Consider the following 902,005-nt stretch of genomic DNA (forward strand, 5'->3'; position numbering starts at 1 on the left):
TAATAATAAATCTCATTATCGGATGAGCCCCGGATCATGAGTTCTGCCTTACACGAGCAGCCCTACCTCGAAAGCTGGCGCTGGATGAGCCGTCAGATCCGTTGCGCGATGGATCCCGACGAGCCGCGCCTGATCGAACACTATCTCGCCGAAGGCCGCTATCTGTCCTGTTGCACCGCGACCTCACCCTGGACGGTCGCCGAAACCTCCTTCCGTTTGCTGCTCGACACGGCCACCGACATCGCTCTGCCGTGGCACTGGCGCAGCCTCTGTCTCGATCAAGCCTGGCGCCCATTGCGTGAAATGGAGCGCCTCTCTTTATGCAATTGCCGGCTCAAGCGCTGGCAACGCTACACCTGGCAGCTCGCCACTTGCGATCTGCTTCCATCGATACCTCTCATTGAACTGGTGCAAGGATTTTCAGATGACCAAGACTCGTATTGAGCGCGACAGCATGGGCGAACTGCAGGTGCCGGTTGACGCTCTCTACGGCGCGCAGACCCAGCGCGCAGTGGATAACTTCCCGATCAGCAGCAAACCGATGCCGACGCAATTCATCCGCGCGCTGATCCTCGCCAAAGCCGCCGCTGCTCGGGCCAACGTTGAACTCAACCAGATCACTGCCGCCCAGGGCAAAGCCATCAGCGACGCCGCGCAAGGCCTGCTCGAAGGCGATTTCATGCAGCATTTCCCGGTGGATATCTTCCAGACCGGTTCCGGCACCAGCTCGAACATGAACGCCAACGAAGTGATCGCCACCCTGGCCAGTCGCTTGCTCGGCGAATCGGTGAACGCCAACGATCACGTCAACTGCGGCCAGAGCAGCAACGACATCATCCCGACCACTATCCACGTCAGCGCCGCGCTGGCCCTGCACGAACAACTGCTGCCGGCCCTGCTGCACCTGGTCCAAGTGATCGAGCAAAAAGCCGGGCAGGTGCATCACCACGTCAAAACCGGCCGCACGCATTTGATGGACGCGATGCCGGTGCGCATGAGCCAAGTGCTCAACGGATGGGCGCAGCAGCTCAAGGCCAACATCGGCCACCTGCAAGATCTGCTACCGAGCCTGCAATCCCTTGCGCAGGGCGGCACGGCGGTCGGCACCGGGATCAATGCGCATCCTGAGTTCGCCGCGCGTTTCAGCCGCCAGTTGAGCCAACTGACTGATGTGCAATTCACCCCGGGCAAGGACCTGTTCGCGCTGATTGGCTCGCAGGACACCGCCGTTGCCGTCTCCGGCCAGCTCAAAGCCACCGCCGTTTCGCTTATGAAAATCGCCAACGATTTGCGCTGGATGAACTCCGGCCCGCTCGCCGGCCTCGGTGAAATCGAACTCGAAGCCCTGCAGCCGGGCTCGTCGATCATGCCGGGCAAGGTCAATCCGGTGATCCCGGAAGCCACCGCCATGGTTGCCGCGCAAGTCATCGGCAACGACTCGGTGATCACCATCGCCGGTCAGTCGGGCAACTTTGAGCTGAACGTGATGCTGCCGATCATCGCGCAGAACCTGTTGAGCAGCATCGAACTGTTGGCCAATTCCAGCCGCTTGCTGGGCGACAAGGCCATTGCCAGCTTCAAGGTCAACGAGTCGCGCCTCAAAGAAGCGCTGTCGCGTAACCCGATTCTGGTCACCGCGCTCAACCCGATCATCGGTTACCAGAAAGCCGCCGAAATCGCCAAGCAGGCCTACAAGGAAGGCCGCGCAGTGATCGACGTTGCTCTGGAGCACACCGACCTGTCGCGCAGCCAACTGGAAGAGTTGCTCAATCCCGAGAAACTCACCGCCGGCGGCGTGTAAACCCCGCAACCGCTTTGGAGGCTCACCATGGAGCACTGGAAACGCACGATTGAACGGGCTAATCGCTGCTTCATGCTGGGCGAGCTGATCGACGCCCGAGAGGCTTATCTGCAAGCCCTGGCCCTGGCGCAAGTGTTGTTCGAACGCTGGGCGGATGCCGACGAAGCAGTGGCGGCTTGCGTCATCTCCCATCACAACCTGGCGGATCTGCACTTGCGCCTGAACCAGCCAGAGGAGAGCGCTGAGTACCTCTGCGCCATCCACCAACGGCTGTTGCAGACCATGCAGGACGAGCGTCAGCGCCTGGCATTGCGTGAAGCAGCGTTGCGCCAGAGCAGCAAGACCTACGTCGAGCTGCTGAATTTCATCAGCGAACATGGCGAGTACCCACGCACCCAGCGTTTGCTGCACCCGGATACCGGCAATGCGCGCCGCGCGCCTGCCCCACATCACCATGGAGTCCATTGAAATGGCTTTTACCTTGCCTGCCTTGCCTTACGCCTACGACGCCCTCGAACCGCACATCGATGCGCAGACCATGGAGATCCACTACACCAAGCATCACCAGACTTATATCAACAACCTCAACGCGGCGGTTGAAGGCACCGAATACGCTGAGTGGCCGGTGGAAAAACTGGTCGCCAGCGTTCAGCAATTGCCGGAAAAACTCCGCGCAGCGGTGATCAACCAGGGCGGCGGACACGCCAACCACTCGTTGTTCTGGGAAGTGATGGTGCCCAACGGTGGCGGCAAACCTGATGGCGCATTGGCCAAGGCTATCGATGAACATCTGGGTGGCCTCGACAGTTTCAAGGAGGCCTTCACCAAAGCCGCCCTGACCCGTTTTGGCAGCGGCTGGGCTTGGCTCAGCGTGACCCCGGAGAAAAAACTGATCGTGGAAAGCAGCGGCAACCAGGACAGTCCGTTGATGAACGGCAACACGCCGATCCTCGGTCTCGACGTCTGGGAGCACGCTTATTACCTGCGTTATCAGAACCGTCGCCCGGAATACATCAACGCGTTCTACAACGTAATCAATTGGCCTGAAGTTGCTGCGCGCTATCAGGCCGCACTGGTTTAAGTCTTCTATAAAAACAATCCAAGGCTGACTATGGGCACTGAAACACTGGCGATCGGAAGTGGGCGTATGTTTCGTTACGCAGTGGGATCGCTATTGCTGTTGGCGGGTATGACCTTGCTGGTCGCCCACGGGCTGGAATGGCTGAATCTCGAGCCGAGGCTGTCGCGGGCGTTGCAGGGCGGTGCAATCTGCGCCCTGGGCACAGCGCTTGGGGCTGTGCCGGTGCTGGTGATTCGGCGGATGCCTCAGGCGCTCAGCGACACCTTGCTGGGTTTCGGTGCCGGAGTGATGCTGGCGGCGACCGCGTTTTCGCTGATCGTGCCAGGTATCGCTGCAGCCGAAAGTCTGGGCATGACCCCATGGGGCGCCAGTGGTCTGATTTGCTTCGGGATCATGCTCGGTGCCTTCGGCCTGTATCTGGTCGATCGCAAGGTGTCCGGCGCGTCTCCGGAAATGCTCGTCGGCACTGTCGAGCACCCGGTGATTCCACCGCGCATCTGGTTATTCGTCTTCGCCATCATTGCCCATAACATCCCTGAAGGCATGGCCGTCGGTGTTTCTGCCGGTGGCGGCATGCCGGATGCCGACAGTCTGGCCATGGGCATCGCTTTGCAGGATGTGCCGGAAGGTCTGGTGATTGCGCTGGTATTGGCCGGGGCAGGGATGTCGCGAGTCAAGGCGTTCCTGATCGGTGCCGCGTCAGGTTTGGTCGAGCCAGTATTTGCGCTGCTGTGTGCGTGGCTCGTGAGTCTGGCGCAGGTGTTATTGCCGTTGGGGCTGGCGCTGGCGGCCGGGGCGATGTTGCTGGTGGTGACCCACGAAGTCATCCCGGAGTCGCGACGCAATGGTCATGACAAGCTGGCCAGTCTTGGCTTGCTGATCGGGTTTTGTCTGATGATGGTGATGGATACGGCGTTGGGTTGAAACAAGCGGGGAGGGAGCAAGCTCCCTCGACTGCAGATCAACCGCCCTCGTCAAAATAGTTGTTGATCAATGCCACCAGCGCATCCAGCGCTTCCTGTTCCTGATGCCCTTCAGTGCTCAGGTAGATCTTGGTGCCCTTGCCTGCGGCGAGCATCATCATCGCCATGATGCTTTTGCCATCGACCGTGGTCTCGGGCGTGCGGCCCACTCTGATCGTGCAATCCGGATACTGCCCGGCCACGCCAACGAACTTGGCCGACGCGCGGGCATGCAGGCCCAGTTTGTTGATGATTTCGATTTCCAGAGCAGGCATCGCGGTGTGAATCCTTTAAGTGAGGTCGCGGTGGCGAACCTGGACGTTCTTCAGGGTTTTCTGCAGGGCCTGACCCAGGCGTTCGGTCAGGTAGACGGAGCGGTGATGCCCGCCGGTGCAGCCAATGGCAATGGTCACGTAGGCGCGATTGCTGGCGGCGAAGCGCGGCAGCCATTTGTGCAGGTAGGTGAAGATGTCTTGGAACATCTCTTCGACCTCGGGCTGCGCTGCCAGATACTCGGCGACCGGCGCGTCTAGACCGGATTGCTCGCGCAGCTCCGGTTTCCAGTACGGATTGGGCAGGCAGCGTACGTCGAACACCAGGTCGGCATCGACCGGCATGCCGCGCTTGAAGCCGAATGACTCGACCAGAAACGCTGTACCCGGCTCCGGCTGATTGAGCAGGCGCAACTTGATGGTATCGCGCAGCTGATACAGGTTCAGATTGGTGGTGTTGATTTTCAGGTCGGCGAGGTCGGCTATCGGGCCGAGCAGGGCAGTCTCATCGTGGATCGCCTCGGCCAGCGAGCGGTTGGCGTTGCTCAGCGGGTGGCGACGACGGGTCTCGGAAAAACGCTTGAGCAGGGTTTCCTCATCGGCGTCCAGGTAAAGCACATCGCACTGGATATGCTTGCTTCTGGCGTCTTCAAGCAGTTCGGGGAAGCGTGACAGGTGGCTCGGCAGGTTGCGCGCATCAATCGACACGGCCACCAGCGGCTGCGCCAGTTCTGTGTGAATCAATGCGCGCTCGGCCAGCTCCGGCAGCAAACCTGCGGGCAAGTTGTCGATGCAGTAGTAACCGTTGTCCTCCAGGACATCCAGTGCCGTACTTTTACCCGAGCCAGAACGGCCGCTGACGATGATCAAGCGCATGATTACTGCCCGTTCTGCTCGTCCACAACAACCTGATACAAGGCTTCGTTGCTCGAAGCGCTGCGCAATTTATCGCGCACATCCTTGCGATCCAGCATGCTCGCGATCTGGCGCAGCAACTCCAGGTGTGCATCGGTCGCGGCTTCCGGCACCAGCAATACAAACAGCAGGTCAACGGGAGCGCCGTCGATGGCGTCAAAATCGATAGGTGCTTCAAGGTGCATCAGCGCGCTGATAGGCGACTGGCAACCCTTGAGGCGGCAGTGAGGAATGGCGATGCCGTTGCCAAAACCGGTCGAACCCAGTTTTTCACGGGCAATCAGAGCCTCGAAGACATCTTGCATCTCCAGATCCGGTACTTCCCGGGCGATCAGGTTGGCAATTTGTTCGAGGGCTTTCTTTTTACTGCCGCCCGGCACGTTCACGAGGGAACGGCCGGGGGTCAGGATACTTTCAAGTCGGATCATGGAATGGGGGGTTATCGACCGGTCGCGCCCTGTAGGAGGCTTTGGGTCTTTTCCTTATGCTTTTTGAGTTGGCGATCCAGCTTGTCGGTCAGTGAGTCGATCGCAGCATACATGTCGGTATCTTCTGCGTTGGCGACCACTTCGCTGCCGGGAATATGCAAGGTGGCTTCGATTTTCTGCTTCAGCTTTTCGACGCACATCGTGACTTGCACGTTGGTGATCTTGTCGAAATGGCGCTCCAGTCGTTGGAGTTTTTCCTCGATGTAGGAACGCAGAGGTTGGGTCACTTCCAGTTGGTGTCCACTGATGTTGACTTGCATACAGCTTCTCCTTCGTTGCCAGTGCATAAAGCGGCAGGCTGGATAGCCTGCCACTGGAACGCTGTAACGTGGCTTACATCAACCGCTTGCGTTCGCTCGAAGGCGCGATCCCGAGGGACTCGCGGTACTTGGCGACGGTGCGGCGAGCCACCTGAATGCCTTGTGCCTCCAGTAAACCAGCGATCTTGCTGTCACTCAACGGCTTTTTCTGATTTTCCGCCGCAACGAGTTTTTTGATGATCGCGCGGATCGCCGTGGACGAGCATTCGCCGCCTTCGGAGGTGCTGACGTGGCTGGAGAAAAAGTATTTCAGTTCATAAATACCGCGCGGGGTATGCATGAATTTCTGCGTGGTCACACGGGAAATCGTCGATTCATGCATGCCCACCGCTTCGGCGATGTCATGCAGAACCAGCGGCTTCATGGCTTCGTCGCCGTACTCCAGAAAACCGCGCTGATGCTCGACGATCTGGGTGGCAACTTTCATCAGGGTTTCGTTGCGGCTCTGCAAGCTCTTGATGAACCAGCGGGCTTCCTGCAACTGATTGCGCATAAAGGTGTTGTCGGCACTGGTGTCGGCGCGGCGCACGAAACCGGCGTACTGTGCGTTGACCCGCAGGCGGGGCACCGACTCCTGATTCAGTTCGACCAACCAGCGCTCGTTGTCCTTGCGCACGATAACGTCCGGCACCACGTATTCGGCTTCGGTCGATTCGATCTGCGAGCCTGGGCGTGGATTGAGGGTCTGTACCAGTTCGATGACCTGGCGCAGTTCATCTTCCTTGAGTTTCATGCGGCGCATCAACTGGCTGTAGTCGCGGCTGCCAAGCAGGTCGATGTAGTCGCTGACCAGGCGTTTGGCTTCCGCCAGCCACGGGGTCTTGGCCGACAGCTGGCGCAATTGCAGCAGAAGGCATTCGCCGAGGTTGCGTGCGCCGATACCGGCCGGTTCGAACTGCTGGATGCGGTGCAGGACGGCTTCGATTTCGTCCAGCTCGATGTCCAGTTCCGGGTCGAACGCTTCGAGAATTTCTTCGAGGGTTTCGTCCAGGTAGCCCTGATTGTTGATGCAATCGATCAGGGTCACAGCGATCAGGCGATCGGTGTCGGACATGGGGGCCAGGTTCAATTGCCACAGCAGATGACTTTGCAGGCTTTCGCCAGCGGAGGTACGGGTGGTGAAGTCCCACTCGTCATCATCGTTGCTCGGCAGGCTGCTGGCGCTGGTCTGGTAGACGTCTTCCCAGGCCGTGTCGACCGGAAGTTCGTTGGGAATGCGTTCGTTCCATTCGCCGTCCTCGAGGTTGTCTACCGTCGGGGCCGTTTCCTGATAGGAGGGTTCCTGGATCTCGGTGTTGGGCTTCTGCTCGATGTTGTGGGCCATCGGATCGGAATTGTCGAAGTCGTCGCCTTCTTCCTGGCGTTCGAGCATCGGATTGGATTCCAGCGCCTCCTGGATTTCCTGTTGCAGATCCAGGGTCGACAATTGGAGCAGACGGATGGCCTGTTGCAGCTGCGGTGTCATCGTCAGCTGCTGGCCCATTCTCAAGACTAGCGATGGTTTCATGGCAGGGGCTTAACACCTTATTCGCCGGCGCTATGCGCCATCCACTACAGGGCGCCGGAGCGCCAAACTTAAGCAAATTATATGCCTGAAACTGAAGTGTTTGCCTAGAGCGCTGTAACAATTAAAGCGTATAAAAAGCTGCTTCATCGATACAGCACCCTCGCGAATCACCCGGATGCTGTCGCGCTTACAGGCGGAACTCGTGCCCCAGATAGACTTCCTTGACCAGATCGTTGGCCAGGATGGTTTCTGCATCACCTTCGGCGATCAATTGACCGTCGTTGACGATGTAAGCGGTTTCGCAGATATCCAGCGTTTCACGGACGTTGTGGTCGGTGATCAGAACACCGATACCCTTGGCCTTGAGGTGGTGGATGATCTGCTTGATGTCGCCGACCGAGATCGGGTCGACACCGGCGAACGGTTCGTCGAGCAGGATGAATTTCGGGGCGGTTGCCAATGCCCGAGCGATTTCCACCCGGCGGCGTTCACCACCGGACAAGCTCATGCCGAGGTTGTCGCGGATGTGGCTGATGTGGAATTCCTGCAGCAGGCTTTCCAGCTCCTTGCGACGACCGGCCTTGTCGAGTTCCTGGCGGGTCTCGAGGATCGCCATGATGTTGTCGGCCACCGACAGTTTGCGGAAGATCGACGCTTCTTGCGGCAGATAGCCGATACCAGCCTTGGCACGACCGTGCATTGGCTGATGGCTGACGTCCAGATCATCGATCAGGACGCGGCCCTGATCGGCCTGCACCAGGCCGACGATCATGTAGAAGCACGTGGTCTTGCCGGCGCCATTGGGGCCGAGCAGGCCGACGATCTGGCCGCTGTCGATCGACAGGCTGACGTCACGCACGACCTGGCGGCTTTTGTAGGCCTTGGCCAGGTGCTGAGCTTTCAGAGTTGCCATTACTGGGTTTTCTCGTCGGTTTTCTTCTTCGGCTGGATCACCATGTCGATACGCGGACGCGCTTCGGTGACTTTGCTGCCGGTAGCGCGACCGGCGCTGGCCAGTTTCTTCACCGTGTCATAGACGATTTTCTCGCCCTGAGTGGTGTTGTTGTCCTTGTCGACAACCTTGGCCTTGTCGATCAGTACGACGCGGTTTTGCGCGGCATGGTACTGAATCGTCACGCCCCAGCCCTGTACAGGCTTGGTGTCGCCAGCGGTCTGCAGCTGTTCGAAGTAGGCGAGGTTGCCGACCGAAGTCACCACGTCGATATCACCGGTCGGGGTACGGGTGATGGTCACGGTGTTGCCGGTGACCTTCATCGAGCCTTGGGTAATGATCACGTCACCTTTATAGGTCGCAACGCCGTTTTTGTCGTCCAGCTGGGCATCGTCGGCCTGAATGCGGATTGGCTGCTCTTGATCGTTCGGCAGAGCCCAGGCGCTCACGCTTCCCAGTGCTGCGCCCAGACTGAGCAAAATAGGGAGGGTTTTAACGAGCCTCATACTGTCCTCTTACGTTCGATAGCAGGTGTATCCTGCTTTCCTTCAGGTACGCTTTCATTCCAACGCCAGTCGATACACCGCCAGCGCCGTCGATTCTAACGGGTTGCTCGGTCTGCGCATATTGCTCCTGCGGGAACACTGTCATGCGCGTGGAGGTGACCAGCAGATCGCGTTTCTTTTCATCGGTACGTTTGATGCGTACCGAATCGATCAATTCAACCTGGGTACCGCCCGAGTTCACTTCGCCGCGCTCACTGGTCACGTGCCACGGAAAATCTGTGCCGCGGTACATGTTCAGGTCGGGTTTGGTGACCAGGGTGATATCGGTGGCCTTGACGTGTTCGGCCTTTTCGGACGTCATTTCATACTGCACCTTGCCGTCTGGCAGGTATTGCAGGGTATGCGTGTTGGTCGCATACCAGTCGATAGGGTTGTCTACTGTCGACACGGGGGGCTTGTCGAGGAAGCGTTCCGGGCTGATGTTCCAGTAGCCGACAGCGGCGAAGATCGCCGCGATGCAGCCGAACAGCAGAAAGTTACGAAATTTTTTGCTAAACATGGTTTGGCTCACAGATACGCAGCGTTGGCGGCATCGAGGCGGCCTTGGGCGCGCAAGATCAATTCGCAGAATTCGCGGGCGGCACCTTCGCCACCGCGGGCGCGAGTGACGCCGTGGGCGTGTTCGCGGACGAAATCGGCAGCGTTGGCAACCGCCATGCCCAGACCAACGCGGCGGATCACCGGCAGGTCAGGCAGGTCGTCACCCAGATAGGCGACTTCTTCATAGCTTAGGCCCAGTTGCGCGAGCAGGCCGTCGAGTACGACCAATTTGTCTTCGCGCCCCTGAAACAAATGCGGGATCCCCAGATTCTTCGCGCGGCGCTCGACCACCGGGGTCTTGCGACCGCTGATGATGGCTGTTTGTACGCCGGCATTCATCAACATCTTGATGCCTTGGCCATCAAGGGTGTTGAAGGTCTTGAATTCGCTACCGTCTTCAAGGAAATACAAACGGCCATCGGTCAGCACGCCGTCGACGTCGAAAACCGCCAGTTTGATCGCTTTGCCGCGTTGCAGCAGATCGTTGCTCATTACATGACTCCTGCGCGCAGCAGATCGGAGAGGTTGAAGGCGCCGATCGGGCGATCCTCCTCGTCGACGACTACCAGTGCGTTGATTCGATGGTCTTCCATGATTTTCAGGGCTTCGGCGGCGAGCATCTCGGGCCGTGCAGTCTTGCCGTGTGCGGTCATCACCTGATCGATGGTGGCGCTGCGGATGTCGATGCTGCGATCCAGCGTGCGGCGCAAATCACCGTCGGTGAAGATCCCGGCCAGTTTGCCGTCGGCTTCGAGGATCACGGTCATGCCCAGACCCTTGCGGGTCATTTCCATGAGTGCGTCCTTGAGCAGCGTGCCGCGCTGCACCTGCGGCAGCTCCGCGCCGGCGTGCATGACGTTTTCCACTTTCAACAGCAAGCGACGACCCAATGCGCCGCCCGGATGCGAAAAAGCGAAATCTTCAGCCGTAAAACCGCGTGCTTCGAGCAGGGCAACCGCCAAGGCGTCACCCATGACCAGAGCGGCGGTAGTCGAGGAGGTTGGCGCCAGATTCAGCGGGCAGGCTTCATGCTCGACGTGAACGTTGAGATTGACCTCCGCAGCCTTGGCCAGCGGCGACTGCGGGTTGCCGGTGACGCTGATCAACTGGATCCCCAGGCGTTTGATCAGTGGCAGCAGAGTCACGATTTCATTGGTCGAGCCGGAATTCGACAGGGCCAGGATCACGTCATCGCGGGTAATCATGCCCATGTCACCGTGGCTGGCTTCAGCCGGGTGGACGAAAAAAGCAGGGGTGCCGGTGCTGGCCAGGGTCGCGGCAATCTTGTTGCCGATATGGCCGGACTTGCCCATCCCGACCACGACCACGCGGCCTTTGCTGGCCAGAATCAACTCGCAAGCGCGTACGAAATCGGCGTCGATATGGGGCAACAAGCCTTGTACGGCTTCCACTTCGAGGCGGATGGTGCGTTGTGCCGATTGAATCAGGTCGCTGGTTTGGCTCATGTCAGAAATCGTATAGCCCGATGAAAAGGCGGCGATTATAGCGGTTATGTTGCAAAGCCTCACGCAAGTTCGTCGTGCTTTGTCATTACTCGTTACCAAAAGCCCTTAAAAGTCGCTTCGGCCCTGTCGCGTCGCTGATTACGGCAGGGTTCATGGTTGGGCGCTTGGCCTTTGCAGTGATATAGTTCGCCGCCAGTTCGGCCTGCCCGGGATGTAGGTGCTTTCAGAAGAAAGCCAGGCGTCCGAGTGAGAGGCTGCATCGCAAGGAGTTTAGATGAGTGCCGATAACGCCTACGCGGTCGAGCTGAAGGGAGTCTCCTTCAAGCGCGGTGCGCGCAGCATTTTCAATAACGTCGATATTCGCATCCCGCGCGGCAAGGTCACCGGCATCATGGGGCCTTCCGGGTGTGGCAAGACCACGCTGCTGCGGTTGATGGGCGCACAATTGCGTCCCACCAGCGGCGAAGTCTGGGTCAACGGTCAGAACCTGCCGCAGTTGTCGCGCAGTGATTTGTTCGATGCGCGCAAGCACATGGGCGTGCTGTTTCAGAGCGGCGCGCTGTTCACCGATCTCGATGTCTTCGAGAACGTTGCTTTTCCCCTGCGCGTTCATACCGAGTTGCCGGAAGAAATGATCCGCGACATCGTCCTGCTCAAATTGCAGGCGGTCGGTTTACGCGGTGCTATCGAGCTGATGCCCGATGAGCTGTCCGGCGGCATGAAACGTCGTGTCGCGCTGGCACGAGCCATTGCGCTCGACCCGCAGATTCTCATGTACGACGAACCGTTCGTCGGTCAGGATCCGATCGCCATGGGCGTGTTGGTGCGCCTGATCCGTCTGCTCAACGATGCGCTGGGGATCACCAGTATCGTGGTCTCCCACGATCTGGCCGAAACCGCAAGCATCGCCGATTACATCTATGTAGTGGGTGATGGTCAGGTATTGGGGCAGGGCACGCCGGACGAATTGATGAATTCGGATGAGCCGCGTATCCGTCAGTTCATGACCGGTAATCCCGATGGCCCGGTGCCGTACCATTTTCCAGCGACGGATTACCGCGCAGATCTTCTGGGGAAGCGCTGATGCGCAGAATTTCATTAATAGAACGCGTTCGCCGGTTCGGCGAAGCGGCGATCGACGCCATTGCGGTGTTTGGTCGTGCCACGCTGTTCCTGTTTCATGCCTTGCTGGGGCGCGGCGGTATCAGCGGCGGGTTTGGCCTGTTGGTCAAACAGCTGCATTCAGTCGGCGTGATGTCGCTGGTGATCATTGTCGTTTCCGGCATTTTCATCGGCATGGTCCTCGCGCTGCAGGGCTTCAGCATTCTGTCGAGCTACGGTTCGGAGCAAGCCGTGGGGCAGATGGTTGCCTTGACCTTGCTGCGTGAACTCGGCCCGGTCGTGACGGCGCTGTTGTTCGCCGGACGTGCCGGTTCGGCGCTGACCGCAGAGATCGGCAACATGAAGTCCACCGAGCAGCTTTCCAGTCTGGAAATGATCGGTGTCGACCCGCTCAAGTACATCATTGCCCCGCGCCTGTGGGCCGGCTTCATTTCCCTGCCGGTGCTGGCGATGATTTTCAGCGTGGTCGGCATCTGGGGCGGTTCGTGGGTGGCTGTCGATTGGCTGGGCGTGTATGAAGGTTCCTACTGGGCGAACATGCAGAACAGCGTGAACTTCACCAGTGACGTGCTCAACGGCGTCATCAAAAGTATCGTTTTCGCCTTTGTCGTGACCTGGATCGCCGTATTCCAAGGCTATGACTGTGAGCCCACTTCCGAGGGCATCAGTCGCGCCACTACCAAGACCGTGGTATTTGCTTCGCTGGCAGTGCTCGGCCTGGACTTTATTCTGACCGCTTTGATGTTTGGAGATTTCTGATGCAAAACCGCACCCTGGAAATCGGTGTCGGCCTGTTCCTGCTGGCAGGGATCCTGGCTTTGCTGCTGCTTGCTTTGCGGGTCAGTGGCCTGTCTCCGACTTCGACCACCGACACTTATAAACTTTATGCGTATTTCGATAATATCGCCGGTTTGACGGTCAGAGCCAAAGTGACCATGGCCGGTGTGACCATCGGCAAAGTCACGGCCATCGATCTGGATCGCGACAGCTTCACCGGTCGGGTCACCCTGCAAGTGGATAAAAAGGTCGACAACCTGCCGACCGACTCCACAGCGTCTATCCTGACCGCTGGTCTGTTGGGTGAGAAGTACATCGGTATCAGCGTCGGCGGGGAAGACAAACCGCTGAAGGATGGTGGAACCATTCACGACACGCAGTCGTCACTGGTACTGGAAGACCTGATTGGTAAATTCCTGCTCAATACCGTTAGCAAAGACGCCAAATGAGGAGCTTTTGAATGATCTCTATCTTGCGACGTGGCCTGTTGGTGTTGCTCGCGACACTGCCGATGATGGCTAACGCTGCTCCTGGGCAATCCGCGCACGATCTGGTTCAGGACACCACGAACCGGATGCTGGCCGATCTGGCAGCCAACAAAGAAAAGTACAAGCAGGATCCGACTGATTTCTACGCAGCGCTCAACAGCATCGTAGGACCGGTTGTGGATGCCGAGGGCATTTCCAAGAGCATCATGACCGTCAAGTATTCGCGCAAGGCTACGCCGGCGCAGATGCAGCGGTTCCAGGAAAACTTCAAGCGCGGCCTGTTTCAGTTCTACGGTAACGCCTTGCTTGAGTACAACAACCAGGGCATCACCGTTGATCCTGCCAAGGATGAGTCGGGCGACCGCACCAGCGTCAACATGACCGTCAAGGGCAGCAGCGGCGCGATCTATCCTGTGCAGTACACGCTGGAGAAGATCAACGGCGAGTGGAAACTGCGCAATGTGATCATCAACGGTATCAACATTGGCAAACTGTTCCGTGATCAGTTCGCCGACGCGATGCAGCGCAATGGCAATGATCTGGACAAGACCATCGACAACTGGGCGGGTGAAGTGGCCAAGGCCAAGGAAACCACCGAGAAAGCTGCCGAGAAACCAGCACAATGAGTGAGGCCGCAGTTCGTATGAGTGATGTCGACGAGCTTCTGCTCAGCGGAGTGCTGGATTACCGCACCGGCCCGGACTTGCGCAAGGACGGTCAGGCCCTGATCAAGTCGAGCAAAGCGGCAACGCTGGTCATCGATTGCTCGGCGGTGAAGAAGTCCAGCAGCGTCGGCTTGTCGTTGCTGCTGTGCTTCATGCGCGATGCCAAGGCGGCCGGCAAGGCTGTGGGCATCCGCGCGATGCCGGAAGATATGCGCGAAATCGCTCAGGTCAGTGAACTGACCGAACTGTTGGCGCACCCCTGAACCCACATCTATAAAGAAGCCCCCCGTCAGAGTCCTGCCATGCGGGGTTCGCAGGCGCGGGGCTTTTTTGTATGATGTCCGACCCGTGCGCACAGGGCGCCGATTGAGGTTGAGCATGCAGGCCGTAGAAGTGAAGAGCTTCCTTGAAGGAAAGCTGCCCGGAACGTTGGTAGAAGTTGAGGGCGAAGGCTGCAATTTCCAGCTGAACGTGATTAGCGATGAACTGGCGGCGTTGAGCCCGGTGAAGCGTCAGCAGCAGGTCTATGCCCATTTGAACCCGTGGATCACCGATGGCAGCATCCACGCGGTCACTATGAAATTTTTCAGCAGCGCGGCCTGGGCCGAGCGCACCTGAGCCTAAGGGCGTCGAGATTCTTATGGATAAATTGATTATTACCGGTGGCGCTCGTCTTGATGGCGAGATCCGCATTTCCGGCGCAAAAAACTCCGCCCTGCCGATCCTGGCCGCTACCCTGCTGTGCGATGGCCCGGTGACCGTTGGTAACCTGCCGCACCTTCACGACATCACTACCATGATCGAGCTGTTCGGTCGCATGGGCATCGAGCCGGTGATCGACGAGAAGCTCAGCGTCGAAATCGATCCGCGCACCATCAAGACCCTGATCGCTCCGTACGAACTGGTGAAAACCATGCGTGCGTCGATTCTGGTACTGGGTCCGATGGTTGCCCGTTTCGGTGAAGCCGAAGTTGCACTGCCTGGCGGTTGCGCCATCGGTTCGCGTCCGGTCGATCTGCACATCCGTGGTCTCGAAGCCATGGGCGCGGTCATCGACGTCGAAGGCGGCTACATCAAGGCCAAGGCGCCTGAAGGCGGCCTGCGCGGCGCACATTTCTTCTTCGATACCGTCAGTGTGACCGGTACTGAGAACATCATGATGGCTGCTGCGTTGGCCAAAGGCCGTAGCGTGCTGCAGAACGCCGCTCGCGAGCCTGAAGTGGTCGACCTGGCCAACTTCCTCAACGCCATGGGCGCCAAGGTTTCCGGCGCTGGCACCGACACCATCACCATCGATGGCGTCGAGCGTCTGGGTTCGGCTTTCTATAAGGTCATGCCTGACCGTATCGAGACCGGCACCTACCTGGTGGCTGCTGCTGTGACCGGTGGCCGCGTCAAGGTCAAGGACACCGATCCGACCATCCTCGAAGCCGTTCTGGAAAAACTTCGTGAAGCCGGCGCAGAAATCACCTGCGGTGAGGACTGGATCGAGCTGAACATGCACGGCAAGCGTCCGAAAGCAGTGAACGTGCGCACCGCGCCGTACCCTGCGTTCCCGACTGACATGCAGGCGCAGTTCATCTCGCTCAACGCCATTGCCGAAGGCACCGGTGCGGTGATCGAGACAATCTTCGAAAACCGTTTCATGCACGTGTACGAACTGCACCGCATGGGCGCCAAGATCCAGGTCGAAGGCAACACGGCCATCGTCACCGGTACTGAAGTCCTCAAGGGCGCGCCAGTGATGGCCACCGACCTGCGTGCTTCGGCCAGCCTGGTGATCTCGGCACTGGTTGCCGAAGGCGACACGCTGATCGACCGCATCTACCACATAGACCGTGGTTACGAGTGCATCGAAGAAAAACTGCAGATGCTGGGCGCCAAGATCCGTCGCGTTCCGGGCTGATTGCTGCATTGGGACACAGGGACGTGTCCACTGAGTTTAAGAGTCGAGCCGGTTTCCGGCTCGATGTGTGTCCGGCGCCGATTGCGACCGGACATGAGTACCTTGATAAGGACTGACGTTTCCCATGTTGACCATCGCACTGTCCAAGGGCCGCATCCTTGACGACACCCTGCCGCTTCTCGCCGAAGCGGGCATCGTGCCGACCGAGAATCCGGACAAGAGCCGCAAGCTGATCATCCCCACGACCCAAGACGACGTTCGTCTGCTGATCGTGCGCGCTACCGATGTGCCGACTTATGTCGAGCATGGCGCGGCCGATTTGGGCGTTGCCGGTAAAGACGTGCTGATGGAATACACCGGCCAAGGCCTGTACGAGCCACTTGACCTGCAGATTGCCCAGTGCAAACTGATGACCGCCGGCAAGATCGGCGCGCCCGAGCCCAAGGGCCGTCTGCGCGTGGCGACCAAGTTCGTCAACGTTGCCAAGCGTTACTACGCCGAGCAGGGCCGTCAGGTCGACATCATCAAGCTGTATGGCTCGATGGAGCTGGCGCCGCTGATCGGTCTCGCTGACAAGATCATCGACGTGGTCGACACCGGCAACACTCTGCGCGCCAATGGCCTGGAACCTCAGGAACTGATCGCCACGATCAGCTCGCGCCTGGTGGTCAACAAGGCTTCGATGAAAATGCAACACGCCCGAATCCAGGCGTTGATCGATACCCTGCGCAACGCAGTGGAATCGCGACACCGCGGCTGATTCACCTGCGCGACGTTAAGTCGCGCCCGTCTATCCGCCTCATAGCCAGAATCTCAGGTGCCCAAGCGGAAACGACTGCTAAGTTAGGGCGCCTGAGTTTTTGCCATTCCTATGAGGCTCTCGCTATGACCGCAACGACTGCAATTCGCCGACTCAACGCTGCTGACCCGGATTTCGCGCATCATCTGGATCATCTGCTGAGCTGGGAAAGTGTGTCTGACGACTCGGTCAATCAGCGGGTGCTGGACATCATCAAGGCTGTTCGCGAACGCGGTGACGCGGCACTGGTCGAGTTCACCCAGAAATTCGACGGCCTCGAAGTCGCGTCGATGGCCGACCTGATCCTGCCGCGCGAGCGTCTGGAGCTGGCCCTGACGCGCATCACGGTGGCGCAGCGCGAAGCGCTGGAAAAAGCCGCCGCTCGCGTGCGCAGCTACCACGAAAAACAGAAACAGGATTCTTGGAGCTACACCGAAGCCGACGGCACGGTGCTGGGCCAGAAGGTCACGCCGCTGGATCGTGCCGGTCTCTATGTGCCGGGAGGCAAGGCGTCGTACCCGTCGTCGGTATTGATGAACGCGATTCCGGCCAAGGTCGCCGGTGTGACCCAAGTGGTCATGGTCGTGCCGACCCCGCGTGGTGAGATCAACGAGCTTGTGCTGGCGGCCGCTTGCATCGCTGGCGTTGACCGGGTGTTCACCATCGGTGGCGCACAAGCGGTTGCGGCTCTGGCTTATGGCACCGAAAGCGTGCCGCAAGTCGACAAAGTGGTCGGTCCGGGCAACATCTATGTCGCCACGGCCAAGCGCCACGTATTCGGTCAGGTCGGCATCGACATGATCGCCGGTCCTTCGGAAATCCTCGTGGTGTGCGACGGCCAGACCGATCCGGACTGGATCGCCATGGATCTGTTCTCGCAAGCCGAGCACGACGAAGACGCCCAGGCGATTCTGGTCAGCCCGGACGCCGAGTTCCTCGACAAGGTTGCCGCCAGCATCGACAAACTGCTGCCGACCATGGATCGCGCGACCATCATTGAAACTTCGATCAATGGCCGTGGTGCGCTGATTCACGTGAAGGACATGGCGCAAGCCATCGAAGTCGCCAACCGCATCGCTCCGGAGCACTTGGAGTTGTCGGTCGCTGACCCGCAAGCCTGGCTGCCGCAGATCCGTCACGCCGGCGCGATCTTCATGGGCCGTCACACCTCTGAAGCGCTGGGCGATTACTGCGCAGGCCCGAACCACGTATTGCCGACTTCCGGCACTGCGCGGTTTTCGTCGCCGCTGGGTGTGTACGACTTCCAAAAACGTTCGTCGATCATCTTCTGTTCAGAAGCTGGCGCATCCGAACTGGGTAAAACCGCCTCCGTGCTGGCCCGTGGCGAATCGCTGAGCGCCCACGCGCGCAGCGCCGAATACCGCATCAAAGACGAAGACTTTCTACAAGGGCAGGGGAACTGAGCGATGAGCAAATTCTGGAGCCCGTTCGTTAAAGATCTCGTGCCTTACGTGCCGGGCGAACAGCCGAAGCTGACCAAACTGGTCAAGCTCAACACCAATGAAAACCCGTACGGCCCGTCGCCAAAAGCCTTGGCGGCGATGCAGGTCGAACTCAACGACAACCTGCGCCTGTACCCGGATCCGAACAGCGATCTGCTGAAATCTGCGGTCGCCCAGTATTACGGCGTGCAGAGCAATCAAGTGTTCCTCGGCAACGGTTCGGACGAAGTGCTCGCGCACATTTTCCACGGTTTGCTGCAACACGGTCAATCGCTGCTGTTCCCGGACATCAGCTACAGCTTCTATCCGGTTTACTGCGGTCTGTACGGCATCAAGTTCGATGCGGTGCCGCTGGATGCGCAGTTCCAGATCGACCCCGCCGACTACTCCAAGCCGAACGGCGGGATCATTTTCCCCAACCCGAACGCGCCGACCGGTTGCCTGCTCGCGCTGGAAGCGGTCGAGCAAATCCTCAAGGCCAGCCCGGATTCGGTGGTCGTGGTGGATGAGGCTTACATCGACTTTGGTGGCGAGACGGCGATCAGTCTGGTGGACCGTTATCCGAACCTGCTGGTAACCCAGACCCTGTCCAAATCGCGCTCGCTGGCCGGCCTGCGCGTGGGTCTGGCGGTGGGGCATCCGGATCTGATCGAGGCGCTGGAGCGGATCAAGAACAGCTTCAACTCCTACCCACTGGATCGTCTGGCGATTGTCGGCGCCGCGGCGGCATTCGAAGATCGCGAGTATTTCGACAAGACGTGCCGCTTGGTAATCGAGAGCCGTGAGTGGGTGATCGCGCAGTTGCAGGCCAAGGGCTTTGAAGTGCTGCCGTCGGCGGCGAACTTCATCTTCGCCCGGCATCCGCAGCATGATGCGGCGGGGCTGGCGGCCAAGTTGCGCGAGCAAGGCGTGATTGTGCGGCACTTCAAGCAACAGCGGATTGCGCAGTTCCTGCGGATTTCGATTGGCACGCCGGAGCAGAATCAGGCGTTGATCGATGGACTTGGCGACCTCTAATAGGCGCTGAACCTGTGGGAGCGAGCCTGCTCGCGAAAGCGGTTTTTCATTCGACATCAATGCTGAATGTTAGCCCCCTTCGCGAGCAGGCTCGCTCCCACATTATTGTGTGGTGGTTACTCGTGATGCGGCTCGCCAAGGAACGTCAGTGAACTGAACAACCCACGACTATTCACATCTACACTGTCCTTCACCGGCACCTCAACCTGCGCCGCAATCACATTCAATCCTTCATTTCTCACCAATACCTGCGCACGACCGTCCTTGTCGGTCTCGGTGCTCAAGGTGTTCGGCGCACTGCGATAGTCGCCAATCAACTTCACCCCTGCCGCTGGCTTGCCATCCAGCAACACCCGCACCGGCAATGATTTCCCAGGCCCCACAGTCAGCGGATCAACCTCCGGCAGGATCAGCAATTTGATCTGCTCGAGTTTCGGCAACTTCGCCCCCGGCTGATAAATCGCCAGGCTGTACTTGAACGTCTGGGTGGACTCGACAGCCCCCGGCACTTTGCTGCGACCTTCGTTGATCCACTTCTTGTCGGCGGTTTGCGACCACATGCCATTGTTCAGTGCCACGGCCAGCACCGCCGGCGTTTTCAACGGTTTCAAACGGGCGTGATCCGCCAGACGCTCAACGCTGACCGGAATCATCTTGCCGCTCGCGTCATAAGCCCATGCGCCGCTGATCTTCTGTGCCTTGAAAGCATTGTCTTCGGCGCCGTGGCCGTAAACCACTTCGATGTTGCCACGCCGTTGTTCGGTCCAGAGACCATGGGCCGAGACTTCGCCTGCGAATAGCGCGGCGAAGAGCACAAAGGTTTTGCCGTATTGCATGGTGACGTCCTTTTACAGGTTGAGTGTCAGGCTGACGGTGAAATTGCGCGGCTCGCCGGGGTTGACCCAGTAGTTGCTGTAGGAGCGCTCGTAATACTTTTCGTCGAAGAGGTTGTTCAGGTTCAGGCCGACCGTGACGTTGTCGCTGGCTTTGTAATGGGCCAGCAGGTCGACGGTGTGATAGGCCGGCAATTCGAAGTCGCTGCCGGATTCACCCGAGCGGTCGCCGACATAAGTGAATGCGGCGCCGACATCCGAGCCGCGCAGATGGCCATCCTGAAATTCATAAACCCCGAGCAGACTGCCGCTGCGCTTGGCCACGCCGAGGATGCGGCTGCCGGTGGGAATCACCGCGTCGCCTTGGGTCACTTCGGCGTCGATGTAGGCAAAGGCGCCGATGACCCGCACGGCGTCGGTGACTTGCCCGGTGACTTGCCAATCGAAACCGCGACTGCGCGCCTTGCCCAGCGCACGGCTGGTGTCGGTGGCCGGGTCGAGGGCGAGGACGTTTTCCTTGTCGATGTGGAATAAGGCGAGGGTGCTGCTCAGGCGTTCGTCGAACAGCTCGTTCTTGATGCCGACTTCGTAGCCCACGCCTTCTTCCGGATCGAAGGATTTGCCGGATGCATCGAGGCCGTTATTCGGTTTGAACGAGGTCGAGGCGTTGGCGAACAGGCCGGTTTCCGGCGTCAGTTGATAGAGCAGGCCGGCGCGCTGGGTGAGGGCGTCATGGCGCTGGCTGCTGTTGGCGTTACGGCTGTGATCGGCGATGCGCTGGTCAAAATGCTCGAAGCGCGCGCCGATCATCCCGCGCAGTTTGTCAGTGAAGACGATCTGATCCTGCAGGTTCAGCGCATGGCTTTCGACGTGTTCGAAAGTATCCGTGCCCGAGCGTGCACCGTTGGGTTTCGGCTGGCCGTAGACCGGGTTGTAGATGTCGATCGCGTAGGGGCCGCCAGCAATCGTGGTGACGCGCTCGTTCTTGCGGAAGTTTTCGTATTCGGTGCCGATCAGCAGTTCGTGCTGCCAAGGGCCGAGATCGAACAGACCGCGCAGCTCAAGCTGGGTGATGCTGTCGTGCCAATTGGTATCGCGCTCGCGATAGCGGCGGTTGACGGTGCGGCCATCGGCATTCAGCGGACGGGCCTCCGAGGCGAACCCCCAGAGTTTGCCTTCCTTGTAGTGGCTGGCCAGGCGCAATTTCCAACTGTCGTTGAGGTGATGTTCCAGCGTGGCCTGAAGCAAATTGTTGTGGTTGTCGATGTTGCCGTCGTTGGGTTCGCCGAGGAAGGTCGAGCGCGACACGCCGCTCCATTTGTTGCTCGGCGCAACGATGCCGCGATCAAACGTGGAGCTGTGACGAACGATCTCGCTTTCTACCAACAGCGACGTGTCCGGGTTCAACTGCCAACTGATCGAGGGCGCGACGAACACGCGTTTGCTGTCGACGTGATCGCGGAAGCTATGGTTGTCTTCGACCGCGAGATTGATCCGCGAGAGCACATCGCCCTGATCATCCAGCGGCGTGTTGACGTCCAGTGCGGTGCGATAGCGATCCCAGCTGCCGGCGCTGGTTTGCAGGGTGGTGAAGGCTTCGGGCTGCGGTTTTTTGGTGACGATGTTCACCGTTCCGCCGGGATCGCCTCGGCCATACAGACTGGCGGCCGGCCCTTTGAGCACTTCGATGCGCTCGATATTGGCCGCATCCGGCGTGCTTGGATAACCGCGATTGGCGCTGAATCCGTCTTTGTAGAATTCCGAAGTGGTGAAACCGCGCACGCTGTATTCGTAAAGGGTCAGCCCACCGAAGTTGTTCTGCTTCGATACACCGCCGGCAAAATCCAGCGCGCGTTCGACGCTGGTGCTGCCCAGATCCTTGAGGACACTGGCGGGCACCACGCTGATCGCTTGGGGAATGTCGCGGATCGCCGTGTCGGTTTTGGTCGCGCTGGACGAGCGCGTCGCACGATAGCCTTGGACCGGGCCGGTCGGCGATTCGTAGTCGGAGATGACGCTGATGGCGTCGAGTTCGAGGGGTTTTGGTTCTTCGGCGAAGGCTGGATCGACCAGCAAACCGAGGCTCAAGCCCAGCAGCGAGGCCTTTGTTCGAGACGACATGTTATGTTGTTCCAATTTCTATAATTGAAACAATATAACATGCCCGTTGAGAATGTCTGTTATTCGCGCATTTAGCGCGAACAAAGTTTTATTCTTCTTTTTCTTTCACCGGTGCCGGTGGTGGACGCAGGCCGATTTCAGCCGTGAGCTTCAGCTCTTTGCCGTTGCGCATCACCTGAATGGTCACTTTGTCGGTCGGTTTGATCCGCGCGACCTGGTTCATCGAACGACGACCATCGCCGGCCGGCTCGCCATCAATGCTCAGAATCACGTCACCCAATTGCAGGCCGGCCTTCTGCGCCGGGCCATCGCGGAAGATCCCCGCGACGACGATCCCTGGGCGCCCGGACAAGCCAAATGACTCGGCGAGTTCCTGGGTCAGCGGCTGCACTTCAATGCCCAGCCAGCCGCGAATCACCTGACCGTGTTCGATGATCGACTTCATCACTTCCATCGCCAGTTTCACCGGAATGGCAAAACCGATGCCCTGCGAGCCGCCGGATTTGGAGAAGATTGCCGTGTTGATGCCGGTGAGGTTGCCGTTGGCATCGACCAGCGCGCCGCCGGAGTTGCCCGGGTTGATTGCCGCGTCAGTCTGGATGAAGTCTTCGTAGTTGTTCAGGCCCAACTGGTTACGCCCGGTGGCGCTGATGATGCCCATGGTCACGGTCTGGCCGACGCCGAACGGGTTGCCGATGGCCAGCGCGACGTCGCCGATGCGGATGTTGTCGGAGCGACCGACCGTGATGGACGGCAGGGTTTTCAGGTCGATCTTCAACACTGCAAGGTCAGTTTCCGGGTCGCTGCCGATGACGCGGGCGAGGGTTTCGCGACCGTCCTTCAAGGCCACGACAATCTGATCAGCGCCGCTGGTCACGTGATTGTTGGTCAGAATGTAGCCTTCCGGGCTCATGATCACGCCGGAACCGAGGCTCGATTCCATGCGTTTCTGCTTCGGCGAGTTATCGCCGAAGAAGCGCCGGAATTGCGGATCTTCGAACAACGGATGCGCCGGTTTGTTGATGACTTTGGTGGTGTACAGGTTGACCACCGATGGCGCGGCGATCGTCACCGCATCGGCGTAGGACACCGGTCCCTGCTGCACGCTGGTGGTTTGCGGGGCCTGTTGCAGGTTGACGTCGAGGCTCGGCAGCCCCACCCACTGCGGGTAACGCTGAATAATCAACAGAGCGATAAGCACGCCGGCCAACAGCGGCCAGCCCATAAAACGTAGCGCCTTGAACATTAAGCACGTCCTGGAAGAGTTGCAGGCGGGGTCAGACCGCCCATAATGTCGCGCATTATACGAGGCCGCGCGTGCCTCTGAACGGGATATTTAGGAGTCTTTCATGGCCGTTGCCCTCAGCACCCTCGTCGAAGAAGCCGACCGTTACCTTGGCAGTGCGAAAATTGCCGATTATTGCCCCAACGGCTTGCAGGTCGAAGGCCGGCCGCAGGTAATGCGCATCGTCAGCGGCGTCACCGCCAGCCAGGCGTTGCTCGATGCAGCGGTCGAGGCCGAGGCTGATCTGGTGCTGGTGCATCATGGTTATTTCTGGAAGGGTGAGAACCCGTGCATCATCGGCATGAAACAGCGCCGCCTGAAGACCCTGCTCAAGCACGACATCAGTTTGCTCGCGTACCACCTGCCGCTGGATTTGCATCCTGACGTCGGCAATAACGTGCAGCTTGCTCGCCAACTGGACATCACTGTCGAAGGCCCGCTGGATCCAGACAACCTGAAAATCGTCGGTCTGGTCGGTTCGTTGAACGAGCCGATGACCGCGCGCGATTTCGCCCGCAAGGTGCAGGATGTCATGGGCCGCGAACCGTTGCTGATTGAAGGCAATCCAATGATTCGTCGGGTTGGCTGGTGCACCGGCGGCGGCCAAGGCTATATCGATCAAGCCGTCGCCGCAGGCGTCGATCTGTATCTGAGCGGCGAGGCGTCCGAGCAGACGTTCCACAGCGCCCGCGAGAACGACATCAGCTTCATCGCCGCCGGCCACCACGCCACCGAACGCTACGGTGTGCAGGCGCTGGGCGACTATCTGGCGAAACGCTTTGCCGTTGAACACATCTTCATCGACATCCCGAACCCGATCTGACGAGCACCACTCCCCTGTGTAGGAGCTGCCGAAGGCTGCGATCTTTTGATCTTGTTTTTTAGAAGGCCAGATCAAAGGAACGCAGCCTTCGGCAGCTCCTGCAGGACCGTCATCGCCCAAACGAGCGGGCATATTCATATACCCTTTCGATCTAGTTGGCGTCCTGATTAGAAGAGGTCGCTGTGCTAGGATTCCCCGCTCGAACACGGCCCGCTGGCCGTTCATAAGAAAGCTTTCGTGAGTAGCCATGGTCGACAAACTGACGCATCTGAAACAGCTGGAGGCGGAAAGCATCCACATCATCCGCGAGGTGGCAGCCGAGTTCGATAACCCGGTGATGCTGTACTCCATCGGTAAAGACTCCGCCGTGATGCTGCACCTGGCACGCAAGGCGTTCTTCCCGGGCAAACTGCCGTTTCCGGTGATGCACGTCGACACCCGCTGGAAATTCCAGGAGATGTACAAGTTCCGCGACAAGATGGTCGAAGAACTGGGCCTGGATCTGATCACCCACATCAACCCCGATGGCGTGGCGCAGAACATCAACCCGTTCACCCACGGCAGCGCCAAACACACCGACATCATGAAAACCGAAGGCCTGAAACAGGCACTCGACAAGCATGGTTTCGACGCAGCGTTCGGCGGTGCCCGTCGCGATGAAGAGAAATCCCGCGCCAAAGAGCGCGTCTACTCGTTCCGCGACAGCAAGCACCGCTGGGACCCGAAAAACCAGCGCCCAGAACTCTGGAACGTCTACAACGGCAAGGTCAACAAGGGCGAATCCATTCGTGTGTTCCCGTTGTCGAACTGGACCGAGCTGGACATCTGGCAGTACATCTACCTCGAAGGCATCCCGATTGTGCCGCTGTACTTCGCCGCCGAACGCGAAGTGATCGAGAAGAACGGCACGCTGATCATGATCGACGACGAGCGCATCCTCGAACACCTGTCCGACGAAGACAAAGCGCGCATCGTCAAAAAGAAAGTGCGTTTCCGTACCCTTGGCTGCTACCCGTTGACGGGCGCCGTGGAGTCCGAAGCCGAAAGCCTCACGGACATCATTCAAGAAATGCTCCTGACGCGAACTTCCGAGCGCCAGGGCCGAGTCATCGACCACGATGGCGCAGGCTCAATGGAAGACAAAAAACGTCAAGGCTATTTCTAAGGGGTTGTCATGTCGCACGTATCTGATTTGATCAGCGAGGACATCCTCGCCTACCTGGGCCAGCACGAACGTAAAGAGCTGCTGCGCTTTTTGACTTGCGGTAACGTCGATGACGGCAAGAGCACCCTGATCGGGCGCCTGCTGCACGACTCGAAAATGATCTACGAAGATCACCTCGAAGCGATTACCCGCGATTCGAAGAAAGTCGGCACCACCGGTGACGACATCGACCTGGCATTGCTGGTCGACGGTCTGCAGGCCGAGCGTGAGCAGGGCATCACCATTGATGTGGCTTACCGCTATTTCTCCACCGCCAAACGCAAATTCATCATCGCCGACACCCCCGGCCATGAGCAGTACACCCGCAACATGGCCACCGGTGCGTCCACCTGTGACCTGGCGATCATTCTGGTCGACGCCCGTTACGGCGTGCAGACCCAGACTCGTCGCCACAGCTTCATCGCCTCGTTGCTGGGGATCAAACACATCGTCGTCGCCATCAACAAGATGGATTTGAAGGGCTTCGATGAAGGCGTGTTCGAGTCGATCAAGGCTGACTACCTGAAGTTCGCTGAAGGCTTGAAGATGAAGCCGACCAGCATGCATTTCGTGCCGATGTCTGCCCTCAAAGGCGACAACGTGGTGAACAAGTCCGAGCGCTCGCCTTGGTACAAAGGCCAGTCGCTGATGGAAATTCTCGAGACTGTGGAAGTCGCGGGCGACCGCAACTTCACCGATCTGCGTTTCCCGGTGCAGTACGTCAACCGTCCGAACCTGAACTTCCGCGGTTTCGCCGGCACGCTGGCCAGCGGCATCGTCAAGAAGGGCGACGAAGTCGTGGTGCTGCCGTCGGGCAAGAGCAGCCGCGTGAAATCCATCGTCACCTTCGAAGGTGAGCTGGAACACGCCGGTCCAGGTCAGGCCGTAACGCTGACCATGGAAGACGAAATCGACATCTCCCGTGGCGACCTGTTGGTGCATGCCGACAACGTGCCGCCGGTCACCGACAGCTTCGAAGCGATGCTGGTGTGGATGGCTGAAGAGCCGATGTTGCCGGGCAAGAAATACGACATCAAACGCGCCACCAGTTACGTGCCGGGCTCCATCGCCAGCATCGTCAACAAGGTCGACGTCAACACGTTGGAAGAAGGCCCGGCGAGCGCGTTGCAGCTCAACGAAATCGGCAAGGTGAAAATCGCGCTCGACGCGCCGATCGCCCTCGACGGTTACGAAAGCAACCGCACCACCGGCGCGTTCATCATCATCGACCGTTTGACCAACGGCACTGTCGGCGCCGGCATGATCGTCGCGCAGCCAGTGACGCATGGCACTGCCACGCACCACGGCAAACTGGCGCACGTTGCGACTGAAGAACGTGCTCAGCGCTTTGGCCAGCAACCGGCGACCGTGCTGTTCAGCGGTCTGTCGGGCGCGGGCAAGAGCACGCTGGCCTATGCGGTCGAGCGCAAGCTGTTCGATATGGGCCGTGCGGTGTTCGTACTGGATGGTCAGAACCTGCGTCACGACCTCAACAAAGGTCTGCCACAGGATCGCGCCGGTCGCACTGAGAATTGGCGTCGTGCCGCGCACGTGGCGCGTCAGTTCAACGAAGCCGGTCTGCTGACCCTGGCCGCGTTCGTAGCGCCGAGTGCTGAAGGTCGCGAGCAAGCCAAGGATCTGATCGGCAAGGATCGTCTGCTGACGGTCTACGTGCAGGCCTCGCCGGCCGTGTGCGCCGAGCGTGATCCGCAAGGTCTGTATGCCGCCGCGGGCGACAACATCCCGGGCGAATCCTTCCCGTACGACGTACCGCTGAATGCCGATCTGGTGATCGACACGCAGACACTGACTCTGGAAGACAGCGTCAAGCAAGTGCTGGATCTGCTGCGTCAGCGTGGCGCGATCTAAGCAATAAAGCAGCGACAAGCTTCTAGCTTCAAGCTGCAAGAAAAGCCCGCCGATGAGTGATCATCGGCGGGCTTTTTTATTCGGGCCAACTCGGTCAACTGTGGGAGCTAGCCCTGCTAGCGATGGCGATTATCCAGTCAGCAGATCTGTTGAATGTGCATCCGCTATCGCTAGCAGGGCTAGCTTCCACAGGGGGATCAGTGTTTGGTCGGATATTCGCGGTGCATCTGTTCCAGCAACGCATCCTTGTCCAGCCACAGCTGATTGATCCAGCCCTGAAACTGCAAACGATACTCGCCGTCCTGATCGTAATTCTTGCCGATGAATTGCTGCGGGATCTTCAGCTCTTCAAAGTGCACCACCACGTCGCGCACATTGCCGCAGAGCAAATCCCAGAACCCCGGACGACCGGCCGGATAGTGAATCGTCACGTTAACGATCGACTCGAGTTGCTCGCCCATCGCATCCAGCACAAAGGCAATCCCGCCAGCCTTCGGCTTGAGCAAATACTTGAACGGCGACTGCTGCTGCGCATGCTTGCCGTCGGTAAACCGCGTGCCCTCGACGAAGTTAAAAATCCCCACCGGGTTATGGCGAAACTTCGCGCAGGTTTTGCGCGTGGTTTCGAGGTCTTTGCCTTTCTTCTCCGGGTGCTTGGCGAGGTACGCTTTGGAGTAGCGCTTCATGAACGGAAAGCCCAGCGCCCACCAGGCCAGACCAATCACTGGCACCCAGATCAGCTCCTGCTTGAGGAAGAATTTCAGCGGCTGAATCCGGCGGTTGAGCACGTATTGCAGCACCAGAATATCGACCCAGCTCTGGTGGTTGCTGGTGATCAGGTACGAGTGTTTGTAGTCCAGACCTTGCAGGCCGCTGACGTGCCAGCGGGTGCGGCGCACCAGGTTCATCCAGCCCTTGTTGTTGCTGATCCACGCTTCATGGGTGTGGCTCATCAGCCAACCGGCGATGCGCTGGGTTAAGGCAAATGGCAAGGCCTTGACCAGCGCCACGCAGAACAGAAACGAGCACAGCAGAATCGTGTTGAGCGCCAACAGCAGCGAGGCGATCACGCCGCGCACGGGTGCAGGTAGAAAATCCAGCATTTAGACATCCATAGGTCGGTTGGCGGCTTGAATCGCGGTGAGGGCGATGGTGTAGACGATGTCATCGACTTGCGCGCCGCGCGGCAAATCGTTCACCGGTTTGCGCAGGCCTTGCAGCATCGGCCCGAGGCTGACGCAATCGGCGCTGCGTTGCACGGCTTTGTGCGTGGTGTTGCCGGTGTTCAGATCGGGGAATACGAACACCGTAGCGCGCCCGGCGACCTGACTGTTTGGCGCCAGTTGCCGGGCGACTTCTGCGTTGGCGGCGGCGTCGTATTGCAACGGGCCGTCGATCAGCAGCGAGTGCTGTTGTTCGTGGGCGAGCAGGGTGGCTTCGCGGACTTTCTCGACCTCTTCGCCGGTCGCCGATTCGCCGCTGGAGTAACTGATCATCGCCACGCGCGGGGTGATGCCGAATGCCGCAGCCGAATCCGCGCTTTGCAGGGCGATCTCGGCCAGTTCGGTGGCGCTCGGGTGCGGGTTCATTACGCAGTCGCCGTAGACCAGCACTTCTTCCGGAAACAACATGAAGAACACCGACGACACCAGCGTGCAGCCCGGTGCGGTCTTGATCAGTTGCAGAGCCGGGCGGATGGTGTTGGCGGTGGTGTTGATCACGCCGGAAACCAAGCCGTCGACCTCATCCAGTGCGAGCATCATGGTGCCGATCACCACAGTGTCTTCCAACTGTTGCTCGGCCATCGGCGCATTCAGGCTTTTGGTTTTGCGCAGGGCTACCATCGGCTCGACGTAGCGCTCGCGGATCAGATCCGGATCAAGAATCTCCAGCCCCGGCGGCAACACGATGCCTTGAGCGCGAGCGACGGCTTCGACGTCTTCCGGTTTGGCCAGCAACACGCAACGAGCAATTCCGCGTTCCTGACAGATCGCCGCCGCTTGCACGGTGAACGGCTCGCTGCCTTCGGGCAGGACGATGCGCTTGTTCGCCGCTTGCGCGCGTTGGATCAGCTGATAGCGGAACACTGCCGGTGACAGGCGCATTTCCCGTGGCGTGCCGCAGCGCTGATGCAGCCACTTGGCGTCGAGATGGCTGGCAACGAAATCGGTGATGATCTCCGCACGCTCGCGGTCATCGATGGGGATTTCCTTGTTCAAACCGTTGAGCAGGTTCGCCGTGTCGTAAGAGCCGGTGCTCACCGACAGCACCGGCAGACCGGCCTGAAGAGCGCCACGGCACAAATCCATGATGCGCGGATCGGGCAGGGTGTCGCTGGTCAGCAACAGCCCGGCCAGCGGCACGCCGTTGATCGCGGCGAGGCTGACGGCGAGGATGATGTCGTCGCGATCCCCCGGCGTCACCACCAGCACGCCGGGCTTGAGCAACTCGACGGTGTTGCGCATGGTCCGCGCGCAAATGATGATTTTGGTCATCCGCCGGGTTTCGTAATCACCGGCGTTGAGCACTTGCGCTCCCATCAGGTCGGCGACGTCGCGGGTGCGTGGCGCGTTGAGTTCCGGTTGATACGGAATGCAGCCAAGCAAGCGGAAATCCCCGCTGCGCAGCAATGGCGAATGCTCCTTCAGACGCGCGGCGAAGGCGTCCATGCTTTCTTCGGTTTTGACCTTGTTGAGGATCACACCGAGGACTTTCGGGTCTTTCGGACCGCCAAACAATTGCGCCTGCAATTCGACGCGGCCGGAGAGTTCGGCGAGCACTTCGTTTTCCGGTGCCGAGACCAGAATCACCTCGGCATCGAGGCTCTTGGCCAAGTGCAGGTTGACCCGCGCGGCGTAACTCGCACTGCGAGTCGGCACCATGCCTTCGACGACCAGCACGTCTTTGCCGATGGCGGCTTGCTGATAGAGGGTGATGATTTCTTCGAGCAGCTCATCAAGCTGACCGTCGCCGAGCATCCGCTCGACGTGGGCCAGGCCGAGCGGTTGCGGCGGTTTCAGGCCGTGGGTGCGCGCCACCAGTTCGGTGGAACGCTCAGGGCCGGTGTCGCCCGGGTGCGGCTGGGCAATCGGTTTGAAGAAGCCGACTTTCAGCCCTGCGCGCTCAAGCGTACGCACCAGCCCGAGGCTGATGGAGGTCAGACCCACGCCAAAATCGGTGGGGGCGATAAAAAAAGTTTGCATGCGAATTCTCTAAAGTTGCATGGCAATGGTGGTCGCTTATAGCTGACGACCTACCGAAATTCAGTCGCCAAGGTTATCGCTAACCGAGCCTTGTGCGCACCAACCGCAGGCAAAGGGTTGGCCTATTTTTTCAATACGTTGCGCAGGGTCGAGCACCCAGACGCGAGATTGCCAGGGCGGCTGATGGCGCAGGTGCTGGGTGTGGCCACAGGAAAGCTCGGCCACCCAATGGCCCTCTTCGTCTTGATGGAAGCCTGCGATCGTCGAAACCCGTTTGTCCGGGTTGTGTTCGCTTTCGCGCGATTGCTTCGCTAAACTTGGCCTTTCTATATTCTTCTGCAAAAGGTCTCGCCCCATGCTGATCGCCGCCAATAAGGCTGTCTCCATCGACTATACCCTGACCAACGACGCTGGTGAGGTCATCGACAGCTCCGCCGGCGGCGCTCCGCTGGTCTACCTGCAAGGCGCAGGCAACATCATCCCGGGCCTGGAAAAAGCTCTGGAAGGCAAAGCTGTTGGTGACGAGCTGGAAGTTTCCGTTGAACCGGAAGACGCTTACGGTGAATACGCCGCCGAGCTGGTCAGCACCCTGAGCCGCAGCATGTTCGAAGGCGTTGACGAGCTGGAAGTCGGCATGCAGTTCCACGCTTCGGCGCCGGACGGCCAGATGCAAATTGTCACCATCCGTGACCTCGACGGCGACGACGTAACCGTCGACGGTAACCACCCACTGGCCGGTCAGCGCCTGAACTTCAAAGTGAAGATCGTCGCTATCCGTGACGCCAGCGAAGAAGAAATCGCTCATGGCCACGTCCATGGCGAAGGTGGCCATCACCACTGATTTTCTGCGCTAAGCTTTCGAGAACTGGAGAGGCGCCTGCGGGCGCCTTTTTAGTCCGCGGCTGTCCTTGGTAGCCTCGCCAAGTGGCTGTTTCGAGAAGAACACGGGAATCCTGGAGTACGTCATGAGTGCTTTTCACGACCTTAAGTTGACAGCCCTGGATGGTCAGGAGCTACCGCTGGCACCGTTCAAGGGCCAAGTCGTGCTGGTGGTCAACGTCGCCTCCAAATGCGGCTTGACCCCTCAGTACGCGGCGCTGGAAAACCTCTATCAGCAGTTCAAAGGCAAGGGCTTCAGTGTATTGGGCCTGCCGTGCAACCAGTTTGCCGGCCAGGAACCAGGCACCGAACAGGAAATTCAGGACTTCTGCAGCCTCAACTATGGCGTGACATTTCCGTTGTCGAGCAAGCTCGAAGTCAACGGCCACGATCGTCATCAGTTGTACCGTTTGCTGGCGGGCGAGGGCGCGGAGTTTCCCGGTGACATCACCTGGAATTTCGAGAAGTTCCTGCTCGGCAAGGACGGTCGGGTGTTGGCGCGATTCTCGCCACGCACGGCGCCGGATGATCCAACGGTGGTTCAGGCGATTGAAAAAGCCCTGGGCTGAACCGCAAGAATCGCAGCCATCGGGCTGCGATTTTTTTTGCCTGCCTTTTGACCCTTAATCATTCAGATCAATAATGCTTTCGCGTTGGCGTCATCACGCATATTATCGCCGTCATATGGTTTTATGCCCTGTCGATAACGTTTTCGTGGAGCCCTTCGATGCCCGTTCAAGCCTTGTTCAAACCGTTCCAACTCGGTGCCCTCGAACTGCCGACCCGTGTGGTCATGGCGCCAATGACCCGTTCTTTCTCTCCGGGCGGCGTGCCTAATTCGAAAGTCATCGAGTACTACCGTCGTCGCGCGGCGGCCGGCGTTGGCCTGATCATCACCGAAGGCACCACCGTCGGTCACATTGCCTCCAACGGCTATCCGAACGTGCCGCAATTCTTTGGTGAAGCGCCATTGGCCGGCTGGAAAAAAGTCGTAGACGCCGTTCACGCAGAAGGCGGCAAGATTGTTCCGCAACTGTGGCACGTCGGCAGCGTACGCCGCATCGGCACCGAACCGGACGCCAGCGTGCCGGGCTACGGCCCGTCGGAAAAACTCAAGGACGGTCAGGTCGTGGTGCACGGCATGACCCAGCAAGACATCCAGGACGTGATTGCTGCCTTCGCCCAAGCGGCCAAGGATGCAAAAAACATCGGCATGGACGGTGTGGAAATCCACGGTGCCCACGGTTATCTGGTCGATCAGTTCTTCTGGGAAGGCAGCAACCAGCGCACCGACGAATACGGCGGCAGCCTGGCCAACCGTTCGCGCTTTGCCATCGAGTTGGTTCAAGCGGTACGTGCTGCGGTCGGCGAAGATTTCCCGATCATCTTCCGTTTCTCGCAGTGGAAGCAGCAGGATTACACCGCGCGTCTGGTGCAAACCCCGGAAGCGCTGGGCGAATTCCTCAAGCCGTTGTCTGACGCCGGGGTGGATATTTTCCACTGCTCGACGCGACGTTTCTGGGAGCCTGAGTTCGACGGCTCTGACCTGAACCTGGCGGGCTGGACCCGCAAGCTGACCGGCAAACCGACCATCACCGTCGGCAGCGTCGGCCTCGATGGCGAGTTCCTGCAGTTCATGGTCAACACCGACAAGGTCGCGCAACCGGCCAGTCTGGAGAACCTGCTGGAGCGGCTGAACAACGAGGAATTCGATCTGGTGGCAGTCGGCCGTGCGCTGCTGGTCGATCCGGATTGGGCGCTGAAAGTCCGCGAAGGGCGCGAGCAGGATATTCTGCCGTTCAGCCGTGAGGCGTTGATGTCGCTGGTTTAACCAGCGCTCTCACTGACGCTATCGCTGGCAAGCCAGCTCCCACAGGGTTTGAGGTGATCACAGTTGTTGTGAACACCAGTGAACCTGTGGGAGCTGGCTTGCCAGCGATGGCGGCTTCAAACTCAGTAAAAATTCAGGGCAGTGTCTGAGCCCCAGGCACCACCAGCTCCCCCAAACACGCCCCACGCAAATGCCCCTCAAACTGCTCAATAATCGCCGCCCACCCTTGGCGACTCGCGTGCTGCCGCGCATTCAGCCGTACGCAACGCAACGTCTCATCTTCCTCCAGCAACCACGCCGCCGCCTCGCAAAACGCCTGCTCATCACCCGGCATCGCCAACACGCCGTTGTAGCCATGGCGAATATGCTGCGCCGCCGCGGCCTGATCGTAAGCCACCACGCCCAGCCCTGAAGCCAGCGCTTCAAGCACAACATTGCCGAAAGTTTCAGTCAGGCTCGGAAACACAAACAGATCCCCGGACGCGTAGTGCGCCGCCAACGCTTCACCGCGCTGAGCCCCGCAGAAAATCGCCTCGGGCAGTTCCTTTTCCAACGCCAGCCGTTGCGGCCCGTCGCCGACCACGATCAGTTTCAGATTGCGTTGTGGATAAGTCTCGCGCAGGGTTGCGAAGCTGCGCTTGAGCAAGCGCAGATTTTTCTCCGGGGCGAGGCGTCCTACGTGAATCACGGCGATATCGCGCTCGCCCAGACCCCACTGCTCACGCAAGGCGTTCAGGCGTTTGCTCGGATGGAACAACTGACTGTCGACACCACGCGACAACAACGCCAAGCGCTCGAAATGCCGCCGCTCCAGTTCCAGGCGTTGGCTGACACTGGGCACCAGCGTCATCGCCGAGCGATTGTGGAACCAGCGCAGATAATGCGTGAGCATCCGCGTCAGCAGACCGAGCCCATATTGACTGGTGTATTGCTGAAAATTGGTATGGAAACCGCTGACCACGGAAATCCCCAAACGCCGTGCCGCACGCAGCGCCGACAGGCCCAGCGGCCCTTCAGTGGCGATGTACAACACGTCCGGGCGCTGACGCTTCCAGCGACGCAGCAGTTTGTGCATCGACGACTGACCCCATTGCAGCCCCGGATACCCCGGCAACGGCCAGCCTCGGCACAGCAGCAGCGCGTCATCTTCACCGCGCTGTGGATCGCTGGCCTGACGCGGGCGCACCAGGTCGACACGGTGCCCGCGCGCGCGCAAGCCGTCGCACAAGCGGCCAAGGGTATTGGCCACGCCGTTGATTTCAGGAGGGAAGGTTTCGCTGATGAGGGTGATGTGTAGAGCTGTCGTCATGACCTCAGTGTCGACTGAGGCCATGTCGTGCTTGTGACGTTCGGATGATGGATTTGTGACGCCGCTTCAGCGCTGCGTCACGAGATTCTCGGCGCCGCGCTCACGTACCCAGAACAGCGTCGCCCCAGCGACAGCCGCCGGCATCATCAGGATGTTGACCACCGGAATCAGCAGCACCAGATAGACAATCCCGCCGAAGCTCATGCTCTGCCAGCGCTTCTGTCGCAGCCAGGCGAGCATCTCGTTCCAGCCCAGTTTGTGGTTGTCCGCCGGGTAGTCGATGTACTGGATCGCCATCATCCACACGCCGAACAGCAACCACAGCGGCGCGGCGATGATGTTCACCACCGGGATGAACGAGAGGATGAACAGGCCGATGGCACGGGGCAGGAAATAGCCGAGTTTGCGCATTTCCCGAGCGAGGGTGCGCGGGACCATGGCGATCAGTTCGCCCCAGCTGAACGCCGGGAAATCATCAGTGCCGCGCACCACCACTTCGACTTTCTCCGCGAGGAAGCCGTTGAACGGTGCGGCGATCACGTTGGCCAGCATGGTGAAGGTGAAAAACACCATCAGCGCCACCAGCACCACGAACAAAGGCCAGAGGATGTAACTGAGGAAGCTCAGCCATTCCGGTAGCGATGGCATCAACGTGTCGACCCACAGGCTGAACTGGTGGCCGGCCAGATAGATCAATCCGACGAACAGCATCAGGTTGATCAGCAGCGGCAACAACACGAACAGGCGCAAGCCTGGGCTCAAGACCAGTTTGAGGCCTTCGCGCAGGTATTGCGGGCCGGACAGAACAGGGGCGGGCATAAGGTGCTCCGAACAAGGGAAAACGCGCCGACCTTACCGACTTTGCCACGGCTGTGAAAGCGCGGTAGAGCGATCGACATTCACTGTAACAAAGACGTCCATCTCGTCAGTGTGTCGGCATAGAGACCACCTATGAGCTGGATTGTTAAACCGTATTTCCTTAATCTTGCCCCCCTCGATACGCTGCACCCAACTTTTTACAGGACTGTCGAGCCCAAGCCTTCCCCAAGGTTTTCCACGGTCCTTTTTTATTTCCGCCGGCAGTCCGGCGATCCGTGCCAGTTTTTTCGGCCCGGTCAACAGGAGCAGGTCATGTCTGAAGTCCGTCATTCGCGAGTGATTATTCTCGGTTCCGGCCCTGCCGGTTACAGCGCTGCGGTGTACGCGGCCCGTGCCAACCTCAAGCCACTGCTGATCACCGGCATGCAGGCCGGCGGTCAACTGACCACCACCACCGAAGTCGACAACTGGCCGGGCGACGTCCACGGTCTGACCGGTCCAGCCCTGATGGAGCGCATGCGCGAGCACGCCGAGCGTTTTGAAACCGAGATCGTTTTCGATCACATCAACGCTGTGGATTTCGCTGCCAAGCCTTACACCCTGACCGGCGACAGCGCGGTTTACACCTGCGACGCCCTGATCATCGCCACCGGCGCCAGCGCTCGTTACCTGGGCCTGCCGTCGGAAGAAGCGTTCATGGGCAAAGGCGTTTCGGCCTGCGCAACCTGCGACGGTTTCTTCTACCGCAACAAGCCAGTGGCTGTGGTCGGCGGCGGCAACACCGCGGTTGAAGAAGCGCTGTACCTGGCCAACATCGCCAGCACAGTGACCCTGATCCACCGTCGCGAAACTTTCCGCGCCGAGAAGATCCTGATCGACAAGCTCAACGCTCGCGTGGCTGAAGGCAAGATCATCCTCAAGTTGAACGCCAACCTCGACGAAGTCCTGGGCGACAACATGGGCGTGACCGGTGCGCGTCTGAAGAACAACGACGGCAGCTTCGACGAAATCACTGTCGACGGCGTGTTCATCGCCATCGGCCACACCCCGAACACCTCGCTGTTCGAAGGCCAGCTGACCTTGAAAGACGGCTATCTGGTAGTGCACGGCGGCCGTGAAGGCAATGCCACTGCGACCAGCGTCGAAGGCATCTTCGCTGCCGGTGACGTGGCTGACCACGTTTACCGTCAGGCCATCACCTCGGCCGGCGCCGGCTGCATGGCGGCACTGGACACCGAGCGTTACCTGGACGGTCTGCAGAACGCTTCGTTCTAAGATCGCAGGCACAAAAAAACCGGCCAGATTGGCCGGTTTTTTTGTGTCCGCAGTTTCAGCTACGTGATGATCGTTCCCACGCTCTGCGTGGGAATGCCTCATCTGGACGCTCTGCGTCCGTTGGGACGCGGAGCGTCCCCCAGCTGCATTCCCACGCAGAGCGTGGGAACGATCAGGGTGTAGGAGCTGCCGAAGGCTGCGATCTTTTGATCTTAATCAGCGGCGAGTCAGGGGCTGGGCGGTGAATTTCACGCCGGCCAGACCGTGCTTGATCAACGCACGAATGTTGCCGTGATCACTGCCCTCAGGCGTGGCCACTACCGAGCGATAATGCTCGCCGAACGCCAGCAGCGCTTCTTCATCGCTCAGACCTTCCAGCAACGCCAGGCCCAGAGTCTTGCACGAGCCTTCGTTCTGCCCGGCGGCGTTTTCCACGCCACCGTTGTTGAACGCCTGCGGCTGATAATCGTAGCCGGCGGCGATGAAGGCCAGGGTGTCGGCGAAAGCGTGTTCGCCGCTCTTGAGACTGGCGCGCAGGGTATTCAGGTCACTCATGGGTTTTTCCTTTGGCGAACGCCACTTGTTGATCGGCGCTGGCTTCTTGCTGAAATTGGGCTTTCCACTCGGCGTACGGCATGCCGTAAACCACTTCGCGGGCGTCGTCGAGGCTGACCTCGATCTGGCGCTCGTCGGCTTCGGCCTTGTACCACTTCGACAGGCAGTTGCGGCAGAAGCCGGCGAGGTTCATCAGATCGATGTTCTGCACGTCCTTGCGGCTGTCCAGGTGGGCGACCAGCCGGCGGAAGGCGGCGGCTTCGAGTTCGAGGCGTTGTTGATCAGTCATGGAGGTCTCTGCGAGACAGCTTTGAGCGGCGAGCTTCAAGCTGCAAGATAAGTGGCGGTGACGCGAAGTTTACAGCTTGGCGCTTGAAGCTTGAAGCTAGCGGCTCGCTGCAAGCGTTATCGACACCGACTCGGCAAACCGCAGCGCATGTGGCTTGTCGACTTCGACTTCGGCGTACAGCACCGAACCGTTGCTCATCACCAGATCGAGCAATTCCTGCGTCAGGCGTTCAAGCAGCGCGAAACGGTTGCCCTCGACGTGGGCGATGATTGCCTTGGTAATCGTTCGGTAGTTCAGCGCGTGATCGATGTCGTTGTCACGCACCGCTTCTTGCGCGGCATACAGAATGGTCAGGTTGATCAGCACATCCTGCTTGTTGAGGATTTCGTCCTCGTTGATCCCGATAAAGGTGCGCAAGCGCAGATCCTTGACCCGGATGCGCGCCATTCCCGGTTGAAGTTGTGGCATTTACTTGCTCCGTCCAATCAATTGCAGGAACTCCTGGCGGGTGTTGCTCGACTCGCGGAAGGCGCCGAGCATGACCGAGGTGTTCATCGTCGAATTCTGTTTTTCCACGCCGCGCATCATCATGCACATGTGTCTGGCTTCGATGACCACGGCGACACCGGCGGCGTCGGTGACCTGTTGCACCGCGTCGGCGATTTGCCGGGTGAGGTTTTCCTGGATCTGCAGGCGTCGGGCGAACATGTCCACCAGCCGTGCGATCTTCGATAACCCCAGCACCTTGCCCGTCGGAATATAAGCCACATGGGCCTTGCCGATGAAGGGCAGCAGGTGATGTTCGCACAAAGAATACAGCTCGATGTCGGCGACGATGATCATCTCGTCGCTGTCCGAGGCAAACAGCGCGCCATTGACGATTTGCTCGACGCTCTGGTCGTAGCCGTGACACAGGTATTGCATGGCTTTCGCCGCACGTACCGGGGTGTCGCGCAGTCCTTCGCGGTCAGGGTCTTCACCGAGGCCGACGAGGATGTCGCGGTAGTTTTCAGGCAGAGAGCGGGTCATGGGCAGCCTCGCAGGCGGGTGTTATTTGACGTGCCTTCCGCCGTTGACGGTCAGGGTCGTACCGGTGACATATGGGTTGTCGAGCAGATAGCGCAGGCTCTGATAGATCACCTCGCTGCCGGGTTCGATGCCCAGCGCGGATTTGGCCAGGGCCTTGGCGCGGTACGCCGCGTCGTCGTCGGGATTGAACAATAGCAGGGCCGGCGCAATGCCGTTGACCTTGATTGCCGGCGCGTAGCGGGCGGCGAAGGACAAGGTCAAGCTGTCGAGCCCGGCCTTGGTCGCGCAATAACCGATGTGCTTGCTGCTGCCCTTACGCGTGACGTCGTCGCTGATGTGGATGATGTCGGCAGGCGTCGAGCGATGCAGCAAATCGGCGCAATGCAGGTTGATCAGATAGGGCGCGAGCATGTGAATACTGAACATGCGCGTGAAGGCATCGGCTTCATGTTCCGGCGTTTCTTCCAGCCACTCAGAGGCGTTGTGCACGATGGCGCGCAGGCTGTCGGTATGGGTTTTCAGTTCAGTGATGAAGGCGAGAATCCCGGCTTCGCTGGAGAAGTCGGCGAACAGGCCAATCGCGCCCAGATCACGCAGCGTCTGTACGCCGGGACGTTCGCTGCGGTAAGTGAAGATGACGCGATGACCGTCTTCGAGCAAACGCTGCGCACAATGCAGGCCGACACGCTGGCCGGCGCCGGTGATGAGGATCGGGGCTGCGGAATTGGACATGAACGGCTCGCATCGCGGGTGGAGCAAAAACTATAACAGCGACCAGAGCCGTACACCTATCGTCGGCGTTGCCAATCCCACAGGGCATTCAGCGGTTCTGCGAGACTGGCTCGGCAGGCACACGCCGGGCCGGAACGCTGTTCAGCCAATTGGCCAGCAACCGCGTCGACAACGGAATGAAGAAATACACCATCAACGGCGTCAGGCACGCGGTGCTGATCAACACACGCGGCAACAAACTCATCTCCGCGAGCAGCGGGCCGAGGACAAAGTTGAACAACAGTGAAACCGGAAAGAACGCCAGCCAGATCGCAACCGCCTGCTTCCAGCGCGGTGGGCGCTGACCGGCCGCGCCGAACCAACCTTCGATGCCGCTGACCCGATGCTCCTTCGGATGGGCAAACAGGTCGCTGCCACGATCCAGCCAGGCCGTGCGCGAAACCGAGTGTTCCCACGCATGCAAAGTCTGTTCATCGACGAAACGGAAAATAATCTGGAATTCGTTATCGCCGGGCGGCGGAGCGAGCACGCCTGAGCCGAGATAACCGGGAAAATCGGTGGCCAGTTGTTCGCCTTCGCGCAACCAGGCAATCAGATCCTGATAACGACCTTCAGCAACACGACGAGCGACCATCAGCGTGACGGGGGAAGTAGACATTTTGTATCTCCGCATTACGAATGCGTCATTCCGGGTAGGAATTTCGCCTGACGCAGGGCCTGGGTAGAGGCCTGCGCTTTTCAACAAGCAAGGATTATTCCTGATTTTCGTGAATTAACCATAGGCTTTCGTCGCAAGATCCCTCTTGAGCATGAAAGTGACATCAGGGTTAGAATGGATCCAATAACCCTAACAAGGAAGTTGATCGCGCAATGCCTGTCCTGACTGACCTCCCACCCGTTTCGCAGGCCGTAGCCTCACTTGAGCGCGAGGACTTGTTCCCCATCCGCGAAGTCGCACGGCTCACAGGTATCAACCCGGTGACCCTGCGCGCTTGGGAGCGCCGCTACGGTTTGATTGTGCCGACCCGCACCGAAAGCGGGCATCGTCTGTATTCGATGAACGATATCGAGCGCGTGCGCAGCATTCTCGACTGGATTGGACGCGGCGTGGCCGTGAGCAAGATCGGCAAGATCCTGGCCAAGACCGAACCGCTGAAAGTGTTGGCAAGTTTCATTTCTGACGATCAGGTGCAGAGCGATTACCTGCAATGGCAGACGCAAATCCAGCAGGCTGTGAGTTCGTTCGATGACCAGGCACTGGATCGCGTCTATTCGCAGATCTTTTCGTCTTACGCGCTGCCGGTGGTGTTTCAGGACATCCTCATGCCGCTCTGGCTGCAGTTGCTGCAACGTCAGGAAGCGTTCGGGCAAACCAGTGAATGGCTGTTCTTCGATGGTTTTCTCAGGGCGCGAGTCCTGCAGCGCATCATCATGCTGCGTGGCGCCCAACCGCGTCGGGTGATCGTCAGCGCGCTGTCGGGGCAATGTCGGGAACTGGAGTTGCTGGTGGCAGCGCTGTTCCTCAGTGGCAATGACTCGGGGGTTCGCGTGTTGACCACGGGTCAGCCATTCGATGAGCTGACCCTGGTTTGCGAAAAGACCCGGCCGGACGCACTGGTACTGTTTTCCAACCATGCACCGAGTGCCGAACTGCCTCGGCGCCTGAACCGGTTGGCGATGGGTCTGGATTGTCAGTTGATGCTGGCGGGCGATGCGTCCGATCTGGCTCGGGAAAGTCTGGCGGGATCATCCGTCGCTTGTCTGGGCAACGAAGGTTCGACCATGCGTCAGCGCATGGTGCAGTTTCTGGCGGGGAAACTGGATACCTGAATCAGGTGTGCAGCGCAGGATGAGTCAAGCGATGTTGTTGCAGAATGAACTGACGCAGGCGCTCGGTTTCATCGGCGTCGGTCTGACTCAGTTCATAGGCGTAGAAACCGCTATCGGTTTCCCGTTCGAAATTCCCGCGCAATGAAATCCGCTCGTACCCCGAAGGGCTGAACCACAAGGCGAAGTGTTTGGGTGGTTTGGTTTTGTTGCGCATTTCCAGCAGCACACCTTTGTGCGACACCTCGTGCACCCACATCATGCCTGGCTGGCCTTTGGCGTTCTCCAGCGCTACCGGTTCCTCGAGCACCAGCCGCCATGGGCGTACCATCGGGCCGTCTTCGTAAATGCTCGGTACGCCGAGGCGCAAATGCAGCGCATGAAACTCGTCTTCGACCAAGTGCAGCGGGAAGGTCATTTGCTGGTTTTCGAAGTTGGCCTGGATGGTCACCTGCTCGTGAGCGGCCAGACGCGTGAGCAAATCACGGATCTGCGAACCGCCATTGACCAGCAGACTCGACGTCGCATCCCGCACGTTCAGTTGCGGGTTGTGCTGCATGGTCTGGATGAAATCCAGCTCATCCTGAGTGAGGAGGGCGTCACGCTGCATGGCTAACTCGAAAGGAATAGTTACAAAGTCATTGGTGATTGTAGTTAATGACAATTAGTTCGCTGTTTTGTTTGAACCGTTCGTCGCTTTCAGTTCCGCCAGCTCTGCGCGCAGCGCCGCAACCTCGGCCTCAAGCTGCACAACACGCTGCTGAGCCTTGACCTGAACCGTCACGTCTTTCTGCACGCCGACGATATAAGTCATTCCGTCATCAACATTCTTCACCGTTGAAAGCGACAGTTCATTCCAGAACGGCGTGCCGTCCTTGCGATAGTTGCGCAGCGTTTCCCGACACGACCCATTGCTGCGCAGTACCTCACGAATTTTCGCCAGTGCTGGCTGATCACGGTCTCCAGCCTGCAGAAAGCGGCAGTCCTGATACAGAATCTCTTCACTGCTGTAACCGGTCAGACGCTCGAAAGCCGGGTTGACGTAAATCAGGATGGTGTCCTGCTCGCCCTCCTTTTCCGCTACGACGATGCCGTCGTTAGACGCGTTGATCACCATTTGCAGCAAGCTGGCATTGATCATCTGTGAATCCGGGCAGAGTGGTCGACGGCAGGCATTCTAGAAGAACCATCGGCGCTGTCTACTGGCCATTATCGGCAGATGAGATCCAATCGCAGCTTTGCAGCGCAGGCTGCTACTATCGCCGCTCATTTTTTCAGTTTCAGGATCAGATTGATGAAAGTCGCCATCCTCTCCGGTTCGGTCTACGGCACCGCCGAAGAAGTCGCCCGCCACGCCCAGAACCTGTTGAAAGCCGCTGGCTTTGAAACCTTCTATAACTCGCGCGCCAGCCTGGCGGACCTGCAAGGGTTCGGTCCTGAAGCATTGCTCGCCGTGACCTCGACCACCGGCATGGGCGAGTTGCCGGATAACCTGCAACCGTTGTACTCGACCATTCGCGATCAGTTGCCGGCAGCCTGGCGCGGTTTGCCGGGCGCCGTTATTGCGTTGGGCGACGCCAGTTATGGCGACACATTCTGCGGCGGCGGCGAGCAGATGCGTGAATTGTTCGGTGAGCTGGGCGTGGTTGAGGTGCAAGACATGTTGCGCATCGACGCCAGCGAAAGCGTGACCCCGGAAACCGACGCCGAGCCTTGGCTGGCGCAGTTGATCGACGCGCTCAAGGGCTGATCGGCCGCTCGCGCAGGAGTGCCAGCCACGCCTGCGCGGCGTTCGACAGATAGGCGCCCTGACGCCAGATGAACGCGATGTCCCAGCGCAGATAGTCCGGCGCGCGCAACGTCAGGCGCACCACACCTGGCCGCACCAGCCCGCGCGCGACGACGCTGGGCAACAACACCACGCCTTGCCCGGCGGCCACCAGCGCCGCAAGAAAATCCGCCTGGCCGCTGCGCCCGCCTTCCTTCGGCGTAAAACCCATTTGCTGGCACGCCTGCAGCAAACGATCGTTGAGCACGAAGCTGCGCTGATACAGCAGGAACGGCGTGTCGGCCAATTCCTCCAGTCCGATTTCGCCGCGCTCGGCCAACGGATGATCGACCGGTAGCAGCGCATCGAGCTTCTCATCGCAAAACGGCTGACAGTCGAACTGCGGATCCTTCGGCAGCAAGCTGCCACCCAATTCCAACTCACCATTGAGCACGGCTTGCTCGATATTACGGCTACCGCCCTCGAGCAACTGCACGCTGATGTTTGGGTAGCGCCGACGATATTCAGCAAACAGCCCGGCGAACAAAGCATCACTGCCCAACAGCGGCAGGCCCAGGCGCAGCTCGCCACGGGCCAGATGACTGAGGTCGTCCAATTCGACCAGCAGCTCATTGCGCAAACGCAGCATGGCTTCGGCGCGCTGCAGCACCACGCTGCCAGCGGCGGTCAGGCGCAGCTGTGAGCCGAGCCGCTCGAGCAGCGGCGTGCCGAGGCTTTGCTCCAATTGCGCGACCTGTTTACTCACCGCTGATTGACTGATGTGCAGGGTTTTCGCCGCTTGGGTGAAACCGCCCTGGTGCATGACTTCGACAAAACTGCGCAGCTGTTTGAATTCCATGAGCCTGATTCCAGTTTGGAATGGCTGCGAGTCTAACAATTCGCTTCGGGGATGGCAGGTCGCTTCGTAAAATAGGCCTCTGTAAGGAGCCAACCTCATGAACGCCGCCAGATTCAAACACCTTTCCCGTCTGTTCGCCGAACTCGCCGTGCTGCTCGGTCTCTACTTGCTCGGCTGCCAACTCGCGGCGTGGTTGCCCTGGCCGATTCCCGGCGGCGTGATCGGTATGGCGCTGTTGCTGCTGGCCTTCGCATTCGGCTGGGTCAAACCGGCGGCGCTGCAATTGGGCGCGGGCCTGCTGATGGCCGAGATGTTGCTGTTTTTCATTCCCGCGCTGATGAGCCTGCTCGATTACGGCACGTTGCTGCGCGATGACGGCTGGCGGATTTTACTGGTGATCGCCGCCAGCACCTTGATGGTGATGCTGGTGACCGCGTTCACCGTGGAACTGGCCGTGCGCGCGAGGCGATCCCATGAAGCTTGAATGGATGCCGATGTTCTGGCTCGCCTTCACGTTGTTGGCGTACTTGTTCAGCCGCTGGGTTTATCGGCGCACCGGGCGTTATGTGTTGTCGCCGCTGATTCTGGTGCCGGCGTTGCTTCTCGCGCTCGCCGTGCCGCTGCACACCGCGTACGCCGAATATTCCAGCAACACTCATTGGCTGATGCTGGTATTGGGCCCGGTGACCGTCGCCTTCGCCGTGCCGATCTGGCAGCAACGACGTTTATTGATGCGGCACTGGTCGGCGCTGATGTTGGGCATGGTGGCGGGCAGTGCGGCTTCGATTGGCACCTCGTTCGGCTTGGCCAAGGCATTGGCGCTCGACAGTTCGGTAACGATGTCGCTGGTGCCACGCTCGATCACCACGCCGTTCGCCATGCCGCTGGCGCAAAACCTCGGCGGTGTGCCGGAGTTGACCGCGGTGTTCGTGATGTTCACCGGTGTTTTCGGTGCGATGCTTGGCGGTGTGCTGCTCAAATGGTTGCCGCTGCGCAGTGCCTTGGCGCGGGGCGCGTTATTTGGCGTCGGCGCACACGGCGCCGGTGTCAGTCGCGCCCATGAAGTGGGCGGTGAGGAAGGCTCTGTTGCCGGGCTGGTGATGGTGCTGACCGGCCTGCTTAACCTGTTTGCCGCGCCTTTGTTGGCGTCGTTGCTTTGACGTGGATCCAAGCTGTTTGCATGGCTGACCCGGTCAGTCATCAAGCTGGCTGCCAATGCAACTACGCGATTGCCTGCACCTGACTAGACTGCTGTCACGTGCAGAACAATAAGAACGCAGAGGTGCATACAGTGAGCGTAGCCCCCGTCCAATCGTCCCTTCATGTCAAAGACCAGGTCAGCGCCGCCGAGTGGCAGGCCCGGGTTGATCTCGCCGCTTGTTACCGTCTGGTCGCGTTACATGGCTGGGACGATCTGATCTTCACCCACATTTCCGCCAAGGTGCCGGGCACCGAAGATTTCCTGATCAACCCGTTCGGCCTGATGTTCCATGAGATCACTGCGTCGAGCCTGGTGAAAGTCGATCAGGCCGGCAACAAGCTCATGGACAGCCCTTACGAGATCAATCCCGCCGGCTACACCATCCACAGCGCGGTGCACGAAGTGCGGCACGATGTGGTTTGCGTGCTGCATACCCACACCGCATCCGGCGTCGCGGTGTCGGCGCAAAAGCAAGGCGTGTTGCCGATCAGCCAGCAGTCGCTGTTCGTGCTGTCGAGCCTGGCCTATCACGCCTACGAAGGTGTCGCGCTGAACCACGAAGAGAAGGCGCGCTTGCAGGCCGACCTCGGCGAAAACAATTTCCTGATGCTGCACAACCACGGTCTGCTGACCTGCGGCGGCACCATCGCCGACACCTTTCTGATGATGTTCACCTTCCAGCGCGCCTGCGACATTCAGGTTATGGCGCAAACCGGTGGCGCTGAACTCATCGCCATCGAACCGCAGATTCTGGCGGGCGCCAAAGCGATGATTGCCGGCGTCACCAAAAGTGCTCAAGGCATGGGTGGCGCGTTGGCCTGGCCAGCGTTGCTGCGCAAACTCGATAAACAAGACCCCGGATATAAACTCTAATGCCTCTTGCCGAGATTCCTCTGTGTGTCTGGCGTAAACGCAGCCAGACGTTTGTCTTTCGTGGCCAGCCGATCCGTTACTGGACGGCTGGGCAGGGTGAGCCGCTGCTGCTGATCCACGGCTTCCCGACCGCCAGTTGGGACTGGCATTACCTGTGGCAGCCACTGGCCCAGCGTTATCGGGTGATTGCCTGCGACATGCTCGGTTTCGGCGATTCAGCCAAGCCGATCAACCACACCTACAGCTTGTTGGAGCAGGCGGATTTGCAGCAGGCGTTGCTCGCGCATCTGCAGATCGAGCAACCGGTGCATGTGCTGGCGCACGATTACGGTGACAGCGTCGCGCAGGAATTGCTCGCGCGGCATTACGAGGACCGGATTGAAATCGCCAGTTGTGTATTTCTTAACGGCGGACTGTTTCCAGAAACTCATCGCCCGGTGCTGATGCAAAAACTGCTGCTGAGCCCACTGGGCTGGATGATCGGTCGCGCGTTTACCCGCGATGCACTGGTGAAAAGTTTTCGGCAGATCTTTGGGCCGAACACTCGGCCTACAGAGAGCGAACTGGATGATTTCTGGAGCCTGGTCGACAGCAATCGTGGGCCACGCATCATGCACAAGCTGATCAGCTACATCCCCGAACGCCGGGTCCAGCGTGATCGTTGGGTGGCGGCCATGCAGCGTGGCGAAATTCCGTTGCGGTTGATTGACGGTGAAGTTGATCCGATTTCCGGTGCGCATATGGTCGAGCGCTATCGGGAATTGATTCCTGACGCAGACACGGTGCAGTTGCCGGGTATCGGTCACTATCCACAGACCGAAGCGCCGGTGCAGGTGCTTAAGCACTATCTGGAATTTCGCGAGCGTCAAGTGCTGCCGCCGCGCAAAGTGGCCTGTTCCTGAAGATCAAAAGATCGCAGCCTTCGGCAGCTCCTGCGTAGATTTGTGTAGGAGCTGCCGAAGACTGCGATCTTGTGCTTTTCAAACCTGACTATCCCTCAGCCTTATCGCACACCATTCAGCCCCAACCGTGTTCATTGTGACCAAAAGCCCCGTGCGTGACACTCGGGATCAATGTTCTATTGGCCTGTTGGAGTTGCCCTGATGAATGAGTCTGTGCGTTTCGAAGATAAAGTCGTAATCGTCACCGGAGCCGGTGGTGGCCTCGGACGGGCGCACGCTCTGTTGTTCGCCAGACAAGGCGCGAAAGTGCTGGTCAACGACCTCGGCGGCTCGGCGCAGGGCGAAGGCGCCAATGCCTCCGCCGCCGACCGCGTGGTCGCGGAAATCCGCGAGGCCGGCGGTACCGCCGAAGCCAACCACGACTCCGTTACCGACGGCGACAAACTGGTGCAGAACGCCCTCGACGTCTTCGGCCGTGTTGACGTCGTGGTGAACAACGCCGGCATCCTGCGCGACAAGACCTTCCACAAAATGGACGACGCCGATTGGGATCTGGTTTATCGCGTCCACGTCGAAGGCGCCTACAAGGTCACCCGCGCGGCATGGCCGCATATGCGCGAGCAAAACTACGGGCGGGTGATCTTCACCGCCTCGACCTCGGGCATCTACGGCAACTTCGGCCAGTCCAACTACGGCATGGCCAAACTCGGCCTGTACGGCCTGACCCGCACCCTGGCCATCGAAGGCCGCAAGAACAACATTCTCGTCAACGCCATCGCGCCAACCGGCGGCACGCGCATGACCGAAGGCCTGATCCCGCCGCAAGTGTTCGAACAACTCAAACCGGAACTGGTCAGCCCGCTGGTGGTGTACCTGGCGAGCGAGCAATGCCAGGAAACTTCCGGGCTGTTCGAAGTCGGTGGCGGCTGGATGGGCAAAGTGCGTTGGGAGCGCAGCCTGGGAGCCGGGTTCGATCCGCGCGTAGGCTTCTCGCCCGAGGATGTCGCGGCGCATTGGCAGCAGATCTGTGATTTCGAAGGCGCGGCGCATCCGAAGGACAATATTGAAGCGCTGAAGGAAATGATGGCGAATTTGCAGAAGTATTCGCTGTAGCCGGACATAGAGCGGGCAGGCATAAGGTGCCTGCCCGCTCTTTTTTTATTCTTCGGCTTTGAATCCGGGTTTTCCGTTGGCGGCGCGCCAAGCTTTAATGGTTTCTAATGCGCCTTCCGGGCTGTCCTCAACACCCTCTTCCGGGTAGTACAAAATGTCGGAGCCGTTCGGATGCTCGGAGGTGGCTACAATATTGGCAACTATCGCATCGTGTTCTCGTTCTGAAGAATAATCTCCGCTAACCAAGCGATTTATCAATGCTGCGTATTCCGCCTCTGTGTATTGTTCGAATTTATTCTTGAGAATCATTTTTTTGTTCTCTCATCCTAGAGTGGGTTTCGATGTGCTGTCTCGGTGTCAGTATGCGAAGGTTATCAATGTCGTAGACTGCGCCACCTTCAGATATAGGCTCAATATGATGAATATCGAGCTTTATTTTTCCTCCAATTTGTTCAGATTTTGGCGCACGGGGTGCAAGACCATTCTTAACGTCAAATTTGTTGAAGGTAGTGAAATGGTCAAGCAATGAAGGTTCGCTTCCTACGGCCTTCCAAAACGCCCTTCGAAATGCCCTGAAACTCGAAAACTCCCTGTCTCGAAGCTTATCCGCAATCTGCGTTGGAACGGGCGCACCTTGTTGTGTGGCCGCCGACCCCAACCAATTACCTGAAACCGTTTGCCCCCTCCCGGTTGCTACGCCGGGATCTTGCCGGCGATCCCTGAATACTGTGAGCACCGGCGGGATGCCGGAGTCGATCGGAAAGACTGTGATGTGTCCATCAAGCCCGTACAGGTCCAGTTCAGGAAACGGGTCTATTCGCCCGGCGACGGGTTCGACTGTCGCACCCTCATAGATTGGCAACTGACGGTCGACCAGAGGAAATGACGACGACTGATCAAGTTGCTCGATCAGCGGGGTCCAGGTGACGATGGGGCCGTTCAAATCGGCGGTGCCAGCGCTGGATACGTAAGCGTTTTTCCCTGCATCGAAGTGAGCAAGTCTTACCGGGATACTGCTGGGCACCGTGATGCCGTCGGTGGTGACAATGACAATTTCTACGCGGTTGCCTATCGTTCTGGTGCCTAGTCGTACAGGTAGATCCAGGTGGCCGTTGTTCGCTGCCACTTCATACAGATCGCCTGTCAAATCAGGTGCAAGTTCGGATAGCGCGATGCCTGCGGAAAAGAGATCACCGTTGCCCAGTTCAGACGGGACGAGCAGGGCGGCAAATCCAACCAGAACAGGCGCTGCGAAAGTGGACGCTGCGGAGATTGCGGTGGCGATACTGGTTCGAAGTGCGTTCGTGAGCGCCAGAGACGTCACTCGATCGGTGGCGATATTGCCAAGTGTTCCCGAAAAAGTCGGCCCGAATTCAACGGCTGAACCGACGTGGGCGAACTCAGGTTTTTCCCATCGCGCCTCTATCTGCATTCGCCATTTGATTTTTTGACGTGCCAGTTCTGCCTGTCGCGTGGCTTCGGCTTCGGCATCCAGCGCTGCCTGCGCTCGCCGTCTTTCCTGTGCCTCCAGCTCAGCCTGCAACAACCGCTTGCGACGGTTCTTCTCGGCTTGCTCGCGAATGACTGCCTGCTCTGCACGCAGTGCTTTCTCGCGCTGATGCTCGCGCTGTTCTTGTTGAGTCCGATACGCTCGTTCGATGCGTAGATTCTCAGCCTCGGCTTGCCGATGTTTTTCTGCGAGCGCCTCAAGTCGTGCGTGTTCCGCCCTCACTTGGCGAGCCGCTGCTTCAGCGGCAGTTCGTGCTAGCTCCTCAGCAAGACGACGGGCCTCTGCCAGCGTGGCAAGGCGTTCCCGCTCACGAACAAGGATTTCCTCGTGGTCTCGGCGTGCCTTCTCGGCAGCGGCTCTGTGGCGTTGCAGCTCCGCAGCAATGCGCTCGCGTTCGGCTGCCAGCCGTTGGGTTTCTGCTGCAGCTGCCTGGGCCTGATTATTCGCCTGTACGGCGTTCAGCCAATTCTGCACATTGATCTGCTGCTGATGCAGAACCGCGAGAGTCTGTGCCAGCAGCTGTGCCTCCTGGGCGGACCGGTAAGATTGCCGCCATTGGGTAAACGCCGGTCCGTTGGGCCTGAGGTGACGGTCAAATGTTGCAGCGCGGGCGAGAAATTGATGCGCTGTTTTGCCTATGGGGTCTTCACCGTAGAAATGTTGAGCGATTGCAGTGTGTTGCTGAAACTCAAGATTCTTTCGTTGAATAACGGTATTGCGGACGGCCAATTCGCGAATGATCGATTCGGCGGGTGGAAGTGCGTGAGTTGAGCCTTCGAGGCGAACCGTAGCCAGATCAGCTTCGATAGTTTGATTAATCTGCGCGCTTCTCTGGGCGAACTCATTTGTCAACGGAATAATAAAGCTCTGAACTTGTTGTTCGTATTTGCTGTGATTTCCCGGGGTACCAAACACGCCGCTGCGCAATAGTTCAACTTCGGTTTCTTGCGGGGATTTGAAGCGGGGAGGCTGCACTGCTGTGATGACAATAGGATCTATTTCGTAAGACGTAGGCTTCTGCATATTCATATCCTTTTGAATGTGCGTGATTTCCGCTAAATACCGATCAGAAGTGATGGCATTCGCGAATAATTGATTCGTTTCAAGTTACAAGAAACTTGCGGTTAACGAGTCCGAGAAGACCGTAAGTAACAAGATGTTGTTTTGTGCGAACTTTCGAGGGCGGATAATTTCGCGAGGAGAATTCTTTCGCAAAAAAAGAAATCTCCGACATGGTTCGCGCAAAACTATAGGCAGCGTGCGTTTTGACGTTTCTGCAGGCATAAAAAAGGCCGCTGCAAACGCAGCGGCCAAGGTAAGACGTTGGATCAAGGAGCTACAAATCAACGTCAGTGAACACGGGGTTAAGAAACCGAATCCTTCGATTCCTCTGAAGTCTGTTGCCAATCGCTTCAGTGACTCAGCGTAGCTGGCTTCGCGCTTTCCGGCGGCTGCCGTGAAAGCGCGTTCAGAATAAGGTCTTGAGCGTGTAGGAAAAATACCGATTCCGGACATGCACTGTTGCGGGGCATGCAACAGTCCCGTGACCCGATGTGCGCCATGCGCTGCATTGATGATCCTCCATCCAGCTCACTCATGAGTCGCGCAGAGCCACGGCCCGTGTGGGCATTCATCCTTTCGAGCGACAACGCGAATACCTCCTTGGTGCGCTTATCGACCCGGTTGCCCGGCAGTAGGGTGGGGCCTTCTGTCACTCACCGGGGAAGACGCATGACAAAAACAACAATGCGCGCCATCTTCACACCGCAGGCGCTGGCCGCTGCGGTGGCTCTGGGTTGCTGTGCCCAGGCGCACGCGGTTTCGTTCAATATCGGCGAGATCGAGGGGACGTTCGACTCGTCGCTTTCGGTCGGAGCCAGTTGGGGCATGCGCGATGCCGACAAGTCGTTGGTCGGCACGGTCAACGGTGGCACCGGGCAATCCTCCACCGGTGATGACGGGCGCCTGAACTTCAAGAAGGGCGAGACCTTCTCGAAAATCTTCAAAGGTATTCACGACCTCGAACTGAAGTACGGCGACACCGGTGTGTTCGTGCGTGGCAAATATTGGTACGACTTCGAACTCAAGGACGAAGACCGCGAGTTCAAGCAGATCAGCGACAGTGGCCGCAAGGAGGGCGCCAAGTCGTCCGGCGCGCAAATCCTCGATGCGTTCGTTTATCACAACTACACCATCGCCGATCTGCCGGGCACCGTGCGGGCGGGCAAGCAAGTGGTGAGCTGGGGTGAAAGTACCTTCATCGGCAACTCGATCAACAGCATCAACCCGATCGACGTTTCGGCGTTCCGGCGCCCCGGAGCAGAGATCAAGGAAGGCCTGATCCCGGTGAACATGCTGTTCGGTTCGCAGAGCCTGACCGACAAACTCTCGGTCGAAGGTTTCTATCAACTGGAATGGGATCAGACCGTTCTGGATAACTGCGGCACGTTCTTCGGCGTCGATGTGGCGGCGGATGGCTGCAACAACGGCTACACCGTTGGCAGCCCGGCAGTCGCGCCGCTCGTGCCTTTGACCACCGCGTTTGGCCAAGGCATTCAGGTGACGCGCGAAGGCGTGGTGATTCCCCGTGGCGGCGACCGCGATGCGCGGGATTCCGGGCAGTGGGGCACGGCATTGCGCTGGCTCGGTGACGACACTGAATACGGTCTCTATTTCATGAACTACCACAGTCGTACGCCGTCAGTGGGCACCACCACCGCTGGGCTTTCGACGCTGTCGGCATTGCCGGCGATGGTCGGCATCGCCAACGGTCTGGCCCCCGGCAGCGGGGCAGGGCTGGCGCAAAGCGTGATGCTCGGGCGCGGTCAGTATTATCTGGAATACCCGGAAGACATTCGCCTCTACGGCGCCAGTTTCTCCACCACGCTGCCCACCGGCACCGCGTGGACTGGCGAGATCAGCTATCGGCCCAACGCACCCGTGCAGGTCAACACCAACGATCTGACCCTGGCGCTGGTCAACCCGATTGCCGGCGGCACCGCTTCGCCGCTGAGCACCTCGCCAGGCGCCGACAACAAGGGTTACCGCCGCAAGGAAGTCACGCAGATTCAGAGCACCCTCACGCACTTTTTCGATCAGGTCTTGGGCGCCGAGCGTCTGACCGTGGTCGGTGAAGCTGCGGTGGTGCACGTCGGCGGTCTGGAGTCGCGCAGTCAGTTGCGCTATGGCCGAGATTCGGTGTACGGCCAATACGGTTTCGGTGGCGACACCGACGGCTTCGTCACCTCGACGTCGTGGGGCTATCGCGCCCGGGCCATCCTCGATTACGCCAACGTGATCGGCGGGATCAACCTCAAACCCAACCTGTCCTGGTCGCATGACGTTGCCGGTTATGGCCCCAACGGCCTGTTCAACGAAGGCGCGAAAGCGATCAGCGTCGGCGTCGATGCCGACTATCGCAACACCTACACCGCGAGCCTCAGTTACACCGACTTCTTCGGTGGTGATTACAACGTCCTCGAAGACCGTGACTTCGTGGCCCTGAGCTTCGGCGTGAACTTCTGATCTGCCCGAGAAGGATGACTGCAATGCGCAAAACGATTCTGCAATGTGGCGTGCTGGCCCTGAGTCTGCTGGCAGCCAATGTGATGGCGGCGGTGTCGCCAGATGAGGCTAATAAACTCGGCACCAGCCTGACCCCGCTGGGCGCCGAGAAGGCCGGCAATGCCGACGGCTCGATTCCGGCGTGGACTGGTGGCCTGCCAAAAAACGCCGGGGCGGTGGACAGCAAAGGTTTTCTCGCCGACCCGTTTGCCAGTGAAAAACCGTTGTTCACCATCACCGCAGCGAACGTCGACAAGTACAAGGACAAACTCTCCGACGGCCAGGTGGCGATGTTCAAACGCTACCCGGAAACCTACAAGATCCCGGTCTATCCGACCCATCGCACCGTCGCCGCACCGGCGGACATCTACGAGTCGGCCAAGCGCAGCGCGCTGAATGTGACCACGATCAACGACGGCAACGGCCTCGCCAATTTCACTGGCAATCGTTACTACGCGTTCCCGATTCCGAAGAACGGCGTCGAGGTGTTGTGGAACCACATCACCCGTTATCACGGTGGCAACGTCAAACGCATCATCACTCAGGTGACCCCGCAAACCAATGGCAGCTACACGCCGATCCGCTTTGAAGAAGTGATCGCCGTGCCGCAATTGATGAAGGACATCGACCCGGACAAAGCCGCCAATGTGCTGACCTTCTTCAAACAGTCGGTGACCGCGCCGGCGCGTCTGGCCGGTAACGTGTTGCTGGTTCACGAAACCCTCGATCAGGTGAAGGAACCGCGCCTGGCGTGGATCTACAACGCCGGCCAGCGCCGCGTGCGTCGCGCCCCGCAAGTGGCCTATGACGGCCCGGGCACGGCGGCCGATGGCCTGCGCACATCCGACAACTTCGACATGTTCTCCGGCGCCCCGGATCGCTATGACTGGAAACTGGTTGGCAAAAAGGAAATGTACATTCCGTACAACAGCTACAAACTCGATTCGCCGAGCCTCAAGTACGACGACGTGGTCAAGGCCGGGCACATCAATCAGGACCTGACCCGCTACGAACTGCACCGTGTCTGGGAGGTGATCGGCACCGTCAAGCCGAACGAACGGCACATCTACGCCAAGCGCCACATGTACATCGACGAGGACAGCTGGCAAGTGGCGCTGGCTGATCACTACGATGGTCGCGGGCAACTGTGGCGTGTCGCCGAAGGTCACGCGCAGTATTACTACGATCACCAGGCCCAGGCTTACACGCTCGAAGCGCTCTACGACATCATTGCCGGTCGCTACATTGCCTTGGGGATGAAGAACGAAGAGAAGCACAGCTTCGAATTCGGCTTCGAAGCCAAAGCCGCCGACTTCACGCCATCGGCCCTGCGTACCGAGGGCGTGCGGTAACGGTCTGGATACATCGGCAAGACAAAAGGCGACCGTATGGTCGCCTTTTTTATGGGCATCAATCAGCGCGCTGAATACTCGTCAACAACCTGCTCGCAGAGGGCTAGGGTTGCCGGACAACTATAAAAAGGCGCACTGCGATGACCGCTATGACCTCGTGCCTGGATCGCCCGGGATTCTTGCCCAGACTGTCGTCCCATCATCAATCGCGTGGGCGCTTGAGCGGGCCATTGCTTGAGTCGATGGCGCGGGTGCGATTGCTGTGTGCACCGGCGGGCAGCGGCAAGAGTGCGTTGCTCACCGAATGCATGTTGCAGGCCCCGGCGTCGTGCGCCGTACGCTGGCTTGCCCTGGCGGGCGCAGCGCTGAGTGTTGAAGGTTTTTGTCAGCGTCTGGGGCAGGCGCTGGGTTTGCCCGATGCTGATGAAGAGGACATTCGCGCGGCTTTGCATCGCGTATCGCAACCGACCTGGCTGGTGCTCGACGATTATTGTCGGCAACCCGAGCCTGCACTCGATGCCCTGCTTGATCGCCTGTTGTCCCTGAACAATCCGGCGCTCACCTGGTGGATCGCCACACGTCGGCGTCCGCCGTGCAACTGGCCGCGCCTGCTGCTGGATGACGAACTCCACGAGTGTGACAGCACGACGCTGGCGCTGACCCCGGAGGAGATTGCCCAGGCGCTGACACATCTGCCTGCCGAGCAGGTCTGCAGCGTGGCTTCGCGCATCGTGCAGCGCACCGGCGGCTGGTGCGCGGGCGTGCGCATGGCGCTGCTGCAGAAGTGCGACTGGGCGCAAAACCAGCCGCCGCAGCAGCAGCGCATCGACACACTGTTCGACTACCTGCAACACGAACTCTTCAGCCATCTTTCCCCGGAGCTGGCCGAAGCCTGGCGAGTACTGGCGCACCTGCCGCGTTTCAACGCGGATCTGTGTGAGCATTTGTTTGGCGCCGGTGAAGGTGCGCAGTACCTGCGCGAGTTGCAGATGCTGGGTTGCTTCATCGAACCGTGGCAGGCATCAAACGAGTGGTTGCAGGTTTTTCCGCCGTTGACCCGGGTGATGCAAGAAGCACATTGGCCACAGGGGCGATCCTGGCATCGCCTGGCGTGCCAATGGTTTTGCGCGCGTGAGGACTGGCGGGCGGCATTCGAACAAGCCTTGCACGCGCAAGAAAATGAAGTGGCGATCAGCCTGTTGCAGCATTTCACTTTCGAGGACCTGTTCGAAGATCAGACCGTGGTGCTGTTGCTGCGTCTGCACGAGCAACAGGGCGAAGAGTTGACCCTATGCTCACCGCAACAGGTCGGGATGATCACCGCCGCATTGCTGTTTGCCGGACGTTTCGAACAAGCCGCCGCCTGCATCGAACACATGGCGCGATTCGTCCCGCAACCTTCAGCGCGGCAGCAGCGGCAATGGATTGCCCGCTGGCAGGCATTGCAGGGTTGGCTCTTGCATTTGCAGGGGCGGATGACGGCGGCTCGCGAGCATTTCCAGGAGGCGCTGGCGGAGTTGAGCGCTGACGCCTGGACGGCGCGGCTGTTGTGCCTGTCGGGGCAAACCCAGCAAGCCTTGCTCTGCGGCGAACTGGAACTGGCGTATGCGATCAACCGCGAGGCGTTGTGCCTGGCCAGGGCGCAGGGTTCATTGTTGTTCGAAGGCCTGCTTGAGCTGGATCATGCGCAATGGCTCGAACAACGTGGCGCCCCGGCACGGGCCGAACAGTTGCTGGCCAACATGCAGGCATTGCTCGAACAGCGCGAATCTCCACCCGTGCCGTTGCGCGGGCGCATTGCCTTGCGGCGCGGCCGATTGGCCCTTTGCATGGGCGAGGAGGCCCGCGCCGCCGGGTTTTTCCGCAGTGGCCTGGACGATTGCCTGCGCAGTCATGACAAACGGGTGCTCTACGGTTTTCTGGGGCTGGCACAATTGGCGGCCAATCATGAGGATTACGCACAAGCCTTCGGCCGGCTGCGCGATGCCGAGCGATTGATGCAACAGCGGCAGATTCCGGACACGGTTTATCGCGGAGTCTTGCTGCAAGTCAGCAGTCAGTTCTGGTTGCAGCAGGGACGGCCGGAGCTGGCTGAAGAAGCATTGAGCCGAGTGTTGCGGCACTTTCGTGGTGATCAGGCGCGACAGGCACCACCGGCAACTCTGGAGTTGATAGCGCGCATTGAATATTTACTGCTCATCGCGCAAATGCACCAGCGAGTCAGTGACAGTGATTACGCTGTACTGCTTTCGCAATTGCATAAGGCACAGCGGAGCGGGTCCGTGCTGCTGGAGGTTGAGCTGTTCTTTGCTTTGGCAGATGCCGCTTCCTTGTTATCAAGGGCACTCGTCGCCCAAGAGCATCAACGGCAAGCACTTGAGCTTATTGATAAATATAATTTGCAACAGACGCGTCGAGAATTTGAATTGCGTCAAGCGCAGTCGTTCTTAAGTGGCGCGATTAAAGTTGCGAAAAATAATAGCCATTTATCAGGGTCGGAACGAGGCTCGCTAAGTCAGCGAGAACTTCAGGTGTTGCAGATGATTGCGCTGGGTGATTCGAATCTGCAAATAGCTCAGAAGCTTTTCATTTCATTGCATACTGTTAAGACGCATGTAAGAAGAATATACGGAAAGTTGGGCGTTACGCGCCGCACACACGCAGTGGCTACGGCCAGAATGCATGGTTTCATGAGTTGATTTTATTTGTAAAACTGGATGTCGTGTATTCGGCTTCACTTTTCTTCAGGTTTTGAAATCTATTTTGCATATCCGTAGCTTTGTTCTCTGAGTTAGTTTGATTTCAAGTGATGGGCGCAGTTTGCTTCTATCGAAAATCAAGTTAACAAGGAAGCGGTATGAATAATTCTACTAGTAATCTTTCCAGGGTTCGTGATGGGCTTGACGCGTTACGCAGTGAGATCGGTCGCATTCCATCGTTCCGGAGTACAGTCCAGGATTGTTTGCTGACTGAGCTCCAGAAGAGCAATCCTGATGTTTTTATCAGTAAGTTATTTATTAATTTGCGTTCGGGTGTAAGTGCGCAGGGCAATCCGAAGCCGCCGGTCGGCAGTTTGCTTGAGGTGTTTCTGGAATGTCTCGAGTCTGGTCGTTCGGCTCAATATGACGCGTCGCGTTATGCCGTCTATGAGTTTGCAAACTCCACACGGGCTGAGCACATCGTGCAATCACCGGGCATTGCCGTAGTCGAGAAAGTCATTCGCGAAGTGCTGAATGTTTTTTCCTCGAAATATCTTTCGACGGTTGAGGGTTATTGGAGCCGAACCTATGCGAAAACCGCGACGGCTGTCAGGGGCGGTTCGCGGAGGGCGGAACTGGCGAATGTGCAAGAAAATCTGTTCTGGGAAGAAATGCACGTATCGGGTGGGGAATTCGGTATCAAGTCCGATGACCTTCGCTCGCTTGCGTTTCTCACGCAAAGTGGGCGGCGACATGATTTTTACGATGTACGCATTGAAGATAAAAATGGCCATTACGTTGTGCTGCCGGGCGCTTTCGCGGTTCCTCTGGTTGACCCGGTACTGGACGAACTGACGCCTCGTGGCGGCAGGAAAATATTCCTCTATACGCCCAGCCACGGCGGTGAGGTGTTCGCTGACTCGCTGAGTTTGCAACGATCCCTTGAGCAGCGTCTGACGCAAACAGACAGTCGTGACATTACGCTGCTCGCGCTGGCCGCTGAAGAAAGCGCCTCTATTACTGCGGCAGCTAAAATCCGCTTTCTGAAAGTGAGTGGAGATTTGTTCGAATACGGCTGTGACAGCGTGCTGAACACACTTAAAAGGGATCTTTCCCGTGTGCTTGAGGGGTTTAAATCAAGCAATCAGGAGTTCAACGGCACCGTTACACGGGTAGAACAGGCACAGCGCCTGCAAAATTTACCCCGCCTTGCATTTTCGCGGCACGCGCGAATAGTCCGACTGATGCAAAAAAGCGCGTGGCCAAACTGGCTGAAAAACACCAACGACGTTAACCAGGAACTATTCCTCGGTCTGGAGCAGCGTCTGCTGGAGAGCCAAGTCAAATTTCATGAGTTAACCAAGGACGTAACATCCCTTAAAGACTATACCCGCGCCGCTGTCGAGGAATTCATTTCCCCAGGTGCCGACGAACTGGTCGATCCGGATACGATTTATGTAATCGTTACGCACACGGTGAGGTTGGCGGACGGTAAGCGAATTGAGTTGAAGGAAAGAAAAACACTCACGCAAGCCTTTATGTATGGCGCTCACGATGAAAAGGGACAGTATGCAATTGAGGTCGTGGGGAGAACTGATAATCCAAAATTGACTTCGGCCAATATTCTCCGGGCTATCAAACAATCTAATATGCGCAATAATTATATTGTCGCGAGGGCGTTTGTTTTTGCTGATGATGACGTTGTCGAATCCTTGCGCGAGGTATTGGGACGCAAAACAGCGCTGAGTATTTTCTCTGCGGTTGTGCAAAGGCAAGTCACATCGGTAGCCAACGATATGGTGATGCGTTACAACTTCGGCGATACCAGCATTGAGACGAAACGACTGGCGGCCGGGCCAGGTTTTGGCTCGTGCAAGGATCTGGTGGTTTATCGCCGACGAGGCGTCACCGCTGATCGCGACCTTCATGTGCTTAATGCCCCGGGGTTTCCATCGGGTCAGGAATGGTTTCAGTTCGCCGATATCGACACGTTGCGGCGAACGGTATTCGGTTGGTTGAAGGCAACGGGTACAGCAGAGTATCTGGAACGCCAAGGTTATTCATTTAAAAAGCCATTACCCCGGGGCGAAACTGCAGTTCGACAACCCAATATCAATTTTGATGGCCTGATGTTGGATGTTGTTGAATTGCGAAATGAAGATGAACCCGCACCGCTGTATGCCAGTGCGCAAAATCTGGTGCGATGTGAAAGTCATGAGATAGGCTTGGCTACTCCAGGCTGGTATCGAAAAGCTACTTTGGCAGACCAAGGCCTGCACACTCGATTGAACTCCGATTACAAAGCGCTCTATGAGGCTTCGAGGGAAAAGCTTGAGGTTACCCCTTTCAAGAAGTTTTCCTGCGATCTGGTGAAAAAAACAGTGACTGAGTATTTGAGTCGCTCGGGAATCAATATCGATATCAATCCCGATGAGGTATGGGTCAAGTTTCATACTCAGTCGAAAATCAGTCTGACGGAATTGTTTATCCAATGGCAGATGTGGCGATCCGATGTCTCGATTTTTGAAAAGCTGTTCATGGGCGGATACAGATTGCCAATCGGTAGTTCCAACGATGCTTTGAAGGATGAGCTGCGGCAGGCGACTTTCTGGTCGTTCAGTAACCAGCCTATCGCTGCGCTGAATGCCAGACTGATAAACGATCTGATCGATTTGATGCCGGGTGAGAAGTATCTCGCATACATCCGTTCGAAGTTCCTCAATGCCAATGATGTTTCGACGAAAGCAGAGCTTTATCGCAAGGTGAAGCAAAACGAGATGCACCGCGCAGCTGTTCTGCAAAAGATGAAAGGTGAACTTTCGCAGGAACAGTTCAATTGGGTGACTGGCTTGATCGATAGCCTGGATACCGATTTGCCCCGACTGGGAGGGATTGTGACCGGTCAGGCGCCAGGCGACGGCGTATGGGAATTGACGTTAGAGGGGCGGAAACTCGAGGGAGCTTACGTCTTCAGTCGCACTGTAAATGGTCGAAAGGAGTCGATCATCTACGTCCCTAATACCTACAACGACAAGGATTTCTTTCCCGTAGAACAACTGAGCGCTCAGTTGGAGAATCCTTCTTTCAAGAAAGATATTCTGAAAGTTACACGCTTTGAACATCTGGAGGTCATCCAGAACGTGTTGGCCAAGTATCTACACTACAAGCCAGGTGCAACACCGGCACCCGTATTGCGCGACAGCTATCAAATTCGATCATTCCAGCAAGAGTACAAAGAGATGATCCAGCGTTTCATCGCAGACGTGGATTATCAAACGACCAGTCCTTCCGAAGCCGTGTGGAAAGACGCGAAAATCCTCATCGATTTTGCACTGGATGTGGCTTCAATGTTCATTCCACCGCTGGGTCTTGCCGTGAGTGTGTTGCGCATCACTCATTTGGTCGTTCAAGGGATCATGGCCGCGAGCCTGGGCAGCGACGAAAAGGCTAATGCGTTGTTCGCCAGTGCCTGGCGCGGCGCGATTGTTCTCTACGTCGGCAAGGTGGCGGGCATTGGCAGTTCGGTCAACCCACTCGCGATGTTGTCGACTATCCGAGACATTGCCGATCTTGTATCGGCGGTCACCGGCGTTCCAGTCGGTATCAGCTATGTCACGGCGGCTGTTGCAACGCCCCCCGCAGTGGATGGAACCGTGCGCATTCTGGGTTAATCCAGGTCAGGTGCACCTCGACGTAGCGTTTATCGATGTTACTGGCGGCTAGCGGATGACTCAAAACCCATCCGCCAACTGACGGCCCGCGACGCAGCCAATAACCGCTGCGCCGCCGGGCCGTTTTCGTCGGCGTGAAACAGCGAAGTCGGGCCGACGATGGTCAGTACCGCAGCGATCTGGCCGACGGCGTTGAACACCGGTGCCGACAGCGCATCCACACCCGGCATCAGCAAACCATGCACATGATGCAGGCCACGTTCGCGGATCTGTTCGCACTGCGTTGTGTAGGCCTTTTCGTCTTTTAGCGGATGTTCGGCCACGGCGATTTCCTGCTCACGCAGTTCATCGGTCTCCCGATGCGGCAGATACGCGCTGAACACCAATCCCGTCGAAGAACTGAGCAGTGGCAACACCGAACCCAGTTGCGTCACCACGGTCACCGCACGCACCGCCGGTTCGATGTGCACCACGGTTGCGCCCTGATTGCCCCACACCGCCAAAAAGCAGGTTTCATTGAGTTCGTCGCGCAGCTCGGCCAAGGGCAGGGCAGCGACTTTCAGCACGTCCATACTGTTGAGGGCGGCCAGGCCCACGCGCAACGCTTCACGGCCGAGGCCGTAATGATTGGTGGCGGGGTTTTGCTCGGCGAACCCTGAGGCGATCAAGGCCTGTAGATAGCGGTGGACCTTGCTCGCCGGCATCTGCACGTGTTCGGCCAGACGCGACAGCGAAGTCGAGGGCGACAACTCGGCCAGAGCCTTGAGGATGTCGGTGCCGACTTCGGCGGAGCGGACTTTCTGTTTGCCGTTACTGTCGCTGGTTTTTTCCATGGTGCGGCCGGGTTCCGAAACGAATGGGCGTCTTTATAGCTTGACGCTGCATAGCGAGCAAATTACGTTATGCGTAATCGAATTACGATAATAACAACCCCGGCGTGCCGAAACCTCTGAGCCAGAGCGATGGGCCACTGCCGACTCCCTGTTCAGGAGGCTCCATGAACCTCGATTCAACCGCTCAGGCGCTGGCGTACCAGTCCGGCTTCGGCAACGAATTCAGCACTGAAGCGTTACCCGGCGCGCTACCCGTCGGCCAGAATTCCCCGCAAAAAGCCCCGTACGGCCTCTACACCGAATTGTTTTCCGGCACCGCGTTCACCATGACTCGCAGTGAAGCGCGGCGCACCTGGATGTACCGCATTCAGCCGTCGGCCAATCATCCGGCTTTCGTCAAACTGGAACGGCAATTGGCCGGTGGGCCGCTGGGAGAAGTGACGCCGAATCGCCTGCGCTGGAATCCGCTGGAGATCCCGGCCGAGCCAACTGATTTCATCGATGGCCTGGTGAGCATGGTGGCCAACTCCGCCGCCGAAAAACCGTCCGGCATCAGCATTTACAACTACGCCGCCAATCGTTCTATGGAGCGGGTGTTCTTCAACGCCGACGGCGAACTGCTGCTGGTGCCGCAACTTGGCCGTCTGCGTATCGCCACTGAATTGGGTGTGCTGGAAGTCGCGCCACTGGAAATCGTCGTGCTGCCACGTGGCCTGAAATTTCGTGTGGAATTGCTCGATGCGCAAGCTCGCGGCTACGTCGCCGAGAACCACGGCGCGCCGCTGCGTCTGCCGGATCTGGGGCCGATTGGCAGTAACGGTCTGGCCAATCCGCGCGACTTTCTGACTCCGGTCGCTGCATACGAAAACCTGCAGCAACCGACCACGCTGGTGCAGAAATTCCTCGGCCAGTTGTGGGCCACCGAACTCAATCACTCGCCGCTGAACGTGGTCGCCTGGCACGGCAACAACGTGCCGTACAAATATGATCTGCGCCGGTTCAACACTATCGGCACGGTGAGTTTCGATCACCCGGATCCGTCGATCTTTACCGTACTGACCTCGCCGACCAGCGTGCACGGTCTGGCCAACCTCGATTTCGTGATCTTCCCGCCGCGCTGGATGGTTGCCGAGAACACCTTCCGGCCACCGTGGTTCCACCGCAACCTGATGAACGAATTCATGGGCTTGATCCAGGGCGAATACGACGCCAAGGCTGAAGGCTTCGTGCCCGGTGGCGCCTCGCTGCACAGTTGCATGAGCGCTCACGGCCCGGATGGCGAGACCTGCACCAAAGCGATCAACGCCGAACTCAAACCGGCGAAGATCGACAACACCATGGCATTCATGTTCGAGACCAGCCAAGTGCTGCGCCCAAGCCGCTTCGCCCTCGACTGCCCGCAACTGCAATCCACTTACGACGCCTGCTGGGCCACGCTGCCCGCCACGTTCGACCCGACCCGGAGATAACCCATGACGCAGAATTCCATCACCCGCAGCTGGGTCGCTTCAGCCAACGGTCACGCAGATTTCCCGCTGCAGAACTTGCCGCTCGGAGTGTTCAGCATCGACGGTTCGGCGCCGCGCGCGGGCGTGGCGATTGGCGAGCAGGTTTTTGATCTGCAAGTGGCGCTGGAGGCTGGGCTGTTTGACGGAGCGGCGCGCAGTGCAGTGGAAGCCATGCATGGCGGGCAGTTGAACGCATTCTTCGAACTCGGCCGTGAGGCACGTGTTGCGTTGCGCGAGCGTTTGCTGGAACTGTTCAGCGAAGGCAGCACGCACCGCGGCAGCATCGAAGCCCAAGGCGCAAAACTGCTGCCACTGGCCGCCGATTGCCAGCTGCATCTGCCGGCACGCATCAGCGATTACACCGACTTCTATGTGGGCATCGAGCACGCGCAGAACGTCGGCAAACTGTTCCGCCCGGATAACCCGCTGCTGCCGAACTACAAGCATGTGCCGATTGGTTATCACGGTCGCGCCTCCACCGTGCGTGCCTCCGGCACCGACGTACGCCGCCCGAAAGGTCAAACGCTGCCGGCCGGCCAAACCGAACCAACCTTCGGCCCGTGCGCACGTCTGGACTATGAACTGGAGCTGGGCATCTGGATCGGTCAGGGCAACGAGATGGGTGATTCGATCGCCATCGGTGATGCTGCCGATCACATTGCCGGTTTCTGCCTGCTCAACGATTGGTCGGCGCGCGATATCCAGGCTTGGGAATACCAGCCGCTGGGCCCGTTCCTGTCGAAGAGTTTCATCACCAGCGTCTCGCCTTGGGTGGTCACGGCGGAAGCGCTGGAGCCGTTCCGCACCGCACAACCGGCGCGCCCTGAAGGCGATCCGCAACCGCTGCCGTATCTGTTCGACAAACGCGATCAGGATGGCGGCGCTTTCGACATCGAACTGGAAGTGCTGCTGCTCACTGAAGCCATGCGCGAGCAGAATCTGCCGGCTCATCGCCTGACCCTGAGCAACACCCGCTACATGTACTGGACCGTCGCGCAAATGGTCGCGCATCACAGCGTCAACGGCTGCCAGTTGCAGGCCGGTGACCTATTCGGTTCGGGCACCTTGTCCGGCCCGGAAAACGGTCAGTTCGGCAGCCTGCTGGAAATCACTGAGGGCGGCAAAAAACCGATCGAACTGGCTTCTGGCGAAGTGCGTAAGTTCCTTGAGGACGGCGACGAAATCATCCTGCGTGCGCGTTGCGCCCGTGACGGTTTTGCCTCGATCGGCTTCGGCGAATGCCGTGGCAAAGTGCTGGCGGCGCGCTGACGGGAGCGGTTCATGGATCTCTATACCTACTACCGTTCGACCTCTTCGTATCGCGTGCGCATCGCGCTGGCATTAAAGGGGCTCGACTATCAGGCGCTGCCGGTCAATTTGATCGCACCGCCCGGTGGCGAGCATCGACAGGCGGCGTATCTGGCGATTAATCCACAGGGCCGGGTGCCGGCTCTGCGCACCGATGACGGCGAGTTGCTGATTCAGTCGCCGGCGATCATCGAGTACCTGGAGGAGCGTTATCCACAGGTGCCGTTATTGCCCGAAGACCTCGTTGCCCGCGCGCAGGTGCGAGGTGTGGCGGCGGTGATCGGTTGCGATGTCCATCCGCTGCACAACGTCAGCGTACTCAATCGCCTGCGCCAGTCGGGGCAGGATGAGCCGCAGGTGGTCGAGTGGATCAGCCACTGGATCGGCCAGGGGCTGGCGACGGTGGAGCAGTTGATTGGCGACAGCGGTTTCAGTTTCGGCGAGTGGCCGTGCGTGGCGGATGTGTATTTGATTCCGCAGTTGTATGCGGCGGAGCGCTTTAATGTTTCGTTGGAGGCGTACCCAAAAATTCGCCGCGTTGCTGCATTGGCGGCTGAGCACCCAGCGTTCATCAAGGCCCATCCCGCCAACCAACCCGATAGCCCATAACACTGTGGGAGCGACCTTGCTCGCGATAGCGGTGGATCAGTCAGATCATTGCTAAATGACACACCGCTATCGCGAGCAGGCTCACTCCTACATGAGATTTTCGCTGTACACACAATCATAAAAACAAAAAAGGTACCTTGCGATGCACAACCAGATTGCCAGCTTTCGCGCGGCACTCGACGCCCGTCCTGTGTCCCGCTATCAGTGGTTGCTCTTGATTCTGCTGGCTCTGTTGCTGGTCACTGACGGCTACGACGCCCAGGTGCTCGGTTACGTGGTGCCAGCGTTGGCCCAGGATTGGGGGCTGGAAAAATCCGCGTTCGGGCCTGTGTTCAGCGCTAACCTGCTTGGCCTGACTCTGGGTTCTCTCCTGGTAACACCACTGGCCGACCGCTTTGGCGTGCGGCGAATCCTGCTCGCCTGCGTGCTGATCTACGCCAGCCTGACTGTGCTGATGGTCTTCGCCGATTCCCTCAATACGCTGATGATCGCGCGGTTTATCTGCGGCATCGGCATGGGCGGGGCAATGCCGAGTGCGATGGCGCTGATGTCGGAATACTCGCCGCCGCGCCTGCGTACCTTGATGGTGACGCTGGCCGCGTGCGGCTTCTCGTTCGGTGGTGCGGCGGGTGGTTTTGTTGCAGCGGGTTTCATTGATCAATTCGGCTGGCAGGCGGTATTCCTCGCCGGTGGCGTGACGCCATTGCTGCTGTTCCCGTTCCTGTGGTGGATGTTGCCGGAATCCCTACCGCGCTTGCTGCGCGATGCACCGCCGTATGTGCGGCTGAAAAAAGTCACGGCAAGAATGCTGCCGGATTGGCAGGTGCCCGTCGCGACCGTGGAACAGAACGAACGCGAGCAGGGCAGCAGACTGACCGTGGTCGAGTTGTTTCGCAACGGCTATGCGCGGCCGACGCTGCTGATCTGGGCAACGTTTTTCGTCAGCCTGATTCTGCTGTATTTCATGATCAGCTGGTTGCCGTCGCTATTGCTGGAAAGTGGCCTGAAACTCAACGAAGCCAATCTGGTGACGTCGATGTTCCTGTTCGCTGGCACTCTCGGTGCGATCTGCATGGCCTGGTTCGCCGATCGCTTGAAGCGCAAGGTGCGGCTGTTATCCGGCGTGCTGGCAGGTGCGGCGCTGTGCACGATTCTGCTGGGGATCAATCACGACAATCCGCGTTATCTGGTGACTTGTGTCTTCGCTGCCGGGTTTTGCATCATCGGCGGACAACTGACCTTGAATGCCTTCGCCAGCAATTTTTATCCGGCACATGTGCGTGCCACCGGCACCGGTTGGGCGCTGGGCGTGGGCCGTTTCGGTTCGATTCTCGGGCCGCTGTTCGGCAGCCTGTTGCTGGCGATGCACATCCCGGTTGAACAGATTTTCTTCTTCTGCGCGATCCCGGCTGTGATCGCCGCGCTGCTGATCATTCAGGTGCGTTCGCCCAATGACACCCCACCGCCCCCGGTGGGAGCGAGCCTGCTAGCGAAGAACGATAACGCGGTGTAACTCAGAGACCGGGTCGCCTGCATCGCCAGCAGGGCTGGCTCCCACAGAGATTTCTGCTTGAGCATAAGGCCCCGACTCAGCGCAAACCCTGTGGGAGCTAACCCTGCTAGCGAAGAACGATAACGCGGTGTAACTCAGAGACCGGGCCATCTGCATCGCCAGCAGGGCTGGCTCTCACACGGAACTCAGTGGACGATCGAGTTGGGCGGGAGGTGGCCGAGGCGCTCGGTCAGGCGCAAGCGCTGGATCGGGTCGTCGCTGAGTAGCAAGGCATGCTCCAGATCGAAGCGCTCGGCATTCGGGCAGTCGAGCCGCTGATACAGACTGGCTCGAGCCAGATAATCGGCGGCGCCAGCGTCACCGAGTTCGAGCACGCGTTCGGCGTCGATCAGTGCGGCAATGAAATCATCGTGGGTCAGGTACAACTGCCGCAGATTGCGCGACAGCCGCTGCAGCATCTGCACGGGCGTAGCGGTCGCCAGGTGCTCGGCATTGAGCTTCATGTTCGGCCCGTACTGGCGCTGCAACAGCTCACGACAATCGTTGGGGTACAAGCGGCGGCCACCGCAGGGATCGAGCAGATGATCGGCGCCGGGCACGCGCAATAGAAAGTGCCCGGGGAAATTGACGCCAACCAGCGGAATCTCCAGACCCCGCGCCAGCTCAAGCGCGATCAACGCCAGCGCCAAAGGCTGACCCCGGTGGGTCTGCAACACTTTATGCAGCAACGCCGCTTGCGGGCGCAGCGGCAGGAAATCATCCTGGGCGAATCCCAGTTCAATCATGCGCCGTAACAGCGGCTGTGCCAGCTCACTCACCGGTAGCATCGGCAAACCGTAACTGATGCGCTGTTGCAGCTCTTTGAAGTCTTGCAGCAGCGCAGCGGGATCCACTTCTTTTTCGTGCTCGGCAGCAATCCACAGCGCAGCTTCCAGCAGCGCGGGCGGTGAACGGTGCAGGCACTCGAAAAAACGTTGGCGCGGACTCATCGAAATCTCCGTCGAATGCCTCGTTTTAGCCCCGTCCGTGCCATTCGTCCAGTGTCCGGTTTTACGGGCGCGGGGTTATGCCGTAAAGCCATTGACCCTGGGGTCGCTTATTCCGGTGCGCTCCAGCAATTTTCAGGCGCAAGCCTATACTGGCGTTCTACAAGAAGTGATTCGGGAGCCCAACGATGTTTGCTCTCATGCAAAGCACTCGCCTGGATTCGCTGCACCTTAGCGTCGACCCGGTCTCCGGGTTGAAGGCGGTCATTGCCATTCATAACAGTCGCCTCGGGCCTGCTCTTGGCGGATGTCGTTATCTTGCCTATCCCAATGACGAATCTGCCGTCGAAGATGCCATTCGCCTCGCTCAGGGCATGAGCTACAAGGCTGCGCTCGCGGGCCTGGCGCAGGGCGGTGGAGTCGCGGTGATCGTGCGCCCGGCCCACGTGGAAAATCGCGGGGCGCTGTTCGAAGCCTTTGGCCGCTGCATCGATCAGCTCGATGGCCGCTACATCACCGCCATCGACAGCGGCACCTCAGTGGCGGACATGGATTGCATCGCCCAACAAACCCAACATGTCACCAGCACCACGTCGGCGGGCGATCCGGCGCCGCACGCGGCGATGGGGGTGTTCACTGGTATTCGCGCAACGGCCATGGCCCGTTTGGGCAGCGATAATCTGGAAGGCTTGCGTGTGGCGATTCAGGGCCTGGGCAACGTCGGGTTTGCCCTGGCCGAACAGCTGCATGCTGCCGGGGCCGAACTGCTGGTCAGCGACATCGATCACGGCAAGGTGCAATTGGCGATGGAACAGCTCAACGCCCATCCCATTGCCAACGACGCGCTGCTCAGTACGCCGTGCGACATTCTCGCCCCGTGCGGCTTGGGCGGTGTGCTCAACAGCCACACCGTCACGCAATTGCGTTGTTCGGCCGTGGCCGGATCGGCGAATAATCAGCTGACACATCTGGACGTGGCCGATCAACTGGAGCGGCGCGGGATTCTGTATGCGCCGGACTATGTGATCAATGCCGGTGGCTTGATCTATGTTTCGCTGAAACATCGTGGTGAAGAATTGCCGACGATCACCGCGCATCTGTCGAAGATCAGTTCACGGCTGACCGAAGTGTTCGCCCACGCGCAGGCAGAAAAACGTTCGCCGGCGCGGGTGGCGGACGAGTTGGCAGAAAAAGTTTTGTATCGCTGAGTTTCACAAGCATGAAAAAGGCCCTGAGCCATTCGACTCAGGGCCTATTCAATTCGGGCATCGCTTACTTCGCCGCTTTTGCCGCTTTGGCTGGCTTCGCCGGCGCTTCCGCAGGTTCTGCAGCTTCAGCATTTTCGACCGGCTCGGCCGGAGCATTGATCAGCTCGGACAGTGCATCCGGCTGGCTCTTGAATGCCCGGGCGAACACATCGCGGTTCTTCGCCATGTAGATCCCCGCTTCTTCCACTTGCTGTTCGGTCAGGGACGGAACGGCTTTTTGCAGCACATCGGCCAGATATTCGGCCAGTTCGAGCATTTTGTCATGACGGTCAGCTTCGGCTTTATCCATGAACAAGCGCTCCAGATCTCGGCTGCTGCGGTATACCACTTCGACGGCCATTCACCACCTCACATGCCTTCACATTAAGTTGTCTTGACGACTACTGTATCCATATACAGCGAAAAGGATAAGCGAATCCCTGCGCCATGGGTAGTGGCTTTTCAATGTAGACCGAATTTGCTGTTTGTCAGGGGCGCGCGCGGGTGGTGCGACCAAACGCCACGGCGCGGGTTTCGCGGCGGCTCGCCATGATGGCGTGGCCTCTTTTCTGCATGAAAACGGCTACGTGCAGAAAAACCGTCACGTCCAACACGCATCATCCGCTCGAATCGGGCTAAGGAACATCATCGTGAAAATCAACTGGGCCGAGAAACTGCGGCAAAACGTGCATCAACTGGCCGAGTCCCTGGGCAATCTGTTCGTTGAAACCTTCCACTATCTGGCGCTGTTTGCCATCGGTGCGGTGACGGCATACGCGGCCGTGATGGAGTTTCTCGGCATGCTCGAGGAAGGCCACATCAAGATCGATGACATTCTGTTGCTGTTCATCTATCTCGAATTGGGAGCGATGGTCGGGATCTATTTCAAGACCAACCACATGCCGGTGCGCTTTCTGATCTACGTGGCGATCACCGCGCTCACGCGTTTGCTGATCTCCAACGTCTCGCACCACAACCCGCCGGACATGGGCATCATCTATCTGTGCGGCGGGATTCTGCTGCTGGCGCTGGCGATTCTGGTGGTGCGTTACGCCTCGTCGCAATTCCCCTCGGTGAAGATCGAGAAACCGCAGCGCACACTGGGTAGCGGTTCCAGCGAGCATCCTGAAGTCGAGAAGGGCGAGCTTTAAAGTCCTGCCGCCTGTCGCGGCTGGCCAATGACCCGTGGCGGTGGCGGGGCCAGCCCGTCGCCGCTGGTCATGGCTTCGAGAATTGCCATGGCGCTGTGGCCCTGTTCGATGGCAATGCCGAATTGAATGCTTTGCACCAGACGTTTGAGGCGCGCCGGATCATTGCGCTGCTCGGCGCTGATCATGCGCTTGGCCACAATGTGGCCGCTGTTGGACAAGGTCAGCATGATGCTGCCGTCCAGGCCCTGAATACTCAGGTTGATCTGATAGTCCGGCGCGAAGGCATCGGTAATGATCTGAAATGGGTTGTCCATGATGCGTCACCGCCTGATTGAACGTGCAGTTGTTGACCGGCCATGATCGGGTTGGTTCGCCAAACCTGATCACTGGCCATTCCGTGTCCTGTTCTGGTTACTCATGTAGGAGCTGCCGCAGGCTGCGATCTTTTGCTCTTCAATGTTTTGATTTCGGTCATGAAGGTCAAAAGATCGCAGCCTCGTTTTACTCGACAGCTCCTACAGGGGGAGTTTGCAAGGGCTGTGCCGGAAAAATTGTCGAACAATAAACACGGCGATAAAAAAGGCGAGCCACGTGGCTCGCCTTTTTTTGTGGCCCGTTTTCAGGGCAGAACCGAGTAGATGATCGCAGACAGTGCAATCAGGCCGATCAACACCACAAACACATTGGAAGCCTGTCCCGAATACTGGCGCAAGGCCGGCACGCGGCGGATGGCGTACATCGGCATCAGGAACAACAGGCAGGCAATCACCGGCCCGCCGAGTGTTTCGATCATGCCGAGAATGCTTGGATTGAACGTCGCCACCGCCCAGCAACTGAGGATCATGAACAGCGCGGTCGCTCTGTTCAGCCAGCTCGCCGACATCACCCGGCCACGGCTGCGCAGGCTTTTCACGATCATGCCCTGAAAGCCTTCGCTGGCGCCGATGTAGTGACCGAGGAAGGATTTGGTGATCGCCACCAGTGCAATCAGCGGCGCGGCGTAAGCGATTACCGGGGTCTGGAAGTGGTTGGCCAGGTACGACAGGATCGAAATATTCTGCGCCTTGGCTGCCGCCAGATCCGCCGGCGACAACGCCAGCACGCAGCTGAAGCAGAAGAACATCACCGTGACGACCATCATGCCGTGAGCCATGGCGAGAATGCCGCTGCTCTTGCGTTCGGCCTGCTCACCGTAACGTTGCTTCTGATCAACGGCGAAGGCGGAAATGATCGGCGAGTGGTTGAACGAGAACACCATCACCGGGATTGCCAGCCACATTGTCTTGAGGAACACCGACATCGGCATCGCCTCCTGGGCGCTGGCGAAAAACGCGCCATTCCAGTTCGGGACCAGGCTGACCGCGAGCAGCAGCAACGCGGCGACGAACGGGTAAACCAGCACGCTCATGGCTTTGACGATTACGCTCTGGCCACAGCGAACAATGGCCATCAGACCCAGAATCAACGCCAGCGAGAGAATCGCCCGAGGCGGCGGGGCGATGTGCAGTTGGTGTTCGAGGAAACTGCTCAAGGTGTTGGTCAGCGCCACGCTGTACACCAGCAGGATCGGGAAGATCGCGAAGAAATACAGCAGCGTGATCAACTTGCCAGCGCCGATGCCAAAGTGTTCTTCAACCACTTCGGTAATGTTCCCGGAGCGCCCGGACAAGACAAAACGGGTCAGGCCCCTGTGGGCAAAAAACGTCATCGGGAAGGCCAGCACGGCCAGAATCAGCAACGGCCAGAAACCACCCACACCGGCATTGATCGGCAGGAATAACGTGCCGGCACCGATTGCCGTGCCGTACAGGCCAAGCATCCAGGTGGTGTCGAATTTGCTCCAGCCCTTGTGGGCCGTTTCTGTGTTGCTTGTGCGGTCTACAGCGGGATTTTCGGCAGCAGGTGTACGTACATCGGTCATCGGTATCGCCTCGTTATTATTTTTGCTCGGGCTCACGGTTGGCAGACCGTCGAATGCGGTCTGCCGGGGCAGTCAGGGAATGCGCCTCAGCACTCCACCCAGTTCACAGCCAGGCCGCCCCGTGAAGTCTCTTTGTATTTGTCATGCATGTCGGCGCCGGTATCGCGCATGGTGCGGATCACCCGGTCGAGGGAAATGAAGTGGTTGCCGTCGCCGCGCAGAGCCATTTGCGTGGCGTTGATCGCTTTTACCGCGGCGATGGCGTTGCGCTCGATGCACGGCACTTGCACCAGGCCACCGACCGGATCGCAGGTCAGGCCAAGGTTGTGCTCAAGGCCGATTTCGGCGGCGTTTTCCAGCTGCTCCGGGGTTGCGCCGAGTACGTCGGCGAGGCCGGCAGCGGCCATCGCGCAGGCCGAACCGACTTCGCCCTGGCAGCCGACTTCGGCGCCGGAAATCGAGGCATTTTTCTTACAGAGAATGCCGACGGCGGCCGCACCCAAGAAGAAATTGACTACGTCATCGTCTGACGCATCCGGGTTGAATTTCATGTAGTAGTGCAAAACTGCCGGAATGATCCCGGCGGCACCGTTGGTCGGCGCGGTGACCATGCGCCCACCGGCGGCGTTTTCCTCGTTGACGGCGAGGGCGAACAAGTTGACCCATTCCATCGCCGACAACGTCGAACTGATCACATTCGGTTTACCGATTTCCAGCAGACTGCGGTGCAGTTTCGCGGCACGGCGCGGCACGTTCAGACCGCCGGGCAGGATGCCTTCATGGCGCAAACCCTGTTCGACACATTCGCGCATCACCGACCAGATATGCAGCAGGCCCTGACGGATTTCCGCGTCAGTTCGCCACGCACGCTCGTTGGCCATCATCAGTTCGGACACGCGCAAATTGTGCGTCTTGCACAGTGACAGCAGTTCCGCAGCGCTGGAGAAATCGTACGGCAACACCACATCACCGGCCGGGGCCACACCGGACTCCGCTTCTGCCGCTTCGATGATGAAACCGCCGCCGACCGAGTAGTACGTGTGCTTGAACAGCTCAGCGGTTTCGCCAAAGGCTGTCAGCGACATGGCGTTGGGGTGGTAGGGCAGGCTCTCGTCCAGCAGCAGGAGGTCGCGTTGCCAGTCGAAGTCAATCCAGCGTTGCCCGGCGAGGGACAGCTGGCCGGTCTCGCGCAGTTGCTGGATGCAGGGATCGATGGTCGACGGATCGATGCTGTCCGGCCACTGGCCCATCAGACCCATGACCGTAGCGCGATCGGTAGCATGGCCGACGCCGGTGGCCGACAGCGAACCGTATAAACGGATTTCAACGCGACTCACATCGTTCAACAAATGCTGATCAATCAGCGCCTGGGCGAAGGTCGCGGCAGCACGCATCGGACCCACGGTGTGGGAGCTGGACGGGCCGATACCGACTTTGAATAGATCGAAAACACTGATAGCCATGCTAAACCCTTACAAGCAATGGAGTAGGAATCGCTGCCATTTTTTGTAGGACAAGCGCAATGTCGGCGATACTGCCTACCTCGGTCCTACGTGACTAACGAAACTTCCTAAGTAAGCCTTTAGCAGGACTAAACGATGAGTCGTCAATTGCATGCCCAGACCTACGTCTGGCTGCAGGTGTTTTCCTGTGCCGCGCGGCACCTGTCGTTCACCCGCTGTGCGGAAGAACTACACATCACGCCGGGAGCGGTCAGCCAGCAGATCCGCCAACTCGAAGAGCGCCTTGGCTTTCGCCTGTTTCATCGGCGTGCGCGCGGTGTGGAGTTGAGTGCAGAAGGACAGCGGCTGGCCATTACCGTCAACGAGGCATACGGCAGCATTGATGCGGAATTGCGTCGACTGGATGCCGGGATGATCAGCGGAATCCTGCGGGTGCGTTCGATTCCCTCGTTCTTGAGCAAGTGGCTGACGCCGCGTTTGCCACGTTTGCAGCAGCGCTACCCGGACATTCAGCTACGGCTGGTCGCCGAGGACAGCAGCGTGCCGTTGCACGAGGGCGACTTTGATCTGGCTATCGACTTGAACGACGGCAGTTACCCGGGGCTGTTATCCACAGCGTTGCTCGATGAGCAGATTTTCCCGGTCTGCGCGCCGAGCCTGTTGCGTGGACGACCGCCGCTGCACGGGCCGGCGGATCTGGTGCATTTCCCGCTGCTGCACGACATCACTGCCTGGCGGGGCAGTTATGAATACGCGGAGTGGGAGTTCTATTTAAACGCGATCGGCTTCGAGGGCGCCGACGTACGGCGCGGGCACACGTTCAATCGCAATCACCTGACCATCGAAGCGGCGATTGCCGGTATGGGCGTGGCGATTGCCCGGCGCACATTGCTCAACGATGAGCTGGAGCGAGGCACGCTGATTGTGCCGTTCGGCCTCTCGGTGCCTAACCATAAACGTTACGTGTTGCTCTATGCGCCGGGGGCGTTGAGCCATCCGGGCGTGCGTGCGGTGCATGATTGGCTGGTGGAAGAGGCGGGGATTTTTCGCAGCTTGCACCCGTTGAACGACGGGCAATTGTGAGCAAATTTTGCCGGGTTGCGAGGCGACCCAACTCCCGACCTTACCAGCGCTTTGCTCGGTTGTCCGGCTTTTTTTGCGAATGAATATTTATCTTTTTTCAGGGGTTGAAATGTTCGTCAGTCGGGCCGATTGTTGTAACCAAGGGGTCAGGAAATTCAATTCAGGCCCCTCGCGAGCTAGCTGAAATAAGGGATGAACTATGCAAATCCAAGTCAACAGCGATAACCATGTTCAAGGCAGTAAACGACTGGAGGAGTGGGTACGTACAACCATTGAGAGCACGCTCGACCGTTATGAAGAAGACCTGACCCGTGTCGAAGTCCACCTGAGCGACGAGAACGGTGACAAACCAGGTCCCCATGACTTGCGCTGCCAACTGGAAGCGCGGCCAAAAGGCCATCAACCGATTTCCGTGACCCATAAAGCCGATTCGCTGGAACAGGCAATCGACGGCGCTGCCGAAAAACTCGAGCACGCACTGGAGCACCTGTTCGGCAAACTGCGAGGTAAACCACGCGCCGCTGTAGTGCCATTTACCGGCAAGGCCAATGACAAGCTGTTGGCGGAAGAGTTTGACGAGAATGAACAGGCAGCGATCAACAGTTGATGCGCTGATTTTATAGCCACCCAATGAGAACGGGCCTGCGAAAGCAGGCCCGTTTTTGTTTGTGTTACATGATCACAATTTGATATTAACCAGGAAAGTTCTGGACTTTGTATCTGAAGAAATACATATTTTTTTTACATTTAAAGCTTGCCTGCACGTTCTAAATAACAAGTTAAAAAATTTAATTGGAAGTTGTACAAGTCAAGGATGACTGTAATGAAAATTACTATGAGTGGTTCGATCTCCTTTGTCCGTACGATCATAGTCGGCGCAGCACTTGGAATGTGCAGCAGTTACGCTCAGAGCGATCCGGTTGATGTCAGGGAACTGACTATCACGCAAATCAAACAAGGCTTCGAGGATGGACGATATACTTCGGAGCAACTGACAAAAGCCTTTCTGTCTCGCATTGAGCAATACAATCCCTATTACAACGCCTTCACCGTAATGAACTCGGGGGCGCTGAATGAAGCGCGTGACATTGATCGGCGGCGCAAGGCCGGAGAAAAACTGGCGGTGATGGCGGGCATTCCGGTGGTCGTGAAGGACACCATGGACATGGCCGGATTTGCCTCCACCGCCGGGTATGCGCCGCTCTCATCCAAGGCCGGTGGCATCGACCTGATTCCGGAAAAAGACTCTGCCGTGGTTCAGCGATTGCGAGCGGCCGGGGCGATCATTCTGGCCAAAACCAACGTACCGGTATTTTCGGGAAGCCCTGCCAATGCCAATGACAGCTGGGCGGGCGTGACGTATAACGCGCTCAATCGCGCCTGGTCGCCGGGCGGCTCCTCGGCAGGCTCTGCGACCGCCGTCGCGGCGAACTTCGCCGTGGTCGGGCTGGCCGAAGAAACCGGTGGTTCCATTCAGAATCCGGCGGCGGCGCAGAGTCTGGTCGGGATCAAACCGACGTTTGGTCTGATTCCCAATTCCGGTGTCATTCCGCAAGCGGGTTCCACCCGCGATGTTGTCGGGCCGATCGCGCGTACGGTGCGCGACGCGGCCATCACTCTGGACGTGTTGGCCGGTTACACCCTGGACGACCCTAAAACCACGGCAGCCTTCGGCAATATTCCCCAGGCAGGCTATGCCGCAGGTTTGCAAACGGGATCACTCAAGGGCAAGCGAATCGGATTATTCGGCGCGGGATGGAACAAGTCCTTTGCCACTTTACCCGCAGAGACGAAAACACAGTATCGCAAGGCGGTCAGTCAGCTTCAGGCGCTAGGCGCGGTGGTGATCGCCGACCCGTTCAACGGATCGGGTCTGGTTGATCTGGCGCCGGCTGACGGCAGTTATGACGCGCGTGGATCGGATGCCCATGCTTATGATCTTGATCGTTATCTGCGCAAGCTGGGCGCCACCGCAGAGGTTCATTCCCTTGAGCAATTGCAGGAGCGAATCGGCGTAAAGCTGTTCGAGTCCGATGGGCCACTGGAGTACTACGTGACGCAGTTGCCCGTGCTGGCAGGGTCATACCAGACACCGGCCAACGCACCTGATCTTTCCGAATTTGCCCGCCTGCGCGAGCGCTATTTGCGCATCATCAACGGCGTCATGCGTGAACACGATCTCGATGCGATGGTATTCCCGCAGATGTTCGAGCCCTTGGGCGATGTCTATGAGGGATTCATGGACGCGACAACCACTTCGGTCATCAATATTGCCGGCATTCCCGGGGTGGTGGTGCCCAGTGGTGCGTATCCCGGCGGTCAGCCTTTTTCGTTGATCTTCGTCGGTCGCATGTGGAGCGAGCGCGAGCTGATCGGCTATGCCTATGACTACGAGCAGTCCGTCAAAGGCCGACTGGTTGCGGGTGATCTGCAAACGACGCCCGGGCCCAAACCTGAATCCTGAAGGTGTGCCGGCGAACTCGGCCCATTGCACCGGGCACGGGTTCGACGGGCTATCAATCAAGGTGCCAACAACTCAGAACGCTACGGATGTCTGCACATACACCGTGCGCGGTTCACCCACATACTTGCCCTTGTTATTGTCATCAAACGAACGCGTGAAGTACTGCGTGTTGAAGATGTTCTTCACCCCCACCGCGACATTCAGATCCGCCAGCTGCGGCCCGAAGTCATATCCCGCGCGGCTGCTGAACAGCATGTAGCCCGGAATCTTGCCGGTGCTGCCGTCGGCACTTTCCTTCGAGGTGTTGGCGTTGTCGGCGAACTGGTCGCTCTGGAAGCTGCTGTCCAGGTTCAACTTCCACGGCCCTTCGGTGTAACCGACGCCAAACGTGCCTTTGTGCTTCGAGGAAAACGGCACGCGATTGCCTTTGTTCGGGCCGTCTTCGCGAATGGTCGCGTCGACATAGGCGTAAGTGGCGTAGACATCGAAACCGGCCAGCGCAGGGCTCAAGTCGTCCAGCGCGTAGTTGACGCTGGTCTCGATGCCTTGATGGCGAGTTTCGCCACGGGCGATCACCGAGTCGTTGGTCTGGTTGCTTTCGTACTGGTTGTCGAAGTTGATCAGGAACGCACCGATCTCCGCCCGCAGCGCGCCGTTGTCATAGCGCGTGCCGAGTTCCCAGGTGCGGGCCTTTTCCGGTTTCACTTCGCCGCTGCTCACGCGGTTGGGCATCTGGCTGTACTGCACGCTGCCGAACGAACCTTCGGTGTTGGCGTACAGGTTCCAGTTATCGGTCAGATGATAGAGCACGTTCAACGCCGGCAACGCGGTGTTGTAGTCGCCCTTGTATTTGACGTTGGTCAGGTTGTTGGTCTGCTGCGAGTCGATCATCTCGTAGCGCACGCCCGGGGTGATCGTCCATTTGCCGATGTCGATACGGTCGTCGACGAAGAACGCATTGGCTTCGGTGCCGCCGCGGGTGTCGCGGTCGTTGCGGCTGTTGGTGGTCGGGTATTCGTTGCTGCTGATTGGCGTGCGATAGCGCAATTCGTGGCCGGCTTCGTTGATATAGCGGTAGCCGACGCCGACTTCATGACTGGTCGGGCCGAGGTCGAAGCCTTGGGCGAAACGGGTTTCCAGACCGCGTACCCAGTACTCGCGCGGCGACAGCGAGAGAAACGAGCCCTGATCCAGATAGCCGCTGCGCAGGGTCTTGGTGAAGAACGTGTTGGCGGTGAACTCGCGGCGATCTTCCTGATAGCGATAGCCAAAGTTGAACATGGTGCGGCGGCCCCAGAACTGATCTTTGAGGCGCGTCGACTGATACGGATCGGCGTCGTAATCGGCAACGTTCAATCCACCCGGCATGTCGGCTTTGCCTTCGTAATACTGGGCCATGGTGTTGAAGCTGTTGGCCTCGTCGAGCTGATATTTACCCTTGAGGATCAAGTCGTCGATTTCCGTGTCGCTGTGCTCGCGCCAGTCGCCGCCACGGGTGCCGGAGTACAGCAGCGCGCCGCCGAGACCGTTGGCGTTGGTGCCACCGGCCAGCAGATTGGCGCTGGTCTTGAAACCGTCGTGGCTCGATGAAGGGCTGGTCTCAGTCTGGAAACCGCCCTTGACCGTTGGCTCGTCGGGAATCGCGCGGGTCACGAAGTTGACCACGCCGCCGACGTTCTGCGGGCCGTAACGCACGGCGCCGCCACCGCGTACCACGTCCACGGCATCCATGTTGCCCATGCTGATCGGTGCGAACGACAACTGTGGCTGACCGTACGGCGCGAACGGCACCGGGATGCCGTCCATCAACACGGTCGAGCGTGCCGCCAGACGCGGATTCAAACCACGAATACCAAAGTTCAGCGCCATGTCATGGCTGCCGGTGCCGTTGTTTTCCGGGGCGTTGACGCCAGGGATACGGTTGAGCACATCGCGCGCCTGAGTCGCACCCTGACGTTCAAACTCTTCACGACGGATCACATCACGCGCACCAGGGTGTTCGAAAACGTTGATTTGCGCCGCATCGCCCAGCCAGTCGCCGACGACTTTCGAGGTGTCCAGTTCCAGCGCGGCATCCGCCACCGGTTGCAGACTGAACGCATTATTGCCCTCGGCGCGTGCTTGCAGGCCGGTGCCTTCGAGCAGCGCATTCAAACCTTGCTCAGGGGTGTAATTGCCTTCCAAGCCACGGCTTTGCACACCGCTGGTGACTTGCGAGCCGAAAGAAATCAGCACGCCGGCTTCACGACCAAACTGGTTCAGGGCGTTTTCCAGCGACGCTGGCGCAATGTGATAAACCTTGGCGTCGGCCGCCAGTACGGCAGGCACGGCGCTGAAGCTCAGGCTGGCGCCGAGGACGAGATTGCGCAGGCTGCGAGCCAGTGGCGTGAGGCGGGTGGGGTGCATGTCGGATGATCCTGAGAAGGTTGAATCAAGGGGGCTTTCCTTCTCTGTCACGCCAGATCTGAAAAACGGCTCATTTATTTTTCAAGGATCAAAAGATCGCAGCCTTCGGCAGCTCCTACAGGAAATATGCATTTCCAATGTAGGAGCTGCCGAAGGCTGCGATCTCTTGATCTTGCTCTTTAAACCCGCGCTTCGACGGTCACCCAGTAACGCGTGAAGCGCTTCACTTTCACCGGCAGACTGATTTCCAGCAGGTCAAGAATTCGCTCGCTGTCGTCCAGCGGATACGTCCCGGAGATCAACAGATCGGCGACTTTTTTATCGCAATTGAGCTGCCCGCGACGGTAACGGCCGAGTTCATCGAGGAAGTCGCCGAGACGCATGTGCGCCGCGACCAGCATGCCGTCGACCCAGGCGCCGCTGTTGGCATTCAGCGGTTTGGCTGCGCTGACGGATGTCGAGGTGAAACTCATTTCGCGCGCGACCGGCAGCACCATGGGCGCGCGTCCATTGCTGCTCAGTTCGACTCGACCGTCGAACAGCGCGACCTGCGTACGATCGGCAAACTGGCGCACGTTGAGACGTGCACCCTGAGTTTTCAGAACGCCCTGCGCCGTGCGCACTTCGAAGGATTGCGCGGCAGTCAGGAGGATTTCGCCTTCGAGCAATTGGATCAGGCGTGCCGAGGTGTTCACATCCACCGCACTGGCCGTGTTGAGCTGCAACTGATCGCCGCTGCCCAAGGCAATTTTGCGCCGCTGGCCGACCGGACTGCGGTAATCGGCGAGCATTGACGGCAGCGGGTTGTGTTCGCGCATGCCCCAGGTGACGGCTGAGCCGGCGCCGAGAATCAGCAGCAGCTTGAGCGCCTGTCGACGGCTACCCGACTTCGGCCCGTTCAGCGCCGCATGCGCCAACGGTGAAGACACACCGCGCAAGCGCTGGTTGACGCGCTGAATGTGTTCCCACGCGCGCTGATGTTCGCTGTGTGCGTCCAGCCATTGTTGCCAGGCCTGTTGCTGACGCGGGGTGAGCGCGCCTTGCTGCATTTCCAGCAGCCAGTGCACCGCCTGTTCGGCCACTTGCGAAGAGAAATCCGGGGCGCGATTCATAAGGCGAAGTAGCAACGCATGGCTGCTTTATTCAAATGCCGTTTGACCGTGGCCACGGAAATGCCGAGTTCGGCGGCGATTTGTGGATAGGTCAGGCCATCGACCTGTGCCAGCAAAAAGGCGCGTTTGACCTGGCGTGGCAAACCGTCGAGCAGTTCATCCAGCTCCATCAGGGTTTGCAGGATGATTGCTTTGTGTTCTTCCGACGGCGCGACCATTTCCGGCATCTGCGCCAGCGTGTCGAGGTAGGCGCTTTCGAGATCCTGACGGCGGTAATGATTGAACAGTACGCGCTTGGCCAACGTTGTCAGAAAGGCGCGCGGCTCGATGATTACTGGCGGCTCGCGGGCGGTCAGCACCTTGATGAACGTATCCTGAGCCAGGTCCGCCGCGCTGTCCGGGCAGCCGAGTTTGCGCCGCAGCCAGCCAGTCAGCCAGCTGTGATGAGCCTGATAGAGCGATTCGACGGGGTGGGCGGACGACAACGGTGGACTCCGGGCGCTTTCTTGACGCGGTAGAGAGTACGTTAGAGAACAAGAACTGTTCGCATTGTAGGGGGCGAAGCGCTCGGCCGGCAATCAGATGCTTTTGCATATGAGAATATTTATCATTAATATTGCTCGCCTATCAGTCCGGCACATCGGCCGGACGTTTTTCGTTTCAGGGTCGAAACATGAAAGGCAAACTCGCCACACTTCCCATGTCCTACCGTCTGGCTGTCACCTCGCGAGTATTGGCGGCGGTGTTCGGCGGCTATCTGGTTGCCGCGCTGGCCAGCGTTACCCTGACCTTGTGGTTGCCGTTGAGCCGCGCCGAAGCTGTAGTCACCGGCATGACCATTTCGTTTCTGGTCTATCTGGTCGCCGTGTTGTGGTGTTTCGCCTGCCGCACCGCATGGTCGGCGTGGGTCGGCTTGTTGGTGCCGAGCGTGATTCTGGCGACCATTTCCGGCGCCGCACGTGGTTTGGGGCTGGCATGAAAGAGGGTTTCCGTCAGGCGATGGCCTGGCTGCACACCTGGACCGGATTGGTGTTCGGCTGGTTGCTGTTTGCGATTTTTCTGACTGGGACGCTGGCCTATTTCAAGGATGAAATCAGTCACTGGATGCAGCCGGAAATCCCGGCGCGCTCGGTGAGTGGCGAGACGAGCCTGACCCTGGCCCAGGATTATCTGCAGCAACACGCTGCTGGCGCCTCACGCTGGCTGATCGATATGCCCAGTGGCCGCGATCCCGGGCTGACCGTGCGCTGGCAGCAAGCGCCGGCCAATCCCGGTGAGCGCGGGCGCTTCGAATCGAAAACCCTCGACGCACAAACCGGCACCGAAGTGCAGGGCCGCGCAAGCATGGGCGGCGAGTTCTTCTACCGCTTCCACTTTCAATTGCAGATGCCTTATCCGTGGGGCCGTTGGCTGGCGACCATCGCTGCGATGGTGATGTTCGTCGCCCTGATCACCGGGATCATCACCCACAAGAAAATCTTCAAGGACTTCTTCACCTTCCGCCCGCGCAAGGGCCAGCGCTCCTGGCTCGACGGGCATAACGCGGTGGGCGTGCTGGTGCTGCCGTTTCACTTGATGATCACTTACAGCAGCCTGGTGATTTTCATGTCGATGGTCATGCCGGCGAGCATCGTCGCGTCTTACGGCAGCGACGTGCGCAAGTTCTACGACGAAGTATTTCCCGCCTCAAAGACTCCCGAGCGGGCCAACGTTGCGGCACCACTGGCACTTATGGCGCCGCTGCTGGCCAAGGCCAGCGAGCAATGGTCGGGTGGCGACACCGCACGCCTGTCAGTGAACAATCCGGGCGACGCTAATGCCAGCGTGGTGCTGTCACGCGCCAGTGACCGTGTGGTGCATGATTTCGGCAGTGCCGTGACTTTCAACGGCGTCACCGGCGAACGGCTCGGCAGCACACCGGATCAACCGGTGGCGATGGCCGTTGGCGGCGCGTTCTATGGTTTGCACATGGGCCATTTCGCCGGTCCGGTTTTGCGCTGGCTGTACTTCATCTGTGGCCTGGCCGGGACGGCAATGATCGGCACCGGGCTGGTGATCTGGCTCGGCAAACGGCAACTCAAACACGCCAAGAGTGGCGTGATGCCGTTCGAGTTGCGAATGGTGGAAGTGCTGAACATCGCCAGCATGGCCGGGCTGGTTTCGGCGGTGGCGGTGTTCTTTCTGGCTAATCGTCTGTTGCCGGTGAGCCTTGCCGGACGTGCGGATTGGGAAGTGAATGCGTTCTTCATCGCTTGGGGTTTGAGTGTGGTGCACGCACTGTTGCGTCCGGGGCGCAAAGCCTGGGTCGAGCAGCTTCTATTGGGCGCCATGTTGTTTATCTCGGTGCCGTTGATCAATGCACTGACCACACCGTGGAATCTCGCGGTGAGCCTGATACAGGGAGACTGGACGCTCGCCGCTTTCGATCTGACCTGCCTTGCCACCGGCGCGTTTCTGGGCTGGGCTGCGTGGAAAATGCAGCGCGCCGGTAGCGCCGGTAGCGCCGCCAGCGCCGCCAGCGCCAAAAAGCCCCGTCGCGAAAAGGCTGCGCCGATCATCCTTGAGCAAGGGGCGAACTGATGCTTTTGCCTTTGTTGCTCACCTACGCCGGCTTCACCGCGTTGTGCCTGTCGATGCCGCGACATCACGATGAACTGCTCGGCCACAAGCCTTCTGAGCGACGTCGTCAGGGCCTGAAAATCGGCGGATGGCTGTTGCTGTGCTTGTCGCTCGCGGCAGCGGTGAAGGCCAACGGCTGGAGCTTCGGTCTGGTCGACTGGTTCGCCGTGCTGATGCTCAGTGCGCTGGCCTTGGTGTTGCTGCTGCCGTATCGCCCGCGTCTGGCCTTGACGCTGGCCGGATTGAGCCTGTTGGCCAGTCCGGTCGCAGCCTGGGCGCAGTGCTGAGGTGCTGATCGGTCTGCCGCCGGAATCCCGCGACGACGAGCCGCGCGGGGCGCGTGCGCATTTTCTTCAGGTGTTCCTGTCCCAGCGTTCGCAAATGGAAGCGTTGGTGAACCGGCGCGTCGGTTGCCGGGCGACGGCGGCGGATCTGGTGCAGGATCTGTTTCTGCGCTTCTGGCGGCGGCCATTGGTGCAGGTCGAAGAACTCAGCACTTATCTTTTGCGTTGTGCCGGCAACATCGCCATCGACCATATTCGCAGCGAAGGCACGCGCACCCGCGTCAACGAAGGCTGGCAACCGGATGAACCGGACAGCCACGGCAGTGAGCCGCAAGCTGCGCTGGAAGCCGGCAACGATCTGCGCCATGTCGAAGCAGCGTTGCGTGCGTTGCCCGAGCGCACGCGGCAGATCTTTTTGCTCAATCGCATTCACGACCGCAAGTACGCTGAAATCGCCAAAGCTATGGGCCTTTCCCAAAGTGCTGTGGAAAAACATATGATGCGCGCCCTCGAGGCCTGCAAGGCCAGCCTGCGCGAACCCGCGCCACGCTTGCCAGGGAAAGCACCGTGAAGCCATCAGAATCCCTCACCCCGACGCTCGCTCAGGAGCAGGCCGCATTGGCCTGGCTGAGCCTATTGCATGATCGGCCGAGTGCTGGCGATCAATTGATTTTCAGCCAATGGCTGCGCGCCGATCCGGCCCACGCTGAAGCTTACGCGCAGGCGCAAGTGCTCTGGGAGTTGAGCGAAGGTCCGGCGCAGACCTTGGCCGCTGAAGATGCGTTGGCGTTGCAGGGTTATCTCGATGCGATGGATCGCCCGCGTCGTTCTCCGCTGTTGCGTTGGTCCGCAGCGCTGGCGATGGCGGCGTGTCTGGTGCTGATGGTTAGCGTCGGTACAGGGTGGCAACCGCAGCGTTGGATCGATGATCTCGGCGCGGATTACGTCTCGGCCCCCGGTGAAATTCGCACGGTGACCCTGGCCGATCAATCGCAAGTCACCCTCGATGCCGACAGCGCCATCGCCGTTTATTTCAGCCATGGCGAGCGGCATGTGCAGCTGCGTCGCGGCGCCGGTTTTTTCAGCGTGACGCACACCGGTGGTCCGTTTGTGGTCGAGGCAGAGCAGGGCGAGGCGCGGGTGCTCGGTACGCAATTCGAAGTGCGTCTGCAGCCACACGGCGCGCAGGTCACGGTGCTGTCCGGGCGCGTTGGCGTGAAGGCGGATCATCAAGGCGAGCAGCAGATTCTCACGGCGGGGCAGCAGGCGGCTTACGGTGAGGGCGCGGCGGAAAAACTTCATGCCGTGGACAGTGAGGCGCAACTGGCCTGGCGCCAGGGTTGGCTGACTTACTACAAGTCGACGCTGGCGGAGGTGGTGGAGGATTTGCGCCGGTATTACCCGGGGCGGATTGTGGTGCTCAATGATCAGTTGGCGGCGCGCAAGGTCAGTGGCAGTTTTCCGAGCAAGGATCCGCAGGCGGTGTTGAATTCTCTGCAAGGGGTGCTGGGGTTTGAGCAGCATCAGGTGTTGGGGCATTTGATTATTTTGCGTTGAAGCGGCTAAAGCCATCGCGAGCAGGCTCACTCCTACAGGGGAACGCATTCCAAATGTAGGAGTGAGCCTGCTCGCGATGGCGCCCGATCGAACACCTCAAAAAATAATTTTCAAATGTTGGTGAGGTAAACCCAATCCCCATCCGTGTAGTGACTGAAACTGCGATCCATTCGCATCCGTAGCGGTTCTACACAGGTCATTGAGCAATGAAGTCCAGGGCAAATTCGGGTTCGATCAAACAGTGGTTGAGCGTCTCGGCGTTGAGTTTTTCGGCATTGGCGTTGTTGCCGATGAGCGTGGCGCTCGCCGCTGAAACGGCCAGCAGTCAGACGCAAAAGCAGTTCAATTTCGCGCTGGCCGCCAAACCGCTGCCCCAAGCCCTCAGCGACTTCAGCCGTGTCACCGGGCAGAGTGTGGTCTACACCGATGAAGCGCCGTATGGCCTTACCGCGCCGGCAGTCAACGGCCAGATGAGCGCCGAACAAGCGCTGCAGCGCCTGCTCAGCGGCTCCGGCCTGAGCTTCCGCCGCACCGACAGCCACACGTTGGCGCTGGAACCGAAACCGACCGAAGGCGCGCTGAACCTCGGCGCCACCACCATCACCTCGCTGCGCGACGATTCGACGAGCTACCAGCCGCCGGAAACCAGCTCGGTGATGCGTTCTTCGGCGTCGTTGCAGGAAGTCCCGCAGACCGTCAACGTCATCCCGGCGCAGGTCATCCGCGATCAGGCGCCGCGCAATCTCGACGATGCGCTGGCCAACGTCAGCGGCATCACTCAGGGCAACACGCTCGGCAGCACGCAAGACTCGGTGATGACCCGCGGCTTTGGTGACAACCGCAACGGTTCGATCATGCGCGACGGCATGCCGATCGTGCAGGGCCGTGGCATGAACGCCACGGTCGATCGCGTCGAAGTGCTCAAAGGTCCGGCTTCGTTGTTGTACGGCATTCAGGATCCGGGCGGCGTGGTCAACCTGGTCAGCAAGAAGCCTGAACTGACGCAGTCCAACGCCTTGACCCTGCGCGGCTCGACCTACGGCGATGGCAAGAATGGCAGTGGCGGCACCTTCGACAGCACCGGCGCGCTGGGCGATTCCGGGCTGGCCTATCGCATGGTGCTCGACCACGAAGATGAAGATTACTGGCGCAATTTCGGCACCCACCGCGAAACCCTGATCGCGCCGTCGCTGGCCTGGTTCGGCGAAAGCACCAAGCTGTTGTTCGCCTACGAACACCGCGAATTTCTTACGCCGTTCGACCGTGGCACGCTGATCGATCCGCGCACCAATCATCCGCTGGATATCTCGCGCAACGAGCGTCTGGACGAGCCGTTCAACAACATGGAAGGGCGTTCGGACCTCTACCATTTCGAAGCTGACCACGAACTTAACGATGACTGGAAAGCCCACTTCGGCTACAGCTGGAACCGCGAAACCTACGACGCCAGCCAGGTGCGTGTCACCGCGATCAACACCAAAAACGGCACACTGACCCGCAGCATGGACGGCACGCAAAACGCGATCAGCACCGACCGTTTCACCACCGCCAGCCTCGAAGGCAAAGTCAACGTGCTGGGCCTGCAGCATGACCTGGTGTTCGGCGTCGATGACGAGTACCGCAAGATCTACCGCGCCGACCTGATCCGCCAGAAAAGCCTGAGTACCTTCAGCTACGTCAACCCGGTGTATGGCCGTGAAGTCGAAGGCACCACGGTCAGTGCCGCCGACAGTGCGCAGACCGATGAACTGCGCAGCGATTCGATCTTCATGCAGGACTCGATTCACCTCACCGACCAATGGATTCTGGTCGCCGGCGGGCGCTTCCAAGAGTACGACCAGTACGCCGGTAAAGGCGTGCCGTTCAAGGCCAACACCGACAGCAACGGCCAGAAGTGGGTGCCCCGTGCCGGGCTGGTGTATCGCTACACCGACGCCGTGTCGTTTTACGGCAGCTACACCGAATCGTTCAAACCCAACTCGACCATCGCCCCGCTGAGCGGCAGCAGCACCGTGCTCGACGGCAGCATCGCACCCGAAGAAGCCAAGTCGTGGGAACTCGGCGCGCGCCTCGATATGCCGGGGCAAATCACCGGCAACATCGCGTTGTTCGACATCAAGAAACGCAACGTGCTGGTGGCCAACTCTGAAGGCCCGACAACGATTTACAGCGCCGCCGGTGAAGTGCGCTCGCGGGGGCTGGAAATGGATCTGACCGGTCAACTGAGCGAGCGCTGGAGCATGATCGGCAGCTACGCCTACACCGATGCCGAAGTGACGGAAGACCCGGACTACAAGGGCAAGCGTCTGCAAAACGTAGCGAAGAATTCCGGCTCGCTTTCAGCGGTGTATGACTTCGGCAGCGTGATTGGTGGCGATCAATTGCGTGTCGGTGCCGGGGCGCGTTATGTCGGTGAGCGGGCGGGTAACGCGGTGAATGATTTTGATCTGCCGAGCTATACCGTGGCGGACGCGTTTGCGACTTACGACACCCAGGTTGAAGGGCAGAAGGTCAAGTTTCAGCTGAATGTGAAGAACCTGTTTGATCGCACGTATTACACCTCGGCGGCGAGCCGGTTCTTTGTGTCGATGGGGGATTCGCGGCAGATCTCCTTGTCCAGCACCTTGGAGTTTTGATCCCGAACCGCGTCATCGTTCATCGCTGGCAAGCCAGCTCCCACAGGACTTTGTGGGAGCTGGCTTGCCAGCGATGAGGTCCTGACAGACAACAGACAATCCGGCTCTAACGCAAAAACGCCTGCCGATACTCGCCCGGCGTCCCACCCAATACCTGCTTGAACCGATTGGTAAAGTGGCTCGCACTGGCAAACCCACACGCCAGCGCAATCTCCCCCAACGGCAACGCCGAGCCGCGCAACAACTCCCGCGCCCGATCCAGACGTCGCGCCAGCACATATTGATGCGGCGGCAGGCCGAAGCTCGTACGGAACATCCGCGCAAAATGGTATTCCGATAGCGCACACAGTCCGGCCAATTGACCGAGGCTGATCGGTTCGGCCAACTGACTGTCGATGAACTCCACCAATTGCCGGCGCTGATGCGGCGCCAGTCCGCCCTTTAACCGCAAGCCCTGACGCGCGCCAACCTGGCTGAGCAAGGTGTGGCTGATCAATTCGTGGGCGAGGCTGCTGGTCAGCAGGCGTTCAGCGGGTTCGTCCCAGTTCAGCGTCAGCAGTTGCCGAAAGCGCTGGGCCTGCTGCGGGTCTTCGAGAAAGGTCTGCTCGCGCAGCTGCATCTCTCGGGGTTCGCGATCAAGCAAGGTCACGCAACCGAGGGCAAATTGCTCCGCGCTGAAATACACATGAGCCAAGCGGATATCGCCATTGATCACCCAGCCCGATTCGTGATCGGCGGGCAGGATGCACAATTTGTCCGGCCCGCCCTTGTGCCCCGGTTGGCCGCGACGAAACGTGCCGGTGCCGCCGGCGATGTAGCAGGACAGTGTGTGGTGGCTGGGCGCTTCGTATTCCTGAGCGTCGTGGTGGTTGGTCCACAACGCTGCAGACAAGCCGTCACCGAGCTCGGCGCTGTGCACAAGGCGTGCGTTCGGCGAGCGGTTAAGGGCTTGAAAGACTTGCAGGCTATCGATAGCGGTCATGATCGGCTCTCTTCAACGCTTTGCATCCTACTCCGTAGACGTCGCGCTGCCAGCCTGCCGACAGACAAAAGCGCAAGAATCTGCAAGTGCGCAGGACTGCCTCAGGCACACACTCAAAACCTATTGAGGAGTGTGTGCCATGAACTTGTCGTTGTATCTGCTGACCGTACTGATCTGGGGCACCACCTGGATTGCCTTGAAATGGCAGTTGGGCGTGGTGGCGATTCCGGCCTCGATCGTCTATCGCTTCGGCCTCGCCGCGCTGGTGTTGTTTGTGTTGCTGCTGCTCAGCCGTCGACTCCAACCGATGAACCGGCGCGGTCACCTGATTTGTGTGGCGCAGGGCTTGTGCCTGTTCTGCGTGAACTTCATGTGTTTCCTGACTGCCAGCCAGTGGATCCCCAGCGGTCTGGTGGCGGTGGTGTTTTCAACCGCAACCCTGTGGAACGCGTTGAATGCCCGCGTGTTCTTTGGTCAGCGCATCGCACGCAATGTGTTGATGGGCGGCGCGTTGGGTTTGTTCGGTCTGGGCATGCTGTTCTGGCCCGAGCTGGCCGGGCATCAGGCCAGTCCGCAAACCTTGCTGGGACTGGGCTTGGCGTTGTGCGGCACCTTGTGTTTCTCGGCGGGCAACATGCTGTCGAGCCTGCAACAGAAGGCCGGCCTCAAGCCGTTGACCACCAATGCCTGGGGCATGGCGTACGGTGCGGCCATGCTCTCGGTGTGGTGTCTGGTCAAAGGCATTCCGTTCGACATGGACTGGTCGCCACGATACGTCGGCGCGCTGCTCTATCTGGTCATTCCCGGATCGGTGATCGGTTTTACCGCGTACCTGACGCTGGTCGGACGCATGGGTCCGGAACGCGCAGCGTATTGCACGGTGCTGTTCCCTGTGGTCGCGCTGAACGTCTCGGCGTTTGCCGAGGGTTATCAGTGGACGGCACCGGCGCTGTTCGGGTTGGTGCTGGTGATGCTGGGGAATGTACTGGTGTTTCGCAAACCGAGAACAGCGCTGGTGCCGCCACAAGGCAAGTTGGCTTGAGGCACGCGAGCGCTGATGTTCAGCGCTCGACTCTCAATGTGATGTAAATCATCACGGGGAATATGAAATCAACAATATGGCGTGCCCAGTCTTTTGCATTCCAGGCTTGCGAAGTGTCCATGTCAAACCATTCGACGCCAACGGTTTGCAGGCATACGTAATAGATGAAAATGGCCACCAGTATTCCCATGATCGAGAACTTCTTGGCCTCATGAAACGCTTCTGCCGAGTCGTTGATCTTGCGGTACAAGTGATAAGTTCCCATGAGACAGAGCACGGTGTAGGTGACTTCCATCGTGATGATGAACCAGTAAATCCGGTGATGCAGGTAGGGTGATTCGATCGCCCGGTACATGATGTTTTCGTTAGCGGTTGTGGTGTCCATGCTCAGGATGTGAGCGACATATACGTAGTTCGAGTTGTAGTCGAAAAAGTTATGCATCATTACCAATAAGCCAAAGAAACTGATGTAAGCCATCAATATTACTTTGCTGTAGCGGATAAGTTTGTCTGTGGTCAGGCTGTTCAAGGTTATTGCTCTCCATGGCGTTCTATCGTTAATTCGATAGTGTGCAGAGCTTATAACGCTGAAGTTTCAATGGGGCTGTTGTTGGATTTCAAGTTGTGTATTGAAGTTATAGCGGGCAAGTGCATGTTTGCACTTGCCCGTTGATGTTTTATCCGCGCCAGACCTGCGGATTGACCAGATCCTGAGGGCGTTCGCCAAGCAGAGCGCTGCGCAGGTTGGTGAGGGCGCGGTTGGCCATGGCTTCACGGGTTTCGTTCGTGGCCGAGCCGATGTGCGGTAGGGTCACGGCGTTTTTCAGTTGAAACAGCGGCGACTCGGCCAGCGGTTCTTTTTCGTACACGTCCAGGCCAGCGCCGCGAATGCGGTTGTTTTGCAGGGCTTCAATCAACGCGGGTTCATCAACGACCGGGCCACGGGAGATGTTCACCAGGATCGCGCTCGGCTTCATCAGTGCGAGTTCGCGATGGCTGATGAGGTGGCGGGTCTTGTCGCTGAGTGGCACCACCAGGCAGACGAAATCGGCTTCGGCCAGCAGTTGGTCGAGGCTGCGAAATTGTGCGCCGAGTTGTTGTTCGAGTTCGGGTTTACGGCTGTTGCCACTGTAGATAATCGGCATGTTGAAGCCGAAGTGACCACGGCGAGCGACGGCAGCGCCGATGTTGCCCATGCCGACGATGCCGAGGGTTTTGCCGTGCACGTCGCAGCCGAACAGCGGGGCGCCGACACTGGCTTGCCATTGGCCGGCCTTGGTCCATGCGTCGAGTTCGGCGACGCGGCGGGCGCTGCTCATGATCAGGGCGAAGGCGAGGTCGGCGGTGCTTTCGGTGAGGACGTCGGGGGTGTTGGTGAGCATGATCCCGCGTTGGTTGAAGTAATCGAGGTCGTAGTTGTCGTAGCCGACGGAGACGCTGGAGACCACTTCGAGTTTTGTCGCGGTTTCGAGTTGGGCCTGGCCGAGTTTGCGGCCGACGCCGATGAGGCCGTGGGCGTGGGGCAGGGCTTCGTTGAATTGGGCGTTGATGTCGCCGGTTTTTGGGTTGGGGACGATGACGTCGAATTCCTGTTGCAGGCGTTCGATCATTGGGGGGGTGATGCGGCTGAAGGCCAGGACAGTCTTTTTCATCGTTTTTGGCTCTTGTTCGGGCTTGATGCCAAGCAAGCTAACATTTTCTCGCTTTGATTGTCTTGGGGGGCTTGGCGGCCTGCGGGCCGACCATGCTTTCGGTTTTTTTGAGTGTATATCCGTTGCTTCGGGTGCTGCGGCTGGCGGTTTCGCCCTTACGGCGAGGCACTTTTTCCAGACGCCGAAAAAGTACCCAAAAAGGCTTGCTCCTACGTTCGGCCCGCTCGCTGGGGCTCGGGGTTCCTTCGCTGCGGGATCGATCCGGGGGCAGCGCCTACGGTTTGCTTCGCTGCACCTCCTCTCGCTGTGTTTGGCTGCGCCAAACGGTCGCTGCGCTCCCACCCCCGGATCAATCCCTCCACTCAGCCTTCCGACGTCGCCCTACAGATCAAGAGCGGTACTCGAGCTTGCGCTCATTGTGTTGAGTGGGGCGGCTGCGCCGCGGGGGGTGTGTAGGAGCTGCCGGAGGCTGCGATCTTTTGATCTTGATTTTGTGGGAGCTGGCTTGCCAGCGATGGCGGCCTGACAGCCGACCAAGGTCTTGCAGATTGCATAAGGTCCAATTGTAGGAGTGAGCCTGCTCGCGATAGCGGCCTGGCAGCCGACCAAGGTCTTGCAGATTGCATACGGTCCAATTGTAGGAGTGAGCCTGCTCGCGATAGCGGCCTGCCAGCCGACCATTCTCCAACTGATTGCACTCGGTCTAATTGTGGGAGCTAGCCCTGCTGGCGATAGCGGCCTGACAGCCGACCAAGGTCTTGCAGATTGCATACGGTCCAGTTGTAGGAGTGAGCCTGCTCGCGATAGCGCCCTGCCAGGCGACCATTCTCCAACTGATTGCACTCGGTCTAATTGTGGGAGCCAGCCCTGCTGGCGATGGCGGCCTGCCAGCCGACCATTCTCCAACTGATTGCACTCGGTCTAATTGTGGGAGCTAGCCCTGCTGGCGATAGCGGCCTGACAGCCAACCAAGGTCTTGCAGATTGCATACGGTCCAATTGTAGGAGTGAACCTGCTGGCGATGCCGGCCTGACAGCCGGCCATTCTCCAACACTCGCCTGTGGTCAAGACCAAAAGCTGCAACCGAGCTTGCGCTCCATCTGTGTCGAAGAAGCTGCCGAAGGCTGCGATCTTTTGATCTTGATTAACGCAGTGATTAGTCGACAATCTCGAGGCCTTGGACATCGATGTGGGCGTCGTGAACCTGATGCACTTGATCTGTATCGAAGTCTGTAAAAGTGAAGTTGAACGAAGCTTTGAGAATCCCCTTTTCGATGCTGAAGTCTTCTATATCTATAAAGCCTGCATTTTTCTCAGAGCTGTAAGTTTTTATGACCGCGTTGGTTCTCCAGGAGAACCTGAACGGACAGGGAAAATGCTCCGTACTGAATTCATGTCGACCTTTCTTTATGTTTGCATGAAATCTCAAGTCGATTTCAAAAGAACCATCTTGCGGCTTAGCGTAACTGGCTCTCAGCACCACGATCTTATTGTTGGTTACAAAGTCCGAGGGGATCCCATCGTATTCGCCGGTAATGTAGTCTTTGTTGATTTTTGCCTTGATGGTGCCCGTGCCTGATTGTTTGCGGTCATCGAGTTTCAAATCGTTAATAGACATACCTTGCTCCTTGTTGTTAATCGAGTCATGAGTTACCGATTGAACACGGGTTGTAATCGGAGAGGTACTGTCAGATTTGACAGGTTTAATAGATCAATTGGCGATTGATAGGTGTTCGATAAGTAATATAAAAAAGATTAATTCAACGCAGGGTGGTGGGAGACAGAGCTGCTCGCGAATGATGTTAGTTAGAACCTTCGATGCAGAAGGTGCTGACGCCTTCGCGAGCTGGCTCGCTTCCACGAAGGTCAGTGTTGTGGTTGGCGGGTTTCGACGTTATCCAGTACCTGATTCACCGCCAGTTCGGCCAGCATGATGATTTGCTGGATGGCCAGGATGGTGTGGCGCTGTGGTGGGTCGACGTAGGCGGCGATGTCGCTGGTCATGATGCTGGCCGAGGCGAGGGATTCGCAGGCGTGGGCCAGGAGGGTTTCGTTGTCCTGATCGGGGGTGATCTGGAACATGGTGCTGGGTTTGTGAAAGCGCAGGGTGAGTGCGTTGGGTTTGAGGTAGTGGTCGAGGGCGCGTTCGGCGGCGTCGTGGAGTTTCTTTGAACCGGGGAATTCGTAGGGTGTGATGTCGTCCGTTTCGGGCGGATTGGGTGTGACTTTGAACATGACTAAGATCCTTTTATTCAATTGGATCTGCCATCTTTCGTTTTCCAGACGATAAGGGTGGCAGCTGTACGCGGACTGGAAAAACCGGCAAAGGATCAAACCCGGCAGACCCGAAGGTCTCCCACGTACAGCCGCCATAACAAAACATCGGCGCCGAAAAAGCGCGGCATTATGTCATGTGCTGTGATCCTGCGGGTTTTCCAGACCCGGTCGCTGATTCGTCAGCGACACCCAAATCCTAGCCAGCTCACTTCCGACGGACAACCGTCAAAACCTGTCGGAAATATCCGCGAAATCCCCGTTCTGTAGGAGCTGCCGTAGGCTCGAGCCGCGTGCGGACTTAAACAAGAAGATCAAAAGATCGCAGCCTGCGGCAGCTCCTACACGGGCGTGGTGTGTTTAATAATTAGTTGGCTACTCGGGCGCCGGCGAGGCTGCCGCTCAGTTCATACGCCGCCAATTCCGCCTGATGCGCCGCCAATATTTCTGGCAACGATCCGCGCAAATACTCGACCCACGTTTTGATCTTCGCATCCAGATACTGCCGCGACGGGTAGATTGCATACAGGTTCAGCTCTTGCGAGCGGTAGTTCGGCATCACCCGCACCAGTGTGCCGCTGCGCAGGCCTTCTATCGCCGCATACACCGGCAGCACGCCCAAACCCATGCCGCTGATGATCGCGGTTTTCATCGCGTCGGCGGAGTTCACCAGGAACGGCGAGCTGTTGATGGTGACCACTTCCTGACCTTCCGGGCCGTCGAAGGCCCATTTCTCCAGCGGGATCACCGGGCTGACCAGTCGCAGGCAGGCGTGGTTGAGCAGGTCGCTGGGCTTTTGCGCGGCGCCATTGGCTTTCACGTAGGCCGGGGAGGCGCAGACGATGCTGTAGGTGATGCCCAGGCGTTGCGAGACGAAACCCGAATCGGGTAGTTCGCTGGCGAGCACGATGGACACGTCGTAACCCTCGTCGAGCAAATCCGGCACGCGGTTGGCCAGGGTCAGGTCGAAGGTCACGTCCGGGTGGGTCTTGCGGTAGCGGGCGATGGCGTCGATGACGAAGTGCTGGCCGATGCCGGTCATGGTGTGCACTTTCAGTTGTCCGGCCGGGCGCGCGTGGGCGTCGCTGGCTTCGGCTTCGGCTTCTTCGACGTAAGCGAGGATCTGCTCGCAACGCAGCAGGTAGCGTTTGCCCGCTTCGGTGAGGGCGATGCGTCGCGTGGTGCGGTTGAGCAAGCGGGTTTGCAGGTGGGCTTCCAGGTTGGAGACCGCGCGCGAGACGTTGGCGGTGGTGGTGTCGAGTTGCACGGCGGCGGCAGTGAAGCTGCCGGCCTCGGCCACGCAACTGAAGGCGCGCATGTTTTGCAAAGTGTCCATGGGGTGCTCTCAAGGGAGATGGCAAATTGTGACACGAAGTTTCAGGGGCTGAGACCCCCGACCAAGGGATTATCTCGTTAACCGTAACAAAGATTCACAGAAATCCCAGCTTATCGCCGTTCAGGGCGTTCCCTAGAATTGCGCCCACCTCGCTTTCTACCCTTCTCAGGAATTCGCAGCTGTGCCGCGTCGCATCAACAGAGCGCTTTTGCCGCTCAGTGTTCTGGCTTTTACCCTGGGTCTCAGCGGCTGCATCTCAACTGACGGAATTGCCCCGCAGGGCAAGGCGTTGGAGGCCAATTCACTGGCCACCGATGACGCCATCGCCCACGCTGCCCGTGACGCCAACTGGCCCACCGCGCAATGGTGGCAAGCCTACGGTGACCCGCAACTGAATCGCTGGATCGACCTCGCCGTGCAGGGCAGCCCGAGTATGGCCATGGCCGCCGCGCGGGTGCGTCAGGCCAAAGCCTTGGCCGGTGTTGCCGAGGCGGCGGAGTCTTTACAGATCAATGGCGAATCGACGCTCAAACGGCACAACTGGCCGACCGATCAGTTCTACGGCCCGGGCGACCTGGCCAACACCACCACGTGGGACAACAACGCCGCGCTCGGTTTCAGCTACGCCCTCGACCTTTGGGGCCGCGAAAGCAATAGCAGCGAGCGCGCGGTGGATCTGGCGCACATGAGCGCGGCCGAAGCGCGATTGGCGCAGCTGGAATTGCAGAACAACATCGTCCGCACCTACATCGAACTGTCACTGCATTACGCCCAGCGCGATATCGTCGCGGCGACGCTCAAGCAGCAACAGCAGATTCTCGATCTGGCGCAGAAACGCTTGAACGGCGGGATCGGTACGCATTTCGAAGTCAGCCAGGCCGAGACGCCGTTGCCGGAAACCCATCGGCAAATCGATGCGCTGGACGAAGAAATTGCCCTCAGTCGTAATCAATTGGCAGCGTTGGCCGGTAAAGGGCCGGGCGAGGGCGCGCAGTTGCAACGCCCGACCCTGTCCCTCGGCGCTGCGCTGAAGCTGCCGTCGGCGTTGCCGGCCGAATTGCTCGGCCAGCGTCCGGATGTGGTCGCCAGTCGCTGGCAGGTCGCGGCGCAGGCGCGCGGGATCAACGTGGCGCACGCCGGGTTTTATCCCAATGTCGATCTGGTCGGCAGCCTCGGTTACATGGCCACCGGCGGTGGCGCGCTGGAGTTTTTGACCGGCAAGAAACTCAACTACAACGTCGGTCCGGCGATCTCGCTGCCGATCTTCGACGGCGGTCGTTTGCGTTCGGAGCTGGGTGAAGCCTCCGCCGGTTACGACATCGCCGTGGCGCACTACAACCAGACGCTGGTGAATGCGCTGAAGAACATTTCCGATCAGTTGATCCGCCGCGAGTCGATGGACAAGCAACAGGGCTTCGCTGCCGAATCCGTGGCCACAGCGCAGAAGACTTACGACATCGCGATGATCGCTTACCAGCGCGGCCTCACCGATTACCTCAACGTGCTCAATGCGCAGACGTTGCTGTTCAAGCAACAGCAAGTGCAGCAGCAGGTGCAGGCGGCGCGGTTGAGTGCGCATGCCGAATTGGTGACTGCGTTGGGTGGTGGCCTCGGTGCCGGTAACGATGTGCCGACCTCTGAACAGACCGCAGCCCCGAAAACCCCGGCGCTCCTGCGTTGAACACACAACCTGTGGGAGCGCGCTTGCTCGCGAAAGCGGGTGTGTCAGGTGGCATTCAAGTTGGCAGACACACCGCTATCGCTAGCAGGGCTAGCTCCCACAGGTTTCGATTGCAGATTGAACTCTTGAGCACAATTTAATGACTCCCTTGCCCGCACCTCTGCGCTGGCTCTACTCCCTGGAATGGCGCCGGGGTTTTTTCGACTGGGCGCGCAGCGATGGCGTGACCTGGGTCTATATCTTCAAGGTGCTGCTCGCCGCGTTCCTCACGCTGTGGCTGGCCATGCGCCTGGAATTGCCGCAGCCGCGCACGGCGATGATCACCGTGTTCATCGTCATGCAGCCGCAGAGCGGTCAGGTGTTCGCCAAGAGTTTCTATCGCTTCCTCGGCACGTTGGCCGGTTCGGCGATGATGGTCACGCTGATCGCGTTGTTCGCGCAAAACACTGAACTGTTCTTGGGTTCGTTGGCGATCTGGGTTGGCATCTGCTCGGCGGGTGCCGCGCGCTGCCGCAACTTCCGCGCTTACGGTTTTGTCCTCGCCGGTTATACGGCGGCAATGGTCGGTTTACCGGCACTGGCACACCCGGACGGCGCGTTCATGGCTGCGGTGTGGCGGGTGCTGGAGATCTCGCTGGGGATTCTCTGCTCAACCCTGATCAGCGCCGCGATCCTCCCGCAAACCGCCAGCGCGGCGATGCGCAACGCCTTGTATCAGCGCTTCGGCGTGTTCGCATTGTTTGTCACCGATGGCCTGCGCGGGCGCAGCAAGGCCGACGCTTTCGAGGCAAGCAACGTGCGTTTTATCGCCGAAGCGGTGGGGCTGGAAGGCTTGCGCAGCGTGACCGTTTTCGAAGACCCGCACATGCGTCGGCGCAACGGTCGGCTCAGTCGTTTGAACAGCGAATTCATGGGCATCACCACACGCTTCAACGCCTTGCATCAATTGCTTGAACGCCTGCGCGTCAACGGCGAAGAGCACGTCGTCGCGGCAATCAGACCGGGCCTGCAAGATCTCGCCGAAGTGCTCGACGGCTTCAGCGGTCGTGCCCTCACCAGCCCCGATGCTGCACGCTTGGCGACAGCGCTGGCGAGCTACAAGGAAGGCCTTCCGGCACGCGTGCGAACCTTGCGCGGGATCTTTCAGGACACCGACCCGAGCGAAGCCGAGCAACTGGATTTCCACACCGCGTACGAACTGCTTTATCGCTTCGTCGACGACCTGCACAGTTATGCACAGACTCACGCCTCGCTGGCCGATCACCGCCACGAACGCGAGCGCTGGGACGAGCCGTTCACCCCACAAACCAACTGGTGGGCAGCAGCGGCATCGGGGATTCGCGCCTCGTTCATTCTGGTTGTGCTGGGCAGTTATTGGGTCGCGACCGCGTGGCCAAGTGGCGCGACGATGACCCTGATCGCCGCCGCCACCGTGGGCCTTTCGGCGGCCACACCGAACCCGAAACGCATGGCATTTCAGATGGCTTGCGGGACCTTCCTCGGTGCGCTGATCGGCTTCGTCGAGATGTTTTTCATCTTCCCGTGGATCGACGGTTTTCCACTGCTGTGCGTGATGCTCGCGCCGGTGATCGTGTTGGGCTCGTTCCTCACGTCGCGCCCGCAATACGCCGGTGTCGGCCTCGGTTTGCTGATCTTCTTCAGTACCGGTTCAGTGCCGGACAACCTGACGATCTACAACCCCTACACTTTCATCAACGACTACATCGCGATGGTCATGGGCATGCTCGTTTGCGCGGCGGCCGGGGCGATTATTTTGCCGCCGAACAGCCGCTGGTTATGGAAACGCCTTGAGCAGGATCTGCGCGGGCAAGTGGTCTACGCGATCAGCGGCAAACTCAAAGGTCTGGCCTCAAGCTTCGAAAGCCGCACCCGCGATTTGCTGCATCAGGCCTACGGTCTCGCTGCCGGTGAACCGAAGGTGCAGAAGAACCTGCTGCGCTGGATGTTCGTGGTGCTGGAAGTCGGCCACGCGATCATCGAGTTGCGCAAGGAACAGGCGATCCTGCCGGTGCACCCGGCCTATGCCGAATCGCAGCCGTGGCGGCAGGCAATCCGCGTGATGGGCCGTGCGCTGGTGCGCCTGTTTTTGCAGCCGAACGCGAGCAATCTGGAGCGCGCACTGGTGGCGGTCGATCACGCGATCAGTCGCGTGGCGGCGACCGACGAGCCATTCGCGCCGCACTTCGATACCTCCGCATTGCGCCGGGTGAAAAGTTATCTGCACTTCATCCGCACCTCGCTGCTCGACCCGCAATCACCGCTCGCCGCGTTCGTCCCCGCCAAGCCCGAAGGACTTGCCCATGCCTCGTGAAATCGCCTTCCACGGCGTGTACATGCCGACCATGACTTTGATGTTTTTCATCGCAGCGGCATTGGCCTGGGCGGTGGACAGGTTCTTGTCCGGCTTCGATCTGTATCGCTTTTTCTGGCACCCGGCGCTGCTGCGTCTGAGTCTGTTTACTTGTCTGTTCGGCGCCATGGCGCTGACTGTCTACCGTTGAGAACGTCCCGATGAAAAAGTTTTTCAGCCTGCTCGCGACCCTGCTGGTGCTGGCCCTGGCGTTGTGGATCGGCCGCACGTTATGGGAGCACTACATGAACACGCCGTGGACCCGCGACGGCCGTGTGCGCGCCGACATCATCAACGTCGCCGCCGACGTTACCGGCGAAGTGATCGACGTGCCGGTGCGCGACAACCAGTTAGTGAAGAAGGGCGACTTGCTCATGCAGATCGACCCGGAGCACTACCGCATCGCGGTGAAACAGGCGCAGTCGCTGGTCGCTTCGCGCAAGTCGACGTGGGAGATGCGCAAGGTCAACGCCCATCGCCGCGCCGATCTGGACAACCTGGTCATCTCCAAGGAAAACCGCGACGACGCCAGCAACATCGCCGACGCCGCGCTCGCCGATTACCAGCACGCACAGGCGCAACTGGAAGCCGCCGAACTCAACCTCAAACGCACCGAAGTGCGCGCCGCCGTCGACGGTTATGTGACCAACCTCAACGTGCATCGCGGTGACTACGCGCGCATCGGCGAGGCGAAAATGGCCGTGGTCGACATGAACTCATTCTGGGTTTACGGCTTTTTCGAAGAGACCAAACTGCCCCACGTGAAAGTCGGTGATAGAGCCGACATGCAACTGATGAGCGGCGAAGTGCTCAAGGGCCATGTGGAAAGCATCTCCCGTGGCATCTACGATCGCGACAACCCGGAAAGCCGCGAGCTGATTGCCGATGTGAACCCGACGTTCAACTGGGTGCGCTTGGCGCAGCGAGTGCCGGTGCGGATTCATATTGATGAAGTGCCGGAGGGCGTGTTGCTGGCGGCGGGGATTACTTGCACGGTGGTGGTGAAGCAAGATTCCGTGGACAACTGATGAACCGCGTCGTCTGCATCGCGAGCAGGCTCACTCCTACACTGGATCTGCGTCACACCGAAGATCACCTGTAGGAGTGAGCCTGCTCGCGATAAGGGCAACTCGGTGTATCAGCCCAATACCGGTAATCAATCACTCAGCACAAAACGTCTCCTGCAGATGCCGCCAGATCACCCGCCCGGATTCGGTCTGTTCAAACACCACCGTCGCCCGCCGATCCGAATGCAGCCCGCTCGCGTCGGTCTGCCGCTCGCGGTAACTGACCGTCGCACCGTGCTCATGCCATGCAATCCCGTGGAGTTCACTGAGCTCAATCCTGAAGCCGTTTTTCTTGCCCCCAGCCATCCCGAACAGCGCCGCCAGCGCGTCAAAATCCAAGACCCGGCCCAGCGGCGAAACCATCGAAAACGCTGGCGAAAAGCGGCTCAACAATTGCCTCAATGCAGCGTCATTTTCCTCCACGGCAAACCATCGCTCGATGGCTTCGTGGGCCTGAATCACTTCTTCAAAATAGGCGGCGTAATCGCTCATGCGGATGTTTCCTCAAGGGGGGATGGGTTCAGCAGCGCGAGCACAGTGGTCGAATCAAAGCGCAGAACACTGGCCATCGGGATCAGCGTGAGCAGCGCGGCAGCAGCAAAACAGGCGTGGAATGCGTGGCCGCCGAGGGCGCCCAGCAGTGAACTGAGCAGTGCCGCACCGAGGCAAAAACCGAGCTGGCGATTGATGTTCCACAGGGCGCTGGAGTGGCCCATTTTTTCCGCGGGTATGCCGACGAAGGCCAGGGTCTGCGCGGTGACGCTGCACAGGCTGCCGCCCAGGCCCATCATTGCGTAGGCGAGAATCAGCGGCGTGCTGGCGGGTTGTTCGATGCGCATCAGCAGGACGATGCCGATGCATTGCAGGAGCAGGCCGACGCTCAGCAATGGCTTGGGGCCGAGGCGATTGAAACTGCGTTTGCCGAGCATGATCGCCACGCCAGAACCGGCGGCCCACGGCAGCATCAGCGCACCGATTGGTGCGGCGCCGACGCCGAGGTTATGCAGGTACAACACGGCAATCATGTGGGTGCCGGTGAACACGCCCGGCACGCACAGGTAGATCAGCATTGCCAAGCGCAGTGAGGGATTCTTGATCAGTTGCAGATCGAGTATGGCGCCGGGTTTACGCCAGCCATCGCGCAAGTAGAAACACAACGTGAGAGCGCCGAGTATCAGGACAACCGCGCCGATCATTCGGCTGTCGGCGGCGCTCAGCAGACTGACGGCGATCAGCAACAGACTCAGGGCCGACGCCGCCAGCAACAGGCCACGGGCGTCCAGGGTCGGGCGCTCATGATTGGGCTGATCGGGTTTCAGCCAGAACGCACCGAGCGCGAAAGCCAGTAACGCGACCGGTAGATTCAGATAGAAAATCCAGCGCCACGACAACGCCTGCACAATCTGTCCACCGGCGGCCGGCGACAGTGCCGGCACCAGCAGCGCCACCAGCAACACCACGCCGGTAAAATGCGCGCGCTGCGACGGCGGAAACTGCCGATAAGCCAACGCCTGTCCGATCGGCAGCAGCAACCCGCCACCCAGCCCCTGCAGCAGTCGCCAGCCGATCAGGCTTTCAATCGATCCGGCCTGCGCCACCAGTGCCGAGCCAATGCCGAACAACAGCAATGAAGCGAGGATCAGCCGGCGCTCGCCCACCCGTGTCGCCAGCCACACGCTCAGCGGAATCACCAGCGTCAGGCCGAGCATGTAGGCGTTGGTGATCCACGCCAGTTGCGTCACCGAGGCGTGTAATTGCTGAGCAATGTCCGGGTAGGCAATGCTGGCGACAAACATGTTGAGCAGGTCGAGGGCGAAACCCAGCAGATACACGAGCGCGACTTTCGAGCGATAAGCCATGGCAACTTCCCTGTGATGAGACGTGCAGGGTAGGGCGCTTTTAGCCATAGGAAAACGCTGGTTTGGCTGCTAGTTTGTCAAAATTATTTTGACAAGGAGCGCCGCTGAGTATGGTCAGCCTGGACCGTTTTGACACATTCAAAGCCGTGGTCGAGGCCGGTTCGTTGACCGCTGCCGCCGAAACGCTGGGCCAGACGCGCGCGGTGGTGAGCTTCAATCTCAAGCGCCTGGAGGAAGAGCTGGGGGTGACCTTGCTCACCCGCAACACGCGGCAACTGGCGCTGACCGATGCGGGCGAACGATTTTATCGACGCTGTCTGCGCACCTTGGACGAAGCACGGCTGGCGATCGAAGAAGCGCGTTCGGAGCATTCGCAACTCAAGGGCACGCTGCGCATCACCACCACCGTGGAGTTTGCCTTGGCTCAGGTGGTGCCGGCGCTGGAGGTGTTTCGCCAGCAGCAGCCACAGCTGAATATTCATCTGTCGACGTCTTCGACCCATGCCGATCTGATCTCCGAACGGTTCGACATGGCGATTCGTCTTGGGCGCATGCACGACTCCAATTTGCGGGCGGTGCAGTTGTCGACATTCGAAGTGTTTGCGGTGGCTGCGCCTGGGTTGATCGAACGCTTCGCACCAGTGGCCACGTTGGCAACGCTGGAGTCGATGCCGACGCTAGGGCATGGCCGAGTGCCCGAGATGACCGTCACTGATCCGCACGGACTGGAGCATGTCTACCAGCCGAAACCGGGAACCACCGCCATCGTCGCGGACAACTCGGCGACCTTGCGGGCGTTTGCGTTGACCGGACAGGGCGTGGCGATTCTGCCGCAATGGCTGATCCAGGAGGATCTGGATGCCGGGCGATTAACGCGTTTGCTGGCGGATCATCGCTTTGCGCAGCAAGGGGTGTACGCGTTGTACCCGGACACCCGGCATCTGCCGCTGAAAGTGCGGGCGTTTATTGATTTCATGAAAGGTTGGGGCTGAATTCCGTGTTGTATGTTCTGGCCCCATCGCCAGCAGGGCTGGCTCCCACAGGGGAGCGAAGTCGTTCACAAAACCCTGTGGGAGCTAGCCCTGCTAGCGATCGGGGCGACGCGGTTTCAGAGCTGCCCGCGCAACTCAAACCGCTTCCACAGAGGAGCGATGTCGTTAACAAATCCCTGTGGGAGCTAGCCCTGCTAGCGATCGGGTCGACGCGGTTTCAGAGCTGCCCGCGCAACTCAAACCGCTTTCACAGAGGAGCGATGTCGTTCACAGATCCCTGTGGGAGCTAGCCCTGCTAGCGATCGGGTCGACGCGGTCTCAGAGCTGCCCGCGCAACTCAAACCGCTCCCACAGAGGAGCGATGTCGTTCACAAAACCCTGTGGGAGCTAGCCCTGCTAGCGATCGGGGCGACGCGGTTTCAGAGCTGCCCGCGCAACTCAAACCGCTTCCACAGCGGAGCGATGTCGTTAACAAATCCCTGTGGGAGCTAGCCCTGCTAGCGATCGGGTCGATGCGGTTTCAGAGCTGCCCGCGCAAGCCGAACCGCTTCATCAACGTCGATTCCAGCAAACCTTTGGGCAACAACGCCGCCAGCAACGGCAACGCGCGGCTGCCATTGCCGATGCGGACCAGCCGTGGCGGTTTGCTCTGCTGCACAGCCTTGAGCAACTCAGCAGCAAACTCGCTGGCCGGCGTCGGTTTGTCCTGTGAGGCCTTGGCTCGGGCGCGGATCCCTTCGCGCAGCGGAAACCACGGCGATTGTTCGTTGATCAGCTGCTCGGCTTCATGGCCGGCGTTTTTGGCGAAGCTCGATTGAATCGCCCCCGGCTGGACTTCCAGCACGCGAATGCCGAAGGGCGCCAGCTCCATGCGCAAGGCATCGCTCAACGCATGTACCGCGGCTTTTGAAGCGCAGTAAGCACCGGCAAACGGCGTGACCAAAACACCGGACACGCTGCCGATATTCACCACCAGTCCCTTGGCCCGGCGCAGCACCGGAAACAACGCGCGAGTGACTCCGACAATCGAAAATACGTTGGTTTCGAACTGGCGCTGCATGGCCGGCACGCCGCCGTCGAGCAGCGGACCCATGGCCCCGTAACCGGCATTGTTGATCAACACATCGAGGCCGCCGTGTTGCTGGTTGATTCGCTCAGCGAGTTGCTCCAGCGCGGCGCCGTCATTGACGTCCAGTTGCACGGCGGTGAATCCGGCAGCGCCGAGGGCGGCGACGTCTTCGCTCTTGCGCGCACTGGCCCAGACTTCGTAACCGGCGGATTTGAACGCATCGGCGAGGGCGCGGCCGATGCCGCTGGAACAACCGGTAATCAACGCAACGGGCATGGCGCATTCCTTGTGCAGCAATTTGGGGGAAGAGGATCAGTCGGAGAAACTACCTTGCAAGCGTTCGGCGCGAAACTCCAGGGTTTGCGGGCGATAGCCGGGACGCAGCGGTGGCAGCGGCAAACAATCTTCCCAGTTGCCACCGGCCTGCAGTTCGCCCGGGCCACGATAACGCGGCGCGGTGTATTGATTGTCGGCCAGATTGACCGTGTCGCCGGGCGCATAGGCCGCAATGCGCCAGCGCAGTTCGGTCAGCGGCACGCTGTTGCCGTTGTTCATCTTCAATTGCAACGGGCGATCGGCCGGGCACTGCTGGGGCGCATAGCTGATGCGCAGCTCAAGGCGCGCCAGTTGTTTGATCTCGCGGTTGTCCAGCCACACCACCCACATGGCGACCAGACCCAGGCCAATCGCAGCCGCCACCGACACCGGCAAGGCCTTGGCCGGATAGCGCAGCAGCAAAACGAGCCAGGTGATGACCAGCAAAACGCCGATGAACATAGGGGAACGCTCCTTGAGTTCGTGGCTTCCATCCTACCGAAGGGCCACGCGAATGGACATTCGCCTGGTCACGCAATGCACCGTTGGTCGGAACTGTAATTTCTGACAGTAGGCACCCGTTCTGGCGCCTGCTCAGATAGCCAAAGGCCAAAAAAGGATTCGGGCACCCCCATGGGTACGCACAGCAAAACGCCGACACTGGCGGTCATCGACCCGCGTGGTCTGGAGATCCGAACGGTGAGCTACTGGCGTGCCGATGATGGCGCGCCGGCGCAGTCGCGCATCAGCCGTACTTTGCAAGACGCCGCCGGGCGCGCAGTGCAGCAATGGGATCCGCGCCTGTGGCGACTGCAAGCGGCGGATCCGCTGGCGCCGGCCAGTCTGACCACGGTATATGCGTTGAGCGGGCAGGTATTGCGTTCGGACAGCACCGATGCCGGCATGCAGATCGACTTGTTTGGCCCCGGCAGCCAGAGGCTATCGGGATGGGATAGCCGTGGCACCCGCTATGAGGCTGAATTCGACGGTTTGCTGCGCCCGCTGGCGAAGTTCGAAGCCGGCGATGGCGAACCTCGACGTTGTGCCGAGCGCTTTCTTTACGGCCAACCGGATCACGCCGAGCCGCAGCGCAATCAGCTCGGTCAGTTGATCCGCCACGACGATCCGGCCGGTAGTGTGCTGTTCGAGCAGTTTGCGATCACCGGGCAATGCCTTGAAAACACCCGGCATTTCACTCTGGATGCGGTCAGTCCCGACTGGCCATTGCCGATCGAGGAGCGCGCGCGTCAGCTCGAACCCGGGTCGGGTGCGACCACGCAATGGCGCTATGCGCCGCTCGGGCCGCTGCTCGAACAACTCGATGCGAAGGGGCACCGGCAAACCTTTGTCATGACCCTGGAGGGGTGCTTGCGCAGCGCCGCTTTGCAATTGCAGCATCAGGCCACGTCGCAGATGCTGGTCAGTGACATTCATTACAACGCTGAAGGTCGGGTCGAGTACGAAATTGCCGGCAATCGCGTCAGCTCGACGTTGCGCTATAGCGCGCAGGATGGTCGGCTGCTGGCGCGCCGGGCTATCAATGAGCGGGGCGTGGCGTTGCAGCATCTGCTTTATCAATACGATCCCATGGGCAATATCCTCAGTATCGAAGACCAGGCATTGCCGGTGCGTCATTTTGCCAACCAGCGTATCGAGCCGATCAGTCGTTTTCGCTACGACAGCCTTTATCAGTTGAGCGAAGCGAGTGGCTGGGAGGCGGGTGAGCAGGGGGACGCGGCGCCGGCCAATTATCGTCAGCACTACCGCTACGACGACAGCGGCAACTTGCTCAAGCTGAGCCACGTTGGCGCCCAAGCGCCCGGGCATGATCTGCACGCTGCGCGCTATAGCAATCGTTGCCTGCCCTGGCGCAACGGCGTGCCGCCCGGTGAAACCGAAATCGCTGCGGCGTTCGATGCTCGAGGTAATTTGCGCGAGCTGGCAGCGGGCCGGTCGCTGGCGTGGAATTTGCGCAATCAGTTGCAATCGATCACCCCGGTGCAGCGGGATGACGGCTTGAGTGATCAGGAAGTGTATGGCTACGACGGCCAAGGCCTGCGTGTGCGCAAGATTCGCGCGTTGCAGACCGGCGCGCGAACGGTCGTCGCACAGGTGCGCTATCTGCCCGGACTGGAGCTGCGCAGCGACAGCGGCACGGGCGAGGAGCGGCAGGTTATCGTCGTTGCGGCCGGACTCAATAGCGTTCGGGTCATCCATTGGGACAGTCCGCCACCGTCCGGGGTCAACGATCAGTTCCGCTATCACTTCAGCGATCATCTGGGCTCGGTGGGGCTTGAACTGGCCAAAGATGGCCGGATCATCAGTCGGGAAGCCTTCTACCCGTTTGGCGCAACGGCATGGCATCAAGCGTCCGAGGTCAGCTACCGAACCATTCGCTACAGTGGCAAGGAACGCGATGCGACGGGGCTGTATGACTATGGCTATCGCTATTACATTCCATGGCTGCAGCGCTGGCTGAACCCTGATCCCGCGGGGGCGATCGACGGGCCTAATCGCTATCGTGCGATGCGCAACAATCCGCTGTTTTACCGCGATCCCGATGGACTCAATAACGGCCCGAAACATGAAGACCGGACGTATCAGGATCTGGCGGACAACGGCTTCGTAAATGCCTTCCAGGCGAATGGCATGCAGCCCGTGCGCAATTTTTTTGCCGATGACCCGGACCAACGAGTCCAGGCTTATCGTCAAGCCATCCCCGAAGAGGTGGAAGTACTGGGTCGCCACAGTAATTCGCCGTTCAACACGCATCAGGCGCATGTGCGTGCCGCCGCCAGAACCCAGACATCGCCGCCCTCCGGGCCAGTGTTGTATCACGCAGGTGAGGTGCTTTCCTCCGTCATGAACACGGCGCTGGGCGCGAGTATCACCAGCCAGATCATGGGCCCCCTGTCGGTCGCGTTCAACAGCCCGGTCGAAGACCCGCAAGTTCTTACGCAGCGGCGCGGCGCGGTGGCCTCAACATTCCAGCACGGAGGCAGACTGTTGATGGCTACCAAAAATCCGGCGGTGCAAGTGGTTGGTGCAATGAGTGTCGCGATGGGCAACATGATGGACATTTCGGAAACCCAGACGCGGATTCAGTATCGACAGTTGACGATGCCGTCCGCGCCCGTCGCGCCGATGTCGAGTGCACCGGAGAGCACCGTGCGCAACGTCGGCTCAATGGCAGTCGCTAATCAAACCTCATTGTTTGCATCGACCTCGCAAGCGCCAAGCCCTTTGGCGCAGAGATTGTTTCTTGCGGGCTTCGGGCAGCCATCGACCGACGTTATCCACAGTGACTTCACCGACGCTTTCGAAAGCCGTCCACGTCGAGGCTCAAATGCCGGGTAGAAAAAAGCCCCCACCCAACCCGCTGCGGATAGGGGACGCAGTGGGCTGGACGGGGGCTTCTTATTGCAGATCGATCACTGCGCGATGGTTTTCACCGAGACGCCGCGTTCGATCGGGGTGGAGCGGCCGTAGATATCTTCGAAGCGTTCGATATCGTCTTCACCCAGGTACGAGCCCGACTGAACTTCGATGATTTCCAGCGGGATCTTGCCCGGGTTGCGCAGGCGATGCACCGAGGCGATCGGGATGTAGGTCGACTGGTTTTCGCAGAGCAGGAACACGTTTTCATCGCAGGTTACTTCAGCGGTGCCGCTGACCACGATCCAGTGTTCGGCGCGGTGGTGGTGCATCTGCAACGACAGGCACGCGCCCGGTTTCACCGAGATGTGCTTGACCTGGAAACGCCCGCCCATGTCCACCGAATCGTACGAACCCCACGGACGATAGACTTCGCAGTGGTTCTGGGTTTCGCTGCGGCCCTGCTCGTTGAGCGTGTTGACCATCTGCTTGACGCCCTGAACCGAGTCCTTGTGGGCAATCATCATGGCGTCTTTGGTTTCGACCACGACGATGTTTTCCAGACCGATCACCGACACCAGTTTGCCGTTGCCGTGGATCATACAGTTCTTGCTGTCCTGAATGACCACGTCGCCTTTGCTGACGTTGCCATTGGCGTCTTTCTCGTTGACTTCCCACAGCGACGACCAGCAACCGACATCGCTCCAGCCTGCGGTCAGCGGCACTACGCAGGCACGCTGGGTTTTTTCCATCACGGAATAGTCGATGGAGTTGTCCGGGCAGCAGGCGAAGGTGGCTTCGTCGAAGGTCACGGTGTCGTTGTCCTGCTCGCTGCGCTCAAGGGTCAGCAGGCAGGTGTCGTAGATGTCCGGATCGTGCTTTTTCAGCTCTTCGAGGAAGCGGCTGGCGCGGAACAGGAACATGCCGCTGTTCCAGTAGTAACCGCCGGACGCAACGTACTCGGTAGCGCGTTTGACGTCAGGTTTTTCGACGAAGTGCGAGACACGGCTAACGCCTTCGGGCAGCAGCGAATCGCCGGTGGACTTGATGTAGCCGTAACCGGTTTCCGGTTTGGTCGCCGGCACGCCGAAAAGGACCATTTCGCCGTTTTCGGCAGCGACAGTGGCGAGGGCGAGGGCGCGTTGCAGGGCTTTCTGATCTTCGAGGACGTGGTCGGCCGGCAGCACCAGCATCAACTCGTCACGGCCTTCATTGACCAGCATCATCGCGGTCAGCGCCACGGCGGGCGCGGTGTTGCGACCGAACGGTTCCATCAGGATGCGCTGGCATTCCAGATTGCGGTTGGCCAACTGCTCGTTGACGATGAAGCGGTGATCCTTGTTGCAGACCACGATCGGGGTGTCCATGCCTTCGAACACCAGGCGTTCGAGGGTCTGCTGGAACAGTGTGTGTTCGCCGGTCAGGGCGAGGAATTGCTTAGGGAACTGCTTACGCGAAAGCGGCCAAAGACGTGAACCGCTACCACCTGACAAGATCACCGGAATCATATTGTTTACTCCATAAAATGCAGTTGAGAGCTGCAAGCTGCAAGCGGTGAGTTAGAAGCACGTCACTTGCAGCTTGAGGCTTGTAGCTGATAGCTCGAGCGATTAGCGAGTCGATACCGGGCGTTTCACCCAGACTGGCGACAGGCTGCTGCCGCTGCCGGTGACGTACAGCACTGCGGCTTCACCGCGCTCCAGGGCGACCGGTTTTACGTCGCCGACTTTCTTGTCACCTTCGTACAGCGCCAGGCTGACTTTCACCGGGTTGATTTCACGTTCGCCACGGCCCTTGGCGGCCACGTTTGGCACCACGTCGGTCTTGCCATCGGCGGTCTTCAGGGTCAGCGGCTTGTCGCTGAGGTTCTGCACGCGCACCAGGGATTTCTGCTTGTTCTTGAACGGCGGCTCTTCGATCAGTTGCGGCGCGCCGGAAGCGTTGTTGACCAGGGTGTAGTAGTGGTCACCGGCGAGTTTCACCGGCAGGGTCTGGCTGCCGACTTTGGCGCTGTAATCACCGCCCGGCATGAAGCTGAAGTCGCTGCTGGCCAGTGGCGCAACATCGCTCAGGTTGGTGCTGCCGACAGTGGCGCTGACTTCAGCGTTGCTGGCGTTGTAGACACGCACGAAGGTCGAGCCTTTCGGTGCGGTCGGGCCGTAGAGCGCGGCGTCGCCACCGGCAAAGGCAGGCACGGAAAGTACGCTGAGGCCAGCAACCAGTGCGAAGCTTTTAGCGAGACGACGAGGAGTAGTAGTGAAAGTCATGGTGTACCTCTCTTTCAGTTTTGCGCCCGATCGGGCGTCTCGGATTTAGTGTTGATTGCTACGTTTTGTTGGCGCGCGCCGGCTTGTTTAAGCTCTGCGACCCACTGCGGGTCGGCGTCGCCGATTTCGTTGTTCACAGGCAGATAACGTTCAGGAAACTCCCAGATCAGCACCTGTGGCGGGCTGTTCTTGAAGTCTTCGCTTTTCAGGTAGCTGAGCATCGGCAGGATCGGGCCGTGGCCGTCTTCGGCGTAGCTCACCACGTCGCTGTGCAGCGCTTGTTTAAGGGCACCGACGAAGTTCCAGTTGGGGTTGGCGCTGTAGCTGGTGCCGACCAGTGCCACCGGCACTTCATTGCTGGCGAACAGCGCGTCGTCGCCGGCAGGCTGATCGCCGGCCGCGACGGTGTTGCGTTTTTGCAGCGGCTCTTGCGCCGGCATCAGGTTTTCGAACAGCGGATCGAGCGGCAGGAACAGACGCAGATCCCCCTTGTGCGTGACCTTCTCCGCTGGCGTGGTGACGAAGCGCTGTGGCTCGCCGCTGAGCGGGAACTTGTCGGCGATGGTTTTCGCCAGGGTGTTGGCGGCAATCTCGGCGCCTTCCGGCGTCCAGTGCGTGTCGGTGCGCAGGAACACTTGTTGACCACTTTGCTTGGCCTGCTGGAACGGCTTGAGCAGGTCAGGGGCGAGGATCTTGTCCGCCGCCACGCGGTGGTGGAAATCCTGATAGAGGTTTTCGTGAATGCTCGCCGGTTTCACTTCACCCAGATGCTCCGGGTACAGACGAACCTTGGCCGGCACGATCGCCATCACCAGTTTCACGCCTTTTGCTTTCAGGGTCTGGCGCACGCCTTCGACCAGCGCGTAGTTGCCTTGCAGGTTCAGCTCTTCGTTGACGATCGGGTTGAATTCCTCATCGCTGTACAACCACTGATCGCGACCGAGCACCACGCCCGGACGACCTTCATTGAACAGTTTGAAATCCAGCGCGGCCCAGAGGTTGGTGCCCAGACGCTTGATCGGGAATTCATCGTCGTAGTGCGTTTCCACCGCCTTGGTCCAGCGGCCATTGAGCACGGTTGCATCGGCGTTGGTGCTGAAGCCAAAGAAGCTGCGAACCGACCACAGACCGAGGACCAACAGCGTCACCAGGAACAGGGCGATGTAGAAGATGCGTAATGAGCGGGTCATGTCAGATCCCTCAGAACTGGAAGTAAAGGAACGGCGAGAAGCTTTGCGCCGAGAGTTTGAGAATCGAGGCGATGAACAGCAGCAGAATCAGGCCGCGCATCACATAGCGGGACCAATCCGCGCTCCAGTAGGCCGGTTGCACCTGGGCTTCGACGCCGACGGTGTAGCCAGGCTCATGGATGCTCGCCGGGTTTTCGCCAGGCGCGGCTTTGATCATTCCCGGCGTCGCTGTGGCAGGGCCGTTGGCCTCGACGTTGACTTCAGGTTTGGTCTTGGCCGGCGGCTGATTGGTGTACAGATCACGCAGACCAAAGAACGCCAGCGTCACGTACGCCACTACCAGGGTCGCCACTTGCAGACCGGTGAGGCTGGCCTGATTGAGTTCCGACAGCGACCAGTCGCCGAAGCTGAACATCGCGCCGTACATACGACCGGCAACGTGCAGGTTCTCGGCGCGGAAGATCACCCAGCCCATGACCACCAGCAGGAAGGTCAGCGCCCAGCGGATCGGGTTGAGGCTGCGCGGCGAAGTGTTCAGGCCCAGCGCTTTTTCAATCGCCAGCCACATGCCGTGCCAGGCGCCCCAGACGATGTAGGTGATGTTCGCCCCGTGCCACAGACCACCGAGGAGCATGGTCAGGAACAGGTTGCGATAAGTCATCAGCGTGCCTTTACGGTTACCGCCGAGGGTGATGTACAGATAGTCACGCAGCCAGGTGGAGAGGCTGATGTGCCAGCGACGCCAGAACTCGGTGATCGACTGGCTGATGTACGGCTGTTTGAAGTTTTCCATGAAGCGGAAACCCATCATCAAGCCCAGACCAATGGCCATGTCGCTGTAACCGGAGAAGTCGAAATACAGCTGCGCGGTGTAGGCCAGCGCGCCAAGCCAGGCATCACCCGTGGTCGGGTTTTGCAGGGCGAAGCAATGGTCAGCGACCACCGCGAGGGTGTCGGCGATGAAGACCTTCTTGATGAAACCTTGCATGAACCGTGTGCAGCCCTCAGAGAACTTGTCGAGGGTGTGCGTGCGGTTGTTGAACTGGTCGGCGAGGTCGCGGAAACGCAACACCGGGCCGGCAATCAAGTGCGGGAAGATCGCTACGAACGCGGCGAAGTCGATCAGGTTGCGCGTGGCCGGGGTGTCGCCGCGATACACGTCGATGATGTAGCTGATCGATTCGAAAATGTAGAACGAGATACCGATCGGCAGCAGCACGTGGGTGAGGATGAACGGCTCAAGACCGACCGAGGTCATCATCGCGTTGATGCTGTCGACGCCGAAGTTGGCGTATTTGAAGTAGCCGAGGATGCACAGGTCGACTGCGACACCGAGCAACAGCCAGCGCTGCGCCGGTTTGGTTCGTACGCCAGCGGCACCGACTTTGAGGCCGATCCAGTAGTTCCACAGCGTGACGGCGGCGAACAGCGCGAGGAAGTCCACACGCCACCAGGCGTAGAACACATAGCTGGCAATCAGCAGCAGCAGGTTGCGATAGCGTTGCCCGCTCAAGTAGTACAAGCCGAGAAAGATCGGCAAGAACAGAAACAGGAACACGTTGGATGAAAATACCATCCCGATCTCTCCATGTTTGAACCAACAGTCAAGGGCCAAAGCCCCCCCAAACCCCCCACGAAAAACCCGGGGGATGTATTGCATCCAGATTCACCACAACCCTTGTGGGAGCTGGCTTGCCAGCGATAGCGTCGGGTCAGTCGACATCGGTGTTGAATGTCGGAATGCAATCGCTGGCAAGCCAGCTCCCACAGGGTTTTGTGTCCTGCCTTACGAACCTTTGTTGCCCTTTTCATGGGACGGGTCGTAGACCTTGGTCAGGTCGCCGCCGAGGCGGAAGGTCTTGAACGGCTGCATGCCGTGCTTCTTCTCGATCACATCCGGCGCACAGGTGTAGAGCGTGCAGAACGGTTCCAGCCAGGCGAGTTTCATGTCCTCTTTCAAATCGGTCATGTCCTGCTCTTTGCCGTTCTTCTTCTCGAATTCATCCGGGTCTTTCACCCCCGACAACACCCGATCACCGAGACGCTTCAGCGCACCGTTGTTTTCCTGGCGCAAATCAACACCGTTGACTTGGGCGAAACTGGCGATCATTGCCAGCGGCGGCAGGGCGTAGTTGTGATAGGCGAGGGCGCGTTGCTGGCGTTTGAGTTCGTTCGGCAGGAAACCGTCGGCATCGACTTGATTAACGCCAACCTTGTATTCCTTCACCGCCCAGTCAAACAGGTCGCGGCGGTTGGTCGCGACCGAAGTCGCCATCACCGACCATGCGGCCCAGTAGGAGTGGTTGTTGGTTTTTTCCAGCGGCAGGTTGTCCCAGTCGCTGACGACCTGATCGGCCATTTTGCTGAACCACGCCTCGATCAACTGCGCTTCCTGCTGATGCTGCGCCAGCGGATGCGAGTCGGAGAACTTCAGGCGAATGTACGAAGAGGCCATGCTGCCCAGCGCCCATTTGCGCATCGACTTGCCGGTGTGGTTGAAGTCTTTCGACATCAACGCATCGGCCTTGGCCCAGGCGGTCAGCCAGTTCAGCGTGCAATCAAGTTGTTCCGGACGACCGTCGCGCATGAACTGCATCACGCGTTTGGCGGTGCCGCGTTCCAGCGTGGTGATGTCTTTGGTGGTGTCGCGAAAGGCTTTTTCCGACTGCACGTTCAGCGTCGCGCGGGCCTTGTCCGAACCTTCGTATTTGCTGCGAAATTGCAGCGGTCCGGTGTACGGCGTCGGCATCGCATCACAGCCTTCGCTGTGGTCGCCGGTCTTGAATTTATCCACAGGCGCGAAATAGCCCTGAGGTGGACGCAGTGGCGCGGCGGCCTGCGCGGTGCCGGCGAAGATCGCCAGCCCGAGCAGCGTCGGCGCTAAAAGAGTTTTCAGTTTCGAGTTTCGCATAGCAGACCTCATTGCCCGACCTGAGCGGTTTGTGGCCCAGCGCCCGGGAATACGTTGCGTTTGCAGATTTTCGCTTCGACTTTCTGCGGCGCGGTGCCCGCTTCCGGGCCTTGGACTTCAACCGCCAGCAGGTTTTGCGAGGCCCAGTCTTCGTCCGTGCGCAGCTCAAAGGCGAAACGACCGTCGGTGTCGGAGGTTTCCGGTTTCTCGATCTTGATGTCCTCGTGGCGACCGTTCATGTACCAGAGGGTGGCTTGCAGGGTTTTCACCGAAGGGTCGGCGAAGCGGATGTCGACCTGATGGCTGCTGTTCTGCAGGTTCAGGTTCTTGCTGTTGACCAGCAGTTCTTGTTTGCCGCCCGGCTTGAGCGTGGTGCTCGCGGACATTTGCGCGTCTTTGCCTTCGCAACCGTTGTCGAGAAGGGACATCATCTGGCGGTAGATGGTTTCCTGGTCGAGGCGGTACAGCGGCGAGAATTCCCAGATCAGAATCTTCGGTGGGGTCTTCTGGAATTCATCGCTGCCGAGGTACTGCAACATCGAACCTTCCAGACCACCGCCGGGGAACGCAACGTTGAGAATGTCCGCGCCAATGGCCTCTTCGAGGAAGCCTGCGAAGTTGTAGTTCTTGCCGCTGTGCGACGTACCGACGAGGGTGATTTGCGGGTTGCCGGAATCGCCGAACAGGTCGCCGTCACCGGCCTCGCCCTTAGGCTCGGTGGTGAACTGGTCCATGTACTGGATCGCGTAACTGGTGCCGCACAGCTGCCCGGCCATGTTGTGCAGGGTGCCGGTCTTGCCCATGCGCCCGGAGCGCTTGGTCTCGAATTCACGCTTGGGCACGTCGGCGAAGGCCGGGATCTGCTTGACCTTTTCGGCGACGATTTTCGCCGTGCGCTGCGCACCGTATGGTGTCCAGTGTTGGTCACCACGGAAGTAGAAATCGTGGGCGGGCAGGGTGTCCGGCAGCGACTCATTGGTCAGCGGCGACAGGTCCGGCACCACGTAACCCATCTTGGCGAAACGGCCGAGCATGGTCTTGTAGTTGCCCAGCGCTTTCTCGTAATCGAACGCGGCTTTTTCCTGCGGGTTGAGCTTGTTGCGGTTCACCAGGCCACGCGTCGGCTGATAAACAATCACCAGCTCGACGCCTTTTGCCTTGAACGCATCGTGCAACTGTTGCAGACGCTTGTAGCCGGCCGGAGTGGTGTTGAACTCGGTGCGCAGGTCTTCCTGCGTCCGGAACAGCCAGTCGCCTTGCGCCTGCACCAGCGTGGTGAAGTTCTGCTGATAACGCGTGGTGTAGTTCTTCGCGTCGTGTGCAGCCGGGCACAGGTTGCAGCACGGTTCGGCGCTGAATTTTGGCGGCGTGGCTGCGGCGCTTTCGTCGGCGCGGGCGCCGTTGCTGGCCGCGAGAATGCCCACGGTCAGGGCCGACAGGCTGAGTAATTTGATCAAGTGTGGGTGCATAAAATTATCCTCAGTCCTGCATTTCGGTCTGGCGTTCGACAGGGTCGATCAGCACGGCTTTCTGCTGGCGCACCAGCAGGTCGAGAATTTCATCCTGGCGCTCGCCGAGGATGCCGTTGAAGCTGATGCCGCTGGATTTGGTCGGCGCCAGCATCGACACGCGATACAGCTCGACACTCAAAGGCGAATCGATCGACAGCGGGCCGCTGCCGTTGGCCGCTAGCTCACCGCCAACGACAATCAGCGACACTTGCGCATCGAACGGGTCGAGCTTGATGTCACGGTCGGTGTCGGTGAGGTCTTTGATGTGGCCATAGACGCCGGTCAAACCGTTGGCCATGGCGACGTTTTCGTAGAGGCGGATGTTCACGCTGTTACGAATGCGGATGCCGTGGCGCTTGTTGCTGATGACCTCATTGCCCCACAGCAGGTTGTCGGCGGACTCGTAGAGGGTGATGCCGTCGGTGTGGTTCTTGTAGATCTCGTTGTAGGCAATGATGTTGTTGACGCTGTTCCGGTCGATCACCAGGCCCGAGAGATGGTTGTCGAAACTCTTGTTGTTGAAGATGAAGCTGTCGTTGACCTCACGGGAAATAATGATCCCGTGCTTCTTCTTCGTGCCGTGCACGGTGTTCTCGGCAATGATCAGACCGTGGGAACGGTCGTGCGGGTCGATGCCGTAAACGATGTTGTCTTTGTAGGTGTTGCCCTTGACCACGAAGTCGCGGGTCTCGTAGCAGTAGAAGCCGTACCACATGTCGGAGAACTCGGAACCGACGATCCAGCCAGTCGGTTCAGGGCGCTTGAGCACCTTGGCCATGTTCGGCGTGTACTGGGAAATACTCACGCCGTACGACTTACTGTTGGCGTAACCGAAGCTGGCCATCTTGCTGTTGACGATGTAGGTCTCGGTGCCGCCCCAGGCGAGCAGGAACGGACGGAATTCCTTCGGCGAACGGAACGTTGCCGGGCCGTTTTCCTTCTCGCGCCAGCCAGTGATTTTGGTGTCACGGACGAACAGCTGACCGTCGTTGACCAGGAACGAGCCGGCCTCTTGCGACAGACGCAGTTCCTGGGTCTGGCCATCGATTTCGAGAATGCCTTTACGGCCGACGACGATCGGCAGCTTCGACAGGTACACGCCCGGTGAGGTCTCGCTGAAGTACTGCTTGGGCAGTTTCTTCGCCAGATCCTTGAGGTTCATGTAGCCGTCGTCGACGAAGATTGCCTGCGGGATGCCGTGCTGACGCACCACCCATTCGGCCATCTTGTTGTCGCCGCCGATGAAGTCCTTCAGCGCGTCTTCCTGCATCATCCGGCGCACGCTGATCTTGCCCGGTTTGCTGCGGACGATCTTCGCCGCAGCGGCTTCGGCGGTGAAGCCGGACAGGTCAGGCAATTTCGGCGCGGCCAGATTCAGCGCGTCGGTCGGCGCGCTGCTGACGGTGTAGGTCTTGGCTTGTTGCAGTTCTTTGGCCACGGTGGCCGGCTTGGCCGGTTGTGGCGCCGTCGGCTCCACGTTGGCGAAGGCGCCGGCGCTGGCCAGCAGCATCGCGCCGGCCAGCAGGCTGAGTGAGCCTATCCTGGTGCTGATCATGTCGGGCACTCCCTTGGCGGTTTGCATCAGAAGCGCCAGATCACGTCGATGAACGCGCGGTGCATGTACGAATCAACCTGCTTGCCGTAGGCATCGCCCGGTTTGAATACACCGCCACGGAAACGCACGAGGGCCGAAGGCTCGTCGATTGACTGGCTCAACGCCGCCGGCAACAGGCCTTGCTTGAAGTACTTGGTGACGACCAGGTCCATCTCCTGACCGAGATCCTTGTTGCCGTCTTCAAGCGGCAGCGAGGTGCTGGAAAGGATGGCGCCGGTGACGTCGTCGGTGTTGTTTTCCACCGCGTTGATACCGTTGCTGCCGACTGGCTTGTTGCCGTCGACACGCCAGAATTTGTGGTAGATCAGGCTGGCGTCGTACTCGTCGTTGACCATCCACGAACCGAACAGCGTTGCGGTCTGCATGTTGTTCATTTCGCCACGGAACGCTTCGCCGAAACGGTGAACCCGCGAGCGCGTACCGGTGTAGTTGGAGCGGTTGCTCTCCAGACCGTTCTGCTCGTAATCGGCGCTGGCGCGGGCATACGCACCGCCGACTTGCCATTGCGGATCGAGGCGCAGACGCACACCGATGTCAGTAGCCCAGCCGTTAACGTCATCGCTGCGCTTGGCTTGCGCCGGGCGCGAACCATCGGCGTTCAGCGCGTTGACCGTGTCGCGGTCGCCGCTCATGCCGGTGATGCTGCCCCAGTAGTTGACGGTGTTGGTGTTGCGCCAGTTGTAGGCGTCGCTGTCGGCGGTCAGGCCGAGCCAGCTGATGTCGCCGTTCTCGGTTTTATCCAGCGAGTCGCGCGGAACGCCCGGCTCGGCGTAATCGAGTTTGCCGTCATCGTGGGTGTGATGACCGCGTATGCCGACCCACTGGCCAGGCGTCCACTGGTAGGCGGCATCGGCGTAGGCGTGCAGGCGATCCTTGTCTTTCGGCGCCAGCTCTTTCAAGTCGGTGCGGTATTCGCTGAAGCGTTCGGCGACACCGGCGTTGGCGCGCAACAGGGTGGTGTCGAAGGTCCAGTTCAGCGCTTCGATGTTGGTGTCGCGCCATTGGCCATCGTCATTGCGCAGACGCTGGCGACCGAACTTGAGCATCTCGCCCGGGTACGGTGTGAAGCCGCTGTAGCCCACCCAGAATTCGCGCATCGCCAGGTAGTTTTTCTTGGTTTCACGATCACCGCTGTCGGTGGTTTGTTCACCGTCGGATTGTTGCAGGGTGTCGGTTTCGATGATGTCGGTCGACGTCACGGCCTGACCCATGGCGTAGGCGCTCCACGCGCCGCTTTCGCCGTAGATCCACGGACGCAAATCGAGGCCGACGCCGTTGACGTCGCCGCCGCTGGCGGTGCCGAGGTCACGGTCGTCTTCGGACTGGCCGGTGACTTTCACTTCGAGGCCGAAGTTCTTGGTTTCAGTCATCGCGGCCAGTGTCGGGCAAGACCAGATCAGCGCGAAGGTGAGGCCAATACCGGCCTTCACGAATGGATTCAACTTCATAATTTTTCCTCGCCGTCTTCTTCTTGCAGGGCGTGCAGTTGCAGCGTGTTCTGGTTCAGAGCGCCACGGCTGGCTTGCTCTTGTTGCAGCAGACGTTGGGCTTCGGCCAGACGCTCGGGCGGCAATTGCGCGGCGAGGGTGGTCGCCAGCTCATCGGCTTGCGGGGTGTTTTGCGCCTTGGCCAATTGGCTGAATACGTAGGCGTTGACCGGGTCGGGTTGAGTGCCCTTGCCCTGGGAGAACAATTGGGCGATGGCGAAATCGGCGCTGTTCTGGCCGTTGCGCGCAGCGGTCAGCAAGTGGTCGAGAGCCTTCTGCGGATAGACCTTGCCGAGGTAGCCCCGACGATAGATCTGCCCGAGGTAGTAGTCGGCGGCGACTTCACGGCCAACGGCTTTCTGGAAATGTTCTTCGGCGACTTTGGCGTCTGCCGGGACCATTTTGCCTTCGTAGTAGAGCTTGCCCAGCAACAGTTCGGCGCGCGGCTGATCGGCGGCGCGGCCGTTGTCGAGGTTCTTCATCATCTGGTCGACGTCGCCCAGTTCCGGGTAGTCGTACAGCAATTGCGCGAGGGTGACCCACGACGCCGGGTAGCCGGGAGCGATCGGCTCAAGCAACGACTGCGCGGTTTTTTCGTCAGGCTTGCCCAGGGTCGAATCGGCCAGTACACGGGCCACGGAATCGACGCGCTGCGCGGTGACGGTGCCACGGCTGTAACCGGCCTGCATCTGCTTGATCAGCTCGGCCTGTTGCTCAGGCTGGGCGCGTTTCTGGTACACGGTGGCCAGTTCGACGTAGCAGATGTCAGTGGTGTTGAGCGCGGCTTTGCAGATCTTTTCCACGTCATCCAGGTGCTGGTCGTAGGTGCCCTGAGTGCGATACAGCAGCACCTGGGCCAGACCCGCTTCCGGGTAGCCGGATTTGCGCCACTGATCGATCTGCTGCTGGGCGTTGATGTTGGGGAAGCTGTGCGGGTATTGCAGGTACAGCATCGCCAGCGGGATCAACGTGTTGCCTTCGCCATTGGCGGCGGCTTTTTTCAGCAGGCTTTCGGCTTCTTGGTGCTCGGCTTCGGTGGAACCCGGCTTGGCCACCAGCAAGCGACCGAGACGCGCCTGAGCGCGCGGCGAAACACTGGCGGCGGCGCGGTAAGTCGCCTCGGCCTGTTTCATTTGCTCGGGGTCGCGGCTGTCGACCTGGATATCAGCGAGGCCGACTTGCGCTTCGCTGTAACCGAGATCGGCCAGTTGCTGATAATTCTGCGCGGCGGTGGCCGTGTCGCCACGCTTGAGCGCTTCGTTGGCCAAGCGCTGATCGGGCAAGCCGGCGCAACCGGCCAGAGACACTGCCAGCGCCAGCGAGCACACCACATGAACTCTGTGGGAGCTGGCTTGCCAGCGATTCAGGCGACTCGGTATTTCAGCAGGACCGCATTGATCCGATCGCTGGCAAGCCAGCTCCCACAGGGATCGTGGCGTTCTGAAAAGACTGGTGATAGTCACAGGCATGTCCTCGACTTAAAGACCGGCAGCCATGGCTTTGTCGATCAGCCAGTTCAGGTTCGGGCCACGGTCGCTGTTCACTTCCACCGGTCGGCCGGCGAGGCTGCTGTCGAGCGGCTCGTCAGGCTTGATCTGCACGCGGATGTCGGAGGACAGGTCTTCGCTTTTCAGGCTGGTGCTGCTGACGATCTTGCCGGTGCGGGTCTTGTCTTCGCCGGCGATCTGGAAGCTCACTGGGGTGCCCGGACGCACGTCGCCGAACTGGCGATAGGAGAAGCGCGCATCAACGTTGGCCAGGGTGTTGCGCGGCACCAGTTGGAAGATCACGTCGCCCTTGCTCGCGTACTGACCGTCAGCGACCAATTGCTGGGCCACGGTGCAATCGCACGGCGAAGTCAGGGTGCCGGTCATTTGCTTGCCAAACAGTTCTTCAACCTTGGCCGGCGACAGTTGATCTTCTTCCAGATGGCCTTTGAGCACGTCGAGCATGCTGGTGCTGAAGGTCGCCAGTGGCGCGCCTTTGGCGGCGACGCCGTCGGACTTGACCAGGCTCTGCACGGTGCCGTCGCGCGGCATGGTGATGTTCATCCCCGGCACGCTGACCAGACCGGCCTGCGCGTGGCTGACGAAGTACATGCTGTACACCGATTTGAAAATGAACCCCGCTGCAACCAGGCCGACCGCGAAGATACCGGCGCTGAAGGTCACCGCTTTCAGACGCCCGAACGGGGTCATGCCGGAACCGCCATCCTTGACCTTGCGCGCCTTGGTGAAGTTGTCGCGCTGCAGGGTCGCCAGCACTTCGCCGATGCTGACGATGTCGCCGGCCAGGTGCGAGGTAATCAGGTGGCGCAGGGTGGAAATGTCCTGCTGCTCGAGGTTCTGGAACTGGCAACCGACGCGACCGGTCGGGCGGTCGTAGGAACGCACTTGCAGTTCAACGTCCATCGCCAGACCGAGGTTGTCGATGACGAATTGCAGACGCGCCTTGTACACCTCGCCGATGGTCAGCGGCAGTTGCCCGGCGTTGAACGCCAGACCACCGGCGGACAGGTCGATGACCCGCGCTTCGACCGGTGTCCGGTCCGGACCGAAGAAGCGCAGTTTGGCCGGGATTTTCACGCGGGCGTGTTGGCGCTGGGCTTCGGATTCATGCACTACGTTGACGTTCACGGCGGTATTCATAGGGGCGATTTCCTTGTTAATTCAATAGGGGCGGGTCAGACCATCATCAGCAGCACGGCGACAAAAATGCTGCCGGCGGAGAAGGTCATGGTCCGAGACGACCAGGTGTTGAACCAACGTTGAAAGCTGGCGAGATCACGGGTCAGGGAAGTGGGTTGGCGTGTCCAGGATTGTTGGTCGAGGCGGAAGAACACGTAGATCTTCACCAGCGCGCCAACGATCTGGTTGTAATAAAGAATCGCTGGGTAAGCCGGGCCGATCCGGTGACCGGAGCACGACAGCAGCAGGGTCAGAATCAGGCGGGTGATGCCGATCCACAGCAGGTAAACGAGGATGAACGCGGTGCCGTATTTGAAGCTGGCGATGATCGCCACGGTCAGACCGAGCAGCGAGGTCCACATCGAAACGCGTTGATCGAACAACACCACCGAGGTGAAGGCGCCGAGGCGTTTCACACCCAGGCCCAACGCTCGCGAATTCTGGCGCAGGTTGTTGCCGTACCAGCGGAACATCAGTTTGCGGCTGGCCTTGATGAAGCTCTTTTCTGGCGGGTGTTCAACGGTGTTGATCGCCGCGTCAGGCACGTAAAAAGTGTCGTAACCCAGACGCATCAGGCTGAACCAGCTCGACTTGTCGTCGCCGGTCAAAAACTTGAAACGGCCCAGGCGCCAGTGTTGCAGCGAGTCGCTTTCAACGTCGGCGATGAATTCCGGGTTGGTCACCACGGTGGCGCGGAACACCGACATGCGTCCAGTCATGGTCAGTACGCGTTTGGACAGGGCCATCGAGCACATGTTGATGTGACGCTGGGCGAAACGCAGCTTGTGCCATTCGCTCATGATGTAGCCGCCGCGCACTTCGCAGAATTCGTTGGTGGTCAGGCCGCCGACGTTGCCGAACAGCTGGAACCACGGCACGGTCTTGCGCACGGTGCCTTCGCCGAGCACGGTGTCGCCATCGATCACGGCGACCACGGCGCGGTCGTCCGGCAGGTGACGGGAGATCGCGCGGAAACCATAGGCCAGACCATCGCGCTTGCCGGTGCCGGGAATGCGCACGAAGTCGAGCTTCACGCGTTCAGGCGGATTCATCCGCGCCCACATTGCCTTGACCAGCAGCTCATCGGACATTTCGACGATCGAGCAGACCACGGTGGTCGGCAGTTCGCAGTCGATGGCTTCGCGGATCACCGAGCTGTAGACCTGCGCCGTGGTCAGCGCGTCGATTCGGAAACTGGTGACCATCAGGAACACATGCGACGGATCCGCCGCTTTACCCAGCTTGCGCACTTTGCGGCGCAGGTGCGGGTAAACGATGTAGAGAAAAATCATGCCGCGCACAAAGTGCGTTGCACCCATCGAGTAGCGCCAGATACCCACGGCGCCAATCAGGAAAATGAAGTCCTTCGACTCGGAGTCGAATGTGGACGTGGGCAGCATCAAGGCCAGGCCCATCAGCAGACTGAGATAAAAAAGCCAGCCGGCTGATTGCAGAAAAAAATGTTTGAGCTTGCTCATCAGCGTCATCCGAAGGTGATGGAGGCTTCAAGCCGCAAGCGTGGTGCTTTTGCTTGCGGCTTGAAGCTTGAGGCTTGCTGCTGCCTTACCAGCAAATGCCTTCGGTACGGGTGCCAGCGTCGGTGGCCTTGGCCATGAAGCCGACCAGGTCGATGACCTGCTTGCCGTGCGGCGCCTGCTGGGCCAGCGCACGGAATTTCTCGTCGCGGTTACCGAGGATGATCACGTCGGAGTTGTCGATCACCGAATCGAAGTCCGCGTTGAGCAGGGACGATACGTGCGGGATTTTCGACTCGATGTAGTCCTTGTTCGCGCCGTGAACACGGGCGTACTCGACGTTGCTGTCGTAGATGCTCAGGTCGTAACCCTTGCCGATCAGCATCTCGGCCAGTTCAACCAATGGGCTTTCGCGCAGGTCGTCGGTGCCAGCCTTAAAGCTCAAGCCAAGCAGGGCGACTTTGCGTTTGTCGTGGCTTTCAACGATGTCGAAGGCGTTCTGTACTTGCGATTCGTTGCTGCGCATCAGCGAGTTGAGCAGCGGTGCTTCGACGTCCAGGGAACCGGCGCGGTAGGTCAGGGCGCGCACGTCTTTCGGCAGGCACGAACCGCCGAAGGCGAAGCCCGGGCGCATGTAGTACTGGGACAGGTTGAGAGTCTTGTCCTGGCAGACCACTTCCATCACTTCACGACCGTCGACGCCGACGGCCTTGGCGATGTTGCCGATCTCGTTGGCGAAGGTCACTTTGGTCGCGTGCCAGACGTTGCAGGTGTACTTGATCATCTCGGCAACGGCGATGTCCTTGCGGATGATCGGGGCGTCGAGTTCTTCGTACAGCGATTGCAGAACGTCGCCCGAAGCCTTGTCGAACTCGCCGATGACGGTCATCGGTGGCAGGTCGTAGTCGGCAATGGCGGTGGATTCGCGCAGGAACTCAGGATTGACCGCAACGCCGAAGTCGACGCCAGCCTTTTTGCCCGAGCAGTCTTCGAGAATCGGGATCACCACGTTGGCAACAGTGCCCGGCAGAACGGTGCTGCGCACAACGATGGTGTGGCGGGTGGTTTTTTCACGCAGAACAAAACCGATCTCGCGGCACACGGCCTCGATGTAGTTCAGTTCCAGGTCGCCGTTCTTCTTGCTCGGCGTACCGACGCAGATCATCGACAGGTCAGTGTCACGAATCGCTTCGGCGAAGTTGGTCGTGCCACGCAGACGACCGGTCTGGATACCCTGTTGCAGAAGTTCGCCCAGGCCCGGTTCAACAATGGGGGATTTGCCAGCGTTGATCATGTCGATCTTGTCTTTGGCTACATCGACGCCAACTACGTCATGGCCCCGTGCAGACAGGCAACCGGCACATACTGCGCCAACGTAACCCAAACCAAATATGCTGATGCGCATCGCAATTACCTCTGTATATATCAGGCCTTAGAAGGCCGGAGTTAATGGTGTTCAGCGGTCACTAGTGCACTCGAAAGTGCGGCTTACAGGCGCCACAATGCCGTGTGCAGGCATACTAAGTTCCGAGTGTCTAAATAAGTGCACTCAAGATGTGCGCAACCAGGCCTTGTAGTTATGACTTGCCCTGTTATGCAGCGGATCTTCTTTGTGGAAGACTCTGGTGCATTGGTCTTATGCGCTCGATGTCGGGCGAAAGGCCCGTGGATCAAGCGGTTGGGTGCTCAGGCGAGCACGTTTATAGGGGCGCGGCCATGGCCTTGTAGGGGATATTAATGCTGCCTATCTCCTGTCCTTCAGTGTGGTTTCAGACTAGTTAGTCATCTAGGCAAGTTGCTGTGACAACTTGGTTACATGGCTTTTTGTCCTACGTAAGTTATCTCGTACAAACTCGGCGAGAATCGTTACCGGTGGTATGAGCTACGCATTTGGACATAGTTCCTGTCCGCTCATCGCGCCATCTGAAATTTCTTGAAATATTGACAAAGATGGCACTGGTCTCAATTTGATAGCACTTTCCGTTTCGCCCTTTATTGATAGGGAGATACTAGCGGTAGATAGTTTTGTGCCACTACTGAGAAAAAATTTAGGTGCCACTACTGAAAAAAATGATCAGTGTCGAGTGAAACTAATCTTAGAAAGGACAGGGAAAGATTTCTGACGCCATTAAAATGGCGAAAACTGGCGAGGGATTTTTGACATCGTGCGAGGTGCACGACTCTATATAGAAAGAGTCGTGCATTAGGCATGCTTTATTCGGGGGCGTGGTCGCGCAGAAATACCAGATTGTCGGGTTTCGATTGCTCGGCACTGAAGCGATAACCCTGCACATCGAACTGCTTGAGCTGCGCCGGATCGTTGATTTTTTCCTGAATCACGAAACGGCTCATCAGGCCCCGCGCTTTCTTGGCGTAGAAGCTGATGATCTTGTACTGGCCGTTCTTCTGGTCCTTGAACTCGGTGTTGATGATCCGCGCGTTCAGCGCGCTGCGTTTGACCGCCGAAAAGTATTCGTTGGAGGCGAGATTGAGCAGCACGTCGTCGCCCTGGTCCGCCAGCGCTTCGTTCAGCCATTCGCTGATACGCGTACCCCAAAAGGCGTAAAGGTCTTTGCCACGGGCGTTGGCCAGCTTTGTGCCCATTTCCAGGCGATACGGTTGCATCAAGTCCAGCGGACGCAGCAGGCCATAAAGACCGGAGAGCATGCGCAGGTGTTTTTGCGCGTAGTCGAAATTGCCTTCGCTGAAGGACTGCGCGTCGAGGCCGGTGTAGACGTCACCCTTGAAGGCGAGCAGGGCCTGCTTGGCGTTCTCCGGGGTGAACGCGGGCGTCCAGCTGCCGAAACGCGCAGCGTTGAGCCCGCCGATCTTGTCGGACACGTGCATCAGTTCGCTGATCTGCGCCGGCGTGAAGTCGCGCAATTGCTGGATCAGTTCCTGAGAATGGTCGAGGTATTGCGGCTGAGTGAAGCGCTGGGTCGCCGGCGGTGTTTCATAATCGAGGGTCTTGGCGGGGGAAATCACCATCAGCATGAAGTCGTCTCCTTTAATCGTGGGGGCGATTCTAGGGGGTTGTCGGTGTTGACTCCAGCTATCAAGCCCATAGGTGATCGACGGCTTGGCGATGATCGTTCCCACGCTCTGCGTGGGAATGCCGCCTGTGACGCTCTGCGTCACCGTCGAGCTGGACGCGGAGCGTCCGGGGAGGCGTTACCACGCAGAGCGTGGGAACGATCATCCGCGGCTAAGGGGAATCGTGCCGGATCAGCTATAGTGCCGCGCGGGTTTTGTTACGGAGACATCCCTTTGCGCATTGTTCTTTTATTCACCGCGTGGCTGTTGAGCTTCGGTGCCGTGGCGGCGCCTGGCGATGCGGCGACGCTGGATCGCAGCACCTGGCCTGAACAGCTCAGCAACCCGACCCTGTTTGACGTGGCGTCCCGGGCAGAAATCCTCATGTTCGCCCGTGGCCTGCTCGGCACCGAGTCGATTGACGAAGCTGCGCTGGCTCAGCGACTTGGCCTGCGCACGATCAATATCGACGCGGTCAACAGCCTGCGTCAGCAACTCTGGCAGCGTTTGTTGGCCAACTACAACTACGCCCAGCAAAGCTGCGATCAGGATGCCTCGTTCTGCTTTCTCGTCGAAGACCTGCCGACCTTGCGTGAGCAAGCCGCCAAGTTCGTGGTCAGCGACGACAGCTATTACACCAAGTGGGCCGAGCCGAGCCGGATCTTCCATTTGCAGTACCTGGACGAGTTGATGCGCAAGGCCGCGCTGTCGCCGCAGACCAGCAATGAATTCGATCGTTTCGGCGACTACGAGCGCAACGGCGACGAGATGCACGACCGGCTGTTTCTGCTGACCTTCGACAGCGCCGCGAACCTGCAACCGGACAATACCGAATGGCTCACCGAGTACCTGCGCAAGTCGAACCTCAGTGGCACGTTCTTCGTGTTGGGCAAGGATATTCAGGCGCGGCTGGCCGATCGTTCGGTCACCAGCCTGCAGGCCGGCTTCTCGAAACAGTGCGTCGGTGTGCAGGGTTGGGAGTTCCGCTCTCACAGTCACTGGCAGGACTGGCAGGATTCAGTGCGCCGCAGCGCCGATCTGGTAAAGACCAAACTGCCGGAAAACTACGTGCCGCTGTTCCGCCCGCCGGACGGTCAGCGCCGCAGTGACGCACAAGGTTTCTTCAACACCCAGGGCCTGCAAGTGGCTCTGTGGGACATCGATGCCCAGGACGGCGCCGGCAAACTCAAGGGCGCGCCGAGTGCGCAACGGGTGCTGACCCTGATGCTGTTGTGGCGTCACGGGGTGATCAATTTCAACATGAAGCAGGACGCGGTGAAGACCTCGTTGCCGTGGCTGATCACACAAACCGCGCAGAGCGGCATCGGTTGGGAAGACTGTCAGGACGCGTTTCGCTGAGAAACGGCAAAAGCCCGGAAACATTGGGCTTGGGGTGATTTTTTAAGAGAATTTGCTGCAGGTGGACTTCCGACTCTAACGGTGTCGACGGAGTCCGCCAAGGGCTTTTCGTCACTTTGCAAAATAAACTTAAAAAAACCGTCAAAGTACTTTTTTATGTCATCGGTTTTGGAGTATTACGAAGACAGACCGCCGAAACCTGCAACACAGGTGGCGTCTTCCAAGACCCGTTTGTTTGCAGTCACTTGAATCTCCGCAGGTGAGATTTCGGCAGTCACTTCGAGGCGCAGCACCGCTCAGGTATTGCGTCTACTGGCTCTGACATAGGTGACCGAGTATGGATGATCACGGACGTAGCCCTTCCTCCAACCAGCCAATCCTGTATGTACTCGATACCAACGTATTGATTCACGATCCAAACGCCCTGCTGAATTTCGAAGAACACCACGTCGCGATCCCGATGACCGTGCTTGAAGAGCTGGACAAGCTCAAGAGCGGGCATCACAGCGTGGCCGCTGAATGCCGTCAGGCCATCCGGTTGATCGACAAGACCCTGGGCGATGCGTCCCCGGAAGATGTCGAACTGGGTGTGCCGATCCAGCGCGGCAAGGGCGGGCCGAAAGGCTTGCTGTCAATTCTGATGAGCAAGCAGGCTGAATCGAACCTGATTCTGCCCGAGCACCTGAACGACAACAAAATCATCAACCAACTGATCGACCTGCACACCCGTGAGCCGAAAAAACCGGTGGTGCTGGTCACCAAAGACATCAACATGCGCCTCAAGGCGCGCGCTTGCGGTATTGCATCCGAGGACTACAGCACCGACCAACTGGTCGACGACGTGTCCCTGTTGCCCAACGGCTACCACAACATGACCGGCTCATTCTGGGACCGCGTGAGCAAGGTCGAAACCCGTCAGGACCACGGCCGCACCTGGCACCAGGTACAACTGATCGACAACCTGCCGGCCGTTCACATCAACGAGTTCATCATTGATGAACAGGGCTTCGTCGGCTGGATCAAGGAGATTGAAGAAGACCGCCTGCTGATTCTCGACCTGCATCAGGAACCGCTGCTGCACCAAGAGGCGTGGGGGCTCAAGCCACGCGACATTTATCAGAGCCTGGCGCTGTATGCGCTGCTCGACCCGGACATTCATCTGGTCAATCTCTCCGGTGCCGCCGGCTCCGGTAAAACCATTCTGGCGCTGGCCGCTGCGATCGAGCAGACCATGGTCAGCAAACGCTATCGCCGCATCATTGCCACCCGTAGCGTGCAGGGCCTCGACCAGGAAATCGGCTTCTTACCCGGTACCGAAGCGGAAAAAATGGAGCCGTGGCTGGGCGCCATCACCGACAACCTCGAAGCCTTGCACATGGATGACGAAAACACCCATGGCAGCGTCGATTACATCCTCAGCAAAGTGCCGTTGCAGTTCAAATCGCTGAACTACATTCGTGGTCGCAGCTTCCAGCAGAGCCTGATCCTGATCGACGAATGCCAGAACCTCACCCCGCACCAGATGAAAACCATCATCACCCGTGCCGGCGCCGGTTCCAAAGTGGTGTGCCTGGGCAACCTCGCACAGATCGACACCCCTTACTTGTCCGCGACCAGTTCCGGGCTGACCTACCTGACCGAACGCTTCAAGGATTTCCCCAACGGTGTGCACATTACCCTGCAAGGGGTGCCTCGCTCGATACTGGCGGAATACGCTGAAACCCATTTGTAACTGCATCACAACCAAAACCGGGCGGCCTTTAAAGCCGCCCGGTTTTTAACCGCTGCCTTTATTTTGAATTAATCATGCCTGTACTCCTAACCGCCCTTTGAAAGTCTATTATCTGTATATTTTATAAATCTAAATTTACAATCCTCCAACCTTCCAAAACCAAGGCAGTAGAGTTTTGCGCTGATTATTTTCGGAACTATTTATTCGTTTACGATGCGACTTGTCTCTGCGGAAAAAATGTCGCGGTATTTTATGTGTAAAAACGCACCTAGCAATATGGCGCTAGCACCTGAAGAAACAAGAACACCTCCGATTGACAAGAACGTTGAAAGCCATGCCCCGAAAATTGGTCCTGTAATCATAAATATCAACATCAAACTGCGGCTGGAAGCTGATACTGTTCCCAGATTAGATAGAGGGCAGTATTTTTGAAGGGTTACGCCAAACCCTAAAGATGTTAATCCATAGGCATATCCAGCAATGGAAAATACTAGTATTAGTAATGCTAGTGTTGTCATATTGCCAGGTTCCTTTAATAATCCCGCTATTACTACCATCACACCGAACGTAAATAGGGAGAAAGTTGAGCAGAAGAAGATTTTATGGGGATAAACTAATTTAAAGCTCAAGCCTGCAATAATTCCACCTAGTGCGGTGGAGCTAACGACAACTCCAAATACGTATTCGTCAAGCCCCAAGTTTTTTATATGCAGACTCAGTAGCGAGTCATAGCATCCCAGTACAGCAGATTGGATTAAGGCACAGATAAAAAATAGTTGTGTGGATGGGCCGGAGCTTAGTAATACTTTCAAGGCCTTGAAACTGCCAAAGGACCGCTTATCAGATGTGTGTATGTTTTTTTGCCGGTTACTCATCGAAAGAAAAATCACGCAGAATATCCCTAGCAGTGAGAAAAGCGCGGAAATTAAAAAGCCATACGCTTTATCTGACATGCTTGCAATAACACCTGCAGCTAAAGGTGAGCAGACCTTGATAAATTGATCCATTACCGTGATTAGTGAAATATTACTGATCAATTCTTTGTTTGTGAGAAGCTTCCTCGTCAAGATAATTTCTGCCGCACCAGACCCAAGGTTCGATACGCCCTTAAAGAAGACTAATGTTAAGAAAACAGATTCAGAGTTTGCTCCAAATAGAAGGCAGGCAACGATAAATCGAAAGGTGAAACTTATTAGTAAAAATTTTATAGGGCTAGTATGGTCTGCTAACGTACCAATTAATGGCCCCAGGAAAAGTGCTGGTAAGCCATACATTGCCGCAGCATATCCCAAAGTTTGTGGGGACGCGTCATATGTGAATGTAAGGACAGTGAAAATTAAAATAAAGTCCACCCAGAGTGTTACAGAGCTACTAAATCTCACTCCACAAAGATAACCGTATCCTTTCACTTGGGGAACGCTCACTGCGCTATCCCCTTGGAGTGGTACATTACGTCATCTACAACAAAGGTGGATATATTGTTAGTTGAGCAAAATAACTCAAGATCTGAGAGTTTGTTTATAAAACCTTTGCCTTTGAAATTCAGTGAAGTATTGCAAAGAACGCTGACGCCCGACTATTTTTTGAACTCCAGTAGTAGATTGTACATTTTATTGTTATCTTGAAAGCTGACGGTCTGAACTCTTGCTGTTCCATCGACGTGAGTAATTGCTTTAAGTCGTTTGTCAATTACATGATGAAATGACAGCATGAATTTACTTTGAGTGCAGTTTTCAAAGTAAAGCCTTGCATCTTCCTCTATGCAGATAGGTGCTACTGGGCGATAGTGTTCTCTTTTTTTTATGGAGTTAAGCTTTTCAGTTGTTTTCGCAGAAAATGGTGCCGCTATTATTGATCTATTGCCGAGGGCCCTAGGGCCTATTTCACAATTTCCCTGTACCCAACAAATAATTTCTCCAGCAATAAGCGCTTCGCACACATGTTCGAGTACCAATGGACTTGGTGAAAATGAGGAGTTTTTTGTGGGGTTGAGGATGAAAGTTTGTCCTGAATATACGGACCATTCAAGTTTTGCTTTACCAGTTAATAAGTTTTGGGCAATGGCGGACGCCCCGATGCCGACGCCAGTGTCATTTGTGCAAGGTGGAATAAAAACCCCATCGAATAATTCGGAGGTTTCCCATTTTTTGTTCCAATCACAGTTCAAGCCACAGCCGCCTGCAATTAAAAGCGGAAGCTTTTCTGTAATGTGTGTACTGATGAAATCATAAAACTCGCTAAAAAGCTTGTCTGATAGCTTTCTTGCCAGGTTGCAAAATTTCGCTGTGTTGACGCCTATGTTGTAATAGCCGCTATCTTTTAGGTCAAATTTGTTTAATGTGTCTATTGCCGATTCGCAGTTCATAATGTAGTCAATAACCGTTGACTCAAATGCATCTGGTTCACCATTTGTTCCAAACGCAGCTAATGCCATCATTTTTCCCGCATCACCGAGTCTGCAATATCCTTTTTTCAAATTAAAAGTTGGATCGGCTATGCCGAAGGTAAATGCATAGCGAAGGCCTGGTCCTTGCAGAATATTGCCTATAGTTTGAATCGACATGTCCGGGTTGATTTTATAAAAATTGCCTATGAAGCCTTCCCAAAGTAATACGTAGCACGATGTTTTGTCCGCATATGGGGATAAGGCATAAGAGGCAAATATATGTGATATTTCATGGCTGCAGTTTATCCACGCTATATTTTTTCCACCGAAAGTACAGATTGATTGTTCGACATCTAAGCCAATATAACCGCCTTCAGTTGGGTGATTTCTGGGGTCCATACCTTCAGCCCATCCGCTTACAGCGATTGCGTCGAGATCTTCTATGTTTTGAACTGCGTGGGTTATTGCTGAACTCAGGGAAAGCGGAGCGTACCTATTGCCGCCATTCTTTTCCGACTCATAGCTGAAAATTAATTTTCCATTTTCAATGAGACATATGTGACCGTCATGACCCGTGTTTACGCCTAGTATTTTCATTGTTGTTTCCTTATGGGTTTTAACCAGAATAGGTACATTTCACTGAAAAAATTTGGGTTAAGGGTTTCGAATAACTCCCAAGCGCCAAAAAGAGAGCCCATGTTCGAATGCTCGTTGAATTTTCTAAACGCAGGGGATTTGTTTTGTTCTTCCTTTTCAAAGCCTGCAAACTCACAGTCTAAAATTCTTATAAGTGAGCGAATGTCACGGGTTGTGAACGTTTTCTCCAGGGGATTGAAAAGTAAATCCATGCACCCACTTCTACTATAGAAGTCTTGTGAGTTAACTATTTCCCTTATTCTTTTGTATTTGTAGTTTTGAATTGATAAATTTCGTATTTTTTCTAAATTGCTCGGTGCGTAAGGTATTTCGTTTTTAGACGCAAGGTTGGCTAAGTCTGCAATAGGAACTCTAGCGTATGTGCTATACAGTCCTATTTTAGCAATGCCACCATTTTCGAGTGCTGAGAGAATTACTTCGCATCCTTTCAAAGGATCTTGTAAGTGATGCAGAACTCCAATGCACTCAATAAGGCTGAATTTCATATTTAGAGAGGGAATATTATTTATGTCGCCGCAGATGAATTTCAAGTTTTGAATGTTATATTCGTGTCTCTTTTGTGTGGCATATTGCAAACTTGCTTTGCTAATATCCAGTCCTAAGATTTCTGTGTGCGGATAAGTTAAGGCGAGTTGAATTGCGTGACGCCCAGTTCCACATCCTGCGACTAATATGTTGTTGCTTGGTGGTGCTTGCTTTAGGTTTAGCTTTTTGAAAAGCTCATCAAGTGTCGATTCAGAATGTTTTGGTTTGGATGTCCAGGTTGGGTACGGATTTGATTCATAAAAACTCTGAATAGGAGTTTCGCTTTCCAGGATGGCAGGGAGTGTAGTTTCATTGTTTTGTTTTTGAGTGATCCGGTAATCCAAATGGTTTTGATTTTTTAATTGGTTTTTAGAAGGTTCGTCTGAGTAAGATTCCAGTATTAATTGTGCGGCAATTTTTATTGCTGGTGACTCTTTTAGGTATTTGTCTTTTAGTTTTTCAACGTTTGACATCTCTTCTTTGTCAGTCAGATAGATGAAATCATTTAGTTCGCATTGTTTTTTTAGGGCTCGGAGGAAGATTTGGTGTATTGGTTTGTAGTTGTTGTTGAGTATGGATTCTATAAGTTTTTTTCTTATGCTTATAATAGTTTCCTCTATGATGTGGTTGGAAATGAGTCTGCTACTTAAAAATTCTAATGCGATTGGATCTGATTCAATTATGTCCAGAGCTAGTGTGGCGTAGTCTTCTTTTGCACGTGTAATTTTTTCAAGTTTGAGTGCCAGCTGAGAAAAATACACTCGGGATAGTGCGTCAGTGTCTATTCCTTCTGTGTTAAAAAGTGCCACTAGGCTGGCGAATGTTGCCGCGTCAAACGAGGTCAGGTGCAACGACTGAAGTAATTCAAGATAGTTAAAGGCAACTCTGCTTTTTGTGAAGCCTTCTATTTTTGCGGCTGATTGGTATGTCCAAAGTGCAGCATTGTTTTTTCCATTTTTTTCTTGTATGGATGCTAGGTTTTGATGAAACTTAAGTTTGTCCGCTGCTGAAGCCTCTGGTAAGTTGCAAGCCAGCTTGTAAAGGCGTTCCGATTTGTTTTTTTCACCCAGTTCTTCGCATAAAGCCGCAAAATTGTTCAACGCTTTTACGTTTTTTGAATCTTTTTTAATACTCAATTCGTATAGTCGGGCAGCTACTTTAAGCTCGTTGTTTTTAAAATTAAAATCCGCCATTTTTCTTATTTTTTCGGAGTATTCTTTTTTTCTCAACGTATCATCGTGCATGCGAGCACCTAAGGCTAATTTGTTTTATTTTACTGCCTTCAAAAGTTTTGCAACTCCGGGGCTAAGAGGATCTTGCAGGCCATGTCCGCCGGCTAAAACAAATAACGAATGTTCATTGAATCCATCAATCTTTATAAGTTCATTTAGTAGGTTGTCTATAAAATATCCCGTTAGCCAAGTGTTAAGTTTGTGAGCTGTGGCTACAAGATTGAATGTCTGAGATAAATGTCCAACATCCATTAAAGCTGATCTATAAGCACGTGAATGTGGGTATTTCCACCAAAGCTTATCAAATCGCGAACTCATTACTATTAGAAAGGCCGCTTCCACTGCGAAGTTTTGATGGCATAATATCTGTGTCAGATCGGCGTTTATTCCACTATCCAATTTTGTTAACACGTGCTGGTGGGACCTATAGTGATAGATCCCTCTCTCTAGATTGCTAACATTTAAAGCAATCAAGTATGCCTCGGTTGCTTGCAAGCACCCGGCACTTGGTGAGGATCTACGATAGCCAACAGTTGAAATACCGCGCTCAGCGAGATTTTTTTTATGTGAGTCGCCGTGAATCTTTCCGAATGTAGTGAATAAAATATTAGATACAGTTTCCAGAGGGACAGACTCACCATTGAAATTTCGAGTTGTTGTCCTCTCCCATAAGCTTTTCTTTAGGCTATAGGTGTCAATTGCGTCAATGTTCAAAGGCGGGAGTTTGATTAACTCTCCTTCTCGTTCAATGTCGAGGTTTGGGGCTCTTTCTGCGATGCTTTTGCAGAAGTCCACATAGCCTATCTCATTGTTTTCTTCAGTGTTTGTCAGGTCGCTCGGAAAGTTGTGATTGCTTCCAAAATGAAATATTTTTGAAATAGGGTCCCAACCCCAAGGACCATTAGCTTTTTGTGTATTTTGATACTTTTCGGCTTTTTCGCCTATTAGTAATATCTCTGCTTCAATCAGTATTTCATCCTCCGGTTTCGATGTATAAGGCATGCCAACTAATTCGTTGAGCTCGAAAATTCTGTCAAGATATCGTCGTTCGAATATTTCGTACTGTTCACCTGTTGCCAAGTTCCATAATCCGAAAACTCCTTCATTCAAGGTAATTGTCAGATTTTCATTAACATTGAACTCACTCATCTTCACGTGCTCCGTAAAAGTTATGCCGAGGGAGTCTGGTGGCTCCCTCGACATTGGCCGAGATTAACTGGCTAGTTTTGATTCAGGTTTTGCTGGTGTAATTAGAATGTTGTAAGCGTTATTGGAAAGAGCTGTTAATCGAGTTTGCAGATTTGCTTTGCGCATAATAAGAACCTCTTGAGTTTTAGTCTGTTTGGATTGAAGTCATAGGACTTCATTTGCGAAGCTAGTCGCGTTGTATTTGCTAGTCAATAACTGGGCTTGTAGGATGGTTCGTGGCTGGGTGCTTGATAAGTCTTACACTGAATTCCTACTGGTAACTATTTTGTTAAGCTAATCAATTTATTGCGGTTATGCATTTCAACTACATTCGCTTCGATGCATTCTGAGAAAGTCTTAATCGGTAGTATTTAGTTACGTAATGGCTACCTTGGGGGCGGCGTCAGCCAATTCCAAAACAAATGGGCCAACAGGAGGAGAATCCTGATCGACGAATGCCAGAACCTTACGCCGCACCAGATGAAAACCATCATCACCCGTGCCGGCGCCGGTTCCAAAGTTGTGTGCCTGGGCAACCTCGCACAGATCGACACCCCTTACTTGTCCGCGACCAGTTCCGGGCTGACCTACCTGACCGAACGCTTCAAGGATTTCCCCAACGGGGTGCACATCACCCTGCAAGGGGTGCCTCGCTCGATACTGGCTGAGTACGCTGAAACGCATTTGTAACCCTTCACCCAAAACCGGGCGGCCCAGCAGCCGCCCGGTTTTTTATGCCAGCAGACAAACCAAATGTAGGAGCTGCCGAAGGCTGCGATCTTTTGATCTTGTTTTTAAAAATCAAAGTCAAAAGATCGCAGCCTTCGGCAGCTCCTACACGAAGAACACCACATTCGTGCGTGCGGAAATTTGACCTGCAGGTTTACAATCCCCGCTCCTGATCAGGAGTAATCCCGTGCTGACTCATCTCGATTCCCAAGGTCGCGCCAACATGGTCGACGTCACCGAAAAAGCCGTGACGTTCCGTGAAGCGACGGCCCAAGCGCTGGTGCGCATGCTCCCCGAAACCTTGCAGATGATCGTCAGCGGCGGCCATCCCAAGGGTGACGTGTTCGCCGTGGCGCGCATTGCCGGCATTCAAGCGGCGAAGAAAACCAGCGATCTGATTCCCCTGTGCCACCCGCTGATGCTCACTGGCGTCAAAGTCGAACTCAGCGCCGATGGCGAAGACACCGTGCGCATCGTCGCCCGCTGCAAGCTGTCCGGGCAGACCGGCGTCGAAATGGAAGCGCTGACCGCCGCCAGCGTCGCCGCCCTGACCATCTACGACATGTGCAAAGCCGTCGATCGCGGCATGACCATCGAAAGCGTGCGTCTGCTGGAGAAAGTCGGCGGCAAGAGCGGGCACTTTCAAGCGGAGCAGCCATGAACCTGACCGTGAAGTTTTTTGCCCGTTACCGTGAAGCGCTGGGCGTCGATTCGGTGAAGGTTGAAGGTGATTTCGCCACCGTCGATGACGTGCGTGCATTGCTCGTGCAACGGGATGGTGCGGAAGTACTGAGCGAGCAGAACCTGATGTGCGCACGCAACGAAGACCTCTGCCAGCTCGACGAGCCGGTGGTCGATGGCGACGAAGTGGCGTTTTTCCCCACCGTGACCGGAGGCTGAGCCATGGCGATTCGTGTGCAGGCCACGCCGTTCGATCCGGGCGCTGAAGTCAATGCGATGCACGCGGCCAACGTTGGCGTCGGCGCGGTGGTGAGTTTTGTCGGCTACGTGCGCGACTTCAACGACGGGCTGGATGTGGCGGGGATGTTCCTCGAGCACTATCCGGGTATGACCGAAAAAGCCCTCGGCAAAATTGCTGTTGAAGCCGAACAGCGCTGGCCATTGCTGAAGCTGGAAGTGTTGCATCGCATCGGCGCGCTGGAGCCGGGCGAGCCGATCGTATTCGTCGGCGCCGCCAGCGCCCATCGCCAGGCCGCCTTCGATGCCTGCGCATTTGTCATGGACTATCTGAAAACCCGTGCACCGTTCTGGAAGAAAGAAAACACCAGCGACGGGCCGCGTTGGGTTGAAGGGCGGGACAGTGATCATGCAGCGGCCGATCGCTGGAACAAGTAAGTCCTCTAGCGCCTTCAAATCCGCTATCGCTGGCAAGCCAGCTCCCACAGGATCTTTGGTGTACACAAAATCTGTGTACGACTCGATCACTGTGGGAGCTGGCTTGCCAGCGATGGGGCCCTCTGCAACACCCAAAATCTCTCTTTTCTTTAATTGACGATATGTACCTGCGAGTCCAATATGGATTTATAAGTACAAAAAAGCATTGCCTCCCGTTTCAGCTCTTTCTTGCCAAACCAACAACAACCCGCGAGAGAACGAACATGAAGAAACTCCCCCTCATCACCGGTCTGGCCCTGAGCCTGTTGGCCTCGGCCAGCGTGTTCGCCGCCGAGCAAACCCTGCGCATCGGCATCGAAGCCGCTTATCCGCCATTCGCCTCGAAAACCGACAAAGGCGAAATAGTCGGTTTCGACTACGACATCGGCAACGCCCTGTGCGCGCAGATGAAGGTCAAGTGCGTGTGGGTCGAAGGCGAGTTCGACGGTCTCATTCCTTCGCTGAAAGTGAAGAAGATCGACATGGCGCTGTCCTCGATGACCATCAACGAAGACCGTAAGAAGTCGGTGGATTTCAGCCACAAGTACTACTTCACTTCGTCGCGTCTGGTGATGAAGGACGGCGCGACAGTCGACGATCAATACGCCAGCCTCAAGGGCAAGAACGTCGGCGTACAGCGCGCGACCACGACTGATCGCTACGCCACCGAGGTGTTCGAACCCAAGGGCATCAACGTCAAGCGTTACAGCAACAACGAAGAGATCTACATGGACCTGGCGGCGGGACGCCTCGATGCGATCTTTGCCGACACCATTCCGTTGAATGACTTTCTGTCGATGCCACGCGGCAAGGGCTATGCGTTTGTCGGGCCTGAGTTGAAGGATCCGAAGTACGTCGGCGAGGGTGCGGGGATTGCAGTGCGCAAGGGTAATGCCGAACTGGTCAGCCAATTGAATGGTGCGATTGATGGCATTCGCGCGAGTGGCGAATATCAGAAGATTTCCGAGAAGTATTTCAAGTCTGATATCTACGGCGACTGATAGTCCGCCATCGCTGGCAAGCCAGCTCCCACAGGGATTAGCGGCGTACACAAAACCTGTGGGAGCTGGCTTGCCAGCGATGGGGCCAGATCGGTCAACGCAAATTTCTAGCCCTTCATTTCCTTCAAATGCTTGTACACCGTCGCTCGCCCCATGTTCAGCACATTGGCCACATAGTTGGAGGCGCTTTTGCCCTTGAACGCGCCCTCGGCGTGCAGCGCCAGCACCAGTTCGCGTTTGTGATCGCGGGTCAGCACGTTCAGGCTCAGTTGCCGCTCGCGCAGCCAAGCGTGGAGAAAGGTGTTGATGCGTTCCTGCCAGTCATCGCGAAACAGTGAGTCCGGTTGCGGGATCAGTTTGCTTGGCGACAAGAACAGGTCCAGCGCAGCCTTGGCATTCTCGAACAGCGAAATATTCAGGTTGATGCACAGCACTGCCAGCGGCAGACCGTCGCTGTCGCGCAGGACGCTGCTCAGGCTGCGAATCTTCTGACCGTCCCAGTTAAGCTTTTCGTACGGCCCGATATTCCGGTCGCTGACATCCTCGCTGAGCATGTCTTCCAAGGAAGAGTCGTCACCGATCTCGCGCTTGGACAAGTTGTTGGCGATGTAATCGACCTTCTGCGTGCGCAGATCGTGCAGCACCACTTCGGCGTGCGGAAAGAACAGCGTGGCGATGGCATCGGCGATGGCACGGAAATTATCCAGGGCCGGGTCGAATTCAGGGGCGGTCATGACAGTGGAACTCCAGGCAGCGTCAACGCCTCCGTGATCAGGAGGCGCTGCGAGTGTGCCGCAATCCGTTGGGCGCGTCATCCGGGTGGGCGATCAGGCGAGGCGTGCAGGGGCGAGCATGGCGCTGCTCAGGCCGAAGTCACGCAAGTGCTCGGGCAAAGGCTCGCCACGCACCAATGCCGCACTGGCCTGGCCCATCGCCGGCGAAGTCTGGATGCCGTAGCCACCCTGCGCAGCAACCCAGAACAACCCCGGCACCTGCGGATCGAAACCGCTGAGCAGATCACCGTCCGCGACAAAACTGCGCAGACCGGCCCAGGTGCGGGTCGGGCGGCGGATGGTCAGCGTGGTGGCTTCTTCGATCTGGTAGATGCCCATGGCGATGTCGAGTTCTTCCGGTTGCACGTCGTGGGGTTCGACCGGGTCGGCGTTGGCCGGTGAACCGAGGAACATGCCGGCGTCGGGCTTCATATAGAAGGACTCGTCGAGGCTGACGAGCATCGGCCAGTGATGAATGTCGACGCCTTCGGGGCCGGCGAAAATGAACGCGGCGCGGCGTTTCGGTTGCAGGCCCAGCGGCTTGGCGCCGGCCAGTGCGCCGATCTTGTCGGCCCAGGCGCCGGCGGCGTTGATGAGCACTGGCGCGCTGAAGGTCTGGCCGTTGGTTTGTACTTGCCAGAGACCGTCGGTATCGCGACTCAGACCGAGTACTTCGCAATCAGTATGGACTTCACCGTTGTTGCGACGGATGCCGCGCAGGTAACCCTGGTGCAAGGCGTCGGTGTCGATGTCGCTGGCACTCGGGTCGTAGATCGCACCGTGGACTTTTTCCCGACGCAGGATCGGCAGCCGCGCACAGGCTTCGTCGGCGCTGAGCCGTTGCATTTCCGGCACCGTGGCTTTGGCGCTGAGGTATTGGTTGTTCAGTTCGGCGGGGTCACCGGTGAAGTCCACGGTCATTTCGCCGCGCGGGGTCAGCAATGGATGTTCACAGAAACCACTTGGCGGGTTGTCGAAAAACGCTCGGCTGGCCTGGGTCAGTGCGCGCACTTGCGGCGTGCCGTAGGCGGCGGTGAACAGCGCAGCGGAGCGGCCGGTGGAGTGATAGGCCGGGTGCGATTCACGTTCGAGCACGATCACTTTGCCGTGGGGCGACAGCCAGAAACCGGTGGAAGCGCCGGCAATCCCGCCGCCGATGATGATGAAATCTGCCTGGCTCATGAAAAACTCCAAAGCTATCGTGGTTCTCTGGGGATCTGTCATTGGCAACTCCCCATTGGAATGCGATCCCTGTAGGAGCTGCCGGAGGCTGCGATCTTTTGATCTGGTTTTTTAAGATCAAGATCAAAGATCGCAGCCTTCGGCAGCTCCTACAGGGGATTTATGGTGTTAGTGGGTTAGGTGGTAAACCGCATTGGCGAGGGCAATGTCTTCCAGGCCCAAGCCGATTGAGCGGAAAAACACGTGACGGTCGTAACCCGGGCGCTGGACTTTCTCGCTGAGCAAGTCGGCCAGATCGCCAACAATCGAATCCTGGCTCCAGCCATGCTGCTCAGCGGCAATCAACATCTCACCCGCCGACCCCGGCGTGGTCAGACGATAGTCGCAGAACACTTGCATGTCGTTGAGACTCTGCGGCGGCACTTCGTGGGCGCGCGGGGCGTTGGTGCTGATCGAGGTGATCAGCGCCGGTTTACTCAGCTCAGCCGGATCGATCACCGGCCCCGCTGACGAGGTGCAAAGCATGATCACGTCAGCGTCGGCGAGGGCGGCTTCACGGCTGTCAGTGATCTTCAGGTTGGGGGTGATAGCTTTCAACAAGGCCTGGGTTTGCGCGTCGGCGGACAGGCTCGGCGAATACAGACTGATGCTCTGCCATTCACGCAGGGACTTCACGTAATGCAGATGCGCCTGGGCAACCTTGCCGCTGCCGATGATCGCCAGCCGCGAGGCATTTAACGGCGCGAGGGCGTCGACCGCCACGGCGGTGGTCGCGGCGGTGCGCGCGGTGGTCAGTTCGCCGGCATCACAGAGCAGCAGCGGCTGACCGGTTTTCATCGACATCAACAGCGTCCATGCCGTCACCAGCGGGCCTTGCTCGCGCACGATGTACGGCGAAGTCTTTACGCCGTAGATGCCATCCTCGGCCAGCACTCCCAGATAGTTGATGAAGTCGCCGGCGCCCTGTGGGAACTCCACCAGTTGCTGCGCCGGCTGCACGGCGTTACCCGCTGCAAGATCTCGGAACAGTTTGCGCAGGATCTGCGGCACATCAATGCGCGCCAGCAGCTCGCGGGCCTGATGGTGGTCGATCACGTAGGGCGTACTGGACATGTCAGGCTCCGGAGTCTGGGTCTAAACTAATTTGTCCATTATGGACTTTTAGTCGTCTCTCGCAAGCACCTGTCAAATGCCGGGCAAAAAAAAGCGCAGTCCGTTGCCGGCTGCGCTTTTCATTTAAACGTCGCCTACTGTGGACGTTTGCGCTCTACCGCACGCAACAGATGCGTCGGTGGCGTTTCACAGCTGATCTTGCGACCGAGCTTTTCTTCGATGGACGGCAACTGATAGGAGTCGTCTTCACCGGCGAAGCTGATCGAAACACCGTCGGCGCCCGCACGACCGGTGCGGCCGATGCGGTGCACGTAGTCGTCCGGGACTTCCGGCAGGGTGAAGTTGATCACGTGGCTGATACCGTCGATGTGGATGCCGCGACCAGCGACATCGGTGGCGACCAGCACGCGGATCTTGCCTTCGCGGAAACCTTCCAGGGTCTTGATGCGTTTGTGCTGCGGTACATCGCCGGACAGTTGCGCAGCATTCACACCGTCGCGCACCAGACGCTCTTCGATGCGGCGAACTTCGTCCTTGCGGTTGGCGAAGACCATGACCCGCTCCCAACCATTATCGTTGACCAGGTTGTAGAGCAGTTTGTACTTGTCGGCCCCGGCCACGGCGTAGATGTGTTGCTCGACGTTTTCGCTGGCGACGTTAGTGACTTCGATTTCGACGATCGATGGATCGGTCGTCCATTGCTTGGCGAGGTTCATCACGTCTTCGGTGAAGGTCGCGGAGAACAGCAAGGTCTGGCGCTCGGACTTCGGCGGCGTCTGCCGAATGATCTGCCGTACTTGCGGGATGAAGCCCATGTCGAGCATGCGGTCGGCTTCGTCCAGCACCATCACTTCGACCATGTCCAGATGCACATCGCCGCGCTGGTTGAAGTCGAGCAGACGGCCCGGAGTGGCGACGAGAATGTCGCAATGGCGCGCTTCGAGGTGCTTGAGCTGTTTGTCGAAGTCCATGCCACCGACAAACGTCATGACGTTGAGGCCGGTGTACTTGGTGAGGTCGGCAGCATCCTTGGCGATCTGCACCACCAGCTCGCGGGTCGGCGCGATGATCAGCGCACGGGGTTCACCCATGTAGCGTTCTTTCGGCGGCGGTGTTTGCAGGAGCTGAGTGATGATCGAGATCAGGAACGCGGCGGTCTTGCCGGTACCGGTCTGTGCGCGACCGATGGCGTCTTTGCCGGCGAGGGTGAAACCCAGCACCTGTGCCTGAATCGGCGTGCAATAAGGAAAGCCCAGATCCTGGATGGCATGCATCAGCTCTGGCGACAGCTTGAAATCGTGAAAACGGGTTTTGCCTTCCTGCGGCTCGACGACGAAGTCTTCGAGTTTCCACGGAATGACCGGAGCCTTGGGCTTCGGTTCGCGGCGTGGCCGGGCCGGTTTCGGCGCTTCGCTGCGCGCAGGTTCGGCGGCGATGGCGGTTTCCGGGGCAGGTGTCGATTGTTGCTTCGGTGCCGCTACGGGAGCGGGGCGGTCGGCCTGCGGTGCATCGTTGCGATGACCGGGGGCGTGCGACGGCGCACTGGGAACTGGCGCGAGCTGCTCAGCCTCGCTTTTACCGAACATTTTCTTGAGTGCTTTGAGCACGGTCATCTCATCAATTGATTAAGGAATGTACGCCGGCCAGTGTAATGCAAGAATCGGGCGCGGCGTAGGGGGAGGGATCAAAGGGTGATTTTAAACACGACGCTTAGCGCAAGCGTTCGCTCAACCAGACACCGATGTCGCGAATTTCCTCGGGTAACACTTCGTGCTCCATTGGGTATTCCTGCCATGTCACGGTGACACCATGCTTCACCAAATGCTCATAGGCACTGCGGCCCATCGAGTTCTGCACCACGCCGTCGAACTGGCCATGCAGACAAATCGCGGGAATGCGCTGCTGACTGGCTGACAACTCCAGCTCATCGCTGAAGGTCGGCGCATACGTCGACAGGGCCAGTACGCCCCCCAACGGTCCCTGCCATTTCACAAACGCGGTGTGTAAAACCACCGCGCCACCCTGGGAAAACCCCGCGAGGAAAATCCGCGAGGCGTCTATTCCGCTGGCGCGCTCGTTTTCGATCAATTCGATGATGCGGTCGGCGGACGCTTCCAGCTCATCGCGATCGATCGCTCGCGCCGGGCTCATGGCCTTGATGTCGTACCAGCTCGGCATGGCATATCCGCCATTTATCGTCACCGGACGTGTTGGCGCCTGCGGCAAGACAAAACGCGTGCTTAGCAGGCTTTCCTGCAGCGCCTCGGCCACCGGCAGGAAGTCGTAGCGGTCGGCGCCGAGGCCGTGCAGCCAGATCACGCAGGCGTCTGCGGGTTTAACAGGCTGAAGAATCAAGGGCTCGGTCATGGCTGCTCCAAATATGTGCGGGCGCTCTCAATGAGTGCGTGATTTGCGTGCGCGCCCGGTTGATCCGTTAAGAAGATGTCGCAAGGGTACAAGTTTTGCTATTGACCTGTCGCTCAAACGCTTCAGCGGCCGGTGTGGTACGGGCTTTGCTATGGCTTCCAGCGTGCAACCGATCCCGCCCCTGGCGGTAACACTATCAGTGTACCCCTTGGGACGGGATGCAAAGAATCCGGTGATGGATGTTCGCCAATGGCCGCTACGGGCTTAGCGAACGTGAAAGGGCTACAGCCCGTTCGGCCGATTGGTGAGAAGTGAGTTGTCCATGATGTGGATTTTCTCCTGAAAGACTCATAGCGAAGGTCCTGACGTCGGTTGACCCCAAAAAAAGCCAACACGGGTCAACAACGCCTCAAAAGGGTGCGACTGGACTCAAGCTCCGACACAACAAGAGCAAAACTGGAGGTTTGAATGAAGATGTTGAAATCCACCCTGGCGATCGTGACTGCAGCAACAGTACTCGGCGTCAGCGGGTTCGCTCAGGCGGGTGCAACCCTGGATGCAGTGCAGAAGAAAGGTTTCGTGCAATGTGGCGTGAGCGACGGTCTGCCGGGCTTCTCGGTACCGGACGCCACCGGCAAGATCCTCGGGATCGACGCTGACGTTTGCCGTGCTGTGGCCGCTGCCGTATTCGGCGACGCCAACAAGGTCAAATTCAGCCAGTTGAACGCCAAGGAGCGCTTCACCGCGCTGCAATCCGGCGAGATCGACATTCTGTCGCGCAACACCACCATGACCAGTTCGCGTGACGCGGGCATGGGCCTGAAATTCCCGGGCTTCATTACCTACTACGACGGCATCGGCTTCCTGGTTAACAACAAGCTGGGCGTGAAAAGTGCCAAAGAGCTGGACGGTGCAACCATCTGCATCCAGGCCGGTACTACCACCGAGCTGAACGTTTCCGACTACTTCCGCGGCAACGGTCTGAAATACACCCCGATCACTTTCGACACCTCCGATGAAAGCGCCAAGTCGCTGGAATCCGGTCGTTGCGACGTGCTGACCTCCGACAAGTCCCAACTGTTCGCCCAGCGCAGCAAGCTGGCCTCGCCGAAGGACTACGTGGTTCTGCCGGAAACCATTTCCAAAGAACCACTGGGCCCGGTCGTACGTAACGGCGACGACGAGTGGCTGGCCATCGTGCGTTGGGTTGGCTACGCGCTGCTCAACACCGAAGAAGCCGGCATCACTTCGAAGAACGTCGAAGCCGAAGCCAAGTCGACCAAGAACCCGGACGTCGCCCGTATGCTCGGCGCTGACGGCGAGTACGGCAAAGACCTGAAACTGCCGAAAGACTGGGTTGTGCAGATCGTCAAACAAGTCGGCAACTACGGCGAAATCTTCGAGAAAAACCTCGGCAAGAGCACTCCGCTGGAGATCGACCGTGGTCTGAACGCCCTGTGGAACAACGGCGGCATTCAGTACGCACCACCAGTGCGCTAATGGTTCTATCGCCCGGCGGGCCAACCGCCGGGTGATGTTCTTGTTCCATTTTTTCCGGGGCACTTCATGCGAAATTCAATCGGCGCACCAAAGCAGAGGCTCAGCCTCAGCGATCCACGAGTGCGTGCGTGGCTATTCCAGATCATCACCATCGTGGCGGTGGTCTCGCTGGGCTGGTACTTGTTCGACAACACGCAAACCAACCTTCAGCACCGGGGCATTACCTCCGGTTTCGACTTTCTGGAGCGCAGTGCCGGATTCGGCATCGCTCAACACCTGATCGACTACACCGAAGCGGACAGCTATGCCCGCGTCTTTGTCATCGGTCTGCTCAACACCCTGTTGGTGACGGTGATCGGCGTGGTTCTGGCGACGATCCTCGGTTTCATCATCGGTGTGGCGCGGCTGTCGCAGAACTGGATCATCAGCAAACTGGCGACCGTGTACGTGGAAGTCTTCCGCAACATTCCGCCGCTGCTGCAGATTCTGTTCTGGTACTTCGCGGTCTTCCTGACCATGCCAGGGCCGCGCAACAGCCATAACTTCGGTGACACTTTCTTCGTCAGTAGTCGTGGCCTGAACATGCCGGCCGCACTGGCTGCCGACGGTTTCTGGGCGTTCATGATCAGCATTGTGGTGGCCATCGTCGGCATCGTGCTGATGTGCCGCTGGGCCAACAAACGCTTTGAAGCGACCGGCGTGCCGTTCCACAAGTTCTGGGTCGGGCTGGCGATTCTGCTGGTGATCCCGACCTTGTGCGCATTGATCTTCGGCGCGCCGCTGCACTGGGAAATGCCCGAGCTCAAAGGTTTCAACTTCGTCGGCGGCTGGGTGCTGATCCCGGAACTGCTCGCGTTGACCCTCGCCCTGACGGTGTACACCGCAGCGTTCATCGCTGAGATCGTGCGCTCCGGGATCAAGTCGGTCAGCCACGGCCAGACCGAAGCGGCGCGTTCGCTCGGCCTGCGCAACGGCCCGACCCTGCGCAAGGTGATCATCCCGCAAGCCCTGCGCGTGATCATTCCGCCGCTGACCAGCCAATACCTCAACCTGGCGAAAAACTCTTCGCTGGCAGCCGGTATCGGTTACCCGGAAATGGTTTCGCTGTTTGCCGGCACCGTGCTCAACCAGACCGGTCAGGCGATCGAGGTGATTGCCATCACCATGAGCGTTTACCTGGCGATCAGTATCAGCATTTCCCTGCTGATGAACTGGTACAACAAGCGCATTGCGCTGATCGAGCGGTAAGGAAAAGCGCATGAGTACTCATACTTTCAAACCCGACATGCCCCCACCGAACAGCAGCATCGGCGTGGTGGCGTGGATGCGCGCGAACATGTTCTCCAGCTGGCTCAACACCCTGCTGACATTGTTTGCGTTTTACCTGATCTACCTCGTCGTGCCACCGATCCTCAGTTGGGCAATCATTGATGCCAACTGGGTCGGTACCACCCGCGCCGACTGCACCAAGGACGGCGCTTGCTGGGTGTTCATCCAGCAGCGTTTCGGCCAGTTCATGTACGGCTACTACCCGGCAGATCTGCGCTGGCGCGTCGACCTGACCGTGTGGCTGGCGGTCATCGGTGCGGCGCCATTGTTCATTTCCCGTGTCCCGCGTAAAGCGATCTACGGGCTGAGCTTCCTGGTGCTGTACCCGATCATTGCTTTCATCCTGCTGCACGGCGGTTTCGGTCTGACCAACGTGGCGACCAGCCAATGGGGCGGCCTGATGCTGACCCTGGTGATCGCCACTGTCGGTATCGCCGGCGCCTTGCCGTTGGGGATTGTGCTGGCGCTGGGCCGTCGTTCGAATATGCCGGCAATTCGGGTGGTCTGCGTGACCTTCATCGAGTTCTGGCGCGGCGTGCCGTTGATCACGGTGCTGTTCATGTCCTCGGTGATGCTGCCGCTGTTCCTGCCTGAAGGCATGAACTTCGACAAGCTGCTGCGGGCGCTGATCGGCGTGATCCTGTTCCAGTCGGCCTATGTGGCTGAAGTGGTGCGCGGCGGTCTGCAAGCGATCCCCAAAGGTCAGTACGAAGCGGCTGCGGCGATGGGCCTCGGTTACTGGCGTTCGATGGGCCTGGTGATTCTGCCGCAAGCCCTGAAGCTGGTGATTCCCGGCATCGTCAACACCTTCATTGCGCTGTTCAAGGACACCAGCCTGGTAATCATCATCGGCCTGTTTGACCTGCTCAACAGCGTCAAGCAAGCCGCTGCCGATCCGAAATGGCTGGGCATGGCCACCGAAGGCTACGTGTTCGCCGCCCTGGTGTTCTGGATTTTCTGTTTTGGTATGTCGCGCTATTCCATGCATCTGGAACGCAAGCTCGACACTGGCCACAAGCGTTAGGAGTTCTCTGTAAATGAGCGAAGCAATCAAAAAGCCAGTGGGCCCTGAAGGCATTATTCAGATGCAGGGCGTCAACAAGTGGTACGGCCAGTTCCACGTGCTGAAAGACATCAACCTCAACGTCAAACAGGGCGAGCGTATCGTCCTGTGCGGCCCGTCGGGTTCCGGCAAGTCCACGACGATTCGCTGCCTCAATCGTCTGGAAGAGCACCAGCAGGGCCGCATCGTCGTCGACGGCGTGGAACTGACCAACGACCTCAAGCAGATCGAAGCGATCCGCCGCGAAGTCGGCATGGTGTTCCAGCACTTCAACCTGTTCCCGCACCTGACCATTCTGCAGAACTGCACCCTGGCACCGATGTGGGTTCGCAAGATGCCCAAGCGCAAGGCCGAGGAAATCGCCATGCATTATCTGGAGCGCGTACGCATTCCGGAGCAGGCGCACAAGTATCCGGGGCAACTGTCCGGCGGTCAGCAGCAGCGTGTGGCGATTGCCCGCGCACTGTGCATGAAGCCGAAAATCATGCTCTTCGACGAACCGACTTCAGCACTGGATCCGGAGATGGTGAAAGAGGTACTCGACACCATGATCGGTCTGGCGGAAGACGGCATGACCATGCTCTGCGTAACCCACGAAATGGGCTTTGCCCGGACTGTGGCGAACCGTGTGATCTTCATGGACAAGGGCGAAATCGTTGAGCAAGCGGCGCCGAACGACTTCTTCGATAATCCGCAGAATGAGCGGACGAAGTTGTTCTTGAGTCAGATTTTGCATTGATCTGACCTACGTTCTGAAATAAACCCGGACCGAGTTCCGGGTTTATTTTTGCCAGATTTTGTCAAGGCGCCGGTGCCGTCTCCTGTTCCGGGAAGCGCGCAGCGAGCAATCGCCGCAATTCACTGCCTTCGTTCATCGCGTGTATTTCGGCGAGCAGGTGAGGGTGCCGGTCTAGCAAGCGCATAAGATTGAACAACGGTTGAGGCGGTGAAAGCTCGCCGCGTTCGTAGCGGGAAAAAGCGTTGTGACCTCCGCCGGATAGCAATTTAACTGCTTCTTTTTGAGTGAGATGCAATTTGCGGCGGATGCGTTTCATCTCGGTGCCCATTACGTGGAAGCATTCTTCGAGCAATTTATCGCCGGCGTCAGAATAGCGTTCGGCGCTGTCAGTATCATTATCAAAAATGATCTCGCCGCAGGCTTTGCATTCCCACCCTGCAATGCCGTGCACCCAACGTGAAACATTCTTGTAGTTGACAGTCAAACTGCGACGTTCGAAATGTTGCATCGCCTCTTGAGTGCCACAGCTCAAGCATTGCCGTGTATTCATAAATTCTTCTCCTTGAAAGAGATCACGGGAGGACCGCCGTTGGGGCAGTAGGTGATTTTGATATACAACTCCAAGTCGTGAAATCCAATGTTGTAAACATCCTGCCAGTGTCTGTGGTTGGTGTAGCAAGTCATGGACTTGTAGAACATTCGGCGATCCAGCGAGCAGATGGCTTGCTGCATACGTTTGAGGTTTAACCCCATGCCCTTGCCCGAGCTCATCGCGCTTCCAGTAAAGGCTTTAGCGCCCAGTCTGATGACTTCTTGCTTCACTACCACCAAGTCGTAATGGGGTGTGTTCTTTTCCATAAGAAAGCAAAACCCTTTCCCTGAAATTACCCTTAAAGGGTAATTTTGACCAATCGAAAATACCGCTCCATGTGTCTCCAATTGACCCTAGGTGGTTGCCGTCCTACATGGGTCTGACTAACATGTCAGAAAATTCATCCTATGATTGGATGAAAGGGCGAATCCTATGTCAGACATTTCTCCACTCATCAAACGATCCTTGGTCGATCAGGCCTTGGATCAGCTCCGTCAGCGCATCAACAGCGGTGCCTGGCAGGTTGGCGAGCGTTTACCGACCGAGCCGGAGCTCTGCGCCGAGCTGGGCATCAGTCGCAATACCGTGCGCGAAGCCATGCGCGTGCTGGCGTTTTCAGGGCTGATCGAGATTCGCCAGGGCGACGGCAGTTACCTGCGCGCGGTGGTCGATCCGCTCGACACGCTCAAAGCGTTGTCGCGCTGCTCGCTGGAGCAGGCGCGGGAAACGCGGCATATCCTCGAAGTCGAGGCGATCGGTCTGGCGGCGTTGCGCCGCACTGACGAAGATCTCGCCGCATTGCGCGAGGCCCTTGGCACCAGCGGCAGTCACTATCACGGCGATCTCGACACTTATATCGCTTGCGATCTGGTGTTCCACCGGCGTCTGGTCGACGCCGCGCACAACCCGACCCTCAGCGAGCTGTATCGCTATTTCTCCAGCATCGTCGGCGCGCAATTGCGCCAGACCCTGAACATCGTCCCGCGCCGTCAGGAAGTGTTCGACTTGCACATCGAGTTGCTCGATGCCGTCGAACAACGCGACCCGGAACGGGCCAAAGCCTTGTCGAGGCAGTTGATCAATGAACCTTGAAACCGAGAAATCCATGTCCCGCCACGAGATATCCACAACCCCGAAACGCACGGCAGAGCTAGAAGAGCTGCTGATCGACGCCGAGGCCGATGACGAGCAAGTACAGCAAAGCCATCCGCTGGTGCGCCGGCCATGGCTGTTGTTGCTTGGTTTGATTCTGGTCGCGTTGAACCTGCGGCCGGCGCTGTCGAGCATGGCGCCGCTGCTCAGCGAGGTGTCGAAAAGCCTCGGCTTGTCGGCCGCGCAGGCCGGGTTGCTGACCACGCTGCCGGTGTTGTGCCTCGGTTTGTTCGCCCCGCTGGCGCCGATTCTGGCGCGGCGTTTCGGTGCCGAGCGGGTGGTCTTGGGGATTCTGCTGACACTGGCCGGCGGCATCATTTTGCGCAGCAGCTTCGGTGAGATCGGCTTGTTCGCCGGCAGCGTGTTGGGCGGCGCGAGCATCGGCATTGTCGGCGTATTGCTACCGGGTATCGTCAAACGCGACTTCGCCAAACACGCCGGCACCATGACCGGCGTCTACACCATGGCCCTGTGCCTGGGCGCGGCGATGGCGGCGGGCACCAGTGTGCCGTTGAGCGAACACTTCGGCGGTGACTGGAAAGTCGGCTTGGGTTTCTGGGTCATCCCGGCGCTGGTGGCTGCGCTGTTCTGGCTGCCGCAAGTGGGGCAAAAACACGGCGCACACAATGTCGCCTATCGCGTGCGCGGATTGCTGCGGGATCCGCTGGCCTGGCAGGTGACCTTGTATATGGGCCTGCAATCGTCGCTGGCCTACATTGTGTTCGGCTGGTTGCCGTCGATTCTCATTGGTCGTGGTCTGACGCCGACTCAAGCGGGGCTGGTGTTGTCCGGCTCGGTGATCATCCAGCTCGCCAGTTCACTGGCCGCACCGTGGCTGGCCACTCGCGGCAAAGATCAACGTCTGGCGATTGTCGTGGTCATGGCGTTGACCCTGGGTGGTCTGTTCGGTTGCCTGTATGCACCGATTGAAGGGCTGTGGGGCTGGGCGATTCTGCTGGGTCTGGGGCAGGGCGGTACGTTTAGTCTGGCGTTGACTTTGATTGTGCTGCGCTCGCGCGATTCCCATGTCGCGGCGAATCTGTCGAGCATGTCCCAGGGCTTCGGATATACGCTGGCATCGATGGGACCGTTCGCGGTTGGTGTGGTGCATGACTGGACGGGCGGTTGGAATGCGGTGGGCTGGATTTTCGGCATCATCGGTACTGGCGCGATCATCGCCGGCCTCGGTGCCGGGCGTGCGCTGTATGTGCAAGTGCAAAGCGAAAGAATCTGAATGTACACATTTTAAATGAGGGAGCGAGCCTGCTCGCGAAGGCGATTTAACATTCAGCATCTGTGTTGACTGACACGCCGCTTTCGCGAGCAAGCTCGCTCCCACATTAGTTTTGTGTGTTGTTGGTATTCGGTAAGCGAATGCCGATAGTGTTTCCGCGCATTGCAGATTATGGTGCTGGCAATCTGTACCTATTTGGAGATTGCCCATGAGTGAAGCTCACGCCGCGTTGATCACCCGTTTCTACCAGGCTTTCCAGCGCCTCGATGCCGAGGCCATGGCTGCGTGCTACACCGATGACGTGGTGTTCAGCGACCCGGCCTTCGGCGAACTGCGCGGGCGCGATGCTGGCGACATGTGGCGCATGCTCACCACCCGCGCCAAAGACTTCTCCCTGACCTTCGACAACGTCCGCGCCGATGAGCGCAGCGGCGGTGCGCACTGGGTCGCGACCTATTTGTTCAGCCAGACCGGCAATGTTGTCATCAACGATATCCAGGCCCGCTTCGTCTTCCGTGACGGCAAAATATGCGAGCACCACGATCATTTCGACCTGTGGCGCTGGTCGCGCCAGGCTCTGGGTTTCAAAGGCCTGCTCTTGGGCTGGACACCCTTGGTCCGCAATGCCGTGCGTGCGCAGGCACTGAAGGGACTGAAGGCATTTCAGGCCGGTCGCTGATAAGATCGCGGCCTGTTTTCCTACATGTCTTGATCCCGAAGTGTCCAGCCTGAGCGAAAAATCTGTCGACGTTGCCGAACCGGTGAGCAAGTCCTGGTTCGTCTACCTCGTGCGCGCGGCCAACGGTTCACTGTACTGCGGGATCAGCGACGACCCGGTGCGCCGCTTCGCCAAGCATCAAAGCGGCAAAGGCGCACGGTTCTTCCTCTCAAGCCCGGCCATGGCGCTGGTTTATACCGAGCTGTGCCGCGATAAAAGCGATGCGTTGCGCCAGGAACGGCTGATCAAAAAACTCAGGAAGAGCGCCAAGGAATGTCTGGTCGCGTCTTATCAATCTGACTGATTGGTTCCCATCAGGCAGATCTGTAGGCTGCTAAGCAAATGCACGCTAAGCTGCTGGCTCACTATTTGAGCAGCGGAGCCGAGCATGTCCGAGTTGATTCTCCACCATTACCCGACCTCTCCATTTGCCGAGAAGGCCCGTCTGCTGCTGGGCTTCAAAGGCTTGTCCTGGCGCTCGGTGCACATCTCGCCAGTCATGCCGAAACCGGACCTGACTGCCCTGACCGGTGGCTATCGCAAGACCCCGGTGCTGCAAATCGGCGCCGACATCTATTGCGACACGTCGCTGATCGCCCGTCGACTGGAGCAGGAAAAAGCCCTGCCGAGCTTCTTTCCTGAAGGTCAGGAAATGACCACCGCCAGTTTTGCCACCTGGGTTGATTCGGTGGTGTTTCAACATGCCGTGAGCCTGGTGTTCCAGCCGGAATCGGTGGCCGTACGTTTCGGCAAATTGCCGCCGGAAGCGATCAAGGCTTTTCTCGCCGACCGTGCGGGCCTGTTCAGTGGCGGCAGCGCCACGCGTTTATCCGCCGAGCAGGCCAAGCATCAATGGCCGACGATCATGGCGCGGCTGGAGCAGCAATTGCAGCGCGAGCAGGGCGACTTCCTCTTTGGTGAGCCATCGATTGCCGACTTCGCGCTGGCGCACCCGCTGTGGTTCCTCAAAGCGACTCATGTGACCGCGCCGCTGGTGGATGAGTATCCGGCGGTTTCGGCGTGGTTGGGTCGAGTGTTGGGCTTTGGCCACGGCGCCGCGAGCGAGATGACCTCCGAGGAGGCATTGGAGGTGGCGCGCAATGCGACGCCAGCGGCATTGCCGAACGAGCAGTTCGTTGACCCGAACGGGTTCAAGGCTGGCCAGCAAGTGGCGATTTCGGCGACGGATTACGGGGTTGATCCGGTGGTGGGTGAGTTGCTGTTTGCCGGTAGCGAGGAATTGATCATCCGTCGTGAAGACGAGCGTGGCGGCGTGGTGCATGTGCACTTCCCGCGCTTTGGTTTCCGCATCGAAGCCCAATAAAAGCAAAAGATCGCAGCCTGCGGCAGCTCCTACACAAATCTCATGTAGGAGCTGCCGCAGGCTGCGATCTTTTGATCTTGCTGTTATTTCAGGGCGGCGAGAATCTCGTCCGGGTCAAACCCGCGAATCAACGTGCCATTCACGTCGATCAGCGGGATACCGCGTCCACCCAATGCTTCATACGCCTTGCGCGCCTCGGCGTCCTTCTCGATATCGAACTCTTTGAAGGGAATCCCCTTGCTGTCGAGAAAGCGTTTGGTCTGCTTGCAGTAGCCGCACCAGTCGGTGGCGTAGAGCACGACATTGGCCTGCGCCCGCGTCTGCTCGGCAACCATCTGCGACGGGTTGAAAACCCGCTCGATCTTGCCCCAGTTCTGATAAACCACGACCACCAGCAGAACCAGTGCAACCTTCTTCAGCACATTGCCGAGCATCAGTTGCGGCGCTTCAGCTGATCGGTGAGCGAGGTTGGCAGGCCCTTGATCACCAGGGTTCCAGCCTCTTCGTCGTACTCGATCTTCGAGCCCAACAGGTGCGCTTCAAAGCTGATCGACAAACCCTCGGCGCGACCGGTGAAGCGGCGGAATTGATTCAGAGTGCGTTTATCCGCCGGAATCTCCGGCGACAGGCCGTAATCCTTGTTGCGGATGTGATCGTAGAAGGCCTTGGGGCGCTCCTCGTCGATCAGCTCGGAGAGTTCTTCCAGGCCCATCGGCTCGCCGAGTTTGGCTTGGCTGCTGGCGTAATCGACCAGGGTCTTGGTCTTCTCGCGGGCGGAGTCTTCCGGCAGGTCTTCGCTCTCGACGAAGTCACTGAAGGCCTTGAGCAGGGTGCGGGTTTCGCCGGGGCCGTCGACACCTTCCTGGCAGCCGATGAAGTCGCGGAAGTATTCGGAAACCTTTTTGCCGTTCTTGCCCTTGATGAACGAAATGTACTGCTTGGACTGCTTGTTGTTCTGCCACTCGGAGACGTTGATGCGCGCGGCCAGGTGCAACTGGCCGAGATCGAGGTGGCGCGACGGGGTCACGTCCAGCTCATCGGTAACCGCCACGCCTTCGCTGTGGTGCAGCAGGGCGATGGCCAGGTAATCGGTCATGCCTTGCTGATAGTGGGCGAACAGCACGTGGCCGCCGACCGACAGGTTCGACTCTTCCATCAGCTTTTGCAGATGTTCGACCGCGACTTTGCTGAACGCGGTGAAGTCCTTGCCGCCGTCCATGTATTCCTTCAGCCAGCCACTGAACGGGAACGCGCCGGATTCCGGATGGAACAGACCCCAGGCTTTGCCCTGTTTGGCGTTATAGCTCTCGTTGAGGTCGGCGAGCATGTTCTCGATGGCTGCAGACTCGGCCAGTTCCGTATCACGGGCGTGCAGAACTGCGGGCGTGCCGTCGGGTTTTTTGTCGATCAGGTGGACGATGCAATGACGGATCGGCATGGGCTTCTCGGCTGGTGGAAGAGAGGAGGGCTGGCTCCCCCGAAAAAGCGCCCAGTGTACCGCAACCACTGGTTTTGGCGCGGGTTGCAGGGCAAAACCGGGGCGAGGATTGGCGCTTATGCAGTTTTTTAGCGGTTTAGAGCAATAAAGCTGACCAAATGGGTAGCTAGAGGCGGATATTTCCTTGTCTCTGTGCTAGTTTTGCCCGGTCTTACGCGAAGTCACTGCGTTAAGCGTGCACTCAGCATTTGTCAGGTCGAACCAAACCCTGATTTCGGTATCTATAACCCGACTCGTCGTGGTTATCGCCGAGGGTGCCAGATCCAGAAGATCGGGCTCGATGGCTGACACTGCACTCTGCAATCCATATGAATTTGATAGGGAAGGAACACTACATGGCTCTTACTAAAGACCAACTGATCGCCGACATCGCTGAAGCTATCGACGCGCCGAAAACCACCGCGCGTAACGCTCTGGACCAACTGGGCCAAATCGTTGCCGATCAGCTGGAAAACGGCGGCGAAATCACCTTGCCAGGTATCGGCAAGCTGAAAGTGACCGAGCGTCCTGCCCGCACTGGCCGTAACCCTTCGACTGGCGCTGCCATCGAAATCCCTGCGAAGAAAGTGATCAAGCTGGTTGTGGCCAAAGGCCTGACCGACGCTGTGAACAAGTAAGACGCAGCAATAAAAAACCGTGCACCGGAGCGATCCGGGCACGGTTTTTTTGTGTCTGCGATTTGACGCTTTACCCTGTAGGAGCTGTCGAGTGAAACGAGGCTGCGATCTTTTGATCTGTTCTTCAGGATCAAGATCAAAAGATCGCAGCGTGCCGCAGCTCCTACATGGGTCCAGAGCGGAGTTAGCGAACCCAGCGCTCGCGACGCCAGATCTGCTGCTCCGACTTGGTCTGGAAGGTCCAGGCAACGAAGCGGCTTTGCTTCTGCCCTTGCGACATTTCCACGACCTGGCTTTCCAGTACCCCGGCCTTTTTCAGCGCGGTTTCGATGGCGGGCAGGTTCGAGGCTTTCGACACCAGGGTGCTGAACCACAACACCTTGTGCTGGAAGTTTGCGCTCTCGGCGATCAGTTGCGTCACAAAGCGCGCTTCACCGCCTTCGCACCACAATTCCGCCGACTGGCCGCCGAAGTTCAGCACCGGCAGCTTGCGTTTCGGATCGGCCTTGCCCAAGGCGCGCCATTTGCGCTCGCTGCCCTTGGTTGCTTCGTCCATCGAGGCGTGGAATGGCGGGTTGCACATGGTCAGGTCGAAACGTTCACCGGGCTCAAGCAAACCGATCAGGATGTGCTTGCGATTCTCCTGCTGGCGCAGCTGGATCACTTTGCTCAGATCGTTGGACTGAACGATGGCCTTGGCAGCGGCCACGGCCGTCGGGTCGATTTCCGAGCCGAGGAAGTGCCAGCGATATTCGCTGTTGCCGATCAGTGGATAAACGCAGTTAGCGCCCATGCCGATGTCCAGCACGTTGACGATCGCGCCACGCGGGACTTTGCCGTCGTTCATGCTGGCCAGCAGGTCGGCGAGGAAATGCACGTAGTCGGCACGGCCCGGAACAGGTGGGCAGAGATAATCTGCGGGAATATCCCAATGTTGAATGCCATAAAACGACTTGAGCAGCGCCCGGTTGAACACACGCACCGCGTCGGGGCTGGCGAAGTCGATGCTTTCCTTGCCGTACGGATTGATGATCACGAACTTCGCCAGTTCCGGCGTGGTTTTGATCAGCGCCGGGAAGTCGTAACGACCCTGATGGCGATTGCGCGGATGCAGGCTGGCCTTTTCACGCGGCTCGACGGCTTTGGCCGGGGTCGCGGTGTCAGGCTTTTTGCGCGCAGGTTTGGGGGTGCGGGGGGCGTTCATGGGCGTGGTCGATTCGGGTATGGCTGAAAGTGGCGGGCATTGTCCCACATAAAAGGGGAGAGCGCGGTTGATCGGGTTTGTCCGTATGAGGAATGGACCCGTCAGCCGCGCCGAATCGTCAGAACGAATCAGCTCTGATGAAGGCGTGTGTTTTCTGCCTGGTTTTTAACAACTGATAAAAACTGTAGGTGATTCAAACTTCGTCTGGATCGCTCATGTATGGCGTATTGCGTTGCAGAATGTTCATGTTCAATAACAACGGTAGTTGGCCGCCTAATTCAAAGCGCGCCGGAAAGTCAGCCCAGCCAAACTCCGAGCGCAAAATCTTTCCTTGTGTGGATAATTGAATGACTTGATTTTCGCCAGTGATGTCATTGAGTGTAATGGTCTTGCCGTCAATATCGAGCATGTTGAAGTTGACATGGCTCTGCGTGCTGCTGCCGGTAAAGACGAGCCCCTGCTGATCGATGACCTTGCCGAAATGCTCACCTTCCGAACGGACGTAAAGAGTGTACTGATCGCCCGTGCAGCGGAAGTAAAAGGTGTCGGCAATGCCCGCATAGGTTTTCGCCAACACCACAGGCTCGCCGGCGTAGCGTGTGGTCAGTCGTACGGGATGGTTGCCGACGGTCAAGGTTGCGAGAAAAGATTTTTGTCGATTAGTGATCATGCTGAAATCCTTTTCAGTATTAATAGGGGAAGTTGATGTTGCGGTTGCAGGTTATCGGTTATTTGCAGGGTGTGGGTGAAATTAAATATTAAGTAAATATCCAATAAAAAACGCCCCGAAGTTCGGGGCGTTTCAAGTTTTTGCTAAGTTGCAAAAAGTTTATTACAGGCTGGAAATTCGCGCATGTTGTTCTGCAAGTTTACCCAGTGCCTGCTCAGCTTCCGCCAACTTGGCGCGTTCCTTGTCGATGACTTCGGCCGGGGCCTTGTCGACGAAACCGGCGTTGGACAATTTGCCGCCAACGCGCTGAACTTCACCCTGCAGACGCAGGATTTCCTTGTCCAGACGCGCCAGCTCGGCGCCCTTGTCGATCAGGCCGGCCATTGGCACCAGTACTTCCATCTCGCCAACCAGAGCGGTAGCGGACAACGGTGCTTCTTCACCAGCCTGCAGAACGGTGATCGATTCCAGACGCGCCAGTTTCTTCAGCAGCGCTTCGTTCTCGGTCAGACGACGCTGGTCTTCAGCGCTGACGTTCTTCAGGTAGATCGGCAGTGGCTTGCCCGGGCCGATGTTCATTTCGCCACGGATGTTGCGCGTGCCGAGCATCAGTTCCTTCAGCCATTCGATGTCGTTCTCGGCGGCCGGATCAATGCGTTCTTCGTTGGCCACTGGCCACGCTTGCAGCATGATCGTCTTGCCCTGAATGCCGGCCAGCGGCGCGATGCGCTGCCAGATTTCTTCAGTGATGAACGGCATGAACGGATGCGCCAGGCGCAGCGCCACTTCCAGTACCCGCACCAGCGTACGGCGGGTGCCGCGTTGACGCTCAACCGGCGCGTTTTCGTCCCACAGCACTGGCTTGGACAGTTCCAGGTACCAGTCGCAGTACTGGTTCCAGATGAACTCGTACAGCGCTTGAGCCGCCAGGTCGAAACGGAACTGATCCAGCTGACGAGTCACTTCGGCTTCGGTGCGTTGCAGCTGCGAGATGATCCAGCGGTCCGCCAGCGACAGCTCGTAGGCTTCGCCGTTCTGGCCGCAGTCTTCGCCCTTGTCCAGAACATAACGCGCGGCGTTCCAGATCTTGTTGCAGAAGTTGCGATAGCCTTCAACGCGGCCCATGTCGAACTTGATGTCGCGACCGGTCGAGGCCAGCGAGCAGAAGGTGAAGCGCAGGGCGTCAGTGCCATAGCTGGCGATGCCGTCGGCGAACTCGTCGCGAGTCTGCTTTTCGATCTTCTTCGCCAGTTTCGGCTGCATCAGGCCGGAGGTGCGTTTCTGCACCAGTTCTTCCAGCTCGATACCGTCGATGATGTCCAGCGGGTCAAGGACGTTGCCCTTGGACTTGGACATCTTCTGGCCCTGACCATCACGCACCAGGCCGTGTACATAAACGGTCTTGAACGGCACCTGCGGGGTGCCGTCCTCGTTCTTGATCAGGTGCATGGTCAGCATGATCATCCGGGCAACCCAGAAGAAAATGATGTCGAAGCCCGTCACCAGTACGTCGGTGGAGTGGAATTTCTTCAGGAATTCGGTCTGCTCAGGCCAGCCCAGGGTGGAGAACGTCCACAGGCCGGAACTGAACCAGGTGTCGAGTACGTCGTTGTCCTGTTGCAGCGCAACGTCCGGGCCAAGGTTGTGCTTGGCACGCACTTCGGCTTCGTCGCGACCGACGTAGACTTTGCCCGACTCGTCGTACCAGGCTGGGATCCGGTGGCCCCACCACAGCTGACGGCTGATGCACCAGTCCTGGATGTCACGCATCCACGAGAAGTACATGTTTTCGTACTGCTTCGGCACGAACTGGATGCGACCGTCTTCAACGGCAGCAATCGCAGGCTCGGCGAGCGGCTTGGTCGACACGTACCACTGGTCGGTCAGCCACGGCTCGATGATGGTGCCGGAGCGGTCGCCTTTCGGCACTTTCAGGCCGTGGTCGTTGACGCTGACCAACAAGCCGGCGGCATCGAATGCAGCCACGATCTGCTTACGCGCTCCAAAACGCTCAAGGCCAGCGTATTCAGCCGGGATCTTGCCGTCGATGCTGTCGTTCAGCGTGCCGTCGAGGTTGAACACCTGAGCTGCCGGCAGCACGTTGGCGTTCTTGTCGAAGATGTTCAGCAGCGGCAGGTTGTGGCGCTTGCCGACTTCGTAGTCGTTGAAATCGTGGGCCGGGGTGATTTTCACGCAACCGGTGCCGAATTCAGGATCGCAGTAATCGTCGGCGATGATCGGGATGCGGCGGCCAACCAGTGGCAGCTCGACAAACTTGCCGATCAGGGCCTGGTAGCGTTCGTCGTTCGGGTTCACTGCGACGGCGGAGTCGCCGAGCATGGTTTCCGGACGGGTAGTTGCGACGATCAGGAAGTCGTTGCCATCAGCGGTTTTAGCGCCGTCGGCCAACGGATACTTCAGGTTCCACAGGAAACCTTTCTCGTCGTGGTTTTCCACTTCGAGGTCGGAAATCGCCGTGTGCAGTTTGGTGTCCCAGTTGACCAGACGCTTGCCGCGATAGATCAGACCGTCTTCGTGCAGGCGCACAAACGCTTCTTTAACTGCTTCCGAGAGACCGTCGTCCATGGTGAAGCGCTCGCGGCTCCAGTCGACGGACGAGCCGAGGCGACGGATCTGACGGCTGATGTTGCCGCCGGACTGATCCTTCCATTCCCAGACTTTCTCGAGGAATTTTTCGCGGCCCAGATCGTGGCGATTCTGGCCGGTGGCTTCGAGTTGACGCTCCACCAGCATTTGCGTGGCGATACCGGCGTGGTCGGTGCCCGGCTGCCACAGGGTGTTGCGACCCTGCATGCGGCGGAAACGGATCAGGGCGTCCATGATCGCGTTGTTGAAACCGTGACCCATGTGCAGGCTGCCGGTGACGTTCGGCGGCGGGATCATGATGGTGTAGGAGTCGCCCGCGCCTTGCGGGGCGAAGTAGTTCTCGGACTCCCAGGTGTTGTACCAGGAAGTTTCAATGGCGTGCGGCTGGTAGGTCTTATCCATGCGCGGCGGGACCCTATTGGCATTTATTCAGGAAAAGCCGGGAAGTATAGCGGGGCATGGGGCCGAGGGCGAGCGGGGCAGGCCGGATGAAGATCTAATTGTAGGAGCTGCCGAAGGCTGCGATCTTTTGATCTTGTCTTTAAAAAACAAAAGTCAAAAGATCGCAGCCTGCGGCAGCTCCTACAGGGAGCTTTATTCGTATTGGCTCAACAGCCGTTCCATCCGCGCATCGAGGCGGCGTTTGATTTCGGTTTCGATGTGCGGGGCGAAGTCGTCGATGACGTCTTGCATGATCAATTGCGCGGCGGCGCGCAGTTCGCTGTCGAGGTGGAGCAAGGCGTCGGGGCCTTTATCCACAGGTGCGGCAGGCTGTGCAGCGGGGGCTGGCACTGGCGCGGGTGGTGGTTCGACGGCCGGCGATTCATTGCCGACAGAATCGAACAACATCGGAATCTGTTCCTGTTCGCCTTCATCGACCGTGTCGGTCAGCAGTGGCGGTTGCAGGTTGTCGTCGCCGAGCAACTGGCGGATCGACTCGAGATCGTCCAGCAGGTGTGTCGGCTTTTGCTGCGGTTTCGGAGTGTCCATTGGAATGCTCAGAGTCGCTGTAAACGGTGATCTTGCAGAGGATAGCCCTGTTCGCGGTAGAAGCGAAAACTCTCCCGCGCGGCGGCTCGAATCGTTGGGTCTTCGACCACCACTTCCGCCACTCGGGCGAACTTGTTGGCGAAGGCCGGGACTTTCAGGTCGAGATTGACCAGCAAATCCTGATGCTGACCGCAGTCATCGCCCAGTCCCAGCACGATCAAGCCGTCCGGCTCGGTGTCGGCAGGGCCGTGCGGCACGAAGCTTTCGCCCTTGAACGCCCACAGGCGCGCATCGAGATCGTCACGCTGAGCGGCATCGCTGCAATGCAGGTAGATGCGGTGGCCCATGCGCCAGGCTTTCTCGGTGAGCTTGCAGGCAAAATCCAGACGAGCCGATGGGTCGGCGCTGGGCAAGATATAGAAGTCGACTTTGGTCATTGCGGTTCCAGAACGGCAAGCGGCGTCACCGGAAAGTGACGCCGCCGTCCATCAACGGGTTCAGGCTTTGGCGCGATCGAGCAGGTACTGGGTCAGCAGAGGCACCGGACGGCCAGTGGCGCCCTTGTCCTTGCCGCCGCTGGTCCATGCGGTACCGGCGATGTCCAGGTGCGCCCAGTTGAGGTTCTTGGTGAAGCGCGACAGGAAGCACGCCGCCGTGATGGTGCCGGCTTTCGGCCCGCCAATGTTGGCGATGTCGGCGAACGGGCTGTCCAGTTGCTCCTGGTATTCATCGAACAGCGGCAGTTGCCAGGCGCGGTCGTCAGCCGCCTTGCCGGCGCTGAGCAGTTGGTCGATCAGTTCATCGTTGTTGCCCAGCAGGCCCGAGGTGTGCGCGCCCAGAGCAACGACGCAGGCGCCGGTGAGGGTGGCGATGTCGATCACCGCTTGTGGCTTGAAGCGCTCGGAGTAGGTCAGCGCGTCGCACAGCACCAGACGGCCTTCGGCGTCGGTGTTGAGGATTTCTACGGTCTGGCCGCTCATGGTGGTGACGATGTCGCCCGGACGGGTCGCGTTGCCGCTCGGCATGTTTTCCGCGCAAGCGAGGATGCATACCAGGTTGATCGGCAGTTTCAGCTCAAGCACGGCGTGCAGGGTGCCGAACACGGAGGCCGCGCCGCCCATGTCGTATTTCATTTCGTCCATGCCGGCGCCCGGCTTCAGGCTGATGCCGCCGGTGTCGAAGGTGATGCCTTTACCGACCAGTGCGTATGGCTTTTCGGATTTCTTGCCGCCGTTGTATTGCATGACGATCAGGCGCGGCGGCTGCTCGCTGCCTTGGCCAACGGCGTAGAACGAACCCATGCCGAGGGATTTGATCTTCTTCTCGTCGAGGACTTCGACTTTCAGATCCTTGAACTCTTTGCCCAGATTCTTCGCTTGTTCGCCGAGGAAGGTCGGGTGGCAGATGTTCGGCGGCAGGTTGCCCAGGTCGCGGGTGAAAGCCATGCCGTTGGCAATCGCGGTGGCGTGGTTCACGGCGCGCTGCACTTCAGCCTGAGCAGCCTTGATGGTCAGCAGGGTGATTTTCTTCAGGGCGCGCGGTTCGGCTTTCTGGCTTTTGAACTGGTCGAAGGTGTATTGCCCGTCCACCAGGGTTTCCGCCAACAGACGGGTTTTGCCGTAGCTGTCGCGGTTTTTGACAATGACTTCGTCCAGCGCCAGCACGGCGTCGCTGCCGTTCAGACCTTTCAGGGTGTTGAGGATGCCGGCAACGATTTTGCGGAATGGGCGGTCGCCCAGTTCTTCATCCTTGCCCACGCCAACCAGCAGCACGCGCTCGGCTTTGAGGTTTGGCAGGCTGTGCAGCAGCAGGCTTTGACCGACCTTGCCGGCCAGATCGCCACGTTTGAGCACGGCGCTGATCGCGCCACCGCTGAGTTCGTCGACCTGTTTGGCGGCGACGCCGAGTTTGCGGCCTTCACCGACGGCAACCACCAGGGTGGCGGTTTTCAACGTTTCTGGGCTAACGCTTTTTACAACCAGTTCCATGTCCGGATCCCTGAATGAATGGTCAACACGCAGGCGTTCGACGGTGTCCGCAGTCGCCTGCTTATAGATAGAAGAGGCGCAGGCCAAAGCCTGCGACAAGGGCCGCAGTTTGAACCTCGCTCCCCGCGCCTGACAACCCTCGGTTGTACGATCTGCACCGGATTACAGACATGGATGAGTGTGCGCAGTGACAGGCGCCCCCAATCACAGGATAATGCCGCATCTTTTTTCGACGGCTCTGCGTTGCGGGCCGGTCGATGTGTTTGCTTGTTTGGCCGCCTTAGCCTGACAACCCTGGAGTGTCTGGTTTGATCGTCTTCCGTTATCTGTCCCGCGAAGTCCTGTTGACCCTCAGTGCCGTGAGTGCCGTGCTGCTGGTCATCATCATGAGCGGTCGCTTCATCAAATATCTGGCTCAGGCCGCTGCCGGCCAGCTCGATCCGGGCTCTTTGTTCCTGATCATGGGCTATCGTCTGCCGGGCTTCATGCAGCTGATTCTGCCGCTGGGCCTGTTCCTCGGGATCCTGCTGGCCTACGGTCGCCTGTACCTCGAAAGCGAAATGACCGTGCTCTCGGCCACCGGCATGAGTCAGCAGAAGCTGTTTCGCATGACCTTGTTTCCGGCAACTCTGGTGGCATTGGTAGTGGCATGGCTGAGTCTCGGTCTGGCCCCGCAAGGTGCCAACCAGTTTCAGTTGCTGCTGAACAAGCAGGACGCCCTGACCGAATTCGATACCCTCGAGCCGGGCCGCTTTCAGGCACTGCGTGATGGCACTCGAGTGACCTACACCGAGAGCCTGACTGATGATCGGGTCAATCTTGGCGGCGTGTTCATTTCGCAAAAGAACCTCGGTGCCGACAAGAAAGATCGCGGCATTTCCATTCTGGTGGCCGAGAAGGGCCGTCAGGAAGTTCGCCCGGATGGCACCCGCTACCTGATTCTCGACAATGGCTACCGTTATGACGGCAGTCCGGGGCAGGCCGATTATCGGGCAATTCATTACGAGCTCTATGGCGTGCAACTGCCGAAGCCGGATGTCAGCGAAGAGGTCACAGACCGCGATGCCATGCCGACATCGACCTTGTGGGGCAGCGACGACATTCGCTCTCGCACCGAGCTGCAATGGCGTCTTTCCTTGCCGCTGCTGGTGTTCATCGTGACCCTGATGGCGGTGCCGCTGTCGCGCGTCAACCCGCGCCAAGGGCGTTTCCTCAAGCTGCTGCCGGCGATTCTTCTTTATATGGCTTACCTGACCATCCTGATTGCCGCCCGCGGCGCCCTTGAAAAAGGCAAGATCCCGCCGGCCCTCGGCCTGTGGTGGGTGCATGCGATCTTCCTGTTCATCGGCCTCGGCCTGCTTTATTGGGAGCCTCTGCGCCTGAAGATGGCCAGCCGTCGCAGCGCTGCGCTGGAGGTGGCCCGTGGTTAAACTCGACCGCTACATCGGCAGCAGCGTGTTCATGGCGATCATCGCCGTGCTGGCGATCATCCTCGGTCTGGCGACCTTGTTTGCCTTCATCGATGAAATGGGTGACGTCAGCGACACCTACACCCTCGTGGATGTCCTGAGCTTTGTATTGCTCACCGCGCCACGTCGTCTCTACGAAATGCTGCCAATGGCAGCGCTGATCGGCTGTCTGATCGGTCTTGGCAGCCTGGCCAGCAGCAGCGAGCTGACGGTCATGCGTGCGGCGGGCGTTTCGATTGGCCGGATCGTTTGGGCCGTGATGAAACCGATGCTGGTGCTGATGCTGGCCGGCGTGCTGATCGGCGAATACGTTGCTCCGGCCACCGAAAGCATGGCCCAGGCCAATCGCTCGTTGGCGCAAGGCAGTGGCGATGCACAAAGTGCCAAGCACGGTATGTGGCACCGCCAGGGTGACGAATTCATCCACATCAACGCCGTTCAGCCCAATGGCCTGCTCTATGGCGTGACCCGTTATCACTTTGACAAAGAGCGTCACTTGCTCAGCTCCAGCTTTGCCAAGAAAGCTGAGTTCGACGGCAATCACTGGCAGCTCACCGATGTGGCAACCACGGTTTTCCACGAGCGCAGCACTGAAGTGGTCAGCACGCCAACAGAGCGCTGGGACGTGTCGTTGAGCCCGCAACTGCTCAGCACTGTAGTCATGGCCCCGGAATCGCTGTCGATCAGCGGATTGTGGGGTTACATCCACTATCTGTCCGAGCAGGGTTTGAGCAACGGTCGCTACTGGCTGGCATTTTGGGTCAAGGTGTTGCAGCCGCTGGTAACCGCCGCGCTGGTGCTGATGGCAATCTCGTTCATTTTCGGTCCGCTGCGTTCGGTGACCCTCGGTCAGCGCGTATTCACCGGCGTGCTGGTCGGCTTCACCTTCCGTATTGTTCAGGATTTGCTCGGCCCTTCGAGCCTGGTGTTTGGTTTCTCGCCGCTGTTCGCGGTGCTGGTGCCGGCTGGCGTCTGTGCCTTGGCGGGTGTCTGGCTGCTGCGAAGAGCCGGTTGATGCGCGCATTTTTGCCAGTGCTGTAATCTTGAAAACGCCCCGGTCGACAGATCGGGGCGTTTTTGCATGCAATCCGGGTGACAGGCGAACGTGACGCTTGCGCCGTGTATCAGGTACAATTCCCGGCTATTTTTCGGCGGGCTATGCCTGCAGCCTTTTTGAGTGTTGATCCGTGAGTGATTTGAGTCATATCCGCAATTTCTCCATCATCGCCCACATTGACCATGGCAAGTCGACGCTGGCCGATCGCTTCATCCAGATGTGCGGCGGCCTGGCCGAGCGTGAAATGGAAGCCCAGGTCCTCGACTCCATGGAGCTGGAGCGTGAACGCGGGATCACCATCAAGGCCCACAGCGTTACCCTCTATTACACCGCCAAAGACGGCATCAAGTATCAGCTGAACTTCATTGACACCCCGGGCCACGTCGACTTCACCTACGAAGTCAGCCGCTCCCTGGCCGCGTGTGAAGGTGCTTTGCTGGTGGTCGATGCCGGTCAGGGCGTTGAAGCCCAGTCCGTGGCTAACTGCTACACCGCAATCGAGCAGGGCCTTGAGGTCATGCCGGTGCTGAACAAGATCGACCTGCCGCAGGCCGATCCTGATCGCGTCAAGGAAGAGATAGAGAAGATCATCGGCATCGACGCCACCGACGCCGTCACCTGCAGCGCCAAGACTGGCCTGGGTGTCGACGAAGTGCTCGAGCGTCTGGTGCACACCATCCCTGCGCCGACCGGCAACATCGAAGATCCGCTGCAAGCGTTGATCATCGACTCCTGGTTCGACAACTACCTGGGCGTTGTCTCCCTGGTGCGCGTGCGTCATGGCCGCGTGAAGAAGGGCGACAAGATCCTCGTCAAGTCCACCGGCAAGGTGCACCTGGTCGACAGCGTTGGCGTGTTCAACCCCAAGCACACCGCGACTTCTGACCTGAAGGCCGGTGAAGTGGGCTTCATCATCGCCAGCATCAAGGACATTCACGGTGCACCGGTCGGTGACACCCTGACCTTGAGCTCGACCCCGGACGTTGAAGTGCTGCCCGGCTTCAAACGCATCCAGCCACAGGTTTACGCCGGTCTGTTCCCGGTCAGCTCCGACGACTTCGAAGACTTCCGCGAAGCGCTGCAGAAGCTGACCCTCAACGACTCGTCGCTGCAGTACACCCCGGAAAGCTCCGACGCACTGGGCTTCGGCTTCCGTTGCGGCTTCCTCGGCATGCTGCACATGGAAATCATCCAGGAGCGCCTCGAGCGCGAGTACGACCTGGACCTGATCACCACCGCGCCAACCGTAATCTTCGAACTGGTGTTGAAAACCGGTGAAACGATTTACGTCGACAACCCATCCAAGCTACCGGATGTGTCGTCGATCGAAGACATGCGCGAGCCGATCGTGCGGGCCAACATCCTGGTGCCGCAAGAGCATTTGGGCAACGTCATCACCCTGTGCATCGAGAAGCGTGGCGTCCAGGTCGACATGCTGTTCCTCGGCAATCAGGTGCAAGTCACCTACGACCTGCCGATGAACGAAGTGGTGCTGGACTTCTTCGACCGTCTCAAATCCACCAGCCGCGGCTATGCTTCGCTGGATTACCATTTCGATCGCTACCAATCGGCTAATCTGGTGAAACTGGACGTGTTGATCAACGGCGACAAGGTCGATGCCCTGGCGTTGATCGTGCACCGTGACAACTCGCACTACAAAGGTCGCCAGTTGACCGAGAAGATGAAAGAACTGATTCCGCGTCAGATGTTCGACGTTGCGATTCAGGCCGCCATTGGTGGTCAGATCGTCGCCCGGACAACCGTCAAGGCACTCAGAAAGAACGTATTGGCCAAATGCTACGGTGGTGACGTCAGCCGTAAGAAGAAACTGCTCGAGAAGCAAAAGGCCGGTAAGAAACGCATGAAGCAGGTCGGCAACGTGGAAATTCCACAGGAAGCCTTCCTTGCAGTGCTCAGGTTGGATAGTTAGGTCCTATGTCACTAAATTTCCCGCTGTTGCTGGTCATCGCCGTGTTCGTCTGCGGCCTGTTGGCGTTGCTTGATCTGTTGATCCTGGCACCGCGTCGGCGTGCCGCCATTGCCTCTTATCAGGGCAGTGTCGGTCAGCCTGATGTCGTGGTTGTCGAGAAACTCAACAAAGAGCCGCTGCTGGTCGAATACGGCAAGTCGTTCTTCCCGGTGTTGTTCATCGTGCTGGTGCTGCGTTCGTTCCTTGTGGAACCGTTCCAGATCCCGTCCGGTTCGATGAAACCGACCCTGGACGTCGGTGACTTCATTCTGGTGAACAAGTTTTCTTACGGGATCCGCCTGCCGGTGATCGACAAGAAAATCATCGAAGTCGGTGATCCGCAACGCGGCGATGTCATGGTGTTTCGCTACCCGAGCGACCCGAACGTCAACTACATCAAGCGTGTAGTCGGCCTGCCGGGCGACACGGTGCGCTACACCGCCGACAAGCGTCTGTTCGTGAATGGCGAATCGATTGCCGAGCAAATGATCGGCTCCGAGCCGGGCACGCTGGGCAGCGCCGAGCTGTACAAAGAGAAACTGGGCGCCGCCGAGCATCTGATCCGCAAGGAAATGAGCCGCTACCGCACGCCGCCGGATCACACATGGACCGTGCCGGCCGGGCACTACTTCATGATGGGCGACAACCGCGACAACTCGAATGACAGTCGCTACTGGGATGATCCGAACATTCCCAAGGATCTGCTGGGTATGGTTCCCGACCAGAATATCGTCGGCAAGGCCTTCGCGGTCTGGATGAGCTGGCCGGAGCCGAAACTCAGTCACCTGCCGAATTTCTCGCGGGTTGGCCTGATCAAGTAATTACACACGGCGCTGTTGAACACAGCGCCGAATGCATTTTTGGAGTCGGCACAATCGGCTTCGCAATCGCCAGGATTTAATTTTTGAACACAGCGTTAATTGTCCCAGGCCTGCGCCGTATCCCGGCGATGGCAGTGGAATCCAGCCACGAACTCAGCGTGGGTAAACCGTGAGCGTTTCTCTAAGCCGTCTCGAGCGCCAGCTCGGTTACACCTTCAAGGATCAGGAGCTGATGCTGCTGGCCCTTACGCACCGCAGTTTTGCCGGGCGCAACAACGAACGCCTGGAATTCCTCGGTGATGCCATTCTCAACTTCGTTGCTGGCGAGGCGCTGTTCGATCGCTTCCCGCTGGCCCGCGAAGGCCAGTTGTCGCGTTTGCGCGCACGCTTGGTGAAAGGTGAGACGCTGGCCGTACTGGCCCGTGGTTTCGACCTTGGCGATTACCTGCGACTGGGTTCAGGTGAGTTGAAGAGTGGCGGTTTCCGTCGCGAATCGATTCTGGCCGATGCCCTCGAAGCCTTGATCGGTGCAATCTATCTCGACGCCGGCATGGACATGGCGCGTGAGCGAGTGCTGGCCTGGCTGGCTGGCGAGTTCGAAGGCCTGACGCTGGTCGACACCAACAAGGATCCGAAAACCCGCCTGCAGGAACACCTGCAATCGCGCGGTTGCGATCTGCCACGCTACGAAGTGGTGGATATCCAGGGCGAGCCGCACTGCCGAACCTTCTTCGTCGAGTGCGAAGTTGTCTTACTGAATGAAAAAAGCCGAGGTCAGGGTGTGAGCCGTCGTATTGCCGAACAGGTAGCGGCCGCTGCAGCACTGATTGCCCTGGGCGTGGAGAATGGCAATGACTGATACAAACGCAACTCGCTGTGGCTATGTTGCCATCGTCGGCCGTCCCAACGTCGGTAAGTCGACGCTGCTCAACCACATCCTTGGCCAGAAGCTCGCGATCACTTCGCGCAAGCCGCAGACCACTCGCCACAACATGCTCGGGATCAAGACCGAGGGTGACGTGCAAGCGATCTACGTCGACACCCCCGGCATGCACAAGGGTGGCGAAAAGGCCCTGAACCGTTACATGAACAAGACCGCTTCGGCCGCGTTGAAAGACGTCGACGTGGTGATCTTCGTCGTGGACCGCACCAAGTGGACCGACGAAGACCAGATGGTGCTCGAGCGCGTGCAGTACGTGACCGGCCCGCTGATCGTCGCGCTGAACAAGACCGACCGCATCGAAGACAAAGCCGAGCTGATGCCGCACCTGAGCTGGTTGCAGGAGCAGTTGCCGAACGCGCAGATCATTCCGATTTCCGCGCAGCACGGCCACAACCTCGAAGCACTGGAAAAGGTCATTGCTGACCATCTGCCGGAGAACGATCACTTCTTCCCGGAAGACCAGATCACCGACCGCAGCAGCCGCTTCCTCGCCGCCGAACTTGTACGCGAGAAAATCATGCGCCAGATGGGTGCCGAGCTGCCGTACCAGATCACCGTCGAAATCGAAGAGTTCAAGCAGCAGGGCAAGACCCTGCACATCCACGCGCTGATCCTCGTTGAGCGTGACGGCCAGAAGAAGATCATCATTGGCGACAAGGGCGAGCGCATCAAACGCATCGGCACCGAAGCGCGCAAGGACATGGAGCTGCTGTTCGACTCCAAGATCATGCTCAACCTGTGGGTCAAGGTGAAGGGCGGCTGGTCCGACGACGAGCGTGCGCTGCGTTCGCTGGGTTACGGCGACCTGTAAGCGATTCGAAGATCAAAAGATCGCAGCCTTCGGCAGCTCCTACAATGTCTTGTTTACACCTGTAGGAGCTGCCGAAGGCTGCGATCTTTTTTTGCAATCCCGACCGGGAAAAACATTCATGTCGCAAAACCCGCCTCCCGCCCAACCCGCCTACGTCCTGCACTCCCGCGCCTACCGCGAAACCAGTGCGCTGGTGGATTTCCTCACGCCGCAAGGTCGGCTGCGGGCGGTGTTGCGCAGTGCGCGGGGCAAGGCCGGGACATTGGCGCGGCCGTTTGTGGCGCTTGAAGTAGAGTTTCGTGGCAAAGGTGAGTTGAAGAATGTCGGGCGCATGGAAAGCTCCGGCACTTCGGCGTGGCTTAACGGCGAGGCGCTGTTCAGCGGTCTTTACCTGAATGAGTTGCTCATCCGTTTGCTGCCCGCCGAGGATCCGCACCCGGGCGTATTCGATCACTACGCCGCCACCTTGCTGGCGCTGGCCGAGGGTCGTCCACTGGAGCCGTTGTTGCGCTCCTTCGAATGGCGTCTTCTGGACGATCTCGGCTACGGCTTTTCCCTGAACACCGATATCCATGGCGAACCCGTCGCGGCGGACGGTCTCTATCGTCTGCAGGTGGATGCGGGGCTGGAGCGCGTCTTCCTGCTGCAGCCCGGCCTGTTCAACGGCGTCGAATTACTGGCCATGGCCGAAGCCGACTGGACCGCCCCCGGCGCGCTGTCCGCCGCCAAGCGTCTGATGCGTCAGGCACTGGCCGTTCATTTGGGCGGTCGTCCGCTCGTCAGTCGCGAACTGTTTCGCAAGCCCTGATCACCCCGTATGCTGTGCGCCGAATCTCTCAATTCAGGAGCGCATCCGTGACCACCAGCAATCGCATTCTTCTCGGCGTGAACATCGACCACGTCGCCACCCTGCGTCAGGCCCGTGGCACGCGCTACCCGGATCCGGTCAAGGCTGCACTGGACGCGGAAGAGGCGGGCGCCGATGGCATCACCGTGCACCTGCGTGAAGACCGCCGGCACATCCAGGAGCGCGATGTGTTGCTGCTCAAGGATGTGCTGCAAACCCGCATGAACTTCGAAATGGGCGTCACCGAAGAAATGATGGCGTTCGCCGAGCGCATCCGCCCGGCGCACATTTGCCTGGTCCCGGAAACCCGTCAGGAGCTGACCACTGAAGGTGGTCTGGACGTGGCAGGGCAGGAAGAGCGGATAAAGACAGCGGTTGAGCGTCTGTCGAAGATCGGCAGCGAAGTGTCGCTGTTCATCGATGCTGACGAGCGGCAGATTGCGGCTTCCAAGCGCGTCGGTGCGCCGGCAATCGAGCTGCACACCGGTCGTTATGCCGATGCTGAAACCCCGACTGAAGTGGCCGAGGAATTGAAGCGCGTGGCGGATGGCGTTGCGTTTGGTCTGGCCCAAGGCTTGATTGTTAACGCCGGTCACGGCTTGCATTACCACAACGTTGAAGCCGTGGCTGCGATCAAAGGCATCAACGAGCTGAACATCGGCCACGCGCTGGTGGCGCATGCGTTGTTCGTTGGCTTCAAGTCTGCCGTATCGGAAATGAAAGAGCTGATTCTGGCTGCCGCTCTCAAGGGCTAAGATCAAAAGATCGCAGCCTTCGGCAGCTCCTACAGGTTATGTGGACACCTGTCGGAGCTGCCGAAGGCTGCGATCTTTTGCTTTAAAGAGGGGCAGGTTCTTGCGCGGGTTTTGACTTGTCGATGGCCGGCACATGCAAATTGCCTTCAGCCACCTGATCGCCCTCAAGCTGCGGCTGGGTTACCCAAGTCAGAATGTCGTAGTAGCGACGGATGTTCGCCACGAAATGCACCGGCTCGCCGCCTCGGGCGTAGCCATAACGCGTCTTGCTGTACCACTGCTTCTGCGACAGACGCGGCAGAATCTTCTTCACGTCCAGCCATTTGTCCGGGTTCAAACCTTCCTTGGCCGTCAACTTGCGCGCGTCATCCAGGTGACCGCTGCCGACGTTATAGGCTGCCAGGGCAAACCAGGTGCGATCCGGTTCCTTGATCGAATCGTCGAGCTGATCCTTCATATAAGCCAGGTACTTGGCGCCGCCCATGATGCTCTGCTTGGGGTCGAGGCGGTTGGACACGCCCATCGCCTGCGCGGTGTTCTGGGTCAGCATCATCAGGCCGCGCACACCGGTTTTCGAGGTGACGGTCGGCTGCCACAACGATTCCTGATAGCCAATGGCGGCCAGCAGGCGCCAGTCGACTTTCTCTTTCTTCGCGTAATTCTTGAAGTGCTGCTCGTACTTCGGCAGGCGCTGCTGCAAATGCTGGGCGAAGGTGGTGGCGCCCATGTAGCCGAGAACATCGACGTGACCGTAATAGCGATCCTTCAGGCGTTGCAGCGTGCCGTTTTTCTGCACCTTGTCGAGGTAGGCATTGATTTCATTGAGCAGGCTGTTGTCTTCGCCCGGGCCTACCGCCCAGCTCTGGCTGCGCGCATCGCCGAGGTCGAAGGCCACACGAATATTGGTGAAGTACACCTGGTTCATCGCCACTTCGTTGGAGTCGACCAGGGTCAGGTCGATCTGGCCTTCATCGACCATGCGCAACAAGTCGACCACTTCAACCGCATCGGATTCTTCGTACTCGATGCCGGGAAATTTCTGTTTCAGCTCGGCCAGTTGCTCGGCGTGGGTGCTGCCCTTGAGCACCATGATCTTCTTGCCGACCAGATCGCCCGGGTCGGTCGGCCGCGATTGGCCGTTGCGGTAGATGATCTGCGGGGTGACTTCGAGGTAGGAATGCGAGAACCGCACCTGTTTCTTGCGCTGTTCGCTGCTGACCAGACCGGCGGCGGCCAGTACCGGGCCGTTCGGTTTGCCGATCTGATTGAACAGGTCGTCGAGGTTGTCAGCGGTCTCGATCTTCAGTTCCACACCCAAATCGTCGGCGAAGCGCTTCACCAGCTCGTATTCGAAGCCGGTTTCACCGCTGCGATCCTGAAAGTAGGTGGCGGGGCTGTTACGGGTAATCACCCGCAGCACACCATCCTCCTTTACGCGCTCGAGTGTGTTGGGTTTATCAACACAACCACCGAGCATCAGGAAGAGTCCGGTTGCGATCAGCCATTTGGCGTACCGCGGACGCAAAGCCGTTGGGAAAAACATCTGCGCAGTATACGCAAACGGCCACGGGCGCCATATCTCGACAGCGTAGGACGAGTCTGCTATTGATCACAGAATCGAGCGAAACCCCACAGGAATGGGACTTCGCGGCTTTTTGTTACAGTAAAAATAAGCCGCCGTTGCGCGGTCGATTTATCTGACTCTGGAGGCAGAAACACAGATTGGTGTCCGAGTGCAACCGTGCGTAGCGTTTCGGGTGATGTTGAGGGCGGTTTAGGCTAGAATGCACGGCCTCAAAGCACACCCCTTCCCGAGGCTGTCCCGAAGATGTTGATCCTGCGCGGCGCTCCTGCCCTTTCTGCCTTTCGCCACAGCAAACTCCTTGAGCAACTGAGCCAGAAGGTTCCAGCTGTCAGTGGCCTGTATGCTGAATTCGCTCACTTCGCCGAAGTCACCGGCGTCCTGACCGGCGACGAACAGCAGGTGCTTGCGCGCCTTCTGAAGTACGGTCCAAGCGTTCCGGTTCAAGAGCCGACCGGCCGTCTGTTTCTGGTGTTGCCGCGTTTCGGCACCATCTCGCCATGGTCGAGCAAGGCCAGCGATATCGCTCGCAACTGCGGCCTGAGCAAGATCCAGCGTCTGGAGCGCGGTATCGCCTTCTACGTGGCCGGTCAGTTCAGCGAAGCCGAAGCGCAGCAGATTGCCGACGTATTGCATGACCGCATGACCCAGATCGTGCTGGCCAATCTCGAGCAGGCCGCCGGTCTGTTCAGCCACGCCGAACCGAAGCCGTTGACGGCCATCGACATCCTTGGTGGCGGTCGCGCCGCGCTGGAAAAAGCCAACACCGAGCTTGGCCTGGCCCTGGCTGAAGACGAAATCGACTATCTGGTCGACGCCTTCAACGGCTTGAAGCGCAACCCGCACGACATCGAACTGATGATGTTCGCCCAGGCCAACTCCGAGCATTGCCGCCACAAGATCTTCAACGCCAGTTGGGATATTGATGGTGAGAACCAGGAAAAAAGCCTGTTCGGCATGATCAAGAACACCTACGTGATGCACAGCGAAGGCGTTCTGTCGGCTTATAAGGACAACGCCTCGGTGATCGTCGGCAACGTTGCCGGCCGTTTCTTCCCGAACCCTGAAACCCGCCAGTACGGCGCGGTGCAGGAGCCGGTGCACATCCTGATGAAGGTAGAGACTCACAACCACCCGACCGCGATCGCTCCGTTCCCGGGCGCGTCGACCGGTTCCGGCGGCGAGATCCGTGACGAAGGTGCAACCGGCCGTGGCGCCAAGCCGAAGGCTGGCCTGACCGGTTTCACCGTGTCGAACCTGCAGATCCCAGGCTTTGAACAGCCGTGGGAAGTGCCGTACGGCAAGCCTGAGCGCATCGTTACCGCGCTGGACATCATGATCGAAGGCCCGCTCGGCGGCGCTGCGTTCAACAACGAATTTGGTCGTCCGGCCCTGACTGGCTACTTCCGTACCTTCGAACAGTCGATCACCACTCCGCATGGTGACGAAGTTCGTGGTTACCACAAGCCGATCATGCTCGCTGGCGGCATGGGCAACATCCGCGAAGAACACGTCAAGAAAGGCGAGATCGTCGTTGGCTCCAAGCTGATCGTCCTTGGCGGCCCGGCGATGCTCATCGGTCTGGGCGGCGGCGCCGCTTCTTCGATGGCCACCGGCACCAGCTCGGCGGATCTGGACTTTGCTTCCGTACAGCGTGAAAACCCTGAGATGGAGCGTCGCTGCCAGGAAGTCATCGACCGTTGCTGGCAGCTGGGTGACAAGAACCCGATCAGCTTCATCCACGACGTCGGCGCGGGCGGTCTGTCCAACGCCTTCCCGGAACTGGTCAACGACGGCGACCGCGGTGGCCGTTTCGAACTGCGCAACATTCCTAACGACGAGCCGGGCATGGCCCCGCACGAAATCTGGTCCAACGAATCCCAGGAACGCTACGTTCTGGCGGTCGGCCCGGAAGATTTCGAGCGCTTCCAGGCGATCTGCGAACGCGAGCGTTGCCCGTTCGCCGTTGTCGGTGAAGCTACTGCCGAGCCACAACTGACCGTGACCGACAGCCACTTCGGCAACAACCCGGTGGACATGCCACTGGAAGTGTTGCTGGGCAAAGCCCCGCGCATGCACCGTTCGGTGGTTCGTGAAGCCGAGCTGGGCGATGACTTCGATCCGTCGAACCTCGACATCAGCGAATCCATCGAACGCGTTCTGCATCACCCGGCCGTGGCCAGCAAAAGCTTCCTGATCACCATCGGCGACCGCACCATCACCGGCCTCGTGGCCCGTGACCAAATGGTCGGCCCGTGGCAGGTTCCGGTGGCCGACGTTGCCGTCACCGCGACCAGCTTCGACGTCTACACCGGTGAAGCGATGGCGATGGGCGAGCGCACTCCGCTGGCACTGCTGGACGCTCCGGCGTCGGGCCGCATGGCCATCGGCGAAACGCTGACCAACATCGCTGCTTCGCGCATCAACAAGATTTCCGACATCAAACTGTCGGCGAACTGGATGTCGGCTGCCGGCCACCCGGGCGAAGACGCGCGTCTGTACGACACCGTGAAAGCGGTCGGTATGGAACTGTGCCCTGAGCTGGGCATCACCATTCCGGTGGGCAAGGACTCGATGTCCATGGCCACCCGTTGGAACGACAACGGCGAAGAAAAAACCGTGACCTCGCCGATGTCGCTGATCGTGACCGGTTTCGCGCCAGTGGCTGACATCCGTCAGACCCTGACCCCGGAACTGCGCATGGACAAGGGCACCACCGACCTGATCCTGATCGACCTCGGTCGCGGTCAGAACCGCATGGGTGCTTCGATCCTTGCTCAGACACACGGCAAGCTCGGCAAACACGCACCGGACGTCGATGACGCCGAAGACCTGAAAGCCTTCTTCGCCGTGATCCAGGGCCTCAACGCCGACGGTCACCTGCTGGCTTACCACGACCGTTCCGACGGTGGTCTGCTGACTTCCGTGGTGGAAATGGCTTTCGCCGGCCACTGCGGTCTGAGCCTGAACCTCGACAGCGTTGCCGAGTCCTCGGCCGAAATCGCTGCCATCCTGTTCAACGAAGAACTGGGTGCCGTCATCCAGGTTCGTCAGGACGCCACGCCAGACATCCTCGCGCAGTTCAGCGCGGCCGGTCTGGGCGACTGCGTGTCGGTGATCGGTCAGCCGATCAACAATGGCCAGATCAACATCACCTTCAACGGTGACACCGTGTTCGAAGGCCAGCGCCGTCTGCTGCAACGTCAGTGGGCCGAGACCAGCTATCAGATCCAGCGTCTGCGTGATAACGCCGACTGCGCCGAGCAAGAATTCGACGTGCTGCTGGAAGAAGACAACCCTGGCCTGAGCGTCAAGCTGAGCTACGACGTCAACCAGGACATCGCCGCGCCTTACATCAAGAAAGGCATTCGCCCACAGGTTGCCGTGCTGCGTGAGCAGGGCGTCAACGGTCAGGTGGAAATGGCGGCTGCGTTCGACCGCGCCGGTTTCAACGCGATCGACGTGCACATGAGCGATATTCTCGCTGGCCGTGTCGACCTGAACGAGTTCAAAGGTCTGGTGGCGTGCGGTGGTTTCTCCTACGGCGACGTTCTTGGCGCCGGTGAAGGTTGGGCCAAGTCGGCACTGTTCAACAGCCGCGCCCGCGATGCGTTCCAGGGTTTCTTCGAACGTAACGACAGCTTCACCCTCGGCGTGTGCAACGGTTGCCAGATGATGTCCAACCTGCACGAGCTGATCCCGGGCAGCGAGTTCTGGCCGCACTTCGTGCGTAACCGCTCCGAGCAGTTCGAAGCGCGCGTAGCGATGGTGCAGATCCAGGAATCGAACTCGATCTTCCTGCAGGGCATGGCCGGTTCGCGTATGCCGATCGCCATCGCTCACGGTGAAGGTCACGCCGAGTTCTCCAGCGAAGAAGCACTGCTGGAAGCCGATCTGTCCGGTTGCGTGGCGATGCGTTTCGTCGACAACCATGGCAAGGTCACCGAGCGTTATCCGGCCAACCCGAACGGTTCGCCGCGCGGGATTACCGGTCTCACCAGCCGTGATGGCCGTGTGACGATCATGATGCCGCACCCGGAGCGTGTGTTCCGTGCCGTGCAGAACTCGTGGCGTTCGGAAGACTGGAACGAGGACGCACCTTGGATGCGTATGTTCCGTAATGCTCGGGTCTGGGTTAACTAAGGCCTGTGTACAAGTTGGCGTTTTTTGTTCCTGACAGTCATGTCGAGGTGGTCAAAGGGGCTGTGTTCGCTGCGGGTGGTGGGCGGATCGGTGACTATGACCACTGTGCTTGGCAGGTGCTTGGGTCTGGTCAGTTTCGACCTTTGGACGGCAGTCAGCCGTTTATGGGTGAGGCGGGGCAGGTTGAGCGGGTTGAGGAATGGAAGGTTGAGCTTGTGGTGGCGGATGAGTTGATCGTTGCTGTTGTGGCGGCTTTGAAGCTTAGTCATCCCTACGAGACACCGGCTTATGAGGTGTGGCGGCTGGAAGATTTCTGATCTTCCTTGCGGCTGAAACAGGAAACCCGCAGATGAGTGATTGTCTGCGGGTTTTTTGTTGCCCCCGATTTTGTGGGTGATCTCATTCCACTGTGGGAGCTGGCTTGCCAGCGATGGCGCCCTGACAGGCGGCCATGTTCTGGCTGACTGGGTGAATATCCGTTTCTTCGGTTGCTGCGGCTGACGGTTTCGCTCTTACAGCGAGTCCCTTTGGCAAACGCCCCAGAGGAACCAAAGGTCTGTGCCCCAACGTTCGGCCCACTCGCTAAGGCTCGGGGTTCCTTCGCTCCGCAATTCATCCGGGCGCATCGCCTCCGGTTTGCTTCGCTGCACCTCCTCTCGATGCATTTGGCTGCGCCAAACGGTCGCTGCGCTCCCACCCCCGGATAAATCCCTCCACTCAGCCTGCCGACGGGGCCGGTGGATCAAGATCAAAAGCCGCAGCCGAGCTTGCGCTCATCCTGTGTAGGAGCTGCCGACGGCTGCGATCTTCTGATCTTGATTTTGTCGGAGCTGGCTTGCCAGCGATGGCGGCCCGCCAGCCGACCAATCTCTGTCTGAATGTACCTTCTCCAACTGTGGGAGCTAGCCCTGCTGGCGATGGCGCCAGTCCAGTCACCAAAGAAATCTGATCTGTTTAAATCTGTGTCGAATTCGCCGAACCTTCCCACATGGTTTTCAGGTTGTCCGTCGGACGCTCGCTCTCTAGTCTTTGCCTGTCGCTGCCAATTCAGCGACCGGGAGGTGAGATACCCGATTTGGATCCCCAGACAAGTGCCCCCATAATTGCGGCCAGCTAATGCTGTCAGCAATTCCTTATGGCGGCTATGTACGGGCGGACTTCGGTCCGGCCGGTTTTGGGGTTCTATCGGTGATCTCACTCCGTACATGGCTGCCACCTCTTCTTCGAGTGAGATCGGGAGCAAGTGGCTGCAACACTTAAAGGACTTGTTCGATGGACAAACTGATCCCCGATCCACCCCCCGACACCACCACCCCACTCGAAGCCGCCATCCACGCCGAAGACCTCGCCAAAAACCGCGAAGCCATCAAACGCGCCCTCGATTTCTACCTCAGCCCCGAACCCTTCAAACCCCGACAACCCAGCACCATGTTCCTCGTCCACCCCAGCGTCGACACCGAAAGCCTGCTCGCCCACGCCTGTGAGTCGTTGGCCTCAGCCAACGCCATGGCCAGCAACTTCGCAACCGAGCTAGGCGGCTTGCAACGCAGCACGGCACTGGCCATCCAGCAAATCATCATGCTCGCCGAACTCGCGGTAAACCGGGCGCTGGATCGAGTCGATCCGCAAACCTGACGACCGCGTCATCGTTCATCGCCAGCAGGCTGGCTCCCACAAGGTCGTGCACGATTTTGAGAACAGTGAAGAACCTGTGGGAGCCTGGCTTGCCAGCGATGACGGCCTGAAAGTCAACCGGTTCTCGAAGCCTCAACACAACTAAAACTGTGGGAGCGAGCTTGCTCGCGAAGCTCTTCTGACTAAGCTGCAAGACTATCTGGAGAAAGCAGATGACGAAGCTGAATGACGCTCACGTCCTCTCATCCGCATTAGACACTCTCGTTAGAAGCCCTCTGAATCAGGCCGATGACGTTGCACTAGTGAGGGCTGCGAAAGAAGTCTGGTACTCGGATTCAAATGTTGAAAGCGAGGTGAAGGCCTTTCTGAAACATCATAGCGATGACATTGAACGTCGCCGCGCCGCCTACCTGTTGGAGCGATTTACGCGTTTCTCGTGTGTCTCGGATACCCGCGTATTGGAAACGCTTCATGCGTTGGAGCTTTTCGCACACTCGACACCGAAGCAGGATGTTGAGCCTCAAACGAAGGTTTCATTACGCAATCGCAAAGATGAATTGGCCGTCTCTTGGGGGTTAGCAGAAAGTCTTGGATTGAAGGTTCAAACACTGATGCCATTTCAGACCCGCCATTACCAAGCGGAACAGCATTCATCCTGAGCCGAATTTGTTGGTGATGAAAAACCCGGCCTAAGCCGGGTTTTTTGTGTCGATTAAACCTTCACGCTAACTTCGCTACGACTCACCAGGCTTTCCAGTGCCCCACTCAAACTCGCCGCCTTATCGCCCACCAGCAAATGCCAAACCCCACCCTCCAACTGGCTGACACCGTGACAACCCAAATCCTTCAACTGCGCCTCAGACATCGCCTTGCCATCCGCCAGTTGCAACCGAATCCGCGTCATCGCAATACAATCCAGTTGCAGCACATTGTCGCCACCGCCCAATGCGTTCAGCCATTGCTGCGCCTCGGAACCGGCAACGGCCATAACTTTCGGCTCATCAGCAACAGCCGTTTCAACCAAAACTGCACGCCCCAGCGCTGGCATCGCCAAGCGAATCTCATCGGCAATGCTGTCCGCCATCGGCCCGACCACAACCTGCAAACTCCCGCCTTTGCCCGGACGCACAACCGCCATCGCGCCCAGCGCTTTCAGATCAGCATCCGAAGCCTTGTTGCGATCGACCATCTCCAGTCGCAACCGCGTGGTGCAGGCGCCAACTGTCAGCAGATTTTCAGCGCCGCCCAATGCCTTGATGTAAGCACTGGCCCGTTCGTTTTCAGTGAGCACCGCTTTCTCGGCAGTAGCCACATCCTCACGCCCCGGCGTTTTCAGATTGAAGCGACGAATGCAGAAGTCGAAGACGACGTAGTAGATCACCGCGTAGGCGAGACCGACCGGGAACACCAACCACCCATTGGTGGATTTGCCCCAGCCGAGAATCATGTCGATAAAACCACCGGAGAAGGTGAAGCCCAAATGGATGTTCAACCCGTTGGTAATCGCCATCGATAACCCTGTCAGCAGCGCGTGCAGTAGATACAGCAGCGGTGCCAGAAACATGAAGGCGAATTCGATCGGCTCGGTCACCCCGGTCAAAAACGACGTCAGCGCCATCGACAGGAAAATCCCGCCCATGACTTTGCGGCGTTCCGGCAGTGCGTTGCGGTACATCGCCAGGCACGCGGCCGGCAGGCCGAAGATCATCATCGGGAACATGCCGGTCATGAACTGGCCGCCCTTCGGATCGCCAGCGAAGTAGCGCGACAGGTCGCCGGTCACTAGCGCACCGGTGGTTGGATCGGTGAAGTTGCCGAACACGAACCACGCCATGTTGTTGAGAATGTGGTGCAGGCCGGTGACGATCAGCAGGCGGTTGAACACGCCAAACACGAACGCGCCGATGCTGCCGCTTTCCATCATCAGCGCGCCGAAGGCGTTGATGCCGTGCTGGATCGGCGGCCAGATGTAGCCGAACACCACGCCCAGACCGACCGCCGCAAACCCGGTGACAATCGGCACAAATCGCCGACCGCCGAAGAATGCGAGGTACTCCGGCAACTTGATGTCCTTGAAACGGTTGTACAGCGCGCCCGCCATCAGGCCGCTGACAATACCGGCGAGCATGCCCATGTTGATGGTCGAATCGAGCACCTTGAGCGTCGAGATCATCACCAGATAACCGATCACCCCGGCCAGGCCAGCGGTGCCATTGTTGTCCTTGGCGAAACCGACGGCGATGCCGATGGCGAAGATCATCGCCAGGTTGGCGAAGATCACTTGGCCGGCGTCGTGAATGATCGCGATGTTCAGCAGGTCGGTGTCACCCAGACGCAGGAGCAGGCCGGCAATCGGCAGGATCGCGATCGGCAGCATCAGCGCGCGGCCGAGGCGTTGCAGGCCTTCGATGAAGAGTTGGTACATGGCGTTTGTCCTTGTTGTTTTTGTTAGCGCAGAGGCCAATGTTGATGACAGGCGTGGCGCACGGCGGCGGCGCTGCTCAATTTGAGCAGGTCGCGGCTGAGGCGCTGGCATTCGGCTTCGTGCACCTGGCGCACGCGATCCTTGATCTCACCGATCTGCACCGGGCTGACCGACAGTTCGCTGACGCCCAGGCCGATCAACACCGGCGTGGCCAGCGGATCGGAGGCGAGGGCGCCGCACACACCCACCCAACGCTTATGCACCGCCGCGCCTTCGCAGGTCATGGCGATCAGCCGCAGTAGCGCCGGGTGCAAGGCGTCGACGCGGGCGGCCAGACCGGCGTGATCGCGATCCATGGCCAGGGTGTATTGCGACAGATCGTTGGTGCCGATGGAGAGGAAGTCGGCGTGCTCGGCGAGTTGTTCGGCTTGCAGCGCGGCGGCGGGGACTTCGATCATCACGCCGATTTCCGGGCGCTGGCTCACGCCGAGCTCGATACACAGCGCATCCACGCGTTGGCGAATGTGCAGCAGCTCGTCGACTTCGGTGACCATCGGCAGCAGGATTCGGCAGCGGTGCAGCGGGCTGACTTGCAGCAGCGCGCGCAATTGCTGATCGAGGATTTCCGGGCGGGCCTGAGCCAGACGAATGCCGCGCAGACCGAGTACCGGGTTGGCCTCGATGGGCAGTGGCAGGTAGTCGAGTTGCTTGTCGCCGCCGACGTCGATGGTGCGGATGATCACCGACTTATCGCCCATCGCATCGATCACGACTTGATAGGCGCAGCGCTGTTCCTCGACATCCGGCGCGGTCTGGCGATCGACGAAGAGAAACTCGGTGCGCAGCAGACCGACGCCATCGGCACCGTTGGCAAAGGCATCGGCTGCTTCAGCGCTGGAGGCGACGTTGGCGACGACTTCGATGTGCACGCCATTTCGCGTTTCGGCGGGCAAGTGAGCCTTGGCTTGTTGCGCATCGCGACGCTGCTGACGGTCGATTTGCGCCTGCTTAACTTCAGACAAACGTTCAGCATTTGTTGCCAGTTCGAGACGTCCACCGTCAGCGTCGAGCACTACTGATTGGCCTTGCGGCTGATCAAGCAACGCCGAGCCCAGCGCCACCATGCACGGCAGACCTTTACCGCGAGCGAGAATCGCCACATGCGAAGTCGCGCCACCCTCGGCCATGCACAACCCGGCGACGCCTTGGGCGCTGAGTTGCAGCAGATCCGAGGGCGTCAGCTCATGCGCGGCAACGATGGCGCCGGCCGGAACGTCGTAGTGCCAGGCTTCGCCGAGCAATGCGCGCAGAACACGTTGTTTGAGATCGCGCAGATCATTGGCGCGCTCGGCCAGCAGTGCGCTGCCGGTGTGTTGCAGCACTTCGCACTGCACATCAATCGACTGGCTCCAGGCGTGAGTTGCCGCAGCGCCTTGTTCGATGGATTGTTGTGCGGCGTCGAGCAGTGCCGGGTCTTCGAGCAGTGCCAGATGCGCGGCGAAGATTGCTTCTTCGTCGGCGTTCTTGTGCTGTTTCGCTTGGGCGAGGGTGCTGTTGATTTCGTTGCGCACCAGAGTTAGCGCCGCATCGAGCACCTGCTGTTGTTGCAGCGGATCGTGATTGCCCGCATCCATTGGCAGACTGATCGCGTTCAAGCGAAACAGCGGCCCGCCGACCAGTCCTGGCGCAGCGCACACGCCGTGCAACACACCCGCTTCGGCTGGGCGCTTAACCGGCGCAACACTGACTGGTACCGCCGCGTGATGATCCTCCGGCAGCGCCGTCGCCAATGCCGTGAGCAATGCTTGCAGCGCCGCTTCCGCATCCGGGCCCTGACAGCTGACCTGCACTTCATCCTGCTCGCCCACTGCCAGGCCCATCAAACCGATGAGGCTGTTGCACGGCGCCGATTTGCCGGCGAAGTGCAGTTGCGACTGGCTGTTGAAACCCTGCGCAGTTTGCCGAATCAACGCGGCAGGGCGCGCATGCAAACCACCGCGATGGGCCACTAACACATGCCCGTGAACTTCTGGCCCGCCAACCTCTGCAACATTCGCCGTCAAACCGTTGCGCGCCACAATGTGCAGCAGCGGGTCGCCGACTTTCACCGATTTCAGCGTGATCGGCCGCACCTGAAAATCCTGGCTGTTGGTCAGGATCAACAGGCTGACCAGGCTTTTGCATTGCTGGCCGACCTTGTCGAGGTCATAGCGCAACAACGGCTGACCCTTGGTCACGCGGCCACCTTGCTTGACCAGCATCGAGAAACCTTCGCCGTTCAACTCAACGGTGTCGAGGCCCAGGTGCAGGAGGATTTCCGCGCCATTGTCGGCGCGCACGGTGAGTGCGTGGCCGGTACGCGCGACGTGGATGATCACCCCGGCGCACGGCGAGTACAGCGTGTCGTTGAGCGGGTCGATGGCGATGCCGTCACCCATCGCGCCGCTGGCGAACACCGCGTCCGGGACTTTGGCGAGCGTGAGCACCGGGCCGCTGAGCGGGGCGCTGAGGGTCAGCTCTTTATTGTTGTTGTGCATGGCTCGGTCTCATCGGTTAGATCTCGGTTCGATGTCCCCTGTAGGAGCTGCCGCAGGCTGCGATCTTTTGATCTTGTGTTTCTGTGAATCAAAATCAAAAGATCGCAGCCTTCGGCAGCTCCTACAGGGTTGTGCATCAATCAGCAGTTGTTAGTGCGTGCGGGTAACTTTGCTTAGGTGACGCGGCTGATCCGGGTCCATGCCACGGGTCACGGCCAGGCCGGCAGCCATCACGTAGAAACTCTGGATCGCCAGAATCGGATCAAGGGCCGGGTGTTCGGCGCGGGTCAGGGTCAGGTCGCGTTCGCTCACATCGTCCGGCGCGGCCAGCAACACACGGGCGCCGCGTTGACGCATTTCGGCTGCCAGGCTCAACAAGCCAGCCTGCTCGGCACCGCGTGGGGCGAAGACCAGCAGCGGATAGTGTTCGTCGATCAATGCCATCGGGCCGTGACGAACTTCGGCGCTGCTGAACGCTTCGGCCTGAATTGCCGAGGTTTCCTTGAATTTCAGCGCCGCTTCCTGAGCGATGGCGAAACCGGCGCCACGGCCGATGACCATCAAACGCTCGCAATCGCGCAGCGCTTCGATGGCGACGCTCCAGTCTTGTTGGGCGGCTTCGCGCAGGCCTTCGGGCAGGGCGTTGCCGGCCTCGAGCAATTCGCTGTCCTCTTTCCAGTGCGCGATCAAGCGGGCGCTGGCGCTGAGGGTGGCGATAAAACTCTTGGTCGCGGCGACACTGCTTTCCGTCCCCGCGAGCAGCGGCAGGCTGAATTCACATGCCGCTTCCAGTGGCGAATCGGCGGCGTTGACCATCGACACACTGAGCGCGCCGCGCTTGCGCAGCAGACGCAGACTGTTGACCAGATCCGGGCTCTGCCCCGATTGCGAAAAGGCGAAGGCGACCTGACCGCTGACTTTCAACGGCGCCTGCTGCATGGTCACCACCGACATCGGCAACGACGCTACCGGTACGCCCAGTTGCTGCATGGTCAGATAAGCGAAATAGCTCGCCGCGTGGTCGGAGCTGCCACGCGCGACGGTCATCGCCACTTGCGGCGGCTGACGGCGCAGGCGCCCGGCGATCTCGATCATTTGCGGGTCGAGCTGTTGCAGCTGGGCTTGCACGGCCTCAAACGAGGACAGTGCCTCCTCAAGCATTTTTGAAGTCAATGTCTTCTCCTTCGACCATGACGGCGGTCAGTGTGAGTGAGCGATCGAGCCGCACGCAGTCGGCCCAGGCCCCGGGTTGCAGGCGCCCGCGTTCGTTGATGCCGAGGTAGTCGGCGGGGAATTGCGAAAGACGTTGCGAAGCCTCGGCAATCGGCAAACCAATCTTCACCAGGTTGCGCAGGGCCTGATCCATGGTCAGGGTGCTGCCGGCGAGCGTGCCGTCGGGCAGGCGCACGCCGCCCAGGCATTTGGTCACGGTGTGGCTGCCCAGTTTGTATTCACCGTCGGGCATGCCGGCGGCAGCGGTCGAATCGGTCACGCAATACAGGCACGGTATCGAGCGCAGGGCCACGCGGATCGCGCCGGGATGCACGTGGAGCAAATCCGGAATCAATTCGGCGAATTTGGCGTGGGCCAATGCCGCGCCGACGATGCCCGGCTCGCGGTGATGCAACGGGCTCATGGCGTTATAAAGGTGAGTGAAACTGGTCGCGCCGGCATCCAGTGCGGCAACGCCTTCCTCATAACTGCCGAGGGTGTGGCCGATCTGCATGCGCACACCACGGCTGCTCAGTTCGCGAATCAACGCGTCGTGGCCGGCGATTTCCGGGGCGATAGTGATCACCCGGATTGGCGCCAGTGCCAGATATTCTTCGACCTCGGCCATCAACGCGGTGTGGGCAAAGTTCGGTTGCGCACCGAGTTTGCCGGGGTTGATGTACGGGCCTTCGAGGTGGACGCCGAGGACGCGCGCGGCACCTTTCGGACGCTGTTCGCAGAATTCTCCGACTTCCTTCAGGACGCTGGAGATCTCGGCACTCGGCGCGGTCATGGTGGTGGCCAGCAGCGACGTAGTGCCGAAACGCACATGGGTCTTGGTGATGGTTTCGAACGCGCTGGCGCCTTCCATGATGTCTTTGCCGCCGCCGCCGTGAACGTGCAGATCGATGAAGCCGGGCAGCAGATACGGCAAGTCATTGCTCGCTGGATCGCAGGACACGCCTTCGATCGCCACGACTTTGCCGTGCTCGTGGATCAGCCGGCCGCGAATCCAGCCGTCAGCGGTGAGGATGTTGTCTTCGGACATTTTGATTCTCGCTTTTGGCTGCTCTTATCGACGCAGCTCTGCAACAAAGTCGTAGTAGTCGTTGCGGCAATAGGTGTCGGTGACTTCGATGGGTGTGTTGTCTTCGAGGTAGCCGACCCGGGTCATCAGCAGCATCGCGGTGCCGGGGGCGATGCCAACCAGCGCGGCGAACTCGTCCGAGGCGTTGATCGCCTGGATGTGCTGCAGGGCGCGGACGATCGGTTTGCCGATACCGTCGAGGTATTCGTAAAGCGAATCGCCGACCTGTTGCGGCTTGGGCATGATCGCGGCGGGCAGGGTGCTCATTTCGATGGCCATGACCGTGTCATCGGCTTTGCGCAGACGCTTCATGCGCGCGACCTTGTCGTTCGGCGACAGGCCGAGGCGGATCAATTCTTCGTGAGTCGGCAGGGTGATTTCGCGTTCCAGCCATTGCGAACTGGGCACAAAGCCTTTCAAGCGCAGCATCTCGCTGAACCCGGAAAGGCGCGACAACGGTTGTTCAAGACGTGGCGTGATGAACGTGCCGGAACCTTGCAGGCGACGGATCAGCCCTTGATCGAGGAGCACTTCCAACGCTTTGCGTGCGGTGACTCGGGAAATGCCGAGCAACTCGCTGAGGTTGCGCTCCGAAGGCATCGCCTGCTCGGACTTCCACTGGCCGGCATGGATGGCGGCTTCAAGGTTGCGCGCCAGTTGCAGGTACAACGGTGTCGGTTGAGTGTCGTCGGGGCGTAAGGCCTGGAGGTCATTCATGTCAGTCGTTTCCGGCACCGATGTAGGATTGTTTTAAGTCGGCTGTCGGGCGAAAACTAATACCACTTGAATACCATGTCAATGCGGTGAAATCGGCTGTAGCCCGCGAATATCGGGGCTTTGAGGGGTGGTGGTTTTAAGTGGTATTACAGGCGGGTGCTGAAAAGCAAAAGATCGCAGCCTTCGGCAGCTCCTACAGGTTGAAGTGGTATCACCTCTGTAGAAGTTGCCGCTGGCTGCGATCTTTTGATTTATTTTTTTGCGGGTGACCAGCGGTCGGAGTTTACGGGCGGATTTCGATCATGGTGCCGTCCGGCACCATGTTCCACACTTCGCGCATGTCGACGTTGCGCATGGCGATGCAGCCATCGGTCCAGTCCAGGGTGTGGAACAGGTTTTCCGGGTTGTCTGCCGAATCCGGCGTGCCATGGATCATGATCATCCCGCCAGGCTCGACGCCTTCGCGGCGGGCGCGGGCCGAATCGGTGATGTTCGGGTAGGAGATGTGCATCGACAGGTTGAATTTGTCGCTGGTCTTGCGCCAGTCGATCCAATAGAAACCTTCCGGCGTGCGTTTGTCGCCTTCAATCAGTTTCGGGCCTTTTTTCGCGCCCTTGCCCAAGGAGATGCGATAGGTCTTGAGTGGCTTGCCGTCGGCGATCAACTGCAGTTGATGAGCCGATTTGAGCACCAGGACTTTCTCGATGAGCGGGGTATTCGCAGGCGTCACGGTAGTCACGAATGACGCTTGGGAGACGGTAACGAACGACAGGCAGAACAGGGCAAGCAACCAGCGCATTGAAACGATTCCCCAAGAGTGAAGCAAACAGGTTTTGTGTAGGAGCTGCCGCAGGCTGCGATCTTTTGATCTTCTAACCGACAATCACCGGCTGCACCAGCGGAGGAATCGATTCCGAACGAACCGGATACGTCTCAACACGCCGATCAGCGAAGAAGCATTCTAAGGTACGCCCCACCGTGCGGAAAGCCAGCTCGTCCCAGGGAATGTCGGCTTCGTCGAATAGTTGCACTTCAAGGCTCTCGGGGCCGGCGGCAAAGTCGAGATCCACCAGCTCGGCGCGAAAGAATACATGCACCTGACTGATGTGCGGCACGTCGATCAGCGTGTAGATGCTCAGGTTGCGTACGCGGGCGCAAGCTTCTTCAGCCGTTTCACGAATCGCGGCTTGCTCGATGGTCTCGCCGTTCTCCATGAAACCCGCGGGCAATGTCCAGTAGCCGAGGCGCGGCTCGATGGCGCGACGGCACAACAGCACTTTCGTGCCCCAGGTCGGCACGCAGCCGGCGACAATATTGGGGTTCTGATAGTGAATGGTCTGACAGCTGTCACAGACAAATCGCAGCCGCGAATCGCCTTCGGGAATGCGTTGGGTGACCGGGTTACCGCAGTGGCTGCAAAATTTCATGCTGGGGTTCCTGAATGCTGCGCCTATCTTGGCGTGCAGCGGTGTCGGTCGGCAAGTTGTCGTTTCGCGACATGGCGAGTTTCGGGGCTTGGGCGGCCGCAATGATTGGTGCATGATGCAGGGTAAGGCACTGATCGAGAACACTCATGCTGGACGAGCTACTGCATCGGGTAAGCAACCACACACCGCGCACGCTGGAGACCGACAAACGTTTCCCCGAGGCCGCCGTTCTGGTGCCGATCACCCGCAGTGACGAGCCGGAACTGGTATTGACCTTGCGCGCCAGCGGGCTCTCGACCCACGGCGGCGAAGTCGCTTTCCCCGGTGGCCGCCGCGATCCCGAGGATCCGGATCTGATCTTCACCGCGCTGCGCGAAGCGGAAGAGGAGATCGGTCTGCCGCCGGGACTGGTCGAAGTCATCGGCCCGCTCAGTCCGTTGATCTCCCTGCACGGTATCAAGGTCACGCCTTATGTTGGCGTGATCCCCGATTTCGTCGAGTATCAGGCCAATGATGCCGAGATCGCCGCCGTCTTCAGCGTACCGCTGGAATTCTTCCGCAAAGACCCCCGCGAACACACCCATCGCATCGACTATCAAGGTCGCAGCTGGTACGTGCCGAGCTATCGCTATGGCGAGTACAAGATCTGGGGGCTGACGGCGATCATGATTGTCGAGTTGATCAATCTGCTCTATGACGCCAAGATCAGCCTGCACCAACCGCCTAAAAGCTTTATCAACACCTAAGCCATCGTTCGAATGGCCGCTACCGTGAGCCCTGAGGAAAACAAGATGAAATACCGCTTGGGCGACGCCCGTGTCGAGACCCATCCACAGAGCTGGGTCGCCCCCAATGCCGTGCTGGTGGGCAAGGTCAAACTGGAAGAGGGCGCCAGCGTCTGGTTCAACGCCGTGCTGCGCGGCGACAACGAACTGATCCTGATCGGCAAGAACAGCAACGTGCAGGACGGCACCGTGATGCACACCGACATGGGCTATCCGCTGACCATCGGCACCGGCGTGACCATCGGCCACAACGCCATGCTGCATGGTTGTACCGTCGGCGATTACAGCCTGATCGGTATCAACGCGGTGATTCTCAATGGCGCGAAGATCGGCAAGAACTGCATCATCGGCGCCAATTCGCTGATCGGTGAGAACAAGGAAATTCCTGACGGCTCGCTGGTAATGGGCTCACCGGGCAAGGTGGTACGTGAGCTCACCGAACCGCAGAAGAAGATGCTTGAGGCCAGCGCCGCCCACTATGTGCATAACTCTCAGCGTTATGCGCGCGATCTGGTTGAGCAAGAAGAATGACGACCCCCGAAAGACCCGTCGCCTCGCCCTGCGTGAATATTTGTGCGCTTGATGAGGATGACATCTGTACTGGCTGCCAGCGTACGGTGGCAGAAATTACCCGCTGGGGCCGCATGACCAATGACGAGCGCCGCTCGGTGCTGGGGTTGTGTCATGAGCGGGCGAAGGCCAGTGGGTTGGTGTGGATGATTGGGTCAGCCCCGCACAAGTAGCCAAGATCAAAAGATTGCAGCCTTCGGCAGCTCCTACACAGGAACGCATTTCAAATGTAGGCGCTGCCGAAGGCTGCGATCTTTTGATTCTGCTGCGTCTACAGTAACCTGTGCGCCAAATTGACAGGTCGCCCGCATGATTTTCCTCATCGCCTACATCAGCAGCGTCGTGCTGATCAACTTCGCCTTCTCCACTGCGCCACACCTGGACATCATCTGGTCGGCCTGGGGCGGTCTGGTGTTCATACTGCGCGACATGGTGCAAACCCGTTTCGGTCACGGTGCGCTGGTGGCGATGCTGGCGGCTTTGGTGCTGTCTTATGTCACTTCCGATCCGTCCATCGCGTTGGCCAGCGCCACGGCCTTCGCGGTGTCGGAGATCATCGACTGGCTGGTGTTCAGCATCACCAAACGGCCGTTGCGCGACCGCTTGTGGATCAGTTCGGCGCTGAGCATTCCCCTCGACACCTTCATCTTCTTCGGCATGATCGACCTGATGACGCCACCCGTGATCATCACGGCGCTGCTGTCGAAATTCGCCGGCGTCACCGCCGTCTGGCTGATCATGGCCTGGCGCGATCGCAAACAGGCCGTCGCCGGCTGAAGCCAAAGCCTCAGGTTCATGTAAAATGCCGCGCTTTCTCCCCATGGAAAGCACGTCTGGCGTTGCTTTCCTCGATGATCCGCTTCTTTGAGGACCTGAGATGACCCGTATCGGAACTCCATTGTCGCCAACCGCGACCCGCGTATTGCTGTGTGGCTGTGGTGAGTTGGGCAAGGAAGTGGTGATCGAGCTGCAACGCCTGGGCGTTGAAGTGATCGCCGTTGACCGCTACGCCAACGCGCCGGCCATGCAAGTCGCCCATCGCAGCCACGTGATCAACATGCTCGACGGCGCTGCCCTGCGTGCCGTGATCGAAGCCGAGAAGCCGCACTTCATCGTGCCGGAAATCGAAGCCATCGCCACTGCCACTCTGGTTGAACTGGAAGCCGAAGGCTTCACCGTGATCCCGACCGCGCGTGCCGCGCAACTGACCATGAACCGTGAAGGCATCCGTCGCCTGGCCGCCGAAGAGCTGGACCTGCCGACCTCGCCGTATCACTTTGCCGACACGGTCGAGGACTACAGCAAAGCCGTCGAAGACCTGGGTTTCCCATGCGTGGTCAAACCGGTGATGAGTTCGTCGGGCAAGGGTCAGAGCCTGCTGCGCAGTGCCGATGACGTGCAGAAAGCCTGGGATTACGCGCAAGAAGGCGGTCGCGCCGGCAAAGGTCGGGTGATCATCGAAGGCTTCATCGATTTCGACTATGAAATCACCCTGCTGACCGTGCGCCACGTTGGCGGCACCACGTTCTGTGCGCCAGTTGGTCACCGTCAGGAGAAGGGCGACTATCAGGAATCCTGGCAGCCACAAGCCATGAGCCCGATTGCTCTGGCTGAATCCGAGCGCGTTGCCAAAGCCGTAACCGAGGCGCTGGGTGGCCGGGGTCTGTTCGGCGTCGAGCTGTTCATCAAAGGTGATCAGGTGTGGTTCAGCGAAGTCTCGCCGCGCCCGCACGACACCGGTCTGGTGACGCTGATTTCCCAGGATCTGTCGCAGTTCGCCCTGCACGCTCGCGCCATTCTGGGCCTGCCGGTGCCGCTGATCCGTCAGTTCGGGCCATCGGCTTCGGCGGTGATTCTGGTGGAAGGGCAGTCGACGCAGACGGCATTCGCCAATCTGGGTGCTGCGTTGAGCGAGCCGGACACGGCACTGCGTCTGTTTGGCAAGCCAGAAGTGAATGGTCAGCGCCGCATGGGCGTCGCGCTGGCGCGGGATGAGTCGATCGAGGCTGCTCGTGCCAAAGCGACCCGTGCTGCTCAGGCGGTTGTTGTAGAGCTGTAAACCGCGTCGCGGCATTCGCTAGCAGGGCTAGCTCCCACATAGGATTTGGGTGAACACAGATCTGTGGCCAACCAATAACCCTGTGGGAGCTAGCCCTGCTAGCGATGCTTTTGCATCAGGCAACCTGATTCAGATCGTTATTGCGCGTTTCCTTCAGGCACAGCACCGCAATCAAACTCAGCACCGCCGCTGCCGACACATACCCGCCGACATAACTCAAACCACCCATCGCCACCAGTTTCTGCGCAAAGAACGGCGCCGCCGAGGCCCCGACAATGCCGCCCAGGTTATACGCCGCCGAAGCGCCGGTATAACGCACGTGGGTCGGGAACAGCTCTGGCAACAGCGCCCCCATCGGCGCGAACGTCACGCCCATCAAGAACAGCTCAATGCACAGAAACAGCGCCACGCCCCAGGTCGACCCCTGAGTCAGCAGTGGCTCCATCAAGAACCCGGAAAGAATTGCCAGCACGCCGCCGATGATCAGCACCGGTTTGCGTCCATAACGGTCGCTCGCCCAAGCGGACAACGGTGTGGCAGCAGCCATGAACAGCACGGCAAAGCACAGCAATCCGAGGAACGTCTCGCGGCTATAACCGAGGGTGGACACCCCGTAGCTCAAGGAAAACACCGTCGAGATATAGAACAGCGCATAGCACACCACCATCGCCGCTGCGCCCAGCAAGGTTGGCGCCCAGTATTGACTGAACAGCTCGACCAGCGGGATTTTTACCCGCTCCTGACGGGCGATGGCGTTGGCGAACACCGGCGTTTCGTGCAGTTTCAATCGTACGTACAGACCGACCATCACCAGCGCCGCGCTGAGCAGAAACGGAATCCGCCAGCCCCAACTGCGGAACTGCTCATCGGTGAGGGTCATGGCCAGGGTCAGGAACAATCCGTTGGCCGCAAGAAAGCCAATCGAGGGCCCAAGCTGCGGGAACATGCCGAACCACGCGCGTTTGCCTTTCGGCGCGTTTTCCGTGGCGAGGAGAGCAGCACCGCCCCATTCGCCGCCCAACCCCAGCCCTTGGCCGAAGCGCAGCACACACAACAGAATCGGCGCCCATGCGCCAATGGTGGCGTAACCCGGCAGCACGCCAATCAGCGTCGTACACACGCCCATCAATAGCAGCGAGGCAACCAGCGTCGACTTGCGCCCGATGCGGTCACCGAAGTGGCCGAACAGCGCCGACCCCAGCGGGCGGGCGAGGAAGGCGATGCCGAAGGTCAGAAATGCCGACAGCATCTGCGCGGTGCCTGAGGTCTGCGGAAAGAACACCGGCCCGATCACCAGCGCAGCCGCCGTGGCGTAAACATAGAAATCGTAGAACTCGATCGCGGTGCCGATAAAACTCGCCGTCGCCACGCGGGTGGCGGAGTTGGTTGGTTGGGCAGGCGCGGTGTCGCTGTAAGCGGTACTGGTCGTCATGCGGTGATCCCTGACAGTCATGAAATTATTATGGTCGAGCACCCAGGGATGTGGGATGAGGCGCGGTCGCTGTTTCAGGTAGGAACAATCGCCGGTGTAATGCAGAAATGGCCGAATCCTGTCAGGTGCGGGGTAAGCACGCGGTTCGGCGGCGCTTGGGTAAGCGCCTCGATTATAGGAAGGGGGCTAACGATTGAACAAGCGCAAAAAAAATCGTCTATCGAGCAGGCGTCAGAGCAGGCACGGCAGAGGTATGCCAGATCAGCACCTTGCTCACCCGGTTCTCCTCGGTCTCGAGAATCTCTAGCCGATAACGCCCGATTTTCAGGCAAACCGCGCTGTCCGGAATGGTTTCCAGCGCCTCGGTGACCAGGCCATTGAGGGTCTTCGGCCCGTCGCTCGGCAAATGCCAGCCCAGGCATTTGTTCAATTCGCGGATCGAGGCGGCACCTTCAATCACCATGCGGCCATCGGCCTGAGGATGAATGTGCGGATTATCGAGGCTGTGCTCGCTTTCGAATTCGCCGACGATCTCTTCGAGAATGTCTTCCAGGGTGACGATCCCGAGTACTTCGCCGTACTCGTCAACCACCATGCCCAGACGCCGTTGTTGTTTGTGGAAATTCAGCAGTTGCAGTTGCAGTGGCGTGCTTTCCGGGACGAAGTACGGTTCGTAACTGGCTGCCATCAAGGCTTCGAGCGTCAGATCGCCGTTGCCCAGCAGATGACGGATCTGTCGGGTATTGAGTACGGCTTCAACCTGGTTGATGTCACTGTGGAACATCGGCAGACGCGTACGTTTGTTGTGGCGCAGTTGCTCAATGATCTCTTCGATCGAATCGTCGAGGTTGATGCCGTCGACGTCACTGCGCGGCACCAGGATGTCGTTGACGGTGATGTTGTCCAGCGCATGAATGCCCGAAACCGGGTGCGCGTGAACCGGGTGCTCCGGATCGTCGTAACGGTCGGCGGGTGCGTCATCTTCGCTCTGCTGGACGACTTTGACCTTGCGCACAAACGGACTCATCAGCAGGCCGCTAATACGACTGAACACCCAGGCAAACGGGTAAACAATCTTCAGCGGCACCGCCAGCAAGGTATTGCCGAATGCCAGCACAGCATCGGGATAACGCTGAGCGACAGTGCGCGGGAAGTAATCGGCAAATACCAGCAGAATTGCCCCAGCGCCAAGGCATGCTGCCCATGGGCCGTTTTCTTCGCAGAGGAAAATCGCCAGCAGCGTCGCGATCACCACCGCGAGCGCGCGGCACAGGGTATTGCAAAGGATGAGGCTGTCGAGCGGGAAGCTCAGCTTCGCCAGCGGTTTATCGCTGGCGCGTGAGGCGGTGCGTTGCGCGAGCAGGTGCTGCTGCGCGATTTCGACGGCGGTAAACAGCCCCGACCATAAAATCAGCAGGACAAATACCGCGAGCATCGGCCCTATGGGCAAACCGTCCATTTATGCCGCCCGTCAGATGTGCAGGATGTATTCGCGAACCAGCTTGCTGCCGAAATACGCCAACATCAGCAGGCAGAAACCGGCGAGGGTCCAGCGGATCGCCTTGTGACCGCGCCAACCGAGACGGTTGCGGCCCCACAGCAGCACGCTGAACACAATCCAGGCCAGGCACGCCAGCAGAGTTTTATGTACCAGATGCTGGGCGAACAGGTTCTCGACGAACAGCCAGCCGGAGATCAGCGACAGCGACAGCAGCGTCCAGCCAGCCCAGAGGAACCCGAACAGCAGGCTTTCCATGGTTTGCAACGGCGGGAAATTCTTGATCAGCCCGGACGGATGCTTGTGCTTGAGCTGGTGGTCTTGCACCAGCAGCAGCAAGGCCTGGAACACCGCGATGGTAAACATGCCGTAAGCAAGGATCGACAACAGAATGTGCGCAAGGATGCCCGGCTCTTCGTCGATGATCTGCACCGTGCCGGTCGGCGCGAACTGCGCCAGCAGCACGGTGATCGCGCCCAGCGGGAACAGCAGCACCAGCAGGTTTTCCACCGGGATTCGTGAGCAGGCGATCAGGGTCAGGGCAATCACCGCCGCCGCGATCAGGCTGGAGGCGCTGAAGAAGTCCAGGCCCAGACCGATCGGCGTCAACAAGTGAGTGAGCAGGCTGGCGGCGTGGGCCACCACGGCGAGCGCGCCGAGGCTGACCAGCAGGCGCTTGTTCGCCTTGGCGCCGGTGGCCAAGCGGGTGCTCTGATAAAGGGTCGCAGCGGCATATAGAAGGGCGGCGGCGAGGGTGGTCAATAAGCTGGGTGACAAGGGGAGCATAAATCCTGTTAGGCAAGCCCGAAAGGGGCTGAGTTTGGCATAGAACCGCCATGGCACGAAAGACTCAGGAAGCTGACAGCGAGGTGTCCGCCAGCCGCAGTCTTCGCTATAATCCGCGACCTGCCCACGCCGCAGGCTCGCCGAGCACATGTTGATTCCGGTCTGGGCCGCCATTATCCCGGTCTACACAGGGCCTGAAAGGATCGCGCAATGTTTGAAAACTTAACCGACCGTCTCTCGCAGACGCTGCGCCATGTCACCGGCAAGGCGAAGCTGACCGAGGACAATATCAAAGACACCCTGCGCGAAGTGCGCATGGCGTTGCTCGAAGCCGACGTCGCCCTGCCGGTGGTCAAGGACTTCGTCAATTCGGTCAAGGAGCGCGCTGTCGGCACCGAGGTGTCGCGCAGCCTGACGCCGGGCCAGGCGTTCGTGAAGATCGTCCAGGCCGAACTCGAAAGCCTGATGGGCGCGGCCAACGAAGATTTGAACCTGAGCGCCGTGCCACCTGCCGTCATTCTGATGGCCGGTCTGCAGGGCGCCGGTAAAACCACCACTGCCGGCAAACTGGCGCGCTTCCTCAAAGAGCGCAAGAAGAAGTCGGTCATGGTCGTGTCGGCGGACGTTTACCGTCCTGCGGCTATTAAACAGCTGGAAACCCTGGCCAACGATATCGGCGTGACGTTCTTCCCGTCCGACCTGAGCCAGAAGCCGGTCGACATCGCCACGGCGGCTATTAAAGAAGCAAAACTGAAATTCATCGACGTGGTAATCGTCGACACCGCCGGTCGTCTGCACATCGACGAAGAGATGATGGGCGAGATCAAGGCGCTGCACGCCGCGATCAACCCGGTCGAAACCCTGTTCGTGGTTGACGCCATGACCGGTCAGGACGCCGCCAACACGGCCAAGGCCTTCGGTGATGCTCTGCCGCTGACCGGTGTGATCCTGACCAAGGTCGACGGCGACGCCCGTGGCGGTGCCGCATTGTCTGTACGCGCCATCACTGGCAAGCCGATCAAGTTCATCGGTATGGGCGAGAAGAGCGAAGCGCTCGATCCGTTCCACCCTGAACGTATCGCCTCGCGCATCCTCGGCATGGGCGACGTGCTCAGCCTGATCGAACAGGCCGAAGCGACCCTCGACAAGGACAAGGCCGACAAACTGGCCAAGAAGCTGAAGAAGGGCAAGGGCTTCGACCTCGAAGACTTCCGCGATCAGCTGCAACAGATGAAGAACATGGGCGGCCTCGGCGGCCTCATGGACAAACTGCCGAGCATCGGCGGCGTCAACCTGTCGCAAATGGGCAGTGCCCAGAATGCCGCAGAGAAGCAATTCAAGCAGATGGAAGCCATCATCAATTCCATGACCCCGGCCGAGCGCCGCGACCCTGAGCTGATCAGCGGTTCGCGCAAACGCCGGATCGCCATGGGTTCCGGCACTCAGGTGCAGGACATCGGTCGCTTGATCAAGCAGCACAAGCAGATGCAGAAGATGATGAAGAAATTCACCGCCAAAGGCGGAATGGCGAAAATGATGCGCGGCATGGGCGGAATGTTGCCCGGCGGCGGCATGCCAAAGATGTAAAGACTTCGCCGGTCGTCGCACCGGCGCAGACCCTGCAAGGACGCAGGATCAACAGCAAACCCGCACTCGGCGGGAGCTGACTGGCCGTTTTCATCGACGGCTCTATATGCAGATCTGCACGGCATGCCATAGGCGCCGGAAAAAGTCATTTGCAAAAGTCCGGATATTCCTTAGAATATGCGGCCTTTCGGGCACCCATGCCCGCTGTGCATTTAGATTTGCAGCACCGACTACAGGAACGATGTTCACATGCTAACAATCCGTCTTGCCCTTGGCGGCTCCAAAAAGCGCCCGTTTTACCACCTGACCGTAACCGACTCGCGTAACCCGCGTGACGGCTCCCACAAAGAACAGGTTGGTTTCTTCAACCCTGTTGCCCGTGGTCAGGAAATCCGTCTGTCCGTGAACCAAGAGCGCGTAGCCTACTGGCTGAGCGTTGGTGCACAGCCTTCTGAGCGTGTTGCTCAGTTGCTGAAGGAATCTGCAAAGGCTGCGGCCTGAGCAATATGAACGCGACGCCTGCTGTTGCCGATGATTTGATCGTTATTGGCAAAATTTATTCTGTTCATGGCGTTCGCGGCGAAGTGAAGGTTTATTCCTTTACTGATCCGACTGAAAACCTGTTGCAGTACAAAACCTGGACGCTCAAGCGCGAAGGCAATGTCAAACAGGTCGAGCTGGTCAGTGGACGCGGGAGCGACAAGTTCCTGGTCGCAAAGCTCAAGGGTCTTGATGATCGTGAAGAAGCTCGTCTTCTGGCCGGTTATGAGATCTGCGTGCCGCGCAATCTGTTCGCTGAATTGACCGACGGTGAGTACTACTGGTACCAGCTGGAAGGTCTGAAGGTAATCGACACCCTTGGGCAATTGCTCGGGAAAATCGATCATCTTCTGGAAACCGGCGCCAATGATGTAATGGTAGTCAAGCCTTGCGCTGGCAGCCTGGATGATCGCGAACGCCTGTTGCCCTATACGGAGCAATGCGTGTTGGCCATCGACCTGGCAGCGGGCGAGATGAAGGTGGATTGGGACGCGGACTTCTAAGCGTGGCTAACTTGCGCGTAGAAGTGATCAGTTTGTTTCCCGAGATGTTTTCCGCCATTGGCGACTACGGCATCACCAGTCGTGCGGTCAAACAGGGGCTCTTGCAGCTGACCTGTTGGAATCCGCGAGATTACACGACGGATCGGCATCACACTGTGGACGATCGCCCGTTTGGCGGTGGTCCGGGCATGGTGATGAAGATCAAGCCCCTGGAAGATGCTCTGGTTCAGGCCAAGGCAGCAGCCGGGGAGGCGGCGAAGGTGATTTACCTGTCCCCCCAAGGCCGTCAACTGACTCAGTCGGCGGTACGCGAGTTGGCACAATCGGATGCATTGATCCTGATTGCCGGCCGCTATGAAGGCATTGACGAGCGTTTTATTGAAGCTCATGTCGATGAAGAGTGGTCGATTGGCGACTATGTACTGTCTGGCGGCGAGCTGCCGGCGATGGTCCTGATCGATGCGGTTACACGACTGCTGCCTGGAGCTTTAGGGCATGCGGACTCCGCCGAGGAAGATTCCTTTACGGATGGTCTGCTGGATTGCCCGCACTACACCCGACCTGAGGTGTATGCGGATCAGCGTGTACCCGACGTGTTGCTGAGTGGCAACCACGCGCATATCCGGCGTTGGCGTTTACAGCAGTCCCTTGGTAGGACCTTTGAACGACGCGCCGATCTTCTGGAAAGCCGCTCGCTTTCTGGAGAAGAGAAGAAGCTGCTCGAGGAATACATCCGCGAGCGGGACGATAGTTAACAACGTATCGATGGTAGATCGAACGATTTACCTTAGGAGCACAGCATGACTAACAAAATCATCCTTGCACTCGAAGCAGAGCAGATGACCAAAGAAATCCCTACCTTCGCCCCAGGCGACACTATTGTCGTTCAGGTGAAAGTGAAGGAAGGCGATCGTTCCCGTCTGCAAGCGTTCGAAGGCGTTGTAATCGCCAAGCGTAACCGCGGCGTGAACAGTGCGTTCACCGTTCGTAAAATCTCCAACGGTGTTGGCGTAGAACGTACTTTCCAGACCTACTCCCCGCAGATCGACAGCATGGCTGTTAAACGTCGCGGTGACGTACGTAAAGCCAAGCTGTACTACCTGCGCGATCTGTCGGGTAAAGCAGCTCGCATCAAGGAAAAACTGGCTTAAGTCCAGCTTCCGATGCAGAAAAAAGCAGCCTACGGGCTGCTTTTTTGTTGCCTGCAATTTATTCACCGTACTTTCGTTTCAGGCCAGAACCATGACCACCCGCGACCAGGAAATCGAACGCCGCACCGAACTCTCGGTGACACGCGTAACCAAAGCCGTCTTCCCGCCGACCACTAACCATCACAACACCCTGTTCGGCGGCACTGCGCTGGCGTGGATGGACGAAGTGTCGTTCATCACCGCCACTCGTTTCTGTCGTTTGCCGTTGGTGACCGTTTCCACCGACCGTATCGACTTCAATCACGCGATCCCGGCGGGCTCGATCGTTGAGCTTGTGGGGAAAGTGATCAAGGTCGGCAACACCAGCCTTAAGGTCGAGGTGGAAGTGTTTGTCGAGAGCATGAGTTGTGATGGTCGCGAGAAGGCGATCCATGGGCAGTTCAGCTTTGTCGCCATTGATGATGACAAGCGGCCGGTGCCGGTGCTGCCGGGTTTTGCGGCTTGATTTGATACCGCGTCGCTACCATCGCTGGCAAGCCAGCTCCCACAGGTTATGTGTCGAGCATAAAAGCTGTGAACTACACAATATCTGTGGGAGCTGGCTTGCCAGCGATTCGATTTAAGCAGCGCCGCTGCTCTCAGGCTGAATCAACGCCAACAGCGTCCACCCCGACCCAGGCTTCACCGCCGTCTCCGGCGTCACCACGTGCACCCAGCCACTGTCGTCACGCATGAACAGCAACGTCGCACGGCTACCATGCAGCGCCTGGTAGTCCTCCCAGCCAAAACCATCAGTCAACGTTGTGCTGTACAACTCGGCACCCTGGCCCATCTGGCTGGCCAGTTTCGCGTAGGTGAACGCCTCGCTGCCCAATTGATTGCCACGATGCTCGAGGCTCGCCCGATGCTTGTCGCTACGCCGGCTCTCATGGCCGCTGGCCAGGCCAAACAGTCGCTGGTGGCCGAAATCATGACGAAAGCGCATCGCTGCCAAGGTATTGAGTTCACCCGACGGCGACAGCGCCAGCAAATGCCCCAGCCCGACCAGATCCAGATGCGCATCGGCATGCTGCGAAGCCGGGTTGCCGAAATACGTCGGCAAGCCTTCCATGCGCGCGGCACGAATGTTTTCCCAGCTTGAATCCGTCAGCAGCACGCGGCTGCCCAGTTGCTGCAGCGATTTGCCCAGCTCCCGCGCCGGGCCATTGGCGCCGACGATCAGGAATCCACTCGGTGCCGGTTCGGCGACCTTCAGCAGGCGTGCCAGCGGTCGCGCCGTGGCGCTTTGCAGCACGACGGTGCCGATGATCACGGCAAAGGTCAGTGGCACCAGCAGCAGCGCACCTTCATGTCCGGCTTCGTGCAGGCGAATCGCGAAAATTGCCGATACCGCCGCCGCAACAATCCCCCGTGGCGCAATCCAGCACAGCAACGCACGCTCCCGCCAGCTCAGGCTTGAGCCAGCCGTGCTGAGCAAAACGTTCAGTGGCCGGGCGATCAGCTGGATCACCAGCAGCAGAATCAATACCAGTGGCCCGAGGCCGATCAAGGCGTACAAGTCCAACCGTGCCGCCAACAGAATGAACAACCCGGAAATCAGCAGCACGCTGAGATTTTCCTTGAAGTGCAGAATGTGTCGCACGTCCACACCCTTCATGTTCGCCAGCCACATGCCCATCAGCGTGACCGCCAGCAGGCCGGACTCGTGCATCACTTCGTTGGCGGCAATGAAAATCCCCAGCACCGCCGCCAACGACGCGAGGTTGTGCAGGTATTCCGGCAACCATTGCCGACGAATAATCGTCCCCAGCACCCAGCCACCGACAATCCCGAACACTGCGCCGCACAGAATCACTCCGCCGAAGGTAAACAGACTCTGTTTGAGCCCATGGCCCTCGGCGCTGGCGATGATGAAGCTGTACACCACAACGGCGAGCAGGGCGCCGATTGGATCAATGACGATGCCTTCCCAGCGCAGGATGTTGGCGATCGAGGCTTTCGGCCGCACCACACGCAGCATCGGCACGATCACCGTCGGGCCGGTGACCAGTGTCAGGCTGCCGAAGAGGATGGCCAGCATCCAGTCGAAGCCGAGCAGATAGTGGGTGGCGACCGCGATAACCACCCAGGTCGAGAGCGCGCCAATGGTCACCAAGCGATGGACGACGCTGCCGATCTCTTTCCATTCCGACAGGTGCAGGGTCAGGCTACCCTCGAACAGAATCAGTGCCACCGCCAGTGACACCAGCGGCATCAACAGCGGGCCGAACATTTCCTGCGGGTCGAGCCAGCCCAGTACCGGCCCGACCAGAATGCCGGTCAACAACAGAAACAGAATCGCCGGCAGCTTCAGGCGCCAGGCCAGCCATTGGCAACCCAGCGCTGCTGCGCCTATCCCGCCAAATGCCAATAGAATTTGCTGCTCGTTCATTGATGCTCCCTGTTCCTTGAAATTGCGGGCTATGAAAGACTAGCGCCCATTCCTACAGTTCACTCTACATTTGCGCACAGTCCTTGAGACTGTGTGTCTTGAGCGCCCATGCCTGCCATCGACCATCCACTGATTGATCAATTCCTCGACGCGTTATGGCTGGAAAAAGGCCTGTCCGACAACACCCGCGGCGCTTATCGCAGCGATCTGGCGCTGTTCAACGGCTGGCTGCGGGAAAAGAACCTGGAGCTGATCAACGCCGGCCGTGAGCTGATCCTCGATCATCTGGCCTGGCGTCTGGAGCAGAATTACAAACCGCGTTCCACGGCGAGATTTCTCTCCGGTGTGCGTGGCTTTTATCGCTATCTGCTGCGTGAAAAAATGATCAGCGTTGATCCGACCTTGCGCGTGGAAATGCCGCAACTGGGTCGGCCGTTGCCCAAATCCTTGTCGGAAGCCGACGTCGAGGCGCTGCTCAAGGCACCCGATCTGAGCGAAGCCATCGGCCAGCGGGATCGGGCCATGCTTGAAGTGCTGTACGCCTGCGGTTTGCGGGTGACCGAACTGGTCAGCCTGACGCTGGAGCAGGTCAACTTGCGCCAAGGCGTGCTGCGGGTGATGGGCAAGGGCAGCAAGGAACGGCTGGTACCAATGGGCGAGGAGGCGATCGTCTGGGTCGAGCGCTACATGCGCGATGGTCGCGGCGAGTTGCTCGGCGGGCGGCCCAGCGATGTGCTGTTCCCCAGCCAGCGCGGCGAGCAGATGACCCGCCAAACGTTCTGGCACCGCATCAAGCATCAGGCCAAGGTCGCCGGGATCGGCAAGTCGCTGTCGCCGCACACCTTGCGTCACGCGTTTGCCACGCACTTGCTTAACCATGGCGCGGACTTGCGCGTGGTGCAGATGTTGCTCGGCCACAGCGACCTGTCCACCACGCAAATCTACACCCACGTCGCCCGCGCCCGATTGCAGGAGCTGCACGCCAAACATCATCCGCGCGGCTGAACACACGATTGTCTGTAGGAGCTGCCGAAGGCTGCGATCTTTTGATGTTGTTTTTCTTGAAATCAAAAGCAAGATCAAAAGATCGCAGCCTTCGGCAGCTCCTACATAAAGCGGTGTGATCTATGGCGACAGGCGCATTCGGCCACCGTGACCTTATGTGTTAGGCTTTGCCGGTTTGCACGATGGACGGTTATGACCCGGTGTTCCGGCACGGGCGTTCTGACCGTTTCATTTGTCCGCCTTCAGGAGTTCTCATGCGTCTGACCCAGATTTTCGCCGCCGCAGCCATTGCGTTGGTCAGCACCTTTGCCGTCGCCGATGACGCGGCTGATAAAGCTATTCGTAAAAGCCTGGAAAACCTCCAGCTCGAAGTTCCGGTCGAGAGCATTTCCGCCAGCCCGTTGCCGGGCATGTACGAAGTCAAGCTCAAGGGCAGCCGTGTGCTGTACGCCAGCGCCGACGGCCAATACGTGGTGCAGGGCTATCTGTTCCAGCTCAAGGACGGTAAGCCGGTCAACCTGACCGAGAAGACCGAGCGCCTGGGCATTTCCAAACTGATCAACGACATTCCGGTTGCCGAAACCGTGGTCTACCCGGCCGTGGGCGAAACCAAATCGCACATCACCGTGTTCACCGACACCACTTGCCCGTACTGCCACAAGCTGCACGCCGAAGTGCCGGAGCTGAACAAGCGCGGCATCGAAGTGCGCTACGTCGCGTTCCCGCGCCAAGGCCTGGGCTCGCCGGGTGACGAGCAACTGCAAGCCGTGTGGTGCTCGAAAGACAAGAAAGCGGCCATGGACAAAATGGTCGATGGCAAGGAAATCAAGGCCGCCAAGTGCGAGAACCCGGTTTCCAAACAGTTCGCCCTCGGTCAGTCGATTGGCGTGAACGGTACACCGGCCATCGTTTTGGCTGACGGACAAGTCATTCCGGGCTACCAGCCTGCGCCACAAGTCGCCAAACTGGCACTGGGCGCCAAGTAATTCGCATCGTCACGGTCAGCCTTTGACGATCATGGTCCGGCAGCGACATCGCCGGGCCATTAATAGAGAGCCGCGAGCACGCGGTTGTTTTCCGGCCGACCCTGAGTCGGCCGTTTTATGGGGAGTTCACAGTGAATCCGGTCAAAGTAGGCATCTGTGGGTTAGGGACCGTCGGTGGCGGGACCTTCAACGTACTTCAGCGCAACGCCGAGGAAATTGCTCGTCGTGCCGGGCGTGGGATTGAAGTGGCACAAATTGCCATGCGCACGCCAAAGCCTCAGTTCCAGACGACCGGTATTGCGATTACCAACGATGTCTTCGAAGTGGCCACGAACCCTGAGATCGACATCGTCATAGAGCTGATGGGCGGCTACACCGTTGCCCGCGAGCTGGTACTCAAGGCCATCGAGAATGGCAAGCATGTGGTCACCGCGAACAAGGCTCTGATTGCCGTTCACGGTAATGAAATTTTCGCCAAGGCACGCGAGAAAGGCGTGATCGTGGCGTTCGAAGCGGCCGTGGCCGGTGGCATTCCGGTGATCAAGGCGATCCGTGAAGGCCTGTCCGCCAACCGGATCAATTGGGTCGCCGGGATCATCAACGGCACGGGCAACTTCATCCTCACCGAAATGCGTGAGAAGGGCCGTACCTTCGAAGACGTGCTGGCCGAAGCGCAAGCGCTGGGTTATGCCGAAGCCGATCCGACCTTCGACGTTGAAGGCATCGACGCCGCGCACAAGCTGACGATTCTGGCTTCCATCGCGTTCGGCATTCCGCTGCAATTCGACAAGGCTTACACCGAAGGCATCACCAAGCTGACCACTGCTGACGTTAATTACGCTGAAGCACTGGGCTATCGCATCAAGCACCTCGGTGTGGCGCGCAGCACTGCCGCTGGCATCGAGTTGCGCGTTCACCCGACGCTGATCCCGGCTGATCGTCTGATCGCCAACGTCAACGGCGTGATGAACGCGGTGATGGTCAACGGTGACGCCGCTGGTTCCACGCTGTTCTACGGCGCTGGCGCTGGCATGGAGCCAACCGCTTCCTCGGTGATCGCCGATCTGGTCGACGTGGTTCGCGCCATGACGTCCGATCCGGAAAACCGCGTGCCGCACTTGGCCTTCCAGCCGGATTCGCTGTCGGCTCACCCGATCCTGCCGATCGAAGACTGCGAAAGCGCTTATTACCTGCGCATTCAGGCCAAGGACCATCCGGGCGTACTCGCTCAGGTGGCGAGCATCCTCTCGGAGCGCGGCATCAACATCGAGTCGATCATGCAGAAGGAAGTCGAGGAACACGACGGTCTGGTGCCAATGATCCTGCTGACCCACCGCGTGGTCGAGCAGCGTATCAACGATGCCATCGCCGCCCTCGAAGCGCTGGCCGGCGTGAATGGTCCGGTTGTCCGGATCCGCGTCGAGCACCTGAACTAAACAGAAGCAGCTGCAAGCCTCGAGCTTCAAGCTGCAAGTAAAAGCACAGCCGCTTTTCACTTGTAGCTTGCAGCTTACGGCTTGAAGCCCAAACCGAAGGTTTGAAATCATGCGTTATATCAGTACCCGCGGCCAGGCACCGGCCCTGAATTTCGAAGACGTCCTGTTGGCTGGTCTGGCGACCGACGGCGGTCTGTACGTTCCGGAAAACCTGCCACGTTTCACCCAGGAAGAAATCGCTTCCTGGGCCGGCTTGCCGTATCACGAGCTGGCTTTCCGGGTCATGCGCCCGTTCGTCACCGGCAGCATTCCCGATGCCGATTTCAAAAAGATCCTTGAAGAAACCTACGGCGTGTTCGCCCACAGCGCCGTGGCGCCGCTGCGTCAGCTGAACGGCAACGAATGGGTGCTGGAGCTGTTCCACGGCCCGACCCTGGCGTTCAAGGACTTCGCCCTGCAACTGCTCGGTCGTCTGCTCGACTACGTGCTGGAAAAGCGCGGCGAGCGCGTAGTGATCGTCGGCGCCACTTCCGGTGATACCGGTTCGGCCGCCATCGAAGGCTGCAAGCACTGCGAAAATGTCGACATCTTCATCCTGCATCCGCACAAGCGCGTGTCGGAAGTGCAGCGTCGGCAGATGACCACGATTTTCGGTGAGAACATCCACAACATTGCCATCGAAGGCAACTTCGATGACTGCCAGGAAATGGTCAAGAACAGCTTCGCTGACCAGAGCTTCCTCAAAGGTACGCGTCTGGTTGCGGTGAACTCGATCAACTGGGCGCGGATCATGGCCCAGATCGTTTATTACTTCCATGCGTCCCTGCAGTTGGGCGGCCCGGCGCGTTCGGTGTCGTTCTCGGTGCCGACCGGCAACTTCGGCGACATCTTCGCCGGCTACCTGGCGCGCAACATGGGCCTGCCGATCAACCAGTTGATCGTCGCCACCAACCGCAACGACATCCTGCACCGCTTCATGAGCGGCAATCAGTACGTCAAGGAAACCCTGCACGCCACGCTGTCGCCGTCGATGGACATCATGGTCTCGTCGAACTTCGAACGCCTGCTGTTCGACCTGCACGGTCGCAACGGCGCGGCGATTGCCGGTTTGATGGATTCGTTCAAGCAGGGCGGCGGTTTCAGTGTCGAGCAAGAGCGCTGGACCGAAGCGCGCAAACTGTTCGACTCGCTGGCCGTGGATGACGCACAAACCTGCGAAACCATCGCTGAAGTCTACGAGCAGACCGGCGAAGTGCTGGATCCGCACACCGCCATCGGTGTGAAAGCTGCGCGTGAATGCCGTCGCAGTCTGGACATCCCTATGGTCATCCTGGGCACCGCTCACCCGGTGAAATTCCCTGAGGCCGTAGAGAAAGCCGGTGTAGGAAAAGCGCTCGAGCTACCTGCACATCTTTCTGATTTGTTTGAGCGAAACGAGCGCTGCACCGTTCTGCCAAACGAGCTGAAAGCCGTGCAAGCCTTTGTCAGCCAGCATGGCAACCGCGGCAAGCCGCTTTAAGCCTGTAAAAGCTGTCACATTTTGAAGCCCGTCTCCTGACGGGCTTTTTTGTTTCTGCTGCCACACTGCTCGGGTTTTCACCTACGAAGGACGGGTGAGTCGATCACGAAGGATGTGGCAATGGGGTTTGAGCAAGGATTGAGACCAGTCTTGAACTGGGTATTTTTTTTAAGCTGGCTGCTGGTCGGCGCCAGCAGTAGCGCTGCACAGTTGGTGCGGCACGAGACAAGCAAGTTGCCAAACATCGAACCGATCGCCCTCGATGCCCGGGAGCGTCAGTGGATACGAGACAACCCACGGGTCGTTGTCGCTTCGGTGCAATATCCGTTGTATCTGTTTCAGGATGAGCATGGCCGCTGGAGCGGGCTGAACAACGATGTACTGCAGCGCATCAGCAGCATGACCGGTCTGCGTTTCGAGCACGAAGAGTCATTCTCCACCGACCAGATGCTTGAACGTCTGGAGAACGGTACGGCTGATATGAGCACGACGCTGGCAATGACAGAAACACGCAGGGAGTTTCTTGAATTCAGTCATGCGTTCGGCGGCGCGGGTTGGGTAATTGTCGGTCGCGTGAGTGAGCCGCGGTTGAGTTCGCTGGAGCAACTGGCTAAACGGGTATTGGTTTTACCGGCCCGGCATGCGCTGGAAGAAATCATCCGCCGGGAGCATCCATCCATCGAACTGCGGCTGGTCAAGACGTATGCGGAGGCCCGTGCATTGGTGGAAAGTGGCGAAGCCTACGCCACGATCGAGAACGAAATCGGCGCCCAGTTACATCCCTCAGGGCTGCTCAAGGTGGGCGACGTGCTTGAGGGCAGATGGGAGGCGGATCATCTGGCGATACGCAAAGGGCAGCCGGAGTTGTTGAGTGTGATCAACAAAGCGCTGAGTGCGTTTTCAGCGACGGACTTGCGCGCCATTCGCCTGAAATGGCTGGATGGCATTGCACCACCGCCGGAGCCTCCGCTCTGGCAGCGAATCATCGAGCCAGGCTGCTGGGCAATGGGTGTCGTCGGTTTTTTCGGATTGCTGTCGATGGTCTGGAATCGCCGCCTGACCGCTTTGATCAAACAGCGGCGAGAGGCCGAGCGTTCCCTGAGTGATCAGTTGGCTTTCCAGCATGCGCTGATCGATGCGATGCCTGATCCGATGTTTGTGCGTGACCTCGAAGGGCGGCTGATCATGTGCAATCGCAGTTACGAAGAAGCACTTTCAGTGCGCCAGGATCAAGTGCACGGGCGCTTGCTGTTCGAGGTCGACGCGCTCCCCCAGGCGACGGCGATGATGCTCCACGACGAGTTCATGGCGCAGTTACAGACGCGCAAGCCACGCTTCAGCAAACGCCAGTTACTGTTCAACAACGGCCCCCGCGACATCTACCAATGGACCGTACCGTTCTATAGCGCCGACGGCCAATTGCGTGGCTTGCTCGGCGGCTGGACTGACATCAGCCAGCGTCGCGCCGAGAACGGCTGTCGATGTCTGCAATGAAGTTGGGAAAAGTCCTATGTGATGTGACGCCTTTTCCGATGTGAGGCTGAGGAAGGCTGTCCTAGAGTGGACAGCCACTGCGGTGGCAAACCGCGAATGTCGCTCAGAGGTCGCCCATGCGTTCGCTAAAAGTCCTGATCCTCGAACACAATCCGTTTCAGTTGATGGCTTTGCATCAGATGCTCAATGCTATCGGCATCTATGATGTGTTGACGGCGCCCACACTCGCTTCAGCGTTACGCTCACTGCGGCATCGCGGCGACGTCGACATCGCGATCTGCGATCCGCAGCTCAAAGGCGGCGAGGGGGTGGCGCTGATTCGGCATCTGTGCCAGCGGCAACAGGCGCATGCCTTGATTCTGCTGGGGCGCGCGTCTCCAAGCCTGCTCAAGGGGCTCGACTTCATTCTCCTCGAACACGAACTCAAACTACTGGGGCGTCTGCAAACGCCGGTGTCGGCGGTGCTGATGCGCAGTCTGGTGGATGATTATTTGCTGTCCAGCCGACGGGCAGCCAGTGTTTGACGCGAGCCGTTATGTTTCTGTCATCTTCACTCGGCATGCTCTGAAAGACCGGTGACGCTCAAGGAAGACGCCCGGGTTGCAGAACTTTCTTCTCGGGCCGGCGGTCATTTAATGTGAACACGCCCCAGGCACACAGTTTTCGGACTAATGAGTGGAGATCGAGATGGAAAGTATCAGTCTATTGCTCGGTGAGGCTCTGAGCCCGTATCAAGTGACGTTGACCCCTCGCGGTAGCCATGGCGAATGCCTGGTGACGTTGAAGAACAGTAGCGGCGCGATCGTGGTGGAGCGCGAGTTCAATCAGGCTCAGTTGAGCGACAAACGCTTGCTGACCGATGTGGTTGACGGCTTGCACCGTGATGTCCTGATCGCCGAAGGGCGGCTTGAGCCCTGTGTCATCGCGGCATTGCGCAACGCAGCCCTGGATAAACGTCCGGCGCTGTAAAGATGAAATATTTTTTGTGGGAACCTTCCTGCATCCCTGTCAGTCAGACCTCGTAACAGCAGGATCAAGCATTGTGCTCCGGTGCTTGTCGCTTGCTGCTACGGGTCCTTTGTAGACCACGTTTAACCCCGAGTCGTCTCCCCACTTCTCGGGGTTTCTTTTGCCCGGCGTTTGCCTATTGTGCTGCCTGATGCTCAAAAAACAGGCGGGCCTGCTCCAGATAATCCTCGCGCCTGTCGGGATCGAGCCACGCGGCGTACAGCTCATTCAGACGATCGTGGGGCAGGGTGCGCAGCAGATGGTTGATCTCGGTGATGGCTTGACGTCCCTGGGTGGTGTCGGAACATGCCACGTAACCTGACAGATATTTGCCGTTGCCCTTAATCGGGTAAAACTCCAGCTCATCTTCATTGATCTGTGCCTGTTTCGCCTGATAGCGAATCTCCGGCCAATAGCCCAACACCACCTGCAACCGGCCCAGTCGCTGCATCGACAGTAGATTGCTCAGCGCATCGTTGCCGTAGTGCGCTGTCAATGCGCCGCTGGGTGCTTGATGCAACCGGGTGTCAATGAACTCTCCATAGCTGCGCTCGGCAACGACGCCGACTTTGCGGTCAGTCGCGGCCAGCAACGCCGAAAGATCCACTTCACCGTCGATCAGATACGGTTCGAGCACATCGCGATCCTGTTGGCGCACCACCAAGCCATTGGCCACCGCGCGAATCGCCGGGATCGAATACGCCACCCACTGCGCGCGCTCTTTGCTCCACAGCAGAGCGGGGTCGCAGGCGAAGGGGTTCTCATGAAGCATTTGCAGGCCGCGGGCGCGATTGACCCGCATCACTTTGTGTTCGTATTGGGGCATGCCGGCCATGAGCATCGGCATCAGTTGATCGATCACGCCCTGACCCTTTTTAGGGCCTTCGAAAATGGTCAGGGGCGGCAGATCACGCAGCAACCAGATCAACGTCGGTTTTGCTTGAGCCCCGGCGGACAGGGCCAGCAGAAATAACAGACCGAACATCCGCCATGTCCACCAGTGCCGGGCGCGGTTGTCGGGTGATGATGGCTGGCGCTTCAGCTTAAATGGCTCCGTCTTCGCGCAGTCGGGCGATCTGTGTCTCATCGTAGCCAAGATCGTTAAGTACCTGCGCATTGTGTTCGCCGAGTTGCGGTCCGACCCATTCGGAAGAGCCCGGTGTCTCAGAGAGTTTCGGCACAATGCCGGGCATCTTGAAGTCCTTGCCGTCCGGCAGCTTGGCATGCAGGAACATTTCCCGAGCCAGGTACTGCGGATCGTTGAACATGTCTTCGGCACTGAAGATCCGGCTGACCGGCACCTCGGCCTGATTGAGCAGGTCGAGTACGGATTGCAGCGGCAGCGAATTGACCCAGCGATCGATCACGCCATACAACTCGTCGCGGCGACTGTCGCGGCCGTCGTTGCTGGCCAGCGTCGGGTCGTTGGCGAGGTCTTCGCGACCGATGATCAGCATGAAGCGCTTGAAGATCGCATCGCCATTGGCGCCGATCTGCACGTGCTTGCCGTCGGCGCTGGTGTGGATGGAGGAGGGCGTAATGCCGGGCATGATATTGCCGGTGCGCTCGCGGATGAAGCCGAATACATCGAACTCCGGCACCATGCTTTCCATCATTGCGAAAATCGCTTCGTACAAAGCCACATCGACCACTTGGCCGGTGCCGCCGTTGACTTCACGATGCCGCAGCGCCATCAGTGCGCCGATCACACCCCACAGCGCGGCAATCGAATCGCCAATGGAAATCCCTGTGCGCACTGGCGGGCGGTCTTCGAAACCGGTGATGTACCGCAAGCCTCCCATGGATTCGCCGACCGCGCCGAAGCCGGGCTGATCTTTCATCGGCCCGGTCTGACCGAAACCGGACAGGCGCACCATCACCAGTTTCGGGTTGAGCGCGTGCAGGGTTTCCCAACTCAGGCCAAGTTTTTCCAGGACACCGGGACGGAAGTTCTCGATGAGGATGTCGGCTTCAGCGAGCAGCTTTTTCAGAATCGCCAAACCGTCCGGGTGTTTCAGGTTCAGGGTCAGTGACTTCTTGTTGCGCGCCTGCACGAACCACCACAGAGAGGTGCCTTCGTACAATTTGCGCCACTTGCGCAGGGGATCACCGCCGTCCGGCGATTCGATCTTGATCACTTCAGCGCCGAACTCGCCGCAAATACGCGAGGCAAACGGGCCGGCAATCAACGTACCCAATTCAATGACTTTCACACCCGAGAGCGGTTTGTTGGCGAACGGCATACTGAATCCTGTAGGACAAGGCTGTGCGGATACAGCGTTTTAACATAGCCGGCTGTCAGACGCCGCAGCTTGATCGCCATCAATTCGATGATTGCCTACCGCATCGGTTAGACTTGCCGACTTTCCTCGTATCAAGAAGCCCGTTCATGGCCCAGCCGTCCACTACCTACAAGTTTGAACTGAACCTCACCGATCTCGACCGCAGCGTCTACGAGAGCGTCAAGCAGACCATCGCCCGTCACCCTTCGGAAACCGAAGAACGCATGACCGTGCGGCTGCTGGCCTATGCGCTCTGGTACAACGAGCAGTTGTCGTTCGGCCGTGGTCTGTCAGACGTGGATGAACCTGCGCTGTGGGAAAAGAGCCTGGACGACCGTGTTCTGCACTGGATCGAAGTCGGCCAGCCAGATGCCGATCGCCTCACCTGGTGCTCGCGTCGCACCGAGCGCACCAGCCTGCTAGCCTACGGCAGCCTGCGTGTCTGGGAAACCAAGGTGATCCCGGCGATCAAGAACCTGAAGAACGTCAACATCGCCGCCGTCCCGCAGGAAGTGCTGGAGACGCTGGCCAAGGACATGCCTCGCGTCATCAAGTGGGACGTGATGATCAGCGAGGGGACGATCTTCGTCACCGACGACCGTGGTCAGCACGAAGTCCAGTTGCAATGGCTGCAAGGCGAGCGCGGCTGATCCTGCGCTACTGCTGATTATTCCCACGTATTCAAGAGAAGTCTCCGTCACCCCATGCGTATCGAACCTCGTCAACTGCCTGCCACTTTGCCCTTTCTCGGTGATATCCCGCCGCTGCTGACCCGCCTGTATGCGGCACGGGGCGTGCAGTCCGAGGCAGAACTGGACAAGAGCCTGGCGCGGTTGATTCCGTTCCAGCAGCTCAAGGGCATCGATGCGGCGGTGGACTTGCTGGTGACGGCGCTGGAGCAACGTCAGCGCATCCTCATCGTCGGCGACTTCGATGCGGATGGTGCGACGGCCAGCACGGTCGGCATGCTCGGCTTGCGTTTGCTCGGTGCGGCGCACGTCGATTATCTGGTGCCGAACCGCTTTGAATATGGCTACGGCCTGACCCCGGAAATCGTCGAAGTCGCGATGACCCGTGAGCCGCATTTGCTGGTCACCGTCGACAACGGTATCTCCAGCGTCGAAGGTGTGGCCGCCGCCAAGCGCCATGGCCTCAAAGTGCTGATCACTGACCACCACTTGCCGGGCGATGAACTGCCGCAGGCCGATGCGCTGGTCAATCCGAACCAGCCGGGCTGCGAATTTCCGAGCAAGGCATTGGCCGGCGTCGGGGTGATTTTCTACGTGTTGATGGCATTGCGCGCGCGGTTGCGCAGCCTCGGCTGGTACGAGAACAAGCCGCAGCCGAACATCGGTGAGCTGCTGGATCTGGTGGCGCTGGGTAGCGTTGCCGACGTGGTGCCGCTGGACGCCAACAACCGGATTCTGGTGCATCAAGGTCTTGAACGCATTCGCGCCGGTCGCGCACGGCCGGGGATCAAAGCGATCCTTGAAGTGGCCAAGCGAGACGCCGCCCGCATCACTTCCACGGATCTGGGGTTTATCGTCGGCCCGCGCCTGAACGCCGCCGGGCGTCTGGACGACATGAGCCTGGGCATCGAATGCCTGCTCACCGCCGACGCCAACAAGGCCCGGGAAAAGGCCGCGCAGCTGGACGGCATGAACCAGGATCGAAAATCCATCGAGCAGGGCATGCAGCGTGAAGCGCTGGCGCAGCTCAAGGACTTGCCGGTGGAATCAATGCCGTTTGGTCTGTGTCTGTTCGATCCAGAGTGGCACCAAGGCGTTATCGGTATTCTCGCCTCACGCATGAAAGAACGTTATTTCCGTCCGACCATTGCCTTTGCCGATGCGGGTGATGGTTTGCTCAAGGGCTCGGGGCGCTCGGTGCAGGGCTTCCATATTCGTGACGCGCTGAGCGTCGTGGCGGCGCAGCATCCGAACCTGATCGCCAAGTACGGTGGCCATGCGATGGCCGCCGGTCTGACCTTGCCGCAAGAGAATTTTCCGCTGTTCGCCGAGGCATTTGACGCTGAGGTGCGTAGGCAACTTCGCGAGGAAGACCTGACCGGGCGCATGCTCTCGGACGGCACGCTGGCGGTGGAAGAATTCCACCTCGAACTGGCCCGCGCCCTGCGCCACGCCGGGCCTTGGGGGCAGCACTTCCCGGAGCCGCTGTTCCATGGCGTGTTTCAGTTAGTCGAGCAGCGTGTGGTCGGCGAGCGACACCTGAAAGTCGTGCTGAAAAGCGAGTGTGGCTCGGTGAAGCTGGATGGCATTGCGTTTGGGATTGACCGCGATATCTGGCCGAACCCGACGATTCAGTGGGTTGAGCTGGCTTATAAGCTCGACGTTAACGAGTTTCGGGGGAATGAGACTGTTCAGTTGATGATTGCTCATATCGAACCACGCTGAAGCCGAAAGCATCCGTTCACACACTGAATCACTCTGAACCCTCCCTCATCCTCGGTTGTCGACTAGGCTCTAAGCACTGCTTGATTGGCCTTGTGACGTCTTGTCGAATTTTTTGCCCGCGGGGGCGGGTGCTGCACCTTTTCCTGTCACTCGTCGACTATTCAAACAGAACCCTGGAGCCTGCCCACTGATTTGAGAGGTGCCCCATGAGTCTGCTGCTTGAACCCTTCACCCTTCGCCAACTGACCCTGCCCAACCGCATCGCCGTGTCGCCGATGTGCCAGTACTCCAGCGTCGACGGCCTGGCCAACGACTGGCATCTGGTGCACCTCGGCAGCCGCGCGGTGGGTGGCGCAGGCTTGGTTTTCACCGAAGCGACGGCAGTCACCGCCGACGGGCGAATTACCGCCGAAGACCTTGGCCTGTGGAACGACGAACAAATTGAGCCGCTGCAACGCATCACCCGTTTCATTACCTCCCAAGGCGCGGTCGCCGGCATTCAACTGGCCCACGCCGGGCGCAAGGCCAGCACCCATCGGCCGTGGCTCGGCAAGCATGGCAGCGTCAAACCCGATGACGGCGGCTGGACACCGGTCGGGCCCTCGCCCATTGCCTTTGACCCGCAACACACGCAACCGAAACAGCTCGATGAGGGGCAGATCGCCGACGTCATTCAGGCCTTTGTCGATGCCGCCAAACGTGCGCTGAAGGCGGGTTTCAGTGTGGTTGAGGTGCACGCGGCGCATGGTTATCTGCTGCATCAGTTTCTCTCGCCGCTGAGCAATCAGCGCCGGGATCAGTACGGTGGTTCGTTTGAAAACCGCATTCGTCTGGTGCTGCAAGTGACTGAAGCGGTGCGGGCGGTGTGGCCGGAGGAACTGCCGGTGTTTGTTCGCGTGTCGGCCACTGACTGGGTTGAAGACGGCTGGAACCCGGATGAAACCGTGGAGCTGGCGCGCCGTCTGCATACCCTTGGCGCCGATCTGATCGACGTATCTTCGGGCGGAACCGCCGCCAACGCCGAGATTCCGGTGGGGCCGGGTTATCAGACGCGCTTCGCCGAACGCGTGCGCAAAGAGTCAGGCATCGCCACTGGCACGGTGGGAATGATTACCGAACCGGCACAGGCCGAGCACATTCTGCGCACCTGTCAGGCCGACATCATTTTCCTCGCCCGCGAGCTGCTGCGTGATCCGTACTGGCCGCTGCATGCCGACGATGATCTGGGTGGGCGCCAAGCGGTGTGGCCGGCGCAGTATCAACGCGCGACGCATCGAGATCAGCCGATTCATGAGTCTGATTTGCGTGATTGATTAAGTAGCGACGAAGCAAAAAGCCCCGGGCAGTGATGGCCGGGGCTTTGTTTTGTCTGATGGTTTTTTGTTGAAATGCTGCCGTCATCGCTGGCAAGCCAGCTCCCACAATGGTTGGCGTTGAATACGGGTTTTGTGTATCGCACCGAACCTGTGGGAGCTGGCTTGCCAGCGATGAGGCCCGTCCAGGCGCCTCAATCCCTCAAGGGTATTTACGCTTATCCGGCGCCGGCGGGAAGTACTGGTACAACCAGGTCTCGCTCAACGTGCGATCGTTGGTGCGGATAAACAACCGCAGCTCCACCGGCTCGACGCTGTCGCTGGTCGGGTACCAGTCAAACAGAATCCGGTAACCCTTGATGTCATCCAGCACCAATACGCTGAAGTCCTGCACCTTGCCGTGAGAGCACGTCACCACTGGCTCGATCCCGGTGCCTTGCGGCAGTCGATCCAGACCGCCACCCGTGAAGTCCACGGCAAAACGACGTGCCCACACCGGCGGGTAATGCTCGCCCGGTGCCCAGCCTTCGACGAAACCGCCCATGCCGGAACGAGTCGCCTGCACCCGCGCCAGTGGCGTGCTCACCGGCGGCAATGCGCTCCAGTAAAGCTTGTAGCCATAGTTCAGCGAGTCACCGGCAGCCACCGGTTTTTTCGGCGTCCAGAACGCCACGATGTTGTCGAGGGTCTCGCCGGTGGTCGGGATTTCCAGCAGATCGATAGAGCCTTCGCCCCACGCGGTCGTCGGTTCTACCCACAGGCTCGGGCGCTTGCTGTACCAGTCCACAGTGTCCTGATAGTTGGCGAATTCATGGTCGGTCTGAACCAGACCGAAGCCCTTCGGATTGGTATCGGCAAACGCATTGAACTGCAGCGTCGCCGGATTGTTCAGCGGACGGCAGATCCACTCACCGTTGCCGCGCCACATGGCCAGGCGATCCGAGTCGTGGATTTGCGGATGAATGGTGTCGCACATGCGCCGTTCGTGGTTGCCGCAGCTGAACATGCTGGTCATCGGCGAGATGCCCAGTTGTTCGATGGCGGTGCGTGCATTGATGTGCGCGTCGATCTCCATCACCACGCGCTCGGCCTGGCAATCGATGTCGAAGCGGTAAGCGCCGGTGGCACTCGGCGAGTCGAGCAGGGCGTAGACCACAAAACGCGTGGCGTTCTGATCCGGGGTCTCGAACCAGAACTTGGTGAAATCAGGGAATTCTTCGCGTTTCTTGGCGTAAGTGTCGATCGCCAGGCCGCGAGCGGAGAGGCCATATTGGCCAGTCGCATCCACCGCGCGGAAATAACTGGCACCGAGAAACGACACCACGTCATGGCGATCCAGTTCTGGCGCCTTGAACAGCTTGAAGCCGGCAAAACCCAGGTCGCCCTTGAGCTGCTGGGTGTCGACCGACGTGTTCTCGTAATTGAACAGCGTCGGGCGGAAATGCACCTCGCGCGCGGTGCGGGTCTTCGGGTCGACGCTGTACATGCGCACCGGCTGACGGAAACCCATGCCGACGTGGAAGAACTGCACGTCGAGCTGGCCCTTGTTCTCCTTCCACAACGAATGATCGCCGTCGTAGCGGATCGCATTGAAGTTCTGCGGGGTCATGGTAGCCAGCGTTGGCGGCAGCACCTGTTTAGTGTCCTGATAGGCACTGCCAGCGAGCTGCTTGGCCTGGCGCTTCAGCGCTTCGAAATCGAAGGCCTGCGCCTCGCCATCCGCAGCGCCGCCACTGGCCGCCCACGCGCGGGTCGCCAGCAGGCCGGTGGCCGAAAGACCGGTGTAAGCCGCAATGGCCATGGACGCTTTGAGCAAATTCCTGCGGTGCATAAATACAACCTGTCGTGTGCAATCCCGCGCCGTTCCTGGCACGTGCTGGATCAGAAATAACGGTTCGGACAAGCCTTCGGCCAAACGCAACGGACTATAAACAGATGCCCGCTAGCTTAAACCGTTCGCTCGCAATGCAAAATTCGTTGATTCGGTGCGACAGGGTGTCAATGAAACAAGACATGTCGGTTAAAAATCTGACAGGACCTTCTGATTTACACGGCATATCTGCTTTTCTCGACTAATTACTCTAAAAACCCCTTTTCAGCGCCGAATAAATTTCTATTCTATGGGCATGACCGGCGCGACCCATTTGGCCGGCAGGGCACAAGGCGCTGCTGTAAGGGGCAGGGCGATGTGGTGTTTAGGCAATTCTTTGCGGTACTAGAGAAGGACATCGTCCATGGCAAAAATACAAGGCATTACCGACATGTTGGGCATCTTTCCTTGCTTGGGCAGCGGGCGCAGAAGGCGTCGGCTGAACTCGGAGGAGTTGAAGCTGGTGGAGCGTTATCGCGAGCTTTCGGAGAGTGACCGGATTGCGATGCGGTATCTGGTGGATGCGATGCGGAGTGTTTCGCGGTTTTAAGAGAAGATAAAAAGGGGCGGACTGAGAAGTCCGCCCCTTTTTCATGGAATCAGCTTCACGTTCCCAGTACGGGGTACGGCCGCTGGCTGTGCATCAACTCCGGCACATCCCGCCATTTGACCCACGCCTGCTGTTGCCAGTGCAGCAGCGGCACGGTGACGCCTGCCCAATGCATCGAACTCAGGCTCGGGTGGTTTTCCATTGGGCTTGAATAAGTTTCACGCAGCATCGGGATGACTTCATGGCTCAACCATTGGCGCAGGTGTCGGTTTTCCGGGACGAAGTGATGGACGAGCAGGGCGAACAGGCCGGACTCGCTGACCATCGCGCAATCGACGATTTCGCCATCCTTGCGCAGGAGGACATTGCGACGCTGGTCGGGATCGAGTTTCAGGGTGAGGCGTTCGTTCAGGGGGTAACCCATCAAGCGACCGAGATCTTGCACGCAGAACCAGGCTTCGTGGTCTTGCATGAAGGCGTGGAGGAAGCGGTTGTGGCGGGTGAAGATGGTGGGGGTGAAGAAAGCGGAGCTTTCAGAAGGAATTTGTACGCAGTTAGGCATTTGTCGACTCCAATATTGAGAATAGAGCCGCCACTCACATGAGTGCGGTCACGCCGTGTTGATATTTATTCCGGCTCCGACACCGGGCCGCTGATTTCGCCGCCGAGAGAAAGCCTATCGGCTAGCCACCTACTACGCCAAGTCGGCTCTGTCGATACCTGCTGTAGGAAAGCGGGCTTGTCTCTGAAGGCAGTATCTGTAGGAAATGCCTGATTTTGCAGTGTCAGCAGCAACCGACCGCCCAAGCCGTAGTTTTTCCTTTATCTATTCGGATCCACGGAATGAACTGCATGAGTGCCATCAGGGCTAAGAGGTCGAGGACTGCAATCCGGTAAAAATAATCCTGCGATAAGCGGCGGTTGCAGATATCTCGATCAAGTAATACGTTGTTCCATTGAGTAATACTTTAGGGGTATGACATGTCGACGACCATGACCAGCAAGGGGCAAGTTACAATCCCCAAGCCAATTCGTGATGCTTTGCATCTTACGCCGGGCTCGGCCATTGAGTTCAGCGTCAATGATCATGGCGAAGTAGTTCTGCATAGTGCTAAGCGCGAATCGGGAAAAGCGCGAGCTCCTGATCGATTTGATGCCGTAAGGGGCAAAGCCGATATCAAATGGCGAACCGATGATTTAATGGCATTGCTCCGAGGGGATGATTGATGGTGCTGGTCGATACGAATGTGTTGATTGATGTGCTCGAAGACGATCCGGTCTGGGCCGATTGGTCGATTCAGCAACTTCGTGCTCAATCACTGATCCATCAGTTAGCCATCAACCCGATAGTTTATGCAGAGCTATCACAGACATTTTCGACGTTTGAGACATTGGACGGAGTAGTGAGTCAACTGGGATTGGTCATGCAGGACATTCCTAGACCCGCACTGTTTTTAGCTGGTAAGGCCTTCGTGAAGTATCGGAAGGTTGGCGGTGGAAAGCATAATGTTCTGGCGGATTTTTTCATCGGAGCACATGCGGCCGTAAAAAAATTACCCTTGTTGACGAGGGACTCCAAGCGTTACCGCAATTATTTCCCTTCAGTCGAATTGATAACGCCGTCCTGAGCTTATGGATTGCTACACGACGAGCGGTCTCGCAAATCGCCCCGATAAGAATGAACCTACCGGGGCGATTCTGCTTTAGCGACTCACCTTCCACGCATCCCCAGCCGGGGCTTTACCATGGTCATACGGCTTGCCAATCCACATATAAACCAGCCCCAAGCCAATCACGATCGCGGTGCTCAACACCATCGCATAGTTCACATACCACGCCGCATCCGGCGTACGTGGCCAGGCCATGTTGATGATTGCGCCAACGCCATACACCAGCGCGCCGATGTTCACCGGCCAGCCCCATGCGCCGAGGGTGAATTTGCCGCTCGGTTTCCAGCCTTTGCTGCGGGCGTACAGCGCGGCCAGGACGATCATCTGGAACGCGAGGTAGATGCCGATGGCGGCGAAGCTGACGATGGTGGCGACGGCGTCTTGCAGGAAGAAGCCGAGGGCGATGATCAGGGCCGGCAGGACGCCAGACACGAACAGTGCGGCAACCGGTACTTGGGTGGTAGGAGAAATCTTTTTCAGCAGTCGGCTGCCGATGACCATTTCGTCGCGAGCGTAGGAGTACAGCAGACGGCTCGCCGCGGCCTGTAGGCTGATGACGCAGGAGATGAAGGAAATCATTACCACGCCCATCACTACTTTCGAGCCGACCGGGCCGAAGGCGTTGTTGAGGATGGTGGTGACCGGGTCTTTGTCGGTGCCGTTGATAACGGCTTGCATGTCCGGCACGGCGAGGATCAGCGCCAGGCAGGCGAACATCGCCGCGATGCCGCCGATGTAAATGGTCATGCGCATGGCCACCGGAATTTTTGCGCTCGGGTTCGGGGTTTCTTCGGCGACGTCGCCGCAGGCCTCGAAGCCGTAGTAGAGGAACATCCCTGCCAATGAAGCGGTGAGGAACGCCGGCAGGTACGAGCCGTCGACGCTGATGTCGAAGGTGTTGAACAGCACGCTGAGCGGTTGATGGCGTTCGAATACCAGCAGGTAGACGCCGACGATCACCGCGCCAACCAGTTCGCAAAGGAAGCCGAACATGGCGATGCGCGCCAGCACTTTGGTGCCGCTGAGGTTGACCAGTGTGGCGAACAGGGTCAGTACCAGGGCGATGACGATGTTGGTGTTGTTGCTCGGATCAAAACCGAGCATGGCGGCCAGGTACGGGCCAGCGCCGACCGCAACGGCAGCGATGGTGACGCAAAGGGCGATGGAGTAGATCCAGCCGACCATCCATGCCCATTTTTTACCGACCAATCGGCGTGCCCAAGGGTAAACGCCGCCGGAAATCGGGAATTGTGAAACCACCTCGCCGAAGATCAGGCACACCAGCAACTGGCCGCAACCGACCAGCAAGTAGGCCCAGAACATCGGTGGGCCGCCAGCGGCGAGGCACAGGCCGAAAAGGGTATAAACCCCTACAACCGGTGACAGATAAGTGAAGCCTAAAGCGAAGTTTTCCCACAGGCTCATGCTGCGGTTGAAGTTCGAGGTGTAGCCCAGTTTGCGCAGTTGTTCGGCATCGCTGTCGGCAACGGCTGTGGCGAGATCGGGTGAGGAACTCATGTGTGTTTGCTCCGTGAAATCGGCAGATTTCGGATGGCCGAGGCCGTGGCGGGGCCATGCAGGCGCCGCCCGGTTCGGTAGTTATTGTTTTGGGATCCTGGTGGTGCGTAGTGCCGGTTTCCTTCCTGAAACCGAGGTGACGCCATCGCCAGCAGGGCTGGCTCCCACAGGGAAATGCATTCCAAAAAATGTGGGAATCAGCCCTGCTGGCAATGCCTTTTAGTGCTTGAACATCACATGCCGAACCGTGGTGTAGTCCTCCAGCCCATACATGGACATGTCCTTCCCGTAGCCGGACAATTTCTGACCGCCATGGGGCATTTCGCTGACGAGCATGAAGTGCGTGTTGACCCAGGTGCAGCCGTACTGCAAACGCGCTGACATGCGGTGCGCGCGTCCTACATCGGCGGTCCACACCGAGGACGCGAGGCCGTAGTCGGAATCGTTGGCCCACTCCAGCGCCTGCGCTTCATCGGTGAATTTGGTCACCGAAACCACCGGGCCAAACACTTCGCGGCGAACGATCTCGTCGTCCTGCTGCGCATCGGCCAGAACGGTTGGTTCAAAGAAGAAACCATTGCCATCAACAGCCTTGCCGCCAGTGATCAAACGAATGTGCGGCTGCGCCACAGCACGCTCGACAAACCCGGCAACACGGTCGCGATGTTGTGCGGTGATCAACGGCCCCAGCTCGGTCGACGGATCATCCTGCAAGCCGTACTTGATACTGCTGACCGCCGCGCCGAGCTTCTCGACGAACTTGTCGTAGATGCCTTGCTGCGCATAGATCCGGCACGCGGCAGTGCAATCCTGCCCAGCGTTGTAGAAACCAAACGTGCGAATGCCTTCCACCGCCGCCTCGATATCGGCGTCGTCGAAGATGATCACCGGCGCCTTGCCGCCGAGTTCCATGTGCATGCGTTTAACGCTGTCGGCAGTGCTGGAAATGATGTTGGCGCCCGTGGCGATGGAGCCCGTCAGCGAGACCATGCGCACTTTCGGATGCGTGACCAACGGGCTGCCCACGGTAGGCCCACGACCAAACACCAGATTGAGTACACCGGCCGGGAAGATTTCCGACGCCAGTTCGGCCAGTCGTAACGCGGTCAGCGGGGTTTGCTCCGACGGCTTGAGCACCACGGTATTACCCGCAGCCAGCGCCGGGGCGATTTTCCAGGCGACCATCATCAGCGGGTAGTTCCACGGCGCGATGGAGGCGATGACGCCAACCGGGTCGCGGCGGATCATCGAGGTGTGGCCGGGCAGGTATTCGCCACCGGCCGAACCGCTCATGCAACGGCTGGCACCGGCGAAGAAACGGAACACGTCGGCAATCGCCGGGATCTCGTCGTTGAGCGCGGCGCTGTAGGGTTTGCCGCAGTTGTCGGATTCCAGTTTGGCCAGCTCTTCGCCGTGGGCTTCGATGGCGTCGGCGAGTTTGAGCAGCAGCAGCGAGCGGTCTTTCGGCGCGGTTTGCGACCACTCGGCGAAGGCATTGTCGGCGGCGCGCACGGCGGCATCGACCTGGGCTTCAGTGGCTTCGTTGATCTCTACCAGGACTTCGCCAAGTGAAGGGTTGAGCACCGCTTGCGCCGGGCCTTCGCCGTTGACCAGTTGCCCGTTGATCAAGAGTTTGGTTTGCATGTCTGTTGTCCTCACTAACACTTTATTGTTCTGCCGAAACCGAACCCCTGTAGGAGCTGCCGAAGGCTGCGATCTTTTGATGTTGCTTTGAAGATCAAACTCAAAAGATCGCAGCCTTCGGCAGCTCCTACACGGGATTCGGTTAGTTCGGTTATTCGGTTATTTACCGCCGCTGCCGGCGACACTTTCGCCGCCGCGCGTCAGGTAATACGCGCCAAGGATCGGCAGCATCGTCACCATCATCACCAGCATCGCGACGACGTTGGTCACCGGCACATCCCGTGGCCGGCTCAGTTGATTGAGCAGCCACAACGGCAACGTGCGTTCATGCCCGGCGGTGAACGTGGTGACGATGATTTCGTCGAACGACAGCGCAAACGCCAACATGCCGCCAGCCAGTAATGCCGAGCCGAGGTTCGGCAGGATGATGTAACGGAAGGTCTGCCAGCCATCGGCACCGAGGTCCATCGAGGCCTCAATCAAACTGTGCGAAGTACGGCGCAGGCGGGCGATGACGTTGTTGTAGACGATCACCACGCAGAAGGTCGCGTGGCCGACGATGATGGTGAACATCCCCGGCTCGATCCCCAAGGTCTTGAACGTCGCCAGCAACGCTATCCCGGTGATGATCCCCGGCAATGCAATCGGCAGAATCAGCATCAGCGAAATGCCCTGTTTGCCGAAGAAATCCCGGCGATACAGTGCTGCCGAAGCCAAGGTGCCGAGCACCATCGCAATCAACGTGGCGATGGCTGCGATCTGCAATGAAAGCTTGATCGACTCCAGAACATCCGGCCGCGAAAACGCAACGCTGAACCAGTGCAACGTGAAGCCCTTCGGCGGAAAACTGAACGCGGCTTCTTCGGTGTTGAAGGCGTAAAGGAAGATGATCAGGATCGGGAAGTGCAGAAACACCAATCCGCCCCAGGCTGCGATTTTCAACCCAATTGAAGCCCTTTCAGAGCGCATCGAAGGCCCCCAGTCGTTTGACGATGGACAGGTAAACCGCGATCAATACAATCGGCACCAGCGTGAACGCTGCCGCCATCGGCATGTTGCCGATCGCACCCTGCTGCGCGTACACCATGCTGCCGACGAAGTACCCCGGCGGCCCGACCAATTGCGGCACGATGAAGTCGCCCAGGGTCAGCGAAAACGTGAAGATCGAACCAGCGGCAATGCCCGGAATCGATAGCGGCAAAATCACCTGCATAAAGGTCTGACGCGGCTTGGCGCCAAGGTCGGCGGAGGCTTGCAGCAGTGACGGCGGCAAGCGCTCCAGCGACGCCTGAATCGGCAAGATCATGAACGGCAGCCAGATATAAACGAACACCATGAATCGCCCAAGATGCGAGGTCGACAAGGTGCTGCCACCGACGCCGGGAATCCCCAGAATGAACTGCAACACCGGCTCCAGTCCCAGGTGCTGCACGAACCACTGCGCCACGCCGCCCTTGGCCAGCAGCAACGTCCACGCATAGGCCTTGACGATGTAACTGGCCCACATCGGCATCATCACCGCGATGTAGAAAAACGCCTTGGTTTTACCGGTGGTGTAGCGCGCCATGTAGTAGGCAATCGGGAACGCGATGATGGCGCTGGCGATCGACACGACGATGGCCATGCTCAGCGTGCGCAGGATGATGTCGAAGTTCGACGGCTGAAACAGCGCGGCAAAATTGGCCAGGGTCAGGTCAGGGGTGACCGCCATGGTGAAGTCGTCGAAGGTGTAGAACCCTTGCCACAACAGCACCAGCAACGAGCCGAGATAGATTGCGCCAAACCACAGCAGCGGCGGCACCAGCAGCATCGACAGATATAGATTCGGCTTGCGGTAGAGCAGATTGGAAAACCTGCGCAACGGCGGCGATGCAGTCATCGCGAGCGTGCTCATGTCACACCCCGCTCGCCACGGTGTCGTGCAGCGGAATCATCGCTTCCCGCGCCCAACGCGCGCTCAGGCGCTGGCCGGTCTGGTGTTGCGCGCTGCTGTCGATCCACTGATTGTTGGCGTGGCTGATGCTCAGGGTCAGGCCGTTTTCCAGCTTCAATTCATAACGCGTGGCGCTGCCTTGATACTGGATATCGTGAAGCAGGCCGCTGACTTCGATCTCGTGGCTGGCCAGAGGACCTTCGGCAAACCGCACGTGTTCCGGGCGGATTGAAAACGGCTGCGGATGGCCACTGATTTGGCGGGCCAGATCGCCACGAATCACGTTCGAGGTGCCGACGAATTCGGCGACAAACGTGGTGGTCGGTTTCATGTACAGATTGCGCGGGGTGTCGACTTGTTCGATGCGGCCCTTGTTGAACACTGCGACGCGATCGGACATCGACAACGCTTCGGTTTGATCGTGGGTGACGAAGATGAAAGTGATGCCGAGCTGACGTTGCAGCTTTTTCAGTTCGCTTTGCATTTGTTCGCGCAGTTTCAGATCGAGCGCGCCCAACGGCTCGTCGAGCAACAGCACGCGCGGACGATTGACCAGGGCACGGGCGAGGGCCACACGCTGACGCTGACCGCCGGACAACTGCACCGGTTTACGCGCGCCGTAACCGCCGAGGGCGACCATATCCAAGGCTTCCTCGGCGCGTTTATGCCGCTCGGTTTTGCCGACGCCTTTGACCTTCAAACCGTAAGCGACGTTGTCGAGGACGTTCATGTGCGGGAACAGTGCGTAATCCTGAAACACCGTGTTGACGTCGCGTTGATACGGCGGCAAACCGGCCGCTTCGGCGCCGTGAATGCGGATCGAGCCGGCGCTCGGTTGTTCGAACCCGGCGATCAGGCGCAGGCAGGTGGTTTTGCCCGAGCCGGAAGGGCCGAGCATGGAAAAGAACTCGCCGTCCTCGATATCGATGGAAACCCGGTCAACGGCTTTCACTTCGCCGAACTGCCGGGAAACGTTGGTGAACTGGACTGCAAGCGTCATGGTGCGGTGCTCCGGTAAAGCGGGCTTTCAAAAAAAGTCGTGTGTGCGTCGAAAAGATCGCAGCCTGCGGCAGCTCCTACAGGAGAGCGGTGCAATTGATCGTTCCCACGCTCTGCGTGGGAATGCAGCCTGTGACGCTCTGCGTCACCTCATGCGAATGGACGCGGAGCGTCCGGTGATGCATTCCCACGCAGAGTGTGGGAACGATCGGCATCGAGTGAAGACTAGCGGCCGCCCATGATCGCGATGTAGTCCTGAGTCCAGCGGCTATACGGCACAAACTTGCCGCCCTCAGCCTGCGGGGTTTTCCAGAAGGCGATCTTGTCGAACTGGTCGAAACCGTTGGTCTTGCAACCTTCAGCGCCGAGCAATTCGCTCTCCTTGCACGCCGCCGGAACCGCCGGCAACGAGCCAAACCACGCCGCCACATCACCCTGGACTTTCGGTTTCAGCGACCAGTCCATCCACTTGTACGCGCAGTTCGGGTGCTTGGCCTCGGCGTGCAACATGGTGGTATCAGCCCAGCCCGTAGCGCCTTCTTTCGGAATGGTCGAAGCAATCGGCTGCTTCTCGTTCATCAGGCCATTGACCTGATACGGCCACGCGCTCGACGCGACCACGCCTTCGTTTTTGAAGTCGCTCATCTGCACCGTGGTGTCATGCCAGTAGCGGTGGATCAACGGCTGCTGCGCGCGCAGCAGGTCGAGCACGGCTTTGTATTGATCTTCGGTGAGTTGGTACGGGTCTTTGATGCCCAGTTCAGGCTTGGTCGATTTCAGATACAGCGCCGCATCGGCGATGTAGATCGGGCCGTCATAGGCCTGCACGCGGCCCTTGTTCGCTTTGCCGTCGGGCAGATCCTGGGCGGCGAACACCACGTTCCAACTGGTCGGCGCGGTTTTGAACACGTTGGTGTTGTACATCAACACGTTCGGGCCCCACTGGTACGGGGTGCCGTAAGTCTGCTGGTTGACCACGTACCACGGCGCGTCTTTCAGGCGCGGGTCGAGGGTGTTCCAGTTCGGAATCAACGCGGTGTTGATCGGTTGCACACGCTTGCCGACGATCAACCGCAGCGAGGCATCGCCCGACGCGGTAACCAGGTCGTAACCGCCCTTGGCCATCAGGCTGACCATTTCGTCGGAGGTTGCAGCGGTCTTCACATTGACCTTGCAGCCGGTTTCCTTTTCGAAACCGGTGACCCAGTCGTAAGCCTTGTCGCTCTCGCCACGTTCGATGTAGCCCGGCCACGCAACGATATCCAGCTGACCCTCGCCAGCGCCGACAGCCTTCAGCGGCTCGGCAGCTTGCAGGCTGGCACTGGCCAGCAGGGCTGTGGTGATTGCACTGAGCAGTGCGGTCTTGTGCACGAACATGGTTGAACCCTCTTCTTTAAATTATGGTCGGGGCAGTTGTGAACGCGGTGAAGCATGCCGTTGGCGGCTTGTTATTAGCGTAGTCAGAGATGCTGGCCGTGGCGGGCCATGATGTGCCGCACCACGCTGTAGTCCTGAAGCGAGTCACTGGATAAGTCTTTGCCGTAACCGGAGCGTTTCAGCCCGCCGTGGGGCATTTCGCTGACGAGCATGAAATGGCTGTTGATCCACGTGCAGCCGTATTGCAGACGCGCGGCGACCTGCATCGCTTTGTCCAGATTCTGTGTCCACACCGACGAGGCAAGGCCGTATTCGGAATCGTTGGCCCAGTCGACGGCCTGCGCGAGCTCGTCGAAACGGGTCACGGTGACCACCGGGCCGAATACTTCGCGCTGGACGATTTCGTCGCTCTGTTTGCAACCGGCCAGCAGGGTCGGTTGATAGTAGAAACCGGCACCGGAATGCACGGCTGCACCGGTCACGCGTTCGATGTGCGGCTGACCGAGGGCGCGCTCGACGAAACTGGCGACGCGGTCGCGCTGGCGGGTGCTGATCAGCGGGCCGATCTCGTTGTCGGCGTCACGTTTGCCCGCAAAGCGCAGGCTGCTGACAGCGGCGCCGAGTTCGGCGACCAATTTGTCGTGAATTCCGGCCTGCGCGTAGATCCGGCACGCGGCGGTGCAATCCTGCCCGGCGTTGTAGTAACCATAGGTGCGCACACCTTCGACCACGGCTTGAATGTCGGCGTCATTGCAGACGATCACCGGAGCTTTGCCGCCGAGTTCAAGGTGGGTGCGTTTCAGGGTTTTCGCGGCGGCCTGGAGGATTTTCTGTCCGGTGACGATATCGCCGGTCAGCGAGACCATGCGTACTTTGGCGTGGCCAACCAAGTGGCTGCCGACGCCTTCGCCGCCACCGCAGATGATGTTGATCACCCCGCGCGGGAGGATTTCAGCCAGTGCTGGCGCCAGGGCGAGGATCGACAGCGGAGTGTGTTCTGACGGTTTGAACACCAGCGTGTTGCCGGCGGCGAGGGCCGGAGCGATCTTCCACGCGGCCATCATGATTGGGTAATTCCACGGCGCAATCGAGGCGACCACGCCAATCGGATCGCGGCGCACCATGCTGGTGTAGCCCGGCAGGTATTCGCCGCTGAGCTGACCGGTCTGGCAACGCACGGCCCCAGCGAAGAAACGAAACACATCAACGGTCGCAGTCAGATCATCCTGACGCGCCAGGTGCAGCGGCTTGCCGCAATTCAGCGATTCGAGGCGGGCGAGGTGGTCAGCGTGCTTTTCAACGGCGTTGGCGATATCGAGCAACAGGTTCGAGCGTTGCTGCGGCGTGGTGCGCGACCATTCGGCGAAGGCGCGGTGGGCGGCGAGGATGGCGGCTTCGACTTGCTCGGTGCTGGCCTCGGCGATGTGCGTGAGGATTTCCCCGGTGGCCGGGTTGATAATCGGCTCGACGAAACCTTCCCCGGCGACCAATTCGCCATCGATCAACAACGCGGTACACATCGGGGTCTGCGCGCCAGCCATTTTCCGCGTTCTCTTTTCTTGTGTGGCCATTGTTGCTCCCTGATATCGGGAGCCGACCGTCTTATAGATGCAGCAAGACTAGTGCGCGGCTCCGAGGTCGACAAATTCTAAATACTGAAGGCTGCGTTCGATTAAATAGATGGCTTGCGCCCGCCATGAGGTTGCTCGCGTGCAACGGTCAGGAATGGATCGACCAGTGCCGGACGCGCAGTGCCACGACGCCAGGCCAAGCCGACGTCGAGGGTCTGGTTGAGGTCGGCGATGGGTCGCGCTTCGATGATGTCGCCCTCCAGTGACCATGGGCGATAAGTCATGTCCGGCTGGATCGAAACGCCCAAACCGGCGGCGACCAGGCTTCGCACGGCCTCGGTGGACGCGGTTCGCAGAGTGATCTTCGGTTGCAGCCCGGAACCGCGCCAGAAACGCTGGGCATTGCGATCCATTTCATCGACGTTGAGTTGAATCAACGGCTCGCGGGCGACGTCGGCGAGGTTGATGCTGTCGTGTTCCAGCAAAGGATGCTGGGCTGGAAGCCACAGCCGATGCGGCGAGTGGGTCAGTACTTCAGTCTGCAACGCGTGGCGATCCTCCAGATTGGAAAGGATCAACACGCCGACATCGATCTCGCCACTGACCAGCAGATGCTCGATATAGGGGCGCTCGTCTTCCATTACGCGAATTTCGACGTTGGGATAAGCGCGTTGAAATCGCGTGAGCAGATCCGCGAGGTAATAACCGGCGACCAGGCTGGTCACACCGACGATCAACTGCCCGGCGACTTGATCGGTGCTCTGCTGGAGGCTGCGCTTGGCGTTGTCCACGGTCGCGAGAATCAGGTGCGCCTGACGTAGGAATTGATGGCCCTGGTGCGTAAGAGTCATGCCCTTGGCGTGGCGGCTGAACAGGCTGACGCCGATTTCCTCTTCCAGTTGCTGGATCGCCAGGGTCAGGGTCGATTGGGAAATAAACGCGGTTTGCGCGGCGGCGGAAATCGAGCCGGTCTCGGCCACAGCGATGAAGTGTCGGATCTGACGCAAGGTCATCATGAGACAGGTACCCGGTGGGCGGTTTTTATAGATTGGCCTGAGTGTATATCTATTTTCGCGAAGGGCCTGCGCCTCCTGAGCAACATCTGGAAGCACACTCGCAGCCGGGTCACGGGCACTTTCGAACTAGGCTGGAGGCCTTATAGATCCGGATAACCCCTGTTTTGGAGGCGGAACATGAACACCCGTGGATTGCTCGATCAACTGCTCAAATCCGGCCAGGATCTGCTGCAGAACAAGGCTGGCGGAACGCAGAAAAAATCGGCTGCCGGTGGCTTGGGCGGATTGCTAGGCGGCGCTGCTGGCTCCGGTGGCCTCGGTGGCCTGTTGTCAGGCGCGGGCGGCGGTGCGTTGGCGGCTGGCGCAATGGGCCTGCTGCTCGGTAACAAGAAAGTGCGCAAGGTCGGTGGCAAAGTCGCGATCTACGGCGGGCTCGCTGCACTGGGCGTATTGGCTTACAAAGCCTATGGCAACTACAACGCTCAGAAAGGCACCGCCCCACAAGGCGAACCGCAAACCCTCGACCGTTTGCCGCCCGCACAGGTCGAGCAACACAGCCAGGCCATTCTCAAAGCACTGGTCGCTGCCGCCAAGGCCGACGGCCACATCGATGACCGCGAACGGCAATTGATCGAAGGCGAATTCACCAAACTCGACAACGATCAGGAACTGCAGCACTGGCTTCACGCCGAACTCAACAAACCCCTCGACCCCACCGACGTCGCCCGTGCCGCGAGTACGCCGGAGATGGCGGCGGAGATGTACATCGCCAGTGTGATGCTGGTGGACGAGGAGAACTTCATGGAGAAAAGCTATCTGGATGAACTGGCGCGGCAGTTGAAGCTGGAGCCGGGATTGAAGGTGGAGTTGGAGAAGCAGGTGCGGTTGGCGACTGTTTAGGATTGCATTTCAGAAAAACCGCAGTTAAGGGCTGCGGTTTTTCTTACGCGAAGGCGCCGTATTTTTAGCTGGCCGTGTTTCCGGCCCACGCCACCTTGAGGCTCGCAAAGCCCAACGCGGCAAGAGACCATGTTGTCCGCGTTTTAATGGGTTTCACTCTGCCGACTCTGCTTTTTTCAGCAAACTGTGAAGTTCGGGTTCAACCTCATTATCAGGAAGAACTTCAATGATTTTTTTTATGACTTGTGAGTATTTTTTTTCGATGGCTACGTCGGCCCAGTCTAGTTGATAGATGGCGATGATTTGCACATCTTGGTAAATCGAATTTAAGAGTAATAGCTTCAGGATTCTAATGGCAGAATCTGATCTGTCTTCACCTAACGAAACAGCACATCGCTGTTGCCAATATTCCGGCCTTGTGAGGATTTCCTCCTCTAAGCGCGCCCAGTGGGTGGGCTGAAAGTCCACGAGCACAGTTTTTGCGACGAGCTGGGTGCTGTATTCCGTCCAGTTTGAGTCTTCAGAATCTCCTATCCATGAACAAAGTTTGTCATAAATATTTTCGTGATTTGCAATCGTCATGGAGTTGCTCCTGTTGGATAGGAAGATGTCACTACACCATTCTCTTTGATTACCTGCCACTGAACTCCATCCACAATTTTCGTGTGTTCGGTGACTAATGCTCCGGGATCATCGCGCATAACCCTTCCTGGTTCCAAAGCTACTTCGTCAGTGGTTTTAAGTATCTTCGCATCACTCCATTCTTTCGGAGCGAATGTATGTCTGTTGGGTGATTTTGTAGACGACCAGCCGGTATTTCCGTCCTTTCGTTCCAGAATCATCTTGAAGTCTTTTACGCTCGTTGTTCCGTCCTTGTTTGTGCTCACGACGTTGAACTGATAATCAGGTGAGTTCATTACCCGGGGAGAGTGGCCTCCTATAGGCTTGTTTGATCCCGCGCTCCGAGTGCCGTACAGGATTTTCTCCTGCATGGCTTTTGGAATAGAGCCTGTGTAAGGCGCGATAGGGCTGCCTTCGTCGACTTTACTTTTTTCTTCAGGCCTATCTGAACGAATGGTTGTCTCTTTTTCGCCTGCGCCTGGGCAACAATTCAACCCCAACGGATCCACCCACCCGGTAGGGTTAGGCACGTACTGGTAGCTGTTCAACCCACCCGCAAGCTTGATCGGGTCTGGCGTCAAAAACCGCCCTGTCCCCGGATTGTAGTAGCGGTGTCGGTTGTAATGTAACCCGGTTTCGGCGTCGAAATACTGGCCTTGGAAACGCAGCGGATTGTCGATTTCGCCCACGTCCAGTGTGGCAACATTCCCGTAGGCCTTATATCTCGCTGACCATATGATTTCACCGCCATAGTCGGTGAGTTCCTGCGGTGTGCCAAGTTGGTCGAGCTGGTAATAGAACGGCGTGGCCTTGCGCGGGCCTTCACCATCGAGCATCACCAATGGGCGGAAGCTACCCGGTTCATAAATATAGCTGCGGTAGCGATTGTCGGCGCTTTCGGCGATCAATCGTTCGCCTTGCCAAAGGAATTCGGTGGTGTGGCCGTCGACGTTTTTTTCGATGCGACGGCCGAAGGCGTCGTACTTATAGCTAGCGATTTTGCCGTCCGGCAGGCTGGCGCCGATCAGTTGGTGCTGGCAGTCGTAACGGTATTCGGTGACGAGCTTTTGACCGGCGCCACGACGTTCGCGAACAAGGTTGCCGTAGGCGTCGTAGTCGTAGTGGCGGTCGCCTTGCATGAGCAAGCGGTTGCCTTTGACATTGGCGAGGTTGGCCACGGGCAGATCGTTCTGGCCGAGGAGATTGCCCGCCGGGTCATGGGCGAAGCTTTCCGGCATCCCACCACGGACACTGAGGAGACGATCCAGCGGATCGTAATGGTAGCTGCGGTTACCTTTGCGGCTGTCGTCGACGCCGGTGAGGTTACCGTTCGCCGCGTAGTTATAACGACGTTGAAACAGGTTTTTATCCCGCTGACTGACGCGATGGGCTTGCAGGCGACCCTGTTCATCGTATTGGTACTGGCTGAGCAGCAGACCTTGCTGGCGTTGCTGTTCGCGACCGGCGCTGAACTGGTGAGAGGTCAGGCGTGAGCCGTTGAGGTCGATGCTGCTCAGGCGTCCGCCGGGCAGATGGCGGTAATCAAGCTTGCTGCCGTCCGGCAAACGACAGTGGCTCAGTTGGCCGACGCTATCGTACTCATAACGCGTTGTGCCCCAACTCTGATGCTCGGTGATCAGCCGATCCTGCACGTCGTATTCGTAGGCGAGCGGCCAGATGCCGTCATTGACGTTTACCAGACGCCCGAGGACATCGTAGCTGTAGTGAATTTCCTCGCCATCGGGCAGGGTCTTGACCAGCAGTCGCCCAGCGGCATCACGTTGATATTTGGTGACCATTTCGCTGCCGTCGTCACCGAACTCGGTTTTCTTCAGCAGTTGGCCGTTGAGATCGTATTCATACGCGGTACGGTGTCCATCGAAACCGGTTTCCTGCTGAATCAAGCCATTGGCGAAGTAATCGAGGTGGTATCGCTCACCACGCTCGTTTTCGATGTCCGTGAGCAGCAGGCCAGCATTGTCGTAGCGATAACGTAGCTGGCTGCCGTCCGGATTGATCCGACGGCTGACGAGATGCAGGTTATCGGCGTATTCGTAACGGGTGATCCGCCCAAGTTCATCCCGTTCAGCCGTGACGCGACCGTAAGGGTTGTAACTGAAGGCCCGGGTGGCGCCGCCGGGCAGGGTGATCTGAGTCAGGCGATCAACAGCGTCCCATTGGTAATGACTGATGGCACCGAACTCGTCCTGTCGAGTGATTTGCCGGCCGAGTGCGTCGTAGCGATATTTGCGTTGTCCGCCGTCCGGCAGGCGCTCTTCCAAGAGTTGACCCAAGTTGTTCCAGATCAGTAGGTGTCGGCTGCTGTCGGGGTGCCGAATCTCCAGCAGTCGACCTTGGTGGTCGTAGCTGTAGTGGGTCTCGTTTTTTTCGGGATCGATTTGTCTGGTGATATCGCCTTGGCGATTGCGCTCGTACTTCCAATGGGCCTTGCCTCTCTCTACATTAGTGAGCTGGCCGTTGAAGTAGTTGTAATAAGTCGGTTCTCCCTCCGGAGGAAACACGGCCATCAGGCGGCCGGCGTCGCTGTACTGATATTGCGTAATGGCGCCCATCTGATCTTTTACAGCGATCAGACGACCATGATCGTCATAGGCGTTTTGAGTCTCCCCGCCATCTGGCGCGGTCTCGCTGACCAGGCGTGCATTGTCGTCATGGACAAAGACCTGCTGGCTACCGTCCGAGTTGTAAGCAGTGACCGAGCCCTTGTCATCCCACTCGTAACTTGCTTCAAGTTGCGAATAGTTGGCCCAGTGCCGAACGCAGCGGGAGCGTTTGCCTTCTCGTTCCCATTCCCAGAAGAAGCAGGCGCCACCGGCCAATTGCCGTTGCTGAATGACATGTTGATCGTTGTAAACGTAATGCTCGGTTTCGCCTGCAGCATTGGTTGCGCAGACGAGTTGGTTGTGAGCGTTGTAACGGTAGGTGACTAACGTCTGGAGCGTCAGCCATGCATCCTGACGTTCACCACGATCGTTGTACTCCGCGCGCTGTTGTTGCTGATCGACCGCCACAATGTGTCGATCGTCATAACGTAGCAGCAGGGATCGTCCTGCACCGTTATCGATGCGCTGGATACGCTCAACAAGGTCATAGCTGATATGCAGGCGATTTTCATAGGCGTCACTGATGGTTGTCAGTCGCCCGGCGCAGAAATGGTAGAAGCGTGTTTTGGGCCCGGCCTGGGTCAGAATCAGCTCGCCGGGCGCGTCGCCCAGAAAGATTGCCGCTTGCGCCAGACTATTGATGATAGCCGGACGTTGCCTTGTCGGCATCGGGAAGCGAGTTTGCCGATTTTCATTATCCGTCCAGACCACGTCTTCATTGTCGATGTGCAATCGATGTGACAGCGAGTGGCTCCAGCCATGGCCTAGACGACTGTCTGTTTCCACGGCGCTGCTGCGATAGAGTCGCGTCCATTTCAGAGGCAGCGTACCGAGGAGCTCACCGTCAGTCAGGGTCAGCAGCTCTTCCCCGGTGACCATCGAAACAGGATCATCTTTCGCGCAGGTTTTTTCGACTCGCTGCGCCGGCTGACCAGCCGGGTTTTTGGACTGTGCGGGCGCGGTATCGACCTTCTCGTCCTGGACAAGACGGGTGTCGGAGTGGGTCTTGCTCCGCACGTGATTTTGCGCATTCGGTATGACTTCCCCACTCGCGATGGGTGAAGGGGACGCCCCCGAGGTAGTCATTTTGGCTGCGGTGTGGGGCGTGGCAGTGATCGTTGCTTTGCTGCTGGTGCTCGCGATCGTTTGTCCATTCAAACGCAATGGAGCATTAGCCTGTGCATGGGCGGTAAAATGCTTTCTGCTGATATTCACCAGGCCGGCGATCAGGCTTTCAATCAATTCGAGTGCTTTATCGGCTTTTGCCATCACCGCAACGGCTTTTACGCTGCCCCGAATGGCGATGCCAAGCCCGGCGGTGAATATGATGCTCAAGATAACGTAGAGAATTTCCGTTTTTAACCTAGCCAATACTTCCGTGCGAGTTTGAGGCGGCAGCATTGATACCCTGGCCCAAGCAGCAGAGATATAAATCCACAACAACGGTTCGTCGCTGGCAATCAGCAACGCTGTCCGGCGCGCCTCTGTTGCAGCGTCATAAACTCGCTTGATTTCGTCTTTGGAAAAATATTTCTCTAGTTTTTCGACGTGCTCCAGTGGGTCGCTTACGAAGCTGTAGATATCCTTGATATCGTCCCAGATGCTTCTGATGAATCCGACGACCCCGGTTGTTTCAGCCCACAACTGTTGGAATACGCGTCCCGCCGTGGACGCACTGGAGTGTTCTTCCCAAAGGGGCTTGAACGTCTTCCATTCCTCACCGAGCCACTTGCTGGTGTCCGTAATTACGGCATCGTATGACTTGAACAGACGGGCAAGGTCATCTTCTGTGGGGTTGGGGTAAAAGGTAATCAGGTATCGCTGAGAGGGCAGGAGATCGGGAACTTCTGCAGTCCCGTTTGCACCCAGCCTGATGTCAGTGGCTGGGCCTGTAACGTTGTTTTTTGCATCAATGGGCTCCAGCCGCACAGGCGTTTCACCGATCGGCACGAAGCGTGCGGACTCAAAGCTGTGGATCAGGGTGAGCTTGCCGCTCTTAGGGCAGGCGGCGACATATTTGGCTTCGGCCTTGGAGTCGATTGACGTGGAAGTTCTGACTTCATCTCCGACTTGAAACTGCTGTTCAACACTCAGTCCTGAAAAAATCCTGGCGGTTGATTTGTACTTCGTCAGACAGGCTTGGAATTCAGCAATGATTTGTTCGGGATCAGGCTGCTCTTCAAATATCGGGGTCACGAACAGATTCATGCGGCCACCTCTTTCCTTGAGTGCGCCAACCAAAGGGAGGCGATGTTTTCTTCCATGAGTGGGTGTTTTGGATAAAGAGTTTTCAGTGCTTCACAAGTCGCTGCGCTGATAATCAAACACAGGCATTTATCGGCCTGCAAAGGGGGGCTGGAGATCCAGGCTTGTGGAGTAATCCGTTGAACCGTCACGACACCTCCTTGGTGTAGGTAACTGGGGGGGCTATCGCTGCGATTCAGATACAACTCCTGTTGTTCTCGGTTGCCCGGCTTTAATGCGAATCCAACCTGTTCGCGCGCAAGCGAAGTTTCCTATAGCCGGTAGGGCTTGGCCTCGGTTTTCCTGTTGCGAAAAGTTTCAGCACTGCCGTGCTGTCAGGTTCGCAGGATTGATGACGCTGCAAAGCGTCTTATAAATGAAACACCGCCCTCGGCTATACTCCCCGCATTTCGACTAGGCACGAGGACTCACTGTGAAGAACTGGACGTTGCGCCAACGCATTTTGGCGAGCTTTGCGGTGATTATCGCCATCATGCTGTTGATGGTTGTCGTCTCGTATTCACGGCTGTTGAAGATCGAGGCTGGCGAGCAGAGCGTGCGTCAGGACGCGGTGCCGGGTGTGTATTACAGCTCGATGATCCGCAGTGCCTGGGTCGACAGCTATATGCAGACGCAAGAGTTACTGGGCTTGAAGAGGGGGCAGGGCATCAGTGCCGAAGACGCTGCGGACTTCAAGGCTTTTGAAGCGCGTCTCGAAGAGCAGATGGGCAACTATCAAGGCACGGTCACCACCGACGAGGACAGGTCCGAGTTCGCCCTGTTCAAACAGGAAGTTCTCAACTTCAACAAGATCCAGGCGCAAGTGCTCGATCTGCACCAGCGCAATCTCGATGATGAGGCCACAAAGCTGTTCAACGAACAGCTGACCCCCGCCTGGACGGCCGGGCGCATGAAACTCAACGACATCATCCGCGAAAACAAATCGGTGGCCGACGTCGCGATGAACAACATCGATGATGCGGTGGCCGCCGCGAAAGTCAGCATGGGCGTTTCCCTGCTGGTGGCGGTGCTGGCCGCAGCGGCCTGCGGTCTGTTGTTGATGCGCGCGATCATGGCGCCGATGAATCTGATCGTGCGGATTCTCGACATCATGCGCACGGGTGACCTCAGCACTCGCCTGAATCTCGACCGCAAAGACGAGTTCGGCGCTGTCGAAACCGGCTTCAACGACATGATGACCGAGCTGACCGCACTGGTGTCCCAGGCCCAGCGCTCCTCGGTGCAAGTAACCACGTCGGTGACCGAGATCGCGGCCACCTCCAAGCAACAACAGGCCACTGCCACCGAAACCGCCGCGACCACCACCGAAATCGGCGCGACGTCCCGAGAGATCGCCGCGACGTCGCGGGATCTGGTGCGCACCATGACCGAAGTCTCCACCGCTGCCGATCAGGCTTCGGTGCTCGCCGGCTCCGGTCAGCAAGGCCTGGCTCGTATGGAAGACACCATGCATTCGGTGATGGGCGCGGCGGATCTGGTCAACGCCAAACTGGCGATCCTCAACGAGAAGGCCGGCAACATCAACCAAGTGGTGGTGACCATCGTCAAGGTCGCTGACCAGACCAACCTGCTGTCGCTCAACGCCGCAATCGAAGCCGAGAAGGCAGGTGAATATGGTCGCGGTTTTGCCGTGGTCGCCACCGAAGTGCGACGTCTGGCGGATCAGACCGCAGTCGCTACTTACGACATCGAACAAATGGTCCGCGAGATCCAGTCGGCGGTGTCCGCTGGCGTGATGGGCATGGACAAGTTCTCTGAAGAAGTGCGCCGAGGCATGTCCGAAGTGCAGCAAGTCGGCGAGCAGCTGTCGCAGATCATCCACCAAGTGCAGGCGCTGGCGCCGCGCGTGTTGATGGTCAACGAAGGCATGCAGGCTCAGGCCACTGGCGCCGAACAGATCAACCACGCGCTGGTGCAGTTGGGTGATGCCAGCAGCCAGACCGTCGAGTCGCTGCGTCAGGCCAGTTTCGCCATCGACGAACTGAGCCAGGTGGCCGTCGGGCTGCGCAGCGGCGTTTCGCGATTCAAAGTCTGATGAGCGAAATCATCGCCAAACGCAGCGCCGCACCGGTGGCGAAGCAGGCGTTGTTCCTGTTGTTTCGCATTGGCAGCGAGCGTTACGCCTTGCGCGCCACCGAAGTAGCGGAAGTGCTGCCGCGCCTGCCGTTGAAGCCGATTGCCCGTGCGCCGCAGTGGGTTGCCGGGGTGTTTGCCTATCGCGGTGCGGTGGTGCCGGTGATCGATCTCAGCGCGCTGACCTTCGGCCATCCCGCCGAGGCACGCACCAGCACGCGCCTGGTGCTGGTCAATTACCGGCCCGATGAATCGCAACCGGCGCAATGGCTGGGGCTGATTCTCGAACAGGCCACCGACACGCTGCGCTGCCATCCGCAGGATTTTCAGCGTTATGGTCTCGATAACCGTGAGGCGCCGTACCTCGGCCCGGTGCGCGAGGACGCCCAAGGCCTGGTGCAATGGGTACGGGTCAATGACTTGCTCGATGAGACGGTGCGGACTTTGCTGTTTCCCAATCCACCACGGGATCCGGCGCAGCTTGAGGCGCAGGCATGAGCAGCGATCAGCGCTTTTTCGACTTCCTCAAGGAACGTATCGGCCTCGACGTGACGTCGGTGGGCCCGGCGATCATCGAACGCGCCGTACGCCATCGCACCACGCTTTCGCAGGCGGCCCACGCCGATGAATACTGGCAGTTGCTGCAGGGCTCGCGAGATGAACAGCAGGCACTGATCGAAGCGGTGATCGTCCCCGAGACGTGGTTTTTCCGTTACCCGGAGTCCTTCGCCACCCTGGGAAAACTCGCCAGAAACCGCCTCAAAGAACTGAACAATATGCGCGCGCTGCGCATCCTCAGCCTGCCGTGTTCCACCGGCGAAGAGCCTTATTCGATTGCCATGGCTTTGCTCGACGCCGGGCTCAAGCCCCATCAATTCAAGGTCGACGGCATGGACGTCAGCCCGCTGTCGGTGGAGAAAGCGCGGCGGGCGTGGTACGGCAAGAATTCCTTTCGCGGTCAGGATCTGGAGTACCGCGAACGGCACTTCACGCCTGCGCAGGACGGTCACCGGGTCAACGACAACGTGCGTGAACAGGTGCGCTTGCAGGTCGGCAATGTGCTGGATCCGACCTTGCTGACGAGTGAGCCGGCGTTCGACTTCGTGTTCTGCCGCAACCTGCTGATCTATTTCGATCAACCTACCCAGAAGCAAGTGTTCGAGGTGCTCAAGCGCTTGACCCATTTTGACGGCGTACTGTTTATCGGCCCGGCCGAGGGCAGTCTGCTCGGGCGTTTGGGCATGCGTTCGATCGGCATCCCGCAGTCGTTTGCATTCAGCCGCCACAGTGATCCGCACCCCGAACCGCTGCCGACAGCGCAACCGGTCGCCATGCCTGCCAGCCCGCCGCCACGCAGCATGCCGTCAGCGCCGGTGCGTCAGCGTCCGTTTGCCACAGTCACGCCGATGCCGACGTCCAGCAAAGCGGCCAACCCTGACGCCGCGACCTTGTTGGCCAACATCGCCGCATTGGCCAATGAAGGCAAAAGCGCCGAGGCCCGCGCCGCGTGCGAACAGTATTTGCGCAGCCACGAGCCGGTGGCCCAGGTGTTCTACTGGCTCGGTCTGCTCAGCGATGTCGCCGGGCTGACCCTCGAAGCCCAAGGCTTCTATCGCAAGGCGTTGTACCTCGAACCGCAACACCCCGAAGCGTTGATGCACCTGGCCGCGTTGCTGCAAGCGCAGGGTGACAGCGCCGGTGCCAGACGATTGCAGGAGCGCGCCGCCCGCAGCGGCCGCACCGCCGACAGTGAGCGTAAACGATGATCCCGTCCGACACCTTGAACGTCACCCACGAAGACGCCCGGGCCATCGACGATTGCTGGAACCGCATCGGTATCCACGGCGACAAGTCCTGCCCGCTGCTCGAAGAACACATCCATTGCCGCAATTGCTCGGTGTATTCCGCCGCCGCCACGCGTCTGCTCGACCGTTATTCGCTGCAACAGGACGAGCGCGACCCGGTGGCGACTGCCGTCGAAGCCGATGTCAAAACCCGTTCGCTACTGATGTTCCGCCTCGGCGAAGAATGGCTGGGACTGGCGACGCGCAGTCTGGTGGAAGTCGCGCCGATGCAGGCGATTCACTCGTTGCCGCACCAGCGCTCGCGGGCCTTGCTCGGCGTCGCCAACGTGCGTGGCGCGCTGGTGGCGTGCCTGTCGTTGGTCGAACTGCTCGATCTGGACGCCAGCGCCGTCCCGACGGCCAGCGGGCGCATCATGCCGCGCATGTTGATCATCGCGGCCCATGGCGGGCCGGTGGTGGTGCCGGTGGACGAGGTTTACGGCATCCACGCGATCGATGAGCGAATCCTCGACGCCGCGTCGCAATCCGGTGCGCAGGCCAGCGCCAGATTCACCCGTGGCGTGTTGCAATTTCGCGGTCGCAGCCTGCGTTGGCTGGATGAAGAACAGCTGTTGTCCGCCGTGTCCCGGAGCCTGACATGACCCCCGAGCAAATGCGCGACGCCTCGCTGCTGGAGCTGTTCAGCCTCGAAGCCGAAGCCCAGACCCAAGTGCTCAGCGCCGGGCTGCTGGCGCTGGAGCGTAACCCGACCCAGGCTGATCAACTCGAATCGTGTATGCGTGCGGCGCACTCGCTCAAAGGCGCGGCGCGGATCGTGGGTATCGACAGCGGCGTCAGCGTTGCCCACGTTATGGAAGATTGTCTGGTCAGCGCGCAGGAAGGGCGCTTGCTGCTGCGGCCCGAGCACATCGATGCGTTGCTGCAAGGCACCGATTTGTTGATGCGCATCGCCACGCCGACGAATGCGCCGCAACCGGCTGACATTGACGCGTACGTGGCGTTGATGGCGCGGTTGCTCGATCCATCGTCCGCGTCGGCAGCGGTTGCCGCGCCAGTCATGGCTGAGTTGCAGCTTGAAGCACCCCGCATCGAGCCGGCGCCAGCGGCGCCTGCAATTGAGCCCCCGGTCGAGTCGCCAGAACCGGCGCCGCGCAAGAGCAAACGCACCACTGAGGGTGGCGAACGCGTCCTGCGCGTGACTGCCGAGCGCCTGAACAGCCTGCTCGATCTGTCGAGCAAATCGCTGGTGGAAACCCAGCGGCTCAAGCCGCATCTGGCAACCATGCAGCGCCTCAAACGCATGCAGAACAACGGACTGCGCGCGCTGGAAAATCTCAATGTGCACCTCAAGGAACATGCGCTGAGCCTTGAAGCAGTGGAAGCGCTTGAAGATGCGCGCCGTTTGCTCGCCGAATCCCAGCAACTGCTCAGCGAGAAAAATGCCGAACTGGACGAATTCGCCTGGCAGGCCAGCCAACGCGCCCAAGTGCTGTACGACACCGCGCTGGCTTGCCGCATGCGGCCGTTCGCTGACGTGCTCACCGGTCAGGTGCGCATGGTCCGTGACCTGGGCCGCAGTCTCGGTAAACAGGTGCGGCTGGAAATCGAAGGGGAAAAGACTCAGGTCGACCGCGACGTGCTGGAAAAGCTCGAAGCACCGCTGACGCATTTGCTGCGCAACGCGGTCGATCACGGCATCGAAACCCCGGAGCAACGCCTGCTCAAAGGTAAACCCGAAGAGGGCCTGATCCGTTTGCGCGCCTCGCACCAGGCCGGTCTGTTGGTGCTGGAGTTGAGCGATGACGGTAACGGTGTCGATCTGGAAAAGGTCCGTCGCAGCATCGTCGAACGGCAGTTATCCCCAGCCGAAACGGCTGCGCAATTGAGCGAGGAAGAACTGCTGACCTTCCTGTTTCTGCCCGGTTTCAGCCTGCGCGACACGGTCACCGAAGTCTCCGGTCGCGGCGTCGGGCTTGATGCTGTTCAACACATGGTTCGCCAATTGCGCGGTGCCGTGGAGCTGGAGCAGACGGCGGGCGAGGGCAGTCGCTTCCATCTCGAAGTGCCGCTGACGTTGTCGGTGGTGCGCAGTCTGGTGGTGGAAGTCGGCGAAGAGGCTTACGCCTTCCCGCTTGCGCACATTGAACGCATGTGTGATCTGGCCCCTGAAAATATTGTGCAGGTCGAAGGCCGCCAGCATTTCTGGCACGAAGGTCAGCATGTCGGCCTGGTCGCGGCCAGTCAGTTGCTCAACCGCCCGGCCAGCCAGAACAGCGGCGAAACCCTCAAAGTCGTGGTGATTCGTGAGCGCGATGCGATTTACGGCGTGGCGGTCGAGCGCTTCATTGGCGAGCGTACGCTGGTGGTCTTGCCACTCGACGAGCGTCTGGGCAAAGTGCAGGACATCTCCGCCGGGGCGTTACTCGACGACGGCTCGGTGGTGCTGATCGTGGATGTCGAAGACATGCTGCGTTCGGTGGACAAACTGCTCAATACCGGGCGTCTGGAACGCATCGCCCGCCACGGCAATCAGGCCGCCGAGGCCGCGCGCAAGCGGGTGCTGGTGGTCGACGACTCGCTGACCGTGCGTGAACTGCAACGCAAGCTGCTGCTCAATCGCGGCTACGACGTTGCGGTGGCGGTGGACGGCATGGACGGTTGGAACGCGCTGCGTTCGGAGGACTTTGATTTGCTGATCACCGACATCGACATGCCACGCATGGACGGCATCGAACTGGTCACGCTGTTGCGCCGTGACAACCGCCTGCAATCGCTGCCGGTGATGGTCGTGTCGTACAAGGATCGTGAAGAGGATCGCCGCCGTGGACTGGACGCCGGCGCCGACTATTATTTAGCCAAAGCCAGTTTTCATGACGACGCCCTGCTCGACGCAGTGGTCGAGCTCATCGGAGGAGCGCGGGCATGAAGATCGCAATCGTCAACGACATGCCAATGGCAGTGGAGGCGCTGCGCCGTGCGCTCGCCTTCGAGCCGGCGCATCAGGTGGTCTGGGTCGCTCGCAACGGCGCCGAGGCGGTGCAACTGTGCGCCGAAAATACCCCGGACCTGATCCTGATGGATCTGATCATGCCGGTGATGGATGGCGTCGAAGCCACGCGGCGGATCATGGCTGAAACGCCGTGCGCGATCGTGATTGTCACGGTTGATCGCCAGCAGAACGTCCATCGCGTGTTCGAAGCCATGGGCCATGGCGCTTTGGACGTGGTCGACACCCCGGCCCTCGGTGCCGGCGATGCACGGGAAGCCGCCGCGCCATTGCTGCGCAAGATCCTCAATATCGGCTGGCTGATCGGCGAGAAAACCCCGCGCTCGCGACCGGCGCCGACACCTCCGCGCAGCTCGGGCTCGCGCCAGCGACTGGTGGCGATCGGCTCCTCCGCAGGCGGGCCGGCAGCGCTGGAAGTGCTGCTCAAATGTTTGCCAAGGGATTTCTCGGCGGCAATAGTGCTGGTGCAGCATGTCGATCAGGTTTTCGCCGCCGGCATGGCCGAATGGCTGGCCAGCGCCAGCGGTCTCGATGTGCGTCTGGCCCGCGAAGGCGAGCCGCCGCAGGCCGGCGCGGTGCTGCTGGCCGGCACCAACCACCATATTCGCTTGTTGAAAAACGGCACGCTGGCTTACACCGCCGAGCCGGTCAACGAGATATATCGACCCTCCATCGACGTGTTTTTCGAAAGCGTGGTCGCCCACTGGGGTGGTGATGCAGTCGGGGTTTTATTGACCGGGATGGGACGCGACGGGGCGCAAGGGCTTAAGCTCATGCGCCAACAGGGTTACCTGACCATCGCGCAGGATCAGCAAAGCAGTGCGGTGTACGGCATGCCCAAGGCCGCTGCAGCCATTGATGCCGCCGTAGAAATTCGTCCGCTGGAAAAGATAGCGCCACGATTGCTGGAGATTTTCCCCAAATGAACAGGTTTACCCGCAATCCTGGCCCCCGCAGTACTCAGGTGACCGCCCATGAATGACTTACAGATCGACGACATTAAAACCGACGAAAACGCCGCCATGGTGTTGTTGGTGGACGATCAGGCGATGATCGGCGAAGCCGTGCGCCGTGGGCTGTCGAATGAAGAGAACATCGACTTCCACTTCTGCTCCGATCCGCATCAGGCCATTGCCCAGGCCGTGCGGATCAAGCCGACGGTGATCCTGCAGGATCTGGTGATGCCCGGTCTCGATGGCCTCAGCCTGGTGCGCGAATACCGCAATCACCCGGCGACCAAGGACATCCCGATCATCGTCCTGTCGACCAAGGAAGACCCGCTGATCAAGAGCGCGGCGTTTTCGGCCGGGGCCAACGATTATCTGGTGAAACTGCCGGACACCATCGAGCTGGTGGCGCGCATCCGCTATCACTCGCGTTCCTACATGACCCTGCTGCAGCGTGATGCCGCCTACCGTGCACTGCGCGTCAGTCAGCAGCAGTTGCTCGACACCAATCTGGTGCTGCAACGCCTGATGAACTCCGATGGCCTGACTGGATTGTCCAACCGCAGGCACTTCGACGAATACCTGGAACTGGAATGGCGCCGCTCGCTGCGCGATCAGAGCCAGTTGTCGCTGCTGATGATCGACGTCGATTACTTCAAGTCCTACAACGACAGCTTTGGTCACGTCGAGGGCGACGAAGCGCTGCGCAAAGTCGCCACGGCGATCCGCGACGCCACTGCGCGGCCGTCGGACTTGCCGGCACGCTATGGTGGTGAGGAGTTCGCTCTGGTGCTGCCGAACACCTCGCCGGGCGGCGCGCGACTGGTCGCGGAGAAACTGCGCCAGACCGTCGCCTCGTTGAAGATTGCCCACAATACGCCGGCTGAAGGGGCGAGCCTGACCATCAGCATTGGCCTGGCGACCATGGTGCCGCAGTCGGGCACGGATTGCCGCTTGCTGATTTCGGCGGCGGATCGCGGGTTGTACCTGGCCAAGAACAATGGGCGTAACCAGGTTGGGATCGAATAACCACCGCAATCCCCGTAGGAGCTGCCGCAGGCTGCGATCTTTTGATCTGTTTTAAAATCAAAGTCAAAAGATCGCAGCCTGCGGCAGCTCCTACAGGTGAAATGTGTCAAGCGAATCGCCTCAACACCCGCCAGACGGGCTGCCGTGACAGGCTGATTACGTTATACTCGCCGGCTTTCAAAAGTTCGCCAACGAGTGCTGCCCGTCATGGAAATCAACCCGATCCTGAACACCATCAAGGACCTGTCCGAGCGCTCCGAAACTATTCGGGGGTATCTTTGACTACGATCAAAAGCATGAGCGTCTGACTGAAGTCAATCGCGAGCTTGAAGATCCGAGCGTCTGGAACAAACCTGAATACGCCCAAGAGTTGGGCCGCGAGCGCGCTGCGCTGGCGCAGATCGTCGACACCCTCGACGAACTGAACGCCGGTCTGGCCGATTGCCGCGACCTGCTGGACATGGCCGTCGAAGAAAACGACGAAGGCGCAGTGGGCGATGTCGTCGCCGAGCTGGCCCGTCTTGAGGAAAATCTGGCCAAGCTGGAATTCCGCCGCATGTTCAGCCATGAAATGGACCCGAACAACGCCTACCTGGACATCCAGGCCGGTTCCGGCGGCACTGAAGCCCAGGACTGGGCCAACATCCTCCTGCGCATGTACCTGCGCTGGGCGGATAAGCGCGGTTTCGAAGCGACCATCATGGAACTGTCGGCCGGCGAAGTCGCCGGTATCAAAGGTGCGACTGTGCACATCAAGGGCGAATACGCCTTTGGCTGGCTGCGTACCGAGATCGGCGTGCACCGTCTGGTGCGCAAGAGCCCGTTCGACTCCGGCAACCGTCGCCACACTTCGTTCTCCGCGGTGTTCGTCTCGCCAGAGATCGATGACAAGGTCGAAATCGAAATCAACCCGGCAGACCTGCGGATCGACACCTATCGTTCCTCCGGTGCCGGTGGTCAGCACGTAAACACCACCGACTCGGCCGTACGTATCACTCACGTACCGACCAACACCGTGGTCAGCTGCCAGAACGAACGTTCCCAGCACGCCAACAAGGACACCGCCATGAAAATGCTGCGGGCCAAGTTGTACGAGCAGGAGATGCAGAAACGCAACGCCGCGTCGCAAGCGCTGGAAGACACCAAGTCCGACATCGGCTGGGGTCACCAGATTCGCTCTTACGTGCTCGATGCGTCGCGGATCAAGGATCTGCGTACCAACATCGAACGCAGCGACTGCGACAAGGTGCTCGACGGCGATATCGACGAATACCTGGAAGCCAGCCTGAAGTCCGGGCTGTAAAAAGACGCGATACAGCATCGGCTGATTCAGCACGATCCCTGTAGGAGCCAGCCCTGCTGGCGATCCCCGGGCCGCAAGGTCCGGGGGCAACGAACCTGATGGAATATCTAAAGACATGAGCGACCAACAACTCGACCCGCAAGCACTGCAACAGGAAGAAAACTCCCTGATCGCCCTGCGCAAGGAAAAGCTTGCTGCCGAGCGCGCCAAGGGCAACGCCTTCCCGAACGACTTCCGCCGCGACAATTACTGCGATGCCCTGCAGAAACAGTACGCGGACAAGACCAAGGAAGAGCTGGCAGAGGCTGCAATCCCGGTCAAGGTTGCCGGTCGCATCATGCTCAACCGTGGCTCGTTCATGGTGATTCAGGACATGACCGGTCGCATCCAGGTCTACGTCAACCGCAAGACCCTGTCCGAAGAAACCCTGGCCGCGGTGAAAACCTGGGACATGGGCGACATCATTGCCGCCGAAGGCACCCTGGCGCGTTCCGGCAAGGGCGACCTGTACGTTGAAATGACCAGCGTACGTCTGCTGACCAAATCGCTGCGCCCGTTGCCGGACAAGCACCACGGCCTGACCGACACCGAGCAGCGCTACCGTCAGCGTTACGTTGACCTGATCGTCAACGAAGAAGTGCGTCAGACCTTCCGCGTACGTTCGCAAGTGATCGCGCACATCCGCAGCTTCCTTATGAAGCGCGACTTCCTCGAAGTTGAAACGCCGATGCTGCAGACCATTCCGGGCGGCGCTGCGGCCAAGCCGTTCGAAACCCACCACAACGCGCTGGACATGGAAATGTTCCTGCGTATCGCGCCTGAGCTGTACCTCAAGCGTCTGGTGGTTGGTGGTTTCGAGAAAGTCTTCGAAATCAACCGCAACTTCCGTAACGAAGGCGTTTCGACGCGTCACAACCCTGAATTCACCATGTTGGAGTTCTACCAGGCGTACGCCGATTACGAAGACAACATGGATCTGACCGAAGAATTGTTCCGTGAACTGGCGCAGCTGGTTCTGGGCAGCACCGACGTGCCGTACGGCGACAAGGTGTTCCACTTCGGCGAGCCGTTCGTACGCCTGTCGGTGTTCGACTCGATCCTCAAGTACAACCCTGAGCTGACTGCCGATGATCTGAACGACATCGACAAGGCCCGCGCCATCGCCAAGAAGGCCGGTGCCAAGGTGCTGGGTTTCGAAGGTCTGGGCAAGCTGCAGGTGATGATTTTCGAAGAACTGGTCGAGCACAAGCTGGAACAGCCGCACTTCATCACTCAGTACCCGTTCGAAGTGTCGCCGCTGGCCCGTCGCAACGACGACAACCCGAACGTCACTGACCGTTTCGAGCTGTTCATCGGTGGCCGTGAAATCGCCAACGCCTACTCCGAGTTGAACGACGCGGAAGACCAGGCCGAGCGCTTCATGGCGCAGGTGGCCGACAAGGACGCCGGCGACGACGAAGCGATGCACTACGACGCCGACTTCGTTCGCGCGCTGGAGTACGGCATGCCGCCAACGGCCGGTGAAGGCATCGGCATCGACCGTCTGGTGATGTTGCTGACCAACTCGCCGTCGATCCGCGATGTGATCCTGTTCCCGCACATGCGACCGCAAGCGTAAACGTTTCAGTTAAAAAGCCGCCTAAAACAGGCGGCTTTTTATTGCCTGTCTGGTACAAATGTATCAATTGGTTAATTTCGCAATAGCAGAGGAAGTTCTGTCGTGATGGGTGCAATAGCTCAAGAAGGTGCAGCGGGTATCGCCACTGCGGTCGCTGAAAGCGTTCAGTACCAGGGCCGCAAGGCCAGCCGACAGGGCAGTGAGCAGCGTCGCCAGGACATTCTCGACGCAGCGATGAGGATTGTCGTGCGTGATGGCGTGCGCGCCGTGCGTCACCGCGCAGTGGCTGCCGAGGCTGGTGTGCCGCTGTCGGCGACCACGTATTACTTCAAGGACATCGATGATCTGCTGACCGATACCTTCGCTCAATACGTCGAGCGCAGCGCGGCGTACATGGCCAAGTTGTGGGTCAACAATGAAGGCTTGTTGCGCGAAATGGTGGTCAGCGGCGACGGTAGCCCGGAGTCGCGCTCGCAATTGGCCGACGACATTGCGCGGTTGATGGCCGACTACGTGCATCGGCAATTGGTTAACCGTCGCGAGCATTTGATGGCCGAGCAGGCGTTCCGCCAGGAAGCGCTGCTCAACCCGCGTCTGGCGATTCTGGTGCGCTCGCACCAGCAGATTCTGCTGCAGGGCACCTGCCAGTTGTTCCAGGTATTGGGCTCGCGCGAACCGCAACAGGATGCCAAGGTGTTGACGGCGATTATCGGTCGGATGGAATATCAGGGCCTGCTCAACGACGCCGAGCCTTTGGCCGAAGAGGACATGCTCGGCATTCTGACGCGCTACATGCACCTGGTGCTCGCATCGGTGTAACGCAATCGTTGCCGCGTGACGCCGATCCCAATGTAGGAGCTGCGGAAGGCTGCGATCTTTTGATCTTGCTTTTAGAGATCAAGATCAAAAGATCGCAGCCTTCGGCAGCTCCTACAGTGGAAGGTGTTTCAGATTCATAGGGAGTCTTGAATGAAAGCCTGGCGTGGCGTGCTGATCGCCTTGTCGTTCCTGCTGCTCAGTGGCTGTCTGGTGACCTTCAAGGAACCGCTGGCCGCCAGTGATCCGGCGCCCAAGGGCCTGCTCGGCAAATGGTCGAGCACCAATGCCTGGGGCGACTCCATGAACCTTGAGCTGACGCGACTGGGCAATGATCGCTATCAGGCAGTCACCTACTTCAAGGCCAAACCCCATGAACGCGAGGCCCATCCGTTCACCGTGGCGCGTCACGGCAGCCGCTGGTATCTGTCGGCGAAAGTCCCGGCGCAGTACGGCGGCCATTACACCATCGCCGGTTTCGAACTCACCGACAAAGGCGAACTGGTGATCTACAACCTCGATCTCGAACAGATCAATCAAGCGATCAAACAGAAAGACCTCGACGGTCAGGCCTTCCAGACCGACGATGGCGACGGTGTGCAAGTCGACAGCAGTCTCGACAAGGTCTTTGCTTACCTCGACGATCCAGCCAATTCCGATGTCTTCGTCGAAGCCGTGCGCTACCAGCGTCGGGCCAGTGCCAAATAATTTCACACGTCAGGTGTTCTACAGGAGTTTCGGGTGGACGATTACCAGCAGACGATACGCATGTTGTCCGACCGCATTGTGCTGGCGCAGACGCCGATCCGCGTACTCGACGCGGTCAAGTGGGACGAGAGCATTCGCAAGGGCTTCCTCAAGGCCAAAGGCAAGGAAATGCCGGCGGTGGATCGTGACTACTACCTCAATCGGCCACTGAGTTTCGATTCGAGCAAGGTCAAACTGGAATTCCAGAACATCGAGCGTGACATCACCCGCCAGCTCGGCCAGTTCAACCCGGTCGGGCAGATCATGCGGCGCATGTGCAAGGAATACCGCATGGTGGTGCGCATGCTTGAAGCGCGCGGCACCGAGGATTTCGGCCTGATCTCGCAGGAGCTCTACGGCGCCGCGTCCGATGCCTTCCACGCCGGTGACCCGACGCTGGCCGACCTTGGCCTGATGATGTCCGACTATTTGAACAATATCGATGGCCGTGGCGATCTGAAGGATGAGCCAAAACTCCTCACCGCCAAAGACGCGGTGCATCTGCTGCAGACCCGTCTGAACAAGGTGTTTGGTGAAGCTGAAGAAACCATTCGCGTGTTCGAGTCCGACGGCATCGTCGCTGACGCGGCGGCGGGCGCGGACTACATCAAGATCCGCACCGACGCGATGTTCAACGATCGCGACGTGCGCGCGCTGGAAGTCCACGAAGGCCTGGTGCACGTCGGCACCACGCTCAACGGATTGAACCAGCCGATCTGCACCTTCCTGTCCAAAGGCCCGCCGTCGTCGACGGTGACCCAGGAAGGCCTGGCGATCCTGATGGAAATCATCACCTTCGCTTCCTATCCGAGCCGTCTGCGCAAGCTGACCAACCGCACCCGCGCGATTCACATGGTCGAGGAGGGCGCTGATTTCCTGCAGATCTTCGAGTTCTTCCGCGAGCAGGGCTTCGAAATGGCGGAAAGCTACGGCAACGCCAGTCGCGTTTTCCGTGGATCGACACCGAACGGTCTGCCATTCACCAAAGACTTGTCCTACCTCAAGGGCTTTATCATGGTTTACAACTACATTCAGTTGGCCGTGCGTAAGGGCAAGCTTGAGCAGATTCCGTTGTTGTTCTGCGGCAAGACCACGCTGGAAGATATGCGTACGTTGCGCCAATTGGTGGATGAAGGGCTGGTGGTGCCGCCGAAATACCTGCCGGACCAGTTCCGTGATTTGAACGCGTTGTCGGCGTGGATGTGCTTCTCCAACTTCCTCAATCACTTGAGCCTGGACCGGATCGAAGCGGATTACTCCAACATTCTCTAGACCACACACAATTCCTGTGGGAGCTGGCTTGCCAGCGATTGCAATCTGTCAGTCAATATTAATGTTGGCTGACCCGCCGCCATCGCTGGCAAGCCAGCTCCCACAAGGTTTTTTATTGCCACAATCATTGTGTTCCAACCTGAACTTTTGCGAGGTTTCACCGGATGAGAATCCTCGGCCTCTTCTGCCTGCTCCTGACCCTCGGCGGTTGCAGTTCGCTGCTGTTCTACCCCGAGCCAGGGCAGATCTTCACCCCGGAAAAAGCCAAGCTCGAATACCGCACCGTGACGCTGGTTACGGCTGATGGCCTCAAGCTCAGCGCCTGGTGGCTGCCGGCCAAACCCGGCGTCGAAGTCAAAGGCACCGTGCTGCACCTGCACGGCAACGGCGGCAATCTGCCGATGCACCTCGGTGGCAGTTGGTGGTTGCCGAAGAACGGCTATCAAGTGCTGTTGGTGGACTATCGCGGCTATGGCCTGTCCGAGGGCGAGCCAAGTTTGCCGGCGATCTATCAGGACATCGACGCCGCGTTCGCCTGGCTCGACAAGGCGCCGGAAGTCAAAGGCAAACCGCTGGTGTTGCTCGGTCAGAGCCTCGGCGGTTCGATGGCCGTGCACTGGCTTGTGCAGCATCCCGAGCGACAGAAACAGCTCAAGGCACTGGTGCTCGACGGCGTGCCTGCCAGCTATCGCAGCGTCGGCCAATACGCGCTCAGCACCTCGTGGCTGACCTGGCCATTCCAGGTGCCGCTGTCGTGGCTGGTGCCGGATGGCGACAGCGCGATCAACTCGATGCCGCAACTCAACGGTGTGCCGAAGCTGATCTTTCACAGCATCGACGATCCGCTGGTACCGCTTTCCAACGGCATCCGTCTGTATCAGGCTGCGCCGCCCCCGCGTGTGCTGCAACTGACCCGTGGCGGGCATGTGCAGACCTTCGGCGATCCGGTGTGGCGCCAGGTCATGCTGCGCTATCTGGACGATCCCGAGCATTTCAACGGCCTGCGCCGCCTCGGCGAAATCCCCAATTACCCGACACCCCCGAATTCTGAAGATGAGAGTCCGCAATGAGTGAAGAACGTAACGCCATCCCGCTGATCATCACGGGTATCTGCAGCATCCTCGGCACCGTCGGGGCGCTGTGGTACTACGGTTACCTGCACTTCGCCAAACCCGAAGATGCGTTGCTGCTCAACGAATTCACCATGCTCAAGACCGTGCCCGGCGAAGACTACAAAGTCTCGCTCGACCCGGCGCCGCAAGTGGCGCAGTGCATTGATGGCGTGCTGGTGTTGTTCGATACCGAGCAGAAAGGCCTGACCGGCGTACTGATCAATGCGCAGAAAAAAGCCGTGCGCTGCATGGGCGAAGAGACCCCGCAAAAACTCCAGCCTTAAAAGCATAAGATCGCAGCCTTCGGCAGCTCCTACAGGGAACGCATTCCCATGTAGGAGCTGCCGAAGGCTGCGATCTTTTGATCTAAAAAAGCCCCGCCTGACTCAGTCAGGCGGGGCTTTTGCGTTACCGCGAGCGGCTTAGTTCGAGCTGACAGCCGAACGTGGCATCACTGGCTGGTTGTCGTTGGAAATGGTCACTTCCACACGACGGTTCATGGCACGGCCGGAAGCGCTGCCGTTCTCGGCAACCGGGTATTCCTTGCCGTAGCCCTGAGTGACGATGCGCGCTGGATCAACGCCCATTTTCACCAGTGCGGTGCGCACGGAGTTGGCGCGACGCTCAGACAGCGACTGGTTGTGGCTGGCAGTACCGGTGCTGTCGGTGTAACCCTCGACGATCACTTTGCGATCCGGGTTTTCCTGGAGGAATTGCGCCAGTTTGTTGATGTTGACCAGACCGCTGGACTTCAGGTCAGCGCGGTCAGTGGCGAACAGCACGTCACCGAAAGTCACCAGCGTACCGCGATCGGTCTGCTTGGCGTTGAGGCTGTCCTGCAGCTGTTTGATCTGCTGATCGCGGGCATCCAGACGTGCCTGGGCGCGTTGTGCCGACGCGTTCTTCAGGTTGGCTTCAGCGGTGCGCAGGGCGATGGTCTGCTTGGCCACTTCCACACGCTGGTTGGTCAGGTAGGCCAGTTGGTCAACCTTGGCCGCGTCTTGCTTGTCCAGATAAGCCTTGTCGGCCTTGTCCAGGTAATCGCTTGCGTCTTTGGTTTCCAGCGCCGCAACTTTGCTCGCCTGCGGATTGGATTGCAGGCCGGCGTAGTTGGTACGCGCCTGTTCCAGATTCGGGTTAGGCGGGGTAGAGCAGGCAGCCAGAGCGACACTTGCGGCCAGAAGAGCTGGGATCATCAGTTGCTTACGCATAATTTTTCGTCCTTTCTATCGATAAAGTTTCAGCATTGCGGTCGGGATGCGCGCTTACTGCACGGTGCGCTGACTTTCCTGACGCAGTTCCTGAACACCTTTCTGGGAATCCTTCACGGCTTGTTCGGCTTTCGCTGCCTGAGCCTTGCGTTCGGCTACGCGAGCGTCCCACTCGGCTTGCTCGGACAGGGTGCGAGCTTCGTCATACTTCTTGTCGTGCATGGCGATTTCGGCTTGTTTGAGTTTGTCTTGCGCTTGCTTCATTTCAACGGCAGCAAACTCTGTACCGCCGGCGCTGACCGCGCTGTTTACCGCAGACTGGGTAACGGCGTATTGCTCGGTCGGTGGGTTACCAGCGCAACCGGCCAGTACGAAGCTGGTGCCGATCGCCAGAGCAGCCAGTTTCAGACCGCGCAGGTGGGTAAACGAGGTTTGGTTTTTCATGGTCTTCAACTCCATTAGGCATCTCCTGAAAACATCTGAATCCATCCTGGTCGAGGAGCCGAAAATGTCGTATCCAAGTGCGTTATTTGAAACGCTCGTTCCAGGCGTGGTTACAGCTTCCGACCGGAGCGATTTTTCAAAAGTTCAGAAAAGATGGCTCATCGCCAAAATAATTTCTGACTGAGTGGACAAGGCTCTAAAGCGGGAACTTTGGCGGGATGGAGCGGTACGCGCGGGGGGGGAGAGACGCAGTTTTGAAGGCAAAATAGAGTCCCTGTGGGAGCTGGCTTGCCAGCGATGGGGGCATCAGATTCAACACGTCAGTGACTGAACTAACGCTATCGCTGGCAAGCCAGCTCCCACAGGTTTAACGCAATGTCGGATCAGTGCTTTTGCTTGCCTTCAACCGCCGAGAGGTCATGCAAATGCCGTCGCGACAACGCCAGAAAACGCGGCGTAGGCCCTACATCTTCATACAGCGGATCACCTTCCTCATCGGTCGCCACCACTGTCGAACCCTTCACATACGGCAGGCTCGCTTCAAACTCTTCAAGCGCTGCGCCGATCAGTTCGCCGAGCAGTTCTTCGGCATGCCGTTTGGGGTACATCTCGGCAATAGCTGCCAGTCGTGCAGCGGCTTCAACGTCCAGATGAATCGTGTAGCCGGTATCGGTCAGGCGACCCTTGGCGTTTTCTTCCCAATGCTGGGCGAGTTCACGAATTTTCATGATGACCTCATTTCGCGCCTGCTCATGGCAGGCCTGGGTGAGTGTCCGGCAGCGCCGGCGGCAAGCCGTTGTACGGCTTACTGTTGAGACTAGCTTTCGCCCGCAAGGTTTAAAGTCCCTTCGTCGGCTGCTTGTAAGAAGCGTCGCAGAGCGGCACTCTCTAGGTCATGCACTCGTTTCTAAGCCGTCCGGATTACTGCTGGGGAATTGCTGATGACCGATATTGATGCACGCTTGCGCGAAGACGTTCACCTGCTCGGAGAGCTGTTGGGCAACACCATTCGAGACCAGTACGGCGAGGCCTTCCTCGACAAGATCGAGCAGATTCGCAAGGGCGCCAAGGCCGACCGCCGCGGCTCGATGGACGCTGAGCTGAGCGCCAGCCTCAATCAATTGAGCGAGGACGAACTGCTCCCGGTGGCGCGGGCGTTCAACCAGTTTCTCAATCTGGCTAACATCGCCGAGCAGTATCAGTTGATTCATCGGCGCGAAGAGTCGCAGCCAGCGCCGTTCGAATCCCGCGTGTTGCCGGAATTGCTCGCGCGTTTGCGCAACGAAGGCCACAGCGCCGAGTCGCTGGCGCGGCAATTGGCGCGGCTGGAAATTGAACTGGTGTTGACCGCGCATCCGACCGAAGTGGCGCGGCGCACGCTGATCCAGAAGTACGACGCCATCGCCGGGCAACTCGCCGCGCAAGACCATCGCGACCTGACCACAGCCGAACGCGAACAGATCCAGAACACCCTGCAACGGCTGATCGCCGAAGCCTGGCACACCGAAGAAATCCGCCGCACGCGACCGACGCCGGTTGATGAAGCGAAGTGGGGTTTCGCGGTGATCGAGCACTCGCTGTGGCAGGCGATTCCCAACCATATGCGCAAGGCCGACAAGGCCTTGTTTGAAGCGACCGGCCTGCGTTTGCCACTGGAGGCGGCACCGATTCGCTTCGCTTCGTGGATGGGCGGCGACCGTGACGGCAACCCTAACGTCACCGCCGCAGTGACCCGCGAAGTGTTGCTGCTGGCGCGCTGGATGGCTGCCGATCTGTACCTGCGCGATGTCGATCACCTCGCCGCCGAACTGTCGATGCAGCAGGCCAGCGATGCGCTCAAGGCCAAGGCCGGCGACAGCGCCGAACCGTACCGGGCGGTGCTCAAGCAATTGCGCGAACGCCTGCGTGCCACGCGCAATTGGGCGCACGCTGCACTGACCGCGCCAACCCCGGCCCCGGCTGATGTGCTGAGTAACAACCGCGATCTGCTTGATCCGCTGGAGCTGTGCTTCAATTCGCTGCACGAGTGCGGCATGGGCGTGATCGCCGACGGACCGCTGCTCGATTGCCTGCGTCGTGCAGTGACCTTCGGTCTGTTCCTCGTGCGCCTCGATGTTCGCCAGGACTCGTCGCGCCACAGCTCGGCGATGACCGAAATCACCGATTACCTCGGGCTCGGTCGTTACGAAGACTGGGACGAAGAGCAGCGCATTCGTTTCCTCACGCAAGAACTGAGCAATCGCCGCCCACTCCTGCCAGCGCACTTCAAACCATCGGCCGAAACCGCCGAAGTGCTCAACACCTGCAAGGAAATCGCTGCTGCGCCGGGTGCTTCGCTCGGTTCCTACGTGATCTCCATGGCCGGCGCTGCTTCCGATGTACTCGCCGTGCAACTGCTGCTTAAAGAGTCCGGCGTGCTGCGGCCGATGCGTGTGGTGCCGCTGTTCGAAACCCTCGCCGACCTCGACAACGCCGGGCCGGTGATGGAACGGCTGTTGCTGTTGCCGGGTTATCGCGCGCGGCTGCAAGGCCCGCAGGAAGTGATGATCGGTTACTCCGACTCGGCCAAGGACGCCGGCACCACCGCTGCGGCCTGGGCGCAATATCGTGCGCAGGAACGCCTGGTGGAAATCTGCCGTGAACAACAAGTCGAATTGCTGCTGTTCCACGGTCGCGGTGGCACTGTGGGCCGTGGCGGTGGCCCGGCTCACGCGGCGATTCTGTCGCAGCCGCCGGGTTCGGTGGCGGGGCGATTCCGCACCACCGAGCAGGGGGAAATGATTCGATTCAAATTCGGCCTGCCGGACATCGCCGAGCAAAACCTCAATCTGTATCTGGCGGCGGTGCTTGAAGCGACCTTGCTGCCGCCTCCGCCACCGACACCGGAGTGGCGCCACTTGATGGATGAATTGGCGGCTGACGGTGTCAGTGCTTACCGCCAGGTGGTGCGGGAAAATCCGCAGTTCGTTGAGTATTTCCGCCAGTCCACGCCGGAGCAGGAACTGGGCCGTTTGCCGCTCGGCAGTCGTCCGGCCAAACGTCGTGCGGGCGGTATCGAAAGTCTGCGGGCGATCCCGTGGATTTTCGGCTGGACGCAAACGCGCTTGATGCTGCCGGCATGGCTGGGTTGGGAATCGGCGCTGTGCAAAGCGCTGGAGCGCGGCGAAGGCGAATTGCTCGGGCAGATGCGCGAGCAGTGGCCGTTTTTCCGTACGCGCATCGACATGCTCGAAATGGTCCTGGCCAAGGCTGACGCGGATATCGCGCAGTCCTACGACGAGCGTCTGGTCGAGGCGGATCTGCTGCCGTTGGGCGCGCAGTTACGCGACCTATTGTCGCAGGCGTGCGCGGTGGTGCTCGGCCTGACTGGTCAGTCGCAGCTGCTGGCACATAGTCCGGACACCCTCGAATTCATCCGTTTGCGCAACACCTACCTCGACCCGCTACATCTATTGCAGGCCGAGTTATTGGCCCGTTCACGGCAACAGGATGTCGAGCAGGGCAGCCCGGTGGAACAGGCGTTGCTGGTGTCTGTGGCGGGGATTGCCGCCGGTTTGCGCAATACCGGCTGAGGTTTTTGGCGTGGCGCGCGGCACCGGCTGGATGCACCGGTTGCCGCTTGGCCTGACGGGCGAAAGTGCCGGCAGGCGACAGTTAATGATGGGGTTGCGACTTGGGTTACCGCGTCACAAGGTCGCGAGAGGCTGCGGTTTCTCCGACTTTTGGCGTCTTGTGTGGGCGCAGCCTGCTGTGTATCTTGATCAGCCTTTGGCCGTTTCTGCGGCCACGACCCGTATTTTCAGGATTCGTCCCAAGAGGCGAATCCTTTGTTTTGTAAAAGCTTTTTATAAAAAAATTGAGGAGCACATCTAATGCGCGTCATTCTGCTGGGAGCTCCCGGGGCCGGTAAAGGTACTCAGGCAAAGTTCATCACCGAAAAATTCGGCATTCCACAAATTTCCACTGGCGACATGCTGCGTGCAGCGGTCAAGGCCGGTACTCCGCTGGGCGTTCAAGCCAAGAGCATCATGGATGCCGGCGGCCTGGTGTCGGATGACCTGATCATCGCACTGGTACAGGATCGTATCGCTCAGCCAGACTGCGCCAACGGCTTCCTGTTCGACGGCTTCCCGCGCACCATTCCGCAGGCTGAAGCACTGGTTTCTGCCGGCGTCGAGCTGGATGCAGTGGTTGAAATCGCTGTTGAAGACGAAGAAATCGTTCAACGCATCGCCGGCCGTCGTGTTCACGAAGCCAGCGGCCGCGTTTACCACATTGTCTACAACCCGCCGAAAATCGCCGGCAAAGACGACATCACTGGCGAAGAACTGGTACAGCGCAAGGACGACACTGAAGAAACCGTGCGTCATCGCCTGTCGGTCTACCATTCGCAGACCAAGCCGCTGGTGGAGTTCTACCAGAGCCTGTCCGCCAAAAACGCTGGCAAGCCGAAGTACAGCCATATTCCGGGCGTCGGTTCGGTTGATGCGATCACCGCCAAGGTGCTGGCTGCGTTGAGCTGAAAAGTCTGATCGGCTGCATCATCCACGGCCCGCTTGCGGGCCGTAGTTGTTTATACTGACGCACTTTTTCCCACCCCTGTTTTGGAAACATCGATGAGCACCTTGCTGGCCCTGGACACCGCGACTGAAGCTTGCTCCGTTGCCTTGCTGCATGACGGCAAGGTCACGAGCCATTACGAGGTGATCCCGCGCCTGCATGCGCAGAAGCTGCTGCCGATGATTCAGCAGTTGCTGGCGGACGCTGGCACCACGTTGCAAGCGGTCGATGCGATTGCTTTTGGTCGCGGGCCTGGCGCGTTCACTGGTGTGCGGATTGCGATTGGTGTGGTGCAGGGTTTGGCGTTTGCGCTCGATCGTCCGGTGTTGCCAGTGTCCAACCTCGCCGTGCTGGCGCAGCGTGCGTTGCGTGAGCAGGGTGTGAGCCAGGTCGCAGCGGCCATCGATGCGCGGATGGATGAAGTGTATTGGGGCTGCTATCGCGAGACGGCGGGGGAGATGCGTCTGGTCGGCGCTGAAGCGGTGTTGCCACCAGAAGTCGCGGCGTTGCCGGCCGATGCCAGCGGCGACTGGTTCGGTGCCGGCACCGGTTGGGGTTATGCCGAGCGCATCGCCGTCAATCTGAAGGGCTCCGACGCCGGCATGCTGCCCCACGCCGAAGACCTGCTGACCCTGGCGCGCTTCGCCTGGGAGCGCGGCGAATCGATCCCGGCGGACGATGCACAACCGGTTTATCTGCGCGATAAAGTTGCCACCCCCAAGGCTCGTTGAGCCTTTAAAAGATCGCAGCCTTCGGCAGCTCCTACAGTTGGAATTTGATCCCCGTAGGAGCTGCCGAAGGCTGCGATCTTTTGATTTTCAAAACACCAATCGTCAGTTTCTAACCCCTCGCTTTAAACCTTTTGCGCTTTATGTGTTCTAGTTATCACTCGGCGGTTTGCTAAGTCGGTCAAGTGCCGCTAAATTGCCATCATCGATACCGAGCATGAAATTATGCGTATAGACGGCCTCTCCTCTCAGTCCTATCCCATCAAGCGCAAGCCTCGCAGAGGCCCCGTGACTGTGGATGAATCTGTCGATGATATCGACGGCGAGCTGGAATTTCCGACTGAAGAGCAACTGGCCGCCCGCGCTGCCAAAGCCTCGGCGCAACGCCTGAGCAATCTGCCCGCCCGCCAACAAGACATGATCTACCACCGCGCCATGAGCAAAAGCGTAGCGATGGCCCTCGCCAGCTACCTGAGCACCGCCGGTTTTGTCGATTGGGATGCAGACGTGCTGGGCCTCGATCTGTACATCTGATGGATCTGCCTTACTACCTCGGTTGCCCGTCCTGGAGCGAAAACGCCTGGCGCGAGTATCTCTACCCGGTAGACGCAAAAACCTCTGACTTCCTCAGTCTCTACGCTCAAGTATTCAACGCCGTTGAAGGCAACACGACCTTCTACGCCAGCCCGTCGCCGGCCACCGTGCAGCGTTGGGCCGAGGTCATGCCCGAACACTTTCGCTTCACCGCCAAATTCCCCGGCGACATCAGCCACAGCGGTGATCTGCGCGATCAATTGACCGCCGCCGAAACCTTCCTGCAATTACTCAAGCCCCTCGGCCAACGTGTTTCGCCGCTGTGGTTGCAGCTGTCGAAAAGCTTCACGCCGCAGCGCTTGCCGGAGCTGGCAGCGTTCATCGATGCGCTGGATTGCCCGCTCGCGGTGGAAGTGCGACATGAACAGTTCTTTGCCAAAGGCGAGAGCGAACGCCTGCTCAATCGGCTGCTGCTGGATCGTGGCGTCGAGCGCATCTGCCTCGATCCGCGTGCGTTGTTCAGTTGCCTGTCGACCGAGTCTTCGGTGATCCACGCGCAATCGAAAAAGCCCCGCGTGCCGACGCGTCCGGCGGCGTTCACGCAATTCCCCCAGGTGCGCTTCATCGGCCATCCTGAGCTTGAGGCCAATGACACGTTCCTCGTGCCATGGGTGGCGAAAATCGCCGAATGGATCGAAGAAGGGCGCACGCCTTACATCTTCCTGCACACCGCCGACAACCTGTTGGCGGCGAAACTGGCGCAACGTTTTCACGCACAATTGATGCAACGTTTGCCTGGCCTGCCGCCGTTGCCTGAGTTATACAGAGAGCCCGCCGCCGAGCAACTTGGCCTGCTCTGAGGCGGATTTTTCCTGCCCAGGAGCCTGCCGATGGACGCCCAAGCCCTTCAAGAACAAGTCCGCAAAGCCCACGCCTTCAAAGCGCTGCATGAGCGTCCGGAGATTTTCGTCATTCCCAATCCGTGGGATGCAGGTTCGGCGAAGATGCTCGCCAGTCTCGGCTATCAGGCCTTGGCGACGACCAGCGCCGGTTATGCATTTTCCCAGGGCAAGGCCGATGGCGCGTTGAGTCTGGATGAGACCTTGGCCAATGTTCGGGCGATTGTCGCCGCGACCGATTTGCCGGTGGCGGTGGATCTGGAAAACGGTTTTGCCGATGACCCGCTCGAATCCGCTCAAAGCCTGATTCGTGCAGCCGAGGCGGGCGCAGTCGGTGGCTCAATCGAAGACGCCACGGGCCGTCCGGATGCGCCGATCTATTGCTTCGAACATGCCGTGGCGCGCATCGAAGCCGCCGTCGCCGCCGTGCGCACGTTGCCATTCCCCTTCATCCTGACGGCCCGTGCGGAAAATTATCTGCACGGCAATCCCGATATCGACGACACCATCCGCCGTTTGCAGGCTTTCGCCGAGGCTGGCGCCGACGTGTTGTACGCGCCGGGCTTGCGCAACGCCGAAGAGGTGCTGGCGGTGGTACGTGCGGTGGCGCCGAAACCGGTGAATGTGTTGATGTCCGGTGGCTTGAAGCTGACCGTGCAGGAGCTGGCAGAAATGGGTGTGCGCCGCATCAGCACCGGTTCGGCACTGGCGCTGGCGGCGTTCGGTGAATTCTTCCGCGCCGCTGAAGAGATCCAGCAATCCGGCACGTTCGGCTTCACCTCGCAGTCGATGCCGTACGCCAAGGCCAATCAGTTCTTCAAAGGCTGAACATGGGGCGATGGATATTCTGGCTGGTGCTGCTGATGATTGGCGGCGCGGCGGTTGGTGTCTGGCGCGGCTGGCTGGATGTGCCGTCGCAATGGAATCCGTGGGCGCCACTGGACGTCGAAGCCGCACCCAACTGGCTGACCGGCTACAAGCTGATGCGTTTGCGCAGCGATCCCGAACTCTGTGCGCAGGCGCTAAGCAGCTCTGAACTGCGCGTCACGCGACAATCCGACAGCCCCGACGCCAAGTGCCCACTGATCGGCGCCTTGCGCGTGCAGCGCGGTGAGGTGGCGCTGAGCAGCAGTTTCCTCGCCAGTTGTCCGTTGGCGGTGGCCTACGCGATGTTCGAACACCACACCCTGCAACCCGCCGCGCAATCTGTTTACGGGCAGAAGGTCGCGCGTCTCGATCACGTTGGCAGCTTCGCTTGCCGCAATGTCTACAACCGCGAGAGCGGGGCGCTCAGTCGTCATGCCAGCGCCGATGCGCTGGACATCGCCGGTTTTCGCCTGGCTGACGGGAGAAGCATCAGCGTGCTCAAAGACTGGTCCAGGCAAAATCGGGATGCGCAGTTTCTGCGTCAGGTGCGCGATGGTGCCTGCGAGGCGTTCAGTGTGGTGTTGAGCCCGGATTACAACGCCGCCCATCGCAATCACTTTCATGTCGATGTCGGGCGCTGGAGCGTGTGTCGCTAAGGGATCAGGCGGCGATGCGCAGGTTTTGCAGAACGATTGGACGTGCCCAGCCGTTATCGAAGTCCAGCGCCTTCTGCTGCTCGACGATCTCTTCCGGCGGGAACGGCGGGTAAGGCTTCTGCAGCAGATCGAGATCGAATTCGGCAATCGGCAGGTACAGCGGTTTTTTCTGTGGCGCAGGGCCAGGTTCCGGGATTGGCTGGCCGTTGTTGATCACCACCGGGCGAACCCAACTGCTGTCGAAATCCTGTTGTTCTTGCTGGGCCTTGAGTTCTTCTGCCGGGAACGGTGGGAACGGCTTGTCCAGCAGCTCCATTTCGAACTCGGCGATCGGCAGGAACAACGGCTCTGGCGGACGCACTTGGGTCTCGACCACATCGCATTCGCGCTGGCTGACAATGTGCGCGTGCAACTCGCTGCCGACGGTCGGTTCTTCCGGGCTGTTCAGGTCAACCGGTGGAAATGTGCCACACGCCGGCACCACTTCACTCGTCTGTTCGGCCATCGCCTGGGCAAAGAAATCCTGCCACAGGTGACTGACGCCGCTCAGTGCTTGAGTGTTTTGACGGCTGAAGTCGCCATGGGGCGAAATGTAGCCAATCGATGTGGGAAGAATGCCTGACATTTTTTTCGGTTGACGCTCAGCTCTGGCAAAATGCGCGTTGAATGAGTTATCGGCGGTTTTTGCCGCTCCTTGAATTTTTGAGCGTGTTTTCCATGATTGAGCAACCCGCGGCCTGCCGCATCCATGTCGAAGCCCTCGGCGCGACGTTTGAAGCGCCAGCGCAGCAGTGGGCCGAGCGTCTCGGTCTGCCGCGTGAAGTGGCGGACGGCGAGTTCGCCTTGCAGGTTGGCGAGCAGGGTTTGCAGCTGCAACAGCTCGGCCCGGACGCACCGGGGCCGGTGCGCGTGGACTTCGTCGAGGGTGGCGCAGCGCATCGGCGTTTGTACGGGGGCGGCAGCGGCCAGATGATCGCCAAGGCTGTCGGCGTCGCCCAAGGCGTGCGCCCGCGGGTGCTGGATGCCACGGCGGGGCTGGGCAAGGATGCGTTTGTGCTGGCCAGTCTGGGTTGCGAGATGAGCCTGATCGAGCGCCAGCCGCTGATCGGCGCGCTGTTGGAGGATGGGCTGGCGCGTGGTGCGGAAGATTTTGAAGTGGCGCCGATCGTGGCGCGAATGAAGCTGCTCAAGGGCAATTCCATTGAGGTCATGCAGAATTGGGAGGGTGAGCCGCCGCAGGTGATCTATCTCGACCCGATGTTTCCGCACCGTGAGAAGACCGCGCTGGTGAAGAAGGAAATGCGCCTGTTCCGACCGCTGGTGGGCGATGACCCGGATGCACCGGCGCTGTTGCAGGCGGCGCTGGCGTTGGCGACGCATCGGGTGGTGGTCAAGCGACCGCGCAAGGCACCGTGCATCGAAGGGCCGAAGCCGAGTCATGCGCTGGATGGCAAATCGAGCCGGTATGACATCTACCCGAAGAAAGCGCTCAAGGCTTAAAACCGAGTCGCCTCAATCGCTAGCAGGGCTAGCTCCCACACTGGATCTGTGGCGCGCACACAATATCAAAGGGAGCTTGTCTTGCTCCTACACTGGATTTGTGGCGCACACAAAATCCCTGTGGGAGCTAGCCCTGCTAGCGATGGGGCCAGTCAAAGCACCGCAGAAATCAGGGCCGATAGGCGCGCATAAACAATCCCACCACTTCCTCAATATGGCTCTCCGAAGCCTCTTCACTCAATGGCTCCCCGCAGCCATACAACAAGCGAAAATTCCCCGCACCCTTGATCAGGCAAAAGAAATGCTCGGCTGCATTGCGCGGCAGGTCGATGCTCAGCACGCCGCTGTCATGAATCTGCGTCAGTAACCGCTCCATGCCCTGCACCATGCGCTGCGGCCCGGCCTCGAAGAAGATCAGCGACAGTTTCGGATCCTGAACCCCCAGCGCCATGATCAAACGGTGCAGATTCACCGACTCATCGCTGTTGATCAGGTGATGAAAGCCTCGGGCAATGTTCAGCAACACATTTTCCACGGCAATGCCTTCGGGCAATTCGAAGAACAGCGGCGGCAATTGCTCCTCGCATTTGGCCACCACGGCGGCGGAGAACAGCGTCTCCTTGTCGTTGAAATGGCTGTAGACCGTCAGCTTCGACACGCCGGCCTCGCTGGCGACCGCGTCCATGCTGGTGTTGGCATAGCCATGACTCAGAAACAGAGTTTTCGCCGCGTCGAGGATCGCTTGGCGCTTGGCCAGATCCTTGGGGCGGCCCGGGCCGTTTGGAGCTGAAAGATTGTTCGACATTCTTCGCTTTTAATACTGGACTGGTGAGTTTGCTATTAATACCATACCCGCCAGTATAATTATTCCAAGCACCATTAGCGAAAGGTCCGTCACCATGTTCCGCCATGCGTTGTCCCTCGCGTTGCCAGTGAGTCTGGCGTTCCTTCTGTCAGCGTGTGGTCAGGAAGAGGCGACGCAAGTCACCGTGCGACCGGCCATGGTGGTGCAGCCAGAGCCTTCGGCGCAGGCGCTGGAAAGTTATCCGGGCGAGGTGCGCGCTCGTTATGAACCCGATCTGGCCTTCCGTATTGGCGGCAAAGTCAGCCGACGACTGGTCGATGAAGGTCAGCGCGTGAAGGCCGATCAGCCGCTCGCTGAACTCGATCCGCAGGATGTGCGCCTGCAACTGGAAGCCACCCGCGCCCAGGTCGCCGCCGCCGAAGCCAATCTGAACCTGGTGCGTGCCGAGCGTGATCGCTACAAGACCCTGATGGATCGGCAGATGGTCAGCCGCTCGGCTTACGACAACGCCGAAAACCTTTACCGCTCCGGTGAAGCCCGCCTTAAACAAATCAAAGCTGAATTCAACGTTTCGACCAATCAGGCCAGTTACGCGGTGTTGCGTGCACCGCAGGATGGCGTGGTCGCCAAGCGTTCGGTGGAAGTCGGCCAAGTGGTTGCGGCCGGGCAAACCGTGTTTACCCTCGCCACCGATGGCGAACGCGAGGTGCTGATCAGTTTGCCGGAGCAGAGTTTCGGTCGCTTCAAGGTCGGTCAGCCGGTGACTGTCGAATTGTGGACCCAGCAAAACCAGCGCTTCGCCGGGCAGATCCGCGAACTGTCGCCCGCCGCCGATCCACGCTCGCGCACCTTCGCCGCACGGATTTCCTTCACCAGCGGCAAAGTCCCGGCCGAGCTGGGCCAAAGCGCCCGTGTGTTCGTGCAATCGGCCGATAGCGTGTCGCTGTCGGTGCCGCTCTCGGCACTCACGGCGGAAAACGGCGCGACCTACGTCTGGGTCGTCAACGGCAACAACACTTTGAAGAAAACCCCGGTGCGCATCGGCCCGTTCGGCGAAAAAACAGTACCGGTGCTCGAAGGGCTGAACGCCAGCGACTGGGTGGTCGCCGCTGGCGTGCATGTGCTTTTGGAAGGTCAGCAGGTGCGTCCGGTGGATCGCTCCAACCGTGTGGTCAATCTGGCGGACAAGGAGTAAGTCCCGATGCGCTTCAACCTTTCCGAATGGGCGCTGCGTAATCGCCAGATCGTACTGTTCCTGATGCTTTTGCTGGCCATCGTTGGCGCGTTGTCCTACACCAAACTCGGCCAGAGTGAAGACCCACCGTTCACCTTCAAGGCGATGGTGATTCAAACCCGCTGGCCGGGGGCGACGGCGCAAGAAGTCTCGCGCCAGGTCACCGAACGCATTGAAAAGAAATTGATGGAAACCGGTGAGTACGAACGCATCGTCTCGTTCTCGCGTCCCGGTGAATCACAGGTCACGTTTATCGCCCGCGACTCGATGCATTCCAAGGAAATCCCCGACCTCTGGTATCAGGTGCGCAAGAAGGTCGCCGACATCCGCCACACGTTGCCGCCGGATATTCAGGGGCCGTTTTTCAACGATGAATTCGGCACCACGTTCGGCAATATCTATGCGCTGACCGGTGACGGTTTCGATTACGCAGTGCTCAAGGACTACGCCGATCGCATCCAGATCCAGCTGCAACGGGTCAAGGATGTCGGCAAGGTCGACCTGCTCGGGTTGCAGGACGAGAAGATCTGGGTCGAGCTGTCCAACGTCAAACTGGCGACCCTCGGCTTGCCGCTGGCGGCGGTGCAACAAGCGCTGCAAGAACAGAACGCGGTGTCGACCGCCGGGTTCTTCGAAACTGGCAGCGAGCGATTGCAGCTACGGGTCTCGGGGAATTTTCAGACAGTCGATGAGATCAGAAACTTTCCGATCCGGGTCGGCGATCGTACGTTCCGTATCGCCGATGTCGCCGATGTGCGTCGCGGTTTCAACGATCCACCGGCGCCGCGCATGCGCTTCATGGGCGAAGACGCCATCGGTCTGGCCGTGGCGATGAAGGACGGCGGCGACATTCTGGTGCTCGGTAAAGCGCTGGAAGTCGAGTTCTCGCGCATCCAGAAAAACCTTCCCGCCGGCATGCAGTTGCGCAAGGTTTCCGACCAGCCGGCGGCGGTGAAAACGGGCGTGGGCGAGTTCGTCCAGGTGTTGGTCGAAGCGCTGGCGATCGTCTTGCTGGTGAGCTTCTTCTCCCTCGGCGTGCGTACCGGCATGGTGGTGGCGCTGACCATTCCGTTGGTGCTGGCGATGACCTTCGCCTGCATGTATTACCTGAACATCGGTCTGCACAAGATTTCCCTTGGCGCGTTGGTACTCGCCTTGGGCTTGTTGGTGGACGACGCGATCATCGCCGTGGAGATGATGGCGATCAAAATGGAGCAGGGCTTCGACCGCATCCGCGCGGCGAGTTACGCCTGGACCAGCACTGCGTTCCCGATGCTCACCGGTACGCTGATCACTGCCGCCGGGTTTTTGCCGATTGCCACCGCGCAGTCCGGCACGGGCGAATACACCCGCTCGATCTTCCAGGTGGTGACCATCGCGTTGCTCGCGTCTTGGGTCGCGGCGGTGATGTTCGTGCCGTATCTGGGGGAAAAACTCCTGCCGGATCTGGCGAAAATTCATGCGGCTAAACACGGCACTGGCGGTGGTCAGCCGGATCCGTATGGCACACCGTTCTATCAGCGGGTTCGGCGTCTGGTCGAGTGGTGTGTGATGCATCGCAAGACCGTGATCGTGCTGACGGTGGGGCTGTTTATCGCTTCGGTGATGTTGTTTCGTTTCGTTCCGCAGCAGTTTTTTCCGGCGTCCAATCGCCTGGAATTGATGGTCGATCTGAAGCTGGCGGAAGGCGCGTCACTGGCTAATACCACTGGCGAAGTCAAACGGCTGGAGGCGATGCTCAAGGATCACGCCGGCATCGATAATTACGTCGCTTATGTCGGCACCGGATCGCCGCGTTTCTACCTGCCGCTGGATCAGCAATTGCCGGCGGCCAGCTTCGCGCAGTTTGTGGTGTTGGCGAAGACCATCGAGGAGCGCGAGGCGCTGCGCACCTGGCTGATCGACACGCTGAACGAGCAATTCCCAACCATGCGCTCGCGGGTGACGCGTTTGGAAAACGGCCCGCCGGTAGGTTATCCGGTGCAGTTCCGCGTCACCGGTGAACACATTGAAGAGGTTCGTGCGCTGGCGCGCAAAGTCGCGGCCAAGGTTCGCGAGAATCCGCACGTGGTCAATGTGCATCTGGATTGGGAAGAACCGAGCAAGGTCGTGTACCTGAACATCGATCAGGATCGCGCCCGGGCGCTGGGTGTAAGCACCGCCAACCTGGCGAAATTCCTGCAGAGTTCGTTGACCGGTTCGAGCGTCAGTCAGTATCGCGAAGATAACGAGTTGATCGAGATTCTGCTGCGCGGCACGGTGCATGAGCGCACCGAGCTGTCGTTGTTGCCGAGCCTGGCGGTGCCGACGGACAACGGTCGCAGTGTGGCGTTGTCGCAGATCGCCACGCTGGAATACGGCTTTGAGGAAGGGATTATCTGGCATCGCAATCGGCTGCCGAACGTGACCGTGCGCGCCGATATTTATGGCAAGGAGCAGCCGGCGACGCTGGTGAAGCAGATCATGCCGACGCTGGACCCGATCCGCGCCGAATTGCCCGATGGTTATCTGCTGGATGTCGGCGGCACGGTGGAGGATTCCGAGCGTGGGCAGAAGTCGGTGAATGCCGGTGTGCCGATGTTCATCGTCGTGGTGCTGACCTTGTTGATGGTGCAACTGCGCAGTTTTTCGCGCACGGCGATGGTGTTTCTCACGGCGCCGCTGGGCTTGATCGGGGTGACGTTGTTCTTGATGGTGTTCCGCCAGCCGTTCGGGTTTGTGGCGATGCTGGGGACGATTGCGTTGTCTGGAATGATCATGCGCAACTCGGTGATTCTGGTGGATCAGATCGAGCAGGACATCAAGTCCGGACTTAAGCCCTGGCAGGCGATTATCGAGGCTACGGTTCGACGCTTCAGGCCGATTGTGTTGACGGCGCTGGCGGCGGTGTTGGCGATGATTCCGTTGTCGCGCAGTGTGTTTTTCGGGCCGATGGCGGTGGCGATCATGGGCGGGTTGATTGTGGCGACGGCGCTGACGCTGTTGTTTTTGCCGGCGTTGTATGCGGCTTGGTTCCGGGTGCGTAAGGAAGCTTGATTCTTTTGTGACGTGGCGGCCTTCGGGCCGACCATGTTCTTGGGGTTTTGGGTGTATATCCGTTTCTGCGGGTGCTGCCGCTGGCGGTTTCGCTCTTACAACGAGTCACCTTTTCCAAACGCCGAAAAGGTTACCCAAAAGGCTTTGCCCTGACGTTCGGCCCCTCGCTGAGGCTCGGGGTTCCTTCGCTCCGGGATCGATCCGGGGGCATCGCTTCCGGTTTGCTTCGCTGCACCTCCTTTCGATGTGTTCGACTTCGTCGAACGGCGCTGCGCGCCTACCCCCGGATCAATCCCTCCACTCAGCCTGCCGACGGGCTCTCAGATCAAGATCAAGATCAAGAGCTTTACTCGAGCTTGCGCTCATTGTGTTGAGTGGGGCGGCGTTGCCGCATGGGGTATTCGCAAATCAAAATTGTGGGAGATAGCCCTGCGGGCGATGGCGGCCTGACAGCCGACCGGACTCTAACTGCATGCACTCAATCCAACTGTGGGAGCTGGCTTGCCAGCGATGGCGGCCTGACAGCCGACCAGTCTCTAACTGCATGTACTCAATCCAACTGTGGGAGCTGGCTTGCCAGCGATAGCGGCCTGACAGCCGACCACTATCAAACTAAATGCACTCAATCCAACTGTGGGAGCTGGCTTGCCAGCGATGGCGGCCTGACAGCCGACCACTCCCTAACTGAATGCACTCAATCCAACTGTGGGAGCCAGCCCTGCTGGCGATGGTGGCCTCACAGCCGACCACTCCCTAACTGAATACACTCGATCCAACTGTAGGAGCTAGCCCTGCTGGCGATAGCGGCCTGACAGCCGACCACTATCAAACTGAATGCACTCAATCCAACTGTGGGAGCTGGCTCGCCAGCGAAAGCGGCCTGACAGCCGACCACTCCCTAACTGAATGCACTCAATCCAACTGTGGGAGCCAGCCCTGCTGGCGATGGTGGCCTCACAGCCGACCACTCCCTAACTGAATGCACTCGATCCAACTGTAGGAGCTAGCCCTGCTGGCGATAGCGGCCTGACAGCCGACCACTCCTTAACTGCATGCACTCAATCCAACTGTGGGAGCTGGCTTGCCAGCGAAAGCGGCCTGACAGCCGACCAGTCCCTAACTGAATGCACTCGATCCAACTGTGGGAGCCAGCCCTGCTGGCGATGGTGGCCTCACAGCCAACCACTCTCTAACTGAAATTCTACTTACCCAAGCCTGCGAAACGCTTGCCTCTGCGAATGTCATGGCCACTGAGTTGGCATTCACGCTGAACGGACTCACATGCAGCGCGCTGTTGGGCATTCAGCAAATGATTTTCCTCGCGGAGTCATCGGTGAATCGGGTTCTCGATCAAGTCGATCCGCAAACCTGACACCCAATAAAAAGCCCGTTGGACCTGAGAGGTCCAACGGGCTTTTTTATCGTTCAGAACCTTACAACGTCCCAAACACCTTCTTCGCCAGGCTGGTCGCCGCTGCAGCCGGGTTCTGGCGGATGGTTTCTTCCTGTTTGCCGATCATTTCGAACAAGCCGTTCAGCGCCTGTTCGGTCACGTAGTTCTCCACATTCGCACTCTTCGCGTCTACCACACCGAACGCGGCAGCCTGGCCGGCGAACGAGTTGTACTTCTGCGCCACGCCAACTTTGTCGGTCGCCTGTTTGACGATCGGCAGGAACTTGGCGCGGATCTGTTCGCGGCTGGACTTGTCGAGGTATTGCGTGGCCGAGTCATTGCCGCCGCTGAGGATGCCTTTGGCGTCTGCCACGCTCATTTTTTTCACGGCATCGACGAGGATTGGCTGGGCCTGCGTCACGGCGCCTTCGGCCGCTTTGTTCATCGCGGTTTCCAGTTCTTCAACCTGGGCGCCCATGCCGAAGGCTTTCATCTTGCTGGCGGCTTTGCCGAGTTTGCCCGGCAGTTCGATCTTCACGTCCGGGTTGTTGCTGAAGCCACCCGGGGTGCCGAGCTGCTTGACGGCGATTTGCGCGCCTTGGGTCAGGGCATCCTTGAGGCCGCCAGTGGCGTCTTTCTGCGACAGGTCGCTCAGCGAGAGGGCGAGGGCATTGGCGCAGATCATCAGGCCCGCGCACAGGCCGGCGAAGTGAAGGGTAGGGCGGAGCATGACGGCTTCCTTGTTGCGGGATGGGGTTGCGGAAAATAAATCAGCGAATGGCGTCGACGCGGATTTTCAGCGGCTGCGGGTCGTTGCCGTCGAGTTGCACGGCATGGTTTTCGGTGGTGATGAACATCAGCTCGCCGTTGACTTCGATGCGTGCGCTGACCGAATAGCGGTGGCCCGGTTTGACCTGGGCGGGATCGTAGCTCAAGTGGAAGGGCAAGGGCACCTGGCCTTGAACCGGACCCTTCTGCTCGTCGAGCACCACTGCCGGCGCATCCGCCAGGGAAACATCCTGCAGGCTTACGCTCAAGGTAGCGCTCGGTGGCAGGGCGATGCGTTGCAGATAGAACACTTCACCGTCGAGGCTGTTCTTGCCGGCTGGGGTGGTCGATTGGCAGGCGCTGAGCAATGTAGCAGCAGCGAGCAGGGTCAATTTTTTCATCGGAACCTCTAATACTTTTGCGCCGGAAGAATCCCGGCGCCGAAGGGAAATCTAGCGGATTTTGCCATTAGCGTCAGTGAACAAACGTAATGGTTTTTCCAGGCGTTGCGAAATCCAATGCGATAGCCGCGCACGCAAGTTACGTGAAACCGGGGCAAGTTCGACATACCACGGCGTGACCGGAATGGATTGGTGGTAGCGGTTTTCAATGCCACTCAATGTATAGCGTTTCCCCGCAATGACGCTGTCAGGATCGTATTCCATATAGAACGAAGTGGCTTTTTGTTCATCGTGGGTGGCACTGGCCAGTTCAGCATTGGGGTTGTCCGCATCGTGCAAACTGATCGTCACGGCTTCATGCTCGGCAATAGCGCGAGGCTCTTGCACTTCGACATACAAAAAGCCGATCGGGCTCAGATGCAGGGTTTGCCGGTGCGGGGCTTTATTGACGATGACGAAATAGTCCAGTTCCACCAGCAAAGGCTGTTGGTCATGGAACATCTGCACGTTGATCTGGTACTTCACGCCGACATCGCTGTAATGATGCGGGAATGAAAACTTCCAGCCAACATCGAAGATTGAAGAGTGTCGCCAGTCTTTGACGTTTATGGGCGATTTGGAATTAACGACTTTGACGCTGACGACCGTTTCATTCTCGCCGCCTTGTGGTGCGCGGAAGTTAGCGGGCAAACGGAAGTCGACAGTAACGATGGGTGTTTGTTCGTGTAAAAGGCTCATCTCGATATCCTTATCGTGATTATTAAAGTAAGCCTATTTATCCACGAATCAACTAACGAGAAAACCCGACGGGCTCCTCGTTAGTTGTCGGCAAGTTTCAGACCTCGGCGGTGACCGCCGTTTCTGCCGCATCTTCACTACGATGCAAGGCGACCTGGCGGATCGACAAACGAATGTCCGCTGGCAGCACACGCTTGGCCGCACCTTCGGCCAGTTCGCCGAGCAGTTCGTGATAGCTCAGCTTGCCAGCCTCGTCGCGGCGCAACACGTCAAGGTCGAGCATTGTCTGGATGAAGTGGCGGAACAGACTCTTGTCGAAGAACTCCGGAGCGTTGAGGCCATGGAGGATCGACAGGCGTTGGGCCATGACGGTGCAGAGGTCTTCCAGCTCTTCGGCGCTTATGCTGTGCTGCCCGCTGTTGAGCAGCAAAGACACGGTCATGTAGAAGCGCTGCAAGGTCTGGGCGATGCTCTTCGACAGCAGCGTCAGCAGCACGAAATGCCGCGAACTTGGCGCCGGACGCAGATAGACGTCTTTCTCGAAACGCAGCAGGCCTTGCTCGACAAACGCTTCCAGCCACTGATCGACAACGCCGTCGAGTTCGTCCAGCGACCAGCGAATAAACAGCTCCGACTGCAAGTACGGATACAGCGCGCGGGTGTAGCGCAGGATCTGTTCGCGGCTCATGCGCGAAGCACTCTGGAAGAAGCTCGCCAACAGCGCCGGCAGGGCGAAGATGTGCAACACGTTGTTGCGGTAGTAGGTCATCAGGACGGCGTTCTGCTCATCCAGATAAAGAATCTTGCCCAGCGCATCGTTCTGCTCGGACAGCAGATCCATGTCCTTCACGTGCTCGATCAGCGCGCGGCCATCGCCTTCCGGCAAGGTGGTGTGCGGCGAGTAAGGGACTTTGCGCAGCAGCGCCAGATAAAGATCCAGCACGCGCGCCATGGCGCGATCGTCCAGCGCCAGGCGCGTGGTCGACAGCAACGCCAGCGCCACCAGATTGACCGGGTTGATCGCCGCCGCTTCGTTCAAATGCTGCGCGACTTTTTCGCCGAGGCGATTGGTGGTTTCGTTGAGCCAGGCCGGTTTGTACTGCGGGCCGAGTTCCTGCTGACGCCAATCCGGTTGCTCGGCGTCGAGGAACTCCGCCAGTTTGATCGGCTCGCCGAAGTTCACCGCGACCTGACCGAAGCGCTGCTTGAGCGCACCGATGACTTTGAAGATGTCGAAGATCGATTCTTTCTTCTTGCTCGCCCCGCGCAGCTCTCCAAGGTAGGTACGACCTTCCAGTACGCGCTCGTAACCGATGTACACCGGCACAAACACGATCGGCATCCGCGACGAACGCAGGAAGCTGCGCATCGTAATCGCGAGCATGCCGGTTTTCGGCTGCAGCATGCGCCCGGTGCGCGAGCGGCCTCCCTCGACGAAGTACTCGACCGGGAAACCTTTGGTGAACAGGGTGTGCAGGTATTCGTTGAACACCGAGGTGTACAGCGGATTTCCCTTGAACGTGCGGCGCATGAAGAACGCGCCGCCACGCCGCAGCAGACTGCCGATCACCGGCATGTTCAAGTTGATCCCGGCGGCGATGTGCGGCGGGGTCAGGCCATTGCGGAACAGCAGGTACGAGAGCAGCAGGTAGTCGATGTGGCTGCGGTGGCACGGCACGTAGATCACTTCGTGACCCTGTGCGACTTTCTGCACGCCTTCGATGTGGTTGACCTTGATGCCGTCGTAAATCTTGTTCCAGAACCAGCTCAGCACTACTTCGAGGAAGCGGATCGCGGTGTAGGTGTAGTCCGAGGCGATCTCATTGCCGTAGCGCAGGGCCTGGGCCTTGGCTTTCTCCGGGGAGATGTTTTCGCGCTCGGCTTCGTCGAGGATCGCTTGCTTGACCAGCGGCTGATTGAGCAGGCCTTTGACCAGATTTCGACGGTGGGAAATGTCCGGGCCGATCACCGCTGCTTTGAGATTGCGGAAGTGCACGCGCAGGATTCGCTGGGCCATGCGCACGGTGCGTTCGTGGCCCTTGTTGTGCTCGATCAACTCGCGCAGATGGATCGGCGCGGAGAACTGCACGCGGGTTTTGCGCCCGAGGACGATGATGCTCAGCAATCGACGCAAGCGCCCGGTGACGGCCCAACTGTCGGCGAACAACAATTTCCACGGACTGTTTTCGCTGTCCGGTGATTGGCCCCAGAACACGCTGACCGGAATGATCTGCGCGTCTTCGGCGGCGTTCTGGGTGAGGGCGCTGACCAGTCGGGTCAGGGTCGGCGGCGCACCGCGTTTATCCTGACGACCGAGCCAGTCTGGATCCGGCGTCAGGTAGAAAAACGCTGCTGGCTCGATCAGAGGACCCACTGACACCGGCAGCACCGGACGCGGCAGGCCGGCCTTGGTGCACTCGGTGTCGAGCACGGCCAGGTCGGTCAGCGAAGGGTTTTGCAGGACGTAGAACACCGGACGACTGCGGTCGAGGTTGAGGGTGAACGACGACTGGTTGATCGTCTCCGAGCGAACCCAGAGGTACAACAGTCGGCGCAGGGTGCCAAACACAAGACGGCGGAACGGGGAACGGGTCATACGGCTTCTGCGTGAGTTGATAAACCGAGCGGTTGCTCGGGAGGGCGACAGTTTGCCGTATTAGGCGAAAATCGGCAAAAAAGCGGCGAAGTAATCTCCTGTTGAGACTTTTTGCGCCTGTCATATACTCGGCGCTCTGTCGCCGGGGCCCTTTAATGGACGTCGCGCGCAGGCTGACGTTCCGCAAAGGCTTTCCTGCGAAAAGCCTGTTCAATAATAAGAAAGGAGTATGAACAGATGGCAACACGTGAAACCGGCAACGTGAAGTGGTTCAACGACGCCAAGGGCTACGGCTTTATCCAGCGCGAAGATGGGGTGGACGTGTTCGTGCATTACCGCGCGATTCGCGGCGAAGGGCACCGGTCGCTGACTGAAGGCCAGCAGGTTGAATACGCGGTGATTACTGGCGAGAAAGGATTGCAGGCGGAAGACGTTGTAGGCTTGTAACAGCAGCTTCAAGTTTCAAGCTGCAAGCCACAAGCTATAAGCAGTTTCGCTTGAGGCTTGCAGCTTGCAGCTCATAACTTGCAGCTGCTTTTAAGCCGTTTTCCAGGTGATTTCTTCTTCACCGTCTGCGCTGATGCGCATCCAGCGATCCGCCGTTTCCTCACCTTCTTCCTCGACCCACGTCCCCGGCGCGCAACGCACTTCCACGTTCAGCGCAGCAAACGCAGCGCGGGCGCAGGCGATGTCGTCGTCCCATGGGGTCTGGTCGCTTTCCAGGTACAGGCTGTTCCATTTGCCCACGGCTTTCGGCAGCCAGGTCACCGGCACGTTGCCGGCCTTGCACTTGTAGGTCTGGCCTTTCTGTACCCAATCGCTGCACGGGCCAAGGGCTTCGCCGAGCCAGGCGGAAATGGCCTTGTGGTCGACGTCGGCGTCTTTCAGGTAAATCTCGATATCCGGTTGGCGCATGGATGTCCTCACTGCGGGTCTGAAAAATCCATTCGCGGATTTAGCCGGCCCCGGGCACTCGCCCGAGACCAAAAGTTTATTGAAGAACGAAATAATCGTAGCGCATCGACACGGTGGTCTCGAACGGCTCGGCCTGATCGATCACCGCCGCGCGACGCTCGGCACTGGCGCGCCAGCCGTGGGGCGTCATCGCCAACAGGTTGGCGCGATCCTCGGGCTTGTCCAGCGTCAGTTTGAATTCCAGGGTTTCACTGTGCGCCAGCGCCATGCCTTGCGGCACCAGGGCCAGATGCTTGTCGTCGGTGTACTCGCGCACTTCGTCGTACAGGCGTTCGCGCAGTTCCATCAGATGGCCGCTGGTCGGGCCGACTTTCATCAGGCCGCCGCCAACACTGAGCAGGCGCTTGGCCTCTTCCCAATCCAACGGGCTGAAAACGCTGGCGAGAAACTGGCAACTGCCCGACGCCAACGGCACCCGGGCCATGCTGGCGATCAACCAGCTAAGCGCCGGGTTGCGTTTGCAGGCGCGTTTGACCGCTTCGCGGGAGATGTCCAGCGCGTAGCCATCAGCGTTCGGCAGGGCCTCGGCGATCTGCGCGGTGTAGTAACCCTCGCCACAACCGATGTCGACCCAGCGATCCGGCGCGTAACTCGCCGCCAGTTCGGCCAGTCGCTTGGCCACCGGCGCGTAATGCCCGGCGTTCAAGAAGTCGCGACGCGCCTCGACCATGGCCTGGTTATCGCCAGGGTCGCGGCTGTTCTTGTGCTGCACCGGCAGCAGGTTGAGGTAACCCTGGCGCGCACGGTCGAAGCGGTGGCCGGCGGGGCAGACCACGCCGTTGTCCACCGCATTCAGCGGTTCACTGCAAATGGGGCAAGCAAGCATCAGGCGAGCAACTTGATCAGGGTCTGGTAGTAGATCTCGGTCAGCACGTCGAGATCCGCTGCCAACACACGCTCGTTGACCTGGTGAATGGTCGCGTTGACCGGGCCCAGTTCAACAACCTGTGTGCCCATGGTCGCGATGAAACGGCCATCGGACGTACCGCCGCTGGTCGACGCTTTGGTCTCGCGACCGGTGATGTCCTTGATGCTCGCCGACACCGCGTCGAGCAGTGCGCCCGGTTCGGTGAGGAACGGCAGACCGGACAGCGCCCAGTCGATGTGCCAGTCCAGATCGTGCTTGTCGAGAATGTCGGCCACGCGTTTCTGCAGGCCTTCGACGGTCGATTCGGTGGAGAACCGGAAGTTGAACACCGCCACCAGATCGCCCGGAATCACGTTGGTCGCGCCGGTGCCGGAGTTGACGTTGGAGATCTGGAAACTGGTCGGCGGGAAGAAATCGTTGCCATGATCCCAATGCTCGGCGGCCAGTTCGGCCAGCGCCGGAGCGGCGAGGTGGATCGGATTCTTCGCCAGGTGTGGATAGGCGACGTGACCCTGAATGCCTTTGACGGTGAGCTTGGCGCCCAGCGAGCCGCGACGGCCGTTTTTCACCACGTCGCCAACCAAAGTGGTGCTGGACGGTTCGCCGACGATGCACCAGTCCAGACGCTCGTTACGCGCCGCCAAACGCTCAACCACGGCTTTGGTGCCGTGGTGCGCCGGGCCTTCTTCGTCGCTGGTGATCAGGAACGCGACCTTGCCCTTGTGGTTCGGATAATCGGCGACGAAACGCTCGGCGGCCACGGTCATCGATGCCAGGCTGCCTTTCATGTCCGCTGCGCCACGGCCGCAGAGCATGCCGTGTTCATCGATCAGCGCGTTGAACGGGTCGATCTGCCACGCGGTGACCGGACCGGTCGGGACCACGTCGGTGTGGCCGGCGAAGCACAGCACCGGGCCGTCGTGGTTGCCGTGAGTCGCCCAGAAGTTATCCACATCCTCGATGCGCATCGGCTCGAGGGTGAAACCGGCATCGCCCAGGCGCTGCATCATCTGCTTCTGGCAATCGGCGTCGACCGGCGTCACGGACGGACGGCGGATCAGGTCGATGGCGAGTTGGAGGGTCGGCGAAAGGTCGGCGTGGGCCGTCATGTAATAACTCCGGGTGCGCACGGTAAACCTGTAGGAGCTGCCGAAGGCTGCGATCTTTTGATTTTGTTTTTTAAAATCAACAGCAAGATCAAAAGATCGCAGCCTTCGGCAGCTCCTACCGAGTTTGTTGGCATTGAAAAAGGCGGTCATTCTAAAGCAAAACGGCGGCCCGAAGGCCGCCGTTTGACGTTATCCGTTACCGATTATGCTGTTGCCGGCTCAGGCTTGGCCGCAGGTTTTGGCAGCGACGACAGGAACGCCATGATCAGCGCCGCCAGGTACGGCAGCGACTGCACCAGCAACATCACCACCCAGAAACGCATGTCGTTGCTCGGGATGCCGTTGACCAGATAGATCCCAAGTGCCGCGCCCCACAACAGCAGCATGATGAACAACTCTTCCCGCGCTTCCGAAATTGCCACCCAGAAGCCGTGGTTGTCGGCGTTTTTCGGCGTGCGGAAGAACGGAATGCTGCTGGTGAAGAAGCCGTACAGCACCGCTTTGGCGATGGTGTGCGACAACGCCAGCCCGGCCAGTGCCGCGCAGAAGGCATCTTTCAGGTTCACGCCGACGGCGCGACGGTAGAGGAAGATGATCTTGCCGACCTTGAACACAAACAGCGCCAGCGGCGGGATTGCGAAAATCAGCAGCGGCGGATCGACCCGCTGCGGCACGATGATCATCGCTGCCGACCACAACAGTGCGCCGACGGTGAAGAAGATGTTCATGCCGTCCGCGACCCACGGCAACCAGCCCGCAAGGAAGTGGTAACGCTGGCCGCGCGTCAGTTCGGTGTCCTTGCCGCGCAGCAGGCTGCGGGTGTGGCGCTTGATGATCTGGATCGCACCGTAGGCCCAGCGGAAACGCTGCTTTTTGAAGTCGATGAACGTATCGGGCATCAACCCTTTGCCATAACTGTCGTGGTAATACGCCGCCGACAGGCCTTTTTCGAACACGCGCAGACCGAGTTCGGCGTCTTCACAGATGCACCAGTCAGCCCAGCCCAACTCTTCCAGCACCGAACGACGGGTCATGGTCATGGTGCCGTGCTGGATGATCGCGTCACGGTCGTTACGGGTGACCATGCCGATGTGGAAGAAGCCTTTGTATTCGGCGTAGCAAAGTTTCTTGAAGGTGCTCTCGTTCTGATCGCGATAATCCTGCGGCGACTGCACCACAGCGATTTTCGGATCGGCGAAGTGCGGCACCATGTGCTTGAGCCAGTTTGGGTGCACGCAGTAATCGGAGTCGATCACGGCGATGACTTCTGCGTCCTTGGCGGTGTGCGGAATCAGGTAATTCAGCGCGCCACCCTTGAAACCGGCCAGGGGCGACACGTGGAAAAACTTGAAGCGCGGGCCGAGGGTGGCGCAATAGTCGCGCACCGGTTCCCACACCGCCGGGTCCTTGGTGTTGTTGTCGATGATCAGGACTTCGTAGTCCGGGTAATCGAGGGCGGCAAGGGCGTCGAGGGTCTGTTTGACCATCTCCGGCGGCTCGTTGTAGCAAGGCACGTGGATCGAGACTTTCGGGCGATAGCTGGAGTCGCCCTCGACCGGCAGGAATTCGCGCCGACGCTTGTGAATCCACACCGCTTCGGCCAGCTCATGCGCCTCCGTCAGCAAGACGATAAACACCCCGAGCGCGCCGAGCGCCAAGAGGAAACCGACCGTCAAACTGAACCAGGTGCTGTATTGCAGGCTGTAGTCGTAACCGATCCACACCAGCACCGAACCGCAAAGGAAGGCGATAAAGGTCAGGAAGATTCGCCCACGCTGACGCAGGGCCGAGCCGTCGATCATCAGCAACGTCAGCGACAACAGCGCCAGCACCACCGAGCCGATCGCCAGCACGCGCCATTGCGGAATCGCCACGACCGGGCCTTCGAAGTTGAATTTCTGCTGGCGCGCGGCGTTGAACACGCCCCAGTACGCGCCGACCGAGCCTTCGTCGCTGGCCTTCCACGGCTGGTCAAACGCTTCGATCACGAAGTAGTTGAAGCCTTGGCGGTTAAGCTTGTTGACCAGGTTGCGCAGGTAAATCGCTTGATCCGCCGGCGATGCATCGGCGCCACCGCGCATGCGGCCGTTGCTCGGCCAGCCGACCTCGGAGAGCAGCAGCGGTTTCTTCGGGAACAGCTTTTTCAAGTCGCGAGCGCGGTCGAACACGAACTGGCCAGCCTTGTCGACCGGGATGAACTCCCAGTACGGCAGAACGTGGGCGGCGATCAGGTCGACGTGCTTGGCCAACTGAGGGTATTTCTCCCAGATGTGCCACTGCTCGGAGGTGGTGACCGGTACTTTGACGGCAGCACGCACGCGATCGAGCAAAACGATCAACGCCTCTGGGGTGATCTCTTCACGGAACAGCGCCTCGTTGCCCACGACCACGCGAACCACACTGCGCGAGGAGTTGGCGAGTTCGATTGCGCGCTGGATTTCCCGCTCGTTGCGCTCAAGATCAGGGCTGATCCAGATCCCCAGCGTCACGCGCAGGCCGAACTCTTCAGCCAGTTTCGGGATGTCTTGCAGCGAACCGTCGACCGAGTAGATGCGGATGTTGTCCGTCAGCTTGCTCATGATCTCCAGGTCGCGGCGCATTTCTTCGTCAGACGGATACTGATCCTTCTGCGGATATTGTCCCTGCTGGAACGGCGAATAGGAGAAACCGGAGATCTGCTCCGGCCAGTTCGGCGCGGAAACCGGGCGATTGATCAGCGCCCAGAAGCCGGTGAACAGGGCAGCGATTGCCAGAACCACCACCAGGTTGAGTCCAAATTTACGCGATGACATAGCTATTTCGGGTTCCAAAGGCTGTGGAACGAAGGATCGGTCGGCTAGACGCCCGAGGGGCGCGCATCCTACACCGGCAGTTCACAAGTCGTACATCAGACAGGGAAATGCCCGACATTGGGCAGCCGACTTTGACTTAAGTTCTTACACTTGTAGCTGCAGGCTTAGAACTTGTCGCCGCGTGGCCCTATAATGCGCGCCGGTTTTTGGGGTAATGGTCATGAGTACAGAAGATCCGCGGTTTGCAGGCATCGCCCGTTTGTATGGCATCGAGGGCCTGGAGCGCTTGCGCGCGGCCCATGTGGCGATCGTCGGCGTCGGTGGCGTCGGTTCCTGGGCGGCGGAAGCCATGGCCCGGTGTGGCGTCGGCGAGATTTCGCTGTTCGACCTCGATGACGTCTGCGTCAGCAACGCCAACCGCCAGTTGCACGCGCTGGACAGCACCGTCGGCAAACCCAAGGTCGAGGTCATGGCCGAGCGCCTGCGCGGGATCAACCCGGACTGCACCGTGCACGCGGTGGCGGATTTCGTCACCCGCGACACCATGGCCGAATACATCACGCCGAACATCGACTGCGTGATTGACTGCATCGACGCGGTCAACGCCAAGGCTGCGCTGATTGCCTGGTGCAAGCGCCGCAAGATTCAGATCATCACCACCGGCGGCGCGGGCGGGCAGATTGATCCGACGCTGATCCAGGTCTGCGACCTCAACCGTACATTCAATGACCCGTTGGCCTCGAAAGTGCGCTCGACGTTGCGTCGTGACTATGGCTTCTCACGTACCGTGACCCGCCATTACAGCGTGCCGTGCGTGTTTTCCACGGAGCAACTGCGCTATCCGAAGCCGGATGGCAGCATTTGTTTGCAGAAGAGTTTTGTTGGTGATGGCGTGAAGCTGGACTGCGCGGGTGGGTTTGGTGCGGTGATGATGGTTACGGCGACGTTCGGCATGGTCGCGGCGACCAAGGCTGTGGACAAGATTGTGGCGGGTGTTAGGCGTCCTTCAGATCGGGTCAAACCTCAAGTTTAATCTGTGTGGCTGATGGCCCCATCGCTGGCAAGCCAGCTCCCACAGGGTTCTATGGTGTTCACAGACAAGGTGAATCCAATGAAATACCTGTGGGAGCTGGCTTGCCAGCGATGGCGATTAACCGGCCAACTCATTCATTCGCTGGAGCACGGCATTCAGGCCATTACTGCGCGACGGCGATAGCTGGCGCGAAAGGCCTAGATGATTGAACCAGTCCGGCAAATCCACCTGCTGCAACTCAGCGGCCGACAACCCGTTAACCCGCAACAGCAACAACGCCACCAACCCGCGAATCATCCGCGCATCGCTGCTGGCGCTAAATTGCCAGTGACCGTCACGCAACTCCCCAACCAGCCACACCTGACTCTCACAGCCATGCACCCGGTTGGCCTCGCACTTGTCCGCATCGCTGAGCGGCGGCAAACGATCACCAAACTGCATCAACAACCGCGCGCGCTGTTCCCAGCCCGCCGCGTTCTGAAAAGTCTGCAGCGCCTCAGCGGCTTCGACCGGCAAACTCATCGCAACAACTCCAGCGCCTGATCCAGCGCTTCAAAAAAGCGCTCCAGATCCTCGGAATCGTTGTACAACGCCAGCGACACGCGAATCGCCCCGGCCAGCTCAAAGCTTTTCAGCAGTGGCATCGCGCAGTGATGGCCGGCGCGTACGGCGATGCCTTGCTCGGTCAGCAAATGCGCCAGATCGGCGTTATGCACACCCTCGACGACAAAACTGGCCAAGGCCAGTTGCGGCTTGCCGAGCAGGCGAATGCCATTACGCGCCGCGAGGCCGCGCAGCAGATAGTCGTGCAGCGCCGCTTCATGGGCCGACACCGCGTCTTGATCCAGACCGGTCAGATAATCGAGGGTCGCGCCGAGGCCGATCACGCTGGCAATCGGCGGTGTGCCCGCTTCGAAACCCAGCGGAGCGGGGCGGAAGCGCGAATCCTGGTAGTTGGCTTCCAGCACCATCTCGCCGCCAAACTGCCATGGCTTCAACTGCTCAAGCGCTGCGGTGCGCCCGAACAACACGCCGAGACCATCGGGGCCGTAGAGCTTGTGACTGGAAAACACATAGAAGTCGCAGCCCAGCGCCTGTACGTCATGGCGACCATGCACCACGCCTTGCGCGCCATCGACCACGGTCAACGCGTTCTGCGCTTTGGCCATGCCCAGCAGTGCCGGCAACGGTTGCCAGGCACCGAGCACGTTGGACAACTGACTGACCGCGAGCAATCGCGTGCGTGGGCCAATCAAATGTACGGCGGCGGCAAGGTCGATCAAACCGTCGGCGTCCAGCGGCAGGATCACCAGTTTCAGATGGCGACGTTGCGCCAGTTGCTGCCACGGCAGCAGGTTGGCGTGATGCTCCAGGGCGCTGATGACAATTTCATCGCCCGGGTGGAAAAGATGTTCCAGGCCATAGGCCAGAAGGTTCAGCGCACTGGTGGCGCCGTGGGTAAAGATGATTTGCCCGCTGTCACCGGTATTCAGCCACTGGGCAACCTTGCGCCGACTGTCCTCGAACGCCTGCGTGGCATGAGCGCCGGGCAGGTGTTGCGCGCGATGCACATTGGCCGCGCCGTTCGCGTAGTAATGCGTCAGTGCGTCGAGCAGGGCTTGGGGTTTTTGCGTGGTGGCGGCGTTGTCCAGATAAGTCTGGTCTTGCCGTTGCAGTGCGGCGATGGCCGGGAAATCGGCACGCCAGGGGGAGGGAATCATCACGGTTTCTAGCCCTGGTGAAGAGGGGCGGGATGTACGCCAAATCCTGTAGGAGTGAGCCTGCTCGCGATGGCGTCCGTGAGGGCGCTAAAAGCATCGCGAGCAGGCTCACTCCTACAATGGATTATTCAAGCACTTAGTTGTGAGCGTGCAGCGCTTCGTTCAGTTCGATCGCCGACTTGTGGGTTTTGCATTCCACAGCGCCGGTTTCCGAATTGCGACGGAACAGCAGGTCAGTCTGACCGGCCAGCTCACGTGCTTTCACGACTTTAACCAGGTTGTTGTTTTCGTCCAGCAGCGCAACCTTGGTGCCAGCGGTCACGTACAGGCCCGACTCAACAGTGTTGCGATCGCCCAACGGAATACCGATACCAGCGTTGGCGCCGATCAGGCAGCCTTCGCCAACCTTGATCACGATGTTGCCGCCGCCCGACAGGGTGCCCATGGTCGAGCAACCGCCGCCCAGGTCCGAACCTTTGCCGACGAACACGCCAGCCGATACGCGGCCTTCGATCATGCCCGGGCCTTCGGTGCCAGCGTTGAAGTTGATGAAACCTTCGTGCATCACGGTGGTGCCTTCACCGACGTAGGCGCCCAGACGCAGACGCGCGGCGTCAGCGATACGCACGCCGGCCGGAACCACGTAGTCGGTCATTTTCGGGAACTTGTCCACCGAGAAAACTTCCAGCAGCTCACCGCGCAGACGGGCTTCCAGTTGCATTTCGGTCAGTTCGCTCAGGTCGATGGCGCCCTGGCTGGTCCACGCCACGTTCGGCAGCAACGGGAAAATACCGGCCAGGCTCACGCCGTGTGGCTTGACCAGACGGTGCGACAGCAGGTGCAGCTTGAGGTAGGCCTCAGGCGTCGAAGTCAGTTGAGCATCTTCGGCCAGCAGGGTGGCGACCAGTGGCTTGTGGCTTTCGGCCAGACGGGTCAGCAGCTTGCCTTGCACGGCATCTATGCCTTTCACGGCTTCAGCCAGTTGCGCCGCTTGTGCGGTAGTGAAAGTGATGGCCTGGTTGCCTTCGGTGTAACCGAGGATCGGCGCAACAGCAGCGACCAGTTCGGCCGAAGGATTGAGCAGTGGCTGTGCGTAGAACACTTCCAGCCAGGCGCCTTGACGGTTCTGAGTGCCGACACCAAAGGCGATGCTGAACAGGGAATTGGACATGTGAATACACCTCTACAAAGAGTGACGGGCTGCTTACTTCAGAGCGGCCGCGTAGATATCTGGCTTGAAGCCAATCAGGGTTCGGTCACCGAGATCGAGCACCGGGCGCTTGATCATCGAGGGTTGAGCGAGCATCAGTTCGATGGCTTTCGACTGGTCGAGATCGGCTTTGCGTTCGTCGTCGAGTTTGCGAAAGGTCGTGCCTGCGCGGTTCAACACCGTTTGCCAGCCGTGTTCGTCACACCATTGGGTCAGGTGCTCACGGTCGATGCCGGCGGTTTTGTAATCGTGAAAGTCGTAGCTGACAGCGTGTTCATCGAGCCAGGTGCGCGCCTTCTTCATGGTGTCGCAGGCTTTGATGCCGAAAAGGTGCAACGTTTTACTTGAAACGGTCAAGGAATCGCCCCCTTTACAGGTGCTGGAGAAAAATGGTGACGGATTATGCCATGACCCAGAAGCTAAAGCGCAAAACCCTGCAGGAGCTGTCGAGTGAAACGAGGCTGCAATCTTTTGATTCTGTTTTTAACGATCAAAAGATCGCAGCGTGCCGCAGCTCCTACAAAAGGGGTGTGCGACATAGGTGCAACGGTCAGACACAGCCTAAGCGGCTAATATGGCAGTTCAACGCTGTCGATTGTCTGAGATTTCCGCTTTATGCAAACCGCCTACACCGTTCTGATCCTGCTGATGCTGGTCAGCGTCTCGCGTCTGGTCGGTCGGGTCATCCCGCTGCCATTGCCTCTGGTACAAATCGCCGCCGGCGCCTTGCTCGCCTGGCCAACGCTCGGTCTGCATGTAGCGCTGGACCCGGAGTTGTTCCTTTTTCTGTTCCTGCCACCGCTGCTGTTTTCCGATGGCTGGCGCATGCCCAAGCGCGAGTTCTGGCATCTGCGCGGACCGATCCTGACGCTGGCCGTGGGGTTGGTGCTGTTTACAGTGGTGGGCGCCGGTTACTTCATTCACTGGTTGTTGCCGGCAATTCCGTTGCCGGTGGCATTTGCACTGGCCGCTGTGCTGTCGCCGACTGACGCCGTGGCGGTTTCGGCGATTTCGCAGAACCGCTTGCCGACACCGCTGATGCACATTCTGCAAGGTGAGGCGCTGATGAACGATGCGTCGGGTCTGGTGACCTTCAAGTTCGCCCTGGCCGCAGCCATCACCGGCGTGTTTTCGCTGACCAACGCCAGCCTGACCTTTGTCGTCGTAGCGCTGGGCGGACTGGCGGTCGGTGTGGCCCTGAGCTGGCTGGTCGGGCGTCTGCGGGCGTGGATGATCGCGCGCGGTTGGGACGATCCGGCGACTCACGTGGTGTTCATGCTGCTGTTGCCGTTTGCCGCGTATGTCTTGGCCGAGCGCCTCGGCGTCTCGGGCATTCTGTCGGCGGTGGCGGCGGGGATGATGCAGAGCTGGCTCGATCTGTTGCCCCGGCAGACCAGCACTCGCTTGCTCAACCGCAGCGTCTGGTCGTTGCTGGAGTTTGCCTTCAACGGTCTGATCTTCCTGCTGCTCGGCCTGCAATTGCCGGACATCATCAAAGCCGTGGTCAGCCACGAGCCGACGTTGTGGCCGACGCTGTTTTATCGCTGTCTCGATGTCGTGGCGATTTTCCTCGCCCTGGTGCTGTTGCGGTTTATCTGGGTGCAGAGCATATGGCGCTTGTCGGTACTGTTGCGCCGTTGGCGCGGGAAGGGCGATCTGACCCAAGTGCCGACCGCGCGCTCTTGCTGGCTGCTGACCGTCGGTGGCGTGCGCGGGGCGGTGACGCTGGCGGGTGTGATGTCGGTGCCGATGTTGATGGGCGCAGAGGCATTTCCCGAGCGTGATCTGCTGATCTTTATTGCTGCGGGCGTGATTCTGCTGTCGCTGATCTCGGCCTGTATCGCTCTGCCGTTGTTATTGCGTGGCATCGAAAAAAGCCCGGACGACAAGCGTCGTCAGGAAGTTCGCGACGCTTGGCGCAAAACCGCAGAGGCGGCGATCCACGCGCTTGAGACTGAAGAAGCCGCCCCTCAGGATGCGGCTCAAGCGGCACTGGCCACAGAGCTGAAGGCGCGGATCATGTCCGAATATCGCCATCAACTCGAAGTGTTCAACGACTCGGCCGAAGCCCAGGCGCTGGCGTTCCAAATGGATCTGCTGGAGCGCCGTTTACGTTTGAAGGCGCTGCGGGCACAGCGCCTTGAGCTGTATAGCCTCAGTCGTCATCACCAGATCGGCGATGACGTACTCAGGGAAGTGCTGGCAGATCTTGATCTGAGCGAAGCCAATCTGGGGCAGATCAAATAGTCTCAGCGCAGTCGCTGGCGGGATAAGCTTTTGCCATAAAGGCTTTATCTTTCTCGCTGAGCTCCAGGTTCAAAAATAGTTGAAAGTCACCGTGTGTCCACGATTGATGAATCTGGTAGTGCATGATGGATTTCGGATCGTACTTCGAATAATTGACTTCGCTCTTATCCAGAAGATTGAAGTAACGCTCGTCAACGGCCTTGCGCTGGAAGTTCTCTTCATCGGCATCCTCGGGAACCCAGTGCGCTTCGTAAACCGCACTTTTGTTCCATGGGATGTTGGCCTCCGGGTGTAAATGCTCATGTTCTGCCCCCAAAGCGTGACCAAATTCATGCATGACGTAGTGAGCAAATAATTTCGGCTGGAGCATCCATTCTGCAATCTCCATGGTCGGGCCTTCTGTTTCAAGCAAAGCGTCCGTGCCGACTTTCGACCAGTACTGGCCTTGCCCGGCTTGAATTCGTATATCGCCTTCAGGCCCTTCAACGAAATCGAACTTCAAGTTGATGTGGGGCAGCCACTGACTGGCGGCTCGCTTGACGGCATCTTTGAATGCCTCGCTTCCACTCAGAAAAGCAATTCGCAGAGTACGTCCCGGTGCCCAGAACTTTGTATGCCGGACGACGCTGCGCTTTTTTCGGCCAGAAGAGGGGGCAGAACTGTTTGCGGGGTTTTCGCTAATGGCTGTTGCATAGGAGGCAGCAATGTCCGAGGGCTTCAGTGCTGTACACGCATTGGGTGTGTTCATTATTAACAATCCTTGTTATTTGTTTGAAAAATAGCTGTTTGAGTGTGAGCCGTTTAGTGCTTTATTTCGGGTAAAGCAATCGCATCAGTTGTTTGTCTTTTTTGCTGATTTTCCGGTTGATCGAGGTTTTCCAGTTACCCAGTGTCAGGCTGTTAAGCACGGGGTAGTGCATGATCGACTTCTTGTCGTAATCAAGATACAGCGCCTCGAATGAGTTGAATGGTGTGAAAAGGTTTTGATCCACTTGCTCTATTGTCAGCGGGTTCATCTCGCGGGTTTGATAGTGTTGATAAACTTTCGGCTTGTCCCACGGGATGTTGGCTTTCGGGTGCTGGTGTTCATGCATTGCGCCAAGTGCGTGGCCAAACTCGTGCAGTACGATGGTCACGAAGTCTTCATGATCAGGCTTGACGGCAAGGCTCAGAGTGGCCTGGTAAGGCACGATGATCAGCGCGTCGGTGCCCAGGACCGAGCTGTTGTAGGGAGTCTCGGTCGCAATGCGAATATCACCTTCCTTGCCCTCGACGAAATCAAACGTCAGGTTCACGTATTGCATCCACTGGCTGGCAATATCAATGATCTTTTGTTTGTGCCCGGCTTCTGGATTATCCATAAAGGCGATTTTCAGCGTTCGACCGTTTGCCCAGAGCTTCGAGTAGTTCACCAGGGAGCGCTTGCGACGATTGCCCGTGGTTGCGCCAGCGTTGGCTGGATTTTCGTTAATCGCCGCTTCGAAAGAAGTTTGTTCATCTAAGGCAGGGGGTAATTGCAAATCCAGAATCGAATGCATGTCGGTTCTCTTCCTGGTGGTCAAAGTTTGTTTGTTTGAAATGAGTAAGCACTTCAAGACTAACTTTGGTCTGCAGGCGGAGAAAGCCGGGAAATAGTTTGATATGTAACCTGGCAATTAAGCCGGCGCGCCAGATTGCCTGGCGCGGGCACTTTGTAGTTACTTGCGACGAATAATAAAGTCGCGAATTCGTTCAGCCGCTTCTACACATTCGGCCAGCGGCGCAACCAGCGCCATGCGCACGCGACCCGCACCTGGATTGACGCCGTCAACGTCGCGCGACAGGTAGGAGCCCGGCACCACGGTGACATGCTCTTCAGCGAACAGATCGCGGCAGAATGCAGCGTCATCACCCTGCACGTTCGGCCACAGGTAGAAGCTGCCATCAGGGCGCTGCACATCCATCACCGGGCTGAGAATCTCCAGCACCGCGTCGAACTTCTCGCGGTACAGCGCACGGTTGGCGCGCACATGGACTTCGTCGTTCCAGGCCGCGACGCTGGCCAATTGCGTTTGCACCGGCATCGCACAGCCGTGGTAGGTGCGATAGAGCAGGAAGCCCTTGAGGATGTCAGCGTCGCCGGCGACAAAACCGGAACGCAGGCCTGGCAGGTTGGAACGCTTGGACAAGCTATGGAACACCACGCAACGCTTGAAGTCGTTGCGACCCAGTTCGACGCAAGCTGTCAGCAGACCGGGCGGTGGCGTTTGTTCGTTGAAGTAAAGCTCGCTGTAGCACTCGTCGGCGGCGATCACGAAGTCATATTCGTCAGCCAGCGCGATCAGCTTTTTCAGCACGTCGACTGGAATCAGTGCGCCAGTCGGGTTGCCCGGCGAGCACAGAAACAGGATCTGGCAGCGCTGCCAGATGTCCGGGGAAACGGCGTCGAAATCCGGGTTGAAGCCATTTTCGTCGAGGCACGGCAGGTAGTGCGGTTTGGCCCCGGCGAGGAACGCCGCGCCTTCGTAGATTTGGTAAAACGGGTTCGGGCTGACCACCAGCGCGTCGTCGCGACGGTTGACCACGGTCTGGGTGAAGGCGAACAACGCTTCGCGGGTGCCATTGACCGGCAGCACGTTGCGCGCCGGATCGATCCAGCCGCTCGGCACGCCGAAACGACGCTCGCACCAGCCGGCAATCGCTTCGCGCAGCGCGGGAATGCCAAGGGTGGTCGGGTACACCGCCATCTGATCCAGACTGTTGGCCAGCGCTTCGGCGACAAAGCTCGGCGAGCGGTGTTTCGGCTCGCCGATCGACAGGGCGATCGGGCGTTTGTCCGGGTTCGGTGTAACGGTGCCGAGCAGAGCGCGGAGCTTTTCGAACGGGTAAGGCTGGAGCTGGTTCAAAGCGTTGTTCATGGGGGCTGGGTCTCGTGCTAAGCCATTTGAATCCGTGCGCGCCATCAGATGCTGAGGCGCGAAAGCTTGATATCGGGTTCCTGATTGACGCTCAGTTGCTCAACGATCGCATCCTGCAAGCGGCTGCACAGCAGCGGGTCGGACAACGGCTGGTTGTGCGCGTCGGTGATGAAGAATACGTCTTCTACTCGCTCGCCCAGGGTCGCAATTTTGGCGTTCTGCAGCGACAGGTCGAACTCGAGGAAAATCCCGCCGATCCGCGCCAGCAGTCCCGGGCGATCAGGTGCGGTCAATTCCAGCACCGTCACCGGGCGTTGTGCGTCGTTGTGGATCGTCACCTGGGGCGCAAAGGCGAAATGCTTGAGCTGGCGCGGCACCCGGCGCTGAATGATCGTCGGGTAGTCATCCGGGTTGCGCAGGGCTTCGGTCAGGCCTTCGCGGATCTGCTTGACCCGCGCCGGGTTGTCGCCGATCGATTCGCCTTCGTTGTCGAGCACGATGTAGGTGTCGAGCGTGAACTGGCTGCTCGACGTGATGACCCGTGCGTCGTGAATGTTCAGGTTGAGCTGATCCATCGCGGCCACGGTCACGGCGAAGAAGTCATGCTGGTCTGGTGCATAAATGAAGATCTGCGTGCCGCCCTCGAACTCGCGCTGAGTGGTTTCCTTGATCAGTACCAGCGGCCCGCCATCGACGGGCTGCTGCAGGATCGCGTCGCTGTGCCAGGCCACATCGCCAGCGGTGTGGCGCAGGAAATAGTCATCGCCCAACTGCGCCCACAATTGCTCGACATCATCAGGATCGGTGCCGCCGCGCACCAGAATATCCAGTGCAGCGCTTTGGGTCTGGCGGATCTGTTCTTCGCGGTCGACGGGATTCTCCAGCCCGCGACGCAAGGCGCGTTTGGTTTCGGTGTAGAGCTGGCGCAACAGGCTCGCTCGCCATGAATTCCACAGTGTCGGGTTGGTCGCGTTGATGTCGGCGACGGTCAGCACGTACAGATAATCGAGGCGTGTTTCATCGCCGACCGCCTGCGCGAAATCATGGATCACCTGCGGATCGGACAAGTCCTTGCGCTGGGCGGTGGTCGACATCACCAAGTGGTTCTGCACCAGCCAGACGATCAGGCGGCTGTCCCACACTGGCAACTGATGGCGCTGGCAGAACGCCTCGGCATCGACCGCGCCGATCTCCGAGTGGTCGCCGTGTCGACCCTTGCCGATGTCGTGGTACAGACCGGCCATGTAGATCAGTTCGGGCTTGGGCAGCTTGGCCATAAGCTTGGCGGCCAGCGGGAATTTTTCCGACACTTGCGTGTACTGCAATTTGCGCAGGTGCTTGATCAGGTTCAGCGTGTGCGCATCGACCGTGTAGATGTGGAACAAGTCGTGCTGCATCTGCCCGACGATAAAACCGAACTCCGGCAGATAGCGGCCAAGGATGCCGTAACGGTTCATCCGGCGCAGGTTACGATGGATGCCGATCTTGCACTTGAACAGCTCGATGAACAGGCTGGTGTTGCGAATATCGTTGCGGAAATTGTCGTCGATCAGGTGACGGTGTTCGCGCAGCAAGCGAATGGTGTCGGCGCGCACGCCTTTGATTTCCGGTTGTTGCGCCATCAACACGAAGATCTCGAGCATGGCGAACGGTGTGCGACGGAACACGTTGTCGTTGCGCGCCTCGATATAGCCGTCATGCAGCTGGAAGCGCGCGTTGATCGGCTGCGGCGGTGCTTCGTCTTCCGGGGCGAGGATGACCTCTTCGAAATGCTGGATGATCAGGTCGCTGAGCTGGGCGATGCTCATTACCACGCGGAAATACTGTTGCATGAAGTTTTCGACTGCCTGTTTGGCGTCGTCGCCTTCAAAGCCGAGCAAACCGGCAATGGTGCGCTGGTGGTCGAACAGCAAGCGGTCTTCGGAGCGACCGGCGAGCATGTGCAGGGCGTAGCGCACCTTCCAGAGAAATTCCTGAGAGGAGGCGAGGAGAGCATTTTCGCTCTCGACCAGGAAGCCTTCGCCGGCGAGGGCGCGCAGATTCAGGGTGCCGTATTGGCGACGGGCAACCCACAAAATGGTCTGAATATCTCGCAGACCGCCCGGCGAGCCTTTGACGTTGGGTTCCAGGTTGTATTCGGTGTCGTTGTACTTGTGGTGGCGAGCCTTTTGTTCGGCGCGCTTCGCGAGGAAAAACTCCTTGGCCGGCCACATGTGCGCGGTGCTGGTGACATCGAGCATGCGCTGGCGCAGACGCTCGGGGCCGCAAATGGTGCGGCTTTCCATCAGGTTGGTGACCACGGTCAGGTCGGCGCGGGCTTCTTCGGCGCATTCATCGACAGAGCGAACGCTCTGACCGACTTCCAGGCCGATGTCCCACAGCAAAGTGAGAAAACGCTCGATGGAATCGCGGAAGACTTCGTGATCGGCGCTGTCCAGCAGGATCAGCAGGTCGATATCGGAATAAGGATGCAACTCACCGCGACCATAACCGCCGACCGCGACCAGCGCGATGTCAGCGTCTTCGCTCCAGTTGAACTGGTCCCAGGCCTTTTGCAGGATGTTATCGACGAACCAGGCGCGGTCTTCGATCAGGCGGCGAATGTCGCGGCCATTGCGAAAACGCGTGTCGAGTACCTCGCGAGCCTGGCGGATCGCCTTCTTGAACGCCGCGATAGGACTCGCTTTAAGGGCCAGTTCAGCCTGGAACTGGCCGCGGTCGAAGAGTTCGGGATCCACCTGCGGCATCGATTGGCTTTCCTTCTATAAGGCTGGGAGCGTTTTCTGGATCAGGCCGAGATGCGCGGGATGGTGTCGTCGGCGCGCAGAGTGAAGATCTCGTACCCGGTATCGGTCACCAGCAGGGTGTGTTCCCACTGCGCCGAGAGCTTGCGGTCCTTGGTGATCGCGGTCCAGCCGTCGCCCAATACTTTGGTGTCGGCCTTGCCCTGGTTGATCATCGGCTCGATGGTAAAGGTCATGCCAGCCTTCAGCTCCATGCCGGTGCCGGCGCGACCGTAGTGCAGGATCTGCGGCTCTTCGTGGAAAACCTTGCCGATGCCGTGGCCGCAGAACTCGCGAACCACGGAGAATCCGTTCTTTTCAGCGTGCTTCTGGATCACTTCGCCGATGTCGCCGAGGCGGCAGCCGGGTTTGACGATTTCGATCGCCTTGTACATGCATTCCTGAGTGGTCTGCGACAGACGCTCGGCCCAGACTGGCACTTCGCCGACGTGGAACATGCGGCTGGTGTCGCCGTGGTAGCCGTCCTTGATCACGGTCACGTCGATGTTCAGGGTGTCGCCGTTTTTCAGCGGCTTGTCGTTCGGAATCCCGTGGCAGACCACATGGTTGATCGAGGTGCAGATCGACTTCGGGTAGCCCTTGTAGTTGAGCGGGGCAGGGATGGCTTGCTGCACATTGACGATGTAGTCATGGCAGATCTGGTTCAGCTCATCGGTGGTGACGCCCGGTTTGACATGTTCGGCAATCATTTCCAGCACATCGGCGGCCAGTTTGCCGGCGACGCGCATGCCAGCGATGTCCTCGGGAGTTTTGAGGTTGACGGTCATACAGGCTCTCTCTGCGCTCGGCGGCGCTTGCTGATACGAATGGGGTGGCAAGTGTTCGTTTTGCGACCCTGAAAAACGCGATTCTAACAGACGCACGGCGCAAATCCGCGCTCGCGTGCATCGCTTCTCTCTATACAATGGTGCGCCTGACGCCGATTCCAAGGGGGCTGCGCTCATGTCCTTGGTGCGAATACAGATTTCGTGTTCCGTTTCTGCGCACCCTGTGGTATAAAATGCGCCGCTTTCCGGGGATACCCCGAAAGGCTTAAATCCACACACGTGTCGACACGATGACCTGGGTGCCCTTGGCTTAATGCCATTGGTTGGTCATTGGGATACGTGGAGGCCAAACCCGACTTATTAAGGAACTATCATGTCCCAAGTCAACATGCGCGATATGCTGAAGGCCGGTGTGCACTTCGGTCACCAAACCCGTTACTGGAATCCGAAAATGGGTAAGTACATTTTCGGCGCGCGTAACAAGATTCACATCATCAACCTTGAAAAAACCCTGCCAATGTTCAACGAAGCTCTGACTTTCGTAGAGCGTCTGGCCCAGGGCAAAAACAAGATTCTGTTCGTCGGCACCAAGCGTTCCGCTGGCAAGATCGTTGCTGAAGAAGCAGCACGTTGCGGTTCGCCGTACGTCGATCACCGCTGGTTGGGCGGCATGCTGACCAACTTCAAAACCATTCGTGCTTCCATCAAGCGTCTGCGTGACCTTGAAGTTCAAGCCGAAGACGGTACTTTCGCCAAGCTGACCAAGAAAGAAGCGCTGATGCGCTCCCGTGACCTGGAAAAGCTGGATCGTTCGCTGGGCGGCATCAAGGACATGGGCGGTCTGCCAGACGCACTGTTCGTGATCGACGTTGACCACGAGCGCATCGCGATCACCGAAGCCAACAAGCTGGGCATCCCGGTCATCGGCGTTGTCGATACCAACAGCAGCCCGGAAGGCGTTGACTACATCATCCCAGGCAACGATGACGCAATCCGCGCTATCCAGCTGTACATGGGTTCGATGGCTGACGCAGTTATCCGCGGTCGCAACAACGTTGCTGGCGGTACTGTTGAATTCGCAGCTGAAGAAACTCAGGCTGCAGCTGAGTAATTGACGCCCTGGCGTTGACTCAGTAAGCAAAAAGGGGGCTTGGCCCCCTTTTTGCCACCTCGAAAACCATTTGTCGGCAGCGCAGCTACAGCTCCTGTAACGTGCAGCAGCTACAAAGTGGGGCTCGGGACGAATTGAACGCCCGTTCGATCGGGTGGAATGGTTGAAAACCTATCCAAGAGGAATTTGAAAATGGCAGCAATTACTGCAGCGTTGGTCAAAGAACTGCGCGAGCGTACCGGCGAAGGCATGATGGACTGCAAGAAAGCCCTGGAAAAGGCTGACGGCGACATCGAAAAAGCCATTGATGACATGCGTGCTTCGGGCGCGATCAAGGCTGCGAAGAAGGCTGGCAACGTTGCCGCTGAAGGCGCAATCGCAATCAAGGACGACGGTAAAGCTGCCGTTATCCTGGAAGTGAACTCGCAGACCGACTTCCTGGCTCTGCAAGACGACTTCAAAAACTTCGTTGCTGCCAGCGTTGAAAAAGCCTTCGCTGACAAGCTGACCGACGCTGCTCCGCTGATCGCTTCGCAAGAAGCTGCTCGCGAAGCACTGGTTGCCAAAGTAGGCGAAAACGTCAACATCCGTCGTCTGACCCGCATCGAAGGTGACGTTGTAGGTTCGTACCTGCACGGCAACAAGATCGGTGTTGTTGTGGCTCTGAAAGGCGGTGACGTCGAGCTGGCCAAAGACATCGCGATGCACGTAGCTGCAAGCAACCCTGAGTTCCTGCTGCCTTCGCAAGTTTCGGCTGAAGCGATCGAGCGTGAAAAAGCTGTGTTCCTGCAGCTGAACGAAGAGAAGATCAAAGGCAAGCCAGAAAACATTGTTGAGAACATGGTCAAAGGCCGTATCAGCAAGTTCCTGGCAGAAGCAAGCCTGGTTGAGCAGGCGTTCGTCAAGAACCCTGAAATCAAGGTTGGCGAGCTGGCCAAGAAAGGCGGCGCAGAAATCGTTTCCTTCACTTACTACAAAGTAGGCGAAGGCATCGAGAAGCCGGTCGACAACTTCGCTGAAGAAGTTGCTGCCCAGCTGGCTGCCGCCAAGCAATAAGACAGTTTTCAACTGTCGCCCGAAAGAGGCTGCCCGCTCACGCGCGCAGCCTCTTTTCAGATGGGGTAACCAATTTTTAATTGGTTTACTTCTGGAACTGACTTACAAAGCCATGTTCCGATGGCGCTGAAGCAGCGCCAAGCTAGAGTGAACGCCAGCTGTAAACAGCTCGCAAAGAATTTTTAAAATACGCCGCAGGAGAGATTCGCAATGGCTCAGCAGGGCAGTGGTTATCAGGCTCGCTATAAACGCATTCTACTCAAGCTTAGCGGCGAGGCCCTGATGGGCTCGGAAGAGTTCGGGATCGATCCGAAAGTACTGGATCGCATGGCGCTGGAAGTCGGCCAGCTGGTTGGCATCGGCGTACAGGTCGGTCTGGTGATCGGCGGTGGCAACCTGTTCCGCGGCGAAGCCCTGAGCAAAGCCGGTATGGATCGGGTAACAGGCGACCACATGGGCATGCTGGCCACTGTGATGAACGCCCTGGCCATGCGCGATGCGCTGGAGCGTGCCAATATCTCGGCCATCGTGATGTCGGCCATTTCCATGGTTGGCGTGACCGATCACTATGATCGTCGCAAAGCCATGCGCCACCTGAACTCCAAAGACGTCGTGATCTTCGCGGCCGGTACCGGCAATCCGTTCTTCACCACGGATTCGGCAGCCTGCCTGCGTGCAATCGAAATCGACGCCGACGTTGTGCTCAAGGCGACCAAGGTCGATGGCGTTTACACTGCAGATCCGTTCAAGGACCCGCATGCCGAGAAGTTCGATCATCTGACTTATGATGAAGTACTGGATCGCAAGCTGGGCGTGATGGATCTGACCGCTATTTGCCTGTGCCGCGACCACAAGATGCCGTTGCGCGTATTCAACATGAACAAGCCAGGTGCCCTGCTGAACATCGTCCATGGCGGCGCTGAAGGCACCCTGATCGAGGAAGGTCAACAATGATCAACGAAATCAAAAAAGACGCTCAAGAGCGCATGCAAAAATCCCTGGACTCTCTGACCCACGCTTTTGGTCAGATTCGTACCGGCAAGGCTCACCCAAGCATTCTGGGTAGTGTGATGGTGCCTTACTACGGCGCAGACACTTCCATCACTCAAGTGGCCAACATCACTGTTAAAGACTCGCGCACCCTGCAAGTCGTCGCGTTCGAGCGCAACATGCTCGCAGCGGTCGACAAGGCAATCCAGAGCGCTGGCCTGAACCTCAACCCGACCAACCTGGGCGAGTTGTTGCTGATCTCCATGCCTGCCCTGACTGAAGAAACCCGCAAGGGCTTCACCAAGCAGGCGCGCAGTGCTGCCGAAGATGCGCGTGTTGCCGTGCGCAATATTCGTCGTGATGCCTTGGGCGAGCTGAAGAAGCTGGTCAAGGACAAGGAAATCAGCGAAGACGAAGAGCGTCGTGCTGCTGCCGATATTCAGAAGATCACCGACAAGGCTGAAGCTGATATCGACGCAGCGACCAAGCAAAAAGAAGCGGATCTGATGGCCGTATAAGGGTCGAGTTTTTAATGGACAAGACCAAGCAGACTGCGCCGTCCGCGGTGCCGCGCCATGTCGCGATCATCATGGATGGCAATAATCGCTGGGCAAAAAAACGCTTTATGCCAGGTGTCGCCGGGCATAAAGCGGGCGTGGATGCTGTGCGGGCGGTGATCGAGGTGTGCGCCGAGGCCAAGGTCGAAGTGTTGACCCTGTTCGCCTTCTCCAGTGAAAACTGGCAGCGCCCGGCCGATGAGGTCAGTGCCTTGATGGATCTGTTCTTCAAGGCGTTGCGTCGTGAGGCCAAGCGCCTCAACGACAACAACATCAGCCTGCGTATCATCGGTGACCGCTCGCGCTTCCATCCGGAGTTGCAGGCGGCGATGCGCGAAGCCGAAGCCATGACCGTCGGCGCCAACCGCTTTGTGCTGCAGATCGCTGCCAACTATGGCGGTCAGTGGGATATCGCTCAGGCTGCACAGCGTCTGGCGCGTGAAGTCCAGGCGGGCCATTTGCGCCCGGAAGACATTACGCCGGATCTGCTGCAGACCTGCCTGGCGACGGGTGATCTGCCGCTGCCTGATCTGTGCATCCGCACCGGTGGCGAGCATCGCATCAGCAACTTCCTGCTGTGGCAGCTGGCTTACGCCGAGTTGTATTTCTCCGACCTGTTCTGGCCGGACTTCAAACACGATGCCATGCGCAATGCGCTGGCCGATTTCGCTTCACGCCAACGTCGTTTCGGTAAAACGAGCGAACAGGTCGAAGCTGGAGCCCGGGTTTAATGCTTAAACAACGAATCATTACTGCACTGATCCTGCTGCCGATCGCCTTGTGCGGGTTCTTCCTGCTTGAAGGTTCCGGCTTTGCGTTGTTCATCGGTCTGGTCGTGAGTCTGGGTGCCTGGGAATGGGCGCGCCTGGCAGGCTTCACTGCACAATCGTTCCGTGTCGGCTTCGCCGCCGTGGTCGCTTTGATGCTGTTCGTCATGTACATCCTGCCCGGCCTCGCTCCGTGGGTCCTCGGTGCGTCGGTGCTGTGGTGGGCGGTGGCGACCTGGCTGGTCCTGACCTACCCGCGCTCCAGTGGGCATTGGTCCAGTGCTGCCACCAAACTGGTGATTGGTTTGTTGATCCTGTTGCCGGCCTGGCAAGGTCTCGTGCAGATCAAACAGTACCCGTTGGGTAACTGGCTGATCATGGCGGTAATGGTGCTGGTGTGGGGCGCGGATATCGGTGCCTACTTCTCGGGTCGTGCCTTTGGCAAGCGCAAGCTGGCGCCGCAAGTCAGCCCGGGTAAAAGCTGGGAAGGTGTTTACGGTGGTCTGGCGTTGAGTCTGGTGATTACTGCAATCGTCGGCCTGGTGCGCGACTGGACCGTAGCCGAATTGCTCAAGGGTTTGATCGGCGCGGCGTTGATTGTGTTCATTTCGGTGGTGGGCGACCTCACTGAAAGCATGTTCAAGCGTCAGTCCGGCATCAAGGACAGCAGTAATCTGCTGCCCGGCCATGGCGGTGTGCTGGATCGTATCGACAGCTTGACCGCAGCCATCCCGGTGTTCGCCGTATTGCTCTGGATGGCGGCGCCGTGAGTCGTCCTCAGCAGATCACTGTTTTAGGGGCCACCGGTTCGATCGGTCTGAGTACCCTTGATGTCATCGCTCGTCATCCTGAGCGTTATCAGGTTTTCGCGCTGACAGGCTTCACTCGACTGAGTGAGTTGTTTGCGCTGTGTGTACGCCATGTGCCGCAGTTTGCGGTAGTGCCACAGGTCGAAGCCGCTCGCGGTCTGCAGGATGATCTGCGCGCCGCCGGGTTGCCGACTCGCGTTCTGGTTGGGGAAGAGGGCCTGTGTCAGGTCGCTTCCGCGCCAGAAGTCGACGCCGTGATGGCAGCGATTGTCGGTGCGGCGGGCCTGCGTCCGACGCTGGCAGCAGTCGAGGCAGGGAAGAAAATTCTTCTGGCCAATAAAGAGGCGCTGGTGATGTCCGGCGCCTTGTTCATGCAGGCCGTGCGCAAAAGCGGTTCTGTTTTGCTGCCGATCGACAGCGAGCACAACGCGATTTTTCAGTGCATGCCACAGGATTTTGCCCGTGGGCTGAGTTCGGTAGGTGTGCGTCGGATTTTACTGACAGCTTCCGGCGGCCCTTTCCGGCAGACGCCGATGGCCGAGTTGGCGCATGTTTCACCTGATCAGGCCTGCGCGCATCCGAACTGGTCCATGGGGCGCAAGATCTCCGTGGATTCGGCGAGCATGATGAACAAGGGGCTTGAGCTGATTGAGGCCTGTTGGTTGTTCGATGCCAAGCCTGCACAGGTTGAGGTGGTGATCCACCCGCAAAGCGTAATCCATTCGCTGGTCGATTACGTGGATGGTTCGGTGCTGGCGCAATTGGGCAATCCCGATATGCGTACACCCATCGCCAATGCGCTGGCCTGGCCGGAGCGCATCGATTCTGGCGTGGCACCCCTGGATCTGTTTGCGATCGCACGCCTGGACTTCGAGGCACCCGATGAAGAACGCTTCCCTTGCCTGCGTTTGGCGCGGCAAGCTGCTGAAGCGGGCGACAGCGCCCCGGCCATGTTGAATGCCGCCAACGAAGTCGCTGTGGCAGCGTTTCTCGACGGACGGGTTCGCTACCTGGAAATCGCGAGTATCATCGAGGACGTCTTGAGCCGTGAACCGGTTGTTGCGTTGGACGATCTCGATGCCGTATTCACGGCGGACGCCAAGGCACGCATTCTGGCTGAGCAATGGCTGAGCCGACACAGTCGATAGGTTTTGCAACACAATGGCTACACGCGGCACTGAACGGGATTGCGGAGAAAGTAGATGAGCGCGCTCTATATGATTGCCGGCACCCTGATCGCCTTGGGTGTGCTGGTCACCTTTCATGAATTCGGCCACTTCTGGGTCGCGCGTCGCTGTGGCGTCAAGGTTCTGCGTTTCTCCGTAGGCTTCGGCATGCCACTGTTGCGCTGGCATGACAAGCAAGGCACCGAGTTTGTTGTTGCCGCGATACCGCTGGGCGGCTACGTCAAGATGCTCGATGAGCGCGAAGGCGAAGTGCCGGTCGATCAGCTCGATCAGTCGTTCAATCGCAAGTCGGTGCGTCAGCGTATCGCTATCGTCGCCGCCGGCCCTATCGCCAACTTTTTTTTGGCCCTGGTGTTCTTTTGGGTGCTGGCCATGCTCGGCAGCGAGCAGATACGCCCGGTTATCGGTGCGGTCGAGTCCGGCAGTATCGCCGCCAAGGCGGGTTTGACGTCAGGTCAGGAAATCGTCGCCATCGATGGTGAGCCGACTTCGGGTTGGGCTGCGGTCAATCTGCAACTGGTGCGTCGTCTCGGCGAAAGCGGTTCTTTGCAATTGATGGTGCGCGATCAAGGCTCCACCGCGGATTCGCCGCGTGAGCTGGCGCTGGACCACTGGCTGAAAGGGGCTGATGAACCGGATCCGATCCGTTCGCTGGGTATCCGCCCATGGCGCCCGGCTTTGCCGCCGGTACTCGCGGAGCTTGATTCGAAAGGTCCGGCCCAGGCTGCAGGCCTGAAAACCGGTGATCGTCTGCTGTCGCTCGATGGTCAGGTTCTTAATGACTGGCAACAAGTTGTTGATACCGTTCGTACGCGTCCTGATACCAAAATCATGCTGCGCATCGAGCGCGACAATGCTCAAATCGACGTCCCGGTGACCTTGGCGGCGCGTGGCGACAGCAAATCGCCAAGCGGTTATCTGGGTGCCGGGGTAAAAGCTGTCGACTGGCCACCGGAGATGATCCGCGAAGTCAGTTACGGGCCGTTGGCCGCGATTGGCGAGGGCGCCCGTCGCACTTGGACCATGAGCATTCTGACGCTGGATTCACTGAAGAAAATGCTGTTCGGCGAGCTCTCGGTAAAAAACTTGAGTGGACCGATAACCATTGCTAAAGTGGCGGGCGCTTCTGCCCAGTCGGGCGTCGCTGATTTCCTGAATTTCCTTGCTTATCTGAGTATTAGCCTGGGTGTTCTGAATTTGCTGCCCATTCCGGTACTGGATGGGGGGCATTTGTTGTTTTATCTGATCGAGTGGGCGCGTGGTCGTCCCTTGTCGGATCGGGTGCAAGGTTGGGGGATACAGATCGGTATCAGTTTGGTGGTCGGGGTGATGTTGCTTGCTCTGGTCAACGATCTGGGTCGACTGTAACGCTTCGCTGAATTGCGAATCTGCCGCATTTTGCGGCAGTTTGTTTATTGCCAGTTGGAATAAGAAAGGACTTCATGAAACGTCTGCTGCTAACTGCGGTTCTCACCGTATTGATGATCGCCGAAGTTCACGCCGAGTCCTTCACTATCTCTGATATTCGCGTCAATGGCCTCCAGCGGGTCTCCGCGGGTAGTGTCTTTGGTGCCTTGCCGTTGAACGTCGGCGAGCAGGCGGATGATCGTCGCCTGGTGGAATCCACTCGTGCGTTGTTCAAAACCGGTTTCTTTCAAGATATCCAGCTGGGCCGCGAAGGCAACGTACTGGTAATCACGGTTGTCGAGCGTCCATCCGTCGCCAGTATCGAGATCGAGGGTAACAAGGCGATCTCCACTGAAGACCTGATGAAGGGCCTCAAGCAATCCGGTCTGGCCGAAGGCGAGATCTTCCAGCGTGCCACCCTCGAAGGTGTACGTAACGAACTGCAACGTCAGTACGTTGCGCAAGGCCGCTACTCGGCTACCGTCGATACCGAAGTGGTCTCGCAGCCGCGTAACCGCGTGGGTCTGAAAGTCAACATCAACGAAGGTACCGTTGCCGCCATTCAGCACATCAACGTGGTGGGCAACACGGTGTTCCCCGAGGAAGACCTGACCGACCTGTTCGAACTGAAAACCACCAACTGGCTGTCGTTCTTCAAGAACGATGACAAGTACGCCCGTGAAAAACTGTCCGGTGACCTGGAGCGTCTGCGTTCCTACTACCTGGACCGTGGCTATATCAACATGGATATCGCTTCGACCCAGGTGTCCATCACCCCTGACAAGAAGCACGTCTACATCACCGTCAACGTGACTGAAGGCGAGAAGTACACCGTTCGTGACGTCAAGCTCAGCGGTGATCTGAAAGTCCCTGAAGACCAGGTCAAATCCTTGCTGCTGGTGCAGAAAGGCCAGGTGTTCTCGCGCAAGCTGATGACCACCACATCCGAACTGATCACCCGTCGTCTGGGTAACGAGGGTTACACCTTCGCCAACGTCAACGGCGTGCCTCAGCCACACGATGATGACCACACTGTCGACATCCTGTTTGCTGTCGATCCGGGCAAGCGTGCCTATGTCAACCGCATCAACTTCCGTGGCAACACCAAGTCCGAAGACGAAGTGCTGCGTCGTGAAATGCGTCAGATGGAAGGCGGCTGGGCTTCGACCTACCTGATCGACCAATCCAAAACCCGTCTTGAGCGTCTGGGCTTCTTTAAAGAAGTCAACGTTGAAACCCCGGCTGTGCCAGGTGTCGACGACCAGGTTGACGTGAACTACGCCGTGGAAGAACAGGCTTCCGGTTCGATTACCGCCAGCGTCGGTTTTGCCCAGAGTGCCGGTCTTATCCTCGGTGGTTCGATCACCCAGAACAACTTCCTCGGTACCGGTAACCGCGTCAGCGTCGGTCTGACTCGAAGCGAATACCAGAGCCGCTACAACTTCGGCTACGTTGACCCGTACTGGACCGCCGATGGCGTGAGCCTGGGTTACAACGCGTTCTATCGCACTACTGACTACAAAGACCTCGACGTCGACGTAGCAAGCTATGCGGTAGACAGCCTGGGTGCCGGCGTTAACGTTGGTTACCCGATCAGCGAGACTTCGCGTCTGACCTTTGGTCTGTCCGTTCAACAGGACGAGATCAAGACCGGGACCTACACCGTTGACGAGATTTTCGACTTCGTTAACAAGGAAGGCGACAAGTACCTGAACTTCAAGGCGTCGGCCGGCTGGTCTGAATCGACCCTGAACAAAGGTGTGCTGCCGACCCGTGGTCGTTCGCAGAGCCTGACGCTGGAATCGACTATTCCAGGCAGCGACCTGTCGTTCTACAAACTTGATTACCGTGGTCAGCTGTTCCAGCCGATCACCGAGAACTACACCCTGCGTCTGCATACTGAGCTGGGTTATGGCGACGGCTACGGTGGAACCGACGGCTTGCCGTTCTATGAAAACTACTATGCTGGTGGTTTCAACTCGGTTCGTGGCTTCAAGGACAGCACCCTTGGCCCGCGCAGTACGCCGAGCCGTGGTAATAACCCGGGTACGCTGGCTGACCCGGACCAGGATCCGCTGCCGTTCGGTGGTAACGTCCTGATCCAGGGTGGCGTCGAGGTTCTGTTCCCGCTGCCATTCGTCAAGGATCAGCGTTCCCTGCGTACTTCGGTATTCTGGGATGTGGGTAACGTATTTGACTCGCAGTGCAAGGACACTACCAATGCTAACGGCTCGACGTCGAACACCAAGTGCAACGACATCAGCCTGAGCAACATGGCCAGTTCCGTGGGTGTGGGTGTGACCTGGGTCACCGCACTGGGTCCTCTGAGCTTCGCGTTGGCCATGCCGATCAAGAAGCCGGATGAGGCTGAAACTCAAGTGTTCCAATTCTCCCTCGGCCAGACGTTCTAAGCGTCTGACCCAAGATAACGACAATGGATTTTGTAGGAGTGCATCGTGCGTAAGTTGACTCAATTGGTTCTCCTGGCCTCCTTGATGGTGGCAGGCCCGGCATTTGCCGACATGAAAATCGCTGTTCTGAACTATCAGATGGCCTTGCTCGAATCCGACGCCGCCAAGAAGTACGCCGTGGATGCCGAGAAGAAGTTCGGTCCGCAACTGAGCAAGCTGAAAACCTTGGAGAGCAGCGCCAAAGGCATTCAGGATCGTCTGATGGCCGGTGGCGACAAAATGCAGCAAGGCGAGCGTGAGCGTCTGGAGCTTGAATTCAAGCAAAAGGCCCGTGACTTCCAGTTCCAGTCGAAGGAACTGAACGAAGCCAAAGCTGTTGCTGACCGCGAAATGCTCAAGCAACTGAAGCCGAAACTGGATAGCGCAGTGGAAGAAGTCATCAAGAAAGGTGGTTTTGACCTGGTGTTCGAGCGTGGCGCAGTGATTGATGTCAAACCTCAGTACGACATCACGCGCCAGGTTATCGAGCGCATGAATCAGCTGAAGTAACCCATGACCGCGACTATCAAACTCGGCCAGTTGGCCGAGTTCCTCGGCGCCACCCTGCGTGGCGACCCGGAGAAGCAAATTACTGGGCTGGCCACTTTGCAAGAGGCCGGCCCAGCTCAGTTGAGCTTTCTGGCAAACCCTCAATACCGCAAGTTTCTTGCCGGCTCCCAAGCAGCAGCTCTGTTGCTCAAAGAGGCCGATGCCGAGGGTTTTGCCGGTAATGCGCTAGTGGTGCCTGATCCTTACCTGGCCTATGCGCGTATCTCCCACCTGTTCGATCCGAAGCCAAAAGCCACGGCGGGTATCCATCCGTCAGCGGTGATTGCGGATGACGCTGTGGTTGATCCAACCGCCAGCATCGGTCCCTTCGTGGTGATCGAAGCAGGCGCGCGAATCGCTGCGCAGGTAACACTGGGCGCGCATTGCTTCATTGGCGCGCGCAGTGAAATCGGTGAAGGCGGCTGGCTCGCACCACGCGTGACGCTCTATCACGACGTGCGCATCGGCAAGCGAGTGGTGATCCAGTCTGGTGCCGTGCTCGGTGGCGAAGGCTTCGGCTTTGCCAACGAAAAAGGCATCTGGCAGAAAATCGCCCAGATCGGCGGCGTGACCATCGGCGACGATGTGGAAATTGGCGTGAACACTGCCATCGATCGCGGTGCGCTGGCCGATACCGTGATCGGCAACGGCGTGAAGCTCGATAACCAGATTCAGATTGCGCACAACGTCCAGGTCGGTGATCACACCGCCATGGCCGCGTGCGTGGGCATCTCCGGCAGCACCAAAATCGGCAAGCATTGCATGCTGGCCGGTGGCGTTGGTCTGGTCGGTCATATCGATATTTGCGACAACGTTTTCCTGACCGGGATGACCATGGTGACTCACTCGATTACCGAGCCGGGTGCCTATTCTTCCGGAACAGCCATGCAACCGGCGGCCGAATGGCGCAAAAGCGCGGCCCGTATTCGTCAGCTCGATGACATCGCGCGACGTTTGAAACAGCTGGAAAAGCGCGTAGGGGAAGTGACCCCTGACGGCAATGCTTCATCAGATGGCTGATACCATTTCCATATCAAGTGTGCACAGCCTCTAGACTGCCTCCTTGATTTGCTAGAGGAGTGCGCGTCAGTCGCGCTCCCAATCTTTACATAGGCTTCCCCCCGAAATGATGGACATCAACGAGATTCGCGAATACCTGCCTCACCGTTACCCGTTCCTGCTGGTGGACCGGGTGGTGGAACTGGACACTGAAGGCAAGCGCATTCGCGCCTACAAGAATGTCAGCATCAATGAACCGTTCTTCAATGGTCACTTCCCGGCGCATCCAATTATGCCGGGCGTGCTGATCATCGAAGCAATGGCTCAGGCTGCCGGGATCCTCGGTTTCAAAATGCTTGATGTGAAGCCTGCCGACGGCACGCTTTACTACTTCGTCGGTTCCGACAAGCTGCGCTTCCGCCAGCCAGTGCTGCCGGGCGACCAGTTGATCCTCGAAGCCAAGTTCATCAGCTGCAAGCGTCAGATCTGGAAATTCGAGTGCCAGGCTTCGGTCGACGGCAAGCCGGTCTGCTCCGCTGAAATCATCTGCGCGGAACGCAAGCTATGAGTTTGATTGACCCTCGCGCAATCATCGATCCGTCGGCCGTTCTGGCTGACGGCGTCGAGGTCGGCCCGTGGTCGATCATCGGCGCAGGTGTGGAAATCGGCGAGGGTACCGTGATCGGGCCGCATGTAATCCTCAAAGGCCCGACCCGCATCGGCAAGCACAATCGCATCTACCAGTTTTCCTCGGTAGGCGAAGACACGCCCGATCTGAAGTACAAAGGTGAAGAAACCCGTCTCGTCATCGGTGACCATAACGTCATCCGAGAGGGCGTGACCATTCACCGTGGCACCGTGCAAGACCGTTCGGAAACCACGCTGGGCGATCACAACCTGATCATGGCCTATGCCCACATCGGTCACGACAGCGTCATTGGCAACAACTGCATTCTGGTCAACAACACCGCGCTGGCTGGCCACGTGCATGTCGATGACTGGGCGATCCTCTCCGGTTTTACTCTGGTGCATCAGTACTGCCACATTGGCGCGCACAGTTTCTCCGGTATGGGCACCGCGATTGGCAAGGATGTTCCGGCGTTCGTCACCGTGTTCGGCAACCCGGCCGAAGCGCGCAGCATGAACTTCGAGGGCATGCGCCGTCGTGGTTTCAGCGAAGATGCGATTCACACCCTGCGTCGCGCCTACAAAACCGTCTACCGCCAAGGCCTGACGGTCGAGCAGGCATTGGCTGAGCTGGCCGAACCTGCCGCACAGTTCCCGGAAGTCGCGATATTCCGCGATTCCATTCAGTCGTCGACTCGCGGCATCACCCGCTGATCATGGCCAGTTTGCGTATTGCGCTGGTGGCGGGTGAAGCTTCCGGTGACATTCTTGGCGCCGGTCTCATGCGCGCCCTCAAGGCGCAGCATCCGGCGGTCGAGTTCATCGGTGTCGGTGGCCCGTTGATGCAGGCTGAAGGCCTGACGTCCTATTTTCCCATGGAGCGCTTGTCGGTCATGGGCCTGGTGGAAGTCCTCGGGCGTCTGCGCGAGCTGCTCAAGCGCCGCAAAGACCTGATCGCCACGTTGATCGCTGAAAAGCCGGATGTGTTCATCGGCATCGATGCACCGGACTTCAATCTCAATATCGAACTGAAGCTGCGTCAGGCCGGGATCAAGACCGTGCATTACGTCAGCCCGTCGGTGTGGGCGTGGCGGCAGAAACGCGTGCTGAAGATCCGCGAAGGCTGCGACCTGATGCTCACGTTGCTGCCGTTCGAAGCAAAATTCTACGAAGAAAAAGGTGTGCCGGTGCGGTTCGTCGGCCACACGCTGGCCGATACCATTCCGCTGGAAGCCGATCGCGCTGCGGCGCGTGCCGAACTGGGCTTGCCCGACGGCCCGCTGGTAGCGTTGATGCCCGGCAGCCGTGGCGGCGAAGTCTCGCGACTGGGTGCGCTGTTCCTCGATACCGCCGAGCGTTTGCGTGCGATGCGTCCGGGGCTGCGTTTCGTCATCCCTTGCGCCAATGCCGAGCGCCGAGCGCAGCTAGAAGAGCTGCTTGCCAGCCGCGACCTGCCGGTGACCCTGCTCGACGGTAAGTCGCATCTGGCGCTGGCTGCGTGCAACGCCGTGCTGATTGCCTCTGGCACCGCCACCCTCGAAGCGCTGCTATACAAGCGGCCGATGGTGGTGGCTTATCGTCTGGCGCCGCTGACGTTCTGGATCCTCAAGCGCATGGTCAAGAGCCCGTACGTGTCCCTGCCAAACCTGTTGGCCCAGCGTCTGCTGGTGCCAGAATTGTTGCAGGATGATGCTACGGTCGAAGCGCTGGCCCAGACCCTGTCGCCGCTGATCGAAGGCGGCGAAGAACAGACCCGTGGTTTCGATGAAATCCACCGCACGCTGCGGCTGGATGCCTCCAATCAGGCGGCGGACGCCGTCCTCAACCTGATCGGTCAGACACGATGAGCAAGACAAGCATGCAGATGGGCCTGGATTTCACCCTGGTCGCCGAAGTCGAAGAACTGGTCGCCGGCGTCGATGAAGTTGGGCGCGGCCCGTTGTGCGGTGCAGTGGTGACGGCAGCGGTGATCCTCGATCCCAACCGGCCGATCCTCGGTCTCAACGACTCGAAAAAACTCACCGAGGCCAAGCGCGAAAAGCTCTACGACGAAATCATCGAGAAGTCCCTGAGCTGGTGCATCGCCCGTGCCGAAGTCGAAGAAATCGACGAGCTGAACATTCTTCACGCAACCATGCTGGCCATGCAGCGCGCGGTTGCCGGGCTGCACATTCAGCCGAAACTGGCGATGATCGATGGCAACCGCTGCCCGCAATTGCCGATGCGTGCCGAAGCGGTGGTGCAGGGCGACGGCAAGGTGCCGGCCATCGCTGCCGCGTCGATTCTGGCCAAGGTCAGCCGCGATCGTGAAATGGCTGCATTCGAATTGATCTACCCGGGTTACGGCATCGGCGGCCATAAGGGCTACCCGACGCCCGTTCATCTGGAAGCGTTGGTGCGTCTCGGCCCGACGCCGATTCATCGGCGCTCGTTCGCCCCGGTGCGTCAGGCTTATGAAGCGCTCGAAGGCCTGACGCAGGTTTAGTCGCAAGGCTGATGTTTTGTTCGAGGCCCGGTACAATCCGGGCCTTGTTGTCTCTATGTAACTGGACAGGATCACTATGCCGGCTTCATTCGTTCATCTACGCCTGCACACTGAATACTCCCTGGTCGACGGGCTGGTGCGGATCAAGCCACTGGTCAAGGCCCTGACTGGCATGAACATGCCTGCCGTCGCGGTCACCGACCAGAACAACATGTGTTCCCTGGTCAAATTCTATAAAAACACCATGGGCGCGGGCATCAAGCCAATCTGCGGTGCCGACCTGTGGCTGTCGAACAAAGACCCGGATGCACCGCTGAGCCGGCTCAGCCTGTTGGTGATGAACGCCAAGGGCTATCGCAACCTCACCGAGTTGATTTCGCGCGGCTTCATTGAAGGCCAGCGCAACGGCATGATCATCGTCGAGCGCGAGTGGGTCGCCGAGGCCAACGAAGGCCTGATCATGCTGTCCGCCGCTAAAGAAGGCGAGATCGGCATGGCTATGATCGGTGGCAACCCGGCCGAAGCCGAAGCCTTGGCCCGTGAGTGGATGTCGGTATTCCCGGATCGTTTCTATCTGGAGATCCAGCGCACCAACCGCCCCAACGACGAAGAGCAACTGCACGGTGCTGTCGCTCTGGCTGACAAACTCGGCGCGCCGCTGGTGGCGACCAACGATGTGCGCTTCATCAAGCAGGAAGACTTTGCCGCCCACGAAACCCGCGTGTGCATCGGTGAGGGCCGCGCTCTCGACGATCCGCGACGTTCGAAGAACTACAGCGATCAGCAATACCTGAAAAGCGCCGAGGAAATGATCGAGCTGTTCAGCGATATTCCCGACGCCATCGAAAACACCGTCGAGATCGCCAAGCGCTGCAACATCGAAGTGAAACTGGGCACTCACTTCCTGCCCAACTTCCCGATTCCCGATGGCATGACCATCGATGAATATTTCCGCAAGGTGTCCTTCGACGGTCTCGAAGAACGCTTGACGGTTTTGCTGCCGAAAGACACTACCGAAGACTACGAAGCCAAGCGTCAGGTCTACGTCGACCGCCTGAATTTCGAGCTGGATATCATCATCCAGATGGGCTTCCCCGGTTACTTCCTGATCGTTATGGACTTTATCCAGTGGGCCAAGAGCAACGGCGTGCCGGTAGGTCCTGGCCGGGGTTCGGGTGCCGGTTCGCTGGTGGCTTATGTGCAGAAGATCACCGACCTCGATCCGTTGGAATACGACCTGCTGTTCGAACGTTTCCTTAACCCGGAACGGGTATCGATGCCCGACTTCGACGTCGACTTCTGCATGGACGGGCGCGACCGCGTCATCGATTACGTGGCCGAGAAATATGGCCGCAACGCGGTAAGCCAGATCATCACTTTCGGTTCCATGGCCGCCAAGGCTGTGGTGCGCGACGTGGCGCGGGTGCAGGGCAAGTCCTATGGCCTGGCGGATCGTCTGTCGAAGATGATTCCGTTCGAAGTCGGCATGACCCTGGAAAAAGCCTACGAGCAGGAAGAAATCCTCCGAGACTTCATCAAGGTCGATGAAGAGGCCGCGGAAATCTGGGAGATGGCGCGCAAGCTTGAAGGCGTGGTGCGTAACGTTGGTAAACACGCCGGTGGTGTGGTGATCGCGCCGACCAAGCTGACTGACTTCTCGCCGATCTATTGCGACGAGGCTGGCGACGGTCTCGTAACCCAGTTCGACAAGGACGACGTTGAGGCGGCCGGTCTGGTGAAGTTCGACTTCCTCGGTCTGCGGACGTTGACGGTGATCGACTGGGCGCTGAAGACCATCAACCGCGACCGCGCCAAGATCGACGAGCCGCCGCTGGACATCGCGTTTATCCCGCTCGACGACAAACCGACGTACACGCTGCTGCAAAAAGCGGAAACCACTGCGGTGTTCCAGCTTGAATCCCGCGGCATGAAAGAGCTGATCAAAAAACTCAAGCCCGACTGCCTGGAAGACTTGATCGCACTGGTGGCCCTGTTCCGTCCGGGCCCGCTGCAATCGGGCATGGTTGACGACTTCATCAACCGTAAGCACGGTCGCGCCGAACTGGCGTACCCGCACTCGGACTACCAGTACGAAGGCCTCAAGCCTGTTCTGGCGCCGACTTACGGCATCATTCTGTATCAGGAACAGGTGATGCAGATTGCCCAGGTCATGGCCGGCTACACCCTCGGCGGCGCAGACATGCTCCGTCGCGCCATGGGTAAGAAAAAGCCTGAAGAGATGGCCAAGCAGCGCGGTGGTTTCATTGAAGGTTGCAAGACCAACAATATCGACGCCGACCTCGCCGGTAACATTTTCGACCTGGTGGAAAAATTCGCCGGTTACGGCTTCAACAAGTCTCACTCGGCTGCTTACGGTCTGGTGTCGTACCAGACCGCCTGGCTGAAAACCCACTACCCGGCGCCGTTCATGGCCGCGGTACTGTCGGCGGACATGCACAACACCGACAAGGTCGTGACCTTGATCGAAGAAATTCGCACCATGAAGCTGCGTCTCGACGCGCCGGATGTGAATACTTCGGAGTTCAAGTTCACGGTGAACGACGAAGGCCGCATCATTTATGGTCTTGGCGCAATCAAGGGTGTGGGCGAGGGGCCGGTTGAGGCGATCACTGAGGCGCGCGAGGGCGGGCCGTTCAAGGATCTGTTCGATTTCTGCGCCCGGGTCGACCTCAAGCGCATCAACAAGCGCACGCTCGACGGTTTGATCCGCAGCGGCGCTCTGGATCGCCTTGGCCCGTACTTCCACGATGAGCAAAAAGCCTACCAAGCCAACATCGACCGCAACCGCGCGGTGCTGCTGACGGCCATGGAAGAGGCGATCAAGGCCGCCGAACAAACTGCACGCACTCAGGACAGCGGGCACTCGGACCTGTTCGGTGGACTCTTCGTCGAAGAAGACGCTGACGTTTACGCCAACCATCGCAAGGCCAAGGAGTTGACGCTCAAGGAGCGGCTCAAAGGGGAGAAAGACACCCTGGGCCTGTACCTGACCGGTCACCCGATTGATGAATACGAAGGTGAAATCCGTCGTTTTGCCCGCCAGCGCATCATTGATCTGAAACCGGCGCGAGATACCCAGACCGTCGCAGGCATGATCATTGCGCTGCGGGTCATGAAGAACAAGAAGGGCGACAAGATGGGGTTCATTACCCTGGATGACCGCTCTGGACGCATCGAGGCCTCGCTGTTTTCCGAGTCGTTCCATGCGGCGCAGTCGTTGCTGCAGACTGACGCGATGGTGGTCGTAGAAGGCGAGGTCAGCAATGACGACTTCTCCGGCGGCCTGAAGCTGCGGGTCAAGCGCGTGATGAGCATGGAAGATGCGCGCACCAACCTCGCCGAAAGTCTGCGCCTGAAGCTGCAGACGCAGGATCTGAAAGGCGATCAGCTACGCTGGTTGGGCGATCTGCTCAAGCGTCATCGCGGCGCGTGCCCGATCACCATGGAGTACACCAGCCCGGATGCGAAGACCTTGCTGCAGTTCGGCGAGACTTGGCGAATTGATCCGGCGGATGCCTTGATTCAGGCTCTGCGTGACCAGTTCGGGCGAGACAACGTCTTCCTCCAATACCGTTGACCGGCAGGTGCCATCATTGCGCCTGCCCGCAACCTGAATTTTTAATCTCGACCTCAGCGCGCCTCTCCCTTAAGGTAGGGCGCGAATAGACAACCGGCCGGCCCAAGCTCATTTGGGACACGACCCAAGACGGACGCCTATGAACCCGAATTTTCTAGATTTCGAACAGCCGATCGCCGACCTGCAAGCCAAGATCGAAGAGTTGCGCTTGGTCGGTAATGACAATTCGCTGAATATCGGCGATGAGATCTCCCGCCTGCAGGACAAGAGCAAAACGCTGACCGAAGACATCTTCGGCAAGCTGACCAGCTGGCAGATCGCACGCCTGGCGCGTCACCCGAAACGCCCGTACACCCTCGACTACATCCAGCACATCTTCACCGAGTTCGACGAACTGCACGGCGACCGTCATTTCTCTGACGACGCGGCAATCGTCGGCGGTATCGCCCGTCTGGAAGACCAACCGGTGATGATCATCGGTCACCAAAAGGGCCGTGAAGTCCGCGAGAAGGTACGCCGCAACTTCGGCATGCCGCGTCCGGAAGGCTACCGCAAGGCTTGCCGCCTGATGGAAATGGCCGAGCGTTTCAAAATGCCGATCCTGACCTTCATCGACACCCCGGGTGCCTACCCGGGTATTGACGCTGAAGAGCGCAACCAGAGCGAAGCGATTGCCTGGAACCTGCGTGTGATGTCGCGCCTGAAGACCCCGATCATCGCCACCGTTATCGGCGAAGGTGGTTCCGGCGGTGCACTGGCCATCGGCGTCTGCGACCAGTTGAACATGCTGCAATACTCGACCTACGCGGTGATCTCGCCGGAAGGTTGCGCTTCGATTCTGTGGAAAACCGCAGAAAAGGCCCCGGATGCTGCTGAAGCGATGGGCATCACCGCCGAGCGTCTGAAAGGCCTGGGCATTGTCGACAAGGTGATTGGCGAGCCTTTGGGCGGCGCCCACCGTGATCCGGCGGCTGCGGCTGCATCGATCCGTGCCGAGCTGAGCTCGCAACTGGCGATGCTGAAGAAGTTCGATAACGAAGCGCTGTTGAAGCGTCGTTATGATCGACTGATGAGTTACGGTCTCTGAGTCGAACGCAATACCTCTGTAGGAGTGAGCCTGCTCGCGATGAGGGCGTAACATTCAACCAATGTGTTGGCTGTCACACCGCTATCGCGAGCAGGCTCACTCCTACATTTGTTTTGGGGCAAAGAGCTAGATATGGGTCAGTCCATGATTGATTTGCCTTCCCGGCTTCTGCTGAACCTTGAGCCTTGGCGCAATGCCGCTCACTGGCGCGTCGCGTTCTCCGGTGGCCTTGATTCCACTGTCCTCCTGCATCTTCTTGCCCATCTCGCAACATCCGAATCCCTCCCTCCGTTAAGCGCAGTTCATATCCATCACGGCCTTCAGGCTGTGGCTGATGCGTGGCCGCAGCATTGCCAGTCGGTCTGCGATGGGCTGGGCGTGCCGCTGTTGATCGAGCGCGTGACAGTTCGGTCGGGCGCGAGTCTGGAGCGGGCGGCGCGGGATGCGCGGTACGCGGTGTTCAGTTCGCTGACCCAGGCCAATGACGTCTTGCTGACTGGCCAGCATCGCGATGATCAGGCAGAAACGCTGCTGTTTCGTCTGTTGCGCGGTGCCGGTGTGCGTGGACTATCCGCGATGCCGCGACAGCGTCCGGTAGGGCAAGGGACGCTGATTCGTCCATTGCTCGATGTTTCCCGGACTGAACTCGAAGCGTATGCCCAAGCTCATCAATTGAGCTGGATCGAAGACCCGTCGAATCAAGATCGGCAGTTCTCGCGCAATTATTTGCGGCATCAGGTCATGCCGTTGATGAGCGAGCGCTGGCCGCAAGCGCAGGCGAGCCTGGCTCGCAGTGCTGCGCATCTGCGTGAAGCCCAAGGGCTGCTGGATGAGCTGGCGCTGATCGATCTGACGCAAGCCTCCACCGCTCATCAATTCGAATGGCTGGGATTACCGTCTCTGGAGTTGGCGCCGCTGGCGGTGTTGTCTGCCGCCCGCCAGCGAAACGCCCTCAGTCACTGGCTTGAGCCGCTGACGCGCCTGCCTGACACCGACCATTGGTCGGGTTGGGCGGATCTGTGCGATGCCGCTCCTGATGCGTCACCGATCTGGTGTCTGGCCGATGGCGAGTTGCACCGCAGTGCCGGTCGTCTGTGGTGGCTCAGCGGTGACTGGCTGCGTACGCCAGTGATCGGTTGCGAGTGGCAGACCCCGTCTTCAGCGCTACGCTTGGCCGATAACGGACGTGTCATGTTCAGCGGGCAGACTCCCGTCGGACCTTTGCAGATTCGCTACCGACAGGGCGGCGAAGTGATGCAGTTGGTGGGTCGCGGTCATCGCGACCTCAAGCGCTTGCTCAATGAACGTGCGGTGCCGGGTTTTGTGCGTGGCAGATTGCCGCTGCTGTTTCGCGGCGAGGAACTGCTCGCAGTGGCGAACCTGACGGGTCTTGACGGCCCTGAGCACGGCGCGTGGAAATTGCATTGGCAGCCAACAGACGAAGATCAAGGTTTGAGCTGAAAGGAGCATTCCGGTAGACTACGCTCCCTTCTTGATACAACTTCTGTGGATTCGCCTGAATTACAGGAGTTGCCGATTACCAAGCAGTCTTTGCTGGGCGATTCCAAAAAATGTGTAGCGAGCAACGTACCGGTGTTTCATCTGCCGGTCTGTCCCAACGCGGCGGTTTTTTTGAAAGGTGCACTGTGATTAATGCAGGTGATCGGGGGCTTCGGCCTTCCTTCGCTTTCCCCGGCGGCTCGTACCGCTTTAACGCAGACTTCTAGGGTTTTTCATGACGCGCTACATATTCGTCACGGGCGGTGTTGTTTCTTCTTTGGGGAAAGGCATTGCATCGGCTTCATTGGCGGCCATCCTGGAGGCGCGGGGACTTAAGGTCACCATGCTGAAGCTGGACCCGTACATCAACGTCGACCCGGGCACGATGAGCCCGTTCCAGCACGGTGAAGTGTTCGTCACCCACGACGGCGCCGAGACCGACCTGGACCTGGGCCACTACGAGCGGTTCATCCGCACGACCATGACCCAGAACAACAACTTCACCACTGGCCGTGTCTACGAACACGTGCTGCGCAAAGAGCGCCGTGGTGACTACCTGGGTGCAACCATCCAGGTGATTCCGCACATCACCGACGAAATCAAGCGCCGCATCATCAAGGGTGCTGGCGACGCTGACGTGGCCATGGTCGAAATCGGTGGCACCGTCGGTGACATCGAGTCGCAACCGTTCCTCGAAGCCATCCGTCAACTGCGTTTCGAAGTCGGCGCCAAGCGCGCGATGCTGATGCACCTGACGCTGGTTCCTTACATCGCCACCGCTGGCGAGACCAAGACCAAGCCAACTCAGCACTCGGTAAAAGAGCTGCGTTCGATCGGCCTGCAGCCAGACGTGCTGGTGTGCCGTTCCGATCACCCGATCGACATCTCGTCGCGTCGCAAGATCGCCCAGTTCACCAACGTTGAAGAACGTGCGGTGATCGCGCTGGAAGACGCCGATACCATCTACAAGATCCCGGGCATCCTGCACTCGCAGGGTCTGGACGATTTCGTTGTCGAGCGTTTCGGCCTGCAATGCGGCAGCGCTGACCTGTCCGAGTGGGAAGCGGTGGTTGACGCCAAGCTGAACCCGGAACACGAAGTGACCATCGCCATGGTCGGCAAGTACATGGAACTGCTGGACGCCTACAAGTCGCTGATCGAAGCGATGAGTCACGCCGGCATCAGCAACCGCACCAAGGTCAACCTGCGTTACATCGATTCCGAAGACATCGAAAATCAGGGCACTGCGCTGCTCGAAGGTGTCGACGCGATCCTCGTACCGGGCGGCTTCGGTCTGCGCGGCGTGGAAGGCAAGATCACTGCCGTTCAGTACGCTCGCGAAAACAAGGTTCCGTACCTGGGTATCTGCCTCGGTATGCAAGTGGCGGTCATCGAGTTCGCCCGTAACGTGATGGGCTGGAAAGACGCCAACTCCACCGAGTTCGATCGTGCCAGCGGCCACCCGGTTGTCGGTCTGATCACCGAGTGGGAAGACGCTACCGGTGCCGTTGAAGTGCGTACCGAATCGTCCGACCTGGGCGGCACCATGCGCCTCGGCGCTCAGGACTGCCTGCTGGAAGCCGGTTCCAAGGTGCACGACTGCTACGGCAAGGACGTGATCGTCGAGCGTCATCGTCACCGCTACGAAGTGAACAACAACCTGCTGCCACAGCTGATCGAAGCCGGCCTGAAAATCTCCGGTCGCTCCGCTGACGCGGCGTTGGTTGAAGTGGTTGAAGCACCGGATCATCCATGGTTCGTGGCTTGCCAGTTCCACCCTGAGTTCACCTCGACCCCTCGCGATGGCCATCCGCTGTTCAGCGGTTTCGTCAAAGCAGCTTTGGCTCAACACCAGAAGAAGGCGTAACCCCGATGGCACAGAAGATCATCCGCGTCGGCGACATCGAGATTGCCAACGACAAACCCATGGTGCTGTTCGGCGGCATGAACGTGCTGGAAAGCCGTGACATGGCCATGCAGGTTTGCGAAGAGTACGTGAAGGTCACCGAGAAACTCGGTATCCCTTACGTGTTCAAGGCCAGTTTCGACAAGGCCAACCGGTCTTCTGTGACCTCTTATCGTGGTCCTGGCCTGGAAGAAGGCATGCGCATCTTCCAGGACATCAAACAAGCCTTCGGCGTACCGATCATCACCGACGTCCACGAGCCTGAACAGGCCGCGGTCGTCGCTGAGGTCTGCGACATCATTCAACTGCCGGCCTTCCTGTCGCGCCAGACCGATCTGGTCGTCGCGATGGCCAAGACCAATGCAGTGATCAACATCAAGAAAGCCCAGTTCCTCGCGCCTCAGGAAATGAAACACATCCTGAACAAGTGCGTCGAAGCGGGCAACGATCAACTGATCCTCTGCGAGCGTGGTTCGAGCTTCGGCTACAACAACCTCGTGGTCGACATGCTCGGCTTCGGCATCATGAAGCAGTTCGAGTACCCGGTATTCTTCGACGTGACCCACGCGCTGCAAATGCCGGGTGGTCGTGCCGACTCCGCCGGCGGTCGCCGTGCGCAGGTGCTGGATCTGGCCAAGGCGGGCATGAGCCAGTCGCTGGCGGGTCTGTTCCTCGAAGCTCACCCGGATCCGGACAATGCCAAATGCGACGGCCCTTGCGCCTTGCGTCTGGACAAACTGGAGCCATTCCTGGCCCAGCTCAAAGCTTTGGACGAACTGGTGAAGAGTTTTCCGACGGTAGAAACCGCGTAGCACTCAATTCTCCGGTAAAGTACCGCACGATTTGTCGCACATGCCCTCGGGCATGTGCGTTGTCGTCTGCAAGCTGCCCGCTGCACACCACTTGCCGACGGTAAAAAGATTTCCTCTAGCTGCGTCGTTTTCGTCAACTTTGGAGTGTTTACAACAATGGCAAAAATCGTCGACATCAAAGGTCGTGAAGTTCTCGACTCCCGTGGCAATCCCACCGTGGAAGCGGATGTGCTTCTCGACAACGGCATCATCGGCAGCGCGTGCGCGCCGTCCGGTGCATCCACTGGCTCGCGTGAAGCGCTCGAGCTGCGTGATGGCGACAAGAGCCGTTACCTGGGCAAGGGCGTGCTCAAAGCGGTAGCCAACATCAACGGTCCGATCCGCGATCTGCTGCTGGGCACCGACCCAAGCGACCAGAAAGCCCTGGATCACGCGATGATCAAGCTCGACGGTACCGAAAACAAAGCAACCCTGGGCGCCAACGCCATCCTCGCCGTGTCCCTGGCTGCGGCCAAGGCTGCTGCGCAGGACCAGGACCTGCCGCTGTACGCACACATCGCCAACCTCAACGGCACTCCGGGTGTTTACTCGATGCCGGTACCAATGATGAACATCATCAACGGTGGCGAGCACGCGGATAACAACGTCGACATCCAGGAATTCATGGTGCAGCCGGTTGGCGCCAAGTCGTTCTCGGAAGGTCTGCGCATGGGTACCGAGATTTTCCATCACTTGAAAGCTGTGCTGAAGGCTCGTGGCCTGAGCACCGCCGTTGGCGACGAAGGCGGTTTCGCACCAAACCTGGCCTCCAACGAAGACGCACTGAAAGTGATCTCCGAAGCAGTGGCCAACGCCGGTTACAAGCTGGGCACCGACGTGACCCTGGCCCTGGACTGCGCGGCCAGCGAATTCTACGAAGACGGCAAGTACAACCTGTCCGGCGAAGGCCAGGTGTTCACCGCTGAAGGTTTCGCTGACTACCTCAAAGGTCTGACCGAACGTTATCCGATCATCTCGATCGAAGACGGTCTGGACGAGTCCGACTGGGCTGGCTGGAAGATCCTCACCGACAAGATCGGCGAGAAGGTTCAACTGGTGGGCGACGACCTGTTCGTGACCAACACCAAGATCCTGAAAGAGGGCATCGATAAAAACATCGCCAACTCGATCCTGATCAAGTTCAACCAGATCGGCACCCTGACCGAAACCCTGGAAGCCATCCAGATGGCCAAGGCCGCCGGTTACACCGCAGTGATCTCGCACCGTTCCGGCGAAACCGAAGATTCGACCATCGCCGACCTGGCTGTGGGCACCTCGGCTGGCCAGATCAAGACCGGTTCGCTGTGCCGTTCCGACCGCGTTTCCAAGTACAACCAACTGCTGCGTATTGAAGAGCAGTTGAATGGCAAGGCCAAGTACAACGGTCGCTCTGAGTTCCGCGGCTAAGTTGTAAATGGTAAAAAGACACCGGATTGTGTCGGAAAAGTCGTGACAGCGATGGATTTGCCACTAATCTGATGCCTTAACAGCACAAGCCTGGATCTTCCAGGCTTCGTGCTATCAGATGCTTCAAATTTTTGGCGTGGCTGTCTTTTTTCACTGGATACCTGATATTCGATGCGCAGTCCTTACTGGTTGTTTCTCGTTTTGCTCTTGCTGCTGGCCGGTCTGCAGTACCGCCTGTGGGTGGGCAATGGCAGTCTGGCGCAGGTCGCCGAGCTGAATCAGCAGATTGCTGATCAACATGCCGAGAACGAAGGTTTGCTGGAGCGCAACCGAGTGATGGACGCTGAAGTCAGCGAGTTGAAAAAGGGCATGGAGACCGTTGAAGAGCGGGCTCGTCACGAACTGGGCATGGTCAAGGACGGCGAAACCCTTTACCAGTTGGCCCAATGATCAATTCCCTGCCGGCCTTCTGGGCCGTGATTCCTGCCGCGGGCGTCGGTGCCCGAATGGCCGCGGACCGTCCCAAGCAATACTTGCAACTGGGTGGGCGCACAATTCTCGAACACAGCCTCGGCTGTTTCCTCGATCACCCAAGCCTCAAAGGGTTGGTGGTCAGTCTTGCTGTTGATGATCCGTACTGGCCGAACCTGGCGTGCGCTGGCGACTCGCGAATTCAGCGCGTTGAAGGTGGAGCCGAGCGTTCTGGCTCGGTGCTCAATGCCTTGCTGCATCTGCATTCGCAGGGCGCCGATGATGAAGATTGGGTGCTGGTGCACGATGCGGCACGACCGAATCTGAGTCGCGAAGATCTCGATAAATTGCTCGATGAACTGGCGGATGACCCGGTCGGCGGATTGCTCGCGGTGCCTGCGCGCGACACGTTGAAGCGTGTTGACAAGCACGGTCGTGTGGTCGAAACCGTTGATCGCAGTGTGATCTGGCAGGCTTATACGCCGCAGATGTTCCGCCTCGGTGCGTTGCACCGGGCGTTGGCGGACAGTCTGGTCGCCGATGCCGTGATCACCGATGAAGCTTCGGCGATGGAGTGGGCCGGGCTGAAGCCGCGACTGATCGAAGGGCGCGCGGATAACCTCAAAGTTACGCGGCCGGAAGATCTGGAGTGGCTGCGTCAGCGTTGGGCTAATCGCCGCTGAAGGCTGTGGTGCCTCGTCCGCAGCCTTCGCGAGCAAGCTCGCTCCCACATTTTAATCTGCGCCTGACCCCAAATTTGCATTCTCCGTCGATTCCTGTGGGAGCTAGCCCTGCTAGCGATAGCGTCTGCTAAGGCACCGCATAACTTAGCTTCGATATTCCGGCCGTTCAGCCAACCCCTCCTTCAAAAAATCCACCAACTTGCGCACCTTCGGCGACAAATGCCGTTGCTGCGGATACAGCGCCCACACCGCCGTATTCGGTGGCTGATGCGCCTCCAGCAGCGAAATCAACGCGCAACTGTGCAAATGTTCCAGCACGTAATAATCCGGCAACTGACACAACCCTACTCCCTGAAGCGCCGCGTCCAGTACCGCTTGCCCACTGTTGCAACGCCAATTTCCCTGAACCCGCTGGGAAAATTCCCGCCCATTCTGCTCAAGCTGCCAGATGTCCGTACTACCGATCAGGCAATTATGCCGGGTCAGTTCCGACAAACTGTGTGGGCGTCCATACCGCTCGATGTAGGACGGTGACGCGCAGAGAAACATCCGACGAGGCGCCAGCCGCGTCGCGACCAGGCGCGAGTCCTGCAGCCGACCCAAGCGAATCGCCAGATCCAGCCCCTCATGCACCAGATCGAGTTGGCGATTGCTCAGCTCGATATCGATGCGCAGTTGCGGGTACAAACCCATGAACCGCGTCACCAGCGGCACGATGAAGCGTTCGCCATAGGCCACTGCGCAGGTCATGCGCAGCATGCCTTTCGGCTCGCTGGTCAAGTCGCCGACCGCGCGCAAGGCTTCTTCGCGACCGTCCTGCAAACGTTGGCAATGCTGGAGGAACGTCTGGCCAGCCTCGGTCAGCGTTACTCGGCGAGTACTGCGATAAAGCAGGCGCGTCTGCAAGCGCTCCTCCAGCCGTACGATTTGTCGACTGACGTGTGAGGAAGAGACGCCAAGACGCTCGGCTGCAGCGGTGAACTGGCTGCACTCGGCAACGGCGACGAACTCGTCGATGCCTTCCCAGCGATTTTCGGACATTGGGACTATCCCTGTATGGCAATAATGTTTTGCTTTTGTCCTGATTATTCATCGTAGAGCCATGTATTACACTCCTTGTCTGCTTTTTTATTTCAATGGATTCACTGGAGAGTCAGCATGATCAAGTCGCGCGCCGCCGTAGCCTTCGAGGCCAAAAAGCCGCTGGAAATCGTAGAAGTCGATGTCGCCATGCCCAAGGCCGGTGAAGTTCTCCTGCGTGTCGTCGCTTCCGGTGTTTGCCACACCGACGCCTACACCCTGTCCGGCGCTGACCCGGAAGGCATTTTCCCGTCGATCCTCGGTCACGAGGGTGGCGCCATCGTTGAAGCCATCGGCGAGGGCGTGACCTCGGTTGCCGTGGGCGACCACGTCATTCCGCTGTACACCCCGGAATGTGGCCAGTGCAAATTCTGTAAGTCGGGCAAGACCAACCTGTGTCAGGCGATTCGCGCGACTCAGGGCAAAGGCCTGATGCCGGACGGCACTTCGCGTTTTTCCTACAAGGGCGAAACGATTTTCCACTACATGGGTACTTCGACGTTCTCGGAATACACTGTGCTGCCGGAAATCTCCGTGGCCAAGATCTCCAAAGATGCGCCACTGGAAAAGGTTTGCCTGCTGGGTTGCGGCGTCACCACGGGTATCGGTGCCGTGCTCAACACGGCCAAGGTCAAACCGGGTGACACCGTGGCCATTTTCGGTCTGGGCGGCATCGGTCTGTCGGCGGTAATCGGCGCGGTGAAAGCCAAGGCTGCGCGCATCATCGCCATCGACATCAACCCGGCCAAATTCGAGATCGCCAAACAACTCGGCGCCACTGACTGCGTGAACCCGAAAGATTTCGATCGTCCGATCCAGGAAGTGATCGTCGACATGACCGATGGCGGCGTTGACTTCTCCTTCGAGTGCATCGGCAATGTGCAACTGATGCGTGCAGCGCTTGAGTGCTGCCATAAAGGTTGGGGCGAATCCGTGATCATCGGTGTGGCCGGTGCCGGTCAGGAAATCGCTACCCGTCCGTTCCAGTTGGTCACCGGTCGCGTCTGGCGCGGTTCGGCGTTCGGCGGCGTGCGCGGCCGTACCGAATTGCCAAGCTACGTCGACATGGCTCAGAGCGGCGAGATCCCGCTGGATACTTTCATCACCCACACCATGGGTCTGGAAGATATCAACAAGGCGTTCGACCTGATGCACGAAGGCAAGAGCATCCGTACCGTCATTCATTTCTAAAAGCAGCGGCAAGTTACAAGCTTCAAGCTACAAGTAACTGCGCTTTTGCCTGTTCTTGAAGCTCGGAGCTTGCTGCTTGCAGCTGGGAGAATCCCCATGAGTCTGGAAAACATCTCCTGTCAGAAGAGTTTCGGTGGCTGGCACAAGCGTTATCGCCATCGCTCCGACGTGCTCGGTTGCGACATGGTGTTTGCCGTGTACCTGCCGCCGCAGGCGGAGCAGGGCGGTAAGTTGCCGGTGCTGTACTGGCTGTCAGGCCTGACCTGCACCGACGAGAACTTTATGCAGAAGGCCGGCGCGATGCGCATGGCCGCCGAACTGGGTTTGATCATCGTTGCGCCGGACACCAGCCCGCGTGGGCCGGATGTGCCGGGCGATCCGGATGGCGCGTGGGATTTCGGCCTCGGTGCCGGGTTTTATCTGAATGCCACGCAGGAACCTTGGTCGCGCCACTATCGGATGCATGAATATGTCGTGCAGGAATTGCCTTCACTGGTTGAAGGGCATTTCCCGGCATCGGACAAACGCAGCATCAGCGGCCACTCCATGGGTGGTCACGGTGCGTTGGTCTGTGCGTTGCGCAATCCGGGTCGCTATCAATCGGTGTCGGCGTTTTCGCCGATCAACAATCCGATGGATTGCCCATGGGGGCAAAAAGCTTTTTCCCGTTTCCTGGGCGAAGACCGGTCGAAGTGGAAGGAGTGGGATGCCTGCGCATTGATCGCCGAGGCGGAGGAAAAACTGCCGCTGCTGGTCGATCAAGGTGATCGCGACGACTTCCTCGAGAAACAACTCAAACCCGAAGCCTTGCAACAAGCGGCAAAACAAGCGGGCCATCCGCTGACGTTGCGCCTGCAACCGGGCTACGACCACAGCTATTTCTTCATCTCAAGCTTCATAGACGACCACTTGCAGCATCACGCACGCGCCCTGCGCGGTTAATGCAGGTAGAATCACGCCCTGACAAAAATCGGGGCGTTTTTTTATGCGTATTGGCCACGGCTATGATGTGCACCGTTTCGCTGAAGGCGATTTCATTACTCTGGGCGGCGTGCGCATTGCACACAGCTTCGGGCTGCTCGCTCATTCCGACGGTGACGTCCTGCTGCACGCCTTGAGCGATGCCTTGCTCGGCGCGGCCGCGCTGGGCGATATCGGCAAGCACTTCCCGGACACCGACCCGCAATTCAAGGGCGCCGACAGCCGTGCGCTGCTGCGGCATGTGGTCACGCTGATCCATGCCAAAGGCTGGAAAGTCGGCAACGTCGACAACACCATCGTTGCCCAGGCGCCGAAAATGGCCCCGCATATCGAATCGATGCGCGCGCTGATCGCGGCGGATCTTCAAGTTGAGTTGGATCAAGTGAACGTGAAAGCTACCACCACCGAAAAGCTCGGCTTTGTCGGTCGCGAAGAAGGCATCGCCGTGCACTCCGTTGCCTTGTTGCTGCGCGCATGAACGAACTGCAATTGCTCGGCCCGCGTGCCTATGGCGAAGCCCTCGGCACTGCGGTACTGAAAGCCATCGCTGAAGACTTCCAGGTCGATGAAGTGCTCGACATCCCATTCAGTGGCGATGGTGAGCACCTGTGGATCTGGGTGGAAAAGCGTGGCCTGAACACTGAAGAAGCGGCCCGGCGCATCGCCAAGGCTGCCGGCGTGCCATTGCGCACTGTCAGCTATGCCGGTCTCAAGGATCGTCAGGCGCTGACCCGTCAGTGGTTCAGCGTGCAACTGCCGGGCAAGGCTGACCCTGATCTGTCGGCGGCAGAAAACGACACGCTGAAGATCCTCAAGACCACGCGCCACAAGCGCAAGCTGCAACGCGGTGCGCATTCGGCCAACGGTTTTACCTTGCGCCTGACCCAGTTCGCGGGCGACAAAGACGCGATTGAACAGCGTCTGCAACGGATCGCCAAGCAAGGCATTCCCAATTATTTCGGCGCCCAGCGTTTTGGCCATGACGGCGGCAACGTCGTTGATGCGCGTTCGTGGGCGGCACGCAAAGCCTTGCCGGAGCAGCGCAATGTGCGTTCGCGCCTGCTCTCCACCGCGCGCAGCTATCTGTTCAACAAAGTGCTGGCGGCGCGTGTGGCTGATGGCACCTGGCAACAAGCCCAGGTCGGCGATCTGCTGGCCTTCACCGACAGCCGCAGCTTTTTTCCGGCCGGTGAGGCTGAATGCAGCGACCCGCGCCTGGCGATTCTCGATCTGCATCCGACCGGCCCGCAGTGGGGCGAAGGTGACTCGCCGACTGCAGGCGCTGTCCATGAACTGGAGCAGCGGATTGCCGCTGGTGAGGCGCAGCTGCGCGATTGGTTGATTCACGCCGGCATGAGCCACGAACGTCGCATCCTGCGACTGCCCATTGCCGGGTTGACGTGGCATTATCCCCAGCCTGACATTCTGCAACTGGAATTCGTCCTCCCGGCCGGATGCTTCGCCACTGTATTGGTGCGCGAACTCGTTGATCTGGTGCCGGTGGGGCAGACGGACAGCCCATGCGTATTCTGATTTCTAACGACGATGGGGTAACCGCACCCGGTCTTGCCGCGCTTTATGCTGCGCTGGCGGATTACACCGAGTGCGTGGTTATCGCCCCGGAACAGGACAAGAGCGGCGCCAGCAGTTCGCTGACGCTCGACCGTCCGCTGCACCCGCAATACCTGGCCAACGGCTTCATCAGCCTCAACGGCACACCGACCGACTGCGTGCACCTGGGCCTCAACGGCTTGCTGGAGCGCCAAGCGGACATGGTGGTCTCCGGGATCAACCTCGGCGCCAATCTGGGTGATGACGTGTTGTATTCCGGCACCGTCGCGGCAGCCCTCGAAGGGCGCTTCCTCGAACGTCCGTCGTTTGCCTTCTCACTGGTCTCGCGTCAGGTGGATAATCTGCCGACGGCGGCCTACTTTGCGCGCAAACTGGTCGAGGCCCATGCCGGGCTCGATCTGCCGCCGCGCACGGTGCTCAACGTGAACATTCCCAATCTGCCCATCGACCACATTCGCGGTATTCAGCTGACCCGACTCGGCCACCGGGCCCGGGCGGCGGCGCCGATGAAAGTGGTCGATCCGCGTGGCAAGGCCGGGTACTGGATTGCCGCTGCCGGTGATGCCGAAGATGGCGGGCCGGGCACTGACTTCCATGCGGTGATGCAGGGCTATGTGTCCATCACGCCATTGCAGCTTGATCGCACCTTCAACGATGCGTTCAGAAGCCTCGATGGCTGGCTGGAGGGACTGCGCTGATGTCCCGCGAACACGAAGACAGATTGCGCAGCGGGATCGGCATGACCTCCCAGCGTACCCGGGAGCGGCTGATCCAGCGCTTGTATGAAGAAGGTGTTTGCAACGCCAAGGTGCTGGAAGTCATCCGCCGCACGCCGCGGCACCTGTTTGTCGACGAAGCGCTGGCCCATCGCGCCTATGAAGACACGGCGCTGCCGATCGGCAACAACCAGACCATTTCCCAGCCTTATATGGTAGCGCGCATGAGCGAGCTGCTACTGGAGGCGGGGCCGCTGGATAAAGTGCTGGAGATCGGCACGGGCTCCGGCTATCAGACTGCCGTGTTGTCGCAACTGGTCGAGCGCGTGTTTTCGGTCGAGCGCATCAAGGTGCTGCAGGACCGGGCCAAGGAACGTCTGGTCGAACTGAATTTGCGCAACGTGGTGTTCCGCTGGGGCGATGGCTGGGAAGGCTGGCCGGCGCTGGCACCGTATAACGGCATTATCGTGACAGCCGTGGCGACCGACGTACCCCAGGCATTGCTCGATCAACTGGCACCCGGTGGACGCATGGTGATTCCGGTCGGCTCGGGAGAAGTGCAGCAACTGCTGCTGATCGTGCGCGAAGAAAACGGCTTTTCGCGACATGTACTAGGTGCTGTTCGATTCGTGCCTTTGCTCAACGGGCCACTGGCCTGAGCATTTATTGGCAGGCGCTGAATTCCTTTCGTTCGCCCATGTCTTACTCGGGCAACGATGGTTTAAACGCGCAGATTGTCAGCTTGCAAACGTGTGCGCGAAGCGATTTCGCTTCATTAAGGGTAAAGCCGATTCGGCCCGTTATACTTGCGACACTTCATGCCGGAATCCGGCATTCCAAATTTTTCAGCCACCACAAAGGGAGCGGCGGGTGAGTCTCACAGTCATTGCGCAGCGTATGGGTAACACAAGCTTTCAGCGCCTGGTGACTGGCCTTGTCTTGAGCACCTTGCTGGTGGGTTGCTCCAGCACCAAATCGAACAACGTGCGCGTGGTCGATCGCAACAACACGGTTGCACAACGTCCTACCGTGACGACCGGGCAGTATGTAGTCCGTCCGGGCGATACGATGTTTTCGATCGCATTTCGCTACGGCTGGGACTACAAAGCCCTCGCTGCCCGGAACAATATTCCTACGCCGTATACGATCCATCCGGGTCAGACAATTCGCTTTGATGGCCGTACCGGTTCAACGCCGACTGCGGTGGTTAGCAACAGCAGTTCTTCGCCATCTTCCTCGAGTAAAACCACGGTAATCCGGCGCCAGGCAAATGGCACGACGACCACGACAACCACCGGTTCTACAGGGGTTGCACCGTCCGTCGGCAACAAATCAACGCCTGCTCCGATGCCTCCTGCAGGCCCGGCCCCGACCGGCTGGGGATGGCCATCTAATGGCATTCTGATTGGAAAATTCTCTTCAAACGGTAGTTTGAATAAAGGAATTGATATCGCCGGAGATTTGGGACAGCCTGTTTTAGCTGCGTCTGATGGGACGGTGGTTTACGCCGGGAGTGGCTTAAGGGGCTACGGCGAATTAGTCATCATCAAACACAGCGAAACCTACGTCAGTGCTTACGGACATAACCGCAGGCTGTTGGTTCGGGAGGGACAGCAGGTCAAGGTCGGACAGACAATTGCCGAAATGGGGTCAACGGGTACAGACCGGGTGAAACTGCATTTTGAGATTCGCCGCCAAGGTAAACCTGTAGATCCGCTGCAGTTCCTGCCAAGACGTTGATTTGTAAGTCAGCCTGTTCCATCGCGTAGAGGGGACAGGCTCCAGCGCTGCCAAGGATAAAGGCGTCGCTTGAGCTTGGGGTCGAACTCACCAAAGGACTATAACAATGGCTCTCAGTAAAGAAGTGCCGGAGTTTGACATCGACGATGAGGTTCTCCTTATGGAGACCGGCATCGATTCGGATTCTTCGATGTCGAATGATGAAGGGGCTGCTCCACCTTCCGTTCGTTCCAAATCCAAACACTCCGCTTCACTTAAACAGCATAAGTACATCGACTACACGCGGGCACTCGATGCCACGCAGTTGTATCTCAACGAAATCGGCTTTTCCCCATTGCTCTCCCCGGAGGAAGAAGTTCATTTTGCGCGACTGTCGCAAAGTGGCGATCCGGCCGGGCGCAAGCGCATGATTGAAAGTAACCTTCGACTGGTGGTGAAAATCGCCCGGCGTTACGTCAATCGGGGGCTGTCGCTGCTGGATCTGATCGAAGAGGGCAACCTCGGACTGATCCGCGCGGTTGAGAAGTTCGATCCCGAGCGCGGCTTCCGCTTCTCGACCTACGCGACCTGGTGGATTCGTCAGACCATCGAGCGCGCGATCATGAATCAGACCCGGACCATCCGGCTGCCGATTCATGTGGTCAAGGAGCTCAACGTGTACCTGCGGGCTGCACGTGAGCTGACACAGAAGCTCGATCACGAACCTTCACCCGAAGAAATCGCCAACCTGCTGGAAAAACCGGTGGGTGAGGTCAAGCGCATGCTGGGCCTGAACGAACGGGTTTCTTCGGTCGACGTCTCGCTGGGTCCGGATTCGGATAAAACCCTGCTGGACACCCTCACCGATGATCGTCCGACCGATCCATGCGAACTGCTGCAGGATGACGACCTGTCGCAGAGCATCGATCAATGGCTGTCGGAGCTGACTGACAAGCAGCGCGAGGTGGTAGTACGCCGCTTCGGCCTGCGCGGTCACGAAAGCAGCACGCTGGAAGACGTAGGCCTGGAGATCGGCCTGACTCGCGAGCGGGTGCGGCAGATCCAGGTGGAAGGCCTCAAGCGCCTTCGTGAAATTCTGGAGAAGAATGGCCTGTCGAGCGAATCGCTGTTCCAGTAAGCGCCTCAAACGACCGCCCGCAAAAAGCCCCGACTGGTTCGGGGCTTTTTGTTTTCCGGGAAAGCCATTGGTCTGATCGAGACTGATGTAGTCATTCGCTGTAAGCCTTTGCTTACTGTTTCGTAAGTGTTCGTTATTTTTACACTGCGGAAGACGACGATCATGTTCAAGCTAAGTAATTAACTTGTTGAATTTCATGCTTATTTTTTAATGTGAAAGGCATATTACGGCCCGTTTCAGCGGGGAGGAGCGATTGCTCTTGTCAGGGAACTCTCTAGTATCCGGGTTGTGTCGACGGACAGACACGCCCTTCAAGGAAGAGGGGAACGGACATCGCAGGATGCGATTCATCAGGATGATGAAAAGGAATACAGGGAATAGGGAAAAAATGTGGGCGGGTCATACCGCCCCTTTTTTTGCCTGTAGAAAAGTAAAACGCAGAAAAGCAAAAAGGCCCGCAAGGGGCCTTTTTATCCCGCGCGCAACAGATCAGCGTTCGAGGTCTTTAAGCTTGCTGCCGACAGACTTGTTGATAACGCGGTCGAATGCTTCAGCGTCAGGCAACGAATCTTTCTTCTCGGTGATGTTCGGCCAGATTTCTGCAAGATCAACGTTCAGCTGAATGAATTCCTGCATGTCCTCTGGGACTTCGTCCTCGGAGAAAATGGCCACGGCCGGGCATTCTGGTTCGCACAGGGCGCAGTCGATGCACTCATCCGGGTGAATCACCAGGAAGTTCGGGCCTTCGTAAAAGCAGTCCACCGGACAGACTTCTACGCAGTCGGTGTACTTGCACTTGATGCAGTTGTCGGTGACGACGAAGGTCATTTCTAATTTTCTCCTCAGGCGGCGGCAGCGTTGCCCCTTCACGGTTGGGGTCGCCAGGTTCGGGAGCGATACCTGCTGGCCAGGCTATTAGCCAGCAGCATCCCAAACCGCGCGAGATTCTAACAGCTTGAAGCGGTTTGCGTTATATCCGCTTCTTCAGTGCTTATATCCGGTTCTTCAGTGCATAGAGCATTTCGAGCGCTCGGCGTGGGGTCATGTCATCCAGATCGACTTTCGCCAGCTCGTCCAGCACCGGATGCGGCAGGCTGGCGAACATGTCGCTTTGCTGCGGCGTCGACGGCTTGCCCTTGACGGCGGGTTTAGCTGTCTCGTGGGGCAAAGCCGTGTCTTCCAGTCGGCTCAAGTGCTCGCGGGCGCGCACGATCACTTCGCTGGGCACGCCTGCCAATTGTGCCACGGCCAAGCCGTAGCTTTGGCTCGCCGGCCCCGGCAGCACGTGATGCAAGAACACGATGCGTTCGTTGTGCTCGGTCGCATTGAGGTGCACGTTGGCCACCAGCGGTTCGGCTTCCGGCAATACCGTCAGCTCGAAATAGTGCGTGGCAAACAAAGTATAGGCGCGCAGCTGTGCCAGACGCTCGGCCGCTGCCCACGCCAGCGACAGGCCGTCGAAGGTGCTGGTGCCGCGACCGACTTCGTCCATCAGCACCAGGCTGCGCTCGGTCGCGTTGTGCAGGATGTTGGCGGTTTCGCTCATTTCGACCATGAAGGTCGAGCGGCCGCCGGCCAAGTCATCGCTGGAGCCGATCCGGGTGAAGATGCGATCCACCAGCGACAGTTCGCAACTGGCCGCCGGCACGAAGCTGCCGATGTGCGCCAACAGCACGATCAACGCGGTTTGGCGCATGTAGGTGGACTTACCGCCCATGTTCGGGCCGGTGATCACCAACATGCGCGTGTTGTCATCCAGGCCCAGGTCGTTGGCCACGAACGGCGTGGTCAGCACTTGCTCGACCACCGGGTGACGGCCCTGAGTGATGCGCATGCACGGCTCGCTGACGAAACGCGGGCAATTCAGATCAAGATTCAGCGCACGCTCGGCGAGATTGCTCAGTACGTCGAGTTCGGCCAACGCACCGGCGGTGTCCTGCAATGGCGGGAGCTGGCTGATCAGATCTTCCAGCAGCGCTTCGTAAAGCATTTTTTCCCGGGCGAGCGCGCGGCTCTTGGCCGACAGCGCCTTGTCTTCGAACTCTTTCAGCTCCGGCGTAATGAAACGCTCGGCGCCTTTTAGGGTTTGCCGGCGAATGTAATCCGCTGGCGCCGACTCGGCCTGCTTGCTCGGCAGTTCGATGAAGTAGCCGTGAATGCGGTTGTAGCCGACCTTCAAGTGGCTTAGGCCGGTACGCGCCTTTTCCCGTGCTTCCAGATCGATGAGAAACTGGCCGGCGTTTTCGCTCAGCGATTGCAGCTCGTCGAGTTCACTGTCGTAACCGGTTTTGAGCACGCCGCCGTCACGGATCACCGCGGGCGGGTTATCGATAATGGCTTTTTCCAGCAATGCCGCCAGTTCCGGGTAAGTGCTGGTGGTGGTCGCCAGAGCTTGCAGGTGCGGTGCTTCCAGATCGGTCATCGCCACTTGCAATTCGGGCAGGGCGCCGAGCGCGTCGCGCAGGCGGGCGAGGTCACGGGGACGCGCATTGCGCAGGCCGATTCGCGCGAGGATCCGCTCGATGTCACCAATTTCCTTGAGCTGCGGTTGCAGCTTTTCGAAGCGGTAGCGATCAAGCAGGCAAGTGATCGAGGTCTGGCGCGCCAGCAACACCGTCAAGTCGCGCAATGGACGGTTGAGCCATCGGGTCAGCAAACGGCTGCCCATGGCGGTCTGGCAGCGATCGACCACCGATTGCAGGGTGTTGTCGCGGCCACCGGCCAGGTTAGTGTCGAGTTCAAGATTGCGGCGGCTAGCGCCATCCAGAACCACGGTGTCGTCGAGACGCTCGTGGCGCAGGCTGCGCAAATGCGGCAGGGCGGTGCGCTGGGTTTCCTTGGCGTAGGCCAGCAGGCAGCCCGCAGCGCCGATGGCCAGGGTCAGGTTCTCGCAACCAAAGCCTTTCAGGTCTTGGGTCGAGAATTGCTGGCAAAGGCTTTTCAGCGCGGAGTCACGCTCGAAATCCCACGGCGCGCGACGGCTGACGCCACGGCGTTTTTCCGCCGGCAGATCACGTGGCCAGTCATCCGGGATCAGCAACTCAACCGGATTGATCCGCTCCAGTTCCGCCAGCAGATTTTCCCAGCCCTTGATTTCCGACACGCTGAAGCTGCCGCTGGTGATGTCCAGAACGGCCAGGCCGAACAAGCGCTCGTCACCCAACAGTGCAGCAATCAGGTTGTCGCGGCGCTCATCGAGCAGCGCCTCGTCACTGACTGTCCCCGGCGTGAGAATACGCACCACCTGACGTTCGACCGGACCTTTGCTGGTCGCCGGGTCGCCGACCTGCTCGCAGATCACCACCGACTCGCCGAGCTTGACCAGTTTCGCCAGATAGCCTTCCGCCGCGTGGTAAGGAATCCCACACATCGGAATCGCCTGCCCCGCCGACTGCCCGCGCGCGGTCAGGGTGATGTCGAGCAACTTGGCAGCCTTCTTCGCGTCTTCATAGAAGATCTCGTAGAAGTCGCCCATGCGGTAGAACATCAGCTGATCCGGGTGCTGATTCTTCAGGCGCCAGTACTGCTGCATCATCGGAGTGTGGGAGGACAGGTCTGAAATAGCTTTATTCATCAGGGGTTTAGCTTTACCGGAATGAGTGACAAGGCAAAAACGGGGGCATTCACATCTTCAAAATGGCGGTTGTTTGCCAGCGATGCGACCCGTGGGTTGATTCAGTGGGGCCGAGTATGAAGTTTTTTTGAGGTGGATGCAGCAACGCGCCGCCGCTCGGGGGGGCATTGTGTCCTATAGTGCCGAAAAGCTATCGAATGTTCGGAATTCGTCGATTGCAGGTCAGTTGAGGACACAGTTTGGAACAGTCAGAGGGCATCGGATCAGGAGCATCTTCGAGCGATTGTTTCTACGATGCGGAAAAAATGACCCTCAGTCGGGCAGGACGATCAGCCTGTCTGGGCAGCAATGAAAGTGATCTGTTACTGGCATTGATCGCCGGCGTGACCGATAAGGAACAACTGATCTCGCGGGTGTGGGGCGAGCGCGGGCTGGTGATTTCCGACAGCAGTTACTACAAAACCCTGCACATGCTTCGCGCACATTTCGCCGACGTGGGTTTGCCAAGGGACAGCCTCAAGACTTTGCCGCGCCGCGGCGTGGTGTTGCTGTGTGAGATTCGGTTGGTCAGCGCAGAAGTTACGAAGCCTGAGTCCGAGACGGCGATGTTAATGCCTGACGAGCAGGCGTTCATCCCCGTGACGAAGCCGTTGCGCCGCTACTGGCGCTATCTGTGGCCCGCAGTCGTTGTACCCGCGATTGTTTTTCCGCTGTTTTACGCTTACTTGATCTTCAAGAAACCCGCCGACCTGGAAGAGTGGAAACTCATCTGGCAGGAAGGCGAGGCCAAGTTATATGTGGAAGAAAGTGAAAGGATGTCGAAGGACGAAATACTGAAAGCTCTCAGCGAGTTCGAACCGCCCATTGTTTTGTCCGATACCAATTACTATGTGCGGAAGCCGCTCTCCCAATTATTGATCAAGTGCGTCAAGCCTGAAAGTAAAGGGGAGGCCATATGCGTGAACTACCAGCTCGTTGGAAAAAAATAATCGCGCTGTCGGCCGTTTCTTCGGTATTGATTTTCGGCGCATTGATCATCAGCTATTTTTATTCGATCAATCGCGATATTCCGCGTGCACCGTGTTTCGCCTCCATCGACTTTGTACATACCCATGACCACAAAGTTCGTTGGCATGGCGTCGGTGATATGACGATCGATCCGAAAGAAGGCGCTCTCTATGTGTACTACGTGGTTAAAGCGCCCGAGGGTAAAGTCTTTACCTATGACCGCAAGTTCGACATTGCCCTCACTCATCTCGATACTTCCAGGTTTCTGTTCAAGACGCGATCCATTGTGAAGTTTGATTCCGACACGGCAGGAGATGAACTGCCGTTTATGGAAGGAGGTTTCCAAGGCGGTATGGTCACCTTCAACTACTTCTCTGATACCGAGTATTACTACAACATCAACAATCTCATCAATGGCGTCTGCCACGTCCCGCGCTAGCGAAAACCCAAGGGTGCAAGGCCTTGGAGCGAATGAGTAAGACTGAGTAAGACGCCAGTAAGGCCTCGACGACCCTGCGTTGTTAATGTGATTCACGTCAAGCCAACAGCCTCTGCGACTGTGCCGAAGAGCCAGCACAGCAGGCTGTTTTTATTGTCTTGAAGAATGTAATGACGGTTGGGTTATCAAGGGGGCTTATCGATGCTCTGGTTTTGTGTGCGCAGTTCTCATAGGGTTCAAGCCCCGGCCTGGAAACGATCCATTGCCATTAATAGAGAAGGCACTGTATTTGTTGCCGCGGCAATTGGTGGCAAAGAGAAAGACGTGAGTCTATCCACGCTGTCTGACTGTACGCCGGTGTTACTGTGTTTTGATCATGTTTATGTGCCAATGGCGTGGATGGTGGAGCACTTCCCAACGTGCAAGACATGCTGTCGTGAAATGGTTTCGGCCGCCTTATACGGTCTACAGAAAACCTTGAATTGCCGTGATGCCTGGAATCGGGTCAGTTATTTCTGCGGTCGTTCTGACGAGAAGCGCTACTTGGAGTTCGTTTGATGAAGCTGAGTATTTTTTGCAGCCTGATGCTGGTGGTCAGTTGCCTTTTAATCGTTGAGCGTTCATTCGCCGACTCGCGCCAAAGTTGCGCCGATCGCCGCATTGAACTTGTTCGGCAAATAGAACGCGCGGATGCGGCGGATAATGTTTACCGCAAGGCCGGCCTGGAGCAAGCGCTGGCGAATGTCGAGCGTTACTGTCGTGAGTCCTCTGCAGAAGATGACCACGAAAGAGCCATTCAGAAGGCCGAAGCGGAAGTTCGGCGCAGACAAAACCATTTGAAGGCGGCGCGTCAGTACGGTGATGTGAAAGTCATCAAGAAGCATGAAGCCAGGCTCGAACGTGCCGAAGCGAAGTTGCAAGCGCTGTTTGATGATTAAGCGCCAACTCAGCTGTAAACCCACGTCTATATCAGTGACCTGCGGAAATTCGACAATGAAAAATGCATTTATCTTTGCTTCTCTCTTTACCTCTGCTGTTTTGATTTCGGGTTGCACCGCTACCGATTGGGTATACGCCGCCGGTGGCATCATGGGCGCGAAAGACGACTACGACAAAAAAGCCCGAAGCGATCGGCTCAAGCGAGCCAACGCGGCAGCACGTCGGGTCAAATCGTGATTTATGCATCACTTATGCAAAACAGCATTTGTCTTCGCGAATAACTTCAAGCATTATGCGCGTTATGCAAAAACGCAACGTAGCCTCCGTCTTAAGAGCACTGCTCGACCAGCACGGGATCTCCCCCACGGAGCTCCACCGTCGCACCGGCGTGCCTCAATCCACTCTCTCGCGGATTCTCAGCGGGAAGATCGTCGATCCCTCGGATAAACACATTTCGAAGATTGCCGAGTACTTCAATGTCAGTACCGATCAGTTGCGCGGGCGCGCGGATGTCGCGCAGGCGGCAGGCGCCACGCGTGATGCCGTGCACGCGGAACTCAAGGACATAATGCTGTGGGACGACGATACGCCTGTCGATGATGACGAAGTGTCGGTGCCGTTCCTTCGCGAGGTTGAATTGGCTGCTGGATCAGGAAGATTCGTCATTGAAGAGAGCGAGCGCTCTAGCTTGCGCTTCGGCAAGCGCAGTCTGCGCCACAATGGTGTGCAGTTCGACCAGGCCAAATGCGTGACCGTGCGTGGCAACAGCATGTTGCCGGTGCTGCGTGATGGCGCCACAGTGGGTGTAAATGCGGGCAAGTGCGGCATCGGCGACATCATTGATGGCGATCTCTATGCGATCAATCACAACGGCCAGCTGCGCGTTAAACAGCTTTATCGCCTGCCGACCGGCATCCGCCTGCGCAGCTTCAATCGCGACGAGCACCCGGATGAGGACTACAGCTTCCAGGAAATCCAGGAAGAGCAGATCGTCATCCTCGGACACGTCTTCTGGTGGGGCATGTACGCCCGCTGATCTGATCGACTTCAAATGAAACCCGCCCTCCCGGCGGGTTTTTTTTCGCCTGCAGAAAATCCTCAAGGCCTTTCTGGACGGGGCCTCCATGCGCCTGTGCATTTTAAACGCATAAATAAATGCATTTACGCATTGACTGTATATGCATCCATGCATATTCTTGCCACCAAGCCGCTCGACAAAGCGGCTGGCAAGACAAGCTCTTTAGTTCCACAAGAACAGGCAGCGATGAACCGGCCTTAACGGTTCAGAGGGTTGGCAACTGACCCGGGTGTGCAGCGTAAAGCACCAGAAGCAGTTATCCGGCGGGCAGGGACCGCGGTCGGAAAAACAATTTGAATGGACTCGTACCGCGCCAGTAGCGCCGAAAAGTCAGCTTCCTTCTTGAACACAGGATTTGAAGGAAGGCGAAGGAGCGCATTACTGAAAAGCCCGGTGCATTGCCGGGTTTTTTGGAATGCCTGCCAGGTTTCATCGCAACACCCACTTGAAAGGACAACCCATTGAGGAGTTTCAAATGAATCTCTATTTGCCCGGCAAGTTGCCCGGCTTCACGGACTGCCTGGTGGACGTTCAAGAAGTTCGCAGGTCGGCCGCTTTGGGCGCTCGAAATCATCGGAGGCAAGGACAATGAATCGTTACGTTTTGGTCGGGACTGTTTACAAAACCGGTTATCAGGTAGCCCTGCAGATTCTGGAAACGGAAGATGCCATGCCCACCACGCTTCCGGACGGCGTGTCGGATGGGTGGTGGTATGACATCACCGGATATACAACCGCTCATGTCGGCTGGAAGGTTTTTGATCTGGATGCGGAAGGTTTGCTCTTTGTCGAACCGACTGACCTGGAGCATCGCAAAATGACCAATGCGCGTATGCAGGAACGGTTCGACGTCGCCGCGCAATGGATAGTGTTCAACCCACTGCAATACAAAGTTGATCTCGGTGTAGCGGCGCCAGCAGAAGTAACGACGTTGGCGCTTTACAAACAGTACTGGATCGACGTCAGCGAAGTCCGCAATCAGTCTGGGTATCCATCTGCGATCAACTGGCCTGTTGCCCCTTTCTAGTCGAAGGGATGAGAGCGCATTACTGAAAAGCCCGGCCCAGTGCCGGGTTTTTCGGAATGCCTACCTCAAGAGAAATCGATTGAACCCAACACACACCACTCATCCATCACACCAGGGGGCGTGACATGACAAACGAGCAACAAGCGTTGGCCGACATGCCGATCTGGCTGGTCATCCTTCTCGCCGTAGTGGGCGGGGTGTCCGGCGAAATGTGGCGTGCCGACAAGGAGGGCGCCCGTGGCTGGTCATTGCTGCGGCGTCTGGCATTGCGTTCTGGCGCCTGCATGATCTGCGGCGTGTCGGCGATCATGCTGCTGTATGCCGCCGGCATGTCGATCTGGGCTGCCGGCGCCTTCGGCTGCCTCACCGCAATGGCCGGTGCCGACGTGGCCATCGGTCTGTACGAACGCTGGGCCGCCAAGCGCATCGGCGTCTGCGAAGTTCCACCCCGCGACCAGCCTTAACCTTGAATGTCATTCGTGCCGCCCTTTGGGCGGCAGGGCTGCGCGTGGACGATTGAAAAGGAGGTCATGTATGCCCACACCGATCCAGCAGCCGTCGCAATTGTTCACCGCCATCGCGACGACGCTGCGCAACACCGCCGGACTCAATATCAGCGTCGGCAATCACGACGAATTCACGGCGCCGGGCGATCAGGCCTGGGTGCTGATCGACTTCGACCGCAATGCACCAGGAGTGCGTGCCGCTGACGGGCGTATCGCTCATGTCATGACGGTGTCGCTGCAAGTCGTACCGGCGCTTTCTGCAACCGCGTTTGCAGCGTGCGATCTGATTGCCGTGCTGAAAAACCTGATCACCGATAACCGCTGGAACTTGCCCGGTGATCAATGTGATTTGCCGACCAACATCGATGGCTTGCCGTCATTGTTCGGCGAGCAATTCAAGGCCTGGACCCTGACGTTCGAACAGACCCTCTACCTCGGTCCGACCTTGCTTGACGACCCGCTCGGCACGCCAAAATTCGCCCGTACCTGGGAGGTCAGCAACATCGACGATCCCGATCAATACACCGCGCTGGAGGGCTGATCGATGTTCGACGCATTACTGCGCATGCAACTGGGGCCGATCATCGAACGCCTCGCGGAAATGGAAGCGGAGATCGAAGACCTTAACCGCCGCGCCGAGAGCTTCTGCCGCATCGGCATTTGCCAGACTGTCGACGCCGCGAGCAACACCTGCCAGGTCAGCCACGGTGGTTTGCTGACGCCGGCCATCAAGTTCTTCAACCCGAGTGCCGGGGCGCAGAGCGAATCGCGGATCCCGAGCGTGGGCGAGCAGTGTCTGCTGTTCAACTACGGCAGCGGCGAAAGCGGCGCGCAGAGCGTGGCTCTATTCGGCCTCAACAGTGACCGTTTTCCACCGGCCTCCACGGTGCCGACGTTGACTCGTCGTGTGCATCAGGACGGCAGCGAAAGCGGCTACGACGACGCCACCCACACCCTCCATTGGCAGAACGGCCCGGCTTTTTTCAGCGGTTCTCGTGAAGCGCTGGAACTGAGCATCGGCCCGGCCAGACTGGCCATGACGCCACAACTGATCACCCTGCAACTGGGCGCCGTCGGCCTGACCATCGACGCCTCCGGCGTGCACTTCAGCGGCCCGTTGGTCGATCACCAGGGCCGTGTCATTAGCCCCTGATTCAAGAGTTTTCCATGATCGGAATCGATAGAGACAGTGGGGCCACGGTCGACGACTGGCTGCAGTTTGTGCAGCGCGCGACCCGGGCCCTGACCACGCCGCTGGGCACCCGGCAAAAACGGCCCTTGTACGGATCGCTGATCCCCTCGCTGCTGGGGCAGAACCTCGGTGACGACGTCCTGCTGCTAGCGCAGAGCCACGCCGCGCAAGCGTTCTATAACGCACAAAACGGCATCAGCGATTTTCAACCGCAAGTGATCGTCGCCAGCCGTCAGGGCGCTGGACTGCTGCTGCGCTTCGCCGGCACCTGGAAAAACCGTCAACAAACCTTCGAGGTCGTGACATGAGCATGTTGATTCCCGGCCAGAACCAATTGGCCGAACCCGCCCTGATCACCGTCGACGCCTTTGAGGATTTGCTCGCCGAGTTCAAATCGTTCGTCGTCGAATACGTCGCTGCGCGCTCGCCGGACAGTGCGGCAAAACTCAAGATCAGTCTCGACAACGAAAGCGAGTTGCTGACCCTGGCGCTGGAAGCCTTTTGCGTCCGGCTGCAAACCCATGAACGCAAATACAACGCACGCATCAAGCAGATGCTGGCGTGGTGGGCGACCGGCAGCAACCTCAATGCGCGGCTGGCAGACATGGGCCTCGAACGGCAGTTGCTGGATGCCGGCGACCCGGCGGCATTCCCGCCGGTGCCGCCGATTTATGAAAGTGACGACGATGCGCGTTTGCGTTATTACCTGGCGCCCCATGCTCCGGCAGCAGGTTCGCGAATGCAGTATCGCCGCGAAGTGTTCACCCTCGGCGAGCGGCCAACGGTGAGCGTCGAATCCAGCGATGCCGGTGTGGTGAACGTCACGTACACCTTCAACCCGAACGGCCTCGCCGCGCAGGTCAAGGATGGCAACGGCCGGCGCACCGCGCCCGGCGAAGTGCAGGTCACGGTGCTGGCGCGAGAGGGCGACGGCACCGCGTCCGAAGCCCTGCTTGAGGGGGTGCGTCAGCACTTCGCCCGTCCCGACGTGCGACCGGAAACCGATCTCGTCACCGTCAAGTCTGCCGACATTCAGCGCTACAAAATTCGCGTCGTCGCCAAGATCAATTCGGGCCCTGATTCCGGCCTGACAAAAGTCGCGGCGCAGCAGCAATTACAGGCCTACGCCGACAGCTGTCATCGTCTCGAAGGCCGGGTCGATCCGAGCTGGATCGACTTCACGCTGCACAGCGCCGGAGCCGTGCAATTGCAGATTCTGGAACCGCTGGCGCCGATCGTGACCACGGCGTTTCAAGCGCCGTACTGCACGGCGGTTGAAGTCGAGGTGCTGACGCTATGAGTGAAAAAACTCAGCGCGCGACGCTGTTGCCCGCCAACAGCTCGGCCCTCGAGCGCGGTCTGGATCTGGGCTTCGCTGCATTGCTGGATCGCATCGCGCCGCCGTTCCCCGAATTGATGAACCCCAGCGAAACGCCGGTCGCTTTTCTGCCGTATCTGGCAGCGGATCGCGGTGTCGCCGAATGGAGCACCGATGCGCCGGAAGCGGAAAAACGCCTGACCGTTGAACTCGCCTGGCCCACGGCACGTCAGGCCGGCACTCGCAAGGCATTGGAAAACGCTGCCAAGGGTTTGCAACTGCGCCCGGAAATCCGCGCTTGGTACGAACAGACACCGCCCGGCGCGCCGTACAGCTTTTCCGTGCGCGCCTTCAGCGAACAACCCTATAGCGAAGCCATCGACGCCCGTCTCGACCGACGCCTGGCCGATGCCAAAAGCGAGCGGGATGTGCTGACGGTCTCGGTGGGGCTCAGCGCGTTCGGCAATCACGTCATCGGCGCCGCGACGTTCTGCGGTGAGCTGACCACGGTTTATCCGATCGTCATCGAAGGGCTCGAAACCTCGGGCGAAGCGTTCATGGCGGCGGCGCTCTACACCGTCGAAACATCCACTATTTATCCTCAGGGGGCCTGAATGGCTGACTATTACACCCTGCTCACCAACGCAGGGATTGCCTACGAAACGGCGTGCAAAGCCGCAGGCACGCCGATCAAGTTGACGCAGATTTCCGTCGGCGATGGCGGCGGCGCGGTCTACAACCCGGCGGCCACCGCCACTGCGCTGAAGCGCGAAGTCTGGCGCGGACCGCTCAATGCGCTGTTCCAGGACGAGAAAAATCCGAGCTGGCTGCTCGCCGAAGTGACCATTCCGCCGGATGTCGGCGGCTGGTATGTGCGAGAAGCGGGGCTGTGGACTGATACCGGAGTTCTCTACGCCATCGTCAAATATCCGGAGTCGTTCAAACCGGTTCTGGCCACTTCTGGCTCGGGCAAAGAGTTCTATATTCGTTCGATTTTCGAAACGAGTAATGCATCGCTGGTGACGTTGTTGATTGATGACACGGTGGTCAAGGCCACGCGTGCTTGGGTCATGAGTTACCTCGCCGAAGAACTCGGCAAACTTGATGGCAAGCAATCGGTGCGTGTCGCCGCGACGGGCAATGTCGTGCTGAACGGCGCGCAGCAGATTGACGGTGTCGCGGTGGTCGCTGGTGACCGTGTGCTGTTGCCGAGTCAGACGCTGGCGAAGGACAACGGCCTGTGGATTGTCGCCAATGGCGACTGGCTGCGGGCGACGGATGCCAACAGCAACGCCAAGGTCACGCCGGGCCTGACGGTGATGGTCGAGGAGGGTACGGCGAACGGAGATTCATTGTGGCACCTGACCACCAATGCCCCGATCACCCTCGGCACAACTGCGCTGACGTTCAAGATGCTGGCGGGGCGTACCGGGATTGCTGCCGGGACTTACAAGAGTCTGACGGTTGATGAATATGGTCGGGCGACGGCGGGTGCGAATCCTGAAACGTTGGCTGGGTTTGGTATCAAGGATTCGTATACCAAGGCTGAAGTTGAAGCACTGATTGCCAAAGCATCGGCATTGCCGGTGGGTTCGATTGTGGCGTTCCCGGTTGATTCGCCACCGCCGGGTTTTCTCGAGCTGGATAACAGCGTCAAGAGCAGCGCGACTTACCCGGACTTGAGTGCTTATCTGGGCGGCAAGTACAACAAAGGGGATGAGGGGGTTGGTAATTTCCGCCTGCCTGAGGGGCGTGGGGAATTTTTGCGTGGTTGGGATCATGGGCGTGGAATCGATGAGGGGCGTCAGATAGGCACTCTGCAACTGGACGCTATGCAACGGCTGACGGGCGGGATTTCTGCCGCAGACTCCACGGGACTCGGCCAGGTGGTTAACGGCGTATACAGTGGTTCAAAGTCCGGGGTTGCAAAGGGTACGAGTGCTGCGGCTGATGCCTATACCAACTTGAATTTTGACAACGCGCGACAGGCCCGGACAGCCACAGAAAACCGTCCGCGTAACGTCGCGGTGATGTGGTGCATCAAAGCCTGGAACGCCCCGGTCAATCAAGGAAACATCGACGTAGCGGCACTGGTCGAGGAAGTATCTCGGCTTGGATCTGCCGTGCCGGTCGGTGCGGTGATGGCTTTCCCGACGGGCATCGTGCCGCCCGGTTTTCTGGAACTGGATGGCAGTGTGCAGAGCATTGCGACTTACCCGGATCTGGCTGCGTACCTTGGTACCACCTATAACAAAGGGAGTGAGGGTACCGGCAACTTCCGCTTGCCCGAGTCGCGCGGTGAATTTCTGCGCGGTTGGGATCATGGGCGAGGCGTGGATGCTGGACGTGAGATGGGCAGTCAACAGAAAGGTTCGCTTTCTGGTTATGACGCGGATTCGAACGGTCTCACTGCCGCAATGGGTATGGGGGCAGCCAGCGGTAGCAAGGCTGCCGAGTTTGGTCTGGATGCACTATCGGCTGCAGGAAATACGTACCCAGTAACCATGGGGTACGCCACTTTGATTGGCTCAAGTGTGCCGAGCGATCTGTACGCTGGCATTGTCCGGCCGCGCAACCTTGCGGTTATGTGGTGTATCAAAGCCTGGAACGCACCGATCAATCAGGGAAACATCGATATCACTGCGCTGGCGACGCTGGCGCAACAAGCCTCCGAAACCAATCAAGGCACAGCACAAGTTGCGACTCAAGTGCAGGCGGATGCAGGCGCAGACGACAAAACGATCGTAACTCCGAAGAAACTGCGCTGGGGATTCTCCATCAGTGTATCCGGCGACATGAGTGGCAGCTACGTCATCTTTCCAACCTGGCTGGGAGGTTTGATTCTGCAATGGGGCATGACGCTCGCTATTCCATCTGGAGGCAACTATGTACAGGCTTTCCCGATAGCCTATCCGTTGGTTAATCCATCAGTTTTTACCACTTATCCCAATACCGCTACGGACGCTCCCGTAGGCTCGACCTATATCGGGCAAATCAAAGGGATCAGTAAAGCTAACGTGACTATTCGCAATACGGGTCAGGCTGCCGGCCAGTTTTACTATTTTGCAGTTGGTCGCTAACACACCGAGAGGTGAGGATTAATCATGAAGTTCGCAACATTTGATGAGAACGGAACGCTGACTGGTCGATATGACTCGGGCATTCACAGCGTTATTCCCGAGCATGCTATTGAACTCAGCGAAGCGGTGTTTTTAGCGACAAGAACTGATATGGACGGTATCTGGAAGCTGATCGATGGTGACGTAGTCAAAGTACCTATTCCGAAGGTCGAAACGAATTACGCCGCATTGTTCGCAGCAGAGCGTTTCGCACATGAGGCATCAGGCATCACTGTAGACGGCGTGAGCATCGAGACCACGCGTGATAGTCAGGCACTCATCGCCAGTACCGGCCTGTCGGCGATTCTCGACTCGGAGTACCGCTGCAATTTCAAAACGCTGGATGGGTTTGTCCAGATCAACGCAACGCAAATTCTGGCCATCGCTCAAGCTGTTCGTGCTCATGTCCAGGCCTGTTTTGACCGAGAGCTAGACCTTTTGAATGCGCTTGAGTCAGCTACTTACACCGATGAAATGCTCAAGGAAGGCTGGCCCGATTCTTCGGCGGCTATGCCAGTCACCACGCCCCAATAAACGCCCCGCACCCCGGGGCGTTTTCTTGTCCGCTTAAAACCATTCAACACCCGCCAAGCCCCTCCCTACGAGGGGCTTTCCCGTTTATGGAGAAACGAAAAATGGCAACCCGCCAAACCTACACCGTGCTCGTCCCATTCCCCACCGGCGGTGGGCACTGGTCGAGCATCGGCCAAGACCTTGATCTGCTCGACGTCGAAGCGAGTGCCTTGCACTTCGCCGGTCGACTGGAACTGAAAACCCAATCCACCCAGGCCAAAAAGGCCGCTGCCAAGAAGGCTGACTGAACATGGCTGAGGTTTTGAACTTCGAGCACAACGGCATTACCGTCAATGCCACCGAATCCCCCGAGGCCATGGGTGGCCTGGGTGACAACGTCATCGGTCTGGTCGGCACTGCGCCGAACGCCGATCCGCTGATTCCGCGTAACGCAGCGTTTCGCATCAACAGCTTCACTACTCATGCGCTGCTCGATCCGACCGGTGCGGAAGAGGGCACCCTGTACCACGCGGTTTACCAGATCCTCAAAGTGGTCAAGGTGCCGGTGTACGTGGTCATCGTCGAAGCGGGCGCGACCCCGGCCGACACCGTCAACAACGTGATCGGCGGCGTCGATCCGCTGACCGGTCGCAAGCTCGGTCTGGCCGCGCTGGGCAGCGTTCCGGAAGACCTGACCATCATCGGCGCGCCGGGCTTCACCGGGACCAAAGCAGTGGCTAGCGAGTTCGCCTCGTTCGGCAAGCGCATCAAGGCCCGTGTGGTGCTGGACGGCAAGGACGCCTCGGTCGCCGATCAGGTGCTGTACAGCCAGGAATTGGGCGGCGCCGACCTCGGTTTCGACCGTTGCCTGGTGGTGCACAACATGCCCGCCGTGTACTCGAAAGCGGCGAAGAAAAACGTCTTCCTGTCGCCGTCCAGTCTGGCGATTGCTGCGCTGGCGAAGGTCAAGCAGTGGGAGAGCCCGGGCAATCAGGTGACTTACGCCGAAGACGTGTCGCGGGTCGTTGAATACAACATCCTCGACACCTCCACCGAAGGCGATCTGCTCAACCGCTACGGCGTCAGCTACTACGCCCGCACCGTGCTTGGCGGCTTCTCGCTGCTGGGTAACCGCTCGATCACCGGCAAGTTCATCAGCTACGTCGGTCTCGAAGATGCGATCAGCCGCAAGCTGGTCAAGGCCGGCCAAAAAGCCATGGCCAAGAACCTGACCAAATCCTTCATGGATCAAGAGGTCAAGCGCATCAACGACTGGCTGCAAACCCTGGTCGCCGACGAAACCATTCCTGGCGGCAGCGTGTACCTGCACCCGGAACTCAACAGCGTCGAGAAGTACAAGAACGGCACTTGGTACGTGGTCATCGACTACGGCCGCTACGCGCCGAACGAACACATGGTTTATCAACTCAACGCCCGCGATGAAATCATCGAGCAGTTCCTGGAGGACGTTCTCTAATGTTTACCAACCGCGTAAGACAGGCCATCGCGGCCACCCTGCAAGGCCTGCCGTTGTCGGCGACCGTTGAAGAATTCACCCCGCCGAAGATTGACTTCGACATGGAAAGCATGACGGGCGGGCGCTTCATCGTTGAGGAAATGGCCAAGAGCGCGAAGGCGCTGAATGCCACGCTCAAGCTGCAAGGCACCGGTGCTGAAGTGTTGCTGGCGATGGGCGTGAAACTAGGCGACGACATCCTGCTGAACGTGCGTGAAGCCGGACAGGATCAGGACGGCAACACCTGGTTCACCTATCACACAGTAGGCGGCAAGCTGAAATCTCTGGCTGAAGATGCGCTGAAAATGGGTAGCAAAGCCATCACCACACTGGAACTGTCCTGCCGTACCTACAACCGTCTGGAAAACGGCGTGCCGGTGATCGACATCGACGTGCGCACCCAGAAGTTCGTACTCAACGGCGTCGACATTCTCGGTGATGCCCGGCGTGCGGTGCTGATGCCGTAACTCAAGGCCCAACACAAAACCCTGTAGGAGTGAGCCTGCTCGCGATGACGTCAGTCCATTCGACATGGATCTGACTGAAGGATCGCTATCGCGAGCAGGCTCACTCCTACAAGGGAATAGCGATACCCCCTAAAAAAGAATCACCAAGGAATTCATACATGTCGTGGATGCCACCCCAGCATGAGCTGCTGTCGCCAATCACTGGCGATGACGGTTCGCAGATCAACCAGATCCAGCTCAAGCCGCTGTTCTACGCCGCGCAAAAAGAAGCGCTGGAACGCGCCGGCGATGATGAAGACGATCAATTTTTCGAACTGGCGTTGCTCGCCACCGGCCTGTCGGTCAAGGAACTCGACCAGCTCAAGCGCCCGGACTACGTGAGCATCGCCCAGTACGTGCACGAGATGTCGACCCAACCGTCTTCGCATTTTCTCGACCAGGTCGAAGACGCGGAAAAGTCCGCCGATCCCGATCAGGTGCAACTGCTGCAACCGCTCGCCGTGACCGGCCGCACCGTGACTTCGCTGAGCCTGGAAATGCCCGTGCTGCGCGCGACCAAAGTGATGAAGAAACTGAAAACGGCCAAGGAACGCGCCGAGTTCATCACCGCCCATTGCACCGGCCTGATGATCCCTGATCTGGCCCTGATGACCGTCCCGGACTGGACGCAATTGCAGGTGCGCATCGACGATTTTTTAAACCAGCCGGCGGCCTACTTTCGGAACGCGACATCGAAGTAATCCTCGATATCGTCCCGCTCATTTACCCGGTAAGTGAAGCGGAGATTCTGGAATGGGACGCCGAAAAGGCGTTGCGCCGCTACGACATAGCGATCACTCGCCTTGGCGTAAAACAGGAGTAGAGCGGCATGGCAGAGAGCAAATATGCGCTCACGTACGCCGGTGAGGGCGGCAATACAACGGGCGGATTTACGCTGCCCGACAACCTCGGCAAACCGCTGCAGGATTTGAACGTCACGTTGGCTTTGGCAAGCGTGGATATTCGTTTGCTGACTCAGGAGCAGATCAAGCTGCGGGAGCTACTGGTCAGCCAGCAGTCGTTGTTCAAGGCTGGCGCTACAGCCCCTGCTGCAAGCGCTGAGCCGAAGTCCAAACTCAAGGCCGAGATTGAGCAGCGTCCGCCGCCAAAAATCACTCAGTCGGCAATGGCCAACGAAACGGCGCTGGTTGAATTGAATCAGGTGCTGCACCTGAGCAACGAATCGCTTCAGGCACTCTCGGAAAAGAGCCTGGAAATTGCCAGTGATAAACGGGTTGCCTCCAGTGGGTCTACTGGCGCGGATTTGCTGCAAGTGCAACTGGCAGCATTGCGGTCCGGCATCAGTGATGGTCTGAAGGGCGAGCAGAAAAAGGAGGCATTACAGGACTTCTCTCGTGATGCCGCCATCAATGCCTCGGCCTTCAAGATCGATGTCAAGGCTGCTGGCGAGATGTTGGCGGGCTGGCACACCGCTCTGAAGCTTGATCGGGTGCAGAGCCAGGACTTGGCAGACGCGACCAGCTACCTTGGCAACAGTGGCCTGAACGTCAAAACCGCTGACATCGGTTCCGTCGTTCAAAGTGCCGGGGAGGGCGCCAAAGCCTCAGGGATGACCCCCGAGCAGGTGGCTGCACTTGCGGCGGCATTTCTCAACAGTGGCGCTAACAAGACAGATGCCGCAGCGGCGCTGAAGAGTTTCACGACGGTTCTGAGCAAGGGTGAATCCGCCTCATCGGCGCAGCGCTCGGCCTGGGCCGAAATGGGGCTGAACCCCGAGTCGCTGGCGCGTGGGATGAGTGACGATGCCCCCCAAACGATCAATTTGGTACTGGAAGAACTCAAGAAACAACCTGAAGAGAAACAGGCTTCACTCACAAAAACGTTGTTTGGCAACAACGATGCAATCCTTGAGTTGTTGAAGAAGCCTGAGGATGCTCAAACTGCGTTCAAACTGGTTTCTGACAAGTCCCTGTATGCAACATCTAAACGCGGTGAGGATGCAGGTTCGGCGGCACAAACCGCTGAGGCTTATGGCAATACATCGCAGGGACGCTGGAATGCGCTGGATGCGAGTCTGAACAGGCTGTCCACGGCGGTCGGCAATTCATTGGCCCCGGTGACAGACGGCTTTGCAGTCGGGCTGACTGCGGTGGTCAATGAACTGAGCGCGGCGGCCGAATCCTTCCCGTTCGTCACCGCTGCACTGACTTTGCTTGGGGTAGCTGCCACGCCGTTCGTAGCAGGCGCGCTGAAGACCGGTGTGTCCTCAGTGCTCGACGCGGTTTCCACAAGACTTTTGCGCCTGGCGGCTGCGCGTTTACCGTCTGAAATTGGCGAAATGATCGCTGGTGAGGATGACGACAATGGCGGTCGCAAAAAGAAACGATCAGCACGCAGGCCGGGGCAAGGCAAACGGGCCAAGACCCCGGCGAAAAGTGCTCCGCCGCGCACTCCAGCTGCTCGCCAAAGCCTGGGCAATCGCTTACGCGGTGCAGCGCTCAAGGTAATGCCTGCCATCAAAAGCACGGCTGCCAAGGTCTTGCCCGCAGTGCGGAGCGCAGGCGCCAAGGTTATGCCTATGCTGTCTCGCGCTGCGCCTATTGTGGGTAAAGTTGCTGCACCATTGATGATTGCACACGCCGCCTACAAAGGCCTGAAAGGCTGGCGTGAGGGTGATGACAAAGCCGTGGGAGCGGCAACAGGTGAGTTAGCGGGTACAGCCATTGGCGCGGCCGTCGGCTCGCTTTTTCTTCCCGTTGTCGGTACAGCCATCGGGGGAGTCCTGGGTGGATTAGCGGGATCATACCTGGGGGAAAAACTCGCCAGCCCGCCCGCCGACAAACTCTCTTCGCCGGGAGATGTCGCGAAAAATCTGGTCAACGCTCCCTCCCAAAGCCAAAACCAGCAAGTCACCTTCTCGCCCTTGATCCAGGTCACCTGCCCGGCACCAGATACTGCCGAGCAAATCCGCACAATCATCGGGCAGCAACTGAGTGGACAATTCCACGGCCAGTTCCTGCCGCTGTTGACCAACAACCCCCTCGCCACCCGCCGTGACGCAGCCCTCACCGATGGAGTCGCCTGATGAAACAACAAATGGCACTGGGCAGTTTCATTTTCGGTCTGTCGCGCAACTTCGCGTACCACCAGTTGTTGCGCAAAACCGATGGCGGCTGGATGGATTTGCCCATCCTCACCAGCAAGCCCAAATCCAGTCAGACCGGACAGAAAGCGGAAACCCTGACCATCACCGGCAAGTCGATGTACGCCGTGGCCATGGATCGGCTCGATGAATTGCGCGCCTTGCAGGCACTGCGAATCCCGCTGCCGCTGATTGACGGCATCGGTCGAAACTGGGGCCTGTGGCGGATCAACAACGTGCAGGAAACCCAGACCCAGATCATCGATGACGGCACGGCGATGGTGCTCGATTGGGTCATCGAATTAGCGGAGTTCAACAATGCGTAAGGTTCGAAGCGTGGCCGGTGATTCGGTGAATCTGCTGCTCTACCGCGAAACCGGGCGCAGCGATGACGCCGCCGAACAAGCGCTGTGGAAACTCAACCCGACTTTGGCCGAGCACGGCTCGGTGCTGCCCGCAGGCATCTGGATTGTGCTGCCTGAACTCGACAGCAAACCCACCCCGCTCAAAGCGCTCACGGCTTGGGATTAAGGAGGTTGTATGGCACTGGGTTTTACCCCGGTCGTGCAGATTTATGGCGAAAACGCCGATCTGCTCAACCAGCGTCTGATCAGTTGGGAGCACATTGACGCCGCCGGTATCGAGTCGGATCAACTGACCCTGATCATTGATCTGGAAGGTCTCGAAGGGCTGCCAAGTCTCGGCGGAAAAATCGGCCTGCTGGTGGGTTACCTGGAAATGGAGGAGATGGTCGACAAAGGTCAGTTCAAAGTCACTCGCCTGACGCCGACTTTGTTTCCGTTTCGCCTGACCCTGGTGGCCACGGCAGCGCCATTCACCAAGGATGATGAAACCGGCTTCAAGCAGCGCCGCACCGCCAGTCATGGTCCCACGACGCTCGGTCAATTGTTCAGCAAACTGGTGACGCAGCACGGTTTTTCATCGCGTGTTGCAGCGGACGTGGCGATGATCAAGATCGCCCACGTCGACCAGTCCAATGAAACCGACATGGGCTTTCTGACGCGGCTGGCGAAGAAGTACAACCTGGTCGCCAAACCCTATGGCGATGCGTATGTGCTGGCGCGGCCCGGTCAGATCAAATCAATCTCGGGCCAGGATCTGCCGGATGTGACGTTGTCGGTCACCCACGACAATCGTCCCGGCGATCAGGCCTTCATCAGCGCCACCCTGGAAGAGGCCGCGCGCGAGCAGACACAAGGCTGCAAGACCTGTTTCTGGGATGCGGCGGCGGCTGTGGTGCGCTGGATTGAAACCGGTGTGGCGCCGCACAAGGTTATCCGCCAGCAGCAGCCCAACGAAGCCGATGCCATCGCGGTCGGCGAGGGCGAGGTGCGCAAGATGCTGCGCAAAAAGTACAAGGTGAAAGTCACCTGTCCGGGCAATCCACTGCTGACGGCTGAAGGGCTGTTGTTGCTCGACGACACCTGGCCAGACTTCATGCGTGGGCGCTGGTCGATCGAGAAAGTCACTGCCAGCGGCAATCGTGAAAACAGCTATCGCTGCGTGATTGATGCCGCGTGCCTCGACCCCAAGGCCGCAGCAAAGGACTGATTCCCCGCGTTCTCACTGCGATGAAGATCCCTGTGGGAGCGGGCTTGCCCGCGAAGAGGCCAGCCCGTTCAAAAGAGATGCCGGTTGACCCACAGCCATCGCTGGCAAGCCAGCTCCCACAGGTTTTGCAGTGTTCTGCAGACCGAATTTTATTCAACTCTGGAACACCCCCATGAAGATCACCCCGATCCTCACGCAACTGCGTGGGCAATGCCCAAGCCTGGCCAATCACTTTTCGGTGGGCGTCGATCTGGCGTTGCTGCAAGGCAATGCCGATCTGCCGACACCCTCGGCCCACGTGCTGCCGCTGGCGGATCTCGCCAGCATCAGCAGCGCGCAAAACCTCACCACTCAACCGATCCGCGAACGCTTCGAAATCGTCCTGGCGCTTGACGCCAGCGACGCTACAAAAGCGCTGGATCTGTTGCACGACCTGCGCGCCGAACTGTGGCGCGCACTGGTCGGGTTCAAGCCGGACAACGACTACAGCGCCATCGTTTATGACGGCGGCGAACTGGTCTCGATCAACAGCAGCCGCGCCTTTTACCGGCTGCGCTTTTTTGCCGAGTTCCAGCTCGGCCGCAATCTGCCGAGTCAGCCTGCGGAGAGTTGGCACGAACGTGAACTGGACGGTTTGTCGTCCTTTACCGGGGCCACCGTGCGGGTCGATGCGATCGACCCCGCTGACCCCAATCTGAAACGCCCGGGCCCCGATGGGCGCGTGGAAATGACTTTCTCTGGAGACGTAACCCCATGAGCAACCGCATCACCGTACTGCCGGCCGCTGGCCGCGTCGTGCCTGACCCGGAGGCCGGCGATCTGCTGCCGCTGGAAGGCCGTGAGGTGCTGGACAGCGCCTGGTGGCGCCGGCGTCTGGCCGACGGCGACATCACTCTCAAAACCGCACCAGCCAAACAAAAGGGAGCCAAATAATGGCGATCGGATTCAGCAACATCCCCGCGGACATTCGTGTACCGCTGTTCTACGCCGAAATGGACAACTCGGCCGCCAATAGCGCGAGTTCGACCCTGCGTCGTTTGATCGTCGCTCAGGTCAACGACAACATCGCGCCGACCGAGGTTGGCAAACTGGTGTTGGTGTCCAGCGTTGCGCTGGCGAAAAGCATCGGCGGTCAGGGCTCGATGCTCGCCTCGATGTACGAGACCTTCCGCAAGGCCGACCCGATTGGCGAGATCTGGTGCCTGCCGCTGCACAACGTTGAAGGCGCCATCGCCAAAGGCGTGCTGACCCTGACCGGCACCGCGACTCAGGCTGGCGTGTTGAATCTGTATGTCGGCGGCGTGCGAGTGCAAGCCACCGTGGTCAACGGTGCCAGCGCTGCGCAAGCGGCCACCGCACTGGCGCAAAAGATCAACGCCACGGCCGACCTGCCGCTCAGCGCTGCCGCTGCCGAAGGTGTGGTCACCCTGAACGCCAAATGGACCGGCGACAGCGGCAACGACATCAGCCTGCAATTCAATCGCCTGGGCAAGAGCAACGGCGAAGAAACCCCGGCCGGCCTGACCACTGCGATCACCGCCATGACCGGCGGTGCCGGTGTGCCGGATCAGGTTGACGCCATCGCGGCGCTCGGTGATGAGCCGTTCGAGTTCATCGCTCTGCCATGGTCGGATCTGGCGACCCTCAACACCTGGCAAGCCGTCATGGATGACAGCACCGGTCGCTGGTCGTGGGCCAAGCAATTGTTCGGTCACGTCTACAGCGCTAAACGCGGCACTGTCGGCACTCTGGTTGCTGCCGGCCAGGCACGCAACGATCAGCACATGACCATTCAGGCGCTGGAGCCGGGCGTTCCGCAACCGTTCTGGGTACAAGCGGCAGCACTGGCCGCACGCACCGCGGTATTCATCTCCGCCGACGCCAGCCGTCCGACGCAAAGCGGCAGTCTGCCGGGTGTTGATCCGGCACCGGCCAGCGAACGCTTCACCCTGACCGAGCGTCAGTCGCTGCTCAATTACGGCATCGCTACCGCGTACTACGAAGGCGGTTACGTGCGTATCCAGCGCTCGATCACCACCTACCAGAAGAACGCTTTTGGCCAGGCCGACAACTCCTATCTGGACAGCGAAACCATGCACCAGTCGGCGTTCATCGTCCGTCGTCTGCAAAGCGTGATCACCAGCAAATACGGCCGGCACAAACTGGCCTCCGACGGCACCCGTTTCGGCGCCGGCCAGCCGATCGTCACCCCGGCGACCATTCGCGGCGAGCTGATCGCCCAGTACGCCAAGCTCGAACTGGAAGGCCACGTCGAGAACGCCGAGCTGTTCGCCGAGCACCTGATCGTCGAGCGCGACGTGCAGGATCCGAGCCGTGTGAACGTGCTGTTCCCGCCGGATTACATCAACGGTCTGCGCGTGTTCGCACTGCTCAACCAATTCCGTCTGCAGTACGACGCCGCGGCTTGATCCGCACGTTTGACGGCAAGCATTCAGCCCACCTCGCGTGGGCTTTTTTATTCAAGGGAGTAACACCATGGGTCAACTGATTGCAGGCACCTGCTACGTCAAGGTCGACGGCGCACAACTGACCATCAATGGCGGCTGCGAAGCCCCGCTGATGGCGGTCAAACGCGAAACCGTCGTACCGGGCTTCTACAAGGAAACCGACATCGCGCCGTCGTTCAAAGTGACCGCGCTGCACACCGCCGACTTCCCGCTGAAGAAGCTGATCGAAGGCACCGACATCACCGTCACTTGCGAATTCAGCAACGGCAAAGTCTACGTGCTGGCCGGGGCCTACCTGGTCGAAGAGCCGGTCTCCAAGGGCGATGACGCCACCATCGAACTGAAATTCGAAGGCATCAAGGGGACCTGGCAATGAGCGGCGCCGTGAAGCTTCAGGTTGCGATCGAAGCTCACGGCGAGCCCCTGACCGAACTCGTCCTGCGCCGTCCGACGGTGCAGGAAGTGCGAGCGATCAAGGCGCTGCCGTACAAGATCGACAAGAGCGAAGAAGTCAGCCTCGACATGGACGTGGCGGCCAAATACATCGCCGTGTGCGCCGGCATTCCGCCGTCGTCGGTCAACCAGCTGGATCTGGCTGACCTCAATGCGCTGAGCTGGGCCGTTGCGAGTTTTTTCATGAGTGCGGCGTCGGCGCCATCACCGACCTGATTGCCGTCGCCTATGACCTGGCCTGGTTCTGGAAGGTTGACCCCGAACAGATGATGGCCAGGCCACTGGATGTGCTCCGCGAATCGCTGGAGCACGCGCAACGGATCAATGCGATGCAGCAGGTGCAGTGATGGCTATTACACAGATAAACGCGATCCAGCAAAACGTTCAGACCACGGTCAACATGCTCGTGGTCATGCAAGGTCTGCAGAAAATGGAGACCGAGATGAAGGGCGTCCGGGGCAAGGTCGCGGCGTTCAAGAAAAGCCTGGAAAGCACTGGGATCAAGCCGCTTGATCTGTCCGGGTTCATCTCGGGCGGCGGCTTGCTCAAGCCGTTTCAGGAGGGCTTGAAAAAGGCGATCAAGGCCGAAGACGAACTGGCGAGCAAAAGCAAAAGTCTCCAAGCCCCGACGCTGGGCAAAGACGCGCTGCTTCCCGCGCCGTTGAGCACACCAGCGACGGCACAAGTGCCCGCAGTGGTGAAGGGCGAAACATCCACCAACCTTGCGAAATTCAACGTTTCCCTTGATGACATTTCGTTGAAGATCGGTCACGCCTTGTTGCCTGCGGTCAATGGGCTGGTGACGGCGCTGGTGCCGGTCATCACCTCGGTCGGCGAGTTTGTCGCCGATCATCCGCAACTGGTCGAAGGGTTGGCGGCAGCAGCCGTAGCATTCACCGTCGTCACGACGGCGGCGGCGGGTTTCAGTGCTGTGCTTACGCTGCTCGCTTCGCCTATCGGGCTTTTTGCCGCCGGGGTTGCATTGGCGGCAGGTTTGATCGTCGCCAACTGGAAACCGATCTCGGCGTTTTTCGCCCGGCTATGGCAAGAGATTGCCCCGGTGGTAATGCCGATGGCCGGTTTTTTCCGGACGCTGTTCGGCTTCACGCCGATGGGGATGCTGATCAACAACTGGGGGCCGGTCAGTGGTTTCTTTGCGGGGCTGTGGGGCGTACTCAAAGCGCTGGCGGCGCCGGTCATCGACTTCTACGCAACGTTGTTTGCGTACTCACCGCAGGCGCTGATCCTGAAGAACTGGCAGCCGCTGGTGGGTCTGTTTGCATCGATCTGGGATTTGCTCAGGGCGGTGTCGGTGCCGGTGGCGGCTTTTTTTCGGGACCTTGTGGATTACATGAGTTTGCCGATTCTCGCGCTGTACGGCGTTATCCGCGAGCAATTGGGCTGGTCGCCTCTGGAGATGTTTATTCAGGCCTGGGACCCTTTGACCGCCTGGATCAAAAAGTGGAGCGACACGTTTTACGAAGTGCTGGCGCCGATCAGGGATTTTTTCAACGGAGGCCTGGGCAAACTCGCGGCCGAAGCATCGGCCAAGGTCGACGTATTGACCCGCTCACAGGAAAAAACCAATGCCGAAGGCAAAGGTGAATGGGCGCCGCAATTCCTCGGCTCCAGCACGGACGTTACGTCCCCAACCCCGTTATCGGCGGGGTCGCTGACGCAATCCTCCAGCTCACTGACGCAATCCACTACCTCGCTGACGCAGACGTCCAGCGCGCTGATTCAACAAAGTGCAATCAACAACCGTACGCAACTCGAAGGCGGCCTGACCGTGCGCTTCGAGAACGCACCGGCCGGGTTGCGCACTGATCAGCCACAAACCAATCAACCGGGCCTGGCGCTGTCTTCGCGCATCGGCTATCGCTCGTTGTCCGTGGGAGGTTCCAATGAACTGGCGTGACCGTTTGTTACCGGCATCCTTTCGCGGTGTCGGTTTCTGGATCGACTCGGCGAAAACCCCGGTCGGCCGCAAAGGTCAGCTGCACGAGTATCCGCAGCGTGACTTGCCGTACTTCGAGGACCTTGGCCAGCAGGCGAGGATTCACGATGTCACCGCGTTCATCGTCGGCGCCGATTGCCTGGAGCAGCGCGACAAGCTGCTCAAGGCGTTGGAGGCGGGCAGTGGCGAGCTGGTGCATCCGTGGCTCGGGCGCCTGCAAGTCAAGGTCGGTGAATGCGACATGACCCACACCCGCCAGGACGGCGGGTTGGTGACCTTTACCCTGAAGTTCTATCCCGACAAGCCGTTGCCGTTTCCGACCGCGACTGTCAGTACCCAAGGGGTAATACTGCTCAAGGCCGGGACTTTTCGGGCTTCTGCCCTCGCGCGTTTCGAGGAGGCGATGACGCTGATCAAGGCGGCGCGTATCGGCATTGCCAATCTGCGCAACAGCCTCGCAGGGGTCTACGGCATCATCAAAGAGCAGCTTCAGCCGCTGATCAAGTACTACAAAGACATCACCGACTTCGTCAAAGCAGTCAAGGAGTTGCCCAAGGAGCTGGCGGCGGAGTTCAACGGCTTGCTCGGCGATATCAAGGAGCTGAAGACGTTTGCGAAGGAAGGCTACCGTGGCGTGATTGCCGACGTGTCGCAACAACTCGAAGCCATCCGCAACGCCGATGCGCCGAAGCTCACCACCGGCAAGGACACCAATGCCGCGGCGCAAGCCATGGCTGATTTGGTGCAGGACACGTTGATCGTGAAAGCGGCGCAGTGGATCGCTTCCATGCCGGTTGCAAGCAAACCGGTGAAATTGCCGTCGACGCCTTCCGTGGGCTTGCAGGTGAACCAACCGATCAATCGTCAGGATGTGCCGTCGACAGACGATACGCTGGCGATGTTGAAGAGTCTGGTCAGCACGTTTGATCTGGTGAAGAACAAATCCAGTGCTGCGCATCACCAGGCCGCCAGCGATTTGCAGGATGCGTTGGTCACGCACCTCAAGGCCGTTGCATCCTCGGGTATACGGGTTGTCACCAAAACCATTCAGGAAAGCGCGCCGTCACTTGTGATCGCCTACAAGTACTTGGGCGATGCCACGCGGGCCCTGGAAATCCAGCAGCGCAACCCGACGAATCATCCCGGGTTTTCGCCCAACGAAGTGAAAGTTCCCGGGGAGTAAACCATGAGCGAGATGGACAACCGCGTCACGCTGACGGTCAACAACCTGGAATACGGCGGCTGGAAAAGCGTGGAAATTACAGCTGATCTTGAGCGCCAGTTCCGGACTTTCAAGCTCGACATCACCTGGCAATGGCCGGGGCAAACGGTAGACAAACCGATCAAGCCTGGTGACCCCTGCGAGGTGAGAATCGGCAATGATCTGGTGCTCACCGGTTACGTGTTCAAAGCGCCGATTCGTTATGACGGGCGGCAGATCGGCCTGACCATCGAGGGCAGTTCCAAGACTCAAGATCTGGTCGATTGCGCGGCAACCAACCGGCCTAATCAATGGCAGGAACAATCGTTGCTGAGCATCGTCCAGGCGCTGGCGATGGAGTATGCGCAATCGGTGGTCAACGAAATTCCCGAGACCGCACGACTGACCAAACACACCATCGTGCCGGGTGAAACGGTGTTTCAGTCAATCGATCGATTGCTCTCGCTGTTGCGGGTGTTTTCCACCGATGACGAACAGGGGCGGCTGGTGTTGGCCAAACCCGGTAGCGGTGGTCGGGCCAGCGATGTGCTGGAGCTGGGCAAGAATATTCTCTCGGCCAGCGCGGCGATGGATTACAGCCAGGTGTTCTCCGAATACCGGGTCATCGGCCAGCAAAAAGGCTCGGACAGCAAAAGCGGCGCGGCGGTCAGCGAAGTGGAATCGACGGCGGCTGACCTGACCTTCAAGCGTCGGCGCACCACGATCATCAACGAAGGCACGCAACTGACCTTCGAGCTGGCGCAGCAGCGTGCGCAATGGGAAAGCGCCACCCGCATGGGCCGGGCGCAGGCCACCACCTATCAGGTACAGGGCTGGCGTCAGTCCAACGGCGATTTGTGGCGGCACAACACGCTGGTGCGGGTGAAGGATCCGGTGCTTGGCTTCGATGGCGACATGCTGATTTCCAAAGTCACCTATTCGTTGTCGGCCCAGGGTTCGCTGACCACCCTTAACGTGGCGCCGCCGCATACCTTCGATGCCAATCCAATGCCCCCGAAAAAATCCCCGGCCTGACACCGAACCTGACTGGCATCACTTGCCCCTGTGGGAGCGGGCTTGCCCGCGATAGCGGTGGTTACCGCAAACACTTCTTTGCCTGACACACCGCCATCGCGGGCAAGCCCGCTCCCACAGGTTTTGTGTTGGCAAAGTCTTAAGGACAATTCATGAGCCTACTGACACGCCTGCTGGCGCGCGGCACTGTCGTGCTCGCCAATTCGGCATCCAAGCTGCAATCGCTGCAAATGCGCCTCACCGCCGGCGAGGTCAACGACGACCTCGAACACTTCGAACCCTACGGTTTCACCAGCCATCCGCTGGCCGGTGCCGAAGGCGTGGTCACGTTTATCGGCGGCGACCGTTCCCATGCTATTGCCCTGGTCATCGCTGACCGCCGCTATCGCCTGCAGTCGCTGGCAGCCGGCGAGGTGGCAATCTACACCGACGAGGGCGACAGGATTCACTTCAAGCGCGGGCGGATCATCGACATTGAAACGGCCACGCTGAACATTCGCGCCAGTTCGGCGGTGAACTTCGATACGCCCGTCATCAACCAGACCGGCAAGATTGTTTCCACCGGCGATCAACTGGCTGGCGGCATCAGCCAGATCAACCACGTACACGTCGGCGTCCAGGCCGGCAGCGGCCAGACCGGCGCGCCGGCAGGAGGCAAATGATGTTGATCAGCCCCAATCTCCACGCCGCGCTGACCCGCGCCGTGCTTATCAGTCTGTTCACCTGGCGCCGCGCTGCCGATGACGACGCCCTCGACGATGACGAACGTTTCGGCTGGTGGGGCGACAGCTTTCCGACCGTCGCCGACGACCGTATCGGTTCGCGGCTGTGGCTGTTGCGCCGGGTCAAGCTGACCCGACAGACCCAAATGGACGCCGAATTCTATGCCCGCGAAGCCCTGCAATGGCTGATTGACGACGGTCACTGCAGCGCCATCGACATCATCAGCGAACGCCGCGACGCCCAGCGCCTGAACCTGCGCACGGTCCTGACCCTGGCCGACGGCGAACGCCTGGACATCAACCCTGATAACAGTTGGCAGGTGATCTATGCCGTTTGAAACCCCTTCGCTGCCGGTGCTGATCAAGCGCACCCAAAGCGACCTGGCCGGCGATTCGCTGCGCCAGTCCGATGCGCAAGTGCTGGCCCGAACCCTCAGTGGCGCAGCCTATGGCTTGTACGGGTACCTCGACTGGATTGCCGAGCAGATTCTGCCGGACAAGGCCGACGAGTCGACTCTGGAGCGCATTGCTGCACTGCGTCTGAACCAGCCGCGCAAACCCGCGCAAGTGGCCACCGGCACGGTGAGTTTTACCGCCACCGCCGGTGCGGTGCTCGACGTTGATACGTTGCTGCAAACCAACGATGGCCGTACCTATAAAGTCACCGCCGCACGCACCACGGTCAATGGCAGCAACAGCACCACCATCGCCGCACTCGACGCCGGCAGCCTGGGCAATGCCGATGCCGGTCTGGCGCTCTCCCCGGTGCAACCGATTGCCGGTGTTGTTGGCAGCAGCTTCGTCGTGGCTGAGCCGGGCCTGAGTGGCGGCGTCGCCCTGGAAAGTCTGGAGTCGCTGCGTTCGCGGGTGATCCGTTCCTACCGGGTCATTCCCCATGGTGGTTCGGCCAGCGATTACGAGACCTGGGCATTGGAAGTGCCGGGCGTGACCCGCGCGTGGTGCCGAGGCGGGTTGCTCGGCCCCGGCACGGTGAGCCTCTACATCATGCGCGACGATGACCCGCAACCGGTGCCAAACGCCGAGCAACTGGCTGAAGTGCAGGCGCACATCGAGCCGTTGCGTCCGGTCACCGCCGAGGTGCATGTGCTGCCGCCTGTGCAGGTGCCGGTGACTTACAAACTCAAGCTGACACCGGACACCACGGCTGTACGCGCGGCCGTCGAAACCCAACTGCGCGACTTGCACAACCGTGAAGCCGACCTCGGCGAGGACCTGCTGATCAGCCATATCCGCGAAGCGATCAGCAGCGCCGCTGGTGAAACCGATCACGTGCTCAGCGCGCCGACCGCTAACGTCGCCGCCGACGACAGCGAACTGCTGACGTTCGGGGGTTGCGTATGGGGGTGATCAGAACCGCCGCACAATACCAGGCGCAACTGCGTGCGCTACTGCCCAGTGGCCCGGCCTGGGATCCGGAACGCGTTCCGGAACTTGAGGAGGTGCTGCAAGGCGTCGCCGTCGAACTGGCGCGCCTCGACGCCCGCGCCGCTGACCTGCTCAACGAAATGGACCCGGCCGGCGTCAGCGAACTGGTGCCGGACTGGGAGCGGGTGATGGAGCTGCCCGACCCTTGTCTGGGGGCCACACCGTTGTTCGACGACCGCCGCCTCGCCGTACGCCGACGCCTGCTCGCGGTCGGCAGCCAGGCCGTCGGTTACTACCTCGACATCGCCAAAAGCCAGGGCTATCCCAACGCCACGATCACCGAACTCGAAGCCCCGCGCATGGGCCGCTCGCGCTTCGGCTCGGCGCATTGGGGCACGTGGGAAGCGCAGTTCATGTGGACGCTCAACACCGGCGGGCGCTTGCTGCTCGGTCGGCGTTACGGCGCGAGCTATTGGGGCGAGCGCTTCGGCGTTAATCCGGGTTCGGCACTGGAATGCCTGATCCACCGCAGTGCGCCGGCGCATACCAAGGTGCATATCAATTATGACTAGGGAGTAAGCGCGATGGATTATCCGAAGAGTGTGCCCGGTTCAGGTCTGGTGAATGGCCAGTTCGTTGATGAGAATCCGTTGACCGGCACGCCGGGATCGCTGATTCCGGCGACTTGGGGCAATGCGGTCACCGAGGAGCTACTGACCGTCATTCGCGCGGCGGGACTGGTGCCTTCCGAGAGTGAGTCGAATCAACTGCTGAAGGCGCTCAAGAGCGTGCTATCGCAGGATGCCTTGCCCTTCGCCGGGTTGGCATTTCCAACGGTGGCCACGGCGGATGGACGCATTGCAGTGACCGCTGCCAGCGGCTTGGCGGGCGGGATTGTGTCGGTGCCGGGCGGGGTTCTGGTCAGTCTCTGCGAGGAAGTGATCGTTGGCATGACGGCCCGTCCGCGTGCGTTGTTGACGCCGGTGTGGGCATCGCCCCTGCTAGACATCAACAGTACCTATTTTTTGCGAATGCAGGTGCGTGACGGAACGCTGGTCTGCTACACGCAAAAAGGTACGGACACCGATGCGGTTCCGACGTCAATGAAGGGCGGATCCGGTGTCAGTGGCGGTGGCTTCGACTCCACCTGTATCGACATGTTGGTGGCCAGAATAGCGACCACGGGTGCAGGAACTTTGCCCACGCTGACGCCGTTGGCGAACAAGGCACGCCTTGAGGCTGTCGGCGTCTGGTCAGGTGCCAACGGCAATTACTCGGTGACGTTGAACTGGGCGCGTAAACCACGTGCCTACCTGGCCGGTATTTTTGACTTTGATGACAACGTCAAAACCGATTACGGCGTAATCAGTGAGGACACGGGCGTTAGCTTCGTTGGCACACAATTCATGCCGGCGGGTGGGTTTACTGATCGTTATACGGGCCGGGTGGCCATTACAGCGTGGGCACAGAACCTGAATGCCGTCGGCCGCGTCAATGCCCGTGTCCGATGGGAGGTTTGACAATGAAAGCGATGATCGAAAATGACGTGGTTACCGGTTTCGTGACCGGTGATATCGACTGCGGTATTGCGGTTCCGGCAGGCACACCCGTTTGCGCCGGTTGGTTCTACAAGGACGGCACCTTCAGTGCACCGGCCGATGATCCAGCGCCGCTCGAGGCTACCTCAAGTGTGGAGCGTCTGTGGCGCACGACAGCGCTGACCCGATCGGACTGGCTGGTGACCCGCCATCGCGACGAATCGGATGCCGGAGTACAGACCAGTCTGAGCAGCAAGCAGTTTGCGAAGTTGCTGGCCCATCGTCAGGCTTTGCGCGATTGGCCCGGCGGCAACGATACCGCTGACGCCGAATCGCGGCCGCAAACACCTAAGTGGCTGGCGCGGATGTCCTGACGGCCGCTTGCAAACTTCCTCGCGCAGCACCCGAGCCCACTTCGACGTGGGCTTTTTATTTGCAGAAAACCGAGCGTGAATCCACCGCGCAGCAGTCGCTGGGTCTGCACGGGTCATTTGTCATTTCAAAGGAACGAACAACCCATGGATTATCCAAAAAGTGTCCCCAGCGTCGGCCTGGTCGATGGCCGCTTCGTCGATGAAAACCCGGTGGCGGGCACGCCGGGTTCTTTGATTCCGGCGGTGTGGGGCAACAGTGTCACTCAGGAGATTCTGAGTGTGATTACTGGTGCCGGGTTGGTGGCTGCCGAAGCGGACACCGCCCAGTTGTACAAGGCGATTCAGTCGATTATTGGTAATTCCAGTCCGATGCGTTCGGTCATTACTCGGGTTGGCACCTCCAGGTCTCTGACCATGGATGAGTTGGGCCTGGTTCTGATCGATGCCGGGGCCGGGGCAGTGAGCGTCAGTTTGCCGCCATCCAATACCAGCCTGGGCGTGCGTGATGTCATTGTACGACGTGTCGATAACAGCGGTAATCGCCTTGTCGTGAAAAGTTCAGGCGGCGACTTGATCAGGTTTCACACCCACCTGAATGTTTCGGGTTATCCGTTTTTCGTATTGATGGGGGCAGGTGACTGGTGGCATTTGCGCAGCGATACAGCGGGCAATTGGTGGCCGATCGGTCGTCTGGACGGAGCTTCGCTCGGCTACGTAGCCTTTGAAACCACTCTGGCTGTAATGCCCGGTGGCTATGCAGTGCTGAATGGTTCCTTACTCAATCGCTCGGAATGGCCATGGCTCTGGGATCACGCACAGCAGTCGGGCATGTTGCGTTCTGAAGCCGATCGGGGCGGCGCGTGGACGCCTGGAGATGGCGCCGCGACGTTTCGTCTGCCAGAAGCCCGTGGCGAATTTTTGCGCGTACTGGCCGAAGGCCGTTTGGTCGATACCGGGCGTGCACCGGGGTCTTGGCAAAAAGGCTCTTTAGTTCAGGGTGACAACGGCATTGGCGACAATATTCTGTTCGCGACACACATCAGTACGCAGAAGGCCCAACTGGGTTTCGATATGGGCGAATACGCCGATTACGCGGGCTCCACCGTCAAATACATCACTCCTGCAGCGCCGGTTACGCCAATCACTGACGCTGATTTGCTGAACCATGGTGGTATCACGCGTCCTCGAAATATTGCTTATCCGGGTCGAATCAAACTTATCTGAGGTGTCCATGTTCAATTATCTGATTGATGGCTCGGGCGCTCTGTCCGGCCCCGTCGAGTTTCCTGTCACGCCCGGAATCGGCATTCAGCTTCCCGCCAACGCAATCGAACTGTCGTTTAAGTTGCCTGAGCCTGAAGCCGGTCGTAGCTGGGCACTGATCAATGGCGTACCCCGTGAAGCGATCGATCGCCGCGGTGGGGTTTATCGCAAGGACGGGGGCGCCCAACAGATCTGGACCGAACTGGGGGCGTTGCCCGAAACCCTTACGTCACAGCCTTGGCCCGGCGAGCTCCATGTCTGGCGCGACAACGCCTGGGTGCTGGATGAGCAGGCTCGTTTGTCGAGCGTCAGCCAACAGTCTCTCGCCAAGCGTGATGTGTTGCTGCGCGAAGCCGTTTTGCGCATTGCACCTCTTCAGTACGCCGAAGACATCGGCGATGCCAGTCACGAAGAACAACTGCAATTGCTCGAATGGAAACTCTACAGCGTCGAACTCAATCGCCTCGAAAAGCAGGGCGGGTTTCCTGACGAGATCACGTGGCCGATTGTCCCCGGCGCTGCCGTGAACGGCTGATTTCTACAAGGAGAAGTGAAATGGATTATCCAAAAAGTTTGCCCGGCACCGGCCTGGTCAACGGCAGGTTTGTCGACGAAAACCCGTTGACCGGGGCCATCGGGTCTTTGATTCCTGCGCAGTGGGGCAATGCTGTCACTGAGGAAGTGCTGAATGTGATTCAGTCGGCTGGCCTCGCAGCGGATGAGCAGGACAACGCTCAATTGAAGTCTGCCATCGAGCAGAAAATCACCCAGAGTGTGGTGCCTGTGGCCAGTGTTCAAGACGCGGAGCAGGGAACCGACAACGTTAAACGCATGACTCCGTTGCGGGTTTTTCAAGCCATTGCCAAGCGCGTGGTGCAGGCGAGTGAAAGCATTGCCGGGATGGCGAAGATAGCAACTCAGGCGCAGACCGACAGTGGCGCGGATACCACCACGATCGTGACGCCGAAAACGCTGCGCTTTGGCTTTTCTGCCAGTCTGACCACCAACGGCTACATTGTTTTTCCTTCCTGGCTGGGTGGTTTCATCATTCAGTGGGTCGGGCTGTCGACCTTAGGAATTCAAGGGGCATATTCGAGTTTTACCTTGGCGTTTCCCAACGTTTGTCTTGCGGTATTTCCCTCCACTTTGAATGGATCGGCTCCGGGCAGTGTTTCGCTGGGTGCGAAAAATCAGAACGGTTTCACGTTGTACTCGGAACTGTTGCCTTGCGGCTTTTGTGCAATCGCGTTCGGACGCTGAGGAGTAACCATGAACCGTTTTTATAGTCAGTCCACAGGCTGTGTATACCTATCCGGGATCAATCCAAGCATGCCGAGTGATGCAGTACCGATCACTGAGGAGCGTTTCATCGCTGTGATCGCAAACCCGGCGCCCGGCAAAATCCGCAGCCATGATGCCGATGGTCTGCCAGTGCTGATCGATGCCGCGCCGCTGTCGGATGCCGAGCTTTCGATGCTGGCGCGCAAGTGGCGCGACGGGCAGCTGTTGGCCAGCCAATGGCTGGTTGATCGTGATCGGGATGAGGAGACCGCAGGCAGACCGATGAGCCTGAGCATCGAGGACCATCACGAGCTTCTGGACTATCGCCAGGAGCTGCGGGACTGGCCGTCGAGCACGGGTTTTCCCGCAGACGCGAGTCGACCCTTACCGCCGGACTGGCTGATGCGAATGCTGGCTGTGGCTTGATGTCGCGAGTTAAACAGAGTGTTACAGCAATTTTTGCCAACGCCCGCTTATGCGGGCGTTGGCGTTTCATGCGACCTGAAAGGAGCTGAAAGTGGATTACCCAAAAAGCGTTCCCGGCTCAGGCCTGGAGAACGGCAAGTTTGTCGATGAAGACCCGATCGCGGGAAAGCCTGGCTCGTTGATCCCGGCCAGTTGGGGCAACAGCGTTACCCAGGAAATTCTCAGCGCGATCACTGCCGCCGGTTTAACCCCGGATGAAGAGCAGACCAATCAACTGGCCCAGGCGATTCGGCAGTTAGCGAAACCCGACCCTTTGCAGCAATTCCCGGTGCAGGTGTACCGCAAGAATCTGTTGATCAATGGTGGCTTCGATATCTGGCAACGCGGGACGACCAATCAGGCACCGAATGTGGGTGGTTACGTGGCAGACCGGTTTCGCTGTGACTGGAGCGGCAATGCGGCTGTGGCTATCAGCCGGCAGAGTTTCGTCCCGGGGCAAACCGAGGTGGCTGATGAACCGGCCTCTTTTCTGCGCTGGCAGCAGACGACGGCGGGCGTTGGCGCAACGGAACACAAAATCTCCCAGGCCATTGAATCGGTGCGAACCCTTGCCGGGAAAACCGCTACCGTCACGTTCTGGGCAAGATCTGATGCGGCGCGCGAACTGAAAGTAGCGGTTACGCAGTTTTTTGGCGCAAGTGGTTCGGAACCCGTGACCAAAGCGGTCGAAGCCTTTCAGTTGAACACTGCCTGGACAAAATACACGGCGACATTTCAGGTACCGTCCATTGCGGGAAAAATGCTTGGCACGAACGATTTCCTGAGACTGGCGTTCGACCTGCCGCTCAACGTCGTACAGACGGTTGATCTGGCGCAGATCCAGTTGGAAGAGGGGCCTGTTTCCACGCCTTTCGAATACCGTCCGGTTGCTGAAGAATTGATGCTTTGTCAGCGTTACTTCGAGAAGTCGTTCGCCAACCGTCTACCGATTCAGGCGAACAACGGCGCCGGCACGTGCATTCTTTCGTTTAGCCAGTCCGCAGGAGGCAACGCTGGTCAATATGGCTTGGCCATCCACATGCAGGTACTCAAGCGAGTGCAACCGACTGTTGTGCTGTATTGCCCTGCAAATACCAGTAATCAGGTTTGGAACTTCACCGCACAAACAGCGTGTACGGGGACATTCATACACGGGGTGACCCAGCGTACTTTCGCGATCAGCACGCTAACGCCCCCCAACAGCGTGCCCGGTCAAGCATTGCAGATTGAATGGACAGCCGACGCTGAAATCTAGGAGTGAACTCATGACCTATCAACTGGCTCCTTGCGGCGTATTGCGCATGGAGGATTTAGCATTCATCCCGCAGGACCCGACCAATCGCGACTGGGCTGAGTATCAGGCTTGGCTGTCATCAGGCGGGCAGGTGCTTCCATTGGACGAAACACCTGAGGCGGCAGCGGGCACCCTGAAAACTCTGGCAAATAAATGGCTGGCAGGCATTGGCCGTCAGCCGTGATTCAATCGGGGGAATATCCAGGGAGGATCAAGCATTATGCAAATAACCGAAAACAACCTTATCGACATCATGCCCAACGCCCGCTCCCAAGCGGGCGTTTTTGTTTCGGTGCTCAACGCCGCCATGACGCGGCGTCGTATCGACACGCCCAAACGCATGGCTGCGTTTCTGGCGCAGGTCAGCCACGAGTCGGGGCAACTGCGCTATGTGCGCGAGCTGGGCAACAACCAATACCTGAGCAAATACGACACCGGCACATTGGCGCTGCGTCTGGGCAATACGCCAGAGGCTGATGGCGACGGGCAAAAGTATCGCGGACGTGGGCTGATACAAATCACTGGCCGTAGCAACTATAGGCAATGCAGCCTCGGCCTGTTTGGCGATGAGCGGCTGTTGTCGTTGCCCGAGCTGCTCGAGCAACCGCAATGGGCGGCTGAATCCGCTGCATGGTTCTGGGAGCAGAACGGCTTGAACGAGCTGGCCGACCGTGAGCAGTTCAACACGATCACCCGTCGCATCAACGGCGGGTTGAACGGTTTGCAGGATCGCCTGGAAATCTGGGCGCGGGCGAGGGCAGTGTTATGCCAATCCCCTGGCGCATGATCGGCATCTTGCTGTTGGCGCTGGCGGCGTTTGCCGTGGCCTGGCAGTTTCAGAATTGGCGCTACGGACAACAATTGGCCGAGCAGGCGCGGTTAAACGCCGAAACCCTCAATCAACTGACCCAGGCCGCCGCCACCGCGCAACAGGTTGAGCAGGATAAACGTCTGGCGCTGGAGCAACGGCTCGCGACCAGTGAACAAAGCCATTACCGAGCACTGAGCGATGCCCAACGTGATCAGGATCGCCTGCGCGATCGTCTTGCCACTGCTGATGTGCGCCTGTCAGTCCTTCTCGACGCCAGTGATAGTGCCCCAGGCTGCAACGTGCCTGCCACCACCGGCGCCGGCCGCGTGGATCCTGCAACCGTACGCGCCCGACTTGACCCGGCGCATGCTCAACGAATTATCGCCATCACCGACACCGGCGACCGCGGATTGATCGCCTTGCAGGCCTGTCAGGCATATGTCAGAGCGCTGTCGCCCGAACATTTTGAATGAGTCTGTATATTGAAAGCGCAACCGGCTCGTGTACGGTGGAGGCATTCCACACGATCCGGAGCATGCCGTGAAAGAGACCACCCAATTGGCCGCCGAACTGGGCCGACGTCTGCAAGTGCTCAATGCCCACGTCACCACCGCCGAGTCCTGTACCGGCGGCGGCATTGCAGAAGCGATCACCCGTATTCCGGGTAGTTCGGCGTGGTTCGAAGCCGGTTATGTGACGTATTCCAACCGGCAGAAAACCCAGCAGCTGAATGTCCCGCACGAGTTGTTCGGGACGGTGGGCGCGGTCAGTCCTGAAGTGGTCGAAGCGATGGTGCGTGGCGCGCAGGAAAAAAGCCTGGCGCGGTTTGCCGTGGCGGTCAGCGGCATTGCCGGGCCGGACGGGGGCTCTCCCAACAAGCCGGTCGGCACGGTGTGGCTGGCGTGGGGTGTTGGCGAAACGGTCACCAGTGAGGTTCAGCACTTCCCTGGCAACCGCGATGAAGTCCGCCGACAAACGGTGAAGGCCGCGCTAGAGGGGCTCCTGCGACTAGCGGCACGAGAAATCGAAAATCAGGGGTAGGCGATCCGCGAACGCTGTGGAATAATACTGGCTACTTATACAGGTGTTGGCCGTCAGGCCTTATTGATTACGTGAGGACTTTAATGGACGACAACAAGAAGAAAGCCTTGGCTGCGGCCCTGGGTCAGATCGAACGTCAATTCGGCAAGGGTGCCGTGATGCGTATGGGTGATCAGGACCGTCAGGCGATCCCGGCTATCTCCACTGGCTCTCTGGGTCTGGACATCGCGCTCGGCATTGGCGGTCTGCCAAAAGGCCGTATCGTTGAAATCTACGGTCCGGAATCTTCCGGTAAAACCACACTGACATTGTCCGTGATCGCCCAGGCTCAGAAAGCCGGCGCGACCTGCGCATTCGTCGACGCCGAACACGCCCTCGATCCTGAGTACGCCGGCAAGCTGGGCGTCAACGTCGACGACCTGCTGGTGTCCCAGCCGGACACCGGTGAACAGGCTTTGGAAATCACTGACATGCTGGTGCGCTCCAACGCTGTTGACGTGATCATCGTCGACTCCGTGGCAGCCCTGGTACCGAAGGCTGAAATCGAAGGCGAAATGGGCGACATGCACGTGGGCCTGCAAGCCCGTCTGATGTCCCAGGCGCTGCGTAAAATCACCGGTAACATCAAGAACGCCAACTGCCTGGTGATCTTCATCAACCAGATCCGCATGAAGATCGGCGTGATGTTCGGTAGCCCGGAAACCACCACCGGTGGTAACGCGCTGAAGTTCTACGCTTCGGTTCGTCTCGACATCCGCCGTACCGGCGCGGTGAAGGAAGGCGACGAAGTAGTCGGCAGCGAAACCCGCGTCAAGGTTGTGAAGAACAAGGTCGCTTCACCGTTCCGTCAGGCCGAGTTCCAGATTCTTTACGGCAAGGGCATCTACCTCAACGGTGAGATGATCGACTTGGGCGTGTTGCACGGTTTCGTCGAGAAGTCCGGCGCTTGGTATGCCTATGAAGGCACCAAGATCGGTCAGGGCAAGGCTAACTCGGCCAAGTTCCTGGCAGACAACCCGGAAATCGCCGCGAAGCTCGAGAAGCAACTGCGTGACAAGCTGCTGACTCCGGCGGTGATCGATTCCAAGGCTTCTGCAGTCAAAGAGACTGAAGACGACCTGGTCGACGCTGACATCTGATTGCAGCGATGACCACCGCCGTACTCGATACCCTCGTCGCGGTGCGGCGAACCGCGATGGACCTGCTCGCACGCCGCGAGCATGGTCGAGTCGAGCTGACGCGTAAATTGCGTCAGCGCGGCGCCGAGGCGGAGATGATCGAAACAGCCCTCGACCGTTTGACGGAAGAGGGGCTGCTTTCCGAAGCCCGTTATCTTGAAAGCTTCGTTTCCTACCGTGCCCGTTCCGGTTATGGCCCACTACGGATTCGTGAGGAGCTGAGCCAGCGCGGTTTGCAGCGTGCCGATATCGAACTCGCCCTGCGCGAAAGCGGTATCAGTTGGCAGGAACAACTTCAGGACACATGGCGCAGGAAGTTCTCCGGACATTTACCGATTGATGCAAAAGAACGGGCCAAGCAAGGCCGGTTTCTGGCGTATCGAGGGTTTTCGATGGAGATGATCAACCGCTTGTTCAGCGGTCGAGGCATGGACGATTAATCCGATTCAATAAAAACGGCCCGCTATGAAAATAGCGGGCCGTTTTTTTTGCCTTCAAATTACCTGCGACGGTTCGCGGCCGCGTTGCGCCGTTTGCGGTTTGGAATCCGCCCAGTTTTCCGGCAGGTTGATGTAGTCGATCAGCTCCCGCAGGCGGCCATGAGTGCGCGCGTTGAAGGCGAAGGCCAGTCGCGCCAGATGGCTGAATTGTGCTTCGTCGTGTTCCTCGCCGCTGTAGGTGTGTTGATGAAACTGGTCGCTGAGGCACAGATCGGCGAACGCTTCCTGCATGTGGGCCAGCGCCTGATCGCTGAGCTTGTGATGCATGCGAATCACAAACTGACGCTTGAGCCAGCGGCTGGAGTGGAAGTTGCTGTAGAACTGATTGATCTGTTCCACCGCCTCTTCGACGCTGTAAACCAGGCGCATCAGTTTCATGTCGGTCGGCAGGATGTAACGGTTGTCCTCCAGTTGCTGGCGAATGAAGTCCATCGCGCCTTGCCAGAACGTGCCGCCCGGCGCATCCAGTAAAACCACCGGCACCAGCGGACTTTTTCCGGTCTGGATCAGCGTCAACACTTCCAGCGCCTCATCCAGCGTGCCGAAGCCACCCGGGCACAACACCAGTGCATCGGCTTCTTTGACGAAGAACAGTTTTCGGGTGAAGAAGAAATGGAACGGCAGCAGGTTGCTGGTGCCGTCGACGGTCGGGTTGGCATGTTGCTCGAAGGGCAGGGTGATATTGAACCCGAGGCTGTGATCGCGACCGGCGCCTTCATGGGCTGCAGCCATGATGCCGCCTCCGGCGCCGGTGATGACCATCATGTCCGAGCGCGTCAACGCCGCACCGAGTTCTCGGGCCATGGCATACAGCGGGTGTTCGACCGGTGTACGTGCCGAGCCGAAGACGGTGACTTTGCGTCGACCCTTGAATTGCTCCAGCACCCGGAACGCTTGCTCCAGTTCGCGCAGGGCTTGCAGGGTGATCTTGGCGTTCCAGCGGTTGTGGTCTTCCTGGGCCATGCGCAGCACGGTCAGGATCATGTCGCGGTAGATGGGAAGGTTGGGGCTGTTGGGGGAAACACGGCTGAGTTGTTCTTCAACCTGGGTGATGAGGTCGGGACCGCTTTCCTGAAAATGACGACTTAAGAGGTCATTCGGTTGGTAAGGCATTCAACGTCTCCTTTTGCACAGAGCGGATGGCCCTGACGAGCGACGTCAGTGCCGCGCTGCAAAAAACACACGATCAGCAGTTCCTTGCCTGCCGTTGAAAAAAGATCGTGAATACTCTGAATCTAGACGCTTGCGAGGATTTGCGCCGACTCGATCATTGCGCCGCAACGTTGGGGCTGGCAACCGTTTATTGTTTTCCGCCAATGCCGACACCGCTCGTCTGAACGTGCGCCGGGTGGCAATCGCTCTGATTAACTAACTTACAGGCGCCGTACGACAGCTTTGCGTCAACGACCGTACGCAAGGTGCACGCTATTCAAGGATTTGCGGGTGGCAAGGAGGCGGGACACATGGCCAGAGTGATTCTGGAAATCGATACGCAGCTGTATCGAATGTTGAAGGCATCAGCCGAGACCCATCAGGTCAGTCTCGAAGAAGAGTGCTGCCGGCGGTTGGCGGGCGGCGAGCGGCGGTCGCACTATCTACAGGCCTTGCTGGCCGAACTGCGCGCCGAGGATGAACAGCGGCGCGCCAATTCGCGATGATTACTTCTTCTTCGCCGGGCCGGCTTTCGGGCAATCCGATTCCTGGTAGCTGGCGGAGCCGATCGCTTTGTTGGTTTTCACTTCCGTGAAGTCGTAACGCATGATCGCGCCCTTGGCCATCAGCTTGCGGAACGACGGGTTGTTGCACACCGAGGCGCCCAACTGGAAATACACGGCTTTAGGGTCTGCGCGCATTTTGTCGGCGTGGCTCTTCTGCACGCTCAGGTGGTTGATCAACTGCGTGCCTTCAACGGTGAAGCCCTGATCAAGAATGTCTTCGCTGATGGCGCGTGGCGTGCCGACGCTGCTCTGAGCGGCGACGTTGCGCAGCTCGCGGTTCAGATTCTGCTCACTCAGGGAGGCGGCCTGAGCGGTGAAGGACGACGCCAGCAGAATGGCAGCGGTGGGAACGATAAGGCGCAGCATGAAACTCTCCTGATTCGGTGACTGGTGGTTCGACCAGCCTCGGGGCTGTGCGTTCAGTGGCGGCGAATTATAGGGGAGCCGGTCGGGAGGGTACAGGCTTGTGCCCGTCGCTCTGGTAAACTGCCGGCCTTTATTGCCCTGCCGAGTGTTGTTCGTGTCGAGTTTTCCTGCTTTTCGGCGTTATCCACGATGAACCATGCCCCCAACGCCGTCGCCCGTCTGCGCGACCAGCGCGAAGATGAGGGCATCAAGCCGATTCAGGCCCGTGGCTTTCGCTCCGAACGTTGCCGCGACTGCCGGGTGATCATCAGCCATTGCCTGTGCGCGTGGCGCCCGAGCGTCGACACCCGTTCGGGCGTGTGCCTGATCATGACCGGCAAGGAAGTGTTCAAACCGAGCAACACCGGTTGGCTGATCGCTGATGTGGTGCGCGATAACCACGCGTTCATCTGGTCGCGCACCGAGCCCGATCCGCAGATGCTCGCACTGCTCAATGACCCGCAATGGCAGCCGTACCTGGTGTTTCCCGGCGAATACGTCGAGCCGTCGCGGGTGACCAACACCGTCGCTGTCGATAGCAGCAAGCGCCCGCTGTTTATTCTGCTCGACGCAACGTGGACTGAAGCGCGGAAGATCTTCCGCAAGAGCCCGTATTTCGACCGTTTGCCGATCTTGAGCCTGCTGCCCGACAAACTCTCGCGCTACCGCTTGCGCCGTTCGACCCGCAGCGAACATCTGTGCACCGCCGAAGTGGCTGCGCTATGTCTCGAACTGGCGGGTGACAGCGACGCGGCTTCTGCGCTGGACGCCTATTTCGACGTGTTCAGCCAGCACTACCTCGGTGCCAAGCAACAACTGGACATGAATGAATCGACCCCCGCGCACGCCGAGCTGCTGCCCTATATACGAAAGCCGCAGCCGGAGTTGGCCCAATAGTGGCCCATACTGTACGCAGTGGCGGCCGTGCTGCTTGACCACCCTGTCTTCGCTGGGCATGCTTGGCGCCGATTAGGGTGCGGCCAAGGTTTGAAACGCCGTGTTTGCTGTTGATTGGCGTTGAACGTGCCCCTGTGGATATCGCTTCAAAAGCGGCATCTTGAGTTGCTTTGGCCAGACCGGAATGCACCGCGTCTGCCATCAAAAAACAGGATCATTTGAAAAATGGCCACATACGACATCCTGATTGCCGATGATCACCCTCTGTTTCGTAGCGCTCTGCATCAAGCGGTGACGCTGGGCCTTGGCCCGGATGTACGCTTGGTTGAAGTGGCGAGCATCGCCGAACTGGAAACCCGCCTGACCGAAAAGGCTGACTGGGATCTGGTCCTGCTGGACCTGAACATGCCCGGCGCCTATGGTTTTTCCGGGCTGGTGCTGCTGCGCGGGCAATACCCGCAGATTCCGGTGGTGATGGTTTCGGCGCAGGAAGAAGCGTCGGTGATGGTCAAATCCCGTGAGTTCGGCGCCAGTGGCTTTATTCCCAAGTCCAGCGACCTCAGCGTGATTCAGGAAGCCGTGCGCAAAGTGCTCGATGGCGATGTGTTCTGGCCGCCACAAGCCTTCGAAGCGGTCGCCGTTTCCGATGAAGCCAAAGCCGCCAGTGACGGGCTCGCCAGCCTGACCCCGCAGCAGTTTCGCGTGCTGACCATGGTCTGCGAAGGTCTGCTGAACAAGCAGATTGCCTACGAGCTGAGCGTGTCGGAAGCGACCATCAAAGCCCACGTCACCGCGATCTTTCGCAAGCTGAATGTGCGCACTCGCACGCAAGCGGCTTTACTGCTGCAACAACTTGAGTCAATTCCGAGCCAATAAAGGCTGGCGTCTTCACGCTTTTTTGACTTTTGTTGATCTAGCTTTCCCACTCCTTTTTGGTTGGTTTCTACCTTATGTCACCTTTCAAGGGCCAGACCGGCCTGAAACGCATCCTCAACGCCTCCGGTTACTCGCTGGACGGTCTGCGCGCAGCCTTCACCGGTGAAGCGGCATTCCGCCAACTGGTGTTGCTCAATGTGGTGCTGGTTCCGTTGACGTTTTTTCTGAATGTCAGCCGTGTCGAGCAGGCCGTGCTGATTGCCGTGTGCCTGCTGGCGCTGATCGTCGAGCTGCTGAATTCGGCGGTGGAAGCGGCCATCGACCGCATCTCGCTGGAACTGCACCCACTGTCGAAGAACGCCAAGGACATGGGCAGCGCCGCGCAATTCGTCGCGCTGAGCATGATCGGCCTGGTGTGGGCAGTGATTCTGCTTTAAGCGATCGTCGGCAAAACGATCTCGTCGCTGCGCTGCACCCCGGCGGTGAACGCGCGGCACAGCTCAAGAAACTCGCGCATGGCAGAGGTCTGGTACTTCTGCTTGTGCCAGATGAAGTAAAACTGCCGGGCCAGGTCCAGGTCCGGCGTTTCCACCGGCACCAGACTGCCGCGTCGAAACGCATCGCGCAGCGCCAGCCGCGAAATACAGCCAATCCCCAGTCCTGACTCCACCGCGCGTTTGATCGCTTCGGTGTGTTCCAGCTCCAGACGGATATTCAGCGCACTGCGATGGTGACGCATGGCCTGATCGAAGGTCAGCCGTGTGCCGGAACCTTGTTCGCGCAAAATCCACGCTTCATGCGTCAGCTCTTCCATGGTTGCGCTGCCGCGCTGGGCGAGCGGATGTTGCGGCGCACAGAACACCACCAGTTCATCCTCGACCCAGCTCTGCACTTCGATGTCCGGGTGGCTGCAATCGCCTTCGATTAGACCCAGATCAATTTCGTAATGAGCGACTTGTTGCACGATATTGGCAGTGTTCTGCACATGCAGCTTCACCTGACTTTCCGGGTGACGCTGCATGAAGCTGCCGATCAGCAGCGTCGCCAGATAATTGCCGATGGTCAGCGTCGCGCCCACCGACAGTGAGCCGAAACCGGATTTGCCGTTGAGCAAGTCTTCGATTTCCTTGGCCTGATCGAGCAGGGCTACCGCCTGCGGCAGCAGCTGTTTACCGAGGGCGTTGAGGCTCAGTCGCTTGCCGGCGCGGTCGAACAGTTGGCAGCTGGACTGGCGCTCCAGTTCGGTGATCGAGGTGCTGGCGGCCGACTGCGAGAGGTTGAGCAGACCCGCAGCACGGGATACGCTTTCCTGCTGGGCGACGGCGACGAAGACTTGCAGTTGACGGAGAGTAAATCGCATATCGATATAACCGATAACCCTTATCTTAATAATCCAGTTAACAGATATTGTCGTCGCTATTAGAATGCGATGCAATTGCGCACCGTCGCCTTCAAAAGCCAGCGCAGACCCAATCTCCAGGAGTCAAACGTACATGAGCAACATGAACCACGAGCGTGTCCTCAGTGTTCATCACTGGAACGACACTCTGTTCAGCTTCAAGTGCACCCGCGATCCGGGCCTGCGCTTCGAGAACGGTCAGTTCGTGATGATCGGCCTGCAACAGCCTAACGGCCGCCCGCTTATGCGCGCTTACTCGATCGCCAGCCCGAACTGGGAAGAGCATCTGGAGTTCTTCAGCATCAAGGTGCAGGACGGCCCGCTGACCTCGCAGTTGCAGCACTTGAAGGAAGGCGACGAGATCATCATCTCGAAGAAGCCTACCGGCACTCTGGTGCTCGACGACCTGAATCCTGGCAAGCACTTGTACCTGCTGAGCACCGGCACCGGCCTGGCGCCGTTCATGAGCGTGATTCAGGACCCGGAAACCTACGAGCGCTTTGAAAAAGTGATCCTGGTTCACGGTGTGCGTTACGTCAACGAAGTCGCCTACCGCGAATTCATCACCGAGCACCTGCCGCAGAACGAATTCTTCGGCGAAGCGCTGCGTGACAAGCTGATCTATTACCCAACCGTGACCCGCGAGCCTTTCGAGAATCAGGGCCGTCTGACCGATCTGATGCGCAGCGGCAAGCTGTTCAGCGACATCGGTCTGCCACCGATCAACCCGCAGGACGACCGCGCGATGATCTGCGGCAGCCCGAGCATGCTCGACGAGACCAGCGAAGTGCTCGACAGCTTCGGCCTGAAGATCTCGGCGCGGATGCGCGAGCCGGGTGATTACCTGATCGAGCGTGCGTTCGTCGAGAAGTAAACATCACGGAAAAGCCCCCATTGCCTGAATTGGCAATGGGGGCTTTTTTATGGCCGAAACATTTCCCTGTAGGAGCTGCCGCAGGCTGCGATCTTTTGACTTTGATTTTTCAATGCAAGATCAAAAGATCGCAGCCTGCGGCAGCTCCTACATGAGCGACGCATCAGGCGTCGGCGGGGATAACTTCGAGTACGCGGATCTGTTCGGGCGTCGGGTAATGCCAGCGCACATCCAGATCCCAGAACTGCGCGCCATATTCACGCTCCGGCGCTGGCGTCTGGTATGCCGGTCGCGGATCCTGGGCCAGACACTGTTCGATCAGCTCAACCAATGGCTCGTCGAGGCGCTGAGCGTGTGTATGCGCTTGTTGCAGCGCCAAGTCCGTCCACTGCACCTCAATCAGCTGTGGCGCGGCGCTGGCGATGCTGTTGGCGGCGTTAGGGACGATATCGGCGTATGGCACGTAAGGTTTGATGTCGAGCACCGGCGTGCCGTCGAGCAGGTCGATACCGGAGATAAACAGCCGATTGGCTTCGACCTTGTCCAGTTTCACCACGGATTGACCGATCCCATTAGGACGGTGCGTGGCGCGGGTGGCAAACACGCCCATGGACTTGTTGCCGCCTAGTCGCGGTGGGCGGACTTTCAGCCGTGGTTTTTCTTCCAGTGCCTGATGAAACAGGAACAGCAGCCACACATGACTGACCTGTTCCAGGCCTTGCACGGCGTCACCCTGATCGAACGGCGCCACCAGTTCCAGCACGCCACGGGCGGCGGGGGCCAGTTGTGGTTGGCGGGGGATGGCGAATTTCTCCTTGAAGCAGGAGCGCACGAAGCCGATGGGGGAGACGCTGTAAGTCATGGTTTGCATTCGAAGCGGAGCGGGGTGGGCATGATAACCCGGCGGGCCTCAAGTCTGGTGGTGACAGCGCTGGCGCCATCGCTGGCAAGCCAGCTCCCACAGGGTTCTCGAGCGTTCTCGTAACCGTGTACACCGAAGAACCTGTGGGAGCTGGCTCGCCAGCGATAGCCGCACCGCCAATGTCAGAGGCTGAACCCACCATCCAACGGAATTATATTCCCGGTCATATAAGCCCCGGCCGTACTCGCCAGACTGATCGCCAACGCCGCCATCTCCTCTTCACGCCCCCAACGCTTCATCGGAATCAGCGCCGTGTCCTCAGCCAACGCCTGCTGATCATTGCCAATATGCTGAGTCATCTTGCTCGGAAACCGCCCCGGCGCGATCACATTGACGTTGATGTGCTGACCCACCAGTTCGCGAGCGAGAATCCGCGACAATTGGTGTAGGGCGGCTTTACTCGGCCCGTAGGCATAGGCCTGCTCACCAAAGGAAGAAATACCGGCCACCGAACCAATGTTGATAATCCGCGCCGGATTCGCCGCCGAGCCTGCCTTGCGCAACAGCGGCAGAAATTGCTGGATGCAGGTGAACACCGAGGTCACGTTGAGCTGCATGACCTTCTCCCAGCCCTTGACCGGGTAACTCTCCAGCGGGGCGCCCCAAGTAGTGCCCGCGTTGTTCACCAGAATATCCAGATGGGTGATTTGCTCGCCCAGCCGCGCGGCCAGCTCCTGTACGCCTTCTTCCGTCGCCAGATTCGCCGCCACGCCATGACATTTGCCCAAGGCGCCAAGTTCTTCAGCGGTTTGATGGCAGGCCTCGGCATCGCGCGAGCAGACGTAAACGCGCGCGCCAGCCTCGACAAAGGCTTTGGCGATCATTTTGCCGATACCACGAGTGCCGCCGGTCACCAGAGCGGTGCGGCCTTGCAGGGAGAAATACGGGTGCATGGCGAGTCCTGAAGATTAGGGATCAGTACACCCTAGTCGTCAGCCACGAAAAGCGGAGCCACTATTTTCTAACGGAATGGAGGGCCATGCGGCCAGCTTCGAGTTGCAAGCTACAAGCGGCAAGTTAAAGCAGGGTTGCAGCTTCAACTTGCAGCTTGCGGCTCGAAAACTGTTTTACGCTCTCACGCGCAGCGTGAGCCCTTTGAGGAAGTTACGCAGCAACTGGTCGCCGCACGGGCGATAGTTGGTGTGGCCAACCTTGCGGAACAATGCGCTCAGCTCAGGCTTGGACACCGGGAACTCGGCAGCCTTGAGAATCGCGTGCATGTCGTCTTCTTTCAGTTCGAAGGCCACGCGCAGCTTTTTCAGAATGATGTTGTTGGTCACCGGCACTTCGATCGGCTGCGGCGGACGGCTTTCGTCCTTGCCACGCTTGAAGATCACCAGGCCGTCGAGGAAGTGCGCGATGACTTCATCCGGGCAGCGCACGAAACCTTCTTCGTCTTCTTCTTTCTTGTCGAGCCAGGTCACAACGTCGGCGAGCGCTACTTCCATGCCGCCGAGCTTGATGATCTCGACAACCTTTTTGTCGCTGATGTCGAGCATGTAGCGCACGCTGCGCAATACGTCGTTATGAATCATGTGAGTAATCCTGATAAGCGTTGTGGGCAGCACGCTGGCGCGCTGCCGGAATGTGTGGCGGCAGTGGAAGCCTTAGAACTTCTCTTTGCCGGACAGGTAGCGCCATTGGCCGACCGGGACTTTGCCGATCGAGACGCCGCCGATGCGGATGCGGCGGATGCCGACGACCTTGAGGCCGACCGCTTCGCAGAACTGGGCGATGATCCCCGGCTGCGGGTTTTTCATGGCGAAGCGCAGACGGTTTTCGTTCTGCCAGCTGGCCTTGACCGGCGGCAGCTCCTTGCCCTTATGGGTGAGGCCGTGCTGCAGGCGATTGAGGCCGTGAGCGACCATGTCACCTTCGACTTCCACCACGTATTCCTGCTCGATCTTCGCGGCGTCGGCGGTGAGCTTGCGCAGGATTTTCCAGTCCTGGGTGAACACCAGCAGACCGCTGGCCTTGGCCTGCAAGTCGGCACTGGCGGTGAGGCGCAGGAAGTGCCCACGCAGGGGGCGCTTGCTGAAGCGGTGTTCTTCGCTGAGGGTTTCGGCGCTGAGCGACTGCATGGCGGTATCGATGTCCATGCCAGCAGGGGCATTGAGCAGGATGGTCACCGGCTCCGGCGCAGTGGCCTGGGCGTCCTTGTCGAGTTCGACCTTTTGGTCGCCGACCTTGAATTGCGGCTCGTCAATCACTTCGCCATCCACGGTGACCCAGCCGCCCTCGATGAACAGCTCGGCCTCCCGGCGGGAGCAACCGACCAGTTCGATGAGGCGTTTGGAGAGGCGAATCGGGTCAGTCATGACAGGGCCGTAACAAAAAAGGGGTGGGCATTGTACCTGTGTGGCGCCGGTTAAGCCCGGTTCCATTTACACGGTGTCCGTATTCCCTGTGGGAGCTGGCTTGCCAGCGATGGCATCACCTCGGTGGATCTTTCAGACCGAGGCGTCTGCATCGCTGGCAAGCCAGCTCCCACAGGAGTTCCTTGGTGTGTCAGGCGTGGCTTGAGCGTTGTTGATTTTGCCGTAGGCGCATATGTAACAACGGGTACGGCTGACCCATGCCATCCACTTCAGAGCGGCCGATCACTTCAAAACCCTGTTTGAAGTAGAAACCCAGTGCCTGCGGGTTCTGTTCGTTGACGTCGAGTTCATCGGCGTTCAGGTGCTGCATCGCGTAGTTCAGCAGTTTTTTTCCCAGACCCTGACCGCGATGCTCGGGATCGATGAACAGCATCTCGATCTTGCCCGCCGCGACACCGGCAAACCCGGTGATGCGCTGGTCGGCGTCCTTGGTGCAGATCAGCATCACCGCATCCAGATAACGCGTGAGTACCAGATTGCGCAGCAACTCGATATAGCTGTCCGGCAGAAAATCATGGGTGGCGCGGACCGAGGCCTCCCAGACCCGGGTCAGTTCCTGATAATCGCTGAGTTTCGGCGTGTGGATGACCGAATGGTGACGCATGCCCGTTGGCCTCTTGTTCGTTTCAAGGGAGTCCGTCCCCCGCTAAACGATAGCCGTAAAAAAGCCCCGCATCTTGTAAAAAGAGCGGGGCTTTTCAATACAGCGTTATCGCGAATCCCTGTAGGAGCTGACGAGTGAAACGAGGCTGCGATCTTTTGATCTGGTTTTTTCACATCAAGATCAACAGATCGCAGCCTTCGGCAGCTCCTACAGGGTATGCGGTGTTAGATCTGTTCAGCCCACAGGTCATATTCGTCAGCGTCAGTCACTTTGCACCAGACCTTGTCGCCCGGCTTCAGGTTGCTGCCGTTGTCGATGAACACGTTGCCGTCGATTTCCGGGGCATCGAAGAAGCAGCGGCCAACCGCGCCTTGCTCGTCGACTTCGTCCACCAGCACTTCGATTTCACGGCCAATGCGCATTTGCAGGCGTGCCGAGCTGATCGCTTGCTGGTGCGCCATGAAGCGATCCCAACGATCCTGCTTGACCTCGTCCGGAACGATTTCCAGATCCAGATCATTGGCCGGAGCGCCTTCAACCGGCGAGTACTGGAAGCAGCCAACGCGGTCGAGCTGGGCTTCGGTCAGCCAGTTCAGCAGGTACTGGAAGTCTTCTTCGGTTTCGCCCGGGAAGCCGACGATGAAGGTCGAACGGATGATCAGGTCCGGGCAGATTTCGCGCCAGTTCTTGATACGCGCCAGGGTCTTGTCTTCGAACGCCGGGCGTTTCATCGACTTCAACACTTTCGGGCTGGCGTGCTGGAACGGGATGTCCAGGTACGGCAGGATCTTGCCGGCGGCCATCAGCGGGATCAGTTCGTCAACGTGCGGGTACGGGTAAACGTAGTGCAGGCGGACCCAGACGCCGAGGGTGCTCAGCGCTTCACAGAGTTCGGTCATGCGGGTTTTCACCGGCGCGCCGTTCCAGAAACCGGTGCGGTATTTCACGTCAACGCCGTAAGCGCTGGTGTCTTGCGAAATCACCAGCAGCTCTTTAACGCCGGATTTGACCAGACGCTGAGCTTCGTCGAGCACATCGCCAACCGGACGGCTGACCAGTTTGCCGCGCATCGACGGGATGATGCAGAACGAGCAGCTGTGGTTGCAGCCTTCGGAAATCTTCAGGTAGGCATAGTGGCGCGGGGTCAGCTTGATGCCTTGCGGCGGCACCAGGTCGATCAGCGGGTTGTGATCTTTACGCGGCGGCACGACTTCGTGCACGGCGTTGACCACTTGCTCGTACTGCTGCGGACCGGTCACGGCCAGCACGCTCGGGTGCACGTTGCGGATGTTGCCTTCTTCCACGCCCATGCAACCGGTGACGATCACCTTGCCGTTTTCCTTGATCGCTTCGCCGATCACTTCCAAAGACTCAGCCTTGGCCGAATCGATGAAACCGCAGGTGTTGACGACTACAACGTCGGCGTCCTGATAGGTGGACACCACGTCATAACCTTCCATGCGCAGCTGGGTCAGGATGCGCTCGGAGTCGACCAGTGCTTTCGGGCAACCCAGAGATACAAAGCCAACCTTTGGATTGGCCGGCGCAGGAGTGGTGGACATGTCTAACCTCGGTATTTTGTGACATCGCTTTCTGGGTGGGAAAGCCGACGGACGGGCGCTTAGGGCGCGCCTCTGATCAAAAAGTGCGCAATTCTAGCGGCGAGCAACGCACTTGACCAGCTTTATGCAGGGAAATACGACGAGTGCTGCGCTATGCTTCGCGCCGATGAGCTTTACCAATTTTTTACAGTCAACAAAACGTCTGTAACAACAGGTAAAACAGCGCATGCTGCACCACAAAGCATAGTGCTTCATTCAAAGAAGCCGGTTCTAAAATCAGGAGTGTTGGATGGGTCAGGCAAGTAGTCATGCGGCAGGCGCCGAGGGTTCGGCCTCCAGGCCGCTGAGCATGCTGGTCGCGGCGGTCGGGGTAGTCTACGGCGACATCGGCACGAGCCCGTTGTACACCCTCAAAGAAGTGTTTTCCGGCGGTTACGGCGTACCGGTCAACCACGACGGCGTGCTGGGCATTCTGTCGTTGATCTTCTGGTCGCTGATCTGGGTCGTGTCGATCAAATACATGATGTTCGTGCTGCGCGCCGACAACCAGGGCGAGGGCGGCATCATGGCGCTCACCGCACTGGCACGGCGTGCGGCGGGGCATCGCAAGAAGCTGCGTTCATTATTGGTGGTCTGCGGACTGATCGGCGCGGCGCTGTTTTACGGCGACAGCATGATCACCCCGGCGATTTCCGTGCTGTCGGCGATTGAAGGTCTGGGGCTGGCATTCGATGGCATCGACCATTGGGTGGTGCCGCTGTCGCTGGTGGTGCTGGTCGCGTTGTTCCTGATTCAAAAACACGGTACGGCGCGGATTGGCATTCTGTTCGGGCCGATCATGGTCACCTGGTTTCTGGTGCTCGGCGCCCTCGGCGTCTACGGCATCAGTCACACCCCGGAAGTGCTGCATGCGATGAACCCGATGTGGGCGGTGAATTTCTTCGTCGTCCATCCAGGCATGGGCGTGGCGATCCTCGGCGCCGTGGTGCTGGCGTTGACCGGTGCCGAGGCGCTGTACGCCGACATGGGCCACTTCGGGCGCAAGCCGATTGCCCGCGCCTGGTTCATCCTGGTCTTGCCGGCGCTGGTGCTCAACTACTTCGGTCAGGGCGCTCTGTTGCTGGACAACCCGGACGCGGCGCGCAACCCGTTCTACCTGTTGGCACCGAGCTGGGCTTTGATTCCACTGGTCGGTCTGTCGACCATGGCCACGGTGATCGCCTCGCAGGCGGTAATTTCCGGCGCGTTCTCCCTGACGCGTCAGGCGATTCAGCTCGGCTACATCCCGCGCATGTACATCCAGCACACCTCCAGCGACGAGCAGGGCCAGATCTATATTGGCGCGGTGAACTGGGCGCTGATGGTCGGCGTTGTATTGTTGGTGCTGGGTTTCGAATCCTCCGGCGCACTGGCCTCGGCTTACGGCGTGGCGGTGACCGGCACCATGCTGATGACCACGATTCTGGTGTCGGCGGTAATGCTGCTGCTGTGGAAATGGCCACCGATCCTTGCGGTGCCGGTGTTGCTCGGCTTCCTGTTGGTGGACGGCCTGTACTTCGCCGCCAACGTGCCGAAGATCGTTCAGGGCGGTGCATTCCCGGTGATCGCCGGTATCGCGCTGTTTGTGCTGATGACCACCTGGAAGCGCGGCAAACAACTGCTGGTCGAACGCCTCGACGAAGGCGCGCTGCCGCTGCCGATTTTCATCAGCAGCATTCGTGTGCAACCGCCGCATCGGGTGCAGGGCACCGCCGTTTTCCTGACAGCGCGCTCCGACGCCGTGCCGCATGCGTTGTTGCACAACTTGCTGCACAACCAGGTACTGCATGAGCAAGTGGTGTTGCTGACCGTGGTCTACGAAGACATCCCCCGCGTACCGCCATCGCGGCGTTTCGAGGTCGAAGCGCACGGGGAGGGCTTCTTCCGGGTGATCCTGCACTTCGGCTTCACCGACGAACCGGACGTGCCGCAGGCGTTGAAGCTGTGCCATCTGGAAGATCTGGATTTCAGCCCGATGCGCACCACCTACTTCCTCAGCCGCGAAACGGTGATTGCCTCGAAGCTGGAGGGCATGGCGCGTTGGCGTGAGGCGCTGTTTGCGTTCATGTTGAAGAATGCTAATGGCAATTTGCGCTTCTTCAATCTGCCGTTGAACCGGGTGATTGAGTTGGGGACGCAGGTGGAGATGTAAGCCTGGCTTCAACTGAAAAGCCCTCGTTGGCCTAGTGGCTGGCGGGGGCTTTTTTGTGTCCGCTGATAAACCTCAAATCCACCACAAATCCCCTGTGGGAGCTGGCCTGCCAGCGATGAGGCTGGCACATTCAGAATCAATGTCGACTGAATCACCGCCATCGCTGGCAAGCCAGCTCCCACAAGGTTATGAGGTGGGTTCAGCCTGTTCGGTTTCTGATTCGGTTTCGGTCTTCGTCCGCGCAGGTCGTGGCATCAGTGTCTGTATCACATCATCAAGCAAAGCCTTGCCCATCACCGTCAGGTAATGCGCAGCCCAGGCATGGCGGTCGGTGTCTCTGATGAAGGCGGCGTCTTCTGCGAAGGATTTGGCGAGGTATAGCAGGTCGGAGGATTGGGACAAGGCATCGATGATCGGGATGCCGGCGCGGACATTGAAGAACGCTTGATCCGCGTTGTAGAGGAAAGGGGTGAAGCCGATGGTTGTAAGGTCTGAAGGCGTTGACGGAATTTCTTTGCTCATTGTTTTACTCCCTAAAACGAGGAGCTGCCTCATTCGTTACCACACGAATGGGTGGCAGCTGTACGCAGGGTGGTAAACCGGGAGAGCAAAGAAACCGGCAGACCCGAAGGTCTCCCACGTACAGCTGCCATGACAGTGAATTACAGGCGTAAAAGAACGCCTGATGTCGTGATGGAGCACTGTTGCACTTTGCCTAACCGGGTTACCACACCCGATCGCTGAATGGGTCAGCGACGTCCGGAGAGTATCCCGTCAAAAAACAGCGCAATAGAGCGGCAAAGCGCCCGAACACGAGTTTCGGAGTTTGCCTACAAGGTCTGTGGGCGTCATCTGATATTGCGAGACTGGAAGTAAACGATACTAAACGTCACGCACGAACCGTCGTGTGCAAATCATTCAGGTACGTATGACCGCATCAGCGGAACAAAAGGGACAGGATGAACCGAAGGACCTTCGGATCGAAAAGAAGGCCAGTGAACGATTGCTCATCTTTGATCTGGCCCACGCAATCAGCCATGACGATATGCGGGCAAGGTATGCCGCGATAAGTGATCCACCCAAGGGCTTGACGACCCTCCCTGGGTAGTGAGACAAGTGTCCACGTTTTATGGAATGTGGACACTTGGGGTTTGGAGCTAAATGAAGAGTCAAGACATTTTGCTTTTGTTCAAAATGGCCAGTCTCCACGCTCAGGAAGAGAATCTCTTGGGTAAGATGGAGGCGGAATCCAATTCGGACAGGGTCGAAGAGCTGATCAAGCCTTATGTCGTCAGCCGAATGACCGCAGGGGAGAGTGTGGGGAAACCCTTGGTCACCTATTCCACTGATGGGGAAGACACAATCTTCCGTCGCCGCGAATTCGACTCGTCATTCGCTGATGGTGCTGGCTGGGAGGGATGGGCGGAACCAGCAATTGATACACCTCTGACAAGTTGGAGTGAGCGGTACTCTCTGCGTGCGCTGTCTGCCTCTCTCGGACTGAGCAAAAGCGAAGTCTCAAATGCTCTCGCCCGATGCCGGGAATCCGGATTGCTCATCCATGACTACGACACCGGGCTTGCCAAGGTGAACCGCCGGGAACTACTGAAAATTACCGAGCACGCGCTGAAGTACTTCTTCCCGGTCAAGGCAGGCGCGATGGTTCGTGGCATACCCACGGGCTTTGCGGCACCTGCGCTGTCCAAAAGCATCAAGAGTGCGGGTGGTTTGATTCCGGTCTGGCCCGATGCGCAGGGAACCGAGCGAGGCCAAGCGATAGAGCCGCTTTACAAAACAGTGCCGGAAGCGGTGAAAAAAGACCGGATCCTGTACCACTATCTGGCGCTCGCTGATGCAATCCGTCTGGGGGGGCCGCGTGAGTGTGGTGTGGCAATCAGTATTCTGAAGGCAGGGATGGGGCTGAAATAACATGTCGTCAAACGCGGATCACAACTACGAGCTTATTGAGTTCGTGGCTGAAGGCTTGGGCGAGGCGTTTCTCGCCGAAGTTGCTTTTGTTGGCGGTTGCACAACCACCATGCTGGTTACAGATACAGCGGTGCTGGACGACATTCGTTTCACTGATGACGTTGATCTAGTGATCGAGTTGGCCGGAGTCAGCGCTTGGAACCATCTGACCGAACGGCTGGCGGCCAAGGGATTCAAGATCACCGGTGAGGACGAGGTTAATTGTCGTTTTCGCTTCAATGACGTTGTCGTGGATGTCATGCCTTCCGACCCTGCAGTGCTCGGCTATGCCAACCGCTGGTTCGTCGAGGGGCTGGCGAGGGCGGATAAATTCACCCTGCCCAGCGGCACGGTCATCCAGGTATTCCAGCCCGCGTATTTTCTGGCGACGAAACTGGAAGCTTTCGCCGGTCGGGGAAATGGTGATCCTTATCACAAGGATGTCGAGGACATGATCATCTTGATCGATGGTCGGCCTGAGCTGTTGGAGGAGGTGCGCCAGGCTGACGAAGACCTCAAGGCGTTCATCACCAAGGGAATCCAAAAGCTGATGGCGCTCGATGGGGTTGGCTACGTGATCGAAAGTTCAGGCTCGGTGCAGGCGAATCCAGGCAGAGGGCAGATTATTCACAGGCGTATGAAAGCGCTGGCCAGCGCATGAGATACCTCTCCCGATCAATCACTGGGCAAGCCAGCAGAGCAAATAATGACTATGCCGGAGCGACCTGTGAGGGTGACGGTGGTTTTTTTGTTGTCACGGATGGCACTTCCAGGCGCGGCAGTGGACAGTTGGCTGAAAGCTTCGTAAGCGGCATGTTGGCGGCTCATTCCACACAGATGGAGCAGGGGAGCTATCCTGCAGAGCCCGCAGCTGTTGAGCGTCTATTGGGTTCAATACTGGCGGATTTCCATGCGTCGTTGCCTGCTGATCAGGCGGGAGCCATCTGTTACTTGATTGGCTTGGTCGCTCATGGCCGACTCACCGTTGCATACGAAGGTGACTGTTCATGCGGGATTGTGACGCTGGCGGGAGCCATCGAGTGGATTACGCCACCTCACTGCAAGGCCAATTGGCGGCGCGACCGTTCGCACTGTGAGTTGGCGCAAGACCCCGCGCGAAATTCGGTAACACGATGCTTGAAGATCAATCGGGTTCCGAACCCTGACTTTGTTTGGTGTGGACTGGACGCTGTTGAGCGCCTGGTATTTGTCACTGATGGCTTTTGGGCGGACTTGACGCAAGCCCAGCAAAGCAGTTTGTTGGCGGCACCGGATAGCGACTTTAGCGTTGGCGACGATGATGTCACGTGGATAGATGTTCAGCTTGGCCGGTGAGACTGACGAGCTGTCTGAATCCAGCGCCATCCCTTGTAGGAGCGAGCCTGCTCGCGAAGGCGTAGTGTCAGTCGACGAATCTGTAAACGGACCCACCGCTTCGCGAGCAGGCTCGCTCCCACAGGGGATTTAGGTGGCTGCTGGAATGTAAAAAGCCCCCGCAACTGCGAAGTTGCGGGGGCTTTTTATGGGCGTGGCTCAGATCACTCTTCGGCGACCGAGTCCTTGCTCTGGCGCTTCTCGATCAAATCCACCAAGCGCTTGGCTAGCGCCGGGTAGTTCTCGTCGAAGTGGTGGCCGCCGGGCAGTTTCACTGCTTCGCCAACAGCAGTCTTGTCCGTGCAGCCACTTTCATCGGTTTCTTCTTCACCATAGATGCACACGACCTTGGCCGGTGGCAGTTTGGCCATTTCCGGCCCGGTGGCGGCTTCTTTGCCGGCGTTGCCCAGCCAGCCTTCGACTTCGATTTCGAAGCTGCCAGTGCGGGCGAAGGCCAGCAGGATGATCGCGTCTACGCGTTGCTGCTCGGTGTCTGGCAGACGGTTGTAGATCGCCGGCAGGACGTCAGCACCGAACGAGTAACCGGTGAGGATGAAGCGTTTGGTGCCCCATTTCTGCCGGTAGTGCTGCATCAGTTCGGTCAGGTCCAGGGCGCTTTGCTCCGGGCTCTTGTGCTGCCAGTAGTAGCGCAGAGTGTCGATGCCGACGACCGGATAGCCGATCTTGGCCATTTCACCCGCCACGTCGCGGTCGAGGTCGCGCCAGCCGCCGTCACCGGAGAGGAACAGGGTCACGGTGTCTTTGGCCTGACCGGCCGGCACTTCAACCACCGGAATCGCCAGGCCGCCATTGGCCTTGTCGCCGCCGACGAGGATCTTGCGCAGTTCGTTGTTGAGCACTTGCGGCAGGTTGATGTCGTAGTCGCTGATGCTGGTTTCGGCGTTCGGTTGATCGCGCACGAAACCTGCGCTGGCGTCGTCCGGGTTGTCGTTCCACGCTGCCAGCCAGTGGCCGTGGGCGGCGGATTTCGGCAGCAGGTGGGTACAGCCACCTTTTTCCAGAGCAAGGTCGACGGACACAGCTTGCGCCTTGTCGTCTTTCTGTTCTGCGAGCCAGCGCCAGGCCAGTACGGCGCCTGGGCCGATGCCGCTGACCAGCGTGGCCGGGCCATTCAGTTCACGCAGACCCGACTGCAGAGCGCGGCTTTGCAGCAGGCAGTCTTTCGGCAGAATCACTTGAACGATCTGCGCCGAAGCGCTGCGGCTCAGGGTGGTCAGTTGTTTTTCGGAGAGTTTCTGGTCGTCGTTGACGGCTACCAGCACCTGCGCCTTGGGCTTGGTGCCGGGAATGACGCGGGTCATGGCCGCGCCATCGGCCGGAGTCAGCTGTTCTACGGTCGGTTCCGGTGCCGGACGTTTGAGGTACCAGTAACCGCCGCCGGCAATCACGGCCAGCACGATCAGTGCGGCCAGGATGTACTTCAGGGAGCGTTGAATCATCAGCGTTTCACCAATCCAGTCAAGCCGCCCGCGATCAGGGCAGCAGTGTCGGCCAGCGCCACCAGCGGATCGAGTCCGGCGGGCACGGCCATATAACGGGGTTCCCAGTCAGGCTGGAACTTGTCTTTGAAGCGGCGCAAGCCTTGGAAGTTGTACAGCTGCTCACCACGGCGGAAAACCATCGAGCCCAGACGCTGGGTCAGCGGTGCACCACGCCGGGGTTGCAACCCCGACAACGGCACCATGCCCAGGCTGAAACGCGCGTATCCGTGACTCTTATAATGTTGAATCAGGCCGACCATCATGAATTCCATGGTCAGCTTCGGCGCATCCGGGTGCGCGCGCATCAGGTCGAGACTGGCCAGGTCATGGCTGTAGGTCTCGAGCAGGTTGGCGAACGCCACCGGGCGGCCTTCGAAGCGAATCACCGCGATGCGGAAATGCTTCAGGTAATCGTCGCTGAAACGGCCGAGGGAGAAGCCTTTCTCACGCACATTCTTGCCGGTCAGCCATGCATCGGAAATCACTTTCAGCTCATCCATCGGCGCCTGACCCGGTTCGTGTATTTCCAGCGACAAGCCATCGCGGGTGCCACGGTTCCAGGTGTAACGCAGATCTTTCATCTCTTTGCCCTTGGCTTCCAGGTCAAAGCGATGCAGATCGACTCGGGCTTCTTCGCCGAGTTTGATCGCAGTCAGGCCGATGTCCATGTAGTACGGCAGGTTCTCCGCACGCACCTGGTAGAACACCGGGCGAGCGTGGTGAATATCGCAGAGGTCGCGGAACTGCCAGATCATCTCGGCACGTTGCTGGCCGGGGCCGATCGGGTCATACAGCGCAACTAGGCTGCGGCCACGGCGTGCGTACATCAGGAAGGCTTCGTCGTTCTGGTGAAACAGCAACGCCTTGTCACCGGTCAGCGCGAGGCCACCATCGGGTTGCGACGACGCCATCAGGATCTTCGCCGCGCGATCGAGTTCTTCAGGCGTCGGCAAATGAATGACCGGGCGCGCGGTGCGCAGCAGCCAGGTCAGCGCGATCACCAGCAACAGCACAGCGGCACCGAGCAGCGAGCGCAGGCCTCGCGGCGCGTCAGCATCCAAGGTGAACTGCCACCACAGCTGATGGCTGTACGGCACGTCTTGGTAGGCGAACAGCAGCAACCACGTCGAGGCACCGAGTACGCACAGGCTGGCCACCATATACAGCGGCGAGAACGGCAGTTCGGTCAGGCGGCTCGGGCGATAGAACGAGCGGCGGAACACACCGAGCAGCGCTGCCGTCAGTGTCATCAGCGTGGCTTCTTCCCAGTCGAAACCTTTGAGCAGCGAGAGCAGGGCGCCGACCAGCAGCAGAATGGTGGTGAGCATCCACGCCGCCGACAGGCGACGGCGCAGGCCCTGAGCGAGCATCAGGCAGAGCACGCCGATCAGGCTGGCGCCGAAGTGCGAGGCGTCGACCAAGCGATGCGGGATCAGAAAACCGATGTGTTCCAGACGTGTGTCGATTTCAGGGGTGGCGCCGGAAAACAGCAGCACCACGCCAGACAAGAACACCAGCACCGCCAGAATCGGCGCGGCCAGACCGGATGCCGCACGCATGGTCTGGGTCTGGAACAGGCGCTGGCCTTCGTTGATCAGCAGGAATACGCAGGCGACCAGCAGCGGTAACACCACGTAGATCAGGCGATACAGCAGCAGCGCCGCGGCCAGTGGTGCGGCACCGAGCTTGTCGGCGAAAGCGGCCAGCAGAATCGCTTCGAACACACCGACGCCGCCGGGTACGTGGCTGAGTACGCCGGCCGCCAATGCCAACAGATACACCAGCAGGAATGCACCGAACGGCGGCGCTTCTGGCAGCAACAGATAAAGGACCGTGGCAGCAGCCGCAACGTCGAGGGCGGTAATGATCAGTTGCAGGAAAGTCAGGCGACGCCCCGGCAAACGCAGCGTGCGGCGGCCAACCCTGACCAGCAGGTTGTCGCGCAACGGTTGTTCCGGCAGGCGCCGACGGTAGATGCCGATAGCCAGCACTGCGCCAAGCAACAGCACGACAGCGGCGACAGTGCCCAGCAAACCTTCGGACAAACCTAGCGCTTGAGAGGCAGCAGGCAGGTCGCTCAGCGTTGCCAGTGCAGCCAGCGGCGGCAAGGCGCAGCCCAGCGACAAACTGGCGAACAAGGTCATGTGCGCGACTTCCGACGCCCCTAGACCTAAACGCGCATATAAACGGTAGCGCACCGACCCGCCGGACAGCAGCGACAGGCCGATTGCATTGCCAATCGCGAACGCGGTGAATCCGCCCAGCGCCAATGTGCGCGGTGGCAAGGTTACGCCCGCATAGCGGCTGGCCGACCATTCGTAGCCGAGCAGAATAATGAAGCCGACCACGGTCGCAGCGAAGGCGCCGAGCAGGGCGGGTTTCGGCACGTCGAGAATCGAGTCGTGCAAGGCATCGAGATCGAGTTCGGCGAGCAGATGACGACAGGCAATCAGCGCAATCGCGAACAGCAGCAATGTGACCGCCAGACCGATCGGTTGACGATATTTGCTCAACCGATCCAGCAAGCGCAGGCGCTCGGGTTTGATCGGATGTTCCGCTGTGACGGTGTCTTGTGGATCAGACGAGTTGGCGCGCATCAATCACCTCTTGGATTGTGCGCGACAGGATGGAGGTATCCAGCCAAGTTACCAATCCCTGTAGAAAAAAATAATCACAAAATACTACGCCTCTCCCCGGGTATCGGCGAGGGCAGTTCCTGGATTGCAGAAGCCTTGCCTGCGACTCAAGCATAGTCGCAAGTCAGAACGTCTGAAGATCCCAAGCGGTTCACTGCACAGTGACAGATCATTGTTGCGAAAGGACTTTTTCAACAGATACAAAAAAGGCCACTCTTTCGAGTAGCCTTTTTTGATGTTTGGTTGCGGGAGCCGGATTTGAACCGACGACCTTCGGGTTATGAGCCCGACGAGCTACCAGACTGCTCCATCCCGCGTCTGTGTGGCGGCATTTTACAGACGAACGACGGGGTGTCAACCGCTAATCCCGTAAAGGGTCAAATAAGTGTGATATCGCGTCAAACGGTCGCAGGTGGAGGCTTAAGTTTCGGAAATGCAAAGAATTCCTGTTTGGCGGCCGCTTCTCGATAAGAAGAGGAAATCCACAAAACAGACGCGCACAAAAAAGGCCACTCTTTCGAGTAGCCTTTTTTGATGTTTGGTTGCGGGAGCCGGATTTGAACCGACGACCTTCGGGTTATGAGCCCGACGAGCTACCAGACTGCTCCATCCCGCGTCTGTGTGTCGGCATTCTACAGAGGAACGCCGGGGTGTCAACCCGCAATCTGAATAAAATCTGTTGAGGTTCAATCGGTTAGCGTTTTTTCTCGGGTGTTTTTCCGGGCGCAGGGCAGGCAGGGCAAGGCTTTCAGCTCTATTGACGGCCGTTTGTCGATTGAGAAAATAAATTCAAAGTTCTTTTCCTACACGAGCAAAAGAACATTCGTACCACTGGTGCTATATACAGGTGTCAGTGAGATACTGCCGATCCGGCTCGCCACGTTTCCTTTTCTGACATGACTCAGCGAAAAATCATCCACATCGACTGCGATTGTTTCTACGCCGCCATCGAGATGCGCGATGACCCGCGTCTGGCGGGCAAGCCGTTGGCGGTGGGTGGTTCGGCGGACCGGCGTGGGGTGATTGCTACCTGCAATTATGAGGCGCGGGCTTACGGTGTGCGCTCGGCGATGGCTTCGGGGCATGCCTTGAAGTTGTGTCCGGACCTGACCATCGTCAAGCCGCGAATGGACGCCTATCGCGAAGCCTCGAAAGAAATACACACGATCTTCAGCGATTACACCGACCTGATCGAACCGCTGTCGCTGGATGAGGCCTATCTCGACGTATCCGACAGTGCGCATTTTGGCGGCAGCGCCACGCGAATCGCTCAGGACATCCGTCGCCGGGTCTCCAATCAATTGCACATCACCGTGTCGGCGGGTGTGGCGCCGAACAAGTTTCTGGCCAAAATCGCCAGCGACTGGAAAAAGCCCAACGGTTTGTTTGTGATTACGCCGGATCAGGTCGAAGACTTTGTCAGTGGTTTGCCGGTGAGCAAGTTGCACGGTGTCGGCAAAGTCACCGCCGACAAGCTGGGCAGGCTCGGTATCGTTGATTGCTCGCAGTTGCGTGAGTGGAACAAGTTGGCGCTGGTGCGCGAATTCGGCAGCTTTGGCGAGCGATTGTGGAGTCTGGCTCGTGGGATTGATGACCGTTTTGTGCACAACGACAGTCGGCGTCAGTCAATCAGTGTGGAAAACACCTACGACGTTGATCTACCGGATCTGCGCAGTTGCCTGGATAAGCTGCCCGAGCTGCTGGAAACCCTGAAAACCCGCATGGCAAGGATCGACAGCAGCTATCGACCGGGCAAGCCGTTCGTCAAAGTGAAGTTTCATGACTTTACCCAGACGACACTGGAGCAGGCCGGGGCAGGGCGGGATCTGGGCAGTTATCAATTGATGCTGACGCAGGCGTTCAATCGCGGCGGTAAACCGGTGCGGTTGTTGGGGGTTGGGGTGCGGCTCGAGGATTTGCGCGGAGGGTTTGAGCAGATGGAGTTGTTTGAGCGGTAGATTTGCGGCGTATGGCAGATAGTCATCGCGGGCAAGCCCGCTCCCACAGTGTTCGATGGTGAAACACATATTGTGTGAACACCCATAAACCCTGTGGGAGCGGGCTCGCCCGCGATGCTGTTAGCTTTTAATTCGGGCCAGGATCCGCCACCAGGCGCCCGGCATCCTTGGTCAGCGACTTGAGAAACTCAGTCTGCAACTCAGGATCGTTACGCGTCAGTTCGATCAGGCTTTGTTCCAGTTCACTGGCTTCTTCTTCCAGACCCAGTTCCGACAGACGCTTGACCCGGTGCACCCACTGGCTCACTTCGTCGTCTTCCAGGTCGTCGTAAATCAGCCCGTGCGCTTCCAGCAGCTTGCCGCGCAGGTGACTGCTGATCAGCAGCGATGAATCGGAATGCACGTCATCCTTGGCGTCTTCGACGCTGATCTGCAATTTGCCGACATGATTGAGATCATTTTCGGCAAAAGGACTGTCCAGCAGGTTCAGACGCAGCACGCCGTTGCGGTCAGTGGTCATGTCGAAGGTCTGTTTGCCAGCCTTGACCTGTACCGGGCGCTCGCTCCACGGCAGGCTCGAATACTCCGTGCGCTTGTCGCGCTGGACTTCATCGATACCCGCGAGGTTTTGCTGCGCACGACCGTTGGACTGCACGTTCATGAATGGATTGAGCCCGGCAAAACCGTAGCTCAGCCAGTCTTTGGTGACGCTGTCCGGCAAGTTGCCCAAGGCAAAGACGTTGACCACGTTGGCGCCGACGCCACCGACCACGGCCACCACGCCCAGCGGGATCTCGTAGACCTCCCGCCAAGGCTGGTATGGGGTGTAGCGGTCATAACGACGGGTGACCTCGAACTCGGTGACTTCAAAAGTCTTCTGTTCGTTGATCTTCACGCGTCGCTGCGGCAGCTCAAGCGCCTTAGGCTCACCGACATCAATCTGCAGGCTGTGGTCGAGCAATTTTCGCTCGACCCGCTCTTCGTGCTCGCTGCGTTGTGACATGTGATTGGCACAGCCGCTGACCAGCAGGGCACCGCACAGGGCGGTGCCACCGAGGCCTAAGGTGTTTCGCTTGAACATGACGTCTCTATCTGGTTTCAGCGGCGGATACGGGCCTGCAGGAAGGACAGTACATCGGCGACCGGCAATGCTTGCGCTTCGCCTTCGGTACGACTCTTGTATTCCAGGTTGCCTTCGGCGAGGCCGCGGTCGCTGACCACGATCCGGTGTGGAATGCCGATCAGCTCCATGTCCGCGAATTTGATGCCCGGGCTGGTTTTCTTGTCGCGATCGTCCAGCAGCACTTCGAAGCCGGCAGCCGTCAGTTCGGCATACAGCTTGTCGGTGGCTTCGCGCACCTGCTCGGTTTCATAGCGTAGCGGCACCAGAGCGATCTGGAACGGCGCCAGTGTGTCGCTCCAGATGATGCCGTTTTCGTCGTTGTTCTGCTCGATGGCGGCTGCTACCACGCGGGATACGCCAATGCCGTAGCAACCCATTTCCAGGGTCACTGGCTTGCCGTTCTCGCCCAGCACTTCGCACTTCATCGCTTTGCTGTACTTGTTGCCCAGCTGGAAGATGTGCCCGACTTCGATGCCGCGTTTGATTTCCAGCGTGCCTTTGCCGTCCGGGCTTGGGTCGCCGGCGACAACGTTACGCAGGTCAGCCACGGTTGGAACTGGCAGATCGCGCTCCCAGTTCACGCCGAAGTAGTGCTTGTCGTCGATGTTCGCGCCGATACCGAAGTCGCTCATCAGCTCGACCGAACGGTCGATGATGATTGGCAGTGGCAGGTTCAGCGGGCCGAGCGAACCGGCGCCGGCGCCAATGGCGTCACGCAGTTCGGCGTCGGTGGCCATGACCAGCGGGTTGGCCACGCCAGGTTGCTGGGCGGCCTTGATTTCGTTGAGCTCATGGTCGCCACGGATGACCAGCGCGATCAGCTTGCCTTCTTCTTCGGCGCGCACGATCAGGGTCTTGATGGTCTTTTCAATCGGCAGATTGAATTTTTCCACCAGTGCGGCGATGGTCTTGGTGTCTGGTGTATCGACCAGACGCAGCTCTTCAGTCGGTGCTGGACGCGAGGTTTCGCGTGGCACGGCTTCGGCTTTCTCGATGTTGGCTGCGTAGTCGGAACCGTTGCTGAAGACGATGTCGTCTTCGCCGGATTCGGCCAGTACGTGGAACTCGTGCGAGCCGGCGCCGCCGATCGAACCGTTGTCGGCTTCCACCGGACGGAATTTCAGGCCCAGACGCGTGAAGATGTTGCAGTAGGCTTCATGCATGCGGTCATAGGTGATCTGCAACGACGCCTGATCCGCGTGGAAGGAGTACGAGTCCTTCATGATGAATTCGCGGCCGCGCATCAAACCGAAACGTGGACGGATTTCGTCACGGAATTTGGTCTGGATCTGGTACAGGTTGATTGGCAGCTGTTTGTAGCTGCTCAACTCGTTGCGCATCAGATCGGTGATCACTTCTTCGTGGGTCGGGCCCGCGCAGAAGTCGCGACCGTGGCGGTCTTTGATGCGCAGCAGCTCAGGGCCGTACTCTTCCCAGCGGCCCGATTCCTGCCACAGCTCGGCCGGTTGGGTGCTCGGCATCAACACTTCGAGAGAGCCGGCAGCGTTCATTTCTTCACGAACGATGGCTTCAACCTTGCGCATCACCCGCAGGCCCATGGGCAGCCAGGTGTACAGGCCGGAGGCGAGCTTGCGGATCATGCCGGCGCGCAGCATCAACTGATGGCTGATTACGACCGCATCGGAAGGCGTTTCTTTCTGTGTGGCGAGCAAAAATTGACTGGTGCGCATGGTTGGCCGTTGTCGGTTGCTATGACTGGAAATGACGCAGCAGTGTACCGGCGAGTGTTGCCGACGTACAGGCGTGCGGTCGGTGGGTCAGCACGACGGCGGGATTCCTCCCGCCGTTGGCGAAATCTCTTACGATTCTTCGACGGCAGGCGTCGGAGCCGGCTCGGGCGTGGGTGTCGGCCCTTCGCGGCGGCGTTCCTGAAACCAGTGCACGGCGATCAGCACCAGCGTCGGCACGCCAAGCAGTGCGGTGATCAGGAAGAAGCTGTGATAACCGAACTTCTCTACCAAAACTCCGGAGTAGCCGCCCATCAGCCGCGGCAGCAGGAGCATGATCGAGCTGAGCAGGGCGTACTGGGTCGCCGAGAACTTCAGGTTGGTCAGGCTCGACAGGTAGGCGACGAACGCCGACGTGGCCAGGCCTGAGCTGAAGTTGTCCAGGGAAATGGTCACCACCAGCATCTGCAGGTCTGGGCCCATGTCGGCAAGCATCACGAACAGCAGGTTGGTCGCTGCCGAGGCGACACCGCCGATAAACAGAATCGGCAGGATGCCGAAGCGGACGATCAAAAGGCCGCCCATGCCGGCACCGACGAGGGTCATGATCAGGCCGAAGATCTTGCTGACACTGGCAATCTGATCCTTGGTGAAGCCCTGGTCGATGTAAAACACGTTGGCCATGACGCCCATCACCGTGTCCGACATCCGATAGGTCGCGATCAGGCCGAGCAGCAGCAGTGCCTGCCAGCGATAACGCAGGATAAAGTCGTTGACCGGCGTCAGCACTGGCGCGAGGCCGCGACGGCCCATGGCCGACAGGCACAGGCCAGTGAGCAGCGTATAGAGAATCGCGCGCAGGAACGCTCGGTCTTCGAGCAGCAGGTCGAGCGGGCTCATGGTGCCGAACAGCACACTGGCGAAGTCGGTGTTGTAGAGCTGGGTGAACATCGCCGGTACGGAGACCAGCAATACGATCAACACGAACACCGACATCAATTGATGCATGAAGGTGTAGCGCCCGGCCTGCAACTGCGTGCGCAGCGGCACGGGCGGCTCCCGCATGAACAGCGTGGTCAACAACGCCGGGATCATCAGTGCGCCGAACAGCACATAGGTGCCGGTCCAGGCCGAGTGCTTGTAATTGAAACCGGTAGAACCGAAGCCTTCGGCGAAAAACAACGCGCCGGCCGTCGCGAGCAGGGCGGCGACCCGATAACCGGACATGTAGCTGGCGGCGAGGGCGGCCTGGCGGTTGTCTTCGGCAATCTCCAGTCGATAGGCATCGACCGCGATGTCTTGGGTGGCAGAGGCAAATGCGACGACAACGGCAATGGCGATCAGCCAGGACAGGTGTTTCTGCGGATCACAGAAGCCCATGCCGATCAGGCCGAGAATCACCAGCGTTTGCGAGAGCACCAGCCATGAGCGGCGACGGCCAAGTTTACCCAGCAACGGCAGACGCCATTGGTCGAGCAGCGGTGACCAGACCCATTTGAACGCGTAAGCCAGGCCGATAAGACTGGCGTAACCGATGGTTTCACGGGCGACACCCGCCTCGCGCAACCAGACGGACAGCGTTGAAAACACCAGCATGTACGGCAGGCCGGCAGCGAAACCGAGCAACAACAGCACGAGCGTCGAAGGACTGGCATAGGCGGCGAGCGCGGCGCGCCAGGTTTTACGGGGCATGGGCTGAAGTCTGCCTCAAGATTGCGAAAACAAAGCGCGCACTCTAACCGCTGTGCTCTACCGGACGCCAGCCATGGCGCTGAATATCCACACGATTGTTCAGGACGGTGATGCCTTCCATGCGCAATCTGGCCCGTTGTTCGTCGCCCGACGGGCTGCCCACTGGCAGGCTGATCCGCCCACCGGCACCCAGTACGCGGTGCCAAGGCAGTTTGGTATCACCCGGCAATTGGCTCAAGGTGCGGCCAACCCAGCGGGCGGCGCGGCCCAACCCGGCCAGTTCGGCCAATTGGCCATAGCTGACGACTTTGCCTTCGGGCACTTGCGCGAGGGTCGAGTAGAGCGCCGTGCGTCGGATTTGCGCTTCGCTCTCTCCATCGTGGATCGGGTCTGTCACGGGCGTGGTTCCTGAACTTCGGCGTAGTTGTCGCTTCAAGGGTAATCCGTGACTGCGCAGTTGAGAAATGAACTCAATAGAAATAGTCCGGTCAGTCCTTGTCAGGGTCTTATTCCTACGGATAATGCCGACCTTTTTTCGCAAACTTGAGCCTTTGATTCGCTTATGTTGTCCAGATCCTTGCTGTGCCTAGCTGTTTTCAGTGCGTCCACGCCCCTGCTTGCCGACACCGTCTGGTTGAAGAACGGTGACAAGTTGAGCGGCACCATTACCGTGTTCGATGGCGGCAAGCTGTTGATCCAGACCAAATACGCTGGTGCGGTCACGATTGACTGGAAAGAGGTCAAGACGCTGGACAGCGATCAGCATTTGCTCGTCAAGCAAGATGCCTACACCGGGGAAGTGTCCAAGTCGCTGACCGCTGCGGAGGACGGCAAGGTTACCCTGGCCAATGGCGAGGCGCCGAAGACCGTCGAGCTGGCAAGCATCCAGCAGATTCTCAAGCCGAAACCGGTGGTCGAAGATCTGGTCTGGAAGGGCAACGTCGACCTCGCGCTGGACTATCAACGTGCCGAGAAGGATACCGATGACTACGATGTCGGCTTCAAGACCACGGCGCGGCATGGCCGCTGGCGGCACATCGCGGAAGGTGAGTACAACCGCGAAGTGCAGGACGATGTAACCACTACCGACAACTGGCGCGCTGAATACTCCCTCGACCGCTTCCTCACTGATCAGTGGTTCTGGCAGGGGCGTGTGAATTACAAGCGTGATCACATCGAAGAGCTGGCTCGCCAGCGCGTGGTCGGTACCGGTCCCGGTTACCAGTTCTGGGACGATGAACTGGGAGCGTTCTCTCTCGGCTCGCTGCTCAACCGCACCGATTACGAGTATCGCGACGGCAGCAAGGACAACTTCTATTCCGTCGCGATGAAGTGGGACTACAACCGCTACCTGATTGGCAAGAAAGTCGAGTTCTTCACCAACGGTGAAGTCGGCAAGCCGTTGTCTGGCGTGGCTGACTACGCACTGGATGCCGAGATGGGCTTGCGTTACAAGGTCACCGACTGGGCCTCGCTCAATCTCAAGGCCGAGCGTGACATCATCAGCGGCACCAATGATGCCGATCTGAGCAAGACCCGTTATACCGCAGGGTTTGGCGTGGCTTGGTAAGCGCCGGATAAAAAATCGCAGCCTCGATGGGCTGCGATTTTTTTTGCCTGTGCAAAACAGGCGCCCACAAAAAAGCCCCGCTTTTAAGGGCGGGGCTCTTTTCTAAAGAAGCTACAAGTTAGATAACTTGTACTTCTTCAGCTTGCATGCCTTTCTGACCGCGGGTAGCGATGAAAGAAACCTGTTGGCCTTCTTTCAGGCTTTTGAAGCCGTCGGATTGGATAGCTTTGAAGTGAACGAACAGGTCGTCACCGGATTGTGGAGTGATGAAGCCGAAGCCTTTTTCATCGTTGAACCACTTAACGGTACCGGTTTGGCGATTAGACATGGTGTAACTCCTTGAACAAAGATAACTGCGACTCAGGAAGAACCCTGGCCGAGACTGAGTGCAAAGAGCAGGAAAAATTCTTGTAGATGGTTGGATCGAAATTCAACATATCGTGTAGAGATTCTCAGTGACACAAGCAGCACAGTGGCGCCACCTTAACCCTTTTTCCGGGAAGTGCCAATGCTTCTTGCGAAGGTTTCTTTGTTTTAGGGATCGGCGGTGTGACGGTTCGTCGCCAGACCGCGTAAATCATGGGGGATCGCCGAGAATTGCAGGCCGCACTTTGAACCCGGCGGCGCGCCCGGTAAGATGCCGGACAGAATTTTTCCACCTCGCTATTCAGGACACCCGCCATGAGCATCAAATCGGACAAGTGGATTCGCCGCATGGCGCAGGAACACGGCATGATCGAACCGTTTGTCGAGCGCCAGATGCGCGGCAGCGACGACAGCCGGGTGATCTCCTACGGTGTGTCGAGCTATGGCTACGACGTGCGTTGCACCAACCACTTCAAGGTGTTCACCAACATCAACTCGTCCATCGTCGATCCGAAAAACTTCGACCCGGGCAGCTTTGTCGACGTCCACAGCGACGTCTGCATCATTCCGCCGAACTCGTTCGCGCTGGCCAGCACCGTCGAGTACTTCCGCATTCCGCGCAATGTACTGACCATCTGCCTGGGCAAAAGCACCTACGCGCGCTGCGGCATCATCGTCAACGTCACGCCGCTCGAGCCTGAGTGGGAAGGTCACGTCACCCTGGAGTTCTCCAACACCACCAACCTGCCGGCGAAAATCTACGCCAACGAAGGCGTGGCGCAGATGCTTTTCCTCGAATCCGACGAGGAGTGTGAAGTTTCCTACAAGGACCGTGGCGGCAAGTATCAGGGCCAGCGTGGCGTGACGCTGCCGCGTACCTGATCCGTCCATTCGACAGATCACGGGAATTCTTTGGCGGGCAGACACTCTATGGGGTGTACTGCCCGTTTTTGCTTCTGGCAAAACGGGCCTTCGCCGAGGAGTGCCCTATGAAGATCGATCCGCAAATCACTGCCGAACTGGCAAGGCTCGAGCCCAATCAGATTGGCGTATTGGCCTGGTCCTTGTTGGCGCATCCGCCGTTGAGCATGGCCGGCGGAATTCCCGGACAGCCTGATCCCGATACCCCCAACGAACAACCGACCGAGCCGGGCGAGCCAACACTGCCGGACGAGCCACCACCGGCGCCTGTCGCCTGATTCGCCGGGAAATGCATGGCCAGTCAGCTGAGGTCTGTAAAGACTTCAGCTGACTGGCCATATTTCGTTATCGCCGATGACAAAAATTTTGCAGCTATTGTCCCTTTCGACTGGATAACCCCCGGTAAACGCACCGAACGCTGGCATCAGGCTGACGCGTTCGCCCAATCTGAAACACGCCAGCCGCAGACTTTGCCGGCCCTTGCCGTGTAACCGGTAAACGGGATGCACGTGACCGGCCAGTACATGCCGTTCAGGATGCGGGTCGGGTTCGTGTTGCAGGGCGAAGGGACCCAGTAGCAACGGCTCTGGCACCACGCGGATATTCAATGACGCGGGTGGATCCCCGGCGCGCTTATCGTGATTGCCGCGGATCAGCGTCATGGGCAGGTCGGCGTGGCGAGCGCGCCATTGCGCCAAGGCGCCTAACGTTCCCGGCGCATGCGAGCCGGGGCCATGCAGAAAATCCCCGAGAAATATCAATTGCCGGCAGGGCAGCTTTGCCAGCAGCCGATCCAGCACCGCGATGTTGCTTGCCGTAGTGCCCTGTGGGACGGGCTGGCCGAGGCTTCGATAGGCCGCAGCCTTGCCGAAATGCACATCGGCAATCAGCAGCGCCTGCTGTGCTGGCCAGTACAGGGCTTTTTCCGGCAGCAGCCAGAGTTCTTCGCCCGCCAGCCGCACCGGGTACGGCGCACTCATTGCGAGCTACCCTTGTCGGCGCTTTTCTCCAGATCACCGACCATCCGTCTGATCCGGTCAGCGAGTTTTTCCGAACTCATGCTTTCGCGCATGCGCTCCACCAGTAGTGGAAAGCCCAATGGCGTAGAACGTTTAATCAGATGCACGTCCAGTTTCATCCCGTTGATTCGCTCCAATGTCTGCTCCAGACGACGAATATCCAGTTCTTCCCGTAGGACTTCTTCCCCGGCCTGCGCCAGCAGCAAGTTGTCGGCGTCGTATTGCTTGAACACCTGGAAGAACAGTCCGCTGGAGGCCTGCACCTGCCGGGTGCTTTTCGGCGCACCGGGGTACCCGGCAAAGACCAACCCGGCAATCCGCGCGATCTCGCGAAAACGCCGCAGGGCCAGCTCACCTGCGTTGAGGCTGGCCAGAACGTCGACTAACAGATCATCGCCATTGAACAACTCGGCATTCAAATGCTCGGCCCAGTCGATCGGTGTGGCGCTGAGCAGTTCCAGGCCGTAATCGTTCACCGCGATGGAAAATGTCACCGGCTGGCGCTGACTGATGCGCCACGCCAACAGGCTCGCCAGCCCCAAGTGCACCTGACGCCCGGCGAACGGATAGAGGAAAAAATGCCAGCCTTCGCGGGATTTCAGCACTTCGGCCAGCAGGTTTTCGGTCGTCGGCAAACCTGACCAGCGCACTTGTGTTTCCAGCAACGGTCGCAAGGCGTGCATTTCCGGGCCGGCGAATTCACCTTGGGCGGCGGCACTGAAACGCTTGACCACGGCTTCGGCCAATTCGTTGGAAAGTGGCATTCGCCCGCCATTCCAGCGTGGTACAGCAGCTTTTTTTGCGGTGCTGCGTTTGACGTAAGCCGTCATGTTTTCCACGCGCACCAGTTCCAGCAAACGTCCGGCGAAGAGAAAACCGTCGCCCGGTTTGAGTCGGGCGATAAAGCCTTCCTCAACACTGCCCAACTGCTTGCCGCCGCCACCCTTGCTCCAGAACTTGAGGTTGATGCTGGCGTCACTGACGATGGTGCCGATGCTCATGCGGTGGCGCCGCGCCAAACGCGCGTCCGGCACTCGCCAGACGCCGTGTTCGTCCGGCTCGACCCGGCGATAATCCGGATAGGCTGTCAGAGACATCCCGCCATGGCGTACGAATGCCAGCGCCCAGGCCCAATCCGCCAGCGTCAGATCGCGATAAGCCCACGCCAGGCGGACTTCTTCGTACAGCTCCTCCGGTAAAAACCCACCGCCCAGCGCCATGCTGACCAGATGCTGCACCAATACATCCAGTGGCTTGTGCGGCGACAGTCGCGGCTCAATGCGCCGTTGTTCGACGGCATCGCGAGCGGCAGCCGCTTCGATAAGCTCCAGACTGTGCGTCGGTACTAACGTCACCCGTGAGGTGCGCCCCGGTGCGTGGCCCGAGCGCCCTGCACGCTGCATCAAACGCGCGACACCTTTCGCCGAGCCAATTTGCAGGACGCGCTCCACCGGCAGGAAATCCACCCCCAGGTCCAGACTCGAGGTGCAGACCACCGCTTTCAGCTGGCCGTCCTTCAAGGCTTTTTCCACCCAGTCGCGGGTGTCGCGTGACAACGAACTGTGATGCAAGGCAATCAACCCGGCCCAGTCCGGCCTGGCTTCCAGCAACGCCTGATACCAGATTTCCGATTGCGCCCGGGTGTTGGTGAATACCAGCGTGCTGGCGCAGGCCTCCAGTTCGGCGACCACTTGCGGCAACATTTTCAGACCGATGTGCCCGGCCCACGGAAAGCGCTCGATGGCCGGTGGGAGAAGAGTGTCGACCTTCAGCGATTTTTCGCTTTGTCCTTGAATACTGACGCCACCGCCCTGTGGGATCAGCACCTCTTCTGCGTGGGATTGATTACCGAGGGTGGCGGACACGCCCCAGACGATCAACTCGGGTTGCCAATGCCGCAGCCGGGCGAGGGCGAGTTGCAGTTGCACGCCGCGTTTATTGCCGAGCAATTCATGCCATTCATCAACAACGATCATGCGCAGCGTCGACAACGCCACCTGCGCATCGGCGCGGGCGAGCAGCAAGGTCAGGCTTTCCGGTGTGGTGATCAGCGTGGTCGGCAAGCGCCGGCTCTGCCGGGCCCGTTCGCTGGTGCTGGTGTCGCCGGTGCGCAGGCCGATATTCCATGGGAGCTGCAAGTCATCGACAGGCGTTTGCAAAGCGCGCGCAGTGTCGGCGGCGAGGGCGCGCATGGGCGTGATCCACAGAACTGTCAGCGGTTCGGCAGGCGCCTTACGTTTACGTGGCGGTGCATCGACAGGGATGGAATGGGCGAAGCGATTGAGCGCCGCGAACCACACGGCATAGGTTTTACCAGCGCCGGTGCTGGCGTGGAGCAAGCCGGATTCGCCGTTTTTGACCGCTGCCCAGACCTGTTTTTGAAAGGCAAACGGCTTCCAGTCGCGAGCGCTGAACCAGGTTTTTGCGTGGTCGGGAGATTTCGCCATGCGGGCTGCGCGCGCTCTGGAGGTGTTCTTCCAGTGACCGCGTAGACAAGCGAAAGGTTTAAAAACAACGCGAACCCCTGTAGGAGCTGCCGCAGGCTCGGGCCGCGATCGGACGATCTTTGGATTGTAAAAAACAAGATCAAAAGATCGCAGCCTGCGGCAGCTCCTACATGAGCAAAGGGTTACTTGAGGTTTCCGCTGAGAAATTGCTTCAAGCGTTCGCTTTTCGGGTTGCCCAACACATCCTCGGGCGCACCTTCTTCCTCAACCAGGCCTTGATGCAGGAACAACACCTGGCTGGAAACCTTGCGCGCAAAGCTCATCTCATGGGTCACCATGATCATCGTCCGGCCTTCCTCAGCCAGACCTTGAATCACCTTCAACACTTCCCCAACCAACTCCGGGTCGAGCGCCGAAGTCGGTTCATCAAACAGCATCACCTCCGGCTCCATCGCCAGCGCCCGGGCAATCGCCACGCGCTGCTGCTGACCGCCAGAAAGAAACGCCGGGTATTGATCCGCCACCCGCGCCGGCAAGCCGACCTTGTCCAGATAACGCCGGGCGCGGTCCTCGGCTTCCTGTTTGCTGCAACCCAGCACCCGGCGCGGGGCCATGGTGATGTTTTCCAGCACGGTCATGTGGCTCCACAGGTTGAAGTGCTGGAACACCATCGCCAGCCGCGTGCGCAAACGCTGCAGTTCATCGGCGTCGGCGACGTGCATGCCGTGGCGGTCGGTGACCATGCGAATCGGCTGGTCATCGAGGCTCATAGCGCCGTCGTTGGGTTGTTCGAGAAAGTTGATGCAGCGCAAAAAGGTGCTCTTGCCCGAGCCGCTGGCGCCGATCAGGCTGATCACGTCGCCGGTTTTGGCCTTGAGCGAAACGCCTTTGAGCACCTGATGATCGCCATAGCTTTTGTGCAGGCCTTCAACGGTCAGTTTGTACATGGGACAGACATCCTCAAGGCGAAAGTAGGTAGCCGCTGCGATAGGCTTCGGTGCCTGCAACGTGGGCGATGACCATGCCGGCCGTGGCCATTCGCCGCAGCGAGCGGGCGTACATCAGCCCGGCCGTCGCGCAATGAATAGGGGTGATGCGGTCGTGGATCGGATCGATGATTTCGGCGATCTGTTGCCCGGCTTCCAGGTATTGGCCGGCCACCGCCGTGTACACCAGCAGACCGCCGACCGGCGTGGTCACCGGCTCCACACCCGCCAGTGGCGTGGCGGGATAGGGCAGTGGCGGTTGCGGTTTGGTCTCGCCGACGATCGCATCGGACTGGATCAGATAGTCGATCAGCGCCTGACAGTCGCGGCTGGCCATCGGGTGATTGACGTCGCCCTGACCGCGCAACTCGACGGTCACCGAAAAACTGCCGAGGGGAATCTCGAAGTGTTCGCCGAAGCGTTCCTTCAATTGCCACCACAGCAGGGTGAAGCATTCGTCGAACGACTGGCCGCCAGAATCAGTGGCCAACAGGCTTGCCTGGGATTCGATGTAGCGTGCCAGCGGTTCGACCTGCGGCCACGCTTCGGGCGTGGTGTAGAGGTGCACCACCGATTCGAAATCGCAGTGCAGGTCCAGCACCATGTCGGCATCGCAGGCCAGCCGTTGCAGGGTCAGGCGCTGGGATTGCAGTTGCGTGGTGGCGGTCTGGCGGGCGAGGGCGTTCCGCAGATGGCTGCGGATCAGCTCAAGGTTTTGCTGCGGATCGTCACTCAGCTTGCCCTCGATGGCATTGCCGATTTCCTCGCTGAGGTCGACGAACCAGCGGTTGAAGTTCTGCCCGCTCTCCAGTTCGTAGCGGCCCAGCGGCACGTCCATCAGCACTTGTTCGAGGCCGACCGGGTTGGCCACCGGTACAAGCACGATCTGACTGCGCAGGCGGCCGGCGGCTTCCAGCTCGGTCAGACGCTGCTTGAGGTGCCAGGCGACGAGCATGCCCGGCAATTCGTCAGCGTGCAGCGAAGACTGGATGTAGACCTTGCCCTTGGCCTGCTCCGGGCCGAAGTGGAAGCTGTGAATCTGTCGTGCGGTCCCCGGCAGCGGGGCCAGCAAGTCATGAATCAGGTGGCGCATTGCAAAGGTGTCCTAGTGAGTCGGGCCGAGGAAGGCCAGCCATCGGCGTTCGGCAAGGCGGAACAGGCCGACCAGCGCAAAGGTAATGGTCAGGTAGATCAGCGCGGCGATGCCGAACGACTGGAAGGTCAGGAAGGTCGCCGAGTTGGCGTCCCGCGCCACTTTCAGGATGTCGGGGATGGTCGCGGTGAAGGCCACCGTGGTCGAGTGCAGCATAAGGATCACTTCGTTGCTGTAGTAAGGCAACGAGCGGCGCAGCGCCGACGGCATGATCACGTAGGCATACAGCTTCCAGCCGGTCAGACCGTAAGCCTTGGCCGCTTCGACTTCGCCGTGGTTCATGCTGCGGATCGCCCCGGCGAAAATCTCCGTGGTGTAGGCGCAGGTATTCAGAGCGAAAGCCAGAATCGTGCAGTTCATCGCATCGCGAAAGAAACTGTCGAGCAACGGCTGCGCCCGCACGGCGGCGAGGCTGTAGATGCCGGTGTAGCAGATCAGTAACTGGATATACAGCGGCGTGCCACGGAACAGGTAGGTGTAGAACTGCACCGGCCAGCGAACGTAGAAGTGCGGGGAGACGCGCGCGATCGACAGCGGAATCGATACCAGGAAACCGATGAAGATCGAGGCGCTGAGCAGCCACATCGTCATCGCCAGTCCAGTGATGTTCTGGCCATCGGTATAAAGGAAGGCGCGCCAGTATTCCTGCAGGAGTTCGATCATCGTACGGCCTCCCGGGAACCGGCGGCATAACGGCGTTCGAGCCAGCGCAGAATGAAGTTCGAAGCACTGGTGATCAGCAGGTAGATCAACGCAGCGAGGACCAGAAAGTAAAACAGTTGATAGGTGCTTTTACCGGCGTCCTGCGCGGCTTTGACCAGATCGGCCAAACCGATGATCGACACCAGTGCGGTGGCCTTGAGCATCACCATCCAGTTGTTGCCAATGCCTGGCAAAGCGAAACGCATCATTTGCGGGAACACCACAAAGCGAAAGCGCTGGCCGCGTTTGAGGCCATACGCGGTGGCGGCTTCAACCTGACCACGCGGTACAGCGAGGATCGCGCCACGGAAGGTCTCGGTGAAATACGCACCATAAATGAAGCCCAGGGTCAGCACCCCGGCGCTGAACGGGTCGATCTCGATGTATTCCCATTCCATGTAGTCGGTCAGCGACGTCAGCCAGGTTTGCAGGCTGTAGAAGATCAGCAGCATCAGCACCAGATCCGGCACCCCGCGAATCAGCGTGGTGTAGAGCTGGGCGGGCAGGCGCACCAGTTTGACTTTTGACAGTTTGGCACTGGCGCCGAGCAGGCCGAGCAACACGGCCACCAGCAGCGACATCGCTGATAATTTGATGGTCATCCAGGTGCCTTCCAGCAGCAAAGGACCAAAGCCCTTGAGGCTGAAGGCGGAGAGCCCCAGATTTTGCAGGAGGGTTTCGAACATAAATCAGCAACCTGAGCGGATGGAAAAGGCGCCCATCGAAGATGGGCGCCGGGGCATTATTTGCCGCTGTACAGATTCAGATCGCCAAAGTGTTTCTTTTGAATCTCGGCGTATTTGCCGTCGTCGTGTAACGCTTTGATACCTTTATCTAAAAGCGCCTTCAGCTCAGTGTTACCTTTCTTAATACCGACAGCGGTTTTGGCTGGCAGCAATTCGTTGTCGACAGGCTTGCTGACGTCGTAGTCAGCGCCCTGTGGCGACTTCAAAAAGCCCAATTCGGCTTGCAGCATGTCCTGGATACCGGCGTCGAGACGGCCGGAGGTCAGGTCGGAGTACACCTGATCCTGGTTCTGATAGGCCTGGGTTTTCACGCCGGCCTTGTCCAGCACGGCTTTGGCGTAGGCTTCCTGAATGGTGCCTTGCTCGTAGCCGACGGTTTTGCCCTTCAGCGAGGCGACGTCAGCGGTGATGCCCGAGCCTTTTTTCGACACATAAGCCGTCGGGCCGGAGAACAGCTCGCTGGAGAAGTCGATGACTTTCTCACGGGCCGGGGTCACGGTCATCGACGAGATCACGCCGTCGAATTTATTGGCCTTCAGGCCCGGAATCATGCCGTCGAAATCACTTTCGACCCACTTGCACTTGACCTTCAGTTCGGCGCAGATCGCGTTGCCCAGGTCGATGTCGAAGCCCACCAGGCTGCCGTCGGCCGCTTTCGACTCAAACGGTGCATACGAAGGGTCAACGCCAAAGCGCAGCTCTTTGTATTCCTTGGCCAGCGCGGAGCCAGCGGCCATGCACAACGCCAGTGCAGAAAGGGTCAGCAATGCTTTTTTCATTATTCAATCCCTAAGAACCAATATGAGCGCTTGTGGCGCAGAATTATTGTTACTGGAACGCGTACGACCTATAGAAAGTAGCAATTTCCGAACCATAGTCCCGAACAAGTGTTTTAAAAGGTTGGCGCAGCGATTGGATGAGTGAATCAGTGCCCGCAAACGGGCACTGAAAATAGCTTGCACTGATTTAGGGCCGATCGTTCCCACGCTCTGCGTGGGAACAATCTTCGCGTCATGTTGAGGTCAGGCGAGCAGATCCTGCAAAGTGGCAAGGCTATCCGCTTCATCCACGGTTTTATCCTGCCGCCAGCGCAGCATCCTCGGAAACCGCACGGCGATCCCGCTCTTGTGCCGACGCGACAGGGCAATGCCCTCGAAGCCCAATTCGAATACGAGGCTTGGCTTCACACTGCTGACCGGGCCGAATTTTTCCACGGTGGTCTTGCGCACGATGCTGTCGACCTGACGCATTTCCTCATCGGTCAGTCCTGAATAGGCCTTGGCGAACGGCACCAGTGAGCGCTGGCTGGATTCCGGTGGCCCGTCCCACACGGCGAAGGTGTAATCGCTGTACAGACTGGCCCGGCGACCGTGCCCGCGCTGCGCATAAATCAACACCGCGTCGACACTGAACGGATCGACCTTCCACTTCCACCACACGCCCATGTCCTTGGTGCGCCCGACCCCGTACAGCGAATCCCGCGCCTTGAGCATCATGCCTTCAACACCCAGGCGCCGAGAGGCTTCGCGCTGGCGGGCGAGGTCGAGCCAGTCGCTGCCGGTCAGCACAGGAGAGGGCAGTAACACCGGACTGTTACAGCGTGCGACGACCTCTTCCAGTTGCGCACGGCGCTTGGCTTGCGGCTGGTTGCGCCAGTCTTCCCCCTGCCATTCCAACAAATCGTAAGCGAGCACCACCACTGGCACTTCTTCGAGAATCTTCTTGTCGAGGGTTTTGCGGCCAATTCGCTGTTGCAGCAGGGCGAACGGTTGCACCGCTGGCGGCTCGCTCGATTGCGGATCGAAAGCATCTTCGGTGGTCGGATGGGTGCTTTTCCACACGACGATCTCGCCATCAATCACCGTGCCGTCGGGCAAGCCGTGCACCAGAACATCCAGTTCAGGGAAGCGCTCGGTGACCAGTTCTTCGCCGCGCGACCACACCCACAAGCGGCCCTCGCGCTTGACCACTTGCGCGCGGATGCCGTCCCATTTCCATTCAATCTGCCAGTCGCTGGCGGGGCCGATCAGGGCTTCGAATTCTTCGACCGGTTGCGACAACGCGTGGGCGAGGAAAAACGGATATGGTTGCCCGCCGCGCTGTGCATGTTCGTCGGCGGACTCTGCAGCGATCAGTTTCAGATAGCTGGCGGCGTTCGGCCGGTTCGACAGATCGGTATAGCCCACCAGACGCTGAGCGACGCGCTTGCTGTCGAGCCCGGCCATCGAGGCCAGAGCCCGGGTCACCAGCAGTTTCGACACGCCGACGCGGAAACTGCCGGTGATCAGCTTGATGCACAACATCAGGCTGGGTCGATCCAGTTGCGCCCAGAATGCGGGTAACTGCCGCGACAGAAATTCCGCAGTTTCACCGCGCAAGGGCAGCAATTTGTCTTCGATCCATTCAGCGAGGCCGGCGGTGGAGGAGTGCGGGTTCTCCGGGAGTACCAGCGAGATGGTCTCCGCCAGATCGCCCACCGATTGATAGCTTTCTTCGAACAGCCAGGGCTCCAGGCCTGACACCGCGACCGCGACTTCACGCAGTATTCTCACCGGCACCAATTGCCGAGGCCTGCCGCCGGACAGAAAGTACACTGCCCACGCCGCGTCATGGGGTTCAGCCTGGGCGAAGTAAGCCTGCATCGCCGCCAGTTTGGCGTTGCTCGAGGTGGTGGCGTCGAGTTCGGCGTAGAGATCGGCGAAGGCTTTCATGCAGGCGTCTCGGCGACGGTGGGCGGGGTGGCGATGTTGTCTTCTTCGTCATCGCCGTATTCGGTGTTGAAACCTTGAGCGTCGAGACCGCGTTCGCGCAGATGTCGCACCAGGACGCCAATCGAACCGTGAGTGACCATCACCCGCTCGGCGCCGGTCTGCTCGATGGCCCACAGCAGGCCCGGCCAGTCGGCGTGGTCGGACAGGACAAAACCGCGATCGACACCGCGCCGACGTCGCGTGCCGCGCAGGCGCATCCAGCCGCTGGCGAAGGCGTCGCTGAAATCGCCGAAACGGCGCATCCAGCTACTGCCGCCGGCCGAGGGCGGGGCGATGACCAGTGCCTCACGCATCCGTGGATCATTTTTGGCGACGTCACCGGCGTAGATTGTCGGCGGCAGGTACACGCCGGCCTCGCGGTAGACCCGGTTGAGCGGCTCGACCGCACCGTGGCTGAGAATCGGCCCGAGGCTTGCGTCGATGCCGTGGAGAATCCGCTGGGCTTTGCCGAACGAATAGCAGAACAGCACGCTGGCCTTGCCGGCGGCGATGTTGGCTGACCACCACTGATTGATCTCAGCGAAGATCTGCGCCTGCGGTTGCCAGCGATAGATCGGCAGGCCGAAGGTCGATTCGGTGATGAAGGTGTGGCAACGCACCGGTTCGAACGGCGCACAGGTGCCGTCCGGTTCAATCTTGTAATCCCCCGACGCGACCCAGACTTCGCCGCCATATTCGAGGCGCACCTGGGCCGAACCGAGGACGTGGCCGGCGGGATGAAAACTCAAGGTGACGCCGTGGTGGGTCAGGCGCTGACCGTAGGCGAGGGTTTGCAGGTTGATGTCTTGGCCGAGTCGTGCGCGCAGAATCCCTTCGCTGGCGCTGCTGGCCAGGTAATGCTGGTTGCCGGTGCGCGCATGATCGCCGTGGGCATGGGTGATCACCGAGCGCTCGACGGGGCGCCAGGGGTCGATATAGAAATCCCCGGCAGGACAATACAAACCTTCGGGGCGCGCGATAACAAGGTCCATGTCGTTACCTGAATGGGGGGCTTGTCAGTTATGAGGCTGGCGCTGAGCCGGAAGTTCTATCGACTTTCAGGATGACGTATTGCGACAGATCGTTCCCACGCTCCGCGTGGGAACGCATCAACGGACGCTCCGCGTTCGGCTTTGGATGGGACGCGGAGCGTCCCGGGCTGCATTCCCACGCGGAGCGTGGGAACGATCATTGCGAGCAGGGAGCTACGATTATTTGCCGGGAGTCAGGGTCAATCGGGTCTTGCCGTACACCCGATCGAAATTCTGCGGCTGCATCGGCAAACCAATGTATTGCCCCTTCAACCACGCATCGATGCCGTTCAGGTAGTTCGGGCTGACCGGATTACCCGACTGCCCCGTACCGTTCTGACCCATCAACGGTTCGGTCTGGCTGAAGTCGACGATGAAACGCATCGACGGCGCGCGGGTGGTGGTGAAGTCCTGGCCCCAAGCGAATGCCGAGGTGTTCAGCGTGGTGTGATCGCCACCCGCTGCGAGTGGCCCGCGCACGGTCTGACCATTGCTGTTCTTCCAGGCATAGCTGTGCAATTTGCCCCACTGCCAGGCGCGGTGATCGCCGCCCAACTGACTGTCGCCGGCGCTGATCGCGGCGGCGAGGCTACGGGCGAGAATCACCGCTTTGTCTTCTTTCTGCGGTGTGCGCAGGTCATCCCAGAACGGACTGTCTTCGCGCCCCAGCAGATGGTCGGCCTGCGCCGCGTAGGACAAATCACCGTTGGCGATAAACGCTTTCCACGCCGGGCTCGATTCCGGGCCGAGTTCGTCGAGGAAAATCTGCTTCATGCTTTCTTGCAGGAACAGTTCATAGATGGCCGCATCCGCCGACGTCGGGCTGAGCTTGCCGTCGAACGCCATCAACCGCGTAAATGCTTCACGGGCCTTGCTGCGATCCGCTTCCGGCAGGGCATCGATGGCCTGCTTCAGCGGCTGCTTCATGCCCGGTGCTTCGAAGACTTTTTTCAGCTTGGCGGCGAAGGTGGTGGTCTGGTCGTACTGCATGGCGATCACGCTGCGGCTGTCGTGTTTGCCGCTGCCGGCCAGTTCTGCCAAGCGTTCACCGCGTTCCGGCGCGGCCCAGGAATTCGACAACTGCATGCCGTAACCGTGAGGAATCACGCGTTGGTTGGCGGTGCCGAGCCAGCCTTGCGCCGGATCCTGATCGTACGGGTGCAGCATCGGGTCGGCGTAACCGTCCCAATCGTAGCGACCCTCCCAGCCCGGCGATGGCAACAGGCCTTCGCCTTCACGACGGTTGGGAAAACGCCCGGTGACCTGCCAGCCAATGTTGCTCGCATCGGCGAACACCAGATTCAGCGCGATGGCGCGGATCTCGCGGCTGGCGTCGGAAGCACGTTCAACGGTTTGTGCGCGGGTCAGATCGAAAAACGCGTCCAGCGATTTGTCGTCGGTGAAGCTCGGCGTCTGCAGGGCCAGGCCGAAACCGTTGCCTTGCACCGCAGCCTGAGCACTGTTGAGCAGCGCGCCGTGGCGGGTTTCGTACACCGCCTCACGAATCGGTCGCTGACCTTTGACGAAGTAGGTTTCGTTGCGCACGCCCAGTGGCTGCCATTTGCCATTGACCTCATAGGTCAGGCTGCTGCCCTGGCGACGGATTTTTTCCAGAAACAGGTCCTGGTTGTCGCCGAGCACACTGGTGGTGCTCCACGCCACTTTGCCGTTGAAGCCTCCGAGGACCAGCGGCAAACCGGCGACGGTGACACCGGCGGCTTGATATTTCGGTGCGCGAATCTGCACAAAGCTCCACAGCGAAGGCGCGGCCAGCGGCCCGTGGGCGTCGCTGGCCAGAATGCTCTTGCCGCTGCGGCTGCGTTGCGGGGCAATCGCCCAGTTATTCGAAGACGGCGTGCCGAGCAGGTTCAGTGCCGCGAGTTGCTGGCTGGCGTTGCTCAGCTCGGTCAGGCCGGGAATCTGCCCGTTGAGCTTGAGCCCTTGCAGCTTGTCGGCTTCGGCCACTGGCAGGTTTTCGTCGGGGGCGGACGGCGTCAGCCAGGCGAGTTTGTCGCTGGTGACGGTTTGCGCGAGCACCAGCGAGGAAATTTCTTCCGGCAGGTTGGCCGACTGGCTGAAATTCAGCAGAGCGAAAATCAGCGCTGAATCTTCCGGTTTCCAGTATTCAGGCTTGTAACCGCTGGACGCGAGGTCGCCCGGCAACTTGTCGGCGTAGCGGAACAGGTAGGCGTTGACGCCCCGCGCATAGACTTCGAAGAAGCGCTTGAGGCGTGGCGACGAGGCCTTGTACAGCTCGCCGGCGCTTTTCTTCAGATTGACTGCGCGCATGTAGCGGTCGGCATCGAGCATCGACGCACCGGACATTTCCGCCAGCCGGCCCTGAGCCAACAGACGCAGGGTGACCATCTGATTGATGCGATCGCTGGCGTGTACATAGCCGAGGCTGAACAGCGCGTCATGGAAGGTGTTGCTTTCGATCAGCGGCATGCCCATGGCATTGCGACGCACCGAAACATTCTGTGCCAGGCCCTTGAGCGGTTGCACGCCGGAGGTCGGCGGGAGCGTGTCCTGGGCGTTCCAGGTCTGGCAACCGGACAGGCCCAAAACACCGGCCACTGCTGCGGCAACGCCGAACCGGGGAAGAAAATGAGTAAGGGCTGGCGAGGCCATGGCAAAGCTCCTGCGGGGGTGTAGAGGCTGGGGGCGCAATAAAGCCGCTACGTTAGTGAGCAGGAGGTGGCCGCGCAAGCGGGGGCGGGGGTTATTTGTGTATTTCTGTCGAATGGAAAAGATCGCAGCCTGCGGCAGCTCTTACAGGGACGCGCATTCCAGTGTAGGAGTTGCCGCAGGCTGCGATCTTTTGAGCTTCATTCAGGCTTTCGGTGGATTGATCTTCTGCACCAGCGCATACGCCTTCACGGTCGCCGGGCGATCTTTGATGTGCTTGAACCAGCGCTGCACGTGCGGGAAGTCTTCGAGGTTCTGGCTCTGCCACTGGTGCGAGACGATCCACGGATAAATCGCCATGTCGGCGATGCTGTACTCGCTGCCGGCGACGAAATCGTTGTTGGCCAATTGTTTGTCCAGCACGCCGTACAGCCGCGCCGTCTCATCAATGTAGCGCTTGATCGCGTAGGGGATTTTTTCCGGCGCAAACTGGCTGAAGTGATGATTCTGCCCGGCCATTGGGCCCAAGCCGCCCATTTGCCAGAACAGCCACTGCAACGCCGTTTGCCGGCCACGCAGATCCTTGGGCAGGAACTGGCCGGTTTTTTCGGCGAGATACAAAAGGATCGCCCCGGATTCGAACAGCGACAACGGTTCACCACCGTCAGCCGGCTCGTGATCGACGATGGCGGGGATGCGGTTGTTCGGCGCGATCTTCAGAAAGTGTGGCTGGAACTGCTCACCCTGGCTGATGTTGATCGGATGAACGTTGTACGGCAGGCCGGCTTCTTCAAGGAACAGGGAAATCTTGTGGCCGTTGGGGGTGGTCCAGTAATACAGGTCGATCATGGAGAACTCCAAAGCAGAAATGGACTTGCGTGCGGACAGCAAACGCCGGCGTCAGGTGATCCCGTGTGCGTTCGAAAGCTTGCCTGACTGGAAGAGGTGATGCTGAACTGGGGCAAATTCAATGACCCGACATGAGAAAAAATTGCCATGGAGCTTCAGGCCAACGCTGCACTGATCATCATCGACCAGCAAAAAGGCATCCTGCAGCCGCGTTTGGGGCGAAGAAACAACCCTCATGCGGAAGAGCGAATCCTTGATCTGTTGGGGCTGTGGCGGCGTAGTGCAAGGCCGGTGATTCATGTGCAGCACCTGTCGCGGGAGCCGGATTCAGTGTTTTGGCCCGAGCAGGAGGGGGTGGAATTTCAGCAGCGGTTCTTGCCGCAGGATGGCGAATGGCTGATTCAGAAGCAGGTGCCGGATGCGTTCTGTGCCACCGGGCTGGAGGCGCGGTTGCGCGAGGCGGGGATCGGGCAGTTGATCATTGTCGGTGTGGCGACCAACAACTCGGTGGAATCAACGGCGCGCACGGCGGGCAACGTGGGGTTCGATACGTGGGTCGCGGAGGATGCGTGCTTCACCTTCGACAAGGCTGATTATTTCGGCACATTGCGTACGGCTGAAGAGGTGCACGGGATGTCGCTGGGGAATTTGCAGGGGGAGTATGCGACGGTGGTCAGTGCTGTCCTGATTTTGACAGCCGACTGATAAACCTGTGGGAGCTGGCTTGCCAACGATAGCGGTGTGTCATCTGACATCAATGTTGAAGTTGCCGGCCTCATCGCTGGCAAGCCAGCTCCCACAGGGGCTGCGGATATTCACAAAAAATGTGACCGGCGCAGATCAAATGTGGGAGCTAGCCCTGCTAGCGATGGCGATGGTTCAGGCGAAGAAAATCTTCGCCCCAGGCATCACGCCCCGTGGCACTTCTTGAATTTCTTGCCGTTGCCGCAAGGGCAAGGGTCGTTGCGGCCGACGTCTTTCAGGGCGTTGCGCACCGGTTCCTGGTGGGCGTGGCCGCAGTTCGGGCCGTGCACGTGGCCGTGGTCATGATCGTGGTGATGGTCATGATCATGATCGTGGTTGCAGTCAGGGCCATGGACATGAGGTTGCTGAGTCATCGGTGTTGCTCCGGAATTAAATCGGCGGGGATTATCACGCCATTACGCTCAAGGTGCACGTAGTGGGCGATGAATAAACCGGTTTCCATTTCCCCTTGCAGGCGATAGGGAATTTGCTGGCTCGGGCTTTTCAGCATTTTCACCACGTCTTTTACCCGAGGCCACAGGTTGGTGCGGATTGGCACTTTGAAATAGGCACTGCGTTTCGGTCCGACGGTGAACCAGTGTTCATGCTCGCCTTCGGCCAACAGCATGTCGGCCAGATGAATGCGGTATTCCAGACCGCGCACGGTCAGGTCGCTGTCATTGGGGTTGTCGACGCGAAAGTGCAGGATGAACTTCTGTTCGAGCAGTTTGGCGCGTACCACTTCGACTTTCACCAGATGCACGGCGGGTTCGACGCTGTCATCGCTGAACCACGACGCGCAACCGCCGAGGTTGAGGAACAGCGTGAGCATCAAGAATTGGAATATGCGCCTGCAACCGAGCATGTGATAACTCCCTTTGGTGCTCAGTCTAGCCTTAAAAGATCGCAGCCTTCGGCAGCTCCTGCAGGAGATTGCGTTTCTTTGCAGGAGCTGCCGAAGGCTGCGATCTTTTGATCTTCTACATTAAGCGCCGAAATACCCTGCACAACACTTCTTGATGTGTTGCAACAATTCACTACATGACGCTAGGACTGCCACGGTAGCTGCTGGGCTCAGGATGCAAGCATAGCCGGTAGGTGGTCACGTGGTGTTGCCTCTACCGTGTCACTTTGAATGCGGAATCAATAGGGCAAAAGCGCCAAATGTAAGCATGAAAGCGACATTGGCACGTGTTTTGCCTGCTGGTGGATTGCAATTTCCAAGTTCCGTGGTATAATTAGTATACAGAGACAGTAAATTTATTCGCTCTCTGTTCTACTCCAAATTCAGAACACTTAAACCGAACCGGCAAGTTGCCGAGTTCGGTTTTTCTGTAGGCCAAGGAACCCTTTAGTCCTGTCACGTTCTCGACAAGTGGGCGGGCCGATACTTGTCACCACTAGCTGGACTGCTCCTAAGGGAGTTCAGCTGAGAGGAAGTTGTTAGATCCTTCCTCCCCCGTCAATCCTACGGGTAGCCCTTCATAGCCAGCTGGGCATGGATAATTAATTACGCGTCATCCTTCATGACTTTAACCGGACACGTTCCGGTTATTTTTTGTCTGGGGGTCGTTATTCGGACAACTAACACAATTAAGCGGAGGCCAAATGGCTTTGACCGTTGTAAAACCGTGCGTGGTCTGTGGATCACCTATGGAAACTAAACGAGCATCGAGGCAAACATGCAGCGAGAAATGCTCGAAGCAACACTATCGCGCTCAACAGCGTAAACAACAAGAAACACACCTACATAAAACCAAAGAGGAAACACCAGTCATGAAAGAATCGCAATTGTTTCAACCATCAGCAGCGCATCTAAAGCGTCTACAAGATATCGAAGTGGATTTCTACAAGGATCGCACTCAGTGCAATATCCAAGGGCGTGAGCAACTTGGAATCATGGAAGAGTTCGAGGTGCAAGGATTGCAACAAGCACTCGACCGCTATGCCGAATTGACCACCGTGCAAGGCTACCGGGCGACCGGAGAAATCGCTCATCTGCCCAAGCTGATTGCAGGGCCAACAGTAGATTGGGTAGTTCTCTCGCTTCGTAAGCCAGAATCACAAGTCGAGCAAGAGATTGCTCAAATCAAGGCTCAAGTTGAGGCTGTCTATCTTGCCCAGCTAGCCGAGGCTAAAGCTGCTTGTGTGGTGAAGGAAGTAGAGTCGCTATTGGCTGGCGAGAAACGCAGAAAGCAACAGGTCGAATTGGATGCCAAAGTGGCGCAAGAAGCGGCAGAGTACGCTAGGGTTGAAGCTGAAGTGCTGGCAGCGCTGGGAGGTAAGCCGTGAATAAGTGGCAGCTAGAAGAAATCAAAGAAATCATGACACGCCAACTTTATGCAGAAGTTGAAAGGCGAGGAAGGGATGAGACGCTGACTGATGGAATACTGAAGGTTGAGGTGGCGTTGCTTGTTGAGCAGGCTTCGCTAGTGGAACTTTTGAAGCTGCCTCAAGATTCCGAGGTGATTTCCGTTGTTGAGAGTACACGCTCCACTATTAAGCAGTTACAGCTCTTGAGTTGTGCGGAGAGAATTCCTCAGCTTGTTGGTTTGATTGAGTTTCTAAAATGATTGATGGCACAACTAGGATCTTGCTTGAGAAGTATGATCCATCTAACGAGGCTCTGAAGCCCCCTGTAAGCGCTGTTAAGAGTGAACCCTCGCAAGCGGAAGGGCAATCAACTAACGCTGCCCCTGCAAGCTCTCAGGAGGTTGTATTCAAATCTAATGGCCGTGCCGCTGTTATGACTGTGCTAATGAGTGCCGAGAAGCATCCAGATGCTGTGATTACAGCAGCTTGCACAGCCTTTAACAAGCTTAACCCCAAGACAATGAGCCAGTCATACCAACTACCCACCGAGTTCGAAGGCATCGCCTCAGGATCATGGGTATTTATCAGCTACCAAGAAGGGCAATAATGGAAAAAGCTGTACCGCAACACACCGGGCTGAATAAAGCCCCGCAACAATACTACGCAGTTTACAGAGTTACACACCCCGCTAGTGTTACATCCTTCTTGGGTCTCGCCCATGCATATGTACAGCGTCGCAATGGAACCGACTTCGCACACCATTGGTTTATCGAGAGTGCCGATTCAACCATCATCACCGTACAGGGTAGTCGTAACGCTCTGAGTCTTCTGGGTGAATACTTCAGCTCTCACGCGCGCTATATCTCTGGTGTGGAAATTGTCTACCACGGATGGGGTCTGAAAACGTTCAAGGCTATTGCTGATGATCTTTACGCTCGCCGTCTTGGCCTACGTGAAGGAGCCAGCCGATGAACAGTGAAATTATCGCCAAGCTAGTTGGTGTCCTACAGTTCCAAGTTGATATTTCTGGTCTTCAACGCTTTGAGCGTGGCCTGTCCCAAGCACGCCAGAAGATGATGGTTCTGTCTCGTGAGGCAGATGTTCTAGGTAAGAAACTGGGTGCCAAGATGGGCATCAAGGTCGATAGCGCCGGACAGGAAAAGCTAGCCAAGACTGTAAGAGCCAACCTCGACCGAGAGCTAAAGCTTGAACAGGCCGTTCAACGCACCAGACGTGCAACGTTCACCGCTGAACTACAGGGGCAGAAGCTCATCAACCTTCGCCAGAAAGAAGGGGCTGCGATCCAGTCCCAGGCCCTGCGCGACAGGATCGCTCAGGCCGTTCTAGATGCCAAGTCAGCGAAGGCCGAAGGGGAGCGTTTGAAGGTGTCGGGCGCAGCGCTTAAACAGGCTCAATCTGTTGAGCAACACAAGGCCCGCCAAGCTCGTTGGGAAGCCTTGCTCACCCAGCAGCAGCAAAAGACCGCCATCCAGCAACAGAAGCAACTTCAAGCCATGACGGCCACCCAGAAAGCCGAATATGTCCTCCAGCAAACCCGAGTTCGTGGGCAACGAGCAGCGGAGAAATTCGCTGCATCACAGGAGGCCGCAAAGATCCGTGCTCAGCGCCTTGATGTGAGTCATGCCCAGAAGGCCGAGCGCTTCCAATGGGCTCAAACCCGGCAAGCTCATTGGGAGGCAAAGCGTAACGAGCCTAGCCCCTCTACAGGTTTTATGGGGCTTGGAACAGGTGCGTTGGCCCTAGGCGGTGTCACCGCTGGCCTAGCTGCCATCGTGGGAGCTGTAAGCGCCCTTGGAGACCGTCTCTCCGCTACACAGGCCCGAGTGTCTGAGAGTCAGCAACTTGAAAACGTCCTGTCTCAGGCGGGGGGTAAGAACCCAGCAAACGCGGAGTTCGCCAAATCGGAATGGCTACGGATCAACGCCAAATATGGCACTGAGGCCAGCCTTGAATCCGCCAAGGCGTATCGAACATTCCTAATGGCGGAAATGGCTCGTGGCCGTAGCATCAGCCAAGCCACCGGCACATATGAAACACGCCAAGCAGCCTTTCGCGGTGCTGGGATGACTGCCGAGGAACAGCGCCGTGCAAACCTGCAACTCCAGCAGATTGCGAGCAAATCACAGGGCGATAGGGAAGACCTGAACACCTTCTCCGAAGCAGCGCCATTGCTGGTGGAGCCAATCCGTCGTGCATGGGCTGAACGTAACAAGCATGCCCTTGACGCCAATCTAGAGAAGGATTTCAGAGCAAGCACCAAGACAGGCAACTTGAAGGCAATCGACTTTACAAAAGGTATTGAGTTGTTCGTGAAGGAAAACGCCGCTGCAATTGAACGCCAGAGTGGCAGCATCGATGCAAACGCAACTCGTCTTTCCAATCAGAAATTCTTGCAGCAGCAAGGGTTGGATCAGAGTCCGGAATTGATCAACTCGATTAATGAAAGGATCAAGAGTGAGATGGAACTGACAGAGGCATTGAAGCCTTTGAAAGAGGCTGCGGTACAGGCTGACATTGCTCTCAACAAAATGGCTGCATCTTTTGCTCGGTTTATCTTCGGGAAAGATGATACTCCCGAGCAGGCAGCTAAAAAGATCGACGGCCTATCACCTGATCAGCCTGCGATTGATGTAAGTGCGCTCAGTACGCCTAAGCCATCTACCGGTGAGAAACCTCAAGATCCAATTAGCCGCCTGTTCCGTTGGATGACGAACTCTCCTGATTACGATGAAGGCCCTGCGAACAAAGTTAGAGCGCCGCAAATGAACACGCTAGGAATGCAGTTTCCGAAGCTTGATCTATCTAAACTAAGGCTTGACATCGATATGGGTCAATTGGCTGAGCGAATTGGTGAATATCAACGCTTCCGCGCTGACACATTTGAGCCAATCACCTCAAGAGACATGATGCGGACGTCTGGCTCATCTGTTGAATATCCAGTGCAGCAAATCACCACAACCAATGAACACGTTACCAATAACAACAGCACAATCGCACCAACGATTAACGTGACTGTAAACACTGTTGGCGGTGATGAAGTGCTAGGCAAAGTGATCGGTGACGAAGTTGATGCACGGATGCAAAGAATGTTGAGAGAGACACAAGCCAATCAGAAGGAGCTTTACTGATGGTTTCCGTTATTCGGGCGATTGTGCTGGCTGCAATCGCTCAGGTGATGATTCTGGCGCTTCTCATTGGCTACTTGTTTGTGCACACCGATAACATGGCGAAAACCTACGCTCTCCTGGCAGAGCGTAACGCCAACTCATTTACAACTGAGCTAGTGCACGATCAATACAACCGGTTACAGGTTGAACGGAGTCAAGAGCGTGAGGATATGCGTCGGTTTGTAGACCGACGTATTGACTTGAAGCTATCCGAGGCTTTGAGTCGAGGTCAGAACAGGTAGTCATCCTGCTTCAAGTCTACAGGGGGGAAATTTCCCTATGTACACAGGGGAAAATCCACTACGTCACAGGGGGGAAATTCCCCTACTAATAAGACTGATAATAACAAGAAAGAAATAGTAAGACTGAATGCGGTGTGTGAGTTCGCTCGCTGCGTTCGCTGCACCGTGTGCACCCTCTGGGTTTCTTGCACCTACAAAGCAGCAGAGCTTTTTTGTTCTGTGTAGAGAGTTGTGATTGATCGTGCAAGGATCATCAATCAGCGGTGCACATACCCTATGGAAATAACATTGAGTCCAAGCAGGTCATTCTGACCGCTGTGAGATTTTACCGTGCAAGGAGAAATGAAATGAACATTCAATTTCGTCAACACAGCCGTGAATGGTTAAAGGCCGGTAACGGCAATGGTGGCCCTAGTGCAGCAGCTCGTGTTGCACAGATGATTGAAATGATTGCCCTCTACCGAACTGGGGCAATGGAAGAAGCCAAGTTCTTGGAACAGATGAAAAACCTATAACAGTAAATACGAGGAATACGATGACCGAAACATTTTGCAAGCTTACACACGAAATTATGCGTGCTACACACTGGGTCAGTAAAGTTACCGGCCAACGCTTCAAACTCACTGGGACACAGAAAATCGTCTGGGTGCACATGACCAGTCGCTACGAGTTTTTCCGCTCGCTAGGCAAGGAATGGTTTGATGATCAAGAAGACATTGCCAAAGATACGGGGTGCGACGTTAGCACGGTGAAGGGATTCATCAAGTTGCTAGTGGATCACGGTTACCTGTTAGTTGAGCGTAAGAAGCTACGCGGCTTTGTACATTCGAATAGTTACAGGATCGTTGCTTCCCTACAACTACATAATAAACACGCATCTGTAAGCGCTCCCGTGCAGCCTTCTAGTGATGTTAGGGCTCCAAGTGGTGCTATGGTAGTCCTTGAGGGTGGCGGGGCTGTAATCGCATCACAAGAGGTCGCAGTGCAGCCATTGCCAATCTTTGAAGATGTTCCGCTAGAGGCATATATCGACAAGGCACCAGAGGCGCCTGTAATCGTACATCATACATTGCGTGGGTTCGCCGACACATTGGATGAGGAGATTAAGTTCGATGTACCTGTATTGCCTAACGGGTTTGCTGAACGCTCAAGCGATCCAGATCTATGGGGATGATTCGGTTGTTTCAGTTCCTGGCCCTACAGTGTAGGGCCAACACTGTGTATCAGTCTTCTACGCTGTCGATAGCGAAATTGATGAAGGCTGAACAGCAGATGAGCATGAACCGAGCATCCGCCTTGGTTAGTTCCGAATTCTCCATCAAGGCGTGTCGGATTCCATCGGAATCATTGGTATATCCATATAGCGAAGAAAACGCTTTCTTAAGCGCCGGATGCAATTTGTGACTCTTTTCAAGCACCTTCAATGCACCATCTAGAGTCGCCGAGGGCACGCCAACCAATTGCTTCGCCAAAGACTCAACAGCGCTGATGCTCTCCTTGATTGAGTTCCGATAATCCGGATTCTGCCTATCAGTGAGCATTCCAAGCGAAGTTTGAAGATGCGTTCTTACGCCAGCGTATTGGTCAGAGCCCGAAATAGCCTGTTCAATCTCTTCGATCTCATCGTTCGATGTGATTGGAGTCACTTTTCCAGAAACGAAGCGATATGCTGAGTTCTCACGTTCGAGAACCCGATTAAACTCCTCGACAAGGATTTGGGCTGAGCCCCTGTAATTCAGATTTACCACAAACTCCAAAAAACTATATACACGATGCCACTTCATCTTGAAGTAGTTCTCCCGTATAGCTTTTTTGAATTCCGACCACTTATAAGGAATGGTGTCTACCGGAACTTTATGGAACTCGGAGAAAACCAGCTCCGAAAACTCTTGGAAATTTGACCCGCGCAGATTGTCCGGATAATGCGCTTTTGGCTGCTTAAATCTTGCGAAGAGATTGAGAGTTAGTACATTCCACAGTGCATTCTGCAACGCAGTATCTATAGCATCGACTTGCGCTACTTTGACAACTGTAGTTAGTCCCATTCGTTGCGAGAAATCCATTGTCACCATGGCACCCCATTTTTTATATTTTCGTCAATCGCCCTCAACTCAAGGCGCCTGATCGGCATGAGCATTGTACATGCTGGCGGGAGGCCATTGGCGTTCTGCTGCAACCTTGGCGATAACCTCTGGAAACCCTCCTGAAACCGCATGTAAACCGTGCTCTTAACTTGTTCTATCAGCGTCTCTGTATAGATAGATATGCTCTATACGCTAGAGTTTCCGGGGTTTGGGCTGAGTCATGGCCAAGCTCGCAACGGTGAATATGCTTTAACCTGAGGTTTCTACGCCAAAACGGCAGATTTGAGCCGGAATCACCGTTTTCTACAAAACCACGCCACTCATCCCCAGCCTACCCAGAGCTGCGCTACGATTCCTGCACCACCCCTCAAGGACGAACACCAATGACCACCCAGAATCAGGCTGTAGCCATGGCCGACGCGCTGACGTTGATCCTCAACCAGCAACACGGAATCGCAGCGGCGATAGAAGAACTCGCCGGATGGATTGCCAGCCAAGGTGGAAGCGTTGCCGCCGAAAATGCCTTAGTGGCGCTCGAAGGATTGGATTTGCACGCCAATGCTCTGACCCATGCAATCAACCAAGTGCGAAGTGCCTAACGTATTCAAATGAGTACACCCTTACGACCACTTGTCGGTGAATACGGATTCTGTATTCATTAGGGTTGCTATTGGATAATGAGTACATTCATACTCCTAGACTCTAGAGGTAAATGAATACGGGAGTGCACATTATGGCGAGCATCGGGTACATCAGGGTTTCATCGGTCGATCAGAACACCGGACGCCAGTTGGACGGCGTTGCACTGGATGAGGTGTTCACAGACAGGGTGTCAGGCGCCACAACAGACCGCCCTGAGTTACAGGCGATGCTTCGCCACATCCGCAAAGGCGATGTTCTCCACGTTCACAGCATCGATCGTCTTGCTCGCTCACTCGAAGACCTGCTCTCACTGGTCAAAGGGATGATCGCCGAGGGCGTGGCGGTCTCGTTCCATAAGGAACAACTTCACTTCACTGGTGAGGCCAATCCCATGCAGGAGCTGATGCTCGGCCTATTGGGTAGTGTTGCTCAGTTCGAGCGTGCATTGATCCGTGAGCGTCAGGCAGAAGGCATCCAGAAGGCCAAGGCAGCAGGTGTCTACAAAGGACGTGTTAAGACGGTGGATGACGAAGCCATTCGCAAAGCAATGGCGGAAGAGGGCGCATCATTCCGCAAGGTGGCAAAGGCCCTTGGCGTAAGCCTGAGCAGCGTGCAGCGTGCCATGAAGAACTAGCCTTGCTAACCCTGTCTATCAGCCCGCCTAGTGCGGGCTTTGTTGCATCTGGGTATCAGCGTTGAGGTGAGATGTGCAAGCGCATTGAGAGCGCTGTAGGGGCTCTGGTGGAGAGGTTATTTCTAGATTTCTGCTGACTAGACTAGCCCCCATCGCACGCCGTTAAGCAGCGCGGGCAAGACTGAGCAAGGTGCGCCAGCCTTATTTTCTCACCATGAATTCGAAGCGCTGCGAGAGTTGCGCTTGTCTCGGCGGGGCGGGCTGGTTTCGGGAAAAACGGTTCGGTCACTTACATGGGAAGGCTTCTTTAAAGGCATACATAGTGACCGCTGTTTGGTTTTCGCTGAGTTGGTTCGGATGATCGTCCAAATACTTGATGATGATCTTCGCGCCCTGAATATTACTCATCCCGCTTTCTTTCCAACACACCTGAGCCTTACCTGCTGGAAGGGCGGTTTGTAAGACAGCGATGGTGTTTTTCACGCCCTCAATCAGCCCTAGGCATAGCCCAACTCTCAACATATTGGTGCCGGGAGGGATCGTACTGCTTTCACTTACCTTCAATGCTTCCTTGCAGTTTCGGTACAAGTCTTCAGCAGTGCTTGTTATAGGCGCTGCCTGCGGTGCTGTGGCGTAGAGCGCGATCAAGACGGTTAACGTTGCCCATGGTTTCATTTCAAAATCCCTGTCATAAATACGACAAGGATACAGAGCTAGTTTGCACGGTGCCATCCCATCACACATTGGGCCAGGTACGCGTGCCTGCACATCGGGCTCAAAGGTCTCGGTAACAAAAAGCCCCGTTTCCGGGGCTACGTCGTTTAGTGGAGAGTCCCACCGTTGAGGTTCATTTCAAGCCACTTGTTCACGTCCGAATCCCCGTGACCAACAGTGCTATCAATCTTCGAAACGTAAAGGCTCTCGTCGTGCTCAATGTACGGTTTGAGCCGTTTGAAAACCTCCCTCGGCGAACAGTCCGTCTGAATTACGTAAACAGACGGCGTAAGCCTTGTCGCCGGAAATTTGTAGATTTCAGCGATCATTTGCTGGCGCTTAACGCCCAATTTACCTGCGTTGCAGGTGATCAGTAGTGTCGGCATGGCCGATATCTCCACGAACATAGCCTTGGTTTTGCCAGTCCGTTGGGTCACATCGACCGTTATTAACGATTGCCAAACGCTTGTACATTTGGCTCAATGAGTTACCCAACAGGACTGACGATTCATTTCGGTTTTAGGTTCTGGATTGGTGCGGGTGGATACGGCTTTAGTTGTGGCGACCGAGACCGTATTCACCTGCAAGCTTTTTTCCTTTCCCCAGCCTCTGACATGAGGCCCGATAGTCGCTAAATCCCTACATATAGGGGCTTTTCCGCGACTGGCTACAAGATAATGCGTTTTGCGGGGGCTTACAACGTACTGCCTGTGGATAACCCTGTGCGTAAATTGTGTTTGAAGCGGGGAATTCTCTCGCAGACCGCGAGCTTGCTGCCTTTGGCCGTTTGTCACTGTTTTTTCGCCGAGAAAAATGCTGTAGCGGATTTTTAAGGGCGCGAACCCTATCACAAGAAAGCCAGCTCGAAAGCGGCTATCTGCACACTTGATTTCACTTATTTTCGTACGCTCCGTAGGCGTATCCGAGTGTCGGGGTGTTCTGTCGGTCAGCCTCGTAGCGGTCGCTCAAGCACCGGCTAATTCTTTGGTTTTCAACCTTGAGTGATGACAGCTCCGCAACACTTCCCCGATACATAACAATCAGCTTTGCAACATTCTTGTGTGCTTGCCGAAGGTCGCGCCGTGTGGTGTCCAATTCCACATGCAGCAAATCGCACTCGTGCCTCAGCATGTCTTCAAGGGTGGGCATGCCCAGCTCAAAACCAGAATCATCGATCAAATCATCTTTCATCACGCACGCACCAGACATAAATCAAATACTGTATGTGCGTACAGTATCGCTCCGCGTACTAGGGCTTCAATGGTGATGTGACGGGTGGCGGGAAAGCGCAGTGTAATTTCGTTGATTCATACAAAATTCTATAAGTCAATAGCTGGGTTGACTTTTTTCCCGCTTTCGCGTACATTCACGCTCAATACATGGAGACGGGTAGCTCGCCCCATCCCAGACGCAACGGCGTACACACCGCACATCAGGAGTGCAGCCATGAACCGTCCAACGCAGTGCCGTTCTTTAACAACGTGGAATGCAACAGTGCTCGTAATGGGGCGGGCACAGTTGCGAACTTAATGGCTGGCTTCCAGTGGCGGAGATGACGTTTAAGGTCTGAAAGGTACTTTGATTTCCTTCATCAGGTGCCTCGACGTCAACTGCCATTTTGGCAAGTCGCCATGTACTCTCTGGAGTTCTTCAAACGCCTCTGATGCGCTGTCGATGCGTATCTGCTTGTTGTAGTGGGTTATTACGCCAATAACGGATGGTTCGGGGTCATCAGCCGTCTTCACCGCGATCAAATACGTTTCATTACAGCGTCCGTTCTTTCGAACATAGATTTGAGTTCCTAGCCTTTTAGTCAGGTTGTTCGCAGCAGCGCGTCCTTCGAAGGATGTGAGGTCGAGCTTTTCAAAGAAGTCTGATTTGCTCACTACCCGGTCAACTGCCATCTGCTGGCGTAGGCTGTCTTTCTCGGCGTCGATGGTAGAAAGCTGGCTTTCAAGCTCGTGCAATAGCTTCGCTGTTGTCCTGCTGGGATATTCGTTGTGTGCGTCTTCGGCTGCTGCAAATTTGGCCCGTAGTTCTTCACTACGACCTTCTGCAACATCGAGCTTCTTGGCGATTGCTCCTGAACTGCCTTGAACAAGGCTCAAGGAGTCCAGCTTCGCGAGAATTTCCCGGAATACTGTTTCTGTCCGTGTGGCGCTAACAACTCCCGCGCTGCACATTCCACGGATGCTGTGGCTGCACTTGTAATACTTGTGGCCTCTCTGGCTTTGCAGGTGCATGGCAGCACCACAATCAAAGCAAAAGAAGATGCCCGCCATTACATTGAAGTTGGCCGTCTGTTTCGTGATTTTGTGCAGACGCCGTGAGCCTCGTGCAGCCTGTGCCCGGTAAAAGGTTTCTTCATCCACTACAGGTGGGAAAAAGCCCTTGATGGGTTCGCCATCTGGCGTCCTGACTCCGTCAATGAAGATATGGGGCTGATACTCGCCCAGCGTGGTGCGGCTATCTAGGATGTGGCGAACGGTGCTGAATCCCCAGAGGCCGGAGAAGTTCTTTCGGCCCGCAGAGAATGCCGGTATGCCTTCCTGATTCAGCGTGGCTGCAATGTTGCGTGATCCGTGCCCTTGCGTTGAGAGATCGAAGATCCGTCGCACCACTTGAGCATGGTCGGCGTTGAGGGTGTAACCCTCCGGGGTGACATCTAGCCAAAGCGGCCTGAGCTTTCCTAGAGGCTTGCCGGTAGCACGAGCATCAGCCTGTTTCTTCCGCCACGCAGATGAAACCCGGCTTCCTTTGGTGGCGCTTTCTTCGTGCGCCCGCGACATGCTGATTATCGACACGAGCAAGTCAGTCACGTCGAAGTCTTTTGTGTAGAGCCGCTGATCTAGGCTCGTGAAGACATTGATGCCCTTCGCGAGCAGGTCGAGGAAGCGGGGCAGGGCATCACGCACCTTTTCCCGGCTCAGCCTGTCTAGCGATTCGATGACAAGGAAGCTACCTGTGGGAATGGTGCCGTCTTCGACGTAGCTGAGAAACCGGGCTAGCTCACTCGTGTCATCAACGTGCTTACCTTTGTAGGCAGAGCGCCCGGCATCGAAGAACAGATATTCCTTTGGGTCTGCGAGTTCTAGCTCTTTGCTTGCGGCGAATGCCTTGGCTGCTTTGGTTTGGCGCTCGTAGCTGTCACCCGCTGACTGCTTAGCGCTACTAAACCTGACATATGAAAATACCTTCGCCATCGTGCCACCTACTGATTCAATTTCCTTGTAGGTAGTTGTAGCAGCATTTCTTGAACTTCTGCCCGCTGGCGCACGGGCAACTGTCGTTGCGCCCCAGCTTCAACTGTACTGTCGGATCAATGAAATACCAGCGTCCGGTGTTCTGCACAAACGAGGAGCGCTCGCGATGGCTGTGTTCACCCTGATCGTCGTGCCAGCGCGCGGTGAAGGTGACGAAAGCATGTTCCGGCTGGCCGCCAAACACTTCCGAACTCTCCACCTCAAGGCCGAGCCAGGTGCTCTGCGCGCTCCAGTCGCTGATCGACTGACGATTCAGTCCCGCTTGTTGAGCAGGCAGAGTGGTCGCCACAAGGTAATCGATCAGGCCCAGCACGTAAGCGCTGTAGCGCGAGCGCATCAGGGCTTCGGCGCACGGCGCAGGGTGGCCGTCGTGATAGTGACCGCAGCAGGCATCCAGCAGATTACCGCTGCCGCACGGGCAAATGGCTGTACTCATTGCATTACCACCAGTATTTCCCGAAGTTTTCCGGATTGGCCCAGAAGCGTGAGTTGAGCCAGTCGGGGACTTGTTTGTATTCAAGCAGATCATAGGTGAACAGGGTCAGCACTTGATCGTCGCGCTGGAAACGTTCGCTGGCCTGCAGCGCCAGCGAATAGAAGTCGGTTTCCTGCCAGCCGCTGGCTGCCAGATCCGCCAGCACCGCAATGCGACTGGCGTTGAGATTGCGAATGCCGCCTAACAGGTTCAGGCCATCGCGCTTGGGCAAATGTTCCAGGCAATCGACCACCAGCGCCAGATCGAAACGCTGCGCCGCCAGTTCGGCGGGCAAGGCGCCCGGTGCGGCGTGGGCGACGATGGTGTCCGGGTGCGCCTCTTTAAAGGCGCTCAGGGCCGGAAACTCGCTGGCGCCGATCAGCAGCAGACGCGCCGGGGCGTAGCGATCCAGCAAAGCGGCCAACGCCTGTTGCGGCGTGCGGGAAGAAATGGCGACGTTCATCGAAGCTCCTCAATCAGACCGCCAAGACTAGCCTGCCTGACTGCAGCGGCAAAGGGCCCTGTTTCGCCGGTTTGCGGCAAAAGCGTCAAAGTCCTGTGAACACGCTCGCAAACAGCAGTGGCCTATTGCTGGCGGAGATTAAAACTCCGGTCTTTACTCCCTGAATCGGTTCTAAGCCGATCCCTCAGGAGAAAACCAGATGAGCATAGTTCGGACAGCATTACCTTTGATTCTGCTAACCAGTGTGTTGACTGGTTGCGCAGGTTTGCAGAAAACCGACTGGCCGACCTGCGCGGCGGTCGGTGGTGTTGTCGGTGCCGGTCTCGGCGCGACGGAAAGTTCAGCGTGGGCCGGCTACGGCGCGTTGCTGATCGGCGGTACCGCAGCAGCCTATTGCTGGGTGCACGGTGATGGCGATGAAGACGGCGATGGTGTGCCGGACAGTCGCGACAAGTGCCCGGGCACGCCTAAAGGCGTACAGGTCGATGCTGACGGTTGCCCTCCACCAGCGCCTGCGCCAGTGGTCGAAGAAGCTGTAGTGGTCAAGGAAGAAACCATTGTTATCCGTGATGTGCACTTCCAGTTCGACAAAGCCACGTTGACCGGTCCAGACAAACAAGTGCTCGACAAGGTCGCTACCCGACTGAAACAGGAATCCTCGACTGCGCAACTGACCGTGACCGGTCATACCGACAGCGTGGGCAGCGATGCCTACAACAAGAAACTGTCGGATCGTCGTGCGCACTCGGTGGTGGACTACCTGATCCAGCAGGGTGTGCCACGCGCCAGCTTCGTTTCGGTGTCCGGTCTGGGTGAAAGCCAGCCTGTGGCCGACAACAAAACCGCTGACGGTCGCGCGCAAAACCGTCGTACCGAAATCAAAATCCAGCGTTGAGCCCCTCTCGCATCCGCGGCTTGTGCAGTCGCGGATGCGGGTCTTTACTCCTGTGTAACCGGTATGGGCCGGTGACACAGGAGCTTTCACAATGACTGTTTTCTCAAGGTCCGTCTTGCCGGTACTGCTGCTAGGCAGCTTGCTCACCGGTTGCGCCACTCACAGCGATGGCGATGCCCCCCTCAATCAACGTACATGGCCGATCTGCAGCCTTATCGGCGGGCTGGTCGGTGGCGGTCTAGGCTCCATTGAAAGTGCTGGCTGGGCCGGTGGCGGCGCGGCACTGGGGATTCTGACTGGCGGACTGATCTGTTACGCCCAGGACGGCGATGAAGACGACGACGGCGTGTTCGACCGCCGCGACCGTTGCCCGGATACCCCGGCCAATACCCCGGTCGATCACCGTGGATGCCCATTGCCGCAATATCCGGTCACCGAAAAAGTGCCGGAGCCTGTACCGCAAACTGAAGTCATCACCCTCAGCGATGCTGGCAACGTTTTGTTCGATTTCGATAAATCCGACCTGACCCCGGCCGCCAAAGCCCAGCTCGATACGCTGATGGACAAGCTGCGCAATGCCGATGTGGTGAGCATCAAGGTCATTGGCCACACCGACAGCAAAGGTTCGGATGCGTACAACCAGGCATTGTCGGAACGGCGTGCGAGCAGTGTCGCGGCGTATCTGCTGAGCCAGGGCCTGGCGCCAAACAAACTCACCAGCGAAGGTCGCGGCGAAAGCGAGCCGGTAGCCGATAACGCCACCGACGAAGGCCGTGCGCAGAACCGCCGAGTGGAGTTGCACATCAATCGTTAGGACGCGTCTGTAGGGCGCAGGCTAGAGCTGCCGGACGACGATCAGCGGCGTTTCGGCAGCCATTTGGCAGGCGACAGGATTTTTTTCAATTGCCCCTCTGGCTTATCCCCCGCAGAAGCCGTTACTGTGCGCCCAAAGAATAATTCGCAACACGGGGGAGCGTATGAAAGTGTTCTGGGGGCTGGGGCGTTTGCTGACCCTGCTGTTCTGCTGCGTGGTGCTGGCCAATCAGCTGGTGCCGTTCGTACATCCGCTGCACCTGCTGGTCAATCTGGCCGGCGGTCTGTTGTTGCTGATCCACGTACTCGAAGTGCTGCTGTGCAACCGCAGCCTCAAGGGGCGTCCGCACCCTTGGCGCGACCGTGGCCGCATCCTGCTGTTCGGCGTATTCCACCTGCAAACCATCCCGGCCCCGGCCGCTCCGGAGGCTTCTTCCCATGCGTAAACTTTGCTTGCTCGCTGCATTCATCAGTCCACTGGCCTGCGCCCAAGTGGTCAGCGTCGAAACCAATTCGCTGATGCGCCTGCCCAACACTGCCAGCACCTTGCAGCTGGAGAAACTGGAAGTAGCCGATTACGGCACCTTGCTGATACCGTCCAACGTGACCGAGTTGAGCGTCGGCGAACTGCGTCTGGGTCATGAAGCGCGGATTGCGATCGTGCCGGGTGAACAGGCGCTGGACGTGAAAGTCATTCGCGCAGAATTGAGCGATGGCAGCCAGATTACTGCGCGTGGTGCGCCGGGCACCTATGAAAAAGCGGCCCGTGCGGGACGTAATCTGAATCTGCAATTCAAGGCGTTGAGCGCGCCGCAACTGCTGGTCGATGCCCGTGGCGGCACCGGCGCGCCGGGGTTTGTCGGTCTGGACGGCGGCAACGGTGAAGACCCGGGCTGCACCTACGGCTCGGCCGGGCATGGTTTTGACGGCAGCAACGGCAGCGACGGTCAGCCAGGCGCACCGGGTGCGCTGGTGCGCCTTGAACTGCCGCGCGAATTTCCCGCCGAACTGATCAAGGTCAATGTGGCTGGCGGTGCCGGTGGCCCGGCGGGTGTTGGCGGCAAGGCCGGGAAGGGCGGCAAGTCCAAGGGCTGCCTGGTGTACCGCGCCGATGGCGGCAAGAATGGCAAGGCCGGGGCGGATGGACAGCCTGGGCCGGTGGGGGCCGAGGGGGCTGTGACTGTGCAGCGCTTGTAAGATCACTGATTGTTCCCACGCTCCGCGTGGGAACACAGCCCGTGACGCTCTGCGTCACTGGACGCGGAGCGTCCCTTGCGGCGTTCCCACGCAGAGTGTGGGAGCGAGCAAATTCAGAACATGGGCCTCGCCGCCGCAATCGCCACCAACAGCAACCCGACAATCAGATTAAGCCCCACCACCCGGCGAATCCGCCCCAGCACCGCTGCACCCGTCGGCCAGTCCTTCGCGTCTACCGCCTTACGCAACTCCGGCAGCATCAACCCCTGAATCCGGATAAACAGCGCGGTCATCACCACGTACAACCCGATCATCACCTGCACGTATTTCGGCGCGGTCTCGAAACCGACCTGCTGCAAATGCAACATGCCCACGCCGCTGATCGGCAGCAGGATCACCGCGACCCAGACCCAACGAAAAAAACCTTGAAACACTTCCACCCACAAAGTCAGTCGGGCAGGGCCGTCAAGGGCCTTCACAGCCGCAGGGCGCAGGACCATCCAGGCGAAAAACATGCCGCCGACCCAGACCAGCGCGGACAGGACATGCAAGGGGTAAACAAGGCTAAAAGGTGTCATTGGGGCACTCCGTTCTGCGCGGGATTAATTAGCGGGGTATGATAGCCGCCATCCGAAACCACTGAAAATTTATCCAGCGTTTTTTGCGCCCGACAATCCATGATCAGCACTGAACTCAAAACCACGATCCAGGGCGCCTACTCGCGTTTTCTAGAGGCCAAGAGCCTCAAGCCGCGTTACGGCCAGCGCTTGATGATCGCTGAAATCGCCAAAGTTCTCGGGGATATCGACACCGACGACGAAGGCCGGCGCAGTGGCGACCCCGCGATTGTCGCGGTGGAAGCCGGCACCGGTACTGGCAAGACAGTGGCCTACAGCATGGCGGCGATCCCCACGGCCAAAGCTGCCGGCAAGCGTCTGGTCATCGCCACGGCGACCGTCGCGCTGCAAGAGCAGATCGTCTACAAGGATTTGCCCGACCTGATGCGCAACAGCGGACTGAATTTCACCTTCGCGCTGGCCAAGGGCCGTGGCCGCTACATGTGTCTGTCCAAGCTCGACATGTTGTTGCAGGAAGGCCACGCGCAAACCGCCACCGCGCAGTTGTTCGAAGAAGAAGGCTTCAAGATCGAGGTCGATGAGGCCAGTCAGAAGCTGTTCACCAGCATGATCGAGAAACTCGCCGGCAATAAGTGGGATGGCGACCGCGACAGCTGGCCGAATGCGCTGGAAGACGCCGATTGGGCGCGTCTGACCACCGATCACAGCCAATGCACCAACCGTCATTGCCCGAACTTTGGCCAGTGCGCCTTCTACAAGGCCCGCGAAGGCATGGGCAAGGTTGACGTCATCGTCACCAACCACGACATGGTGCTGGCTGACCTGGCCCTGGGCGGCGGTGCGGTGCTTCCTGATCCGCGTGACACCATTTACGTGTTCGACGAAGGCCACCATTTGCCGGACAAGGCCATCGGCCACTTCGCCCATTACACGCGCCTGCGCTCCACCGCCGACTGGCTGGAAACCACCGCGAAGAACCTGACCAAATTGCTGGCCCAGCATCCGCTGCCGGGCGATCTCGGCAAGTTGATCGAACAAGTGCCTGAGCTGGCGCGGGAGATCAAGGCCCAGCAACAGTTCATGTTCAGCGCCTGCGAGCAGGTTGCCGACTTCAAACCCGGCGAAGACGTCGAGGGCCGTGAGCGGCCGCGCTATCGTTTCGTCGCCGGGGTGATTCCCGAGCACATCCGCGAAATGGGCATCGAGCTGAAGAAAGGCTTCTCGCGCCTCAACGATCTGTTCACGCGTCTGACCGACCTGCTCAAGGAAGGCATGGATGGCGAGGTCAACATCGGCATCGCCAGCAATCAGGCCGAAGAGTGGTATCCGCTGTTCGGCAGCCTGTTGTCCCGTGCCTCCGGCAACTGGGAACTGTGGACCGCGTTCACCGCCGAAGACCCGGAAGACAGCCCGCCAATGGCGCGTTGGCTGACCCTGGCCGAGAGCGGTTCGCTGTTCGACATCGAGGTCAACGCCAGCCCGATCCTCGCCGCTGAAACCTTGCGTCGCAGCCTGTGGAACGTCGCTTACGGTTGCTTGGTAACGTCGGCAACGCTGACTGCGCTGGGCACGTTCGACCGTTTCCGCATGCGCGCCGGCTTGCCGAAAAAAGCCGTCACCGCCGTGGTGCCGAGCCCGTTCCACCATGCTGACGCCGGTGTGTTACGCGTGCCGGATCTGAAGGCCGATCCACGGGATGCCGCCGCCCACACGGCAGCGATCATTCGTGAGTTGCCGGATCTGGTCGAAGGTTCGCGCGGCACGCTGGTGCTGTTCTCATCGCGCAAACAGATGCAGGAAGTGTTCGATGGCCTCGATCGCGATTGGCGCAAGCAAGTGTTCATTCAAGGCAACCTGTCGAAACAGGAAACCCTGAACAAGCACAAGGCGCGGGTCGATGGCGGTGATTCCAGCGTGCTGTTCGGTCTCGCCAGTTTCGCCGAAGGGGTGGATTTGCCGGGTGCCTATTGCGAGCACGTGGTGATCGCCAAGATTCCGTTCTCGGTGCCGGACGATCCTGTCGAAGCGGCGCTGTCGGAATGGATCGAGGCCCGGGGCGGCAATCCGTTCATGGAAATCTCGGTGCCCGACGCCTCGCTGAAACTGGTGCAGGCCTGCGGGCGTCTGCTGCGCACCGAAGAAGACCGCGGCACCATCACTTTGCTGGATCGGCGCCTGGTCACTCAGCGCTACGGCAAAGCGATCCTCAATGCGTTGCCGCCATTCCGTCGTGAAATATCCTGAGACAACGGTGGGCAGTTTTGCCCGCCGCGCTGTCTATCTCTCTGCCATGCTTTTCCATTGGCCTTAGTTGGTCGTTAGGGAGAACTCCGTTCTTATGATCCGCCGTTCGTTGCCTGCCGTATTCGCCTTGATCTTCGCTGCGCCATTGCTCGCGGCGCCCGCCGGTCAGCAGACCCTGTTCAACTTTGTCCGTCCTGCCGACGTGGTGAAAATCGTCACTGAAAACGCTGATCTGCCGCAAGCCAACGCCGAGCAAACCCCTGAGGGCGAAGTGCTGCGCCGGGTGACGTTCAACCCGGTGGCCCGCCCGACCTTGCGTTTGACGCCGCAGACCGGTGCGTGGGACTGGTCGCAGTCGGGGATGATGACCCTGCGCCTGCAGAGTGCGATGAACTGGGCGGTTACCGTTTACGTGCAAATCCAGAGCAATGACGGCCGCACACTGGTCAGCCGCGTCGACCTGCCGGCCGGTCCTGCGCAGACGTTGCTGGTGCCACTGGTGGCTACTGCGCCGTTGAGCCAAGGCATGAAGGCCGGCCCGCCGATGCCGATGACTGTCGATGGTCAGCGCATTTTGCTGGCCAGCAGCAGCGGTGAGATTGATCGCAGCCAAGTGGTGTCGGTGAGTTTGTCGATGGATCAGCCGAAAGTTGCGCAGAGCTTGCTGCTCGAACGTTTTGGCGTGCAGGACGGCGAGTCGGTCACCCAAGCGGTGTACGGCAATCTGGTCGACGCCTACGGCCAATCGACCCGCAGCAAATGGCCGGAAAAAATCAGCAGCGACGAACAACTGAAATCAGCCGCCGCCAAGGAACAGCAACAACTGAAAACCTGGCTGGCGGAACGCGAGAAGTCCTCGCTAGACAAGTTCGGCGGCTGGAACAAAGGCTCGGCGTTCAAGGCCAGTGGCTTTTTCCGCACGGAAAAGCGTGATGGCCGCTGGTATCTGGTCACGCCCGAAGGCCATCCGTTTTACTCGCTGGGCGTGAACACCGTCGCGCCGGACGTCAACCAGACCTACGTGGCCGGTCGCGAGTACATGTTCGAATCGCTGCCTAAACAAGGCGAATCGCTGGCCAGTCACTTCGGCGAAGGCGATAACCGTGGCGGCAATGGCGCCGATCAAGGTCGGGGCTACGGCAACGGGCGCTGGTACGACTTTTATGGGGCCAACCTGCAGCGTGTCTACGGCGACCCGTGCAAAGCCGACAGCGAAAGCAAATCCGGGGTCGCGGAAGCTGCGAAGGCAGACGCGGCTGAAACCGCCGCCGCCAACGCTACCGAGCCTGCCGCCGTCCCGGTCGAGCCAAAGTCCGGTGTCGCTGAAGCGGCCAAGACTGACGCGGTGCAAGTGACCACCGAAAAGGCTGCCACACCGTGCAAAGCGACCATCGACGAACAGCAATGGGCCAATCACACGCTGGATCGTCTGCAAGCCTGGGGTTTCAACACCGTCGGCAACTGGAGCGCCGATTCGCTCAGTGAAGCTGAGCGCGTGCCGTACACGTTGCCGCTGTCGATTGTCGGCGACTACACCAGCATCAGCACCGGCAACGACTGGTGGGGCGGCATGCCGGATCCGTTCGATCCGCGTTTCGCCATGGCCACCGAGCGTGCCGTGGCCATCGCCGCCCGCGACCATCGCGATGATCCATGGCTGATCGGCTATTACGCCGACAACGAACTGGCCTGGGCCGGGCCCGGCGACGATCCGAAATCCCGTTACGCCTTGGCTTACGGCACGTTGAAAATGACCACCGACGTGCCGGCAAAACGCGCGTTCCTCAAGCAGTTGCGCGACAAGTACCGCAATCAGGCCGGGTTGTCGAAGGCTTGGGGCATTGATCTGCCGGCGTGGGAACTGATGGAAGACCCGGGCTTCGAGCCGCCCTTGCCAAGCCCGGAGCATCCGGAAATCGAGGCGGACTTCAAATATTTCCAGAAAGTTTTCGCCGACACCTACTTCAAGACCATTTCCGACTCGCTCAAATGGCACGCGCCGAACCAGTTGCTGCTCGGTGGCCGCTTCGCCATCAGCACGCCGGAAGCGGTGGCGTCCTGCGCACAGTACTGCGATGTACTGAGTTTCAATATGTACACGCTCAAGCCGCAGGATGGTTATGACTTTGCCGCGCTGGGGGCCTTGGATAAACCGGTATTGATCACTGAATTCAACTTTGGCTCTGTGGATCGTGGCCCGTTCTGGGGCGGCGTGACGCAACTGGCCAGGGAAGAAGATCGCGGCCCGGCCTATGCCAACTTCCTCAAGCAGGCCTTGAGCGAGCCTTCGATTGTCGGCGTGCACTGGTTCCAGTATCTGGATCAACCGGTGACCGGGCGTTTGCTCGATGGTGAGAATGGGCATTTTGGTTTGGTCGGAGTGACCGATCTGCCGTATCAGGATTTTGTTGAAGCTGTGCGCAAGAGCAATCTTCAGGCCACTGATCAACTCGGCAAAGAAGCCGAGAAAGCCGCTGCGGCAGGGCACGAAGCTGAGGGCGGCCGTAAGGGCGAGGCTGGTAAAGGGCCGGGGGCAGGGCATGCCGGTGGGCATTCGAGGAATGGTCATTAACGGGTGATGGCCTGAAAAGAACGCAGCCTTCGGCAGCTCCTATATGGGAACGCATTTCTCTGTAGGAGCTGCCGCAGGCTGCGATCTTTTGACTTTTGCTTTTAACCGTCTGGCCCGCAGCTGTTCCCAAATCCCCCAAGGGCTGGAACAATGCGGACCACTTTGTAGAGCGTTTTCGCGGGGGAGTTGCGGGTGCAGATTCAGGGACATTACGAGCTTCAATTCGAAGCGGTGCGCGAAGCTTTTGCGGCACTGTTCGACGATCCCCAGGAACGCGGCGCAGCCCTGTGCATTCAGGTCGGTGGAGAAACCGTCCTCGACCTCTGGTCCGGCACCTGCGACAAGGACGGCGCCGAGGCTTGGCACAGCGACACCATCGCCAACCTGTTCTCCTGCACCAAAACATTTACCGCCGTCACCGCCCTGCAACTGGTCGCCGAAGGCAAGTTGCAACTGGATGCTCCAGTCGCGCGCTACTGGCCGGAATTCGCTGCTGCCGGCAAGGAATCCGTCACCCTGCGCCAATTGCTCTGCCATCAGGCCGGTCTGCCGGCCCTGCGCGAACTGCTGGCGCCCGAAGCTCTTTACGATTGGCAAACCATGGTCGACGCTCTCGCGGCCGAAGCCCCGTGGTGGACGCCGGGTGAAGGCCACGGTTATGCGGCGATTACTTACGGCTGGCTGGTCGGCGAACTGCTGCGGCGTGCCGATGGCCGTGGGCCGGGTGAATCCATCGTCGCGCGGGTGGCCAAGCCGTTGGGCCTGGATTTCCACGTGGGGTTGGCTGACGAAGAATTCCATCGCGTGGCGCACATCGCCCGTGGCAAGGGCAATGCTGGCGACGCCGCAGCGCAACGCTTGTTGCAAGTGACCATGCGCGAACCGACCGCGATGACCACCCGCGCGTTCACCAATCCGCCGTCGGTGCTTACCAGCACCAACAAGCCAGAATGGCGACGTATGCAGCAACCGGCGGCCAACGGCCACGGCAATGCGCGCAGCCTCGCCGGGTTCTACGCCGGTCTGCTCGACGGCAGCCTGCTCGAAAGCGACATGCTTGAAGAGCTGACCCGTGAACACAGCCTCGGCGAAGACAAAACCTTGTTGACCCGCACCCGTTTCGGTCTGGGCTGCATGCTTGATCAACCGGATGTGCCTAATGCCACCTATGGCCTCGGCCCGCGAGCGTTTGGCCATCCGGGGGCGGGCGGCTCCATCGGTTTTGCTGACCCCGAGCATGACGTCGCCTTCGGTTTCGTGACAAATACCCTCGGGCCTTACGTTTTGATGGATCCGCGCGCGCAGCAGCTCGCACGGGTGCTTGCCACTTGTCTGTAAAGCATCAGAAGAGGTTCCAGGGTCGGAACCTCGACAGGTTTTTGGTTTCAAATCGATCGTTTATCCGGGCGAAAGTGCTCTGATTTTTCATTACTTCATTTTGTGGATTTTCAATGTCATCTAAAAAGACCCTCGCCCTGGCCCTGTGTGTAGCGATCACCGGTTGCGCACAGACCCCGAAAAACGATGCGGACGGCAGCAGTTGGTGGCCGTTCGGTTCCTCAGACAAAGTAGCGGCCAAAGAGCCGGCGCCGGCTGCGTTGAAGCCTGCCGCTAGCGCACCAGTGGCCAAAGCTCAAAGCAGCAACCCTTGGTATTGGCCGTTCGGCTCCGATGATGAAGCGGTCAAGGCCGACATGAAGGCCGAAGTCGCTCCTGAAGCGAAAAAACCGGTCACCGTCGCCAAGGCTGACGCCGACACCGGTAGCAAATGGTGGTGGCCGTTCGGTGGCAAGGATCAGCCAGCCACCAAAGCCGTGCCGATGCCGGATCCGAAAGTGACTCAAGCCTGGCTCGACGACTACGAGCCGCGCCTGCGTGAAGCGGTCAAGGACAGCAATCTGCAACTGGAACGCCGTGAAAACGTGCTGGTCGTGACCGCTCCGGTAGAAGGCTCGTTCAACCCTGACCGTCCGGCCATGTTGCTGCCTGTCACCCTCGGCCCGTTCACCCGCGTGGCGAAAATCCTCGAAGCTGACCCGAAAACCGCCGTTCTGGTTTTGGGCCACAGCGACACCAGCGGTTCTGCGCCGGCCAACATCAAGTTGAGCCAGGAACGTGCCCAAGCCATTGCGGCGATTTTCCGCCTCAGCGGCCTGCAGCGTGATCGGCTGATGCTGCGCGGCATGGGTTCCGAAGCGCCCCGTGCGGCCAACGACAGCGTTGAGGGCCGTGCCCTGAACCGCCGCGTCGAATTGATGGTGACCCCGCAGAACACCATGGTTGCGCTGCTGAGCAAGTACAACATGCCGGCACCGAAGCCAGTGACGATGGTCGCCGCGCAGGACGTCAAGCCAGTGGCCAAACCGGTGACCCCGGCTCCAGCGGCGAAAAAAGCCGCTGTGCCTGCCGCGAAAAAAGCTCCAGCGAAGAAAGCCGCTGCCAAGGCGCCGGCTAAAAAAGCCCCGGCCAAGGCTCCAGCGAAGAAAACCACGCCAGCCAAAGCCGCCGCGACGGACAAGAAAGTCGCCGCGACCGATACCACCAAGAAGTGATCCGCTAACGAAAAGGAATGCGCCATGACCCAGGCTCTGGCAGATATGCGTCGTGATTACACCCGTGATGGCCTGACCGAGGCGCAAGCCCCGGCCGAGCCTTTTGCGCTGTTCCACCAGTGGTTTGCCGACGCGGTGAAAACCGAACAGGCGCCGGTGGAAGCCAACGCCATGACCTTGGCCACGGTCGATGCGGATGGGCGTCCGCATTGCCGCATTCTGCTGCTCAAGGGCCTGGACACGCAGGGCTTCACCTTCTTCACCAACTACGACAGCGCCAAGGGCCAGCATCTGGCGGCCAATCCGTTTGCCGCCATGACCTTCTTCTGGCCGACCCTCGAGCGCCAAGTGCGCATCGAAGGGCGGGTGGTGAAAGTCACGCCTGAGGAGTCCGACGCGTATTACCAAGTGCGTCCGCTGGGCAGCCGTCTCGGCGCCTGGGCATCGCCGCAGAGCCGGGTGATCAACGGGCGGGGTGAACTGGAAGATCTGCTCAAGGCCACCCAACAGCGTTTCTCCGATAGCCAACCCGACTGTCCGGAACATTGGGGCGGTTACCGCTTGCTACCTGAGCGCATCGAATTCTGGCAGGGCCGTCCGAGCCGTCTGCACGATCGCCTCAACTACCGTGTGCAGGGCGCCAACTGGATTCTTGAACGTCTGGCACCCTGAACAGTCTACCGAGCGGGATACTCTGCTGACGCGGCCTCCAGCCACTTCGGCAGATCCCGGCGCCTGATCTTCTGCGCCCGAGCGCGAGCCAATTGGTCAAGCATGAAGGCGCGTTTGCCTTCGTCCTTGCCGGCCAGTGACAGCGCCAGGTCGCGATCCATCCAGCGCTTGATCCGCACGTACAACCACCAGTGGAAGTACAAGCCGGCGGCAGTGGTGACGACGATGATGAAGTAGTCCATGAAAATCCTTGGTCTCGATGGCGCAGAATCAGCAAATTGGCGCTACTGTAGGGCTATGTCAGGGAACGCGTGCAGGCGTCTGTACCGCGCCTGAATGAAAGCGAATTTGTCCGGGTTGCGTCGTGACAGGCGTCAAGCCACGGAGTTTAATGAATATATGTTCCTTTGGAGTTGATGCTATGCGTAAGTCTGTTCTGCTAATTGCTTCCTTTTCCACGATGGCGATGTTGCTTACCGGCTGCCAATCGAGCCTGACCGGTGACTCCTACTCCCGTGACGAAGCGCGTCGCGTGCAGACGATTCGCATGGGCACCATCGAATCCCTGCGCCCGGTCAAGATCGAAGGCACCAAAACCCCTATCGGCGGCATCGCCGGTGCAGCGGTCGGCGGCGTTGGCGGCAGCGCCATCGGCGGCGGCAAGGGCAGCATCGTAGCTGCAGTCATTGGTGCGGTGGCAGGTGGTCTGCTCGGCTCGGCGACTGAAGAAGGCCTGACCCGTACTCAAGGCGTGGAAATCACCGTGCGTGAAGACGACGGCAGCATGCGTGCCTATGTGCAGCAGGTACAGGAGAATGAAGTGTTCCGCGTCGGCGAGCGCGTGCGGATTTCCACTGTTGGCGGGACCAGCCGCGTTTCGCACTAAGCGGGATGTAGGATGAAGAAAAACCCCGATCAGGTGACTGGTCGGGGTTTTTTCTTTGCCCGTATTAACTGTAGTCAAACGAAATTTGATAGTCGCTGTTAGTCAGAGCGATTTGATGTTGGAAGTACGGTTGAATAGTAGAGACCCACTTTTCGACGACGTTGAAGCTGCCATTATTGATGTTGCCCGCTACCGGAATGCCTAAGGCATTCAGTACTGATTCATCCTCGCCCAGATCTTTCGACGACTCCTCGCCTTTCAATTGCAGTGTTGCTGAGTCGTACCACTCCAATCTCAGTTCCAGTCCCATCTCTTCCTCACAGATAGCTTTTTTTGATGCTTCTTTCTTTTATAGGTCCTTCGCGTTGCTCACCTGTGAAGGGATCGAAGGCTCCTAGGTGCGTTCCATCGCTTCGGTACATCTCTAGCTCTCCACCTTGAATCCCATTCGTAAATTTTCTTCCCTTTGGCATCTGTCCACCGCTTACGAAGTCCACCTCCGCCCTGAACCGGATTCTTGTCCTTAACCTTTTTCAAGTCTGGAAATGCTGTGATTTGTTCTGTAGTCGGCGGTTTATGGTAGCTGTGGCCAGCAGGTGCCAAGCCTTTTCGTGCTGTGTTCAGTACAACGTATAACGGTTTTACTCCGGAGTGCGCCGGAAAAACCAAAATGAAATCCCGGTATTCCGGTGGGTAAACCGGATTCACCAACATCCCGTCAACCGCTTTCGTCGGCGGATACACCCAGATATGCGGTGCTTGCGGTGCAGCCTCCAGCGCTGGAATACCGAGGATGTCCGAACCGTCCACCGCCGGCGTCCAGATCAGTTCGACGCCTTCGCCCAAGTCAGCAATGAACTGGCTGCCACGTTCACTGAACTGCACAACATCAACCATTTCCCAATCGCGATTCTTGCCGGTGTAGAAGCCATAGCCCTTCAGACTTCCGTCGGCTTGTTGCTCCACCCGCAGGCGCACGCGGGTTCGGGCCTGTTTGAGGCCGCGGAGTTGGTCTTCGGTATAAAGCGCGCTGTCGCCGAGTGTGGGTGTCCAGACCATTGCGACAAGCCCGGTGAGCAGAGCAGCTCCCGTTGCACCGATGACTGCAGCGGCACCCAAGACTGGAACTGCGATGGCGGGCGTGCGCAGGGCGAGTTGACCAACGCAAGTGCGACAGTGCTGCCGCTGATGGTTTGCAGATTCACCAGGCCCGCATCGTCAACCTCACGGCCGCCCAGCAGAATCAGCTCGCCGTAATCCTTCAGACTGTCAGTCGGCACCATGCCCGAGGGATTGCTGTAATCAATAATCGCATCCGGCAATTTGCAGGACTTGGCGAATACGCAGCCAGCCCGAACGGGCGCTGCCTTTTTGATCGCCACCTCACGACTACGCTCGAAAGCCTCCTGCCGCGCCAGCATGGCATCGTAAGCGTCTTGTCTGGCGTCACGCTCAGCCAGTTCACTGACCGTCATATAGCGGTAGGTGACGTGATGCCCGTCGCCTTGCGGTGGGTTGGAAACCCGGGGAATGTCCTTGTTGCCAGCCACTGATCATCCTTTCGTTCATCATCGACAGCCCTTCGCAAAGGGCTGCGCAACGTTAACGAAGCAGGAAAAGTGTGGCTGTAGGACGTGTCTCTAAAGACGTGGGGATTGTTCGACGCGGATGGATCTGTAGACAGGCTGTTGTTTGAAACTCAGGGTGCCGATCCCGCAGGAAGGTTCAGCGCACTATAGTAATTTGTCGAGCACGAACTCTTTGAACCAAGGAGGCTGAGTATCTGATTTTATTTCAATCAGATCGCCATCAGTGATCTCCGCAATCTGCGTGAGGCCTTCGCTACCTTCGTCCGAGTTATCGAAAATATAAGCTCTGTTGGACGTCAGGATGGCGTCAGATAGAAGCTCCAAAGATCTCCAGTACCGTGCTTCTATTTTTTCAGGAGGAACGCTGTGCCCACCTTGTGATACTCGATAGGCAACCCTGGCAATGTTGATCTGAGGATCGGCTGTAGCAACATAGTAAACATAGACCCTGTAACCGGAGGCATGAGCTTCAGCGAGCAGTTTGACCTTGTCAGAGGAAGACATGACGGTTTCGAACGTAAAGCTGATGCGCTCTTTGATCAGTGATCTTCGTATGAAGTCGGAGAGGGCGGATGCGACGTACGAATCGATTTCAGTATTTGCAAAACTGAGCCGTTCACCGTCGATTGTCAGAAGATCCAGCTTTACCAATGACTGAGGGTCTTTCTTCAGCAGGGCGTGTTCACGGAGAAATTCGAAAACACCTTCTTTGTGACCTTCGATGCGATAGGAGGTGAAGTCAAAATACCCCGTATCTTTGATTGCGCGCTCTATATCATCAGGATTTATGTAGTTGCCCAGTAGATGCGCGGGAACCAATCGATTGAAAGTGCTTTTTCCTGACCCGTTGGGCCCGGCAAATATCCGTATTCTCGGTGTGCTCAAGAAGTAACCTGTTTCGAGGATTTATTGATCTGCAGACGGGTACCGCTTTTCAGATTTCCATAGGTGCCGATTGTGCGCAAAGCAACGGAGCTCTTCTCTGTGACTTCGAACAACTGACCATCCTTGGCGACAAGCACTGCGGCGCCATTGGCGAGCGCTATCTTGTAGGCGTTACTGAATGCCTTCAGGGCGATGTCCGGAATCCGCGACTCTTGGATGGAAATCTGATCGTCCGTCATCGGGCGTTTTTCTGCTTTACGTGACATGGATGACTCCGGAAGCGGTACTGAGAGGGTGCGACTGTCAACGAAAGATATAGCACACTTGCAAGGTTCAGAGCCAAGCCCCTCTAAATGGAAGGGCATGGTTTTATGTAGAAATATGCGTTTCAGGCGTTTTGCATGGTATTGCGCCGACTCGCCGCCGCCGTCACCGCATAACCAATCAACGCCGCCAGAATCGAGCCGGTCAAAATGCCCATTCGGTCCATGCCCGCGTAATCGCTCACACCTGGTTCAAATGCCAGTGAGCCGACAAACAGGCTCATGGTGAAGCCGATCCCGCAGAGGATCGCCACGCCCAGTACCTGACCCCAATTGGCGCCTTGGGGCAGGGCAGCGATGCCGATTTTCACGGCCAGCCAGGTCAGGCCGAACACGCCGACGGTCTTGCCCAGCAGCAGGCCTACTGCAATGCCCATCGGCACATGATGGGTGAAGCTTTCGACGGTCACGCCGCTCAGCGACAGGCCTGCGTTGGCGAAGGCGAACAGCGGCAGGATGCCGTAGGCTACCCACGGATGCAGCGCATGCTCGAGGGTCAGCAGCGGCGACGGTTCGGCGTTTTTCGTGCGCAGTGGAATGCAGAACGCCAGGGTCACACCGGCCAGCGTCGCGTGAACACCGCTCTTGAGCACGCAGACCCAAAGGATCAACCCGATGATCATGTAAGGCCCGAGCTTGACTACCCCAAGCCGGTTCATCGCTACCAGCGACGCAATGCACGCCGCCGCCAGACCCAGCGACAGGGTCGACAGTTCGCCGGAATAGAAGATCGCGATGATCACGATGGCACCAAGGTCATCGATGATTGCCAGGGTCATCAGAAACAGCTTCAACGACACCGGCACACGCTTGCCGAGCAGGGCCAGCACACCGAGGGCGAAGGCGATGTCGGTAGCGGTCGGAATCGCCCAGCCATCAAGCGCTGCCGGATTGTCGCGGTTGAGGAACCAGTAGATCAGCGCCGGCACCAGCATGCCGCCAACCGCTGCCGCACCCGGCAGGACGATCTGCGACGGCTTGGACAGCTGACCGTCGAGCACCTCGCGCTTCACTTCCAGGCCGATCAGCAGGAAGAACATTGCCATCAGACCGTCGTTGATCCACAGCAGCAGGGGTTTAGCGATTTTCAACGCACCGATCTGCGCCACCACCGGGGTGTCGAGCAGGCCGGTGTACAGCCACGACAGCGGCGAGTTGTTGATAATCAGGGCCAGGACGGCTGCGGCGATCAATAACAGACCGCTGGCAGCTTCCAACTGAAAGAAACGCGTGAAAGTGCTACGCAGAGGCAAGGTCGCTCTCCATCGATAAAGTCAAAAGGTGGGACACCCTAACCCGTACTGTTAGTTGTTAAAACAAAAGTTATATTCTTTTTTGTTATATGTCGTTACAGGGTGTCTGGCCCAGGCCACGCTGAGCCTAGCAGTTGCCTGACACATTGAGACTCAGCTGTATCTGTGCGCGCTATAGGAATTTTCCTAAGCTGATGAGCGAGCCTTTCGAACCGCTCCATCTCCTGCCCGATTCAACGAGAACCATCACCATGAGTGACAACCGACAGTGGGCCCGCGAAGCCATCCGCATCATCGAGGCGGATTTCCAGCGCAGCGCCGACACCCACCTCATCCCCTTGCCGCTGCCAGGTTTTGCGGGCATCGAGTTGTATTTCAAGGACGAGTCCAGCCATCCGACTGGCAGTCTTAAACATCGCTTGGCCCGTTCGCTGTTTCTCTACGCGCTGTGTAATGGCTGGTTGAAACCCGGCGCGCCGGTGATCGAGGCGTCCAGCGGTTCGACGGCGATTTCCGAGGCGTATTTCGCGCGGATGCTCGGTTTGCCGTTTATTGCGGTGATGCCGGCGACCACCTCCAAAGAGAAGATCGCGCAGATCGAGTTCTATGGCGGCAAAAGCCATCTGGTAAAAGATCCGACGCAGATCTACGCCGAATCCGAGCGTTTGGCCCGTGAACACGATGGTCACTTCATCGACCAGTTCACCTACGCCGAGCGCGCCACCGATTGGCGTGCAAACAACAACATCGCCGAATCGATCTTCCAGCAGATGCGCTACGAAAAGCACCCGGAACCGAGCTGGCTGATTTCTAGTCCCGGCACCGGCGGCACGACCGCGACCCTCGGTCGTTACGTGCGTTATCGCCAGCACTGCACTCGCGTGTTGTGTGCCGATGCCGAGCGTTCGGTGTTCTTCGATTTCTACCAGACTGGCGACGCGAGTCTGCGCCTGGAGTGCGGTTCACGCATTGAAGGCATTGGCCGACCACGGGTGGAAGCGTCGTTCCTGCCCAAGGTGATCGATGCGATGGTCAAGGTGCCAGACGCCTTGTCGCTGGCGGCCATGCATTATCTGGCGCAACGTCTGGGCCGGCATGTTGGCGGGTCGAGCGGGACCAATCTGATCGGCGCCTTGATGGCGGCGCAGCAGATGAAAGCGGCGGGGGAGTCGGGGTCGATCGTGGCGATTCTGTGCGATGGTGGAGAGCGTTATGCCGACACGTATTACGATCAGGATTGGCTGAAGGCGCAGGGGTATGAGTTGAGTGGGTTGATCGAGGCGGTGGCGGCGAGTGCCGAGCGTGGTGAGGCGCTGCCGACTTCAGTCCTGCGCGCCAATATCTGACGCACCGAAATCAAATGTAGGAGTGAGCCTGCTCGCGATGGCGCAATAGCATTCAACATTGATGTTGAATGGACTACCGCTATCGCGAGCAGGCTCACTCCTACAGGGTTTTGTGTCAGTCAGTCAGACCGAGAATGTCTCGCGCAACGGCTTCGGCAATACGAATCCCGTCCACACCCGCCGACAGAATCCCACCCGCATAACCCGCGCCTTCACCGGCCGGGAACAAGCCTTTGACGTTCATGCTCTGCAGGGTTTCGTTACGGGTAATGCGCAACGGCGACGAAGTACGCGTCTCGATCCCGGTCAACACCGCATCGTGCAGCGAATAGCCGCGAATCTGCTTCTCGAACGCTGGCAACGCTTCGCGGATTGCTTCGATGGCAAAGTCCGGCAGCGCCAAGGCCAGATCGCCCAGCGCTACACCTGGTTTGTATGACGGCTCAACTTCGCCCAGTTCGGTCGAAGGAATGTCGTTGATGAAGTCGCCCACCAGTTGCGCCGGCGCTTTGTAATCGCTACCACCCAGAATGAAGGCGTGGGATTCCAGGCGTTCCTGCAACTCGATCCCGGCCAGCGGGCCGCCCGGATAATCGACTTCCGGGGTGATGCCGACGACGATGCCGGAGTTGGCGTTGCGCTCGTTACGCGAGTACTGGCTCATGCCGTTGGTAACCACGCGGTTTGGCTCGGAAGTCGCCGCGACCACGGTGCCGCCCGGGCACATGCAGAAGCTGTAGACCGAACGACCGTTCTTGGCGTGGTGCACCAGTTTGTAGTCGGCAGCACCGAGTTTCGGGTGGCCGGCGTACTTGCCCAGACGCGCACGATCAATCAGCGATTGCGGGTGTTCGATACGGAAACCCACCGAGAACGGCTTGGCTTCCATGAACACACCACGGCTGTGAAGCATGCGGAAGGTGTCGCGGGCGCTATGACCGAGGGCCAGAACCACGTGTTTCGAATGCAGGGTTTCACCGCTGGCCAATTGCACGCCGACCAGTTGGCCGTCTTCGATCAGCACGTCAGTGACGCGTTCCTGAAAGCGCACTTCGCCGCCGAGTTCGCGGATCTGCTCGCGCATGTTTTCAACCATGCCGGTCAGACGGAACGTACCGATGTGCGGCTTGCTGACGTAAAGGATTTCTTCCGGCGCGCCAGCCTTGACGAACTCGTGCAGAACTTTGCGACCGAGGAACTTCGGGTCTTTGATCTGGCTGTACAGCTTGCCGTCAGAGAACGTGCCCGCACCGCCTTCGCCGAACTGCACGTTGGACTCAGGGTTAAGCACGCTTTTACGCCACAGGCCCCACGTGTCCTTTGTGCGCTGGCGGACTTCGGTGCCGCGTTCGAGAACGATCGGCTTGAAGCCCATTTGCGCCAGCAACAGACCGGCGAAAATCCCGCACGGGCCAAAACCGACAACGATCGGACGCTGGCTCAGGTCGCTCGGCGCTTCGCCGACGAATTTGTAGCTGACATCCGGCGCCGCGTTGACGTTACGGTCGTCGGCGAACTTGCCCAACACCTTGGCCTCGTCGCGCAATTCGAGGTCGATGGTGTAGATGAAGCACAGTTCGGAGGACTTTTTGCGCGCGTCGTAGCTGCGCTTGAACAAGGTGAAATCGAGCAAGTCATCGCTGGCGATGCCCAGGCGCTGCACGATGGCAGGGCGCAGGTCTTCTTCGGGATGGTCGATTGGCAGCTTGAGTTCAGTGATTCGTAACATGGCGAGGATCCGGGTTCGCGGGGCGCACAACTGCGCCAGGGCGTTTGAAGGCCGCGATTATAAGCCGCAAAGGCTGGATCCGGTGAGGCTAAAACGCTCAGTCGTCGCGCGATCCGCCGAAATACCCGCAACCGCGTTGCACCTGGCCGTCGATGCGCAGTTCGGCGCTCATGTGCTGCACACTGCCGGTGCTGCTGTCGACGCAGCGTTGCGGCGCGACCCACAATTCGATGCGTTGATTGTTGGCTTCGCTGCTCAGGTTGAAGCGGCCGTCGCCCAGTTGTTCTTCGACATAAGGCACGGCGAGCGGTGGCTGACCTTCGCGGTCGATGACCATGCCTCTGCCGCTGACTTTGACGTTCCATTCCGGGCCGTGACCGGTGGCGCGCAGGATCAGCAGTTTGAAATTCGGATCATCGCACGCGGTGCCGGAGCGCTCGACGCGATACAGCTGCGTCAGATCGAGACGATCGCCCGAGACCTTGCCGCGCACATCGGCAAACAGTTTGCCTTGCTCGTCGGCCAGCGTGGCGGCCTCTTGCAGAACGCTGGTGCCGCCGATGTCATTGACGATGAGTTGGCGCTGATCCTGGCACGGCTGGAACACCAGTTTGCCGTCAGCGGCGGTCAGTTGCCCCTGCATCCGCGTCTGCCCGACGTGCGAGGCACTTTCTCGCTGGCCATCGAACAACTGGCAAGCGGCAAACAACGGCAGCAGGGCAACAACGACTAACGAACGGGCAACACGCATCTTCGGCTCTCCAGACAAGTGCCGCCACGTTACGCAGCCTGACCGTTCATCACAAGGGTTTAACCGACGTGAAACGTCTGACCGGTTTGCAGGCCTTCGACACTTTTCGCGTAGGCCAACGCCACTTCGGCCGCAGGAACCGGCTTGTAGCCACGGAAGTACGGTGCATATTTACCCATCGCTTCGAGCAACACGGTCGGGCTGACCGAGTTAACCCGCAGCCCGCGAGGCAGTTCGGTGGCGGCCGCGCGGACGAAGCTGTCGAGAGCGCCGTTGACCAACGCTGCCGAAGCGCCACTGCGAATCGGATCGTGGCTGAGCACGCCAGTGGTGAAGGTGAACGAAGCGCCGTCATTGGCGAACTCACGGCCGATCAACAGCAGGTTGACCTGGCCCATCAGCTTGTCTTTGAGGCCGAGGGCGAAACTGTCTTCATTCATCTCGCCAAGCGGGGCGAAGGTCACGTTGCCGGCAGCGCAGATCAGTGCATCGAACTTTCCGGTCTGCTCGAAGAGTTTGCGGATCGATGCGCTGTCACTGATATCGACATTGAAATCACCGCTGTTGCGACCAATACGGACCACGTCGTGACGCTGCGAGAGTTCTTTGTCCACCGCCGAACCGATGGTGCCGCCAGCGCCTATCAACAGAATTTTCATCGTGCTGTACCTCAAGTGATTGAACGAGGTTTCAGTCTAGAGTGGTTTTTTCTGCGGATAAGCGCACTAATGGGCAACCTTTGGTTTTCAAATGGAAACAATCCATGAGTGAAATGGATGACCTTGCGGCCTTCGCGGTGTTGATTGAGGCCGGCAGTTTTACCTTGGCTGCGCAGCAACTGGGTTGCAGCAAAGGGCAGTTGTCCAAGCGCATCAGCCAGCTCGAAGCGCAGTTTTCCGTGGTGTTGCTGCAGCGCACCACACGGCGCTTGAGCCTGACGGCGGCGGGTGCGGCGCTGTTGCCTCAGGCGCAGGCGCTTGTCGTCCAGGTGGAAAAGGCGCGTCAGGCCTTGGCGCGCTTGAAGGAGGATATCGCCGGCCCGGTGCGTATGACGGTTCCGGTGTCGCTTGGGGAAACCTTCTTCGATGGTTTGTTGCTGGAGTTTTCGCAGCAGTATCCCGAGGTGCAGATCGAGTTGGAGCTGAACAACAGTTATCGCGATTTGTCCCGGGACGGGTTTGATCTGGCGATTCGTTCCGAGGTGGCCAATGACTCACGCCTTGTGGCGAAACCGCTGCTGGCCTGGCAGGAAATGACCTGCGCGAGTCCCGCCTATCTGGATCAATTTGGCGAACCGGCGACGCCGCAGGCACTGGCCGAGCACCGCTGTTTGCTCAACAGCCACTACAGCGGTCGTGAGGAATGGCTGTATCACCAGCAGCACGAATTGTTGCGAGTGCGGGTGTCGGGGCCGTTCGCCAGCAATCACTACAACCTGCTGAAGAAAGCCGCGCTCAGCGGCGCCGGCATCGCCCGGTTACCTTCTTACCTGTTGCAGGCGGAATTGGCTGACGGTCGATTGCGCTGGCTCCTGCGCGATTTTCAGACGCGGCGCATGCCGATGTACCTGGTGCATCCGTATCAGGGCGGCTTGCCGAAACGCACCCAAGTGTTGGCGGATTATCTGATTGGCTGGTTCAAGCGCAGCGGCGAGGCGCTGGATCGATTGCAGCGCTGAACCTGAACACCATTCCCAGTAGGAGCTGCCGAAGGCTGCGATCTTTTGATCTTGATGTTAAAAAGCAAAATCAAAAGATCGCAGCCTTCGGCAGCTCCTACAGGACAATGTTCAGTTCGCAAAGCGCCGGGCGATCAGATGATCGATCGACAACTTGCCCGGCCCGTTCGCCATCAGGTACAGCAACACCGCCGCCCAGGTCCCGTGAGTCGGATAGGCATCCGGGTACACAAACAGCTGAATGGTCAGGGTCATGGCCAGCAGTGCCAGCGCCGAAAACCGCGTGGCGAAACCGATCAGGATCAGCACCGGAAAGAAGTGCTCGGCGAAGGCGGCCATGTGCGCGGCGATTTCCGGCGACAGCAGCGGCACGTGGTATTCGCTCTGGAACAGCGGAATCGTCGAGTCGGCCAGACGCGGCCAGCCCAGTTGAAATGTGCCGTCGATCAAGTCGATGGCCAATCCCTCGACCTTGGTCTGCCCGGACTTCCAGAACACGGCTGCAATCGAAAAGCGCGCAATAAAGGCGATCAGGCTATGCGGGATTGTTTCCAGCAGCGCGATGGCGCGGACGATGAGGTTGTTCATGGCAGTTCCTTGTTGTTCAAGTGAGTAATGGCGTTGTGCGCGATCAGCACGCCGAGGGTTTGCGTCAGATCGAAAGGCGGGCTGACTTCTACCGCCAGCAGCAGTGGCTGGCCTTGGCTCAGGTGGCGGATAAACACGCTGGCGCCGGGTTCGATGACCATCACTTCAACGTCGAGATGGTTGCGCAGCACCAATGCGTGCTGTCCCTGCTGCAAATCGATGCCCGCGAGGCTTGCCTGCCGTTGATGCGCCGCCCAGATCGCAACCACCGGCCAGGCTGAATGGAGCTGATACACGGACGGATGCAGCTCGACGCTGAGCGTGCTCAGCGTTTGCGGATGGGCGAGTGCGGCTGTGATTTCTTCCGGTCGAACCGGTAACGCATCGGCGGCGTGATAGGCACGCGTGCGCAGATGCTCAAGGCGCGCCACGTCGGCCAGATACGGCACGCTGGACGCCGGTTCGAACGCGGCAATGAAGTCGGCAAAGTCTTCGCCGTAACGGCTCATCAAAGGACTTTGCGGTGGTTGGGCCTGGACGAATATGGCCGCCATCGCGCGAAAGAATTCTTCTCCGACCAATTGCGTGACCACCGGATAACCATCGGCCAGCGCGTTGATCAGCGAACTCAGCACGTTGTTGCGGTACACCGCGAATCGGCTGGCCGGGTCGCCACCGTTGCTGCTGAACAAGCCCTCGGGGCAGGGCGATTGCGCGTCTAGAAGGGCCGCAGCAAATGCCGCATGAGTGCTCACGGCCGACTCCCGGCCAGCATCAGCAGCTTCTCTGCCTGATGCGCTTCGGCCAGCAAAACGTCAAATGCCGGCAGCTGATTGTCTCGCTCGATCAGCGTCGCCACGGGGCCGATGCGTTCCAGTGCTTGTCGGTACAAACACCAGACGGCTTGATCGATCGGCGCACCATGATCGTCGATCAACAGACGGTCGCCAACGCTATCGCAATCCTCGGCGAACCCCGCCAAATGAACTTCACCGACCGCATGCAGCGGCAACGCATCGAGATAGGCCAGTGGGTCACGCTGGTGATTGATGCACGACACATAGATGTTATTCACGTCGAGCAACAGGCCACAGCCGCTGTGGCGAATGACTTCATTGATGAAGTCGGGTTCGTCATAGGTCGAACGTTGGAACCCGAGATACGTCGCCGGGTTTTCCAGCAACATTGGCCGTTTGAGAAAGTTCTGCACCTGGTCGATGTGCGCGCAGACGCGGTTCAGCGTTGGCGTGTCGTAGGCCAGTGGCAGCAGGTCATTGAGAAACACCGGGCCGTGGCTCGACCACGCCAGGTGTTCGGAAAAAGACTGGGGTTGATAGCGTTCGATCAGTTCGGCAAGGCGTTTGAGGTGCTGTTGATCCAGCGCCCCTTCGCCACCGATGGACAGTCCGACACCGTGCAGCGACAGCGGATATTGCTGGCGAATCAAACCCAGGAAGTGATGAAACGGCCCGCCGTCGACCATGTAGTTTTCGGCGTGGACCTCAAAGAAACCGATGTCCGGCTGGGAACCGAGCACTTCACGAAAGTGCCCGGTCTTGAGCCCCAGCCCGGCTCTGGGCGGGAGCTCGGTGCGGGCTGCCTGAGTGCCGGGAAGGGTGGCGCGGTGAGTTGTGAACATGATCGTCACTCAAGCAGACCCGAAGATCAGGACTTGGCTTTGAAGGCTTCCATCTGACCGAAACCGGTCGGCGAGGTCTTGCTCTCGGTGGTCGCGCAGGTGCCTTTCGGAACGAGTTTCCAGGCGTTGGCCTGGTAATCCATTTTCGCCGTGCCGGCACAAGTGGTGCCTGCACCGGCGGCGCAATCGTTGTGACCTTTCATGGCCACGCCGAAGCATTTTTCCATGTCGTCGGCAGCGTGGGCGGTGGAGACAGCGGCGATGCTCAGGGCAGAACCAAGGGCCAGAACCAGGGCGGTGGCGGACAGGGTGCGGGTGGTAGCAGTCATGATGTTTCTCCAGTTTCGTTGAGGGTTTTTACAAGCGTTTTGCGCTTGCTTGTCCCTCTAGAGAAACGAGGTGGCGTTGCGTTACAGCCCGCTCGAAAGTTTTTTTTGATGGGCAAAATGCTCATGACCATTCGTCGCTTTTAGGTGCCTACCTGTAATTTCTGACAGTAGCCAATTATGGATTGCGGGTGTTCCATGGCTATCAGGACGGCCGGTTGGCCATTGACCAAGGACGGTATCTGATGACGAACCTTCGCACGGCTTTAATGACGCTGGCCTTGCTCCCTTTGGCGGTCACAGCCATGGCGGCACCGACACCGCCGGATCCGCTGGAGACGCTCAAACGCATCAACCACAACTACAACACCCTCACGCAGGCCTGCGCGGAACCCGACATCGGCGCCGCGCGCGGGCTTTATTACTGCAACGGCGTGACGTTGCGCATGGTCAACGACGGGCCGTTCAACCCGTGGGATTACAGCCCCTATGCGGTCAAGATCGGCGCGACGTCCTACTCGTGGATTCGCAAGGACCTGAGCACGCGGATCCTTATCCACCCGGCCGGTCTGATCCTGCGCACGCCCACCGATGCAGCGACATTGGGGCTGCCGGTCAAAGAACAGGGCTTCATGTGCATCTACGCCTTCGATGGCGGCACCGGCCCGGAGCGCAAGTGGTACGGCTGCGGTTTCTTCGACAATCGTGAGCCGCCCCGCACGGCGCAAGGAGAGATGAACAATCGCAACGCGGCTTTGGCCTACGGCACCTGTGCGGAGGCTGGCGTCAGCACTGCCGAGCAATGGACGAAGAAATACACCGGGGTGATGAAGGGACCGATCCAGTTCGACCAGTGTTCGTGGAATGCAGAAAAACCCGAGGACTGGAACGCCATGATCAAGGTGCACGAGTCCCGGCGCACCACCACCAATCGAGACCCTTATTCGTTCAGTGCGCAGGTCAATGAGTTCATGTTGAAAAATGCCTCGGCGACCAACGACGGCAGCGAGAACATGAAGTACATCGACGCCTTCATCTACAACGTCAACACCACGCAGAACTTCGCCACCCGTGGCGATCAGGCGCCGCCCAAGCCTGAAAACGGTTTGAACAGCGCGCGCAATTTCCAGAAAAAACTGCATACCCAAGGCTTCAGCGTGCCGGTCCTGCGCCTGGATTTCACCAAGCCGCCGGAGCAGCGTTTCAGCTATATCGCCGCCGATCAGGCGATTGACGAGATGGTGGTGGCAGGTGCCCCGGCGCCCAGCTACATCGCCGAAGCGGTGTGGATCGAGCGCTACGATCCCGGCAGCAAGAAAAACGAATGGTCGCTCAAGGTCACGCCAACCGCCGACGGCAAGGCGATTCAGGCGAGCAATCAGGACGTCTTGTTCAGCGAGCTGTTCGCCCTGCGTGGCGCTGATAGCCAGTGGCGCGACAACGAGAAAGCCACGGGCAGTATGCGCCAGCAACTGAGTTGCCTGATCCAGCACTATCCGGCCAAAACCGAATGGAACATCGAACCTTTCCGTCCGGTGGTCAGCCCGCAAGAGGCGGCCAAGGCCGGGTGCAATCCGCTCCCGGCGCAGTACATCGCTTCGGCTGACTGGATCAAGCGCTTCGACCCCGGCGCGGGCAAGGATGAATGGACGTTGAGCGTGGTGCCGACGGCGTCTGGAAGGGCTTTGCCCGCCGATCAAATCGGCGCTCTGTACGAGCAATTGTTCGCCCGCAACGGCGCAGACAGCCAATGGCGTGAAAACGAAACCTCCGCTGGCAGCATGCGCCAGCAGTTGATCTGCGTCTTGGTCAACTATCGCAACAAGACGCCGTGGAATCTTGAGCCGTTCAGGCCGGCGTTATCGGACGCCGAGACCCGGGCCGCCGGTTGCAATCCTGTTCCCCGTTGAATGTGTGTTGGCTAATCAAGGAGATGCATGCCATGAAAAAACGTCTGATCAGAACCGCGCCACTGCTCATGTTGCCGCTGCTGTTGCACGCGGCATGGGCCAGTGCCGAATCTTGCGACGAGACGCTGAAGAAAGTCGAAAGCCTGTACAACAAAACCGTCGACAGCTGCGGGCAGGACCCCGCGTCCGACTGTTCGGGACTGCTGGTTCGTGGCACCCATCGGGCCGACCCGGCCAAGGGCCAGAAATGGGATGTGTGGAACCCCAGCCCGAAAGCTCTGGAACTTGGTACCTTCGCCGCGTCATACATGCGCGCCGATGGGATCAGCTATGAAGACCCGGGCATGAGCACACAGAACGGTTACCTGATTACGCCAAGAGATCTGATCCGCGACCCGGAAACCCCCGTGCACGTTTATTGCGCGTTTCCCAACGATGCCTGGACTGATTTCCGTGATGATCGCGGCTGTGGCAACAACAAGAACACCTCGCCCACAGAAGCAGTTTGCCAGGCGATGAAGCCTCCGATTGTGACGCCAAGTGCTTGGGTCGCGCACTTCACCCAGTTCAACAACAATCGCCAGCAGGACCAGTTGCAGTGCGGTTTCAATATGCGCAATCCGATGAGCAGCAAGGAACGTGTCGATGCGTTTCGCAACTTCCTCGGTGCGCGTCAGGTCATCAACACACGTGAGTTTCAGACCCAGACAGAACTGCGTCTGAGCAATCCGAAAACCGATGAGTTGCCGATCCTGGCGTTTTTCTACAGTGACCAACGCGGCTTGAAGGATGCCATGGCCAATCAGCGCGATTACAAGGCCAAGACCGGTAAGGATCGCAACATCGTCAAGATCGACTTCCCGAAAACCCCGACGGGCAAAGCGACCTTCTCATGCGGGCAAAGCGCCCCGGCGCCGACGCAATTCTGCGAGAAGTACATCGAGTCGAGCACCTGGATCAAGCGTCCCGATCCGAAGCTGGGGCCGGACACCTGGTCGCTCTCGGTGGTGCCGACCGCGTGCGGACGTGCGATCAAGGATGACCAGACCGACCGCATGTTTGCCGAGTTGTACAACAAGCATAAGGACGACGCGCAGTGGCGTGAGTACAGCATCAACGGTGGCTCACTTCGTCGGCAGTTGGTCTGTCATCTGGCCGCCACGTTCGACGGCCGGCCGGCGCGCAACAAGCCTGAGTGGAACCTTGAACCGGCGCGGCCGTATGTCGATCAGGCCAAGGCTGTCGCGATGCAATGTAATCCGTACTGACACCGATATCCTGTAGGCGCTGCCGCAGGGGAAACGTGGGAGGCACAAAAAAACGGCCCGAAGGCCGTTTTTTTGTTGGGCGAAATCCATCAACCGCCGAGGTACGCCTCGCGCACTTTCGGGTCGGTCAGCAGCGCTTCACCGGTGCCTTGCATGACCACACGACCGTTCTCCAGAACGTACGCCCGGTCAGCGATTTTCAGCGCCTGGTTGGCGTTCTGCTCGACCAGGAACACCGTCACACCGTCCTTGCGCAGCTGTTCGATGATGTCGAAGATCTGCTGGATGATGATCGGTGCCAGGCCCAGCGACGGCTCGTCGAGCAGCAGCAGTTTCGGCTTGCTCATCAGCGCACGGCCGATGGCGAGCATTTGCTGTTCGCCGCCGGACATGGTGCCGCCACGCTGGGCAAAACGTTCTTTCAGGCGTGGGAAAAGTCCGAGAACCTTGTCCATCTGTTCCTGATAGTCGCCCTTGTCGGTGAAGAATCCGCCCATGGCGAGGTTTTCTTCAACGGTCAGACGGGCAAATACCCGACGACCTTCCGGCACCACGGCGATGCTTTTGCGCATGATCTGCGACGAGTCCTGGCCGACCAGTTCCTCACCCATGTAGCGGATGCTGCCGCTGTGCGCTTGCGGCGAACCGCAGAGCGTCATCAGCAGCGTGGACTTGCCGGCACCGTTGGCGCCGATCAGCGTGACGATTTCGCCCTGACGGACTTCGACGTTGACGCTGTGCAGGGCCTGAATCTTGCCGTAGAAGGTGGAAACGTTTTCGAACTGCAGCATTTACGCTTCCCCCAGGTAGGCTTTGATCACTTCAGGATTGTCGCGGATCTGTTCCGGCGTGCCGTCAGCCAGAGGCGTGCCCTGGTTGATCACGACGATGTGGTCGGAAATGCTCATGACCAGTTTCATGTCGTGTTCGATCAACAGCACGGTGACGTTGTGCTCTTCACGCAGCACGCTGATCAGCGCCTTGAGGTCTTCGGTTTCCTTCGGGTTCAGGCCGGCGGCCGGTTCGTCGAGCATGAGAATCCGCGGACGGGTCATCATGCAACGAGCGATTTCCAGACGTCGTTGCTGACCGTAGGCCAAGGTGCCGGCGGTACGGTTGGCGAACTCCTTGAGGTTGACCTTTTCCAGCCAGTACTCGGCAAACTCCATGGCCTCGCGCTCGCTTTTGCGGAACGCCGGGGTCTTGAACAGGCCGGACAGGAAGTTGGTGTTCAGGTGACGATGCTGGGCGATCAGCAGGTTTTCGACCGCCGTCATGTCCTTGAACAACCGCACGTTCTGGAAGGTGCGCACCACGCCTTTGAGGGCGATCTTGTGGCCCGGCAAACCCTGAATCGGCTCGCCGTCGAGCAGGATGCTGCCGCCGGATGGCTTGTAGAAACCGGTCAGGCAGTTGAACACGGTGGTCTTGCCCGCGCCGTTCGGCCCGATCAGTGCAACCACCTGTTTCTCTTTGACGGTCAGGGCCACGCCGTTGACCGCCAGCAAGCCGCCGAAGCGCATGCTCAGGTTTTCAACTTTTAAGATCTCGCGGCTCATTTTCGCAACTCCATGTGTGGGCGTTGCATCGGCAGCAGACCTTGTGGACGCCAGATCATCATCAACACCATCAGCGCACCGAACATCAACATGCGGTACTCGCTGAACTCACGCATCATTTCCGGCAACAGGATCATCACCACGGCCGCGAGAATCACGCCCAGTTGTGAGCCCATGCCACCCAATACGACGATGGCGAGGATGATCGCCGACTCGATGAAGGTGAACGATTCCGGGGTCACCAGACCCTGACGGGCGGCGAAGAAGCTACCGGCAAAACCGGCGAATGCAGCGCCGAGGGTGAACGCGGAGAGCTTGATGATCGTTGGATTCAGACCCAGTGCACGGCAGGCGATCTCGTCTTCACGCAGCGCTTCCCACGCACGGCCGATCGGCATGCGCAGCAGGCGGTTGATGACAAACAGCGCCGCCAGCGCCAGCAACAGGGCGACCAGGTAAAGGAAGATCACCTTGTTGATCGAGTTGTACTGCAGGCCGAAATACTCGTGGAAGGTTTGCATGCCTTCCGCGGCTTTACGTTCGAAGGTCAGACCGAAGAACGTCGGTTTCTCGATGTTGCTGATGCCGTTCGGGCCACCGGTGATGTCGGTCAGGTTACGCAGGAACAGACGGATGATCTCACCGAAGCCGAGGGTCACGATCGCCAGATAGTCACCGCGCAGACGCAACACCGGGAAGCCCAGCAGGAAGCCGAACGTCGCCGCCATCAGGCCGGCAATCGGCAGGCAGATCCAGAAGCTCAGGCCGTAGTAATGCGACAGCAGCGCGTAGCTGTAGGCACCGACGGCGTAGAAGCCGACGTAACCGAGGTCGAGCAGACCGGCCAGACCGACGACGATGTTCAGGCCCAGGCCGAGCATCACGTAGATCAGGATCAGCGTCGCGATGTCCACCGCGCCACGGGAGCCGAAGAACGGCCACACCAGCGCCACCAGGATCAGCGCAATGATGAAATAGCGCTGGGTGGTTGGCAGGGTCAGGAAGTTGCTCGCCTTGGCCGGGATCAGCGGCAGGCCCGGCGACGAACGCCAGGCTTTGCTGATCTGCTGATTGAACAGCACGCGCAGGAACATCAGCACCGAGCAGATGGCGATGGTCGCCAGCACGGCCGGGCTGGTGTTGTGCACTTCCAGGTTGATGCCGACGATGGTCAGTTTCAGACCGAGTACCGGGTAGGCCACGGCCCACACCAGCAAAGCGCTGAACAGCGCCTGTTTAAGATTCCTAGTCATACTTTCTCAACCTCCGGACGGCCCAGAATGCCGGTCGGACGGAACAACAGCACCAGAACCAACAAGCCGAAAGCCACGACGTCCTTGTACTGGTCACCGAAGATATCGGCGCCAAACGCTTCCGCCACCCCAAGCACCAAGCCGCCGAGCATGGCGCCAGGGATGCTGCCGATACCGCCGAGTACCGCTGCGGTGAAGGCTTTGAGGCCGACGAGGAAACCGGCGTTCGGGTTGATCACGCCGTATTGCATGCTCAGCAGCACAGCCGCAACGGCTGCCAGCGCGGCACCAATGACGAAGGTCAGGGCGATGATGTTGTTGGTGTTGATGCCGAGCAGGTTGGCCATCTTGATGTCTTCGGCGCAGGCGCGGCAGGCGCGACCCAGGCGAGAGCGGGAGATGAACAGCGTCAGGCCGAGCATGGCGATCACTGTCACCACGAACACCACGATTTGCATGTAGGAAATCAGCACTTCTTGTGCGCCACCTGGGCCGAAGGCAAGGTTGCCCGGAATCAGGTTGGGGATAGCTTTGTCCTTGGAGTCTTGCGCCAGCAGAACCGTGTTCTGCAGGAAGATCGACATACCGATCGCGGAAATCAGCGGGATCAGACGGTTGCTGCCGCGCAGGGGGCGGTAGGCGATCCGTTCGATGCTGTAACCGTAGGAACTGGTGACGACGATGCTGGCGATAAACGCTGCGGTCATCAACAGCGGGACACTGTCGAGTCCCATCATGGTCAGCCCGGCAATGGCGATGAACGCCACGTAGGAGCCGATCATGTACACCTCGCCGTGGGCGAAGTTGATCATTCCAATGATGCCGTAAACCATCGTGTAGCCGATGGCGATCAAGGCATACATGCTGCCAACGTTCAGGCCGTTAACCAGCTGTTGGAAGAAGTGATAGATGTCAGGCATTACAGCGCTCCTAAAAACCTGATACGCATTTCACTGGTGGAGTCATTTTCCCGCCCGGGCCCCGTGGATCTTTATCCACTTCGAATCCGGGTTTTGCCAGCGAACCGCTGATGACGGTTTTGAGATTTTCAGGTGGGGAGACTGGCGGATCACGCCAGCGCGGCCCATTACATTCGTAAAACAAAGCCCACGGCACGCCGTGGGCTTTATTGGCAGTCAGTCAGGCAACGCCTTACTGAGGCGATACTTCAGTTTTAGGCTTGCCGTTGTGCCACTCGTAGACCACGAATTTGAAGTCTTTGAGGTCGCCCTTGGCGTCGAAGCTCAGGTCGCCAGTCGGAGTCTTGAAGGTCCCGGCGTGAATGGCTTCAGACACTTTGGTCGCGTCTTCGGACTTGGCTGCCTTGATGCCTTCGGCAATCACTTCAACCGCCGAGTAGGACGGGAACACGAACGGGCCGCTCGGGTCTTCTTTCTTCGCTTTGAAAGCGTCGGCCAAGGCAATGTTGGCTGGATCCTGGTCGAAGGATTTCGGCAGGGTCACCAGCAGGCCTTCGGACGCGTCCTTGGCGATCTGGGTGATCGAGTCGTTACCCACGCCTTCCGGACCCATGAACTTGGCTTTCAGGCCTTTTTCCTGGGCTTGACGCAGGATCAGACCCAGCTCCGGGTGGTAGCCGCCGTAGTAAACGAAATCGACGTTGGCTTGCTTGAGCTTGGCGATGATCGCCGAGAAGTCTTTGTCGCCGGCGTTGACGCCTTCGAACACGGCAACCTTGGTGCCTTTCTTCTCGAGGGTCGATTTCACCGCGGTGGCGATGCCTTCACCGTACTGCTGCTTGTCGTGCAGGACGCCGACAATTTTCGGTTTCACGTGGTCGGCAATGTAGTTACCGGCGGCAGGGCCCTGGGCGCTGTCCAGACCGATGGTGCGGAAGACCATTTTGTAACCACGGGCGGTGATGTCCGGGCTGGTGGCAGCCGGGGTGATCATGATCACGCCTTCGTCTTCGTAGATGTCCGAAGCCGGTTGAGTGGAGCTGGAGCACAGGTGACCGACCACGAACTTGACGCCGTCGTTGACGACCTTGTTCGCAACGGCTACCGCTTGTTTCGGATCGCAGGCATCGTCGTATTCAACGGCTTCGAGTTTCTTGCCGTCGACGCCGCCCTTGGCGTTGATTTGCTCGATGGCCATTTTCGCGCCACTGAACTGCATGTCGCCGTATTGGGCTACTGGACCGGTCTTGGGACCGGCGATACCGATTTTGATGGTGTCAGCTGCGAACGAATGGCTGGCAACCCCGGCCAGAACCATAGCGGCAAACAGTTTGGAAATCTGCTTAGTAGCCTTAGTCATAGTGCTCCACTCTTACTGTTGTATTTTTTTAGAGTCCTGGCGCCGTAGCAGCAGAACCGGGTCAGATATCTTTGCGATACCCTCCGGAAATGCCCCCGGCAACTGTACCGGTACAGTGTAGAGCGCCGGTTGTTAGCCTGGGAAGCGGGCGCCGAGGGGCAAAACTTGGGGGTGTCGCATTTTTGAATGAAAAAGACAGAATTGCGGCGGGGCGTTCGTGGGCATATATCCCAATCAGCAGCATTCCTTGGCGTTCCTGCTCTTTTCGTTCGGTGAAGCGATTTGCAACCGGGTTTTTCTGGCGGACCACCGACGTTATCATTCGCGTCGATTTCTTTTCCGGACAGCGCCCATGAATCAAGAACCTAGCACCCTCTATGCCAAGCTGCTTGGTGAAACCGCATCTATTACCTGGAAGGAGTTGGAGCCGTTCTTCGCCAAGGGTGCCCTATTGTGGGTCGACCCTGCGCTGGATCTGATCGCTGCCGCCGAGGCCGTGGCGTCGGATGAGGGCGAGAAAGTGGCTGCCTGGCTGGCCGAAGACAAAGTCTCCAAGCTGTCTGAAACGCGGGCGCTGGATATTTTCGAACGTGATCCGGCGTTGTGGGCGGTGGTGGTTTCGCCGTGGATTCTGATCCAGGAAAGGGCAGCCACTTCCGACGTCGCACCTTGATGGTGCGTACGGCCGTCAGCGAAAAGTGTGTAGCGGAGTAGCGTGATGGCACGTTGCCGTAGAGAAACACCCCAAGCGAGGGTGGCATCACGGTGACGTAAACGTAACGGGAACAGTTGAGTGAGCAGCCTGAGGGCTGCTTAATTGTTTCTGGATATTGGAAAGGCAGGATCTTTAGTGAATCCGAGGGCCTCATCGCTGGCAAGCCAGCTCCCACAGGTTTCGTGGTTTACACAATAATTGTATTCACTCGGACCCTGTGGGAGCTGGCTTGCCAGCGATGGTGGCGACTCGGTAGGACGTCAGACCGAGAACGACTTCCCGGTATGGTTATTAAGAGAAATAACCTTGGTCTTGCCAATCCGGTGACGATAGATCTCGCGCAGGTACTTGATCGACTTCTTCACGCAATCGCGTGACAGACGAATGTCGTTGATCGAGACAAACTTCTCTTTGTCGTTGATCAGCTCGCGGTACTTCTTCTCGTACATCGGCTTGATCGCGTACCAGTTGGTGTCGAGGATCTTCGCCGGGTTTTCGAACTCGTTGAGCAGGTCGTCGATGCGGTCTTCGTCGAATTCTTCGTTGATGATGAAATCGAGGATCGAGTTGTCCAGGGTCTCGTCGAAACGGTACGGGTTCTTCGCGAAGCAGCGCTTGATGAACGCCACGATCAAAGTCAGGAAGTCGTCCGACAGGCAGGGGCTCTTCGCGATCAGCGTGGTCAGCGACAGGTTGGCCGAAGCGCCGATCACCAACGCGTAACGCTTGAGCGTGGTGTTGGGAAACAGGCTGTTGAGGTGGGTCTTCAACCGGTTCAAGTCCATGTACGACAGTTTGTAGTCTTTCGGCAGCGAGACAATCGAAACCACCGACGAGCAGTTCTTGAAGAAGTGCAGGTCGTGCAGCGCTGCAGCGTCGTAGCCGGAATTCTTGTACTGCTCAAGCGAAGCGCGATAACGCTTGGACTCAATCGGCAACAGGCTGATGCCTTCGATCGCCTGCGTCACCTTGTTGAAGTGCGGCAGGTCGATCGAGCGGAAGAACAAATCATCGATGTTCAGACGCTGCGGCTCTTTGTCGAACACCTTGAATTTGTCGCTGCTCGGCGGCGGCGTTTCCGGCACCACCGATTCGGCGTAGGCAATCGCCACCGGGCCGGCCAGACTCATGAACAGGTCGTTGGCGTCGAGGCGAATGGTCTCGCCGATGTCGATGCCGGCGCGACGGAAGTAGTTCTGGTCGTAGTCGGTGGTAACCGCTTGCGCCGTGAGAATGTTGAAAATCTGCTGCGAGATGTACTGGTTGGCGTGCTTCTCCATCGCATTGACATCAATGTTCTGGATATTGCCGTCATCGCTCTCTTCGGCGTAACGCATGATGTCGTTGGAGATCAGCATCATCGCGTTCCATGGGCGAATACGCCCCATGACGCTGGCTTCGCTGCTGTCTTCATTGGCGAAGTTGTAAGAGAAATCCCATTCTTCCGAAAGGTATTTGCACAGCAGGCGACCGGCGTTGATGTGCAGCGCCTCGGACATTTCGCTGCGGTGATCGGAAATGTTCGGCAGCACGCAAATGCCGCTGGTGAAGATCGGCTCGAACACGAACGAATGACCGCTCTTGCCGTCATGCTCGTCCATCGGCTTGGTGTCGAACGTCTTGTTCATGTACGAGTGCTGCTGGGCCAGACCGAATTCCGAGGCCATGCCGGAACCGGTACCGCCGCCGGCACTGAAGATCGAGAAGTACAGGCGCGACTGGTTGGCCTTGATGCCGCAGCTGTCGATCAGGTACGAATGGATCATTTTCCAGTCTGGGCTGGAGAAGCGCTGGGTGTCCTTGTTGAGGATGATCTTCGCCAGGTACTGGCCGAGGATCGGCGCGTTACCGGCGCCACCGGCGTGGACTTCGGACAAGTCCATGATCTTCATTTTGCTGTAGTCGCGCAGGAAACCGCTTTTCTCGCCCTTGCGCGAGAAACGGATGCGCCCGGCGATGTCCTTGTCGAGGTCGCCGAGCATGACCAGCGGTTCGACCAAAAACACTGGTTTGCTTGCCTTGTTGTTACCGATGCGCAGGTTGTTCTTGATCCACTGCGCCGGGCTGTAGCCCTTGTCGGCGGAGCGTCGGTCACTTGCCGGACGATCTTCGTTGTTGAATTCGTTGAGGTAAAACTTGCGCGCGTTGTACACCAACTCCGCCACGTCGAGGGCGATGTTGGAGCCGCAGCGACCGAGGCCGATCAGGCACACCGAGGGGAATTCCTGGTCGTTGTGCTGTTCGTTGTCGCCTTCCAGGTGGGGTGGGCGCGGGAACACCAGATCACGCAGGCCGTCGAGGTTATCGAGGATGCGGTCGGTATTGGTTTCGGTGAAGTACAGGTATTGCTGGGTCGACAACGGGCGCGACGGAACCGATGGCTTTGAAGACGACGGGCTGTTGGCGGCGGGGCTCAGCGTCAGATCGGCTACCGCTGTGGCGGGATTGTTTTTAGAAGTCATTGTGCGCCATATACCTGGACTGGGTCGGTTCGCAGGCCAGGTGCCGGCGAACCTCACGGAATAAGATCTCGCGTCTTTTTTGCGCGAATTGGGCCCGAGCGCCAGGGTTTTAGCCTGATTGTCGCAGGGGGGAATCCTTTCCTGATCGTTGATAAATCGGCCATTATTCGGCGATCTTTAATCGAAAAGAGGCAAAATGATGTCAACGCTACCTTCGTTGGGGTTCGCCGGAATCGGTCTTATGGGCCTGCCCATGTGCCGGCGTCTGTTGGCAGCGGGCTATCCGTTGACCGTGTGGAATCGCAACCCGGCCAAGTGCGCGCCACTGGTCGAAGCCGGTGCCCGGCAGGTGGCGACCGCCGCTGAATTGTGCGAGCACGCCGACGTGGTGATGCTGTGCCTGGCCGATACGGCGGTGGTGCGCGACGTGGTGTTTGGCTCGGCCGGTATCGCCGAAGGGGCGAAAAAGGGCCAGTTATTGGTGGATTTTTCCAGCCTTGAACCGACCGCTACCCGCGAGATGGCAGCCGAACTGGCGCAGAAAACGGGGATGAGCTGGATGGACTCCCCGGTATCCGGTGGCGTGGTCGGTGCCGAGGCGGGGAGTCTGGCGATCATGGTCGGCGGCGAGGCGGCGGATCTTGAGCGGGTGCGCCCGGTGTTGCTCAATCTCGGTCAACGGGTCACGCACATGGGTGGCATCGGCGCGGGGCAGGTGACCAAGGCCTGCAATCAAATGATCGTCGCCTGCAATGCGCTGGTGATTGCCGAAGTGGTCGCGTTGGCCGAGCAGGCGGGTGTTGATGCCAGTCTGATTGCTGAGGCCTTGGCCGGTGGCTTTGCCGATTCGAAACCGTTGCAGATCCTCGCCCCGCAAATGGCTGAGAGCCGTTTCGAACCGATCAAGTGGCACGTGCGCACGCTGCTCAAAGATTTGGATACAGCGGTGAAATTCTCTCGCGAACAGGGTTCAGCCACGCCGATCAGCGGATTGGCCGCACAGTTGATGCGCCTGCATGGGGCGCAGGGTTTCTTGGCGAAGGATCCAGCGACGCTGGTGCAAATGTACCGCGCGCCAGAATCAGTGGATTGACCGAATGTGAATGTTTGCGCTGATTGATTTCTTCCAGCACCGGGACCAGTTCCTCCAGCGGCACCGGACGACTGAGCAGATAACCCTGGATGAAATCGCAGCCCGATCGCTCGAGAAATTCGTACTGCTCCAGGCTTTCCACGCCCTCGGTGACCACCTGCAAATGCAGGGTGTGGGCCATGACGATGATCGCCTGGACGATCTCCATGTCCGCCGTGGCTTTGGGGATGTCGAGGATGAACGAGCGGTCGATCTTCAGCGTGTTGAGCGGCAGGCGCTTGAGGTAGGCCAGCGACGAATAACCGGTGCCAAAGTCATCTATCGACAGCGACACGCCGAGGGCGCGGATCTGCCGCAACAGCACCAGGGTGTTGGCGATATTGCCCATCAGCGCGTTTTCCGTGACTTCCAGCTCCAGCCGCTCCGGTGCGACGCCGGCAGTGCGCAAGGCGCTTTCGATTTCGTCGGCGAGTTCTTCCCGGGCGAGGTTCAGCGGCGAGCAATTCCAGGCGATTTTCAACTCGTCGCAGCCATGCCGTGACAATTCGCCGAGGTCCTTGCAGGCCTTGCGCAGCACCCAGTTGTCCAGTTCGGCGATCAGCCCGTTAGTCTCGGCGATGGCGATAAAACGGTCGGGTGCGAGCAGACCGTGCACGGGATGCTGCCAGCGGATCAGCGCTTCGAGCTTGGTCACTCGGCCGGTTTTCAGTTCATAGATCGGCTGGTAGTAGAGCATCAGGCCGTTTTCTGCGCGCAAGGCGTGGCGCAGTTCTTCTTCCAGTTGCAGCTCCATGCTGGCGCGGGTCTTCATGTTCGAACTGAAAAAATGCAGGCCGTTACGCCCGGCGCCCTTGGATTGGTACAGCGCCAGATCGGCGTGCTTGAGCAGTTCGTCGCAAGTCGTGCCGTCCTCGGGATACAGGCTGATACCAATGCTGGTGGTCATCACCATGCGCCGCCCCGCGAGTTCGATGGGCTCCTTCATTTTCAGCATGATGCGTTGCGCCATGTTGCGCGCTTCTTCGCGATCCCGCAGGCCGATGAGGATGCAGAATTCGTCACCGCCAAAGCGTGCGACCACGTCTTCATGGCTGCGCACCGAGCCTTTGATGTGATCGGCGATGACTTTGAGCAAGGCGTCGCCGGCATCGTGACCGAGACTGTCGTTGATCCGTTTGAAGTGATCGATGTCGAGAAACATCACCGCGAGCATGCCGCCCTCGCTGGCTTTCTGGCTGAGTTTCTCGGCAAAGATCTGGTTGAACCCGCGACGGTTGATCAGGTTGGTCAGGGCGTCGTAGTTGGCCACTTGTTGCAACGACATGCGCGCCTGATCGAGTTGGCTGAGCAGAGCGTTGACCCGGCGCAGGTCACGCTCCTTGTTCTGCAGTTTTTTGTCCGCCAGTGCCGCACTGATCGCACTGCCCAGAATCAGCAAGATGATCAGCGCAACGGTCAGGCCCAATTGCAGATGGCTGGTTTCGCTGGTGATCGACGCCGCGCTGCCTTCGGGCAAGACCAGATGCAACGCCGCCATCCCGGTGAAATGCATGCTGAAGATGCCGGCGCCGAGAATCAGCGCGGCGCTGTACTTGAGCATCTGATGGAATACGCCGCTGCCTTCGCGCAGATAACCCGCGACCCACAGCGCGGCGAAACTGGCGCCGATGGCAATGGCAATCGACAACAGGAACAGGCCGGGTTGGTAATAGGCGATGGCGCTCGATTGCATGGCCGCCATGCCGACGTAATGCATGCCGGCGATGCCCAGGCCGATCACCAGCGCAGTCTTCAGATAGTGCACCAGGCTCGGCTGCACCTCGCTCAGCGTATGCATCGCCAGCCATGAAGCGAGCAGGGCGATCAGGAGAGAGAACAGGGTAATCGGCAGGTCGTACTGGATATCGATCGGCGCCTGGAACGCCAGCATACCGATGAAATGCATGGCCCAGATGCCGCCGGCCAGACAGGTCGCGCCGATCCAGCGCCACAATCGCTGCGAGCCAGAGTCTTCGGCGTGACCGACCCGCTCGGCCATGTCGAGGGTGGCAAAACTCGCCGCGCAAGCGACCAGGTAGGCCGCCAGCACCAGCAAGGGATTATGTGTGCAGTCGAGAATGACCTGCCCGCTCTCCGGCAGCTCGGTAACAAATTGCAGACCAAGCCACTCCATAGCATGCCCCATTTCTGAAGTCGTCCTTACTGCGCGGTCAGCGCAGGCGAATGACTGGAGTATAGAGGCGCTTTTTGCAGCGGAATGGGTAGTGGCACATTGGCGCTAATGATTTCGGCATTAGCGTCATAGCGATTGGCGCTAAAGGCTTAGGCGATCTGTTCGAAAGGGATTTGCGCCCAGTCTGGTTGCAATGGTGGCAAGCCGAAGCGGGCGCGGGCCTTGTCGCAATCGACATTCTGCTCGCCGTTTTCCCAGGACGACTCGAATTCGCGGCAGGGGCTGGAGCGCAGCTCATAAATCGAGCACTTCACCTCGCTACCGACCTCGCCGACCAACGCCGTGCAACGCGGCGATTTGCAGTCGGTGCCGTTCATCGCCACCCGGCTGGGGCTGATTTGCGTGACCAGGTCATCGGGCACCGTGCCACCGGAGGAAGCGCACTCACCCCAGAAAAAAGACACGCGAAAATGGGAACAGCAGGCACCGCAATTCAGACACGGACTGACTTCGGACATGGGCGAGGGTATCAAAGGGATTGATCGAAAGATCCGGACGGATCCGGCGGCCATTCTAGGCTTTGCCGCAGACTTGGGAAGGGGGGCGCGAAACTATTTTTTTGTGCCAAGGTTTTGCCACAAAAGCCCCGGTTTTCGGGGGATTGCAGACTTATCAAGGGCTTACGTTTCTTTACATTGCCATGGCCCGATATCAGGCAGACGAATGATCACAGACAGCTTCCGACGGGCTGACTAGATTGCAGGTTCCGGGCTCGGATGCGTTGGCAGTGAAGCCCCATAACAATAAAGAGACGGACCCATGCAGAACTCGACCCAAGCGGCGAATGCCTGGCGCATTCTGTTCCTGCTGTTCCTCGCCAACCTGTTCAACTTCTTCGACCGCACCATTCCGGCGATCATCATCGAACCGATCCGCATGGAATGGCACCTCAGCGACTTTCAGCTGGGAATCGTCGGTACCGCGTTTACCATTGTTTATGCCATCGCCGGCCTGCCGCTGGGGCGGATGGCCGACACCGGTTCGCGCAGCAAGCTGATGGGCTGGGGCCTGGCGACATGGAGTGCGCTGACCGCCGTCAACGGTCTGGTCGGCAGCTTCTGGAGCTTTTTGATCGTGCGCATGGGCATCGGCATCGGCGAGGCCAGTTATGCGCCGGCGGCCAACTCGCTGATCGGTGATTTGTTCCCGGCTCACCGTCGGGCGCGGGCCATGGGCATTTTCATGCTCGGTCTGCCGCTGGGCTTGCTGCTGGCGTTCTTCACTATTGGCTGGATGGTCAAGGCGTTTGACAGCTGGCGCGCGCCGTTCTTCATTGCGGCGGTGCCGGGACTGATTCTGGCGATCTTCATGTTCTTCATTAAGGAACCGAAGCGCGGGGCGGCGGAGACCGTGCAGGTTTCGCAGGAGAAAGTCGACAAACCGATCCGCCGAATCCTCGCGGTGCCGACCTTTCTCTGGCTGGTAATGGCCGGGCTGTGCTTCAACTTCGCCACCTACGCCTGCAACTCGTTTCTGGTGCCGATGCTGCAGCGCTATTTCCTCATGCCATTGCAGGAAGCGGCCGTGGCGACCGGTGTAATTGTCGGCGTGACCGGGCTGGTCGGGTTGACCCTGGGTGGCTTGATCGCCGACAAGATTCACCAGCGGGTCGCGAATGGGCGACTGTTGTTCGCGGCGTTCAGTCTGATTATTTCGACGCTGTGCACGGCGTGGGCGCTGCATTCCGGGCGCATCGAGATCGGTGTGTTTGTTGCGGTCTTCAGTGTCGGCTGGCTGTTTGCCTACAACTTCTACACCTGCGTGTACACGGCGATTCAAGACGTGGTCGAGCCGCGCTTGCGAGCAACGGCGATGGCGTTGTTCTTTGCCGGTTTGTATCTGCTGGGCGGTGGTTTGGGGCCAGTGGTGGTCGGCGGCTTATCGGATCATTTCGCGCACACGGCGATGCTGGCGGCGGGGGCTGAGCAGATGACCGAGGCGTTCAAAGCCGTCGGGCTGCATGACGCGATGTACCTGATTCCGGTGGCGCTGTTTTTGACCATGGTGTTTCTGTTTCTGGCGGCGCGGTGTTTTGTGCGCGATGCGCAGCGAATGAAGGAGGGATTGGTTGCGGTGGTTGAGCCAGAGATTGCAGCGGCGACTGCATAACCGCTATCGCTGGCAAGTCGAATCGTCGCACCGCAGCTCCCACAGTGACCGAGTCATACACATACTCTGTAAACGACCCTAAACCTGTGGGAGCTGGCTTGCCAGCGATGAGGCCATCAGCATCAGCTGAGAAATCACAGGCAACAAAAAAGGCCCGCATCGCTGCGGGCCTTGTTGTTTTCAGCGGTAGAGCAGGGCGGTTTAACCCGCCACCAACACCCGAATCGCTTCAAGGCGTAACGCAGCCTTGTCCAGCATCGCCAGACCCTGCTCACGCTGCTGGCGCAGCGCATCCAGTTCGCTGTCACGCACGGTCGGGTTGACCGCTTGCAACGCGGTCAGGCGCGCCAGTTCTTCGTCGGTGTCGGCCGCCAGACGGCGACGGGCCTCGGCCACACGCTCGGCGTGACGCGGGGCAATCTTGTCTTCACCGGCGTTGATCCGTGGCGTCAGCTGATCACGCTGGGCCTGGATGAACTTGTTGGCGCTGGCGCGTGGCACGCTTTCCAGCTGATCGTTCAGGGTTTCGAACGAGACGCGTGGCGACAGATCGTTGCCATTGGCATCGAGCAAGCAGCGCAGGGCAGCCGGCGGCAGGTAACGGCCCAGTTGCAGCGCACGCGGGGCAACCACTTCGCTGACATACAGCAATTCCAGCAGCACGGTGCCCGGCTTCAATGCCTTGTTCTTGATCAGCGCGACGGCGGTGTTGCCCATCGAACCGGACAGCACCAGATCCATGCCGCCCTGCACCATCGGGTGTTCCCAGGTGATGAACTGCATGTCTTCGCGCGACAGCGCCTGGTTGCGGTCGTAGGTGATGGTCACGCCTTCGTCGTCGCCCAGCGGGAAGCTGGCGTCGAGCATCTTCTCGCTCGGCTTGAGGATCAGGGCGTTTTCCGAATGGTCTTCGCTGTCGATGCCGAACGCGTCGAACAGGGTTTCCATGTAGATCGGCAGGGCGAACTGATCGTCTTGCTCAAGGATGTCCTCGACCAGCGCTTCACCTTCGCCAGCGCCACCGGAGTTGAGCTCCAGCAGACGGTCGCGACCGGTGTGCAGCTCGGCTTCCAGACGCTCACGCTCGGCGCGTGCTTCGTCGATCAGCGCTTGCCACTCGCTGTCGTCGGCTTCTTCGAGCAGCGGCAGCAGGCGCGGGCCGAACTGGTGCTGCAAGGCGTTGCCGGTCGGGCAGGTGTTGAGGAACGCGTTCAACGCTTCGTGATACCACTGGAACAGGCGCTCTTGCGGGCTGGTTTCCAGGTACGGCACGTGCAGTTCGATGATGTGCTTCTGGCCGATCCGGTCGAGACGACCGATACGCTGCTCGAGCAGATCCGGGTGCGACGGCAGATCGAACAGCACCAAGTGGTGAGCGAACTGGAAGTTGCGACCTTCACTGCCGATTTCCGAGCAGATCAGCACTTGCGCGCCGAACTCTTCATCGGCGAAGTAAGCGGCGGCGCGGTCACGCTCAAGGATGTTCATGCCTTCGTGGAACACCGTGGCCGGGATGCCGGAGCGCACGCGCAGGGCGTCTTCCAGGTCCATCGCGGTTTCGGCGTGGGCGCAGATCACCAGCACTTTGGTGCGCTTGAGCATTTTCAGCTGATCGATCAGCCACTCAACGCGCGGATCGAATTTCCACCAGCGCTCTTCTTCGCTGGCGTCCGGCTGGGCCTGGAAGCTGACCTCCGGGTACAGCTCGGCGTGTTCGCCCAGCGGCAGTTCGAGGTATTCGTCCGGGCACGGCAGCGGGTACGGGTGCAGTTTGCGCTCCGGGAAACCCTGCACGGCGGCGCGGGTGTTACGGAACAGCACGCGGCCGGTGCCGTGACGGTCAAGCAGTTCACGCACGAGGCGGGCGCTGGCTTCGGTGTCGCCATCGTTGACCGCGGTCAGCAGGGCTTCACCTTCGTTGCCGAGGAAACCCTGAATGGTTTTGTGCGCTTTGGCCGAGAGACGGCCCTTGTCGAGCAGTTCCTGAACGGCTTCGGCCACCGGGCGATAGTTTTCGCTCTCGGCGCGGAAGGCGGCCAGGTCATGGAAACGGTTCGGGTCGAGCAGGCGCAGACGGGCGAAGTGGCTGTCCTGGCCGAGTTGTTCCGGCGTCGCGGTAAGCAGCAGCACGCCCGGAATGGTTTCCGCCAATTGCTCGACCAGCGTGTATTCAGGGCTGGCCTTCTCTTCGTGCCACACCAGGTGGTGCGCTTCGTCGACCACCAGCAGATCCCAGCCAGCAGCGAACAGCGCGTCTTGCGCCTTCTCGTCGTCGACCAGCCATTCCAGGGCCACCAGTGCAAGCTGGGTGTCTTCGAACGGGTTGCTGGCATCGCTTTCGATGAAACGTTCTTCGTCGAACAGCGCGACCTGCAGGTTGAAGCGGCGGCGCATCTCGACCAGCCACTGGTGCTGGAGGTTTTCCGGAACGAGGATCAGCACGCGGTTGGCGCGGCCCGACAGCAGTTGGCGATGGATCACCAGACCGGCTTCGATGGTTTTACCCAGACCTACTTCGTCCGCCAGCAGAACGCGCGGGGCGATGCGGTCGGCGACTTCACGGGCGATGTGCAATTGGTGCGCGATCGGTTGCGCACGCACGCCACCCAGGCCCCAGAGCGAAGACTGCAACTGGCGGCTGGTGTGTTCGAGGGTGTTGTAACGCAGGGAGAACCACGCCAGCGGGTCGATCTGCCCGGCGAACAGGCGGTCGCTGGCCAGACGGAACTGAATGAAGTTCGACAGCTGGGTTTCCGGCAGGGTGACGGCTTCGTTCTGCTCGTTGAGACCGTGATAGACCATCAGGCCGTCGACATCGTCGACTTGCTGCACGGTCATTTTCCAGCCTTCGAAGTGGGTGATGCTGTCACCCGGCGAGAACCGCACGCGGGTCAGGGGCGCATTCCGTAGCGCGTACTGGCGGGTTTCGCCAGTGGCCGGGTAAAGCACGGTCAACAAGCGGCCGTCCTGTGCCAGAACGGTGCCTAAACCAAGCTCTGCTTCGCTGTCACTGATCCAGCGTTGCCCCGGTTGATACTGCTGCGCCATGCTGCCTGACTCCCACCTTGAAAAAGCGGGCTATCTTAACGGAATGCGACCCTGAGGCCAAAGGATTAGGAGCGGTTGCGAGCTTTTAGCTGCAAGCTGCAAGTCGAAGCAGGCGGCGGTCATGCGTCGGTTTTACGAGAGAACAGGGCACCGGCGAGTGTTAACCCGGTCACAAGTTTGCGACCGACGGCTCAAGGCGCCTTTGCCGCAGCCGATAGCCTGCTGACAGGAGACCCTTTATATGTTGCCACCGATGCTCCCCCTGAGCGCTGTGCCGATCACTTCCCAGCAGGATCCGATCCGCCAGCGGCCGGACATTCCTCCGGTGGTGCCGGTGCAGGAAAGCTCCAACGAAAGCACGATCGATCTGCAAAAGCGCGATCCGGAAGAGGATCGACTGCTGGCGCGTGAGGAACAGCGCCGTCAGCAGGAGCGTGATCGTCGCCGCCGCGAGGCCGACGAAGACCCGGAAGAACACCTCGCTGTGCCCGGCACTGAGCTGAATGCCGACAATACAGTGCCAGTGGTGCCGCTGATGGAAGATCAGCCGCGACAGGGTTTGTGGGTCGATATCGAGATCTGATGTTCGATTACATGAATTGTTTTAGAGCGTTTAAGTCGGCGACTGGTCAGCGCTGGTGTGACGTTGCATTATTGGCGCAGTCCTGCCGGTGATGTGGCAGTTGTGATTCTTTCAAGCGATGCACTGAACGCCATGAGCCAAGACGACAAACTGATCGACCTCAGCACCGAACGCGCCAAGCGGGTGCATGACATCAAAGAGAAGCGCCTGAACGAAGTACGCCAGGCTTTCGAGCAGGCAATGCCGTTGGGCAAAACCAAGAAAAAATCGAAGAACAAGCCGAAAAAACGGTGATCTCCCCCTGCATCCGTTGATGCAGGTCAGTTATTTTCCCTCCTTTATTCCCCTCCGTTGCGGACATTGATCCTGGTCAATGTGTGCGGCCGTGTGTTTGGTAACTTAGTCCCATCGCAGCAAAGCAGGGGCCAGGAGGCCAGTCATGTTTTTCGATAACGTGGTGTTTGCCGGGGTCCTGACTGTAGGGCTGATGGTTCTGTTTTTTGCAGGGTTTGGATTTTTTATCTGGAAGGATGCGCATAAGCGTAAGAAGTGATTCTTCTGGATTGATGAGCACGCAAGGCATTTTGGGGCGACTTCGGTTGCCCCTTTTTTTGTGCCTTGGCGGCCTGTGGGCCGACCAGGCTTTGGGTGTGCTTTGTGAATATCCGTTGCTGCGGTGACGGCTTATTACGGTTTCGCCCTTACGGCGACTCACTTTTTTTCAAGCGCCAAAAAAAGTAAGCAAAAAACGCTTGCTCCTACGTTCGGCCCGCTCGCTGGGGCTCGGGGTTCCTTCGCTGCGGGATCGATCCGGGCGCAGCGCCTCCGGTTTGCTTCGCTGCACCTCCTCTCGCTGTGTTTGGCTGCGCCAAACGGTCGCTGCGCTCCCACCCCGGATCAATCCCTCCACTCAGCCTTCCGACGTCGCCCTACAGATCAAAAGCGGTACTCGAGCTAACGCTCATTGTTTTGAGTGGTGAAAAAGCCGAAGCGATACGAGTATCTGAATTTGAACTCAATTCCTGTGGGAGCTGGCCTGCCAGCCGACCAATCTCTCACTGAATGCATCCAATCCACCTGTGGGAGCTAGCCCTGCTGGCGATGGCGGCCTTCCAGCCGACCAATCTCTTGAAGTGAAAAAATCCTATGTAGGAGCTGCCGAAGGCTGCGATCTTTTGATCTGCTTTGGCTTTTGATCTGGCTTTTGATCTGGCTTTTGATCTGGCTTTTGATCTTTTTCCCCTTCCCCCGGTGTCAGGGTAGTTGTCGTGTCTCCGGTTTTTTAAAAAGCGTTCCGGGGGCGGCAAGAGTATGGTCATGCCTTTCTATTCACCTGAACGTAAAGCTGCACTGCTTAAAATGATGCTTCCGCCCCTGAATCTCTCAGCGGCGGAGGTCGCACGTCGTGAAGGCTGCAGCGACATGTCTCTCTTTTATTGGCGCAAGCAAGCTGCTGCCAGAGGCACTCAATTGTCCGACGCCAAGCAACCAGCAGAGAGTTGGTCCGCCGAATCGAAGCTGTCGATCATCATAGAAACCTCAGCTTTATCGGAGCTGGAAATCGGAGAATATTGCCGGCGAAAAGGCATTTTTCCTGAGCAGATTACTGATTGGCGTAACGCGTTTATCGCCAACAGCTCCAAGCAATCGGCTGTTAAAAATGTAAACGCCGGTCAGTCTCGAGACGATAAAAATCGCATCCGAGAACTGGAGCGTGAGCTGCGCCGCAAGGATGCCGCTTTGGCTGAAACCGCGGCTTTGTTGGTACTGCGAAAAAAGCTCAATGCCTACTGGGGGAGCGACGACGAGGACAACTGACCTTGTTGCCAGAACGGTATTTACTCGTTGGGTGGCTCAATGAAGCCATCTTGGCGGGCGCCCGCAGGGCGCCTGCTTGTCAGGAGGTAGGCATTTCACTGAGAACGCTGCAGCGATGGAACTTGCCGGAAGAAATCCTGGCAGATGGGCGTACAACGACGCTGAGGCCGATACCAAGCAACGCGCTCAGTGAGCTTGAGCGACAAGCCATCGTTACGCTGTGCAACAGCAAAATCTATGCGCATCTGCCGCCGTGCCAGATCGTGCCGCAGTTGGCCGACGAAGGGCGTTATGTGGCCTCGGAGGCAACTTTTTACCGTGTCTTGCATGCCGCAGGTCAGCAGCATCACCGCTCCCGAGCCAAGCGGCCGCATCGCCATGAGGCGCCAACCACTTACGCAGCAACATCGGCCAATCAGGTGTGGTCATGGGACATCACCTACCTGCCATCGCCGGTTCGGGGGAAGTTTTACTACCTCTATTTGATCGAGGATATCTATAGCCGCAAGGCTGTGGGCTGGGAAGTTTATGAAGCAGAGAGCGGTGAGAAGGCAGCAGCGTTGCTGCAACGAAGCGTGACTCAGGAGAAGTGCTGGCGCCAGCCGCTGGTGCTTCACTCGGACAACGGCGCGCCGATGAAATCGGTGACTCTACTGACCAAGATGTACGACTTGGGCATCACGCCGTCTCGCGGTAGACCACGAGTCAGCAACGATAACCCGTACTCGGAATCTCTGTTCAGGACGCTGAAATACTGCCCGCAGTGGCCGCAAGATGGGTTTGCCAGTCTGGATGACGCGCGTATCTGGGTGAGGAATTTTATGACCTGGTACAACACCGTGCACCGTCATAGCCGGATCCGCTTCGTGACACCGGCTCAACGCCATGACGGAAAAGATAAGGAAATCCTGGCACGTCGAGACAGGGTTTATGGGCTTGCACGTGAAAGAAAGCCGGAGCGATGGTCGGGTCAAACACGTAACTGGAATCCGATCGGCACGGTGTATCTGAACCCTGAAAGGGAGCTAACCGTAGTGGTAAAAGTCGCGTAGCGAAACGGTAGACGCGACAACTACCTTGAAAAACGCCGCCTTCGGCAGGCCGAGCGGAGGTGTTCATCAGGGGGTGGGAGCGCAGCGACCGTGCGGCGCAGCCGCATACATCGAGAGGAGGTGCAGCGAAGCAAACCGTAGGCGATGCCCCCTGATGGACACCGTAGCGAGGGAACACTGAGCCTCAGCGAAGTGCCGTACGCCGGGGGTAGCCTTTTTGGTTACTTTTTCGGCGTTTGGAAAAAGTGACCCGCCGTAAGGGCGGAACCCTAAGAAGCCGTTACCGCAGCAACGGATATGCCCGCAATCCCAATCCCAACCCCAACCCCAACCCCCAAACAAAAAAAAGGCGCGATCCTCACGAATCGCGCCCTTCTCATGCACAGCTATCTATCAACTACCCAAAGCCTTCGAAGCCAGCCAGAACAACCCAGCCGACAGCGCAACTGTCGCCGGCAGGGTCAACACCCACGCCAACAGAATCGTACGAACCGTGCCACCCTGGAGGCCGCTCTTGTTGGCGACCATGGTGCCAGCCACGCCAGAAGACAACACGTGAGTGGTCGACACCGGCAGGCTGAAGATGTTGGCCAGGCCAATCAAACTGGCAGTGGTGATCTGCGCCGACATGCCTTGGGAATAGGTCATGCCTTGCTTGCCGATCTTCTCGCCGATGGTCAGTACCACACGCTTCCAGCCAACCATGGTGCCGAGGCCCAAGGCCAGGGCGACCGCTAGAATCACCCAGAACGGGGCGTATTCAGTGGTAGTGGTCAGGTCCTTGCGCAGCTTGTCGAGGTCAGCCTTTTCACGCGGCTCCAGGCCAGGCAGCTTGCCAACCTTCTTCGCGGTGTCATCCAGGCACAGCAGGTAGCGACGCACTTCGATGCGGCTATCCGACGACAGCGAGTGGTAGTCCGCTACACCTTTGAGGGTATGCAGCAGGGCGGAAATGGTCGGTTCGGTCTGCTGCGGGTTGCAGCGGAATTTCTCCGGCAGATCGCCTTCTACGCTTTTGCCCAGGGCCAGGAATTCACCCAGCGAATCGGCATTGCGCTGGTAGAACTGGCTCAGGTGCAGGGTCGCGTCGCGGGTGCGTTCGATCTGGTAGGTGGTGCTGTTCAGGTCGAGCACGAACTGCGCCGGGACGATACCGATCAGCACAAGCATGATCAGGCCGATGCCTTTCTGGCCATCGTTGGAACCGTGCACGAAGCTCACGGCCATGGCCGAGATCACCAGGACCAGACGGTTCCAGAACGGTGGATGCTTCTTGTCGTCAAGCTTGCGGCGCTGTTCCGGCGTCTTGTGCATTTTCGACAGTGGGCGCCACCATTTCAGACCGATCAGGATCAGCGCGGCGATCAGGAAGCCAGCCATCGGCGAGAACACCAGCGAGGCGCCGATATCGATCGCTTTCTGCCAGTTCACGCCATCTGCCAACGGAATGTCGTTGATCAGGGCGTTGGCCAGGCCGACACCGAGGATCGAACCGATCAGCGTGTGCGAGCTGGACGCCGGGATACCGAAGTACCAGGTGCCAAGGTTCCAGGCGATTGCCGCGGCGAGCAACGAGAACACCATCGCCAGGCCATGGCCGGTGTTCACATTGATCAGCAGCTCAACCGGGAGCAAGTGGACAATGGCATACGCCACGCCAACGCCGCCCAGCAGCACGCCGAGGAAATTGAACACACCGGAGAAAAACACCGCCAGGTGAGGCGGCATGGCTTTGGTGTAGATAACAGTGGCTACCGCGTTAGCGGTGTCATGAAATCCATTGATGAACTCGAAGGCGAGGACAAACGTCAGGGCGAGCAAGAGGCTCACAAGCACCCAAGCATCCAGTCCGCTGAATAAATCGATCATGAAGGTTTTCTGACCCGGTCGTAAGGGGGCGCGATTATGCCAGAAAAGACTGGAAATCGATGCCCTCCCTGCTCATCGGTAACACTCTTCTTTCATTTAATTTGTTGCAGCGCGTTAAAACCCAGTGTCGTGCAGGGTTTTTCAACTCGTTGATTTTGCTGGAAAAGTGCTTTTTTGACAGGCGTTTTTTCAGGCGCGTGAAAGGCTCAAACGCTTGTCTGAAATATCTGTGAAACCTGTAAGAAGCACCTCTTCGCCCTGTAGGACGAGGAGATAGCTGCTGCCCGCGGGTAGCGGGCGCGCAAGGCATGGTCTTACATCGCGTTTGTCAGCAATGCGCACGTCGACTCTGAAAACCGATCAAAACCGGGCTTATGGCTCTTCGGCTTTGAGTTCCTTCTCGATTTTTTCGATTTCCTGCTTGAAAACCTGATCCTGAACAGTAGGGCGCTTGCGCCATGCCTTGCGTTCCGGTTCTGGCTGAGCGGCGTAGGTGGTGACTTCCCCGCCGTAAACTTCCTTGTAACGTTGTTCCTGGCGCTCAAGTTCCGCGCGCAGTTCGTCTTTCGTCACAGTGCTACCTGTTTGAGTTGAGTTAAATGTCTGGTGACACGCTCTGCAACGAATCGATTGAACGAACCCGATCAAAGCGCAACGCCTTAACAGGCATCGAGCGCATCGGTGGGCGATCAAGACTTCCGTGTTACAGGCGGCTGCAGCACCAGATTGAAACTGACGCAGCTTCAGTGTCCTGTTTCAGCAAGCGCTGGCATTACATGGATGATGAGTGTCAGGCGCTGGCCGGGGCTGTCGGCGATGGACATCGCGTCAGCAGGTGGCGACCACGGCGATAAAAACGCGGCCCCACTGAACGCATTATAGCGGTCGATTCAGGAATGACTATCTTTGCCAAGTTAAAAACGGTTCGGGATGTGTGATTGTTTTGTTACTCGCAACTTTCCTGAGTAGTTCAAGTGCAGGCAAACGTTTACTTGCCCGTGCTTTGTTTTTGGCGCCATTTAGTCGATCAACTAAATCCTGGTGAAGATTGCCGAAAAGTTGCACAAACGTCTCAAATGGCGGAGTGAGGCCGGGCGGTTCGATTGCGATTATCGGGCGGCGGTTCGATAATCGCCCAATGTTGATGGCCCGCTGCTTGTGCATCGGTCTGCGAGCCGTTTGTATAGCCATTGATCCGTGCCGGATATAAGGACAAGAAATGAACGATCAAATGCGCAATTCCTTCACCTCCGTGGCGCCGCCGATCGTCGCCTCGCCAGCCAAGCGGATTCAGGCGCTGACCGGCGACCCGGATTTCATGACCTCGCTGGCCCGTGGCCTGGCCGTGGTGCAGGCCTTTCAGGAGCGCAAACGCCATCTGACCATCGCGCAGATCAGCCACCGCACGGAAATTCCCCGCGCCGCCGTGCGCCGTTGCCTGCACACCTTGATCAAACTCGGCTACGCCACCACCGACGGGCGCACCTATTCATTGCTGCCGAAAGTGCTGACCCTGGGCCACGCCTATTTATCTTCAACGCCTTTGGCCGTGTCCGCGCAGCCCTACCTCGACCGCATGAGCGAGCAATTGCACGAAGCCTGCAACATGGCCACGCTCGAGGGCGACGACATTCTCTACATCGCGCGCTCGGCCACCACGCAGCGGCTGATTTCGGTCGATCTGTCGGTGGGTGGACGTTTACCGGCGTATTGCACCTCCATGGGGCGGATTCTGCTCGCAGCACTGGACGACACGTCGCTGCGCGAATATCTCGATCACGCCGAACTGGTCGCCAAGACCAGTCGCACGATCCATACCCCCGATGCATTGCTCGAATGCCTGCAGGAAGTGCGGCAACAGGGCTGGTGCATCGTCGATCAGGAACTGGAGCAAGGCCTGCGCTCGATTGCCGTGCCGGTCTACGATGCCTCGGGCCAAGTCGTCGCAGCGCTCAACGTCAGCACCCACGCCGGTCGTGTCAGCCGTACCGAGTTGGAACAACGCTTCCTGCCGAGCCTGCTCAGCGCCAGTCGCGACCTCAGCGCGCAGTTGTTCGCCTGAGGAAGCTGTTCGATAAACGCACAGTGTTGCGTTTATCGAATTGACGCTAAAACCCTCGGATCATTAATGTCGCGGCAGCGTCATCCGGCGCAGATGTGAATGAGCCTGCCGGACTGTCGACTCCCATAATAATGACAAGAGGCAACTCACCATGCGCACGCTCCCCGACTGTCTCCGCTCTAACCGCTGTTGCCGGGTTCACCGCAACGCCTGATTCCAACCTTCTATTCTTGTAGCTGTGCCGCTCCCTGGCCGGCCGCCGTTCGACTGCGTTTTTTGCGTGGAATAAAAATAATGAACCAGCCTCAGTCCGCTGTGGGTAACTGCCTCGACGTGCAGACCTTCATCAATGCCCAACCGATCTCGCGCTATCAATGGCGGGTGGTGATTCTGTGTTTCCTGATTGTGTTCCTCGATGGCCTCGACACCGCCGCGATGGGCTTCATTGCCCCGGCGCTGTCGCAGGACTGGGGCATCGACCGCGCCAGCCTCGGCCCGGTGATGAGCGCCGCGTTGATCGGCATGGTCTTCGGCGCACTCGGTTCCGGCCCTTTGGCTGACCGCTTTGGGCGAAAAGTCGTACTCGTCGGTGCCGTGGTTCTGTTCGGTGCTTTCAGCCTCGCGTCGGCGTACAGCACCAACGTTGAACAACTGCTGGTGCTGCGCTTCCTCACCGGCTTGGGTCTGGGCGCCGGGATGCCGAACGCCACCACGCTGCTCTCGGAATACACCCCGGAGCGCAAGAAGTCGCTGCTGGTGACCAGCATGTTCTGCGGCTTCAACCTCGGCATGGCCGGCGGCGGGTTCATTTCCGCCAAGCTGATCCCGGCGTTCGGCTGGCACAGTCTGCTAATGATCGGCGGGATCCTGCCGCTGATCCTCGCCGTGGTGTTGCTGTTCTGGCTACCGGAATCGGCGCGCTACCTCGTCGTGCGTAACCGTGGCACTGACAAAGTGCGCAAGACCCTGGCGCCGATCGATCCGGTCACCGTCGCCCAAGCCTCGAGCTTCAGTGTGCCGGAACAGAAAACCGTCAAGGCGCGCAACGTGTTTGCGGTGATCTTCTCCGGCACTTACAGCACCGGCACTTTGCTGCTGTGGCTGACCTATTTCATGGGCCTGGTGATTGTTTACCTGCTGACCAGTTGGCTGCCGACGCTGATGCGTGACAGCGGCGCGAGCATGGAGCAAGCCGCGTTCATCGGTGCGTTGTTCCAGTTCGGCGGGGTTTTGAGCGCAGTGGCTGTGGGATGGGCGATGGATCGCTTCAATCCGCACAAGGTCATCGGCGTTTTCTACCTGCTGGCCGGGGTGTTTGCCTACGCGGTGGGGCAGAGCCTGGGGAATATCACCTTGCTGGCGACCTTGGTGCTGGTGGCGGGGATGTGTGTCAACGGCGCGCAATCGGCGATGCCGTCGCTGGCGGCGCGGTTCTATCCGACCCAAGGGCGGGCGACTGGCGTGTCGTGGATGCTCGGGATTGGCCGGTTTGGCGCGATTCTCGGCGCATGGATGGGCGCCACATTGTTGGGCCTGGGCTGGAATTTCGAGCAGGTGCTGACGGCGTTGGTGATTCCGGCGGGTCTGGCGACAGCGGCAGTGCTGATCAAAGGCATGGTCAGCCATGCGGATGCGACCTGAGTTTGAGCACCTGATCGTTCCCACGCTCCGCGTGGGAACGCCTCATTGGACGCTCCGCGTCCGCTTTTGGGACGCGGAGCGTCCCGGACTGCATTCCCACGCGGAGCGTGGGAACGATCATTGTTAGGCAAACAACAATCTGTTCGATAAACGAACACTCAGTCGATTATCGGATTGTTTGGCGATTTTCCCAGGCTTAATCTGCAGTGACTCCGGCGCTGAACCTCGCGCCTTTTTATCACTGGCGATTCATTACAAAAACAGGAGCCCGCTCCATGGCTGAGATCCTTTCGCTGCACGACGCGGTGAAGCAATTCGTCAACGACGGCGACACCGTCGCACTCGAAGGCTTCACTCACTTGATTCCGACAGCTGCGGGTCATGAAATCATTCGTCAGGGCAAGAAGGATCTGACACTGGTGCGGATGACGCCTGACCTGATCTACGACCAACTGATCGGCGCCGGTTGCGCCCGCAAACTGATTTTCTCCTGGGGCGGCAACCCTGGCGTGGGTTCGCTGCACCGTCTGCGCGATGCGGTCGAGAAACAATGGCCGCAGCCGCTGGAAATCGAAGAACACAGCCACGCCGACCTGGCGAATGCCTACGTCGCCGGCGCCTCCGGCCTGCCGTTCGCGGTGCTGCGCGCCTATGCCGGTTCCGATCTGCCGAAGGTCAATCCGCTGATCAAGACAGTGACCTGCCCGTTCACCGGTGAAGTGTTGGCGGCCGTGCCGTCGGTGCGTCCCGATGTGACCGTGATCCACGCGCAGAAAGCCGACCGCAAGGGCAACGTGTTGCTGTGGGGCATTCTCGGCGTGCAGAAAGAAGCCGCGCTGGCCGCCAAACGCTGCATCGTCACCGTGGAAGAAATCGTCGACGATCTCAACGCGCCGATGAACTCTTGTGTATTGCCGACCTGGGCCTTGAGCGCGGTCTGCCACGTACCCGGCGGCGCACATCCGTCCTACGCCCACGGTTACAACGAGCGTGACAATCGTTTCTATCAGGCGTGGGATCCGATCGCCCGCGACCGTGAGACGTTTACCGCGTGGATCAACGAATACATCCATGGCTGCGCTGATTTCAGCGAGTTCCAGGCCAAGTTGGCCGCTGCTTCGGAGGCCAAGTAATGACTTACACCACCAATGAAATGATGACCGTCGCGGCGGCCCGTCGCCTGAAGAACGGCTCGGTGTGCTTCGTCGGCATCGGCCTGCCGTCGAAAGCCGCCAACCTGGCGCGCCTGACTTCTTCGCCAGACGTGGTGCTGATCTACGAATCGGGCCCGATTGGCGCCAAGCCGAGCGTATTGCCGCTGTCCATCGGTGACGGCGAGCTGGCGGAAACCGCCGACACTGTCGTGCCGACCAGTGAGATTTTTCGCTATTGGTTGCAGGGCGGGCGCATCGACGTCGGTTTTCTCGGTGCTGCGCAGGTCGACCGTTTCGGCAACATCAACACCACCGTGGTCGGCGATTACTTCTCGCCGAAAGTGCGTCTGCCGGGTGCCGGTGGCGCGCCGGAAATTGCCGGTTCGGCGAAAAGCGTATTGATCATCCTTAAACAGTCGGCGCGTTCGTTTGTCGACAAGCTCGATTTCATCACCTCGGTCGGTCACGGCGAGGGCGGCGATTCGCGCAAACGTCTGGGCCTGCCGGGCGCCGGGCCGGTCGGCATCATCACTGACCTGTGCATCATGGAACCGGAAGAAGGTACTCACGAATTCGTCGTCACCGCTTTGCACCCGGGCGTGACCCGCGAGCAAGTGGTCGCGGCCACCGGTTGGGCGATTCGTTTTGCTGACAGCGTCGAAACCACCGCTGAGCCGACCGACGTCGAACTGACCGCGCTGCGCGATCTCGAAGCGCGCACCGCCGCCGCCCACGGCCAGGCACCGGGAGAAGCATGATGCGTGACGTTTATATCTGCGACGCGATTCGCACGCCGATCGGCCGTTTCGGCGGCGGATTGTCCGCCGTTCGCGCCGATGACCTGGCCGCAGTGCCGATCAAGGCCCTGATGGAGCGCAATCCCTCGGTGGACTGGAACGCCATCGACGAAGTCTTCCTCGGTTGCGCCAATCAGGCCGGCGAAGATAACCGTAATGTCGCGCGCATGGCGCTGCTGCTGGCGGGCCTGCCGGAAACCGTTCCGGGCGTGACCCTCAATCGCCTCTGCGCTTCGGGCATGGACGCGATCGGCACCGCATTTCGTGCCATCGCCAGCGGCGAGATGGAGCTGGCGATTGCCGGTGGCGTCGAGTCGATGTCCCGCGCACCGTTCGTGATGGGCAAGGCTGATGCAGCGTTCTCGCGCAACATGAAACTCGAAGACACCACCATCGGCTGGCGTTTCATCAACCCGCTGATGAAGGCGCAATACGGCGTCGACGCCATGCCGCAGACCGCCGACAACGTCGCCGACGACTATAAAGTGTCGCGCGCCGATCAGGACGCTTTCGCCCTGCGCAGTCAGCAACGTACCGCCGCCGCGCAGGCTGCCGGCTACTTCGCCGAAGAAATCGTCGAAGTGCGGATCGCCCATAAGAAAGGCGAAACCGTGGTCAGCCAGGACGAACATCCGCGTGCCGATACCACTATTGAAGCGTTGACCAAGTTGAAACCGGTCAACGGCCCGGATAAAACCGTCACCGCCGGCAATGCTTCCGGCGTCAACGACGGTGCCGCCGCGCTGATTCTCGCTTCCGCCGAAGCGGTGAAAAAACATGGCCTGACCGCCCGCGCGAAAGTGCTCGGCATGGCCAGCGCCGGTGTGGCCCCGCGAGTGATGGGCATCGGCCCAGTGCCGGCGGTGCGCAAGTTGATCGAGCGTCTCGGCGTCGCGGTCAGCGATTTCGACGTGATCGAACTCAACGAAGCGTTTGCCAGCCAAGGCTTGGCGGTGCTGCGTGAACTGGGTCTGGCGGATGACGCTGCACAGGTCAACCCGAACGGCGGGGCGATTGCTCTCGGCCACCCGTTGGGCATGAGCGGTGCGCGTCTGGTGCTGACCGCGCTGCATCAGCTGGAAAAGACCGGCGGCAAGAAAGGTCTGGCGACCATGTGCGTCGGTGTCGGCCAAGGTCTGGCCCTGGCCATCGAACGCGTCTGACGCAAGCCGTGACGAAAAAGAACAGAGGAAAGCGACATGTCTGACAAGCCTGGTTACCGTCGTCCGCAGGAAGGCACTCAGCCTGAGTACCTGCACCCGACGTATCAATCCACCAACCTGCGTTCGCCGTCGAAGCCGTTGGTGTTTCTGCCGCATTCGCTGTCGGAAATCACCGGGCCGACCATCGGCGCCGAGCGTGTAGGCGATACCGATAACGACCTGACCGCCCAGCATGAAGGCGAACCACAGGGCGAGCGCATCATCATTCACGGCCGCGTGCTCGACGAAAATGGTCTGCCGGTGCCGGGGATTCTGGTGGAGATCTGGCAGGCCAACGCTGCCGGTCGTTACAACCACAAGCGCGACGTGCACGACGCGCCGCTCGACCCGAACTTCACCGGCACCGGCCGCACTGTCACCGATGCTGACGGCTGGTATCAGTTCCAGACCATCAAGCCCGGCGCCTATCCGTGGGGCAACCACCACAACGCCTGGCGTCCGGCGCACATCCACTTTTCGCTGTTCGGGCCGAGCATCCTGACGCGACTGGTCACGCAAATGTATTTCCCGGGCGACCCGCTGCTGGCCTACGACCCGATCTACAACTGCGTGCCGGACACCTCGGCCAAGGAACGCCTGATCGCCAGTTTCGATCTGGAAAAAACCATTCCGTCCTACGCCCTCGGTTATCGCTGGGACATCGTGCTGCGCGGGCGTGAAGCCACGCCGATGGAGAAATAAGATGACGCTGACTGCGACCACGTCCCACACCGTCGGGCCGTATTACCACATCGGTCTGACCTGGCTGAACCGCGAAGACCTCACCGTCGAACAAACCCTCGGCGAGCGCGTGGCGATTACCGGGCAAGTGGTGGATGGCAATGGCGATGTCGTCAACGATGCCATGCTCGAAGTCTGGCAGGCCAACGCCGCCGGCAAATACGACCACCCGGAAGACGAACAGGACAAACCGCTCGATCCGAATTTCGAAGGCTTTGGCCGGGTGCCGGTGGACGCTGAAGGGCGTTTCCGTTTCACCACGATCAAACCGGGTACGGTTGAAGGGCTGAAGGGCTCGACTCAGGCGCCGCACTTGGTGGTGCTGGTGTTTGCCCGTGGTTTGGTCAAGCACCTGCTGACGCGGATTTATTTTGAAGGCGAGCCGGCCAACGTTGATGATCCGTTGCTCGAATGTGTGCCAGCCGAGCGTCGCAGTACGTTGCTGGCGAAGAAGGATGCGTCGGGTGTTTACCAGTGGAATGTGATTCTGCAGGGCACCGATGCCGAGACCGTGTTCTTCGATTATTGAGATCAAAAGATCGCAGCCTGCGGCAGCTCCTACATGATTGTTCCCACGCTCCGCGTGGTAATGCCGCCATGGACGCTCCGCGTCCACTGTGACGCGGAGCGTCACCGGATGCGTTACCACGCAGAGCGTGGGAACGATCGATATAGGATGTGGAACGGGACTGTTGCAAAGTATGTCTAGACTCTCACTGTCCCTATCGAGTGAAAAACAATGACAACCACCACCTCCCATTACACCGGTGAAGAGCGCAGCAAGCGCATCTTTGCCATTGTCGGCGCTTCGTCCGGCAACCTCGTCGAATGGTTCGACTTCTACGTATACGCCTTTTGCGCGATCTATTTCGCCCCGGCGTTTTTCCCCTCCGACAACCCCACCGTACAACTGGTCAACACCGCCGGCGTGTTCGCTGCCGGCTTCCTGATGCGCCCGATCGGCGGCTGGATTTTCGGTCGGGTCGCCGATAAGCACGGGCGCAAGAATTCGATGCTCATCTCGATTCTGATGATGTGCTTCGGCTCGTTGCTGATCGCCTGCTTGCCGACCTATAAAGATATCGGCGTCTGGGCGCCGGTCTTGCTGTTGTTTGCGCGTCTGCTGCAAGGCCTGTCGGTTGGCGGCGAGTACGGCACCACCGCGACCTACATGAGCGAAGTCGCGCTCAAGGGCCAGCGCGGATTTTTCGCCTCGTTCCAATACGTGACCCTGATCGGCGGGCAACTGCTGGCGGTGTCGCTGGTAGTGATCCTGCAGCAATTCCTCACCGAAGAAGATTTGCGCGCCTACGGCTGGCGGATTCCGTTCGTGGTCGGTGCGGTGGCGGCGCTGATTTCGCTGTTCCTGCGTCGTTCGCTGAAAGAAACCACCAACAAGGAAACCCGCGCGCACAAAGACGCCGGCAGCATCAGCGCGCTGTTCCGCGATCACAAAGCCCCGTTCATCACCGTGCTTGGTTATACCGCCGGTGGCTCGCTGATTTTCTACACCTTCACCACGTACATGCAGAAGTATCTGGTCAACACTGCCGGCATGCACGCCAAGACCGCCAGCTACATCATGACCGGCGCGCTGTTCCTTTATATGTGTATGCAGCCGCTGTTCGGCATGCTCGCTGACAAGATCGGTCGACGTAATTCGATGCTCTGGTTCGGCGCGCTCGGCACGTTGTTCACCGTGCCGATTCTGTTGAGCCTGAAAAGCGTCAGCAGTCCGTTTCTCGCGTTTGTCTTGATCACTGTGGCGCTGGCGATTGTCAGTTTCTACACCTCGATCAGTGGTCTGGTGAAAGCTGAAATGTTCCCGCCGGAAGTCCGCGCCCTCGGTGTCGGTCTGGCCTATGCGGTGGCGAATGCGATCTTCGGCGGTTCGGCGGAATTCGTCGCCCTGAGCCTGAAGAACATCGGCATGGAAAACTCCTTCTACTGGTACGTGACGGCCATGATGGCGATCGCCTTCCTGTTCAGTCTGCGCTTGCCGAAACAGGCAGCGTACTTGCACCACGATCTCTAACCCGATGCGCGCGGGCCGTGATGGCCCGCGCCTGCAAGGACTGTTTATGACTCAGCGACCGGGCAATCAATTGTTCGATGCCTACTTCACTGCCCGCAATATGCGCGAAGTGTTCTGCGATCAGGGCCGTGTGCAGGCGATGCTCGACTTCGAAGCCGCGTTGGCCAGGGCCGAGGCGCGGGTCGGGTTGATTCCGGCTTCGGCGGTGGCGCCGATTGCGGCCGCTTGCAGCGCTGATCTGTATGACTTCGCAGCGCTGGGCGAGGCGATCGCCACGGCGGGCAATTCGGCGATTCCGCTGGTCAAGGCGTTGGGCAAGCAGATTGCGGCTAGCGATTCTGAAGCCGAACGTTACGTGCATTTGGGCGCAACCAGTCAGGACGTAATGGATTCCGGGCTGGTGCTGCAATTGCGTCAGGCGCTGGACCTGATTGAAAGCGATCTGGCGCAACTGGCCGAATCCCTCGCGACCCAGGCGCAACGTCATGCCACTACGCCGCTGGCCGGACGCACCTGGCTGCAACACGCGACGCCAGTGACTTTGGGCATGAAAATCGCCGGGTGGTTGGGGGCTGTCACTCGCAGCCGCCAACGTCTGCGCGAACTCAAACCGCGCCTGCTGGTGCTGCAATTCGGCGGCGCATCGGGGACGCTCGCGGCACTTGGCGAACAGGCCCTGCCGATTGCAGAAGCTTTGGCGGAGGAGCTGCAACTGACTTTGCCGGAACAGCCGTGGCACACCCAACGTGATCGCGTGGTCGAGTTCGGCGCGGTGCTCGGTTTGATCGCCGGCAGCCTCGGCAAATTCGGTCGCGACATCAGCCTGTTGATGCAGACCGAAGCGGCAGAAGTGTTCGAGCCATCGGCGCCGGGCAAGGGTGGCTCATCGACCATGCCGCACAAACGCAACCCGGTGGGTGCGGCGGTGTTGATCGGCGCGGCGACGCGGGTTCCGGGTCTGGTCTCGACGCTGTTCAGCGCGATGCCGCAAGAGCACGAACGTAGCCTCGGCTTGTGGCATGCAGAATGGGAAACCCTGCCGGAGATTTGCTGCCTGGTGTCGGGTTCGCTGCAACAGGCTCGCTTGTTGGCCGATGGTCTCGAAGTGGACTCCGTACGCATGGCGCGCAACCTCGAATTGACCCAAGGGCTGGTGCTGGCCGAAGCGGTGAGCATCGTGCTTGCGCAACGGGTTGGCCGCGACACCGCGCATCATCTGCTTGAACAATGCTGCAAACGCGCGGTGGCAGAGCAGCGCCATTTGCGCGCCGTGCTCGGTGACGAACCGCAAGTCACCGCTGAACTGAGCAGCGCTGAACTGGATCATCTTTTGAACCCCGCCCATTACCTCGGTCAGGCGCAAACCTGGGTCGAGCGTGCGGTGGCCGAACACAACGCATTGTCTGTCTGAAAGGAGAGGGCTGTGGCTTTCGTTCAACTCGCCGATGGCGAACTGCACTATCAAATCGAGGGCCCGGTCGATGCACCGGTGCTGGTGCTGTCCAACTCGCTGGGCACCGATCTGCACATGTGGGACGCGCAGATGCCGGCGTTCACCGAGCATTTTCGCGTGCTGCGTTTCGACACCCGTGGCCATGGTCAATCGCTGGTGACGCCAGGGCCGTACAGCATCGAACAACTCGGTCACGACGTCCTTGGCCTGCTGGATGCATTGCACATCGAGCAAGCGCATTTCTGCGGGCTGTCGATGGGCGGCTTGATCGGCCAATGGCTGGGGATCAACGCCGGGCATCGTCTGCACAAGCTGATCGTCTGCAACACAGCGGCAAAAATCGGCGATCCGTCGGTGTGGAATCCACGCATCGAAACCGTGCTGCGCGACGGTGCGGCAGCGATGGTTGCGCTGCGTGATGCGTCGATTGCCCGTTGGTTTACTCCTGACTTTTCCGCAGCGCATCCGGCGGTGGCCAAGCAGATTACCGACATGCTCGCCGCCACTTCGCCTGAAGGTTACGCGGCCAATTGCGCGGCGGTGCGTGATGCCGATTTCCGTGAGCAACTGGCCTCGATCAACGTGCCGCTGCTGGTGATTGCCGGCACCGAAGATGCGGTGACGCCGCCGTCCGGTGGGCATTTCATCCAAGAGCACGTGCGCGGTGCCGAGTACGCCGAGTTCTACGCGGCGCACCTGTCCAACGTGCAGGCTGGCGCGGATTTCAGTGATCGTGTGTTGGCGTTTCTGAACGCCTGATAAGGGGATTTTCGTGGACGAGAAACAACGTTACGACGACGGCATGCAGGTACGCCGTGCTGTGCTCGGTGATGCGCATGTCGATCGCAGCCTGACCACGCTGACCGAGTTCAACTCGGAGTTTCAAGAGATGATCACCCGGCATGCCTGGGGCGATATCTGGACGCGTCCGGGCTTGCCTCGGCACACCCGCAGTTTGATCACCATCGCCATGCTGATCGGCATGAACCGCGAAGGTGAGCTGAAACTGCATTTGCGCGCGGCGGCGAATAATGGGGTGAGCCGTGGCGAGATCAAGGAGGTGATCATGCAGAGCGCGATTTATTGCGGGATACCGGCGGCGAATGCGACGTTTCATCTGGCTGAGTCGGTGTGGGATGAGTTGGGTACCGAATCCCGCGAGTAATGTTGCCTGAGCTGGCGCCATCGCTGGCAAGCCAGCTCCCACAGGGATTTTCAGCGAACACATATTTTGTGCACACCTGAACAACCTGTGGGAGCTGGCTTGCCAGCGATAGCGGCAGTGGCCGCGACGAATTAAACCGTGGCGACAATAAATATCCGCTTGAACGCAAACAACGTATGCCCATCCGCCTCCTGCGGATAATGCGCGTGCACGCGCATCAGAAAATGATAGATAAACCGCGCCTGCTCCTCTGAATCCAGCGCCTGCATCACCGGCCGCAGCGCCGAGACCTTCACCCAGTCGTACACCGGCGATTTACCGTCAATCACCTGCAATTGCTCGGTCTCCCAGATGTCCAGCGACGTGGTCATCGGCGCAAGCAAGCGGTAGTAATCCTCCAGCGCCAGCAACGGTCGCGCCGCCATGCGCTGGCGCAGTTCTCGTGTGCCCAAAGGTGTGCCGGCGGGTCCGCCGTCTTCGAGCGTGTCGAGCATCAGCCGATACCACAACGCGTCGCGCCAGTCGGGCATGTGCGCCGCCAGACAGCCGCCCGGATTGAGCTGGCCCAACAGGCGCGGCAACAGCGTTTCGTGGTCGTCGATGAAGTGCAGCACGGCGGCGAACAGCAGATCCGCGGGTTGTTCCGGTTGCCAGTCGAGCACATCGCAGTGTCGCCATAACACCTCGATCGGCAGGCACCGTGCCTGGTCCAGCATCTGCGCGGAACTGTCGATGTCTTGCAACTGTGCACGGGGCCAGCGCTCGGCCAACAATTGCGTGGCGATGCCGGTGCCGCAGCCGAGGTCGATGATGCTTTGGGGATTTTGCAGGTCGATGCGGTCGAGCAATTCGTTGACCGGGCGTTGCCTGAGACGGGAAAACTGCTGGTACGCCTTGGCGTCCCAGTCGGGTGCTGCTTTGAGTCGAGTGATCATGAGGTGGTCCTCTGGTGATCGATGCTGTCTTCCGATGACAACCTGGCTCACTACTGGGGGACCAACTACAACAAACGGAAGCGGGAAGGGTGAAGCGCCTGAATCCTTCAGGTTTTGTCACTCTACCCGGCGGCCAACAAAGCGCCACTTCTCCTGACCAATGGCACAAAACCCCTGTAGGAGCTGCCGAAGGCTGCGATCTTTTGATCTTGTTTTTAAGATCAAAGTCAAAAGATCGCAGCCTTCGGCAGCTCCTACAGTGGGGGTTACAGGAGGCTGATCGGGTAGCTGACGATCAAGCGGTTCTCATCGAACTCGTTGTTGCTGAAATCACGACGCATGGTCGAGTTGCGCCATCTGAAGTTCAGATCCTTGAGCGTGCCGCTCTGCACGGTGTAGCCCAGTTCCGATTCGCGGCCCCATTCCTTGCCATCGGTGATCGTCCCGGTGTGTACGTTGTCGCCGCTGATGTAGCGGTTCATCAGGGTCAGGCCGGGGACGCCGAGCGCGGCGAAGTTGTAGTCGTGACGCAGTTGCCAGGAGCGTTCCTGTGCGTTGTCATAACTGGCGTTGTAGCTGTCGTTGGCCAGGGTGCCGCCACTGGTGCCGTTGACGCGCATCCACGCGCTGTCACCGGTGAGTTTCTGCAGGCCAACGTAGAAGGTGTTGCCGCCGTATTTGGCCGAGAACATTCCCGACCAGGTCTTGTTGTCCAGATCGCCGGCGCGGGCGCTGCCGTCGTCCTTGCCATAGAAAAAGCCAAGGTTGGCGCCCAGCGTCCAGTCGCCGAGCGGCTGGCTGTGGATCAAATTGATGTATTGCTGGCTGTAGATGTCCTTGAGTTCAGCGTTCCACAGGCCGATCTGCGTGCGCTTTTCATTGAACACGTATTCGCCGCCCTGAAAGTTGAAGCGATCAGAGGTGAACGCAGGTTTTCCGGTCATCGACATGTCAGTCATGCTGCTGTCGTCGCGCGGGCTGTTGGCGCGGAACTGGCCGCCGTAAAGGGTGAGGCCGTCGATTTCCTTCGAGGTGATCTGGCCGCCACGGAAAGTTTGCGGCAGCGAGCGACCGTCGTCCGAACGCAGGATCGGTAGCACGGGCATCCACTCGCCGACCTTCACTTCGGTCTGGGAAAGCTTGGCCTTGAAGGCGACATTGGTGCGACCGAAGTTGTCTGCCGGTCGGCCATCGCGATCCAGCGGCAGCAATTGCGTGCCACCGGTGCCTTTACCGCCATCGAGTTTCACCGAGTACAAGCCCAACACGTCCATGCCGAAACCGACGGTGCCTTGGGTGAAGCCGGATTTGGCGTCGAGGATGAAGTTCTGTGTCCACTCTTCAGCCTTGCCCTGGGCCTTGGTCGGGTTGGTGAAGTTGCGGTTGATGTAGAAGTTGCGCAGGTTCAGGTTGACCTTGGCGCCCTCGACGAAGCCGGCTTCTTCAGCGGCAACGGGCAGCGCCGCGCCGGCCAGGGCCAGTGCGATCAGGCCGGGAAATGCGTAAGGCGCAGGGGAGGTGGTCATGGCTCGGGTCTCTCTTGTTTTTTTAGGGCGAACGGGGGGTGCTGCGGCCGTTTTTTTACGGTGCAGATGTGAGCGGTCTTCAGGGGATGAAACGAAGGTAGTCAGCCGGATCGGGCAGGGCGCGGGAGCATGGTGTCGAACCTGATGTTATTGGTTTTGTTGGTCGAATGGTGCGGGGGGCGGAGGTTTTGATTCAATTGGTAAAAGCGGGTTTTGGGCGATTATCGAACGCAAGATTGAGCAGGATTTTACGATAGATCTCAGGGCCTCATCGCTGGCAAGCCAGCTCCCGCAGGTTTTTGCGTCGTTCCCAATTGTGGGTACACCACAGAACATTGTGGGAGCTGGCTTGCCAGCGATGGGGCCAGTGCAGACACCTGCATTTTTCCGCAGACAACAAAAAGCCCACCAATCGGTGGGCTCCTTGTGTTCACGCGATGATGATCAGAACAGCTTCATCTTCGGTGCTTCTTCTTTCAGCGATTCGTTCTGCGCGGTCTGCGCATTCCAGCCACCACCCAAGGCCTTGTACAGGTTGACCGCACTGGTCAACTGCGCGAGGCGGTCGGTGATCAGCGCTTGTTGCGCGCTGAACAACTGACGCTGGGCATCGAGGAAGGTCAGGTTGCTGTCGACGCCGATACGGTAGCGACGTTCGGCCAGACGGTAGTAATCCTGGTTGGCCTGAACGAAGTCACGCTGCGCTTGCAGCTGCTCGGTGTAGGTCTGGCGGGCGGCCAGGCCGTCGGCGACTTCCTGGAAGGCCGTTTGAATGGACTTCTCGTAGTTCGCCACGCCGATGTCCTTCTGGATCTCGGCGGCATCGAGGCTGGCGCGCAGGCTGCCAGCGTTGAAGATCGGCAGGTTGATCTGCGGCGCGAACAGCCATGTCCCCGATCCACCCTTGAACAGGCCGGACAGGTCCGGGCTCAGGCTGCCCGCGTTGGCGGTCAGGCTGATGCTCGGGAAGAACGCAGCACGGGCCGCGCCGATGTTGGCGTTGGCCGCTTTCAGGTTGTACTCGGCTTGCAGGATGTCCGGACGACGTTGCAGCAGGTCCGAAGGCAAACCCGGCGGTACGTCGCTGAGCAGGTCATCCGACAACGGTTTGGCCGCTTGCAGATTGGCCGGGATACCGGTGCCGAGCAGCAGGGTCAGGCTGTTTTCGTCCTGTGCCACCTGGCGGGTGTAACGCGCCAGTTGGGCCCGGGCGTTCTCCACGGAAGTGCGCGACTGCGCCAGATCCAGCGCCGAAGCCACACCGACTTCGTTGCTGCGCGAGGTCAGCTTGTAGCTTTCTTCGAAGGCACCGAGGGTGTCTTGCGTCAGCTTGAGCAGTTCCTTGTCCGCTTGCCAGGTCAGGTAAGCGTTGGCGACGCTGGCGACCAGACTGATCTGGGTGCTGCGACGCGCTTCTTCCGTGGCGAAGTATTGTTGCAAGGCTTGTTCGCTCAGGCTGCGAACCCGACCGAACAGGTCGAGTTCGTAGGCACTGATGCCGACGGTGGCGGAGTACGAGCTGGTAATGCCCGACTCGCCAGTCTGCGAGGCACGCGCCGGCAGACGCTGGCGGCTGCCGGCAGCGTTAGCCGACACCGCCGGGAACAGGTCGGCGCGCTGGATGCGGTATTGAGCCGCGTAAGCGTCGATGTTCAGCGCCGCGACACGCAGGTCGCGGTTGTTTTCCAGAGAGACCTGGATCAGCTGTTGCAGCGCAGGGTCATGGAAAAACTGCTTCCAGCCCTGCTCGGCAGCGGCCTGCGCCGGTGCCTGGGCCGGCGAATACGCCGGCCCCTGCGGGTACTGACCTGCGACCGGAGCCTCAGGCTGCTGATAATCAGGTATCAGCGAGCAACCGCTCAGCACGAAGGCGGCGACTGCGATGGAGAGTAGCGACTTGCTCATTGGCCAGCCTCTTTAGGAGTTTCAGTCGTCTCATCCTCGTCAGCGACTTTGCGCTTGCCGATGGACGAAACCGTAACGAAGAACAGTGGGACCCAGAAGATCGCGAGTACGGTAGCGGTGATCATACCGCCAATTACCACGGTGCCGATGGCATGCTGGCTGCCCGAGCCGGCGCCTGTGGAAATTGCCAGAGGCACTACGCCGAGGATGAACGCCAGCGACGTCATGATGATCGGACGCAGACGCATGCGGCAAGCTTCGATGGCAGCGTCGCGCAGACTGGCGCCCTGTTCATGCAACTCCTTGGCGAACTCGACGATCAGAATGGCGTTTTTCGCTGCCAGACCAATGGTCGTCAACAGACCCACCAGGAAGTACACGTCGTTGGACAGCCCGCGCAGACTGGTCGCCAGCAAGGCACCGATGATCCCCAGCGGAACCACGAGCACCACGGCAATCGGAATCGACCAGCTCTCATAGAGAGCCGCCAGGCACAGGAACACCATCAGCAGCGACAGCGCAAACAGTGCCGGCGCCTGCGAACCTGCCAGACGTTCCTCATAGGACAGCCCCGTCCAGGAGATGCCTACGCCTTTGGGCAGTTTCGCGGCAATGGCTTCGACCTCGGCCATGGCTTCACCCGTGGAGTAACCCGGAGCCGGGGCACCGAGAATTTCCACCGCTTCGACACCGTTGTAGCGCGAGAGCTTCGGCGAACCGTAGATCCACTCGCCCTTGGCGAATGCCGAGAACGGAACCATGGTGCCGCTGGCGTTGCGTACATACCACTTCTTCAGGTCTTCCGGGCTCATGCGCGAATCCGGCTGGCCTTGTACATACACCTTCTTCACTCGACCACGGTCGATGAAGTCGTTGACGTAGCTACTGCCCAAGGCAATCGACAAGGTGTTGTTGATGTCGCTGATGGTAACGCCCAGCGCACTGGCCTTCTCGTCATCGATTTCCAGCTGGAATTGCGGTTCGTCATTCAGACCGTTCGGACGCACCTGCGACAACACTTTGCTCTGCGCCGCCATGCCGAGGAACTGGTTGCGTGCCTCCATCAGTTTTTCATGACCGATGCCGGCGCGGTCCTGCAGGAACACGTCGAAACCGGTGGCGTTACCCAACTCCAGTACTGCCGGCGGGGCGAAGGCGAACACCATCGCATCACGGAAGGTAAAGAAGTGCTGCTGGGCGCGAGCCGCCAGCTTGAACACGCTGTTGTCGGCGTTACGCTCATCCCATGGTTTGAGCATGATGAACGCCATACCCGAGCTCTGACCACGGCCGGCGAAGTTGAAACCGGTCACGGTGAACACCGAGGCAACGGTATCACCTTCACCGCCATCCTTGGTCGGACGCAGCAGGTATTCACGCATTTCATCCACGACCACCTGAGTGCGCTGGGCACTGGAACCGGCCGGGGTCTGCACTTGAGCGAACAGTACGCCCTGGTCCTCTTCCGGCAGGAAGGAGGACGGGATGCGCATGAACAGCCAGATCATGCCGATCAGGATCAGCGCGTAGGCCAGCAGATACGGTACTTTCTGGCGCAGGATATTGCCGACGCCGCGCTCGTAGCTTTTGACGCTACGATCGAAATTGCGGTTGAACCAGCCGAAAAAGCCTTTCTTCGGCGTGCCGTGCTCACCATGGGCAATCGGCTTGAGCATGGTCGCGCAGAGTGCCGGTGTGAAGACCAGCGCTACCAGCACCGACAGGGCCATGGCCGAGACGATGGTGATCGAGAACTGCTTGTAGATCACGCCGGTCGAGCCGCCGAAGAACGCCATCGGCAGCAGAACCGCCGACAGTACCAGTGCGATACCGACCAGTGCGCCCTGGATCTGGCCCATGGATTTTTTGGTCGCTTCCTTCGGTGACAGGCCTTCTTCAGCCATCACCCGCTCGACGTTTTCCACCACGACGATGGCGTCGTCCACCAGCAATCCGATGGCCAGTACCATGCCGAACATGGTCAGGGTGTTGATGCTGAAACCGGCGGCGGCGAGGATGCCGAACGTACCGAGCAATACCACCGGCACGGTCATCGTGGTGATGACGGTAGCGCGGAAGTTTTGCAGGAACAGGAACATCACCAGGAACACCAGCACGACCGCTTCGACCAGCGTGTGAACCACGCCTTTGATCGACTCTGTCACCACTGGCGTGGTGTCGTACGGGAATACCACTTCCATGCCTTGCGGGAAGAAAGGCTTGAGGCCGTCGATGGTGGTGCGCAAGGCCTTGGCCGTGTCGAGGGCGTTGGCGCCGTTGGCCAGTTTCACCGCCAGACCGGAGGCCGGGCTGCCGTTGAACTGAGCACTGATGGCGTAGCTTTCACCACCCAGACCGACATCGGCGACGTCTTTGAGGCGAACCTGTGAGCCGTCCTTGTTGACCTTGAGCAGGATTTCCTTGAACTGCTCGGCAGTTTGCAGACGGGTCTTGCCGATGATCGTTGCGTTGAGTTGCTGGCCCTGCACGGCAGGCAAACCGCCGAGCTGGCCGGATGAGACCTGGACGTTCTGCGCCGCGATGGCTGTCTTCACGTCGATCGGAGTCAGATTGAAGTTGTTCAGCTTGGCCGGATCGAGCCAGATGCGCATCGCGTACTGGGCACCGAAGACCTGGAAGTCACCCACACCAGCAGTCCGCGAAATCGGATCCTGCATGTTCGACACGATGTAGTTGGACAGGTCGTCCTTGGTCATGCTGCCGTCACGCGATACCACGCCGATCACCAGCAGGAAGTTTTTCACTGCCTTGGTCACGCGGATACCTTGTTGCTGCACTTCCTGCGGCAACAGCGGGGTGGCCAGGTTCAGCTTGTTCTGAACCTGAACCTGCGCGGTGTCGGAGTTGGTGCCTTGCTCGAAGGTCGCGGTGATGGTCATGCTGCCGTCGGAGTTACTTTCCGAGGACACATAACGCAAGTTGTCGATACCGTTGAGCTGCTGCTCGATCACCTGGACCACGGTGTCCTGCACGGTTTGCGCCGAAGCGCCCGGGTAGGTCACGGAGATCGCAATGGCCGGCGGCGCAATGCTCGGGTACTGGTTGATCGGCAATTTCAGGATTGAAAGTGCCCCGACCAGCATGATCACCAGGGCGATTACCCAGGCGAAAATCGGACGGTCGATGAAGAATTTTGACATGAGTTACTCCCCTTTGCCGCCAGCGGCTTTGTCAGCTGCCTGTGCGGGGGCCGGGTTTTTTGCGCCGACATTGGTCGCTTCGGTCGGTTTGACCTCGGCACCGGGTTTGACGAATTGCAGGCCTTCGGTGATCAGTCGATCGCCGGCCTTCAAACCGTCTTCGATCAGCCACTGACTGCCAACGGTGCGGCTGGCTTTCAACTGGCGCAGCTCAACCTTGTTGTCCGGGCCGACGACCAGTGCGGTCGGCGTGCCTTTGAGGTCGCGCGTCACGCCTTGTTGTGGCGCGAGGATCGCAGCGCTGTTCACACCGGCTTGCAACTGCGCGTGGACGAACATGCCCGGCAGCAAAGTGTGATCCGGGTTCGGGAACACGGCGCGCAGAGTCACGGAACCGGTGGTCTGATCGACCGACACTTCGGAGAATTCCAGCTTACCGTCGAGCTTGTATTGGCTGCCGTCTTCGAGGGTCAGTTTGACCGCAGCGGCGTTGTCGCCAGCTTTTTGGAGACGACCGCTTTCCAGCTCGCGGCGCAGTTCCAGCAATTCCACCGAGGACTGAGTGACATCGACGTAGATCGGATCCAGCTGCTGGATCACGGCCATGGCGTCGGTCTGGCCGTTGCTGACCAGTGCACCTTCGGTGACCGAAGAACGGCCAATTCGGCCAGAGATCGGCGCGTAAACCTTGGTGTAACGCACGTTGATCTGCGCGGTCTGCAATGACGCTTCCGATTGCAGACGGTTGGACAGCGCGGTGTCGTATTCCTGACGGCTGACGGCCTGCTCATCGACCAGTTGCTTGTAGCGGTCGGAGATCGACTTGGTCGAACGCAGGTTGGCTTCGGCGCTTTTCAGGGTCGCTTCATAGACCGACGGATCGATCTGATACAGCTGCTGGCCGGCTTTGACATCGCCGCCTTCCTTGAACAGACGCTTGAGAATGATGCCGTTGACCTGTGGACGCACTTCAGCGATGCGGAACGCACTGGTGCGACCTGGCAGCTCGGAGGTGAGGGTAAAGGCTTGTGGTTGCAGGGTGACGACGCCGACCTGAGGGGGCGGAGCGGCCGGTGCCGCTTCTTCCTTTTTACATCCGCTGAGCAGCGATGCCAGGGCGACGGCAGTGACCAGAGCGGTAACAGCTGGCTTGAATTGCATGAAGATCCTCGGGTCAGGCGCGCAAATAGCGCACAAGAAGTGTGTAAGGGTAAAAAATGGGTACCGGGTGGATAAGTAGCTTGCTAAGGAATATACTTACGTTCATGGTTGTTTGTAAACACCTTGGCGTCGTACCCACCCTGTTACAAAACGCGTCGCAAGGTTTGAAATTGTAGGCCGGGGAGCCGATTCACGAGAGATCGCCCCCACTTTATTCAGCGGATATTCAGCCATCCCTGAAACATCCTGTTTGAGGTTTTACTGCCATGGTCCGTCGTACCAAAGAGGAAGCTCAAGAAACCCGCAGCCAGATTCTGGAAGCGGCGGAGAAAGCCTTTTATGAAAGGGGCGTCGCCCGGACGACCCTGGCGGACATTGCGACCCTGGCCGGCGTGACGCGTGGCGCTATCTATTGGCATTTCAGCAATAAGGCCGATCTGCTGCAGGCCATGCTCGACACGCTGCATGAAACCCTGGATGAATTGGCCAAGGCCAGCGAAAGCGAGGACGAACTCGATCCGCTGGGCTGCATGCGCCAATTGCTGATTCATTTGTTTCATCAAGTTGCGCTGGACCCGAAAACCCGGCGCATCAACGAAATTCTGTTTCATAAGTGCGAGTTCACCGATGAAATGTGCGATTTGCGCCAGCAGCGCCGGGTGGCCAGTCTCGATTGCAATGAGCGCATCGGGCTGACCCTGCGTAATGCGGTAAATCGCGGCCAGTTGCCGGAAGATCTCGACACTGCCCGTGCGGCCATCAGCATTCACGCTTACATCGATGGCCTTCTGTATGGATGGCTTCTGGCGCCGGACAGCTTTGAGCTGCATGCCGAGGCTGAGCGTTGGGTCGATACAGGGTTGGATATGCTGCGCCTGAGCCCCAGCCTGCGCAAATGAAACAAAATGCGTAATTGGCACAGCTTATGTCAATTGGCCTGCTTTTATATACGTTGGCGGGGGCGGAGTTTATACGTAGCGAGCTACGCATTTTGTAGGGAAATTGTGTCTGTGTTGTGAAGCCTTGTGAGTGTGCCTGGCTCCCAGCGCCTTTGCGTGTTCGAAGGCCGTGTCTGGATCGGCTGAGGCGAGCAAGATTAAAGATCGTTTAATGTCCGGGTTGATCAAGCGCCAAATGACAAGAGCCCTGACTCGTTCGAGACAGGGCTGTAGATCAATACTCAGTAGAGTTCGAAGTTAATCACTTTCTTATTTGGCCAAATCCATCATGACGAGTTTTACACCGAAATTATAAGGTGCTTTAGGGGACGCTTCGGCGAAATCAATGATGCAGCCGACGCGCTCTTTGCCCAACGAGCCGCTTTCGTTTTTATGCGTCGCATTGATTTCCTTGCCAACTTTGGCTAACGAAATATAAGCGTAGAAGTTGCAGGACTTATCCCCTGCGGTAAAAATCGCGCCGTGGCCGAAAGCGTTGGTGTCACCGTCACGCATATTGCTGATTTGGAAGTCATGACCGAAGGTGAACGTCTTGGTGGTGTTGGGTTCGACGCGCTCGGCACCGTGCGCAGTGCTAACGATGGTTTGTTCGGTTTGATTGTGAATGGTGTATGTAATGACCGTCTGTTCGGCTTTTGCAGAAAGTGCAGCAAAAGAGCAGGTCATGGCCAGTGCGAGTGTTGTAAGAACTTTTGGGTGTTTCATGTTTATCTTCCTTGAATAGTTGGTTTGCGCCAAATGAGATGATGTATCTGAGTATCGGGGTTGTTGGCGGTGTTGTAACGTTAGAGTGTATTGGTGTCTTCTGGAAGTTTAAAAAAGTTTCGCTGTGTTGCAGTTGCAAGTTAAGTTGTTTAAATAAAAAAGCCCCCGACTTTCACAAGTCAGGGGCTTTTGCATTTCTGCTGCGTGGTGCTGAATAACGCTTACAGCGTCGGATAGTCGATGTAGCCGACCGGACCTTTGGCGTAGAACAGCTCTGGACGCGCATCGTTCAGCGGCGCATCAGCCTGCAAACGAGCTGGCAGATCAGGGTTGGCAATGAATGGCACACCGAACGCCACGGCATCAGCCTTACCGCTGGCCAACCATTGGTTGGCGCTGTCTTTGGTGAATTTTTCGTTGGCGATGTACGGGCCGCCGAACGCTTCTTTGAGTTGCGGGCCGAGGCTGTCGGCGCCTTCTTTCTCACGGGAGCAGATGAACGCGATGCCGCGTTTGCCCAGCTCACGCGCGACGTAGGTGAAGGTTTCTGCCAGGTTGTCATCGCCCATGTCGTGGGAGTCAGCGCGCGGTGCCAGGTGCACACCGACACGGCCAGCGCCCCAGACTTCGATCGCCGCGTCAGTCACTTCCAGCAGTAGGCGCGCACGGTTTTCCAGAGAACCACCGTAGTTGTCGGTGCGCTGGTTAGTGCTGCTTTGCAGGAACTGGTCGAGCAAGTAACCGTTGGCGCCGTGGATTTCCACGCCGTCGAAACCGGCGGCTTTGGCGTTTTCGGCACCGGTGCGGTAGGCGTCGACAATGTCGGCGATTTCAGCGCTTTCCAGTGCGCGTGGGGTTGGGTAATCGGCCATTGGGCGAACCAGGCTGACGTGGCCTTTTGGTTGAATGGCGCTCGGTGCAACCGGCGCTTCACCGTTGAGGTACGACGGGTGGGAAACCCGGCCGACGTGCCACAGTTGCAGGAATATCTTGCCGCCCGCGCCGTGAATGGCTTTGGTGACGTTGGCCCAGCCACGCACCTGATCGTTGGACCAGATGCCCGGGGTGTCCGGGTAACCCACGCCCATTGGCGTCACCGAAGTGGCTTCGCTGAGGATCAGGCCGGCGGAAGCGCGCTGTACGTAATATTCAGCCATCAGCGCGTTTGGCACGCGGCCTTCGTCGGCGCGGCAGCGGGTCAGTGGGGCCATGATGATGCGGTTGGCCAGTTCGACGTCGCCGAGTTTGATTGGATCGAAAATAGTTGTCATGTCTACAAGCCTCGTAAGTGAAAGTTGATCAGTTAGTTGCCGGGGCCAGATCGGCATTGCCGTTCTGACGGAAAGTAATCAGGGTCACCAGCAGCGCGAGCACGGCCAGCGCGGCGGCTGCGAGCGGTACGCTGTTCAGGCCGAAACCGTGGGCGATGACGCTGCCGCCAACCCAGGCGCCGAGGGCGTTGCCGACGTTGAACGCGCCGATGTTCAGGGTCGAGACCAGGTTTGGTGCAGCCTTACCGAAGGTCACCACGTTGACTTGCAGTGCAGGCACGGCAGCGAAACAGGCGGTGGCCCAGAGGAACAGGGTGATTTCAGTCGGGATCAGCGCGACGCTGGTCCAGGTCAGCACGGTGGAAACCACGGCCATGGCGATGAACACGCCGATCAGCGTGGCGGCCATGCCTTTGTCGGCGAGCTTGCCGCCGATGATGTTGCCGACGGTCAGGCCCAGGCCGATCAGCATCAGCGTCCAGGTCACGCCACGCGGCGACACGCCGGTGACTTCGCCGAGCAACGGCGCAACGTAGGTGAACAGGGTGAATACAGAGGCGGCGAACAGCGCGGTCATGCTCAGCGACAGCCAGATCCCGGCACCTTTGAGGGCGGCGAGTTCGGCGCGCATGTCGAGTTTTTCTTCGTCACGTTTGGCCGGCAGGAAGCGGATCAGGCCGATCAGCGCAATCACACCAATCACGGTCACCGCCCAGAAAGTCGAGCGCCAGCCGTATTGCTGACCCAGTGCGGTGCCCAACGGCACGCCGAGGACGTTGGCCAGGGTCAGACCGGTGAACATCAAAGCCACTGCCGAAGCTCGTTTGTTGGCCGGCACCAGATTGGCAGCGACGACCGAACCGATACCGAAGAAGGCACCGTGACACAGCGCGGTGATCACGCGGGCAAACATCAGCACGTTGTAATCACTGGCGATGGCACACAGCAGGTTGCCGACAATAAAGATGCCCATCAACGCGACCAGTGCTGCTTTACGCGGCAACTTGGCGGTGGCCATTGCCATGAACGGCGCACCGATGGCCACGCCGAGGGCGTAACCGGTCACCAGCCAACCTGCGCCGGGGATCGACACACCGAGGTCGGCCGCCACGTTGGGCAGCAGGCCCATGATGACGAATTCCGTGGTGCCGATGGCGAAGGCGCTCAAGGCGAGGATGAGTAGCGAGAGGGGCATGCTTGTTTCCTTTTGGGCTGGCTGACGTTAAGGGTCAGAGCTCTTTACTGAGGGTGCTGAGGAACGCCTGGATCACGTCCTCGTTGCGTTTGAAAAAGTGCCATTGCCCGGCCTTCTGGCTGCTGATCAGTCCGGCGCGTTGCAACGTTGCGAGGTGTGCAGAAACGGTCGACTGCGACAGGCCGCAGCGTTGATCGATCTGCCCGGCACAGATGCCGTACTCGTGGTTGTGCAGCTGTTCCGGAAATTCGCCTTTCGGGTCTTTCAGCCAGTTGAGGATGTCTCGCCGTACTGGGTGCGCCAGGGCTTTTATTATTTCGTCGAGGTCAAGGTTCATGGCAGGGTGCTCGGTTGTGTAAAACGCTATATCGCGATGCAGCGAACTTTAAATCGGTAATTCGCGATATACCAATATGATTTTGCTCTGAAGACCGCATAAATCGGTATATCGGGTTATAACGATACGTGGGATGTTGATTGCAGGGCGCGGTGCTAAGCTGCGCCCATGAACTATCTCGCGCATTTACACCTCGGTGGCCAGCGCCCCGGGCAATTACTCGGCAGTCTGTATGGCGACTTCGTCAAAGGTCGGCTGCAAGGGCAGTTTGCGCCGGAGGTGGAAGCGGCGATTCAACTGCATCGCCGAATTGACGTGTTTACCGATCGCCATCCGCTGGTAGACATCGCCTTGGGGCGGTTTACCGAGACGCGGCGGCGCTACGCGGGGATCGTGCTCGATGTGTTTTTCGACCATTGCCTGGCGCGGGATTGGCGGTTGTACGCCGATCAGCCGTTGGAAATCTTTACCGCTGACGTTTATCGGGTGCTGACCCACGAACGGCAGTTGCCCGAGCGTTTGGCGAAGATCGCGCCGCACATGGTTGCGAACGACTGGTTGGGTTCGTATCAGGAGTTTGAAGTGCTGGAGCAGGTGTTGCGCGGGATCTCGCGGCGCTTGACCCGGCCGGAAGAGCTGGCGGGGGCGATGCAGGAATTGCGGCGGTTGTATGAGCCGTTGAGTGAAGACTTCGCCTTGTTTTACCCACAACTCCAGGACTTTGCGCAAAATGTCGAACCACTGAAAATCTAATGTGGGAGCTAGCCCTGCCAGCGATTGCGGTGTGTCAGTTAACAATTTTTCAACTGATAGTCCGCCATCGCTAGCAGGGCTAGCTCCCACAAGGATGTGTGTGTTTTCAGGCAGCGATCAATTCGCCTGCACGACGCGGTTCAGCCGGTTTCGCCACCTCACCAAACAACGCCTTCTGCACCGCCTGCTGCGCTTCGAACGCCAGGGCCGCGCGCTCACGGCCCTGACAGGCAATCGGCTTGAGCAGGTGCACTTCGACATCGCCGCAATCGTTGCTGAAAAGACGCATCAGATGCGAGAGCAGATCGTCGTCGCCAATGAATGGCGCCAGCGTGTCGATTTCACCGTCACGCAGATAACGGATCGCCACCGGTTGCAGCATCACCTCAGAATCAATTGCCGCCGCCAGCAAGCGACCATGAAACGTGCGCAGCGAACGGCCATCGGTGGTGGTGCCCTCGGGGAACATCAGCAAGGCGTGGTCGGTTTGCAAATGACGGGTCATCTGCTTGCGGATCAACTGGCTGTCGCCCGAACCGCGACGAATGAACAGGCTGCCGGCCTTCGCTGCGAGCCAACCGGCCACCGGCCAGGTACGCACTTCGGCCTTGGACAGAAACGACAGCGGCGTGAGCATGCCGAGCAGTGGAATATCGGTCCATGAAACGTGATTACTGACCCAGAGCATCGGCTGTTTTGGCAGCTCACCGTGCACCGATACGCGAAAGGGCAGGGCATTGCTCAAACGCGCCATGAAAAAACGCGACCAGCGCTGACGTCGCTCCATCGAATGCGCCAGACCAATGCGTTCAAACACCCCGAAGACGCTGGCCATGGTCAACCCCAGCGACACTACCAGCAGCACCCGCGCGATCCGCGCGTACACCCGCAGCCGGCTCATCACACAGCCGCCTTGAAGTGCTTGGCGTAACGCGGGCAGAGCTCGTCGCGCTTGAGCAGGATGAACACATCGGCGACCTGGAAGTCTTCGTCCCAGCACGGCTCGCCGCAGATCTTCGCGCCCAGACGCATGTAGGCCTTGAGCAGCGGCGGCATTTCGGCGATCACGTTCGATGGAATATCCAACGTCGGCAGCGGTTTCTTCGGTTCGGCGCGCAAGTGTTCGGTGCACAGATAGCGTTCGCGCAGGCGCTGCATGATCGCGTGCGCCTGAACGCCGCCGTCCTGCATCGGGATGCTCGCGCAACCCATCAAGTAGCTGTAGCCGCCCTGATTCAACACTTCGGCCAACTCGCCCCACAACACCGCGATGGTGCCGCCATTACGGTACGCCGGGTCGACGCAGGTGCGGCCGATTTCCAGAATCGGGCCTTGCAGATGCGCGAGGCCGTGCAGGCTGAATTCCTCTTCACTGTAGAACTTGCCGAGGCTGCTGGCGGCGGTGTGGTCGAGCAAACGCGTGGTCGCCACCAGGCGTCCAGTGTTCAGATCACGCACGCCAATGTGGCTGCAGTGAACATCATAATCATCCATGTCCAGACCCAGCTCCGCGCCCTTCAACTTGGCGTTGAACTCGCCGCTGAAGACGTTGAAGCGCAAGGCCTGGGCTTGCTGCAAGGCCTCGGCGCCGATCAGGCGTTCGGCTTGCAGGCGGCGTTCATTGCCGGTGTCGCTGATGCGGGCGATCTGAGTCATGTGAATCTCCGTACGGGCCTTTAACCCGTCGTGGGTTGCAGCCGATCGACTTTCTTTATGCAGCCGTGTTGTGCAAAGTCAGGCTATGTAGCCCCGGTGTCATCGCCATGAACGTTCGGTGATGCTTATATGACAGCCCACAAGGAGCCTCTTATGCCCTGGCCAGATCTGCTGCACAGCCGTGAACGATTGCCCGCCGTTGCTGACCTGGCCGAGGGTTTTGCGACGTTGTTGCTGCAGTTGGGCAACGTCACGCCGTTCGAGTTGGCGGTCGCTGGTGGGCGGCGAATGGCGACGCCGGGGCTGGCATTTCTGGTCGGTTATCAGGCGGCATTGCGCATGTTGTGGCCGAGTGCGCCGCTGAGCCTCGGCGCGTTGTGTGCGACCGAACAGCGCAGTTTGCGGCCGGCGGACATGCAGACGCGGCTGACGGATTTGCGACTAAGTGGACGCAAGGATTTCGTCACCGCCGGTGATGCGGCGGATTGGCTGTTGATCGCGGCGCGCAGTGAAGAACCTGGCGAAACTCCACGCCTGAGTCTGGCGGTGGTGTACCCCGGCGAACCTGGCGTGTCCGTGGAAAAACTGCCGGCGCTGCCGTTGATGCCGGACATCAGCCATGGACGGCTGCAGCTTGATGGCGCGTTGTGCGAATTATTGGCGGGGGATGGATGGGATGCTTACGTCAAACCGTTTCGCACGCTGGAAGATGTCTACGTGCTGAGCGCGATGACCGCGTGGCTATACGGCGTCGGGCAGGACAGTCATTGGCCGCAAGCGCTGCAATTGCGCTTGCTGGCGCTGTTGGCCGGGTGTGCGGAGGCAAGCCGGCAGGCGCCGAATAATCCCGCGGGGCATGTGTTGCTGGGTGGGTTGTTCGCGCAGTTTGATGCGCTCAAGGTTGAGGTTGATTTGGCGCTGGCTGATTCGGAGTGGGCGCAGATGTGGCAACGCGATAAGGGGGTGATGCAATTGGCGGCGGGGGCTCGGGCCAAGCGGTTGGCCAAGGCTTTGGCGGTGTCCTGACGGACCTCATCGCTGGCAAGCCAGCTCCCACAAGGTTCTTTGGTGGATACGAGTTTTGTGAACACCTGTGAAACCTGTGGGAGCTGGCTTGCCAGCGATGGCGACTTCATGGAAAGCAAAATCTCAAAGTTGTCATGAGTCCCGACTAATCTCAGCAGGTTCTCCCCACGAGCCCTCACCATGTTCAAAGGCTTGCCGCTGTTCCTGCTGCTGATCAGCTTCACCGTCCACGCCGAACAATGGCCGGGCGAACAATGGCCAACCGGCCCGGCTATTACCAACGTCGAAGCACTGGAGACGTACGCCTTCCCACCCCGCGACGACGCAACCCGCCAAGGCATTCGCACCGATGCGCTGCTGATCATCCGCGACGGCCAGATCCTCTACGAACGCTACGCCGGCCCGACCACGGAACACACTCCACACCTGACCTGGTCGATCAGCAAAAGCCTGATGGCCACGGTCCTCGGCGTGGCCTACGGCGAAGGGCTGTTCAAACTCGACGATCCCGCCGCCAGGTTTTACCCGCCACTGGCCCAACACCCCGCCATCAAAATCGCTGACTTGCTGCACTGGGCCTCCGGCATCGACTGGCAGGAAGACTACGAATACGCCCCGCTGAAATCCTCGGTGGTGGCAATGCTCTACACCCGTGGTCACCGCGACATGGCCGCGTTCACCGCTGACCACGACACCTATGCCGAACCGGGGCAGGCCTTCCGCTATTCCAGCGGCGACAGCAACCTGCTCGCGGCGGCGTTGAAAACCATCGTCGGGCCGCAGCGTTATTCGGATTATCCGTGGACGGCGTTGTTCGAGCCGTTGGGCATCCATCAAGCCGTGTGGGAAACCGATGCCAGCGGCACGTTCGTCGCCTCGTCCTACGCTTACCTGACCGCCCGGGATCTGGCGCGCGTCGGTCTGTTGATGGCCCGCGACGGGCGCTGGCATGATCGGCAATTGCTGCCCAAGGATTGGCTCGCGTTCAACCTGAAACCGTTCGCCGGTTACCAGGCGCATCAGGACGAAGCCGTGCCCGGCGGTCAGTGGTGGCTCAATCGTCCGGCGGACGGCGCCGCGTCTCCGTGGCCCGATGCACCGCCCGACACCTTCGCTGCCCTTGGTCACTGGGGCCAGGCGTTGTACGTGATTCCCAGCGAAAAACTGCTGATCGTGCGTTACGCCGATGATCGCGACGGCAGTTATCGCCACAACGAATTGCTTAAGCGCGTGTTGAAGGCGGTGCGGCCATGAAGCGTTTTTTGCTGTTGCTGCTGGTCCTGCTGCTCGGTTGGGTCGTTTACGAGCGCGAAAATCTGTGGGCCTTCCCGGACATCATCAGCGCCTACACCGCCAAGGAATATTGTTCGTGCCGTTACGTGATGAACAACGACGCCGAGTATTGCCGTGGCTATGTCAAACAATGGTTGCCGACCAGCCAATTCACCGAAGACAGCGCCAGCAAAACCATCACCGTCAGTGGCATGGGCCGCAGCAACAGCGCGCAATGGCAGAGCGAACGGCAGGGTTGTCGCCTGAACCCCTGAAAACCCGCAATCCTCCTATGAATAGAGGCCCCTGTGGGAGCTGGCTTGCCAGCGATTGCGCCGACACAGGCAATATTTGTGTGACTGATACAGCGCCATCGCTGGCAAGCCAGCTCCCACAAGGATCTTTACCCATCGATAGATTTGCGGTGACCGAGTTTGCAATAACGGCGTGGGCGGTTAAGGTTCGTGCAGGTTTATCGGCCCCACGAGTGTTCAATGTTCAACCGCTCCCTCTATAAAGCCTTCGCCAGTCTGCTATTGGCCGCCGTCACGCTGCCGGCGCAAGCCAATTGGTATCTGGACGGCGAGTCGTCGCGGCTGTCGTTCGTCAGTACGAAAAACGCCCATATTTCCGAAGTGCAGCGCTTTCTGGTGTTGCACGGCAAGGTCGATCCTAACGGTCGCGCCGAAGTCGAAGTCGAGCTGGACTCGATCAACAGCGGCATCCCGCTACGCGACGAGCGCATGCGCAAGGAGCTGTTCCAGATCGAGCAATTCCCCGAAGCAACCATCACCACCCAGATCGACCTGCGTCCGATCAACGATCTGGCCCCCGGCGCGCAACTGGAACTGCGCCTACCGCTGACCGTCAGCCTGCACGGCAAGCAACATGAATACCCGGCCGAGTTGCTGGCGACGCGTCTCGATGACCGCCGCTTTCAAGTGGTCACCCTCGAACCGCTGGTGATCAACGCCGAGGATTTCGATCTCGTACCGGGGTTGGAAAGCCTGCGCAAACTCGCCGATCTGTCGGCCATCAGTCTGTCGGTGCCGGTGGGTGCGGTGCTGATCTTCACGGCGCGCTGACATGCGCGGCGCGGTGTTCCCGTGGCGTGACGGCAACCGGTTCGAACTGTTGATCGACGGCCCGCAATTTTTCCCGCGCATGCTCGAGCAGATCGCTGGTGCGCAGGAGCAGATCGAACTTGAGTTGTATCTGGTCGAGGCCGGTGCCTGTGCCGAAACCATCGTGCAGGCGCTGGTGCTGGCGGCCGAGCGCGGCGTGCGCGTGCGCTGCTTGTTCGATGATTACGGCAGTCTGGCGTTTACCCTCAATCTGCGTCAGCGCCTGACGCACGCCGGGGTTGAACTGCGTTTCTACAATCGCCTGAACTGGCGGCGTTGGGTCGGCAATTTCTACCGCGATCACCGCAAGTTGCTGTTGGTCGATCAATGTCTGGCGGTGGTCGGCGGCACGGGTGTCACCGATGAGTTCTGGACACCGGGCCACGACACCAGCGAGTGGCACGAAGTGATGGTCGAAATCCGTGGGCCGTTGGTGATCGACTGGCAATTGCTGTTTGATCGTCAATGGATCGCCAACCGCTATCGCCGCGCCTGGCGCCCGGCTGCGCACTTCGGTCTGCCGCGTTTGCCGCGCGTGCCGGATAAAGGCGAGGGCATGGGCCGCGTGGCGTATGCCGATGCCCGTCAGCACCGCGACATTTTGCAGTCGTTGTTCCGTGCGTTGAACAGCGGGCAAAAACGCATCTGGATGGCCACGCCGTACTTTCTGCCGACCTGGAAAATCCGCCGCTCCCTGCGCAAGGCTGCCGCGCGCGGCGTTGATGTGCGATTGCTGCTGACCGGGCCGCGCACCGATCACCCGTCCGTGCGTTATGCCGGGCATCGCTACTACCCGCGACTGCTCAAGGCCGGGGTGCAGATTTTCGAATACCAGCCGTGCTTCCTGCACCTGAAAATGGTGCTGGTGGACGATTGGGTGAGCATTGGTTCGTGCAACTTCGATCACTGGAACTTGCGCTTCAATCTTGAGGCGAATCTGGAGGCACTGGATCCGTCGTTGACGGCAGCGGTCGAGGCGAGTTTTGTGAAGGACTTCGGACTGAGTCAGTTGGTGAGTCTGGAAGAATGGCAGCGCCGGCCGTTGTGGCGGCGGGTGAAACAGAGGATTTGGGGCTGGGTGGATCGGGTGGTGGTCAATATCCTCGATCGTCGCGGCTAGTCGCTCACCGTTGATCGTTCCCACGCTCTGCGTGGGAATGCAGCCCGTGACGCTCCGCGTCACTGGACGCGGAGCGTCCCTTGAGGCATTCCCACGCGGAGCGTGGGAACGATCAGGGAGGGGACTGCGGCGTTCGTTACAGCAACTCAAAACTCTGCTGCGTCACGTCCTGGGAATCCAGGCCGATCTGCACGTTGAACTTGCCTGGCTCGGCCGCGTATTTGAGCTGGGCGTTGTAGAACTTCAGGTCATCCTCGGTGATGGTGAAGTGCACGACTTTCTGTTCGCCGGCCTTGAGCATGATTTTCTGGAAGTTCTTCAGTTCCTTCACAGGGCGGATCATCGAACCGGTGACGTCCTGAATATACAGCTGCACCACGGTTTCGCCGTCACGCTTGCCGGTGTTTTTCAGCATGACGCTGGCGTCGAGCTTGCCAGTGGCGTTCAGGGTGGTCGACGACAGCGCCATGTCGCTCAGGGCGAACTGGGTGTAGCTCAGGCCATAACCGAACGGGAACAGCGGCCCGGTGGTGTCATCGAAGTACTGCGAGGTGTAGTTGCCCGGTTTGCCCGGCGTGAACGGCCGGCCAATGCTCAGGTGGTTGTAGTACGTCGGGATCTGGCCCACGGAGCGCGGGAAGGTCACCGGCAGTTTGCCCGACGGGTTGTAATCACCGAACAGCACGTCAGCAATAGCGTTGCCGCCCTCGGTGCCGCTGAACCAGGTTTCCAGAATTGCGTCAGCCGACTGGTTTTCTTCGAGAATAGTCAGTGGGCGGCCGTTCATCAGTACCAGCACCAGTGGTTTGCCGGTGGCTTTCAACGCCCGGATCAGCTCGCGCTGGGTTTCCGGGATGTTCAGGTCGGTGCGGCTGGACGATTCGTGGGACATGCCACGGGATTCGCCCACGGCGGCGACGATCACGTCAGCGTCCTTGGCGGCTTTCACTGCTTCGTCGATCAATACGTTGGCCGGGCGCGGGTCATCGACCACTTCCGGCGCATCGAAGTTGAGGAAGTTCAGGTAGTCGAGGCTTCTCTTGTCGCTGGTGATGTTGGCGCCACGGGCGTAGATCAGGTTCGCCTTGTTGCCGATCACCGAGCTCATGCCGTCGAACAGGGTCACCGATTGCGCTGGCTTACCGGCCGCGGCCCAGCTGCCCATCATGTCGATCGGTGCTTTGGCCAATGGGCCGACCAGCATGACTTTTGCGTCTTTCTTCAGCGGCAGGGTTTCGTTCTGGTTCTTCAGCAACACCATGCTGCGTCGCGCAACTTCACGGGCCTCGGTGCGGTGCAGACGGCTGTCGGCGTAGGTGTCGACCGGATCATCTTCAGCCTTGCCGATGCGCAGGTACGGATCCTTGAAAAGGCCCATGTCGTACTTGGCGGCGAGCACTTCGCGCACCGCATTGTCGATGTCTTTCTGTTCGATCTCGCCGGATTTGAGCAGCCCCGGCAGCTCTTTGCCGTACAGAGTGTCGTTCATGCTCATGTCGATACCGGCCTTGATCGCCAGTTTCGCTGCTTCACGACCGTCGCGGGCGACGCCGTGTTTGATCAGTTCGAAGATCGCGCCGTGGTCGCTGACCGCCAGACCTTTGAAACCCCAATCGCGGCGCAGCAGATCGTTCATCAACCATGTGTTGGCCGTGGCCGGGATACCGTTGATCGAGTTCAACGCGACCATCACACCGCCAGCGCCGGCATCAATCGCGGCGCGGTACGGCGGCAGGTAATCCTGGTACATCTTCACCGGACTCATGTCGACGGTGTTGTAGTCGCGGCCACCCTCGACGGCGCCGTACAGGGCGAAGTGCTTGACGCTGGCCATGATGCTGTCGGCGGCGCTCGGGGTGGCACCCTGATAGGCGCGGACCATGACGCCGGCGATGCGCGAGGTCAGGTAGGTGTCCTCACCGAAACCTTCGGAGCTGCGGCCCCAGCGCGGGTCGCGGGAGATGTCGACCATCGGTGCGAAGGTGATGTCGAGGCTGTCGGCGGCGGCTTCTTTGGCGGCGACGCGGCCGGATTGGCCGATCGCATCCATGTCCCAGCTCGACGCCAGCGCCAACGGGATCGGGAAAATCGTACGGTGACCGTGGATCACGTCGTACGCGAAAAACATCGGAATCTTCAGGCGACTGCGCATCGCCGCGTCCTGCATCGGACGGTTTTCCGGGCGGGTGATCGAGTTGAATGTGCCACCGATGTTGCCGGCGGCGATCTCTTTGCGGATCAGCTCGCGGGGCATTTCCGGGCCGATGCTGATCAGGCGCAATTGCCCGATCTTTTCATCGAGGGTCATTTGGTTCATCAGATTGGAGATGAACGCGTCCTTGTTTTCCAGGGGTACCGGGGTCGTGGCGGCCAATACTTGATGACTGGCCAGGCTGACGAACAGACCCAGCAAACACAGCTTCTTCATGAATATTTTTCTCAAGGGCACAAACGGCAATGCAATGCCGGCCAGCCAAAATTTAGGGAGCGACTATTGTTGTTCGGGTGCAGGCTCAAAAAGATCGAACCAAACACGACCGCCGAGCATCGACAGCGTGATCGCGCAGGGCACTTTTTAGCCCATTAGCCCGCAGCAATCCAGTGGCGCGGCCGATTATGCCCGAAGAGCCGGCCCCGAATGTTTCGCCGTCGGTTTTTAAATGAAAAGTGCCAGGGAGCATCACTCCGATGAATGTCAGTCCAACCTACCGCTCGCGTTTGCAGGTCGCCACGTTGTTGGTGTTCGCCACATTGCTGACCGCGTGCGGCATCAACAATATTCCGACCCTCGACGAGCAGGCCAAAGCCGCGTGGGGCCAGGTGCAGAACCAGTACCAGCGCCGCGCCGACCTGATTCCCAATCTGGTGGAGACGGTGAAGGGCTACGCCAAACATGAGGAAGAAACCCTGACAGCGGTGATCGAGGCGCGGGCGAAAGCGACTTCGATCCAGGTCGATGCCAGCACCCTCGACAATCCCGAGAAGCTCAAGCAGTTCCAGCAGGCGCAGGATCAACTGACCGGCGCATTGAGCCGTTTGATGGTGGTCTCCGAGCGTTACCCGGATCTGAAGGCCAACCAGAACTTCCTCGCCCTGCAATCGCAACTCGAGGGTACGGAAAACCGCATCGCCGTGGCGCGCCGCGATTTCATTCTGGCGGTGCAGAAGTACAACACCGAAATCCGCACATTCCCCGGTCGCCTCTGGCACAGCGTGATGTACAGCGATCTGCCGATGCGCGAAACCTTCGAAGCCACCACGCCCGGCGCGGAAAAGGCCCCGGAAGTGAAATTCTGATTCGAGGTTGTCCATGCGCGTGTTGAAAATGGGCCTGGTGCTGATGCTGTGGCTGTTCGCCTTCAGCGCCCGGGCCGAGTTGACGTTCCCGGCGCTGAGCGGGCGAGTGGTGGACGAAGCGCAGATGATCGAGCCGTCTGTGCGCGCGCAACTGAGCCAGCAGCTGCAGGCCCACGAGCAGTCGACCGGCGAGCAATTGGTCGTGGTCACCGTGCCGGATCTGCAAGGCACTACCATCGAAGATTACGGCGTCCAGCTCGGGCGCCACTGGGGCATTGGTCAGAAGGACAAGAACAACGGCGCGCTGCTGATCGTCGCCCGTGACGAGCGCAAACTGCGCATAGAAGTCGGTTATGGCCTGGAAGATCGGCTGACCGATGCGCAGAGTTCGGTGATCATCCATCAAGTCATTACGCCCGCGTTCAAGACCGGCAACTTCAGCAAAGGCATCAGCGACGGCGTTGCCGCGATGCTGGTGGTGCTGGGCGGCAATCCGCTGGATGAGCCGTCGACGGTGTATGAATCGAGCGGTGATCCGTCCGATGATTTCATCTCGCGGCATCCGGGATTGTTTGTGTTTTTGGTGATGTTGTTCATCTTGACGGTGTTTGTCTGCCAGATGCTCGGTATCCTGCCCGCCGGCCGTGGCGGCTCCGGGGGCGGTGGCGGCTTCGGCGGTGGCGGCGGGTTTGGCGGCGGCGGTGGTGGAGGCGGGGGCTTCAGCGGCGGCGGAGGCAGTTTCGGCGGCGGTGGTTCATCCGGCGGCTGGTGACCTTAAAAGAATAATGAGCAGGCACTTTTCAACATGGCATTACTGACTGAACACGAACAACGCAAAGTCGCCGAGGCGATTGCCCGGGTCGAGCGCGACACCGACGCCGAGCTGGTCACGGTGCTGGCCGCCCGCGCCGACGACTATGCGTACATCCCGCTGCTGTGGGCCAGCCTGTTGGCGCTGGTGGTGCCGGGCGTCGTCCACTACCTGACCGGCTGGCTGACCATGCACAGTCTGCTGCTGGTGCAGTGGGGCGCGTTTATCGTGCTGTGCCTGCTGTTTCGTCTGCCGAAAATCACCACCCATCTGGTTCCGCGCCGCGTGCGCCACTGGCGGGCGTCGAACCTGGCGCGGCGACAGTTTCTCGAGCAGAACCTGCACCACACCGTGGGCAGCACCGGCATGCTGATTTTTGTCTGCGAGGCTGAGCGTTACGTGGAAATTCTGGTGGATGAAGGGATTTCCAAGCGGCTGGAAAACAAGAGTTGGGACGCGATTGTCGCGGCGTTCACCGAGCAGGTGCGGCAGGGGCGCACGCTGGAAGGGTTTGTCTCGTGCATCGAGGCGTGTGGCGAGTTGCTGAAAGTGCATGTGCCAGTGACGCAGGTGCGCAATGAGTTGCCGAATCGGTTGGTGGTGTTGGGCTAGATCAAAAGATCGTCCGAACGCGGCCCGAGCCTTCGGACGATCTTTTGATTTTTGCCGTTCGGTAAATAAGAGCGTGTCCCCAGCCCGCATCCCCCCTAAAATATCCGCCATTCCCGATTTCGCCCGTCCGAGGCCGCTTTTCCATGTCCGTTACAGCTTCTGCCACCCAGCCCGCGCCCGATCACCACGCTCAGTTCATCGAGCAGCTGCAAACCAGCCTTGAGCAGAACGGCTTTATCAAACTGGTGCTGGCCAAATATGTTGGCGAAGAAGCGGATCTGCAGCGGGTCATCATCAAAGCGGTGACGGTCAAGGCGCAGCCGAATCTGTCCTTCGTCTACCGCTACAAAACCCGCGACATCACCAAGAATCTGCCGTTGAGCGAAGGCGTGGCGACGATTGCCGCGCTGCTGCCGGTCTCGTTCAAAAATGCGCATTTGCTCGCCGTAACCGACGAAGCTCAGCTGGAATACAGCAAAAAGGGCAAGAGTTCGCTGTTCAAGAGCAAACCTCAGCAATTGCGCGAAGCGCCTTCTGCCGAACACAACCGGGAGAAAAACCGCTTCCTTGAATTGAGTCGACCGTTCCTCAAGGACCTGGGCGTGACCAACGCGCAGCACGAGCTGATTCCGGCGATGTCGCGCAAGTGGAAGCAGATCAACAAATTCATCGAAGTGTTCAGTCATGCCCTGACCTCGTCACCGCTGGCGCTGGATAAACCGGTGCGCGTGGCCGATTTCGGTTCGGGCAAGGGTTACCTGACATTTGCGATTCACGATTACCTGCGCAACACCTTGAACGCCGAAGGCGAAGTCACCGGCGTCGAGCTGCGCGAAGAGATGGTCAACTTGTGCAACGCCGCGGCGGCGAAGCTCGATCATCCGGGGCTGGTGTTCAAGTGCGGTGACGTGCGCAGCGTCGCGCCGAGCGAGCTGGACGTGATGATCGCTTTGCATGCCTGCGACATCGCCACCGACTACGCGATCCACACCGGTATTCGTTCGGGTGCGTCGATCATCATGTGCTCGCCGTGCTGCCACAAGCAGATCCGCCTGCAGATCCAGAGCCCGGCGCTGCTCAAACCGATGCTGCAATACGGTTTGCACCTCGGCCAGCAAGCGGAAATGGTCACCGACAGTTTGCGTGCACTGTTCCTGGAAGCCTGCGGTTACGAGACCAAGGTGTTCGAGTTCATCTCGCTGGATCACACCAACAAGAACAAGATGATTCTTGCGGTGAAACGCGCCGAGCCGGTGGATCCGGCGCAGTTGTTGGTGAAGATTCAGGAGTTGAAGGATTTCTACAACATCAGCGAGCACTGCCTGGAAACGCTGCTGCGCGCCGACGGCTTTCTGGCCTGATCCAATCCCTGTAGGAGCTGCGGCACGCTGCGATCTTTTGATCTTGAAAAACAAAGTCAAAAGATCGCAGCGTGCCGCAGCTCCTACAGGTTATGTGGTGGCGATGCGGGTCGGTTGAACCGTGGTCTTGCGCCCGAGCATCACGGTCGCAATCACCCCGCAAGCAAACACCCAGGTAATCGGCTCGACATGTTCACCAAAGAACAGCGCCGAAAACGCGATGGTGAAGAAAATCTGCAACAACTGGACCTGACTGACCCGGGAAATCCCACCCATGGCCAGACCCGCGTACCAGGCAAAGAAACCAAGAAACTGCGAAAACAGCGCGACGTAACCAAACGCCCACCAGGTCTTGGCGGACACCGCGCCTTGATGTTGCAGCGCCAGATACAGCACCGGCCCGATCAACAACGGCGTCGACAACACCAGCGCCCAGCAGATCACCTGCCAGCCGCCCATCTCCTTGGCCAACCGGCCACCTTCGGCGTAACCCAGCCCACCGACCGCAATCGCGCCAAGCATCAACAGATCGCCCGCCTGAATACTGCCGGCCCCGGTGTACAGCGCATAACCGAGCACCAATGCACTGCCCAATGCTGCGCAGGCCCAGAAGGCTTTCGACGGCCGCTCGTGGGACAGCCACGCCGCATATAGCGCCACGCACAGCGGCTGCAAAACGTTGACCAGCGCGCCATGGGACGCCGGCAAGGTTTGCATGGCCCACGCCGACAGCACCGGGAAACCGAGAATCACCCCGGCGATCACCATGCTCAGGCCTTTTACTTGCCGCCACGTCGGCCACTTCTCGCGACGCCACAACAACAGCAACGCCGCCGGAATCGCCGCGAACAACGCACGACCCAAACCGTTGAGCAGCGGATGCAGTTCCTGCACCACGATGCGGGTGAAGGGCAGGGTGAGGCTGAAAATCACCACGCCGAGCAGGCCGAGGGCCATGCCGGTGTTTTCGCGCGAGGACATGAGGGGAGACCAGAATTGTAGGTGGCTGGGAATGACCTTCATCAAGCCATAAACGGTGGGGTTGTGGCTGTTACAGCTAGGCACATACTTATCCGTACAGTTTGAGATCGCATCGCTGGCAAGCCAGCTCCCACAGTGTCCGAGTTGAACGCAGCATCGGTGATCGCTTCAGAACCTGTGGGAGCTGGCTTGCCAGCGATGAGTTCAACTCGGTAGTAGCCCGTTGTTACCCGTCACTGTCGAATAGGTCTACCTTCAATACTCCCAAGCATTCCCCAAAGGAGTCCTCCCCATGGCCGCGAAAAAGATCCTGATGCTGGTCGGCGATTACGTCGAAGATTACGAAGTGATGGTGCCGTTCCAGGCCCTGCAAATGGTCGGTCACACCGTCCACGCCGTGTGCCCGGACAAGGCTTGCGGCCAGACCGTACGCACCGCAATCCATGATTTCGAAGGCGATCAGACCTACAGCGAAAAACCCGGTCACCTGTTCGCCCTCAATTTCGACTTCGCCAAAGTCAGCGAAGCCGACTACGACGCGCTATTGATTCCCGGCGGTCGTGCCCCGGAATATCTGCGCCTCAACGAAAAAGTTCTCGATCTGGTGCGCGCCTTCGACAAGGCCTGCAAACCGATTGCGGCGGTCTGCCATGGCGCGCAGTTGCTGGCAGCGGCGGGTGTGCTTGAGGGCCGTGATTGCAGCGCCTATCCGGCCTGCGCCCCGGAAGTGCGACTGGCGGGCGGTACGTACATCGACATTCCGGTGACGGACGGCCACGTTCAAGGCAATCTGGCTACCGCCCCGGCCTGGCCGGCGCATCCGAACTGGCTGGCCGGTTTCCTCGGTTTGCTCGGCACCAAAATCACCCTGTAACGAGGAATCGCCCATGTGCGAGCTCTACGTCAAGGCTGACCCGATTCTCTACGAGTCACGCTCGCGCTCGCTGCGCATCTGCGGCGTGGTGACGACGTTGCGCCTGGAGAATCAGTTCTGGGACATCCTCAGCGAAATCGCCGAGGTCGACGGCATGACCACCAACCAACTGATCGCCAAACTGTATGAAGAGGTGATGGATTATCGCGGCGAGGTGGTGAATTTTGCCTCGTTCCTGCGGGTGAGTTGTATGCGCTATTTGAGTCAGCGGCGGGTGAGTGCGCCTGAGCTTTCGGTGGTGCGCGCGGTGGTGAAATAGCCGAGACCGGGTTGACCCTTTCGCTGGCAAGCCAGCTCCCACAGGTATTGTGATGCGGCACAGGTATAGGGCACACAACAGACTACTGTGGGAGCTGGCTTGCCAGCGATAGGGCCAGTGCAGGCGACAGATAACCCGGACTGGTCTTTACTCTGAAGCGCGAAATCTCTCAATCGCCAAGGAGAAACGAGCATGTCCGGATGGTACGAAGTGAGTAAAAGCAGTAACGGCCAGTTCAGGTTCGTGTTGAAAGCGGCGAATGCCGAAACCATTTTGACCAGTGAGCTGTACACCACCCGCGCGGCGGCCGATGGCGGCATCGCTTCGGTACAGACCAACAGCCCGCTGGATGAACGCTACGAGAAAAAGACCACCAAGGACGGCCACCCGTACTTCAACCTCAAGGCTGCCAATCACCAGATCATCGGCAGCAGCGAGTCGTATTCGTCGGCCTCGGCTTGTGACAAAGGCATCGCCAGCGTCAAGACGAATGGGCCTAGCAAAGTGATCAAGGACAAGACGTTGCCGGTGCTCTAACGCCACTTTCAAATCCGACAAAAATCCCCTGTGGGAGCTGCGGTGCGACGACTCGACTTGCCAGCGATCAGGCCGGCATCTGCAAAGTTGATGTTGACTGACTCTTCGCTATCGCCAGCAGGGCTGGCTCCCACAGGACTATGTGTCGAGCGCAAAACTCTGGCCTAACCCCCATCCCTGTGGAGCTAGCCCTGCTAGCGATAGCGGTAGAAACCTTGCGGCTAAACCTCGACCGGCACCGACAATTTCGGACTTCCGAGCGCATGCGTCTTCGCATCAAAAAACCGCAACTCAACACCGGTCCCTTCAAACACCTTCGCGTAATGCCGCTTCTGATGCTGAACAAACGCCGCACTGCGCGGATAAATCGAGATCGCCACGGTCTTCGGTTTCGCCAGGCGCAGCGCGCGAACGATGTGCGCATCCTGCTCGCCCAGCGCATGACCAATGATGCACAGACTGTCGCCATGCCCGAGCAATTGCTGGTAACAGAACGACAGATAATCCGAACTGCGAATGGTCTTGAGCTTGTCCGCGCTCGGCCCTTCATTGACGAACAGCGGCACGTCGTCCAGGGTCTTGATCGTGTTGTTGATCGCGAAGCTACCGAGCAATGTGCCTTCGGTCGAGGTCAACTTGCGCGCGGTGCCGTCCTGATTGCGCACCAGATGCAGACCGCCATGCAGGTACAGCAAACGTGGTTTGTCGGTGCTGCTTTCGCTCAGATCGAAACTGGCATTCGGGCCGTTGAACAGGTCGTCGATGGCGTCGCGTTGGTGTTGCAGCGCCCAGTAGTTGAGCAAGTCGTAATTGGTGGTGAACACCGTGCGATAGCGCGCCAGTTCTTCATTCAGCGTCGCCAAAGTTGAAGCTTTCACCAGTCGCCACGGAATGTGCACCGCGTGCACGCTGTTGATCAGCGCTTCCTTGATCGCGTAGTAGCGATTGCGCGGCGCGGCCGAGCTGATGGCCAGCGCCTTGTTGACCCGACTGGTGGTTTTCAGTGCCCCGAGCACCTGCTCGAAGCTGCGTGTCTGCATGGCGTCGAACACCGCCAGTTCCGACGGGCTCAGCGGTTTCTCTTCCACGGTGCGGGCGTTTTCGAACAGCGAGTCGTAGCCGAAGTCGTCCCACACGGCGCGGCTGGCGCCATTGCCCACCAGCAAACCATTGAACTCGGTCGCGGCGCGCAGGGTGTTCCAGTCTTCGAGGGTGGCGTCGACATCCAGAAAATCGGTCATTGCGCAGGTGTCTCAAAACAAAGGGGCTGATGGGCGGCGACTTTATCACGAGCGGGCATTGAGCCAGATCAACATCGTCGGTGACCGATCGGTCGATGCTGTGCCTGTCCGCCGGATCGCAGCAGTCGATTCGGCCCCAGTCAGGAGACGCACGATGAGCAGCACCTTTTTTATTCCGGCGGTCAACATCATGGGCAATGGCTGCCTCGACGAAGCCATGGTCGCGATCCGCAACTACGGTTTTCGCAAGGCGCTGATCGTCACCGACGCCGGGCTGGCCAAGGCGGGCGTGGCCACGATGATTGCTGAAAAACTGGCGATGCAGGACATCGACTCGGTGATCTTCGACGGCGCCAAACCGAATCCAAGTATTGCCAACGTCGAGTCCGGGCTGGGCTTGCTCAAGGAAAGTCGCTGCGATTTCGTCGTGTCCCTCGGCGGCGGTTCCCCCCACGACTGCGCCAAAGGTATCGCCCTGTGTGCGACCAACGGCGGGCAGATCGGCGACTACGAAGGCGTTGATCAGTCGAGCAAACCGCAACTGCCGCTGATCGCTATCAACACCACCGCCGGCACCGCCAGCGAGATGACTCGCTTCTGCATCATCACCGACGAATCGCGCCACGTGAAAATGGCCATCGTCGACCGCAACGTCACGCCACTGCTGTCGGTCAACGACCCGGAACTGATGGTCGCCATGCCCAAAGGCCTGACCGCTGCCACCGGTATGGACGCACTGACGCACGCCATCGAAGCCTATGTGTCGACGGCGGCCAACCCGATCACCGACGCCTGCGCGCTCAAGGCCATGACCCTGATCAGCAACAACCTGCGTCTGGCCGTGCGCGACGGCAGCGACCTCGCCGCACGGGAGAACATGGCCTACGCGCAGTTCCTCGCCGGCATGGCCTTCAACAACGCCTCCCTCGGTTATGTGCATGCGATGGCGCATCAGTTGGGCGGTTTCTATGACTTGCCCCACGGCGTGTGCAATGCCGTGCTGCTGCCCCACGTGCAGACATTCAATGCGCTGGTGTGTGCCGAACGACTGACCGATGTGGCGCACGCGATGGGCGCTGACATCCGTGGGTTCAGCCCGGAAGAGGGCGCGCAAGCGGCGATCAGCGCGATTCGTTGCCTGGCCAGAGACGTCGAGATTCCCGGCGGCCTGCGTGAGCTGGGCGCCAAGCTGTCGGACATTCCGATCCTGGCCACCAATGCCCTGAAAGACGCTTGCGGCCTTACCAACCCGCGCGCGGCAGATCAGCGTCAGATCGAGGAGATTTTCCGCAACGCGTTTTGAGATTTCCGGTGTCAGTGATGACGCTTTCGCGAGCAAGCTCGCTCCCACAGGGGATCGCATTTCTTCATCTGAAGTACGATCAAAATGTGGGAGCGAGCTTGCTCGCGAAGACTGACTTCCAGACGCTGAATCATAAGCAGGCTTACCCAGCGGTTACGACATTCCTCTCGAACACCCCACCAAACTGAATCAACACCACCCCGCCAATCAACAACACCGCACCCAACGCGCGCGACACCGTCAGCTGTTTCTCCACCAACCCGAACAACCCGAAGTGATCCAGCATCATCGAAGCAATCACCTGCCCGGCCAACGCCAGCGCGACAAATCCCGAGGCCCCGAGCTTGGGTAGCAACACCACCGCCAGCGCCACAAAACACACGCCAAACGCGCCACCCGCCCACATCCACAACGGCGCCTTGCTGATAAACGCCAGGGAGGGCAGCGGTAAACGCAACGCCACAATCACCGGCAACAACACCAACACACTGACCAGCAACGACGCCAGGGTCGCCCACAACGGATGCCCCAAACCACGTGCCAGATTGCTGTTGATCGCGCTCTGGAACGGCACGACCGCGCCAGCAAACGCGGCCAGCGCCAACAAGCCGGCCCAATGCAAGGTACTCATGTTCAAACTCCACCAGGTTTTGCTGGACTCTAGAGTATTCGTCGCGCAGATTTAAATTCCGTTTAGTCATCCAGAACATGCACCAGATGAATGATTTGCGCCGTATCGACCTCAACCTGTTGGTGATCCTCGACGCCTTGCTCAGCGAGCAGCACGTCACCCGCGCCGCCGAGCGTTTGCACCTCAGTCAACCGGCGGTCAGCCATGCGCTGGCGCGGTTGCGTGATCTGCTCGGCGATCCGCTGCTGGTGCGCGCAGGCGCGACGCTGGTGCCGACGGCGCGGGCGCTGGAACTGGTCGCGCCGCTGGCGGAAGCGTTGGCCCAGGTGCAATCGCTGCTGGCGCCGAACACCTTCGATCCGGCCATTGCGCGTCGGACGTTTCGTGTGGCGATGTCGGATTACGGCGCGGCGATCATTCTTCCGGGTTTGATCCGCACCCTGCGCCGGGAGGCACCGGGCATTGACCTGCAAATCAGCCATGCCAGTCGCGAAGGCATGCTCGAAGGCGTGCTCAATGGCGATGTCGACATCGCCGCCGGCGTCTTCCCGGAAATGCCTCACGAACTGCGCAGCTCGGTGCTATTCGAAGAGCGCTACGTTTGCCTGCTGGATCGCCAAACGCTGCCGGCCAACGGTGTACTGGATTTACCGACCTACCTGTCGCGGCCACATGTCTTGCTGGAAATGCGCGGCAGCGGCACACCGGAAATTGAGCGGGCACTGACGTCACTGCGCGAGCGCCGCCGCGTTGCAATCAGCCTGCCGCACTGGAACGTCGCGCCACAGTTCATCAGTGGCACGGATCTGATTCTGACGGTGTCTTCGCGCAGCGTGCGCGAGATTGATCAGCAGGAATTGATCGTTGTGCCGCCACCGTTCGAAATACCGCCGTTCACGTTTGTGCTGGCGTGGCACAAGCGGCGGGGCGGGGATCAGGCGTTGAATTGGTTGAATCGGAGGATTGAGCAGGGGATAGTGCGCGGCTGAAACGTTATCAAGGAGCGGGAAGTGACAGTGAAGTCTGGCTGGATCGGGTGTGCGGCGTTGTGCGGCTGGTTGCTGGCGGGGCAGGCATTTGCCGATTGCACGCCACCAGCGGTGTCGGGGGACTCGGGTTTTTCGATCTGCAAGAACTGGCCGGCGTATCCCGGGCAGACCATCAATGCCCAAGCCAAGTTTGAGCGCGCTGCCGATTACGTCGAAGACAATTCGCATGGTTTCTATGATCTTGAATTGTCGGTTTTGCAGGATGGAAATCCAAGTCCGGTTGCCACTTATCGTCAAGCCTCTGCGTTTGAAACGAGCGGCGTAGCGCTAGTGGAACTGGCGCTCGATACTGCACGGTACAAACTTGCCCCCGACTTTCGTGCCTTCGGCCTACGTGCGCGTGTCACCAACGCATCCCGTCTCAATCCTCTGGAAGAAGTTCAGCTCTCGCTCTACGTGAGAGAGGGTGCAAAGTTGCGCCCGGTCTTGAGTCAGTTGTTGGTCAGCCAATACAGCGGCGAGTGGGATGACAATTGCACCGGGCAGCGGAGCGAAATTACAAGAACGCTTGAGATCGGCAAGACAAGCTCCCATGGGTATGCGGACCTGATCGTCAAAACTCAGGGAACGGGTACTAGCAGCGAGGGAGAAGGCGATGCTTGTGAAGATAAGACCATTGTCTACAAACCCGTTTTGACGACTTTGCGTTATGACGGAAAGTCTTATGTTTTACCGCAAGGCTTCAAAGGCCTGTAACCGGCCTGCTCAACATGACTTTTATCAAGGAAGAACAATGCTTGCTGCAACCAGACTCCTGATTTCCCTTGGTTTGCTGGCCCTCACCACCCAAGCCCAAGCCGCCTGCACCACCCAGAGTTTTGACGGCAAATCCATGTCGCGCTGCAATGTCTGGCCGGCCTTCCCAAGTCAGGCGATTTCGGTCAAGTCCACCTTCCTGGCCGATGTCGGTGGAGACGATGCCGGAGCGTTCGATCTGGATCTGGCGATCCTTAATGCCAGCGACGCCAGGCCCATCGCCACTTACCGCAAGCCGGGCGCCTACAACTCCGATGCCGTGCGTCTGGAGGATGTGCGCATTGATACGGCTCGCTACCGGCTGACGCCAGACGTCCGGGCGTTTGGTCTGCGCTCAAAGTTCGCCCACAGTTCTCGCGCCAACCCTTACGAGAAAACCGATCTGGCGCTGTATGTCCGCGAAGGCGCGGAATTGCGTCCGGTGCTGGAGGGATTGGTCGTCGCCAAAAGCAACGGTGAATTCACCAACGACTGCGAAGGCTATGTGAAGAAAATCCGCAGAACCGTCGAAATCGCCCCGTCCAGCCACCATGGCTTGGCCGATCTGCTCATCACCACCAACGGCACGAAAGTGACCAACGCCCAGTCGGGCAAAGAGTGTCTTTCCAAAACCGCGTATCTGAAGCAGAAACAAGTGACCCTGATCTACGATGGTCAGCAATACGTCGTCCCTGAAGATCTCAGAGGTTACTGATCCCATGCTCACCGGCCTTAACCACCTGACCCTGGCGGTCAGCGATTTGAACCGCAGCCTGGCGTTCTACCGCGACGTGCTGCAGTTGCGCGTCGAGGCGACGTGGGATGCCGGTGCTTATATGTCGTTGCCTGGTTTGTGGTTGTGCCTGTCGCTGGACCCGCTGCGAAAAGCCGTGCCGAACCCGGACTACACCCATTACGCGTTCAGCCTGAGTGCGGCGGATTTTGCCCTATTCGTGCAGCAGCTAAGAGCCGCCAATGTCGAGGAATGGCGCGATAACCGCAGCGAAGGTGCGTCGTTCTACTTTCTCGACCCCGACGGCCACAAGCTCGAAATCCATGTCGGCGATCTGCCTTCGCGGCTGGCAGCGTGTCGGCAAAAACCGTACGCCGGCATGCGTTTTTACGACGAGCCGTGATCAGGCGCAACCCGCTGATATAGACTGACCGCCACGTGTTCTGGCGCTGACAGGTTTTCCATGACTCCATCGTTGCTAATGGCCGTGCTGGCCTCAGGTTTCATCTACGGCATTACGCCAGGGCCGGGTGTGCTGGCGGTGTTCGGCATTGGCGCGGCTCACGGGCGGCGGGCCGGAGCCGGGTTTCTCTGCGGGCATTTGCTCGGTGATGTGGTCTGGTGTAGCACCGCGCTGATCGCGATTGTCGGCGCACGGGAAATCGGCAGCACGGCGTTTGATGTACTCGGCGTGCTCAGCGGCCTGTACCTGTTCTGGCTTGGCTGGCGCGCGGTGCGGGCCAAGCGCCGCAGCGGCGACGAACCGCAGGGTGCGGCGCGTAAACCGTTCTGGCACGGCATTCTGTTCGGTTTGACCAATCCCAAGGCCTATCCGGTCGCGGTCGCCACGTTCACCGCGTTGCTGTCGAGCCGTGCCGAGCTGCTCAACTGGTCGATGTTGCCGATGCTGATTGCCCTGAGTTTCCTGGGCGGATTGCTGGCCTACGCTATTCTCATCGGCGTGGTCGGCGCGCAGCGGGTGCGCACGATGTATCAACGGCATGAGCTGCTGATTACCCGGCTGTGCGGCGTGATGTTTATCGGTTTCGCCATCAATGCACTGGCGCATGCGCTGCCGGGATTGATGCCAAACAAGGCTTGAGTGTGCGTGCAGGGATGCGCAATCAAGAGGTCACGGATGGTCTATCAGTGCTGCATTGCCCGGACACCCACGCTGAACCATGGAAAGCCGAAATTCCGCGCCGTTGGCGAGTTACATCGACCTGTTGCTGGACGCCGTTTGCGCGGTCGACAAGCAGGGTCGCTTCGTTTTTGTCAGCGCCGCCTGCGAGCGGATTTTCGGCTATACGCCTGAAGAGTTGATCGGTCGGCCAATGATCGAGTTGGTGCACCCGGCGGATCGTCAGCGCACCCTCGCGGCCGCCGGCGAAATCATGGGCGGCGAGCCCAAACACAATTTCGAAAACCGCTATGTGCGCAAGGACGGCAGCGTCGCGCACATTCTATGGTCGGCGCGCTGGTCGGAGGTCGATCAGCTGCGCATTGCCGTCGCCCGCGACATCACCGAACGCAAGCAGGCCGAATCGCGCCAGGCTGCGCTGTATGCGATCTCTGAAGCGGCGCATGTGGCCGAGGATCTGCTGGCGCTGTTCAAACGCATTCACCTGATCATTGGCGAGTGGTTGCCGGCGCTGAATTTCTCCGTGGCGCTGTATGACGAACATTGCGCGCAGCTGAATTTCCCCTATCACGTCGACGATCACGAATCGCAGCCCGAACAACCGGGCACCGTCACCGGGCGCCTCTGTGCGGAAGTTATCCGCAGCGGCCAGCCGATTCTTCTGACACCGGACAGTCCGGATTCCTCGCCAGATTTTGCTGCACTGGTCGCCGGACAAAACTCACCGTGCTGGCTGGGTGTGCCGCTGAACTCCAAGAACGGCACCATCGGCGCGCTGATCGTCAAAAGCCTGCCCGGCGGCGAGCGCTATACGGAACAGGACAAGGAACTGCTGCAATACGTCTGCGCCCAGGTCGCCACGGCCATTGAGCGTCAACAACTGCATGCGCGGCTGCGGCGGATGGCGCAATACGATCAACTGACCCAATTGCCCAATCGCGAACTGCTGCGCGAGCGCATGAAGGCCGCGTTGGCGGGCGCTCGCGAGCAGGCCGGGTACATGGCTTTGCTGTATGTCGATCTGGACCGCTTCAAACAGGTCAATGACACCTTCGGCCATCCGGTGGGCGACATGTTGCTGCAAACCGTGGCCAATCGCCTCAAGGGCTGTGTCCGCGAAACCGACACCGTCGCACGGATCGGTGGCGATGAATTTGTCGTGCTGTTGCACAGCGTGCACGCCGCAGAAGATGCCGACAGCGTGGCGGAAAAAATCCGACAGGTGCTGCTGCAACCCATGCGTCTGGATGGCCACAATCTGCAGATCGAACCGAGCATCGGCGTGGCCCGTTACCCAGAGCACGGCAGTGAGGAACAGCAACTGTTTCGCCATGCTGATCAGGCGATGTATGCGGCCAAACGCTCGAATCAACACGCGCTCGATCGTTGATCCGACGCTGCCGTTCGTCGCGCAGTCCGCAACTTTTCTAAACCTTTGTCGGCCAGAAAATTCTCAATCTAGGCGGGCACCTGCTCGCCACGATCATTACCAAGAGGTAGAGAATCATGCCTAATTCAAGAAACTCGAACTCGGGAAACTTCGCCAACGATCGAACGAAGGCCTCTGAAGCAGGTCGCAAAGGTGGGAAAACCACCACAACGACTGTCGACAAAGAGCCAAAACCTGACATGGGCCGCAAGCCCGCTCAGAAATCGAAGTAGTCGGTGAAGGTTGTTTTGATTGAGAGGCGGGGGCGTAAGCTCCCGCTTGAATTTCGAAGGAAGGAGGGCGCGACCATGAGCCGGATGGCCACCCGTATACGCAACATCAGTTTTGTATCCCTGTTGGGCCTGTGCGCCAGTAGCGCGTTCGCCCAGTCGCCCGCCGATTTCATCAACGATGCCTCGGCCAAAGGCATGGCCGACATCGAAGCCAGTCGCCTGGCCCATGGCAAGGCCGAATCCAAAGAGGTCAAGGACTACACCATTGTCGTCATCAACGACCGCACCACGGCCAACCAGCATCTGGCGAAAATTGCCAAGAAGCTCGATCTGCCCGTTGCGCCCCGTGAAGAACTGGCGGACAAAGCCAAGGAATTGATGCCGCAAGTGACCGATGGCGCCACCTTCGATCAGGCCTATGCGGCCAGTCAGGTCAAAGCCACTGAAGAGGCCATCGAGCAGATTCAGCAGGAAGCGCAGAACACCGACGTGCCGGAGATCAAGGCTTTCGCCGATGAGACGCTGCCGAAACTGCAAAGTCATCTGGAGCGGGCTCGCGCGCTTCAGGCTAGTCGTTAATCAAGAGCAAAGGATCGCAGGCTTCGGCAGCTCCTACACCAAATTTTGTAGGAGCTTCCGAAGGCTGCGATCTTTTGCTTTCAATCCTCAACACTCATTCAAATCCTGCTTCGGCTTGCTCTTCTCCCCCAGCCCCTCAAGATTGAACACCTCACCTTCGCCCAACGAACGGTAGTGCCTGCGCAACGCCTCCAACTGCTTCAAATCCAGCGCCTCCAGCCCGAGCATCGCGTTCTGCGCCTCTTTGGTCACCAACAGCAATTCATCAATCTTCAAGTGGAGGATGTCGGTGTCGCGGTTCTGGGTGTTCTGGATCAGGAACACCATCAGGAAGGTGATGATCGTGGTCGAGGTGTTGATGATCAGTTGCCAGGTGTCGTTGTAATTGAAGATAGGCCCGCTCAAGCCCCACAACCCGATCAGGATAAGCGCCCCCATGAAGGTCTTCGGGCTACCGGCCACCATCGCCAGCTTCTGGGAGATTTTTGCGAATTTCATAGCCGTATTCCTTATTGGAGGGATGCATGAAATTCAGACATCTGCGGCAGGTGGAAAATTCTAATTACAAATCAGCGCCAGTCTGTGGACCTTGGTAGGGCAGGCAGGCGGGTCGGATCGCTGTATCGTGACGAACCGCTGGAATGTCCCGAACAGGAGAACGCAATGAGTTGGTCCGCCAAACAATACGTCGCTTTCGAAGATGAACGCACCCGCCCGGCTCGTGATCTGCTGGCGGCGATTCCTACGGCTGAAGCGCGATCGGTGGTCGATATCGGGTGTGGCCCAGGCAATTCGACGGAGTTGCTGGTGCAGCGTTTTCCCGGTGCGAAGGTCAGTGGGTTGGACAGTTCGGCGGACATGATCGACGCGGCGCGCAAGCGCTTGCCGCAGTTGCAGTTCGAGGTGGCCGAGATTGATCAGTGGGCCGACGCCGGGCCATTTGATGTGATCTTCGCCAACGCGGTGTTGCAGTGGGTGCCGGATCACGCGACGTTGCTGCCGGCGCTGGCCAGCAAGTTGTCGGCGGGTGGCAGTCTGGCGATTCAGATGCCGGATAACCTCAATGAACCCTCCCATCGCTTGATGCGTGAAGTCGCTGCGAATGGCCCGTGGGCGAGCAAGCTTTCAGGCGCGGCAGGGCAGCGTACCAACATGGCGAGTGCCAGCGATTATTTCTCCATGCTGCGGCCACACTGTTCGCGGGTCGATGTGTGGCGCACGACCTATCACCATCAGTTGTCTGGCGGAGCGGCAGGGGTGGTGGAGTGGTTTAAAGGCAGTGGGTTGATTCCGTTCTTGAGCCCGTTGAGCGAGACGGAGAAAACGCAGTTCCTGGAGCAGTATCTCGCAGAAGTTGAGAAGGCTTATCCGGCATTGGCAGATGGCTCGGTGTTGTTGCCGTTTCCACGGCTGTTCATCGTCGCGACTCGCTGAATGAAAAAGGGCCGATCACCTCGGCCCTGTTCAATCTATCGCTGCACCGCCACCAACAGCATCATCGGCCGCTCCCGCTCTTCCGCCAGCGCTGGTTGCGCCGCGACGTCAGCATCGCTTGGGCCCCATTCGTTGACATGGCGAATCGTGAACCCGGCATCAATCAGCGAATTGAGCAGGGTGCCAATCGTCCGGTGCTGCTTGATCACTCCGTCGGCCAGCCAGTTGGTCACCCGCTCGCTCTCCATCTGATAACTGTCCAGCGGCCAGCGTTTATTGCCTTCGCTGTCCACCAGCCAGCCCGGAGTACGCGGTGCCATAAAGATCGGATGCTCAATGGAAAAGACAAAGTGCGAACCCGGTTTCAGCGCCGCGTACAGGTGCGCAAAAAGCCCTGGTAGATCCTTGATGTAGTGCAGCGCCAGAGAGCTGTAGGCCAAATCGAAACTGCAGGCAGGCAGGTCGAGCTGTTCCAGGTCGGCGCGTTCATAGCGGATGTCCGCCGTCGTCGTGGTTTCCCGCGCCCGCTCCAGCATCTTCTCCGAGACATCCAGCCCCAGTACGCTCGCCGCGCCCTGCTCGATGGCCCAGCGGCTGAACCAGCCATAACCGCAACCCAGATCCACCACGTTCAAGCCGTGCATGGACGGTAGCAACGCCTTGAGCGCTGGCCACTCCGGCGCCGCGTCGAGGCCGCCGATGGAGCGGCTCATCTGGCTGTAGCCCTGGAAGAATTCAGGATCGTCGTAAATGTTTTGCGTCATGGTGAAGTGCTCTTTTGCGTTCGTTTTTCGGCGGCGCAGTGGCCGCGATTGGAATCCCTCGAAAGTGGTGGCGCGTATTCGTCGATGGCCGCGCAGGGGAGGGTGGTGGGTGATGGGGAAATGCTAGTCGGTCGGGCGGGAGGTGAAAACGGCTGGAGTGTTGTGGATCTGTAATGTCAGGAAATCGCCGGCGAATCACTGGGGTTGGCGACTTCGCCTCATTGCGCGAAGGCACCCACCTCACAAACGGCCGTTGAAGCCGGTTTTTCTTGAGATCAGAATATTCAGGACCCAGCGAGCAGGCTTTCGTAGGGGATTCGCAAGCCTTCGTGCAAGCGCTTGATCATCGATAAACTCAGTTTACGTTTTCGATTCAATACTTCAGATACGCGCCCACTGGTGCCAATGAACGGTTCGAGATCACGTGGGGTCAATCCCTGCTGATCCATACGAAATTTAATCGCTTCTATTGGATCGGAGGGGGGCATTGGGTAATGCTCGTCTTCATATTTCTCGATGAGCAATGCGAGTATTTCCAACTCATCACCTTCAAGCGAATTGAGTTCTGCGCCCCAAAGCTGCTCCATGCGTACAAAGGCTGCGGCCAGGTCCTCCGGGCTCCGAATGGGTCTTATGTTCATCAGATGGTCTCCGCGTTGATCTTGTCATATTGGGCATGGCTGCCAACGAAGCGGATGAAGCCAAGCTGTCGTTGATAGTCAATTGCCAAAATCACTCGATACTTGTTACCACCGATATTGAAAACAATTCTTGCGCCTTTAAGGATGCTGGCTGTTCTCAGTTCGGCTTTTACTTCCTGTGGAGTGCGGTAGCTGGCCTTTTCCATGTGGCGATACCATTCAACAAGCGGTGTCTCGGACTCAGCGAAAGCAGGGTTGCTTTCCCAGAATTGCCGCAAGGTTGATCTTGCGATTATCCGCATCCATGCCTCCTCCCGTTTTGGGAGATTTTAGTCGTCAATTTCCAGTGATGCAATCACTGATGTAATGAGCGGGCGATAAAATGGCCCCTTCGTTTAGGTTAGAAGGCATCTGGACAGTATGGGATGAGGCATGTTTTTCAAGGCGTGACACGAGCGGGGCGAATATAGACTGGTTTCAGAATATTGACTCTTCCAAATCCCAGCCACAAAAAAACCGGCCCTATAGGCCGGTTTTTTCTATTCCTGCATCCCCCGTCAAAAACACAACGTGAGACAAAATTTGAGTGGAGCGGGTAGAGGGAATCGAACCCTCGTCGGAAGCTTGGGAAGCTACTGTTCTACCATTAAACTATACCCGCTCAGAGCGGCTGACTTTGTACCAGACTCGGCCACGGATTTGAAGTTTTTCTTTTACTCATGAACGCTTTGAGTCATGGAAAACGGTCAGTCGCGGGCGAGTACTGCGGTGAGGAAAGCAAAATCTCAGGCCGTCAGTCTCGCGCGCGATGACACCTTTTCAAATGGCCAGTGCATGTTGATCCTGAACAAACGAGTAACGCGTTCGGCTGGTTTGCTGTGCCGGTTTCAGAAAGCCAAGCAAGGCATTCTGGCTGTCACGGCAGGCCGCTTTGTGTTCCATGTCGAGAAAGTGCCCGGTGGCTTGCAGCGTGGTGAACGTGCTCTGCGCTACGTGATTGCCGAACAGGCTTGCATCTTCGGCAGCGGTGTATTCGTCCCATTCGCCGTTTAAGAACAGCACCGGCACGTTGATCTTTTTCGCTGCATTCAGATAGCACTGACGATCGCTGTGCAGCACGTCGCTGATGTGGAAGTGCATCTGCCCGTATTCGTGTTCGGCCAGGCTGCTGACGTGGCGATAGTTGAAGCGTTTAAACAGTGATGGCAGGTGTTTACCGATGGTGTTGTTGACCAGATGGCCGACGCGATCGCCGTCGCGTTGCCCGAGGTAATCGACGCCGCGTTCGAGGTAATCGAGCATGTGCGCGTTGATCACCGGCGAGAACGAGCTGATCACGGCCCGTTCGATACGACGTGGCTGGTGGGCGAGGGCGACCAGGGTCGCGGCGCCGCCCCAGGAAAACGACAGCACGTGTTCGGCGGCGAAGTGGTCGATCAGCTCCAGCAGAATCAGCCCTTCGACTTCTTTTGTCAGATGTTTCTCGTGGCGGTTGTGGGCTTTTGACCGGCCCGCGTAGGGCTGGTCGTAGCAGACCACGTTGAATTGCGGGTGCAGGTTTTTCACAGTCTGTGCAAACGACGCAGTCGTGGCCATCGAGCCGTTGACCAGGATGATGGTCTTTTCTGCGGCGTCTGCGCGATAGAACTCCGTGTAAACCCGATACTGACCCTGTATATCCAGCACAGCGATTTCTGGCCTCATGTCATAAGACTCCTGGCAAGCAAGCGGGTATGCGCGCAAATAGACATTGCACGAGCTTTGTGACAGGTAGGCATACGCCTGGAATTTGCTTGGCCCATGTCGATCCGGTAAGGCAGGTCGACGGGTATTGTTATTGGCGGGCAGTCTGTCGGCTGAGGCGCACCCCTGAGGGCTGACGACCGACAAAAAGTTTCTTAGAAGTATGTTGTGACTCGTCGGTCACAATTTGGCCGACGTCCTGATTCAAGCAGGGGAGTCGGCATCGCGCAAGTGCCGTTGGTAAATTGTTCGACAACTTCTGCTGAGCGGTCGCAGGCTTAGAACAAATGAATCTCTTCGGTGCGCAAAGCGCGGTACTCGCCCGGTTTTAGCGCGTCATCAAGCTGCAACAGACCCATGGATTCGCGGTGCAGGCGCATGACTTTGTTGTTGAAGAACCCAAACATACGCTTCACCTGGTGGTAGCGACCTTCAACGATACTCAACCGCGCCGAGTGTGGCCCGAGCAGCTCAAGTTGCGCCGGCTGCGTGGTCAGGTCTTCGAAGGCGAAGTAGATGCCCTCGGCAAAAGTGGTCGCATATTCCGCGCCAATCTCCTGCTCGGTCTCGACGTAGTAGACCTTCGGCAGTTTGGTCTGCGGCTGGGTTAGACGTCGCGACCACGCGCCGTCGTTGGTGATTAGCATCAGGCCTGTGGTGTTGAAGTCCAGACGTCCGGCAATGTGCAGGTCGTCCTTGTCGGGTTCATCGATCAGGTCGAGCACAGTGGGGTGTTGCGGATCGCGGGTGGCGCTGACGCAGCCCGGCGGCTTGTGCAGCATGAAATAGCGTGCCGGTTTACCGATTTGCAGCACTTCGTTGTCGACTTCGACGCGGCTGAATTCCAGCACTTCACTGTGCGGATCGCTGACGACTTTTCCGTCAATCCGCACGCGCTTTTCCACCAGCAACAGGCGAACCTGCTGACGGTTGTAGCGGGGCAGGTTGCTGAGAAAACGGTCGACGCGCATGTTCAGAGTTCGATGATTGAAGGGCGGCGCATCTTACGGGATCGAGCGCTTGGCCGCTTGCAGTTGCGCCTCGACCTGCGCGCAACGCGGGCACAGGCAGGACTGGTTGCGCAGTTCTGGCGGCAGGTCTTCGAGCACCGCTGGGTCAATGCTTACGCCATAGCACCAGCACTCGCGGTCGGCGGTGCGTGGGTCGGCGAGGCTGCAGTCGTTGCGGGCGCCGCAGGCCGGGCAGTGGTCGGGTTTAACGTCGGAATCAGGCATAAGTCGAGTGAGGCATTTCCACGCAGGTGCGGTTGCGGCCGTTTTGTTTGGCTCGGTACATCGCATGATCGGCCCGCGACAGCAGGCTGTGCAAGGTGTCATCGCGTTGCAGGGTGGTGGCGCCAATGCTCACGGTCAGATTGAGGCGGTGGCCGTCGTAGGCATATTCCTGTTGCTCGACGTGTTGGCGGATCTTTTCGGCAATTTTCTGACCGGTGTCGCCATCAGTGTCTTTCAACAAAACGATGAATTCCTCACCGCCCCAACGGCAGACGATGTCGGCATGGCGCAAGCAACTTTGCAGATCGCGGGCAAAACCGATCAACACTTGATCACCGGCCATGTGACCGTAGGTGTCGTTCAATGCCTTGAAGTGATCGAGGTCGAGCAGCAACGCCGTCAGCGGTTTGGTCTCGCGCTGTGCTTCGTGCAGGGCCTGTGCGGCGAGCAGGTCAAATCCGCGACGGTTCGGCAATTCGGTGAGGCTGTCGAGGGTCGCCTGGGCCTGAATCTTGGTTTGATAGCGTTTGATCACGCGGTTGAGCAAGGCCAACACAATCAACGTGACCAGCAAACAGATCAACAGATTGAGATACAGCGACTGACGGATTTCGCTCAGCGCACCGTCTTCGCGCTTATCAACGAACAGATACCAGTTCAGCTCGGGAATAAACCGTACGTTGAGAAAGTGTCCCTGGCCGTGAGCGGAATATTCGTAACTGCCGCTGTGCGGTTTCGGCAACTGGCTGACCAGGCTCTTCATACTTTCGATTTCGCTGAGGCTCTGACCGATGTGCGCGCCTTCGGGGCCGCCTTCGGCACCGGTCAAAACCAGTCGGCCAAAGGTATCAACGAAGTACACGCTGCGTTGATAACGCTGTTGGTATTTGTCGATCAGCTTGATCACCGCATCCACGGTCAGACCGACGCCCGCCGCGCCGATGAAGCGGTCGTGGTAATCGTAGACCTTGTAGTTGATGAAGAACGTCAGGTTGTCCTTGTTGGCCAGGTCCGGGTCGACGTTGATCTCGTACGGGTCTTTCATGTCGCGCACGCGGAAGTACCAAGCGTCGCGCGGTTCTTCCACTTTGATCTGCTTGAGCACGCCTTTGGCGTGGTAGTAGGTGAGGGTGCTATTGGAGACGAAAAACGCGGTGTAGGCGCCGTAATGGGTCATGACCTCGTTGAGGTAACGGGTCATCTGCTCGGGGTTCTGTTCGCCGTTGACCACCCAATCGCGCATGAAGGTGTCGCGGGACATCATCGAGGAAATCAGGATCGGTCTGACGAGGTCTTTCTGGATTTCCGAGTAGACCGTGTCGGACGTCAGCGGCAGTTCGGTGTTGACGATGTTGTCGCGGATCGAGGCGCGCGAGGCGTAGTAGCTCAGCAAGGACGTGGCGAGAAACCCGGCGCCGAGCAGGGCGATCAGCGTCAATACCAGCGAGCGTTGGGAGTACAGCGCAGATCGATGCGGCATGGCAGTTCCATTGGCAGTGGCCCGATGGCATGCATTCTAATGGCACTGCGGCGAAATAACTGCTCCATGTGCGGCGCGAATGGTCGTTCCTGCATCACTTGAAGGATGGGCATGAACCTGGGGCGGCCACCGCTGATCTGAAGCCCAGCCGAACCGGGCACTTGATCGATCCGCCCCAGTCAAACGTGTGTCGGCAGCTCTGTTCCGTTGCGGCCGTGGGTCTTTCAGGAGGCCGCCATGCGTATTCACAAAATGTTGCTCGGTGCAGTTCTGGTTTTTGGTATTACCGGTTGTTATTACTACGCCGGGCCCTACGGTGGTTATCCCGCCACTTACTACTCTCCCGGCTACTACTCACCTTATTCCTACGGCAGTTATTACGGCCCGCGCTACTACGGCGGCGCGCGTTATTACTACGGTGGCTACGGTTATCGGGGCGGCTACGGACGGGGTTATCACGGCGGCGGATATCACGGAGGGCACCATTAATCAGCGGCTGAATGACGGCGTCTGCGGATGAACAAGGTTTCACTGAGCACTTGTTTCAACTTGTTGCAGGAACGCACCAGATGCCGAAAACGCTGTCTGATTTTTCGACAGTCACCGATTAATTGACTGTCGCCTGCCAGCGTCGCTGGTGTGGCCAACCCGCGGTCCAGGAGGCCGCCATGTATAGACGAATTCTTCTGCTTGCTGCGTTGATGTTTTCCGTTGCCGGTTGCGCCCCGTACTCGTACGCGGACTCGTACTACAGCTCACAGGTTTACACATCACCTGCACCGGCTTACTACAACACTGGCGGCACTTACTACCGAGGTGGCAGCACCTATTACGCGCAGCCGCGTTACTACCAACCGCAACCGCGGTACTACCAGCAACCGCGCTACTACCAATCGGCGCCGCGTTACTATCAACCAGCCCCACGCCATTACGAAAGCCGCCGCTGGCACGGCAATGATCGCGGCAACTGGGACGGCCACCGTCGCGGCGGCTGGGACAACGATCATCGCGGTCGTGGCAATTACGACCGGCACAGCGGGCGAGGCGACCACAACGGACGTGGCAACCGCTGGTAATCAACCGCAAATGAAAAGCGGCGCATTGAGCGCCGCTTTTTTTGTGCCCGCGAAAAAGACCTATGTTTCGCCATCTCCTAGGAGCTTCTAGGAAGCCTCCTACAGTTTTATTTCTTCGCATTTGTTAGCGTTTGTATATGTCAATTGATGTTGAAAAGCGTCAGTTCAATGGAGATGTATAAAACGGAATTTGCTCAAGTATGAAGCTTCTTGTGGTTCATCAAAATTTTCCGGGGCAGTTTCGTCATGTGGCGCTAGAAGCTGTTCGTCGACGCTGCGAGGTGGTCGCTATTGGGCGAGACACGGCTCCGGGACTCGAAGGGGTAAAGCTTTTTCAGTATCGGACGTCAAAAACAAGACAGAACAGTATTCATGCCTATTTGCGAACGTATGAGGAGGCCGTCACTGATGGCCAGAAAGTTTACCAAGTTTTGAAAAAGCTCAAGCTTGAGGATTATCGACCTGATGTGATTCTCGCTCATCCAGGATGGGGTGAATCGCTATTTATCAAAGATGTGTATCCCGATGTGCCGCTTATTCATTTCTGCGAGTTTTATTATCGAGCACATGGCGCGGATTCAGGTTTTGATCCTGAATTTCCAAGTGTCGGTGAGGAGTCTTCAAGGCTGCGGGTTTTGAACTCGATGCATCTTTTGAATCTTGAGCAGTGCGATATTGCAATTGCCCCGACGCAGTGGCAACGCAGTCTTTTTCCAGCAGCCTACCACTCGAAAATTCAAGTGATTCACGAAGGCATCATTCGGAAATATTGTTCGCAGAGGGTTGATTCGTTAACGTTGCCCAGTGGCCAGGTGTTAAAAGCAGGGCAGCCCATCGTCACCTACGTGGCCAGAAATCTAGAGCCTTATCGCGGATTCCATAGTTTCATGAGGGCCATTCCGCATATACAGGCTGAGTGCCCGGAGGCTCAAATAGTCATAGTGGGTGGAGATGAAGTCAGTTACGGGCGAATGCCAATCGGGTATCCGAATTGGCGAAGCAGGATGGCGGCGGAGGTTGATTTAGATAGTTGCAGCGTGCATTTCACCGGAAGGCTTCCGTATAAAAAATATAGAACAGTGCTAGAGCTTTCAAAAGCTCATGTCTATTTAACTTATCCATTTGTTTTGTCGTGGTCGCTTTTAGAGGCCATGGCTTCTGGTTGTATCGTAATCGCGTCTGATACGGCACCACTGCGAGAGGTAATTGTTGATGGAGTGAACGGAATGCTCGTGGATTTTTTTGACTATAAGGCGATAGCCAGGAGAGTGCCTATGTTTTACATGATGACAGGGGGTTTCAATCACTGGGTGAGTCAGCAAAGTTGACTGCGAGTAAATTTGAAGTGGTGAATGGACTAAAGGGGTATTTCGAAATATTTGACGGGCTAATAAGCAGATAACGGCGCACGTGACTTGTTTTTACAATTTCAATAAGGAACGTTGAAATGTTTAAGATCTCTCGAAGGGAAATAATCAGGCGAACAAAACAAGCTGTGAAATACAGCCTTTTTTTGGCCGCTTGTTATTGGGTAGTAGATTTTCATAACCAGTGGGATGACGCAGCGGAGGCGCGGGCGATCCGCCACAAAAAAGAAGGAGAATGCAGTAAAAAGCTTGCCGGCATGGAGCAGGTGCCCATTTTAGGAGGCAGCTATCTGGATAGAACTCGAATCCCCGGCTTTCATTTCGGCTCTAGGCTGAAGGGCGATGGCTCCTGTATTGCGGACCTTCTTGAAGGGGCATTCTGGTGGACGGGAACTGAACTGATCACCGCTTATGACCAAGTTGGTAAAGAACCCTCACCTGATTGGGGGTTCTATAAAGTTTCGGCCAGACTTTATACCCGGACGGAGCACAATGAGCCGCACACGATGGGTTATCGGCATAAGGATTGGCCGGATGATTTGATTGTAAAGCTGAAGAATTATCCAGGCTTGGAGCTTTGGCTAGATGCTCCGCCTCCTCATTTTAAGAATGAATACGCTCTTATTACATTTGTAATGTCTGATTGGCGGCGACGTGATGGCACTCCCCGTCTCATATCCTGTGCAGGTCTAAATTCTGCTAGTGATGAAGTTGCTGCGAGTGGGTTGAGTCAATCAGAATTGCTGACGTTTAGCAGGGCGGAATTAGAGAATGTGGATTTTGGAAGGCTGAATACTCGTTGTTCGGTACAGCTTCATAGCTTTGATTTTGCCGGGGGGGATGGTCGTGTAAGCTTGGGTACCAGTTCGTTACGTGGAGCCCCTGAAGCGCTGAGGTTTGTCAGTGAGTACCTTTCTTCTTCAATTATTACAAGGAAGTAATGATGAGTTATGTTTTTAGCGATTTAGAGAAGCGGAAATTTTTAAAGCTGCAAACGCTTGCGATGGGATGCGTTTTATTGCGAGAGATCTCGAATATAAAGCAGAGGGAAAGGAAGGGAGACATTGCGCGCGTTTATACCAAGTACTATCCAATATCATTGGTGGTAAGTTCGGAGATGGAACTGAGTTTGAGAAAGAAACGGCAGATATACTTCGAAGTGCAAAGCTTTGGCTGGACGTCGCGATTGACGCTAATGGTGGGCGGGGCGCTTACTCTGCATTGATTCGCGCCTACACTTTACGGCAAGGAAAGCTCAGATTAAATAAGGTATTCAGCGAAAGTAAGATGCAAGAGTCGTCCAATCAGGTCGCAGTCAATTTTATGAACTCCCTGATGAACGGCTCGGTTAAATTTGATCTGCCGCCCTGGACCGTTCCTTCCATTGACCAAATCGCAGCCATTGATGCTAGTGCTATTGGAGAGGTATTGTTTCGCAAGGAGGCTGGGATAGAAGATACTGCCTCGAGTCAGAACGCCGGCTGGTCCGGAACCATAGGTTTTAGTCTGCTCGGCGGAAAACCTCCGTATGAAACCTGGAGACTGATATTCGCGGGTGATCCAGGTTCAGATATCAAAGGGAGTCATGAACTCGCCAAAGTAAACAGGCTCGATGATTATAAAAATATTCTATTCGCGATAGATTCCTATCGTGTCGGTCTGCAAGCAGTGATAAAAAACTTTGGTGCCAACATAGTTAGCACTGTTTTTTCAGTCGTGCCCGAGCAAATCAACATCGGCCTAGCGAGCAGTAACATCAACCCGCTGATTCAATATGTTGTGAAGGGCACACCCGTGTCACCCACCGTCAACTTGATTCTGCGGTATGGGGTGAATGATTTCTTCGACATGTTCAGGCGCACGTACGACGGCAATTCTGCCGCGACGCCCACCTCTGACGAAACCTTTGCCGCTAATGCCTACGCATTTTTTTCAGCGCTTTCACCGACTCAATCACAAAGCATCATTACCAAGGCAATTGGGGAATACGGCAGCGCTTCAGCGTGGGTATCGGTGGCTACTCAAGCGACGCCGGTTGGCGAAGCTTTGCGAAATTCGCTGAAACAGCTCAGTGAAGTAGTAATTGAACGAGCGGACGGTTACTCGGGGCGGGGATTGGAGCTTCACGATCCACAAACTGGCGAAGGTGTCATTACAGAGCATTGGATCGCCGACCGTGCGCAAATGTTGGCCCGACTGATTTCCAGAGCCCATGGTTCCTACGGAGAAAATACCTTGCAGAAATTCTCATATTCGGACTTGGCCACGGGCATACAGGCGCCAATGGCGACGGGGGTATCAAACCCGTTGGTCGTATTTGGTGATGATGGAGGGCGATCTTTCGGTGGCGGGGGGAACGCCGATCACCTTCACGGTGGGAAGGGCAATGACTCGATTAGCGGGTTAGCGGGTAATGACAACATTGAAGGTGGTCACGGCAATGACTCGTTAACCGGAGGCGACGGCAATGACGCACTGTACGGCATGGCGGACGATGATGTTTTGGTCGGGGAGAAGGGCAACGATTCGCTTATCGGTGGCGCAGGCGATGATCGCTACGAGTTCTCCAGTGGTGATGGAATCGACGAGATTGTTGATACCGGCATCAATGGCCATATCTTGATAAATGGCCTGCCAATCCCTGCGCTCATGCGCGGTACGCCACTGAGCAATACCTGGTTCACTGAAGATCAAGCAATGGCGTTAACGCTCATCGAAGAACTCGATAAAACTACGCTGAACATCAAGTACGGGCCTGGCGACCTCATTGTGATCAAGGATTTCAAGCCAGGGATGCTGGGTATTCGTCTGCCTGAGTATCAAGGGCAAACCGCTTCACCTCCTCATCTGATCGTGCAAGGCGACTGGAAAGCCAAAGACACCGATCCCGCTACCCCCGGTGAACAGGTTTCGTACGATGATTTGGGTAACGTCTTGGTATTGCCCAAAGTAAAACAGAGAAATAAGGCCGACGTGCTCCACGGTTCTGCAAAAGACGACGTCATTCTCGGCCTTGGCGGTTCTGATCGGCTATTTGGCAACGACGGAGACGATCGGCTGTTCGGGGATAAACAAGTATCGCTTGAAACGGCCATCGCCGACGGTACCACCAAAGGCAAGACAAGCCGTGGTGACTGGCTGGACGGAGGGCAGGGCGACGACTTGTTGATAGGCACTTCTTCCCGAGATGTATTGCTCGGTGGCAACAATCGGGACACGTTGCTTGGCGGAGCAGGAGACGATGTTTTATATGGTGATAACTCGACTGGAGTGGTCGAGCAGGATTGGAGTTTCAAGCATGGTGAAAGTCTTGTAGGCGGCGTCAGTCTTCACAGTACCGTCTTTTCCAAAGCCTCTCTGGATGCTTCATCGGAGGGCGATAACGATGTTCTTTATGGCCAAGGTGGCCGGGACGTCCTCAATGGTGGCTGGGGCGATGATCTACTGGACGGTGGAACCGAAGATGATCTTTTGTGGGGTGAGGAAGGAAATGACACGCTATCAGGCGGGGATGGCAACGACACATTGTCTGGCGACAATCTCGACAGCAAAAGTTTTGGACTCCAGAGCAAACACCATGGCGACGATGTACTGAATGGCGGCAAAGGCGATGATCGTCTTGCCGGCAACGGTGGTAGCGATGCGTTGTATGGCGGTCCCGGCAACGATGACCTGAAAGGTGACGATGACTTGCTGGACGGCGGTTCCGGTGAAGCCGCTCATTTTTTCGGGCGTGATTTGCTGGATGGTGGCGCGGGAGATGACACGCTCTGGGGCGGTGGTGCTGATGATGTGTTGTTGGGTGGTGCTGGTCACGATGACCTGAGCGGTGATTATCCCAGCCATCCTGTTCTTTATCACGGGGATGACTTTCTGGATGGCGGCGTGGGAAATGACACGCTCAGAGGGATGGGGGGCTCGGACACGCTCATCGGCGGGCCCGGGGCAGATGCGCTTGATGGTGATATTGCTGACTTGCAATCGGGCGGGGTCAATGATGACTACCTTCAGGGCGATGGAGGCAACGATACGCTTTGGGGCGGTTCGGGCGCCGACACACTTTACGGGGGCGCGAATGATGACGTGTTGGTCGGGGACTACGAAAAAAACGCCGAAGCGGATCACGGCCCAGACTATATGGATGGCGGCTCAGGCAACGACACATTGCAAGGAGGAGGTGGCGACGACACGTTGATTGGCGGGGAGGGAATGGATTATCTCCGCGGCGATTCAGGTAATAACGTCTTTGAAGGCGGTAGCGGTAATGACCTGCTCGAAAGCCAAGCCGGCGATGATATCTACTGCTTTGGCCTCGGTGACGGACTTGATGTCATTAGCGATCAGGGGGGCAAGAATATCATCAGGTTCGGGGCAGGATTCTCTGCAGCAAATCTGAAAGCGGACATCATTGAAACTAGCGCGGGGACGGCGTTGCGGCTGTCAAACGGATCGGGTGATGCGGTGCTGCTCCGAAGCCATGAAAACTGGCTGGGTTCGACTTTCAGCTTCAGCGATGGGGGGACTCTCGGCTATCAAGACATCATCAAGAAAACAAAACCTCCGATAGAAGTGATTGATCCGCCGGTAATGAATTTGGTGCTGATCGAAGAAAATAAAGACGTAAATGAAGACGTAAATAAAGACAGAAATACAGTAAGCAGCACGGCTGTCTTTCAGGTTCCTTCAACCGGTAATGTTCCTGACGAAAACGGTGGTTCCGGCTCCGACAATCGCAATGATTGGACAAGTAAGTTTCTTGCGCAAATAAAAGAAAAGCGTTCGGCGAGCAGGCGCGCAGGAGGTTTTATTTTGAATGATAAGGGTGTCTGGGTTCGTAATCACATAACGATGATGGTGGGCGAGTAAATGTCGAAGTCGGAAACCTTTTTCTGGGAGGTGCAGGGGATGATGTGGTCGTCGCCTACGCCGGTTCGCCGCTCGATTATGGCGCAGTGGCGGGCAGAACACTGGGCGGCCTGCTATCTGCCGGGGCAGGTAACGATACGTTGCTTGGTTCTGAAGGCGCGGATTACCTGATCGCTGGTGCAGGGGAAGATTGGCTTTACGGTGAGGACGGTGCCGATACTTACATCGTGCAATCGCATGCTGGCGCAACGACCATTATTGCGGACGTATTGAACCCTGTTTTTCTACGACCTGAAGTGGGCGTTACCGGATGGAGTGACGAATACGGAGTGCTGGATCAGGACACCATCGTCCTTCCGGAGGAAGCCAAGCGTGATCAACTGCAGTTGAGTTGGGGAGCGGCCCTGATTGAAGCAGTCAATGTTGAGTTGGCACCGAACCCGCCTCGCGATGCCTATCGCCGGCCCCCTCGGGCAAAAATGCTGTACTCAACACTCGATATCAAATGGGGTGGGTCACAACAGGTTCGGATTGTGATGCCTCATGTCGGTGATCCGGTCGGTTCGGGTATTGAGACTGTAAAGTTTGCCGATGGATCGGACATAAGTTTGAAGCAGCTTATGGAATTGGGTCAGTTAGGAGCGGCCCCAGATACCTACCATCAAGGTGTAATTGTTAATAACTCGACTCACTTCAAATCCATTCGTGAGGGACAAACTCTCCCGCTGGTTGGAGGGCATGGCAATGACACACTGAGTGGGTCTGGAGAGATTCGAGGCATGCAGGGTGATGATTTGCTGACAGGCAATGTTGGTGATGACGTTCTGGTCGGTGGCGCAGGAAACGACACGTTGTCCGGTGGTGCTGGTAATGACATTTACAGGTATGACGGTCTCGGCAGAGATGTGGTGGTGAATGCCGGAGGGGGTACTGATGGAGTCGACTTCTCCACCTCTGGATTGTCTATTGATAACCTTAAATTTCACCGCGAAAACGACGACCTTGTCGTCGTTGTGGGTTACGGCATGGCGCCGAAGATCCGGGTTTCCAATCATTTCTCAGGCGGCGATGCTGCTATCGGTTATATAAGAGTCCACGAAGCCGGAAAGTCTGTACGTGACTATTCAGCGAGCGAACTCTTGGGTCTTCTGCATCCTCTTCCTCCGCTTCGTGATGTTGAGGATATCTTGGCAAGGAATGACGAAGAGGCGTTGCAAGCACTGGCGGAAATAGTGAAATTTTACGATTTGAACGTCTAGACACAATCGAGACGCCTGCCCGCAATAGCCCTCGGAAATCGGCCATCGCGGGCATCGACGGGAACTCAATACTGCGTCAAATCCGCCAACGGATGCCGCCCCTCCCAGACCTTGTGGAAATGCGCCTCGACCACCGCCTCCGGCACGCTACTGATGTCCGGCCAGTGCCAGTGCGGCTTCTGATCCTTGTCGATCAATCGCGCGCGAACCCCTTCGCTGAACTCCGGGTGTCGGCAGCAATTGAGGCTCAGGGTGTATTCCATTTGAAAGACTTCGGCCAAGGACATGTGTCGGGCGCGGATGATCTGTTCCCAGACCAGATGCGCGGTCAATGGCGAGCCTTCGCTCATGGTTTTCGCCGCGCGGGCGATCAGCGGGTCGCTGCTGTCGCGCTGCAGGCTGATGGCTTTCCAGGCGCAGGTGACGTCGCTGACGTCGAGCAGTTCATCGATCTGCTGACGGCGCGGCAGCCACTGTGCTTCGGGCATTTGTGCAACGGCTTCCTGCTGCAACGCCTTCAGCAGGCTGTTGAGTTGCACGTCGGTTTGTTCCTGCCAATTGAGCTGCAGCAGGCCCTCGATCAGTTGCGGCTGCTGTTCGTCGAGCAGGAAGCGGTCGGCCAGATCCAGATCGATGGCATCACGGCCATTCATGTGCGCGCCGGTCAGGCCCAGAAACAAGCCAAGCTTGCCCGGCAGCCGGGCGAGAAACCAACTGGCGCCGACGTCGGGATACAGACCAATGGTGATCTCCGGCATGGCCAGGCGGCTGCTCGGCGTCACGATCCGCGTGCTCGCGCCTTGCAGCAGGCCCATGCCGCCGCCGAGCACGTAACCGTGGCCCCAGCAGATCAGCGGTTTTGGATAGGTGTGCAGGCTGTAATCCAGTCGATATTCCGCGCTGAAAAATTGCGCGGCCAGTGGCGGTACTTCTCCGGGGTGGGCGCGGCAGGCCTCGACCAGGCTGCGCACTTCGCCACCGGCGCAGAAGGCCTTGGCGCCGTTGCCGCGCAGCAGCACGCAGACGATTTGTGGATCCTTGGCCCAGCTGTCGAGTTTGTCGCTGAGGGCGTTGATCATCGGCAAAGACAGCGCGTTCAGCGACTTTTCAGCATCCAGGCTGGCGATACCGATGCGGGCGCCGTCGGTGCCGGTGAGTTCTTCGAAGTGCAGATTCATCGTGACCTCGATCGGGAATTTGAACGATCAGTATGATCGTTGTGGGGGAAAGTGCCGGATCTGCGTCAGATCAATTGACAAGCGTGGCCGGCTTTCCTAGGGTTCGCCCCATTGTTTTTGCCGGGTATGACCATGACTGCTGACGACCGTATCAAACTCGAACCGAGCTGGAAGGAGGCACTGCGTGCTGAGTTCGACCAGCCTTACATGGCAGAGTTGCGCCAGTTTCTGCAGCAGGAGCGGGCGGCCGGCAAGGAAATCTATCCGCCGGGACCGATGATTTTCAATGCGCTGAACTCGACGCCGCTGGATAAAGTGAAGGTGGTGATCCTCGGTCAGGATCCGTATCACGGCCCGGGTCAGGCCCATGGCTTGTGTTTCTCGGTGCAACCGGGCGTGCCGGCGCCGCCATCGCTGGTCAACATCTATAAAGAGTTGAAGCGCGACCTGAACATCGATATTCCTAATCACGGCTACCTGCAGAGCTGGGCCGATCAGGGCGTGTTGATGATCAACACCACGATGACCGTCGAGCGCGCGAACGCCAATGCGCACAAGGACAAGGGCTGGCAGTTCTTTACTGATCGGATCATTGAGCTGGTCAGCGAACGGCAGCCGCACTTGGTGTTCATGCTCTGGGGCGCGCATGCGCAGAGCAAGCAGAAGCTGATCGACGCGACCAAACATCTGGTGCTGACGTCGGTGCATCCGTCGCCGCTGTCAGCGTATCGCGGGTTCTTGGGTTGCGGGCACTTTGGCCGGACGAACAAGTTTCTTGAGCAGAATGGCGAGACGCCGATTGAGTGGCGTCTTCCGCCGATTTGAAAAGCATCGCGAACAAGCTCACTCCTACAGTTGGAATGTGTTCCCCTGTAGGAGTGAGCCTGCTCGCGATGGGGGCAACTCGGTTTTATTCGGGATTACGATTCCAGTACTTGAACAACGGCTCAGCCAGAAACAGCACGAACAACAACCGCATCACCTGCATCGCCGTCACCAGCGGCACTGACAATTGCAGCGTCTCCGCCGTCAGGCTCATCTCGGCAATCCCGCCAGGCATCATGCCCAGCGTCAGTGAACGCAGATCCAGATGGGTCAGCGCGCTCAAACCCAACGCCGCCAGTGAGGCGATCAACATGGTCAACGCCGTGCCGATCAACGTCCGTCCCATAAAGGAAGGCGCGCGGCGGAAGAACTGTCGGTTGAAGTGACAGCCCAAACCGCTACCAATCAACCACTGACCAATCTGGCTGCCGCCATTGGGCAAACCGATGTGCAGATCCCAGCCGATGCTGACCGCCGCACTTACCAACAACGGGCCGAACAGCCACGGATTCGGTTGGCGCAGCCGTTGCCAGAGCCACGCAAGCAAACCGCCCGCCGGAAACAGTATCGCCAGCCAGCGCCAATCGACGCTGCCCGCATGAGCAATCGGGTTGCCATCACCGAGCAAATACTTGAACGCCGCCGGCACACACAGCACCACCACCAGCACGCGCAAACTCTGCCCCGCCGCAACGTGGCTGAGCATCGCGCCATTACGCGCGCCGAGGTTGACCATCTCGCCGGAACCGCCGGGCATGCTCGAGAAAAATGCGGTGGCGCGATCCTCGCCGGTACGGCGCATCAACCACACGCCGACCACCGCCGACAGACTGGTGACCAGCGCACCGAAGAAGATCAAGCCGAAATGACTGAGCACCTGCTCCATCACCACCGGAGTGAAATGCAGGCCGATGCCGATGCCGACGATCCACTGGCCGCACTTGCGGCCGCCAGGGATTTCGGTGAGTTGCCATGGGGTCAGGCAGCGCACGAGGATGATCGCCAGCAACGAGCCGACCATCCACGGCAGTGGCCAGCCGATCTGGCTGGCGAGGTAACCGCCAAGCAGACCGACCAGCGGGGTTCCCCACCAGGACTTCAGTGAGGCGCGATCAAACATCGGCGATGGCGCGTTGCGCAGCCGAACGTTTACGCCAGATGCGGATGATCGGCATCAACAGCATGATCGCGGTCAGCACCCAGACACCGAAAGTGATCGGGCTCGACCAGAGGATTTCCAGTGCACCGTTGGAGATCGACAGGGCGCGACGCAGGTTCTGCTCCATCAGACCGCCGAGGATGAAGCCCAGCAGCAGCGGCGACAGCGGGAAGTCCAGCTTGCGCAGGATGTAACCGAAGATGCCGATGCCGATCATCAGGAACAGGTCGAACGTGGTGGCGTGCACCGCGTAAACGCCGATACCGGTAATGATCGCGATGACTGGCACCAGTGCCCAGTTCGGCACGGCAAGGATGCGGGTAAACACGCGGATCATCGGGATGTTGAGAATCACCAACATCACGTTGGCAATGAACAACGACGCGATCAGGCCCCAGACGATGTCCGGTTGTTGCTGAAACAGCAGCGGGCCCGGCGTGATGTTGTACAGCGACAGGGCGCCGATCATCACCGCGGTGGTGCCCGAACCCGGTACGCCCAGGGTCAGCATCGGCACCAGTGCGCCACAGGCTGCGCCACCGATGGCGGTTTCCGGCGCGGCGAGGCCACGGGGGTCACCTTCACCGAACTTGCCGCTGGCACCGGCGATGCGCTTCTCGGTCATGTAGGCCACGGCGCTGGCGAGGGTCGCGCCGGCACCCGGCAACACGCCCATGATGAAGCCCACACGCCGCAACGGACGTTGACGACGAACACCGACGCCGCTTCCTTGAAGTTGAACATCATGCGACCGGTGGCTTTCACCGCTTCCTGGCCGTGGTGGGTTTTTTCCAGCAGCAGGAGGATTTCGCTGATGGAGAACAGGCCCAGCACCAGCACGACGAATTGAATCCCGTCAGTCAGGTGAATGTTGTCGCCGGTGAAGCGATAAACACCGCTGTTGGCGTCGATGCCGACGGTCGAGAGGAACAGACCGATCAGCGCCGCGATGAAGGTTTTCAACGGACGATCACCAGCCATGCCGCCGAGACAGACAATCGCAAACACCATCAACACGAAGTATTCCGCAGGGCCGAAGGCAATCGCCCATTTCGCCAGCAGCGGAGCAAACAAGACCATGCCGCAGGTGGCGATAAACGCGCCGATGAACGAACTCCATGCCGACAGCGACAGCGCGACACCGGCCAGGCCTTTGCGGGCCATCGGGTAGCCGTCGAGGGTGGTCATCACGGTGGACGCTTCGCCCGGAATGTTCAGCAGGATCGAACTGATCCGGCCGCCGTATTCGCAGCCCAGATATACCGCTGCCAGCAGGATCAGCGCCGACTCCGGCGGCAGGCCGAGGGCGAATGCGATCGGGATCAGCAACGCCACGCCGTTGATCGGGCCCAGGCCCGGGAGCAGGCCGACGACGGTGCCGATCAGCGTGCCGCACAGCGCGGTCACCAAGTTGTACGGGCTCAGCGCGACGCCGAAACCCTGACCCAAATAGCCAAGAGTATCCATATCAGTTCTCCAGAACGCTGAGCAGGCCGAGAGGCAGCGGAACGTCCATCACACGGTCGAACAACAGGTAAAGACCGATGGCCATCAGGCTGATGATCACCACGCTCGGCAACCAGCGGCCACCATAGAGGCGAGCCATCGGTACGCCGGTGAGAATGCTGGCGACGATGAAACCAAGGGGTTCGAAGGTGCCGGCGAACACCAGCAACAGCACCACGCAGATGCCGATCTTGGTCAGGGTTTCGCGGTCCAGTGGCGGCTCGTCATCACTGTGTTTGATCGCTGCCGGGCGGAACACCATGTACAGCAGTGCCGCGCCCATCAGGGCAAGCATCAACAGGGGAAAGGCACGCGGGCCGACCGGTTCGTAGGAAAAAGCCGCTTGGTACGGCCACGCCATCAGTGCCAGGCCGATACAAACCAGCAACAGCACTGAGGCGAAAATGCGTTGAATAAGCATGGGAGCTCCTGTGCCGCGTCCCCGCAACCGGGAACGCAGCCACTAGACAGAGACGATCACTGGATCAGGCCGAACTCTTTGGCCAGCACTTTGTAGTCCGCGACCTGCTTCTTCACGTAGGTGTCGAGTTCCGGGCCGGTCATGGCGAACGGGAACAGTTCACGCTGATCGCGCAGCTTGGCGAACTCCGGCGAGGCCAGCAGTTTGTCGAACGAGTCTTTCCACCAGGCGTAATCTTCGTCGCTGACTTTTGGCCCCAGGTAGAAGCCGCGCACCACCGGCCAGACGATGTCGTAGCCTTGCTCGCGCGCGGTCGGGATGTCTTTCATTTCCGGCTCGTCGAGACGCTTGTCGGCGAACACCGCGAGCAGGCGCATGTCACCGCTCTGGATGTGCGGCATGGAGTCGGAGATGTCAGTACTGCCGACCTGGATGTGGCCACCGAGCAGGGCGGTCGCGATTTCGCCGCCACCTTCGAGAGCGACGTAGCGCAGGTCGCGCGGGTTGATCCCCGCAGCCTTGGCGATCAGGGCGGTTTGCATCCAGTCCTGGCTGCCGACGGTGCCGCCGGACCCGATCACCACCGAGCTTGGATCTTTCTTCAGCGCCTGAACGAGATCGTCGAGGGTCTTGTAGGGCGAATCGCTTTTCACCGCGATGGCGCCGTAGCTGGTGCCGACCGCAGCCAACCAACGCACGTTGGTTTCATCGAAACGACCGAACTTGCCTTGGGCCAGGTTCAACAGCGAACCGCTCGACCACGCCACCAGCGTGCCCGCATCGGCAGGACGCTGAGCGACTACGGCGTTGTACGCCACTGCGCCGACGCCGCCGGGCATGTAAGTGACGCGCATCGGTTTGGTCAGCAGTTTCTCGTTGACCAGTGCGCTCTGCACCAGTTTGCAGGTCAGGTCGAAACCACCGCCCGGCGATGCTGGAGCGATACATTCCGGACGTTTCGGTTCGGCCATTAGTTGGCCGGCAAACAGGACACAACTGGCGGCGAGTGCCATTTTACGCAGTGATAAGTTCATTTCAGTCTCCACGGGCATTGTTGTTATTCGACGTGTTGTTTACCAACAGGCTCTACCAGAGAGCGACGCTGTAGCTCACCAGCAAACGCACTTCGTCTGCATCGCGAGCCGAGTAGTTGGAGCGGTAAGTGGCATTACGCAAACGCACGGCGACATCCTTCAAGGCGCCGCTTTGTACTACATATTTGATCTCGGTGTTGCGCTCCCACTCTTTGCCTTCTTCGCCGTTCTTGAGCTTGATGTTGTCACCGCTCAAGTAGCGGCTCATGAAGCTCAGGCCAGGAATGCCGAGCTTGGCGAAGTCAAAGTCGTAGCGCGCCTGCCAGGAGCGCTCTTCGGCGCCGGCGAAGTCGTTGATTTGCACGAAGTTAACCAGATACGGGTCGCTGCCATCGACATACGGGAAGGCGCTGTCGCCGGACATGTGCTGGTAACCGGCGCTGAACTTGTGGCCGCTCAGCGCGTAGCTGACCAGACCGTTGAGCGAGCGGTTGTCGATCTCGCCGCCGCGGGCCGCGCCCTGATCATCACTGACGGCAAAGCGCAGGTCGGTGGCGAAGGTGCCCGGGCCCATTGGACGCGAGGCCACCAGACCGAAGAAGTGCTGGTTGTAGACTTCGTCGAGTTGCGCGAAGTGGTAACTGCCGGTGATCTTGTCGGTGAACTTGTAGTCGACGCCGCCAAAATCGAAGTGCTTGCCAGCAGCGGTGCCAGCAAAGCGGCTGTTCTTGTTGTTGAGGGCGATGTCCTCGAAATCGGTGCTGTCGCGATCCTTGGCTTTCTCCAGTCGACCACCGGTGAACGTCAGGTTCTTGATTTCCTTGGAGGTCAGCAAGCCGCCTTCAAAGGTCTGCGGCAGGATGCGCCCGTCGTTCGGTTTGAGGATCGGCAGTTCAGGAATCAGGCTGCCGATTTTAAGTTCGGTGGCGGAGATTTTTACTTTGCCGGTCAGGCCGACTTTCGAGTACTCATCCGCCGCGCGCCCATCGTCGTGGGTCGGCAGCAGGCCGGTGCCGGTGCGGTCCGGGCTCGAATCGAGTTTGACGCCGAGCATGCCTAAAGCATCGACACCGAACCCCACGGTGCCATCGGTGTAGCCCGATTGCAGATTGAGCATGAAGCCCTGGGCCCATTCGTCACGCTTGGATTGCTGAGCGCTGGTGCCATCGCGAAAGTCGCGGTTGAAATACATGTTGCGGGTTTCGAAGGTGGCGCTGCTGTCTTCAATGAAGTCGGCAAAACTCAGCGGCGAAAAACCGGCAAGGGCGGCGGCACTGGCGAGGGCGGTGTGGCTGAAACGGGAAGGGCGAACAGGCGTGGACGCCTGAGGCTGCATGGACGGCATGCGGGTGTACTCCGTTTATTGTTCTTATTGGTCGAAAACGCTTCGGGGCGTTTTTCGTAGCGCTGTGTGGCAGCAGCGACGGCAGTTTGGACTGTCCGTGGGCCGACTCTAACCGGCTAACCTTTCACTAACCTTTCAGCTGACTTTCACGGTTTTCGGGCTTCACAGCGGCGGTTGCGGCTGTAAACTCCGCGGCAAAGCGTGGCGTCGGCCATCCCTGAACGAGGTAAAAATCCATGCGTGTTCTGCTCGTCGAAGACCATCTGCAACTGGCCGAAAGCGTCGCCCAGGCGCTCAAGAGCACCGGTCTGACCGTGGATGTGTTGCACGATGGCGTGGCCGCCGATCTGGCATTGAGCAGCGAGGAATACGCCGTGGCGATCCTCGATGTCGGCCTGCCGCGCATGGACGGTTTCGAGGTGCTGGCGCGTTTGCGCGCACGTGGGAAAAATCTGCCGGTGCTGATGTTGACCGCGCGCAGTGATGTGAAAGATCGCGTCCATGGCCTCAATCTCGGTGCCGACGATTACCTCGCCAAACCCTTCGAACTGACGGAACTGGAAGCGCGGGTCAAAGCCTTGCTGCGACGCAGTGTGCTCGGCGGCGAACGCCAGCAGCGCTGTGGCGTACTCGCCTACGACCTCGACACCCGGCGCTTCACCCTCGGCGAAGAATTACTGACGCTGACCTCACGCGAACAAGCCGTGCTGGAAGCGCTGATCGCTCGTCCGGGCCGGGTGATGAGCAAGGAGCAACTGGCGGCGCAAGTGTTCGGCCTCGACGAAGAAGCCAGCCCCGACGCCATCGAAATTTACGTGCACCGTTTGCGCAAGAAACTCGACGGTCAACCGGTGGCGATCGTGACCTTCCGTGGTCTCGGCTATCTGCTGGAAAGCCGCGATGCATAAGCCCAGCAGCCTGCGCTGGCGCTTGCTGTGGAACCTTGCATTGCTGCTGGTGGTATTGATGCTCGCCAGTGGTTTGAGTGCTTACTGGAACGGGCGCGAAGCCGCCGACACGGCGTATGACCGCACCTTGCTGGCCTCGGCGCGGACCATCGCTGCGGGCCTGTCGCAACGTGATGGCAGCCTCAGCGCCGACGTGCCTTACGTTGCTCTGGATACCTTCGCCTACGACAGCGCCGGGCGGATTTACTACCAGGTCAACGACATCCATCAGAAGTTGATTTCCGGCTACGAAAACCTCCCCGGCCCGCCGCCCGGCACGCCGCGCACCGACAGTTATCCGGCGTTGGCGCGTTTTTACAACGCCACTTACAAGGGGCAGAACGTGCGCGTCGTCAGTCTGCTCAAAGCAGTGTCAGAGCCGAATATGAATGGCATGGCGGAAATCCGCGTCGCCGAAACCGACGAGGCGCGGGTGAGCATGGCGCGCAGTCTGGCGGCCGATACCTTGCTGCGTTTGGGCATGTTGGCGATTGGTGCATTGTTGCTGGTGTGGTTTGCGGTCAGCGCCGCGTTGCGACCGTTGGAGCGCTTGCGCACAGCGGTGGAAGAGCGTCAGCCCGACGACTTGCGCCCGCTGCCATTGGTCGAAGTGCAGCATGAGCTGTGGCCGCTGGTGCGCGGGCTCAACCATTTCACCGAGCGTTTGCGTGGCCAGTTTGAACGGCAGGCGCAGTTTATTGCCGACGCGGCCCATGAGTTGCGCACTCCGTTGGCGGCGCTCAAGGCGCGGCTTGAACTCGGTCTGCGCTCGAATGATCCGCAGATCTGGCGCTCGACGCTGGAGTCCTCGGCACAGAGCACGGATCGCCTGACCCATCTGGCCAACCAGTTACTGTCGCTGGCGCGTGTCGAAAACGGCGCGCGGGCGATTGCCGAGGGCGGCGCGCAATTACTGGACCTGAGCCAGTTGGCGCGGGAACTGGGCATGGCCATGGCGCCACTGGCGCACAAGCGCGGTGTCGCGTTGGCGCTGGAGGCAGACGAGCCAGTGTGGCTGCGCGGCGAGCCGACGTTGCTCAACGAATTGCTCAGCAACCTGGTGGACAACGCATTGGCGCACACCCCGCCGGGCGGCAATGTGATTTTGCGCGTGACGGCGCCGGCGGTGCTTGAGGTTGAAGACGACGGGCCGGGGATTCCGCTGGAAGAGCGCGACCGGGTATTCGAGCGGTTCTACCGACGCAATCAGCAGGTGGCAGGGTCTGGACTGGGCTTGGCGATTGTCGGTGAAATTTGCCGGGCGCATCTGGCGCAGATCACTTTGCATGATGGCGAGCAGGCGGGGTTGAAGGTGCGGGTGAGTTTTATTGCTGGGTGATTGCGGCGTCTGTGATGGCCTCTTCGCGAGCAGGCTCGCTCCCACTTGGGGAATGCATTTCAATGTGTGAATCAGCTGTGTTCCCACAGGGGAATGCATTTCATTGTGGGAGCTAGCCCTGCTAGCGATTGCAGCACTTGAGTCTTGGATCAGTAGAACATCGACCGGGATTCTTCCAGATCCGCACACAACGCCTTGTTCTCCGGGTCGATCCCAAGCTTCCTGAACGCCGGCACACTCAGCGGATCGATCCGCGCAAAAGGATGATCCGTGCCTTTGTGGCAATACAGGCTCGCCACTTGCACCAGATCGACGTAATCGATGCTCGTCGAGTCGCGCTTGAAGTCCTGATACCGCCCCGGCAACTCCACCAGTCGCTCGGGAAATTCCCAGACCCGCAGCAATTTGTCGCCGAGCAACGGATGAATGTGCTCGATCACATGGTTGAGGCTGACCGGATCGGAGAGCAGTTCGTAGTGGTCTTCGGCGTACGTCAGAATCGGCAGCACACCGATTTGATGCACCAGACCACCGAGCGCCGCTTGATCGGGTTTGAGTTGCGTGTAACGGCGGCATAGCGCGTAGCTGACCCCGGCGATTTCCAGGCTGCTGCGCCAGACTTCGCGCATCTTCTGCTCAACCACGTCGGAGCGGGCGTGGAAAATCTGCTCCATCACCAGACCGATCGCCAGGTTGCTGCTGTAGTTGATGCCCAGCCGGGTGATAGCGGTGTGCAGGTCAGTCACTTCCTGGGCGGCACGCAGCAGAGGGCTGTTGACCACTTTGATCAGGCGCGCCGACAGCGCCGTGTCGCGGCCGATGACTTTGCTCAGGTCGCTGACGCTGATTTCCGGGTCCTCAGCGGCCTTGCGAATTTGCAGGGCCACTTCGGGCAACGTTGGCAGAACCAGGTCATCGTTATCGATGGCCTCAACCAAATCCTGTTGGACTTTTTCCGCCAGTTCGCTCATTTGGACTCTCTAGGGTGTTGCAACAAGGCTGCGATCAACGCTGGATTTCGCGGTCGCGATCCAGTTCGTAGGGCAAATCGAGCAGTTGCAACGCAGGCCCTTCAAGGGTGCCCAGGTGCAGATCGCCCGCTTCGGCAGCTTCGGCCTGCAGCACCGCCAGGAGTTCAATGTTTTGTCCGGCCTTGGCGGCCAGTACCACTTCACCGATCGAACTGTTGTGGCTGGGTGCAAACAATTGCGTGCCCGGCTCTGGCAAATCAGTCGCGTCGAGGCTCAGGCGATACAGGCGACGCTTGAGTTTGCCGAGGTACTGCATGCGCGCGACGATTTCCTGGCCGGTGTAGCAACCTTTCTTGAAACTCACGCCGCCGACGGCTTGCAGGTTGAGCATCTGCGGAATGAACAGCTCGCGGGTGCTCGGCATGACCTGGCCGATACCGGCGCGGATCTGGCCCAGCAGCCATTGGTTCAGTTCGCCTTCCGGCAGTGTCACGGCGAGTGTGGATTTGATGGCGTCAGCCTGATCGGCAGGCACCCAGAGTTCGGCGCGATCCGGCGAGACACGAATGGCGATCAGACCTTCATGGCGCACGACGCTGTCGGTATCGACCGGCAGGTCCAGGCCGAGGCAGCTCAGGGCGGCATCGCCTTGCACCAGACCAAAGCGCACCCAGGCAGCGCTTTCGTCGGTCAGTTTCGATTTGGAGAACACCGCGTATTTTTTCAGGTCCGCCAATTGTGGTTCCAGCAACTCGCTGGCCATCGCCAGCACCACGCCGTCACCTTCGAGCAAAATGCGGAAACTCGACTGCATCCGGCCTTTTTGCGTGCAACGAGCGCCAAGGCTGGCGCGGCTGTCGCTGAGGTAATTGAGGTTGCAGGTCAACTGGCCTTGCAGGAATTTTCCGGCATCCGCGCCGCGAACCGCGAGAACGCCTTCATGAGACAGGGTGCAGAAAAAAGCAGAATCGGCCATGGGTCATCGCAGGGTAAATAGACTGGGGCACATCATAAGGGGGCAGGGTTGAAATGGGTAGTTGATAAAGGATCGAAGGTGCCCGACCAAAGCCGACTGTTCGCCCCGCCCGGGGGCTGTATACTTGCCGCCAAATTTGAGGAGGGCTCCATGGTCGAACAAGTTGAACTGAATCGCCTCTTTTGGCACAGCCGTCGCGGCATGCTTGAGCTTGACGTGTTGCTGGTGCCGTTCGTGCAGGAGGTGTACGCGACGTTGAACCAGGTGGATCGCGATCTGTATGTGCGTCTGCTGACGTGCGAGGATCAGGACATGTTCGGTTGGTTCATGGAGCGCAGCGAGTCTGAAGATCCGGAACTGCAGCGCATGGTTCGCATGATCCTGGACCGTGTCCAGCCCAAGTAATACGTTCGAATGCCGCTGGCATGCCTCACGGCAGTTGCTGGCGGCGTATTTGTTGGCCCAGGCGTTCGCATTGGGTGCGCTTTTTCTGCTTTCGATTCCACTCTGGGCCAGCCTGCTCGGGGCTTTTGCCTGTCTGCTTCATGGGCTTTGGGTGATGCCTCGGCAGATTCTGCTGATACACCCCAAGGCTTTTTGTGGATTGCGCCGCGATGCCGATGGCTGGCAGTTGTGGAATCAAGCCAATGGCTGGCAAGCCGTGCAATTGAGGCCAGACAGCCTGGCGCTGCCGTTGATCGTAGTGTTGCGCTTCCGTTTGCGCGGGGAGTGGCGAGTCAGGTCGATCTGCGTGCCGCGAGATTCGCAGGTCGCCGATGTGCATCGACGCCTGCGAGTGCGGCTCAAGTTCAGCCGACGTAGGTGGGCGGCACCAGAATAGTGTCGAGCGCCTCGGGCAGCATGTCCGGATAGTCGAGGGTGAAATGCAGGCCGCGACTTTCCTTGCGTTCCATCGCTGAATTGATCATCAGTTCCGCGACCTGAGCGAGGTTGCGCAGCTCGATCAGGTCACGGCTGACTTTATAGTTGCTGTAGAACTCGTCGATTTCGTCCAGCAGCAAACGCACGCGGTGTTGAGCCCGCTGCAAACGTTTGTTGGTGCGCACGATGCCGACGTAATCCCACATGAAACGACGCAGTTCATCCCAGTTGTGCGCAATGATCACGTCTTCGTCGGAGTCGGTGACCTGGCTGGCATCCCAGACGGGCAGTGCGTTGGGCGCGGTAATAACATCGAGTTGGGCGAGAATGTCGGCGGCGGCCGAACGCGCGTAAACGAAGCATTCCAGCAGGGAGTTGCTGGCCATGCGGTTGGCGCCGTGCAGGCCGGTGAAACTGGTTTCGCCGATCGCGTACAAGCCCGGCACGTCGGTGCGACCGTGCTGATCGACCATGACGCCGCCGCAGGTGTAATGCGCCGCCGGTACGACCGGAATCGGTTGCTTGGTGATATCGATGCCGAAGCCGAGGCAGCGCTCATACACTGTCGGGAAGTGAGACTTGATGAATTCCTCGGGCATGTGGCTGATGTCGAGGTAAACGCAGTCAACGCCCAGGCGCTTCATTTCATGGTCGATGGCGCGGGCGACGATGTCGCGCGGTGCCAGTTCGGCGCGCTTGTCGAAGCGATACATGAAGCGCTCGCCATTGGGCAGCTTCAAATGAGCGCCTTCGCCGCGCAGGGCTTCAGTAATCAGGAAACTTTTTGCTTGCGGGTGATAGAGGCAAGTGGGGTGGAACTGGTTGAATTCCAGGTTCGCCACCCGGCAGCCGGAACGCCAGGCCATGGCGATGCCGTCGCCGCAAGCACCGTCCGGATTGCTGGTATAGAGGTAGACCTTGGCTGCACCGCCCGACGCGAGAATCACGAAGCGCGCGCCATAGGTGTCGACTTCGCCGGTTTTGCGATTGAGCACGTAAGCGCCGAGGCAGCGGTCGCCCTCGAGTCCCAGACGTCTTTCGGTAATCAGGTCAACGGCGACCCGCTGTTCCAGCAGTTCGATGTTCGAACGCTCTTTGGCCTGGGCGAGCAAGGTTTTGAAAATGGCCGCGCCGGTGGCATCGGCAGCGTGGATGATGCGCCGATGGCTGTGTCCGCCCTCGCGGGTCAGATGGAATTCGAAGCCGCCGTCTTCAGTGCCGGACTGTTCGTCGCGAGTGAACGGCACGCCTTGGTCGATCAACCACTGGATGGCTTCGCGGCTGTGCTCGACGGTGAAGCGCACGGCGTCTTCATGGCACAGGCCACCGCCGGCATTGAGGGTGTCATCGACGTGGGATTCGACAGTGTCGGTATCATCCAGCACGGCAGCGACGCCACCCTGGGCCCAAAAGGTCGAACCGTTGGCGAGATCGCCCTTGCTCAATACGGCAATGCGCAAATGACCTGGCAGGGTCAGCGCGAGACTCAAACCGGCAGCACCGCTGCCTATGACCAGAACATCATGTTGGAATTGTTGGCTCATTACAGGATTCCGCTCAAAGCGACCCGGGTCGGGGGTGGCGCAAGACAGCTGGATCGGCGTCAAGACAGCCACACAGCCCACTAGTATATAGAGGGGTGGGGCGGCACAATAGCCGACCACATATGGCATTGTGAAACTACTGTGACGGAAAAAACCGGGTGATTCGTCGGAAGGTTTTTTCGCCCGTTCAGGGAGAAGAGCACTGTATCGCGGTTGAAACAGGGTTTTTCTGCACGGTGTCGCCCAATGTCGGTGAGGTACGGCTATAAATATTTGGAACTTTTGCCAAAGGCCCAAGATCAATAGGTCGTGCCAGAAACAAGGGACAGTGTCGGCTTCAGTGCGGAATCTGTGGTTGGGTTCCTGCCGGCGAAACCGATAACAAGATTATTCGCGCAGCCGGTTTATCCCGCGCTGCGTTTTTCGTGCGTGCCAAATCAGAGCCCGCAGGAAACTTGCTTGGAGGGGGAGAACTTTTGCGAAAAGCCCGAGTCTATGTTTGCAAGTCTGGTCGTTTAGTTATGCAAGTCTCCTCCGGGCTTATCGAGGAGTGTTCATGCTAACCCAGGAAGAGGATCAGCAGCTGGTCGAGCGCGTTCAACGCGGCGACAAGCGAGCTTTCGATCTGTTGGTGCTGAAGTATCAGCACAAGATTCTCGGGTTGATCGTGCGTTTTGTGCACGACACCCATGAAGCCCAGGACGTGGCTCAGGAAGCCTTTATCAAGGCGTATCGAGCACTTGGAAACTTTCGCGGCGACAGTGCGTTTTATACGTGGCTGTACCGTATTGCCATTAACACGGCAAAGAATTACCTGGTTTCCCGCGGCCGTCGGCCGCCGGACAGTGATGTAAGTTCCGAAGATGCAGAGTTCTACGATGGCGATCACGGCCTCAAGGATCTCGAATCACCAGAACGTGCATTGCTGCGGGATGAGATCGAAGGCACCGTCCATCGAACCATCCAGCAACTGCCAGAGGATTTGCGTACGGCGTTAACTTTACGTGAATTCGATGGTCTGAGTTACGAGGACATTGCGAGCGTCATGCAGTGTCCGGTGGGTACCGTGCGCTCCCGGATTTTCCGCGCTCGGGAGGCCATCGATAAAGCCCTGCAGCCGTTGTTGCAGGAAAACTGAGACAGCGGCGACAGCCAAGAGAGGAACGCCATGAGTCGTGAAGCCCTGCAGGAATCGCTGTCCGCAGTGATGGATAACGAAGCGGACGAACTGGAATTGCGTCGAGTGCTTAGCGCACTGGATGATGTTGATACCCGTGAGACCTGGGCTCGTTACCAGATCGCTCGGGCAGCCATGCACAAGGATCTGCTGCTGCCACGTCTGGATATCGCTGCGGCAGTGTCTGCTGCACTGGAAGACGAAACGGCTCCGGCCAAAGTATCGCGCAGCCCATGGCGTAACCTTGGCCGTCTGGCTGTTGCAGCTTCGGTGACTGTTGCTGTTCTGGCCGGTGTCCGCCTGTACAACCAGGATGAGATCGCTGGTGTTGAACTGGCTCAGCAAACCAATCAGCCTACTTTGGCCACCCCACAAGTCAAAGGCCCGGCTGTTCTGGCAGGCTATAGTGAGAGTTCGGAAGCCACTGGCCCTATGGCCAACGGCGTACTGCAAGGTCAACCAGGCTGGCACGATCAGCGTCTGCCGGGCTACTTGCGCCAACATGCTCAACAGGCTGCACTGAAAGGTACTGAAAGCGCGCTGCCATACGCACGTGCAGCAAGCCTGGAAAACCGCTAAGGAGGATCATGCGCGCCATACCTCTACTTTCGCTTCTGCTTAGTGGCTGGTTCATTGTTCCAGCCCACGCCGACGAGGCCCAGGACTGGTTGATCCGTCTGGGCCAGGCCGAGCAGCAGCAAAGCTTCCACGGCACCTTCGTTTACGAGCGTAATGGTAGTTTCTCTACCCATAACATCTGGCATCGTGTCCAGAATGGCGAAGTCCGCGAGCGTTTACTCCAGCTCGACGGTTCGGCACAGGAAGTCGTGCGCATTGATGGGCATACTCAATGCGTCAGCGGCACTCTGATTGCCGGGCTGGGGGATTCTCCCAACTCTGCCGCTCGTCCTCTCGATCCCCAAAAGCTGAAAAATTGGTATGAGCTTGCCGTCATTGGCAAGTCGCGTGTGGCTGGGCGTGATGCGGTCATTGTGTCGCTTACGCCGCGTGACCAGCATCGGTATGGTTTTGAGCTGCATCTGGACAAACAGACCGGTCTGCCCTTGAAGTCGTTGCTGTTGAACGACAAAGGGCAGTTGCTCGAACGTTTCCAGTTCACCAGCCTCGACACCGATGAAGTTCCTTCCGACAAGGATCTGCTCGCCGACGCTGACTGCAAGCCGATTACGCTTGATAGCGACAAGGCTTCTGCGGTGAAGACTGCTCAGGTCTGGCATTCGGACTGGCTGCCTCCGGGTTTCGAGCTGACCAGCAGCACTTCGCACAAAGACCCTGAAACCAAAACTCAGGTTAACAGCCTGATGTACGACGATGGTCTGGCACGTTTCTCGGTTTTCCTGGAGCCGCTGAATGGGGCAACCGTTACCGATACGCGGACGCAGTTGGGTCCGACCGTCGCTGTTTCACGTCGTCTGACCACGCCGCAAGGTGAAATGATGGTGACCGTAGTCGGCGAAATTCCGATCGGTACCGCCGAGCGAATTGCCTTGTCGATGCGCAACAATGATGGCGCTGCAACCAGCAAGCAGTGAGCTGATTTCAGTCATTTCCACTTCTTATTCGAGACGTAGATGAAATGTTTGCTGAGCATTTTCATTTGCAAATACTCCGAAAATTTTTTATAGGTCAGAGCCTCACGGCTCTGGCCTTGTTTGTTGTTCCCGGAACAAAAATGCCGGTGGGTGGTTTCCGGTGTTCCTTGCTCCATATCGCTTAACCCTGCTCGTCGTAACGGGAGCTGTATGTCGATACCTAGCTTGAAGTCTTATCTTTCCATTTTCGCCACTGTGCTGCTGCTCGGTCAGGCGATTCCTGCTGCGCAAGCGGCCGATCTGCCTGATTTCACCCAACTGGTCGAACAAGCCTCACCAGCGGTTGTGAACATCAGTACCACGCAGAAGCTGCCGGATCGCAAAGTTAACCAGCAGATGCCTGATCTCGAAGGCTTGCCGCCGATGCTGCGTGAATTCTTCGAGCGTGGCATGCCGCCTCAACAGCGTTCGCCGCGCGGTGATCGTCAGCGTGAAGCGCAGTCGCTGGGTTCGGGCTTCATCATTTCCCCGGACGGTTACATCCTCACCAACAACCATGTGATTGCCGATGCCGACGAAATCCTCGTGCGTCTGGCTGATCGCAGTGAAATGAAAGCCAAACTGATCGGCACTGATCCACGTTCCGACGTCGCGCTGCTGAAAATCGAAGGCAAGGATCTGCCGGTGCTCAAACTGGGCAAATCCCAGGATCTGAAAGCCGGCCAGTGGGTTGTGGCGATCGGTTCGCCATTTGGCTTTGACCACACCGTGACCCAAGGCATCGTCAGTGCCGTCGGTCGTAGCCTGCCGAACGAAAACTATGTTCCGTTCATTCAGACTGACGTACCGATCAACCCGGGCAACTCCGGTGGCCCGCTGTTCAACCTGAACGGTGAAGTGGTCGGCATCAACTCGCAGATCTACACCCGTTCCGGTGGCTTCATGGGCGTGTCGTTCGCGATCCCGATCGACGTGGCGATGGACGTATCCAATCAGCTGAAAAGCGGCGGCAAAGTCAGCCGTGGCTGGCTGGGCGTGGTGATCCAGGAAGTGAACAAGGATCTGGCCGAGTCGTTTGGTCTGGACAAACCAGCCGGTGCGCTGGTGGCGCAGATTCAGGACGACGGCCCTGCTGCCAAGGGCGGTCTGCAAGTCGGCGACGTGATTCTGAGCATGAACGGCCAGCCGATCGTTATGTCTGCTGACCTGCCGCATCTGGTCGGCGCACTCAAGGCTGGCGCCAAAGCCAATCTGGAAGTGATTCGTGAAGGCAAGCGCAAGAACGTCGAGCTGACGGTTGGCTCGATTCCGGATGAAGACAAAGAGCTGGATGCACTACCGAAGTCCGGCGCGGAAAGCACCAGTAATCGTCTCGGTGTTTCGGTGGGCGAGTTGACCTCCGAGCAGAAGAAAACCTACGACCTCAAAGGTGGTGTGGTGATCAAGGAAGTGCAGGATGGTCCTGCTGCCCTGATTGGTCTGCAGCCGGGTGACGTCATCACGCACCTGAACAATCAGGCCATCGGCTCTGCCAAGGAGTTCGGTGAAATCGCCAAGGCCCTGCCGAAGAACCGTTCTGTGTCGATGCGTGTACTGCGTCAAGGTCGTGCCAGCTTCATCACCTTCAAACTGGCTGAATAATCCAGCGGCAGGGTAAAAAGAAACCGCCTCGGAAGAGGCGGTTTTTTTATGCCTGAAGCTTTTGCAGCACCAATAAAAACTTAGCCCATCATGTCTTTGATCATGCGTTCCTGCTCCATCAGCTCACGCTGACGGGCATCGATCCGCGAGGACAGCGGGAAGTTGCTGCCAGCCCTGCGCTTGGCAAAATCGAGTTGCTGGATGGCCTGGCGGTAATCGCCAACCAGCGCAAAGTATTCGGCGCGCGCCTGGTGCAAACCGATGATATTGCCCGACAAGCCGCGAGTCTCGGCGACCTGATACCAGACGTCCGGATCATCCGGGCGTGATTTGAGCAAACCTTCCAGCGCCTTCTCGGCATCGGGGGCGCGATTCTGTTTGAGCAACAGATCGACGCGCACCTGATTCAGCGGATAGTTGCCGGGATACTGCGTGAGCATCCGGTCAACCCGCGATTGTGCATCCGGCAGGCGATTGTTGGTGATGTCGAGATCGACCTGCGCCAGGTTGTAGATGATTTCGTTCGGCGACGTCGCCAGCAATTGCTTGAGGTTTTCGCGAGCCTCATTCAACTGTCCGCCCTTGATCTGCGCAATCGCCAATCCGTAACGCGCCACGTCATTCTTCGGGTTTTCATCCAGTTGTGCACGGAAGCGCTTGGCGCCCAGGCCCGGGGTTTCTTCGTAGATCAGTTGCACACGTGCGCGGATCAGCTGATAGCGCTTGGAGTCTTCGATACCGCCCGGTTTGGCTTGCTCGGCGCGGTTGCGGGTGTCGGCAATACGCGATTCGGTCACCGGGTGAGTCAGTAGGAATTCCGGCGGCTTGGCGTCGAAACGATATTGACGCATCAAACGCTCGAACATGGTCGGCATCGATCGGGGGTCGTAACCGGCCTTTTCCAGATTGAGGATGCCGATGCGGTCGGCTTCTTGTTCGTTCTGGCGCGAGAACGTGCGTTGTGCCTGTATAGCCGCTGCTTGTGTGCCGGCGATGGCTGCAATCCCGGCGTCACCGCCACCGGCCGCCGCAATGACGATCCCGGCCAGCAGTGCGGCCATCATCGGCACCTGCATGCGCTGCGAAGCCTCTACGCCACGAGCAAAGTGGCGTTGCGACAAGTGCGCCAATTCGTGCGCCAGTACCGAAGCGTATTCGCCCTCGGTCTGCGCGTTGAGGAACAGGCCGCCGTTGACCCCGACCACCCCGCCCGGTGCTGCGAAGGCGTTGAGCTGCGGGCTGTTGATCAGAATGAATTCAAGGCGTCGGTCGGTGACCTGGCTGGTCTCTACCAGTTTGTAAACGCTGGACTCGACATAGTCCTTGAGCTGCGGATCATTGAGTTGTGAGACCTGGCTGCGCAACATCGCCAGCCAGGCTCGACCGAGCTGATATTCCTGTTGCGGCGAGACAATGGCAGAACTGGCGTCGCCAAGTGACGGCAGATCGTCGGCAAAGCCCGGTGAGGCGAGCAGGCAAGCGAGCGTCAGCAGGGTAGGGCGCAGAAAAGTCATGCACAAAGCCTTAGAAGACAAAGACCTTACTGTAGCCGGACACCGGGCTTGCGACCAGATATTCTAGGCAGCTCGACGACCACAACCGGAGTGACGCAATGACTGACGCTGTAGCCCATGACGTTGAACTGGACGCCAGTGGCCTGAATTGTCCGTTGCCATTGCTCAAGGCAAAAATGGAGCTGAACAAACTCCAAAGCGGCGCGGTGCTCAAGGTGATTGCCACCGATGCCGGCTCGCAACGCGACTTTCGCACCTTCGCTAAATTGGCCGGTCATACGCTGCTGCGCGAAGAAGACGAGGCGGGCATTTACCGTTACTGGTTGAAAAAAGCCTGAAACCTGCAGCGTTGAAAACCTAAGGAATATTGATGTTCAAAGTGTTACGCGACTGGATTCAGCGCTACTTCTCCGATGAAGAAGCCGTGGTGCTGGCAGTGCTGCTGTTTCTCGCCTTTACCGCCGTTTTGACTCTTGGCGGCATGCTCGCGCCGGTGCTGGCAGGGATGGTGCTGGCGTACCTGATGCAAGGATTGGTCGTCACCCTTGAGCGCCTGCGCGTGCCGGGCGGAGCAGCGGTGGGACTGGTGTTTGCGCTGTTCATGGGCGTGCTGATGGTGTTCATCGTCGTGGTCGTGCCGTTGCTTTGGCATCAATTGATTACGCTGTTCAACGAACTGCCGGGCATGCTCGCCAAGTGGCAGTCGCTGCTGTTATTGCTGCCGGAGCGCTATCCGCATCTGGTCTCTGACGAGCAAGTGCTGCAAGCCATCGAGGCGGCGCGTGGCGAGATTGGCAAGTTCGGCCAGTGGGCGCTGACGTTTTCGCTGTCGAGTCTGCCGCTACTGGTGAACATCATGATCTATCTGGTGTTGGTACCGATTCTGGTGTTCTTTTTCCTCAAGGATCGGCTGATGATCGGCGAATGGGTGCGCGGTTATCTGCCGCGTGAACGTGCGCTAATCACCCGTGTCGCGCAGGAAATGAACCGGCAGATCGCCAATTACATTCGCGGCAAAGTCATTGAAATCGTGATTTGTGGCGGCGTGACCTACATCGCCTTTGTTGCGCTCGGGCTCAACTACGCGGCGCTGCTCGCATTGCTGGTCGGCGTGTCGGTGGTGGTACCGTATGTCGGGGCTGTGGTGGTGACCGTACCGGTGCTGCTGATTGCACTGTTCCAGTGGGGCTGGAGTGATCAGTTCATCTATCTGATGGCGGTCTACGGGATCATCCAGACACTGGATGGCAACGTGCTGGTGCCGCTGCTGTTCTCGGAAGCCGTCAACCTGCACCCGGTGGCAATCATCTGCGCGGTGCTGTTGTTTGGCGGGTTGTGGGGATTCTGGGGCGTGTTCTTTGCAATCCCGCTGGCGACGCTGTTCAAGGCCGTGCTGGATGCGTGGCCGCGCCAAGAGCCGGCGGTGGCGCCTTTGCTATAGCGTTTATATGCGGATGCTCTCGGTGAGGCAGAGGGCCTCATCGCTGGCAAGCCAGCTCCCACAGAGTTTTCGGTGCACACAAACCTTGTGGGAGCTGGCTTGCCAGCGATGGCATCAGAGAAGACACCAGAGAAACATCAAGCTTTATTCAGATCCTGAGCCGCAGCCAAAACCGCATCCACATGCCCTGGCACCTTCACACCACGCCATTCCTGGCGCAGCACACCGTCCTTATCGATCAGGAAAGTGCTGCGATCAACGCCCAGGTATTCCTTGCCGTACAGCTTCTTCAGCTTGATCACGTCGAACAGCTGGCAAACGGCCTCGTCCTTGTCGCTGATCAACTCGAAAGGAAAGGCTTGCTTGCCCTTGAAGTTCTCATGGGACTTCAGGCTGTCACGTGAAATGCCGAAGACTTCCGTGTTGGCAGCCTTGAACGCTTCATGTTGATCACGGAAGCCCTGACCCTGAGTCGTGCAGCCCGGGGTGCTGTCCTTCGGATAGAAGTAGATCACCACTTGTTTGCCCTTCAGGGCAGACAGGCTGACGGTCTGCCCGCTGGTGGCAGGGGCTTCGAAATCGGCAACTGGTTGGTCGATGGCAACGGCCATGAAAGCTTCCTTACATTGGGTTCTGTGGGCGCCAAGGCTCGATCAGTGCGTCCAGGTTCATCGCGTCGGAGAAGTCGAGGAACTGGTCGCGCAGCCAACTGATCTGGGTGCCGGCCGGCAGGGTCACGGTGAACGTGGCGTTGAGCATGGTGCCGCCGGTCTGTGGGGCCTGATAGGTGTCGCAGGTCAGGTTTTCCAGCTCGACGTTGTGGTCCATGAAGAACTGGCACAGTTCATTGATGATGTCCGGACGATACGCCGAGCTGACGTAAGCCACATAAGGCAGGGCCTGTGGGCGATTCTCCAGCGGCGCGCTGCGCACTACGTTGACAGTGAACGCGTGCTTCTTGGAGAGGCTTGGCAGGCTGCCCTCCAGGCGGGCGAGGGCGTCCCAGCTGCCGGAGACCTCGAGGATCAGCGCGCTGCACTCGCCGTGGCGGGTCAGGCGGGAAGTGACTACCGCGCAGCGGTTTTCATGGCTGGCGCGGCACAGGACGTTAGTCAGCTCCATGGGGTTGGCGCCGAGGGCACTGATGACAAGGAATTGTTCGCGAACTGTGGGGGTGGACATGCAGCATTCCTAAAGCGATGAGCGGTCGGTAGGTTACGGACGTTGGCCGCCGGGAGTGCCTGTTCTGGCTGTCCGTACAAAGAGACCCGGCAAGCGCTCGCGGCTCGCTCCACTATAGCGGGAGCGCGTCGATGCGACGCAGGAACGGGGTCTGGGAGGCCGAAAAGGGAGGCTGGAACCCGGCGTACAAGCTGATCGGTACCGATCAAAGTCTGAAGGGTAGCGAAAAGCGCGGCCAAGGGGAATGGCGGCGGCGCAGTACTTCGCTTGTGCAAGCATCTTGGCGCCAGTACCATTACCGCTCTCTTTTTCCGGCAGGAGCGGTTTCATGATTGCGGGCAGTATGGTGGCACTGGTCACTCCCATGGATGCACAAGGGCGTCTTGACTGGGACAGCCTCAGCAAAATCGTGGACTTCCATCTCAAGAACGGCACCCATGCCATTGTCGCGGTCGGTACTACCGGCGAGTCGGCAACCCTTGATGTAGAAGAACACATCGCCGTCATCAAAGCCGTGGTCAAACAGGTTGCCGGGCGCATTCCGGTCATCGCCGGCACTGGCGCCAACTCGACCCGAGAAGCCGTCGAGCTGACCCGCAATGCCAAAGAAGCCGGCGCCGATGCCTGCCTGCTGGTGGTTCCGTACTACAACAAGCCGACTCAGGAAGGTCTGTACCAGCACTTCAAGCACATCGCTGAAGCGGTCGACATTCCGCAGATTCTGTACAACGTTCCGGGCCGCACGTCGTGCGACATGCAGGCCGAGACCGTGATTCGCCTGTCCACCGTGCCGAACATCATCGGTATCAAGGAAGCCACCGGCGATCTGAAACGCGCCAAAGCGATCATCGACGGCGTCAGCAAGGACTTCATCGTGCTGTCCGGCGATGATCCGACCGCTGTCGAGCTGATCCTGCTGGGTGGCAAAGGCAACATCTCCGTGACCGCCAACGTTGCGCCGCGCGAAATGGCCGATCTGTGCGAGGCCGCGCTCAAGGGCGACGCCGACACCGCACGGGCCATCAACGAAAAACTGATGCCGCTGCACAAAGACCTGTTCATCGAAGCCAACCCGATTCCAGTGAAGTGGGCTTTGGTTGAAATGGGCCTGATGCACGAAGGCATCCGCCTGCCACTGACCTGGCTGAGCACACCTTGTCATGAAACGCTGCGTTCGGCCCTGCGCCAATGCAGCGTCCTGGTTTAATTGAGGAAGTACAACGCATGAAGCGAATGGCCGGACTTTCCGCACTTGCCTTGATTATCTCCAGCACCAGTGGCTGCGGATGGGTCTGGGGGCCGGAAGGTTATTTCCGCGACCGTGGTAGCGATTACCTGCAAGCGCAACAGACTGCACCGATGCAACTGCCGCCGGATGTCAACACGTCCAAGCGTCTGGATCCGCTGTTGCCGATCCCGCGTAACGTCGCTGATGACACCGCTACGGGCGAATACATTGTTCCGCGTCCTCAGCCGTTGTCGGCGGTTGCCGATGCCAGCGATTACTCGCTGCAGAAGAGCGGTGATTCGCGTTGGGTTGTGGCCCAGCATCCACCGGCTGAAGTCTGGCCAGTGGCCGTGCAGTTCTTCCAGGACAATGGTTTCCGTCTGGATGAACAGCGCCCGCAAACCGGCGAATTCACCACCACCTGGCAGCATTCCGACGAACTGTCCGCGTCCATGGCCAAGCGCCTGAGCGCAGCCGGTATCGCCAGCGACAGCGAAACCCGCGTGCGTGTGCGGATCGAGCCGGGCGTGCAGCGCAATACCAGTGAAATCTACGTGGTCAGCGCCGAACGTCCTGCCGGCAGCACTGCCGACGTCGAGTTCACCAACCGTTCGGTCAACACTGGTCTGGACGCCGCACTGGTCGACGACATGCTCGCGAGCATGAGCCGGATCTCCGAGAAGGGCGGTTCGGTGTCGATGCTGGCCTCGCGTGATTTCGATACGCCGAGCCGCGTCAGCCTCAGCGAAGACGGCAGCGGTAACCCGGTGTTGAACGTCGGTACCGATCTCGACCGCGCTTGGTCGAGCGTTGGCCGTGCACTGGAACAAGGCGAATGGCGCGTTGAAGACATCAACCGCAGCCTGGGCCTGTACTACATCAACCTGGCCGAAAAAGCCGAGAAGAAAGACGACAAGCCTGGTTTCTTCAGCAGCCTGTTCGGCAGTGCGCCGAGCAAGGAAGAAGTTGAAGCCCGTGCCGAGCGTTATCAGGTTCGCCTGAGCAAGGTTGGCGAGAACATTCAGGTGACCGTCGAGAAAAACATCAACACCGTCGCGCCGGCTGAAGTGGCACGCAAAGTGTTGAGCGTGATTCAGGACAACCTGGGCTGATCAACCATGCGTTTTGCCGTTCTCGGCAGCGGTAGCCAAGGGAACGGCACGCTGATCGCCAGTGCTGATACGTACGTGCTGGTGGATTGTGGTTTTTCCCTGCGGGAAACCGAAAAACGCCTGTTGCGCCTGGGTGTGAGCCCGGCGCAACTGAGCGCGATACTCGTAACCCACGAACATGCCGACCACGTGCATGGCGTGGGTTTGCTGTCTCGGCGCTACAATCTACCGGTCTACCTCAGTCGCGGCACACTGCGCGGGATGCGCAAACCGATTGAACCCGCAGGCTTTCTGGCCGGCGGCGAGCAACTGCAGATCGGCGCACTGAACATCGGGGTCATTGCCGTGGCCCATGATGCGCAGGAGCCAACCCAGTATGTCTTCAGTGATCACGAGCAGCGGCGCTTCGGCCTGCTGACCGATCTGGGGTCCTACTGCGAGCGGGTGCTGGACGGTTATCGGGACCTCGATGCATTGATGATCGAGTCCAACCATTGTCGCGACATGCTGGCCCGTGGGCACTACCCGTACTTTCTCAAGCAGCGGGTGGGCGGCGAGCTGGGACATTTGAACAACCATCAGGCGGCTTTCCTGGTGTCCGAGTTGGGCTGGCAGGGCTTGCAACACCTTGTCCTGGCTCATCTGAGCAGCAAGAACAACATGCCGCAGCTGGCCCGGCAATGTTTTGTCGACACCCTCGGGTGCGACCCGGACTGGCTGCAACTGGCCGATCAAGATTCAGGGCTCGACTGGCGCCACATCGCCTAGCCCACCTACTTAGCAAGCGGAGCCCATCATGGAAAAACGTGAAGAACTCTACCGCGGCAAAGCCAAATCGGTTTACAAGACCGACGACGCTGACCGCTTGATCCTGCTGTTTCGCAACGACACCTCGGCGTTCGACGGCAAGCGCATCGAGCAGCTCGACCGCAAAGGCATGGTCAACAACAAGTTCAACGCCTTCATCATGCAGAAACTCGAAGCGGCCGGCATTCCGACCCAATTCGACAAGCTGCTGGCCGACAACGAAGTGCTGGTCAAGAAACTCGACATGATCCCGGTCGAGTGCGTCGTGCGTAACTACGCTGCTGGTAGCCTGGTCAAGCGTCTGGGTGTCGAAGAAGGCTTGAAGCTCAACCCCTATACCTTCGAACTGTTCCTCAAGGACGACGCCAAAGGCGACCCGTTCATCAACGAATCCCACGTCGTGGCATTCGGTTGGGGCACCGCCGAGCAACTGGTTCGCATGAAAGAACTGTCGCTCAAGGTCAACGAAGTCCTGACCAAATTGTTTGACGACGCTGGCCTGCTGCTGGTCGACTTCAAACTTGAATTCGGCGTGTTCAGCGATGGTTCCATCGTCCTGGGCGACGAGTTCAGCCCGGACGGCTGCCGTCTGTGGGACAAGGACACCAAGAAGAAGATGGACAAAGACCGCTTCCGCCAAGGCCTCGGTGACGTCATCGAAGCCTACGAAGAAGTCGCCAATCGTCTGGGCGTACCGCTTTAATCGACGCAAGCATCTGATAGCACGAACAAATTTTCGAAACAGGGTTTGCTTTCGGTAAAAGTGTTGTTATGATGCGCGCCGTTGGAGAGATGCCAGAGTGGCCGAATGGGACGGATTCGAAATCCGTTGTACCTTCACCGGTACCTAGGGTTCGAATCCCTATCTCTCCGCCATTACATAGAAAAAGCCCCGTAGCTGAGAAGCTACGGGGCTTTTTTGCTTTCAGGCGGAAACGTGTGAGCGTCATCGTCATTTTTTGGTATTCAGTGCGATAACTCCTTGGATACCGAAGTTGATGTCCGTTCACAGCGAGTATAGAAAAGCCCCACAGGCACAAACTTGTGGGGCTTTTGCATTTACTCAGGGTTACATCACCCCGTTCGTCGAGACATTCACTCTATCGGTCAAATCTCCTTAACCGGCGTCTCCCCCTGTACAGCCTTGATCAACTCGATCACATGCAAGCAATCCGCCTTGTTCACGTACGACTCGCCACTGGCGATGGTCTCGTGATTGCCTGCCCTCAGCCTCCAGCGCCATTGCCCTTTGCCTGTGCTCGGGGTGCCTCTGGATTGCCTGTAAATCTCGAAATACATTCAGTTCGCTCCATGCGATTTTTATGTGCGACAGCCTGTGTGGCGCCTCGAAGCAAGCCTAGCGCAGGAGGCTTTTTTGGCTATCGGACATTTGTATCCAATCGTTGGCAATTGTTTCCGAGAACCCCGAGCTAGAGCGCAGCAATAGGCCTCTGGATTGGCCAATATGACGCCGCCTGACGCTTGCAACACCGGCGACGCTACTGCTTAATACGGGACGGCTCATGGCATCGGAAATAGTTCGATGACCGAACAAACACTATAAAAAGAGCACTCCTTTGACTGAGCACGGATCGCAACAGGCCGGGCAGGTGACGTTATCGCTGGTGGTTCCCGTTTTTAACGAAGAAGACAGCCTCAAAACGTTTCTGCTGCGCATCAATGAAGTCTTTCAGAATCACACGCTGATCGATCTTGAAGTGGTATTCGTCAACGACGGCAGCACCGATGCCACGCTTGAGCTTTTGCTTGAGCATCAGCAGCAGGATGCGCGCCTGCGTATCGTCGATCTGAGCCGCAATTTCGGTAAAGAGGCGGCGCTGTCCGCCGGTTTGCAAATGGCGACCGGGCAGATCGTTGTGCCGATCGATGCGGATCTGCAGGATCCGCCGGAAGTCATCCTGCAGATGATCGAGCGTTGGCGCGAAGGCTATGAAGTCGTGCTCGGCCACCGCGTCAGCCGCCGCAGCGACACCTGGGCCAAACAGAAGTCGGCCCATTGGTTCTATCGCCTGCACAACAGAATTGCCGAACAGCCTCTGCCGGAAAATGTCGGCGACTTCCGCCTGATGGATCGCTGCGTGGTCGATGCGTTGCTGACCTTGCCCGAATCCCGGCGTTTCATGAAAGGCCTGTTTGCCTGGGTCGGCTTCCGCACCACTTACGTCGATTACGAGCGCCCCGAGCGCGTGGCCGGGCAGAGCAAGTTCAACGGTTGGCGGCTGTGGAACTTCGCTTTGGAAGGCATCACCAGTTTCAGTACCGAACCGCTGCGAGTGTGGACGTACGTGGGCGCACTGGTCTCGCTGGTGTCGTTTGCCTTTGCGATTTTCATTGTCGTACGCACGCTTGTCTCTGGAATCGATCTACCCGGCTATGCCTCATTGATGGTCGCCGTGACGTTTCTCGGAGGTTTGCAATTGATCGGCATCGGAGTGCTCGGCGAATACCTGGGCCGCACCTATATTGAAGCGAAACGCCGACCGGTTTTTCTGGTGCGTCGCGTCTACGACCCGAAGGACTGAACATGGATCTCAAGGAAACCGACATCCTCGGCGACAGCATCAATGAGCATTGGTATTACTGCTCCAAAGCGGCGGCCACCACGCGGCTGCTGGGTGATGCGCCGATCAAGCGAATTCTCGACGTGGGCGCCGGTTCCGGATTTTTCTCGCACCACCTGCTGACGCATAGCGATGCGCAGGAGGCGTGGTGCGTCGATATCAGTTATCCGGCTGACTCCAGTGCGATGACCGCTGGCAAACCGGTGCACTACCGCCGCGACATAGAGGCTCTCGACGCCGATCTGGTGCTGCTGATGGATGTGCTGGAGCATGTTGATGACGACCTCGGTCTGCTCAGGATGTACGTCGACAAGGTGCCGTCCGGCAGCCGTTTTCTGATGACGGTGCCGGCATTCCAGTTCCTCTGGAGCGGTCACGATGACTTCCTTGAGCACAAGCGCCGCTACACCCTGGCGCAATTCGAAACACTGGCCCGCGATGCCGGTTTGACGCTGCAACGTGGCGCCTATTATTTCGGTGCGGTATTCCCGATTGCAGCAGCGTTGCGGCTGTTGCCACAAGGCTCGCAAGCGCAAACACCGCGCTCGCAACTCAAGCGTCATCACCCGCTGGTGAACCGCACACTGAAAACCCTGTGCAGCCTGGAACTGCCGTTAATGGGCATGAACCGTCTGGCCGGTTTGAGTGTGTTCGTGCTGGCGCAAAAACCGTGATCTCAACCGAAAAATCAGCGCTGATCCAGCGCGGTTTGCGCTTTGCCGTGACGGGGTTGTTTGTCACGGCTTTGCATGCGCTGGTCGCGGTGCTGTTCATCAACTTCATCAGCCCGCAGCCACCGATTGCCAACGGCGTGGCGTTCGCCGTGGCGACCGTCGTGTCCTATCTGATCAATACCACCTGGAGTTTCTCGGCTCGGTTGCATGGCAAAACCTTGCTGCGTTTTCTGTTGGTGTCGGCGTGCGGCTTTCTATTGGCGATGTTCGTCGCCTGGGCGGCGCAGATGGCCGGGTTGAATTATCTGCTGGGGATTGTCGCGGTGGCACTGACTATCCCGGCCTTCACCTTTGTTTTGCATAATTTCTGGACGTATCGATGAAGGATTTCACAAAGCGCCTGGCTGTCACTCTTTTGCCGTTGATGATCGGCTTATTGGCTTTCTTTATCGTCGTTGGCCCTCGAGCGCTTAACCCGCAGAACATTGCCTGGCTGGGGCAGGGCGATCCGGCAACGCACTATCTGGGATGGGCGTTTTTCCGTCAGGCGCCGTGGACGTTTCCGGTCGGCCTGAACCCGACATACGGACTTGAGCTGAGCAACGGCCTGATCTTTTCCGACTCCAATCCGCTGCTGGCATTGTTGTTCAAGCCACTTGCTGCGTTGCTTCCGCAGACATTTCAGTATTTCGGAATCTGGTTCCTCGCCTGTTTTGTCCTGCAAGCGTGGTTTGGCTGGAAGTTATTGGGGCTTATCACCTCCAACGTCACTTTGCGGGCATTGGGTTGTGCACTCTTCTTGTTTGCTCCGCCGATGATCATCCGCATGCCGACACATTTGTCGCTGGCCGGACACTTCCTGATTCTGGCCGCCTTATACCTGGCCTTGCGCCCTGAGGACCAGCGGCGACGGTTGGCTTGGGGGGCTTTGCTGGCGTGCACCGCGTTGATTCATGCGTATTTCCTGGCCATGGTCGCGCTGCTTTGGCTGGCCGATCTGATCGCCCGTCATTTCAAAGCCAGAATGAGCTTGCGCGAAGTTGGCGTTGAACTGGTTTTGTTGTTTGCGCTGGTGAGTTTTTGCTGCTGGCAAGTGGGGTATTTCTCCGTCAATGGCTCCGATGCGATCTCCGACGGATTTGGCTTGTACCGGGCCAATGTGTTGACACTGTTCAGTCCCAATCACTGGTCATACATTCTCAAGGATCTACCCGGCGGTCTGGGGGATACGGAGGGGTTCAGTTATCTCGGACTGGGGCTGTTATTGCTGGCCATCTGTGGGTGGGTCGGGTGGCTGCAAGGGCAAACCGGATTGGGGCAGTCATTGCGTCGACACTGGCTACTGCTGATCGCGCTTGCCGGGCTGACGGTATTTGCGGTTTCCAACAACATTGCCTTTGCCGGCGCGAATTTCAGCTATCCCTTACCGGAAAAGATCATAGCCATCGCCAATATCTTTCGAGCCTCGGGACGTATGTTCTGGCCGGTTTATTATGCGTTCATTCTGCTGATCATTTTTCTCGTTGTACGCGCCAATAAACCGCGTGTGGCAACCTTGCTGATGGCTCTGGCGCTGACGGTTCAAGTCGCGGACACGCACTGCGGCTGGTCTTTGGTGCGCAAGCAGTTGATGGTCGAGTCAAGCACGCAATGGAAGACACCTTTTGTCGACCCGTTCTGGAAAAATGCTGCGGCGCATTATCAGAAGATCCGGTGGATCCTTCCTCAGAACCTGTCACCGGAGTGGATGAATGTTGCCGCATTCGCTGCAACACATGGGCTGCCGACCGACGCTGTCTATCTGGGACGGATGGGCAAGGATCAGTGGGAGGTTGCTGATGAGCACAGCCGCACGATGTTGGCTTCGGGTCAATATGATGCGGATTCGTTGTACCTGCTCGGTGATCGGGCGTTGCTGCAGGCGGTTTCGACCGTCAATACCGAAGCGGATCTGTTCACCCGTATCGACGGATTCACAGTGCTGGCACCGGGCTGGAAAAACTGCCGTGAATGCGTGCAGGTACCCGTCGACCAGACGCCACAACAGCTGGTGCCTGAGTTCGTTTCTGGAGAAGCCGCGCAGTTCAGCTATGGCGCTGTGGGCAAGGCCTATCTCGCGCGAGGCTGGTCGGATGCTGAAATCTGGGGCGTTTGGTCCAGCGGTGCCGAAGCGGAAATGGTCATGCGAGTGAATGATTCGGCCCGCACCCTGCATCTTGAGACCACGGCGTTCCTGGCACCGGGGCATTTGCGTCAGCGCGTGGTGATCAAGCTCAACGGCATCGAAGCGCTGGCGACCACTCTGGACAAGCCGGAAGGCAACAGTCTTGAATTGCAGCTCACTCCGGCTGTGCGCCAACGCATCACGCAAGAGGGTTTGCTGCGTGTGCAACTGCAGTTCGCCGATGCGATCAGCCCCGAGCAGTTGGGCGTCGGCCAGGATCGCCGGCAACTCGCGATCGGCCTGAAGGCAATGTCGATCAACTGAGCTGCGTCCGCATAGACGTTGTCGGCGGACCTTTCTACACTGCCCTTCAGTCAGGGGATTGGGGGGCAATGGATGAATCGCAATGAACTACGCAAGGCTGACATCAACCTGATGGTGGTGTTCGAGACGTTGATGCTCGAACGCAACGTGACCCGGGCGGCGGAGAAACTGTTTCTCGGCCAGCCGACCATCAGCTCGGCGCTCAACCGCTTGCGCACCATGCTCAACGATCCGCTGTTCATCCGCGTCGGCCATCGCATGGAGCCGACCGCGCGTGCTGAAGATATCTTCCGCCATCTCAAGCCGGCCCTGGACTCCTTGTCCGTGGCGCTGAGCCTGACCCGCGATTTCGATCCTGCTGTCAGCACCATGACCTTTCGCATCGGTCTGTCCGATGACGTCGAGTTCGGCTTGCTGCCGCCGCTGTTACGCGCCTTGCGCCAGGAAGCGCCGAACGTAGTGTTTGTTGTGCAGCATGTCGATTACTGGCGGATTCCCGATCTGCTCGCCGCTGGTGATATTACTGTCGGCATCAGTCAGACCCGTGGCCTGCCGGCCAATGCCAAACGCAAACTGCTGCGGCACATTCAGCCGAGCATCCTGCGCGCGGATGCGTCCGATACGCCGTTGACCCTCGATGAATATTGCGCACGGCCACACGTGCTGGTTTCGCATACGGCGAATGTCAGTGGTTTCGCGGACGAGTGGCTGGCGGAGTTGGGGCGCACGCGCCAAGTGGTGCTGTCGGTGCCGCAATACAGTGCCTTGCCGGCGTTGCTGGCCGGCACCGACCTGATCGCCAGTCTGCCGGACTACACTGCGGCGGCCATGGCGGCTTCCGGGTTGCTGTTCAAGGAGCCGTTTCCGTTCAAGACACCGACGCTGGACCTGTCGATGGTCTGGCTCAGCCATGTCGATAGCGATCCGGCCGAGCGTTGGTTGCGTTCAAGGCTGGAAGCTTTCATGAGTGAGCGGCCGGTGATTCCATCCTGATCAACACCGCACCTGTAGGAGCTGCGGCACGCTGCGATCTTTTGATCTTTGAATCTCAAGATCAAAAGATCGCAGCCTCGTTTCACTCGACAGCTCCTACAGGGAAAAATGCGCTGAGCTTCTTGTGGTATATGTACGAACTTTCCGCTGACTGACTGGAGCCTCCCGATGCCACACCTGCACATGGAATACACCGCCAACCTGCCGCAGTTGAACGCCGATGTCGCGTTGATCCGGCTCAACAATACGTTGGTGGGATCCGGTCAGTTTGCAGCGGAGTTTGATATCAAAAGCCGCGCGGTCAAGGTCGAGACCTTCAAGGTCGGCACCGCCATGAGCGAGCGCGCCTTCATTTACGTGAAGCTGGCGCTGCTCAGCGGGCGTTCGCCGGAGATCAAGAAGCAGCTGTCGCAAAGCTTGCTGGCGGTGTTGCAGGATCTCTGCGAATGGCCGGCCGGCGTCGAAGTGCAGTTGTGTGTCGAATTGGTCGACATCGATCGCGAGTCCTACAGCAAAGCCGCCATCAGCGCGTAGGACTCAGGCGTCTTGCAGTTCGCTGCAGACTTTGATCACTTGCTCGCGCAGCCAGACGTTGGCGCTGTCCTGATCGGCGTTCTGGCTCCATTGCATGTCGAGGGTAAACCCCGGCAAGCCGTTCGGCGCCTCACAATGATTAAACACCGCTTCGTTGGTCAGTAAACGCTGGATGCGCCGGGGCAGGGTGAGGATGAAGTCGGTGCCGGTGATCATTTTCAACGCCGCGCTGTAGCTGTTCGAACGCGCGACGATCTGGCGCTTCTGCGCCTGTCGCGCCAGCCAGCCATCGACCATATTGGTGCTGGATGTCCATGGTGTCGGGAACACATGTCGGCGTTCGGTGAACGCCTGCAGGCTCAGACGCGGCTCCAGCGGCGTGGCGCGCTTGTCGAACACACAGACCAGATCGTCCTCAAGCAGCATGCGTGACTTGAGATCGGTGTGGTTGCGATGAAAGTTGGGCCCGAAGCTGATCACCAGATCAAGGCTGCCATCGCGCAACTCATCGGCCCGTACGTCGGTTTCAAACTTGTGCATGTTGACCATCACCGGTAAATCGTCGAAGTCGAAGCGCTTCAACAGGCGCGGCAAGATCAATTGCTCGAAGTATTCCGGCGCACAGATATTGAACGTCACAGCTTGTTGCGTCGGATCGAAGGCCGGCGCGCCGGCGTGGCACAGGTTGATGCTCTCGAGGATTTTCTGCACATGGCCGTACATGCTGCTGGCCTTGTAGGTGGGACGCATGCCGGTGCGCGTATTGATGAACAACTCGTCTTCAAAACTGGTGCGCAGTTTTTTCAGGCAGTAACTGACGGTCGACTGGCTGACAAATAGCGTTTCCGACACATCGGTGACGCTGCTTTGTTCATACACGGCGATAAACACCATGAGATCCTGCATGTCGAGCTTTCGAAGCAAGTTACTGTTCAGCATCCGTTCCGTCTCGCTGTGCTCCTTGCGCTGAATCCGCGCAAACGTGTGCGAATGATCCTAACGGAACGATGGTGCCAGGACAAAGCCCTGTAGGGCATTTCACGGACAGTTGTGGGACAGAAACTTTTAGCAACACGACGTCGTCCGTGAAAGCGCTAAAACATGGCCAGAGGCCTCTAGTCAGGTGAGCCAAAGTGTCGTGCGTAATGCCCGGGATCGAAGCGCCGGACCATCAGCACCATGACTACCATTACCGCCGTCAGCGACCACCACGCCCATTCGAAGCTGCCCAAACGGTCGCGAATCAACCCGGCCAGAAGCGGTGACAGACCGGCGATCAGATAGCCGATACCTTGCACGAACGCGGTCAGGCTGCCGGCGTGCTGCGGGTTGTCGAGGTGGTCCAGCGAAACGATCAGGCTCATCGGAAACAGCCCGCCGATGCCCAGACCCAACAAGCATGGCCAGAGCAGGCTGAGGTGCTGCGGGCTCAGAATCAGCCCGCAGAAACCAGCGATGATCAGGCCGAGTAGCACCGTCAGTACGGAGCGCCGGTCGCGGCTGCGATTGGCAATGGCGGGCACCACGAGGCCGGAAATTACCTCCATCGCTGTCAGAAAACCTAACAACAGTCCGGCGTTCTGTTCACTCCAGCCTTTTTCCACGTAGTACGGCGCGAGCCAGGCGAGCACACAGGTGTAGGACGCCGTGCCCAGACCGAAGAAGATCGCGAGTAACCAGGCGCGGGAATTGTTGAAGAACGAATCTTTCCTTGTCGCTGTTGCTACAGTCGCCGACAGCCTGCGGCGTTGCGACCACCAGAACACCAACGCAAGTAACGCGAGCACCGCCCAGATGGCCAGACCGCTGCGCCAATTCCCGGTGCGCACCATCACCAGCGGTGCGAACGACGCGGCAAGCGCTGCGCCGCCCATGATCGACGTGACATACAGCCCCATGCATAGCGCCGTGTGGTCGGGAAAACGCGATTTGATCAGCGCTGGCATCAACGCCTGAATCAGTGCGATGCCGATTCCGGCCAGCACTGCGCTGACAATCAACTCGGCGGCAGAATCGATAAACAGCCGCGATAAGGTCGCCAATCCGATCACCAGCAGCGACAGCATGACCGTGCGCTGTTCGCCCAGTCGCCGGCTGATGCCGATGCCGAAAAACATCGCCAGCCCCATGGCCATCACCGGCAGCATCGTCAGCAGTGACGCGAGGCTGAAACTCAAGGGGATATCGTCGCGAATCGCCGACAGCAGCGGTCCGACTGCTGCCATTGAAGGGCGCAGGTTGAGTGCGACCAGAACGATGGCAAGCATCAGCCAGACAGCAGGGCGGGCGGTGGCGCGGGAGTTTTCCATCTTCAGACCTTTGAGCGAGGGGCTGGAGATTAGGCGCGGATCTGCTCGTGGCGGGCAAACCAGAAAATCCCGAGCAGTATTTAAAAACTCGATATCACTCCATCTTTGTGGGAGCGGTCAAAGTCTGAATAAAAGCTGAACCGTTCTCAAATACTTCGCAAGTTTCACGGCATTCCCGCAATCCAACTAATCGTTGGCGTCTTTTTCACAAAAAATTGATGGTTGCCTGCCTAAAGTTTGTCATGCCTTAGTTAATGATTTTTTCACAAACGAAATTTTCATAATTGCCCAAGGTTGTTCTCTTCAGGAATTGCCCTTCTCTATGTTGAAGTTAAAAGCCGTGCGCCCGGAATGGGTGACGTTGATTGCCAGCGCCTTTCTTTTGATCGGCTTCAATGTCGTGCTCTGGCAGCACCTGTTCGACATCACCGCTGCCGATGGCAACCGCATTGCCATGCGCGTTGCTTTCGCGGTGATGATCTTTGCGGCTTTCAACATGGTGCTGACGTTTCTGGCGTTCCGTCCGCTGCTTAAACCGGTCTTGATGCTGATATTCATGATCAGCGCCGGCGTGGCTTATTTCATGAGCCAATATGGCGTGATGATTGATGCGGGGATGTTTCGTAACTTTGCCGAAACCAATGCGACGGAAGTCCGCGATCTGCTGTCGTTAAAGTTGTTTGCTTATATTTTATTGTTAGGTGTTTTGCCGTCATTGTTGCTTTGGAAGATGCCGGTCAACTACCGCCGCTGGCACCGCGAGTTGTTCAGTAAAGTTATCGTGAGTGTGGCGTCGGCAGCGGTGATTGGCGGTGTGGCATTGGCCAACTATCAAGGCCTGTCTTCATTGTTTCGTAATCACCATGAAATTCGTTTGATGTTGGTGCCGAGCAATTACATCGGCGCCTCGGTCGGTTACCTGCGTGAGCAAGTGGTCTCGGCCCAGCAACCCTTCATCAAGATTGGTGAAGACGCACTGCGCAATCCCGATGTGCAACTCCAACCACGCAAATCCCTGACCGTCTTAGTGGTGGGCGAAAGTGCCCGCGCCGAGAACTTCGGCATCCTCGGTTATGACCGTGATACCACGCCGCAACTCGACAAGGAGACGGGGTTGATCGCTTTTACCGACGTGCACTCCTGCGGCACGGAAACCGCCGTGTCGGTGCCATGCATGTTCTCCAACATGGGTCGCAAGAATTACGACGCCAGCAAGGCGAAGAACGAAGAAGGTCTGCTGGATGTACTCAAACGTGCAGGTATTGACGTGATTTGGCGCGACAACCAATCCGGCTGCAAAGGCACTTGCGATCGCGTCACGCTGCAAGATGTCAGTAATTTGAAAGACCCGACGCTGTGCGCCAACAGCGAGTGTCGCGACGAAATTCTTTTGCAGGGTTTGCAAAGCTTTATCGATCACCTGGACAAGGACACCGTGCTGGTTCTGCACCAGATGGGCAGTCACGGCCCGGAATACTTCAAGCGCTATCCCAAGGAGTACGAGCACTTCACGCCGGTTTGTGAAAGTAATGCACTGAACAATTGCAGCCGCGAAAGTATCGTCAACGGCTACGACAACACGCTGGTCTACACCGACCATGTGCTGTCGAGCCTGATTGATGTCTTGCGCAATAATCAGGACAAAGTCGATACCGCGATGTTGTATCTGTCGGACCACGGCGAGTCGCTGGGCGAGTACAACCTGTTCCTGCATGGCACGCCTTACATGATGGCGCCGGAGCAACAAAAGCATGTAGCGATGCTGGCGTGGTTCTCTGACAGCTATCAGAAGTCCTACTCGGTCGATACCCATTGCCTGCAAATGAGCCGTGACAAACCGCTGAGTCAGGACAACCTGTTCCACTCGATGCTTGGTCTGCTGGAGGTCAAAAGTTCGGTGTATCAACCGGATCTCGACATGTTTGCCGGTTGCCGAGGGGCGGTGATCGACGGCGTGCTGGCCAAAGAGTGACCGTCACCCTGCTGTAGGAGCGCATGACAGGCCTGTCTGTTTCTGCTGTCAGACTATTCTTTCTCTCTGGCAGGACATTTCGTTACAGCTCTTGCCCTTCGCAGGCGCGTAAATCGCCGGTGGCGATATATACTGCGCGCCATTCTTCAAGGGAGAGCCGTGTGGCCATCGATATTCACTGGATTCGCGACAACGAAAGCCTCGCGCAGTTTTGCGCCGAGTGGCAGCAGCTGCCGTTCGTTGCCCTCGACACCGAATTCATGCGGGTCGACACCTTCTACCCGATTGCCGGCCTGTTGCAGGTGGGCGACGGCAAACGCGCCTACCTGATCGATCCGCTGACCATCAACGCCTGGCAGCCATTGGCCGCGTTGCTGGAAAACCCGGCGGTGCTCAAAGTCCTGCACGCCTGCAGCGAAGACCTCGAAGTGTTGTTGCGCCTGACCGGCAGCCTGCCGGCGCCGCTGTTTGACACGCAACTGGCGGCCGCCTACCTCAACCTCGGTTTCTCGATGGGCTATTCGCGGCTGGTACAAAATGTACTCGGCATCGAATTGCCGAAGGGCGAAACCCGTTCCGACTGGTTGCAGCGACCGTTATCGGAGACGCAAATCAGCTACGCCGCTGAAGATGCCGTGCATCTGGCGGAAGTTTTCGTACAGCTGCGTCCGAAACTGTCCGACGACAAATTCGCCTGGGTGCTGGAGGACGGCGCCGAGCTGGTCGCCAACCTGCGCCGCGAAACCGATCCGTACGAGGTTTACCGCGAGGCCAAACTGGCGTGGAAACTCTCCCGTGCGCAACTCGCAGTCTTGCGTGAACTGTGCGCCTGGCGTGAAACCGAAGCCCGCGCCCGCGATCTGCCGCGCAACCGTATCGTTCGCGAACATTCGCTGTGGCCGTTGGCCCGCACGCAACCAGACAACATTGCTGCACTGGGTAAAATCGAAGACATGCACCCGCGTACCGTGCGTCAGGACGGCCAGTTTTTGCTTGATCTGATCAAGCGCTCTGGCAGTGTGGGGCCTGACCAATGGCCGCCTGCCGTGCCGGAGCCGCTGCCGATCGAAGCCGCCACGTTGATCAAACAACTGCGCGCCCTCGGTCAGGCCGAAGCTGAGCGCCTCGACATCGCGCCGGAGCTGATGCTGCGCAAGAAAACCCTCGAAGCCCTGGTCAAAAGCGGCTACCCCGAGGGTCCTTACCAATTGCCTGAGTCGTTGCGTGGCTGGCGCCGCGAACTCATGGGTCAGAAGCTGCTCGACAGCCTGGCCACCGCCGGAGAACAGCCTTGAAACGTATTTGCTCCATCTATCAAAGCTCCAAGCGCAGCGGCATGTATCTCTACGTGCTCAAAAGTGATGCGCTTGAACGCGTGCCGGAAGCGCTGATGCTGGCCTTCGGCAAACCAAAGCATTCGTTCGATCTGGTGCTCTCGCCCGAGCGCAAACTGGCCAGCGAAGATATCGTCCTGGTGCTGGAAAATCTCGACAAGCAGGGCTATCACCTGCAAATGCCGCCGGCCGAGGACGAGTACATCGAGCACTTGCCCGAAGAATTGCTGCGACGCAACGATCCGGTCTGATCTGCGAGGCCCTGTTCTGGGCCTTGGTTAACCCTGAAACTGTTTTTACCGCGATGGCCGCCCTGAATCCGGCGGCCTTCTGCACGGTTTGCGAAAGGTTTGAAGATGCGCGTTCTGATTGCCGAACACGACCACGCGATATACGCCCGACTGCTGCGTCAGGCAGCGCCGGAACTCGAAGTGCTGACCAGTGGCGACTCTGCCGAACTGGCCCGTCAGGCGACTGACTGCCCGGTATGGCTGGGGCAACCGGATCTGCTGGCGACCCTGCTGCGTCAGGGCCATCAACCGCAATGGCTGCAATCGACCTGGGCCGGCATCACGCCGCTGCTCGCCGATGGTTTACGTCGCGATTACCGCTTGACCCGCGCGGTAGGGATCTTCGGCCAGGTCATGGCTGAATACGTCCTCACTTACATCCTCGGCCACGAGCGTGAAGTGCTGGCGCGGCTGGTCAGCCAGGTCGAGCGCAAATGGGACAACCGCACCGGCCAGAGCCTGGTCGGGCGCAAGGTGTTGATCGTCGGCACCGGTGACATCGGCCAGAGCGTGGCGCAATTCCTGCGACCGTTCGGCGTCGAGTTGTACGGCATCGCCAGCAGCGCCCGCGAGCAGGCGCCGTTTGTCGAAGTCGGTTCGATGGCGGATTTGCCACGGCTGGTCGGCGAGGTCGATTACGTGGTCAATTTGCTGCCTAACACGGAGCACACCCACGATATCTACGACGCGGCGTTGTTCAAGCAATTCAAGCCGACCGGGTTGTTCATCAATGCCGGGCGCGGTGTCGCAGTGGTGGATGCGGATCTGGTCGAGGCGCTGAAGGAAGGGCATCTGGCGGGTGCGGTGATTGACGTTTGCCGTCAGGAACCGTTGCCGCAACGTCATCCGTTCTGGACAGCGTGGGGCTTGCTGCTGACCGGACACAGCTCGGCGCCGACTTCACCGGCGTTGATGGTGCAGCTGTTTGTCGAGAACCTGAAGGCGTATCAAGCGGGTGAAGCGTTGCGCGGGGAAGTGGATTTCAATCGCGGCTATTGATTCACCACTCACCTGAATGCAGCACAAAAACTGTGGGAGCCAGCCCTGCTGGCGATGGCGGCGTGTCAGTCGACATCATTGGTGTCTGACACGCCGCCATCGCTAGCAGGGCTAGCTCCCACAGTGGTTTTGCGCATTGGCTTAGAGGGTGAAATCGCCTTCTGCCGCCAGTTCGCTCAGCGGACGGCGCGGGCTCGGCTCTTCGCGGGCTTGCAGGTATTCAGCCAGGGTCGCCTTGTCGCCCAGTTTGCCGACAGCGACGGCCGCATGCAGCGCATAACCTTCAGGAATGTTCAGCTCCTTGCGGGTCAAATCCTGATCGAAACCGGCCATGCCGTGGGTGTGCCAGCCGCTGATGCTCGCCTGCAGCGCCAAGTGGCCCCACGCCGAACCGGTATCAAACGTGTGCCACAGCGCCGGCGTTTCTTCGCTGGCACCCGGTGCGGTGAAGGTGGTTTTCGAAATCACGATCACCAGCGCCGACGCATGCTGCGCCCAGCTGCGGTTGAATTCATTGAGCAGGCCCAAGTAACGCTCCCAGTTCGGCGTATCGCGACGCGCGTAGAGGAAACGCCACGGCTGCGAGTTGTATGCCGACGGTGCCCAACGCGCGGCTTCGAAGAAGCTCAGCAGGGTTTCCTCCGGAATCGCTTCGCCGGTGAAGGCGCGTGGCGACCAACGGTCGGTGAACTGCGGGTGAATGGCGTAATCGGCAACGCGAGGGTTGGCACTCATCAAGAGATTCCTGGCTATGGTTGAGTAGTGAATTCGAGGCAAAACCCTACTTGGCGGCGATTGGGCTGACAAGCGCGATTTACCGGCAGTCGCTAGCGCTTGGCCCGCCGCGCCTTGGGCACTAGACTGGCGGCCTTTTCACCACCTGATGTTGATGCTTGAGCCATGGTCGCCAAAGTCGAACCGTTCTGGATACGCAAAACCCTCGATCAACTGGATCACGAGGAATGGGAATCGCTGTGCGACGGCTGTGGTCTGTGCTGCCTGCAGAAACTCGAGGATGAAGAGGACAACAGCGTTTATTACACGCGCATCGCTTGCAAGCTGTTGGACCTGAAAACCTGTCAGTGCAGTGATTACCCGAATCGCCTCAAGTTTGTCCCGGACTGCATCCAGCTCACCCCGGGCCAGGCCGAAGAGTTCAAATGGTTGCCGCCGACCTGCGGTTATCGACTGGTCAGCGAGGGCAAGGACCTGCCGTTGTGGCACCACTTGGTCTGCGGTGATCGCGACGCTGTGCACCATGAGCGGATCTCCCAATCCGGGCGCATGCTCGCCGAGGGCAGCGTGCCGGAAGATGACTGGGAAGATCATCTGATTTTCCGCGCAGGCTAAACACCTGCGCACGCAAGCTTTACCAAGGAGTGTGTATGGCTGTCGGATTGCAGCGGGCATTGATGATTGCGCTGCTGGCGCTGAGCGCGCCGGCTTGGGCGGCGAAGAAAGTCGATCTGGATTATCACGTGCGTTTGTTGCCGCAGAGCGATCAGGCTGAAGTGCGCCTGACCCTGGCCAAAGGCGAAGCGGTGCGCAGTCTTGATTTCGACCTCGGTGACGGCAGTCATTACAGCGACTTCAAGGCTGACGGCCAGTGGCTACTGACCCCGGGCAAAAACGCACGGGGCATCTGGCGCCCGATCAGTGACAAGGCCAGCCTGACCTATCGCGTACGCATCAGTCACGGTCGCAAGAACGGCAGCTTCGACACGCGCATGACCCCGAATTGGGCGTTGATGCGGGGTGACGAATTGGTGCCGCCGGCCAAACTCGATCAGCAGGACGGCATCGAACTGGTCGCACGCCTGCAATTCGAATTGCCCGATGGCTGGAAAAGCGTCGAAACCGCCTGGCCACGCATCGGCAAGAACAAATTCCGCATCGACAATCCCTCGCGGCTGTTCGACCGGCCGACTGGGTGGATGCTCGCCGGCCACCTCGGCAGCCGCCGCACGCGTTTGGGCGAAACCGAAGTCACCGTGGCCTCGCCGCAAGGGCAGGGCATGCGCCGCATGGATGTGCTGACCTTGCTGACCTTTGTCTGGCCACAGCTGCAGGCGGTTTATCCGCGCCATCCGGCCAAGCTGCTGATTGTCGGCGCCAGCGACCCGATGTGGCGAGGCAGCCTCGGCGCGCATGAATCGATCTTCGTGAATGCGCGTTTGCCGCTGGTCAGCGAAAGCGGCAGCAGTGCGCTGGTGCGCGAGCTGGCGCAGGTGTTCGGGCGGATCAACGACGAGCAGCGCAGCGACTGGATCAGCGAAGGCTTTGCCGAGTATTACGCTATCGAGTTGGTGCGTCGTGCCGGCGGCATGAGCGATGAGCGCTATCAGGCGTTGCAGGCAAAGCTGGCCAAGGACAGCCAGAAAGTCACGACCTTGCGCGGCGCACAGATCAGCCCCGCGCAGGTTTCAAAAGCGGTCGTTTTGCTGCAGGAACTGGATCGCGAGATTCGTTTGAAGACGCGAAACAAGCGTTCGCTGGATGATGTGTTGCGGGGTGCGATGCATCTTGGGACGGTGAGTACCAAGGCGTTTGTGCAACTGGCCGAGAGTGTTCTGGGCGAGTCCTCCAAGGTCCTCGATAGCGCGTTACTTCAGTGACACCGCTTTCGCTGGCAAGCCAGCTCCCACAGTGTTTTGGGTTGGGCACAAAATCAGTGCGCAACCCATAAGCCGATTTGGGGCTGGGCAAAAATTCTGTGGTCTCCACAGAACCTGTGGGAGCTGGCTTGCCAGCGATGAGGCCGTCAGCCCCATCGCAAATCTCGGATCAAACCCCGGCTTTCGGCGATTTCACAGAATCATTGCCGGTCACCGTCGCGGTGCTGGTCGCCGCCTCGGCATTCGCCTTCAGCTTGCTCAATTCTTCCCCGGCCCGTTCGATCTTCGCGCGCACATTGTTCATGTCCTGACGACTCTTCTCGATCAGGCTTTTCATCGAGCTGTGCCCGGTGATTCCGCGAGCCATGGCCACGCCACCAATCGCCACCTGAATCAAACCGAACACACCGCCACGGCGCAGGCCTTTGCCGACCATGATCACGCCACCGGCCAATGAGCCAATGCGCTCCCAGCCTTCGACGTTTTGCTCGGGGTGGCTCTGGAACGGGGTGGATTCGATACGCTCGACGCGTTTGAGCTCGGTCATGATCTTTCTCCAGGCAATGAGTAATGGATAAACAAGCTGACTGCCAGAGCGGTCAGCTTGTTCCATCGGATGTGCGACGCTTCAGCGGAATTTTGGCCCGGAGCGGGTGTTCAGGCCCTTGGCCATGCGGTCGTAAAGCACGACGTTGACCGTGGCAGCGAGGTTCATGCAGCCGGTGGTCGGGATGTACACGACGTCTTCGCACCAGTCGCGAATTTCTTTATCCAGCGAGCCATCTTCCGGGCCGAAGATGTACAGAGCGCGATCGGGGTGGGTGTATTCCGGCAGCGGGCGGGCGCCCTCGACCAGTTCCACGGCGACCGGCACACAGTTGAGCGGGAGGATCTTTTTCAGATCATCGATGCCGATCAGCGGAATGTCGTAATGCACGCGTTTGGTGTCGGTGACGAAGTCGGCGGCGCGTTCATAACGCTTGCCGGTGTAGAACACCGACGCCACGCCGTAGCAGCCTGCGGCGCGCATCACCGAACCGACGTTCTCCGGTGACTTGGGGTTATACAAACCAATGCAGCTGTACCGTTTGTCTGCCACGAGCGGGGTGCCTTCGGGAAAAGAGGGCGATTATACGGGGATTGGGGCAGGGGTGGCAGGTTCGAGATCTGCGGTGTCTGCTCTGGCCCTATCGCTGGCAAGCCAGCTCCCACAGTGATTTGGATCGCTCAACAAACTTTCTGTGCACCAGGATACCTGTGGGAGCTGGCTTGCCAGCGATGAGGGCAGTTCAGGCAATGAAGATCAGTCTTCTTTCTTCATGAGGCCGGCCAGGGCAGCAAATGGATTATGCGTTGCCTTGGCGATCTTCGGCGTGCTCAGCGAGCCGTCACCGAAATACTGCTGGTCGGTATAACGCGAGTGTTCATTGTCGTGGCAGTACAGGCACAGCAGCTCCCAGTTCGAGCCGTCCTGCGGGTTGTTGTCGTGGTTATGGTCGCGGTGGTGCACGGTCAGTTCGCTCAGGCGCTTGCCGGAGAACTCACGGGCGCAGCGGCCACAGACGTGCGGGTACATCTTCAGGGCCTTGTCGCGGTAGCCCATTTCCTTGTCGCGCTGGTTGTCGGCGAGGATGCGATCCAGCTTCGACGTGTTGGTTGGCGTGGACGAACTCATGGGTTCACCTTTGTAAAAGACTAATGACGGTTATGCGCAGAGTTTAGCTCAGCCCTTGAGCTTCTCGGCAATCCAGATCGTGTGGCGCGTGCCCTTGTTGCCGTGGGCGAAGACCTGGACCTCTTCGGCCTTGAAACCGGCCTTCTTCAATTTGTCGGAAAACAGCCGATCGGCGCTGGCCGACCATACGGCGAGCACGCCTTTCGGACGCAACGCTTTGGCGCAGGCATTCAGACCAGCGGCGGAATACAACCAGCTGTTGGCCTTCTGCGTCAGACCTTCAGGGCCATTGTCGACATCAAGCATGATCGCGTCGAAGCCGTTCGGCTCGCTTTGCAGCACCTTGGCCACGTCTTCCTGACGGATCACCGTGCGCGGGTCGAGCAGCGGGCGACCGGACTTTTCCCCGAGCGGGCCACGGTTCCATTCAACAACGCCGGGCACCAGTTCCGCGACCACCACTTCGGCGCCTTTGCCCAGATGCTTGAGCGCGGAGGCGAGGGTGAAGCCCATGCCCAATCCACCGATCAGCACCCGCGAATCCGGCCGGCCAGCGACCTTGCGGCAAGGAATTTCCGCCAGTGCGTCTTCGGAGCCGTGCATGCGCGTGTTCATCAGTTGCCCGCCGTCGCCGCCCTGGATTTTGATGACGAAATCCTCGCCATACTCGAACAGGCACAGGGCACCGCCACTTTCAGGGATCGGGGTGGTGTCGAGCAGAACGAAACGTTTCATGGAAATCTCTACAAGGGGGAAGGCAAGCAGGCCCGTTGGGAGTAGCCTGAGCGCAGACTAGAGGCCAAACGGAGCCCTTGATGAAGCGCACCATTCTAACGGTCATTGCCCTGGCCGCGCTCTCGATTACTGCAGTGCAGGCGCAACAGACGATTCCGGTCAGCCCGGCGCCGCAACCTGGCTCGCCCGGCACCGCAACACCGACGCCGTACCCGCAGATCACGCCGATCAACATTCCCAAGTCGGGAGGTGGCAGTGGCAGCCCGCCGCTGGTGCCGATCGAGATGCCCAGCCCGCCGGTCAAGGATCAACCGGTTCCGGGCATAGAGCCGAACGGCACCAAGGCGAAATCCCCCGGCGGTTAAACCTGCTGCGCTGCCAGTTGACCGTCGGCCATGCGCAGGCGTTTCGACAAGGAGACGGCGAGGGCGCGGATGATCTTCGCGGCGATCTTCGGCGCGTCGTTGAGCATTTTTTCCAGTGAATCCTTGCCGAGGTTGAGCAACTGGCAATTGCTCGCGGCGATGCAGGTGGCCGAGCGGCGCTCACCATCGAGCACGGCCATTTCACCGAAGGCGCGACCGCTGCGCAGGGTGGCCATGGTGATCACCTGACCATCGGGCCCGGTTTTCTGCACGGCGACCTGACCGGTGTGAATGATGCACATGAAACTGCCGGCATCGCCCTCACGGAAAATCGCCTCGCCCTCAGCAACGGTGCTGATGCTGAAATAGCCGGAAGCGGCCGCAAAGTCGGCCAGCTGCAATTGATCGAACAGGCCACAGTCCATCAGCCAGTCGCGGATTTCGTTGTTCAGGAAGGTCGGTTCTGACATGTCGGTGCGGTCTTTTCTTGTTGTCTCGGTATCAAGTTCTACCCGATCCAATGTAGGAGTGAGCCTGCTCGCGATAGCAGTGTGTCATTCAAATCACTTCTGACTGATACACCGCTATCGCGAGCAGGCTCACTCCTACAGGGGATCTGTGGTGGTATCGGCCACCGGGGTCTGCAATTAAGACCCAAGTGACCGACGGAGTTCCTCAGGCCAGGCCCAAAACCTTGAAAACAAATGCGTATTCGAGCGCTACGTCACGTAATCCCTGATAACGCCCGCTCATCCCGCCATGCCCGGCGCCCAATTCAGTCTTGAGCAGCAGGACGTTGTCGTCGGTTTTGGTTGCGCGCAGCTTCGCCACCCACTTCGCGGCTTCCCAATATTGCACGCGGCTGTCGTTGTAGCCGGCGATGACCAGCGTCGGCGGATAATCCTGCGCACTGACGTTTTCGTACGGCGCATACGCCTTGATCCGTTCGTAAACGTCGGGCTCTTCAGGATTGCCCCACTCGTCGTATTCGGTGACGGTCAGCGGCAGTTCCGGGTCGAGCATGGTGTTAAGGACGTCGACGAACGGCACTTCGGCAATCGCGACGCCAAACAGATCCGGGCGCTGGTTCAACACGGCGCCAATCAACAAACCACCGGCACTGCCACCGCTGATCGCCAGTTTTTCCGCCGTGGTGATGCCGTTGAGGATCAGAAACTCGGCGCAGGCAATGAAGTCGCTGAAGGTGTTGTGCTTGTGTTCCTGCTTGCCGGCGCGATACCAGGCCTCGCCCAGCTCACCGCCGCCACGGACGTGGGCAATGGCGAAGGCCATACCGCGATCGAGAAGGCTCAGGCGCGCGTGAGAGAACCACGGATCCAGACTGGAGCCATAAGCACCGTAGCCGTATAGATACAGCGGCACTGGCTTGCCGAGCATTTCGCGTTTCATCACCAGGCTGATCGGCACTTGGGTGCCGTCCGGCGCGGTCGCCCACAGGCGCTGGCTGACGTAAGCGTCGGCGTCGAACGGGCCGAGCACCGGGGTTTCCTTGAGCACAGTCTGCTCGCCGCCAGCGAGGATCAATTGGCGCACTTGCGCCGGGCGATTCAAGGCTTCATAGCGCAGACGAATGCGGTCGCTCTCGAATTCCAGGCTGTTTTGCACGTAGAGGCTGTAGGCCGCGTCCGGCAATTGCACGCGATACGGCGCCAAGCCTTGTGGGTGCACTTCGATGATCGGCAGGCCACCTTCGCGCAGGCTCAGGGTCATGGCCTCGGTGTTGAGGCTGACGCCATCGAGCATCACCGTGTCGCTGTGCGGGATCAGGTTCTGCCAGTCGGCTTCGGTCGGCGCAGTCCCTGTGTCCGGCGCTTGATACAACGCGTAGTTGATCCCGTCGCGATTGGTGCGGATAAACCACGTCCACACACCATCGAGCAGGCCGTGATCGACATCGTATTCGTGGTCTTCGACGCGCGGCGCCAGGCAAGTGAACGGCAGATGCGGCTGATTGGCGTCGAGCGCCCAGACTTCACTGGTGGTCTTGCTGCCCAGCGACAGCAGCAATTGCTGCTCGGAACTGGAGCGATAGCAATGCAGGAAGAAACGGCCGTCCGGCTCGTTGAATACTTCTTCCGCCGCGGTGCCGTCGAGGCGATAGCGGAACAGTTTGTGTGGGCGGTGCGTGTCGTCGAGTACGCCGAAAAACAGGGTCAGGCTGTCGTTGGCCCAGGTCATGCTGCCGTCGCAGTCCTCGAATTCCAGTTCGCTGACTTTGTCGTTGGACAGTTCCTTGACGAACAGCGTGTAGATCTCATCCCCCGCCGCGTCGACGCTGTAGGCCAGACGCTGGTGGTCGGGGCTGATACTGAAGGCGCCCAGCGAGAAGAAGCCGCCATTGGCCAGCACATTCGGGTCGAGCAGCAATTGCTCGCGGCTTTCATCGAGGGTCAGGCTGTCGTCCGCCGGGCGCGGGCAGCGGTAGTGCCGGGCGTATTCGTCGCCTGCGGTCGTGCGGGTGTAATACAGATACGGGCCCCATGGCGACGGCAGGGACAGGTCGGTTTCCAGAATCCGGCCCTTGATCTCTTCGAACAGGGTTTCGCGCAGTTCGGCCTGATCGGCGGTTTGCGCTTCCTGGTAAGCGTTTTCTGCCTTGAGGTAATCGAGCACCGCATCGGTGTCGCGCTCCTGCAGCCAGGCATACGGGTCGGCACCGGCAGCCTTGCGGGCAATCGGGGCACTGATGGCGTTGGCGGATTGGGGCATGGAAGGCTCTCGGACAATGTACGGAATAGGGGTTTTCGCGGATCTGGCTATCACTGCAACCTCTGTAGGAGTGAGCCTGCTCGCGATGAGGCCGGCAGCTTCAACATCAATGTCGTCTGGCAGTCCGTCATCGCGAGCAGGCTCACTCCTACAGGTCGTGTGTCTATTGGGACAAGCCGGGCGGGCGAAAAGTCGTTACTATAAGCGCCTCTTTGCCTGCCTTGCCATGGACACCATGACCGAGAACGACTATCTGATCGCCTGGGGCCTCTACGCCTTTGCCGCTGTGGGCTGCCTGTTGGTATGGATGCGCCTGACTACCTGGATGTGGCGCTGGTTGCGCGAGCCACTGCGTGTGCTGATGGCGGTGTTGCTGTTCAGCCCGACCATCATTGACCCGGTGAAAGCCAAGGTTGCGCCGTCCATCGCCATCACTGCGCTGGACTTGGCGTTCAAGGTCGGCAACAACGCCTGGCGGGCGGTCTCCGATCTGTTCATGTACGGCATGATCGCCTTCGGCATCTACCTGATCTTTATCTTGATCCGCTTCCCGATCGAACGGGCTTCCCGTGCGCGCCGCGAACAGGCCGAAGCCGCCAAAGCTGCAGCCCGCGCCGATGATCGCGACGACGATCAGCCATTCGGCGGTGCCGGCGATGACCGTTACGGTCGCCCACCGGTGCCAAGCAATCCGCAGCGCATGCGGGTCGAGCCGCGTTTGTAACCCGAGAGTCCGCACATGTGTGAATTACTGGGCATGAGTGCCAACGTGCCGACCGATATCGTGTTCAGCTTCACCGGCCTGATGCAGCGCGGCGGACGTACTGGCCCGCACCGCGACGGCTGGGGCATCGCGTTTTATGAAGGGCGTGGCTTGCGTCTGTTTCAGGATCCTGCCGCCAGTTGTGAGTCGGAAGTCGCCAATCTGGTGCAGCGTTATCCAATCAAGAGCGAAGTGGTCATCGGCCACATTCGTCAGGCCAACGTCGGCAAGGTCTGCCTGTCCAACACCCACCCGTTCGTCCGAGAACTGTGGGGGCGCAACTGGTGCTTCGCGCACAACGGCCAGCTCGCCGACTTCACCTCGATCAAAAGTTTCTACCGCCCGGTCGGCGATACCGACAGCGAAGCGGCGTTCTGCGATTTGCTCAACCGCGTGCGTGCAGCCTTTCCGGAACCGGTCGAAGTAGAAGAGCTGCTGCCGGATCTGGTCGCAGCCTGCGCCGAATATCGCAGCAAAGGCGTGTTCAACTGCCTGCTCAGCGATGGCGACTGGCTGTTCTGCTATTGCTCGACCAAACTCGCACAGATCACCCGGCGCGCACCGTTCGGCCCGGCGCGGCTCAAGGACGTCGATGTGATCGTCGATTTCCAGGCCGAAACCACGCCCAACGACGTGGTGACGGTGATCGCCACCGAACCGTTGACCGAAAACGAAACCTGGACCCGCTATGAACCGGGCCAATGGAGCCTGTGGCGACGCGGCGAATGCGTAAGCCAAGGCAAGACCGAATAAGGATTGCACCCCATGTTGCTCAGTTATCTACGGCTGGTGTTGTTTGCGGCGGGCCTGTTGATCGGTGTCCAGGTGCCTGGGTTCATCAACGATTACGCGAAACGGGTCGAGGCGCATCTGATCGAAGCGCAGACCGGTTTGCGCGGCTTTCAGGGCACTGCCGATCAGTTTTTCAAGGGCGATATGCAGGCGCTGGTGGCGCATTACCGTGCCAGTGAGGATCCGATTTTTCGCAGCGATGCCGACAGTCTGAACACCTTGCTTACACGTCAGCTTGCGCTGGATAAACAGTTCCAGGCGATGCAGGGCCCTTGGTACATCCGCTTCCTGCAAGTGGTGCTGGCAGCCGATCCGGATATCCGCAAGGAAACCTGGAACGGCTACAGCTATCAGATTCTGCTGACCCCGGAGGCGATGATCTGGGGCATGAGCGGCGCTTTGTTGCTGTCGTTCGGGATCGAATGCCTGTTCCGCCTGATCGACTGGGTGGTGCTCGGCGGCAAGCGTTTGCGCCAGAGCCGGCCGATTGAAGACCGCGACGTGCGCGGCCTCTAAGATCAGCGCAGGATGATCGTTCCCACGCTCTGCGTGGGAATGCCTCAACGGACGCTCCGCGTTCGGCTCTCGAGGGACGCGGAGCGTCCCGGGCTGCATTCCCACGCGGAGCGTAGGAACGATCAACTTAAAGCCATATAGTCCTTGCCCACCTTCTGCGCATACCCCGCCAACACCTGCTGACACAACGTCACAATCTCTTCGACCCATTCCACGCCGACCCGCCACGACACCACCACCTGCAAATTCGGTGGCCGCTGATCAATGGCCAACAGCGTCAGTTCCCCTCGCGCCAATTCCTCAGCCACCAACACCGGCGGCAACACACCAACACCAAATCCATCGCGCAACAACCGCGTGATCGCCGACACCGAATTCACGCAATTCAAGCGCGGCGCCAACACACCGTTGGCCTGCATCAACGCCAGCAGATCCTGATGCGGCCGGGAGTTTTTCGAGTAGGTGATGATGCGTTCCTGCGCCAGTTCAGCGAGGTCAGCATAGTCGCGGTTGTAGATCGAATTGCTGGCGACGATCCAGCCCAGCGGATGGCTGGCCAGTTCCAGACTGCGCACGCTTTCATGGCGCACCAGATCGGTTTGCAGAACGATGTCGAGAAAGCCTTTTTGCAGCTGATCGCAGAGGTTCAGCGAGGTATCTGCCACCAGCTCGATTTCCACCCGTGGATAAAGGTCGGTCATCTGCGCCACCAAAGGGCTCAGCCAGGTGTGAATCACCGTGTCCATCACGCCGATGCGCACGCGGCCAACTTTGCTTGAACGGGTCTCGATCGACTGCTTGAGCGCCGACATGGTGTCGAGCATCTGTTCGGCGTATTCCAGCACTTTGAGACCTTCGGGCGTCAGGCTGACACCGCGCGAATCACGCAGAAACAGCTTCACCCCCAGCTCGCCTTCCAGCACCGCAATGCGGCTGGAGATCGACGCCTGGGTGGTGAACAGCTTGTCGGCGGTCAGGCGAAAACTCTTCAGGCGGGCGACCCAGACAAAGGTCTCGAGAAACTTCAGGTTCATGGGCAAGGCTCGGGTGACAAATTTTTCTTATGGCTAAGGCGGGTTTTTATTCGTTGGACGCGACAGGGCCGCGCGACGAAAAATCGACGCATCCGGTCCCCACGATAGGCGTCGTCGGGGCTACGAACAAGACCAATAAAAAACCTGCGGAGATAAGCCATGAGTGCTCCCGACACCCTTGAAGCATCCCCGGCAACGGCACGTCCGGGGCCGTTCGACTGGTATCGCAACATCAACCAGCAGGAGCGCCGTACGTTCTGGAGCTGCAAAATCGGCTACGGTCTGGACGGCATGGACACGCAGATGCTCAGCTTCGTCGTGCCGACGCTGATTGCGATGTGGGGCATCACCACGGGCGAGGCCGGGCTGATTCACACCAGCACCTTGATCGCTTCAGCAATTGGCGGCTGGGTTGCCGGGATTCTCTCCGACCGCATCGGTCGCGTCCGCACCCTGCAACTCACCGTGCTGTGGTTCGCCTTCTTCACCTTCCTCTGCGGCTTCGCGCAAAACTACGAACAACTGCTGATCGCCCGCACCTTGATGGGCTTCGGTTTCGGCGGCGAGTGGACCGCCGGTGCGGTGCTGATCGGCGAGGTGATCCGCGCCAAGGACCGTGGCAAAGCGGTGGGCATGGTGCAATCCGGGTGGGCGCTGGGTTGGGGGCTGACGGCGATTCTGTATGCGCTGCTGTTCTCGGTATTGCCGCCGGAAGATGCCTGGCGCGCGCTGTTCATTCTCGGCATCGTGCCGGCGATTTTCGTGATTTTCGTCCGTCGATTGGTGAAAGATCCGGAGATCTATCGCGAGGCCAAGGCTCAGCAGACGCCGGAGAATCAATCGAAGTTTTACGAGATATTTGCGCCTGGCATGCTTTTCACCACGTTCCGCGCTTCACTGCTGACCACCGGCGCCTTGGGCGGCTATTACGCAATCACTTCGTGGCTGCCGACCTTTCTCAAGAATGAGCGCGGCTTGAGCGTGCTCGGCACTGGCGGGTATCTGGCGATGGTGATTGTCGGCTCCTACATCGGCTACGTGATCAGCGCCTACCTGACCGATCTGCTCGGGCGGAAAAAGAACTTCATCCTGTTCGCGGTCGGCTCGTTCACCATCGTTCTGCTGTATACGCAACTGCCGGTCAGCAATGGCGTGATGCTGTGGCTGGGCTTCCCGCTGGGCTTCTTCGCCTCGGGGATCTTCAGCGGCATGGGCGCGTTTCTGACTGAGCTGTTTCCTACACGCATTCGCGGTTCGGGGCAGGGCTTTTGCTACAACATCGGTCGGGCACTGGCGGCATTGTTTCCACTGCTGATCGGCTTGCTCAGCCAGAAAGTACCGTTGAGCGTCGGCATCGGCGCCTTTGCGGCGGTGTCTTACGGCGTGGTGATTATCGCGGCGTTGAGCTTGCCGGAAACCCGTGGCAAGCAACTCGATGCGCAGTAACTGATAACCTGCGTTGCAAAGTCCTACAGATAAAAAGACAAGCCCTACAGGAGTGTTCACCGTGAGCCGCCTGCTATTGAATTGCGACATCGGCGAGAGCTTCGGCAACTGGACCATGGGTCTGGATGCGGAAGTCATGCCCTTCATCGATTGCGCCAACGTCGCCTGCGGCTTCCATGCCGGCGACCCGAGCATCATGCGCAAGACCGTCAGCCTGGCCTTGAGCCACGGCGTACAGATTGGTGCACACCCGGCCTATCAGGATCTGGTCGGCTTCGGTCGCCGCTCCATGGCGTATTCGGCGCAAGAGCTGCAAGACATCCTGCATTACCAGATCGGCGCCCTCGACGGCATTTGCAAGGCGCAGGGCGGGCGCGTCAGTTATGTCAAACCTCATGGCGCGATGTACAACGACATGATGGCCAACCCGGCGCAATTGCGTGCGGTGATCCAGGCTGTAGCCGCTTACGACCGCAGCTTGCCGCTGATGCTGATGGCCACTCGCGACAATTCTGCCGCGCAGCAAATCGGCGATGAGTATGGCGTGACCCTGTGGTTCGAAGCCTTTGCCGACCGCGCGTACGACAGCGCTGGCAGACTGGTTTCGCGGCAACTGCCGGGCGCGGTGCATCACGATCCCGAGATCATCATCGAGCAAGCACTGACCATCGCCCGTGGCGACAACCTGACCGCCAATGACGGCAGCGCCTTGCACCTGCAAGCCAATACCCTCTGTGTGCACGGCGACAACGCCAGTTCGGTGGCCGCCGTGCAACGCATTCGCCACGCCTTGAATCAGCAGAGCGCCCCATGAACCCAAGGATTGAAGTGGTGGCACTGGATTGCCTGATGCTGCGTCTGTTCGATGAAATCGCCGAAGCCAATATGCCGTGGATGCTCGCCGCCAGTGAGCGTTTGCGTGCGGTGTTCGGTGGGCAACTGATCGATCTGGTGCCGTCGTACACGACGTTGATGGTGCATTACGATTTAGCAATTCTGAGCCCGAATCAGGCGCGGGAATTGATTGCTGAGGCGCTGATTGATCTGTCGCCAAATGCACAATCCGCCGGGCAATGTCATGTGCTGCCGGTCTGGTATGACCTCAGCGTCGGACCCGAACTGAGCTTGCTGGCCCAGCGCAGTGGGCTGGCGGTGGAGGAGGTGATTCGTCGCCACAGCGGACGTGAATATCAGGTATTCGCCCTCGGTTTCGCGCCCGGTTTTGCCTTCATGGGCTTGGTCGAAGAAGTTCTTGCGGCGCCGCGCTTGAACACCCCACGCAAGAAAGTCGCCGCTGGCAGCGTCGGGATTGCTGAACGGCAAACCGCTGCGTATCCCGTGGTATCTCCCGGCGGCTGGAATCTGATCGGCCGCACCCCGGCCAAATTGTTCGACCGCAACCGCGATGGCTACAGCCTGATGCAACCCGGCGATACGGTGCGCTTCGAAGCGATCAGTCACGCCGAGTTCGTCAATCTGGGCGGCGACGACACGCCATTGGAGGCGCAGGCATGAGCCGACTGACGATTGAAGCGAGTACGCCGCTGTGCCTGTTGCAGGATGCCGGACGATTCGGCGTGCGGCATCTGGGCGTGACCCAGGGCGGTGCGGCGGATTGGTGTTCGATGAGTTGGGCCAATTGGTTGCTGGGCAATGGGCTGGATGTGCCTGTCGTCGAAATCACCCACGGTGGGTTTGCTGTGGTAGCTGACGAGGATTGCTTGCTGGCGTTGACCGGGGCGGATCTCGGTGCGCAGGTCGACGGTCAGCCACTGGCGCCGTGGTGCAGTTTCAAGTTGGGCAGAGGGCAAAAACTGCAGTTCACGCAGCCATTACTTGGGGCTCGGGCCTATCTGGCGGCGCCCGGTGGCTTTGCGGCGCCGAAGGTGCTGGGCAGTAGCGCCACGGTGGTGCGTGAAGAACTCGGCGGGCTTGATGGCATGGGCTTGCCGTTGGCCAAGGGTTCGACGTTGAGTTATCACGGCGAATCGCTGTTGGTGCGGGAAGTGCCATTGGCGCTGCGCCCGGATTTGAAATCGCCTTTACCTCTGGATCTGGTGCTTGGCGCGCAGATCGGCCAGTTCAGCGGGCAGAGCGTGTTTGATGTGTTCAACAGTGCCTGGACGCTGGACAGTCGTGCGGATCGCATGGGGATTCGTTTGCTGGGCAAGGCGTTGGAATATCAGGGCCAGCCGATGATTTCCGAGGGGATTCCGTTGGGCGCGGTGCAGGTGCCGCCGGACGGGCAGCCGATTGTGTTGCTCAATGATCGGCAGACAATTGGCGGGTATCCGCGACTGGGGGCGTTGACGCCGCTGGCGCTGGCGCGGTTGGCGCAGTGTCTGCCGGGGGCGCAGGTGCGGTTGCGGCCGGTGGTGCAAGATGTCGCGCATCGTGAGCACATCAAATATCTGCAGCGCTTCAGAAATAGCTAAAAGCATCGCGGGCAAGCCCGCTCCCACAGTGTCCGAGTTGTACACGAAATTTATGTACACCACCGATACCTGTTGGAGCGGGCTTGCCCGCGATGGCGTCAGTACAGACGCAGCAGATCACTTGGACAAAAACCGCATCCCTTCTTCCAGCCCACGCAACGTCAATGGATACATCTGATCCTCGATCAAATCCCGCACGATATTGGTCGACGAGGTATACCCCCAGGTATCTTTCGGATACGGGTTAATCCAGATGAGCTTCTTGTACTTCTCCATGAACCGCTGCATCCACACATAACCCGGCTCTTCGTTCCAGTGTTCGACGCTGCCGCCGGCCTGGGTGATTTCATAGGGCGCCATGGCGGCGTCACCGATGAAAATCACTTTGTAATCGGCGCCGTACTTGTGCAGCAGATCCTGCGTTGAAGTGCGCTCCGAAGTGCGGCGCATGTTGTTCTTCCACACCGATTCATACACGAAGTTGTGGAAGTAGAAGTACTCCAGATGCTTGAACTCGGTCTTGCAGGCCGAGAACAGCTCTTCACAGATCTTCACGTGCGCGTCCATCGAGCCGCCGATGTCGAACAGCAACAACAGCTTCACCGTGTTGCGTCGCTCGGGACGCATCTGGATATTCAGCAGCCCGGCGTCCTTGGCGGTGTGGTCGATGGTGCCGTCGATGTCGAGTTCTTCTGCTGCACCTTGGCGGGCGAATTTACGCAGGCGACGCAGTGCAACTTTGATGTTGCGCGTACCCAGTTCCACCGAGTCATCGAGGTTCTTGTACTCGCGTTGATCCCAGACTTTCACCGCTTTGCCCTGGCGCTTGCCAGCGTCGCCAACCCGAATGCCTTCCGGGTTGAATCCACCGGAGCCAAACGGACTGGTGCCGCCGGTGCCAATCCATTTGTTGCCGCCGGCGTGGCGTTCCTTCTGTTCTTCGAGGCGTTTCTTGAACTCTTCGATCAGCTTGTCCAGACCGCCAAGGGACTGGATTTGCGCGCGTTCCTCGTCACTCAGCGAACGCTCGAATTCCTTGCGCAACCAGTCTTCGGGAATCAGCGCCTGCAAGTGATCGTCGAGCTTCTCGAGGCCATTGAAGTAGGCGCCGAACGCGCGGTCGAACTTGTCGAAATGGCGTTCGTCCTTCACCAGAATTGCCCGCGACAAGTAGTAGAACTCGTCCATGTCGGCGAAGGTCACGCGCTGTTTCAGTGCGTTGTTCAGGTCGAGCAACTCGCGCACCGACACCGGCACCTTGGCTGCACGCATTTCATTGAACAGGTTGAGCAACATGGCATCAGCCTCTTAGCGAGAACCGCGACGGCTCATGAACGCCAGACGCTCAAGCAGTTGCACGTCTTGTTCGTTCTTCACCAGAGCACCGGCCAGTGGCGGAATAGCCTTGGTCGGATCGCGTTCGCGCAGCACCGCTTCGCCGATGTTGTCGGCCATCAGCAGCTTCAGCCAGTCGACCAGCTCCGAAGTCGACGGCTTCTTCTTCAGGCCCGGCACCTTGCGCACGTCGAAGAACACGTCTAGCGCTTCGCTGACCAGATCTTTCTTGATGTCCGGGTAGTGCACGTCGACGATTTTCTGCAGGGTGGTGCGGTCGGGGAAGGCGATGTAATGGAAGAAGCAACGGCGCAGGAAGGCGTCCGGCAGCTCTTTCTCGTTGTTGGAGGTAATGATGATGATCGGGCGTTTTTTTGCCTTGATGGTCTCGTCGATCTCGTAAACGTAGAACTCCATCTTGTCGAGTTCTTGCAGCAGGTCGTTAGGGAATTCGATGTCGGCCTTATCGATCTCGTCGATCAGCAGAATAACCCGCTCTTCAGACTCGAAGGCCTCCCAGAGCTTGCCCTTCTTCAGGTAGTTGCGCACGTCGTGGACTTTTTCGTTGCCCAGTTGCGAGTCGCGCAAACGGCTGACCGCATCGTACTCGTACAGGCCCTGATGCGCCTTGGTGGTGGACTTGATGTGCCAGGTGATCAGCTTGGCGCCGAACGACTCGGCCAGTTGCTCGGCGAGCATGGTCTTACCGGTGCCCGGCTCGCCCTTGACCAGCAGCGGCCGCTCCAGGGTGATGGCGGCGTTGACCGCCAGCTTCAGGTCATCGGTGGCGACGTAGGCCTGGGTGCCTTCGAACTTCATCTGCTAATCCTCGAACGGTAACGCCGACCTGAACGGGCAGGGCGGGGGCGAAATAATCGGATGCCCGACTATAACGCGCAGGCCGGTCGACTGTGAACGCAGACGGCTTATTCAGTCTCTGAATGGGGCGTCACATGTTGACTCAGTCTTGGCGTATGGCCAGTATTTTTAGCTGATTGATTCGGCGATAGCCTCTGTGGACACGTCAGTACCTGCGGCAAAACTTTCTATAGCCTGGAAGATTGATCCCGCTCCGTTGTGAAGCATGTCCCACTTCGCCCATTTGGAGGCGCTAAAAGTTGTTACCTATGAAACGACCACGCTTATCAGCAGTTACTGCACATCCAGATTGCCTATTGTCACTGACTTTTATCAATGGCCAGCAAGTGACGGTTGACCTGAGTCGAGACATGTATCGGGATGCATTTTTACCTCCAGACCCTAACCTGCATCCGGCTTGGGCCGCTCATACCGCGCACTGAATGCCTGTACGAAACCATTGCGCAAAATCTGCAAAAACGCTTCGAACGCGCTGATATTTTGCTGGTGGACGTTGCCGCTGAGTTCGACCTTGGTGGCGAACTGGTTTTTTGCCTGGTTCTTCAGCACGGTTTCAGTGCCACCAACCAACGCCTCCCAGACTGAGCGGAAGATGCTTTTGTTTTTGTTTTCCACGTCCTGTTGCCAGTTGAACACTTCGACGTCGCGCAGTAGCGGTTTGATGTAACCGTTGACTTGGGCTTTCTTGGCTTTGGCTTCGATGACGACATCACCGTGGCCGGCATTGAAGTCGAATTTGCCGTAGGCCGAAGCGAAGTCGTTCATGCTTTTGAGTTCGATATCTTTGGCACGCAGGCGGAATTCGAAGTCTTCGAAATTGCTCAGAGGATCGAATGTCGCCGTGGTTTCCAGCGGTGCGTGGCCGAGCAGCAGGGCTTTGCCTTCAAAGCGGGCATCACGCTTGCCTTCTTTGTCGACGACGTTTGTCAGGTTGTAGATGCTCGCGTCGACGTTGGTGGCGTTCATGTTGACCGGCGGTTTTGAGTTGAAGTTGCGGAAACTGATCTTGCCGTCATTGATCTGCACCTCGTCGAGGGTGATGGGCAGCAACTTGCCCAGCTGTTCGCGCCAGTCGGTGCCTTGACCGGTTTGGGAGTTCTGCTTGTTGGCACCGCCGTCGACGAAGTTCACTTCAGGTTTGACGAACTTCACTTGTGCGACCACCGCGTGGTCGTACCACAGCGAGTGCCAGCTGACGGCCAGATCTATGAGCGGTGCGTTGACGAACGGCACCGGTACTTTGCCGTCGACCTTGACGATTTTCAGGCCGTTGATTTTGTAGGCCCCGCGCCACAGGGCCAGATCGACGTCAGTGATCTGGCCACGGTAGTCACCCATGTCCGCAAGCTTGCCATTCAGGTAGTCGCGCACCATGTAGGGCAGGGCGATGTGCAAGGCGATCAGCAGCACAACAACTCCCGCGAGGGTCCACAACGGCCAACTGTAGCGACGCTTCATGGCGGTAATTCCCAAACGATGTAAAGCGATTGACTGTCAGCGACCACAGACGTTCGACCCGACTGGACTGCGATGGGCAACAGGCTTACCTTGGAAGGCTGAATTCAACGCTGCATAAGGACCCAGCCATGAGCCGCATTTTCGCTGACAACGCCCATTCCATCGGTAATACGCCGCTGGTGCAGATCAACCGCATTGCGCCGCGTGGCGTGACCATCCTGGCCAAGATTGAAGGGCGCAATCCCGGTTATTCAGTCAAGTGCCGTATCGGCGCGAACATGATCTGGGACGCCGAAAGCAACGGCAAACTCAAACCGGGCATGACCATCGTTGAGCCAACCTCGGGCAACACCGGCATCGGCCTGGCGTTCGTTGCAGCCGCGCGTGGCTACAAATTGATGCTGACGATGCCGGCGTCTATGAGCATCGAACGGCGTAAGGTCCTCAAGGCGTTGGGCGCCGAACTGGTGTTGACCGAGCCGGCGAAAGGCATGAAAGGCGCTATCGAGAAAGCTGCCGAGATCGTCGCCAGCGATGCCGAAAAATACTTCATGCCGGCGCAGTTCGATAACCCGGCAAACCCGGCCATACATGAAAAAACCACCGGCCCGGAAATCTGGAACGATACCGATGGTGCGGTCGATGTACTGGTAGCGGGCGTCGGCACGGGCGGAACCATCACCGGCGTTTCGCGGTATATCAAGAATACTCAGGGCAAACCGATTCTGTCGGTGGCTGTTGAACCGGTGTCCTCGCCCGTCATCACCCAGGCTTTGGCCGGCGAAGAGATCAAGCCAAGTCCGCACAAGATCCAGGGGATCGGCGCCGGTTTCGTCCCAAAAAACCTCGACCTGTCGATGGTTGACCGGGTCGAGCAGGTCACCGATGAAGAATCCAAAGCCATGGCCCTGCGCTTGATGCAGGAAGAAGGGATTCTCTGCGGTATCTCCTGCGGTGCTGCAATGGCTGTTGCGGTGCGCTTGGCGGAAACTCCGGAGATGCAGGGCAAGACCATTGTGGTGATTCTGCCGGACTCGGGTGAGCGTTATCTGTCGAGCATGCTGTTCAGTGACCTGTTCACCGAACAGGAGAATCAGCAGTAAATCCATTTGATTCAGGTCAGCCAAGGTTCAGGATCGTTATGTTAATAAATGCTTTGTTGCGCAATTCTTAACGCTGAATCTTGGGTTGAGCGGGTTTTTCCCGAGGCCGGTAGTGTTTATCATGGCCGGCTGCCATGCAGGGTAAATGGGCATTGCGCAGCGTTGTCTTTATTCAAGGAGTTGTTGATGACCGTTTCGTTTGCCGCCAAGGCGTTTGTGCTGTTGCTGTTTCTGGGCAGCACGCTCTATGTGCATTTGCGCGGCAAGGCGCGATTGCCGGTACTGCGTCAGTTCGTCAACCACTCGGCGTTGTTCGCCCCGTACAACGCCTTGATGTACCTGTTCTCCGGCGTGCCGTCCAAGCCGTACCTGGATCGCAGCAAGTTTCCGGAACTGGATGTGCTGCGCGATAACTGGGAAACCATTCGCGACGAAGCCATGCACTTGTTCGATGAGGGCTACATCCGCGCCGCTGAAAAGAATAACGATGCCGGGTTCGGTTCGTTCTTCAAAAAGGGCTGGAAGCGTTTCTACCTCAAGTGGTACGACAAACCGCTGCCGTCGGCTGAAACCCTGTGCCCGAAAACCGTGGCGCTGGTCAGTGCCATCCCCAATGTCAAAGGCGCGATGTTTGCCCTGCTGCCGGGTGGCAGTCACCTCAACCCGCACCGTGACCCGTTCGCCGGCTCCCTGCGTTATCACCTTGGCCTCTCGACGCCGAACTCCGACGACTGCCGGATTTTCGTCGACGGCCAGGTTTACGCCTGGCGTGATGGCGAAGACGTGATGTTCGACGAGACCTACGTGCACTGGGTCAAGAACGAAACCGAAAAGACCCGGGTGATCCTGTTCTGCGACGTCGAGCGTCCACTGCGAAACCGTCTGATGACGCGCATCAACCGCTCGATCAGCGGCTGGCTCGGCCGTGCAACCGCACCGCAGAACCTCGACGACGAACGTGTCGGCGGCATCAATCAGGCCTACGCCTGGAGCAAGAATTTCAGCGACAAGTTCAGCGGCGTGGTCAAACAGTGGAAACGCCGTCATCCGAAAGCCTACCGCGTGATGCGGCCGGTGCTGGCGGTGGTGGTGTTGACGTTGTTGGGGTATTGGCTGTTTGGTTGAGGCTGGATCAGGTCATAAAAAACCGCTCTTTGTGAGCGGTTTTTTATTGCCTGCGAATCAGCGCCGTCCAGCGAGAACGTTGGGTTCGTCTTCGATGCCTGTAATCAATAGCTGAAGAAAACGCTGCTGATTGGCTGATAGTTCGGAGGAGATAAGCTTTTCGTCAGTTTTGATTGATCTTTTCTTAGTGGGGGATTTTTTCACAGTTTTACGCATGCTCCCGCCCTCGTTGATCATTAATTGAACAGGTTTCACGATACTTTACTCTCCACTGCGAGGACAAGGCGGCCTTCAAAATCAAATTTGAAGCCGAGTTTTGTATAAACAGGAATTGCTCCTGGTATCGGTTCCTGCACTTCAATGCACTTACTGCCGATTATTTGCGCAAACTCATCTATGGCCACCATCGACAAAAGCGCAATACGCTTTTTAAGCGGGTGAGGCACTCCGGGCCGCCCCTCCAATCGTACGATTCGAATTCGCTGGCGGCTTTTGTTCGGGTTGACAAAACACAGCCCGCACAGCTGTTCTTCAAACCAGATCGCGATATCCAGGGACAAAGGTTCTCGTGACTTCCATTCGGCAATCTCTCGCCAGCAAAAATACGGATCATCCCAAAGCTCAAACGCACCTAGCGCTTTGGCATCGATAGGTTCAAAGCATACTTTCGACAACTCCTGTCCCGCTGGTAGCTGCAACAGAGCAGTGGCGATGCTTGCCTGCTTCCTGGCCAGCGACCGATACAACTGATACCGCAAATACGTCCGTTCCCTTGGCATGTGATTTCGAGCATTCCATGTCTCCCCATCGATAGGTGTTGCGGTTGCTCTACAGCCTATTCAGCAGTCATCCATTCGTCGCTACTGGCCCTTTGTCCAAATCATTGCAATCCATGTCCCCCGCTGGTTATAGTCGGCGCTCGTGAGTCGCACGACTCACCTTCAATCCTTCAAAAAAGATCTGCCCAAATGCCTGCATCCCTTATCAACGCGGTAGTCGATTCAGCGTTCAACGCTGGCGTCGTGCCGTGCGGGAATCAGCAGCCCAAACAGATCAGTCATTACCCCCCACCTGTCAGTAGCACGCCGGTGTGCGCAGTCGTATCACCGCCGGGCGTTGGCGTTTCGGGCTGATCGGCATTCTTTGCTGACCCCTGCGCCCGCCAGAAAAACCTACTGAATTTCAGCTTCGGCTGAGTTGGCTTTTTGCCTGACTACAGGTGGTATCCATGTTTGTCCTGTCGAAAAAATCCGTGCTCGCGGCGACGTCCACGAGCCTGTTCGTTCTGCTGTGGAGCAGCGGGGCGATCTTCTCAAAATGGGGCCTGGCCCACGCCTCGCCCTTTGCCTTTCTGCTGATGCGCTTCGTGATCGCCCTGTGCGGGCTGTTGCTATTGGCGCCGTTGCTCAAATTGAAACTGCCCAAGGGCGGCAAGCCGATGCTCTACGCGATTGCCACGGGCGTGGTGTTGCTGGGGGCTTATCAGATTTTCTATCTGTTGGCGCTGAACACCAAGGTCACCCCGGGCGTGATGGCGACCATCATGGGCGTGCAGCCGATTCTCACCGTGGTCTTGATGGAGCGGCAGCGCTCGGCGAGCCGTCTGTTCGGTCTGGCGCTGGGGCTGGCCGGCCTGATCATGGTGGTTTATCAGGGCATTGGCCTGGCCGGGATGTCCTGGGCGGGAATGCTCTTCGGTCTGCTGGCGTTGGCGAGCATGACCCTGGGCTCGATCATGCAGAAGCGCATCACCGACAATCCCCTCGGCACGCTGCCGGTGCAATACCTGGCCGGGCTGTTGTTATGCGGGATTTTTGTACCGTTTCAGCCGTTTCATTTCGAACACAGCGCAGGTTTTATCGTGCCGGTGTTGTGGATGGGGCTGGTGGTTTCGGTGCTGGCGACGCTGTTGCTGTATCGGCTGATCGCGCGGGGCAATCTGGTGAATGTCACCAGTCTGTTCTATCTGGTGCCGGCGGTGACGGCGGTGATGGACTACCTGATTTTCGGTAATCGCCTGGCGGCGTTGAGTGTGCTGGGGATGGTGTTGATCGTCATCGGCCTAGCATTCGTATTCCGTAAATCTCAATAACGCTAACCCCTGTAGAGCTGCCGCAGGCTGCGATCTTTTGATCTTGTCTTTAAAAACAACATCAAAAGATCCCAGCCTGCGGCAGCGCCTACCGGGTATTCACTTCAACCGGTTTTAGCGCAGCGGGCTTCAACACCAGCCACAACGCCGCCGCAATCAGCACCCCGCCATACACATGCGCCATCGACAACGGCTCATCCAGCAGCAACGCCCCCCACAACACGCCGAACGGCGGAATCATGAAGGTCACGGTCATCGACTTCACCGGACCGATCGAGCTGAGCAGGCGGAAATAAATGATGTACGCAAATGCCGTGCATCCCAGGCCCAGACCGAGCAGCGACAACCAGACATTCCAGCCACCCCAACTGACCGGTGGCGCGGTGATGACGCTGTAGCCGAACAGCGGCAAAAGGAACAACGTCGCGCCGAGCATACTGCCCAGTGCTGACAGGCGTGGGTCGAGGCCGCCGGCCTGATCCAGCCAGCGCCGCGCGAGGAACCCGGCAAAGCCGTAGCACGTCGTCGCCAACAAGCAGGCGAGGGCGCCCATCAGCAATTGCAGATCGAATGCCACGGGACCGGCACGGGTCAGCACGCCAACGCCGAACAGACCGAGAAACACGCCGCTGAACTTGGCGGCCGTGAGCTTCTCACTGAAGAACAACGCGCCGATCAGCACCCCCATCAACGGTGTGGTGGCGTTGAAAATCGCCGAATAACCGGCCGGCAACACTTGCGCGGCGACTGAGTAGAGCGTCGCCGGCAGCCCGGAATTGATCACGCCCAGCAGCATCACGGTTTTCAGTTTGCCTTTGAAATCCCAACTGATGCGCATCAGCCCCAGAATGACCAGCAACCCGGCGGCGGCGATCGACACGCGAAAGAATGCCGTCGGGACCGGGCCGATCACCGGCGCGATCACACGCATGAACAGAAAACTCGCGCCCCAGATGGCTGCCAGCGACAACATACGGAAAATATCGACAGGGCTCACGGCGGGGCTCCTTCCTTGATCGGGACGAGAGTGTTGCCGAGCGCCCTGACGAAGGCAACCGCTATTCGGGCGTTGAACTGCTGGCTCAGATCACAAAACGCGTGACCAGCCCGTTGAGATCGACGGCCAGACGCGACAGTTCCTGGCTCGCGGCCGATGTCTGGGTGGCGCCGGCAGCGGTTTGCGTCGACAGATCGCGGATGTTCACCAGATTCTCATCAACCTCGCGGGCCACCAGTGCCTGTTGCTCGGCAGCGCTGGCGATTACCAGGTTGCGCTGGTTGATCTGCGAAATCGATGCAGTGATTTTCTCCAATGCCTGCCCGGCGCTATTGGCTCGACGCAAGGTATGTTCAGCCTGCTCGGCACTGCTTTGCAGGGCGCCGACGGTGGCACTGGTGCCTTGCTGGATGCTGCTGATCATCAGCTCGATTTCTTCAGTGGAGTTCTGCGTGCGTTGCGCCAGCGAGCGAACCTCATCGGCGACCACGGCAAATCCACGCCCGGCCTCGCCGGCGCGCGCCGCTTCGATGGCTGCGTTGAGCGCCAGCAGATTGGTTTGCCCGGCGATCCCGCGAATCACCTCCAGCACTTTGCTGATGTCCTGCGCCTGGGTGGCCAAGCCCTCGGCTTGCTCCGACGCGCCCAGTACCGCGCTGACCAATTCCTGAATCGAACTGATGGTTTCGCTGACCTGCACATGGCCGTGCTTGCTGTCTTCGTTGGAGGCTTCGGAAGCCTCGGCACTGGACACCGCATTGGCGGCCACTTCGTCCACCGCTGTGCTCATTTCGGTGACAGCCGTGGCGGCTTGCTCAATCTGGTCGTTCTGTTGTTGCAGACCGCGGGTGCTTTGTTCCATCACCGAACTCATTTCCTCGGCAGCAGACGCCAGTTGCTGCGCCGATTCGCTGATGCCGCGAATGGTCGAACGCAGATTGCCCTGCATCTCGGCCAAGGCGTCGAGCAACTGCGCGGCTTCATCCTTGCCACTGCTGGCGATCTGTCCACTGAGGTCGCCAGAGGCAATGCGGCGCGCCACGTTCAGTGCCTGATTGATCGGCGTGGTGATGCTGCGGGTCAATTGCCAAGCCAGCAGCAGGGTGGCGATCAGCGCGATGACAATGATCGTCGCGACAATCCACAGCGCCTGCTGATACATCGCGGCGGCTGCGTCGGCGGCGGCATCGGCACCTTGCTGGTTGAACGCGATCATCTGCTCCAGGGCCTTGTCGAGTACCCCACCTTGTGGCGCCAGTTCATTGTTCAGGCGCGTGTAGGCCTGTTCAGTCTGCCCGGCGTCGATCTGGACGATGATCTGCTCGAGGATGCTCATGTACTTGGCGGTGCTGGCATTCAAGCTGTCGAGCATCGCCCCTTCCTCAGCACTGGAGAGCAGGGTTTTGTGGTCGCCGAGGCGCTTGAGCAATTCCTCGCGTTGCGCCTTGATGATGCCTTTGCTTCGGTCGCGCACGGCAGGCTGGGTGCTGGTAATCAGCCGCAGGGATTCGAGGCGGATGTTCGCGATGTTGGCGGCAGCGTCGTGAATGCTCTCGATGCTCGGCATCCATGACTCTTCAATCACCACCGCACTTTCGCGCAGGGTTTTCATCTGGCCCAGGCCAAACAGGCCGACCACCACCAGCAGACCGGCCAATACGGCAAAACTCAAACTGGCGCGCAAACCGATGCGCAGATTCCGGATAGACATCTATGTGCTCCTTGATCTTTGAGGGAGAGGTTGCCCTCGTGGATCGAGGATCTTGTTGTGAGGTGGGTAATGGCGGGCTGTATATCAAAGTGCCACTATTTTGGTAAGACCAATCTGGAGACTTGGCTGACGCTGCGCTTGTACGCAGGAAAACCGCGGACTAGACGCTTCAGCTCGTTACCGGGCCCGAAACCCAGAGAATGCGCGGGCTGGCGCAAGACTGCGAAAGGGACTGAGCAGGCGATAAATTGACCGAACGGTCGATTAAAAAAACTTTGCAAAAACTGTATCGGCGTATAACCCTGCCGCTGATTTGGCCGAAATTGCACTTCACCTGCCTGCGCTTCCGTGACTAAGCTCAGGCACAGATTTCCAAACGCACGCCGAGGTCTCTTTTATGCCGCAGCAATGGCCAGCCACCGACATCGCCCGCATGATCCTCGATGGCTTTGACGATTACCGCGAGCATTTCCGGCGGATCACCGACGGCGCCCGGGAACGCTTCGAGCAGGCGCGCTGGCAGGAGACGCAAACGGCGTCGGCGGCGCGGATCAATCTCTATGAAGAAAAGGTCGGCGAAACCATCGCCCGCCTGCGCGAGTATTTCGACGACGGCACGCTGATGAATGTCAGCTGCTGGCCGCTGGTGAAAAGCGCCTACATCAGCGTCATCGACCTGCGTTTCGACGATGAATTGTCCGAGACCTGGTACAACTCGATTTTCTGCGGGCTGTTCAGCCACGACCTGATCAGCGACGGCTGCATGTTCATCCACACCACGCGCCCGAGCCTGCGCCGGGCCCGCGCCGCACAAACCCGCACCTACAAGCCGCAAGGGCAGTTGTCGGGGATGCTCGCGAGCATCTTCGCCGACTATCGCTTTAGCGAGGATTACGCCGATTTGCCCGGCGACTTGCGCCGGCTCGAAGCGCAGTTGCGCGAGAACCTGCCGGATTGGGTCTGCAAGGATCCGGAACTGGCCGTCGAGCTGTTTTCTTCGGTGTTGTACCGCAACAAGGGCGCGTACCTGGTCGGGCGCATCTACACCCGCGACGAACAATGGCCGCTGGTGATTCCACTGCTGCACCGCGAAGGACGCGGGATTCAGATCGATGCGTTGATCACCGACGAAGCCGATGTGTCGATCATCTTCTCCTTCACCCGTTCGTATTTCATGGTCGACGTGCCGGTGCCGGCGGAATTCATCGGTTTCCTGCGGCGCATCCTGCCGGGCAAACACATCGCCGAGCTGTACACCTCGATCGGTTTCTATAAACACGGCAAATCCGAGTTCTACCGCGCGTTGATCAATCACCTGGCCAATACTGATGACCAGTTCATCATGGCTCCCGGTGTGCGCGGCATGGTCATGAGCGTGTTTACGTTGCCGGGTTTCAACACCGTGTTCAAAATCATCAAGGACCGATTCTCGCCGTCGAAAAACGTCGACCGTGCGACGGTGATCGAGAAATATCGACTGGTGAAAAGCGTCGACCGGGTCGGGCGCATGGCTGATACCCAGGAGTTCGCCGATTTCCGTTTTCCCCTGAGCAAGTTCGATCCGGCGTGTCTTGAAGAGCTGCTGGAGGTGGCGCCGTCGACGGTGTCGGTCGAAGGTGAAACCGTGTTGATCCGCCACTGCTGGACCGAACGGCGGATGACCCCGCTCAACCTGTATCTGGAAAACGCCAATGACGCGCAGGTGCGCGAGGCGCTTGAGGATTACGGCCTGGCGATCAAACAACTGGCAGCGGCGAATATCTTTCCCGGCGACATGCTGCTGAAAAACTTCGGCGTCACCCGCCACGGACGCGTGGTGTTTTATGACTACGACGAGATCTGTTTCCTCACCGAAGCCAACTTCCGCCACATTCCCGCGCCACGTACTCCCGAAGACGAAATGGCGTCCGAGCCGTGGTATTCGATCGGGCCGCTGGATGTGTTTCCCGAGGAATTTCCGCCGTTCCTGTTTGCCGATTCGGGACAGCGCAAGTTGTTCGATCAGTTGCATGGCGAGTTGTATAACGCCGATTACTGGAAGAGCCTGCAAGAGGCGATTCGGGCGGGGAAAGTCATCGACGTCTTTCCGTACCGCCGCAAAGGCCTCGATAACGAATAGAACAGCAGCTAAAAGCTGCAAGCTGCAAGCTACAAGTGAGGAGCCGCTTTGAACTTGCGGCTTGTAGCTTGGCGCTTGCTGCTGCTTTTCTGCGACAATCGGCCCCCTGCATAAACAGACGACCGAATTGCCTACCCGATGACCGACGAATCGCCCTCCATCGACAAACTGCTGAAAAACCTCGACCACGCCATGCTCGCCGACCGTCACCGGCTGCGGCGGCAGTTGCTTGAGCTGCGCAAGAAACCCGATGAGGCCAAGCTGGCCCAGTGGGTGGCGCGCATGCAGGCGTCCTGTGATCAGGTGCTGGCGCGCAAGGCCAGCCTGCCGGTGATTCGTTACGACGACAGTTTGCCGATCGCCGCCAAGCGTGAAGAGATCAAAAAGGCGCTGGAGAAGCACCAGGTGCTGATCATCGCCGGCGAAACCGGCTCGGGTAAAACCACCCAGTTGCCGAAAATCTGTCTGGAGATCGGTCGCGGTCAGCACGGTTTGATCGGCCACACGCAGCCACGCCGAATCGCTGCACGCAGCGTTGCCAGCCGGGTCGCCGAAGAACTCGGCACGCCGCTCGGTTCGCTGGTCGGCTATCAGGTGCGCTTCGAAGATCAGAGCGATTCCAACACCCTGATCAAACTGATGACCGACGGTATTTTGCTCGCGGAAACCCAGAACGATCGCTACCTCGAGCGCTACGACACGATCATCGTCGACGAAGCCCACGAACGCAGCCTTAACATCGACTTTCTGCTCGGCTACCTGAAAACCCTACTGCCGCGTCGCCCGGATCTGAAAGTCATCATCACGTCGGCGACCATCGATCTGGAGCGTTTCTCCAAGCATTTTGACGATGCGCCGATTGTGGAAGTTTCTGGTCGCACGTTCCCGGTCGATACCTGGTATCGCCCGCTGACGCTGGAGCAGGACGAAGAGGGCAACCGCGTCGAGGATGACCTCACGGTGGATCAGGCGATCCTTGCCGCCCTCGATGAAGTCGCCGCTTATGAACGCAGCGAACGCCGCAGTCCCGGCGATGTGCTGGTGTTCTTGCCGGGCGAGCGCGAGATTCGTGACGCTGCTGACATGCTGCGCAAAGCCCAACTCAAACACACTGAAATTCTGCCGCTGTACGCGCGCCTGTCACCGGCCGAACAGCAGCGGATTTTCCAGTCGCACCCGGGGCGTCGCGTGGTGCTCGCGACCAACGTCGCCGAAACCTCGCTGACCGTGCCGGGCATCCGTTATGTGATCGACAGCGGCACCGCGCGCATCAGCCGTTACAGCTACCGCGCCAAGGTGCAGCGTCTGCCGATCGAGGCGATTTCCCAGGCCAGCGCCAATCAGCGTAAAGGTCGTTGCGGCCGGGTCGAGCCGGGCATCTGTATTCGTTTGTACAGCGAAGAAGATTTTAACGGCCGCCCGGAATTTACCGATCCGGAGATTCTGCGCACCAACCTCGCCGCTGTAATCCTGCAGATGCTGCATCTGCGCCTCGGCGAAATCACCGCGTTCCCGTTTATCGAGCCGCCGGATGGCAAGGCGATCAGCGATGGTTTCAACCTGCTGCAAGAACTCTCGGCGGTTGATCGCAACAGTCAACTGACGCCTCTCGGTCGCCAGTTGGCGCGTCTGCCAGTCGACCCGCGCATGGGCCGCATGTTGCTCGAAGCAGCCAAGCTCGGCAGCTTGCAGGAAGTGCTGATCGTCGCCAGTGCCATGTCGATTCAAGACCCGCGCGAGCGGCCGCCGGAGCGCCAGCAAGCCGCCGATCAGGCCCACGCGCAATGGAAGGATGTTGATTCCGACTTCGCCGGACTGGTGAATTTGTGGCGTGGTTTTGAAGAGCAGCGCCAAGCGCTGACCGCGAGCCCGCTGCGCAACTGGTGCCGGAAGAACTTCCTCAACTATCTGCGCTTGCGCGAGTGGCGCGATTCCCATCGCCAGTTGAGCCTGATCTGCCGCGACATGCAGTTGAGCCTGAACAAAGAGCCGGCGGATTACCCGAAACTGCACAAAGCGGTGCTGGTCGGTTTGCTCAGCCAGATCGGGCAGAAAACCGAAGACGGCGATTACCTCGGCGCGCGTCAGCGGCGTTTCTGGATTCACCCGTCGTCGGGCATCGGCAAGAAGCGTCCGCAATGGTTGATGACCGCCGAACTGGTGGAAACCACCAAGCTCTACGCGCGCATGGTCGCCAAGATCGACGCCGACTGGATCGAACCGCTGGCCGGGCACCTGATCAAGAAAAACCACTTTGAACCGCACTGGGAAAAGAAGCGCGGCCAGGTCGTGGCGTTCGAACAGATCACTCTGTTCGGGCTGATCGTGGTCGGCCGCCGCCCGGTGCATTACGGCCCGATCGATCCGGTGGTTTCCCGTGAGCTGTTTATCCGCGAAGGTCTGGTGCGCGGCGAGATTCAGTCCCGAGCCAAATGCCTCACCGCGAACAAACAACTGCTGGAGCAGCTCGACGAACTGGAAGCCAAGGCCCGACGTCGCGACATTCTCGCCGACGAAGAAACCCTCTACGCGTTCTACGATGCGCGCTTGCCGGCGGAGATTCACCAGACCGCGACCTTCGACAGTTGGTACCGCATCAACAGTCAGAAAGATCCGCAACTGTTGATCATGCGCGAAGAAGACGTGCTCGCCCGTGAGGCCAGTGAAGTCACCGCGCTGCACTATCCGGACACTCTGCACATCGGCGATCTGGAGCTGGCGCTGACCTATCACTTCGAACCCAATCACCCGCGCGACGGCGTGACCCTGCGCGTGCCGGCGCCGCTGTTGCCGATGCTGCCGCCGGAGCGTCTGGAATGGTTGGTACCGGGGCTGATCGAGGCCAAGTGCATCGCCCTCGTGCGCAACTTGCCGAAGGCGCTGCGCAAGAATTTCGTGCCGGTGCCGGACTTCATCAAAGCTGCCCTGCAGCGCATGACCTTCGGCGAAGGTTCGTTGCCGCAAGCGCTGGGTCGTGAGCTGTTGCGCATGACCGGTGCGCGGGTCAGTGATGAGGCGTGGGCGGAAGCTGAACAGGGCGTCGAAGGGCATCTGCGGATGAACCTGGAAATCGTCGACGGCCAAGGCAAATTCCTTGGCGAAGGTCGCGATCTGGCTGAGTTGACCGCACGCTTTGCCGAGGCCAGTCAGGCCGCGTTGGCGGTGCCGCAAACTGCGAAAAGCCAGCAGCCGGTCGAGGCCAAAGTCTTCGCCCCGGTGGCAGAAAAGACTCAGCAAAAGATCGCCGGGCTGTCGATGACGGTGTACCCGGCGCTGGTCGAAGAGGGCGGCACGGTCAAGGAGGGGCGTTTCTCGACCCCGGCCGAAGCCGAATTCCAGCACCGTCGCGCGTTGCAGCGTCTGTTGATGCAGCAACTGGCCGAACCGGCGAAATTCCTGCGCAGCAAGTTGCCGGGGCAGACTGAACTGGGCCTGCTTTATCGCGAGTTGGGCCGCGTCGACGCGCTGGTCGAAGACATTCTGCTGGCCAGCCTCGACAGCTGCATTCTCGAAGGTGAAGACCCGTTGCCCCGTGACGGCGCCGGGTTGGCGGCACTGGCCGAGCGCAAACGCGGCAGCTGGACAGAACACGCCGAGCGCGTAGCGCGGCTGACGCTGGAGATTCTCAAGCTGTGGCACGGTTTGCAGAAACGCTTCAAGGGCAAGATCGATCTGGCCCAAGCCGTGGCGCTGAATGACATCAAGCAGCAAATCAGCCATCTGGTGTATCCGGGTTTTGTCCGCGAGACACCGATGCAGTGGCTCAAAGAAATTCCGCGTTACTTGAAGGCGGTCGAGCAGCGTTTCGAGAAGCTTGGCGCGCAGGTGCAGAAGGATCGCGTCTGGAGCGGTGAACTCGCTGGTCTCTGGGCGCAATACCAGGCCCGTGCGGCCAAACATGCCCAGGAAGGCAAACGCGATCCGCAGCTGGAGTTGTATCGCTGGTGGCTGGAGGAATATCGGGTTTCACTGTTTGCCCAACAGTTGGGCACGAAAACACCGATTTCCGATAAACGCCTGAACAAGCAGTGGACTCAGGTAGAACCCTGAGCCCCATCGCTGATCGTTCCCACGCTCTGCGTGGGAATGCCTCTGGGGACGCTCCGCGTCCAGTGACGCGGAGCGTCACGGGCTGCATTCCCACGCAGGAGCGTGGGAACGATCATCCGTGTTGATCTTGAGAAAGGCGCCAAAAGTCCACGTTTATGGCAAACTTCGCGACCATAAGCGCCGGTTTCGCGACCCAGAGCCCTCGGCCACGTCGCGCAGCGCAATAAAACGATGCCAGGTTTGCGTCCCCCGGATGGGAATAGACCCTTTGTGTGTTGGTACGACGGTTCCAGCACTTTCTGCCTGAACAGATTAGAGAAACGACCATGCATAACGTCGTCATCAGCGGCACCGGCCTGTACACCCCGGCCAACAGCATCTCCAACGAAGAGCTGGTGCAGTCTTTCAATACCTACGTCGCGCAATTCAACGCAGACAACGCTGAGGCCATCGCCAGCGGCGAAGTCCAGGCCCTGACCGAATCCAGCGCCGCGTTCATCGAAAAAGCCTCGGGCATCAAGAGCCGCTTTGTCATGGACAAGGACGGCATCCTCGATCCGCAACGCATGGCTCCGCGCCTGCCGGAGCGTTCCAACGACGAATGGTCGGTGCTCTGCCAGATGGCCATCGGCGCTGCGGAACAGGCCCTGCAACGTGCCGGCAAAACCGCTGCCGACATCGACGGCGTGATCGTTGCCTGCTCCAACCTGCAACGCGCCTACCCGGCCATCGCCATCGAGGTTCAGGAAGCCCTGGGCATCCAAGGCTTCGGCTTCGACATGAACGTGGCGTGTTCTTCGGCGACCTTCGGCATTCAGGCCGCCGCCAACAGCGTGCAACTGGGTCAGGCCCGGGCAATCCTGATGGTCAACCCGGAAGTCTGCACAGGGCACCTGAACTTCCGTGACCGTGACAGCCACTTCATCTTCGGCGACGCCGCGACTGCGGTGATCATCGAGCGCGCTGATCTGGCGACCTCCAAGCACCAGTTCGACGTGGTCAGCACCAAACTGCTGACGAAGTTCTCCAACAACATCCGCAACAACTTCGGCTTCCTCAACCGCGCAGCAGAAGAGGGTGTCGGTGCCCGCGACAAGCTGTTCGTACAGGAAGGCCGCAAGGTGTTCAAGGATGTCTGCCCGATGGTTGCTGAGCTGATCGGTGAACATCTGCAAGAGAACCAGCTGAATGTTGGCGATGTGAAGCGCTTCTGGCTGCACCAGGCCAACCTGAGCATGAACCACCTGATCGTGCGCAAACTGCTGGGCCGCGAAGCCACCGAAGAAGAAGCGCCGGTGATTCTCGACACCTACGCCAACACCAGCTCCGCCGGCTCGGTGATTGCGTTCCACAAAAATCAGGATGATCTGGCTGCCGGTTCGCTGGCCGTGCTGAGCTCGTTCGGCGCCGGTTATTCGATTGGCAGCGTGATCCTGCGCAAGCGTTGATAGCACCTTAAAAGATCGCAGCCTGCGACAACTCCTACACTGATCCCTGTAGGAGCTGCCGCAGGCTGCGATCTTTTGCTTTCAGAGAGGTAATGCATGGCCGCAACCGACGACACCCAACTGCTCGAACGCCTGCTCTCCGGCGAGCAGAAGGCTTTCAAGGAACTGGTCAGCACCTATCAAAGTGCCATGCGCGCCGTGGCCTATGCCATCGTCGGCCAGCGCCATGTTGAAGAAGTGGTGCAGGACGCCTGGCTTTCCGTGGTTCGCCATATCGGCAGCTTCGAGGGCCGTTCCAGTCTCAAGACCTGGCTGCTGACCATCACCGCCAACTCGGCGAAAAGTCGCTATAAGCAAAATCGCCGCGAAGTGCTGATCGATGACCTGCCGTCGCCCCACGGCACCATTGATGACGATCGTTTCTCGCCCGGTGACGGCCATTGGCTGATCGCCCCGTTCGCCTGGCACCAGGACACTCCCGAAGCCTTGCTCACCGAAGATGAATTGCGCGATTGCCTGGAGCACACCTTGCTCAGTCTGTCGGAGCTGCAAAGCAGTGTGTTGCTGTTGCGTGAGCGTCAGGGCGTGGAGCTGGAAGAGATCTGTAATCTTCTGGAGATCTCGCTCTCCAATGTCCGTGTGCTGCTACATCGTGCGCGGCTGAAAGTCTTCGCCACGGTGGAGCATTTTGAGGAGACCGGCGAATGCTGACCTGCAAGGAACAAGTGGCGCGCTCCAGCGACTATCTCGATGGCCAGTTGAGCTTTCGCGAGAAACTGATGGTGCGTCATCACCTGATGTTCTGCCCCAATTGCCGGCGCTTCATTCGGCAGATGAAATTGATCCAGGCCACGTTGAAAGCGATGCCGGAGAAGCCGCAAGAGGGTGTGGAAGCCTTGGCAGAGCGCCTGGCCGAGCAACGCCGCAAGGATCGCTCTTCGTAGGAGCTGCCGGAGGCTGCGATCTTTTGATCTTGTTTTTCAAGATCAAAAGATCGCAGCCTCCGGCAGCTCCTACAAAGGGAATAGCTCAGTGCGGATGAAACGAACGGATGATGGGGATCGTCCCGCCCGCACCGGGCTATAAGAGAATCAGCTGCAAGCGCCAAGTCTCAAGCTGCAAATAATGCTTTGACTTGCAGCTTGAGGCTCGAAGCTTGCAACTGCCGTTTTTAGAACTTGGCTTCTGCATCTAGCTGCAGGGTGTTGGCGTCTGCATCACGTTGACCACGGCTGGCGAAGTCGGCCTTGGTCAGGAAGTACGTGGCGCCAATGGCGAAGTTCTTGTCGATGTCGTAACCGACCTTGAACTTGTGGCCACGGGAACCGGTGGTGCCGTTGGCGAAGTCGGAGTCGGTGAAGGCGCCGACCACGGCGTTGCGCTGCACATCACGGTAGTTGTAATCGAGGTTCAGACCGAAGACTTTCGACTTGGCGCCGACCAGCCACGCAGTGTCTTGATCGGTCACGGCATCGTTGTTTTTCACGTATTGACCGTAGAACGACAGTGGCATCGGCAGGCCGCCGATGTCGACCTGGCTGAAGCCCTCATACAGACGGAATTCGTTGTCGGCCGAGTTGCCGTTGACTGCCAGGGCGCACGGTGTGGAAGTGCCGGTGCAACGGCTGTCTTCGTCGTTCTGGTAGGCGTAGACGCTGCCGCCCAGGGTCAGTTTCAGGTTGTCGGTGATGTTGAAGCGGCTACCCAACTGGCCGGCGGTCAGACGCAGGTCGTGACGGAATTGCACGCCATCGCCGTCGACGTTGTCCTTGAGGTTGTAGTTACCCAGGCTGCCGAACAGTTCGGCGCTGCTGCCCAGTGGATATTTGTAGGTAACGGCCAGACCTTCCGGGTTGATGTCGCTGTCCCAGATCACGTCGCCCATGCTCACCCACGGCTGGAGCATCTTGCCGCCGATGATGTGCAGGTTCTTGATCTGATCCGGGTGGTAGTCGATGTAGCCCAGGTCGAGCCAGATCTGCTTCTTGTCGAAGTAGTTGTCCTGATCCTGGTTGGTCGAACGGGCATCGTCGCCGCCGCCGGTGGCGATACGGATGCCGGTGTCGACCTGCGGGTTGATCTCGGTGTAGGCACCCAGACGGGCACGGATGCGCTGACGATCCTTGTCGCGGCCGCCGTTGTTCGGCTCGCCGTCGATCTTGATGGTTTCCTGACGGATACGCACATCGCCCTTGAACTGGGTCTTCGCGGCCCAGGCCAGTTTCTGATCGAAGACGCTCTGTTCGTTGGTTTTCTTCGCTACGGCGGCGACTTGTTCGTTGGTCTCTTGCTGCGCCTGCTGCGCGATTTGCTGAGCCTTCTGATCCTTGGCCAGTTCAGTTTGCAGTTCTACGTACTGCGCCTGGGAAATCGAACCGTTAGCCTTGAGCATGTCGAGCAGTTTGGCGTCGACTGCAGCACTGGCCGGTACGCTCATGGCCAGCAACAAGCCACCGCACAGGGCCGCCGCAGTTTTCGTGGAAGCAAGACGCATAGCAATCTCCGAAGATGAGAGAGGATGGCTGAACCATCCTGGGCACAACCGACGCGTTGAACGTCGGAAAACAGTGTCCGGGTTAGAACCCGGCGCTCTAAAAACAGGCGCCAGTATCGCGATGGTTTATGACAGAGCAGTGGCACAGTGATGGCAGGATGATGACGTTGTTGATTCGCGCCGAACTATTGATCTAGAGCGCTGTCGGCCGATGGCGGGTGTGCAAACGGGCGCAATCGGCGATACTCGCCGGGCGCCGAAGTCCTGTGTGGAGAGCTATTTGATGTCGTTGCAATGCCTGCAAAACCTGTCGCAAATCGCTCCGGCGACGTGGGACGCACTGGTGCCGGAAAATCAGCCTTTTCTGCGCCATGCCTTTCTCAGTGCGCTGGAAGACAGTGGCAGTGTCGGCCCCCACAGCGGCTGGCAACCGGAGCATTTGCTGCACATCGAAGAGGGCCGGTTGATTGCTGCGTTGCCCAGCTATCGCAAATGGCATTCCTACGGCGAATACGTGTTCGATCATGGCTGGGCGGATGCCTGCGCCCGGGCGGGCATCGATTACTACCCCAAGCTGTTGACCGCTGTGCCGTTCAGTCCGGTCAGCGGCCCGCGCTTGTTGGCGGCCAATGTCGAGGACGGTTTTGAACTGCTCAAGAGCCTGCCGGGCTATCTGGAAATCGAAGGGCTTTCCAGCGCGCACATCAATTTCACCGACCCCTTTACCGACGCGGCGATGGCCGAGCAACCGGGCTGGCTGCAGCGCATTGGCTGCCAGTATCACTGGCAGAATCGCGGCTACCGCGACTTTCAGGACTTCCTCGACGTGCTCAGTTCGCGCAAGCGCAAACAGATGCGCAAGGAACGCGAGCAAGTGGCGGGGCAGGGCTTCGAGTTCGAATGGCTGGAGGGGCGTGAGCTCAGCGAGGCGCAATGGGATTTTGTCTATGCCTGTTACGCCAACACCTACGCGGTGCGCCGGCAAACGCCTTATCTGACGCGGGAATTTTTCAGTCTGCTGGCCGAACGCATGCCGGAGTCGATCCGCGTGGTGTTGGCCAGACAGGGCTCACGACCCGTGGCGATGGCGTTCAGTCTGGTGGGTGGCGACAGTTTCTACGGGCGCTATTGGGGCTGCCTGGCCGAGTTTGACCGGCTGCATTTCGAGACCTGTTTCTATCAAGGCATGGACTACGCGATTGCCCAGGGTTATCAGCGTTTCGATGCCGGGGCTCAGGGCGAACACAAGTTGATTCGCGGATTTGAACCGGTGATCACCCATTCGTGGCATTACCTGCGCCATCCCGGGCTGAAGGCGGCGGTTAAGGATTTCCTCCAGCAAGAACGCGCCGGCATCCTGGCCTATGCCGAAGAAGCGAAAACCGCCTTGCCCTACCGCCAAACCTAGACCCCCTGTAGGAGTGAGCCTGCTCGCGATAGCGGTCTGTCAGAGCCATCGATGTTGACTGACACACCGCTATCGCGAGCAGGCTCACTCCTACAAGGGGATAACTGTTGGTTTCAGGTTTCCTCTTTTCCGAGCCAGCGATAAACCCCGCCACCGACCACCGCGCCAATCAATGGCGCGACCCAGAACATCCACAACTGTGCGATCGCCCAGCCGCCGACCATCAACGCCGGGCCCGTACTGCGGGCCGGGTTGACCGATGTGTTGGTGACAGGAATGGAGATCAGATGGATCAGCGTCAGGCCCAGGCCGATGGCAATCGGCGCCAGCCCCGGTGGCGCGCGCCTGTCGGTGGCGCCGAGGATGATGATCACAAACATCCCGGTCATGACCACTTCACAGACAAATCCGGCCGCCATCGAATACTTGCCGGGCGAATGCTCAGCGCACATAAAAAAACCGCCAGAGCCCGTGGTTGGCGGGCTTTGACGGTGATCGTTCCCACGCTCTGCGTGGGAATGCTTCAAGGGACGCTCCGCGTCCAGTGACGCGGAGCGTCACGGGCTGCGTTCCCACGCAGAGCGTGGGAACGATCTTGGACAGGGAAATCCAGTGCATCAATCGATGCCGACAAACCCTCCGGTCTGGTGCGCCCACAACCGTGCATACAAGCCGCGATGGGCCAGCAGCTCCGCGTGGGTGCCGCTCTCGGCAATCTTGCCGTTCTCCAGCACCACCAGCCGATCCATCCGCGCGATGGTCGAGAGACGATGCGCAATCGCGATCACGGTTTTACCCTGCATCAGGGTTTCCAGGCTCTCCTGAATCGCCGCTTCGACTTCCGAGTCCAGCGCCGAGGTCGCTTCGTCCATGATCAGGATCGGCGCGTCCTTGAGCAGTACGCGAGCAATCGCAATGCGCTGGCGCTGACCACCGGACAGTTTCACCCCGCGCTCGCCGACGTGAGCGTCGAAGCCAGTACGGCCCTCGGCGTCCGACAGCAGCGGAATGAACTCATCGGCGCGGGCCTTGTGCACCGCGTCCCACAGCTCGGCGTCGGTCGCGTCCGGTTTGCCGTACAGCAAGTTGTCGCGGATCGAACGGTGCAGTAGCGAAGTGTCCTGGGTGATCATGCCGATGCGTGCACGCAGGCTTTCCTGACCGACTTCGGCGATATTCTGGCCATCGATCAGAATCCGCCCGCCCTCGACGTCGTAGAGACGCAGCAGCAGGTTGACCAGGGTCGACTTACCGGCACCCGACGGCCCGATCAAACCGATTTTTTCACCCGGTCTGATGTTCAGATTAAGGTCGCCGATGATGCCTTTCTTCTTGCCGTAGTGAAAATCCACGTGCTCGAAACGCACTTCGCCCCGGTCCACATCCAGCGGTTTGGCCTGTTCGCGATCGGTGATGCTGACCGGTTGCGAGATGGTCTGCAAACCATCCTGGACCATGCCGATGTTTTCGAAAATGCCGGTGACCACCCACATGATCCAGCCGGACATGTTGACGATGCGAATCACCAGACCGGTCGCCAGGGCAATCGCCCCGACGGTGATCAGCGATTGCGTCCACAGCCACAAGGCCAGGCCCGTGGTGCCGACGATCAGCAGGCCGTTCATGGTGGTAATGGCGATGTCCATGCTGGTCACAACGCGGCCCGCCAGTTGGGCTTTTTCGGTCTGTTCTTCGATTGCTTCGCGGGCGTACTGTTGCTCGTAATTGGTATGGGCGAACAGCTTCAGGGTGGCGATGTTGGTGTACCCATCGACGATCCGCCCCATCAGTTTGGAGCGCGCATCGGAGGACACTACGGAGCGTTCCTTGACCCGTGGCACGAAGTAGCAGAGCGCGCCAATGTACGCGGCGATCCACGTCAGCAACGGAATCATCAGACGCCAGTCGGCCTCGGCAAAAAGCACCAGCGCGCTGATCGCGTAGATCAGCACATGCCACAACGCATCCACGGCTTGCACCGCAGAGTCACGCAGTGAGTTGCCCGTCTGCATGATGCGTTGGGCGATACGACCGGCGAAGTCGTTCTGGAAGAAATTCAGGCTTTGCTTGAGCACGTAGCTGTGGTTTTGCCAGCGAATCATGCTGGTCATGCTCGGGCTCAGGGTCTGGTGCACCAGCAGGTCGTGCAGGCCGACAAAGACCGGGCGCAAGATCAGCGCGACCACGGCCATCCAGGCCAACTCCAAGCCATGCTCCTGAAAGAAGTTCGGGTTTGGCGTGCCTTGGGCGAGATCAATGATGCGACTGAGGTAGCTGAACAACGCCACTTCGATCAAGGCGCCGAACAGTCCGACGGTGAGCAGGGCGGCAAAACTCGGCCAGACCTGCTTGAGGTAATAGGTGTAGAAGGGCAGCACCCGATCCGGCGGGGATGCCGTGGGGGCGTCGCGGAACACGTCGATCAGTTGTTCGAAACGGCGATAGAGCATCAGATAACCGCCCGGAGTACGGGCTCTCCTTTTATCAGTGTGAGCGGCGCGGTGTTGAACCGCGCCGCTCGATACGCCCTGTTCAGCTTAGTCGATGACTTTGGCCGACTTGATGATCACAGGGTCGACAGGCACGTTTTGCATGCCGCTTTTGGTGGTGGTTTGCGAGTTGACGATGACGTCGACCACGTCCATGCCCTTGACCACTTTGGCGAACACCGCGTAACCGGCGTCACGGCCCGGATCGAGGAAGGCGTTATCGGCGACGTTGATAAAGAACTGGCTGGTGGCCGAATCAGGGTTGGAGGTACGCGCCATCGACAAGGTGCCGCGCACGTTGTGCAAGCCATTGCTGGCTTCGTTCTTGATCGGTGCCTTGGTGTCTTTCTGTTGCATCTGCTGAGTGAAGCCACCGCCCTGAGCCATGAAGCCCGGGATCACACGGTGGAAAATGGTGTTGGTGTAAAAACCGCTGTTGACGTAATCCAAAAAGTTCTTGGTACTGATCGGCGCCTTGACCGGGTCCAGTTCGATTTCGATCTGACCGTTGGTGGTGTCCAGCAGCACGTGCGGCGCTTTGACCGGCGTGGCGGCCATCAGGTTGGCGGCGAACAATACGGTACCGGCGGCGAGGGCGAGTTTTTTCAGCATGGGTCAGTGATCCTGAGATTGATTTTCGGCTGTGGCGAGGAACTCCAGCAGCGTTTGATTGAAGCGTTCGGGTTGGTCGAGCGGGGTGGCGTGGCGCGAATCGGCGATCACCACCAGCCGCGCATCGGGTAGCAGTTTTACATAGCTTTCTTTCAGCGTGACCGGTGTGTAGTCACGGTCGGCACTGACGATGAGGGTTGGACAGGTCACTCGGGAAAGTCGTTCCTGAACCCCCCAGCCCACAATCGCATCGAAGCTGGCGAGATAAGCACGTTTGTCGTTTTTTGCCCAGCGTTCAGCCATTTTCTGCCGTAGATCGGCCTGTTCCGGTTTGGGAAAAAGTTTGCCGCCCAGAGCTTTGCCGATGGTCGCGAGGCTGAGCACGCGCATCAGGCTCCAGCGTTTGAACCATTGCCAATAATCATCGCGGCTGCGGATTTTGACTTCGGGGGCGCTGTTAACGATGGTCAGGCTTTTCAGCATCTGCGACTGATCGACGCCAAGCTGGAAGCCGATCATGCCACCCATCGACAGCCCGACGTAGTGCACCGGGCCAAGGTTCAGATGCTCGATGAGGGCAAGCATGTCCGCGCTGAACCCGGCGATGCTGTAGCGTTCGCGGGGCTTGTCCGAGCGACCGTGGCCGCGAATGTCCGGGACGATCACCCGATAGTGCGCGGCCAGTGCCGGGATCTGCATTTCCCAGTCCAGGGTGCTCGAACCGAGACCGTGAACCAGCAGCAACGGCGTACCGTGGCCATATTCCTCGTAGTGCAGGTTGCAACCTTCGTGTTCGAAATAGGCCATCGGTGAACTCCGTGTCAGGCTTGTTCGGGGGCGGCGTACGGCGCATCCAGCGGCAAAGTATCGAAGGTGCGCAGCAACTCGATGAGGATTTGCGTGGCCGGGCCCAAGGGTTTGTCCTTGTTCGAATACAGGTAGAAGCTGGAGTTGCGGGTGCCGCCCCTGTCCAACGGTAGCAGCTTGAGCGAGCCATCTTTCAGTTCCCGTTCAATCATGTGCCGTGGCAGCCATGCAAAGCCCAGACCGCTGCTGACAAAGGTCGCCGCCGTGGCGAGACTGCCCACAGTCCAGCGCTGTTCGGCGCCGAGCCAGCCGACGTCCCGCGGTTGCTGGCGGCCGGAGTCGCGGATCACCACTTGCATCTGGGTTTCCAGATCCTGAAAGCTCAGCTCGCGATTGAGCCGATGCAGCGGGTGATCGGGGTGGGCGACGGCAATGAACTCGACGTCGCTTAATTCCGCACCGAGGTGGCCGGGAATGCTCAGGCCGGTGATCGCCAGATCGGCCACGCCTTCGAGCAACACTTCCTCGACGCCCGACAACACTTCTTCGCGCAGACGTACGCGGCAGCCACGGCTTTGCGGCATGAATGCGGTCAGCGCGCGAACGATCCGCGCGCTCGGATACGCCGCATCGACTACCAGCCGCACTTCGGCTTCCCAGCCTTGCTCCATATGGTGGGCGAGGTCTTCCAGTTGGCTGGCCTGTTTCACCAGTTGCCGCGAGCGGCGCAGCAACACGCCGCCGGCTTCGGTGAGCACGGCTTTACGCCCGTCGATCCGCAGCAGCGGCACGCCGAGCTGGTCCTGCATGCGCGCAACGGTGTAGCTCACCGACGATTGCGAACGGTGCAGGGCTTCCGCCGCTTGGGCGAATCCGCCATGGTCGACCACGGCCTGCAATGTTCGCCATTGGTCCAGGGTCACGCGGGGCGCTTTCATCAATAGCTCCTCTTGTCCTAAGCTGGCCGTCCCTCATGGAGACTGCCGAATGAAAAAATTCTGTTGTGTGGTGCTGGCGCTGCTGCCGCTGACTGCTTTTGCGTACCCGATCGATGTGCAGAAAAATCTCAACGGCATGAAGATCGATTACGAGACCTTCGATACCGACAACGACATCGGCTCGATTCGGGTGGCCAACCACGGCGATGTCGATGCGACGTGCAAAGCGAAATTCAGCAATGGCCCGGAAGCACCACGCAACCGCACGATCGATGTACCGGCGGGCAAACATAAAAACGCCACGGCCAAGTTCACCCGCGAGATCATCAAGCTGCGCATCGAACTGACCTGCAACCCGAAATAACAGTCGTCTTCTGTAGGCCTTCGCCTGCTCGCGATAGCGGTGTCCCAGATAAATCAATATCGCCTGACACACCGCTATCGCGAGCAGGCGAAGGCCTACAAGAGTATGTGTCAGCATCTAAACGAATTATTCGATGCTTTGCAGCAATTATTTGCGCTTTTTCATCGATTCAACTCTGTTTAACCTTCACTCCATCGACCTACAACATTCTCGGATGGAGGCTACACACCATGTCCCGCGTTCTGATCATCGAAAGCAGCGCCCGCCAGCAAGACTCGGTTTCCCGTCAACTGACCCAGACCTTCATCAGTCAGTGGAAAGCGGCGCACCCAGACGATCAGATCACCGTGCGTGACCTCGCCGTGAATCCGGTACCGCATCTGGACGCCAACCTGTTGGGTGGCTGGATGAAACCTGCCGAACAGCGCAACGACAGCGAACAAGCGTCGCTGGACCGCTCCAACGCATTGACCGATGAACTGCTCGCCGCCGACGTGCTGGTGCTGGCCGCGCCGATGTACAACTTCGCCATCCCGAGCACCCTCAAGGCCTGGCTCGACCACGTGCTGCGTGCCGGCGTGACCTTCAAGTACACCGAAACCGGCCCGCAAGGTCTGCTCAGCGGCAAACGCGCCTACGTGCTCACCGCTCGCGGCGGCATCTACGCTGGCGGCCCGGCGGATCATCAGGAACCGTACCTGCGTCAGGTCATGGGTTTCATCGGCATCAACGACGTGACGTTCATTCACGCCGAAGGCATGAATCTCGGCGGCGACTTCCAGGAGAAGGGCCTGAATCAGGCCAACGCCAAACTGTCCCAGGTCGCTTGATATGTTAATCGCCAGATAATCGCCGATTGTTTAAGTGACCTGGCGCAACCCCTTCAAGGCTCTACGCGCATCGAACCTCCCTTTGCACTTGTTGCTCCTGAGTGCTGTAGCCCGATTGAACGCATTAGCGAGATCGGGCTTTTTTTTGCCTGGGATTTCTCTGACCACTGCACATCCCGAATTTCACATAAATCCCTGTGGGAGCGGGCTTGCCCGCGATGGCGGCGTGTCAGTCGACAAATACTTGCCTGACCCTCCCTCATCGCGGGCAAGCCCGCTCCCACAGGGATCTGTGTCGTTTGAAGGTTCGCGGTCTGGCGCAAAAACCGCTATCGTCGCCGCCATTCAAATTAGGGGCGAGCATGGGCTATCTACTTTTTGTCACGCTGATCCAGGCGTTTTCCTTCAGTCTGATCGGCGAATACCTGGCCGGTCACGTCGATAGTTACTTCGCTGTGCTGGTGCGTGTGGTGCTGGCCGGGCTGGTGTTCATCCCGCTGACCCGCTGGCGCTCGGTGGAACCTTCGTTCATGCGCGGCATGCTGGTGATCGGCGCGTTGCAGTTCGGCGTGACCTACGTCTGCCTGTACCTGAGCTTCCGCGTGCTGACCGTGCCGGAGGTGTTGTTGTTCACCATCCTCACGCCGTTGCACGTGACGTTGATCGAAGACGCGCTGAACCGCCGCTTCAACCCGTGGGCGCTGATCGCCGCGCTGGTGGCGGTGAGCGGGGCCGCGGTGATTCGCTTCGACAGTATCAGTCCGGACTTCTTCATGGGTTTCCTGCTGCTGCAACTGGCCAACTTCACCTACGCCGCAGGCCAGGTGATGTACAAGCATCTGGTGGCCAAACACCCGAGCGACCTGCCGCATTACCGGCGTTTCGGCTTCTTCTACCTCGGCGCACTGGCCGTGGTGCTGCCGGCATTCCTGATGTTCGGCAAAGCCAACTTCCTCCCGGAAGCGCCGCTGCAGTGGGGCGTGTTGCTGTTCCTCGGCCTCGTCTCGACCGCGCTGGGCATGTACTGGTGGAACAAGGGTGCGTGCATGGTCAACGGCGGCACGCTGGCGGTGATGAACAACCTGCATGTGCCGGTGGGATTGTTGTTGAATCTGCTGATCTGGAATCAGCATGAGGAACTGGGGCGGTTGTTCCTTGGCGGCAGCGTGATCCTCGCTGCTGTGTGGATCAGCCGACTGGGCATCCGCAAATCCTCAGTCAACGCCTGACTTCTGACTGAAAAATATCCCTGTGGGAGCGGGCTTGCCCGCGATAGCGGAGTACCAGACGATGAATTTCTCGCTGACACTCCCTCATCGCGGGCAAGCCCGCTCCCACAGGTTTCAGTGGCGTCACATAATATGTTTTTCAGGTTCAGGAATGCTCGCCGAGCCGAGAACGGCCGGCAACAGTCCAGAACGCAAGTCCCCACCACTCGGCTGCTGATACAGGCTCAAGCCGAACTCCGGCAGCACCGCCAGCAAGTAATCGAAAATATCGCCCTGAATCCGCTCGTAGTCTGCCCACGCGGTGGTGCGGGTGAAGCAGTAGATCTCCAGCGGAATGCCCTGCGCCGTGGTCTGCATCTGGCGGACCATGCAGGTCATGTTCGGCTGAATCTCCGGGTGACTCTTCAGATACGCCAGCGCATAGGCGCGGAAGGTGCCGATGTTGGTCATCCGCCGGCGGTTGGCCGACATCGCCGCGACATTGCCCTGTGCCTCGTTCCACGCCTTGAGCTCGGCTTTCTTGCGGCTCATGTAGTCGGTCAGCAAGTGAACCTGCGAGAGTTTTTCTTCTTCGTCGTCACGGATGAAACGCACGCCGCTGGCGTCGATGAACAGGCTGCGCTTGATGCGCCGCCCGCCGGATTGCTGCATGCCGCGCCAGTTCTTGAACGACTCGGACATCAGCCGCCAGGTCGGGATCGAGACGATAGTCTTGTCGAAGTTCTGCACCTTGACCGTGTGCAAGGTGATGTCGACCACGTCACCGTCGGCGCCGACTTGCGGCATTTCGATCCAGTCGCCGACCCGCAACATGTCGTTGCTGGTCAACTGCACACTGGCGACGAACGACAGCAGGGTGTCCTTGTAGACCAACAGAATCACCGCCGACATGGCACCCAGACCAGACAGCAGCAACAGCGGCGAGCGGTCGATCAGCGTGGCGACGATGATGATCGCGCCGAACACGTACAAAACCATTTTCGCCAGTTGCACGTAGCCTTTGATCGAGCGCGTGCGGGCGTGTTCGGTGCGCGCATAGATGTCGAGCAGGGCGTTGAGCAGGGCGCTGACTGCCAGCAGCAGGAACAGGATGGTGAATGACAGCGCCACGTTACTGAGGAAGGTCATGGCGGTTTTGCTCAGTTCAGGCACCAGGTGCAAGCCGAACTGAATGACCAGCGACGGCGTCATCTGCGCCAGGCGCTGAAATACCTTGTTGTGGCGAAAGTCATTGATCCAGTGCAGCGCCGGCTGGCGGCCGAGCATGCGGCTGGCGTGCAGGATCAGATAGCGCGCCACTCGTCCGAGCAACAGCGCGATCACCAATAACACGGTCAGCGCGAGCCCCGCCTGCAAGAGCGGATGCTGTTCGAGGGTGCCCCAGAGGTCCTGGGCGTTGAGCCAGAGCTGTTTGATATCCATAAGTACAACGATTCTTCTGTAAGACACGACGGACGATTAGAGCATTTAAGACGCTGCGTATTACCGTTGGAGACAAATCAGGCAACAAAAAAACCACTGATTGCTGCCGTTTGCATAAAGAAACTCGGCCTGAGCGCTCGAAACCGGTAACCTATGCAGCTGTTTTTTTGCATATCTTCGAGGTAGCACCCGTGTTTTCCCAATTCGCCCTGCACGAACGCCTGCTTAAAGCTGTGGCCGAGCTGAAATTTGTCGAGCCAACGCCTGTGCAAGCCGCGGCCATCCCGCTGGCGCTCCAAGGGCGTGATTTGCGGGTGACTGCGCAAACCGGTAGCGGCAAAACCGCCGCTTTCGTTCTGCCGATCCTCAATCGCCTGATCGGCCCGGCCAAGGTCCGCGTCAGCATCAAGACGCTGATCCTGCTGCCGACCCGTGAACTGGCCCAGCAGACCTTGAAGGAAGTTGAACGCTTTTCGCAGTTCACTTTCATCAAGTCCGGCCTGATCACCGGCGGTGAAGACTTCAAGGTCCAGGCGGCGATGCTGCGCAAAGTGCCGGACATCCTCATCGGCACCCCGGGCCGGATGATCGAGCAACTCAACGCTGGCAACCTCGACTTGAAAGAAGTCGAAGTGCTGGTGCTCGACGAAGCCGACCGCATGCTCGACATGGGTTTCTCCGAAGACGTGCAGCGTCTGGTCGATGAATGCCCGAACCGTCAGCAGACCATGCTGTTCTCCGCTACCACCGGTGGTTCCGGCCTGCGCGACATGATCGCCAAGGTGTTGAACAACCCTGAGCACTTGCAGCTCAACGCGGTCAGCCAACTGAACTCGACCACTCGTCAGCAAATCATCACCGCCGACCACAATCAGCACAAAGAGCAGATTGTGAACTGGCTGCTGGCCAACGAGACCTATCAGAAGGCCATCGTCTTCACCAACACCCGCGCCATGGCCGACCGCATCTACGGTCGCCTCGTGGCTCAGGAATACAAAGCGTTCGTGCTGCACGGCGAGAAAGACCAGAAGGATCGCAAACTGGCGATCGACCGTCTGAAGCAGGGCGGTGTGAAGATCCTCGTAGCCACCGACGTCGCGGCCCGTGGTCTGGACGTCGATGGTCTGGATCTGGTGATCAACTTCGACATGCCACGCAGCGGCGACGAGTATGTACACCGCATCGGTCGTACTGGCCGTGCCGGCAACGATGGCCTGGCGATCTCGCTGATCTGCCATGGCGACTGGAACCTGATGTCGAGCATCGAGCGCTACCTGAAGCAGAGCTTCGAGCGCCGCACCGTCAAGGAAGTCAAAGGCACCTATGGCGGACCGAAAAAGGTCAAGGCCTCGGGCAAAGCCGTTGGCGTGAAGAAGAAAAAGACCGACGCCAAGGGCGACAAGAAGAAAACCGCCGCCAAGACGCCGACCAAGCGCAAGAGCGCCAACCGTCCGAAGCCGGACTCGTTGGTGAGCAGCGACGGCATGGCACCGCTGAAGCGCCGCAAGCCGGCAGAGCCAGCGGCTGAGTAAGCTTTTTCAGGCGCACAGAAAAAACCCGGACAGTGTCCGGGTTTTTTTTCGTCCATCAGTTGCCGATCTGGCCACTGGTGTCGGCGTCAAAGCGCCGCTTGGCTTGATATGCCGCAGGCTGCGATCTTTTGTTTTAGCTTTCGGCTTTTTTCTCAGCGGTACCGAGTTCTTTCAACCGCTGATCAATCAACTGGCATTTGTCCGGCAGATCCTTGCTGGCCGTGCCCAGGTCCATTTTCTGCAACTCGGCATTGATCTCTTTGGCCTTGGCCGGATTCTGCTCGGTCAGCTTCGAGACTTCCTTGGCCAGTTGTTCGCGCTTGGCGGTGGCCTCCTCCGGCGTGCAGGCCCAGACAGGCAGGGCGCAGGCGAGAGTGGCGGCGAGGGTGAGCTTGATCAGGGTTTTCATCGGGTCAGGCCTCAGTTCCGGTTAAGGCAGTTAATGGGTTGAGGCCTTCTGGCAGGAAAAAGTTCAGAAACTGTGGGAGCGAGCTCGCGAACGCGTCGTGTCAGACAACATCAATAGTGAATGAGCTGTCGCCTTCGCGAGCAAGCTCACTCCCACAAAAAGCGCTCAGTTCCCGTGGCAGCAACTGGATTTTGTCGCTCCCTCATACCGATCATGATGCCGAACCCATTCCATGATCTCTTCTTCATTGCGGCCCTTGGGCGTGAGGTCGAGGTAGTTGTAAGCGCCGACCAGCATGTCGAGACCACGGGCATACGTGGAGTAGGTGTGAAAGATGTCACCGTTTACATCCCGATAAAACACGCTCAGCCCGGGCATTTCTTCTTCTGCACTGTCAGTTTTTTCGTAGTTGTAAGTAGCCTTGCCGGCGGCAACATCTTCGGCGCGGGCGCAAACACCAAAGTCATAGTTGAAGTCGCAGCCTTCTGACGATACCCAGTCGAACTTCCAGCCCATTCGCCGTTTAAAGTTTTGAAACTCGTTGAATGGCGCATGAGAGACAGCAACTACCGCAATATCGTGATGAGCCAGATGTTGGTTGGCGCCATCGATATGGTCGCTGAGAAACGAGCAACCCTGACAGCCTTCTTCCCAGTCCTTGGCAAACATGAAGTGATAAACGATCAGCTGGCTGTGTTTACCGAACAGGTCGGCCAGTCTCAGCTCGCCGTTCGGGCCTTGGAAGTGGTAATCCTTGTCGACCTTCACCCATGGCAACGCGCGACGCTGGGCGCTGAGGCGGTCGCGTTCCTTAGTGAAAGCTTTTTCGTCGGCCAGGTGTTGTGCGCGCGCGGCGAGCCACTCTTCGCGCGACACCACCGGATGATTCTCAACGTTCATGATGATTTCTCCTGCGGGGTTGAAACCGTCTGTTTCAGACTAGTCGTTTAACCCTGTGGGAAATCGACACACCGCCGGTCGGTCGCCTCGCGCTAATGCAGGTGAACGGCTGCGCACAGCTCCGGTCACAACCTATGAACGCGCCATTCACTACGCGCACCGGAGGTTGTATCAGGATGACGACTTATAACTGGGATTTGATTGAACGCTTGTTGCACGAAGTGCAGAACAGCGCCGGCCATAGCTTCGCGCCTCGGGCCTACGCTGAAGAGTACGCAGCGGCGAAAGCCAGTGCGGGCGAGCCGATCGAGAACCTCGATCACCTGAAAACGCTGGCCTGCGACTATGAGCGTTTGCTGCTGTTGCGCGGCTACATCGCACCGCGTCCGGATGAAGAGGGCAGCACCGGCAACAATTTTGTCCTGACGCCGCGCGGTTCCAGCTTGCTGAGCCTGATCGACAGCAGCATTCCTGGTAATGATCATCCGCGTCAGGTGCTGGATGAGCAGGAAGATGCGCTGGCTGAGGCGAAGTTTGATGAAGTGGCTTCGAAAGCCCAGATCGCCTAAGGCTCTTAAAGCAAAAGATCGCAGCCTTCGGCAGCTCCTACACCGATCTCTGTAGGAGCTGCCGAAGGCTGCGATCTTTTTTTCTAGTTCTGCTTCGCGGCTTTGAAACATTTAAGGTCGTTGAAATCTTTACGCACACCCTCGATTTTCTTCAACAACCGCTGGCGCTGTTGCGGCGTGCTCTCAGCCATCAGATCCACCGCCAGAGAGCGCCCCTGCGCTTCAGTTTCGGCGAAGGCCTTGCGGTAATCTGCTGTCCATAAACTCTCGCGATTGACCAGAAGCGTCTCGATTCTCTGTGGGAATTCGGGACTTTTGCGTTGCGCCACGGCGGCACTGAACTGTTTCTGCCAATGGGCGCGATTGGCGATCCATTGGCTGTATTGATCACCGAGGGCGGCCGACCACGTCATGACTCGCTGCTCTTGCGTAGCGCTCAGCGGCCCGAGCCAGTCATTCAAGCGCTTGACCATGCGCGCGCCACGCTCGGCAATTTGCTGATCAAGAGGTGGCTTCAAGTATTCCTGCTGGCGTTTGCGCAAATCCTTGGCAAACGCCTCATTCATCTCGGCGACTTGCTTGTCATCCAGACCTTGCAGTAACTCGATGGCCGACGGGGTGATTTCCTTCGCCGTTTCAGCAATCGCCTGTTTGGCTTCGACGGTGCGCGCCTGCAACGCCGCATCGGTGACCTGATTGGTTTCGACCATGGTCTGCAAGCGATCCAGCCAGTCCAGATAGCCCGGCAATTGCGTGGTGCAGTGCCAGCTCAGGTGATCCTTGAGCCGTTCGTTGAACCAGTCTTTTTGCTCGCCGTTCATGTCCAGGTAGTCGCCGAGCGTCCACGGAATGATCACGTCGAGATTGCGATAAGCCAGGCCAACGCGGCTGCAGGCGCCGAGGGCGAGGGTGAAGATCAAGAGCGCAGCAATGTGTTTGAACCAGCGAGACATGGGCGAATCCTTGCGATGGCCTGGCTTCGGGGGGCTGATTCTTATGTGATGCAGGATGCGCGCGGCAGTTCAGCCGATCAATAGAATGCGCGTTCGGCCTTCAGGGTGACGAGGCCGTCGCACTGGCTGTTGTGCCCGGAGTAGGCCGAGCAATCGCTGCCGCTGAGACTGGAATTGCTGTAGATCAGGTCCAGATCGACGCCCATGAATGGCCGGGACAACTTCACCGACCAGTCAGTGAAGCTGCTGACGTATCCGCCGTCCACCGCCACCGGCGTGTTCAATTGGTGAGTGGTGTATTTCATGCTGACACCGATGCCGAATGGCTGATTGCCGCCTAGGTCGGCAAACAGCGTGTTGTTCTGTTTATCCGGGTCGTTGCTCAGGGCTACGCCGAAACGGCTGCCGAGCAGGGTGAGACCGCCGAACAGCTCCTGGCTGTCGAGGGTGTCCACCTCGGGGTAGCTGTAATGGATCATCCCGACTTCATAGCCGAGGGTTTGATCGAAGGGTTGTTTGAAGCCGACGTAGGAGTCGATCTCAAGATTCTTGCCCGGCGTGATGCCCATGCTCGGCGCGTATTGGCCGACATACAGGCCGCTGTCGTGGCTGAGGTCGAGCCCGCCATGGAAGGATCCGGCCGCCGACGGTTTGACCAGGCCTTGGGCCATGCTCCGGCTGGGAGTGGTGCCGAGTTTGAGATCGAAATCGCCCAGCTCACGCTGGAAAACCTGCGCGTGCGCGGGTGTGCCGGCCAACAGGCTTACAAGCAATAAACAGGAAGATGGGCGCATGCGTCACTCCATGAACAGCGAGCGCAGGGCGGCGGGCCTGCTGAAACGCTTGATCTAGACGCGTGCAAGGATACCGGCGAATGATCGGCGTTGATGGCCGTTCGTCGATTTACAGTTTTTTTGTTTAAAACGGGGAGGGGGAGTGCGGTGCCAGTCCAGACGCTTCGAAGCTCAAAGCGCCTCTGGACGGGGGTAAAACCGGGTGTTACTTCTTGCCCAGGCTGATCTGCTTGGACGGGCCGAACGTCTGGCCACTGACGCCTTTGGCAATTTGCTGGATCTCGCCGCCGGACTTGAGGAACGCTGCGATCTGATCGTTGATCGATTCGCTGGTTTCAACGGCTGGAGCTGGCTTTGCTTTGCTGGTGGATGCTTTTACACGCATGGCGGCCATTAACCTGTAGAAAAGTAACTCGGCCAGGCATCGTACAGGAATAACTTGACAATTGCTTGGTAAATATCCCCGGGAATAACCAACCGCTGCACTGCATTATTCTCGATTCAATACTCGAAATACTTGGCTAACCTGCTGTTTTAAATAAGAACATTAATGAATTTCCACGGTGTGGCAATCGGCCGCGAGGGCGCACAGCTGACTGACGAGCGGCACCCCGCGCAACGCCGATCAAGGAAAATCAAGGCGTTGCGCAGAATTCCCGGCATCCGCCGATCTACCGCCCGACGTCGCAGGCAAAAACGGGTAGAATGCCGCCCACGCAATGAGGGTTCTGGAAATGGCTTTAGTCGGGCGTTACAACAGTTTGCAAGTGGTTAAACACACTAACTTCGGTTTATATCTGGACGGCGGTGCCGACGGCGAAATTCTTTTGCCTAACCGTTATATCCCTAAAGATATTCCCAGCGAAGATGAAGACTGGCTCAACGTATTTGTTTATCTGGACAGCGAAGACAAACTTCTCGCTACCACTGAAAAACCAAAAGTTCAGGTCGGCGAATTTGCCAGCCTGAAAGTTGTTGAAGTCAACAGCATTGGCGTGTTCCTCGATTGGGGTTTGCCGAAAGATCTGTTGCTGCCGTACTCCGAAGAAAAACGGCAGATGACTGCCGGCGAGTACTGCGTGGTGCACGTTTATCTCGATAAACACACCCGCCGCATCACCGCCACTGCGCGTCTGGATCGCTACCTCGACAAGACCCCGGCGAATTACAGTCAGGGTCAGGAAGTTGATTTGTTGGTTGCCGAAGCCACCGACATGGGCTTCAAGGCGATCATCAACAACAAGCATTGGGGTCTGATTCACAAGAATGAAATCTTCAAGTTCATGCGCGCCGGCATGATCGAGAAGGGCTACATCAAGGAAGTGCGCGCTGACGGCAAAATTGCCCTGAGCCTGCAACCGGTTGGCCAGGAAGCGGCCAGCAGCCTGAACTCGAAGATCCTCGCCAAATTGCGCGACAACAGCGGCACGTTGCCGGTCAGCGACAAGAGCGATCCGGCCCTGATCAGTAGCCTGTTCGGCGTCAGCAAAGGCAACTTCAAGAAGGCCATCGGTGCGCTGTACAAGGAAGGCAAGATCGTCATTCATGCCGATCGTATTGAACTAACCTGAGAAACTGCTGGCCCCATGTAGGAGCTGCCGCAGGCTGCGATCTTTTGATGTTGAAGATCAAAAGATCGCAGCCTGCGGCAGCTCCTACATGAGGGCGGATGTTATGAAGAAAACTCTGTTTGCCTATGTTGCAACGCTGATTGCGTTTCTGCTGCTCGACGGCCTCTGGCTCGGCCTGTTGATGGCGCCGACCTATCGCGAACTGCTCGGTTCGCTGATGCTGGAAAAACCGCTGCTGGTGCCCGCAGCGGTTTTTTATTGCCTGTATGTTTTCGGTTGTGTGGTGTTTGTGGTGCTCCCGGCAGTGACATGGCAGTGGGCGGCGAAGCGCGGCGCGCTGTTGGGGCTGGTGGCGTATGGCACGTATGACCTGACCAATTGGGCGACGTTGCGCGGCTGGTCGGCGCAGGTATCGTTGATGGATTGGGCGTGGGGCACGTTTGCTACGGCGGTGGCTTGTACTGTCGGGTTTTTGCTGGCGAGGCGGTTTGCTGGAGCTGATCGCTAACCGGCGTTGAATGGACTGACGCCATCGCTGGCAAGCCAGGCTCCCACAGAGGCTTGTGTCGAGCAGAGGATTGGTGCTCAACCCGATCCTGTGGGAGCTGGCTTGCCAGCGAATGGCGGCGCAGCCGACAACCATTCACCACTGCCGCCACTGACGAACTAAATGTCTTTTCCAGACGGCTTTTTCCGCCCGACTGATTGATAATCCTCGACACTTATTTCTGACCATTGGATGGCCTGCCATGTTGTGTGTGTTCGAGGTGTTGCGGTGAGTATCGAGCGGCGCAATGCCGACAGTTTTGCCCTGCAAGTGATGATCGGCCTGTGCCTGATCTGGGGCGTGCAGCAGGTGATGATCAAGTGGGCCGCGCCAGACATTGCACCGGTGATGCAAGCGGCGGCGCGCTCGGGGATTTCCGCACTGCTGGTCGGTCTGCTGATCTGCTGGAAGGGCGGCTGGAATCAGGTCGGCAACACTTGGCGCGGCGGCTTGCTGGCCGGTGCTCTGTTCGGTCTGGAGTTCCTCTTTATTGCCGAAGGTCTGCAGCTGACCACCGCCGCGCACATGTCGGTGTTCCTCTATACCGCGCCGATTTTCACTGCACTGGGCGTGCATTTTCTGCTGGCCAGCGAGCGCCTGCGGCCTTTGCAGTGGCTGGGGATTCTGCTGGCGTTTATCGGCATCGCAATCGCCTTCGCCGGCGGTGTGTCGTGGGACAACCTCGACCGGCGCATGCTGCTCGGCGATGCCTTCGGCGTACTGGCCGGCGCCTGTTGGGGCGCGACTACCGTGGTGGTGCGCGCCTCGCGACTGTCGGAAGCGCCGGTGACGTTGACGCTGTTCTACCAACTGATTGTCGGCTTTGTCGGCCTGCTGTTGATCGCCTTGTTCAGCGGCCAGATCACCCATGTCAGCCTGACCACCGTGGCGGTGGCCAGTGTGCTGTTCCAAGGTCTGGTGGTGTCCTTCTTCAGTTACCTGATCTGGTTCTGGCTGCTGCGCCGTTATCTGGCGGCCAATCTGGCGGTGTTTTCGTTCATGACGCCGCTGTTCGGTGTGACCTTCGGCGTGATTCTGCTGGGCGAACAGCTGAGCGTTAATTTCGTCATCGGTGCCGTGCTGGTGTTGCTCGGCATCACCTTTGTCAGCGCCGAGCAGTGGCTGCGCAGGCGTTTGCGCCAAGCGCTGGGCCAGCGCTAGTCGATTGCATCGCCAGACCGTCGGCGATCAGCAAGCCGCTGCCGGCGATCAGCAGCGCCGGGTGCAGGTGACCGCTGAAATGGCTGCTCAGCGCGGCCAATATTGGGCCGCTGAGCTGGCCGACGGCAAAGCACGCGGTCAGTAGTCCGGCGTTGCGCTGTGTGGCGTGGGGCGCGATGTCCCGCGAGCGTTGCATGACCAATTGCATACAGGCGAGGAACGGCGTGCCACACAGGATTACCCCCAGCGCCAGACCGAGCCCGCTGCTCATCAGGCAGGCGAAGACCCCGGCGGCTTGCAGCCACAACGTCGCCATCAACCAATGCCGGGTGGTCGCGGGGTCGTGACGACGCAGGCTCACCAGCAACACGCCGAGCGCGGCGGCCAGGCCGAAGCACGGCCAGAACAGATCCGCCTGCCATTGTCCGTGGAACTGCGCGTTGGCCATTTGCGAGAGGAACGTCGCGGGGATGATGTAGCCCACGCCGTACAGCGCATAGATCACTGCCAGTCGCCCGATACCGCGATTCGACGCACCGACCTGAGCCGCGTCAACCGACACAGCGGCGGCCGGCTGCGGCAAAACGCGCCAGACCCCGAGCATCATCACCAATGCCGCAGCAGCGTAAATCAGCCACAGCGTCGCCGAGGTTTGATGGAGCAGGTGTGAGACCAGCGCCAGCAACCCCGTCAGAAAAATCCCCAACCCCGGCCCGGCAAATACCAGAGCGCCCAAACGTGGACGACCCGCTGCCGCCGCCAGTGGCTGGCTTAAAGACGTGATCATCACCAGCACCCAGGCGCTCGCCACCCCGGTGCCGAAGCGCAGCACCAAGTGCGACCAGAACCCATTGGCCCAGAACGACGCCAGTGTCAGCAACACGCACAACCACAAGCCGCCGTGCAGGCGCCACTGCACCTGCTGCGGGCGATGGGCAAACATCGCATCCACCGCACCGAGCAGGTAACCGAGGTAGTTGGCCGCCGCAATCAGACCGGCGGCCGTCAGGTCGAACTGACCTTCGCTGAGCAGGTGCGGCATTTGTGGCGTGAGGGCGAAACGCCCGATGCCCATGGCCATCATCAAGGCAACGAAGCAGGCGGATAAGCGAATCAGAGGCGACATGGTCGGGATTCCTTCGAAGGATCAATGACCGTCAGGCTAGGACTGATTGACTTTCTTTAAAATTGAATAATAGTGAGTAACTTGTTCTGTTATGGAGAAAGCTCGTGGAGTTCAGCCAACTGCGGATCTTTCAGGCCGTTGCCGAGGAGGGTTCGATCACCCGCGCCGCCGAACGCCTGCACCGGGTGCCTTCCAATCTGTCGACGCGGCTTAAACAGCTTGAAGAGCAACTCGGTGTAGAGCTTTTCGTGCGCGAGCGTCAGCGTTTGCAGTTGTCGCCTGCAGGAAAAGTCCTGCTGGACTACACCGGAAAACTGTTTGCGCTGCGTGATCAAGCCAGTGCGGCAGTGATGGGCGGGCAACCGGCGGGGGATTTTGTCTTGGGCACGATGTACAGCACGGCGGCGATCCATTTGCCGGCGTTGCTGGCGCGTTATCACAAGCAATACCCGGCGGTGAACCTGCAGGTGCAGTCGGCGCCGAGCGGCGAGTTGCTCGAAGGTCTGCTCACCGGTCGACTCGATGCCGCGCTGGTCGATGGCCCGTTGGAGCTGGCCGGGCTCGACGGTGTGCCGTTGTGCGAAGAGCGGCTGGTGCTGATCACCGAAACCGATCATCCGCCCGTGCGCAGTGCCAAGGATGTCGAAGGGCGTGCGGTGTTCACCTTCCGTCAGGGCTGTTCCTATCGCATGCGCCTGGAGGCCTGGTACGCCCACTATCACGCCGCGATGGGCCGGGCGATGGAGATCGAGTCGTATCAGGGCATGCTCGCCTGCGTGATCGCCGGCAGCGGCGTGGCGTTGATGGCGGAGTCGATGCTTGCCAGTCTGCCGGGCCGCGAGAGCGTCGCGGCGCATCCGTTGGCCGAGCCGTTCGTGGGTGCGACAACGTGGCTCATGTGGCGCAAAGGCATGGTCGGCGCCAACCTCAATGCCTGGGTTGAGGTGCAGCAAGCTGTCTATCCTGCGGCTCAGATCGAAACCCGAGAAACAGCCTGAACCAATGCCGGCGAATTCTGTTCAATTCAGTAACAGATCATTGCGGATTTGGCCGAGCATTGCGTAGGACTTCGGACTATTATCAGTGCGAAGCGGCCTCAGAATTCCGGCCGCTCAGCACCACCCTGAAGGGGGCATGACGATGAAAGAGAAAATTCAAAACTGGCTACACGACTTGGGTGTTGCCCTCGGTTTGATCGAACCGCCTCTGCAGCCTGTCCCGATCCGCACCGATGACGAGCAGCGTCGACGTCAGCAACGGCGCCGGTAACGCCCCCGATCCGAGATCAAAGGATTCGAGATCAAGAGATCGCAGCCTGCGGCAGCTCCTACACTGACCCCGTGTAGCAGCTGCCGCAGGCTGCGATCTTTTGCTTTTAATGCCGGCCGATTTCCAGCAAGAACCGGCTCAAGTCGTTCGCGGTTTTCGCGGTCTTGAGCATGCGGTCTTCCTCGGCGGTGAAGGCCGTCAGGCCGAATTCATCTTCCAGATGAAAGATCAGATCCTCGATATCGGCTTTCTCCAGACCCAATTGCACCAGGCTGGTGTTGTCGTTGAATTCACGGTTTTCCAGCAGGCGCTGGATGAACCGGTGCACGGCGGCACGCACGGCAGCTCTTCTCATGGCAGATATTTCTGATTGTTGTTCTGCTTGAGTGAAGCAGGCCTCAGGCGTGCTCGCGCAACCATTCGTCAATCATCGAACGCAAACGCTCGCCGGCAAAACTGCCGAAATGTCCGCCGTGTACCGTGCGGATCGGCAACGCCTGCAAACGCCGCAGACTGGTGGCGTAATCCTGCAGATTGGAATGGTAGGCGTCTTCGATCAGCGGCCCGTCGTAAATGATGTCGCCGCTGAACAGGGTTTGCGTCGCCGCCTCGTACAGGCTGATCCCGCCCGGCGAATGCCCCGGTGTGTGCAGCACTTGCAGCGTGCGATTGCCCAGATCCAGCACATCGCCGTCCTCGACAAACCCGGTGGCCGGCGCGGCTTTGACCCGGTATTCGGCATAACACAACGGGCAGTCTGGATGCGCCTCGAACATGTCGTCGCCGACGAACGCACGGCTCAAATCATTCTCGCCATCGGGCGCGGCCAGGATGTCAGCCTCGGCCGGGTGCACCAGCCGTTCAGCAAATTCATGATGCCCGGCGATATGGTCGAAATGGCAATGACTGGCCACCGCCACCAATGGCCGCTCGGTAATCCACGGCAACTGCTCGCGCAGGCTGACCAATCCCGAACCGCTGTCCAGCAACAGGTCTTTGTCGCGGCCCTGCACATGCCACAGGTTGCAGCGGTAGAACGGGCGGATATACGGCTCGTGAATCAGCCGGATGCCGTCGCTCAGGTGTTGCACTTCAAACCACTGATCGCGCGAAACAATCTTCATCAGCACTTTCCTTGAGACGAAAAAAACGGGTGTGGCAACCGACGCCACACCCGTCGAAGAAAGCATCAAGTCGTTACATCAGAGCTTAGATCGCGCTCGCCACGGTTGCCGGGCGAGGGGAGACCAGGCTGACCACCACAAAACTCACCAGACCCACGGCCAGGCTGTAGTAGATCGGCGTGTTCGCATCCAGACCGTCCTTGAACATGAACAGCAGCGCCGTGGCGAAACCCAGGCCCATGCTGGCGATAGCGCCGGCGGTGGTTGCGCGTTTCCAGAAGATCGCACCGATCAGCGGGATCAGCATGCCGCCCACCAACAGGTTGTAAGCGAGGGTCAGGGCGCTGATCACATCGTTTACAACGAGCGCGATACCCAGCACGACGACACCGGTCAGCAGGGTAAACAGGCGGTTGATCGTCAGGCTCGACTGTTTACCGCCACGCAGTTTCGGCAGCAGGTCTTCCGTTACGGTGGTGGCAGCGGCGAGCAGACCGGCGCTGGCGGTAGACATCATTGCAGCGAGTGCGGCAGCGATCACCAGACCACGGATGCCGTCCGGCAGCGACAGTTTGACGATGGCGGCGAAGGCGTTGTTGACGTTGTCCAGATCCGGGATCAGCACATGCGCGGCCATGCCGATCAGGGCGCAGGCCAGACCGTAGATGATGCAGTAGACGCCCGCGATGCTGCCGGCGTATTGCGCGACTTTGGCAGTCCTGACGGTGAACACCCGTTGCCAGATGTCCTGACCGATCAGGATGCCGAAGAAGTAGATCATGAAGTAGGTGATGATCGTGTCCCAGCCGATGGTGGTGAAGCTGAAGGCGGTCGCCGGCAGTTTCAGTACCAGTTCGTCCCAGCCGCCAACGCGGTACAGGCAGATCGGCAACAGGATAAACATCAGGCCGACGGTCTTGATGATGAACTGGACGATGTCGGTCAGGGTCAGCGACCACATGCCGCCAATCGCCGAGTAGATCACCACGACGCCACCACCGACGAGTACCGACACCCAGAATGGCAGGTCAAACAGCACTTGCAGGACGGTGCCGATCGCCAGGATCGAGGTCACGCCAATCATCAGTGCGTAGGCCAGCATGATCGCCGCGCTCGCCGAGCGGGCCATCGGGTTGTAGCGTTTTTCCAGGACCTGGGTAACGGTGTAGATCTTCAGTTTCAGCAGCGGTTTGGCGAGGAACAGGTTCAGCGCAACGATGCCGCAACCCAGTGCCGCGCACAGCCAGAAACCGGAAATGCCATGCACGTAGCCCAGACGCACGGTGCCGACGGTAGACGCGCCACCGAGAACGGTCGCGGCCATGGTGCCCATGTACAGGCTTGGGCCGAGGTTACGGCCGGCAACGAGAAAGTCCTCGTTGGTCTTGGCCTTGCGCATGCCGAAGTAGCCGAGCAAGAGCATGCCGGCGGCGTAGATGAGGACGACGAATAAATCCAAAGCCATGATGGCGTGTCTCCGATTGTCTTTTTTATGTTGAGGCCAAAATCATTTCCCTTGTAGGCCTTCGCCTGCTCGCGATAGCGGTCTTTCAGTCACATCGATGTTGGATGTGCTGCAGTCATCGCGAGCAGGCGAAGGCCTACAGGGTTTTGTGTTTAATCAGGCGGCTTGGCGCAGTTCAGGTGTTTCTATGACTTGGCTACGGGCATCCTTCGGGCCGAACACTTCGCGCGGTTCCGGGAACAGGCTCAGCAGCGTCAGGTACACCACCGAGGCCAGGCCCAGGGTCACCGGCAAACTGATGTCGATGCCGCCGGCCATTTCACCCAGCGGGCCGACGAATTGTCCCGGCAAGTTCACGAAGCACAGGCCAACCGCCGCGCTCGGAATCCATGCACCCAGGCCGCGCCAGTTCCAGCCGTGGCTGAACCAGTAGCGTCCGCCCTGTTCGCCGCGAGTGAACACTTGCAGGTCATCCGGGCAGTAGAAGCCGCGACGCACCAGCAGACCGATGATCATGATCACCATCCATGGCGTGGTGCAGGTGATGATCAGCACGGCGAAGGTCGACACGCTCTGCACCAGGTTCGCCGCAAAGCGCCCGATGAAGATGAAGGCAATCGACAGCACACCAATCAGCAGCGTCGCTTTCACCCGCGAGAGAACCCGTGGGAACACGCTGGACATGTCCAGCCCGGTGCCATACAGCGAGGTGGTGCCGGTGGACATGCCGCCGATCACCGCAATCAGGCACACCGGCAGGAAGAACCAGCTCGGCGACACCGCCAGCAAACCGCCCACATAGTTGTTCGCCGCGATGTAGTCCGGCGCCTTGATCGCGACGATGGTCGCGGTGGTCAGGCCGAACAGGAACGGGATGAACGTGGCGATCTGCGACAGCACAACCGCCGCCATGATGCGTTGCTTGGAGGTTTCACGCGGGATGTAACGCGACCAGTCGCCGAGGAATGCACCAAAGGATATCGGATTACTCATCGCGACCAGCGCTGCGCCGATGAACGCGGCCCAGAAGCCCGGTTGCCCGAGGCTGACGGTGCCCGCGTAATGCGCGTCGAAAGGACCGGCGAAGGCGAAGATGCCCAGCAGGAATAACAGGCTGGCGCTCCACACGGCGATCTTGTTCACCCACAGCAGAAAGCGGAAGCCGTAGATGCACACGGTCAGCACCAGAATCGCGAACAGACCGTAGGCCAGGCCCAAGGTCAGGTCGGTTTCCGGCAGACCGATCAGGCGTTTCGCACCACCGATCAGCGCATCCCCCGAACTCCACACCGAGAGCGAGAAAAACGCGATGGCGGTCAACAGCGACAGGAACGAACCGACGATCCGCCCGTGCACACCGAAATGCGCACCCGACGATACGGCGTTGTTAGTGCCGTTGAGCGGGCCGAACAGGCCCATCGGTGCGAGGATCAGCGAGCCGAGCAGCACGCCCAGCACAATCGCCCAGACGCCGGCCTGAAATGACAGACCGAACAGCACCGGGAAACTGCCGAGCACGGCGGTGGCAAAGGTATTCGAACCACCGAAGATCATCCGGAACAAATCCGTAGGGCGTGCGGTGCGTTCGTGGTCCGGGATCTGTTCGACCCCGTGGGTTTCAATTTGCGTAAGGCTTTGGTCGTTGTTGTTGTTATTCATGATCTGCTCCGATCATAAAGGCGCGCTCATCGTGCGTGAGCGTCACCTGTCTTGGCTAAGGGGATGGCAGCCCTTCCGGCATTGCGGACAAATGTTCGTGGCAGGCCAGCCAATGGCCTTGTTGTTCTAGGCTCGACGCTTGTTTCTTGAAAACAATCGTCTCGCGCTCCTGGCTGAAGTGTTGCTCCCCTTGCATGCGCAGCTCGGTGGCCACGTCATGGATGAAAATCGCCACGTCACCCTGCAGGCTGACGAAGGCGTTGCTCGAGGTGCACGAGAGCACCTCGAAGCCATCCTCGGCGCGCCAGTTGTCCCACAAGGCCTGATAGGCATCGCGCGACAGCAGCGGCTGTTCGAGGGTGTAGAAGACGAAACTTGCATCGGCGCTGAACGCGCCGAAATAAGCTTCGCGATCGTTTCGGGCGAAGGCGGACACCAGATCGGCGGCCGCTTGCAAAACCTGATCACGTTCGTTCATGACCCGACCCTCAGCGATGGACCACGCCAGGCAGTACGCAGAGCATTTCGTACAGCAGGTTGGCGGCCAGCAGCGAGGTGTTGCCGGAGGTGTCGTAAGCGGGCGAGACTTCTACCAGATCGCAACCGATGAGGTCGAGGCCTTGGCAGCCACGGACGATTTCAATCGCCTGAATGGTCGTCAGACCACCGATTTCCGGGGTGCCGGTGCCAGGCGCCCAGGCCGGGTCGATGCCGTCGATGTCGAAGCTGAGGTACACCGGGCCGCCGCCGACTTTCTCGCGCACTTCGGCCATCAGCGGTGCCAGCGACTTGTGCCAGCACTCTTCGGCTTGAACGACACGGAAGCCCTGATCGCGGCTCCAGTTGAAGTCGTCGGCGGTGTAACCCTGAGCGCGCAGACCGATCTGCACGACGCGATCGCAATCGAGCAGACCTTCTTCAACCGCGCGGCGGAAGGTGGTGCCGTGGGCGATTTTCTCGCCGAACATGTGATCGTTGACGTCAGCGTGGGCATCGATGTGCACCAGACCGACCTTGCCGTGCTTCTTGTGAATCGCACGCAGGATCGGCAGGGTGATGGTGTGGTCGCCGCCCAGAGTCATCGGGATCACGTTGTGCTCGAGGATGTTGTCGTAGGCCTCTTCGATGATGCGCACGGCGTCGAGCAGGTTGAAGGTGTTGATCGCCACGTCACCGATGTCGGCCACGGCCAGCGAGTCGAACGGCGCAGCGCCGGTCGCCATGTTGTAAGGACGGATCATCACCGATTCGGTGCGGATGTCGCGTGGCCCGAAGCGGGTGCCGGGGCGCAGCGAAGTACCGATGTCCAGTGGCACGCCTACGAAGGCAGCGTCCAGGCCGGCAGCGGTCGGTACATGGGGGAGTCGGAGCATGGTGGCGATGCCGCCGAAGCGCGGCATTTCGTTGCCGCCCAGTGGTTGGTGAAGAATCTTGTCCACGGGTAAGGCCTCATCGTCTTTGTTTTATTTATGTCGGCGCGCCGTGCAGCACGGGTTCGGACGCCGCTGTGGGGCCGATGATGCGAAATGTAGTGCGGCGAAAGAATCGCTACGGGCAAAAACTTAGTTCAGATTTTTCTAAACTAATGCCAGACTTCCACACCTGCTCGTTCCCATGCTCCGCGTGGGAATGCATCCACGGACGCTCCGCGTCCAGCCGTACTCGCAGGTGACGCAGAGCGTCACGGGCTGCATTCCCACGCAGAGCGTGGGAACGATCCTTGGAGTAGACATGGCCAACGCTTTACCCGACCTGAAACTGTTGCGCATCTTCGTCAGCGTCGTGCGGCATCAGGGCTTCGCCAACGCGCAGCAGGAACTCAACCTGTCGACCTCGGCGATCAGCACTTACATGAGCCAGCTCGAAGCCGCGCTGGGCCTGGTGCTGTGCCATCGCGGACGCGGCGGGTTCAGCCTGACCAGCAAGGGTGAGCTGTTCCACCAGGAAACCCTGCGCCTGCTCGCCGAACTCGAAGGTTTCGAGCAATACGCCGCCGCGCTCAAAGGTGAACTGCGCGGCACGCTCAACCTCGGTGTGATCGACTCCACCGTCAGCGACAAGGCCCTGCCATTCGCCGAAGCCATCGGCGGTTACAGCCAGGAACACCCGGCGGTGCATTTGCATTTGTCGGTGATGAGTCCGTACGAACTGCAACTCGGCGTGCAGGACAACCGTCTCGATTTGGCCATCGGCGCGTTTTCCACACGGATGAGCGGGCTGGTCTATATGCCGCTGTACCGCGAGCAACACTGGTTGTATTGCAGCAGCCGGCACCCGTTGTTCAACGAGCGGCGCATCCCCGAGCAAGTCATCACCCAGCAGCGCATGGTCGGGCGCGGGTACTGGAGCCAGGCGGAATTGGCCCGGCACGGTTTCAAACACAGCGCCGCGACCGTGGAAAGTATGGAGGCGCAGCTGATTCTGGTGCTGTCCGGCGCCTACATCGGTTACTTGCCGGAACACTACGCGCAGGCCTGGGCCGACAAGGGCGATTTGCGTGTGCTGCTGCCGGCGACCTTCGGCTATCAGGCGCCGTTTTCGATGATCATGCGCCGGGGGCGCAGCCGCGAGCCGTTGATTCAGACGTTCCGTGATTTGCTTAAAGCTCAGCTCAATCAGGCGTAGCTTGCAGGAAAAACAACCATGTCCAGACCCCAATGCCCGCGCTGCCTGCGCCCACTAACCCATTGCCTGTGCCCGCTGATTCCGCGCCTCGACAGCCGCACGCGGGTGTTGCTGTTGCAGCATCCGAGCGAGGTCAATCATGCATTGAATACTGCGCGGTTGGCGGCACTCGGTTTGACCAATGCCGAACTGATTGTCGGCGAGGTGTTCGACGATTTACCGGCGTTGCTGAATCGACCAGGGTATCGGGCGCGGTTGTTGTTTCCCGCTGACGATGCGCAGCCGATGCAGGCTTACGCCGAGTCTGATGAACCCTTGTTATTGGTTGTTCCGGACGGCACGTGGCGCAAGGCGCGCAAGATGCTCCACCTCAATCCGCTGCTGGCGGCGTTGCCACGGGTGACATTGGCCGAGGGCGGGGTGTCGCGCTATCGCTTGCGCAAGGCACCGGGGCCGGGAGCGTTGTCGACGATTGAGGCGATTGTGCAGGCGCTGCAGACGTTGGAAGCACCGGTTTCGTTTGAGCCGCTGCTCAAACCGTTCGAGGCGCTGATCGAGGGGCAGATTGCGGCGATGGGGGAGGAGACTTTCCAGCGTAATCATGGCGATAGATGATCGTTCCCACGCTCTGCGTGGGAATGCATCCAGTGACGCTCTGCGTCACAGTTGCAAAGGGACGCGGAGCGTCCCGGGCGGCATTCCCACGCGGAGCGTGGGAACGATCATTCGCTAGCGTTCGCGCATCGCCTCGGTCCGCGCTTTCAGCACCGGTTTCAACAGGTAATCCAGCACACTCTTCTCCCCGGTAATAATGTCCACCGTCGCCACCATCCCCGGAATGATCAGCAATGGTTTCACATCCCCGCCCAAATGGTTTTTATCGGTACGCACCTGAATCAGATAAAAGCTGTTGCCCTTGTCATCAGTGATGGTGTCCGCGCCGATCAGCTCAAGCTTGGCGCTCAACCCGCCATAAATCGTGTAGTCGTAAGCGCTGAACTTGACCATGGCTTTCTGGCCCGGATGCAGGAACGCGACATCCTGCGGCCGGACCTTGGCTTCGATCAGCAGGTTGTCTTCCAGCGGCACGATTTCCACCATGTCGCTGCCCGGCTGCACCACGCCGCCGATGGTGTTGACCTTCAATTGCTTGATCACCCCGTGCACCGGCGACGTCACGGTGGTACGCGTGACGCGGTCGTCGATGGCGATGCTGGTGGCGGTGATTTTCGACAGGTCGGTGCGTTTCTCATTCAGCTCTTTCGCGGCTTCCGAGCGAAAGGTTTGTTCAGACTCATCGATCTTGCTGCGGATCTCGGCAATCGCCGATTCGGCGCGGGGAATGGCCAGTGTCGTCGCGTTCAGCGAGCCACGAATTTCCACCGCGCTGCGTTTGAGCCGAAGGATTTCCACCGGCGACACCGCGCCGGTTTTCACCAGCGGTTCGGACATGTTCATCTCTTGCTGCAGCAGTCCCAGGCTGGAACTGAACTGGCCCTGCTTGGAGCGAAACTCGGCCAGCTCCTGAGTCTTCTGCCGCAGTTGTTCGCTCAACGTGCGCTGCTCACTGGCCAGGCGGCGCTGGCGTTGTTCGTACAGCGAACGCTCGTCTTCGGCGACTTGCGGCGCCTTGGCGATCACTTCATCGGACAGCTTGAATGGCCGACCTTCGGCCTCCGCAGATAAGCGCTCGACCTGCGCCGTCAACGCATAACGATCCGCCTCGCTTTCACCTTTATTCGAACGAAAGCGCGTGTCATCCAGACGCAGCAGCGTGTCACCCTTGTTCACCATCTGGCCTTCGCGAACGAAAATCTCGGTAACGATGCCGCCCTCAAGGTTCTGGATCACCTGGACCTTGCTAGACGGAATCGCCTTGCCTTCGCCCATGGTCACTTCGTCGAGTACGGCGAACTTGGCCCAGACCACCGCACTGATCAGCAAGCCTGCCGCCAGCCACACGGTGATCCGCGACCAGCGCGGCGAATCCTGCAACGAGGCGCCGGCAGTTTCCGGCATGAATTCGGCTTCGGCGCTTTTACCGAAACTGTCGAAGTAGCCGCGATCTTTGCTATCGGAGGAAGCAGACATGGGGCAACTCCTAGACCGCTGCCGAGCCGACGCGGCCCTTGCGCAGTGCATCGATGACCGCTTCTTTCGGGCCGTCAGCGACGACCCGACCGTTGTCCAGCACCAGCAAGCGATCCACCAGGCTCAGCATTGAGGTCCGGTGGGTCACCAGCAGTAAGGTTTTGCCTTGCACCCAACCGTGCAGCTTCTGCCGCAGTTGGTCTTCGCTGCTGTTGTCCATCGCGCTGGTGGGTTCGTCGAGCAGCATGATTGGCGGATCGAGCAACAGCGAACGCGCCAGTAAAACTGCCTGACGTTGCCCGCCCGAAAGCAATTGCCCGCGCTCGCCGACGGGCCGGTCGAAACCTTGCGGGTGTTGCCGGGCCAGTTCGGTCACGCCAGTCAGTTCAGCCACTTCGAGCATCCGCGAATCGCTGATGTAACGCGCGCCGAGGGTGAGGTTGTCGCGCAGGCTGCCGGCCAGCAGCGGCAGGTCGTGGGCGACATAACCGATTTGCTGGCGCAGGTCGGCGACGTCGAGTTGGCGCAGGTCGAGGCCGTCGAGCAACAGCTGACCTTCCTCGGGTTCATAGAAACCCATGAGCAGACGCGCCAAGGTACTTTTCCCCGAACCGCTGCGACCAATGATGCCGACCCGCTCGCCGGGTTTCAGGCTGAAGGTGACGTTGCTCAGCGCCGGCGCATTCTGGCCGTTGTAATGGAAGGTCACGCCGTTGACGTCCAGCGCGCCCTGCAGCTGGGTCCGTTCCAGTGGCCGCTGTTTGCCGTCTCGTTCCTGCGGCAAAGCCATCAGCGCGTCGGTGCTTTTCATCGTCAGTTGCGCTTGCTGATAACGGGTGATCAGCCCGGCGATCTGCCCGAGCGGCGCGAGTACGCGGCTGCCAAGCATGTAGGTGGCGACCAGTGCACCGACGCTGAGGTTGCCGGCGATGATGCTGTAGACCCCGGCGACAATCGTCGCCATCCCCGAAAACTGTTGAATGAACAACGTGCCGTTGGTAGCCAGCGCCGACAGATTGCGTGCGTGACTGTCGAGGCGGGTGAGGGCGCCGTGGGTGCTTTCCCATTTGTGCTGGCGCTCGCTTTCAGCGCTGCAGGCCTTGAGGGTTTCCAGGCCGCCGAGGGTTTCGATCAGCACGGCCTGACGTTCGGCGCCGAGGCTCAGGCTTTTCTGCACGGTGTCGCGCAGACGCACCTGAATGATCATGGCGAAGACGATCGTGATCGGGAACGCCAGCAGCGGAATCACCACCAGCCAGCCGCCGAGCAAACCAATCACCGCCAACATCAGCACGACGAAGGGCAGGTCGATGAGGCTGGTCAGGGTCACCGCCGTCAGAAACTCGCGCAGGCCCTGGAAGTCATGAATGCTCTGGGCGAAACCGCCGATGGTCGCCGGCCGCGCCTTCATCGACATGCCGGTGATGCGCTCGAACAAAGTCGCGGAAAGGATCACATCGGTTTTCTTGCCGGCGGTGTCGAGCAAGTGCGCGCGCACTACGCGCAGGATCAGTTCGAAACCGGTGCCGATCAGCAGGCCGATCGACAGCACCCACAGGGTCGACGTCGCCTGATTCGGCACCACGCGGTCATACGTCTGCATGACGAACAGCGGCACCATCAGGCCTAACAGGTTGATCAGGAAACTGGCGAGGATGGCATCGCTATAAAGCCATTTCGACAGCTTGAGGGTGTCGCGAAACCACGCGTGGACGCGCGGCACCAGCGGTGAACGCAGGTCTTCGAGTTCGTGGCGCGGGCGGGCGAACAAGGCCTGGCCGCTGTAATGTTCGGTGAGTTCTTCGCGGCTGACCCATTGCTCGCCGCCATCGGCTTCACTGGGCAAAATCAGTGCTTTGCCGTCGTCGCCGAAACGCCGCAAGACAGCGGTGCGACCGTCATTGAGCAGCAGCAGAATCGGCAGATTGAGCGGTGAAATATCTTTCAGTTCGCGGCGCAGAATCCTCGCTTGCAACCCGGCCCGGGTGGCGGCGCGTGGTAGCAGGTCGAGGCTCAGGCGTTGTTTGTTCAGTGGCAGCCCGGCACTCAGGCTGGCGCGACTGACCGTCGCGCCATGCAGTTTGCAGAGGATCAACAGACCGTCGAGTAACGGATCATCGAAGCTCAGCCGCGGATCGACCCCGGAATGGCCGGGTTCCATGCTGGTCATATTGATCGCCTCTGTTGAACAGGCACGTGAATGATCGTTCCCACGCTCTGCGTGGGAATGACTCTAGGGACGCTCTGCGTCCAGTGACGCGGAGCGTCACGGGCTGCATTCCCACGCAGAGCGTGGGAACGATCAGGGCAAAGTCAGCCCCTGCACCGTTTACTTCAGTTCAGGCAAGCGCGCTTCGTTTTTGACTTCGGTCGCGGCGATCGCATCGGCCGGCAGCACCACCCGTTGTTTGCTCAGCAACTGGCCCATGTTCGCCAGCACGCGGTACATCGAATATTCCTCGGTGTAGCGGATTTCGGTGTAGCGGCGGTTGGCGTTGTAGAGCTCGTTTTCACTGTCGAGCAAGTCGAGCAGGGTGCGTTGGCCGAGGCCGAACTGATCCTGATACGCGGCGCGTACGCGTTTGGTGGTTTCGGCGTATTCGCGGGCGGTCGGGGTCTGCTTCTTCGCGTTCTGCATGGCGTTCCAGGCCAGGCGAATGTTCTCGTTGAGCTGACGCAGGGCGTTGTTGCGGATGTCCATCGCCTGATTGATGTCATGGGCATTGGCGGCCAGTCGGGCCTTGTCGCTGCCGCCACGGAACAGGTTGTAGTTCATCACCACACCCACGCGCCATTCGTTGTCGTGGCCTTCGTCGCCCTGCACGTTGTTGTTCGCACCGACGGCCGCTTCGGCATCGAAGCGCGGGTAGAACGGTGATTTGGCGACTTCGTACTGGCTCTCGGCCGATTGCACGTCAGCCTGGGCGGATTTCAGGTACGGGTTGTTGTCGACCATGCTCTGCTGGGCTTCGCGCAAGTCGGTCGGCAATTCGCCACGGGTCGAGGCCGGGGTTTCCAGCTCATCGGGCATGCGTCCGACCACGCTGTAGAAGTTGGCTTCGGCGTCGGACAGGTCGACTTCAGCGGTGTCGAGGTTGTTCTGCGCCAGCGCTTTACGCGCGACCGATTGATCCGAGTCAGCCGTGCTGCCGACGCCGCGTTCGGTGCGCAGGCCGATCTGATCGTTGACGCGCAAATGCGCCTGCAAGTTATTGCGGGCCAGCGTCACCAGTTCGCGGCGCTTGAGCACTTCGAGGTAGACCTCGATTGTGCGCAGGGCCAGATCCTGGGCGGTGCCTTGCGCGTAGTACGCGCGCGAATTCGACACGCCTTTGGTGCGCTCGACCTCGTTGGCGGTGTTGAAACCGTCGAACAGCATCTGCCGCAGGCGCAGCTCCGACTGGGTGTAGTTGAGAATGCGCGTGTCGTGGTTGCCGAAGGCCCGGGTATTGGTGTTGTCGCTGTAGCCGCGACCGTAAGCGGCGTTCAAATCGACGGACGGATAGAAGCCGCCCTTGGCGACTTTGATTTGTTCATCAGCCGACAGGCGGGCGTCCACGCGCGAAGCCAGTTCCGGGTGAGTAGCGATGGTGCTTTGAATAGCCTCGGTGAGGTTCATGGCCTGGGCTTGAGAAGTGCAAGCCATGGCCAGCAAAACCGCGCTGCAGAGGGGGGTTAAAACGCGCATGGGTGCATCTCCCTAAGTCCTGATGGTGTGTTACTGTCGCCAAATATTTGACGATATTTATAGGTGTAAGCGTTTCACTCTTGTAACAACAGAGCTAAGAACATCCTAGAGCGTAGCTAAGAAAAATTTTTCATAAGGCTTATTCCGAAAAAAACTTATGCGCTTTGTAAAATCCGGCACATTGTTCAGCACGAAAGCCTTTGTTTTATGCGCTTTAGGGAGCTCAAGAAGGCTTGAGGAAAGTTCCATTCACTTTGCGACATACGGCGAAGTACTGCTGAAGGGGAGGGACGCGTAGCGGCAAAAGAGCGACAGATTTTTGTCACTCGGGTGATTCACCACCGTTACGTAGCGTTAGTGGGCGGGCAGTTTGAGTCAGAGGTTGCAAGTGCTTGATGGCACTGGGATTTCTCTTCAAATGACCCCTGCAAAACGAACTGTCGAAGGTGCGAGCGTCGCCTCCGACAACCCGATTGAGCCATGGGCTGCTTCGCGAACCAGTGCTGACGGTGGTCGGCAGCGGAGGATTTCACATGGCAACGCTCATCGGTACCGTCACAAAAGTCATTGGTCAGGTCTTCGCGCAGGCAGCCGACGGCAGCAAACGCGCACTGGTTGAGGGGGATCGCCTGTATGCCGGCGATCAACTGATCACCGGCGCGGCAGGCGCCGTTGCCGTGCATTTGCAGAATGGCCAGGCCCTGACTCTCGGCCGCGACAGCAGCCTGACCATGACCGGGCAATTGCTCGCCGATCAGGCCGCCCACGTCAACGCGCCGGAGGCCGTGACCCCGAGCGAAGCGCAACTGACCGATGTCGAGCAAATCCAGAAAGCCATTGCCGCTGGTGACGACCCGAGCAAAACCGCCGAAGCCACTGCCGCCGGTCCGAATGCACCGGGCGGCTCGCCGGGTGAACTGGGTGGCGGGCACAGTTTTGTGTTGCTGACCGAAGTCGGCGGGCGAGTCGATCCGATCATCGGTTTCCCGACGGCGGGGTTCGGCGGCATCCCGGAATTTCCTGACTATCGCTTTGATGCCGTGGTCGACAACGGCGATGACACCGTCGCGCCGATTACGCCGCCACCGCCACTGGTGGTCAACAATCCGGTAATCATCGACGGCCTTGCCGTGCCCGGCGGTGAACTGAACCTCAACGAAGCCAATCTGCCTGCCGGTTCGGCGGCCAACCCCGGTGCGCTGACCCAGAGCGGGACGTTCACGGTGTCCGCACCGGATGGCCTGAGCAGCCTGAGCATTGGCGGCATCAACGTCATTGCCGGCGGCGTGCCGGTCGGTTTTCCACAATCGATCACCACGCAACTGGGCAACACCCTGACCATCACCGGCTACAACCCGGCGACGGGCGCGGTCAGCTACAGCTACACCCTTACCGGCAATGAGACCCACGCTGCCGGCGATGGCGCCAACAGCCTCAGCGAACAGTTCACCGTGATTGCCGGCGACAACAATGGCGACACCGCCACCGGCACGCTTGACGTCAACATCACCGACGACGTGCCTCGAGCAATCGACGACAACAATGGCACGGCTTCCGAGACGTTGCTGACGCTGACCGGCAACGTCCTGACCAACGATGTGCAAGGCGCCGACCGTGTGCCCACCGGCCCGAATGCCGGGCCGATTACGCCCGGCACGTTCAGCGGTACTTACGGCACGCTGGTGCTGAATGCCAACGGCACCTACACCTACACGCTGAACACCAACGACATCGACTTCAAAAATCTGCATGGCGGTGGCAACGGCACCGAGACCTTCACCTACACCCTCACTGATGCCGATGGCGATACCAGCACCGCGAATCTGATTTTGCAGATTCACAACAACGACGACCCGGTGATCATCAACGGCTTGAATGTCGAGGGCGGCGAGCTGACGGTCTACGAGAAAAACCTCAGCGACGGCAGCGCACCGGACTCCACCGCGCTGACCCAAAACGGCACCTTCACCATCACCGCACTCGACGGCGTCACCACGCTGACCGTCGGCGGCATTGCTGTGGTCACCAACGGTGTCGCCGCAGGTTTCCCGCAATCCGTCACCACGCCGCTGGGCAGCACGCTGACCATCACCGGTTTCAACGCCACCACTGGCGTGGTCAGCTACAGCTACACCCTGGTCGACAACGAAGCGCATCCGAGCGCCAACGGCGCGAACAATCTGCCTGAGCAGTTCGCCGTCACCGTGGTGGATGACAACGGCACCACGGCCAACGCCACCCTCGATGTGAACATCGTCGATGACCTGCCAAAAGCCGTCGATGACAGCAACACAACCACCGCGTCGGAAAGCCAACTCACATTGACCGGCAACGTCCTGACCAACGACGTCCAAGGCGCTGACCGAGTGCCAACCGGACCTGTGACCGCCGGCACCTTCACCGGCACCTACGGCACCTTGGTACTCAACGCCAACGGCACCTACACCTACACGTTGAACACCAACGACACCGACTTCAAAAATCTCCACGGTGGCGGCAACGGCACCGAGAATTTCACCTACACCATCACCGACTCGGACGGCGACACCAGCACCGCGAATCTGGTGCTGAACATCCACAACAACGACGATCCGGTGGTGATCAGCGGCCTCGACGTCAACGGTGGTGAACTGACGGTCTACGAGAAAAACCTCAGCGACGGCAGCGCTCCGGACTCCACCGCGCTGACCCAAAACGGCACCTTCACCATCACCGCACTCGACGGCGTCACCACGCTGACCGTCGGCGGTATTGCTGTGGTCACCAACGGTGTCGCCGCAGGCTTCCCGCAATCCGTAACCACGCCGCTGGGCAGTACGCTGACCATCACCGGTTTCAACGCTACCACTGGCGTGGTCAGCTACAGCTACACCCTGGTCGACAACGAAGCGCATCCGAGCGCCAACGGCGCGAACAATCTGCCTGAACAGTTCGCCGTCACAGTGGTGGATGACAACGGCACCACGGCCAACGCCACGCTGGATGTGAACATCGTCGATGACCTGCCAAAAGCCGTCGATGACAGCAACACAACCACCGCGTCGGAAAGCCAACTCACATTGACCGGCAACGTCCTGACCAACGATGTGCAAGGCGCCGACCGCGTAGTCAGCGGGCCCGTCACCGCCGGCACCTTCACCGGCACCTACGGCACCTTGGTACTCAACGCCAACGGCACCTATACCTACACGCTGAACACCAACGACGCCGACTTCAAAAACCTCCACGGCGGCGGCAACGGCACCGAGACCTTCACCTACACCCTCACCGATGCGGACGGCGATATCAGCACCGCGAATCTGGTGTTGAACATCCACAACAACGACGATCAGGTCTACCTCAACGGCCTCGACGTGAAGGGCGGCGAACTCACCGTTTATGAGAAAAACCTCAGCTTCGGCACCAGCCCTGATACCCCGGCGCTGACCCAGAGCGGCACCTTCACCGTGACGGCCCTGGACGGTCTGCAAAACCTCACCGTAGGCGGCATCGCCGTGGTGACCGGTGGTGTGGCCGCAGGTTTCCCGCAATCGATCGTCACGCCGCTCGGCAGCACCTTGACCATCACCGGTTACAACGAGACCACCGGCGTCGTCAGCTACAGCTACACCCTGGTCGATAACGAAACCCATCCCAACGCCAACGGCGCCAACAGCATCACCGAAAACTTCAACGTGGTGGCGACCGACACCGATGGCAGCACGGCCAGCGGTCAGATCAACGTCAACATCGTCGATGACTTGCCAAGCGCTCACCCTGACGCGGCATCAGTGAGGGAGGGCGACACCGTCAGCGGTAACGTGCTGGACAACGACATCGGCGGCGCGGATGGCCCAGCCGTGACTGGCGCAGTGGTCGGCGTGCGCGCTGGCTCCGACACGTCGACCTCGGCCATTGGCGGTCTCAACAGCAACATTGACGGGACCTACGGTTACCTGACCCTCGACGCCAACGGCAACGCGGTTTACCACAGCAATCCCAACGTCGTGAACGGCCCGGGCGCAGTGGATGTGTTCACCTACACCGTGCGCGATGCCGATGGCGATGAAAGCACCACCACCATCACCATCGATGTCGCCAACAGCTGCCTGAAAGCCACCAGCGACACCGACGTCACCGTGTTCGAGAAAGCCCTCGACCTGACCAAGGACGGCGCCGATATCGCCGCCGGCACGGTTACCGGCAGCGATCCGACCAGCACTGGCGAAACCGCGTCCGGCACGTTGGTCGGCTCGGTCACCGGGGCAGTCGGCGCGATCAGCTATGCACTGGTCGGCAGCGCCACCGGCAACTACGGGCAGATCGTCCTCAACCCCAACGGCACTTACACCTACACGCTGACTTCGCCGGCGAGCACCACGCCGCATGCCGACGACGGCGCCAACACCCTGAGCGAAACCTTCACCTATCAGGCCACCGATTCGCTGGGCAACATCGTCACCAGCACCATCGTCGTGAAAATCGTCGATGACGTGCCGAGAGCGGTGAACGACAGCAACGCCAACAACGCTTCGGAAAGCCAACTGACCCTGACTGGCAACGTGCTGACCAACGACGTGCAAGGTGCCGACGTGGTGGCGACCGGGCCGAATGCCGGGCCGATCACTGCGGGCACCTTCACCGGTACTTACGGCACCTTGGTGCTCAACGCCAACGGCACGTACACCTACACCCTGAACAGCAACGATGCCGACTTCAAAAACCTGCACGGCGGCGGCAACGGCACTGAGACGTTCACCTATACGCTGACCGATGCCGACGGCGACACCAGCACCGCCAACCTGGTGCTGAACATCCACAACAACGACGATCCGGTGGTGCTCAACGGCCTCGACGTCAACGGTGGCGAACTCACCGTCTACGAGAAAAATCTCAGCGATGGCACCAGCCCCGACACGCCGGCGCTGACCCAGAACGGCACCTTCACCGTCACCGCACTTGACGGTTTGCAAACCCTCACCGTCGGTGGCATCGCCGTGGTCAGCAATGGCGTGGCTGCAGGCTTCCCGCAGTCGGTGGTTTCGCCGCTGGGCAGCACCTTCACCATCACCGGTTACAACCCGGCGACCGGTGTCGTCAGCTACAGCTACACCTTGGTCGATAACGAAACCCACCCGACCGCCAACGGCGCCAACAGCCTCACCGAGAATTTCAACGTGGTGGCCACGGACAGCGATGGCAGCACCGCCAGCGGCCAGATCAACGTCAACATCATTGATGATCTGCCGACCGCCAAACCTGACACCGGCGCGGTGGCGGAGGGCGGCACGGTCAATGTCAGCGTGCTCGGCAATGACGTCAGCGGTGCCGATGGCGCCGCGACAGTGGTCGGCGTGCGCGCTGGCAGCAACACCGGGACGTCGGCCGTCGGCGGCCTCAACAGCAACATCAACGGCAACTTCGGCTACCTGACCCTCGATGCCGCCGGCAACGCCGTGTATCACAGCAACCCGAACTCGGTGAGCCCACCGGGCGCCACCGACACCTTCACCTACACCATCCGCGACAGCGATGGCGATGAAAGCACCACGACCATCACCATCAACGTCGCCGACAGCAAACTCGTCGCCTCGGTCGATCAGGACGTGACGGTCTTCGAGAAAGCCCTCGACCTGAGCAAGGACGGCGCCGATCTCGCCCCCGGCACGGTCACCGGCAGCGATCCCACCAACACTGGCGAAACCGCCACCGGCACATTGGTCGGCGCGGTCAGCGGCGGCAGCGGTGCGCTGACTTACACCCTGGTCGGCAGCGCCACCGGCAGCTACGGGCAGATTCAGCTCAACGCCGACGGCACTTACACCTACACGCTGACCTCGGCACCGAAAACCTCGCCGAACGCCAACGACGGGGCGAACACCCTGAGCGAAAGTTTCACCTACAAAGCCACCGATGCATTGGGCAACAGCACCACCAGCACCCTCGTCGTCAACATCGTCGATGACGTGCCGAAAGCGGTGGCGTCGGATCGCTCGGTGGCGGCGGTAGAGATCGACTCGAACATCCTCATCGTTCTCGATATTTCCGGCAGTATGGCCGACGCCTCCGGTGTGCCCGGCCTGTCACGGCTGGCGCTGGCCAAGCAGGCAATCAGCGCGTTGCTCGACAAATACGATGACCTTGGCGATGTGAAAGTGCAGCTCGTCACGTTCAGCAGCAACGCCGCCGACCGCACCACGGTGTGGGTGGATATCGCCACAGCCAAAACACTCCTGGCCGGTCTCAGTGCCGGCGGCGGCACCAACTACGACGCTGCTGTGGCAACCATGCAAACCGCGTTCAACACCTCGGGCAAACTCACCGGGGCGCAGAACGTCGGCTACTTCTTCTCGGACGGCAAACCCAACGAAGGTGATATCGGCACCGCCGACGAAGCCGCGCTGAAAGCCTTCCTCGATGCCAACAACATCAAGAACTACGCGATCGGCCTGGGCAGCGGCGTGAGCAACGCCAACCTCGACCCGTTGGCCTACGACGGCATCAGCCACACCAACACCAACGCGGTGGTGGTCACCGATCTCAACCAGCTCAACTCGGTGCTGTCCGGCACCGTGATCGGCGCGCCGGTCACCGGTTCGTTGCTGGGCGAGGGCGGCACCTTCGGCGCCGATGGCGGGTTTATCAAATCCATCGTGATTGACGGCACCACCTACACCTACGATCCGAAAGCCCTCGGCGGCCAGGGTTCGCTGACGCCAAGCGGCGCCACCAATCACGGCACCTTCAACACCGTGAACAACACGTTGAGCATTGCCACCAATAACGGCGGCACACTGCTGATCAATCTCGACACGGGCGACTACACCTACACCTCGCAGAAAACCACCGCCGTGGTGATCACCGAGAACATCGGCTTCACCGTCAGCGACAACGATGGCGACCTCGCCAGCTCCACCCTGACCGTGAAAGTGATCCCCAACGCGCCACCGGTGGCGGCGGACGACCACGTCATCACCAACGTGCTGTCGGGCAATATCGTCGTGCCGGGCGAGTTGTTGCTGGCCAACGACACCGATCCGAATGGCGACACCCTCAGCGCCACGCCGACCAGCTTCAACACCGGATGGATTTCGAAATCCGCCGACTTCACCGGCACCGGCGCGATCAACTTCACCGGCACCAACGTCAACACCGCCGCCAACCAGAACCTGGCCAACGTACGCAATGCGTTCAGCGCTAACGCCGCGACCATGACCGCCGTGCTGGTGGTCAGTGGTTATCTCGGCGCAGTGACCAACAGCAACGCCAACGATGAAGACCGCATCACCGTCAACCTGCGCCAGGGCGAAACCCTTAACCTCGATCACAACCTGGCGGCCGGTCACGTCACCATGGAGTACTCGATCAACGGTGGCGCCTACACAACCCTGGCGGATGGGCAAACCCTCACGGCGTCGGCCGATGGCGTCTATCAGATCCACATCACCAACATCACCAACACCACGGGCGGCAACGCCAACGCGGCGGAAAACTATCAACTGACCATGAGCCTCAACTACGCCGGGGCCCACGACGTCACCCCGGATTACCACGGCACCTACACCGCCAACGACAACCATGGCGGCAGCGATTCGGCGGCGGTAACCATCAGCTATCAGGACGGCCACCTCCTCACCGGCACCTCGGGGGATGACATCCTGGTGGCGGGCACCGGCGACAACATCATCAACGCCGGCGACGGCAACGACGTGCTCACCGCAGGCTCAGGCAACAACGAACTGCACGGCGGCGCCGGCAATGACTTGCTCTACAGCGGCCCCGGCAACGACCTGCTCGACGGCGGCACCGGCATCGACACCGCCAGCTACGCCCACGCCACCGCCGGCGTCACGGTCAGCCTCGGTGTGCTCGGTGCTCAAAACACCCTCGGCGCGGGCACTGACACCCTGACCGGCATCGAAAACCTCATCGGCTCGAACTTCAACGACACGTTGACTGGCGACAACAATAACAACGTGATCAACGGCGGTTTGGGCAACGACATCCTCAACGGCGGGGGCGGCGATGACTTGCTGATCGGCGGCATGGGCAACAACACCATGACCGGCGGAGCAGGGGCCGACACCTTCCAGTGGCTCAAGGGCAACAGCGGCCACGACACCATCACCGACTTCACCCCCGGCACCGACAAGCTCGACCTGTCGCAACTGCTGCAAGGTGAAAACGGCACCACGGCGTCGCTGGACGATTATCTGCACTTCACCGTTAGCGGCAGCGGTGCCTCGGTGATGACCAGCATCGACGTCAGCGCCATGGCCGGCGCTACGCCCAACCAGACCATCGACCTGGCCGGCGTCAACCTCGCCAGCCACTACGGCGTCACGCCGGGCGCCGACGGGATGATTGCCAGCGGCCACGACACAGCGACGATCATCAGCGGCATGTTGAATGATCATTCGTTGAAGGTGGACACGGTTTGAACTGAGGGCTGAAACGACAAAACCCGCCGTCCCGATTGCTTGGGACGGCGGGTTTTTTCTGCCCGGTGAATGTGTGTCGTCAGCCAGTCAGCCTTCGCTGTCAAGCCAGCTCCCACAAGGATTTTTGCCGTTCAAAAATCCCCGTTCCACCGCAGAATCTGTGGGAGCTGGCTTGCCAGCGATGGGGCCAGAACAGGCACCGCATCAATCAGTGAGTGTTCACAGCACCCACCAACTCCAGATTATCCAGCGCCCGATTCACCGCCAATTCCCCGAGCATGATCAACTGCGCAATCCCCAACAACGCCCGACGTTGCGGCGCGGGCGCCGTGTTGGCGAAATCCTGGGCGATGGTTTTGGCCGAGGCGAGGGTTGCGCTGGCATCGGCCAATAGGTCTTCGTTTTTGCTGTCGGCGGTGACGGCGTACATCGAGCGGGTTTTGCGTGGCGGCGGCGGCGAGCCGGGTGGGCAGAGGTAATGATCGAGGGCGCGGTCGGCGGCTTCGTGGAGTTTGTTGGAATTGCAGTGGTCTAATTTCCCCGGACACCCCGATAGGTGGAAAATACATCTATCGAGGAGTTATTCATGACCAAAAAACGCAGAGCATTCGACGACAGCTTCAAGCTGCAAGTCGTGAAGATGATCAAGGATCAGGGGCTAACCGTTATGCAGGTTTGCCAAGATCTGAACATTGGTGAGACAGCCGTTCGACGCTGGGTTCAACAGTACGAGGCAGAGCAACTGGGGCAGGCCGGAATCGGCAAGCCATTGACGGCAGAGCAACAGCGCATCCGGCAATTGGAACAGGAAAATCGCCAGCTCAAGATGGATAACGACATCTTAAAAAAGGCTACGGCCTTCTTTGCCCGCGAGCTGAAGTAAGGTATCGACTGGTTCGGCAGCTGCAACAGAAGGCCTATTCAGTGACACATGTCTGTCGGTTACTGAGCATCAGTCGCTCGGGCTTCTATGAGTCGCAAAAGCGTGCTGATGCGCCCGTCCGGCAGAGTTGTCCTGTCGTTGTGCAACTCAAGGCGTCTTTTGCCGAGAGTGGTGGCTGCTACGGCAGCCGGCCCTTGCGCGACGCTTTGCGCGGCAAAGGCCTGTCTGTTGGACTGTATAAAATCCGCCGTTTGATGCGTGCCAATGGGCTACGTTCGGCTTGGAAGCGCAAGTTTGTGCACACGACCGATAGCAATCATGATCTGCCGATTGCCGAAAATGTACTGAGCCGAAAATTTGATCCGGCGGCGCCAAACAAGGCTTGGGTGGCAGACATCACCTACATCCGCACCCGCAGTGGCTGGCTGTATCTGGCCGTGGTGTTGGACTTGTTTTCACGCAAGATCGTGGGCTGGTCGATGGCTCCGAACATGCCGGCAGAGCTGGTGTGCACTGCGATGCAACTGGCCATCGCACAGCGCCAACCGCCGCCAGGCCTGATTGCCCACTCGGATCGTGGCAGCCAATACGCGAGTGCAACTTACAGAGATTTACTGGCAAGAAACGACATGCAGCAGAGCATGAGCCGTAAAGGTAATTGCTGGGACAATGCGGTGATGGAACGCTTCTTCCTGAGCTTGAAAATGGAGCGGGTATGGCGACGTGACTATGCCAATCATACCGAAGCGATCCGCGACATCACCGAGTACATCGTTGGGTATTACAACAACGAACGGCTTCACTCGAAACTGGGATATCTGCCACCGACCGTCTATGAGCGGGCGATGGCGTCAAAACCACCTATCGAGGTGTCCGGAATTAGTTGACCACTGCAAATCGAGGGATTGGTAAGGGGAGGTGGGGTCGGTTTCGGGTGGGTTGGGTGTTGGTTTGATCATGGGTAAAGCTCCTTGAGAAATGGAGCCGTCAACCATCGCTGCTAAACGAAGAAGGTGGCGGCTTTACGCGGGTTAGCAGACCAGGCTCAAGGATCCCGGCGCACCGAAGTGCCCCACGCATAGCCGCCATAACGCAGAGGCGGAGCCAGCGTGCCTTGAGAATTACCGAGCTGCTAAACCCGATCACTGAATTCAGCGACTGACCCACAATAAAACCCGTCCCCAAGACGCACAAGCCGGCGGATTCTGGCTTAGCTGTAGGCAAAGGCGCAAGGATGAGTAGGCTGCGTGCGTGTCTGCAGGTTTCAGCTAAACGCGGTTAAATCAAAGGTTCGCAGCCTTCGACGGCGCTTACACCGATCTCCGTTAATCCTTGCCGGAGGTTAGAAGTTTTATCAGGCGAAATGTTTAGCATTTATTTCGTTAAAAATATGGTCTGTAGCTATTTTTTTAATGGCAGCAGTGAATAATCGCCACTCGATCTAGCGGGTGGCGAGAATAGATCATTCAGTTTTTTATTTTTGAACGTTTGCTGGTGAAGTTGTCAATGCGCGCATTATTTACCGATGTTGAATAGAGTTCTATTCGTCTGATATCGGGCGCAGAGAACTCTAAAAGTGCGTGGTGCTGCAATCCTTGTTTGATGATGTTGTCGGTTTTTAATGCTGTGTTTGAGGAGTTGTAATAGATGACGGTTAAGTATTTGCCATAAAATCTAAATGATATTTCTGAGCAGCTCCATTTTAGTTCGAGTATAGTTCGGCTATCTTCGTGCACGTTTAAACACTTTCCTTCAATAGAACCAGGGAAAAAAGCTGGTGGTGCGACAGGCTCTATTGTTATAAAGCCGTGGCGTAAGTAGATGGAGTGAATGTTCATAGCAAATAATTCGATTGTTTGTCCTTGAGTGATCTTTGTGTCCGGGTGTGAATCAAAGGTCTCGATGTGTGTTTCCGGAATGTTTTGAATAACATATTTTCTTTGCGGAAAATTCACTTCGCCCAAAGAGGGAGTTGCTGTTCCTGACTTGATCGCTACCTGTACATTAACTTCACTGCCATCTTTAAGTCTGCGCAACCACGACAGCGGAGCTGGAGCGATTAAACCATCTGCAGAATCAAGGGGAGCGCCGTTCAAGACTTTTTCTTCTACAGGCGTTCCATTTTTGTCTATGCCGGTCAAAGTCAAAAAAATCGGAGTTCCTTTCTCCTGAAACATCCACCGAGCAATCCGAATGCTCGCATTCTCCGGCAATTTATCAATATCCAACTCCGCTCCAAGCTCCCCATTAATATTCGGCACCGGCAACCGCACATCCCCATCCACGATTTTCGCAACGCTCACTTTCAGCGGCGACGACTTGCCCGCCTGCCCACCCCCACGATTCAGATTCCAGCGAAACTCAAGCGCCTTGCCATGCCGCGCCGCCAGATACGCTGGGCTCAACACCACGTTTACCCGTTTGTTGGCGTTAAATGCCACCAACGGAAACTGCGGCGTTCCGGCGGGGGCATCCACCTCTACCAACCGCGCCCGATCACCATCGAGGGCGCCGGGGTATTCGATGCGCAGCGTCACGCCTTCGGCGTAATGCAGCACATCAATCGGGCTGACTGCCGGCGATACCAGAAACGGTGGTTGCAGGGTGATGGTTGCGCTGCCGGTGACGCGGGCGGTGGCTATTTGCGAGGTGCCGACGAGGTCTGTGTTTGGTCGGCGCAGTTCGTACGTCACGGCGACGGTGCTGTCGGCAATCACCTGATGGTTGGCGATGTTGAGCACGCAGGTTTTCTTCGCGCCGAACGGGTCGGCCTCTACCGGGCCGCTCACCATGACCACGATGTCGGGCTGTCCCGCCCGTTTGGCGGTGTAGGTGGCGGTGACCGTATCGCCTACCTGGAACCGGTTGTCTGTTGTCAGCACCACCAGCAATAACGGGTTGCCGGCCAGTTTTTCCAGATCAATGATGCTCGCGTCATCCCCCGGAAAATCTTCCATGCGCTCGAGCAAAATCGGCATCGGCAAGCGCTTGCCGGCCAGGTCCTCGTCCACGGTCTGGATCGGCGACCATGGCTCGTTGGTGTCCGGGCCGTTGAGGATCTGGTCGGTGACGGTGAAGCGAAAGTTGAGCTTCCCGTCCAGGCGTTTTGCCTCGTCGAGAAAGTCGCGATCAATGGTGAAGCACACGGTGATGGGCGTTTCCGAGCCGGGATTGGGCGGCTGTGGCGCTTCGTCGGCGCGGACGCTGGCCTTGCGCGTTTCGCCGTTACAACTGAGGGTAATGGTGTCGTACGCGCGGCAGAACGGATAGGACACGCAGACCTGCGCACTGACAAAGTCGGGGCCAACGCCGTTTTTGATCGCGTCGGGCAGCTGCAATACAAGCTCGGAATGCCCGCCGGGCACGGTCATCTCGTCCTTGAAACCGGGGCGGATACGGTTGTAGAGCATGGGCAGCAGCGGTTCGGACGTGCCGATGTTCTGGCTGTTGCGCTCGATGGTGTAAAACAGATTGTTGACCCGGTCCGGGTGTAGCCGGCCTCGCGGAATGCGCAACAGCGGCATGACGTTGCGATCCTGAATGGTCTCGATGTCCAGCGCCGCCGCCTCGCCCTGCAGCCAGAGCGCAAGCACATCGCCCACATCCACCGTGCCGGAGAGCGGCGGATCAACAATCACCTGCGCCCCTAAACCGTCCGTCACCAGATCGTACGCCACCAACGGCACACCGATCTGCGCACCAATGACAGGAGAGGTCTGGCCATTGACCATGGGCGGGTAAAGCACGAGAACAGTGTTGTCGGCGGTGGTGGAGTTGGACATGAAAAGCGCTCCTGCGCGGGGGAAAGGGCAGGCTTGATCAGAGCGCGTTTTTGCGAACAGCGCACCTGTCAGAGTTGACAGGTGCGGGGTGGTTTTCGACGAATGGTAATGTGCGGGCAGGGGTGAATTTGTGGGTGGTTAAACGACAAAACCCGCCGTCCCGGTTGCTTGGGGCGGCGGGTTTTTCTGCCCGGTGATCGTTCCCACGCTCCGCGTGGGAATGCAGCCCGGGACGCTCCGCGTCCCCTCCAGGGCCGAACGCGGAGCGTCCGTTGAGGCATTCCTTTGCTGCGCGTGGGAACGATCAGCGATCAGTGAGTGTTCACAGCCCCCACCAACTCCAGATTATCCAGCGCCCGATTCACCGCCAGTTCCCCGAGCATGATCAACTGCGCAATCCCCAACAACGCCCGGCGCTGGGGCGCGGGCGCCATATTGGCGAAGTCCTGGGCGATGGCCTTGGCCGAGGCGAGGGTTGCACTGGCATCGGCCAGCAGGTCTTCGTTTCGTTTTGCATTCCGATCGCGAGTGTTCAAACATCCCTTTTGTATTTTTAGGTGATTCGTCTTACTGAAATGTTGTCAATTTGATAGTCATTGCCTCCATCGGAACCCCCACCACTGCCCCGATCCTGATGGCTTCTAATTGATATCAGTTGAGCGCCCGTTTTGTTGACAGAAAAATCGGCGCTTCGCTGAATCCATTGTCCTGTTCTCGGAACAGTGTAAGTTGGCATAATTGTCTGGCCAGAACTGAGATCTACCGAAAATATCGGTGCCATATTTGCTGCGTCCGGGCTGAAGTTTCGCAGGTTTATGCTGAATGAGTAAGTTCGACCAGCTGTAAAACTAAAACTTTGACTGAATAGTACGCCCGCAAAACCGGACGCTCCTGTTGCTGTTGGGTTCTCAAAAACTCCACCTCTGATGTACCCATAACGGCCGGCAGGCCCTATTGTCCATCCGTTCGATGTGCCGTTACTGAAGTCTGTGAGCGAGTCTGTCCAGGCATCGTTTAGTAATACGCAAGAGTAGTCTGGAAAACGCGTGGCTCCGCTTTTGTTGTCTACGCCATCAAATCTGACTAATAGCTCTGTTCGAAATGATGATCCATATTTGAGCTTTTCCAATTCGCTGCGCAAAACGGCTATGTTTAATCCTTGGGATGTCTCTTTATCGATTATTTCTTTGTCTGCCAGTAGTGGAATTGAATGCTCGGAGTCATTCTGTTGGGTTCCGATAATTCTTAGCCAGACTTTCTGGTCTACGGCGATTACTTTCCACGGTGCAATAGTCAATGTGGCACTTCCGTCAAAAGTCGAGAGATCGAGCGTTTCATCACCCTCAGGATCTGTTGCTTGCACGATAGCAGGCCGAGGCAGTCGTATATCTTCGTCAGCAATCTCCATCACACTCACATCCAGCGGCGGCGACTTCGCAGCCTGCCCACCCCCACGATTCAAATTCCAGCGAAACTCAAGCGCCTTGCCATGCCGCGCCGCCAGATACGCCGGGCTCAACACCACGTTTACCCGTTTGTTGGCGTTAAACGCCACCAACGGAAACTGCGGCGTTCCGGCGGGCGCATCCACCTCTACCAACCGCGCGCGATCGCCGTCGAGGGCGCCGGGGTATTCGATGCGCACTGTTACGCCCTCGGCATACGCCAGCACATCAATCGGGCTCACTGCTGGCGACACCAGAAACGGTGGCTGCAGGGTGATGGTTGCGCTGCCGGTGACGCGGGCGGTGGCTATTTGCGAGGTGCCGACGAGGTCAGTGTTTGGTCGGCGCAGTTCGTACGTCACGGCGACGGTGCTGTCGGCAATCACCTGATTGTTGGCGATGTTGAGCACGCAGGTTTTCTTCGCGCCGAACGGGTCGGCCTCCACCGGGCCGCTCACAGTGACCACGATGTCGGGCTGTCCCGCCCGTTTGGCGGTGTAGGTGGCGGTGACTGTATCGCCTACCTGGAACCGATTATCCGTTGTCAGCACCACCAGCAATAACGGGTTGCCGGCCAGTTTTTCCAGATCAATGATGCTCGCGTCATCCCCCGGAAAATCTTCCATGCGCTCGAGTAAAATCGGCATCGGCAAGCGCTTGCCGGCCAGGTCCTCGTCCACGGTCTGGATCGGCGACCACGGCTCGTTGGTGTCCGGGCCGTTGAGGATCTGGTCGGTGACGGTGAAGCGAAAGTTGAGCTTTCCGTCCAGACGTTTTGCCTCGTCAAGAAAGTCGCGGTCGACGGTGAAGCACACGGTGATGGGCGTTTCCGAGCCGGGATTGGGCGGCTGTGGCGCTTCGTCGGCGCGGACGCTGGCCTTGCGCGTTTCGCCGTTGCAACTGAGGGTAATGGTGTCGTACGCCCGGCAGTACGGATAGGACACGCACACCTGCGCACTGACAAAGTCGGGGCCAACGCCGTTTTTGATCGCGTCGGGCAGCTGCAATACAAGCTCGGAATGCCCGCCGGGCACGGTCATCTCGTCCTTGAACCCGGGGCGGATACGGTTGTAGAGCATGGGCAGCAGCGGTTCGGACGTGCCGATGTTCTGGCTGTTGCGCTCGATGGTGTAATACAGATTGTTGACCCGATCCGGGTGCAGCCGGCCTCGCGGAATGCGCAGCAGCGGCATGACGTTGCGATCCTGAATGGTCTCGATGTCCAGCGCCGCCGCCTCGCCCTGCAGCCAGAGCGCAAGCACATCGCCCACATCCACCGTGCCGGAGAGCGGCGGATCAACAATCACCTGCGCCCCCAAACCGTCCGTCACCAGATCGTACGCCACCAACGGCACACCGATCTGCGCACCAATAACAGGAGAGGTCTGGCCACTGACCATGGGCGGGTAAAGCACGAGAACAGTGTTGTCGGCGGTGGTGGAATTGGACATGAAAAGCGCTCCTGCGCGGGGGAAAGGGCAGGCTTGATCAGAGCGCGTTTTTGCGAACAGCGCACCTGTCAGAGTTGACAGGTGCGGAGTGGTTTACGACGAATGGTAATGTGCGGGCAGGGGTGAATTTGTGGGTGTTGAAACGACAAAACCCGCCGTCCCGATTGCTTGGTACGGCGGGTTTTTCTGCTCGGTGAATGATCGTTCCCACGCTCTGCGTGGGAATGCAGCCCGGGACGCTCCGCGCCCCCTCCAGAGCCGAACGCGGAGCGTCCGTTGAGGCGTTCCTTTGCTGCGCGTGGGAACGATCAGCGATCAGTGAGTGTTCACAGCACCCACCCACTCCAGATTATCCAGCGCCGGATTGACCGCCAGTTCCCCGAGCATGATCAACTGCGCAATCCCCCACAACGCCAGGCGTGTTTCAGGATTTGCGCAAAGTCTTCTGCCGCAAAATATAAACCGTCACCAGCACCGCACTGGTCAACATGAACCCCCGCGCCCACGGCAATGGCACCAGATAGCAGGAGAATAGAATGCTCGCCCACATCAGCCCGATCGCGTAGACCTTGCCCTTGAGCGGAATGCCGTTGCCATCGAGATAATCGCGGATCCACGGCCCGAGCCGGGGATGTTCGACCAGCCATTTATAGAAACGCGGAGAGCTGCGCGCGAAGCAGGCCGCTGCGAGCAGAAGGAAAGGGGTGGTGGGCAGGACGGGCAGGAAAATCCCGATCACCCCTAATGCCACGCTGAGCCAGCCGACGGCCAGCAGGAAGTAGCGCAACATCAGGGGGCGGTTGCCTATGGGGTTGTCCATAGGCCGGATCTTAGTGGTGACGTGGCTTGAGGATCGCCGGTTTTTCGTCGGGCGCCTGGCACAGCAGGTACAGCGCCGTCAGGGCTTCGGGGATCTGCACGATCATGTCGTCCATCAGGTTCGCGTCTTTGGCGATGTCTTCGAACTCTGGTTGCTCGTCGAACAGACCCGAACCGACCATGATCGGCAGCAACATTTCGCTGACTTCTTCTTCGGCGGTTTCGAACCAGGCTTCTTCACGCAGGAACACGCCTTCCATGAAACCGATGCACCAGCCGCGCAGTTCGGAGTCGTCCGGCTCTTCGCCCAGATCCAGATCGCATGGCAGTTCGAACTCTTCGTCCGAGGCCAGTTGACGCGCGATGTGTGCTTTGAGGCCGATCAGTGTGGCTTCGATTTCGGCGCGCTGGGCGTCGCTGCTGTAATGCGGTTCTTCGGCGAACAGGGCGTCGATCCACTCGCGATCCGGCACGTCTTCGGCGCAGATCGACAGGGCGGTCAGGTAACCGTGGGCGGCCACGTAATCCAACGCCTCGTCGTGCAGCTCGTCGGCGTCGAGAAAGACTTGCAGGCGGGTTAGTTGCTCAGCGAAGGACATTACGGGGCTACCTTGGGGGAATAAACAATGCGGGAATTCTAGGCCTTCTTGCGCGCTCAAGCCAGCCGCAAGGCAGATTTGCCCGCACGGACCCACGCAAATGCCGGGTAGGGCGCAAAACCTGTGGGAGCGGGCTTGCCCGCGATGGCGGTGTATCAGTCGATGAAGAAGTTGTCAGTCCCGGCCTCTTCGCGGGCAAGCCCGCTCCCACAGGGTTCGGTGTGAGGTCAATTGCAGAGTGAGTCTTATCAGCGGCACCCTGCGCAGGGAAGGCCTCGGGTATACTGCCGCGTTTTGCGATCCCTGCCCGCATTGCGCGGTTCATGCAATGCGCTCTTACGTTTTGTTTAAGCAGCCGTGGCTGTTCTGAACCAGCCTGAGCAGGGGTGTATCGGTAGATTTTTGGAGTTTTTATGCTCGAACAGGCTCAACGCGTCCTCAAGGACATCTTCGGCTACGACAGTTTTCGTGGCCGTCAGGGTGCAATCATTGAGCGCGTGGCCAGCGGCGGTGATGCGCTGGTTTTGATGCCTACCGGTGGCGGCAAGTCCCTGTGTTTCCAAGTGCCGGCGCTGCTGCGCGATGGCCTGGCCGTGGTGGTGTCGCCGCTTATCGCCTTGATGGACGATCAGGTCGCCACCCTCGAAGAACTGGGCGTGGCCGCCGCTGCACTCAACTCCACGTTGAGCGCCGAGCAGCAGCGTGACCTGGCCGCGCGGATCAAGCGCGGCGAAGTGAAGATGCTCTATCTTGCGCCGGAACGTCTGGTGCAGCCGCGCATGTTGTCGTTCCTGCAAGGCCTGAACATTGCCTTGTTCGCCATCGACGAAGCGCACTGCGTGTCGCAATGGGGTCACGATTTCCGTCCGGAATACCTGCAGCTGGGCCAGTTGGCCGAGATGTTCCCCGACGTTCCGCGCATCGCCCTGACCGCCACGGCTGACAAGCGCACCCGCGAAGAAATCGTAACGCGGCTGCATCTGCAGAACGCCGAGCGTTTCCTGTCGAGTTTCGACCGCCCGAACATCTTCTACCGCATCGTCCCCAAGGAGCAGCCGCGCAAGCAGTTGCTGGCGTTCCTCGCCGAGCGCCGCAGCGACGCAGGCATCGTCTATTGCCTGTCGCGCAAAAAGGTCGAGGAAGTCGCGACCTTCCTCAGTGAACAGGGTTTCCCGGCGCTGCCATATCACGCCGGCCTGCCCAACGATCTGCGCGCCTATCACCAGAAGCGCTTCCTCAACGAGGAGGGCTTGATCATGGTCGCCACCGTGGCGTTCGGCATGGGCATCGACAAGCCCAACGTACGCTTTGTCGCCCACCTCGATCTGCCGAAATCTTTGGAAGCGTATTACCAGGAAACCGGACGCGGCGGCCGTGACGGCCTGCCGGCGGATGCGTGGATGGCCTACGGTCTGCAAGACGTGGTGATGCTCAAGCAGATGTTGCAGAACTCCGAAGGCGACGAGCGCCACAAGCGTCTGGAGCAGCACAAGCTCGACGCCATGCTCTCGCTGTGCGAAGAAACCCGCTGCCGCCGGCAGACGTTGCTGGCGTATTTCGATGAAGAGATGGCCGAGCCATGCGGCCATTGCGACAACTGTGTCGACGGCGTGCAAACCTGGGACGCCACCGAGCCTGCGCGTCAGGCGTTGTCGGCGATTTTCCGCACCGGTCAGCGGTATGGCGTCGGACACCTGGTCGACGTGCTGCTGGGCAAGGACAACGAAAAGATCCGCAGCTTCGGCCATCAGCACCTATCGGTGTGGGGCGTGGGCAAGGCGCTGAGCGAAAGTGAATGGCGCTCGCTGTTCCGCCAGTTGGTGGCGCGCGGGCTGGCGGATGTCGATCACGAGGGTTACGGCGGGCTGCGTCTGAGCGACAGCTGCCGACCATTGCTCAAGGGCGAAGTGACCCTGGAGCTGCGCCGCGACCTGAAACCGCAAGTCACGGCCAAAAGCGGCAGCAAGAGCCAGGCGAGCCAACTGGTGCGCGGCGAAGAACGCGAACAGTGGGAAGCCTTGCGCGCCCTGCGGCGCAAGCTCGCCGAAGAACACGGCGTGCCGCCGTACGTCATCTTCCCCGATTCGACATTGCTGGAAATGCTCCGCAGTCAACCGACCTCGCTGGCGGAAATGGCTCGGGTCAGCGGCGTCGGTGCGCGCAAGCTGGAACGCTACGGCGAGGCTTTCCTCGAAGTGCTCGGTGGCGAGGCCGAGGCACCGAAAGTGGTCGCCGATGTACGCCACGAACTGATCACTCTCGCCCGCGCCGGCATGACGCCGCTGCAGATCGCCGGGCAATTGCAGTGCTCGGAAAAGAACGTCTACACCATGCTGGCCGAAGCCATCGGTAAACAGCAGTTGTCGCTGGAGCAAGCGCTGGACTTGCCTGAAGAACTGATGGGCGAAGTGCAGGATGCGTTCCTCGATGGCGAAGGCGAGTTGCCGTCGGTCGCCGAAGTGGCCGAGCTGTTCGCCGGTCGCGTGCCCGAGGGCGTGTTGTACTGCGTGCGGGCTGCATTGCAATCGGAATTTGAAATGTGAGGCGACGTTTGCGCCAAGCCTCATACAGTTGTAACGATTCAGTACAGACCGCCACTTGCCTATAACTGCAGCCCATGCTTAGCTGGCTAATAATTAGATTTTCTTTATTTTCAGTCTAACCGTGAGTGTTTTATGCCGTTAACCGATCAACACCGCTTTGGCATGCAACTGGCCCAGATGTCCCGTGGCTGGCGCGCCGAACTGGATCGCCGCCTCGCCGGTCTGGGCTTGTCCCAGGCTCGCTGGCTGGTGCTGCTCCATCTGGCGCGCTTCGAAGAAGCACCGACCCAACGTGAGCTGGCGCAGAGCGTCGGCGTCGAAGGACCGACCCTTGCACGCTTGCTCGATAGTCTGGAAAGCCAAGGCCTGGTGCAACGCCAGTCCGTGATGGAAGACCGCCGGGCGAAAAAAATCGTCCTCTGCGCGCCTGCCCTGCCGCTGATCGAACAAATCGAAACCATTGCCACGCAACTGCGTCACGAATTGTTCGAAGGCGTCGACGAGGCGGATTTGAAGGTGTGCATGCGTGTACACGGGCGCATTCTGGGTAACCTGGAAAAATCTTGAGGCACATCCCCGTGCCGTTTCTTTGAGAGATCGCGCTGAGCCGACTATAAGAACTACTGGGCAATATCGTGTTCGTACCGGATGTGCGAACGCATAGAAGTCGGTTTTGCTTATTTAAGGGATGCTCATGCTCGCAAGTCGGCACGTGGTACTGCGCAGGGGCGGCAAATGGCTGCTGCTCGCTGGCGTATTCAGCTATTCGACCGCGTCGATGGCGCTGGGGCTGGGTGACATCACTGTCCACTCAGCCCTCAATCAGCCGCTCAAGGCCGACATTGCATTACAGGATGTCGGCGCTCTGAGCCAAAACGACCTGTCGGTCAACCTCGCTACAGCGGACGAGTTCGGCCGCGCCGGGGTCGAACGGGTGTTCTTCCTCAATGACCTGAAGTTCACGCCGATCCTGCATGGCAAACGCCAGATGATTCGGGTGACGTCGAGCAAACCGGTCAACGAACCTTTTCTGAATTTTCTCGTGGAGCTCAATCAGCCCAATGGCCGTTTGCTGCGCGAGTACACCGTACTGATCGATCCGCCGGGCTCGCCCGGGATTGTGCCGGCGACCGATGAACCGGACCCGCGTGCGCAGTCTTCCGAATTCCCTACGGTTGAGCCGGCGACTGCGCCAGCGCAGGCAGCCCAGGGCAAGCGCGAAAGCACAGCCGCCTCCGCACCTGCCACGCCGCCGGCCAACGATGCATTGGCCGAACAATTGGCTGCCAGTGTGCTGCTCAATCAGCAACTGCAAGCGACACTCGACGAGCAGAAAGCCCGACTGTTGACTCAAGAGACGCAGATCGCCGAAGGCAAGAAGCAGATCAGCGAGCTGCAAACCCGCCTCGCCGAGCTGCGGAAACCTCCGCCAGCGCCTGTCGTAGCACCGCCACCAACGGCCTCTCCCGTTGTTGCCCCTGTCGAAACCACGGAGGAGGGCTTGAACTGGCCGTTGCTCGGCGGTTTGCTGGTATTGCTGGGAGCCTTGGCGGCCTTGTTCCTGCGTCGTCGGCAACAACAGATGCACACGGGCGAACCGCTGCCATTGTCAGCGCAACCCGATGCAGCAGAGGTAGACGAACCTGAACCGACAGCCCACGTCCGAGCTCACAACGCAGCCGACCACCGCGAAGAACCGGCCGCCGGGGATGTCCTGGAAGCGGTCGGCATTTACCTGGCGTATGGGCGACTTGGTGAAGCAGTCGGCCTCTTGCGTGACGCCCTGCACAAGGAGCCCGAGCGTCGCGACCTTGGGCTGCAATTACTCGAAGTGTTGGGCCGTCAGGGTGATAACAGCGCCTACGACGAGCAAGAAAGTCATCTGCGCGCACAAGGTGTCGATGAACAGCAACTGCAGAACACCCGTGCCCGTCATCCGAAACTGGTCAGCGCTGTGCCGTTGGCGCCCGTTTTCGCGGCAGCGCCGATTGCCCCGGCGCAACCGGTTCCGGAAGATAATTTCGAGTTGAATCTGGGTGAGTTGTCGATGGCTTCCAGCTGGGATCTGGAGGACAGTCGGCCATCCTCAGCGCAGCCGGCGTCGGGCGAGCCGAGTCCCGGTTCAAGCCTGCAGGTCTTGCCGCAGGAGTTCGAATTGCCTGAACCAGTGGCCAGTGAAGAGTCGGAGCTTGAATGGATTCCCGAGCCTGACGCACAGCCGCTGGATGACGACTTTCTCAATGAGTTCGCTGATTCCGAACCATCGTTGGTGTTGGAACCTCTGGAGTTGCAATTGTCCGAACCGGCGGAGTCCACCGGCTCGGTGAAGCTCGAACAGGCGCAGACGTGCATCGACGACGGTGATATCGACAGTGCGATTGCATTGCTCAATGAATTGCTCAAAGAGGCTGATGAGCCGTTGAAGCAAACGGCGCGGACGTTGTTGGCGGGGATTCGCTGATTTTTTAGCTGTCACCGATGCGGTGAATGTACAGACGCCATCGCAAGCAGGCTCACTCCTACAGTTGAAACGCATTCCAAATGTAGGAGTGAGCCTGCTCGCGATAGCAAATTGTCAGACGACAATGAATCAGAAAGTCTGCCCAAGGTTGAGATACACCGCCTGCTCATCCGCATCATTCAACCCATAGCTGAAATTCAACGGCCCCAGCGGCGTATCAAAACCAATAAACACGCTCGCCGCATTGATGTAGCCGCTGTCGAATTCATTGTCGTTGTTCCACGCGCGTCCACGTTCCAGCGAGGCGCCGGCGTACATCGGGAAATCCAGCGGCAGGTACGATCTTGGCGTCAACCGACGGTAGTAAACCGCCCGCAGCAGACTGACGTTCTGCCCGGATATCGCATCCTCGCGGAAACCGGACAACTGCCGCGCACCACCGAGCAGAAAGCTTGAAGTGACCACATTGGCATCATCCAGCGTGCGCCCATAGCGCCCGCCAAGAATCAGTGTGTCCGGCCCATGGCTGAGGGCTTTGTCCAGCTTGAATTCCCACTGTCGGTAACGCGTGTCCGAACCCAGGCTTGGCTCGAACTGCATCAGGGTCAGGCTGATGTCTTTGCCTTCGTGGGGGAAGTAGACGTTGTCCAGCGAGTCGTACGAATACTTCAACTCATAAAACCCTTCGTTGAAACTTTCACTCGGCAAGTCCTGATCACCAATGCGCACATCGGCCTTGCCCCAGGCTTCGCCGACGCCGAAACGGATCTCGCCGTTGTTGCCGATCTGCCGCCCCAGGTTGAGGCCGAAACCGTAGCGCTCGACGCGGTATTGCGCGATCGGATCGTTGTCGAGCACCGAGTCGACGTTCTGCGCTTCAAACGAGGCATAGGGCGCGACGAAGTAACGCGAACCGACATCGAGCGGCTGATAGAACTCGGAATACAGCTCTTGCTTGTCGCCGATCTGCGCGCGGGTCAGCCATTCCGCACCGAGACGGTTGATCCCGTTGATGCGGTAACTGGCACCGAGGTTGAAGGCACTGTCGCCACGCATATCGTCGGAAAGGTTGAGACCGACCCGCAGATAATCGGTGCCGCTGCGTTTGCCCCGGGCGCTGATCACCAGCGTGTGATCCTGGCCCTTGTGCACCACGCGGTATTGCACCTGTTCGAAGTAGTCGAGGCCGTACAACGTGCCCATGTCCGAGTGCAATCGCCCCAAATCCAGCGGCTCACCGATGGGCTGACGGATGTAGTAGCGGATCACATCGTCGTCGACTTTCGAATCGTTTTCGACCCTGATCGCCGTAATGATCGGTGTGCGCTGGCCGGGTGAGCGCGCGGCGTTGAGTTCGGCGTCCTGGGATTCTGTGGGTTTGAGCGTGGCCAGGCGTGCATCAAGGATTCGGGTCGCGCGATAACCGGCGTCGATCATGTCCTGAGCCTTGCCGAAATCGGTGACGCCATACGCCGCCAGTGCGGGTTGAATTAATACGTCGGTCGGTTTGAGCGCGGCCAACTGCTCTTCGGAGTTGCTGCGGGTCATCAGGGTGATCGACTGGTTCAGTACATCGACTACCGTGGTCAGTTGCTTGCGGTTGCGCAGCGGCGTGCCGATGTCGACGACGATGGCCACGTCGACGCCCATTTCCCTCGCCACATCGAGCGGGATGTTGTCGGTCATGCCGCCGTCCACCAGCAATCGGCCATCGAGTTCGACCGGGGCGAACACCGCGGGGATCGACATGCTCGCACGGATCACCTGGGGCAGATGGCCTTTGCGAAACACCACTTTTTCGCCGTTGGCGATGTCGGTGGCCACCGCGCGGAACGGGATCGGCAGCTTGTCGAAATCCCGGGTGTCACTGGTGTGGGCGAGCAGGCTTTCCAGCAGCAGTGCCAGGTTCTGGCCCTGAATCACCCCGAGCGGCAGGCCGAGGCTGCCATCGTCGCGGAAGCTTAGTTTTTGTTTCACCAGAAAATCGCGGTCGTCCTGCTTGCGGCGAAACGGTACGTCTTCGCGCGGTGGCGCGTCGGAGAGCGCGGCTTGCCAGTCGATCTGCAGCGCCAGTTTTTCCAGCTCGTCGATCTTGTAGCCCGAGGCGTACAGACCACCGACCACCGCGCCCATGCTGGTGCCAGCAATCGCATCGATCTTGATGCCTTGCTCCTCCAGAGCCTTGAGCACGCCAATGTGCGCCAGCCCACGCGCCGCGCCGCCGGACAGCACGAGGCCGACCTTGGGGCGCGATGCTTCGGTGGCTTCGACGCTGGCGTGGACGAACAGGGGCAACGAACCAAGCAGCAGGCAGAACAGCAGACGGCGCATTGTGAGTCTCGGGGCAAGCGGTAAAGCCGGCTATTATAGCGGCGCCCTCTGTCTCAGGAGTTTCCGCGAACATGACTGTCGCAAAAGCAGAAGTTGTCATCACTTATTGCACCCAATGCCAGTGGCTGCTGCGCGCCGCGTGGCTGGCGCAGGAACTGCTCAGCACCTTCGGCGACGACCTCGGCAAAGTGTCGTTGGTGCCGGGCACCGGCGGGGTGTTTCACATCACTTGTGCGGGCACGCAGATCTGGGAGCGCAAGGCGGATGGCGGTTTTCCCGAAGCCAAGGTGCTCAAGCAACGGGTACGCGATCAGATCGACCCTGACCGCGACCTCGGCCACAACGACCGCAGTCAGTGAGACGCGGCCTCGGCGGCGACGGTTTTTTTATCGCTGCCGCCCGACATGCGCGCCGACACCACGATGGCGACAATGATCAGCGCGCCGCCCATCAGCATGCGCAGGGTCGGGTTTTCATTGAACAGCAGCCAGGCCACGGTGATGCCGTAAACCGGCTCCATGGCAAACACCACCGCCGCCGTGCGCGCTTTGATCACCGCCAGACTGGCAACGAACAGGCTATGGGCGACGCCGGTGCAGAACACGCCGAGCAGGGCAATCCACAGCCAGTCGAGTGCGCGGACGTCGCTCAGTTGTGGCGCAGCGACCGGTAGCAGACACAGCGCCACCACCACGTTCTGACACAACGCCGCCTGCACCGCCGGAATACGCCCGGAGCTGGCGCGGTTGGTCAGTGACAGCAGGGAAAACAGCAACCCCGACAGCACTGACCAGAGCAGACCGATGGTCGCGCCGCTGCCCAGATCGAAGGCTGGCGTCACCAGCACCAGGCCGACACTGACCAGCACCACGAGCACGATTTCATTGGCGCGAATACGTTCGCGGAAGATCAGGCCTTCGAGAATTACCGTGAACGCCGGGAAACTGGCAAAGCCCAGGGTCGCGATCGCTACGCCGGCGACTTTCACCGAAATAAAGAAACTCACCCAGTGCCCGGCCAGCAACACGCCGCTCAGGGCCAGACGTCGCCAATCCACGGCCTGGAGTTTTTGCCAGCCGCGCTGGCTGGCAAATCGGGCAAAGAACGCCAGAGCGAGTACGGCGAAGGCGGCACGGCCGAAAACGATCACCGCCGGCGAAGCGGCAGCGAGTTTGCCGAATACGCCGGTCAGGCCAAACATCAAAGCACCGATATGCAGGGCGCCGAGGGCAGTACGCGGAGTCATTGCAGTCCTTAATCCAGACACGATTTGATCGTTCCCACGCTCAGCGTGGGAATGCCTCTAGGGACGCTCTGCGTCCAGTGACGCGGAGCGTCACGGGGTTGCAGTCCCACGCCGAGCGTGGGAATCAACCCGTAGGCCCATTGAACCGCGTATCGACCTGCAAGTCTGTCGGCAGGCTATCGTCTTTTGTTGTAGGAATCGCGCCGAAGTTGCCCGGGTGATGCGCCGAATTCACGTAGGACGGCGGCGGAAAAGGCACTCTGCGAGCTGTAACCGACGCGGCTGGCGATTTCTCCGATCGGCAGAGCGGTGTCGCGCAACATTTGCACGGCCAGATGCAGGCGTCGGCTGCGAATGTAATCCATCGGCGTCTGCCCGCATTCGGCCATGAAGCGTGCATGCAGGCGCGCACTGGACAAACCGGCGACCCGGGCCAGATCGGCGACTTGCAGCGGATAAGCGGCGTGTTGCTCGATGTGCGCATCCAGCGCGGCATAGGGCAGGCGGCGAGCAGCGAGTTCGGCAGGTTGCGCGTGATTGAGGCTGGCCAGCAGCAACACCGCGCCTTGCTGCGCGATCAACGGATCATTGACCGGACTGTTCGCCAGCCAACTGACCAACTGACTTTGCCCCGAATCCAGCGACAGCCGCCCCGGTTGATCGAGCAAGCGGCGACTGGCCTCGGCATGCGCGCCCAGCGAGTCCTGCACCCATTGCCCTTCAGGGATGTCGAGCACCAGGCAGCGGCTGCCTTGGGGACTGCCGCAGGCATGGTGGGCGCCGGACGGGATGACCACGAAACTCTGCTGACGCACCTGGCTGCCACAACCCTCGACCTCGAAATCCAGCGCACCGGACAAGCCGAACACCAACTGCGCGTGGTCGTGGCTGTGGACGATCAAGTCGTGGGTGTACTGACGCAGGGTGAGGATCGGTCGCATGGCAGGTTGTCTCCGAAGTGAACGTCAGTCTACACCGGCGCACCCCGGATGCGTTGTCACAGGACTGACTTGCGCTTGTCATGGTCGATTCACCGGGCGAGCGCACTCTGGCGAAAACATCGCAGAGGGTTGCCCATGACCAGCGCCGAGCTCGCCAGACCCAGCCGCAAACAACGGGTGCGAACCCTGTGGATTTCCGACGTGCACCTGGGGACGCGGGACTGCCAGGCGGAACATTTGTCGCAGTTTCTCAAGGGCTACCATGCCGACAAGGTCTATCTGGTCGGTGACATCATCGACGGCTGGAAACTGCGCGGCGGCATGTATTGGCCGCAAGCGCACACCAATGTGATCCGCCGCTTGCTGACCATGAGCAAGCGCGGCACCGAGGTGATTTACGTCACCGGCAACCATGACGAATTCCTCCGCCGGTATTCGAAACTGATTCTGGGCAATATCCAGTTGGTCGACGAGGCGGTGCATGTCACGGCGGACGGGCGTCATCTGCTGGTGATTCACGGCGATCAGTTCGATGTGATCACCCGTTATCACCGCTGGCTGGCGTTTCTCGGCGACTCGGCGTACGAGTTCACCCTGACGCTGAATCGCTGGCTCAACCATTGGCGCGCCCGCTATGGCTACGGTTACTGGTCGCTGTCGGCGTACCTGAAGCACAAGGTGAAGACAGCGGTGAGTTTCATCAGCGACTTCGAAGAAGCCATCGCCCATGAGTGCGTGAAGCGCGGGTTGCACGGGGTGGTCTGCGGGCACATTCACCATGCCGAAATCCGCAAGGTCGGCGAGGTGGATTACCTCAATTGCGGCGATTGGGTGGAGTCGTGCACGGCGCTGATCGAGCATTGGGATGGCACGATCGAGTTGTATCGGCTGGCAGATGCGCAGGCGCGAGAGGCGGAGCTCAAGGCTGCCAAAGTCGCCGAACTTGCCTGATTACTCGGTTGGTTGTGAGGGCCTCATCGCTGGCAAGCCAGCTCCCACAGGGTTTTGTGGCGCTCCCAAAACATTGTGGGAGCTGGCTTGCCAGCGATGGGGTCGGAACAAACAACATCAAACCGAGGTGTGTTTTTCCATCGCCGCCTTGTAAATCGAGTTCTTCGGTTGCGCAAACAGCCTTTCCATCATCGGCTCGAAGAAACTCAAAGGCAGCGTGTCATAGGCTGGATCAAACGCCGCCGCATCGTATTTGGCGCAAAATTCGGCGGTCGCTTGAAACTGCGGATGCTCTTTGAATTGCTCGCGCAGGTGCCGATCCATGCCCAAATGGTGGAAGAAGTAGTAGCCCTGAAACACGCCATGCTTCTCGACCATCCACAGATTCTCAGCACTGACGAATGGCTTGAGAATCGCCGCAGCAATGTCCGGATGATTATACGAGCCCAAGGTGTCGCCGATGTCGTGCAGCAGCGCGCAGACCACGTATTCATCGTCACGGCCATCGCGCCAGGCGCGGGTCGCGGTTTGCAGCGAGTGGGTCAGGCGATCCACGGGGAAACCGCCGAAATCGCCTTCAAGCAGTTTCAGGTGAGTCATGATCCGCGACGGCAATTGTTTGGCATAAGCACTGAAGTCTGCGGCAATGATCGCCCAGTCTTCCTGCGTGCCATCTTGCATATGGGTGAAGCGAGCACTGGCGTTCATCGGCCATCCTCTTTGTTCTTGTTGTCTAAAACGCAACGCGACCAAGGATCATGTCGCGGTACATGACGAAGTCGCCGAGCAGGCTGTACAGCGGATGCTGGAAAGTCGCCGGCCGGTTCTTTTCAAAGAAGAAGTGGCCGACCCAGGCGAAGCTGTAACCGGCCAGCGGCAGCGCCAATAACAGCAGCCAGGCGCCTTTGGCGATGGTCATCGCCAGAATAAAAATCACCAGTGAGGTGCCGATGAAATGCAGGCGACGGCACGTGCTGTTGTTGTGTTCGCTGAGGTAATACGGATAGAACTCGGCGAAGCTGTTGAAATGCTTGATGTTTTCCACGACCGCGTTCTCTGTGGTTATTGTTCTGGCGACGAGTTGTTCTGCGGGTAGCCTATTTGAGTCTAGAGTGATCATTGGCGTGGGCCAGTGACAATCGGCGCCACTTTAGTATCCTTCGCAAATCAGGCCGTAACATGCGGCCCATCATGTAAAAGAAAAACGCCATGAGCGAACGAACGACTTCTGCAAGCTGGGCGATGGGGATTGTCAAAGCATTGGAGATGGACGGCCTGGATTGCCGGGTTCTGTTCAAGCAACTGGGGCTCGATTACACGGCTCTGGATGATCCGGATGCACGCTTCCCGCAAGATTCCATGACCCGACTCTGGCAACGGGCAGTCGAACTGTCCGGCAACCCGGCGATCGGCCTGAACATGGGCAAAGTGGTGCGTCCGGCCTCGTTTCATGTGGCCGGCTACGCGCTGATGTCGAGCAATACCCTGGCCGAAGGCTTTCAACGGTTGGTGCGCTATCAGCGGATCATCGCCGAGAGTGCCGACCTGAGCTTTCGTCTGCTGGAAGAAGGCTACGCGCTGATTCTGACCGTGCACGGCGATCACCTGCCGCCGACCCGGCAAAGCGCCGAAGCCTCGCTGGCCTGTGCATTGGGTCTGTGCGGTTGGTTGACCGGGCGCACGCTGCATCCAGTCAAAGTGCTGGTGCAGGGTGATCAGCCGGTCAATCTGGAACCCTACAAACAAGCCTTCCACGCGCCATTGGTGTTCAACGCGCCGTACGATGCGCTGATCTTCGAACGGGCCGACATGGAAGCCCCGCTGCCCACCGCCAACGAGGCGATGGCGCTGTTGCACGACCGGTTTGCCGGGGAATATCTGGCGCGGTTTTCCGAAAGCCGCGTGACCCACAAGGCGCGGCAGGTGCTGTGCCGGTTGCTGCCACAAGGCGAACCCAAGCGCGATACCGTGGCGCAGACCCTGCATTTATCGCAGCGAACCTTGCAGCGACGCTTGCAGGAGGAGGGCACCAGTTTTCAGCAGTTGCTCGACGACACCCGCCGTGAGCTGGCCGAGCAGTATCTGGCGCAACCGAGCATGACCTTGCTGGAGATTGCCTATCTGTTGGGCTTTGCCGACCCGAGCAATTTCTTCCGTGCGTTCCGCCGCTGGTTCGACACCACGCCCGGCGATTACCGGACGCGGTTGTTGCAGGCGCCGAACGCGGTCAGTGACGCCAAAAGGCCGGAATACACAGCACAAACACCGTAATGATCTCCAGTCGGCCGAGCAGCATGCCGAACGACAGGATCCACTTGGCGGCATCCGGCAGGGTGGCAAAGTTGCCCGCCGGGCCAATGGTTTCACCCAGGCCCGGGCCGACGCCAGACACGGTGCTGGCGGCGCCGGTCAGGGCGGTCATCCAGTCGACGCCCAGCAGCGACAGCAGCAGGGCGATCACGCAGATGGTGATGGCGAAGAAGAACGAAAAGGTCAGAATCGAACGCACGATCTCCTCGTCGAGACGATGACCGTTGTACTTCTGCTTGATCACCGCACGCGGGTGAATCAGCTGATTAAGGTTGGCCTTGAGCAGGATGTAGGCGACCTGAAAACGGAAGATCTTGATCCCGCCCGCCGTCGACCCGGAACAGCCACCGACAAAGCCCAGATAGAAGAACAGCATCAACGAAAAGTTGCCCCACAGACTGTAGTCGCCGAGGGCAAAACCGGTGGTGGTGACCACCGAGGTCACGTTCAGCGCCACATGGCGCAAGGCGTCCAGCCAATGCAGGTTGGTCGTCCACCAGTACCAGGTGCCGAGCACCAGCCAGGTGACCAGCAACATCCCAAGCAAACCCTGCACTTGCTGATCCTTGATCAGCGCCTTGCGGTTGCCGCGCAATGTCGCCACGTACAGGGTGAACGGCAGGCTGCCGAGAATCATGATGACCACCGCGACCCAGTGCACCGCCGGTTGCGTCCACTTGGCCAGGGATTGGTCGGACGTCGAGAACCCGCCAGTGGAAATCGCAGACATCGCGTGGTTGATCGCATCGAACGGGCTCATTCCCGCCCACCAGAACGCCAGGCTGCCAAGGATGGTGATGCCGACGTACGCCGCCACAATCAGCCGCGCCACCATGTGCGAGCGCGGCATGACCTTTTCCGAGCGGTCCGAAGATTCAGTCTGGAACAGGCGCATGCCACCGATGCGCAGCAGCGGCAGAATCGCCACCGCCATACCGATAAAGCCGATGCCGCCGATCCAGTGCAGCAAAGAGCGCCACATCAGGATACCGGGCGACATGCTGTCCAGGTGATTGAGCACGGTCGAGCCGGTGGCGGTGATGCCGGACATGCTTTCGAAAAACGAGTCGGTGTAGCTGATGTGCTGGGTCAGCAGAAACGGCAGCGCGGCGAAAATGCACACCACCAGCCAACTGCTGACGGTCAGCAGATACATGTCGCGCGGGCGCAGATGAATGTGTTCAGGGCGGCCGGGAATCACCAGCGCAAGGCCGGCGACGAAGGTGATCATGCTCGCCCAGAGGAACGACGGCAGGTCGCTGGTGCGGTCGAATATCACCAGGGTCGCCATCGGGACGACCATGGCCACAGCCAGGGTGATCAGGAAGATGCCGATGATAAAACCAATGATCCGTAAGGTCGGCAACGCCATGAAGTCCGCTCGGGCTGATGTGGGAAGGGCGCCATTCTACCCGTGGGGCAGGGCATGTAAACCGGCATGCTGTTGGCAGATAAAGCTAGAATAGCCGCACATATTTTTCAGGAGGTGGCCGATGCAGGCTCTCGACGCTTTGCTCAACCGTGTTTCCGTTCCACGTCTGGTCGAACCGGCCCCCACTGCCGAGCAGCGCGAAGCCCTGTTTGGCGCAGCCTTGCGCGCACCGGATCACGGGCACTTGCAGCCGTATCGCTTCCTGACCGTCGAAGGCGCGGCGCGCGAGCAAATGGGCGAGTTGCTGGCCGAAGCGGCGCAACAGCAGGAAGGCGAAGTCACCGAAGCGATGATCGACAAGGCGCGCAACGGTCCGCTGCGCGCGCCGCTGGTGGTTGTGGTGATCGCTAAATTGCAGGAACACGTCAAATATCCGAAGGCCGAGCAGTTGCTGGCGGCTGGGTGTGCGGCACACGGGATTTTGCTGGCAGCGTATGCGCAGGGGATTGGCGCGGTGTGGCGCACGGGTGATCTGGCGTATTCCAAGCATGTGGCGCAAGGCTTGGGGCTGGCTGAAGGTGAAGAGGTGATTGCGTTTCTCTACCTGGGGACGCCGCAGAAAGAGCCGCGTGTCGCTGAGAAGGTTGATCTGACCGAGTTCGTCAGCGCCTGGCCCGGTGAAGCTTAAAATCAAAAGATCGCAGCCTGCGGCAGCTCCTACATTGGAATGCGTTTTCCTGTAGGAGCTGCCGCAGGCTGCGATCTTTTTGCATCATCGAAAATCTATGGCTGAACCACCGCGCCCGGCACCAGCGGCAATTCCAGACTCGCGACAAACCCGCCCTGCGGATGGTTGGCCAACGTCAAACTTCCGCCATGCCGCTCCGCCGCTCGCCGGGCAATCGCCAAACCCAAACCATGTCCCGCCGCCGTCTGCCCCGGCGCACGGTAAAACGGCTCGCCCAACTGACTCAGATGTTCGGCCAGCACGCCCGGCCCATAGTCACGCACGCTGACGATGATTTTTTCACCCTGACGTGAGGCGTGCATCTCAATCGCCCGACCTTGCGGATTGAAGCGCTGGGCATTGCGCAGCAGGTTATCCACGGCACGCTCGATCATGGTCGGCCAACCCTTGAGGCTCAGCTGCGGTTCGGCGTCCAGACGCACAATCTGCTCGGGTGAGCCCAGTTTCGCGTCCTTCTGCAAAGTAGCGAGCAGCGCATTCAGATCCACGTCCTCAGCGCTGGCGTTGTCGGCGTCGACCCGCGCCAATACCAGAATCTCACTGATCAACGCTTCCAGCCGATCGCACTCGCGAGTGAGGCGTGGCCAGAGTTTTTCCCGTTCCTCAGGATTGGCCCGTTCGGCCAGCGCCAGAGCAATGCGCAGCCGCGCCAACGGTGAGCGCAGTTCGTGGGACACATCGCGCAGTAACTGACGCTGACTGCCAATCAAACTTTGCAAACGTGCGCCCATGCGGTTGAAGTCAGTGGCGAGCACGCCGAACTCATCGCGACGATTGGCCAGTTTCGCCAGGCTGTTCTGCTGATAAGTCGTCTGCCCCAGATCATGCACAGCACCGCGCAAACGGCTGAGCGGACGGGTGATGGAAAAGGTCACGAGCAGGCTGAACAGGGTCAGCACCACCAGCGCGATACCCAGCGCACTCAACGGCCAGAGCAAGCTCTCGCGGTGCCAGGAATCGAGCTCCGGGTGGGGGATGCGGTAGATGAACAGGTAGGTGTCACCGGTTTTTTCACTGGTGAATTCGTCGGTCAGGCGCCGCCATGGCAGGCGTCGGTCGTCGTTGTTCTGCCTTGCTTCAAAGGCCGCCGCGCGGCGCGGGAAAGTGCCGCGTACGACTGGATCGCCGCTTTCGTTGAGCACTTGTACGTCGATGTGATATTGGCGTTTGCGCTGTTCGAGGATGTCCTGAGCGGCTTCTTCGCCTTGGGCTTCGTAGGATTGGGTCCACTCGCCGGCGAGGGTGTTGAGGCCCGGATGGCGGCTGAGGATCCACGCGTCCTGATTGAGCATGTGCCCGAGCAGAATCGACAGCCCTGCCACCAGAGCGATGGCCAGCCAGAAGCTCGCGAGAATACGCCAGAACAGTGAACGCACAGAAAATCCTCAATCAAACACAAATCCCTGTAGGAGTGAGCCTGCTCGCGATAGCGGTGCGTCAGACAAGTATCCGTTGACTGACACACCGCTATCGCGAGCAGGCTCACTCCTACATTGGATCGGTGGAAAAAGACCCAACGGTATTTGGCCGTCGGGCCTGGGGTTATTGCATTATTGCGCCTTTTGCGCCTGCTGCGCTTTCCACGCTTTGAACTCGGCCCATTCGGCGCGGCGTTCGGCCTGTTTCTTCTGGATCTCGTCGAATTTCTTCTGTTGATCCGGCTTCAGCACCGCACGAACATCGGTTTCGCCTTTCTTGTGGTTGGCCGCCATCTCGTCTTTCATGGCTTTCTGGTCAGCCGGCGAGAGTTTTTCCAGGTACTTGTCGACCACTTGCTTACGCTCGTGCATCTGCTCGCCCATGATCTTGCGGATCTGCTCGCGCTGTTCGCGGGACAGGTCGAGTTGGCTGTACGGGCCTTTGCCGTGCATGCCGTGCATCTGACCGCCGTGGCGTGGGCCGTCGAGCGGGCCACCCATCGGGCCGCCGTCTTGCGGCATCGCCATGGCAACGGTTGGCAGAGCGGCAGCGAACATCAGAGCGATAAGAGTCTTGCGCATGGTGTATCTCCTTGTCTCGTTCCCGGTACGTTCCGGATGAGTTCAGATTACGGAGATCAAGGTCAGCGGCGGTCAGCGCTACGTAAAGCTTGGGTAAAGACGCTTTGTGCCGAACCTTACACATATCCTGTGCAGGAGCTGCCAAAGGCTGCGATCTTTTGATCTGTCTTTTAAAAACAGGATCAAAAGATCGCAGCCTTCGGCAGCTCCTACAGTGGGAGTGGGCGCGGTTCAGAGGCTGTAGTAGTAACCGCGGCTGCGCAGGGCGACGATGCGCGGGCGGCCGTCGGGGTGGGGGCCGATCTTCTTGCGCAGGTTGCTGACGTGCATGTCGAGGCTGCGGTCGTACAGGGTCAGTTTGCGACCGAGGGCGAGCTGCGCCAGTTCCTGTTTGTCCAGCGGCTCGCCGGGTTGCTTGAGCAACGCTTCGAGCAGGCGGCTTTCGGAAACGGTGAGGGTGAGTTCTTTCTCGTCGATGCTCACCACGCCGCGCACCGGGCTGAAACTCAGGTCGCCCAGCTCAAGCTGTGTCGACACCGCAGCCGGATGACTGCGGCGCAATACGGCGCGCAGGCGGGCGGTGAGTTCACGCGGGTCGCACGGTTTGGCCAAATAATCGTCGGCGCCCAGTTCCAGGCCGAGGATACGGTCCAGCGGCTCGCCACGGGCCGAGAGCATCAGCACCGGCAGATCAGCGTGATCGTTGCGCAGTTGCTTGAGCAACTCCAGACCGCTGCCGTCGGGCAGCATCACGTCCAGCACCACCGCCGCCGGGGCGGTTTCAGCCAAGGCCTTGCGGGCACTCTGACCATCGTGGCAGGCACGCACCTGGAAGCCTTCCTGGCTCAACCAGCTACTCAGGAGTTCACACAACTCCTGGTCATCATCAATCAGTAACAGCTCGCTCATGACTCACTCAATTTAGCCATTGCCGACGTTTTCGGCTTGCTCCACTGGCAAAGATACCGCAGAGCAGCGCCAATAGCGCTACCCCGGCTCCCGTGACGAACCACTGCTGCTGGTCGGTCAACAGACGCGGCACCGGGCTGGCCTGGGCTTCCTTGAGTTGCAGCTTGAGGCGCTGGTTCTCTTGGCGCAGCCGGGCGAGCTGGGCGCTTTCGCGGGTGTTGTCGGCATTTTGCAGTTGTTTGTTCAATTCTTCCCGTTGCTGCTCGCTGGCCTTCAGGCGCTGCTGCAGATCGGTGATCTGGCTGCCGGCACTCAACGACAATGGCGTGGAACTGCCGCCTTCAGTGGATTCCTCACCATGGGCGGGCGTCATCATCGACAACGAGACCAACATCAGACACAACGGACCCTTGCGCATCGCTACACCTGCTTCCAAATGGATATTGGGCAGGTTGTCGGCAGGCAAACGAGAATAATGAGCGATTGAGAACGCGATGAACCGACAAGGTTCATCGCGTGGGGGGACAGAGTTACGGCAGGACTTGCTTGAACGGCTTCACGACAACATTGGCATACACGCCAGCGGCAATGTACGGATCGGCGTCAGCCCAGGCTTGTGCGGCGCTCAGCGAGTCGAACTCGGCGACGATCAGGCTGCCGGTAAAACCCGCTGCGCCCGGATCATTGCTGTCGACGGCCGGGTGCGGGCCGGCCAATACGATGCGGCCTTCGCCCTTGAGCACTTGCAGGCGTTCCAGATGCGCAGGGCGTGCGGCCAGGCGTGCTTCCAGCGAGTTGGCGACGTCGGTGGCAATGATTGCGTAGAGCATGTCAGTCCTCGGTTTTTGGTGTTGTTGTGGTATCGGCGTCGTGCAGGTGGCGCGACAGGTAAATACCCTGTGCGACCAGGAACAGCACGGTCATGCCGAGGCTGCCGAACACCTTGAAGTCGACCCAGTAGCTCTGGAAGGTGAAGGCGACGAACAGGTTGGCGGCCCCGCAGAACAGGAAAAAGGCGATCCAGGCGATGTTCAGACGGGTCCAGACCGGATCCGGCAGGGTCAGCGCGTGGCCCATGATGCGTTTGATCAGCAGGCGGTCACCGATGAAGTGGCTGCCGATGAAAGCGACGGCGAACAGCCAGTTGACCACCGGGGCTTTCCACTTGAGGAAGGTTTCGCTGTGGAATGCCAGCGTCAGGCTACCGAACACCAGACAGGCGATCAGGGTCAGCCATTGGCTCTTTTCCAGCTTGCGCTGCTTGATGAACAACGCGCCGTATACCACCAGGGAACTGATGATCAGCATCGCGGTGGCGCTGTAAATACCGCCTACAGTCACTTCATGGCCTGCGATGTCGACGACCCGTGGATCAAGTTTGTAAACGATGAAGAACAGCAGAAGCGGAATGAAATCGATGAATTGTTTCACAGTGAGAGCCAGAAGCTGGATGTGGCGGCATAATAACAAACATATGGGCGCGCGATAGCGCCAGCTGATTTGAGGTTACAACTCTTCGTGAATGTAGATTTGCACTGCCATAGCACGGCCTCCGACGGCGCCCTGGCGCCTGCGGTTCTGGTTGCGCGTGCGTTCGAGAACGGCGTGCGAGTCCTCGCGTTGACCGACCACGACACCCTCGAAGGCCTCGCCGAAGCGCGCACGGCGGCCAATGAATTGGGCATGCAACTGGTCAACGGCGTTGAATTGTCCTGCACTTGGGGCGGCGCGACCATTCATGTGTTGGGCTACGGTTTCGACGTCAACGCCGCACCGTTGGTCGAGGCTATCGCCAAATTGCACGATGGCCGCTGGCTGCGGTCGGAAGAAATAAGCCGCAAGCTCGCCCTCAAAGGCATGCCCGGCGCCCTCGACGGCGCGCGGAAAATCCAGCAGGAACTGGGCGACAGCGGCAATGCGCCGGCCCGTCCGCATTTCGCTGACTGGATGGTCCGCGAAGGTTTCGTCAAGGATCGCGCCGAGGCATTCCGCAAATGGCTCGGCGCCGGCAAGCTCGGTGACGTCAAGTTGCACTGGCCGACGCTGGAAGACACCGTCGGCACACTGCGCGCCGCCAACGCCTGGGTCAGCCTGGCGCATCCGTGGCACTACGATTTCACCCGCAGCAAGCGCCGAAAGCTGATTGCCGACTATATTCAAGCAGGCGGGCATGCAATCGAGGTGGTCAATGGCCATCAACCCGCGGAACAGGTGGGCAGCCTGGCGATCCTTGCCCGTGAGTTCGGTCTGCTGGTCAGCGCCGGCAGTGACTTCCATGGCCCTGGCGGCTGGTCCGAGATCGGCCAGTACCGGCCGGTTCCCGAGGACCTTCCACCCCTGTGGTGTCGGTTCAAACATGACACAGATATTGCCGCCGTCTGAACAGGTAGAAAATGTGAGTCAATTTTTCCAGATACATCCGGAAAACCCGCAAGCGCGCCTGATAAAACAGGCGGTCGAGATCATCCGCAAGGGCGGGGTGGTGATTTATCCCACGGACTCTTCCTACGCCATCGGTTGCCAGATCGGCGACAAGACTGCGATCGAGCGCGTGCGACGCCTGCGTCAGCTCGATGAAAAGCACAACTTCGCGCTGATCTGCAGCGACCTGTCGCAACTGGGCAACTACGCCAAGATCGACACCGGCACCTTCCGCATTCTCAAGGCGCACCTGCCGGGGCCGTACACGTTCATTCTCAACGCCACCCGCGAAGTGCCTCGGCTGCTGCTGCATCCGAAGAAGCGCACCATCGGCCTGCGCGTGCCAAGCCATCCGATCGCGCTGGCGCTGCTGGCCGAACTCGGCGAGCCGCTGATGAGCGTGACCCTGATCATGCCCGGCGATGAAGACCCGCTCAGCGATCCGTACGAAATGCGCCAGTTGCTCGAACACCAGGTGGACTTGATCGTTGACGGCGGTTTTGGCGGCATCAAAGCCTCCACCGTGATCGACCTGACCGGCGACGACCCGGAAGTGGTGCGCGTTGGTTGCGGCGATCCGACGCCGTTCATGGTCGAGGCCTGAATGTCCGCAGTGGAAACCGTTGTCGATCCCCAGGCCGGCGCTCAGCAGGAACTGCCGTTCGCCATGGTCTATGGCCAAGCGGTCATGGAAATGCCGCTGGACCTATACATCCCGCCGGATGCCCTGGAAGTCTTCCTTGAAGCCTTCGAAGGCCCGCTCGACCTTTTGCTGTACCTGATCCGTAAACAGAACATCAACATCCTCGACATCCCGGTGGCGGAAATCACCCGCCAGTACATGGGTTATGTCGAGTTGATGCAGTCGGTGCGCCTGGAACTCGCCGCCGAGTATCTGGTGATGGCCGCGATGCTCGCCGAGATCAAGTCGCGGATGCTTCTGCCACGGGCCGAAACCGTCGAAGACGAAGAGGACGACCCGCGCGCCGAACTGATCCGCCGCTTGCAGGAATACGAGCGCTTCAAGGCCGCCGCTGAAGGCATCGACGGCTTGAGCCGGGTTGGCCGCGACGTGATCGTGCCCAAGCTCGATGCCCCTGAAGCCCGCGCGCGCAAGCTGTTGCCGGATGTCGCGCTGGAAGAGATTTTGATGTGCATGGCCGAAGTGCTGCGCCGTGGCGATATGTTTGAAAGCCACCAGGTCAGCCGCGAGGCATTGTCCACCCGCGAACGCATGAGCGATGTGCTGGAACGGCTCAAAGGCGGCGGTTTTGTACCGTTCGTCGAGCTGTTTACTGCCGAAGAGGGCAGGCTGGGTGTGGTGGTGACCTTTATGGCGATCCTTGAACTGGTCAAGGAATCCTTGGTCGAGCTGGTGCAGAATGAGCCGTTCGCCGCGATCCACGTGCGAGCCCGAGCCGAATAACGAGTCGAAACATGAACCTGACTGAACCCCGCGAGCTGGCGCCCCTGCTTGAAGCCTTTCTGTTGGCCTCGGGAAAGCCGCAATCCCTTGATCGCCTCTATGAACTGTTCGAAGAGGGCGAACGCCCCGAGCCGGCAGTCTTCAAGAAAGCCCTGACCCTGTTGGGCAAGTCCTGCGAGGGCCGCGCGTTCGAACTCAAGGAAGTCTCGTCCGGCTATCGCTTGCAGATTCGCGAGAAGTTTTCGCCGTGGGTTGGCCGACTCTGGGAGGAACGCCCGCAGCGTTATTCCCGTGCCTTGCTGGAAACCATCGCGCTGATCGCCTATCGCCAGCCGATCACCCGTGGCGAGATCGAAGACGTGCGTGGTGTGGCGGTGAACAGCAACATCGTCAAAACCTTGCTGGAGCGTGAGTGGATCCGCGTTGTCGGCTACCGCGACGTGCCGGGCAAACCGGCGATGTTCGCCACCACCAAGATGTTTCTCGATCACTTCAACCTGAAGAACCTCGAAGACCTGCCGCCGCTGGCCGAGTTGCGCGAGATGGAAACCGACCCAGTGCTCGATTTCGATGACGCGCCAGTGCCGCAAGGTCTGCAGGAACTGGCCGACGCCAGCGCCGAACCGGAGGAAGAGAAGGAAGAAACCAGTTTCCATACGTTGTTGCTGGAACTGGACAGCATGGAAGAGGGGATCAAGACCGACTTCGACGATTTGCTGCGGGATGCGGCGGACGGTGAAGCGCCAACGACCGAACCTGAAACCGAAGTCGCTGAGCCCGTCATTGAAGTTGAAGTTGAACTTGAAGCGGAGCCAGCAGCCGAACCGGAGGAGGACATCCTCGGCGTCGCTGAAGCCCGCGAAAAGCTTTTGGCCGCCGTCGCCGCCCTCGAGCAACTTGCGCCAGCACCCGAGCCGGAGCTGAGCGAAGAAGAAGCCGAAGCCCGCGCATTGGCCGAAGCCATCGAAGCCGAACGCCGCGAGTTCGAGGACTGAGCCAGTCCCGGCACACCTCGAACCCCCTGTGGGAGCTAGCCCTGCTAGCGATTGGGGTCTAAGGCACGACAGAGTGGGTGACTGACCCAGCGCCATCGCTAGCAGGGCTAGCTCCCACAGTGGAATCGTGTGTTTCTGGAGTAGGCATGAGTTCAACAAAAGACCCCTGCATCAGCGTCTGCAAATTCACCGACGACATCTGCCTCGGTTGCGGCCGCAGCAAGCGGGAAATCAAGGCCTGGAAGAAATTCGACAAGGACGACAAGCGCACGGTCCTGGCCGAAGCCGCGCTGCGTCTGATCAAACTCGGTGGCGCCGGTCGGCGGAAAAAGAAATAACTGTCGATCGATCAGCTAGTCTCTGATGCGCGACGGCGCACATCCGCGTATGATTCGCGACCCTCCGCCGATCCCTTCGGCCGAGAACCCAGATTTCAATGCTTCAGGCGTCCAATTCAGAGCGCTTGAACAGACCACACCGGGAGGTGCCCAGATGAGCGACATCATTCAGAAAGACGACCAGGAAATCGGCCCAGCAGGCGAAAAGCTGCAGAAAGTCCTCGCCCGTATCGGCGTCGGCTCGCGCCGTGACGTGGAATCCTGGATCAGCCAGGGCCGGATCAAGGTCAATGGCAAAGACGCCACCCTCGGTCTGCGCGTCGATATGCACGACGCCATCACCATTGATGGCAAGGTGATCAAGCGCGAAGAGGCGGCCGAATCGGTACGCCGCGTGATCATGTACAACAAACCCGATGGCGAGATCTGCACCCGTGACGACCCGGAAGGCCGTCCTACCGTGTTCGACAAGCTGCCGCGTCCGAAAGAAGGTCGCTGGATCAACATCGGTCGTCTCGACATCAACACCACCGGTCTGCTGATGTTCACCACCGACGGTGAACTGGCCAACCGCCTGATGCACCCGTCTTACGAGATGGACCGTGAATACGCTGTGCGTGTACGCGGTGAAGTCGACGACGAAATGATCGAGCGCTTGAAGGCTGGCGTGGTGCTGGAAGACGGCCCGGCGAAGTTCACCGACATCAAGCAAGCGCCGGGTGGCGAAGGCTTCAACCACTGGTATCACTGCGTGGTGATGGAAGGCCGTAACCGTGAGGTTCGTCGTCTGTGGGAATCGCAAGGTCTGGTGGTCAGCCGTCTGAAGCGCGTGCGTTTCGGTCCGGTGTTCCTCAACTCCGACCTGCCGATGGGCCGCTGGCGCGAAATGAGCCAGTACGAAGTCGACATCCTCAGTGCTGAAGTCGGCCTGACACCGGTGGCGATGCCGCAACTGAACGCCAAGAGCAAAGACAAGCTTGAGCGCATGCAGCGCAAATCGTCGCGCCCAATGGGCAAGACCGAGCGCGTGCGTACGCTGCGTCCAGCCGCTGGTGCGCCGACCGGCCCACGTCCAAGCCGCGAGCCGCAGATCGAAGGCGAGCGTCCAGGTCGCAAGCCGGTTGCCCGTGACGGCGAGCGCGCTCCGCGTCCGGCCAACGGTCGCACTGAACGTGGCGAGCGTGGTGCGCCGAGCGGTCGTGGTACGCCAGTGGCGGATCGTCCAGCGGACACCACCAACAAGCGTCCGGCCAAGCCTGCGCCGAAGCGTCCGGGGATCAAGTTGGCTGATGGCGACAAGCCGTCGGGCAAGCGCCGTGGTGCACCGGCGGGTTCCGGGCAGCGTCCGGGGTTTGGTCGCAAGAAGCCGGAATAAGGCAGTTTTGAGCTTCTAGCGGCAAGCTTCGAGCTAAAGCAGAAACGCCAACCTTAGGGTTGGCGTTTTTTTTCGTCTGGCGAAAGGTATGTGGTGCTTTTGAGGGCCTCATCGCTGGCAAGCCAGCTCCCACATGGATCTGCGGTGTTCACAGGATTTATGCAGCGCAACAAAAACCTGTGGGAGCTGGCTTGCCAGCGATGAGGCCAATGCAGCCACCTAATTTGCAGGATCAGAACACAAACCGCCCATCAAACACCGGCTTGTCATCCAGCGCCAAAACGCCGCCGGAAAAGATCAGGTCCAAGTGATGACTGCCTTTCGCGCCACCGCCTAGCCCAAGGTGCAAGCCACAATGGCGCTCTTCAAACCCGGCATTGCGCGCATACAAATCCTTCACGCCTTCATTGGTGCCAATCCCCAATTCCTCTATGCGCCGGTTCGACGGATTGGCGTCCAGGTACTTGTTGAAATCATGCTCCAGGCCCGGCACGTCTGTGGCGATGCGGCTGATGGTCGAGTTCTCGATCCACAACTCCAGCGGCGACTCCAGCACGCCGTATTTGCGCGCAAACGGAATGGTGCTGAGGAACGTGCCCTTGAACTTCACATGGCCATTGATGGCTTCGCTGTGCGTAGCGATTTCGCCGGGGGCCAGGTCGAAATTGCCGACACCGTTGATGTCGGTCCATTTCTTGATGCTGCTCAGGGGTGCTTCGAACCATGAGCCTTCGTCGTCCTTGAAACTCAACGTGGTCGCCTGGGACATGCGCTGGATCAAATGGCTGTTCAGCCCGGCAATCCGCTGCGGCGTGACGCTGAAGGTGTCGTAGAAATAATCGCCGTAATCCTTGAACAGCAGCGACTTCTTCCAGTTGTCCGCCATCACGCCTTGCAGCGCACGGACAAACTCCGGGCCGTCGGGGCGCGGGTTGGGCAGAGTGGAAGAGTCGTAGAAGAAAATGTACAGATCACTGTCGGTGATTGCCGAGGTCAGCGTCGCGGTGCTGTCGAGGTCCAGGCGCCGGGCGCTGAACGTGAAGCGCGGATGATCGCCAGCCTGTTCGGCGATGGCGCCGGTCAGCGCTGCGTAATCAGCCGTGTGGCCGAGCAATACCTTCGCCGAGTCGAGGCCGGCAAGGGCAGGGTGGTGTTCGAGGTAGTAAAGGAAATGCGAAATCGCGCGGGGCTTATCCATGAGTCCTCCCTGACTGACCGTGAAAAAAGCGGCAGGCACGACCGGCCGGACCGTGCCTGCCTGGGGATGTTTTACAGAGGCCACATCGCCGTGCCGAACGGAACGACCGCGTCGGCTTGCATCATTTCCACAGCCGCCTCGTGGGTTGGTGCTTCAAACCATTCGTCCAGTTGCAGTTCGGTATCCAAGTCTTTTTCCAGTGCTTGCATGGTCGATCTCCTAGATGACTTTCACGGTTATGACTGGCCGGTCGAGGTGGCCGGCGAGACGTGAAAGAACCTAGTTCAGGGTTTTTCTTAATGCAAAAAATTATTCATTTAAAAATTAAATAGACTTTTTGTTCTGTTTTTCAGCTGTGTTTTTCTCATTTAAAAACAAAAAACTAGCGGCAACTTTCATTAGCACGCTTGCTAACGTCAATTTGCAGACGTCCTACAGAAATTTCCGAAATGGAAATTATGCGTTACGCAACGTAAAGAAATATTTACGAAAACGGCGATAAAACCCAGTGATTCAACCTTGAGGCAGACGCTGTAAGGAAAAGCTGCCGAAGCTTTGCCTGCCGGGCGCCTTGCAAGGCTCTGGCCCGCTTGTTTTAAGGACGTTTCAAGGGTGTGATGCGCCCCATGCCTGTCGTGCAGGTGCATAACAAGAAGGAGGCGCAATGAACGCCGTGACTGATTTCCACTTCTCTCCGTGGGACGGTTTTTTCCTCGTCCGCGTCGATGGCCCGCAAAGGCCTGACTCAATTTTTGCAGCCGCCCGAAGTTCTCGTGGCGGCCACACGCAATCCCGGCAACCGACACGCTGATCCAGCGGGGTCTGGCAGCAGGGGGTTAGCGGTGTACAATGCGCCGCGTTTTAACTGTGACCCTCTGCGTAATCGCGCAAATCTCAAGGCTATCCGCCTTGTTCACTCCGTGGCGCCACAAGCGTTTCGGGTTCGATTTCGTCACAGATAAAAACAAACAGGTGACGCATGACCGTTGTAAATAAGCTGAACTCCTGGTGCCTGCGCTGGGGTTTGATCGGGGCTGCTTGAAATCGCAACCTTGCAGCAACGTCTACTGAACATCATCAAACCTTGCGTGAGACCTTTTTCATGAGTGGACAACCCTCGCAATCAGGCGAGCTGAAACGCGGCCTGAAAAATCGCCACATTCAACTGATCGCCCTCGGTGGCGCGATCGGTACCGGATTGTTCCTCGGCTCGGCCGGGGTCCTGAAATCCGCCGGCCCGTCGATGATCCTCGGCTATGCCATCTGCGGCTTCATCGCCTTCATGATCATGCGGCAGTTGGGCGAAATGATCGTTGAAGAGCCGGTGGCCGGTTCCTTCAGCCATTTCGCGCACAAATATTGGGGCGGCTTCGCTGGCTTCCTGTCGGGGTGGAACTGCTGGATTCTGTACATTCTGGTGGGCATGTCCGAGCTGACCGCGGTCGGCAAGTACATTCACTACTGGGCGCCGGACATTCCGACCTGGGCTTCTGCGGCAGCCTTCTTCGTGCTGATCAATGCAATCAACCTGGCCAACGTCAAAGTCTTCGGTGAGGCCGAATTCTGGTTCGCGATCATCAAGGTTGTGGCCATCGTCGGCATGATTGCGCTGGGCAGCTACCTGCTGGTCAGCGGCAACGGCGGCCCGCAAGCTTCGGTCAGCAACCTGTGGTCGCATGGTGGGTTCTTCCCCAACGGCGTTAGCGGTCTGGTGATGGCCATGGCGATCATCATGTTTTCCTTCGGCGGTCTGGAAATGCTCGGTTTCACCGCCGCTGAAGCCGACAAGCCGAAAACCGTGATCCCGAAAGCGATCAACCAGGTGATCTACCGGATCCTGATTTTTTACATCGGTGCGCTGGTGATCCTGCTGTCGCTGACCCCGTGGGACAGCCTGCTGGAAACCCTCAATGCGTCCGGCGATTCCTACAGCGGCAGCCCGTTCGTACAAGTGTTCTCGATGCTCGGCAGCAACACTGCTGCGCACATCCTCAACTTCGTGGTGCTGACCGCGGCGCTCTCGGTGTACAACAGCGGCACTTATTGCAACAGCCGCATGCTGCTGGGCATGGCCGAGCAGGGCGATGCGCCAAAAGGTCTGGCGAAGATCGACAAGCGCGGCGTGCCGGTGCGTTCGATTCTCGCCTCGGCAGCGGTGACCGTGATTGCCGTGCTGCTGAACTACCTGATTCCGCACAGCGCGCTGGAACTGCTGATGTCGCTGGTGGTTGCCACCCTGGTGATCAACTGGGCGATGATCAGCTTCTCGCACTTCAAGTTCCGCCAGCACATGAACAAGACTCAGCAGACGCCGCTGTTCAAGGCGCTGTGGTATCCGTACGGCAACTTCGTCTGCCTGGCGTTCGTGGCGTTCATCCTCGGCGTGATGCTGTTGATCCCGGGCATTCAGATCTCGGTGTACGCGATTCCGGTGTGGGTTGTGTTCATGTGGGTCTGCTACGTGATCAAGAACAAGCGCAGTGCACAACACGCGTTGCCTGCGACCGCGAAGTAACCGCGCGAGCAGAAACAACAAACCCGGCCAATGCCGGGTTTGTTGTTTCTGCACATGGCGTATCCTGCACGCTCTGAATACGGACGCTTTTCCATGCTGGTGATTTCCAACAATGTGCATCTGCCGGATGCCGAGATCGAATTGACGGCCATTCGCGCCCAGGGCGCCGGGGGGCAGAACGTCAACAAGGTCTCCAGCGCCGTGCACCTGCGCTTTGACATCCCGGCCTCATCCTTGCCTGAGTTCTACAAGGAGCGGCTGCTGGCGCTGCGTGACAGTCGTATCACCAGCGACGGCGTGTTGATCCTCAAGGCCCAGCAATACCGCACGCAGGAAGCCAACCGCGCCGATGCGCTGGAGCGCTTGGTCGAGCTGATCCTCAGCGCCACCAAAGTCGAAAAGAAACGCCGCCCGACCAAGCCCACCCTCGGCTCAAAGAAGCGCCGGCTCGAATCGAAGACCAAGCGCGGCAGCATCAAGGCCGGACGCGGCAAGGTGGATTTCTAGTCTTCGCGGTACTTGGCGGTGTGCTTGTACAGATACACGCTCAACGCCAATCCGCTCAGCGCGGCGAGGGCGGCGAAGAGGAAGATCGAGGCAAAACCGAATCCCGCCGCAATCGCCCCGGCCAACGGCCCGGTGATCCCCAGCGACAAATCGATGAACAACGAATAGGCGCCGACCGCCGCGCCTCGGCTCGACGCCGGCACCAGATTCACTGCCTCCACGCCCAGCGCCGGGAACACCAGCGAGAAGCCGAAACCACTCAGTGCTGCACCAGCCAGCGCCCAGTGCGCGTCCGGCGCTAACCACAACAGCAGCAGGCCAAGGGTTTCCACCGACAGGCAGGCAATCGCCACGCGGAAGCCGCCGAGGCGATTGATCAGATTGCCGAACAGCAAGCGTGCACCGATGAAACTGGCGCCGAACAAGCTCAGGCACAGCACCGCGTTTTCCCAATGCTGCGTCGCGTAATACAGGGTGATGAAGGTCGCGATGGTGCCGAAGCCGATCGAGCCCAGCGCTAGGCCGCAACCGTGGGGAAACACTTTGCCGAGCACATGCATGAACGGCAGACGCTCGCCGGCGACGATCGGTGCCGGCGTTTTTGGCCAGGCGAGCAGCAAGCCCAGCGCGGCGAGCAGGATGATACTGACGCCCATGCTCCACAAACCCAACTCGCCAACCAGCCACACGCCGAACGGTGCGCCGATCGCCAGTGCGCCGTAACTGGCGATGCCGTTCCAGGAAATCACCTTGGCGGTGTTGGCTGCGCCCACCCGGCCAATGCCCCAGCCGATCGAGCCGGAGCCGACGAGGCTTTCGGCGCTGCCCAGCACCAGTCGACCGATCAGCAGGCTGATCAAACTGAGCATCGGCAGGTTCGGTGTCCACGCCGAAATCAGCATGAACACGCCGCTCAAACCACAACCAGCGAGGCCAATCATCACGGCACGTTTGCTGCCCTGGTTATCGATGATCTTGCTGGCATACGGGCGGCTGAGCAGGGTGGCGAGGTACTGCACGCTGATTACCAGACCGGCGATCACCGCGCCGAAACCCAGATCGCTATGGACGTAACCCGGCAACACCGCCAGCGGAATGCCGATGTTCAGGTAACCGATAAAGGTGAAGAGGACGATGGAAACGACTTGCAGCGTAACCGCCAGGGGGCGCTGGGGCTCGGACATAGAGGACGACATGGGTAACGATCCACGGGGACGGCAGATTAGATAGGCTGCTTATGATACCGGCGCGGAGCAATCTGGGGCGGGAAAAGTAAAACTATTTGCCCGGTGGCCGCTTCAGGATTTGGCCGGGGCAACCAATTGCGTGGTGACCAACGCCGCCAGGGCATTTTCTTCGCTGCCGAAACGGGCAAGCAGGGCGGCTTGTTTCTCGGGAGAGAGCCGGTTCCAGATCTCGATCATTTTCTCGGTGGTGCCGATCAGCACGGCAGCTTGGCTTTCGGAGAATTCGTCGGTCATGGCAGGCTCGGGTTCAGGCAGTGTGGAAAGCGCATGTTAGCGCTTTCCACACGGTCTGTACGACGAGTCTTACTCTTCGTTGTCGGCCGGGCGGCTCTCAACGGCTTCTTTCGGCTCGGGCTGTTGGGCGCCGGCTTGTTGCGTGGTCGTCTGCTCAGGTACGTGCAGGCTTGGGAAGGGGAGATTAGGAATCTCGTGCATGGTTGCGCTCCTCGCTAAGTCTGTTGATAGATCTGGTAGATCCGCGCTTTTACAAAGCCTGCGCAGGATACAGCAGGAAAAATGACAATCAGACTTTTAATTCAAAATAATGCGACAGATGGCCGCAGGGGGAGCCAAACCTGTGGTGATTGGAACGCAGAGCGTCCCGGGCTGCATTCCCACGCGGAGCGTTGGAACGATCAAAAAACAACTGTAGGAGCTGCCGAAGGCTGCGATCTTTTGATCCTGCTTTTAAAAACAAGATCAAAAGATCGCAGCCTTCGGCAGCTCCTACGGGGTGGCGGTATTACTTGCAGACGCTGGCGATGGCATCGGCCAGCAGCGCAAGGCGCGTGGCGTCGATGCCGGCAACGTTGGCCCGGCCCGAGCTGACCATGTACACGCTGTGATGCTCGCGCAGCTGTTTCACTTGCTCCGGCGACAGGCCGGTGTAAGAGAACATGCCGCGCTGCACACCAATGTGCGCAAAGCGCTGGCGCAGACCGTGAGGCTCCAGCGCTTCAACCAGACCGCTGCGCAGTTGCGCAATGCGCAAACGCATGGCTTCCACTTCATCGGCCCAGCGCGCTTTCAGCTCGGGGTCGGCGAGGATGGTTGCGACCACTGCCGCGCCGTGATCCGGTGGTGTCGACCACAGGTTACGGGCGATGTTGGCCAGTTGGCTGCGGATGTCGATGAGCTTGTCGGCGGTTTTCGCGCAGACGATCAGCGCACCGGTGCGGTCGCGGTACAGGCCAAAGTTCTTCGAGCAGGAGCTGGTGATCAGCAGCTCGGGAACTTCGGCGGCGAACAACCGGGTCGACCACGCATCCTGCTCCAGCCCATCGCCAAAGCCCTGGTAGGCAAAGTCGATCAGCGGCAGCAGGTTGCGGCTGCGCACCACGTCGAGCACGCGCTGCCAGTCGTCGTGGCTCAAGTCAAAACCGGTCGGGTTGTGGCAGCACGCGTGCAGCAGCACCACATCGCCGTTCGGCACGTCGTTGAGCACGGCGAGCATGGCGTCGACGTCGAGGCGGTTGTCGCTGCCGACGTACGGGTAGTGACTGACCTTGACCCCGGCGGCGGCGAAAATGGTTTCGTGAATCGGCCAGGTCGGGTTGCTCAGCCACACGCCTTTGCCCGGCAGGCATTGGGCGATGAAGTCGGCAGCCAGACGCAGGGCACCGGTGCCGCCCGGCGTCTGGGTGGCGCCGGCACGTTGTTCGGCGATCAGTTTCGAGTCGGCGCCGAGCACCAACTCGTTGATGACCTTGCCGAACATCGGATTACCGTGGCCACCGATGTAGGTTTTGCTGTCCTGGCTTTCGACGAGGCGCGCTTCGGCGATTTTCACCGCTTCCGGGATCGGCGTCAGGCCTTGGGCATCCTTGTAGACGCCAACGCCCAAGTCGAATTTGCGCGGGTTGGTGTCCTGCGCATACGCCTCCATCAAGCCGAGGATCGGGTCGCCGGGTACCCGGCCGATGGCGTCGAAATGCATTACTTGCGTCCTTCTGCAGCCTTGGCCACTTCGTCAGTGCGCGCGGCCATGATGAAGTCGTTGCGGTGCAGGCCTTTGATCGAGTGGCTCCACCAGGTCACGGTGACTTTGCCCCACTCGGTAAGCAGGCCCGGGTGGTGACCTTCGGCCTCGGAGATCTCGCCAACAGCGTTGGTGAAGGCCAGCGCGTGCTTGAAGTTCTTGAACAGGAAAACTTTTTCCAGCTGCATGATGCCGTCGCGAACTTCGATGTTCCAGTCAGGGATCTGCTTGATCAGGATCGGCAGTTCTTCGTCGCTGACTTGTGGCGCATCGGCGCGGCAGGCTTCGCAGTGGGCTTGGTTCAAAGTGGACATGGTCTGTTCCTGAATTCGATTCTTGTTGGAAATTACTATCTTTGCGCGCAAGTCGCGAGCGGGTTCTGCTCAGGCCGCTTTCGGCTTTGGCGGAAATTTCGGTGCGTGCAGACCCAGCTGCATGCCTTGGCGAACCATGGCCATGATGTCTTCATGGGCCACGTCGAACAGACGCTTGAGGTTCGGCAGGACGAAGTACAGCGGTTGCAGAATGTCGATGCGGTACGGTGTGCGCATCGCTTCGAGCGGATCGAAGATTTGGTGCTCAGGCTCGTCCGACAGCGAATAAACAGTCTCTTTGGGCGAGGACAGAATGCCGCCGCCGTAGATGCGTTTGCCTTGCGGGGTGTCGACCAGGCCGAACTCGATGGTCATCCAGTACAGGCGCGCCAGGTACACGCGCTCTTCCTTGGTCGCTTGCAGGCCGAGCTTGCCGTAGGTGTGGGTGAATTCGGCGAACCACGGATTGGTCAGCAGCGGGCAGTGGCCAAAGATCTCGTGGAAAATATCCGGCTCTTGCAGGTAGTCCAGCTCTTCGCGGGTACGGATAAAGGTTGCGACGGGAAACTGCTTGCTGGCGAGCAATTCAAAAAAGGTCTGGAAGGGAATCAGCGCCGGCACGCGGGCGACCTGCCAACCGGTGGTCTCGCCGAGCACCTTGTTGATCTCGCCCAGTTGCGGAATGCGGTCGTGGGGCAGACCGAGTTTCTCGATACCGTCCAGATACTCCTGGCAGGCACGCCCTTCGATCACTTTCAACTGGCGAGTGATCAGCGTGTTCCACACCGCGTGTTCTTCGGCGGGGTAGTCGATAAAACCTTGCGCATCGGGCTCGCGGGCCACGTATTGCGTCTGCTTCATACTGCTCTCCTGCTAGGGGGATTCGTTCTTGTTATGTCCAGCGATGGATTCAGAATTACCTGAGAGTGTGTTGATGTGCAGTAGGTTGAATGGCCTGCGCGTAGGAAATTTCTCTTTAATTCGTAAAGTTATCGTTACGGTTTGGCGAATATCTCGCGTTTGTGGTGATTGGCGGGTTTGAAAAGGCCGATGTCTGTCACATAATCTTGACAACTATCTGCGCGCCATCTCAGAAAAGTCTGGCGCGGTTTCCCTGTAGGAGTGAGCCTGCTCGCGATAGCGGTGTGTCATTTACCCTTAGTGCGGCCTGATGAACCGCTATCGCGATCAGGCTCACTCCTACAGGTTTCTCATCGTTTATTCGGGCGATTTATATGCGCATCAAAGTCCACTGCCAAAACCGCATCGGCATCCTGCGCGACATTCTCAATCTGCTTGTGGAATACGGGATCAACGTCGCGCGCGGCGAAGTCGGTGGCGAGCATGGCAACGCGATCTACCTGCACTGCCCGAACCTGATCAACATTCAGTTCCAGGCTTTGCGGCCGAAATTCGAGGCGATTGCCGGGGTCTTCGGCGTCAAGCGGGTAGGGCTGATGCCGAGTGAGCGTCGGCATATGGAATTGAACGCCTTGCTCGGTGCGCTGGAGTTTCCGGTGTTGTCGATCGACATGGGCGGCTCGATTGTCGCGGCCAACCGCGCGGCGGCGCAGTTGCTCGGCGTGCGGGTCGACGAGGTGCCGGGGATTCCGCTGTCGCGCTACGCCGAAGATTTCGACTTGCCGGAACTGGTGCGCGCCAACAAATCGCGGATCAACGGCATGCGCGTCAAGGTCAAGGGTGACGTCTTTCTCGCCGACATCGCGCCGCTGCAATCGGAGCACGATGACAGCGAAGCCATGGCCGGCGCCGTGCTGACCCTGCATCGCGCCGACCGCGTCGGCGAGCGCATCTACAACGTGCGCAAGCAGGAGTTGCGCGGCTTCGACAGCATCTTCCAGAGCTCGAAAGTCATGGCTGCTGTCGTCCGTGAAGCGCGCCGCATGGCACCGCTCGACGCGCCGCTATTGATAGAAGGCGAAACCGGCACCGGCAAGGAATTGCTGGCGCGTGCCTGTCACCTCGCCAGTCCGCGCGGACAATCGCCATTGATGGCGCTCAATTGCGCGGGGCTGCCGGAATCGATGGCTGAAACCGAGCTGTTCGGCTATGGCCCCGGTGCCTTTGAAGGTGCGCGCGCCGAAGGCAAGCTCGGCCTGCTGGAGCTGACCGCCGGCGGCACGCTGTTTCTTGATGGCGTCGGTGAAATGAGCCCGCGTTTGCAGGTGAAACTGCTGCGCTTTCTGCAGGACGGTTGCTTCCGTCGGGTCGGCAGTGATGAAGAGGTTTATCTGGATGTGCGGGTGATCTGCGCGACCCAGGTGGATTTGTCCGAGCTGTGCGCACGCGGTGAGTTTCGTCAGGATTTGTATCACCGCTTGAACGTGCTCTCGCTGCATATTCCACCGTTGCGCGAATGCCTCGACGGTTTGACGCCGCTGGTCGAGCACTTCCTCGATCAGGCCAGTCGGCAGATCGGTTGTTCGCTGCCAAAACTGGCACCGGCGGCGATGGACCGGCTCAGTCATTACCACTGGCCGGGCAACGTGCGGCAACTGGAGAACGTGCTGTTCCAGGCCGTTTCGCTGTGTGAGGGTGGCACCGTGAAGGCGGAACATATTCGTCTGCCGGATTATGGCGTGCGTCAGCCGCTTGGCGATTTTTCCCTGGAAGGCGACTTGGCCGAGATCGTTGGTCGCTTCGAGAAAGCGGTGCTGGAGCGTTTGTATTCCGAACACCCGAGCAGTCGGCAGTTAGGCAAGCGGCTGGGGGTTTCGCACACCACAATTGCCAACAAGTTGCGTGAATACGAAGTCGGCAAAACCGAGTGATAGCGCACGGGATGATCATTCCCACGCGGAGCGTGGGAACGATCATTACGATCATTCGCCGGGATTGCCGCCAAGCGGCATAACACCGCCGGTTTTTCGACTTCGATACATTTCCAATCCCTCCGCAAAATCCCCCAAGTCCTTTGTTTACCGGGCCCCGCGCCGCCAGAAAAAAGTTGGTCTGCAAATTGCTTATGGCTCAGCAGTACAGCGGTGGGCGGCAAACGTCCGGCATGCAGAGGAAAGAGTGTGGACAAGTACCTTTATGTGGCAATGACCGGCGCCAGCCAGAACGCACTGGCGCAAAAGGCGCATGCCAACAACCTGGCGAACATCTCCACCAACGGTTTCCAGCGCGACCTGGAACAGGCGCGTTCGATGCCGGTGTTCGGTGACGTCTTTCCGGCGCGTGCGTTTGCCATGAGCGAACGGCCTGCTACCGACTTCACCCCGGGCTCTCTGGTGCAGACCGGTCGTGACCTCGACGTTGCTGTGACCGGCAACGGCTTTATCGCCGTGCAGAATCCCAATGGCGGCGAAAGCTACGTGCGCACCGGCAGCCTCAACATCGACGCCCTCGGCGTCCTGCGCGCCGGCAACGGTATGCCGGTGCTGGGCAATGGCGGGCCGATTGCCGTGCCGCCTGAGCAACAGGTCGAAGTCGGTGAAGACGGCACCATCAGTATTCGTGCGATGGGCGAAGGCCCGCGCGTCATGGCGGAAGTCGACCGGATCAAACTGGTCAACCCGGACATCAAGAACATGAACAAGGGCCTCGACGGCTCGATCTACACCAAGGACGGCCAGCCTGCGCCGGCCGATGCCAACGTCAAACTGGTGTCGGGCTTCCTTGAGTCGAGCAACGTCAACGCCGTGGAAGAAATGACGTCGGTGCTGGCCCTGGCCAAGCAGTTCGAATTGCACGTCAAGATGATGAACACCGCCAAAGACGACGACCAGGCCATGGCTCGGGTCTTGCAGATCAGCTAATTATCAGAACGTCGCGCCGTAAAACAGGCGCACGAGGAGAATCGAATGCTTCCGGCTCTATGGGTTGCCAAAACCGGTCTGTCCGCCCAGGACACCAACCTGACCACCATTTCCAACAACCTGGCGAACGTGTCGACCACGGGTTTCAAACGTGACCGCGCCGAGTTTCAGGACCTGCTGTATCAGATCAAGCGTCAACCTGGCGCTCAGTCGACTCAGGACAGCGAACTGCCGTCGGGTCTGCAACTGGGTACCGGTGTGCGCATCGTCGGCACGCAGAAGAACTTCACCGCCGGCAGCCTGCAAACCACCGAGCAGCCGCTGGACATGGCCATCGACGGTCGCGGTTTCTTCCAGATCCTGCAGCCGGACGGCACCACGTCCTACACCCGTGACGGCACGTTCCACCTCGACTCCAATGGCCAGATCGTCAACGCCAGCGGTTTCGCGCTGGAGCCTGCGATCGTTATCCCGAACAACGCGCAGAGCTTCACTGTCGGCACCGACGGCACCGTGTCCATCACGGTTCCGGGCAACCCTGCCGCGCAGGTGATCGGCAACCTGCAAACCGCCGACTTCATCAACCCGGCCGGTCTGCAAGCAGTAGGCAACAACCTGTTCCTGGAAACCGCCGCTTCCGGCGCGCCGCAAATCGGCACCCCGGGCCTGAACGGTTTCGGCACCACGTTGCAGAACACCCTGGAAGGTTCCAACGTCAGCACCGTTGAAGAGATGGTCAACATGATCACCACTCAGCGCGCTTACGAAATGAACTCTAAGGTGATCTCCACCGCCGACCAGATGCTCTCGTTCGTAACGCAGAATCTGTAATCAAGTCTATGAGGCAGCCATGAGGCTGCCTGCAACACCGTGAGGTAAGGGTCATGAAACGCTTCGTATCTGTTCTGGCATTGGGTGGGGTCGTCTCGCTCGCGGGCTGCGTCGCACCGACGCCCAAGCCCAATGACCCTTACTACGCTCCGGTGTTGCCGCGCACACCGTTGCCGTCGGCGGCCAACAACGGCTCGATCTATCAGGCCGGGTTCGAGCAAAACCTGTACAGCGACCGCAAGGCCTTCCGGGTCGGTGACATCATCACCATCACCCTGAACGAGAAGACCCAGGCGAGCAAGAACGCCAACTCGCAAGTGGCCAAGAACAGCAAGACCGGCATCGGTCTGACCTCGCTGTTCGGCGGTAGCGGCGTGACCAATAATCCGTTGGGTGGCAACGATCTGAGCCTGGACGTCGGCTACAGCGGCGACCGCGCGACCAAGGGCGACAGCAAGGCTGCGCAGGGCAATACCCTGACCGGTTCGGTCACCGTGACCGTGGCTGACGTTTTGCCCAACGGCATCATCGCTGTGCGCGGCGAGAAGTGGATGACCCTCAACACTGGCGATGAGCTGGTGCGCATTGCCGGTCTGGTTCGTGCCGATGACATCGCCACCGACAACACCGTGTCGTCGACCCGCGTCGCCGATGCGCGCATCACCTACTCGGGCACCGGCTCGTTCGCCGATGCGAGTCAGCCAGGCTGGTTCGACCGTTTCTTCCTCAGCCCGCTGTTCCCTTTCTAGGTGGCTACGTTGAACTTCAAGAGCCTCATGCTCGCTGCGGCGATGATGTCCGCAGCCTTTGGTGCACACGCCGAGCGGCTGAAAGACATTGCCAGCATTTCCGGCGTGCGTTCCAACCAGTTGATTGGTTATGGCTTGGTGGTCGGGCTTAACGGCACCGGCGACCAGACCACGCAAACCCCGTTCACCCTGCAAACCTTCAACAACATGCTCTCGCAGTTCGGCATCAAAGTGCCGCCGGGCTCGGGCAACGTGCAGTTGAAGAACGTCGCGGCGGTGTCGGTGAGTGCCGATCTGCCGGCGTTCGCCAAGCCGGGTCAGCAGGTCGACATCACTGTTTCCTCGATCGGTAACTCCAAGAGCCTGCGCGGCGGCACACTGTTGCTGACCCCGCTCAAGGGTATCGACGGCAACGTCTACGCCATCGCTCAGGGCAACCTGGTGGTCGGCGGTTTCGATGCTGAAGGTCGTGACGGCTCGAAGATCACCGTCAACGTTCCGTCGGCCGGTCGCATCCCCGGCGGTGCGTCGGTAGAGCGTTCGGTGCCGAGCGGTTTCAACCAGGGCAATAGCCTGACCCTGAACCTCAACCGCTCCGACTTCACCACCGCCAAGCGCATCGTCGACAAGATCAACGACATGCTCGGCCCTGGCGTTGCACAAGCCATCGATGGCGGCTCGATCCGTGTCACCGCACCGCTCGATCCGAGCCAGCGCGTCGACTATCTGTCGATCCTCGAAAACCTCGAAGTCGACCCGGGTCAGGCGGTGGCGAAAGTCATCATCAACTCGCGCACCGGCACCATCGTCATCGGCCAGAACGTCAAGGTTTCGCCAGCCGCCGTGACCCACGGGAGCCTGACCGTGACCATCACCGAAGACCCGATTGTCAGCCAGCCCGGCCCGTTGTCCAACGGCCAAACGGCTGTGGTGCCTCGCTCGCGCGTCAATGCCGAGCAGGAAGCCAAACCGATGTTCAAGTTCGGCCCGGGCACCACCCTCGACGAGATCGTGCGTGCGGTGAACCAGGTCGGCGCGGCGCCAGGCGACTTGATGGCGATTCTCGAAGCACTGAAGCAGGCCGGCGCGTTGCAAGCCGACCTGATCGTGATCTGAGGACGATCATCATGGATATGCGTAAAGGCAGTCTGGTCAGCAATAGCGATTCGGGTTCCTACTCCGACCTCAATCGCCTGAATCAGCTCAAGGTTGGCGACAAGAACAGCGACGGCAACATGCGCAAAGTAGCGCAGGAATTCGAGTCGCTGTTCATTGGGGAAATGCTCAAGTCGATGCGTTCGGCCACTGAGACCCTCGGTCAGGACAACCCGCTCAACACGCCGGCCGCCAAGCAGTATCAGGAAATGGCTGACCAGCAAATGGCCGTTTCCATGGCCCGCGAGGGCGGTGGTATCGGCCTCGCTGACGTGCTGATGCGTCAGATGTCGAAGAACAAACCGATGGCTCCGGGTGAAGCTGCCGCTGCGTCCGCCGCCAAGCAAGAAGAAGCCAGAGCGAAAGCCGCTGCCGTGGCCACGCCGATTGCCGCCGGCACCACTGCCACCAGCGGTCCGCTGTCGCGGGTCAATGGCGAGCGTCCGCTGTGGGCATCGCGTTCCGGGCGGGTGTCGAACACTGCCGACGTTTCTCACAGCAATGACATGGCGATGATCAACAAGCGTCGCCTGGCCTTGCCGCCGAAACTGGCTGATCGTTTGCTCGCCGGTCTGGTGCCGTCGGCTGCAACGAATGCCACGCCTGCGCCGAATACCTTGTTGCCGCGCGCCACGACCGCTGTCGCGACGGGCTCTGGCCCGCTGTACAACGGCGACTGGCTGGCCCGCGCCGAAAGCGAAAAAGCGGCCGGCGGACAGATGCAGGTATACGGCCGTGCCATGGCGCAAATTCCACTGGCGCCGGCGAAGAAAGCCTTCAGTTCCGCCGACGAATTCGTCAACACCATGCTGCCGATGGCCAAGGAAGCTGCCGACCGTATCGGCGTCGATCCGCGTTATCTGGTAGCGCAGGCGGCACTGGAAACCGGTTGGGGCAAATCGGTCATGCGCGCCCAGGACGGCAGCAGCAGCCACAACCTGTTCGGCATCAAGGCGAGCAGCAACTGGAAGGGCGATTCGGCCCGTGCGATCACCAGCGAGTTCCGCGATGGCGCAATGGTCAAGGAGACGGCCGAGTTCCGTTCCTACGCCTCGTACAAGGACAGCTTCCACGATCTGGTGACTTTGCTGCAGAGCAATAATCGCTATCAAGATGTGCTGAAGTCTGCCGATAACCCAGAACAGTTTGTGCGTGAGTTGCAGAAGGCCGGTTACGCCACCGACCCGAACTACGCGACAAAGATTTCGCAGATAGCCAAGCAGATGAACAGTTTCCAAAACTACGCTGCGGCGGGTGTATCCACCACGCCTTTATAAGGCACAAGGTATAAGGTCTGAACCATGAGTTTGCTCAATATCGGGATGTCGGGACTGTCGGCCAGCCAGTCCTCTTTGGCTACGACAGGCAACAACATTGCCAACGTCGACACCGCCGGTTATTCGCGTCAGCAAACCGTGCAGGGCACCAAGTCCTCGCAGCAGTTCGGCACCGTCTTCATCGGCACGGGCACCACCCTGGCCGACGTGCGTCGGGTCTACAACTCGTACCTGGAAACCCAGTTGCACACCGCGACGTCGCTCGACAGCGAATCGGCCTCGTTCCTGGCACAAGCCACGCCGCTGGACTCGATGCTGTCGGACACCAACACCGGCCTGACCGGCGTGCTGCAAAAATTCTTCACCTCGATGCAGGGTGTTTCGACCTCGGCGACCGATGACACTTCCCGTCAATCGGTACTGACCGGCGCGCAGGCACTGACCAATCGTTTCAACACCATCGCCAAGCAGCTCAACGACCAGAACACCACCATCAACGGCAGCCTCGCCGACATGGCGGCTCAGGTGAACAAGCTGGCCACTTCGATCGCCAACCTGAACCAGAAGATCGGCGAGATCTCCACCAGTGGTGGCGCGCCGAACGATCTGCTCGATTCGCGTAACGAAGCCGTGCGCCAATTGTCCGAGCTGACGGGTGCGCAGGTTGTCGAGCGTGGCACCAGCTTCGACATCTACGTCGGCAGCGGCCAGCCGCTGGTGATCGGCAACACCACCAACACCCTGAGCACCGTGCCGATGAAGGATGACCCTTCGCGCATGGGCATTCAGATGGATCGCGGTTCGAGCACCATCGACATCACCTCGGTGATCAGCGGTGGCGAAATCGGCGGCCTGCTGACCTATCGCAAGGAAGTCCTCGACCCTTCGCTCAACGAGCTGGGCCGTGTCGCCTTGGTGGTCGCTGACCAGATCAACAGCCAGCAAGCCCAGGGCATCGACAAGAACGGTGACTTCGGCGCGGCGATTTTCAACAACATCAACAGTGCCGCGCTGGTCAGTCAGCGCAGCATTGCGAAGGACGGCAACAGCGCCGGTTCAGGCAACCTTGATGTCACCATCAAGGACTCTGGCAAGCTGACCACCAGCGATTATCAGGTCACCTTCACCAGCGCCACCGACTACACCGTCAAGCGTTCCGACGGCACCGACCTGGGTGCGTTCAGCACCACCACCAACCCGCCTCCGGTGATCGACGGCTTCAGCCTCGCCCTCAACGGCGGTGCGTTGAGCGCCGGTGACAGCTTCAAGATCACCCCGACCCGTGGCGCGGCCGCAAGCATCCAGACGGTCCTCACCGACCCGAAGAAAATCGCTGCTGCCGGTCCGTTGACCGGTGTGGCCAGTGCTGCCGGTCTGGGGACTTACACTCAGCCGACGCTGAGCGACACGATCAATATCTACAACCCGACGGCCCAGGCTGACATGCAGGCGGCGCTGAAGAATTCGACGCCGGTCAAACTGGTGTTCGGTGCAGCCAGCGGCGGCAGCCAGTCGTACAACCTGGTCGATGCCAAGGGCGCGACCATCGGCACCGGCACCATCGTGCCCGGCCAGTCGAACACCCTGAACCTGAAAGTCGGCATCGTCGATGCCAGCGGCAACCCGGTGATGGACACGACCGTCACGCCGAACGTGCAGAAGACCTTCACCGTGCAGACCACGGTCGGCGGCACGCCGAAGTCCGGTGAAACCTTCACCATGAACCTCACCGGCGCGGCGTCTTCGGACAACCGCAACGCGCAAGCGCTGGTCGGCCTGCAAACCAAGCAGACCGTCGACACCGGTTCGGCGAGCAAGGGCATCAGCCTGACCGACGCCTATAACAAACTGGTGACCAACGTCGGCACCAAGACTGCCCAAGGCAAGTCCGACAGCGCCGCCACTACAGCGATTCTGGATAACGCCAAGGGCGCCCGCGATTCGCTGTCCGGGGTCAACCTGGATGAAGAAACCGGCAACCTGGTCAAATATCAGCAGTACTACACAGCGTCTTCGCAGATCATCAAAGCTGCGCAGGAAACTTTCGCCACGCTGATCAACAGCCTTTAAGGAGTCGTAATTCATGCGCATTTCCACCGCCCAGTATTACGGCACGCAAGCGTCGGACTATCAGCGTAACTTCAACAAGGCGGTTGCGACCGCCAGCGAGGCGAGCAGCCTGCAGCGCATCACCAATGCGTCCGATGATCCGCTCGGCGCCGGGCGTTTGCTGCAGTTGGGTCAGCAGGCTGCGATGCTTGATCAGTACACCACCAATATCAGCACCACCAAAAGTGCGTTGACCGTTCAGGAATCCACGCTGGATGCGATCACCACGGCGTTGTCGCGTGCCAAGGAACTGTCCCTGGCCGCCAACAACGGCACGATCACCGACAAGGACCGCCAGGCTTACGCCTCGGAACTGGGCGAGATCCAGAAACAAGTGCTGGGCCTGATGAACTCCAAGGATGCCAACGGCAACTATCTGTTCTCCGGTTCGAAAACCGACACGGCTCCGTACTCGCAAAACGGCGACGGCACCTACACCTACAACGGTGATCAGACCACCATCAATCTGGGCATTGGCGATGGCCTGTCGGTCGGCACCAACACCACCGGTTGGGATGCATTCCAGCAGACCATCAACACCGCCCGCACCAACGTTACCCAGACTGCTCCAGCGGTGGATGACGGCCGTGTCGTGCTGTCCAACGGTACGATCGGCACTGAAGCCACCTACAACGCCAAGTTCACCAGCGGCCAGCCGTATACCGTCAGTTTCGTCAGCAGCACGCAGATGCAAATCACTGATGCCCTGGGCAACGACGTGACCGCTGAGGCGAGCAAGAACGGTGTGATCAGCAACACCAGTGGCGCCAACCAGAGCTTCAGCTTCCGTGGCGTCGACATGCAGCTGAACATCAACCTGAAGGCGGGTGACACCAACCCGGACGCAGTCATTGCCGGGCACAGCTTTCAATTGGCGGTGTCACCGGATACGTTCAACACCTCGCGTAACCCGGGCAATACGTCGACGGCGGTGATTACCGGTTCCAGCATCACCGATCAGGCGGCCTACAACGCGGCATTCCCACAGGGCGGGGCGGTCCTCAAATTCACCAGCGCCACTGCGTTCGACCTTTACGCGGCGCCGGTCACCGCAGACAGCAAGCCTGTATCCTCGGGCACTGTGGTCGGTGGCAATGCGACGGCAGCCGGCGTGACATTCGCCCTGGGCAACACTCCGGCCGCCGGCGATCAATTTTCGATTCAGCCGAACAACCACCAGACCCAGAACGTGCTCGACACCCTGGGCCAGATGATCAACGCGCTGAATACGCCAATCGATGGTGATCCGGTCGCCAAACAAAAACTGCAGGGCGCCATGGAAGCCGGTATCGGCAACCTCGACGCCGCGACCAACCAGATTGGCACCGCAGTCACGTCGATCGGCGCCCGTGGCCAGTCGCTGGACATGCAAAGCGTCACCAACGACAGCCTGAGCACCGCCAACACCACGACGCAAGGCTCGATCCGCGATTCGGATCCGGCCGAAGTCATGACCCGCCTGACCTTGCAGCAGACCATGTTGCAGGCTGCGCAATTGGCGTTCAGCAAGATCAGCCAGCTGGGTCTGTTCAACAAGATCTGAGGGTGACGGGCGCGCAAGCGCCCGAAGCTTTGGCTCTTGAGTTTTCAATATCTTTTTTCGCGGTTTCAGAGGGCTCGCAATTCCGGGCGGGTTCCCGCCGCTTGCGAGTCCGCCGTGAATTCACTTCCCCTCGTCAGCCTTGTCATTCCTGCCTTCAACCCGCGCTTCTTCGAGCGGGCATTGCGCAGCGCCGTCAGTCAGGGTTACGGCAATCTTGAAATCATTGTCTGTGATGACAGTCGTGGTGATGAAATTGAAACTATTGTCGCAGCGTTGATCGAGCTGAACGGGGTGGCGGTGCGTTACGTGCGCAACCCGCACACCTTGGGACTGGTCGGCAATCTGCAGGCCTGCCTGGATCAGGCTCAGGGCGAATTCATCAAGTTTTTGTGCGATGACGATCAGCTGTTTACCAGCTGTATCGAGTATCAGGCCAAAGTGCTCGCTGAACGTGACGAGGTCAACCTGGTGCTGGCCCAGCGTTTGTTCTGGGATGCTGACGACATGGTGCTGCCTTCACGGCTGGAAAACACGCCACTGTCTCCGATCAGTGGCCTGTTCAAGGGTGAGGATCTGCTGGCGCTCTTCGAGACGTTCCCGTCGAACCTCCTCGGTGGTTTCAGTAATGCCCTGTTCCGTCGCGCTGACGTTGTCGAGTTACTGCCGGCGCTGACTCAGCCGGACCACTGTTTTGTCGCGAGCCTCGATTTCGCCTTGTTCGTGTGTTTGCTACGACGCGGCAACGTGGTGATCTCCAACCATGTGTTAAGTGTTGAACGTCTGTATCCGGATCGCCTGAGTGGCCAGCAAGTCATGAAGGATGCTTTGGTCGTCGAGCGGCAATGGCTGCTGCAAATGCTCAAGGCGCGTAGCGGAGAGTCGGCGCCTGCAAAAGGGTGGGCGCGTTATGTGCCATTGCCCAATGCTGATGAGTCCCCCCGGGTCTGGATAGAGCTGCCGCTGAGCCGAACGCTCGGTACCAAACAGAGCGCGCAGATCTGGCAAGTGGGTGCTGACAGCCAGAGCTTTTCCGAACTCTATGCGCAATGGCTGGCGTGCCGCAGGCTCAGCGACGTCCAGAGCAGATTGCTGCCGGACACTCTGGCAGGCTGGTCGTCCACGCCGCGAATCGTGCCCATCGTGCTGGATGAGCAGGGCAGTCCTGCGGCGCTGGAGCGGACGCTGGAAAGTCTTGCCGCACAGGTCTATCCACCTGAGTTGACGCTGGTGTTGTCCACTGATTGCACTGAGCCGGTATTGGATGGGCGTGTGTTCCATTTGCCGTTGCAGGACGATTATCTGCAACAGATCAACCAGCTGCTGCCGCAACTGGATGGCGCTGACTGGTTTTATCTGCTGCGCGCGGGTGATCGTCTGGTGCCTCCGGCCCTGCTGATGTTGGCCGAACGCATCGCCTTCAACAGCGCCTTGCACTGTCTGTACAGCGATGAAGGCAGCTTGCGTGCGGGGGAGTCGGCGGAGCCGGCATTCAAGCCCGACTTCAACCTGGACCTGATGCGCTCCTACCCTTATGTCGGTCGCGCGCTGGCGTTCCGGCGCGAGACTTTTCTGGCACTCGGCGGCTTCGATTCGACCTTCACTGAGCTCGCGCCTCACGACATGCTCTGGCGAATGGTTGAAGAGCAGGGCACTCAAGTGGTTGGGCATCTGGCCGAGATTGCTATCGAGTCGTCCTTCGACCTGGCGCAGTGGTTGTCGCTGCCCGCCGTGACGGAACACAACGCGCGATTGCTGTCGGCGCATCTGGATCGTATGGGGATCGCCCACGATCTGCGACGCGGCAGCGTCGAGTTGCTCAATCGGGTCGATTACCGGCATGCCCATCGGCCGTTGGTCTCGATCATCATTTCCACGCGCGACCAGATTGCGGCGTTGCAACGCTGCGTCGAAAGCCTGCTGGAAAAAACCGCGTACAGCGAGTACGAGCTGTTGCTGGTCGACAACGCCAGCGAGACCGCCGAGGCCCGTGCCTGGCTGGACGGTATGGCGCAATTGGGCAGTGAACGCGTACGCGTGCTGACCTACCCGCAACAGGGTAACGTCGCCGCACTGCGCAACTTTGCCGTAGGTCAGGCGAGGGGCGAATACGTCTTGCTGCTCAACCCCTACACCGTGATCACTCAGGGTGACTGGCTCGACGAATTGCTCAATCACGCCCAGCGTCCGGAAGTCGGCATTGTCGGTGCCAAGCTCTTCAATCCTGATGGCTATGTGTTGCATGCGGGGCTGGTGCTGGGTTTGCAGGGGCCGGCCGGCCTGCCGTTCTATGGTCAGGCCATGCAGTCGTCCGGCTACATGTTCCGCTTACAGGTGGTTCAGGATCTGAGCGCCGTCGGCGCCGACTGCCTGATGGTGCGCAAGTCGGTGTTCGATGCGGTTGACGGGCTGGACGAGCAGAGTCTGCCGCGTATGTTGCATGAAGTGGACCTGGCACTACGCGTAGCCCGGCAGGGTTATCTCGTGGTGTGGACTCCTTATGCTGTGCTGGCGCTGGGCGCGCAGCCAGTCGAGGAGGTCATCAACGAAGAAGGCGTCTCGCATAATCAGCAGGAAGAAACGTTCTTCAAGCGCTGGCTGCCGGCCATTGCCCGCGACCCTGCCTACAATCACAATCTTTCGCTGCAAAAGCACACCGGTTCGAGCTTCACGCTCGAGCCAGGGCTGCGCACCGGCTGGAGTCCTTTCAGCAATAGCACCATGCCGAAGATTCTCGGGTTGCCGCTCAACGCCTCCGCGATCGGTCACTATCGTGTCACGCAACCGCTGATCGAGCTCGAAGCGGCAGGGCGGGTGCAGGGACAGATCCGCTACAGCGTGAACCTGCCACCGATTGTTGAAATCGAGCGTCTGTCACCTGATGTAATCGTTCTGCAAGGGCGTTACACCGTGTCGTCGGTCAACGAAATGCCGGTGCTGTGCAGCTACTTCAACGCCCGCAGCATCTACGAGCTTGACGACTACGTCATTGATGTTCCCCATCGCAATGCGCATATCCGCAACATGCCGGACAAGTATGAAATGGAGCGTATTGTTCGCCGTGCGATCGGCATGTGCGACCGCGTCGTGGTCTCGACTCAGCCATTGGCCAACGCCTTGTCGGACATGCATCACGACATCCGTGTGGTGCCGAACATGTTGGCGAAGGAGTTCTGGAGCAACCTGCGCGGCCAGCGCCGGACCTCGAAAAAGCCGCGAGTCGGTTGGGGCGGCGGCACCAGTCACCATGGTGACCTGGCGGTGATCGCTGATGTCGTGCGTGAACTGGCGGATGAAGTTGACTGGGTATTCTTCGGCATGTGCCCGGATGATTTGCGGCCGTACATGCATGAGTTCCATGGTGTGATTGCCCTCGACGCGTACCCGGCGAAACTGGCCAGCCTCAATCTCGACCTGGCCCTTGCACCGCTGGAATTCCACATTTTCAACGACTGCAAAAGCAACCTGCGTCTGCTGGAGTACGGGGCCTGCGGTTACCCGGTAATCTGCACCGACACTGAGGCCTATCGCGGCTACCTGCCGTGTACGCGGGTCAAGACCAACTCCACGGAAGAATGGCTGCAGGCGATCCGCATGCACCTGGCCGACCCGGATGCGAGCTACCGCATGGGCGACCAGTTACGTGAAGTCGTGTTGCGCGACTACATTTTGCGAGGCGACAACCTGCGTTACTGGGAACATGGCTGGCTGGCGGATTGATCTGCCCCTAAGGCTGTAGCGAAAAAGGCGATCTCTCGATCGCCTTTTTTGTGTTTTGGTTTATTCATCCGTCAGGCAAGGATTGCCATGCAGATTGGCAGGTCCCCGGCAGGGCTGATCCGGTTTCAACAACAACGCAAGGAAGACGTAAATGACAGTGGTGAATGGAACGAGTGAGGCGGATGCCCTGTTGGGCACTGAGGGCAATGACCAACTCTATGGACTGGAGGCGGATGATCTACTGTACGGCAGCGACGGCTCGGATGTGCTGGATGGCGGCGAGGGTTTTGATACCGCCGACTACCGCATGCTGACCTCGGGAGTGAGTGTCGAGATCGGCAAAGACTCATCGATGGTGGCCGGAGGCGACGGTAAGCGCGATACCTTGCTCAATGTCGAGAAAGTCATCGGCACTTGGCACAACGATACTTTCAGCAGTGACGTCGCCGGTGTGACGCTCGACGGCAGCGACGGTGATGATGTCTATATCGTCAACAGCGCCGATGTAAGCATTATCGAAGAAAGCTACGGTGGCTACGACGAGCTGCGCACCAGCCTGAACACCATCAAGATGGACGCCTGGGTCGAAAAACTGACCTTTACCGGCACTGGTGACTTTCACGCTTACGGCAGTGACACCGATAACGAAATCATCGCTGGCGCCGGTAACGACTGGCTGTGGGGCGGCGATGGCGCCGACCACTTCGCCGGTGGTGACGGTTACGACACGGTCAGCTACAGCGACAGTCTTGAGGGGGTGAGGGTCAATGACAACTCCAACTTCGACGGGCTGACCATTGCCTACGGCGACACCTTCACCGGAATCGAAGCCATTGAGGGCTCAGGTTTCGATGATCTGATCTACCTCAATCAACCTGCCGAACAGGCGATGGTCATTGATGGTGCCGGTGGCTATGACACGGTGAGTTATCAGAATTCGTTCGATTCAGTAACCGTTGATGTCGGCGCTGGCTCGAGTCTGCTGAATGTGGAAAAAGTAATCGGCTCGTCTGGCGCCGATCATTTCACCGCCAACTCGGGCGACCTGACGTTGGCTGGTGGCATGGGCGATGATGTCTACACCATCAATGGCGCGGGTGTAACCCTCGAGGAGATCGAGGGTTACATGGGCGGCACCGATCAGGTCTACACCAACCTGTCGGAGATGCGTCTGGGCGCTTACGTTGAAAACCTCACTTACACCGGCACCGGCGACTTCATCGGCTACGGCAATGATGAGAGCAACATCATCGTTTCCGGTGCCGGCAATGATGTGTTGTCCGGTGGCGCGGGATGGGATGTGTTGAATGGCGGTGCCGGTATCGACATCGTCAGCTACGCGGACAGCAAGGAAGGCCTGACGGCCACTCTCAACTGGGGGCCTCGCAGCGGCGATGCGCTCTACCACACCTACATTGATATCGAAGGCCTGCGCGGCAGCCAGTTCGGTGATCAGTTGTACGGCGATTCGGGCGATAACATTCTCGAGGGTGGGGCTGGCTTCGACATGATTTACGGGGGGGAAGGCAACGACCACATTTATGGTGGGCTGGCGTCCGGACTCGATACGCAAGGCTACAACGCTGACTGGCTGTCGGGCGGTGCGGGTGACGACGTCATCGTCAGCGATGCCTTTGATACGACCAGTTCCGCCAGCGGTGACGAAGGCAACGACACCATCACCATGGTCGGCGGTCAGGCCCGGGGCGGCGAGGGTAACGACATCCTCACCGGCACGGGGCGCAACTTCATGTTGTTCGGTGACGAGGGCAACGATCTGTTGATCCTCAATCTTGCCGGCCAGTCGACCTCTGGCGGCAGTGCCTATGGCGGTCAGGGCGATGACACCTATGTGGTCAACACTAGCGGGCTGGTGACGATTCAGGATGAGGGCTGGGATCTGAACGACACCCTGATCCTCAACACGATTGCCAACGCCAGTCAGTTGAACGTCAGCCGCATCGGTAACGATGCCTATCTGCACAGCGCCAACGACGGCACGAGTGATGTGCCGAATAATGGCGTGAAACTGGCGGGTTGGTATGCCGGCTTCAACAACATCGAGCATATCCAGACTGCTGACGGTCAGGTCTACGATCTGCCCACCAGTGGCGATGCGTTCGCCATGTTCGGCTAATCGCTCAACCTGTTGACGCCGCTCAAGGAAAGGGCTGAATCCAATGCTGGGTTCAGCCCTTTTTTCATGCCTTGTCGCACGGCCGACGCGGGGCCCATGGAGCTGGCGCGTTTCCTGCAAGTCCCCCTCAAATCGCCATAAAACGAGCGCTCGCGGTCACCGCACCGGCGCCCGTCACGGCAAACGGTTGAGCCAGATGGCCCGCGCAGCTGAAAAACCGCGCGCGGCCCGGTGACGTACGAGAGGGGAGACGATGAAGGCAGTAATTTTGGCGGGTGGCCTCGGCACGCGCATCAGTGAAGAGTCGCACCTCAAGCCCAAACCGATGATCGAGATCGGCGGCAAGCCAATTCTCTGGCACATCATGAAGCAGTATTCCGCCCACGGAATCCACGACTTCGTGATTTGCCTCGGCTACAAGGGCTACGCGATCAAGGACTTCTTCGCCAACTATTTCCTGCACACCTCCGACGTCACCTTCAACATGCGTGAAAACCGCATGGACGTGCACCAGAACTACAGCGAACCGTGGAGCGTCACGCTCATCGACACCGGCGAGGAAACCATGACCGGTGGCCGTCTGCTGCGTGCCAGCCGTTACCTCAAGGATGAAGAGGCGTTCTGCTTCACCTACGGCGACGGTGTTTCCGACCTGAACATCAGTGACCTGGTGAAATTCCATCAGTCCCATGGCCGTCTCGCGACAGTGACCGCCGTCCAGCCGCCGGGCCGTTACGGCGCTTTGCAACGCCATGGCGATCAGGTGCTTGGCTTCACGGAAAAACCGCGTGGCGATGGTGGCTGGATCAACGGTGGTTTCTTCGTGTTGTCGCCAAAAGTCCTGTCTTACATAGCCGGCGACGAAACCACTTGGGAAGCAGAGCCACTGGCGCGCTTGGCCAGTGAAGAGCAGTTGCACGCTTTTGAGCACGATGGTTTCTGGCAACCCATGGACACCCTGCGCGACAAGAACCACCTCGAAGCGCTGTGGCACAGCGGGGAGGCCCCATGGAAGCAATGGGCCTGAGTGCGGATTTCTGGCGCGGTAAACGCGTTCTTATCACCGGTCACACCGGTTTCAAGGGCAGTTGGCTGACCCTGTGGCTGCAAAGCCTCGGCGCGCAAGTCAGCGGTTTTTCCCTCGATCCGTCGACCGAGCCGAGCCTGTTCGAACTGGCGCGGGTGCACGAAGGCATCAACGATCAGCGCGGTGATTTGCGTGATCTCGGCGCCTTGCTGGAAATCATTGCCGACACCGAGCCGGAGATCGTTCTGCACCTGGCCGCGCAGCCACTGGTGCGCGAAGGCTATCGCGATCCGCTGGGCACTTATTCCAGCAACGTCATGGGCACGCTGAACCTGCTCGAAGCGATTCGTCAGGTCGGTTGCGTACGTGCCTGTGTGCTGGTCACCACCGACAAGGTTTACGCCAACAAGGAATGGCTGTGGCCGTACCGCGAAGACGAAGCCCTCGGTGGCCACGATCCTTACAGCAGCAGCAAGGCCTGCTGTGAACTGCTCGCACAGTCTTATGCAGCGTCATTCTTCCCGGCGGACAAGCACGCCGAACACGGTTTGGCCCTGGCCACGGCGCGTGCCGGCAATGTCTTGGGCGGCGGTGATTTTGCCCCTGAGCGACTGATTCCCGACGTACTGAAAGCGTGGACGGCGGACGAGCCGGTGACCCTGCGTTATCCGCAAGCCGTGCGCCCGTGGCAGCATGCGCTGGAGCCGCTGGCCGGTTACCTGCAACTGGCCGCCGGCCTCTACGAACAAGGCCCGGAATACGCCGGTGCTTGGAACTTCGGCCCGGGCGAAGCGGACATGTGCAGCGTCGGCGAAGTGGTCGAATTGCTCGCCAGTCGCTGGCCGCAGGCGCGTGGTTTGCGCATCGAAAAAAGCGAACTGCACGAAGCCGGCCTCTTGCGTCTGGACAGCAGTCGCGCGCGGCAACTGCTGGGCTGGCAACCGCGCTGGACCTTGCAGCAATGCCTGGCCCAGACCCTCGACTGGCACTTGGCCTGGCAGAACGGCGATGACATGCGCAGCGTCACCCTCGGTCAATTGGACCTGTACCGAGGCGTGCTGTGAGCGAATTTTCTCTGAAGGCTTTGCCGCTGGCCGGATTGTTCAGCGTCCAGCACAAACGTTTCGAAGACCAGCGCGGGCACTTCGCCCGGCTGTTCTGCGAGGGCAGCCTGAGTGCGTTCGGCAGCGAATTCCATATCCGCCAGATCAATCATTCCTGCACCCGCGAGAAGGGCAGTGTGCGCGGTCTGCACTATCAGAATGCCAACGCCCCGGAAGCCAAACTGATCACCTGTCTGCGCGGTGAAGTGTGGGACGTGGCGGTGGATCTTCGTCCTGAATCCGAAACATTTCTGCACTGGCACGCCGAGCACCTGAAGGCCGGCGACGGTCGCAGTCTGCTGATTCCGGCCGGGTTCGCCCACGGTTTCCAGACCCTCACCGAAGACGCCGAGTTGCTCTACCTGCACAGCGCCGATTACGCGCCGGAGCACGAGGGCGGCTTGTCGGTGAACGATCCACGGCTGGCGATTGCCTGGCCGTTGCCTGTCAATAATTTGTCAGCGCGTGATTCCAGCCATCCCGCGCTCGATCAACACTTTGCTGGAGTGCGTCTATGAACTGCCGTGGGTGCGCCGCACCGCTGAGCCTGCCGCTGATCGATCTCGGCACCTCGCCACCGTCCAACGCCTACGTGCACGCCGATCGCCTCGAACAGGCCGAGCAATGGGTGCCGCTCAAGGTCGCCGTATGTCAGCAATGCTGGCTGGTCCAGACCGAGGATTACACCAGCGCCGACAGTCTGTTTGACGCCGAGTACGCCTACTTCAGTTCGTTCTCCAGCACCTGGCTGGCCCATGCCGAGCGCTATGTCGCCGAGATGGTCGAGCGCTTTGGCCTGACTGCCGAGAGCCGCGTGGTGGAAGTCGCCGCCAACGACGGTTATCTGCTGCAATACGTGGCCGCTCGTGGCATCTCGTGCCTGGGCGTCGAGCCGACCCGCAGCACCGCACAAGCCGCTCGCGAGAAGGGCCTGGAAATTCGCGAACTGTTCTTCGGTCGCGACACCGCTGCACAGCTGAACAGCGAAGGCTGGGGCGCCGATCTGATGGCGGCTAACAACGTGCTCGCCCATGTGCCGGACATCAATGATTTCCTCGGTGGTTTCGCCGCGCTACTCAAACCGACCGGCGTGGCGACGTTCGAATTCCCGCAGCTGCTGACGCTGATGGCCGGCGCGCAGTTCGACACGCTGTATCACGAACACTATTCCTACCTGTCACTGACCGCCGTGCAGACGCTGTGCGAGCGCAATGGCCTGGAAGTGTTCGACGTCAGCCAACTGACCACCCACGGCGGTTCGTTACGCGTGTTCGTTCAGCGCAAGGACGGCGAGCGCCGCCCGGTTCAACCAGCGGTGCAGCAACAGTTGCAAGCCGAACTCGATGCCGGGGTGAAAACTGCCGAGTACTACGCGACCCTCGCGCCCGCCGCTGAACGCATCAAGCATGAACTGCTGCGCTTCCTGTTACAGGCCAAGGCTGACGGCAAACGTGTGGTCGGCTATGGCGCGGCAGCCAAGGGCAACACCTTGCTCAACTACGCCGGGGTCAAACCGGACCTGCTGGCTTGGGTGGCTGATGCCAACCCGCACAAGCAGGGCAAGTTCCTGCCGGGCAGCCGCATTCCGATTGTCGCGCCGGCGCAGATCGATCTCGAAAAACCGGATTACGTACTGGTGCTGCCCTGGAACCTGCTACACGAAGTCAGTCAGCAACTGGCGCAAGTGCGTCAGCGGGACGGCCGCTTCGTGATCGCCGTGCCTGAGTTGAAAGTGCTGTGAAGGTTCTGATCACTGGCGCTACCGGTTTTGTTGGCCGGCATCTGGTTGCCGCCTTGCTGGCGCGTGGCTGCGAAATACGCGCCGTGGCGCGTAACGCAGAAACGGCGCAAGGCATGCCGTGGATCAACGACGTCGAGTTCGTCAGCGCCGATATTCACGCGCCCGATCTGGATGTCGCTGCGCTGGTAGAAGGCATTGATGCGCTGGCGCATCTGGCCTGGCCGGGCTTGCCGAACTATCGCGCGCTGTTCCATTTCGAGCACAACCTGATGGCGGATTACCGCTTCATCAAAAGCGCGGTCGAGGCGGGCGTGCAGCAGGTGCTGGTCACCGGAACCTGTTTCGAATACGGCATGCAAAGCGGCCCGCTCAGCGAAAGCACCGAGCCACAGCCGAGCAATCCTTACGGTCTGGCCAAACACACGCTGCACCTGTTTTTGCAAAATCTGCAGCAGGAACAGCCGTTCACCTTGCAGTGGGCGCGTTTGTTTTATCTGCATGGTGAAGGACAGAACCCCAACAGTTTGCTGGCGGCACTGGATCGTGCAATCGATGCCGGTGAGTCCACGTTCAACATGTCGGCCGGCGAGCAGTTGCGTGATTTTCTGGCCATGGAAACGGCTGCCGAGTACCTCGCCGCGATCGTGCAAAAAAGCGACTTCAACGGCGTGATCAATTGCGCCAGCGGCCAGCCGATTTCAGTCAGGGCACTGGTCGAACAACGCCTGCGCGAGCGCGGCGCTTCGATCGATTTGCATCTGGGGCATTACCCCTACCCGACACACGAGCCGTTGGCGTTCTGGGCAGTGGTCGACCGATTACAACAGTTACTCGAGGCGCAGCGCACCCGCTGATGCACCTCCAGGCGTGACTATCAAATGACTTTTCAGTGAGACCGGACAATGAGCGATAACGTAATCAAAGCCTTCGAGGCGGAGTGCCAGGCCGAAGTGATTGCCCAAGGCCAGGACAAGGACTTGAAGGCGCTGGCCCAAGAGTTCTACAACCAGTCGGCCAAGCACAAATACACCTACCACTTCTCGTGGATGGGCCGTCCGATCATTCAATTGCCGCAAGACATGATGGCGATGCAGGAGCTGATCTGGCGCATCAAGCCGGACCTGGTGATCGAATGCGGTATCGCCCACGGCGGTTCGATCATTTACTACGCCTCGCTGTTGGAACTGCAGGGCCACGGTGAAGTGCTGGGCATCGATCGTGACATTCGTGCGCACAACCGCGAGGCCATCGAAAGCCATCCGATGATCAAGCGCATCAGCATGATCGAAGGCTCGAGCCTCGATCTGGCAGTGGTCGAGCAGGTGCGTCAGGCGGCTGCCGGCAAGAAAGTCATCGTGGTGCTCGATTCCAACCACACCCATGACCACGTCCTCGAAGAACTGCGTCTCTACGCACCACTGGTTTCGCAGGACAGCTACTGCGTCGTCATGGACACCGTGGTTGAAGACATGCCGGCCGATGCGTTTCCGGATCGTCCATGGGGGCCGGGTGACAACCCGAAAACTGCCGTTTGGGCGTTCCTGAAAGAGAACCGTGATTTCGAGATCGATCAAGCGATGCAAGACAAGCTGCTGATCACCGTTGCGTCGGACGGCTATCTGCGCCGGGTTCGTTAATCAGTTCCATCATCAAAGCGTTTTTCAGGCGGTGTCGCCGGTCGTGGGAGAAGTTATGCAAGGCAAGTCTGTTTCTGAACCAAAGCTGCCATTGAACGAGTTGCTGACGGTGGTGCTGATCACCCACAACCGCCCGGCGTTTCTGCGTCGTGCGCTGCAGTACTACAGCAGCCTGCCTTGCAAGGTTCTGGTACTGGACTCGTCTCCCGAGCGTCCGGAAGGTGATTTTTCGGCCGTCGACTATCAGCATCTGCCGCAATTCGCCTACTGGGGCATGCAGGCCAAGCTGACCTACGGCGTTGCGCAACTGACCACGCCCTACATGGTGTTCGCTGCCGACGACGACTTTATCCTGCACGAGTCGTTGGCCGAATCGGTGAACTTCCTGGAGGCGAACCGCGACTACGGTTTGTGCCATGGCTATTGCCTGATGTACCTGGCGCTGGCCGGCAGCGTCAGTTACTACCGCCGCGACAAAAAGATCTGCGAAGACTATGCATCGGAGCGCGCCCAGGATCGGGTTCTCGACTTCATGCACCAGTACGTGCCGCCGTTCTATGGTGTATGCCGTACCTCGATCATTCAGGACTGGTACGCGGCATTGCCGGCGGGCACCAGTTTCGAATGGCAGGAAATCGGTCATACCTATTATCTGCTGGCGAATTCCAAGGCGCGCATCCTGCCGATCCCTTATGTCGTGCGCGAGATCAACGTCGGTTTCTCCGACCACAACACCGAGGTGTATCACGCCCTGTCCTATGTCGATGCCAAATCGGTAGCGGAGCGTGAAGCCTTCGCTGAATTCCTTGCCTCGCTGCCGACCGGTATCAACGATCTCGATCAGGCGCAGCGCAAGGCGTTTGCCCTGGAAAGCTTCGCGGCCATGACCGACAGCCTGGTCACCGGGCGGGCATTGACGGCCGAGCTGATTTTCGAATCGCACTGGAACCACTTGACCAAGGCGCCGGAGCGCAAATTCGGGCCACGGCAATATGTCGAAATGCCGTTCTACAACCAGCGTTTTTTTGATTTGTTGACCCAGTTTGAGTTTCTCCTGCATGCGATGCCGGCTGGTCGTATTCAACTGGAAAAACTTGAGGGCATATGGACCCAGCAGGAGTACCTGCTGCAGCCGCGCAATAACGATACGGCGGAGAGCGTCGTCGACCGTTTGTGGCAGGCCCATGACAGCAACGTATTCAACCGTCGTGTGGTCAAGCGTCTGGCCGAGCAACTGCAAGTGCTCGACGAGGAGGATCAGGCGCAGGAAATGGCTGAGTGGGCGAAGCGTCTAGAGGCTGTATCAAACATCGATCACTACCCGGTCTTCAACAAGATGCGCTCAGGTCGCTTGCTTGACTGGATGGCAGCCCGCAAGCCGGACGCCGAACAGGCTGCAGCGATTGCCGCGCATCTGGCGGCGAACGATGGCGGGCCACAGTTCGGCATTTTCCTGCTGGATCTGGATGACAACGTTGAGAAGCTGCAAGTGACGCTCGACAGCCTCGTCGAAGGGGCCAGCAAGGCCTTCAAAATCGTGGTCTTCACCACGGGTGAACCACAGACGGCGACCACCGCGCAGAACACCTTGCACTTCGTCCGGGTCACACCGGGCAATCTGGTCGACAAACTCAACCAGAGTGCCGCGCAATCTCCATGCGACTGGTTGCTACTGGCCAACGTGGGCGATGAATTCACTGCCGGTGGTCTGTTGCGCGCCGGGCTTGAGTTGATGTCGGCCACGGGTCTTCGCGCGGTGGCCACCGATGAAATCCAGCGTACTGAAGACGGCGCGCTGGTGGATGTGTTCCGCCCCGGCTTCAACCTTGACTTGCTGCAAAGCGCTCCAGCACTGATGGCGCGCCACTGGCTGATTCGACGCGACGTGTTCCTCGAGGCGGGCGGTTATCAGGCCGATTTCAGCAAGGCGCTGGAATTTGACCTGTTGCTGCGCCTGATTGAGCAGGGTGGTCTCGACGGCCTGGCACATCTCGACGAGCCGCTGCTGATCACTCAGGCCGCTGCGCTGCAAGAGAATGCTCATGAGCGCCTGGCGCTGCTGCGTCATTTGGGTAATCGCGGCTACAAGGCCAAGGTCACTTCGTCGCTGCCAGGCACCTGGCAGGTCGATTATCGTCATACCGAACTCCCAATGGTGTCGATCATTGTGCCGGCCAGTGATGATTTGTCGGCGTTGCGCCGCTGCATTGAGGGTGTGCTGCTCAGAACCCGCTACAGCCGCTATGAAGTCTTGGTGGCAGCCAACCCGAATCAGTCGGCGGCGGTCAACGACTGGCTCGGCCAGTTGCGCAACCCCCGCGTCAATATCTTGCGTGCCGATCAAACGCTCGGTGAAGTGGCGTTGTATAACGCCGCCAGCGAGCAAGCGCGAGGTGAGTATCTGGTGTTGCTGGCCGCTGACAGCGAAGTCGTCAACCCGAACTGGATCGACTCGTTGCTCAACCAGGCCCAACGTCCGGAAGTGGGCATCGTCGGCGCCAAACTGGTCGACCGCGATGGCAAGATTTCCCAGGCCGGGTTGATCCTCGGCTTGAACGGCGGTGTCGGGTCACCCTTCATTGGCGAGAAACACAATGCCGAGGGTTATATGCAGCGTTTGGCCGTCGAGCAGAATTACTCGGCGGTGTCGAAGGTCTGCCTGATGGTGCGCAAAGAACTGTTCAACGCTCTCGGCGGCCTGGATGAAGTGACGTTCGCTGATGGTTTCAGCGATGTCGATCTATGCCTCAAGGCTGGTCAGAACGGTTTCCTCACTGTGTGGACTCCGTCGGTGCAGGTGCTGCACACCGATGAGCTGCCAAAGGCTGCTGAAGCACTGGCGGCACTGCGTGAGAAATGGAGTGATGCGTTCGCGCAGGATCCGGCTTACAACGCCAACCTGGCCCTGACCGGCAAAGGGTTTACCTTGGGCGAAAACAGCTCGATCAATTGGGCACAGTTGCTCGCTTAAGCGCGCCGGACAGGAATCAACCTATGTTCAACGGTAAATCGATTTTCATCTCCGGCGGCACCGGCTCGTTCGGGCGTAAATTCATCGCCCGCCTGCTCGAGCAATACCAGCCCAAGCGCGTGGTGGTGTTCTCCCGCGATGAGCTGAAGCAGTACGAAATGCAGCAGACGTTCAACGCGCCGTGCATGCGCTACTTTATCGGTGACGTGCGCGACGCCGACCGTCTGCGCCAAGCCATGCGCGGTATCGACTACGTCGTGCATGCCGCGGCGTTGAAGCAAGTGCCGGCGGCGGAATACAACCCGACCGAATGCATCCGCACCAACGTCAATGGCGCGGAGAACATCATCGCCGCCGCCATCGACAATGGCGTGAAAAAGGTCGTGGCGTTGTCCACCGACAAAGCGGCCAGCCCGATCAACCTTTACGGCGCAACCAAGTTGCTCTCGGACAAGTTGTTCGTCGCCGCCAACAACATTGCCGGCGAGCAGGAAACCCGATTTGCCGTGGTGCGCTACGGCAACGTCGCCGGCTCGCGTGGCTCGGTGGTGCCGTTTTTCAGCCAGCTGATTGCCGACGGCGCTACGGAGTTGCCGATCACTGACGAGCGCATGACGCGGTTCTGGATCACCCTCGATCACGGCGTGCAGTTTGTGCTCGATAGCTTCGCGCGCATGCACGGCGGCGAAGTGTTCGTGCCGAAGATCCCCTCCATCCGCATCGTCGATCTGGCGCGCGGCATGGCCGAACAGCTGCCGCACAAGAACGTCGGCATTCGTCCGGGCGAAAAACTCCATGAGTTGATGGTGCCGCTGGACGATGCGCGGATGACCCTCGAATTCGAAGATCACTACACCATCCAGCCGTCGATTCGCTTCACCAGCGTCGATGTCGATTTTGCCGTCGACAAAGTCGGTGAGCGGGGGCGTGCGGTCGGGGAAGATTTCGAATATCGCTCCGACACCAATCCGCATTTCCTCTCGGTCGGGCAGATCGCCGACCTGCACGCGAAGCTCTCGGTATGATTCCGTACGGTCGGCAAAGCCTCGATCAGGCAGACATCGACGCGGTCGTCGAGGTGCTGCAATCGGACTGGCTGACCCAAGGGCCAAGCATCGAGCGTTTCGAGCAGGCGATGGCCGAGCGTTGCCAGGCGGATTTCGCCGTAGCGGTGAGCAACGCCACGGCGGCGCTGCACATTGCCTGTCTGGCGGCAGGGCTCGGGCCGGGTGATCGTTTGTGGACGACGCCCAACACCTTTCTCGCCTCGGCCAACTGTGGACGTTATTGCGGCGCTGACGTCGATTTCGTCGATATCGATGCGCTGACGTGGAACCTCGATGCGTTTGCCCTCGAAGCCAAGCTTGATCAAGCCGAGCAGGACGGCACCTTGCCGAAAGTACTGGTGGCGGTGGCGTTCTCCGGGCAGAGCTGTGACATGCGCAAGATTGCCGAACTGGCTGAGCGCTACAACTTCACGGTGATCGAAGATGCCTCTCACGCGGTCGGTGCGTCCTATGCAGGGCGCCCGGTGGGTTGCGGTGAGTTCGCGACGATGACCGTGTTCAGTTTCCACCCGGTGAAGATCATCACCAGCGGCGAGGGCGGCATGGTGTTAACCAACCGCCCGGAGCTGGCTGAGCGCCTGCGGCGCCTGCGCAGCCACGGCATGACCCGCGACCCGCAGCAGATGACCGAGCCTAGCCACGGCCCGTGGTACTACCAGCAAACCGAGCTGGGCTTCAATTACCGCATCACTGATTTGCAGGCGGCGTTGGGTTTGTCGCAACTGGGCAAGCTCGACGGCTTCATCGCCCGGCGCCGCGAACTGGCGGCGCGTTACGATCGCCTGCTGACGTACTTGCCAGTCACGCTACCGAGCCTTCAGCCAGAGGCAGAATCTGCCTGGCATCTTTACGTCATTCGCTTGCAGAGCGAGCGCATCAGCCTCAGCCATCGTCAGGTGTTCGAAGGCTTGCGTGTCGCCGGCGTCGGCGTGAATCTGCACTATATTCCCGTGCACTTGCAGCCGTACTATCGCGACCTGGGTTTTGCCGAGGGCGACTTCCCCGAGGCTGAGCGTTACTACACCGAGGCGATCAGTCTGCCGCTGTTTCCCCTGTTGAGCGATGAGCAGCAGGATTACGTGGTCGAGCAATTGCGTCGGCTGGTTCTTGAGGAGTAATCAAGTGTGAGCTGTGTTGCAATCATCCCCGCTCGTGGCGGCAGCAAACGCATTCCGCGCAAGAATCTTTTGCCGTTCGATGGCGTGCCGATGATTGTCCGTTCAATTCGCACGGCGCTGGATTCAGGCTTGTTCGATCAGGTCGTGGTCAGCACCGACGACGCCGAAATAGCTGAAGTGGCGCGAGCCCACGGTGCACAGGTGCCGTTCCTGCGTCCCGCGGCGCTGGCTGATGATTTCACCGGCACCGCGGCGGTGATTGTGCATGCCTTGCAGCAACTGCCAGCCTTCGATTACGCCTGCTGTGTATACGCCACGGCGCCGTTGTTGCAGGTGCGCTATCTGCGCGAAGGCTTCGAGTTACTGGAGCGGCATTCGGACAAGTCGTTCGCCTTCTCCGTGTGCGATTTCGGCTTTCCGGTGCAACGAGCGCTGACGCTGGACGGGCAGGGTGCCTTGACCGCGTTGTATCCGGAATTTCGCAACACCCGTTCCCAGGATTTGCCGGAGGCGTTTCAAGACGCCGGCCAGTTCTACTGGGGGCGCAGCGAGGCGTGGTTGCGTGGAGAGGTGCTTTATTCGCCAGCCAGTCTGCCGGTGATTCTGCCCCGGTATCTGGTTCAGGACATCGACACGCCGCAGGACTGGAAGCGCGCCGAATACCTTTACGCCGCGCTCAAGGCCGGCGGAGAACTGCAATGAGAGTGCTGATTCGCGCCGACGCCTCGCCGACCATCGGCAGCGGCCACATTGCCCGTTGTCTGACACTGGCGCGGGTGCTGCGCTCCCAGGGCAGTCATGTCGCGTTCGCTTGCCGACGGTTGCCAGGGCATCGTCTGGACGCATTGAATGCCGAGGGTTTTGAAACGTTCGGGTTGCCTGAGCGCTACGCCTATGAAGATCCACTGCAAGCCATCGAATCGATGCTGCCGTGGCAGGCCGACATCGACGCGCTAGGCTCGCAGCTTGAAGGTCAGGCCGAGTTTGACTGGATCATCGTCGATCACTACGGCCTCGATCATCACTGGCAAACCGCGGCACGGCGCTGGGCGCATCGCATCGCCGCCGTGGATGATCTGGCCACCCGGCGCTACAGCGTCGATCTGCTGCTCAATCAGAACCTGTCCGGCCTCAGCGAAAACTATGCGCCGTTGTTGCCCGAGGGTTGCCGGACGTTGCTCGGCCCGCGCTTCGCCATGCTGCGCGAAGAATTCGATTGCCCGCCGATCGAGATCAAACCGCAGGCGCGACGTGTGCTGGTGAACTTCGGCGGCTTCGATGCGGCGATGCAAACCCATCACGCGATGCGCGCCCTGGCGGATTTCACTGAGCTGCAAGTGGACTTCGTCGCGGGCGCCGACAACCCGGCGTGGGCGCAGATGCAGGCACTGGCCGAAACGCGGCCGAACTGGCGTCTGCACAGTTTTGTCAGCGATTTCCATCAGCGCATGACTGAAGCGGATCTGTTTATCGGCGCCGGCGGCGGCACCAGTTGGGAGCGTGCGGCGCTGGGCTTGCCGACGATCTGCATTGCGGTGTCGAACAACCAGCTGAACAACGGCGAAGTGATGGCGGCGGCGGGGGCGCATGTGTTCATGGGCGCCCGCGAGCAGGTCAGTGTCGAGCAGCTGCGCGATGCCATCGGTTTTGTCACCGGCAATTATTATCTGCGCCGGAGTCTGGCCGAGCGTTCGCGGCACTTGGTCGACGGTCGCGGAGTCTTGCGCGTGGCCGCTGCGTTGTCCGGCGCAGTGCTGACTATCCGGCCCGCCACACAAGAGGATGCGCAGCTGTTGTTCGAGGGTCGCAATGCTGAGGCCGTGCGACGCTGGTCGCAGACAAACGCGCAAATCGACTGGCCGCAGCACCTCAACTGGCTGACCGCGAGTTTGCGCAACCCGCAGCGTTTGCTGTTGATCGCCGCGGCCGATGACGGCCCGGTCGGTGTTCTGCGTTACGACCTGCGCGGATTTGATGCCGAAGTGTCGATCTATCTGCTTGAGGGCCGTTTCGGCCTGGGCTGGGGCAAGTCGCTGCTGGCGCGGAGCGAAGCGTTCGTCACCCGCCACTGGCCGCAAGTGACGGCGCTGACTGCTCAGGTATCGCCGGCCAATCGGCCCTCATTGAATGTGTTTCGCGATGCCGGGTTTACTCAGAGTGCCTGTGCGTTCACCCGTGTTTTGAAGGATCACCCCCATGACTAGTTTCAAGATCGGCGACCGCTTGATCGGCGCCGACGCGCCGCCCTTCATCATTGCCGAGATGAGCGGTAACCATAACCAGTCGCTGGACGTGGCCCTGCAGATTGTCGAGGCAGCAGCCAAGGCCGGGGCGCATGCGTTGAAGCTGCAAACCTACACCGCCGAGACGATGACCCTGGATCTTGCTGAAGGCGAATTCTTCATCAAGGATCCGGGCAGTCTGTGGGCCGGCACGTCGCTTTATGAGCTGTATGAAAAGGCCCATACGCCGTGGGAATGGCACGCGCCGATTTTCGCTCGGGCCAAAGAGTTGGGCATGCTCGCGTTCTCCACGCCGTTCGATGACAGCGCCGTGGACTTTCTCGAAAGCCTTGATGTGCCGGCCTACAAGATTGCCAGTTTCGAGAACACCGATCTGCCGTTGATCCGTCGTGTGGCTGCCACCGGCAAACCGCTGATTATCTCGACCGGGATGGCCAGCATCGCTGAGCTGGATGAAACCGTGCGCGCCGCACGCGAGGCGGGTTGCAAGGATCTGGTGCTGCTCAAATGCACCAGCACTTACCCGGCGACGCCACTCAACAGTAACGTGCGCACGATTCCCCATCTGCGTGAGTTGTTCGGGTGCGAGGTGGGGCTATCAGATCACTCGATGGGCGTCGGTGTCTCGGTAGCGGCGGTGGCGCTTGGCGCGACGGTGGTGGAAAAACACTTCACGCTCGACCGTTCAGCAGGTGGTGTCGATGCCAGTTTCTCGCTGGAGCCGGCGGAAATGGCCAGCCTGGTGGCGGAGACCGAGCGTGCCTGGCAGGCCCTTGGCAAGGTGCAATACGGCGCAACTGAAGCCGAGCTCAAATCGGTGGTGTATCGCCGTTCGCTCTACGTCACCGCCGATATGGCCGCCGGTGAGGCCTTTTCCCGGGACAATCTGCGCGCCATCCGTCCCGGCCTCGGTCTGCCGCCCAAGCACACCGACGCCGTTCTCGGCCGCCGCGCGCGCACGCCGATCAAGCGCGGCACGCCGCTGGACTGGTCGTTGGTCGAATAAGCCGATCTGCACCGATTCGGCAAAATAGCGTGACCTGCGAGTCATAACGCGCATCTTCACTGTATTGTATTGATCGGGGAGATGGCGCCTGGCTCGTTTTCGATTCCAGTGATAGCCCTTTGCGCTCCCCGTGGCTGCCCGTTGTGGCGGCCGTTTTCTGTTTGTCGGCGCCCCTCGAAATCCTTGCGAGCGGTGGTCTTGGGCTGTTTTTTATTGGGAAGCCGTAATGATTGGCATAAAAAGCATTGCGAGCTACGTTCCTGTAGCCGGCGTGGACAATTACGCACAAGGTGCAAAATTCGAGAAGGATGAAGAATTCATCCTTGGCAAGATTGGCTCGGCATTCCTGCCGCGCAAAGACGCTGAGCAAGAAACCTCCGATCTGTGCGTGGAAGCGGCCAATGCGCTGTTTGCCAGCAACCCGGATCTGAAGCGTGAATCGATCGACGCGCTGATCGTGGTCACCCAGAACGGTGACGAAGAGGGCCTGCCACACACCGCCGCCATCGTGCAGGACAAACTCGGTCTGCCGACCAACGTCGCCGCGTTCGATATTTCCCTCGGCTGCTCGGGTTACGTTTACGGCATCTACGCGATCAAGGGCTTCATGGAAGCCGCCGGCCTGAAGAACGGCCTGCTGATCACCGCTGACCCGTATTCGAAAATCGTTGATCCGGAAGATCGCAACACCACCATGCTGTTCGGCGATGCCGCCACGGCCACCTGGATGGGCGAAGATCCGAGCTGGGCGTTGGGCAAGGCCAAGTTCGGCACCGACGGTTCCGGCGCACCGCATTTGAAAGTCACCGATGGCGTGTTCTTCATGAACGGTCGTCAGGTGTTCAACTTTGCTTTGCTCAAAGTCCCCGCGCACTTGCACGAGCTGCTGGATGATTCCGGCCTCAAGGCTGATGACATCGATGCGTTCTGCATTCACCAGGGCAGCGCGGCGATTGTCGATGCCGTGGCGCGGCGCTTCGAAGGCGAGCCGGAGAAGTTCATCAAGGACATGGTCGAGACCGGCAACACCGTGTCGTCGAGCATTCCGTTGCTGCTGGAAAAACACGTACTCGATTCCGATTGGCAGCGTATTGCGCTGAGCGGTTTTGGTGTCGGTCTGTCGTGGGGCTCGGCGATCATCTATCGCCCTTGAGCTGAAGCAAAAACGGCGGATACAAAAAAAGCGTTCAAGGTTAACCTTGAGCGCTATTTTTTTGCCTGAACGGGAGCGCGAGGCGCCATGAGCGAGTTTTTTCAAGCCAATGCCGAAGTGTTGCAGCGGCGCTGGCCGGCGCTGTTCGAGCGACTGATGGCTGAAGACAGTGCGGCCATTCAGGCCGAGCTGGTTGAGGGGCTGGGTTCGACGCTGAGTGTTAACGGCATCCAGCTTACCAGCCGCCACGACCGCCTCCACGAAGCGCAGGTTCAGGCAGCCAGTCTGCCCGATCAAGTGCAATTACACGTCTATGGCACTGGCCTCGGCGATCTGCCCGGTGTCCTGCTTGAGCGCGAACGACTGCAGCGTTTGTACGTGCACATCCTCAACGGCGCGTTGTTCGCGCTGGTGCTGCAGTTGCTCGATCAGCGGCAGTGGCTGGAAGATCCGCGTGTCGAGTTGTTCTACGCCGGCGATCACTCGGACATGTTTACGCCGTTTTTCGCCTTGCCGGCCGAGATGCTGCTGGCCGATGACTTCAATGCGAAGATCCGTGATCGGCTGGTCAATGAAGTCCATTTGAGTTTCAACAATCGCGAATTCGATGCGCAGTCGCCGTTCATTCAGCAGCGTTTGCAGGAGTGCTTGCCAGTGCTGTTGGGCGATGACGATGTCACGCAGTTGTTCGGCAGCTGTACTGATCGCGAAGTCTATGTGATCGGCACCGGCCCGACCCTTGAAGGGCACTTTGAGCGACTGGCAGCAGCGCGGGCTCAGGCGCAGCGCCCGTTGTTCATCTGTGTCGACACCGCCTATCGGCCGTTGCTTGAACAAGGTATCAAGCCTGATCTGGTGGTCACCATCGATCAGCGCATCAGCTTTCGCCATTTGCCTTTTGAACAGTCTGATGGCATCGCCCTGGTGTATCTGCCGATGAGTGATCCTGAGGTGCTGCGCGCCTGGAAGGGCAAACGCTACGGTGGTTACTCGGCCAGTCCGGTCTATGCCGGCTTGCGTGAGCAGCATCCGCGCGCGCTGTTGCATGTCGGCGGCAGCGTGATTCATCCGGCGGTGGACTTGGCGGTGAAGATGGGCGCATCACGCATCACGCTGTTTGGCGCCGACTTCGCTTTTCCGATGAACAAGACCCACGCAGGCTGGGGCGACGGTGATCTGGGGCCCGGCGTGAATCAGGCGCGGCACTGGGTACGCGACGGCAACGGCCAGCGGGTCAGTACGCAGCTGAATTTTCGCGGCTATCTGTGTGTGCTCGAGCGCTACATCGCCGTGCACCCGCACGTGCAATTCTTCAATAGCAGCAGGGCGGGGGCGCTGATCGCCGGGACGCAATTCAATCAGGAGTTTGTGCAATGACGGTGATCGGGACCTGCGTCGACCAATGCCGTCAGTGCGCCGGCCTGTTTCGCTTGGGCCGTGACGTCGAGGCGGCGCTGAGCATGGTCGATGTCTTCGAGGGCGCGCAGCAGGTGTTGGTCTTGGCGCCGACGAATGAACAACAACGATGGGCGCACATCCTCCTGCAAATGCTCGATTGTCAGGAGCGGCAGGACTGGTTGGGGCTGGCTGATTACATGGAGTACGAGTTGGTCGAGTTGCTGCAAAGCGTGCCGGTCTGAGGACGGACGGCAGCACTGGCCCGCAGGTTTTCGCCGTGGTCGGTTTTATGACGTCATTTTTTCGTGGGTGAGGGGCGGCTAAGCCCTTGTTTTCTCGGGGGTGGCCGGGTGATGGCAAAATTTTTTCAAAAAGCCCTCAAGCAACCTGATTACCCGACGATAACTATTACGAAGGTTCTCTAGGCCATACCCGGCGGTTGCCAGGGCCGGAAGCCGCAGTACCCAACCAACGAGGAATTCGTCATGGCTTTAACAGTAAACACCAACACCACATCGTTGAACGTTCAGAAAAACCTGAACCGCGCTTCCGACGCCCTGTCGACTTCGATGCAGCGCCTGTCTTCCGGCCTGAAAATCAACAGCGCTAAAGACGACGCCGCTGGCCTGCAGATCTCCACTCGTATGCAATCGCAAATCCGCGGTGGCAACCAGGCTATCCAGAACGCCAACGACGGTATCTCCGTTGCTCAGACCGCTGAAGGCGCTCTGCAAGCTACTACCGACATCCTGCAGCGTATGCGTGAACTGGCTGTTAAAGCACGTACCGGCACCAACGGCACTGCTGACCAGAAAGCGACCAACAAAGAATTCGCCGACATGTCGGACGAAATCACCCGTATCGCCGCTTCCACCAACCTGAACGGCAAAAACCTGCTGGACGGTTCGGCTGGTACTGTGACTCTGCAAGTTGGCGCAAACACCGGTACTGCTAACCACATCGACCTGGTACTGAGCTCCAAGTTCGACGCCGTCAACCTGTCCGTGGACAAAGGCGTTCTGGCTCTGACCGGTACTGACGCTGCTGCCGCTGGTAGCAACATCGACAACGCTATCACTGCAATCGACGCTGCTATCGCTGCGATCGGTGATACCCGTGCCAGCCTGGGTGCTTCGCAAAACCGTCTGACCAGCACCATCTCCAACCTGCAGAACATCGTTGAGAACACCACCGCTGCACAGGGTCGTGTACAAGACACCGACTTCGCCGCAGAAACTGCTAACCTGACCAAGCAGCAAACTCTGCAGCAGGCTTCGACCTCCGTTCTGGCTCAAGCCAACCAACTGCCTTCCGCTGTACTGAAGCTGCTTCAGTAATTTCGGAACAAGTTTGGGCGGGAGGGTGCGCTGGTCGCGCTCTCTCGCCTTTTTACGTTAGGAGGTGATGAGCATGGACATGAGCGTCAAGCTTAACCAGTCTTATCCGGCTCCCAAGCCAGTCACGCCGGTTGCTGACAAGCCGTCAGAAACGCCTAAAGTTGCCAAGACTGAAGCTCCGGTCGCTGCCAAGAGTCAGGAAACGGACGACGCCAAGTTGAAACTGGCGGTGCAAGAGATCGAAAAGTTTGTCCAGTCGATCAAACGCAATCTGGAATTCTCCATCGACGAGCATTCCGGCAAGGTCATCGTCAAGGTGATCGCAAGCGAGACGGGTGAGGTCGTTCGACAGATTCCCTCCGCAGAAGCCCTCAAGCTGGCAGACAGCCTGGCCAACGCGAGCCACGTGTTGTTCGACGCCAAAGTCTGATAGCTGGCATGAATAATGTTTGTCCGTTCTCAGGACGCGTGTAACGGTCAAAAGAATGGCAACAATCTGAAGGGAGATGCACATGGCAAGTCCAATTCTACCGGGTTCCGGACTGGGTTCCGGCCTGGACATCGGTGCGATCGTCACTGCACTGGTCGATGCCGACAAGGCACCGAAGCAGACGCAGATCGACACCGCGACCAAAGCCAACACGCTGAAAATTTCCGGCATCGGTTCGTTGAAGAGTGCGCTGACTGCGTTCCAGACGGCGATGACCAATCTGAGCAGCAAGACCAATCCTGCATTTGCCGGTTTCACCGCGACTTCCAGCAATACGAACCTGAGCGCCACCGCCGACAGTTCCGCGGTTTCGGGCAGCTACAATGTTGTTGTAACGCAGTTGGCTACCGGCTCGAAAATCGCCAGTGCCTCCTTCGCCGGCGGCGCCTCCAGTGCCATTCCGAGTGGTACCCTGAAAATCAGTCAGAATGGCACTGATTACAATGTCGACATTCCTGCCAATTCCACTTTGCAGACTACCCGGGACGCCATCAACAAGGCTCAGGGCGCCAACGGTATCTCCGCCAACATTGTGACCGACGCCTCCGGTGCTTCGCGCCTGGTGATCAGCTCGAACAAGACTGGCGAAGGTTCTGACCTCACCGTGAGCGGCATTGCCGGTCTGGAGATTGATGGCACAAAACCTCTGGGCAGCAGTCCTGCGGCTGGTGCTGCGGGCGCCGTCAATGGCGTTGCGCAAAACGCCAAGCTGTCCATCGACGGCCTTGAAGTCACCAGCAAGAGCAATACGGTGACCGGCGCAATCAGTGGCCTGACCCTGAACCTGACCACGGCGAGCTCGACGCCTACTGTTGTCGGCGTAGATGCCAACACCAAGGGTTTGCAGACGTCGATCCAGTCCTTTGTCGACGCTTACAACACGCTGAAAACGACCATTGATACCCTGTCAAAGGCGACGCCGGATGCGGATGGCAAGCTGACCGTGCAAGCGGCATTCACCGGTGACGCGATGCCGCGCTCGCTGATTGCCGACGTGCGTGCCGAGTTGACCAACACAGGGGCTGGCGGTCCATTGGCTGTGCTGTCGCAGTTGGGTGTAATGACCGACCGCAACACCGGTAACCTGACGTTTGATACCAGCGCTTTCACCAAAACCATGGCCCAGCCAGGCATGACCGGTCAGGTTCAGCAGTTGTTCACCGGTACCGACGACACTAACGGTCTGTTGGCGCGCATGAGCAAAGCAGTCGACCCGTATCTCAAGCCAGCGGCAGGTGATATCACCGGTAGCGGTTTGCTTGATCAGCGCATGGCGATTCTGACCAAGAACACCAAAAACCTGACCAACCAGCAACTGGCGCTGGATTTGCGTGTTGCCAACCTGACCAAGACGTTGACTGCAAAATACAACGCCATGGACTTGCTGGTAGGGCAGATGAAAGCGACGGCGAGCAGCATTACCTCGTTCTTCACCTCGCTGAACGCTCAGCAGTCCGCGAAGTAACAGGCAGGCACGACAAAAACCCGGCTACGCTTTATCGGCGTGTGCCGGGTTTTTGTCTTTTCATCTAAAGTTCTCTGATTCGTTGGCGATACACTGGATATACGAGTCATTGTGGCAATGAGGTAGAACATGAATCCGATGTTAGCCCTTCGGCAATACCAGAAAGTCGGCGCGCATGCCCAGACGTCCGAAGCGAGCCCGCACCGTCTGGTGCAAATGTTGATGGAAGGTGGTCTGGGGCGAATCGCCGAGGCCAAGGGCGCCATTGAGCGCCAGGATATTGCTGCCAAATGCACGGCTATCAGTAAAGCCGTTGGCATCATTGGTGGTTTGTGTGAAGGCCTGGATCTGGAAAACAGCGCCGATGCGGTGGGGGAGCTCAACCAGCTCTACATCTACATGATGAAGCGACTCGCCGAGGCGAACGTCAAGAGTGATCCAAAGATCCTCGATGAAGTTGCCGGTCTCCTGCGCACCGTAAAGGAAGGCTGGGACGGTATTGCTCCACCAGGTCCACAGTTCTAAGGAGAGCGCCATGAGTCTTGTATTGCAGCGAATCGCCGATACCCGTGAAGCGTTGGTCAGTGCCTTGGCCGAACGCAATTGGGAAGCCATTGGCGAGTTGGATCTGGCTTGCCGTTCCTGCATGGAAGACGTCATGGCTGAGGCGTCGCTGGACGAAGTCGCGTTGCGCGACAATCTTGAAGAGCTGCTGCACGTCTACAAAGACCTTCTTGAGGTCGCCATGGGTGAGCGGCAGGCAATAGCCAATGAGATGTCGCAGATCACCCAAGCGCAGAAGGCAGCAAAGGTTTACCATCTGTTTGGTTAATTAACCCGCAGTTAATCCAGACATGTGCGCCATAAATTTGACTGTGCACGGTTTTTTGACTTAACTAGTGGCTGATTTCAGATTTCAGGCGTCTACAGGCACATGGTGTCCTGCAAGCGTCTCGCTTGCCCCAATTTTTCGGGCATTGAGTTGACTAGGGAAGTTGCTATTGCATGTGGCGTGAAACCAAAATTCTGCTGATCGATGACGATAGCGTCCGCCGCCGCGACCTGGCGGTGATCTTAAATTTTCTTGGCGAAGAAAATTTACCCTGCGGCAGCCATGACTGGCAGCAGGCAGTCGGCTCTTTGTCGTCTAGTCGTGAGGTCATTTGCGTACTGATCGGGACCGTTAATGCTCCTGGCGCGCTTTTGGGCTTGTTAAAGACACTCTCGACCTGGGATGAGTTCCTTCCGGTTTTGCTGATGGGCGATAATTCTTCCGTCGACTTGCCTGAAGACCAGCGTCGCCGCGTGCTGTCTACCCTCGAAATGCCGCCCAGCTACAGCAAACTGCTCGACTCTCTGCACCGTGCCCAGGTCTATCGCGAGATGTACGACCAGGCCCGCGAGCGCGGCCGTCATCGCGAACCCAATCTGTTCCGTAGCCTCGTCGGCACCAGCCGGGCGATCCAGCACGTGCGCCAGATGATGCAGCAGGTCGCCGACACCGACGCCAGCGTGCTGATCCTCGGCGAGTCGGGGACCGGCAAGGAAGTGGTTGCGCGTAACCTGCATTACCATTCCAAACGCCGCGATGCGCCGTTTGTGCCGGTCAACTGCGGGGCGATCCCGGCAGAGCTGCTCGAAAGCGAATTGTTCGGTCACGAGAAGGGTGCTTTCACCGGCGCGATCACCAGCCGTGCCGGGCGCTTTGAACTGGCCAACGGCGGAACGCTGTTCCTCGACGAAATCGGCGACATGCCACTGCCGATGCAGGTCAAACTGCTGCGCGTCCTGCAGGAACGCACCTTCGAGCGCGTGGGCAGCAACAAGACCCAGAGCGTCGACGTGCGCATCATCGCCGCGACCCACAAGAATCTCGAAAGCATGATCGAGATCGGCACTTTCCGCGAAGACCTCTACTATCGCCTGAACGTGTTCCCGATCGAGATGGCGCCACTGCGTGAGCGTGTCGAAGACATCCCGTTGCTGATGAACGAACTGATCTCGCGCATGGAGCACGAGAAGCGCGGTTCGATTCGCTTCAACTCTGCCGCGATCATGTCGCTGTGCCGTCACGGCTGGCCGGGCAACGTCCGTGAGCTGGCCAACCTGGTCGAGCGCATGGCGATCATGCACCCGTACGGGGTGATCGGCGTGGTCGAGCTGCCGAAGAAATTCCGCTATGTCGACGACGAAGACGAGCAAATGGTCGACAGCCTGCGCAGCGATCTGGAAGAGCGCGTGGCCATCAACGGTCATACGCCGGACTTCACCGCCAATGCCATGCTGCCGCCGGAAGGCCTGGATCTGAAGGACTACCTCGGTGGTCTGGAGCAGGGCTTGATCCAGCAGGCGCTGGACGACGCCAATGGCATCGTGGCGCGTGCGGCTGAACGCCTGCGCATTCGTCGTACCACGCTGGTGGAGAAGATGCGCAAGTACGGCATGAGCCGTCGCGACGGTGATGAACAGGCGGATGATTGACGCCTGTTTTTCAACCGCCTCATTTATAAGCAGTTTTTTTTAGGCACGGGTATTGCTACATCCCTCGCAACGTTCCGTTTAACTGACGGTCAGCCACGCGAGAAAGCACAATGCCCCAAGCCGCCCAGATGTCTTCTGCCTCCAGTCCCGAGGGGCAGCCGTCCTCCGTTGAACAGGCAAGCCGACAGGGTCTTGAGCAGGCTTTCGAGCTGTTCAATCAAATGTCCAGCCAGTTGACTGATTCCTACAGCATGCTTGAAGCGCGGGTCACCGAGCTCAAGGGTGAACTGGCGGTGGTCAGCGCCCAGCGCATGCAGGAATTGGCAGAGAAAGAACGCCTGGCCAACCGTCTGCAAAACCTCCTCGATCTGTTGCCCGGTGGCGTCATCGTGATTGACGGTCACGGCATGGTGCGCGAAGCCAATCCCGCCGCCATTGAGCTGCTTGGCTTGCCACTGGAAGGCGAGTTGTGGCGCCAAGTGATTGCGCGCTGCTTCGCACCGCGTGAAGACGACGGTCATGAAATCTCCCTGAAAAACGGTCGACGCCTGTCGATCGCAACTCGCTCGCTGGACGCTGAGCCAGGCCAGTTGGTGCTGCTCAACGACCTGACAGAAACCCGTCATCTGCAAGATCAATTGGCACGCCATGAACGCCTGTCATCGCTGGGGCGCATGGTCGCCTCGCTCGCTCATCAGATCCGCACACCGTTGTCCGCCGCACTGCTGTACGCCAGTCATTTGACTGAGCAGGAATTGCCCGTCGCCACGCAGCAGCGTTTTGCCGGGCGCCTGAAAGAGCGCCTGCACGAACTCGAACACCAAGTGCGCGACATGCTGATATTCGCGCGCGGTGAGTTGCCGCTGACCGACCGCCTCACGCCCAATGCCTTGATGCAAGCACTGCAAGCTGCGGCGCTGACGCATGTGCAGGACCTGCCCATTCGCTGGCAGTGCGACAGCCATGCCGGCGAGTTGCTATGTAATCGCGACACCCTGGTTGGCGCACTGTTGAATTTGATTGAAAACGCGATTCAAGCCAGCGCCGGTGATGTGCGGCTGAAAGTGCACTGCTACACCCGCGACAACGCCTTGCGCATCAGTGTCAGCGACAGTGGCAGCGGCATCGAGCCCGCTGTTCTGGCGCGGCTCGGCGAACCATTTTTCACCACCAAAGTGACCGGCACTGGCCTCGGCCTGACCGTGGTCAAAGCGGTGGCGCGGGCGCATCAGGGAGAATTGCAGCTGCGCTCGCGAGTCGGGCGTGGCACGTGCGCGCAGGTCAGCCTGCCGCTGTTTTCCGCTGTACAGGGAGCTGAGTGACAGACATGGGCATCAAGGTTTTGCTGGTCGAGGATGACCGCTCATTGCGCGAAGCGCTGGCCGACACGCTGCTGTTGGCCGGGCATGATTACCACGCGGTCGGTTGCGCTGAAGAAGCGTTGACGGCGGTGGCGCGAGAGGCGTTCAGTCTGGTGGTCAGCGACGTCAACATGCCTGGCATGGATGGCCATCAACTGCTTGCATTGTTGCGGGCCCGCCAGCCGCAATTACCGGTGTTGCTGATGACCGCCCATGGCGCCGTCGAACGCGCGGTCGATGCCATGCGTCAGGGCGCGGCGGATTATCTGGTCAAGCCGTTCGAGCCCAAAGCGCTGCTGGATCTGGTCGCACGCCATGCCTTGGGCAATCTTGGCGCGAGCGAAAGCGAAGGCCCGATTGCGGTCGAACCGGCGAGCGCCCAACTGCTTGAGCTGGCCGCGCGCGTCGCCCGAAGCGATTCCACCGTGCTGATCTCCGGCGAGTCCGGCACCGGTAAAGAAGTGCTGGCGCGCTACATTCACCAGCAATCCCATCGCGCCAATCAACCGTTCATTGCCATCAACTGTGCGGCGATCCCGGACAACATGCTTGAAGCAACATTGTTCGGGCATGAGAAAGGCTCATTCACCGGCGCCATCGCTGCGCAGGCCGGCAAATTCGAGCAGGCCGACGGCGGTACCCTTCTGCTCGACGAAATTTCCGAAATGCCCCTCGGCCTGCAGGCCAAGCTGCTGCGTGTGTTGCAAGAGCGTGAAGTCGAGCGCGTTGGGGCACGCAAACCGATCAGCCTTGATATCCGGGTGGTCGCGACAACCAACCGCGACCTGGCGGGCGAAGTGGCGGCGGGACGTTTCCGTGAGGATTTGTTCTACCGTCTGTCGGTTTTCCCCCTAGCCTGGCGTCCACTTCGCGAGCGCACTGCCGATATCCTGCCGCTGGCCGAAAGACTGCTGGCCAAACACGTCAATAAAATGAAGCATGCCGCCGCAAAACTTTCGCCTGAGGCACAAGCGTGCCTGACCGCTTACCCGTGGCCGGGCAACGTGCGTGAGCTGGACAACGCGATTCAGCGCGCACTGATTTTGCAGCAGGGCGGTTTGATCCAGCCGCAGGATTTCTGTCTTGCCGGTGCCGTGACGTTCACCGCGTTGCCGGTCGCAACGCCTGTGTCAGTGGCAGTTCGTGAAGTGGAAATCGAAGTGGATTCGTCCGGCGCACTGGGGGATGACCTGCGCCGCCGGGAGTTTCAGATGATCATCGACACCCTGCGCACCGAGCGCGGTCGCCGCAAAGAAGCGGCGGAAAAACTCGGCATCAGCCCGCGAACCCTGCGCTACAAACTGGCGCAAATGCGCGATGCGGGGATGGACGTCGAAGGCTATCTGTTCGCCACCTGATCCGTGGCGCAATGCTTTGAAAACGCTTTTATGAAGGGGTGTCCATGAGCTGGCACCCTTGTTGCTAATACCTGTGTACCCGCCGAGTGAGTGTCAAAAAATTGCGGGCCGCCCAAGAGAGTAGACCATGAGCCAAGGTATTGAATTTAATCGGTTGATGATGGACATGCAGGCCATGAAAGTGGATGCCATGTCTGCGCCGAAATCGACGACCGCTGTCCCTGAGCTGGGAGGCAGCAGCTTTTCCGACATGCTCGGTCAGGCGATCAACAAGGTCAGCGATACCCAGACGGCATCGACTCAATTGGCCAACGCCTTTGAAGTGGGCAAAAGCGGCGTCGATCTGACGGACGTGATGATCGCTTCGCAAAAAGCCAGCGTGTCGTTCCAGGCTCTGACCCAGGTGCGCAACAAACTGGTTCAGGCTTATCAAGACATCATGCAGATGCCGGTTTAAGGACGAGATTGAGTCATGGCAGAAGCAGTCGCCGATAACGTTCCGGCCAAGGCCACCCCGATAGACGGCAAACCGCCGTTGTTCGGCCTGTCCTTCCTGGAAAACCTCTCCGAGATGACCATGCTGCGTCAGGTGGGCCTGTTGGTCGGCCTGGCTGCGAGCGTGGCGATTGGCTTTGCCGTGGTGCTGTGGTCGCAGCAGCCGGATTACCGTCCGTTGTACGGCAGCCTTGCCGGCATGGATGCCAAGCAGGTCATGGACACCCTGGCCTCCGCCGACATCCCTTATACCGTCGAACCGAACTCCGGCGCCTTGCTGGTCAAGGCCGATGATCTGTCGCGTGCGCGCCTCAAGCTCGCAGCCGCTGGTGTCACTCCCAGCGATGGCAACATCGGTTTTGAAATCCTCGACAAGGAACAGGGTCTGGGCACCAGCCAGTTCATGGAAGCGACCCGTTATCGTCGCGGCCTCGAAGGTGAACTGGCGCGGACCATTTCCAGCCTGAACAACGTCAAGGGTGCCCGCGTGCACTTGGCGATTCCGAAGAGTTCGGTGTTCGTCCGTGACGAGCGCAAGCCAAGCGCTTCGGTGCTGGTTGAGCTGTACAGCGGTCGTTCGCTGGAGCCGGGTCAGGTCGTTGCGATCATCAATCTGGTGGCGACTTCCGTTCCCGAGTTGAGCAAATCGCAGATCACCGTCGTCGACCAGAAGGGCAACCTGCTCTCTGATCAGGCGGAAAACTCCGAAATGACCATGGCCGGCAAGCAGTTCGATTACAGCCGCCGCATGGAAAGCATGCTCACTCAGCGCGTACACAACATTCTGCAACCGGTACTGGGCAACGATCGCTACAAGGCTGAAGTTTCGGCCGATGTCGATTTCAGTGCTGTCGAATCGACTGCCGAGCAGTTCAACCCGGATCAACCGGCGTTGCGCAGCGAGCAATCGGTCAACGAACAACGCACCGCCAGCAATGGCCCGCAAGGTGTGCCGGGTGCCCTGAGCAACCAGCCACCGGCGCCGGCTTCTGCGCCGCAAACCACTGGTGGCGCTGCGGCACCGGCCAGCATGGTGCAGCCAGGTCAGCCATTGGTTGACGCCAACGGTCAGCAGATCATGGACCCGGCCACCGGCCAGCCAATGCTCGCGCCGTACCCGGCAGACAAGCGTCAACAATCCACCAAGAACTTCGAACTCGACCGTTCGATCAGCCACACCAAGCAGCAGCAGGGTCGCCTGAATCGTCTGTCGGTGTCGGTGGTTGTCGACGACCAGGTCAAGGTCAACGCGGCCAACGGTGAAACCACCCGTGCGCCGTGGAGCGCCGACGAATTGGCGCGCTTCACCCGTCTGGTGCAGGACGCCGTCGGTTTCGACGCCAGCCGTGGCGACAGCGTCAGCGTGATCAACATGCCGTTCTCCGCCGAGCGCGGCGAAGTGATTGCCGATATTCCGTTCTACTCCCAGCCATGGTTCTGGGACATCGTCAAACAAGTGCTGGGTGTGTTGTTCATCCTGGTGCTGGTGTTTGGTGTGCTGCGTCCGGTGCTCAACAACATCACCGGCGGCGGCAAAGGCAAGGAGCTGGCCGGTCTTGGCAGCGACGTGGAACTCGGCGGGATGGGCGGCCTGGACGGCGAACTTTCCAACGACCGCGTGAGCCTCGGTGGTCCGCAGAGCATTCTGTTGCCGAGCCCGAGCGAGGGTTATGACGCGCAACTGAATGCAATCAAGAGTCTGGTGGCCGAGGATCCGGGTCGCGTGGCTCAGGTCGTGAAAGAGTGGATTAACGCAGATGAGTGATAACCGAGCCGCAACCGTCAAACTGACCAAGGTCGACAAAGCCGCGATTCTGCTGCTGTCCCTGGGTTCGACCGATGCTGCACAAGTGCTGCGCCACATGGGCCCGAAAGAGGTTCAGCGCGTCGGCGTGGCCATGGCGCAGATGGGCAATGTCCATCGCGAACAGGTCGAGCAGGTCATGAGCGAGTTCGTCGACATCGTCGGCGACCAGACCAGCCTCGGCGTCGGTTCTGATGACTACGTGCGCAAAATGCTCACCCAGGCCCTGGGTGAAGACAAGGCCAACGGCCTGATCGACCGCATCCTGCTCGGTGGCAACACCAGTGGCCTCGACAGCCTGAAATGGATGGAGCCGCGTGCCGTTGCCGACGTGATCCGTTACGAACACCCGCAGATTCAAGCGATCGTGGTCGCGTACCTCGACCCCGATCAGGCCGGTGAAGTGCTCGGCAACTTCGACCACAAGGTGCGTCTGGACATCATCCTGCGCGTCTCGTCGTTGAACACCGTGCAGCCAGCCGCATTGAAAGAACTCAACCAGATCCTCGAGAAGCAGTTCTCCGGCAACTCGAACGCCTCGCGTACCACCCTGGGTGGCATCAAGCGTGCGGCGGACATCATGAACTTCCTCGACAGCTCGATCGAAGGCCAGCTCATGGACTCGATCCGCGAAGTCGACGAAGACCTGTCCGGTCAGATCGAAGACCTCATGTTCGTGTTCAACAACCTCGCCGATGTCGACGACCGTGGCATTCAGGCGTTGCTGCGCGAAGTGTCTTCCGACGTGCTGGTGCTGGCCCTCAAGGGTTCGGACGAAGGCGTCAAAGAGAAGATCTTCAAGAACATGTCCAAACGTGCTGCCGAACTGTTGCGCGACGACCTCGAGGCCAAAGGCCCGGTGCGCGTCAGCGACGTCGAAACCGCACAGAAAGAAATCCTCACCATTGCCCGTCGTATGGCCGAAGCCGGCGAGATCGTGCTCGGTGGCAAAGGTGGCGAGGAAATGATCTAAGCCCATGGACAAGCACGACGACGATGTGACGGATCTGATCCGCGCCCGCGATGTCCGTGGTTTCGAATCCTGGGCGATGCCCAGCTTCGACCCGCCGAAGCCGGAACCCGAGCCTGAGCCGGAGCCCGAACCGCCGGAAATGGAAGAAGTGCCGCTGGAAGAAGTCCAGCCACTGACTCTGGAAGAACTCGAAAGCATCCGTCAGGAGGCTTACAACGAGGGCTTCGGCATCGGCGAAAAAGAAGGTTTTCACAGCGCCACGCTCAAGGTGCGTCAGGAAGCCGACGTGGCGCTCACCGCCAAACTCGCCAGCCTTGAGCAGTTGATGGTGAACCTGTTCGAGCCCATCGCCGAGCAAGACACACACATCGAAAAATCGTTGGTCGACCTGGTGCAACACATCACCAAACAGGTGATCAAGCGCGAGCTGGCCATCGATTCCAGCCAGATCGAACACGTCATGCGCGACGCCCTCAAGCTGTTGCCGCTGGGCGTCGACAACGTGCGCCTCTACGTCAATCCGCAAGACTTCGAGCAAGCCAAAGCCTTGCGCGAACGTCATGAGGAAACCTGGCGCATTGTCGAAGATGAATCGCTGTTACCGGGTGGCTGCCGGGTTGAAACCGAGCACAGCCGCATCGATGCCAGCATCGAAACCCGCGTCACTCAGGTCATGGCCAAACTGTTCGATCAGTTGCATGAACAAGCCTTGCATCCGGCTGAAGCGGATCTGACTCTGGACATTCCGGAAGACGTAAAACCGGCGGCCACGCCTGAAGAGCCGCTCGCGGACGACCCCGATGCGCCTTGAACGCACCAGTTTCGCCAAGCGCCTGAGCACTTACGCTGAGGCGACGGAAATTGCCGGCGCGCCGATTCTCGAAGGTCGCCTGCTGCGCATGGTCGGCCTCACCCTCGAAGCCGAAGGCCTGCGCGCCGCCATGGGCACCCGCTGCCTGGTGATCAATGACGACAGCTATCACCCCTCGCAGGTGGAAGCGGAAGTCATGGGGTTTTCCGGCAGCAAAGTCTTTCTGATGCCGGTCGGCAGTGTCGCCGGCATCGCCCCTGGCGCCCGCGTGGTGCCGCTCGCGGATACCGGTCGGTTGCCGATGGGCATGAGCATGCTCGGGCGCGTGCTCGACGGTGCCGGTCGTGCGCTGGACGGCAAGGGCGGCATGAAAGCCGAAGACTGGGTGCCGATGGACGGCCCGACGATCAACCCGCTCAACCGTGACCCGATCAGCGTGCCGCTGGACGTTGGTATCCGTTGCATCAACGGTTTGCTCACGGTCGGCCGTGGTCAGCGTCTGGGTCTGTTCGCCGGTACCGGTGTCGGTAAATCCGTATTGCTCGGGATGATGACGCGCTTCACCGAGGCCGACATTATCGTCGTCGGCCTGATCGGTGAGCGGGGTCGCGAAGTCAAGGAATTCATCGAACACAGCCTCGGTGAAGAAGGCCTCCAGCGCTCTGTGGTGGTTGCCTCACCGGCGGACGATGCACCGTTGATGCGTCTGCGTGCAGCGATGTATTGCACGCGCATCGCCGAGTATTTCCGCGACAAGGGCAAGAACGTCCTGTTGCTGATGGATTCGCTGACTCGTTTCGCCCAGGCCCAGCGGGAAATCGCCCTGGCCATCGGCGAACCGCCAGCGACCAAGGGTTATCCGCCATCGGTGTTCGCCAAGTTGCCGAAACTGGTGGAGCGCGCCGGTAATGCGGAGAAGGGCGGGGGTTCGATTACTGCGTTTTATACCGTGTTGTCCGAGGGCGACGATCAGCAGGATCCGATTGCCGACTCGGCGCGAGGCGTACTCGACGGCCACATCGTGCTGTCCCGGCGTCTGGCCGAGGAAGGGCACTATCCCGCCATCGACATCGAAGCATCGATCAGCCGGGTGATGCCAGCAGTGGTTTCGCCTGAGCATATGCAGCGCGCGCAGTATTTCAAGCAACTGTGGTCGCGGTATCAGCAGAGCCGCGACCTGATCAGCGTCGGCGCCTACGTTGCCGGTGGCGATCGCGAAACCGACCTGGCGATCTCCCTGCAACCGCAACTGGTTCGCTACCAGCGTCAGGGCCTCAACGACAAAATCACCATGGGCGAAAGCCAGGCTTACCTCGAAACCCTGTTCGCCCCAGCGGCGGGCGGCTAACCGGTCATGGCTGCCGTCAGTCGTGCCGCGCGCCTGGCGCCGGTGGTGGACATGGCCGAACAGGCCGAGAAAGCCGCCGTGCAACGCCTGGGTTACTTTCAGGGCCAGGTGAAGGTCGCTGAAAGCAAACTTGCCGACCTCAATGCCTTTCGTCTGGATTACTCCGAGCAATGGATCGTGCGCGGCGCCACCGGCGTGACTGGCCAATGGTTGCTGGGTTTTCAGGGCTTTCTGGCGCAGCTCGACACTGCCGTCGATCAGCAGCGACAGAGCCTGAACTGGCACCAGAACAAACTCGACAAAGCCCGTGAGGAATGGCAACAGGCGTTCGCCAAGGTCGAAGGGTTGCGCAAACTGGTGCAGCGCTATCGTGAAGAGGCGCAGCGCCTCGAAGACAAGCGTGAGCAGAAGTTGCTCGACGAACTGTCGCAGCGCTTGCCGCGACAGAATCCGTTTTAAACCAACATCAAAAGATCGCAGCCTTCGGCAGCTCCTACAGGGGATCAGTGTAGGAGCTGCCGGAGGCTGCGATCTTTTGATCTGGCTTCCAGCCTTGCCCCAACCCTGTCCAGATGCTAAACCTTGTACACGTTCGTCAATGACAAGGAAGCCAGTCAATGTCAGCAGTAGAAACAGATCTCTCGCCAGAGGGAAAACTGACCATTTCGGTCAAAGGGCGCTTTGACTTCGGGCGCCATCAGGAATTTCGCGAGGCTTACGAGCGGGTCGACACTAAGCCCGAATCCATTGTGGTGGACTTGAAGGAAGCCACTTACCTCGACAGTTCCGCGCTGGGGATGCTGCTTCTGCTGCGCGATCACGCCGGTGGTGATGAATCGGACGTGCGTGTGGTCAACAGCAACTCCGACGTGCGCAAGATCCTCGCCATCTCCAACTTCGACAAACTCTTCGACATCAGTTGACCACCATGCAGGCGCAAGAGCCGCTGACCATCCTGATCGCTGAAGACAGCGCTGCCGACCGCCTGCTGCTCTCCACCATCGTCCGCCGTCAGGGCCATGAAGTCCTGACCGCGGCCAATGGCGCGGAGGCGGTTGAGCTGTTTCGCCAACAGCGACCCGATCTGGTGCTGATGGACGCCATGATGCCGGTGATGGACGGCTTCGAGGCCGCGCGGCACATCAAGGCCCTGGCGGGTGAGACGCTGGTACCGATCATCTTCCTCACCTCACTCACTGAAAGCGAAGCGCTGGTGCGTTGTCTGGATGCTGGCGGCGACGACTTTCTGGCGAAGCCCTACAACCAAGTGATCCTCGCCGCCAAAATCAAGGCGATGGACCGCTTGCGCCGCTTGCAGGCGACGGTGCTGCAGCAGCGCGACCTGATCGCCAAACACCACGATTACCTGCTCAACGAACAGCGCGTGGCCAAAGCGGTGTTCGACAAAGTGGCGCATTCCGGCTGCCTCAGTGCGCCGAACATTCGTTATCTGCAATCACCCTACGCATTGTTCAATGGCGACTTGTTGCTGGCGGCGTACACCCCGGCCGGCGACATGCATGTGCTGCTCGGCGATTTCACCGGTCATGGCCTGCCGGCAGCGGTCGGTGCGATGCCGTTGGCCGAGGTGTTCTACGGCATGACCGCCAAGGGCTACGGCCTGGCGGAAACCCTGCGCGAGATGAACGCCAAGCTCAAACGCATCCTGCCGGTGGACATGTTCTGCTGCGCCACGCTGCTGTGCCTGAGTTCTCAGCGGCGTTCGGTCGAAGTGTGGAATGGCGGCATGCCCGACGGCTATCTGCACCAGATGGCCACGGGCGAGCGTGTGCCGTTGGCCGCGCGCCATCTGCCGCTGGGAGTACTCAGCCCGCAGGCGTTCGACGACTGCACTGAAGTTCATCCCATGGCGGTCGGTGATCGGGTTTTCCTGCTGTCCGACGGGGTGATCGACACCAGTGATGCCAATGATCAACTGTTCGGTGTCGAGCGCTTGCAGCGCGTGTTTGCCGCCAATCGTGAGCCGGATCACTTGTTCGAGGATATCGAGCAGGCGCTGCGGGATTTTCGCGGCGAGGCCCGCGACGATGTGAGCATGGTCGAGGTCAGCCTGCTTGAGCCTGCGCAGGTCCGCCCTTCGGCGACGGTGTATTCCGACAGTGGTCAGTCGTGTCCGCTGGACTGGTCGGTGAGCTTCGAATTTCGCGGTGCCACGCTCAAACGCTTCAATCCGTTGCCTTATCTCTTGCAGTTGCTGCTCGAAGTACATGGGTTGCGCGCGCAAAGTGGCGCGTTGTACAGCGTGCTCGCCGAGTTGTATTCCAATGCGCTCGAACACGGCGTGCTTGGCCTGGATTCCAGTCTCAAGCGCGATGCAGCCGGATTTGCCCTCTACTACCAGCAGCGCAACGACCGGCTCGAAGCGCTTCAGGACGGTTTTGTGCGCGTGCATTTGCAAGTCCAGCCGCAAGGCGAGGGCGGTCTCCTGGTGATTCGGGTGGATGACAGTGGCAAGGGCTTCGATGTGGCGCGGGTGATGGAGCGACCGCTGGAGAGTGTCCGTCTGTCAGGTCGTGGAGTCAGTCTGGTCCGGCAATTGGGGCGCAATGCCAGTTGGTCGGACGAAGGTCGTAGTGCCCGCGTGGAGTTTTTCTGGGAGGTTCAGGCATAATCTGCGCAATTCTTGATCAAGGAGTGAACAAGTGACTGACAAACATGTAGATCGCGAGGTGCTCGACACCTTGCGCGACGTGATGGAAGACAATTATCCGGATTTGCTCGACACCTTTCTGAGCGATTCGGAAAGTCGCTTGCACGAGTTGCAGAAGACTGCGGATGCCAAAGCGTTGTCCGAGGTTGCGCACAGCCTCAAGGGCAGCGCGAGCAATATGGGCGCCGTTCGACTGGCGGAGTTGTGCCAGGAGCTGGAGTCGGAAGCCAAAGACAAAAGCCCGGCAGAAATAGTCGAACTGGTCGCTGAGATCAGCGGCGAATTTGCCGATGTGCGCACCGTGTACGAAGACGAGCGACAGCACGCTCACACCCACTGATCCCGCCGTCCGGCGCTTTTCGCAAGCGCCGGACAAAACTGGCCCGGCACTTGCAGCTATCTCCGCAACTGTACCTACGATCCCAGTGCAGCGGAGACCGTTTCATGCCTGCGACCCCCAACATCCTTCTTCAGAATGCCGCTCAGGCCAAGGCGCAAGCCGCCTCTGCCAAAACGTCGGCGATGGCCGTAGACACCGGGGATAAAGCCTCAAGCTTCGCTAAAGTGTTCGCCGATCAGGGATCGATCAAGCCTGCCGCAACCGCTGACAACTCGCTCAAGCCGAGCCGCGACAAGGTCGCTGACAACGGCGGTAAAAAGGACGTTGGCAAAGATCCGTCTGCCGCTGCGCAACCGGCGGTTGCCGATAGCGGCAACGACTTGCCTGCCGATAAAGCCGCGACAACCGATGACGCCACTGCCAGCAGCGACGACAACACCGACACAGCCCAGACCCCGGTGGTCGATGCTGCGCCGGTTGATCCGACGCTCGATCCCGCATTGGCCGTCGCTGTGCAACCGGTGGCCACGCCACCTGTGGTGCCGACCCCGGCTGCTACCGCCCAGCCTGAAACCGAAACCCCTGCGCTCGCCGCATTGCCGAACGTGGTCAAAGACCCGGCGCCTGCCATTGACAGCGATTTCGATCCTACGGCTGATCCACTCGACTCGCTGCCAGCCGTGCGTATGGCGATGGAGCAGGGCGGGCATATTTCCGCTGCCAGCCAGGCGCAACCGAAAGCCTCGCCGGCTCAGGCTCAGGCCGACGGTGAACTGACGGCGGCGCAGAATTTTGCCGCCGGCATGGCCAGCATGCTCGATGTGCAATCCGACAAGGACAGCACCAGTCAGGGCGGTGACAAAGCTTTCAGCGGTATGATCGATGACGGCCTCAAAGACCTCAAGACTGCCACCAGCGACACCCGTGTCGATGACTTCGCCAACCGTCTGGCGGCGCTGACCCAGGCCGCAACGCCGAAGACGGCCAATGCCGTGCCGGTGAACCAGCCGATCGCGATGCATCAGAGCGGCTGGACTGAGGAAGTGGTCAACCGCGTCATGTATTTGTCGAGCGCCAATCTCAAGGCGGCTGACATTCAGTTGCAGCCGGCTGAACTGGGCCGTCTGGACATCCGCGTGAACATGGTTCCGGATCAACAGACTCAGGTCACGTTCATGAGTGCGCATCCAAGCGTGCGTGAAGCATTGGACGGTCAGATGCATCGCCTGCGTGAAATGTTCAACCAGCAGGGCATGGGCCAGGTCGACGTCAATGTCTCCGACCAGAGCCGAGGCTGGCAGGGTCAGCAAGGCCAGGAGCAGGCGCAGCAGGGCCAGAGTGGTCGCACCAGCGCTGCCGGTGGTCGCCTCGATTCGGCGGATGAGGAAGTGGCACCTGCCGCCATTGCTGAAGTGGCTGCGCAAACGACCAGCGTGATTGGCAGCAGCGCGGTCGACTATTACGCCTGACGTTTGCGGGGACATTAAAAGATCGCAGCCTTCGGCAGCTCCTACAGGTGTATACGCGCCTATGTAGGAGCTGCCGAAGGCTGCGATCTTTTGCTTTGTGCTTCTAGCAGTTCCCCCAATTCTTGGCTTCGACACTTCTGGCATAACACTTGCTCTTGCCTTGCCGTGCGACTGTGAAAACCCGATTAGTGACGGATTATTGGCATGGCGAAGAGCGAAACAGCAGCTGTAAAAGACCCCGCAACCAAAGGCAAACTCAAGCTGATCATTGTGATCGTGCTGGCGTTGCTGCTGGCCATTGGCGCGTCCGTGGGGGCGACCTGGTTCTTTATGCACAGCGCTCAAAGCAAGCCTGCCGAAGCTGCAGATGCAGCGCCTGTCGGCAAACAACCGGCGATTTTCGAGCCGATGGCGCCAGCCTTCGTGGCCAACTACAACCAGAACGGCCGTCAGCGCTACATGCAGGTGAGCATCACCATGCTGGCGCGCAATCAGGCTGATCTGGAAGCGCTCAAAGTGCACATGCCGGTGATCCGCAACAACCTGGTGATGCTCTTCTCCGGTCAGGATTTCGCCACACTGGCGACTCCGGTCGGCCAAGAGATGTTGCGCCAGAAGGCCACAGCCAGCGTCCAGGAAGTGGCGCAGAAAGAGCTGGGCAAAGTGGTGATCGAACAGTTGCTTTTCACTAATTTCGTACTGCAGTAGGAACACGACATGGCCGTGCAGGATCTGCTGTCCCAGGATGAAATCGACGCGCTGTTGCATGGCGTCGACGATGGTCTGGTACAGACCGATAACGCTGCCGAACCCGGCAGTGTCAAAAGCTACGACCTGACCAGCCAGGATCGCATCGTCCGTGGACGCATGCCGACTCTGGAAATGATCAACGAGCGTTTTGCCCGTTACACCCGCATCAGCATGTTCAACATGCTGCGCCGCTCGGCGGACGTTGCCGTCGGTGGCGTGCAGGTGATGAAGTTCGGCGAATATGTGCACTCGCTGTACGTGCCGACCAGTCTCAACCTGGTCAAGATCAAGCCGTTGCGCGGCACCGCGCTGTTCATCCTCGACGCCAAACTGGTGTTCAAGCTGGTGGACAACTTCTTCGGCGGCGACGGCCGTCACGCCAAGATCGAAGGGCGTGAATTCACCCCGACCGAACTACGCGTGGTGCGCATGGTGCTGGAGCAGGCCTTCGTCGATTTGAAAGAAGCCTGGCAGGCGATCATGGAAGTCAATTTCGAGTACATCAACTCGGAAGTGAACCCGGCCATGGCTAACATCGTCGGCCCGAGCGAAGCGATCGTGGTCTCCACGTTCCACATCGAACTCGATGGCGGTGGCGGCGATCTGCACGTGACCATGCCGTACTCGATGATCGAGCCGGTGCGGGAAATGCTCGACGCCGGTTTCCAGTCCGACCTCGACGATCAGGACGAGCGCTGGGTCAACGCCCTGCGTCAGGACGTCCTCGATGTCGACGTGCCGATCGGCGCCACCGTCGCTCGCCGTCAGTTAAAGCTGCGCGACATCCTGCACATGCAGCCGGGGGATGTGATCCCGGTCGAGATGCCGGACGAAATGATCATGCGCGCCAACGGCGTGCCGGCCTTCAAGGTCAAGATGGGCTCACACAAAGGCAACCTCGCGTTGCAAGTGATCGAGCCGATCGAGCGTCGCTGAAGCGGCGCTTTCACCCCCCCACATTTAGCTGAATTGTTGCCCGCCGAGGACACATGATGAACGACGATATGAACGCCCAGGACGATCAGGCACTGGCCGATGAATGGGCTGCTGCCCTGGAAGAGACCGGTGATGGTCAAGCTGACATCGACGCATTGCTGGCAGCCGACGCATCCTCCGGCTCGCGTCTGCCAATGGAAGAGTTCGGCAGCGTGCCGAAGAACAACGATCCGGTGACGCTGGACGGTCCGAACCTGGACGTGATCCTCGACATCCCGGTGTCCATTTCCATGGAAGTGGGCAGCACCGACATCAACATCCGCAATCTGCTGCAACTCAACCAGGGGTCGGTGATCGAGCTGGATCGTCTGGCCGGTGAGCCGCTCGACGTGCTGGTCAACGGCACACTGATCGCGCACGGCGAAGTGGTTGTGGTCAACGAGAAGTTCGGCATCCGCCTGACCGACGTGATCAGCCCAAGCGAACGCATCAAGAAGCTGCGCTGAGTGAAGAGGTTTCTCTGGGCTCTGCTGGCATTGCCGCTGAGCGTTCTCGCCGCCGAACCGTCGACCGCCACTACGGTGCCTGCCGCGACCGCGCCGATGGTGACCAGCGGCGTGGCCGGGCAATTGACGCAATTGGTGTTTGGCCTGTTGCTGGTGCTGGGGGTGATCTTCTTCCTCGCCTGGCTGTTGCGCCGCGTGCAGCAGGCCGGGCCGGCAGGCAAGGGGCAAGTGATCGAGCTGATCGGTTCGCGCGCGCTGAGTCCGCGTGATCGCTTGCTGTTGGTCCAGGTCGGCAACGAGCAGATCCTGCTCGGGCTCAGCCCCGGCACCATTACCGCGCTGCATGTGCTCAAGGAACCGGTCGAAGTGCCTGCGACCGGTGAAAAAGCGACCCCGGAATTTGCTCAGCATCTGCTGAAGATTCTCGGCAAGGATCAGAAGGATACGAAGTAATGGGTGCGCTACGCATCGTCTTGACGCTGGCCCTGTTGCTGGCCGCGCCACTGGCGTTCGCCGCCGATCCGTTGTCGATCCCGGCGATCACGCTGGGCACCAACGCCGATGGCGCGCAGGAGTATTCGGTCAGTCTGCAGATCCTGCTGATCATGACCGCGCTGAGCTTTATTCCGGCGGCGGTCATCCTGATGACCAGTTTCACCCGGATCATCATCGTCTTCTCGATCCTGCGTCAGGCCCTCGGCCTGCAACAGACGCCGTCGAACCAGATCCTGACGGGCATGGCGCTGTTCCTGACCCTGTTCATCATGGCGCCGGTGTTCGACCGGGTGAACAACGATGCGCTGCAACCGTATCTGGCGGAGAAACTCACCGCTCAGCAAGCGGTGGAAAAAGCCCAGGTGCCGATCAAGGACTTCATGCTCGCGCAAACCCGCAGCAGCGATCTTGAACTGTTCATGCGCCTGTCCAAGCGTACCGACATCGCCACTCCGGATCAGGCGCCGCTGACCATTCTGGTGCCGGCCTTCGTCACGTCCGAGCTGAAAACCGCGTTCCAGATCGGTTTCATGATCTTCATTCCGTTCCTGATCATCGACCTCGTTGTGGCCAGTGTGCTGATGGCGATGGGTATGATGATGCTCTCGCCGCTGATCATTTCCTTGCCGTTCAAGATCATGCTGTTCGTGCTGGTGGATGGCTGGGCGCTGATCATCGGCACCCTGGCCAGCAGTTTCGGAGGTGTCTCGCCATGACGCCAGAAGTCGCAGTCGATATCTTTCGTGAAGCGCTGTGGCTGACCACCTTGATGGTCGCGATTCTGGTGGTGCCGAGCCTGTTGGTCGGCTTGCTGGTGGCGATGTTCCAGGCCGCCACGCAGATCAACGAACAGACCCTGAGCTTCCTGCCGCGTCTGCTGGTGATGCTGGTGACGCTGATCGTCGCCGGTCCGTGGATCGTGCAGACGTTCATGGAATACATCATCCAGTTGTACAAAAACATTCCGATGGTCATTGGCTAAGCCATGCAATCGCTGCTTCAGCTGACCGACACCCAGATCAGTACCTGGGTGGCCTCGTTCATGTTGCCGCTGTTTCGCGTCGCGTCGATGCTGATGGTCATGCCGGTGTTCGGCACCACCCTGGTGTCGCGACGCATACGCCTGTATTTCGCCGTGGCGATCACCGTGTGCATTGCCCCAGGACTGCCGCCGATGCCGGCGGTCAGCCCGCTCGATCTCAGTGGCTTGTTGCTGATTGCCGAACAGATTCTGATCGGCGCCGTGCTGGGGTTTTCCCTGCAGCTGTTCTTCCAGGCGTTTGCCGTGGCCGGGCAGATTGTCGCGATCCAGATGGGCATGGGCTTCGCCTCGATGGTCGACCCGGCCAACGGCGTTTCGGTGGCGGTGATCGGGCAGTTTTTCACCATGCTCGTGACCCTGTTGTTCCTGTCGATGAACGGCCATCTGGTGGTCTTCGAAGTCCTCACCGAAAGCTTCACCACGCTGCCAGTCGGTGGCGGGTTGATGACGGCGCAGTATTGGGAGCTGGCCGGCAAGCTCGGTTGGGTGCTGGGCGCCGCGTTATTGCTGGTGTTGCCGGCCGTCACCGCACTGCTGGTGGTCAACATTGCATTTGGCGTGATGACCCGTGCCGCGCCGCAATTGAACATTTTCTCCATCGGTTTCCCGCTGACCCTGGTGCTCGGGCTGTTCATCGTCTGGGTCGGTCTGGCGGACATTCTCAATCAGTATCAGCCGCTGGCCACCGAGGCCTTGCAGTTGTTACGCGAACTGGCACGGGCGCGCTGAGTCATGGCTGAGAGCGAAAGCGGTCAGGACAAAACAGAAGACCCCACGGAGAAACGTAAAAAGGACTCCCGTGAAAAGGGTGAGATCGCCCGTTCCAAAGAGCTCAACACCCTCGCCGTGATGATGGCCGGTGCCGGCGCGCTGCTGGTGTTCGGCGGCATGCTGGCCGAAGACCTGATGGAACTGATGCGCCTGAACTTCACCTTGTCCCGTGAAGTGATCATGGATCAGGGTTCCATGGGCGCATTTCTGTTGAAGTCAGGTCAGATGGCGCTGGTGGCCATTCAGCCGTTCATGATCACGTTGTTGCTGGCGGCCCTGATCGGCCCGATCTCGCTTGGTGGCTGGCTGTTCGCGGCCGGTTCCATGGCCCCAAAATTCAGCCGGATGAACCCGGCGGCAGGCCTGAAGCGGATGTTTTCGTTCAAGGCTGTGGTCGAACTGCTCAAGGCGCTGGCCAAGTTTTCGGTCACCTTGGGGGTGGCGTTGGTGGTGCTGTTATCAGACGTCGATGACTTGATGCGGATCGCCCATGAGCCACTTGAGTCGGCGATCATTCACAGCGTCACACTGGTCGGTTGGAGCACGTTGTGGCTAGCCTGCGGCTTGATCATCATCGCCGCCGTCGATGTGCCGGTGCAGCTCTGGGAAGCCCACAAGAAACTGCTGATGACCAAGCAGGAAGTGCGCGACGAGCACAAGGATCAGGAGGGGCGCCCCGAGGTCAAGCAACGCATCCGTCAGACCCAACGCGAAATGTCCCAGCGCCGGATGATGGCGGCGATTCCCGACGCCGACGTGGTCATCACCAACCCGACGCACTACGCCGTCGCGCTCAAATACGACTCCGAAAAGGGTGGGGCGCCGATGCTGATTGCCAAGGGCAGCGACTTCCTCGCCCTGAAAATCCGCGAAATCGCCGTGGCCAACAACGTCATGCTCCTCGAATCGCCGGGGCTGGCGCGTTCGATCTACTACTCCACCGAACTCGACCAGGAAATTCCTGGCGGTCTGTACCTGGCCGTTGCGCAGGTCTTGGCCTACGTCTACCAAATCCGCCAGTACCGCGCCGGCAAGGGCAAGCGCCCGGATCCGCTCAAGGACGACCTGCCAATTCCGCCGGATCTGCGTCGCGATTCCTGACGGTCAATCGACGCCGTCTGTCTGAAACCCCCCTGTACCTGTTAGTTCTTACAGTAGACGCAGGTCACCCGCTGACGCTCTGATTACGACGGGAATAAACCCGTCGGATGTCTTGCTGTGAATGTTTGCGAGCAGGGGCTCGTGGGCGCTCAAGATGTCTTTTCAGAGGTAAACATCATGGCAGAGCGTCCACATCGCAACCTTCCAGGCATGAAAATCGAGTTCGTTTCAGGGCGGCTGGAGGAGCGCCCGAGCGAGGGTGCAATCGGTTACTCCGCGGTCTTTGATTTGAACTTGGATTTTCTCAACTTCAAAGTCATGGCGGATCTGTACGTCCCCGATTATCTGGACAGTCCGATCAATGCCATTCGCCCTGAGCTGGATGGTTTGGGCTACCACTATGCGTATAACTACTTCTTCGACTCAGCCGGGAAAATCACCAGCAACGAAGCGCTGTTCAAAGTGTTCACCCCCAGCGATTACTACATGAGCGAATGGTCGGTGGGCGGGCTTGAAAACCGTTATGCAAAACCGGTCTTCGAGCAGGTTGGCGGCCAATTGCGCGCCACGGTACGCCGGGATTTTCGCTGGGGTGGGGACAAGCGCCAGGTGCAGATTCGTGATTTGCCGATCATCGATTTCCGCTGGGCCCTGAATCTGTTGGAGTCGGAGCAGGGCGAGGACGGTGGGCGACAACCTGGCTCCAAAGTCATCTTGATGGATGCCGAGGAGGAGGTCGTCAAAGTCGAGAGCCGCGAAATGTTTCGCGGCACGCTTTACATGGTCGGGCGCGAACTTGAGTTTGGCGAGATTCCTGCGGAACGGCTGCTGAGGGCCGGGCAAGTCTGATCACCAAACGCAGAGGTTCACCGTTTGATCGTTCCCACGCAGAGCGTGGGAACGATCTGTAACTGACTAACTCGGCAACTTGAGATTATCCAGCGCCCGATTCACCGCCAACTCCCCGAGCATGATCAATTGCGCGATACCCAGCAGCGTTCGGCGCTGCGATGCGGGTATGAGGTTGGCGAAGTCATGGGCGATGGTTCGTGCTGAGGCGAGGGTTTCGCAGGCGTTGGCCAGCAACTCTTCGCTTTTGATATTCGCGACGGCGGCGTACATCGTGCTGGGTTTGCGCGGAGGCCGGGTGTTGCCGGGGCAGAGGTAATGATCGAGGGCGCGTTCGGCGGCGTCGTGGAGTTTTTTTGAGTCGATGGATTCGTAAGGTGAGGCGGGGTCGGTTTCGGGTGGGTTTGGTGTTGGTTTGATCATCGGTCGAGCCTCTAGAGTGGTGAAGCTGCCAACGTTCGCTGCTAACGAAGAGGGTGGCGGCTGTACGCGGGTTAGCAGACCAGGACTCTAGAACCCGGCGCACCGAAGTGCCCCACGCAAAGCCGCCATAACGGCAACGGACTTGTGCGTCTAGAGAAAAACCCGGGCTGCTAAACCCGATCACTGAACAATCAGCGACCGAACCACAATAGAACCCGCCCCCAAGGCGCACAAGCCGGCGGATTCTGGCTTGCCTGTAGGCAAAGGCGCAAGGATTTGTAGCCTGGAAGGCGTGTCTGCAGGTGTCTTTTAAACGCCCGAGTTTAAAAGGCGATGTGCGCTGACTTCATTGGCCCCTTCGCGAGCAAGCTCGCTCCCACATTTGGATTGCATTTCACTCTGACATCTTGGAATGCAATCTCCTGTAGGAGTGAGCCTGCTCGCGATAGCGGTCTGTCTGATGTAAATGCATTGAATCAATAATCCTTATCGCGAGCAGCCTCACTCCTACACGGGTCATGTTTTCTCTACCGATTTCATTACTCCGCAAAAGTTGGAAAGCTTCTTGCAATAGCCGCCGTGAGCCCGCTCTGGGCGTCAAAAGTTTGCTTTAAAGGAACGGGGAAAACCGGTGGATCGCTCTCAGTTATTCAACACTGCTCGCACAAACGTTGCCGACCTCAGTCGAGGCAATCTGGGCGTGCCGTTGTTGCTGCTGGTGATGCTGGCGATGATGATGTTGCCGGTGCCGCCGTTCCTGCTCGACGTGTTTTTCACTTTCAACATTGCCCTGTCGATCGTCGTCCTGCTGGTCTGCGTGTATGCGCTGCGGCCGCTGGATTTCGCCGTGTTCCCGACGATTTTGCTGGTCGCGACGTTGCTGCGGCTGGCGTTGAACGTGGCGTCGACGCGGGTGGTGATGCTCCACGGTCAGGACGGCCACGCCGCTGCCGGTAAGGTGATTCAGGCCTTCGGTGAAGTGGTGATCGGCGGTAACTACGTGGTCGGTATCGTGGTCTTCGCGATCCTGATGATCATCAACTTCGTCGTGGTAACCAAAGGTGCCGGGCGTATTTCCGAGGTGAGTGCGCGTTTCACCCTCGACGCGATGCCCGGCAAACAAATGGCGATCGACGCCGACCTCAACGCCGGTCTGATCGACCAGAACCAGGCCAAGTCACGCCGCCAGGAAGTCGCCCAAGAGGCTGAGTTCTACGGTTCGATGGACGGTGCCAGCAAATTCGTCCGTGGTGACGCCATCGCCGGCCTGCTGATTCTGTTCATCAACCTCATCGGCGGTATGGCTGTCGGTATCTTCCAGCACAACATGAGCTTCGGCGATGCCGGCAAGGTTTACGCCTTGCTGACCATCGGTGACGGTTTAGTGGCGCAATTGCCATCACTGTTGTTATCTACAGCTGCAGCGATCATGGTGACCCGTGCTTCCGGTTCGGAAGACATGGGCAAGCAGATCAACCGCCAGATGTTCGCCTCGCCGAAAGCGCTGGCCGTGGCCGCCGGTTTGATGGCGGTGATGGGCCTGGTGCCGGGCATGCCGCACTTCTCGTTCCTGAGCATGGCTGCGCTGGCCGCCGGTGGCGCCTACCTGTTCTGGAAGAAGCAGAACGTCGCCAAGGTCGTGGCGCTGGAAGAGGTCAAGCGTCAGCAGGATCTGCTGCCGTCGCCAGCTCGCGCCATGGAAACCAAGGAATTGGGTTGGGATGACGTGACGCCAATCGACATGATCGGTCTGGAAGTCGGCTACCGCCTGATCCCGCTGGTGGATCGCAATCAGGGTGGGCAATTGCTGGCGCGGATCAAGGGCGTGCGCAAGAAGCTCTCGCAAGATCTGGGCTTCCTGATGCCGACTGTGCACATTCGCGACAACCTCGATCTGGCACCAAGTGCCTATCGTCTGACGCTAATGGGCGTGATCCTCGCCGAAGCCGAGATCTACCCGGATCGCGAACTGGCGATCAATCCGGGCCAGGTCTACGGCACGCTCAACGGTATCAACGCCAAAGATCCGGCTTTCGGCCTGGAAGCGGTGTGGATCGAAATCAGCCAACGCGCCCAGGCACAATCCCTCGGTTACACCGTGGTCGATGCGAGCACCGTGGTTGCAACGCACTTGAACCAGATTCTGTACAAGCACTCCAGCGAGCTGATCGGCCACGAGGAAGTGCAGCAACTCATGCAATTGCTGGCCAAAAGCTCGCCGAAACTGGCGGAAGAGCTGGTGCCGGGTGTGGTCACGTTGTCGCAGTTGCTCAAAGTGCTGCAGGCGTTGCTCGCCGAACACGTGCCGGTGCGCGACATCCGCAGCATCGCCGAAGCCATCGCCAACAACGCCGCCAAGAGTCAAGATACCGCCGCGTTGGTGGCAGCGGTGCGCGTCGGCGTATCCCGCGCCATCGTCCAAAGCATTGTAGGCACTGAGTCTGAGCTGCCTGTGATCACCTTGGAACCAAGGTTGGAACAAATATTGCTCAATAGTCTGCAGAAGGCAGGACAAGGCTCGGAAGAGGGCGTTCTGCTGGAGCCAAGCATGGCCGAGAAGCTGCAGCGTTCGCTCATCGAAGCGGCGCAGCGTCAGGAAATGCAGGGTCAGCCGGTGATCCTCTTGGTGGCCGGCCCGATCCGCGCGATGCTCTCGCGCTTTGGTCGCCTCGCAGTCCCTGGATTGCATGTGCTGGCCTACCAGGAAATACCGGACAACAAGCAAGTGACCATCGTTGCGACAGTAGGGCCCAACGGCTGAGGTAGTGGTTTATGCAAGTTAAGCGTTTCTTTGCCGCCGATATGCGTCAGGCCATGAAGCTGGTTCGTGATGAGCTGGGCGCTGATGCCGCCATCATTGGCAACCGCCGCATTGCCGGCGGTGTCGAGCTGACGGCGGCACTGGATTACAAATTGTCGGCGCTGGCGCCACGGGTTCCGAACATGGAGCTCGAAGACGAGCTGCGCAAGACCCAGTCGCGCATCGTTACCGCCCAGGCCGAACTGAGTCTGCGTGGCGAAGCCGATGGCAACAGCAATCGCCAGATCTTTGCCGGGCTGCCGTTGACCGCTGGCCTGCCGCTGACCGCCGCTGAACCGCTGACCGAGCCGACTTACGCCGCTCCGACGCGTCCGGCGCCGGCGCCTGCGCAACCATCGGCCGGTGTTGATCCGCGTGCGCTGGACTCGATGCGTTTCGAATTGAACAGCCTGCGTGAGCTGATGGAAGTTCAGCTCGGCACTCTGGCGTGGAATCAGCTGCAAGGCAGCCGTCCGGCTCAGGCCAACCTGTATCGCCGTTTGCAACGCATCGGTCTGTCCGGTCCGTTGTCGCGCGACCTGCTGTCGATGATCACCGATATCGAAGAGCCTCGTCAGGCCTGGCGCATGTTGCTTGCGCACCTGGCGCGGATGATTGCCGTACCGGAAGTCGAGCCGCTGGAAGAGGGCGGTGTGATCGCCATGGTCGGCCCTGCCGGCATGGGTAAGACCACCACGCTGGCCAAGCTGGCCGCGCGTTATGTGCTCAAGTACGGCGCGCAGAATGTTGCGCTGGTGAGCATGGACAGTTTCCGTATCGGCGCTCAGGAACAACTGAAGACACTGGGCCGCATTCTCAATGTGCCGGTGACCCACGTCGATCCTGGCCAGTCGCTGGTGCAGGCGCTGGATCCATTGCTGCGCAAACGCGTGGTATTGATCGATACTGCCGGCCTGCAAGCCAGCGATCCAGCCCTGCGCATGCAGCTGGAAAGTCTGGCTGGGCGTGGCATCCGTTCAAAAAATTATCTCGTGCTGGCAACCACCAGCCAGAAACAGGTTCTAACCGCCGCTTATCACAGTTACAAGCGTTGTGGGCTAGCTGGCTGCATCCTGACTAAACTGGATGAAACGGCAGGCCTGGGCGAAGTGTTGAGCCTGGCGATCAGTCATGAATTGCCGGTCGCGTACCTGACCGATGGCCCACGGATTCCGGATGATTTGCATCTGCCGCGCCGTCATCAACTGGTCAGCCGCGCCGTCAGCGTGCAAATGCAGGAAGAACCCAGCGAAGAAGCCATGGCTGACATGTTCGCTGATATCTATCACAGCCCGACCAAGCAGGTAGGCTGAGGTATTCATGAACAGTTTTTGTACCTACATCGATGGTCTGCCATGCATTGTTCCGGTTGTGAACGCGCAGCCAGTAATGTGGCCTCCGTCTATGCAAGACAAGGTAAAGAAATAACATGGGCAGCATGCATCCCGTACAGGTGATCGCGGTGACCGGCGGCAAAGGTGGCGTCGGCAAGACTAACGTGTCAGTGAACTTGTCCCTGGCGCTGGCAGAGCTTGGCCGTCGGGTCATGCTGCTGGACGCGGATCTGGGGCTGGCGAACGTCGACGTTCTGCTGGGGCTAACCCCGAAACGCACACTGGCTGACGTCATCGAAGGCCGTTGCGAATTGCGCGACGTGCTGTTGCAGGGGCCGGGCGGTATCCGCATCGTGCCGGCTGCTTCCGGCACCCAGAGCATGGTCCACCTGAGCCCGGCGCAACACGCCGGTCTGATTCAGGCGTTCAGCGACATCGGCGACAATCTCGACGTACTGGTGATCGACACCGCTGCGGGTATTGGTGACTCGGTAGTCAGTTTTGTGCGCGCAGCGCAGGAAGTGTTGCTGGTGGTCTGCGATGAGCCGACCTCGATCACTGACGCCTACGCGCTGATCAAGCTGCTCAACCGCGATTACGGCATGAACCGCTTCCGCGTCCTCGCCAACATGGCGCAGAGCCCGCAGGAAGGGCGCAACCTGTTCGCCAAGTTGACCAAGGTCACGGATCGCTTCCTCGACGTCGCCCTACAATACGTTGGCGCCGTGCCTTACGACGAAAGCGTGCGTAAAGCGGTGCAGAAGCAGCGTGCAGTCTACGAAGCCTTCCCGCGCTCCAAGTGCGCGCTGGCGTTCAAAGCCATTGCACAGAAGGTCGACACCTGGCCGCTGCCCGCCAACCCGCGCGGCCATCTTGAGTTTTTCGTCGAGCGCCTCGTGCAGCAAACGGCAGGGCCTGTCATATGACCGCTAGCGGTATGAATTACTACAAAAAGTCGGCACGCGATGCTCAATACGAGCTGATCGAGCGTTACGCGCCGCTGGTCAAACGCATTGCCTATCACTTGCTGGCACGGTTGCCGGCGAGCGTGCAGGTCGAAGATCTGATCCAGGCCGGGATGATCGGCCTGCTCGAAGTCTCGACCAAATATGACGCCAGCAAAGGCGCCAGTTTCGAAACGTACGCGGGCATTCGAATCCGCGGCGCGATGCTCGACGAAGTGCGCAAAGGGGATTGGGCGCCACGTTCGGTTCACCGCAATACCCGTATGGTCAGTGACGCAATTCGCTCAATTGAAGCTAAAACCGGCCGTGACGCTAAAGATCACGAGGTTGCAGCCGAACTCCAATTGAGTCTCGACGATTACTACGGGATTTTGAATGACACCTTGGGCAGCCGCCTCTTCAGTTTCGACGACCTGTTGCAGGACGGCGAACACGAAGGGCTGCACGAGGATGGCGCGAGTGCTCATCTTGAGCCGTCACGCGATCTGGAAGATGAACGCTTCCAGGCGGCGCTGGCGGACGCGATTGCCAATTTGCCGGAGCGTGAGCGACTGGTGTTGGCGCTGTACTACGACGAAGAGCTGAACCTCAAGGAAATCGGTGAAGTCCTTGGCGTCAGTGAATCGCGGGTCAGCCAGTTACACAGCCAGTGCGCGGCCCGTTTGCGGGGGCGTTTGGGGGAGTGGCGAGCGCGCTGAAGGCAGTGTGGGGACACTGCGAACGAGGCTGGTGCGGTGATGAACGGCACCGGTCTTGCTCTGTTGTGCTCCAGACAGTCTTCGAGTGCTGCGCCGATTGATTGAAGTGGCGCGTCCAGGTGCTGGGCGCGTTTAAGACTGCTTGGAGGTCGAATTGAACAAAGACATGAAAATCCTCATCGTTGATGACTTCTCAACGATGCGGCGGATCATCAAGAACCTGCTGCGTGATCTTGGGTTCACCAACACCGTCGAGGCTGACGATGGCACTACCGCCATTCCAGTGCTCAACAGCGGAAGCATCGACTTTCTGGTAACGGACTGGAACATGCCGGGCATGACCGGTATCGACCTGCTGCGTCACGTGCGTGCCGATGAAAAACTCAAGCACCTGCCGGTATTGATGGTGACTGCAGAAGCCAAGCGCGAGCAGATCATCGAAGCCGCTCAGGCCGGTGTGAACGGCTACGTAGTCAAACCTTTCACGGCTCAGGCGCTGAAAGACAAAATCGAGAAGATTTTCGAACGCATCGGCTGATGAACGCGCGGGGGAGCTATGGAGCATAAAGAATCTTCACAGGGCGATTTCGAATCGACCCTGAAAAAACACGCGGTCGAACTGGTCGAGAGCCTTGAAAAAGGCAGGTTCGGCGACGCTGTGCAACTGATCCATGAGCTCAATCAGACCCGTGACCGCGGCCTGTATCAGGAAGTGGGCAAGCTCACACGCGAACTGCACAGTGCGATCGTCAATTTCCAGATCGATCCGCACATGCCGCAGGCCGAGGAAGTGTCGCAAATCACCGACGCCACCGAACGCCTGGGCTATGTGGTCAAGCTGACGGAAGCCGCGGCCAACCGCACCATGGATCTGGTGGAAAGCGCCACGCCGGTGGTCAATGGTCTGGCTGAAGAAGCCCAGGCCTTGAGTACCGATTGGGGGCGTTTCATGCGTCGTGAAGTCGGAGCTGAAGAGTTCCGCGAACTGGCGCGCCGGGTCGACGGTTTTCTGTCACGCAGCAGCACGGGCAACCGTGAAGTGTCGAGCCACCTCAATGACATCCTGCTGGCTCAGGATTACCAGGACCTCACCGGTCAGGTGATCAAGCGTGTGACCCAACTGGTCACCGAAGTCGAAAGCAATTTGCTCAAACTCGTGCTCATGGCCAGTCAGGTTGACCGCTTTGCGGGCATCGAACATGACCGCGCCGCGATGCTTGCAGAAAAAGATCCACAAAAACATCTCTCGCAGGGTGAAGGTCCGCAGATTCATGCCGATAAACGAGAAGACGTTGTGTCCGGTCAGGACGATGTGGACGATTTGTTATCCAGCCTTGGATTTTGAGTTTAGGTTTTTAGACCTGTAGGAGCACCCCATTAATGAGCTTCGGCGCCGATGAAGAGATCCTTCAGGATTTCCTGGTTGAGGCCGGCGAGATTCTTGAGCAACTGTCCGAACAACTGGTCGAGCTGGAAAGCCGTCCGGATGACGCAGATCTGCTCAACGCAATTTTTCGCGGTTTCCACACTGTAAAAGGGGGCGCCGGCTTCCTTCAGCTCAATGAGCTGGTGGAGTGCTGTCACATCGCCGAAAACGTGTTCGACATCCTCCGTAAGGGTGAACGTCGCGTTGATGCAGAACTGATGGACGTGGTGCTCGAAGCACTGGACGCGGTGAACAGCATGTTCAGCGAAGTCCGTGAACGCGCACCGATCACCGCTGCAACCCCGGAACTGCTGGCCGCTCTGGCGCGCCTGGCCGAACCGCAAGCGGCGGACGAAGCCCCGGCTTCGCCAGTGGCCGAGATGATCGAAGATCTGGTCGTCGAAGGCGACGCGTCGGGCGACATCACCGATAACGAATTTGAACAGCTGCTGGACTCGCTGAACGCCGTCAAGGCCGAAGCCGAAGCCCCGGTCGCTGCTGCACCTGCGCAAACGGCCGCTGAAGCCGCGAGCGATGAAATCACCGACGCCGAGTTCGAGTCGCTGCTCGATCAGTTGCACGGTAAAGGCCAGTTCGCCGTTGATGCGGTAGCCCCGACGGCGGCCGCTCCGGCAGCGCCAGCGGCAGGTGACAGCTCGGACATCACCGACGACGAATTCGAAGCCCTGCTCGATCAGTTGCACGGCAAAGGCAACTTCGCCGTTGAAGCGCTGGAGTCGGCGATTGCTTCGGCACCTGCGCCTGCTGCTCCGGCCGCCGCCGCTGCCGGCAGCGATCTGATCAGCGATCACGAATTTGAATCGCTGCTCGACGAATTGCACGGCAAAGGCAAGTTCAGCGAAGTCGGCACCGCCACGGCGGGCAGTGCTTCGACGGTTGCCACGCCAGCCGCCAAAGCACCTGCTGCCGTTGCTGCGCCCAAGGCTGCCGCCAAGCCTGAGCCGAAAGCCGAAGCGCCAAAACCGGCCGCCGCTGCTGCACCGGCTCCGGCCCGTGCGCCCGCTGCACCGCCAGCGGAAAAACCGGCGAGCGAAGCCGAGACCACCGTGCGCGTCGACACCGCACGTCTCGACGAAATCATGAACATGGTCGGCGAGTTGGTGCTGGTGCGTAACCGTCTGGTGCGCCTGGGCCTCAACAGCGGCGACGAAGCCATGTCCAAAGCCGTGTCGAACCTCGACGTGGTCACGGCCGACTTGCAGACCGCGGTGATGAAGACGCGGATGCAGCCGATCAAGAAGGTCTTCGGGCGCTTCCCGCGTCTGGTTCGCGACCTGGCACGTCAGCTGAAGAAAGAGATCAACCTGGAACTGGTGGGTGAAGAAACCGACCTCGACAAAAACCTTGTCGAGGCTCTGGCCGACCCGCTGGTCCACTTGGTGCGCAACGCCGTCGACCACGGCATCGAGTCGCCGGAAGAACGCGAAGCGTCGGGCAAGGCCCGTGGTGGTCGCGTGGTGCTGGCGGCCGAGCAAGAGGGCGACCACATCCTGCTGTCGATCTCCGATGACGGCAAAGGCATGGACCCGAACGTCCTGCGTTCGATCGCGGTAAAACGCGGCGTGATGGACAAGGACGCGGCCGATCGCCTTAGCGATACCGAGTGCTACAACCTGATTTTTGCCCCGGGTTTCTCGACCAAGACCGAGATCTCCGACGTCTCTGGCCGCGGTGTCGGCATGGACGTGGTGAAGACCAAGATTTCCCAGCTCAACGGTTCGATCAACATCTACTCGACCAAGGGCCAGGGCTCGAAGATTGTCATCAAGGTGCCGCTGACGCTGGCGATCATGCCGACGTTGATGGTCATGCTGGGCAATCAGGCGTTCGCGTTCCCGCTGGTCAACGTCAACGAAATCTTCCACCTCGACCTGTCGACCACCAACGTCGTCGACGGTCAGGAAGTGGTGATCGTGCGGGACAAGGCGCTGCCATTGTTCTACCTCAAGCGCTGGCTGGTCCGCTCTGCCGCTCACGAAGAGCAGCGTGAAGGCCATGTGGTGATCCTTTCGGTGGGTACGCAGCGGATCGGCTTCGTCGTCGATCAACTGGTCGGCCAGGAAGAAGTGGTCATCAAGCCATTGGGCAAAATGCTGCAGGGCACTCCGGGCATGTCCGGCGCCACCATCACTGGTGACGGCCGCATCGCGCTGATTCTCGATGTTCCAAGCATGCTCAAGCGTTACGCCGCACGGCGTATTTGAATCCGGGGCAGCGGGGCGACAACGTTCCGCTGCACCTAATGGAGTGTTTATGGCAGTCAAAGTCCTGGTGGTGGACGATTCGGGTTTTTTCCGCCGCCGCGTCTCGGAAATTCTTTCAGCGGATCCGAGCATCCAGGTGGTCGGCACCGCAACCAACGGTAAAGAGGCGATCGATCAGGCGCTGGCGCTCAAGCCGGACGTGATCACCATGGACTACGAGATGCCGATGATGGACGGCATCACGGCGGTGCGGCACATCATGCAGCGCTGCCCGACCCCGGTGTTGATGTTCTCCTCGCTGACCCACGAAGGCGCCCGAGTGACCCTCGATGCGCTGGATGCCGGCGCGGTGGATTTCCTGCCGAAAAATTTCGAAGACATCTCGCGTAACCCCGAGAAGGTCAAGCAACTGCTGTGCGAAAAGGTCCATAGCATCTCGCGCAGTAACCGTCGTTTCAGTGCTTACAGTGCGCCTGCGCCAGCCGCAGCGCCGGCACCGACGCCTGCTCCGGCGCCGTCGAGTTTCGGCAGCCACAGCAGCAGTCACAGCACCAGCGCCCCGGCACGTCCGGCACCTGCGCCCACACCTACTCGCGCCCCGGCGGCCAGCGCTTCGTCGCCAGCACCGAAACGCAAAGCCTACAAACTGCTTGCCATCGGCACCTCGACGGGCGGCCCAGTCGCGCTGCAGCGCGTGCTGACTCAGCTGCCAGCAAACTTCCCGGCGCCGATCGTGCTGATCCAGCACATGCCGGCGGCGTTCACCAAAGCGTTCGCCGAACGTCTCGACAAGCTCTGCCGCATCAGCGTCAAGGAAGCCGAGGATGGCGACATCCTGCGTCCGGGCCTGGCGTTGCTGGCACCGGGTGGCAAGCAAATGATGATCGACGGCCGTGGCGCGGTGAAGATTCTGCCGGGTGACGAACGTCTGAATTACAAGCCGTGCGTGGACATCACTTTCGGTTCTGCAGCGAAGTCCTACGGTGACAAAGTTCTGGCGGTCGTGCTGACCGGAATGGGCGCCGACGGCCGTGAAGGCGCACGTCTGCTCAAGCAGGGTGGCAGCTCGATCTGGGCACAAGACGAGGCAAGCTGTGTGATCTACGGCATGCCGATGGCTATCGTCAAAGCTGACCTCGCCGATGCGGTGTACAGCCTGGACGATATCGGCAAGCACATCGTCGAGGCGTGTATCTGATGGATGTTCTAAGCCTTATCGGGATCATCATGGCGTTCGTCGCCATCATCGGCGGCAACTACCTGGAAGGTGGTCACCTCGGTGCGCTGGCCAACGGCCCGGCGGCATTGATCGTACTGGGTGGCACCGTCGGTGCCGCACTGCTGCAATCGCCGATGAGCGCGTTCAAGCGCGCCATGCAGATTCTCGCCTGGATCCTGTTTCCGCCACGGGTAGATCTCGCCGGTGGCATTGATCGCGTCGTCAACTGGAGCCTCACCGCGCGCAAGGAAGGCCTGCTGGGCCTGGAAGGCGTGGCCGATGCCGAACCTGACAATTACTCGCGCAAAGGCCTGCAACTGCTGGTCGACGGTGCTGAGCCGGAAGCGATTCGCAGCATTCTCGAAGTGGATTTCTACACCCAGGAAGCCCGCGACATCGAAGCCGCCAAAGTCTTCGAAAGCATGGGCGGCTACGCGCCAACCATCGGCATCATCGGTGCGGTCATGGGCCTGATTCACGTGATGGGCAATCTGGCCGATCCGACGCAACTGGGCAGCGGTATCGCCGTGGCTTTCGTCGCGACCATTTACGGTGTCGCCAGTGCCAACCTGGTGCTGCTGCCAGTCGCGGCCAAGCTGAAGTCAATCGCGTTGCGACAATCGCGTTATCGCGAAATGTTGTTGGAAGGGATCCTGTCGATCGCCGAAGGTGAAAACCCTCGCTCCATTGAGTTGAAGCTGCAAGGCTTCATGGATTAAGGGACTAACCTCATGGCTCGTCGCAGGCATCAGGAAGAACACGTCAATCACGAGCGCTGGCTCGTGTCCTACGCGGATTTCATCACGCTGCTGTTCGCGTTCTTCGTGGTGATGTACTCGATTTCGTCGATCAACGAAGGCAAGTACAAGGAAATTTCCGAAGCGCTGGTTGGTGTCTTCAAGGACTCCGACCGCGCGCTCAAACCGATCCAGATCGGCGACGAACGACCGAAAACCGTGACCCCGGCCAAGCCGCTGGTCAAGGATGCCGAGCAGATCGACGCCGGTATCGCCGGGGCCAGCGATCCGCTGAAAAGCATCGCCGATGACATCAGCGCCGCCTTCGGCGACTTGATCAGTTCCAACCAGATGACCGTGCGCGGCAACGAGCTGTGGGTTGAGATCGAGCTCAATTCCAGCCTGTTGTTTGGCAGCGGTGACGCGATGCCGAGCGACATCGCCTTCAACATAATCGACAAGGTCGCGGCGATTCTGAAGCCGTTCGACAACCCGATCCACGTCGAAGGTTTCACCGATGACCAACCGATCCGCACCGCGCAGTACCCGACCAACTGGGAGCTGTCCTCGGCGCGTTCGGCGAGCATCGTGCGCATGCTGGCGATGCAGGGCGTGAACCCTGGCCGCTTGGCCTCGGTGGGTTACGGTGAGTTTCAACCGGTCGCCAACAACGCCACCGCTGAAGGCCGCGCACGCAACCGTCGCGTGGTGTTGGTGGTGTCGCGCAATCTCGATGTACGTCGCAGCCTCACGGGCACCGGAACCGCCAATGCGCAACCGGACGCCGCGTTGAAGCGTGCTGGCACACAAACTGCACCGACCCCGGTCAAGACGCCGGGACGCGAGAGTGCCGTCAATTCTCCGTCACCCGCATTAACACGCTGAGCTATGTCTCGGTCGAGGATATCGGTCGGGAGGAACGAACTGAATGAGAGTCTGGGCAGTCGCCAATCAAAAGGGTGGTGTCGGTAAAACCACATCTTCCATCGCTTTAGCCGGATTGCTGGCCGAGGCGGGCAAGCGTGTGGTTGTCGTCGATCTCGACCCGCACGGCTCGATGACCAGCTATTTCGGTTACGACCCCGACAGCCTGGAACACAGCAACTACGACCTGTTTCTGCACAAGGGCAACGTGCCGCAAGGCCTGCCGGGGCAGTTGCTGTTGTCGACCAGCGACGAACGTATTTCCCTGTTGCCGTCGAGCACCGCGCTGGCGACCCTTGAACGTCAGTCGCCGGGGCAGAGTGGCCTCGGTCTGGTGATCGCCAAGAGTCTGGCGCAGCTGTGGCAGGACTTCGATTATGCCGTCATCGACAGCCCGCCATTGCTCGGCGTGCTGATGGTCAATGCGCTCGCCGCGAGTCAGCAACTGGTGATCCCGGTGCAGACCGAACACCTGGCGGTCAAAGGCCTGGAGCGCATGGTCAACACCTTGGCCATGATCAATCGCTCGCGCAAACAGGCGCTGCCGTTCAGCATCGTGCCGACCTTGTTCGACCGTCGCACGCAGGCATCGATGCATACCTTGCGCGTGCTGCGCGACAAATTTCCCGACGAGATCTGGCAGGGTTACATCCCGGTCGATACCCGTCTGCGCGACGCCAGCCGTGCCGGTGTCACGCCTTCGCAATTCGACGGCAAGAGCCGTGGCGTGCTGGCCTACCGCGCGCTGCTCAAGCATCTGTTGGCGCAACAACTTGTTCCGCAGGTGGCGTGAGCATGAACCGCCCCGTCAAACTCACCTCGCGCCCGCAATTGGCCTTGCAGTCCTATCTGGAAGACTTGCTGCATGACGTTCCGGAAGCGCTGCCAGCGGTCATCGCGGCGGAACCTGACGTTGTGGAAAGCGCCGAAGCACTCGACGAATTTCAGGCAGCGGTGCTGGAAGAGCAGGCGCGTGATGCGCAGAAAACCGCCAAACCGGTTGCTGCTCCAGTCGCTGCGCCGACGGTCAAAGCGCCAGTGGCATTGATTGAAGAAACTCGCGCGCCAGTGTCGACGCTCGCGCCGTTGCTGCAAACACAGTTGCTGAAAACCACGCCGGAACCGGCTGTGGTCGAACCCGCTCCTGCTCCGGTTGCACCCGCACCCGTCGAGCAGACGCTGGTGCCGCCGCTGGTCGAAGTGCATCTGCCGCCGAACAACACGCCGCCACCGGTGGAAACCGATGGTCGCCCGGCCTGGGCCTCCGAAGCGTTCGAATGCCTGCTGTTCGACGTCGCCGGGTTGACCCTGGCCGTGCCGCTGGTGTGCCTCGGTTCGATCTATTCGCTGGCCGGTCACGAGCTGACGCCGTTGTTCGGTCAGCCGGAATGGTTCCTCGGCATTCTGCCGAGCCAGGCAGGCAACCTGAAAGTTTTGGACACCGCGCGCTGGGTCATGCCGGATCGCTACCGCGATGACTTCCGTCAGGGCCTGCAGTACGTGATTTCGGTACAAGGTTACGAGTGGGGCCTGGCGGTGCATCAGGTCAGCCGCTCGTTGCGCCTGGACCCGAATGAAATCAAATGGAGAAGTCATCGAGGTCAGCGGCCATGGCTCGCCGGCACGGTGATTGAACACATGTGCGCCTTGCTCGATGTATCCGCACTGGCCGAGTTGATCGCCAGTGGCGGGGCAAAGCACATGTCCGGCAGTAAGCCGAACCACAAATCGACATAACAGACACTACCGGCATCGATATGCCGGAAAACGAAACATACACCGCTAGGGCGGTACTTCGAGGGGCTAGGGTATGAACGACAAGGCGACGGCGGCAAAGGGTTCTGAAGATCCGATCCTGCAATGGGTGACCTTCAAGCTGGACAACGAAACCTACGGCATCAACGTGATGCGCGTTCAGGAAGTGCTGCGCTACACCGAAATCGCTCCGGTGCCGGGCGCGCCAAGCTACGTGCTGGGCATCATCAACCTGCGCGGTAACGTGGTCACCGTGATCGACACCCGTCAGCGCTTCGGCCTGAACAGCGGCGAGATCAGCGACAACACCCGTATCGTCATCATCGAAGCCGACAAGCAAGTCGTTGGCATCATGGTCGACAGCGTGGCCGAAGTGGTTTACCTGCGTCAGTCGGAAATCGAGACCGCGCCAAACGTCGGCAACGAAGAGTCGGCCAAGTTCATCCAGGGCGTGTGCAACAAGAACAACGAGTTGCTGATCCTGGTCGAGCTGGACAAGATGATGAGCGAAGAAGAATGGTCGGACCTGGAGAATATCTGATTGATTCTCGAGGTCGCGGTCATTGTCCTGTTCCTTTTCTGGGCAGGCACGCTGGCAATGTTTGTGTCGTACATCAAGGCGCAAAAAGTGATTGCTGCACAACAGGCTCAGGGCGATGCGCTGCGTGATCAGCGCATCAAAGACCTGGCCAAACGTGTCGACGATTACCAGAACGGTAACGTGCGCATGGGCGAAGCGCTGCACGAACTGCGTGCGGTGGTGAGCCCGTTGCCAGACAAGATTGTTGCGCTGGAACAGCGCGACCCATCCAGCCTGTCATTCGCCCAAGCGGCGAAACTGGTGGGCATGGGCGCGAGCGTTGATGAACTGACTCAGTCGTGTGGCTTGACCCAGGCTGAGGCGGAGTTGATGCGTAAACTACATAAAGGCAGCTAAGAGCTTCGAGCTTTTAGCGGCAAGCAAGATCAAAAGATCGCAGCCTTCGGCAGCTCCTGCATAGATCCCATGTAGGAGCTGCCGAAGGCTGCGATCTTTTGCTTTCAGGGCTTAGTAATCATCGCCGCGTAGGGTGACGTCTTTCTCGACCATCGGCGCGTCCGGGTCGTGTCCCTCGGGGAATTTCCCCTTCAGATTCCACGCAAACGCGATGATCTCGGCGATTGTCCGGTACAACTCTTCCGGAATGCTGTCGCCCAGTTCCATCCGTGCCAACAAGCGCACCAACTCGGCATTCTCATAAATCGGCACTTCGCAGTCGCGAGCGATGCGCAGGATTTCTTCGGCCAGTTCTTCATCACCCTTGGCGGTGAGAGTCGGGGCGTGGTTGCCGTCGTATTTGAGGGCGATGGCCTGGCGTGGGGCAGTGGAATCGTTCATGCGGTTTCGTCGACCCAGCGGTGTTCGAGGCGGGTTTGGTTGCCTTGCGGCGGGGTGCCGAGATGGCAGTCGAGATCGCCCACGTTCAGCCCGCGATCAAGCAGACGCTGGCGCAGAGCGAACAGGTTGTTTTCGATCAGGTCAGCGGTGTACGGCCGTTCGGCCCAGAGCTGGCTGGACAGGCTGCCGGCGATCAGCTGCGCCTGAATCTGCATCGGCCCGAGCGGTTCCATGTCGAACGCCAGATCGACGCGCCACAGGTGTTGTTTGGGTTCACGTTCGTCGCGACGTTCGTTCGGCTGCGGTTCGCGCTCCGGCGCTTCTTCACGCTGGAACTTCACCTGTAGCGGCACGATGTCCTGCAGGTTGCGCATGGGGATTTCCAGCTGCCAGGTGCTGAGCAGGCGTCCATCATCGGTGACGCCGGTCTGCTCCAGACTCGACAGTTGATGGCTTTGCAGACGCGAAACCGCCGCAGCGGCCAGTCGCAGCAGCTGTTCCAGATCGCCTTCGCCTTCCAGATTTTGCAGCAGGCGGTCGGGCAGGGGGAAGCTGCTCGGCACCGGTTTGGCACTGACTTGGCCGAGGGTGCCGAGAGCGTTGCGGACGAAACTCGGCAGCGCCTGCGCGAGGGTGTTGGCGGCGATGATCGCGTTGAAACTGGTGCTGCTGGGCAAGCCCGGCGTCAGTTGCGCGATCAGCTTGAGCAGATCGGCTTTCATGTCTGGCGCCAGTGTCGGGTTCTGGCCGCCGAGCAGTTTCGCTTCGAGAAAGGCGCCGCTGTTGGCCAGGGCCAGCGCGACACCTTTGGCGGTGCTCAGTTGCTGCACGTCGGGCAGGCTGGCGAGCAATTTGTCGACCACTGCGCGCAGGTCCTGCGACGTCTGATCGGTGTCGGCCGGCAGGTTTTGCAGCGCGTTCAACAAACCCGTCAGCGAGGCTTGGCGGCTTTGCTGGCCAAGCAGTTGCTGGCTGACAGCGAGTTGCTCCTGTCGGCTGCTCATCGGCAGGAATTTCAGGGTTTGCGTGTCTTCGACCAGCGCCGACAGCAGGGTGCCGATGCGCAGCGGTTGCGGACTGTCGATGGTCAATGTGCTGCCGCTCTGGGCGGTGTTGAGCAAACTGACCAGCGAGCGAAACACCGTCGCCTGTCCCGGCGTTTGCGGCAGCACTTGCGAGGTCAATACTTTGCCCTGCAGCAGGGTGCCGACCGGCAATTGCGCGGTGTCGATGCGGGTGAGGGCGGCGACGCTGCTGGCGATGGCTTGCTGCACGGTGATCGCCAGATTGCCCGCCGAGGGCTGGGTGATCGCCAGACTGGTGCCCTGTGGCAACGGCAGATTGCTGGTCGCCTGCACGGTAGTCTGGCGGCCGCTTTCCAGCGTCACCTTGAGCAGTAACTGGAAAGTCTGATCCGCTTGCTTGAGCGACAACACCTCAGCCTTGGCGCTTTGCCCGGCACTGATCAAGCCCTCGACCGGGGTCAACAGCTTCAGCAACTCACCGACCTGCGGGCGAACGGTCGCCGGGGTGGTGGGCGGGAGCGGGAGGATGTTCATTTCGCCTGTCATACGCGGACACAACCTGAGGAAATTGCACTCTTGAGAGTAAGGCACGCCATGTATAATGCCGCGCGTCTTGCGCTTCGATCAAAAAACATAACAATTGTTTGACGCAGCTCTCTAGATTGCGCCGTCAATGCATCTATGCTGCATCTCTTTAACGGCCGCACCAGAGCCGACTTGAACCGTATAAGGCCCGTGATCCCTTGACCAGTCCTGTCCTGCAAACCGTTGCCCTCGCGTGTGAACGTGATCTGCGGCTGCTCTTCGAAAATCTCGAATTGAGACTGGCCAGTGGCGATATGGTGCAGATCAGCGGTCCCAACGGCAGCGGTAAAACCAGTTTATTGCGCTTGTTGGCCGGGCTGATGCAGCCGACCGACGGTCAGGTCCTGCTCAATGGTCAGCCGCTGACCGAGCAACGCAGCGAACTCGCACGCAATCTGCTGTGGATCGGCCACGCTGCCGGGATCAAGGATCTGCTGACCCCGGAAGAGAATCTGTCTTGGCTCTGCGCCCTGCATCATCCCGCCGAACGCGAGGCGATCTGGCAAGCGCTGGCAGCGGTAGGATTGCGCGGATTCGAAGATGTTCCTTGCCACAGCCTGTCCGCCGGTCAGCAACGCCGCGTGGCGCTGGCGCGGTTGTATCTCGACAGCCCGCCGTTGTGGATTCTCGATGAGCCATTCACCGCCCTCGACAAGCAGGGCGTGGCGCAACTCGAAGAACACCTGGCCCGGCACTGCGAGCGTGGCGGTCTGGTGGTCTTGACCACGCACCACACGCTGAGCCGGATGCCGGCCGGTTATCGCGACATCGATCTGGGGAACTGGGCAGTATGAGTGTGTTTGGCCTGCTGGTTGCCCGTGAATCCCGACTGCTGTTTCGCCGCCCGGCGGAACTCGCCAATCCACTGATTTTCTTCGCCATCGTCATCGCTTTGTTCCCGCTGGCCGTCGGCCCGGAAACTCAAGTGTTGCAAAACCTGTCCCCCGGGTTAGTCTGGGTGGCGGCGCTTTTGTCGGTCCTGCTCTCGCTGGACGGGCTTTTCCGCAGTGATTTCGAAGATGGCTCCCTGGAACAGTGGGTCCTTTCGTCGCACCCGCTGCCACTTCTGGTTTTGGCCAAGGTGCTGGCACACTGGCTTTTCTCCGGTCTGGCACTGGTTCTGCTCTCGCCCTTGCTGGCGTTGATGCTCGGTTTGCCCGTCGCCTGCCTGCCGGTTTTGCTGCTTTCGTTGTTGTTGGGCACACCGGTGCTGAGCTTGCTCGGCGCGGTGGGCGCGGCATTGACGGTCGGTTTGAAACGTGGCGGCCTGTTGCTGGCGCTGCTGATTCTACCGTTGTACATCCCGGTGTTGATCCTCGGCAGTGGCGCCTTGCAGGCAGCCCTCCAAGGCATGCCGGCGACCGGGTATCTGCTGTGGCTTGGTAGCCTGACCGCTCTGGCGATCACCCTGACACCCTTTGCAATAGCCGCTGGCCTGAAGATCAGCGTCGGCGAATAATGAGGTCTGATCATTTTTTGATCAGTAAAGACCCTGGCTCTTCATAGCGAAGGGCACCCGTGATGGAAACAGTATGAACTGGACCTGGTTTCACAAGCTCGGCTCGCCCAAGTGGTTCTACGGCATCAGCAGCAAGTTCTTGCCGTGGTTGAGCATCGCAGCGTTGCTGCTGATTGGTGTCGGCGTCGTTTGGGGCCTGGCCTTCGCGCCGCCGGACTATCAGCAAGGCAACAGCTTTCGCATCATCTACATCCACGTGCCTGCCGCGATGCTCGCTCAGTCGATCTACGTGATGCTGGCGGTGTGCGGTGTGGTCGGGCTGGTGTGGAAGATGAAACTGGCCGACGTCGCCCTGCAATGCGCGGCGCCGATCGGTGCGTGGATGACCGCCGTGGCGCTGGTCACCGGGGCGATCTGGGGCAAACCGACCTGGGGTTCGTGGTGGGTCTGGGACGCGCGCCTGACCTCGATGCTGATTCTGCTGTTTCTGTATTTCGGCGTGATCGCGCTGGGCAATGCGATCAGCAACCGCGACAGCGCCGCCAAGGCCTGCGCGGTGCTGGCCATCGTCGGAGTGATCAACATCCCGATCATCAAATATTCGGTGGAGTGGTGGAACACCCTGCACCAGGGCGCGACCTTCACCCTCACGGAAAAACCGGCAATGCCCGCCGAGATGTGGCTGCCGCTGTTGCTGACCGTGCTGGGTTTCTACTGCTTCTTCGGCGCCGTGCTGTTGCTGCGCATGCGCCTCGAAGTGCTCAAGCGTGAAGCCCGCGCCAGTTGGGTGAAAGAAGAAGTGCAGCACAGTCTGGGGGCCGCTCGATGAGTTTTGCTTCAGTCGGCGACTTCCTCGCCATGGGTCATCATGGCCTTTATGTGTGGTCGGCCTACGGCATCTGTCTGGCGGTGCTGGCCTTCAACGTGGCGGCGCCGATCCTGGCCCGCAAGCGGTATCTGCAACAAGAGGCGCGTCGTCTGCGCCGGGAGAACGGCAAGTGAATCCGCTGCGCAAGAAACGTCTGATCATCATTCTGGCCATTCTGGTCGGGGTCGGCGCTGCCGTCGGCCTGGCCTTGAGCGCCCTGCAGCAGAACATCAATCTGTTCTACACCCCGACCCAGATTGCCAACGGCGAAGCGCCGCAAGACACGCGGATCCGCGCTGGCGGCATGGTTGAGGCCGGTTCGTTGCAACGCTCGCCGGATTCGCTGGACGTCAAATTCGTCGTCACCGACTTCAATAAATCCGTGACCATCGCCTACCGCGGCATCCTCCCGGATCTGTTCCGCGAAGGGCAGGGCATCGTGGCGCTGGGCAAGCTCAATGCCGACGGTGTCGTGGTGGCCGATGAAGTGCTGGCCAAGCACGACGAAAAGTACATGCCTCCAGAAGTGACCAAAGCCTTGAAAGACAGCGGTCAATCCGCACCAACGCCTGCGAAGGAGGGTTGATCGATGACGTCGGCGATTTTTATTCCTGAGTTGGGCCATCTGGCGATGATTCTGGCGCTGTGTTTTGCGCTGGTGCAGGCCGTGGTGCCATTGGTTGGCGCGTGGCGCGGTGACCGTTTCTGGATGAGTCTGGCCCAGCCGGCTGCGTGGGGACAGTTTGCGTTTTTGCTGTTCGCCTTCGGCGCGTTGACTTACGCGTTCATGGTCGACGACTTCTCCGTCGCCTACGTGGCGAATAACTCGAATACCGCGTTGCCGTGGTATTACAAATTCAGCGCGGTGTGGGGCGCCCACGAAGGTTCGTTGTTGCTGTGGGCATTGATCCTCGGTGGCTGGACGTTCGCGGTGTCGGTGTTCTCGCGGCAATTGCCGCAAGTGATGCTCGCCCGCGTCCTGGCGGTGATGGGCATGATCAGCACCGGTTTCCTGTTGTTCCTGATCCTTACGTCCAACCCGTTCAAACGCATCCTGCCGCAAATGCCCAGCAATGGCGCTGACCTCAATCCCCTGTTGCAAGACATCGGCCTGATCGTTCACCCGCCAATGTTGTACATGGGCTACGTCGGCTTTTCGGTGGCCTTCGCCTTCGCCATCGCGGCGTTGATGGGCGGTCGTCTTGATGCCGCGTGGGCGCGCTGGTCACGTCCGTGGACGATTGTGGCCTGGGCCTTCCTCGGCATCGGCATCACCCTCGGATCGTGGTGGGCGTATTACGAACTTGGCTGGGGCGGCTGGTGGTTCTGGGACCCGGTGGAAAACGCCTCCTTCATGCCTTGGCTGGTCGGCACCGCGCTGATCCACTCGCTGGCGGTCACGGAAAAACGTGGCGTGTTCAAGAGCTGGACGGTATTGCTGGCGATTGCCGCGTTCTCGCTGAGCTTGCTCGGGACGTTCCTCGTACGATCCGGCGTGCTGACCTCGGTGCACGCGTTCGCCTCCGATCCGGAGCGCGGCGTGTTTATTCTGATCTTCCTGTTGTTTGTAGTCGGTGGCTCGCTGACGCTGTTCGCCCTGCGCGCACCCGTGGTCAAGAGTCAGGTCGGTTTCAACCTGTGGTCGCGGGAAACCCTGCTGCTGGGCAACAACCTGGTGCTGGTCGTCGCCGCGTCGATGATCCTGCTCGGCACCCTGTATCCGCTGATTCTCGATGCGATCAGTGGCGCCAAGCTGTCGGTCGGCCCGCCGTACTTCAACGCGTTGTTCATTCCGTTGATGGCGCTGTTGATGGTGGTGATGGCGATCGGCATGGTCGTGCGCTGGAAAGACACCCCGGTGAAATGGCTGGTGAACATGCTGACTCCGGTGTTGCTGGGTAGCGTGGCGCTGGCCGTGGTTGCCGGTATCGCTTACGGCGATTTCAACTGGGCGGTGATCGCGACCTTCCTGCTCGCCGCGTGGGTGTTGCTCGCCGGCGTGCGCGACATCTTCGACAAGACTCGCCACAAAGGCCTGATCAAAGGCTTGCCGACCCTGACCCGCAGCTATTGGGGCATGCAGATCGCTCACCTCGGCATCGCGGTTTGCGCGTTGGGCGTGGTGTTGTCGAGCCAGAACAGTGCCGAGCGCGATCTGCGTCTGGCGCCGGGCGAATCGATGGACCTGGCCGGCTATCACTTCGTTTTCGAAGGCGCCAAGCACTTCGAAGGGCCGAACTTCACCTCCGACAAAGGCACCATCCGGGTCATTCGTGATGGCAAGGAAGTCAGCGTGCTGCACCCGGAAAAACGTCTGTACACCGTACAGAATTCGGTCATGACCGAAGCCGGGATCGATGCCGGTTTCACTCGTGACTTGTATGTCGCATTGGGCGAGCCGCTGGACAACGGTGCGTGGGCGGTGCGCGTACACGTCAAACCGTTCGTGCGCTGGATCTGGTTCGGCGGTTTGCTGACCGGTTTCGGTGGGTTGCTGGCGGCGCTGGATCGACGTTATCGGGTCAAGGTGAAAGCCAAGGTGCGTGAAGCCCTGGGTATGACGGGAGCGGCGGCATGAGACGTTGGTTGATGTTGGTGCCATTGGCGATTTTCCTGCTGGTGGCGGTGTTTCTTTATCGCGGTCTGTACCTTGATCCGGCGGAATTGCCGTCGGCGATGATCAACAAGCCGTTCCCGGAGTTTTCCCTGCCAAACGTGCAGGGCGACAAGAGCCTGACCAAGGCCGACATTCTTGGCAAGCCAGCGCTGGTCAACGTTTGGGGCACTTGGTGTATTTCCTGCCGGGTCGAGCATCCGGTGCTGAACAAACTCGCCGAGCGCGGCGTGGTGATCTACGGCATCAACTACAAGGACACCAATGCCGATGCCTTGAAGTGGCTGGCCGAGTTCCACAACCCGTACGTGCTGGACATCCGTGACGACGAAGGCTCGCTGGGCCTCAATCTCGGCGTCTACGGTGCGCCGGAAACCTTCTTCATCGACGCCAAGGGCATCATCCGCGACAAGTACGTCGGCGTGATCGACGAGCAGGTCTGGCGTGAAAAACTCGCGGCCAAGTATCAGGCGCTGGTCGATGAGGCCAAGCCATGAAGCGTTTTTTAGCGGCCCTGGTATTGGGCTTGAGTCTGGTCGGTGTGGCCCATGCCGCGATCGACACTTATGAGTTCGCCAAAGAAGCGGATCGCGAGCGTTTCCGCGAGTTGACCAAAGAGTTGCGCTGCCCCAAGTGCCAGAATCAGGACATCGCTGACTCCAATGCGCCTATTGCTGCTGACCTGCGCAAAGAGATTTTCCGCATGCTCGGTGAAGGCAAGGACAATCAGCAGATCATCGATTTCATGGTTGATCGCTACGGTGATTTCGTCCGCTACAAACCGGCGCTCAACGCCAAGACTGCGCTGCTGTGGTTCGGCCCTGCCGGTTTGCTGCTCGGTGGATTGGTGGTGATCGCGGTGATCGTTCGCCGTCGTCGCGGGCAACGCACCGAAACCCCGCAATCGCTTAGCGCCGATGAGCGTCAGCGCCTCGACCAACTGTTGGATAAAAACCAAGAATGATTGATTTCTGGCTTGCCGCAGGGCTGTTGCTTCTGGTCGCCCTGAGTTTTCTGCTGATCCCGGTGCTGCGCGAACGTCGCGCCCAGCGTGAAGAAGATCGGACTGCCCTGAACGTTGCGCTGTATCAGGAACGTGTTGCCGAATTGCAATCGCAACAGGCTGAAGGTGTGCTCGACGCGGCGCAAATGGACAGCGGTCGTGCTGAAGCTGCGCGTGAATTGCTCGCGGATACCGAAGGCGTTGCCGCACCGCGCGTTTCCCGATTGGGCAAGCCGTTGCCGCTGTTGGCGGCGGTGCTGGTGCCGGTGTTGGGCCTGGGTCTGTACATGCACTTCGGCGCTGCCGACAAGGTCGAACTGACCCGCGAATTCGCCCAGGCACCGCAGTCGATGGAAGAGATGACCCAGCGTCTGGAACGTGCCGTCGCGGCGCAACCGGACTCTGCCGAAGGCCTGTATTTCCTCGGCCGTACCTACATGGCGCAAGAGCGTCCGGCGGACGCGGCGAAGATGTTCGAACGCGCTGCCAATCTGGCCGGTCGCCAGCCGGAACTGCTCGGGCAATGGGCGCAGGCGCAGTATTTTGCTGACGGCAAAAAGTGGTCGGCGAAGATCCAGGCGCTGACCGACGAAGCGCTCAAGGCTGATCCAAAGGAAGTCACCAGCCTCGGTCTGCTCGGCATCGCCGCGTTCGAAGGCGAGCGTTATCAGCAAGCCATCGATTACTGGAACCGCTTGCTGGCGCAACTGCCGCCGGAGGACAGTTCCCGCGCCGCGCTGCAAGGCGGGATCAAGCGCGCCGCCGAGCGCCTGGAAGCCAGCGGTGGCAAGGTCGCTCAGGCACCTGTAGCCGCGAAAACCGCGCTGTTGAAAGTCAGCGTCGATCTGGCCAGCGAGCTCAAAGGCAAAGTGCAGCCGGGTGATAGCGTGTTCATCTTCGCCCGCGCCACGTCCGGCCCGCCGGCACCACTGGCGGCCAAGCGTTTGACCGTGGCCGATCTGCCAGTCACCGTCGAACTGGGCGATGCCGACGCCATGATGCCGCAGTTGAAACTGTCGAACTTCCCTGAAGTCCAACTGGTTGCGCGCATCTCCCGCGCCGGCCAGCCAACGGCCGGTGAGTGGATCGGTCGCAGCGGCCCTCTGGCCAGCAGCACCACTGCGCTACAAAAACTGACCATCGACAGCCCGGACAAATAGTCGGGCACAACAGGAAAGCACCGCTATGCACACCATCGCCCGAATCACAGTCCTCACACTGGCCCTGGGCTTGAGTGCATGTGCGGTGCAACGACCGGAACCGACGACCAACCTGCCGCCGATCCCTCCGTCACAACCCAGCCCGACCCCATCGACCTCGCCGACCCCAGGCAAAAGCATCCCGGCGAAACCGGCCAAACCCGTGCCGCGCACCTCGGCCAGCTTCGCCCCACCACCGGGCGGCAACAGCCACTGGGATCAGAAACTCGGCGTCTACGTTCTCGACGACCAGACCAACACCTTCTACCGCCAACGCACCTACTACCGCTGGAACAATGGCTGGAGCCGCGCCGTCAGCCCCAACGGCCCATGGGAAGACACCAACATCCACGGCGTGCCACCGGGGTTGGGCAAGCAGTTCGGGCAGTAAAACGAAAACGGCGATCTTTGGATCGCCGTTTTTTTAGAGGCTTAGCACTTGCCGTACTGTAGGAGCTGGCGAAGCCTGCGATCTTTTGATCTTGCTGTTCAACTGGCCAACACCCCCTGCACATACTCAACAAACGCCCGCGCCTTGGCGCTGGCCATTCTTCCCGTCGGAAACACCGCCCATAAATCCAGATCGGGGAGGGTCCAGTCGTGCATGACGGTTTTCACTGCGCCGCTGGCCAGTTCCGGGGCGAACATCCATTCGGAGGCCAGCGTCAGGCCCTGATCGGCCAGCACGGCTTCGCGTACGCCCTCAGCCGCGCTGACGCGCAAACGTCCGCTGAGGATCACCGATTGTTGCTCCGTGCCTTTGGTGAACTGCCAGGTGTTGCCTCCTCCGAGGTTGTAGACGACTGCTTGGTGTTTGCTCAATTCGGCAGGACAGGCCGGTTCGCCGTACTTGGCAAAGTAAGCCGGTGTGCCAAGCACCACGCGGCGGCAGTCAGCGATCTTGCGGGCGGTGAGTCCCGAGTCGCTGAGTGCACCCATGCGCAAGGCAATGTCGATGCCTTCTTCGACCAGATTGATGTTGCGGTCGTCGAGCATCAGGTCGATGTTCAGTTGCGGGTGCTGATCGAGGAACGGCCCCAGTTGCGGCACGATGTGCAGGCGGCCGAAGGTCACGGCGGCGCTGATGCGCAAGCTGCCGCTCAGACCGCTGGCGCTGCCACGCGCAGCGTTATCGGCCTCGTCAGCTTCTTCGAGGGCGCGTTTGGCCCGTTCGAAAAAGGCCAAGCCGGCTTCGGTCGGGGTCAGGCCGCGAGTCGAACGCAGAAGCAGGCTGACCGCCAGGCGCTTTTCCAGATGAGCGATGGTTTTCGAAACGGCGGGCTGGCCGATGTTCAAGCGCCGGGCGGCGGCGGAAAACGAGCCGGTTTCGACGACGCAGACGAAAGTTTCCATGGCGGCGAGGCGGTCCATCAATGCTCCTGTACACATCGGGAAAATTGTCGTGGAACCCTGTGGGAACCAACCCTGCTGGCGATAGCGGTGGGTCAGGTTATTCAATGCTGACTGAACAGACGCTATCGCCAGCAGGGCTGGCTCCCACAGGGGACTTGGGGGGTTAGTTAGAACGCGGCTTTGCCGATTGAGGCGCCGCCGTCGACAAACAGTGTTTGCCCGGTGATAAAGCCGCTCTGCTCGGACAGCAAAAAGGCAATCGCCGAGGCAATCTCCTCCGGTTGCCCAAGCCTTCCCATCGGCACCCCGGCCAGATAGCGCGCTTCACCCTCGCTGCCCGGCGGATTGTTGGCGCGAAACAGTTCGGTCTCGGTCGGCCCCGGTGCCACGGCGTTCACGGTGATCCCGGTCTGCGCCAACTCCAGTGCCCACGAGCGGGTGAAACTGATCAGCGCCGCTTTCGCCGCCGCATACGCCGTGCGCTGGGTGATGCCCAACACCGTCAGGCTGGAGATATTCACCACCCGCCCCCAACCCCGCGTGCGCATTCCCGGCAACAACGTCTGGGTCGCCTGCAACGCTGAATGCAGATTGAGCCGCATCACATCGTCGAAGGCGTCCAGTTCGATTTCGCCCAACGCCTGCGGTCGCACCAGCCCGACGTTGTTCACCAAACCGTCGAACTCGTAAGTGCGCGCGAGCTCCGACAGCACCTCACCGGTCAACTTGCGATCGCTCAGATCCAGCGGAAACAGAATCCCCGGAAAGCTCAGATCCGGCTGGCGAGCAATCCCCACCACCCGATGCCCGGCGCGGTCGAGATGTTCGGCCAGCGCCCGGCCAATGCCTTTGCTGGCGCCGGTGATGAGGAAAGTACGTCGGGTCATGGCAACTCCAGGGCATGGATCATCGATTCAGCCGCGCAATGCATCCAGCATCGCTTCAGGCTCGGGACGCTGAGTGTAATCCGGGTTGACCTCGGCGTAACGAATCACGCCATCCTGACCGATCACGTAGCGCGCCGGCATCGGCAAGGTCCAGGCCGGATCATCGTTGAAAGTCGGAAGGTCATTGCGCAGATTTTTGTACAGTTCGATCAGGTAGTCCGGCAACTCGAAGCGCAAACCGAAGGCTGCGGCGACGTCGTTGCGTGGATCGCTGAGGATCGGGAATTGCAGTTCGTTGATGCGTTGCGACTTGCGGCTGTTGGCAGCGATCTGCGGTGAAATCGCCAGCAGACTCGCTCCAGCGTCCCGAATCGCTGGCAGAAAAGCCTGTAATGCCTGCAACTCCATGTTGCAGTACGGGCACCAGACGCCACGATAAAACGTCAGCACCAGAGGCCCTTGTACCAGCCGATCGGCGGACGAGACCGGGTTGCCCTCAGGGTCTTTCAAGGTGAACAGCGGCGCCGTATCGCCGACCTTCAAGGCACGACCGGCGGCGCCGGAGGCGATCAGTTCGGCAGTGGCGCGCTCCATCACCGGGTGGATGTCGGCCGGGGCGTTGTAAGGTGGTTTGCCAGCCTTGAAGTCGGCTTTGAAGGCATCGAGTTTTGCTTGCAGGGTCATGGTCGAAAGTCCTGAAGAAGCGCCGGTAGTGGCTGGGTTCAAGAGTGACCGTCAGGCACGGGGAGGGGAACGCAGGTGCGTGGCATAGCATTCATGCTCGGCGGGAATGAATGAAAACTCACACTCTGCAAAACAACCGGACGTCGCATTGCGGTTTCCTGTGCTTAAATAAAGATAACTCTAGGGTTATTTTTAACAGGCTAGGCTAAGGAGGCGATTGGCCGGGTTGTATAACCCGCCAGCCAGTTACCAAGGAGATCCATAATGCAATATCCAATCTGCATCGAATGGGGTGACGAAAATACCGCCATTGGTATTCAGATCCCCGATATTCCCGGCGCCGTTACGGCAGGGGATAGCTTTGAAGATGCCTACAATGCGGCGGTTGAAATCGCCCACATCATGCTGCAAGAGATTGCGGCGGACGGTGAGTCGATCCCTATGCCGACATCGGCATCCGCCCATCGCAGTAATCCGGAATTCGCCGATATGGGCTGGGGCATGCTGGAACTGGATATCTCGCCGTATCTCGGCAAGACCGAGAAGGTCAACGTGACGCTGCCCGGTTACGTGATCCAGCGAATCGATCGTTATGTGCGCGAGCACAACGTCAAAAGCCGCTCCTCCTTTCTCGCGGACGCGGCGATGGAAAAACTGGTTCGATATTGAACGTCATCGCTCCCACGGGCGTAGTGAATAACCTGTGGGAGCGAGCTTGCTCGCGAAGCTTTTGACGCTTTACGCCGTTGCCAATGAGCCGCGCTGCGAAGCACTCAAAAACCGTAACAACGCCAACAGCGGAAACACACTGCCGACAATCACGATCCACAACCAGCCGCCATGCTCGTACACCGCACTGGCCACCGACGAACCGAACGCGCCGCCGATGAAGATGCTGGTCATGTACAGCGCGTTCAGACGGCCACGGCTTTTCGCGTCCAGCGAGTAAACGGCGCGTTGGCCGAGCACCATGTTCATCTGTACGCAGAAGTCGAGGACCACGCCGGTCACGGCCAGGCCGATAACGCTGTAGGCGGGGTGGATGAACGCGGGCAGGAAGCTCAGGCTGGCGAACAGCATGGCCAGCAGCGAGGCGATGCGGGTATGACCGGCATCGGCAAGACGCCCGCTGATTGGCGCGGCGATGGCACCGATGGCACCGACCAGAGCAAAAATAGCGATCTCGCTTTGCGACAGACCATGGTTGCGCGCCAGTTCCAGCGGCACCGCAGTCCAGAACAGGCTGAACGTGGCGAACATGCAGCCCTGATAAAACGCACGCTGACGCAATACCGGTTGCTGACGCAGGAGGGTCCACAGCGAGCCAATCAGTTGACCATAAGTGGCGCTGTGATCGGGTTGGCGCTTGGGCACGGTCAGTGCCAAGACAACGCTGATTGCCGCCATCAATGCGGCAGCAATCATGAACATCGCCCGCCAGCCTAAATGGTCGGCGACCACACTCGACACCGGCCGCGCCAGCAAAATACCCAGCAGCAAGCCGCCCATGATCCCGCCAACCACCCGGCCACGGGATTCTTCCGGCGCCAAATGCGCCGCGAGTGGAATCAGAATCTGCACCGACACCGAACTGAAGCCCACCAGCAACGAGATCAGCAAAAACACATTCGGTTGATCGGTAAACGCCGCCGCCAACAGGCTGGCAATCGCCACCACCGTGGTGATGATCATCAACCGGCGGTTTTCCAGCAGATCGCCCAGCGGCACCAGGAAGAACAGGCCCAGCGCATAACCGATTTGCGTCAGCGAGACGATGAAGCTGGCCATGGTGTCGGAGAGACCAATGTCCGGCGCGATAAGACCGATGATTGGCTGCGCGTAGTAGATGTTGGCAACGATGGCGCCGCAGCAGAAGGCGAACAGCAGCACCATGCCTCGGGTCATTGCGTGAGCGGTGGTGGTCATAAGGTTTCTCGATCCAGCGAAAGGGAGTGCGGTGAGGCTATGGGACAAACCGGGCAGGCAGAAGACGCCGGCGGTTGATATCAGTTATTCCGTTGCGGAATGACCCGATGCTATCGACTTGTCATCCATCGGCGGACCTTGCGCCCGACCGTTGAGGGTCGATGATACATTCACTTACATCCTGTTCGATAGCGTGCTTATGTTTGCATCGGCTTGTTCCACATTCATGACCGGAGGATTGCCATGAAGCTTCGCCTTATCGCAACGATTGTCCTGATCAGCCTGCTCGGCGCGACGAGCGTGCAGGCCGCTGATGCACCGGGGATGCGCCTCGGCGTGCGCGGCGAGATCACCGGGGTTAGCGCCGACTCACTGAAAGTCCACGTCAACAGCGGCGAGAACGTGGTGATTCAGTTGGCGGCCGACACCAAGGTTCGCGCCGTCACCCTGGCCAATATCGAAGACATCAAGCCCGGTAGCTACATCGGTTCGGCAGCAATGCCACAGGAAGACGGCACACTCAAAGCGCTGGAAGTGCACGTGTTCCCGCCGGAGCTGGCGGGCAGCGGCGATGGCCATCGTCCATTCGATCTGGGCAAGGGCAGCAGCATGACCAATGGCAGCGTCGGTGATCTGGTGGTGAGCAACGGACGGGTGCTGACGGTGAACTACAAGGGCGGGCAACAGAAGATCCTGGTCCCGGAGGATGTGCCGATCGTCAATCTGCAGCCGGGTGATCGAAGCTTGCTCAAGGTTGGCGTGAAGATCGTGACGTTCGTCACGCAGAGTGCGGATGGCACGCTGACGGCGCAATCGATTTCTGCCGGCAAGGACGGAGTTACCCCACCGATGTAACGGCCTGAACACAATCCCCCGTAGGAGCTGCCGAAGGCTGCGATCTTTTGATTTTGTTTTTAAGATCAAGATCAAAAGATCGCAGCCTTCGGCAGCTCCTACAGGGGATCAGGTGTTACTGTCCGCTGTAAATCTGATCAAAAACCCCACCATCATTGAAGTGCGTCTTCTGCACCGTACGCCAGTCACCAAAGGTCTTCTCCACCGAGAGGAAATCCACTTTCGGGAAGCGATCGGTGTACTTCGCCAGCACCGCTGGATCACGCGGGCGCAAGTAGTTCGCCGCCGCAATTTCCTGACCTTCCGGCGACCACAGGAACTTCAGATATTCATCCGCCGCCGCACGCGAGCCTTTCTTGTCGACGACTTTATCGACCACGGAAACCGGTGGTTCAGCCTCAGCCGAAACACTTGGGTAGATCACTTCAAACTGATCACGGCCAAACTCGCGGGCGATCATTTCGGCTTCGTTTTCGAAGGTTACCAGTACGTCGCCGATCTGGTTGGTCATGAACGTGGTGGTCGCGGCGCGGCCACCGGTATCGAGCACCGGCGCTTGCTTGAACAGTTTGCCGACGAAGTCCTTGGCCTTGTTCTCGTCGCCGCCGTTCTTCAGCACGTAACCCCAGGCCGAGAGGTAGGTGTAGCGGCCGTTACCCGAGGTTTTCGGGTTCGGCACGATCACTTGCACGCCGTCCTTGAGCAGATCCGGCCAGTCCTTCAGGGCTTTCGGGTTGCCTTTGCGGACGATAAACACCGTGGCCGAGGTGAACGGCGCGCTGTTGTTCGGCAGGCGCGTGACCCAATTCTCCGGGACCAGTTTGCCGTTGTCGGCGAGGGCGTTGATGTCGGTGGCCATGTTCATGGTGATGACGTCAGCCGGCAGGCCATCGATCACCGAGCGCGCTTGCTTGCTCGAGCCGCCGAAGGACATCTGCACGGTGATGTTTTCGTTGTGCTCGGCTTGCCAGTGTTTCTGGAACGCAGTGTTGTAGTCCTTGTAGAAATCGCGCATCACGTCGTAGGAAACGTTAAGCAGCGTCGGGGCTGCCTGGGCGATGTTGGCCAAGGCCAGGCCGGCGGCGAGAAGTGAGGCGCCAAAGAGTTTTTTCACTGCGCATTCCTTGTTTTATCTGTGTAGGAGCAGGGGGTGATGTTCAATTGCCACCGACTATAACGGCGCGCGCATAGTCGCTTAAAGATTAAAAAGCTCTTTGCTTATTCCAGTTTCTTGAACAAGGCATTGCCACATCGTGAGCAGAAGGCCGCGCCGTGTTCGTGGCTGTTTTTCTTGCACACCGGGCAGTCGTGTTGCAGCTGTTCACCGCGCATGGCGTTGGCCAGTTCGGCGGTGAAAATACCGGTGGGCACGGCAATGATTGAGTAACCGGTGATCATCACCAGCGACGAAATCACCTGGCCCAGCGGGGTCTTCGGCACGATGTCGCCGAAGCCCACGGTGGTCAGTGTGACGATCGCCCAATAGATACCTTTGGGAATGCTGGTGAAGCCATGTTCCGGGCCTTCGATCACGTACATCAAGGTGCCGAACACCGTCACCAGCGTGCAGACGCTGACCAGAAACACGACGATCTTCTGCTTGCTGCCGCGCAGCGCCGACATCAAATAGTTGGCTTGCTTGAGGTACGGGCTGAGTTTGAGTACGCGGAAGATCCGCAGCATGCGGATGATCCGAATGATCAGCAGGTACTGCGCGTCGCTGTAATACAGGGCGAGGATGCCGGGCACGATCGCCAGCAAATCCACCAGCCCGTAAAAGCTGAAGGCGTAGCGCAAGGGTTTCGGTGAGCAATAAAGACGCAGGATGTACTCGCCGAGAAAGATGATCGTGAAGCCCCACTCGATGTAGGCCAGCACGTCGGCGTAGTTCTGGTGAATGCTGTCGATGCTGTCGAGCATCACGATCACCAGACTGGCGAGGATGATCAACAGCAAGATGCCGTCGAAGCGACGCCCGGCGAGGGTGTCGCTTTGGAAAATCATGACGTAAAGCCGTTCGCGCCAACTGTTGCTGCTGTCCATGGATAACGCCTGAATCGAAGATCAGCGCAGCCTAGGTTGATTCTCCCCATGAGCGCAAGGCGCACGCTCGACCGGGGTTTTGCCGAGCATCTGGATACCGGCGCGGATCAGCCAGCCGGCGAGGATGAACGGCGCGGTCAGGGTCGCAAGGCCAACCGCTGCAAACAGTGGCGTCACCAGCAGCGCCAGGACGATGCCGAGCAGCGGCAGCCACGGTTGTTGGCGTTGCGCAGAGAACGCGAGTGCGGCCAATACGGCGTTGTAGCTGCCCAAACCCAAGAGCGCAGCGCTGGTTTCGTGGTGCAGCAGGCTCGAAGCCAGACCGATGGCTGACGCCAGCATTGCCCAGCAAAACGCCCGCCGATCAGCCAGTAGCAAACCAATGGCGATGAGCGCGCCGGCCAGCGGATGACCAAGGAACATCACCTGGCCCAAACCGCGCAGTTCGGCGGCGAGCAGGTTCAGCGTGTTCATCTCGATGTGCGCCATCGGCGCCGATGGTTCGGCAAACATCAACAGCACCCAGCTCATGGCGACAAACGGCGAGGTATAGGCCGGAATCGATCGGTTGCGGTACACATGTTTGAGCCATTGCTGTGTGGCCATTGCGCTCAAGCCGCCGGCGGCGAGAATCAGCGGCGGCAGCATCGGCGACCACGGGAAATACAGGCTCAGCAGCAGACCGAGTAAGATGCCGTTGTAGCTGAACAGTCCGGCCTGGCGATCAGCCTTGGCGTAGTTGCGGCGTTGCGCGGTGAGCAAACCGGCGACGGCACCGAGCAGCGCTCCGGCGAACAGCACGGGTGCCGTCAGCAGGATCGCCAACAGGCACAGCAGGCCGCACAGCGGATGACGCTGGAGGAATATTTGACTGAAACCGTTGAGCAAAGCCTCGGCCCAGTCGGGGCAGTGAGTGTTGAAATGATTGGCAGGCATGGGCAGTTCATTCGGTACTGATCGTTCCCACGCTCTGCGTGGGAATGCCTCAAAGGACGCTCTGCGTCTGCTCTTGGGACGCAGAGCGTCCCGGGCCGCATTCCCACGCGGAGCGTGGGAACGATCATGGTGGGCGGTTAAATCAATGTTTCGATCCGCAGCGAGTTAGTCGACCCCGGCTGACCAAACGGCACGCCGGCAGTGATCAGCAGCGTGTCGCCACGCTCGGCCATGCCTTGGGCCTGGGCGATTTCCAGTGCGGTCGAGCAGACTTCGTCAACCTGACGCAGGCGATCGTTGACCACCGAGTGAATGCCCCACGCCACGCTCAAACGACGCGCCGTTTGCAGATTCGGTGTCAGGTTGAGGATCGGCGCTTTCGGCCGCTCCCGCGCTGCACGCAAACTCGAGGTGCCCGACTCGCTGTAGTTGACCAGCACCGCCACCGGCAGCACGTTACTGATGCGACGGATCGCGCAGCTGATCGCATCGGACACGGTCGCTTCAGCCTTCGGCCGGCTGACGTCCAGCTGAGTCTGATAATCCGGGCCGTTCTCCACCTGACGAATGATCTTGCTCATCATCTGCACGGCTTCCAGCGGGTATTCGCCGGACGCGGTTTCTGCCGACAGCATCACCGCATCGGCACCTTCGGCCACGGCGTTGGCAACGTCGGTCACTTCGGCACGGGTCGGGGCAGGGGAGAAACGCATCGACTCAAGCATCTGCGTCGCCACCACCACCGGTTTGCCCAGTTCGCGGCACGTAGTGATGATGTTTTTCTGAATCTGCGGCACGCTTTCGGCCGGCACTTCGACGCCGAGGTCGCCACGAGCAACCATGATCGCGTCGCTCAATTCAGCGATTTCGCGCAGTTGCTCAACGGCGGAAGGCTTCTCGATTTTCGCCATCAGAAAGGCTTTGTCGCCGATCAATGCGCGGGCCTCGATGATGTCTTGCGGGCGCTGCACAAACGACAGCGCGACCCAATCCACGCCCAACTCCAGACCGAAGCTCAGGTCGCGGCGATCCTTGGCGGTCAGCGGGCTGAGGTCGAGCACCGCTTGCGGCACGTTCACACCTTTGCGATCCGACAGTTCGCCGCCATTGAGCACGGTGGTGTCGATCGCATCGTCGTACTTGGTGACCACGCGCAGACGCAGTTTGCCGTCGTCGAGCAGCAGATCCATGCCCGCTTCCAGCGCGGCAATGATCTCCGGATGTGGCAGGTTTACCCGGCGTTCGTCGCCCGGTGTCGCGTCCAGATCCAGACGGAATGCCTGACCGCGATGCAGTTGCACCTTGCCGTCAGCGAACTTGCCGACGCGCAGTTTCGGCCCCTGCAAGTCCATCAGAATGCCCAGCGGGTAGTTGAGCTGGCGCTCGACTTCGCGGATCCACTGATAGCGCTTGGCGTGGTCGGCATGATCGCCGTGGCTGAAGTTCAGGCGGAAGATATTCACCCCGGCCTCGACCAGCTCACGGATGTCTTCGATGCCATCGACAGCAGGCCCGAGGGTGGCGAGGATTTTGACCTTTTTATCAGGCGTCATGATTTGGAGCTCTCAAGGATCAGAATGGCGCGGAAGTCGTTGACGTTGGTGCGGGTCGGCTCGGTGACGATCAGCGCATCGAGCGCCTCGAAATAGCCGTAGCCGTTGTTGTTATCCAGTTCGTCGCTGGCGCTCAGGCCAAGGGCGGCGGCGCGGGCGTAGCTGTCCGGGGTCATGATCGCGCCGGCGTTGTCTTCCGAGCCGTCGATGCCGTCGGTATCACCGGCCAGCGCGTAGACGCCGGGCTGGCCTTTGAGGTTTTCGGTCAGGCTCAAGAGGAACTCGGCGTTGCGTCCGCCACGGCCATTGCCGCGTACGGTCACCGTGGTTTCGCCGCCGGAGAGAATCACGCACGGCGCTGCCAGTGGCTGGCCATGGTTGATGATCTGGCGGGCGATGCCGGCATGGACTTTCGCCACTTCGCGCGACTCACCTTCGAGGTCGCCGAGGATCAGCGTGCTGAAACCGGCCTGACGGCATTTCACTGCCGCCGCATCCAGCGATTGCTGAGGACGGGCGATCAACTGGAAGTGACTGCGTGCCAAGGACGGATCACCGGGTTTGACGGTTTCCGACTCAGGGCTTTGCAGCCAGGTGCGTACGGAAGCGGGAATGTCGATGCCGTAGCGTTTGATGATCGCCAGCGCTTCGGCAGATGTGCTTGGGTCGGCCACGGTCGGGCCGGAAGCGATGACCGTGGCGAGGTCGCCCGGCACATCGGAAATCGCGTAGGTATACACAGTGGCAGGCCAGCAGGCCTTGCCGAGACGGCCGCCCTTGATCGCCGAGAGGTGCTTGCGCACGCAGTTCATCTCGCCGATGGTCGCGCCGGATTTGAGCAGGGCTTTGTTGATCGACTGCTTGTCGGCGAGGGTGATGCCTTCGGCCGGCAACGCCAGCAGGGCCGAGCCGCCACCGGAGAGCAGGAAGATCACGCGGTCGTCCTCGGTCAGGTTGCTGACCAGTTCGAGCACGCGTTTGGCCACGGCCAGGCCGGCAGCATCCGGGACTGGGTGCGCAGCTTCGACCACTTCGATTTTTTCGCACGGGGCGCCGTGACCGTAACGGGTCACCACCAGGCCAGACACTTCACCTTCCCAGCAGCGCTCGACCACTTGCGCCATCGCGGCGGCGGCTTTGCCGGCACCGATGACGATCACCCGGCCGGTACGATCGGCGGGCAGATGGGCTTCGAGAACTTGGTTCGGATGGGCCGCGTCGATGGCTGTGGCAAACAGCTCGCGCAGCAGTTGTTGCGGATCGACCGACATGGCGGGCTCCCGGAATTCTTGTTATTCGAAAGGGCAACTCGGAACCCTGTGGGAGCTAGCCCTGCTAGCGATTCAGGCGGCGCGGTCGTGCAGGCACACCGCGTCGATTCCATCGCCAGCAGGGCTGGCTCCCACAGGTTTGGTGCAGGTTGGGGCAGGGCTTACTTCTTGTCGCGAATCGAGAAGTTGGCCATGTGTTCCAGACCTTTGATCAGCGCCGAGTGGTCCCAGTTGCTGCCACCGATGGCCGCGCAGGTGCTGAACACTTGCTGGGCGTTGGCGGTGTTTGGCAGGTTGATGTTCAGTTCCTTGGCGCCTTGCAGGGCCAGGTTCAGGTCTTTCTGGTGCAGGCTGATGCGGAAGCCGGGATCGAAAGTGCCTTTGATCATGCGCTCGCCGTGCACTTCAAGGATCTTCGAGGACGCGAAACCGCCCATCAGTGCTTCACGCACCTTGGCCGGATCAGCACCGTTTTTCGAAGCGAACAGCAGGGCTTCAGCGACGGCCTGAATGTTCAGGGCAACGATGATCTGGTTGGCGACTTTGGCGGTTTGACCGTCGCCATTGCCACCGACCAGAGTGATGTTCTTGCCCATGGCCTGGAACAGCGGCAGGGCGCGTTCGAAGGCATCGGCGTCACCACCGATCATGATGCTCAGGGTTGCGGCTTTAGCGCCGACTTCACCGCCGGAAACCGGTGCGTCGAGGTATTGCGCGCCTTTCTCGTTGATCTTCGCAGCGAATGCCTTAGTGGCGGTCGGCGAGATCGAGCTCATGTCGATGACGATTTTGCCTTTGCTCAGGCCTGCTGCAACGCCGTCGGCGCGGAACAGTACGTCGTCTACCTGTGGGGTATCCGGCACCATGACGATGATGAATTCAGCTTCCTGCGCGACTTCGCGCGGGTTGGCCAGAGCGACGGCGCCGGCGGCGACCAGGTCAGCAGGGGCGGCGTCGTGGTGCGCCGACAGGAGCAGGCTGTGACCGGCTTTCTGCAGGTTCGAAGCCATTGGGTGGCCCATGATGCCGGTGCCGATAAATCCGATTTTAGCCATGAGAAAATCCTCTTTTTATTCTGATGCTGCAATGCAGTCTTGGAGACGCAGCAGATTCATTGTGGGAGCTGGCTTGCCAGCGATGGCGGTGGTTCAGGCAACATGTTTGTTGTGTGTGCTGCCGCCATCGCGGGCAAGCCCGCTCCCACAGGGTTTTGTATTGTTCGTTCAGATTGCGTTGTGGGTTTTCAGCCAGCCCAGACCTGCTTCGGTGGTGGTCAGCGGCTTGTATTCACAGCCAACCCAACCCTGATAACCGATGCGATCAAGGTGTTCGAACAGGAAGCGGTAGTTGATTTCGCCGGTGCCTGGTTCGTTGCGGCCCGGGTTGTCCGCGAGCTGCACATGGTTGATCTCGCCCAGGTGCGATTGCAGGGTGCGGGCCAGATCGCCTTCCATGATTTGCATGTGATAGATGTCGTATTGCAGGAACAGATTGGCACTGCCGACCTGTTCGCGAATCGACAGGGCTTGCGCCGTGTTGTTCAGGTAGAAGCCCGGGATGTCGCGGGTGTTGATCGCTTCCATCACCAGTTTGATGCCCGCCGCTTGCAGCTTGTCGGCCGCGTATTTCAGGTTGGCAACGAAGGTTTTTTCCACGGTGGCATCGTCAACGCCTTGCGGACGAATACCGGCCAGGCAGTTGATCTGGGTGTTGCCCAGCACTTGCGCGTAGGCAATCGCCAGATCGACACCGGCGCGGAACTCTTCAACCCGATCCGGCAGGCAGGCGATACCGCGCTCGCCCTTGGCCCAGTCACCGGCCGGCAAGTTGAACAGCACTTGGGTCAGACCGTTGGCGTCGAGCTTGGCCTTGATTTCAGCGGAGCTGAAGTCGTACGGGAACAGGTACTCGACACCGCTGAAACCCGCCTTGGCGGCGGCGTCGAAACGGGCAAGGAAATCCTGTTCGGTGAACAGCATGGACAGGTTGGCTGCGAAACGCGGCATGGTGGTCTCCCGTTCTAGATTCTCGTTCCCACGCTCTGCGTGGGAATGCCTCAATGGACGCTCTGCGTCCGCTTTGGGACGCAGAGCGTCCCGGGCTGCGTTCCCACGCAGAGCGTGGGAACGATCAGCGGTCAGCAGTTAATCGAGCAGCGAAATCGCCGTTGGCGCATCGTTGCCGACCAGCGCCAGGTCTTCGAATTCGTTGACGGCGTTGATCTCGGTACCCATGGAGATGTTGGTCACACGCTCCAGAATGATCTCGACGATCACCGGCACTTTGAACTCTTCGATCATCTGTTCGGCCTTGCGCAGGGCAGGGGCGATTTCCGATGGTTCGAATACCCGCAGTGCCTTACAGCCGAGGCCTTCAGCCACTGCGACGTGGTCAACACCGTAACCGTTGAGTTCCGGCGCGTTCAGGTTATCGAAGGACAGCTGCACGCAGTAGTCCATTTCGAACCCGCGCTGTGCCTGACGGATCAGACCCAGGTACGAGTTGTTCACCACGACGTGGATGTACGGCAGTTTGAACTGAGCGCCGACCGCCAGTTCTTCGATCATGAACTGGAAGTCATAGTCCCCCGACAGGGCCACGACTTTCCGGCTCGGATCGGCCTTCACCACGCCCAGCGCTGCCGGAATGGTCCAGCCCAACGGGCCGGCCTGGCCACAGTTGATCCAGTGACGCGGCTTGTAGACGTGCAGGAACTGCGCGCCGGCAATCTGCGACAGACCAATGGTGCTGACGTAGCAGGTGTCCTTGCCGAACACCTGGTTCATTTCTTCGTAAACGCGCTGTGGTTTGACCGGCACGTTATCGAAGTGGGTCTTGCGGTGCAGGCTGGCTTTGCGCTGCTGGCAATCTTGCAGCCAGGCACTGCGGTTTTTCAGCTTGCCGGCGGCTTGCCATTCACGGGCCACTTCGATGAACACGGTCAATGCTGCAGCGGCGTCGGAAACGATGCCCAGATCTGGCGTGAACACACGGCCGATCTGCGTGCCTTCGATGTCGACGTGAATGAACTTGCGGCCTTCGGTGTAAACGTCAACCGAACCGGTGTGGCGGTTAGCCCAACGGTTACCGATCCCCAACACCACGTCGGATTTCAGCATGGTCGCGTTGCCGTAACGGTGCGAAGTCTGCAGGCCGACCATACCCACCATCAATGGGTGATCGTCCGGAATGGTGCCCCAGCCCATCAGGGTCGGGATAACCGGGATGCCGGTCAGCTCAGCGAATTCAACCAGCAGATCGCTGGCGTCGGCGTTGATGATGCCACCGCCGGCCACTAACAGTGGGCGCTCGGCTTGATCAAGCAGGGCCAAAGCCTTTTCAACCTGGACGCGGGTCGCGGTTGGTTTGGCCAATGGCAGCGGCTGGTAGGCGTCGATGTCGAATTCGATTTCGGCCATCTGCACGTCAAACGGCAGGTCGATCAGCACTGGGCCTGGACGGCCGGAGCGCATTTCAAAGAATGCTTTCTGGAACGCGTAAGGCACTTGGCCCGGTTCAAGAACAGTGGTCGCCCACTTGGTGACTGGCTTGACGATGCTGGTGATGTCGACAGCCTGGAAGTCTTCCTTGTGCATACGGGCGCGGGGTGCCTGGCCGGTAATGCAGAGGATTGGAATCGAGTCGGCCGAGGCGCTGTAGAGCCCGGTGACCATGTCGGTACCGGCAGGGCCGGAAGTCCCGATGCACACGCCGATGTTGCCGGCCTTGGTGCGGGTGTAGCCCTCGGCCATGTGCGAGGCGCCTTCAACGTGGCGAGCAAGGACGTGATCGATGCCACCGACTTTCTGCAAGGCGGAGTACAGCGGGTTGATGGCAGCGCCCGGGATGCCAAAAGCGGTATCAACCCCTTCACGGCGCATCACCAGAACGGCGGCTTCGATTGCTCTCATTTTGCTCATGGTTTTGTGCCTCTTTACGTTTTGTAATTGTATACAAGTGGCTTTGCGCAGAGTGTATTCACGGCGGACGGCGCAGGTCAATCCATTTTCTCAAGCGCCTGTTTCATTCGTCGGAAGCCTTTATGACTGTGGCTTTTCGTCGCATGTGGCGCTTTTCGAGAATTATTGTATACAAAAAAATAACTCATTGTGTTCTATTTGTTGCATCGGGCTGCGGCAGAAAAGCGCAGCCCCACGACTTTCCCTATAACAAAATGAGGACGGCACCATGAGCGCTTTAACCTTGAAAGTCGCAGTCAACCTGGTCAACGAAGCCATCAATGCAGGGCGCGGCATCAACGCCGCGCCGCTGACCATCGCGGTACTCGACACCGGCGGCCACTTGATCACCCTGCAACGCGAAGACGGCGCCAGCCTGCTGCGCCCGAACATCGCCATCGGCAAAGCCTGGGGCGCCATCGCACTGGGCAAAGGCTCACGCCTGCTGGCCCTCGACGCGCAACAACGCCCGGCCTTTATTGCCGCACTGAACAGCATGGGCCAAGGCAGCGTCGTGCCGGCACCGGGTGGTGTGTTGATTCGTGATAAGGCGGGTAACGTGCTGGGAGCGATCGGCATCAGCGGCGATCTGTCGGATATTGATGAGCAAGTAGCGATCAAAGCGGTGGAGGCGCTGGATCTGCGGGCGGATGCGGGGGTGGCGGCCTGACCGGAAAATAAATCAGCACGTCTGATGGCGTGATGATGACGAAGCGGGGCGGGGTCTATAGACTGCCGCCCCTCTCGTTTATGTATCAAGGAAGATCTGCGTGAAGACGCTATTTGCCATGACGATGGCCGCCGCCATCACCCTCTGCACGCCCGTCCTGCATGCGACGGAAGCCCCCGACGCCGACGAAATCGCCTTTAACGCGCTGAGCCCTGTGGTTTCTGCACTGCTCAACGCCGACGATGTACCGGAGTTGATGGAGCGCGCCGAGAAGCTCGAAGAAACCGACACGTTGCAGGCAATTGCGGTTTACCTGGCAGCCTCCCGTGAAGATCCCAAGCAACTGCTGGCGCCTTATCAGGTGGCGGCGCTGTTTGCCCGCCGTGGCGATGATCGACTGGCGCTGCGCTATCTGCAGGAGGCCGATGATCGTGGCCTGTGGTTCGGCCCGCTGCTGGCAGGGGACGAAGACTTCTCCGAGCTCCGCGACACCGCCACCTTCAAATCCGTACTGGCCAGCGCGCAGCAGCGTTACAAGAAAATCGCCGAGGGCAAGGTTGGCGCGATTTCCGTGCTCAATCCCTCAGCGAAGATCCCTGTGCCCAAAGCCTGCCGCCCGGTGGTGGTGTGGCTGCACGGTTACGGCGTCAATGGCGAGCTGGATGCAGACTACCAGCCGCTGGCCGACACTGGCGCAATCATTCTGGGGATCAACGGCACGCAAATGATCAACGCGGTCGACAGCTTCCGCTGGATCGGCCCCGGTTTCGAAGGCACCCATCAAACGGTGCAGAAAGGCCTCAAAGCCCTCGAAGCCCAGCAATGCATCGACCGCAAACGCGTGTTCCTGATGGGCTTCTCGCAAGGTTCGCAACACGCCGGCGCGCTGTTGGCGCAACACCCGGACGATTACGCCGGCGCACTGCTGCTGTCACCCGGCGGCAATCAACCGACGCCCACTGAAAGCAAGGCGCGCGGCAAGCGTGTGTTTGTCATCAATGGCAAAAAAGAAGGGCCGGGCAATCTACAGATGAGCGCCGATTTCCGCCAATTGTTCAGCGACGGCAACGAGGTCAAATCCCGCACTCATGAGGCTGGACATACTTTCCCGGACGACTGGAACACCTCGCTGCCGCAGGCGTTGCGCTGGTTGATGGGGGAGGAGGTTTGAGATGCGGGTGTATCGGTTTGATCGCTAGCGTCTGATCGATTGTCATCGCTGGCAAGCCAGCTCCCACAAGGTTTCTTGTCTTGTTCAGATTTTGTAACCAATACAAAAACCTGTGGGAGCTGGCTTGCCAGCGATGGCGGCCTGACTGACACATCAAGAAAAAAGACCAGCCCGCCGTATAGACCACAGAGGTCTAGCCTTCTGATGAACCCATCATGAAGGGGCAATGGATTGCCTGATCTTCCTGCTTCACATCGTCTGCGAGCCGGTCGCTATGCCGAGCCCAACCGCATCTATCTACTGACTACGAACACACTTGATCGAAAACCCATCTTCGCCAATTTCTCTCTGGGCAGATTGGTGGTTCATCAATTTCGTCGCGCGCAAAATGTTGGACTGGCAAAGTCGTTGGCATGGGTAGTCATGCCGGATCATTTTCATTGGTTGATTGAGCTGGAAAACTGTTCGCTCAGAAGGCTGATGGGGGAAACCAAGTCGCTGATTGCACGAGACGTGAATTTGTCTCTTAACCGAAGCGGGGCGCTTTGGCAGCAAGGTTTTCATGATCGTGCATTGAGGCGTGAAGATGATTTAGTGCAGATGGCGCGCTACGTAGTGGCCAACCCCTTGCGGGCTGGCTTGGTGGAAAAGCTTGGTGACTATCCTCTGTGGGATGCGATTTGGATTTGATCTGAAATCGAGTTGCTTCCATCGCTGGCAAGCCAGCTCCCACAGGTTTTTGTGTTGAATCTAGATTTAGCAGACAAACAAAAATCCCTGTGGGAGCTGGCTTGCCAGCGATAGCATCACCGCGGTCTTATTGATCCGGCTCACACCCTTTCAACACCAACCGGATAATCGTCTGCGCCGCCGCTTCATAATCGGCTTCATCCAGTTTGTCCTTGCCGGTCACGGCAGAAATCTGCCAGTCGAAGTCGGCGTAGGTCTGGGTCGCGGCCCAGATGCTGAACATCAGGTGATTAGGGTCGATCGGGGCAATTTGCCCGCGGTCGATCCAGCTCTGGATGCAGTCGATGTTGTGCTTGGCCTGGCCGTTGAGTTGCTCGACCAGGTCAGCGCTCAGGTGCGGGGCGCCGTGCATGATTTCGCTGGCGAACACCTTGGAGGCGAAGGGCAGGTCGCGGGAGATGCGGATCTTCGAGCGGATGTAGCCGCTCAGCACTTCGCTCGGCACGCCGTCCGGATTGAACGGCGTCGAGGCCTGCAAAATCGGCACGATGATGCTTTCCAGAACCTCGCGGTAAAGGTTCTCCTTGGACTTGAAGTAGTAGTAGACGTTGGGCTTGGGCAATCCCGCCTTGGCGGCGATGTCGCTGGTTTTGGTCGCAGCGAAGCCCTTGTCGGCAAACTCCTCACTGGCGGCACGCAGGATCAGTTCTTTGTTGCGCTCGCGGATTGTGCTCATAAACCCGGTGGTTCCTTGCCTGTTCTGGCGGTTGCGCATGGTAGCACCGGCCTCGCGCGGCGCTCAAGAATGCCCCGTGTGGTCTGTGGTCGCGTTATGCTTCGCAACATTCATACATAAAAGGAAACAGGATTCATGGCAGGAAGCAGTTTGCTGGTGCTGGTCGACGATATTGCCACCGTGCTGGACGACGTGGCGTTGATGAGCAAAATGGCCGCCAAGAAGACCGCCGGCGTGCTCGGCGACGACCTGGCGCTCAATGCCCAGCAGGTCTCCGGCGTACGTGCCGAGCGGGAAATTCCTGTGGTCTGGGCCGTGGCCAAGGGCTCGTTCGTCAACAAACTGATCCTGGTGCCGTCGGCGCTGGCGATCAGTGCGTTCGTGCCTTGGCTGGTGACACCCTTGTTGATGGTCGGCGGTGCGTACCTGTGTTTCGAGGGTTTCGAGAAGCTCGCGCACAAGTTTCTCCACAGCAAGGCTGAAGACGAAACCGAGCATGCGCAGCTGACGGAAGCGGTGGCCGATCCCGCTACCGATCTGGTGGCGTACGAGAAGGACAAGATCAAAGGCGCGATCCGCACTGACTTCATCCTCTCGGCGGAAATCATCGCGATCACCTTGGGCACCGTAGCGGATGCCTCGCTGACCCAGCAGGTGATCGTGATGTCCGGTATCGCCATCGTCATGACCGTCGGTGTTTATGGTTTGGTAGCAGGCATCGTCAAACTCGACGACCTCGGCTTGTGGCTGACCCAGAAGCCTGGGCAGATGGCGAAGAAAATCGGCAGCGGCATTTTGAGTGCGGCACCGTACATGATGAAAACCCTGTCGGTGGTCGGTACGGCGGCGATGTTTTTGGTCGGCGGCGGCATCCTGACTCACGGTGTGCCGGTGGTGCATCACTGGATTGAAGGTGTCGGTGCGGCGGCGGGGAGTGCCGGTTTTGCAGTGCCGATGTTGCTCAACGGTGTGGCGGGGATCATTGCTGGTGCGGTGGTGTTGGCGGTGGTTTCTGTCGTTGGCAAAATCTGGCGCGCAATTAAAGGTTGAACGCAATAAACCTGAGGGAGCTAGCCCTGCTGGAGATTGCGGTGAGTCAGCCCCCGAATGGATAACTGACAAGACCCCATCGCTAGCAGGGCTAGCTCCCACAGTTTGATTTGTGTTGGCTATGAAAAAGGGCCATTCGACTCGCATCGAATGGCCCTTTTTTGTGCCTGCCAAAACTACTCGGCAATCTGCAACTTGCGCGCCTCGGTGTACACGTAGCGCACTTTTTCGTACTCGAACGGCGAGTTCATCTGACCGTAGCGGAAGCTGGTCTGATAACGCTTGTCGACCGCACGCAGGGCCCAGACTTCCGGGTGGTTGGAGCTGACTTCCGAAACATTGAGGAAGTTGATCGCTGACTCGGCGGTGTAGTCCACGGCGAGGCCGGCGGTGTCGCGGATGTTCGACGGGCCGAAGATCGGCAGTACGAAGTAGGCGCCACCTGGCACACCGTAGAAGCCCAGGGTCTGACCGAAGTCTTCGCTCTGGCGCGGCAGGCCCATGGCGGTCGCCGGGTCCCACAGGCCGGCGATGCCGATCGTGGTGTTGAGCAGCAAGCGCGCGGTGGTTTCCATCGAGCGCTGACCCTTGAACTGCAACAGGCTGTTGACCAGGTTGGGTACGTCGCCGAGGTTATTGAAGAAGTTGCTCACCCCGGTACGCACGAAGCTTGGCGTGATGTAACGGTAGCCATCGACCACCGGCAGGAACACCCATTGGTCGAACCGATAGTTGAAGTGATAAACCCGACGGTTCCACGATTCCAGCGGATCGTAGACGTTCAGCGCATTGAGCGTTGAGCGCTCGAACTCGCGCTGATCCAGCCCGGGGTTGAATTTGAGTTTGGTCAGCGGCTCTTTGAAGCCGTCGCTGTCGACGACCACCGGCGCGTTGGCTTTACTGTTGTCGGCCTGGGCCACGCCTGCGCAGAGGAGCGCTGCCATCAGCAGGAGATATTTAGCCACGGAAGAACTCCAGCATGGCGTCGCTGTTGACGCGATAGTTAAGGTTGCCGCAATGGCCGCCCAGTGGGTAAACAGTCAGGCGATCGCCAAACGTCTTGCGCAGGAAACCGAGGTCGCCCGGGCCGAGGATCACGTCGTCGGCGTTGTGCATGACGGCGATTTTCGGGCTGTCATGCAGGTAATCCTTGAGTGCATACAGACTGACCTGATCGATCAGTTGCAGCAGGCTGCCGCCGTCGGTGCGTGCGCGCCACATCGGAATCACCTGATCGGTCAGGTAGCAATCGAAGTCGCACTGCAGCGCACGCTTGAGGAACGGCGTGAGGCTGGTGCCTTCGGTGATCGGGAATTTCGGCGGTGTGATCAGGCCGCGACGGTTGATCAGGTCCGAGGTGAACGCAATGTCGGCTGCCGAGAAACGGAACGAGGTGCCGATCAGCATCGCCATCTGTTCGTTGGTCAGGTGCTGCTTGGACTGCTGGAAGTCATAGAGCAGCGCATCGTTGAGGTCGATGTAGCCTTTCTGCTGGAAGTAGCGGGTCAACTTGCTCAGCACCAGTTCATAGAACGTTGTGCTGTTATTGATGCCCTTGACTTCGGTTTGCACCAGCTTGTCGAGGTTGGTCACCGAGGTGTAGAGGTTGACCGGCGGATTAAGCAGCAGGACTTTCTTGAAGTTGAAGCTGCGGCGGGTCTCGTCCAGGTGCGCAACAAACGCGGCATCCAGGGCGCCGAGGCTGTAGCCGGTCAGGTAATACTCGGTGACCGGCAGTTTCGGGTTCTGCGCCCGCACGGCCTGCATCACCCGGTACATGTCTTCGGCGTCTTCCTTGGTCACGCCCGGGGTGGCAAAGCGGGAGGCGGCGCTGATGAAGTCGAAACTGGTCGGCGACGACAGCTGCACGACGTGGTAGCCGGCCTTGTAATAGAGCTTTTTCAGATACTCGTTGAGCGTGCTGTCAAAGCGCGCACCGGTACCGGCAATCAGGAAAATCAGCGGTGCCGGTTTGTCCTGAGTGGCGATGCGGTAGGTGAGTTTCTTCACTGCCCAGAAATTGTCCGGCAGTATGAACTCGCGTTCCGGGCGCAGCGTCAGGCTGCGGTCCGACTGAGTGATGTCGTCATCCAGCGGCAGCTCCGGGCGCAAGTCCGGCGGCGTCGTGGCGATGGTCGCCTCGAACGGGTTGGTCAGGGGGTAGCCATAACTGGCGGCGTCGATATCCACCGCCAGTGCGGACGCACTCAAAATAAGGCCGCTGAACAGCGCGGCGAAGCGCAAGGAACGGAGCATGACTAGATCCCTTAGAGGAAGGTGCCGAATGAAGTTCGCAGGCTATGACCACCGGGTGTGCGCCAAAGTGCCATGCTGCGGCACCAAACAGGCGGAATTCGGAGTAATAGTAGCTGGACGATACACTTTGCACCGCCTCTATGAACAGTTAACAGTTGTTAGCGCTTGCACACTGCTGTCGGCAGATTAAGCTGGCCGCCGATTTCCCACGTTTGGAGTGCTTCATGTCCCGCCGCTTGCCCGTGATTTTGCTGCTTGTTCTGCTGCCGTTGTGGCTGGCTGCCAGTTATGCCGCGCGGTACGGTTTTATGGAGGATGGGCAGTGGGTCGGCATCTGTGTGGATGAGGCCAGTCGTTGGGAATGCCAGGTGCGTTCGAACCTTGGTTTGATGATCCATTTCAAGGTGCTGGGCTGGGTGGCGTTGGGGGCGGCGCTGATCGGTTTTGTCGTGCCCGGTCGGGCAGGGTGGTGGCTGGCGGTGCTGGCGCTGGTGGTCGGGGTGCCGGCGCTGGCGTTGTACAACACGACGCTGGCGGTGTTTGCGTTGGTGATTGCCGGATTGCGGTTGGTTCGCGAGTCTCGTAGCGCCTGATCGGGCGCTATCGCCAGCAGGGCTGGCTCCCACACTGGATCTCTGTGAACACAATGTTTGTGTCGGTCACCAATTCCTGTGGGAGCTAGCCCGGCTAGCGATGAGGCCATCAAGGCCGCTGCAAATTATCGGGTACGAACCCGCAGACAACGCCACAAAGCAGCGACCATCAAGCCACTCACCAACGCCCAACCCCACGCCTGCTGGTTCTGCAACCCTTCCTGATACAACTGCGGCGCAATTCCCGCGCCGACAATAAACGTCAGCAGCGCAATCTCCCGACGCGGCACGCGCACCGGCCGGCACAGATAAACCAGCGCCGGCAGCACAAACGCCATGCTCGCAAAGCTGCGGTAACGCGGATCAAACACCATCTCGAGCATCATCACCGCAGCGGCAAAACCTGCCGCTGCGACCAGCCAGCCAGCGCGGCGCTCAAGCAGATTGAACGCCCGTTCACGCCAGCCAGTGCGCGCACTCAATGTGAGCGCGGCATGCGCCAACACCAATAGATTCAACGCAGTCAGCAAAACCGACCCACAGCCACTCGCTGGCAAACCGCGTCGTCACCCGCGCCAGATCACCCCAAGCGCCGATCGAGCAGGCGGCGAGGGCGCCCAGTAGCGGCAACAGCAGTGCCGAACGTGTGGTGCGAACGCGTCCACCCAGCACCAGCGTGCCGAGGAAAATCAAACCACCGATCGCCAGCCACTCTTTCCAGAACGGCACGTTGGTTACCGGTCCGGCGAGCACGCCTTTGTCCTGGCGATCCGCATCAAACAGTCCCCAATAACCACCGACCGCGCCTTCGCTGCCGCGCTTCCACGGCTGGTCAAACGCTTCGATCAGGTTGTAATGCCAGCCTTCTTTCTCGGCCATTGCGACAAAACCACGAATGAACTTGGCCTCGTTGACCCGGCTCGGCAGGGCGGTTTCACGCTGGCGGCCTTCGCTCGGCCAGCCGGTTTCGCCAATCATCACGTCCTTGGGGGCGAACTTGTTGCCGAACACCTGACGCACCTCCGCGACGTGTTGCAGGAGGACGTCGATGTTCGACGGATCATCTTCCCAGTACGGCAGCAGGTGAATGGTCAGGAAGTCCACCGCTGGCGCGACTTCCGGGTGCTTGAGCCAGAACTCCCAGACATCGGCGTAGGTGACCGGTTGCTTGATCTGACTTTTGACCTTGTTGATCAGTCGGGCCAGTTGCGCACCGGTGACTTCCTTGCGCAGCAGCGCTTCGTTGCCGACGATTACCGCACTGACCACATCCGGGTTGGCGTTGGCCGACTGAATCAGCAGATCGACTTCCTTTTCAGTGTCGACCGGGTTGCTGTTGACCCAAGCGCCGATCATCAATTTGAGACCGTGTTTGCGCGCCAGATCCGGCAGTGCCTCAAGGCCCGCCATCGAATAGGTGCGAATGCATTCAAAGCGGGTCGCCAGTAACGCGAGGTCGGCGTCCATGCGCTCCGGACGCAACTTGAACGGTACGTCGAACGGTGACTGGTCTTTATCGAACGGCGTGTAGGAAGCGCATTGCAGCTTGTGCGTCGGCGTTGCGGCGTCGGGCAGAATCACCGGTTGGCCGAGGCCGTACCAGAAGCCGCCGAGGGCAAACAGCCCGAGCAGGCAGGCGAAGAAATAAGGCAGAAAAGGAAAGCGGGACGTCGCGGACATGGTCAGGCCGAGTGGCTGCAAAGCGACGCATGTTACCTGCATTTATAGAGGGGTTGGTGGCCCGCATGATTTTGACATGCAAAGTTCGGGCGGATTGTCTGGCGCCAAATATTCAGAGGCCATTAATGGCCTTGTGATGTCGTTTCTCGTTGTCTTGAGGTCGCTGACAGAGCAGGTCGCTGTGGTCGTCAGGTTGATGATCAAACCGTCAGTACTCCGCTGATGTTCTAACGAGTTTGCGGTCAGGCGTGATGGGGGCGCCGTGCACCATAACAATACGTTGACGCCGCCCGTCATCCGTCGGGCGCAGCATTTCGGGGAAGTAACGATGAAGATGCGACGACTTTTAGGCGCAAGTGCTGCTCTGGTGCTTGCGATGAGTTCCACTTTCGCCAGCGCAGAAAAACAGACCCTGAACATCGGTTACGTTGACGGCTGGTCCGACAGCGTCGCGACCACCCACGTGGCGGCCGAAGTGATCAAACAGAAACTCGGCTATGACGTGAAGCTGCAAGCCGTCGCCACCGGGATCATGTGGCAAGGCGTTGCCACCGGCAAACTCGACGCCATGCTGTCGGCCTGGCTGCCTGTGACCCACGGTGATTACTGGACGAAGAACAAGGATCTGGTCGTCGATTACGGCCCGAACTTCAAGGATGCAAAAATCGGCCTGATCGTGCCTGAGTACGTCAAAGCCAAGTCGATCGAGGACCTGAAAACCGACGACACCTTCAAAAACCGTATCGTCGGCATCGACGCCGGTTCGGGCGTAATGCTCAAGACCGACCAGGCGATCAAGGATTACGGCCTCGACAAGTATTCCCTCAAAGCCAGTTCCGGCGCCGGCATGATTGCCGAGCTGACCCGTGCCGAGAAGAAAAACGAATCCATCGCCGTCACCGGTTGGGTGCCGCACTGGATGTTCGCCAAGTGGAAACTACGTTTCCTCGACGACCCGAAAGGCGTGTACGGCGCTGCTGAAACCGTGAACAGCATCGGTAGCAAAGGGCTGGAGGCCAAAGCGCCGGAAGTGGCCAAGTTCCTGAAGAACTTCCAGTGGGCGTCGAAAGACGAAATCGGCGAAGTCATGCTGGCGATTCAGGACGGTGCCAAGCCTGAAGCTGCCGCAAAAGAATGGGTCGCCAAACATCCGGATCGCGTGGCTGACTGGACTAAATAAAAGCTTCACCGCCTAACCCTGTGGGAGCGGGCTTGCCCGCGATAGCGGTCTGTCAGTTGACTAATCAGTTGACTGACACGACGCCATCGCTGGCAAGCCAGCTCCCACAGTTTTTTTAGTGTGCTGAAAAATGGCGAATACGTCATGGCCTTCTACTACTAAGGTCGTCTGTTACCGCGCTCGCAGCCGCATACATTAGCTATGTTCCAACAATAATCTGTGCTGCGAGGATAAAAACAATGAACGACAGCATTTACCTCTCGATTCAAAACAGTCCCCGATTCAAGGAGCTGGTTCAGAAAAGAGAACGATTCGCCTGGATTCTCTCGGCAATCATGCTCGGGCTTTACTCCGCATTCATCCTGCTGATCGCCTACGGGCCGCACATACTGGGAGCGAAACTCAGTCCTGAGTCTTCGATTACTTGGGGTATTCCGATCGGTGTGGGGCTGATTCTTTCGGCATTCATCCTCACCGGTATCTACGTGCGCCGCGCCAATGGCGAGTTTGACGACCTGAACAATGCGATTCTCAAGGAGGCTCAGCAATGATCCGGCGTCTACTGGCTCTATTGAGTGTTGCGGCTTTCGCGCCGAGTGTCTGGGCGGCTGACGCGTTGACGGGGGAAGTGGCCAAACAGCCGCTGAACATTCCCGCGATCCTGATGTTCGTGGCGTTCGTGGGTGCGACGCTCTACATCACCTACTGGGCCTCGAAGAAAAACAACTCGGCGGCCGACTACTATGCGGCGGGCGGCAAGATCACCGGTTTCCAGAACGGTCTGGCGATTGCCGGTGACTACATGTCGGCGGCGTCCTTCCTGGGGATTTCCGCGCTGGTGTTCACCTCCGGCTACGATGGCCTGATCTACTCGATCGGCTTCCTCGTGGGCTGGCCGATCATCCTGTTTTTGATTGCCGAGCGTCTGCGTAACCTGGGTAAATACACCTTTGCCGACGTGGCGTCCTACCGTCTCGGGCAAACCCAGATCCGCACGCTGTCGGCCTGCGGTTCTCTGGTGGTCGTGGCGTTTTACCTGATCGCGCAAATGGTCGGTGCCGGCAAGCTGATTCAGCTGTTGTTCGGTCTGGACTATCACGTTGCGGTGATTCTGGTTGGTGTGCTGATGTGCATGTACGTGCTGTTCGGCGGCATGCTGGCGACCACCTGGGTGCAGATCATCAAGGCTGTGCTGCTGCTGTCCGGTGCCTCGTTCATGGCGCTGATGGTGATGAAGCACGTCGGCTTCGACTTCAACACATTGTTCTCCGAAGCGATCAAGGTGCACGCCAAAGGCGAAGCGATCATGAGCCCGGGCGGTCTGGTCAAGGATCCGATTTCGGCATTCTCGCTGGGGCTGGCGCTGATGTTCGGTACAGCTGGTCTGCCACACATTCTGATGCGCTTCTTCACCGTGAGCGACGCAAAAGAAGCCCGCAAGAGCGTGCTCTACGCAACTGGTTTCATCGGCTACTTCTACATCCTGACGTTCATCATCGGCTTTGGCGCGATCCTGCTGGTCAGCACTAACCCGGCCTTCAAAGATGCGGCTGGCGCGCTGTTGGGCGGCAACAACATGGCGGCTGTGCATTTGGCCAACGCGGTCGGCGGCAGTATCTTCCTCGGCTTCATCTCGGCGGTGGCGTTCGCGACCATTCTGGCGGTTGTGGCAGGCCTGACTCTGGCCGGTGCCTCGGCGGTTTCTCACGACCTGTACGCCAGTGTGATCAAGAAGGGCAAGGCGAACGAGAAGGACGAGATTCGCGTTTCGAAGATCACCACCATTGCCTTGGCGGTGTTGGCGATCGGCTTGGGCATCCTGTTTGAAAGCCAGAACATTGCGTTCATGGTGGGCCTGGCGTTCTCGATCGCGGCGAGTTGCAACTTCCCGGTGCTGTTGCTTTCGATGTACTGGAAGAAGCTGACCACCCGTGGCGCGATGATTGGCGGCTGGTTGGGTCTGGTGAGTGCGGTGGGTCTGATGATCCTCGGCCCGACCATCTGGGTGCAGATTCTGCATCACGAGAAGGCGATCTTCCCGTACGAGTATCCAGCGCTGTTTTCGATGATCATTGCTTTTGTCGGGATCTGGTTCTTCTCGATTACCGACAAGTCGGCGGCGGCGGACAAAGAACGTGCACTGTTCTTCCCGCAGTTTGTGCGTTCGCAGACGGGGTTGGGGGCGAGTGGGGCGGTTTCGCATTGATGGTTTGATGGTTTTGTAATGTTGTGCTGAATGCCCCGGTTGAGAGATCGGGGCATTTTTTGTGGGCGGTTATCGGACTTTGGTGTGTTTTTTTTGATTGGGTGAATATCCGTTGCTGCGGTGACGGCTTATTACGGTTTCGCCCTTACGGCGACTCACTTTTTTTCAAACGCCAAAAAAAGTAAGCAAAAAACGCTTGCTCCTACGTGCGGCCCGCTCGCTGGGGCTCGGGGTTCCTTCGCTGCGGGATCGATCCGGGCGCAGCGCCTACGGTTTGCTTCGCTGCACCTCCTCTCGCTGTGTTTGGCTTTGCCAAACGGTCGCTACGCTCCCACCCCCCGGATCAACCCCTCCACTCAGCCTTCCGACGTCGCCCTCGGATCAAGATCAAAAGCGGTACGCGAGCTTGCGCTCATTGTTTTGAGTGGTGAGAAGCCGAAGCGATACGAGTAGCTGAGTTTGAACTCAATTCCTGTGGGAGCTGGCTTGCCAGCGATGGCGGCCTCACAGCCAACAATCTCTTGAAGTGAAACAATCCTATGTAGGAGCTGCAGAAGGCTGCGATCTTTTGATCTGCTTTGGCTTTGGCTTTGGCTTTTAATCTTTTGCCCCTTCGGCAGGCCGAGCGAAGGTGTTCATCCGGGGTTAGGCGCGCAGCGCCGTGCGGCGTAGCCGCATACATCGAGAGGAGGTGCAGCGAAGCCAACCGGAGGCGATGCCCCCGGATGGACACCGTAGCGAGGGAACACTGAGCCTAGGCGAAGTGCCGTACGCCGGGGGCAAAGCCTTTTGCTTACTTTTCGCTGGGCCGGCATTCCGGCGTTTGGAAAAGGTGACTCGCTGTAAGAGCGAAACCGCCAGCGGCAGCACCCGCAGCAACGGATATGCCCCCAACCAAAAAACCAGCACAAACAAAAACGACCCCTATATAAATAGAGGCCGTTCCCGGTACAACTTAAGACGTTATCGCAAGACAGGTCTTATTTGCGATCTTCCAGCTTGGAAATATCACGCGACTCATAACCGGTATACAACTGGCGCGGACGGCCAATCTTGTACGGGCTGGAGAGCATTTCTTTCCAGTGCGAAATCCAGCCAACAGTACGTGCCAGCGCGAAGATCACGGTGAACATGCTGGTCGGAATGCCGATCGCCTTGAGGATGATCCCCGAGTAGAAGTCGACGTTCGGGTACAGCGAGCGCTCGATGAAGTACGGGTCGGTCAGGGCGATCTCTTCCAGGCGCATGGCCAGTTCGAGTTGCGGATCGTTGTTGATGCCCAGTTCCTTCAGTACTTCGTCGCAGGTCTGCTTCATTACAGTCGCGCGCGGATCGCGGTTCTTGTAAACGCGGTGACCGAAGCCCATCAGTTTGAACGGATCGTTCTTGTCCTTGGCCTTGGCGATGAACTTGTCGATGTTCGAAACATCGCCAATCTCGTCAAGCATGGTCAGCACGGCTTCGTTCGCACCGCCGTGGGCAGGGCCCCATAGTGCGGCGATACCGGCGGCGATACAGGCGAACGGGTTGGCACCCGAAGAACCGGCCAGACGCACGGTGGAAGTCGATGCGTTCTGCTCGTGGTCGGCATGGAGGATGAAGATCCGGTCCATGGCCTTGGCGAGTACCGGGCTGATCGGTTTGATCTCGCACGGAGTGTTGAACATCATGTGCAGGAAGTTTTCCGCGTACGTCAGGTCGTTGCGCGGGTACATCATGGGTTGGCCCATGGAGTACTTGTAAACCATCGCTGCCAGGGTCGGCATCTTGGCAACCAGACGGATCGCGGAGATTTCGCGATGCTGCGGGTTATTGATGTCGAGGGAGTCGTGGTAGAAGGCCGAGAGGGCGCCGACTACACCGCACATGACGGCCATCGGGTGGGCGTCACGACGGAAGCCGTTGAAGAAGGTTTTCAGCTGCTCGTGAACCATCGTGTGGTTTTTCACGGTGCTGACGAACTGGGCCTTCTGTTCTGCGGTCGGCAATTCGCCGTTGAGCAGCAGGTAGCAGGTTTCCAGGTAGTCCGACTTTTCAGCCAGCTGTTCGATCGGGTAGCCGCGGTGCAACAGAATGCCGTTGTCGCCGTCGATATAGGTGATCTTCGATTCGCACGAGGCGGTCGACATGAAACCCGGGTCGAAAGTGAAGCGGCCCGTGGCCGTCAGGCCCCGAACATCAATAACATCGGGACCAACGGTGCCGGTTAAAATGGGCAGCTCGACGGGGGCTGCGCCCTCGATGATCAACTGCGCTTTTTTGTCAGCCATGTGGCCTCCTATTTATGCTTGAACCATCAGACAGACCCCCCACGCAGGGCCCGCACCACTATAGTGAGATAAATTCGAATGTCAATTTGCCTAAAGTCTTGCTCCAGAAGGCTTTAAGCGGACTTTTTCCTCGAAATTGACTGCCATTTACGCCTTTTATACGACTTGTGCAATCAGCTATTTGGGGTAGGTGATTGCGTTGTCATTAGTAGCCTAACTGTCTATACTCGGCCACCGACCGCCAAGGGCTTTTGGGCTTGCTTTCATTGGGGGTCGCATCCCTGGGTGGTGGTTACCTGACCAGTGCACTCCCCAACAACTTTGCCCTGATTGTTAGGGGCTCTTCAGTGTGAAAAAAAAGCCGTGAAAAGCCAACGACCTGTAAACCTAGACCTAAGGACCATCAAACTCCCAGTCACTGCTTACACGTCCATTCTTCACCGTATCTCCGGTGTCATCCTCTTCGTGTGCCTTGCCATCATGCTTTATGCATTGGACAAGTCGCTGAGCTCCGAGGAAGGCTTCGGTCAGGTGAAAGCGTGTCTGACCAGTCCGCTAGCCAAGCTAGTGATTTGGGGCATCCTGTCCGCTCTGCTGTATCACCTGGTAGCCGGTGTGCGCCATTTGATCATGGACATGGGCATCGGTGAGACGCTGGAAGGCGGCAAACTGGGCTCGAAAATCGTTATCGCCGTTTCCGTGGTGGTAATCGTTCTGGCAGGAGTTTGGATATGGTAACTAACGTCACGAACCTGTCGCGTTCGGGCCTCTATGACTGGATGGCGCAACGTGTGTCTGCGGTCGTTCTCGCGGCTTACTTCATCTTTCTGATCGGATACGTCGTGGCCCACCCTGGCCTCGAGTATGCCCAGTGGCATGAACTGTTCGCCCACAACGGGATGCGTATTTTCAGCCTGCTGGCCCTTGTTGCTCTCGGCGCTCACGCCTGGGTCGGCATGTGGACCATCGCGACTGACTACCTGACGCCAATGGCGTTCGGCAAGTCCGCAACGGCGATACGTTTCCTTTTCCAGGCAGTATGCGGCGTTGCGATGTTCGCTTACTTCGTCTGGGGTGTGCAGATTCTCTGGGGTATCTGAGTCATGGCTAACATTCCAACGATTTCTTTCGACGCCATCATTATTGGTGGTGGCGGTGCCGGCATGCGCGCTGCGCTGCAACTGGCACAGGGCGGTCACAAGACTGCCGTGATCACCAAGGTTTTCCCGACCCGTTCGCACACTGTATCCGCCCAGGGCGGCATCACTTGCGCAATCGCGTCTGCTGACCCGAACGATGACTGGCGCTGGCACATGTACGATACCGTCAAGGGTTCCGACTACATCGGTGACCAGGACGCTATCGAGTACATGTGTCAGGAAGGCCCGGCTGCCGTTTACGAGCTGGACCACATGGGCATGCCGTTCTCGCGTACCGAACAGGGCCGCATCTACCAGCGTCCGTTCGGTGGCCAGTCCAAGGACTACGGCAAGGGCGGTCAGGCTGCACGTACTTGCGCCGCTTCCGACCGTACCGGTCACGCTCTGTTGCACACCCTTTATCAGGGCAACCTGAAAGCCGGTACTACGTTCCTGAACGAGTACTACGCGGTCGACCTGGTGAAAAACCAGGAAGGCGACTTCGTCGGTGTGATCGCGATCTGCATCGAAACCGGCGAAACCACCTACATCCGCGCCAAGGCCACCGTATTGGCTACCGGCGGTGCAGGTCGTATCTACGCTTCCACCACCAACGCCCTGATCAACACCGGTGACGGCGTTGGCATGGCGCTGCGTGCTGGCGTGCCGGTACAAGACATTGAAATGTGGCAGTTCCACCCGACCGGCATCGCCGGCGCCGGTGTACTGGTTACAGAAGGTTGCCGTGGTGAAGGTGGTTACCTGATCAACAAGCACGGCGAGCGTTTCATGGAGCGTTATGCTCCGAACGCCAAAGACCTTGCCGGTCGTGACGTGGTTGCTCGCTCGATGGTTAAGGAAATCATCGCCGGCAACGGTTGCGGTCCGAATGGCGACCACGTACTGCTCAAACTCGACCACCTGGGCGAGGAAGTGCTGCACAGCCGTCTGCCAGGCATCTGCGAACTGTCGAAGACTTTCGCACACGTTGACCCGGTGGTTGCGCCGGTTCCGGTTGTTCCGACTTGCCACTATATGATGGGCGGCGTTGCCACCAACATTCATGGTCAGGCGATCACCCAGGATGCTGAAGGCGTCGACAAGATCATCCCTGGTCTGTTCGCCGTAGGCGAAGTGGCTTGCGTATCGGTGCACGGTGCCAACCGTCTGGGCGGCAACTCGCTGCTCGATCTGGTGGTATTCGGCCGCGCTGCCGGCCTGCACCTGGAAAAGGCGCTGACCGACGGCATCGAATACGACGACGCTACCGAAGCCGACATCGAAGCTGCCCTGTCGCGTCTGAACGCGCTGAACAGTCGTACTGATGGCGAAGACGTGGCAACCCTGCGTCGCGAGCTGCAGAACTGCATGCAGAACTACTTCGGTGTATTCCGTACCGGCGAATACATGCAGAAAGGTATCGCTCAGCTTGCTGACCTGCGTACCCGCATCGCCAACGTGAAGATCAACGATAAGTCGCAGGCGTTCAACACTGCCCGTATCGAAGCGCTGGAACTGCAAAACCTGCTGGAAGTGGCTGAAGCTACTGCCATCGCTGCCGAGGTTCGTAAAGAGTCGCGCGGTGCTCACGCCCGTGAAGACTTCGAAGACCGTGACGACGAAAACTGGCTGTGCCACACCCTGTACTTCCCGGGTGACAAGCGCGTCACCAAGCGTGCCGTGAACTTCTCGCCGAAGACTGTTCCGACTTTTGAACCTAAGATTCGGACTTATTAAGGGTGGCCGCCATGTTGCAAGTCAGCGTATATCGTTACAACCCTGATCAGGACGCCGCGCCGTTCATGCAGGAATTCCAGGTCGATACCGGTGGTAAAGACCTGATGGTGCTGGACGTGCTGGCCCTGATCAAAGAGCAGGACGAGGGTTTCTCCTATCGTCGCTCTTGCCGTGAAGGCGTCTGCGGCTCCGACGGCATGAACATCAACGGCAAGAACGGTCTGGCATGCATTACGCCGCTGTCTGCCGTTGTAAAAGGTAACAAGTTGATCGTTCGTCCGCTGCCAGGTTTGCCGGTTATCCGTGACCTGGTTGTCGATATGAGCATCTTCTACAAGCAATACGAGAAGGTGAAGCCTTACCTGCAGAACGACACGCCGGCTCCGGCCATCGAGCGTCTGCAGTCGCCAGAAGAGCGCGAAAAGCTAGACGGTCTGTACGAGTGCATCCTGTGCGCTTGCTGCTCGACTTCTTGCCCGTCCTTCTGGTGGAATCCGGACAAGTTCCTGGGTCCAGCTGCGCTGTTGCAAGCTTATCGCTTCCTGGCAGACAGCCGTGACACCAAGACCAGCGAACGTCTGGCTTCGCTCGATGACCCGTTCAGCGTATTCCGCTGCCGGGGCATCATGAACTGCGTCAACGTATGTCCGAAAGGCCTGAACCCGACTAAGGCCATCGGTCACATCCGTAACATGCTGCTTTCGAGCGGCGTGTGATTCAGCTGCTGTAACCGCTGTACCGTAGAGGCTGTGGCGCGGGCTTCAACCCGCGTCATGGCTATAACCAGAGCAGTAGTCATAAGCTGCGGCTCTTATTTTGAAGAAATGAGACAAGCAGGGGCATCCGGGCTGGTACCCGGACTATCAGTGTGATCCTAAGTGGCTTGTTTTAGTCGCTGCATTCGGACTTCTGCAAGTTTGCTCGGTGTCGACATCGATGGTGTTCCCCTAACCGAGGGTGACCAAGCATGCAAGAAAGCGTGATGCAGCGCATGTGGAACAGCGCCTACCTTTCAGGTGGAAACGCTGCCTATGTGGAAGAGCTTTATGAGCTCTACCTGCACGACCCTAACGCTGTGCCAGAAGAGTGGCGCACCTACTTTCAGAAGTTGCCTGCCGACGGCAACTCTGCCACTGATGTTTCGCACTCGACAATTCGCGATCATTTCGTGCTGCTGGCAAAGAACCAGCGCCGCGCTCAACCGGTTTCCGCCGGCAGCGTGAGCAGTGAGCACGAGAAGAAGCAAGTTGAAGTGCTGCGATTGATCCAGGCCTACCGTATGCGTGGCCACCAGGCAGCCCAGCTTGACCCGCTGGGACTGTGGCAGCGTCCTGCACCTGCAGACCTGTCGATCAATCATTACGGCTTGACCAATGCCGATCTTGATACGACCTTCCGTGCCGGCGACCTGTTCATCGGCAAAGAGGAAGCGAGCCTACGCGAAATTCACGAAGCGTTGCAGCAGACATATTGCCGCACCATCGGCGCTGAATTTACGCACATCACCGATTCCGAGCAGCGCCAGTGGTTCCAGCAGCGTCTGGAAAGCGTGCGTGGTCGTCCGACGTACTCCGCCGACATCAAGAGCCATCTGCTTGAGCGCGTGACTGCCGGTGAAGGCCTGGAAAAATACCTGGGCACCAAATACCCGGGCACCAAGCGTTTCGGTCTGGAAGGCGGCGAAAGCCTGATTCCGATGCTCGACGAACTGATCCAGCGTTCCGGCTCCTACGGCACCAAGGAAGTCGTCATCGGCATGGCCCACCGTGGCCGTCTGAACGTACTGGTCAACACCTTCGGCAAGAACCCGCGCGAGCTGTTCGACGAGTTCGAAGGCAAGAAGAAGGTCGAGCTCGGTTCCGGTGACGTTAAATACCACCAGGGCTTCTCGTCCAACGTGATGACCGCCGGCGGTGAAGTTCACCTGGCCATGGCGTTCAACCCGTCCCACCTGGAAATCGTTTCCCCGGTGGTCGAAGGTTCGGTTCGCGCCCGTCAGGATCGTCGTAACGACGCCACTGGCGAGAAGGTTCTGCCGATCTCCATCCACGGTGACGCGGCTTTCGCCGGTCAGGGCGTGGTCATGGAAACCTTCCAGATGTCGCAGACCCGCGGTTTCAAGACCGGCGGTACCGTGCACATCGTGATCAACAACCAGGTTGGTTTCACCATCAGCAACCCGCTGGACTCGCGTTCCACCGAGTACGCCACCGACGTTGCCAAGATGATCCAGGCGCCGATCCTCCATGTGAATGGTGATGATCCGGAAGCCGTGTTGTTCGTGACCCAACTGGCGATCGACTACCGCATGCAGTTCAAGCGTGACGTGGTCATCGACCTGGTCTGCTACCGTCGTCGCGGCCACAACGAAGCCGACGAACCAAGCGGCACCCAGCCACTGATGTATCAGCAGATCACCAAACAGCGCACCACCCGTGAGCTGTACGCTGATCGTCTGACCCAGGGCGGTGTTCTTGACGCAGAGCGTGTTCAGGCGAAAGTCGACGAATACCGCAACGCGCTGGACAACGGTCTGCACGTCGTGAAATCGCTGGTCAAAGAGCCGAACAAAGAGCTGTTCGTGGACTGGCGTCCGTATCTGGGCCACGCCTGGACTGCGCGTCACGACACTCGCTTTGATCTGAAGACCCTGCAGGAACTGTCCGCCAAGCTGCTGGAAATTCCGGAAGGCTTCGTGGTTCAGCGTCAGGTGTCGAAGATCTACGAAGACCGTCAGAAGATGCAAGCCGGCGGCCTGCCGATCAACTGGGGTTACGCCGAAACCATGGCGTACGCGACCCTGGCGTTCGAAGGTCACCCGATCCGCATGACCGGTCAGGACATCGGCCGCGGCACGTTCTCGCACCGTCACGCTGTGTTGCACAACCAGAAAGACGCGGGCACCTACATTCCGCTGCAACACTTGTACGACGGTCAGCCACGCTTTGACCTGTACGACTCGTTCCTGTCGGAAGAAGCGGTACTGGCGTTCGAATACGGTTACTCGACCACCACGCCGGATGCGCTGGTGATCTGGGAAGCCCAGTTCGGCGATTTCGCCAACGGTGCACAGGTTGTAATCGACCAGTTCATCACCAGCGGCGAGCACAAGTGGGGCCGTCTCTGCGGTCTGACCATGTTGCTGCCACACGGTTACGAAGGTCAGGGCCCTGAGCATAGCTCGGCACGTCTTGAGCGTTACCTGCAACTGTGCGCCGAGCACAACATTCAGGTAGCGGTACCGACCACGCCAGCACAGATCTACCACTTGCTGCGTCGTCAGGTGATTCGTCCGCTGCGCAAGCCGCTGATCGTGCTGACGCCGAAGTCGTTGCTGCGCCACAAACTGGCCATCTCGACCCTGGAAGATCTGGCCGAAGGTTCGTTCCAGACCGTGATCCCGGAAATCGATGCTCTGGACCCGAAAAAGGTCGAGCGCGTTGTTCTGTGTAGCGGCAAGGTCTACTACGACCTGCTGGAAAAACGCCGTGCCGAAGGCCGTGAAGATATCGCCATCGTGCGTATCGAGCAGCTGTACCCATTCCCTGAGGACGACTTGAAAGAAGTCCTGGCTCCGTACACCAACGTCAAAAATGCCGTTTGGTGTCAGGAAGAGCCGATGAACCAGGGCGCCTGGTACTGCAGCCAGCACCACTTGCGTCGCAGCATCGGGAACCTCGACAAGTCTCTCGTACTTGAGTACGCGGGCCGTGAGGCTTCTGCTGCACCTGCTTGTGGTTACGCATCGATGCACGCCGAGCAGCAGGAAAAACTCCTGCAAGACGCGTTTACCATTTAACGCCTTCGCGCACCTGAAACCGAATTTAAGGAACCACAGATAATGGCTATCGAGATCAAAGCCCCCACTTTCCCGGAATCGGTTGCCGATGGCACCGTTGCCACCTGGCACAAACAACCGGGCGACGCCGTCAAGCGCGACGAACTGATCGTCGACATTGAAACTGACAAAGTCGTACTGGAAGTTCTGGCTACCGCCGATGGCGTGCTGGGCGCAATCGTCAAGGGCGAGGGCGAAACCGTCCTGTCCGACGAAGTGCTGGGCTCCATCCAGGAAGGTGGCGCTGCCGCCGCCGCTCCAGCCGCTGCTGCTGCTCCGGCCGCTGCTGCCGCTGCACCGGCTGCCGCTGAAGGCGAAGACGATCCTGTTGCTGCTCCTGCTGCGCGCAAACTGGCTGAAGAAAACGGCATCAACATCGCTTCCGTTGCCGGCACTGGCAAAGGCGGTCGTGTGACCAAGGAAGACGTGGTTGCAGCTGTTGCTGCGAAGAAAGCCGCTCCGGCTGCCGCGCCTGCCAAGGCTGCTGCTCCTTCGGCCGCCGCTCCTGTGTTCGCCGCTGGCGACCGCATCGAGAAGCGCGTACCGATGACCCGCGTTCGTGCCACCGTGGCCAAGCGTCTGGTTGAAGCACAGTCGAACATGGCGATGCTGACCACGTTCAACGAAGTCGACATGACTGAAGTCATGGCGCTGCGTTCGAAGTACAAAGACCTGTTCGAGAAGTCGCACAATGGCGTACGCCTGGGCTTCATGTCGTTCTTCGTCAAAGCCGCGACCGAAGCGCTGAAACGCTTCCCGGCTGTCAACGCGTCGATCGACGGCGGCGACATCGTTTACCACGGCTATGCGGACATCGGCGTTGCCGTTTCCAGCGACCGTGGCCTGGTTGTTCCGGTTCTGCGTAACGCCGAACTGATGAGCCTGGCCGAAATCGAAGGCGGCATCGCAACATTCGGCAAAAAAGCCCGTGACGGCAAACTGTCGATGGACGAGATGACCGGTGGTACCTTCACCATCACCAACGGTGGTACCTTCGGTTCGATGATGTCGACCCCGATCGTCAACCCGCCGCAGGCGGCGATTCTGGGCATGCACAACATCATCCAGCGTCCTATGGCCATCAACGGTCAGGTCGTTATCCGTCCGATGATGTACCTGGCACTGTCCTACGATCACCGTCTGATCGATGGCAAAGAAGCTGTGACCTTCCTGGTGACCATCAAGAACCTGCTGGAAGATCCGGCTCGTCTGTTGCTGGATATCTAAAAAACAGCGGCAAGCTTCAAGTTTCAAGCCACAAGCTCAAAGCGAGCGGGGTGGGCTTGGAGCTTGGGGCTTGCGGCTTGTAGCTTTATTGCTAAAGAGGATTTTTTGAATGTCGCAGAAATTTGACGTAGTAGTGATCGGTGCTGGCCCTGGTGGCTACGTGGCTGCCATCAAGGCCGCGCAGCTGGGTCTGACCACTGCCTGCATCGAGAAGTACACCGACGCAGAAGGCAAGCAAGCCCTGGGCGGCACCTGCCTGAACGTGGGCTGCATTCCTTCCAAGGCGCTGCTCGACAGCTCCTGGAAATACAAGGAAGCGAAAGAAAGCTTCAACGTTCACGGTATCTCGACCGGCGAAGTCAAAATGGACGTCGCTGCGATGGTTGGCCGCAAGGCTGGCATCGTCAAGAACCTGACCGGCGGCGTTGCCACTCTGTTCAAGGCTAACGGCGTTACTTCGATCCAGGGCCACGGCAAACTGCTGGCTGGCAAGAAAGTCGAAGTCACCAAGCCAGACGGCTCGGTTGAAGTGATCGAAGCTGAAAACGTGATTCTGGCTCCAGGTTCGCGTCCGATCGACATTCCACCGGCTCCGGTTGATCAGAAAGTCATCGTTGATTCGACTGGCGCACTGGAATTCCAAACCGTACCTAAGCGTCTGGGCGTGATCGGCGCTGGCGTGATCGGCCTGGAACTGGGTTCGGTATGGTCGCGTCTGGGTTCGGAAGTGGTTGTTCTGGAAGCTCTGGACACCTTCCTGATGGCAGCGGACACCGCTGTTTCCAAGGAAGCGCTGAAAACCCTGACCAAACAAGGTCTGGACATCAAACTGGGCGCTCGCGTGACCGGCTCGAAAGTGAACGGCGACGAAGTCGTTGTGAACTACACCGACGCCAACGGCGAACAGACCATCACTTTCGACAAGCTGATCGTAGCCGTTGGTCGCCGTCCGGTGACCACTGATCTGCTGGCTTCCGACAGCGGCGTGACCCTCGACGAGCGCGGTTTCGTGCACGTTGACGATCACTGCGCGACCACCGTACCGGGCGTTTTCGCCATCGGTGACGTGGTTCGCGGCATGATGCTGGCTCACAAAGCTTCCGAAGAAGGCATCATGGTTGTCGAGCGCATCAAGGGCCACAAAGCCCAGATGAACTATGACCTGATCCCTTCGGTTATTTATACTCACCCGGAAATCGCGTGGGTTGGCAAAACCGAGCAGGCCTTGAAAGCTGAAGGCGTTGAAGTTAACGTCGGCACCTTCCCGTTCGCCGCTTCCGGCCGTGCCATGGCCGCCAACGATACCGGTGGTTTCGTCAAGGTCATCGCTGATGCCAAGACCGACCGCGTATTGGGCGTGCACGTGATTGGCCCGAGCGCTGCAGAACTGGTTCAGCAGGGCGCGATCGGTATGGAATTCGGCACCAGCGCTGAAGACCTGGGCATGATGGTTTTCTCCCATCCGACCCTGTCTGAAGCCTTGCACGAAGCTGCTTTGGCAGTGAATGGCGGCGCCATCCACATTGCCAACCGCAAAAAGCGTTAACAGACAATAAGAAACCACGGCGGTAACGGCCCGTCGTGAGCCTTGCGAGCAAGTCTCACCGCGGAATGTCCGCTGGACGCAGTCTTGCGTAGCTCAGCTACGCAAGCAGCAGTCACAGGTGGCGCGGCACTCAATCGAGCGCAGCGCCGAATGCGCAGTACCTAACGAAGACGGTAAAAAGCATGAATCTTCACGAGTATCAGGGTAAGCAGCTGTTCGCTGAATACGGCCTGCCAGTTTCCACTGGTTACGCAGTAGACACCCCGGAAGCAGCAGCAGAAGCTTGCGACAAAATCGGCGGCAGCGAGTGGGTTGTCAAAGCCCAGGTCCACGCCGGTGGTCGCGGTAAAGCGGGCGGCGTTAAGCTGGTTCGCAGCAAAGAAGACGCCAAAGCCTTCGCACAGCAGTGGCTGGGCAAGCGTCTGGTGACTTACCAGACTGACGCCAATGGCCAGCCAGTCACCAAGATCCTGGTTGAATCGTGCACTGATATCGCTAAAGAGCTGTACCTGGGCGCTGTCGTTGACCGTTCGAGCCGTCGCATCGTGTTCATGGCTTCCACCGAAGGTGGCGTGGACATCGAGAAAATCGCTCACGACACTCCAGAAAAAATTCTCAAGGCCACTATCGATCCACTGGTTGGCGCTCAGCCATTCCAGGGTCGCGAGCTGGCATTCCAGTTGGGTCTGGAAGGCAAGCAGGTTGCTCAGTTCGCCAAGATCTTCGTAGGTCTGGCCAAACTGTTCAAAGATCACGACCTCGCTCTGCTGGAAGTGAACCCGCTGGTGATCAAGGCTGACGGCGATCTGCATTGCCTCGACGCCAAGATCAACATCGACGCCAACGCCATGTACCGTCAGCCTAAGCTGAAGACTTTCCACGATCCGTCGCAAGACGATCCGCGCGAAGCGCACGCTGCCAAGTTCGAACTGAACTACGTAGCACTGGAAGGCAACATCGGCTGCATGGTCAACGGTGCTGGCCTGGCCATGGGTACCATGGACATCGTCAACCTGCATGGCGGCAAGCCAGCCAACTTCCTCGACGTAGGCGGTGGCGCTACCAAAGAACGCGTAACTGAAGCGTTCAAGATCATCCTGTCCGACACCAACGTCGCTGCAGTACTGGTCAACATCTTCGGCGGCATCGTTCGCTGCGACATGATTGCCGAAGGCATCATCGGCGCTGTGAAAGAAGTCGGCGTGAAAATCCCGGTTGTTGTTCGCCTTGAAGGTAACAACGCTGAGCTGGGCGCTAAAGTACTGGCAGAAAGCGGTTTGAACATCATCGCTGCTACCAGCCTGACCGACGCTGCTCAACAAGTTGTCAAAGCTGCGGAGGGCAAATAATGAGCGTCCTGATCAATAAAGACACCAAAGTTATCTGCCAGGGTATTACCGGTTCGCAAGGTAGTTTCCACACCCAGCAAGCCATCGAATACGGCACCAAGATGGTTGGTGGCGTTACTCCTGGCAAAGGCGGCACCGAGCACCTGGGTCTGCCAGTGTTCAACACCGTCAAAGACGCAGTAGAAGCGACTGGCGCTACCGCCAGCGTGATCTACGTTCCGGCTCCTTTCTGCAAAGATTCGATCCTGGAAGCGGCATTCGGCGGCATCAAGCTGATCGTTTGCATCACCGAAGGCATTCCTACCCTGGACATGCTGGACGCTAAAGTTAAGTGCGACGAGCTGGGCGTAGTCCTGATCGGCCCTAACTGCCCAGGCGTTATCACTCCGGGCGAGTGCAAGATCGGCATCATGCCAGGTCACATTCACTTGCCAGGCAAGGTCGGTATCGTTTCGCGTTCCGGCACCCTGACCTACGAAGCTGTCAAGCAGACTACTGACGCCGGTTTCGGTCAGTCGACTTGCGTCGGCATCGGTGGTGACCCGATCCCGGGTTCGAACTTCATCGACATCCTGAAGCTGTTCCAGGAAGACCCGAAGACCGAAGCGATCGTAATGATCGGTGAGATCGGCGGTTCGGCTGAAGAAGAAGCGGCTGCCTACATCAAGGCACACGTGACCAAACCGGTTGTTTCCTACATCGCTGGTGTGACTGCTCCTCCGGGCAAGCGCATGGGCCATGCTGGCGCAATCATCTCTGGCGGCAAAGGCACTGCAGACGAGAAATTCGCTGCGCTGCAAGACGCAGGCGTTAAAACCGTGCGTTCGCTGGCAGACATCGGCAAGGCCTTGGCCGAGCTGACTGGTTGGGCTGTCAAGTAAGCCTCGCGCTTAGCTGACGCTTCACCAAACAAAGGCCACCTTCGGGTGGCCTTTGTCGTTCAAGAGCAGTTGAAAGCGACAAGTTGCCAGCTGCAAGACAAAAGCTTGTCGCTTGAAACTTGTAGCTTGCGGCTGCTTTTCATACATAAACGCGACAAAGAAACGTCGCGTATCGGATAGTTCGCCCTCTAACAGTGCGTTTACACGCCAAATTCGTTAGGCTAGCAGCCATTTTTGCGTCTGCCGCCCACAAGGCATGCAACGCGCTTTAAGGGTCAGTCCCATACGGATCGACAGCATTTCCCTAATTACACAGGGCAATCCCCCCTCTAAATTCCGATTTCAGCAGTGTGGTATTACCTTAATGAAAGTTTTGAAAGGTCAGGACATCCTGGCACTTGGCTTTATGACATTTGCCCTGTTCGTTGGGGCCGGCAACATCATCTTTCCGCCTATCGTTGGCTTGCAGGCCGGACCTCACGTCTGGATGGCTGCGCTGGGCTTCCTGATCACCGCAGTAGGTCTGCCGGTGATCACCGTCGTCGCGCTGGCCAAGGTCGGCGGGGCGATGGACGCGTTGAGCAGCCCGATCGGCAAGGTCGCCGGTGGCATTCTTGCTGCTGCGTGCTATCTGGCGGTCGGTCCGTTGTTCGCCACTCCGCGTACCGCGACCGTGTCCTTCGAAGTAGGCCTGGCGCCGCTGACCGGCGAAAGCCCGCTGGCGCTGTTCCTCTACAGCTCGGTGTACTTCCTGCTGGTGTTCTTCATCTCGCTCTACCCTGGGCGTTTGCTGGACACTGTCGGCCGTTTCCTCGCGCCGCTGAAGATCATCGCGTTGGCAGTGCTTGGCATCGCCGCATTCGCCTTGCCGGCCGGTGACATTGGCCACGGCACGCCGGAATACGTCGCTGCACCGTTCTCCCAAGGTTTCATCAATGGTTACCTGACCATGGATACCTTGGGCGCACTGGTGTTCGGTATCGTCATCGTCAACGCGATCCGCTCGCGTGGTGTCGAGTCGCCGAAGTTGATCACCCGTTACGCGATCATCGCTGGTTTGATCGCCGGCGTCGGTCTGGCGCTGGTGTATATCAGCCTGTTCCGTCTCGGTTCCGGCAGCCACGAAGTAGCCGTCGGTGCCACCAACGGCGCAGCGGTCTTGCACGCTTATGTTCAGCACACCTTCGGTTCGCTGGGCAGCGGTTTCCTTGCGGTGCTGATCTCGCTGGCGTGTCTGGTAACGGCGGTGGGTCTGACCTGCGCCTGTGCCGAGTACTTCAGCCGTGTACTGCCACTGTCCTACAAGACATTGGTGATCATCCTCGCGGCATTCTCGTTGCTGGTGTCGAACCTGGGCCTGACCAAGCTGATCGCGTTCTCGATCCCGGTGCTGACCGCGATCTACCCGCCATGCATCGTTCTGGTGGCGCTGAGCTTCTGCAAAGACTTCTGGCATGAACACGGGCGCATTCTTGGCCCGGTGATGCTGGTGTCGTTCGTGTTCGGTAGCATCGATGCGCTGAAGGGCGCCGGTCTGGCTGACTGGATGCCGACGCAGCTGTCGCACCTGCCGCTGAGCGAGCAGGGTCTGGCGTGGCTGGTGCCGTGCGTGATGACCCTGGTGGTTGCGGTTGTCTGCGATCGCCTGCTGGGCAAGCGCAGCGAAGCGGTTGCCTGACGTTGTCTGACCCGCCACAAGCGGGTCCTCAACGCTTAAACAGAAATGCCCCGTATCAATCGATACGGGGCATTTTTTATGCGCGTCAGGCAGTGTCTTTTTCCCTGAGCTAACGTCGAAGAGTTGCCATGTTTTCATGTGGGAGCGAGCAAGCTCGCTCCCTCGTAGACAGTGTTCACTTCTCACAAGGAATTGCATGTCGTTCATCCAAGCCAACCTGATTCACTTGCTCGCCGCTGTCTGGTTCGTCATCTGCTGGGGTGGTTATACCCGTTATGCTTCGTGGAAGGCGCGCGATACGGCCTGTCTGGCCAGCGTGTTGCACCTGTATCGCGAAGACTGGATGCGCCGCATGCTGTTGCGCGATAACCGCATCGCCGATGCCAGCGTGATCGGTAATCTGGAGCGTAATGCCTCGTTCTTCGCCTCCAGCACGTTGATCATTCTGGCCGGCATTCTCACCGTGCTCGGTGCGTCGGAGCGGGCAGTGTCGTTGCTGGCGGATATCCCGATGGTGCAGCAGGCATCGCAGGGCATGTCAGAGATCAAACTGCTGTGCCTGGCGATGGTATTCGTCTACGCCTTCTTCACTTTCAGCTGGTGCATGCGTCAGTACAACTTCGCGGCAGTATTGGTGGGCTCGGCGCCGATGGTTGGCGAGCGGCAGGTCTCCGAGCAGGAGCGCAAAGCATTTGCTGCGCGAGCGGCGCGGGTGATTTCGATGGCGGCCAACCAGTTCAACTTCGGCCTGCGCGCCTACTATTTCGGCATGAGCATGCTGGCGTGGTTCGTCAGCCCGTGGCTGTTCATGATGATGAGTGCAGGTGTGGTCGTGGTTCTGTACCGCCGCGAGTTTCATTCCGACGTTCTCGACGTAATGGTCTATACCCCTACAGAGGCGCCCATTCCCGAGGCGAACAAAGAGGCCGTTTGATGAGTATTCCGTTCTGGTGTGTGTTTATCAGTGCTTTGTTGATCTACGTGGCGCGCATGCCAGTGGCCAAGGCCATGAAGGAGCAGGGCGGTTACAACAACCACACTCCGCGTCAGCAACAAGCGCAACTCACCGGTTACGGCGCCAGAGCGCTGGCGGCGCACCAGAACAGCATTGAAGCGTTCATGTTGTTTGCGGTCGGCGTGCTGATGGCGCACACCACCCAAACGGCGGGATGGCTGATCGATACATTGGCGATCATCTTTGTGATCGCGCGGATTCTTTACTTGTGGCTTTATCTGGCTGATCAGCCTTCACTGCGCAGCTTGGTCTGGTTTGTTGGATTAGTGTGTTCGCTGTTACTGATGATTAGTCCGACTTTTAGAACCGTTTTGCTCTAAGAGTGCATTGCCGTTAAATCCCGGACAAAAGAAAACCCGCACTTGGCGGGTTTTCTTTTTCTGCAGCAAAAAGCGAATTATTGCTTCTTGGCAGCTTCGTCTTGTGCGGCAGCGTTCGATTCAGCCTGAGCTTTGGCAGCTTCGGCGTTTTCTTTCGCAGCGTCGTTCACTTTATCCTGCGCTTTGTTCATGTCCTGCTGAGCTTGCTCAGCATGTTGGTTGGCATCTTGAGCTTTGTCCTCGGATTTTTTATCGCAGGCAGCGAGACCGAGGGAAGCGGTCAACATCAAGGCAATAGCTAAAGTCTTACGCATGGGGTGTTTCTCCTTATGGAAAATAACTACTGGCCTTAAGAGCTTGGCGCCGAGGGTTAAGTTCCTCATTTCTTTCAGATATATAAGATTGTTTTTAAGCGGAACTTTTGCTGTATTCCTTACTACTGGCAGAAGGCTCTAACGAGAGTAATTATCAAATGGCCGAAAACCCCGTTTTTGAGCGCGCGACGCGGTTTCTCTCCGCGTTACGACACTGTCAGGTACTTGAATTGCGCGTGCACAGCGCCTCCAGCGAGGGCCTCACGGTGATCCTTCCGTACAGCACAAAAATCGTCGGCAACCCGCAGACCGGGGTGATCCATGGCGGCGCCATTACCTCATTGATGGACACCGCCTGCGGAATGTCCACGCTGTGCGTTCTGCCGGAATTCGAGGTGTGTCCGACCCTCGATCTGCGTATCGACTACATGCATGCCGCCGAGCCGAATAAAGATGTGTATGGCTTCGCGCAATGCTACCGGGTCACGACGGACGTGATCTTCGCCCGCGGCTTCGCTTATCAGGATGATCCCGAGCGGCCAATCGCCCATGTCGTTGGAACGTTCATGCGCATGGGCAAGGGCCTCAGAGGCACCAAAGGCTTTGGCGGCGCAATAAAAGGAGACCGCCCGTGAGCGAAGACCTGAAACAACAGTTGCAGCAGGCTCACGCTCAAGGCGACTACGCGCCGCTGTTGCAATTGATCCCCTATGCGGGACTGATCGGCATTGAATGTTCGCGCGTCGGCGATGAGCTTCTGTTCAAGCTGCCGGCGAACAAGGACAACATTGGTAACCCTTTATTGCCAGCCATCCATGGCGGTGTGATTGCCGGGTTCATGGAGTTGGCAGCGGCGCTGCATTTATTGATTTTCACCGAAACGCCGGGCGTGCCAAAGATTATCGACTTCTCCCTCGATTACCTGCGCGCCGGGCAGTTTCGCGACACTTGGGCCAAATGTCAGGTGTGCCGCCAGGGCCGCCGCGTGGCCAACGTTGCGATCACAGCCTGGCAAAGCACCGAAAGTGAGCCAATTGCCACCGCCCGTGCGCACTTCAAAATCGATGAGCCCTTGAAATCCTGAACAGCGCCCCAAACTCACAAGACAACCCGCCGCCGACCATTTCGGGTCGCGGCCACTGCCATCTGATTGGAGTTTGATGACCATGAGTGTGGAAACTCAAAAGGAAACCCTGGGCTTCCAGACCGAGGTAAAGCAGCTGCTGCACCTCATGATCCATTCGCTGTATTCCAACAAGGAAATCTTCCTTCGCGAATTGATCTCGAACGCCTCTGACGCTGTCGACAAGCTGCGCTTCGAAGCCCTGGCCAAGCCAGAGTTGCTCGAAGGTGGCGCTGATCTGAAAATCCGTGTGAGCTTCGACAAAGACGCCAAGACCGTCACCCTCGAAGACAACGGTATCGGCATGAACCGTGACGATGTGATTACCCATCTGGGGACCATCGCCAAATCGGGCACCGCTGATTTCATGAAGAATCTCTCGGGCGATCAGAAAAAAGATTCGCACCTGATCGGTCAATTCGGTGTGGGCTTCTACTCGGCGTTCATTGTTGCCGACCAGGTTGATGTGTATTCCCGTCGCGCCGGCACTCCAGCCAGCGAAGGTGTGCACTGGTCGTCGAAAGGCGAGGGCGAGTTCGAAGTCGCCACCATCGAAAAACCAGAGCGCGGCACTCGAATCGTCCTGCACCTGAAAGCTGCCGAAGACGAATTCGCTGATGGCTGGCGTCTGCGCAACATCATCAAGAAGTACTCCGACCACATCGCTTTGCCGATCGAGCTGCCGAAAGAAGCGGCTGCCGCTGAAGGCGAAGAGGCACCGGCCGTTGAATGGGAAACAGTCAACCGCGCCAGCGCCCTGTGGACCCGCCCGCGCACTGACGTGAAGGACGAGGAATACCAGGAGTTCTACAAGCACATCGCTCACGACTTTGAAAACCCGTTGGCCTGGAGCCACAACAAAGTCGAAGGCAAGCTCGAATACAGCTCGCTGCTGTACGTGCCGGCCCGCGCACCGTTCGACCTGTACCAGCGTGAAGCGCCGAAAGGCCTGAAGCTGTACGTGCAACGCGTGTTCGTCATGGATCAGGCCGAGTCGTTCCTGCCGCTGTACCTGCGCTTCATCAAAGGCGTGGTCGATTCCAACGACCTGTCGCTGAACGTGTCGCGCGAGATCCTGCAGAAAGACCCGATCATCGATTCGATGAAGACCGCGCTGACCAAGCGTGTACTCGACATGCTGGAAAAACTGGCGAAGAACGAGCCTGAGCAATACAAAGGCTTCTGGAAGAACTTCGGTCAGGTCATGAAAGAAGGCCCGGCAGAAGACTTCGCCAACAAGGAAAAAATTGCCGGTCTGCTGCGTTTCGCATCGACCAACGGCGACGACGGCGAGCAGATCGTCGGTCTGGCTGACTACCTGGCACGCGCCAAGGAAGGTCAGGACAAGATCTACTACCTCACCGGCGAAACCTATGCGCAGGTCAAGAACAGCCCGCACCTGGAAGTCTTCCGCAAGAAAGGCATCGAAGTGCTGCTGCTGACCGACCGTATCGACGAGTGGCTGATGAGCTACCTCAGCGAGTTCGACGGCAAGACCTTTGTCGACGTGGCACGCGGTGATCTCGATCTGGGCAACCTGGACTCGGAAGAGGACAAAAAAGCCGCAGAAGAAGTCGCCAAGTCCAAAGAAGGTCTGGTTGAGCGTCTGAAAACCGCGCTGGGCGATTCCGTGGCTGAAGTCCGCGTCTCCCATCGTCTGACCGATTCGCCGGCCATCCTGGCCATCGGCGAACAGGATCTGGGTCTGCAGATGCGTCAGATCCTCGAAGCCAGCGGTCAGAAGGTGCCGGACTCGAAGCCGATCTTCGAATTCAACCCAAGCCACCCGCTGATCGAGAAACTCGATGGCGAGCAGAGCGAAGAGCGTTTTGGCGACCTGTCGCACATCCTCTTCGATCAGGCAGCCCTGGCTGCCGGCGATAGCTTGAAGGATCCGGCCGCTTATGTGCGCCGCCTGAACAAGCTGCTGGTTGAGCTGTCGGTTTAACCAAGTCGTAGAAAAACCCGCTTCGGCGGGTTTTTTCATTCTGGTGTTTCACCAATCAGGAGTCAGAAATGAGCCAAGTCACTGTACGTTCCGTGGTCTATCAGATCGACGGCCAGCCTTATGAAGGTCGTTTGGCGTTCGACGCCGAGCATAAAGGCGCGCTTCCGGGTTTGTTGATGGCGCCGAACTGGATGGGCGTCAGCGCCGGTGCCGAAGAGATCGCCAAATCGGTGGCGGCCAAGGGCTACGTGGTGTTGATCGCTGACGTGTACGGTCAGGCGGTGCGTCCGCAAAACGCTGATCAGGCTGGCGCGGCGATGATGCCGTTGAAGGATGATCGCGCGTTGCTGCGCAAGCGTATGCAGGCGGCGTTCGAGCAGTTGCAGAAGCAGGGCGAGGCGGCGGTGGACACGTCGAAACTGGCGGTGTTCGGGTTCTGTTTCGGCGGTTGCTGTGCACTGGATCTGGCGCGCACCGGCGCGCCGGTGAAGGCTGCGGTGTCGTTCCATGGCACGCTGGATTCGCCGAACCCGGCGGATGCGCAGAACATCAAGGGTTCGGTGTTGGTGTTGCACGGCGCCTCTGACCCGTTGGTGCCAAAGGAGCAGCTGCCAGCGTTTGAGGACGAAATGAACGCAGCGAAGGTCGATTGGCAGTTGCTGAGCTACGGCGGTGCAGTGCACTCCTTTACCGATCCGCATGCCAATGTGCCGGGCAAGATGATGTACGACGAGAAGACCGCCAAGCGCGCGTTCAAGTCGATGCATGATTTGCTGGATGAAGTGTTTAAGGGCTGATTCAGTTGTCAGGCACTGATCTTTGTGGTGCCTGACCAAGCCCCATCGCTGGCAAGCCAGCTCCCACAGTTTTCGAGTCGTTTGCGGAATATCCATTCGACGCGAAAAACCTGTGGGAGCTGGCTTGCCAGCGATGACTGACTCACAGGCGACGCAGCACTAAGGCAATTCGATCCGCTCAACTTCCCCCGGCACCGTCGGCCAATCCCCGGCCGCCCATTTACGCCGTGCCTCATCGATCGCCGCCGGATCACTCGCGACAAAATTCCAGTTGATCCGCCGAGGCCCGTCCAGCGGCGCGCCGCCAAACACCATGGCGTGAACATCACTCTCGGCAAACAGACTCATCTCTTGCCCGGCCGGCAACACCACCAGCGCATGCGGCTCAATGGCATCGCCGTTCAACTGCGCATCACCACTCAACACGTAAACCGCCCGCTCTTCATGCTCGGTCGGAACCAGTAACGTGGTCGCCGTTTGCATCTTCACTTCCGCATACAACGTAGGAGAAAGCACCGGCACCGGCGATTCCAGGCAAAAGCCTGACCCGGCAATCATCCGAATCTGCACGCCGAGGTTTTCGCTGACCGGCAAGGTCGCCGCCGGGTGATGGCTGTAGTGCCCCGGGCCTTGTTCGTGACCCTTGGGCGAGGCCAGCCAGATCTGCAAGCCATGCATCGTGAAACTCTGATTCCACAACGGCTCAGGTGTGCGCTCAACATGCGCGATAGCGCTGCCGGCGGTCATCCAGCTGACATCACCGGCACTGACCACCTGATCGGAGCCAAGGCTGTCCTTGTGCTGGATTTGTCCTTCGAACAGATACGTCAGCGTTGACAGACCAATGTGCGGATGTTGTCGGATGTTCATGCCTTTGCCCGTCGGATAAACCGTCTCGAGCATGTGATCAAAAAACACGAAAGGTCCGACACTGCGGCATTTGGCTGACGGCAGGGGGCGCAAAATCGGCTGGCCTTCGACGTCTTCGGCGCGTGGGCGGATGATCAGAGGTTGCGTGTCCATGGTGCATTCCAGGCTGAGCGGGTGATGCCAGAAGCATAACCCGCCGCTGGCATGAGGAGGGTTACTGGCTGTCAAAGCCTTGTGGGGCGTGGGTTTCGATGGTCACGTCAGTGGTGGTCATGAGTTTGTGAATCGGGCAACGGTCGGCGACACGCAGCAACTCCTCGCGCTGAGCGTCAGTGAGCACGCCTTTGAGGGTGAGGGTGACGTGCAGGACGTATTTGCCTTTCTGCTCTTCGCTATTGTCGCGTTTGACGTCGACACCGACGCCGGTCAGCGGGATGTCTTTCTTCTTCGCGTACATCTTCAGCGTCAGCGCTTTGCAGGCACCAAGCGCGGCATCGAAGTAGTCGTGCGGCTCAGGCGCTGAGCCTTCGCCGCCGGCGGATTTCGGCACGTCGGCGAACAATTCGTGATCATCGATCTGTACGGTGTGACGAAAACCTTCAGCGGAGACGGTATTGACGGTAACGGTCATGGGAACCTCACTGGCAGTAGGAAAAGTCGTTCAGTCAAACAAGACCTTGCAGTTATAGAGCATTCCCACCGGGACGCGTTCCACTTTCCTGCGGGGATGAACCCTTGTTGTCGGGGCGCGGTCTAGGCTATGCCTACTTGCCGGAGATTACTTGTGTCCCTGTATCGTTTGAGTCTTGCCTGCCTTTTAGTATTCGCCGGTGGCGCCAGTGCCCGTGAATACACCTACAGCGATGCGCACCTGCACTATGTGGATTTTTTCCAGGAAAGCGCAGGCATGGCGAAATTGCTGACGGCCATGCAGGACAATTCCATCGAGCATGTAATGATTTCCGGAATTCCGGTGGCGAAGAAGTGGCACGAAGACGAACCCAAACGTCCGCGCTATTACGCCGGGGATGACGCCGACGCCTATTGGTACAGCGCGACCGATGTGATCGTCGCCAATGCGGTGCAGAAGCTGCCAGCCGATAAGCGTCCGTACTTTCATCCGTTTCTCTCGGGCTTCAATCCCAACGACAAGAACTCCGCCGCACACATCCAGCGCATGCTCGATCTGTATCCGGGGCTGTGGCAGGGCATTGGCGAAGTGTTCACTCGACATGATGACCTTACGGCGCTGACGTCTGGCGATACACCGCGCGCAAATAACGAAGCGATGACCAAGATCTATCACCTGGCAGCGGAGAACGATCTGCCGGTGATGCTGCACTCCAACATCACCTCCAAGCGTGAGAAAAATCCTTTGTACCTGCAGGAAGTCGAGGAGCCGCTGCGCAATCACCCGCACACACGCTTCATTTGGGCGCACGCGGGCACCAGCGCGGAAATCCATCGGCATCAGACGCAACTGAAATTCTTGCTGCCAACCCTGACCCGCATGCTGGAGGCCTATCCGAATCTGTATATCGACCTGTCGTGGAGCATGCTCATCCCGTATCTGCTGGACGAGCAGGGCGCGCCGCGTTCGGAATGGCTCGCTCTGGTTGAGAAGTACCCAGAACGCTTCATGCTCGGCTCCGACGTGGTAGGACGTTTCAACAAGCTCGGTCAGGAGCTGCACAGCTTCAAACCGTTCCTTGATGCGCTGCCGGAGGATGTTGCGCGCAAAGTCGCGCGGGATAACTTCCTGGCAATCTTGCCGCGATCGGAGCTCACCGGGAAAACCGCGCTGAATCGTTAATGGCGAGTGTTCGAAGTATCCAGGCCTGTTGATATCGCCTTTTCGTCTTACGCAAGTTTCTGCGTGGCCGATACCTTCTAAAGCAACCAGCTGCAGGTTGATGCAGCGCTTTTGGAAGGAACCAGCGCAATGAGTATCCGTAGTCTCAATATTGCCCCGCGCGCCAGCCTCGGTTTTGGCTTGTTGGCGTTGATGGTGTTTGCCTTAGGGGCGTTTGCTTTACTGCAAATGTCGAACATGCGCGCGCAGTCCGACGAGGTCGACAACAACTGGCTGCCGAGCGTGATGGCGGTCGGTGAGATGAGCCAGGACATGCTGCGCCTGCGCGCGTTGACCATGCGCCTGCTGCTCAATCGCGATCCGCAAGCCCTTGAACAGAACGTTGCCAAGCTCAATGAGTTGCGGGGTGTGCTCAGTGAGGCGCAGCAGCGCTATGACGTGCTGATTGTGCTGCCCGAGGAGCGCAAACTGTTCGACCGCTTCAAAGTTGCCGAGCACCAGTATCTGGAGTTTCAGGCGCAGGTCATGCAGTTATCAGCGCAGAATCGGGTCGAGGAAGCGGCGAGCATTCTCAATAGTCAGATGAGTCCGTTGGCGGATGAAATCGCCGTCATCCTGCGCGAACTGGTCGAAATGAATAAGCACAATGCCAATCTCGCCACCGAAGCGGCGCGGCTGGTGTTTATCAATTCGCGGGTGTGGGTCGGAGTAATGATCGGCATCACTGCGTTGATCACCATTGGCCTGGCGCTGTTGCTTACGCGCAGCATCGTGCTGCCGCTGGCGCAGTCGTTGGGTGTGGCGGAGGTGGTGGCAGGAGGCGATCTGACCGGTGATATCAGCATCTCTGGCAAGGACGAGCCGGCGCGACTGCTGCAGGCGCTCAAGAGCATGCAGCATAACTTGCGCGACACCATTCGCCAGATCTCTGAATCGTCCAGTCAATTGGCGTCGGCCTCCGAGGAGCTCAGTTGTGTCACCGAAGACGCCACTCGCGGGTTGCATCAGCAGAGCCTGGAAATCGAGCAAGCGGCCACGGCGGTGAATCAGATGACCGCTGCCGTTGAAGAGGTGGCGAGCAATGCGGTGGCGACTTCGCAAGCGTCGCGCGAGTCTGACCGCATTGCCCAGCATGGGCGCGAGCAGGTTCAGCAGACTGTGACGTCAATCGAATTTCTGGCTGAGGATGTCACGTCCAATGCCACGCAAGTGGAAGATCTGGCGCAGAAGGTTCACGGCATCAGCAAGGTGCTGGATGTGATTCGCTCGATTGCCGAGCAGACCAATCTGCTGGCGCTGAACGCTGCAATTGAAGCCGCGCGCGCCGGTGATGCCGGGCGTGGCTTCGCGGTGGTGGCCGATGAGGTGCGGGCGTTGGCTCATCGCACGCAGCAATCGACGCAAGAGATCGAGCAGATGATCGGCGGGATTCAGCAGGGCACCGATTCAGCGGTGAATTCGATGCAGCAGAGTAATGTCCGGGCGCGTTCGACCCTTGAGCTGGCCAAAGCGGCGGGTGTGGCGCTGGAGGAGATTGCTTCGGCGTTTACTTTGATCAACGAGCGCAATCTGGTGATCGCCAGCGCCTCGGAAGAGCAGGCGGCGGTCGCGCGCGAGGTAGATCGCAATCTGATGAACATTCGCGATCTGGCGATGCAGACGTCGGCGGGGGCCAATCAGACCAGTGCGGCGAGTCAGGAGTTGTCGCGGTTGGCGGTGGATTTGAACAGTATGGTGGCGAAGTTTTCAGTCTGAACAACGCAATACCCTGTAGGAGTGAGCCTGCTCGCGATAGCGGAATCTCAGTCCACACATTCACTGAATGTCAGACCGCAATCGCGAGCAGGCTCACTCCTACAGGTTTTGCATGCAGCTCTAGTGGGATTGCAGGCGAAAAAAAGCCCCGCATTTCGCGGGGCTTTTTGATGTGGCGGTGGATCAGCTGCCTTTAACGGTTTTGCCGTTGACGGTGCCGTCCTGGAGCATGATGTTGTACTCCTTGCCGTCGGTTTCAACCTGTTGCAGGCGAACCAGCAGATAATCCCAATCCTTGGCGAACCACAGCACAGTGATGCGCTTGCTTTGCGTCGGGTCGCGTACGCGCTCGACCTTGATCGCATCGATCTTGCCAGCCTTGGTTTCGACTTTTTCCGAACCCAGTACGCGGAAGTCATAGGTATCGACTTCGCCGTCATCGACCACTTGATAGCTCATGGTCTTCTTGCCAGCGGCCACATCATGCTGCAGGGCCAGTTGGTAGGTGGACTTGTCGACCATGCCACGGTTCAGCGGGATCTTCACCGCGTCGCCACGGTCGGTGCCGGTGACCATCTTGCTGTTCCAGTCGAAATCCAGATCAGCCTTTTTCGCTTTGCCCAGACCGCCACGTTCGAAGTGGTAGGACTGCGGCAACAAGGTGTCCTTGTCCAGGGTAAGGGTGCTTTCTTCGTTCAGGCTGGCGATCATCATCGAAGCCTTGAAGCTGAGCTTCCAGACGCCGTTCGCTTCCTTGGTCAGGCTGCGTTCAGCGGTGCCGCTCATGGGCAACTGCTTCCAGTCGGCGGTGTAGCTGGCGGAGAACGGTTGAAGGTCCGCTGCCTGCGCAAAGGGCAGGGCGAGCAGAGCGCAAGCGAAGAGCAGGGCGCGACGCATAATATCTCCTAGATTCGAATCAAGTGGCCGCTGGCGGCGAGTAACTGGCCATCCAGTGAGGCACCGTGTTCCCCGAGTGCCAGTCTGCCTTCGGCAAACCAGCGTACCGCCATCGGGTAGATCAGGTGTTCCTGAATATGCACTCGCTGCGCGAGACTGTGCGGCGTGTCGTGCAACTCTACCGGTAATACTGCCTGTACGACCAGTGGTCCGCCATCGAGTTCCTCGGTGACGAAGTGCACGGAGCAACCGTGCTCAGTGTCGCCGGCCTCCAGCGCGCGCTGATGAGTGTGTAACCCTTTGTATTTGGGCAGCAGCGACGGGTGAATATTGAGCAGACGACCCTGGTAGTGGCGAACGAAATCAGCGCTGAGAATGCGCATGAAGCCGGCCAGCACCACGAGTTTCGGTTTGAATTCGTCGATCAGTTCGATCAGAGCAGCATCGAAGGCCTCGCGGCCTTCGAATGCCTTGTGATCCAGCGAGCGGGTGGCGATACCCGCATCACTGGCGCGTTGCAGGCCGTAGGCGTCGGCGCGGTTTGAAATCACCGCAGCGATGCGAACCGGGCTGTCGCCGGTCCGCGTGCTGTCGATCAGAGCCTGCAAGTTACTGCCGGTGCCGGACAACAGCACCACGACATCACAGGTTGCGGACATTAATGAGCCTTAAGGTTCTGCAGATCAACCTGAGCGGCACCTTCGGCGGCTGCCGCGATCTGGCCGATGACCCATGGCTGCTCGCCAGCGTCACGCAGGGTGTTCAGCGCGACTTCAACGTGTTCCTGAGCCACGCAGATGACCATGCCGACGCCGCAGTTCAGCACGCGGTGCATCTCGGTTTCGTCAACGTTGCCTTGCTCTTGCAGCCAGTCGAACACAGCCGGGCGAGTCCAGCTTGCTACGTCAACCACGGCCTGAGCGCCTTTTGGCAGAACGCGCGGGATGTTGTCGAGGAGGCCGCCACCGGTGATGTGGGCCATGGCTTTGACGGCGCCGGTGTCTTTGATCAGCTTGAGCAGCGGCTTCACGTAGATGCGGGTCGGGGCCATCAGCAGGTCGGTCAACGGTTTGCCGTCGAGCTGGGTGTTTTCGATGTCGGCGCCGGAGACTTCGATGATCTTGCGGATCAGCGAGTAGCCGTTGGAGTGCGGGCCGGACGATGGCAGAGCGATCAGCGCGTCACCGGTGGCGACTTTCGAGCCGTCGATGATTTCCGCTTTTTCCACGACGCCAACGCAGAAACCGGCCAGGTCGTAGTCTTCGCCTTCGTACATGCCAGGCATTTCAGCGGTTTCGCCGCCGACCAGCGAGCAACCCGACAGTTCGCAGCCAGCGCCGATGCCGGTCACGACCTGAGTCGCGGTCTCGACATTGAGTTTGCCGGTGGCGTAGTAGTCGAGGAAGAACAATGGCTCAGCGCCGCAAACGACGAGGTCGTTCACGCACATGGCAACCAGGTCGATGCCGATGCTGTCGTGCTTGTTCAGGTTCAGCGCCAGACGCAGCTTGGTGCCGACGCCGTCGGTGCCGGAAACCAGTACTGGCTGCTTGTAGCCGGCCGGGATTTCGCAGAGGGCGCCGAAACCGCCCAGGCCGCCCATGACTTCCGGGCGCGCAGTGCGCTTGGCGACGCTCTTGATGCGTTCGACCAATGCTTCACCGGCGTCGATGTCTACACCGGCGTCCTTGTAGCTCAGGGAGGGTTGCTTGCTCATGATCCAGGCCTTTAGGGGAGGGGATTCAGGGGTAACGACCGAGTTCAGCGGGAACTTCGAAATCGAGGGGACGAATGCCTCACGCGAGTTTCGATGGGCCCGGCTGTTGCCGGTCTGCGAAGGCGCGCGATTTTATCAGGCTTGAGGGGCAGCGGCCATCCTCGCACCGACGGGCAGGGCCATATCTCGGGAAATTTTTTGCAATTAAGGCCTGCGGGTGCCTGTATAAGGTGTGGCAATTAACCGTCTATCGTTATCACTGTGCAAAAACTTATCGCCGCCGGGTGAATGTTTGGTGCTGGCAGATTGTCACAGCCTTGCTCAACCGGTTCACGCGGCCTGTTCCAGCCGCTCTTGTCGACGGGAATTCTCCATGCGTTTTTGTAAATTGTTGTTTGTGGGTTGTTTGTCTCTGCTCAGCCTGGCGAGTCACGCCGAAAATCTCAAAGGCCTCTATCAAGTGCGTGAACCGGTCAACGGCCAGGCCCCGGAGGAGCGTGATCGCGCCACGCAGGCGGCGCTCGACACGCTGGTGTTGCGCTTGACCGGCGATCCGAAGGCTGCGCAAAACCCCGGGCTGGCGGCGGTTCGCAAGGATCCGCAGCAGATCATCAGTCAGTTCGGTTTTGATGCCGGGCCGCCGGAGGTGTTGAAGGTCGATTTCGATCCGTCGTCTACCGAGCAGGCGCTGCGTCGTGCCGGGTTGTCGGTGTGGGGTGCCAGTCGGCCATCGATTCTGAGTTGGTGGCTGAATGATTCGGTTGAAGGTTCGAGTCTGGTCGGCGACGGTCAAGCCGCTGCGGCGCCTTTGCGTCGAGCTGCGCAACATCGCGGATTGCCGTTGCGTTTGCCGCTGGCGGATCTGAGCGAGCAACTGGTTGCCACCGCGCCAGCGCTGGAGGGCACGGATCCAGCCCCTCTGCGCGGCGCGTCCGAGCGTTACAACGCCGACGCTTTGCTCGCGGTGCATGCCCGTGAAGAAGGCGGGCAGTGGCAGGCCAAGTGGCATTTGTGGCTCGGCGATCAAAAAGAAGCGGGCAGTGTGCAGGGTGCCGATCAGGCTGCTGTCGCGGATGCGGTCATGCTGGCGGTTGCCGAGCGGCTGGCACCACGTTTTGTTGCCAAGCCCGGCGCTTCAGGTCAGCAGACTCTGGAAGTGCAGGGGATGAATCTTGAGCACTACGCCGCGCTGTTGCGGTTACTCGAACCGTTCGGCGTGCGTCTGCAAAGTGTTGATGGCGATCGCATCGTCTATCGGGTCAATGGCAGCGCCGATCAAATGCGCGCGCAGTTGTCGCTGGCCAAGTTGCAGGAGTTGCCGGCGGAAGCCGCAGCGCCGGTTTCAGCGCCACAGCCTGCGGTTGCAGGCGCAGCGCCGGTCGCGGCTCCGGCCCCGACACCCGCGGCGCCGTCGTTGCGGTTTCGCTGGTAAGTCTTTCCTTATATAGAAGCAACAGGAGTGGTACATGGCCGATACGCGGCGTTGGTTCTGGCTCGGTGGGGTAGTCCTGCTTTGCGCGTTTGTATGGTTGCTGCACCCGATCCTCACGCCGTTTCTGGTGGCGCTGTTGCTGGCTTATCTGTTCGATCCGCTGGTCGATCGTCTGGAAAAACTCGGGCTGTCGCGAACCTGGGGCGTGATCGCGGTGTTTGCCTTGTTCACCCTGATCGTCACGGCACTGTTGTTGGTGCTGGTGCCGATGCTCGCTAAACAGCTGCTGCGTTTGTACGAACTGGCGCCGCAAATGCTCGACTGGCTGCAACACACTGCGTTGCCGTGGGCACAGGCGAAGCTGGGGCTTTCGGACGGGTTCTGGAAATTCGACAAGGTCAAAGCGGCAATCAGTGAGCACATGGGCCAGACCACTGACATCGTCAGTGTGGTGCTGAGTCAAGCAACGGCATCCAGCCTGGCGTTGATCGGCTGGCTGGCTAATCTGGTGCTGATCCCGGTGGTGAGTTTCTACTTGCTGCGCGACTGGGATGTGATGATGGCCAAGATCCGCAGCCTGTTGCCGCGTGATCGTGAGGCAACCATTGTATCGCTGGCCGGCGAATGCCATGAGGTGCTGGGTGCATTCGTTCGCGGTCAGTTGCTGGTGATGGTCGCACTTGGGGTGATCTACGCAGCAGGCCTGATGATTGTCGGCCTTGAGCTGGGTCTGTTGATCGGCTTGATCGCAGGGCTGGCAGCGATCGTGCCGTACATGGGTTTTGTGATCGGCATTGGCGCGGCGTTGATTGCCGGGCTGTTCCAGTTCGGTGGCGATCTTTATCCGATGTTCGGAATCGTTGCGGTATTCATGGTCGGTCAGGCGCTGGAAGGCATGGTGCTGACGCCATTGCTGGTAGGCGACCGAATCGGTCTGCATCCGGTAGCGGTGATCTTTGCGATTCTGGCTGGCGGCGAGCTGTTCGGGTTTACCGGCGTGTTGCTGGCGTTGCCGGTGGCTGCGGTGATCATGGTCCTGGTGCGCCACGTCCATGACTTGTACAAGGATTCCGAGATTTATAGTGGGGCGGACGAGCCTGAGTTGTGATCGGGGCGGGCAGCCCGGTGTAAGCCGGGTTGGCCCGTGTCCTGCAGGTGCCGGCGCCAGAGAATCTGTCATAAAACCAGTGTGTTAACGCAAACCTTTGATTTTGCTTGGACTCTGTCGCATTGTGCGCTCAGCTTCACGGGTATAAACTTCGCCAACTTTACACAGAGGCCACTAACGGTTCCTTGAGAACTGTTCAGTCAGCATGAAACCGATTCAGCTGCCCCTAGGTGTGCGTCTGCGTGACGACGCCACCTTCATCAACTACTACCCAGGCGCCAATGCCGCTGCACTCGGCTATGTCGAGCGTCTATGCGAAGCCGACGCTGGCTGGACAGAGAGCTTGATCTATCTGTGGGGCAAGCACGGCGTAGGGCGAACGCATCTGTTGCAGGCAGCTTGCCTGCGATTCGAGCAGATGGGCGAACCAGCGGTTTATCTGCCGCTGGCCGAGTTGATGGATCGCGGTGTTGAAATCCTCGACAACCTAGAACAGTACGAACTGGTTTGCCTGGATGATTTGCAGGTGATTGCCGGCAAGGCTGACTGGGAAGAGGCGATGTTTCATCTGTTCAACCGTCTGCGTGATAGCGGTCGGCGTCTGCTGATTGCCGCTGCCACATCGCCGCGTGAATTGCCGGTGAAACTGGCTGATTTGAAATCCCGCCTGACCATGGCGCTGATTTTCCAGATGCGCCCACTTTCCGATGAAGACAAGTTACGTGCCTTGCAATTGCGCGCATCGCGTCGCGGTCTGCACCTGACCGATGAAGTCGGGCATTTTATTTTGACCCGCGGCACCCGTAGCATGAGCGCACTTTTTGATCTGCTCGAACAGCTTGATCAGGCGTCTTTGCAGGCGCAGCGCAAGCTGACCATTCCCTTCCTGAAGGAAACGCTAGGCTGGTAACGGCGCGGCTTTCAGCGCATTTCGGCATAATTCAGGCGCCAGAAAATCCGCTTTCCTGCAGGTTGGGCAGGCTGCGTCTCGAGTCAAATGGGCTTAAGCGCTTAGATGTAAACGAGAAACCGAGAAGTCACAAAAAGATCGATTGAATTTGCAAATGAGGCTGATAGCGGGCATAGTCTCGGCTTCTTTACAACTATCAACCACGGTCGTGCCCATGCTAAAGCGCTTCGCACCCCTCGTGCCTCTCGCATTTGTTACCCTGTTGTTTGGTTGCGCTGCTCATTCTCCAGTTCAAGAGCAGTCTCAACAGGTTAAAAATTCTGCTACTGCCCAGTCTTCCGTTATTTATCAGGAAGAGCTGGACACCGAAAAAGAACTCAACGAATTCAACGGCAGCAAGCCTTATCAGCTTCCTGTGCTGGCCGACAGCATCCTCGAACGCGGCATGTCCCTGATCGGTACCCGTTACCGTTTCGGCGGTACCTCTGAAGCCGGTTTCGACTGCAGCGGTTTCATCGGTTACCTGTTCCGTGAAGAAGCCGGTATGAACCTGCCGCGCTCGACTCGCGAAATGATCAACGTGGATGCGCCGCTGGTCTCGCGCGGCAACCTCGAGCCGGGCGATCTGCTGTTCTTCGCCACCAACGGTCGCCGCGGTCGCGTCAGCCACGCCGGGATCTACCTGGGCGACAACCAGTTCATCCATTCCAGCAGTCGTCGCAGCGGCGGTGTTCGCATCGACAGCCTGGGTGACAGCTACTGGAGCAAGACCTTCATCGAAGCCAAGCGTGCACTCGCTATGGCGCCGACCGTGGTTACCGCTCGCAAGTAATTCCCCCCGATGTCGCTGCATTCGCGGCGACAATCAGGCTCCCGGCAACGGAGTAGACCTATACTTTACAAGGTGAAGTTAAAGTCTTACTTGAAGTTTGTCGTATAGCCGCTAGAATCCTGAATCTATATTGATGGCAAACCGCCTGCGTGCTCCGCAGGCGGTTTTGTTTCTGTCCATTCGGCAGAAAAAGCCGCAGCCAGATCAGGATGTTCTGCTTATGACCATGTCGGCCCGCCTCGCATTGATGTTTTTCGCAGCGCTGCTCAGCGCCTGTGCCAGCCGCACTCCGCCACCAGCGCCGGTGGTGCGCGCCCCGGTCGTGTTCGGCCCCTCGCAATCATTTTCACCGGCTGCTGAAGACGTGCTGTTCCGCGCGCTCGGGCTGGTGGGTACGCCTTATCGCTGGGGTGGCAACACGCCGGATTCGGGGTTTGATTGCAGCGGCCTGATCGGGTTTGTCTACCGCGATGCGGCGGGCATTTCCCTGCCAAGAACGACGCGCGACTTGATCGTGATGCAGGCGCCGAACGTTGGTAAGGAAGGCTTGCAGACTGGTGACCTGGTCTTCTTCGCCACCAATGGCGGCTCACAAGTCAGTCATGCGGGGATTTATGTCGGCGAAGGGCGCTTTGTGCATGCGCCGGCAACAGGCGGCACGGTGAAGCTCGATAGCCTGTCGAAGGCGTATTGGCAGAAGGCTTACCTGAGCGCCAAGCGTGTATTGCAGCCGGAGCATCTGGCGCATAACCCGTAATTCAAACTACTCAGAAATCCAATGTGGGAGCTAGCCCTGCTAGCGATTGCGGAGAGTCAGTCACGTCGGAGTTGACTGATACATCGCAATCGCCAGCAGGGCTAGCTCCCACAGTGTTTTGTGCCAGGCACTAAGTTATTGAGTGGCCGAAACTCGCCACACTTTGTTGCCGACATCATCCGCCACCAGCAATCCGCCCTGCTGGTCGATCACCACGCCCACCGGGCGACCCAGTGCGTTCTCGTCCTTGTCGAGAAATCCGGTCAGCACATCCACCGGCGTGCCATTCGGTTTGCCGCCGTTAAACGGCACGAAAATCACTTCGTAGCCGCTGTGCGGTTTACGGTTCCACGATCCGTGCTGGCCGATGAAGGCGCCTTCCTTGAACTGCGCCGGCAAGGTGTTGCCCTCGGCGAAGGTCAGACCGAGAGAGGCGGTGTGCGGGCCAACCGCGTAATCCGGGGCGATGGCTTTGGCCACCAGATCGAGATTTTGCGGTTCGACGCGCACATCGACGTGCTGCCCGTAATAACTGAACGGCCAGCCATAAAAACCACCGTCCTTCACCGAAGTGATGTAGTCCGGCACCAGGTCGCTACCGATTTCGTCGCGCTCGTTGACCGCCGTCCACAACGCACCGCTGGCAGGCTCCCACGCCAGGCCGTTCGGGTTGCGAATACCGGAAGCGAAGATCCGGTGATTGCCGGTCGCCCGATCCACTTCCCAAATCGCTGCGCGACCTTCTTCTTTATCCAGACCGTTTTCGCCGACGTTGCTATTTGAGCCGACGGTGACGTACAGCTTGTTGCCGTCCTTGCTGGCGATTACGTTTTTGGTCCAGTGATGGTTCAGCGTACCGCCGGGCAGATCGACGACCTTGATCGGTTGCGTCTTGATCTCGGTCGCGCCGGGCTCGTAATGGAAGCGCAGCAGGCGATCGGTGTCGGCGACGTACAGATCATTGCCGACCAGTGTCATGCCGAAAGGCGAGTTGAGATTTTGCAGAAACACGGTGCGGGTTTCGGCCACGCCATCGTGGTCGGCGTCGCGCAGCAGGGTGATGCGGTTCGGGCTCGGCACGCCGGCGCCAGCCTTGCCCATCACGGTCTTCATCACCCAACCCTTGATGCCTTTGCTGTCATCCGGTTTCGGCGGGGCATTGGTTTCCGCCACCAGCACATCACCGTTGGGCAGCACATAGAGCCAGCGCGGATGATCGAGACCTTCAGCGAAAGCCGCGACTTGCGTACCCGCCGCTGCCGTCGGTTTGGCACCTGCGGGCCAGCCGACCGCCGGGGCGATATTCACCGTCGGGATCAGGGTTTTATTCGGTTCGGGCAGTTTCGGCGTTGGGCCGGTGCCGTCGGAGACTTGCAGGCTGGAGGTCTCACCGCAGGCGGCGAGCCCTCCGGCGAAGGCGATGACAAAAGCGAGCTGGGACTTGCGCATTGCTGATCTTCCCTATGAATGCATTCTTAATCATAGAGGAGGGCGCAAGCCCGATGGTTCAACTGCTCAGCCGCGGGCTTCCTTGAACAGCACGGCAATGCCTGGGTGATAGTTGCCGGCTTCGCTGCGCAATTTGCGGTAGGCGTAGGGAAAATACCAGGCGACCGCACAGGTGTGTTCCTTTTGCAGGTCATCGACCACGTCCTGCAATTCTTCGGGGCTGGCGCTGTGTTGGGCCTTTTGCGGGGCGACAAACAGGCAGCCGAGCTTCAGATCACTGGCGAAGCTGATGCGTTTGGCATCGTTGGTGATGTCGAGAAGGGCTTGGGTCAGGTTGAGATTGTTCACCCGTGGCCAGCGCTGCGTGGCCTGGATATACGCCCGATCTTCGGCGCCGGCGAGGAACAGGTCGGCGCGAGCATTGCGCTCGCCTTCTTCATTCTGTTTGCGCGTGGCAGTGTCGTTGAGAGTGACCAGTTCGGCCATCCAGGCTGCCGCGCTCAGCAAGCCGAGATTGGCCTTCTCGTCATGCCAGTAAGGCGTGTCGCTGTCGCCGCGCACAGCGTTGTAACGGTCAATACAGTCAAACCAGCGTTCAAGCACCGGGCGCATGAATTCCAGGCGCGGGTTGCTGATGATCATGCCTTGCATCGTCATCATCCTTATTGTTGTAGTGGCTTTTCCGAGAAAAGCATGGCTCTTTGATATCATTTGTATCAGCGTGGCACAAGATTGGCGTCAGATAATTGATCGGCGGCAGTTATTCGCCCGCTGGCCCCCTCTTTAATTGACGCTCCACCCCCAACCCTCTAACCTTCGCGGCTTGTTTCAGGTGCTCTGTGACCACGGTCGACAGAGTGAAACAGGGAAGCCGGTGAGGGTTGTCTTCAAGCGAAGAACGATCACGATCCCGGCGCTGCCCCCGCAACGGTAAATGAGTAAAAGCTGCGCCTTGAGCCACTGCTTCGAAACAAGCGGGAAGGCGCGCAGTCAGGCCAAGTGCCGCTCATGAGCCCGGAGACCGGCCTGATCCATCCAGCGGCATCACGGTGGGCGATGCCAGGCTTTTTGCCGTCTATTCTTGTGCCTGCCCGCCGTTATCCAGCCTCAACGGAGAGCTCCCCCATGACTGATTCCCCCGAGCGCGACGAACGCCATCTGGCGCGTATGCAGCGCAAAAAAGCCGTGATCGACGAACGCATCGCCAACTCGCCCGACGAGTGCGGCCTGGTGCTGGTGCTGACCGGCAACGGCAAAGGCAAAAGCAGCTCGGCATTCGGCATGCTCGCCCGCGCCATGGGCCACGGCATGCAATGCGGCGTGGTGCAGTTCATCAAGGGGCGCAACAGCACCGGTGAAGAGTTGTTCTTCCGCCGCTTCCCCGAGCAAGTGCGCTTCCACGTGATGGGCGAAGGTTTCACCTGGGAAACCCAGGACCGTCAGCGTGACATCGCTGCCGCCGAAGCCGCGTGGGCTGTGTCCCGCGAATTGCTGCGCGATCCATCGATCGGTCTGGTGGTGCTCGATGAACTGAACATCGCCCTCAAGCACGGCTACCTCGATCTCGATCAGGTGCTCAGCGATTTGCAGGCACGTCCGCCGATGCAGCATGTGATCGTCACCGGTCGGGCGGCCAAGCCGGAAATGATCGAGATGGGCGACACGGTCACCGAAATGGGCATGCTCAAACACGCCTTCCAGGCCGGCATCAAAGCGCAGAAAGGCGTCGAACTTTGAATCAACCACGTCACTGCCCGGCGGTACTCATCGCCGCGCCGGCCTCCGGTCAGGGCAAGACCACCGTTACCGCCGCACTCGCTCGTTTGCACCGCAATCAGGGGCGCAAGGTGCGCGTGTTCAAATGCGGCCCGGACTTTCTTGATCCGATGATTCTCGAGCGCGCCAGCGGTGCCCCCGTTTATCAATTGGACATGTGGATGGTCGGCGAGCAGGAAAGTCGTCGTCTGTTGTGGGAAGCCGCCGCCGAGGCCGACCTGATTCTGATTGAAGGCGTGATGGGTCTGTTCGACGGCACACCGTCCAGCGCTGATCTGGCGCGGCATTTCGGTGTGCCGGTGCTCGGGGTGATCGACGGTACGGCCATGGCGCAGACCTTTGGTGCGTTAGCGCTGGGGCTGGCGAAGTATCAACCGGATCTGCCGTTTGCCGGCGTGCTGGCCAACCGCGTTGGCACCTTGCGCCATGCGCAGTTGCTCGAAGGCAGCCTTACCGAAGGTTTGCGTTGGTACGGCGCGTTGTCCCGCGAGACCGGCATCGAACTGCCGAGCCGCCATCTCGGCCTGGTTCAGGCCAGCGAACTGAATGATCTCGATGTGCGTCTCGACGCCGCTGCCGACGCACTGGCGAGCAGTTGCGAGGTAGCGCTGCCACCGGCCGTGGAGTTCGCCGCGCCAGATGTTATCGCCGTCGAGCCGCTGCTGAAAAACGTGCGCATCGCCGTCGCTCGTGACGAGGCATTCGCCTTTACCTACGGTGCAAGTCTCGATTTGTTGCGGGCGATGGGCGCCGAGTTGAGCTTCTTCTCGCCAATCCGCGACACGCAATTACCTGAGGCGGACAGCGTGTATCTGCCCGGTGGGTATCCGGAATTGCATCACGTCGCGCTGTCGCAGAACACCGCGATGGTTGAGGCGATTCGCGCGCATCATGCAGCGGGTAAGCCGTTGCTCGCTGAGTGTGGCGGCATGTTGTATCTGCTCGACTCTTTGACGGACGTTGAAGGCACTCGCGCCGAATTGGTCGGGCTGCTTAAAGGCGACGCGGTGATGCAGAAGCGTCTGGCGGCGTTGGCATTGCAAGCAGTGGATTTGCCGGAAGGTTCGTTGCGCGGCCACACGTATCATCATTCGCTGACGACGACTGAGTTGACGCCGATTGCGCGTGGCTTGAGTCCGAATGGCGGACGTGGCGCTGAAGCGGTTTATCGTGAGGGGCGGATGACGGCCTCTTATGTGCACTTCTATTTCCCGTCGAATCCTGCGGCTATTGCTGCACTGTTTGCACCCGACCTTGAGACCGCCATCGCTGGCAAGCCAGCTCCCACAATGGGCGGTGTAATGCCTGAAGGTTCGCAATCCCCTGTGGGAGCTGGCTCGCCAGCGATGGGGCTATGACCGACAACGCATTCTCCGAAGCCGAACGCCAAGCGGTCTACAAAGCCATCGCCGAACGCCGCGACATGCGCCACTTCACCGGCGGCACAGTCGAGCCCGAGTTGCTGCGCCGACTTCTGGAAGCCGCCCACCAGGCCCCAAGCGTCGGCCTCATGCAGCCGTGGCGCTTCATCCGCATCAGCGACCGCACCCTGCGCAATCAGATCCAGCATCTCGTGGAAGAAGAGCGCATCCGCACCGCCGAAGCCCTCGGCGAGCGCAGCGATGAGTTCATGAAACTCAAGGTCGAAGGCATCAACAATTGCGCCGAAGTATTGGTCGCCGCGCTGATGGATGATCGCGAAAAACACATCTTCGGTCGCCGCACACTGCCGGAAATGGACATGGCCTCGTTGTCCTGTGCGATCCAGAACCTGTGGTTGGCCTCCCGTGCCGAAGGATTGGGCATGGGCTGGGTTTCGCTGTTCGAACCGCAGGCGCTGGCCGATCTGCTGAAACTGCCGGAAGGCGCCAAGCCTCTGGCCGTTTTGTGCCTGGGCCCGGTCAAGGAATTCTATCCGGCGCCGATGCTGGTACTCGAAGGGTGGGCGCAGGCGCGGCCGCTCAATGAGTTGCTGTATGAAAATTATTGGGGAGTGAGTCAATGAGTGTGGCGTTGTTGAGTGTCGCCGCGGTGGCGCTGGATGCGCTGCTGGGTGAACCGAAACGCTGGCATCCGCTGGTGGCGTTCGGCAATTTTGCCGGGCGTATCGAGCAACGTTTCAACGCCGGTGGGCGCGGCTGGCGCAGTCATGGCGTCACTGCGTGGGTGATTGCGGTACTGCCGCTGACCCTGCTCGCCACGGCGTTTTCCTGGGCGCCGTACGTGGGTTGGATTGTCGAAATTCTCGCGTTGTATTGCGCCCTCGGCATGCGCAGCCTCGGCGAGCATGTCGCCCCGGTCGCTGCTGCGTTGCGCGCGGATGATCTGGACGAGGCGCGCAAGCGTGTCGGTTATCTGGTCAGCCGTCAGACCGATGAACTCGACAGCACTGCGGTCGCCCGTGCCGCCACCGAATCAGTGCTGGAAAACGGCAGCGACGCGGTGTTCGCCGCACTGTTCTGGTTTGTCGTGGCCGGTGCGCCTGGCGTGGTGCTCTATCGCTTGAGCAATACGCTCGACGCGATGTGGGGCTATCGCAACGAACGTTTCGAACGCTTCGGTTGGGCGGCGGCAAAAATCGACGACGTGTTGAACTACATTCCTGCGCGTCTGGTGGCGTTGACCTACGCGCTACTGGGCAAAACCCGACTCGCCTTGAAATGCTGGCGCAGCCAAGCGCCTAAATGGGACAGCCCTAACGCCGGCCCGGTGATGGCGGCAGGCGCCGGTGCACTCGGCGTGGAACTGGGTGGCCCGGCGATTTATCACGGCGAACTTCACGACCGCCCGCAGCTTGGCGAAGGCGCAGCGGCTGACGCAGATTCCATCGACCGTGGCTGGCAATTGGTTCAGCGCGGGGTATGGTTATGGCTGCTGATTCTCTGCGTGGGGGCTGAATTCTATGCTTGAGCACGGTGGCCGGTTGCGCAAGGCTGCACTCGATTACGGCATTGCCGAGGCCGACTGGCTCGACCTGTCCAGCGGTCTCGCGCCGTGGCCATTCCCGATCCCGGAGATCCCGCTGCGCGCCTGGGCGCGGTTGCCGGAAACCGATGATGGTCTGGAGCAGGCCGCGTGCGATTACTACGGTGCGGGGCAGGTGCTGCCAGTCGCCGGTTCGCAGATGGCCATCCAATTGCTGCCGCGTCTGCGTCGGGCCGGCAAGGTTGGTGTTTTGTCGCCGTGCTATGCCGAACACGCCGAGGCCTGGCGTCGTAGCGGCTACATCGTGCGCGAAGTGCTGGAGCAGGAAGTCGAGTTTTATCTGGATAACCTCGACGTGCTGGTCGTGGTCAATCCGAACAATCCGACCGGCCTGAGCCTGAGCCCGGCGCGACTGCTCGACTGGCATGCGCGACTGGCGCAGCGCGGCGGCTGGCTGGTGGTCGATGAAGCGTTCATGGACAACACGCCGCATCTGAGCCTGGCGGCTCATGCGCATCAGGTCGGGCTGATCGTGCTGCGATCATTCGGCAAGTTTTTCGGCCTCGCCGGCGTGCGTTTGGGCTTTGTACTGGCCGAGCGCAAGTTGCTCAGATTGCTCGCCGAACAGGTAGGGCCGTGGGCAGTGAGCGGGCCGACGCGGGTGCTGGGTCAGGCGTGTCTGCAAGATACTGAAAACCACACACGCCAGCGGGTTCGCAGCGAAGAAGCAAGCGAACGGCTGGCGCTGCTGCTTGAACGCTACGGCTTTAAACCGCAGGGCGGCTGCGCGTTGTTTCAGTGGCTGATCACCGATCAAGCGCCAGCGCTGTACGAATTCATGGCCCGGCGCGGCATTCTGCTGCGCCTCTTCACGCACAACAGCAGCCTGCGCTTTGGCCTGCCGGCTGATGCGGCTGAAGAGGCGCGTCTGGAACAGGCTTTAATCGCTTTCACCAAGGACAACCCATGACCACCCTGATGGTGCAAGGCACCACTTCCGATGCCGGTAAAAGCACGCTGGTCACGGCGCTGTGCCGCTGGGCAACCCGTCAGGGCGTGGCGGTCGTGCCGTTCAAACCGCAGAACATGGCGCTCAACAGCGCGGTGACGGCCGACGGTGGCGAGATTGGCCGTGCGCAAGCGGTGCAGGCGCAAGCCGCGTTTCTTGAGCCGCACACTGACATGAACCCGGTTCTCCTGAAACCGAACAGCGACACCGGCGCCCAAGTGATCATTCATGGTCGCGCGGTGACGTCGATGAATGCCGTGGCGTATCACGACTACAAAGCCATCGCGATGAAAGCGGTTCTGGCCTCTCACGAGCGACTCAGCGCCGCGTATCCACTGGTGATGGTCGAGGGTGCAGGCTCGCCGGCGGAGATCAATCTGCGTGCCGGCGACATCGCCAACATGGGTTTCGCTGAAGCCGTGGACTGCCCGGTGCTGCTGATCGCCGACATCAATCGCGGCGGGGTTTTCGCCCATCTGGTCGGCACGCTGGAACTGCTTTCGCCGAGCGAACAGGCGCGGGTCAAAGGTTTCATCATCAACCGTTTTCGCGGCGACATCGCCTTGCTGCAACCGGGGCTCGACTGGTTGGAAGAACGCACCGGCAAACCAGTGGTGGGCGTGCTGCCGTATGTGATGGATCTGCATCTGGAGGCCGAGGATGGCATCGATCAGCGCCAGACCGACAAGGCCGAACGGGTGCTGAAAGTCGTGGTGCCGGTACTGCCGCGCATCAGCAATCACACCGATTTCGATCCATTGCGTCTGCATCCGCAGGTCGATCTGCAGTTTGTCGGGCCGGGGCAGGCGATTCCTCCCGCCGATCTGATCATCCTGCCAGGCTCGAAAAGCGTGCGCAGCGATTTGGCGTATTTGCGTGCCAATGGCTGGGACACGGCGATCAGTCGACATTTGCGTTACGGCGGCAAAGTGCTGGGGATTTGCGGTGGTCTGCAGATGCTCGGTGAGCAGGTGCATGACCCGTTCGGCCTCGAAGGTGCTCCCGGTTCGAGTGCCGGTTTGGGATTGTTGGCGTTTGAAACCAGTCTTGAAGCCGAGAAGCAGCTGCGCAATGTGCGCGGGCGGCTGGCGCTGGAAGACGCCGAGGTCGTTGGTTATGAAATTCATGCCGGCGTGACGACTGGATCGGCGCTGGAAAACGCAGCGGTGCATCTGGATGACGGTCGTTGCGACGGTGCGCAGAGTGCTGATGGCCAAGTGTTCGGCACCTATCTGCATGGCTTGTTCGAATCGCCGGCGGCCAGTGCGGCGTTGTTGCGCTGGGCCGGGTTGAACGATGTGCAGGAGGTGGATTACCACGGCTTGCGCGAGCGCGATATCGAGCGACTGGCGGATCTGGTGGCGCAGCATCTGGATACTGAGCTGTTGCGTCAGCTCTGCGGGATTTGAGCCGACTGCATCGCCAGCAGGGCTGGCTCCCACAGGGAGCTGAGCCGTACAGAAAATTCATGACCATCCGAAATCCACTGTGGGAGCTAGCCCTGCTAGCGATGACTGAGGTCGCCACACCGCATATTGACAGGATGACCCCATGCTCCAACTAATCCTCGGCGGCGCCCGCTCCGGCAAAAGCCGCCTGGCGGAGAAACTCGCCAGCGACAGCAATCTCACAGTCACCTACATCGCCACCAGCCAACCGCTCGATGGCGAAATGAGCGACCGCGTCGCCCATCACCGCGCCCGTCGCCCGGCCGAATGGGCGCTCATCGAAGAACCGTTGGAATTGGCCCGCGTCCTGCGCGAAACCGCCGGCGCCGAGCGCTGCCTGTTGGTCGATTGCCTGACCCTGTGGCTGACCAATCTGCTGATGCTCGACGATGCCGAACGCCTCGCCGCCGAGCGTGAAGCCCTTCTTGAATGCCTGGCGTCGCTGCCGGGTGAAATCATTTTTGTCAGCAACGAGACCGGAATGGGTGTCGTGCCGCTGGGCGAATTGACTCGCCGCTACGTCGATGAAGCCGGTTGGCTGCATCAAGCTCTGGCTGAGCGCTGCCAACGTGTCGTGCTGACCGTCGCCGGCCTGCCCCTGACTCTGAAAGGACCTGCGTTATGACCCAAACCTGGTGGCTCAATCCGTGCAAAGCGGTGGATGCCGATATCGTTGCGCAAGCCGCCGCGCGACAGCAGCAACTGACCAAACCGGCGGGCTCGCTGGGGCAGCTCGAGTCGGTGGCGGTGCAACTGGCCGGTCTGCAAGGGCAGGTCAAGCCGACGCTGAAAGAAATCTGGATCGCGATTTTTGCCGGCGATCACGGCGTGGTCGCGGAAGGTGTTTCGGCATTCCCGCAGGAAGTCACCGGGCAGATGTTGCTCAACTTCGTCAGCGGCGGGGCGGCGATCAGCGTGCTGGCGCGTCAGCTCGGCGCGCAACTGGAAGTGGTCGATCTGGGCACCGTTAATCCAGCGCTGAACCTGGCGGGTGTGCGTCACTTGAACATCGGCGCGGGCACGGCGAATTTTGTCCAGGGCGCAGCGATGACTCAAGCCCAGGGCGAGCTGGCATTGCAGGCCGGTCGTGACAGCGTGCTGCGCGCAAAAGCGGCCGGCGCGCAGTTGTTTATCGGCGGTGAAATGGGCATCGGTAACACCACGGCGGCCAGTGCGCTGGCCTGCGCCTTGCTCGATTGCCCGGTGACGCATCTGACCGGCCCCGGTACCGGTTTGAATGCCGAAGGTGTCAGTCACAAGGCGCTGGTCATCGAGCGCGCACTGGCGCTGCACGCAGCCCAGCGCGGCGATGCGTTGCAGACGCTGTTCAACCTCGGTGGTTTCGAAATTGCGGCGTTGGTCGGCGCGTATCTGGCGTGCGCGCAGGAAGGCGTTGCGGTGTTGGTCGACGGTTTTATCTGCACGGTCGCCGCGCTGGTCGCGGTGCGTTTGAATCCGGCCTGTCGCGAGTGGCTGTTGTTCGGCCATCGTGGTGCCGAGCCGGGCCATCGTCATGTGTTGGAAACCTTAGGCGCCGAGCCGTTGCTGGAACTCGGTCTGCGTTTGGGCGAGGGCAGTGGCGCGGCGTTGGCGGTGCCGCTGTTGCGTCTGGCCTGCGACCTGCACGGGCAGATGGCGACCTTCGCCGAAGCCGCCGTGGCGGATCGCCCGGCATGACTTTGCGCCTGGATCTGCTGCGTCACGGTGAGACTGAACTCGGTGGCGGCTTGCGCGGCAGTCTCGACGACGCGCTGACTGAAAACGGTTGGGCGCAAATGCGTTCGGCGGTGGTGGATGGAGGGCCGTGGGAGCGAATTGTCAGTTCGCCGTTGCAGCGTTGCGCGCGGTTTGCCGTTGAGCTCGGTGAGCAACTGAATCTGCTCGTGCAGTTGGATAAGGATCTGCAAGAGCTGCACTTCGGCGCGTGGGAAGGGCAGAGCGCGGTGGCGTTGATGGAGACCGATGCCGAGGCCTTGGGGTTGTTCTGGGCTGACCCGTATGCGTTTACTCCGCCGCAGGGTGAGGCGGTCAGTGATTTTTCCTCGCGCGTTCTGGCTGCCATTGCGCGGCTGCACGCTGCCTATGCTGGCGAACGGGTTTTGCTGGTCAGTCATGGCGGTGTGATGCGTTTGTTGCTGGCGCAGGCGCGGGGGTTGCCGCGTGAACAACTGCTCAATGTCGAAGTCGCTCACGGTGCGCTGTTTGCACTGACGGTCGAGGCGGACGGTTCGCTCAAGGAAGGTCACTGACATGTTGCCGCTGTGGATCGCCCTGCAATTTCTCAGCAGTTTGCCGATTCGTCTGCCGGGCATGCCTGAGCCGGAACAGTTGGGGCGTTCGCTGCTGTTCTATCCGCTGGTTGGCCTGCTGTTCGGCGTGATTCTCTGGGCGCTGAATATTGCGCTGGCCGGCGCGCCGTTGTTGTTGCATGCGGCATTGCTGTTGACGGTGTGGGTGTTGCTCAGCGGCGCCTTGCACCTCGACGGCCTGGCCGACAGCGCCGATGCCTGGCTCGGCGGTTTTGGTGACCGCGAGCGCACCCTGACGATCATGAAGGATCCGCGCAGTGGGCCGATTGCGGTGGTGACGCTGGTGCTGGTGTTGCTACTCAAGTTTGCGGCACTGTTGGCGTTGATCGAGCAAGGGCATGGGCTGGCGTTAATCATTGTGCCGTTGCTCGGGCGGGCGGCGTTGCTGGGATTGTTTCTGACCACGCCGTATGTGCGTGCCGGTGGGTTGGGGCAGGCGCTGGCCGATCATCTGCCGCGCAAGACTGGCTGGCAGGTGCTTGGGGCGAGTGCGCTGAGCTGCTTGCTGATTGCCGGGGTTCACGCAGTTGTGGCGCTGGTGATTTCGCTCGCAGTGTTTGTCTGGCTGCGGCGCGTGATGATGCGGCGGCTGGGCGGGACAACCGGTGATACGGCGGGGGCGTTGCTGGAATTGTTGGAAATGGTGGTGATGGTGGGGTTGGTGCTGGTCTGACAGATTTTTGCTGACTGAGGTGGCCCCATCGCTGGCAAGCCAGCTCCCACAATTATTTTGGGTGGATGCAGATTTTGTGGACTCCACAAATCCCTGTGGGAGCTGGCTTGCCAGCGATAGCGGTCTGACAGGCAGCCAATATTCTTGGGTAAACTCATCTGTAACTTGATTTAACACAGTCGCGGGTATATACACGCATCATGCTTGATTCTCAGTGTTTGTGTACCAACCTGCGTCGCGCCGCTCGTGGCGTCAGCAGGCATTACGACGGCGCTCTCGATGGCTTCGGGATCAACGTTGCCCAGTATTCTTTGCTGTGCAATTTGCAGCGTCTCGATCAGCCAAGCATTTCCGAACTGGCCGAAGCCATGGGCCTGGACCGCAGCACCCTTGGGCGTAACTTGCGGGTACTGGAAGGCGAAGGGTTGGTAGCGCTGGCCGAGGGCGAGGACATGCGCAACCGCATCGTCCGGCTCACCGAAACCGGTGCGCAACGCCTGGCAGATGCATTGCCGGCGTGGGAAGCGGCGCAGCAACGGTTGATTGATCGACTGGGCGCCGAGAAGCGTGAAACCTTGCTCAAATTGCTGGATGAACTGGCGTAACCGCCGGTTTTTCCGACCTCAAGCGGGTATATACCCGCGACTGGAGAATAATAATGACATCGATGTGGCGTACGTGCGGTTGGGTGTTGGTCGGCAGTGCGCTGATTCTCGCGTTGTCCTTGGGTGTGCGGCACGGCTTCGGCCTGTTTCTGTCGCCGATGAGTGCGCAGTTTGGCTGGGGTCGTGAGGTCTTCGCGTTCGCCATCGCTTTGCAGAACCTGATCTGGGGTCTGGCGCAGCCGTTTACCGGCGCGCTGGCAGACCGTTTCGGCGCGGCGAAAGTGGTGCTGATCGGCGGTGTGCTCTACGCCGTGGGTCTGATATGCATGGGGATGTCGGATTCGGCAGCGACGCTGTCGCTGAGCGCCGGTTTGTTGATCGGTATCGGTCTGTCGGGCACTTCGTTCTCGGTGATCCTCGGCGTTGTCGGCCGGGCCGTGCCGCCAGAGAAGCGCAGCATGGGCATGGGCATTGCCAGTGCCGCCGGTTCGTTCGGCCAGTTCGCCATGCTGCCGGGCACGCTGGGTCTGATCGGTTGGCTCGGCTGGTCGGCGGCGTTATTGGTGCTGGGCCTGCTGGTGGCGCTGATCGTGCCGCTGGTGAGCATGCTCAAGGACAAACCGTTGCCGGTGCTCGGTCATGAACAAACCCTCTCCGAGGCGCTGCGCGAAGCCTGCTCGCATTCGGGATTCTGGTTGCTGGCTTTCGGATTTTTTGTCTGTGGCTTTCAAGTGGTGTTCATCGGTGTGCATCTGCCGGCCTATCTGGTCGATCAGCACTTGCCGGCCAGTGTCGGCACCACGGTGTTGGCGCTGATCGGGTTGTTCAATATTTTCGGCACCTACACCGCCGGCTGGCTCGGCGGACGCATGTCGAAACCGCGCCTGCTAACCGGTTTGTATCTGCTGCGTGCGGTGGTGATCGTGCTGTTCCTGTGGCTGCCGGTGACCACCACGTCGGCGTACCTGTTCGGCATGGCGATGGGTTTCTTGTGGCTGTCGACGGTGCCGTTGACCAACGGTACGGTGGCGACCTTGTTCGGCGTGCGCAATTTGTCCATGCTCGGCGGTATCGTGTTCCTGTTCCATCAGCTCGGTTCGTTCCTCGGCGGCTGGCTGGGCGGGGTGGTGTATGACCGTACCGGGAGTTATGACTTGATCTGGCAGGTGGCGATTCTTCTGAGTGTATTGGCGGCTGCGTTGAACTGGCCGGTGCGCGAGCGTCCGGTCGCGCGTCTGCAAGCCGCTGCGAGCGCCGCATGAGTCGATTCTGGCCGCGCATGGTTATCAGCGCACTCGGCGCCGCACTGCTGGCGCTGGTGTGGTGGGGCTGGCAGCAGGGCGGTCTGGCGCTGATGCAATTGGGCATGAGCATTTGCTAGAAGCGAGCGTGGCGAGTAACGTCGAAGCCTGACTACTGCTCAAGGATGTTCGACATGCTGATGCGCTGGTGTGCTGTTCCCGCGTTGCTGATGGCGTTGACTGGCCTGGCCCAGGCCGCTGACTGTCCTGAACTGCTGCAAGGCTCGCTGCCGAAGTTGCGGGCCAAGGACTCAATCGATTTGTGCCAGCAGTACGCTGACAAGCCTTTAGTGGTGGTCAACACCGCCAGCTTCTGCGGTTTCGCGCCGCAGTTCGAAGGCCTTGAGGCGCTGCATAAACGCTATGAGGGGCAAGGGCTGGAAATGCTCGGCGTGCCCTCCAATGACTTCAAGCAAGAATCCAAGGACAGCGCCGAGACCGCCAAGGTCTGTTACGCCAACTACGGCGTGACGTTCGCCATGACCGAGCCGCAGAAAGTCCGTGGCGATGACGCCACCCATCTATTCCAGGTGCTGGCGGCGCAGAGCAGTGCGCCGAAGTGGAATTTCTACAAATACGTGATCGATCGGCAGGGCAAAGTCATTGCCAATTTCTCCAGTCTGACCAAACCGGATGATCCGGAGTTTATCGCCGCGATCGAAAAAGCCATCGCCTCGAAACCCCTCAAGCCATGACCCGATCCGTGTAGGAGCTGCGGCATGCTGCGATCTTTTGATCCTGTTTTTAAAATCAAAAGATCGCAGCGTGCCGCAGCTCCTACAGGGATTTCAGGTGAAAAAAAGCCCCGCCTCTGCAAAGAGAGCGGGGCTTTTCAGTGGGCGAGGGATTAGCCTCGCCGTGCAGCATCAGAAGCGGTAGGTCGCGCCGACACCAAAACCGTTTGCCGAGTTTTCATACTTGGAGTTGTAGGTCTGGCCACGATCGTTCTGATTGCGGATGTTGACCGACTCTTCCTTGAGGTACGAGTAAGCAACGTCGATGGTCAGGTCGTCGGTCGGGCTCCAGCCAGCACCGATGCTGAAGATCGTACGGTCGCCAGTCGGGATACGCGGCGAACGGTCGACGTTGTTGGTCGGCGACTGGTCGAAGGTCAGACCGGTGCGCAGTACCCATTCCTTGTTCAGCTGGTACGAAGTACCCACGGCGTAAGCCCAGGAATCGTGCCAGTTCTGGTCTTCGGTGATCTCGCCGAACTGACCGGCCAGCAGCGGCTGTACACCGGAGTTTTTAACGGTGATCTTTTCCAGCTGGCTCCAACGGGTAAACGTGGTACCGGCGTAGACGTTCCACTGGTCGTTGATCGCCTGGGTAACCGAGAGGTCGACCGATTCAGGTGTGGTGATCTTCAACGAAGCGTCGTACTTCTGGCTGGCGCCCAGACCGACTGCGGCCAGTGCGCCGTAGTTGACCTTGGTGTTGCCTTCCAGTTTGTAGTCGACTTTCGAGTGGTAAGTCAGACCGACGCGCGTGCTGTCGGTGGCTTGTACCAGCAGGCCGACGTTGTAGCCCAGTGCAGTGTCGTCACCCTTGATCTTGACCTTGCCGTCCGGCAGGGCTTGAGTGATCGACAGGTTGGATTCCAGCGAGCCGTCAATGCGGTTGATGGTCGGGCCGAAACCGATCGACACCTTGTCGTTGAAGGCGTAGCTGACGGTCGGCTGGAAGGTGATGACTTGTACTTCGGACTTGCTGCCGAAGTAACGGCCGGCGAAGCCGTTTTCGTAATCAGTGATCAGGCCGAACGGCACATAGACACCGAGACCGAATGCCCAGTGATCGTCGATCGGTTTGACGTAGAAGCCCATAGGTACGGAGGTGAAGGGCACCATGTCGCCTTTGTTGCTGCCGCCGTTGGGGCTGGAGCTGGCGTCGCTGATATCGGTCTTGGCATCGAGGAATGCAACGCCGCCGGTAACTTGTTCGCGCTTGAGGCGCGACATGCCGGCAGGGTTGCCATAAACAGTGCTTGCATCATCGGCAGAAGAAGATCGCCCTGCGTAACCAGTACCCATCCCGCTGATGCTGTGTTCGTTGATGGCAAAGCCAGCTGCGAAGATCTGGGTGGATGCCATGGTAACGGCGAGGCTAAGGGTGGTTTTGAGCATGACTTTTTTCATTATTAGAACTCCTGGTGATCACCGGGGCGAAAATTACCAACATTTTCGTCCCAGCGCTATAGTCCGTATGCCTTGATTTAGAGCGGTTTTGTAGGACAATCCGACCAGATTCGCGACCTGTTACAAGATCTTCCGAAACTGGACGGTCAGCAGGCGACCTGATTCAGCGGTGAAACACAGGTTTGCCAAGCGTAAGTGAAATCACGCAGGCGACCTTGGGGATGGAAGGTCTGACGCCAGATGCGCGCCATGCCGAGCAGATCGGTCGGATCGGGGAGGGTGGGGTTTTGTTCTTCGACCAGCAGCCAGGCGATGGCAGTGGCGTAACGCAGATTGACGGTCAATTCGAGGTGCGGCCCACTGAGGAATGCGTGCTGGCTGGCGAGCCCGCGAACCAGGCTGGCGCGTTCCGGATCGAGCGCCAGATAGTCATCCCACAAGGCCTGGTGGCGATGCTCGGCAATGCGGTAGAGCCCGTGGCCACGGCGGTCATGCAGAGCGGAGCCGAGGGCGGACTGGCTGGCGGCGATGCCCAACAGCAGGGATTCGGCAGTTGCGCAGTGGCGTCCCAGATAGATCAATGTGGGACGAATCACGTAGCGGCACAGTTCGCTGGCAGCGATACCCATATAGCCCTCGATTCTTGTAATGGGGGGCGAGTCCTGAAGGGGCCTTGGCAGCGGTGGATCGGTTCAGGCTCGCCGCAAGCGGATCACGCCGCTTGAGTTGAAGTGTAGTGTCATATTCACCACGTAAAGGCCTGTTTTTAAAATATTTCCGGCTTCGAGTTATAACCGTTATATCCGAAGGTGCTTAAGCATCGACGGCTAAAAGTGAAACATCGGGCAATAAAAAGCCCCGCATTTTCGTGCGGGGCTTTTGCTTTTGCAGCCTTTTCGGCTCTCAGGCAACCAGTGCCTGACGGGTACGATCGATCACGGCCTGCAGCGGTTCAGCGCTGGAGTACTGATCGGGGTACAAACGCTCGCTGTGGCGGGCGATACCGTGTTCGTTGACCAGTGTGAAGCTGAAGCAGCCTTTGCGAGCGGCCATGATCAGGCAGTTCATCGGAGCAAAAGCGTTGGTTAGGGTGCGAATGGCATCCTGAGTGTGGATTTGAGTAGACATAGTTATTAGGTGTTCCTACAAATGACACGGATAAGAACCGTGCAACGTTAAAACGTTCCAGTAACGTCGATCACCATTGATCGAACGAAGAACCCGACTGGAACAAAGCAGCCAGTTTGAAGCGCTGATAAGTTGGCGCGCTTGGGCTGGCAGGTAGGTACTTAGGAGGGCAGGCAACACATCAAGGGCAAAGGTTCTGGGCCCGGGGTGAAGATCCTGATCAATTTGCAGGTTGGTTCGGTCAGAGTAAGTGGTCTTCGCAACACCCTTTGCATCATTCAAAGGCAGTGTCGTCGCAAGATTTACCTGGAAACCATCGAGGGGTCGCTCCCGCTTTTTTCGGTAAAGGCTTCTTGGAAGAAGGTTGACCGTGGGGATGTGTTCGACCGGAATTGACTTTCAGCTTGGTACTAACGCCGCGGATACTAACGGATCGAAATGTACAAAGCAAACCCTCGTTGAAAAAACATTGCGCGCTTGGGGAGGATATGTTTGCCAGGCAGGGCGGCGCACTGAATTGGCCCGATTTTCGACCGCTGGTCGGTGAAGCGTTTTTCATCAAGTGGGGCGTCTAGCCTGCTTATCCCCAGGAAAACACCGAAAACGACCCGAAAAAGCGCATCGATATAACCGGGTAACAGGTACTTGTGCACATTAGTTGCGCAGCCTGTAACGGCGCTGTCACATCAAACCTGACCCGGATGGCTGCCTGCATCGAAAGTTTAAGTCAATGAAAAACATCGCTTTTTTTTGTTGGTGAAAAAATCGTCAGTTTGACTGGGAGCCCCATTCCACAAGGCTTTGCGAGGGTTGGAGGGCGGTTGTCCACTGAGTTATCCACAGCTTCTGTGGATTGTCCCGAGCGCTTGCTCTAGCACGGGCGTGCCGGGTTGTTTTTCGACTTTACCTGTAAGAAAAAGAGAGTAGAGTGGCGCGCCTTCCGATCTGTCCCACAGTGCTTTATGAAGTTTCGCTCAGTATCTGACTCTGTTACCTCACAACTCCCTCCTGTTACCTCGCCCAAGCGCTTTTCCGTGCGTGTTGCCGAATGGTTGCTCGACAGTCCGCGTCTGAGTGACAGCCACAATGCCAAGCACTTGGCCGGCCGTTTGCTCAAGCAACCGGCGCGCGAAGGCGTGGTGGCAGCGCAAAGCCGTCTCGGTCAACTGATGTGCCGCGAATGTGGCAATGCCCGCGACCGTCGTATCGGCCAGGATTTGCTGCGCTCGGCGGCTCGCGCGGGTGACCGGCGTGCGCAACAGGAACTCGGTCTCATCGAAGACTGAGCTGTCCAAGCTCTGGCGCCTTGGTTAACCTTCAGGCTTTATCGGATCGGCAGGAGTCGCTATGGCTATGGACTTGACCAGCGTGTTGCTCGGTCTCGCAGGGGCAGGCTTGCCGCTGCTGGCGCTGGCCTGGCAACTACAGCGCCGGGCGAGTAACGCTCAGGCTGACGTGGCGTTGCTCGAAGAGCGGCTGGCCATGGCGCAACTGGCGCAGGACGGGCTCAACGCTCAGTTGGAAGCCAGTCGCGACGAAATCGCTGATCTCGGTCAGGCCAATGCTGCGAAACAGGCGGATCTGGCGGCGCTGCGCCGGGAAGTCGAACTGCTGCAGATCGAGCGCGACGATGCCCGTGACGCCTCCCACGCCTGGAATCTCGAACGCGCCAACAAAGAAGCCGAGTTGCGCCGCCTCGACGCTCAGGCCGCTTCGTTGAACGCCGAATTACGCGAACAGCAGGACAGCCATCAACAACGCCTCAACGACCTGCAAGGCTCGCGCGATGAATTGCGCGCGCAGTTCGCCGAGCTGGCCGGGAAGATTTTCGATGAGCGCGAACAGCGTTTTGCCGAGACCAGTCAGCAGCGCCTCGGGCAATTGCTCGATCCGCTTAAAGAACGCATCCAGTCCTTCGAAAAACGCGTGGAAGAAAGCTATCAGGCCGAAGCCCGTGAGCGTTTCTCACTGGCTAAGGAGCTGGAGCGCCTGCAAGCGCTCAACCTGCGCCTGAGCGACGAAGCGACCAACCTGACCCGTGCACTCAAAGGCCAGAAAACCCAAGGCAACTGGGGCGAGTTGATTCTCGAACGCGTGCTCGAACACGCCGGTCTGGAAAAGGGGCGCGAGTACCAGACGCAGGTCAATCTCAAGGGCCCGGATGGCGAACGCTTTCAGCCGGATGTGATCATTTATCTGCCCGGCGACAAGCAGGTCGTGGTCGACTCCAAGGTCAGCCTCACCGCGTATCAACAGTACGTCGCGGCTGATGACGACACCCTCGGACAGATCGCGATCAAGCAGCACGTGCTGTCCTTGCGCAATCACGTCAAAGGTTTGGCCGGCAAGGACTACAAACGTCTGGAGGGCCTGCACAGTCTGGATTTCGTTTTGCTGTTCGTGCCGATCGAAGCGGCGTTTTCCGCCGCCTTGCAGGCCGAGCCGTCGCTGTTCCAGGAGGCGTTCGACCGCAACATTGTCATCGTCAGCCCGACCACGTTACTGGCGACGTTGCGCGTGATCGACAGCCTGTGGAAGCAGGAACGCCAGAGCCAGAACGCGCGGGAAATCGCCGAGCGCGCGGGGTGGCTGTACGACAAGTTCGTGCTGTTTATTCAGGATCTGGACGAGGTCGGCAATCGCTTGCAGCAACTGGACAAAGCCTACAGTTCAGCACGCAACAAGCTCACCGAAGGGCGCGGCAATCTGGTCAGTCGCAGTGAACAACTGAAGTTGCTGGGTGCGCGGGCGAGCAAGAGCTTGCCGGCGGATCTGCTGGAGCGGGCGATGACTGATGTTGATGGTTTGGTCGAGTTGCCTGAATAAAGAGTAAAAAATCGCAGCCTGCGGCAGCGCCTACGGGGGATCTATGTTGGAGCTGCCGCAGGCTGCGATCTTTTGCTTTTAAAGCGGCACATACCGACTCAACAACGCCCGCAACGCCGCCGGTTTCACTGGCTTGGCCAGATAATCCAGCCCCGCCGCATGCACCTGCGCCACCGTTTCGGGGCGCCCGTCCGCACTGATCACCACACCCGGCACCGGCTCGCCCAATGTGGTGCGCAGCCAGGCCATCAATTCAGTGCCGGTGTCGCCGTGATCGAGGTGGTAATCCACCAGCGCCAGTTGCGGGCGCACGCCGTCGTTTAGCAGCGCCGCACATTCTTCACGGTTGCGCGCCGTCCACACCTGACAGCCCCAACGGCTCAACAGGCTGTTCATGCCAATCAAGATGCTGTCTTCATTGTCGATGCACAGCACCTGCGCGCCGCTGAGCAATTTGCCGTTCAGCTCGGCGGCTGCGCTGACCGGTGCGATTTGTGTACGGGCCAGCGGCACGCTGACACTGAATACGCTGCCGCGCCCCGGCCACGAGCGTACACGCAAGGAGTGACCGAGCACGCGGCATAAGCCATCGGCAATCGCCAAGCCCAGCCCCAGGCCTTTTTCGGCGCGGGTCTGGTGGCTGTCGAGGCGTTTGAATTCTTCGAAAATCACCTGCTGTTTGTCTTCCGGAATCCCCGGCCCGCGATCCCAGACTTCCAGACACAATTCTCCGCCACGCCGGCGCACACCCAGCAACACCGGACCCTTGGCATAGCGGAACGCGTTGGTCAGGAAGTTCTGCAGAATCCGCCGCAGTAACTTGATGTCGCTGTCGATGCGCAAATGACTGCCACGTACGCGGAACGTCAGACCCTGTTCCTGTGCCAAAGCCTTGAATTCGGCCCCCAGTGTGTCGAACAGTTCGTTGACCGCAAACGCCTTGCGATCCGGATTGATCTTGCCGTTTTCCAGACGGGAAATATCCAGCAGGTCGCTGATCAGGTCTTCCGCCGAACGCAGCGAACTGTCCAGATGCTGCACCAGTTTCTGCGCTTCGCTGCTCAAGCCATCGTCTTGATGGGAGAGGGCGGCGGAGAACAGCCGGGCCGCGTTCAACGGTTGCATCAAGTCGTGGCTGACCGCCGCGAGAAACCGGGTTTTCGACTGGTTTGCCGATTCGGCATTACCCTTGGCTTCGGTCAGCGCGACGTTGAGTTGCGACAGTTCCTGGGTGCGCTCGCTGACCCGTTGTTCCAGGCCTTCGTTGGCCTCGGTCAGCGCCTGCTCGGCTTCGCGGAACGCAGTGATGTCGGTAAAACTCATGACGAACCCGCCGCCTGGCATCGGGTTGCCGATCAACTCGATCACCCGGCCGTTGGGGAACAGCCGTTCCGAGGTGTGCGCCCGGCCCTGGCGCATCCAGTGCAGGCGCCGGGCCACGTGGACTTCGGCTTCACCGGGGCCGCACAAACCGCGTTCGGCGTTGTAGCGAATGATGTCGGCAATCGGCCGGCCGAGTCTGATCAAACCGTCCGGGTAATTGAACAGCTCCAGATAACGCCGGTTCCACGCCACCAGCTTCAGCGACTGGTCGACCACGCTGATGCCCTGGGTGATGTTTTCAATGGCGCCTTGCAGCAGTGCACGGTTGAACTGCAGCACTTCCGAGGCTTCGTCAGCGATTCGGACTACGTCCTCCAGCTGCATTTCCCGACCTTCGATGGCGGCTTTTACTACAGCGCGTGTCGAAGAAGCGCCAAGCACGCCGGCCAGCAACCGTTCGGTGTGGGCGATCCATTCGCCGTCGGCGTTCTGGTTCGGGTTGAAACCTTTGCCTTGTCGATAGGCGAAGCGAATGAAGCTCTGTCGCGCGCGTTCTTCACCGACAAACCGCGCGGCCAGTTGCAGCAAATCGTCGATCTGCACCGCCAGCATTGAGCGTGCGCTCGGTCTTGCACTGATTTCCTGACCGATAAAGCGCCCGGCCTGCCAGTGTTCCGAGACCCGCGTGCGCGACAGTACCGAGACCCAGGCGAATAAGGTGAAGTTGCCCGCCAGCGAGAGCACCACGCCTTGTGTCAGCGGGGTGATCGGCAGGTTCAATGGATTGCTGTGCAACCACGCCAGCCCCGGGAAACTGTTCAGCGACCAGCCGAGACTGTGCGCGGCAATCGGCAGAATCAGCGTGTAAAACCACAGGAACGTTCCGGCAGCGAGCCCGGCGAAAACACCGCGGCGGTTGGCCTGTTTCCAATACAACGCGCCGAGCATCGCCGGGGCCAATTGCGTCACGGCCGCAAAGGCAATCTGGCCGATGGTCGCCAGGCTTGCGGTCGAGCCGAGCAGGCGATAAGCGACATAGGCCAGCAACAGAATCACCACGATGCTGACGCGGCGCACCGACAGCATCCACTGGCGGAACACTTCGAACGGGCGCTCGGCGTTGTTGCGGCGCAGCAACCACGGCAACAGCATGTCGTTGGAAACCATGGTCGACAACGCCACGCTGGCGACAATCACCATGCCGGTCGCCGCCGACGCGCCGCCGATAAATGCCAGCAGCGCCAGCGCCGGATGGGCTTGCGCCAAGGGCAGGCTGATCACGAAGGAGTCCGGCAACACGTCGCTCGGCAGCATCATCTGACCGGCCAAAGCGATCGGGACTACAAACAGCGCGGCCAAAGCGAGGTAGGCCGGGAACACCCATTTGGCCAGACGCAGATCCTGCGGGTCGATGTTCTCCACCACCGTGACATGGAATTGCCGGGGCAGGCAGATGATCGCCATCATCGCCACACCGGTCTGCACCACCATCGACGGCCAATTAATCGTTTCTTTCCAGTACTCCTCGAGGCGTGGCGCGAGCATGGCTTGATTGAACAAATCGTCGAAACCGTCGTACAAGCCGTAGGTGACGAAGGCGCCGACGGCGAGGAAGGCGAACAGTTTGACCAGCGATTCGAAGGCAATCGCCAGCACCATGCCACGGTGGTGTTCGGTGGCATCGAGGTTGCGCGTGCCGAAGACAATGGTGAACAGCGCCAGCACCAGCGAGACGATCAGCGCGGTGTCCTGGGCGCGGGTGCCCATGGCGTCGGCGCCGGCGCCGATCAACAGGTTCACGCCGAGGACGATGCCTTTGAGTTGCAGCGCGATGTAGGGCAGGACGCCGACCAGACAGATCAGCGCGACCACCACCGCCAGCGATTGCGATTTGCCGTAGCGCGCGGCGATGAAGTCGGCGATGGAGGTGATGTTCTCCTGTTTGCTGATCATCACCATCTTCTGCAGAACCCACGGCGCGCCCACCAGCAGCAGGATCGGCCCGAGGTAGATCGGCAGGAAGGACCACAGTTGTTCAGCCGCTTGGCCAACGGCGCCGAAGAATGTCCAACTGGTGCAGTAAACCGCCAGTGACAGGCTGTACACCCAGGCACGCATGCGCGGCGGCAACGGCGCGCTGCGACGGTCGCCGTAGAAGGCGATGGCGAACATGATGGCCATATAGGCCAGGGCGACGGCGGCGATCAGCCCGGTGGACAACGACATGCAACACTCCCGACAGAAGACTCCCCGGCACTCCTGCCCGGGCGGACAGTCTCGCATGCGCGAGGCGGTTAGTCAGTGTCGACCAAGGTCGTGGCGTGGCGGGGTGTCGCAGGGCTGGAACAGGGTGGTTTTTGCGGTGACCGGTCGGGCCTCATCGCTGGCAAGCCAGCTCCCACATGATTCGCGGCGCCCACAAAATTCGGGTTCACTGGAGATCATTGTGGGGCTGGCAAGCCAGCTCCCACATGATTCGCGGCGCCCACAAAATTCGGGTTCACTGGAGATCATTGTGGGGCTGGCAAGCCAGTTCCCACATGATTCGCGGCGCCCACAGAATTTGGGTTCACCGGAGATCATTGTGGGAGCTGGCTTGCCAGCGATGGCGTCAGTCCTGCTGCAACGCGATATCAATCAACCTGTGCAATTCTTCCACTTCGAGTGCCGCCGCCGAAAACAGAATCCGGAACACCACCGGCGCCACCACCAGATTGATCAACCGATCAATACCCGGCGCGGTCTCATCCGGGTGCCGCGCAATGATCGTCTGCAATTGCGCGCCAATGATCGTCACGCAATACCCCGGCGTCATGCTCGCCTGGACATCCCGCATCATGTTGCGGCCCGGCTCGGAACTCATCTCGTCGAGGTACTGCTCGGCCCACGCGCGGATATCGCTACGCAAACTGCCGGTTTCAGCCGGTTCGCTGTCCGGACGCATGCGGGCGAGGGCCACGTCGGCAAGCAGTGCCGCCAGATCGCCCCAGCGCCGATAAATCGTCGACGGCGTGACCCCGGCGCGTGCGGCGATTTGCGGCACAGTCACGGTGGAACGCTCCTGTTCCTGCAGAAGCGCATGCACTGCCGAGTGAATCGACTCTTGCACCCGGGCGCTGCGACCGCCGGGGCGTAAACCTTCTTTAATAGCCATGCGGCAGACCTTAACACAAAGAATTTGCTTTAAGCGCGAGGCGGTAGCACACTCCGCAAAAGCGAAAAATTAGCTTTTGCGGAGTGAACCCATGACCAGCCCCCTAGATAACGTCGCTTCCCATCGATCCAGCCTGTGGTTTCTGGCGATCACCTTACTCAGTTTTCTCGCCGCGTCCACGGCGCCGACGCCTCTGTATCACCTGTATCAGGATCAGCTGCATTTCTCGGCAGCGGTGCTGACGCTGATCTTCGGTGTTTACGCGCTCAGTCTGCTGGCGGCTCTATTGACCGTCGGCTCGCTGTCCGATCACCTCGGACGCAAACCGGTGATCTTCACCGCCGTGCTGCTCAATGCGCTGGCGATGCTGTTGTTCATCTACGCCGATAGCGTGACGTGGCTGATCAGCGCTCGCGTCCTGCAAGGTTTTGCCACCGGTATGGCCACGGCGGTTTTGAGTGCGACGTTGCTCGACACCGATCGCCAGCAAGGCCCGTTGATCAACAGCGTCGCGCCGCTGCTGGGGATGGCGCTGGGTGGCATGGGTTGCGGCTTGCTCGCCGAATTTGCCCCGGCGCCGTTGCAGCTGACCTATTGGTTGTTGCTGGCGCTGTTTGTATTGCAGGGCGTGTATGTCTGGCGCCTGCCGGAAAGCGTCTCGCCGCAGACCGGAGCATGGGCATCGTTACGGCCAACATTGCATGTGCCGGTTCAAGCGCGCTCGACGTTGTGGAGGGTTCTGCCATTGAACACTGCAACGTGGGCACTCGGTGGTTTTTACGCATCGTTGGCGCCGTCACTGGTGCGCACCGCCACCGGGTCAACGTCCAACCTGATCGGCGGCGCAACGGTAGCAGCACTGACCGTGACCGGCGCGCTGATGATCTTTACCCTGCGCAATCGCAGCGCCAAACGCGCATTGCAACTGGGCGCAAGCTTGCTGCCGATGGGGTTGGTGCTGATCCTGCTCGGCGTGCACAGCGCCAGTCTGTCGCTGTTTTTCCTTGGCACACTGGTCGCCGGTTGCGGATTTGGCTCGGGGTTTCTCGGCGCCGTGCGCAGCCTGGTGCCACTGGCCTTACCCCACGAGCGGGCGGGTTTGATGTCGGCGTATTACGTGCTCAGTTATCTGGCGTTCTGCTTGCCGGCGTTGTTGGCCGGGCATTTGTCGCGCAGCTACGGACTGCTGGCGACCACCGATGGTTATGGTGCGGCGTTGATTGTGTTGGCCGTTGGCGCACTGTTGTTGAGCCTGCGTCCAGCGGCAGTCAAGGCGTGTGGCGCTCCATAACGGCCTCGGTTTCGGTTAGCCTTGGCCGGACAATATTTCAGGGATTGATTCATGAAGATTATTCGCAGCAAGTCCTTCACCGCCGAGCGCGCTTGGGGTGCGCTGGACATCGCCAATATGAACGGCATTACCACGCGCCTGCACTGGACCGATCAGCCGTACAAATGGCACGTCAACGATGGTGAGGAAGTGTTCGTGGTGCTCGATGGCCAGGTAATGATGCATTTCCGTGAAAACGGCGAGGAGAATCAGGTGCAGCTCAACGTCGGCGACATTTTCTACGCCTCGGTCGGCACCGAGCATGTCGCCCATCCACAAGGCGTGGCGCGGATTCTGGTCATCGAGTCCGAGGGCAGCGTCTGACTGCATATCTGCAAAACAGATAACAGTTAGAGATATTACCCGTTATATAGATATTCGATTCGGTTCTACCATGGACTCAACCTCACCAGAGGACAGGAGTTCATGATGACTTGCCCCAACAGCGCCAGACCCGGCATCAAGCCGTTCAGCCAGCTTCAGCATCCGCGCGAAGTGATCCGCCAATTCACACCGAACTGGTTCGCCGCGACCATGGGTACCGGTGTGCTGGCGCTGGCCTTGGCGCAACTGCCGGTTGCGATTCCCGGTATGCACGACTTGGCCGAAGGGTTGTGGCTATTCAACATCCTGTTGTTCACGCTGTTTACCGTCGCCTACGCGGCTCGCTGGATTGTGTTTTTCGATGAAGCGCGGCGGATTTTCGGTCACTCCACTGTGTCGATGTTCTTCGGCACCATTCCCATGGGCCTGGCGACCATCATTAATGGTTTCTTGGTGTTCGGTCTGCCGCGTTGGGGCGATGGCGTTATTCATCTGGCCGAAGTGCTTTGGTGGATTGATGTGGCCATGTCGCTGGCCTGCGGCGTGTTGATTCCCTACATGATGTTTACCCGCCAGGAACACAGCATCGATCAGATGACGGCGGTTTGGCTATTACCTGTAGTGGCGGCAGAAGTGGCCGCAGCCAGCGGCGGACTGCTCGCCCCGCACCTGACCGACGCCCACTCGCAATTGGTGGTGCTGACGACGAGCTACGTGCTCTGGGCATTTTCCCTACCCGTCGCGTTCAGCATTCTGACAATCCTGCTGCTGCGCATGGCCTTGCACAAGCTGCCCCACGAAAACATGGCCGCCTCGAGCTGGCTGGCGCTTGGCCCGATCGGTACGGGAGCGTTGGGCATGTTGCTGCTGGGCGGTGATGCGCCGGCCATCTTTGCGGCCAACGGTCTGCCGGGTGTCGGCGAAATCGCCTCGGGCCTCGGCCTGGTGGCGGGCATCACTCTGTGGGGGTTTGGCCTGTGGTGGATGTTGATGGCGGTGCTGATCACTGTGCGTTATCTGCGTGACGGCATTCCGTTCAACCTCGGCTGGTGGGGTTTTACCTTTCCCTTGGGCGTGTATTCGCTGGCGACGTTGAAGCTGGCGAGCATCCTCAGCCTGACGTTTTTCAGTGTCTTCGGCACGGCGCTGGTGATGTTGCTGGCGGTGATGTGGCTGATTGTCGGCAAGCGCACTGTGCAGGGCGCCTGGCGTGGCGAGCTGTTCGTCTCGCCGTGCATCGCAGGATTGAAGCAATAACCTGAAAAGTTTAGGTAAGGTGTGGCCTGGATCGCGGTTCGAGATTCCAATAGGCAGTACCCCAGGCCTCTCTACCTATTCAAAAAATCAGGAAAACACGGAAGATGAGTCACCCCTCACAGTTCAACCTGCTGCGCACCCGGCGCTTCCTGCCGTTCTTTATTACCCAGTCGCTAGGCGCGTTTAACGACAACGTGTTTAAACAGTCGTTGATCCTCGCCATTCTTTATCGACTGACCATCGAGGGTGATCGCTCGATTTGGGTCAACCTGTGCGCGCTGCTGTTTATCCTGCCGTTCTTTCTGTTCTCGGCGCTGGCCGGGCAGTTCGGTGAAAAATTTGCCAAGGACGCGCTGATCCGTCTGATCAAACTTGCGGAAATCGCCATCATGGCGGTGGGATCCGTCGGTTTCCTGTTCGATCATTTGTCGCTGATGCTGGTGGCGCTGTTTGCCATGGGCACACACTCGGCGCTGTTCGGGCCAGTGAAGTATTCGATCCTGCCGCAGGCGCTGCGTGAGGATGAGCTGGTCGGTGGCAACGGTCTGGTGGAGATGGGCACGTTTCTGGCGATTCTTGCCGGCACCATCGGCGCCGGGGTGATCATGTCTTCGACTCACTACGCACCGTTGGTGTCGACCGCTATCGTCGGCATCGCCGTATTGGGTTATCTGGCCAGCCGCAGCATTCCGCGCGCGGCGGCATCCTCCCCGGAAATGCGCCTGAACTGGAATATCTTCAGCCAGTCGTGGGCCACGTTGAAACTCGGTCTGGGCCAGACACCGGCGGTGTCGCGCTCGATTGTTGGCAACTCGTGGTTCTGGTTTGTCGGGGCGATTTACCTGACGCAGATTCCGGCCTATGCCAAGGAGTGGATGCACGGTGATGAAACTGTTGTAACGCTGATTCTCACGGTGTTCTCGGTCGGCATTGCGCTCGGTTCGATGCTTTGCGAAAAGCTCTCCGGGCGCAAAGTCGAGATCGGTCTGGTGCCGTTCGGTTCGTTCGGTCTGACCGTATTCGGGCTGCTGTTGTGGTGGCATTCCGGCGGAATCCCCGACAGCGTCACCGGCCATAGCTGGATCGAGGTGCTGGGCTTTGTGCACACCTGGGCGGTGCTGGTCGACATCCTCGGCCTCGGGATCTTTGGCGGTTTCTACATCGTGCCGCTGTACGCGCTGATCCAGTCGCGCACCGCCGAGAACGAGCGGGCGCGGGTGATTGCGGCCAACAACATTCTCAACGCGCTGTTTATGGTGGTCTCGGCGATCGTTTCGATCGTGTTGTTGAGCGTGGTGAAACTGTCGATTCCGCAGTTGTTCCTAGTGGTATCGCTGCTCAACATCGGCGTCAACGCCTACATCTTCAAGATCGTTCCCGAGTTCAGCATGCGCTTCATGATCTGGCTGCTCAGCCATTCCATGTACCGCGTCGAACATCGCAACCTTGAGGCGATTCCGGATGAAGGCGCGGCACTGCTGGTGTGCAACCACGTGTCGTTCGTCGATGCCTTGCTGATTGGTGGCGCGGTACGTAGGCCGATTCGCTTTGTCATGTATTACAAGATCTACAACCTGCCAGTGCTGAACTTTATCTTTCGCACGGCGGGGACCATTCCTATCGCCGGGCGCCAGGAAGACATCCAGATCTACGAAAAGGCCTTCACGCGGATTGCCCAATATCTGAAGGACGGTGAACTGGTATGCATCTTCCCGGAAGGCAAGTTGACCGCCGACGGCGAGATGAATGAGTTCCGGGGTGGGCTGACGCGGATTCTCGAAGAGACGCCGGTGCCGGTGATTCCGCTGGCGTTGCAGGGATTGTGGGGGAGCTTTTTCAGTCGCGATCCGAACAAGGGCCTATTTCACCGGTTGTGGTCGCGGGTGACGTTGGTGGCGGGTGCGCCGGTCGACGTTGAAGCGGCGGAGCCGGCGAAGTTGCAGGGGTTGGTCGGGGAGTTGCGCGGGGGCGTTAGATAGTCGCTGATTGTGTTGGCCTCATCGCTGGCAAGCCAGCTCCCACAGTGATCTTCAGTGGACACCTTATTTGTGTACACCAAAGAACCTGTGGGAGCTGGCTTGCCAGCGATGGGTCCAGAGGCCTAAGCGCTGACCTTGAGCCCTATCAAGCCAGTAATGATCAACGCCACACTGGCCAGCCGAATCAACGCCATCGACTCGCCAAACAGAATGATCCCGGCAATTACGGTGCCCACGGCGCCGACACCGGTCCAGATCGCGTAAGCCGTGCCCAGCGGCAATTCCTTCATCGCAAGGCCGAGCAAGCCAAGGCTGATGGCCATGGCCGCAACGGTCAGGACGGTGGGCAGTGGGCGGGTGAAACCGTCGGTGTATTTCAGGCCGACGGCCCAGCCGACTTCAAACAGACCGGCGAAAAACAGAATGATCCAGGACATGAGAGACCTCCATCGATTGACGGGGTCGTCCCCAGATTAATGACTCGATCGAGCCGCAGGGTCGTCCCCGCGTTGCGTGACAGTTTGACCAGCATTAATCCGGGGATCAAGTTTCGGCTCAGTCGGCGGCTTGCTGCGCCGAGGCCTCGCGATCTTCCTTCTCACTCATGCGCCGGAAGTAGGTCGAAAGCAGCGCCCCGGAAATGTTGTGCCACACACTGAACAAGGCACTCGGCACCGCCGCCAATGGCGAAAAGTGCGCACTGGCCAGCGCAGCACCCAGGCCGGAGTTCTGCATGCCGACTTCCAGGGCCAGCGACTTGCGCTGGGCCAGTGGCAACTTGAACAGACGCCCGGTGAAGTAACCCAGCAGATAACCGAAGCTGTTGTGCAGCATCACCACGGCCATGATCAACAGGCCGGATTCGGCGATTTTCGCCTGACTCGCGGCGACCACGGCGGTGACGATGATCACGATGCTGACCACCGACACCAGCGGCAACACATCCACCGCATGACGAACTTTGTCACCGAGCAGGCGCTGAGCAACCACGCCGAGGATGATCGGCAGCAACACCACTTGCAGGATCGACCAGAACAGCTCCATGAACGACACCGGCAACCACGCTGAAGCCAGCAGCCAGATCAGCGCCGGAGTCAGCAGCGGGGCGAGGAGGGTGGTAACGGCAGCGATCGCGACCGATAGCGCCAGATCACCGCGAGCCAGCCAGGTCATCACGTTGGACGACGTGCCGCTTGGGCAGCAGCCGACCAGAATCACGCCAACGGCGATTTCCGGTGGCAGATGAAATGCCTGGCAGAGCAACCACGCCACACCGGGCATGATCACGAAATGTGCAACCACGCCCAACGCCACGCGCCACGGATGGCGGGCGACAGCAGCGAAGTCGTCGAGTTTGAGGGTCAGGCCCATACCGAACATGACAAGCCCTAGCAGCGGCACGATCGCGCTTTTGAGGCCGAGGAACCACGCCGGTTGCAGGAAGGCCACAACGGCGAATATCAGAACCCAGTAAGCGAAGGTATTGCCGACAAAGCGGCTGAGTGCAGCCAGTGCGCGCATGGCCTGGTCCTTATTATTAAATGAACAACACAAATCGAACTGTGGGAGCTGGCTTGCCTGCGATGGCGTTGTATCAGGCAACTTTCAGCTATCTGATGTACCGCTATCGCTGGCAAGCCAGCTCCCACATTTGTACCGGTTCCTTCATTGGGAACTGGTTGGCTTTAGATCCCCTGCGGAGTCTCTTCCCCACCCAACGCTTCAACCAGCGCCGGCAGGAAGTCGCCGAAGGTCAGCATCATCAGGGTGAAGCTGGCATCCAGTTGACCCAGTGCCTCATCGCCACCGTCCTGTTCCGCCTGATCCTGCAACAGATCTTCGAACTTCAGGCGTTTGACGGTCATCTTGTCGTCGAGCATGAACGACAACTTGTCCTGCCAGGCCAGCGACAGTTGAGTGACGACTTTGCCGGTGCTCAGGTGCAGCTGGATTTCTTCGCTGGTCAGATCCTGACGCTTGCAACGCACGATACCGCCATCTTCGTGGGTGTCGCGCAGTTCGCACTCGTCCAGTACATAGAAGTCGTCAGCGGCTTTCTGCGTGGTGACCCAATCGGTCATGACCGCTGTCGGGGCCATTTTCACGGTCAGCGGACGGACGGGCAGGGTGCCGATCACTTCACGCAGGGTCGACAACAGGTCTTCGGCACGTTTCGGGCTGGCCGAGTTGACCAGGATCAGGCCCTGTTTCGGCGCGATGGCAGCGAAGGTCGACGAGCGACGGATAAAGGCGCGCGGCAGGAACGCCTGGATGATTTCATCCTTGATCTGATCGCGTTCCTTCTTATAGACCTTGCGCATCTGTTCGGCTTCGATCTCTTCGACCTTTTCCTTGACCGCGTCACGCACGACGCTGCCCGGCAGAATGCGTTCTTCTTTACGCGCGGAAATCAGCAGGAAGTCACCGCTGACATGCACCAATGGAGCATCTTCGCCTTTGCCGAACGGCGCGACGAAACCGTAGGTGGTCAACTCCTGGCTTGCACATGGACGCGCCAGTTTGGTGGCCAGTGCAGTTTCCAGCGCCTCGGCATCGACAGGCAGGTCTTGGGTCAGGCGATAGATAAGCAGGTTTTTGAACCACATGGGGTGAGTCTCTCCTTTATACAAAGGGGGGCATTATTGTCTTCGCCGTCTCATAGGCCAACCCTTCTCTAAGCCTTTGGAAGGCCTGAGAAAATTATTTAAAAAAGTGCTTGCCAGAGGTTGGGTCGCTCCGTAGAATGCGCGCCACACCGAAGCGAAGGGTGATTAGCTCAGCTGGGAGAGCGTCTGCCTTACAAGCAGAATGTCGGCGGTTCGATCCCGTCATCACCCACCATTCGTTTCAAGTGTTTAGCGCAGCGGTAGTTCAGTCGGTTAGAATACCGGCCTGTCACGCCGGGGGTCGCGGGTTCGAGTCCCGTCCGCTGCGCCATATTCGGTAACCTGGACCACTGAACGCCAGGTCACCACGGAAAAACCCGCCAAGGCGGGTTTTTTTCTGCTCCAAGGTTGTACCCGCGGGATGTGTCATTTACCGGTTTTCGGATTTATTTGAAAAAAACTTCAATTAAATCAACACTTTACGAAAACTTGTGGCATAATGCGTCCCGTAACGAAGCGAAGGGTGATTAGCTCAGCTGGGAGAGCGTCTGCCTTACAAGCAGAATGTCGGCGGTTCGATCCCGTCATCACCCACCATTCGTTTCAAGCGTTTCGCGCAGCGGTAGTTCAGTCGGTTAGAATACCGGCCTGTCACGCCGGGGGTCGCGGGTTCGAGTCCCGTCCGCTGCGCCATATTCGGAATCTGGAACACTGAACGCCAGATTCCACAGAAAGCCCGCCTAGTGCGGGCTTTTTGCTGTCTGCGATTTGAGAAAATCACCTGAACCCCTGTAGGAGATGCGGCACGCTGCGATCTTTTGATCTTGCTTTCCTAAGATAAAAAGATCGCAGCCTCATTGCACTCGACAGCTCCTACAGGGCATTCCGGCTGTGCCGGTAATCACTCACCGCCTCATACACCGCTTTGCGCAGACGGTTGATCCCGCCAATCGGCCGGTGCGCTTCAATGCCGAACCACGGATTGAACGACAGGTTGTCACACGCCAGATTCAGCGCAGGCGTATCGAAGTCCTGTGGCGGCAGTGTGATCCGCGCCACGGTCTCGAAAGGTGAGTCCTGCTCACGCCATTCAATACTGGTGTCTTCGATCGGCATGTATCGGTTCGCATCTTGACGCTGGATCTGCAAGACAAAACACGCCGGCACTCGATCCGCCGACAATTGCTGACTAAGAGCGCTGCGCAGGAAGTTCGGCAAGTCGTGGTTCTGTTTCGGCAAGGTGTAGGCCGGGCAACTGTCCGGATCCGGCATCACCCGAAACTTTGCATTGGCCTCACCGAATTTGTAGGGCGAGACCGAAAAGTAGGTCGTCCCCGTCGGACTGTCTGGCGGCGGCGACAGCGTGGCCAAGGCAATAAACAAATGGCGGATCTGCCAGGTGCGTGGATCCCAGCCCGGAAAAAACGCCATGACCTTTTTACCGTCAGCTTGAGCAGCCACATTCTGACGGTACTCGGCGACATCGCTGACAAAGAAGTTCGGATGGCTGAACATGACGAAATCCTGTTCACGCCGCTGCGCTCGCTCGCCAAGCAGCTGTTTACCCGGCACGTCCAGCAATTTGATCGCCATGCCACGGGCGTCGCGAATGCTGTCGAATTGCGGGTAAGCATTGCCGTTGGACAGGCGAATCATCGCTTGCCAGGTTTTCCCTGGTTCGCTGAAAACGCCCTGTCGCAGCGACTGCGCCAACTGAGGCAAGACCTGGACCTCAGCCTTTACACAGCCATGGGCCTTGGCATGCGCGTCGCGCAAATACCGCGTGGGTTCGCGATGTTGATCGACGATGCGCACAGCGGTCTGGATAACGTCCTGCGTCATCGCCGCCTCGCCAGGTGGAATCTGCTCGATGGCCGACACCGGCCCGCGCTGTTGCCAGGCAAACCACGCGGTGGCGACAGCCCAGCCGAGCAGGCCGATGGCGAGCATAATCAACAGTGTTTTGCCGAGTAGACGCCCGAGCCACAACCAGATTCGGACGAGCATCGGCAGTTCTTTCTTGAAGGTTGGCAGGATCATGGCAATTGCGCCTCCAGTGGGCCGCCGAGGACTTTCAGGTATTCCAGCAACGCCCAGCGTTCCTCCGGTTGCAGCAGTCGGCCGATGACGCCGTTACCGCGCTCGCCGGCGCGGAATTCATGACCGCTGTTGTGGTTGCCGCTGATCCGCGTATCGAACAGAAAGCCATTGGGGAAAGCTTCGGTGCGATAACCCAGATGCCTTGGCTCGTATTCGAGCGTGCCTTTATAGAAGGTGGTTGCGCGTTCATCCTGCGGTGATAGCAACTGGTAAATAGTCGGCACCGAGCCGTTGTGCAGAAACGGTGCAGTGGCCCAGACGCCCGCCAATGGCCGCGCTTTGTAGGCGACTTTTTCGCGCACGCCAATCGGTAGGCCAAAGCCATCGAGGTCTGGCTTTTCTTCCGGCGTAACCTTGGCTTCGCGGTAGGCGCGGTTTTCGACGAATGCGGTGACGTAAGCCAGCCCCTTGGCGACTGATAGCTGGCTCAGGTCCAACGGTTCTTTGGGCTCTGGATGCAGCTTGACGTCCATACTCTTCAGTTCTTGCAAATCCCATTGCAGGGCCGTCAGATCGAAGCGGTGGGTCGCGATATTGGTGGCTGCATTAGGGTCAGTGCCGATGACATCAACGGGTAGCATGTGCAGGTGCTGCACCCAGCGCTTGCCCTCCCGGGTTGTCCGCGGGACGTGACATCCGGCGCAGTTCTCGCTGAACAGCATGCGGCCCTTGGCGGCCAGGGGTTTATCGACAGCGCCCAGCAAATCTTCCGGCCAGGCGAGGGGCTTAAGCTTCTGCAGGGTTTCCTCAATCTTGTGCAGATCACGCACGCGCACGCTGGAGGCATAACGCGCATCGCCTTGCAGTGGCTGACCGTTGCTGTCGAAGAAATTCAGGGTGGCGCCGACGCCCAGCGCCTCACCGATGTTGCGCGCCATCGGCTGCTGCGCCGAGCCGTTCCATTGCACCCAGTCGAAAGTCCACATATCCCACAGTTGCGGGTAGTCCACTGGGGCGTTGGCCACGCGATAGTTCGCGGGGGAGATCGCATCGCCGAAGGTGGCGTTGGCGATGCGCCCGAATGCGTCCGTGCGCCCTGGGCCTTCTTCGGTCGGATAGAGGCCGCGATGAGTGTCGTTCCAGGCGACCTTCAGGAAGGTGTCCAACGAGCTCTTGAAGTCTTTGCGCAGTTGCTCGTGACGCGCGTCGTACTCATCACCCAGCACGTTTCGGGCGAAGCGTTCGAATTTCCAGGGATTGAAGTAGGTTGAGGTCAGACTGGCGACCAATGCCTGTCCGAAACTGCCACCGCGCAATGTAGGAACGCTGGAAGGCAACACATGCTGCGCCGCGCCGCCATCCACGCGTATGGCTTGGCCTTTGAAGCGCAATTCGCCGGTGTGGCAAGCCGCACAAGTTATGTCCAGATATTGCTCGGAGCTGCCAGGATTCTGATGTCGGGCAAAGCCGACAGGCAGGTTGCCAGGATTGTTCGCCGTGGCTTTCTGTTGCGGATCGACGAGAAAGCCGAAGCGGGCAAGGTAGTCGGGCGAAGCGAATCGTTGCTCGGAGAACGGTAATTCCAGCGCCTGAAACCACTCATAGCGCATGCCTTTGACCTGCGTACCCTGCGGCGTGAAATAGTAGGTTTGCCGTTCTTCTTCACTCCACTGGTTCAGGTAATGCACCTGCTGGGCGGGGGTGTAGAAGGGCAATTTCGGCTTGGCGATGTAGTACAGAATCACTGCGAGGACGAGTCCCAGCAGCACCACGATCAGGGTCAGCACGCGGAATAAGAGGCGCAAGATAAACATCCTTGTCGAATTGTTGCGCTGTTATGCCTGAGCCGGACCATGCTGGGCAAGTGGCCATTACGCCAGATGCTGTAGGAAGGCTTGTCAGGCGCAGATGACAGAAGCTTCATCGTGCCTTTGCCCAAATGCGTTTTAATCCCTGAACTTATCGGAAGATTCCTGCTCTCATGCCGGTAGCCATTGGTCGTGGCGGCCTGATAAGCTCGCGGCTTTACTCGATTGCCCTTTCGGCGCATGAACAAGGAAATAGCATGAAACAGCATCGGTTGGCGGCGGCGGTTGCCCTGGTTAGCCTGGTCCTCGCGGGTTGTGATTCGCAGACCAGCGTAGAGCTGAAAACCCCGGCGCAAAAAGCTTCCTACGGTATCGGCCTGAACATGGGCAAGAGCCTTGCTCAGGAAGGCATGGATGATCTGGACTCCAAAGCGGTAGCCCAGGGCATCGAAGATGCCGTTGGCAAGAAAGAACAGAAGCTGAAAGATGAAGAACTGGTCGAAGCCTTCGCTGCGCTGCAAAAGCGTGCTGAAGAGCGCATGGCCAAGATGAGCGAAGAGTCGGCAACCGCCGGCAAGAAATTCCTCGAAGAAAACGGCAAGAAGGCAGGCGTAACGACGACTGCTTCCGGCCTGCAATACGAAGTGGTCAAGAAAGCCGACGGCCCACAGCCTAAGCCTACCGACGTAGTGACCGTTCACTACACCGGCAAGCTGACCAACGGCACCGTATTCGACAGCTCCGTCGAGCGCGGCAGCCCGATCGATCTGCCGGTTAGCGGCGTGATCCCGGGTTGGGTAGAAGGCCTGCAACTGATGCACGTTGGCGAGAAGTACAAACTGTACATCCCTAGCGATCTGGCTTACGGCGCTCAGTCGCCAAGCCCGGCAATCCCGGCCAACTCGGTTCTGGTCTTCGACCTGGAACTGCTGGCCATCAAGGATCCAGCCAAAGAAGACGCCGCTGCCGCCAAGTAATCGGCCTCGGTTTCAACAACAGCGCCTCGCTTATGCGGGGCGTTGTTGCATCTGGAGGTTGGCAAGGGTAAACAGAGCGAACCGATGCGGGTCACGGGAGTCATAGCTTTGAGGCTGCCCGCACTAGACGCCCTGAGCCGCCAAGTCAATGAAATATTGGGGTTTTTTATGTGAGTAAAAAACGCCCGATCTGAGCGCAGCCCTTATAAAACGGGGCTCTCAGCGCTGAAATGCAGCTCTGTTCACAAGGTTATCCACAATTTGTGTGGATAACATTTCAACGGGAGGAATAGATGAAAGCTCCGTGGAATTTCGCTCGATTCCTGCCCCTGGCCGGTCGATTGCTCGCCCGTGGACGTTTACCGACATTGCTGTTTGCCGTAGCCAGCAAAGGTGCCGCGCAAGGCAATCGCCTCGGTAAAATCAAAGATGATCTGCGTCTGCTGCAGGCATTGTGCCTGGCGTATTGGAGAGGCGAGTACCGGGCCATCAGTGGCAAAGCGCTGGTTTCGGTGGTGGCGGGGTTGATGTACTTTCTCAGCCCGGTCGATGCCATTCCGGATTTCATCCCGGTATTCGGCATGCTCGACGACATTGCCGTTCTCGCCTGGCTGATGAAAACCCTTGATGATGAACTCAATGCTTTCCGCATCTGGCGCAACCGCCAGCAGCCGGAAAAACTCGCTGTGGTTGAACGCCTGCCCGACACCCCTGAACAACTTCAACTTCAGGGTCCGAAAAAGCCCTGATTGTTGTAGTCCCTTTCGCAGATAGATGCCCCCGCGACCTTAGCCGCTGTTAGGATTACACTTCTAGGGAAAAGTGCCGACTCGCTAAGTGTTGTTGTCCTACGGGGTAGTCATGGATATTCAGATAATTGCACGCGATGGCGAACCCGAATACGCGGTTCTGCCTTGGGCTCAATATCAGGCTCTACTGAAAGCAGCAGGTCTCGACGAAACACCGTCGCGCCCGGCCCCAGCGCCTGTCGCGACATCATCAGACCCGATTCTTCCTGGTCTGGATCAACTACGCAGTTTGCGCGAAGGGAAGGGCATCGCCATCGAGGCGCTGGCCCGCACGGTAGGCATCAGCCCGTCTTATCTGGCCATGATCGAAAGTGGCGAGCGTCAGCCCGACGCCGCGATTCGCCGCAGCCTGGCTTGGGAGTTGACGGTGCCAGGTTGGAGGGATGAATCGTGAGCGTACGCATCAGTCGTCAACATTGGGATGGATTGCTGGGGGAGCTGGACCAGGCGCGCCGCCAGCGCCATCTGCTGACCTATCGGGCGTTGCTCGAGCGCCTGCAATTGCCGACGCCGGCGATGCAGACGCTGACCGCCGCCCTGGAGCATCTGGCCGCGCTGGACGCCAAGGCCGAACAACCGTTGCGCAGCTCACTGGTCATCAGCCAAGGCGCCAGTCGCCTGCCGCGTACCGGTTTTTTTGAATGTGTCGAACGTCTGGGGCGTTTTTCCGGGCCGTCCGATGGTGTCGCCGCCGCCTCGTGGCACGCGTCGGAAGTTGTCCGGGTTTTTGAATACGAGTACCCGGAATCGGCGGAGGCCTGAGTGTTTCTTCGACTCAAGGCGCGGGCCAGTTACTGGTTGGCCCGCCGGCTGTTTCACTGGTCGTGGTTTGTCCGCCAGCCGCGTGGCTGGCGCTGGCTTGAAGGTCAGTTTGCGCGCATGGCCAACCTGGGCGATGTCGGGGCGCAAAGCTTTTATGGGCACATCCTGGCGTTTCGCGGGGTTGGCTTGGGCGCACGCGAGGAAGGTGTGCGCTTGTTGCGTCTGGCCGCGCTGGCCGGTGATGGCAAAGCGGCTTATCAAGTCGGCGTGATCAGCCTCAAAGGCACGCCCAGCAAAGCACCTGATCCTGTTGAAGCCGCACGCTGGTGGGGGATGGCGGCGAAGGCCGGGCATCCGCTGGCCGAGCTCAAACTGAAAGAACTGAACCTGCGCGATGCCGAGCCATAAACGCTTTGCGAGCTAAACAAATTGTGGGTTGTTTTATAAACGTGGCGTGAGGGAAACCTCACGCCACGTTTGCGTTTTCATGTGTCTGTTTTGTTGTGAGCAACTTTTACAGATTAGTCCTACAGACATAACCTACTTGCCTGACTTCTTTCCTGATTAATCCCCCGCACAGTTCCCGCGCCTAATTTTTGCGCGAGGGAACGCTCATGTTTGACCCGCTTATTCAGTTCACTTCGCACACTCGCGTGCGCTGATGGAAGCCGTCACCCGTATCGAGCAAGAACTCGACAGCTTTCCCAAAACCCTCAGCCTCTATCGCGAGCAGCTCACGCATTGGGCCAGCCGTACGGCGGACAAAGTCAGTCACGCGGCGGATCTGCCCTCGCTGATGGGCATGGAGCGGATCATCCGCTTTGGCGACAGCAGTACCGCTGTGAGCAGTAGTGATCAGGGTTTTTTCTCCAGCGTCGTTCAGTGCCCAAACAACGGCCCGATGCTGATCGAGAGCAAATTCGAGTCGGTCTACGACATTCCGCTGGGCAATATCGTGGTCGATGTGATCGCCATGGACGGTGGTGAAACCACGCCCATCACCCTTGATGCTCAGGGCAAAGGCTCATTCAAAGGTGCACCCGGGAGGTTCTATCGGGTGCAGGTACACAGCAAGGTCACTCCCGATCAGGTTGAGGCGCTTTTCAAATCCTACGACGGTTTGACCGGTGAGCTGGATAGCTGGCTGCGCAGCGAGTGGCAGGGTTTTAAACCGCAGTGGTCGCAGTCGGTCGCAGGCGCGGCTGGCAACGGCATGCTGGCCGGGAGCTGGGCAGCCATCGAAGGAGTCTGGGACAGCATTGGCATGCTCTCGGACATTCTCAAGGATCCCGGAGCATTCGCCGAGCGCTTGGGGGAGGGCGCCGCGCAGTTGATGGCGCTCGCAGAGACCGCCCCCGACGTCATGGAAAAGCTGCAATTGCTGATCAGTGACGAAGCCGCCCTGTGTTTATTGCTGCGCACTGCGAGCCTCTGGATAGAGATGTTGCCGCCCAGCGAGATCGCCGGCAAAACCGCTGAAGCGGCGTCGATGGTGATCGTTCAGGTGCTGATCGATGTGTTGATTGGCGTGGTACTGACATTCGTCGGGGCCGGCGCCGGGATCGCTTATCTGACGCTGCGTCTGGCAGATCGCGCGGGGCAATTGCTGGCGGCGGTGAAGCGCCTGGTGACGGCGATGTTCGGCATCGTCAACGGCTTCGTTCAATACGTTGATCGCTATAAAGCTGTAGCCGCCCGTGGCATGGCCGCCGGGGTGAACAAGGGGCGGATGCAGTTGCGCTGGGATGCCAAGCGCAACGCCTCGTTGAAGAAAGACGAGCGCCACGACGACGCCTCCGACCAAGCAAAAAATCCCAACGGCGACAGCGCCGATTGCGCGCTACTGACCTGCACCAACGGCTGTCCGGTGTCGATGGTCACCGGCGAGGAATTGCTGACCCTGACCGACGCAGTGCTCGATGGCGTGCTGCCGTTCGAGTTCAGCCGTTTGTATCGCAGCAGTGCGGTCGAGATCGATGTCGGTCTGGGGTTTGGCTGGAGCCATTCGCTGGCGCATCGCTTGGCGTTTGAGGGCGATTTCGTGGTCTGGATCGACCATGAGAACCGTCGCACGCGGTTTCCGCTGCCGAACGTCGAGCGTCCGGCGATTCATAACAGTCTGTCGCGGGCGGCGATTTTTCTGGGGGATGAACCGGAGGAGCTGATTCTTGCGCTGGCGGGGGACGCGGCGCGGTTTTACCACTTTCGGGCGGGACGTCTGACGGCGATCAGCGACGCCTATGGCAATCGTCTGACCCTGCAGCGCGATCGGTCTGACAGGGTGCAGCGACTCGATAACGGCGCCGGGCGCTCGCTGTTGCTGCGGTATGACCGGGCGCAGTTGATCGCGGTTGATTATCAGGTTTTTCAGCGCGGTGAATGGACAACTGAGCAGACCCTCGTCAGTTACAGCTACGACGCCCGTCAACGCCTGTTGGCCGCGACCAACGCGGTCGGTGACAGCGAGCGTTACGACTACGACGACGCCCACGTCATCCTGCAGCGGCAACTGGCCGGTGGTGCGAGTTTTTTCTGGGAGTGGGAACGCGCTGGCAAGGCTGCCCGTTGCGTAAGGCACTGGGCCTCGTTCTCGCAGATGAACACGCGGTACGTCTGGGACGATGATGGCCGTGTCACGGTGCATTACGTCGATGGCACCGAAGAGGTTTACGTCCACGACGATCAAGCGCGGCTGGTGCGCAAGATCGAGGCCGATGGCGGCGAGCAGCTCAAGGCCTATGACGCTGCCGGGCGGTTGATCGCCGAACAGGATGCCTTAGGCGCCGTCACCGAATACCGCTACGACGACGTCGGACGGCTGATCGCGCTGATTCCGCCGGATGACGCGCCAACGTCCTACGAGTACCGCAACGGTTTCCTCTACCGGCGTTCACGCGGCGATGCGGTGTGGATCTATCGGCGCAATGCCGAGGGCGATGTCACCGAAGCAGTCGATCCCGACGGCAAGGTCACCCATTACTACTACGACGCGCGTGGGCGCTTGCTGTCGATCCGTTATCCGGACAGCAGCCGGCTGCGGCTGGTGTGGAATGACCTCGGTCAGCTCGTTGAAGAGACCTCGCCTGACGGTGGCGTGCGGCGCTTTTCCTACGACGCACTGGGGCGGCGGACCACCACCGTAGACGAACACGGTGCGGTCACCCGTCAGCAGTGGGACGGTGTGGGCCGACTTGTTCAGACGACTTTTCCTACCAGCGCCACCCGCGCTTACAGCTACGGCGCCTACGGTCAGGTCACCGCCGAGCGCGGTGAACTCGGACGCATCACCCGTTATGAATATGACGACGATCTGCACCTGGTCTCGCGGCGGATCAATCCCGACGGCACGCGGGTGCAGTATCGCTACGACCACGCGCAACTGTTGCTAACCGAGATTGAAAACGAGTCGGGCGAAAAATACCGACTGGACTACACGCCGACCGGACTGATCCGCCAGGAAACCGGCTTCGACGGGCGACGCACCGCGTATGCCTACGACCTCAACGGGCATTTGCTGGAGAAAACCGAATTCGGCGATGACGGCTCGCAGTTGGTCACGGCGTATGCACGCGACAGCGCCGGGCGCCTGTTGGTCAAAACCCTGCCCGAAGGGGTCAAGGTCAGCTATCAATACGACCGCCTCGGCCGTTTGACTAGCGTCGATGACGGCCAGAACCATCCACTGGCCTTCGAATACGACCGCCAGGATCGACTGATTACCGAGCATCAGGGCTGGGGCACGCTGCGCTACAGCTACGACGCCTGCGGCCAGCTCAAACGCCTGCGCCTGCCGGACAACAGCAAGCTCGATTACCACTACGCCAAGGGCGGCGCGCTGACCGGCATCGACCTCAACGGCGCGCAACTGACCACGCACGTTTTCCTGTCCGGGCGCGAGCAGCAACGTCAGCAAGGCCTGCTGCTCAGCGAATATTCTTACGATGATCAGGGAAGATTGCTCGCCCACGCGGTAGGTCATTCCCACGATTCGCTGTATCGCCGCGACTATGCCTACAGCGCCAATGGCAATCTGGAACACATCGCCGACACCCGCCACGGCCAGCGCACCTACGCCTACGACGCCCTCGACCGGCTGATCCGCGTGCGCCACTCGCGCGACGAACTGCCGGAATCCTTTGCCCACGACCCGGCCGGCAACCTGCTGATGCAGGATCGTCCCGGTCCTAGCCAGATCAAGGGCAACCGCCTGTTGATGCAGGGCGACCGTCATTACGACTACGACGCCTTCGGCAACCTGATCCGCGAACGCCGTGGCACCGCACAAAAACTCGTCACCGAATACCGCTACGACTGCCTGCACCGCCTGATTGGCCTCACTCGCCCCGACGGCCAAAGCGCGAGTTACCAGTACGACGCCTTCGGCCGGCGCATCCGCAAAACCGTCGACGGCGTCATCACGGAATTTTTCTGGCAAGGCGACCAACTCGTCGCCGAAAGCAGCCACAACGAATACCGCAGCTACGTCTACGAGCCCGGCAGCTTCCGCCCGCTGGCCCTGCTCGACGGCAAAGGCCCGAAAAAAGCCTGCCCGTTCTATTACCAACTCGACCACCTCGGCACGCCGTTGGAGTTGACCGACTACAGCGGCGAAATCGTCTGGGCTGCGCAGTACGACGCCTACGGCAAAGTCGCCGCGCTGAGCCTCGCTGCTGACGAATACCTGGATCAACCGCTGCGGTTTCAGGGGCAGTATTTCGATGCCGAGAGCGGGCTGCATTACAACCGGCGTCGGTATTACGACCCAAGGCTGGGACGGTATCTGACGCCGGATCCCATCAAGTTGGCGGGTGGGTTGAATCAGTACCAGTACGTGCCAAATCCGACGGGGTGGGTGGATCCGTTGGGGTTGAGTTCGAATTGTCCGGATGGAGATAAATGCAAGAAATCAACGCTTGAGTCAATCGACCCGACTACACAAATAAAGAGTGGAGAAGAGGATCTTTCGCGCTCTGTACCGCGACCGGCGTACTTATATCGTGGATCTGCAACAGACCCGTCGGAAGTTTTCGAGAACGGTTTTAAAAGCAAGGGGGATAGCAATGACCTATTTCTTCACTCAATTGATAGTGATTTTCCTCCAAGTAATTTTATTAGTACTTCTCTTTCAAGAGATATGGGGAAAGCATTCGCTACCAGCTATTTTACACGCCCCGGATTCCTCTACACACTGAAAATGATCCCAGGCCATGACTTGAAAAAAGAGTTAGGTGGATCTTATAGGTTTAGTAAGGAACAGGAAATTGCTATTCCTGGTCAGATCCAAAGGGAAGATATTCTTGGTGCTACACTGATTATTGATGACGGTAGAGAGTTTGGTTACTCAATTCCTAACCCACACAGGAAAATCAATAAGTGAAAAAAATATTTGCAGTTGACGTTTTGGTAAATGATAAAAGGGAGAGAGTTGAGCTTGCTTGTGACTGCATAGCCATATCTATAACAATGGAGTTTTTGGATAGGCCCAAAAAAATTTATTTCGACAGTGATTTTTATAAATGTTTCGCTGCATTAAGAAGAGATAACGATGATTTGGTTTTCTGTTGTAAGGGGGCGAAGACTAATGTTTATCCATCGAGCATGGCGTCGCAGATGTCTCTCGGGCTTAAAGCATATGAACTTGTGATTGGCAAAGAACCGTCAATAGATGATTTGGTATTCATATTTGATTATGAGGAGAACGACTTAACAAACAATCCAGATGAGCAGCGGTCGTTTTATTTGAGTTGGATCTCTTCTTGAGAAGTGTGAAAGCAGTTTGAGCTTTTGGTACTTTGCCTTTTAAAATATTAGACTTTGGCTTTTATTTTTAGGGAAAGTCGTCTATCTGGCTGTAGGTTCGTCACAGTGGGCTGAATATTATTTTAATGAGAGTAGAAAAGTTATGAGTGCAGTTAGTGCTGATGAAAAAAATTCCGGCAATGCAGTTTATCAAGCGGCCGATAAAAAATGCCGCGTAGAAATAGGTACTTTCAGAGGCGTTCCTAGCTCTAGGTTTATGAGTTATCAGGCGCAAATGAACTCTTATAATGAAGCGCTGACAAGGGAAGTCAGAAACATGTCGCGCTTTACTGGCGAGGATAGTATGGGAAATTTAGTCGTCCGTATGCCCGCTGAAGGTGTAGGTGAAGGATATGAGCCTAATCCATTTGAACCTACTGAACCCCGATTCATGCCCAAAATGAACGCTTTTGAAATGAAGTTTGATTTCGAAACGCTACAACCCTACGCTTTATACCCGGTGGAGAGTGTGTGATGTTGATGCATCCCTATCTTGATGTTCCATATGCCCCGCAGCTCAAGCATTTTCTTGGAGGGTTTGATATATACGATCGCGAAGAAAGCTTGGGGGCTGAGTTGTCGGAGTTTGATCCTGAGTGTCCTTCAGATAGAGCGAATCTCATTTATAAGTTTGTTGTTGGAAGATTTGCAGGTTTAAGCTATCGACATAAGTTTGTCTTGCTTTCCGTATTGGAAAAAGCTCTCGCTGGAGAGGCAAGCAAGTTTTTTGAGGTTTTTAAACATGATCCTTTCTCGCATACATTGCTTCCCTATGGTTGGAACGAGCTTAAAGATCCGAGGGGCTTTTTTGAACATGTTTACCTCATCCTGTCCGAGATTTGGGCGGATGAGTTAGACCTCGCTAGTCAGGAAGACTACACAAAGTGGTAGCCAACGGAAGGCCGATGGATATGGGAAAGATCATTGGCGAAGGTTATGCGAGAGACGGGATTTACGGGCAGCAAAAGAGAGCCGTAGTTATTCTCAGAGCAAATGGCGACACCGTAACTTCGTACGCAGATTTTGATTGATGAAAAAAATATATGAGATTGTGGATATAAAAAATTTACTGTTTGCTTTTGATGTTGAAAATACTCTCGACATAGAGCGAGAGCGATTGATAGCTGAAAAAAACGTCAATGATTCGGAGCAGTTGACGGAGCTGTTCGATACTTTGTTAAAGCTTGAATTTTATGAGTACACAGATACAGAGCAAGAATCACTCATAGGAACAGTCGATCATTTCTTGATAACTAATGACAATTTTGACCTCGTATTCAACCCTATGACGACTTATTTCGGTCAAGAAGTCGCCGATAGGCCACTTTTTATGGGGGTTTTGTTGAGGTGTTTGACAAACTACCGAAATGAAAAAAAGATTTCGGAGAATGAAATTCCAGTCTCGCTTTTTGTGCTACTAGGGCGGCACCTCGCGTGGTCTTAACTAACTAATTGCGTCGTCCGGGGCGTGGGCGCTAAATCGTCGAGCACATGCACGCTATACCCCGGAACATTCTTCGCATGATGCTTCGCCTGCGATGCCATCTCAGCGAGCTGACTGGCATCCAGTTGTGCGCAGGCCTCCGGGTGTAGATGTACGACGCCAATGGATAGCGACAACAGCGGAAACTCCTGCCGTACCCCTTGGCGATTCGGGGCGATGAAGCAGCCGGCGTCGAGGTGTTCAGTGCGATAGAAGCGTCGGCATTGGCTCTGGAAATCATCGAGCAGTTGATTCAGTCGCTTTCGCCAGTCTTCGGGGCCGAGGACCAGGAGAAAATCGTCACCGCCAATGTGGCCGACGAAGTCGCGGGTCGGGTCTACGCGTTCGTTGAGGCATTGCGCCAGGCACAGCAGGACTTCGTCGCCGCGTCCGTAGCCGTAGATATCGTTGAAGGGTTTGAAGCTGTCGATGTCGACGTAGCAGATGACCGACTCTCGACCCTGCTGCAGCAGGCGGGTGAGGCACTGCTGAATCGGAACGTTACCGGGCAATAGGGTCAGCGGGTTGGCATAACGCGCCTGTTGGATTTTCAGTTCGGTAATCAGTTTGAGTACATCGATGACCCGACCTAATCCTAGATAACCGCCGTTGAGGGTGATGATGAAGTCTTCTTCGATACGTTGTCGGGCGCGGCTGGTGATCAAGCGGCTGACTTGTTGCAGCGACTGGCTCATTTCCACGGCGAGGAAGTCGTCGTTCATCAGGCGGCTGATCGGTTTGCGCGCGAACAGATCGGTGGCGAACGGTTTGAGCAGTGCGTCGGACAACGAATGGCGGTGGACGATGCCGCAGGGTTGGCCTTGTTCGTCGAGTACCGCCAGTGAGTTGAGGTTGGCCTGGCGGCGAAAGGCTTCCAGCACGGTGGCGGTCGGTGTGTCGCGAGGTACGGCCGGTTGGTCGTTAAGCAGGGCGCTGAGGTCGCTGCCTTCGTCGTTGAGCGCAACGCTGCTGCTGTCGTGTTTGGGCATCAAGGCGCGGGCATCGCGCGGTGGATGCTCTTGTGGACGGCCGAGCAAGTAACCCTGCACCAGGTCGACGCCCATTTCCGTCAGCACGGCGAGCTCTTCTGGCAGTTCGATGCCTTCGGCAATGACTTGCGCTCGCGACGCCTTGGCGATTTGCAGGATCGAGCCGACGAACTCGCGCTTCAACGCGTCCTAATGAATACCGTCGATGAAGTGCCGGTCGATCTTCACGTAGTCGGGGCGCAGTTCCGACCACAAACGCAGGCTCGAATAACCCGCGCCAAGGTCATCCAGCGCAATCGAAAATCCCATCGCTCGATAGTGATGGAGTGCGGTTTGCAGCAACTGGAAGTCGTCGATTGGCGTTTGTTCAGTCAGCTCTATAACGACCTGACTCGGTGGAATGCCGAAGTCCTGCAGCAGTTGCAGCGTGCGTCCTGGTTGATGCGCGGCTTCGAGCAGGGATTCGGGCGAGACGTTAAGAAACAGCTTGCCCGGCAGTTGCTGCTCGTTGAAGCGACGGCAAGCGCTTTGTCGGCAGGCGATCTCCAGTTCATTCAAACGCCCGGCCTGTCGCGCCACAGCAAACAACGCAATCGGTGAGTGAAGGGGGCTGTTGGACGGCCCGCGAGTCAGGGCTTCGTAGCCGAGAATACGTCGCTCAGAGAGGCTGATGATCGGCTGGAACAGGCTGTGCAATCCGCTTTGAGTCAGGATCGAGCTCAAGGCACTCAGCTGTTCGGTCGTGGTCATGGCAATCTCTGGCGATAAAAAAAGGACTGGGAGCGCTCTCGATGAAGAGAGTGGCTCCCAGTCCTTTATTGCACGACAGAATGATGACTGTTTGATGACGATCCGGGGATCGTCAGCATTAAATTGCCATCACTTACTTCTTGGCCACCTGATTGCTCAGCTTCAGGTAATCCAGCAGCACGCGCCCGGTTTCGCTCAGGTAGGCATCGTCTTCTGGTTTGACCTTGTCCGGCTCGGCGGCGGTGAGGGCGTCGTCGTCTTCTTTCTTCAGCTCTTTGAGCGGCTCTTCGCCTTTGGCCTTGCGCCGGATGTTTTCCATCGTCAGCTGTTTGGCGTCGATGTCGGCGTGCTGGGCACGACGCTCGGCTTCGTTGAGGCTGACGGTTTTTTCTTCCATCAGTTTCTGCGCCAGGGCCAGCTTGTCGCGGATGAACACGAACTCGGCATCCTTGGCGGTGCGGGTGTCATGTTCGGACTTGAGCTGGGCCAGGAACGGTTTGAACGGATCGGCCGCCGGTTTGATTGCCGCGCGGATGGTGTCCCACGGCATGGCTTCCGGCAGTGCGCTCTCACCGATTTCCTTGGTGTCGATCAGCGACGGGTAGTCGATGTCCGGCAGCACGCCCTGATGCTGGGTGCTCTGACCGGAAACCCGGTAGAACTTGGCCAGGGTCAGTTTCAGTTCGCCGTGGTTCAGCGGCTGAATGGTCTGCACGGTGCCTTTACCGAAGGTCTGACCACCGATGATCAGCGCGCGGTGATAGTCCTGCATGGCGCCGGCGAAGATCTCCGAAGCCGAGGCGGACAAGCGGTTGACCAACAGTGCCATCGGGCCTTTGTAGAACGCGCCCGGATTTTCATCTTCCAGCACGTCAACGCGGCCATCGGCATTACGCACGAGGACGGTCGGGCCCTTGTCGATGAACAGGCTGGTCAGCTCGGTGGCTTCCTGCAGGGAACCGCCGCCGTTGTTGCGCAGGTCAATGACCACGCCGTCGACTTTGTCTTTCTGCAACTCGGTCAGCAGCTTCTTGACGTCGCGAGTGGTGCTCTTGTAGTCCGGATCACCGGCACGGAACGCCTTGAAGTCGAGGTAGAAGGCCGGGATCTCGATGACGCCGAGCTTGTAGTCCTTGCCGTCCTGTTTCAGGTTGAGGATGGACTTCTTCACGGCCTGATCTTCGAGCTTCACCGCTTCACGGGTGATCGGCACGATCTTGGTGGTCTGGTCGTTCGGCGCATTGCTGGCGGGAATTACTTCCAGGCGCACCACGGTGCCTTTCGGGCCGCGGATCAGTTTGACCACTTCGTCCAGACGCCAGCCGACCACGTCGACCATCTCTTTGTTGCCTTGGGCAACGCCGATGATCTTGTCAGCCGGGGCGACTTGTTTGGTCTTGTCGGCCGGGCCTGCCGGCACCAGACGCACGACTTTCACCTGGTCGTTGTCGCTCTGCAACACGGCACCGATGCCCTCAAGGGACAGGCTCATGTTGATGTCGAAGTTTTCCGCGTTATCCGGCGACAGATAGTTGGTGTGCGGATCGTAAGACATGGCGAAGGTGTTGATGTACGCCTGGAAGATGTCTTCCGGACGGGTCTGATCCAGGCGCGCCAACTGGTTTTTGTAGCGCTTGGTCAGGGTTTCCTGAATCTGCTTCGGCTCTTTGCCGGCGATCTTCTGGCGCAGGACTTCGTCCTTGACGCGTTTGCGCCACAGATCATCCAGTTCTGCGGTGGATTTCAGCCAAGGGGCGTCCTTGCGATCGATCAGCAAGGTTTCCTTGGTGTTGAAGTCCATCTTGTCGACGCCTTTGTTCAGCTCGGCAAGGGCGAAGTCCAGACGCGCCTTGACGCGGTCCAGGTAGCGCTTGTAGATGGTGAACCCGGCGTTGAGGTCGCCGCTTTTGAGGAAGTCGTCGAACTGGGTCTTCCACTTGTCGAATTCGGCGATGTCGCTGGCCATAAAATAGCTGCGCGACGGATCCAGCAGCTTGATGTAGCTGTCGTAGATGATCACCGAGCGCGCATCGTCGAGCGGCGGCTTGCTGTAGTGGTGACGCTTGAGCAACTCGACGACGTTCAGACTGGCGATGACTTCATCGCGATCAGGCTGCAACTTGTCCCAGCTGTTGGCTGCGAATGTATTGCCCGACACCGGCATGAGGCCGATACCGATGAAAAGAGCGAGGGCGGTGCTGGGGAGCAAATGCTTCATGCTGATTCGACGCGGGGACAATTGATAACGCATATTAGGCCGTCTTTGAAGTCGCCGGTTCTACGAGAGCCGGTCGCATAATGCAAAAAGCCCGGCGCTACAGCTTCGGGCTCAGTCCAGACTCACTATGGAGGCACTGTGAAGGCATTGCAAGGCGTTGAAGGTCAAGTGGCATGGGTTGAGGAGCCGAGTCCTACGTGTGATGTAGGACAAGTCCGCATCCGAGTGGCGGCAGCCGGCCTCAATCGCGCCGATTTATTACAGAAAGCGGGGCTTTATCCGCCACCGCCGGGCGCCAGCCAAGTGCTAGGTCTTGAGTGCTCCGGGGTCATCAGTGAGGTCGGTGCCGGCAGTTCGTGGCAGGTCGGCGATCGGGTTTGCGCCTTGCTGGCCGGGGGCGGCATGGCCGAAGAGGTGGTGGTCGACGGGCGGCATGTGCTGCCGGTGCCCGAAGGCGTTTCGCTGATCGAGGCGGCGGCATTGCCCGAGGTTTACGCAACAGTCTGGTTGAATGTGTTTCAACTTGCGGCGCTCAAACCGGGTGAGAAAGTTCTCTTGCACGCCGGGGCAAGTGGGATCGGTTCAGCCGCCATTCAGTTGTGCAAGGCGTTTGGCAATCCTTGCTGGGTCAGCGTCGGTTCAGCCGAGCGGTTGGCGTACTGCGAGGCTCTGGGCGCGCAGGGCGGGGTGGTTCGCACCGATGATCTGGAAAGCCTGCGCGACTTCGGACCGTTCGATGTGATCCTCGATCCGGTCGGCGGCAATTATTCGGCGCTGAATCTGAAACTGATCGCGCTGGACGGGCGTTGGGTGCTGATCGGCCTGATGGGTGGCCGCGAGGCGAAACTGGATCTGGCGCAGGTGTTAGGCAAGCGCGTGCAATTGCTCGGCTCGACGTTGCGCAGCCGTGACGATCAATTCAAAGCGGATCTGTTGAGTGATCTGGGTCAGCACGTGTGGCCGTTGTTTGCCGAAGGGCGGTTGCGTCCGCAGTTGGCCAAGGCCTTCCCGGTGAAAGATGCCGAGGCGGCGTTTGCCGAGCTGGCGAGTAATACGGTGGCGGGGAAACTGGTGTTGGTGATTGACGAAAGTCTGAGCTGATACAGGAGCAAGATCAAAAGATCGCAGCCTTCGGCAGCTCCTACAGGGGAATGCATTCCAAATGTAGGAGCTGCCGAAGGCTGCGATCTTTTGCTTCTATTTCCAGAGATGGATTGGCCAGCCGGCTTTTTCGGCGTGCTCAAGCAACACCGGATCCGGGTTGACCACATGCGGAAAATCCACCTTCAGCAGCAACGGCAAATCATTGCGAGAGTCTGAATAGAAGCTCGCGCCTTCCAGATTCTCTTCCTCAGCATCCAGCCATTCCAGCAATCGGGTGATCTTGCCTTCGCGGTAAGTCAGGGTGCCGACGGTGTGGCCGCTGTACACGCCATGGGCGACTTCCAGTTCAATCCCCAGAATTTCATCGATACCCAAGCGATCGGCAATCGGTCTGACCAAGTGCGTGCCCGACGCCGAGATCACCAGAATCCGGTCGCCGGCCTTGCGGTGAGCGGCGATGGTTTTGGTGGCGTCGCTGAAGATGATGGGTTCGATGAAGTCTTCAACCCAAGGGCCGACCAAGTGCTCGACCTCTTCCGGCGTGCGCCCGATCAGCGGCTCCAGGCTGAAGTCCATGTACTCTTCCATGCGCAATTTGCCATGGCTGTAGGCGTCCATCAGTTCGTTGTTCTTGCGCATGAACGACTCGGGGTCGACCCAGCCCAAGCGCCCCATCTGCTCGCTCCAGAGGGTGGCGCAGTCGCCGTGGATCAAGGTTTCGTCCAGATCAAAAATTGCCAGGGCCATCAGTTCTCTCCGAGAACAGCTGCGAGCTACAAGCTTCGAGCTGCAAGAATTGGAATCAGCTGCGCCGCAGTCTACAACTTGAAGCTTGTAGCTCGAAGCGCGCAGCTGCTTTTAAGCGACTTCACACAGGGCCGTCGGATCGATGGAAAGCGCCAGACGCTGACCGTCGGGATGCAGATCGGCGGCCGAGCGGTTGAGCACGTCCACCACCAGTTCCACCCCACGGGCTTCGATGCGATAGCGGATCACGTTGCCGAGCAGGCTGTGGCTGCGGATCTGCGCGTCGAGTTCGCCGTTGAGGCTCAGTTCGATGGCTTCCGGGCGAATGGCGATGCGGTGATTGATCGGGCGCTGCAACAGTTTCGACGCGGCTTCGGCGTCGAGCAGGTTGTAGTTGCCGATGAAGCCGGCGGCGAACACATCGACTGGCGCGGTGTATAGGGTTTCGGCGTCGCCGCTCTGTACGATTTTTCCCTGATTCATCAGGAAAATCCGGTCAGACATGGTCAGCGCTTCTTCCTGATCGTGGGTGACAAAAATCGTGGTCAGGCCGAGTTCGCGTTGAATCTGGCGGATCTGTTCACGCAGGTGTTTACGAATCCGCGCATCGAGCGCCGACAGCGGCTCATCCAGCAGCAGCAAACGTGGACGCGTGACCAGTGAGCGGGCGAGGGCGACACGCTGGCATTGGCCACCAGACAATTGATGCGGATAGCGGCTGGCGAAGTCGTTCAGTTCAACCAGTTTCAACACTTCCGAAACGCGTTTATGACTGTCGTCGGCATTAACCTTTTGCATGCGCAAACCGAAGGCGACGTTCTGCTCGACTGTCATGTTGGGAAACAATGCATAGCTCTGGAACACCATGCCGATCCCGCGCTTCTGCGGGCTCAACGGCACGATGTCGACGCCATCGAGGAGGATCTGGCCGCCATCGACCGGCGTCAGGCCGGCGATGCAGCGCAGCAGGGTGGACTTGCCGCAACCGGAAGGGCCGAGCAGGGTGACGAATTCGCCTTTGTTGATCTCGCAGTCGATGTCGCTGAACACGGTAGTGCCGGCGTAACTTTTCTGCAGGTGTTGGACGCTGACATAGCTCATTCGCTTTTGTCCTTGTTCAAGATGTTGGCGATCCAGGTCAGGACCAGCACGAAAAAGAAGTACGAAATAACCAGGGCACTGGTGAAGTGGCCGCTGCTGTTGCGCATGTTGTTCAGGTAAACCTGCAGGGTTTCGTAGCGCGTACCGACGAGGATGTTGGCGAATACGAACTCACCGAACAGGAACGAGAACGACAGCAGCAACGCGACCATCAGGCCTTTGCGCAGGTTCGGCAATACCACCAGAACCGCTGCTTGAAAGGTGCTGGCTCCGAGCAGTTGCGCGGCGTCCATCAGGTCACGCAGGTTGATCGCTTGCAGGTTGTTGGTGATCGCCCGGTACATGAACGGCAGCGCCACGGTGAAGTAACAACCGATCAGGATCCACGGCGTGCCGACCATCGCCATCGGCCCGGAACCGTAGAGCTGCAACAGACCTACCGAGGACACCACCGGCGGCACGGCGAAGGGCAGCAGGATCAAGATGTTCATCAGCGCATCGAGCTTCGGGAAGTGGTAATGCACCACAAACAGCAGTGGCAGAATCAACACCACCGACAGCACCAGTGCGCCGACGCACACGATCAATGACTGGCCGAAGGCGTGCAGGAAGCGCGGATCGCTCCACAACTGGAGGTACCACTTGAAGGTGAAGCCGCTAGGGAGAATGGTTGCCGACCAACTGCTGGCGATCGAGTAGATCAGCGTGCCAACCAGTGGCAGCAAGAGGATGGCGAACAGCAGGTAGACCACGACGCGGTGGTAGAGGCCGGCCGGGCCGGATTCAGCGCGAGACATGGTAGCTCCTCTTCAACAGCAGTTGATGCACGACAGTGACGATGGTCATCAGCGCCACCAGCACCACGGCCAGTGCGCTGGCCAGATTCGGATCGAGGGAAATGTCGCCGGAGACCATCGCCGCGATACGGATCGGCAGAACGTTGAAGTTGCCCGTCGTCAACGCATACACCGTGGCATACGCGCCGAGGGCGTTGGCCAGCAGGATCACGAACGTACCGAGCAGCGCCGGGGTCAGCACTGGCAAACCGATGTGCCGCCAGAACTGCCAGCCGTTGGCGCCAAGCAGCGCGGCGGACTCGCGCCAGTCTTCTCGCAAGGCGTCGAAGGCCGGGTAGAGCAGCAGCACGCCGAGGGGAATCTGGAAGTAGGTGTAGAGGATGATCAGCCCGGTTTTCGAGTACAGGTTGAAGTCCTGAATGATCCCCGACTGTTTCAACATGAGGGTGATGCTGCCGTTGAAACCGAGCAGGATGATGAACGCAAACGCCAAAGGCACCCCGGCGAAGTTGCTGGTCATGTTGGCAAAGGCATTCACGAAATTGCGCAGTTTCGAGTCAACGCGGCGCAAGGAATAGGCACCGAGAACGGCGATGATGATGCCGAACACGCTCGACCAGAAACTGATCTCGAGACTGTACTGGATCGCCTGCAAATAAAACTTCGAGCTGAAGATCTTGCTGAAGTTGGCGAAACCCCAACCGAACTCTTCCGATTGCAGACTGTTGATCATCACCCAGACCAGCGGGGCGATTTCGAAGACGATGAAGAAAAGCGCGAAGGGCACCAGGCACAGCGCCGCCAGCCATTTGCCGCGAGTCATGGCATTCACTTGAGCAGCTCCCGGCACACAGGTTTGTCGTGGGGCACGCCGAGCAGTTCGCAGACCGTGCCGCAGATTTCCGTTTGTTTTGGCGCAGCGTCAGCGTTGAGGGTGAAGGCATCGCCGAGGACGAACAGCGGCACCTGGCGTTCTTCCGGCAGCAAGCCGTTATGCGAGCGATCGTTGTTCATGCCGTGGTCGGCGGTCACCAGCACTTGGTAACCGGCGTCGAGCCAGTTCTGCAAATAGTCGGCGAGGATGATGTCCGCCGAACGCGCGCTGTTGCGGTATTGCGAAGAGTCGAGGCCGTGTTTGTGCCCGGCGTCGTCAATGTTCATCGGGTGGATCAGCAGGAAGTTCGGCTCGTGGCGCAGGCGCAGGTTTTCGGCGTCGGCGAACAGGTGCGAATCCGGGTAGTGATCGCTCCAGTAAAAATGTCCGTGCTGGATCGGCAGCGACAGATTGTCGGTGTGGCGGTCGCGGGCGGCGACGAAGGGCGAGCGGTTGTACAGCTCGCTGACCCAGTGATACGCCGCAGCAGCGGTTTTCAAACCGGCATCGCGGGCGTAGTGATAAATGCTGCGCTGATTGGACAGGCGCGAGACGTTGTTGTGGACGATGCCGCTGTCGATCGGTGGCACGCCAGTGAGGATGCATTCATAAAGCGGTCGGGACAGGGCTGGCAGCTCGCACTCCAACTGATAGAGCACGGCGCGTCCTGCGCCAACGTAAGCCTGCAGATGCCCCATGGCGTGACGCGCGACCTCGTAGTTGAGGCCGTCGAGCACGACAAGGATGACGTTGTGCTTCATAGGGGCAAAAACTCCGCGAAACAGGAAATTTCAGAATCAACCGAGATCCCCTGTAGGAGTGAGCCTGCTCGCGATAGCGGTTGAACATTCAACGACAATGTTGACTGAACTACCGCTATCGCGAGCAGGCTCACTCCTACATGGGAATTTGTTTCAGATCACAAAGTGGTGATCAGCCGCTTTATTTCATCTCTACGATCACTTCTTCGTTCCACGCCTGTGGCAGGGCTTTGGAAGTCTTTTCCCACGCATCGGCGTCTTTGATCGGCGTGACTTTCTTGTACTGCTCGTTCGGCAGCAGCTTGGCTTTCACGTCTTCCGGCAGTTGCAGGTGCTCGGCGCGGATCGGGCGGGCGTTGCCGCGAGCGAGGTTGGTCTGGCCGGCGTCGCTGAAGATATATTCGCGGGTCAGCTTGGCGGCGTTAGGGTTTTTCGCGTACTTGTTGATGATCGTGGTGTAACCGGAAATCACCGAACCGTCGGACGGGATCAGCACCACGTAGTCATCCGGGTTGGCCATCTTGGCTTTGTAGCTCAGACCGTTGAAGTCCCAGACCACGCCGACTTCGATCTCGCCTTTTTCCATGGTGGCGATGGTCGGGTTGGCCATCGACAGGCGACCTTGCTTGGCGATGTCGGCAAACAGCAGCAGGGCAGGCTTGATGTTTTTCTCGTCGCCACCGTTGGCCAGTGCCGCAGCTAGAACGCCGTTGGCAGCTTGTGCTGCGGTGCTTACGTCACCGATGGAAACCTTGTATTTGCCGCCCTTGAGGTCAGCCCATTTGGTCGGCACTTCGGAACCGTGCAGCAGCTTCTTGTTGACGATGAAGGCGATGGTGCCGGTGTAGGCCAGCGCCCAGTTGCCGTCCTTGTCCTTGGCCCAGTCCGGGACTTGATCCCAAGTGCTTGGCTTGTACGGCTGCACCACGCCTTGCTTGACCGCGATCGGGCCGAAGGCAGCACCGACGTCGCCGATGTCGGCGGTGGCGTTGTCTTTTTCTGCGGCGAACTTGGCGATTTCCTGGGCCGAGCTCATGTCGGTGTCGATGTGTTTCAGGCCGTAGGTCTTGGCCAGGTCTTCCCAGGTGCCTTTCCAGTTGGCCCAGTCATCCGGCATGCCGACGCTGTTGACGGCGCCTTCCGCTTTCGCAGCGGCTTCGAGGGTTTTCAGATCGGTGCCGGCGGCCATGGCCGAGGTGCACATTACAATGGTCGAGCCTAACAGTGTTGCCAGGAAAAGCTGTTTCATTCCGAAGCTCCTTGGTCGTGTTCAACGCTGCGATTGCGGTGTGGGTTGGTCTAGGTCAGCAATACCTGAGCCAATTTAGGCGGGCTGGATGACACTTTGATGTCGGCGGCCCTGCGGCAGGTCTTTTGTATGCCCGGTATCGGCGGTTGCCAGATAAGCGTAGACCATGCTCGAGCCCCGGCAGGCAAGGGACTTGGCCGATGTATTGCAAGTCGTGAGAATGACCGTTCGGTAGTTTTGTCATCTCTCGGTCATCTGCACTGCCTAGGCTTGCAACACACGGAAATGGTTCGTTGGCCGTGAGTTTTTGCCCTGAAACAGTGCTGGTCTAGTCCAGATAGGTAACGTTGATGCGCGATGAGGCAACAAAAACGGTGACAGCGATTGGCCAGGTGCTGCAGGAACAGCTCGATCACGGTCTGCTGGCGGCGGGCAGCAAGTTGCCGGCCGAACGCAAGCTCAGTGAGTTGTTCGGCACGACGCGGATTACCGTGCGTGAGGCGTTGTTGCAACTGGAGGCGCAGGGGCAGATTTATCGCGAGGAGCGGCGCGGTTGGTTCGTGTCACCGCCGCGT

At 59.0% G+C, this 902,005-nt stretch carries 845 protein-coding genes, 8 tRNA genes, 11 pseudogenes and 1 riboswitch (1 of these 865 cut by a window edge); of the genes and pseudogenes, 521 read left to right on the forward strand and 343 right to left on the reverse strand.

Translation table 11 applies throughout. The annotated features are described in order from the left end of the window. The first annotated feature begins 36 nt into the window (after window positions 1-36). The 5 genes from AC3Y64_RS04220 to AC3Y64_RS04240 are packed head-to-tail and all read left to right on the forward strand — an operon-like array spanning window position 37 to window position 3,806. The gene (locus AC3Y64_RS04220; protein ID WP_489986546.1) at window positions 37-444 is read left to right on the forward strand and encodes a FagA protein; all 408 of its coding nucleotides are present in this window, start codon (window positions 37-39) and stop codon (window positions 442-444) included. Beyond that, window positions 425-1,801, forward strand: a complete 1,377-nt coding sequence (locus AC3Y64_RS04225) for a class II fumarate hydratase (RefSeq protein WP_489986547.1) — start codon at window positions 425-427, stop codon at window positions 1,799-1,801. Before AC3Y64_RS04220 ends, AC3Y64_RS04225 begins: the two co-directional genes overlap by 20 nt. A 27-nt stretch (window positions 1,802-1,828) precedes the next feature. Then, a complete protein-coding gene (locus AC3Y64_RS04230) occupies window positions 1,829-2,269 on the forward strand; it encodes a DUF2753 family protein (RefSeq protein ID WP_016984162.1) in 441 nt (146 codons plus the stop codon). A 1-nt stretch (window position 2,270) separates the two neighbouring features. Beyond that, complete coding sequence (locus tag AC3Y64_RS04235) at window positions 2,271-2,882, forward strand: superoxide dismutase (protein WP_150705943.1); 612 nt, start codon at window positions 2,271-2,273, stop codon at window positions 2,880-2,882. 30 nt (window positions 2,883-2,912) lie between these two features. Then, the gene (locus AC3Y64_RS04240; RefSeq protein ID WP_489986548.1) at window positions 2,913-3,806 is read left to right on the forward strand and encodes a ZIP family metal transporter; all 894 of its coding nucleotides are present in this window, start codon (window positions 2,913-2,915) and stop codon (window positions 3,804-3,806) included. A gap of 37 nt (window positions 3,807-3,843) precedes the next feature. Here the strand turns inward: AC3Y64_RS04240 and AC3Y64_RS04245 are convergent, their stop codons facing one another. From AC3Y64_RS04245 to AC3Y64_RS04290, 10 genes are all read right to left on the reverse strand, one after another. Next, the gene (locus AC3Y64_RS04245; RefSeq protein WP_008085079.1) at window positions 3,844-4,119 is read right to left on the reverse strand and encodes an HPr family phosphocarrier protein; all 276 of its coding nucleotides are present in this window, start codon (window positions 4,117-4,119) and stop codon (window positions 3,844-3,846) included. 15 nt (window positions 4,120-4,134) lie between these two features. Then, entirely contained in the window at window positions 4,135-4,992 is an 858-nt protein-coding gene (gene rapZ, locus AC3Y64_RS04250; protein WP_008085077.1) for an RNase adapter RapZ, read from the reverse strand. A gap of 2 nt (window positions 4,993-4,994) precedes the next feature. Beyond that, a complete protein-coding gene (gene ptsN / locus AC3Y64_RS04255) occupies window positions 4,995-5,459 on the reverse strand; it encodes a PTS IIA-like nitrogen regulatory protein PtsN (RefSeq protein WP_158961096.1) in 465 nt (154 codons plus the stop codon). Between the two features lie 11 nt (window positions 5,460-5,470). Then, the gene (hpf, locus tag AC3Y64_RS04260) at window positions 5,471-5,779 is read right to left on the reverse strand and encodes a ribosome hibernation-promoting factor, HPF/YfiA family (RefSeq protein WP_007912419.1); all 309 of its coding nucleotides are present in this window, start codon (window positions 5,777-5,779) and stop codon (window positions 5,471-5,473) included. 73 nt (window positions 5,780-5,852) lie between these two features. Beyond that, window positions 5,853-7,346, reverse strand: a complete 1,494-nt coding sequence (locus AC3Y64_RS04265; protein ID WP_489986549.1) for an RNA polymerase factor sigma-54 — start codon at window positions 7,344-7,346, stop codon at window positions 5,853-5,855. Window positions 7,347-7,533: 187 nt separating this feature from the next. Continuing rightward, complete coding sequence (gene lptB / locus AC3Y64_RS04270) at window positions 7,534-8,259, reverse strand: LPS export ABC transporter ATP-binding protein (RefSeq protein WP_008085069.1); 726 nt, start codon at window positions 8,257-8,259, stop codon at window positions 7,534-7,536. Further along, window positions 8,259-8,804, reverse strand: a complete 546-nt coding sequence (gene lptA, locus AC3Y64_RS04275) for a lipopolysaccharide transport periplasmic protein LptA (protein ID WP_064388005.1) — start codon at window positions 8,802-8,804, stop codon at window positions 8,259-8,261. Before lptA ends, lptB begins: the two co-directional genes overlap by 1 nt. Further along, complete coding sequence (gene lptC, locus AC3Y64_RS04280; protein WP_489986550.1) at window positions 8,791-9,363, reverse strand: LPS export ABC transporter periplasmic protein LptC; 573 nt, start codon at window positions 9,361-9,363, stop codon at window positions 8,791-8,793. Before lptC ends, lptA begins: the two co-directional genes overlap by 14 nt. Before the next feature lie 8 nt (window positions 9,364-9,371). Further along, the gene (locus AC3Y64_RS04285; RefSeq protein WP_095049755.1) at window positions 9,372-9,896 is read right to left on the reverse strand and encodes a KdsC family phosphatase; all 525 of its coding nucleotides are present in this window, start codon (window positions 9,894-9,896) and stop codon (window positions 9,372-9,374) included. Further along, a complete protein-coding gene (locus AC3Y64_RS04290; protein ID WP_158961106.1) occupies window positions 9,896-10,870 on the reverse strand; it encodes a KpsF/GutQ family sugar-phosphate isomerase in 975 nt (324 codons plus the stop codon). The genes AC3Y64_RS04285 and AC3Y64_RS04290 overlap by 1 nt, the downstream gene beginning before the upstream one ends. Window positions 10,871-11,144: 274 nt before the next feature. Here AC3Y64_RS04290 and AC3Y64_RS04295 point away from each other — a divergent pair, with 274 nt between their 5' ends. From AC3Y64_RS04295 to hisC, 10 genes are all read left to right on the forward strand, one after another. Beyond that, window positions 11,145-11,954, forward strand: coding sequence for an ATP-binding cassette domain-containing protein (locus AC3Y64_RS04295; RefSeq protein ID WP_158961107.1), 810 nt, complete (start codon window positions 11,145-11,147; stop codon window positions 11,952-11,954). Then, window positions 11,954-12,751: a lipid asymmetry maintenance ABC transporter permease subunit MlaE gene (mlaE, locus tag AC3Y64_RS04300; RefSeq protein WP_103303113.1), complete on the forward strand. Its 798-nt coding sequence runs from the start codon at window positions 11,954-11,956 to the stop codon at window positions 12,749-12,751. Before AC3Y64_RS04295 ends, mlaE begins: the two co-directional genes overlap by 1 nt. After that, on the forward strand, window positions 12,751-13,218 hold the full coding sequence (gene mlaD, locus AC3Y64_RS04305; RefSeq protein WP_007912400.1) for an outer membrane lipid asymmetry maintenance protein MlaD: 468 nt from the start codon (window positions 12,751-12,753) through the stop codon (window positions 13,216-13,218). Before mlaE ends, mlaD begins: the two co-directional genes overlap by 1 nt. A gap of 11 nt (window positions 13,219-13,229) precedes the next feature. Further along, window positions 13,230-13,883, forward strand: a complete 654-nt coding sequence (locus AC3Y64_RS04310) for an MlaC/ttg2D family ABC transporter substrate-binding protein (protein WP_158961109.1) — start codon at window positions 13,230-13,232, stop codon at window positions 13,881-13,883. After that, entirely contained in the window at window positions 13,880-14,185 is a 306-nt protein-coding gene (locus AC3Y64_RS04315) for an STAS domain-containing protein (protein ID WP_489986551.1), read from the forward strand. The genes AC3Y64_RS04310 and AC3Y64_RS04315 overlap by 4 nt, the downstream gene beginning before the upstream one ends. A gap of 115 nt (window positions 14,186-14,300) precedes the next feature. After that, the gene (locus tag AC3Y64_RS04320) at window positions 14,301-14,540 is read left to right on the forward strand and encodes a BolA family protein (RefSeq protein ID WP_008085051.1); all 240 of its coding nucleotides are present in this window, start codon (window positions 14,301-14,303) and stop codon (window positions 14,538-14,540) included. Between the two features lie 22 nt (window positions 14,541-14,562). Further along, window positions 14,563-15,828: a UDP-N-acetylglucosamine 1-carboxyvinyltransferase gene (murA, locus tag AC3Y64_RS04325; protein ID WP_007912385.1), complete on the forward strand. Its 1,266-nt coding sequence runs from the start codon at window positions 14,563-14,565 to the stop codon at window positions 15,826-15,828. Window positions 15,829-15,952: 124 nt separating this feature from the next. Further along, a complete protein-coding gene (gene hisG, locus AC3Y64_RS04330; protein WP_007912384.1) occupies window positions 15,953-16,588 on the forward strand; it encodes an ATP phosphoribosyltransferase in 636 nt (211 codons plus the stop codon). A gap of 125 nt (window positions 16,589-16,713) precedes the next feature. Then, window positions 16,714-18,051 (forward strand): histidinol dehydrogenase, encoded by a 1,338-nt coding sequence (gene hisD, locus AC3Y64_RS04335; protein ID WP_489986552.1) that lies wholly within the window; start codon window positions 16,714-16,716, stop codon window positions 18,049-18,051. Window positions 18,052-18,054: 3 nt separating this feature from the next. Beyond that, a complete protein-coding gene (hisC, locus tag AC3Y64_RS04340; protein ID WP_489986553.1) occupies window positions 18,055-19,107 on the forward strand; it encodes a histidinol-phosphate transaminase in 1,053 nt (350 codons plus the stop codon). 116 nt (window positions 19,108-19,223) lie between these two features. Here hisC and AC3Y64_RS04345 read toward each other — a convergent pair whose 3' ends face one another. The 3 genes from AC3Y64_RS04345 to algW form a co-directional block, all read right to left on the reverse strand. Then, window positions 19,224-19,943 carry a DUF4198 domain-containing protein gene (locus AC3Y64_RS04345; RefSeq protein ID WP_489986554.1) on the reverse strand — a complete coding sequence of 240 codons (720 nt, stop codon included), beginning with the start codon at window positions 19,941-19,943 and terminating at the stop codon, window positions 19,224-19,226. Between the two features lie 12 nt (window positions 19,944-19,955). Next, the gene (locus tag AC3Y64_RS04350) at window positions 19,956-22,061 is read right to left on the reverse strand and encodes a TonB-dependent siderophore receptor (protein ID WP_489986555.1); all 2,106 of its coding nucleotides are present in this window, start codon (window positions 22,059-22,061) and stop codon (window positions 19,956-19,958) included. A gap of 88 nt (window positions 22,062-22,149) precedes the next feature. Further along, the gene (algW, locus tag AC3Y64_RS04355) at window positions 22,150-23,307 is read right to left on the reverse strand and encodes a Do family serine endopeptidase AlgW (protein WP_141127741.1); all 1,158 of its coding nucleotides are present in this window, start codon (window positions 23,305-23,307) and stop codon (window positions 22,150-22,152) included. Window positions 23,308-23,410: 103 nt separating this feature from the next. Between algW and AC3Y64_RS04360 the strand changes: the two genes are divergently transcribed. The 3 genes from AC3Y64_RS04360 to cysN all read left to right on the forward strand — a co-directional run bounded on the left by AC3Y64_RS04360 (window position 23,411) and on the right by cysN (window position 27,242). Then, complete coding sequence (locus AC3Y64_RS04360) at window positions 23,411-24,169, forward strand: Nif3-like dinuclear metal center hexameric protein (RefSeq protein WP_489986556.1); 759 nt, start codon at window positions 23,411-23,413, stop codon at window positions 24,167-24,169. A gap of 247 nt (window positions 24,170-24,416) precedes the next feature. Then, on the forward strand, window positions 24,417-25,334 hold the full coding sequence (cysD, locus tag AC3Y64_RS04365; RefSeq protein WP_007912374.1) for a sulfate adenylyltransferase subunit CysD: 918 nt from the start codon (window positions 24,417-24,419) through the stop codon (window positions 25,332-25,334). Window positions 25,335-25,343: 9 nt separating this feature from the next. Further along, complete coding sequence (gene cysN, locus AC3Y64_RS04370; RefSeq protein WP_489986557.1) at window positions 25,344-27,242, forward strand: sulfate adenylyltransferase subunit CysN; 1,899 nt, start codon at window positions 25,344-25,346, stop codon at window positions 27,240-27,242. 197 nt (window positions 27,243-27,439) lie between these two features. Here cysN and yihG read toward each other — a convergent pair whose 3' ends face one another. The 3 genes from yihG to AC3Y64_RS04385 are packed head-to-tail and all read right to left on the reverse strand — an operon-like array spanning window position 27,440 to window position 30,832. Beyond that, complete coding sequence (gene yihG / locus AC3Y64_RS04375; protein WP_489986558.1) at window positions 27,440-28,345, reverse strand: 1-acylglycerol-3-phosphate O-acyltransferase, YihG family; 906 nt, start codon at window positions 28,343-28,345, stop codon at window positions 27,440-27,442. Continuing rightward, window positions 28,346-30,445, reverse strand: a complete 2,100-nt coding sequence (gene pta / locus AC3Y64_RS04380) for a phosphate acetyltransferase (RefSeq protein WP_008085028.1) — start codon at window positions 30,443-30,445, stop codon at window positions 28,346-28,348. A gap of 60 nt (window positions 30,446-30,505) precedes the next feature. After that, window positions 30,506-30,832 carry a DUF3565 domain-containing protein gene (locus AC3Y64_RS04385; RefSeq protein ID WP_489986559.1) on the reverse strand — a complete coding sequence of 109 codons (327 nt, stop codon included), beginning with the start codon at window positions 30,830-30,832 and terminating at the stop codon, window positions 30,506-30,508. Here AC3Y64_RS04385 and AC3Y64_RS04390 point away from each other — a divergent pair. From AC3Y64_RS04390 to AC3Y64_RS04400, 3 genes are all read left to right on the forward strand, one after another. Beyond that, a complete protein-coding gene (locus AC3Y64_RS04390; protein WP_158961139.1) occupies window positions 30,801-31,286 on the forward strand; it encodes an FKBP-type peptidyl-prolyl cis-trans isomerase in 486 nt (161 codons plus the stop codon). The genes AC3Y64_RS04385 and AC3Y64_RS04390 overlap by 32 nt on opposite strands. A 124-nt stretch (window positions 31,287-31,410) precedes the next feature. Continuing rightward, window positions 31,411-31,893 (forward strand): glutathione peroxidase, encoded by a 483-nt coding sequence (locus AC3Y64_RS04395; RefSeq protein WP_158961141.1) that lies wholly within the window; start codon window positions 31,411-31,413, stop codon window positions 31,891-31,893. Between the two features lie 158 nt (window positions 31,894-32,051). Continuing rightward, on the forward strand, window positions 32,052-33,155 hold the full coding sequence (locus AC3Y64_RS04400) for an NADH:flavin oxidoreductase (RefSeq protein ID WP_489986560.1): 1,104 nt from the start codon (window positions 32,052-32,054) through the stop codon (window positions 33,153-33,155). 133 nt (window positions 33,156-33,288) lie between these two features. Here AC3Y64_RS04400 and AC3Y64_RS04405 read toward each other — a convergent pair whose 3' ends face one another. Then, a complete protein-coding gene (locus AC3Y64_RS04405) occupies window positions 33,289-34,488 on the reverse strand; it encodes a glycosyltransferase family 4 protein (protein WP_489986561.1) in 1,200 nt (399 codons plus the stop codon). A gap of 42 nt (window positions 34,489-34,530) precedes the next feature. Further along, window positions 34,531-35,283 carry a sulfate transporter CysZ gene (cysZ, locus tag AC3Y64_RS04410; protein WP_489986562.1) on the reverse strand — a complete coding sequence of 251 codons (753 nt, stop codon included), beginning with the start codon at window positions 35,281-35,283 and terminating at the stop codon, window positions 34,531-34,533. 312 nt (window positions 35,284-35,595) lie between these two features. Here cysZ and trxB point away from each other — a divergent pair, with 312 nt between their 5' ends. Next, window positions 35,596-36,558 (forward strand): thioredoxin-disulfide reductase, encoded by a 963-nt coding sequence (gene trxB, locus AC3Y64_RS04415; RefSeq protein ID WP_212549706.1) that lies wholly within the window; start codon window positions 35,596-35,598, stop codon window positions 36,556-36,558. Window positions 36,559-36,774: 216 nt separating this feature from the next. On the opposite strand, the gene AC3Y64_RS04420 is transcribed toward trxB, so the two are convergent. From AC3Y64_RS04420 to AC3Y64_RS04445, 6 genes are all read right to left on the reverse strand, one after another. Further along, on the reverse strand, window positions 36,775-37,113 hold the full coding sequence (locus tag AC3Y64_RS04420; protein ID WP_102900671.1) for a HopJ type III effector protein: 339 nt from the start codon (window positions 37,111-37,113) through the stop codon (window positions 36,775-36,777). Then, window positions 37,106-37,402 (reverse strand): DUF1244 domain-containing protein, encoded by a 297-nt coding sequence (locus tag AC3Y64_RS04425; protein WP_489986563.1) that lies wholly within the window; start codon window positions 37,400-37,402, stop codon window positions 37,106-37,108. The genes AC3Y64_RS04420 and AC3Y64_RS04425 overlap by 8 nt, the downstream gene beginning before the upstream one ends. Window positions 37,403-37,498: 96 nt before the next feature. Then, entirely contained in the window at window positions 37,499-37,870 is a 372-nt protein-coding gene (gene folX, locus AC3Y64_RS04430; protein ID WP_007914273.1) for a dihydroneopterin triphosphate 2'-epimerase, read from the reverse strand. Further along, on the reverse strand, window positions 37,871-38,431 hold the full coding sequence (gene folE / locus AC3Y64_RS04435; RefSeq protein ID WP_489986564.1) for a GTP cyclohydrolase I FolE: 561 nt from the start codon (window positions 38,429-38,431) through the stop codon (window positions 37,871-37,873). Window positions 38,432-38,452: 21 nt separating this feature from the next. Beyond that, a complete protein-coding gene (folM, locus tag AC3Y64_RS04440) occupies window positions 38,453-39,163 on the reverse strand; it encodes a dihydromonapterin reductase (RefSeq protein WP_489986565.1) in 711 nt (236 codons plus the stop codon). 88 nt (window positions 39,164-39,251) lie between these two features. Then, window positions 39,252-39,821 (reverse strand): antibiotic biosynthesis monooxygenase, encoded by a 570-nt coding sequence (locus tag AC3Y64_RS04445; RefSeq protein ID WP_489986566.1) that lies wholly within the window; start codon window positions 39,819-39,821, stop codon window positions 39,252-39,254. Window positions 39,822-40,033: 212 nt separating this feature from the next. On the opposite strand from AC3Y64_RS04445, the gene AC3Y64_RS04450 reads away from it, so the two are divergent. Further along, window positions 40,034-40,993, forward strand: coding sequence for a MerR family transcriptional regulator (locus AC3Y64_RS04450; protein WP_489986567.1), 960 nt, complete (start codon window positions 40,034-40,036; stop codon window positions 40,991-40,993). A 1-nt stretch (window position 40,994) separates the two neighbouring features. Here the strand turns inward: AC3Y64_RS04450 and AC3Y64_RS04455 are convergent, their stop codons facing one another. Continuing rightward, entirely contained in the window at window positions 40,995-41,600 is a 606-nt protein-coding gene (locus AC3Y64_RS04455) for a hypothetical protein (protein WP_158961161.1), read from the reverse strand. Window positions 41,601-41,654: 54 nt separating this feature from the next. Further along, window positions 41,655-42,131, reverse strand: coding sequence for a PAS domain-containing protein (locus AC3Y64_RS04460; protein ID WP_489986568.1), 477 nt, complete (start codon window positions 42,129-42,131; stop codon window positions 41,655-41,657). A 153-nt stretch (window positions 42,132-42,284) separates the two neighbouring features. On the opposite strand from AC3Y64_RS04460, the gene AC3Y64_RS04465 reads away from it, so the two are divergent. Then, window positions 42,285-42,740 carry a flavodoxin gene (locus AC3Y64_RS04465; RefSeq protein WP_489986569.1) on the forward strand — a complete coding sequence of 152 codons (456 nt, stop codon included), beginning with the start codon at window positions 42,285-42,287 and terminating at the stop codon, window positions 42,738-42,740. Here AC3Y64_RS04465 and AC3Y64_RS04470 read toward each other — a convergent pair. After that, complete coding sequence (locus AC3Y64_RS04470; RefSeq protein ID WP_489986570.1) at window positions 42,730-43,617, reverse strand: LysR family transcriptional regulator; 888 nt, start codon at window positions 43,615-43,617, stop codon at window positions 42,730-42,732. The two genes, AC3Y64_RS04465 and AC3Y64_RS04470, sit on opposite strands and share 11 nt — an antisense overlap. Before the next feature lie 97 nt (window positions 43,618-43,714). On the opposite strand from AC3Y64_RS04470, the gene AC3Y64_RS04475 reads away from it, so the two are divergent. The 5 genes from AC3Y64_RS04475 (at window position 43,715) to AC3Y64_RS04495 (ending at window position 47,706) form a co-directional block, all read left to right on the forward strand. Then, a complete protein-coding gene (locus AC3Y64_RS04475; RefSeq protein WP_489986571.1) occupies window positions 43,715-44,101 on the forward strand; it encodes a CidA/LrgA family protein in 387 nt (128 codons plus the stop codon). Beyond that, the gene (locus tag AC3Y64_RS04480) at window positions 44,091-44,777 is read left to right on the forward strand and encodes an LrgB family protein (RefSeq protein ID WP_489986572.1); all 687 of its coding nucleotides are present in this window, start codon (window positions 44,091-44,093) and stop codon (window positions 44,775-44,777) included. The genes AC3Y64_RS04475 and AC3Y64_RS04480 overlap by 11 nt, the downstream gene beginning before the upstream one ends. A gap of 131 nt (window positions 44,778-44,908) precedes the next feature. Then, window positions 44,909-45,691: a class II aldolase/adducin family protein gene (locus tag AC3Y64_RS04485; protein WP_489986573.1), complete on the forward strand. Its 783-nt coding sequence runs from the start codon at window positions 44,909-44,911 to the stop codon at window positions 45,689-45,691. Beyond that, window positions 45,691-46,593 carry an alpha/beta fold hydrolase gene (locus AC3Y64_RS04490; protein WP_489986574.1) on the forward strand — a complete coding sequence of 301 codons (903 nt, stop codon included), beginning with the start codon at window positions 45,691-45,693 and terminating at the stop codon, window positions 46,591-46,593. The genes AC3Y64_RS04485 and AC3Y64_RS04490 overlap by 1 nt, the downstream gene beginning before the upstream one ends. Window positions 46,594-46,794: 201 nt before the next feature. After that, window positions 46,795-47,706 carry an SDR family oxidoreductase gene (locus AC3Y64_RS04495; protein WP_489986575.1) on the forward strand — a complete coding sequence of 304 codons (912 nt, stop codon included), beginning with the start codon at window positions 46,795-46,797 and terminating at the stop codon, window positions 47,704-47,706. A gap of 45 nt (window positions 47,707-47,751) precedes the next feature. On the opposite strand, the gene AC3Y64_RS04500 is transcribed toward AC3Y64_RS04495, so the two are convergent. Both AC3Y64_RS04500 and AC3Y64_RS04505 read right to left on the reverse strand, forming a co-directional pair. Continuing rightward, window positions 47,752-48,015 carry a bacteriocin immunity protein gene (locus tag AC3Y64_RS04500; protein ID WP_489986576.1) on the reverse strand — a complete coding sequence of 88 codons (264 nt, stop codon included), beginning with the start codon at window positions 48,013-48,015 and terminating at the stop codon, window positions 47,752-47,754. Further along, window positions 47,999-50,239 carry an S-type pyocin domain-containing protein gene (locus AC3Y64_RS04505; RefSeq protein WP_489986577.1) on the reverse strand — a complete coding sequence of 747 codons (2,241 nt, stop codon included), beginning with the start codon at window positions 50,237-50,239 and terminating at the stop codon, window positions 47,999-48,001. Before AC3Y64_RS04505 ends, AC3Y64_RS04500 begins: the two co-directional genes overlap by 17 nt. A gap of 708 nt (window positions 50,240-50,947) precedes the next feature. Between AC3Y64_RS04505 and AC3Y64_RS04510 the strand changes: the two genes are divergently transcribed. The 4 genes from AC3Y64_RS04510 to AC3Y64_RS04525 all read left to right on the forward strand — a co-directional run bounded on the left by AC3Y64_RS04510 (window position 50,948) and on the right by AC3Y64_RS04525 (window position 60,502). Further along, the gene (locus AC3Y64_RS04510; RefSeq protein ID WP_489986578.1) at window positions 50,948-52,741 is read left to right on the forward strand and encodes a DUF1302 domain-containing protein; all 1,794 of its coding nucleotides are present in this window, start codon (window positions 50,948-50,950) and stop codon (window positions 52,739-52,741) included. Window positions 52,742-52,764: 23 nt separating this feature from the next. Beyond that, a complete protein-coding gene (locus tag AC3Y64_RS04515) occupies window positions 52,765-54,132 on the forward strand; it encodes a DUF1329 domain-containing protein (protein WP_489986579.1) in 1,368 nt (455 codons plus the stop codon). Between the two features lie 140 nt (window positions 54,133-54,272). Next, window positions 54,273-56,831, forward strand: a complete 2,559-nt coding sequence (locus AC3Y64_RS04520) for a helix-turn-helix transcriptional regulator (RefSeq protein ID WP_489986580.1) — start codon at window positions 54,273-54,275, stop codon at window positions 56,829-56,831. Between the two features lie 158 nt (window positions 56,832-56,989). Then, the gene (locus tag AC3Y64_RS04525; protein ID WP_489986581.1) at window positions 56,990-60,502 is read left to right on the forward strand and encodes a dermonecrotic toxin domain-containing protein; all 3,513 of its coding nucleotides are present in this window, start codon (window positions 56,990-56,992) and stop codon (window positions 60,500-60,502) included. A gap of 38 nt (window positions 60,503-60,540) precedes the next feature. Here the strand turns inward: AC3Y64_RS04525 and AC3Y64_RS04530 are convergent, their stop codons facing one another. After that, the gene (locus tag AC3Y64_RS04530; protein ID WP_489986582.1) at window positions 60,541-61,335 is read right to left on the reverse strand and encodes an IclR family transcriptional regulator; all 795 of its coding nucleotides are present in this window, start codon (window positions 61,333-61,335) and stop codon (window positions 60,541-60,543) included. Between the two features lie 164 nt (window positions 61,336-61,499). On the opposite strand from AC3Y64_RS04530, the gene hmgA reads away from it, so the two are divergent. The 4 genes from hmgA (at window position 61,500) to AC3Y64_RS04550 (ending at window position 66,273) form a co-directional block, all read left to right on the forward strand. Then, a complete protein-coding gene (hmgA, locus tag AC3Y64_RS04535; protein ID WP_489986583.1) occupies window positions 61,500-62,804 on the forward strand; it encodes a homogentisate 1,2-dioxygenase in 1,305 nt (434 codons plus the stop codon). Window positions 62,805-62,807: 3 nt separating this feature from the next. Then, the gene (gene fahA / locus AC3Y64_RS04540) at window positions 62,808-64,112 is read left to right on the forward strand and encodes a fumarylacetoacetase (protein WP_489986584.1); all 1,305 of its coding nucleotides are present in this window, start codon (window positions 62,808-62,810) and stop codon (window positions 64,110-64,112) included. 12 nt (window positions 64,113-64,124) lie between these two features. Further along, entirely contained in the window at window positions 64,125-64,760 is a 636-nt protein-coding gene (gene maiA, locus AC3Y64_RS04545) for a maleylacetoacetate isomerase (RefSeq protein WP_489986585.1), read from the forward strand. A 142-nt stretch (window positions 64,761-64,902) separates the two neighbouring features. Continuing rightward, a complete protein-coding gene (locus tag AC3Y64_RS04550; RefSeq protein ID WP_489986586.1) occupies window positions 64,903-66,273 on the forward strand; it encodes an MFS transporter in 1,371 nt (456 codons plus the stop codon). A gap of 185 nt (window positions 66,274-66,458) precedes the next feature. Here the strand turns inward: AC3Y64_RS04550 and AC3Y64_RS04555 are convergent, their stop codons facing one another. Then, complete coding sequence (locus AC3Y64_RS04555) at window positions 66,459-67,262, reverse strand: SirB1 family protein (RefSeq protein ID WP_489986587.1); 804 nt, start codon at window positions 67,260-67,262, stop codon at window positions 66,459-66,461. A 185-nt stretch (window positions 67,263-67,447) separates the two neighbouring features. On the opposite strand from AC3Y64_RS04555, the gene AC3Y64_RS04560 reads away from it, so the two are divergent. Continuing rightward, complete coding sequence (locus tag AC3Y64_RS04560) at window positions 67,448-68,467, forward strand: Glu/Leu/Phe/Val dehydrogenase family protein (protein ID WP_489986588.1); 1,020 nt, start codon at window positions 67,448-67,450, stop codon at window positions 68,465-68,467. Between the two features lie 145 nt (window positions 68,468-68,612). Here the strand turns inward: AC3Y64_RS04560 and AC3Y64_RS04565 are convergent. After that, window positions 68,613-68,867, reverse strand: a pseudogene (locus AC3Y64_RS04565) (YebG family protein); the annotation flags it as partial. 289 nt (window positions 68,868-69,156) lie between these two features. Between AC3Y64_RS04565 and AC3Y64_RS04570 the strand changes: the two are divergent. After that, window positions 69,157-69,657 (forward strand): phosphate-starvation-inducible protein PsiE, encoded by a 501-nt coding sequence (locus AC3Y64_RS04570; protein ID WP_064387957.1) that lies wholly within the window; start codon window positions 69,157-69,159, stop codon window positions 69,655-69,657. On the opposite strand, the gene AC3Y64_RS04575 is transcribed toward AC3Y64_RS04570, so the two are convergent. From AC3Y64_RS04575 to AC3Y64_RS04585, 3 genes are all read right to left on the reverse strand, one after another. Then, window positions 69,654-69,971: a DUF3509 domain-containing protein gene (locus AC3Y64_RS04575; protein ID WP_489986589.1), complete on the reverse strand. Its 318-nt coding sequence runs from the start codon at window positions 69,969-69,971 to the stop codon at window positions 69,654-69,656. The two genes, AC3Y64_RS04570 and AC3Y64_RS04575, sit on opposite strands and share 4 nt — an antisense overlap. A gap of 305 nt (window positions 69,972-70,276) precedes the next feature. Further along, window positions 70,277-71,578, reverse strand: a complete 1,302-nt coding sequence (locus tag AC3Y64_RS04580; protein WP_489986590.1) for a serine/threonine transporter — start codon at window positions 71,576-71,578, stop codon at window positions 70,277-70,279. Window positions 71,579-71,664: 86 nt separating this feature from the next. After that, entirely contained in the window at window positions 71,665-73,041 is a 1,377-nt protein-coding gene (locus AC3Y64_RS04585) for an L-serine ammonia-lyase (RefSeq protein WP_489986591.1), read from the reverse strand. Window positions 73,042-73,176: 135 nt separating this feature from the next. On the opposite strand from AC3Y64_RS04585, the gene AC3Y64_RS04590 reads away from it, so the two are divergent. The 3 genes from AC3Y64_RS04590 to AC3Y64_RS04600 all read left to right on the forward strand — a co-directional run bounded on the left by AC3Y64_RS04590 (window position 73,177) and on the right by AC3Y64_RS04600 (window position 76,588). Continuing rightward, complete coding sequence (locus AC3Y64_RS04590; protein ID WP_007914183.1) at window positions 73,177-74,124, forward strand: LysR substrate-binding domain-containing protein; 948 nt, start codon at window positions 73,177-73,179, stop codon at window positions 74,122-74,124. 199 nt (window positions 74,125-74,323) lie between these two features. Further along, entirely contained in the window at window positions 74,324-74,731 is a 408-nt protein-coding gene (locus AC3Y64_RS04595) for an HPF/RaiA family ribosome-associated protein (protein WP_064119419.1), read from the forward strand. A gap of 216 nt (window positions 74,732-74,947) precedes the next feature. Next, window positions 74,948-76,588, forward strand: coding sequence for an amidase (locus AC3Y64_RS04600; RefSeq protein ID WP_489986592.1), 1,641 nt, complete (start codon window positions 74,948-74,950; stop codon window positions 76,586-76,588). A gap of 72 nt (window positions 76,589-76,660) precedes the next feature. Here the strand turns inward: AC3Y64_RS04600 and fecA are convergent, their stop codons facing one another. The 3 genes from fecA to AC3Y64_RS04615 all read right to left on the reverse strand — a co-directional run bounded on the left by fecA (window position 76,661) and on the right by AC3Y64_RS04615 (window position 80,591). Further along, window positions 76,661-78,994, reverse strand: coding sequence for a TonB-dependent Fe(3+) dicitrate receptor FecA (gene fecA / locus AC3Y64_RS04605; protein ID WP_489986593.1), 2,334 nt, complete (start codon window positions 78,992-78,994; stop codon window positions 76,661-76,663). Between the two features lie 179 nt (window positions 78,995-79,173). After that, window positions 79,174-80,106, reverse strand: a complete 933-nt coding sequence (locus AC3Y64_RS04610) for a DUF4880 domain-containing protein (RefSeq protein WP_489986594.1) — start codon at window positions 80,104-80,106, stop codon at window positions 79,174-79,176. Beyond that, on the reverse strand, window positions 80,103-80,591 hold the full coding sequence (locus tag AC3Y64_RS04615) for a sigma-70 family RNA polymerase sigma factor (RefSeq protein WP_489986595.1): 489 nt from the start codon (window positions 80,589-80,591) through the stop codon (window positions 80,103-80,105). The genes AC3Y64_RS04610 and AC3Y64_RS04615 overlap by 4 nt, the downstream gene beginning before the upstream one ends. A gap of 188 nt (window positions 80,592-80,779) precedes the next feature. On the opposite strand from AC3Y64_RS04615, the gene AC3Y64_RS04620 reads away from it, so the two are divergent. The 6 genes from AC3Y64_RS04620 to AC3Y64_RS04645 all read left to right on the forward strand — a co-directional run bounded on the left by AC3Y64_RS04620 (window position 80,780) and on the right by AC3Y64_RS04645 (window position 87,202). Then, complete coding sequence (locus tag AC3Y64_RS04620; RefSeq protein ID WP_016986986.1) at window positions 80,780-81,085, forward strand: DUF3649 domain-containing protein; 306 nt, start codon at window positions 80,780-80,782, stop codon at window positions 81,083-81,085. Continuing rightward, complete coding sequence (locus AC3Y64_RS04625) at window positions 81,082-82,686, forward strand: PepSY-associated TM helix domain-containing protein (protein ID WP_489986596.1); 1,605 nt, start codon at window positions 81,082-81,084, stop codon at window positions 82,684-82,686. Before AC3Y64_RS04620 ends, AC3Y64_RS04625 begins: the two co-directional genes overlap by 4 nt. Further along, complete coding sequence (locus tag AC3Y64_RS04630) at window positions 82,686-83,012, forward strand: DUF3325 domain-containing protein (protein WP_489986597.1); 327 nt, start codon at window positions 82,686-82,688, stop codon at window positions 83,010-83,012. The genes AC3Y64_RS04625 and AC3Y64_RS04630 overlap by 1 nt, the downstream gene beginning before the upstream one ends. A gap of 1 nt (window position 83,013) precedes the next feature. Then, window positions 83,014-83,580: an RNA polymerase sigma factor gene (locus AC3Y64_RS04635; RefSeq protein ID WP_489986598.1), complete on the forward strand. Its 567-nt coding sequence runs from the start codon at window positions 83,014-83,016 to the stop codon at window positions 83,578-83,580. Next, entirely contained in the window at window positions 83,577-84,566 is a 990-nt protein-coding gene (locus AC3Y64_RS04640; protein WP_489986599.1) for a FecR family protein, read from the forward strand. Before AC3Y64_RS04635 ends, AC3Y64_RS04640 begins: the two co-directional genes overlap by 4 nt. A gap of 206 nt (window positions 84,567-84,772) precedes the next feature. Next, window positions 84,773-87,202: a TonB-dependent siderophore receptor gene (locus AC3Y64_RS04645; protein ID WP_489986600.1), complete on the forward strand. Its 2,430-nt coding sequence runs from the start codon at window positions 84,773-84,775 to the stop codon at window positions 87,200-87,202. 106 nt (window positions 87,203-87,308) lie between these two features. Here AC3Y64_RS04645 and AC3Y64_RS04650 read toward each other — a convergent pair whose 3' ends face one another. After that, on the reverse strand, window positions 87,309-88,184 hold the full coding sequence (locus tag AC3Y64_RS04650) for a helix-turn-helix domain-containing protein (RefSeq protein ID WP_489986601.1): 876 nt from the start codon (window positions 88,182-88,184) through the stop codon (window positions 87,309-87,311). Window positions 88,185-88,323: 139 nt separating this feature from the next. Here AC3Y64_RS04650 and AC3Y64_RS04655 point away from each other — a divergent pair, with 139 nt between their 5' ends. Then, the gene (locus AC3Y64_RS04655; RefSeq protein ID WP_489986602.1) at window positions 88,324-89,226 is read left to right on the forward strand and encodes a DMT family transporter; all 903 of its coding nucleotides are present in this window, start codon (window positions 88,324-88,326) and stop codon (window positions 89,224-89,226) included. 19 nt (window positions 89,227-89,245) lie between these two features. On the opposite strand, the gene AC3Y64_RS04660 is transcribed toward AC3Y64_RS04655, so the two are convergent. The 5 genes from AC3Y64_RS04660 to AC3Y64_RS04680 form a co-directional block, all read right to left on the reverse strand. Next, complete coding sequence (locus tag AC3Y64_RS04660) at window positions 89,246-89,755, reverse strand: DUF2165 domain-containing protein (RefSeq protein WP_489986603.1); 510 nt, start codon at window positions 89,753-89,755, stop codon at window positions 89,246-89,248. A gap of 148 nt (window positions 89,756-89,903) precedes the next feature. After that, entirely contained in the window at window positions 89,904-90,878 is a 975-nt protein-coding gene (locus AC3Y64_RS04665; RefSeq protein WP_489986604.1) for a 2-hydroxyacid dehydrogenase, read from the reverse strand. A 1,156-nt stretch (window positions 90,879-92,034) separates the two neighbouring features. Further along, window positions 92,035-92,496 (reverse strand): hypothetical protein, encoded by a 462-nt coding sequence (locus AC3Y64_RS04670; protein ID WP_489986605.1) that lies wholly within the window; start codon window positions 92,494-92,496, stop codon window positions 92,035-92,037. Between the two features lie 248 nt (window positions 92,497-92,744). Next, entirely contained in the window at window positions 92,745-93,113 is a 369-nt protein-coding gene (locus tag AC3Y64_RS04675) for a DUF6124 family protein (protein ID WP_489986606.1), read from the reverse strand. Window positions 93,114-93,519: 406 nt separating this feature from the next. Continuing rightward, window positions 93,520-94,488, reverse strand: a complete 969-nt coding sequence (locus AC3Y64_RS04680; protein WP_489986607.1) for a LysR family transcriptional regulator — start codon at window positions 94,486-94,488, stop codon at window positions 93,520-93,522. Window positions 94,489-94,669: 181 nt separating this feature from the next. Between AC3Y64_RS04680 and AC3Y64_RS04685 the strand changes: the two genes are divergently transcribed. The 4 genes from AC3Y64_RS04685 to AC3Y64_RS04700 all read left to right on the forward strand — a co-directional run bounded on the left by AC3Y64_RS04685 (window position 94,670) and on the right by AC3Y64_RS04700 (window position 99,568). Continuing rightward, complete coding sequence (locus tag AC3Y64_RS04685) at window positions 94,670-96,169, forward strand: efflux transporter outer membrane subunit (protein WP_489986608.1); 1,500 nt, start codon at window positions 94,670-94,672, stop codon at window positions 96,167-96,169. 139 nt (window positions 96,170-96,308) lie between these two features. Continuing rightward, the gene (locus AC3Y64_RS04690; RefSeq protein ID WP_489986609.1) at window positions 96,309-98,501 is read left to right on the forward strand and encodes an FUSC family protein; all 2,193 of its coding nucleotides are present in this window, start codon (window positions 96,309-96,311) and stop codon (window positions 98,499-98,501) included. Further along, window positions 98,491-98,691, forward strand: a complete 201-nt coding sequence (locus AC3Y64_RS04695) for a DUF1656 domain-containing protein (protein ID WP_007914106.1) — start codon at window positions 98,491-98,493, stop codon at window positions 98,689-98,691. Before AC3Y64_RS04690 ends, AC3Y64_RS04695 begins: the two co-directional genes overlap by 11 nt. Window positions 98,692-98,701: 10 nt before the next feature. Further along, window positions 98,702-99,568 (forward strand): efflux RND transporter periplasmic adaptor subunit, encoded by an 867-nt coding sequence (locus AC3Y64_RS04700; protein ID WP_489986610.1) that lies wholly within the window; start codon window positions 98,702-98,704, stop codon window positions 99,566-99,568. A 132-nt stretch (window positions 99,569-99,700) separates the two neighbouring features. Here the strand turns inward: AC3Y64_RS04700 and AC3Y64_RS04705 are convergent, their stop codons facing one another. Both AC3Y64_RS04705 and AC3Y64_RS04710 read right to left on the reverse strand, forming a co-directional pair. Continuing rightward, on the reverse strand, window positions 99,701-100,099 hold the full coding sequence (locus AC3Y64_RS04705) for a DUF4440 domain-containing protein (RefSeq protein ID WP_489986611.1): 399 nt from the start codon (window positions 100,097-100,099) through the stop codon (window positions 99,701-99,703). After that, window positions 100,096-101,466, reverse strand: a complete 1,371-nt coding sequence (locus AC3Y64_RS04710; RefSeq protein ID WP_489986612.1) for an MFS transporter — start codon at window positions 101,464-101,466, stop codon at window positions 100,096-100,098. Before AC3Y64_RS04710 ends, AC3Y64_RS04705 begins: the two co-directional genes overlap by 4 nt. Before the next feature lie 110 nt (window positions 101,467-101,576). Here AC3Y64_RS04710 and AC3Y64_RS04715 point away from each other — a divergent pair, with 110 nt between their 5' ends. Then, entirely contained in the window at window positions 101,577-102,458 is an 882-nt protein-coding gene (locus AC3Y64_RS04715) for a LysR family transcriptional regulator (protein WP_489986613.1), read from the forward strand. A gap of 520 nt (window positions 102,459-102,978) precedes the next feature. Here AC3Y64_RS04715 and AC3Y64_RS04720 read toward each other — a convergent pair. Together AC3Y64_RS04720 and AC3Y64_RS04725 are read right to left on the reverse strand one after the other, a co-directional pair. Continuing rightward, a complete protein-coding gene (locus tag AC3Y64_RS04720; protein WP_489986614.1) occupies window positions 102,979-103,803 on the reverse strand; it encodes an SDR family oxidoreductase in 825 nt (274 codons plus the stop codon). A 36-nt stretch (window positions 103,804-103,839) separates the two neighbouring features. Beyond that, window positions 103,840-104,304: a multidrug transporter gene (locus AC3Y64_RS04725; RefSeq protein ID WP_489986615.1), complete on the reverse strand. Its 465-nt coding sequence runs from the start codon at window positions 104,302-104,304 to the stop codon at window positions 103,840-103,842. A gap of 171 nt (window positions 104,305-104,475) precedes the next feature. On the opposite strand from AC3Y64_RS04725, the gene AC3Y64_RS04730 reads away from it, so the two are divergent. Continuing rightward, on the forward strand, window positions 104,476-107,199 hold the full coding sequence (locus tag AC3Y64_RS04730; RefSeq protein WP_489986616.1) for an RHS repeat domain-containing protein: 2,724 nt from the start codon (window positions 104,476-104,478) through the stop codon (window positions 107,197-107,199). A gap of 74 nt (window positions 107,200-107,273) precedes the next feature. Here the strand turns inward: AC3Y64_RS04730 and AC3Y64_RS04735 are convergent, their stop codons facing one another. The 13 genes from AC3Y64_RS04735 to yaaA form a co-directional block, all read right to left on the reverse strand. Further along, entirely contained in the window at window positions 107,274-108,725 is a 1,452-nt protein-coding gene (locus AC3Y64_RS04735; protein ID WP_158954830.1) for a mannose-1-phosphate guanylyltransferase/mannose-6-phosphate isomerase, read from the reverse strand. A 102-nt stretch (window positions 108,726-108,827) separates the two neighbouring features. Beyond that, a complete protein-coding gene (locus AC3Y64_RS04740) occupies window positions 108,828-109,484 on the reverse strand; it encodes an alginate O-acetyltransferase AlgF (protein ID WP_007914291.1) in 657 nt (218 codons plus the stop codon). 14 nt (window positions 109,485-109,498) lie between these two features. Next, window positions 109,499-110,674, reverse strand: coding sequence for an alginate O-acetyltransferase (locus tag AC3Y64_RS04745; RefSeq protein ID WP_489986617.1), 1,176 nt, complete (start codon window positions 110,672-110,674; stop codon window positions 109,499-109,501). Between the two features lie 10 nt (window positions 110,675-110,684). Further along, window positions 110,685-112,250, reverse strand: a complete 1,566-nt coding sequence (locus AC3Y64_RS04750; RefSeq protein ID WP_064118394.1) for an MBOAT family O-acyltransferase — start codon at window positions 112,248-112,250, stop codon at window positions 110,685-110,687. Window positions 112,251-112,460: 210 nt separating this feature from the next. Further along, window positions 112,461-113,585, reverse strand: coding sequence for a mannuronate-specific alginate lyase (locus tag AC3Y64_RS04755; protein ID WP_489986618.1), 1,125 nt, complete (start codon window positions 113,583-113,585; stop codon window positions 112,461-112,463). Window positions 113,586-113,593: 8 nt separating this feature from the next. After that, window positions 113,594-115,054, reverse strand: a complete 1,461-nt coding sequence (locus AC3Y64_RS04760; RefSeq protein WP_489986619.1) for an alginate O-acetyltransferase — start codon at window positions 115,052-115,054, stop codon at window positions 113,594-113,596. Between the two features lie 10 nt (window positions 115,055-115,064). Further along, window positions 115,065-116,651 carry a mannuronan 5-epimerase AlgG gene (gene algG / locus AC3Y64_RS04765; protein WP_489986620.1) on the reverse strand — a complete coding sequence of 529 codons (1,587 nt, stop codon included), beginning with the start codon at window positions 116,649-116,651 and terminating at the stop codon, window positions 115,065-115,067. A gap of 26 nt (window positions 116,652-116,677) precedes the next feature. Beyond that, window positions 116,678-118,159 carry an alginate export family protein gene (locus tag AC3Y64_RS04770; RefSeq protein ID WP_489986621.1) on the reverse strand — a complete coding sequence of 494 codons (1,482 nt, stop codon included), beginning with the start codon at window positions 118,157-118,159 and terminating at the stop codon, window positions 116,678-116,680. Next, window positions 118,156-119,667 carry an alginate biosynthesis TPR repeat lipoprotein AlgK gene (gene algK / locus AC3Y64_RS04775; protein ID WP_489986622.1) on the reverse strand — a complete coding sequence of 504 codons (1,512 nt, stop codon included), beginning with the start codon at window positions 119,665-119,667 and terminating at the stop codon, window positions 118,156-118,158. Before algK ends, AC3Y64_RS04770 begins: the two co-directional genes overlap by 4 nt. Before the next feature lie 9 nt (window positions 119,668-119,676). Next, window positions 119,677-120,846, reverse strand: coding sequence for a PilZ domain-containing protein (locus tag AC3Y64_RS04780; protein WP_489986623.1), 1,170 nt, complete (start codon window positions 120,844-120,846; stop codon window positions 119,677-119,679). Window positions 120,847-120,881: 35 nt separating this feature from the next. Continuing rightward, window positions 120,882-122,363 carry a mannuronan synthase gene (alg8, locus tag AC3Y64_RS04785; RefSeq protein WP_489986624.1) on the reverse strand — a complete coding sequence of 494 codons (1,482 nt, stop codon included), beginning with the start codon at window positions 122,361-122,363 and terminating at the stop codon, window positions 120,882-120,884. An 85-nt stretch (window positions 122,364-122,448) separates the two neighbouring features. Further along, window positions 122,449-123,765: a nucleotide sugar dehydrogenase gene (locus tag AC3Y64_RS04790; protein WP_008087506.1), complete on the reverse strand. Its 1,317-nt coding sequence runs from the start codon at window positions 123,763-123,765 to the stop codon at window positions 122,449-122,451. An 809-nt stretch (window positions 123,766-124,574) separates the two neighbouring features. Beyond that, complete coding sequence (yaaA, locus tag AC3Y64_RS04795) at window positions 124,575-125,354, reverse strand: peroxide stress protein YaaA (RefSeq protein ID WP_489986625.1); 780 nt, start codon at window positions 125,352-125,354, stop codon at window positions 124,575-124,577. Between the two features lie 273 nt (window positions 125,355-125,627). Here yaaA and AC3Y64_RS04800 point away from each other — a divergent pair, with 273 nt between their 5' ends. Together AC3Y64_RS04800 and AC3Y64_RS04805 are read left to right on the forward strand one after the other, a co-directional pair. Continuing rightward, window positions 125,628-126,752, forward strand: a complete 1,125-nt coding sequence (locus AC3Y64_RS04800; protein WP_489986626.1) for a polysaccharide deacetylase family protein — start codon at window positions 125,628-125,630, stop codon at window positions 126,750-126,752. Between the two features lie 337 nt (window positions 126,753-127,089). Beyond that, window positions 127,090-128,484 (forward strand): PhoH family protein, encoded by a 1,395-nt coding sequence (locus AC3Y64_RS04805; RefSeq protein ID WP_008080207.1) that lies wholly within the window; start codon window positions 127,090-127,092, stop codon window positions 128,482-128,484. A gap of 200 nt (window positions 128,485-128,684) precedes the next feature. Here AC3Y64_RS04805 and AC3Y64_RS04810 read toward each other — a convergent pair whose 3' ends face one another. The 4 genes from AC3Y64_RS04810 to AC3Y64_RS04825 form a co-directional block, all read right to left on the reverse strand. Continuing rightward, window positions 128,685-129,908 (reverse strand): MFS transporter, encoded by a 1,224-nt coding sequence (locus AC3Y64_RS04810; RefSeq protein WP_489986627.1) that lies wholly within the window; start codon window positions 129,906-129,908, stop codon window positions 128,685-128,687. A gap of 152 nt (window positions 129,909-130,060) precedes the next feature. Further along, window positions 130,061-131,467: a carbamoyltransferase C-terminal domain-containing protein gene (locus AC3Y64_RS04815; RefSeq protein ID WP_489986628.1), complete on the reverse strand. Its 1,407-nt coding sequence runs from the start codon at window positions 131,465-131,467 to the stop codon at window positions 130,061-130,063. Then, a complete protein-coding gene (locus tag AC3Y64_RS04820; RefSeq protein ID WP_489986629.1) occupies window positions 131,464-133,296 on the reverse strand; it encodes a methyltransferase domain-containing protein in 1,833 nt (610 codons plus the stop codon). The genes AC3Y64_RS04815 and AC3Y64_RS04820 overlap by 4 nt, the downstream gene beginning before the upstream one ends. Before the next feature lie 24 nt (window positions 133,297-133,320). After that, window positions 133,321-134,433, reverse strand: coding sequence for a SagB/ThcOx family dehydrogenase (locus AC3Y64_RS04825; protein WP_489986630.1), 1,113 nt, complete (start codon window positions 134,431-134,433; stop codon window positions 133,321-133,323). Window positions 134,434-134,913: 480 nt separating this feature from the next. On the opposite strand from AC3Y64_RS04825, the pseudogene AC3Y64_RS04830 reads away from it, so the two are divergent. The 5 genes and pseudogenes from AC3Y64_RS04830 to AC3Y64_RS04850 all read left to right on the forward strand — a co-directional run. Beyond that, a pseudogene (locus tag AC3Y64_RS04830) lies at window positions 134,914-135,162 on the forward strand (PhoH family protein); the annotation flags it as partial. 226 nt (window positions 135,163-135,388) lie between these two features. Further along, entirely contained in the window at window positions 135,389-135,862 is a 474-nt protein-coding gene (moaC, locus tag AC3Y64_RS04835) for a cyclic pyranopterin monophosphate synthase MoaC (RefSeq protein WP_016985015.1), read from the forward strand. Then, window positions 135,859-136,101 (forward strand): MoaD/ThiS family protein, encoded by a 243-nt coding sequence (locus AC3Y64_RS04840; protein WP_397484066.1) that lies wholly within the window; start codon window positions 135,859-135,861, stop codon window positions 136,099-136,101. The genes moaC and AC3Y64_RS04840 overlap by 4 nt, the downstream gene beginning before the upstream one ends. 3 nt (window positions 136,102-136,104) lie before the next feature. Then, on the forward strand, window positions 136,105-136,557 hold the full coding sequence (gene moaE / locus AC3Y64_RS04845; protein WP_073473663.1) for a molybdopterin synthase catalytic subunit MoaE: 453 nt from the start codon (window positions 136,105-136,107) through the stop codon (window positions 136,555-136,557). A gap of 263 nt (window positions 136,558-136,820) precedes the next feature. Next, complete coding sequence (locus AC3Y64_RS04850) at window positions 136,821-137,597, forward strand: ABC transporter substrate-binding protein (RefSeq protein WP_489986631.1); 777 nt, start codon at window positions 136,821-136,823, stop codon at window positions 137,595-137,597. A gap of 107 nt (window positions 137,598-137,704) precedes the next feature. Here AC3Y64_RS04850 and AC3Y64_RS04855 read toward each other — a convergent pair whose 3' ends face one another. The 5 genes from AC3Y64_RS04855 to AC3Y64_RS04875 all read right to left on the reverse strand — a co-directional run bounded on the left by AC3Y64_RS04855 (window position 137,705) and on the right by AC3Y64_RS04875 (window position 143,032). Continuing rightward, on the reverse strand, window positions 137,705-138,331 hold the full coding sequence (locus AC3Y64_RS04855; RefSeq protein WP_489986632.1) for a helix-turn-helix transcriptional regulator: 627 nt from the start codon (window positions 138,329-138,331) through the stop codon (window positions 137,705-137,707). Between the two features lie 93 nt (window positions 138,332-138,424). Continuing rightward, window positions 138,425-139,552, reverse strand: a complete 1,128-nt coding sequence (locus AC3Y64_RS04860; RefSeq protein WP_489986633.1) for an NAD(P)/FAD-dependent oxidoreductase — start codon at window positions 139,550-139,552, stop codon at window positions 138,425-138,427. Window positions 139,553-139,720: 168 nt separating this feature from the next. Next, on the reverse strand, window positions 139,721-140,665 hold the full coding sequence (locus AC3Y64_RS04865; RefSeq protein ID WP_489986634.1) for an ornithine cyclodeaminase family protein: 945 nt from the start codon (window positions 140,663-140,665) through the stop codon (window positions 139,721-139,723). Between the two features lie 134 nt (window positions 140,666-140,799). Beyond that, window positions 140,800-142,278 carry an ATP-dependent RNA helicase RhlB gene (rhlB, locus tag AC3Y64_RS04870; protein WP_489986635.1) on the reverse strand — a complete coding sequence of 493 codons (1,479 nt, stop codon included), beginning with the start codon at window positions 142,276-142,278 and terminating at the stop codon, window positions 140,800-140,802. Window positions 142,279-142,375: 97 nt separating this feature from the next. After that, entirely contained in the window at window positions 142,376-143,032 is a 657-nt protein-coding gene (locus AC3Y64_RS04875) for an alpha/beta hydrolase (RefSeq protein ID WP_122595050.1), read from the reverse strand. Window positions 143,033-143,500: 468 nt separating this feature from the next. Between AC3Y64_RS04875 and AC3Y64_RS04880 the strand changes: the two genes are divergently transcribed. From AC3Y64_RS04880 to AC3Y64_RS04895, 4 genes are all read left to right on the forward strand, one after another. Further along, entirely contained in the window at window positions 143,501-144,532 is a 1,032-nt protein-coding gene (locus AC3Y64_RS04880; protein WP_064118413.1) for an amino acid ABC transporter substrate-binding protein, read from the forward strand. A gap of 66 nt (window positions 144,533-144,598) precedes the next feature. Then, window positions 144,599-145,780, forward strand: coding sequence for an amino acid ABC transporter permease (locus AC3Y64_RS04885; protein ID WP_489986636.1), 1,182 nt, complete (start codon window positions 144,599-144,601; stop codon window positions 145,778-145,780). A 10-nt stretch (window positions 145,781-145,790) separates the two neighbouring features. Further along, window positions 145,791-146,885, forward strand: coding sequence for an amino acid ABC transporter permease (locus tag AC3Y64_RS04890; protein WP_158959167.1), 1,095 nt, complete (start codon window positions 145,791-145,793; stop codon window positions 146,883-146,885). 13 nt (window positions 146,886-146,898) lie between these two features. Next, the gene (locus tag AC3Y64_RS04895; RefSeq protein WP_124319255.1) at window positions 146,899-147,663 is read left to right on the forward strand and encodes an amino acid ABC transporter ATP-binding protein; all 765 of its coding nucleotides are present in this window, start codon (window positions 146,899-146,901) and stop codon (window positions 147,661-147,663) included. Window positions 147,664-147,724: 61 nt separating this feature from the next. Here AC3Y64_RS04895 and AC3Y64_RS04900 read toward each other — a convergent pair whose 3' ends face one another. Together AC3Y64_RS04900 and AC3Y64_RS04905 are read right to left on the reverse strand one after the other, a co-directional pair. Next, window positions 147,725-148,213 carry a type II toxin-antitoxin system MqsA family antitoxin gene (locus AC3Y64_RS04900; protein ID WP_489986637.1) on the reverse strand — a complete coding sequence of 163 codons (489 nt, stop codon included), beginning with the start codon at window positions 148,211-148,213 and terminating at the stop codon, window positions 147,725-147,727. Then, window positions 148,210-148,521 carry a type II toxin-antitoxin system MqsR family toxin gene (locus AC3Y64_RS04905; protein ID WP_489986638.1) on the reverse strand — a complete coding sequence of 104 codons (312 nt, stop codon included), beginning with the start codon at window positions 148,519-148,521 and terminating at the stop codon, window positions 148,210-148,212. Before AC3Y64_RS04905 ends, AC3Y64_RS04900 begins: the two co-directional genes overlap by 4 nt. Before the next feature lie 166 nt (window positions 148,522-148,687). Between AC3Y64_RS04905 and AC3Y64_RS04910 the strand changes: the two genes are divergently transcribed. The 5 genes from AC3Y64_RS04910 (at window position 148,688) to AC3Y64_RS04930 (ending at window position 152,683) form a co-directional block, all read left to right on the forward strand. Further along, window positions 148,688-149,347, forward strand: coding sequence for a FadR/GntR family transcriptional regulator (locus tag AC3Y64_RS04910; RefSeq protein ID WP_489986639.1), 660 nt, complete (start codon window positions 148,688-148,690; stop codon window positions 149,345-149,347). Next, window positions 149,337-150,641: a CynX/NimT family MFS transporter gene (locus AC3Y64_RS04915; RefSeq protein WP_489986640.1), complete on the forward strand. Its 1,305-nt coding sequence runs from the start codon at window positions 149,337-149,339 to the stop codon at window positions 150,639-150,641. Before AC3Y64_RS04910 ends, AC3Y64_RS04915 begins: the two co-directional genes overlap by 11 nt. Window positions 150,642-150,849: 208 nt before the next feature. After that, complete coding sequence (locus AC3Y64_RS04920; protein WP_003221901.1) at window positions 150,850-151,320, forward strand: nuclear transport factor 2 family protein; 471 nt, start codon at window positions 150,850-150,852, stop codon at window positions 151,318-151,320. A gap of 40 nt (window positions 151,321-151,360) precedes the next feature. Next, on the forward strand, window positions 151,361-151,663 hold the full coding sequence (locus AC3Y64_RS04925; protein WP_489986641.1) for a GIY-YIG nuclease family protein: 303 nt from the start codon (window positions 151,361-151,363) through the stop codon (window positions 151,661-151,663). Window positions 151,664-151,747: 84 nt separating this feature from the next. Continuing rightward, on the forward strand, window positions 151,748-152,683 hold the full coding sequence (locus AC3Y64_RS04930; protein WP_489986642.1) for a glutathione S-transferase family protein: 936 nt from the start codon (window positions 151,748-151,750) through the stop codon (window positions 152,681-152,683). An 83-nt stretch (window positions 152,684-152,766) separates the two neighbouring features. Here AC3Y64_RS04930 and AC3Y64_RS04935 read toward each other — a convergent pair whose 3' ends face one another. Both AC3Y64_RS04935 and yejK read right to left on the reverse strand, forming a co-directional pair. Continuing rightward, entirely contained in the window at window positions 152,767-153,117 is a 351-nt protein-coding gene (locus tag AC3Y64_RS04935; protein WP_034154584.1) for a glutaredoxin family protein, read from the reverse strand. Then, window positions 153,117-154,121 (reverse strand): nucleoid-associated protein YejK, encoded by a 1,005-nt coding sequence (yejK, locus tag AC3Y64_RS04940; protein WP_267805391.1) that lies wholly within the window; start codon window positions 154,119-154,121, stop codon window positions 153,117-153,119. Before yejK ends, AC3Y64_RS04935 begins: the two co-directional genes overlap by 1 nt. A gap of 395 nt (window positions 154,122-154,516) precedes the next feature. Here yejK and AC3Y64_RS04945 point away from each other — a divergent pair, with 395 nt between their 5' ends. Further along, complete coding sequence (locus tag AC3Y64_RS04945) at window positions 154,517-154,798, forward strand: HU family DNA-binding protein (protein ID WP_003221909.1); 282 nt, start codon at window positions 154,517-154,519, stop codon at window positions 154,796-154,798. 184 nt (window positions 154,799-154,982) lie between these two features. Here the strand turns inward: AC3Y64_RS04945 and rlmF are convergent, their stop codons facing one another. The 6 genes from rlmF to AC3Y64_RS04975 form a co-directional block, all read right to left on the reverse strand. Beyond that, the gene (gene rlmF, locus AC3Y64_RS04950) at window positions 154,983-156,002 is read right to left on the reverse strand and encodes a 23S rRNA (adenine(1618)-N(6))-methyltransferase RlmF (RefSeq protein ID WP_158959803.1); all 1,020 of its coding nucleotides are present in this window, start codon (window positions 156,000-156,002) and stop codon (window positions 154,983-154,985) included. 193 nt (window positions 156,003-156,195) lie between these two features. Then, window positions 156,196-156,672 carry a hypothetical protein gene (locus AC3Y64_RS04955; protein WP_489986643.1) on the reverse strand — a complete coding sequence of 159 codons (477 nt, stop codon included), beginning with the start codon at window positions 156,670-156,672 and terminating at the stop codon, window positions 156,196-156,198. 162 nt (window positions 156,673-156,834) lie between these two features. Continuing rightward, entirely contained in the window at window positions 156,835-159,681 is a 2,847-nt protein-coding gene (locus AC3Y64_RS04960; protein WP_489986644.1) for a valine--tRNA ligase, read from the reverse strand. 192 nt (window positions 159,682-159,873) lie between these two features. After that, the gene (locus AC3Y64_RS04965; protein WP_489986645.1) at window positions 159,874-160,269 is read right to left on the reverse strand and encodes a DNA polymerase III subunit chi; all 396 of its coding nucleotides are present in this window, start codon (window positions 160,267-160,269) and stop codon (window positions 159,874-159,876) included. A gap of 8 nt (window positions 160,270-160,277) precedes the next feature. Next, window positions 160,278-160,706 (reverse strand): DNA polymerase III subunit chi, encoded by a 429-nt coding sequence (locus AC3Y64_RS04970; RefSeq protein WP_158954927.1) that lies wholly within the window; start codon window positions 160,704-160,706, stop codon window positions 160,278-160,280. A 60-nt stretch (window positions 160,707-160,766) separates the two neighbouring features. Then, window positions 160,767-162,257, reverse strand: a complete 1,491-nt coding sequence (locus AC3Y64_RS04975) for a leucyl aminopeptidase (RefSeq protein ID WP_489986646.1) — start codon at window positions 162,255-162,257, stop codon at window positions 160,767-160,769. Window positions 162,258-162,565: 308 nt separating this feature from the next. On the opposite strand from AC3Y64_RS04975, the gene lptF (AC3Y64_RS04980) reads away from it, so the two are divergent. From lptF (AC3Y64_RS04980) to pdxJ, 8 genes are all read left to right on the forward strand, one after another. Further along, complete coding sequence (lptF, locus tag AC3Y64_RS04980) at window positions 162,566-163,687, forward strand: LPS export ABC transporter permease LptF (protein WP_158954923.1); 1,122 nt, start codon at window positions 162,566-162,568, stop codon at window positions 163,685-163,687. Further along, window positions 163,680-164,741, forward strand: a complete 1,062-nt coding sequence (lptG, locus tag AC3Y64_RS04985) for an LPS export ABC transporter permease LptG (RefSeq protein WP_489986647.1) — start codon at window positions 163,680-163,682, stop codon at window positions 164,739-164,741. The genes lptF (AC3Y64_RS04980) and lptG overlap by 8 nt, the downstream gene beginning before the upstream one ends. A 172-nt stretch (window positions 164,742-164,913) precedes the next feature. Continuing rightward, window positions 164,914-166,713 (forward strand): translation elongation factor 4, encoded by a 1,800-nt coding sequence (gene lepA, locus AC3Y64_RS04990; protein ID WP_158954919.1) that lies wholly within the window; start codon window positions 164,914-164,916, stop codon window positions 166,711-166,713. Between the two features lie 5 nt (window positions 166,714-166,718). Further along, the gene (gene lepB, locus AC3Y64_RS04995) at window positions 166,719-167,573 is read left to right on the forward strand and encodes a signal peptidase I (protein WP_158954917.1); all 855 of its coding nucleotides are present in this window, start codon (window positions 166,719-166,721) and stop codon (window positions 167,571-167,573) included. 169 nt (window positions 167,574-167,742) lie between these two features. Continuing rightward, complete coding sequence (gene rnc, locus AC3Y64_RS05000; protein ID WP_016986099.1) at window positions 167,743-168,432, forward strand: ribonuclease III; 690 nt, start codon at window positions 167,743-167,745, stop codon at window positions 168,430-168,432. Further along, window positions 168,425-169,327: a GTPase Era gene (gene era, locus AC3Y64_RS05005; RefSeq protein ID WP_016771562.1), complete on the forward strand. Its 903-nt coding sequence runs from the start codon at window positions 168,425-168,427 to the stop codon at window positions 169,325-169,327. Before rnc ends, era begins: the two co-directional genes overlap by 8 nt. A 118-nt stretch (window positions 169,328-169,445) precedes the next feature. Continuing rightward, a complete protein-coding gene (gene recO / locus AC3Y64_RS05010; protein ID WP_489986648.1) occupies window positions 169,446-170,135 on the forward strand; it encodes a DNA repair protein RecO in 690 nt (229 codons plus the stop codon). A 47-nt stretch (window positions 170,136-170,182) separates the two neighbouring features. Continuing rightward, window positions 170,183-170,929, forward strand: coding sequence for a pyridoxine 5'-phosphate synthase (pdxJ, locus tag AC3Y64_RS05015; RefSeq protein ID WP_489986649.1), 747 nt, complete (start codon window positions 170,183-170,185; stop codon window positions 170,927-170,929). Between the two features lie 82 nt (window positions 170,930-171,011). Here pdxJ and mltF read toward each other — a convergent pair whose 3' ends face one another. Further along, window positions 171,012-172,472, reverse strand: coding sequence for a membrane-bound lytic murein transglycosylase MltF (gene mltF / locus AC3Y64_RS05020; protein WP_489986650.1), 1,461 nt, complete (start codon window positions 172,470-172,472; stop codon window positions 171,012-171,014). Window positions 172,473-172,757: 285 nt separating this feature from the next. Between mltF and purL the strand changes: the two genes are divergently transcribed. The 4 genes from purL (at window position 172,758) to AC3Y64_RS05040 (ending at window position 178,948) form a co-directional block, all read left to right on the forward strand. Further along, on the forward strand, window positions 172,758-176,654 hold the full coding sequence (gene purL, locus AC3Y64_RS05025; RefSeq protein ID WP_460107438.1) for a phosphoribosylformylglycinamidine synthase: 3,897 nt from the start codon (window positions 172,758-172,760) through the stop codon (window positions 176,652-176,654). A gap of 5 nt (window positions 176,655-176,659) precedes the next feature. Further along, the gene (locus AC3Y64_RS05030) at window positions 176,660-176,971 is read left to right on the forward strand and encodes a YqfO family protein (protein ID WP_158955933.1); all 312 of its coding nucleotides are present in this window, start codon (window positions 176,660-176,662) and stop codon (window positions 176,969-176,971) included. Window positions 176,972-177,926: 955 nt separating this feature from the next. Continuing rightward, entirely contained in the window at window positions 177,927-178,289 is a 363-nt protein-coding gene (locus tag AC3Y64_RS05035) for a DUF6124 family protein (protein ID WP_489986651.1), read from the forward strand. Between the two features lie 212 nt (window positions 178,290-178,501). Continuing rightward, on the forward strand, window positions 178,502-178,948 hold the full coding sequence (locus AC3Y64_RS05040) for a hypothetical protein (RefSeq protein ID WP_489986652.1): 447 nt from the start codon (window positions 178,502-178,504) through the stop codon (window positions 178,946-178,948). A gap of 53 nt (window positions 178,949-179,001) precedes the next feature. Here the strand turns inward: AC3Y64_RS05040 and nagE are convergent, their stop codons facing one another. The 7 genes from nagE to AC3Y64_RS05075 form a co-directional block, all read right to left on the reverse strand. Further along, on the reverse strand, window positions 179,002-180,714 hold the full coding sequence (gene nagE, locus AC3Y64_RS05045) for an N-acetylglucosamine-specific PTS transporter subunit IIBC (RefSeq protein WP_489986653.1): 1,713 nt from the start codon (window positions 180,712-180,714) through the stop codon (window positions 179,002-179,004). 23 nt (window positions 180,715-180,737) lie between these two features. Next, a complete protein-coding gene (gene ptsP / locus AC3Y64_RS05050; RefSeq protein ID WP_489986654.1) occupies window positions 180,738-183,251 on the reverse strand; it encodes a phosphoenolpyruvate--protein phosphotransferase in 2,514 nt (837 codons plus the stop codon). Between the two features lie 150 nt (window positions 183,252-183,401). Next, complete coding sequence (locus AC3Y64_RS05055) at window positions 183,402-184,424, reverse strand: SIS domain-containing protein (protein ID WP_489986655.1); 1,023 nt, start codon at window positions 184,422-184,424, stop codon at window positions 183,402-183,404. Further along, complete coding sequence (gene nagA, locus AC3Y64_RS05060; RefSeq protein ID WP_489986656.1) at window positions 184,405-185,511, reverse strand: N-acetylglucosamine-6-phosphate deacetylase; 1,107 nt, start codon at window positions 185,509-185,511, stop codon at window positions 184,405-184,407. The genes AC3Y64_RS05055 and nagA overlap by 20 nt, the downstream gene beginning before the upstream one ends. A 24-nt stretch (window positions 185,512-185,535) precedes the next feature. Then, window positions 185,536-186,267 (reverse strand): GntR family transcriptional regulator, encoded by a 732-nt coding sequence (locus AC3Y64_RS05065; protein WP_489986657.1) that lies wholly within the window; start codon window positions 186,265-186,267, stop codon window positions 185,536-185,538. Between the two features lie 283 nt (window positions 186,268-186,550). Then, complete coding sequence (locus AC3Y64_RS05070) at window positions 186,551-187,066, reverse strand: L,D-transpeptidase family protein (RefSeq protein ID WP_158955919.1); 516 nt, start codon at window positions 187,064-187,066, stop codon at window positions 186,551-186,553. 73 nt (window positions 187,067-187,139) lie between these two features. Then, window positions 187,140-187,694: an NUDIX hydrolase gene (locus AC3Y64_RS05075; RefSeq protein WP_158955917.1), complete on the reverse strand. Its 555-nt coding sequence runs from the start codon at window positions 187,692-187,694 to the stop codon at window positions 187,140-187,142. Between the two features lie 146 nt (window positions 187,695-187,840). On the opposite strand from AC3Y64_RS05075, the gene AC3Y64_RS05080 reads away from it, so the two are divergent. The 5 genes from AC3Y64_RS05080 to purT all read left to right on the forward strand — a co-directional run bounded on the left by AC3Y64_RS05080 (window position 187,841) and on the right by purT (window position 191,108). Then, window positions 187,841-188,440, forward strand: a complete 600-nt coding sequence (locus AC3Y64_RS05080) for a CoA pyrophosphatase (protein ID WP_462019419.1) — start codon at window positions 187,841-187,843, stop codon at window positions 188,438-188,440. Between the two features lie 45 nt (window positions 188,441-188,485). Further along, window positions 188,486-189,010, forward strand: coding sequence for a gamma carbonic anhydrase family protein (locus AC3Y64_RS05085; protein ID WP_489986658.1), 525 nt, complete (start codon window positions 188,486-188,488; stop codon window positions 189,008-189,010). Beyond that, window positions 189,007-189,222 carry a DUF1289 domain-containing protein gene (locus AC3Y64_RS05090; RefSeq protein WP_489986659.1) on the forward strand — a complete coding sequence of 72 codons (216 nt, stop codon included), beginning with the start codon at window positions 189,007-189,009 and terminating at the stop codon, window positions 189,220-189,222. The genes AC3Y64_RS05085 and AC3Y64_RS05090 overlap by 4 nt, the downstream gene beginning before the upstream one ends. Before the next feature lie 136 nt (window positions 189,223-189,358). After that, window positions 189,359-189,826 (forward strand): preQ0 transporter, encoded by a 468-nt coding sequence (locus AC3Y64_RS05095; protein ID WP_489986660.1) that lies wholly within the window; start codon window positions 189,359-189,361, stop codon window positions 189,824-189,826. A 100-nt stretch (window positions 189,827-189,926) separates the two neighbouring features. Beyond that, a complete protein-coding gene (gene purT, locus AC3Y64_RS05100; RefSeq protein WP_489986661.1) occupies window positions 189,927-191,108 on the forward strand; it encodes a formate-dependent phosphoribosylglycinamide formyltransferase in 1,182 nt (393 codons plus the stop codon). 115 nt (window positions 191,109-191,223) lie between these two features. Here purT and AC3Y64_RS05105 read toward each other — a convergent pair whose 3' ends face one another. The 3 genes from AC3Y64_RS05105 to AC3Y64_RS05115 all read right to left on the reverse strand — a co-directional run bounded on the left by AC3Y64_RS05105 (window position 191,224) and on the right by AC3Y64_RS05115 (window position 194,824). Next, window positions 191,224-192,540 (reverse strand): MFS transporter, encoded by a 1,317-nt coding sequence (locus AC3Y64_RS05105; RefSeq protein WP_489986662.1) that lies wholly within the window; start codon window positions 192,538-192,540, stop codon window positions 191,224-191,226. Between the two features lie 217 nt (window positions 192,541-192,757). Beyond that, a complete protein-coding gene (locus AC3Y64_RS05110; protein WP_489986663.1) occupies window positions 192,758-193,999 on the reverse strand; it encodes a transporter associated domain-containing protein in 1,242 nt (413 codons plus the stop codon). 12 nt (window positions 194,000-194,011) lie between these two features. Beyond that, window positions 194,012-194,824: a cytochrome C assembly family protein gene (locus tag AC3Y64_RS05115; RefSeq protein ID WP_034154823.1), complete on the reverse strand. Its 813-nt coding sequence runs from the start codon at window positions 194,822-194,824 to the stop codon at window positions 194,012-194,014. Window positions 194,825-195,034: 210 nt separating this feature from the next. On the opposite strand from AC3Y64_RS05115, the gene ffh reads away from it, so the two are divergent. The 6 genes from ffh to AC3Y64_RS05145 all read left to right on the forward strand — a co-directional run bounded on the left by ffh (window position 195,035) and on the right by AC3Y64_RS05145 (window position 199,110). Next, on the forward strand, window positions 195,035-196,411 hold the full coding sequence (gene ffh, locus AC3Y64_RS05120) for a signal recognition particle protein (protein ID WP_489986664.1): 1,377 nt from the start codon (window positions 195,035-195,037) through the stop codon (window positions 196,409-196,411). 249 nt (window positions 196,412-196,660) lie between these two features. Continuing rightward, window positions 196,661-196,912, forward strand: a complete 252-nt coding sequence (gene rpsP / locus AC3Y64_RS05125) for a 30S ribosomal protein S16 (RefSeq protein WP_003185073.1) — start codon at window positions 196,661-196,663, stop codon at window positions 196,910-196,912. A 5-nt stretch (window positions 196,913-196,917) separates the two neighbouring features. After that, window positions 196,918-197,454, forward strand: coding sequence for a ribosome maturation factor RimM (rimM, locus tag AC3Y64_RS05130; protein ID WP_064393256.1), 537 nt, complete (start codon window positions 196,918-196,920; stop codon window positions 197,452-197,454). 2 nt (window positions 197,455-197,456) lie between these two features. Continuing rightward, window positions 197,457-198,209 (forward strand): tRNA (guanosine(37)-N1)-methyltransferase TrmD, encoded by a 753-nt coding sequence (gene trmD, locus AC3Y64_RS05135; protein WP_008081628.1) that lies wholly within the window; start codon window positions 197,457-197,459, stop codon window positions 198,207-198,209. 45 nt (window positions 198,210-198,254) lie between these two features. Beyond that, a complete protein-coding gene (gene rplS / locus AC3Y64_RS05140; RefSeq protein ID WP_003175895.1) occupies window positions 198,255-198,605 on the forward strand; it encodes a 50S ribosomal protein L19 in 351 nt (116 codons plus the stop codon). A 91-nt stretch (window positions 198,606-198,696) separates the two neighbouring features. Then, window positions 198,697-199,110, forward strand: a complete 414-nt coding sequence (locus AC3Y64_RS05145; RefSeq protein ID WP_038357747.1) for an acyl-CoA thioesterase — start codon at window positions 198,697-198,699, stop codon at window positions 199,108-199,110. A gap of 114 nt (window positions 199,111-199,224) precedes the next feature. On the opposite strand, the gene AC3Y64_RS05150 is transcribed toward AC3Y64_RS05145, so the two are convergent. Further along, entirely contained in the window at window positions 199,225-201,036 is a 1,812-nt protein-coding gene (locus tag AC3Y64_RS05150) for a cation:proton antiporter (RefSeq protein ID WP_489986665.1), read from the reverse strand. Between the two features lie 108 nt (window positions 201,037-201,144). Here AC3Y64_RS05150 and xerD point away from each other — a divergent pair, with 108 nt between their 5' ends. From xerD to AC3Y64_RS05185, 7 genes are all read left to right on the forward strand, one after another. Further along, window positions 201,145-202,041 carry a site-specific tyrosine recombinase XerD gene (gene xerD / locus AC3Y64_RS05155; RefSeq protein ID WP_489986666.1) on the forward strand — a complete coding sequence of 299 codons (897 nt, stop codon included), beginning with the start codon at window positions 201,145-201,147 and terminating at the stop codon, window positions 202,039-202,041. 254 nt (window positions 202,042-202,295) lie between these two features. Then, window positions 202,296-203,027, forward strand: coding sequence for a bifunctional protein-disulfide isomerase/oxidoreductase DsbC (dsbC, locus tag AC3Y64_RS05160; protein WP_064393252.1), 732 nt, complete (start codon window positions 202,296-202,298; stop codon window positions 203,025-203,027). A gap of 131 nt (window positions 203,028-203,158) precedes the next feature. Next, a complete protein-coding gene (locus AC3Y64_RS05165) occupies window positions 203,159-204,463 on the forward strand; it encodes a homoserine dehydrogenase (RefSeq protein ID WP_489986667.1) in 1,305 nt (434 codons plus the stop codon). Window positions 204,464-204,572: 109 nt separating this feature from the next. Further along, window positions 204,573-205,982 carry a threonine synthase gene (gene thrC, locus AC3Y64_RS05170; RefSeq protein WP_122595006.1) on the forward strand — a complete coding sequence of 470 codons (1,410 nt, stop codon included), beginning with the start codon at window positions 204,573-204,575 and terminating at the stop codon, window positions 205,980-205,982. Window positions 205,983-206,102: 120 nt separating this feature from the next. Next, window positions 206,103-207,476: a transporter substrate-binding domain-containing protein gene (locus AC3Y64_RS05175; protein WP_489986668.1), complete on the forward strand. Its 1,374-nt coding sequence runs from the start codon at window positions 206,103-206,105 to the stop codon at window positions 207,474-207,476. A 116-nt stretch (window positions 207,477-207,592) separates the two neighbouring features. Next, complete coding sequence (locus AC3Y64_RS05180) at window positions 207,593-208,000, forward strand: response regulator (protein ID WP_489986669.1); 408 nt, start codon at window positions 207,593-207,595, stop codon at window positions 207,998-208,000. Between the two features lie 163 nt (window positions 208,001-208,163). Continuing rightward, window positions 208,164-208,445 (forward strand): DUF3509 domain-containing protein, encoded by a 282-nt coding sequence (locus tag AC3Y64_RS05185; RefSeq protein ID WP_122595003.1) that lies wholly within the window; start codon window positions 208,164-208,166, stop codon window positions 208,443-208,445. A 175-nt stretch (window positions 208,446-208,620) separates the two neighbouring features. Here AC3Y64_RS05185 and AC3Y64_RS05190 read toward each other — a convergent pair whose 3' ends face one another. Continuing rightward, on the reverse strand, window positions 208,621-209,571 hold the full coding sequence (locus AC3Y64_RS05190) for a TIGR02285 family protein (RefSeq protein ID WP_489987923.1): 951 nt from the start codon (window positions 209,569-209,571) through the stop codon (window positions 208,621-208,623). Beyond that, entirely contained in the window at window positions 209,528-210,727 is a 1,200-nt protein-coding gene (locus tag AC3Y64_RS05195; RefSeq protein ID WP_489986670.1) for a CaiB/BaiF CoA transferase family protein, read from the reverse strand. Before AC3Y64_RS05195 ends, AC3Y64_RS05190 begins: the two co-directional genes overlap by 44 nt. Window positions 210,728-210,873: 146 nt before the next feature. On the opposite strand from AC3Y64_RS05195, the gene AC3Y64_RS05200 reads away from it, so the two are divergent. The 3 genes from AC3Y64_RS05200 (at window position 210,874) to AC3Y64_RS05210 (ending at window position 214,493) form a co-directional block, all read left to right on the forward strand. Beyond that, entirely contained in the window at window positions 210,874-211,416 is a 543-nt protein-coding gene (locus AC3Y64_RS05200) for a YaeQ family protein (RefSeq protein WP_007908961.1), read from the forward strand. Between the two features lie 54 nt (window positions 211,417-211,470). After that, window positions 211,471-213,180 (forward strand): single-stranded-DNA-specific exonuclease RecJ, encoded by a 1,710-nt coding sequence (gene recJ / locus AC3Y64_RS05205; RefSeq protein WP_489986671.1) that lies wholly within the window; start codon window positions 211,471-211,473, stop codon window positions 213,178-213,180. Window positions 213,181-213,386: 206 nt separating this feature from the next. Then, window positions 213,387-214,493, forward strand: coding sequence for an NADH:flavin oxidoreductase/NADH oxidase (locus AC3Y64_RS05210; RefSeq protein ID WP_489986672.1), 1,107 nt, complete (start codon window positions 213,387-213,389; stop codon window positions 214,491-214,493). A gap of 202 nt (window positions 214,494-214,695) precedes the next feature. On the opposite strand, the gene AC3Y64_RS05215 is transcribed toward AC3Y64_RS05210, so the two are convergent. Beyond that, on the reverse strand, window positions 214,696-216,324 hold the full coding sequence (locus tag AC3Y64_RS05215; protein ID WP_158955876.1) for a glucan biosynthesis protein D: 1,629 nt from the start codon (window positions 216,322-216,324) through the stop codon (window positions 214,696-214,698). A gap of 403 nt (window positions 216,325-216,727) precedes the next feature. On the opposite strand from AC3Y64_RS05215, the gene AC3Y64_RS05220 reads away from it, so the two are divergent. Then, window positions 216,728-216,913 (forward strand): hypothetical protein, encoded by a 186-nt coding sequence (locus AC3Y64_RS05220; protein WP_053117475.1) that lies wholly within the window; start codon window positions 216,728-216,730, stop codon window positions 216,911-216,913. Window positions 216,914-216,968: 55 nt separating this feature from the next. Here AC3Y64_RS05220 and AC3Y64_RS05225 read toward each other — a convergent pair whose 3' ends face one another. After that, window positions 216,969-217,475: a BRO-N domain-containing protein gene (locus AC3Y64_RS05225; protein WP_489986673.1), complete on the reverse strand. Its 507-nt coding sequence runs from the start codon at window positions 217,473-217,475 to the stop codon at window positions 216,969-216,971. Window positions 217,476-217,894: 419 nt separating this feature from the next. Here AC3Y64_RS05225 and AC3Y64_RS05230 point away from each other — a divergent pair, with 419 nt between their 5' ends. After that, window positions 217,895-218,140 carry an AbrB/MazE/SpoVT family DNA-binding domain-containing protein gene (locus AC3Y64_RS05230; protein ID WP_082341390.1) on the forward strand — a complete coding sequence of 82 codons (246 nt, stop codon included), beginning with the start codon at window positions 217,895-217,897 and terminating at the stop codon, window positions 218,138-218,140. Further along, window positions 218,140-218,541: a type II toxin-antitoxin system VapC family toxin gene (locus AC3Y64_RS05235; RefSeq protein ID WP_489986674.1), complete on the forward strand. Its 402-nt coding sequence runs from the start codon at window positions 218,140-218,142 to the stop codon at window positions 218,539-218,541. Before AC3Y64_RS05230 ends, AC3Y64_RS05235 begins: the two co-directional genes overlap by 1 nt. Window positions 218,542-218,616: 75 nt before the next feature. Here AC3Y64_RS05235 and AC3Y64_RS05240 read toward each other — a convergent pair whose 3' ends face one another. From AC3Y64_RS05240 to AC3Y64_RS05275, 8 genes are all read right to left on the reverse strand, one after another. Then, window positions 218,617-220,101, reverse strand: a complete 1,485-nt coding sequence (locus AC3Y64_RS05240) for an APC family permease (protein WP_489986675.1) — start codon at window positions 220,099-220,101, stop codon at window positions 218,617-218,619. 219 nt (window positions 220,102-220,320) lie between these two features. Continuing rightward, window positions 220,321-221,745, reverse strand: coding sequence for a gamma-aminobutyraldehyde dehydrogenase (locus tag AC3Y64_RS05245; RefSeq protein WP_489986676.1), 1,425 nt, complete (start codon window positions 221,743-221,745; stop codon window positions 220,321-220,323). A gap of 159 nt (window positions 221,746-221,904) precedes the next feature. After that, entirely contained in the window at window positions 221,905-222,714 is an 810-nt protein-coding gene (locus tag AC3Y64_RS05250; RefSeq protein ID WP_108227054.1) for an ABC transporter permease, read from the reverse strand. Further along, window positions 222,704-223,624: an ABC transporter permease gene (locus AC3Y64_RS05255; RefSeq protein ID WP_489987924.1), complete on the reverse strand. Its 921-nt coding sequence runs from the start codon at window positions 223,622-223,624 to the stop codon at window positions 222,704-222,706. The genes AC3Y64_RS05250 and AC3Y64_RS05255 overlap by 11 nt, the downstream gene beginning before the upstream one ends. A 16-nt stretch (window positions 223,625-223,640) precedes the next feature. Beyond that, complete coding sequence (locus AC3Y64_RS05260) at window positions 223,641-224,678, reverse strand: ABC transporter ATP-binding protein (RefSeq protein WP_489986677.1); 1,038 nt, start codon at window positions 224,676-224,678, stop codon at window positions 223,641-223,643. Window positions 224,679-224,902: 224 nt separating this feature from the next. After that, complete coding sequence (gene ydcS, locus AC3Y64_RS05265; protein WP_463572619.1) at window positions 224,903-226,054, reverse strand: putative ABC transporter substrate-binding protein YdcS; 1,152 nt, start codon at window positions 226,052-226,054, stop codon at window positions 224,903-224,905. Window positions 226,055-226,137: 83 nt separating this feature from the next. Beyond that, on the reverse strand, window positions 226,138-227,595 hold the full coding sequence (locus tag AC3Y64_RS05270) for a gamma-aminobutyraldehyde dehydrogenase (RefSeq protein WP_489987925.1): 1,458 nt from the start codon (window positions 227,593-227,595) through the stop codon (window positions 226,138-226,140). 131 nt (window positions 227,596-227,726) lie between these two features. Further along, window positions 227,727-228,641: a LysR family transcriptional regulator gene (locus AC3Y64_RS05275; RefSeq protein WP_007949637.1), complete on the reverse strand. Its 915-nt coding sequence runs from the start codon at window positions 228,639-228,641 to the stop codon at window positions 227,727-227,729. 177 nt (window positions 228,642-228,818) lie between these two features. Between AC3Y64_RS05275 and AC3Y64_RS05280 the strand changes: the two genes are divergently transcribed. Next, window positions 228,819-229,541 carry a tellurite resistance TerB family protein gene (locus AC3Y64_RS05280; protein WP_489986678.1) on the forward strand — a complete coding sequence of 241 codons (723 nt, stop codon included), beginning with the start codon at window positions 228,819-228,821 and terminating at the stop codon, window positions 229,539-229,541. Between the two features lie 153 nt (window positions 229,542-229,694). Here AC3Y64_RS05280 and AC3Y64_RS05285 read toward each other — a convergent pair whose 3' ends face one another. Both AC3Y64_RS05285 and AC3Y64_RS05290 read right to left on the reverse strand, forming a co-directional pair. Then, the gene (locus AC3Y64_RS05285; RefSeq protein WP_489986679.1) at window positions 229,695-230,123 is read right to left on the reverse strand and encodes a HEAT repeat domain-containing protein; all 429 of its coding nucleotides are present in this window, start codon (window positions 230,121-230,123) and stop codon (window positions 229,695-229,697) included. Beyond that, entirely contained in the window at window positions 230,120-234,994 is a 4,875-nt protein-coding gene (locus AC3Y64_RS05290) for an RHS repeat-associated core domain-containing protein (RefSeq protein ID WP_489986680.1), read from the reverse strand. Before AC3Y64_RS05290 ends, AC3Y64_RS05285 begins: the two co-directional genes overlap by 4 nt. Window positions 234,995-235,463: 469 nt before the next feature. Between AC3Y64_RS05290 and AC3Y64_RS05295 the strand changes: the two genes are divergently transcribed. From AC3Y64_RS05295 to AC3Y64_RS05360, 14 genes are all read left to right on the forward strand, one after another. After that, window positions 235,464-237,086, forward strand: coding sequence for a methyl-accepting chemotaxis protein (locus tag AC3Y64_RS05295; RefSeq protein ID WP_489986681.1), 1,623 nt, complete (start codon window positions 235,464-235,466; stop codon window positions 237,084-237,086). Continuing rightward, the gene (locus tag AC3Y64_RS05300; RefSeq protein WP_489986682.1) at window positions 237,086-237,622 is read left to right on the forward strand and encodes a chemotaxis protein CheW; all 537 of its coding nucleotides are present in this window, start codon (window positions 237,086-237,088) and stop codon (window positions 237,620-237,622) included. The genes AC3Y64_RS05295 and AC3Y64_RS05300 overlap by 1 nt, the downstream gene beginning before the upstream one ends. Continuing rightward, window positions 237,619-238,890, forward strand: coding sequence for a CheR family methyltransferase (locus AC3Y64_RS05305; RefSeq protein ID WP_489986683.1), 1,272 nt, complete (start codon window positions 237,619-237,621; stop codon window positions 238,888-238,890). Before AC3Y64_RS05300 ends, AC3Y64_RS05305 begins: the two co-directional genes overlap by 4 nt. Next, window positions 238,887-239,570: a chemotaxis protein CheW gene (locus AC3Y64_RS05310; RefSeq protein ID WP_489986684.1), complete on the forward strand. Its 684-nt coding sequence runs from the start codon at window positions 238,887-238,889 to the stop codon at window positions 239,568-239,570. The genes AC3Y64_RS05305 and AC3Y64_RS05310 overlap by 4 nt, the downstream gene beginning before the upstream one ends. After that, complete coding sequence (locus tag AC3Y64_RS05315; RefSeq protein ID WP_489986685.1) at window positions 239,567-241,855, forward strand: hybrid sensor histidine kinase/response regulator; 2,289 nt, start codon at window positions 239,567-239,569, stop codon at window positions 241,853-241,855. The genes AC3Y64_RS05310 and AC3Y64_RS05315 overlap by 4 nt, the downstream gene beginning before the upstream one ends. Beyond that, window positions 241,852-242,862: a chemotaxis response regulator protein-glutamate methylesterase gene (locus AC3Y64_RS05320; RefSeq protein WP_489986686.1), complete on the forward strand. Its 1,011-nt coding sequence runs from the start codon at window positions 241,852-241,854 to the stop codon at window positions 242,860-242,862. Before AC3Y64_RS05315 ends, AC3Y64_RS05320 begins: the two co-directional genes overlap by 4 nt. A gap of 48 nt (window positions 242,863-242,910) precedes the next feature. Continuing rightward, window positions 242,911-243,912 (forward strand): diguanylate cyclase domain-containing protein, encoded by a 1,002-nt coding sequence (locus tag AC3Y64_RS05325; RefSeq protein ID WP_489986687.1) that lies wholly within the window; start codon window positions 242,911-242,913, stop codon window positions 243,910-243,912. A 207-nt stretch (window positions 243,913-244,119) separates the two neighbouring features. Beyond that, a protein-coding gene (prfB, locus tag AC3Y64_RS05330; protein WP_122591275.1) for a peptide chain release factor 2 occupies window positions 244,120-245,215 on the forward strand; the annotation gives its coding sequence in 2 pieces (ribosomal slippage) (window positions 244,120-244,191 and window positions 244,193-245,215; 1,095 coding nt in all). A 115-nt stretch (window positions 245,216-245,330) separates the two neighbouring features. Beyond that, the gene (gene lysS, locus AC3Y64_RS05335) at window positions 245,331-246,833 is read left to right on the forward strand and encodes a lysine--tRNA ligase (RefSeq protein ID WP_158953767.1); all 1,503 of its coding nucleotides are present in this window, start codon (window positions 245,331-245,333) and stop codon (window positions 246,831-246,833) included. A 105-nt stretch (window positions 246,834-246,938) separates the two neighbouring features. Then, on the forward strand, window positions 246,939-247,652 hold the full coding sequence (locus tag AC3Y64_RS05340; RefSeq protein ID WP_034154855.1) for a TetR/AcrR family transcriptional regulator: 714 nt from the start codon (window positions 246,939-246,941) through the stop codon (window positions 247,650-247,652). Between the two features lie 150 nt (window positions 247,653-247,802). Beyond that, a complete protein-coding gene (locus AC3Y64_RS05345; RefSeq protein ID WP_489986688.1) occupies window positions 247,803-248,357 on the forward strand; it encodes a hypothetical protein in 555 nt (184 codons plus the stop codon). 60 nt (window positions 248,358-248,417) lie between these two features. After that, on the forward strand, window positions 248,418-249,668 hold the full coding sequence (locus AC3Y64_RS05350; protein WP_489987926.1) for a flavohemoglobin expression-modulating QEGLA motif protein: 1,251 nt from the start codon (window positions 248,418-248,420) through the stop codon (window positions 249,666-249,668). Between the two features lie 164 nt (window positions 249,669-249,832). Beyond that, window positions 249,833-250,738, forward strand: coding sequence for an alpha/beta hydrolase (locus tag AC3Y64_RS05355; protein ID WP_489986689.1), 906 nt, complete (start codon window positions 249,833-249,835; stop codon window positions 250,736-250,738). Beyond that, the gene (locus AC3Y64_RS05360) at window positions 250,735-251,064 is read left to right on the forward strand and encodes a PA3694 family proteiin (protein WP_489986690.1); all 330 of its coding nucleotides are present in this window, start codon (window positions 250,735-250,737) and stop codon (window positions 251,062-251,064) included. The genes AC3Y64_RS05355 and AC3Y64_RS05360 overlap by 4 nt, the downstream gene beginning before the upstream one ends. A 138-nt stretch (window positions 251,065-251,202) precedes the next feature. Here the strand turns inward: AC3Y64_RS05360 and lptF (AC3Y64_RS05365) are convergent, their stop codons facing one another. From lptF (AC3Y64_RS05365) to AC3Y64_RS05375, 3 genes are all read right to left on the reverse strand, one after another. Next, the gene (gene lptF / locus AC3Y64_RS05365; RefSeq protein WP_489986691.1) at window positions 251,203-251,991 is read right to left on the reverse strand and encodes a lipotoxin F family OmpA-related lipoprotein LptF; all 789 of its coding nucleotides are present in this window, start codon (window positions 251,989-251,991) and stop codon (window positions 251,203-251,205) included. A gap of 54 nt (window positions 251,992-252,045) precedes the next feature. Beyond that, complete coding sequence (locus AC3Y64_RS05370) at window positions 252,046-252,450, reverse strand: DUF4398 domain-containing protein (RefSeq protein WP_034154861.1); 405 nt, start codon at window positions 252,448-252,450, stop codon at window positions 252,046-252,048. A 368-nt stretch (window positions 252,451-252,818) separates the two neighbouring features. After that, window positions 252,819-253,163 carry a hypothetical protein gene (locus tag AC3Y64_RS05375; protein ID WP_016983304.1) on the reverse strand — a complete coding sequence of 115 codons (345 nt, stop codon included), beginning with the start codon at window positions 253,161-253,163 and terminating at the stop codon, window positions 252,819-252,821. Between the two features lie 213 nt (window positions 253,164-253,376). On the opposite strand from AC3Y64_RS05375, the gene ppc reads away from it, so the two are divergent. The 7 genes from ppc to AC3Y64_RS05410 all read left to right on the forward strand — a co-directional run bounded on the left by ppc (window position 253,377) and on the right by AC3Y64_RS05410 (window position 260,679). Continuing rightward, a complete protein-coding gene (ppc, locus tag AC3Y64_RS05380; RefSeq protein WP_489986692.1) occupies window positions 253,377-256,007 on the forward strand; it encodes a phosphoenolpyruvate carboxylase in 2,631 nt (876 codons plus the stop codon). Between the two features lie 300 nt (window positions 256,008-256,307). After that, window positions 256,308-256,958, forward strand: coding sequence for an adenylate kinase (gene adk, locus AC3Y64_RS05385; RefSeq protein ID WP_095050379.1), 651 nt, complete (start codon window positions 256,308-256,310; stop codon window positions 256,956-256,958). Window positions 256,959-257,051: 93 nt separating this feature from the next. Continuing rightward, the gene (gene tsaB / locus AC3Y64_RS05390) at window positions 257,052-257,726 is read left to right on the forward strand and encodes a tRNA (adenosine(37)-N6)-threonylcarbamoyltransferase complex dimerization subunit type 1 TsaB (protein ID WP_489986693.1); all 675 of its coding nucleotides are present in this window, start codon (window positions 257,052-257,054) and stop codon (window positions 257,724-257,726) included. Between the two features lie 222 nt (window positions 257,727-257,948). Next, window positions 257,949-258,257, forward strand: coding sequence for a hypothetical protein (locus AC3Y64_RS05395; RefSeq protein ID WP_489986694.1), 309 nt, complete (start codon window positions 257,949-257,951; stop codon window positions 258,255-258,257). Beyond that, window positions 258,257-259,117 (forward strand): DUF72 domain-containing protein, encoded by an 861-nt coding sequence (locus AC3Y64_RS05400; protein ID WP_489986695.1) that lies wholly within the window; start codon window positions 258,257-258,259, stop codon window positions 259,115-259,117. The genes AC3Y64_RS05395 and AC3Y64_RS05400 overlap by 1 nt, the downstream gene beginning before the upstream one ends. A 30-nt stretch (window positions 259,118-259,147) precedes the next feature. Next, window positions 259,148-259,984, forward strand: coding sequence for an isocitrate lyase/PEP mutase family protein (locus AC3Y64_RS05405; RefSeq protein ID WP_489986696.1), 837 nt, complete (start codon window positions 259,148-259,150; stop codon window positions 259,982-259,984). Between the two features lie 2 nt (window positions 259,985-259,986). After that, window positions 259,987-260,679: an extensin-like domain-containing protein gene (locus tag AC3Y64_RS05410; protein WP_489986697.1), complete on the forward strand. Its 693-nt coding sequence runs from the start codon at window positions 259,987-259,989 to the stop codon at window positions 260,677-260,679. A 4-nt stretch (window positions 260,680-260,683) separates the two neighbouring features. Here the strand turns inward: AC3Y64_RS05410 and AC3Y64_RS05415 are convergent, their stop codons facing one another. Beyond that, window positions 260,684-261,304 carry an energy transducer TonB gene (locus AC3Y64_RS05415; protein WP_489986698.1) on the reverse strand — a complete coding sequence of 207 codons (621 nt, stop codon included), beginning with the start codon at window positions 261,302-261,304 and terminating at the stop codon, window positions 260,684-260,686. Window positions 261,305-261,396: 92 nt separating this feature from the next. Here AC3Y64_RS05415 and AC3Y64_RS05420 point away from each other — a divergent pair, with 92 nt between their 5' ends. Further along, complete coding sequence (locus AC3Y64_RS05420; RefSeq protein ID WP_489986699.1) at window positions 261,397-262,179, forward strand: class I SAM-dependent methyltransferase; 783 nt, start codon at window positions 261,397-261,399, stop codon at window positions 262,177-262,179. 169 nt (window positions 262,180-262,348) lie between these two features. Here the strand turns inward: AC3Y64_RS05420 and AC3Y64_RS05425 are convergent, their stop codons facing one another. Next, window positions 262,349-262,984, reverse strand: coding sequence for a TetR/AcrR family transcriptional regulator (locus AC3Y64_RS05425; RefSeq protein WP_489986700.1), 636 nt, complete (start codon window positions 262,982-262,984; stop codon window positions 262,349-262,351). 94 nt (window positions 262,985-263,078) lie between these two features. On the opposite strand from AC3Y64_RS05425, the gene AC3Y64_RS05430 reads away from it, so the two are divergent. The 3 genes and pseudogenes from AC3Y64_RS05430 to AC3Y64_RS05440 all read left to right on the forward strand — a co-directional run. Next, window positions 263,079-264,179, forward strand: coding sequence for an efflux RND transporter periplasmic adaptor subunit (locus AC3Y64_RS05430; RefSeq protein WP_489986701.1), 1,101 nt, complete (start codon window positions 263,079-263,081; stop codon window positions 264,177-264,179). Window positions 264,180-264,185: 6 nt separating this feature from the next. Further along, window positions 264,186-267,254 (forward strand): efflux RND transporter permease subunit, encoded by a 3,069-nt coding sequence (locus AC3Y64_RS05435; RefSeq protein WP_489986702.1) that lies wholly within the window; start codon window positions 264,186-264,188, stop codon window positions 267,252-267,254. A 1,192-nt stretch (window positions 267,255-268,446) separates the two neighbouring features. Continuing rightward, window positions 268,447-268,626: pseudogene (locus tag AC3Y64_RS05440) on the forward strand (DUF6124 family protein); the annotation flags it as partial. A gap of 61 nt (window positions 268,627-268,687) precedes the next feature. On the opposite strand, the gene AC3Y64_RS05445 reads toward AC3Y64_RS05440, so the two are convergent. The 4 genes from AC3Y64_RS05445 to plsB form a co-directional block, all read right to left on the reverse strand. Continuing rightward, complete coding sequence (locus tag AC3Y64_RS05445) at window positions 268,688-269,377, reverse strand: DUF4197 domain-containing protein (RefSeq protein WP_489986703.1); 690 nt, start codon at window positions 269,375-269,377, stop codon at window positions 268,688-268,690. A 40-nt stretch (window positions 269,378-269,417) separates the two neighbouring features. Beyond that, entirely contained in the window at window positions 269,418-269,816 is a 399-nt protein-coding gene (locus AC3Y64_RS05450) for a YbaY family lipoprotein (protein ID WP_489986704.1), read from the reverse strand. A gap of 51 nt (window positions 269,817-269,867) precedes the next feature. Further along, window positions 269,868-270,554: a hypothetical protein gene (locus tag AC3Y64_RS05455; RefSeq protein ID WP_489986705.1), complete on the reverse strand. Its 687-nt coding sequence runs from the start codon at window positions 270,552-270,554 to the stop codon at window positions 269,868-269,870. A 97-nt stretch (window positions 270,555-270,651) separates the two neighbouring features. Then, a complete protein-coding gene (plsB, locus tag AC3Y64_RS05460; protein ID WP_489986706.1) occupies window positions 270,652-273,150 on the reverse strand; it encodes a glycerol-3-phosphate 1-O-acyltransferase PlsB in 2,499 nt (832 codons plus the stop codon). 237 nt (window positions 273,151-273,387) lie between these two features. Here plsB and AC3Y64_RS05465 point away from each other — a divergent pair, with 237 nt between their 5' ends. Next, window positions 273,388-273,597: a cold-shock protein gene (locus tag AC3Y64_RS05465; RefSeq protein ID WP_007908870.1), complete on the forward strand. Its 210-nt coding sequence runs from the start codon at window positions 273,388-273,390 to the stop codon at window positions 273,595-273,597. A gap of 90 nt (window positions 273,598-273,687) precedes the next feature. Here AC3Y64_RS05465 and AC3Y64_RS05470 read toward each other — a convergent pair whose 3' ends face one another. The 4 genes from AC3Y64_RS05470 to AC3Y64_RS05485 form a co-directional block, all read right to left on the reverse strand. Then, a complete protein-coding gene (locus AC3Y64_RS05470; RefSeq protein WP_064120729.1) occupies window positions 273,688-274,065 on the reverse strand; it encodes a hypothetical protein in 378 nt (125 codons plus the stop codon). 76 nt (window positions 274,066-274,141) lie between these two features. Further along, window positions 274,142-274,951 carry a putative RNA methyltransferase gene (locus AC3Y64_RS05475; RefSeq protein WP_489986707.1) on the reverse strand — a complete coding sequence of 270 codons (810 nt, stop codon included), beginning with the start codon at window positions 274,949-274,951 and terminating at the stop codon, window positions 274,142-274,144. Beyond that, window positions 274,951-276,102 (reverse strand): succinyl-diaminopimelate desuccinylase, encoded by a 1,152-nt coding sequence (gene dapE / locus AC3Y64_RS05480; protein WP_158960584.1) that lies wholly within the window; start codon window positions 276,100-276,102, stop codon window positions 274,951-274,953. The genes AC3Y64_RS05475 and dapE overlap by 1 nt, the downstream gene beginning before the upstream one ends. Before the next feature lie 203 nt (window positions 276,103-276,305). Further along, on the reverse strand, window positions 276,306-278,894 hold the full coding sequence (locus tag AC3Y64_RS05485) for a glycosyltransferase (RefSeq protein WP_489986708.1): 2,589 nt from the start codon (window positions 278,892-278,894) through the stop codon (window positions 276,306-276,308). Between the two features lie 214 nt (window positions 278,895-279,108). Between AC3Y64_RS05485 and tcdA the strand changes: the two genes are divergently transcribed. Continuing rightward, entirely contained in the window at window positions 279,109-279,927 is an 819-nt protein-coding gene (gene tcdA / locus AC3Y64_RS05490; RefSeq protein ID WP_150743265.1) for a tRNA cyclic N6-threonylcarbamoyladenosine(37) synthase TcdA, read from the forward strand. A 117-nt stretch (window positions 279,928-280,044) separates the two neighbouring features. Here tcdA and AC3Y64_RS05495 read toward each other — a convergent pair whose 3' ends face one another. The 4 genes from AC3Y64_RS05495 to AC3Y64_RS05510 form a co-directional block, all read right to left on the reverse strand. Next, complete coding sequence (locus tag AC3Y64_RS05495; protein WP_489986709.1) at window positions 280,045-280,449, reverse strand: SufE family protein; 405 nt, start codon at window positions 280,447-280,449, stop codon at window positions 280,045-280,047. Next, window positions 280,446-281,651 (reverse strand): aminotransferase class V-fold PLP-dependent enzyme, encoded by a 1,206-nt coding sequence (locus tag AC3Y64_RS05500; protein WP_489986710.1) that lies wholly within the window; start codon window positions 281,649-281,651, stop codon window positions 280,446-280,448. The genes AC3Y64_RS05495 and AC3Y64_RS05500 overlap by 4 nt, the downstream gene beginning before the upstream one ends. A gap of 133 nt (window positions 281,652-281,784) precedes the next feature. After that, on the reverse strand, window positions 281,785-282,819 hold the full coding sequence (dapD, locus tag AC3Y64_RS05505) for a 2,3,4,5-tetrahydropyridine-2,6-dicarboxylate N-succinyltransferase (protein WP_141128834.1): 1,035 nt from the start codon (window positions 282,817-282,819) through the stop codon (window positions 281,785-281,787). Between the two features lie 33 nt (window positions 282,820-282,852). Further along, a complete protein-coding gene (locus AC3Y64_RS05510) occupies window positions 282,853-283,215 on the reverse strand; it encodes an ArsC family reductase (protein WP_003222107.1) in 363 nt (120 codons plus the stop codon). Window positions 283,216-283,473: 258 nt separating this feature from the next. Between AC3Y64_RS05510 and AC3Y64_RS05515 the strand changes: the two genes are divergently transcribed. Continuing rightward, window positions 283,474-285,105, forward strand: a complete 1,632-nt coding sequence (locus AC3Y64_RS05515; RefSeq protein WP_489986711.1) for a Na+/H+ antiporter — start codon at window positions 283,474-283,476, stop codon at window positions 285,103-285,105. Here the strand turns inward: AC3Y64_RS05515 and AC3Y64_RS05520 are convergent. The 5 genes from AC3Y64_RS05520 to map form a co-directional block, all read right to left on the reverse strand. Further along, the gene (locus AC3Y64_RS05520; RefSeq protein WP_489986712.1) at window positions 285,098-285,853 is read right to left on the reverse strand and encodes a M12 family metallopeptidase; all 756 of its coding nucleotides are present in this window, start codon (window positions 285,851-285,853) and stop codon (window positions 285,098-285,100) included. The two genes, AC3Y64_RS05515 and AC3Y64_RS05520, sit on opposite strands and share 8 nt — an antisense overlap. 61 nt (window positions 285,854-285,914) lie before the next feature. Further along, window positions 285,915-286,643, reverse strand: coding sequence for a M12 family metallopeptidase (locus tag AC3Y64_RS05525; protein ID WP_489986713.1), 729 nt, complete (start codon window positions 286,641-286,643; stop codon window positions 285,915-285,917). A 159-nt stretch (window positions 286,644-286,802) separates the two neighbouring features. Beyond that, entirely contained in the window at window positions 286,803-288,002 is a 1,200-nt protein-coding gene (gene dapC / locus AC3Y64_RS05530) for a succinyldiaminopimelate transaminase (RefSeq protein ID WP_489986714.1), read from the reverse strand. Window positions 288,003-288,046: 44 nt separating this feature from the next. Then, on the reverse strand, window positions 288,047-290,749 hold the full coding sequence (locus AC3Y64_RS05535) for a [protein-PII] uridylyltransferase (RefSeq protein WP_489986715.1): 2,703 nt from the start codon (window positions 290,747-290,749) through the stop codon (window positions 288,047-288,049). Window positions 290,750-290,790: 41 nt separating this feature from the next. Continuing rightward, complete coding sequence (gene map, locus AC3Y64_RS05540; protein ID WP_489986716.1) at window positions 290,791-291,573, reverse strand: type I methionyl aminopeptidase; 783 nt, start codon at window positions 291,571-291,573, stop codon at window positions 290,791-290,793. A gap of 373 nt (window positions 291,574-291,946) precedes the next feature. Here map and rpsB point away from each other — a divergent pair, with 373 nt between their 5' ends. The 23 genes from rpsB (at window position 291,947) to ispD (ending at window position 318,070) form a co-directional block, all read left to right on the forward strand. Further along, complete coding sequence (gene rpsB, locus AC3Y64_RS05545) at window positions 291,947-292,684, forward strand: 30S ribosomal protein S2 (protein WP_003222119.1); 738 nt, start codon at window positions 291,947-291,949, stop codon at window positions 292,682-292,684. 192 nt (window positions 292,685-292,876) lie between these two features. Further along, window positions 292,877-293,740 (forward strand): translation elongation factor Ts, encoded by an 864-nt coding sequence (gene tsf, locus AC3Y64_RS05550; RefSeq protein ID WP_093436595.1) that lies wholly within the window; start codon window positions 292,877-292,879, stop codon window positions 293,738-293,740. 210 nt (window positions 293,741-293,950) lie between these two features. Beyond that, entirely contained in the window at window positions 293,951-294,694 is a 744-nt protein-coding gene (pyrH, locus tag AC3Y64_RS05555; RefSeq protein ID WP_003222124.1) for a UMP kinase, read from the forward strand. Further along, window positions 294,691-295,248 (forward strand): ribosome recycling factor, encoded by a 558-nt coding sequence (gene frr / locus AC3Y64_RS05560; protein WP_034156333.1) that lies wholly within the window; start codon window positions 294,691-294,693, stop codon window positions 295,246-295,248. The genes pyrH and frr overlap by 4 nt, the downstream gene beginning before the upstream one ends. Window positions 295,249-295,262: 14 nt before the next feature. Beyond that, window positions 295,263-296,018, forward strand: a complete 756-nt coding sequence (uppS, locus tag AC3Y64_RS05565) for a polyprenyl diphosphate synthase (RefSeq protein WP_122591351.1) — start codon at window positions 295,263-295,265, stop codon at window positions 296,016-296,018. Beyond that, on the forward strand, window positions 296,018-296,824 hold the full coding sequence (locus tag AC3Y64_RS05570; protein ID WP_489986717.1) for a phosphatidate cytidylyltransferase: 807 nt from the start codon (window positions 296,018-296,020) through the stop codon (window positions 296,822-296,824). Before uppS ends, AC3Y64_RS05570 begins: the two co-directional genes overlap by 1 nt. Next, on the forward strand, window positions 296,821-298,011 hold the full coding sequence (ispC, locus tag AC3Y64_RS05575; protein ID WP_489986718.1) for a 1-deoxy-D-xylulose-5-phosphate reductoisomerase: 1,191 nt from the start codon (window positions 296,821-296,823) through the stop codon (window positions 298,009-298,011). Before AC3Y64_RS05570 ends, ispC begins: the two co-directional genes overlap by 4 nt. Before the next feature lie 54 nt (window positions 298,012-298,065). Next, a complete protein-coding gene (gene rseP, locus AC3Y64_RS05580) occupies window positions 298,066-299,418 on the forward strand; it encodes a sigma E protease regulator RseP (RefSeq protein ID WP_489986719.1) in 1,353 nt (450 codons plus the stop codon). A gap of 74 nt (window positions 299,419-299,492) precedes the next feature. Continuing rightward, a complete protein-coding gene (gene bamA, locus AC3Y64_RS05585) occupies window positions 299,493-301,868 on the forward strand; it encodes an outer membrane protein assembly factor BamA (RefSeq protein WP_489986720.1) in 2,376 nt (791 codons plus the stop codon). Between the two features lie 45 nt (window positions 301,869-301,913). After that, entirely contained in the window at window positions 301,914-302,417 is a 504-nt protein-coding gene (locus tag AC3Y64_RS05590; RefSeq protein WP_122591360.1) for an OmpH/Skp family outer membrane protein, read from the forward strand. 3 nt (window positions 302,418-302,420) lie between these two features. Then, complete coding sequence (lpxD, locus tag AC3Y64_RS05595; protein ID WP_489986721.1) at window positions 302,421-303,476, forward strand: UDP-3-O-(3-hydroxymyristoyl)glucosamine N-acyltransferase; 1,056 nt, start codon at window positions 302,421-302,423, stop codon at window positions 303,474-303,476. A gap of 106 nt (window positions 303,477-303,582) precedes the next feature. Next, window positions 303,583-304,023, forward strand: coding sequence for a 3-hydroxyacyl-ACP dehydratase FabZ (gene fabZ / locus AC3Y64_RS05600; RefSeq protein ID WP_003222142.1), 441 nt, complete (start codon window positions 303,583-303,585; stop codon window positions 304,021-304,023). Beyond that, a complete protein-coding gene (gene lpxA / locus AC3Y64_RS05605; protein WP_034156326.1) occupies window positions 304,020-304,796 on the forward strand; it encodes an acyl-ACP--UDP-N-acetylglucosamine O-acyltransferase in 777 nt (258 codons plus the stop codon). The genes fabZ and lpxA overlap by 4 nt, the downstream gene beginning before the upstream one ends. A 2-nt stretch (window positions 304,797-304,798) precedes the next feature. Next, complete coding sequence (gene lpxB, locus AC3Y64_RS05610; RefSeq protein ID WP_489986722.1) at window positions 304,799-305,929, forward strand: lipid-A-disaccharide synthase; 1,131 nt, start codon at window positions 304,799-304,801, stop codon at window positions 305,927-305,929. A gap of 11 nt (window positions 305,930-305,940) precedes the next feature. Next, complete coding sequence (gene rnhB / locus AC3Y64_RS05615; RefSeq protein WP_007908845.1) at window positions 305,941-306,567, forward strand: ribonuclease HII; 627 nt, start codon at window positions 305,941-305,943, stop codon at window positions 306,565-306,567. Window positions 306,568-306,643: 76 nt separating this feature from the next. Beyond that, complete coding sequence (dnaE, locus tag AC3Y64_RS05620) at window positions 306,644-310,165, forward strand: DNA polymerase III subunit alpha (RefSeq protein WP_489986723.1); 3,522 nt, start codon at window positions 306,644-306,646, stop codon at window positions 310,163-310,165. Between the two features lie 139 nt (window positions 310,166-310,304). Next, complete coding sequence (locus AC3Y64_RS05625) at window positions 310,305-311,252, forward strand: acetyl-CoA carboxylase carboxyltransferase subunit alpha (protein ID WP_158960639.1); 948 nt, start codon at window positions 310,305-310,307, stop codon at window positions 311,250-311,252. Between the two features lie 132 nt (window positions 311,253-311,384). Further along, window positions 311,385-312,713: a tRNA lysidine(34) synthetase TilS gene (tilS, locus tag AC3Y64_RS05630; RefSeq protein ID WP_489986724.1), complete on the forward strand. Its 1,329-nt coding sequence runs from the start codon at window positions 311,385-311,387 to the stop codon at window positions 312,711-312,713. Between the two features lie 274 nt (window positions 312,714-312,987). Next, the gene (pyrG, locus tag AC3Y64_RS05635; protein WP_158960646.1) at window positions 312,988-314,619 is read left to right on the forward strand and encodes a CTP synthase; all 1,632 of its coding nucleotides are present in this window, start codon (window positions 312,988-312,990) and stop codon (window positions 314,617-314,619) included. A gap of 5 nt (window positions 314,620-314,624) precedes the next feature. After that, window positions 314,625-315,470 (forward strand): 3-deoxy-8-phosphooctulonate synthase, encoded by an 846-nt coding sequence (kdsA, locus tag AC3Y64_RS05640; RefSeq protein WP_007908840.1) that lies wholly within the window; start codon window positions 314,625-314,627, stop codon window positions 315,468-315,470. A gap of 156 nt (window positions 315,471-315,626) precedes the next feature. Further along, entirely contained in the window at window positions 315,627-316,916 is a 1,290-nt protein-coding gene (gene eno, locus AC3Y64_RS05645; RefSeq protein ID WP_007908839.1) for a phosphopyruvate hydratase, read from the forward strand. Window positions 316,917-317,087: 171 nt separating this feature from the next. Then, window positions 317,088-317,366, forward strand: a complete 279-nt coding sequence (gene ftsB / locus AC3Y64_RS05650; RefSeq protein WP_007908838.1) for a cell division protein FtsB — start codon at window positions 317,088-317,090, stop codon at window positions 317,364-317,366. After that, a complete protein-coding gene (gene ispD / locus AC3Y64_RS05655; RefSeq protein WP_489986725.1) occupies window positions 317,363-318,070 on the forward strand; it encodes a 2-C-methyl-D-erythritol 4-phosphate cytidylyltransferase in 708 nt (235 codons plus the stop codon). Before ftsB ends, ispD begins: the two co-directional genes overlap by 4 nt. A 144-nt stretch (window positions 318,071-318,214) precedes the next feature. On the opposite strand, the gene AC3Y64_RS05660 is transcribed toward ispD, so the two are convergent. Next, entirely contained in the window at window positions 318,215-319,111 is an 897-nt protein-coding gene (locus AC3Y64_RS05660; RefSeq protein WP_489986726.1) for a LysR substrate-binding domain-containing protein, read from the reverse strand. Window positions 319,112-319,228: 117 nt separating this feature from the next. Here AC3Y64_RS05660 and AC3Y64_RS05665 point away from each other — a divergent pair, with 117 nt between their 5' ends. The 8 genes from AC3Y64_RS05665 (at window position 319,229) to rpoS (ending at window position 326,467) form a co-directional block, all read left to right on the forward strand. Then, complete coding sequence (locus AC3Y64_RS05665) at window positions 319,229-320,341, forward strand: S-(hydroxymethyl)glutathione dehydrogenase/class III alcohol dehydrogenase (RefSeq protein ID WP_007908835.1); 1,113 nt, start codon at window positions 319,229-319,231, stop codon at window positions 320,339-320,341. 90 nt (window positions 320,342-320,431) lie between these two features. After that, window positions 320,432-321,283 carry an S-formylglutathione hydrolase gene (fghA, locus tag AC3Y64_RS05670; protein WP_489987927.1) on the forward strand — a complete coding sequence of 284 codons (852 nt, stop codon included), beginning with the start codon at window positions 320,432-320,434 and terminating at the stop codon, window positions 321,281-321,283. Between the two features lie 43 nt (window positions 321,284-321,326). Continuing rightward, window positions 321,327-321,800, forward strand: a complete 474-nt coding sequence (ispF, locus tag AC3Y64_RS05675) for a 2-C-methyl-D-erythritol 2,4-cyclodiphosphate synthase (RefSeq protein ID WP_489986727.1) — start codon at window positions 321,327-321,329, stop codon at window positions 321,798-321,800. Continuing rightward, window positions 321,797-322,855 carry a tRNA pseudouridine(13) synthase TruD gene (truD, locus tag AC3Y64_RS05680; protein ID WP_489986728.1) on the forward strand — a complete coding sequence of 353 codons (1,059 nt, stop codon included), beginning with the start codon at window positions 321,797-321,799 and terminating at the stop codon, window positions 322,853-322,855. Before ispF ends, truD begins: the two co-directional genes overlap by 4 nt. After that, complete coding sequence (surE, locus tag AC3Y64_RS05685) at window positions 322,843-323,592, forward strand: 5'/3'-nucleotidase SurE (RefSeq protein ID WP_158960661.1); 750 nt, start codon at window positions 322,843-322,845, stop codon at window positions 323,590-323,592. Before truD ends, surE begins: the two co-directional genes overlap by 13 nt. 41 nt (window positions 323,593-323,633) lie before the next feature. Then, window positions 323,634-324,269, forward strand: coding sequence for a protein-L-isoaspartate(D-aspartate) O-methyltransferase (locus AC3Y64_RS05690; protein ID WP_178113750.1), 636 nt, complete (start codon window positions 323,634-323,636; stop codon window positions 324,267-324,269). Window positions 324,270-324,480: 211 nt separating this feature from the next. Next, window positions 324,481-325,350 carry a peptidoglycan DD-metalloendopeptidase family protein gene (locus AC3Y64_RS05695; RefSeq protein WP_489986729.1) on the forward strand — a complete coding sequence of 290 codons (870 nt, stop codon included), beginning with the start codon at window positions 324,481-324,483 and terminating at the stop codon, window positions 325,348-325,350. A 106-nt stretch (window positions 325,351-325,456) separates the two neighbouring features. Further along, window positions 325,457-326,467: an RNA polymerase sigma factor RpoS gene (rpoS, locus tag AC3Y64_RS05700; RefSeq protein ID WP_122591386.1), complete on the forward strand. Its 1,011-nt coding sequence runs from the start codon at window positions 325,457-325,459 to the stop codon at window positions 326,465-326,467. A 489-nt stretch (window positions 326,468-326,956) separates the two neighbouring features. On the opposite strand, the gene fdxA is transcribed toward rpoS, so the two are convergent. Next, window positions 326,957-327,295 (reverse strand): ferredoxin FdxA, encoded by a 339-nt coding sequence (gene fdxA / locus AC3Y64_RS05705; RefSeq protein ID WP_489986730.1) that lies wholly within the window; start codon window positions 327,293-327,295, stop codon window positions 326,957-326,959. Between the two features lie 163 nt (window positions 327,296-327,458). Continuing rightward, a complete protein-coding gene (gene mutS, locus AC3Y64_RS05710) occupies window positions 327,459-330,029 on the reverse strand; it encodes a DNA mismatch repair protein MutS (protein WP_489987928.1) in 2,571 nt (856 codons plus the stop codon). Window positions 330,030-330,280: 251 nt separating this feature from the next. On the opposite strand from mutS, the gene AC3Y64_RS05715 reads away from it, so the two are divergent. The 48 genes and pseudogenes from AC3Y64_RS05715 to recX all read left to right on the forward strand — a co-directional run bounded on the left by AC3Y64_RS05715 (window position 330,281) and on the right by recX (window position 366,783). Continuing rightward, window positions 330,281-331,030, forward strand: coding sequence for a winged helix-turn-helix domain-containing protein (locus tag AC3Y64_RS05715; RefSeq protein ID WP_489986731.1), 750 nt, complete (start codon window positions 330,281-330,283; stop codon window positions 331,028-331,030). Then, window positions 330,997-331,488: a hypothetical protein gene (locus AC3Y64_RS05720; protein ID WP_489986732.1), complete on the forward strand. Its 492-nt coding sequence runs from the start codon at window positions 330,997-330,999 to the stop codon at window positions 331,486-331,488. Before AC3Y64_RS05715 ends, AC3Y64_RS05720 begins: the two co-directional genes overlap by 34 nt. A 557-nt stretch (window positions 331,489-332,045) precedes the next feature. Continuing rightward, complete coding sequence (locus AC3Y64_RS05725; RefSeq protein WP_489986733.1) at window positions 332,046-332,426, forward strand: DUF1090 domain-containing protein; 381 nt, start codon at window positions 332,046-332,048, stop codon at window positions 332,424-332,426. A gap of 55 nt (window positions 332,427-332,481) precedes the next feature. Next, the gene (locus tag AC3Y64_RS05730; RefSeq protein ID WP_489986734.1) at window positions 332,482-332,664 is read left to right on the forward strand and encodes a hypothetical protein; all 183 of its coding nucleotides are present in this window, start codon (window positions 332,482-332,484) and stop codon (window positions 332,662-332,664) included. A gap of 64 nt (window positions 332,665-332,728) precedes the next feature. Next, window positions 332,729-333,463 carry an XRE family transcriptional regulator gene (locus AC3Y64_RS05735; protein WP_236427602.1) on the forward strand — a complete coding sequence of 245 codons (735 nt, stop codon included), beginning with the start codon at window positions 332,729-332,731 and terminating at the stop codon, window positions 333,461-333,463. A gap of 630 nt (window positions 333,464-334,093) precedes the next feature. Then, the gene (locus AC3Y64_RS05740; protein ID WP_489986735.1) at window positions 334,094-334,531 is read left to right on the forward strand and encodes a tail fiber assembly protein; all 438 of its coding nucleotides are present in this window, start codon (window positions 334,094-334,096) and stop codon (window positions 334,529-334,531) included. Window positions 334,532-334,656: 125 nt separating this feature from the next. Further along, on the forward strand, window positions 334,657-334,995 hold the full coding sequence (locus AC3Y64_RS05745) for a phage holin family protein (RefSeq protein ID WP_007908817.1): 339 nt from the start codon (window positions 334,657-334,659) through the stop codon (window positions 334,993-334,995). A gap of 70 nt (window positions 334,996-335,065) precedes the next feature. Further along, window positions 335,066-335,578 carry a hypothetical protein gene (locus tag AC3Y64_RS05750; RefSeq protein ID WP_489986736.1) on the forward strand — a complete coding sequence of 171 codons (513 nt, stop codon included), beginning with the start codon at window positions 335,066-335,068 and terminating at the stop codon, window positions 335,576-335,578. 3 nt (window positions 335,579-335,581) lie between these two features. Further along, the gene (locus tag AC3Y64_RS05755; protein WP_489986737.1) at window positions 335,582-336,190 is read left to right on the forward strand and encodes a phage baseplate assembly protein V; all 609 of its coding nucleotides are present in this window, start codon (window positions 335,582-335,584) and stop codon (window positions 336,188-336,190) included. A 14-nt stretch (window positions 336,191-336,204) separates the two neighbouring features. Then, complete coding sequence (locus AC3Y64_RS05760) at window positions 336,205-336,537, forward strand: phage baseplate protein (protein ID WP_007908814.1); 333 nt, start codon at window positions 336,205-336,207, stop codon at window positions 336,535-336,537. Next, window positions 336,534-337,529, forward strand: a complete 996-nt coding sequence (locus AC3Y64_RS05765; protein WP_489986738.1) for a baseplate J/gp47 family protein — start codon at window positions 336,534-336,536, stop codon at window positions 337,527-337,529. Before AC3Y64_RS05760 ends, AC3Y64_RS05765 begins: the two co-directional genes overlap by 4 nt. Further along, complete coding sequence (locus AC3Y64_RS05770; RefSeq protein ID WP_489986739.1) at window positions 337,526-338,161, forward strand: phage tail protein I; 636 nt, start codon at window positions 337,526-337,528, stop codon at window positions 338,159-338,161. Before AC3Y64_RS05765 ends, AC3Y64_RS05770 begins: the two co-directional genes overlap by 4 nt. Further along, a complete protein-coding gene (locus AC3Y64_RS05775; RefSeq protein WP_489986740.1) occupies window positions 338,162-340,627 on the forward strand; it encodes a phage tail-collar fiber domain-containing protein in 2,466 nt (821 codons plus the stop codon). It begins immediately after the preceding gene. Between the two features lie 24 nt (window positions 340,628-340,651). Next, window positions 340,652-341,200, forward strand: a complete 549-nt coding sequence (locus AC3Y64_RS05780; RefSeq protein WP_489986741.1) for a DUF4376 domain-containing protein — start codon at window positions 340,652-340,654, stop codon at window positions 341,198-341,200. A gap of 101 nt (window positions 341,201-341,301) precedes the next feature. Continuing rightward, complete coding sequence (locus tag AC3Y64_RS05785; protein WP_463387971.1) at window positions 341,302-341,487, forward strand: hypothetical protein; 186 nt, start codon at window positions 341,302-341,304, stop codon at window positions 341,485-341,487. Between the two features lie 2 nt (window positions 341,488-341,489). Beyond that, window positions 341,490-342,656 (forward strand): phage tail sheath protein, encoded by a 1,167-nt coding sequence (locus AC3Y64_RS05790; RefSeq protein WP_489986742.1) that lies wholly within the window; start codon window positions 341,490-341,492, stop codon window positions 342,654-342,656. Next, the gene (locus tag AC3Y64_RS05795) at window positions 342,656-343,162 is read left to right on the forward strand and encodes a phage major tail tube protein (protein WP_158960718.1); all 507 of its coding nucleotides are present in this window, start codon (window positions 342,656-342,658) and stop codon (window positions 343,160-343,162) included. Before AC3Y64_RS05790 ends, AC3Y64_RS05795 begins: the two co-directional genes overlap by 1 nt. A 158-nt stretch (window positions 343,163-343,320) precedes the next feature. Next, complete coding sequence (locus AC3Y64_RS05800) at window positions 343,321-343,902, forward strand: phage tail assembly protein (RefSeq protein ID WP_489986743.1); 582 nt, start codon at window positions 343,321-343,323, stop codon at window positions 343,900-343,902. A 128-nt stretch (window positions 343,903-344,030) separates the two neighbouring features. Then, window positions 344,031-346,247 (forward strand): phage tail tape measure protein, encoded by a 2,217-nt coding sequence (locus tag AC3Y64_RS05805; RefSeq protein ID WP_489986744.1) that lies wholly within the window; start codon window positions 344,031-344,033, stop codon window positions 346,245-346,247. Continuing rightward, window positions 346,247-346,630, forward strand: coding sequence for a phage tail protein (locus tag AC3Y64_RS05810; RefSeq protein ID WP_489986745.1), 384 nt, complete (start codon window positions 346,247-346,249; stop codon window positions 346,628-346,630). The genes AC3Y64_RS05805 and AC3Y64_RS05810 overlap by 1 nt, the downstream gene beginning before the upstream one ends. Beyond that, a complete protein-coding gene (locus AC3Y64_RS05815) occupies window positions 346,623-346,835 on the forward strand; it encodes a tail protein X (protein WP_489986746.1) in 213 nt (70 codons plus the stop codon). Before AC3Y64_RS05810 ends, AC3Y64_RS05815 begins: the two co-directional genes overlap by 8 nt. A 9-nt stretch (window positions 346,836-346,844) precedes the next feature. Continuing rightward, entirely contained in the window at window positions 346,845-347,876 is a 1,032-nt protein-coding gene (locus AC3Y64_RS05820) for a phage late control D family protein (RefSeq protein ID WP_489986747.1), read from the forward strand. 172 nt (window positions 347,877-348,048) lie between these two features. After that, window positions 348,049-348,633, forward strand: coding sequence for a phage tail terminator protein (locus tag AC3Y64_RS05825; protein WP_489986748.1), 585 nt, complete (start codon window positions 348,049-348,051; stop codon window positions 348,631-348,633). Then, window positions 348,630-348,809: a DUF2635 domain-containing protein gene (locus AC3Y64_RS05830; protein WP_034154909.1), complete on the forward strand. Its 180-nt coding sequence runs from the start codon at window positions 348,630-348,632 to the stop codon at window positions 348,807-348,809. Before AC3Y64_RS05825 ends, AC3Y64_RS05830 begins: the two co-directional genes overlap by 4 nt. After that, window positions 348,809-350,305 (forward strand): phage tail sheath subtilisin-like domain-containing protein, encoded by a 1,497-nt coding sequence (locus tag AC3Y64_RS05835; protein ID WP_489986749.1) that lies wholly within the window; start codon window positions 348,809-348,811, stop codon window positions 350,303-350,305. Before AC3Y64_RS05830 ends, AC3Y64_RS05835 begins: the two co-directional genes overlap by 1 nt. Before the next feature lie 67 nt (window positions 350,306-350,372). Then, on the forward strand, window positions 350,373-350,720 hold the full coding sequence (locus tag AC3Y64_RS05840) for a phage tail tube protein (protein ID WP_007908779.1): 348 nt from the start codon (window positions 350,373-350,375) through the stop codon (window positions 350,718-350,720). After that, on the forward strand, window positions 350,717-351,013 hold the full coding sequence (locus AC3Y64_RS05845; RefSeq protein ID WP_007908778.1) for a phage tail assembly protein: 297 nt from the start codon (window positions 350,717-350,719) through the stop codon (window positions 351,011-351,013). Before AC3Y64_RS05840 ends, AC3Y64_RS05845 begins: the two co-directional genes overlap by 4 nt. A gap of 130 nt (window positions 351,014-351,143) precedes the next feature. Then, window positions 351,144-352,715: a phage tail tape measure protein gene (locus AC3Y64_RS05850; RefSeq protein ID WP_489986750.1), complete on the forward strand. Its 1,572-nt coding sequence runs from the start codon at window positions 351,144-351,146 to the stop codon at window positions 352,713-352,715. Continuing rightward, window positions 352,702-353,937 (forward strand): DNA circularization protein, encoded by a 1,236-nt coding sequence (locus tag AC3Y64_RS05855; protein WP_489986751.1) that lies wholly within the window; start codon window positions 352,702-352,704, stop codon window positions 353,935-353,937. Before AC3Y64_RS05850 ends, AC3Y64_RS05855 begins: the two co-directional genes overlap by 14 nt. Window positions 353,938-353,940: 3 nt before the next feature. After that, window positions 353,941-354,990, forward strand: coding sequence for a phage baseplate assembly protein (locus AC3Y64_RS05860; protein WP_489986752.1), 1,050 nt, complete (start codon window positions 353,941-353,943; stop codon window positions 354,988-354,990). Window positions 354,991-355,142: 152 nt separating this feature from the next. Beyond that, window positions 355,143-355,652, forward strand: coding sequence for a phage baseplate assembly protein V (locus tag AC3Y64_RS05865; RefSeq protein ID WP_489986753.1), 510 nt, complete (start codon window positions 355,143-355,145; stop codon window positions 355,650-355,652). After that, on the forward strand, window positions 355,652-356,050 hold the full coding sequence (locus tag AC3Y64_RS05870; RefSeq protein ID WP_489986754.1) for a phage GP46 family protein: 399 nt from the start codon (window positions 355,652-355,654) through the stop codon (window positions 356,048-356,050). Before AC3Y64_RS05865 ends, AC3Y64_RS05870 begins: the two co-directional genes overlap by 1 nt. After that, a complete protein-coding gene (locus AC3Y64_RS05875) occupies window positions 356,040-357,080 on the forward strand; it encodes a baseplate J/gp47 family protein (RefSeq protein ID WP_489986755.1) in 1,041 nt (346 codons plus the stop codon). Before AC3Y64_RS05870 ends, AC3Y64_RS05875 begins: the two co-directional genes overlap by 11 nt. Then, window positions 357,071-357,670: a YmfQ family protein gene (locus tag AC3Y64_RS05880; RefSeq protein ID WP_064393135.1), complete on the forward strand. Its 600-nt coding sequence runs from the start codon at window positions 357,071-357,073 to the stop codon at window positions 357,668-357,670. The genes AC3Y64_RS05875 and AC3Y64_RS05880 overlap by 10 nt, the downstream gene beginning before the upstream one ends. A gap of 12 nt (window positions 357,671-357,682) precedes the next feature. Beyond that, the gene (locus tag AC3Y64_RS05885; protein WP_489986756.1) at window positions 357,683-358,618 is read left to right on the forward strand and encodes a phage tail protein; all 936 of its coding nucleotides are present in this window, start codon (window positions 357,683-357,685) and stop codon (window positions 358,616-358,618) included. 2 nt (window positions 358,619-358,620) lie between these two features. Next, complete coding sequence (locus AC3Y64_RS05890; protein ID WP_489986757.1) at window positions 358,621-359,010, forward strand: hypothetical protein; 390 nt, start codon at window positions 358,621-358,623, stop codon at window positions 359,008-359,010. 144 nt (window positions 359,011-359,154) lie between these two features. Then, a complete protein-coding gene (locus tag AC3Y64_RS05895; RefSeq protein WP_489986758.1) occupies window positions 359,155-360,234 on the forward strand; it encodes a phage tail protein in 1,080 nt (359 codons plus the stop codon). A 7-nt stretch (window positions 360,235-360,241) separates the two neighbouring features. Further along, on the forward strand, window positions 360,242-360,808 hold the full coding sequence (locus AC3Y64_RS05900) for a tail fiber assembly protein (protein ID WP_489986759.1): 567 nt from the start codon (window positions 360,242-360,244) through the stop codon (window positions 360,806-360,808). Window positions 360,809-360,828: 20 nt separating this feature from the next. Further along, window positions 360,829-361,026 (forward strand): annotated as a pseudogene (locus AC3Y64_RS05905) (hypothetical protein); the annotation flags it as partial. Between the two features lie 147 nt (window positions 361,027-361,173). Next, entirely contained in the window at window positions 361,174-361,533 is a 360-nt protein-coding gene (locus AC3Y64_RS05910; protein ID WP_489987929.1) for a gp53-like domain-containing protein, read from the forward strand. A 9-nt stretch (window positions 361,534-361,542) separates the two neighbouring features. Beyond that, the gene (locus AC3Y64_RS05915; protein ID WP_489986760.1) at window positions 361,543-361,980 is read left to right on the forward strand and encodes a phage tail assembly chaperone; all 438 of its coding nucleotides are present in this window, start codon (window positions 361,543-361,545) and stop codon (window positions 361,978-361,980) included. A 91-nt stretch (window positions 361,981-362,071) separates the two neighbouring features. Then, on the forward strand, window positions 362,072-363,274 hold the full coding sequence (locus AC3Y64_RS05920) for a carbohydrate binding domain-containing protein (RefSeq protein WP_489986761.1): 1,203 nt from the start codon (window positions 362,072-362,074) through the stop codon (window positions 363,272-363,274). A gap of 10 nt (window positions 363,275-363,284) precedes the next feature. Beyond that, window positions 363,285-363,497, forward strand: a complete 213-nt coding sequence (locus AC3Y64_RS05925) for a hypothetical protein (protein WP_489986762.1) — start codon at window positions 363,285-363,287, stop codon at window positions 363,495-363,497. A 36-nt stretch (window positions 363,498-363,533) separates the two neighbouring features. Next, window positions 363,534-364,100, forward strand: coding sequence for a glycoside hydrolase family 19 protein (locus tag AC3Y64_RS05930; RefSeq protein ID WP_489986763.1), 567 nt, complete (start codon window positions 363,534-363,536; stop codon window positions 364,098-364,100). Next, window positions 364,079-364,597 carry a lysis system i-spanin subunit Rz gene (locus AC3Y64_RS05935; protein ID WP_489986764.1) on the forward strand — a complete coding sequence of 173 codons (519 nt, stop codon included), beginning with the start codon at window positions 364,079-364,081 and terminating at the stop codon, window positions 364,595-364,597. The genes AC3Y64_RS05930 and AC3Y64_RS05935 overlap by 22 nt, the downstream gene beginning before the upstream one ends. A 67-nt stretch (window positions 364,598-364,664) precedes the next feature. Further along, window positions 364,665-365,165: a CinA family protein gene (locus tag AC3Y64_RS05940; RefSeq protein ID WP_489986765.1), complete on the forward strand. Its 501-nt coding sequence runs from the start codon at window positions 364,665-364,667 to the stop codon at window positions 365,163-365,165. Window positions 365,166-365,248: 83 nt separating this feature from the next. After that, a complete protein-coding gene (gene recA / locus AC3Y64_RS05945) occupies window positions 365,249-366,304 on the forward strand; it encodes a recombinase RecA (RefSeq protein ID WP_489986766.1) in 1,056 nt (351 codons plus the stop codon). An 8-nt stretch (window positions 366,305-366,312) separates the two neighbouring features. Further along, complete coding sequence (gene recX, locus AC3Y64_RS05950) at window positions 366,313-366,783, forward strand: recombination regulator RecX (protein WP_008077166.1); 471 nt, start codon at window positions 366,313-366,315, stop codon at window positions 366,781-366,783. Window positions 366,784-366,837: 54 nt separating this feature from the next. On the opposite strand, the gene AC3Y64_RS05955 is transcribed toward recX, so the two are convergent. Continuing rightward, the gene (locus AC3Y64_RS05955) at window positions 366,838-367,956 is read right to left on the reverse strand and encodes an LOG family protein (RefSeq protein WP_489986767.1); all 1,119 of its coding nucleotides are present in this window, start codon (window positions 367,954-367,956) and stop codon (window positions 366,838-366,840) included. A gap of 350 nt (window positions 367,957-368,306) precedes the next feature. Between AC3Y64_RS05955 and AC3Y64_RS05960 the strand changes: the two genes are divergently transcribed. Beyond that, on the forward strand, window positions 368,307-368,501 hold the full coding sequence (locus tag AC3Y64_RS05960) for a hypothetical protein (RefSeq protein ID WP_122591456.1): 195 nt from the start codon (window positions 368,307-368,309) through the stop codon (window positions 368,499-368,501). Here AC3Y64_RS05960 and AC3Y64_RS05965 read toward each other — a convergent pair whose 3' ends face one another. Then, the gene (locus AC3Y64_RS05965; RefSeq protein ID WP_008077172.1) at window positions 368,502-368,927 is read right to left on the reverse strand and encodes a PA3611 family quorum-sensing-regulated virulence factor; all 426 of its coding nucleotides are present in this window, start codon (window positions 368,925-368,927) and stop codon (window positions 368,502-368,504) included. Window positions 368,928-369,116: 189 nt separating this feature from the next. Between AC3Y64_RS05965 and AC3Y64_RS05970 the strand changes: the two genes are divergently transcribed. From AC3Y64_RS05970 to AC3Y64_RS05980, 3 genes are all read left to right on the forward strand, one after another. After that, window positions 369,117-369,863 (forward strand): tRNA-uridine aminocarboxypropyltransferase, encoded by a 747-nt coding sequence (locus AC3Y64_RS05970; protein WP_489986768.1) that lies wholly within the window; start codon window positions 369,117-369,119, stop codon window positions 369,861-369,863. Window positions 369,864-370,088: 225 nt separating this feature from the next. Next, window positions 370,089-370,739: a response regulator transcription factor ErdR gene (gene erdR, locus AC3Y64_RS05975; protein WP_158960756.1), complete on the forward strand. Its 651-nt coding sequence runs from the start codon at window positions 370,089-370,091 to the stop codon at window positions 370,737-370,739. 74 nt (window positions 370,740-370,813) lie between these two features. Next, window positions 370,814-371,176 (forward strand): diacylglycerol kinase, encoded by a 363-nt coding sequence (locus AC3Y64_RS05980; RefSeq protein ID WP_489986769.1) that lies wholly within the window; start codon window positions 370,814-370,816, stop codon window positions 371,174-371,176. On the opposite strand, the gene AC3Y64_RS05985 is transcribed toward AC3Y64_RS05980, so the two are convergent. After that, window positions 371,173-372,099, reverse strand: coding sequence for a LysR family transcriptional regulator (locus AC3Y64_RS05985; RefSeq protein ID WP_034154937.1), 927 nt, complete (start codon window positions 372,097-372,099; stop codon window positions 371,173-371,175). The genes AC3Y64_RS05980 and AC3Y64_RS05985 overlap by 4 nt on opposite strands. Before the next feature lie 133 nt (window positions 372,100-372,232). Here AC3Y64_RS05985 and fpr point away from each other — a divergent pair, with 133 nt between their 5' ends. Further along, the gene (gene fpr, locus AC3Y64_RS05990; RefSeq protein ID WP_007908723.1) at window positions 372,233-373,012 is read left to right on the forward strand and encodes a ferredoxin-NADP reductase; all 780 of its coding nucleotides are present in this window, start codon (window positions 372,233-372,235) and stop codon (window positions 373,010-373,012) included. 163 nt (window positions 373,013-373,175) lie between these two features. Here the strand turns inward: fpr and tsaA are convergent, their stop codons facing one another. From tsaA to rimO, 6 genes are all read right to left on the reverse strand, one after another. Beyond that, entirely contained in the window at window positions 373,176-373,874 is a 699-nt protein-coding gene (gene tsaA / locus AC3Y64_RS05995; RefSeq protein WP_489986770.1) for a tRNA (N6-threonylcarbamoyladenosine(37)-N6)-methyltransferase TrmO, read from the reverse strand. Between the two features lie 182 nt (window positions 373,875-374,056). After that, window positions 374,057-374,827 (reverse strand): SDR family oxidoreductase, encoded by a 771-nt coding sequence (locus AC3Y64_RS06000; RefSeq protein WP_489986771.1) that lies wholly within the window; start codon window positions 374,825-374,827, stop codon window positions 374,057-374,059. Window positions 374,828-375,001: 174 nt separating this feature from the next. Next, entirely contained in the window at window positions 375,002-375,469 is a 468-nt protein-coding gene (locus AC3Y64_RS06005) for a YehS family protein (protein WP_034154940.1), read from the reverse strand. A 72-nt stretch (window positions 375,470-375,541) separates the two neighbouring features. Beyond that, window positions 375,542-376,252, reverse strand: coding sequence for an rRNA pseudouridine synthase (locus AC3Y64_RS06010; RefSeq protein ID WP_489986772.1), 711 nt, complete (start codon window positions 376,250-376,252; stop codon window positions 375,542-375,544). A 190-nt stretch (window positions 376,253-376,442) separates the two neighbouring features. Then, a complete protein-coding gene (locus AC3Y64_RS06015; RefSeq protein ID WP_489986773.1) occupies window positions 376,443-376,916 on the reverse strand; it encodes a GNAT family N-acetyltransferase in 474 nt (157 codons plus the stop codon). Between the two features lie 224 nt (window positions 376,917-377,140). Then, window positions 377,141-378,478: a 30S ribosomal protein S12 methylthiotransferase RimO gene (gene rimO, locus AC3Y64_RS06020; protein WP_008088939.1), complete on the reverse strand. Its 1,338-nt coding sequence runs from the start codon at window positions 378,476-378,478 to the stop codon at window positions 377,141-377,143. 349 nt (window positions 378,479-378,827) lie between these two features. Here rimO and AC3Y64_RS06025 point away from each other — a divergent pair, with 349 nt between their 5' ends. Further along, a complete protein-coding gene (locus tag AC3Y64_RS06025; protein ID WP_489987930.1) occupies window positions 378,828-380,669 on the forward strand; it encodes a potassium transporter Kup in 1,842 nt (613 codons plus the stop codon). Between the two features lie 186 nt (window positions 380,670-380,855). Here the strand turns inward: AC3Y64_RS06025 and AC3Y64_RS06030 are convergent, their stop codons facing one another. Further along, window positions 380,856-381,191, reverse strand: coding sequence for a DUF3077 domain-containing protein (locus AC3Y64_RS06030; RefSeq protein WP_489986774.1), 336 nt, complete (start codon window positions 381,189-381,191; stop codon window positions 380,856-380,858). 639 nt (window positions 381,192-381,830) lie between these two features. Between AC3Y64_RS06030 and AC3Y64_RS06035 the strand changes: the two genes are divergently transcribed. Genes AC3Y64_RS06035 through AC3Y64_RS06045 form a run of 3 tightly spaced genes read left to right on the forward strand, consistent with a single transcriptional unit; the run spans window position 381,831 to window position 383,972 of the window. After that, window positions 381,831-382,598 carry a MarR family transcriptional regulator gene (locus tag AC3Y64_RS06035; protein ID WP_489986775.1) on the forward strand — a complete coding sequence of 256 codons (768 nt, stop codon included), beginning with the start codon at window positions 381,831-381,833 and terminating at the stop codon, window positions 382,596-382,598. Window position 382,599: 1 nt separating this feature from the next. After that, complete coding sequence (locus tag AC3Y64_RS06040) at window positions 382,600-383,298, forward strand: nucleotidyl transferase AbiEii/AbiGii toxin family protein (RefSeq protein ID WP_489986776.1); 699 nt, start codon at window positions 382,600-382,602, stop codon at window positions 383,296-383,298. Next, window positions 383,295-383,972 (forward strand): serine/threonine protein phosphatase, encoded by a 678-nt coding sequence (locus tag AC3Y64_RS06045; RefSeq protein ID WP_489986777.1) that lies wholly within the window; start codon window positions 383,295-383,297, stop codon window positions 383,970-383,972. Before AC3Y64_RS06040 ends, AC3Y64_RS06045 begins: the two co-directional genes overlap by 4 nt. A gap of 203 nt (window positions 383,973-384,175) precedes the next feature. On the opposite strand, the gene AC3Y64_RS06050 is transcribed toward AC3Y64_RS06045, so the two are convergent. The 4 genes from AC3Y64_RS06050 to AC3Y64_RS06065 all read right to left on the reverse strand — a co-directional run bounded on the left by AC3Y64_RS06050 (window position 384,176) and on the right by AC3Y64_RS06065 (window position 388,765). After that, window positions 384,176-385,471 carry a virulence factor family protein gene (locus AC3Y64_RS06050; protein ID WP_489986778.1) on the reverse strand — a complete coding sequence of 432 codons (1,296 nt, stop codon included), beginning with the start codon at window positions 385,469-385,471 and terminating at the stop codon, window positions 384,176-384,178. After that, window positions 385,471-388,110, reverse strand: a complete 2,640-nt coding sequence (gene mprF / locus AC3Y64_RS06055) for a bifunctional lysylphosphatidylglycerol flippase/synthetase MprF (RefSeq protein ID WP_489986779.1) — start codon at window positions 388,108-388,110, stop codon at window positions 385,471-385,473. The genes AC3Y64_RS06050 and mprF overlap by 1 nt, the downstream gene beginning before the upstream one ends. A 279-nt stretch (window positions 388,111-388,389) precedes the next feature. Next, window positions 388,390-388,466: transfer RNA gene (locus tag AC3Y64_RS06060), tRNA-Met, on the reverse strand. 222 nt (window positions 388,467-388,688) lie between these two features. Beyond that, a tRNA-Met gene (locus AC3Y64_RS06065) sits at window positions 388,689-388,765 on the reverse strand. Window positions 388,766-389,045: 280 nt separating this feature from the next. Between AC3Y64_RS06065 and dinB the strand changes: the two genes are divergently transcribed. Next, window positions 389,046-390,107, forward strand: coding sequence for a DNA polymerase IV (dinB, locus tag AC3Y64_RS06070; protein ID WP_489986780.1), 1,062 nt, complete (start codon window positions 389,046-389,048; stop codon window positions 390,105-390,107). 127 nt (window positions 390,108-390,234) lie between these two features. On the opposite strand, the gene AC3Y64_RS06075 is transcribed toward dinB, so the two are convergent. From AC3Y64_RS06075 to AC3Y64_RS06090, 4 genes are all read right to left on the reverse strand, one after another. Then, the gene (locus AC3Y64_RS06075) at window positions 390,235-391,188 is read right to left on the reverse strand and encodes a hypothetical protein (protein ID WP_122591489.1); all 954 of its coding nucleotides are present in this window, start codon (window positions 391,186-391,188) and stop codon (window positions 390,235-390,237) included. 17 nt (window positions 391,189-391,205) lie between these two features. After that, entirely contained in the window at window positions 391,206-392,921 is a 1,716-nt protein-coding gene (locus AC3Y64_RS06080; protein WP_489986781.1) for a proline--tRNA ligase, read from the reverse strand. A 129-nt stretch (window positions 392,922-393,050) separates the two neighbouring features. After that, on the reverse strand, window positions 393,051-394,610 hold the full coding sequence (locus AC3Y64_RS06085) for an AmpG family muropeptide MFS transporter (RefSeq protein ID WP_122591492.1): 1,560 nt from the start codon (window positions 394,608-394,610) through the stop codon (window positions 393,051-393,053). Between the two features lie 43 nt (window positions 394,611-394,653). Beyond that, window positions 394,654-395,007 carry an MGMT family protein gene (locus AC3Y64_RS06090; RefSeq protein WP_489986782.1) on the reverse strand — a complete coding sequence of 118 codons (354 nt, stop codon included), beginning with the start codon at window positions 395,005-395,007 and terminating at the stop codon, window positions 394,654-394,656. A 165-nt stretch (window positions 395,008-395,172) separates the two neighbouring features. Here AC3Y64_RS06090 and AC3Y64_RS06095 point away from each other — a divergent pair, with 165 nt between their 5' ends. Further along, the gene (locus AC3Y64_RS06095) at window positions 395,173-396,180 is read left to right on the forward strand and encodes a DUF481 domain-containing protein (RefSeq protein WP_489986783.1); all 1,008 of its coding nucleotides are present in this window, start codon (window positions 395,173-395,175) and stop codon (window positions 396,178-396,180) included. Between the two features lie 118 nt (window positions 396,181-396,298). Here the strand turns inward: AC3Y64_RS06095 and AC3Y64_RS06100 are convergent, their stop codons facing one another. Then, window positions 396,299-396,508 carry a cold-shock protein gene (locus AC3Y64_RS06100; protein ID WP_002554837.1) on the reverse strand — a complete coding sequence of 70 codons (210 nt, stop codon included), beginning with the start codon at window positions 396,506-396,508 and terminating at the stop codon, window positions 396,299-396,301. A gap of 353 nt (window positions 396,509-396,861) precedes the next feature. On the opposite strand from AC3Y64_RS06100, the gene dcd reads away from it, so the two are divergent. Then, window positions 396,862-397,428, forward strand: coding sequence for a dCTP deaminase (gene dcd, locus AC3Y64_RS06105; protein WP_007918616.1), 567 nt, complete (start codon window positions 396,862-396,864; stop codon window positions 397,426-397,428). 107 nt (window positions 397,429-397,535) lie between these two features. Continuing rightward, window positions 397,536-397,745: a hypothetical protein gene (locus AC3Y64_RS06110; protein ID WP_007918615.1), complete on the forward strand. Its 210-nt coding sequence runs from the start codon at window positions 397,536-397,538 to the stop codon at window positions 397,743-397,745. 45 nt (window positions 397,746-397,790) lie between these two features. On the opposite strand, the gene pdeM is transcribed toward AC3Y64_RS06110, so the two are convergent. The 11 genes from pdeM to AC3Y64_RS06165 all read right to left on the reverse strand — a co-directional run bounded on the left by pdeM (window position 397,791) and on the right by AC3Y64_RS06165 (window position 411,778). After that, window positions 397,791-398,447, reverse strand: a complete 657-nt coding sequence (pdeM, locus tag AC3Y64_RS06115; RefSeq protein ID WP_489986784.1) for a ligase-associated DNA damage response endonuclease PdeM — start codon at window positions 398,445-398,447, stop codon at window positions 397,791-397,793. After that, on the reverse strand, window positions 398,444-400,933 hold the full coding sequence (locus AC3Y64_RS06120) for a ligase-associated DNA damage response DEXH box helicase (protein WP_489986785.1): 2,490 nt from the start codon (window positions 400,931-400,933) through the stop codon (window positions 398,444-398,446). Before AC3Y64_RS06120 ends, pdeM begins: the two co-directional genes overlap by 4 nt. Before the next feature lie 182 nt (window positions 400,934-401,115). Then, window positions 401,116-401,880 carry an ABC transporter ATP-binding protein gene (locus AC3Y64_RS06125; RefSeq protein WP_489986786.1) on the reverse strand — a complete coding sequence of 255 codons (765 nt, stop codon included), beginning with the start codon at window positions 401,878-401,880 and terminating at the stop codon, window positions 401,116-401,118. Between the two features lie 13 nt (window positions 401,881-401,893). After that, the gene (locus AC3Y64_RS06130) at window positions 401,894-403,012 is read right to left on the reverse strand and encodes a succinylglutamate desuccinylase/aspartoacylase family protein (RefSeq protein ID WP_489986787.1); all 1,119 of its coding nucleotides are present in this window, start codon (window positions 403,010-403,012) and stop codon (window positions 401,894-401,896) included. Between the two features lie 12 nt (window positions 403,013-403,024). Further along, window positions 403,025-403,735, reverse strand: a complete 711-nt coding sequence (locus AC3Y64_RS06135; RefSeq protein WP_489986788.1) for an ABC transporter permease — start codon at window positions 403,733-403,735, stop codon at window positions 403,025-403,027. Then, complete coding sequence (locus AC3Y64_RS06140) at window positions 403,732-404,460, reverse strand: ABC transporter permease (protein WP_489986789.1); 729 nt, start codon at window positions 404,458-404,460, stop codon at window positions 403,732-403,734. The genes AC3Y64_RS06135 and AC3Y64_RS06140 overlap by 4 nt, the downstream gene beginning before the upstream one ends. Window positions 404,461-404,516: 56 nt before the next feature. Next, on the reverse strand, window positions 404,517-405,299 hold the full coding sequence (locus AC3Y64_RS06145; protein ID WP_008083900.1) for a transporter substrate-binding domain-containing protein: 783 nt from the start codon (window positions 405,297-405,299) through the stop codon (window positions 404,517-404,519). Between the two features lie 243 nt (window positions 405,300-405,542). Next, complete coding sequence (locus AC3Y64_RS06150; protein WP_489986790.1) at window positions 405,543-407,231, reverse strand: ATP-dependent DNA ligase; 1,689 nt, start codon at window positions 407,229-407,231, stop codon at window positions 405,543-405,545. Continuing rightward, window positions 407,228-408,262 (reverse strand): ligase-associated DNA damage response exonuclease, encoded by a 1,035-nt coding sequence (locus tag AC3Y64_RS06155; RefSeq protein WP_489986791.1) that lies wholly within the window; start codon window positions 408,260-408,262, stop codon window positions 407,228-407,230. The genes AC3Y64_RS06150 and AC3Y64_RS06155 overlap by 4 nt, the downstream gene beginning before the upstream one ends. Before the next feature lie 219 nt (window positions 408,263-408,481). After that, entirely contained in the window at window positions 408,482-410,932 is a 2,451-nt protein-coding gene (locus AC3Y64_RS06160; protein WP_489986792.1) for a penicillin acylase family protein, read from the reverse strand. Window positions 410,933-411,133: 201 nt separating this feature from the next. Beyond that, window positions 411,134-411,778, reverse strand: coding sequence for a glutathione binding-like protein (locus tag AC3Y64_RS06165; RefSeq protein WP_489986793.1), 645 nt, complete (start codon window positions 411,776-411,778; stop codon window positions 411,134-411,136). 147 nt (window positions 411,779-411,925) lie between these two features. On the opposite strand from AC3Y64_RS06165, the gene AC3Y64_RS06170 reads away from it, so the two are divergent. Then, complete coding sequence (locus tag AC3Y64_RS06170; protein WP_489986794.1) at window positions 411,926-412,483, forward strand: cysteine hydrolase family protein; 558 nt, start codon at window positions 411,926-411,928, stop codon at window positions 412,481-412,483. A 203-nt stretch (window positions 412,484-412,686) separates the two neighbouring features. Here AC3Y64_RS06170 and AC3Y64_RS06175 read toward each other — a convergent pair whose 3' ends face one another. Continuing rightward, complete coding sequence (locus tag AC3Y64_RS06175; RefSeq protein WP_008083915.1) at window positions 412,687-412,896, reverse strand: SEC-C metal-binding domain-containing protein; 210 nt, start codon at window positions 412,894-412,896, stop codon at window positions 412,687-412,689. After that, window positions 412,893-413,387 carry an LEA/WHy family protein gene (locus AC3Y64_RS06180; protein WP_489986795.1) on the reverse strand — a complete coding sequence of 165 codons (495 nt, stop codon included), beginning with the start codon at window positions 413,385-413,387 and terminating at the stop codon, window positions 412,893-412,895. The genes AC3Y64_RS06175 and AC3Y64_RS06180 overlap by 4 nt, the downstream gene beginning before the upstream one ends. A 911-nt stretch (window positions 413,388-414,298) precedes the next feature. Here AC3Y64_RS06180 and AC3Y64_RS06185 point away from each other — a divergent pair. The 7 genes from AC3Y64_RS06185 (at window position 414,299) to AC3Y64_RS06215 (ending at window position 419,439) form a co-directional block, all read left to right on the forward strand. After that, window positions 414,299-414,814 carry a hypothetical protein gene (locus AC3Y64_RS06185; protein ID WP_489986796.1) on the forward strand — a complete coding sequence of 172 codons (516 nt, stop codon included), beginning with the start codon at window positions 414,299-414,301 and terminating at the stop codon, window positions 414,812-414,814. Further along, entirely contained in the window at window positions 414,811-415,095 is a 285-nt protein-coding gene (locus AC3Y64_RS06190; RefSeq protein ID WP_489986797.1) for a hypothetical protein, read from the forward strand. The genes AC3Y64_RS06185 and AC3Y64_RS06190 overlap by 4 nt, the downstream gene beginning before the upstream one ends. Window positions 415,096-415,441: 346 nt before the next feature. Beyond that, window positions 415,442-415,807, forward strand: a complete 366-nt coding sequence (locus AC3Y64_RS06195; RefSeq protein WP_489986798.1) for a hypothetical protein — start codon at window positions 415,442-415,444, stop codon at window positions 415,805-415,807. Continuing rightward, window positions 415,804-417,984 carry a hypothetical protein gene (locus AC3Y64_RS06200; protein WP_489986799.1) on the forward strand — a complete coding sequence of 727 codons (2,181 nt, stop codon included), beginning with the start codon at window positions 415,804-415,806 and terminating at the stop codon, window positions 417,982-417,984. The genes AC3Y64_RS06195 and AC3Y64_RS06200 overlap by 4 nt, the downstream gene beginning before the upstream one ends. After that, window positions 417,984-418,265 carry a hypothetical protein gene (locus AC3Y64_RS06205; protein ID WP_489986800.1) on the forward strand — a complete coding sequence of 94 codons (282 nt, stop codon included), beginning with the start codon at window positions 417,984-417,986 and terminating at the stop codon, window positions 418,263-418,265. The genes AC3Y64_RS06200 and AC3Y64_RS06205 overlap by 1 nt, the downstream gene beginning before the upstream one ends. 347 nt (window positions 418,266-418,612) lie before the next feature. Further along, entirely contained in the window at window positions 418,613-418,780 is a 168-nt protein-coding gene (locus AC3Y64_RS06210) for a hypothetical protein (RefSeq protein WP_489986801.1), read from the forward strand. Between the two features lie 20 nt (window positions 418,781-418,800). Beyond that, a complete protein-coding gene (locus AC3Y64_RS06215) occupies window positions 418,801-419,439 on the forward strand; it encodes a helix-turn-helix domain-containing protein (RefSeq protein ID WP_489986802.1) in 639 nt (212 codons plus the stop codon). A 49-nt stretch (window positions 419,440-419,488) separates the two neighbouring features. Here the strand turns inward: AC3Y64_RS06215 and AC3Y64_RS06220 are convergent, their stop codons facing one another. Next, entirely contained in the window at window positions 419,489-420,328 is an 840-nt protein-coding gene (locus tag AC3Y64_RS06220; protein ID WP_489986803.1) for an AbiJ-NTD4 domain-containing protein, read from the reverse strand. 404 nt (window positions 420,329-420,732) lie between these two features. Here AC3Y64_RS06220 and AC3Y64_RS06225 point away from each other — a divergent pair, with 404 nt between their 5' ends. Then, window positions 420,733-420,948: a hypothetical protein gene (locus tag AC3Y64_RS06225; protein ID WP_489986804.1), complete on the forward strand. Its 216-nt coding sequence runs from the start codon at window positions 420,733-420,735 to the stop codon at window positions 420,946-420,948. 134 nt (window positions 420,949-421,082) lie between these two features. Then, a complete protein-coding gene (locus AC3Y64_RS06230) occupies window positions 421,083-421,625 on the forward strand; it encodes a recombinase family protein (protein ID WP_489986805.1) in 543 nt (180 codons plus the stop codon). A 285-nt stretch (window positions 421,626-421,910) separates the two neighbouring features. On the opposite strand, the gene AC3Y64_RS06235 is transcribed toward AC3Y64_RS06230, so the two are convergent. The 6 genes from AC3Y64_RS06235 to AC3Y64_RS06260 form a co-directional block, all read right to left on the reverse strand. Beyond that, window positions 421,911-422,300 carry a Rap1a/Tai family immunity protein gene (locus AC3Y64_RS06235; protein WP_489986806.1) on the reverse strand — a complete coding sequence of 130 codons (390 nt, stop codon included), beginning with the start codon at window positions 422,298-422,300 and terminating at the stop codon, window positions 421,911-421,913. A 146-nt stretch (window positions 422,301-422,446) separates the two neighbouring features. After that, entirely contained in the window at window positions 422,447-422,725 is a 279-nt protein-coding gene (locus AC3Y64_RS06240) for a hypothetical protein (RefSeq protein WP_489986807.1), read from the reverse strand. 505 nt (window positions 422,726-423,230) lie between these two features. Next, entirely contained in the window at window positions 423,231-423,530 is a 300-nt protein-coding gene (locus AC3Y64_RS06245; RefSeq protein WP_489986808.1) for a hypothetical protein, read from the reverse strand. Between the two features lie 368 nt (window positions 423,531-423,898). Continuing rightward, entirely contained in the window at window positions 423,899-425,542 is a 1,644-nt protein-coding gene (locus tag AC3Y64_RS06250) for a recombinase family protein (RefSeq protein WP_489986809.1), read from the reverse strand. Between the two features lie 16 nt (window positions 425,543-425,558). Further along, complete coding sequence (locus AC3Y64_RS06255) at window positions 425,559-426,038, reverse strand: YchJ family protein (RefSeq protein WP_489986810.1); 480 nt, start codon at window positions 426,036-426,038, stop codon at window positions 425,559-425,561. Window positions 426,039-426,042: 4 nt separating this feature from the next. Next, window positions 426,043-426,540, reverse strand: coding sequence for a DUF6231 family protein (locus AC3Y64_RS06260; RefSeq protein WP_489986811.1), 498 nt, complete (start codon window positions 426,538-426,540; stop codon window positions 426,043-426,045). Between the two features lie 199 nt (window positions 426,541-426,739). Between AC3Y64_RS06260 and AC3Y64_RS06265 the strand changes: the two genes are divergently transcribed. The 4 genes from AC3Y64_RS06265 (at window position 426,740) to AC3Y64_RS06280 (ending at window position 429,445) form a co-directional block, all read left to right on the forward strand. After that, window positions 426,740-427,435, forward strand: coding sequence for a PA1041 family peptidoglycan-binding anchor lipoprotein (locus AC3Y64_RS06265; RefSeq protein ID WP_095119209.1), 696 nt, complete (start codon window positions 426,740-426,742; stop codon window positions 427,433-427,435). A gap of 91 nt (window positions 427,436-427,526) precedes the next feature. Beyond that, window positions 427,527-428,249: a PA1041 family peptidoglycan-binding anchor lipoprotein gene (locus tag AC3Y64_RS06270; RefSeq protein WP_489986812.1), complete on the forward strand. Its 723-nt coding sequence runs from the start codon at window positions 427,527-427,529 to the stop codon at window positions 428,247-428,249. Between the two features lie 163 nt (window positions 428,250-428,412). Then, window positions 428,413-428,694, forward strand: coding sequence for a DUF1145 domain-containing protein (locus AC3Y64_RS06275; RefSeq protein WP_053117797.1), 282 nt, complete (start codon window positions 428,413-428,415; stop codon window positions 428,692-428,694). Further along, complete coding sequence (locus AC3Y64_RS06280) at window positions 428,687-429,445, forward strand: collagen-like protein (RefSeq protein ID WP_489986813.1); 759 nt, start codon at window positions 428,687-428,689, stop codon at window positions 429,443-429,445. Before AC3Y64_RS06275 ends, AC3Y64_RS06280 begins: the two co-directional genes overlap by 8 nt. A gap of 113 nt (window positions 429,446-429,558) precedes the next feature. Here AC3Y64_RS06280 and AC3Y64_RS06285 read toward each other — a convergent pair whose 3' ends face one another. Continuing rightward, on the reverse strand, window positions 429,559-430,023 hold the full coding sequence (locus tag AC3Y64_RS06285; RefSeq protein ID WP_489986814.1) for a DUF2269 family protein: 465 nt from the start codon (window positions 430,021-430,023) through the stop codon (window positions 429,559-429,561). A 99-nt stretch (window positions 430,024-430,122) separates the two neighbouring features. On the opposite strand from AC3Y64_RS06285, the gene dinG reads away from it, so the two are divergent. The 5 genes from dinG (at window position 430,123) to pdxH (ending at window position 438,063) form a co-directional block, all read left to right on the forward strand. After that, the gene (gene dinG, locus AC3Y64_RS06290) at window positions 430,123-432,267 is read left to right on the forward strand and encodes an ATP-dependent DNA helicase DinG (RefSeq protein ID WP_489986815.1); all 2,145 of its coding nucleotides are present in this window, start codon (window positions 430,123-430,125) and stop codon (window positions 432,265-432,267) included. Between the two features lie 94 nt (window positions 432,268-432,361). Next, a complete protein-coding gene (locus tag AC3Y64_RS06295; protein ID WP_489986816.1) occupies window positions 432,362-434,839 on the forward strand; it encodes a beta-agarase in 2,478 nt (825 codons plus the stop codon). Window positions 434,840-435,031: 192 nt separating this feature from the next. After that, window positions 435,032-436,177 (forward strand): serine hydrolase domain-containing protein, encoded by a 1,146-nt coding sequence (locus tag AC3Y64_RS06300; RefSeq protein WP_489986817.1) that lies wholly within the window; start codon window positions 435,032-435,034, stop codon window positions 436,175-436,177. 113 nt (window positions 436,178-436,290) lie between these two features. Then, window positions 436,291-437,391, forward strand: a complete 1,101-nt coding sequence (locus AC3Y64_RS06305; protein WP_489986818.1) for an OmpA family protein — start codon at window positions 436,291-436,293, stop codon at window positions 437,389-437,391. A 24-nt stretch (window positions 437,392-437,415) separates the two neighbouring features. Continuing rightward, complete coding sequence (pdxH, locus tag AC3Y64_RS06310; RefSeq protein ID WP_489986819.1) at window positions 437,416-438,063, forward strand: pyridoxamine 5'-phosphate oxidase; 648 nt, start codon at window positions 437,416-437,418, stop codon at window positions 438,061-438,063. Window positions 438,064-438,068: 5 nt separating this feature from the next. Here the strand turns inward: pdxH and AC3Y64_RS06315 are convergent, their stop codons facing one another. Then, on the reverse strand, window positions 438,069-438,305 hold the full coding sequence (locus AC3Y64_RS06315; RefSeq protein ID WP_489986820.1) for a hypothetical protein: 237 nt from the start codon (window positions 438,303-438,305) through the stop codon (window positions 438,069-438,071). Window positions 438,306-438,484: 179 nt separating this feature from the next. Here AC3Y64_RS06315 and AC3Y64_RS06320 point away from each other — a divergent pair, with 179 nt between their 5' ends. Next, on the forward strand, window positions 438,485-438,949 hold the full coding sequence (locus tag AC3Y64_RS06320; protein WP_158959645.1) for an outer membrane lipoprotein: 465 nt from the start codon (window positions 438,485-438,487) through the stop codon (window positions 438,947-438,949). Between the two features lie 64 nt (window positions 438,950-439,013). On the opposite strand, the gene AC3Y64_RS06325 is transcribed toward AC3Y64_RS06320, so the two are convergent. From AC3Y64_RS06325 to nhaA, 5 genes and pseudogenes are all read right to left on the reverse strand, one after another. Further along, window positions 439,014-439,259, reverse strand: coding sequence for a colicin E3-like toxin immunity protein (locus AC3Y64_RS06325; protein ID WP_489986821.1), 246 nt, complete (start codon window positions 439,257-439,259; stop codon window positions 439,014-439,016). Between the two features lie 7 nt (window positions 439,260-439,266). Next, window positions 439,267-440,499 (reverse strand): annotated as a pseudogene (locus tag AC3Y64_RS06330) (S-type pyocin domain-containing protein). A gap of 183 nt (window positions 440,500-440,682) precedes the next feature. After that, the gene (locus AC3Y64_RS06335; protein ID WP_489986822.1) at window positions 440,683-441,423 is read right to left on the reverse strand and encodes an ATPase; all 741 of its coding nucleotides are present in this window, start codon (window positions 441,421-441,423) and stop codon (window positions 440,683-440,685) included. After that, the gene (locus tag AC3Y64_RS06340) at window positions 441,420-441,689 is read right to left on the reverse strand and encodes a hypothetical protein (protein ID WP_489986823.1); all 270 of its coding nucleotides are present in this window, start codon (window positions 441,687-441,689) and stop codon (window positions 441,420-441,422) included. Before AC3Y64_RS06340 ends, AC3Y64_RS06335 begins: the two co-directional genes overlap by 4 nt. A 122-nt stretch (window positions 441,690-441,811) precedes the next feature. Further along, window positions 441,812-442,999, reverse strand: a complete 1,188-nt coding sequence (gene nhaA, locus AC3Y64_RS06345; protein WP_489986824.1) for a Na+/H+ antiporter NhaA — start codon at window positions 442,997-442,999, stop codon at window positions 441,812-441,814. 251 nt (window positions 443,000-443,250) lie between these two features. Between nhaA and AC3Y64_RS06350 the strand changes: the two genes are divergently transcribed. Then, window positions 443,251-444,345, forward strand: a complete 1,095-nt coding sequence (locus AC3Y64_RS06350) for a PLP-dependent cysteine synthase family protein (protein ID WP_489986825.1) — start codon at window positions 443,251-443,253, stop codon at window positions 444,343-444,345. Window positions 444,346-444,460: 115 nt separating this feature from the next. Here AC3Y64_RS06350 and AC3Y64_RS06355 read toward each other — a convergent pair whose 3' ends face one another. From AC3Y64_RS06355 to AC3Y64_RS06365, 3 genes are all read right to left on the reverse strand, one after another. After that, window positions 444,461-446,074, reverse strand: a complete 1,614-nt coding sequence (locus AC3Y64_RS06355; protein WP_489986826.1) for an NAD(P)/FAD-dependent oxidoreductase — start codon at window positions 446,072-446,074, stop codon at window positions 444,461-444,463. 97 nt (window positions 446,075-446,171) lie between these two features. After that, window positions 446,172-446,825 carry a COG3650 family protein gene (locus AC3Y64_RS06360; RefSeq protein WP_489986827.1) on the reverse strand — a complete coding sequence of 218 codons (654 nt, stop codon included), beginning with the start codon at window positions 446,823-446,825 and terminating at the stop codon, window positions 446,172-446,174. Between the two features lie 59 nt (window positions 446,826-446,884). Further along, window positions 446,885-447,484, reverse strand: a complete 600-nt coding sequence (locus AC3Y64_RS06365; RefSeq protein ID WP_489986828.1) for a short chain dehydrogenase — start codon at window positions 447,482-447,484, stop codon at window positions 446,885-446,887. Between the two features lie 104 nt (window positions 447,485-447,588). Here AC3Y64_RS06365 and AC3Y64_RS06370 point away from each other — a divergent pair, with 104 nt between their 5' ends. Further along, window positions 447,589-448,503 (forward strand): LysR family transcriptional regulator, encoded by a 915-nt coding sequence (locus tag AC3Y64_RS06370; protein WP_489986829.1) that lies wholly within the window; start codon window positions 447,589-447,591, stop codon window positions 448,501-448,503. Window positions 448,504-448,614: 111 nt separating this feature from the next. On the opposite strand, the gene AC3Y64_RS06375 is transcribed toward AC3Y64_RS06370, so the two are convergent. From AC3Y64_RS06375 to AC3Y64_RS06390, 4 genes are read right to left on the reverse strand one after another with little or no spacing between them, the layout of a single operon-like run. After that, entirely contained in the window at window positions 448,615-449,091 is a 477-nt protein-coding gene (locus tag AC3Y64_RS06375) for a DoxX family protein (RefSeq protein WP_489986830.1), read from the reverse strand. Beyond that, window positions 449,088-449,846, reverse strand: coding sequence for an HvfC/BufC N-terminal domain-containing protein (locus AC3Y64_RS06380; protein ID WP_489986831.1), 759 nt, complete (start codon window positions 449,844-449,846; stop codon window positions 449,088-449,090). Before AC3Y64_RS06380 ends, AC3Y64_RS06375 begins: the two co-directional genes overlap by 4 nt. Beyond that, window positions 449,843-450,730 (reverse strand): MNIO family bufferin maturase, encoded by an 888-nt coding sequence (gene bufB, locus AC3Y64_RS06385; RefSeq protein WP_489986832.1) that lies wholly within the window; start codon window positions 450,728-450,730, stop codon window positions 449,843-449,845. Before bufB ends, AC3Y64_RS06380 begins: the two co-directional genes overlap by 4 nt. 26 nt (window positions 450,731-450,756) lie before the next feature. Continuing rightward, window positions 450,757-451,059, reverse strand: coding sequence for a BufA1 family periplasmic bufferin-type metallophore (locus AC3Y64_RS06390; protein ID WP_141129670.1), 303 nt, complete (start codon window positions 451,057-451,059; stop codon window positions 450,757-450,759). 242 nt (window positions 451,060-451,301) lie between these two features. Between AC3Y64_RS06390 and AC3Y64_RS06395 the strand changes: the two genes are divergently transcribed. Beyond that, window positions 451,302-452,966 (forward strand): DUF2599 domain-containing protein, encoded by a 1,665-nt coding sequence (locus tag AC3Y64_RS06395; RefSeq protein ID WP_489986833.1) that lies wholly within the window; start codon window positions 451,302-451,304, stop codon window positions 452,964-452,966. A 32-nt stretch (window positions 452,967-452,998) separates the two neighbouring features. Next, the gene (locus tag AC3Y64_RS06400; RefSeq protein ID WP_489986834.1) at window positions 452,999-454,234 is read left to right on the forward strand and encodes a DUF2599 domain-containing protein; all 1,236 of its coding nucleotides are present in this window, start codon (window positions 452,999-453,001) and stop codon (window positions 454,232-454,234) included. Window positions 454,235-454,323: 89 nt separating this feature from the next. On the opposite strand, the gene AC3Y64_RS06405 is transcribed toward AC3Y64_RS06400, so the two are convergent. The 5 genes from AC3Y64_RS06405 to AC3Y64_RS06425 all read right to left on the reverse strand — a co-directional run bounded on the left by AC3Y64_RS06405 (window position 454,324) and on the right by AC3Y64_RS06425 (window position 459,326). Further along, complete coding sequence (locus AC3Y64_RS06405) at window positions 454,324-455,025, reverse strand: ABC transporter ATP-binding protein (protein WP_019580929.1); 702 nt, start codon at window positions 455,023-455,025, stop codon at window positions 454,324-454,326. Then, on the reverse strand, window positions 455,026-455,793 hold the full coding sequence (gene livG / locus AC3Y64_RS06410) for a high-affinity branched-chain amino acid ABC transporter ATP-binding protein LivG (protein ID WP_027621149.1): 768 nt from the start codon (window positions 455,791-455,793) through the stop codon (window positions 455,026-455,028). Next, the gene (locus AC3Y64_RS06415) at window positions 455,790-457,046 is read right to left on the reverse strand and encodes a high-affinity branched-chain amino acid ABC transporter permease LivM (RefSeq protein ID WP_093438700.1); all 1,257 of its coding nucleotides are present in this window, start codon (window positions 457,044-457,046) and stop codon (window positions 455,790-455,792) included. Before AC3Y64_RS06415 ends, livG begins: the two co-directional genes overlap by 4 nt. Continuing rightward, window positions 457,043-457,966, reverse strand: coding sequence for a high-affinity branched-chain amino acid ABC transporter permease LivH (gene livH / locus AC3Y64_RS06420; protein ID WP_116028816.1), 924 nt, complete (start codon window positions 457,964-457,966; stop codon window positions 457,043-457,045). The genes AC3Y64_RS06415 and livH overlap by 4 nt, the downstream gene beginning before the upstream one ends. A gap of 232 nt (window positions 457,967-458,198) precedes the next feature. Then, entirely contained in the window at window positions 458,199-459,326 is a 1,128-nt protein-coding gene (locus tag AC3Y64_RS06425) for a branched-chain amino acid ABC transporter substrate-binding protein (RefSeq protein WP_489986835.1), read from the reverse strand. 352 nt (window positions 459,327-459,678) lie between these two features. On the opposite strand from AC3Y64_RS06425, the gene AC3Y64_RS06430 reads away from it, so the two are divergent. Then, window positions 459,679-459,999 carry a DUF2288 domain-containing protein gene (locus AC3Y64_RS06430; RefSeq protein WP_489986836.1) on the forward strand — a complete coding sequence of 107 codons (321 nt, stop codon included), beginning with the start codon at window positions 459,679-459,681 and terminating at the stop codon, window positions 459,997-459,999. A 302-nt stretch (window positions 460,000-460,301) separates the two neighbouring features. On the opposite strand, the gene AC3Y64_RS06435 is transcribed toward AC3Y64_RS06430, so the two are convergent. Next, entirely contained in the window at window positions 460,302-462,503 is a 2,202-nt protein-coding gene (locus AC3Y64_RS06435) for a hypothetical protein (protein ID WP_122591560.1), read from the reverse strand. 196 nt (window positions 462,504-462,699) lie between these two features. On the opposite strand from AC3Y64_RS06435, the gene AC3Y64_RS06440 reads away from it, so the two are divergent. Further along, entirely contained in the window at window positions 462,700-463,596 is an 897-nt protein-coding gene (locus AC3Y64_RS06440; protein ID WP_489986837.1) for an NAD(P)-dependent oxidoreductase, read from the forward strand. On the opposite strand, the gene AC3Y64_RS06445 is transcribed toward AC3Y64_RS06440, so the two are convergent. Then, complete coding sequence (locus AC3Y64_RS06445) at window positions 463,487-465,769, reverse strand: putative bifunctional diguanylate cyclase/phosphodiesterase (protein WP_489987931.1); 2,283 nt, start codon at window positions 465,767-465,769, stop codon at window positions 463,487-463,489. The genes AC3Y64_RS06440 and AC3Y64_RS06445 overlap by 110 nt on opposite strands. A 149-nt stretch (window positions 465,770-465,918) precedes the next feature. Beyond that, complete coding sequence (locus AC3Y64_RS06450; RefSeq protein ID WP_122591563.1) at window positions 465,919-466,287, reverse strand: YkgJ family cysteine cluster protein; 369 nt, start codon at window positions 466,285-466,287, stop codon at window positions 465,919-465,921. 301 nt (window positions 466,288-466,588) lie between these two features. On the opposite strand from AC3Y64_RS06450, the gene AC3Y64_RS06455 reads away from it, so the two are divergent. Then, on the forward strand, window positions 466,589-467,938 hold the full coding sequence (locus AC3Y64_RS06455) for a spinster family MFS transporter (RefSeq protein WP_489986838.1): 1,350 nt from the start codon (window positions 466,589-466,591) through the stop codon (window positions 467,936-467,938). A 201-nt stretch (window positions 467,939-468,139) separates the two neighbouring features. Here the strand turns inward: AC3Y64_RS06455 and rapA are convergent, their stop codons facing one another. Further along, window positions 468,140-470,986 carry an RNA polymerase-associated protein RapA gene (gene rapA, locus AC3Y64_RS06460; RefSeq protein WP_489986839.1) on the reverse strand — a complete coding sequence of 949 codons (2,847 nt, stop codon included), beginning with the start codon at window positions 470,984-470,986 and terminating at the stop codon, window positions 468,140-468,142. 241 nt (window positions 470,987-471,227) lie between these two features. Here rapA and AC3Y64_RS06465 point away from each other — a divergent pair, with 241 nt between their 5' ends. The 4 genes from AC3Y64_RS06465 to AC3Y64_RS06480 all read left to right on the forward strand — a co-directional run bounded on the left by AC3Y64_RS06465 (window position 471,228) and on the right by AC3Y64_RS06480 (window position 474,439). Continuing rightward, window positions 471,228-471,569, forward strand: a complete 342-nt coding sequence (locus AC3Y64_RS06465) for a hypothetical protein (protein WP_003222394.1) — start codon at window positions 471,228-471,230, stop codon at window positions 471,567-471,569. 57 nt (window positions 471,570-471,626) lie between these two features. Continuing rightward, window positions 471,627-471,863: a hypothetical protein gene (locus tag AC3Y64_RS06470; protein WP_489988043.1), complete on the forward strand. Its 237-nt coding sequence runs from the start codon at window positions 471,627-471,629 to the stop codon at window positions 471,861-471,863. 145 nt (window positions 471,864-472,008) lie between these two features. Further along, window positions 472,009-472,122, forward strand: coding sequence for a cytochrome c oxidase subunit CcoM (gene ccoM / locus AC3Y64_RS06475; RefSeq protein WP_041070550.1), 114 nt, complete (start codon window positions 472,009-472,011; stop codon window positions 472,120-472,122). Between the two features lie 764 nt (window positions 472,123-472,886). Continuing rightward, a protein-coding gene (locus AC3Y64_RS06480; protein ID WP_489984714.1) for an IS3 family transposase occupies window positions 472,887-474,439 on the forward strand; the annotation gives its coding sequence in 2 pieces (ribosomal slippage) (window positions 472,887-473,349 and window positions 473,349-474,439; 1,554 coding nt in all). A gap of 393 nt (window positions 474,440-474,832) precedes the next feature. Here the strand turns inward: AC3Y64_RS06480 and AC3Y64_RS06485 are convergent. Further along, on the reverse strand, window positions 474,833-476,308 hold the full coding sequence (locus AC3Y64_RS06485) for an inorganic phosphate transporter (protein ID WP_158957037.1): 1,476 nt from the start codon (window positions 476,306-476,308) through the stop codon (window positions 474,833-474,835). 372 nt (window positions 476,309-476,680) lie between these two features. After that, window positions 476,681-476,881: a hypothetical protein gene (locus tag AC3Y64_RS06490; protein ID WP_008080067.1), complete on the reverse strand. Its 201-nt coding sequence runs from the start codon at window positions 476,879-476,881 to the stop codon at window positions 476,681-476,683. A gap of 646 nt (window positions 476,882-477,527) precedes the next feature. Here AC3Y64_RS06490 and pcaR point away from each other — a divergent pair. The 11 genes from pcaR (at window position 477,528) to pcaC (ending at window position 488,558) form a co-directional block, all read left to right on the forward strand. Then, complete coding sequence (gene pcaR, locus AC3Y64_RS06495; RefSeq protein ID WP_489986840.1) at window positions 477,528-478,370, forward strand: pca regulon transcriptional regulator PcaR; 843 nt, start codon at window positions 477,528-477,530, stop codon at window positions 478,368-478,370. A 294-nt stretch (window positions 478,371-478,664) separates the two neighbouring features. Then, the gene (gene pcaK, locus AC3Y64_RS06500; RefSeq protein WP_489986841.1) at window positions 478,665-480,011 is read left to right on the forward strand and encodes a 4-hydroxybenzoate transporter PcaK; all 1,347 of its coding nucleotides are present in this window, start codon (window positions 478,665-478,667) and stop codon (window positions 480,009-480,011) included. A 275-nt stretch (window positions 480,012-480,286) separates the two neighbouring features. Then, window positions 480,287-481,144 carry a CoA transferase subunit A gene (locus AC3Y64_RS06505; protein WP_489986842.1) on the forward strand — a complete coding sequence of 286 codons (858 nt, stop codon included), beginning with the start codon at window positions 480,287-480,289 and terminating at the stop codon, window positions 481,142-481,144. Beyond that, window positions 481,144-481,923 (forward strand): CoA-transferase subunit beta, encoded by a 780-nt coding sequence (locus tag AC3Y64_RS06510; RefSeq protein WP_489986843.1) that lies wholly within the window; start codon window positions 481,144-481,146, stop codon window positions 481,921-481,923. Before AC3Y64_RS06505 ends, AC3Y64_RS06510 begins: the two co-directional genes overlap by 1 nt. Then, window positions 481,920-483,125: a 3-oxoadipyl-CoA thiolase gene (gene pcaF / locus AC3Y64_RS06515; RefSeq protein ID WP_178113685.1), complete on the forward strand. Its 1,206-nt coding sequence runs from the start codon at window positions 481,920-481,922 to the stop codon at window positions 483,123-483,125. Before AC3Y64_RS06510 ends, pcaF begins: the two co-directional genes overlap by 4 nt. Before the next feature lie 36 nt (window positions 483,126-483,161). Next, entirely contained in the window at window positions 483,162-483,866 is a 705-nt protein-coding gene (gene pcaH, locus AC3Y64_RS06520; RefSeq protein ID WP_489986844.1) for a protocatechuate 3,4-dioxygenase subunit beta, read from the forward strand. Between the two features lies 1 nt (window position 483,867). Next, window positions 483,868-484,434 carry a protocatechuate 3,4-dioxygenase subunit alpha gene (gene pcaG, locus AC3Y64_RS06525; RefSeq protein WP_064119758.1) on the forward strand — a complete coding sequence of 189 codons (567 nt, stop codon included), beginning with the start codon at window positions 483,868-483,870 and terminating at the stop codon, window positions 484,432-484,434. Window positions 484,435-484,644: 210 nt separating this feature from the next. Beyond that, on the forward strand, window positions 484,645-485,940 hold the full coding sequence (locus AC3Y64_RS06530) for an MFS family transporter (RefSeq protein ID WP_489986845.1): 1,296 nt from the start codon (window positions 484,645-484,647) through the stop codon (window positions 485,938-485,940). Between the two features lie 46 nt (window positions 485,941-485,986). After that, window positions 485,987-487,351, forward strand: coding sequence for a 3-carboxy-cis,cis-muconate cycloisomerase (locus tag AC3Y64_RS06535; RefSeq protein WP_489986846.1), 1,365 nt, complete (start codon window positions 485,987-485,989; stop codon window positions 487,349-487,351). A 12-nt stretch (window positions 487,352-487,363) separates the two neighbouring features. After that, window positions 487,364-488,152, forward strand: a complete 789-nt coding sequence (gene pcaD / locus AC3Y64_RS06540) for a 3-oxoadipate enol-lactonase (RefSeq protein ID WP_489986847.1) — start codon at window positions 487,364-487,366, stop codon at window positions 488,150-488,152. 13 nt (window positions 488,153-488,165) lie between these two features. Next, on the forward strand, window positions 488,166-488,558 hold the full coding sequence (gene pcaC, locus AC3Y64_RS06545; RefSeq protein WP_011332825.1) for a 4-carboxymuconolactone decarboxylase: 393 nt from the start codon (window positions 488,166-488,168) through the stop codon (window positions 488,556-488,558). A 131-nt stretch (window positions 488,559-488,689) separates the two neighbouring features. Here the strand turns inward: pcaC and AC3Y64_RS06550 are convergent, their stop codons facing one another. The 5 genes from AC3Y64_RS06550 to emhA form a co-directional block, all read right to left on the reverse strand. Continuing rightward, window positions 488,690-489,493 (reverse strand): methyltransferase domain-containing protein, encoded by an 804-nt coding sequence (locus AC3Y64_RS06550; protein WP_489986848.1) that lies wholly within the window; start codon window positions 489,491-489,493, stop codon window positions 488,690-488,692. A 266-nt stretch (window positions 489,494-489,759) separates the two neighbouring features. Continuing rightward, window positions 489,760-491,019 (reverse strand): OprD family porin, encoded by a 1,260-nt coding sequence (locus tag AC3Y64_RS06555; RefSeq protein ID WP_489986849.1) that lies wholly within the window; start codon window positions 491,017-491,019, stop codon window positions 489,760-489,762. A gap of 444 nt (window positions 491,020-491,463) precedes the next feature. After that, on the reverse strand, window positions 491,464-492,924 hold the full coding sequence (gene emhC / locus AC3Y64_RS06560; protein WP_489986850.1) for an efflux RND transporter outer membrane subunit EmhC: 1,461 nt from the start codon (window positions 492,922-492,924) through the stop codon (window positions 491,464-491,466). Then, entirely contained in the window at window positions 492,921-496,085 is a 3,165-nt protein-coding gene (gene emhB / locus AC3Y64_RS06565) for an efflux RND transporter permease subunit EmhB (protein ID WP_489986851.1), read from the reverse strand. The genes emhC and emhB overlap by 4 nt, the downstream gene beginning before the upstream one ends. A gap of 3 nt (window positions 496,086-496,088) precedes the next feature. Next, window positions 496,089-497,246: an efflux RND transporter periplasmic adaptor subunit EmhA gene (gene emhA, locus AC3Y64_RS06570; protein WP_489986852.1), complete on the reverse strand. Its 1,158-nt coding sequence runs from the start codon at window positions 497,244-497,246 to the stop codon at window positions 496,089-496,091. 266 nt (window positions 497,247-497,512) lie between these two features. Here emhA and emhR point away from each other — a divergent pair, with 266 nt between their 5' ends. Next, complete coding sequence (gene emhR, locus AC3Y64_RS06575) at window positions 497,513-498,145, forward strand: efflux system transcriptional repressor EmhR (protein ID WP_158957063.1); 633 nt, start codon at window positions 497,513-497,515, stop codon at window positions 498,143-498,145. A gap of 309 nt (window positions 498,146-498,454) precedes the next feature. On the opposite strand, the gene AC3Y64_RS06580 is transcribed toward emhR, so the two are convergent. The 4 genes from AC3Y64_RS06580 to AC3Y64_RS06595 all read right to left on the reverse strand — a co-directional run bounded on the left by AC3Y64_RS06580 (window position 498,455) and on the right by AC3Y64_RS06595 (window position 501,713). Next, on the reverse strand, window positions 498,455-498,910 hold the full coding sequence (locus AC3Y64_RS06580) for a hypothetical protein (protein ID WP_489986853.1): 456 nt from the start codon (window positions 498,908-498,910) through the stop codon (window positions 498,455-498,457). 221 nt (window positions 498,911-499,131) lie between these two features. Next, on the reverse strand, window positions 499,132-500,181 hold the full coding sequence (locus tag AC3Y64_RS06585; protein ID WP_489986854.1) for an alkene reductase: 1,050 nt from the start codon (window positions 500,179-500,181) through the stop codon (window positions 499,132-499,134). Window positions 500,182-500,209: 28 nt separating this feature from the next. Further along, entirely contained in the window at window positions 500,210-501,376 is a 1,167-nt protein-coding gene (locus AC3Y64_RS06590) for an MFS transporter (RefSeq protein ID WP_489986855.1), read from the reverse strand. 34 nt (window positions 501,377-501,410) lie between these two features. Continuing rightward, window positions 501,411-501,713, reverse strand: coding sequence for an ArsR/SmtB family transcription factor (locus AC3Y64_RS06595; RefSeq protein WP_016771327.1), 303 nt, complete (start codon window positions 501,711-501,713; stop codon window positions 501,411-501,413). Window positions 501,714-501,881: 168 nt separating this feature from the next. Between AC3Y64_RS06595 and AC3Y64_RS06600 the strand changes: the two genes are divergently transcribed. Next, window positions 501,882-502,466 carry an acyl carrier protein phosphodiesterase gene (locus AC3Y64_RS06600; protein ID WP_489986856.1) on the forward strand — a complete coding sequence of 195 codons (585 nt, stop codon included), beginning with the start codon at window positions 501,882-501,884 and terminating at the stop codon, window positions 502,464-502,466. Between the two features lie 106 nt (window positions 502,467-502,572). Here AC3Y64_RS06600 and AC3Y64_RS06605 read toward each other — a convergent pair whose 3' ends face one another. Further along, complete coding sequence (locus AC3Y64_RS06605) at window positions 502,573-503,367, reverse strand: lysophospholipid acyltransferase family protein (protein ID WP_489986857.1); 795 nt, start codon at window positions 503,365-503,367, stop codon at window positions 502,573-502,575. Beyond that, entirely contained in the window at window positions 503,367-504,122 is a 756-nt protein-coding gene (olsB, locus tag AC3Y64_RS06610) for an L-ornithine N(alpha)-acyltransferase (protein ID WP_008080112.1), read from the reverse strand. Before olsB ends, AC3Y64_RS06605 begins: the two co-directional genes overlap by 1 nt. 153 nt (window positions 504,123-504,275) lie before the next feature. Between olsB and AC3Y64_RS06615 the strand changes: the two genes are divergently transcribed. The 5 genes from AC3Y64_RS06615 to AC3Y64_RS06635 all read left to right on the forward strand — a co-directional run bounded on the left by AC3Y64_RS06615 (window position 504,276) and on the right by AC3Y64_RS06635 (window position 508,664). Then, entirely contained in the window at window positions 504,276-505,148 is an 873-nt protein-coding gene (locus tag AC3Y64_RS06615; RefSeq protein WP_489986858.1) for an acyl-CoA dehydrogenase middle domain-containing protein, read from the forward strand. Window positions 505,149-505,328: 180 nt separating this feature from the next. After that, window positions 505,329-506,402 (forward strand): serine hydrolase domain-containing protein, encoded by a 1,074-nt coding sequence (locus AC3Y64_RS06620; protein ID WP_489986859.1) that lies wholly within the window; start codon window positions 505,329-505,331, stop codon window positions 506,400-506,402. Then, on the forward strand, window positions 506,399-506,695 hold the full coding sequence (locus AC3Y64_RS06625) for an amidase (RefSeq protein ID WP_489986860.1): 297 nt from the start codon (window positions 506,399-506,401) through the stop codon (window positions 506,693-506,695). Before AC3Y64_RS06620 ends, AC3Y64_RS06625 begins: the two co-directional genes overlap by 4 nt. A 219-nt stretch (window positions 506,696-506,914) precedes the next feature. After that, the gene (locus tag AC3Y64_RS06630; RefSeq protein WP_489986861.1) at window positions 506,915-507,505 is read left to right on the forward strand and encodes a YceI family protein; all 591 of its coding nucleotides are present in this window, start codon (window positions 506,915-506,917) and stop codon (window positions 507,503-507,505) included. A gap of 1 nt (window position 507,506) precedes the next feature. Next, the gene (locus AC3Y64_RS06635) at window positions 507,507-508,664 is read left to right on the forward strand and encodes a phospholipase D-like domain-containing protein (protein WP_489986862.1); all 1,158 of its coding nucleotides are present in this window, start codon (window positions 507,507-507,509) and stop codon (window positions 508,662-508,664) included. Window positions 508,665-508,800: 136 nt separating this feature from the next. Here AC3Y64_RS06635 and bglX read toward each other — a convergent pair whose 3' ends face one another. Further along, a complete protein-coding gene (bglX, locus tag AC3Y64_RS06640; protein ID WP_489986863.1) occupies window positions 508,801-511,092 on the reverse strand; it encodes a beta-glucosidase BglX in 2,292 nt (763 codons plus the stop codon). 260 nt (window positions 511,093-511,352) lie between these two features. Here bglX and AC3Y64_RS06645 point away from each other — a divergent pair, with 260 nt between their 5' ends. From AC3Y64_RS06645 to AC3Y64_RS06660, 4 genes are all read left to right on the forward strand, one after another. Next, a complete protein-coding gene (locus AC3Y64_RS06645) occupies window positions 511,353-511,961 on the forward strand; it encodes a LemA family protein (RefSeq protein WP_489986864.1) in 609 nt (202 codons plus the stop codon). 13 nt (window positions 511,962-511,974) lie between these two features. Continuing rightward, window positions 511,975-512,733, forward strand: coding sequence for a TPM domain-containing protein (locus AC3Y64_RS06650; protein WP_489986865.1), 759 nt, complete (start codon window positions 511,975-511,977; stop codon window positions 512,731-512,733). A gap of 33 nt (window positions 512,734-512,766) precedes the next feature. Beyond that, window positions 512,767-513,384 carry a TPM domain-containing protein gene (locus AC3Y64_RS06655; protein WP_489986866.1) on the forward strand — a complete coding sequence of 206 codons (618 nt, stop codon included), beginning with the start codon at window positions 512,767-512,769 and terminating at the stop codon, window positions 513,382-513,384. A gap of 143 nt (window positions 513,385-513,527) precedes the next feature. Beyond that, on the forward strand, window positions 513,528-514,745 hold the full coding sequence (locus AC3Y64_RS06660; protein WP_489986867.1) for a class I SAM-dependent methyltransferase: 1,218 nt from the start codon (window positions 513,528-513,530) through the stop codon (window positions 514,743-514,745). A gap of 90 nt (window positions 514,746-514,835) precedes the next feature. On the opposite strand, the gene AC3Y64_RS06665 is transcribed toward AC3Y64_RS06660, so the two are convergent. Further along, window positions 514,836-515,726 (reverse strand): DMT family transporter, encoded by an 891-nt coding sequence (locus AC3Y64_RS06665; protein WP_489986868.1) that lies wholly within the window; start codon window positions 515,724-515,726, stop codon window positions 514,836-514,838. A gap of 292 nt (window positions 515,727-516,018) precedes the next feature. Between AC3Y64_RS06665 and AC3Y64_RS06670 the strand changes: the two genes are divergently transcribed. From AC3Y64_RS06670 to AC3Y64_RS06680, 3 genes are all read left to right on the forward strand, one after another. Next, complete coding sequence (locus tag AC3Y64_RS06670) at window positions 516,019-516,600, forward strand: DJ-1/PfpI family protein (RefSeq protein ID WP_489986869.1); 582 nt, start codon at window positions 516,019-516,021, stop codon at window positions 516,598-516,600. Between the two features lie 13 nt (window positions 516,601-516,613). Further along, on the forward strand, window positions 516,614-516,919 hold the full coding sequence (locus tag AC3Y64_RS06675) for a ribbon-helix-helix domain-containing protein (RefSeq protein WP_007916314.1): 306 nt from the start codon (window positions 516,614-516,616) through the stop codon (window positions 516,917-516,919). A 192-nt stretch (window positions 516,920-517,111) separates the two neighbouring features. After that, window positions 517,112-517,456, forward strand: a complete 345-nt coding sequence (locus AC3Y64_RS06680) for a YegP family protein (RefSeq protein WP_489986870.1) — start codon at window positions 517,112-517,114, stop codon at window positions 517,454-517,456. A 221-nt stretch (window positions 517,457-517,677) separates the two neighbouring features. Here AC3Y64_RS06680 and AC3Y64_RS06685 read toward each other — a convergent pair whose 3' ends face one another. After that, on the reverse strand, window positions 517,678-518,697 hold the full coding sequence (locus AC3Y64_RS06685; protein ID WP_489986871.1) for a DUF4917 family protein: 1,020 nt from the start codon (window positions 518,695-518,697) through the stop codon (window positions 517,678-517,680). Window positions 518,698-518,851: 154 nt separating this feature from the next. On the opposite strand from AC3Y64_RS06685, the gene yiaY reads away from it, so the two are divergent. Next, window positions 518,852-520,000, forward strand: coding sequence for an L-threonine dehydrogenase (gene yiaY / locus AC3Y64_RS06690; RefSeq protein ID WP_489986872.1), 1,149 nt, complete (start codon window positions 518,852-518,854; stop codon window positions 519,998-520,000). A gap of 142 nt (window positions 520,001-520,142) precedes the next feature. Here the strand turns inward: yiaY and AC3Y64_RS06695 are convergent, their stop codons facing one another. Beyond that, complete coding sequence (locus AC3Y64_RS06695; RefSeq protein WP_489986873.1) at window positions 520,143-520,631, reverse strand: DMT family transporter; 489 nt, start codon at window positions 520,629-520,631, stop codon at window positions 520,143-520,145. A gap of 77 nt (window positions 520,632-520,708) precedes the next feature. Between AC3Y64_RS06695 and AC3Y64_RS06700 the strand changes: the two genes are divergently transcribed. The 8 genes from AC3Y64_RS06700 to AC3Y64_RS06735 all read left to right on the forward strand — a co-directional run bounded on the left by AC3Y64_RS06700 (window position 520,709) and on the right by AC3Y64_RS06735 (window position 526,530). Then, window positions 520,709-521,620, forward strand: coding sequence for a LysR substrate-binding domain-containing protein (locus AC3Y64_RS06700; RefSeq protein ID WP_489986874.1), 912 nt, complete (start codon window positions 520,709-520,711; stop codon window positions 521,618-521,620). Window positions 521,621-521,641: 21 nt separating this feature from the next. Next, complete coding sequence (locus AC3Y64_RS06705) at window positions 521,642-522,376, forward strand: PA3715 family protein (RefSeq protein ID WP_489986875.1); 735 nt, start codon at window positions 521,642-521,644, stop codon at window positions 522,374-522,376. Between the two features lie 37 nt (window positions 522,377-522,413). After that, window positions 522,414-523,130 carry a PA3715 family protein gene (locus AC3Y64_RS06710; RefSeq protein ID WP_489986876.1) on the forward strand — a complete coding sequence of 239 codons (717 nt, stop codon included), beginning with the start codon at window positions 522,414-522,416 and terminating at the stop codon, window positions 523,128-523,130. Between the two features lie 4 nt (window positions 523,131-523,134). Further along, window positions 523,135-523,551: a fosfomycin resistance glutathione transferase gene (fos, locus tag AC3Y64_RS06715; RefSeq protein WP_489986877.1), complete on the forward strand. Its 417-nt coding sequence runs from the start codon at window positions 523,135-523,137 to the stop codon at window positions 523,549-523,551. A gap of 60 nt (window positions 523,552-523,611) precedes the next feature. Continuing rightward, window positions 523,612-524,250 carry a LysE family translocator gene (locus tag AC3Y64_RS06720; protein WP_158957029.1) on the forward strand — a complete coding sequence of 213 codons (639 nt, stop codon included), beginning with the start codon at window positions 523,612-523,614 and terminating at the stop codon, window positions 524,248-524,250. Window positions 524,251-524,329: 79 nt separating this feature from the next. After that, a complete protein-coding gene (locus AC3Y64_RS06725; protein WP_489986878.1) occupies window positions 524,330-525,679 on the forward strand; it encodes a sensor domain-containing protein in 1,350 nt (449 codons plus the stop codon). Window positions 525,680-525,795: 116 nt separating this feature from the next. Then, window positions 525,796-525,951 carry a KGG domain-containing protein gene (locus tag AC3Y64_RS06730; protein ID WP_007911485.1) on the forward strand — a complete coding sequence of 52 codons (156 nt, stop codon included), beginning with the start codon at window positions 525,796-525,798 and terminating at the stop codon, window positions 525,949-525,951. 75 nt (window positions 525,952-526,026) lie between these two features. Next, window positions 526,027-526,530 (forward strand): DUF4142 domain-containing protein, encoded by a 504-nt coding sequence (locus AC3Y64_RS06735; protein ID WP_489986879.1) that lies wholly within the window; start codon window positions 526,027-526,029, stop codon window positions 526,528-526,530. An 87-nt stretch (window positions 526,531-526,617) separates the two neighbouring features. On the opposite strand, the gene AC3Y64_RS06740 is transcribed toward AC3Y64_RS06735, so the two are convergent. Beyond that, window positions 526,618-527,028 carry a low affinity iron permease family protein gene (locus AC3Y64_RS06740; RefSeq protein ID WP_158953938.1) on the reverse strand — a complete coding sequence of 137 codons (411 nt, stop codon included), beginning with the start codon at window positions 527,026-527,028 and terminating at the stop codon, window positions 526,618-526,620. A gap of 165 nt (window positions 527,029-527,193) precedes the next feature. Between AC3Y64_RS06740 and tam the strand changes: the two genes are divergently transcribed. Further along, window positions 527,194-527,964 carry a trans-aconitate 2-methyltransferase gene (gene tam / locus AC3Y64_RS06745; protein ID WP_489986880.1) on the forward strand — a complete coding sequence of 257 codons (771 nt, stop codon included), beginning with the start codon at window positions 527,194-527,196 and terminating at the stop codon, window positions 527,962-527,964. A 35-nt stretch (window positions 527,965-527,999) separates the two neighbouring features. Here the strand turns inward: tam and AC3Y64_RS06750 are convergent, their stop codons facing one another. The 8 genes from AC3Y64_RS06750 to AC3Y64_RS06785 all read right to left on the reverse strand — a co-directional run bounded on the left by AC3Y64_RS06750 (window position 528,000) and on the right by AC3Y64_RS06785 (window position 533,827). Continuing rightward, window positions 528,000-528,728, reverse strand: a complete 729-nt coding sequence (locus AC3Y64_RS06750) for a class I SAM-dependent methyltransferase (RefSeq protein WP_489986881.1) — start codon at window positions 528,726-528,728, stop codon at window positions 528,000-528,002. A 284-nt stretch (window positions 528,729-529,012) separates the two neighbouring features. Continuing rightward, window positions 529,013-529,369, reverse strand: a complete 357-nt coding sequence (locus tag AC3Y64_RS06755) for a helix-turn-helix domain-containing protein (protein ID WP_489986882.1) — start codon at window positions 529,367-529,369, stop codon at window positions 529,013-529,015. Beyond that, window positions 529,369-529,671: a type II toxin-antitoxin system HigB family toxin gene (locus tag AC3Y64_RS06760; protein ID WP_489986883.1), complete on the reverse strand. Its 303-nt coding sequence runs from the start codon at window positions 529,669-529,671 to the stop codon at window positions 529,369-529,371. The genes AC3Y64_RS06755 and AC3Y64_RS06760 overlap by 1 nt, the downstream gene beginning before the upstream one ends. Before the next feature lie 285 nt (window positions 529,672-529,956). Then, window positions 529,957-530,030, reverse strand: a tRNA-Gly gene (locus AC3Y64_RS06765). Window positions 530,031-530,188: 158 nt separating this feature from the next. Further along, the gene (locus tag AC3Y64_RS06770) at window positions 530,189-531,073 is read right to left on the reverse strand and encodes an alpha/beta fold hydrolase (RefSeq protein ID WP_489986884.1); all 885 of its coding nucleotides are present in this window, start codon (window positions 531,071-531,073) and stop codon (window positions 530,189-530,191) included. Window positions 531,074-531,390: 317 nt separating this feature from the next. After that, window positions 531,391-532,083 (reverse strand): pseudouridine synthase, encoded by a 693-nt coding sequence (locus AC3Y64_RS06775; RefSeq protein WP_489986885.1) that lies wholly within the window; start codon window positions 532,081-532,083, stop codon window positions 531,391-531,393. A gap of 33 nt (window positions 532,084-532,116) precedes the next feature. Next, window positions 532,117-532,347: a cysteine-rich CWC family protein gene (locus AC3Y64_RS06780; RefSeq protein ID WP_489986886.1), complete on the reverse strand. Its 231-nt coding sequence runs from the start codon at window positions 532,345-532,347 to the stop codon at window positions 532,117-532,119. Then, window positions 532,340-533,827 carry a sensor domain-containing diguanylate cyclase gene (locus AC3Y64_RS06785; RefSeq protein WP_489986887.1) on the reverse strand — a complete coding sequence of 496 codons (1,488 nt, stop codon included), beginning with the start codon at window positions 533,825-533,827 and terminating at the stop codon, window positions 532,340-532,342. The genes AC3Y64_RS06780 and AC3Y64_RS06785 overlap by 8 nt, the downstream gene beginning before the upstream one ends. Before the next feature lie 237 nt (window positions 533,828-534,064). Between AC3Y64_RS06785 and AC3Y64_RS06790 the strand changes: the two genes are divergently transcribed. From AC3Y64_RS06790 to AC3Y64_RS06815, 6 genes are all read left to right on the forward strand, one after another. Beyond that, on the forward strand, window positions 534,065-534,316 hold the full coding sequence (locus AC3Y64_RS06790) for a hypothetical protein (RefSeq protein ID WP_489986888.1): 252 nt from the start codon (window positions 534,065-534,067) through the stop codon (window positions 534,314-534,316). A gap of 179 nt (window positions 534,317-534,495) precedes the next feature. After that, window positions 534,496-534,903, forward strand: coding sequence for a hypothetical protein (locus AC3Y64_RS06795; protein ID WP_489986889.1), 408 nt, complete (start codon window positions 534,496-534,498; stop codon window positions 534,901-534,903). A 200-nt stretch (window positions 534,904-535,103) separates the two neighbouring features. Next, complete coding sequence (locus AC3Y64_RS06800) at window positions 535,104-536,231, forward strand: glycosyltransferase family 4 protein (RefSeq protein ID WP_489986890.1); 1,128 nt, start codon at window positions 535,104-535,106, stop codon at window positions 536,229-536,231. Between the two features lie 119 nt (window positions 536,232-536,350). Continuing rightward, window positions 536,351-537,211: a hypothetical protein gene (locus tag AC3Y64_RS06805; protein ID WP_489986891.1), complete on the forward strand. Its 861-nt coding sequence runs from the start codon at window positions 536,351-536,353 to the stop codon at window positions 537,209-537,211. A gap of 67 nt (window positions 537,212-537,278) precedes the next feature. Further along, window positions 537,279-541,136 (forward strand): calcium-binding protein, encoded by a 3,858-nt coding sequence (locus tag AC3Y64_RS06810; RefSeq protein ID WP_489986892.1) that lies wholly within the window; start codon window positions 537,279-537,281, stop codon window positions 541,134-541,136. A 44-nt stretch (window positions 541,137-541,180) separates the two neighbouring features. Then, window positions 541,181-542,395: a hypothetical protein gene (locus AC3Y64_RS06815; RefSeq protein ID WP_489986893.1), complete on the forward strand. Its 1,215-nt coding sequence runs from the start codon at window positions 541,181-541,183 to the stop codon at window positions 542,393-542,395. Between the two features lie 65 nt (window positions 542,396-542,460). Here AC3Y64_RS06815 and dspII read toward each other — a convergent pair whose 3' ends face one another. Continuing rightward, window positions 542,461-543,573 carry an enoyl-CoA hydratase/isomerase DspII gene (gene dspII, locus AC3Y64_RS06820; protein ID WP_489986894.1) on the reverse strand — a complete coding sequence of 371 codons (1,113 nt, stop codon included), beginning with the start codon at window positions 543,571-543,573 and terminating at the stop codon, window positions 542,461-542,463. 132 nt (window positions 543,574-543,705) lie between these two features. Here dspII and ung point away from each other — a divergent pair, with 132 nt between their 5' ends. Next, a complete protein-coding gene (ung, locus tag AC3Y64_RS06825) occupies window positions 543,706-544,398 on the forward strand; it encodes a uracil-DNA glycosylase (protein WP_064119805.1) in 693 nt (230 codons plus the stop codon). An 85-nt stretch (window positions 544,399-544,483) separates the two neighbouring features. Here ung and AC3Y64_RS06830 read toward each other — a convergent pair whose 3' ends face one another. The 5 genes and pseudogenes from AC3Y64_RS06830 to AC3Y64_RS06850 form a co-directional block, all read right to left on the reverse strand. Beyond that, window positions 544,484-545,518, reverse strand: a complete 1,035-nt coding sequence (locus AC3Y64_RS06830) for an AbrB family transcriptional regulator (protein WP_489986895.1) — start codon at window positions 545,516-545,518, stop codon at window positions 544,484-544,486. Then, window positions 545,511-547,024: pseudogene (locus AC3Y64_RS06835) on the reverse strand (tripartite tricarboxylate transporter permease). The gene AC3Y64_RS06830 and the pseudogene AC3Y64_RS06835 overlap by 8 nt, the downstream one beginning before the upstream one ends. Before the next feature lies 1 nt (window position 547,025). Next, entirely contained in the window at window positions 547,026-547,484 is a 459-nt protein-coding gene (locus AC3Y64_RS06840) for a tripartite tricarboxylate transporter TctB family protein (protein ID WP_489986896.1), read from the reverse strand. Window positions 547,485-547,540: 56 nt separating this feature from the next. Continuing rightward, on the reverse strand, window positions 547,541-548,518 hold the full coding sequence (locus AC3Y64_RS06845) for a Bug family tripartite tricarboxylate transporter substrate binding protein (RefSeq protein WP_489986897.1): 978 nt from the start codon (window positions 548,516-548,518) through the stop codon (window positions 547,541-547,543). A 52-nt stretch (window positions 548,519-548,570) separates the two neighbouring features. Then, on the reverse strand, window positions 548,571-549,863 hold the full coding sequence (locus AC3Y64_RS06850; RefSeq protein ID WP_038358338.1) for an OprD family porin: 1,293 nt from the start codon (window positions 549,861-549,863) through the stop codon (window positions 548,571-548,573). Window positions 549,864-550,099: 236 nt separating this feature from the next. Here AC3Y64_RS06850 and AC3Y64_RS06855 point away from each other — a divergent pair, with 236 nt between their 5' ends. Both AC3Y64_RS06855 and AC3Y64_RS06860 read left to right on the forward strand, forming a co-directional pair. Then, entirely contained in the window at window positions 550,100-550,771 is a 672-nt protein-coding gene (locus AC3Y64_RS06855) for a response regulator (protein WP_007898613.1), read from the forward strand. Next, on the forward strand, window positions 550,764-552,149 hold the full coding sequence (locus AC3Y64_RS06860) for a sensor histidine kinase (RefSeq protein WP_489986898.1): 1,386 nt from the start codon (window positions 550,764-550,766) through the stop codon (window positions 552,147-552,149). The genes AC3Y64_RS06855 and AC3Y64_RS06860 overlap by 8 nt, the downstream gene beginning before the upstream one ends. Window positions 552,150-552,298: 149 nt before the next feature. Here AC3Y64_RS06860 and AC3Y64_RS06865 read toward each other — a convergent pair whose 3' ends face one another. Together AC3Y64_RS06865 and ygfZ are read right to left on the reverse strand one after the other, a co-directional pair. After that, window positions 552,299-553,120: an HDOD domain-containing protein gene (locus AC3Y64_RS06865; RefSeq protein WP_489986899.1), complete on the reverse strand. Its 822-nt coding sequence runs from the start codon at window positions 553,118-553,120 to the stop codon at window positions 552,299-552,301. Window positions 553,121-553,154: 34 nt separating this feature from the next. Next, window positions 553,155-554,096 carry a CAF17-like 4Fe-4S cluster assembly/insertion protein YgfZ gene (ygfZ, locus tag AC3Y64_RS06870; RefSeq protein ID WP_489986900.1) on the reverse strand — a complete coding sequence of 314 codons (942 nt, stop codon included), beginning with the start codon at window positions 554,094-554,096 and terminating at the stop codon, window positions 553,155-553,157. 150 nt (window positions 554,097-554,246) lie between these two features. On the opposite strand from ygfZ, the gene AC3Y64_RS06875 reads away from it, so the two are divergent. Both AC3Y64_RS06875 and AC3Y64_RS06880 read left to right on the forward strand, forming a co-directional pair. Continuing rightward, on the forward strand, window positions 554,247-554,501 hold the full coding sequence (locus AC3Y64_RS06875) for an FAD assembly factor SdhE (RefSeq protein WP_007911418.1): 255 nt from the start codon (window positions 554,247-554,249) through the stop codon (window positions 554,499-554,501). Next, the gene (locus AC3Y64_RS06880; protein WP_489986901.1) at window positions 554,485-554,937 is read left to right on the forward strand and encodes a protein YgfX; all 453 of its coding nucleotides are present in this window, start codon (window positions 554,485-554,487) and stop codon (window positions 554,935-554,937) included. Before AC3Y64_RS06875 ends, AC3Y64_RS06880 begins: the two co-directional genes overlap by 17 nt. Here AC3Y64_RS06880 and nadB read toward each other — a convergent pair. Beyond that, window positions 554,906-556,522 (reverse strand): L-aspartate oxidase, encoded by a 1,617-nt coding sequence (gene nadB / locus AC3Y64_RS06885; protein WP_489986902.1) that lies wholly within the window; start codon window positions 556,520-556,522, stop codon window positions 554,906-554,908. The two genes, AC3Y64_RS06880 and nadB, sit on opposite strands and share 32 nt — an antisense overlap. Before the next feature lie 556 nt (window positions 556,523-557,078). Between nadB and rpoE the strand changes: the two genes are divergently transcribed. From rpoE to AC3Y64_RS06905, 4 genes are all read left to right on the forward strand, one after another. Further along, window positions 557,079-557,660, forward strand: coding sequence for an RNA polymerase sigma factor RpoE/AlgU (gene rpoE / locus AC3Y64_RS06890; RefSeq protein ID WP_003172477.1), 582 nt, complete (start codon window positions 557,079-557,081; stop codon window positions 557,658-557,660). A gap of 30 nt (window positions 557,661-557,690) precedes the next feature. Continuing rightward, window positions 557,691-558,278, forward strand: coding sequence for a sigma-E factor negative regulatory protein (locus AC3Y64_RS06895; protein WP_122591684.1), 588 nt, complete (start codon window positions 557,691-557,693; stop codon window positions 558,276-558,278). An 8-nt stretch (window positions 558,279-558,286) separates the two neighbouring features. Next, window positions 558,287-559,252: a MucB/RseB C-terminal domain-containing protein gene (locus AC3Y64_RS06900; protein WP_489986903.1), complete on the forward strand. Its 966-nt coding sequence runs from the start codon at window positions 558,287-558,289 to the stop codon at window positions 559,250-559,252. 210 nt (window positions 559,253-559,462) lie between these two features. Continuing rightward, window positions 559,463-560,893 (forward strand): DegQ family serine endoprotease, encoded by a 1,431-nt coding sequence (locus tag AC3Y64_RS06905; protein ID WP_489986904.1) that lies wholly within the window; start codon window positions 559,463-559,465, stop codon window positions 560,891-560,893. A gap of 80 nt (window positions 560,894-560,973) precedes the next feature. Here the strand turns inward: AC3Y64_RS06905 and AC3Y64_RS06910 are convergent, their stop codons facing one another. Next, the gene (locus AC3Y64_RS06910; protein ID WP_489986905.1) at window positions 560,974-562,407 is read right to left on the reverse strand and encodes a M48 family metalloprotease; all 1,434 of its coding nucleotides are present in this window, start codon (window positions 562,405-562,407) and stop codon (window positions 560,974-560,976) included. Window positions 562,408-562,505: 98 nt separating this feature from the next. Here AC3Y64_RS06910 and AC3Y64_RS06915 point away from each other — a divergent pair, with 98 nt between their 5' ends. Together AC3Y64_RS06915 and AC3Y64_RS06920 are read left to right on the forward strand one after the other, a co-directional pair. Beyond that, a complete protein-coding gene (locus tag AC3Y64_RS06915; protein WP_339453386.1) occupies window positions 562,506-562,745 on the forward strand; it encodes a sulfurtransferase TusA family protein in 240 nt (79 codons plus the stop codon). A gap of 32 nt (window positions 562,746-562,777) precedes the next feature. Further along, on the forward strand, window positions 562,778-563,848 hold the full coding sequence (locus tag AC3Y64_RS06920; RefSeq protein WP_489986906.1) for an AI-2E family transporter: 1,071 nt from the start codon (window positions 562,778-562,780) through the stop codon (window positions 563,846-563,848). A 137-nt stretch (window positions 563,849-563,985) separates the two neighbouring features. Here AC3Y64_RS06920 and AC3Y64_RS06925 read toward each other — a convergent pair whose 3' ends face one another. Both AC3Y64_RS06925 and AC3Y64_RS06930 read right to left on the reverse strand, forming a co-directional pair. Next, a complete protein-coding gene (locus AC3Y64_RS06925; RefSeq protein WP_489986907.1) occupies window positions 563,986-564,459 on the reverse strand; it encodes a peroxiredoxin in 474 nt (157 codons plus the stop codon). A 10-nt stretch (window positions 564,460-564,469) separates the two neighbouring features. Beyond that, window positions 564,470-565,030: a glycine cleavage system transcriptional repressor gene (locus AC3Y64_RS06930; RefSeq protein ID WP_008077813.1), complete on the reverse strand. Its 561-nt coding sequence runs from the start codon at window positions 565,028-565,030 to the stop codon at window positions 564,470-564,472. Window positions 565,031-565,358: 328 nt separating this feature from the next. On the opposite strand from AC3Y64_RS06930, the gene dapA reads away from it, so the two are divergent. From dapA to AC3Y64_RS06955, 5 genes are all read left to right on the forward strand, one after another. Further along, window positions 565,359-566,237, forward strand: a complete 879-nt coding sequence (dapA, locus tag AC3Y64_RS06935) for a 4-hydroxy-tetrahydrodipicolinate synthase (RefSeq protein WP_489986908.1) — start codon at window positions 565,359-565,361, stop codon at window positions 566,235-566,237. 17 nt (window positions 566,238-566,254) lie between these two features. Further along, window positions 566,255-567,370, forward strand: a complete 1,116-nt coding sequence (gene bamC / locus AC3Y64_RS06940; protein ID WP_489986909.1) for an NlpB/DapX family lipoprotein — start codon at window positions 566,255-566,257, stop codon at window positions 567,368-567,370. 6 nt (window positions 567,371-567,376) lie between these two features. Continuing rightward, window positions 567,377-568,138 carry an MBL fold metallo-hydrolase gene (locus tag AC3Y64_RS06945; protein ID WP_489986910.1) on the forward strand — a complete coding sequence of 254 codons (762 nt, stop codon included), beginning with the start codon at window positions 567,377-567,379 and terminating at the stop codon, window positions 568,136-568,138. A 28-nt stretch (window positions 568,139-568,166) separates the two neighbouring features. Beyond that, complete coding sequence (gene purC / locus AC3Y64_RS06950; protein WP_008077821.1) at window positions 568,167-568,880, forward strand: phosphoribosylaminoimidazolesuccinocarboxamide synthase; 714 nt, start codon at window positions 568,167-568,169, stop codon at window positions 568,878-568,880. 83 nt (window positions 568,881-568,963) lie between these two features. Next, a tRNA-Ser gene (locus AC3Y64_RS06955) sits at window positions 568,964-569,053 on the forward strand. A gap of 231 nt (window positions 569,054-569,284) precedes the next feature. Here the strand turns inward: AC3Y64_RS06955 and AC3Y64_RS06960 are convergent. Then, a complete protein-coding gene (locus AC3Y64_RS06960; protein ID WP_064119674.1) occupies window positions 569,285-569,476 on the reverse strand; it encodes a YegP family protein in 192 nt (63 codons plus the stop codon). Between the two features lie 278 nt (window positions 569,477-569,754). On the opposite strand from AC3Y64_RS06960, the gene AC3Y64_RS06965 reads away from it, so the two are divergent. From AC3Y64_RS06965 to AC3Y64_RS06990, 6 genes are all read left to right on the forward strand, one after another. Then, window positions 569,755-570,720, forward strand: a complete 966-nt coding sequence (locus tag AC3Y64_RS06965) for a glycosyltransferase family 2 protein (protein ID WP_489986911.1) — start codon at window positions 569,755-569,757, stop codon at window positions 570,718-570,720. 2 nt (window positions 570,721-570,722) lie between these two features. Continuing rightward, window positions 570,723-571,433, forward strand: coding sequence for a class I SAM-dependent methyltransferase (locus AC3Y64_RS06970; RefSeq protein ID WP_489986912.1), 711 nt, complete (start codon window positions 570,723-570,725; stop codon window positions 571,431-571,433). After that, the gene (locus AC3Y64_RS06975; RefSeq protein ID WP_489986913.1) at window positions 571,430-571,816 is read left to right on the forward strand and encodes a GtrA family protein; all 387 of its coding nucleotides are present in this window, start codon (window positions 571,430-571,432) and stop codon (window positions 571,814-571,816) included. The genes AC3Y64_RS06970 and AC3Y64_RS06975 overlap by 4 nt, the downstream gene beginning before the upstream one ends. Next, window positions 571,813-573,921, forward strand: coding sequence for a DUF6311 domain-containing protein (locus tag AC3Y64_RS06980; protein ID WP_489986914.1), 2,109 nt, complete (start codon window positions 571,813-571,815; stop codon window positions 573,919-573,921). The genes AC3Y64_RS06975 and AC3Y64_RS06980 overlap by 4 nt, the downstream gene beginning before the upstream one ends. Before the next feature lie 72 nt (window positions 573,922-573,993). Next, entirely contained in the window at window positions 573,994-574,914 is a 921-nt protein-coding gene (locus AC3Y64_RS06985) for a LysR substrate-binding domain-containing protein (protein WP_489986915.1), read from the forward strand. 168 nt (window positions 574,915-575,082) lie between these two features. Continuing rightward, entirely contained in the window at window positions 575,083-575,448 is a 366-nt protein-coding gene (locus AC3Y64_RS06990) for a 5-carboxymethyl-2-hydroxymuconate Delta-isomerase (RefSeq protein ID WP_489986916.1), read from the forward strand. 3 nt (window positions 575,449-575,451) lie between these two features. Here AC3Y64_RS06990 and AC3Y64_RS06995 read toward each other — a convergent pair whose 3' ends face one another. After that, window positions 575,452-576,387, reverse strand: coding sequence for a LysR family transcriptional regulator (locus AC3Y64_RS06995; RefSeq protein ID WP_489986917.1), 936 nt, complete (start codon window positions 576,385-576,387; stop codon window positions 575,452-575,454). Between the two features lie 176 nt (window positions 576,388-576,563). After that, entirely contained in the window at window positions 576,564-577,757 is a 1,194-nt protein-coding gene (locus tag AC3Y64_RS07000) for a CynX/NimT family MFS transporter (protein WP_489986918.1), read from the reverse strand. Between the two features lie 322 nt (window positions 577,758-578,079). On the opposite strand from AC3Y64_RS07000, the gene AC3Y64_RS07005 reads away from it, so the two are divergent. The 4 genes from AC3Y64_RS07005 to AC3Y64_RS07020 all read left to right on the forward strand — a co-directional run bounded on the left by AC3Y64_RS07005 (window position 578,080) and on the right by AC3Y64_RS07020 (window position 582,352). Beyond that, entirely contained in the window at window positions 578,080-579,729 is a 1,650-nt protein-coding gene (locus tag AC3Y64_RS07005) for a phosphoethanolamine transferase (protein WP_489986919.1), read from the forward strand. Between the two features lie 161 nt (window positions 579,730-579,890). Then, window positions 579,891-581,024 carry a ribonuclease D gene (rnd, locus tag AC3Y64_RS07010; RefSeq protein WP_489986920.1) on the forward strand — a complete coding sequence of 378 codons (1,134 nt, stop codon included), beginning with the start codon at window positions 579,891-579,893 and terminating at the stop codon, window positions 581,022-581,024. Then, window positions 581,021-581,314, forward strand: coding sequence for a YcgL domain-containing protein (locus AC3Y64_RS07015; RefSeq protein WP_158954030.1), 294 nt, complete (start codon window positions 581,021-581,023; stop codon window positions 581,312-581,314). The genes rnd and AC3Y64_RS07015 overlap by 4 nt, the downstream gene beginning before the upstream one ends. 105 nt (window positions 581,315-581,419) lie before the next feature. Continuing rightward, window positions 581,420-582,352, forward strand: a complete 933-nt coding sequence (locus tag AC3Y64_RS07020; RefSeq protein WP_489986921.1) for a D-2-hydroxyacid dehydrogenase — start codon at window positions 581,420-581,422, stop codon at window positions 582,350-582,352. Window positions 582,353-582,493: 141 nt separating this feature from the next. Here the strand turns inward: AC3Y64_RS07020 and AC3Y64_RS07025 are convergent, their stop codons facing one another. Further along, the gene (locus AC3Y64_RS07025) at window positions 582,494-583,087 is read right to left on the reverse strand and encodes a nitroreductase family protein (protein ID WP_489986922.1); all 594 of its coding nucleotides are present in this window, start codon (window positions 583,085-583,087) and stop codon (window positions 582,494-582,496) included. A 165-nt stretch (window positions 583,088-583,252) separates the two neighbouring features. Here AC3Y64_RS07025 and AC3Y64_RS07030 point away from each other — a divergent pair, with 165 nt between their 5' ends. Together AC3Y64_RS07030 and AC3Y64_RS07035 are read left to right on the forward strand one after the other, a co-directional pair. Continuing rightward, complete coding sequence (locus AC3Y64_RS07030; RefSeq protein WP_489986923.1) at window positions 583,253-583,702, forward strand: YcgN family cysteine cluster protein; 450 nt, start codon at window positions 583,253-583,255, stop codon at window positions 583,700-583,702. A gap of 35 nt (window positions 583,703-583,737) precedes the next feature. Next, the gene (locus AC3Y64_RS07035; RefSeq protein WP_489986924.1) at window positions 583,738-584,967 is read left to right on the forward strand and encodes a hypothetical protein; all 1,230 of its coding nucleotides are present in this window, start codon (window positions 583,738-583,740) and stop codon (window positions 584,965-584,967) included. A 169-nt stretch (window positions 584,968-585,136) separates the two neighbouring features. Here AC3Y64_RS07035 and AC3Y64_RS07040 read toward each other — a convergent pair whose 3' ends face one another. From AC3Y64_RS07040 to AC3Y64_RS07055, 4 genes are all read right to left on the reverse strand, one after another. Beyond that, complete coding sequence (locus AC3Y64_RS07040; RefSeq protein ID WP_158954038.1) at window positions 585,137-585,514, reverse strand: YgaP family membrane protein; 378 nt, start codon at window positions 585,512-585,514, stop codon at window positions 585,137-585,139. An 81-nt stretch (window positions 585,515-585,595) separates the two neighbouring features. Further along, entirely contained in the window at window positions 585,596-586,066 is a 471-nt protein-coding gene (locus AC3Y64_RS07045) for an RNA methyltransferase (protein ID WP_007911337.1), read from the reverse strand. A 204-nt stretch (window positions 586,067-586,270) separates the two neighbouring features. After that, the gene (locus AC3Y64_RS07050; protein WP_003222612.1) at window positions 586,271-586,642 is read right to left on the reverse strand and encodes a YajD family HNH nuclease; all 372 of its coding nucleotides are present in this window, start codon (window positions 586,640-586,642) and stop codon (window positions 586,271-586,273) included. Window positions 586,643-586,690: 48 nt separating this feature from the next. Further along, a complete protein-coding gene (locus AC3Y64_RS07055) occupies window positions 586,691-587,377 on the reverse strand; it encodes a spermidine synthase (RefSeq protein ID WP_489986925.1) in 687 nt (228 codons plus the stop codon). An 80-nt stretch (window positions 587,378-587,457) separates the two neighbouring features. On the opposite strand from AC3Y64_RS07055, the gene AC3Y64_RS07060 reads away from it, so the two are divergent. Further along, window positions 587,458-587,742 carry a hypothetical protein gene (locus tag AC3Y64_RS07060; RefSeq protein WP_489986926.1) on the forward strand — a complete coding sequence of 95 codons (285 nt, stop codon included), beginning with the start codon at window positions 587,458-587,460 and terminating at the stop codon, window positions 587,740-587,742. Here the strand turns inward: AC3Y64_RS07060 and AC3Y64_RS07065 are convergent. Both AC3Y64_RS07065 and AC3Y64_RS07070 read right to left on the reverse strand, forming a co-directional pair. Further along, entirely contained in the window at window positions 587,739-588,212 is a 474-nt protein-coding gene (locus tag AC3Y64_RS07065; RefSeq protein WP_007911332.1) for a cyclic nucleotide-binding domain-containing protein, read from the reverse strand. The genes AC3Y64_RS07060 and AC3Y64_RS07065 overlap by 4 nt on opposite strands. Before the next feature lie 205 nt (window positions 588,213-588,417). Further along, window positions 588,418-590,472: a S9 family peptidase gene (locus AC3Y64_RS07070; protein WP_489986927.1), complete on the reverse strand. Its 2,055-nt coding sequence runs from the start codon at window positions 590,470-590,472 to the stop codon at window positions 588,418-588,420. A 226-nt stretch (window positions 590,473-590,698) separates the two neighbouring features. Between AC3Y64_RS07070 and AC3Y64_RS07075 the strand changes: the two genes are divergently transcribed. The 3 genes from AC3Y64_RS07075 to AC3Y64_RS07085 are packed head-to-tail and all read left to right on the forward strand — an operon-like array spanning window position 590,699 to window position 592,543. Then, complete coding sequence (locus AC3Y64_RS07075; protein WP_489986928.1) at window positions 590,699-591,196, forward strand: MFS transporter; 498 nt, start codon at window positions 590,699-590,701, stop codon at window positions 591,194-591,196. A 15-nt stretch (window positions 591,197-591,211) separates the two neighbouring features. After that, on the forward strand, window positions 591,212-591,988 hold the full coding sequence (locus AC3Y64_RS07080; protein WP_489986929.1) for a class II glutamine amidotransferase: 777 nt from the start codon (window positions 591,212-591,214) through the stop codon (window positions 591,986-591,988). A gap of 12 nt (window positions 591,989-592,000) precedes the next feature. Then, entirely contained in the window at window positions 592,001-592,543 is a 543-nt protein-coding gene (locus tag AC3Y64_RS07085; RefSeq protein ID WP_489986930.1) for a DUF2937 family protein, read from the forward strand. A 122-nt stretch (window positions 592,544-592,665) separates the two neighbouring features. Here the strand turns inward: AC3Y64_RS07085 and AC3Y64_RS07090 are convergent, their stop codons facing one another. Beyond that, on the reverse strand, window positions 592,666-593,577 hold the full coding sequence (locus AC3Y64_RS07090) for a LysR family transcriptional regulator (RefSeq protein WP_489986931.1): 912 nt from the start codon (window positions 593,575-593,577) through the stop codon (window positions 592,666-592,668). 159 nt (window positions 593,578-593,736) lie between these two features. Between AC3Y64_RS07090 and AC3Y64_RS07095 the strand changes: the two genes are divergently transcribed. The 4 genes from AC3Y64_RS07095 (at window position 593,737) to AC3Y64_RS07110 (ending at window position 597,458) form a co-directional block, all read left to right on the forward strand. Beyond that, window positions 593,737-595,023: an MFS transporter gene (locus AC3Y64_RS07095; RefSeq protein WP_489986932.1), complete on the forward strand. Its 1,287-nt coding sequence runs from the start codon at window positions 593,737-593,739 to the stop codon at window positions 595,021-595,023. A gap of 61 nt (window positions 595,024-595,084) precedes the next feature. Continuing rightward, window positions 595,085-595,837: a 5-oxoprolinase subunit PxpA gene (locus tag AC3Y64_RS07100; RefSeq protein WP_489986933.1), complete on the forward strand. Its 753-nt coding sequence runs from the start codon at window positions 595,085-595,087 to the stop codon at window positions 595,835-595,837. Next, entirely contained in the window at window positions 595,834-596,538 is a 705-nt protein-coding gene (pxpB, locus tag AC3Y64_RS07105; protein ID WP_489986934.1) for a 5-oxoprolinase subunit PxpB, read from the forward strand. The genes AC3Y64_RS07100 and pxpB overlap by 4 nt, the downstream gene beginning before the upstream one ends. Continuing rightward, window positions 596,535-597,458, forward strand: a complete 924-nt coding sequence (locus AC3Y64_RS07110) for a 5-oxoprolinase subunit C family protein (protein ID WP_489986935.1) — start codon at window positions 596,535-596,537, stop codon at window positions 597,456-597,458. The genes pxpB and AC3Y64_RS07110 overlap by 4 nt, the downstream gene beginning before the upstream one ends. A gap of 117 nt (window positions 597,459-597,575) precedes the next feature. On the opposite strand, the gene AC3Y64_RS07115 is transcribed toward AC3Y64_RS07110, so the two are convergent. The 3 genes from AC3Y64_RS07115 to AC3Y64_RS07125 form a co-directional block, all read right to left on the reverse strand. Further along, window positions 597,576-598,754 carry a vWA domain-containing protein gene (locus tag AC3Y64_RS07115; protein ID WP_489986936.1) on the reverse strand — a complete coding sequence of 393 codons (1,179 nt, stop codon included), beginning with the start codon at window positions 598,752-598,754 and terminating at the stop codon, window positions 597,576-597,578. Between the two features lie 12 nt (window positions 598,755-598,766). Further along, window positions 598,767-599,612, reverse strand: a complete 846-nt coding sequence (locus tag AC3Y64_RS07120) for an AAA family ATPase (protein ID WP_025110627.1) — start codon at window positions 599,610-599,612, stop codon at window positions 598,767-598,769. 441 nt (window positions 599,613-600,053) lie between these two features. Next, entirely contained in the window at window positions 600,054-601,130 is a 1,077-nt protein-coding gene (locus tag AC3Y64_RS07125) for a DUF748 domain-containing protein (protein WP_489986937.1), read from the reverse strand. Between the two features lie 128 nt (window positions 601,131-601,258). On the opposite strand from AC3Y64_RS07125, the gene cysK reads away from it, so the two are divergent. Together cysK and AC3Y64_RS07135 are read left to right on the forward strand one after the other, a co-directional pair. After that, complete coding sequence (gene cysK, locus AC3Y64_RS07130; protein WP_489986938.1) at window positions 601,259-602,233, forward strand: cysteine synthase A; 975 nt, start codon at window positions 601,259-601,261, stop codon at window positions 602,231-602,233. A gap of 186 nt (window positions 602,234-602,419) precedes the next feature. After that, a complete protein-coding gene (locus tag AC3Y64_RS07135; RefSeq protein ID WP_489986939.1) occupies window positions 602,420-603,358 on the forward strand; it encodes an aspartyl/asparaginyl beta-hydroxylase domain-containing protein in 939 nt (312 codons plus the stop codon). 57 nt (window positions 603,359-603,415) lie between these two features. On the opposite strand, the gene AC3Y64_RS07140 is transcribed toward AC3Y64_RS07135, so the two are convergent. Then, window positions 603,416-603,613: a hypothetical protein gene (locus tag AC3Y64_RS07140; protein ID WP_489986940.1), complete on the reverse strand. Its 198-nt coding sequence runs from the start codon at window positions 603,611-603,613 to the stop codon at window positions 603,416-603,418. Continuing rightward, window positions 603,610-604,116 carry a hypothetical protein gene (locus AC3Y64_RS07145; RefSeq protein WP_489986941.1) on the reverse strand — a complete coding sequence of 169 codons (507 nt, stop codon included), beginning with the start codon at window positions 604,114-604,116 and terminating at the stop codon, window positions 603,610-603,612. Before AC3Y64_RS07145 ends, AC3Y64_RS07140 begins: the two co-directional genes overlap by 4 nt. A 470-nt stretch (window positions 604,117-604,586) precedes the next feature. Here AC3Y64_RS07145 and AC3Y64_RS07150 point away from each other — a divergent pair, with 470 nt between their 5' ends. Then, the gene (locus AC3Y64_RS07150; RefSeq protein ID WP_158954076.1) at window positions 604,587-605,450 is read left to right on the forward strand and encodes a DMT family transporter; all 864 of its coding nucleotides are present in this window, start codon (window positions 604,587-604,589) and stop codon (window positions 605,448-605,450) included. An 88-nt stretch (window positions 605,451-605,538) separates the two neighbouring features. Here AC3Y64_RS07150 and AC3Y64_RS07155 read toward each other — a convergent pair whose 3' ends face one another. Both AC3Y64_RS07155 and AC3Y64_RS07160 read right to left on the reverse strand, forming a co-directional pair. Then, window positions 605,539-606,447 carry a DMT family transporter gene (locus AC3Y64_RS07155; protein WP_489986942.1) on the reverse strand — a complete coding sequence of 303 codons (909 nt, stop codon included), beginning with the start codon at window positions 606,445-606,447 and terminating at the stop codon, window positions 605,539-605,541. An 85-nt stretch (window positions 606,448-606,532) separates the two neighbouring features. Further along, entirely contained in the window at window positions 606,533-608,158 is a 1,626-nt protein-coding gene (locus tag AC3Y64_RS07160; RefSeq protein ID WP_489986943.1) for a methyl-accepting chemotaxis protein, read from the reverse strand. Window positions 608,159-608,555: 397 nt separating this feature from the next. Between AC3Y64_RS07160 and aceK the strand changes: the two genes are divergently transcribed. The 5 genes from aceK (at window position 608,556) to AC3Y64_RS07185 (ending at window position 616,719) form a co-directional block, all read left to right on the forward strand. Further along, window positions 608,556-610,277, forward strand: coding sequence for a bifunctional isocitrate dehydrogenase kinase/phosphatase (gene aceK / locus AC3Y64_RS07165; RefSeq protein WP_489986944.1), 1,722 nt, complete (start codon window positions 608,556-608,558; stop codon window positions 610,275-610,277). Window positions 610,278-610,415: 138 nt separating this feature from the next. Next, complete coding sequence (gene hrpA, locus AC3Y64_RS07170; RefSeq protein ID WP_489986945.1) at window positions 610,416-614,327, forward strand: ATP-dependent RNA helicase HrpA; 3,912 nt, start codon at window positions 610,416-610,418, stop codon at window positions 614,325-614,327. Window positions 614,328-614,653: 326 nt separating this feature from the next. Further along, window positions 614,654-615,775, forward strand: coding sequence for a beta-ketoacyl-ACP synthase III (locus AC3Y64_RS07175; RefSeq protein ID WP_489986946.1), 1,122 nt, complete (start codon window positions 614,654-614,656; stop codon window positions 615,773-615,775). A 96-nt stretch (window positions 615,776-615,871) separates the two neighbouring features. Further along, window positions 615,872-616,486 carry an RNA polymerase sigma factor gene (locus AC3Y64_RS07180; protein ID WP_489986947.1) on the forward strand — a complete coding sequence of 205 codons (615 nt, stop codon included), beginning with the start codon at window positions 615,872-615,874 and terminating at the stop codon, window positions 616,484-616,486. After that, a complete protein-coding gene (locus AC3Y64_RS07185) occupies window positions 616,480-616,719 on the forward strand; it encodes an anti-sigma factor family protein (protein ID WP_489986948.1) in 240 nt (79 codons plus the stop codon). The genes AC3Y64_RS07180 and AC3Y64_RS07185 overlap by 7 nt, the downstream gene beginning before the upstream one ends. Window positions 616,720-616,946: 227 nt before the next feature. On the opposite strand, the gene AC3Y64_RS07190 is transcribed toward AC3Y64_RS07185, so the two are convergent. Then, entirely contained in the window at window positions 616,947-618,269 is a 1,323-nt protein-coding gene (locus AC3Y64_RS07190; RefSeq protein ID WP_489986949.1) for a putative porin, read from the reverse strand. Window positions 618,270-618,552: 283 nt separating this feature from the next. Here AC3Y64_RS07190 and AC3Y64_RS07195 point away from each other — a divergent pair, with 283 nt between their 5' ends. After that, on the forward strand, window positions 618,553-619,677 hold the full coding sequence (locus tag AC3Y64_RS07195; RefSeq protein WP_489986950.1) for a GNAT family N-acetyltransferase: 1,125 nt from the start codon (window positions 618,553-618,555) through the stop codon (window positions 619,675-619,677). Window positions 619,678-619,790: 113 nt separating this feature from the next. Here the strand turns inward: AC3Y64_RS07195 and AC3Y64_RS07200 are convergent. The 5 genes and pseudogenes from AC3Y64_RS07200 to AC3Y64_RS07220 all read right to left on the reverse strand — a co-directional run. Then, window positions 619,791-620,120: pseudogene (locus AC3Y64_RS07200) on the reverse strand (aquaporin); the annotation flags it as partial. Window positions 620,121-620,294: 174 nt separating this feature from the next. Then, window positions 620,295-622,127 (reverse strand): ABC transporter ATP-binding protein, encoded by a 1,833-nt coding sequence (locus AC3Y64_RS07205; protein ID WP_489986951.1) that lies wholly within the window; start codon window positions 622,125-622,127, stop codon window positions 620,295-620,297. 87 nt (window positions 622,128-622,214) lie between these two features. Then, on the reverse strand, window positions 622,215-622,778 hold the full coding sequence (locus AC3Y64_RS07210) for a peptidylprolyl isomerase (RefSeq protein ID WP_311886136.1): 564 nt from the start codon (window positions 622,776-622,778) through the stop codon (window positions 622,215-622,217). Between the two features lie 3 nt (window positions 622,779-622,781). Further along, window positions 622,782-623,585 (reverse strand): alpha/beta fold hydrolase, encoded by an 804-nt coding sequence (locus tag AC3Y64_RS07215; RefSeq protein ID WP_489986952.1) that lies wholly within the window; start codon window positions 623,583-623,585, stop codon window positions 622,782-622,784. A gap of 14 nt (window positions 623,586-623,599) precedes the next feature. Further along, the gene (locus tag AC3Y64_RS07220; RefSeq protein ID WP_008086429.1) at window positions 623,600-624,523 is read right to left on the reverse strand and encodes a PA3225 family LysR-type transcriptional regulator; all 924 of its coding nucleotides are present in this window, start codon (window positions 624,521-624,523) and stop codon (window positions 623,600-623,602) included. A gap of 49 nt (window positions 624,524-624,572) precedes the next feature. Between AC3Y64_RS07220 and AC3Y64_RS07225 the strand changes: the two genes are divergently transcribed. The 3 genes from AC3Y64_RS07225 (at window position 624,573) to AC3Y64_RS07235 (ending at window position 626,946) form a co-directional block, all read left to right on the forward strand. Then, window positions 624,573-624,887 (forward strand): 3-phosphoglycerate kinase, encoded by a 315-nt coding sequence (locus tag AC3Y64_RS07225; protein ID WP_489986953.1) that lies wholly within the window; start codon window positions 624,573-624,575, stop codon window positions 624,885-624,887. Window positions 624,888-625,117: 230 nt separating this feature from the next. Beyond that, a complete protein-coding gene (locus tag AC3Y64_RS07230) occupies window positions 625,118-625,717 on the forward strand; it encodes an FMN-dependent NADH-azoreductase (RefSeq protein WP_489986954.1) in 600 nt (199 codons plus the stop codon). Between the two features lie 362 nt (window positions 625,718-626,079). Continuing rightward, a complete protein-coding gene (locus AC3Y64_RS07235) occupies window positions 626,080-626,946 on the forward strand; it encodes a carboxylate/amino acid/amine transporter (protein ID WP_489986955.1) in 867 nt (288 codons plus the stop codon). Between the two features lie 123 nt (window positions 626,947-627,069). Here AC3Y64_RS07235 and AC3Y64_RS07240 read toward each other — a convergent pair whose 3' ends face one another. Beyond that, on the reverse strand, window positions 627,070-628,368 hold the full coding sequence (locus AC3Y64_RS07240) for a mechanosensitive ion channel family protein (RefSeq protein ID WP_489986956.1): 1,299 nt from the start codon (window positions 628,366-628,368) through the stop codon (window positions 627,070-627,072). A 191-nt stretch (window positions 628,369-628,559) separates the two neighbouring features. Between AC3Y64_RS07240 and AC3Y64_RS07245 the strand changes: the two genes are divergently transcribed. Then, window positions 628,560-629,900 carry a DEAD/DEAH box helicase gene (locus AC3Y64_RS07245; RefSeq protein ID WP_489986957.1) on the forward strand — a complete coding sequence of 447 codons (1,341 nt, stop codon included), beginning with the start codon at window positions 628,560-628,562 and terminating at the stop codon, window positions 629,898-629,900. Window positions 629,901-630,033: 133 nt separating this feature from the next. Here the strand turns inward: AC3Y64_RS07245 and AC3Y64_RS07250 are convergent, their stop codons facing one another. Together AC3Y64_RS07250 and AC3Y64_RS07255 are read right to left on the reverse strand one after the other, a co-directional pair. Continuing rightward, complete coding sequence (locus AC3Y64_RS07250; RefSeq protein ID WP_034153213.1) at window positions 630,034-630,309, reverse strand: hypothetical protein; 276 nt, start codon at window positions 630,307-630,309, stop codon at window positions 630,034-630,036. 165 nt (window positions 630,310-630,474) lie between these two features. After that, a complete protein-coding gene (locus tag AC3Y64_RS07255) occupies window positions 630,475-631,209 on the reverse strand; it encodes a DUF899 domain-containing protein (RefSeq protein WP_489986958.1) in 735 nt (244 codons plus the stop codon). 176 nt (window positions 631,210-631,385) lie between these two features. On the opposite strand from AC3Y64_RS07255, the gene AC3Y64_RS07260 reads away from it, so the two are divergent. Continuing rightward, complete coding sequence (locus AC3Y64_RS07260) at window positions 631,386-631,778, forward strand: transcriptional regulator (RefSeq protein WP_489986959.1); 393 nt, start codon at window positions 631,386-631,388, stop codon at window positions 631,776-631,778. A gap of 83 nt (window positions 631,779-631,861) precedes the next feature. Here AC3Y64_RS07260 and AC3Y64_RS07265 read toward each other — a convergent pair whose 3' ends face one another. The 3 genes from AC3Y64_RS07265 to AC3Y64_RS07275 form a co-directional block, all read right to left on the reverse strand. Further along, window positions 631,862-632,731 carry a DUF6279 family lipoprotein gene (locus tag AC3Y64_RS07265; protein ID WP_489986960.1) on the reverse strand — a complete coding sequence of 290 codons (870 nt, stop codon included), beginning with the start codon at window positions 632,729-632,731 and terminating at the stop codon, window positions 631,862-631,864. A 77-nt stretch (window positions 632,732-632,808) separates the two neighbouring features. After that, on the reverse strand, window positions 632,809-633,525 hold the full coding sequence (locus tag AC3Y64_RS07270; RefSeq protein ID WP_489986961.1) for a TorF family putative porin: 717 nt from the start codon (window positions 633,523-633,525) through the stop codon (window positions 632,809-632,811). Window positions 633,526-633,730: 205 nt separating this feature from the next. Then, window positions 633,731-633,919, reverse strand: a complete 189-nt coding sequence (locus AC3Y64_RS07275; RefSeq protein ID WP_016985943.1) for a PFL_1563 family small protein — start codon at window positions 633,917-633,919, stop codon at window positions 633,731-633,733. A 340-nt stretch (window positions 633,920-634,259) separates the two neighbouring features. On the opposite strand from AC3Y64_RS07275, the gene AC3Y64_RS07280 reads away from it, so the two are divergent. The 3 genes from AC3Y64_RS07280 (at window position 634,260) to AC3Y64_RS07290 (ending at window position 636,804) form a co-directional block, all read left to right on the forward strand. Next, a complete protein-coding gene (locus AC3Y64_RS07280) occupies window positions 634,260-635,096 on the forward strand; it encodes a CvfB family protein (protein WP_122591794.1) in 837 nt (278 codons plus the stop codon). Window positions 635,097-635,199: 103 nt separating this feature from the next. Further along, a complete protein-coding gene (locus AC3Y64_RS07285) occupies window positions 635,200-635,604 on the forward strand; it encodes a DUF2177 family protein (protein ID WP_489986962.1) in 405 nt (134 codons plus the stop codon). 267 nt (window positions 635,605-635,871) lie between these two features. Continuing rightward, entirely contained in the window at window positions 635,872-636,804 is a 933-nt protein-coding gene (locus tag AC3Y64_RS07290) for a DMT family transporter (protein ID WP_489986963.1), read from the forward strand. On the opposite strand, the gene AC3Y64_RS07295 is transcribed toward AC3Y64_RS07290, so the two are convergent. After that, window positions 636,749-637,930, reverse strand: coding sequence for an MFS transporter (locus AC3Y64_RS07295; RefSeq protein WP_489986964.1), 1,182 nt, complete (start codon window positions 637,928-637,930; stop codon window positions 636,749-636,751). The genes AC3Y64_RS07290 and AC3Y64_RS07295 overlap by 56 nt on opposite strands. A 104-nt stretch (window positions 637,931-638,034) precedes the next feature. On the opposite strand from AC3Y64_RS07295, the gene ptrR reads away from it, so the two are divergent. Together ptrR and AC3Y64_RS07305 are read left to right on the forward strand one after the other, a co-directional pair. Beyond that, window positions 638,035-638,928, forward strand: a complete 894-nt coding sequence (ptrR, locus tag AC3Y64_RS07300; protein WP_489986965.1) for a putrescine utilization regulator PtrR — start codon at window positions 638,035-638,037, stop codon at window positions 638,926-638,928. Between the two features lie 142 nt (window positions 638,929-639,070). After that, window positions 639,071-639,199: a PA1414 family protein gene (locus AC3Y64_RS07305; protein WP_007914492.1), complete on the forward strand. Its 129-nt coding sequence runs from the start codon at window positions 639,071-639,073 to the stop codon at window positions 639,197-639,199. Between the two features lie 106 nt (window positions 639,200-639,305). Here the strand turns inward: AC3Y64_RS07305 and AC3Y64_RS07310 are convergent, their stop codons facing one another. The 6 genes from AC3Y64_RS07310 to speB form a co-directional block, all read right to left on the reverse strand. Next, complete coding sequence (locus tag AC3Y64_RS07310) at window positions 639,306-639,554, reverse strand: acyl carrier protein (protein ID WP_158958551.1); 249 nt, start codon at window positions 639,552-639,554, stop codon at window positions 639,306-639,308. A gap of 43 nt (window positions 639,555-639,597) precedes the next feature. Beyond that, entirely contained in the window at window positions 639,598-640,323 is a 726-nt protein-coding gene (locus tag AC3Y64_RS07315) for an MBL fold metallo-hydrolase (protein ID WP_489986966.1), read from the reverse strand. Window positions 640,324-640,408: 85 nt separating this feature from the next. Further along, entirely contained in the window at window positions 640,409-641,788 is a 1,380-nt protein-coding gene (locus AC3Y64_RS07320; RefSeq protein WP_489986967.1) for a sodium:solute symporter family protein, read from the reverse strand. Between the two features lie 156 nt (window positions 641,789-641,944). Continuing rightward, entirely contained in the window at window positions 641,945-643,447 is a 1,503-nt protein-coding gene (locus AC3Y64_RS07325; protein ID WP_489986968.1) for a purine-cytosine permease family protein, read from the reverse strand. Window positions 643,448-643,502: 55 nt separating this feature from the next. Next, window positions 643,503-643,925 (reverse strand): YybH family protein, encoded by a 423-nt coding sequence (locus AC3Y64_RS07330; RefSeq protein WP_158958559.1) that lies wholly within the window; start codon window positions 643,923-643,925, stop codon window positions 643,503-643,505. Between the two features lie 10 nt (window positions 643,926-643,935). Further along, window positions 643,936-644,886 carry an agmatinase gene (speB, locus tag AC3Y64_RS07335; RefSeq protein WP_400771942.1) on the reverse strand — a complete coding sequence of 317 codons (951 nt, stop codon included), beginning with the start codon at window positions 644,884-644,886 and terminating at the stop codon, window positions 643,936-643,938. 292 nt (window positions 644,887-645,178) lie between these two features. Here speB and AC3Y64_RS07340 point away from each other — a divergent pair, with 292 nt between their 5' ends. Both AC3Y64_RS07340 and AC3Y64_RS07345 read left to right on the forward strand, forming a co-directional pair. Continuing rightward, window positions 645,179-646,072, forward strand: coding sequence for a LysR family transcriptional regulator (locus AC3Y64_RS07340; protein ID WP_053118206.1), 894 nt, complete (start codon window positions 645,179-645,181; stop codon window positions 646,070-646,072). Between the two features lie 18 nt (window positions 646,073-646,090). Next, a complete protein-coding gene (locus AC3Y64_RS07345; RefSeq protein WP_489986969.1) occupies window positions 646,091-646,687 on the forward strand; it encodes a tRNA-uridine aminocarboxypropyltransferase in 597 nt (198 codons plus the stop codon). 114 nt (window positions 646,688-646,801) lie between these two features. Here the strand turns inward: AC3Y64_RS07345 and AC3Y64_RS07350 are convergent, their stop codons facing one another. The 3 genes from AC3Y64_RS07350 to AC3Y64_RS07360 all read right to left on the reverse strand — a co-directional run bounded on the left by AC3Y64_RS07350 (window position 646,802) and on the right by AC3Y64_RS07360 (window position 651,851). Beyond that, entirely contained in the window at window positions 646,802-648,163 is a 1,362-nt protein-coding gene (locus AC3Y64_RS07350; RefSeq protein ID WP_489986970.1) for an HlyD family type I secretion periplasmic adaptor subunit, read from the reverse strand. A gap of 10 nt (window positions 648,164-648,173) precedes the next feature. Then, window positions 648,174-650,333: a type I secretion system permease/ATPase gene (locus tag AC3Y64_RS07355; RefSeq protein ID WP_489986971.1), complete on the reverse strand. Its 2,160-nt coding sequence runs from the start codon at window positions 650,331-650,333 to the stop codon at window positions 648,174-648,176. Window positions 650,334-650,492: 159 nt separating this feature from the next. Next, complete coding sequence (locus AC3Y64_RS07360; RefSeq protein ID WP_489986972.1) at window positions 650,493-651,851, reverse strand: TolC family outer membrane protein; 1,359 nt, start codon at window positions 651,849-651,851, stop codon at window positions 650,493-650,495. A gap of 533 nt (window positions 651,852-652,384) precedes the next feature. Here AC3Y64_RS07360 and AC3Y64_RS07365 point away from each other — a divergent pair. Beyond that, window positions 652,385-660,271, forward strand: coding sequence for a retention module-containing protein (locus AC3Y64_RS07365; protein WP_489986973.1), 7,887 nt, complete (start codon window positions 652,385-652,387; stop codon window positions 660,269-660,271). A gap of 208 nt (window positions 660,272-660,479) precedes the next feature. Here the strand turns inward: AC3Y64_RS07365 and AC3Y64_RS07370 are convergent, their stop codons facing one another. Then, on the reverse strand, window positions 660,480-660,836 hold the full coding sequence (locus AC3Y64_RS07370; RefSeq protein WP_489987932.1) for a DUF6124 family protein: 357 nt from the start codon (window positions 660,834-660,836) through the stop codon (window positions 660,480-660,482). A gap of 21 nt (window positions 660,837-660,857) precedes the next feature. On the opposite strand from AC3Y64_RS07370, the gene AC3Y64_RS07375 reads away from it, so the two are divergent. Beyond that, a protein-coding gene (locus tag AC3Y64_RS07375) for an IS3 family transposase (RefSeq protein ID WP_489984471.1) occupies window positions 660,858-662,041 on the forward strand; the annotation gives its coding sequence in 2 pieces (ribosomal slippage) (window positions 660,858-661,122 and window positions 661,122-662,041; 1,185 coding nt in all). Window positions 662,042-662,620: 579 nt separating this feature from the next. On the opposite strand, the gene AC3Y64_RS07380 is transcribed toward AC3Y64_RS07375, so the two are convergent. The 5 genes and pseudogenes from AC3Y64_RS07380 to AC3Y64_RS07400 form a co-directional block, all read right to left on the reverse strand. Next, window positions 662,621-664,936, reverse strand: coding sequence for a hypothetical protein (locus tag AC3Y64_RS07380; RefSeq protein ID WP_489986974.1), 2,316 nt, complete (start codon window positions 664,934-664,936; stop codon window positions 662,621-662,623). A 311-nt stretch (window positions 664,937-665,247) separates the two neighbouring features. After that, window positions 665,248-665,445: pseudogene (locus AC3Y64_RS07385) on the reverse strand (DUF6124 family protein); the annotation flags it as partial. 44 nt (window positions 665,446-665,489) lie between these two features. Continuing rightward, entirely contained in the window at window positions 665,490-667,832 is a 2,343-nt protein-coding gene (locus tag AC3Y64_RS07390) for a hypothetical protein (RefSeq protein WP_489986975.1), read from the reverse strand. A 424-nt stretch (window positions 667,833-668,256) separates the two neighbouring features. Next, on the reverse strand, window positions 668,257-668,652 hold the full coding sequence (locus AC3Y64_RS07395) for a YbaN family protein (RefSeq protein ID WP_064119604.1): 396 nt from the start codon (window positions 668,650-668,652) through the stop codon (window positions 668,257-668,259). Between the two features lie 10 nt (window positions 668,653-668,662). Beyond that, window positions 668,663-669,250, reverse strand: a complete 588-nt coding sequence (locus AC3Y64_RS07400) for a UPF0149 family protein (RefSeq protein ID WP_158961044.1) — start codon at window positions 669,248-669,250, stop codon at window positions 668,663-668,665. 413 nt (window positions 669,251-669,663) lie between these two features. Between AC3Y64_RS07400 and recQ the strand changes: the two genes are divergently transcribed. From recQ to AC3Y64_RS07415, 3 genes are all read left to right on the forward strand, one after another. After that, window positions 669,664-671,793 (forward strand): DNA helicase RecQ, encoded by a 2,130-nt coding sequence (recQ, locus tag AC3Y64_RS07405; RefSeq protein ID WP_489986976.1) that lies wholly within the window; start codon window positions 669,664-669,666, stop codon window positions 671,791-671,793. Between the two features lie 132 nt (window positions 671,794-671,925). Then, the gene (locus AC3Y64_RS07410; RefSeq protein ID WP_489986977.1) at window positions 671,926-672,360 is read left to right on the forward strand and encodes a MarR family transcriptional regulator; all 435 of its coding nucleotides are present in this window, start codon (window positions 671,926-671,928) and stop codon (window positions 672,358-672,360) included. A 127-nt stretch (window positions 672,361-672,487) separates the two neighbouring features. Then, window positions 672,488-674,254, forward strand: a complete 1,767-nt coding sequence (locus AC3Y64_RS07415; protein ID WP_489986978.1) for a motility hub landmark protein FimV — start codon at window positions 672,488-672,490, stop codon at window positions 674,252-674,254. Between the two features lie 129 nt (window positions 674,255-674,383). On the opposite strand, the gene AC3Y64_RS07420 is transcribed toward AC3Y64_RS07415, so the two are convergent. Beyond that, window positions 674,384-676,585, reverse strand: coding sequence for a patatin-like phospholipase family protein (locus tag AC3Y64_RS07420; protein WP_489986979.1), 2,202 nt, complete (start codon window positions 676,583-676,585; stop codon window positions 674,384-674,386). 71 nt (window positions 676,586-676,656) lie between these two features. On the opposite strand from AC3Y64_RS07420, the gene AC3Y64_RS07425 reads away from it, so the two are divergent. Next, window positions 676,657-676,944, forward strand: a complete 288-nt coding sequence (locus AC3Y64_RS07425; protein WP_489986980.1) for an Rdx family protein — start codon at window positions 676,657-676,659, stop codon at window positions 676,942-676,944. Here the strand turns inward: AC3Y64_RS07425 and AC3Y64_RS07430 are convergent. Beyond that, window positions 676,938-677,831: a DMT family transporter gene (locus AC3Y64_RS07430; protein WP_489986981.1), complete on the reverse strand. Its 894-nt coding sequence runs from the start codon at window positions 677,829-677,831 to the stop codon at window positions 676,938-676,940. The genes AC3Y64_RS07425 and AC3Y64_RS07430 overlap by 7 nt on opposite strands. Before the next feature lie 176 nt (window positions 677,832-678,007). Then, window positions 678,008-678,772 carry an AraC family transcriptional regulator gene (locus AC3Y64_RS07435; RefSeq protein WP_489986982.1) on the reverse strand — a complete coding sequence of 255 codons (765 nt, stop codon included), beginning with the start codon at window positions 678,770-678,772 and terminating at the stop codon, window positions 678,008-678,010. Window positions 678,773-678,907: 135 nt separating this feature from the next. Here AC3Y64_RS07435 and AC3Y64_RS07440 point away from each other — a divergent pair, with 135 nt between their 5' ends. Beyond that, window positions 678,908-679,723 (forward strand): UDP-2,3-diacylglucosamine diphosphatase, encoded by an 816-nt coding sequence (locus AC3Y64_RS07440; RefSeq protein WP_489986983.1) that lies wholly within the window; start codon window positions 678,908-678,910, stop codon window positions 679,721-679,723. A gap of 117 nt (window positions 679,724-679,840) precedes the next feature. Here AC3Y64_RS07440 and AC3Y64_RS07445 read toward each other — a convergent pair whose 3' ends face one another. Beyond that, on the reverse strand, window positions 679,841-680,431 hold the full coding sequence (locus AC3Y64_RS07445; protein ID WP_489986984.1) for an HD domain-containing protein: 591 nt from the start codon (window positions 680,429-680,431) through the stop codon (window positions 679,841-679,843). A gap of 25 nt (window positions 680,432-680,456) precedes the next feature. Next, the gene (locus AC3Y64_RS07450; RefSeq protein ID WP_489986985.1) at window positions 680,457-680,768 is read right to left on the reverse strand and encodes an Mpo1-like protein; all 312 of its coding nucleotides are present in this window, start codon (window positions 680,766-680,768) and stop codon (window positions 680,457-680,459) included. 164 nt (window positions 680,769-680,932) lie between these two features. Here AC3Y64_RS07450 and AC3Y64_RS07455 point away from each other — a divergent pair, with 164 nt between their 5' ends. Continuing rightward, a complete protein-coding gene (locus AC3Y64_RS07455) occupies window positions 680,933-681,994 on the forward strand; it encodes an AraC family transcriptional regulator (RefSeq protein WP_489986986.1) in 1,062 nt (353 codons plus the stop codon). Here the strand turns inward: AC3Y64_RS07455 and AC3Y64_RS07460 are convergent. Continuing rightward, window positions 681,951-683,405 carry a TrkH family potassium uptake protein gene (locus tag AC3Y64_RS07460; RefSeq protein ID WP_489986987.1) on the reverse strand — a complete coding sequence of 485 codons (1,455 nt, stop codon included), beginning with the start codon at window positions 683,403-683,405 and terminating at the stop codon, window positions 681,951-681,953. The genes AC3Y64_RS07455 and AC3Y64_RS07460 overlap by 44 nt on opposite strands. Before the next feature lie 121 nt (window positions 683,406-683,526). Between AC3Y64_RS07460 and AC3Y64_RS07465 the strand changes: the two genes are divergently transcribed. After that, on the forward strand, window positions 683,527-684,093 hold the full coding sequence (locus AC3Y64_RS07465) for an NAD(P)H nitroreductase (protein ID WP_489986988.1): 567 nt from the start codon (window positions 683,527-683,529) through the stop codon (window positions 684,091-684,093). 95 nt (window positions 684,094-684,188) lie between these two features. Here AC3Y64_RS07465 and AC3Y64_RS07470 read toward each other — a convergent pair whose 3' ends face one another. The 6 genes from AC3Y64_RS07470 to AC3Y64_RS07495 form a co-directional block, all read right to left on the reverse strand. Continuing rightward, the gene (locus AC3Y64_RS07470; protein WP_489986989.1) at window positions 684,189-685,529 is read right to left on the reverse strand and encodes a sensor histidine kinase; all 1,341 of its coding nucleotides are present in this window, start codon (window positions 685,527-685,529) and stop codon (window positions 684,189-684,191) included. A gap of 174 nt (window positions 685,530-685,703) precedes the next feature. After that, window positions 685,704-686,153, reverse strand: coding sequence for an LTXXQ domain protein (locus AC3Y64_RS07475; RefSeq protein WP_158955658.1), 450 nt, complete (start codon window positions 686,151-686,153; stop codon window positions 685,704-685,706). A 231-nt stretch (window positions 686,154-686,384) separates the two neighbouring features. After that, window positions 686,385-687,062, reverse strand: a complete 678-nt coding sequence (locus AC3Y64_RS07480) for a response regulator transcription factor (RefSeq protein ID WP_016771129.1) — start codon at window positions 687,060-687,062, stop codon at window positions 686,385-686,387. Between the two features lie 7 nt (window positions 687,063-687,069). Continuing rightward, window positions 687,070-687,480 carry an SH3 domain-containing protein gene (locus AC3Y64_RS07485; protein ID WP_489986990.1) on the reverse strand — a complete coding sequence of 137 codons (411 nt, stop codon included), beginning with the start codon at window positions 687,478-687,480 and terminating at the stop codon, window positions 687,070-687,072. Between the two features lie 112 nt (window positions 687,481-687,592). Next, complete coding sequence (locus AC3Y64_RS07490; RefSeq protein WP_096512859.1) at window positions 687,593-687,892, reverse strand: YciI family protein; 300 nt, start codon at window positions 687,890-687,892, stop codon at window positions 687,593-687,595. Between the two features lies 1 nt (window position 687,893). Next, a complete protein-coding gene (locus tag AC3Y64_RS07495) occupies window positions 687,894-688,493 on the reverse strand; it encodes a septation protein A (RefSeq protein WP_422609204.1) in 600 nt (199 codons plus the stop codon). A gap of 87 nt (window positions 688,494-688,580) precedes the next feature. Between AC3Y64_RS07495 and AC3Y64_RS07500 the strand changes: the two genes are divergently transcribed. The 6 genes from AC3Y64_RS07500 (at window position 688,581) to rluB (ending at window position 693,617) form a co-directional block, all read left to right on the forward strand. Next, entirely contained in the window at window positions 688,581-689,444 is an 864-nt protein-coding gene (locus tag AC3Y64_RS07500; protein ID WP_034153247.1) for a PHP domain-containing protein, read from the forward strand. A gap of 13 nt (window positions 689,445-689,457) precedes the next feature. Continuing rightward, window positions 689,458-690,087, forward strand: coding sequence for an L-threonylcarbamoyladenylate synthase (locus tag AC3Y64_RS07505; protein ID WP_034153313.1), 630 nt, complete (start codon window positions 689,458-689,460; stop codon window positions 690,085-690,087). Further along, window positions 690,088-690,909, forward strand: coding sequence for a segregation and condensation protein A (locus tag AC3Y64_RS07510; RefSeq protein ID WP_024012074.1), 822 nt, complete (start codon window positions 690,088-690,090; stop codon window positions 690,907-690,909). A gap of 11 nt (window positions 690,910-690,920) precedes the next feature. Further along, entirely contained in the window at window positions 690,921-691,904 is a 984-nt protein-coding gene (gene scpB, locus AC3Y64_RS07515; protein ID WP_489986991.1) for an SMC-Scp complex subunit ScpB, read from the forward strand. A gap of 146 nt (window positions 691,905-692,050) precedes the next feature. Further along, a complete protein-coding gene (locus tag AC3Y64_RS07520) occupies window positions 692,051-692,242 on the forward strand; it encodes a DUF1289 domain-containing protein (protein ID WP_489986992.1) in 192 nt (63 codons plus the stop codon). A 154-nt stretch (window positions 692,243-692,396) separates the two neighbouring features. Then, a complete protein-coding gene (gene rluB, locus AC3Y64_RS07525; protein WP_489986993.1) occupies window positions 692,397-693,617 on the forward strand; it encodes a 23S rRNA pseudouridine(2605) synthase RluB in 1,221 nt (406 codons plus the stop codon). Window positions 693,618-693,849: 232 nt separating this feature from the next. Here rluB and AC3Y64_RS07530 read toward each other — a convergent pair whose 3' ends face one another. Together AC3Y64_RS07530 and AC3Y64_RS07535 are read right to left on the reverse strand one after the other, a co-directional pair. After that, a complete protein-coding gene (locus tag AC3Y64_RS07530) occupies window positions 693,850-694,815 on the reverse strand; it encodes a M29 family metallopeptidase (protein ID WP_489986994.1) in 966 nt (321 codons plus the stop codon). Between the two features lie 71 nt (window positions 694,816-694,886). Beyond that, on the reverse strand, window positions 694,887-695,024 hold the full coding sequence (locus AC3Y64_RS07535) for a hypothetical protein (protein WP_003222780.1): 138 nt from the start codon (window positions 695,022-695,024) through the stop codon (window positions 694,887-694,889). Window positions 695,025-695,917: 893 nt separating this feature from the next. Here AC3Y64_RS07535 and AC3Y64_RS07540 point away from each other — a divergent pair. Together AC3Y64_RS07540 and arfB are read left to right on the forward strand one after the other, a co-directional pair. Then, window positions 695,918-697,330 carry an amino acid permease gene (locus AC3Y64_RS07540; protein ID WP_489986995.1) on the forward strand — a complete coding sequence of 471 codons (1,413 nt, stop codon included), beginning with the start codon at window positions 695,918-695,920 and terminating at the stop codon, window positions 697,328-697,330. 93 nt (window positions 697,331-697,423) lie between these two features. Continuing rightward, window positions 697,424-697,837, forward strand: a complete 414-nt coding sequence (gene arfB, locus AC3Y64_RS07545; RefSeq protein ID WP_083366627.1) for an alternative ribosome rescue aminoacyl-tRNA hydrolase ArfB — start codon at window positions 697,424-697,426, stop codon at window positions 697,835-697,837. On the opposite strand, the gene AC3Y64_RS07550 is transcribed toward arfB, so the two are convergent. The 6 genes from AC3Y64_RS07550 to phhA all read right to left on the reverse strand — a co-directional run bounded on the left by AC3Y64_RS07550 (window position 697,834) and on the right by phhA (window position 702,237). Next, on the reverse strand, window positions 697,834-699,021 hold the full coding sequence (locus tag AC3Y64_RS07550; RefSeq protein ID WP_489987933.1) for an MFS transporter: 1,188 nt from the start codon (window positions 699,019-699,021) through the stop codon (window positions 697,834-697,836). The genes arfB and AC3Y64_RS07550 overlap by 4 nt on opposite strands. Before the next feature lie 114 nt (window positions 699,022-699,135). Continuing rightward, window positions 699,136-699,318, reverse strand: coding sequence for a hypothetical protein (locus AC3Y64_RS07555; protein WP_158954911.1), 183 nt, complete (start codon window positions 699,316-699,318; stop codon window positions 699,136-699,138). A gap of 69 nt (window positions 699,319-699,387) precedes the next feature. Further along, on the reverse strand, window positions 699,388-699,519 hold the full coding sequence (locus AC3Y64_RS07560) for a hypothetical protein (RefSeq protein WP_008088845.1): 132 nt from the start codon (window positions 699,517-699,519) through the stop codon (window positions 699,388-699,390). A 307-nt stretch (window positions 699,520-699,826) separates the two neighbouring features. Further along, window positions 699,827-701,020 carry an amino acid aminotransferase gene (locus AC3Y64_RS07565; RefSeq protein ID WP_489986996.1) on the reverse strand — a complete coding sequence of 398 codons (1,194 nt, stop codon included), beginning with the start codon at window positions 701,018-701,020 and terminating at the stop codon, window positions 699,827-699,829. Further along, window positions 701,020-701,376, reverse strand: a complete 357-nt coding sequence (locus AC3Y64_RS07570; RefSeq protein WP_489986997.1) for a 4a-hydroxytetrahydrobiopterin dehydratase — start codon at window positions 701,374-701,376, stop codon at window positions 701,020-701,022. Before AC3Y64_RS07570 ends, AC3Y64_RS07565 begins: the two co-directional genes overlap by 1 nt. A 69-nt stretch (window positions 701,377-701,445) precedes the next feature. After that, entirely contained in the window at window positions 701,446-702,237 is a 792-nt protein-coding gene (phhA, locus tag AC3Y64_RS07575; RefSeq protein ID WP_489986998.1) for a phenylalanine 4-monooxygenase, read from the reverse strand. Window positions 702,238-702,611: 374 nt separating this feature from the next. Here phhA and AC3Y64_RS07580 point away from each other — a divergent pair, with 374 nt between their 5' ends. From AC3Y64_RS07580 to AC3Y64_RS07835, 52 genes are all read left to right on the forward strand, one after another. Further along, the gene (locus tag AC3Y64_RS07580) at window positions 702,612-704,168 is read left to right on the forward strand and encodes a sigma-54-dependent transcriptional regulator (protein WP_489986999.1); all 1,557 of its coding nucleotides are present in this window, start codon (window positions 702,612-702,614) and stop codon (window positions 704,166-704,168) included. A 249-nt stretch (window positions 704,169-704,417) separates the two neighbouring features. Beyond that, window positions 704,418-705,158 carry a flagellar basal body rod protein FlgF gene (locus AC3Y64_RS07585; protein ID WP_489987000.1) on the forward strand — a complete coding sequence of 247 codons (741 nt, stop codon included), beginning with the start codon at window positions 704,418-704,420 and terminating at the stop codon, window positions 705,156-705,158. Window positions 705,159-705,203: 45 nt separating this feature from the next. Continuing rightward, window positions 705,204-705,989: a flagellar basal-body rod protein FlgG gene (gene flgG / locus AC3Y64_RS07590; RefSeq protein WP_003222804.1), complete on the forward strand. Its 786-nt coding sequence runs from the start codon at window positions 705,204-705,206 to the stop codon at window positions 705,987-705,989. Between the two features lie 53 nt (window positions 705,990-706,042). Further along, on the forward strand, window positions 706,043-706,738 hold the full coding sequence (gene flgH, locus AC3Y64_RS07595) for a flagellar basal body L-ring protein FlgH (protein ID WP_489987001.1): 696 nt from the start codon (window positions 706,043-706,045) through the stop codon (window positions 706,736-706,738). A gap of 27 nt (window positions 706,739-706,765) precedes the next feature. Continuing rightward, window positions 706,766-707,854: a flagellar basal body P-ring protein FlgI gene (locus tag AC3Y64_RS07600; RefSeq protein ID WP_164747921.1), complete on the forward strand. Its 1,089-nt coding sequence runs from the start codon at window positions 706,766-706,768 to the stop codon at window positions 707,852-707,854. An 11-nt stretch (window positions 707,855-707,865) separates the two neighbouring features. Continuing rightward, window positions 707,866-709,170, forward strand: a complete 1,305-nt coding sequence (gene flgJ / locus AC3Y64_RS07605; RefSeq protein ID WP_489987002.1) for a flagellar assembly peptidoglycan hydrolase FlgJ — start codon at window positions 707,866-707,868, stop codon at window positions 709,168-709,170. Between the two features lie 24 nt (window positions 709,171-709,194). Then, window positions 709,195-711,240, forward strand: a complete 2,046-nt coding sequence (gene flgK / locus AC3Y64_RS07610; RefSeq protein ID WP_489987003.1) for a flagellar hook-associated protein FlgK — start codon at window positions 709,195-709,197, stop codon at window positions 711,238-711,240. A gap of 13 nt (window positions 711,241-711,253) precedes the next feature. Continuing rightward, window positions 711,254-712,822, forward strand: a complete 1,569-nt coding sequence (locus AC3Y64_RS07615) for a flagellar hook-associated protein 3 (protein WP_489987004.1) — start codon at window positions 711,254-711,256, stop codon at window positions 712,820-712,822. A gap of 114 nt (window positions 712,823-712,936) precedes the next feature. Beyond that, on the forward strand, window positions 712,937-716,539 hold the full coding sequence (locus AC3Y64_RS07620) for a glycosyltransferase (protein WP_489987005.1): 3,603 nt from the start codon (window positions 712,937-712,939) through the stop codon (window positions 716,537-716,539). 151 nt (window positions 716,540-716,690) lie between these two features. Continuing rightward, the gene (locus AC3Y64_RS07625; RefSeq protein ID WP_489987006.1) at window positions 716,691-718,676 is read left to right on the forward strand and encodes a calcium-binding protein; all 1,986 of its coding nucleotides are present in this window, start codon (window positions 716,691-716,693) and stop codon (window positions 718,674-718,676) included. Between the two features lie 253 nt (window positions 718,677-718,929). Next, window positions 718,930-719,703 carry a glucose-1-phosphate cytidylyltransferase gene (gene rfbF / locus AC3Y64_RS07630; protein WP_489987007.1) on the forward strand — a complete coding sequence of 258 codons (774 nt, stop codon included), beginning with the start codon at window positions 718,930-718,932 and terminating at the stop codon, window positions 719,701-719,703. Next, window positions 719,685-720,767: a CDP-glucose 4,6-dehydratase gene (gene rfbG / locus AC3Y64_RS07635; RefSeq protein WP_489987008.1), complete on the forward strand. Its 1,083-nt coding sequence runs from the start codon at window positions 719,685-719,687 to the stop codon at window positions 720,765-720,767. Before rfbF ends, rfbG begins: the two co-directional genes overlap by 19 nt. Continuing rightward, the gene (locus tag AC3Y64_RS07640) at window positions 720,764-721,324 is read left to right on the forward strand and encodes a dTDP-4-dehydrorhamnose 3,5-epimerase family protein (protein WP_489987009.1); all 561 of its coding nucleotides are present in this window, start codon (window positions 720,764-720,766) and stop codon (window positions 721,322-721,324) included. The genes rfbG and AC3Y64_RS07640 overlap by 4 nt, the downstream gene beginning before the upstream one ends. Further along, complete coding sequence (locus tag AC3Y64_RS07645; RefSeq protein WP_489987010.1) at window positions 721,321-722,547, forward strand: methyltransferase domain-containing protein; 1,227 nt, start codon at window positions 721,321-721,323, stop codon at window positions 722,545-722,547. The genes AC3Y64_RS07640 and AC3Y64_RS07645 overlap by 4 nt, the downstream gene beginning before the upstream one ends. Continuing rightward, window positions 722,544-723,401, forward strand: a complete 858-nt coding sequence (locus AC3Y64_RS07650; RefSeq protein ID WP_489987011.1) for an NAD-dependent epimerase/dehydratase family protein — start codon at window positions 722,544-722,546, stop codon at window positions 723,399-723,401. Before AC3Y64_RS07645 ends, AC3Y64_RS07650 begins: the two co-directional genes overlap by 4 nt. A 48-nt stretch (window positions 723,402-723,449) precedes the next feature. After that, window positions 723,450-724,184, forward strand: a complete 735-nt coding sequence (locus tag AC3Y64_RS07655) for a cephalosporin hydroxylase family protein (RefSeq protein ID WP_489987012.1) — start codon at window positions 723,450-723,452, stop codon at window positions 724,182-724,184. A 55-nt stretch (window positions 724,185-724,239) separates the two neighbouring features. Continuing rightward, window positions 724,240-727,155: a glycosyltransferase family 2 protein gene (locus tag AC3Y64_RS07660; protein ID WP_489987013.1), complete on the forward strand. Its 2,916-nt coding sequence runs from the start codon at window positions 724,240-724,242 to the stop codon at window positions 727,153-727,155. A 23-nt stretch (window positions 727,156-727,178) separates the two neighbouring features. Continuing rightward, complete coding sequence (pseB, locus tag AC3Y64_RS07665; RefSeq protein ID WP_489987014.1) at window positions 727,179-728,180, forward strand: UDP-N-acetylglucosamine 4,6-dehydratase (inverting); 1,002 nt, start codon at window positions 727,179-727,181, stop codon at window positions 728,178-728,180. Further along, complete coding sequence (gene pseC, locus AC3Y64_RS07670; RefSeq protein ID WP_489987015.1) at window positions 728,177-729,340, forward strand: UDP-4-amino-4,6-dideoxy-N-acetyl-beta-L-altrosamine transaminase; 1,164 nt, start codon at window positions 728,177-728,179, stop codon at window positions 729,338-729,340. Before pseB ends, pseC begins: the two co-directional genes overlap by 4 nt. 6 nt (window positions 729,341-729,346) lie before the next feature. Then, the gene (pseF, locus tag AC3Y64_RS07675; RefSeq protein ID WP_489987016.1) at window positions 729,347-730,042 is read left to right on the forward strand and encodes a pseudaminic acid cytidylyltransferase; all 696 of its coding nucleotides are present in this window, start codon (window positions 729,347-729,349) and stop codon (window positions 730,040-730,042) included. Then, window positions 730,039-731,544, forward strand: coding sequence for a UDP-2,4-diacetamido-2,4,6-trideoxy-beta-L-altropyranose hydrolase (pseG, locus tag AC3Y64_RS07680; RefSeq protein WP_489987017.1), 1,506 nt, complete (start codon window positions 730,039-730,041; stop codon window positions 731,542-731,544). Before pseF ends, pseG begins: the two co-directional genes overlap by 4 nt. Continuing rightward, window positions 731,537-732,589, forward strand: coding sequence for a pseudaminic acid synthase (pseI, locus tag AC3Y64_RS07685; RefSeq protein WP_489987018.1), 1,053 nt, complete (start codon window positions 731,537-731,539; stop codon window positions 732,587-732,589). Before pseG ends, pseI begins: the two co-directional genes overlap by 8 nt. A gap of 226 nt (window positions 732,590-732,815) precedes the next feature. Next, window positions 732,816-733,742 (forward strand): ketoacyl-ACP synthase III, encoded by a 927-nt coding sequence (locus AC3Y64_RS07690; RefSeq protein WP_064119546.1) that lies wholly within the window; start codon window positions 732,816-732,818, stop codon window positions 733,740-733,742. An 87-nt stretch (window positions 733,743-733,829) separates the two neighbouring features. Continuing rightward, the gene (locus tag AC3Y64_RS07695; protein WP_489987019.1) at window positions 733,830-735,119 is read left to right on the forward strand and encodes a motility associated factor glycosyltransferase family protein; all 1,290 of its coding nucleotides are present in this window, start codon (window positions 733,830-733,832) and stop codon (window positions 735,117-735,119) included. Further along, window positions 735,116-735,382 (forward strand): hypothetical protein, encoded by a 267-nt coding sequence (locus tag AC3Y64_RS07700; protein ID WP_489987020.1) that lies wholly within the window; start codon window positions 735,116-735,118, stop codon window positions 735,380-735,382. The genes AC3Y64_RS07695 and AC3Y64_RS07700 overlap by 4 nt, the downstream gene beginning before the upstream one ends. A gap of 243 nt (window positions 735,383-735,625) precedes the next feature. Next, window positions 735,626-736,477: a flagellin domain-containing protein gene (locus AC3Y64_RS07705; RefSeq protein ID WP_489987021.1), complete on the forward strand. Its 852-nt coding sequence runs from the start codon at window positions 735,626-735,628 to the stop codon at window positions 736,475-736,477. A gap of 73 nt (window positions 736,478-736,550) precedes the next feature. Further along, entirely contained in the window at window positions 736,551-736,907 is a 357-nt protein-coding gene (locus AC3Y64_RS07710; protein WP_122593380.1) for a flagellar protein FlaG, read from the forward strand. 82 nt (window positions 736,908-736,989) lie between these two features. Further along, the gene (gene fliD, locus AC3Y64_RS07715; RefSeq protein WP_489987022.1) at window positions 736,990-738,432 is read left to right on the forward strand and encodes a flagellar filament capping protein FliD; all 1,443 of its coding nucleotides are present in this window, start codon (window positions 736,990-736,992) and stop codon (window positions 738,430-738,432) included. Between the two features lie 129 nt (window positions 738,433-738,561). Next, window positions 738,562-738,957 carry a flagellar export chaperone FliS gene (gene fliS, locus AC3Y64_RS07720; protein WP_489987023.1) on the forward strand — a complete coding sequence of 132 codons (396 nt, stop codon included), beginning with the start codon at window positions 738,562-738,564 and terminating at the stop codon, window positions 738,955-738,957. Between the two features lie 10 nt (window positions 738,958-738,967). Continuing rightward, window positions 738,968-739,264, forward strand: coding sequence for a flagellar protein FliT (fliT, locus tag AC3Y64_RS07725; RefSeq protein ID WP_489987024.1), 297 nt, complete (start codon window positions 738,968-738,970; stop codon window positions 739,262-739,264). A gap of 173 nt (window positions 739,265-739,437) precedes the next feature. Continuing rightward, complete coding sequence (locus AC3Y64_RS07730; protein ID WP_016984300.1) at window positions 739,438-740,913, forward strand: sigma-54 dependent transcriptional regulator; 1,476 nt, start codon at window positions 739,438-739,440, stop codon at window positions 740,911-740,913. A 128-nt stretch (window positions 740,914-741,041) separates the two neighbouring features. Beyond that, entirely contained in the window at window positions 741,042-742,235 is a 1,194-nt protein-coding gene (locus AC3Y64_RS07735) for a sensor histidine kinase (RefSeq protein WP_178113676.1), read from the forward strand. A 5-nt stretch (window positions 742,236-742,240) separates the two neighbouring features. Further along, a complete protein-coding gene (locus AC3Y64_RS07740; protein WP_489987025.1) occupies window positions 742,241-743,632 on the forward strand; it encodes a sigma-54-dependent transcriptional regulator in 1,392 nt (463 codons plus the stop codon). A 127-nt stretch (window positions 743,633-743,759) separates the two neighbouring features. Then, window positions 743,760-744,089, forward strand: a complete 330-nt coding sequence (gene fliE, locus AC3Y64_RS07745; protein WP_064390858.1) for a flagellar hook-basal body complex protein FliE — start codon at window positions 743,760-743,762, stop codon at window positions 744,087-744,089. A 15-nt stretch (window positions 744,090-744,104) separates the two neighbouring features. Beyond that, window positions 744,105-745,892 carry a flagellar basal-body MS-ring/collar protein FliF gene (gene fliF, locus AC3Y64_RS07750; RefSeq protein ID WP_158956681.1) on the forward strand — a complete coding sequence of 596 codons (1,788 nt, stop codon included), beginning with the start codon at window positions 744,105-744,107 and terminating at the stop codon, window positions 745,890-745,892. Next, window positions 745,885-746,904 (forward strand): flagellar motor switch protein FliG, encoded by a 1,020-nt coding sequence (gene fliG, locus AC3Y64_RS07755; RefSeq protein ID WP_016771079.1) that lies wholly within the window; start codon window positions 745,885-745,887, stop codon window positions 746,902-746,904. The genes fliF and fliG overlap by 8 nt, the downstream gene beginning before the upstream one ends. Before the next feature lie 4 nt (window positions 746,905-746,908). Next, window positions 746,909-747,715, forward strand: a complete 807-nt coding sequence (gene fliH, locus AC3Y64_RS07760; RefSeq protein ID WP_489987026.1) for a flagellar assembly protein FliH — start codon at window positions 746,909-746,911, stop codon at window positions 747,713-747,715. Next, window positions 747,705-749,063, forward strand: a complete 1,359-nt coding sequence (gene fliI, locus AC3Y64_RS07765; protein WP_489987027.1) for a flagellar protein export ATPase FliI — start codon at window positions 747,705-747,707, stop codon at window positions 749,061-749,063. Before fliH ends, fliI begins: the two co-directional genes overlap by 11 nt. Before the next feature lie 6 nt (window positions 749,064-749,069). Then, window positions 749,070-749,522: a flagellar export protein FliJ gene (fliJ, locus tag AC3Y64_RS07770; protein ID WP_122593398.1), complete on the forward strand. Its 453-nt coding sequence runs from the start codon at window positions 749,070-749,072 to the stop codon at window positions 749,520-749,522. Window positions 749,523-749,680: 158 nt separating this feature from the next. Further along, on the forward strand, window positions 749,681-749,986 hold the full coding sequence (locus AC3Y64_RS07775) for an STAS domain-containing protein (RefSeq protein ID WP_489987028.1): 306 nt from the start codon (window positions 749,681-749,683) through the stop codon (window positions 749,984-749,986). A 5-nt stretch (window positions 749,987-749,991) separates the two neighbouring features. Next, entirely contained in the window at window positions 749,992-751,695 is a 1,704-nt protein-coding gene (locus AC3Y64_RS07780) for an ATP-binding SpoIIE family protein phosphatase (protein WP_158959467.1), read from the forward strand. A 31-nt stretch (window positions 751,696-751,726) separates the two neighbouring features. After that, complete coding sequence (locus AC3Y64_RS07785) at window positions 751,727-752,074, forward strand: Hpt domain-containing protein (RefSeq protein ID WP_489987029.1); 348 nt, start codon at window positions 751,727-751,729, stop codon at window positions 752,072-752,074. A gap of 104 nt (window positions 752,075-752,178) precedes the next feature. Next, window positions 752,179-753,543: a flagellar hook-length control protein FliK gene (locus AC3Y64_RS07790; protein ID WP_489987030.1), complete on the forward strand. Its 1,365-nt coding sequence runs from the start codon at window positions 752,179-752,181 to the stop codon at window positions 753,541-753,543. 204 nt (window positions 753,544-753,747) lie between these two features. Next, window positions 753,748-754,251 (forward strand): flagellar basal body-associated protein FliL, encoded by a 504-nt coding sequence (fliL, locus tag AC3Y64_RS07795; protein ID WP_007920033.1) that lies wholly within the window; start codon window positions 753,748-753,750, stop codon window positions 754,249-754,251. A 9-nt stretch (window positions 754,252-754,260) separates the two neighbouring features. Further along, the gene (gene fliM, locus AC3Y64_RS07800) at window positions 754,261-755,229 is read left to right on the forward strand and encodes a flagellar motor switch protein FliM (RefSeq protein ID WP_007920032.1); all 969 of its coding nucleotides are present in this window, start codon (window positions 754,261-754,263) and stop codon (window positions 755,227-755,229) included. A gap of 56 nt (window positions 755,230-755,285) precedes the next feature. After that, window positions 755,286-755,735, forward strand: a complete 450-nt coding sequence (fliN, locus tag AC3Y64_RS07805) for a flagellar motor switch protein FliN (protein WP_008077656.1) — start codon at window positions 755,286-755,288, stop codon at window positions 755,733-755,735. After that, on the forward strand, window positions 755,736-756,188 hold the full coding sequence (gene fliO, locus AC3Y64_RS07810; protein WP_158959454.1) for a flagellar biosynthetic protein FliO: 453 nt from the start codon (window positions 755,736-755,738) through the stop codon (window positions 756,186-756,188). Further along, window positions 756,188-756,946, forward strand: coding sequence for a flagellar type III secretion system pore protein FliP (gene fliP, locus AC3Y64_RS07815; protein WP_489987031.1), 759 nt, complete (start codon window positions 756,188-756,190; stop codon window positions 756,944-756,946). Before fliO ends, fliP begins: the two co-directional genes overlap by 1 nt. Beyond that, the gene (fliQ, locus tag AC3Y64_RS07820; protein WP_007920026.1) at window positions 756,943-757,212 is read left to right on the forward strand and encodes a flagellar biosynthesis protein FliQ; all 270 of its coding nucleotides are present in this window, start codon (window positions 756,943-756,945) and stop codon (window positions 757,210-757,212) included. The genes fliP and fliQ overlap by 4 nt, the downstream gene beginning before the upstream one ends. Window positions 757,213-757,215: 3 nt before the next feature. Continuing rightward, window positions 757,216-758,001 carry a flagellar biosynthetic protein FliR gene (fliR, locus tag AC3Y64_RS07825; protein ID WP_489987032.1) on the forward strand — a complete coding sequence of 262 codons (786 nt, stop codon included), beginning with the start codon at window positions 757,216-757,218 and terminating at the stop codon, window positions 757,999-758,001. A 3-nt stretch (window positions 758,002-758,004) separates the two neighbouring features. Beyond that, window positions 758,005-759,144: a flagellar biosynthesis protein FlhB gene (gene flhB / locus AC3Y64_RS07830; RefSeq protein WP_489987033.1), complete on the forward strand. Its 1,140-nt coding sequence runs from the start codon at window positions 758,005-758,007 to the stop codon at window positions 759,142-759,144. A gap of 141 nt (window positions 759,145-759,285) precedes the next feature. Beyond that, entirely contained in the window at window positions 759,286-759,993 is a 708-nt protein-coding gene (locus AC3Y64_RS07835; RefSeq protein WP_489987034.1) for a hypothetical protein, read from the forward strand. 66 nt (window positions 759,994-760,059) lie between these two features. Here AC3Y64_RS07835 and AC3Y64_RS07840 read toward each other — a convergent pair whose 3' ends face one another. Further along, window positions 760,060-760,416 (reverse strand): DUF6124 family protein, encoded by a 357-nt coding sequence (locus tag AC3Y64_RS07840; RefSeq protein ID WP_489987035.1) that lies wholly within the window; start codon window positions 760,414-760,416, stop codon window positions 760,060-760,062. A gap of 631 nt (window positions 760,417-761,047) precedes the next feature. Here AC3Y64_RS07840 and flhA point away from each other — a divergent pair. The 14 genes from flhA (at window position 761,048) to AC3Y64_RS07910 (ending at window position 775,436) form a co-directional block, all read left to right on the forward strand. Next, complete coding sequence (gene flhA, locus AC3Y64_RS07845; protein WP_489987036.1) at window positions 761,048-763,177, forward strand: flagellar biosynthesis protein FlhA; 2,130 nt, start codon at window positions 761,048-761,050, stop codon at window positions 763,175-763,177. Between the two features lie 11 nt (window positions 763,178-763,188). Continuing rightward, the gene (gene flhF / locus AC3Y64_RS07850; protein WP_489987037.1) at window positions 763,189-764,529 is read left to right on the forward strand and encodes a flagellar biosynthesis GTPase FlhF; all 1,341 of its coding nucleotides are present in this window, start codon (window positions 763,189-763,191) and stop codon (window positions 764,527-764,529) included. A 116-nt stretch (window positions 764,530-764,645) separates the two neighbouring features. Then, window positions 764,646-765,476: a flagellar synthesis regulator FleN gene (gene fleN, locus AC3Y64_RS07855; RefSeq protein WP_016771060.1), complete on the forward strand. Its 831-nt coding sequence runs from the start codon at window positions 764,646-764,648 to the stop codon at window positions 765,474-765,476. After that, the gene (fliA, locus tag AC3Y64_RS07860; protein WP_007920004.1) at window positions 765,473-766,213 is read left to right on the forward strand and encodes an RNA polymerase sigma factor FliA; all 741 of its coding nucleotides are present in this window, start codon (window positions 765,473-765,475) and stop codon (window positions 766,211-766,213) included. Before fleN ends, fliA begins: the two co-directional genes overlap by 4 nt. Window positions 766,214-766,379: 166 nt before the next feature. Further along, complete coding sequence (locus AC3Y64_RS07865) at window positions 766,380-766,751, forward strand: chemotaxis response regulator CheY (RefSeq protein WP_024012118.1); 372 nt, start codon at window positions 766,380-766,382, stop codon at window positions 766,749-766,751. Window positions 766,752-766,769: 18 nt separating this feature from the next. After that, on the forward strand, window positions 766,770-767,558 hold the full coding sequence (locus AC3Y64_RS07870) for a protein phosphatase CheZ (RefSeq protein WP_122593422.1): 789 nt from the start codon (window positions 766,770-766,772) through the stop codon (window positions 767,556-767,558). Window positions 767,559-767,593: 35 nt separating this feature from the next. Next, window positions 767,594-769,864, forward strand: a complete 2,271-nt coding sequence (locus AC3Y64_RS07875; RefSeq protein ID WP_489987038.1) for a chemotaxis protein CheA — start codon at window positions 767,594-767,596, stop codon at window positions 769,862-769,864. Window positions 769,865-769,913: 49 nt separating this feature from the next. Continuing rightward, complete coding sequence (locus AC3Y64_RS07880) at window positions 769,914-771,062, forward strand: protein-glutamate methylesterase/protein-glutamine glutaminase (protein WP_489987039.1); 1,149 nt, start codon at window positions 769,914-769,916, stop codon at window positions 771,060-771,062. Continuing rightward, the gene (locus AC3Y64_RS07885) at window positions 771,062-771,802 is read left to right on the forward strand and encodes a flagellar motor protein (RefSeq protein ID WP_007919994.1); all 741 of its coding nucleotides are present in this window, start codon (window positions 771,062-771,064) and stop codon (window positions 771,800-771,802) included. The genes AC3Y64_RS07880 and AC3Y64_RS07885 overlap by 1 nt, the downstream gene beginning before the upstream one ends. A 12-nt stretch (window positions 771,803-771,814) precedes the next feature. Next, the gene (motD, locus tag AC3Y64_RS07890) at window positions 771,815-772,705 is read left to right on the forward strand and encodes a flagellar motor protein MotD (RefSeq protein ID WP_489987040.1); all 891 of its coding nucleotides are present in this window, start codon (window positions 771,815-771,817) and stop codon (window positions 772,703-772,705) included. A 43-nt stretch (window positions 772,706-772,748) separates the two neighbouring features. Then, window positions 772,749-773,537 carry a ParA family protein gene (locus tag AC3Y64_RS07895; protein WP_158959464.1) on the forward strand — a complete coding sequence of 263 codons (789 nt, stop codon included), beginning with the start codon at window positions 772,749-772,751 and terminating at the stop codon, window positions 773,535-773,537. 2 nt (window positions 773,538-773,539) lie between these two features. After that, window positions 773,540-774,481: a CheW domain-containing protein gene (locus tag AC3Y64_RS07900; RefSeq protein ID WP_489987041.1), complete on the forward strand. Its 942-nt coding sequence runs from the start codon at window positions 773,540-773,542 to the stop codon at window positions 774,479-774,481. Window positions 774,482-774,554: 73 nt separating this feature from the next. Beyond that, a complete protein-coding gene (locus tag AC3Y64_RS07905; RefSeq protein ID WP_108226832.1) occupies window positions 774,555-775,040 on the forward strand; it encodes a chemotaxis protein CheW in 486 nt (161 codons plus the stop codon). Next, entirely contained in the window at window positions 775,041-775,436 is a 396-nt protein-coding gene (locus AC3Y64_RS07910) for a DUF2802 domain-containing protein (RefSeq protein WP_158959466.1), read from the forward strand. It begins immediately after the preceding gene. Between the two features lie 111 nt (window positions 775,437-775,547). On the opposite strand, the gene AC3Y64_RS07915 is transcribed toward AC3Y64_RS07910, so the two are convergent. Both AC3Y64_RS07915 and fliK read right to left on the reverse strand, forming a co-directional pair. After that, complete coding sequence (locus AC3Y64_RS07915; RefSeq protein ID WP_489987042.1) at window positions 775,548-775,877, reverse strand: EscU/YscU/HrcU family type III secretion system export apparatus switch protein; 330 nt, start codon at window positions 775,875-775,877, stop codon at window positions 775,548-775,550. Next, window positions 775,874-777,448 (reverse strand): flagellar hook-length control protein FliK, encoded by a 1,575-nt coding sequence (fliK, locus tag AC3Y64_RS07920; RefSeq protein ID WP_489987043.1) that lies wholly within the window; start codon window positions 777,446-777,448, stop codon window positions 775,874-775,876. The genes AC3Y64_RS07915 and fliK overlap by 4 nt, the downstream gene beginning before the upstream one ends. Before the next feature lie 197 nt (window positions 777,449-777,645). Here fliK and ccmA point away from each other — a divergent pair, with 197 nt between their 5' ends. The 10 genes from ccmA to AC3Y64_RS07970 all read left to right on the forward strand — a co-directional run bounded on the left by ccmA (window position 777,646) and on the right by AC3Y64_RS07970 (window position 785,021). Further along, window positions 777,646-778,281 carry a cytochrome c biogenesis heme-transporting ATPase CcmA gene (ccmA, locus tag AC3Y64_RS07925; RefSeq protein ID WP_489987044.1) on the forward strand — a complete coding sequence of 212 codons (636 nt, stop codon included), beginning with the start codon at window positions 777,646-777,648 and terminating at the stop codon, window positions 778,279-778,281. Then, window positions 778,278-778,946 carry a heme exporter protein CcmB gene (gene ccmB, locus AC3Y64_RS07930; RefSeq protein WP_034151525.1) on the forward strand — a complete coding sequence of 223 codons (669 nt, stop codon included), beginning with the start codon at window positions 778,278-778,280 and terminating at the stop codon, window positions 778,944-778,946. Before ccmA ends, ccmB begins: the two co-directional genes overlap by 4 nt. Before the next feature lie 73 nt (window positions 778,947-779,019). Further along, entirely contained in the window at window positions 779,020-779,775 is a 756-nt protein-coding gene (locus AC3Y64_RS07935) for a heme ABC transporter permease (protein WP_440095764.1), read from the forward strand. Then, window positions 779,772-779,948: a heme exporter protein CcmD gene (gene ccmD / locus AC3Y64_RS07940; RefSeq protein ID WP_489987045.1), complete on the forward strand. Its 177-nt coding sequence runs from the start codon at window positions 779,772-779,774 to the stop codon at window positions 779,946-779,948. Before AC3Y64_RS07935 ends, ccmD begins: the two co-directional genes overlap by 4 nt. Further along, a complete protein-coding gene (ccmE, locus tag AC3Y64_RS07945) occupies window positions 779,945-780,400 on the forward strand; it encodes a cytochrome c maturation protein CcmE (protein WP_126361305.1) in 456 nt (151 codons plus the stop codon). Before ccmD ends, ccmE begins: the two co-directional genes overlap by 4 nt. A 3-nt stretch (window positions 780,401-780,403) precedes the next feature. Beyond that, window positions 780,404-782,392: a heme lyase CcmF/NrfE family subunit gene (locus AC3Y64_RS07950; RefSeq protein ID WP_489987046.1), complete on the forward strand. Its 1,989-nt coding sequence runs from the start codon at window positions 780,404-780,406 to the stop codon at window positions 782,390-782,392. After that, window positions 782,389-782,925, forward strand: coding sequence for a DsbE family thiol:disulfide interchange protein (locus AC3Y64_RS07955; protein ID WP_016987490.1), 537 nt, complete (start codon window positions 782,389-782,391; stop codon window positions 782,923-782,925). The genes AC3Y64_RS07950 and AC3Y64_RS07955 overlap by 4 nt, the downstream gene beginning before the upstream one ends. Next, a complete protein-coding gene (locus AC3Y64_RS07960) occupies window positions 782,922-783,392 on the forward strand; it encodes a cytochrome c-type biogenesis protein (RefSeq protein WP_489987047.1) in 471 nt (156 codons plus the stop codon). The genes AC3Y64_RS07955 and AC3Y64_RS07960 overlap by 4 nt, the downstream gene beginning before the upstream one ends. After that, complete coding sequence (ccmI, locus tag AC3Y64_RS07965) at window positions 783,389-784,591, forward strand: c-type cytochrome biogenesis protein CcmI (protein WP_489987048.1); 1,203 nt, start codon at window positions 783,389-783,391, stop codon at window positions 784,589-784,591. The genes AC3Y64_RS07960 and ccmI overlap by 4 nt, the downstream gene beginning before the upstream one ends. A 25-nt stretch (window positions 784,592-784,616) precedes the next feature. Next, window positions 784,617-785,021, forward strand: coding sequence for a hypothetical protein (locus AC3Y64_RS07970; protein WP_095119920.1), 405 nt, complete (start codon window positions 784,617-784,619; stop codon window positions 785,019-785,021). Window positions 785,022-785,119: 98 nt separating this feature from the next. Here AC3Y64_RS07970 and AC3Y64_RS07975 read toward each other — a convergent pair whose 3' ends face one another. The 3 genes from AC3Y64_RS07975 to AC3Y64_RS07985 all read right to left on the reverse strand — a co-directional run bounded on the left by AC3Y64_RS07975 (window position 785,120) and on the right by AC3Y64_RS07985 (window position 787,554). Next, a complete protein-coding gene (locus AC3Y64_RS07975) occupies window positions 785,120-786,001 on the reverse strand; it encodes a LysR family transcriptional regulator (RefSeq protein ID WP_489987049.1) in 882 nt (293 codons plus the stop codon). 149 nt (window positions 786,002-786,150) lie between these two features. Further along, window positions 786,151-786,870: an SDR family oxidoreductase gene (locus AC3Y64_RS07980; RefSeq protein ID WP_489987050.1), complete on the reverse strand. Its 720-nt coding sequence runs from the start codon at window positions 786,868-786,870 to the stop codon at window positions 786,151-786,153. Between the two features lie 27 nt (window positions 786,871-786,897). Then, the gene (locus AC3Y64_RS07985; protein WP_489987051.1) at window positions 786,898-787,554 is read right to left on the reverse strand and encodes a peroxiredoxin-like family protein; all 657 of its coding nucleotides are present in this window, start codon (window positions 787,552-787,554) and stop codon (window positions 786,898-786,900) included. A gap of 264 nt (window positions 787,555-787,818) precedes the next feature. Here AC3Y64_RS07985 and AC3Y64_RS07990 point away from each other — a divergent pair, with 264 nt between their 5' ends. Beyond that, entirely contained in the window at window positions 787,819-788,223 is a 405-nt protein-coding gene (locus AC3Y64_RS07990) for a type II toxin-antitoxin system HicB family antitoxin (protein ID WP_122844880.1), read from the forward strand. A 69-nt stretch (window positions 788,224-788,292) separates the two neighbouring features. On the opposite strand, the gene AC3Y64_RS07995 is transcribed toward AC3Y64_RS07990, so the two are convergent. Next, a complete protein-coding gene (locus AC3Y64_RS07995) occupies window positions 788,293-789,480 on the reverse strand; it encodes an MFS transporter (RefSeq protein ID WP_463573041.1) in 1,188 nt (395 codons plus the stop codon). A gap of 243 nt (window positions 789,481-789,723) precedes the next feature. On the opposite strand from AC3Y64_RS07995, the gene AC3Y64_RS08000 reads away from it, so the two are divergent. Then, the gene (locus AC3Y64_RS08000) at window positions 789,724-790,335 is read left to right on the forward strand and encodes a hypothetical protein (RefSeq protein WP_489987052.1); all 612 of its coding nucleotides are present in this window, start codon (window positions 789,724-789,726) and stop codon (window positions 790,333-790,335) included. Window positions 790,336-790,450: 115 nt separating this feature from the next. Here the strand turns inward: AC3Y64_RS08000 and AC3Y64_RS08005 are convergent, their stop codons facing one another. The 8 genes from AC3Y64_RS08005 to gcl all read right to left on the reverse strand — a co-directional run bounded on the left by AC3Y64_RS08005 (window position 790,451) and on the right by gcl (window position 800,058). Then, window positions 790,451-791,449 carry a sulfate ABC transporter substrate-binding protein gene (locus AC3Y64_RS08005; RefSeq protein WP_105709424.1) on the reverse strand — a complete coding sequence of 333 codons (999 nt, stop codon included), beginning with the start codon at window positions 791,447-791,449 and terminating at the stop codon, window positions 790,451-790,453. 104 nt (window positions 791,450-791,553) lie between these two features. Continuing rightward, window positions 791,554-792,378, reverse strand: coding sequence for an ion transporter (locus AC3Y64_RS08010; protein ID WP_016987501.1), 825 nt, complete (start codon window positions 792,376-792,378; stop codon window positions 791,554-791,556). Between the two features lie 21 nt (window positions 792,379-792,399). Beyond that, window positions 792,400-793,314 (reverse strand): urea transporter, encoded by a 915-nt coding sequence (locus AC3Y64_RS08015; RefSeq protein WP_489987053.1) that lies wholly within the window; start codon window positions 793,312-793,314, stop codon window positions 792,400-792,402. 137 nt (window positions 793,315-793,451) lie between these two features. Continuing rightward, the gene (gene pyk / locus AC3Y64_RS08020) at window positions 793,452-794,867 is read right to left on the reverse strand and encodes a pyruvate kinase (protein WP_110720781.1); all 1,416 of its coding nucleotides are present in this window, start codon (window positions 794,865-794,867) and stop codon (window positions 793,452-793,454) included. Continuing rightward, the gene (locus tag AC3Y64_RS08025; RefSeq protein ID WP_489987054.1) at window positions 794,864-796,138 is read right to left on the reverse strand and encodes a glycerate kinase type-2 family protein; all 1,275 of its coding nucleotides are present in this window, start codon (window positions 796,136-796,138) and stop codon (window positions 794,864-794,866) included. The genes pyk and AC3Y64_RS08025 overlap by 4 nt, the downstream gene beginning before the upstream one ends. 161 nt (window positions 796,139-796,299) lie before the next feature. Beyond that, complete coding sequence (locus tag AC3Y64_RS08030) at window positions 796,300-797,193, reverse strand: 2-hydroxy-3-oxopropionate reductase (protein WP_489987055.1); 894 nt, start codon at window positions 797,191-797,193, stop codon at window positions 796,300-796,302. Window positions 797,194-797,361: 168 nt separating this feature from the next. After that, window positions 797,362-798,144 (reverse strand): hydroxypyruvate isomerase, encoded by a 783-nt coding sequence (gene hyi / locus AC3Y64_RS08035; protein ID WP_077571696.1) that lies wholly within the window; start codon window positions 798,142-798,144, stop codon window positions 797,362-797,364. Between the two features lie 138 nt (window positions 798,145-798,282). Further along, window positions 798,283-800,058 carry a glyoxylate carboligase gene (gcl, locus tag AC3Y64_RS08040; protein WP_007919935.1) on the reverse strand — a complete coding sequence of 592 codons (1,776 nt, stop codon included), beginning with the start codon at window positions 800,056-800,058 and terminating at the stop codon, window positions 798,283-798,285. A gap of 268 nt (window positions 800,059-800,326) precedes the next feature. On the opposite strand from gcl, the gene AC3Y64_RS08045 reads away from it, so the two are divergent. The 3 genes from AC3Y64_RS08045 (at window position 800,327) to AC3Y64_RS08055 (ending at window position 802,628) form a co-directional block, all read left to right on the forward strand. Then, window positions 800,327-800,767 (forward strand): GlcG/HbpS family heme-binding protein, encoded by a 441-nt coding sequence (locus tag AC3Y64_RS08045; protein WP_489987056.1) that lies wholly within the window; start codon window positions 800,327-800,329, stop codon window positions 800,765-800,767. Between the two features lie 100 nt (window positions 800,768-800,867). Beyond that, window positions 800,868-801,938: an alpha/beta hydrolase gene (locus AC3Y64_RS08050; RefSeq protein WP_489987057.1), complete on the forward strand. Its 1,071-nt coding sequence runs from the start codon at window positions 800,868-800,870 to the stop codon at window positions 801,936-801,938. 231 nt (window positions 801,939-802,169) lie between these two features. Continuing rightward, complete coding sequence (locus AC3Y64_RS08055; RefSeq protein WP_489987058.1) at window positions 802,170-802,628, forward strand: REP-associated tyrosine transposase; 459 nt, start codon at window positions 802,170-802,172, stop codon at window positions 802,626-802,628. A gap of 127 nt (window positions 802,629-802,755) precedes the next feature. On the opposite strand, the gene AC3Y64_RS08060 is transcribed toward AC3Y64_RS08055, so the two are convergent. Further along, entirely contained in the window at window positions 802,756-803,364 is a 609-nt protein-coding gene (locus AC3Y64_RS08060; RefSeq protein WP_008083515.1) for a TetR/AcrR family transcriptional regulator, read from the reverse strand. 135 nt (window positions 803,365-803,499) lie between these two features. Here AC3Y64_RS08060 and AC3Y64_RS08065 point away from each other — a divergent pair, with 135 nt between their 5' ends. Next, entirely contained in the window at window positions 803,500-804,414 is a 915-nt protein-coding gene (locus AC3Y64_RS08065) for a DUF808 domain-containing protein (protein WP_489987059.1), read from the forward strand. Between the two features lie 176 nt (window positions 804,415-804,590). Here the strand turns inward: AC3Y64_RS08065 and AC3Y64_RS08070 are convergent, their stop codons facing one another. Both AC3Y64_RS08070 and AC3Y64_RS08075 read right to left on the reverse strand, forming a co-directional pair. After that, window positions 804,591-805,379 carry an MlaA family lipoprotein gene (locus AC3Y64_RS08070; RefSeq protein WP_158959111.1) on the reverse strand — a complete coding sequence of 263 codons (789 nt, stop codon included), beginning with the start codon at window positions 805,377-805,379 and terminating at the stop codon, window positions 804,591-804,593. Beyond that, window positions 805,372-806,670 (reverse strand): serine/threonine protein kinase, encoded by a 1,299-nt coding sequence (locus tag AC3Y64_RS08075; protein WP_158959112.1) that lies wholly within the window; start codon window positions 806,668-806,670, stop codon window positions 805,372-805,374. Before AC3Y64_RS08075 ends, AC3Y64_RS08070 begins: the two co-directional genes overlap by 8 nt. Before the next feature lie 224 nt (window positions 806,671-806,894). On the opposite strand from AC3Y64_RS08075, the gene AC3Y64_RS08080 reads away from it, so the two are divergent. After that, window positions 806,895-807,263, forward strand: coding sequence for a hypothetical protein (locus AC3Y64_RS08080; protein WP_489987060.1), 369 nt, complete (start codon window positions 806,895-806,897; stop codon window positions 807,261-807,263). A gap of 125 nt (window positions 807,264-807,388) precedes the next feature. Here the strand turns inward: AC3Y64_RS08080 and AC3Y64_RS08085 are convergent. Next, window positions 807,389-808,985 (reverse strand): annotated as a pseudogene (locus tag AC3Y64_RS08085) (glycoside hydrolase family 17 protein). A 286-nt stretch (window positions 808,986-809,271) separates the two neighbouring features. On the opposite strand from AC3Y64_RS08085, the gene AC3Y64_RS08090 reads away from it, so the two are divergent. The 3 genes from AC3Y64_RS08090 to AC3Y64_RS08100 all read left to right on the forward strand — a co-directional run bounded on the left by AC3Y64_RS08090 (window position 809,272) and on the right by AC3Y64_RS08100 (window position 812,329). Continuing rightward, the gene (locus AC3Y64_RS08090) at window positions 809,272-810,123 is read left to right on the forward strand and encodes a glycine betaine ABC transporter substrate-binding protein (RefSeq protein ID WP_489987061.1); all 852 of its coding nucleotides are present in this window, start codon (window positions 809,272-809,274) and stop codon (window positions 810,121-810,123) included. Window positions 810,124-810,362: 239 nt separating this feature from the next. Further along, on the forward strand, window positions 810,363-810,674 hold the full coding sequence (locus AC3Y64_RS08095) for a DUF485 domain-containing protein (RefSeq protein WP_122593480.1): 312 nt from the start codon (window positions 810,363-810,365) through the stop codon (window positions 810,672-810,674). Beyond that, the gene (locus tag AC3Y64_RS08100; protein WP_016987517.1) at window positions 810,671-812,329 is read left to right on the forward strand and encodes a cation acetate symporter; all 1,659 of its coding nucleotides are present in this window, start codon (window positions 810,671-810,673) and stop codon (window positions 812,327-812,329) included. The genes AC3Y64_RS08095 and AC3Y64_RS08100 overlap by 4 nt, the downstream gene beginning before the upstream one ends. 980 nt (window positions 812,330-813,309) lie before the next feature. Here the strand turns inward: AC3Y64_RS08100 and gltA are convergent. Continuing rightward, on the reverse strand, window positions 813,310-814,599 hold the full coding sequence (gene gltA / locus AC3Y64_RS08105; protein WP_007919904.1) for a citrate synthase: 1,290 nt from the start codon (window positions 814,597-814,599) through the stop codon (window positions 813,310-813,312). Between the two features lie 363 nt (window positions 814,600-814,962). Here gltA and sdhC point away from each other — a divergent pair, with 363 nt between their 5' ends. The 12 genes from sdhC (at window position 814,963) to AC3Y64_RS08165 (ending at window position 829,329) form a co-directional block, all read left to right on the forward strand. After that, a complete protein-coding gene (gene sdhC / locus AC3Y64_RS08110; RefSeq protein ID WP_016773673.1) occupies window positions 814,963-815,337 on the forward strand; it encodes a succinate dehydrogenase, cytochrome b556 subunit in 375 nt (124 codons plus the stop codon). Beyond that, window positions 815,331-815,699, forward strand: a complete 369-nt coding sequence (sdhD, locus tag AC3Y64_RS08115) for a succinate dehydrogenase, hydrophobic membrane anchor protein (RefSeq protein ID WP_003222999.1) — start codon at window positions 815,331-815,333, stop codon at window positions 815,697-815,699. The genes sdhC and sdhD overlap by 7 nt, the downstream gene beginning before the upstream one ends. A gap of 3 nt (window positions 815,700-815,702) precedes the next feature. Then, window positions 815,703-817,475 carry a succinate dehydrogenase flavoprotein subunit gene (gene sdhA, locus AC3Y64_RS08120; protein ID WP_008077944.1) on the forward strand — a complete coding sequence of 591 codons (1,773 nt, stop codon included), beginning with the start codon at window positions 815,703-815,705 and terminating at the stop codon, window positions 817,473-817,475. A gap of 11 nt (window positions 817,476-817,486) precedes the next feature. Continuing rightward, complete coding sequence (locus AC3Y64_RS08125; protein WP_003223007.1) at window positions 817,487-818,191, forward strand: succinate dehydrogenase iron-sulfur subunit; 705 nt, start codon at window positions 817,487-817,489, stop codon at window positions 818,189-818,191. A gap of 251 nt (window positions 818,192-818,442) precedes the next feature. Further along, a complete protein-coding gene (locus AC3Y64_RS08130) occupies window positions 818,443-821,274 on the forward strand; it encodes a 2-oxoglutarate dehydrogenase E1 component (RefSeq protein ID WP_093439917.1) in 2,832 nt (943 codons plus the stop codon). 42 nt (window positions 821,275-821,316) lie between these two features. Next, window positions 821,317-822,540: a 2-oxoglutarate dehydrogenase complex dihydrolipoyllysine-residue succinyltransferase gene (odhB, locus tag AC3Y64_RS08135; RefSeq protein ID WP_064390959.1), complete on the forward strand. Its 1,224-nt coding sequence runs from the start codon at window positions 821,317-821,319 to the stop codon at window positions 822,538-822,540. 109 nt (window positions 822,541-822,649) lie between these two features. Beyond that, window positions 822,650-824,086: a dihydrolipoyl dehydrogenase gene (lpdA, locus tag AC3Y64_RS08140; protein ID WP_034156249.1), complete on the forward strand. Its 1,437-nt coding sequence runs from the start codon at window positions 822,650-822,652 to the stop codon at window positions 824,084-824,086. 182 nt (window positions 824,087-824,268) lie between these two features. After that, window positions 824,269-825,435 (forward strand): ADP-forming succinate--CoA ligase subunit beta, encoded by a 1,167-nt coding sequence (gene sucC, locus AC3Y64_RS08145; RefSeq protein ID WP_007919879.1) that lies wholly within the window; start codon window positions 824,269-824,271, stop codon window positions 825,433-825,435. After that, entirely contained in the window at window positions 825,435-826,316 is an 882-nt protein-coding gene (sucD, locus tag AC3Y64_RS08150; RefSeq protein WP_008082972.1) for a succinate--CoA ligase subunit alpha, read from the forward strand. The genes sucC and sucD overlap by 1 nt, the downstream gene beginning before the upstream one ends. A 364-nt stretch (window positions 826,317-826,680) precedes the next feature. Next, on the forward strand, window positions 826,681-827,994 hold the full coding sequence (gene brnQ / locus AC3Y64_RS08155; protein ID WP_158958535.1) for a branched-chain amino acid transport system II carrier protein: 1,314 nt from the start codon (window positions 826,681-826,683) through the stop codon (window positions 827,992-827,994). A 196-nt stretch (window positions 827,995-828,190) separates the two neighbouring features. Continuing rightward, the gene (locus AC3Y64_RS08160) at window positions 828,191-828,928 is read left to right on the forward strand and encodes a DUF599 domain-containing protein (protein ID WP_489987062.1); all 738 of its coding nucleotides are present in this window, start codon (window positions 828,191-828,193) and stop codon (window positions 828,926-828,928) included. Next, window positions 828,928-829,329: an MAPEG family protein gene (locus AC3Y64_RS08165; protein ID WP_489987063.1), complete on the forward strand. Its 402-nt coding sequence runs from the start codon at window positions 828,928-828,930 to the stop codon at window positions 829,327-829,329. Before AC3Y64_RS08160 ends, AC3Y64_RS08165 begins: the two co-directional genes overlap by 1 nt. A 77-nt stretch (window positions 829,330-829,406) precedes the next feature. Here AC3Y64_RS08165 and AC3Y64_RS08170 read toward each other — a convergent pair whose 3' ends face one another. Beyond that, window positions 829,407-829,643, reverse strand: coding sequence for a hypothetical protein (locus AC3Y64_RS08170; RefSeq protein ID WP_008082962.1), 237 nt, complete (start codon window positions 829,641-829,643; stop codon window positions 829,407-829,409). A 158-nt stretch (window positions 829,644-829,801) separates the two neighbouring features. Between AC3Y64_RS08170 and AC3Y64_RS08175 the strand changes: the two genes are divergently transcribed. The 4 genes from AC3Y64_RS08175 to AC3Y64_RS08190 all read left to right on the forward strand — a co-directional run bounded on the left by AC3Y64_RS08175 (window position 829,802) and on the right by AC3Y64_RS08190 (window position 833,511). Continuing rightward, window positions 829,802-830,278, forward strand: a complete 477-nt coding sequence (locus AC3Y64_RS08175; RefSeq protein WP_489987064.1) for a PaaI family thioesterase — start codon at window positions 829,802-829,804, stop codon at window positions 830,276-830,278. Continuing rightward, entirely contained in the window at window positions 830,275-830,727 is a 453-nt protein-coding gene (locus tag AC3Y64_RS08180) for a PaaI family thioesterase (RefSeq protein WP_430947143.1), read from the forward strand. The genes AC3Y64_RS08175 and AC3Y64_RS08180 overlap by 4 nt, the downstream gene beginning before the upstream one ends. 82 nt (window positions 830,728-830,809) lie before the next feature. Continuing rightward, a complete protein-coding gene (gene htpG / locus AC3Y64_RS08185) occupies window positions 830,810-832,714 on the forward strand; it encodes a molecular chaperone HtpG (protein WP_158958523.1) in 1,905 nt (634 codons plus the stop codon). A gap of 68 nt (window positions 832,715-832,782) precedes the next feature. Beyond that, window positions 832,783-833,511 (forward strand): dienelactone hydrolase family protein, encoded by a 729-nt coding sequence (locus tag AC3Y64_RS08190; RefSeq protein WP_489987065.1) that lies wholly within the window; start codon window positions 832,783-832,785, stop codon window positions 833,509-833,511. A gap of 159 nt (window positions 833,512-833,670) precedes the next feature. On the opposite strand, the gene AC3Y64_RS08195 is transcribed toward AC3Y64_RS08190, so the two are convergent. Continuing rightward, a complete protein-coding gene (locus tag AC3Y64_RS08195) occupies window positions 833,671-834,534 on the reverse strand; it encodes a pirin family protein (protein ID WP_489987066.1) in 864 nt (287 codons plus the stop codon). A gap of 61 nt (window positions 834,535-834,595) precedes the next feature. Continuing rightward, window positions 834,596-835,012 (reverse strand): OsmC family protein, encoded by a 417-nt coding sequence (locus AC3Y64_RS08200; RefSeq protein ID WP_016986397.1) that lies wholly within the window; start codon window positions 835,010-835,012, stop codon window positions 834,596-834,598. Between the two features lie 129 nt (window positions 835,013-835,141). On the opposite strand from AC3Y64_RS08200, the gene AC3Y64_RS08205 reads away from it, so the two are divergent. The 3 genes and pseudogenes from AC3Y64_RS08205 (at window position 835,142) to AC3Y64_RS08215 (ending at window position 837,949) form a co-directional block, all read left to right on the forward strand. Then, a complete protein-coding gene (locus AC3Y64_RS08205; RefSeq protein ID WP_489987067.1) occupies window positions 835,142-836,194 on the forward strand; it encodes an amidohydrolase family protein in 1,053 nt (350 codons plus the stop codon). Window positions 836,195-836,386: 192 nt separating this feature from the next. Further along, a pseudogene (locus tag AC3Y64_RS08210) lies at window positions 836,387-836,803 on the forward strand (MCP four helix bundle domain-containing protein); the annotation flags it as partial. Between the two features lie 24 nt (window positions 836,804-836,827). Then, a complete protein-coding gene (locus AC3Y64_RS08215) occupies window positions 836,828-837,949 on the forward strand; it encodes a methyl-accepting chemotaxis protein (RefSeq protein WP_489987934.1) in 1,122 nt (373 codons plus the stop codon). 183 nt (window positions 837,950-838,132) lie between these two features. Here the strand turns inward: AC3Y64_RS08215 and AC3Y64_RS08220 are convergent, their stop codons facing one another. The 3 genes from AC3Y64_RS08220 to purM are packed head-to-tail and all read right to left on the reverse strand — an operon-like array spanning window position 838,133 to window position 840,563. Further along, window positions 838,133-838,846, reverse strand: coding sequence for a DUF3108 domain-containing protein (locus tag AC3Y64_RS08220; protein WP_122593510.1), 714 nt, complete (start codon window positions 838,844-838,846; stop codon window positions 838,133-838,135). 8 nt (window positions 838,847-838,854) lie between these two features. Continuing rightward, window positions 838,855-839,505 (reverse strand): phosphoribosylglycinamide formyltransferase, encoded by a 651-nt coding sequence (gene purN, locus AC3Y64_RS08225; RefSeq protein ID WP_489987068.1) that lies wholly within the window; start codon window positions 839,503-839,505, stop codon window positions 838,855-838,857. Further along, on the reverse strand, window positions 839,505-840,563 hold the full coding sequence (purM, locus tag AC3Y64_RS08230; protein ID WP_489987069.1) for a phosphoribosylformylglycinamidine cyclo-ligase: 1,059 nt from the start codon (window positions 840,561-840,563) through the stop codon (window positions 839,505-839,507). Before purM ends, purN begins: the two co-directional genes overlap by 1 nt. Window positions 840,564-840,936: 373 nt before the next feature. Between purM and AC3Y64_RS08235 the strand changes: the two genes are divergently transcribed. The 5 genes from AC3Y64_RS08235 (at window position 840,937) to AC3Y64_RS08255 (ending at window position 845,602) form a co-directional block, all read left to right on the forward strand. Then, a complete protein-coding gene (locus AC3Y64_RS08235) occupies window positions 840,937-841,995 on the forward strand; it encodes a DUF2066 domain-containing protein (RefSeq protein WP_489987070.1) in 1,059 nt (352 codons plus the stop codon). A gap of 34 nt (window positions 841,996-842,029) precedes the next feature. Next, window positions 842,030-843,103, forward strand: coding sequence for an AI-2E family transporter (locus AC3Y64_RS08240; protein ID WP_489987071.1), 1,074 nt, complete (start codon window positions 842,030-842,032; stop codon window positions 843,101-843,103). Between the two features lie 205 nt (window positions 843,104-843,308). After that, window positions 843,309-844,013, forward strand: coding sequence for a DnaA regulatory inactivator Hda (gene hda, locus AC3Y64_RS08245; protein ID WP_064390943.1), 705 nt, complete (start codon window positions 843,309-843,311; stop codon window positions 844,011-844,013). 214 nt (window positions 844,014-844,227) lie between these two features. Continuing rightward, window positions 844,228-844,845, forward strand: a complete 618-nt coding sequence (locus AC3Y64_RS08250) for a C40 family peptidase (protein ID WP_489987072.1) — start codon at window positions 844,228-844,230, stop codon at window positions 844,843-844,845. A 220-nt stretch (window positions 844,846-845,065) separates the two neighbouring features. Further along, window positions 845,066-845,602, forward strand: a complete 537-nt coding sequence (locus AC3Y64_RS08255) for a C40 family peptidase (protein WP_489987073.1) — start codon at window positions 845,066-845,068, stop codon at window positions 845,600-845,602. 135 nt (window positions 845,603-845,737) lie between these two features. Here AC3Y64_RS08255 and AC3Y64_RS08260 read toward each other — a convergent pair whose 3' ends face one another. Beyond that, complete coding sequence (locus AC3Y64_RS08260; RefSeq protein ID WP_489987074.1) at window positions 845,738-847,051, reverse strand: PQQ-dependent sugar dehydrogenase; 1,314 nt, start codon at window positions 847,049-847,051, stop codon at window positions 845,738-845,740. 66 nt (window positions 847,052-847,117) lie between these two features. Continuing rightward, the gene (locus AC3Y64_RS08265) at window positions 847,118-847,702 is read right to left on the reverse strand and encodes a hypothetical protein (protein WP_489987075.1); all 585 of its coding nucleotides are present in this window, start codon (window positions 847,700-847,702) and stop codon (window positions 847,118-847,120) included. A 162-nt stretch (window positions 847,703-847,864) separates the two neighbouring features. Next, a riboswitch (cobalamin riboswitch) is annotated at window positions 847,865-848,095 on the forward strand. An 81-nt stretch (window positions 848,096-848,176) separates the two neighbouring features. On the opposite strand from AC3Y64_RS08265, the gene cobO reads away from it, so the two are divergent. From cobO to AC3Y64_RS08335, 14 genes are all read left to right on the forward strand, one after another. Continuing rightward, window positions 848,177-848,788 carry a cob(I)yrinic acid a,c-diamide adenosyltransferase gene (gene cobO / locus AC3Y64_RS08270; RefSeq protein ID WP_003223053.1) on the forward strand — a complete coding sequence of 204 codons (612 nt, stop codon included), beginning with the start codon at window positions 848,177-848,179 and terminating at the stop codon, window positions 848,786-848,788. Next, a complete protein-coding gene (locus tag AC3Y64_RS08275) occupies window positions 848,785-850,185 on the forward strand; it encodes a cobyrinic acid a,c-diamide synthase CobB (protein WP_489987076.1) in 1,401 nt (466 codons plus the stop codon). Before cobO ends, AC3Y64_RS08275 begins: the two co-directional genes overlap by 4 nt. Further along, window positions 850,182-850,832: a 5,6-dimethylbenzimidazole synthase gene (gene bluB / locus AC3Y64_RS08280; RefSeq protein WP_489987077.1), complete on the forward strand. Its 651-nt coding sequence runs from the start codon at window positions 850,182-850,184 to the stop codon at window positions 850,830-850,832. The genes AC3Y64_RS08275 and bluB overlap by 4 nt, the downstream gene beginning before the upstream one ends. Further along, a complete protein-coding gene (gene cbiB, locus AC3Y64_RS08285; RefSeq protein WP_489987078.1) occupies window positions 850,829-851,737 on the forward strand; it encodes an adenosylcobinamide-phosphate synthase CbiB in 909 nt (302 codons plus the stop codon). The genes bluB and cbiB overlap by 4 nt, the downstream gene beginning before the upstream one ends. Continuing rightward, entirely contained in the window at window positions 851,730-852,722 is a 993-nt protein-coding gene (cobD, locus tag AC3Y64_RS08290; protein WP_489987079.1) for a threonine-phosphate decarboxylase CobD, read from the forward strand. Before cbiB ends, cobD begins: the two co-directional genes overlap by 8 nt. Beyond that, window positions 852,719-854,170, forward strand: coding sequence for a cobyric acid synthase (locus AC3Y64_RS08295; RefSeq protein ID WP_489987080.1), 1,452 nt, complete (start codon window positions 852,719-852,721; stop codon window positions 854,168-854,170). Before cobD ends, AC3Y64_RS08295 begins: the two co-directional genes overlap by 4 nt. A 142-nt stretch (window positions 854,171-854,312) precedes the next feature. Then, entirely contained in the window at window positions 854,313-854,834 is a 522-nt protein-coding gene (cobU, locus tag AC3Y64_RS08300; RefSeq protein WP_158958491.1) for a bifunctional adenosylcobinamide kinase/adenosylcobinamide-phosphate guanylyltransferase, read from the forward strand. After that, window positions 854,831-855,886, forward strand: coding sequence for a nicotinate-nucleotide--dimethylbenzimidazole phosphoribosyltransferase (gene cobT / locus AC3Y64_RS08305; RefSeq protein WP_489987081.1), 1,056 nt, complete (start codon window positions 854,831-854,833; stop codon window positions 855,884-855,886). Before cobU ends, cobT begins: the two co-directional genes overlap by 4 nt. Next, complete coding sequence (gene cobC, locus AC3Y64_RS08310) at window positions 855,883-856,458, forward strand: alpha-ribazole phosphatase family protein (RefSeq protein ID WP_489987082.1); 576 nt, start codon at window positions 855,883-855,885, stop codon at window positions 856,456-856,458. Before cobT ends, cobC begins: the two co-directional genes overlap by 4 nt. 1 nt (window position 856,459) lies before the next feature. Then, window positions 856,460-857,191: an adenosylcobinamide-GDP ribazoletransferase gene (locus tag AC3Y64_RS08315; protein ID WP_489987083.1), complete on the forward strand. Its 732-nt coding sequence runs from the start codon at window positions 856,460-856,462 to the stop codon at window positions 857,189-857,191. A 200-nt stretch (window positions 857,192-857,391) separates the two neighbouring features. Next, entirely contained in the window at window positions 857,392-857,796 is a 405-nt protein-coding gene (locus tag AC3Y64_RS08320) for a MarR family winged helix-turn-helix transcriptional regulator (RefSeq protein WP_158958483.1), read from the forward strand. A gap of 53 nt (window positions 857,797-857,849) precedes the next feature. Then, window positions 857,850-859,058: an MFS transporter gene (locus AC3Y64_RS08325; protein ID WP_489987084.1), complete on the forward strand. Its 1,209-nt coding sequence runs from the start codon at window positions 857,850-857,852 to the stop codon at window positions 859,056-859,058. Further along, the gene (locus AC3Y64_RS08330; protein ID WP_256585511.1) at window positions 859,055-859,177 is read left to right on the forward strand and encodes a hypothetical protein; all 123 of its coding nucleotides are present in this window, start codon (window positions 859,055-859,057) and stop codon (window positions 859,175-859,177) included. The genes AC3Y64_RS08325 and AC3Y64_RS08330 overlap by 4 nt, the downstream gene beginning before the upstream one ends. Before the next feature lie 54 nt (window positions 859,178-859,231). Next, window positions 859,232-859,792 carry a glutathione peroxidase gene (locus AC3Y64_RS08335; protein ID WP_158958479.1) on the forward strand — a complete coding sequence of 187 codons (561 nt, stop codon included), beginning with the start codon at window positions 859,232-859,234 and terminating at the stop codon, window positions 859,790-859,792. Between the two features lie 171 nt (window positions 859,793-859,963). Here AC3Y64_RS08335 and AC3Y64_RS08340 read toward each other — a convergent pair whose 3' ends face one another. The 3 genes from AC3Y64_RS08340 to AC3Y64_RS08350 form a co-directional block, all read right to left on the reverse strand. Beyond that, entirely contained in the window at window positions 859,964-861,235 is a 1,272-nt protein-coding gene (locus tag AC3Y64_RS08340) for an OmpP1/FadL family transporter (RefSeq protein ID WP_158955836.1), read from the reverse strand. Between the two features lie 146 nt (window positions 861,236-861,381). Further along, on the reverse strand, window positions 861,382-861,864 hold the full coding sequence (locus AC3Y64_RS08345; protein WP_489987085.1) for a hypothetical protein: 483 nt from the start codon (window positions 861,862-861,864) through the stop codon (window positions 861,382-861,384). 274 nt (window positions 861,865-862,138) lie between these two features. Continuing rightward, on the reverse strand, window positions 862,139-862,363 hold the full coding sequence (locus AC3Y64_RS08350) for a hypothetical protein (RefSeq protein WP_003214941.1): 225 nt from the start codon (window positions 862,361-862,363) through the stop codon (window positions 862,139-862,141). A 962-nt stretch (window positions 862,364-863,325) separates the two neighbouring features. Here AC3Y64_RS08350 and AC3Y64_RS08355 point away from each other — a divergent pair. Together AC3Y64_RS08355 and AC3Y64_RS08360 are read left to right on the forward strand one after the other, a co-directional pair. After that, window positions 863,326-863,649: a sel1 repeat family protein gene (locus AC3Y64_RS08355; protein ID WP_489987086.1), complete on the forward strand. Its 324-nt coding sequence runs from the start codon at window positions 863,326-863,328 to the stop codon at window positions 863,647-863,649. Between the two features lie 175 nt (window positions 863,650-863,824). Beyond that, window positions 863,825-865,189, forward strand: coding sequence for a DNA recombination protein RmuC (locus AC3Y64_RS08360; RefSeq protein ID WP_178113670.1), 1,365 nt, complete (start codon window positions 863,825-863,827; stop codon window positions 865,187-865,189). Window positions 865,190-865,267: 78 nt separating this feature from the next. Here AC3Y64_RS08360 and AC3Y64_RS08365 read toward each other — a convergent pair whose 3' ends face one another. After that, a complete protein-coding gene (locus AC3Y64_RS08365) occupies window positions 865,268-868,738 on the reverse strand; it encodes a hybrid sensor histidine kinase/response regulator (RefSeq protein ID WP_489987087.1) in 3,471 nt (1,156 codons plus the stop codon). A 385-nt stretch (window positions 868,739-869,123) separates the two neighbouring features. Continuing rightward, window positions 869,124-869,666, reverse strand: coding sequence for a TetR/AcrR family transcriptional regulator (locus AC3Y64_RS08370; protein ID WP_489987088.1), 543 nt, complete (start codon window positions 869,664-869,666; stop codon window positions 869,124-869,126). 91 nt (window positions 869,667-869,757) lie between these two features. Between AC3Y64_RS08370 and AC3Y64_RS08375 the strand changes: the two genes are divergently transcribed. From AC3Y64_RS08375 to AC3Y64_RS08390, 4 genes are all read left to right on the forward strand, one after another. After that, entirely contained in the window at window positions 869,758-870,957 is a 1,200-nt protein-coding gene (locus AC3Y64_RS08375) for an MFS transporter (RefSeq protein WP_489987089.1), read from the forward strand. A gap of 51 nt (window positions 870,958-871,008) precedes the next feature. Next, window positions 871,009-871,320, forward strand: coding sequence for a cupin domain-containing protein (locus AC3Y64_RS08380; RefSeq protein WP_489987090.1), 312 nt, complete (start codon window positions 871,009-871,011; stop codon window positions 871,318-871,320). A 105-nt stretch (window positions 871,321-871,425) separates the two neighbouring features. Then, complete coding sequence (locus tag AC3Y64_RS08385) at window positions 871,426-872,577, forward strand: TDT family transporter (protein WP_489987091.1); 1,152 nt, start codon at window positions 871,426-871,428, stop codon at window positions 872,575-872,577. 104 nt (window positions 872,578-872,681) lie between these two features. Beyond that, on the forward strand, window positions 872,682-874,556 hold the full coding sequence (locus tag AC3Y64_RS08390; protein ID WP_489987092.1) for an MFS transporter: 1,875 nt from the start codon (window positions 872,682-872,684) through the stop codon (window positions 874,554-874,556). 122 nt (window positions 874,557-874,678) lie between these two features. On the opposite strand, the gene sugE is transcribed toward AC3Y64_RS08390, so the two are convergent. The 3 genes from sugE to rdgC all read right to left on the reverse strand — a co-directional run bounded on the left by sugE (window position 874,679) and on the right by rdgC (window position 877,162). Further along, the gene (gene sugE, locus AC3Y64_RS08395) at window positions 874,679-874,993 is read right to left on the reverse strand and encodes a quaternary ammonium compound efflux SMR transporter SugE (RefSeq protein ID WP_003223093.1); all 315 of its coding nucleotides are present in this window, start codon (window positions 874,991-874,993) and stop codon (window positions 874,679-874,681) included. Between the two features lie 118 nt (window positions 874,994-875,111). Next, entirely contained in the window at window positions 875,112-876,077 is a 966-nt protein-coding gene (locus tag AC3Y64_RS08400) for a bile acid:sodium symporter family protein (protein ID WP_158959239.1), read from the reverse strand. Window positions 876,078-876,241: 164 nt separating this feature from the next. Beyond that, window positions 876,242-877,162, reverse strand: coding sequence for a recombination-associated protein RdgC (gene rdgC, locus AC3Y64_RS08405; protein ID WP_064390914.1), 921 nt, complete (start codon window positions 877,160-877,162; stop codon window positions 876,242-876,244). A 159-nt stretch (window positions 877,163-877,321) separates the two neighbouring features. On the opposite strand from rdgC, the gene AC3Y64_RS08410 reads away from it, so the two are divergent. The 4 genes from AC3Y64_RS08410 (at window position 877,322) to AC3Y64_RS08425 (ending at window position 877,855) form a co-directional block, all read left to right on the forward strand. Then, window positions 877,322-877,397, forward strand: a tRNA-Val gene (locus AC3Y64_RS08410). Between the two features lie 19 nt (window positions 877,398-877,416). Next, window positions 877,417-877,493, forward strand: a tRNA-Asp gene (locus tag AC3Y64_RS08415). Window positions 877,494-877,683: 190 nt separating this feature from the next. After that, window positions 877,684-877,759: transfer RNA gene (locus AC3Y64_RS08420), tRNA-Val, on the forward strand. A gap of 19 nt (window positions 877,760-877,778) precedes the next feature. Beyond that, window positions 877,779-877,855 (forward strand) — tRNA-Asp (locus AC3Y64_RS08425). A 180-nt stretch (window positions 877,856-878,035) separates the two neighbouring features. Here the strand turns inward: AC3Y64_RS08425 and AC3Y64_RS08430 are convergent. Together AC3Y64_RS08430 and AC3Y64_RS08435 are read right to left on the reverse strand one after the other, a co-directional pair. Next, entirely contained in the window at window positions 878,036-879,169 is a 1,134-nt protein-coding gene (locus AC3Y64_RS08430) for a catalase family protein (RefSeq protein ID WP_489987935.1), read from the reverse strand. Between the two features lie 29 nt (window positions 879,170-879,198). Continuing rightward, entirely contained in the window at window positions 879,199-881,007 is a 1,809-nt protein-coding gene (locus tag AC3Y64_RS08435; RefSeq protein ID WP_489987093.1) for a di-heme-cytochrome C peroxidase, read from the reverse strand. Window positions 881,008-881,267: 260 nt separating this feature from the next. On the opposite strand from AC3Y64_RS08435, the gene bamJ reads away from it, so the two are divergent. The 10 genes from bamJ (at window position 881,268) to AC3Y64_RS08485 (ending at window position 890,801) form a co-directional block, all read left to right on the forward strand. Then, window positions 881,268-881,987, forward strand: coding sequence for a BamJ family beta-barrel-assembly machinery protein (gene bamJ, locus AC3Y64_RS08440; protein WP_008077889.1), 720 nt, complete (start codon window positions 881,268-881,270; stop codon window positions 881,985-881,987). A 293-nt stretch (window positions 881,988-882,280) separates the two neighbouring features. Then, the gene (locus AC3Y64_RS08445; RefSeq protein ID WP_489987094.1) at window positions 882,281-882,736 is read left to right on the forward strand and encodes a YkvA family protein; all 456 of its coding nucleotides are present in this window, start codon (window positions 882,281-882,283) and stop codon (window positions 882,734-882,736) included. Window positions 882,737-882,848: 112 nt separating this feature from the next. Further along, complete coding sequence (locus tag AC3Y64_RS08450; RefSeq protein ID WP_489987095.1) at window positions 882,849-883,190, forward strand: helix-turn-helix domain-containing protein; 342 nt, start codon at window positions 882,849-882,851, stop codon at window positions 883,188-883,190. Continuing rightward, the gene (locus AC3Y64_RS08455) at window positions 883,187-883,558 is read left to right on the forward strand and encodes a hypothetical protein (protein WP_003223109.1); all 372 of its coding nucleotides are present in this window, start codon (window positions 883,187-883,189) and stop codon (window positions 883,556-883,558) included. Before AC3Y64_RS08450 ends, AC3Y64_RS08455 begins: the two co-directional genes overlap by 4 nt. Continuing rightward, entirely contained in the window at window positions 883,559-883,966 is a 408-nt protein-coding gene (locus AC3Y64_RS08460) for an SEL1-like repeat protein (RefSeq protein ID WP_489987096.1), read from the forward strand. 253 nt (window positions 883,967-884,219) lie between these two features. Beyond that, window positions 884,220-888,935, forward strand: a complete 4,716-nt coding sequence (locus tag AC3Y64_RS08465; protein ID WP_489987097.1) for an RHS repeat-associated core domain-containing protein — start codon at window positions 884,220-884,222, stop codon at window positions 888,933-888,935. Beyond that, window positions 888,932-889,318, forward strand: coding sequence for a hypothetical protein (locus tag AC3Y64_RS08470; protein WP_489987098.1), 387 nt, complete (start codon window positions 888,932-888,934; stop codon window positions 889,316-889,318). Before AC3Y64_RS08465 ends, AC3Y64_RS08470 begins: the two co-directional genes overlap by 4 nt. A 142-nt stretch (window positions 889,319-889,460) precedes the next feature. After that, window positions 889,461-889,832 carry a hypothetical protein gene (locus tag AC3Y64_RS08475; RefSeq protein ID WP_489987099.1) on the forward strand — a complete coding sequence of 124 codons (372 nt, stop codon included), beginning with the start codon at window positions 889,461-889,463 and terminating at the stop codon, window positions 889,830-889,832. Beyond that, window positions 889,832-890,248: a hypothetical protein gene (locus tag AC3Y64_RS08480; RefSeq protein ID WP_489987100.1), complete on the forward strand. Its 417-nt coding sequence runs from the start codon at window positions 889,832-889,834 to the stop codon at window positions 890,246-890,248. The genes AC3Y64_RS08475 and AC3Y64_RS08480 overlap by 1 nt, the downstream gene beginning before the upstream one ends. Window positions 890,249-890,387: 139 nt before the next feature. Next, window positions 890,388-890,801: a hypothetical protein gene (locus AC3Y64_RS08485; protein ID WP_489987101.1), complete on the forward strand. Its 414-nt coding sequence runs from the start codon at window positions 890,388-890,390 to the stop codon at window positions 890,799-890,801. Here AC3Y64_RS08485 and AC3Y64_RS08490 read toward each other — a convergent pair. Both AC3Y64_RS08490 and AC3Y64_RS08495 read right to left on the reverse strand, forming a co-directional pair. Further along, a pseudogene (locus AC3Y64_RS08490) lies at window positions 890,798-892,579 on the reverse strand (bifunctional diguanylate cyclase/phosphodiesterase). The gene AC3Y64_RS08485 and the pseudogene AC3Y64_RS08490 overlap by 4 nt on opposite strands. 133 nt (window positions 892,580-892,712) lie before the next feature. Beyond that, the gene (locus tag AC3Y64_RS08495; RefSeq protein WP_489987102.1) at window positions 892,713-894,797 is read right to left on the reverse strand and encodes a carboxy terminal-processing peptidase; all 2,085 of its coding nucleotides are present in this window, start codon (window positions 894,795-894,797) and stop codon (window positions 892,713-892,715) included. Window positions 894,798-894,935: 138 nt separating this feature from the next. Here AC3Y64_RS08495 and AC3Y64_RS08500 point away from each other — a divergent pair, with 138 nt between their 5' ends. Continuing rightward, the gene (locus AC3Y64_RS08500) at window positions 894,936-895,898 is read left to right on the forward strand and encodes a zinc-binding dehydrogenase (protein ID WP_489987103.1); all 963 of its coding nucleotides are present in this window, start codon (window positions 894,936-894,938) and stop codon (window positions 895,896-895,898) included. Window positions 895,899-895,994: 96 nt separating this feature from the next. Here AC3Y64_RS08500 and AC3Y64_RS08505 read toward each other — a convergent pair whose 3' ends face one another. The 6 genes from AC3Y64_RS08505 to AC3Y64_RS08530 form a co-directional block, all read right to left on the reverse strand. Beyond that, the gene (locus AC3Y64_RS08505) at window positions 895,995-896,648 is read right to left on the reverse strand and encodes an HAD family hydrolase (RefSeq protein ID WP_489987104.1); all 654 of its coding nucleotides are present in this window, start codon (window positions 896,646-896,648) and stop codon (window positions 895,995-895,997) included. 111 nt (window positions 896,649-896,759) lie between these two features. Further along, the gene (locus AC3Y64_RS08510; protein ID WP_489987105.1) at window positions 896,760-897,749 is read right to left on the reverse strand and encodes an ABC transporter ATP-binding protein; all 990 of its coding nucleotides are present in this window, start codon (window positions 897,747-897,749) and stop codon (window positions 896,760-896,762) included. After that, a complete protein-coding gene (locus tag AC3Y64_RS08515) occupies window positions 897,746-898,546 on the reverse strand; it encodes an ABC transporter permease (RefSeq protein ID WP_158954897.1) in 801 nt (266 codons plus the stop codon). The genes AC3Y64_RS08510 and AC3Y64_RS08515 overlap by 4 nt, the downstream gene beginning before the upstream one ends. Then, window positions 898,533-899,369, reverse strand: a complete 837-nt coding sequence (locus AC3Y64_RS08520; protein WP_489987936.1) for an ABC transporter permease — start codon at window positions 899,367-899,369, stop codon at window positions 898,533-898,535. The genes AC3Y64_RS08515 and AC3Y64_RS08520 overlap by 14 nt, the downstream gene beginning before the upstream one ends. A gap of 5 nt (window positions 899,370-899,374) precedes the next feature. Next, complete coding sequence (locus AC3Y64_RS08525) at window positions 899,375-900,181, reverse strand: alkaline phosphatase family protein (RefSeq protein WP_489987106.1); 807 nt, start codon at window positions 900,179-900,181, stop codon at window positions 899,375-899,377. 181 nt (window positions 900,182-900,362) lie between these two features. Next, complete coding sequence (locus AC3Y64_RS08530; protein ID WP_489987107.1) at window positions 900,363-901,430, reverse strand: ABC transporter substrate-binding protein; 1,068 nt, start codon at window positions 901,428-901,430, stop codon at window positions 900,363-900,365. 350 nt (window positions 901,431-901,780) lie between these two features. Here AC3Y64_RS08530 and AC3Y64_RS08535 point away from each other — a divergent pair, with 350 nt between their 5' ends. After that, a protein-coding gene (locus tag AC3Y64_RS08535; protein WP_489987108.1) for a UTRA domain-containing protein crosses the window boundary here: on the forward strand, window positions 901,781-902,005 show its start. 489 nt of this gene lie beyond the right edge of the window; the window shows 225 of its 714 coding nt (coding positions 1-225); its start codon is at window positions 901,781-901,783; the stop codon falls past the right edge of the window.

The organism is Pseudomonas sp. 4CAES_32.4 (assembly GCF_058136335.1).

Excerpts from the sequence above, each read along its gene's own strand:
- AC3Y64_RS04220 (WP_489986546.1), top strand. The coding sequence starts at position 37 with ATGAGTTCTGCCTTACACGAGCAGCCCTACCTCGAAAGCTGGCGCTGG.
- AC3Y64_RS04225 (WP_489986547.1), top strand. The coding sequence starts at position 425 with ATGACCAAGACTCGTATTGAGCGCGACAGCATGGGCGAACTGCAGGTG.
- AC3Y64_RS04230 (WP_016984162.1), top strand. The coding sequence starts at position 1,829 with ATGGAGCACTGGAAACGCACGATTGAACGGGCTAATCGCTGCTTCATG.
- AC3Y64_RS04235 (WP_150705943.1), top strand. The coding sequence starts at position 2,271 with ATGGCTTTTACCTTGCCTGCCTTGCCTTACGCCTACGACGCCCTCGAA.
- AC3Y64_RS04240 (WP_489986548.1), top strand. The coding sequence starts at position 2,913 with ATGGGCACTGAAACACTGGCGATCGGAAGTGGGCGTATGTTTCGTTAC.
- AC3Y64_RS04245 (WP_008085079.1), bottom strand. The coding sequence starts at position 4,119 with ATGCCTGCTCTGGAAATCGAAATCATCAACAAACTGGGCCTGCATGCC.
- rapZ (WP_008085077.1), bottom strand. The coding sequence starts at position 4,992 with ATGCGCTTGATCATCGTCAGCGGCCGTTCTGGCTCGGGTAAAAGTACG.
- ptsN (WP_158961096.1), bottom strand. The coding sequence starts at position 5,459 with ATGATCCGACTTGAAAGTATCCTGACCCCCGGCCGTTCCCTCGTGAAC.
- hpf (WP_007912419.1), bottom strand. The coding sequence starts at position 5,779 with ATGCAAGTCAACATCAGTGGACACCAACTGGAAGTGACCCAACCTCTG.
- AC3Y64_RS04265 (WP_489986549.1), bottom strand. The coding sequence starts at position 7,346 with ATGAAACCATCGCTAGTCTTGAGAATGGGCCAGCAGCTGACGATGACA.
- lptB (WP_008085069.1), bottom strand. The coding sequence starts at position 8,259 with ATGGCAACTCTGAAAGCTCAGCACCTGGCCAAGGCCTACAAAAGCCGC.
- lptA (WP_064388005.1), bottom strand. The coding sequence starts at position 8,804 with ATGAGGCTCGTTAAAACCCTCCCTATTTTGCTCAGTCTGGGCGCAGCA.
- lptC (WP_489986550.1), bottom strand. The coding sequence starts at position 9,363 with ATGTTTAGCAAAAAATTTCGTAACTTTCTGCTGTTCGGCTGCATCGCG.
- AC3Y64_RS04285 (WP_095049755.1), bottom strand. The coding sequence starts at position 9,896 with ATGAGCAACGATCTGCTGCAACGCGGCAAAGCGATCAAACTGGCGGTT.
- AC3Y64_RS04290 (WP_158961106.1), bottom strand. The coding sequence starts at position 10,870 with ATGAGCCAAACCAGCGACCTGATTCAATCGGCACAACGCACCATCCGC.
- AC3Y64_RS04295 (WP_158961107.1), top strand. The coding sequence starts at position 11,145 with ATGAGTGCCGATAACGCCTACGCGGTCGAGCTGAAGGGAGTCTCCTTC.
- mlaE (WP_103303113.1), top strand. The coding sequence starts at position 11,954 with ATGCGCAGAATTTCATTAATAGAACGCGTTCGCCGGTTCGGCGAAGCG.
- mlaD (WP_007912400.1), top strand. The coding sequence starts at position 12,751 with ATGCAAAACCGCACCCTGGAAATCGGTGTCGGCCTGTTCCTGCTGGCA.
- AC3Y64_RS04310 (WP_158961109.1), top strand. The coding sequence starts at position 13,230 with ATGATCTCTATCTTGCGACGTGGCCTGTTGGTGTTGCTCGCGACACTG.
- AC3Y64_RS04315 (WP_489986551.1), top strand. The coding sequence starts at position 13,880 with ATGAGTGAGGCCGCAGTTCGTATGAGTGATGTCGACGAGCTTCTGCTC.
- AC3Y64_RS04320 (WP_008085051.1), top strand. The coding sequence starts at position 14,301 with ATGCAGGCCGTAGAAGTGAAGAGCTTCCTTGAAGGAAAGCTGCCCGGA.
- murA (WP_007912385.1), top strand. The coding sequence starts at position 14,563 with ATGGATAAATTGATTATTACCGGTGGCGCTCGTCTTGATGGCGAGATC.
- hisG (WP_007912384.1), top strand. The coding sequence starts at position 15,953 with ATGTTGACCATCGCACTGTCCAAGGGCCGCATCCTTGACGACACCCTG.
- hisD (WP_489986552.1), top strand. The coding sequence starts at position 16,714 with ATGACCGCAACGACTGCAATTCGCCGACTCAACGCTGCTGACCCGGAT.
- hisC (WP_489986553.1), top strand. The coding sequence starts at position 18,055 with ATGAGCAAATTCTGGAGCCCGTTCGTTAAAGATCTCGTGCCTTACGTG.
- AC3Y64_RS04345 (WP_489986554.1), bottom strand. The coding sequence starts at position 19,943 with ATGCAATACGGCAAAACCTTTGTGCTCTTCGCCGCGCTATTCGCAGGC.
- AC3Y64_RS04350 (WP_489986555.1), bottom strand. The coding sequence starts at position 22,061 with ATGTCGTCTCGAACAAAGGCCTCGCTGCTGGGCTTGAGCCTCGGTTTG.
- algW (WP_141127741.1), bottom strand. The coding sequence starts at position 23,307 with ATGTTCAAGGCGCTACGTTTTATGGGCTGGCCGCTGTTGGCCGGCGTG.
- AC3Y64_RS04360 (WP_489986556.1), top strand. The coding sequence starts at position 23,411 with ATGGCCGTTGCCCTCAGCACCCTCGTCGAAGAAGCCGACCGTTACCTT.
- cysD (WP_007912374.1), top strand. The coding sequence starts at position 24,417 with ATGGTCGACAAACTGACGCATCTGAAACAGCTGGAGGCGGAAAGCATC.
- cysN (WP_489986557.1), top strand. The coding sequence starts at position 25,344 with ATGTCGCACGTATCTGATTTGATCAGCGAGGACATCCTCGCCTACCTG.
- yihG (WP_489986558.1), bottom strand. The coding sequence starts at position 28,345 with ATGCTGGATTTTCTACCTGCACCCGTGCGCGGCGTGATCGCCTCGCTG.
- pta (WP_008085028.1), bottom strand. The coding sequence starts at position 30,445 with ATGCAAACTTTTTTTATCGCCCCCACCGATTTTGGCGTGGGTCTGACC.
- AC3Y64_RS04390 (WP_158961139.1), top strand. The coding sequence starts at position 30,801 with ATGCTGATCGCCGCCAATAAGGCTGTCTCCATCGACTATACCCTGACC.
- AC3Y64_RS04385 (WP_489986559.1), bottom strand. The coding sequence starts at position 30,832 with ATGGAGACAGCCTTATTGGCGGCGATCAGCATGGGGCGAGACCTTTTG.
- AC3Y64_RS04395 (WP_158961141.1), top strand. The coding sequence starts at position 31,411 with ATGAGTGCTTTTCACGACCTTAAGTTGACAGCCCTGGATGGTCAGGAG.
- AC3Y64_RS04400 (WP_489986560.1), top strand. The coding sequence starts at position 32,052 with ATGCCCGTTCAAGCCTTGTTCAAACCGTTCCAACTCGGTGCCCTCGAA.
- AC3Y64_RS04405 (WP_489986561.1), bottom strand. The coding sequence starts at position 34,488 with ATGGCCTCAGTCGACACTGAGGTCATGACGACAGCTCTACACATCACC.
- cysZ (WP_489986562.1), bottom strand. The coding sequence starts at position 35,283 with ATGCCCGCCCCTGTTCTGTCCGGCCCGCAATACCTGCGCGAAGGCCTC.
- trxB (WP_212549706.1), top strand. The coding sequence starts at position 35,596 with ATGTCTGAAGTCCGTCATTCGCGAGTGATTATTCTCGGTTCCGGCCCT.
- AC3Y64_RS04420 (WP_102900671.1), bottom strand. The coding sequence starts at position 37,113 with ATGAGTGACCTGAATACCCTGCGCGCCAGTCTCAAGAGCGGCGAACAC.
- AC3Y64_RS04425 (WP_489986563.1), bottom strand. The coding sequence starts at position 37,402 with ATGACTGATCAACAACGCCTCGAACTCGAAGCCGCCGCCTTCCGCCGG.
- folX (WP_007914273.1), bottom strand. The coding sequence starts at position 37,870 with ATGCCACAACTTCAACCGGGAATGGCGCGCATCCGGGTCAAGGATCTG.
- folE (WP_489986564.1), bottom strand. The coding sequence starts at position 38,431 with ATGACCCGCTCTCTGCCTGAAAACTACCGCGACATCCTCGTCGGCCTC.
- folM (WP_489986565.1), bottom strand. The coding sequence starts at position 39,163 with ATGTCCAATTCCGCAGCCCCGATCCTCATCACCGGCGCCGGCCAGCGT.
- AC3Y64_RS04445 (WP_489986566.1), bottom strand. The coding sequence starts at position 39,821 with ATGTCTACTTCCCCCGTCACGCTGATGGTCGCTCGTCGTGTTGCTGAA.
- AC3Y64_RS04450 (WP_489986567.1), top strand. The coding sequence starts at position 40,034 with ATGCCTGTCCTGACTGACCTCCCACCCGTTTCGCAGGCCGTAGCCTCA.
- AC3Y64_RS04455 (WP_158961161.1), bottom strand. The coding sequence starts at position 41,600 with ATGCAGCGTGACGCCCTCCTCACTCAGGATGAGCTGGATTTCATCCAG.
- AC3Y64_RS04460 (WP_489986568.1), bottom strand. The coding sequence starts at position 42,131 with ATGATCAATGCCAGCTTGCTGCAAATGGTGATCAACGCGTCTAACGAC.
- AC3Y64_RS04465 (WP_489986569.1), top strand. The coding sequence starts at position 42,285 with ATGAAAGTCGCCATCCTCTCCGGTTCGGTCTACGGCACCGCCGAAGAA.
- AC3Y64_RS04470 (WP_489986570.1), bottom strand. The coding sequence starts at position 43,617 with ATGGAATTCAAACAGCTGCGCAGTTTTGTCGAAGTCATGCACCAGGGC.
- AC3Y64_RS04475 (WP_489986571.1), top strand. The coding sequence starts at position 43,715 with ATGAACGCCGCCAGATTCAAACACCTTTCCCGTCTGTTCGCCGAACTC.
- AC3Y64_RS04480 (WP_489986572.1), top strand. The coding sequence starts at position 44,091 with ATGAAGCTTGAATGGATGCCGATGTTCTGGCTCGCCTTCACGTTGTTG.
- AC3Y64_RS04490 (WP_489986574.1), top strand. The coding sequence starts at position 45,691 with ATGCCTCTTGCCGAGATTCCTCTGTGTGTCTGGCGTAAACGCAGCCAG.
- AC3Y64_RS04495 (WP_489986575.1), top strand. The coding sequence starts at position 46,795 with ATGAATGAGTCTGTGCGTTTCGAAGATAAAGTCGTAATCGTCACCGGA.
- AC3Y64_RS04500 (WP_489986576.1), bottom strand. The coding sequence starts at position 48,015 with ATGATTCTCAAGAATAAATTCGAACAATACACAGAGGCGGAATACGCA.
- AC3Y64_RS04505 (WP_489986577.1), bottom strand. The coding sequence starts at position 50,239 with ATGCAGAAGCCTACGTCTTACGAAATAGATCCTATTGTCATCACAGCA.
- AC3Y64_RS04510 (WP_489986578.1), top strand. The coding sequence starts at position 50,948 with ATGACAAAAACAACAATGCGCGCCATCTTCACACCGCAGGCGCTGGCC.
- AC3Y64_RS04515 (WP_489986579.1), top strand. The coding sequence starts at position 52,765 with ATGCGCAAAACGATTCTGCAATGTGGCGTGCTGGCCCTGAGTCTGCTG.
- AC3Y64_RS04520 (WP_489986580.1), top strand. The coding sequence starts at position 54,273 with ATGACCGCTATGACCTCGTGCCTGGATCGCCCGGGATTCTTGCCCAGA.
- AC3Y64_RS04525 (WP_489986581.1), top strand. The coding sequence starts at position 56,990 with ATGAATAATTCTACTAGTAATCTTTCCAGGGTTCGTGATGGGCTTGAC.
- AC3Y64_RS04530 (WP_489986582.1), bottom strand. The coding sequence starts at position 61,335 with ATGGAAAAAACCAGCGACAGTAACGGCAAACAGAAAGTCCGCTCCGCC.
- hmgA (WP_489986583.1), top strand. The coding sequence starts at position 61,500 with ATGAACCTCGATTCAACCGCTCAGGCGCTGGCGTACCAGTCCGGCTTC.
- fahA (WP_489986584.1), top strand. The coding sequence starts at position 62,808 with ATGACGCAGAATTCCATCACCCGCAGCTGGGTCGCTTCAGCCAACGGT.
- maiA (WP_489986585.1), top strand. The coding sequence starts at position 64,125 with ATGGATCTCTATACCTACTACCGTTCGACCTCTTCGTATCGCGTGCGC.
- AC3Y64_RS04550 (WP_489986586.1), top strand. The coding sequence starts at position 64,903 with ATGCACAACCAGATTGCCAGCTTTCGCGCGGCACTCGACGCCCGTCCT.
- AC3Y64_RS04555 (WP_489986587.1), bottom strand. The coding sequence starts at position 67,262 with ATGAGTCCGCGCCAACGTTTTTTCGAGTGCCTGCACCGTTCACCGCCC.
- AC3Y64_RS04560 (WP_489986588.1), top strand. The coding sequence starts at position 67,448 with ATGTTTGCTCTCATGCAAAGCACTCGCCTGGATTCGCTGCACCTTAGC.
- AC3Y64_RS04575 (WP_489986589.1), bottom strand. The coding sequence starts at position 69,971 with ATGGACAACCCATTTCAGATCATTACCGATGCCTTCGCGCCGGACTAT.
- AC3Y64_RS04580 (WP_489986590.1), bottom strand. The coding sequence starts at position 71,578 with ATGACCGATGTACGTACACCTGCTGCCGAAAATCCCGCTGTAGACCGC.
- AC3Y64_RS04585 (WP_489986591.1), bottom strand. The coding sequence starts at position 73,041 with ATGGCTATCAGTGTTTTCGATCTATTCAAAGTCGGTATCGGCCCGTCC.
- AC3Y64_RS04590 (WP_007914183.1), top strand. The coding sequence starts at position 73,177 with ATGAGTCGTCAATTGCATGCCCAGACCTACGTCTGGCTGCAGGTGTTT.
- AC3Y64_RS04595 (WP_064119419.1), top strand. The coding sequence starts at position 74,324 with ATGCAAATCCAAGTCAACAGCGATAACCATGTTCAAGGCAGTAAACGA.
- AC3Y64_RS04600 (WP_489986592.1), top strand. The coding sequence starts at position 74,948 with ATGAAAATTACTATGAGTGGTTCGATCTCCTTTGTCCGTACGATCATA.
- fecA (WP_489986593.1), bottom strand. The coding sequence starts at position 78,994 with ATGCACCCCACCCGCCTCACGCCACTGGCTCGCAGCCTGCGCAATCTC.
- AC3Y64_RS04610 (WP_489986594.1), bottom strand. The coding sequence starts at position 80,106 with ATGAATCGCGCCCCGGATTTCTCTTCGCAAGTGGCCGAACAGGCGGTG.
- AC3Y64_RS04620 (WP_016986986.1), top strand. The coding sequence starts at position 80,780 with ATGAAAGGCAAACTCGCCACACTTCCCATGTCCTACCGTCTGGCTGTC.
- AC3Y64_RS04625 (WP_489986596.1), top strand. The coding sequence starts at position 81,082 with ATGAAAGAGGGTTTCCGTCAGGCGATGGCCTGGCTGCACACCTGGACC.
- AC3Y64_RS04630 (WP_489986597.1), top strand. The coding sequence starts at position 82,686 with ATGCTTTTGCCTTTGTTGCTCACCTACGCCGGCTTCACCGCGTTGTGC.
- AC3Y64_RS04645 (WP_489986600.1), top strand. The coding sequence starts at position 84,773 with ATGAAGTCCAGGGCAAATTCGGGTTCGATCAAACAGTGGTTGAGCGTC.
- AC3Y64_RS04650 (WP_489986601.1), bottom strand. The coding sequence starts at position 88,184 with ATGACCGCTATCGATAGCCTGCAAGTCTTTCAAGCCCTTAACCGCTCG.
- AC3Y64_RS04655 (WP_489986602.1), top strand. The coding sequence starts at position 88,324 with ATGAACTTGTCGTTGTATCTGCTGACCGTACTGATCTGGGGCACCACC.
- AC3Y64_RS04665 (WP_489986604.1), bottom strand. The coding sequence starts at position 90,878 with ATGAAAAAGACTGTCCTGGCCTTCAGCCGCATCACCCCCCCAATGATC.
- AC3Y64_RS04670 (WP_489986605.1), bottom strand. The coding sequence starts at position 92,496 with ATGTCTATTAACGATTTGAAACTCGATGACCGCAAACAATCAGGCACG.
- AC3Y64_RS04675 (WP_489986606.1), bottom strand. The coding sequence starts at position 93,113 with ATGTTCAAAGTCACACCCAATCCGCCCGAAACGGACGACATCACACCC.
- AC3Y64_RS04680 (WP_489986607.1), bottom strand. The coding sequence starts at position 94,488 with ATGGACACTTTGCAAAACATGCGCGCCTTCAGTTGCGTGGCCGAGGCC.
- AC3Y64_RS04690 (WP_489986609.1), top strand. The coding sequence starts at position 96,309 with ATGACTCCCTTGCCCGCACCTCTGCGCTGGCTCTACTCCCTGGAATGG.
- AC3Y64_RS04695 (WP_007914106.1), top strand. The coding sequence starts at position 98,491 with ATGCCTCGTGAAATCGCCTTCCACGGCGTGTACATGCCGACCATGACT.
- AC3Y64_RS04700 (WP_489986610.1), top strand. The coding sequence starts at position 98,702 with ATGAAAAAGTTTTTCAGCCTGCTCGCGACCCTGCTGGTGCTGGCCCTG.
- AC3Y64_RS04705 (WP_489986611.1), bottom strand. The coding sequence starts at position 100,099 with ATGAGCGATTACGCCGCCTATTTTGAAGAAGTGATTCAGGCCCACGAA.
- AC3Y64_RS04710 (WP_489986612.1), bottom strand. The coding sequence starts at position 101,466 with ATGGCTTATCGCTCGAAAGTCGCGCTCGTGTATCTGCTGGGTTTCGCC.
- AC3Y64_RS04715 (WP_489986613.1), top strand. The coding sequence starts at position 101,577 with ATGGTCAGCCTGGACCGTTTTGACACATTCAAAGCCGTGGTCGAGGCC.
- AC3Y64_RS04720 (WP_489986614.1), bottom strand. The coding sequence starts at position 103,803 with ATGCCCGTTGCGTTGATTACCGGTTGTTCCAGCGGCATCGGCCGCGCC.
- AC3Y64_RS04725 (WP_489986615.1), bottom strand. The coding sequence starts at position 104,304 with ATGTTCATCGGCGTTTTGCTGGTCATCACCTGGCTCGTTTTGCTGCTG.
- AC3Y64_RS04730 (WP_489986616.1), top strand. The coding sequence starts at position 104,476 with ATGGGTACGCACAGCAAAACGCCGACACTGGCGGTCATCGACCCGCGT.
- AC3Y64_RS04735 (WP_158954830.1), bottom strand. The coding sequence starts at position 108,725 with ATGATTCCGGTGATCTTGTCAGGTGGTAGCGGTTCACGTCTTTGGCCG.
- AC3Y64_RS04740 (WP_007914291.1), bottom strand. The coding sequence starts at position 109,484 with ATGACTTTCACTACTACTCCTCGTCGTCTCGCTAAAAGCTTCGCACTG.
- AC3Y64_RS04745 (WP_489986617.1), bottom strand. The coding sequence starts at position 110,674 with ATGACCCGCTCATTACGCATCTTCTACATCGCCCTGTTCCTGGTGACG.
- AC3Y64_RS04750 (WP_064118394.1), bottom strand. The coding sequence starts at position 112,250 with ATGGTATTTTCATCCAACGTGTTCCTGTTTCTGTTCTTGCCGATCTTT.
- AC3Y64_RS04755 (WP_489986618.1), bottom strand. The coding sequence starts at position 113,585 with ATGCGAAACTCGAAACTGAAAACTCTTTTAGCGCCGACGCTGCTCGGG.
- AC3Y64_RS04760 (WP_489986619.1), bottom strand. The coding sequence starts at position 115,054 with ATGCACCCACACTTGATCAAATTACTCAGCCTGTCGGCCCTGACCGTG.
- algG (WP_489986620.1), bottom strand. The coding sequence starts at position 116,651 with ATGATCAGCACCAGGATAGGCTCACTCAGCCTGCTGGCCGGCGCGATG.
- AC3Y64_RS04770 (WP_489986621.1), bottom strand. The coding sequence starts at position 118,159 with ATGAAGTTGAATCCATTCGTGAAGGCCGGTATTGGCCTCACCTTCGCG.
- algK (WP_489986622.1), bottom strand. The coding sequence starts at position 119,667 with ATGCCTGTGACTATCACCAGTCTTTTCAGAACGCCACGATCCCTGTGG.
- AC3Y64_RS04780 (WP_489986623.1), bottom strand. The coding sequence starts at position 120,846 with ATGAATACCGCCGTGAACGTCAACGTAGTGCATGAATCCGAAGCCCAG.
- alg8 (WP_489986624.1), bottom strand. The coding sequence starts at position 122,363 with ATGAGCAAGCTCAAACATTTTTTTCTGCAATCAGCCGGCTGGCTTTTT.
- AC3Y64_RS04790 (WP_008087506.1), bottom strand. The coding sequence starts at position 123,765 with ATGCGCATCAGCATATTTGGTTTGGGTTACGTTGGCGCAGTATGTGCC.
- yaaA (WP_489986625.1), bottom strand. The coding sequence starts at position 125,354 with ATGCTGATGGTGATTTCCCCCGCCAAGACCCTCGATTATGAAACACCG.
- AC3Y64_RS04805 (WP_008080207.1), top strand. The coding sequence starts at position 127,090 with ATGGATGATCACGGACGTAGCCCTTCCTCCAACCAGCCAATCCTGTAT.
- AC3Y64_RS04815 (WP_489986628.1), bottom strand. The coding sequence starts at position 131,467 with ATGAAAATACTAGGCGTAAACACGGGTCATGACGGTCACATATGTCTC.
- AC3Y64_RS04820 (WP_489986629.1), bottom strand. The coding sequence starts at position 133,296 with ATGCACGATGATACGTTGAGAAAAAAAGAATACTCCGAAAAAATAAGA.
- AC3Y64_RS04825 (WP_489986630.1), bottom strand. The coding sequence starts at position 134,433 with ATGAGTGAGTTCAATGTTAATGAAAATCTGACAATTACCTTGAATGAA.
- AC3Y64_RS04840 (WP_397484066.1), top strand. The coding sequence starts at position 135,859 with ATGAACCTGACCGTGAAGTTTTTTGCCCGTTACCGTGAAGCGCTGGGC.
- moaE (WP_073473663.1), top strand. The coding sequence starts at position 136,105 with ATGGCGATTCGTGTGCAGGCCACGCCGTTCGATCCGGGCGCTGAAGTC.
- AC3Y64_RS04850 (WP_489986631.1), top strand. The coding sequence starts at position 136,821 with ATGAAGAAACTCCCCCTCATCACCGGTCTGGCCCTGAGCCTGTTGGCC.
- AC3Y64_RS04855 (WP_489986632.1), bottom strand. The coding sequence starts at position 138,331 with ATGACCGCCCCTGAATTCGACCCGGCCCTGGATAATTTCCGTGCCATC.
- AC3Y64_RS04860 (WP_489986633.1), bottom strand. The coding sequence starts at position 139,552 with ATGAGCCAGGCAGATTTCATCATCATCGGCGGCGGGATTGCCGGCGCT.
- AC3Y64_RS04865 (WP_489986634.1), bottom strand. The coding sequence starts at position 140,665 with ATGTCCAGTACGCCCTACGTGATCGACCACCATCAGGCCCGCGAGCTG.
- rhlB (WP_489986635.1), bottom strand. The coding sequence starts at position 142,278 with ATGACCGTGCTCAAAGCACTCAAGAAAATGTTCGGTAAAAGCGAGGCT.
- AC3Y64_RS04875 (WP_122595050.1), bottom strand. The coding sequence starts at position 143,032 with ATGACCGAGCCCTTGATTCTTCAGCCTGTTAAACCCGCAGACGCCTGC.
- AC3Y64_RS04880 (WP_064118413.1), top strand. The coding sequence starts at position 143,501 with ATGAAGATGTTGAAATCCACCCTGGCGATCGTGACTGCAGCAACAGTA.
- AC3Y64_RS04885 (WP_489986636.1), top strand. The coding sequence starts at position 144,599 with ATGCGAAATTCAATCGGCGCACCAAAGCAGAGGCTCAGCCTCAGCGAT.
- AC3Y64_RS04890 (WP_158959167.1), top strand. The coding sequence starts at position 145,791 with ATGAGTACTCATACTTTCAAACCCGACATGCCCCCACCGAACAGCAGC.
- AC3Y64_RS04895 (WP_124319255.1), top strand. The coding sequence starts at position 146,899 with ATGAGCGAAGCAATCAAAAAGCCAGTGGGCCCTGAAGGCATTATTCAG.
- AC3Y64_RS04900 (WP_489986637.1), bottom strand. The coding sequence starts at position 148,213 with ATGAATACACGGCAATGCTTGAGCTGTGGCACTCAAGAGGCGATGCAA.
- AC3Y64_RS04905 (WP_489986638.1), bottom strand. The coding sequence starts at position 148,521 with ATGGAAAAGAACACACCCCATTACGACTTGGTGGTAGTGAAGCAAGAA.
- AC3Y64_RS04910 (WP_489986639.1), top strand. The coding sequence starts at position 148,688 with ATGTCAGACATTTCTCCACTCATCAAACGATCCTTGGTCGATCAGGCC.
- AC3Y64_RS04915 (WP_489986640.1), top strand. The coding sequence starts at position 149,337 with ATGAACCTTGAAACCGAGAAATCCATGTCCCGCCACGAGATATCCACA.
- AC3Y64_RS04920 (WP_003221901.1), top strand. The coding sequence starts at position 150,850 with ATGAGTGAAGCTCACGCCGCGTTGATCACCCGTTTCTACCAGGCTTTC.
- AC3Y64_RS04930 (WP_489986642.1), top strand. The coding sequence starts at position 151,748 with ATGTCCGAGTTGATTCTCCACCATTACCCGACCTCTCCATTTGCCGAG.
- AC3Y64_RS04935 (WP_034154584.1), bottom strand. The coding sequence starts at position 153,117 with ATGCTCGGCAATGTGCTGAAGAAGGTTGCACTGGTTCTGCTGGTGGTC.
- yejK (WP_267805391.1), bottom strand. The coding sequence starts at position 154,121 with ATGCCGATCCGTCATTGCATCGTCCACCTGATCGACAAAAAACCCGAC.
- AC3Y64_RS04945 (WP_003221909.1), top strand. The coding sequence starts at position 154,517 with ATGGCTCTTACTAAAGACCAACTGATCGCCGACATCGCTGAAGCTATC.
- rlmF (WP_158959803.1), bottom strand. The coding sequence starts at position 156,002 with ATGAACGCCCCCCGCACCCCCAAACCTGCGCGCAAAAAGCCTGACACC.
- AC3Y64_RS04955 (WP_489986643.1), bottom strand. The coding sequence starts at position 156,672 with ATGATCACTAATCGACAAAAATCTTTTCTCGCAACCTTGACCGTCGGC.
- AC3Y64_RS04960 (WP_489986644.1), bottom strand. The coding sequence starts at position 159,681 with ATGGATAAGACCTACCAGCCGCACGCCATTGAAACTTCCTGGTACAAC.
- AC3Y64_RS04965 (WP_489986645.1), bottom strand. The coding sequence starts at position 160,269 with ATGGACACTCCGAAACCGCAGCAAAAGCCGACACACCTGCTGGACGAT.
- AC3Y64_RS04970 (WP_158954927.1), bottom strand. The coding sequence starts at position 160,706 with ATGACCAAAGTCGACTTCTATATCTTGCCCAGCGCCGACCCATCGGCT.
- AC3Y64_RS04975 (WP_489986646.1), bottom strand. The coding sequence starts at position 162,257 with ATGGAACTGGTTGTAAAAAGCGTTAGCCCAGAAACGTTGAAAACCGCC.
- lepB (WP_158954917.1), top strand. The coding sequence starts at position 166,719 with ATGTCACTAAATTTCCCGCTGTTGCTGGTCATCGCCGTGTTCGTCTGC.
- era (WP_016771562.1), top strand. The coding sequence starts at position 168,425 with ATGACTGATACAAACGCAACTCGCTGTGGCTATGTTGCCATCGTCGGC.
- recO (WP_489986648.1), top strand. The coding sequence starts at position 169,446 with ATGTCGCAAAACCCGCCTCCCGCCCAACCCGCCTACGTCCTGCACTCC.
- mltF (WP_489986650.1), bottom strand. The coding sequence starts at position 172,472 with ATGTTTTTCCCAACGGCTTTGCGTCCGCGGTACGCCAAATGGCTGATC.
- purL (WP_460107438.1), top strand. The coding sequence starts at position 172,758 with ATGTTGATCCTGCGCGGCGCTCCTGCCCTTTCTGCCTTTCGCCACAGC.
- AC3Y64_RS05035 (WP_489986651.1), top strand. The coding sequence starts at position 177,927 with ATGGACAAACTGATCCCCGATCCACCCCCCGACACCACCACCCCACTC.
- AC3Y64_RS05040 (WP_489986652.1), top strand. The coding sequence starts at position 178,502 with ATGACGAAGCTGAATGACGCTCACGTCCTCTCATCCGCATTAGACACT.
- nagE (WP_489986653.1), bottom strand. The coding sequence starts at position 180,714 with ATGTACCAACTCTTCATCGAAGGCCTGCAACGCCTCGGCCGCGCGCTG.
- ptsP (WP_489986654.1), bottom strand. The coding sequence starts at position 183,251 with ATGCACAACAACAATAAAGAGCTGACCCTCAGCGCCCCGCTCAGCGGC.
- nagA (WP_489986656.1), bottom strand. The coding sequence starts at position 185,511 with ATGTCCGAAGACAACATCCTCACCGCTGACGGCTGGATTCGCGGCCGG.
- AC3Y64_RS05065 (WP_489986657.1), bottom strand. The coding sequence starts at position 186,267 with ATGAATGACCTCCAGGCCTTACGCCCCGACGACACTCAACCGACACCG.
- AC3Y64_RS05070 (WP_158955919.1), bottom strand. The coding sequence starts at position 187,066 with ATGCGCTGGTTGCTTGCCCTGTTCTGCCTGTCGTTCGTTACCGTCTCC.
- AC3Y64_RS05075 (WP_158955917.1), bottom strand. The coding sequence starts at position 187,694 with ATGAAATTTTGCAGCCACTGCGGTAACCCGGTCACCCAACGCATTCCC.
- AC3Y64_RS05080 (WP_462019419.1), top strand. The coding sequence starts at position 187,841 with ATGCTGGACGAGCTACTGCATCGGGTAAGCAACCACACACCGCGCACG.
- AC3Y64_RS05085 (WP_489986658.1), top strand. The coding sequence starts at position 188,486 with ATGAAATACCGCTTGGGCGACGCCCGTGTCGAGACCCATCCACAGAGC.
- AC3Y64_RS05090 (WP_489986659.1), top strand. The coding sequence starts at position 189,007 with ATGACGACCCCCGAAAGACCCGTCGCCTCGCCCTGCGTGAATATTTGT.
- AC3Y64_RS05095 (WP_489986660.1), top strand. The coding sequence starts at position 189,359 with ATGATTTTCCTCATCGCCTACATCAGCAGCGTCGTGCTGATCAACTTC.
- purT (WP_489986661.1), top strand. The coding sequence starts at position 189,927 with ATGACCCGTATCGGAACTCCATTGTCGCCAACCGCGACCCGCGTATTG.
- AC3Y64_RS05105 (WP_489986662.1), bottom strand. The coding sequence starts at position 192,540 with ATGACGACCAGTACCGCTTACAGCGACACCGCGCCTGCCCAACCAACC.
- AC3Y64_RS05110 (WP_489986663.1), bottom strand. The coding sequence starts at position 193,999 with ATGGACGGTTTGCCCATAGGGCCGATGCTCGCGGTATTTGTCCTGCTG.
- AC3Y64_RS05115 (WP_034154823.1), bottom strand. The coding sequence starts at position 194,824 with ATGCTCCCCTTGTCACCCAGCTTATTGACCACCCTCGCCGCCGCCCTT.
- ffh (WP_489986664.1), top strand. The coding sequence starts at position 195,035 with ATGTTTGAAAACTTAACCGACCGTCTCTCGCAGACGCTGCGCCATGTC.
- rpsP (WP_003185073.1), top strand. The coding sequence starts at position 196,661 with ATGCTAACAATCCGTCTTGCCCTTGGCGGCTCCAAAAAGCGCCCGTTT.
- rimM (WP_064393256.1), top strand. The coding sequence starts at position 196,918 with ATGAACGCGACGCCTGCTGTTGCCGATGATTTGATCGTTATTGGCAAA.
- rplS (WP_003175895.1), top strand. The coding sequence starts at position 198,255 with ATGACTAACAAAATCATCCTTGCACTCGAAGCAGAGCAGATGACCAAA.
- AC3Y64_RS05145 (WP_038357747.1), top strand. The coding sequence starts at position 198,697 with ATGACCACCCGCGACCAGGAAATCGAACGCCGCACCGAACTCTCGGTG.
- AC3Y64_RS05150 (WP_489986665.1), bottom strand. The coding sequence starts at position 201,036 with ATGAACGAGCAGCAAATTCTATTGGCATTTGGCGGGATAGGCGCAGCA.
- xerD (WP_489986666.1), top strand. The coding sequence starts at position 201,145 with ATGCCTGCCATCGACCATCCACTGATTGATCAATTCCTCGACGCGTTA.
- dsbC (WP_064393252.1), top strand. The coding sequence starts at position 202,296 with ATGCGTCTGACCCAGATTTTCGCCGCCGCAGCCATTGCGTTGGTCAGC.
- thrC (WP_122595006.1), top strand. The coding sequence starts at position 204,573 with ATGCGTTATATCAGTACCCGCGGCCAGGCACCGGCCCTGAATTTCGAA.
- AC3Y64_RS05175 (WP_489986668.1), top strand. The coding sequence starts at position 206,103 with ATGGGGTTTGAGCAAGGATTGAGACCAGTCTTGAACTGGGTATTTTTT.
- AC3Y64_RS05180 (WP_489986669.1), top strand. The coding sequence starts at position 207,593 with ATGCGTTCGCTAAAAGTCCTGATCCTCGAACACAATCCGTTTCAGTTG.
- AC3Y64_RS05185 (WP_122595003.1), top strand. The coding sequence starts at position 208,164 with ATGGAAAGTATCAGTCTATTGCTCGGTGAGGCTCTGAGCCCGTATCAA.
- AC3Y64_RS05190 (WP_489987923.1), bottom strand. The coding sequence starts at position 209,571 with ATGAGACACAGATCGCCCGACTGCGCGAAGACGGAGCCATTTAAGCTG.
- AC3Y64_RS05195 (WP_489986670.1), bottom strand. The coding sequence starts at position 210,727 with ATGCCGTTCGCCAACAAACCGCTCTCGGGTGTGAAAGTCATTGAATTG.
- AC3Y64_RS05200 (WP_007908961.1), top strand. The coding sequence starts at position 210,874 with ATGGCCCAGCCGTCCACTACCTACAAGTTTGAACTGAACCTCACCGAT.
- recJ (WP_489986671.1), top strand. The coding sequence starts at position 211,471 with ATGCGTATCGAACCTCGTCAACTGCCTGCCACTTTGCCCTTTCTCGGT.
- AC3Y64_RS05210 (WP_489986672.1), top strand. The coding sequence starts at position 213,387 with ATGAGTCTGCTGCTTGAACCCTTCACCCTTCGCCAACTGACCCTGCCC.
- AC3Y64_RS05215 (WP_158955876.1), bottom strand. The coding sequence starts at position 216,324 with ATGCACCGCAGGAATTTGCTCAAAGCGTCCATGGCCATTGCGGCTTAC.
- AC3Y64_RS05220 (WP_053117475.1), top strand. The coding sequence starts at position 216,728 with ATGGCAAAAATACAAGGCATTACCGACATGTTGGGCATCTTTCCTTGC.
- AC3Y64_RS05225 (WP_489986673.1), bottom strand. The coding sequence starts at position 217,475 with ATGCCTAACTGCGTACAAATTCCTTCTGAAAGCTCCGCTTTCTTCACC.
- AC3Y64_RS05230 (WP_082341390.1), top strand. The coding sequence starts at position 217,895 with ATGTCGACGACCATGACCAGCAAGGGGCAAGTTACAATCCCCAAGCCA.
- AC3Y64_RS05235 (WP_489986674.1), top strand. The coding sequence starts at position 218,140 with ATGGTGCTGGTCGATACGAATGTGTTGATTGATGTGCTCGAAGACGAT.
- AC3Y64_RS05240 (WP_489986675.1), bottom strand. The coding sequence starts at position 220,101 with ATGAGTTCCTCACCCGATCTCGCCACAGCCGTTGCCGACAGCGATGCC.
- AC3Y64_RS05245 (WP_489986676.1), bottom strand. The coding sequence starts at position 221,745 with ATGCAAACCAAACTCTTGATCAACGGGCAACTGGTCAACGGCGAAGGC.
- AC3Y64_RS05250 (WP_108227054.1), bottom strand. The coding sequence starts at position 222,714 with ATGCGCTCTGAAAGGGCTTCAATTGGGTTGAAAATCGCAGCCTGGGGC.
- AC3Y64_RS05255 (WP_489987924.1), bottom strand. The coding sequence starts at position 223,624 with ATGACTGCATCGCCGCCGTTGCGCAGGTTTTCCAATCTGCTCTACCGC.
- AC3Y64_RS05260 (WP_489986677.1), bottom strand. The coding sequence starts at position 224,678 with ATGACGCTTGCAGTCCAGTTCACCAACGTTTCCCGGCAGTTCGGCGAA.
- ydcS (WP_463572619.1), bottom strand. The coding sequence starts at position 226,054 with ATGTTCGTGCACAAGACCGCACTGCTCAGTGCAATCACCACAGCCCTG.
- AC3Y64_RS05270 (WP_489987925.1), bottom strand. The coding sequence starts at position 227,595 with ATGGCTGGCGCGCAGACCCCGATGTGTACCGCGTTGTTGATCGATGGC.
- AC3Y64_RS05275 (WP_007949637.1), bottom strand. The coding sequence starts at position 228,641 with ATGATGACCTTGCGTCAGATCCGACACTTCATCGCTGTGGCCGAGACC.
- AC3Y64_RS05280 (WP_489986678.1), top strand. The coding sequence starts at position 228,819 with ATGAACACCCGTGGATTGCTCGATCAACTGCTCAAATCCGGCCAGGAT.
- AC3Y64_RS05285 (WP_489986679.1), bottom strand. The coding sequence starts at position 230,123 with ATGACGATTGCAAATCACGAAAATATTTATGACAAACTTTGTTCATGG.
- AC3Y64_RS05290 (WP_489986680.1), bottom strand. The coding sequence starts at position 234,994 with ATGAATCTGTTCGTGACCCCGATATTTGAAGAGCAGCCTGATCCCGAA.
- AC3Y64_RS05300 (WP_489986682.1), top strand. The coding sequence starts at position 237,086 with ATGAGCGAAATCATCGCCAAACGCAGCGCCGCACCGGTGGCGAAGCAG.
- AC3Y64_RS05305 (WP_489986683.1), top strand. The coding sequence starts at position 237,619 with ATGAGCAGCGATCAGCGCTTTTTCGACTTCCTCAAGGAACGTATCGGC.
- AC3Y64_RS05310 (WP_489986684.1), top strand. The coding sequence starts at position 238,887 with ATGATCCCGTCCGACACCTTGAACGTCACCCACGAAGACGCCCGGGCC.
- AC3Y64_RS05315 (WP_489986685.1), top strand. The coding sequence starts at position 239,567 with ATGACCCCCGAGCAAATGCGCGACGCCTCGCTGCTGGAGCTGTTCAGC.
- AC3Y64_RS05320 (WP_489986686.1), top strand. The coding sequence starts at position 241,852 with ATGAAGATCGCAATCGTCAACGACATGCCAATGGCAGTGGAGGCGCTG.
- AC3Y64_RS05325 (WP_489986687.1), top strand. The coding sequence starts at position 242,911 with ATGAATGACTTACAGATCGACGACATTAAAACCGACGAAAACGCCGCC.
- lysS (WP_158953767.1), top strand. The coding sequence starts at position 245,331 with ATGAGCGACCAACAACTCGACCCGCAAGCACTGCAACAGGAAGAAAAC.
- AC3Y64_RS05340 (WP_034154855.1), top strand. The coding sequence starts at position 246,939 with ATGGGTGCAATAGCTCAAGAAGGTGCAGCGGGTATCGCCACTGCGGTC.
- AC3Y64_RS05345 (WP_489986688.1), top strand. The coding sequence starts at position 247,803 with ATGAAAGCCTGGCGTGGCGTGCTGATCGCCTTGTCGTTCCTGCTGCTC.
- AC3Y64_RS05350 (WP_489987926.1), top strand. The coding sequence starts at position 248,418 with ATGTTGTCCGACCGCATTGTGCTGGCGCAGACGCCGATCCGCGTACTC.
- AC3Y64_RS05355 (WP_489986689.1), top strand. The coding sequence starts at position 249,833 with ATGAGAATCCTCGGCCTCTTCTGCCTGCTCCTGACCCTCGGCGGTTGC.
- AC3Y64_RS05360 (WP_489986690.1), top strand. The coding sequence starts at position 250,735 with ATGAGTGAAGAACGTAACGCCATCCCGCTGATCATCACGGGTATCTGC.
- lptF (WP_489986691.1), bottom strand. The coding sequence starts at position 251,991 with ATGCGTAAGCAACTGATGATCCCAGCTCTTCTGGCCGCAAGTGTCGCT.
- AC3Y64_RS05370 (WP_034154861.1), bottom strand. The coding sequence starts at position 252,450 with ATGGAGTTGAAGACCATGAAAAACCAAACCTCGTTTACCCACCTGCGC.
- AC3Y64_RS05375 (WP_016983304.1), bottom strand. The coding sequence starts at position 253,163 with ATGAAAATTCGTGAACTCGCCCAGCATTGGGAAGAAAACGCCAAGGGT.
- ppc (WP_489986692.1), top strand. The coding sequence starts at position 253,377 with ATGACCGATATTGATGCACGCTTGCGCGAAGACGTTCACCTGCTCGGA.
- adk (WP_095050379.1), top strand. The coding sequence starts at position 256,308 with ATGCGCGTCATTCTGCTGGGAGCTCCCGGGGCCGGTAAAGGTACTCAG.
- tsaB (WP_489986693.1), top strand. The coding sequence starts at position 257,052 with ATGAGCACCTTGCTGGCCCTGGACACCGCGACTGAAGCTTGCTCCGTT.
- AC3Y64_RS05395 (WP_489986694.1), top strand. The coding sequence starts at position 257,949 with ATGCGTATAGACGGCCTCTCCTCTCAGTCCTATCCCATCAAGCGCAAG.
- AC3Y64_RS05400 (WP_489986695.1), top strand. The coding sequence starts at position 258,257 with ATGGATCTGCCTTACTACCTCGGTTGCCCGTCCTGGAGCGAAAACGCC.
- AC3Y64_RS05405 (WP_489986696.1), top strand. The coding sequence starts at position 259,148 with ATGGACGCCCAAGCCCTTCAAGAACAAGTCCGCAAAGCCCACGCCTTC.
- AC3Y64_RS05410 (WP_489986697.1), top strand. The coding sequence starts at position 259,987 with ATGGGGCGATGGATATTCTGGCTGGTGCTGCTGATGATTGGCGGCGCG.
- AC3Y64_RS05415 (WP_489986698.1), bottom strand. The coding sequence starts at position 261,304 with ATGTCAGGCATTCTTCCCACATCGATTGGCTACATTTCGCCCCATGGC.
- AC3Y64_RS05420 (WP_489986699.1), top strand. The coding sequence starts at position 261,397 with ATGATTGAGCAACCCGCGGCCTGCCGCATCCATGTCGAAGCCCTCGGC.
- AC3Y64_RS05425 (WP_489986700.1), bottom strand. The coding sequence starts at position 262,984 with ATGTCGAACAATCTTTCAGCTCCAAACGGCCCGGGCCGCCCCAAGGAT.
- AC3Y64_RS05430 (WP_489986701.1), top strand. The coding sequence starts at position 263,079 with ATGTTCCGCCATGCGTTGTCCCTCGCGTTGCCAGTGAGTCTGGCGTTC.
- AC3Y64_RS05435 (WP_489986702.1), top strand. The coding sequence starts at position 264,186 with ATGCGCTTCAACCTTTCCGAATGGGCGCTGCGTAATCGCCAGATCGTA.
- AC3Y64_RS05445 (WP_489986703.1), bottom strand. The coding sequence starts at position 269,377 with ATGCTCCGCCCTACCCTTCACTTCGCCGGCCTGTGCGCGGGCCTGATG.
- AC3Y64_RS05450 (WP_489986704.1), bottom strand. The coding sequence starts at position 269,816 with ATGAAAAAATTGACCCTGCTCGCTGCTGCTACATTGCTCAGCGCCTGC.
- AC3Y64_RS05455 (WP_489986705.1), bottom strand. The coding sequence starts at position 270,554 with ATGAGCCTTTTACACGAACAAACACCCATCGTTACTGTCGACTTCCGT.
- plsB (WP_489986706.1), bottom strand. The coding sequence starts at position 273,150 with ATGACCCGTTCCCCGTTCCGCCGTCTTGTGTTTGGCACCCTGCGCCGA.
- AC3Y64_RS05465 (WP_007908870.1), top strand. The coding sequence starts at position 273,388 with ATGGCAACACGTGAAACCGGCAACGTGAAGTGGTTCAACGACGCCAAG.
- AC3Y64_RS05470 (WP_064120729.1), bottom strand. The coding sequence starts at position 274,065 with ATGCGCCAACCGGATATCGAGATTTACCTGAAAGACGCCGACGTCGAC.
- AC3Y64_RS05475 (WP_489986707.1), bottom strand. The coding sequence starts at position 274,951 with ATGCTTGCTTGCCCCATTTGCAGTGAACCGCTGAATGCGGTGGACAAC.
- dapE (WP_158960584.1), bottom strand. The coding sequence starts at position 276,102 with ATGACGGCCCACGCCGACCTTTCGCCGACCCTCCAACTCGCCATCGAC.
- AC3Y64_RS05485 (WP_489986708.1), bottom strand. The coding sequence starts at position 278,894 with ATGTCATCGCGTAAATTTGGACTCAACCTGGTGGTGGTTCTGGCAATC.
- tcdA (WP_150743265.1), top strand. The coding sequence starts at position 279,109 with ATGGTCATGAGTACAGAAGATCCGCGGTTTGCAGGCATCGCCCGTTTG.
- AC3Y64_RS05495 (WP_489986709.1), bottom strand. The coding sequence starts at position 280,449 with ATGAGTTTGCCGGTCGAAGCCGCTGAGGCGCTGCAGACTTTTCAGAAC.
- dapD (WP_141128834.1), bottom strand. The coding sequence starts at position 282,819 with ATGTCCAATTCCCTGTTCAGCATCGCCTTTGGTGTCGGCACTCAGAAC.
- AC3Y64_RS05515 (WP_489986711.1), top strand. The coding sequence starts at position 283,474 with ATGCAAACCGCCTACACCGTTCTGATCCTGCTGATGCTGGTCAGCGTC.
- AC3Y64_RS05520 (WP_489986712.1), bottom strand. The coding sequence starts at position 285,853 with ATGAACACACCCAATGCGTGTACAGCACTGAAGCCCTCGGACATTGCT.
- AC3Y64_RS05525 (WP_489986713.1), bottom strand. The coding sequence starts at position 286,643 with ATGCATTCGATTCTGGATTTGCAATTACCCCCTGCCTTAGATGAACAA.
- dapC (WP_489986714.1), bottom strand. The coding sequence starts at position 288,002 with ATGAACAACGCTTTGAACCAGCTCCAGCCTTACCCGTTCGAAAAGCTC.
- AC3Y64_RS05535 (WP_489986715.1), bottom strand. The coding sequence starts at position 290,749 with ATGCCGCAGGTGGATCCCGAACTCTTCGACCGCGGCCAGTTCCAGGCT.
- map (WP_489986716.1), bottom strand. The coding sequence starts at position 291,573 with ATGACCGTCAACCTCAAAACTCCCGAGGACATCGCTGGCATGCGCGTC.
- rpsB (WP_003222119.1), top strand. The coding sequence starts at position 291,947 with ATGTCCCAAGTCAACATGCGCGATATGCTGAAGGCCGGTGTGCACTTC.
- tsf (WP_093436595.1), top strand. The coding sequence starts at position 292,877 with ATGGCAGCAATTACTGCAGCGTTGGTCAAAGAACTGCGCGAGCGTACC.
- pyrH (WP_003222124.1), top strand. The coding sequence starts at position 293,951 with ATGGCTCAGCAGGGCAGTGGTTATCAGGCTCGCTATAAACGCATTCTA.
- frr (WP_034156333.1), top strand. The coding sequence starts at position 294,691 with ATGATCAACGAAATCAAAAAAGACGCTCAAGAGCGCATGCAAAAATCC.
- uppS (WP_122591351.1), top strand. The coding sequence starts at position 295,263 with ATGGACAAGACCAAGCAGACTGCGCCGTCCGCGGTGCCGCGCCATGTC.
- AC3Y64_RS05570 (WP_489986717.1), top strand. The coding sequence starts at position 296,018 with ATGCTTAAACAACGAATCATTACTGCACTGATCCTGCTGCCGATCGCC.
- rseP (WP_489986719.1), top strand. The coding sequence starts at position 298,066 with ATGAGCGCGCTCTATATGATTGCCGGCACCCTGATCGCCTTGGGTGTG.
- bamA (WP_489986720.1), top strand. The coding sequence starts at position 299,493 with ATGAAACGTCTGCTGCTAACTGCGGTTCTCACCGTATTGATGATCGCC.
- lpxD (WP_489986721.1), top strand. The coding sequence starts at position 302,421 with ATGACCGCGACTATCAAACTCGGCCAGTTGGCCGAGTTCCTCGGCGCC.
- fabZ (WP_003222142.1), top strand. The coding sequence starts at position 303,583 with ATGATGGACATCAACGAGATTCGCGAATACCTGCCTCACCGTTACCCG.
- lpxA (WP_034156326.1), top strand. The coding sequence starts at position 304,020 with ATGAGTTTGATTGACCCTCGCGCAATCATCGATCCGTCGGCCGTTCTG.
- lpxB (WP_489986722.1), top strand. The coding sequence starts at position 304,799 with ATGGCCAGTTTGCGTATTGCGCTGGTGGCGGGTGAAGCTTCCGGTGAC.
- rnhB (WP_007908845.1), top strand. The coding sequence starts at position 305,941 with ATGCAGATGGGCCTGGATTTCACCCTGGTCGCCGAAGTCGAAGAACTG.
- dnaE (WP_489986723.1), top strand. The coding sequence starts at position 306,644 with ATGCCGGCTTCATTCGTTCATCTACGCCTGCACACTGAATACTCCCTG.
- AC3Y64_RS05625 (WP_158960639.1), top strand. The coding sequence starts at position 310,305 with ATGAACCCGAATTTTCTAGATTTCGAACAGCCGATCGCCGACCTGCAA.
- tilS (WP_489986724.1), top strand. The coding sequence starts at position 311,385 with ATGGGTCAGTCCATGATTGATTTGCCTTCCCGGCTTCTGCTGAACCTT.
- pyrG (WP_158960646.1), top strand. The coding sequence starts at position 312,988 with ATGACGCGCTACATATTCGTCACGGGCGGTGTTGTTTCTTCTTTGGGG.
- kdsA (WP_007908840.1), top strand. The coding sequence starts at position 314,625 with ATGGCACAGAAGATCATCCGCGTCGGCGACATCGAGATTGCCAACGAC.
- eno (WP_007908839.1), top strand. The coding sequence starts at position 315,627 with ATGGCAAAAATCGTCGACATCAAAGGTCGTGAAGTTCTCGACTCCCGT.
- ftsB (WP_007908838.1), top strand. The coding sequence starts at position 317,088 with ATGCGCAGTCCTTACTGGTTGTTTCTCGTTTTGCTCTTGCTGCTGGCC.
- ispD (WP_489986725.1), top strand. The coding sequence starts at position 317,363 with ATGATCAATTCCCTGCCGGCCTTCTGGGCCGTGATTCCTGCCGCGGGC.
- AC3Y64_RS05660 (WP_489986726.1), bottom strand. The coding sequence starts at position 319,111 with ATGTCCGAAAATCGCTGGGAAGGCATCGACGAGTTCGTCGCCGTTGCC.
- AC3Y64_RS05665 (WP_007908835.1), top strand. The coding sequence starts at position 319,229 with ATGATCAAGTCGCGCGCCGCCGTAGCCTTCGAGGCCAAAAAGCCGCTG.
- ispF (WP_489986727.1), top strand. The coding sequence starts at position 321,327 with ATGCGTATTGGCCACGGCTATGATGTGCACCGTTTCGCTGAAGGCGAT.
- truD (WP_489986728.1), top strand. The coding sequence starts at position 321,797 with ATGAACGAACTGCAATTGCTCGGCCCGCGTGCCTATGGCGAAGCCCTC.
- surE (WP_158960661.1), top strand. The coding sequence starts at position 322,843 with ATGCGTATTCTGATTTCTAACGACGATGGGGTAACCGCACCCGGTCTT.
- AC3Y64_RS05690 (WP_178113750.1), top strand. The coding sequence starts at position 323,634 with ATGACCTCCCAGCGTACCCGGGAGCGGCTGATCCAGCGCTTGTATGAA.
- rpoS (WP_122591386.1), top strand. The coding sequence starts at position 325,457 with ATGGCTCTCAGTAAAGAAGTGCCGGAGTTTGACATCGACGATGAGGTT.
- fdxA (WP_489986730.1), bottom strand. The coding sequence starts at position 327,295 with ATGACCTTCGTCGTCACCGACAACTGCATCAAGTGCAAGTACACCGAC.
- AC3Y64_RS05720 (WP_489986732.1), top strand. The coding sequence starts at position 330,997 with ATGCGTGAACTACCAGCTCGTTGGAAAAAAATAATCGCGCTGTCGGCC.
- AC3Y64_RS05725 (WP_489986733.1), top strand. The coding sequence starts at position 332,046 with ATGAAGCTGAGTATTTTTTGCAGCCTGATGCTGGTGGTCAGTTGCCTT.
- AC3Y64_RS05730 (WP_489986734.1), top strand. The coding sequence starts at position 332,482 with ATGAAAAATGCATTTATCTTTGCTTCTCTCTTTACCTCTGCTGTTTTG.
- AC3Y64_RS05735 (WP_236427602.1), top strand. The coding sequence starts at position 332,729 with ATGCAAAAACGCAACGTAGCCTCCGTCTTAAGAGCACTGCTCGACCAG.
- AC3Y64_RS05740 (WP_489986735.1), top strand. The coding sequence starts at position 334,094 with ATGAATCGTTACGTTTTGGTCGGGACTGTTTACAAAACCGGTTATCAG.
- AC3Y64_RS05745 (WP_007908817.1), top strand. The coding sequence starts at position 334,657 with ATGACAAACGAGCAACAAGCGTTGGCCGACATGCCGATCTGGCTGGTC.
- AC3Y64_RS05750 (WP_489986736.1), top strand. The coding sequence starts at position 335,066 with ATGCCCACACCGATCCAGCAGCCGTCGCAATTGTTCACCGCCATCGCG.
- AC3Y64_RS05755 (WP_489986737.1), top strand. The coding sequence starts at position 335,582 with ATGTTCGACGCATTACTGCGCATGCAACTGGGGCCGATCATCGAACGC.
- AC3Y64_RS05760 (WP_007908814.1), top strand. The coding sequence starts at position 336,205 with ATGATCGGAATCGATAGAGACAGTGGGGCCACGGTCGACGACTGGCTG.
- AC3Y64_RS05765 (WP_489986738.1), top strand. The coding sequence starts at position 336,534 with ATGAGCATGTTGATTCCCGGCCAGAACCAATTGGCCGAACCCGCCCTG.
- AC3Y64_RS05770 (WP_489986739.1), top strand. The coding sequence starts at position 337,526 with ATGAGTGAAAAAACTCAGCGCGCGACGCTGTTGCCCGCCAACAGCTCG.
- AC3Y64_RS05775 (WP_489986740.1), top strand. The coding sequence starts at position 338,162 with ATGGCTGACTATTACACCCTGCTCACCAACGCAGGGATTGCCTACGAA.
- AC3Y64_RS05780 (WP_489986741.1), top strand. The coding sequence starts at position 340,652 with ATGAAGTTCGCAACATTTGATGAGAACGGAACGCTGACTGGTCGATAT.
- AC3Y64_RS05785 (WP_463387971.1), top strand. The coding sequence starts at position 341,302 with ATGGCAACCCGCCAAACCTACACCGTGCTCGTCCCATTCCCCACCGGC.
- AC3Y64_RS05790 (WP_489986742.1), top strand. The coding sequence starts at position 341,490 with ATGGCTGAGGTTTTGAACTTCGAGCACAACGGCATTACCGTCAATGCC.
- AC3Y64_RS05795 (WP_158960718.1), top strand. The coding sequence starts at position 342,656 with ATGTTTACCAACCGCGTAAGACAGGCCATCGCGGCCACCCTGCAAGGC.
- AC3Y64_RS05800 (WP_489986743.1), top strand. The coding sequence starts at position 343,321 with ATGTCGTGGATGCCACCCCAGCATGAGCTGCTGTCGCCAATCACTGGC.
- AC3Y64_RS05805 (WP_489986744.1), top strand. The coding sequence starts at position 344,031 with ATGGCAGAGAGCAAATATGCGCTCACGTACGCCGGTGAGGGCGGCAAT.
- AC3Y64_RS05810 (WP_489986745.1), top strand. The coding sequence starts at position 346,247 with ATGAAACAACAAATGGCACTGGGCAGTTTCATTTTCGGTCTGTCGCGC.
- AC3Y64_RS05815 (WP_489986746.1), top strand. The coding sequence starts at position 346,623 with ATGCGTAAGGTTCGAAGCGTGGCCGGTGATTCGGTGAATCTGCTGCTC.
- AC3Y64_RS05820 (WP_489986747.1), top strand. The coding sequence starts at position 346,845 with ATGGCACTGGGTTTTACCCCGGTCGTGCAGATTTATGGCGAAAACGCC.
- AC3Y64_RS05825 (WP_489986748.1), top strand. The coding sequence starts at position 348,049 with ATGAAGATCACCCCGATCCTCACGCAACTGCGTGGGCAATGCCCAAGC.
- AC3Y64_RS05830 (WP_034154909.1), top strand. The coding sequence starts at position 348,630 with ATGAGCAACCGCATCACCGTACTGCCGGCCGCTGGCCGCGTCGTGCCT.
- AC3Y64_RS05835 (WP_489986749.1), top strand. The coding sequence starts at position 348,809 with ATGGCGATCGGATTCAGCAACATCCCCGCGGACATTCGTGTACCGCTG.
- AC3Y64_RS05840 (WP_007908779.1), top strand. The coding sequence starts at position 350,373 with ATGGGTCAACTGATTGCAGGCACCTGCTACGTCAAGGTCGACGGCGCA.
- AC3Y64_RS05845 (WP_007908778.1), top strand. The coding sequence starts at position 350,717 with ATGAGCGGCGCCGTGAAGCTTCAGGTTGCGATCGAAGCTCACGGCGAG.
- AC3Y64_RS05850 (WP_489986750.1), top strand. The coding sequence starts at position 351,144 with ATGGCTATTACACAGATAAACGCGATCCAGCAAAACGTTCAGACCACG.
- AC3Y64_RS05855 (WP_489986751.1), top strand. The coding sequence starts at position 352,702 with ATGAACTGGCGTGACCGTTTGTTACCGGCATCCTTTCGCGGTGTCGGT.
- AC3Y64_RS05860 (WP_489986752.1), top strand. The coding sequence starts at position 353,941 with ATGAGCGAGATGGACAACCGCGTCACGCTGACGGTCAACAACCTGGAA.
- AC3Y64_RS05865 (WP_489986753.1), top strand. The coding sequence starts at position 355,143 with ATGAGCCTACTGACACGCCTGCTGGCGCGCGGCACTGTCGTGCTCGCC.
- AC3Y64_RS05870 (WP_489986754.1), top strand. The coding sequence starts at position 355,652 with ATGTTGATCAGCCCCAATCTCCACGCCGCGCTGACCCGCGCCGTGCTT.
- AC3Y64_RS05875 (WP_489986755.1), top strand. The coding sequence starts at position 356,040 with ATGCCGTTTGAAACCCCTTCGCTGCCGGTGCTGATCAAGCGCACCCAA.
- AC3Y64_RS05880 (WP_064393135.1), top strand. The coding sequence starts at position 357,071 with ATGGGGGTGATCAGAACCGCCGCACAATACCAGGCGCAACTGCGTGCG.
- AC3Y64_RS05885 (WP_489986756.1), top strand. The coding sequence starts at position 357,683 with ATGGATTATCCGAAGAGTGTGCCCGGTTCAGGTCTGGTGAATGGCCAG.
- AC3Y64_RS05890 (WP_489986757.1), top strand. The coding sequence starts at position 358,621 with ATGAAAGCGATGATCGAAAATGACGTGGTTACCGGTTTCGTGACCGGT.
- AC3Y64_RS05895 (WP_489986758.1), top strand. The coding sequence starts at position 359,155 with ATGGATTATCCAAAAAGTGTCCCCAGCGTCGGCCTGGTCGATGGCCGC.
- AC3Y64_RS05900 (WP_489986759.1), top strand. The coding sequence starts at position 360,242 with ATGTTCAATTATCTGATTGATGGCTCGGGCGCTCTGTCCGGCCCCGTC.
- AC3Y64_RS05910 (WP_489987929.1), top strand. The coding sequence starts at position 361,174 with ATGGCGAAGATAGCAACTCAGGCGCAGACCGACAGTGGCGCGGATACC.
- AC3Y64_RS05915 (WP_489986760.1), top strand. The coding sequence starts at position 361,543 with ATGAACCGTTTTTATAGTCAGTCCACAGGCTGTGTATACCTATCCGGG.
- AC3Y64_RS05925 (WP_489986762.1), top strand. The coding sequence starts at position 363,285 with ATGACCTATCAACTGGCTCCTTGCGGCGTATTGCGCATGGAGGATTTA.
- AC3Y64_RS05930 (WP_489986763.1), top strand. The coding sequence starts at position 363,534 with ATGCAAATAACCGAAAACAACCTTATCGACATCATGCCCAACGCCCGC.
- AC3Y64_RS05935 (WP_489986764.1), top strand. The coding sequence starts at position 364,079 with ATGCCAATCCCCTGGCGCATGATCGGCATCTTGCTGTTGGCGCTGGCG.
- recA (WP_489986766.1), top strand. The coding sequence starts at position 365,249 with ATGGACGACAACAAGAAGAAAGCCTTGGCTGCGGCCCTGGGTCAGATC.
- recX (WP_008077166.1), top strand. The coding sequence starts at position 366,313 with ATGACCACCGCCGTACTCGATACCCTCGTCGCGGTGCGGCGAACCGCG.
- AC3Y64_RS05955 (WP_489986767.1), bottom strand. The coding sequence starts at position 367,956 with ATGCCTTACCAACCGAATGACCTCTTAAGTCGTCATTTTCAGGAAAGC.
- AC3Y64_RS05960 (WP_122591456.1), top strand. The coding sequence starts at position 368,307 with ATGGCCAGAGTGATTCTGGAAATCGATACGCAGCTGTATCGAATGTTG.
- AC3Y64_RS05965 (WP_008077172.1), bottom strand. The coding sequence starts at position 368,927 with ATGCTGCGCCTTATCGTTCCCACCGCTGCCATTCTGCTGGCGTCGTCC.
- AC3Y64_RS05970 (WP_489986768.1), top strand. The coding sequence starts at position 369,117 with ATGAACCATGCCCCCAACGCCGTCGCCCGTCTGCGCGACCAGCGCGAA.
- erdR (WP_158960756.1), top strand. The coding sequence starts at position 370,089 with ATGGCCACATACGACATCCTGATTGCCGATGATCACCCTCTGTTTCGT.
- AC3Y64_RS05980 (WP_489986769.1), top strand. The coding sequence starts at position 370,814 with ATGTCACCTTTCAAGGGCCAGACCGGCCTGAAACGCATCCTCAACGCC.
- AC3Y64_RS05985 (WP_034154937.1), bottom strand. The coding sequence starts at position 372,099 with ATGCGATTTACTCTCCGTCAACTGCAAGTCTTCGTCGCCGTCGCCCAG.
- fpr (WP_007908723.1), top strand. The coding sequence starts at position 372,233 with ATGAGCAACATGAACCACGAGCGTGTCCTCAGTGTTCATCACTGGAAC.
- tsaA (WP_489986770.1), bottom strand. The coding sequence starts at position 373,874 with ATGACTTACAGCGTCTCCCCCATCGGCTTCGTGCGCTCCTGCTTCAAG.
- AC3Y64_RS06000 (WP_489986771.1), bottom strand. The coding sequence starts at position 374,827 with ATGCACCCGTATTTCTCCCTGCAAGGCCGCACCGCTCTGGTGACCGGC.
- AC3Y64_RS06005 (WP_034154940.1), bottom strand. The coding sequence starts at position 375,469 with ATGATTCATAACGACGTATTGCGCAGCGTGCGCTACATGCTCGACATC.
- AC3Y64_RS06010 (WP_489986772.1), bottom strand. The coding sequence starts at position 376,252 with ATGACTGACCCGATTCGCCTCTCCAAACGCCTCATCGAACTGGTCGGT.
- AC3Y64_RS06015 (WP_489986773.1), bottom strand. The coding sequence starts at position 376,916 with ATGCGTCACCATTCGGTCATCCACACGCCGAAACTCAGCGATTATCAG.
- rimO (WP_008088939.1), bottom strand. The coding sequence starts at position 378,478 with ATGTCCACCACTCCTGCGCCGGCCAATCCAAAGGTTGGCTTTGTATCT.
- AC3Y64_RS06025 (WP_489987930.1), top strand. The coding sequence starts at position 378,828 with ATGCTGGTCGCGGCGGTCGGGGTAGTCTACGGCGACATCGGCACGAGC.
- AC3Y64_RS06030 (WP_489986774.1), bottom strand. The coding sequence starts at position 381,191 with ATGAGCAAAGAAATTCCGTCAACGCCTTCAGACCTTACAACCATCGGC.
- AC3Y64_RS06035 (WP_489986775.1), top strand. The coding sequence starts at position 381,831 with ATGAAGAGTCAAGACATTTTGCTTTTGTTCAAAATGGCCAGTCTCCAC.
- AC3Y64_RS06040 (WP_489986776.1), top strand. The coding sequence starts at position 382,600 with ATGTCGTCAAACGCGGATCACAACTACGAGCTTATTGAGTTCGTGGCT.
- AC3Y64_RS06045 (WP_489986777.1), top strand. The coding sequence starts at position 383,295 with ATGAGATACCTCTCCCGATCAATCACTGGGCAAGCCAGCAGAGCAAAT.
- AC3Y64_RS06050 (WP_489986778.1), bottom strand. The coding sequence starts at position 385,471 with ATGATTCAACGCTCCCTGAAGTACATCCTGGCCGCACTGATCGTGCTG.
- mprF (WP_489986779.1), bottom strand. The coding sequence starts at position 388,110 with ATGCGCGCCAACTCGTCTGATCCACAAGACACCGTCACAGCGGAACAT.
- dinB (WP_489986780.1), top strand. The coding sequence starts at position 389,046 with ATGACTCAGCGAAAAATCATCCACATCGACTGCGATTGTTTCTACGCC.
- AC3Y64_RS06075 (WP_122591489.1), bottom strand. The coding sequence starts at position 391,188 with ATGTTCAAGCGAAACACCTTAGGCCTCGGTGGCACCGCCCTGTGCGGT.
- AC3Y64_RS06080 (WP_489986781.1), bottom strand. The coding sequence starts at position 392,921 with ATGCGCACCAGTCAATTTTTGCTCGCCACACAGAAAGAAACGCCTTCC.
- AC3Y64_RS06085 (WP_122591492.1), bottom strand. The coding sequence starts at position 394,610 with ATGCCCCGTAAAACCTGGCGCGCCGCGCTCGCCGCCTATGCCAGTCCT.
- AC3Y64_RS06095 (WP_489986783.1), top strand. The coding sequence starts at position 395,173 with ATGTTGTCCAGATCCTTGCTGTGCCTAGCTGTTTTCAGTGCGTCCACG.
- AC3Y64_RS06100 (WP_002554837.1), bottom strand. The coding sequence starts at position 396,508 with ATGTCTAATCGCCAAACCGGTACCGTTAAGTGGTTCAACGATGAAAAA.
- dcd (WP_007918616.1), top strand. The coding sequence starts at position 396,862 with ATGAGCATCAAATCGGACAAGTGGATTCGCCGCATGGCGCAGGAACAC.
- AC3Y64_RS06110 (WP_007918615.1), top strand. The coding sequence starts at position 397,536 with ATGAAGATCGATCCGCAAATCACTGCCGAACTGGCAAGGCTCGAGCCC.
- pdeM (WP_489986784.1), bottom strand. The coding sequence starts at position 398,447 with ATGAGTGCGCCGTACCCGGTGCGGCTGGCGGGCGAAGAACTCTGGCTG.
- AC3Y64_RS06120 (WP_489986785.1), bottom strand. The coding sequence starts at position 400,933 with ATGGCGAAATCTCCCGACCACGCAAAAACCTGGTTCAGCGCTCGCGAC.
- AC3Y64_RS06125 (WP_489986786.1), bottom strand. The coding sequence starts at position 401,880 with ATGTACAAACTGACCGTTGAAGGCCTGCACAAAAGCTATGGCGATCAT.
- AC3Y64_RS06130 (WP_489986787.1), bottom strand. The coding sequence starts at position 403,012 with ATGCGCCACCTGATTCATGACTTGCTGGCCCCGCTGCCGGGGACCGCA.
- AC3Y64_RS06135 (WP_489986788.1), bottom strand. The coding sequence starts at position 403,735 with ATGATCGAACTCCTGCAGGAATACTGGCGCGCCTTCCTTTATACCGAT.
- AC3Y64_RS06140 (WP_489986789.1), bottom strand. The coding sequence starts at position 404,460 with ATGTTCGAAACCCTCCTGCAAAATCTGGGGCTCTCCGCCTTCAGCCTC.
- AC3Y64_RS06145 (WP_008083900.1), bottom strand. The coding sequence starts at position 405,299 with ATGAAAAAAGCATTGCTGACCCTTTCTGCACTGGCGTTGTGCATGGCC.
- AC3Y64_RS06150 (WP_489986790.1), bottom strand. The coding sequence starts at position 407,231 with ATGAAAGCCTTCGCCGATCTCTACGCCGAACTCGACGCCACCACCTCG.
- AC3Y64_RS06155 (WP_489986791.1), bottom strand. The coding sequence starts at position 408,262 with ATGGACCTTGTTATCGCGCGCCCCGAAGGTTTGTATTGTCCTGCCGGG.
- AC3Y64_RS06160 (WP_489986792.1), bottom strand. The coding sequence starts at position 410,932 with ATGGCCTCGCCAGCCCTTACTCATTTTCTTCCCCGGTTCGGCGTTGCC.
- AC3Y64_RS06165 (WP_489986793.1), bottom strand. The coding sequence starts at position 411,778 with ATGATCGACCTGTATTACTGGACCACCCCCAACGGCCACAAGATTTCC.
- AC3Y64_RS06170 (WP_489986794.1), top strand. The coding sequence starts at position 411,926 with ATGGAGCTTCAGGCCAACGCTGCACTGATCATCATCGACCAGCAAAAA.
- AC3Y64_RS06175 (WP_008083915.1), bottom strand. The coding sequence starts at position 412,896 with ATGACTCAGCAACCTCATGTCCATGGCCCTGACTGCAACCACGATCAT.
- AC3Y64_RS06180 (WP_489986795.1), bottom strand. The coding sequence starts at position 413,387 with ATGCTCGGTTGCAGGCGCATATTCCAATTCTTGATGCTCACGCTGTTC.
- AC3Y64_RS06185 (WP_489986796.1), top strand. The coding sequence starts at position 414,299 with ATGAAAGAATCGCAATTGTTTCAACCATCAGCAGCGCATCTAAAGCGT.
- AC3Y64_RS06195 (WP_489986798.1), top strand. The coding sequence starts at position 415,442 with ATGGAAAAAGCTGTACCGCAACACACCGGGCTGAATAAAGCCCCGCAA.
- AC3Y64_RS06200 (WP_489986799.1), top strand. The coding sequence starts at position 415,804 with ATGAACAGTGAAATTATCGCCAAGCTAGTTGGTGTCCTACAGTTCCAA.
- AC3Y64_RS06205 (WP_489986800.1), top strand. The coding sequence starts at position 417,984 with ATGGTTTCCGTTATTCGGGCGATTGTGCTGGCTGCAATCGCTCAGGTG.
- AC3Y64_RS06210 (WP_489986801.1), top strand. The coding sequence starts at position 418,613 with ATGAACATTCAATTTCGTCAACACAGCCGTGAATGGTTAAAGGCCGGT.
- AC3Y64_RS06215 (WP_489986802.1), top strand. The coding sequence starts at position 418,801 with ATGACCGAAACATTTTGCAAGCTTACACACGAAATTATGCGTGCTACA.
- AC3Y64_RS06220 (WP_489986803.1), bottom strand. The coding sequence starts at position 420,328 with ATGGATTTCTCGCAACGAATGGGACTAACTACAGTTGTCAAAGTAGCG.
- AC3Y64_RS06225 (WP_489986804.1), top strand. The coding sequence starts at position 420,733 with ATGACCACCCAGAATCAGGCTGTAGCCATGGCCGACGCGCTGACGTTG.
- AC3Y64_RS06230 (WP_489986805.1), top strand. The coding sequence starts at position 421,083 with ATGGCGAGCATCGGGTACATCAGGGTTTCATCGGTCGATCAGAACACC.
- AC3Y64_RS06235 (WP_489986806.1), bottom strand. The coding sequence starts at position 422,300 with ATGAAACCATGGGCAACGTTAACCGTCTTGATCGCGCTCTACGCCACA.
- AC3Y64_RS06240 (WP_489986807.1), bottom strand. The coding sequence starts at position 422,725 with ATGCCGACACTACTGATCACCTGCAACGCAGGTAAATTGGGCGTTAAG.
- AC3Y64_RS06245 (WP_489986808.1), bottom strand. The coding sequence starts at position 423,530 with ATGAAAGATGATTTGATCGATGATTCTGGTTTTGAGCTGGGCATGCCC.
- AC3Y64_RS06250 (WP_489986809.1), bottom strand. The coding sequence starts at position 425,542 with ATGGCGAAGGTATTTTCATATGTCAGGTTTAGTAGCGCTAAGCAGTCA.
- AC3Y64_RS06255 (WP_489986810.1), bottom strand. The coding sequence starts at position 426,038 with ATGAGTACAGCCATTTGCCCGTGCGGCAGCGGTAATCTGCTGGATGCC.
- AC3Y64_RS06260 (WP_489986811.1), bottom strand. The coding sequence starts at position 426,540 with ATGAACGTCGCCATTTCTTCCCGCACGCCGCAACAGGCGTTGGCCGCT.
- AC3Y64_RS06265 (WP_095119209.1), top strand. The coding sequence starts at position 426,740 with ATGAGCATAGTTCGGACAGCATTACCTTTGATTCTGCTAACCAGTGTG.
- AC3Y64_RS06270 (WP_489986812.1), top strand. The coding sequence starts at position 427,527 with ATGACTGTTTTCTCAAGGTCCGTCTTGCCGGTACTGCTGCTAGGCAGC.
- AC3Y64_RS06275 (WP_053117797.1), top strand. The coding sequence starts at position 428,413 with ATGAAAGTGTTCTGGGGGCTGGGGCGTTTGCTGACCCTGCTGTTCTGC.
- AC3Y64_RS06280 (WP_489986813.1), top strand. The coding sequence starts at position 428,687 with ATGCGTAAACTTTGCTTGCTCGCTGCATTCATCAGTCCACTGGCCTGC.
- AC3Y64_RS06285 (WP_489986814.1), bottom strand. The coding sequence starts at position 430,023 with ATGACACCTTTTAGCCTTGTTTACCCCTTGCATGTCCTGTCCGCGCTG.
- dinG (WP_489986815.1), top strand. The coding sequence starts at position 430,123 with ATGATCAGCACTGAACTCAAAACCACGATCCAGGGCGCCTACTCGCGT.
- AC3Y64_RS06295 (WP_489986816.1), top strand. The coding sequence starts at position 432,362 with ATGATCCGCCGTTCGTTGCCTGCCGTATTCGCCTTGATCTTCGCTGCG.
- AC3Y64_RS06305 (WP_489986818.1), top strand. The coding sequence starts at position 436,291 with ATGTCATCTAAAAAGACCCTCGCCCTGGCCCTGTGTGTAGCGATCACC.
- pdxH (WP_489986819.1), top strand. The coding sequence starts at position 437,416 with ATGACCCAGGCTCTGGCAGATATGCGTCGTGATTACACCCGTGATGGC.
- AC3Y64_RS06315 (WP_489986820.1), bottom strand. The coding sequence starts at position 438,305 with ATGGACTACTTCATCATCGTCGTCACCACTGCCGCCGGCTTGTACTTC.
- AC3Y64_RS06320 (WP_158959645.1), top strand. The coding sequence starts at position 438,485 with ATGCGTAAGTCTGTTCTGCTAATTGCTTCCTTTTCCACGATGGCGATG.
- AC3Y64_RS06325 (WP_489986821.1), bottom strand. The coding sequence starts at position 439,259 with ATGGGACTGGAACTGAGATTGGAGTGGTACGACTCAGCAACACTGCAA.
- AC3Y64_RS06340 (WP_489986823.1), bottom strand. The coding sequence starts at position 441,689 with ATGTCACGTAAAGCAGAAAAACGCCCGATGACGGACGATCAGATTTCC.
- AC3Y64_RS06350 (WP_489986825.1), top strand. The coding sequence starts at position 443,251 with ATGAGTGACAACCGACAGTGGGCCCGCGAAGCCATCCGCATCATCGAG.
- AC3Y64_RS06355 (WP_489986826.1), bottom strand. The coding sequence starts at position 446,074 with ATGTTACGAATCACTGAACTCAAGCTGCCAATCGACCATCCCGAAGAA.
- AC3Y64_RS06360 (WP_489986827.1), bottom strand. The coding sequence starts at position 446,825 with ATGCGTGTTGCCCGTTCGTTAGTCGTTGTTGCCCTGCTGCCGTTGTTT.
- AC3Y64_RS06365 (WP_489986828.1), bottom strand. The coding sequence starts at position 447,484 with ATGAAAATTCTGTTGATAGGCGCTGGCGGCACCATCGGTTCGGCGGTG.
- AC3Y64_RS06370 (WP_489986829.1), top strand. The coding sequence starts at position 447,589 with ATGAGTGAAATGGATGACCTTGCGGCCTTCGCGGTGTTGATTGAGGCC.
- AC3Y64_RS06375 (WP_489986830.1), bottom strand. The coding sequence starts at position 449,091 with ATGAACAACCTCATCGTCCGCGCCATCGCGCTGCTGGAAACAATCCCG.
- bufB (WP_489986832.1), bottom strand. The coding sequence starts at position 450,730 with ATGTTCACAACTCACCGCGCCACCCTTCCCGGCACTCAGGCAGCCCGC.
- AC3Y64_RS06390 (WP_141129670.1), bottom strand. The coding sequence starts at position 451,059 with ATGACTGCTACCACCCGCACCCTGTCCGCCACCGCCCTGGTTCTGGCC.
- AC3Y64_RS06395 (WP_489986833.1), top strand. The coding sequence starts at position 451,302 with ATGACGAACCTTCGCACGGCTTTAATGACGCTGGCCTTGCTCCCTTTG.
- AC3Y64_RS06400 (WP_489986834.1), top strand. The coding sequence starts at position 452,999 with ATGAAAAAACGTCTGATCAGAACCGCGCCACTGCTCATGTTGCCGCTG.
- AC3Y64_RS06405 (WP_019580929.1), bottom strand. The coding sequence starts at position 455,025 with ATGCTGCAGTTCGAAAACGTTTCCACCTTCTACGGCAAGATTCAGGCC.
- livG (WP_027621149.1), bottom strand. The coding sequence starts at position 455,793 with ATGAGCCGCGAGATCTTAAAAGTTGAAAACCTGAGCATGCGCTTCGGC.
- AC3Y64_RS06415 (WP_093438700.1), bottom strand. The coding sequence starts at position 457,046 with ATGACTAGGAATCTTAAACAGGCGCTGTTCAGCGCTTTGCTGGTGTGG.
- livH (WP_116028816.1), bottom strand. The coding sequence starts at position 457,966 with ATGCCTGACATCTATCACTTCTTCCAACAGCTGGTTAACGGCCTGAAC.
- AC3Y64_RS06425 (WP_489986835.1), bottom strand. The coding sequence starts at position 459,326 with ATGACTAAGGCTACTAAGCAGATTTCCAAACTGTTTGCCGCTATGGTT.
- AC3Y64_RS06430 (WP_489986836.1), top strand. The coding sequence starts at position 459,679 with ATGAATCAAGAACCTAGCACCCTCTATGCCAAGCTGCTTGGTGAAACC.
- AC3Y64_RS06435 (WP_122591560.1), bottom strand. The coding sequence starts at position 462,503 with ATGACTTCTAAAAACAATCCCGCCACAGCGGTAGCCGATCTGACGCTG.
- AC3Y64_RS06440 (WP_489986837.1), top strand. The coding sequence starts at position 462,700 with ATGATGTCAACGCTACCTTCGTTGGGGTTCGCCGGAATCGGTCTTATG.
- AC3Y64_RS06445 (WP_489987931.1), bottom strand. The coding sequence starts at position 465,769 with ATGGAGTGGCTTGGTCTGCAATTTGTTACCGAGCTGCCGGAGAGCGGG.
- AC3Y64_RS06450 (WP_122591563.1), bottom strand. The coding sequence starts at position 466,287 with ATGTCCGAAGTCAGTCCGTGTCTGAATTGCGGTGCCTGCTGTTCCCAT.
- AC3Y64_RS06455 (WP_489986838.1), top strand. The coding sequence starts at position 466,589 with ATGCAGAACTCGACCCAAGCGGCGAATGCCTGGCGCATTCTGTTCCTG.
- rapA (WP_489986839.1), bottom strand. The coding sequence starts at position 470,986 with ATGGCGCAGCAGTATCAACCGGGGCAACGCTGGATCAGTGACAGCGAA.
- AC3Y64_RS06465 (WP_003222394.1), top strand. The coding sequence starts at position 471,228 with ATGTTGCCACCGATGCTCCCCCTGAGCGCTGTGCCGATCACTTCCCAG.
- ccoM (WP_041070550.1), top strand. The coding sequence starts at position 472,009 with ATGTTTTTCGATAACGTGGTGTTTGCCGGGGTCCTGACTGTAGGGCTG.
- AC3Y64_RS06485 (WP_158957037.1), bottom strand. The coding sequence starts at position 476,308 with ATGATCGATTTATTCAGCGGACTGGATGCTTGGGTGCTTGTGAGCCTC.
- pcaR (WP_489986840.1), top strand. The coding sequence starts at position 477,528 with ATGAACGATCAAATGCGCAATTCCTTCACCTCCGTGGCGCCGCCGATC.
- pcaK (WP_489986841.1), top strand. The coding sequence starts at position 478,665 with ATGAACCAGCCTCAGTCCGCTGTGGGTAACTGCCTCGACGTGCAGACC.
- AC3Y64_RS06505 (WP_489986842.1), top strand. The coding sequence starts at position 480,287 with ATGGCTGAGATCCTTTCGCTGCACGACGCGGTGAAGCAATTCGTCAAC.
- AC3Y64_RS06510 (WP_489986843.1), top strand. The coding sequence starts at position 481,144 with ATGACTTACACCACCAATGAAATGATGACCGTCGCGGCGGCCCGTCGC.
- pcaF (WP_178113685.1), top strand. The coding sequence starts at position 481,920 with ATGATGCGTGACGTTTATATCTGCGACGCGATTCGCACGCCGATCGGC.
- pcaH (WP_489986844.1), top strand. The coding sequence starts at position 483,162 with ATGTCTGACAAGCCTGGTTACCGTCGTCCGCAGGAAGGCACTCAGCCT.
- pcaG (WP_064119758.1), top strand. The coding sequence starts at position 483,868 with ATGACGCTGACTGCGACCACGTCCCACACCGTCGGGCCGTATTACCAC.
- AC3Y64_RS06530 (WP_489986845.1), top strand. The coding sequence starts at position 484,645 with ATGACAACCACCACCTCCCATTACACCGGTGAAGAGCGCAGCAAGCGC.
- AC3Y64_RS06535 (WP_489986846.1), top strand. The coding sequence starts at position 485,987 with ATGACTCAGCGACCGGGCAATCAATTGTTCGATGCCTACTTCACTGCC.
- AC3Y64_RS06550 (WP_489986848.1), bottom strand. The coding sequence starts at position 489,493 with ATGATCACTCGACTCAAAGCAGCACCCGACTGGGACGCCAAGGCGTAC.
- AC3Y64_RS06555 (WP_489986849.1), bottom strand. The coding sequence starts at position 491,019 with ATGACCACCTCCCCTGCGCCTTACGCATTTCCCGGCCTGATCGCACTG.
- emhC (WP_489986850.1), bottom strand. The coding sequence starts at position 492,924 with ATGAGCAAGTCGCTACTCTCCATCGCAGTCGCCGCCTTCGTGCTGAGC.
- emhB (WP_489986851.1), bottom strand. The coding sequence starts at position 496,085 with ATGTCAAAATTCTTCATCGACCGTCCGATTTTCGCCTGGGTAATCGCC.
- emhA (WP_489986852.1), bottom strand. The coding sequence starts at position 497,246 with ATGCAATTCAAGCCAGCTGTTACCGCTCTGGTCACTGCCGTCGCCCTG.
- emhR (WP_158957063.1), top strand. The coding sequence starts at position 497,513 with ATGGTCCGTCGTACCAAAGAGGAAGCTCAAGAAACCCGCAGCCAGATT.
- AC3Y64_RS06580 (WP_489986853.1), bottom strand. The coding sequence starts at position 498,910 with ATGAAACACCCAAAAGTTCTTACAACACTCGCACTGGCCATGACCTGC.
- AC3Y64_RS06585 (WP_489986854.1), bottom strand. The coding sequence starts at position 500,181 with ATGACAACTATTTTCGATCCAATCAAACTCGGCGACGTCGAACTGGCC.
- AC3Y64_RS06590 (WP_489986855.1), bottom strand. The coding sequence starts at position 501,376 with ATGCCCCTCTCGCTACTCATCCTCGCCTTGAGCGCCTTCGCCATCGGC.
- AC3Y64_RS06595 (WP_016771327.1), bottom strand. The coding sequence starts at position 501,713 with ATGAACCTTGACCTCGACGAAATAATAAAAGCCCTGGCGCACCCAGTA.
- AC3Y64_RS06600 (WP_489986856.1), top strand. The coding sequence starts at position 501,882 with ATGAACTATCTCGCGCATTTACACCTCGGTGGCCAGCGCCCCGGGCAA.
- AC3Y64_RS06605 (WP_489986857.1), bottom strand. The coding sequence starts at position 503,367 with ATGAGCCGGCTGCGGGTGTACGCGCGGATCGCGCGGGTGCTGCTGGTA.
- olsB (WP_008080112.1), bottom strand. The coding sequence starts at position 504,122 with ATGACTCAGATCGCCCGCATCAGCGACACCGGCAATGAACGCCGCCTG.
- AC3Y64_RS06615 (WP_489986858.1), top strand. The coding sequence starts at position 504,276 with ATGCCCTGGCCAGATCTGCTGCACAGCCGTGAACGATTGCCCGCCGTT.
- AC3Y64_RS06620 (WP_489986859.1), top strand. The coding sequence starts at position 505,329 with ATGTTCAAAGGCTTGCCGCTGTTCCTGCTGCTGATCAGCTTCACCGTC.
- AC3Y64_RS06625 (WP_489986860.1), top strand. The coding sequence starts at position 506,399 with ATGAAGCGTTTTTTGCTGTTGCTGCTGGTCCTGCTGCTCGGTTGGGTC.
- AC3Y64_RS06630 (WP_489986861.1), top strand. The coding sequence starts at position 506,915 with ATGTTCAACCGCTCCCTCTATAAAGCCTTCGCCAGTCTGCTATTGGCC.
- AC3Y64_RS06635 (WP_489986862.1), top strand. The coding sequence starts at position 507,507 with ATGCGCGGCGCGGTGTTCCCGTGGCGTGACGGCAACCGGTTCGAACTG.
- bglX (WP_489986863.1), bottom strand. The coding sequence starts at position 511,092 with ATGAAGAAGCTGTGTTTGCTGGGTCTGTTCGTCAGCCTGGCCAGTCAT.
- AC3Y64_RS06645 (WP_489986864.1), top strand. The coding sequence starts at position 511,353 with ATGAATGTCAGTCCAACCTACCGCTCGCGTTTGCAGGTCGCCACGTTG.
- AC3Y64_RS06650 (WP_489986865.1), top strand. The coding sequence starts at position 511,975 with ATGCGCGTGTTGAAAATGGGCCTGGTGCTGATGCTGTGGCTGTTCGCC.
- AC3Y64_RS06655 (WP_489986866.1), top strand. The coding sequence starts at position 512,767 with ATGGCATTACTGACTGAACACGAACAACGCAAAGTCGCCGAGGCGATT.
- AC3Y64_RS06660 (WP_489986867.1), top strand. The coding sequence starts at position 513,528 with ATGTCCGTTACAGCTTCTGCCACCCAGCCCGCGCCCGATCACCACGCT.
- AC3Y64_RS06665 (WP_489986868.1), bottom strand. The coding sequence starts at position 515,726 with ATGTCCTCGCGCGAAAACACCGGCATGGCCCTCGGCCTGCTCGGCGTG.
- AC3Y64_RS06670 (WP_489986869.1), top strand. The coding sequence starts at position 516,019 with ATGGCCGCGAAAAAGATCCTGATGCTGGTCGGCGATTACGTCGAAGAT.
- AC3Y64_RS06675 (WP_007916314.1), top strand. The coding sequence starts at position 516,614 with ATGTGCGAGCTCTACGTCAAGGCTGACCCGATTCTCTACGAGTCACGC.
- AC3Y64_RS06680 (WP_489986870.1), top strand. The coding sequence starts at position 517,112 with ATGTCCGGATGGTACGAAGTGAGTAAAAGCAGTAACGGCCAGTTCAGG.
- AC3Y64_RS06685 (WP_489986871.1), bottom strand. The coding sequence starts at position 518,697 with ATGACCGATTTTCTGGATGTCGACGCCACCCTCGAAGACTGGAACACC.
- yiaY (WP_489986872.1), top strand. The coding sequence starts at position 518,852 with ATGAGCAGCACCTTTTTTATTCCGGCGGTCAACATCATGGGCAATGGC.
- AC3Y64_RS06695 (WP_489986873.1), bottom strand. The coding sequence starts at position 520,631 with ATGAGTACCTTGCATTGGGCCGGCTTGTTGGCGCTGGCCGCGTTTGCT.
- AC3Y64_RS06700 (WP_489986874.1), top strand. The coding sequence starts at position 520,709 with ATGCACCAGATGAATGATTTGCGCCGTATCGACCTCAACCTGTTGGTG.
- AC3Y64_RS06710 (WP_489986876.1), top strand. The coding sequence starts at position 522,414 with ATGCTTGCTGCAACCAGACTCCTGATTTCCCTTGGTTTGCTGGCCCTC.
- fos (WP_489986877.1), top strand. The coding sequence starts at position 523,135 with ATGCTCACCGGCCTTAACCACCTGACCCTGGCGGTCAGCGATTTGAAC.
- AC3Y64_RS06720 (WP_158957029.1), top strand. The coding sequence starts at position 523,612 with ATGACTCCATCGTTGCTAATGGCCGTGCTGGCCTCAGGTTTCATCTAC.
- AC3Y64_RS06725 (WP_489986878.1), top strand. The coding sequence starts at position 524,330 with ATGGAAAGCCGAAATTCCGCGCCGTTGGCGAGTTACATCGACCTGTTG.
- AC3Y64_RS06730 (WP_007911485.1), top strand. The coding sequence starts at position 525,796 with ATGCCTAATTCAAGAAACTCGAACTCGGGAAACTTCGCCAACGATCGA.
- AC3Y64_RS06735 (WP_489986879.1), top strand. The coding sequence starts at position 526,027 with ATGAGCCGGATGGCCACCCGTATACGCAACATCAGTTTTGTATCCCTG.
- AC3Y64_RS06740 (WP_158953938.1), bottom strand. The coding sequence starts at position 527,028 with ATGAAATTCGCAAAAATCTCCCAGAAGCTGGCGATGGTGGCCGGTAGC.
- tam (WP_489986880.1), top strand. The coding sequence starts at position 527,194 with ATGAGTTGGTCCGCCAAACAATACGTCGCTTTCGAAGATGAACGCACC.
- AC3Y64_RS06750 (WP_489986881.1), bottom strand. The coding sequence starts at position 528,728 with ATGACGCAAAACATTTACGACGATCCTGAATTCTTCCAGGGCTACAGC.
- AC3Y64_RS06755 (WP_489986882.1), bottom strand. The coding sequence starts at position 529,369 with ATGAACATAAGACCCATTCGGAGCCCGGAGGACCTGGCCGCAGCCTTT.
- AC3Y64_RS06760 (WP_489986883.1), bottom strand. The coding sequence starts at position 529,671 with ATGCGGATAATCGCAAGATCAACCTTGCGGCAATTCTGGGAAAGCAAC.
- AC3Y64_RS06770 (WP_489986884.1), bottom strand. The coding sequence starts at position 531,073 with ATGAGGCCAGAAATCGCTGTGCTGGATATACAGGGTCAGTATCGGGTT.
- AC3Y64_RS06775 (WP_489986885.1), bottom strand. The coding sequence starts at position 532,083 with ATGCGCGTCGACCGTTTTCTCAGCAACCTGCCCCGCTACAACCGTCAG.
- AC3Y64_RS06780 (WP_489986886.1), bottom strand. The coding sequence starts at position 532,347 with ATGCCTGATTCCGACGTTAAACCCGACCACTGCCCGGCCTGCGGCGCC.
- AC3Y64_RS06785 (WP_489986887.1), bottom strand. The coding sequence starts at position 533,827 with ATGCCGCATCGATCTGCGCTGTACTCCCAACGCTCGCTGGTATTGACG.
- AC3Y64_RS06790 (WP_489986888.1), top strand. The coding sequence starts at position 534,065 with ATGCGTATTCACAAAATGTTGCTCGGTGCAGTTCTGGTTTTTGGTATT.
- AC3Y64_RS06795 (WP_489986889.1), top strand. The coding sequence starts at position 534,496 with ATGTATAGACGAATTCTTCTGCTTGCTGCGTTGATGTTTTCCGTTGCC.
- AC3Y64_RS06800 (WP_489986890.1), top strand. The coding sequence starts at position 535,104 with ATGAAGCTTCTTGTGGTTCATCAAAATTTTCCGGGGCAGTTTCGTCAT.
- AC3Y64_RS06805 (WP_489986891.1), top strand. The coding sequence starts at position 536,351 with ATGTTTAAGATCTCTCGAAGGGAAATAATCAGGCGAACAAAACAAGCT.
- AC3Y64_RS06810 (WP_489986892.1), top strand. The coding sequence starts at position 537,279 with ATGCGTTTTATTGCGAGAGATCTCGAATATAAAGCAGAGGGAAAGGAA.
- dspII (WP_489986894.1), bottom strand. The coding sequence starts at position 543,573 with ATGAATCTGCACTTCGAAGAACTCACCGGCACCGACGGCGCCCGCATC.
- ung (WP_064119805.1), top strand. The coding sequence starts at position 543,706 with ATGACTGCTGACGACCGTATCAAACTCGAACCGAGCTGGAAGGAGGCA.
- AC3Y64_RS06830 (WP_489986895.1), bottom strand. The coding sequence starts at position 545,518 with ATGTTTGATCGCGCCTCACTGAAGTCCTGGTGGGGAACCCCGCTGGTC.
- AC3Y64_RS06840 (WP_489986896.1), bottom strand. The coding sequence starts at position 547,484 with ATGCTTATTCAACGCATTTTCGCCTCAGTGCTGTTGCTGGTTTGTATC.
- AC3Y64_RS06845 (WP_489986897.1), bottom strand. The coding sequence starts at position 548,518 with ATGAACTTATCACTGCGTAAAATGGCACTCGCCGCCAGTTGTGTCCTG.
- AC3Y64_RS06850 (WP_038358338.1), bottom strand. The coding sequence starts at position 549,863 with ATGCCGTCCATGCAGCCTCAGGCGTCCACGCCTGTTCGCCCTTCCCGT.
- AC3Y64_RS06855 (WP_007898613.1), top strand. The coding sequence starts at position 550,100 with ATGCGTGTTCTGCTCGTCGAAGACCATCTGCAACTGGCCGAAAGCGTC.
- AC3Y64_RS06860 (WP_489986898.1), top strand. The coding sequence starts at position 550,764 with ATGCATAAGCCCAGCAGCCTGCGCTGGCGCTTGCTGTGGAACCTTGCA.
- AC3Y64_RS06865 (WP_489986899.1), bottom strand. The coding sequence starts at position 553,120 with ATGAGCGAACTGGCGGAAAAAGTCCAACAGGATTTGGTTGAGGCCATC.
- ygfZ (WP_489986900.1), bottom strand. The coding sequence starts at position 554,096 with ATGGCCGATTCTGCTTTTTTCTGCACCCTGTCTCATGAAGGCGTTCTC.
- AC3Y64_RS06875 (WP_007911418.1), top strand. The coding sequence starts at position 554,247 with ATGGTCGAACAAGTTGAACTGAATCGCCTCTTTTGGCACAGCCGTCGC.
- nadB (WP_489986902.1), bottom strand. The coding sequence starts at position 556,522 with ATGAGCCAACAATTCCAACATGATGTTCTGGTCATAGGCAGCGGTGCT.
- rpoE (WP_003172477.1), top strand. The coding sequence starts at position 557,079 with ATGCTAACCCAGGAAGAGGATCAGCAGCTGGTCGAGCGCGTTCAACGC.
- AC3Y64_RS06895 (WP_122591684.1), top strand. The coding sequence starts at position 557,691 with ATGAGTCGTGAAGCCCTGCAGGAATCGCTGTCCGCAGTGATGGATAAC.
- AC3Y64_RS06900 (WP_489986903.1), top strand. The coding sequence starts at position 558,287 with ATGCGCGCCATACCTCTACTTTCGCTTCTGCTTAGTGGCTGGTTCATT.
- AC3Y64_RS06905 (WP_489986904.1), top strand. The coding sequence starts at position 559,463 with ATGTCGATACCTAGCTTGAAGTCTTATCTTTCCATTTTCGCCACTGTG.
- AC3Y64_RS06910 (WP_489986905.1), bottom strand. The coding sequence starts at position 562,407 with ATGACTTTTCTGCGCCCTACCCTGCTGACGCTCGCTTGCCTGCTCGCC.
- AC3Y64_RS06915 (WP_339453386.1), top strand. The coding sequence starts at position 562,506 with ATGACTGACGCTGTAGCCCATGACGTTGAACTGGACGCCAGTGGCCTG.
- AC3Y64_RS06920 (WP_489986906.1), top strand. The coding sequence starts at position 562,778 with ATGTTCAAAGTGTTACGCGACTGGATTCAGCGCTACTTCTCCGATGAA.
- AC3Y64_RS06925 (WP_489986907.1), bottom strand. The coding sequence starts at position 564,459 with ATGGCCGTTGCCATCGACCAACCAGTTGCCGATTTCGAAGCCCCTGCC.
- AC3Y64_RS06930 (WP_008077813.1), bottom strand. The coding sequence starts at position 565,030 with ATGTCCACCCCCACAGTTCGCGAACAATTCCTTGTCATCAGTGCCCTC.
- dapA (WP_489986908.1), top strand. The coding sequence starts at position 565,359 with ATGATTGCGGGCAGTATGGTGGCACTGGTCACTCCCATGGATGCACAA.
- bamC (WP_489986909.1), top strand. The coding sequence starts at position 566,255 with ATGAAGCGAATGGCCGGACTTTCCGCACTTGCCTTGATTATCTCCAGC.
- AC3Y64_RS06945 (WP_489986910.1), top strand. The coding sequence starts at position 567,377 with ATGCGTTTTGCCGTTCTCGGCAGCGGTAGCCAAGGGAACGGCACGCTG.
- purC (WP_008077821.1), top strand. The coding sequence starts at position 568,167 with ATGGAAAAACGTGAAGAACTCTACCGCGGCAAAGCCAAATCGGTTTAC.
- AC3Y64_RS06960 (WP_064119674.1), bottom strand. The coding sequence starts at position 569,476 with ATGTATTTCGAGATTTACAGGCAATCCAGAGGCACCCCGAGCACAGGC.
- AC3Y64_RS06970 (WP_489986912.1), top strand. The coding sequence starts at position 570,723 with ATGGATCTCAAGGAAACCGACATCCTCGGCGACAGCATCAATGAGCAT.
- AC3Y64_RS06980 (WP_489986914.1), top strand. The coding sequence starts at position 571,813 with ATGAAGGATTTCACAAAGCGCCTGGCTGTCACTCTTTTGCCGTTGATG.
- AC3Y64_RS06985 (WP_489986915.1), top strand. The coding sequence starts at position 573,994 with ATGAATCGCAATGAACTACGCAAGGCTGACATCAACCTGATGGTGGTG.
- AC3Y64_RS06990 (WP_489986916.1), top strand. The coding sequence starts at position 575,083 with ATGCCACACCTGCACATGGAATACACCGCCAACCTGCCGCAGTTGAAC.
- AC3Y64_RS06995 (WP_489986917.1), bottom strand. The coding sequence starts at position 576,387 with ATGCTGAACAGTAACTTGCTTCGAAAGCTCGACATGCAGGATCTCATG.
- AC3Y64_RS07000 (WP_489986918.1), bottom strand. The coding sequence starts at position 577,757 with ATGGAAAACTCCCGCGCCACCGCCCGCCCTGCTGTCTGGCTGATGCTT.
- AC3Y64_RS07005 (WP_489986919.1), top strand. The coding sequence starts at position 578,080 with ATGTTGAAGTTAAAAGCCGTGCGCCCGGAATGGGTGACGTTGATTGCC.
- AC3Y64_RS07020 (WP_489986921.1), top strand. The coding sequence starts at position 581,420 with ATGCGCGTTCTGATTGCCGAACACGACCACGCGATATACGCCCGACTG.
- AC3Y64_RS07025 (WP_489986922.1), bottom strand. The coding sequence starts at position 583,087 with ATGAGTGCCAACCCTCGCGTTGCCGATTACGCCATTCACCCGCAGTTC.
- AC3Y64_RS07030 (WP_489986923.1), top strand. The coding sequence starts at position 583,253 with ATGGTCGCCAAAGTCGAACCGTTCTGGATACGCAAAACCCTCGATCAA.
- AC3Y64_RS07035 (WP_489986924.1), top strand. The coding sequence starts at position 583,738 with ATGGCTGTCGGATTGCAGCGGGCATTGATGATTGCGCTGCTGGCGCTG.
- AC3Y64_RS07040 (WP_158954038.1), bottom strand. The coding sequence starts at position 585,514 with ATGACCGAGCTCAAACGCGTCGAGCGTATCGAATCCACCCCGTTCCAG.
- AC3Y64_RS07050 (WP_003222612.1), bottom strand. The coding sequence starts at position 586,642 with ATGAGTTCGTCCACGCCAACCAACACGTCGAAGCTGGATCGCATCCTC.
- AC3Y64_RS07055 (WP_489986925.1), bottom strand. The coding sequence starts at position 587,377 with ATGAAACGTTTCGTTCTGCTCGACACCACCCCGATCCCTGAAAGTGGC.
- AC3Y64_RS07060 (WP_489986926.1), top strand. The coding sequence starts at position 587,458 with ATGAAGCGCACCATTCTAACGGTCATTGCCCTGGCCGCGCTCTCGATT.
- AC3Y64_RS07065 (WP_007911332.1), bottom strand. The coding sequence starts at position 588,212 with ATGTCAGAACCGACCTTCCTGAACAACGAAATCCGCGACTGGCTGATG.
- AC3Y64_RS07070 (WP_489986927.1), bottom strand. The coding sequence starts at position 590,472 with ATGCCCCAATCCGCCAACGCCATCAGTGCCCCGATTGCCCGCAAGGCT.
- AC3Y64_RS07075 (WP_489986928.1), top strand. The coding sequence starts at position 590,699 with ATGGACACCATGACCGAGAACGACTATCTGATCGCCTGGGGCCTCTAC.
- AC3Y64_RS07080 (WP_489986929.1), top strand. The coding sequence starts at position 591,212 with ATGTGTGAATTACTGGGCATGAGTGCCAACGTGCCGACCGATATCGTG.
- AC3Y64_RS07085 (WP_489986930.1), top strand. The coding sequence starts at position 592,001 with ATGTTGCTCAGTTATCTACGGCTGGTGTTGTTTGCGGCGGGCCTGTTG.
- AC3Y64_RS07090 (WP_489986931.1), bottom strand. The coding sequence starts at position 593,577 with ATGAACCTGAAGTTTCTCGAGACCTTTGTCTGGGTCGCCCGCCTGAAG.
- AC3Y64_RS07095 (WP_489986932.1), top strand. The coding sequence starts at position 593,737 with ATGAGTGCTCCCGACACCCTTGAAGCATCCCCGGCAACGGCACGTCCG.
- pxpB (WP_489986934.1), top strand. The coding sequence starts at position 595,834 with ATGAACCCAAGGATTGAAGTGGTGGCACTGGATTGCCTGATGCTGCGT.
- AC3Y64_RS07110 (WP_489986935.1), top strand. The coding sequence starts at position 596,535 with ATGAGCCGACTGACGATTGAAGCGAGTACGCCGCTGTGCCTGTTGCAG.
- AC3Y64_RS07115 (WP_489986936.1), bottom strand. The coding sequence starts at position 598,754 with ATGTTGCTCAACCTGTTCAATGAAATGCGTGCAGCCAAGGTGCCGGTG.
- AC3Y64_RS07120 (WP_025110627.1), bottom strand. The coding sequence starts at position 599,612 with ATGAAGTTCGAAGGCACCCAGGCCTACGTCGCCACCGATGACCTGAAG.
- AC3Y64_RS07125 (WP_489986937.1), bottom strand. The coding sequence starts at position 601,130 with ATGAAGCGTCGCTACAGTTGGCCGTTGTGGACCCTCGCGGGAGTTGTT.
- cysK (WP_489986938.1), top strand. The coding sequence starts at position 601,259 with ATGAGCCGCATTTTCGCTGACAACGCCCATTCCATCGGTAATACGCCG.
- AC3Y64_RS07135 (WP_489986939.1), top strand. The coding sequence starts at position 602,420 with ATGACCGTTTCGTTTGCCGCCAAGGCGTTTGTGCTGTTGCTGTTTCTG.
- AC3Y64_RS07150 (WP_158954076.1), top strand. The coding sequence starts at position 604,587 with ATGTTTGTCCTGTCGAAAAAATCCGTGCTCGCGGCGACGTCCACGAGC.
- AC3Y64_RS07160 (WP_489986943.1), bottom strand. The coding sequence starts at position 608,158 with ATGTCTATCCGGAATCTGCGCATCGGTTTGCGCGCCAGTTTGAGTTTT.
- aceK (WP_489986944.1), top strand. The coding sequence starts at position 608,556 with ATGCCGCAGCAATGGCCAGCCACCGACATCGCCCGCATGATCCTCGAT.
- hrpA (WP_489986945.1), top strand. The coding sequence starts at position 610,416 with ATGACCGACGAATCGCCCTCCATCGACAAACTGCTGAAAAACCTCGAC.
- AC3Y64_RS07175 (WP_489986946.1), top strand. The coding sequence starts at position 614,654 with ATGCATAACGTCGTCATCAGCGGCACCGGCCTGTACACCCCGGCCAAC.
- AC3Y64_RS07180 (WP_489986947.1), top strand. The coding sequence starts at position 615,872 with ATGGCCGCAACCGACGACACCCAACTGCTCGAACGCCTGCTCTCCGGC.
- AC3Y64_RS07185 (WP_489986948.1), top strand. The coding sequence starts at position 616,480 with ATGCTGACCTGCAAGGAACAAGTGGCGCGCTCCAGCGACTATCTCGAT.
- AC3Y64_RS07190 (WP_489986949.1), bottom strand. The coding sequence starts at position 618,269 with ATGCGTCTTGCTTCCACGAAAACTGCGGCGGCCCTGTGCGGTGGCTTG.
- AC3Y64_RS07195 (WP_489986950.1), top strand. The coding sequence starts at position 618,553 with ATGTCGTTGCAATGCCTGCAAAACCTGTCGCAAATCGCTCCGGCGACG.
- AC3Y64_RS07205 (WP_489986951.1), bottom strand. The coding sequence starts at position 622,127 with ATGCTCTATCGCCGTTTCGAACAACTGATCGACGTGTTCCGCGACGCC.
- AC3Y64_RS07210 (WP_311886136.1), bottom strand. The coding sequence starts at position 622,778 with ATGCTGAAAAAACTCGCCCTCGCCGCCGGTACCGTATTGTTCGCCGCC.
- AC3Y64_RS07215 (WP_489986952.1), bottom strand. The coding sequence starts at position 623,585 with ATGGCCTATTTCGAACACGAAGGTTGCAACCTGCACTACGAGGAATAT.
- AC3Y64_RS07220 (WP_008086429.1), bottom strand. The coding sequence starts at position 624,523 with ATGAAAGCGCCCCGCGTGACCCTGGACCAATGGCGAACATTGCAGGCC.
- AC3Y64_RS07225 (WP_489986953.1), top strand. The coding sequence starts at position 624,573 with ATGAAAAAATTCTGTTGTGTGGTGCTGGCGCTGCTGCCGCTGACTGCT.
- AC3Y64_RS07230 (WP_489986954.1), top strand. The coding sequence starts at position 625,118 with ATGTCCCGCGTTCTGATCATCGAAAGCAGCGCCCGCCAGCAAGACTCG.
- AC3Y64_RS07235 (WP_489986955.1), top strand. The coding sequence starts at position 626,080 with ATGGGCTATCTACTTTTTGTCACGCTGATCCAGGCGTTTTCCTTCAGT.
- AC3Y64_RS07240 (WP_489986956.1), bottom strand. The coding sequence starts at position 628,368 with ATGGATATCAAACAGCTCTGGCTCAACGCCCAGGACCTCTGGGGCACC.
- AC3Y64_RS07250 (WP_034153213.1), bottom strand. The coding sequence starts at position 630,309 with ATGAAAACCCTGATCAAGCTCACCCTCGCCGCCACTCTCGCCTGCGCC.
- AC3Y64_RS07255 (WP_489986958.1), bottom strand. The coding sequence starts at position 631,209 with ATGAACGTTGAGAATCATCCGGTGGTGTCGCGCGAAGAGTGGCTCGCC.
- AC3Y64_RS07260 (WP_489986959.1), top strand. The coding sequence starts at position 631,386 with ATGACGACTTATAACTGGGATTTGATTGAACGCTTGTTGCACGAAGTG.
- AC3Y64_RS07265 (WP_489986960.1), bottom strand. The coding sequence starts at position 632,731 with ATGTCTCGCTGGTTCAAACACATTGCTGCGCTCTTGATCTTCACCCTC.
- AC3Y64_RS07270 (WP_489986961.1), bottom strand. The coding sequence starts at position 633,525 with ATGCGCCCATCTTCCTGTTTATTGCTTGTAAGCCTGTTGGCCGGCACA.
- AC3Y64_RS07275 (WP_016985943.1), bottom strand. The coding sequence starts at position 633,919 with ATGGCCGCCATGCGTGTAAAAGCATCCACCAGCAAAGCAAAGCCAGCT.
- AC3Y64_RS07280 (WP_122591794.1), top strand. The coding sequence starts at position 634,260 with ATGGCTTTAGTCGGGCGTTACAACAGTTTGCAAGTGGTTAAACACACT.
- AC3Y64_RS07285 (WP_489986962.1), top strand. The coding sequence starts at position 635,200 with ATGAAGAAAACTCTGTTTGCCTATGTTGCAACGCTGATTGCGTTTCTG.
- AC3Y64_RS07295 (WP_489986964.1), bottom strand. The coding sequence starts at position 637,930 with ATGTCGCCTCTGATTCGCTTATCCGCCTGCTTCGTTGCCTTGATGATG.
- AC3Y64_RS07305 (WP_007914492.1), top strand. The coding sequence starts at position 639,071 with ATGAAAGAGAAAATTCAAAACTGGCTACACGACTTGGGTGTTGCCCTC.
- AC3Y64_RS07310 (WP_158958551.1), bottom strand. The coding sequence starts at position 639,554 with ATGAGAAGAGCTGCCGTGCGTGCCGCCGTGCACCGGTTCATCCAGCGC.
- AC3Y64_RS07315 (WP_489986966.1), bottom strand. The coding sequence starts at position 640,323 with ATGAAGATTGTTTCGCGCGATCAGTGGTTTGAAGTGCAACACCTGAGC.
- AC3Y64_RS07320 (WP_489986967.1), bottom strand. The coding sequence starts at position 641,788 with ATGGCTTTGGATTTATTCGTCGTCCTCATCTACGCCGCCGGCATGCTC.
- AC3Y64_RS07325 (WP_489986968.1), bottom strand. The coding sequence starts at position 643,447 with ATGAATAACAACAACAACGACCAAAGCCTTACGCAAATTGAAACCCAC.
- AC3Y64_RS07330 (WP_158958559.1), bottom strand. The coding sequence starts at position 643,925 with ATGAACGAACGTGATCAGGTTTTGCAAGCGGCCGCCGATCTGGTGTCC.
- AC3Y64_RS07340 (WP_053118206.1), top strand. The coding sequence starts at position 645,179 with ATGGCCAACGCTTTACCCGACCTGAAACTGTTGCGCATCTTCGTCAGC.
- AC3Y64_RS07345 (WP_489986969.1), top strand. The coding sequence starts at position 646,091 with ATGTCCAGACCCCAATGCCCGCGCTGCCTGCGCCCACTAACCCATTGC.
- AC3Y64_RS07350 (WP_489986970.1), bottom strand. The coding sequence starts at position 648,163 with ATGTCTGCTTCCTCCGATAGCAAAGATCGCGGCTACTTCGACAGTTTC.
- AC3Y64_RS07355 (WP_489986971.1), bottom strand. The coding sequence starts at position 650,333 with ATGACCAGCATGGAACCCGGCCATTCCGGGGTCGATCCGCGGCTGAGC.
- AC3Y64_RS07360 (WP_489986972.1), bottom strand. The coding sequence starts at position 651,851 with ATGCGCGTTTTAACCCCCCTCTGCAGCGCGGTTTTGCTGGCCATGGCT.
- AC3Y64_RS07365 (WP_489986973.1), top strand. The coding sequence starts at position 652,385 with ATGGCAACGCTCATCGGTACCGTCACAAAAGTCATTGGTCAGGTCTTC.
- AC3Y64_RS07380 (WP_489986974.1), bottom strand. The coding sequence starts at position 664,936 with ATGTCCAACTCCACCACCGCCGACAACACTGTTCTCGTGCTTTACCCG.
- AC3Y64_RS07390 (WP_489986975.1), bottom strand. The coding sequence starts at position 667,832 with ATGTCCAATTCCACCACCGCCGACAACACTGTTCTCGTGCTTTACCCG.
- AC3Y64_RS07395 (WP_064119604.1), bottom strand. The coding sequence starts at position 668,652 with ATGGACAACCCCATAGGCAACCGCCCCCTGATGTTGCGCTACTTCCTG.
- AC3Y64_RS07400 (WP_158961044.1), bottom strand. The coding sequence starts at position 669,250 with ATGTCCTTCGCTGAGCAACTAACCCGCCTGCAAGTCTTTCTCGACGCC.
- recQ (WP_489986976.1), top strand. The coding sequence starts at position 669,664 with ATGCTCGAACAGGCTCAACGCGTCCTCAAGGACATCTTCGGCTACGAC.
- AC3Y64_RS07410 (WP_489986977.1), top strand. The coding sequence starts at position 671,926 with ATGCCGTTAACCGATCAACACCGCTTTGGCATGCAACTGGCCCAGATG.
- AC3Y64_RS07415 (WP_489986978.1), top strand. The coding sequence starts at position 672,488 with ATGCTCGCAAGTCGGCACGTGGTACTGCGCAGGGGCGGCAAATGGCTG.
- AC3Y64_RS07420 (WP_489986979.1), bottom strand. The coding sequence starts at position 676,585 with ATGCGCCGTCTGCTGTTCTGCCTGCTGCTTGGTTCGTTGCCCCTGTTC.
- AC3Y64_RS07425 (WP_489986980.1), top strand. The coding sequence starts at position 676,657 with ATGACTGTCGCAAAAGCAGAAGTTGTCATCACTTATTGCACCCAATGC.
- AC3Y64_RS07430 (WP_489986981.1), bottom strand. The coding sequence starts at position 677,831 with ATGACTCCGCGTACTGCCCTCGGCGCCCTGCATATCGGTGCTTTGATG.
- AC3Y64_RS07435 (WP_489986982.1), bottom strand. The coding sequence starts at position 678,772 with ATGCGACCGATCCTCACCCTGCGTCAGTACACCCACGACTTGATCGTC.
- AC3Y64_RS07440 (WP_489986983.1), top strand. The coding sequence starts at position 678,908 with ATGACCAGCGCCGAGCTCGCCAGACCCAGCCGCAAACAACGGGTGCGA.
- AC3Y64_RS07445 (WP_489986984.1), bottom strand. The coding sequence starts at position 680,431 with ATGAACGCCAGTGCTCGCTTCACCCATATGCAAGATGGCACGCAGGAA.
- AC3Y64_RS07455 (WP_489986986.1), top strand. The coding sequence starts at position 680,933 with ATGAGCGAACGAACGACTTCTGCAAGCTGGGCGATGGGGATTGTCAAA.
- AC3Y64_RS07460 (WP_489986987.1), bottom strand. The coding sequence starts at position 683,405 with ATGGCGTTGCCGACCTTACGGATCATTGGTTTTATCATCGGCATCTTC.
- AC3Y64_RS07465 (WP_489986988.1), top strand. The coding sequence starts at position 683,527 with ATGCAGGCTCTCGACGCTTTGCTCAACCGTGTTTCCGTTCCACGTCTG.
- AC3Y64_RS07475 (WP_158955658.1), bottom strand. The coding sequence starts at position 686,153 with ATGCGCAAGACTCTTATCGCTCTGATGTTCGCTGCCGCTCTGCCAACC.
- AC3Y64_RS07480 (WP_016771129.1), bottom strand. The coding sequence starts at position 687,062 with ATGAGCGAGCTGTTACTGATTGATGATGACCAGGAGTTGTGTGAACTC.
- AC3Y64_RS07485 (WP_489986990.1), bottom strand. The coding sequence starts at position 687,480 with ATGCGCAAGGGTCCGTTGTGTCTGATGTTGGTCTCGTTGTCGATGATG.
- AC3Y64_RS07490 (WP_096512859.1), bottom strand. The coding sequence starts at position 687,892 with ATGCTCTACGCAATCATTGCCACCGACGTCGCCAACTCGCTGGAAGCA.
- AC3Y64_RS07510 (WP_024012074.1), top strand. The coding sequence starts at position 690,088 with ATGTCCGCAGTGGAAACCGTTGTCGATCCCCAGGCCGGCGCTCAGCAG.
- scpB (WP_489986991.1), top strand. The coding sequence starts at position 690,921 with ATGAACCTGACTGAACCCCGCGAGCTGGCGCCCCTGCTTGAAGCCTTT.
- AC3Y64_RS07520 (WP_489986992.1), top strand. The coding sequence starts at position 692,051 with ATGAGTTCAACAAAAGACCCCTGCATCAGCGTCTGCAAATTCACCGAC.
- rluB (WP_489986993.1), top strand. The coding sequence starts at position 692,397 with ATGAGCGACATCATTCAGAAAGACGACCAGGAAATCGGCCCAGCAGGC.
- AC3Y64_RS07530 (WP_489986994.1), bottom strand. The coding sequence starts at position 694,815 with ATGGATAAGCCCCGCGCGATTTCGCATTTCCTTTACTACCTCGAACAC.
- AC3Y64_RS07535 (WP_003222780.1), bottom strand. The coding sequence starts at position 695,024 with ATGCAAGCACTGGAAAAAGACTTGGATACCGAACTGCAACTGGACGAA.
- AC3Y64_RS07540 (WP_489986995.1), top strand. The coding sequence starts at position 695,918 with ATGAGTGGACAACCCTCGCAATCAGGCGAGCTGAAACGCGGCCTGAAA.
- arfB (WP_083366627.1), top strand. The coding sequence starts at position 697,424 with ATGCTGGTGATTTCCAACAATGTGCATCTGCCGGATGCCGAGATCGAA.
- AC3Y64_RS07550 (WP_489987933.1), bottom strand. The coding sequence starts at position 699,021 with ATGTCCGAGCCCCAGCGCCCCCTGGCGGTTACGCTGCAAGTCGTTTCC.
- AC3Y64_RS07555 (WP_158954911.1), bottom strand. The coding sequence starts at position 699,318 with ATGACCGACGAATTCTCCGAAAGCCAAGCTGCCGTGCTGATCGGCACC.
- AC3Y64_RS07560 (WP_008088845.1), bottom strand. The coding sequence starts at position 699,519 with ATGCACGAGATTCCTAATCTCCCCTTCCCAAGCCTGCACGTACCTGAG.
- AC3Y64_RS07565 (WP_489986996.1), bottom strand. The coding sequence starts at position 701,020 with ATGCATTTCGACGCCATCGGCCGGGTACCCGGCGACCCGATCCTCGGC.
- AC3Y64_RS07570 (WP_489986997.1), bottom strand. The coding sequence starts at position 701,376 with ATGTCCACTTTGAACCAAGCCCACTGCGAAGCCTGCCGCGCCGATGCG.
- phhA (WP_489986998.1), bottom strand. The coding sequence starts at position 702,237 with ATGAAGCAGACGCAATACGTGGCCCGCGAGCCCGATGCGCAAGGTTTT.
- AC3Y64_RS07580 (WP_489986999.1), top strand. The coding sequence starts at position 702,612 with ATGCGCATCAAAGTCCACTGCCAAAACCGCATCGGCATCCTGCGCGAC.
- flgG (WP_003222804.1), top strand. The coding sequence starts at position 705,204 with ATGCTTCCGGCTCTATGGGTTGCCAAAACCGGTCTGTCCGCCCAGGAC.
- flgH (WP_489987001.1), top strand. The coding sequence starts at position 706,043 with ATGAAACGCTTCGTATCTGTTCTGGCATTGGGTGGGGTCGTCTCGCTC.
- AC3Y64_RS07600 (WP_164747921.1), top strand. The coding sequence starts at position 706,766 with ATGCTCGCTGCGGCGATGATGTCCGCAGCCTTTGGTGCACACGCCGAG.
- flgJ (WP_489987002.1), top strand. The coding sequence starts at position 707,866 with ATGGATATGCGTAAAGGCAGTCTGGTCAGCAATAGCGATTCGGGTTCC.
- flgK (WP_489987003.1), top strand. The coding sequence starts at position 709,195 with ATGAGTTTGCTCAATATCGGGATGTCGGGACTGTCGGCCAGCCAGTCC.
- AC3Y64_RS07615 (WP_489987004.1), top strand. The coding sequence starts at position 711,254 with ATGCGCATTTCCACCGCCCAGTATTACGGCACGCAAGCGTCGGACTAT.
- AC3Y64_RS07625 (WP_489987006.1), top strand. The coding sequence starts at position 716,691 with ATGACAGTGGTGAATGGAACGAGTGAGGCGGATGCCCTGTTGGGCACT.
- rfbF (WP_489987007.1), top strand. The coding sequence starts at position 718,930 with ATGAAGGCAGTAATTTTGGCGGGTGGCCTCGGCACGCGCATCAGTGAA.
- rfbG (WP_489987008.1), top strand. The coding sequence starts at position 719,685 with ATGGAAGCAATGGGCCTGAGTGCGGATTTCTGGCGCGGTAAACGCGTT.
- AC3Y64_RS07645 (WP_489987010.1), top strand. The coding sequence starts at position 721,321 with ATGAACTGCCGTGGGTGCGCCGCACCGCTGAGCCTGCCGCTGATCGAT.
- AC3Y64_RS07655 (WP_489987012.1), top strand. The coding sequence starts at position 723,450 with ATGAGCGATAACGTAATCAAAGCCTTCGAGGCGGAGTGCCAGGCCGAA.
- AC3Y64_RS07660 (WP_489987013.1), top strand. The coding sequence starts at position 724,240 with ATGCAAGGCAAGTCTGTTTCTGAACCAAAGCTGCCATTGAACGAGTTG.
- pseB (WP_489987014.1), top strand. The coding sequence starts at position 727,179 with ATGTTCAACGGTAAATCGATTTTCATCTCCGGCGGCACCGGCTCGTTC.
- pseC (WP_489987015.1), top strand. The coding sequence starts at position 728,177 with ATGATTCCGTACGGTCGGCAAAGCCTCGATCAGGCAGACATCGACGCG.
- pseG (WP_489987017.1), top strand. The coding sequence starts at position 730,039 with ATGAGAGTGCTGATTCGCGCCGACGCCTCGCCGACCATCGGCAGCGGC.
- pseI (WP_489987018.1), top strand. The coding sequence starts at position 731,537 with ATGACTAGTTTCAAGATCGGCGACCGCTTGATCGGCGCCGACGCGCCG.
- AC3Y64_RS07690 (WP_064119546.1), top strand. The coding sequence starts at position 732,816 with ATGATTGGCATAAAAAGCATTGCGAGCTACGTTCCTGTAGCCGGCGTG.
- AC3Y64_RS07695 (WP_489987019.1), top strand. The coding sequence starts at position 733,830 with ATGAGCGAGTTTTTTCAAGCCAATGCCGAAGTGTTGCAGCGGCGCTGG.
- AC3Y64_RS07700 (WP_489987020.1), top strand. The coding sequence starts at position 735,116 with ATGACGGTGATCGGGACCTGCGTCGACCAATGCCGTCAGTGCGCCGGC.
- AC3Y64_RS07705 (WP_489987021.1), top strand. The coding sequence starts at position 735,626 with ATGGCTTTAACAGTAAACACCAACACCACATCGTTGAACGTTCAGAAA.
- AC3Y64_RS07710 (WP_122593380.1), top strand. The coding sequence starts at position 736,551 with ATGGACATGAGCGTCAAGCTTAACCAGTCTTATCCGGCTCCCAAGCCA.
- fliD (WP_489987022.1), top strand. The coding sequence starts at position 736,990 with ATGGCAAGTCCAATTCTACCGGGTTCCGGACTGGGTTCCGGCCTGGAC.
- fliS (WP_489987023.1), top strand. The coding sequence starts at position 738,562 with ATGAATCCGATGTTAGCCCTTCGGCAATACCAGAAAGTCGGCGCGCAT.
- fliT (WP_489987024.1), top strand. The coding sequence starts at position 738,968 with ATGAGTCTTGTATTGCAGCGAATCGCCGATACCCGTGAAGCGTTGGTC.
- AC3Y64_RS07730 (WP_016984300.1), top strand. The coding sequence starts at position 739,438 with ATGTGGCGTGAAACCAAAATTCTGCTGATCGATGACGATAGCGTCCGC.
- AC3Y64_RS07735 (WP_178113676.1), top strand. The coding sequence starts at position 741,042 with ATGTCTTCTGCCTCCAGTCCCGAGGGGCAGCCGTCCTCCGTTGAACAG.
- AC3Y64_RS07740 (WP_489987025.1), top strand. The coding sequence starts at position 742,241 with ATGGGCATCAAGGTTTTGCTGGTCGAGGATGACCGCTCATTGCGCGAA.
- fliE (WP_064390858.1), top strand. The coding sequence starts at position 743,760 with ATGAGCCAAGGTATTGAATTTAATCGGTTGATGATGGACATGCAGGCC.
- fliF (WP_158956681.1), top strand. The coding sequence starts at position 744,105 with ATGGCAGAAGCAGTCGCCGATAACGTTCCGGCCAAGGCCACCCCGATA.
- fliG (WP_016771079.1), top strand. The coding sequence starts at position 745,885 with ATGAGTGATAACCGAGCCGCAACCGTCAAACTGACCAAGGTCGACAAA.
- fliH (WP_489987026.1), top strand. The coding sequence starts at position 746,909 with ATGGACAAGCACGACGACGATGTGACGGATCTGATCCGCGCCCGCGAT.
- fliI (WP_489987027.1), top strand. The coding sequence starts at position 747,705 with ATGCGCCTTGAACGCACCAGTTTCGCCAAGCGCCTGAGCACTTACGCT.
- fliJ (WP_122593398.1), top strand. The coding sequence starts at position 749,070 with ATGGCTGCCGTCAGTCGTGCCGCGCGCCTGGCGCCGGTGGTGGACATG.
- AC3Y64_RS07775 (WP_489987028.1), top strand. The coding sequence starts at position 749,681 with ATGTCAGCAGTAGAAACAGATCTCTCGCCAGAGGGAAAACTGACCATT.
- AC3Y64_RS07780 (WP_158959467.1), top strand. The coding sequence starts at position 749,992 with ATGCAGGCGCAAGAGCCGCTGACCATCCTGATCGCTGAAGACAGCGCT.
- AC3Y64_RS07790 (WP_489987030.1), top strand. The coding sequence starts at position 752,179 with ATGCCTGCGACCCCCAACATCCTTCTTCAGAATGCCGCTCAGGCCAAG.
- fliL (WP_007920033.1), top strand. The coding sequence starts at position 753,748 with ATGGCGAAGAGCGAAACAGCAGCTGTAAAAGACCCCGCAACCAAAGGC.
- fliM (WP_007920032.1), top strand. The coding sequence starts at position 754,261 with ATGGCCGTGCAGGATCTGCTGTCCCAGGATGAAATCGACGCGCTGTTG.
- fliN (WP_008077656.1), top strand. The coding sequence starts at position 755,286 with ATGAACGACGATATGAACGCCCAGGACGATCAGGCACTGGCCGATGAA.
- fliP (WP_489987031.1), top strand. The coding sequence starts at position 756,188 with ATGGGTGCGCTACGCATCGTCTTGACGCTGGCCCTGTTGCTGGCCGCG.
- fliQ (WP_007920026.1), top strand. The coding sequence starts at position 756,943 with ATGACGCCAGAAGTCGCAGTCGATATCTTTCGTGAAGCGCTGTGGCTG.
- fliR (WP_489987032.1), top strand. The coding sequence starts at position 757,216 with ATGCAATCGCTGCTTCAGCTGACCGACACCCAGATCAGTACCTGGGTG.
- flhB (WP_489987033.1), top strand. The coding sequence starts at position 758,005 with ATGGCTGAGAGCGAAAGCGGTCAGGACAAAACAGAAGACCCCACGGAG.
- AC3Y64_RS07840 (WP_489987035.1), bottom strand. The coding sequence starts at position 760,416 with ATGATCAAACCAACACCAAACCCACCCGAAACCGACCCCGCCTCACCT.
- flhF (WP_489987037.1), top strand. The coding sequence starts at position 763,189 with ATGCAAGTTAAGCGTTTCTTTGCCGCCGATATGCGTCAGGCCATGAAG.
- fleN (WP_016771060.1), top strand. The coding sequence starts at position 764,646 with ATGGGCAGCATGCATCCCGTACAGGTGATCGCGGTGACCGGCGGCAAA.
- fliA (WP_007920004.1), top strand. The coding sequence starts at position 765,473 with ATGACCGCTAGCGGTATGAATTACTACAAAAAGTCGGCACGCGATGCT.
- AC3Y64_RS07865 (WP_024012118.1), top strand. The coding sequence starts at position 766,380 with ATGAAAATCCTCATCGTTGATGACTTCTCAACGATGCGGCGGATCATC.
- AC3Y64_RS07870 (WP_122593422.1), top strand. The coding sequence starts at position 766,770 with ATGGAGCATAAAGAATCTTCACAGGGCGATTTCGAATCGACCCTGAAA.
- AC3Y64_RS07875 (WP_489987038.1), top strand. The coding sequence starts at position 767,594 with ATGAGCTTCGGCGCCGATGAAGAGATCCTTCAGGATTTCCTGGTTGAG.
- AC3Y64_RS07880 (WP_489987039.1), top strand. The coding sequence starts at position 769,914 with ATGGCAGTCAAAGTCCTGGTGGTGGACGATTCGGGTTTTTTCCGCCGC.
- AC3Y64_RS07885 (WP_007919994.1), top strand. The coding sequence starts at position 771,062 with ATGGATGTTCTAAGCCTTATCGGGATCATCATGGCGTTCGTCGCCATC.
- motD (WP_489987040.1), top strand. The coding sequence starts at position 771,815 with ATGGCTCGTCGCAGGCATCAGGAAGAACACGTCAATCACGAGCGCTGG.
- AC3Y64_RS07895 (WP_158959464.1), top strand. The coding sequence starts at position 772,749 with ATGAGAGTCTGGGCAGTCGCCAATCAAAAGGGTGGTGTCGGTAAAACC.
- AC3Y64_RS07900 (WP_489987041.1), top strand. The coding sequence starts at position 773,540 with ATGAACCGCCCCGTCAAACTCACCTCGCGCCCGCAATTGGCCTTGCAG.
- AC3Y64_RS07905 (WP_108226832.1), top strand. The coding sequence starts at position 774,555 with ATGAACGACAAGGCGACGGCGGCAAAGGGTTCTGAAGATCCGATCCTG.
- AC3Y64_RS07915 (WP_489987042.1), bottom strand. The coding sequence starts at position 775,877 with ATGAACGATTCCACTGCCCCACGCCAGGCCATCGCCCTCAAATACGAC.
- fliK (WP_489987043.1), bottom strand. The coding sequence starts at position 777,448 with ATGACAGGCGAAATGAACATCCTCCCGCTCCCGCCCACCACCCCGGCG.
- ccmB (WP_034151525.1), top strand. The coding sequence starts at position 778,278 with ATGAGTGTGTTTGGCCTGCTGGTTGCCCGTGAATCCCGACTGCTGTTT.
- AC3Y64_RS07935 (WP_440095764.1), top strand. The coding sequence starts at position 779,020 with ATGAACTGGACCTGGTTTCACAAGCTCGGCTCGCCCAAGTGGTTCTAC.
- ccmD (WP_489987045.1), top strand. The coding sequence starts at position 779,772 with ATGAGTTTTGCTTCAGTCGGCGACTTCCTCGCCATGGGTCATCATGGC.
- AC3Y64_RS07950 (WP_489987046.1), top strand. The coding sequence starts at position 780,404 with ATGACGTCGGCGATTTTTATTCCTGAGTTGGGCCATCTGGCGATGATT.
- AC3Y64_RS07955 (WP_016987490.1), top strand. The coding sequence starts at position 782,389 with ATGAGACGTTGGTTGATGTTGGTGCCATTGGCGATTTTCCTGCTGGTG.
- AC3Y64_RS07960 (WP_489987047.1), top strand. The coding sequence starts at position 782,922 with ATGAAGCGTTTTTTAGCGGCCCTGGTATTGGGCTTGAGTCTGGTCGGT.
- ccmI (WP_489987048.1), top strand. The coding sequence starts at position 783,389 with ATGATTGATTTCTGGCTTGCCGCAGGGCTGTTGCTTCTGGTCGCCCTG.
- AC3Y64_RS07970 (WP_095119920.1), top strand. The coding sequence starts at position 784,617 with ATGCACACCATCGCCCGAATCACAGTCCTCACACTGGCCCTGGGCTTG.
- AC3Y64_RS07975 (WP_489987049.1), bottom strand. The coding sequence starts at position 786,001 with ATGGACCGCCTCGCCGCCATGGAAACTTTCGTCTGCGTCGTCGAAACC.
- AC3Y64_RS07980 (WP_489987050.1), bottom strand. The coding sequence starts at position 786,870 with ATGACCCGACGTACTTTCCTCATCACCGGCGCCAGCAAAGGCATTGGC.
- AC3Y64_RS07985 (WP_489987051.1), bottom strand. The coding sequence starts at position 787,554 with ATGACCCTGCAAGCAAAACTCGATGCCTTCAAAGCCGACTTCAAGGCT.
- AC3Y64_RS07990 (WP_122844880.1), top strand. The coding sequence starts at position 787,819 with ATGCAATATCCAATCTGCATCGAATGGGGTGACGAAAATACCGCCATT.
- AC3Y64_RS07995 (WP_463573041.1), bottom strand. The coding sequence starts at position 789,480 with ATGACCACCACCGCTCACGCAATGACCCGAGGCATGGTGCTGCTGTTC.
- AC3Y64_RS08000 (WP_489987052.1), top strand. The coding sequence starts at position 789,724 with ATGAAGCTTCGCCTTATCGCAACGATTGTCCTGATCAGCCTGCTCGGC.
- AC3Y64_RS08010 (WP_016987501.1), bottom strand. The coding sequence starts at position 792,378 with ATGGACAGCAGCAACAGTTGGCGCGAACGGCTTTACGTCATGATTTTC.
- AC3Y64_RS08015 (WP_489987053.1), bottom strand. The coding sequence starts at position 793,314 with ATGCCTGCCAATCATTTCAACACTCACTGCCCCGACTGGGCCGAGGCT.
- pyk (WP_110720781.1), bottom strand. The coding sequence starts at position 794,867 with ATGACGCCTGATAAAAAGGTCAAAATCCTCGCCACCCTCGGGCCTGCT.
- AC3Y64_RS08025 (WP_489987054.1), bottom strand. The coding sequence starts at position 796,138 with ATGTCGGTCGATCCGCAACAACTGCTGCGCGAGCTGTTTGCCACAGCC.
- AC3Y64_RS08030 (WP_489987055.1), bottom strand. The coding sequence starts at position 797,193 with ATGGCTAAAATCGGATTTATCGGCACCGGCATCATGGGCCACCCAATG.
- hyi (WP_077571696.1), bottom strand. The coding sequence starts at position 798,144 with ATGCCGCGTTTCGCAGCCAACCTGTCCATGCTGTTCACCGAACAGGAT.
- gcl (WP_007919935.1), bottom strand. The coding sequence starts at position 800,058 with ATGAGCAAAATGAGAGCAATCGAAGCCGCCGTTCTGGTGATGCGCCGT.
- AC3Y64_RS08045 (WP_489987056.1), top strand. The coding sequence starts at position 800,327 with ATGAGCGCTTTAACCTTGAAAGTCGCAGTCAACCTGGTCAACGAAGCC.
- AC3Y64_RS08060 (WP_008083515.1), bottom strand. The coding sequence starts at position 803,364 with ATGAGCACAATCCGCGAGCGCAACAAAGAACTGATCCTGCGTGCCGCC.
- AC3Y64_RS08065 (WP_489987059.1), top strand. The coding sequence starts at position 803,500 with ATGGCAGGAAGCAGTTTGCTGGTGCTGGTCGACGATATTGCCACCGTG.
- AC3Y64_RS08075 (WP_158959112.1), bottom strand. The coding sequence starts at position 806,670 with ATGCTCCGTTCCTTGCGCTTCGCCGCGCTGTTCAGCGGCCTTATTTTG.
- AC3Y64_RS08080 (WP_489987060.1), top strand. The coding sequence starts at position 806,895 with ATGTCCCGCCGCTTGCCCGTGATTTTGCTGCTTGTTCTGCTGCCGTTG.
- AC3Y64_RS08090 (WP_489987061.1), top strand. The coding sequence starts at position 809,272 with ATGAAGATGCGACGACTTTTAGGCGCAAGTGCTGCTCTGGTGCTTGCG.
- AC3Y64_RS08095 (WP_122593480.1), top strand. The coding sequence starts at position 810,363 with ATGAACGACAGCATTTACCTCTCGATTCAAAACAGTCCCCGATTCAAG.
- AC3Y64_RS08100 (WP_016987517.1), top strand. The coding sequence starts at position 810,671 with ATGATCCGGCGTCTACTGGCTCTATTGAGTGTTGCGGCTTTCGCGCCG.
- gltA (WP_007919904.1), bottom strand. The coding sequence starts at position 814,599 with ATGGCTGACAAAAAAGCGCAGTTGATCATCGAGGGCGCAGCCCCCGTC.
- sdhD (WP_003222999.1), top strand. The coding sequence starts at position 815,331 with ATGGTAACTAACGTCACGAACCTGTCGCGTTCGGGCCTCTATGACTGG.
- sdhA (WP_008077944.1), top strand. The coding sequence starts at position 815,703 with ATGGCTAACATTCCAACGATTTCTTTCGACGCCATCATTATTGGTGGT.
- AC3Y64_RS08125 (WP_003223007.1), top strand. The coding sequence starts at position 817,487 with ATGTTGCAAGTCAGCGTATATCGTTACAACCCTGATCAGGACGCCGCG.
- AC3Y64_RS08130 (WP_093439917.1), top strand. The coding sequence starts at position 818,443 with ATGCAAGAAAGCGTGATGCAGCGCATGTGGAACAGCGCCTACCTTTCA.
- odhB (WP_064390959.1), top strand. The coding sequence starts at position 821,317 with ATGGCTATCGAGATCAAAGCCCCCACTTTCCCGGAATCGGTTGCCGAT.
- lpdA (WP_034156249.1), top strand. The coding sequence starts at position 822,650 with ATGTCGCAGAAATTTGACGTAGTAGTGATCGGTGCTGGCCCTGGTGGC.
- sucC (WP_007919879.1), top strand. The coding sequence starts at position 824,269 with ATGAATCTTCACGAGTATCAGGGTAAGCAGCTGTTCGCTGAATACGGC.
- sucD (WP_008082972.1), top strand. The coding sequence starts at position 825,435 with ATGAGCGTCCTGATCAATAAAGACACCAAAGTTATCTGCCAGGGTATT.
- brnQ (WP_158958535.1), top strand. The coding sequence starts at position 826,681 with ATGAAAGTTTTGAAAGGTCAGGACATCCTGGCACTTGGCTTTATGACA.
- AC3Y64_RS08160 (WP_489987062.1), top strand. The coding sequence starts at position 828,191 with ATGTCGTTCATCCAAGCCAACCTGATTCACTTGCTCGCCGCTGTCTGG.
- AC3Y64_RS08165 (WP_489987063.1), top strand. The coding sequence starts at position 828,928 with ATGAGTATTCCGTTCTGGTGTGTGTTTATCAGTGCTTTGTTGATCTAC.
- AC3Y64_RS08170 (WP_008082962.1), bottom strand. The coding sequence starts at position 829,643 with ATGCGTAAGACTTTAGCTATTGCCTTGATGTTGACCGCTTCCCTCGGT.
- AC3Y64_RS08175 (WP_489987064.1), top strand. The coding sequence starts at position 829,802 with ATGGCCGAAAACCCCGTTTTTGAGCGCGCGACGCGGTTTCTCTCCGCG.
- htpG (WP_158958523.1), top strand. The coding sequence starts at position 830,810 with ATGAGTGTGGAAACTCAAAAGGAAACCCTGGGCTTCCAGACCGAGGTA.
- AC3Y64_RS08190 (WP_489987065.1), top strand. The coding sequence starts at position 832,783 with ATGAGCCAAGTCACTGTACGTTCCGTGGTCTATCAGATCGACGGCCAG.
- AC3Y64_RS08195 (WP_489987066.1), bottom strand. The coding sequence starts at position 834,534 with ATGGACACGCAACCTCTGATCATCCGCCCACGCGCCGAAGACGTCGAA.
- AC3Y64_RS08200 (WP_016986397.1), bottom strand. The coding sequence starts at position 835,012 with ATGACCGTTACCGTCAATACCGTCTCCGCTGAAGGTTTTCGTCACACC.
- AC3Y64_RS08205 (WP_489987067.1), top strand. The coding sequence starts at position 835,142 with ATGCCTACTTGCCGGAGATTACTTGTGTCCCTGTATCGTTTGAGTCTT.
- AC3Y64_RS08215 (WP_489987934.1), top strand. The coding sequence starts at position 836,828 with ATGAATAAGCACAATGCCAATCTCGCCACCGAAGCGGCGCGGCTGGTG.
- AC3Y64_RS08220 (WP_122593510.1), bottom strand. The coding sequence starts at position 838,846 with ATGCGTCGCGCCCTGCTCTTCGCTTGCGCTCTGCTCGCCCTGCCCTTT.
- purN (WP_489987068.1), bottom strand. The coding sequence starts at position 839,505 with ATGTCCGCAACCTGTGATGTCGTGGTGCTGTTGTCCGGCACCGGCAGT.
- purM (WP_489987069.1), bottom strand. The coding sequence starts at position 840,563 with ATGAGCAAGCAACCCTCCCTGAGCTACAAGGACGCCGGTGTAGACATC.
- AC3Y64_RS08235 (WP_489987070.1), top strand. The coding sequence starts at position 840,937 with ATGCGTTTTTGTAAATTGTTGTTTGTGGGTTGTTTGTCTCTGCTCAGC.
- AC3Y64_RS08240 (WP_489987071.1), top strand. The coding sequence starts at position 842,030 with ATGGCCGATACGCGGCGTTGGTTCTGGCTCGGTGGGGTAGTCCTGCTT.
- hda (WP_064390943.1), top strand. The coding sequence starts at position 843,309 with ATGAAACCGATTCAGCTGCCCCTAGGTGTGCGTCTGCGTGACGACGCC.
- AC3Y64_RS08250 (WP_489987072.1), top strand. The coding sequence starts at position 844,228 with ATGCTAAAGCGCTTCGCACCCCTCGTGCCTCTCGCATTTGTTACCCTG.
- AC3Y64_RS08255 (WP_489987073.1), top strand. The coding sequence starts at position 845,066 with ATGACCATGTCGGCCCGCCTCGCATTGATGTTTTTCGCAGCGCTGCTC.
- AC3Y64_RS08260 (WP_489987074.1), bottom strand. The coding sequence starts at position 847,051 with ATGCGCAAGTCCCAGCTCGCTTTTGTCATCGCCTTCGCCGGAGGGCTC.
- AC3Y64_RS08265 (WP_489987075.1), bottom strand. The coding sequence starts at position 847,702 with ATGCAAGGCATGATCATCAGCAACCCGCGCCTGGAATTCATGCGCCCG.
- cobO (WP_003223053.1), top strand. The coding sequence starts at position 848,177 with ATGACTGATTCCCCCGAGCGCGACGAACGCCATCTGGCGCGTATGCAG.
- bluB (WP_489987077.1), top strand. The coding sequence starts at position 850,182 with ATGACCGACAACGCATTCTCCGAAGCCGAACGCCAAGCGGTCTACAAA.
- cbiB (WP_489987078.1), top strand. The coding sequence starts at position 850,829 with ATGAGTGTGGCGTTGTTGAGTGTCGCCGCGGTGGCGCTGGATGCGCTG.
- cobD (WP_489987079.1), top strand. The coding sequence starts at position 851,730 with ATGCTTGAGCACGGTGGCCGGTTGCGCAAGGCTGCACTCGATTACGGC.
- AC3Y64_RS08295 (WP_489987080.1), top strand. The coding sequence starts at position 852,719 with ATGACCACCCTGATGGTGCAAGGCACCACTTCCGATGCCGGTAAAAGC.
- cobU (WP_158958491.1), top strand. The coding sequence starts at position 854,313 with ATGCTCCAACTAATCCTCGGCGGCGCCCGCTCCGGCAAAAGCCGCCTG.
- cobT (WP_489987081.1), top strand. The coding sequence starts at position 854,831 with ATGACCCAAACCTGGTGGCTCAATCCGTGCAAAGCGGTGGATGCCGAT.
- cobC (WP_489987082.1), top strand. The coding sequence starts at position 855,883 with ATGACTTTGCGCCTGGATCTGCTGCGTCACGGTGAGACTGAACTCGGT.
- AC3Y64_RS08315 (WP_489987083.1), top strand. The coding sequence starts at position 856,460 with ATGTTGCCGCTGTGGATCGCCCTGCAATTTCTCAGCAGTTTGCCGATT.
- AC3Y64_RS08320 (WP_158958483.1), top strand. The coding sequence starts at position 857,392 with ATGCTTGATTCTCAGTGTTTGTGTACCAACCTGCGTCGCGCCGCTCGT.
- AC3Y64_RS08325 (WP_489987084.1), top strand. The coding sequence starts at position 857,850 with ATGACATCGATGTGGCGTACGTGCGGTTGGGTGTTGGTCGGCAGTGCG.
- AC3Y64_RS08330 (WP_256585511.1), top strand. The coding sequence starts at position 859,055 with ATGAGTCGATTCTGGCCGCGCATGGTTATCAGCGCACTCGGCGCCGCA.
- AC3Y64_RS08335 (WP_158958479.1), top strand. The coding sequence starts at position 859,232 with ATGCTGATGCGCTGGTGTGCTGTTCCCGCGTTGCTGATGGCGTTGACT.
- AC3Y64_RS08340 (WP_158955836.1), bottom strand. The coding sequence starts at position 861,235 with ATGAAAAAAGTCATGCTCAAAACCACCCTTAGCCTCGCCGTTACCATG.
- AC3Y64_RS08345 (WP_489987085.1), bottom strand. The coding sequence starts at position 861,864 with ATGGGTATCGCTGCCAGCGAACTGTGCCGCTACGTGATTCGTCCCACA.
- AC3Y64_RS08350 (WP_003214941.1), bottom strand. The coding sequence starts at position 862,363 with ATGTCTACTCAAATCCACACTCAGGATGCCATTCGCACCCTAACCAAC.
- AC3Y64_RS08355 (WP_489987086.1), top strand. The coding sequence starts at position 863,326 with ATGAAGTTTCGCTCAGTATCTGACTCTGTTACCTCACAACTCCCTCCT.
- AC3Y64_RS08365 (WP_489987087.1), bottom strand. The coding sequence starts at position 868,738 with ATGTCGTTGTCCACCGGGCTGATCGCCGCCGTCGCCCTGGCCTATATG.
- AC3Y64_RS08370 (WP_489987088.1), bottom strand. The coding sequence starts at position 869,666 with ATGGCTATTAAAGAAGGTTTACGCCCCGGCGGTCGCAGCGCCCGGGTG.
- AC3Y64_RS08375 (WP_489987089.1), top strand. The coding sequence starts at position 869,758 with ATGACCAGCCCCCTAGATAACGTCGCTTCCCATCGATCCAGCCTGTGG.
- AC3Y64_RS08380 (WP_489987090.1), top strand. The coding sequence starts at position 871,009 with ATGAAGATTATTCGCAGCAAGTCCTTCACCGCCGAGCGCGCTTGGGGT.
- AC3Y64_RS08385 (WP_489987091.1), top strand. The coding sequence starts at position 871,426 with ATGACTTGCCCCAACAGCGCCAGACCCGGCATCAAGCCGTTCAGCCAG.
- AC3Y64_RS08390 (WP_489987092.1), top strand. The coding sequence starts at position 872,682 with ATGAGTCACCCCTCACAGTTCAACCTGCTGCGCACCCGGCGCTTCCTG.
- sugE (WP_003223093.1), bottom strand. The coding sequence starts at position 874,993 with ATGTCCTGGATCATTCTGTTTTTCGCCGGTCTGTTTGAAGTCGGCTGG.
- AC3Y64_RS08400 (WP_158959239.1), bottom strand. The coding sequence starts at position 876,077 with ATGCGCGCACTGGCTGCACTCAGCCGCTTTGTCGGCAATACCTTCGCT.
- rdgC (WP_064390914.1), bottom strand. The coding sequence starts at position 877,162 with ATGTGGTTCAAAAACCTGCTTATCTATCGCCTGACCCAAGACCTGCCT.
- AC3Y64_RS08430 (WP_489987935.1), bottom strand. The coding sequence starts at position 879,169 with ATGCTCGTCCGAATCTGGTTGTGGCTCGGGCGTCTACTCGGCAAAACA.
- bamJ (WP_008077889.1), top strand. The coding sequence starts at position 881,268 with ATGAAACAGCATCGGTTGGCGGCGGCGGTTGCCCTGGTTAGCCTGGTC.
- AC3Y64_RS08445 (WP_489987094.1), top strand. The coding sequence starts at position 882,281 with ATGAAAGCTCCGTGGAATTTCGCTCGATTCCTGCCCCTGGCCGGTCGA.
- AC3Y64_RS08450 (WP_489987095.1), top strand. The coding sequence starts at position 882,849 with ATGGATATTCAGATAATTGCACGCGATGGCGAACCCGAATACGCGGTT.
- AC3Y64_RS08465 (WP_489987097.1), top strand. The coding sequence starts at position 884,220 with ATGGAAGCCGTCACCCGTATCGAGCAAGAACTCGACAGCTTTCCCAAA.
- AC3Y64_RS08475 (WP_489987099.1), top strand. The coding sequence starts at position 889,461 with ATGAGTGCAGTTAGTGCTGATGAAAAAAATTCCGGCAATGCAGTTTAT.
- AC3Y64_RS08480 (WP_489987100.1), top strand. The coding sequence starts at position 889,832 with ATGTTGATGCATCCCTATCTTGATGTTCCATATGCCCCGCAGCTCAAG.
- AC3Y64_RS08485 (WP_489987101.1), top strand. The coding sequence starts at position 890,388 with ATGAAAAAAATATATGAGATTGTGGATATAAAAAATTTACTGTTTGCT.
- AC3Y64_RS08495 (WP_489987102.1), bottom strand. The coding sequence starts at position 894,797 with ATGAAGCATTTGCTCCCCAGCACCGCCCTCGCTCTTTTCATCGGTATC.
- AC3Y64_RS08505 (WP_489987104.1), bottom strand. The coding sequence starts at position 896,648 with ATGGCCCTGGCAATTTTTGATCTGGACGAAACCTTGATCCACGGCGAC.
- AC3Y64_RS08510 (WP_489987105.1), bottom strand. The coding sequence starts at position 897,749 with ATGAGCTATGTCAGCGTCCAACACCTGCAGAAAAGTTACGCCGGCACT.
- AC3Y64_RS08515 (WP_158954897.1), bottom strand. The coding sequence starts at position 898,546 with ATGTCTCGCGCTGAATCCGGCCCGGCCGGCCTCTACCACCGCGTCGTG.
- AC3Y64_RS08520 (WP_489987936.1), bottom strand. The coding sequence starts at position 899,369 with ATGACTCGCGGCAAATGGCTGGCGGCGCTGTGCCTGGTGCCCTTCGCG.
- AC3Y64_RS08525 (WP_489987106.1), bottom strand. The coding sequence starts at position 900,181 with ATGAAGCACAACGTCATCCTTGTCGTGCTCGACGGCCTCAACTACGAG.
- AC3Y64_RS08530 (WP_489987107.1), bottom strand. The coding sequence starts at position 901,430 with ATGAAACAGCTTTTCCTGGCAACACTGTTAGGCTCGACCATTGTAATG.